The following is an 815,435-nucleotide window of genomic DNA, read 5'->3' as shown; positions in this document are numbered from 1 at the left end:
AAGAAGTGAATTAAGGGCATTTGGTGGATGCCTTGGCATGCACAGGCGAAGAAGGACGTGATACGCTGCGAAAAGCCGTGGGGAGCTGCGAATAAGCTTTGATCCATGGATCTCCGAATGGGGCAACCCACCTTAAATGCTTGGAAAATCCAAACCGTCTTTGACGGCTTGGGTTTCCAAGCATTGTGATAAGGTATCTAACTTTCGAATACATAGGGGTTAGAAGCGAACGCAGGGAACTGAAACATCTAAGTACCTGCAGGAAAGGACATCAACCGAGACTCCGCAAGTAGTGGCGAGCGAACGCGGACCAGGCCAGTGGCAATGATGAATAAAGCGGAACGATTTGGAAAAGTCGGCCATAGAGGGTGATAGCCCCTTACGCGTAGAACAGTCATTGTCCTTGAGTAGGGCGGGACACGTGAAATCCTGTCTGAACATGGGGAGACCACTCTCCAAGCCTAAGTACTCGTGCATGACCGATAGCGAACAAGTACCGTGAGGGAAAGGTGAAAAGCACCCCGACGAGGGGAGTGAAATAGAACCTGAAACCGGATGCCTACAAACAGTCGGAGCTCGCAAGGGTGACGGCGTACCTTTTGTATAATGGGTCAACGACTTAGTGTAACTAGCAAGCTTAAGCCGGTAGGTGTAGGCGCAGCGAAAGCGAGTCTGAATAGGGCGATTGAGTTAGTTGCATTAGACCCGAAACCGAGTGATCTAGCCATGAGCAGGCTGAAGGTTGGGTAACACCAACTGGAGGGCCGAACCCATAACTGTTGCAATAGTTCGGGATGACTTGTGGCTAGGGGTGAAAGGCCAATCAAACTCGGAAATAGCTGGTTCTCCGCGAAATCTATTTAGGTAGAGCGTCGACCGAATACCCTCGGGGGTAGAGCACTGGATGGGCTATGGGGACTCACCGTCTTACTGATCCTAACCAAACTCCGAATACCGAGGAGTACTAGTCGGCAGACACACGGCGGGTGCTAACGTCCGTCGTGAAAAGGGCAACAACCCTGACCTCCAGCTAAGGTCCCCAAGTCATGGCTAAGTGGGAAAGGATGTGAGGATCCCAAAACAACCAGGATGTTGGCTTAGAAGCAGCCATCATTTAAAGAAAGCGTAACAGCTCACTGGTCTAAATAAGGGTCTTTGCGCCGAAAATGTAACGGGGCTAAAGCCATGCACCGAAGCTGAGGATTGTAGCAACCTTTGGGTTGCCGCAGTGGTAGCGGAGCGTTCCGTAAGTCTGTGAAGGCGGACCCGTGAGGGCTGCTGGAGATATCGGAAGTGCGAATGTTGACATGAGTAACGATAAAGGGAGTGAGAGACTCCCTCGCCGAAAGACCAAGGGTTCCTGCTTAAAGTTAATCTGAGCAGGGTTAGCCGGCCCCTAAGACGAGGCGGACACGCGTAGTCGATGGGAACCACGTTAATATTCGTGGGCCTGGTGGTAGTGACGGATCTCGTGTGTTGTTCAACCTTATTGGATTGGTTGGGCGGCGAAGAGGTTCCAGGAAATAGCTCCACCGTATAGACCGTACCCGAAACCGACACAGGTGGTCAGGTAGAGTATACCAAGGCGCTTGAGAGAACTATGTTGAAGGAACTCGGCAAATTGCACGCGTAACTTCGGAAGAAGCGTGACCCTTTTGTACGCAAGTATGATGGGGTGGCACAGACCAGGGGGTAGCGACTGTTTATCAAAAACACAGGGCTCTGCGAAGTAGCAATACGACGTATAGGGTCTGACGCCTGCCCGGTGCTGGAAGGTTAAAGGGAGGGGTGCAAGCTCTGAACTGAAGCCCCAGTAAACGGCGGCCGTAACTATAACGGTCCTAAGGTAGCGAAATTCCTTGTCGGGTAAGTTCCGACCTGCACGAATGGCGTAACGACTTCCCCGCTGTCTCCAACATAGACTCAGTGAAATTGAATTCCCCGTGAAGATGCGGGGTTCCTGCGGTCAGACGGAAAGACCCCGTGCACCTTTACTATAGCTTTACACTGGCATTCGCCAAGGCATGTGTAGGATAGGTGGTAGGCTTTGAAGCATGGACGCCAGTCTGTGTGGAGCCATCCTTGAAATACCACCCTTATCTTCGTGGATGTCTAACCGCGGTCCGTTATCCGGATCCGGGACAGTGTATGGTGGGTAGTTTGACTGGGGCGGTCGCCTCCGAAAGAGTAACGGAGGCGCGCGATGGTTAGCTCAGACCGGTCGGAAATCGGTCGTCGAGTGCAATGGCATAAGCTAGCCTGACTGCGAGACTGACAAGTCGAGCAGAGACGAAAGTCGGTCATAGTGATCCGGTGGTCCCGTGTGGAAGGGCCATCGCTCAACGGATAAAAGGTACGCCGGGGATAACAGGCTGATGACCCCCAAGAGTCCATATCGACGGGGTTGTTTGGCACCTCGATGTCGACTCATCGCATCCTGGGGCTGGAGCAGGTCCCAAGGGTATGGCTGTTCGCCATTTAAAGCGGTACGTGAGTTGGGTTCAGAACGTCGTGAGACAGTTCGGTCCCTATCTGCCGTGGGTGTAGGAATATTGACAGGATCTGTCCCTAGTACGAGAGGACCGGGATGGACGTATCTCTGGTGGATCTGTTGTCCTGCCAAGGGCATAGCAGAGTAGCTATATACGGAATGGATAACCGCTGAAGGCATCTAAGCGGGAAACCAACCTGAAAACGAGTGTTCCCTATCAGAGCCGTGGAAGACGACCACGTTGATAGGACGGGTGTGGAAGCACAGCAATGTGTGAAGCTTACCGTTACTAATAGCTCGATCGACTTCTTCGTTCCCATTGTTCATGCTCATCGAAGATGAGCATCATCTGATCTGTCTTCACGCTGTCGCGGCCCCTGGCCGCTTCGCTGCAGACGGCGCGCCGTCAGGGTATTTTGCCAAGGCAAAAACCAGAGGCGACGGACTAGCGTCCTGTATCGGTGCCACGCTCGATCTCGAGCAACGGTGGAATACGGATCGGTCACAGAAAGACGTGTAAATTAAAACGAAGCGCAAGCTTCCCAGCTTCTCGAAAACAACTTTCGTTGTTGCGTTTTGCCGACCTGGTGGTTATCGCGGGGCGGCTGCACCCGTTCCCATTCCGAACACGGCCGTGAAACGCCCCAGCGCCAATGGTACTTCGTCTCAAGACGCGGGAGAGTAGGTCGCTGCCAGGTCTGCAAAACGCAACACAAAATCTTCTCAAATCACCAAAATGGGCCAATGCCCAAATCAAAAAGGCCGCTCAAGCGGCCTTTGTGCTATAACAGGCACAAATGATAATGCGTCCCTTACAGGAGATAAATTGCTGTGCAATTTACTCCGAAAGAAATCCGTCGTCGCTAAAGCAACGACGTAGACGCGACATTCGGCTTTGCCGAATGCGCTGGTAACGCGGGGTGGAGCAGCCCGGTAGCTCGTCAGGCTCATAACCTGAAGGCCGCAGGTTCAAATCCTGCCCCCGCAACCAAATCAAAAAACACCCGTAGCTCAATGCTGCGGGTGTTTTGCGTTCGGGCATCAACGTAAATGCAAGCTCCAAAAATGAAGCGCCACGCATTGCAATAAGCGCCAAAAACCGGAAGATGCGACGTCCTTGAACCGCGGAAAAAGACGTGAAAGCTGAGCCATTACACATCCTCAAGACCGTCTATGGTTATGATGCATTTCGCGGACGGCAGGCAGAGATCATCGAGCATGTGATGGCGGGGAACAACGCCTTCGTGTTGATGCCAACAGGCGGCGGAAAATCGCTTTGCTATCAGATTCCGGCACTGGCGCGCGATGGTATGGGCCTGATCGTATCGCCCCTCATCGCGCTGATGGTCGATCAGGTAGCGGCTTTGCGCCAAGCGGGCATCAGAGCGGAGGCGCTCAACTCGGATCTTTCGTGGGAAGAGCGTCGGGATCTGTGGCGCGCGATGCGGGCCGGAGAGATCGATATTCTCTACGCCGCCCCCGAAACGCTTCTCAAACCAGATGTTCTTGACGCGCTACAGGGCATTGATCTGTCGTTGATTGCCGTCGATGAGGCGCATTGCCTGTCGCAATGGGGTCACGATTTTCGCCCTCCCTATCGCCAGCTTGATACCTTGATCGAACGTTTTCCGAACGTGCCGAGAATGGCGCTCACCGCGACGGCTGACGAGCCCACACGGATGGAAATTCTCGGCCATCTCAGGATTGATGAAGGTGATGCCTTCATTGCTGGGTTTAATCGTCCGAATATTCGTTACGCGATCATGGAGAAGGATAATCCCCGGGCGCAGCTCAGACGCTTCTTGGCAGGCCGGGACAATGAAAGCGGCATCGTCTATTGCCTGTCGAAGCGCAAGGTCGACGAGACCGCGGCGTGGCTCTGCCAAGAGGGGCGCGATGCGCTGCCCTATCATGCCGGTATGGACAAAGCGGCCCGTGAGGAGAACCAGACCCGTTTCCAGCACGGGGAAGCCATTATCATCGTTGCGACCGTCGCCTTTGGCATGGGCATCGACAAACCGGATGTACGCTTCGTGGTGCATATCGATTTGCCCGGCAGTATCGAAGCCTATTATCAGGAAACGGGGCGCGCCGGTCGTGATGGCCTGCCGTCTGACGTGCTGATGCTCTATGGTTACGAAGATATTGCCCTGCGTAATCGCTTCATCGAAGAGTCGGATGCCACAGACCAGCGGAAGCATATGGAACGCCAGAAGCTGGATGCGCTGCTTGGTCTCGCGGAAACCGCGGGTTGCCGGAGGCAGGTTCTGCTTTCCTATTTTGGCGATCGGTGCGAGCCCTGCGGCAATTGCGATACGTGTGCGGCACCGCCCGATCTGTTCGATGGGGCCGTCGCCGCGCAGAAGCTCCTTTCCTGTATCTACCGTACAGGAGAACGTTTCGGACAGGCCTATGTCATCAGCGTATTGCTGGGCGCGCAGGATGAGCGGATTTCCCGGTTGGGGCACGATCGCATCAGCACGTACGGGATCGGCAAGGAACACGATAATCGGACCTGGCGCGCGATCTTGCGCCAGCTGGTGGCAATGCGCTTGATTGAGGTCGACCTTTCCGGCCATGGTGGCCTCTCTATTTCTGAGGAGGGACGACGCTTCCTGCGGGAAAAACCCGCATTGATGCTGAGGGTACCGAGCGCTCCGCGATCCGGCCGGCAGCAGGCAAGCCGCCATGCGGTGTCGACGATCTTGCCTGACGCCGACCGGGGTCTGTTCGAGGCTTTGCGGGCGAAGCGCATGGAAATTGCGCGTGCGCAGAACGTTCCGCCCTACGTCATTTTCCACGACAGGACTTTGCTGGAATTGGCGACAGCGAAACCGCAGACCGCAAGGGCTATGGCTGGCATCGCCGGCGTCGGAGAGACCAAGCTCGAGCGCTACGGCGATGCCTTTCTGACGGCGATCATACAGCACGCTGCTACCGGGTGAGACGTTCCGCCGGAAACTGATAGCCGGACAAGGAAGTCGGTCCGGCAGAAGCAGCGGTCAACCCGTCGTATCCTTGAAGAGCACATTCTGATCAATGAGGTATCGAGAGAAAAGCGGCAGACTGGCGCCGCCGATCGCTCTCGCCTGGCTGCCGACCGCACCCTCGACGATTTCGGGCATCGTGACGCCCTGTAGATCGTGATGTTTCAGAGCGGCCTGGGTGGCGGCGACAATGCGCGCCCTCACCCAATCCGGAAAGCCGCCATCGATGATGACGCTGGAGAAATCGATAATGGAGGCCGCCGCGATAACAGCCTGAGCCAGTGCGGCAGCCGTCTTCCTGATCCAACTCTCAAGAGGTTCGCCGAAATCGATCCACTCATCCGGCGAGAACCAAAGCGGCCGCGGATCGATGCCTCTTTCCCGTAACATGTTCTCCAGAACGAAGATCGACGCGATTTTCAGGAGCTGGACGGTATTACCATCCTGACCCTGGACGGGCAGCGGGCCGATTGCGCCAGCGGTTCCAGTCTTTCCGGAAAAAAGCGCCGAGTTCAGGACGACACCGCCACCGATAAAGGAGCCGATGAAGACGTAAAGAAAATCCGGATAATTCTGGCCAGCGCCAAAAACCAGCTCGGCACCGCAGGCACTCGTGGCATCGTTTTGCAGGAAGACTGGATAGCTGACGCCTTCGGCAATCTGCGATCTTATATCGACGCCGCGCCACCGCTCCATCTCAATTGGCGGCGCACCCACTTCCTGAGCCCAATTCCAAAGTTCAAATGGGGCGGCGATACCAACGCCCGCGATTCTCTCCCGTTCGAGCGGTGACAGTTGCGATTCAAGCTCAGCGATTCCGTCGATGACGAAGGGCAATATCCATTCCGGCAGGGGGTAGGGGTAGGTCCTGCGCAGCTTGAGCCTTATCCGGCCAACGAAGTCCATGAGGACAAGATCGACGCTGCGCCGACCGATCTTCACACCAAACGAAAACACGGCATCCGGGTTGAGCCGCATCGGCGTCGAAGGCTGCCCGACTTTACCGCGCAGGCGCTCACCACGAATAAGAAGGCCGTCCTTCTCAAGCGAACGCATGATGACCGAGACCGTTTGCGCCGACAGCCCGCAAAGTCTTGCAATATCGGCTTTCGACAGCGCGCCATGGCGGCGGACCAGAGACAGCACCAGCCGCTCATTATAAGCGCGCACGCCAACCTGATTGGCACCGCCGCTAATATCCATGGGGGTCGGCGGCGCTGGCGGCGCCGTCTCAACAGAGTGTCTCATATGTCATCCTCCCGCCCGCACTATCTGTCGCGACCGATAGATCAGGCTTTATGGCAATCTTGCTATCGCAAACGTTAACCGACGTAGCGATTGTCCTCCTTGCCGCTGACAGAATGCCATACGGAATTAATAATTCAATCGGATTTATTTATTGACAGCCGGTTCCTTTGGTGGTTCCATCTGCGTCAACGGTCGTCGATCTCGGAGGAGATCGGGATCGTCGGGTAACCGTAAAGGTACTCAAATATCCATTGGGAGGATCTCATGAAGACCACTGTTTCCGCTCTTCTGGGCGCGCTTGCGCTTGGCGTTTCTTTCGCTTCCGCTGCGTCTGCCGCCGACACATCCGTTTGCCTCATCACCAAGACCGATACCAACCCCTTCTTCGTCAAGATGAAGGAAGGCGCCACCGCCAAGGCAAAGGAACTGGGCGTTACGCTGAAGGCCTATGCCGGTAAGATCGATGGCGATTCCGAAAGCCAGGTGGCAGCGATCGAAACGTGCATTGCCGACGGCGCCAAGGGTATCCTGATTACCGCTTCGGACACCAAGGGCATCGTACCTGCCGTGCAGAAGGCACGGGATGCCGGGCTTCTGGTGATCGCGCTCGATACGCCGCTTGAACCCGTCGATGCCGCCGATTCCACCTTCGCAACCGACAATCTGCTGGCTGGCGAATTGATCGGCAAATGGGCAGCTGGCACGCTTGGCGACAAGGCCAAGGATGCAAAGATCGCATTCCTCAACCTCACCCCCTCCCAGCCAACGGTCGACGTGCTTCGCAACCAGGGCTTCATGAAGGGCTTCGGCATCGACGTGAAGGACATCAACAAGATCGGCGATGAGAACGATCCCCGCATCGTCGGCCATGATGTCACCAACGGTAACGAAGAAGGTGGCCGTGCAGCGATGGAGAATCTGCTGCAGAAAGATCCGACCATCAACGTTGTCCACACCATCAACGAACCGGCAGCTGCCGGCGCCTACGAAGCGCTGAAGGCAGTCGGTCGCGAAAAGGATGTTCTGATCGTCTCGGTCGACGGCGGTTGCCCGGGCGTGAAGAATGTAGCCGAAGGCGTGATCGGTGCGACGTCGCAGCAATATCCGCTCGCCATGGCGGCACTGGGCGTCGAGGCGGTCAAGAAGTTTGCCGACACCGGTGAAAAGCCAAAGCCGACAGCTGGCAAGACCTTCTTCGACACGGGCGTGACGCTGGTGACGGACAAGCCGGTGAAGGGTCTCGACTCGATCGATACCAAGGAAGGCCTCAAGAAGTGCTGGGGCTGATGCCTCGCATCTGACGCAGGCGGGGGCTTTTTGCCCCCGCTTTCAGCCTCAAGTGAATGAGGCGTGATCCAGATGAGTGGACGCAGGGCGCGCCCCTGGGTCGACGGAGTCCGCTTCTCAACAGTTTGAATCGGCACAAGGCCCGCTGCAGAACGGTTATGGTTCCAGGGCAAATGTGATGAAGCGATCGGGAGGAAAATCCATGAGCGATCAGCCAGTGCGGACCCAACCGCATAATGAATTTGAAAATGTGCTGTCCGGAAGCTCGACCCAGGTCGCCGCTTTCGATACGCACGACAAGAGCCTGCTCGAAAAATTCCAGCATTTTCTGCACTCCAGTCCTGCAGCTGTCCCGCTGATTGTTCTGGTGCTGTCGCTGATAGTGTTCGGCATCACACTCGGCGGCAAATTTTTCTCTGCCTTTTCGCTGACGCTCATTCTTCAGCAGGTGGCCATTGTCGGTATCGTCGGTGCGGCGCAGTCGCTCGTCATCCTGACTGCCGGCATCGATCTGTCCGTCGGCGCCATCATGGTACTGTCTTCGGTCATCATGGGGCAATTCACCTTCCGCTACGGCTTGCCGGCGGAACTCTCCATTCTCTGCGGACTGGCAGTTGGCGCATTTTGCGGCTTCGTCAACGGCATCCTCGTGTCGCGCATGCGATTGCCGCCCTTCATCGTGACGCTCGGCATGTGGCAGATCGTTCTTGCCACCAACTTCCTTTACTCTGCGAATGAAACCATCCGCGCCCAAGATATTGCGCAGCAGGCACCCATCCTCCAGTTTTTCGGCAATAACCTGCGCCTCGGCAGTGCCGTCTTTACCTACGGCGTCATCGCCATGGTGCTGCTCGTTGCCCTCCTCTGGTATGTGCTGAACCGCACCGCCTGGGGCCGCCACCTCTACGCTGTTGGTGACGATCCGGATGCGGCCGAGCTTGCCGGTGTCAACGTCAAGCGCATGCTGACGACGGTTTATACGCTTTCGGGGCTCATCTGCGCCTTCGCAGGCTGGGCATTGATCGGCCGCATCGGCTCGGTATCGCCAACGGCCGGACAGTTCGCCAATATCGAATCCATCACCGCTGTCGTGATTGGCGGCCTCTCGCTCTTCGGCGGTCGCGGCTCGATCATGGGCATGCTGTTTGGCGCGCTGATTGTCGGCGTTTTCTCGCTCGGCTTGAGACTGATTGGTACGGACCCGCAATGGACCTATCTGTTGATCGGTGTCCTCATCATCCTGGCTGTTGCAATCGACCAGTGGATCAGAAAGGTAGCAGGCTGATGGCACGCGAACCCATTCTCACGGCACGCAATCTCGTCAAGCGATACGGACGCGTGACCGCACTCGACAATGCCGATTTCGATCTCTATCCCGGTGAAATTCTCGCCGTCATCGGTGATAACGGCGCTGGCAAATCCTCGCTCATCAAGGCAATCTCGGGCGCGGTGACGCCCGACGAAGGGGAGATCAGGCTCGAAGGCAAGCCGGTGCAGTTCCGCTCACCGATCGAAGCGCGAAGGGCCGGTATCGAAACCGTCTACCAGAACCTCGCACTCTCACCAGCCCTGTCGATCGCCGACAACATGTTCCTGGGCCGCGAAATCCGCAAGCCCGGCATAGCCGGCAGCCTTTTTCGTGCCCTCGACCGGCCGGCCATGGAAAAGTTCGCGCGGGACAAGCTCTCCGAACTTGGATTGATGACTATCCAGAACATCAATCAGGCGGTGGAAACGCTCTCCGGCGGCCAGCGGCAGGGTGTAGCCGTAGCACGCGCAGCCGCTTTCGGCTCGAAGGTGGTGATTCTTGACGAGCCGACAGCCGCTCTTGGCGTCAAGGAAAGCCGGCGCGTCCTTGAGCTCATCCTCGACGTCCGCGCCCGTGGATTGCCGATCGTTCTGATTTCGCACAACATGCCGCATGTGTTCGAGGTGGCGGATCGCATTCATATCCATCGGTTGGGCAAGCGCCTCTGCGTCATCAATCCGAAGGATTATTCGATGTCCGACGCAGTCGCCTTCATGACCGGCGCCAAGGAAGCGCCGAAGGAAACGCTCGCCGCATGACGTTGAAGCTCGTAACGATCGTTGAAGACGTTCTTCGACGGGCAAAGGGCCAATCCCGTTTCATCGTTGCCATTGCCGGCCCCCCAGGGGCCGGCAAATCCACGCTGGCGGATGCCCTGTGTGATGCTCTCATCGCACGTGGCGAAACGGCCGCCGTGCTGCCCATGGACGGCTTCCATATGGATAATGGCATCCTTGAAGAGCGGGGGCTTTTGCCGCGGAAGGGTGCGCCGGAAACATTCGATGTCCGTGGCTTTCTGGATATCGTCTCTGCCGTTCGCCAGGGCGGGCAGGAAGTGCTGGTGCCGGTTTTCGATCGTTCCCGAGAAATCGCCATCGCCTCTGCCCGTGCCATCGCGCCTCAAACGCGCTTTATCCTGGCTGAGGGCAATTATCTACTGCTCAACGAAGCGCCCTGGACAAGGCTATCCGACCATTTTGATTTGAGTGTCTTTGTAGGACCTTCCGTGACCGTTCTGGAACAGAGACTGCGTGACAGATGGCTGGGCTTTGGCCTCGATGCGGCTCAGATTCATGCCAAACTTTTCGAGAACGATCTTCCGAATGGAAAACGGGTGATTGAAAACGCCCGCCCGGCCGATATCCACATCGACATCTGGGGATAGATCGACGTTCCCCGAACATGACGTGTTCCGCGCCGTTCAGCGGCTGTCACTCTGCGATGAATCTTTTTGATCCCCAGGGGCCAGCTTTCGCGTCGTCTACTGGTTGACGGCAGGATTTCCTCATATACTATATCTAGTGTTCAAGGTTCTTCCGATTCGCAAGGGTTGGGAGCTAAGACGGGAATTCGGTGCGTCACGCCATTGAGGCGGAACTAGGCCGAAACTGCCCCCGCAACTGTAAGCGGCGAGCATCGTTCCGATTTGAGTCACTGGGGCTGAGAGCTTCGGGAAGGCCGGAATGAATGTTGTGACCCGCAAGTCAGGAGACCTGCCTTGAGCGCAAACGTCCACGGGCGGGGTGTCCGGAGGAAGGTGTATCGCGCAAATGACTTGCGTGCGCCCTTTTCTGCCCCCTCCATAACAAGCTTCGGGGTGAAGTCATGCCAGTGCATATTTTTAAGTTGCTACGCTCCTCAGCGTAGGGAGCGACTTCTGTTGCTTGAAGCGTGCCCGAAAATCAATCTGTTTTCATTCGGATCGCACGAACTCTCAAACACCAAGCATCACCTGAATGACAGAACCATCACCGTCCGGTTGCGATTGCAATCGGCAACGCTTTGCCGTGTCCAAAATTGGCTTCGAGAGGGAAATTATGACCGTCACCGTTTACAGTAAACCCGCCTGCGTCCAATGCACCGCCACTTATCGAGCGCTCGACCGTATCGGCGTTCCCTATGAGATTATCGACATTTCCGAAGATGCGGATGCGCTCGACCACGTCCGTGGCCTCGGCTACATGCAGGTTCCCGTAGTCGTTGCCGGCGAACGCCATTGGGCGGGTTTCCGGCCGGATATGATCGGCGCGATCAGCTGAGGCGGCGGGCGATGAGCCTGATCGTCTATTATTCCAGCCGTTCTGAAAACACTCATCGTTTCCTTCTGAAACTGGGGCGGCGATTGCTTCGCCTGCCGCTCGGCGCTGAAGAGGATGTACCGCAGGTGTCGGAACCCTATGTGCTCGTCACCCCAACCTATGGCGGCGGCGGCACCAAAGGGGCAGTGCCGAAACCCGTGATCCGGTTTTTGAACGAGCCCTCCAACCGCAACCTCATCCGCGGCGTCATTGCGGCGGGAAACACCAGTTTTGGCGCCGCCTTCGCGTCCGCCGGAGATATCGTCTCGCGCAAATGCGCCGTGCCGTTTCTCTATCGCTTTGAGCTTCTCGGAACGGAAGAAGACGTCGCCAACGTCAAACATGGATTGGACCGATTTTGGACACGCTGACCGCTAGCGCATTGCGCAATGACACCAAGCAGCCAACAGCCGCAAGCCAGAAGCCGCTTGATGCGGGCTTGGACTACCACGCACTGAACGCGATGTTGAACCTCTATGACGAGAACGGAAAAATCCAGCTCGACAAGGATCGGCTCGCTGCCCGTCAATATTTCCTCCAGCACGTAAATCAGAATACGGTGTTTTTCCATAACCTTAGGGAAAAGCTCGATTATCTGGTGACGGAAGGCTATTACGAGCAGGCGGTGCTGGACCAGTATTCCTTCAATTTCGTGCGCGATCTCTATGATGAGGCCTATGCGCGGAAGTTCCGCTTTCCGACCTTCCTCGGTGCGTTCAAATACTACACCTCCTACACGCTGAAGACCTTCGACGGAAAACGTTATCTCGAGCGTTACGAGGACCGCGTTTGCATGGTGGCGCTGGCTCTCGCGCGCGGTGACGAGCAGCTCGCCCGCGATCTGGTCGATGAGATCATTTCCGGCCGTTTTCAGCCGGCAACGCCAACATTTCTCAATGCTGGCAAGAAGAGCCGCGGTGAGCTGGTGTCGTGTTTCCTGCTGCGCGTGGAAGACAATATGGAAAGCATCGGCCGCTCCATCAATTCGGCGCTACAGCTTTCCAAGCGCGGTGGTGGCGTGGCGCTCTCCTTGACCAATATTCGCGAATTCGGCGCGCCGATCAAGCAGATCGAAAACCAGTCGTCCGGCGTTATTCCCGTCATGAAGCTGCTGGAAGACAGTTTTTCCTACGCCAACCAGCTTGGTGCGCGTCAGGGTGCCGGCGCGGTCTATCTGCACGCCCACCACCCGGATATCATGCGCTTCCTCGATACCAAGCGCGAAAATGCGGACGAGAAAATCCGCATCAAGACCCTGTCGCTCGGCGTTGTCATCCCAGACATCACCTTCGAGCTCGCCCGCAACAACGAGGAAATGTATCTGTTCTCTCCCTATGATGTGGAGCGGGTCTATGGGGTGCCCTTCACCGAAATCTCGGTGACGGAAAAGTACCACGAGATGGTCGCCGACAGCCGCATCCGAAAGAAGAAGATCAAGGCGCGCGACTTTTTCCAGGTGATCGCGGAAATCCAGTTCGAGAGCGGCTATCCCTATATCATGTTCGAAGATACGGTGAACCGGGCAAATCCGATTGCCGGTCGCATCAGCATGAGCAATCTCTGCTCGGAAATCCTGCAGGTCAGCGAAGCGAGCGCATTCAATGCCGACCTCTCCTATAGCCATATGGGCAAGGATATTTCCTGCAATCTCGGTTCGTTGAATATCGCTGCGGCAATGGATTCAGCCGATTTCGGCAAGACCATTGAAACCTCCATCAGGGCACTGACGGCGGTGTCGGACATGAGCCACATTTCCTCCGTTCCGTCTGTTGAAAAGGGCAACGACGAAAGCCATGCCATCGGACTCGGTCAGATGAACCTGCACGGTTATCTGGCGCGCGAGCGCATCTTCTATGGCTCCGAAGAAGGCATAGATTTCACCAATATCTATTTCTACACCGTGACCTATCACGCTATCCGCGCCAGCAACCGGCTGGCGATGGAGAGAGGCCAGAGCTTCAAGGGCTTCGAAAACTCCAAATATGCTTCGGGCGAATATTTCGACAAATATACCGAACGGGAATGGCTGCCGACGACGGGAAAGGTCCGTGACTTGTTCGAAAAGGCCGGCATCGCCATTCCAACGCAGGAAGACTGGAATGTCTTGAAGGGGGAGGTCATGGCATCAGGCCTCTATAACCAGAACCTTCAGGCCGTGCCACCGACAGGCTCGATCTCCTATATCAACCACTCCACATCTTCCATTCATCCGATCGTCTCGAAAATCGAAATCCGTAAAGAGGGAAAGATCGGCCGCGTTTATTACCCGGCTTCCTATCTCTCGAACGATAATCTCGAATATTATCAGGACGCCTACGAAATTGGACCGGAAAAGATCATCGACACCTATGCGGCCGCTACCCAGCATGTCGATCAGGGCCTGTCGCTGACGCTGTTCTTCCGTGATACGGCCACGACCCGCGATATCAATCGCGCACAGATCTATGCTTGGAAGAATGGCATCAAGACCATCTACTACATCCGTTTGCGCCAGATGGCGCTGGAAGGCACGCAGGTTCAGGGCTGCGTTTCCTGCACGCTCTGATTAGAGGGACAATACAATGAACATCGCCGTAAAACCCGTGTCCCGTATCCGAGCGGTCAACTGGAACCGCATCGAAGACGACAAGGACCTCGAAGTCTGGAACCGCCTGACCTCGAACTTTTGGCTGCCGGAGAAGGTGCCGCTATCTAACGATATTCCTTCCTGGGGAACGCTGAAGCCCGAAGAGCAGAAGCTGACGATCCGTGTCTTCACCGGGCTGACATTGCTGGACACCATCCAGAACGGCGTCGGCGCGGTGCGCCTGATGGTGGACTCGGCAACACCGCATGAGGAGGCGGTGCTCTCGAACATCTCCTTCATGGAGGCCGTGCATGCTCGCTCGTATTCTTCGATCTTCTCGACCCTCTGCTCCACGCCTGACGTCGATGATGCCTATCGCTGGTCGGAGGAAAACGAGTTCCTGCAGCGCAAATCCGGGCTCATCATGCGAGAATATGACAGCGGCGATCCACTGAAGAAGAAGATCGCCAGCGTGTTTCTGGAGAGCTTCCTGTTCTATTCCGGCTTCTACCTGCCGATGTTCTGGTCAAGTCGCGCCAAGCTTACCAACACGGCGGACTTGATCCGCCTCATCATCCGCGATGAGGCCGTGCACGGCTATTATATCGGCTACAAGTTCCAAAGGGCGGTGGACCGCCTTAATGAAAACGAAAGGCAGGAGATCAAGGATTTTGCCTTCGACCTGCTTCTCGAGCTTTACGACAACGAGGCGAAATATACCGAGGACCTCTATGATGGCGTCGGCCTGACCGAGGACGTCAAGCAGTTCCTGCATTACAACGCCAATAAGGCCCTCATGAATCTGGGTTACGAGGCACTGTTCCCCGCCGAGGCTTGCCGGGTCAATCCGGCGATCCTTTCAGCGCTCTCGCCCAATGCAGATGAGAACCACGACTTCTTTTCGGGGTCCGGTTCGTCCTACGTCATCGGCAAGGCGGTCGCGACCGAGGACGAAGACTGGGACTTCTGAACCCTTTGGGCAAATCGCCGTAGGTTCACTGCGGATTCACCACCTGGCTGGCAAGCCGGAAGGGGCTGGACACGGTTGCGCCGATAGCATCGAACACGAAAGCGCCCGCGCGACCGATGCCGTTTTGTCCATTGCCGTTGCGGCTTGACTCCAGCTGCGGCACGAGCGCCGCCAAGGCGGCGTAGCGGTCGTGATTGAGCGGGTCTGAGGCTTTCAGTTTGGAGATATCGACGAACTGAACGCCTTCTTTCAGGGCGGCTTCCTGTACCTTCGGATCCGTAACGTCAAGTGCGCCGATCCGCGTCACGTCTGCGCCGAGTATGGAAGAGGCTTTGAGAGCACGGTCATCCTTGGAGACCAGAACGGTAAGCGGCGGATTGAGCCGGCCGACCACCTCGATCTGCTTGCGGAAGACATCGGCATCGATATCGGGTGCGGCCAGCACCACCTGCAACTTGGCGATAACGTCGTTTCGTCCCTCGAAACGCAACTGGCGCAGCGCTTCCATGACCAGCCAGCCACCCATGCTGTGACCAAAAACGACGATGTTCTTGCGCGGAGAACGGCGTGTGAGATCCGTTAGGAGATTGGCAAGCGCATCGCGGGAATAGGTCGCCGATTCCTTGTCGGCAACGTAGCCGGCGACATTCGCCTGCGACGGCCAGGAGAATACCAATGGCACGCCATCCATATTGGCATCGGCTGCCATCTGCGCTGCCCGGAAAAGCGCTTCCTGATAGCTGTAATTATAGCCATGCACGAAAAGCGCGATCTGCTTGCCGGAGCGGGTGATATCTCCGAGGTCACCGTTGAAACGTGCCTTGCTCAACATCTGCGCCTGCGTGACGACAAAATCTTTCTTCGCGTCGGGTTTTCCGGTCGACCACTCAATTTTTCCGCTCTTGTGGGTGGGCGGTATCGAAATGTCGAAGCGGGCATAATTCGGTTCGGCCGCTCTCAGCGCACTGAAGCCCTTTTTGGCCTCTTCGCTTTTTTCGCGCGTGCTTGCCACATAGGCGGTCACGATTTTAGCATCCTTCGCTCTGGTGTCGACCGCTTGCAGAACGTCCGCTCCCGGCCGTCCGGCGCAGGAGGAAAGGAGGCCGAGCATGATGAAAAGAGACAGAAGGAGACGCATGGAAGGGTTACCGGTGATAACGAACCGGCTATAAATAGCCGCCCGCTAAAAAAGTTGCCACTACTGAATATTTCGCATGGTTTCGGCGCTCGGCGATAAACATGGACAAGAGCCGCCTTGCCATCGGGGCAGCTTCGTTTTAGGCCGTAACCATGACGAACAAGGTCTCGCTTTCCCGCCTGAAACTCACGGACTTCCGCAATTATGCGGCGGCATCGCTTTCCCTGGATGACCGCCATGTGGTGCTGACCGGCGACAATGGGTCCGGCAAGACCAACCTTCTGGAGGCGGTGTCGTTTCTGTCGCCCGGACGCGGACTTCGCCGCGCAGTCCTGTCCGACGTCACCCGCGTGGGTGCAGAGGCAAACGGGTTTTCGATCTTTGCCGATGTCGAGGGCATGGATGGCGAGGTCGCAATCGGCACGGGAATTGAAGGCGATGGAGAGGTGGCGTCGCGCCGGCTGCGGCTGAACGGGACGCCCGTCAAATCCGTCGATGAATTGACCGATCATCTGCGCGTTCTGTGGCTCACCCCTGCCATGGACGGCCTTTTTACCGGCTCATCGTCTGACCGCCGGCGTTTCCTTGACAGGCTCGTGCTGTCGCTTGATCCCGCCCATGGCCGACGCGCCAGCGATTTTGACAAAGCGATGCGTGGGCGTAACAGGCTGCTTTCCGAAGGCCGCTTTGACCCGGTCTGGCTCGACGGTATCGAAAAGCAGATGGCCGAACTCGGCATCTCCATGGCAGTTGCCCGTTATGAGATGCTCGGTCTGCTCCGGAGTCTGATCGAACGGCGAACGGGGGATGCGGCCTTCCCCTCTGCGACGCTGTCGCTTTCCGGCTTTATGGATGATGGCCTCAACCGCCCCGCCGTCGATCTGGAAGACGAATATGGCTTGATGCTGCGTGAAGGTCGCTACCGGGACGCCGCCGCCGGGCGCACGCTTGATGGGCCGCACCGTGTCGATCTCTTCGTGCGCCACGCGGAAAAGGATATGGAGGCCGAACGCTGTTCGACCGGGGAGCAGAAGGCGCTGCTGGTTGGGCTGGTGCTCGCGCATGCGCAGCTGACAGCCAATATGACCGGTTATGCGCCGGTTCTGCTGCTGGACGAGATTGCCGCTCATCTCGACGAGGGCAGGCGGGCGGCCCTGTTCGATCTCATCCACGCGCTGGGGGGACAGAGTTTCATGACTGGAACGGATGCGGCCATGTTCTCCACCCTTGGCGAGCGGGCGCAATTCTTCAATGTATCCCACGGGAGCATCACCGCATGAACGCAAAAAGAGGGAGTGCGACATGGACCCGCTGAGCCCGGAAGAAATCGAACGCTACAAACGCCACATCCTGCTGCCGGAGATCGGCGGCGCGGGCCAGCAAAGGCTGAAGGCCGCGCGCGTCCTGGTCATCGGGGCGGGTGGTCTAGGGGCGCCCGTCCTTCATTATCTCGCGGCCGCCGGCGTCGGCACACTCGGCATGATCGACGATGACGTCGTGTCTCTCTCGAATCTTCAGCGCCAGGTGATTCATGATAGCGGAACGATTGGCGAGCAGAAGACGGAAAGTGCGCGCAAGGCCATCGCACGCCTAAATCCGCATGTGCGTACCATCGTCTTTGAAGATCGTTTTTCGCAGGTCTGGGCGCATGATCATTTACAATCCTTCGATCTCCTGATCGACGGATCGGACAATTTCGACACGCGATATTCTGCCGCCGACGCGGCGGAAACGGCAAGAAGGCCGCTGGTGACCGGCGCGGTCGGGCGTTTTGATGGCTCCGTGACGGTGCTGAAGCCCTATGAGACAAATGACGAAGGCGCCTTGCTGCCCGGCTATCGTGACCTGTTTCCCGAGCCGCCGCCGCAAGGTCTTATTCCAAATTGTGCGGAAACAGGGATTGTCGGTGCGCTGACGGGCGTTGTCGGCACGCTGATGGCCATGGAGGCGATAAAGCTGATCACCGGTGCCGGCGAACCGCTGATTGGGCGTCTGCTCCTTTATGACGCCCTGTTGGCACGTTTCGAAACGGTGCGATACAAGCGGCGGCAGGGGACAAAGAAAACATGATGGAAATCAAAAGAATCGGTGACGACTTCGACCGCTGGCATGAATTGCTGGCGCTTATCATGACGTCCTTCGCTTACATGGATGGCATCATCGACCCGCCATCTTCAGCCCATCGCCTGACGCCTGATAATCTTGCCGAAAAGGCAAGGGCGGAAATTGCTTTCGTGGCTTTGGACGGGAATGAGTTGCTGGGTTGCCTTTTCTGCAGGCCGGAGCCACCCGCTTGCCTTTATGTCGGCAAGCTGTGCGTTTCCCCGAACGCACAGGGAAAAGGCATCGGTAAAATATTGCTGGCGCAAGCCGAGGCCTTGGCCCGTGAACTGGCATTGCCGGCGCTACGGCTGGAAACCCGGATTGAACTTGTCGCCAATCATGCAAAGTTTGGCGACTGGGGTTTCGTCAAGACGGCAGAAAACGCCCATGCGGGATATGATCGCACGACCTCGATCGAGATGACGAAGATCCTCGGCTAAAGCGACTTTTCCGATGAGAGTGGTCAGGCAAGAGCCGTGAGAGCTTTTATCAGAGCCCGTTTCAGGGCCTAGCTGCGGCCGGGCAACACCCGGTTGGGCGGACGGTGGCCATCGAACAGCGTGCGGATATTGATGATGACCTTGTCGCCCATCTCGATGCGGCCTTCGATCGTTGCCGAGCCCATATGTGGAAGCAGTACGACCTTGCCTTCCTTGGCAAGCTTGATGAGCTTGGGGTTCACCGCAGGCTCATTCTCGTAAACATCCAGCCCAGCGCCGGCGATCTTGCCCTCGCGCAGGCATTGGATCATCGCTGCTTCATCGATGATATCACCGCGTGCCGTGTTGACGATGTAGCTCGTCGGCTGCATCAGCGCGAGCCGCCGTGCCGAAATCAGGTGATAGGTCGCCGGCGTCGAAGGGCAGTTGACGGACACGATATCCACGCGCGCCAGCATCTGGTCGAGGCTGTCCCAATAGGTCGCCTCAAGCTCCGCCTCGGTGGCCGGATTGACGCGTTTGCGGTTGTGATAGTGAATGGAAAGCCCGAAAGCCTTGGCGCGCCGCGCCACCGCCGTGCCGATGCGGCCCATCCCGACAATACCGATACGCTTGCCGGAAATACGCCGTCCCAGCATCCACGTCGGTGACCAGCCGAGCCATTCGTCTGCGCCATTGGCAAGCACGCGTGTGCCCTCGATCATGCGGCGCGGTACGGCGAGCACAAGGGCCATGGTAATATCGGCGCTGTCCTCGGTCAGCACATTGGGCGTGTTGGTCACAGTGATGCCCTTACGGGCCGCGGCGTCCACGTCCACGTGGTCGATGCCGTTGGAGAAGCTGGCGATCAGCTTCAGCTGCGGCCCAGCCTGCTCGATCATCGCAGCGGTGACACGGTCCGTAACCGTCGGCACGAGCACGTCCACCCGCTGCATGGCGGCGACCAGGTCTTCCTCACTGCGCGGGGTGTCGTCAATATTGAGCTCCGCGTCGAACAGTTCGCGCATTCTGGTTTCGACGACATCAGGCAATTTGCGGGTGATATAGACTGTCGGTCTCTTCTTGTGGGTCATCGTTTGCCGCTGCCTTGTTCAGAAGTCATTAACCAGAAAGAGCGATAATTTCTTTCAATCAGGGCGTTTCTACCAGACCCAACGGCGAAGACAAATAAAACTCGCCGCATCTTGAGGCATGGGGAAACACGCCCCCTTGGATATCATCCGATTTGCAGAAGGCGGGAAACGGAAATGGGCATGCGCAGTGTGGTATCTATCGTTTGCATTGCATTGTCTCTGGGCTTCTCCGGTGTGGCAGGCCAGGCCGTTGCCCAAGGCGCGGCTAAGGGCGCGAGCGGCTTGCCTCTGCCGCGTTTTGTCAGCCTGAAATCCAAACGCGTCAACATGCGCATCGGACCGAGCACGGATTATGCCGTGTCCTGGATGTACATGAAATCGGGCATGCCGGTCGAAATTATTCAGGAATATGAGAACTGGCGCCGCATTCGCGATGCTGACGGCACTGAGGGCTGGGTCAATCAGGCGCTGCTGTCGGGAGAGCGCACGGCTGTTGCTGCCCCATGGATGCGCGGTAAGGGCAAGGAAGTCTATGTCAACATGCGCCGTGAAGCGCAGTCCGGCGCTGCCGTCGTAGCACGGCTTGAGCCGGGTGTGGTCTTCCGGATCGGGGAATGCAACGGTGACTGGTGCCGCGCCGAGGCCGGTCAGGCCTCGGGCTGGGTGTCACAGGGCGAAATCTGGGGTGCTTACCCCGGTGAAGCCTTCAAATAAGGCCGTGCTTCTCGCCAAGCGCCTTCAGCGATGACATGGGGCGCGGCCCGACCTGCTGGATGACGGCGGCAGCCGCAAGGCAGCCAAGCTTGCCGCAATCTTCCAGCGACCTGTCCTGGGTGTAGCCGAACAGGAAACCGGCGGCGAAAAGATCGCCCGCACCGGTCGTGTCTACCACGTCATGCACCGGATAGGCTTCCACCTTCACGCGGTCAGTGCCGTGCAGGATAACCGCACCTTCCTCGCTCATCGTCACCGCCGCGATCTTGCAGTCGGCGGCGATCCTGGTCAGCGCAAGCTCGAAGTCGTCGGTTTCATAAAGGGAAAGCGCTTCCTGCTTGTTGGCGAAAACGATGTCCACCGTGCCGGAGCGCATCAGATCGAGAAACTCGTCACGGTAACGGCCGACGCAGAAACTGTCGGAAAGCGTCATGGAAACTTCGCGGCCGTTTTCATGCGCAATGCGGGCACATTCGCGGATCGCGTCCTTGGCGCGTGGCGGATCCCACAGGTAACCTTCGAAATAGGTGACCTTGGTCTGCGCCACCACATCGTCTTCCACATCCTCAGGGCCGAGATCGACGCAGGCGCCAAGATAGGTGTTCATCGAACGCTCGCCGTCTTCAGTCACGAAGATCATCGAGCGGGCAGTGGGCGGGAAAGTGCCTTCCGGCTTGGTCTCGAAATAAACGCCCTGAGCGCGGATGTCGTGCTGGAAGATTTCGCCAAGCTGGTCTTCCGCCACCTTGCCGAAATAGGCAGCCCTGCCGCCAAAATTCGCCACACCTGCCGCCGTATTGCCGGCGCTGCCGCCGGAGGCTTCGAGTGCCGGGCCCATCAGTGAATAAAGCAACTCCGCGCGCTCCGCGTCGATGAGGTTCATCGCACCTTTGGTAATCGCATTGTCGTTGAGAAACGTGTCATCGCAGCGGGAGATGATGTCGACGATGGCATTGCCGACAGTCAGTACGTCGAATTTCGTCATGGGCCCTATCCGGTTCGCACGAGGCGTTGTTTCTGATGGTCTTAAACATTTCTCGCGGCAAGAAAAGCCCAAAGGATGCCATGCCGCTTGAGGAGCTGGCCAGAACCGTCATCTTCCCGTCACGTGAGTGAGCTATCTGTTCCTTCAGAGCACCGGTGAGGAACTCTTGCCGGCATGGAAGGCATGAAGGTCTTCTGGCTCGACCGTTATCTCCGCCACGGATGTACTGGCGGTCCATAACGGACAAAAGGCGGGGGCGACCCCGCTTTTTCTTTTATGCCATGCCTCCTCTCTCGATTTCGGCAGGCATGCCGCTCACTTCAAAGGCAATAGGCATGCCATCCATCACGCGTGCCGTTCAGCTAGAAGCAAGACGCTCATATTTCCTGATTCCATTCCGGCCGAAAAGGCTCTAAAGCGGAGTGTCTCCCCGCAGAAGCCGCGAAAGCTTTTCCTTCATGTCTGCCGTTGCCGCGAATGTTGCCCCCATCTTTATTCTCATCCTGATTGGGTGGCTCACCGTTAAGGCCGGATTGTTCAGGGCGGATGCGGGCGATATTCTCAGCGACTTCGTGTTCAAGATCGCAGTACCGACGCTGATCTTTCGCACCTTGGCGGAGGCGAATTTTCACGGGGCATCGCCCTTCCTGCTCTGGATCACCTATTTCGCCGGCGTGGCCATTACCTGGACAGCCGGGCATATCGTCACCCGTTACGTATTCAGGCAGGATGGTCGCATTGCCGTGATTGCCGGCATTTCATCGGCCTTCGCCAACAATATCTTCATCGGCCTGCCGTTGGTCGGTCGTTCTGTCGGTGATGAGGGGCTGGTTGCCCTGTCAATCCTGCTCGCTATCCATCTGCCTGTGATGATGATTGCAGGGACGATCCTGATGGAAAACGCCACGCATAAGGCCGTCGGCGGCGAAAAGCGCAGCGTGGCTGCTGTCTTCAAACAGGTCGGCCGCAACCTCGTGACCAATCCGCTGGTCATCGGCCTTGCCATCGGCCTCTCGACCAATGTCTCCGGCGTGCCCCTGACGCCCATCCTCAAAACCGTGGTTGATCAGGTCGCGTCCATGGCCGGGCCGGCAGCGCTCATCTCGCTTGGCATGGCCCTGACGAAATATACCATCCGCGGCAATATGGGCATCGCCGTCACCATGACCGTATTCAAACTGTTGCTGTTGCCCGCCTGTGTCTGGATCATCGGCCATGCGCTTGGCCTCAGCCACGAATGGACGGCAGCGCTGGTGCTCACCTCATCGGTACCGACGGGTGTAAATGCCTGGCTGATCGCCAACCGGTTCGGTATCGGCCACAGCGTTGCGGCCTCCACGATCAGCATCTCCACAGCGACCGGCGTTCTGTCCGTGTCGCTATGGGCCTGGCTGCTGAGCTGATTTGATTACTTCTGGGCACTCAGAATCTTGAAGCGGGCGTTGCGGCACACTTCGGCAGTCGTGCGGAATTCGGCAGCCAGAACCGGCTCATAGGGCAGGCCGCGATTGGCGACCATCAGCAGCTTGCCGCCGCTGCGCAGCGCCCCTGCTGCGGCCTTGATGAAGGCTTGGCCAAGCGTCGGTTCCGCCGCCTGTCCGGCTGCATGGAAAGGCGGATTCATGATAATGAGATCGTATTTCTCCTTCGGCGGCTCATTGGCCAAATCCTGCCAGAAGAAGCGTGTCGTCAGCCGCGGATTGTTCTCGAGAAGATTGGTCTTGGCGTATTCCAGCGCATTCCAGTCGGCCTCAAACAGATCGATGCGCGCCGTGCGCGGCGACTTCTCGACCAGCATGATGGAGAGATAGCCCCAGCCAGCACCGAAATCGGCTGCATTGCCGTCAAAATCAGTCGGCAGACGCGATGCGAGCAGTTCCGAGCCATCATCCACGCGGTCATGGGAGAACATGCCGGGCAGGGCGGTGAAGCGACCTTCCACCGTCACCGGCTTCTGCGCGAGTTTTGCCACAATGGCGGAGGTATCCTCCGGGCGCCTGAACCAGAGGGCAACGCCATGATATTTCGGCGTCGATTCCGCTTCGATGCCGAGTTTTGCCAGCGTCTTGCGCAACGTGACGATGCCGTCCTCCTTGGAGCCGGCTGCAACGATCAGCCCGCCGGCCTTCACGCGTGACAATGCTTCGGCGACGCGATTTTCGTTCTCACCGCGATGTTTGCCACACAGCAGCAATGCCGCATCGTAATCCTCACCGGAAATATCCGGCGTGACGTTACCGCCCTGCGCCTGCAAGGCGCGATAGAGCGGGCGAAGATGCTGAACCGCGACGATCTCCGCATTGAAGCCCTCAAGCCGCGGACCCGCCTCCGCTCCCAGAAACAGAACGCGTTCGCCCTCTTTCGGCATGTCGAGCATTTCTGCAGCAAAAGGGTGGAACAGGGTTTTAACAGCGTCGCGGCTCATGGGAGCGTCCTCAAGATGAAATAGAAAAAAGGCGCGGGCAAAACCCGCGCCTCGGTAGGGTCTGGTGGCGCGGCCTTATTCGGCAGCGGCTTCACCGTCTTCCTTCTTCTTGTCGGCAACGATTTCCTTGCCGCTTTCCTGGTCGACAACCTTCATGGACAGGCGAACCTTGCCACGCTCGTCGAAGCCCATCAGCTTGACCCAGACCTTGTCGCCTTCCTTGACGACGTCGGAAGTCTTGGCAACGCGCTCGGAAGCGAGCTGTGAAATGTGCACGAGGCCGTCACGGGCGCCGAAGAAGTTGACGAAAGCGCCGAAGTCGGCGGTCTTGACAACCGTGCCTTCGTAGATCGCGCCGACTTCCGGTTCCGCAACGATGGAGTGGATCCACTTGCGAGCCGCTTCGATTTCCTTGCCGGAAGAAGAAGCGATCTTGACGGTGCCGTCGTCTTCAATGTTGATCTTCGCACCCGTCTTTTCGACGATTTCGCGAATGACCTTCCCGCCGGAGCCGATGACTTCACGGATCTTGTCGACCGGGATGTTCATCACTTCGATGCGCGGCGCAAATTCGCCGAGCTGGCCACGGCTCTCGGTGATGGCATTGGCCATTTCGCCGAGAATGTGCTTGCGGCCACCCTGTGCCTGCTCCAGAGCGATCTTCATGATCTCTTCGGTGATACCGGCGATCTTGATGTCCATCTGCAGCGAGGTAATGCCGTCGGCGGTACCTGCAACCTTGAAGTCCATGTCGCCGAGGTGGTCTTCATCACCGAGAATGTCGGAGAGAACCGCGAAACGGTCACCTTCGAGGATCAGGCCCATGGCGATGCCCGCAACCGGCTTGGCAAGCGGAACACCGGCATCCATCAGTGCAAGCGAGGTGCCGCAGACAGTTGCCATCGACGAGGAGCCGTTGGATTCGGTGATTTCGGAAACGACGCGCAGCGTGTAGGGGAACTGTTCGGCAGTCGGCAGCATCGGACGGATCGCGCGCCATGCCAGCTTACCGTGGCCGATTTCGCGACGGCCCGGGGAGCCCATGCGGCCAGTTTCGCCGACCGAGTAGGGCGGGAAGTTGTAATGCAGCAGGAAGCGTTCCTTGTACATGCCGGTCAGGCTGTCGACATACTGTTCGTCTTCGCCGGTGCCGAGGGTCGCAACAACGATCGCCTGGGTTTCACCGCGGGTGAAGAGCGCCGAGCCGTGGGTGCGGGGCAGGATGCCGACTTCGGAAACGATTGGGCGAACGGTCGACAGGTCACGGCCGTCGATGCGGCTCTTGGTGTCGAGAACGTTCCAGCGAACGATCTTGGCCTGAAGGTGCTTGAAGACGGCGCCGATTTCTTCCGGCGTGTACTTGGCTTCGCCTTCTTCCGGCAGGAAGTGCGCCTTCACCTTCGCCTTGACGGCGTCGACGGCGGCGTAGCGGGAAGCCTTCTCGGTGATTTTGTAAGCGTCGCGCAGTTCAGCTTCCGCAAGGGCGAGCATCTCGTTTTCGAGCGCGGAAAAATCTTCCGGTTCGAACTCGCGCGGCTCCTTGGCGGCAACTTCAGCGAGCTTGATGATCGCGTCGATAACCGGCTGGAAACCGCGGTGACCGAACATGACCGCGCCGAGCATGACGTCTTCGTTCAGTTCCTTGGCTTCCGATTCCACCATTAGGACGGCGTCCTGCGTGCCGGCGACAACGAGGTCCAGAACCGATTCATCCATCTCGTCGAGATGCGGATTCAGAACGTATTCTCCGTTGATGTAGCCAACGCGTGCGCCGCCAACCGGGCCCATGAAGGGAACGCCGGAAAGCGTCAGCGCCGCGGATGTGGCGATCATGGAGAGAATGTCAGGGTTGTTTTCCAGATCGTGCTGGATAACGGTGACGACAACCTGCGTGTCGTTCTTGTAGCCTTCAGGGAACAGCGGACGGATCGGACGGTCGATCAGGCGCGAAACCAGCGTTTCGTTTTCGCTCGGACGTCCCTCGCGCTTGAAATAGCCACCGGGGATCTTGCCGGCTGCGTAGGTCTTCTCCTGATAGTTGACGGTCAGCGGGAAGAAATCCTGGCCCGGCTTAGGAGACTTTGCGGAAACCACAGTCGCGAGAACCATGGTCTCGCCGTAGGTTGCGATGACGGCGCCATCAGCCTGACGGGCGACCTTGCCGGTCTCGAGCTTCAGCGGGCGGCCTGCCCATTCGATTTCCACGGAGTGTTGATTGAACATATCTCGTCCTTGGTTGTGGCTGCCGCTCCGGCATCGTGCCGGCGGTGGCAGCGCAGTGACTCAATCACGGGCAAGACAGCGGGAGGCTTTCGACAAGCAAGCATCCGGCAATCCTGCCCCATGACAGGTCTGCGGTTGAAAAAGGCGGCGCCGGCCCATCCGGGTCGCCCTTATCGTCCGGGGGCCACATCAGCGGCAAACGCCCGGAAATTTATGCGGCCTCAAAAGACCGGATACAAAAACCGGCGGGCATCGTTGCGAAACCCGCCGGAGAAGTTATTAGCGGCGAATGCCGAGAGCACCGATCAGCTTGGAGTAACGGGCTTCATCCTTCTTCTTCAGATAATCGAGAAGCGAACGACGGCTCGAAACCAGCGTCAGAAGGCCACGACGGGAGTGGTTGTCCTTCTTGTGGTCCTTGAAGTGACCGGTCAGGTTGTTGATCCGCTCCGTAAGGATAGCGACCTGAACTTCCGGCGAACCGGTGTCGCCTTCCTTGGTTGCATATTCCTTGATGAGGGCGGCTTTACGCTCTGCAGTAATCGACATCGGACGATCCTTTCAGTTTTAAGGAAAACGGGACGCCTAGAGCCGGGATGTCGTCCAGCTCTGGCCATGAAAAGCAAAGGCAAAGCCCAAGCTGGCGCTGCCTATAAACTATTCCGGGTGCAATGGAAAGAGGCGATTGACAGCGCTCCGCCACGCGTCGGCAAACGCGTGACGGTCCGACTCAGCCGAAAACCCTCTTCGGGCGAAACTCGCCTTCGCCGATTTCGCCAATGGCGACCAGCTTGCCATGTGCCGTAGCGTAGGCTTCCGGATGGTTGGCAGGCGCATCGCGCCCGCGCAGCAGGATAGGGTTGCCCATCTTTAACCGGTGCGCCTGGTCGTCGTTGATGATGAGGCGGGGCAGGGCGGAAAGCGCCTCCGCCGTGTCGATCAGATAGGCGTCCAGCGCTTCCAACCGCTCGTCGCGGTCTTCAACGGCTTCCAGCGCGGTGAGAGTCTCTAGCGGCACCATCATGTCTTCGCCGAAGGGCGCGACCATGGTCCGGCGAAGTTCCGAGATGTGGCCGAAACAGCCGAGATCGCGGCCCATGTCGCGTGCCAGCGCCCGCACATAGGTGCCTTTGCCGCACTCCACCTCGAAATGCGCTGTATCGGCATCGGGGCAGGCCAGCAGCGTCAGGCGATGGATTTCCACCTCGCGCGCGGGAATTTCCACGGTCTCGCCGTCGCGCGCCAGATCATAGGCACGCTCGCCGGCGATCTTGATGGCGGAAAATTGCGGCGGGGTCTGCATGATCATGCCGGTATAATTGGGCAGAAGATCGCGGATTGCCTGCTCGTCCGGGCGATGATCGGAAGATTCGACCACTTCGCCTTCCAGATCGTCGGTCGCGCGTTGCTCGCCCCAGGTCACGGTGAATTCGTAGATCTTCCGGCCGTCCATGACGTAAGGCACGGTCTTGGTGGCGTCACCGAGCGCGATCGGAAGCATGCCGGACGCGAGCGGATCAAGCGTGCCGGCATGGCCGGCCTTCTGGGCGTTGAAAAGCCACTTGATCTTGGAAACGGCCTCGGTGGAGCCGAAATCGAGTGGCTTGTCGAGGATCAGCCAGCCCGAAATCGGACGGCCTTTGGGTTTGCGGTTCTGCTGTTTGCGTGGTTTGGACATGCTTCAGTTCTGTTCGTCGTCTTTTTCGTTTGAAGGTCCAAGATCGCGCTGCACTTCGGGCGAGCGCAGAAGCGCGTCGATCTTCTGGTAGTTGTCGAAACTCGTATCGTCGCGGAAACGCAGTTCCGGCATGTATTTCATCTGCCGAAGCTGCGGGCCGAGGCGGCCGCGCATGAACTTGGCGTGGCGGTTGAGTGCCGTGATGATGTCGGTGTGATCGGCAACGCCCAGCGGCGTTACGTAGGCAGTCGCGATCTTGAGATCGGGAGACATGCGCACTTCCGAAATGGAAATGACGGTGCTTTCGATCAGATCGTCGCGGACTTCGCCGCGCTGGAGAATCTGGGTCAGGGCGGCGCGCACCTGTTCGCCGACGCGCAGCATGCGTTGCGAAGGGGCCGATGATGTTGCTTTTGCCATTGATTATGCCTCAAACGGAGCGAGCGCCGGTAAGCCGGCGCCCGACAGTAAAGTCCTGTTCTACGGCGAGAATGCTCTAACTCTTTGTTTTATCGCATTCCCGGACGGAAAACCGGGGTCCACTTTTCCTGGAAATGCTTTAGAGCGTTCTCGTGATGTGTTCGACGCGGAAGCACTCGATGGTGTCGCCAGCGCGGATGTCTTCGTAGTTCTCGAAGGCCATACCGCATTCCTGACCAACAGGCACTTCGTTGACTTCGTCCTTGAAGCGCTTGAGGGTCTTGAGCTTGCCTTCGTGGATAACGACGTTGTCGCGAACCAGACGCACGCCCGCACCACGTTCCACCTTGCCTTCGACGACGCGGCAGCCCGCGACCTTGCCGACCTTGGTGATGTTGAACACCTCGAGGATTTCGGCATTGCCGAGGAAGGTCTCGCGACGTTCCGGCGAAAGCAGGCCCGACATCGCCGCCTTCACGTCATCCACCAGATCGTAGATGATGTTGTAGTAGCGGATTTCGATACCGGCGCGTTCGGACGCCGTCCGTGCCTGTGCGTTGGCGCGAACGTTGAAGCCGATGATCGCGGCGTTGGAGGCCTCGGCAAGCGAGATATCCGATTCCGTGATGGCACCAGCACCGGAATGAACGATCCGAGCGCGCACTTCGTCGGTGCCAAGCTTGTCCAGCGAAGCGATAATGGCTTCGACCGAGCCCTGCACATCTGCCTTGATGACGAGCGGGAATTCCTTCATTCCCGAGGTCTGAAGCTGGCTCATCATCTGTTCCAGCGAACCACGCTGACCGGTCTGACGGGCGACAGCCTTGTCACGGGCCAGACGCTGGCGGTACTCGGAGATCTCGCGAGCACGGCTTTCGTTTTCGACAACCGCGAAACGGTCGCCGGCCGAAGGCGTGCCGGAAAGGCCGAGAATCTCGACCGGCATGGCCGGGCCGGCTTCCTTGACGTGTTCACCCTTGTCGTTGACAAGCGCGCGGACACGGCCCCACTGATCACCGGCAACGATGATCTGTCCGGGCTTCAGCGTACCCTTCTGAACCAGAACCGTGGCGACGGCACCGCGGCCGCGGTCGAGCTCGGCCTCGATGACAGTCCCTTCCGCCGTGCGGTTCGGGTCTGCCTTGAGGTCGAGGATTTCGGCCTGCAGCAGGATCGCTTCAAGCAGCTTGTCGAGGTTGAGCTTGTTCTTGGCCGAAACTTCGACGTCAAGAACTTCACCGCCCATCGATTCCACGAAGACTTCGTGCTGCAAGAGCTGCTGGCGAACCTTGTCAGGGTTGGCCTCGTGCTTGTCGATCTTGTTGATCGCAACGACGATCGGAACACCCGCTGCCTTGGCATGGTTGATGGACTCGATCGTCTGCGGCATCACGCTGTCGTCTGCGGCAACCACGAGGACGGCAATATCCGTCGCCTGCGCACCACGCGCACGCATGGCCGTAAAGGCGGCGTGGCCGGGCGTATCGATGAAGGTGATCTTCTGACCGTTCTTCTCGACCTGATAGGCGCCGATATGCTGGGTGATGCCACCGGCTTCACCGGCAACGACGTTCGCCTGACGGATAGCATCGAGCAGCGAGGTCTTGCCGTGGTCGACGTGACCCATGATGGTGACGACGGGCGGACGGGCAACCATTTCGCCCTCGTCGTCCGTCTGGTTGAAGATGCCTTCTTCCACGTCGGATTCAGAAACGCGCTTGACGGTGTGGCCAAATTCGACCGCGATCAGCTCGGCCAGATCGGCGTCGATCACGTCGCCCGGCTTCATCATCTGGCCTTCCTTCATCAGGAACTTGATGACGTCGACCGCACGTTCGGACATGCGCTGCGACAGTTCCTGAATGGTGATGGTTTCCGGCAGGATCACTTCGCGCATAACCTTTTCACGGGTCTCCTGCATCTGGCTGCGGCGGAACTTTTCCTGCCGGCGGCGCATGGATGCCATGGAGCGGCCACGTGGCGTACCGTCTTCATCCAGGTTGGACGAGGTCACGGTCAGCTTGCCACGGCGGCGTTCTTCTTCTGTCTTCAGGCGGGCAGCCGGTTTGGCCGGCGCAGGTGCTGCGACCTTGCCGCGAACCGGCAGGTTGCCACGGCGTGAGCCGCGATCGTCCTCTTCGTCGCCATCAGGGCGGCGACCGCGCGGAGCGGCGGTTTCGGGCGTCGTGCGGCCGGGTGCAGCAGCGGCGGGCTGAGGACGGGTCTCGCCACGCGACGCCGGCTGGGCCGCCGCAGCGGGCCTTTCCGCGGTTGTCTGTGGCTTTGCTTCCACGGCCGGCTGGCTTGCCGCTGCCTTGGCGGCTTCAGCCTCTTCGGCTGCACGGCGTGCTGCCTCTTCCTTCTCGGCGGCGATGCGGCGTTCTTCTTCCACCTTGCGGCGTGCTTCGTCTTCGGCGCGCTGCTTGGCTTCGATGACATCGCGAGCCTGCGCTTCCATCAGCGCGCGGCGACGTGCTTCCATTTCACCGGCCGACAGATCGTGCAGGACGTTGCCGCGCGGACGCTCGGGCTGACGCTGCTGCGGTGCGGACGAGCCCGGGCGCTGCGGCTGGGACGAACCCGGACGCTGCTGTTGGCCGCCCGGCTGGTGAATGCGTGGCTGCGGAGCCTGCGGACGTGGCGCGGCGGCAGCAGGAGCAGCCGGCTTCGGCGCGGGCGTCACCGGCGAATGAACCTGCTTCTCGTCTTCCGGACGCATGGGGCGACGCTTGCGTGTTTCCACGACAACCGCGTTCGTGCGACCTCGACCCATATCCTGCCGCACGGTGCCCTGATTCATCCCGCCCGGCTTGAGGGTGAGAGTCTTCTTAGGCTGTGCGTTAAGTGTCTTGTCGTCGTTGTTGTCGGTCATTCCGTTCCCGTTCCTTCGGACGAGAACCGGATGACGTCCATCAGGTCTCGTCGTTCAATTGCTGCATCGGAACGCGGCGACCGTACATTTCAGTCGACCGCGTCATTGTTCTGTCCGGGCAGCGTCGCGTTCCGCCTGAGGTTGGCCGCCAAGGCGGTACCGCTCAAGCATCGTTGCGCGCTTCACTACACCCTCACCCGCCTGCCCTGCAAGCGCGCAGGCATGGATAAAAGCATTCTGGCCCATCAACTCGTCCATTTCGGCATCGCTAAAGAGCCGGAAGGACGGAATTTCGTTGCCGGCATCGCTGCCGAGTGCCCAGGCCTTGCGGGCCTGGTCCAGTTTTCTGACGCCATCGGCCGCAGCATCGGTCGCGTGGAACACGGCGATCGCGTGTCCCGAACGGACAGCAGCATCGACCTTCGTCGCGCCGCTGATGAACTGACCCGCCTTGCGCGCCATGTTCATCATACCAGCCACATGCTGCGCCATCAGCCGGTCGAGAAGAGCGAGAAGCTCCGGCCCGGCCTTGACGTCGCGTTTGAGAGCCCGCGCGAAGAGCTTCTTCGCGATGGCCTTCTCGATCAGGGCGCGCTCGGGTGTCACCCAGCAACCGCGCCCCGGCAATTGGCGTTTCAGGTCCGGAACGACGTTGCCGTCCGGGCCTGCGACGAAGCGGATCAATTCATCTGGCGATCCGCTCTGCCGTGTCACAATGCACATACGTCCATTGACGTCGCCCTTGATCCGCCCGTCATCGTCAGTCTCGGGCAGCTCGTCCGGCTCATGCGCCTGCGATGTCATTCCTGTTCGGCGGTATCCGCCTCCTCGGCAGCTTCCGCATCGGCTTCCTGTTCGGAAGCGAGCTCTTCGGCGGTGATCCAGCCTGCCAGAAGGCGAGCCTGCACCACCATGTTCTCGGCCTCGACGCGCGAAACATCGAGCTTGGAGAAGATGCCTTCGAACTTCTTCGTCTCGCCATCCTTGCGCTCGCTCCAGCCAACGAGATCGTCTGCTGCACAGCCGGCAAAGTCCTCGATGGTCTTGATGCCGTCTTCGCCGAGCGCAACCATCATCTGCGAGGTCAGGCCGTCGATCTGACGCAGCTCGTCGGAAACGCCGAGTTCCTTGCGCTTGGCATCCATTTCGGCTTCCAGGCGTTCCAGATATTCGCGGGCGCGGGTCTGGATTTCATCGGCGGTGTCTTCGTCGAAGCCATCGATCGACGAGATTTCATCGAGATCGACATAGGCGAGTTCTTCAACCTGCGCGAAGCCTTCCGAAGCAAGAACCTGACCGACCATTTCGTCGACGTCGAGCGCTTCCATGAAGAGGGCCGTGCGCTCGTTGAATTCCTTCTGGCGACGCTCGGATTCTTCCTGCTCGGTCATGATGTCGATATCCCAGCCGGTCAGCTGCGATGCGAGACGCACGTTCTGACCGCGGCGGCCGATGGCCAGAGACAGCTGCTCGTCGGGAACAACCACTTCGATACGCTCGGATTCTTCATCCAGAACGACCTTGGCGACTTCCGCCGGCTGCAGGGCGTTGACGATGAAGGACGCCGGCTCCTGGCTCCACGGAATGATGTCGATCTTCTCGCCCTGCAATTCGCCGACAACGGCCTGCACGCGCGAACCGCGCATACCGACGCAGGCGCCGACCGGGTCGATCGAGCTGTCGTTCGAGATAACGGCGATCTTGGCGCGCGAACCGGGGTCACGCGCAACCGACTTGATCTGGATGATGCCGTCGTAAATTTCCGGAACTTCCATGGTGAACAGCTTCACCATGAACTGAGGATGGGTACGCGACAGGAAAATCTGCGGGCCACGCTGTTCGCGGCGAACGTCATAGACGTAGGCGCGCACGCGATCACCGTAACGCATGTTTTCGCGCGGGATCATCTCATCACGACGGATAATGCCTTCGCCACGGCCGAGATCGACGATGACATTGCCGTATTCGACGCGCTTGACGGTGCCGTTGACGATCTCGCCGATGCGGTCCTTGAACTCGTCATACTGGCGGTCACGCTCGGCTTCACGCACCTTCTGGACGATCACCTGCTTGGCGGACTGGGCGGCAATACGCCCGAAATCCATCGGCGGCAGTGGGTCGGCAATGAAATCGCCGAGCTTGGCGTCCGGGTTCCGGTCGCGGGCAAGCTCCAGCGGGATTTGGGTCGAATAGTCCTCAGCGGCCTCGACAACTTCCAGAAGACGCTGCAGGCGGATTTCGCCGGTCTTGGAGTTGATGTCGGCGCGGATGTTGGTCTCCGAACCATAGCGCGAGCGGGCGGCTTTCTGGATAGCGTCGGCCATTGCGGCAAGCACGATTTCGCGGTCGATGACCTTTTCGCGCGCCACAGCATCGGCGATCTGCAGAAGCTCAAGCCGGTTAGCACTCACTGCCATTTTTTTATCTCCGTAAGTCGCATAATTGCGGGGATCGCCCGTTTTCCGGGCTTTACGTTGGAATTAGTCTTCGTCTGCTTCGTTTTCGTCGTTCTGGTTTGCGGCAGCGGCCTTGGCCGCCTTGTCTGCCCGCAGCGCATCACGAATAAGGTCGTCCGTCAGAATGAGCTTCGCATCCGAAAGCGCAGTGAACGGAACGATGACTGTCGGCTCTTCGCCATAAGCGATCTGGTCGCGTTCCAGCTTGAAACCGTCAGCATCAACCTCAACGATCTTGCCGCGAAACCGCTTGCGGTTCTCGACCAGAATGGAGGTTTCGACCTTCACCAGATGGCCCTGCCAACGGGTAAAATCCGATTTGCGAACCATCGGCCGGTCGATGCCGGGCGAGGAAACTTCGAGATGATACGCCTTATCGACGGGATCTTCCACATCAAGAACCGGTGAAATGGCCATGGAGATGGCTTCACAGTCCTCAACGGTCATCGTGCCGTCTTCCCGCTCCGCCATCACCTGCAGGGTCATGCCGTTCTGGTTGGAAAGCCGCACGCGTACCAGAACATAGCCCATACCTGCCAGAACAGGCTCGATGATTTCGGCAATACGCTGGTCGATGCCGGTTTCGGTTATCAGTCGCGGTTCATGTGCGGTGTCTGCCATATGGCCTTCCGGTCTCTCTTTTTCATCGGGCGATGCGCCCGCCGTTTCCGGCTCGCCTAACGAAAAAGAGCGGAGCCTTGCGGCCCCACTCTTCATCAAGCGATCAAGAATTTCAGGGGTCATATAGACCCATCGGGGCAGGATTGCAAGGTTTTCGCCAAAATCGACGACACTGGAGGCAATCGTCACATTTTCACCCCGACGATGGCGCAGGGGGTGGATTGATTTTCGGCACTGTCTATAGTTGCCGTTTGATAAATCGCAGTTGCATCAAGTGGACAGATCGTGCCTGACCGTAAATCGCCACTCGCGCCTTTAAGGCATTTGACCTACAGACGAATCTGGTTTGCGAGCATCGCCTCGAATTTCGGCGGGCTGATCCAGGCGGTGGGTGCGGCCTGGATGATGACCTCGCTGTCGAGTTCGGAAAACATGATCGCGCTGGTGCAGGCCTCCACCTCGCTGCCGATCATGCTGTTCTCGCTGATTTCAGGCGCGCTCGCCGACAGTTTCGACCGCCGACGCATCATGATTTCGGCGCAGATACTGATGCTGACGGCCTCCGTGCTGCTCACCGTCTTTGCCTGGTCGGGATGGCTCACGCCCTGGCTGCTGCTGTTCTTCACCTTCATGATCGGTTGCGGCACCGCGCTCAACAATCCATCGTGGCAGGCGTCCGTCGGCGAAATGGTGCCGCGCGAGGATTTGCCGGCTGCGGTGACGTTGAACAGCGTCGGCTTCAACATTACCCGCAGCGTCGGACCGGCCATTGGCGGTATCATCGTCGCCGCCGCCGGTGCCGCCGCCGCCTTTTTTGTCAATGCGCTGAGCTACTTCACGCTCATCTACGCCCTGTTTCGCTGGCAGCCGCCGAAATATGCCTCGAGCCTGCCGCGTGAGCAGCTGCTGGCGGCCATCTCGGCTGGCATGCGTTATGTGGCGATGTCGCCCAACATCGGCAAGGTGCTGGTGCGAGGCTTCCTTTTCGGCCTTTCCGCCAGTGCCATCCTTGCCCTGATGCCCATCGTCGCCCGTGATCTGGTGGAGGGCGGCCCCTTGACTTACGGCGTCATGCTGGGTGCATTCGGCGTTGGTGCCATCGGCGGCGCGCTGGTCAGCGCGCGCCTGCGGGAGGTCATGTCGAGCGAATGGATCGTTCGCGTGGCTTTTCTCGGCTTTGCTTTCAGTGCCGGAGTGACTGCAATCAGCACCAATGCCATCATCACGTCCCTGGTGCTGACGATCGCCGGCGCCTGTTGGGTTCTGGCGTTGTCGCTCTTCAACACCATCGTTCAGCTTTCCACGCCGCGCTGGGTGGTGGGCCGGGCGCTTTCGCTTTACCAGACGCTGACCTTTGGCGGTATCGCCGTCGGCAGCTGGCTATGGGGTGAACTTGCCGAGGACTACGGCATTTCCTATTCCCTGCTGGGCTCCTGTCTCCTGATGCTGCTCGGCGTTGTCGTGGGTTTCAAACTTGCCATGCCGGCGTTCGCCTCGCTCAATCTCGATCCGCTCAACCGGTTCGTGGAGCCGCCGCTCAGGCTCGATATCAAGCCGCGCAGTGGTCCCATCGCCATCCTTATCGACTATGAAATCCACGACGAAGACCTTGGTGAATTCCTGCCGCTGATGGCGGAGCGTCGCCGTATCCGTATCCGCGATGGCGCCCGCAACTGGAACCTGATGCGCGATCTCGAAAACCCTGATATCTGGACGGAAAGTTACCATGTGCCGACTTGGGTGGAATATGTCCGCCATAACCACCGCCGCACCCAGGCGGATGCGGAAGCCTGGGACCGGCTGCTCGAGCTTCACCGCGGCAAGACGCGCCCCCGGGTGCATCGGATGATCGAGCGGCAGACCATTCCACCGACCGACGACATCTTTCACAAGCCGCATACTGACCAGCATTGACAGGTGTTGAACTCCACCAGCGCTTATCTTGTCACGTTCGTTTTGCAAAATGCGCATAGGCTGCAAAAAGGTGGAATGCGATATGGAAGATCGGAATTTTGTCTTCAGGCGTGCGGAACTTGCAGAAAGCGAGAGCGTCGCCGCAATAGCACGTATTTCCCGCCGGCATTTTCTTCCCTATGTGCCGGACCTACACAGTTTCGAAGAAGACAGAGAATATTTTAGCAATATTGTTTTCACCGAGAGTGAAGTCTGGGTTGCGGAGGAAGACGGGATTTTAGCTGGCTTTTGTGCCTTCCGGCTCCAATGGCTGGATCATCTTTATTGCTTACCCGCCTATGTGGGCAAAAATCTCGGAATGAAGTTGTTGGATAAAGCGAAGCAAGGACAAATGCGCCTCCAACTGTGGGTCTTCCAGCAAAATATCCGCGCCATAAGCTTTTACGAGCGCCATGGTTTCCGCAAAGTGCGGGAAACGGACGGGTCCGGTTGCGAGGAAAATTTGCCGGATGCGCTCTACGAATGGCGTGCGCAGCCGGTGACGGACCCATGGAAATCAGCGTAGGCGGCCCTTCAGCGTCGCATCAGGAAAACATGTTGGCGCCAGACCGTTCTTGGTCTGCCAGTCGCCGAGTGAGCGACGCGTCTTGAAACCGGCCAGCCCGTCCGCCTTTCCCACATCGTAACCCTTGGCGACCAGCGCCTTCTGCATGGTGAGGACATCCGAGCGCAGCATAGAGCCGACATTGCCCCATTCCCCCTTGAACGGTCCTGCGCCATGGGCGATGCGGTCGGCGAGATTGCCGATGAAAAGGGCGTAGAGATCGGAATTGTTATATTCCTTGATGACGTAGAAATTCGGTGTCACCACGAATTCCGGCCCATGCCGCCCGGCCGGCACCAGCATCATGCCATCGGCGGTCAGGTCATTGGCGGGAAAGGCTTTTCCGGAAATGCGGGTAATGCCCATCTTCGCCCAGTCGGCCACCGGCCGGGCCAGATCAGGGCCTTCCTGCGCGCAGGAGACATTGGCCGGGATGGATACTTCGAAACCCCAGTCGCGATTGCGTTGCCAGCCGCGCGCAGAAAGATAGTTCGCTATGGATGCCAATGCATCCGGCACTGAATTCCAGATATCGCGATGACCGTCGCCATCGAAGTCCACGGCATATTTCAGATAGCTCGACGGCATGAATTGCGGCTGGCCGAGCGCACCGGCCCAGGAACCCATCATGCGCGAGGCAGCGATATCACCGCTTTCGACGATCTTCAGCGCATCGATAAGCTCGGCACGGAACATCTCCTTGCGGGTGGACATATAGGCCTTCGTGGCCAAGACATCGATCACGGAATGGGGAAGTTTTGCCCGACCGAAACCGGATTCGCGGCCCCATATGGCAACGACGATATCGCCGGGCACGCCATATTTGGCCTCTATCCGGCGTAGCGTCGCCGCGTGGGTGGAGGCAAGCGAACGCCCGGTGGCTGCTAGCCCCTGTAGCCGCTTTTCGGAGAAATAGGCGCCTGGCGAGGAAAATTCCGCCTGACTCTGGCTCTGTTCCTTCGGCGGTTTCTGGCCGGGAATGACGAGATCGGGCAGGTTCCAGCTGATGGACAGACCGCTGAGCGTGGCTTCAAGCGTCTTTTGCGAAATGCCGGCCTTGCGGGCTTCCGGCCAGATCTCTTTTTTCAGCCAGGCATGAAATTCGACATCATATCGCGCTGCCGCCGCTCCTGTCGGTGCCGATTGCGCCAACGCCGTCGTTGCTGAAAAAACGGAAAGAAGGCCAGCCAGTGCCTTCGTGGCAAAACGGTTTCGCATTCGGTCTCCTCTTTGAATGACGGGGAGGGAGGGGCGCTTTAGATTGTCGTGCGCGCCCGAAGCGCCGCCGTCAATGTCCCCTCATCGAGATAATCGAGCTCACCGCCCACCGGCACGCCGTGCGCAAGCCGGGTGATCTTGATGTCGAGACCGGAGAGGCGGTCGGTGATGTAATGGGCGGTTGCCTGCCCTTCCACAGTCGCATTGACGGCGATGATGAGTTCGCGAATGCCGCCGGCGCTCACACGGTCGATGAGGCCCTTGATGTTCAGGTCCTCCGGCCCAACGCCGTCCAGCGGCGACAGCGTGCCACCCAGAACATGATAGGCGGTGTTCATCGCGCCTGTCCGCTCGAGCGCCCACAAATCCGACACGTCTTCCACCACGATGATGACCGACTGATCGCGCCGGTCGTCGGTGCAGACGGTGCAGGGATCGATCGTATCGACATTGCCGCAGCAGGAGCAGATCTTCACTTTGTCGTAGGCTTCGCCCATGGCGTGTCCCAAAGGCCCGAGAAGCTGCTCCTTCTTCTTGATGAGATGCAGCGCCGCCCGGCGCGCCGAGCGGGGGCCAAGCCCCGGCACTTTTGCCAGAAGCTGGATCAGTTTTTCGATTTCAGGGCCAGTGACTCGTTTTGCCATGAGCGCTTTCTACTGCATAAATTAGGAAACGGGAATCATGAAGCGCGAAGGGCAGTCCATGAAAATACGGGCGGTGTGCCGGGGCGAGGCGACAAGCCTGCCGGGAAAGACGACGAAGACGGGTATCTTCAAGCACGCGGTGCAGGGGCCGGTGATGGTCGATGCCCAGGGCATCGTCAGCGACGCCGTTTGCAATCGCAAACACCACGGCGGGCCGGACCAGGCGATCTACGTCATGGGTTCGGCCGATCTCGACTTCTGGTCCCATTCTCTTGGCTATGCGGTTGAACCGGGTTTTTTCGGCGAAAATCTGGTCATCGATGATGTCGACAGCGCAGAGCTGCACGTTGGCGACAGGTTCAAGGCAAATGAAGTCGTGCTGGAAGTGACCGCCGCGCGCATTCCCTGCGCCACGCTGTCGGCCCGGATCGGCGATCCCGATTTCGCTCCTCGGTTCCGGCATGCGGGCCATCCGGGTTTTTATTGCCGGGTATTGAGCGGTGGAATGCTCGCTGCCGGGGAGGAGATCGCCTTTGAAGCCTATCAGGGAACGAAGCTGGCGATACCAACCATTTTGCAACGATTTCGTCCATTGCGGCTAAGCGTGTCGGAACGTGCGGCCTATCTCGAAACACCGCTGGCAAGCCGGTTCCGGGCGATGCTGGAAGTCTGAAAACAGATGACCGCCAAACCGGCTGAAGGCCGGAATGGCGGACAGATCATCAAATCAGAATGGCAGCTTCATGCCGGGGGGCAGCGGCAGACCGGCGGTCAGGCCAGCCATCTTTTCCTGGGCCTGCGCCTCGCCCTTACCCTTCGCGTCCTTGTGGGCCGCAACGATGAGGTCCTCGAGGATTTCGACTTCGTCTTCCTTGAGCAGCGACGGATCGATCTTCAGACCACGCATTTCGCCCTTGCCGTTCAGGATAACGGTCACCAGACCGCCGCCGGCACGTCCTTCGATTTCAAGCGCAGCAATTTCTTCCTGCACCTTCTCCATCTTGGACTGCATTTCCTTGACCTTGCCCATCATGCCCATGATGTCGCGCATATGCCAATCTCCTGTTCTTCTTGTTTAAAACTCGATGTCGTCGCCGGGAAGGATGTCGCCTTCGCTCGATTCGGCAACCGATGGCGGGGTGATATCCTCCGCCTCATCCTGCAACGCGGCGCGGATGCGCACGTCGGTGATTTTAGCACCCGGAAACTGCGCCAGAATCGCGGCGACGTCAGGGTCCTGCCGTGCATCGACGAGACGCGCATCGCGGGCGTTGCCTTCGGCTTCGACAAGCGTCGGCTCGCCCTGCTCCTTGCTGAGGCTGACGATCCAGTGGATGCCGGTCCATTCCTTCAGCTTAACGCCTAGTTCGCCGGGAAGTGAGCCGGGTGCGCCCTCGCCGAGGCGCATATCAAGCCGGCCGGGCTCCAGCCGCACCAGCCGCACGAAGTTGCGAACCTTCGCCCGCATGACCGGATCGCGGTTTTTCTGGCAGAGATCGGCTATATCCTGCAGCGAATTAACGGGAACTTTCGGCTCCGGTCTCTCTTCGGTTTTCGGGGAAGCGACCTGCATCTCCTGCGGCCGGCTATCTGGAACGGCGCGCAGCATCGTGGATGGCTGCGGACCGGCCTGCCTCGGGGCGGCAAATTCTGCAGGTCTTCCGGCTGCCACGGTCTGCGCCGACGAATAGGCGCGCGCGCCACCACCATTGCCGCCGCCTGAAGGCGCGCCATTGGCATAACCGCCGCCATCGCCATTCGAAAGTTCGAGCAGGCGACGTGCCGCATCCTCAGGTGCGGGTAGATTGGCGGCATGCGAAAGTCGGATCAGCACCATCTCGGCAGCACCGGCGGGGCGAGAAGCGTTTTCCGTTTCCGGAATTCCCTTCAGCAGCATCTGCCAGATGCGCGACAGCGCCGTCACGGCGATGGTGTCGGCAAACTCCGCGCCACGCACGCGCTCCACTTCGGAGAGCGAGGGGTCTTCCGCCGCATCAGGCACGTATTTCATCCGAGTGACGAGGTGGGTGAAGTCGGCAAGATCGTTCAACACGACGACGGGGTTCGCGCCGGCCTCATATTGCCCGTTGAATTCCGCAAGGGCAGCGGCAACATCACCCTTCACGATATGCTGGAAAAGATCGACGATGCGCGCACGGTCGGCAAGACCCAGCATGCCGCGCACTGCTTCTGCCTCCACACGGCCGCCGCCATGCGCAATCGCCTGATCGAGCAGCGACAGGCCGTCGCGGGCGGAACCTTCGGCCGCACGCGCAATCATGGATAGAGCCTGCGGATCGGCCTCGAAGCCTTCCTTGCCGGCAATGGCGGTAAACAGCCCGACGAGATCAGCAGCGCTGATGCGGCGCAGATCGAACCGCTGACAGCGTGACAGAACCGTGATCGGAACCTTGCGGATTTCCGTTGTCGCGAAGATGAACTTCACATGCTCCGGCGGCTCTTCCAGGGTCTTCAAAAGACCGTTGAAAGCCTGCGTCGAGAGCATGTGTACTTCGTCGATGATATAGACCTTGTAACGCGCCGAGACCGGGCGATAGCGCACCTGCTCGATAATCTCGCGAATATCGTCGATACCCGTATGGGAGGCGGCGTCCATCTCGATGACGTCGACATGCCGGCCTTCCATGATCGCCTGGCAATGTTCGCCGGGAATGCGCAGATCGATGGTCGGCTTGTCGATGGTGTCGGTCTTGTAGTTCAGCGCACGGGCGAGAATGCGGGCCGTGGTGGTTTTGCCCACACCGCGAACGCCCGTCAGCATATAGGCCTGCGCGATACGTCCGGTCTCAAACGCATTCGTCAGCGTGCGGACCATCGGCTCCTGGCCGACCATCAGATCGGAAAAATCCTTCGGGCGATATTTGCGTGCCAGTACCCGGTAGCCGGTCCCGACCTGGGATTCGCTCGATGTGGTGGGTACGGTATCGCTCATCGCCTCGCCAGTTTGTTTTGCCAGTTATCTTGGGGCGCAGTTGTCTTGGGGCGCGGAACTGGCCCGGCGAAAGCTGAGCACGGCATTTAAAAAAGGTGGGAGGCTGGCACGGCGACCCGTGCCGGGCTCGTTAGGGCTGCTTCCTTCCGGACCTGACCCGGTTGGCGAGTGGCTCGTCCACCACCAACCTCCCGGGGCCACATATCGGCAATATCGACAGCAAATGCAAGCCAAGCCTTCAAAAAACTGCTATCACGATGAAAACAAACATGGAGGACGCCTTGGAGACATTCCAGCTGGACGAAAGACTGGCGCGCGACAGCGTGCTTGTGACACGTTTGGGTCTTTGCGAGCTGCGCTTGCAAAACGACAGTCGCTGGCCCTGGCTGGTGCTGGTGCCGCAGCGGGATGGCGTCAGCGAATTGTTCGATCTCACTCCGCTCGATCAGGCCGTGCTGACATTCGAGACCAATCTCGTCGCATCCGCCTTGAAGGACATCACCGGAGCCACCAAGATTAATGTCGGCGCTTTGGGCAATATCGTCCGGCAGCTGCATGTCCACATTATCGCTCGCAATGAAGGCGACACCTGCTGGCCCGGTCCCATCTGGGGTCACGGAACGGCGGTACCGTATGCGGCGGGCGAAAAGGAAAGCCTCATGAAAAAAATCTCCGGCGCGCTCTGATGATATCAATGAAAATTTTCGAAACCACGGCACCCCATCCCGAAGCAAGCCTGCTGACGGCCTTTTCCAAAAATGCTCTCGACCGTTTCGCCGAAAAGCGCGCCGAGGAGTGCGTTGCCGAGGCGCTGAAAGTCGACGGCACCCATATTTTCGCCTTTTCAGGTAACCGGCTGGTCCTCAAGCATGACGAGCAGGTGATCGACCCCCTGTTCGCCGCCTATGAACTGGCAGAGTTGCAGCCGGATTTCGACAATGCCGTGCTGCTCGGCTATCGCGAAACCGGCGAACCACGTATTGCGGTGCCCGTCGCCATCGCGGAGGACCAGCTGGCAAGCCACTACAAGCTGGCCGATGCCCGCACACTTTACCGCGATCATCTGCTGGATGAAGAGTTGTTGAGCGAGGTGGCCCAAGCCGTCAGCCTGACGCACTGGAACGGCGACAATCGTTTCTGCGGACGATGCGGCGGCACCATGGAGCTGCGAATCGGCGGCTATAAGCGCATCTGTTCGGCTTGCAACCACACGATTTTTCCCCGCACCGATCCCGTCGTCATCATGATGACGATCGACATCGAGCGCGATCTTTGCCTGCTTGGCCGCGGCGCTCATTTTGCGCCGGGCATGTATTCATGCCTCGCCGGTTTCGTTGAGCCGGGAGAGACGATCGAACAGGCCGTGCGCCGGGAAACGCATGAGGAATCGGGCGTCGACGTCGGTCGTGTTCGCTACCACGCGTCCCAGCCATGGCCGATGCCGCACACGTTGATGATCGGCTGTTATGCCGAGGCGCTCTCATCCGAAATTGCGCGCGACGAAATAGAGCTTGAGGATTGCCGCTGGTTCACACGAGAAGAGGTGGCGAAGATGCTGGACGCACCGGCGGGGGAAGGTTTGTCGGCTCCGCCGATCGGCGCAATCGCGCATCGGCTGATGCGCGATTGGGTGGAGTGGCCAAAGTGACCTAACGGCCTGCGGTTGGCTCAGCTCTGGTTGAGCTTGCCGCGCATGGGGTGACCCTTGTAAACTCCGAGAATTCGGACCTTCTCGGAAAAGAAGCGCAGTTCATCCAGCGCGTGCCGCACGGATTCGTCTTCGGGATGCCCCTCAATGTCGGCATAAAACTGCGTCGCCACAAACTTGCCGCCCAGCTGATAGCTCTCAAGCTTGGTCATGTTGATGCCATTGGTCGCGAAACCGCCCATGGCTTTGTAAAGCGCGGCGGGAATGTTGCGGACGTTGAAGACGAAGGTCGTGACGAGAATCTCGTCGCTCGTCTGGCGCTTCGCCCAGTTTTCATCGCGCGACAGCACCACGAATCGGGTGACGTTGTTCTCGGAATCCTCGACATTCTCGGCGAGAATATCGAGGCCGTAGAGGCTGGCGGCAAGGCGCGGCGCAAGGGCAGCCATGCTTCGGTCGCCCGTTTCGGAAACGAGCCTTGCCGAACCCGCGGTATCGCCGGCGATGACAGGCTTCCAGCCGTTGGAGCGAATGATCTTGCGGCACTGGCCAAGTGCATGGATATGGCTGTGCACGGTGCGGATTTCGTCCTTCGTCACGCCCGGCATCACCATCAGCTGAAAACGGATCGGCATGAAATATTCGCCGATGATGTGCAGGCGTGATTCGGGCAGCAGATGGTGAATATCCGCCACCCGGCCGGCGAGCGTGTTTTCGATCGGGATCATGCCGAGGTCAGCTTCGCCGTTTTCGATGGCGTTGAAGGCATCCTCGAATGTCGGGCACGGCAGAGGCTCCATATCCGGAAACATGTCGCGGCAGGCCATGTCGGAATTCGCGCCGAATTCGCCCTGGAAGGCAATACGATTGGTGGTCAGGCTCATGAAAACTGTCCGTTAATGGGTTCTGCTTGCGAGAATTTTGCGGGCTTTTTCGAGGTCATGCGGCGTGTCGACGCCGAGCGGTACAGAGTGGACGATTTCCGCGTCGATGCGCATGCCGGCCTCGAGTGCCCGCAACTGCTCCAGCCGTTCGCGCTTTTCCAGAGGGGACGGCGGCAGGCTTACGAATGTCTCCAGCGCTGCACGGCGATAGGTGTAGAGACCGATGTGATGATAAAGCGGGCCATCGCCATAGGGCGCGGTGGTGCGCGTAAAATAAAGCGCGCGCAGTCTCGTATCGGAAAGCGGGCTGCCGACGACTTTCACGACGTTGGGATTGGTCTTTTCCTGTTCATCGGTGATTTCGACCGTCAGCGTCGCAATGTCGACGGCGGAATTTTCCAGTGGGCGCAGCGAGGCGCGAATTGTTTCCGCCTCGATGGTCGGGAGGTCACCCTGGACATTGATGATATAGTCGGCCTTGCCGTAGGGATCGGCCTTTTGCAGCGCTTCGAAAATCCGGTCCGAACCGGATTGATGGTCGTCGCGCGTCATCATCACGTCGAAACCCGCACTTTGAACGGCGGAAAACACCTGTTCGTCATCAACGGCAACAACGATTCGTTCCGCGCCTGCTTCCCGCGCTCGCAGTGCCACCTGCACGATCATCGGCTTGCCGCCGATGTCGGCGAGCGGCTTGCCAGGCAGGCGCGTGGATGCCATCCGCGCCGGTATGAGGACGACAGCTTTCTCGAATTCCCGATTCTTCATCCGACACCCTTCAAATCCCGACCGAAAAGTGTCAAAACGTCACGGTGTGGGGAACATTATTCAAGTTGCGCAGGCTGTGCAAAAGCCATAGCTTTCGAGCAATTTCAAGATGCCCGGTTATATGGAGCGGATGCGAGGGAGCGCATATAGATGAATTCTTATGTTAATATGGGCGTTGGGGCGTTGCTGGGCACGGTTTTCGTTCTGATGTCGGTGTCGATTGCCTCTGAGGGCATTTTCCATGCACCGGCGCCCGAGAAGGAAGGTTTCGCTATTGTTGCCGCCGAAAGCGGTGGCGAAGCCGGTGGCGGAGAAGCTGCGGCAGCCGCGACGCCGATTGCAAAACTGCTTGCGAGCGCCGACGCCGCCAAGGGCGAGGCGGTCTTCAAGAAGTGTACGAGCTGTCATACCGGAGAGAGTGGTGGTCCAAACAAGGTCGGCCCCAATCTCTTCGATGTCGTCAACCGGCCGATCGCCAGCCACGAAGGTTTCAGCTACTCCGCAGCGATGAAGGATTTTTCCAAGGGCGGCTCCGTCCACTGGGATTACGATCACCTCAACTACTTCCTGGAAGCTCCGAAGAAACATGTTCCCGGCACGGCCATGGGCTTTGCAGGCGTGAAGAAGGAAACGGAAAGAGCCGACCTCATCGCTTATCTGCGCTCGCTATCGGCAAGCCCTGCGCCGCTTCCGGATCCGAATGCGCCGCCCGCACCGATGAACTGATTGTCTTCATGGTTGCATGATGAAAGCCCGGCAGCGCTGCCGGGCTTATACATTAAAGGCCGGAGCATCGTTATGATGTTCCGGCCTTGTTTGTCTTGAGGGCGATTGCAACACCGTCGAGACGACGCAAGGGCAATCGAAGCGGCGGACGTGAGAATCAGAAGCCCTTGCCGCCGCGCACCTCGGATATCACGGTGCCGACCATGATCTTGATATCCAGCCAAATCGAAAAATTCTCGACGTAATAAAGATCTGAGACGATCCGGGCGCGCGCCTTGTCGCTGCGGTCCGTCGGGCCGCGCAAACCTCGCATCTGCGCAAGGCCGGTAATGCCCGGCCGCACCCGGTGCCGCATGTGATAGTGCGGAACCAGTTCTTCGTAGAGGCGTCCTGCGGCCAGCATCCCGATGGCATGGCAACGCGGCCCGACCAGGGACATATCGCCCTTCAGCACATTCAGAAGCTGCGGCAGTTCATCAATATTGGTGCGGCGAAGAATAGCGCCGACGCGGGTAACGCGGGGATCGTCTTTAACCGTTTGCGCTACACCGGTCGCATCACACAGATCGCTTTTCATGGAGCGGAATTTATAGACACGGATCTTCCGTCCGTTCATGCCCCAACGCACCTGTGAAAACAGGACCGGTCCTTTGCTATCCAGTTTCACCAGCGCTGCTACCGTGATCAACACGGGGGCGAGCGCGACAAGGGCAATGGTTGCCCCCGCTATGTCCATCATTCTTTTCAGCGCGAACTGACTGCGCTTAGACGCCGAGATGCCTTTTTCAAAGGAAGGCTGCGTCGGTGTCAGTTCAAAAGTCGCTAATGTAGAATTGGCTGCCCCGTAAAAAGCAGCCGACGACGAGCTTTCAGTACCCAGCATAATATCACGCCCTGAAAAGTTCTTTTGTTGGAAATATTAAAATATATTAATGGTTAACAATTTATTTACCATAGAATACTGCTGAAATGTAGCTTCTTTTTTACAAAAATCAATCTAAGGTTAATGTGCATGCACGCTTATGTTGCGGCCTTACGCCAGGCATGCCCGGGACTGCGGATGCAGCCGCTTCAACGGGTGTTTGAAAGCTAAATGCTAATAGGATAAACGTGGCCAGTCCTGAGATCGGGGTCTGCTGCGGCTTTTTGCCGTCAATTCCCCATCAGAATGTCGAGCAGGGTCGTCTGCTTGGGCCTGGGTGACGCCTGACCACCAATATCGGCGGGCGGGACGGGGCCGTTCTCGGCTGAATAGCCGGGTTCGATATCGCGGGAGGGTAGAGTGGCGGGCGGCATCGGCGGGCCGGGCTGAGGTTGGTTCGCTGGAGCGGGAGCGTCGGGATAGACCCGACTGTCAGTCGATCCACCGCCGAGCGCATTGGAAATGAGGTCGCCAATGGAGGAGGGGGCGTTCTCAGGCGCCGGCTGCTGCATGTCGCCAAGCGGCGGTACACCGCCTGCACCGAGGCCAAATAGCGGCGCGGGCGAAAGGCCGGAGTGGGCAGCCGTCATGAAGTCTTTCCAGGCGCGGGCAGGAAGCCCGCCGCCCGTTACCTTTTTCATCGATGTGCCATCGTCGTTGCCGAACCAGACCCCGGTGGTGAGATTGCTGGTGTAGCCGACAAAAAGGGCGTCGCGGAAGGACTGCGTCGTGCCAGATTTTCCTGCCGCCTGCCAGCCTTGCAGGCGCGCGGCCTTGCCGGTGCCTTCAGTGATGACGCGGGACAACATGCCGTTCATGGTCGCGGCAATCTCTTCGCTCAGCACGCGCGGCGGATTGTCGTATTTGTTTTCATAAAGCACCTTGCCGTCGGCATCGGTGATGCGTTTGACGATGTGCGGCGTCGCCTTGTAGCCGCCGTTCATGAAGGGGGCGTAAGAGGCGGTCAGCTCCATCAGCGATACTTCCGACGTGCCAAGCGCGATGGAGGCATTGTTCTGGAGCTCGGATTCAATGCCCATACGATGCGCCACCTGGGTTACCCGCTCGGGTCCGACTTCCATGACCAGTTGCGCGGCAATCGTGTTCAGTGAATTGGCGAGAGCCGTTGCGAGCGTGACTTCGCCTCGATATTTCTTCTCGTAATTTTCCGGTGTCCAGTTGCCGATGCGTACAGGCCCGTCGTTGCGGATGGTGTATGGGGTCAAGCCCGATTCGAGGGCTGCGACGTATACGAAGGGCTTGAAAGCCGAACCGGGCTGCCTTTTTGCTTTCACGGCGCGGTTAAACTGGCTTTGGGCGTAATCTGCCCCGCCAACGACGGCGCGGATCGCGCCCGTCCCGTCAATGGAAACCAGCGCTGCCTGTGAAGCGCCCTGTTTCTTGCCGTCACCCTGGAGGACGTGGGACAGCGCCTTTTCGGCATCGCGTTCGAGATTGGGATCGATCGTCGTGTCGACGACAATGTCCTGCTTGACGTCGCCGACGAGATTGCGAACCTCCTCCAGCACCATATCGGCGGCATAATGCTCGGCGCCTGACCAGAAACGTTTCGCCTTGGTCGGCGGCTGCGACATGGCAGTCTTGATCTCGTCGTCGGTGATGAAACCGACATCGCGCATGGATTGCAGCACGACCTGCGCCCGCTCCTCCGCCGCCTGCGGATCGCGCGCGGGTGAAAGACGCGAGGGGGCTTTCAGAAGTCCGGCGAGCATGGCTGCCTCGCCCAGATTGACGTCCCGCGCCGACTTGTTGAAATACCGCCGCGAGGCCGCCTCGACGCCATAGGCATTGGAGCCGAAATAGACGCGGTTGAGATACATCGCCAGGATTTGGTCCTTGGTGAACTTGTGCTCCAGCCAGAAGGACAGCAGAACTTCCTGAACCTTTCGCTCCAGCGTGCGATCCGGGGAAAGGAAGAGATTTTTTGCCAGCTGTTGCGTCAGCGTCGAGCCACCCTGAACGGTGCGCCCCGTCAACAGGTTCGTAACGATGGCGCGTCCGAGGCCGAGCGGATCGACCCCGAAATGCGAATAGAACCGCCGGTCCTCGATCGCCATCACGGCCTGCGGGATGTAGGGCGACATGTCTTCCAGCGCCAGCGCCTCACCGCCGGTGGTGCCGCGATTGGCAAGAACGCTGCCATCGACGGAAACGATCTTCACATTCGGCGGGCGTTCGGGAATGGACCAGCTGCTGGCGCTCGGCATCCGCGCGCCGTAATAAAGGACAAGCGCGGCAACACCGATGCCGCCCCATATGCCGAGTACGATGCACCAGTAGAACAGTGAGCGGATGAACCCCGTGACGCCACGGCCTGAACTGCGGTTGCGCTTTTGGCTTTTTCCGGATTTTCTGCGGCTTGCTGGAGACTTTGCTTTTTTGGCTTCCTGCTTTGCAGTTCCGCTGATGCGCTCGCTGGCATCAAGACGCAGGTCATCACCGGACTCGTGGAAATCCCCGAAGGAAGGTTCTACCCGTTCGCGTGATTTTCCCTTGCCTGCCATCCAGCCTAAATCGCTCCTTTTGCAAAACCGCACACCCGTCAGGGTTAAGCTTCTATGCCTGCTCGATCCTTAATCCAGGATGAAGAGTTTAAATGCGGCAATTTAAGGCGGGGTTAAGTCTTTAAGGGATCACATCGGCGTCATTGGCAGACGTCGATCCACGCCGCGCCCGTCAGTTCGGCCATCACGTCGGGCGAAATCTTGACGGCAGCATTGGTGGCGCCGGCAGCAGGCACCACTTCGCCATACTGTTTAAGCGACAGGTCACAATAGACCGGCAGGGCCGAGGGCAGGCCGAATGGGCATACACCGCCTACCGGATGACTGGTCACCGCAACAACCTCCTCTGGCCCAAGCATGCGCGGTTTCGCTCCAAAATGATCCCTGAATTTGCGGTTATCCAGCCGTTTTGTCCCGGCGGTAACGACGAGAAGAACGAGATCACCCGCCTTCAGGCAGATCGTTTTGGCAATCTGGTCGGGGTCAACGCCATGCGCCTCGGCCGCGAGTGCGACGGTTGCCGAACTGGCTTCCGTCTCGATCACGGTGATTTCGGGCGACTTCTCGGCAAAAAAGGCTCTGACAGATTCAATAGACATGCGTATTTCTTAGGCGTTACGACGAGTCGCTTCAAGGTGCCGCGCGCAAGCTATGCGTTTTCCGCAATGCTGCGCTGCGATGAAGCGTCTGTTTTTTAAGCTGATATGCTGTATCTTCAAATCATCGAAGCGACGCACTCCTCCTCCCAGCGTCGCCCGATTGGACTGACAATACTCCTCCTCCCAATTGTCAGTCAGTTTTAAGAACCCGGCGCACCTCCTCCCGCGCCGGGTTTTTGCTGTCTGGAGCTTTCAATTCCTCTCGCCCGGCATAGCCTAACGTGATCGTTTCGTTCAAAGAAACTTGACTTTCTGCGACTTGCGACCTAGGTACTTCGCCATCGATATTTGTTTGACGACCAGAGCTTCGGCGTCTTTTTTGACGCTCACGACGATCTTTTCCTTCAAATTCGACCCAAGTCCGCACTGCTCGCAGTGCAAATACAAAATTGCCAACGGAAGGAAATCGTTATGGCGACTGGTACAGTTAAGTGGTTCAACGCAACCAAGGGCTACGGCTTCATTCAGCCGGACGACGGTTCGCAGGACGTGTTCGTTCACATCTCTGCTGTTGAGCGTGCAGGTCTGACCGCCCTCAACGACGGCCAGAAGCTCTCCTACGAGCTGATGCAGGACCGTCGCTCGGGCAAGATGTCCGCAGGTAACCTCGTTGCTGCCTGATAAGCGCTTTGACCCGAAAGGGTCACATGCATGAATGGGAAGGCCGGATTTTTCCGGCCTTTTTCTTTTGCGGGCAGCGCTTTTCGCAGTAGCCCTTGAAAAGGCAAGGCCGGATGACAATATAGGGTTCAACGGTGCTCCAGGCCCGAAGCTTGGGAATGGCGCTTTTATAGAGTGCCGCTGCTGTTGCGTTAACCAAAGATTAACCAAAGCAGCTGATCCTGAGCCGGAAAGCAGCGTTGAGTTATTCGACGCGCTCTGGAGCATCAGACCGTTTGAACGCTTTGACCACGGATGTACTGGCATTGACGCAAAAACGGATAGAAAGGTCGGGCTCGCCCGGCCTTTTTGTTTTTATGGAATGAGAAGGCACCGAGCTTCCGGCACCTTCTCATTTTTGCATCATTTCGAAGCCAGCGCGTCGAGGATGCGGACCCAGGAGCGGATGCCCTTGTGGAAGGACTGCAGGTCGTATTTCTCATTCGGGGAGTGAATACGGTCATCGGTCAGTCCGAAGCCGACCAGCAGGGAGTCCATGCCCAGCATCTTCTGGAAATCACCAACGATCGGGATCGAGCCTCCCATGCCGATGACGACAGCCGGTTTTGGCCATTCCTCAGAAAGCGCGTTCTTGGCCTTGGTCAAAACGGGCGAATCATAAGACAGCTGAATGGCCGGAGAGCCGCCATGCTCGTGAAATTCCACCGAGCAATCGGCGGGAATCTTCGAGCGCACATAGGCCCGGAAGCTTTCGCGAATGGCTACGGGGTCCTGCTGGCCGACGAGGCGGAAAGACACTTTGGCAGAGGCCTTCGCGGCAATCACGGTTTTGAAACCATCGCCGGTATAGCCGCCGATGATGCCGTTGACTTCGGCCGTCGGTCGCGCCCAGGTCTGCTCCAGCACGGAGCGACCTTTTTCGCCTGATGGGATCGAGAGACCGACTTCGCCGAGAAAGGCTTCCGCGGTCCGGCTCAGCGTTTCCCAGGAGGCCTTGATGTTGGCTGGCGTCTCTTCCACGCCATCGTAAAAGCCGGGAAGCGTAACGCGGCCGGTCTCATCGTGAAGGCCGGCAAGAATATCGGTGAGGATGTGGATCGGGTTCGCAGCCGCACCACCAAACAGACCGGAATGCAGGTCGCGGTCGGCGGCGGTGATGACGACCTCTTCGCCGACGAGACCACGAAGCGCGGCAGCAATGGCAGGTGTGTCACGGTCCCACATGCCGGTATCGCAGACCAGCGCGTAATCGGCTTTCAGCTCCTCTGCATTGGCCTCGAGGAAAGGCTTGAGCGATGGCGAGCCGGACTCCTCTTCGCCTTCGAAAAGAATGGTGACACGCACCGGCAGGCCGCCATTCACCGCCTTATAGGCGCGGCATGCCTCCACGAAGGTCATCAGCTGACCTTTGTCGTCTGCCGTGCCGCGCCCCGTGATCACCTGCCGGCCGGCACCGATATCCTTGACGGCGGGCTCGAAGGGATCGTTTTCCCAGAGATCGAGCGGATCAACCGGCTGCACGTCATAATGGCCGTAGAAAAGGACGTGCGGTGCGTCCTCGGTGGCTGCGTCATGATGCGCCACCACCATGGGATGGCCGGCCGTATCGCGCACGGATGCCGTGAAACCGAGCGAGGTAAGCGTTCTTACCAGCCACTCGGCCGCCTTGCGGCACTCCGCCTTGTAGGCTGGGTCTGTGGAAATTGAGGGAATGCGCACCAGCTCGAACAGCCGCTCCAGGCTGGATGTGAGATTATCGTCGGCGGTGGAAAGAATGGGGGAAACGTCTGTCATCGCTGATCCTGTCATGTCTGTCGTGACCCGGCGAGAAACAAAACATCCGGGCATCGCGCATCGCGGGAAACATGCCCGGGTCGTCGTGAATCGACGAGCCCGCGGCGGCCGGAACGATAGAGCAGATCATGGAAACTGCGAAGCGCTTTCGCCCTGCAATGACTATTTTGCTTTTTTAGAGCTGTCGATCGCCCGGCGCATATATTCCAGCAGGAGTTGCCGTTCGAAGCGCCGGAAATCGGCAAGCAGACTGTCTTCGGTTGCCTCCGATGCGGCAATCGCATTGGCTTCCAGATCACGCCCGCGCTGAGTCAGTTCGATAATCTGGGCGCGGCGATCATTGGGGTGAGGCTTTCGAACGATCAACCCGTCTCGCTCCATCCGCGACAGCGTGTTGGCAAGGGTCGCCTGTTCAATGTCTATCCTATCCAGCAACTGCCGCTGGGTCAGACCCTCTTCGTGCCATAGCTCGGTGAGGATAGGGAACTGGCCGGGCGAGAAGCCAAGCGCAGCTGCCCTTTTCTGCAACGCCATGGTGAATTCGCGCGCCATCCGCGAGGCAAGATAGATCACTGATTCATCGCGGGAAAAGCTCATTCGTCCGTGCCTGAGAGATAGCTGCCGACAACCCGGCAATATTGATAGCACGATATATATCGCAGGATATGTTTAAGCCAAGTACGAACGGGGCGCAAAATAAAACCGCCACGGCCGGGAGGGGTCGGCCATGGCGGTCGTATTGGAGGACAAAGGCCCGGAGAGGGGGAAAGGCCTTTGTCCGGTCTGACGCGGCGGGGGACGAGCCAGCTATCAGACTACGGCGTGATCAGGCGCCGTCCTCTAAGAAATGTGTCTGCAAATGCGGCTTTTCAAGGGAAGCCTGGATTACAAATCGGTAAGGTGCGCCGATGTTTTATCGTGTTGCCTGTTCTTGCGTTTCGCTCGCATGGCGAGGAGGAAATTCGCACTCCCCACCAGTAAAACAAAGACTGCAAAGAACGTCAGTTGCTGCCCTAGGTCACCCAGAGGGTGGAGCACCAGCAATAGGAACGCCGCGAGCACCGCGGCTTCGAGAAGGTGAAATTCAGCAGTTGCGAGGGTGCCGCGCGTCGCGTCAAGACGCTCAGGAAAAAAGGCACGCAAGCCCGTGCCCGCCAGCAGAAAAAGCGGCGCCACGAGAGATTTCTGAAAGATTGTCGTTGCCGGCTCGTGCTGAAGCCATGAGGCGATGACAACGATAGCGGTGAGAAGAACGGCTCCGAAATAGGCATTGAGTATAGAAATTTTTGACATCGGCTTTTCCCTAGAAATCATCAAAGATATAGCCTCGCATCTGATCTCCACGATAGACCTTTCGCCTCTGGCGCGCTATCCATGCTACCCATGAAAAAAGGCGATCATCTCTTCCTCGTTGACGGTTCCGGTTTCATTTTCCGGGCCTTCCATGCCATCCCGCCGCTGAACCGCAAGTCGGACGGGCTGCCGGTCAACGCCGTCTCGGGCTTCTGCAACATGTTGTGGAAGCTTCTGAAGGATGCCCGTAACACCGATGTCGGTGTGACGCCGACGCACTTCGCGGTGATTTTCGATTATTCGTCGAAGACATTCCGCAACGAGCTCTACGACCTCTACAAGGCAAATCGCACTGCGCCGCCGGAAGATCTGGTGCCGCAATTCGGACTGATCCGGGAGGCGACGCGCGCCTTTAATCTTCCCTGCATCGAAACCGAGGGGTTCGAGGCCGACGATATCATCGCCACCTACGCCCGGCAGGCCGAGGCGATCGGCGCTGACGTGACCATCATCTCTTCCGACAAGGATCTGATGCAGCTCGTGACAGCCAATGTGCATATGTACGATGCCATGAAGGACAAGCAGATCGGCGTTCCCGATGTCATCGAAAAATGGGGCGTCGGCCCCGAAAAGATGATCGATCTGCAGGCGATGACCGGTGATTCCACCGACAATGTTCCGGGCATCCCTGGCATTGGCCCGAAGACGGCGGCGCAATTGCTGGAAGAATATGGCGATCTTGAAACGCTTCTGGCGCGCGCCGGCGAGATTAAACAGCAGAAACGTCGCGAAAACATCATTGCCAATGCCGATCTGGCCCGCATTTCGAGGCAGCTCGTGGCGCTGAGGACCGACGTGCCGTTACAGCAGTCGCTTGAAGAGCTGGTGCTGGAGCCGCAGAACGGCCCGAAGCTGATCGCCTTCCTGAAGGCAATGGAATTCACGACCTTGACCCGCCGCGTTGCGGAAGCGACGGATACCGATGCCTCCGCCGTCGATGCCGCCACCGTGCCGGTGCAATGGGGCGCCGATGCCCATGGGCCGGACCTTGATGCGCCAGCCGATGCTGTCAGCGCCGCCGGTACGATAGCTGCCGGAACCAACACTGCGGTTACCGGGGCTGCGCCTGCAAGAAAGGCATCTGGCGAAGGCAACGCCCCCGCCGATCTTGCGGCAGCACGACAGGCGCTTTTTGCCGCCGCCAAGATCGATACGACCGGGTATACGACGATCCGTGATCTTCAGACCCTTGACCTCTGGATTGCCGCGGCCCGCGAAACCGGCATTGTCGCCTTCGACACGGAGACAACCTCGCTCGACCCGATGCTTGCGGAACTTGTCGGCTTTTCGCTTGCCATCGCCGATAACGGCAAGGATGCCTCGGGGACCGATATCCGCGCCGCTTACATTCCCCTGACCCACAAAACGGGCTCGGGCGGCGATCTCTTTAGTGATGGTATCAGGCTTGCGGAAGGCCAGATTCCCTTTGCAGAGGCCTTGGCCCGACTTAAGGACCTGCTGGAAGACCCAACTGTCCTCAAGGTCGCACAAAACCTCAAATACGATTATCTGTTAATGAAACGTCACAGCGTCGTCATGCAGAGTTTTGACGACACGATGCTGATTTCCTACGTGCTTGAGGCCGGCAAGGCGACGCACGGTATGGATTCCCTCTCGGAGCGCTGGCTCGGCCACACGCCGATCCCGTATAAGGACGTCGCCGGCTCAGGCAAGTCGAGCGTTACCTTCGATTTCGTCGATATCGACAAGGCAACCGCCTATGCTGCCGAAGATGCCGATGTGACCCTCCGGCTCTGGATGGCCTTGAAGCCAAGGCTTGTTTCGGAGCGTTTGACCCGGGTTTACGAGCGGCTGGAGCGCCCCCTTGTCCCGGTTCTGGCGCATATGGAAGAGCGCGGTATCACTGTCGACCGGCAAATCCTCTCACGGCTTTCCGGCGAGCTCGCACAGAAGGCAGCCGCGTTCGAAGAGGAAATCTACGAACTGGCGGGCGAACGTTTCAACATCGGATCGCCTAAACAGCTTGGCGATATCCTGTTCGGCAAGATGGGCCTGCCAGGCGGGTCAAAAACCAAGACCGGCCAGTGGTCGACGTCGGCACAGGTTCTGGAAGATCTCGCGGCAGAAGGTGTCGAACTCCCGCGCAAGATTGTCGACTGGCGACAGCTGACAAAGCTCAAATCCACCTATACGGATGCGCTGCCCGGCTATATCCATCCCGAGACGAAACGGGTGCACACCTCCTATGCGCTCGCCTCGACAACGACAGGTCGCCTGTCATCGTCGGAGCCGAACCTACAGAATATTCCGGTGCGCACAGCTGAAGGCCGCAAGATCCGTACGGCTTTCATTTCCACGCCCGGCCACAAGCTTCTGTCGGCAGATTATAGCCAGATCGAACTGCGCGTGCTTGCCCATGTCGCCGACATTCCGCAGCTTCGAAACGCCTTTGAAAATGGTATCGACATTCATGCGATGACGGCATCGGAAATGTTCGGTGTGCCAGTTGAAGGCATGCCGTCGGAAGTACGCCGCCGCGCCAAGGCGATCAATTTCGGCATCATCTACGGCATATCGGCCTTCGGTCTCGCTAACCAGCTCGGCATCGCCCGCTCGGAGGCTGGCGACTATATCAAGAAATATTTCGAGCGTTTTCCCGGCATCCGCGACTATATGGAGGCGACCAAGGCCTTCGCCCGTGAGAATGGCTATGTCGAAACCATATTTGGTCGCCGTTCCCATTATCCAGAAATCCGCTCCTCCAATCCCTCGGTGAAGGCCTTCAACGAGCGTGCCGCCATCAATGCGCCCATTCAGGGGTCCGCTGCCGATATCATCCGGCGCGCCATGATCCGCATCGAGCCGGTGCTGGAGGCCGAAAAGCTTTCCGCCCGCATGCTTTTGCAGGTGCATGACGAACTCATCTTCGAAGTCGAAGAAGCGGAGATCGAAAAGACCCTGCCGGTCGTCGTTTCTGTCATGGAAAATGCGGCCATGCCGGCGATCTCCATGAGAGTGCCGCTGAAAGTGGATGCGCGCGCGGCCGACAATTGGGATGAGGCACATTGACCCCCTCTTGAGCCGGCGGCGTCATGATCCTGTCGCGTGCAGAGCCTAGGGAAAACTTCTGACAAGGAGTTTTCCCATGCACGCCCCGCTCGTCTCGAATGGTCTCGACTATATTTCCGCCGCCACGCACGATCAGCCGCCGCGCCATCTGGGCACGCGCTTCAATGCGGGCGGCGAGTTTCTGCCAGAGCCTGGCAATACTGTCGTAAGCCATCTTGTCAGCGGCTCGCAGACGGAGAAAGCCATCATCGCGACCCGCCAGCGCTTTATGGACATGGCCAAGGCGTCGCAACTTGCCTTCACGCCCGTTTCCAGCCTGCATATGACCGTGTTTCAAGGCATCATCGAGTTTCGTCGTGCTTTGCCGTATTGGCCGGAAAACATGCCTCTCGATACGCCGATAGACGCGATGACGGACTATTACCGTGATCGGCTCTCCGCGTTTCCGGCCCTGCCGGCATTCAACATGCAGGTGACGGGTCTGCGTCCGACAGGCCTTGTCATGAAGGGTGCAACGGTAGAGGATGACCGGATCGTGGCTGTCTGGCGGGATGAATTTGCCAAGCTGTTCGGCTATCGCCACCCGGATCATGACACCTACGAATTTCACATCACGCTGTCTTACATCATCCGCTGGTTCGAGCCGAAATCCTTGCCGAGCTGGCAGGCCATGCTGGATGAGGAACTTGAAAAACTGCGCGCCGCCGCGCCTGTCATCGAGATGCGCCCCCCAGCTTTCTGTGAATTCAAGGATATGAACCACTTCAAGGAACTCCTTGTCTTCGATAAACCCGCGCCTGTGATTCCGATTTCTGAGACAGGCCCACGGCGCTGATTTCCCTGAATCGGAAAAAATGCGCATCAGGGCTGGTCAAAGCCCGTTTGGGCATGTATAAGCGCGCCAAATTTCCGATATCGAGACATCCGACATTCGGCCTTTGGTTCTGGCCGGTTCCGTTGTTTCGCCGCTTAAGTGGAGTAACAAAAATGGCTGTACCAAAAAGAAAAACAAGCCCGTCCAAGCGTGGCATGCGCCGCTCGGCTGACGGTCTCAAGTCTGCGACCTATGTTGAAGACAAGAACTCCGGCGAACTGCGCCGTCCGCACCATATCGATCTGAAGACCGGTATGTATCGCGGCCGCCAGGTTCTGACGCCGAAGGAAAGCGCGTAAGCTTTTCTGGCATGACTTTGCAAAAACCGGCCCTCGTGGCCGGTTTTTTGTTTTAAGCGATCTCTAACGGTGTCCAGCGCTCACTTGGAAAATGTTCTCACTCCTCCTACACTCGCTTCGGGAGAGCGGGTTAGCTGCCTGCGGCGCGAGGGGAGTTTCGGTGAAATATCGCTCTATTTTGTTGATGATGCTCTGTCTGGGCCTCGGTTATGGCGCCGTGACGAGAGGAAGCGGCATCATTGCAGAGAGCTATTTCGGTGAAATGTCCGAGCAGGGGCGAACGACGCTCCGGCTTGCCGTCTCCGCCCTGGGCGGCCTTCTGAACCGCTACGAGCCGCTTCCGGCCTTGATTGCAGATCATGATGACATTGAGGAACTGGTGGCCCATCCCAAAGATGAAGCCTTGCGCCAGCGCGCCAATGTCTACCTCAAATCCATCAACACTCTGCTGGAATCCTCCGATATCTACATCATCACGCTGGATGGCGAGACCATCGCGGCCAGCAACTACGATGGTCCGACAAGCTTCGTCGGCGAGAACTTCAGCTACCGTCCCTATTTTCAGGATGCGGCGAGGGGCCTGCAGTCGCGATTCTTCGCGCTCGGCACGACCTCGCACAAGCGCGGATATTATTTCTCCGCGCCCATTCTCTTCAATGCGGAAATAAAGGGCGTCATTGTCTTCAAGGTCGATATCGAAGGCATCGAGGCCTCTTTCGGCGATGGGGAGAACCGTATTCTCGTATCGGACCCCGAGGGCATCATCTTCATGACGGGAACACCGCAATGGCTTTATTCCAGCCTGATGCCGCTGACGCCGGAAAGGCTGGCCCGCACCGAGGCCTCACGCCGTTACGCCAATGCCACGCTGAAGGAACTGCCGCTGAAACACGGCAATTTCGGCTCGCATCAGTTGATGACGATTAGCCAAAACGAAGGGGATAGGGAATATATGGTTCTGTCGCAGCCGATGGCGGATGCGGGATGGACCGTCAGCGTGCTCATGGACACGGGTTCGCTTCGGACGCAGGTGAAGACGGCGATGATCGCGATCATACTCTGCTTGTGTCTTGCGGCAGCGTTGATCGCCGCCATGTTGCAGAGGCGGCGGCGGCTGCGTGAACGCCTGATCCATCAGGCCGAAGCCCAGGCAGAACTGGAGCGTCGGGTCGAGGAACGCACGGCGGACCTTGCCCGCGTCAATCGGGAGATCGAACACGAGATCGCCGAACGTCGCCAGACGGAAAAACAGTTGCGCAAGATGCAGAACGATCTGGTGCAGGCCGGAAAGCTGGCGGCTCTCGGGCAGATGTCGGCGGCCCTGTCGCACGAGTTCAACCAGCCGCTGGCCGCCGCCAAGAATTACGCCGAAAATGCCTCGCTTCTGGTGGAGCGCGGGCGCTTGGAGGACGTGACGGAAAACCTCAGGCGCATATCGGGGCTGATCGATCGTATGGCGTCAATCAGCAAGCACCTGCGCAACTTTGCCCGCAAGCCGAATGAGAAGATGGCGGCGGTGGGTCTGGAAACGGTGCTTCGCGATACGCTTGAAATCGTCGGGCCGCGGCTCAAGGCCGCCAATGCGGTGCTGGAGGTTGATCTTGGCCCGGTCCCGCTCGCCGTAAAGGCAGGGCCGGTGCGGCTGCAGCAGGTGCTCGTCAACATCATCTCCAATGCCGCTGATGCCGTCGAAGGCCGGGAGGACCGCCGGATTGCGCTTCAGGCGGCGCAGCAAGGCCAGATCGTTTCCGTCATCATCCGCGACCGCGGTCCGGGCGTACCGGCGGCGATTTCGGAGCGCATTTTCGATCCCTTCTTCACCACCAAGGGTGTGGGCCGCGGTCTGGGCCTCGGCCTCTCGATCTCCTATAACATCATCAAGGACTTCGGCGGCCAGCTCCGCGTCAGAAATCATGAAGACGGCGGAGCGGAGTTCGCAATTGAATTGCCGGCTGCTGTCTGGCGCATGGAGGTGGCGGCGGAATGACCACTTCGCGGGTGCTTTTGATCGACGACGAAGAGGAGCTGCGCTTTTCGACCGCGCAGGCGCTCGAGCTTTCGGGTTTCGCCGTCACCATGCTGGCGAGCGCCGAACATGCGCTGGAGCTCATCGGTTATAGTTTTGACGGTGTCGTGGTCAGTGATATCCGCATGCCCGGCATGGACGGCATGACGCTGCTGCAAAAAGTGCGGGAGCTTGACCCGGAAATACCCGTCATCCTGATGACCGGCCACGGTGATGTGCAGCTTGCCGTCAACGCCATGCGCAACGGCGCTTATGACTTCATCGAGAAGCCCTTCACCCCGCAATATCTCGCCGGCATCATCAAGAGAGCCAATGACCGGCGGGCGCTGGTGCTGGAAAACCGCCGCCTGAAAGCAGTAGCCGGCAAGCACGATGATCTCGAAACACGTCTGCCCGGCCGAACACCGGTCATGGTCGATCTGCGATACCGCATCCGCGCGATCGGTGCGACCGATGCCGACACGCTTATCGTCGGCGATACGGGGGCGGGAAAGGAGGTCGTCGCGCGGGCGCTGCATGATATCAGCGCCAGGGCCAACCGGCCCTTCGTCGCGATCAATTGCGCGGCCCTTCCGCAGACGTTGATCGAGAGTGAATTGTTTGGACATGAGGCTGGTGCGTTTCCGGGTGCGCTTCGTGCGCGTTATGGCAAGTTCGAACATGCACGTGGCGGCACCATTCTTCTGGACGAGATCGGCTCCATGCCATCAGAATTGCAGGGACGTTTCCTGCGGGTATTGCAGGAGCGGGTGATTACCCGCCTCGGCTCCAACGAAACCGTCGAGCTTGATGTCCGCTTCATCGCCACCAGCAAGGTTGATCTCGAGCAGGAGGTTGCGGCAGGCCGGTTCCGAGCCGATCTCCTGTATCGGCTGAACGTGGCGACACTCCTCGTCCCCGCTTTGGCGCAACGCAGTGCTGACATTCCCTTGCTGTTCCTGCATCTGGTTAGGGAGGCCGCGGCCCGCTACGGCCGCGACGATATGGACGTGCCGCAGCAACTGCTTGCCTCCATCGCACTTCGCGAATGGCCGGGCAATGTGCGCGAATTGCGCAATGCCGCAGACCGATTCGTTCTCGGACTGGAGGACGAGCCATCAGAAACGTCGTTGATCGCCGGAGAAGAGGCCAGGTCGCCTCTCGCTGCTCGCGTGGGCGCCTATGAAAAAAATCTGATCGCTCGCGCCATCGCGGCCAATGGCGGCAATCTCAAATCGGTGTACGAGAACCTCGGTATCTCCCGCAAAACTCTGTATGAAAAAATGCAGAAATATGGCCTGCAAAAGCATATGACGGATGTCTGATGTGTGGATTTCCACCCATGGATTTCTCATCATGGGTCGAAATCCACACATCAGAAAGGACAATGGTGACAAAAGTCGACGTCGCTTGGCGAAGCGCGTTGCCGAACAGCAATCCCGGATCGCAAATATGATCACCCCGGCCGCCATGGAGGAGCATGCGCGGCTGAAGTGGCGATCATTTTCATCCGGGAGGAATCGATGAAAATACTGAAGACAGTTTCCGGCCTTGCTGCCGCCGCTGCCGTTTCCCTTTTCGCGCTGGCCGCATCCGCTCAGACCTATCCCGAGCGTAACATCACCATGGTCGTGCCTTTCTCGGCTGGCGGCCCAACGGACACGGTCGCGCGTCTCGTGGCTGAATCCATGTCGAAGGACCTCGGCCAGCAGATCATCGTTGAAAATGTCGGAGGCGCCGGCGGGACGCTTGGCGCCGGCCGCGTCGCCTCCGCTGATCCCGATGGTTACACCATCCTTCTCCACCATATCGGCATGGCAACCAGCGCCACGCTCTATCGCAAGCTTGCTTACGATACGACCAACGCCTTCGAATATGTCGGTCTGGTCACCGAAGTGCCGATGACCATCCTGTCTCGCAAGAACCTCGAGACCACGGACCTCAAGGGGCTGATCGATTACGCCAAGGCGAACAAGGACAAGGTCACCGTTGCCAATGCCGGCATCGGCGCCGCTTCGCATCTGTGCGGCATGCTGTTCATGAGCGCCATCGAGACGCCGCTCGTTACCGTTCCCTACAAGGGCACCGGCCCTGCCATGACCGACCTGCTCGGCGGCCAGGTCGATATCATGTGCGACCAGACCACCAACACCACCAAGCAGATCCAGGGCGGCACTGTCAAAGCTTACGCCGTAACGTCGCCGAAGCGGCTCGATGTGCTGAAGGACGTACCGACGGTCGCCGAAGCAGGCTTGCCCAAACTCGAAGTTGGCATCTGGCACGGTATCTACACGCCGAAGGGTACGCCTGCCGAAATCAACGAGAAGCTCTCCAAGTCGCTGCAGGTGGCGCTGAAGGACAAGAACGTCGCGGCCCGCTTTGCCGAGCTCGGCACCACGCCGTCGCCGGAAAGCGATGCGACGCCGGCAGCGCTGAAGGCCAAGCTTGAGAGCGAAATAGCTCGCTGGAAGCCGGTTATCGAGTCCGCCGGCCAATATGCCGACTGATGAACGCGGATGGACCGGCGGCGTTTCGTCGCCGGTTGACTGCGATCGTTTCAACCGGTTGGCCGGTCTGGCGCCGGCCGCGATGAAGGGGCATCTTTCATGAAATCGTTATTCAATGACCCTGCCGAAGCCGTCTGCGGGGCAATTTTTATGGGGCTTGGGGTCTTTTTTGCCTTGCAGTCCTACGGTCTGGAAATTGGAACCGCCTTTCGCATGGGGCCGGGCTACTTTCCGCTCGTTCTCGCCATCATCCTGATCCTGCTTGGCGGCGTCATATTCCTTCGCGCAACACGGCCGGCTGGTGAGGGCATCGGCGCAATTGCCTGGCGTGGCATATTTTTCATCCTGCCCGCGCCGATCTTTTTCGGTTTCACTGTCCGGGGCCTGGGTTTTGTGCCGGCGCTGTTTTTCAGCGCGCTCATTGCGTCTTTCGCCTCACACAAGATGAGCCCATTGATGGCGGTCGTTCTTTCCGCGGCCATCACGGTCTTTTCCGTCGCAGTTTTCAACTACGGTCTTGGCCTGCCTTTCCAGCGCTTCGGCCCCTGGCTCAACTTCTGAGGTGTAGCGATGGATTTGCTCGATAACCTTGCGCTCGGTTTCGTCACCGCCTCGTCGCTGGCAAACCTCTTTTTCTGCCTTATCGGCGTGCTGCTTGGCACCCTCATCGGCGTTTTGCCCGGCATCGGCGCAACGGCGACCATCGCCATGCTGCTGCCAATCACCTTTCAGCTCGAACCGGTCTCGTCGCTGATCATGCTCGCCGGCATTTATTACGGCGCGCAATATGGCGGCTCGACCACGGCCATTCTGATCAACATGCCCGGCGAATCGTCATCAGCCGTCACCGCCATCGATGGTTACCAGATGGCACGCAAGGGCAAGGCCGGTGCTGCTCTCGCTATTGCCGCCATCGGCTCGTTCTTCGCCGGCACGGTGTCGACCTTCCTCGTCGCAATCTTCGCGCCGCCGCTCACGGCAATCGCGCTGGAATTCGGCGCGGCCGAATATTTCTCGCTGATGGTCGTCGGCCTCGTGTCGTCCATCGCGCTCGCCCATGGCTCCATCGTGAAGGCGCTGGCCATGGTCGTGCTCGGCCTGCTGCTCGGTCTGGTCGGCACGGATATTTACAGCGGTACCCCGCGCTTCACCCTCGGCATTCGCGAATATGCCGATGGCCTGAATTTCGTGGCCGTCGCGGTGGGTGTGTTCGGCATTGCCGAAATCCTGCGCAATCTTGAAAACGAGCGGACCCGCTCGGTGCTGATCGCCAAGGTCAGCGGCCTGATGCCCACCAAGGATGATTTCAAGCGCATGGTAGGGCCGGTTCTGCGCGGCACGGCCATCGGTTCGGCTCTCGGCATCCTGCCGGGTGGCGGGGCGATCCTTGCCGCCTTTGCCTCCTACACCGTGGAGAAACGTGTCTCCAAGAACCCGGAAGAATTCGGGCACGGCGCGGTTGCCGGTGTGGCCGGTCCGGAATCAGCCAACAATGCCGGCGCCCAGACGTCGTTCATTCCGCTGCTCACGCTCGGCATTCCGGCCAATCCGGTGATGGCGCTGATGATCGGCGCGATGATCATTCAGGGCATCGTTCCCGGTCCGAACGTGGCGACCGAGCAGCCGGCGCTGTTCTGGGGCATCATCGCCTCCATGTGGATCGGTAACCTGATGCTGGTCATCCTCAACCTGCCGCTGATCGGGCTGTGGGTGAAGCTGCTGACGGTACCTTATTACGTGCTCTTCCCGATCATCATGGCCTTCTGCGCCATCGGGGTCTACAGCGTCAATTCCAACGTCTTCGATCTCTATGCCGTCGCCTTCTTTGGCTTCATCGGCTATGTGCTGGTGAAACTGCGTTGCGAGCCTGCCCCACTGCTTCTGGGCTTCGTGCTTGGTCCGCTGCTGGAGGAAAACCTGCGGCGCGCCATGATCCTGTCACGTGGCGATCCGTCGACCTTCGTGACCCGGCCAATCAGCGCCACCCTGCTTTTCATCGCGCTCGCCGTGCTGATCATCGTCTTCCTGCCCAGCGTGAAGAAGAAACGCGAAGAGGTTTTCGTAGAAGAAGACTGAGCGATATCAAACTTCAGATGCCGGCGATGGTGACATCGCCGGTTTTTTTGTGCCGGGATCGACGCACGAATTCTCTTCACGAAGGTGACATATGGTTGACTCACACACTTTTAAGCCCAAGGAAGGGCGGGAAAGAGAGGTCACCATGACGTCGGAAACCGAAAATCGGATCATTGCGCTAGAGGAGACGGTCGCGCATCAGGTGAAGGTGATAGAGGAACTGTCGGACCAGCTGGCGGAACAGTGGAAGGTTGTGGAACAGACCCGCGCCAAGCTCGACCGCCTGACGGAGCGGTTCCTGAGCCTTGAGGAGCAATCGCTGGACGCGCCTGCCATCACAAGGCCGCCGCACTACTGACGGGAGCACACGATGAAGAACGACACCGCCAAACTTGCAGCCGAGATCGTCGATTTCTGGAAGAAGGCTGGCCCCGACAAATGGTTTGATAAGGATGCCGCCTTCGACAGTGATTTTCACGACCGTTTCCGTGACGCTCATTTCGCTGCCGCAAGGCGGGAACTGGATGGCTGGCTGGAGGGTGCCGAAGGTAGCCTCGCCTTGATGCTGCTGCTGGATCAGTTTCCGCGCAACTGCTTTCGCGATACGGCGCACATGTATGCAACGGATCCTCTGGCGCGTCTTTTGGCCGATGAAGCCATCCGGCGCGGGCATGATCAGGCGGTGAGTGAGGATCTGCGCGTCTTCTTCTATCTGCCCTTTTCTCACGCAGAGGATATGGAGGCGCAGCACCGGGCGTGCTGTCTCAACCTGCCGCTTGGCGGGCTTTATCTGCATCACGCCGAACAACATCGCGAGATCATCGAGCGTTTCGGCCGCTTTCCGCATCGTAACGACATCTTGCTGCGGGAAACGACGCCGGAGGAACGGCAGTATCTTGATGAAGGTGGCTTTTCCGGCTGAGCCCGAAATGAAAACGCCGCCAGTCCCGAAGGATGGCGGCGTCCTTAAAGCATGGGGCGGCGGCGATCAGCCGTCGAAGAATTCCTTCATCCGGGCGAAGAAGCCCGTGGATTCCGGGTTATTCTCCTTGGAAGACAGCTGCTCGAATTCCTGCAACAGCTCGCGCTGACGCTTGCTGAGCTTCTGCGGCGTCTCGATCTGAATCTGGATATAGAGGTCGCCCGTCTGCGCCGAACGCAGCACCGGCATGCCCTTGCCCTTCAGACGGAATTGCTTGCCCGGTTGGGTGCCTTCGGGAACCGTGACGCGCGACTTGCTGCCGTCGAGCGTCGTGACATCGAAGGTGCCGCCAAGTGCAGCCGTCGTCATCGAGATCGGCACGGTGCAATAAAGATCGGCACCGTCGCGCTGGAAGAACTCATGCGGACGCACAGACAGGAAGATATAAAGATCGCCCGCCGGACCGCCACGCATGCCGGCCTCGCCTTCGCCCTGCAGGCGAATGCGTGTGCCGTCCTCGATGCCCGAGGGAATGTTGACCGAGAGCGAACGCTCTTCCGTCACGCGGCCCTGGCCATGGCACTTCCCGCAAGGGTCGGAGATTGTCTGTCCGCGACCGTGACAAGTGGGGCAGGTACGCTCCACCGAGAAGAAGCCCTGCGCGGCGCGCACGCGGCCTGAACCCTGGCAGGTGGCGCATGTCTTCGGCTGCGTGCCGGGCTTAGCGCCCGAGCCGGAACAGACGTCGCAGGTAATCGAGGTCGGAACCCTGATCTGCGCCGTCTTGCCGGTGAAGGCTTCTTCCAGCGTGATTTCCATGTTGTAGCGAAGATCGGCGCCGCGCTCGCGTCCGCCGGAGGAACGGCGCGCACGGCCGCCACCCATCATCTCGCCGAAGATGTCTTCGAAAATATCCGAGAAGCCGCCATTGGCGAAACCGCCGCCGCCAAAGCCACCGCCGCCGCCCATGCCGCCATTTTCAAAGGCTGCATGGCCGAAACGGTCATAGGCCGCACGCTTCTGCGGGTCCTTCAACGTCTCGTATGCTTCGTTGATTTCTTTGAATTTCCGTTCGGACTCGGCATCATCAGGGTTTTTGTCCGGATGGTACTTCATCGCGAGTTTGCGGAAGGCGCTTTTCAGCTCTTTTTCGTCCGCAGTCTTGCTGACGCCGAGTGTTTCGTAAAAGTCTGCTTTCGCCATTCAGTTAACAAGCCCCGCAAATGGATTTCCGGCTGCACGCGGCAGCCGGATGTCTTGCATAAATTGTCAGGAGACGGAAAGTCACGCGGTTATGCGGACTTCTTGTCGTCCTTGATTTCTTCGTAGTCGGCGTCGACGACGTCATCCTTGCCGCCTTCGGAAGCGTCGCCAGCCTCGGCCTGCTGCGCTTCATAGATGGCCTGACCGAGCTTCATGGAGACTTCCATGAGGGTCTGGGTCTTCGCCTGGATGTCGTCGGCGTCAGGCTCGGAGGCCTCAACCGCAGTTTTCAGGCTGGCAATGGCGTCTTCGATCGCCTTGCGGTCGGTTTCGGAAACCTTGTCACCATATTCCTTCACCGACTTCTCGGTGGAGTGGATGAGGCTTTCGGCCTGGTTCTTGGCTTCCACGCCCGCACGACGCTTCTTGTCGGCCTCGGCATTGGCTTCTGCGTCCTTGACCATCTTTTCGATGTCGGCGTCAGAAAGACCACCGGAAGCCTGGATGCGGATCTGCTGTTCCTTGCCGGTGCCCTTGTCCTTTGCCGAAACCTGCACGATACCGTTCGCGTCGATATCGAAGGTGACTTCGATCTGCGGAACACCGCGCGGTGCCGGCGGCAGGCCAACGAGGTCGAACTGACCAAGCAGCTTGTTGTCCTGCGCCATTTCGCGCTCGCCCTGCGAGACACGGATCGTCACGGCCGACTGGTTGTCCTCGGCGGTCGAGAAGGTCTGGCTCTTCTTCGTCGGGATCGTCGTGTTGCGATCGATCAGACGCGTGAAGACACCACCCAGCGTTTCGATGCCGAGCGACAGCGGGGTCACGTCGAGCAGCAGAACGTCCTTGACGTCGCCCTGCAGAACGCCAGCCTGGATGGCTGCGCCCATGGCAACCACTTCATCCGGGTTCACGCCCTTGTGCGGCTCCTTGCCGAACAGCTGCTTGACGACTTCCTGCACCTTGGGCATGCGGCTCATGCCACCGACGAGAACGACTTCGTCGATCTCGGAAGCGGAGACGCCGGCATCCTTGAGCGCTGCCTTGCAAGGCGCAACGGTGCGCTGCACGAGGTCGTCGACCAGGCTTTCGAACTTCGCACGGGTCAGCTTCAGCGTCAGGTGCTTCGGACCGGAAGCATCGGCCGTGATGAACGGCAGGTTGATTTCGGTCTGCTGCGAGGACGACAGTTCGATCTTCGCCTTTTCGGCAGCTTCCTTGAGGCGCTGCAGAGCGAGCTTGTCGTTCTTCAGGTCAATGCCCTGATCCTTTTTGAACTCGCCAGCCAGATATTCGACCAGACGCATGTCGAAGTCTTCACCGCCAAGGAAGGTATCGCCATTGGTGGACTTCACTTCGAAGACGCCGTCGCCGATTTCCAGAACGGAAATATCGAAGGTACCGCCGCCAAGGTCATAAACGGCGATCGTCTTGCCGTCCTTCTTGTCGAGGCCGTAAGCAAGCGCTGCCGCAGTGGGCTCGTTGATGATGCGCAGAACATCAAGACCGGCGATGCGGCCGGCATCCTTGGTTGCCTGGCGCTGCGCGTCGTTGAAGTAAGCCGGAACGGTGATGACGGCCTTTTCGACCTTTTCGCCGAGATAGGCTTCAGCCGTTTCCTTCATCTTCTGAAGGATCATCGCGGAAATCTGCGATGGGGAATAATTCTTGTCCTGCGCCTTCACCCAGGCGTCGCCATTGTCGCCCTTGACGATCTCGAAGGGAACAAGAGCCTTGTCCTTCTCGACGGTCGGGTCTTCATAACGGCGGCCGATCAGGCGCTTGACCGCAAACAGGGTGTTGGTCGGGTTGGTGACCGCCTGGCGCTTGGCCGGCTGACCGACAAGGCGTTCGCCATCGTCGGAAAATGCCACCATGGACGGCGTCGTGCGCGCGCCTTCCGCGTTCTCAATAACTTTCGTGTCCTTGCCATCCATCACTGCAACGCAGGAGTTGGTCGTGCCAAGGTCGATACCGATTACTTTTGCCATGCTCTTCTCTCCTTGAAGCGCGCTGTCTGAACCCCGTGAGGCATTCCTGTGACAGCACCTTGACTTGGATTTGCAGCCTTCGCTGCTGTTATGCGGCGTATATAAGGAGCGATTTTTGCCGCTGCAAGGCGCAAGAGAGGGGGAAGCGCAGCAAAAATCACGAGAAAGCCTGGAGTGGGCAGAAGCGGAGCCGTCACCGCGCACGGATACCCTTACACGGCGTCCTGTGACGTTAAAAGCCGTCGTTCAGCGCTGGCTTAAATCGAACGATCCACTGACATTAAGGGCGAAATGGCGGACAGGGTGGGATTCGAACCCACGGTACGCTTTCACGCACACACGCGTTCCAGGCGTGCGCCTTAAACCACTCGGCCACCTGTCCTTTTTCAAGTCTGCATGTCATGAAGAATGCAAATCACTGGAACGGCGCGATATATACCGATGAATTCGCAGGGATCAACACGAATCTGACAGTTTTTTGAAATGTCGGCAATTTCCTTGCATCCGGTACGATTGCAAACCGGTTTTGCGGCCTTTATCCATGCATTATTGTTTTTTATAATGTGCTGTCTGACTGGCAGGGCCTGAGCGAGGTACATCCGATGAAAGCTTTTATGCGGTTCTTGAGCTTTCTTTTCCTCGTTGTGGCGGTTTGTCTGGGCGTTTTCGATTCGATCCGCTCGGTTTCCACGTCCTCTGTCAGCATTACCGGCATCCTGTCAGCATGGAACTACCTTCTTCCTGCCTCGCGGACCATGGCAGAAGCGGCTATGGCTCACTATATTCACCCTGAAGCGTGGCGCTTCGTTGAAAATGTCCTGTCGGCGGTGCCTGCATCTGCTGTTTGCCTGGCAATCTCTCTCCTCTGCTGGATGGCGGGGTACAGGAAACACCGGGTTATGCGGCGCCTGTCAGTTTAACATCCTGTCTTTCAAATTGCGCCCGCGGATGTGAACCCTGAACAGCGGCGGAGCTCGCCGCATGGAGGACTGAATGTTCCTGTTCGATACGCTTTCAAAAAAGACGACGATGCCGACGCCGGAGACCGCTTTGCCCGGTCGCGAAGAAGCGCTCTTCGTGCCGGAGGCCCACTTCGTCAACGGCCGGCCTTTGAAAGGGCCATACCCCGAGGGTCTTGAAGTCATTTATCTGGGCATGGGCTGCTTCTGGGGTGCGGAGCGCCTCTTCTGGAAAACGCCGGGCGTGTGGGTCACGGCGGTGGGGTACGCCGGCGGTTTCACCCGCAACCCCACCTATCACGAGACGACGACCGGCCAGACTGGCCACGCCGAGGTGGTGAAGGTCGTCTATGATCCTGCCATCATATCGCTCTCGGGCCTCCTGAAGATTTTCTTTGAGGAGCACGATCCGACGCAGGGTATGCGCCAGGGCAACGATGTCGGCACAACCTATCGTTCCGCGATTTACGCGACGACGGAAGGGCAACTGCAGCAGGCGCAGAAAGCGCGGGATGCGTTTCAAGACGCTTTGAAACATGCAGGCCATGGTGCTGCCATCACCACCGAGATCGGGCCGCTCGAAACATTTTATTACGCTGAGGACTATCACCAGCAATATCTTGCCAAGAATCCGGGCGGGTACTGCGGCCTCAGGGGAACCGGCGTAAGCTGCAATATCGACTAGTTTTTTTGCAGTTCTGCCCGGTGGAAAGACTAAAAAATCGTCAGATCAAAGTTTTTCCACCGGGTCAAAAAAACCGGATGAATTTTTCATTGAGCCATGCAAGGATATGAGGCAAGCACAGCCGGTATAACGGCTGGCGGTTCCGCAGACATTCCCGGGAAACGGGATTGCGGGAGGACCCTTACAATATCAATTGCAACAACAGGGCTGCACAATGAAAAAATCCCTTCTGACGCTTTTTGCGCTTGCCGCAATGTCGGCTTCCGCGCTTGCCGCGGATATCAAGCCTGCGCTGGTCTATGGCACGGGCGGCAAGTTCGACAAGTCGTTCAACGAGGCCGCTGCGGCCGGCGCTGAAAAGTTCAAGGCGGAAACGGGCATCGAGTTCCGCGACTTCGAGCCAACCAGCGACACGCAGGGCGAACAGGCCATCCGCAACTTCGCCAGCAAGGGTTTCAACCCTGTTGTCGCCGTGTCCTTTGCCTGGACCTCGGCCATGGAAAAGGTTGCTGCCGAATTCCCCGATACCAAATTCGTCATCGTCGATTCCGTCGTTGAACTGCCGAACGTTCGCTCGGTCGTCTACAAGGAGCACGAAGGGTCTTACCTCGTCGGTCTGCTGGCCGGCATGGCCTCCAAGACGGGCAAGGTTGGCTTCATCGGCGGTATGGATATTCCGCTGATCCGCAAATTCGCCTGCGGCTATGCGCAGGGCGCGAAGGCTGCCAACGACAAGATCGAAGTCTTCCAGAACATGACCGGCACCACGGGTGCGGCCTGGAACGACCCCGTTCGCGGTGGCGAACTCACCAAGAACCAGATCGACCAGGGCGCTGACGTGATCTACGCGGCAGCCGGTGCGACCGGTATCGGCGTGCTCCAGACTGCCGCAGACAACAAGAAGTATTCGATCGGCGTCGACTCCAACCAGAACCATCTGCATCCGGGTTCGGTGCTGACCTCGATGGTCAAGCGCGTCGATCTGGCTGTCTACAATGCCTACAAGGACGCCAAGGACGACAAGTTCACTCCTGGCATCGTCGCTCTCGGCGTCAAGGAAGATGGCGTCGCCTATGCGCTCGACGATAACAACAAGGCGCTTATCACGCCTGAAATGATCGCCGCGGTAGACAAGGCGAAGGCCGACATCATTGCCGGCACCGTCAAGGTCCATGACTATATGGCGGATAATTCCTGCCCGAAATGATATGATATCTGACTGGGGCGCATGGTGATTTTCACCTTGCGCCCTTTTCATATCCAGCCTTCGGAAAGGTTTCGGTTTGAGTATGGACCCAGCAATCGAGCTCGTGGGCATCGACAAGAAATTCGGTGCCGTTCACGCCAATAAAAATATCAATCTGACCGTTGCCAAGGGCACGATCCACGGCATCATCGGCGAAAACGGTGCCGGAAAATCGACGCTCATGTCGATCCTTTACGGGTTTTACCAGGCGGATGCCGGAGAAATCCGGGTGAATGGTTCGCCCGTTGCGATCCGGGACAGTCAGGCGGCCATCAATGCCGGCATCGGCATGGTGCATCAGCACTTCATGCTGGTCGAAAACTTCTCCGTGCTGGAAAATGTCATGCTCGGGGCCGAAGGCGGTGCGCTGCTGGCCAATGGCCGGGCCGGTGCACGCAAGGAGCTGAAGCGCCTGGAAGACGATTATGGGCTGGAAGTAGATCCGGACGCGATTATCGAGGAATTGCCTGTCGGCCTGCAGCAGCGCGTCGAAATTCTCAAAGCCATGTATCGTGGAGCGGAAATCCTGATCCTCGATGAGCCCACCGGCGTTCTGACGCCGGCCGAGGCCGATCATCTGTTCAAGATCCTCGGCGTTCTGCGCGATCAGGGCAAGACAGTCATTCTCATTACCCACAAGCTGCGCGAGATCATGGCGATCACGGACTCCGTCTCCGTCATGCGCCGCGGTGAAATGGTGGCGACCCGGAAAACCTCCGAAACCAGCGTCGAGGAGCTGGCCGAACTGATGGTCGGCCGCCGGGTGCTGCTGCGGGTGGAAAAGGGCGAAACGACGCCGGGCGACATTCTTCTGTCGATCCGCAATCTCACCGTCAAGGATAGCCGCGGTGTCACCATGGTCGACGACGTTTCGCTTGATGTCCGGGCCGGTGAAATCGTCGGCATAGCCGGTGTCGCAGGCAACGGCCAGTCGGAGCTGCTGGAAGCCATCGCCGGCATCCGCAAACCCTATTCCGGCGAAATCTGGGTGGATGGTCAGAAGGTGGATCGCCCGGATCCCGCTATTTTACGCAGGCTTGGCCTCGCCCATATCCCGGAAGACCGCCACCATATGGGGCTGGTGCTGAAATTCGAGGAATATGAAAATTCCATCCTCGGCTATCATCACGATGAACGGTATGGCAAAGGGCCGTTCCTCAACCCAGAGGCCATCCGCAAGGATGCGGTCGAAAAGATCGAGAAATACGATATCCGCCCGCCGAACCCGCAGCTGAAGACCGCCAATTTTTCCGGCGGCAACCAGCAGAAGATCGTTGTCGCCCGGGAAATCGAACGGGACCCCAAGATGCTGATCATCGGTCAGCCGACCCGCGGCGTGGACATTGGTGCCATCGAATTCATTCATCGCCGCATCATCGAAATGCGCGATGCTGGCAAGGCGATTTTGCTGGTTTCGGTCGAACTCGATGAAATCCGTTCCCTTTCGGACCGGATCATGGTCATGTTCGCAGGCCGTGTCGTTGGAGAGAAAACGGCGGAAGCCGAAGAACAGACGCTGGGCCTTATGATGGCCGGCATCGCCGCATGAGGCATGAATGAGCACCGCTTCCGTACCGCTGCCAAACTGGATTACCTACGGCCTCCTGCCGTTTCTCAATGTCGTTACCGCCTTTCTGATTTCCGGCCTCGTTGTCTGGTCCATCGGTGAAAACCCGCTGGCGGCGTTGCGCCTGCTGATCGAAGGGGCGCTCGGACGAGGTGACGCCATCGGCTTCACGCTGTTCTATACGACGAGTTTCATTTTCACGGGCCTTTCTGTCGCCGTCGCCTTCCATGCCGGGCTCTTCAACATCGGCTCCGAAGGTCAGGCCTATGTCGGTGGCCTTGGCGCGGCGCTGGTGGCGCTGGCGCTCGATCGTTATGTGCCATGGTATGTGACGATGCCCTTCGCCGTCATCGGCGCTGCTGTTTTTGGCGCCGCCTGGGCCTTTATTCCGGCATGGCTGCAGGCAAAACGCGGCAGTCACGTGGTCATCACCACCATCATGTTCAACTTCATTGCCGCGGCCCTGATGGTTTATCTGCTGGTGAACGTACTGATCGTGCCCGGCAAGATGGCGCCGGAAACCCGAACCTTTCTCCCTGGTGGCCAATTGCCAAAACTCGACTGGTTGATGGCACTCTTTGGCCTCAAGCTCGGTCCGGCACCGTTCAACGTGTCCTTCCTGATTGCACTGGTGATGTGTTTCCTGGTCTGGGTGCTGATCTGGCGCACCAAGCTCGGTTATGAGATGCGTACGCTCGGCATCAGCCCCTCCGCCGCCATTTATGCCGGCATTCCCTATGCGCGCACCGTCATCATCGCCATGCTCATATCGGGCGGTCTGGCTGGCATGATGGCGCTGAACCCGGTCATGGGCGCGTCGGCCCGCCTGCAGGTGGAATTCGTCGCCGGTGCGGGCTTCGTCGGCATCGCCGTGTCGCTGATGGGCCGAAGTCATCCGCTCGGCATCATCTTCTCCGCCTTGCTGTTCGGCATTCTTTATCAGGGCGGCGCAGACCTTTCCTTCGAGATGCCCAACATTACCCGCGAGATGATCGTGGTCATCCAGGGCCTGGTGATCCTCTTCGCCGGCGCGCTGGAATATATGTACCGGCCCGCAATCGTCCGCATTTACCAGCGTCTGGCAAAGGGGTGAGCTGATATGGATTTCTTCGACATGCTGGTCAGCATTCTTGGCTCGACCGTCCGTCTCACCATCCCGCTGCTCTTCACCGCCCTTGCGGGGCTTTTTTCCGAGCGCGCCGGTGTGTTCGACATCGGACTTGAAGGCAAGATGCTGGCAGCGGCCTTTGCCTCCGCCTGCGTTGCGTATCTCACGGCGAACCCGTGGGCGGGCCTTTTGGCCGGTATTGCCGTCTCCATCCTTTTCTCGCTGGTCCATGGCTTTGCCGTCATCACCAATCGCGGCAATCAGATCGTATCGGGCGTGGCACTGAACTTCATTGCCGCTGGCCTGACCGTGGTGCTGGGGCAGGCCTGGTTCGGGCAAGGCGGCCGCACGCCCCAGCTTCCGGGTGAGGGGCGTTTCGCTCCCATCATTCTGCCCGGCGCGGATGCGATGCGGGAGGTGCCCTATATCGGTCCGCTTTATGCGAACGTCATTTCCGGCAACAATATCCTCACCTATCTGGCCTTTCTGGCGGTGCCGCTGTCCTGGTGGGTGCTTTATCGCACGCGCTTCGGCCTACGCCTGCGCGCCGTTGGCGAAAATCCGGGCGCCGTCGATACCGCCGGCATTTCGGTGACGTGGATGCGTTACCGGGCTGTCATCGTCGCCGGTTTTCTCTGCGGCTTTTCCGGCGCCTATCTTGCCGTCGCGCAGTCTGCCGCCTTCATTGCAAACATGTCGGCCGGTAAGGGCTATATCGCGCTTGCCGCCCTGATCTTCGCAAAATGGAAGCCGGTGCCGGTCATGTTCGCCTGCCTGCTGTTCGGTTTTCTGGACGCTGTCGCGAACTTCATGCAGGGCAAGTCCGTGCCTGGCATCGGCGAGGTTCCGGTGCAGATCTTCCAAGCCATGCCCTATATCCTGACCTGCATTCTGCTTGCCGGTTTCATCGGCGTCGCCAAGCCACCGAAGGCCGGCGGCGTTGCCTATGCCAAGGAGCGTTGAGCCCATGTCTTCCGATCCGAAATCTCACGCCCTGTTTGAGGCGGCGGTGGAGGCCATGGCCTTTGCCCATGCTCCCTATTCGAAATTCCCGGTTGGTGCTGCTATCCGCGCGGAAGACGGCAAGATCTACAAGGGCGCCAATATCGAGAACCTCTCTTTTCCGCAGGGCTGGTGCGCCGAACCTTCGGCGATCAGCGCCATGATCATGGGCGGCGCAAAGAAGATCAGCGAGATCGCCGTCATTGCGGAAAAGCTGGCTCTCTGCCCGCCTTGCGGTGGCTGCCGACAGAAGATCGCAGAGTTCGCCACGCCGGATACGAAAATCTTTCTCTGCGATGAGACAGGCGTTCAGAAAGTGATGACGATGGAAGAGCTGCTTCCCTTCAGCTTCAACACAGAGCTGCCCTGATGACGGAAGCCCTGATCGATATTCTGGTGGAGCGCCTGAGCGGCCTGATGCCACGCGTCGCCATCGTTCTCGGCTCTGGCCTCGGCTCTCTGGTGGATGAGGTTAGCGATCCGATCCGGGTTCCCTATGCCGATCTTCCGGGCTTCCCGGCTAGTGGTGTTTCCGGCCACGCGGGCGAGCTTGTTGCCGGATATATGGGTGGCGAGCCTGTCATGATGCTGTCGGGCCGGGTGCATTATTACGAGAAGGGCGATCCGGCGGCCATGCGCGCGGTCATCGAGGCGCTTGCCGGCCTCGGCGTACAGTCGCTTATCCTCACAAACTCGGCTGGCTCGGTCAGGCAGGACATGCCGCCCGGCTCGGTCATGCAGATCACCGATCACATCAATTATTCCGGCATGAACCCGCTGATCGGCGAGGAAAGTGACCGCCGTTTTGTCGGTATGACCACCGCTTACGATCCTGAGCTGATGCTTGTCATGCGCAACGCCGCCATCCGCGCGACGGTGCCTTTGTTTGGCGGTGTCTATATGTGGTTCTCCGGTCCCAGCTTCGAAACGCCGGCGGAAATCCGCATGGCGCGGGTTCTGGGGGCCGATGCGGTCGGCATGTCCACGGTACCGGAAGTCATCCTTGCCCGCTTTTTCGGGATGCGTGTCGCCGCTGCATCGGTTATTACGAACTACGGTGCCGGCATGACCGGTGCGGAACTGAGCCATGAAGAGACCAAGGATATGGCTCCCGTGGGTGGCAAAAGGCTTGCCGCCATCTTGAAGGAAATGATCGCAGGAGGAGCGTGACCATGGAACTCCAGCGTCCGCGCGAAGCGGCTGCCCTCACTTTGTCCTTGCTGGACCTCACCAACCTCAAGGAAGACTGCACGCCACAGCAGATCGCCGCGCTCTGCCAGCGGGCGCATACGGAGTTTGGCAATACGGCCGCCATCTGCATCTGGCCGCGCTTCGTGGCGCAGGCGCGCGCCGCGTTCGGAAAGGATCATGCGATCCGCATTGCAACGGTGGTCAATTTTCCGTCGGGCGATCTCGACGTGGCAACCGTTGTTGCGGAAACCGAAGCGGCGATCCGTGATGGCGCCGACGAAATCGACCTCGTCATTCCCTATCGCAAATTCATAGCCGGCGATGAAACCGCCGTTTCGCAGATGGTCGCTGCCGTGCGCAAGGTCTGCGTTGCTCCCGTTCTTCTCAAGGTCATCCTCGAAACCGGCGAGTTGAAGGACAAGGCGCTGATCCGCCGTGCATCGGAACTCGCCATTGCCGAAGGGGCCGATTTCATCAAGACTTCGACCGGAAAGGTTGCCGTGAATGCCACGCTGGAGGCGGCTGACATCATGTTGCAGGCGATCCGTGACAGCCGCCAAAAGGTGGGTTTCAAGCCCGCCGGCGGCATAGGCACCGTGGAGGATGCGACACTGTATCTGCGGCTGGCCGAAACCATCATGGCGCCGAACTGGGCCATGCCTTCCACCTTCCGTTTTGGAGCCTCCGGCATTCTTGATGATGTCTTGAATGTGCTGGCCGGTGGTGAACCGGCCAAGGCCGTCAGCGGGTATTGAGCTTGATCCCGCAGGAAATCATCCGCCGTAAACGTGATGGACTGCCGCTGGAACCGGAGGAGATCGCTGCTTTCGTCGAAGCGCTGTCGAAAAACGGCATCTCTGAAGGGCAGGCGGCCGCCTTTGCCATGGCGGTGTTCTTTCGCGGCATGAGCCGGGATGAGATGGTGGCGCTGACGCTCGCGATGCGCGACAGCGGTGATGTCCTGTCTTGGACCGATCTCGACAAGCCTGTCGCGGATAAGCATTCGACAGGCGGCGTCGGCGACAATGTGTCTCTGATGCTTGCCCCCATCGTTGCCGCCTGTGGTCTCGCTGTGCCGATGATATCAGGCCGGGGGCTCGGTCATACCGGGGGCACGCTCGACAAGCTTGAAGCGATTCCCGGTTATAACGTCATGCCGGACGAGACGTTGCTTCGCCGGACGGTGCGGTCCGTCGGCTGCGCCATTATCGGCCAGACGGGCGATCTTGCGCCCGCCGACAGACGTCTTTATGCCATCAGGGACGTGACTGCGACGGTGGATTCCATTCCCCTGATTACTGCGTCCATCCTGTCGAAAAAACTGGCCGCGGGACTGCAGACGCTCGTTCTCGACGTGAAGGTCGGCAACGGCGCATTCATGCAAAGTCTCGATGAGGCGCGCAGCCTGGCCCATGCGCTGGTCGAAGTGGCAAACGGCGCAGGCCTGCCGACCACGGCGCTGATCACCGACATGAACGAACCGCTAGGCGATGCCGCAGGCAACGCTGTGGAAATCGTCAACTGTCTCGACTTCCTTGCCGGCAGAAAAGCTGGCACACGTCTCGAAAAGGTCGTGCTTTGCTTCGCAGCAGAGATGCTGGTGCAGACGCAAAAAGCGTCAACGCTTGAGGAAGGACACGCCTTGGCGTCGTCCGCTTTAACGTCAGGCAAGGCGCTTGAAACCTTCGCGCGGATGGTTTTTGCTCTCGGTGGTCCGTCAGACTTTGTCGAACATCCGTCCCGCTACCTGCAGTCCGCGCCGTTCATTTTTCCTGTGTTGGCGGAGCGGAACGGCACGCTTGCCGCCTGCGCCACCCGCGACCTCGGGATGGTTGTCGTTGAACTCGGTGGCGGCAGAAGAACGCCGGCGGACAGGATCAATCCTGCCGTGGGTATCGCGGATATGATGCCGCTCGGCACGCCCGTCGAAAAGGGCCAGCCGATTGCCACGGTTCATGCGTCTTCAATGGAAGCTGCCGAGCGTGCCGCCAAAAAAATAATGTCCTGTTATGTCATCGCTGACAGCGCGCCGGACGTTCGCGATCCCGTCATAGAGCGGATCACCTGACCAGACGCAATTCGCCGCCCGACACTTTGAACGACGACAATTGCTTCAGGAAGCTCATACCCACAAGCATGTTGCCCAGCGCATTGTCCTTTAGAACCATGGCGTCGACACCCTGAACACGGATAGCGCCGATTTCGACCCGGTCCAGTTTCACATAGGCGGCCATTGTCCGCCCGTTGGCGGTTGAGATCGCATATTTGAAATCGAGGCTATTGGCGCCGTAACCGAGGCGTCTGGCGATCGTTTCGTTGATTGCGACCATGGAAGCACCCGTATCCACCAACCCATCCACGGACTTTCCGTTGATGCGAAAAGTCGCGTTGAAGTGACCGCGGTCATCCGCTTTCAGGCTCACGGTGCCCAGCGAGACCGGTTGGGGGCGGGAGACTTCAGGCGATGCCGGCGGGTGATCCGTAGATGTTTCCGGACGCGGCTGAATTTTTTCCATCAATGCCGGAATTTGGGTCGCGCCGGCTGAAAGAGCGACAAACAATAAAATGGCGCGGGGCAGCAAATTCATGCTCCTGAGGAAATGGGGTTGTCCCCACCAGAATAGGCGCAAAACATGCTGAAATCCTAAAACAATAAGCCATCCGCGAGGCCGCGCGCCGCGAATGGCTGAAATAGTTAAGCGATGATGAACGGCCGTTATTTGGTACCGTACATGCGATCGCCGGCATCGCCGAGACCGGGCACGATATAGCCCTTTTCGTTGAGGTGACGATCAATCGCCGCGGTGAAGATCGGCACGTCGGGATGGGCTTCGCGGAAATTCTTGATACCTTCCGGAGCTGCCAGCAGACAAAGGAAGCGGATGTTCTTCGCGCCGCGCTCCTTCAGCTTCTCAACGGCAGCGATGGAGGAGTTGCCGGTTGCCAGCATGGGATCGACGACGATGACCAGACGGGCGTCGAGGCTTTCGGGCGCTTTGAAGTAATATTCGACGGCTTCCAGCGTGTCATGATCGCGATAAACGCCGACATGGGCGACGCGCGCCGAAGGCACAAGTTCCAGCATGCCTTCCAGAAGGCCATTGCCGGCACGAAGGATGGAGGCAAAAACAAGTTTTTTTCCCTCGAGAACGGGTGCCTCGATGGTTTCAAGCGGCGTGTCGATGGTCTCCATCGTCATTTCAAGATCACGCGTCACTTCATAGCAGAGCAGCGTCGAGATTTCGCGCAACAGGCGGCGGAAGCCGGCCGTGGAGGTTTCCTTCTTGCGCATGATGGTGAGTTTGTGCCGCACCAGCGGATGTTCGATGACTGTGACGCCGTCCATGAAACTGGCCTTTCTTTATCTCATGCCCTGTAATTCACCGAAAGCGTGCTTTTCGCAAGCCTTCTTCGTGTTTTTACCCCGTCAACAACAACTCACGCCTGCTCCAGTCTGGCGAGCAGCGTTGCACGGGTGGCGTCGTCCACGAAGGCGCTCTCCAGTGCGGTGCGCGTCATGGCGTTGATCTCGGCCTCGGTGAAACCGAACTCGTCCGCCGCCAGCGCATATTCCCGCGCCAGTGAGGTAAAGAAGAATGGCGGGTCGTCGGAACTGACGCAGACGCGCACGCCAGCGTCGCTAAGAGCTCTGAGCGGATGGCTGGCAAAATCGGGATAGACCTTGAGAGCAATATTGGAGCCGGGACAAACTTCAAGAACAGTCCCGGTTTCGGCAAGCCGGGCGACGAGGTCCGCATCTTCGATGGCGCGCACGCCATGCCCGATACGCGCCGGCCTGACGAGATCGAGCGCATCGGCAACGCTTTCCGGACCACAGACTTCGCCCGCGTGAATGGTCAGCCCAAGACCGGCATCTCGCGCGATGTCAAAGGCACGGGCGTAATCCGCGATCCGTCCCATGCGCTCCTCACCCGCCATGTTGAAGCCTGATATAAGCGGATGCCGCACTCGCGCCGCATAGTCGGCAGCCGCGATGACCCGCTCAGGACCGAAATGCCGCTCACCGGTGACGATGATGCGCGTCTCGATGCCGGTTTTCTCCTTTGCGATGCGGATGCCTTCTGCAACACCTGCCAGATAGGCATCTGCCCCCAGCCCGATGCGGTCACCGTGATCGGGCGAAATGATCAGCTCGCTATAGATGGTATTGGCCGCTGCAAGTTCGGCGAGATAGGTCTCGGTGAGAAGGGCATAATCTTCGTCGGTCTTGAACACCTGCGCCACTGCATCATAACAGCGGATGAACTCGGCGAAATCCGACCAGACATAGTTGCCATCACGCAGAAAACTGCTGGTGTCGATGCCGTATTTGTCCGCCTGTTTCGCAACGAGTGAAGGCGGAGCAGCGCCTTCGAGATGGCAGTGAATTTCGGCTTTCAGCAAATGCGATGTCAAATAAAGCTCCTGCCATGGGGACCGGCGTCAATGCCGAGATGATGGGCGATGCTTTCACCGATATCGGCGTAGCTCGTGCGGATGCCGACATCGCGGGAACGGATGCCCGGGCCGAATGCCATGATTGGCACCCTTTCGCGTGTATGGTCCGTGCCTCGCCAGGTGGGATCGCAACCATGGTCGGCGGTGAGAAGCGCTATATCGCCAGGCGCCATCTTACGGTGGATTTCGGGAATCCGCGCATCGAAGGCCTCAAGGGCGGCGGCGTAACCGGCAACGTCCCGGCGATGGCCATAAAGCATGTCGAAATCGACGAAATTGGTAAAGACGAGATCGCCGTTTTCCGCCTCGTCGATAGCCTGCAACGTCGCATCCATCAAGGCGGCGTTGCCATTTGCCTTGATGACGCGCGAGACGCCCTGATGGGCATAGATGTCACCGATCTTGCCGATCGCATGCACCTTTCGCCCCGCTTCCACCAGCCGGTCGAGCAGGGTGGGCTCGGGCGGCAGAACGGAAAAATCGCGGCGATTGCCGGTGCGCTCAAAGGTCGCGACCGTTTCGCCGATGAAGGGCCTCGCGATGACGCGGCCTATGTTCAGTGGATCGAGCAGCTTGCGCACGGTTTCGCAGAGCGAGATGAGGGGCTCCAGACCGAAATGCGTTTCGTGCGCGGCGATCTGGAAAACGGAATCGGATGAGGTATAGCAGATCGGTTTACGGGTCCTGATATGCTCCTCGCCGAGCGCAGCGATGATCTCGGTGCCGGAAGCATGGCAATTGCCGAGGATGCCGGGAATATTAGCCTCCTTGCAGATCGCCTCCACCAGTTCCGGAGAAAAGGCGTCGCCTTCCGTCGGGAAATATCCCCAGTCGAAGGTGACGGGTGTACCGGCGATCTCCCAGTGACCGGACGGCGTGTCCTTGCCCTTGGAGATTTCGCTGGCGGAACCGTGTAGGCCGAAAATGCGCTCCGGCGGTTCCATACCGGCGGGAATGTCGCCGCTTGCCTGTCTTGCGATCTCGATGAGGCCGAGCGAACACATGTTCGGCAGCTTCAGCGGCCCGGAGCGAAGGCCTGCCCTGTCTGCAGCCCCTGCTGCGCAGAACTCTGCGATATGGGCGAGCGTATTGGCGCCGAGGTCGCCATAGCGTTCCGCATCAGGCGCGCCGCCGACCCCGAAGGAATCCAGAACGAGAAGAAATGCTCTTGCCATAACTCTCCGCAACGAAAATGTGCCGACGGGTAACGTCAGGCCTATCCGTCGTTATAGATCAGCAATTCGTGAAGAAGGAAGCGCTTTTATGAACCATCCGGTAAAACCGGGTGCTCAGTCCTCATCGCGCTTGGATTTCGGCGCGTTGAGATTGCGCAGGACATACCATCCGGCCGCGACAACCATAGCCGCCAGGATATACCACGTCACGGCGTAGGAGAGATGGTTGTTCGGGAATGTGAGCAGGGTCTTGCCACCGACCGGCAGGCCACTTGGATTGGGTGTGGCGTCTGCGTCGACATAAAAGGGTGCGACATCGGACAGGCCGGAGGCCTCAGAGATTTGCGGAATATTCCGGGAATACCAGCGGCCATTCGTCGGATCGTTGGTGCGCAGGAAAAGCCCGCCTGTTTCCGGGCCGCGCATCAGGCCAACGACCTCGACGCGTCCGGCCGGTTGACCTTCCGCGCGGGAGGCCGGGTCACGCTTATCGGAGGGCACGAAACCGCGATTGATGATGATGCTGGACCCGTCGTCGCGCTTCAGTGGTGTCATCACCCAATAGCCCGGTCCCAGATCGGTGACGGTGTAGACCTGAACCTCTTTGTCGTTAAGAAAGACACCTGTCAATTTGACGCGGCGATATTCATAATCGGCGGGATCGGTGAGAGCGGGCCATTCGCCGGTTGCCGGTGCATCGACGGGCTGCGCATGGACCCGCGCTTCGACGCGCTCGATGAGGTCGAGCTTCCAGTACAGGCGCTGGACCTGCCATGTTCCGAGAGCAACAAGGCAGGACGTCAGGACAACGGTCAGGAACAGCACGACGATGGCCGCGGGGCGGACGCGGCGGTTTTCGGATGTGATTTCACTCATCTCAAGTCCTTGCGAGGCGGTTTTTGCCGACGGTTTGTCCGCATCGGGCCATTGGCGCCGCACCAGCCTCTTCCAGCAAATAACCCCATAAATCGCGCCACGATTCATGGGGTTATATGTTGGCGCGGAGGGTGGCCCGCCGGAGAAGCCCGGCGGGCAAAACATCAAATCTGCTCAGGGCAGGTTCTTCACATCTTCGATATGCAGCGGCATCATGTTTTTGTTCATGTTGTACATGACCCAGAGCGAGCCGGAGAGCGTGATCAGGAGGACCACGACGGTGAAGATCAGCGCCATGAAGGTCCAGCCGCCTTCGGATTTGGTGTCCATGTGCAGGAAGTAGATCATGTGCACGAAGATCTGGATGACGCCAAGACCCATGATTGCGATGACAAGCACGGTCTTGTTTTGAACGACGTCACCCATGACCAGCCAGAACGGGATCGCCGTCAGGATGACCGACAGGACGAAGCCGATCATGTAGCTTTTGAACGTACCGTGGCTGGCGCCATCATGGTGGTGATGGTCGTCGCCATGCGCGTGGTGATGTGCGTGTGCTTCGGAACTCATCAAAGAACTCCCATGAGGTAAACGAAGGAGAAGACGCCGATCCAGATGACGTCGAGGAAGTGCCAGAACATCGAAAGGCACATCAGGCGGCGCTTGTTGGCGGCGATCAGGCCGTGCTTGCCGACCTGAACCATCAGCGTCACGAGCCAGATGATGCCGAAGGTCACGTGCAGGCCGTGCGTGCCGACCAGCGCGAAGAAGGACGACAGGAACGCCGAGCGATGCGGGCCGGCACCTTCCTCGATCAGGTGGTGGAACTCGTAGAGTTCGACGGCCAGGAAGGCGAGACCGAAGAGACCGGTGATGCCGAGCCAGACAAGCGTCGTCTTCACCTTCTGCTTTTCCATTTCCAGCATGGCGAAGCCATAGGTGATGGAGGAGAAAAGCAGGAAGCCGGTGTTGATGGCGACGAGCTTGAGATCGAAGAGATCCGCGCCCGAAGGACCGGCCGCATAGCTGCGGCCGAGAACGGCATAGGTGGCGAAGAGCACGGCAAAGATCAGGCAGTCGCTCATCAGATAGAGCCAGAAGCCGATAGACGTACCGTTTTCCGGATGGTGGTCTTCCTTCAGGTAGAAGACCGGTGGTTCAGCGCCGTCGACGCTGTGTGCAGGTGTATGAGCCATGTTTCGTTACGCCTGTTTCGCGAGCAGCTTCGTACGTTCCGCCTCGACGGTCGAAACGTCAGCGGCGGGAATGTAGTATTCGCGATTGTAGTTGAAGGTATGGGCGATCGAGACTGCGATAATGCCGATGAAGGACAGCGCTGCAAGCCACCAGATATGCCACACCAGGGCGAAGCCGAGCACCACGCTGATGCCGCTGATGATGACGCCAGCACCGGTATTCTTCGGCATATGGATCGGGATGAAACCTTCCAGCGGCCGGCTGTAACCGCGCTTCTTCATGTCCGTCCAGGCATCCACATCGTGAATGACGGGCGTGAAGGCGAAGTTGTACTGCGGCGGCGGCGAAGAAGTGGACCATTCCAGCGTGCGGCCATTATAGGGGTCGCCGGTCACGTCACGCAGCTGCTCGCGCTTCAGGAAGCTGACGATGAGCTGGATGATGAAGGAGGCAATGCCGAGCGCTATCAGGAACGCGCCGAAGGCAGCGATCACGAACCAGATCTGCAGCGAGTTGTCTTCAAACTGGCTGAGGCGGCGGGTGATACCCATCAGGCCGAGGATGTAGAGCGGCATGAAGGCGAAGTAGAAGCCGACGAACCAGAACCAGAAGGACAGCTTGCCCCAGAACGGGTCGAGACGGTAACCGAAAGCCTTCGGGAACCAGTAGACGATACCTGCCAGAACGCCGAAGACCACGCCGCCGATGATCGTGTTGTGGAAGTGGGCGATCAGGAACAGCGAGTTGTGCAGCACGAAGTCAGCAGGGGGAACGGCGAGAAGAACGCCGGTCATGCCACCGATGACGAAGGTGATCATGAAGCCGATCGTCCAAAGCATCGGCACGTCGAACTTGATGCGGCCCTTATACATGGTGAAGAGCCAGTTGAAGATCTTCGCACCCGTCGGGATCGAGATGATCATCGTCGTGATGCCGAAGAAGGCATTGACGTTGGCGCCGGAACCCATGGTGAAGAAGTGGTGCAGCCACACGAGGTAGGACAGGATGGTGATGACGGCGGTGGCGTAAACCATCGAGGCATAACCGAAGAGACGCTTGCCCGAGAAGGTGGCGACGATTTCGGAGAAGATACCGAAAGCCGGCAGCACCAGAATATAAACTTCGGGATGGCCCCAGATCCAGATGAGGTTGACATACATCATCGGATTGCCGCCGAGGTCGTTGGTGAAGAAATTCGTGCCAGCGTAGCGGTCAAGGGTCAGAAGCGCGAGCGTTGCGGTCAGGATCGGGAAGGAGGCCACGATCAGGATGTTCGAACACAGCGACGTCCAGACAAAGATCGGCATGCGCATCATGGTCATGCCCGGCGCACGCATCTTGATGATGGTCACGATCAGGTTGATGCCCGATAGTGTCGTTCCGACACCGGCGATCTGCAGGCCCCAGATATAATAATCGACCCCGACCCCCGGGCTTCCGTCGATGCCCGACAGCGGCGGGTAGGCGAGCCAGCCTGTCTGCGCATATTCACCGATGAACAGCGAGATCATGGTGATGACGGCGCCGGCCGTGGTCATCCAGAAGGAGAAGTTGTTGAGGAAGGGGAACGACACGTCGCGGGCGCCGATCTGAAGCGGCACGACGAAGTTCATCAGACCTGTGATCATGGGCATGGCCATGAAGAAGATCATGATGACGCCATGGGCCGTGAAAATCTGGTCGTAGTGATGCGGCGGAAGGTAACCTTCCGATCCGCCGGAGGCGATCGCCTGCTGAACGCGCATCATGATGGCGTCGGCAAAGCCGCGCAGAAGCATGACGAGCGCCAGAATGATGTACATGATACCGATCTTTTTGTGATCGATACTCGTAAACCACTCATTCCACAGATAGCCCCACATGCGGAAATAGGTGATGGCGCCGATAACGGCGATGCCGCCCAGAGCCACGGCCGCGAAGGTGGCGACAAGAATGGGCTCGTGAAGCGGGATTGACTCCCAGGTTAGCCGTCCGAACAGGAACGACGTTTGATCGGAGTTGACGACCATTTTAGCCTCTTGCGATTCAAAAACGTATGATCGGCGCGGACTGGCCGCGCCGCAGAATGCCGGGACGGATCGTCAGCCAGCGACTTGTTTCGTTTCCGGCAGCGCCGCGGGTTCGAAAGTCTGACCTTCGATCACAGCCGGGGTAGATTGCGGACCATTGGCGACGCCGTAAGGTGCAAGCGGTGTGCAGACCACGGAGTTGAGAGCCTTGGCCATGTCGATGCCTTCCTTGCCGCCGCCGCCATTGGCGTCGATATGCATCATGTCGCGCATGCAGAGCTTGTTCGGCTCGACGCAGCGGTTGAGGATGGCGCTGTAGAGTTCCGGATCGACAGAAGCGAAATACTGCACCGGCTCACGCTCGGAAGGCTTGGCGAATTCGAGATATTCCTGGCGGCCGAAACCCTTGCCGCCTTCCTTTGCCTTGGCCACCCACTGGTCGAAGCCCTGCTGGCTGAGACCATGGAACTTGAAGCGCATATGCGAGAAGCCGGGGCCGGAGAAGTTTGCCGAGAAGCCGTCATAGACGCCTTCCTTGTTGATCACCGCGTGCAGCTTGGTCTGCATGCCGCCCATCGCGTAGATCTGGCCGGCCAGTGCGGGCACGAAGAACGAATTCATCGCGGTCGTTCCGGTGATCTTGAAGTTTATCGGGACATCGACGGGCGCGGCAAATTCATTGACGCTGCCAATGCCGAGTTCCGGATAGAAGAACAGCCACTTCCAGTCCATCGCCACGACCTCGACCGTCAGCGGTTTGACATCGGCCGTCACCTGACGGTTCTCATCGATCCGCTCCAGCGGGCGATAGGGGTCGAGGCGGTGGGTGGAAATCCAGGTTACCGTGCCGAGCATCAGGATGATGGCGACCGGCGCAGACCAGATCACCATTTCAAGCCGCGTGGAATGATGCCACTCGGGGTCGTAATCTTCCGCTTTCGCCGATTCACGGTACTTCCATGCGAAGAACAGCGTGAGGACGATGACCGGAACGATGATCAGCAGCATCAAGACAGTGGACGTGATGATAAGATCGCGCTGCTGGATGGCGACGTCGCCCGATGGATTCATGACAACGAGGTTGCAGCCGCTGAGCAGCAACAGAGCCGGGATCGCCAGAAGGGCGGATGGGAGTTTTTTGATCATGCGCACGTTCTTTGAACTCGTACAGTTTGGATTAGGCTGCGGAATAATTGCCAAACATCATTTCTGGAATGAGGTATATTGTCGCGGTGCAGCGAAAGCGTTGCGATGCACCATAAGCGGCAGTTCTGCTCAAAGGCGGAGTGGCTGCATTATCGCACGCTGGGCCTGACCGGCAACCCTTTATTTTCAAACTTCAATTGACGTTACGTAGGGTGCGTGTGACAATCCGCCGCATAGTAACGCAACGGAAGAGGAGCCGGCGCGTTACAGGGAATGGTTCGTCCATGACGCAGGAGGGATATTATGAGTTATACCAATGCTGCTCCATCCTTTGGGCAGGCACCGGAAGCAAACGGGGCTGGCCCCGTCAGGGTCGATCCGGATCGCATCACGATTGCCGTCATTCTCGCGAGAATGACCGAATTTTTCGACTTTTTTATCTATGCCATCGCCTCTGCGCTCGTCTTCCCGCATGTGTTCTTCTCCTATGCAGATCCACTGACGGCCACCCTTTATTCCTTCGCTGTTTTCTCCCTCGCCTTCATCGCACGGCCGATCGGCTCCCTCATCTTCCTCCAGATCGACCGTAAATTCGGCCGCGCCGTGAAGCTGATGGCGGCTCTGTTCACGCTCTGTGGCTCCACCATGGCGATCAGTTTCCTGCCTTCCTATGCGGAAGTCGGCATGCTCGCACCGATCCTGCTCGCTGTCTTCCGTATCGGCCAGGGTCTTGGACTGGGTGGTGCATGGGATGGTCTCGTCTCGCTGCTTGCGATGAATGCACCACCGAAACAGCGCGGCTGGTACGCCATGATGCCACAGATCGGCGCCGCCATGGGCTTCGGCCTCGCCAGCGCCTTCTTCATCGTCTTCGTGACGCAGCTTTCCAATGCGGAATTTCTCGCCTGGGGCTGGCGTTTCCCCTTCTTCGTGGCGCTGGCGCTGAATGTGCTTGCGCTCTTTGCTCGCCTGCGGATGATCGTGACGCCGGAATTCCAGTCTATGCTGGAGCAGCATGAGTTGGAACCACGGCCCATGTTCAAGATGTTGCGGTCGCAGTTTCCAGTCGTGGTCACGGGTGCTTTCGTGCCTCTGGCCAGCTTTGCGCTCTTCCACCTCGTCACGGTTTTTCCGCTCAGCTGGGTGTCGCTCAATACCAGCCAGCGTGTGTCCGACTTCCTTTTCGTGCAGTTCGTCAGCGCTATCATCGCTGGTGGCATGATCGTGATCTCGGGCGTTCTCGCGGATCGCATCGGCCGACGGAAGCTTCTGGCCATCGCAGCGGTGCTGATTGGCCTTTTCAGCCTCGTGGCGCCCATTCTCCTGGGGTCAGGTGATATCGGCCGTTATCTCTTCGTGTTGATCGGCTTCTCCTTGCTCGGCCTGTCCTTCGGTCAGGCGGGCGGAGCGCTCGCCTCGCGCTTCAGCCGTGAGTACCGCTACACCGGCGCCTCGCTGACGTCGGATGTGTCCTGGCTCATCGGTGCCGGTTTCGCACCGCTCGTCGCGCTTGGATTTTCGTCCAAGTTCGGCCTTTTCGCTGTCGGTATTTACCTGATGTCGGGCGCACTTTGCACGCTTATCGCCCTATGGTTCAGCCGCACGCTGGATATGCCGTCGGAGTAAATGGGGCTTTGACATCACCCGCAGCCATGACGCCGCGGAATCCTACCGGATTTCGCGGCGCTTCTGTCACACCTATCCGAATGAGCTTCGAGTTTTTATCCACGGGCGGCCGGAACCGCCATACTCACATCTCGGCTTAGCAATTGGTGCAGGCCGTTTCGGCGTCGCGCTGCTTGAAGAAGTAGTCCCGACTTATCGTGATCGATTTTGTGCCTGATGAGGCGATATCGGGCATGAACATCATCAAGTCATGTGGAATGGAAAGTTCGACATGGATAAGGAAACTGTCCGAGAGTTGCAATCGGGTCGGAACGGCGACTGGCGAGCCGACCGCATAGGGTCTCTGATTTTTCTCATCCCATGACCACACGATTTTGGCCTGCTTCTGCGCATCGATCTTGATGCCGCTGATCTTCAGTTGCAGGCCTTTGATGCTGTAGGGTGCAAATATGGCTGCGGCGACATCCTGCATGCCGGCCAGATAGGTTTTGTCGACCGAACCTGTTTTCGATATCAGGTCATTGATGCTCGCTGCTGCAGTGCTCGCCCGTTTGTAGGTGTTGTAGCCGATCGTCAATTCAAAGGACGTCAGGTAAAGTGCGAGCAATATCGGAAAGATAATTGCGAACTCGATTGCACCGACGCCCCGTTTGTCGCGGGCAAAGCGCAACGCGAGGGCGACAAGACGTTGTTTGCCGTTTGCTGCCGCGGATAGTAGCCCCGCCATCATGAGCCCCCGCTCGTCGTGTATTTCTCGTTCATAAACGCACTCGTTGCAACGATGAGAAAATGCGAGGGCATGGAGCCATCGACGGGCCTTATCTTCGTAAGATAAGGCCGGATGATATCGGCGACGACGCGCCATCGATAATAGACGCGCAACATGTTGATGGTTTCCGGTCCGCCCGGCTTGAAGCCGAACTGGGCCGTGTCGAGGTCATAATATTCGCCATAGGCCTTCAATGGTATCGTGGTCGGAATATCCTTGAAGGCGGCGAAAGAGCGAAGATCGATGTAAAGCTTCTGTTCTTTCTCGATCTCACCGTCGCAGTTGATCATAATGGAGACTTCATCGCAGAAATTCTTGCGGAAATCCGCTTTCGAGATCGAGCTGCTGATCTGGCCCGTCCTCAGGCGCCGGCCCATTGTCTCCGTCGCGTTCACGACGACCTGTTCGGCCATCATGGCAATGAAGGTTTCGAGGATTGCAAACACGACGAGGAAATAGGGAATGGCGAGGATCGCGAATTCGATGGCTGCTGTCCCGTCGCGCGAGACGCCGAATTTTTCCAGCAATGGCTTCAGTCTGGCCAGTCGCATAGGGGTCTATCTCTGAGAATATGCGGCAAGCGCAACCGTTGAATTGTTGCGGACGATAACCACCCCATGTTTAGATTCTATTACTTCGATAAACTATACTTTATTGAATTCCGAATTTGGTACGCCCCACAGCAAAAAAGCCCGGCTCAGGGCCAGGCTTTTCGAGAATAGATGGAGCAGACGCTTAATCCGCATCGGCCCGGGCGAGCACCTCCAGCGTCGGCGTGGAGGTGATGTTGTAGCCGCAATCCACATAGTGGCATTCGCCGGTCACGCCGCGGGACAGGCTGGACAGCAGATAAAGCGCCGATCCGCCGATGTCGTCGATGTCGGCCGTCCGCCGCAGCGGTGCGTTCTTCTGGTTCCAGGCGTATATCGCACGGGCGTCGGAAATGCCTGCACCGGCGAGCGTGCGGACCGGGCCGGCCGAGATGGCGTTCACGCGGATGTCGCGCGGGCCGTAATCGGCCGCGAGATAACGCACGGACGCCTCAAGAGCCGCCTTGGCGACGCCCATGACGTTGTAGTTCGGGATGACGCGCTGAGAACCATTATAGGTCAGCGTCAGCATGGAGCCGCCATTGGTCATTAGTTCAGCGGCGCGCTTGGCGATTTCCGTGAAGGAGAAACAGGAAATGACCATGGTACGGCTGAAATTCTCGCGCGTCGTGTCGGCGTAAAGACCCTTCAGCTCGTTCTTGTCGGAGAAGCCGATGGCGTGCACGACGAAATCGAGCGAGCCCCATTTTTCGCGAATCGTCGCAAACAGCGCATCCACCGAAGCGATATCCTCGACATCGCAAGGTACGATGAAGTCGGAACCGAGCTCCGCAGCGAGCGGTTTCACGCGCTTGCCAAGCGCTTCACCCTGGTAGGTGAAGGCGAGTTCCGCGCCCTGTGCCGCAAGCGCCTTGGAGATGCCCCAGGCGATCGAGTGATTGTTTGCGACGCCCATGATGAGGCCGCGTTTACCCTGCATGATGCCGTTCATTGGCAATTATCCGTTATGACGCTGGAAGACGAGCGTGGCGTTGGTGCCGCCGAAGCCGAAGGAATTGGAAAGGATGGTGTCGATCTTGGCGTTGTCGATACGGCTGCGAACGATCGGAACGCCCGCAAATTCCGGATCGAGTTCGGAAATATGCGCGCTCTCGCCGATGAAGCGTTCCTGCATCATCAACAGGCCGTAGATCGATTCCTGCACGCCGGCCGCGCCGAGCGAATGGCCGGTGAGCGACTTGGTCGACTGGATGTGCGGGATCTTATCGCCGAAGACTTCGCGGATCGCGCCGATTTCCTTGCTGTCGCCAACCGGTGTCGAGGTGCCGTGGGTATTGATATAGTCGATGTCGCCCTTGACGGTGGAAAGGGCCTGCCGCATGCAGCGGATCGCGCCTTCGCCCGACGGTGCAACCATGTCGTAACCGTCCGAGGTTGCGCCATAACCGACGATTTCGGCGTAGATTTTTGCGCCGCGCGCCTTCGCATGCTCCAGCTCTTCAAGAACCAGGACGCCCGCACCGCCGGCGATAACGAAGCCATCGCGGTTGACGTCATAGGCGCGCGAGGCGACGTCGGGAGTTTCGTTGTATTTGGACGACATGGCTCCCATCGCGTCGAAAAGGTTCGACATCGACCAGTCGAGATCCTCGTGGCCGCCAGCGAACATTACGTCCTGCTTGCCCCACTGGATCATTTCGGCGGCGTTGCCGATGCAATGCGCCGAGGTGGAGCAGGCCGACGAGATGGAGTAGTTGACGCCGTGGATCTTGAACCAGGTCGCGAGCGTGGCCGAAGCGGTGGAGGACATGGCCTTCGGCACGGCAAAGGGGCCGATGCGCTTCGGGCTGTTGTTCTTCAGCGTAATGTCGGCAGCTTCGACAATCGTGCGGGTGGAAGGGCCGCCAGACCCCATAATGATGCCGGTGCGCTCATTGCCGCTGATATCGCTCTCTTCGAGGCCGGAATCGGCGATTGCCTGCTTCATGGCGACGTGGTTCCACGCTCCGCCCTGCGACAGAAACCGCATGGCGCGGCGATCGACCAGGTCGGTCGGGTCCAGAGACGGCTTGCCCCAGACCTGGCACTTGAAACCGTGTTCGGCAAAATCCGGCGAAAAAGAAATGCCGGATTTGGCATTGCGCAGCGACGCGGTGACCTCGGCGGCATCACCGCCGATGGAAGAAACAATACCGAGGCCGGTGACAACAACTCGTCTCATCAAAGGGACCTTTTCTTTAGATTTCGGCTGGGCGACTGAAGGCCGTCCGGCGTTTGTCTGAACTATTTCGTCTGCCTCAGGCAGCCTTTTCCTTGGACAGGCCGACCCGCAGGTCGGATGCCTGATAGATGGTTTCACCATCCGCCTTCAGCCAGCCGTCGGCGGTGCCAAGCACCAGACGGCCGCGCATCACGCGCTTAAAATCGATACCATATTGCAGGAGTTTGGTGTGAGGGCGAACCATGCCCTTGAACTTCACTTCACCGGTGGAAAGCGCCATGCCGCGGCCTTCTTCACCCAGCCAGCCGAGGAAGAAGCCGGTCAGCTGCCACATGCCATCAAGGCCGAGGCAGCCCGGCATGATCGGGTTGCCCTGGAAATGGCAGGGGAAATACCAGTCGTCAGGGCTCACATCGTATTCGGCACGGATGAAACCCTTGTCGAATGCGCCGCCGGTCTCCGAAATTTCGGTGATCCGGTGTACCATGAGCATGGGGGCAACGGGAGCTGGGCATTTCCCGGGCCGAACAATTCGCCGCGACCGCAGGACAGGATCTCTTCGTAATTGTAACTTGACTGCCTCGTTGCCATACCGCTTTCACTTCCCCAGTTACTGGTGTTGATTGACTTCACTAGAGCAAGTTAGGTTCAAAATGAAGCGCCACAAGGGCAGAGGCCGTTTCAGCCCCATTCTTTGTCTTCACAACCCTCTTTACAGAAGTCATTACCTCAATATGGCGTCCGCATACAGGAACCGTCAGTCGGGAACCAGAGGAAATTTGCAGGAAGAGCCGGTTTGCAGCCATTTGCGACACACCGCGGCGCTGAAACTATTGAAAGCAATCCCCGCAAAAGATATATGCTATTGCAATTGACAGGTTTCAGACCTCTGTTTGGAATGGGATTGCATGGCATTTGACGCCACATTGGATATTGGGACGAGGCTGCGGCGCTCGGGGCTGCGGCCCACGCGCCAGCGCGTTGCTTTGGGCGATCTTCTTTTCGCAAAGGGCGATCGGCACCTGACGGTCGAGGAACTGCATGACGAGGCGGTGACCGCCGGCGTGCCCGTTTCTCTCGCCACGGTGTACAATACGCTGCATCAGTTTACGGAAGCCGGACTGATCCGTGTTCTTGCCGTCGAAGGCGCGCGCACCTATTTCGATACGAACGTTTCGGATCACCACCACTTCTTCGTGGAGGGCGAGAACGAGGTTCTCGATATTCCAATCAACAATCTCCAGATAGACAATCTGCCGGAAGCGCCCGAGGGCATGGAAATCGCCCATGTGGATGTGGTGATCCGCCTTCGCCGCAAACGCGGCTGACGCCGTACCTGGTGACGGATATGAAAATGGCGCCGAAGGGCGCCATTTCTGTTTTCAGCATTTCCGCGACAGGTCACTTCATCACGTCTTCCGGCCGTCTGCCGGGCTTGGCCTTGTAGGGCGGGAAAGTCCAGCCGAAAAGTAGCGCGCCGGATCGGACGGATAAGGCCGTCAGAAAACCCGCAGCGGACGCGGCATAAAGCGGTGCGCCGAAGAAATAGACGACAATAAAGGTGGAGGAGCCCAGAAGCGCGCAGGTGATGTAGATTTCCGGGCGCAGGAGAACCGATGGCTCCCCCGCCATTATATCGCGCAACACTCCTCCAAACGTCGCGGTCAGAACGCCTGTGACGATGGCGACGGTTGCCGAGCCGCTCGCGGCAAGGCCCTTGGCTGCTCCCATGACGCAATAGGCCGAAAGGCCGAGCGCATCGAGCCAGATCAATACACGGTAACGGGATTCGAAGAGATGCGCGGTGAAAAACAGCAGCACCGCCACCGAGACGCAGACGAGAATATAAGTGGGGTTGATGACCCAGAAAACCGGCGTTCTGCCCAGCACGAGATCGCGTACCGTGCCACCGCCAATACCGGTCGCAGCCGCGAAAAACAGGAAGCCGATCAGGTCGAGCTGCTTGCGCGAGGCGGCGAGCGCGCCGGTTGCGGCAAAGACAGCGACGCCGGCATAATCGAGAAAACCCAGAAGTGTCATAAAAAAGGTTCCCCCTGGAACACGGGCCGCGAACAGGTCAGTGTCGCGCAAGCACTAAACTCTAGGCTGGTCGCCCGGATGATCGCAACATCCATAACCCAAACGGATGCAAAGGAAAATGCCGTGCGAATCGCTCTCGTTGCCGCTCTTCACGCGCTGGTTCTCTTGATGTTTCCAGCGGCGCTCTCGGCGCAGCAGCAGCTGGTGAGCGATCCTGAAATTTACGAGAAGGATCATTTCCGCAAAGAATGCAAGGTGGCGGCTTTCGGCGATGATTTCGTCACGCGGCTGGATATCAACAATGACGGGTTGATGGATGCCGTCGTCAATCATGGGGTTCTGGATTGCGACGGCGAAAAAGGCCGCGCCTGCGATGACGAGGGATGCCCTTATAATTTTTACGTGCAGGTGAAAGAGGGCGGCTACCTGATGATCGCAACGGCGCGGATCTACGGTTATGACTTTATCAAGCGGTTCGGCAACATGGTTTTCGTGTTGAAGATGCATCCGCGTTATTGCGAGCGCACCGACAAGGAACCTTGCCTGATGACGGTTCGTGTTCGCGGTACCAAATTCGTCACCATTTCGAGGAAGTAACGACGATCCCGGTCAGGGTGCAACCCGCCGGATTTTGACCTGCTGATTATAGCGGCGCCGCAATGAGCGGGGAATGACAAGGGTGGCAAGCGCGACAGCAAAAATTGCGCCTGTAACTACCCACAGGGCATCGGACTGTAGATTGGCGCCGAGAATGGCGCCGCAGATCGCGCCGCTCAGCATGCCAAGCCAGGGAACGATCTGAATTCCCCAGTCGAGGCTCCGGTCACCGAGAAGAAAACGACCGATGCCTCGGCCGAAGCGGGAAAGCGCGCCCGTCACATAGGTGAGCCCGATCGGCAGCCCCTCTATATGCTCGACGGCCGCATTGACCATGCCCATCGCGAAAACGACAATGTAGAATTGCGGGAGGGCCGAGGCCACTTTGCCAAGCAAGGCGGCGACGGCGACCAGGCATCCCACGACCGCCAGAACGGCAAAGATGCGCCGTTCGAATTTATGGGCCACGACGATGCCACCGGCATTGCCCGCCACAAAGGCAATGATCGCGAACAGCAGTTTCGCAGCGTGAGAGTAGCCTCCCGCTTCCGCCGAGACGGCAGCTCGCGTGGTATTGCCTGTCATGAAGGACACGAAGTCGCCCGAAATATGCAGGCCTACCGCGTCAGTCATTCCAGCGATGAAGGAAATCGCCGCAACCAGTGCAATGCCGGTTCCTGTTCGTCTCGCTCTGATGATGCTGCGGCGTCTTTGTCTGGTCATGGAAAGCTCGATTTAAAAACCCCAGCCGATGCGCGCGGGCTCTTATTTCTAGAATGGCAGGCGGCAAGTTTGCAATCGTTCTGAGAGCGCTCACCAGCAGCCATTTTGTCTAGACAAATGGGGAATCACTGCCTACCATGCCTCAAATAAAGCGAAACACAACATCGCACAAAAATAAGTCAAAGGGGTTCAGATCATGAAGAAAACGTGGGTTCTCGCCACTATTGCCGCACTTGCCTCATCCGCTTCCGCTTACGCTGAAACCGCAGTGACCATCGGAATGTCCGGCTGGACAGGGTTTGCACCGCTGACGCTTGCCAAGCAGGCGGGCATTTTTGAAAAGAACGGCCTCAAAGTCGAGATCAAGAAGATTCCGCAGGCCAGCCGTCACCTTGCTCTCGCGTCCGGCGACATTCAGTGCGCGGCCACCACGGTGGAAACCTGGATCGCGTGGAATGCCAATGGCGTGAAATCCACCCAGATTTTCCAGATGGACAAGTCTCACGGTGCTGACGGTATCGCGGTTCGCAGCGACGTCTCCAAGGTCGCCGACCTCAAGGGCAAGACGATTGCCGCCTCCGCGCCGGGCACATCACCCTATTTCTTCCTCGCATGGATCCTCAAGGAGAACGGCCTGACGTTGAAGGATGTGAAGGTTGTCAACCTTGAGCCAGGCCCGGCTGCGCAGGCCTTCGTCGCTGGCCAGAACGATGCGGCCATGACCTATGAACCGTATCTTTCCACCGTTCGTGCCGCGCCCGACAAGGGCAAGATCCTTGCGACAACGCTGGATTACCCCGCTGTCATGGATACGTTCGGTTGCACCCCGGATTTCCTGAAGGCCAATCCGCAGGCGGCCAAGGCTCTTGCAGACAGCTATTTTCAGGCACTGGAACTGATCAAGGCAGACCCGGAAAAGTCCTATGCGACAATGGGGGCGGACGTAAAGCAGGCAGGTGAAGCCTTCGCCGCCTCTGCAAAATTCCTTGAATGGCAGGACAAGGCTGCCAACCAGAAATTCTTTGACGGTGAATTTAAAACATTTTCCGAAAAGGCGGCCGACCTGCTGCTGGAAATTGGTGTGATAAAGTCGAAGCCCGATCTTTCGACCCTCGCGGACACCTCTTTCATCAAGTAATCGAACAGGCCGCTGACATTCCCGCGGGGATGTCGCGGCGGAAAGCAAGTGAGGGCGTCGGTTGCGTGATGAAACACGTTCGGCGCCCTGATGGCGCGGCAAGAGTGCCGCGCCGACTTTATGGTTAAGGTCTCAGATGCAACCTCTTCAACCCATCCGCAACAGCACGAGAATTAGTCTTGGCGTTCTGTTTTTCGTTCTGTTTTTTGCCGCCTGGGGCTTTGCCACGCTTGGCGGCTTCGTATCGCCGACCTTTCTGGCCGACCCTATCACCATGCTGAAGGATGGCATCTATCTTCTGACCGATCAGGGTTTTGCCAACGATATTGGCATGACGATCTGGCGCGTCGTCGGTGGCTTCGTTTTGGCCTCGCTCGTGGCCGTCCCGCTCGGCATTGCGATGGGAGCATATAAGCCCGTCGAAGCGCTGCTTGAGCCGTTTGTCTCCTTCGCGCGCTATCTGCCGGCTTCGGCCTTCGTTCCGCTGCTCATTCTCTGGGCCGGTATCGGCGAGATGCAGAAGCTGCTTGTCATCTTTATCGGCGCGGTGTTCCAGATCATCCTGATGGTGGCCGTGGCGGTTGCGGGCACGCGCCGCGATCTGGTGGAGGCCGCCTATACGCTGGGTGCGAAGGACCGGGGCGTGGTGCGCCGTGTTCTCATTCCTGCCAATGCGCCAGACATCGCCGAAATTCTCCGCCTCGTCCTCGGCTGGGCCTGGACCTACGTCATCGTTGCGGAACTCATCGGCGCTTCCTCGGGTATCGGCTACATGATCATCAACAGCCAGGCGTTGATGGCGACAGGCCAGATCATCTTCGGCATCATCGTTATCGGCGTCATCGGCCTTATCTCGGATTTCGCGTTCAAATCGCTGAACCGGAAGCTTTTTGCGTGGAGGCTTGCCTGATGAGCGAACTCGTTATCAAGGGCGTCAGCCGCACGTTTCCTGGCGTACAGGGCGGGCAGCCGACATTGGCCTTGCAGCCGACCAATCTGGAAATCCCGCGCAATGATTTCGTCACCATCCTCGGCCCGTCGGGATGCGGAAAATCAACCTTGCTGCGCATCATCGCCGGTCTCGACCGTCCGACGACGGGCGAGGTGGTGTTGTCCGGAAAGCCTGTGACGGGCCCCGGAGCGGATCGCGGCATGGTGTTCCAGTCCTATACCCTGTTTCCCTGGCTGACGATCCGCGAAAATGTCGCTTTTGGCTTGCGCGAACGCGGCGTCGCCGAGAAGGAAAAATGGGAGATCGTCGACAGCTACATCGACAAGGTCGGCCTGCGCGGCTTCGAAAACCATTGGCCAAAGCAATTGTCCGGCGGCATGCAGCAGAGAACGGCCATTGCCCGAGCCCTCGCGAACGGCCCAAAAATCCTGCTGCTTGACGAGCCATTCGGGGCTCTCGACAACCAGACGCGCGGGCTGATGCAGGAGTTGCTGCTCGGCATCTGGGAGCGGGAGCAGAAGACGGTCATATTCGTCACTCATGATATCGAAGAGGCGGTCTTCATGGCGTCGCGTGTTGTGACCATGTCCGCAAGGCCCGGCCGCATCAAGTCGATTACGCCTGTCGATCTGCCGCATCCCCGTCATTATACCGTTAAGGCCAGTCCGGAATTTTCCGAACTGCGGGCAAAGCTCACGGAGGAAATCCGCAGCGAGGCGATCGCCGCCGCCGCCCATGGCTAACTGATCCGGAAGGAGGGGTGACGTATCGGGATGAGGAATTCAGGCGTCGATCTTCAGGAGAAATCATTGCACGAGCGCATCCGCGATGATGTCGAGCGACAGATCATGTCGGGTGAGTGGCCGCCGGGATATCGTATTCCTTTCGAGCACGAAATGACCCGGCAATATGCCTGCTCGCGCATGACGGTGAACAAGGCTCTCGGCGAACTGGTTCAGCGCGGCCTGATAGAAAGACGCCGGCGGCTTGGCACTTTCGTTCGTCAGCCGCACGCGCAATCCGCCGTGCTGGACATCCACGACATTGAACGGGAAGTCCAGTCGCTGGGCCTTGCTTACAGCTATCGTCTCGACAGAAGAGACAAGCGTTCGGCAGGAGAGAAAGATGGCGCCGCCATGGCGCTTGCCGCCGACGCCCCTGTTCTCGACCTCACCTGCACGCATTTTGCCGGCGGCGTCCCCTTCTGCGTCGAACATCGCATCATCAATGTCACTGCTGTTCCCGATGCGGCGTTTGCGGATTTTTCTGAGGTCGGGCCCGGTACGTGGCTGCTGAAGATGGTTCCTTGGAGCGCTGCCGAACATCGCATCAGTGCCGTTTCCGCCGACCGGAAAATCGCGACAGCACTGGGCATTGCTTTTGGTACCGCCTGTCTTGTTGTCGACCGGCGCACCTGGCACGGCCCGGATCATATCACCCGTGTCCGGGTTATCTATCCCGGAGACCGCCATGCACTCGTTGCGCAGTTTTCGCCCTCACAAAAAAGCTGAGGCACGCGCAGTTCATTTTTTGACAAAGAAGAGTTTACGAGTCGCCTTTTGACAATATAATAGTTGTCAAAAGAACTCAGGTTATTTACGGAACGTCAAGCTTTCACGACGGCATCCGTTCATGACCCCGGTTTTCACGAACCGGTCATTCTGCGGATGAGTTCATCGACGGAAATCCGGGATAAAATCATGCCAGCCGAGACCTCAACCTCTTTAGCACTTTTCAATAGGGCAAATACTGCAAGGCGCTTTGCCCTTGGCGTGGCTGTCATCTTCGTGGCCGGTTCGAGCACGGTCACGGTTTTTGCTCAGACGGCTTCGGAAACGCAAACAGTTCAGCCGGCACAGCAGACGGACCCCGTGACGCCGGCCGCCCCGCCGACCGCGCCGGTCCAGCCTTCCGCAACTGCACCCGAGCAGCCTGCCGCGAGCACATCGCCGCAGCCTTCGTCAATTGAGCCGGTACAGGCTCAACCAGCGGCAGCCACGCCGCCGGGTCAGACCGAACAGCCTGGTCAGGCCTCTGAGACACCAGCGCTAAACGAGGCCACAACGCCCATCGAGCCTGTCAGCCCGGCGCCCGCGAGCGCCGAACATCGTGCGGACATCCCGCACAATTTGTCTCCGTGGGGCATGTTCATGGCCGCCGACTGGGTCGTTAAGGGCGTCATGATCGGTCTTGCTTTCGCATCGCTGGTCACCTGGACGGTCTGGGTTGCCAAGTCGATCGAGCTTGCGGGTGCACGCGTGCGCGCAGGCGCGACACTCAAGGTCATTCGCAAGGCCAAAACGCTGAGTGAAGCGACCGAGGCCGTGGAAAAGAAGGGCGGACCGGCAGCGCTGATGCTGCGCATGGCCACCCATGAAATGCAGCTTTCGGACGCGGTTGTCGAACATACCGATGGCGGCGGCATCAAGGAGCGGGTGTCGTCGGCCCTGTCGCGGATCGAAACCCATGCTGGCCGCCGCATGTCCCGCGGGACCGGCGTTCTGGCGACCATAGGCTCCACCGCTCCCTTCGTTGGCCTCTTCGGCACTGTCTGGGGCATCATGAATTCCTTCATCAGCATTTCGGAATCGCAGACCACCAATCTTGCCGTGGTCGCGCCCGGCATTGCGGAAGCGCTTCTCGCAACCGCCATCGGTCTTGTCGCCGCAATTCCGGCGGTCGTGATCTACAACGTCTTCGCCCGTTCCATTACTGGATACCGCCATCTGCTTGCGGATGCCGCAGCCGGCGTCGAACGCCTCGTCAGCCGCGATCTAGATTTCCGTCGCATTCCGCCGGGCAGCGCAAGCAGGCCCGCCGTCTCGCTGGTTGGACGGTGATCGATCATGGCTGGCGGCATTCGCGAAAATAGCGGAGACGATCTCTCTGAAAACCACGAAATCAATGTCACGCCCTTCATCGACGTGATGCTGGTTCTGCTCATCATCTTCATGGTGGCTGCGCCGCTTGCCACGGTGGATGTCAATGTCGATCTGCCAGCCTCCACGGCCAAACCGGCCGAACGGCCGGAAGAACCGCTTTATCTGACGGTCAAGGACGATCTGTCGCTCAATCTTGGAAACGATGCGGTAGCACGTGAAGCGCTGGCGGCTGCAATAGACCGGCAGACGGGCGGCAACAGGGACACACGTATTTTTCTGCGCGCAGACAAGGCCGTCGATTACGGTCATTTCATGGAGATCATGAACCTGTTGCGCGACGCTGGATATCTGAAGATTGCACTCGTCGGGCTTGAAAATGCTGCCGCAGCCGCGCAGCCTGTCGGCACTGCTGCACCCGCTGCCTCCCCAGCACCGGGAACCGCGCCATGAGTGAGAACGGCTCTCTGCAGCCTCGGCATTCCCGTCTTGGGGAAGTGGCGCTGTGGTCTGCCGCGGCGCTGCTCATGCTGAGTGTTCATGCCGGTTTTGCCTTTTATCTGATGCAGGCGCCTGAGGAGCCAGAGGCCGGCGGCCAGCCGCCCGCGGCGATCATGATCGAAATGGCGGCGATACCCGAGGCCGTCAAAACGGAAGAGACCACGCAGGCGCAGGATGTCGAAGATTCCGAACAGGTGAAAAGCGACACCAGCGAGCCCGTCGAGGAGCCCATGCCGGACGAGCCGCCGCCACCGGAACCGGTTGCGGAAACGCCGCCGCCCGAACCGGTCCAGCCACCCGAGCCACCGGTCGAGGAAATCGTCGAGCCGCAGGAAATTCCCGAGCCGGTGGAGCAGATCGATCCTGTACAGGAACAGATGATGGCGGAACTCGAGAATGTCGAGGTTCCCTTGCCCGTCATGCGCCCTCCGCCACCACCCACCGAGAAAAAGGTGGAAAAGAAAGAGCCGGAAGAGAAAAAGAAGGTCGAACGCCAGCGCCCCAAACCGCAGCAGGCATCGGAACTACGCGAAGCTGCCAAAGCCGAAGTCCAGCAGTCCGACAGGACGGCCGCATCGCGCAGCAGTGGTGGCTTTTTCTCGTCGTCATCCGCTTCGCCGGCGAAATGGGGGTCGAAGGTTCGTTCGCACATTCAGCGCCGCAAGCCACGGTCGCTGCGCAGTGATGCCTTGACCGCGACTGTTCGGTTCAGGGTCAACGATGCGGGTGCCATCAGCGGCGTTAGCCTTATCAAGTCAACAGGGGATGCGTCGATCGATCAACAGATCGCAGCCTGGATTGAGAGCGCGTCACCTGTTCCCGCACCGCCGCCGGATGCAAACAAGACGATAACGCTGCCGATCAGTATCCGTTAGGCGATGCATCCGCGTTTATGAGCAAATAACATTTCGCGAATGCTTCCTATGGTGTAGGTGTCGTCGACATCACAAGCAGAGGCATTCCGGAATGAAATTTTCAATCGCAGAGGCAGAGGATCTCGTATCTTCTATCTTTGAGCGCAACGGTGTTCTGCCGCAAAACGCGCGTTCCGTGGCAAGGGCGCTCGTCGCATCTGAAGCCGCGGGACAAAGTGGTCACGGCTTTCGCCGCATTCCCGTTTACGTTCGGCAGGCGCTGGTTGGCAAGGTGGATGGCAGGGCACGTCCCGCGGTGACACGGCTGAAGCCAGGCGTGCTGTCCATCGACGCCAATCTCGGATACGCCTATCCGGCAATTGACTGTGCCATTGAGGCCTTGCCTGATATGGCCCGTGAGCAGGGCATTGCCCTTGCCGCCATCCACCGGTCTCACCACGCGGGTGTCATGGCGCTGACGGTGGAGCGTTTTGCCGAGATGGGGTTCGTGGCGCTGATGTTTGCCAATGCCCCCGCTTCCATGGCGCCCTGGGGCGGCAGCCGCCCGCTTTATGGCACAAACCCGATTGCCTTCGGCGCTCCCGTCGGCGGTGCCGATCCACTCGTGATCGATCTTGCCCTCTCCAAGGTCGCGCGCGGCAAAATCATGGCCGCCCGCCAGAAAGGCGAAACCATTCCGGGTGACTGGGCGCTCGACAGGAACGGTCGCCCCACGACAGATCCGGAAGAAGCCATCGAAGGCACCATGGTGCCGGCTGGCGAGGCCAAGGGAGCTGCGCTGGCGCTCATGGTCGAAATCCTGGCTGCAGCAGTCACGGGTTCAAACTTCGCATTCGAGGCATCATCCTTGCTCGATGACAAGGGATCGCCACCGTCTATTGGTCAGACGATCATTGCCATTGATCCAGTGTCGACGGGCGGTGCAGCCTTCACCGAAAGGCTGGCTTTCATCGCCGGCGAGATCGAAAAGCAGGAGAACGTGCGATTACCCGGTCGCCGCAGCCAGGGGATCCGCAAACGGGCGCTTGAGGAGGGTATCGTCATCGAAAGCGATATTCTCGCCGAAATTCAGAAGCTGTGACGGTTGCATCAGGAGAAACCCGGCAGGCGAATTTTGCGTCGCCGGGTAAACCGGAAATTGCTGCGCGTTGGCGACCAGCGCGCCTTCACCAGATTTCAGACTCCAAGGCGCTATACGTTGGGAAGACGCGTATGTTTCCTTCGGATATCGGTTGGCGTGGCCCCGAACCAGCGGGAAACGGAGCGGGAGAAAGCGCCGGGCGTGGAATAGCCGAGCCGGTAGCCGATATCGGAGACTGGAAGATCGCTTTCCACCAGCAGTTTGAAACCGGCGTTCTTGCGGATCGCGTCCTTTATTTCGTTGAGATTTGTGCCGAGTTCGGCGAGCCGCCGCTGGAAACTTCGTTCCGACAGGTTGAAGTAGGGCGCAATCTCACCGAGCGACAACTCGGCATCCGACAGCCGCATCTGCATGTAACGCTTCACCTGGTCGATGAACTGGGTCGCGTCTGAAGATGTCTCCGGGCGTAACATGCGGCATTGAAGGTTCATCAACTCGAACAGCCTCGCATCGGCATTCGGATTGACCGCATCCAGCAACGGCGCTGGAAAGCGCATGGTGTGAATGGGTTGGGAGAAACTGACGCGCGTGCTCATCCTCTCTTTAAAAAGCTGAAGGTTACTCGGTTTTGGCCGCTCCAGGCCGATATCGACCTGGTTGGTGCGGTCGCCGAGGATATCACGCAGGCGCTGCATCAGGATGCCGAGGACAAAATCCACGTATTGCTCGCGTTTGGCGATAACTGGCGCGAATGTCCAGGACAGGGTCGCCTGCTTCGCATCTGTCACCATCGTGAAGTTACTGTTGTTGGTCGCGTAATACACATGGTCCTGAAGAAAGCGCAGGAAGGCCCGCACGGTCGGCGCACTCATCAGGCCGTAGCCGAAGGCGCCGGATGCACCGGCTGTAAAGGTGGCCGCGCATTGAAGACCGAAGGTGTCGTCGCCGGCGATCAGGGCACAGGTTTCGAGCAGCCGACAAAATCTATCGAGGCTGATGCGTTCCGTCAGGCTGCTGAATGTAGCAGGGTCAATGTCCAGAGACGTGCAGATCGGAGTGATATCGATCCCGCGTGAGCGGGCATAGTTGCTGACGCCGGCGGCAAGGCCAGCCACCACGGTAATCTCGTCGCTGATCCTTTTGTAAGGCATCCCTCGCCTTGGCGCACCATGTTCTTAGTTGTCGTACGATGGTAAGCATGGGAAAGGGGTTTGTCGAGAAGCGTGGCGCCTCGTTTCAGGCGTGCCGGTAGGTGCAGCTTTGCTCAAGAACCTGCATGATCGCCCGCCCGGCTTCTTCGATCGCGCCACTATTGTCGACAGTCGTGACGTCGAAATCGCCGGCGACGGTGAGCGAACTGCGTTCCAGCCGTCGCAGAATATCGTCCCGGCTCTCGCGCCCGCGTTGCTCCAGTCGCATCGCCAGCACATCGGGCCGCGCAACGATGTTTAGGACTTTAAGACGGACAAAGGCGGTGCCGAAATGGGGCAGGGCAGATCGTGAGCCATTGGCGATCACCACGTCGCCCGCCTCAAGATGACGGTGGACGGTAGAAGGAATGCCGTATTTAAGCCCGTGTGCTTCCCAGGAAACGGCAAAGGCACCCGCATCTTCCAGACGGTTGAACTCCTGCATGGAAACGGCGTCGTGGTTTTCACCACCCGCATCGCAGCTGCGGGTAATGACGCGACGGGTAAAATGAAAGCCGGGTCGGCCGGCAAGCTGGACCGAGGCATAGTCCATCAGCGTGTCCTTGCCGGCGCCGCTCGGGCCGACAACAACGACCATCGTGCCGGGCGATTGCGCGCGCCGGCTATCATCCCCATCAATGCTCATGCCACGCGCTTGCCCTGACGCCAGACGGAACGGGCGACCGGAACGCCCTCTTCGCGGTGCACTCGCACCAGATCGGCCCGCAATCCCGGCGCGATGCGACCGCGGTCAAGAAGACCGACCGTGCGCGCCGGCGTGGCCGTGACCATACGCAGTGCCTCCGGCAGGCTGATTCCCTCCACCTGATCGGCAAGCAAGAAGGGTGCGAACAGCAGGCTGAAAGGCACATAGTCGGATGACAACACATCCAGCACCCCGATTTCGGCGAGGTCACGGGCGGCGATATTGCCGGAATGCGACTTGCCGCGAACGATATTGGGTGCACCCATAAGCACGCTCATGCCCGCGCTGTGCGATGCCTTGGCCGCTTCGACGCTGGTCGGGAACTCCGCCAGTTTCACCCCATGGCCGATCGCCTCGCCCACATGCGCCTCGGTGGCGTCATCGTGGCTCGCAACGGTAATGCCACGCTCAGCGCAGCGGGCGGCCAGATAATCACGATGCTTGGCGGAATATTCGGCCGAGGCTGCCTGTCGCCGCTGCACAAATTCGGCAAAGGCCTCATCGCTCAAACCGCGCTTCTTCTGATAATAGAAGATGTATTGATCCATGGACTGAAATTGGCGCTGGCCCGGTGAGTGGTCCATCATCGAAATCAGCCGCACGCGCGGATCGGTCTCGAAGTCCTCAAAATGTTCCAGCACATCGGCGGACGCCACCTCGCAGCGCAGATGCAGAAGGTGGTCGGAGCGCAGGCGGTTCTGGTCCGCCGCCGCCTCGATGGCGTCAGCCATCTCCCGCATTTCGCCCTTTTTGAAACCGCCATCCTCATCCGAGCCAAGGCGCAGGCAATCGAAAACCGTGGTGATGCCGGAGGCGGCGACCTGGGCGTCATGAGCCTGGATCGCGGCGATCTTGTCCCAGGTCACGCCGGGACGCGGCGAATAATGCTGTTCCAGATGGTCGGTATGAAGTTCTACCAGACCGGGGATCAGAAAGTCTCCTTCAAGGTCTTCTCCTGATTTCGAAGCGCCTTCGCTAATGTCGGCAATCTTGCCGTCACGGATCAGAACGGAGCCCAGAATAATATCGTCTTCCAGAACGATACGGGCATTGGAAAGGGCGTGCTCGGTCATGGGATCGTATCTTTCTTGGGTGGCTCAGCAAACGGATGCCAGCTGTGAACGGTAAATGGTGCGCCGCGCTCCTCTTCAATGAAAAGGGCAAGGCCGGAAAGGGTGAGCGGCTTGTCGACAAACTCGGAAAACTGCGCAGAAAGCATGTTGCGCACGGCAGGCTGCTCGGCTTCGTCGATGCGTCCGGTCAGCGTCATGTGGAAACGAAAGTCATCCATCACATGCGGATAACCCCAAAGCGACAGATTTTGCCGCTGGCTTTCGGTCAGCATCTGCGGCCGGCGGCGGGCAATATCGGTTTCGGACAGGGGCGCACGGAAGCGGTCGAAATGATCCACGATCTCCGCGGCAAAGTCCTGCAGCGGTTGGTAAATGCGATCCGGCACCAGAGCGAAGAATGGTCCAAGTGCCTCGATGACAATACGCGGAATGTCGAAAACCTGCTTCTCGGAAGTGAACTCTGTCAGAGCCGCCACCAACTCCGCTTCGCTGTATTTTTCCGCAAGCTCGAATGGCGCCTTCAGCGTTGCGTGGAAACCGTAACGACGCGGTTCCTCAGTCATCCCGGCATAATCGGCGTGGTCATTATACGACGTGCCGGAAAATGCATTGCGGCCCAGCCAGCGCGATGCTCTTTCAGTCAGCGGATGATCTTTAGCCGGGGAAAAATAGATGGCATAGCGCACGGCAAGCACTCTTCAGTGTCATGGGGAACCAGGGATGAAAAGCTATTTGGCGTGACTCGCCCGCTTCCCGCAAGGTCAGGAGTGCGAGGTAATCGCTTTCCGTGACAGAATGATGATGCCGCAAGAAAAAAGTGCTCGAATGCTAGAAAGCTTTCAGAAACATGGGTGATCTATCGGGACAAACCGGGGTAGACCTGATGATGAAATCAGGCGACGCGGCGGAGTAATGACAACCGTAACCGTCGTCATTTCGTCTACAAAGTCTAATGCTGTGCCTTGCCGATCAGGCGCGAGCGCAGCGAATTGGAGATGTGGTCGAACAGGAAGACCACAAAGAGGATGAGCAGGACCATATAGGCGACCTTGTCCCAGTCGGCATTGGTCCCCATTGCTTCCAGCAGTTTGAGGCCGATGCCGCCCGCACCCACCGCGCCGATGATGGTGGCGGAGCGGGTGTTGCTTTCCCAGAAATAGAGCGACTGCGAAATGAAGACCGGGAGAACCTGCGGCAACACGCCGAAACGATTGACAGCGATCGGCGACGCGCCGACCGACTTGACGCCCTCACGCTGCTTGTCGTCCACGTTCTCCAGCGCTTCGGCATAAACCTTGCCAAGCGCCCCGGTGTCGGTGAAGAAGATCGCGGCAATGCCGGGGATCGGTCCGGGACCGAAACTGCGGGTGAAGAACAGCGCCCAGATCAGCATGTCGATGGATCGCAGGAAGTCGAACAGGCGCTTCATGCTCCAATTGGCGGCCTTGTTGGCGGTGATGTTGCGGGCGGCAATGAAGGCGAGCGGTAGGGCGACGAGCGTGCCGAACAATGTGCCGACAAACGCCATGACCAGTGTCTGCATCAGCTTGGAAAGGACGTCGGCATGTTGCCAGACGCCGTTATCAAGGAAATCATCCACCATGTGGCCAATATTGGAGCGGGCCGGATCGAGCCTTTCTCCCCATAGGGCGATCGCCGCCAGTTGAGCGTAGCTCTTGCCCCAGAATTCGGAATGCGTGTCGAAGAAGAAATTCGCCCAGCCGAGGAAGCGGCGCTGTACATAGACCTGGCTCGTGCGGATCTCCGCCTGACCTGCGAAGCCGTAATGCACGAGCACCTTGTTGCCATCCTGCTGGATTTCATCCGGTGCGTTTTGGGGTGCGAGGGCCTGCTCCCCATTGATGACGATGGGATAACCGATGCCATCGACATACACATCCACCTGCGTCGGCGTCACGTCGAGGCGATTGTCCGAGCCCGCATAAACAACGCTATATCCACCATTCGGCAGCGGCTGCAGCCAGTCGATCCTGGCATCGGCCGGGTATTGCCCGCGGCTCGACCATTGCGGCTCCACCTTCCCGTCTTCGAAACGAAGGCGCGGTTGGGCACGCCAGGAGTACCAGTCCTGAATATAGCTGGAAGCCCGATCCCACCGCCCTTGCATGAAGGCCGGGCCAACGTTGAAAAAGAAAAAGCAGCCGATAAGATAGGCGGTCACGGCTAGAAGGCCGATAAGCAGACCATATCGCTGCATGACGCTGCGGTTGAATACCGCAGGATGAGCAGCCGTCAGCCTCTCGCGCTCGGCAGTGTTGAGAATGAAACTCGACGACATCAGGCCGCTCCCCGTCCGAATTCAAAGGATTGTTGGCCGATCAGCCGGCGGCGCAGCCAGCTGGAGAACTGGTCGACGGCGATGATGGTAATCAACAGTAAAATGATGATGGCATAGGTCTTTGCCGCATGATCGTTGCCGATCGACAGGCGGAAGACCTCCCCGATACCGCCGCCGCCCACCGCGCCGATGATGGTGGAGGCACGCACGTTGATCTCAGCGCGCAGGAGGGCATAGGAAACGAAATTCGGAAGAACCTGAGGCACGATGGCAAAACGCACGCGTTCGAGCCAGTTGGCGCCCGCGGCGCGCAGGCCTTCGTCCGGTTTCATGTCGGCATTCTCAACAACTTCGAAAAAGAGCTTTCCGAGAGCGCCGATCGTGTGGACCGAAATTGCGATGATCGCCGCGATCGGGCCGATCGACAGGATGGCGGTCAACAGTCCGGCGACCACAATTTCAGGAAAGGCCCGCAACACTTCCATAATCCGGCGCACCACCCAGCGCACGAGCCCGGCGCCGATGAGATTGGTGGAGGCGAAGAAACAGAGCACGAAGGCAAAGCCGGTGCCAATGATCGTCGAAACCAGCGCGATATTGAGCGTGATGATCAGCTGGTAGATGAAATGCGGGATGTAGAAACCATCGGCGATGTAAACGCGATCGGCGACATAATTATATTTCAGCGAACCATCCGCATAGGGCGACGGCAGGTCGAACATCGCCCGGAAGACTTCCAGCGGACTATCAGGCACGAAGGTCTTCATGAAATCGAAGAAATAGGGCAGGCGCTCGAAAAACTTGCCTGAATTGGCCGCATTGGCAAAATTCAGGGAGGCGGCAAGGATGGCGAGAAAGACCACGAGCGAGATGACGGTGTAGATTCGCCGCGTCTTGAGCTGCTGCTGATAGTGACGCATGACCGTTTTCGACGATGCGCTCAATCCCTCGGGCGAGAGGGTGCCCTGGTGCAGTGTGGTCGCCATGCCGCTCTTCCTTTATTGGCAAAAGCGGCGATGCCGCCAGGCACCGCCGCTTCCTGATATGATTTGAGAATCAGCCGCCGATAACGGACTTACGGGCGTCGATGATCGTCTGGTAGAAGGACGGGTCGACCTTGATGTAGGCGGTGTTTTTGCCCTGGGTGAAACCCTGGAAGCAGGCGAGGTCCTTTTTCGGCAGTTCCATGAAGAAGTCCTCGACCTTCTGCTTCATGCTGTCGCCGATCTTGTTGGCAACGAGCAGCGGGCCGTTCGGGATCAGCGGTGACTTCCAGACTTCAACGATATCGTCCATGTCGAGGTTGCCCTTCTTGACCATCTGGTGAAGGTTGCCACCGGAGTAGCCGTCTTCCCACTTGCCAACGCCCGAACCAAAGGTGGTTCCGACATCGAACTTCTTGTCGAGAACGGCGAGAACGAGGTTCTCGTGGCCGCCACCAAAGCCGGTTTCGGAGAAGTATTCCTTGATCGGCGTGCCGGTTTCCTTAGGGATGGCAACGTTTGGAATAAGGAAGCCAGATGTGGAGTCGGGGTCGGCAAAGCCGATCTTCTTGCCCTTGGCATCCGCCAGGGTTTTGATGCCGCTGTCCTTGCGGGCAACCATGATGGTGTAATAGCCGCTGGAGCCGTCAGAGCCCGTATAGGTCAGGATCGGATCGACGGCCTTCGGGTCAGCGATGGCGATCTTGGCATAGGACGACGCGCCCATGGAGGCGATGTCGATGGTGCCGCCGAGAAGGCCCTGGATAACGCCGTTATAATCCGGCGACGGGAATACCTGCACTTCGGAAACGCCCGTTGCAGCCTTGAGGCCATCGGCGACGCACTTGGCGTTGCGGATCTGGTCTGCCTCGTTTTCGGAACCGTCTAGACCGATGCGCAGAACCTTGATGTCCTGAGCCATGGCGGAACCGGCCAGAACGCCAAGGGCGACTGCCGAGAGAAGCAATTTCTTCAACATGGACTTTCTCCTGTTTCCCGGCGAGCCGGAGTTGTTTTGAGATGTTGGCCCTTGACGCGGACGCAAACGATGCTGAGCGGTTCCTCAGAGCCCGGCGAGAGCGAGCGGTTCTGGGCCGGCAGATTGCTGCACCGGACGCGCGGCAAGTTGCGCGCCGGGAATGGTTATACTGGTCGAGGTCATGGTCTCGTCGATGCCGGCGCCGTGTGAGTCCGTGCCGTAGATTTCCGTCACGGCGGCAGCCGTCAGCTCAGCCGGCGTGCCATCAAAAACGACGCGGCCTTTCGACATGCCGATGATGCGTTCGCAATAGTTGCGCGCTGTATCCAGTGTGTGCAGATTCGTAACGACAGTGATGCCTTCGCGCTCGTTGATGTCGCGCAGCGCGTCCATAACGATTTTGGCGTTCAGCGGGTCGAGCGAGGCGATCGGCTCATCGGCCAGGACCATCTTCGGAGACTGCATCAGGGCGCGGGCAATCGCCACGCGCTGTTGCTGGCCCCCGGAAAGCGTACCTGCGGCCTGCATTGCCACATGCTCGATGCCCAGCCGTTCAAGTGCGGCGATCGCCATCAGCCGCTCTTCATCCGTGAAGATGTTGAAGAGGCTGAGCAGCGTCGAACGGTGGTTGAGGCGGCCGAGCATGACATTGGTAAGCACGTCGAGGCGCGGGACGAGATTGAACTGCTGGAAGATCATGGCGCAGTCGCGCTGCCAGTTGCGGAGCGCGGCACCTTTCAAGGACGAAACTTCGGTATCGTTGAAATGAATTGAGCCGGAGGAGGGATCGATGAGCCGGTTTATCATCCGCAGCAGCGTTGACTTTCCCGCTCCGGAACGTCCTATCACGCCTACCATCTGTCCCTGCGGTATTTCGACATTCACGGCATCGACCGCGGTATGGTTGCCGAAACGGCGCGTGACTTGCTTCAGGTGAAAGCTCATTTCCCCGTCCAATCTTCTTATGACGGGGTTGGACATAACAATGATGCGTGAAGTGCCAATGTCAGTTTGATGAAGAAAATATTACAAGGTGCTGATGTAGCGCGACTGCATTTCGCCGGCGAAAGTTCGAACCAATTTTTTCGGAATGATCGACAAGGCTTAAAAACTAACCCCCGGATAGGTCCCGGGGGATATATCAGACGGGCGATGTCTCAGCCGCGATATTTTGCGATGAAATCTTCGGCTGACAGGCTGCGGAAATCATCGAGTGCGTCGCGCAGCCTCTTGTGGTCCCAGTCCCACCAGCGCAGATCATCCATCTGCTGGCCGACCTCAGGCGGAAAGCGGTCGCGGATCAACCTCGCGGGAACGCCCCCGACAATCGTATAGGGCGCAACATCCTTCGAGACGACGGCGCCAGCCCCGATGACAGCGCCATTGCCGACGTTGACACCCGGCAGGATGGTGGCGCCATGGCCGATCCATACGTCGTGGCCGATCACCACGCGTCTGGCGCGGCGGGCGGCGAAAAAGTCGGACTCGTCTTCCGCGTCGTCCCAATAATTGTTGGCGCGGTAAGTGAAGTGGTGCAGGGTCGCCCGCTGCATCGGATGGTTGGTGGCGTTGATGCGGACGGAAGCGGCGATATTGACGAATTTGCCGATGGTGGCGCACCAGATCGCGCCATCCTGCATGACGTACGAATAGTCGCCCATCTCGACCTCTTCGATGCGGCAGCGCTCCGAAATTTCGGTAAAGTGGCCAATCGAGGAATTGAGGACACGGGCAGTGTCGTGGATGACGGGTTCGAGACCGACTTTGGAGTTCATGCTGCTGCCTTCCGGGGCGAAAATTGCGAGACGTCGAGAATGCGGTCGGCCACGGCCTCTCGCACTTCTTCATCGTGAAAAATGCCGAGCAGCGCGGTGCCCTTTTCTTTCTTCTCCCTGATCATCTCCACCACCACACGCCGGTTGGTGGCGTCGAGTGAGGCCGTTGGCTCGTCGAGAAGCAGGATTGCATGATCGGTGATGAAACCGCGCGCGATATTGACGCGCTGCTGCTCGCCGCCCGAAAAGGTGGCGGGCGGCAGCGACCACAATTCCCGTGGCAGGTTGAGTTTCGAAAGCAGTGCGGCGGCCTGCTCACGCGCATCTTGAGCGGCAACCTTGCGCGCCAGAAGCGGCTCGGCAACCACGTCAATCGCCGCGACGCGGGGTACCGTCCGCAAAAACTGGCTGACATAACCGATGGTGCGATGACGGATATCGAGAATTGTGCGGGGTGAAGCGCTGCCAATATCGACAACCTCGCCCTGATGGCGAATAAGGATCTGCCCGCTGTCGATGGCGTAATTGCCATAGAGCATTTTCAGGATCGAGCTTTTGCCGATGCCAGAAGGGCCGCCGAGCACGACGCATTCGCCGCCAGATACGGAAAAATTCACGTCGCGGACGACAGGCAGCTCGATGCCGTCGCGAAGATGCATGGTGAAGCTTTTAAAGACTTCCGAAACGATGAGAGGTGTCGGCATGGTGGATTTTCTCTTCCTGCGCTGATCTTCTGCGAAAAGCGGGAGGCGCTTTTCGGCATCGCGCGGCTAGACCTGCAAAATGGAGGAAACAAGCAATTGCGTGTAGGGCTCGCGGGGGTCGTCCAGCACCCGGTCGGTCAGACCGTGCTCAATGACATCGCCGCCCTTCATCACCATCATGCGATGGGAAAGAAGCCGCGCAACCGCGAGGTCATGCGTGACGACGACAACGGCAAGGCCGAGATCGTTGACGAGGCCACGAACCAGATCGAGCAGACGCGCCTGCACCGAAACATCGAGACCACCTGTCGGCTCATCCATGAAGACAAGGCGCGGCGAGGTGACAAGGTTGCGGGCGATCTGGAGGCGCTGGCGCATGCCGCCCGAGAAGGCGCGCGGCTGGTCGTCGATACGGTCGGTGCCGATTTCCACCCGCTCCAGCCATTCGCTGGCCGATTGACGGATATTGCCGTAATGCCTGTTGCCCACGGCCATCAGCCGCTCGCCAACATTCGCGCCAGCCGACACCGCCATGCGCAGCCCATCTGCGGGGTTCTGGTGCACGAAACCCCAGTCGGTCCGCATCAGGAAACGCCGTTCGGCTTCTCCCATGTGGTAAAGGTCACGCACGGAGCCGTCGCGCATGCGATATTCCACGCTGCCTGCCGTTGGCATCAGCCGGGTAGAAATGCAGTTGAGAAGGGTCGTCTTGCCTGAGCCGGATTCGCCGACAATCGCCAGAACCTCGCCGGCGTAAAGCTCGAAGGAGACGTTGCGGCAACCGGCGCGGTCGCCGTAATATTTGGAAACGTCCCGGACTTTCAGAAGCGGTGCGTCGCTCATTCTGCTGCCTCCTTTACAACCGCCAGCAGGTGGCCCTTATGGCCATTGGCGCGGCGATCATCGCAATGGTCGGTGTCGGAGCAGACGAACATGCGCCCGCCCTTGTCATCCAGCACCACCTCGTCGAGATAGACATTCTCCGCGCCGCACAGTGCGCAGGGCTTGTCGAAGCGCTGGACTTCAAACGGGTGATCCTCGAAATCCAGGCTGACGACATCCGTATAGGGAGGCACGGCATAGATGCGCTTTTCGCGCCCGGCGCCGAACAGCTGCAACGCCTCCGACATATTCATTTTCGGATTGTCGAATTTCGGCGTCGGCGAGGGGTCCATCACATAACGCCCGGCGACTTTCACCGGATAGGCATAGGTAGTGGAAATGCGGCCGTTGCGGGCGATGTCCTCGTAAAGCTTGACGTGCATCAGGCCGTATTCTTCCAGTGCATGCATGACACGGGTTTCCGTCTCGCGCGGCTCGAGAAAGCGAAGGGGCTCGGGGATTGGAACCTGATATACAAGCACCTGACCGGAATGCAGGTCCTCCTCCGGAATACGGTGCCGCGTCTGGATGATGGTGGCATCCTTCGTGCGGGTGGTGACGGCCACATCAGCCACCTTCTGGAAGAAGGCTCGAATGGAGACGGCGTTCGTGGTGTCGTCCGCGCCCTGGTCGATGACTTTCAGCACATCGTCGGGACCAAGGATGGAGGCCGTCAACTGCACGCCGCCGGTGCCCCAGCCATAGGGCATGGGCATTTCGCGGGAAGCGAAGGGAACCTGGTAACCCGGAATGGCGATGGCCTTGAGGATCGCCCGGCGGATCATCCGCTTTGTCTGTTCATCGAGATAAGCGAAGTTGTAGGCAGCCAGCCCGTCGTCGAATGAAACTTCTTTAAGCATTGCGCGTTAGCCTTGTGTAAAAAAGGAGTACAAGCTCATGGAGATTGGAATTCTTGCAGCCGTGTTCTTTGCTGTCTTTGCGGCATCGACCGTCTTTTGTGCTTACTGGTTCGGCGAGCAGCACAGCCGCTGATTATTCGGCCGCATCGCCCATCCACACGGCCCCATCGGCGTTGATCGCGTCGAAATCCGCGCGCATCTTTCTGACCAGGCCGAGTTCGGCCTGAAAGTCCACGTAGTGCGGCAATTTCAGGTGTTCAACAAAGCCCGTGGCCTGCACATTGTCGGCGTGTGAAATGACAAACTCCTCGTCCTGCGCGGGAGCGACCACATCCTCGCCGAACTCTCCTGCCCGCAGCGCCCGGTCGACAAGAGACATGGCCATAGCCTTGCGTTCGCTCTGTCCAAATACCAGACCGTAACCGCGTGTGAACTGCGGCGGTGCCTTTGCCGAACCCTTGAACTGGTTCACCATCTGGCATTCAGTCACCTGGATATCGCCAAGGGAAACACTGAATCCGAGCTCGGGAACGTCGAGTTCAACCTCGACCTCGCCAATGCGGATTTCTCCGACGAAGGGGTGTGTCCGGCCGTATCCTCTTTGCGTGGAGTAGGCGAGCGCAAGGAGAAAACCTTCGTCGCCACGCGCCAACGACTGCAGGCGCAGGTCACGCGGCATCGGAAACTCCATTGGTTCCCGCGTCAGGTCGCCCGCAACGTGATCGTCAGGCATGCCGCCGTCGCTTTCGATCAGTCCCTCCTCATCAAGAATATCGGAAACGCGCATGACATATTCCTGCTCGCCTTCGCGCTGGGCGGCGGTTTCGACAGGGTCGTCCTCGAGCAGGGAGGGGTCGAGCAGGCGGTGGGTATAATCGAAGGTCGGGCCCAGCAACTGCCCGCCGGGCAAATCCTTGTAGGTGGCGGACACACGCCGCTGCACCGTCATTGCAGCGGTGTCCACCGGGACAGAATATCCATAACGCGGCAGGGTGGTACGGTAGGCGCGCAGCAGGAAGATGGCTTCGATCATGTCGCCGCGGGCCTGCTTGACGGCCAGCGCTGCAAGCGACTGATCGTAGAGCGACGCCTCTGCCATGACCCGGTCCACCGCGAGCGAGAGCTGCGAAACGATTTGCGCAACGCTCATCGCCGGCAGGTCACGGTCTCCGCGCCGCTTGTCGGCCAGCAGCCGGTGGGCGTTGGCTATGGCGGTCTCCCCGCCTTTGACAGCAACGTACATCTTATGCCTCCACGGGTTTGATGCGCGTCGTGCGCGGCAGGCAGACGAATCTATCGCCAGCCGTCAGGATGACATCGACGCCACGCGGGAAGGTGGCGTTGTTCTCTGCCCAAAGCAGGGGGAATATGTCTGGCAGGCCGATAGGGCGAATGGTGTTGACGCCTCTGATGCCCGGTCCGGAGAGCAGCAATTCCCGCCCGCCTTCAAGGTCGGGCAGCTCGATGATCAGCGTGGTCGAACGGTCGGGATATTCCTGGCTGCCTTGGGCGAAAAGGCCGAAGGAGGCGATGGCGCTGCCCGCTTCGAGGACGGCGAAATGCGCAGCCGCTTTTTCTTCCGCCACCGGCGCGCCGGTGTGAAAGCCGATCCAGCCCGGCACTGCGGTCTTGCGCAACGTGCCGCTCAGCCAGACCGGGGTATCGTGGTCGCACAGTGCGAGCAGAACAGCCCCTGTTGCCCGGGCGAGCGCCGTTGGCGGAGCGACCGTAGTCTCGATGGTCTGCCGTGTACCCGGACGCGCCATGCCGTCCATCAACTTTTTAAAAACTCGCTGAGAATCGAAGACCGCGTCGGAAAAGCCGCCGGTCAGTGCTTCTGCCTCGACGCTCATCAGTCCTCTCCTCGAACCATGGTGAAGAAATCGACCCGCGTCGCAGCGGTTTCCTTTGCTTTTCGCGCCTTCTCGTCACGCAGTCTTTTCTCGACAGGTGAAAGAAGCTCACTCTCGATGAAGTCCCGGGTCCGGTTTTCCTGCCAGAGCGCGTCGAAAACGGCCGCATACCAGGCCTTCTTGCGGCCGGTGCCGAGAACATGGGCGTGGCCAACGGTTCCCGAGGCAAGCTTCACGGTTGCGCGGGTGACTGTGGTCTCGCCGAGATTAAAGGGCGCGCCACCGCCGCCGATACGGCCCTTGACCATGACGAGGCCGGTTTCAGGCCCGCGCACGTTTTCCGTCTGCGGGCTGGCATCCTGCCGGTTCCAGACGGTTTCAAGTTCCATAACGGTGGCGCGGGCAAGAAGCGCCGCCACTCGTTTCCTCTCCATCTGCATATTCGCAGCTTCGTTATCCATCGCTTGACCTCAAATGTCTATTGGTGTAGACAACTATACAATATAAGCTACATTTAATGGCGATGAATGACAAGCGTGTGACATGAGCCCATCAGCAGCAATGAAAAGAAAGAACGGCGTGGCGCTCTGGCGGCAGATTGCCGACCGGATCAGGGGTGAGATAGCGGCTGGCGATCACGACGAAACCGGCATGTTGCCGCCGGAAATGACGCTCGCCGAAAAATTCGGCGTCAACCGCCACACCGTTCGCAGCGCCATTGCCGCACTGGCCAGCGAAGGCATCCTCGAGCCGATGCAGGGACGCGGCACGTTGATCGCCCGCAAGGAGCGTCTGAGCTTTCCGATTTCGCTGCGCACGCGGTTCACGGCAGGCATCGGCGATCAGGTGAAGGAAATGGAGGCGCTGCTGCTTTCCCACACGACCGAGCCGGCAAATGCCGATCTCGCGGCCCGGCTGCAAATGCCGGTGGATGCGCCGCTTGTCCGTCTTGAAACGCTGCGCAAGGCGGACACCCGGCCGGTGTCCCGCTCGACAACATGGTTTCCGGCGGATCGTTTCGCCGGGATAGGGGAGGCCTATCAGAACAGTGGCTCGATCACGGCAGCTTTCAAGATGCTGGGCGTGGAGGACTATGTGCGCATCTCAACCGTCATTTCCGCTATCCATGCGGATACGCAGGATCTTGCCGATCTCGAATTATCGCCGGGGGCTATCCTGCTTGTCACCAAGGCATTGAACGCCGATATGGATGGCGTGCCGGTGCAATATGCCGTCAGCCGATTTTCCGCCGATACGGTCGAATTCACGGTCGAAAATTAGAATACCGGCTTATTCCGTCTGCGAAAGACCGAGCACATCCAGCATGGAATAGAAGCCCGGCTTCTTGTCCAGGGCCCAGACGGCTGCCGTGATCGCGCCGCGTGCGAAGATGGAGCGGTCGCCAGCATAATGGGAGAGCTCAACGCGCTCACCTTCGCCGGCAAAAATGACTGAGTGCTCCCCGATGACAGAGCCGCCGCGCAATGTGGCAAAACCGATGGTGCCGATCTCGCGAGCGCCCGTATGCCCGTCGCGCACCCGCACGGAAGAGGCAGCGAGATCGACGTTGCGACCGGCGGCGGCCGCTTCGCCGAGCAGCAGCGCTGTGCCAGAGGGCGCATCCACCTTGTGCTTGTGGTGCATTTCGAGAATTTCAATATCCCAGTTCTGTGCGTCCAGCGCCTGCGCCGCCTGCTGGGTCAAGACACTCAGCAGATTGACGCCGAGGCTCATATTACCCGACTTGACGATGCGGGCATGGCGGGACGCTGCCTTGAATCTTTCGTCGTCTTGCGCTGAGCAGCCCGTGGTGCCGATGACGTGCACGATGCGCGCCTGAGCAGCAAGGCCCGCAAAGGTGACGCTCGTTGCCGGCGAGGTGAAATCGATCACCCCTTCCGCATGGAGAAATGCCTGCAGCGGATCGCTGGTAATTTCGACACCGATAGGCCCGAGACCGGCAATCTCTCCGGCATCGCGTCCCACGAAGGCGGAGCCTTCCCGCGCGACGGCGGCGTGCAGCTGAACGCCTGGCGTCTGGTGAATGAGGCGGATCAGCGCCTGTCCCATGCGGCCTGCCGCGCCGACCACCACCAGTTTCATGTCGCTGCCGCTCATGCTGTCACTCACTTCTCATGTCAGACGGATCGAAACCCGCCGGTATCGGATGTTGGATATCTTCCGCCATGACGTTAAAGAGCGCCTCTGCGCTTCGCAAGCATCAAAGCTGGCCGACACTTGCAACGATCAGGCTCTCCAGCGTCGCCCGTCCAGCGACAGGCCGAAATCCGAAGGCGTTCTGGCGTAGGTGGCAAGACCTGAAAGCGCCGCCTGTGGATGGGTGACGACGAAGGTGGGAATGGTCCGCATCAGCGCGCTGTGCGGCGCCTTGTCTTCGAAAGCGGCGCGGAATTCCGGGCTCTTCAACGCCGGAACGATCTTCTGCGAAATGCCGCCGGCCAGATAAACGCCGCCCTTGGCCATGAAGATCAATGCAAGGTCACCCGCCACGCGGCCGAGATAGGTGCTGAACAGCGACAGCGTTTCTTTCGCCTGTGCATTCTGGCCGGAAAGGCCGTGCGAGGTGATGTCGGCGGGATCGGAGAAGACAGGCCCGATGCCGTCGGCCTTGCAGATGGCCCGATAAAGGTTGACCAGTCCGCGTCCGCATAGAATCTGTTCGCCGGCGACGCGGCCCTCGATGGTTTCGATGTGCGGGAAAACCTCATAGTCACGCGCGCTTCTCGGGCCAATATCGATATGGCCACCTTCGCCAGGCACGGGGAACCACATATGGCGCGCATAAACCAGACCGGCCACACCAAGTCCCGTGCCCGGTCCAAGAACCACGCGAGAGGCCAGCACGTCTTTTTTGCCGGAGCCAATGGCGTCGCGGTTGTCGTCGTCAAGAGCCGCAATCGCGAGCGCCTGCGCCTCGAAGTCGTTGATGACGATGACATCCTTGAGCCCGAGATTGGCGAGCATGCCCTTCGGCTTGACGACCCAATGGCAGTTGGTGAGCGGTATCTCATCACCTTCGATCGGGCCAGCGATGGCAAGAATGGTCGAGACGGGCTGAAGCGAGGTCTTGTCCAGAACCGCCTGCTGGATGGCGTCGCCAATGGTTGGATATTCCGCCGTCTTCACTGTTGTGAGATGCACGGGCTCCGCAAAGGAATCGATCAGGATGGAAAAACGGGCATTGGTGCCACCGATGTCGCCAAGAAGGATTGGGAAGGACAGATATTCGGTATCGGACGTCTTCGGCATTGCCTGTTCCATGGTGGGAGGGTCAGTTGGCGACGTGGAAGTCGATGAGATTTTCGGCAGTGGCACGGTTGAGCGCCATGGGGATATCGTAAACCGTTGCCAGCCGGGTCAGCGCCTTCACGTCGACGTCATGCGGCATGGCCGTCAGCGGATCGGTAAAGAAGATCAGCATGTCGACTTCGCCTGTCGCGATCATCGCGCCGATCTGCTGGTCGCCGCCGAGCGGACCGCTTTTAAGCCGAATGACTTCGAGGCCCGGGCAGGCTTCCTGCACGCGCCCGCCGGTGGTGCCAGTGGCGACGATCTTGAACTTGGCAAGCGCCTTCTGATGCTGACGGGCGAAGTCCGCCATATCGTCTTTTTTCTCGTCGTGAGCGATGAGCGCGATACAGCGTAGCCCTTCCATGATCCCAGCCTGTGTCATTAGAATTAAATCGATTTGAAGCCTTCTATAACAGCTTGCCGCCGTTTGAAAAGGGAAGCTGTTGAATGCCTCAGTTCTGTTTCAGTTCAATGTCGGACGCTGGGTCGGGAGGGGAATATCGGATGGCGGCTGGATGGCCGGAGCATTCTGAATGACCTGTTCTACATTCTGCTGTCGCACGGCCTGAGCCGGAGAGGCGGAATAGGCCTGAGCCGCAATCCCCTCGGGATTGGCGGAAGGAGCAGCTGCAACTGCGGCGCAGGCCGCCGGCAGATCGGAAACCATCACCTGGCGCGGCTTTACCGGCTTGGCATTGGGGTCCTTTTTCGGCGGCGCCCATGGCTCCTTGGTGAACCACCAGGCAAGGGACTTGTCGCAACCATCGCCCTTGCCGACGGATGCCTGCGGTTTGCAATTGGGCGCGCCGGGCGGGCATTCCAGCCGAATGTGGAAGTGCTCGTCATGGCCGTAAATCGGCCTGATCTTGCCCATGAAGGTCCGGTCGCCGGTCCATGTCTGGCAGAGTTTCTGCTTGATGGCCGGGTTGACGAAGACACGCTCCACCTGCGGGTAACTTGCCGCCATCATCACCAGCCGGGCATTCAGCGGCGACCATTTGCGGTCGTCAACCGTCAAAAACTTGCTCTTGTCCAGCATCGAGATGAATGGCACCGTCTCTCGCTGCTCCACCGTCAGCCGGGGAGTGGGCATGGGCCGCCACCAGACATCCACATCGAGACCGATCTGGTGCGAGGCATGCCCTGTCAGCATAGGACCGCCGCGTGGCTGGGAAATATCGCCAAGCAGCAGGCCCGGCCAGCCGATCTTCTGGGCATCCTGCGAAAACCGCTCAAGAAAGGAAATCAGCTGCGGCTGGCCCCAGCGCCGGTTGCGGGAAAGGCGCATGGCCTGCCAACCGGGGCCATCGGTAGGCATGGCGACGGCGCCAGCCTGGCAGCCTTTGGCATAAGAGCCGATCGGTTGAGAAGCTGCGGCGGAAGGCAGCGCCATGTGGCCGAACACTTCTTTTGCGGGCCTGTCTTCGGCCGATGCGGTCTCGATCTGCCATTGCAGCGCCGAGACGACCGACATCGTGAGCATCGCTGCCTTGAATATTCTGGATGATCCCGCCGTCATGTAGCCTTGCCCGCCCGATCAGTTGATTCTCTACCTCTGAGGATAAACTGGAACGGGATTTTGTTTAAACCATGTTTCGCCTGGACCGCGCAAGGCAGGATAAATACGTCGATAAAGAGCTTGTGAGACAGCGCATCTGTTTTTTGCCAATCTTTCTTTTATGCTCTCTCGAGCAAGTACAAGAACACGGACATTGACCCGATGATATTGGCACCACTGAAATCCCGCTTTCTCATTGCCCTCACGGCCTCCGCCCTGCTGATGCCGGTGGCGGCATTTTCCCAGTCGGGCGATGTCTGGCGAAAGGGGATTTCGACGGTCGGGGAGTTGAAGCATCCCGATGGCTTCGACCATTTCGACTATGTGAACACCAATGCGCCCAAAGGCGGCACGTTGCGCCTCTCGACATCGGGCACCTTCGATACGCTAAACTCGCTGCTGGCCAAGGGCGAGGCGGCAACGGGCCTTTCGCTCGTCTTCGATACGCTGATGAAATCGACGGAAGAGGAACTCTCGGCCTCCTATGGTTTGCTGGCGGAAGGCGTCAGCTATCCCGACGATATTTCCAGAGCGACGTTCCGCCTGCGACAGGAGGCCAAATGGGCGGACGGCAAGCCGGTGACGCCCGAGGATGTCGTGTTCAGCTTCGAAAAGGCCAAGGACCTGAGCCCGCAGCTTGCGACCTATTACACCCACGTCACCAAGGCGGAAGTGAGCGGCGACAGGGACATCACCTTCACCTTCGATGAAAAGAACAATCGCGAGCTGCCGCAGATCGTCGGTCAATTGATGATCGTTCCCAAGCACTGGTGGGAAGGCACCGGCCCGGACGGGAAGCCGCGTGACATTTCGCGCGGCACGCTGGAGCCGGTCATGGGTTCCGGCCCCTACAAGATCGCTGCCGTCGCCCCCGGATCGACCATCACTTATGAGCGCCGTGACGATTATTGGGGCAAGGACGTCAACGTAAACGTGGGGATGAACAACTTCAAAACCATCGCCTACACCTTTTTTGCCGATCAGGACGTGGAATTCCAGGCATTTAAATCGGGCACGATCGATTTCGCGCGGGAAGCTTCCTCCAGCCGCTGGGTCACGGGTTATGATTTTCCCGCTGTCAAAGACGGTCGGGTGAAGAAGGAGGAGCTGCCGAACATCTACCGTTCCGTCGGTATCATGCAGGCTTTTGTGCCGAACATGCGGCGGGAAAAGTTCCAGAACCCGAAACTGCGCAAGGCGCTGAACTATGCCTTCGATTTCGAGGAACTCAACCGCACGCTGGCTTACGGCCAGTTCCAGCGCATCAACAGCTTCTTCATGGGCAGCGAATTGGCTTCATCTGGCCTGCCGACGGGTCGAGAACTGGAACTGCTTCAGGAGCTCAAGGATCAGGTCCCACCTGAGGTCTTCACGACGGAATACAAGAATCCGGTGGCGGGCGATCCGGCCAAGCAGCGCGACAATCTGCGCGAAGCGGTGAAGCTGATGAAGGAGGCCGGTTTCGAGTTGCGCGGCAACCGCATGGTCAATGCGAAGACCGGTCAGCAACTCGATATGGAATTCCTGATTGATTCCGCCGGCATGGAACGAACGATCCTTCCCTATGTGCAGAGTCTGAAGAAAATCGGCATCAACGCGACGATCCGTACGGTCGATGCCTCGCAATTCACCAACCGCACCCGCAGCTTCGATTACGACATTATCGTCAAGCTCTGGGCGACGTCGGCCAACCCGGGCAACGAGCAAGCCGATTACTGGGGTTCGGCGGCTGCTGATCGTCAGGGATCGAACAACCTCGCCGGCATCAAGAACCCGGCCGTTGATGCTTTGGTGCGCAAGGTCATTTTTGCGCCCAATCGCGATGAGCAGGTCGCTGCTGCCCGGGCGCTTGACCGGGTGCTGCTCGCAAACAGCTATGTCATTCCGCAATTCTACCGTGGCGAGCTGTTCATCGCCTATTGGAACACGATTGTCCGCCCGGAAAACCTGCCCGAATACGGCATCGGATTTCCCGAAGCCTGGTGGTCCAGCCAGGCCGGAAAATGACGCCGGCCTTGCTTTCGCGATCAAGGCTTGATTCACATAGGCCAGGACGAATCGCTTGACATGCGCACGACGCTGCTTTGAGGAAAGGACCGGGCTTGACCCAGACGAAAGACGCTGACCGAACGGCTGGGAGAAAAGGCTGATGGGCGCCTATATCCTCAGACGTCTGGCGCTGATGATCCCAACCATTATCGGCATCATGGGCATTTCGTTTCTCGTCATCCAGTTCGCCCCGGGCGGTCCGGTGGAACAGGTCGTCGCGCAGCTGACGGGCCAGGGCGACAGCGCTTCCGACCGCCTCTCTGGCGGCGGCGACCTCACGGGGCAGGGGGGCGGCTTCGATGAAAGCGGGTCGAAATATCGCGGCGCGCAGGGGCTCGATCCGGAGCTGATCAAGAAGCTCGAAAAGCAATTCGGTTTTGACAAACCGCCGCTCACCCGGTTCCTTGAAATGATGTGGAATTACATCCGCTTCGACTTCGGCGACAGCTTCTTCCGCAATTCGTCGGTCATCGATCTCATCATCGACAAGCTGCCGGTCTCGGCCTCGCTCGGCTTCTGGATTTTGATCATTTCTTATGTGATTTCCATTCCGCTCGGCATCAAGAAGGCCGTTTCCGACGGCTCGACCTTCGATGTCTGGACCTCAGGCATCATCATCATCGGGTATGCGGTGCCGAGCTTCCTGTTCGGCATCCTGCTCATCGTGCTTTTCGCCGGCGGATCGTTCTTCGACTGGTTTCCGCTCCGCGGCCTGGTGTCGGATAATTTCGACCAGCTGAACTGGTGGCAGAAGATCATCGACTATTTCTGGCACCTCACATTGCCGCTCATCGCGCTCTCGCTCTCTGCCTTCGCGACGACGACGCTTTTGACCAAAAATTCCTTCATCGACGAGATCAAGAAGCAATATGTCATCACCGCCCGAGCCAAGGGTCTTACGGAACGCAAGGTTCTCTACGGCCATGTCTTCCGCAACGCGATGCTGATCGTGATCGCCGGCTTTCCGGGCGCCTTTATCTCGGCCTTCTTCACCGGCTCGCTGCTGATCGAGAATATCTTCTCGCTGGATGGCCTCGGCCGGCTCGGTTATCTCTCGGTCGTCAACCGTGATTACCCGATTGTCTTCGGCACGCTGTTCATCTTTTCGCTGATGGGCCTCGTCGTCGGCCTGCTCTCTGACCTCATCTACACATGGATCGATCCGCGCATCGACTTCGAGCGGAGGGACGTGTGATGTCGCTTGCTCATCCCGCCGGAACAGAGATGCTGGTCAAGCCCAAGCGCCCGTGGTTCTCGCCAACCACAAAGCGCCGTTGGCAGAATTTCAAGGCTAATCGCCGTGGATACTGGTCCTTCTGGCTTTTCCTGATCCTGTTCTTCCTGAGCCTCATGGCGGAATTCATCGCCAATGACAAACCCATCCTCGCCTCCTACAAGGGCGAGATTCTCGTGCCGGTCATGGTCGATTATCCGGAGGAAAAATTTGGCGGTTTTCTCGCCCAGACCGATTACAAATCCTCCTTCATTCAGGACGAGATCAACGCCAATGGCTGGATGATCTGGCCACCGATCCGTTACTCCTACCAGACGGTCAATTCCAATATTCCGCATTCCGCGCCCACGGCACCTTTCTGGCTGATGGATAAAAAGGAGCGCTGCTCGGCCTACCCGCAGGGCGATGCCGATCCCGGCTGCACGCTTGGCAATCTTAATTGGCTCGGCACCGACAATCAGGCCCGCGACGTCACGGCGCGAATGATCTACGGCTTTCGCATCTCCGTGCTGTTCGGTCTGACGCTGACCATTGCTTCTGCCATTGTCGGCGTCACCGCCGGCGCCATTCAGGGCTATTTCGGTGGCTGGACGGACCTGCTTCTGCAGCGTTTCATCGAAATCTGGTCGTCGATGCCGGTGCTTTACATCCTGCTGATCATCGCGGCCATCCTGCCGCCGGGCTTCTTCGTGCTGCTCGGCATCATGCTGCTGTTTTCATGGGTCGGCTTTGTGGGCATTGTCCGCGCCGAATTCCTGCGCGCCCGAAACTTCGAATATGTCCGGGCTGCCCGCGCACTCGGGGTCGGAAACTGGACGATCATGTTCCGCCACCTTCTGCCCAACGCCATGGTGGCAACGCTGACCTTCCTGCCCTTCATTCTCTCAGGCTCGATCACGACACTCACCTCGCTCGACTTCCTCGGTTTTGGAATGCCGCCGGGATCGCCGTCGCTGGGCGAGATGATTGCGCAGGGAAAGAACAACCTCCAGGCTCCCTGGCTGGGCCTGACGGCATTCTTTACGATGTCCATCATGCTGTCGCTCCTGATCTTCATCGGCGAGGCCGTTCGCGACGCCTTCGATCCACGCAAGACGTTCCGGTGATCGCCATGATGGAAACAACTATTCAGCCGCTTCTCTCCGTCCGTGATCTCTCCGTCGCCTTCCATCAGGGCGGCGCGACCAGTATCGCTGTCGATCACGTCTCCTTTGACCTGATGCCGGGCGAAGTCGTTGCCCTCGTCGGGGAATCCGGCTCCGGCAAGTCGGTCACCGCAAATTCCATTCTCAAACTCCTGCCCTATCCGGCGGCCAGCCACCCCTCCGGCAAAATCCTGTTCGATGGCAAGGATATGCTGACATTGCCGGAGCGCTCCCTGCGTGCGGTGCGCGGCAACGATATCACCATGATCTTCCAGGAGCCGATGACCTCGCTCAACCCGCTCCACACCATCGAGCGGCAGATCGGCGAAATCTTGGAGCTGCATCAGGCAATTACCGGCGCGGAGGCGCGTCAACGCACACTCGAATTGTTGTTGCAGGTCGGCATCCGCGAGCCGGAAAAGCGCCTGAAGGCCTATCCGCACGAATTGTCTGGAGGCCAGCGGCAACGCGTGATGATCGCCATGGCGCTCGCCAACCGGCCGAAACTGCTGATCGCCGACGAGCCGACCACCGCACTCGACGTCACGGTCCAGGCGCAGATCCTCGAACTCTTGAGCGATCTGAAGGCGAAACATGGCATGTCCATGCTGTTCATCACCCACGACCTCGGTATCGTCCGAAAGTTTGCCGACCGTGTCTGCGTCATGACCAAGGGCAAGATTGTCGAGACCGGCACGGTAGAGCAGGTGTTTACCGATCCGCAGCACGCCTATACCCGCCATCTTCTGGCTGCCGAGCCGAAGGGCGAGCCGCCGCACTCCGATGCCAGCAAGCCAGTGGTCATGCAGGGTGAAGACATCAAGGTCTGGTTTCCGATCAAATCCGGGTTGATGCGTCGCGTTGTCGACCATGTGAAGGCGGTTGACGGCATTGATATTACCCTGCGCGCCGGCCAGACCGTTGGCGTGGTGGGCGAGTCCGGCTCCGGCAAGACCACGCTTGGCCTTGCGCTCTCGCGGCTGATCGCGTCTGAGGGGCGTATCAGCTTCGTTGGTCAGTCGATCGACCATTATTCGTATGAGATGATGAAGCCGTTGAGAAATCGGCTTCAGGTGGTATTTCAGGACCCTTACGGCTCTCTCAGCCCGCGCATGTCCGTTGGCGAAATCATTGCCGAAGGCCTGAAGGTGCATGAGCGGTCGCTATCGGCCGTCGAGCGCGATACGCGTGTCGCCACGGCACTGGAGGAGGTGGGCCTTGATCCGGCCACCCGCTGGCGGTATCCGCACGAATTTTCCGGCGGCCAGCGCCAGCGCATCGCCATTGCCCGCGCCATGGTGCTGAAGCCCCGTTTCGTCATGCTTGACGAGCCGACATCCGCGCTTGACATGAGCGTGCAGGCGCAGGTGGTTGATCTGCTGCGGGATCTGCAGGCAAAACACGAATTGGCCTATCTCTTCATCAGCCACGATCTGAAGGTGGTGAAGGCGCTCGCCAACGATCTCATCGTCATGCGTCACGGCAAGGTGGTTGAAAGTGGCCCTGCGGCTGAGGTTTTTGCCAATCCGCAGCAGGACTACACCAAGGCATTGCTCGCCGCCGCCTTCAATATCGAGGCCGTGGAAACGAAAGCGGTGAGCCAGTAAGCCGCATCGGTATTTCGTTCAAGGCGATGACTTCCTGTTGCTTTGCGCAGCAGGCCGACCCATGTTGCGATAAAGGTGACATGGAATTGGATGGATTGCGATGGCAGCGGATGTGATCGTTTTAGGAGCGGGCATCATCGGAGTTTCGGTGGCCCTGCAACTCGCCCGACGGGGCAAGTCGGTGGTGCTGGTGGACCGGCGCGGGCCGGGGGAAGAAACATCCTTTGGCAATGCCGGCCTGATCCAGAGAGAGGGCGTGGTGCCCTACGGTTTTCCGCAGGACCTTGCGCTCTTGCTGCGCTACTCGCTGAACAACAGGATCGATGTCCGTTATCGCCTCTCCGCGCTTCCCAAAATCGCGCCGTTTCTCGGGCGCTACTGGTATAATTCAGCCGCCGCCAGGCACGCCGCAATCGCCCGCGCCTATACGCCTTTGATCGAACATTCGGTGTCCGAGCATAACATCTTGATCGATGAGGCCGGGGCGGGTGAACTGATTGTCAAAAATGGCTGGATGGAAGCCTATCGAACCGCAGAGAGGCGAGATGCCGATTATGCTTTCGCCGAGCGTCTTTCCCGCGAAAACGGCATTTCCCACACCAAACTGGATGCCAAAGAGCTTGCGGCATCCGAACCGCACCTCTCCCGGGATTTTGTTGGTGGACTGAAATGGAATGACCCGTGGTCCGTACTTGATCCGCACGGGCTGACGCTTGCTTATGTAAAGCTGTTCGAAAGCCTCGGCGGCAGCGTCGTGCGGGGCGATGCCTCGACACTGAGCCAGACCACAAGCGGCTGGACGGTGCGCACGGCGACAGGTGCGGTTGAGGGCGAGCAGGCGGTCGCGGCGCTGGGCCCCTGGGCCGATATCGTGACGCAACGACTGGGTTATCGCTTCCCGCTCGGGGTGAAGCGCGGTTATCACATGCATTATGCGCTGCAGGAGGGCGCCAGGCTCAATAACTGGCTGATCGATCCCGAGCGCGGTTATTTTCTTGCGCCCATGCGGAAGGGCATCCGGCTGACGACCGGAGCAGAGTTTGCCGAGCGCGACGCACCGAAATCCCCCGTGCAGATCGACCGCGCGGAGCGTGTGGCGCGCAGCATTTTCCCACTCGGCGGAAGGCTCGATGCTGAGCCATGGATGGGTGCGCGGCCATGCACACCGGACATGATGCCGATCATTGGCAAGGCGCCGCGTCACAAAACATTGTGGTTCGCATTCGGGCACGCCCATCATGGTCTTACCCTCGGGCCGATTACGGGCCGGGTCATAGCCGAAGCCATGCTGGGAGAGAAGCCGGTTATCGCGATCGATGCCTATCGCCCGGAGAGGTTCAATCCGTAAGAAGAGGAAACTGCTGGCCTTCCTGCAACAGGCCACGTAACATGTTCATATACAAAAGGGGAAAAAGGGCGAACGTCATCATGGTGGCGAGGTTTCTCATCTATCAGCAGCAGGACGATTTTCGTTAGCGAAACTCGCTGCGCATGAACGAGATGGAAACGGCTTGCTGGTGCATGATGGATGATATTGAAAACGCAAAGAAATTTTTCGCCGATAATCCCGATATCGAAATTCTCGAAGCTTTCGTCATAGATGCGAATGGCGTTCCGCGCGGCAAATGGATTCCGCGCGAAAGGGCAATCGACGTGCTCGAAAAGGGAATGGCCATCCCGCGCTCCGTCTACGCGCTGGATATCTGGGGCAGGGATGTGCACGCGGCCGGTCTGGCCGAGGGCACCGGGGATCCGGATGGGTTCTGTTTTCCGGTGCCCGGCACACTGTCGCGGGTGACATGGCTTGGCAGGCCGACCGCACAGGTTCTTCTAGCCATGAAAAACCCCGATGGAACCGGTTTTTATGGCGATCCGCGCCATGTTCTGTCGCAGGTTCTGAATGCCTATAACAAGGCCGGTCTAACGCCCGTTGTGGCGACAGAACTCGAATTTTACCTGATCGATCCCGTTCGTTCGGCGCTTGATCCGGTGCGCCCACCGCACAGCCGTGAGGGACGCTGGCACACCGGTCAGACACAGGTTCTGTCGATTTCCGAATTACAGGATTTCGAGGATGTCTTTCATGACATCGCCACCGCCTGCCGCGCACAGGGTGTGCTTGCTGATACCACGCTGCGGGAAAATGGTCCCGGGCAATATGAGATCAACCTCAACCATGTGCCGGATGCCCTGCAGGCCGCAGATTTCGCCGTCTTTCTCAAACGCATCGTCAAGGGCGTCGCACGACGGCACGATCTCGACGCAACTTTCATGGCGAAGCCCTATGGGCTCCAGGCTGGCAATGGAATGCATGTGCATTTCTCCGTTCTCGACAAGAGCGGCAGGAATATCTACGCCGGGGAAGAGGGGCCATCGGACGCGCTGATGCATTCGGTCGGCGGTCTCCTGGAAAACATGGGGGAAAGCATGGCGATCTTTGCTCCCCATGCCAATTCCTATCGCCGCCTCACACCGAGCGAACATGCGCCGACCTACGCCTCCTGGGGCATCGATAATCGCTCGGCGGCCGTGCGCGTCATCGTTGCCAGCAAGGTCGCGACACGTATCGAACATCGGGTGGCCGGCGCCGATACCAATCCCTATCTGGTTCTTGCGATGATCCTCAGCGCCGCACTTGCCGGCATGAAGGAGAAGCGCCAGCCGGGCGGCGCGATCGCAGGTGACAGCCACGCCATCAATCACGAACCGCTTCCCACCAACTGGGACTATGCGTTGCAGCGCTTCACACGGTCCAGCTTCGCCTATGCAACGCTTGGCCAGAAGTACCGGACGCTGTTTTCCGCCTGCAAGCAGCAGGAGCTTTCCGAATTTTCTCTGCGTGTAACCGACGTCGAATATGACGCCTATATCAGGACGGTGTGAAATGGCTGAGGTAACGAACATTCCCAATCCGGGCCATACATCGTCATGGTATGCGGCCTCCGCCAATGTCAAAACCGTGCGACCGACGCTCGAAGGCGCGCTGGATGCGGATGTCTGCATCATCGGTGGCGGCTTCACCGGCATTTCAGCGGCGCTGGAACTGAGCGAACGCGGTTACGCGGTCATCGTGCTGGAAGGTGTGCGGGTTGGCTTCGGCGCGTCGGGCCGCAATGGCGGGCAGATCGTCAATGGTTACAGCCGCGATCTCGAAACCATCGCCGGCCGCTACGGGCATGACAAGGCAGTAAAGCTCGGCGAAATGTCACTGGAAGGCGGCGCCATCATCCGCAGCCGCGTCGCCAAATACGGGATCGACTGCGATCTCGTCGACGGCGGTTTTTTCGCCGCCTTCACGCCGAAGCAGATCCGCGAAATGGAAGCCCATAAGGCCCACTGGGAAAAACACGGCCATGGCGGGCTCGAAATGGTCTCAAAGGCGGATGTCGGGAAATATGTGAAGACCGATCGTTATGCAGGCGGCATGATCGACCGCTTCGGTGGCCACATCCACCCTCTTAATCTTGTTCAGGGGGAAGCGGCGGCAGCCGAAAGCCTCGGTGCGCGCATATTCGAAAACTCGCGTGTCATTGCGGTGGAGCAGGGCGTCAATCCCATCGTGCGCACGGCAACGGGCAGCGTGAAGGCAAAATATGTCCTCGTCTGCGGCAATGCCTATCTCGGCACATTACTGCCAGAAATCGGCGAGCGAATGATGCCGGTCTCGAGCCAGGTCATGGCGACGGAGCCGCTCGATGCCGATCTGATCGAAGCCCTTCTTCCTGCCAATTATTGCGTCGAGGACGCTAATTACATTCTCGATTATTACCGCCGCACGTCTGACAATCGTCTGCTTTACGGTGGCGGCATCGGTTATGGCGGCAGCGACCCGGCCGACCTGACGGGTGTGATCCGGCCGAATATGCTGAAGACATTTCCGCAGCTGGAAAAGGCAAAGATCGACTTCGCCTGGAGCGGGAACTTCGCGCTGACCCTGACACGCATTCCGCATATGGGCAGGCTTTCGGACAATATCTACTTCTCGCACGGCGACAGCGGTCACGGCGTCACCACGACCCATCTTCTGGGCAAGATATTGGGGGAAGCCGTTGCCGGCCACGCCGAGCGGTTCGATATCTGGAGTTCGCTGCCGAATTACCCATTCCCGGGTGGAAAGACCTTCCGTGTGCCGCTCACCGTGATCGGAGCCTGGTGGTACGGCTTAAGGGACAAGCTCGGCCTCTAGCGCATTCCAGTGACGACGCGGCGTCGTTTACCTCACGCCATGTCTGCTGCTTCCGCAGACCGACAGTCCTAGAAGGTCACCGCCTTCAGTCCGGCAAGAGCATTTTTGGTGATCTCTTCAGGTGTGGTGTCGATGCTGACGGTGACGACACCCGGTTCGCCGGTTGGCACTTCCAGCGTGGCAAGCTGTGTTTGAAGCAGCGAGAGTGGCATGAAATGGCCCTTGCGTTCACCCATGCGCCGGCTGAGCAGCTCCAGGCTGCCGTCCAGATAAACGAAAGCAAGCGGACCGCCCGTGGCCTTGCGCAGGTAGTCGCGGTAGATTTTCTTGAGCGCCGAGCAGGATACAACGACCCCACCGCTCGCGTTCCCCTTTTGCAACTCTGCACCGATCAGATCGAGCCAGGGCCAGCGGTCGTCGTCCGTCAGGGGAATGCCTTCGGACATTTTCTCGACATTGGATTTGGGGTGCAGCTTGTCGCCTTCAATGAAGGCAATGCCCAGCTTGTCTGCCAGCGCTTCCGCGACCGTGGACTTGCCCGACCCGCTCACTCCCATCACGACGATTGCCTGCGTCACGCCAACCTCTGATATTTCTGTTTCGACAGTGAGCCCCTAACATGTGCGGCAGGTCTCGTGAATACAAAAATGAGGGAGATTTCCTGCAGCCTCCTCCCAAATACTGCTCCGGGGCATCAAGTTCGTTCCGCTTTTGTTCTTTAAATTTTCCGGTGATGATGATAACATCGAAACCTGGGCAAAACGCCTTGGAGTACCGCGGTGGGGTTCGATTTGGCAGACGCGAGGAATTTGGAGCAGCTATCCTTCGAGGGATGGGAGCCGGGGAAGGTACGGCGTTTTAATGCTCAATATACCACCAAGCTCTTGATCACCGTGAGACCGCCGGCAGCCTTGGCAGCACGGATTTTTGCCGATTCCTCGCACCACGCGGCGAAGCAAACGAAGCGCGAGGCTCATCCAGCAGCCGTTCTGCATATAACATTGCTTTGTGTTGGATGCTTTGAGGCTGTGCCGGATGGGCTCGTTCATCGGCTGAAGAATACGCTTGGCGAGATCAAGGCCCGTCCCGTTCCGATAACGTTTGATAGGACCTCGCTGTTTGGCAATCGCGGCAGCCTCGCTTTGCACAGCAGCCATGAGATGCTGGAAATGCAGTCTTTATCGACGATGCTCCAACGTGCCCTTTGGCGGGCCAACCTGCCCTTTGTTACGCCTTCGTCTTTTGCGCCCCATCTCGCGCTGATTACCGGCTGTGGAAGAATTGAGCCGATGCCCGTCGAGAAACCCTATAGTTGGCTTGCCGGAAGCTTCGAGCTTGTTTGCAGCCACGTGGGCGAACCGCAGCTTGAGTTACTCGCACGCTTCGCGCTTACCCCGAAAGCAGAGTGTTACGAGCGGCCTGAAAGCCAACTGCACTTACCAGGAAAAATAATCGGACACTCTAAACGGTCGATGCAGAGGGCATCGGCGCAATGACGGGTTAAAGGCTTACGAGCCAGGGGTATGCCAGGCTACGTTCACTTCGGTTGGTCCGATGATTAGTTTCAATTGATGGGACCTTGCAACAACGGCACAGCCTTCTTGTCCACTGGTCCACACTGCGCGCATCAACACCAAAAGGCGTCGATCGCGCAAGCGAGGCGATTTCGCCTCGCTGGAAGCAATGTGCAGCTTAGAGCTGGACCTTGTCAAATGCCTTGCCGTCGATGCCGAGGGCTTCGAGGTCGGCGCGGGCGGGCTTGCGATGTGCGCGAACTGCGGCCGAAACCGAAAGTGCTGCACCGAGAACGGCGAAAGTTTCACCGAAGAAGTGACGCGATGTCTTAGCAACCTGACGCATTTTTTCTCTCCATCTTTGATGCCCAGATAATGGGCATTCCGTCGCCGCTCTACAACGCCTGATGCAGCAGGGAAGCCATGCAGCTTTGCTCGCGCTCGTTTCGATATCAGTCAATTCATTTTTGCATGGCTCGAGAGCCTGAGCGGCATATTTGCGCAGGGCGTCGAGCCGGGCGGGTTGAACGAGCCGGATAATTTGTTATGCCGGGATGCTGAGCGCGATGTAGAGGTGGATGGAATGACGGTCACGATTTACGGTATCAAGAACTGCGACACGATGAAAAAGGCCAGAAGCTGGCTTGAGGCCAATGGCGTCGACTATTCCTTTCACGACTACAAGGCCGCCGGCATCGACCGCGCTCATCTTGAGGCATGGTGCGATGCCGCAGGCTGGGAAACCGTCCTGAACCGGGCTGGCACGACGTTCAAAAAACTGGACGACGCGAAGAAGGCCGATCTTTCGCGGGAGAAAGCCATCGCATTGATGGTGGAGCAGCCCTCCATGATCAAGCGACCGGTGCTGGAGACGCGGGGCAAGATCACGGTCGGCTTCAAGCCGGACACTTATCAGGCCCTTTTTGCGTAAGCAGATTTAGCCATGTCGAAAACAACCCGCGCAACGCAAGTGTTGACGAAGGCCGGCATCGCCTTCACCACTGTCACCTATGACTACGACCCGACTGCCGATCGCATCGGTTTGCAGGCGGCGGCAGCGATTGGCGAGCCGCCCCATCTGGTGCTGAAGACGCTGATGGCTGAGCTCGATGGCAAGCCGGTCTGCGTTGTCGTTCCTTCGGATCGGGAAGTGAGCATGAAGAAGCTCGCGACCGCCTTCGGAGGCAAATCGGCCAGCATGATGAAGCCCGCCGAAGCGGAACGGGCAACCGGCTACCACGTCGGCGGTATCAGCCCTTTCGGGCAGAAGAAGCAGGTGCCGACAGCCATCGAATCCACTGCCATGGGCCATGATTACGTCTACATGAATGGTGGGCAGCGCGGCTTGCAACTGCGGCTTTCCCCGCGCGACGCGCAGACGGCATTGAACGCGATCGCCGCGCCGCTGGTCGCCGATTGAAGCGCGAGAGGCAGCGTTGAAAGCATTTGGCTTTCAGTTGGAATGGGCTATGGTCGGCGCCTCCGAATGAAATAGACGAAGGCAGATCATGACTGTTTCTCCCATCGATTCCGTCAAACTCGAAAAACTGGCCGAAGTCGCCATCAAGGTCGGCCTGCAATTGCAGAAGGATCAGGATCTGGTGATCACCGCGCCGCTGGCAGCCCTGCCGCTGGTGCGTTTTCTGACCAAACACGCCTATATGGCCGGTGGCGGGCTGGTCACCACCTTCTATTCCGATGAAGAAACCACGCTTGCCCGCTATCGCCACGCGAGCGACGCCAATTTTGACCGGGCTTCCGGCTGGCTCTATGAAGGCATGGCAAAAGCCTATGCCAATGGCGCAGCGCGGCTGGCGATTGCCGGCGACAACCCGATGCTGCTGGCCGAACAGGATCCAGCCAAGGTGGCGCGCGCCAACAAGGCCAATTCCACCGCCTACAAGCCGGCGCTGGAGAAGATTTCCAACTTCGACATCAACTGGAACATCATCTCTTATCCAAACCCGTCCTGGGCAAAGCAGGTCTTCCCCGATGTGTCGGAAGACGACGCTGTCCGCAGGCTCGCGGATGCCATTTTCGCCGCATCGCGCGTGGATGTGGCCGATCCGGTTGCCGCCTGGGCGCAGCATAACGCCAATCTTGCCAAGCGGTCGGCGTGGCTCAATGGCGAGCGTTTTTCGGCACTGCGTTTCACCGGTCCGGGCACGGATGTCACGATCGGGCTTGCGGACGGGCATGAATGGCACGGCGGCGCTTCGGTCGCCAAAAACGGCGTAACCTGCAACCCGAATATTCCCACTGAAGAGGTCTTCACGACGCCGCACGCGTTGCGCGTGGATGGTTATGTTTCCAGCACGAAACCCCTTTCGCATCAGGGTACGCTGATCGACGATATCCAGGTAAAGTTCGAAGCTGGCCGCATCGTCGAAGCCAAGGCTTCGAAGGGCGAAGCCGTATTGAACAAGGTACTCGACACTGACGAAGGCGCGCGGCGCCTTGGTGAAGTGGCGCTGGTGCCGCATTCCTCGCCGATTTCGGCAAGCGGCATCCTTTTCTACAACACGCTGTTCGATGAAAATGCCTCATGTCACATCGCGCTTGGCCAGTGCTACTCGAAATGCTTCCTTGACGGTGCTTCGCTGTCGCAAGAGCAGATCAAGGCACAGGGCGGCAATTCCAGCTTGATCCATATCGACTGGATGATCGGTTCCGACAAGGTGGACATTGACGGCGTGAAGCCGGATGGCTCCACGGTTCCTGTCATGCGCAACGGCGAATGGGCCTGACGGCTATTTCGGCAACTGGCTGCGCTGGCTGAGCCAGATGCTGAAAAGCACCGCCATGAAGCCGGCGATCTGCGCTGGCGTGAGGCTTTGACCGAGCGCCAGCCAGCCCAGCAGCGTTGCCACAACAGGACTCAAGAATCCGAGCGAGGCTGCCGCTGAAGGTTCGATGCGGGCTAGCCCACGAAACCAAAGAACATAGGTGAGTGCCGCACCGATGAGCCCAAGATAGGCGATTCCGAGAATATTAGTCGCTGATGGCGTCGGCAGTGCCGGCTCCAGAAGATAGGCGAGCGGTAAAAGAAGAATGCCGCCCGCGGTCAGTTGCCATGCGGTGAAGGTGAGGTTCGAGACCGGCGGGCGCCATTTGCGGGTCAGTACTGTTCCGAAGGCCATGGAGACGGCACCCGCAAGGCCTGCGGCAATGCCGATGCCATCGAGCACCGCGCCCGGCGTCAAGACGAGTAGCGCGACACCGGCGATACCGAGAAAACCGGCGGCGATGGCCAGCGGTCGAATTTGGGTTGCGAGAAACAGTCGCGAAAGGCCGATCACAATGAGAGGCTGGACCGCGCCCACGGTTGCCGCAACGCCGCCGGGCAATCGATAGGCCGAAACGAACAGCATCGCCCAGAAAAACGCGAAATTCAGCGCGCCGAGGATAAAGCTGCGGTGCCACCAGATACCCTGCGGCAGCCTGTGGACGATCAGCAGCAGCAGGATGCCGGCCGGCAAAGCGCGCAGCATGGCGACATGCAGTGGATATCCCTGCGGCAGGAATTCCGTCGTGACGAAGTAGGTGGTGCCCCATATGACGGGGGCAAGCGCGGTAACCAGCACGTCGGCTGCAAAAGTCGAATTTTTCTTCATCTCAAGAATCTCTATATCAAGATAAATTGAGTTTAATGGAATTTGTCTTGACGTCAAGATACCTCTCGCTATGCATAGGCGATGAGCAAGAATCCTCCTGATCACGTCGACCATATTCTCGCACAATGGCGCAGGGAGCGACCCGATCTCGATGTCGGGCCCATGGGCTTGCTTGGCCGTCTACACCGGCTGACCACGCACCTCGGCCGCGAGGTTGAGGCGGTGCTCTTGAAGCACGGCCTCTCCTCCTCCGCCTTCGACGTGCTGGCGACCTTACGGCGCGCGGGCTCACCCTATCGGCTCTCTCCCGGCGATCTGCTGTCCATGACCATGGTCAGTTCCGGCACCATGACAAACCGGATTGACCAGCTTGAGAAAGCAGGGATGGTGGAGCGTATCCACAATCCACAGGACCGGCGCAGCGTCTTGATATCGCTGACGGAACGGGGCTTTTGCGTGGTGGAGGCGGCGGTCTCGGCGCATGTCGAAAACCAGCATCGGCTTGTCGCCGGTCTCACCGAAGAAGAGCGAACGACTTTAGACGGGCTGTTGAAGCGGTTTCTGCAGGGGTTTGAGGAGTAATATGAAGCGTCACCGCCGGCCCTGCGGCAAGGGGTCTGCGGCGCTTGTTTCCTGAAGAATAATCCTGTAAGCATTTTTCCAGAAACCTGTACGACAGGTTGGAGGAAGAATGTTAAGTCCAATTGCGCATGAGGCCGGTCTTGTCAGCAGCACGATCGGCGCGATCACCCGCCACATCAGAGAGAACGAACTGGCGCCCGGCGCAAAGCTGCCGAGTGAACTTTCGCTCTCGCAACAGCTTGGCGTCTCGCGCACTGTCGTCCGCGAGGCTTTCCGATCGCTTTCGGCGATGCGGCTCATCGATGTCAGCGCCGGCAAGCGCGCCACAGTGGCCACGCTGGATCATGGCGCGATGTCGTTGATGTTCGAACATGGCATTCACACCGAGCAGATCAACATCCAGCAGATCTATGACGTACGCCGCACGATCGAAGTTCGCACCGTGACGCTTGCGGCGCTGCGACGCACGGATGCAGAAGCGCTCATCATTCTGGAACATGCCAGGGCCATGGAGAGTGATTTTGGGAAGAACGACAAGGTCATGGAGCATGATCTGGCGTTCCATCTGGCAATCGCCAAGGCTTCCAAGAACCCTGTTTTCGAACTCATTCTTGGCGCGTTCCAGAACGTGACGCGTCAGACCTGGCCGATCGGCTGGAAAAGCCGCACATCCGACGCGCAGCGCCACGCCGCCGGTGAGCTACACATCGCCATCGGACAGGCCATTGCCGCGGGCGATCCGCAAACGGCCTCGACGCTGATGGCGCGGCATTTCGATGAAAGCGTGCACGCGCTTCTGGCGGCTGGCATCGCCTGATTTCTCAAACCCAGTTCCAGACGGAACACGACCTGCCTCTGGAGGAGACACTTCATGAAAATCACCAAACTTGAGACCGTTCGTGTGGCGGAACGGGCCAACCTGCTTTGGGTTCTGGTCCACACGGATGAGGGGATCACCGGATTAGGCGAAACCTTCTATGGCGCGGAGACCGTCGAGGCCTATGTGCACGAATACATCGCGCCGCGCGTGATCGGCCGCGACCCGCTGCAGATCGACCTTCTGGCGCAAGACCTTGTGGGCTATCTCGGTTTTCGCTCATCCGGCGCAGAAGTGCGCGGCAACTCCGCCTTTGACATCGCCCTCTGGGATATTTTCGGCAAGGCCACCAACCAGCCCATAGCCCAGCTGCTCGGTGGTTTCAGCCGCAGGGAAATCCGGACTTACAATACCTGTGCGGGCACCGAATATATCAAGAAGGCGACCGGGCAGCAGACGGCCAATTACGGCCTTTCCGGTGGCAAGGACTATGATGACCTGAATGGCTTTCTGCACCGCGCGGACGAACTTGCGCACTCGCTACTTGAGGATGGCATCACGGCCATGAAGATCTGGCCCTTCGATGCGGCGGCGGAAAAGACACGCGGGCAATATATCTCGATGCCGGACCTGAAAAGCGCGCTGGAGCCTTTCGAAAAAATCCGCAAGGCGGTGGGCGATAAGATGGATATCATGGTGGAGTTTCACTCCATGTGGCAGCTTCTGCCCGCCATGCAGATCGCCAAGGCGCTGACCCCCTACCAGACCTTCTGGCACGAAGACCCGATCAAGATGGACAGCCTTTCCAGCCTGACGCGATATGCCGCCGTTTCGCCCGCACCGATTTCGGCATCGGAAACGCTCGGCTCCCGCTGGGCCTTCCGTGATCTCCTGGAAACGGGCGCTGCCGGTGTTGTCATGCTTGACATCAGCTGGTGCGGCGGGCTTTCGGAAGCACGCAAGATCGCCTCCATGGCGGAAGCCTGGCATCTGCCGGTCGCCCCGCATGATTGCACCGGGCCGGTGGTGCTCTGTGCCTCCACCCACCTGTCGCTCAACGCGCCGAATGCGCTGGTGCAGGAAAGCGTGCGCGCCTTCTACAAGACCTGGTATCGTGATCTCGTCACGGCCTTGCCGGAAGTGAAAAACGGCATGATAACGGTGCCCCCGGGCGCCGGGCTCGGCATGGAACTGCATCCCGACATCGAGAAGAGCTTCACCGTCAGCCGCCGTTTTTCGGATGCGGCTTCGATCTGATCAGAACAGGCTGCCCTGGTTGCCCGGGTCCGAAGAAGCTGGCTTGACCGGCTTCTTTTTCGGCGCAGCGGTGGCATCCGGGGAAGATGTGCCTTCTCCGGTTGTGATCGCCGAGACGCGGCCATCGGCAAATTCCATCGATACCACGGCACCGGAAGCAATGGCCGCAGCGCGGGTCAAAGGGCGGTTCTCCTCATCGCGGATGACAGCATAGCCGCGCTTGAGCACGTTTTTATACGAGAGCGATTGCAGGATACGGTCATGGGCGGCAAGGCCGGACCGGTTTTGCGCCATCCGATGCAACACGGCAGTATCGGCCCGGCGTGAGGCAGTGGCAAGGCGCTCCTTTTGCCGCTCAACTTGGCCAAGCAGCCGGGCGGGTAGCGAGCGCAGAGATGAGTCGAAGGAATCGACACGCCCTTTTCCCTGCAGCAGCCGGCGTTCCACCAGCGTCTCCGCCCTGTGCATGCGCTCGGTGATCCTCTGCCTGTGGTGCTTGAGGCCATTCAACAGGGTTTCCGGTCTCAGTCCCGAGGCGGAACGCTCGAATGTCCGCCGCTTGTTCAGCGTCGTCAACTCCAGTCCACGCCCAAGACCACTCGCAGCCTCGTCGAACCGGCGACGCGGCAAGGCGAGAAGCTGATCGAGCGACGGCAACGCCCGCACCAGGGCGCGCACGCCTTGCCGGCGATTGTCCATCTGCCGCGAGACAGAGCCGGAAAGGCGGGCAGCGATGCCGGAAAGCTGCGCCTCGAGTTCCGCCCGCACAGGCACCGCCATTTCGGCGGCTCCCGTCGGCGTCGGCGCACGGACATCGGCGGCGTAATCGATCAGGGTGGTATCTGTCTCATGTCCGACGGCGGAAATCAGCGGAATTTCGCTTTCCGCTGCGGCGCGCACGACGATCTCATCGTTGAAGCTCCAGAGGTCTTCCAGACTGCCGCCACCACGCGCAACGATCAGCACATCAGGCCGTGCGATCTCGCCACCGGGCTGAAGCGCATTGAAACCGCGAATGGCGTTCGCCACCTCCTCGCCCGAACCTTCTCCCTGCACCTTGACCGGCCAGACAAGCACATGAACGGGAAAGCGATCCGAAATGCGATGGAGAATATCGCGGATCACCGCGCCCGTCGGCGAGGTGACGACGCCAATGACGTGTGGCATGAACGGCAGCCGGCGCTTGCGGGCCGGGTCGAACAGTCCCTCGGCCGCCAGTCGACGGCGCCGGTCTTCGAGAAGCGCCATCAAAGCGCCGGCACCGGCCGGTTCAAGGCTTTCGATAACGATCTGATATTTCGAGGAGCCTGGGAAGGTCGTGACCTTGCCCGTCGCGATCACTTCCATGCCCTCTTCCGGGCGGAACTTCAGCCGAGAGAAGGTTCCTTTCCAGATCACGGCATCGATGCGGGCGCGATCGTCCTTCAGCGAGAAATAGGCGTGGCCGGACGAATGTGGCCCGCGATAACCAGAAATCTCGCCTCGCACACGCACCTGATCGAAGGCCGTTTCCACCGTTCGCTTGATGGAACCCGACAGTTCGGACACCGAAAACTCGGCAAGGTTGCTCAATACGGCGTGGGAGAAAATATCACTCATGCCTGCTTTTATCGAAAATGGCTCGATTCGGATATGCCGGGGAAAGCTCGCAACGATTTTAACGGCGGTGAAACCATATCCTCAACTACAGAGTTAGGAAAACGGGAGTTGGAGGTAAAAACAAGGGTTCGTTAGGGAAGACAGCGTTACGTCTGTTCCCGGCCCGGCAACCAAAGAGGAGGCGGCACCATGATTTTTCTCACCGCCACAGTGCTCGGCATCGCTGCCGTTGCATTACGTTCGGTCTTCAGCATCGTGTTCATCTGCATGATGATTATCGGAGCCTATGGCGTTGCGATGGCGCTTTCGTCCGGTGCTGTTCCGCTGACGTCTCTGCTTCAGGCGCTCGCGGGTTATAATTTCGGCGTCGTTGGCGTCGTCATCAGCCTTCTGGTACTGCAGCGCCCGCGGTCCACCCCGCCAACTCTCTAAAAGACCGCGGCCTTGAGGCTTCGTTCCGTTGCACTCAGCGAGATTTGCGGTCTGGCGGCCGATATAGCCATCACCTGTCTGCTCATTTTCTTTCTCACGGTCGACCCGATCGCTGCGCGTTTGCCGGGGGCGGTGACCGGGCTCGCAACAAGCCGGCGGCTGAACCGCTCAATGAGTGGCGCGCCAGGCCCCTTTCCGGCCGATGCCGTCACCCTCATTTCCCGCATTGTGAGCGTCGGACTTTTCTCGCTGCTGCAATCGCGCAACCCGCTGATCCAGCCGGTCGTGCCACTTGCCTTTTCTGCGCTCGCAGCTCTGGTCCTCGCATGCTGCGGCCATTGGCGCCTTCAGAAACTGCGTCGGGCCAAGGGCTAAACCGTTTCCCAGCCCTCCTTATCCGCAGCGCGATAAATCGCATCGATGAAAAGCTGGTTGTTTTTGGAGCTTTCCAGCGTGACAACCTCTCCCTCACCCCTGACTGCGCGGGCAAAGGCCTCTGCTTCCAGCTTGTACTGGCGGCTATCCTGAAACCTGAAGATTTGCGACTGGTTGTGGGCCTGATTGGTTAGCTCGACTTCTTCCGCACCCCAGCGGTTTGCATTAAACGGCGATTTGACCTCGATGTAACCGTCCGTGCCGTGGAAAACCATCAGCTGGCGGGCGGCAAGCTGCGTTGCAAGATAAAAACTGAGTTCGAAGCGGCCGAAATCCGCCCGCACGCTGGAATAAATATCGGTGCCGAACTCTCTGTCACGCTCCACGGTGGCCTGCACGCGCTTTGGTTCTTCACCGGTGACGAAGCGGGTCACGATCGTCGGATAAACACCGATATCCGGCAAGGCGCCGCCGCCGAGTTCGGGAATGTTGCGCATATTCTGAGGATCGCGGTTGAAGTAGCTGAAAGCGCCCTGCACATGTTTCAGCGTTCCGATCGCGCCCGAAGAAAGCAATGCTTTCACCTTGGCCCAGACCGGCGCATAGGTCACCATGAAGGCTTCCGAGATGATGACACCGTTGCGGTCCCGCGCAGCGATAAGCGTGTCGATTTCCTGTGCTTTCAAAGCAATCGGCTTTTCGCAGAGAACATGTTTGCCCGCATCGGCGGCCTTGATCGTCCATTCGACGTGCTGCGACGTTGGAAGTGGAATGTAAACCGCGTCGATGACATCGGACGCCAGCATTTCGTCGTAGGAGCCGAAAGCGTGGGGCGCGGAGAACCGATCTGCGACCGCGCGGGCCCTCGAAAGATCACGACTGGCGATGGCGCTGACCACACAGTTCTCAGCATCCTGTATCGCGGGAATGACGTGGTCCTGAGCGATCTTCGCCGTTGAGATGATTCCGAAGCGCAGCATTTAGTCCTCCCGATCTGACATATGCCGGAAACTTATCATTGTCATGCCGGGTGGCAACCCGTTGCTTCAAGATTAGAGAAGTGATGGCTGGATGTGTCCGCTCTTTGTCAGGAAGGTTTCTTTTTTTCCGGGTTTTCATGACGAATTATGCTATGCATCAAGGTAACGGAGAAACATGAAATGTCCTCTTCCCATACAGCCCTAATGGTCATCGATGTGCAGGAATCCTTTCGGCACGCTCCGTATTTCGAGGATAGCGAATTGGCCGCCTATCTCGAGAAACAACAGGCGCTGATTGACGGCGCCAAAGCCGCTGGCATTCCCATCGTCCAGATATTTCATGTTGATGGCGACAGAGCATTTTCGAGCGACAGCGGCTTTATTCGTCCGCTGGAAGGTGTGCGGATTTCCCCTGACGTGACCTTCCGCAAAAACCGGCATTCTGCCTTTGCGGGAACCGGTCTCCAAATCTGGCTGACGCAGAGGGGAATCAACCGGCTGATTATCTCCGGTATCCGTACCGAACAATGCTGCGAGACCACCACCCGACATGCGTCCGATCTCGGTTACGCCGTCGATTACGTCACCGAAGCAACGCTGACTTTCCCGATGACACATGCATCAGGCACTGTTTTCAGCCCGGATGACATCCGTCAGCGCACCGAGCTGGTACTGGCCGGTCGCTTCGCACGGATCGTTGGCGTCGATGACGTGCTGGCGACGATGAAAGAGGCGGCCTGATGAATAAGGGCGACACGCGCGTTGTTCCTTTTTTTACGCTCGTGCCGCCGCATGCGCTTCTGCTGGACATTGCCGGTCCACTGGAGGTGGTTCGTTACGCCAATGCAGACCAGCAGGATATCCACTTTGAGTGTCGGTACATCGCCGCAAGGAACGAACAACAATCCTCCATCGGCCTTCAGCTTTCCGCACTGGAGACCCTGCCGGCGGCGCTGCCGGAAAACGCTTTCCTTCTGATCTCCGGCAGCACATCCGGCTTCGACGATGATCCGCAGACGCGACGGGAGCGGCGGGCCCTGGCAGCCTGGCTTCATGCGGCGGTGCGTTCCGACACGACCGTTATCTCCATCTGCTCCGGTGCCCTGCTGGCGGGTGAGGCGGGGCTTTTCGACGGGCGAACCTGCACGACCCATGCCGATTGTATCGAAAGCCTGCGACGCATCGCGCCCTTGGCGCAGGTGGCGGAAAATCGTCTTTTTGTGGAGGATGGCAGGCGTTTCTCGAGCGCCGGCATTTCCACCGGTATCGACCTGATGCTGCATGTAATCTCCGGGATGACATCGCCTGCCGTCGCGGCGCGCATTGCCAAGACCATGGTGGTTTATCTCAGGCGCAGCGGCAACGACGCGCAAATCTCCCCCTGGCTGACGGGCCGCAACCACATCCATCCCGCCATTCACCGGGTCCAGGACCGTGTCATGGCCGAGCCGGCGAAGGACTGGTCGCTTGAAGGGCTGGCCGATATTGCTGCACTGAGCGAAAGGCACCTCTCTCGTCTCTTTCGCGACCATACCGGTCTCAGCGTGATCGACTACGTCAACCTGATGAGGGTCAATCTGGCCCGAGATATTCTCGCCAATAGTCGTCTGGACATGGAGACCGTCGCAGAACGGGCAGGCTTTGCATCTGCACGGCATTTGCGCCGCGTGTGGCAGCAGCACAATCATTTACCTCCCAGCCATTATCGCGGTCTCCAAAGGTGAGTTTCCAACCTCACGGCTGCCTGATGAATGCCATCAAATGAATTCAATGGTTATGCCGGCGGCCAGTTGGTACCCTGTCGCCAGGATAGCAACAGGAGTATTCCCGTGGAAAAACGAAGCCTTGGCCGCACAGGCCTCTCCATCGCCCCGATCGTCTTTGGCGGTAACGTGTTCGGCTGGACAGCGGATGAGAAGACCTCCTTTGCCCTGCTCGATGCCTTTTTCGATGCCGGGTTCAACGCCATCGATACGGCGGATGTCTACTCCGCCTGGGTGGACGGGCATGTGGGTGGCGAGTCGGAGGCGATTATCGGCAAGTGGCTGAAGCAGTCCTCCGTTAAGCGGGAGGATGCAGTGATCGTCACCAAGGTCGGTTTTGACAATCGCGGTCAGAAGACCGGGCTGAGCGCCAAATGGATCGCAGAGGCCGTCGATGCTTCGCTGAAGCGGCTTCAGACCGATTACATCGACCTTTACCTTGCCCATAAGCCTGACGCCGACGTGCCGCTGGAGGAAACGCTTGCCGCCTTCGCCAAGTTGAAAGAGCAGGGGAAAATCCGCGCCATCGGCTGCTCCAACTATTCCGCAAGCCAGCTCCAGGAGGCTCTTGATGTGGCTGCCAGGAACAATCTGCCGCGTTACGATGTGCTGCAGCCGGAATATAATCTCTACAACCGGGCAGATTTCGAAGGCCCATTAGCAGATCTTTGTGTGAAACAAGAGATCGGCGTCATCAATTATTATAGCCTCGCCGCCGGGTTCCTCACCGGAAAATACCGTGCCAAGGCAGATACGGAAGGCGTTGCCCGCAGCTATCGCGTGGCTGACTACGTCAATGCCCGCGGCCTCGCCGTTCTTGGCGCACTGGACGCCGTCGCGGTGCAGACCGGGGCAAAGCTCGCCGACATCGCGCTAGCCTGGCTGCTGCGCAAGAAGGCCGTAACAGCGCCGATCGCCAGCGCCACCAGCCTGTCGCAGCTTGAAAGCTTCAAACGCGCCGTCGAGCTGAAACTGACCGACGAGATGATGGCGCTTCTCGACAAGGCGGGGGCATAAGATGGATCTTGGAATTCGTGATGCCGCACCGTCGGATCGGGCGGAGTGGCTGCGGCTGTGGAATGACTATCTCGCCTTTTATGAGGTCGATCTCGCCGCCGACGTGACCAAATATACCTGGGAACGCATCCTCGATCCCGCGTCCCGCGTCTCCATGCGCGTGGCGATGCTGGGTGAGCGCATGGCGGGCTTTGCCATTTACCACTTCCACGATTCCACTTGGGTGAAGACACCTGACTGCTATCTTGAGGATTTGTATGTCGATGGCGACATCCGCGGCAAGGGCGCGGGGCGGGCATTGATGGATGATCTGATCACTATCTGCAAGAAAAAGGGCTGGTCGCGTCTTTACTGGAACACCGGCGAGGACAATCACCGGGCCCAGAAGCTCTATGACAGTTACGTGAAAAGCGACGGTCACATCCGCTACCGCATCACCTTCTGATCAACTCCGGAAACGGAAGAAATCCACGAAAGCCCTCAGCGCCGGACGCATCTGCCGGCGAGAAGGGTAGTAGATATAAAATCCGTCAAAGGGCGCACACCATTCGTCGAGCACGCGGGTGAGCCGGCCTTGCCTGATATCGTCTTCGACGCGCTGCTCGAAAACGAAGGCAAGTCCTGCTCCATCGATTGCCGCCCTTCGGATAAGGCTCTGGTCCGACAAAATAAGCGGCCCCTGCACATCCACAACGAGCGGCTTGCCGTCTTTTTCCAGCTCCCAGCGATAGATGAGGCCGCTTGCAAACCGCCGGCGTATGCAGCGATGCCGGATGAGGTCCCTCGGATCATGCGGTGGCGGGTTATCAGCGAAATAAGAAGGGGAACCGACGATAGCCCCGCGCCATTCACCGCTCGCTTTCACCGCGATCATGTCTGCATCGAGATGCTCCCCGAGACGAAGACCGGCATCGAAACCCTTCGCAACGATATCTTCGAAACGATCGTCGGTCGAAATCTCGAGAGAGATTTCGGGATAGAGCCGCAGGAACTCCCCCAGTCTGGGTACGATAAGGTCTTCGGCGGCAAGCCTCGGTAACGTAATACGCAAGGGGCCAGCCGGTCTGCCGACCTGTTCGGCCAAGGTATCGATGACCGCGTCAATGTCGGCAAGAGCGGGGCCTAAGGTTTCAAGAAGGCGCTTTCCCTCCTCTGTCGGAGAAACGCTGCGGGTGGTACGGTGCAGCAGCCGCAAGCCGAGGCTGGTCTCCAGTGAGGAAACCGCGTGGCTGACGGCGGAGGGGGCGATACCGAGTTCGGCCGCGGCCTTGCGAAAGCTGCGGCCTTCCGCAACGGCGGAAAGAACGGCCAATTGGGAGAGTTGTACGCGATTCATTGTTCTAAATTATAGAACAACCCGCACGGATTTGCAGCGATTATTTTCACCGCCGTCATTCGCTATGTTTCGATCACGCCCTGATGACGGGCGATTCCTGATGGAAGGACGAACTGATGAGAAGCAGAACCCTTGGAAACAATCTGACCGTTTCGGCACTTGGTCTTGGGTGCATGGGAATGACCCATGCCTACAGCCCGACAGGTGATGAAAACAGCGCGATCGCGACGCTTCATCGCGCCGTTGATCTTGGCGTTACTTTTTTCGATACGGCGGAGGTTTATGGGCCTTACACGAATGAAGTTCTCGTCGGCAAGGGGCTGAAGCCCTATCGCGACAAGGTGGTGATTGCCACCAAGTTCGGTTTCAAGATCGATGGTAGCAAACCGGCCGGGCAGATGATGGTAGGAACCGACGGTCGGCCGGAAAATGTCCGCGCTGTCGCCGAAGCGTCTCTCAAGCGTCTCGACGTTGACGCCATCAATCTCTTTTATCAGCACCGCGTCGATCCCGATGTGCCGATCGAAGAAACGGTCGGAGCGATGGCCGAACTGGTGAAACAAGGCAAGGTAAAGCATCTCGGCCTCTCCGAAGCCAGTGCAGAAACGCTTCGCAAGGCCCATGCCACCCACCCGATTGCCGCGATTCAGAGCGAATATTCGCTGTGGACCCGCGACCCGGAAGAAAATGGCGTGCTGGATACCTGCCGTGAGCTCGGCATCGGTTTCGTCCCCTTCAGCCCTCTTGGGCGCGGTGCGCTGACCGGAGCGCTGAAATCGCTGGATGGACTCGCAGCCGATGATTTCCGGCGCGGCTTGCCGCGTTTCCAAGGCGAAAACTTCGACGCCAATCTAGCGCTGGTCAAGCTTCTGGAAGACATGGCGGCAGAAAAAGGCGTGACTGCCGGGCAACTGGCATTGGCCTGGGTGTTGGCGCAGGGCGATTTCATCGTGCCGATCCCCGGCACCACGAAGATTGCCAATCTTGAGAAAAACGTCGCGGCGGCGGACGTATCCCTGACACGGCAAGAAGTCGAAAACCTCGGCTCGTTGCTGGCTCCTTCGAAGGTAGCGGGCAAACGATACCCTGAGCGCATGTCACAGATGGCCAACCGTTAAAAAAAAGCCGCGGTGGTTGCCGCGGCTTTTTTCAATCTGTTTCGGATGTCAGGCGCGCAGAACGCCGCCTGTCGATTTTTCGACATTGCCGACGATCTTTGCCGTGAGCGCTTCGAAATCCTCATCCGTCAGCGTTTTATCGATCGGCTGAATCTGGACTTCGATGGCGACCGACTTGCGATTTTCTCCGAGCGATGCTCCCTCGAAAATATCGAAGACGTTGACACCCGTGATCAGCTTGCGATCCGCGCTGGTTGCCGCTTTGATGATGGCAGCCGCCTCGACCGATTTCTCAACCACGAAAGCGAAGTCGCGCTTCACCGCCTGGAACGGCGAAAGCTCGAGCGCCGGCTTGGTGCGGGTCGCCTTCTTTTTCGGCTCCTGCATAGCGTCGATATAGATCTCAAAACCGCAATAGGCGCCGGATATATCCAGCTCGGACAGCGTTTTCGGATGGAACTCACCGAAATAGCCGAGCACAACTTTCGGACCCATCTTGATGGTGCCGGAGCGGCCTGGGTGATACCAGGCGGGCGCCCCTGCTTCGATCTGGACATTGGCCATGGGCAGACCGCAGGCCTCAAGCACAGCCAGTGCATCGGCCTTGGCGTCATAGACGTCAACCGGCTTGCCACCGCCCTTGGCCGCATTCGACCACATGCGGCCGCTGCCCGCGAGCGAAGCCGTGCCGCGGCGAACACCACCGGCAACACGGCGCTGCGTATCGGGCGTATCGCCCTCATAGGTGCCGGAGACCTCGAAGATCGCGACGTCACCATAACCCTTGTCGGCATTGCGCTGGGCAGCGGTGAGAAGACCGGGCAGAAGCGAGGGCCGCATGTCAGACATATCGGCCGCGATGGGGTTTGCGAGTTTGAGCGCCGGTGAACCGCCGCCGAACAGCTTTGCCTGCGCTTCTGGAATGAAGGACCAGGTAACAGCCTCAAGCATGCCGCGGCTTGCCAGCGCCCGGCGCGCGGTGCGGGTGCGGATCTGCAGCGTGGTCAGGATACGACCATTGACGGCGCCGAGGCTTTCCAGCGGCTCCGGCTTGATATTGTCGACGCCATGGATGCGCATGACTTCTTCGACCAGATCGGCCTTGCCATCGACATCCGGCCGCCAGGAGGGCACGGTAACGGAGACGCGCTCGCCGGTTCCCTCGACACCAAAACCCAGACCCTTTAGAATGGCGAGACTCTCTTCAGCCGAGACTTCGAGGCCTGTCAGGCGCTTCACTTCCGCAAGCGGGAAGTCGACGACTTTGGGTTCGTAGCCCTTGTAACCAACGATCCTGGCTTCGCCGGGAACGCCGCCGCAGAGCTCGAGAACCAGTTCGGTGGTGCGCTCCAGGCCCGGAACCATATATTCCGGATCGACGCCCCGCTCGAAACGATAACGCGCATCGGTGATGATGCCGAGGGAGCGTCCGGTCTTGGCGATATTGATGGGATCCCAGAGTGCGGATTCAATCAGCACGTCGACGGTGTTTTCATCGCAGCCGGAATGTTCGCCACCCATAACGCCGCCGATGGATTCGAGGCCGTTTTCGTCGGCGATGACGACATTGTTCGGGCCGAGCTTATATTCACGCTGGTCGAGCGCGAGTATGGTCTCGCCCTCTACCGCACGGCGCACGGTGAGATCGCCTTTGACCTTCGCGGCGTCGAAGACGTGCATCGGCCGGCCCTGATCGAAGGTCATGTAGTTGGTGATATCAACAAGCGCATTGATTGGGCGCAGGCCGATCGCCAGAAGCCGCTGCTGCATCCACTTGGGGCTGGGGCCATTCTTCACGCCGCGCACGATGCGGAGTGAGAAGCCGGGGCAGAGCGCGGGATCGTCCAGATCCAGCTTCACGTCGACGGGCGTTGCGCCTTCCACCTTGAAGGAGGGTGCAGGCTTCGTCTTCAGCTTGCCGAGACCGGATGCCGCGAGATCGCGCGCAATGCCGTAGATGGAGGTGCAGTCCGGACGGTTCGGCGTCAGGTTGATCTCGATGACCGGATCGTCCAAGCCGGCATAGCTGGCAAAGGACGTACCGACAGGTGCATCGTCAGGCAGATCGATGATGCCGTCGTGATCATCGGATATGTTCAGCTCCTTTTCGGAGCACATCATGCCATGGCTTTCGACGCCGCGAATCTTCCCGACAGCGAGCGTCACATCGATGCCCGGAACATAGGTGCCGGGACGTGCCAGCGCACCGACGAGGCCCGCGCGCGCATTCGGTGCACCGCAGACGATCTGCACCGGCTTGCCGTCACCGGCATCCACCATCAGCACCTTCAGGCGGTCTGCCTCGGGGTGCTTTTCAGCGGAAACCACCTTGGCAATGACGAAGGGCTTGTAGGCCGCCTTGTCGTCAACGTCTTCGACCTCAAGGCCAATCGCCGTCAACCGCTCGCAAATCTCGTCCAGCGTCGCATCCGTATCGAGATGGTCTTTGAGCCAGGAAAGAGTGAATTTCATGTCTTTGCTCCTTGGCTAACCGGATTAAACGCTCAGACCGCCGAACAGCGTCGGCATGTCGAGCGGCCGGAAGCCGTAATGGGTCATCCAGCGGACATCGGCGTTGAAGAAGTCACGCAGGTCAGGCATGCCGTATTTCAGCATGGCGATGCGGTCGAGGCCCATGCCCCAGGCAAAGCCCTGATACTCGTCCGGGTCCAGCCCGCCGGCGCGCAGGACGTTCGGGTGCACCATGCCGCAGCCGAGGATTTCCATCCAGTCCTTGCCTTCGCCGAACTTGACGATAGGGCCGGAACGATCGCACTGGATGTCCACTTCGAAGCTTGGCTCCGTGAAGGGAAAGAAGGACGGGCGGAAGCGCATGACGACGCTGTCGACCTCGAAGAAGGTCTTGCAGAACTCCTCGAGAATCCAGCGCAGATTGCCCACATGCGCCTTCTTGTCGATGACAAGCCCCTCGACCTGATGGAACATGGGCGAATGGGTGGCGTCGGAATCCTGGCGATAGGTCTTGCCGGGAATGACGATGCGGATCGGCGGCTTCTGGCTCTCCATGGTGCGGACCTGTACCGGCGAGGTGTGCGTGCGCAGCACCTTGCGCTCACCCTTTTCATCCGGTGGCAAGAAGAAGGTGTCGTGCATTTCGCGGGCCGGATGGCCTTCCGGGAAGTTCAGAGCCGTGAAGTTGTAATAATCGGTCTCGATATCGGGGCCTTCCGCAATCGAAAAACCCATATCCGCAAAGATCGCGGTGATTTCATCAACGATCTGGCTGATCGGATGAATGCGGCCGCGCTCCGTCGGTGACTGACGGACCGGCAGGCTGACATCGACGGTTTCCGCCTTCAGGCGCGCAGCGATGGCAGCATCCTTCAGCGCATTCTTGCGCTCGCCGATCAGATCGGTAATCTCGGTCTTCAGTTGATTGATGGCGGCACCACGGGTCTGGCGCTCTTCCGGGCTCATGCTGCCAAGCGTCTTCAGAAGCTCCGAAACCGAGCCCTTCTTGCCGAGCGCGGAAACACGGACGGCCTCGATGGCCGGCTCATCGGCAGCGGCGGCGATTTCCGACACCAGTTGCGATTTCAAGGTATCAAGTTCAGTCATCTTTTCCTGCCTTGCCGGTTTTTCTAACAGCGGCGTCGGTGTTCACAGCATTCATCAGATAGTCGGTCGCCATGATAAAGCGTCGCAGATCACTACCCATCCGCACGCGCCCGATCAACCGGGCAAGCGGTAAAAAACGCCCGAGAATGCGGGTCAGGCGGCTTAATTCGTCGACTGCCCGCGGCGGGGCGTTTTCGAGCCACCGCGAAAAGGCGGCGTTACGGGTTCCGTCGGCTTCACAGGCACGAGTGGCGACCTGCAAAAACAGCAGCCAGATATCGCGGGCCTGCGCTGTCGCGAGCGGCATCACATCCTGGGGGCGCTCCTCGAAATCCATGAAGCCAACCCGGCCATCGGCCAGAAAGAAGTCGCGGACATGCGGGCGGCCGTGGCAGAGGCCTGCAGCATGCAACTCCCCGAGCGCTTCCGCAGATTTGACCAAAAGGGCGTCATGCTCATGGGGATCGGACGCCTTCAGCGCATCCATTCGCTCCATCAGCGTCGGCCCCACGTCGCCCAGCACCACGGCCGTGCGGGATGAGTAGATCAGCGGCGGAACGGGGAAGCCGCATTGTTGGAACTGCTGCAAGGTTTCCAGTTCCCGCTGCATGAGGCCTGCGCCGTCAAGCGGCTCCGACGGGCGAAGAAAAGCATAGGGCAGTAGCTTCGACAGCAGCTTCTGCATCTTCATCCACCAGGTCACCCGCTCCGTGCCCTGCCGTTTTATCCAGACTGTCAGCTGCGAGAGTTCGAGCTTCTGGATGCGGCGGTCACTGTTCAGCAAAACGCGCATCAGCGCCGCGATATCGGCATCGTCAAGGTGAACGTAAAAACCCTCGGCCTTTTCAGCCTCATTTGCAGTAACCAGCATTTCCATCCACCAGACGATTTTCGGGGCAGACGGGCTGGATACTCCATTTTTTCTAATTTCCTAAATTAAAAACTACGGATTGAATGGATAGGGGACCGCGAGAGTTGAAAAACGAAAAACCCGCGCCGGTTTCCCAACGCGGGTTCGAATGACAACAGATTGTCCGCGCCGTAATTACTTAACGGCGGTTTCAAACTCGTTGGTGGTACCAGCATCCTTGAGGTACTCAAGCGCCTTCTTCGCTGCTTCAACGAGCGCGCCGAATGCTGCCGGCTCATGGATGGCCATGTCGGACAGAACCTTGCGGTCGACTTCGATGCCAGCCTTGTTCAGGCCGTCGATGAAGCGGCCGTAGGTCAGGCCGAATTCGCGAACAGCAGCGTTGATACGCTGGATCCACAGAGCGCGGAAGTTGCGCTTGTTGACCTTGCGGTCGCGGTAAGCGTACTGCTTGGAACGATCCACGGCAGCCTTTGCTGCGCGGATGGTGTTCTTGCGGCGGCCGTAGAAGCCCTTGGCTGCCTTGAGTGTCTTGGTGTGCTTGGCGCGGGAAGTTACGCCACGTTTTACGCGTGCCATGTCATGATCTCCTTAAAGTGTCCAAAAGTGCGGAAAAGTCTCAGAGACCGTTCGGCAGGTAGTTCTTGACGACCTTCTTGCCGTCAGCTTCGGCGAGAACCATGGTTCCACGCGCGTCGCGAATGAACTTGTTGGTACGCTTGATCATGCCGTGGCGCTTGCCGGCGGCGGCTGCAACGACCTTGCCGGTCGCGGTGATCTTGAACCGCTTCTTTGCAGCGGACTTCGTCTTCATCTTGGGCATTTTGCTACTCCGTTTTTGTATCGAAAAAGGCAGACGAGGCCTATTTCAAGCTATTCAGGAACGGCCACGGCATGCCCTGCCGGACCGTTCGGACGCGCGCTTATAACCGCAGTCGGCCAAAAGCGCAACGGGGAATGAAAATTTCCCCTCGCGGATCAGATATGCGCCTGTGATCGGGGCACGTCAGACTTATTTCGGGGCAAGAACCATCATCATCTGACGGCCTTCCAGCTTCGGCTCGGCCTCCACCTTGGCAATCGCCTGGGTGTCTTCCTTCACCTGAAGGAGAAGTTTCATGCCGAGTTCCTGGTGGGCCATTTCGCGGCCGCGGAACTTCAGCGTTACCTTCACCTTGTCACCTTCGTCAAAGAAACGGTTCATCGCCTTCATCTTCACGTCATAGTCATGCGTGTCGATGTTGGGGCGCATCTTGATTTCTTTGACTTCGACGATCTTCTGTTTCTTGCGCGCCTCAGCGGCCTTTTTCTGGGTCGAGTATTTAAGCTTGCCGAGATCGAGGATCTTGCATACCGGCGGCTCTGCGTTCGGCGAAATCTCGACGAGATCGAGACCGGCCTCTTCCGCCATTTTCAAAGCCTGATCCGTCGGCATGCTACCGAGGTTCTGGCCCTCTTCATCGATAAGCTGAACTCTGGGAACCCGAATTTCCCGGTTGGAGCGCGGCCCCTCCTTGACGGGGGCATCGGCTTTGAAAGGTCTGCGAATGGTCGTATTCTCCTGATCTGTTTCTGGATCACGTCAGCAAAAAACAGCTTGTTTAGTACAAGCGGCGGAAATGTCGTTATTGCTGTGGCGAAGTCAATAGCATATCTGGCCGAAAAGATCACCTGTTGTCACGGTTTTTGCAAAATACCGCCGTTATGGCACCAAAAATCAGGAGAATTGCATATACATGACCGATCAAGCCGTTGAATTCCTGTCCGTAGGCCCCGACAATGACTGCCGCGACATCGCTTTCCTCCATCGGCAGGCGACGTCAGTCGGGACCGCGCCGACAATAGTCTGGCTGGGTGGCTACCGCTCCGACATGACGGGAACCAAGGCGGTCGAGCTCGATCGCTTCGCGGCTGAGAACGGGCTTGCCTGCCTGCGGCTGGACTATTCCGGTCACGGCGCCTCCGGCGGCGACTTCAGGAAGGGCACGATCTCGCGGTGGCTGGACGAGGCACTTGCTGTCGTTCGGGCGAAGGCCCCGTCCCGTGTCGTGCTCGTCGGCTCATCCATGGGAGGATGGATTGCCTTGCGCATGGTTGAAGAGTTGCGCAAGGCGGGTGGCGCGCCTACCGTGGCGGGTCTTGTCCTGATCGCGCCGGCTCCCGATTTCACACAGGAACTGATCGAGCCCAGCCTTTCGGAGGCCGAGCGGCTTTCTCTCTCGGAAAAGGGGTATTTTGAGGAGCATTCGGAATATAGCCCCGAACCGAACATCTTCACCCGCGCGCTGATGGAGGATGGAAAGCAGAACCGCGTCTTACGGGGGATCATCACCACGGGGTGCCCGGTTCACATTCTGCAGGGCATGCGGGATCCCGATGTGCCGTATCAGCACGCGCTAAAATTGCTGGAACACCTTCCATCCGACGACGTCGTCCTGACGCTCATCCGCGACGGCGACCACCGGCTGTCGCGTCCACAGGATATAGAGCGAATGCTCGCGGCGGTGAAATCCCTTGCAATATAGGCATTTCCGCAACGGTCTTAACCATATTCAGCGAGTCTTGAGCGCGGCCGTTTGCTAATGATTGACTCGCACCCCCGATCCCTCTTAACTTTTCATTAAGAATTTAAGGGACGGGTTTCATGATGAACGCACCGCTGGCGCGTGCGCTGCTGTTTGCAGTTGCCGCCGGGCTAATGACTGCTGCCTCCGCCACCGCGGAAACCAAGGGAAGCCCCTCCATGGTGACGGGCGGGATTACGTCCCAGCCGATCGGCCATTACGAGTTCTGTCAGAAATATGCCGACGAGTGCAATATTCGCAGCAAGGTGACGCCGCCACCGCGCGTCACCGACTATGGCTGGAATGTCATTCGCGAGGTCAATACGACGGTCAATACCACCATCGTGGCGATGACCGACATGGAAATCTACGGCAAGGACGAAGTCTGGGAATATCCGACGACGGCCGGCGACTGCGAAGATTTCGTACTGCTGAAGCGCAAGAAGCTGGTCGAACGCGGCTTTTCCGTCGCCGATCTGCTGATAACGGTGGTGCGCAAGCCTGACGGTGAGGGGCACGCCGTACTGACGCTTCGCACGACGGATGGCGATTACATTCTCGATAATCTTACCAACGACGTGAAGCTCTGGACCGATACCAACTACACTTATCTGAAGCGACAGGCATCCTTCAATACCGGCCGCTGGGTCTCCATCGAAGACGGTCGCGACGTTCTGGTCGGCGCGTTGCGCTGATCACGGAGGAAACCGATCTGACAAAAAAGCCCGCGTTTCCGGCGCGGGCATTTTTGTATTCGAATGGTGTCTTTATGATCAGGCAGCCGGAAGCGCGGCAACCTTTGGCATTTCCGTATCGAGACCAAGCAGGAAGTTGATCTGCGGGCGGGCCTTGACGAGATCGTCGATCGAATATTCCGTCAGAACGTCAAAGAATGCATTCAGCGCCTTGCGCAATGCCGAGTTCAGGCCGCAGCTATCCACGAGCGGACATTCAACGGCACCGTCCTCGAAACACTCGGCCATGGCGAAGCTGTCTTCGGTGACCTTCACGACGTCGAACAGGCTGATCTTCTCGGCCGGTTTGCCAAGGCGGACACCGCCATTGCGGCCACGCACGGTTTCAACCAGGCCAGCCTTGTTCAGCGGCTGCAGGATTTTGAACAGGAACAGCTCCGACACGCCGTAGGCTCTTGCGATCTCTGGAATTCGGCTGAGCTTGCCTTCATTTGCGGCGCAATACATCAACATGCGAACGGCATAGTTGGTCTGTTTGGTCAAACGCATGCTGGTCTCCTAACTCTCAATGTGGAGTTATATAGTCTCTTTTTCAGTTTAGAACAATTCCAGAAACCGAAAAAACTGGCTTCCATTCGAGATTTCTCAAACAGCCTTGTTGACCGCCCGCATGATTCATGAACAAACAAGTCAAGAATCGGAATGTAATGGAGGCATTCACAATGGCAAGCCTGAAATCCTACTTTTCCGCTGCCGTTTTCTCAGGGATGACACTGTTTTCCTGCGCGCCTGCCGCCTGGGCAGAGGGTGAAGTTAACGTCTATTCCTATCGCCAACCTGAATTGATCCAGCCGCTTCTCGATGCCTTTACGACGGAAACGGGGATCGAGACAAACGTCCTGTTTCTCGACAAAGGTCTGGTGGAGCGTATTCAGGCAGAGGGTGTCAACTCTCCCGCGGATGTGCTTCTGACGGTCGATATCGCTCGCCTTGTTGAGGCGAAAGAAGGCAAGGTCACCCAGCCTGTCCTCAATGATCCCGTGATCGAAAAGGACATTCCAGCGAATCTGCGCGACCCCGACGGCGAATGGTTTGGTCTGACGACGCGTGGCCGGGTTGTCTACGCTTCGAGGGAACGGGTGACCCAGAAGGAGATCACCTATGAGGAGCTTGCCGATCCGAAGTGGAAAGGCAAGATCTGCATTCGCGACGGCCAGCATTCCTATAATATTGCTCTGATCGCCTCCATGATCGCCCATCACGGCGTCGATTACACCCGCACATGGCTGACCGGCCTGAAGAACAATCTCGCCCGCAAGCCTGATGGAACCGACCGCAGCCAGGCGAAATCGATCTTTTCCGGCGAATGTGATATTGCGCTCGGCAATACCTATTATGTCGGCCTGATGCTGACCAATGATCGCGAGCCGGAAGAGCAGGAATGGGCTCGCTCCGTGCGCGTGATCTTCCCCAATGCGGGCGATCGCGGAACGCATGTGAATATCTCGGGCATGTCGCTGACGAAATATGCGCCCAATAAGGACAATGCGCTGAAGCTGATGGAATTTCTGGCCTCCAGGCAAGCGCAGGAAATTTACGCCAAGCAGGTCTTCGAATACCCAGTGCTGCCCGGCGCAGAGCCTTCAGACGTGGTGAAAGGCTTCGGCCCAATCAACCCGGACAAGCTGCCGCTGACGGACATAGCCGCCCACCGCAAGGAGGCGTCGGAGCTGGTGGATGAAGTGGGTTTCAACGACGGCCCGACGAACTGACCGCCACGCGTTCTTCTCAATCGCTCATCCGAACGCCAGAAAAAAGCCCCGCTGCAACAACATCGGGGCTTTTATTTTGTCTACCGTCTGGTGGCTTACTTCATCGTCGGCATGACGAATTCCGCACCCGACTTGATGCCGGATGGCCAGCGTGAGGTGATCGTTTTGGTCTTCGTCCAGAATTTGATCGAATCCGTGCCATGCTGGTTGAGATCACCGAAGCTCGAAGCCTTCCAGCCGCCGAAGGAGTGGTAGGCAAGCGGAACCGGGATCGGAACGTTGATGCCGATCATGCCGATATTCACGCGGCTTGCGAAATCGCGGGCCGCATCGCCGTCACGGGTAAAAATGGCGACGCCGTTGCCATATTCATGCTTCATCGGCAGTTCCAGCGCCTCTTCATAGTTTTTGGTGCGAACGACCGACAGAACCGGTCCGAAGATTTCGGTCTTGTAGATGTCCATGTCGGGCGTGACGTGGTCGAACAGGCAGCCACCGACGAAATAGCCGTCTTCATAGCCCTGCAGCTTGAAGTCGCGGCCGTCGACCAGAAGCTTTGCGCCCTGCTCGACACCGCTGTCGATCAGGCCCTTGACGCGGGTCTGCGCTTCCTTGGTGATGAGCGGCCCCATATCGGCCTTGTCGTCGGTATAGGGACCGATCTTCAATGCCTCGATCTGCGGAATGAGTTTTTCAACGAGGCGATTTGCCGTCTCTTCGCCGACCGGAACCGCAACGGAAACAGCCATGCAGCGCTCGCCGGCCGAACCGTAACCGGCGCCCATCAGCGCGTTTACAGCCTGATCGAGATCGGCATCCGGCATGATGATCATGTGGTTCTTCGCGCCGCCGAAGCACTGCGCGCGCTTGCCGTTCATGGCGGCCGTGCCATAGACATAGCGTGCGATCGGCGTCGAACCGACGAAGGAGACCGCGCCGATATCGGGATCGGTTAGGATGGCATCGACAGCGCCCTTGTCGCCGTTGACGACATTGAGGATGCCAGCCGGAAGACCGGCTTCGATCATCAGTTCGGCAAGGCGGATCGGCAGCGACGGATCGCGCTCGGAAGGCTTGAGGATAAAGGCGTTGCCGCAGGCGATCGCCGGCGCAAACATCCACATCGGGATCATGCCGGGGAAGTTGAACGGGGTGATGCCCGCGCCGATGCCGACCGGCTGGCGGATCGAATACATGTCAATCGCAGGGCCGGCGCCTTCGGTGAATTCGCCCTTCTGCAGATGCGGAATGCCGCAGACGAATTCGCAAACTTCGAGGCCACGGACGATGTCGCCCTTGGAATCCTCAACGGTCTTGCCATGTTCGCTGGAAAGCAGAACGGCCAGCTCGTTCATGTCGCGGTTCAGAAGTTCGACAAATTTGAAGAACACGCGCGCACGGCGTTGCGGATTGGTGGCGGCCCATTTGGGCTGTGCCGCCTTTGCGCTTTCAACGGCAGCGCGAAGCTCTGCATCGCTCGCAAGCGCAACGGTCGCCTGCACTTCGCCGGTGGCGGGGTTATAGACATTGGATGTGCGGCCGCTGGTGCCCGCCACATGCTTGCCGTTTATGAAATGACCGATTTCCTTCATGGGTGTTCCTCCAGAACAAGATGGCGCAGCATTACCTTTCGAATTGCACAAATCAATCGCCTCAAATAAGCATCCATTGTGCAAAAATAGGTATAATAGGCTCCTCATGAACTGGGATGATGTGCGTTTGTTTCTAAGCGTGGCGCGGAGCGGCCAATTTCTTTCCGCCGCCAGAAAGCTTGGCATCAATCATGCGACCCTCAGCCGACGTATCTCCGCGCTTGAAGCGGCGATCGGTACGCAGCTGTTTTTGCGAAGCACCAATGGCTGCGAACTGACGGAGGAAGGGCAGCGGCTGCTTGTGGCGGCTGAGCGCATGGAAACCGAAATGCTGGGCGCCCAGGCCAATCTGGGTCGGGTTGATGCTGCCGTGGCCGGAACGGTTCGCATCGGCGCGCCTGACGGTCTCGGCGTATCCTTCCTCGCGCCAAGGCTTGGCAGGCTGACGGCCCGTTATCCCGAGCTCAAAATCCAGCTCGTGCCGGTGCCACGCTCTTTCTCCCTGTCGCAGCGCGAGGCCGATATCGCCATCACCATCGAGCGACCGGAACAGGGCAGGCTGATGTTTTCGAAGCTCACGGATTACTCGCTTGGGCTATATGGTTCGGCGGATTATCTGGCTGAATACGGGACGCCTGATGATGTCGAGGCGCTAAAGCGCCACCGCCGGATCGGTTATGTCGAGGATCTGATCTTCTCGCCGTCACTGAACTTTACCGGCGAGATCATGCGCGACTGGGACGCGGCCTTCGAAATTTCGAGCGCCACCGGCCAGACCGAGGCGGTACGTTCAGGCGCAGGTATCGGCATACTGCACAATTACATTGCTGGCCAGTATCCGGAACTTCGGCGAATCCTGCCTGAGATCAGCATCAACCGATCCTACTGGACGGCCTATCATGAATCGGCCCGACAGCTTGTTCGCGTCCGCACGGTCGTTGATTTTCTTCAGGAACTCGTCGCGGAAGAACGGCGGATTTTCGCTTGAGGCCTATTAGTAATATTATTTGCGCAAAGGGGCGTTTCCGGGCTTGACAACGGGCCGCCCGGTGGACGACCAATGCAGCTATTGGGAGAAATCGGAATCTGACATGTCGACTATGATGAAGAAGCTATCGCCGACTGGCCTCGGCGTGGCCGTAATGCTGCTTGGAATGCTGCTTTTTGCGTTGAATGACGCCATGGGGAAATGGCTCGTGTCGACTTACAGCCAGGGTCAGGTCATCCTGATCAGAAGCGCTGCCGCGCTTGTCATTCTCGTTCCGATCGTCTGGAGGGGCGGCGTTTCCGGACTCGTAAAAATCGAGCGGCCCGGCCTTCAGGCGGCGCGTGTTTTCTTCTCCACCGCCGAGCTTTTCTGTTTCTACTTCGCCGTCGCCGCCTTGCCGCTCGCTGACGTCATGACCTACTGGCTAGCCGCGCCGATCTACGTTGCCGCGCTGTCGCCATTTCTGCTTGGCGAAAAGGTTGGCTGGCGTCGCTGGACGGCTATTGCCATCGGTTTCGTCGGTGTCCTCATCGCTCTGAAGCCTAGCTCGGCAAGCCTCACCTCCGCGGCACTCTTTTCCATTCTCGGCAGTGCCGCTTTCGCCTTCATGATGCTGTCCGGCCGGCAATTGCGCAACACACCGGATACGGTACTGGCATTCTGGCAGATCATTGGCGCGGGTCTGGCGGGTATCGTCGCGGTACTGGTAACACCGGCCGGATGGTTGCCGGTACAGTCCGGCTTTGATCTGGCATTTCTTGGCCTGCTGGGCGTTGTGGCCATGGCGGCCCATGTGCTCGTCAACCGGGCGCTCAAACTTGCCGACGCCGCGACGGTCGCGCCGCTGCAATATACGCTGCTGCTTTGGGCTGTCATTTTCGGCTGGCTGTTTTTCGGTGACGTGCCGCAGACGAGCATCGTTATCGGTGCCGGCTTGATTGTTCTTTCCGGCCTTTACATCTTCTTCCGCGAAAACGCCCTCAAACGACGCCGTGATACGGCGGCGGGACTGGCGGCGGAGCAGGTTTGATCCTCGCCGTCAGCCAAGCGCACAATCACGGGACTTGACGACGGCGTGATCTTCAGTGAGTAAGAAGGGGCCCTGCGATGATTTGTCTCGCATGGGCAGAGGAAACAAAGGTGCCGGGCCCCTCTGGCGAGAGTTTTACGGCGCTCTCGTGATGTCGGTACCGCCTGCAAAATTGGCCGGCGGATTAAAAACTATGAAAAACCTGAATGTGCTTCGCGCGCGTGCTTTCTGCGTGCGGCCGGACGCCCTGCGTCGGCCCGCGACCGTCCTCGTCATGAATGGTGACCGGACATGAGCGCCGCCCAGAAAACCACGCTCTCCTACTTCAAGTGGGCTTTTATCGTCACTGTCGTCGGTCTGATCCTCGGCGGCTATCTTGGCTGGGAAATGACCGGCACGGTCGGCGGCACGGCCACGATCTTCTTCATCTGCGTCGTTCTGGCGGTGCTGGAAATTTCTCTTTCCTTCGACAATGCCATCGTCAATGCCAACAAGCTGAAGGACATGACGCCGGTCTGGCAGCATCGCTTCCTGACCTGGGGTATTTTGATTGCCGTTTTTGGCATGCGTATCGTCTTTCCGCTGCTGATCGTTGTCGTCGCCGCGAATGTCGGCCCCTGGACGGCGATCGTCATGGCAGCGACCCAGCCGGAACGTTATGCGGAAATCATGCGTGACGCTCACTTGCCGATCGCGGCATTTGGCGGCACCTTCCTGATGATGGTCGGTCTCAACTTCTTCTTCGACCATGAGAAGGATGTGCATTGGGTGCGCTGGATCGAGGAAAAAGCTGCGACCTATTCTTCCGTCAAGGGCATCGAAATCGCTTTCGTACTTGTCGTGATGCTGATCTTTTCCCGCATCATCGGCGCCAGCGATAATCCTGAACTTGGTCCGGTCGCGGCCAATACCTTCTTCCATTCCGCGATCTGGGGTCTGTTGACCTTCCTTCTGGTGGAAGTGGTCGGCGGCATTCTCGATCGCAGCCAGGAAATGCTGGAAGGGGCGGCAAAGGGCGGCTTCGGTGCGTTTCTTTATCTCGAAGTACTGGATGCCAGCTTCTCCTTCGATGGCGTAATCGGCGCTTTCGCACTGACGCAGAACCTTTTCATCATCGCTATCGGCCTCGGCATCGGCGCCATGTATGTGCGCTCCATGACCATCATGCTGGTGGAGAAGGGGACGCTTGCCGAATACCGCTATCTGGAACACGGCGCCTTCTATGCGATCCTGATCCTGTCCGTCATCATGTACGTGCAGACCATGGTTCATATCCCTGAGGTCATTACCGGCCTTGGCGGCGCGACCCTCATCGGCATCTCGCTGTGGTCGTCCATCCGTTATAACCGGCAACAGAGTGCCGGTGCTGCGGATGCGGCACGCGGCGCGGAAATCTGATCCGCACCATCAATGCCTTCCGCTGTTGCGGCGGAAGGCAGTATTTAAGCATCAAGCTTCTTTTTGCCTGTTTTCACCGCATTTTGAATATTGTGCAAAATTTCGCCGCGCAGCGATAATGCGGCTAACAGACTGTTTTTACAAGCTGTTCCTACCTAAAATAAAACTGGCACGCTTCCTGCTTCTTGCTTGTTAAGTCCAGAGGGGACACATGGCTCAAAAACGGGTCAACAAACCGCCGCGCCGCGCGATCTTCGGGTCTGCGCCGTGCGGCGGTTCTGTTTGTACGGCATGGTTCTTGAGTTTTTCGTTCGGTTGAATGAAAACGGTGGCATAACGACTGGAAGGGGCAAGGCTTGCCTGCACATTTGTCGCCAACCGAGGCCCTTGGGCTCTGGCACCGCGTCTCCACGGCGCAGGTCATTGACGATCAGCCGGATTTGACCTTGCGTCAGACCGCCATCCTGCTGCAAATTTACCTTGTCACGCCGCCACACACCGTCAGAGGGCTTGCCGCGATCTTTGGGGTTACAAAGCCGGTCATCACGCGGGCGCTCGACAGTCTGGGGGCGCTCGGTTTGGTCGATCGGGTTCGCGATGAGCGCGACAGGCGCAACGTCGTGATAAAACGCACCGTTGCCGGTGCGCTTTATCTGGAAAAATTCGGCGATCTGATTATTGATCAGGCACGCAAGATCTAACTTTTGGATGCTATCATGATGCTCGACCGCCGCCTCAACGTCTTCCGCCCCGACCTCGCTGATGAAAAATTGCAGGGTGTCGTCAAGGCCGACCGTTTCGTCAGCGGTTCGCCCGCGCAGATCACCGCACCGGTCATCGGCCTGCGGCCCAATCCCGATCTCGCGACCGGCATCGACACGGAGCTTCTCTGCGGCGAGACGGTGCGCGTTTTCGACAGGGCTGATGGCTGGGCCTGGGTGCAGGCGGATGTCGATGGCTACGCAGGTTATGTGCCGGAAGCGTCTATCGGCGACGTTACTGTAGCCACGCATCAGATCGTCGCGCCGCGCACCTTCCTTTATCCCTCCGCCGAGTTGCGCAAGCCGCCCGTCGCTGCACTCTCCATGGGTAGCCTCGTTCGCATCGTCGGTGAGGCGGAGACGCGGGGCACCCGTTACTTCATGACCGAAAAGGGCGAAGGTATCATCGCCGCCCATTGCCGGGCGGTGGATGCAGCGCTTGACGACGACTATGTGGCGGTGGCGTTGCGCTTTATCGAAACACCTTATCTCTGGGGCGGTCGCTCCGGCTTCGGGATCGATTGTTCCGGCCTCGTGCAGTTGTCCATGGCGATGACGGGCCGTCGCGTTTTGCGCGACACCGATATGCAGGTGAAGTCTCTGGGCGTTGAAATCGAGCGCGACGAATTGCGGCGCGGCGATCTTGTCTTCTGGAAGGGCCATGTCGGCCTGATGGAAAACGAGGAAACGCTGCTGCACGCCAACGGCCACACGATGAATGTCGCGCGCGAAAACCTCGATGCGGCCATTGAGCGCATCGGTTGGCTTTACGACAGGCCGACGGCTTTCCGCCGCCTGGAAGGCTGAGGGTGGTCCTCACGAAATTGTGGCCGCAACGCCTTTGTGTGGACCTTCCCGACAGCCTACATCAATAGAGTGATGGCACGGGACCGGTATCGATGAAGACAAGAACGGCAATACGATTGGCAGCGATCTTCTCGGTAGCATTCTGGGGCGTATCCGCTGAGGCACAGACCGTGTTTCAGAACGGTTTCGCCCCGGCGCCGGACGCCTATGTCAATCTGCCCGGTGTGAAGGATCCGAAGACGCTGCAGCCGAAAGTACGCTATACGTGCCATAGCGAACTGGGCGTAACGGGATATGCGCGCGGGCCCTATCGCACTGTCTTTGGCAGCCGCGGGCTTCCCGTTCAGGGTTATCGCTGCACCGACGAGAACGGCATTTCCAGCTTCGGCGGCAAAAATCCCGTCTCCAAGGACTGGTATCCAGGCATAAACCCGGTTGATCCAACATTCTGAACCGGTTTCACTCCCAAACCTCCGCACAGAACACCGGTCACCGTCAGGCTGCCATCAATTGCCGTTGCCGGTGCTCTGGACTTGTTGTTGCTTTTTCAGATAAATCTTTGGCATGACAGGTTCGCGCCTGCCGGGTGGGAGTGACATCGGCCAGTTCCGTGCGTGGCCGATATTGGGGAATGCAAGTATGACGAAGACCGATATAGCCACCCGCGTCCACAATCATACCTGGAAACTAGACCCGATCGTCCGCAGCCTGATCGATACGGACTTCTACAAGCTTCTGATGCTGCAGATGATCTGGAAGCTTTATCCGGAGGTCGATGCGACTTTTTCGCTGATCAACCGCACGAAAACCGTGCGACTGGCGGAAGAGATCGACGAGATGGAATTGCGCGAACAGCTCGATCACGCACGCACCCTTCGCCTCTCCAAGAAGGAGAATATCTGGCTCGCGGGTAACACCTTTTACGGCCGCTCGCAGATTTTCGAGCCTGAATTCCTCTCCTGGCTGTCCAGCTACCAATTGCCGGAATACGAGCTTTTCAAGCGTGATGGGCAATATGAGCTGAATTTCCACGGCCGCTGGATGGATACGACGCTGTGGGAAATCCCGGCGCTCGCCATCATCAACGAGCTGCGTTCGCGCAGCGCCATGCGTTCGCTCGGATATTTCACGCTCGATGTCCTCTATGCCCGCGCAAAGGCCAAGATGTGGGAGAAGGTGGAACGGCTGCGGGAACTTCCCGGGCTGCGCATCTCCGATTTCGGGACCCGTCGCCGCCACAGCTTTCTTTGGCAGCGCTGGTGCGTCGAGGCGTTGAAAGAAGGCATCGGTCCAGCCTTTACCGGTACGAGCAACGTCCTGCTCGCCATGGATTCCGATCTGGAAGCCGTCGGTACGAACGCCCATGAGCTGCCGATGGTGGTTGCGGCACTCGCCGAGACGGATGAGGAGCTCGCTGCTGCCCCCTATCAGGTTCTGAAGGACTGGAACCGGCTTTATGGCGGCAACTTGTTGATCGTGCTGCCGGATGCGTTTGGCACCGCTGCATTTCTGCGCAATGCCCCGGAATGGGTGGCAGACTGGACCGGTTTCCGTCCTGATAGCGCGCCGCCGATCGAGGGCGGTGAAAAGATCATCGAGTGGTGGCAGAAGATGGGCCGCGACCCGCGCAAGAAAATGCTGATCTTCTCTGACGGTCTGGATGTCGACGCCATCATCGACACCTACAGGCACTTCGAAGGCCGGGTTCGCATGAGCTTTGGCTGGGGCACGAACCTCACCAACGATTTTGCCGGCTGTGCGCCCAAAACCATTGCCAGCCTCAAGCCGATTTCCATCGTCTGTAAGGTCAGCGACGCCAACGGCCGCCCCGCGGTGAAGCTCTCGGACAATCCGCAGAAGGCAACCGGAGACCCGGCCGAGGTGCAGCGCTATCTCAAGTTCTTCGGCCAGGAAGATCACAAGGAACAAAAAGTTCTGGTTTGACGCTTTCGCTGGAGGGCAAACGCAGCGGACAGTCGATGCCTCGCGTCGCGATCGGACGCTCCTGATTTGGAAGCGCCCGACGAAGCGTGGATAGGATTACTTCGCGAAGTGTTGCGTGAGGTATCGGAAGAGCGCTCGAATGCCCTGTGCCTCACCGCCGATCGATGAGTGGTGCCGCTCGCTGAGCGACCAGCCGTAAATATCGAAATGGGCCCAGCGCTTTGTATTCGTCACGAAGCGCTTCAGGAACAGGGCGGCGGTGATAGATCCGGCCATGCCGCCGGACGGCGCGTTGGTGATATCGGCCGCCCGAGAGCGAATATCCTTGTCGTAACCCATGTAAAGCGGCATGCGCCAGAGCGGATCATCCGTATAGATGCTGGCTTCCGCGATATCGTGCGCCAGATCCTCGTCATCCGTATAGAAGGGTGGCAAATCGGGCCCCAGCGCCACACGCGCCGCACCTGTCAGCGTCGCCATGTCGATCATCAGATCAGGCGCATCTTCGTCCGCATAGGCCAGAGCATCCGCCAAAACGAGGCGGCCTTCGGCGTCAGTATTGTCGATCTGCACGGTCAGCCCCTTGCGGCTCTTATAGATATCGCCGGGACGAAAAGCATTCGAAGAGATCGAGTTTTCAACCGCGGGTACGAGCACACGCAGATCGACCGGCAGTTTCGCATCCATGATCATCAACGCAAGACCAAGAACATTGGCAGCGCCACCCATATCCTTCTTCATCAGCGCCATGGAAGCGGCAGGCTTGATATCGAGACCGCCCGTATCGAAGCACACGCCCTTGCCTACCAGAGTGAGGCGCGGATTGCCCTTCTTGCCCCAGTTCATTTCCAGAAGCCGCGGCGCGCTTTCGCTGGCACGGCCTACGGCATGGATCAGGGGAAAGTTTTCCTTGAGCAGATCGTCGCCGGTGATGACCTTCACCTTCGCCTTGTAATGGGCGGCAAGCGCGCGGAATGCGATCTCAAGCTCATCCGGCCCCATGTCGTTGGCTGGCACGTTGATGAGGTCGCGCGCCATGAAGACACCGGCTAACACGCGTTTGATCTCACCATCTTCAGCGTCCTGCGGAATGAGGAGCTTTGCCCCGTTCGTCTTGGTGGTCTTGTATTTGTCAAAGCGATAGCTGCCGAGGCCGAAGCCGAGCGCGAGGCGATTGGCCGTCAGCGGTGCGGTTTCGATATGCCACTCCCCCTCAGGCAGGTCGCGCGCGAGCTTGCCGGTAATGAACGGTATCTCGGAAGGATTGCCACCCAACCCGAGAAGCGCGCCGCCGAGCGAGCCGTCGGCGGAGGGAACGAGCAGGATAGCGCCGGCCTCGGCCTTGAAGCCAGCCTTTTTGGCCCAGTCAAGTGCGACGGGGTCGATGGCGCCCTGTTCGATATGGGCCGGCGTCACGGCAAAAACGGGCAACGTGCTGCCGGCCTTCGAGCTGAAAGGGGTAGCACGTTCGATGAACTGATAAGGCGCCATGGGATGTTTCCGTAACTCTCGTGAATCGGTGCGATTAACGCTCTGTTAGGGTTAACAGATTATTGCTTAAGCGAAAGTTGCGTCATGTGAGTCTGTCGTGTGTCGGGCGCAAGATCGATCATTCTTGGGCGGGGGCGCTGCCGTGACTGCATTTTCTTTGGTGACCAAAGCTCAAACAGGACTACGTCGGGGAGCATGTCTCGCGGCACTGGCTGTCGCGATTTCAGGATGCGCAAGCACGAACAAGCCGGACCGCATGTCAACCGGCTCCATCCCTGCCGCCACACGCTCCTATGACCGCATGAACATGGATCAGCTTCGCCAGGCCGAAGAAAGCGCTGGTAAAGCCTATGAACGCAATCCTAAAGACAAATCTGTCGGCATGAACTACGCCAGCGTGCTGATGATGACGGGCAAGAATACGCAGGCGCTCGCCGTGATGCAGCAGATCGCGATCGCCAACCCGGCGGACCGCGAGGTTCTTGCCGCCTACGGCAAGGCGCAGGCCGCAGCCGGCCAGCTGGAGCAGGCGCTCTCGACCATCCAGCGGGCGCAGACCCCCGATCGTCCCGACTGGCGGCTCTACTCCGCCGAAGGCGCCGTGCTCGACCAGCTTGGACGCTCGAACGATGCTCGTTCCAGATATCGCCAGGCGCTGGACCTCAAGCCCAACGACCCAAGCGTCCTGTCCAATCTCGGCATGTCCTATGTCCTGTCGAGCGATCCGCGCACGGCCGAAACCTATCTGCAATCGGCCATCGCCCAGCCCGGCGCCGACAGCCGCGTCCGCCAGAACCTCGCGCTCGTCGTCGGTCTGCAGGGCAGGTTTGCGGAAGCGGAACGCATCGCGGTGCAGGAACTCTCCGCGCAGCAGGCCCAAGCCAATCTCAGCTATCTGCGTGCAATGCTCTCACAGCAGAATTCCTGGCAGCAGCTGGCGAAGAAGGACCCCAAGACCGCGGGTTGAAACGTGGGGTTGCTAAAGCAATCAAGGCTACGTTGGGACGTTGCATGCTGCCGTGATCGTCAACGGCATCAATGTCAAAACGTGTCCATAACGCGGATGATCGCCGGGCCAAGAATGACGGCAACCAATACCGGCAGGAAAAATATGATCATGGGTACGGTCAATTTAGGCGGTAGCGCTGCCGCCTTTTTTTCTGCTTCATTCATTCGTTCGTCGCGCCCTTCCTGCGCAAGGACGCGAAGGGCCTGGGCGAGCGGCGTACCGTAGCGCTCGGCCTGAATCAGAGCTTGCACCACGCTTTTCACCCCTTCCAGCTGGGTGCGTTGACCAAAATTCTCAAGAGCGACACGCCGGTCCTGCAAAAAGGAAAGTTCCGCCGTCGTCAGCATCATTTCTTCCGCAAGCTCAGGAGACTGTTCACCCATTTCCTCGGCAACACGTCGCATGGCAGCCTCCATCGAGACGCCGGATTCGATGCAGATGAGCATCAGATCGAGCGCATCGGGCCAGGCCCGCCTTATCGACGCCTGCCGCTTGTTCATGCGGTTCGAGACATAGATGTTGGGGGCGTAAAAGCCGATATATCCGAACAGCAGCACCGCCATCAGCCGAAATACAAACGCTTTGTCGGCGAGGTTCCCGAGAACGAAAACCCAGGTGAATGCCACGGCCAGGAAGATGAACGGCAGGATGAATCGGGCGGCGAGAAAAGTGTTGAAGGCATTCTGCGAGCGCAGGCCGGCCGCGCGCAGTTTGTTCATCGTATTCTGGTCGGCAAGCGCTTCGCGAAGATTGAATTTTTCAACGATGCGCCGGGCGGACTTGTTGTTGTTGCCACGAAGCGATGTCCTGCCGTCACGCGTGGCTGTCGAAAGCCGCTCGCGTTCGCGGCTTCGAATGAACTCCCGTTCCGACGAGACCGCTTTCATACGCTTGGCGAGGTCTTTTCGCTCCAGAAATGGCATGATCAGCGTGTAGAGCGTCGCAAAGACAGCCAGAGTGACGAGAGCAGCGACGATCGTCTGGGGATTGGTGAGGCTAGAAAGAAGATTTCCTGTCATGCCGCGACCTCAAATATCGAAATTGATCATCTGGCGCATGATGAATATCCCGATCAGCATCCAAAGCCCGGACGCGCCCAGAATGATGTGCCCGCGCAAGTCGGTGAAAAGGATCGAGAGATAGTCCGGCGAGGTGAAATGCACGAGCATCATGACGATGAATGGCAGGGCGCCGATGATAACCGCGGACGCTTTCGCTTCCATCGAAAGGGCGTTCACCTTGGCGCGCATTTTTTTGCGGTCACGCAATACCTTTGAGAGATTTGACAGCGCTTCCGAAAGGTTGCCGCCCGCCTGGGCCTGAATATTGATGACGGTGCTGAAGAAGCTGACTTCAAACAACGGCATGGTCAGCATCATGCGCTCTATTCCCTGCGGAATACCGATGCCGACCTGTTGTGCGTCGACGACACGCTGGAATTCGGATTTGACGGGTTCCTGGCCATCTGACGCTATAAGCCGAACCGCGTCGTTTAGCGGCAACCCCGATTTGATCGAGCGGCACATGACATCGAGAGCATTGGGAAATTCCGCGAGGAATTTTTTTTGCCGCCGCTTAAGAATGAATGCGAGTGTCCATCGGGGTAGTCCCAGTGCCGCGACGAGTCCGATGAGTAGAGCGATGAGCGGGGACAGGTCATAAAGCAGAGCGATAAGAACAGAAAAGACAGCTGCGCCGATGGTCAGCATATGGAATTTTCGGGTGGAAATACGCAACCCAGCCTGTACCAGCTTGTCGCGAAGGCTGACATTCTTTGCCTTCTTGGCCTTTTCGTTCTGCTTTTTCTCCATATCGCGCAGGCTGTCCTGCATGGATTTGCGCCGCTTGCTGAGTTCCTGCACACGGTCGCGCGCCGCCTTGATATTGGCGTGATCCGTCTCGGCGGCCTTCACGCGCTTGAAGCGGCTGCTCGTCTTTTTTTCGACCTCGATCTGCTGAAAGAGAAACGCATAAGCAAAGGCCGCCGCCGAGATGGCGACGAGTATTGCCAGTAATACGATCGTCGGGTCCATGGCCGTCGCTTCCCGTTAGGACATCTTTTCCATTTCATCGAGCGCGGCCGCCAACCGTTTTTCTTCACCGTAATAGCGGGCGCGATCCCAGAAATGGGGCTTGCTGATACCGGTCGAGACATGCCTGCCGATCAGCTTGCCGTTGGCGTCTTCGCCCTCGATCTCGTATCGCATCAGGTCCTGGGTGACGATAACATCGCCTTCCATGCCGATCACCTCGGTGATCTGCGTGATCCGACGTGACCCGTCTCGCAGACGCGCCGCCTGAATGACGACATCGATCGATCCCGAAATGATTTCGCGGACGGTCTTTGCCGGCAGCGTAAAACCGCCCATCGCAATCATCGATTCGATGCGGCTGAGGCATTCGCGCGGGGTATTGGCGTGCAGCGTTCCCATCGAGCCGTCATGACCGGTGTTCATGGCCTGCAGCAGGTCAAAAACCTCCGGTCCGCGCACTTCGCCGACGATGATGCGTTCAGGCCGCATACGAAGGCAGTTCTTGACGAGATCGCGCATCGTGATCTCGCCCTCTCCTTCAATGTTGGGCGGCCGTGTCTCGAGCCGCACGACATGCGGCTGTTGCAGTTGCAGTTCGGCGGTGTCTTCGCAAGTGATGACACGTTCGTCCCTGTCGATGAAGCTCGTCAGGCAGTTAAGAAGCGTTGTCTTACCCGAGCCGGTGCCGCCTGAGATGACGACATTGCAGCGGACACGGCCGATGATCTTCAGCAATGTCGCGCCTTCGGGCGTAATCGCTCCGAAGCGCACGAGTTGATCGAGCGTCAGCTTGTCTTTCTTGAATTTTCGGATTGTCAGTGCCGGACCGTCGATGGCAAGGGGCGGAGCAATGACGTTGACGCGCGATCCATCCGGCAGGCGCGCGTCGCAGATCGGGCTCGATTCATCGACACGGCGGCCGACCTGACTGACGATCCGCTGGCAGATGGAAAGCAGCTGCGCATTGTCACGAAAGCGGATATCGGACTCGATGGTCTTTCCACCCACTTCGATAAAGGTCTGGCCGGAACCGTTGACCATGATATCGGCAATGTCGTCGCGTGCGAGAAGCGGCTCCAGCGGACCATAGCCGAGAACGTCGTTGCAGATGTCCTCTAGCAACTCTTCCTGCTCGGCAATCGACATCGCAAAACTTTTGATCGTGATGATGTCGTTGACGATATCGCGAATTTCCTCACGCGCGCTTTCCGCGTCGAGTTTGGCGAGCTGCGAAAGGTCGATGGTATCGATGAGAGCCGAAAACACCTGGCTCTTGGTATTGTAATATTCTTCCGTCCGGGCGCGTTTTCTCTGCGCCGGGGATGCGGTTGCCGGGGCTTGACGCGTCACGGGTTTTTGGCCGGGTTCAAGCGTATCGATTGCCGCGGAACGGGGCTCAGGCGCCATCACCGTCTGCACGGGGACAGGCGCAACAAGATCCGGTTTCGTGCTTCTGACTGGGCCCTCAGGCCCGCGTTTTCCGAACATCGGCGTTTCCGTCTAACAACGCAGGCAAAAGACCTACTTGCGCTTGAGAATATTCTTCAGTTTTTCTAGGCCACCGCGTCTGCTTTTGCGCAGCACCGTGCGGCCAGTGATAGTGTGGGCGATCTGCGAAAACGTCTCTGCCGTCTGGGATTTTTCGTCCAGCTCGCTGATCATACGGCCACTATTGGCAGCGTTCCCGAACAATTGCGCGTCGAAGGGGATGACCGCGATCGGCTCGATCTCCAGGGGCTCGAGGAAGTCCGCGGGTGCGATTTCAGGCCTTTTCGGCATGCCGACCTGATTGAGGATGAGATGCGGTAATTTGTCGTTCGGCCGCAGCTTGATCAGGGCATCGAACAGGTTCTTGGTGTTGCGCAGATTGGCGAGATCCGGAACCGCCGTGATGACGACCTCGTCAGCTTCTGAAAGAACGGCTCTCGTCCAGTCGCACCATTGGTGAGGAAGATCGAGAACCGCGACCGGCGCGCTGCGTTGCAGGACCTCAAGGATCGGCAGGAACGCCTGGCGATCCAGATCGTAGGTCCTGTCGAGAAGCGACGGCGCCGCAAGAAGCGACAGATGATCGGAACATTTCGTCAGTAGGCGATCAAGGAAAACCTCGTCCAGCCGCTCTGGAGAAAAGACCGCTTCAGCCATCCCCTGGGCGGGATCTTGATCGAAATCGATATTGGCGGTGCCGTAGGCCAGATCCATGTCCGCCAGAATGGTTTCTGTCGAAAAAAGGCTCGATATGCCGAAGGCGCAATTATGCGCGATGGTGGATGAACCAACGCCGCCCTTGGCGCCGATGAAGGCGATGTTGCGCCCGAGCGGTTCCGCTTCAGGATCGACAAAAATCGCGGCTATCGACCCAAGCAGGTCAGCCATATTGATCGGCGCAACGAGATATTCCGAAATGCCGTTGCGGATGAGGTCGCGATAAAGTGTGATGTCGTTGTGACGGCCGATGATGATGACGCGCGTGGATGGATCGCAGACCTCAGCCAGTGGGGCAAGGTCATCGAGCAGCGAGGCGGGCGAGCTCGCTGTTTCCAGAACGATGAGATTGGGCGTGGGCGAAGCGGAAAACATGGTCGCCGCCGCGTTGATATCGCCCTTCGTCACCCGCAGGGTAACCTTGCTCATGCGCCGGTCGCTGGACAAGGCATCCATCACGCCCTGCATATTGTTGCTGACGCAGAAAGCGTGAACGGAAATCCGCGGCAAGGGCCGCAGCCGATCCATGTCCGACCCGCGCAAGGGCGGTTCGGCTTCCTGTCCGCCACTTGGATTGATATCGTATTCTACAGCGCTCATTGTCTTTCCTGCCGTGGCGAGTTCTGGAGCCGCATCAATTTGTCGTCGCCGTGTTTTTACCCTGACGGTATGTGTCGATAACGACCGCACGGCGCTCGGCATCGATCGGGCTCATACCGCGCGGGCCAACCAGATCCATCGGGTTCGCAACTTGTGCTGCGAGATTGCTTTGCGAGGCGCAGCCGAAATTGTACCAGTTCTTGTTGGCAAAGGTGTTGTCCGAAAGATCTTCGGGCCATTGGCCGCATTGTCCGGTCATGGCAGTAACGGCGACATAGCTCAGGCGGATCGGCGCTGAATCGCCATTGGGAGACGCGGCGTAGTGCGTTTGCATGATCTTGCCCGGCGCCACGCCCGCACCGGAAAGAGTGGAGCGGATCTGTTTAGCCATTCGCGATGCCGCGGCGGAATTGGCCGAGCCCGATGGTATTTGAATATTGACGACGCCTGTCGACATGGAAGCATAGTTCTGCGCAAAGCCGCGCACATTGTCAGCCATCGCTGTGGTCAAGCGGCTATCACCGCCAGAAACGGGTATATCAAGCGAATGCTCTGCTTCAGAAAGCGTAATGGGGTGGCGGGTGCGATAATCATCGGGAATGGCGTTGGTCGTCATCGGGTCGCGCGCGCAGCCCTGCAGCAGCCCTGCGACAACTGCGACGACAGCCGCAAGACCGATCCGCCGTGCCAGATGGAGGTGAGTGTTTACGTGCATGATGTCACCTGCGCGGGCCAGATTTGCTGCGAAATCGGGTTGGGAATGTGTTGTGCTCGTCTTCATTTGTAGATGAACCCCACGGAGCCTTGGTAGGGCGCTGCCTGAACCTGGTCCTTGCGGCCATAGACCTTGTTGACGCGGTTCATGAAATACATGGCGGCATCGTTTTCTGGATTGAAGTTGTCATCGGGGCGCGCGATCTGGTTGCGGGCAACAGGCCGAACCAGATAGGGCGTTGCGATGATCACGAGCTCCGTTTCGTTGCGTAGGAAGTCCTTGCTGCGGAAAAGCGTCCCGAAAATCGGAATCTTCGACATGCCCGGAAGCCCGGACATTGCTTGACGGATATTGTCCTGAACGAGCCCCGCGATCACGATTGATCCGCCGGAGGGCAATTCTACCGTGGTCGAAGTTTCACGTTTGCGGACAGACATATAAGTCGAGCCTGGTATCGTACGGCCTGCATTTCCGGTCACAACATTACCTTCGTATGTCGGTTCGGAGACATTGGTTTCGATCTTAAGGCTTATGCGTCCTGGTGAGAGAACGACAGGTCGAAAGTTCAGTTCAATACCATAATCTACGGTACTGGTTGTGCGTGTTATCGTGGGTCTTCCAGTGTCCTTATCGATAGAGACTTCTTGTTCGGCAGGTAAACGGAAGTCTCCCCCCACGTAGAACTTTGCTTGTTCACCTGATATCGCGGTCAGGCTTGGTTCTGCGAGGGTGCGAACCACCCCAGCCTGTTCCATTGCGTTCAGATAAGTTGCGAAGCCGAGCGATCCAGAGCCAAGCGCCCCACTGGCAATTCGTGAAGCACCGGAAATTGCGTTTCCAAGATTAGAAGGATTTGCGAACTCGAAACCGTTTCCACTCGTTGAGCTACCGACTGATCCGCTAAAACCGAGCTGCTTCAGAACCTGCCGGCTGACTTCCGCAACAGTAACCTTTAGGGTTACCTGATCCTCCCCTTCGATCGTCAACATGTTGACAATTTGGGATTTCTGCCGGGCTTCGGCGAATATTGCCGCGTCGCCGCCATTATCGCCACCGGTGAGGGAGATATTGCGGGTCGTGGCCTCGCCGCCTTTGAGGAAGGCCTCAGCAAGCTGCACCGCGCGGGCGGAATCCTGCGGCGTCCTGACACTACCGCTCAGCACGATGTTGTCGGAAACGATCTCGACCTTGATGTCAGATTCTGGGATGAAGCGTCTGATATTGGCCTCGAGACCAGAGATGTCTCGTTCAACCTCAAGATCGAGGCTGACGATTTCGCGACCGCCTTCGCCGAAAATAAAAATGTTTGTCTGGCCGACCAGCTTGCCAAACAGATAGATGCGCCTTGATGTACGTGTAACCGCATCCGCGAGTGTCGGATCGGCAACAAGAATGTCGTGCGCGTCATCCGGAAGGTCGATGACCAGTGCTTTGTTGAGCCCGAGCTTCAGGCGTTTACGAATACCGTTGCCACTCTCTGTTATCCGCACGATGCTCGCGCTCTGCGCCTTTGCCTCGGCCAACCGCAGAGCATCGGGCACATGAGGGCCGGGAATGCCCGAAAATGCCACGCAAAAAGCAAGGCCGCCCATAAAAGATGACCGCAGGTGCTCGGTGAGACGCTTAGACATGGTACCCCCGGTCATTGTGATGCTCCTTGACCGCCCTTTATGATCGAGCCAGATTTGATGACCTGAATCTCCGGTCGGCCAGAACCACCGTTAAGAAGATAGCCCGCCGAAAGCGTGTCGTTTTCCTGCGCGTCCGATACGGAGCGCAGAGCAAGGGTCAGACGATCCGCCATCTGTTGCGCCACGGTTATGATCTTTGCCTGTTCAGGGGTCAGCTCCAGCGTCGCTGTGGCCCCCACGACGGCCGATGTTCCGTCCTCGCCTTCCTTAATCTGTTGATCGATCGCGAGGACACGGACGTTGTTCAGGACGTTTTCTGTCAGAAAGGTGTTATTGTCGCCCTTGCGGACCATGATGACATCGACACGATCGTTCGGAAGAACAAAACCGCCTGCTCCGGTTGCAACGGAAATTTCCGTGGCCACCGCGCGTTTGCCAGCCGGCAGGAGCGAAGACATGATGCGCGTGCTGGAATCGACGACTTTTTCCGGTCGGATAGGCTCACCTTCAAACAAAGGCAGCCGCACGACCGCGCCAGCAAGCTCGGTGATGGCGTCGGGCCTCTTCGCGTCCGTGATGAAACTGTCAACGACATTGCCCTTCGGCCATGGTGTCCATCGCACGGAGCTATCGTTAAGCCGGCTACCGACCGGCAGATTGACGGAGGAGACAAGAACGTTGACCGTCGGCTCTTTCTGGATGATCGTTTCCGCTTTTTCGATAACCTGCTGTGTGCCTGTTATCTGCATGGCGACAACACCGGCGAGACCGGCTGCGACCAAGGCAACGGAAAGAATGACAATACGCGACGGCTTCATGCTCGATCCTTGAGAGAATCAGATTTTTCTGCTCTCAGGATGGCGCGTGATTGGTATAATTATGGTTAATATTGTGCTTGGATGTTTGGTTAACGGATCACTAATATGTGGATCGCTGACTATTGATTCAGTTAAGGCTAGCAATCGCCATGTTGACGACGGGAGAGTCGCCGTAGGTTAATAATCCTGCAGCCGCGATACCAATGCCGTAGGGGATTTTTTTGGCTACGGTAAGGGAATCCGGAATCGGAATTCCGATTGATGTGATTTCCTGAGAGTGCGCTCGTAAAACTAGGATAGTAAGCGTCAAAAGCCCCCCGATGAAGGTCGTAGCAAGCAGAAATTCGATCAGTGAAGAATTAAAGCCGTACCAGACAGAAGTCGCTGTCAACAGCTTGACGTCGCCGCCACCCATCAAATTGAAGGCGAAAAAGGCGAAGCAGCACATAAATACCAGTAGACCTGCCAGAATGCACAGGCTTACTGTCCGTAAGTCCATGCCAATGAAAGGTGACAATACCAAAAACGAACTGAGAAGAATAATCGAAATTCTGTTTGGTATCTTCATGCTGATCAGATCGCTCAAGGCAGCGAATGCCAAGGAAAACGGAACCAATATGAAGATTGCCGCGACTATCATGTGCTTGCCCTGCAACGCTTGGACTATAAAGTGATGCCGCTCCGATTGGGCCGGAGCGGCATTACGTTGAACTTCCGATAAGTCGATCAGGTTGGGGCTACCATCTTTTTGGAAAGTCCATCAAAGAGGCCGTTAAGCTTGCTTCCCAGTGCACCTGCACCGGTAATGATGCCAACGGAAATAAGCGCTGCGATCAGGCCGTATTCGATGGCGGTCGCGCCGGATTCGTCTTTGAGAAAACGAGTGAAAATCTTGGTCATGGGGTCTCTCCTAACTCTTGTTTGGTTCAGCACGCCGACAACTGTTTTCCGTTGTTCGGTTGGCCTCAAGCTACAGCGGAGCGATTTCCAAGCGCTTAAAAAAAACACTTAATTCAAAGTAAACACCATGATGAGTTTCACGTGGTAAATAAACACAAAAAGTATTCTGTGCATTTTTATTTTTGCTGATAAATGAATATATTGCAGCGATGCTGAGGGTGTTCCTTGAAGCTCCTCCGCTCTTATGCAACGCTTCAACTGTACAAGTTTGAGGCGTAGCGGGATCAGCGAGGTGTCAATACATGACGCCAACCTCCGACTGCGAGCGGCAAGTACGCTTCATTTAACCCTTAATTCACTAAAAACACGCATTCTTGGAGTAGCAAAGTGGGGCATAAGCAGGGGCCGAAGGCGTGTCATACGGAAAACTGGCGAAAATCGTGGTCGGCGTGTCCGCCTTGCTGTCGGCATCACTGCAGCCTGCCCTTGCTCAGGACGAGATTTTGCGGGTTTCGATGAACCACGCCCGCGTTCTTCGTCTCGATCGGGCCGTCAGCAAGGTCATCGTTGGTAACTCCAAGGTCGCTGATGCCACGGTCGCCGATGCCACCACGATTGTTCTGACGGGCCGCAGTTTCGGCACGACCAATCTTGTGCTTCTGGATGCCGATGGTAATCCGATTGTTGATGAACGCATTCTCGTCTCCATCGACGAGGGCAATACGGTTCGCGTCTTCCGCCAGACGGAGCGCACCGTTCTATCCTGCACGCCAAACTGTGAGCAACACTCTCAAAACAGTGGCGACAAGGAAGCTCAGCCGTAACACGGTCATCCAACTGGAGCACTGACGGCAAACGGCCTTCCGACGACGAAGGAGGCTATCTGCGTAACGATTTTGCGACGAGAGAAAAGCCAAAAAGCAACATGCTTCCCGGCGTATGACGGTCGGCTATATGTTGCTTTTTTTCGGCTAAGTATTTGATCTGGCTAAGATCAAAAAAGGAATGGTGCCCAGAAGAGGACTCGAACCTCCACACCCTTGCGAGTACCAGCACCTGAAGCTGGCGCGTCTACCAATTCCGCCATCTGGGCGACGGAGAGCGATGTACGAGGGCAGCCGCTCGGTGTCAACAGACTTTTTGAACTTTTATGACGATCGTTGATTTTAAAGGGAAAAAACTTGGCGGAGACTGTTGGAACATGTCGCCGGGTCAGGTGTCGAGGCCCTCACGATTCGTTCTGTCGACATGACCGAGATCGCGCTCCGGGTCGATGATGTCACGGATTCTCTGCTTGAGTTCTTTCGCGCCGGGAAAACCGCCATCGCGTTTGCGTTCCCATATGGTCGTCCCATCAGCGGTGATCTCGAACAGGCCGCCGGTCGAGGGTACGAGACTGACTTCGCCGACATCGGAGGCGAAGGTTTGCAAGATTTCCTGCGCCATCCAGCCTGCGCGAAGAAGCCAGTTACACTGTGTGCAGTAACGAATGATTATGCGGGGTTTGGTCTCGGTCATTCCTGGTCTCCTTCAGCACGATAATGCTCACGATAATGTCAACATTTCTACTCATGTTTTTACGGGCATGTGCTTGTTCTTATCAAGTCGCTTTGCGAACAGAGAAGCTGTCGAAGCCTGAACATGGAGATCCTATGGCCCAGTATGAGAATAATCGGCAGCGCCTTTTTGTGCCGGCGGTTGCGCCGCTTTATAATTCGACCCATGACCTGGTTGAGACCATTCTGCGCGTCGCGGCAGGACTTCTGCTCGTCACGCATGGGTTCGGCAAGATCGTCAATCCTTTCGGTGCCGTTGGCATGGTAGAGAGCCTTGGCTTTTACCCTGGTGTCTTCTGGTCGCCATTGCTGGCTGCCACCGAGTTTTTCGGCGGCATCCTGGTTGCGATCGGTCTCTTCACGCGCCCGGCCTCTTTCGCGGCCATGATCGTCCTTTTGGTAACCGTCTATTTCCATGGAATCGTCAAGGCGGAAGGCTTGGGTGGGGCGGAAAAATCGATCCTTTGGGCTGCGATCTTCCTGTTCTTTGCCGTTCGCGGCGGCAACAGGCATTCGGTGGATGCCCGGATGGCGCGGGAATTTTGACGTAGATCGCCATTCCATCGTCCTCCCGCCTCGCGCCTCTTGAAAATCGGCTTTGGCCGTGATGAAGCTGCGCTCGATCCGTTCCTTCACATGGCAAGAGGTTTCATGCGCGTTGCTATCATCGAGAATATGGCGGGCACGCCATGGGGCCAACTGGGCGTCGCCTTGACAGAGGCCGAGGCCACGGTCGATGTCATCAAAGCCTATGCGGGTGAACCTCTCCCGCAGCATGCGGGAGATCATCACGCGCTTGTGGTTCTTGGCGGTGAACAGAATGCGCTTGACGATGCCTTCAGCCCCTATTTCCCGGATTTGACGCGGCTCATGAAATCTTTTGGAGATGCGGGCAAAGCGGTGATGGGCGTCTGCCTCGGTAGCCAGTTGCTGGCGCGTGCCTATGGCGGCGAAAATATTCTGGCAGGCCCACCGGAATTTGGGTGGGAAGAGGTATCCGTCACTGAGGAAGGCGCGTCTGACCCGCTCATGGCCGGACTTGGGGAAAGTTTCCCGATTTTTCAGTGGCACTGCGATACGTTCACGCTTCCTGACGGCGCGACGCGGCTGGCGACCAACGCGGTCACGAAGAACCAGGCCTTTCGCGTCGGGCGCGCCGCCTATGGCACACAATTTCACTTCGAAGCATCCACGTCGGTTGTCGATGCGTGGAGAAAGACCTTTCCCACGTCGATCAAAAAAATGTCGCCGGGCTGGCTGGAGAACTATGACTCGCACCGCAGCAGACGGGCGCATGCGGCAGATGGGGCCGGACTGGAGATAGCCCGTGCCTGGGTTCGGCTGATTTAGTCCCTGCAATTATCCGTTGCGAAGTGAGCGCAAGGCTGCTCAAAATTGCCTCGTTCACCCCTGATTTGCACCGGAGGCGCAAAGACATGTACAAATTCGAAATCTACCAAGACAAGGCCGGGGAATATCGTTTCCGCTTCAAGGCGTCCAACGGCGAAACCATGTTCTCGTCTGAAGGCTACAAGGCCAAGGCATCGGCTGTCCATGCGATCGAATCGATCAAGAAAAACGCGCCCGGCGCCAACACCGTCGACACGACGACAATGACTGCCTGAGCACCAATGCCACCTCAGACCTCGAAGCGGTGCGTCCTTGACAAATGAGGGGCGCATCGGCAGGTGCCAGCGTAAAGATAAGATTCAGTCTTTTTTGATAATCTTCCGTTAGCATTTGTTTTTCGAGGTCTCCGGGCGGCATCTCCATGTCCCCGAATTGTTTTGCGTACGGGTTCTCATGCGTTCATCGGCTGTGCCAGCACTTCTATTCGGTTGTCTTTTGCTCGGCGGCTGCACGTCCAGTTCCGGCCCGGAAAGCCTGATGGCTGGTTTGCCGTCCAAGGAAACCACGAGTTCGGTCAAGCCATCTGCGCCGGTGCCGCAAGCAAGCGTCGGCACGCAGCCGATTACTGCGCAGCCGCGGCAGGAGGTCCTTGCATGGGGTGGCCCGGTGCCGGGCGAACCGAAGGCTTTTTCCGCCGTCACGCCCAGAGCTTCCGTGCCCGGCAACGCGCCTGAGATCCGCTTGCCGGTGCCGTCGCAGAGCGGAATGGCGCGGCCCGTCGAACAGCCAATGGAGCGCCCTGTCCAGCTGGCAATGGCTGCCGCACCGGCTGCAAGTGCTGGCGCGCAGATACGCTCTCGCATCTTCCGCTCAAGCTTCAGCGATGCAAAGCCGATCAACTTCGGCCGTGTCCAGCCACGTCATTTCCAGGTTCACGGCGTGGATGTGTCCCGCTGGCAGGCCAACATCAACTGGCCGCAGCTGCGCACGCGCGGCGCCAACTTTGCCTTTATCAAGGCGACGGATGGCGGCGATCATCTCGATCCCATGTTCCGGACCAACTGGCAACGCTCGAAAGAAGCGGGTATTCGCCGTGGCGCCTACCATTTCTTTTACTGGTGCCGCAATGCAAGCGAACAGGCGGACTGGTTCATTCGCAACGTCCCGCGTGATCCGGACGCGCTGCCGCCGGTTATAGACGTCGAATATAACGGCGAATCCAGCTGCAAGATGCGCCTTTCCCGCGAGCGCGTCCTGGAAAAGATGCGCGTCTTCATGGACAAGCTCGAACGCCATTACGGCCAGCGGCCGATCATCTATACGGCGCCCGACTTCTACAAGGATAACCTTCAGGGCGAGTTCCTGGACTATCCCTTCTGGCTTCGCGCCGTTGCCCAGCATCCTTCGGTGGTCTATCCCGGCCGCAAGTGGCTGTTCTGGCAATATTCCGGCTCCGGCCTGTCGCACGGCGTCGATGGCCGCATCGATCTCAACGTCTTCAACGGCAGCGAGGAGGCTTGGCATCGCTGGGTGGAACGTCGTTCGAGCTGAGGATCAGCGCGCGAATCTCCGCGCGCCTGCCACACACAGAACGACAACCATCGTGACGGCGATCATCACCGGGCTCACATCTTCATGCAGCAGGGACGCGGCAAGCGCGAGGCCGAAAAAAGGCTGGAGCAACTGCAACTGTCCCACAGCGGCGATACCGCCAAGGGCCAGCCCGCGATACCAGAATATGAAGCCGATCAGCATGCTGAACAGCGAGACATAGGCAAGACCACCCCATGCCTGCGGAGCGATGCCGGCAAGCGTATCTGGCCCGCTGACGAAGGCAAGTGGCAACATGACCGGCAGCGAAAGCACCAGCGCCCAGGAAATGACCTGCCAGCCGCCGAGTTTGCGGGAAAGGGCCGCCCCTTCCGCATAACCCAGACCACAGACGATAACCGCACCGAGCATCAAAAGATCGCCGGTCAGCGACGTTTCGATTCCACTGGCGAATGAGTTCGACAGTGAAAATCCAGCGACCAAGGCGCTGCCAAGACAGGAAAACAGCCAGAAAACGGGGCGCGGGCGCTCTCCACCGCGCAAGACGGCAAAGATGGCCGTCGCAAGCGGCAGCAACCCGACGAAAACGATGGAATGCGCGGAGGTGACGTGCCGCAACGCCAGCGCGGTCAAGAGCGGAAAACCAACAACGACTCCGAGCGAGACGATGAACAGCGATGTCAGGTCATCGCGCGCAGGCCGCTTTTGCCGGAAGAGAAACAACAGTGCCAAGGCCAGTAGCCCCGCGATACTCGCGCGGGCGACAGTCAGGAAAACGGGGTCGAAACCCGTTACCGCCAGACGGGTTGCGGGGAGCGAGCCGCTGAATATCACCACGCCTGTCAGGCCGCTTAACCAGCCACTTGTCGCCTTGTCCATCGTCAACTCCTGCGTTTTGCCCTTCTTGATCCCGAACGGCTGGCGTGAACAGCGACAGTCATATACAATTTCAAAAAACTGTTATGGTTATGGGAGCAATACAGTCGGAGACTAAGGTGGATCAGATCGCAGCCGGGACGCGCATTGAAAGAGTGATGGCCAATATCCGCCAGCGCATCGCTGCGCGCAGCCTTGTGCCGGGCGCGCGCCTTCCATCCGTACGGGCATTGGCCAAGACAATGCAGGTCTCGACCTCGACTGTCGTTGAGGCTTACGACCGGCTCGTCGCGGATGGTACGATCAACTCGCGCCCGGGCTCGGGTTTTTTTGTGTCAGGTCCGCTTGCGCCTCTCTCGCTTGCCAACATAGAACCGCAACTTGACAGGGCTGTCGATCCTTTGTGGGTGTCGCGACAGTCGCTGGAGGAAGGGGCTGCGCTCGCCAAGCCCGGTTGTGGCTGGTTGCCTGCCTCGTGGATGCCGCAGCAGGCATTGAAGCGGGCGATGCGGGGTCTTGCCCGCGCGGACGCCGCCTTGCTGACGGATTATGGCACCCCGATGGGCCTGTTGCCGCTGCGCCAGCTTCTGTCGCGCAGGCTGGCCGAACATGGCGTGCAGGCGAATGTAAGCCAGATCGTGCTCACGGAGTCCGGCACCCAGGCAATCGATCTTCTCTGCCGTTTCCTGCTGCAGCCCGGCGATGCGGTGATCGTCGATGATCCCTGTTACTTCAATTTCCATGCTTTGTTGCGGGCACATCGTGTGAAGATCATAGGGGTGCCCTATACGCCGACGGGGCCGGACCTGCCACTTTTCGAGCAGGCGTTGAGAGACCATCAGCCGCGGCTTTATATCACCAATTCCGCCATTCATAACCCGACTGGCGCAAGACTTTCCGCCGTCTCCGCCCATCGCCTGCTGATGCTTGCCGAACAGGCCGGGCTGACCATCGTCGAGGACGATATATTTGCCGATTTTGAAACGCAGCCATCTCCGCGGCTGGCCGCTTTCGATGGGCTGAACCGTGTCGTGCAGATCGGCAGTTTTTCCAAAACGCTATCAGCGTCGGTGCGGTGCGGTTTCATCGCCGCCCCCGCCGCATGGGTGGACGCCCTGACCGATCTCAAGATCGCCACCACCTTCGGTGGAACACATTTTTCTGCGGCGCTCGTCCACACTCTTTTGACCGACGGCAGTTACCGCAAACACGTGGAGGCGCTGCGGCACCGCCTTGCAGACAAGATGGCGGAAATGTCTGCGCGTCTGAGGTCAATCGGGTGCATGCCTTGGATCGAGCCGCAGGCAGGCATGTTCCTATGGTGCCGCCTGCCGGATGGGATCGATGCCGCTGATGTCGCGCGTCGGGCGCTTGCGCGCCGGATTGTGCTGGCCCCGGGCAATGTGTTCAGCTCGTCGCAAAGCGCGTCGGGCTTCATGCGGTTCAACGTATCACAAATGGCAGATTCGCATGTCATGACGGTGCTGGCAGAGGCACTCCTACAGCAGCCTTGATGCCGCGTTTTTGATGCGCTTGTCGAAAATCGGAACAAAATCCCGTGAACGTCGTTTTCTCCGCAGAATGAAGAGGAGGAAACACCATGACATTCGATCCCAACAATCCGCGTCCGGACCGCGATCTTCGTCCGGAACTGAATATCAGCAATGACACGCGTGCCCGTACGTCGTCGTCCTGGGTGCCGTGGCTGGCGATCATCGTCGTCGTCTTGGTCGGCGTTTTCGCCTGGTCGCAGATGAGCGGCCCGACCACCGACCCGGCAACGACGTCCTCGACCACGCCGCCAGCGGCGACTGACCAGGCACCGGCACCGATGGCTCCGACCACGCCGGCAACGCCGCCTGCAAACAACGCAGCACCGGCTAGCCCGGATGCCGGTGGCACGAAGACCCAGCCCTAAAGGGTCGGGCAATCAAAAAAGCCGTCTGCCCCGGGGCAGGCGGCTTTTTTGTGCGGCCATGAGCCCCTTAGAGCTTCTCCATCGCCGAAGGATTGTTTGCGAGCCTCGACCACCGATTGATGGATTCTTGTGCAAGCTGGGAAAGCGGGATGCTTCCGAAACGGGACAATAAGATTGTTTCGGCTTCCCGCATGGCATCGAAAAGGGCTGCATTTACCGCTTGCTCGATGACACAATCGGGATTATCGCCCGCAAGTCCGATCGAAAACAGTTCGGGCGCGCCGAGCGCTTTATAGATGTCGAGAAGCGTTATTTCACTAAGTGGCCGTGCCAACACCCATCCGCCGCCATGGCCCTTCTCCGAAGAGACATACCCATGCTCGCGCAAACCGGCCATGGTTCTGCGCACCACAACGGGATTGGTCTGAAGCATCGCTGCGATGCTCTCCGACGTCGCCGCTCCCTCATGTTTTTCCATGTGGATCAGAATATGCAGCACCCGCGAGAGGCGCGTGTCGTGTCTCATTGGTTGAATCCGTATTTCGTCCAAATTCTATCAGTTTTGCTGTGATGTAACAATATAAGTTGCATGACCCTTGACGTCTAAAATCATGTAACAATATAAGTGTCATGAAATGGCGGCACGTATGTCCGCCTGAACGGAGGGTGTGCCAATGAAATTCGACGTTATCATTATCGGTGGCAGCTATGCCGGCCTCTCCGCGGCCTTGCAGCTTGGTCGCGCCAGAAAGAGCATCCTGATTATTGACGCTGGCGAACGCAGAAATCGTTTCGCCAGCCATTCGCACGGTTTTCTCGGACAGGATGGCAGGGCGCCGGGGGAGATCGTTGCCGAGGCGCGACAACAGCTCGAACGTTACAAAACCATACAATGGGCCGAGGGCAGGGTGACTGACGCCGGTGGGTCATTCGGCGATTTCGTTGTCATGATCGATGGTAACCGACAGGAAAAGGCGGACCGGCTCATCCTCGCCATGGGCGTGACCGATGAGCTTCCCGACATCCCCGGGCTAAAGGAGCGGTGGGGCTCCTCCGTCTTTCATTGCCCCTATTGCCATGGCTATGAACTCGATCGGGGCAAGATCGGCGTCATTGCAGCTTCACCCATGGCTATCCACCACGCGTTGATGCTTCCCGACTGGGGCGAGACGACCTTTTTCACCAACGGGATGTTCGAGCCGGATGCGGACCAGCATGCGCTTCTGGCAGCACGCGGTGTCCACCTGGAGGCGGTTCGGATCAGGGAGATTGCGGGGCATGCGGACGTCGTTCTGACGGATGGGCGCAGCATGGCCCTGGCTGGCCTCTTCACACAGCCGACGTTGCGGATCAGCGCCAACTGGATCGAAAAACTCGGCTGCAAGATCGACGAGGGGCCGATGGGATCGACCATCGTCACCGACCCGATGAAACAGACCACCGTCCGCGGGGTCTTCGCTTGCGGCGATGTGGCAAGAGCGGCCGGCTCGGTTGCGCTTTCCGTCGGTGATGGCGCCATGGCGGGCGCTGCGGCGCACCGGTCCATTCTGTTTCCAGAGATGAGTTAGCGTGAGACAAGGCTTAGCCAGCGGCCGGGCGGCATGCCGAAGGCATTCTTGAAATGCCGGGTGAAATGCGCCTGATCCGCGAACCCGCAGGCAAACGCCGTTTCTGCAAGCCCTGCACCCGTGCGCATCATTCGCTTGCACTTTTCCAGTCGCCGCATGATGAGGTAGCGGTGCGGGCTTGTACCCAACAGACACCGAAAATGCCGGAAGAGCGTGAAGCGGTCTATCCCGCTCACCTGTTCTAGTTCCTGTGACTCAACGGTCTCGGCGCTGTTCTCCAGCAGATAGTCCCGGCACCGCAGAACGGCGGCGCGGTCGATCCGCTTTATGGGCTTTGGGCTTCCGTTCGAATGTTTCCAGAGCAGATCCGAAAGCCGCGACTGCCAGTCAGTGAGAAGCAGGCTGTCAGGTTCGCTGGCGAGATTACCGAGTGCCTCCGTCAGGCATTGGCGAAATTCTTCATCCTCAATGACCGCACGTTTGGCAAACGGCAGCGTATGACACCCCGCCTGCGTCGTTTTCTCGGGCGGAAGGTAAAGCATGCGATAGTGAAGCCCTTCCTCTGTGCCTGCGCCGCCGTCATGGACCTCATCTGGATGCAGCACGATGACATTTCCGGGCATGCTGAAATGCGACGTACCGCGATAGGTAAAGGTCTGGACGCCGGAAAGCGTGACGCCCAATGCATAGGTATCATGCCGATGCGGCGCATAGGCGTTGCCGTGAAAGCGCGCGTCTATACGCTCCATGCCCTCGCTGGAGCGGGCTTGCACGATCCCTTCAAATTTGCACGAACGTTCAAGATCGTTGCTGCTCCGAGGCGCTATCGTTGCTTCTCTTTCGTAACCACAGCCAGATTGAGTTCGCATGTTTGATACCAAGATCGCCATTATTCTTCGCGATGACCTTGCCGTATGGCAGAAATTGAACGTCACCGCATTCCTCATGTCCGGCATCGTCGGCCAGACCCGAGAGATCATCGGGGAAACATACCGCGACGGAGCCGGCAACGTCTACAATCCCCTTTCCATCCAGCCAATCGTCATTATGGCCACGGATCAGGAGGTGCTGCGCAAAATTCACCAGCGATCGCTGGAGCGGGACGTCACGACTTCGCTCTACATCGAGGAGATGTTTTCCACCGGCCACGATGCCGCCAACCGACAAGTCTTTTCGGAGTTTTCTCCCGATAACGCCAAAGTCGTCGGCCTGGCGCTACGCGCGGATAAAAAGATCGTCGACAAGATCACCAAGGGTGCGAAGCTGCACGCCTGATCGCCAGACGCAAAAGGGAGGCCATGAGCCTCCCTCTAATTGCACTTGCGGATGCGTTGCCGCTTATTCGTCGTTCATCTTTAGCGCAGCGATGAAGGCTTCCTGCGGAATTTCCACCTTGCCGAACTGGCGCATGCGCTTTTTGCCTTCCTTCTGCTTGTCCAGGAGTTTGCGCTTGCGCGTCGCGTCGCCGCCGTAGCATTTCGCGGTCACGTCCTTGCGCAGCGCACGCACGGTCTCGCGGGCGATGACCTTGCCGCCGATGGCCGCCTGGATCGGGATCTGGAACATATGCGGCGGAATGAGTTCCTTCAGCTTTTCGCACATGCCGCGCCCGCGCCGGTCGGCCGCAGAGCGGTGCACCAGCATGGAGAGGGCATCAACAGGATCGCCGTTGACGAGGATCGACATCTTGACGAGATCACCAGCGCGATAGTCAATGATATTGTAGTCGAACGACGCATATCCCTTGGAGATCGATTTCAGACGGTCGTAGAAATCGAACACCACTTCGTTGAGCGGTAGCTCATAGGTGATCATGGCGCGGTTGCCGACATAGGTCAGCTCCGTCTGCAGGCCACGCCGGTCCTGACAGAGTTTCAGGATGCCGCCGAGATATTCGTCGGGCGTCATGATCGTCGCCTTGATCCACGGCTCGCGGATTTCCTTGATCTTCACCACGTCGGGCATGTCCGCCGGGTTATGAAGTTCCTTTTCCGTGCCGTCCGTCAGCGTCATTTCGTAGACGACCGACGGTGCTGTGGCGACGAGATCGAGATTGAACTCCCGCTCAAGGCGCTCCTGGATGATTTCGAGATGCAACAGGCCGAGGAAGCCGCAGCGGAAACCGAAGCCAAGGGCGGCAGACGATTCCATTTCGAAGGAGAAGGAAGCGTCGTTGAGGCGGAGTTTACCGACCGCCGCGCGCAAATCTTCGAAGTCGGCGGCATCGACCGGGAAGAGACCGCAGAACACCACCGGCTGCGCAGGCTTGAAGCCGGGCAGCGCCTGCGCCGTCGGGCGCTTGTCGTCTGTGATGGTATCGCCAACGCGTGTATCGGCCACTTCCTTGATCGAAGCGGTAATGAAGCCGATCTCGCCGGGCCCGAGGCTGTCGACCGTGACCATTTTCGGGGTCAGCACGCCGACGCGCTCGATGCCGTATTTCGCGCCCGAGCCCATCATGCGGATCTGCTGGCCCTTGCTCAGCACGCCATCGATGACGCGCACGAGAACCATGACGCCGAGATAGGTGTCGTACCAGCTATCGACCAGCAGCGCCTTCAGCGGGCCGTTTTCGCCGACTTCGCTCTTCGGCGGCGGCAGACGGTTGACGATGGCTTCCAGAACGTCGGGAATACCAAGACCGGTTTTGGCCGAAATCATCACAGCATCGGAAGCATCGATGCCGATGACTTCCTCGATCTGTTCCTTGATGCGGTCAGGTTCGGCCGCGGGCAGGTCGATCTTGTTCAAGACCGTGACCAGCTCGTGATTATTGTCGATCGCCTGATAGACGTTGGCGAGCGTCTGGGCTTCCACACCCTGCGATGCATCGACCACCAGCAGCGAGCCTTCGCAGGCCGAAAGCGAGCGGGACACTTCATAGGCGAAGTCGACGTGGCCGGGAGTGTCGATAAGATTCAGCACATAGGTCTCGCCGTTATTCGCCTTGTAGTGCAGGCGCACGGTCTGGGCCTTGATGGTGATGCCACGCTCGCGCTCGATATCCATAGAATCGAGAACCTGTTCCGACATGTCGCGTTCGGCAAGGCCGCCTGTCGACTGGATCAACCGGTCGGCCAGCGTCGATTTGCCGTGATCGATGTGGGCAACGATCGAGAAGTTGCGGATATGGTCCAGGGGCGTGCGGGTCGAATTTGTGCTCATGTTCCGCGCTATAGCAGGGGCTTGTCATGCCGCAAAGCGGGAATTTGGTTAAAAGCCCTTTAAAATGGGCTTTCAGACCGCAAATTGCTCAGGCCAGTCGCGGCGGGTGGCAACCTGCCCCTCGGTGCGGAGTCTTGCCACGGCGGCAAGATCAATATCGGCAATCAAGAGCGTGCTTTGCGTCACGGCATCGCTTTCGCTTTCCCCGATGATGCCGGATGCGGGCATGCCGTAGTCCGACGGCACATAAAGGGCAGCACGACCACGATTTTCATCGACAGCCGGGGACCATGGCGCTTCGCCGGCCGTGGGGGATGACAGCACCGCATACTGATTTTCCAGTGCCCGCGCCTGCGCGCCGATGCGAACCCGATAGGCCCCGGCGAGCGTATCGGTGCAACTCGGCGCAAGGACCAGATCGACGCCGAGCTCGGCCAGCTTGCGGCCAAGCATCGGAAACTCATTGTCGTAACAGATGAGGATACCCAGCCTCCCAATCGGGGTCTCGAAGGCTTTCAGACCCTCGACGCCACCTGCAATATTCCATTGTTCCCGTTCGAACCGGGTCATGATCTGCTTGTCCTGATAACCGATCAGCCCGTCAGGTCCAAATAGCCACGCCCGGTTGCGGAACTTGCCGTCGGGGTCTTTCACCGGCGCACTGCCCGGCTGGAAAAGGATTTGATGTTGCCGCGCCAGCTCTTCGCAAAGCTCCACCCAAGAGGGGATGAGCGGCTGTATCTCTTCGATGGAACGGTGCAGATCGGAGCGCGCATCGGGTGACAATTGCCCGGTCAGCGTCATCGCCGAATATTCCGGCAAAAGCAGCAACTCAGCGCCTTTTTCCTTCGCCTCGCGAACGATTGCGGAGAGATGCGCGGCATAAGCCTCCCATGTCTCGATCAGCTCGATGGCATATTGACTGGCCGCTAACCGTGTCATTCGTTTCCATCTCCGGCCATGGGTTTCATCCAGAAGGACAGTGTTTTCGGGCTTTCGCTGGTTTCATCCAGGTCCTGCCAGGTGAAGCTGGTGCGCAATTCCGGATGATGGCGATAGCCGCGCTTTTCCCAGAAGGCATTGAGCGGCACGTAATCGCTCGGTCGGCGGCGATGGTCGGCCGGCCGCTCGACCGCACAGAAGGTGCACTGGTCGAAGCCCAGCCCCTTTGCATGTGCCTCCCGCTCCTCGAAGAAGCGCACGCCGACGCCGTGGCCGCGATAACCGGGAAGCAGCACGCTTTCACCGAAATAGAAAATCCGGTCCGGATCGTAACCTGCCTTGACGAAGGGAGCCTTCACCTCATCGGTCTCCGCCGCCATTGGCATGCCGGTGGACATTCCAACCACTCTGCCGTCATCGAGCGCCAGCACGAAGACCGCGCCGTCCGTGTCGGCATAGGTTGAGAGATATTTGCGTTCGTAATCCAGCGAGCCGTCATAGAGGTAAGGAAAAGCGCGAAACACCTCGATGCGCAGGCGCGCGAGGTCATCGAAATAGGATGTGGCGTCAATGCCGGAAAGAGACTTGATTTCGACGGTCATGGGCATTTCACTTTCGGTTGCACTGGTTATACCGTGGTGGAAAAGCCGCGCAAGCACTGAACGGAGACGATAATGACCGCTGCCGAAACCATCCGCGCCTATTACGAAGCCTTCAATCGTCAGGACATGAATGCTTTTCTGGCGCTGCTTCACGATGAGGTGGTGCACGACATCAATCAGGGCGAACGCCAGACCGGCAAGGCCGCCTTCGCTTCCTTCATGGACCATATGAACCGCTGCTACCGCGAAAACCTCACCGAGATGGTGATCATGGCGAGCGAAGACGGCGCGCGGGCATCTGCGGAGTTCGTCGTTAACGGGGAATATCTGGCCACCGACGAAGGCCTGCCGGAGGCGAACGGTCAGACCTATGTGTTGCCGGCCGGCGCATTCTTCGAGTTGAAGGACGGCAAAGTCAGCCGCGTCACGAATTATTATAACCTGAACGATTGGATCGCCCAGGTTGGCGCCTGAGACGTTCTTTTGCCGCAAAGCCACCAGCGGCAAAGAAGATGATAGTTTCCATTATCGTGGATATTGACTCCATCATATGAGAGTGCAATTCTCATATGATGGAAAACGAAGATCATATTCTTGAGCGCTCTATCGGCGAGCGGATCAAAACGTTACGGGCTGAAAACGGCCTGACGCTGGACCGTCTCGCGTCCGAATCCGGCGTCAGCCGCGCCATGATCTCCCGCATCGAGCGCGGTGAGGCGAGCCCTACGGCCTCGCTGCTGGCCCGCATCTGCGCAGCCCTTGGCCTGTCGCTTTCCGGTTTCTTCGCTGAAAATGAAGAGGCTGTTTCCCCGCTCATGAAAAAGCGTGATCAGCAGCTCTGGAAAGATCCGGAGACCGGTTATGTGCGCCGCGCCATTTCCCCGCCGCGTGTGGGATCCGATGTCGATATCGTCGAAGTCGAATTTCCGGCCGGCGCGCGCGTCGGCTTCCCTCCGCATGCGGCGAGCCGGGGGATGACGCAATATGTCTGGCTTTTCGAAGGTGTGCTGGAAATGACGAGCGGCGGAGACGTTCACCGGCTGGAACCCGGCGATTGCCTTTTCATGCCTGTTGGAGAGGGGCATGTTTTCCACAATCCATCTGAAAAACCCGCCCGTTACGCCGTCGTGCTCGATCAAAGACAGCGCTGATTTACCGAAGGAGTATTCATGGCAACCATCCGCGTGTTGAACGGGCAACAGACGATCGATGCCCTGCCTGAGCTTTGCGACGTCCTCGCCGCCTGCGTGAATGGCGGCGCGTCCGTCGGCTTCATGTTGCCTTTTTCGCCGCAGGATGCGGAGCCTTTCTGGCGATCGGTCGCGGAAAATGTGACGGAAGGCAGCACCATCCATGTGGTCGCTGAAGTGGAGGGCCAGGTGGTGGGCACCGTGCAGGTGGGTTTCGCTTCCAAACCCAATCAACCGCATCGCGGCGATCTCATGAAGCTTCTCGTGCATCCCTCGGCACGTGGTCTCGGCCTCGCACGCAAGCTCATGCAAAGGGTGGAAGAAGAAGCGGCGAAGCGTGGCCGCAGCCTTCTGGTGCTGGATACGGCCACGGGCAGCGATGCCGAGGCGATTTATCCTCGCCTCGGTTGGGAACGGGTGGGCGTTATCCCTGACTACGCCCTGTTTCCCGATGGCCGCTATTGCGGCACGACCCTGTTTTACAAACGGATCGGCTAAGGCCTCTATCGCTCCGGCTTCACCGTCCGGTTGAAGGCGTCAATGATGATCTTCTCGAGTTCTGCGTGGATATCGGCACGGTCTCGCGGCCCGGCCGGTTCGCAGATCGGATCGCGCTCGCCGACGGATTTGAGAAACGCATCCGCATCGGGCTTGCACAGCGGCAGGAAGCTGAAGTGGTTTGCCCCGTCCACTCGATGGTAGATGGCGCCGGGCACATCCTCCGCGAGCTTGTCCGCCAGCACAGCCGCCGGAATTTTTCCCTTGCTGCCAAGATTGATGAAGGTCAGCGGAATGTCGACCTTCCGCAAGCTCTCCTGTTTGAAGGCCAATGCCAGACCGGGATCGACGAGTACGGCGGAGCGGATACGCGTGTCGCGGTTCTGCTGCTCGAAACGGGCTTTGTCCAGAGATCGCAGATCAAGCTTCGGCACGTTGACCGGTTCGTCGTTCTGGTAACCCAGTCCGCCAGCAAACCACTGGCAATCCATCATCGCGGCATTGTCTTCACAATATCGGACATAGGCGCCAAGATCGGCGCGAGCGCCGGCAATCTCCATGGCGGTGCTGCCGCCCAGTGAAAAGCCGAGAACGCCGACCCGGCTGGGGTCTATTACGCTCGACCATCTTCCCCGTGTCGTGAGGGCGGTGAGGATGGTGGAGAGATCGTCGGTTCGCTCCCAGATTTTCGGCGTATCCGCGGGCGTGGAATCGCCGCTGGTCGTACCGGGATGATTAGGCCCGACGACAATGAAACCTTCGCTCGCAAGCTTTGCGGCGATCCAGGCCATGCCTTCCGCGCGCGATCCCGATCCGTGTGAAATCAGCACGACGGGAAACCGCCCCTCCTTTATCGATGCGCCTTTTTGTACGGGAGCGCCTTGGAAGATCCGATTATCACCGGAATGGCCAGCTGTTCCGTCGCCCGCGGCCGGATACCAGATCTGGACATCGAGATCCTTGCCACGAGCGGTCGAGGGAACAGCGATGTCCGCCAGCCCGACATCGTCGGAGGCGAAAGCCGGCGGCAGGAAAGCGAGATTGAGGAGGATGGCGGCAAGCGTCATTTTCGGCGTCATGGAAAGTGTCTCCGGTTTGCAAGTGCCATCAACATCTCTTAGTTTTTGCGCGTAGACGCGTCCTTGATCGTGTTTCAGGTCGTACAGAAACGCGATCTGGTCCATGAAAGGCAGGAGTGCCTTTGCCTTAAGGGATATTGATCCGTGCTGTTCATTCCGCTGCCTTTTGTCGTGGCGCTTCTGCTGATCGTCATGTTCATCGTCTTCCTGCGAAGCGGAGACGATGTGCGGGCCAACCGGGCCTTTCTGGCGCTGATCATGCTTTGTGCCGTCCAGTCCATCCTTGTCGGCCTGCGCTGGGGGTACGGTATCAGCGAAATACGTTATGTTCTGCCGATACTTGCCGCCTGCCTGCCGCCGCTCGTCTACATCGCCTTTCGCGGATTGATTGGGGCGGGGACCGAAAGCCGCAGAACGATGCTCGCCAGTCTGCTCGTGTCGCCATTGTTGATCGTCGTGCTGGAATTTACCCTTCCCGCTGCGATTGACCTCGCCCTGATCGTCCTCTTTGTCGGCCATGCCGTCGCGCTCCTTCTTCTGGGGAGGAAGGGCCCGGATGGGCTTGATGAGGCGCAATTCGCCAACGTTGGCTCGGCGCATCGGGCGCTGATCATCGCCGCTGTTGCCCTTTGCGTTTCCGCTCTTTTCGATCTGCTGGTGTTTTTTGATTTCCAGTGGGCGCGGGGCGAAAATGTCGCAGCCCTCGTCAGCAACGCCAATCTTTTTGGACTGCTGTTGATCGGCCTCATGGCTGCTCTCGCCGGTAAAAGCAAAGCGCCGCAAGCGGCCGCGGAGCCGGTTTCTGATTTGTCGCCGCCGGCAGAACCATCCGAACAGGACAGGGACATCGTCGCAAGGATCGACCGTTTGATGGAGGCGCACGCGCTTTACCGCGACGAGAACCTCAACCTGTCCCGGCTTGCACGGCGCCTTGGCCTGCCAAGCCGGCAGATATCCGGTGCGATCAACCGCTTGCTCGGCATCAATGTCTCGCAATATGTCAACCAGCTGCGCATCCGAGAAGCCTGCCGGCTTCTCGAGGAAACGCAGCAATCGGTGACGGCGGTCATGTTCTCGTCCGGCTTTCAGACGAAGTCGAACTTCAACCGCGAATTTCGCCGCGTGACCGGAATGAGCCCGGTTGACTGGCGTGAGAGGGAGGTGTGGAAGCTGGTCTCGTCAAACAAAACGGCCACCCGGCAGATGCAGGATGACCGTCTAAAGATCGTCAGTAAATGATCGCGGATCAGAGCGTGCCGTTGCGCTGCTGGATCATCATGTAGGTATCATAGGTATATTCGGCGATCTGGGCCCAGAGATAGGCGTCCTTCTTGAAGGCCTGCTGGCTTTCGTAGATCTTTCTGAAGCTCTCGTTCTTGGCTGAAATCTCCGCATAGGTTTCCTGCGCCGCCTTGTGGCAGACATCCAGGATTTCCTGGCTGAAGGGGCGCAGGATGGCGCCCTGTGCCACGAGTTCCTTCAGCGCCTTGGGATTGCGGGCATCGTAGCGCTCCAGCATGCTGGCGCTGCCGGCGGCGCAGGCGTCTTTCAGGATGCGCTTGTAGTTTTCGGGCAGATCGTTGAACTTCTGCAGGTTCACGAAGGCATGCACGGCCGGGCCGCCTTCCCACCACGCCGGATAGTAATAGTACTTCGCGACCTTGTAGAAACCGAGCTTCTGGTCGTCATAGGGACCGACGAATTCGGTGGCGTCGATCGTGCCCTTTTCCAGCGCGGCATAGACATCGCCGCCGGCGATCTGCTGCGGTGTCACGCCAACCTTCTGCATCACCTGTCCGGTCAGGCCGGCGATACGCATCTTCAGACCCTTCAGGTCATCGATCGTGTTGATTTCCTTGCGGAACCAGCCGCCCATCTGGGCACCGGTGTTGCCGAGCAGGATCGAGTAGATATTGTGCTGGGCGAGGAATTCATTGAGCAGCTCGTTGCCGCCGGCCTGGTTGAACCAGGCATTCGTCTGGCGCGCATTCAAGCCAAAGGGAACCGAGGTGCCGAGCGCGAAGGTCGGGTCCTTGCCGACGTAATAATAGGAGCAGGTATGCGCCATTTCGACGGTTCCTGCCGTTACGGCGTCCGCGGCCTGCAGCGCAGGAACGATCTCACCACCGGCAAAGTGCTGAATGACGAAGTTGCCGCCCGAGGCCTCCTTCACATGATCGGCGACAATCTGGCCCGCACCAAAAAGAATGTCGAGTCCCTTGGTGAAGGACGACGTCATGCGCCAGGTGATCTTCGGGTTTTCCTGTGCGATGGCCGGGGCGGCCAGCGCGGTTGCGGTCACACCGGCGCCAACGGCGCCCGCCTTGCGAATAAATGATCTGCGATCCATGTCGATAAGCCCTGCTATGCTGCATACTCAGGCGAACCGCACGGTACGCCTCCCGCCGGCTACTAAACATGTATCACAGTGATCAGCAAGGGGAATGTTTAGGACCTGCATGATCTCTCGCGAGGCTGACAGGTGTTGGTTTGAGCGCGCATTTTTGGTTGGTCGTGCGACGTCGGCTATGGCGTGACCGGCTTCAAGGCAGGGTCGTCAAGCGCAGGATTATAAAACAGTGAAAGCGTCAGGCTTTTCGCGATGCGCTCTGCCGTTTCCATAAACCAGTCATGAGCCTCTTTGCTGGGCGCGATATCATCAAGCGTGGCTGAAAACAGCGCGAGCCACCGCGGAAAAAGCTCAGCGGACATGCCCTTTACGCCCAGATGCGCCTGCACCGGTTTGCCCCCGTAATGACCGTCTTTGAAAGCAACCGCCATCCAAAATTGCTTCATTCTGGCCATGTGTTCCGGCCAGCGTCCGGCAAGCCGCGCATCGAACACGGGGCCTAACGTGGGATGTTCAAGAACACGGCTGTAAAATGTCTCCACGAGCAGGCTAATGAAGGCGGCATCGACGCCGATATCAGCCATCGCCTTTTCGGCCTTCTGCTTGATGTCGGCATGATGGGCGGCACGCCCTGTGATCTGTTGCTGCATCGTTTTTCCTTTCAACCGGATTTATACCCCGACAACGTCGGCTGCAATGCGACCTATCGTCTTTTGGAATAATTCTAAAATGTCTTGATCCTGATGTAAGTCGGATGTATTTAGAATTATTCTAAAGAGGTCCCGCGATGTTCCGTAGTCTTTTCTCTCTTTCCAAACGCCCCTTTTCCTCCCTGAGCGAGCAGGAGATTCTCGCCCTTGCCATCTCCTCGGAAGAGGATGATTCCCGGATCTACCGGTCCTATGCCGATCATCTTCGCGGCCAGTATCCGCAATCGGCCAAAGTCTTCGACGATATGGCAGAGGTCGAGCAGCAGCACCGGAATGTCCTGATCGACATGCATCGCGAGCGTTTTGGCGAGACGATACCGCTGATCCGCCGTGAACATGTGCGCGGTTTTTATGAACGCGCACCGGATTGGCTGGTGAAGAACTTGTCGCTCGACAAGATCAGGGCCCAGGCGGAATTGATGGAAGCGCAGGCCATCCGGTTTTATGACGAAGCGGTCAAGCGTACGACCGACGCCTCGACGCGCAAGCTCCTCGGCGATCTGGCGGAGGCTGAACGGGGCCACGAAGATATCGCCCATATGCTGGAGGAAAAACACCTTGATGAAAACGGGCGGACGGAAGAGGAGGAAACCGCCAAGCGGCAGTTTCTCCTGACGTATATTCAGCCTGGTCTCGCCGGACTGATGGACGGCTCCGTCTCGACGCTGGCGCCGATCTTCGCGGCGGCATTCGCTACGCAGGATACATGGCAGACCTTCCTCATCGGTCTTTCCGCTTCCGTCGGTGCCGGTATCTCCATGGGCTTTACGGAAGCCGCCCACGATGATGGCAAGCTTTCAGGACGTGGATCGCCGCTGAAGCGGGGTCTTGCATCGGGCATTATGACGGCTGTCGGTGGCCTTGGTCATGCATTGCCCTATCTCATTCCCCATTTCTGGACCGCAACAGCCATTGCAGCCATCGTCGTTTTTGTGGAACTCTGGGCCATCGCCTTCATCCAGAACCGTTTCATGGAAACACCCTTCCTGCGCGCGGTGTTTCAGGTCGTCCTCGGTGGCTCACTGGTGCTCGCGGCCGGGATCATCATCGGTAACGGCTAGTGAATTGAGAACGCGACGGCGTTTGATCCCTAACGCCGTTGCCATTTATGGGACACGCGTGAAATCGACTATTTCTCGCCCGGCAGGTTGACGCGGCGATGCGAAGCGTGTGCATCTGGTGTGGAGCTTTTCAAAGCAACCAACCAATGCCGCAATGATCATTAAGCCTGAATTTCACACTTTTGCGCTCACCGCCCTCGTTGGCAGCATCGGCGCCCTGCTTGCCAGCCTTCTCGGTGTTCCTGCCCCGTTTCTGTCGGGGCCGGCGCTTGCGGTGACGCTGACCGGCCTTGCTGGCGTGAAACTTGGAATTCCCGTCGCCATCCGCAACGCCTGTTTTGTCGTCGTCGGCATTTCCATGGGAACGAGCGTCACGCCTTCGGTGCTTGACGCCGCGAAGACATGGCCGCTGAGCTTCGTTGTCGTGCTCGTTGCCGTCGTCATCATGCTTTACGTGGCCTATTGGATATTGCATTACGGTTTCGGCTACGACCGGACGACCGCGATGCTCGGCGCCTCTCCCGGTCATCTCAGCTATATCATCAGCCTTGGCGCAGAAACGAAAAGCGACCTTGCGACCGTCAGCATTGTGCAAAGCGTGCGCGTGTTGGCGCTCACACTTTCGGTGCCGCTGATCGTCGAATATTTCGATCTCGTCAGTACCGAGCCCCTGCTGACGAAGCCGCCAATGGACCTTCTCACTCTCGGCCTCACCATTGTGGCCTCCCTGGTAACCGGCTGGCTTTTCCTGCGCTGGAAGTTCCCGGCGGCGCTGTTGCTGGGCGGCGTTGCGATTTCCATCAGCACGCACATTACCGGCCTCACCGAGGGCGGCGTGCCGACATGGCTCAGCCTGCCGGTCTATGTCCTGATTGGCTGCCTGATCGGCACACGCTTCTCCAATGTTTCGCTGCTGGAGGTGCGGAAAGGCTTCCTTGCGGGTTTCGTGGTTACCATTGCCGTCATGGTGATCGCCGGCAGCATCGCCTGGTTCATCGCATCTGTCACGGGCGTTCCCCTCAACGCCGTCATGATCGCTTATTCCCCCGGCGGCCTCGAAACAATGGCGGCGATGGCCGTCATGATGCATGCAGATACGGCCTATGTCGGCTCTCACCATGTGATCAGACTGTTATTTCTTTCGGTGCTGATGCCTCTTGTCATGGGCAAGGGGGCACGGACGCGAGATGGCAGCTGACCGTCATTTCGTGTTCTGCCGGGATTGCAGTGACAATTTCATCTGAAGGGCGCTGAGGTATGGAGAACCATGTATGAAACGCTTGATGATGTTGACAGCGGCAGGACTTGCGATTGCCTTTTCAGCTACCGTTGCGCAGTGCCAAGTGGTGGTCTCGTCGAAGATTGATGAGGAGAGCGCCGTTCTCGGCAACATCATCCTCGCCGTCCTCAAGCATAACAAGATCGAAACCACATATCGTCTTCGCCTTGGAACCACTCCAGTTCTACGCAAGGCGATGATCGCGGGAGAGATCGACATCTACCCCGAATATACCGGCAACGCCGCGTTCTTTTTTTCCAGGGCGGACGATCCGCTCTGGAAAGGCGCTTCGACTGCGTATGAGGAAGCGAAGAGACTGGATTATGACGCCAACAAGATCGTCTGGCTGACGCCATCCCCTGCGAACAGGGCTTGGGCTATTGCGTTGCGCAAGGATGTTGCCGACAAGAACGAGCTAAAGACTTTGTCCGACTTCGGCAGATTCGTCGCCAAGGGCGGAGCAGTGGTTGTTGCGGCTTCATCGGAGTTCATTCATTCGGCCGCAGGATTACCGGCCTTTCAGACCGCATACGGCTTTACCCTCAAGTCTGATCAGCTGGCCACTGCTTCCGACGGGAATACTGCGTCCACCATTGCCGCGGCAGTAAACCGGACGGACAACGCCAATGCGGCAATGGTTCATGGCACGGATGGCGGCATCTCTCGTTCCGATCTTGTTGTGATGGAGGATGACAAGCACGCGCAATCGGTCTATCAACCCGCGCCGATCATTCGCGAAGACGTTCTAAAAAAACACCCTTACATTGAGCAACTTCTGAAGCCCGTATTCGCTGCGCTTGACCTTAAAGCGTTGCAGGAACTGAACGCGCGCGTTGAGCTTGGCGGCGAATCGCCGAAAGAGGTAGCGATCGACTTCCTGATCAGGAATGGCTTCGTGAAGTGACACTTGCAAGGCGCGCGGGGAGCTTTCGCGATGCTCGGTGCATTGAAGTGATCTGCGACTGCCGCTTATGACCCTCGGCGGGCGTGTGCAATTGCGATCTTTCGGTGGCCTCAATCCCCAGATGTTTCACCTCGCCAAGCAGAACAGAAACGCCGCGAACCAGTCGCGGCGTTGTCTTTAAAGCGAGGTTTGACGCTTCATATTGAGGGACCACATCAACCGTGTCGATGTAGCCCCTATTCCCACTCGATCGTGCCAGGCGGCTTGCTTGTCACGTCGTAAACGACGCGGTTGATGCCGCGCACTTCGTTGATGATGCGGGTTGCCGCACGGCCGAGGAAATTCATGTCGTAGGGATAGAAATCGGCGGTCATGCCGTCTACCGAGGTCACTGCGCGCAGGGCGCAGACGAAGTCATACGTGCGATAGTCACCCATGACGCCTACGGTCTGCACCGGCAGAAGCACGGCAAAGGCCTGCCAAATGGTGTCGTAGAGACCCGCCTTGCGGATTTCATCGAGATAAATCGCATCCGCCTTGCGCAGAATATCGAGCTTCTCGCGCGTGATCGCGCCGGGGCAGCGGATTGCAAGACCCGGACCGGGGAAGGGGTGGCGACCGATGAAGCTTTCCGGCAGGCCGAGTTCGCGGCCGAGCGCACGGACTTCGTCCTTGAAGAGCTCGCGCAGCGGTTCCACAAGCTGCATGTTCATGCGCTCGGGAAGGCCGCCGACATTGTGGTGGCTCTTGATGGTGACGGAGGGGCCACCGGAGAAGGAAACACTTTCGATGACGTCGGGGTACAGCGTCCCCTGTGCCAGGAACTTTGGTGCACCCTTGCCATCGGCAGCGATCTTGGCCGCTTCGGCCTCGAACACTTCGATGAACAGGCGGCCGATCGTCTTGCGCTTTACCTCAGGATCGGAAACGCCAGAGAGTTCGCCGAGGAATAGGTCGGACGCATCGACGTGAACGAGCGGAATATTGTAGTGGTCACGGAACATGCCGACGACCTGCTCGCTTTCGCCAAGCCGCATCAGGCCGTGGTCAACGTAAACGCAGGTCAGCTGGTCGCCGATCGCCTCGTGGATGAGGATAGCTGCAACCGAGGAATCGACGCCGCCGGACAATGCACAGAGCACGCGACCAGTGCCGACCTGCTCGCGGATCTTGCGGATCATCTCGGCGCGATAGGCCGCCATCGTCCAGTCGGATTTGAGGCCGACGATCTTATGCACGAAGTTGGAGAGCAGCTTGCCGCCATCGGGCGTGTGCACCACTTCCGGGTGGAACATGGTGGAATAATAGTGCCGGGTCTCATCCGCTGCGATGGCGAAAGGCGCGTTCTCTGACGTCGCGATGACCTCGAAACCATCAGGCAGCTTCGTCACGCGGTCGCCATGGCTCATCCAGACGGGATAGCTCTTGCCCTGTTCCCAGAAGCCGTCGAATAGAGGGCTCGCTTTCTTGATGTCGATATCGGCACGGCCAAATTCCGCCGCATGCCCACCTTCGACCACGCCGCCGAGCTGCGTGCAGAGAGTTTGCTGGCCATAGCAGATGCCAAGGATCGGAACCTTGCTGTCGAACACTGCCTGCGGTGCGCGCGGGCTGCCTTCCGCCGTAACCGATGCCGGGCCGCCCGAGAAGATTACGCCCTTCGGCTGAAGCTTCTCGAAAGCCTCTGCGGCGTTCTGAAACGGATGGATTTCGCAATAGACCCCGGCTTCGCGGATGCGGCGCGCAATCAGCTGCGTCACCTGGCTGCCGAAATCGATGATGAGAATGCTGTCGGGATGGGCTATCTGGGTCATGGCGAGCCTTTAAAGAAAATGACGGCTTTAGGCAACCCGCATGGGAGCGGCAATGGGCGGAAATTTGCGAAAATCGCAAGGTTTAAAGGGCGATCGAGCCGTCCTTGATGGCCCGCGACAGGCGCTCGACAACCTCCGCCAGCTTTTCATCGATGATATCAAGATATTCCGTCCAGTCATCGACATGCTTCACATCCGACTTGCCATCGGAAATGCCACGCAGAGCGACGAGCGGAACGCCGTAGCGCTGGCAGGCGCGCAAAACCGCAAACGTCTCCATGTCCACCATATCGGCGTCGACCAAACCGTAGGCGGCACCGGAAACAACGTTGGCGCCGGTGGAAAGCCTTGCCTCCGCAACATCGGGGATTCGCAGTGGTAATGGCACCTCGACTGGCAGGTCCAGAAACGGCGTACGCCCCTTCTCGAAACCGAAGGCGGACGCATCCATATCGCGGTAGGACACCGACACCGCCTGATAGATGCCCGTTTGCTCCAGCGTTCGCGACCCGGCAGAGCCGAGCGAGACGACAAGATCGGGCAGGTGATCCGCGGCATCGAGGCCGGCAAGAACCGCCGTCACTGAACTTGCCGCTTCGACCGGGCCAACGCCGGTCATCAGTGGGGCAATCCGTGCCTGGAGGTGAGGGCCGTATTCGGCGGAAGCAGCCATGACGAAAAGAACGGATTTATCCGCGACATGCAAAAGCCGGTAGCTCATCCGGTAATGTCCTCACGCCCTTTCACCACCATCATCGTGCCCGTCATCGAGGCGATCAGCTTCGCCGGCCCGTCTGACAGCGCGTAGGCGCGACCATCGGCAACGATCAGATTGTTGCCGGGCTTGATGATCTCACCACGAAACAGAAACCGCTCACCTCGCCCCGGCGACATGAGGTTCACCTTAAATTCGATTGTCAGGAGTGAAGCGTCCGGCTCGATGATCGTGTAGGCGGCATAGGTGCAGGCTGTATCCAGACCGGCAGCAATAACGCCCGCATGCAGGATGCCGTGCTGCTGCGTCAGCTTATCGTGAAAGGGTAGCTCGATTTCCACCAGTCGGTGTTCGATCCGGCTGATCTCGGCATTGATCGCCTGAACGACACCTTGCCGTGCAAAGCTGCTTTCTATCCGCTGACGAAAATCGCCGGGATCCGTGATCTCCATGGCTTACCCTGCCTGCTTCTACCTGATCGCAAACTGACATGGCGCGCCGCGTCAGGCAAGGCAAGGGGAATAGCGGCTTTTTAGTTCAGCATGACGATGCTGGCGTTCAAGACAGTGGCAAAAGCGACCCACAGCGCGTAGGGCGCGAACAGCAGGCTCGACAGCCGGTCGCGGCTAAAAGTCAGAACCATGAAGGCAATGATGCAGATTAGCATGGGGATGATGATGACGAGCGCGCCGACCGGGCTTTGCATGCCGAAAAAGATGGGCGACCACAGGAAATTGAGGACCATCTGTGTGAACCAGAGGCGCATCCGCGTACCCGTGGGCCTTCTGATCCAAGTGCGCGCGCCCGCAATGCCGATCAGCACGTAAAGCGTTGTCCAGACTGGACCAAAAATCCAGTTCGGTGGATTGAAGAAGGGCTTTTGCAGCGACTGGTACCATTCACCAGGCACATTGTTGACGCCGATGAGAGCTCCGATGGCGACAACGGCGACGATAAAAACAATGTAGACGGTGAGGTTTTTCATGACGCTTCCAATGCGCGGCCCATATTTTTGTTCCCAAGCCTTTTCAATATTTTAGCCCGCTATGCGCACGATATGCTGGTCCCACGCGACGTCGCTGCGAATGGATCGGAAAAATCCAGCATAGGAGGAAACCGCAATACCCTTGGCGGCGGGGGCCACGCCTGCCGCTTCGCGCAGGCTCGTCTCGGAAACGACACGACCGGATTTTGCATCGAGCATCACCACGGCGTTGCCATTGGGCGAGGTGAGGCCCACCAGCCCTTCGTGTCTGTTGACGGCGATCGCCCCGACATAATTGGCAAGGCGTATCGTCGTTTCTTCCGGTAGATCAAGGAAGATTACATCCTCTCCTCTGGAGAAGTGGCCGACAAGCGGCGGACGATCGTTGCGCGGCCCCTCGTATTGGCATGCGAACCAGACACGGCCATCGTCACCAAGATCGACATGGCGGGTGGAAAGCTGCCGTAGTTTTTCCGGCATGGCGTGTTTCTGGATCAACCGGCCCGCTGCGGCATCCAGCAGCACGAGGGAAGGCTGCATCGCGTCGATATTGAGTTTCGTGCGGCCGAAATCCGGATGGGTTTCGATGCCACCATTGGCGATCACGATCAGCCGACCATCATCGCTGACCGTCATATCGTGTGTGCCGATGCCGTGCGCGTCATATTCGCCGATGCGGGCAAAGCCGTTGCGTGCGTCATAAAGGCCGATAACACCGCGATTGCCATCGAAATCGTTTTCGCTGGCGTAGAGGATCGAACCATCCGGCGAGAACTGCCCGTGACCGTAGAAGTGGCGGTTCTCCGGCGTATGCATCACGACAGGTTCGCGCCGCCGCGTAGGGTCGAATGCCATGAAAAATGTGCCGGGACGGCGCGAAAAGGCCACAGTCATGCCTGTCGCGTGGCTGGTCGCCATGCCATGGGCCCGAGCGGGAAGGGTGACCCGGTCGATGATCTCGCCCGCTTCGCTCACCGTTGCAATGCCGTAGGAGCCATCGCGGGCGCGGAAGGCGGAGGCAAAGACAGCGTCGGTTCTCTCCAGTGCATGGAGTGACCGTGGAGCAAGAGCAGCGAGAAAGGGAATACCCGCCGCCTTGATGAAGCTGCGCCGGTCTATCAGCAGCGGTCGACGATCCGGTGCCATCGGTTCAATCCCCGTCGGCGAAGGAGAAGCCGGAACTGAGGCCGATTGCCCCGCCATATTGGTCGTTCAGGCGGTAGATTAGATCTTTGCCATTGAGCAGCAGATAATCCACCTTAGCGCGCTGGTCGTCCTGATCCAGTGCCTTCTGCACATCCGTGTCGATGGTTCCGGCGACGCGGACCATCGATTTGGCGATGAAGTCGATGGAGTTGACGATGGAGCGCTGGTCGGGCGGCACGAGTTCGACCATATCCGCCGTGTGCAGCAGCGTCTGAACAGCTTTGATATTGGCGGAGATGCTCTTCCAGGTCAGGCCGGATCGCCAGTAAATGGCGGTTCGGGGAAAGATCGCCTTGTCCGGTCCCTTGTAGAAGGTTTCGATCCGCTGGTCGCGGATTGCCTCTGCGCCGTGCACGAGAATGCCGAGCAACCCGACGAGCGCCTCGCGCTCGTCGCGGAAGACGGGGTTGTCCGGTCCCGGCTGTGTCCAGTTTTTCTGTGCACCATCAGGCGCGTTCCAGCTGTCGGAAAGCTCTGTCGCCACATTGGCGATATTACCGGCGATGGCAGCGCCGAAGCGGCAGCGGAAGTCACCTTTCTTGTCGAGCAATTCTTCCGCACCCGTGCCGTAAAGCACGAATTCCAGCGCGCCAAGCCCCTGTGCCGCGACACTCTTGCCTTTCAGGCCATCGGCGGTGGTAACGCTTTCATCCTTTTCCGAAAGGTAACGCTGCACCTGCTTCAGGCCGAGACCCTTCTTGTCGGGGTAATAAAGCACGCGTTCGAAACGGTTCTTCTCGATGACAGGTCCAACCCGCACGATTTCGATGGTCGACCAGCTTGATACGGTATCGGCAAAAGCCGCCTTGGCCGCTGTTTCCGTCACCGGGGAGGGAGCTTCGCAAAGGGCTTTCATGCTGCCCTCGAGTTTTTCCGCGGCCCCCCTGAAGTGGTCGTAGCCGGGGCGGATAAATCCATTCACGGCCTTTTCCATCACGCTGCGCACCTGCACAGGGTCAAGCGGCGGTGGTGGCAGCAGTTCCACATCCTGCGCCCTCGCCAGGGGCGGAGCGAAAAGCAGAAAAACGGACAGAACACTGGATAATTTTCGCATGGCAAGCTTCATCAAAGGGACTCCAGAAAGGCCAGCAAAGCCTGCCGGTCGGATTTTTGCAAGGCGGCGAAGGCGTCGCGCGCCGTCTGCCCTTCGCCACCGTGCCACAATATCGCTTCCAGCAGGCTGCGCGCCCTGCCATCGTGCAGGTAAAAGCCGTTACCGTTCACGCGCTGCGTCAAGCCGATACCCCAGAGCGGCTGGGTGCGCCAGTGCCGCCCGCTGGCTTCGCCCACCTGCTGACCATCGGCAAGATCCTCTCCCATGTCGTGCAACAGGAAATCCGCATAAGGCCAGATCAACTGAAAGGAATGCATGGGGTCGGTGGCGTCGCGGCGGGTGACGAATTTCGGCGTGTGGCAGGCCGTGCAGCCGGACGTATAGAAAAGTTGCTTTCCGTGGAGGACCACCGGATCATCAACATCTCGGCGGCGAGGGACGGCGAGGTTTTCGGTGTAGAAAGTCACGAGATCGAGTATTGGATCGGGTGCTTCCACAGGCCCAAGCCGGGGTTGCACGCCCGTCGGCATGGCAAGACAGTTCTTCTGTGCAGAAGTGCAATCGCCATAGGCATTCGGCGCATCCGGTGTGGAAATGCCGATATCGTGGGAAAAGGCGCTGGCGCTCTGGTCGCGCACACTGGCATTCTGCGCTTTCCAGCCGAACCGGCCAAGCGTCGTCTCGCCGGTGCGGTGATCCTTCACCCATGCCGGACGCCCGGAAATGCCGTTGCCATCTTTATCGTCAGGGTCGGCATTGGCCAGAATATCGGCCTGCCCAATCGCTTCGATGAGACCAAGCCCGAGCGTGGGCATGGCAATGCGCGCTGACAGCGTCGTGTCAGCGCCGAGGGGGCCATAACTCAAATCTTTAACGACGTATGCAGGCTTGCGCAGCATTATCACTTCACCATCCGAAAGCTTGACCGGCGCTTCAGTGTAGGTGATGACCGGTTTGCCTTCGGCTGGGAGCCCCGGGATAGCCAGAGTCTGCAACTGCCGGCCATAGGTCTCATCGGGAAAATTCAGCACCTCATGGCGCGCAATCGCGGCCCGTTCCTCCTCGTCACGGGCGGGTCGCGCCAGACGCAAAAACAGCGAAACCGGGTCTTCTGCGGCAAGTGGCGGGCGGCCCCTGCCGTCATTCACGTGGCAGGTCTGGCAGGATCGCGCGTTATAGAGAGGGCCGAGCCCATCCGAGGCCTGTGTGGAGGAAGGCGAAGAAACCCAAAGCTTCTGGAACAGCGCGTTGCCAAGCTTGAAATCCTGCTTCCGCTCGAAAGGCATCGTGGCGGACGGATGGGAAAATGCGTTGCCATCGACCTTGCCGGTGCTGGTGGTCGCGCCGCCGGACATGGCCTCGAAGGGCTCCGGCTTCGTGAAATCGGTCGTCGGCGCAGTGACAGCCAGCACGCGGCTTCGGTCGGCCTCCGTCAGGTCGTCACGCAGCGGCGCGGCGAGCGTCACCGATGCCACCAGGCAGGCTGCCCCGGCGACGAAAAACGGCTTGCGGATCGGAGGCAGCGACATTTCCATGACGGTGGGAAAGCACATTTGACAGGCGGGCCGCAATGGACTGCGGCCCGCCCGAATGATTATTTGAAGACGGTGGTCGGATTGTCCAGGCTGTCCGAACCCTCAAGCTGGATCTTGCCAAGATCGAGTGCCGCAATAACGCGTTCGACCGTCTTGGTCTGGTCGATCAGGCCATCGATGGCCGCCTGAACCACGGCGTTTCCTTCCTTGTTGCCTTCGCCGATCATCTGGTCGTAGGCTTCGACCGTCTGGGCACGCTTTTCCATCGCATGCATGGCGTCGAGCGTCTTGTTAAGCTTTGCCAGCATCTCGTCGTTCAGCGCTTTGTCCTTGGCACCGACGAGTTCCGACAGCGACGCACCGGTCATCTTCGTGCCGTCCACGCGGGTATAGTCACCCGTATAGGCCGAAGCGATGCCGATGGCGTCGTTCAGATGCGAATTATAGGTATTGTCGGAGAAGCAATCATGCTCCTCTTCCGGATCGTGCAGCAGCAGGCCAAGCTTCATGCGCTCGCCCGCAAGCTCACCATAGGAGAGTGAACCCATGCCGGTCAAAATGGCGGTGAGGCCCGCTTTCGGATCGGCTTCCACCGTCTTCGTCGCCTCACCCTCCGGCGCCCAGGCATCCACCATTTCCTGAAGATCCTTGATCAGGAGAGTGGAGGCTGATTTCAGGTAATCTGAGCGGCGGTCACAATTACCATTCGTGCAATTCGCCTTGTCGTAATCGGTGTAAGGGCGGTTGCCGGCGCCCGGACCGGTGCCGTTCAGATCCTGACCCCAGAGCAGGAACTCGATGGCATGGTAACCGGTCGTCACATTGGCTTCGACGTCGCCCGCCTCGTGCAGGCTTTCGATCAGCTCCGGGGTGATCTTGGAGGCGTCGACGTCCTCACCGCTGATCTTGATTTTCGGATTGGCAATGATGTTGGCAACGTAGAGCTCGTTCTCATCGCTTTCCGTCCCGTAGGAGCTATCGACATAATCGATCAGACCCTCATCCAGCGGCCAGGCGTTGACCTTGCCTTCCCAGGCATCAACAAGCGGATTGCCGAAACGATAGACTTCCGATTGCTGATAGGGAACGCGCGCCTTGATCCAGGCTTCGCGCGCGGCTTTGAGGGTCTCTTCGCTCGGCGTTGCGATCAGCGCGTCGATAGCCTTGTCGAGCGCCTTCGCGGTAGTCAGCGAATCCTCGTATTTGGCATGGGCCACATCCGCATAATGCTTGATCACGGCTGCGGCGTCGGTCGCTGCCCGTGCAGGCGGCGCGGTGAAGACCGCCGATGCGGCCAGAAGCGCGAAGGACGCGCTGAGAATTGTCTTGCGGATCATGAACCCTCTCCTTCGGCAGACACGACATAACGTCGCGCTGCGGCAGGCGAGTTCTGACCCAATCACAAACTTGTGTCAAACATTCTAGTTTAGAACGCTTTGAAACAACGCCGCGTCGCGCTCCTCAACTAAAATCGCTGCGTGCAAAACCTGTTTTATGCTTCGCGTTTCATCACGCAGAAGAAGAATCCATCCGTATCTGTGGTTGCAGGCGTCAACGTTACTGTCTTGCCATCGGAAGAATGCGGTTTATTCGCTTTGCCGCCGAAAATCGTCTCCCAGCGCTCAATCGCGGACCGAATGGCAAATTCAGGGTTTTCCTCACAGAAGCGGCGCACCTGCTGTTCGTTTTCTTCCGGCAATACCGAACAGGTGACATAAAGCAACTCGCCGCCCGGTCGCACGAAGCTCTTCGCCTGCGAAAGCGCCTCGCCCTGCTGCTGCACACGCTCTTCCAGATTGCGAGCCGTCAGCCGCCATTTCGTATCAGGGCGGCGGCGCCATGTTCCGGTGCCGGTGCAGGGGGCGTCGACCAGGACGCGGTCGAATTTTCCCTCGAACGGGGCAAGGCCGGAGGCGCGGTCATGCACCTGCACATTGCGTGTACCGGCCCGCTTCAGCCGCTCGATGATCGGTGCGAGCCGTTTGCGATCAGCATCGAAGGCGTGAACCTGGCCCTTGTTGTTCATGCTGGCCGCCATGGCCAGCGTCTTGCCGCCGCCGCCGGCGCAGAAGTCCAGGATCTGTTCGCCTTCATGGGCACTGGCAAGATCGGCGACGATCTGCGAACCTTCGTCCTGCACCTCGAACCAGCCCTTCTGGAAGGAAAGTTCGGCTGTCACGTTTGGCAGGCGGGAAGGCCCTGTGCCGGCCGGTATACGAACGCCCTGCCGGGCAATCTGCGTGGCTTCCGCGCCGCTCTCCTCCAGCGCCTTCATCACCTTGTCGCGCGTTGCCTTCAGCGTGTTGGCGCGAAGATCAAGCGTGGGGCGCTCGTTCAGCGCCTGCGCCTCGGTGAGCCAGCGCTCTCCAAATGCCGTCTTAAAGGAAGTTTGCACCCATTCGGGAATATCGCCCTGAATATAGGCCGGCGCCTCGGTGAGCGAACGGGATAAGAACGCCTGCTGCTTTTCCGCATCGGGTGCGGCGGGGGCGAACTTGTCGCCTTCGAATTCCGCCGCGAGCGCCTCGAAGCTTTTGCCCCATTGCCGCAGCAAAACCGCGTAGGCGAGAGAGGAAGCGCTATCATCATCCATCAGCCAGGCGTGCGAGAGCTTCATGCGCAGCGCGTCATAGACGATGTTGCCGATGGCCGCCCTGTCGCCGGAACCGGCGAAACGATGGGCAAGGCCCCAATCCTTCAGAGCATCGGCGACGGGACGTCTGCGTCCCTCAATGTCCGCCAATACTTCGATCGCTCCGGCCAAACGTCCGCCTAAACGCATTGTCTACCTCGTTCTTCTGATAAGCCCGGTTGGTAGACGTGAAAGGCGGCGAGGGCAAGGCTCAATCGGCCTTGACGACCTCATAGCAGACCTTGGCGGTGCCGGAACTGATCATGCCGATGTTCTTGGCGGCAGCCTTGGAAAGATCGAGAACGCGGCCCTTGATGAATGGCCCGCGGTCGTTGATGCGCACCACGACCGCCTTGCCGTTGCGGGCGTTGGTAACCTTGACCTTGGTGCCGAACCGCAGGGAGCGGTGAGCGGCTGTCAGGTTGGCAGCGTTCATACGCTCGCCTGAAGCAGTCTTGGAGGACAACGCATACCACGATGCGCCTCCACAACCATTTGCCGCATTCGCCTGAAGAGGCGCGATGATGGAACAGGCGGCTATAGTTGCAGCGGTGAAAGTTATACGACGGATATTCAACAAACTGTACTTCCCTGAAAATCGGCCCCGCGCCGATTGATTGTGCCCTTGCTAAACGGCCATTTACTGGCCTGAACGCCTTTTGATGCGAGATTGTAGGGCGAGGGAAAAATGGCGAAAAAAAGCTGATCTCAAATCACGAACTGTTACAAAGTGTAACATTCGTGATAACCAGCAGGAAAGACGTCCCGACGACACGCGCCGTAACACTCGCAAAAAATAATGCAGAATCAAGGGTCAAGGGGAATGCTATTACAAGTCACCGCTTCGTGAATCCTCTTCACGAAACGTGAGCGAAATATTTTTCCAATGAGTAGTATTTTAGCGATTCGGCGTAGTTAATTAAGTCTTAATTCGCCTGATTTCAACGAAAACCATCCGCTAAAATGCCATTGGATGGATTTTTCATCGTTTCCGCACCGCGCGTATTCAGCCTCGCCAAAGGCCGCTTTCCCAAAGTTGGCGCAGGGACTGTCGGTATTCCGGATAGGCAAAATCGAAGCCGAGATCCCGCATTTTGGCATTTGAGACACGCTTGTTCTCGCCATAAAAGGAGCGCGCCATCGGCGTTAGATCGGCGGTGTCGAAATCCTGCTCCGCGGGTGGTTCAACGCCCATCACTCCAGCTGCAAAGCTCACCACATCCTGCGGCGGGCATGGCTCGTCGTCGGTAACGTTTAAGATGCCACGTTCATTTAGACGTGCCAAAAAGGCAGCGGCCGCGCCGATATCCTCCACCCTGATGCGGTTGAACACCTGGTCCTTCTTCACCAGCCGCCGCGCTGTCCCCTTCTCGAAGTTGATGAAGGTGTTGCGACCCGGACCGTAAATTCCGGAAAGACGGAGAATGGCAAGCGGCACATCCGCTTTCTCAGCTGCTTCGGTCCACGCAGCTTCCGCCGCCACGCGCTCCACGGACCGTGCGGAAACGGGACGGCAGGTTGTTGTCTCATCAACCCAGGCGCCCTGATGGTCGCCATAAACGCCAACGGTGGAAAGGTAAGCCAGCCATTTCAGATTTGGCAGCAATTTTTTGAGATCGTCGCCGAGACACGCAAGTAAGGGATCGCCTTCCTTGCCGGGCGCGACGGACTGTACGAGATGCGTCACATCGGCCATGGCGGCGACGAGCGCATCATTGAGCTGCGAGCCGTCAAAGATAAACGGGGCCATGCCTGCAGCGGCAAGGCTCGGGAATTTATCGGTGCTCCGCGTGGTGCCCGAGACGGTTGCTGCATCTATTTTCAGCGCGGTTGCGATGGCTTTTCCTGAATATCCCGCGCCGAAAATCATTACATGCATGCTTTACGCCTCTGCCCGTTGCCATTCCATTTCCGCGTCCGGATCAGTCTCCGGCGCGCGACCGGCAGAGTATGTACGGAATTCGTCCCTGTCCATAAGGCGCGATAAAGCCCAGACGGCCATGCCGCGCACGTCCGCGGAAGGATCGTTCTGCGCAAGTGCCTTGCACTGCTCGACAAATTGCCGGTCGGCAGAATTTCCAGCTGCAATCAGTACATTACGGATGAAGCGATTGCGGCCAATTCGCTTGACGGGCGAGCCGCTGAAAAAACTTCGGAAGGCGGCATCGTCGAGGGTCAGCAGGAAGGCGATGGACGGCTCCTTCAGATCCTCGCGCGCCTGCAACTTCATTTCGGAGGCGCTCGCCGCAAACTTGTTCCACGGACAGGCGGCAAGACAGTCGTCGCAGCCATAGATGCGATTGCCGATCATCGGCCGGAATTCGTGCGGGATCGGCCCCTTGTGCTCAATGGTGAGATAGGAGATGCAGCGGCGCGCATCCAGCTGGTAGGGAGCGGGGAAGGCTGCCGTGGGGCAGGCGTCGAGGCAGGCGCGGCAGGAGCCGCAATGATCCTTCTCGGCCTCATCGAGACACAGCTCGGCCGTGGTGAACATGCTGCCCAGAAACAGCCAGGAGCCATGGCTGCGGCTGACGAGATTGGTATGTTTGCCCTGCCAGCCGAGACCGGCCGCGGCGGCAAGCGGCTTTTCCATTACCGGGGCAGTGTCGACGAAGACCTTCACATCCTCACCGGCGCGGGCAGCAAAGCGCGTGGCGATCTCCTTCAGCCGCCCCTTGATGATGTCATGGTAATCGCGGTTGCGGGCATAGACCGAAATGGCTGCCTTGTCCGGTTTCAAAAGCAGGTGGCGCGGGTCTTCCTCCGGGCCGTAATTGAGACCGAACATGACGATGGAGCGCACATCACCCCAGAGCGTTTTGGGTTCCGCCCGACGCGCCTCGGTTTCCTCCATCCACGCCATGGTGCCGTGGTAGCCATTGTCGAGGAACTGCCGCAGCCGCTCCGGTGCAAGCGGAATGCTGTCGGGTACCGTGATGCGACAGAGATCGAAGCCGAGCGAAATCGCCTCCCGACGAACGAAATCCGTCAGTTTGCGCGCGCGTATCCGCTGCTTGTCGTCGGCAACGTCGATCGTCTTACCTCCAGAGACCTATTGTGCGGCATATATAAGCTGAGGCGCAGGCCGCAGCAAATAACTGGGAGGCCAGACCTCAGAAATCCAGATCGGCGTAGTGCGAGGAGGGGGCAAGACGCGGGATGCGTTCGCTGAGAAACGGCCGGAATGACGGGCGGGATTTCACCCGCTGATACCACTCCTTGGCAATAGGCGCTTCAAGCCAGTTGATCTCACCGAGATAATCCAGCACCGACACGGCGGCGGCGGCGGCGAGATCGGCATAGCTCAACCGGTCACCAGCCAACCACGTGCGCGAGCCGGCCAGCCACTCCAGATATTTGATGTGCTGGCGGATGTTGTTGCGAGCCGTGCGCAGCAGCTTGGAATCCGGCGGTCCGCCACCCTGCGCCGCCGTCATCTGCAATTTGTAAACCCGTTCGCGCACCAGCGGCCGCGTCACGTCATTTTCCATCTTTTGCAGAAACCACTCCGTCAGACGGCGGATTTCCGCGCGCTGGAATGGGTCTTCCGCCAGAAGCCGCCGGTCGCGCTTCAAAACCCCATGCGTCTCGTCCAGAAATTCGGCGAGCACATAAGGGCCACTCAACGAGCGCATGTTGTCATCGAGATAGACCGGCAGGGTGCCGGCCGGATTGAGCGCCAGAAACTCCCGCCGCCTTTCCCACGGCTGTTCCTCGACGAGATCGGTCTGGAAGCCGTATTCCGCGAGAATCAGACGAACGAACCGGGACGCGGTCGACATCGGAGAGTGATAGAGAGTTGGCATTGGTACTCAATTTTTACGATTGGTTGGTATGATCGGCATTTGCCGGAAAACTTTTTCAGTTTCGCTTCATCAAGACGCTATAAGAGCTTGGCTAATTTAAAACAAGTTTAACGCAATTGCCTTCCATCGCCACTTTCCCCTGAAAAGAAGGATACCCCATGGGTGACCAGTCGATCATCAGCGCGCTTTTGCTGGGCATTATCGAGGGGTTGACGGAATTCATTCCCGTGTCCTCCACCGCGCATGTGTTACTGGCTGGTCATTTCCTCGGTTTCAAATCGCCCGGAAACACCTTCGCCGTTCTGATCCAGCTTGGCGCGATTCTCGCCATTCTTCTCGTTTATTTTCATAAGCTTGTCTCGATCGCTCTGGCGATGCCGACAAGTGCAAAGGCACGTCGTTTCGTCCTGGCCGTCGCGCTGGCCTTCCTGCCCGCGGCCGCCATCGGTACTCTGGCGCATGACTTCATCAAGACAGTGCTGTTTGAAACGCCGATGCTGATCTGCGTCATGCTCATCGTCGGCGGGGTTATTCTGCTCGCCGTCGATCGCATGCCGCTGAAGCCGAAATATACCGACATCATGGAGTATCCGCCGTCGCTTGCGTTCAAGATCGGCCTTTTTCAGTGCCTTGCGATGATTCCCGGCACCTCGCGCTCGGGTGCCACCATCGTAGGCTCCCTGCTGATGGGCACGGACAAGCGTTCGGCGGCTGAATTCTCTTTTTTCCTGGCGATGCCGACCATGCTCGGCGCGTTTGTGCTGGATCTCTATAAGAACCGCGATGCGCTGAGCTTTGATGACAGCGCCCTGATTGCCGTCGGCTTTATCGCGGCCTTTGTGTCCGGCCTCTTCGTGGTGAGATCACTTCTGGATTTCGTGTCGCGCCGCGGTTTTGCGCCGTTTGCGTGGTGGCGCATCGTCATCGGTGCGCTCGGCCTTGTCGCACTACTCGTTGTTGGCTGACCCGCCGACGACCGCACAATAAAAAAGCGCCCCGGAAAACCGGCGGCGCTTTTTCTTTTAAAGCTGTAAGGCTGATCAGTTCGCGCTGATCGAAGCCGTTGCGCAGGGGTCGACGCCGTAAGCCGGAGCACAGCCGGTCTTGCCCGCCGCAACCGTGCCCGGCGCCATGAAAGAACCCGCCAGAACCACCAAAGCCGCACACGCAAAAAAGAGTGCGATAGATCTGCCCATTTTATGATTGCCTTTCAGACGTTCGTTCGTGCGGATCGCGCCGCCGTGTGTGAATTGAGGGTTCGGGATATATTTGGAATGTGGCGAATATCAATAAAGCAGCTTGCTGAATACCGGGTTAATGCGAAGTCTTTTCCACAGTTGCGCTTGTGCCACGCTTACCTGTTCCAGCACGTCGCCATTAACCAAACCGTCTACTCTGCCGCTTCGTTTTGATTGGTCCTCCCCATCCCATCTTGCGGTGGAAATGCGTTGAAAGCGGTTTGGTTGCGATGTAAGGCACAAAAAAAGCGGGGACGTTGCCCCGCTTTGATGTTGGACGATGTGCGAGCCTCAGGCGGCCTTGCCGGCGTTCGCGAACTGGCCGTGCTGACGGTATTGCACCATGTAGGACGGCAGAACGGACGAGACCCGAACGGGCGTGATGCCAATGCCTTCGAGCGTCAGCCCGTTCTTTTCGGCGTCCGCGGAAACGACATTGTCTATCTTCAGGAGGGTCACCTGATCAGCTGTCAGCGGCGGAGAGATCAGCGGTACCAGCGACGCGACCTTGCCGATCATCGACGCAACGCCGAAAGGCAGATTGACGAAAGGACGTTCGCGATAGGTTGCGGCGAGAACCGCCTCAAGACAGTCGCGGAAGGTCATAACGTCCTGACCGCCGAGTTCGTAAATGGCGCCGGGCTTCAGCTTGCCGTCGACACTGCGGGCAACGGCCTCGGCAACGTCCTCGACGTAGACAGGCTGGAACCTCGTTTTTCCGCCGCCGATCAGCGGCAGGAATGGCAGGCTGCGGGCCATCTTGGCGAATTTATTGAAGAAGTCGTCTTCCGGTCCGAATATGATCGAGGGACGCAGGATAACGGCTGCAGGCAGGACCGAATGGATCGCAGCTTCGGCACGGCCCTTGGTGCGGCCGTAACCGGTTGGCGAATTGGCTTCTGCACCGATGGCGGAGATGTGGGTGAGCGTTGCGCCGGCATCGCGGGCCGCTTCGGCAATCGCTTTCGCGCCGAATTCCTGAACGGCGTCAAACGTATTGCGCCCGCTCTCTGTCAGAATGCCGACGCAGTTGACGACATGATCCGCATCGGCGACGGCGCTGACAATGGAGTCGCGATAACGCAGGTTCGCCTGCGCAAAGGAAATCTGGCCGACATTGCCGAGCGGCTGCAAAAAGCCGGCAAGATCCGGACGGCGCACGGCGACGCGGATGCGATAACCGCGCTTGGCGAGCACTCTGACGACATGCCGCCCGACAAAACCCGAACCGCCAAAAACGGTAACGAGGGGGGGAAGGTTGGCCAAGGTCATGGGAGGCTCCTCAGAAGCTGTCGAAGAAATGTTTTTCAGTCTCTTAGCCCAAAGCTGCGCGCAGGTGAAGGGATGTTATGGCGGTGCAGTGGCGGGTGCGCCAAAATGCGTCGGCTGATCGTCAAATCCCCTCGACGATCATCATTTCTGCATCTGCGACTTCCTGCCGAATTTTGGCGGCCGCCTGGTATTCCGGCGAATTATAGCAGTCGATCGCGTGCTGGACGGATGGGAATTCGATGATGACGTTGCGGGCACGTGCCTTGCCCTCAAGCTCCGTCACTGCGCCGCCACGCGCCAAAAAATTGGCACCGAAACGCTCGAAGGCGGGTTTTGCTGTCGAAACATAGTCTTTGTAGCGTTCGCTGTCGCGCACATCGACGCGGGCGATCCAGTATCCCTTGGCCATGTCATTGCCTCCCATATCTTATTGGTTTGCCGGGTAGCTGGCCCGCAGCATGTCATCGAGAATGGCGCGGGCCGCCGCTTTCGGATCTTCCGCCCTGACGATCGGGCGGGCGACCACCAGATGGCTCGATCCTGCCTTGATCGCGTCGAAGGGCGTCATCACCCGCTTCTGGTCGCCAAGATCGGCACCGGCGGGGCGGATGCCGGGAGTAACGACGGCAAGGTCAGGGCCGAGAATTTCGCGCACGGCCGTCGACTCTTCCGCGGAGCAAACGATACCGCCCATGCCCGCCTCCCGCGCCTGTTCCGCGCGGCGCAGCACGAGCGAACGCGCGTCGGAGGCATAGCCGGCCTCGGCAAGGTCGCTGTCGTCCATCGAGGTGAGTACGGTGACACCCAGCAGGCAGAGGCCGGAACCTTCCGCCGCCTTGACCGCCGCGCGCATGGCTTTGGGATAGGCGTGGAGCGTCAGCATCGACATACCCATGCGGGCAATGTTCTCGACGCCGGAAGCAACCGTGTTGTCGATATCGAGCAGCTTCATGTCGAGAAAGACCTTCTTGCCGCTCTGGACAAGGTCACGCGCGAATTCCAGCCCACCGGCAAACACCAGTTGATAGCCGATCTTGTAGAAAAGGACTTCGTCACCGATTTTCGAAACGATGTCTTCGGCCTGCTGCACAGTCGGAACATCCAGCCCGACGATGAGTTTTTCGCGCGCGGTCATTGTCTTATCCCTGCCATGTTTCCATTGCCGTCCAGTCGCATGTGGGGGAGGCGGCTGCAAGCAAAAATTGGGCGACTGAGAAGCGGAACAGGTTGCCGCCGCCCGGCGGCTGGTCCTCGGCGCGGCTGATGCCGCGGCCTTCGATATGGCATTTCAAAAGTGTACCCACGCCGCCATGGCCGACAAAGGCGATTGGCTGCTGCCCGTCGTGTCGGTCGAGAACGGCCCGGACAGCGCCGACGATCCGCGCCTGCGCGTCGATCGCCCGCTCCCAGCCCTGATAACTCTCCTCAGGATGGGCGAAGGACCAGTCCGCCGCCTTCTCGAATTCCGTCGGCGGCAGGAAGCCGGTGGCGGACCGGTCGTTTTCATGCATCACCTCGATGATCTCTATAGTCGCACCGGAGGTTTCTGCGAGGATACGCGCGGTTTCGATCGCCTTGGTTTCAGCACTGGAAACGATGCGGCGCAGCGATTTCGCCCAAGGCAGACGGCTCGCCTGCCTTGCCCGTTCTGCACCCTTTTCAGAAAGCCCCCATTCAGGAACAGGGACGGCCGCATCGATCTTGACCTGTGGGTGGGTGATGTAGAGCGCGTAGATGGATATCGGTCCTCAAAAGGCTATGGTTAGGGGAAATCGGCGCCCTAACCAATCGTTGCGACCGGAAATGCCGGCCCTGTCCAGTCAACGGGGCCGATCAGGCGCGCGTATAGGTCCACAATTGCGCCGGCGGAATATTGCGCACGATGAAATCGAAATGCCGGATATGGTAGAGATGTGGCTGCGCGACGATCGGGGAAATGGGGCCGTAGGATATCTGTACCACGGGGCGACCATGCGGCACGCGCTTCAGCAATTCATCCAGAAGCTTGATGCGGGCGGCCATCGGAAAATTCAGCATCGGAACCGCCGAGATGACGCTGTCGAACATCTGGTCCTTATGCTCGCCAAGAGTCGCATCGAGATCGAAGGCGTCGCCGTTGACGAAGTTGACGCCGGGATAGCTTCTGAGCAGCTGCTGGTAGAAGTCGGTGGAATATTCGATCGCTGTCAGCTTCTCCGGCTTGATGCCGCGCGCCAGGATGGCCTTGGTGATGACGCCGGTGCCGGGACCGAGTTCCAAAACAGGCAGGCCGGAATGGGGGTTGATGACACTCGCCATTTTTTTCGCCGTGATCGACGATGTCGGGACGATGGCGCCCACTTTTTTCGGCTGGCTCACCATGCCTTTGAAAAAGCGGATTTCTTCCTCGAATTTCTGTTCAAAGCGGCGTTTCAGGTTAAGTGCCATAATTCCCCTCAGATAAATTTAGTCATTGTCAAAAAACTGTTACCGCAATGTTGATCCCATTTGGCGCAAAAACAAGGCGAAATGTCGTAACTGAGAAAATTCGCTTGGAGAACCTTGTCGCGCCCTCTCGAATCAAAAACGCCGATGAACTGGTCACCGGCGCTTCCTTGGAAATATCGAAAAATAGCAGGTGTCAGACGCGCATCGGCATCAGAACATAAAGCGCATCGTCGCCCGCCGTGTCGCGGACGAGCGTCGGCGAACCGGCATCGGCCAGCAGGAAAATCGCGTCGTCACCGGAGAGTTGCGACGTGATGTCGAGGAGATATTTGGCGTTGAAGCCGATTTCCATCGAATCATTGTCGTAACCAACAGCCACTTCTTCAGTAGCGCTTCCCGAGTCGGGATTGTTGACGGTTAGCGTCAGCTGGCCGTCAGTCAGCGCCAATTTCACTGCCCGGCCTCGCTCCGACGAAATCGTCGAAACACGGTCCACGGCACGAGCGAAGGTTTGGCAATCGACGCGCATCTCCTTGTCGTTGCCGGTGGGGATCACGCGCTGGTAGTCAGGGAAAGTGCCATCGATCAGCTTCGAAGTCAGAACGACCGTGCCGACGGTCAGGCGGATTTTCGCATCCGAAACTTCCACCGTGACTTCCAGTTCCGGATTGTCCATCAGCTTCTGCAATTCGCCGACAGTCTTGCGCGGAATGATGATGCCCGGCATGCCTTCAGAGCCCGCGGGCGCATCGACGTCGGCGCGCGCCAGACGGTGACCGTCAGTGGCGACGGCACGCAGCTTCAGTTCGCCATTGCTTTCGATCGTGTGGAAGAAAATACCGTTCAGGTAATAACGCGTCTCTTCGGTCGAAATCGCAAACTGTGTGCGGTCGATCAGCATCTTCAGATCGGTCGCCTTCAGTTTGAAGGTGTGGCTGAAGGTGCCGGCGGTCAGATCGGGGAAATCCGCTTCCGGCAGGCATTGCAGCGAGAATTTCGAGCGACCGGAGGCGACGGTCATGGTGGAACCATCAGGATTGGTCGCCAGAAGCACTTCCGAACCATCCGGCAGTTTGCGGACGATTTCATAAAGCAGGTGCGCCGGAACGGTGGTGGCGCCCGCCTGCTCTACCATAGCGGGTGTCGCTTCGGTGATTTCGAGATCGAGGTCGGTCGCCTTCATGTCCAGATTGGCGCCGGAGGCGCGCAGGAGCACGTTGGACAGGATCGGGATCGTATTGCGACGCTCGACGACCCGGTGAACGTGGTTCAGCGATTTCAGAAGGTTCGACCGCTCAAGAGTAATACGCATGGACGCTACCGCTTTCAACCGTTGCGACCCGGCCACCGCCGGATCGGCAAGAAGAGTCTTCACCGGCAAATGCCGGACAATGTGGACGGGCAAAATGGCAGAGTTATTGCAGAAAATGCAAGAGCGGAGTGCATCTGCCGCGCTTCATTTTGCTGCTATACAGCATGATCCACAGCCTTCCGCCGGCCGCTGCCCTTGTTCACCGCGTCTCTATTGCCCATAAAGAGCAAAACAGCAGAGAGTGGCTGGTCTTGACCGGTCCCAAAGATTGGAAGCCCTGTGAGGCAGGAAACATCAAATAGCGACGCCAGACCGATGGCGAAGGAATTCAGGATTGGCACCGCCACCGTTCCGGCGCGGCCGCTGGAGCCGGCGCTTTATCTCGTGGCGACCCCCATCGGCAATCTCGGCGATATCACCATCCGCGCGCTGGAAACACTGGCCTCGGCCGACGTTCTCGCCTGCGAGGATACGCGCGTCACCCGCATCCTGCTGGAACGTTACGGCATTCGCACCCGCCCGCTTGCCTATCACGAGCACAATGCCAATGAAGCCGGGCCAAAGCTCATTGCCGCGCTGGAATCCGGAAAATCCGTGGCGTTGGTGTCGGATGCCGGAACGCCGCTTGTCTCCGATCCCGGCTATCGGCTGGGCCAGCTCGCGCTTGAGGCCGGCCATCGCGTGGTGCCGATTCCCGGTGCCTCCGCTCCGCTTGCGGCCCTTGTCGGATCTGGAATGCCGAGCGACTCCTTTCTGTTTGCGGGCTTCCTGCCAGTGAAGGACCGCGGCAAACGCGACCGCTTTGCCGAACTGGCAAAAATACCGGCGACCCTCATATTCTTTGAATCGCCCCATCGCATCGGCGCCTCCGTCAAGGTCGCGTCCGAAGTGCTGGGCCGCGATCGTCGCGGTGTGGTCTGCCGAGAGCTGACAAAGACATTCGAGGAGTTCCGGCGCGGCACCCTTGGCGAACTCTCGGATTATTATAATGACGACCGGGTGGTGAAGGGCGAGATCGTGCTTCTGGTGGAGCCGCCATCCTATGACGAGATTCCCGATATTGAGGATGTCGAGAAGCTTCTGAAAGATCTTGTCGCCACCATGTCCGCCGCAAAGGCTGCCGGCGAAGCCGCGAAGCTGACAGGCCTGCCGCGCAAGGAGCTTTATCAAAGGTTGCTTGATATGAAGGAAACGGATGGGCGCTGAAGGGCCAAGCAGCAGAAGGCGCAAAGCCGAGCGCCGCGGCCATGTCGCCGAATATTGGGCGGCGTTTTATCTGCTGTTGAAGGGATATCGCATTCTCGCCATTCGCTATCGAACCCGGCTTGGCGAAATCGATCTCATCGCTCGCAAGAAAGACCTTATTGCTGTCATCGAGGTAAAGGCGCGGCCTTCGGGCATGGGCGCGGTGGACGCGGTTGGTGTCCAGTCGCAACAGCGCATCCGGGCGGCGGCAGACCTCTGGCTTGCCCGCCGAAAGGACGCCGAACGGCTATCCCTGCGCTTCGACATCATTGCCATCATGCCGAGGCGTCTGCCGCAGCATTTCATCGACGCGTTCTGAGGAGGGAAACAATGTCCACCGAGCTGGAAAAAATGGCTGCGGGCGATTGGTACAGCTGCATGGACGCTGAACTCGACAGGCTGCGCTGGAATGCGCGGCGGGCCGTTCATGAGCACAATACCATGCAGCCGGATGAGCGCGGCGCCATCGGATCGCTTCTGCGCGCCCTTTTTTCTTCCGTGGGTGAAGGCGTGTTCATCGAAGCGCCATTTCATTGCGCCTACGGTTTCAACATCTCGTTCGGCCGAAATGTTTATCTCAATGCCGGCTGCACCATCCTTGATTCCGCCCGCGTCACGATCGGTGACGGGTCAATGCTGGGCCCCGTGGTTCAGATTTATTGCGCGGAGCACCATCTGGATCCGGGACCGCGCGCGCAAGGCATTGAAATTGCAAAGCCGGTCACGATCGGGCGCAAGGTCTGGATTGGTGGCGGAGCGATCATTCTGGCTGGCATCAACGTTGGCGATGGCGCGATCGTCGGCGCCGGTTCGGTGGTGACCCGGAATGTCGCGCCGGGTGCGACCGTTGTTGGAAATCCGGCACGGCCTATAGAACGCATAGCCGGCTGAGATACTCGCCAGCCGCTGTTATAAATCTGACATGGAACTGTCAAAGAGGCGTCATTGAACCCCTCTATTCGCATCCTCACCCCAATAAATGGTGGAGAGGATTTGATATGTTCAAGAAGTTTTCCATGGCCGCTGTGGCTGTCAGCATTTCGGCGACCTCTTCCATGGCGGCTACCAACATCACCTGGTGGCACGGCATGGGCGGACGGAACGGCGAAGTCATCAACGAAGTTTCGCAGAAGTTCAACGAAGCCCAGAAGGAATGCGCGCTGACGCCGGTTTCCAAGGGCTCCTACGAAGAAGCGCTGGCTAGCGGCATCGCGGCTTTCCGTTCGGGCGAACAGCCGAACATTCTTCAGGTTTTTGATGCCGGTGCCGCCACCATCATCAACGCCAAAGGCGCCGTCATCCCGGCTGAAGACCTGATCACCAAGGCCGGCTACAAGTTCGACCGTGACGCCTTTATCAACGGCGTACGTTATTTCTATGCTGCCGCTGACGGTAAGTTTGTCGGCATGCCGTTCAATTCCTCCGCGCCGATCATGTACATCAACGACGAAGCCCTGAAGAAGGCCGGCGTCGAAGCGCCGAAAACGTGGGAAGACTTCGAGAAGATCGCACCGAAGCTGAAGGAGGCCGGCTACATCCCGCTGGTTCAGTCGCAGCTGACCTGGCAGTTCACGGAAAACTTCTTCTCCCGCAACAACATCCAGTTCGCCACCAACAACAACGGTTACGACAGCGTCATCGACACCAAGCTCAAGGTGACCGACCCGAACCTCGTCATGATGTTCGAGAAGCTGAAGGACTGGAAGGACAAGGGTCTGTTTGCCTATTACGGCGCTGGCTGGAACGATAACCAGAAGCCATTCGAAGAAGGCAAGGTTGCTCTCTGGGTCGGCTCTTCGGGTTCCTTCGGCGGCCTCCAGAAGACGGCGACGATGCCATTCTCGGCAACCTTCCTTCCGTATTGGGGCTCCATCAAGGGCGCCGGCACCAACTCCTTCATCGGCGGCGCTGCTCTCTTTGCAATGTCGGGCAAGTCGGAAGCCGAAAACAAGTGCGTGGCCGACTTCTTCCAGTTCCTGACCTCGCCTGAAATCCAGGTCTTCTACCACAAGGCAACCGGTTACGTCGCCATCACCAAGGCCGCCTACGAAAAGGCCAAGGCAGAAGGTTATTACAAGGAAAAGCCGGTCGCCGAAGTCGGCATCCAGCAGCTGTCCCTGCCGGGCGGCGAGTGGTCCAAGGGTTATCGCCTTGGCTTCTATCCGCAGATCCGCGCCGTCATGGAGCGCGAATATAACCGCATCTTCTCCGGCGAAGTGACCCCGAAGGCTGCCTTCGAGATCATCGAGAAGGAAGGCAACGACCTTCTGGCCCGCTTTGCCAAGACGGCTGGTTGATCAACCGCGTTCGAAATCAAAGATCGTTGCCGAGCCTCCTTTCCCCGGAAGGGAGGCTCGCTTCTGGAAAAGGAAGCGCAAGCGTGGCCTACACATCTTCTCAACCCGGCACCTTTTTGGCTGGCCGTTCGAACAAGACGGGAAAACCGGCGAAGGCTGCTGAAGCTGGCATGAAGCGTGTTCAGTTTTCTGCGTCCTACGTGCCTTATCTGTTCCTGGCACCGCAACTCGCCGTTATCTTTGTTTTTTTCTACTGGCCATCCGTTCAGGCCATACAGTCGTCTTTTTACATTGAAGATCCGTTTGGCTTCGGCGCCTCCTTTGTCGGCTTCGCCAATTACACGGATGCGATCTTCAGCCCCGAATATGTCAGCATCGCCAAATTCACGGTGGTCTTCACCATCTTGGTCACTTTCTTTTCGCTGGCGCTCGGCCTGCTGCTCGCCGTCAAGGCTGATGCGGTCATTCGCGGCAGTTCGACATACAAGACGCTGCTGATTTCGGTTTATGCCATCGCGCCGCCCGTTGCCGGCCTCATCGGCATGATGTTTTTCGACCAGCACATCGGCCCCTTCGTAAAGATGGCCGCGTTTTTAGGCTGGGACATGAAGGTCGGGCTCAATTATTCAGACACGGCTTTTGCCATGATCGTTGTCGCGGTCTGGAAGCAGATCCCCTACAATTTCATCTTTTTCCTTTCCGGTCTTCAGAGTGTGCCCGTCTCCGTGCGGGAAGCTGCGGCGATCGACTGCCGCTCGGGCTTTCGCCGGTTCTGGACCGTCATCATGCCGCTTCTGGCGCCGACCGCCTTCTTCCTGCTGATCATCAACATCACCTATTCGCTTTTCGACACCTTCGGCGTCATCGACGTGATGGTGAAGGACAAGGCGGCGAATAATCCCATCACCCTGGTCTACAAGGTGTTTCTCGACGGCTTCCGCGGCAATGATATCGGCGGCTCGTCGGCCCAGTCCGTCATCCTGATGCTGGTCGTCTTCGTCCTCACCATCATCCAGTTCCGCTTCATCGAGAAGCGCATCCATTACAATTGAGGGATATGACGATGTACAAGACAAAACCCCTCGATCATCTGGTTCTGATCATGGGCGCTGTGTTCCTGATCCTGCCGGTCATTGTTGCCTTCATGACGTCCACGCATACGGCCGCGGAAATTCATCGCGGCGGCCTGGCTATCCTTCCCGGCGACAATTTCCTCGAGACCTACGAAAAGGTGCTGACACAGAAGGGCGGATTCACCGGTCAGGTCACGGGCCTCAACATGGTGCTGAATTCGCTGATCCTCGGCATTGGTTTCGCCGTCGGCAAGATCGTCCTGTCGATGACGGCGGCCTATGCAATCGTCTATTTCCGCTTCCGGTTTGCAACCCTCGCCTTCTGGATCATCTTCACCACGCTGCTGCTGCCGCTCGAAGTGCGCATCATGCCGTCCTACGAAGTGATGAGCAAACTGGGCCTTTTGAACTCTTACACCGGTCTCATCGTGCCGCTTCTCGCATCTGCCACGGGTACCTTCTATTTCCGGCAGTTCTTCAAGTCGGTCCCGGAGGAACTTCTGGAGGCTGCCCGCATCGACGGGGCGGGGCCGGTGAAGTTCTTTATCGATGTGCTCGTTCCGCTCTCGCGCACGATGATGTCGGCGATCTTCATCATCATGTTCGTTTATGGCTGGAACCAGTATCTCTGGCCGATGCTGATGACGACGGATGAAAGTTTCTTCACCCTGATGCGCGGCATCAAGTCGATCCTGCAGGTCTGGGTCGGTTCGCAAATTCCCGATTACAACGAAGCTTTCGCGCTCGCCGTGCTGGCCATGCTGCCTCCGGTGCTGATCGTCGTCATTTTCCAGCGCTGGTTCATCAAGGGCCTGACCGAAAGCGATAAATAAGGAGACCAAAATGGCCGCTATAGACATCCGTCAGGTCTGCAAGGATTATCATGGCGGCGTGCGTGCCGTGCACCACGTCGACATCGACATCAGGGATGGCGAGTTCATCGTTCTCGTCGGCCCCTCCGGCTGCGGCAAGTCCACGCTGTTGCGCATGGTTGCCGGCCTTGAGGATATCTCCGAAGGCACGGTCAGGATCGGCGAGCGGGTGGTGAACCAGGTTGATCCCGCCGATCGCGATATTGCCATGGTGTTCCAGAACTACGCGCTTTACCCGCATATGTCGGTGCGTGAAAATCTCGAATACGGCCTGAAGAACCGCAAGACGCCAAAGGCGGAAATCGATTCACGTGTGGCCGAAGCCGCGCGCATGCTGCAGCTCGAACCCTATCTCGATCGAAAGCCGCGCGCCCTGTCCGGTGGCCAGCGGCAGCGTGTGGCCATGGGTCGCGCCATTGTGCGCAAACCGGCGGCCTTCCTGTTTGACGAGCCCCTGTCCAACCTTGATGCCAAGCTGCGCGTTTCCATGCGCGGCGAAATCAAGCGTCTGCAAAAGCGTCTTGGCACCACGTCCATCTATGTCACACACGACCAGCTAGAGGCCATGACGCTGGCGGATCGCCTTGTGGTGCTGAATGGCGGGCGGATCGAGCAGATCGGCGCGCCGCTGGAGGTTTATCACACCCCGGCCTCCATCTTCGTTGCCAGCTTCATCGGCTCGCCGGCCATGAATCTGCTGAATGCGGAGTTGCATGGCGACAGTCTGGCTGTCGGACCGTCGCTCTTTGCACTTAATGGGTTTGCCCCCGCCTCCGGGCCGGTGACGGTGGGCATGCGGGCGGAAGATTTTCGCCTCGCGGCAGCTGGTGAGCAGGGCTTCTCACTGCGGGTCGATTACATCGAGGAGCTGGGCTCGCAGCGCCTTATCCACGGCATGATCGGCGACCAGAACCTGACCGTGGCTTTCCCGCCTGAAATCGACATTCCCGCCGTGCTTTTGGTGACGATCAGCCCTGAAAAGCTTCACTTCTTTTCCAGCGAAACGGGCAAGCGCATCGGCGGAAACGCCAAGCAGGTCGCCAACCAGCCAGCCCAACTGGCGACCGTGTAATATCCGCGGTGAAATCGGCGCAATTCGTAAAATTGCGCCGATTGTCTGAGATGCTTTTTTACAATCCCGGTGCTAGAAGACTCCAATATTTCATGGGGGCTTTCTAACATGTCTTTGAAAATGATGTTCGCTGCCGCGGCAACCATGGCGGTCCGAACCATTCCGATATTGCCGGTCTATCTGCGGCGTAACAAAGATGAGGGCGTCGTCAGCGCCTCCTGCACCGATCTGCGGCTTCAGCCCGCCCCCATCAACCCGGACTGGATTGTATCCGGCAACCCGCAGGCCCGCGCGGCCGATCACTCCCGCAGTGGAGACCGTGCGTCCAGCACTGCCATGTGGGATTGCACGGCCGGCGAATTCCGCTGGTTTTTCGGCTGGGACGAAACGGTGTATATTCTGGAAGGCGAAGTGCATGTGACCGCAGAAGACGGTTCGGTCAGCATCCTCAGGGCAGGCGATGTCGCCTATTTTCCGGCCGGAACATGGGCCACCTGGCGCGTGGACGACTATGTCCGCAAGGTTGCCTTCATGCGGCGTCCCTTCCCCAAGGCACTTGCTCTAGCTTACCGCGTCAAGAACAAGCTGTTTGCCGGCCGTTCCTACAAGCTCGCGGCGTGAACCCATAGAACCTGACCCGAGGCGGCACCTCGATAGCGCCGCCCTGGATTTGTGAAGGTTCAATAAAACTCACACCAACGACGCCTTGCAGCAGTTGCCTTTGAATGGGCGCTGCCCTACATCTCCTGAGGTTTTCTGAAGCATTTCCGGTTCTCCTCCGGTCCTGCCGGGGAGCCTGAAAAGACGGGACAATGGGCATGGCGGGGCCGATGACGCTCTCATGCTGCAAGAGGAAGATGCGCATGGCGAAGATCAAGAACGTCGCGATCCAGATGGATCATGTTTCCGGTATCAACATTGCCGGTGACTCCACCTTCGCCATCAGCCTTGAGGCGCAGGCGCGCGGCTACCGGCTGTTCCATTATACGCCTGAGCGCCTCTCCATGCGCGACGGCAAAATTTACGCCACCGTCGAGCAGATGGAGCTGCGCGACATCAAGGGCGACCATTTTTCCCTGTCTGAACCGCAGCGTGTCGATCTTTCGACCATGGATGTCATCCATCTGCGTCAGGATCCGCCCTTTGACATGGCCTATATCACCTCTACTCATCTGCTTGAGCGCATTCATCCAAAGACCTTGGTCGTCAACGACCCCGTCTGGGTCCGCAACTCTCCCGAGAAGATCTTCGTCACCGAATTCGCGGATCTGATGCCGAAGACGTTGATCACCAAGGATGTGGAGGAGATTGCCCGGTTCCGCAACGAGATGGGCGACATCATCCTGAAGCCGCTCTACGGCAATGGCGGCGCGGGAGTGTTCCATTCCGCGCGTGACGACCGCAATTTCTCCTCACTGCTGGAAATGTTCGGTCAGATGTTCCGCGAACCCTATATCGCCCAGCAATATCTGCCTGATGTCCGCAAGGGCGACAAGCGCATCCTGCTGGTCGATGGCGAGCCGGTTGGCGCCATCAACCGTGTGCCTGCGGAAAACGACGCCCGCTCCAACATGCATGCCGGCGGCCGGCCGGAGCCGACGGAATTGACCGCGCGCGAAAAGGAAATCTGCTGCCGCATCGGGCCGGCGCTGCGCGAACGTGGCTTCCTGTTCGTCGGTATCGACGTCATTGGCGACTACATGACGGAAATCAATGTCACCTCTCCAACGGGCATCAGGGAAGTGCGAAAATTCGGCGGTGCCGATGTTGCCAGCCTCTTGTGGGACGCGATCGAGAAAAAACGCGACGCTCAGGATTTCTGACGCGAGGGTAACGATCCAGCTTTGTTCCACTAGTACAACTAGATACAACTAAAATACATCGACAGCGAGAAATGGTTCGCTGGATGTTCTTGTTTTATTCTTTGGCCTGTGGCACGTTGCTTACCAGTAGCTGCAGAGAGGGCTCACCCCTCTCAAACAGCCGGTTTGCGGGGGCGGGCCATGGTCGCAAGGGTCAATACGGTTGCATTTCAAGGAATAGAGGGCGTGCCCGTTGAGGTGCAGGTCATGGTCGCGCCCGGGCGGGTCGGCATCCAGATCGTCGGCCTGCCGGATAAGGCGGTCGCCGAAAGCCGCGAGCGGGTGCAAGCTGCGCTTCACGCCTCTGGTCTTGCCCTGCCGGCCAAAAAAGTCACCGTTAATCTCGCGCCTGCGGATCTGCCAAAGGAGGGATCACATTTCGATCTTCCCATCGCGCTCGGTCTTATGGCTGCCCTGGGCGCTATTCCGGCGGAAGCGCTCGCAGACTATGTGGTTCTCGGCGAACTTAATCTTGACGGCACCATTGGGGTGGTTTCAGGTGCCTTGCCAGCTGCGATCGGCGCGAATGCGCTCGGCAAGGGACTGATCTGCCCTGCCGAAAGTGGGCCGGAAGCAGCCTGGGCGGGCGCCGGTATCGATATTCTTGCGCCTCGAAGCCTTATAGCGCTTGCCAATCATTTTCGCGGGACGCAGCGCCTTTCGCGTCCCACGCCAGCCATCCGTACCAATCCGGTCAATCTGCCTGATCTCGCCGATATTAAGGGACAGGAAAGCGCCCGGCGCGCGCTTGAGGTTGCGGCCGCCGGCGGCCATAACCTGCTGATGGTCGGTCCACCCGGCTCGGGCAAATCCATGCTTGCGGCTCGTCTGCCGTCCATTCTGCCGCCGCTGGAGGCGGCGGAATTGCTGGAAGTGTCCATGGTTCACTCGATAGCCGGCCAACTGTCCGGTGGTAGGCTCTCCGACCGAAGGCCGTTTCGCACCCCACACCATTCCGCGACCATGGCGGCGCTGATCGGCGGCGGTCTTCGCGCTAAGCCGGGCGAGGCCTCGCTCGCCCATCACGGCGTGCTTTTTCTGGACGAGTTTCCCGAGTTTGCGCCGCAGGTGCTGGATGCGTTGCGCCAGCCGCTCGAAACGGGCGAGTGCATCATTGCGCGCGCCAATCACCGCGTCAGCTATCCCGCAGAAATCCAGCTCGTCGCCGCGATGAATCCGTGCCGGTGCGGCATGGCGGGCGAGCCGGGCTTTACCTGTGCCCGGGGTCCGCGTTGTGTCGCTGATTATCAGGCCCGCATCTCAGGCCCGCTGCTCGATCGCATCGACATTCGCATCGACGTCCCTGCCGTTTCCGCTGCGGATCTCATCCGTCCAGTGGCGTCGGAATCGAGTTCGACAGTTGCCGCGCGCGTCGCGAGGGCGCGCTATGCGCAGCAGGAGCGATATGCGACCGCTGGCTTTCCGGCCATTCGCACCAATGCGAGGTGCACGACAACGCTCATCGAAAAATATGCGGAGCCCGATGCGTCTGGCCTGCAATTGCTGCGCGATGCCGCTGAACGCCTGAAGTTTTCCGCACGTGGGTATCACCGTATTCTAAAGGTCGCGCGGACGCTCGCCGATCTGGATGAAAAGCCGACGGTTGGCCGCATCCACGTCGCGGAAGCCGTTTCATACCGCATCGCTGGAGAAAGGTTGACGGTGGCGGCTTAAACACCTTCGGCAAAAGGGCAGGAGGCTCAGCGTCGAGCATTTCCGGCAAGGCTGTGCAGCGGCTTTACGTCCGGATAACATGACAAACCAATGCGACAGGGACGTCAGCCGCTTCCGCTTTAACCGGCGTGATCCATATACCGCTATCGCGGACAGACAGGCGCCTAAAAGGCCGCGGCCCGAACCGAACTCGTCCCGGCCTCAGAACGGTGTTGGAACCGCAAAACAGATGTGCCGCCAGGGCGTAGGCGGCACATTGGATTTATCGGATCACTGGCGAGCCATCAAAGCCCAATCGAAAGCGAAGTTCAAAGCCCCAAGCCCTCGAAAAGTGCGGTTGAAAGGTAGCGTTCCGCAAAAGAAGGAACGATGACGACGATATTCTTGCCGGCATTTTCTTCCCGCGTGCCGACCTTGATGGCCGCCGCCAGTGCCGCACCCGATGAAATGCCGACGGGAACACCTTCAATCCGCGCGACAAGGCGTGCAATTTCGAAAGCATCGTCATTGGTCACGGTGACGATCTCGTCGTAAATGCCGGTGTCGAGAATGGCGGGCGCAAAACCGGCCCCGATGCCCTGAATCTTGTGTGGGCCGGGATTGCCGCCCGAGAGAACCGGGCTGTCAGCAGGCTCGACTGCTATAACCTTGAGCTCGGGCTTGCGGGCTTTCAGCACCTGGCCGGTGCCCGTAATGGTGCCGCCAGTACCAATGCCGGAAACGAAAATATCAACCGCGCCGTCAGTGTCGTTCCATATCTCTTCTGCTGTCGTCTTGCGGTGAATCTCGGGATTGGCAGGGTTTTCGAATTGCTGAGGAATGATGGCGTCGGGCAGCGTTTCCGCCAGTTCCTGCGCCTTGGCGATTGCGCCCTTCATGCCCTTCGGGCCTTCGGTCAGAACCAGTTCGGCGCCCAGCAGCGCCAGCATCTTCCGGCGCTCAACCGACATGGTCTCCGGCATGGTCAGGATCAGCTTGTAACCCTTCGCCGCTGCGGCAAAGGCTAGCGCAATCCCCGTATTGCCTGAGGTCGGCTCGACCAGCGTTGTTTTGCCGGGTGTGATCTTGCCCTGTGCTTCCAGGGTTTCGATCATCGCCACGCCAATGCGGTCCTTGACGGAAGCAATCGGATTGAAAAATTCGAGCTTGGCCAGAAGGTTGGCCTTCACGCCCTTCTCCTTGGCCAGCTTATCGAGCCGCACGATCGGCGTATCGCCGATTGTTTCCGTAATCGAGGAATAGACGCGTCCGCGTCCGGGCTTTCTGGCTTCGGTCATGATGCTCTCCTGTATGAAGGCCACGCGGCGGTGACCGCAAGGTTCGAGCGGCAGAATAGGAGCAATCGCTCTTTCAGGCTAGCGAACGTTCATCCTTATGTAGCCGGCGTGCCGGAAAAATTTCGTGATAAATAGCGCAATTTCACGAAATTATTTTACGTGCTGCGGATTGCGATCATGGTCGCGGTTCCCGCCAGAATGCCCGCCGCCGTGCGGTTGAGGATCGTCAGGGCGCTCGGCTTTTTCAGAAGGTTACGCGCCTTGGCCGCAAGCAGGATGTACGGCAGGAGGACAGCCATCAAGACAACGAAGGTGATGGCGAGGAGCGAAGCATATTCGGAAGGCCCGATCATGCGGATATCGATCAGCGTCGGCACCAGCGCCACGTAAAACAGCATGGTTTTCGGGTTGCCGAGGGTGATCAGCAGGCCGGACAGAAAGGACATAGGCATGCTCGTGCTTTTCTTGGCCTTCAGGTCCTGTGGCAGGAGGCCCGCCGTCCAGAGTTTCCAGGCGATGTAGAGGAGGTAGGCCGCGCCCGCGAATTTCAGGACCATGAAGGCTTCCTGAAAGGTTTGCGCGACAAAAGTTAGGCCCAGGATCACAGCGGTCAGGTAGATCATGTCGCCGAGTATGAGCCCAAGGCCCATGAAGAAAGTCTCGCGGAAACCCGAGCCCAGCGCCCGCGCCACGATCGCCGTCATGCCGGGGCCGGGGATGGCAGCCGCAATGAAAAGGGCGGTGGCATAAGCAAGAATGGTCGTCAACGTCATGATCGTTCCTCGAAACTCCGCCAGATCAATAGCGAAAATTCGACCCCAAGACAATTGGATCGCATGTGCCTACGGAGTGGAGCATTTCCAGCCAAAGCGGCTTCGCTTCGGCGTCGGACAATGCGGTAAAACAGAAGGATAGAGCATTTGCGGTGGTCCCGTGATTACCGCAAATATTCTAGACCCCTGTCGAGCCGAAACCACCTGAACCCCGCGCCGTTTCAGAGGTTTCCGTCACCTCAAGAACGGTAACCTGCGTCACCGGCGCGATCACCATCTGCGCGATGCGCATGCCCCGTTCTATGACGAAAGCGTCCTGACCGAGATTGGCGAGGATGACCTTTACTTCGCCGCGATAATCGCTGTCGACCGTGCCGGGGGAATTGAGGCAGGTGATGCCGTTCTTGATGGCGAGGCCGGAGCGGGGGCGGATCTGTGCCTCGTAACCCTGCGGAACTTCGAAGATAAATCCCGTCGGCACCAGCGTCCGCTCGCCTGGCTGCAGGGTCAGCGTTTCGCCGGATGGCACGGCCGCACGCAGGTCCATGCCCGCGGCGCCGCGGGTTTCATAGGATGGCAATTCGAGATCTGCGCCATGGGCGAGGCGCACAAGGCGCAGAGGGGGGAGATTGTCGTTTTGAACGGTCATGCGGCATTAGTTTGCGCAGATCGCGGCAAGGTCAATTGCAAATGCGGCCCTGAAACGCTAGATACCCCGCAATTCCACAGGATTTGTCAGATGGCCGAAACACTTGCCGAGGCGGTCTCCCGCCGCCGCACCTTTGCTATTATCGCGCACCCGGACGCGGGTAAGACAACGCTTACCGAAAAGCTGCTGCTGTTCGGCGGAGCGATCCAGCTCGCGGGTGAAGTGAAGGCGAAGAAGGATCGCATCCAGACCCGTTCGGACTGGATGAAGATCGAGCGCGAGCGCGGCATTTCGGTCGTCACCTCGGTCATGACCTTCGAATATAACGATCGCGTCTTCAACATTCTCGATACGCCCGGCCACGAAGACTTCGCTGACGACACCTATCGCACGCTGACGGCCGTGGATGCGGCGATCATGGTCATCGACGCCGCCAAGGGTATCGAGCCGCGAACGTTGAAGCTGTTCGAAGTCTGCCGCATGCGCGACATTCCGATTATCACCTTCATCAACAAGATGGACCGCGAAAGCCGCGACCCCTTCGAGATTCTGGATGAGGTGGAAGAGAAGCTTGCGCTCGATACGGCGCCCATCACCTGGCCGGTGGGGCGTGCCAAAACCTTCTGCGGCGCCTATAATCTTGCGGACAGCACGTTCCGCGGTGTCGACACGCAGGTTGAGGCCATGAAGGTCAACGGGCCGCAGGCCGTGGCGGATCGACTTCCGGAAAATGAGCGCGATGCCTTCATCGAAGAAACGGAACTGGCGATGGAAGCCTGCCGTCCCTTTGACCGTCAGGCCTTTCTTGAAGGCCACATGACGCCGGTCTTCTTCGGTTCGGCGTTGCGCAATTTTGGTGTGCGTGATCTCATCAACGCGCTCGGAGAATTCGCGCCGCCGCCGCGCGATCAGGTGGCGGATACCCGCACCGTGCATGCGGCCGAAGAAAAAATGACGGCTTTTGTTTTCAAGATCCAGGCCAATATGGACCCGAACCATCGTGACCGCATCGCCTTCGCCCGCATCTGCTCCGGCAAGCTGGAGCGCGGCATGAAGGCTCGACTTGCTCGCACAGGCAAACAGATGGGCCTCACCGCGCCGCAATTCTTCTTTGCGTCGCAGCGCCAGCTGGCTGACACCGCTTTTGCGGGTGATGTGGTCGGCATTCCCAATCATGGCACGCTCCGCATCGGCGATACGCTGACCGAGGGTGAAAACCTCGTATTCCAAGGTGTTCCAAACTTCTCGCCGGAAATCCTGCGCCGCGTGCGTCTCGAAGATGCGATGAAGGCGAAGAAGCTGAAGGAAGCCCTGCAGCAGATGGCGGAAGAGGGCGTCGTACAGCTCTTTTCGCCGGAAGACGGTTCGCCGGCCATCGTCGGCGTCGTCGGTGCGCTGCAGCTTGACGTGTTGAAGGAACGGCTGATGGGCGAATATGGCCTGCCGGTTTCCTTTGAAATGTCGCGCTTCTCGGTCTGCCGCTGGATTTCGTCCGATCAGCCGGCAGAAATGGACAAGTTTCTCAACGTCAAGCGTGGCGATATAGCCCGCGACCTGGATGGCGATCCGGTATTTCTGGCGCAGGATGCCTTTTCGCTGCGTTATGAATCCGAGCGTTTCCCCGCGATCAAGATGGTCGCGATCAAGGAATATCACGTCGCCAAGGCGGCGTGATACCAGCCGGATTGCACTTTGTATGCCAAGGGCTTAGTTTCCCCGTAAACGGGAAACTGGTCCGGCATCATGACGCTTTCAGGCAAACATATTCTTCTCATTATCTCCGGCGGCATCGCGGCCTATAAGAGCCTTGATCTCATCCGCCGCCTGAAAGAGCGCGGCGTCAGGGTCACGCCGGTCATGACGAAGGGCGCGCAGGAATTCGTCACGCCGCTCGCCGTTGGTGCATTGTCTGCGACCCATGTTTTCACAGAGCTTTTTTCACGGCAGGACGAGCAGGATGTCGGCCATATCAGGCTGGCGCGCGATTGCGATCTCGTGCTGGTGGCGCCCGCCACCGCCGATGTGATGGCGAAGATGGCACATGGTTTGGCTGACGATCTGGCCTCGGCGGTCCTTCTCGCGACCGACCGCAAGGTGCTGGTTGCGCCAGCGATGAACCCCAAAATGTGGTCGGCAAAACCGACAATGCGCAATGTCGATACGCTGAAGAAAGACGGCGTGATTTTCATCGGGCCCATGGCCGGCGAGATGGCGGAGAAGGGTGAGGCCGGTCTCGGCCGGATGGCGGAGCCTTTGCAGATTGTCGAAGCAGTCGCCGCATTGCTGGATGGAGGGCCAAAGCCCCTGAAGGGTAAAACGGCAATCGTAACCTCCGGCCCGACCCATGAGCCGATCGATCCGGTGCGCTATATCGCCAACCGTTCATCGGGCAAGCAGGGCCATGCGATTGCAGCGGCTCTTGCAGAGCTCGGAGCGGAAGTGACGCTGGTTTCCGGTCCGGTCACCATTGCTGATCCCGCTGGCGTGACGGTAATCCGTGTCGAGCGCGCGGAGGAAATGCGGGACGCGGTGATCTCAAGGCTGCCGGCGGATATTGCCGTCATGGTGGCCGCCGTCGCCGACTGGCGGGTGGCGGGCTCATCTGAACAAAAGATCAAGAAACAGCCGGGTGATGCGCCGCCGGCGCTCCAGCTGACGGAAAACCCCGATATTCTCAGAACCGTTGGCCATCACGTAAACCGCCCGAAGCTTGTGGTGGGCTTCGCTGCCGAAACGCAGGACGTTGAAAAAAATGGCCGCGCCAAGCTGGAACGCAAGGGCGCGGATTACATCGTCGCCAATGACGTCTCGGCGCAAACCGGCATCATGGGTGGAGACCGCAACAGCGTGAAGATTATTTCAGCCGAGGGTGTCGAGGCGTGGCCGGACCTCGACAAAGCGGAAGTCGCAAAACGTCTTGCGGCCCTGATCGCCGAGAAATTGGCATGAGCCTGTTCAATCGCAACACATTTGACAGGCTGCTCGGCGAATGGCCGGGCGTGCGTTTCGTCGACCAATGGGATTCCCATGTCGCAAAAGTCGGCGACAAGGTTTTTGCCGTGCTGGGCGAGCGCGAGGATTGGCGGCTGGTCGTCAAATGCTCCGAGGAGAGTTTCGAGATCCTGACCTCGCTCGAGGGCATAGCGCAGGCACCCTATTTCGCCAAACGCAAATGGGTGTCGATCGGCGATCATTCGCCGCTCGAGGAGGAGGAGTTGCGGCACTATGTGCGCCGCTCCTATGAACTCGTCGCTGCCGGTTTGACGAAGAAGGTGCGAACCGAACTCGGTATCGTGATCGATACCCCGCCCTCCCGCTAACGGGATCAATTTATCTTTGTATCTTTACCGATGATCTGGCGCACACCATCCTTTGTAAACGGCTGCACAAGCTGCGGCACAAAACCCTTCGCGATCTCACCCTTGATGCCGATATCGGTGGATGAGGGCCGGTCGGGGTTATGGTAGGAGCCGAAGATGATGTCGAAGATGACGAGGTTTTCGCCGTAATTGGTATTCCCTTCCGGAAGTTGTTTCGAATGGTGCCAGCGGTGCAGGCGCGGCGTGCTGAAGACATAATCGAGCAGCCCTGTTTTCATATCGACGTTGCAATGGGTCAAAATACCGATGAAGGCGGTCACCGCACCCAGCCACCAGAAAACCTGAAGCGGTGCGCCCATGAAATAAAGCGGTATCTGGCTGAGCGCGATCTTGAACAGGGAATCGGCCACATGGAACCGGCCCGTATTCACCACCCAGAGACGCACGACGCTGTGATGCAGCGCATGGAACCGCCAGAAAAAAACAGTTTCATGGGCGATGCGATGGGCCCAGTAGAGGCCGAATTCGGCAACCGTCACCGCAAGCGCGACCTGCACCACCATTGGCAGATGCGCTGGCCACAGGTCAAAGCGCATGGCCGCGAGCGGCTGCAGCACGTTTGCCGCCAGCATCGGGAAAATGGGAGATGCGGCTGCGGCAAGTTGCACGATCCCCTTGGTCAAAAGCGTATGGCCGATGCTGGTCATCGTCTCGCCATCCCCTTCGAGCCATTCGACCTCGTAGGGAATATAACGCTCGAGAAGAAAGAGAGCGATGACCGCACATGCATAAACACTGAGAAACGCTGCGATCGGATGGCTGCTCGTGAAGGCGAAGTAAGACCCTACGAGGCCGCCACCAAAAACGAGTGGCCAGGACGAATAGGACAGGGTCTGTTTCAGTATCTGCGCTTTTGCCATCACAATAAAATCCCGTACGGCATCATCCGTCTCTCACACCCGCGCAATCTCGCGGCTTCAAAGCAGCCCCTTACCCCGCACAACCTGCCCGACCGAATGACAGGCCAGGTCTTTATCACCTCGAGACGTTACACAAACATGGCACGGGAAGGTGCCGAGATGTTCAGCTCACTTTGATGGCAATATAAAGAAGCGTCAGCGCAATAACCCACAGCGCTATCCGCCCCCACCTGGTATGGCGCGCTTCCGCCCTGCCGATGGCTTCTGCGGTCTGGGCATCGAAACGCAAGCCGTTCTCGCTCATATACATCAGTTCGGAATGTAGCTTTTCCGTTTTGGCGGCTATCTCCGGCGCTGCCTCGGCGAGCTTGAGGGCAGCCTTCACGCCATCCTTCAGATCCGTGACGATGCGTTTCGGGCCGAGATTGTCCCTGATCCAGCCACTGACAACAGGATCAGCCGCCTTCCACATGTTGAAGCGTGGATTGAGCATGCGCGAGACGCCTTCCACCACCACCATGGTTTTTTGCAGCATCACGAGTTCTGGCCGCGTTTCCATGTCGAAAAGCTCCGTGACTTCAAAGAGAAGGGTCAGGAGCTTACCCATGGAGATCGTCTCGGCCGGTTGGCCGTGAATAGGCTCGCCGATGGCGCGGATCGCCTGTGCGAAACTCGCTATGTCGTGATGGCCCGGCACGTAACCGGCCTCGAAATGCACTTCCGCCACCCGCATGTAATCGCGCGAGATGAAGCCGTAGAGGATTTCGGCGAGAAAACGCCGTTCCTTTTTGCCGAGCCGTCCGGCAATCCCCATATCGACGGCGACTATCACGCCCTGCGGATCGACGAAAAGATTGCCGGGATGCATGTCGGCATGGAAAAAACCGTCGCGCAGGGTGTGCCGCAGGAAGGACTGGATCAGTGTGTCGGCAAGCTTGTTCAGGTCGTGACCGGCGGCCTTCAGGCCCTCGATATCCGACATCTTGACGCCGTCGATCCACTCCATGGTGACGACGTCACGACCGGTGCGTTCCCAGTCGACTTCGGGAACACGAAAACCGGGGTCTTGCCTGGTGTTTTCCGCAAGCTCGGAAAGGGCGGCGGCCTCAAGCCGCAGATCCATCTCGATCTTGGTCGTCTGCTCCAGCGTGCGCGTCACTTCGACCGGTCGCAGCCGACGGGCCGAACGGACAAAGCGCTGTTGCAGGTCGGCGATCAGATACATCGCCTCGAGATCGTTCTGGAAGCGTTGCCGCACGCCGGGACGGATCACCTTCACGGCAACTTTGCGGAGGCCGTTTGGCGTCTCCACCATGGCCGGGTGCACCTGCGCGATGGAGGCGGCTGCAATCGGATCGCCAAATTCCCTGTAGAGTTCAGAAACGGGCCGGCCGAGCGAACCTTCAATATTGGCTTTTGCCGCCGCAGGCGGGAAAAAGGCCATGCGGTCCTGAAGGCTTGCCAGATCGTCGGCAAATTCTGCCCCGACCACATCCGGCCGGGTGGCGAGAAACTGGCCCATTTTCACATAGGAAGGCCCAAGCCGCTCGACCGCCACAGCCAATCTGTCGCTGCGTTGCCTCTGTTTTGCCTTGCTGCGGGCAAAGGGCTTCAGCAACGCCTTCAATACCTGCGCGGGCGCAGGCAGATCGTCGGACGGCAGGGCGAGCACGACGCCTTCGCGCACGAGAACCCAACCAACCCTTGCGAGGCGGAAATATGCGCCCAAAGTGCTCATGCTTATGCTTGTCTCCTGCCTCTGCCGGCCATGGTCTTAGAGCTTCCAGCCGGAATGCAGGGCGGCGATGCCGCCGGTGTAATTGGTATAGGTCACACGGGAGAAACCGGCGGTGCGGATCATCGTCGCAAAATCCTCCTGATTGGGAAATTTGCGGATCGATTCGACCAGATACTGATACGGTTCAGCGTCGCCGGTGATCATCTTGCCGAATTGCGGAATGGCATTGAACGACCAGGCATCATAAACCCGATCCAGCAGCGGCATCTCGACTTCGGAAAATTCCAGCACCAGCAGCCGGCCACCGCGCTTCAGCACGCGATGCGCTTCCTTCAGCGCAACATCGATGCGCGGCACATTGCGAATGCCAAAGGCAATCGTATAGGCGTCGAAGCTGTTCGCCTCAAAGGGTAGCTCCTCGGCATTGGCCTCCACGAAGGTCAGATTGTCCGAAAGCTTCTTTTTAGCCGCGCGCTCTTCGCCAACGGCAAGCATCGAGCCGTTGATATCGAGAACGGTGGCATGCGCCAGACGGCTGGAAGCTTCGATGATCCGGAAGGCGATATCCCCTGTACCACCAGCCACGTCCAGAACCTTGTAGGAGGGATCCTTGCGCGGCGAAAGTGAGGAGACCATGGCGTCCTTCCACAGCCGGTGCAGGCCGGCCGACATGACGTCGTTCATGATATCGTAGCGCTTGGCCACCTTGTGGAAGACCTCGTTGACCATCCCCTGCTTCTGGCCTTCGTCCACCTTGTGGAAGCCATAGGACGTTTCCATGCCGCCTTGGGCAGTGGTACGGGCGTCGGTCATCGTCTGTCTCCATATTTATTGCGTGGCGGACCATAGCGGAAACGCCATGGCGACGCTATCTGTTGCCGCATCGCCTGGGCGCGACATTTCGCGTGCACTTTATAGACCACATGGTCCTAACGAAAAACTGCCGGATAAGCCAGATGCCAGAATTGCCAGAAGTCGAAACCGTCAGACGCGGCCTTGCTCCTGCCATGGAGGGGACAAGGGTTCGCAAGCTCCGCCTCGGCCGCCCCGACCTGCGTTTTCCATTTCCAGAGGATTTCGCGGAGCTTATCGAGGGGAAGACGATCGTCTCGCTCGGAAGACGGGCGAAATATCTTCTGATCGAGCTGGAGGACGGGCTGACGATCGTGTCCCATCTTGGCATGTCCGGCTCTTTCCGCGTGGAAGCGGAGGCCGATGCAGAAGGCAGCGTACCCGGCGTATTCCACCATCCCCGCTCGAAGGACGGCAAGCACGACCACGTCGTCTTTCATCTCGACAGGGGAGTTCAGCGTGTCTCCGTCATCTATAATGATCCGCGTCGCTTCGGCTTCATGCATCTGGTGGAGCGCAACAAGCTCGATCTTTATCCCGCCTTTGCGGAACTTGGCCCGGAGCCAACAGGCAATACGCTGAGCGCCGATTATCTCGCAAGCCGGTTCGACGGTAAAAGCCAACCGCTGAAAAGCACGCTGCTGGATCAGAAGGTCATTGCCGGCCTTGGCAATATCTATGTGTGCGAGGCGCTTTGGCGTGCGCATCTGTCGCCACTGCGGGCGGCAGGAACGCTGGTGACGAAAGCTGGCAAGCCCAAAGCACAACTCGTCGACCTGACGGAGAAAATTCGCGATGTCATCGCCGATGCCATCGCCGCCGGGGGCTCATCATTGCGCGACCACATACAGACGGACGGCACGCTTGGTTATTTCCAGCATTCCTTTTCGGTCTACGATCAGGAAGGTCAGCCTTGCCGGACACCCGGATGCGGGGGTACGGTCGAAAGGATCGTCCAGGCCGGCCGTTCGACATTCTATTGTGCCGCCTGCCAGAAGTGACATTGTTGGAGTACGAAAAAGGGGAGATTGCCGTGGATTATGAAACGATATTGGTTGAGAAACGCGACGAGGTGGGTGTCATCACCCTCAATCGTCCGAAGGCCCTCAACGCCCTCAATTCAGCGCTTCTGAAAGAGCTGCGGCACATTCTGTCTTCATTTTCGAACGATGATTCCATAGGAGCGATCATTATTACCGGCTCCGAAAAGGCCTTTGCCGCTGGCGCTGATATCAAGGAAATGCAGGGGCTGGATTTCGTTGACGCCTATGTCGGCGATTTCCTCGGCGGCTGGGACGAGGTGGCCGCGACCCGCAAGCCCGTGATCGCTGCAGTCTCGGGCTTTGCGCTAGGAGGCGGCTGTGAACTGGCAATGATGTGCGATTTCATCATCGCCTCCGAGACCGCAAAGTTCGGCCAACCGGAGATCACCCTCGGCGTTATCCCGGGCATGGGGGGCTCACAGCGGCTGACGCGGGCGGTCGGCAAGGCAAAGGCCATGGATCTGGTTCTGACCGGACGCATGATGGACGCGGCTGAAGCTGAACGCGCCGGTCTCGTCTCTCGCGTCGTGCCCGCTGCAAGTCTGATGGATGAGGCCATGGAGGCTGCAACGCGCATCGCCTCGCTGTCACGCGCCTCCGTGCTCATGGCCAAGGAAAGCGTCAATCGCTCCTTCGAGGTGCCGCTGTCGGAGGGCCTGAGATTTGAAAGGCGCTCCTTCCAGTCGCTGTTTGCCACGGCGGATCAAAAGGAGGGCATGGCGGCCTTCGTCGAAAAGCGCAAACCCGCTTTTCGGAATCGCTAAGGATTCGGAATATCGGCGCTTTTAAGCGTTTTGCGCGTTGACGGGCGTAAGCTTTAGCGGTATATGCCCGCCCACGGTTAAGGAAAGCCATCCGGCTTGTCCGAAATTACTCCCGCATTCTTGGGTTACCTGAGGTCTTCGAACGACCCGATCCTATGGTTGCGGAATTTGGTTTGAATTCGAAGAGAGGCATACATGGCCAATACAACTTCGGCGAAAAAGGCGACCCGCAAGATCGCTCGCCGTACCGCAGTCAACAAGGCTCGCCGTTCGCGCGTTCGCGGCTTCATTCGCAAGGTCGAGGAAGCAATCGCTACCGGTGATCTCGCTGTCGCTACCGAAGCTCTGAAGGCTGCCCAGCCAGAGATCCAGCGCGCAGCCACCCGCGGCGTCCTGCACGGCAACACCGCATCCCGCAAGGTGTCGCGTCTCGCCCAGCGCGTTAAGGCTCTTTCGGCCTAATCCGGCTAATCACAATTAACTATTCAGAAAGCCTGGTCTTTTGACCGGGCTTTTTGTGATTCTAACTGGCCGTTAACCATTGCCGTCGTAACGTGACAAACGCGTGTCAAACAGACGACAGGAAAATAAAAGTAAAATCAATATGTTATCGGAGGTCTTCTCGAGGATGGTAGGCTTTCTCTACGGAAGTCGCATCGAGATTTGAGTCAAGAAGATTTTTATTTTTTCGGTAAAAACGGCTCTTGGAAATCGCCAAAATTGAATCTCATTGATTCATAAGCGATTCTGCTTAGCACCCCTTCGGTGATGCAAAACGGCCTTTGCGAGTCAATGGCCGTTCTCCGTTTTTGCAGAAAAAACGCCATTGATCTCTACCCACGATCCTGCCTAAATGCATTTCAACAAGGGGTGCGGATCTCAGTCCACAGATTATCTCGATGATCGTCATCGGCGATATTCACCTTCTTGCTGGCGGTTCCTTCGGGGTCCGTTTTTTCAAGTCATGGAGCTTTTTGTGCCGTTTCGGTCTCGGAACGGGATGGGTTCTTTTGTCTTCAAGAATGCGCCTTAAGGTTGTAGCGAAAGGAGCGTTTTTAGCGTGTCGCATGCCTCTCTATGAGGGGGAGGAAAAAGGGATAACCGACTCGCAAACGGGTAAGAGCTCTGGTGTTCTTTCGAGGGGGACACTGGGGGCATAAATAAACGAGGGGGATCCCTGACGATCGATCTTTGATCGTCAGGCTATGATTGGCAATTTGAAAGGCGGCAATATGCAATTGAATTTGGCGATGGGTGCGGTGGCTGATGGGGACCGCGCACCAAAGGCATGTGATGCAGCTTGCTCAGACGCGGCAGGGGACAAATCGGCTGTGACGCACGATGCGCTATTTGAACGTTTCAGCGCGCGGCTCAAGGCACAGGTTGGCCCGGAGGTCTATGCAAGCTGGTTCGCACGGCTCAAACTCCATTCTGTTTCGAAAAGCGTCGTCCGTTTTACAGTTCCGACGACTTTTTTGAAGTCCTGGATCAACAACCGTTATATGGATCTGATCACGAACCTCGTTCAAAGCGAGGACCCGGATGTGCTGAAGGTGGAGATTCTGGTCCGCTCGGCCAGCCGCCCGGTGCGCCCGGCCCAGATCGATGACAAGGCGCAGCCCGCTGCGGATGCCGGTGCAGCGCCACGTAACAAGTCCTTTATTCCGTCGCAGCCGGCCGCGGCCCCCGTGGCGCAGCCTGCCGCAGTGCAGTCTACCATGCGCCAGGGCGGGTCAGGGCCGTTGTTCGGTTCGCCGCTCGACACACGCTTCACCTTCGATACCTTTGTCGAAGGCTCGTCCAACCGCGTCGCACTTGCGGCGGCAAAGACGATTGCCGAAGCCGGTGCGGGTGCCGTGCGGTTCAATCCGCTGTTCATTCACGCGGGTGTTGGCCTCGGCAAGACACATCTTCTGCAGGCGATTGCCAATGCGGCGATTGACAGCCCGCGCAATCCGCGCGTGGTCTATCTGACGGCGGAATACTTCATGTGGCGGTTTGCGACCGCAATCCGCGACAATGATGCGCTGACGCTGAAGGACACGCTGCGTAACATCGACCTGCTCGTCATTGATGACATGCAGTTCCTGCAGGGCAAGATGATCCAGCACGAATTCTGCCATCTGCTCAACATGCTGCTCGACAGCGCCAAGCAGGTCGTGGTCGCAGCTGATCGTGCGCCATGGGAGCTGGAATCGCTCGATCCGCGTGTCCGTTCCCGCCTTCAGGGTGGTATGGCCATCGAAATCGAAGGTCCTGACTACGACATGCGCTACGAGATGCTGAACCGTCGCCTCGGCTCGGCCCGTCAGGACGATCCGTCCTTCGAGATTTCGGATGAGATCCTGACCCATGTGGCGAAAAGCGTGACGGCAAGCGGTCGCGAGCTGGAGGGCGCCTTCAACCAGCTGATGTTCCGTCGCTCTTTCGAGCCGAACCTCTCGGTCGACCGTGTCGATGAGCTGCTGTCGCATCTCGTCGGAACGGGTGAAGCCAAGCGTGTCCGTATCGAGGATATCCAGCGCATCGTCGCCAAGCACTATAATGTGTCACGGCAGGAGCTGGTGTCCAACCGCCGCACCCGCGTCATCGTCAAACCGCGCCAGATCGCCATGTATCTCGCCAAGATGCTGACGCCGCGTTCCTTCCCGGAGATTGGTCGCCGGTTCGGAGGTCGCGATCACACCACGGTTCTGCATGCCGTGCGCAAGATCGAGGAACTGATCTCTGGCGACACCAAGCTCGGCCATGAGGTCGAGCTGCTGAAGCGCCTGATCAACGAAAACAACGCATGAAAAAAGCGGCCTCAGGGCCGCTTTTTTATTCTCATCTTGCTCTATGGCTCGTACAAGGCGCGCTGATGTCAGCAGGCGAGATCAGCCACCACGGCATCCAGAATAAGCATGCCTGATGGTGTGCAGCGCAGGCGGGAATTGCCGAGCCTCTCCACGAAACCGTGCTGAAGAAGAAACTCTTCCTTTTCCGGGTCGAGGTCGCGGCCGGAAAGGTCGCTCCAGCGGGCGAGGTCGATGCCCTCGCGCAGGCGAAGTCCCATCAACAGCAATTCGTCGGCCTGCTCGTCGACGCCAAGCAGTTCTTGATCGATCATGCCATGGCCCTCCCGTTCGACGGCTTCCAGCCAAGTCTCGGGGTGGCGTTCGGTGGCCGTTGCGAGCTTGGAAGCGCCACGCGTCAGGCGTCCATGTGCGCCGGGGCCAATGCCGGCATAATCGCCGTAGCGCCAGTAGGTGAGGTTATGGCGGCTTTCGGCGCCGGGCCGGGCATGGTTGGAGACCTCATAGGCCGGCATGCCGTAACGTTCGGTGATTTCCTGCGTCGCCTCATAAAGCACGGCCGAATGTTCGCCGTCGGGCACGATGAGCTTGCCGGCCTTGTGCAGGCCATAAAAGGGCGTGCCTTCTTCGATTGTCAGCTGATAGAGCGACAGATGGTCGACGGCGTAGGAGACGGCTTCCTTTAGCTCGGCGTCCCATTCCGCCACCGTCTGGTTCGGCCGGGCATAGATGAGGTCGAAGGACATGCGCGGAAAAATCTCCCGCGCCAGCCGGATGGCTTTCAACGCGTCGGCGACATCATGCAGCCGTCCGAGGAATTTCAGGTCGCGGTCATTCAGCGCCTGCACGCCGAGGGAGACACGGTTTACTCCCGCCGCGCGATAACCGCGAAACCGTTCGGCCTCGACGCTGGAGGGATTGGCCTCCATGGTGATCTCGATTCCATCGGGCACATGCCAGAAACGCGCAACGCCATCCAGCAACGCGCCAACCGTCTGCGGGTCCATCAGCGAGGGCGTGCCGCCGCCCATGAAGATGCTGGTGACGACGCGCGGGCCGCTCAGCGACCGCATATGTTCCATTTCCCGCAGGAAGGCAGCCGTAAACCGCTCCTGGTTCACCGGGCGGTGGCGGACATGGCTGTTGAAGTCGCAATAGGGGCACTTGGCCGCGCAGAAGGGCCAGTGCAGATAGATCCCGAAACCGGGATCGCCCGTATCCGGCAGAAGCGATGCGCCGGGGGCAGAAAGTTGATGCTCCCCGACCATCGGGTTTATGCCTCCAGGCAGGTTTCTACGAATTTTTTAAAGGCGCGCGCCCGATGCGACAGCGCAAAGCTGTCGCCGTGCTTCCAGCCGTGTTTCTCTTCCGCCGTCATCTCACCGAATGTGGTGTCGTAACCCTCGGGTTTGAAGATCGGATCATAACCAAACCCGCTGGTCCCGCGCGGCGGCCATACGACTGTGCCTTCCACCTCTCCACGGAAATATTCGACATGGCCGTCTGGCCAGGCGAGGCACAGCACGCTGACGAAACGGGCCGTGCGATCTTCCGGCTTTGAGGCGCCGCATTCGGAAAGCGCATCCTCGACCTTCTGCATCGCCATGGCGAAGTCGCGCGTGCCGTCAGCCGTCTCCGCCCAATTGGCGGTATAGACACCGGGCGCACCGTCAAGCGCGTCGATGACAAGCCCGGAATCGTCAGACAGGGCAGGCAGGCCGGACGCCTTGGCGGAAGCAAGCGCCTTGATGGCGGCATTTTCCTCGAAGGTGGTCCCGGTTTCGTCAGGCTCGACAAAATTGAGCTCGGCCGCCGATTTGGCGGAGAAACCGAAAGGCCCGATCAGATCGGCGATTTCGGCGATCTTGCCCTTGTTGTGGCTGGCGACGACGATCGTTCTGGTCTCGAGCTTGCGCATGGTACTTTCCTGTCGGCTCAGGCGATCGCCTGTTTCTGAAGGGCGACCAGCTCGCTGCAGCCGGCCTTGGCGAGACCGAGCAGCGTCAGGAATTCTTCTTCGGAAAAGGGCGCGCCTTCAGCTGTTCCCTGAACCTCGACGATGCCGCCCGAGCCGGTAATGACGAAATTCGCGTCGGTCTCGGCAGAAGAATCCTCGAGATAGTCGAGATCGATCACCGGCTGGCTGGCGAAGATACCGCAGGAGATCGCGGCGATATGGTCCTTCAGAACCTTCTCGACCTTGATCATGTTGCGGGTTTCCATCCACTTCAGGCAATCATGCAGCGCAATCCATGCGCCGGTAATGGAGGCGGTGCGGGTGCCGCCATCGGCCTGGATGACATCGCAGTCGATACTGATCTGGCGCTCGCCAAGTGCCTGCAAGTCAACGACCGCGCGCAACGAACGGCCGATAAGACGCTGGATTTCCTGGGTTCGACCGCCCTGTTTGCCGGAGGCAGCCTCGCGCTTCATACGCTCATGGGTGGAACGCGGCAGCATGCCATATTCGGCGGTGACCCAGCCCTTGCCGCTGTTGCGCAGCCACGGTGGCGTCTTTTCTTCAAGACTTGCGGTAACGAGCACATGCGTGTCGCCAAACTTCACGAGACAGGAGCCCTCGGCATGCTTCGAGAAATTGCGCTCGAAGGAAACCTTGCGCATCTGGTCGGTTTTTCTGCCTGAAGGCCGCATATGATCCACTCTCCATGTTGGTTCCTGCCTTCTAAGACGCGGGCCGTTCTTTTGCAAAGCCAATTTCCATTTTGCCGGAGCCGCGCGACGCATTATATTAGCCACGACAGGATACAGACGACAAAGAACGGACGAGATGGGTTTTTCTGCACCGCTTTCAAAAGATCAGGCATCCCTGCTGGATGAACGGTCGCGGGAAATTTTCCGGCGCATCGTCGAAGGCTATCTCGATACGGGCGAACCGCTCGGGTCGCGCAGTCTGTCGCGACTTCTGCCGATGTCGCTTTCGCCTGCTTCCGTTCGCAATGTCATGAGCGATCTTGAAGAGCTGGGCCTCATCTATTCGCCGCATATCAGCGCCGGGCGCTTGCCCACGCAGACGGGATTGCGCTTTTTCGTCGATGCCTTCATGCAAGTGGGCGATCTGCCCGCCGAGGAAAGGGCCAGTATCGATCGCCAGATCGGGCCCGTCGCTGGCCACGAGCAATCGCTGGACGGATTGCTGACAGAGGCGAGCCGTATGCTCTCGGGCATGTCGCGCGGTGCGGGGCTCGTGCTGACCGCGAAAAACGACGTTATTCTGAAACATGTGGAATTCATCCGCTTGGAGCCGACCAAGGCACTTGCCGTGCTGGTGGGCGACCATAATCAGGTGGAGAACCGCATCATCGAGTTGCCGGCGGGCATTTCCTCGTCGCAACTGACCGAGGCGGCGAATTTCATCAATGCCCACCTGTCGGGCCAGACGCTGCAGGAACTGCGCAGCCAGTTTCAGACGCAGCGGGCGGAACTTCAGTCGGAACTCGGCACGCTGGCACAGGACCTCGTCGAGCGCGGCCTTGCCATGTGGGCTGGCGACAGCGAGGACGGCAAGCTTGGCCGCCTCATCGTGCGTGGTCGCTCCAACCTGCTGGAGGGACTTGCCGGTGAAGAAGACATCGACCGGGTCCGGTTGCTGTTCGATGATCTCGAGCGCAAGGAAAACCTCATCGAAATCCTCAATCTTGCTGAAAGCGGGTCAGGCGTGAGGATTTTCATCGGTTCGGAAAACAAGCTGTTTTCGCTGTCCGGCTCCTCGCTGATCGTCGCGCCCTATCGCGATGAGGACAATCGAGTCGTGGGTGCGGTCGGCGTCATTGGCCCGACGCGGCTGAATTATGCCCGTATCGTGCCAATGGTGGATTACACCGCACAGATCATGGCGCGCCTTTCCCGCAAGCAGCGATAGGGCGGCCCCCGGGTCCCCCAAGAGATTGCGGCAAGCTTTTCGCCGCAAGCCTTGATTTTTGCCCGTCAAAGCTCGATATCGGGCGCAACCACTAACTGTCTAATCTGGAGAACGTCATGACCGACGATACAAAAAAGCCCGGACCTGACGCGGACGTCGCGGAAGAGTTTGTCGAACCTGCCCAGGCAGGTGAAGAACAGGCCGAAACGGCAGAGCCCGATCCGGTGGAGGTGCTCAAGGCTGAGAACGCCGATCTGCGCGATAAATTCCTGCGCCTTGCCGCCGAGATGGACAATCTTCGCCGCCGCACCGAGCGTGATGTCAAGGATGCCAAGGCCTATTCGATGGCTGCCTTTGCACGCGATATGCTTGCCGTTTCCGATAATCTTCGCCGCGCGCTGGAAGCCATTCCCGATGAGCTCAAGACCAATGGCGAAGCCGGTCTCAACGGCCTGATTGAGGGCGTGGAGATGACCGAGCGGTCAATGCTGTCGACGCTGGAACGCCACGGCGTGAAGAAGATCGATGCCGAGGGCCAGAAGTTCGACCCGAATTTCCACCAAGCCATGTTTGAAATTCCCAACACGGCCGTTCCCAACAACACCGTATTGCAGGTGATTCAGGCCGGTTTCACCATTGGCGACCGCGTTTTGCGCCCCGCTATGGTCGGTGTCTCCAAGGGCGGCCCGAAGGCGGAAGCTGCTGCCTCGGCCGAACCGGGCACCGCGTCCGTGAACGAAAAAGACGCTTGAGGACATCCGTTTGGATGTAACGAAAAACGCGCCTTCTGGGCGCGTTTTTTATTGCCATTAACTGGGAAAGAAGGCCTGCCGTCAGGCAGCCGTCGCCTGTTCCTGATTAAGGAACGCGTATATTGCGGTGTCGGAATCGGTAGCACGCAGCTTGGCCACCAGTTCAGGGTCGCGCAGGGCCCGCGCAATGCGCGAAAGAGCCTTCAGATGATCGGCGCCGGCGCCCTCCGGTGCGAGCAGAAGAAATACGAGATCGACGGGCTGATCGTCCAGTGCCTCGAAATCAACCGGCGTTTCAAGACGCGCGAAAACCCCGGTGATCTGCTGAATGCTGTTAAGCTTGCCATGCGGAATGGCAATGCCGTGGCCGACACCAGTCGAACCGAGCTTTTCACGCTGGAGGATGACGTCGAAAACTTCCCGTTCCGAGACTCCGGTAATTCTGGCTGCCTTTGCGGCCAGCTCCTGAAGCAACTGCTTTTTGGAATTCACCTTGAGGGCGGGAATAATCGCATCTTGTTGCAGCAGATCTGCCAACGCCATTCTCTTTTTCCTTCATGCCATCGAGAGAGGTGGGGGACAGAGGCGCTTTCGCGCTCTGCCTCCCACGTCTTGTCAGACTGTTCAGCTCTTGATCGTTTCCGCGTCGATCCAGCCAATATTGCCGTCATGACGTCGGTAGACGATGTTGAGATATTCCTTGCCCGGGCTGCGGAACAGCAGAACCGGTTCGTCCGTCATGTCGAGCGCCATCACGGCGCTGGCGACAGACATGGTCTTAATCTGTTTCGAACTTTCGGCCACAATGGTGGGTGCGTAATCCTCAGGGACCTCATGGTCCTCATCGGGAATAGCATCCATGACCGTGTAAGCGATTTCCTGCGACACACCGTTCGCACCATTGTGGTGGTCTTTCAGCTTGCGCTTGTAGCGACGCAGGCGCTTCTCGATCCGCTCTGCGGCGGCGTCGAAGCTCGCCTGCGGATCATTTGCCTGACCCGCCGCATGCAATACAACACCGGTATCGAGATGCAGCTTGCAATCGGCCGCAAAACGCGATCCGGACTTCTCCACCGTCACCTGGCCTGAATACCCCCCATCGAAGTATTTGGTAACTGCCAGACCTATATTGTCCTCAATCCGCTGACGGAAAGATTCACCGATCTCCATATGTTTACCAGATACACGCACACTCATGGAAATTTTCCTTTTTGTAGTGATTTGCGAGTACCAGCTTACGTCAAGCCGCGCGCGCATCCAAGCGTTTCGAAGACCTTAAAAAGCCCTCATTCGAATTTTACGCCCATGGACGGTGGAGGTGAATCCGTTACAAATGACCTTGCTTACGTGTGCGGCGGGCTTCTAGCCCCTGCCGTTGAAAGAGTCAATGGTGCGGCAAAAAACCGCTGCGAAAGTGATCGGGTACCCCGATTAGAAAGCGGAGAGCTTGGCCATAGCCTTCTTCTCCCGGCGCCTCTGCACCGAAGAGGGAATATTCATCGCTTCGCGATATTTCGCAACGGTCCGGCGGGCGATATCGATGCCGCCCTTTTTCAGATTGTCGACGATATCATCGTCGGAAAGCACCGCATCGGCTGCTTCCTGGGCGATCATGGCCTTGATGCGGTGACGAACCGCTTCGGCGGAGTGGCTGTCTCCGCCCTCCACTGCGCTGATCGATACGCTGAAGAAATATTTGAGCTCGAACAGCCCACGCGGCGTGAGCATGTACTTCTTGGACGTCACCCGGCTGACGGTGGATTCATGCATCTTGATGGCGTCGGCCACCGTCTTGAGGTTCAGTGGGCGCAGATGATCGACGCCGTTGACGAGGAAGGCATCCTGTTGGCGGACGATTTCCGTCGCCACCTTCATGATTGTGCGGGCGCGCTGGTCGAGGCTGCGGGTCAGCCAATGGGCCGTCTGCATGCATTCGGATAGAAAATCCTGATCTTCGCCGGCACGCGCCTTGTGTTTCGACACCTCGGCGAAGTAGCTCTGGTTGATAAGCACGCGCGGCAGGGTCTCGGGATTGATTTCCACCAGCCAGCCGCCGGCGGAGGAGGGACGAACGATGATATCGGGAACAATGGTTTCCGAAACCATCGAGTCGTAACCCGCACCGGGACGGGGATTGAGCGTGCGGATTTCGGCCAGCATATCGAGAAGGTCTTCCTCATCGACACCGCAGATTTTCTTCAGGGTCGCGAAATCCCGTTTCGCAAGCAGTTCCAGATTGTCGATAAAGGCCCGCATCGCCGGGTCCAGCCGATCCTTTTGCGCGAGCTGGATTGCCAGGCACTCGCTGAGAGAGCGGGAAAAGACGCCCGGTGGGTCAAAGCTCTGGAGTGTCCTCAGCACCTCCTCGACTGATGAAGGACTTGTGCCCAGCCGCTCGGCGACATCCTCGACGGCGTCGGCAGCGATGTATCCCGTCTCGTCAAGCTGGCCGATCAGCGCATCGGCAATCATCCGGTCTTCTGCGGCAGCTATGGCGAGGGGCAATTGTTGATTGAGATGGTCGCTGAGGCTCTGCCTGGCAGCAACGAAGTCGTCGAGGTCATAACTTTCCCCCGATTCCTGCCCGGGCATCGACTTCCATTGGCCCGCCAGTTCAGGAGCATCGGCTTTTCTGGGCTCTGCATCGTCAGGAAAGACATTTTCGAAGCTGGTATCCAGCTGCTCTCCGAGATTGGCCGCCCGATCGCCATACCAGTCGTCGCTGTCGGCGGTGACATCAGGTGATCTCTCCGCACCATCGCCATCCGCGTCGCCGAAACTTTCCGCGTCTAGGGGTGCATCGCTGCCCAAATCACTGTCGTTTGCTGCAATTTCCAGCAGCGGATTACGCTCCACTTCCTGCGCAATGAACTGCGTCAGCTCGAAATGCGTCATCTGAAGCAGCTGGATCGACTGCATCAGTTGCGGTGTCATCACGAGAGACTGGTTTTGACGCAGCAAAAGGCTGGCAGACAATGCCATGGCGGACGCGAAACTCCCTTTACAGCTTCTCCGGCGCCTGATTTTCCAAAAATTTTACTGAGACGACGGAACTTGGCCCAAAAATTGCTTTTTTATTTTGTTTGGTCAAGCGTCAGCGCGGGGCGCGATGAAGAATCTTTCGCGCCCACCATCCTAAAGGCTGAAATTGTTACCGAGATAAAGCCGTCTTACGTCCGGATTATTCACGATGTCGTCAGGGCGGCCGTGCGTCAGGACCTCACCAGCGTGGATGATGTAAGCGCGGTCGATGAGGCCCAGTGTCTCACGCACATTGTGGTCGGTCACCAGAACGCCGATGCCGCGGGCTGTGAGGTGCCTCACCAGATTCTGAATGTCGCTCACCGAAATCGGATCGACGCCGGCAAAAGGCTCGTCGAGCAGCATGAATGTCGGATCGGTCGCAAGGGCGCGTGCGATTTCCAGGCGGCGGCGTTCACCACCCGAAAGCGCGACGGCAGGCGATTTGCGCAGCTGCGCGATATGAAACTCTTCCAGCAACTCATCGAGCTTGCGGTTGCGTTTCGCCGAGTCAGGCTCATGCACTTCGAGCACGGCGCGGATGTTTTCCTCAACGGTAAGGCCGCGGAAAATCGATGCTTCCTGCGGTAGGTAACCAACGCCAAGGCGCGCGCGTCGGTACATCGGCATCGTGGTCACATCATTGCCGTTAATGGCGATCTTGCCGGTATCGACGGGAACCAGACCCGTAATCATGTAGAAACAGGTGGTTTTACCGGCGCCGTTGGGACCAAGCAGCCCGACGGCCTCACCGCGACGCACGACAAGCGAAACGCCGTTGACGACGCGACGGGTATTGTACGTCTTGGTCAGGCCATGCGCGATTAGCGTTCCCTCATACGGGGTTTTATCGGCCGTTGAGGCGGCAGCTGCGGCTCGGCTGCGCCCGCCGCCGAATATCTTTGAGATGGAAGCTATGTTCACGAGAAACTACTGTTTTTTCTGCGACTTCGGATCAAGCATGATCCGAACGCGACCGCCGCAAGCATCGAGCTTTGCCTGCCCCGTCTCCATGAAAACCGTCAATTTGCAGCCGGTAAAGACATTGGTACCCTCGGAGAGGACCACCTGCTTGCCGGTGAGGATGAATGTCTGGCTCGCCATGTCGAATTCGCCGTGATCAGCGGTCGCATTTTGCGTGCCTGAGGTCAGGTAAACGTTGTTGTCGACGAAGATCTTTTCGATCTGGGCGTTGCCACCGGTCAGCGACGCGCCTTGACCGGCATAGTTGACCGTCATCTTGCCGGCTTGCAACGTCGTCGTGCCCTGCACAACCTTCACGTTTCCGGTGAAATAGGCCTTGCGCTCCTGGTCTCTAACCTCCGCCTGATCGCTGTCGATCGTGATCGGCTCGTCGCTTGACAGCTTGACGCCCTGCATATTGCTGGTCGTGCTCTGTGCAACTGCGGCGGTAGCAAGACAGGAAAAAATCAGGCCCGCATAAGCGATGCCTGCATATTTGCCAAGGGTAACGGGACGGGACATTTGCATCATCTGGACCGGGCTCTCACTTGCCTTCATTTTTAATATTGGATGCAGCGATACGTGCCCGTACCTGCCCCGAAAATACGATGGTTTTGCCATTATCGGCGATATCAATCGATTGCGCAACAATCGACCCGTCGTTTGTTTTGATTGAGACAGGGTCCTTGCTGCTCATTTTTCCGGCCTTCAGATCGACATCTGCGGACTGGAACTTCGCTTGTATGCCATTGCTGAGATTGATGTCAAAAGGGGCCGTCATCGTCAGCTTGTTCGTGGCCCTGTCAAAAACGCCTTCCTTCGCGATCACCTGCGCAACGCCGTCGTTGACCGGCACCGCCGCAAGAACCTTCTCCAAGGTCATGAGATTGGGGTTCGCAATGTCCTGCAACGCCCGGTCCGCGTTCATGGAGTAATCAATCCCCTTCTCGTTGCGGCCTGCAACGGCAGGTTTTTCCATCACGATCTTCCCGTCTTCGATCCTCGCGCTTTCCAGCGAGACATTTTCAGGCGCCCAGGTTCGAATAACCGAGACCGCGATGAAGACGAGCGAAATAATCACCGCGCTGACCGGAAGAATGATCTTCAGGCGCTTAACGCGCGCGGAATGGCGAAGAGCCACGCCGTAGGCGCGGTCGTGGTCATTCGGCAACGGAAATGCTGGCGCGGCTTCGCGGAGTCTTTCAAGCATAAGAGTGGGTCCGGAACGCTTCCTCAGCACAGCCAATCGGGCCCGCACCAGAAGCTACTGTCGTGAACAATCTTTTTGGCACGAGTGCCATGCCCTGCCAATATGGTTTTTATCGGGAGAGGCGCAAGGGAAATGCTAATATAATTGTATTTCCGGTTTCCTATTGTTTCCTTGCGGCTTCGCGCTAGAAGTTCCATATGGCCAGAAACGCAAAAGCGGACGATAGAGGTTTTGATGGACAATATGGCGATAGCGGATCGCAGGCGGCTGCGCCGCAAGTTGACTTTCTGGCGTGTTGCCGCCGTTCTGCTGCTTGTCGCGGGCGCCTTTGGCCTCTATCGGGTCTTCTGGGAAGGGCCTCCGCAGAGCGCGAGACCGCATATCGCCCGGGTCGAAATCACCGGCCTGATCACCGACAATACCGAACTTCTTGAACGGCTCGACAAGATCGCCGAGAGCGATAACGTCAAAGGCCTGATCGTCTCCATTTCCTCGCCCGGTGGCACGACTTATGGCGGTGAGCGCATATTCAAGGCCATCAGGGCTGTGGCGGAAAAGAAGCCTGTTGTCTCCGATGTCCGCACGCTTGCAGCGTCGGCAGGATACATGATCGCATCGGCGGGTGACGTCATCGTCGCCGGGGACACCTCCATCACCGGCTCGATCGGGGTGATTTTCCAGTATCCGCAACTCGGCCCGTTGCTGGAAAAGCTCGGCGTCTCGCTGCAGGAAATCAAGTCATCGCCCATGAAAGCCGAGCCTTCGCCGTTCCATGATGCGCCGGAGGAAGCCAAGACGATGATCCGCGCCATGGTGATGGATAGCTATGGCTGGTTTGTCGATCTTGTGGCCGATCGCCGCAAGCTGCCGCGCGAGGACGTGTTGAAACTGGCCAATGGATCGATCTACACCGGCCGTCAGGCGCTTGCCAACAAGCTGGTCGATACGCTGGGCGGCGAAAAGGAGATTCGCGCCTATCTCGAAACCCGTGGTGTGGCAAAGGATCTGCCGATCGTCGAATGGCGTGCGCCGTCGTCGAATTCGCCTTTTGCGCTGTTCAGTGTTGCGCAAATAGCAAAGTTTCTGGGATACGACGATTTAATTCCCTTTGCGGGGGCTGGCCAGCTCGGAGCGGACAAGTTGTTTCTTGACGGTCTTGTTTCCGTTTGGCAGGTTGAGCCGCGTTAAAAATCCAATTCTTTCAGGGGGCAACCGTGATCAAGTCTGAACTGGTGCAGATCGTTGCTGCGCGTAACCCGCACCTTTATCACCGCGATGTGGAAAACATCGTCAATGCGGTGCTGGATGAAATCACCGATGCCCTGGCCGCAGGAAACCGCGTCGAGCTTCGTGGTTTCGGCGCATTCTCCGTCAAAAACCGTCCTTCCCGTTCCGGGCGGAACCCGCGCACGGGTGAGTCGGTTTTCGTCGAGGAAAAATGGGTGCCTTTCTTCAAGACGGGCAAGGAACTGCGCGAACGCCTCAATCCCGGTATGGGTGACGAAGAGGACGATTGACCGCCCTTGGAGCCCGGCGATTAAGAATGTGCCGGTCGTGCGTTTGCAGTGATGGAGTATTGTCGGATGTCGAAAAAAATCATCAACCTCATCATTCTGCTGCCCCTGGCGATCATCCTCGTCATCCTCTGCGTCGCCAATCGACAGTCCGTGACGCTGGCACTTAATCCCTTCCGGCCGGATGACGGGGTTCTGTCCTTCACGGCGCCCTTCTTTGTTTTCCTCTTTCTGGCGGTCATTTTTGGTGTCCTGCTGGGGTCGGCGGCCACATGGGTCGCTCAGGGAAAACACCGCAAACGCGCCCGTATCGAGGCCAGGGAAGCCATTCGCTGGCATGATGAGGCGAACCGTCAAAAGGCGGCAACGGGCGGCGCCGTACCGAACGCGGGACAGCTCCCGGCAGAGTGATGGTGCCGAGAATTGTTGTGGCTCTGGTAGAGCGGCGTTCGGGATGCTATTTGCTGCGCAATAAGACGCGGGCATAAGCGGAAAGATTCCATTGAAGAAAAAAGACAGCCGACCGGGCACGCGCGCGCGGGCCGGGGCCGATAAGAAGCAGATTAACGCCGCGAAGCCGGCACGCAGACCGGATGCAGCGCCGAAAAAGCGTGAGCCCGACGCCGTGCGCAGCACGCCAAAAGCGCCGGCGAAGGAAAAGGTCAGTATAGCATCAGCCGTAGAACAGGTGCCCGCACGTCCTCTCAAGGAGCGCAGCGGGATTTTGCCTGCCGAGCAGGTTCCCGTCATTCTCGAATCAAGCGGTGCCGGTGATTTTCACCTGATTGACAGCGGCAACGGCCTGAAGCTTGAACAATATGGTGATTACCGCGTGGTCCGTCCGGAGGCCCAGGCGCTGTGGAAACCCTCTGTTCCGGACCGCGTGTGGCAGAATGCCGATGCCATCTTCACCGGCGATACGGATGAAGACGGCATGGGTCGCTGGCGTTTCCCGAAAGCGGCGCTCGGCGAGACCTGGCCCCTGTCGTTGCTCGGCGTCAATTTTCTCGGCCGGTTCACCGCATTCCGCCATGTCGGCGTTTTCCCCGAACAGATCGTCCACTGGGAATGGCTGAAACATGCGGTCGAGACGGCCGACCGGCCGCTGAAGGTTTTGAACCTCTTCGGCTACACCGGTGTCGCCTCGCTTGTTGCGGCGGCGGCCGGGGCTGAAGTGACCCATGTGGACGCGTCGAAGAAGGCAATTGGCTGGGCGAAGGAAAACCAGTCGCTCGCAGGATTGGAAAATGCGCCAATTCGTTGGATCTGCGAAGACGCGATGAAGTTCATCCAGCGGGAAGAACGTCGTGGCAACACCTACGACATCATCCTCACCGATCCGCCAAAGTTCGGCCGCGGCACCCATGGCGAAGTCTGGCAGCTGTTCGACCATCTGCCGCTGATGCTCGATATCTGCCGGGAAATCCTCTCGCCCAAGGCGCTAGGCCTGGTACTGACTGCCTACTCCATCCGGGCCAGCTTCTATTCGATGCATGAACTGATGCGCGAAACGATGCGCGGCGCGGGCGGCACTGTTGCGTCTGGAGAACTGGTGATTCGCGAGGCCGGGCTAGACGGCAAAACGCCGGGCCGCGTTCTTTCTACATCGCTGTTCAGCCGCTGGGAGCCGAAATGATGAAGGACATGCGCGAAAACACCACGCGACGCGTTGGCCAGGTCAAGGAAGTGACGAGTCTTGCCAATCCCATCATCAAGGATATCAAGGCACTGACCCAGAAAAAGGGCAGGGAAGAGACGGGCACTTTCATGGCTGAAGGCCTGAAACTGGTCATCGACGCCCTTGAGCTTGGCTGGACGATCAAGACCCTGGTTTACGCCAAAGCCGCCAAGGGCAAGCCTCTGGTGGAGCAGGCGGCGGTAAAGACCGTGGCCTCGGGCGGTCTCGTACTCGAAGTCAGCGAAAAGGTCGTCGCCTCGATCACCCGCCGCGACAATCCGCAGATGGTGGTCGGCATTTTCGAACAGAAATGGAAGCCGCTGAAGGATATCCGAGCGGAAAAGGGCGAGACCTATATCGCGCTCGACCGGGTGCGCGATCCCGGAAATCTCGGCACCATCATTCGCACGGCGGATGCGGCGGGCGCTTCAGGTGTCATTCTGGTCGGCGATTGCACCGATCCATTTTCGCTGGAGACGGTGCGCGCCACCATGGGCTCGGTCTTTGCCACGCCGGTCGCTCGTGCCTCCGTCGATGAATTTCTGGCCTGGAAAAAATCGGCTGGCGTCAGTGTTGTTGCCACGCATCTTGCCGGTTCGGTCGATTATCGAAAGATCGACTATGCTGGCAAACCGGTCGTGATCCTGATGGGTAACGAGCAATCCGGCCTCCCGCCGGAACTCGCCGGCAAGGCGGACCAACTGGCGCGCATTCCCCAGCAGGGCCGTGCCGATAGTCTCAATCTCGCCATCGCAACCGCCGTCATGCTGTTTGAAGCACGGCGACATCTCCTCGAACTGGCACCGGTGACGTAATGGCCAAAGCGGCATTGTTCTCGAAATTCGGTCCTGCTTTTGCGCTGATCGTCGCCGCACTGGTGCTGGACCAGGTCGTCAAGCAGCTGGTTGAGGCCTATCTGCCGCTGCAACAGATGGTGCCCGTCGCTCCGTTCCTTGCGCTCTACCGGACCTACAATCTCGGTGTTGCCTTTTCGATGCTCGAAGACATGCATGGCTGGTTCATCGTCAGCATGCGCCTCGTCATCGTGGTCTTCGTTCTGTGGCTGTGGCGCAAGACGGCAGCGGACCGTACCTTCGCCCATCTCGGCTTTGCCTTCATTATTGCAGGTGCCGCCGGCAATCTTCTCGACCGGTTTTTTTACGGCCACGTCATCGACTACATCCTGTTTTACACTGAGACTTGGTCTTTCGCCGTTTTCAATCTCGCAGACAGTTTCATAACCATCGGCGCAGCTTGCGTTATCCTTGACGAAGTTTTGCACGCCCGGGCAGCCAAAACGTAAAATTTTAGGGTTGCCGCCAAACATATCAAAACCGCTGCCGTGGTAGCGGTTGAGCATGAGCGAACTGGCAAGACTGCGGCAAAAAGTTTCGGATGGGCTTGGCCTGGCCGCCACGGCGGAGCAGGCGGCAGATCGCATCGATACCACGCCGCGACGAGCGGACGAGGATCATGCGATCCATGCCAGCTCTGTAGCGCTCCACATCGCCATATCCTTATCCGTTGGAGGCTTTGTCGCGGCCCTGGTTGCACTTGCAGTGCCCTATGCGACGACCGTCGGCCTGGCAGTCTTCTTTGGCTTGCTGCTCGTCGGCCTCCTTGTCTACGCGCTCTTTCGCACGCCTCCTCAGCGGCCGTTTACTCAGGTCGCGGAATCCGATCTCAGGCTCCGGCAGACGCAAAACCGATCGTTGATCGCGGAGATGCAGGAATCCATGGGCGACATTGTCGTGATCCGTGACATGAACCGGCGCATCGTCGAGGCGAACCGGATCTTTCGCGACATGACCGGTTGTGCGGTGCCGGAAGGATTAAGCTGCGAGGAAATCGGTATTGCTTTCCGTCCGGGTGAGAAGGTTCACGCCTATGATGTCGAGATCGCGACGCCGTTCGGTCAGCGCATCTTTTCCTGGCATGATGTCGTGACGCGTGATCTTTCAAGTAGCCGACTTATGATCAGCAGCATCGCGAGAGACGTGACCGAGGAGCGGCTTGCGCTCGCCGAGCGGGAAGACGCCCGGTTACGAGCCGAAAAGGCCGATGCGGTTAAGGCAAGGCTGCTTGCCACGGTCAGCCACGAGATCCGGCTGCCGCTTTCCGGCATGCTCGGCATGAACCATCTTCTGTCCCAGACCAAACTCAACGAAGAACAGCGCAATTATCTGGATGGCATGCGGCAGTCCGGCCAGTCGCTGGTGCAACTGGTCGAGGATCTCCTGGATTATTCGACACTCGAGGCAGGTCGCTTCAGGCTCAATCCGCGCGCTGAAAATCTGCGCCGGCTGATCGAGAGCGTCGTTGAGATGCTGGCCCACCGCGCGCACGAAAAGGGCATCGAAATCGCCTCCTTCGTAACGCCTGATGTGCCCGATCATCTCGATTTCGATCCGGCAAGGCTCCGGCAGGTTCTCTTCAATCTCATCGGCAACGCCGTCAAATTCACGCGGGAAGGCGGGGTGGTCGTCAGGGTGCACATGGTTGGCGGGGAATTATACATCGGCGTTGAAGATACCGGTCCTGGCATGAGCGAGGCGGAGCAGAAACGCATCTTTGGCGAGTTCGAGCAGGCCGGGCCTGTATCGCAGCAAAGCGCTGGCACGGGTCTTGGCCTCGCAATTTCCGCCCGCATCGTGCGCGAATTCGGTGGCAGCCTCACGGTTTCCAGCCGAAAAGGAAAGGGGAGCACCTTTAAGCTGACGTTCCGGCCGGCTGGCGCTCCTGCCGAGATGGTGGATGTCGGACGGCGTGGGTGCCTGCGGCATACGAATGTCCTCCTCATCGCGCCGGAAGGTGTGGCGGCAGGGGTGACCATGGAGGCGATCAAAGCGCTCGGGGGACGATGCCAGCTCATCCACCAGCCAGGTGATCTTGAAAGGCTGCGAAACGACGCCACCGTGCAGGCGGAGGGGCTTACCGATATCATTGTCGACCGGCGTATTTCACCGCTGTTCAGGGATGCACTTAAGGATTGGCCACACCAGGATGTTCGCCGTACGCTGCTGGTCAGCCCGGAAGAGCGCCCCTCGACAATGCATGTATCCTTCGACGCCTGGTTGATCCGGCCGCTGCGCGAAAAATCCCTGATCGACGTCCTGTGCGGCCGTCTGCGCGGGATCGAGCGTCGGGATGCGATCAACGACAACCATCCGGATGTGGGATTTTCCTCGCGCGTCATGAAAGACCCGACGGGCGGCATTGAGATCCTCGTTGCCGAAGACGACGCCGTCAACCAGCGCATCGTCCGCGCTGTTCTGGAAAAAAACGGTTATGTCGTTCGTCTTGTCGAAGACTTCGAGGGGCTCCGGCACTCTTTGGAACCGGGCGCGCGCCGTTTGCCTGATCTCATCATATCCGATCTCAATATGCCGGGCGGTGAGGGGATGGACGTGCTTCCCGAGCTTTTGCGGAGCATGGAGGCCGACAGAAGTATTCCCGTCATTGTACTGAGCGGCGATGCGACGACTGCGACCGCTGAAAAGCTGCTGACAGCCGGCGCCGGCGCCGTGCTTGCCAAGCCTGCCGATCCAGGCCGGCTGGTTGAGGAAATTCACCGGCTACTGAAGGCAAAACGTCCGTCGCTAATATGAAACGGCGGACTCGCGCTGGTCGCATTTTGTCACTATTCTGTCGTCAAATAGTGATTTATGACAGGAAAATTCTTTGGTGGCGGAGCGATTCCCCATGGTTGCCGAAATCCTCAATCATGACATTTGCGAGAACAATGTCGTCATTCCTGCTCGTCCGGACATAGCTCAGGACAATGAGGGTCTTTTCGGGCGTATCGGCAAGCTGGAAACACGGCTGGCAAGAAACGAACGAGAGATCGATGCCGCGCAATCCGTGCGTTACCGGGTCTTTGTGGACGAGATGAAGGCGCGCCTTCCCGCAGAAGCGATGCGGCGCCAGCGCGACTTCGACGCCTGGGACAGCGTTTGCGATCATCTGCTTGTTCTCGACAAGTCGATCGAAGGCGACAGCGAGGACCAGATCGTCGGTACCTATCGCCTGCTGCGGCAGGATATCGCGATGGCAAATAACGGCTTTTATTCAGCCAGCGAATTCGACATCGCTGGCCTCGTCGCACGTCATCCCGGCAAGCGCTTCATGGAACTTGGCCGCTCCTGCGTGCTGCCGGAATATCGCACCAAACGCACCGTCGAGCTTCTGTGGCAGGGCAACTGGTCTTATGCGGTCAAACACCGCATGGACGCGATGATCGGCTGCGCCTCATTCCCCGGCGTGCAGCCGGAAGCGCACGCGCTCGCCTTGTCCTTCCTGCACCATAATTGCCTGGCAAAGGGAGAGTGGGAAGCGGTCGCGCTCCCCGAACTCTACCACGAAATGGACCTCGTCCCGGCAGAGGCGCTCAACGCCCGCAAGGCGCTGAATGCCATGCCGCCGCTGATCAAGGGTTACATGCGTCTCGGGGCCATGTTTGGCGCTGGCGCGGTCGTTGATCATGCTTTCAACACGACCGATGTCCTGGTGGTTCTGCCGGTATCATCCATCGCCGGCCGTTACATCAGCTATTATGGCGGCGAGGCCGAACGCATCAACGGTTGATCGGTTTTTGATCTGCGCCATCAGGATGTTCCTGTGGGCAGCGCATCCGCGTCTGTTGTCTTGGGGCGGCCATTCCCGCTAGTGTCGGCGCTCATTTTCCGCAACACGATATGACATCGGCAGGCCATTGACGGACGTTCTGACAACCGCTTCCCTGATCTCGGAAGAGAGCCGCGCGACGGCCACTCCGATGATGGAGCAATATATCGAGATCAAGGCGAACAATCCCGGTTCGCTGCTGTTCTACCGCATGGGAGATTTTTACGAATTGTTCTTTGACGATGCGGTGGAAGCGTCCCGCGCTCTCGGTATCACCCTGACGAAACGCGGCCAGCATATGGGTCACGATATTCCCATGTGTGGCGTTCCCGTTCACGCGGCGGATGACTATCTCCAGAAGCTTATCATGCGCGGATATCGCGTGGCTGTCTGCGAACAGGTCGAGGATCCGGCAGAAGCCAAGAAGCGCGGCTCGAAATCCGTGGTCAAGCGCGATGTGGTGCGGCTCGTCACACCAGGCACGCTGACGGAAGAAAAACTGCTGTCGCCGACGGAATCCAACTATCTGATGGCGCTGGCGCGTATTCGCGGCAGTGTAGAAGCACAGTTTGCGCTCGCCTGGATCGATATTTCCACCGGCGTTTTCCGTCTGGCGGAGACGACGCTTACCCGGCTTCTCGCCGATATCTGGCGCATCGATCCGCGCGAGTTGATCGTCGCCGACACCCTGTTCCACGATGATGAACTTCGGCCGGTTTTCGATGTGCTCGGCCGGGTCGCGGTGCCCCAGCCGGCCATTCTCTTCGATAGCGCGACAGCGGAAGGGCGCATCGCGCGTTATTTCAACGTCTCGACGCTCGACGGATTCGGCACGTTTTCACGCGTGGAGATGGCCGCTGCCGCTGCTGCGGTTGCCTATGTCGAAAAGACGCAGATTGCCGAGCGCCCACCACTTGGCGCGCCTGAGCGGGAAAGTGCCGCCTCCACGCTGTTCATCGATCCCGCCACCCGCGCCAACTTGGAGCTCGTAAAAACGCTGTCGGGTGACAGGGACGGCTCGTTGCTGCATGCGCTGAACCGAACGGTCACCGGCGGCGGCGCGCGGCTTCTCGCCGAGCGGCTGATGTCACCCTTGACCGATCCGGAGAGGATCAATGCCCGTCTCGATGCGGTCGCTTATCTCATCGACGATGTCTCTCTCTGCGACGGTCTGCGCGATGCGCTGAAGCAGGTTGCCGATATGCCGCGTGCGCTCTCCCGCCTGGCGCTGGAGCGCGGCGGCCCACGCGATCTCGGCGCGATTAGACAGGGCTTGGCGTCGGCCGAGAGAATTGCCGCCATTCTTGATCAGGGGCTGTTGCCGGAGGAGCTTGCCTCGGCCCTTGCCGATCTGAAAGCCTTGCCACGCGGACTGGAAGCCATGCTCGGCTCGATGCTGGCCGACGATCTGCCGCTTCTGAAGCGCGATGGCGGCTTCCTGCGTGAGGGCGCCAATCCCGAACTCGATGAGGTGCGGGCGCTGCGCGATCAGTCGCGCCGGGTGATAGCGGGGTTGCAGCTGCAATATGCCGAGGAAACCGGGATCAAGTCCCTCAAGATCAAGCACAACAACGTACTTGGTTATTTTATCGAGGTGACGGCGGGCAATGCCGATGTGATGACGGCGACCGATGAGGCGAAGGCCCGCTTCATCCACCGCCAGACCATGGCGGGTGCCATGCGTTTCACCACCACAGAGCTTGCCGATCTCGAAAGCCGCATCGCCAATGCCGCGGCCGAGGCTCTGACCATGGAGCTGGAAGCCTTCGAGCGGATGGTTGAGGCAGTGGTAAAGCAGGCGGAGGCGATCAAGGCGGGTGCGCTGGCACTAGCGGTCATTGATGTCGCCTCAAGCCTTGCTTATCTCGCCACCGAACAGGCCTATTGCCGCCCGATCGTCGATGCCTCCATGACCTTCTCGATCAAGGGTGGGCGGCACCCCGTTGTGGAGCAGGCTTTGAGGCGGCAGTCAGCCGGACCCTTCATTGCCAATAACTGCGACCTGTCTGCCGTCAATGGCGGCAAGAACGGCGCGATCTGGCTGCTCACCGGCCCCAACATGGGCGGTAAATCCACGTTCCTGCGCCAGAATGCTCTGATCGCCATCCTCGCGCAGATCGGTTCCTTCGTGCCGGCGGAAGCCGCCCATATCGGCGTCGTTGACCGGCTGTTTTCGCGTGTCGGCGCGTCTGACGATCTGGCGCGTGGCCGCTCGACCTTCATGGTGGAGATGGTGGAAACTGCCGCCATTCTCAATCAGGCGACGGATCGCTCGCTGGTCATCCTGGACGAGATCGGCCGGGGTACGGCGACCTTCGACGGACTTTCCATCGCCTGGGCGTCGGTGGAGCACCTGCATGAGGTCAACCGCTGCCGCGGCCTTTTTGCCACCCATTTCCATGAGCTCACCGTCCTGTCGGAAAAGCTGGGCCGCCTTTCCAATGCCACGATGCGGGTAAAAGAGTGGGAAGGCGATGTCATCTTCCTGCATGAAGTCGGACCGGGCGCTGCGGATCGTTCCTACGGCATTCAGGTGGCGCGGCTCGCGGGCTTGCCGGCCTCGGTGGTGGAGCGCGCCCGCGAGGTGCTGACGAAGCTGGAGGATGCCGACCGCAAGAACCCGGCAAGCCAGCTGATCGATGATCTGCCGCTGTTCCAGATCGCGGTTCGCCGCGAGGAAACGCGCAAGGCAGGACCATCAAAGGTGGAGGAAGCCCTGAAAAGCTTCAACCCGGACGAAATGACCCCGCGTGAGGCATTGGACGCGCTCTATGCGCTAAAGAAAGAACTTGGCAAGGCTTGAAGGGATAGAGTGCCTGTCCATAGCCTCTGAAACTCTTTATAGGACACTCCCAACGCAAGCGGTGGGATCTCCCACAGGACATGGATACCGGCATAGATGGCCATCAAGGACCTGGATTTTTCCGACATTCTCGATGTATCGGCGCTGAAGCGAGACTGCGACGTCATCTTCAGGGAAGACGGCAAGCGCATCGCCGACATCAGGTCCGATCTGCTGCCGATCTTCCGCAAGGCCAGCACGGAAGGTCGGGAGAAGGTGCGGGAGCTTTTGAAGGCGGATGGCAGTGGCATCGATTGTGCCCGACGCATCTCCTGGCTGCAGGACCGGCTGATCGAAACCCTCTACGATCTTACCTGCCAATATGTCTATCCGAAGGATGCGCCGCAGATCGCGGTCGCCGCGGTTGGCGGTTATGGACGCGGCACACTGGCGCCGGGATCGGATATCGACCTCCTGTTCCTGCTTCCTCCGAAGAACACGCCTGACATGCACAAGGCAGTGGAGTTCGTGCTCTATCTCCTCTGGGATCTCGGCTTCAAGGTCGGCCACGCCACCCGCACCGTGGATGAGTGCATTCGGCTTTCAAAATCCGACATGACGATCCGCACCGCCATTCTGGAAGTGCGGGCGATCTGCGGCAGGAAATCCCTGACCGACGACCTGGAAAAGCGTTTCGAGTCGGAAGTCGTCACCGGAACCGGCCCTGAATTCATCGCCGCCAAGCTCGCCGAGCGTGACCAGCGCCACCGCAAGGCTGGCGATACGCGTTATCTGGTGGAGCCGAACGTCAAGGAAGGCAAGGGCGGCTTGCGTGACCTGCACACGCTGTTCTGGATCGCCAAATATTATTACCATGTCCGTGATACGGCGGATCTCGTCAAACTCGGCGTTTTGTCGCGGTCGGAATTGAAACTGTTCGAAAAGGCCGATGATTTTCTCTGGGCCGTCCGTTGCCAGATGCATTTCATCACCGGCAAGGCGGAGGAACGCCTTTCCTTCGATATTCAGCGCGAAATTGCCGATGCGCTGAACTATCAGCCGCGCCCCGGCCTCTCTGCCGTCGAGCGCTTCATGAAGCACTATTTCCTTGTCGCAAAGGATGTCGGTGATCTCACCCGCATCGTCTGCGCCGGTCTGGAAGACAGGCAGGCGAAGGACGTGCCTGGCCTTTCCGGCGTGCTCAGCCGCTTCGCCCACCGCGTTCGCAAGATTCCGGGTTCCGTGGAGTTCGTGGAAGACCGGGGCCGCATCGCGCTCGCCAAACCCGATGTGTTCAAGAACGATCCGGTCAATCTCATCCGGCTCTTCCATATCGCCGATATCAACAATCTCGAACTGCACCCCGATGCCTTGCGCGTCGTCACTCGTTCGCTTTCGCTCATCAATGACGAGCTGCGGGAAAACGAGGAGGCAAACCGGCTTTTCCTGTCGATCCTGACCTCGCGGCGCGATCCGGCGCTGACGCTGCGGCGCATGAATGAGGCCGGTGTGCTCGGCAAATTCATCCCCGAATTTGGCAAGATCGTCGCGATGATGCAGTTCAACATGTATCATCATTACACGGTGGACGAGCATCTGATCCGCTCCGTCGGCGTGCTGTCGGAAGTGGACAAGGGAACAGCGGTCGATGCCCATCCGCTCGCCAATCAGCTGATGCCCGGCGTCGAGGAACGCGAGGCGCTTTATGTGGCGGTACTGCTGCACGATGTCGCCAAGGGCCGGCAGGAAGATCACTCCATTGCTGGCGCGCGTGTGGCGCGCAAGCTCTGCCAGCGCTTCCGTCTCACCGGCAAGCAGACTGAAACGGTTGTCTGGCTGATCGAGCAGCATCTTTTGATGTCCATGGTCGCCCAGACGCGAGACCTGCACGACCGCAAGACCATCACTGATTTCGCCGACAAGGTGCAATCCATGGAGCGGTTGAAGATGCTGCTTATCCTGACGGTCTGCGATATCAGGGCTGTCGGTCCGGGTGTGTGGAACGGCTGGAAGGGACAGTTGCTGCGCTCGCTGTACTATGAGACGGAACTGCTTCTGTCAGGCGGCTTCTCGGAAGTCTCCCGCAAGGAGCGCGCGCAGATTGCCCGCCAAGCGCTCTACGATGCCCTTGACGACTGGGGCCAGAAGGCGCGGCGCAAATATACCAAGCTGCATTACGAGCCCTACCTGCTGACTGTGGCGCTGGAAGACCAGGTGCGCCACACCCGCTTCATCCGCGAGGCCGACAAGCAGGAGAAGGCGCTCTCGACCATGGTGCGCACCCATTCCTTCCACGCCATCACGGAAATCACTGTTCTGGCGCCCGACCACCCGCGCCTGCTTTCGATCATAACCGGCGCATGCGCCGCGGCTGGCGCCAACATTGCCGATGCGCAGATTTTCACCACCTCCGACGGGCGGGCGCTCGATACGATCCTTATCAACCGCGAATTTCCGATTGACGAGGACGAGACGCGGCGCGGCAACAATGTCGGCAAGCTCATCGAAGAAGTTCTCTCCGGCAAGCAGCGCCTGCCGGAAATGATCGCCACCCGCACCAAGAGCCGGAAGAAAAAGAGCGCCTTCACCATTCCGCCTTCGGTGACGATCTCGAATGGTCTGTCCAACAAGTTCACCGTGATCGAGGTCGAGTGCCTCGACCGGCCGGGGCTTCTGGCCGACATGACGGCGGTCATCGCCGACCTGTCACTCGACATTCACTCCGCCCGCATCACCACCTTCGGCGAGAAAGTCATCGACACCTTCTACGTGACCGACCTGTTCGGCCAGAAGGTGACGACGGACAACCGGCAGGCCAGCATCGCGCAACGCCTGAAGGCTGTGATGAGCGAGCAGGAAGACGAATTGCGCGACCGCATGCCGAACGGCATCATCGCCCACCCAGACGTGGCGGCCCTGCCGGCCGCGCGCACGGCAAAGGCTTGATAGTCCCATGAGTCTGATCGGCAAGTTCGCCACCGTCGGCACCGCCACGCTCGGCAGCCGCATTTTCGGCTTTCTGCGCGAAACGCTGATGGCAGCCGCCGTCGGCACCGGACCGGTGGCCGATGCTTTCAACGCCGCTTTCCGCTTCCCAAATACCTTCAGGCGACTTTTCGCCGAGGGTGCATTCAACTCTGCCTTCGTGCCGCTTTTCGCCAAGGAAATCGAAGCGAATGGCATGGAGGGTGCAAGGCGCTTTTCCGAAGAGGTCTTCGGCGTCCTGTTCACGGTGCTCCTGGCCCTGACAATTTTGATGGAATTGTCGATGCCGTTCATCGTCCGCACCGTCATCGCGCCGGGCTTCCTAGAAGATCCGGTGAAGTTCGATAACACTGTCCGCCTTGCGACGATCATGTTTCCCTATCTCGCCTGCATGTCGCTCGCGGCGATGATGGGCGGCATGCTGAACTCGCTGCACCGTTATTTTGCGGCGGCGATCGCACCGGTTTTCCTCAATATCATTCTCATCGGCGTGCTGGCGCTGGCCTGGTGGAAAAATTACGATCCGCTGCAAGTCGGTTACGCGCTCTCATGGGGCGTGATGGCGGCAGGTCTCGTGCAGCTCGCCATCGTCTGGATTGCAGTGCGCAATGCCGGTATGCGCATTGGTTTCCGCAGACCACGGCTCACAAAGAATGTGCAGCGCCTTCTGGTCCTTGCCCTGCCGGCAGCAATCACCGGGGGCATCACCCAGATCAATCTGCTCATCAACACCAACATCGCGTCCGGCGGCGAAGGTGTCATATCCTCCCTTGCCTATGCGGACCGCATCTATCAACTGCCGCTCGGTGTCGTCGGCATCGCTGTTGCCACGGTGCTCCTGCCGGAACTGGCGCGCGCGCTGCGCGGCGGCCATATGGTGGAGGCCGGAAGCCTGCAGAACCGCTCGGTCGAGTTCGTGCTCTTCCTGACCCTGCCCGCTGCCGCGGCACTTCTCGTCATGGCCGAACCCATCGTTCGTTTCCTGTACGAGCGCGGCAATTTCGCGCCGTCCGCAACGATCACCGTTTCACAAATCCTCGGCATCTACGGTTTGGGCCTTCCCGCTTTCGTGTTGATCAAGGCCTTCATCCCCGGTTTCTTCGCGCGCGAGGACACCCGCACGCCAATGATCTTCGCGGCGATTTCGGTTGTCGTGAATGTCTCGCTGGCGCTCACGCTTTTCCCGCGCCTCGGCGGTCCCGGCATCGCTATCGCGGAAATCACCGCTGGCTGGGTCAACGCCGCGCTGCTGTTTGGCATGCTCCTGTGGCGTGGTCACTGGCATCTGGATATTCCGCTGCTCACCCGTATCCCGCGCCTGCTCTTGGCCGCGGCGTTAATGGCCGTATTTGTGCATTATGCGCTGACGTGGCTGACCTTCGAGCTGTCTTCCGCCTCGTCCATCTTCGTGCGTGCCGGCACGATCATGGGCCTCGTCTTTGCCGCCATGCTGGTCTATTTCGTGCTGGCTTTCGTGTCTGGAGGTGCCGACATCGGCATGGTGAAGCGGGCCGTCCGCAAGCGCGGGAAAAAGACGGCCGAGACGGAGGCTGGCTGATGTCCTTTGCTGAAAACCGCCGCATCGCCATCGTTACCCTCGTGGTTGATGACTACGATCGGGCGAAGGCGTTTTATTGCGATGTTCTCGGCTTCGAGTGCCTCTCCGATGAGCCACTGGACGACGGCAAAAGGTGGCTGGTGGTCAAGCCGCAGGGCGCTGACGGTGGCGCCCTTCTGCTTGCCGAGGCGGATGGCGAAGAGCAGCGACGCGCCATCGGCAACCAGACCGGCGGCCGTGTCGGATTTTTCCTGCATACCGACGATTTCGCCCGCGACCATGAAACCATGATTGCACGCGGCGTGTGCTTTCTGGAACAGCCGCGCCATGAGGCTTATGGTTCCGTCGCGGTCTTTGCCGACCCTTACGGAAATCGCTGGGACCTTCTTCAGCCGCGCCGTGGATAGCCCTTGAAACCGCTTGATTGCAAGGGGCTGCGGGTGCATAAGCGCGCGTGCAATTGCAAACACGGGGCGGGGCCCTCCACAAGCCTTTTCGAGGACGACAATGAACGCATTCAAGCCGCTGGTTTTCTCGGGCGTCCAGCCGACCGGCAATCTGCATCTCGGCAATTATCTGGGCGCGATCCGCAAATTCGTGGCGTTGCAGGAAGATAATGACTGCATCTATTGCGTCGTTGATATGCACGCCATCACCGCCCAGCTCGTTCACTCGGACCTGAAGGCGCAGACCCGTTCGATCGCGGCCGCCTTCATCGCTTCGGGCATCGATCCGGTGAAGCACATCGTCTTTAACCAGTCGGCCGTGCCGCAGCATGCGGAACTGGCATGGGTGTTCAACTGCGTGGCGCGCATCGGCTGGATGGAGCGCATGACGCAGTTCAAGGACAAGTCCGGCAAGAATACCGAACAGGTCTCGCTCGGCCTGCTCGCCTATCCGAGCCTGATGGCTGCCGACATTCTCGTCTATCGCGCCACCCATGTTCCTGTCGGCGATGATCAGAAACAGCATCTGGAGCTTGCCCGCGACATTGCCCAGAAATTCAATATCGATTTCGGTGACCATATCCGCAAGACGGGTCTTGGGCTCGACATTACGGTTGGCGATGAGCCGGTGCATGCTTATTTCCCAATGGTGGAACCGCTGATCGGCGGGCCGGCACCGCGCGTCATGTCCTTGAAGGACGGCACCAAAAAGATGTCGAAGTCCGATCCTTCCGATCTGTCGCGCATCAACCTTATGGATGACGTCGACGCGATCTCGAAGAAGATCAAGAAGGCAAAGACCGATCCCGACGCGCTGCCGAGCGAACTGGAAGGTCTGAAAGGCCGTCCGGAGGCCGAAAACCTCGTCGGCATCTATGCAGCCCTGTCAGACAAGACCAAGGCGGATGTCCTTGCCGAGTTCGGTGGCCAGCAGTTCTCAACATTCAAGCCGGCCCTCGTCGAGCTTGCCGTCAACGTGCTTGCGCCCGTCAATAACGAGATGCGTCGTCTTCTCGATGACCCGACCCATATCGATGCCATCCTCAGCCAAGGTGGTGAGCGGGCGCGTGCCATCGCGGAAAAGACGATGAACGAGGTGCGCGATATCATCGGCTTCCTGCGCTGACAGGTCGCTGCCACGCGAGTGCGGCGGGCGGTTTGCGCCTGCCGTGATTTGATATAATCTCCGCTCGAACCGTCGGGCGGTTTTTCGGATCACGGCGGATTTTGGGAGTACAGAATGGTTTCAACACGGCTGTCGCGTATGGAAGGGCATCGCCGCAAGTTTCTCGCTGTAATCGATGACACACCGGAATGCGAAAGGGCCGTGCATTATGCCGGTCGTCGCGCCAAGAATTCCAATGGCGGTCTGGTACTGCTTTACATGATCCCGGAAGGCGATTTCCAGCAATGGCTGGGTGTCGAGCAGATCATGCGGGCCGAAGCGCGTGAGGAAGCGGAAGCCACCCTCGCCAAGATCGCCCAGAAGGTACGCGAAACGATCGGCATCGAGCCGGAATCCGTCATTCGGGAAGGCAGCGCCACCGAGCAGATTCACGGGTTGATCGAGGAAGATCGCGATATCGCCATTCTGGTATTGGCTGCCGGATCAACGAAAGAAGGGCCGGGACCGCTGGTTTCCTCCATCGCCGGACGTGGTGCGGCCTTCCCGATCCCAGTCACCGTTCTACCCGACACCTTGTCGGATGAGGAAATCGACGCACTTTGCTGACCCTCCAAGGGTTGGATTGAAGAGTTGGCGATTTCTTGAATGTAATTATCATGTCAGGGCTTGAAGTGTAGCTTCGCCGGGCGTATTTTTGGAAGAATTCTAAATTGCGGGGCGTGAACGGCGACCTCGAAGGAGACAGACAATGTTCATTCAGACGGAAGCGACGCCGAATCCCGCTACGCTCAAGTTCCTGCCTGGCAAGGTGGTGCTGGAAAGCGGGACCGCTGAGTTTCTCAACCCCTCGCAGGCGCAGGCCTCGCCGCTCGCTGAAAGGCTCTTCACCATTCCGGGTGTGACCGGCGTCTATTTCGGTTTCGACTTCATCACCGTTACCAAGGATGATGCCGAGTGGCAGCATCTGAAGCCTGCCATTCTCGGCTCTATTATGGAACATTTCATGTCCGGCCGGCCAATCATGGGCACGGCGATTGCGGCCGAAGTTTCGGACGAGGAAGGTGAGTTCTTCGAAGAGGGTGACGAAACCATCGTCGCCACCATCAAGGAACTGCTGGAAACTCGCGTCCGCCCTGCCGTGGCGCAGGATGGCGGCGACATCACGTTCCGCGGTTTCCGTGATGGTACGGTGTTCCTGAACATGAAGGGCGCCTGCTCGGGTTGCCCATCCTCCACCGCCACGCTGAAGCACGGCGTTCAGAACCTGCTCCGCCATTTCGTGCCGGAAGTGCTCGAAGTCGAAGCGGTATGACGTTCTAAGCCAGGCCCCGCCATGATTGTTCTCGCACTCGACACGTCAGGTGTTGATTGTTCCGCCTGCGTTTATGACAGTGCCTCCGACAAGGTGCTCGGCGACGTGTGCGAAACGATCGGCAAGGGCCATGCCGAAAGGTTGATGGCCGTCATCGACGGTGCCCTGCAGCAGGCGCAATTGCCGCTGCAGCAAATCGAGCGCATTGCTGTGACCATCGGTCCTGGGTCCTTTACGGGCATCCGGGTCGGTGTCGCGGCAGCGCGAGGTTTTGCTCTGTCGCTTGGCGTCGATGCGGTTGGTGTCACCACGCTCGAGACGATCGCTTTGCATCATCTCCTCGAAAACCCGGGCCACCCCGTGGCGGTAGGGCTCGATGCGAAACGTGGCGAGGCCTATCTCCAGACATTTGCAGCCGATGGATCGCCGCTCCGTGAAGCGGTCCTGCTTTCTCTCGATGATGCAAAGGCGGCTCTTTCGGGTTTCGATGGCGCCGTCATCGGCTCGGCCGCACCGCTCTTTGCAGGGCAGGAAAGCGGCTCGGGCCCGGATCATTTTCCGATTGCCGCTGTCGCTCGAGCCGGTGCCCGCAAACCGGCTGGCCAGCCCAAACCCGCGCCGCTTTACCTGCGTGGACCGGATGCCCGGCCACAAACAGGTTTTGCGCTGGCACGCCGGGACGTTGCCTGATACGGCATGCATCAGTGCATGTTTCTGATTCCCGATATTGGCGATGTTTGACGATTACCTGAGCTGGAAACCCTATTTCGAGATCGTGCCGATGCAGCACGAGGATTGCGCTGCCGTGGCGGACTTGCATGCCCTGCGCTTCCCGCGTCCCTGGAATGATGGAGAGTTCTCAGGCCTGCTGACTCAGGGCTCGGTTTTCGGCGCTGTCGCCCGCCAGACTAACGCTTTTTTCAGCAAGCCGCTGGGTGGTTTCATATTGGCGCGTGAAGTGGCCGGCGAGGCGGAAATCCTCACCGTTGCGGTGTCGGAAAAATTCGCGCGCGCCGGTCTCGGCTGGCGGCTGATGCAGTCGGCCATCCGCGAGGCGATGATGCGTGGCGCCGAAACCATGTTCCTCGAGGTGGATAATAACAACGCCTCTGCCGTCGGACTTTACAGGAAGCTGGGTTTCAAGACGGTTGCGGAACGGAAGGCCTATTATACGGCGAAGGATGGATCGAAGTCGACGGCGCTTGTCATGCGCCGCGATCTTCGCTAGTTCCCTGCGACAGGCATTTTTTCGGCGAAAGCCGCAAACCGGAATTCTCAAAAGGCCAGAAGACGTGACAGACCTTTCGAAAACGCTGGAGGAGCTCTGCGCCGAGCGCGGCATGCGCATGACGGACCAGCGCCGCGTCATCGCCCGTGTTCTTCAGGAATCGGCGGATCATCCCGATGTCGAGGAGCTCTATCGCCGTTCCTCCGCCGTCGATCCACGCATCTCGATTTCCACGGTCTATCGAACGGTCAAGCTGTTCGAAGATGCGGGGATTATCGAGCGGCACGATTTTCGCGACGGTCGCTCGCGTTACGAGACGGTTCCAGAAGAACATCATGATCATCTGATCGACCTCAAGAACAGCGTCGTGATCGAATTTCACTCGCCCGAAATCGAGGCGCTTCAGGAAAAGATCGCCCGCGAGCATGGCTTCAAGCTGGTGGATCACCGTCTGGAACTTTACGGCGTGCCTCTGAAACCCGAAGAACGCTGAGGCCCATGTGAGCAGGCGGGCGTTCTCATTATGATGTGGTTGCGCACGGCCTATATTGCGGTCGTTCTCCTGGTCGTCACGCTGGTCCTGCTGCCGCTGCAACTCCTGGGGCTTGCGTTCAATTGGCATCTGCGCCGCCGCATCCCACGCATCTGGCACCGCATCGCCTGCCACGTCCTCGGCATCCGTGTCCATGTCCATGGCGATCTCGAGCGCGCAAAGCCGCTCATGCTGGCAGTGAACCACGCCTCGTGGAAGGATATCCTCGTTCTGGGCAGCATCGCCGATGTGGTGTTCATTGCCAAAACCGAGGTGCGGGACTGGCCGGTCTTCGGCTGGCTCGCTCGGTTGCAGAAAAGCATTTTCGTTCAGCGGGAGCAGAAGCGCAGCACCGGCGCCCAGGTCAGCGAGATTGCCAGCCGCATGGCGGACGGGGAAATCGTCGTCCTGTTTCCGGAAGGCACGACGTCGGACGGAAACCGCGTGCTCCCCGTCAAATCTTCGCTGTTCGGCGCAGCTTCCACCGCAGCCGATCAGGTTCCCGGAAAGCTGGTATACGTCCAGCCCGTGGCGATTGCCTATACCCGGGTGCAGGGCATGTCCATGGGACGCTACCACCGCGTCATTGCCGCCTGGCCGGGCAGCATCACACTCGTGCCGCATCTGCTCGGTATCATCAAGGCGGGCAACATCGATGTCGACGTGACATTCGGCGACAGTATCCCCTTTCACAACACGGACAACCGCAAGCGCCTCACAACCGATATCACGTCTACAATCCGCTCCATGCTGGCATTCAGCCTGCGCGGCGGCTGGCGCGATTAGCAGATGTGTTCGCCTTTCCGGCATTTTTCTGTTTAATCTGGCCGGGAAAAACACTAGATAGCCGCCATGACCCAGGAAACGCTTGGCCTCGAAGCCCCACCCGTGAACGCCCGTGAAGGCGCAAACAGCCGCAAGGTTTTCATCAAGACCTATGGCTGCCAGATGAACGTCTACGATTCCGTCCGCATGAGCGATGCGTTGGCGAAGGATGGGTACGTTCAGACGGAGGATATGGGCGAGGCGGATCTGGTTCTCTTGAACACCTGTCACATCCGCGAAAAGGCAGCAGAGAAGGTTTACTCCGCGCTCGGCCGTCTGCGAGATATGAAAAAGTCGCGCGAAGAGCAGGGCCGCGAATTCATGATCGGTGTTGCCGGCTGTGTGGCGCAGGCGGAAGGCGAGGAAATTCTGCGCCGTGCCCCCGCCGTCGACGTCGTCATCGGACCGCAGACCTATCACCGCCTGCCGGACGCCTTGAAGCGCGTGCGCGGTGGCGAGCGTGTCATCGAGACGGAATATGCGGTCGAGGATAAGTTCGAACACCTGCCGGTCGCGGAGAAATCCACTTTGCGCACACGCGGCGTCACCGCGTTCCTGACGGTCCAGGAAGGCTGCGACAAGTTCTGCACTTTCTGTGTCGTGCCGTACACCCGCGGTTCGGAAGTATCCCGGCCTGTGCGCCAGATCGTCGATGAAGCGATGAAGCTGGTGGATGCGGGCGTGCGTGAAATCACGCTGCTCGGCCAGAACGTCAACGCCTGGCAGGGCGAAGGCGCGAAGGGCGAAAAATGGGGCCTTGCCGAACTGCTTTACCGTCTGGCGGAGATTCCCCGGCTCGCGCGGCTTCGTTACACCACCAGTCACCCGCGTGACATGGATGATCGCCTGATTGGCGCGCATCGCGATCTGCGCATTCTCATGCCCTATCTGCACCTGCCGGTACAGTCGGGCTCTGACCGCATCCTGAAGGCGATGAACCGCCGTCACACCGGTGAGGAATATATCAGGCTGATCGACAAGATTCGCTCCGCCCGCCCTGATATCGCCATGTCCGGGGACTTTATTGTGGGTTTCCCCGGTGAGACCGCTCGCGATTTCGAAGACACGATGGCGATGGTCGAAACGGTCAAATACGCGCAGGCCTTCTCGTTCAAATATTCGACCCGCCCCGGCACGCCGGGCGCCGATCTGACCGATCAGGTCGATGAGGACGTCAAGGCCGAGCGGTTGGAAAGATTGCAGGCGCTGTTGCTGCGGCAGCAGAAGGAATTTGCGGAGTCGCTCGTCGGAAAAACGATGGATGTGCTGCTGGAAAAGCCCGGTCGCATGCCTGAACAGTTGATAGGTCGCTCTCCGTGGCTGCAATCCGTGAATCTTGATGCAAAGAATTTGAAAATCGGTGACATTGTTAATGTACGAATCACCGCAACGGGTCCAAACAGCTTGTTTGCCGAGGTGGCAGGGAGTTAGAGTGGGGAGCCGACACTGATTGGGACAGGAGCCTGACCGCTTGAACGCACACGAATTGGTATCAAATTCATCGCGCCAGCCACGCCCAGCCGCGACCGACGCCAATCACTTCGTCCTCACGTTCGAGAATAACAGGATAGCGGGAGAGCTATTCGGTCAGTTCGATCAGAACCTGAAGCTCCTGGAGCAGCGCCTCAATATTGACGCCCGCCCCCGCGGCAACTCCGTCGCCATCACCGGCGATGTGGTTTCCACCAACCAGGCCCGTCGCGCGCTTGATTTCCTTTATGAGCGTTTGCTTAAAGGTGGCGCCGTCGAGCTTTCTGACGTGGAGGGGGCAATCCGCATGGCCGTCGCAGCTGACGACCAGCTGACGCTGCCGACCATGGAGCGCAAGGCGAAAATTTCCATGGCGCAGATTTCAACGCGTAAGAAGACCATTTCGGCACGGACGCCCACGCAGGACGTCTATATGCGAGCGTTGGAACAATCCGAACTCGTATTTGGTGTTGGCCCCGCTGGCACGGGCAAGACCTATCTGGCTGTGGCGCACGCGGCGCAGCTTCTGGAGCGTGGCGCGGTCGATCGCATCATCCTTTCGCGTCCGGCCGTCGAAGCGGGCGAGCGTCTGGGCTTCCTGCCCGGCGACATGAAGGAAAAGGTCGATCCGTATCTCCGCCCGCTTTACGACGCGCTGTATGACATGATGCCGGGTGACAAGGTGGAGCGCGCCATCCAGGCGGGTGTCATCGAAATTGCGCCGCTCGCCTTCATGCGTGGTCGCACACTCGCCAACGCCGCGGTCATTCTGGACGAAGCCCAGAACACGACGACGATGCAGATGAAAATGTTCCTGACACGCCTTGGCGAAAACGGCCGCATGATTGTGACCGGTGACCCAAGCCAAGTGGACTTGCCGCGCGGCGTGAAGTCCGGCCTCGTGGAAGCCCTGCAGATCCTGACGGAGGTGGAAGGCGTGTCCGTTGTGCGGTTCAAGGATGTGGATGTTGTCCGTCACCCGATGGTGGCGCGCATTGTCCGGGCCTATGAATCCCATACGGCCGTGCCGGATGAGAGCCTGCTGAAGGGCGACTGACGAAAAGACAATGACAGCTCTGGATATTCAAATCAGCGTGGAGGCCGAAGGCTGGTCCTCGGAAGAGGACCTGTCTGCCTTTGCGTCAAAGGTGCTGGATGCGGCGGTCGATTTTCTGAAGCGGAAAGAGGATCAACCCTTTCCGAAAATGCCGGTCGAACTCTCGCTGGTCTTCACCGACGATGAAAATATCCGGGAAATCAACGCCGAATGGCGTGACAAGGACAAGGCGACCAACGTCTTGTCTTTCCCTGCTTTTCCGCTGGAACCGGGCGGAATGCCGGGCCCGATGCTGGGCGATATCGTCATCGCACGTGAGACGGTTGAGCGCGAGGCTCTTGAACTTGACAAGAGTTTCGAGGATCATCTGACCCATCTTCTCGTTCATGGGTTCCTGCATTTGTTCGGTTATGACCACATGGATGAGGAAGAAGCGGAAGAAATGGAGTCGCTTGAGACTCGCATTTTGGCGGTGCTTGGCCTATCTGATCCCTACGCGGGTCAAGAGCCGCTTTAAATATTGTCTGGAGCCATGAACGAACATTCTGCACGACCTGCCAATGAGGGCAGAGAAAACGGCGAGCAGTCCTCTTCGGAGGAGGGCAGTAGTCACTTACGTCAGGACTACAATGCCAAACCGAGATCGACCATCTGGTCACGCATCGCGCGGTTGCTGAAACCATCCCAGGGCGAACGCCTGCGCGAGGATTTGACCGACGCGCTGATGGACGACACCGAAATCGGTGCGGCCTTCACGCCCGAAGAACGGGCGATGCTGCACAACATCCTCCGCTTCCGGGAAGTCCGCGTTGAAGATATCATGATCCCACGGGTCGATATCGACGGTCTGGACCAGAATATGACGATCGGCGATGCGCTGATCCTCTTCGAGGAAACCGGGCGCTCCCGCATGCCCGTCTATGACGAGACGCTGGATGACCCCAAGGGCATGATCCATATCCGCGACCTCCTGGCCTACGTCGCCAAGCAGGCACGCAACAAGCGTCGGGCTGGATCGCGCAGCGTCACCTACACGGAAGTGAAGTCGCCCCGTTCGCCGCGTCCCAATTTCGATCTGGCGCGGGTTGATCTCGAAAAAACGGTTGCCGATGCGGGTCTCGTGCGCAAGATCCTCTTCGCACCGCCGTCCATGCTTGCCTCTGATCTCCTGAAAACCATGCAGGCGCAGAGAACGCAGCTCGCTCTCGTCATCGATGAGTACGGTGGCACCGACGGTCTCGTCAGCCACGAAGACATCGTTGAGATGGTCATCGGTGACATCGATGACGAGCACGACAAGGATGAGGCGATGTTTTCGCGCCTTTCCGCCGATGTGCTTGTTGCCGATGCCCGCGCGGAGCTTACCGAACTTGCCGATGCCATCGGCCCGGATTTCGACGTGCGGGAACATCTGGAAGAAATCGATACACTGGGCGGGCTCATCTTCTTCGCGCTTGGCCGTATCCCGACCAAGGGTGAGGTCGTCAGGGCCGTCCCGGGCTTCGAGTTCCAGATCCTCGACGCAGACAGCCGGCGCATCAAGGGCGTCCGTATCGTCCGCGATCACGGGTCCGAGGGTGAGGATGATCGAGCTCCGGAAGATGCAAGCGCCGTCATTGCGCTGCCGGCTCCAGATGTGCGTCTGATCACACATCAACAAAACGCGGAATAATGGGGCGACGGGATATCCCGTCACCTTCCGATTGTTCGACATCGGTGGGGTGATGCGCGAAAGGCCTGAGAAAGTGGCTGGCGTCATCCCTTGTGTGGACTGCGAATCTTTTTTCCTTTACGTCGATTCCAGGGGAAATTTTGCGGGCGCAGCAGCCTTGCCGCGAGCGGGCGCTGCCGAATGGGCATTAACGGAGTTGGCATGGAGCGTCTTGCAGGCAGGTTAATGCTGGCCAGCGGCATGAGCCGCGCGTTGATCGCGATCGCCGCCGGCGCGATCGGGGCGCTCGCCCTACCACCATTCGGTTTTTTTGCCGCACTGTTCCTGTCTTTCACACTGCTTGTCTGGCTTATCGATGGTTGCACCGCAAAGCCTGGTGGTGGCCTCTTCAATCGCGCCTTGCCGGCCTTCGGTATAGGCTGGTGTTTCGGCCTTGGTTATTTCGTGGCCGGGCTGTGGTGGCTGGGCAATGCGCTGCTTCTCGAAGCAGATGAATTCGCCTGGGCTCTGCCGCTTGCCATCCTCGGCCTGCCGGCATTTCTGGCGCTGTTTTACGGTTTTGCGGTTGCGGCTGCCAATCTCCTCTGGTCCGATGGCTTGGGCCGCATTGCGGCGCTGGCGGCTGCCTTTGGTCTGACGGAATGGTTGCGTAGTTTTCTGGCGACCGGCTTTCCCTGGAACGCCATCGGCTACGGCATCATGCCTATTCCTGTCATGATGCAATCTGTGCACTTGCTGGGGCTTTTCAGCATAACGACGCTTGCCGTCTTCATTTTTGCCGCGCCGGCGTTGATTGCGACGAAAAAAGGCATGGCGCCGGGTCTCGCAATTGCTGGCCTCTTATTGGCGGGTCATGTTGGTTACGGCCTTTACCGCCTACAGACACCGGCCGAGACGCCGGCGGATGCGTTGACCGTCCGCATTGTCCAGCCGTCCATCGATCAATCGCGCAAGATGCTGAATGGTGACCGCGCGGAAATCTTCGCAGAGCACCTGCGACTATCCGCGCTGCCACCGGGAGACGGCAAGAAGCGCCCCGACATCATCGTCTGGCCGGAAACCTCTGTCCCGTTCATCTTGACGCAGAATCCAGACGCGCTGACGGAAATCGCCAAAACGCTTGATGATGGCCAAGTTCTGTTTACCGGCGCCGTCCGAATGGAGGATCAGGGCGCCGGGCGACCACCGCGCTATTACAATTCGGTCTATGCGATCGATAGTCAGGGGGAGATCATCGGAGCGGCCGACAAGGTGCATCTGACCCCCTTTGGTGAATATGTTCCCTTTGAGAATGTGCTGCGCGAATTCGGTATCAACAACGTCATTGCCCTGCCGGGTGGCTTTTCCGCTGCGTCATCCCGCACGTCGCTGACCCTGCCATCTGGGAAGAGGTTCTACCCGCTGATCTGCTACGAGATCATTTTTCCCGGCGAGATGACACCCGAGCTTCAAGGGGCAACAGCGATCCTGAATGTGACCAATGATGGCTGGTTTGGCGATACGCCTGGGCCCTATCAACATTTTCTACAGGCACGCATACGGGCTGTTGAAACGGGTGTCCCGGTGATTCGCGGTGCCAATACCGGCATCTCGGCCGTCATCGACCCCTATGGCCGCATCGTTGCTGGTCTTGACTATGGTCAAGTCGGCACTATTGACGCCACCTTGAGTGGTGGGTCTCGTGATGCTATCGGTTACGACACACATCGGACGTATTTCTGGTTGATTTTTTCTTTGATGATGATTGTTGCGGCGGGCGGTGCGTGGAGTTTTGCGCGCGGCCGGAATTGACCGCGCACCCCCCACAATTGCATAGTGAATAGGTCAGTCGTAAAACAAGTTTGGCCGTTGTCCCAATACCGGCTTATTTCTTAGAATATTAGTGAAGCACTATATCAACCCTTTCCGAGTGTCAGGACCGCATGATGACCGAAAATAAGAAAAAGCCTAACCCCATCGACATTCATGTCGGCAGCCGAATTCGCCTTCGCCGGACCATGCTCGGCATGAGCCAGGAAAAGCTCGGTGAGAGTCTTGGAATTACCTTTCAGCAAATCCAGAAATACGAAAAGGGCACGAACCGTGTTGGCGCCAGCCGCCTGCAGAATATCTCGGCGATCCTGAACGTACCCGTTTCCTTTTTCTTCGAAGATGCACCCGGCGATCAGCCTGGCGGAACGCCCGGAATGGCGGAAGCGTCCAGCTCCAACTACGTGGTAGACTTCCTGTCGTCTGCCGAAGGTCTGCAACTGAACCGGGCTTTCGTGAAGATCGCCGATCCAAAGGTTCGTCGCCGCCTTGTCGATCTTGTCAAGGCGCTCGCCGCCGAGGGTGACGCGGAGTAATCTGCGCTCTCGCCATAATATTTCCGGCACGGGATGCCGGGCACTCAACGGTCCGCAAGGACCGTTTTTTTGTGTCGAATTAGAAAGGAATTCTCACATAAAGATATATTTATGTGGTTGTGTCCTTGTTTTTCGTGGCCGAAATGACTAAAAAATCTGGAGACCGTTCTTTGAGGGGAATCCCGCATGCGTGCCAATTACCTGTTCACCAGCGAGTCCGTGGCCGAGGGTCATCCGGACAAGGTTTGTGATCGTATTTCCGATGAAATCGTGGATCTCGTTTATCGTGAAGCGGCCAAGACGGGCGTTGACCCGTGGACCGTGCGCATCGCTTGTGAAACGCTTGCCACGACCAATCGCGTCATTATCGCGGGTGAGGTTCGCGTTCCCGACACGCTGCTGAAGAAGGACAAGGACGGCAAGATCGTCAAGGATGCTTCCGGGCATCCGGTCATTAACCCTTCCAAGTTTAAGTCCGCCGCCCGCAAGGCGATCCGCGACATCGGATATGAACAGGACGGTTTCCACTGGAAGACCGCCAAGATCGACGTTCTCCTGCATCCGCAGTCTGCCGATATCGCACAGGGCGTGGACAACGCTTCCGATAAGCAGGGTGACGAGGGTGCGGGCGACCAGGGCATCATGTTCGGCTACGCCTGCAAGGAAACACCGGATTTGATGCCGGCGCCGATCTATTATTCCCACCGCATCCTGCAACTGCTCGCTACCGCGCGTAAGAGCGGCGAAGGTGAGGCAGCAAAGCTCGGCCCCGATGCCAAGAGCCAGGTAACCGTGCGCTACGTCGACGGCAAGCCTGCCGAAGCGGTGTCCATCGTTCTCTCCACGCAGCATCTGGATGCCAACTGGGATTCGAAGAAGGTTCGTGCCGTTGTCGAGCCCTATATCCGTGAGGCTCTCGGCGACCTGAAGATCGCCGACGATTGCCAGTGGTATATCAACCCGACGGGCAAGTTCGTTATTGGTGGTCCGGACGGTGACGCCGGCCTGACCGGCCGCAAGATCATCGTCGACACATATGGTGGTGCGGCCCCCCATGGTGGCGGTGCATTCTCCGGCAAGGATACGACCAAGGTCGACCGTTCCGCAGCCTATGCGGCGCGCTACCTCGCAAAGAACGTCGTTGCTGCCGGCTTTGCTGATCGCTGCACGATCCAGATTTCTTACGCCATCGGCATCGCCCAGCCGCTGTCGATCTATGTCGATCTGCACGGAACGGGCAAGGTCAGCGAAGATCAGGTCGAGGCTGCGATCCGCAAGGTTATGGACCTTTCGCCGTCGGGCATTCGCCGCCATCTCGATCTCAACAAGCCAATCTACGCCAAGACGTCTTCCTACGGCCATTTCGGCCGCAAGGCCGGTCGTGATGGCTCCTTCTCCTGGGAGAAGCTCGATCTGGTGAAGCCGCTCAAGGAAGCTTTGAGCGCTTAAGCATTTCCAGTAAAAGTGCGTAGCGGTTTTACGTCTGGAAAATGCGTCAACTAGATATCGCGCTTGTTATTTGGCGGCGATTGAGAGATACCGTCTGCAACTTTGTAACCCGCACAGTGCCTCACGGGGTGCTGTGCGGGTTAAGTCTATTTGGTCTTGAGAGTATGAGATGACGGAAGAACGGCGTTCGCGCGCGACGGAAGCGTTTTTTGGCAGGCGCAAGGGCAAGCCGCTGCGCCATCAGCAGGTGGATACGATTGAAAACCTGCTGCCTTTGCTGAAACTCGATCTGGAAAGCGTGCCCCCGTCAAATCTCGTCACTCTTTTTCCGGCTGACGTCCGATCCATCCGGCTGGAGATCGGTTTTGGCGGCGGTGAGCATCTCGCCCATCGCGCCGTCGAAAACCCCGAAACGGGTTTTATCGGCGTCGAGCCCTTCGTGAACTCCATGGCCAAGCTGCTTGCCACCGTGCGTGAGCGTGAGCTCGTGAACATCAGGCTCTACGACGATGATGCGACGCAATTGCTGGATTGGTTGCCGGAAGGGTCGATCGATCACATCGATCTGCTTTATCCCGATCCCTGGCCGAAGAAGAAGCACTGGAAGCGTCGCTTCGTGTCAGACGTCAATCTCGCCCGCTTTCACCGCGTGTTGAAACCCGGCGGCAAGTTCTGCTTTGCCTCTGACATCGACACTTACGTCAACTGGACGCTGCAGCATTGCGCCCGGCATGGCGGCTTTGAATGGACGGCGACAAGCGCTGATGACTGGCGCACGCCCTATGCCAACTGGCCGGGCACGCGTTACGAGAACAAGGCAAAACGAGAAGGCCGCAGCTCGGCCTATCTCACCTTCATCCGTCGCTAAAGCATCTCCAGTAAATGCGCACCGCGGATTTACGTCCGGAAAATGCGCAAGCGGCAAGCCCCCTCAGAGCGCCGCGTCCACTTCCGCCGCCAGCGGAATGGAAGGCTGGGCGCCGGCGCGTGTGCAGGCGAGTGAGCCTGCGACTGCGGCCCGCTTCAATGCACGTTCGAATTCGATGCCCTGATCGAGGCTGGCGGCAAGGTAACCACAGAAGGTATCACCCGCGCCAACCGTGTCGAGCGGCTCGATCTTGAGGCCCGACGCCCTGTAGACCTTGCCATTACGAATGGCGATCACGCCGTCGGCTCCAAGCGTGACGATCAATGTCTGGCCGGTCGTCTCGTGAAGGGCCTTGAGTTCGGTTTCCCGCCCGTCGCTGGAGAGGCCATTCTTGCCGATCAGCAGCTCGAACTCGGTTTCATTGGCAATGACGATATCGGCAAGAGCGCTAAGGCGCGGTGCGTCTGCGGTCAGCGGCGCGGTGTTGATGATTGTGGTGATGCGTTTCGCCTTGGCAGCCGTCAGCGCCGCTTCGATCGCTGCAGCCGGAATTTCGAACTGCAGCATCAGAATATCGCCCGCAGCCATTTCGGATATGGTTCTTGTGGCATCGGATGCGGAAACCTCGCCATTGGCGGCAGGGATGACCGAGATCATGTTCTCTCCGCCTTCACCGATCAGGATCACGGCCGTACCCGTGGGGCCAGGGGCGGTTTTGACCAATGACAGATCGGTCCCCGCGTCGCGCAGCAAGGTCAGTGCCGGAGCGGCAAAGGTGTCATCGCCCGCAGCGCCCGCCATCTTGACCGTGGCGCCCGCGCGCCGCGCAGCCAGAGCCTGATTGGCTCCCTTGCCGCCGGCGGCCGTGGAGAATGTCTCTCCCGTCACGGTTTCACCGGGCTTGGGCAGGCGTTTGGCGGTCGCGACGAGGTCCATGTTGATGGAGCCGAAAACAGTAATCATGGGGCGCTGGGTCCGTATGAAATTTAAGCAAGGCGGCGACTTTGCCCGAGACGATCACTCGTCGTCAACTACCCGCAATTTGGCCGCACCGGCTCGGTTTTCCGCAAAGCGCCGGGCCTGGTCGATTTCTCCATGCGGCGCGTCTTTTTCCGTTGGGGAGAAATCGAGGCCCTCGATTTTCTGTCCGCGCGCCAATACCTTGTCAGAGGAGATGAGCATCATGTCGACGTCCTTCTGCGCAAGCCCGAAATGGGCTTGCAGCTTGCGCGTCCGATCGTCCAGCCGCCGCACATCGTCCATGAGCAGCGCCACTTCACCCTGAATGAGATGCGCCTGTTCGCGCATGCGCTGATCTTTGAGCACGGACTGGATGACCTGTACCGAGAGCATCAGCAGCGATGGCGAAACGATGACCACCCGGGCGCGGTGGGCGCGCTGTACCAGATATTCGAAATGCTGATGGATATCGGCAAAGATGGACTCGGACGGCACGAAGATGAACGCCGTATCCTGGGTTTCCCCACGAATGAGATATTTCTCGGCGACATCGCGAATATGCACTTCCATGTCCCGGCGGAACTGCTGCACGGCGGCGCGTTTGGTTTCAGGCGTCTCGTCCGCCTTGATGGCGTTCCAGGCTTCCAGCGGGAACTTCGCGTCGATGACGAGCGGCGGCGCGTTGTTCGGCATCTTGATGGTGCAGTCGGGCCGATAACCGTTCGAAAGCGTCGGCTGCAGCTGGAAGGCGCCCGGCGGCAGGGCGTCGGCGATCAGGGTCTCCATCCGTGCCTGTCCGAAGGCTCCGCGTGTCTGCTTGTTGGAAAGTATCGCCTGAAGCCCGACCACGTCCTTGGCCAGATCCTGAATATTGCCCTGCGCGGCATCGATGACCGCGAGGCGCTCCTGCAGGCGGCTTAGATTCTCATGGGTCGACCTGGTCTGCTCCGTCAGCGTTTCGCCAAGACGCTGCGACATGCCATCAAGCCGCTGGTTGAGCGTCTGGCTCATCTCGCTCTGGCGCGTGCCAAGCGTTTCCGCCATAGCCGCGATGCGTCCATGCAATTCGGACTGGGTTTTCAGGAGATCAGAGATTTCACCATCGGCTCCCGCCTTTTTCGACCGGTTTGTCGTCACAAGCCAGGTCACCGCGAGGCCGAAAACCACCGCAGCAAGCAGCGCGCCGAAGCTGATATCGACGGAGCCGGCCCGAAGCGCGGGCTCAAGGAGAATGGAGAAGTCTATGCTCATGACTAAATCTAGCAGATTTCCGATGATTCGTAAGATCAAACCAAGAACATTCCTGCGGCGGAAATGAGTCCAGCAGAGCGGATGCCGCCCGCCCTTTTCATCGTCGTGTTTTTTATTTCCTCTGCGCGAGAGATACGTTATGGGAAGCCATGACCATCAAACCGCTTATCATTTTGCCCGATCCCGTGCTGCGCCAGCAATCCAAGCCCATCGAACAGGTGGATGCCGAGGTGCTGCGTCTTGCCGACGACATGCTTGAAACCATGTATGATGCACCGGGGATCGGGCTTGCTGCTATCCAGATCGGCGTGCCGCGCCGGATGCTGGTGATCGATGTTGCGCGTGAAGGCGAAGAAAAGAACCCGATCGTCTTCATCAATCCGGAAATCCTCAAGGTTTCGGACGATATCTCCACCTATGAGGAAGGCTGTCTCTCGATTCCCGATTATTACGCCGAAGTGGAGCGCCCCGCGTCCCTCACCGTGCAGTATGTCGGGCGTGACGGCAAGCAGCAGACGGTCGAGGCGGACGGCCTGCTCGCAACCTGTCTCCAGCACGAGATCGATCACCTGAATGGTGTTCTGTTCATCGACCATATTTCGCGATTGAAGCGTGACATGGTCATCAAGAAATTCACGAAAGCAGCCCGCGCAAAAGTCTGATCCGGCACACAGCTGACCGGGCGGAAGACAGGGCAGGGGGCGATCATGGCTCTTCGCATCATATTCATGGGCACGCCGGAATTTTCCGTTCCGACGTTGCGTGCACTGGTGGAAGCTGGTCATGAGATCGCCGCCGTCTACACCCAGCCGCCGCGTCCCGGCGGCCGTCGCGGCCTTGATCTGCAGAAATCGCCGGTGCATCAGGCTGCGGAACTGCTGGGTTTGCCTGTGTTCACACCCGTAAATTTCAAAGCCGATGAGGATCGCGAGCAGTTCCGGGACTTCAACGCCGATGTAGCTGTTGTCGTGGCTTACGGACTGCTGCTACCCGAGGCGATTCTCTCCGGCACGCGTCTTGGCTGCTACAATGGTCACGCCTCGCTGCTTCCGCGCTGGCGCGGTGCTGCCCCCATCCAGCGGGCGATCATGGCCGGCGACACCGAAACCGGCATGATGGTCATGAAGATGGAAAAGGGGCTCGATACCGGCCCTGTCGCGCTCACCGCAAAGGTGGCGATTGACGAAAATATGACGGCCGGCGAGCTGCATGACAGCCTGATGCTGACAGGCGCTCGGTTGATGCGTCAGGCGATGGACAAGCTGGAAGCAGATGAGCTGCCCCTCGTCACACAGGCGGAGGAGGGCGTGCTCTACGCCGCAAAGATCGACAAGGGTGAGACCCGCATCGATTTTTCAAGGCCGGCGCAGGATGTGCATAATCATATTCGTGGCCTTTCGCCGTTTCCCGGCGCATGGCTGGAGATGGAGATCGGCGGCAAGCCCGAGCGCGTCAAGGTACTGGCCTCCGAGCTGGCGAGCGGTATGGGCGAGGCAGGCAGCGCATTGGATGACGTACTCACCATTGCCTGCGGCAGCGGCGCCGTGCGGCTCACCCGTTTGCAGAAAGCGGGCGGCAAGCCGATGTCGGCCGCTGATTTCGTGCGCGGCACGCCGGTTCCCGCCACCACGAGGCTCGGCTGATGCCACGCTTCCGCATGACCGTCGAATATGACGGCACGCCCTATTATGGCTGGCAGAGGCAGGAAAACGGCCCCTCGGTTCAGGGTGCTCTGGAGGCTGCGGTTCGGTCGCTGACCGGCGAGAGCGTTTCCATCCGCGGCGCTGGCCGCACCGATTCCGGCGTGCATGCCGTTGGCCAGGTCGTTCACGTCGATCTCTCGCGAGACTGGGAGCCCTACAAGCTCCGCAATGCCTTGAACGCGCATCTCGCCATGGCGGGTGAGGCCGTGGCCGTGCTCGATGCTGCCGCTGTGACCGAGGATTTTGACGCCCGTTTCTCCGCCCTTCGTCGGCACTATCTCTACCGCATCATTTGCCGCAAGGCCCGACTGGCGCTGGAGCACAAGCGGGCTTGGTGGGTGCCGAAGGACTTGGACCACGAGCGCATGCATGAGGCCGCGCAGATGCTGGTCGGCCGGCATGATTTCACGACCTTTCGCTCAGTCCATTGCCAGGCGAACAGCCCCGTGCGCACGCTCGACCGGCTGGACGTGACGCGCAACCGCGATCTCATTGAGATTCGTGCCACCGCGCAAAGCTTCCTGCATAACCAGATCCGCTCCTTTGCTGGCACGCTGAAGCTGGCGGGCGAAGGCGGCATGACCCCGAACGACGTGCGTGCTGCACTGGAGGCGCGGGATCGCAAGGCCTGCGGCCCGGTGGCGCCGCCTGACGGTCTTTATTTCATGCAGGTCGATTATCCCGACGTCATTCCCCCGCGCCGTCGTCTCGACGCTGACGTTGTGGAAGATGAGGGCTGAGGCGAGCGTGTCGCCGCTCAGGCGGGGTAGACGCCTAGAAAACGCTGCAATGCTTCCGAGAGCAGCATGGCGGGCACCAGCAACGTCATGACGATTGCCGAGACGAGCAGCATCTGGTCGCGGATGAAGAATCTGACGATCCGTGAAAAGGCGAAGACCAGCGACAGAAGCAGCGCCAGCCACAAAATCGCGATCAACCCCTGCAACGGCGGTAGGAAGAACGCAATCAGGATCAGAACGGCGTAAGCGTATGAAAAGGGCAGGGACAACCAGTTCATGGTCGTTACGAGCGGCGCGAATTTCTCGCGTGCACCGAAAACATATAGCAACATGCCCGTCAGAAGCAGCGGCACGATCCAGCAGATCGCTTCGACCATGGCCAGCCGGAAGAAGAAGATGAGGCCAGTTCCGGTTCCCGGCGGGTAGCTCGCGAGAAACGCTGCTCGCAGCCATAGCCAGGAAACCAGCATGGCTGGCAGGCACCAGAGCGCGGAATAAAAGGATCGCCACATGCCGCGATCGCTGAGGTCAAGATATCGCGCGCCATTGTGGTCGCCGATGAGCAGCAGCCACAGGCCCGTCAGATAAAGCCTGACTTCACTTACCGTCGGCATGGGCGAACCAGCGTTCGATAAAGGTCTCGTAGATGCGCGTCAGCGTTTCGAGATCGGCAACGGCCACGCGCTCATCGACCATATGCATGGTCTGCCCGACGAGACCGAACTCCACGACAGGGCAATAATCCTTGATGAAGCGCGCATCCGAAGTGCCGCCGGTGGTCGAAAGCTTCGGCTCCTTGCCGGTGACGGTTTCAACCGCGCCTGACAGCGATGAGATGAGCGCGTTGTTCCGTGTCAGGAACACATGGCTCGGACGATCTGCCCAGACGAGTTCGTATTTGACCGGGGCGCGGTCGGGGCGGAGCTCGCCTTCCGCTGCGGCGGCATCGAGGCGGCGGATGATTTCCGCCCGAAGGGTCTCTGCGGTCCAGGTGTCGTTAAAACGGATGTTAAAGGCCGCCGTCGCCCGCGCCGGGATGACATTGGTCGCGGCATTGCCGGTGTCAACAGTCGTCACTTCAAGATTGGAAGGCTGGAAATCATCCGTGCCGTGGTCAAAGGGCGGATGCATCAGCGCATGCGTCAACTGCAGAAGACCACGGATGGGGTTGTCGGCAAGATGCGGATAGGCAGCATGGCCCTGCACACCATGGACCGTGATGCGGCCGGAAAGCGAGCCGCGGCGGCCGATCTTGATCATGTCGCCCAACTGGTCGGGGTTGGTGGGTTCGCCCACAACGCAGGCATCCCACGTCTCGCCCCTTGCAGCAGCCCATTCCAGAAGTTTGGACGTGCCGTTGATCGACGGGCCCTCTTCGTCACCGGTGATCAGGAAGGAAACGGAGCCCCCAGGTTTGCCATGCTTTTCGATATGGCGGGCGATGGCGGCCACGAAACAGGCGATGCCGCCTTTCATGTCTACCGCGCCGCGGCCGTACATTTCGCCACTGGCAATTGCCGCCGAGAAGGGCGGATGGCTCCATGCGGCCTCGTCGCCCACAGGCACGACATCCGTATGGCCCGCAAACATCAGATGCGGACCTTCAGTGCCGAGCCGGGCATAAAGGTTTTCCACGTCGGGCGTTCCCGCCTCGCTGGCGACCATCCTGTCCACCTTGAAGCCAAGCGGCGAAAGCAAGGAGTCGAGCAAGGAAAGCGCACCGCCTTCCGCAGGCGTCACCGAAGGGCAACGGATAAGGGCGGCGAGATTGGCAACGGGATCGGTCGTGGTCATGGTATCAGCTTTTATCAGTCGCGCAGCAGCTCGTTGATGCCCGTCTTGGAGCGGGTCTTCTCATCGACGCGCTTGACGATCACGGCGCAATAGAGGCTGGGACCCGGCTCGCCATTCGGGAACGGCTTGCCCGGCATGGTGCCGGCGACGACGACGGAATAGGGCGGAACCTCGCCATAGGTGATTTCGCCGGTGGCGCGGTCAACGATCTTGGTGGACTTGCCGATGAAGACGCCCATGCCGAGAACAGCGCCCTCGCGCACGATGCAGCCTTCAACGACTTCCGAACGGGCGCCGATGAAGCAATTGTCCTCGATGATGGTCGGGCCCGCCTGCAGCGGCTCCAGAACGCCGCCGATCCCGACGCCGCCGGAGAGGTGCACATTCTTGCCGATCTGCGCGCAGGAGCCGACCGTTGCCCAGGTATCGACCATGGTGCCTTCATCGACATAGGCGCCGAGATTGACGAAGGAAGGCATCAGCACCACGTTCTTGGCGACGTAAGCCGAGCGGCGGACGACGGCGTTCGGCACCGCGCGGAAGCCGGCAGCGCGGAACTGGTTTTCACCCCAGTTTTCGAACTTCGACGGCACCTTGTCCCACCAGGTGGCTTCGCCCGGCCCACCGGTCACGATTTCCATGTCGTTCAGGCGGAAGGAGAGAAGAACGGCCTTTTTCAGCCACTGGTTCACCTTCCAGCTTCCGTCAGCCTGCTTCTCGGCCACGCGCGCCTCACCGCTGTCGAGAAGTTGAAGTGATGTGTCCACGGCGTCGCGAACCTCGCCCTTCGTCGATACATTCACGCCATCGCGGTTGTCGAAGGCGGTTTCGATGATGGTTTCGAGGGAAGAGAGATCCGTAAGGCTCATGGAAAATTCCTTGAATGTCGCGTGTGGTCTGGTCACGGAAGGCCCGCGCCGCTGGAAGGCTTTGGCCATTTGATCTAAGGGAGTGTTGGAAAGGCGTCAATGTGATTTGGGTGATTTGGCGCTTCAGACGAAAGGCATGGAAATGGCACGACTGAAAAACGGCAAGTTGCGGCGCAAGGACGGGGTCTGGGATCCTTTGAAGCGCAGCGCTGTAGACAAGCAGCAGGCCGAGGTCGTGCCAAAAACACCGCAGTCGGATTCCCCCTCCTATCGCCTCGCTTACGTGGACACGGATTTCCTATGCCGTGAAGAGTTGCGCCCCGTCAGACTCCAGCTTGAGCTTTTGAAGACCGAAATGGCGCTCAGCGAGCGCGGCATCAAATCCACGGTCGTGATGTTCGGCGGCGCGCGCATTCCAGAACCCGGCGGTGCGGCCTGGGCGGCGCGTAACGAAACGCAGAAGCGCAATCTGGAGCAATCCTCGGTCTATTATGATGAGGCGCGCAAATTTGCTCACCTCTGCACGGATTATGCGGCGAAATCCGATCACCTGGAATATGTCGTGGTCACCGGTGGCGGTCCCGGCGTCATGGAGGCGGGCAATCGCGGCGCCATGGATGCAGGTGGCCCCTCCATCGGGCTGAATATCGTTTTGCCGCATGAGCAGGCACCCAACGCCTATGTGACGCCGGAGCTGAGCTTCAACTTCCATTATTTCGCCATCCGGAAAATGCATTTCCTCATGCGGGCAAAGGCCGTTGTGGTGTTCCCCGGCGGGTTCGGCACGCTTGATGAGCTTTTCGAAGCCTTGACGCTGATCCAGACCAAGCGCATGGCGCCCATTCCGCTCATTCTTTTTGGCGAAAAATTCTGGCGTTCCGTCGTCAATTTCGAGTTCCTGGCGGATTTCGGCACCATTGCTCCAGAAGATATGGATCTCCTGCACTTTGCCGAAACGGCGGATGACGCCTGGAAGATCATCGCTGACTACTACGAGCACTGAAGAAAGCGCGGCGCGACGAAGTAATATTAGGTCTTAATTAGCAATCATATTCTAATTTTGCCTCGTCGCGCTGCAGCGCACTGTCCGTTGCGGACGGGCCTCCATGACGGAGATTGTCATCCGTTTACGTCAGCTCTTTCGGGTTGACGATCTCCATTGGGGCCGAAATGTTCAATCTCAAAGTGAAGTCGCTCGCGACCAAACTCATCCTCGTGACCGGCTGTGCCATTACCACGGTTCTCGTTGCATCCAATTCCTTCCTCATCTTCCAGACAAGCGAGCGCGTCCATGCGCTGACCATGGATCAGGCCAATACGGAAGCCCGGGCCATCGCCAATGTCATCGCCGCGGATGTCGGCGAACTCGGCAGCGCGGCGCGCTCCATGGCGGGTGTGATCGGCCGGGCGCATCAGGCAAAATCGATGGATCGCCCGGGCATCGTCAACATCCTCAAGGCGAATGTCGAACAAAACGCCTTCGCCTTCGGTAGCTGGTTCTGCGAGCAGCTCGGCCTTTTCGATGGCCAGTCGACGGAGATTGCGGGCAGGCTGGATCTCGGAACCAATGCGAAAGGCGCGTTTGCCCCTTACTGGTCCAAGACACAGAAGGGCGATATTCAGTACTCGACTTTTGATAATGACTACGCTGCGGAATGGTATGCGCTCGCAGCCAAAACCGGTAAGGGCGCGATCACGCAGCCTTATCTTGCGCAAGGCACGGAAGTGCCGACCACGATGACGTCGCTTGCCTATCCCGTCATGTCTGATGGAAAGATGATCGGCGTGGCAGGTGTCGATATTTCGCTCGCATCGCTTACCCAGAAGCTGCAGGCCCTGCATCCTTTCGAAACCGGTCGGGTGACGCTCGTTTCTCAGGGCGGCCAGTGGCTGGTTCCGCCGACGCCCGAGCAGAATATGAAAGCCTATGACGGAGAAGGCGCAACCACGGTCCAGACCGCGATTGCCTCCGGCAAGCAGGGTCTCATCGAAAATCTCGGGCTCGATACCGACGCGCCTTACAACCGTCTCGTTTTCCCATTCGCCGTTCCGGGTCTTAACGCCACCTGGGTCGTTCTTATCGATATTCCCCATCAGGCCTTGAATGCACCGGTCCAGGAGCAGACTTATCTGATGATCATCGGCGCGATCGTCATTCTTGCCGCCGTCATCGCAGCGCTTTATTTTGCCGTCCGCTATTTCGTTCGTAACCCGCTTGCGTCTCTCGTCGCAGACGTCAGGACGCTCAGCGACGGTCGTTACGATGTGACTGTTTCCGGTCAGGACCGTCAGGATGAAACGGGTTCGGTTGCGACTGCGCTTGAAGGTTTCCGCGCCAAGCTCGCGGGCATTCGTGAGATGGAGGCAGAAGCCGACGCCCAGCGTGGTCACGCCGAGACGGAACGCCAGCGCTCTGAATTCGAGCGCAATGAAAACAGCCGCATGCAGCAGCACATCGTCAGCGTTCTCGGCTCCGGTCTGAATGCTCTGTCGCAGGGCAATCTGACCTACCGCATTCAAGAGGAGTTCCCCGGCGAATACGCAAAGCTGCGGGAGGATTTCAACTCGGCGCTCGCCAGCCTCGAGGAAACGGTTTCCACGGTCAACGCCACCGTCGTCAGCATTGGCAACGGCACGGGCGAGATCACCCGCGCAGCTAGCGATCTCTCGCATCGCACGGAACAGCAGGCCGCCAGCCTCGAAGAAACCGCTGCCGCACTTAATGAGCTGACCGCACAGGTCAATTCCAGTGCGGAGAATGCCGCAGAGGCAGCCGGCGCCGTCAGCCATGCCTGCGACGACGCCGGTAAGTCTGGCGAGGTCGTGCAGCAGGCCGTCACCTCCATGCAGGGCATTGCGCAATCTTCGGCGGAAATCTCCCGTATCATCGGGGTGATCGACGAGATCGCCTTCCAGACAAACCTTCTCGCGCTGAATGCCGGTGTGGAGGCTGCACGCGCCGGGGATGCCGGCAAAGGCTTTGCGGTCGTGGCGCAGGAAGTGCGTGAACTGGCGCAACGTTCCGCAACTGCCGCCAAGGAGATCAAGGGGCTCATCAACACGTCGGCCACCCAGGTGGGCGAGGGTGTTCAACTGGTCGGCAAGGCTGGTGAGACGATGAAGAGGATCGCCGATCAGGTCCTGCAGATCAACCAGCTGATACGCCAGATCTCCGCCTCCGCCAGCGAGCAGGCTGTCGGTCTGAAGGAGATCAACTCTGCCGTTACCCAGATGGACCAGGTCACACAGCAGAACGCTGCGATGGTGGAAGAAACCACGGCGGCCAGCGTGACGCTGAACAGCGAGGCCGAAACGCTGAAGTCGCTCGTCGCTGGTTTTATGGTTTCGGGCAGTCAGCCCAGCCAGCAATTGCGCGCCGCCGCTGCAGCGATGCGCGCGTCGACCGCTACCCAGACGTCTGCCCGTCCGGCCGCGCCCCTTGCCCGCCCCAGAACGAGCGGCGCGAATGCACTGGCGCAGGATGACTGGACGGAGTTCTGATCGGCAGTTGCCGCTCAAACTGAAACGGGCCGCTGGTATCGCCAGCGGCCCTTTTTGATTCCGTCAAAGACGGGCGAAACGTTCCGTCAGCAACTCGAAGAAACCGTCTGCATCCACATGGCGCATCACACGGGCATTGGCCGGTCGGTCCGTTACCCGCCACCAGTCCACCACGGTCATGCCCATGGTGAGTTCAGAAAGGACCTCGATCTCGACATTGCACTCGCGGCCTTCAAACAGTTTGGGCTTGAGGAGATAGGCAATGACGCTCGGATCATGCAGCGGGCCGCCATCCGAACCATATTTCTCGATGTCGAAACGCTCGAAAAACTCCAGCATTTCCGCCATGGCGATGGCAGGGCGCGTGCCGATGTCGCGAATGCGGCTGACGCGCGCCTTGGTCGTCAGCAACTGATGCGTGACATCGAGCGGCATCATGACGATGGGCATGCCGGAGCGGAAGACGATATCTGCGGCCTGCGGATCCACATAGATGTTGAATTCCGCCGCGGGCGTGATGTTGCCGCCCTCGAAGAAGCCGCCGCCCATCATCACCAGTTCCTTGACGCGATCAGCGATCTCCGGTGCCTTGAGAAGCGCCAGCGCCACGTTGGTCAAGGCGCCGAGAGTGCAGAGCGTCACGGTGCCCTCGGGCTCCCGCATTACGGTTTCGATGATGAAATCGACCGCATGCTGCTTCTGTGCCTCCATGGTCGGTTCGTCGAGGACCGGGCCATTGAGGCCGGTGCTGCCGTGCACATGTTCGGCGGTGATGGGCTTGCGCACCAGCGGCTTTTCCGCGCCCTCGTAAACGGGAATGTCGGTGCGGCCGCACAATTCGCAGATGATGCGAATGTTACGACTGGTCAGCTTCAAGGGAACATTGCCGGCAACGGCGCACAGTCCGAGAATGTCTATTTCGTCAGGGCTGCCGAAGGCCAGCATGATCGCCGCTGCGTCGTCCTGCCCGGGATCGGTGTCGATGATGATTTTTCTGCGTTCTGCCATGTCTTGCCCGCCGTTGAGATGAGCGCTTTTTTCGAGCGGCGGATGCTTACTTGTCAAGCCTCATTCCGCCCGCGGGCCGCTGCCGCCCCTTGTGACTTGCGCAACGCGGGGCGGCTTCCCATATTGCTGGAGCCGGTGCGATTGACCGGCGGGCCGCCGGAAGCGGGGCCGCGAAACGTCGCTTGGTTGCAAGGACAGAAGAAATATGAGCCGCATGACGCCATTCACCCACCCGCTTTTGCTGGGTTTTGATGCCATGGAAAAAACGCTGGAGCGCATGGCGAAGGCCAATGACGGCTATCCTCCCTATAACATCGAGCGTCTGCCCGGCAGCGACGATATCCCCGAGCGCCTGCGGATCACCATCGCGGTGGCCGGCTTTTCGCAGGATGATCTTGACGTGACGACGGCGGACAACCAGCTCGTCATCCGGGGTCGTCAGCAGGAACAGGAGAAGCGGGATTTTCTCTATCGGGGCATTGCAGCGCGGCAATTCCAGCGGGTCTTCGTGCTTGCCGATGGCATGCAGGTGCGGGAAGCGCGGCTGCGCAACGGTCTTCTTTCCATCGATCTGGTCCGGCCCGAAATTTCAAACGTGGTAAAGAAAATTAATATTTCCGTCTCAGAGTAGACCATGAACGCCGGAATCGGACACGAATCGCTCGGCGTGAAGAAGGAGGCTGAAATATGCTTTTAAAAGAAGCGCATGCGCGTCTCACGCAGTCCCAGCTCGCTCATATTGGCGAAGGAGAAGTGGGATATATCCGCAAGATCCGTGCAGAAGAAGTTAGCCGCTGTTTTCCCGAAGCGCCCGATCTTGATCCGCAACTCGATCTCTGGGCCTTGTTCGGCGCGGATGGGACACCCATTCTCCTCACAGACAATCGCTCGAGCACCTTTTTCAAGGCGGCGGAAGACGATCTTAAAACAGTCAGTCTGCATTAGGAAAAAGCCCGCCTGTTGAGCGGGCTTTCTGCTCTTTTGGATTAGAGGAAGGGGCGGTCCGGCATGTCATCTATGGAGATGACGCCATCCTTGTTCCGGTCGAGCCGCTCGAACATCTTTTCGCCGGCTGCGGTGAATTCCGCTTTGCTGACCTGACCGTTCTCGTCGGTATCGGCCCAGCGGATCATTCCCAAGCCGCCACCCTTGCCGCCGTGCCGGCCCCAGCCCTGATGACCGGAACGGCCGCCGTGATCGCGCTCGGCGCGTTTGCCCTCGCGGGCGTTGGCCTCATCCGCCTTGGCGTCTTCCCGCTCAGGGCGCGGGTTGGCGGCGCGGAAAGCTTCCATCTTCGCCTTGCGATATTCGCGCATTTCCTTAGGCGTAATCGAGCCGTCCTTGTCCTTGTCGATCTCAGCGAAAAGCGCATCCTGGCGGGCGACGAACTCTTCCTTCGTAATCTTGCCGTCCTTATTGGTGTCGGCCACCTTCAAGAGGTGCACGAAAGCCGCTTCCGGCCGGATCGGCATGCGATCCTTGTGGCCCTTGCCGGGCGCTGCAAAACTGGCCGTTGCGGCAGTGCTCAGCAAAAGGGCTGCGCCAAGAGCAGACAAGGCGATTTTGCGTGTGGTCATCGTCATTACCTTTCTTTGGTGTCCCTGAAGAAAAGATAATGACGTGCGGCAGGCCCCACCACTTAAACATCCGTAAGGTGGATGAAGCTTCGGTAATGTTGAAGGTTCAGCGAGCAATCGCCCTGTTCAGGAAACCGGTAAGGTCGTCGGTAATGTAGTCGATATGCTCATCCGTCACGGCAGGAATTTCCCAGCGTTCCATGATGACGCCCTCGAGATTGGAGGGTACGAGCAGCACGGTCTTCATGCCGAGGGCCTTCGGGGCCGCCAGATTGCGCGGCAAATCCTCGAACATCGCAGCCTTTTTTGTATCCAGTTTTGTAAGCGCTGCGAATTTCTCATAGGTCGCACTTGCCGGTTTCGGCAGGTAGTCCGCGGCGACGATATCGAAGATGTCCTCGAAATGATCGAGAATGCCGAGCGCACCGGCGGCGGCCTGCGCATGTTTGACGCTGCCATTGGTGAGGATGAACTTTCGGCCTGGCAGAGCCTTGATGGCTTCACCCAGTTCCGGATGTGGTTTCAGCGCCGAATAGTCGATGGCATGGGCACGTTCCAGAAACTCGTCGGGGCTGATACCATAATTGATCATCAAGCCCTGCAACGTCGTGCCATGGTCGTGATAATAACGCTTCTGCAAGACGCGGGCTTCTTCGGGGTCGAGCTTCAGGAGCTCGGCCACATAGGCCGTCATGTTGCGGTCGATCTGGGAAAACAGATTGACGTGATGCGGATAGAGCGTGTTGTCGAGATCGAAGACCCATTCGCTGACGTGGGCGAAATCGGCTGCGTCGGGCAGGTTTTTCGGCTTTGTATCCATGCGCTGCTTTATGCCTGTTTCAAATGCCGAAGAAAATCGAAAAAGGCGACGATTGCGCAGATAATCGCACTTGGCTGTGCGCTTGCGCGCATGGTACCGCCAAATCCATGGAACTCTGGATAGGCATTACTTTCGCGAGCGCGTTCCTGCAGAACCTGCGCTCGACATTGCAAAAGCACCTGAAGGGCATGATGGGCACGACGGGCGCGACCTTTGTGCGCTTCGTGTTCGGCATGCCTTTCGCTCTCGCCTATCTAGTATTTCTGCACCTGGGGCTTGGCCGCCCGCTGCCGGCGCCCAACATGTCGTTTGCCCTCTGGGCGACGGTCGGGGCCATGGCGCAGATCGCCGCCACATTCCTGCTGGTGCACCTGTTCTCTTTCCGCAATTTCGCAGTGGGAACGGCTTATTCACGCACGGAGCCGGCACAGGCGGCGCTGTTTGCTCTCATCTTCATCGGCGAAAGCGTCACGGGCGGTACATTGGCGGCGATAGCGATTTCGGTCGCCGGCGTCATGCTGATTTCCGTGGCGCGCACGGAAGTGACGCCAACATCTTTCCTCACCTCGATCTTTAGCCGAACGGCGGGTATTGGTCTTGCCTCGGGTGCCTTCTTCGGCCTGTCATCGGTCGCCTACCGATCGGCATCGCTGGCGCTTGCGCCGAGCCTGCCTGCCCCGGATGCGATGATGCAGGCGGGATTCACCCTTGTCGTCGTCATCGTCATGCAAACGCTGTCGATGTTTCTCTGGATTCTCTGGCGAGAGCGGGAAGAATTGCGGAGCATCGTTAAGGTGTGGAAACCGTCGCTTGCGGTCGGTTTCGTGGGGGCCACGGCCTCATTCGGCTGGTTCACGGCGATGACCCTGCAGCAGGCTGCCGTGGTGAAGGCCCTGGCGCAGGTGGAGATGCTGTTCGCTTTCGCCTCGACCGTGCTGTTCTTCAAGGAGAAGATCAACCGGCTCGAACTCTCTGGCTGCCTGCTGATCGTGGTTGGGGTGCTTTCGCTTCTGGCATTCGGATGAATGCCTATGTGGCGGACAGGTCTGCCATCCGCCACCTGAAGCACATCAGGGCACGATGAGCGTGCCGGCACCTTCGGTGAAGATTTCCAGAAGAACGGAGTGGGGCGTCTTGCCGTTCAGGATAACCACACCCTGAACGCCGGCCTTGATGGCGTCGATGCAGGTCTCGACCTTCGGGATCATGCCGCCGGAAATCGTACCGTCCTTGATGAGGGCGCGGGCCTGCGAGACGGTGAGTTCCTTGATGAGTTCCTTGTTCTTGTCAAGAACGCCGGGAACATCCGTGAGAAACAACAGACGCGAGGCGTGAAGCGCACCGGCAATGGCGCCGGCAAATGTATCGGCGTTGATGTTGTAGGTTGCGCCATCGCGGCCGGGCGCGACGGGGGCGATAACCGGAATCATCTCCGATTTGGCAAGCAGATCGAGCAGGGTGCGGTCGACTTCCACCACTTCGCCGACAAAACCGAGATCGAGCACGCGCTCGATGTTGCTGTCTGGGTCGATCACCGTCTTTTTTGCCTTTTCGGCGAAGACCATGTTGCCATCCTTACCGCACAGGCCGATGGCCCATTCGCCGGTCTGGTTGATGAGGGCGACGATTTCCTTGTTGATCGAGCCGGCCAGAACCATTTCAACGATCTCGACCGTCTTGGCGTCGGTAACGCGCAAGCCGCCCTCGAACTTCGATTCAATGCCCATCTTGCTCAGCATCGCACCGATCTGCGGACCGCCGCCATGCACGACGATGGGGTTGATGCCGGATTGCTTCAAAAGGGCGATGTCTTCCGCGAAAGCCTTCCCGAGCGTGGAATCACCCATGGCGTGACCGCCATATTTTACCACGATGGTCTTGTTTTCGTATTTCTGCATGAAAGGCAGAGCCTGTGCGAGCAGCCGCGCCTGAGTTTCGCTTTCGGAAGACGTCATCTAAAAACCTCGGTCTGTGGTTGCGGCCGTTGAAGCCTGTCACCGCTCTAAAGCAAGTTTTCACCGGATGAAATAACCTCCGGGCCTTATTGTGTCGCAGCGATCAAATTTCTTTTTTTAGTCTCCGAAGCATTGTTATGAGATTGACATAAACGGCCAATGGGACCAGCCTTGTAAGGGAAGGGGAGGATCAATCAGGCCATGGTGCGTGCTTAACGTGAGGGTCTGAACGCGAGGAGATGTGAGCGACATGCCGGCACCCGATAAAGACAAGCAAAGCGGCTTACAGGACGAGGTTCTTGCCGGGAAATTTGTGTTGGGTGCCCTCCCGCCGGAAAATATGGCGGAACTGACCAAGCGGCTGAAGCGCGACCGGCAGTTCGCGGCAATGGTCAGGCGGTGGCGTGAAAATCTTGCGGAAACCGATCATCGTGAGAAGGCCGCGGTGGCAAGCCTGCTCCAGCGCAACCCGCTGGCCGAAGGTCTTCCCTTCAGGGGGCAGCCGTTGCGCACCGGGTCGCTGTTGGGGGCGATGCTCGTGGAAATCTGGAATTCTGTTCGCTTCTGGCGACTGCTGGCATTGACGGCGATGGTGTGGACCGCCGCTCTCCTTTTCACCATCGCCTGATCGCGACTGTTTCTAAAGGGAAATGGTTCTGACGATTTCCGCCCGCAGGCTGTCGAGGCCGACGGATTTTTCCGACGATGTGGCCAGAACCTCCGGATAGGCCGCTGGGCGCTTGCGGATTTTCTCCAGTGTCTCGTTGATCAGCCGAGGCACGCCAGCTTCCTTGATCTTGTCCGTCTTCGTCAGCACGATCTGGTAGGATACGGCCGCCTTGTCGAGGAGGGTCAGCACTTCCTCGTCATTTTTTTTCACGCCGTGGCGGGAATCGATCAGCACATAGACGCGCTTCAGTGTCGCCCGCCCGCGCAGATAATCGAAGACGAGCTTGGTCCAGGCATCGACCTGATCCTTGGGAGCCTGCGCGTAACCATAGCCGGGCATGTCGACCAGCGCCATTGGCGGCAGATCACCCGCTTCACCGGAATAGCCGTCAGGAACGAAGTAGTTGAGTTCCTGAGTCCGTCCCGGCGTGTTGGAGGTGCGGGCAAGCCCCTTGTGACCCACCAGTGCGTTGATGAGCGAGGACTTGCCAACATTTGAACGACCGGCAAATGCAATCTCCGGCGGCCCCTCGGGCGGCAGGAATTTCATCGCGGGAACGCCGCGAATGAAAATCCAGGGTCGCCCGAACAGGGGCTTTTCGGTTGCTGTGCCGGTGTCACTCATTTCGATTGCACCGGCTTTCGCTTGAACAGCCCCTTGAGATTGTCGAACAGTTCGATCTTGGCGCCGTGACGCTTCATGATGACGGCCTGCTGGCTGATGGAAAGCGTGTTGTTCCATGCCCAGTAGATGACCAGACCTGCCGGGAAGGAGGCCAGCATGAAGGTGAAGATAAGCGGCATCCAGGTGAAGATCATGGCCTGTGTCGGATCGGGCGGTGTCGGGTTCATGCGCATCTGCAGGAACATCGTGATGCCCATGATCAAAGGCCAGACGCCGATCATCAGGAAGTGCGGCACGTCGTAAGGCAGAAGGCCGAACAGGTTGAACAGCGAGGTCGGATCCGGCGCGGAAAGGTCGTGGATCCAGCCGAAGAACGGTGCATGCCGCATTTCGATGGTGACGTAGATGACCTTGTAAAGCGCAAAGAAGACCGGGATCTGCAGCAGCATTGGCCAGCAGCCGGCAACCGGATTGATCTTCTCTTCCTTGTAGAGCTGCATCATCGCCTGCTGCATGGCGATGCGGTCATCGCCATGCTTGGCCTTCAGCTCTTCCATCTTCGGCTGCACGCGCTTCATGTTGGCCATGGAAGCGTATTGCTTGCTGGCAAGCGGGAAGAACAGCGCCTTGACGACGATGGTGGTGAGCAGGATGGCCACGCCGAAGTTGCCAAAATAACGGAAGAAGAAATCCATCAGTTTGAACATCGGCTTGGTGATGAAGTAGAACCAGCCCCAGTCGATCAGAAGGTCGAACTTCGGAATGGCATAGGCCGTCTCGTAACCGTCAACCAGCGGAACTTCCTTGGCGCCGGCAAAGACGAGGCTTTTCAACTCGATGGACTGGCCCGGTTCAACCGTGAGCGCATCGCTCTTGAAGTCGGCCTGATAGCTCGGCTGATTGCCGGTAATGTGCGAGTAACGCGTCTCGAACGGGGTCGTCTGCGGCGGAACGATGGCTGCGGCCCAGTATTTATCGGTGATGCCGAGCCAGCCGCCGGTGGCCTTCGCAACCGTCACCGGCGCTTCTTCGACGTCCTTGTATTTTTCTTCCGTCAGGCTGCCATCCTTGCCGGCCACGCCAAGGAAACCTTCATGGATGACGAAGACCGGGGGGACGGCAGGTTTGTTGTTGCGTGTCACACGACCGTAGCTGGCAAGCGAGATCGCAGCCTGTCCAGGGTTTTCCACCTTGTCGGCGACCGAGATCATGTAATGCTCGTCGATCGAAACCGTACGGGTGAAGATGACGCCCTTGGAATTGGTGTAGGTAAGCGTGACCGGCGTGGTCTCCGTCAGCTTGTCGCCGCTGGCGAGCGTCCAGACGGTGCTCGGACCGGGAACGCCGCCGACGTCCTGCGCCGCAACGTAACCGAGTTCGGTAAAGTAGCCTTCCTTGCTGTCCGCCGGCGAGAACAGCGTGATGATCGGGCTCGAGTCATCAACGGTCTCGTGGTAATCCTTGAGCCGGATGTCATCGAAACGCGCGCCCGTGAGGTTGATGGAGCCGGCGATGGCATTGGTGTCGATCGCAACACGCTGGGTTCTTGCAATCGCTTCCTCGCGGGTGGCGGTGGCGGCGGCCTGCGGAACGGATGCTGGCGGAGCGCCCTCGACGGTCGCGCCCGGCGCCGGTGCGGCGCCCGAAGCCTGCTGCTGTTGCTGCGTTGTCTGCTGCTGCGCCTGGCGTGCCTCTTCGGCGCGGCGCTGCTGCTCGATACGCGGATTCATGTAAAGGAATTGCCAGGCGAGGACGATGACAACCGAAAGGGCTATCGCGATGAAGTAATTACGGTTTTTTTCCATCATTCTTTCCTGGAGCGGGTCTCCTGGGACCGTTTCGGTTTCGCCGTCCCTTCAATGCGCTCGATGAGGAGAGATTGAAGTCTGGGAAAGGCGGTGTCGAGAACGTCCCGGCGGGCGACAATCACATAGTCATGACCGGGTTTCATTGCGACCCCGGCAGAAAGCCTGACGGCTTCCTTGAGACGGCGGCGCATGCGATTTCGCTCGACCGCGTTGCCTTGTCTTTTTGTTACGGTAAAACCGACACGAGGCTCGGTTTCCGGGGCTTTCCGGTCAAGCACTTCCACAAGAAAGGTGCTTCCCCGCCGTTTTTCCCCCGCCTGAACGGCAAGAAACTCCGACCGGTTTTTAAGCCGGCCGGGGCTTTTTTTAGTCTCGCTCATGTGCCCGCGACTTTCATCGGGCCACAGATCGGCAATTAAGCCGAAAGACGAGCGCGGCCGCGCGCACGGCGGGCAGCGAGAACCTTGCGGCCGCCGGCAGTAGCCATGCGGGCACGGAAACCATGACGACGCTTGCGAACAAGCTTGGACGGTTGGTAAGTACGCTTCGACATTTATTTAATACCGCGGTGTGCGGCCCTTCTTGAATTTGCAATTATTTGCAAGAGCGTTTCGTTTTTTGCACGGCTAACCCCGCCTGGGCGAGCTTTCAATGGCCGAGCGTGCGCGGCTTATAAGGGCATAGGCCGAGCAAAGTCAATTGCCGAAGGGGTTTTCGCCCTTCACCTTTTGCGGAAAAGCGACCGCAATTCCTGTCATCTGCGGCCCACAATGGTTGAATCTGATGGCCAATCGGTAAATTCCGAAATTCTTTCTTAATGCCCCATTGATAAATCTTGGGACGCGAAAGTTATGCCGGCTGCCCATTTCCATAGCGTGGCTGGTTTTGTTGGGGGAACGAAATTGAGAATTCGCGGTCGTATCAATCTTCTCGTCGGACTGATGAGCCTTGTGGCCTGCACCATCGGCGGGCTGTCCATCTATGCGATCAACGAATTCTGGGTTCGGTCGCACCATTTCGAGGAGGCAGCCGAAAGGGCCTACAAGGGCGAAGCCCTGAACCGTCTTGTTACCGCGGTCGTCATGGAGGCGCGCGGCGTCTATGCGGCAGCCGATGTCGCAGCAGCCACCCCCTTTGCCGATGGCATGGTCAAGAACCTCGATGCCATGGAGAAGCTCATTACCAGTTGGGCACCGCTCGTGCCGGCAGAACAACAGGCAAGCTTTGACAAGCTTGTTGGCCGGTCGAAAGAATTCCGGGCCTTCCGTCTCGAGACCGTTCGGCTCGCGAAGGAAAACGGGCCGCAGGCCGCCAGCCAGCAGGGCAATAACGAAGCGAACCGCGCCAACCGTAAAGCTTATCAGGCCGAGATCGACAGTGTCGTGAAAAACGATATTGCCGAACTGGAAGTCGTGAAGGCCGGCGTGGATACGTTCAGCACCTCCATATTCTGGGTGATCGTTGCGGTCACGGTTGCCGGCGTGGGTGCCGGTGCCGCCTTCGGTGTCTACATTGGAACGCGGCAGCTCAGCGCGCCCATCCGTCGGGTTTCGCAGGTGATGAATAAGGTTGCCGACGGAAATCTGGATGTTGACGTTCCCTATCTCGGCCGCAATGACGAAATCGGCGAGATGGCGGCAGCCGTCGAGATCTTCAAGAAGAACGGCCGCGAGGTGCGCCGCATGAATGCGCAGGAGACCGCCATGCGCGCCAAGAGCGACGACCTGCAGGCCGGTATGGCCGTTGTTGTCGACGCCGCCGCTCAGGGCGATTTCAGCCGCCGCATCAATAAGGATTATGGCGATGAAAACCTCAACCGCTTCGCAGCGACCATCAATTCGCTACTCACCGGCGTTCATAATGGCGTGTCCGAAACCAGTCGTGTCATCGAATGTCTGGCGCGCGGCGACCTGACGGAACGCATGGAGGGTGAATTCCGCGGCGTGTTCGGCGAACTTCAGGACAACGTCAACCAGACGATGAACAAGCTGCGCGAGACCATGCGCGAGGTACGTGGCAGCACGGAGGGAATCAGCGGCAATGCCGGCGAATTGCGCTCTGCGGCTGATGATCTGTCGAAGCGCACGGAGCAGCAGGCCGCAGCATTGGAAGAAACCTCTGCCGCACTGGATGAAATCACCGCCGTCGTGCGCAACTCTACCGACCGTGCGCAGGAAGCCAGCGCCATGGTCGCCGAAACCAAACAGAAAACGGAAGAATCTGCCAGCGTCGTGCGCGATGCGGTATCCGCGATGGATCGCATCGAACACGCCTCGCGCGAAATCAGCCAGATCATCAATGTCATTGACGAGATCGCCTTTCAGACCAATCTTCTGGCGTTGAATGCCGGTGTGGAAGCCGCCCGTGCAGGCGAGGCCGGCAAGGGGTTCGCCGTCGTCGCTCAGGAGGTGCGCGAACTGGCGCAACGGTCCGCAACGGCTGCAAAGGATATCAAGGCACTGATCACCAAATCCGGCGAAGAGGTCGGCCGCGGCGTGTCGCTGGTCCAGAGAACCGGTAGCGCCTTGAGTGAGATCGAGACCCGTGTCCTCGCCATCAACGAGCACATCCATTCGATCGCGACAGCCGCCAGAGAACAGTCCACCGGTCTGCACGAAGTCAACACCGCCATCAACCAGATGGATCAGGTGACGCAGCGCAACGCCGCGATGGTGGAGGAAACCTCGGCTGCGACCCATAAGCTGAGCAGCGAGGCGGATCATCTTGTGACGCTTGTGACCCGGTTTAATGTGGGTGCCGAGAATGCGCCACGCAATCAGCGCATGGAGCCGGCTCCAAGGCCGAAGATGGCACCTGCCGGACCGGTCGCAGTTTCCGGGCGGACAGCCGCTGTTGCGTCTCCGGCCCGCAAGCTGATGAACAGCGTCAGCCGCGCGATGAACGCCGCGCCCGCCGCCCAGGGTAACTGGCAGGAGTTCTAAAGACGACTATTTCGTTTGTACTGAAACGCCGCCCCTGCCGGGCGGCGTTTGTTTTTGCGTGTGGGGAACGTTTATTTTGCAGTGCATTGGAAAAAGATGCATTAGGTCCTATTATCATCGCTGCATATAAACCGAGCCGTTTAACGCGAAAGCGGCACGCAGACAGGACCATGGCCCGGTGTTTTCTAAAGGCGTAGACAGCTTGGACCGCACGCAAGACGATCCGGCGCATACGATGCCGGGATTGACCGCCGGTCTTTCCGGACGCCTGCTGCTGCTCACGGTCATTTTCGTGATGATCGCCGAAGTGCTGATCTTTGTGCCTTCCGTCGCCAATATGCGTCTCTCCTGGCTGCGGGACCGGCTGAACACGGCTGCGGCCGCAGGGGCGGTCATCGACGGCCTGCAGGCGGAACTGCCGCGAAGCGTGCAGAACGATACGCTGATGGCAACGGGGGCGAAGCTTATTGCCCTGCGTAAGGACGGCACGTCGCGCCTGCTGGCGGCGGCGGAAACCCCGCCCGCCGTCGATGACCAATACGATCTTTCTGACGTTTCCCAGATCGCAGCCGTACGGGATGCTTTCTCCACGCTGTTGTTCGGCGGCAATCGCGTCATCCGCGTCTTTGACGTGGTGGGCGACAGCGACACCATTATCGAACTCGTGTTGGGCGAAAACAAGCTACGGGCGGCGATGCTTGCTTACGCCAGGAATGTCTTTCTGATTTCCATCGTCCTGTCGCTCATCACGGCCGGTCTGATCTTCGTCTCCATCAATCGCATCATGATCCGGCCGATACGCCGGTTGACGCTTGGCATGCAGAACTTTTCGGAAGATCCCGGTAATCCTGAGCGGATTTTCGTGCCGGACGAAGGGGCTGACGAATTGTCCGTCGCTGGTCGCCATCTCGCCGACATGCAGACCCAGCTGCAAAGGACGCTTCGCCAGCAGAAGAACCTCGCCGATCTTGGTCTTGCCGTATCGAAGATCAACCATGACATGCGCAACATCCTGTCCTCCGCGCAGCTTATGTCTGACCGCCTTGTCGATGCCAAGGACCCCATGGTGAGAAGTTTCGCGCCGAAGCTGTTGCGCACCATTGACCGCGCCGTTGCCTATACCGGTGAGGTTCTGGCTTATGGACAGGCGACCGAGGGCGCGCCGAAACGCAAGATGGTGCAGTTGAGCCTTCTTGTGCGGGACGTGCGCGATATCCTGGCGCTGGACGATGAGAGCGGCATTGAGTTTCATGACAGCGTGCCCGCCGATCTCACGATCGATGCGGACTCCGAACAGCTTTTCCGCGTCATCCACAATCTCTGTCGCAACGCGGTTCAGGCATTGCAATCCGATACGACCAGCACCGCGGCAAGGCATCTCTCCATTTCCGCACAGCGGGCCGGCGACGTCGTCAGCATCGTCATCGACGACAACGGGCCGGGGATGCCGCGCAAGGCGAGGGAAAACCTGTTTTCCGCTTTCCGGGGTTCGGCCCGATCAGGCGGCACCGGCCTTGGCCTCGTCATTGCCCGCGAGCTGGTGCTTGCCCATGGCGGCACCATTGCGCTCGTTGAAAAGCCGGGTCCAGGCACCCAGTTCCGCATCGAAATCGCCGACCGCACCGCCTCCGTACAGGCTGCCAGAACGGCCTGAAAAACCGGCGCTAAATCAGGTTCGAAAACCCATTATCGCTAACGGAATCCAGGCTCCGTCAGGTTCACAAAAAATGATCCGTATGGAATTCTTAACGAAATCAATGTGATACGCGAATTGCTGCGGAAAAATGACAATTTCCAAACGAAATCGCTTGCATTCGCCATGAGGACGTTTTAGAGGATCGCCACGCCACCGGAAACGACCGGAACGGCACGCACCCGTAGCTCAGCTGGATAGAGCACCAGACTACGAATCTGGGGGTCAGGAGTTCGAATCTCTTCGGGTGCGCCATTTCATCTATTTGATGGAAAACAACAATCTGATTTTGCTGATGTTTCTCCCGCCGCTTTTGATACACAAAGGTGGCACACATGGTCCTTTCTATGCCTTCCCCGTTTAAGCATCCTGCTACAGGCGTTTATTGGTATCGCCAGCGGGTTCCAGCGCGGTTGAAGTCGGTAGCCAAGGGGAGAGCCGTTACCGTTACGATTGACGGCTACCCTTCTCATCCAACGATTGGCGATGAGATAAAAGTCTCCCTACGCACTAAGCTCCCAGCGGACGCCAAACGATTCGCTCTGGAGGCCCAGTCGGAGTTTGATCGAATCTGGTTGAGTTTTGAGAGCGGACCTGTGTCGCTCACGCTCAAGCAAATTGTAGCCCTTTCGGGGGAAATGTATCACGTTATTCGGCGCGCGCTTGAGGACGACCCCGGTGAGGCAGGGCAATGGCTGTTGCGCAGGCAGGAGCGCCAAGCCGATAGCGTCATAGCTTCCAAGTCTCCCCGTGCTGCCTTGATGATAGACCCAGCCGGGGCGCTACATAGTCGCCTCAGTTCGTGGGTGGATGGGGCGTTGGCTCAGCGCCACCTCACGGTAACACAACACACATATCAGCGTCTCTTGGTCGAATTTGATCGCGCTGCGGGTGATGTCGCTGCTCTGCTGCATAAGCGCGCATCCGGTGACTTTAGCGCAGACACCACGGCAGAGCGTTTCCCGTCCTTTGAAATGGCGGTTTCCGGTCCCTCAGTGGCCCCGTCTTACACCGGCGTAACGATAACGAACTTGTTGGACGGTTGGTCCAGCAGATTAAAAGCGCCTAGGCCTCAGACGATTAGCAGGTACAGGGGAATCATTTCGCAGCTTGTTGCCTATCTCGGCCATGATGACGCTGAACGTCTATCTGATGCTGACATCGTGCGCTGGCATGGTGACCTGATGGCTAGCGGCGCTGTAACGCACGACACCTTCATCAAAGCTTATCGTGCCGCCATCAGCACAGTTTATGCCTATGGCATGACTGCTCAGGGTGGAAAGCTCGTCAAATCCAACCCGGCTGCCGGCCTTTTGTTGGAAGGTCCAGCAAAAAAGCAGAGCCGTCCCAAGAGCTTCTATATCGAAGAAGCCCAAGCCATCCTCCGCTGTTCCCTATCTGCCCTCACGGCCGAGAATAATTACTCCGAGATCAACCGAACCGCGATGCGCTGGGTGCCGTGGATATGCGCGTATACGGGCGCACGGGCAGGGGAAGTCTGCCAGCTCCGAAAACAGGACTTTATCGAGGTAGATGGCGTGAAGTGCATAGCTTTGCTGCCGGACGCTGGAACCATCAAAACCGGGCAGTTCCGGCATGTGCCGTTGCATCCCCATCTATTGGAGCAGGGGCTATGGCAGTTTGCGGGCAAGGCAAAGAACGGGCCGCTGTTTTTCAACGGTAGCCTCAAGTCGGCACAGCCGTGGGTTCAGACCGTTCAGATACTCGGAGAATGGGTGCGAGCAGTGGCCAAGGTAACCGACCCCCGTATCGGACCTAACCACGCTTGGAGACACTGGTTTAAATCCAAGGGCCGCACCGCTGGCATAGATAACGTCTACCTTGACGCTATTTGCGGACACAGCCTGCCAACGCAGGGAAATAACTACGGCGAGTTTGAGCCGAGCGCCCTGTTTCGTGAGATTTGCAAACTCCCTTCCATCGAGATCAAGACCGCCTAGAAGCCCCAAGGAATAACCACGGGGCAACCATAGGCGCGGCTGGCATCCTCACGCCCGCTCACCTTTGCCATTCCCGTGGTCCTTCTTGGGGGCTTCGCTTCCACGCCTTCCGAACATTGCGGAAGGTGCAGCGCTTATCAGGGAACATTTTTCATGCGCAACATCATCACCAGCAACGACACGCATAATGAAGCCGTCGAAGCTCTCACCAAACGCATTACCGAGCTGGAAGCCGCGCTTGCCCTTGAGAAGTACAATGTGGAGTTCCTGAAAAACCAAGGACGGAAGAGCCGTGGAGAAACCAGAGCTTTTAAGCAGAGGTACTCCCAAGCGCGCAATCACCTCGGTCAAGCGCTGGACAGGGCAGAACGGGCGGAGCGCCTTGTCGATCAGGTCAGGCAGTCTGCCTGATGTCGTACCACTGAGATTTTGAAGGTCACCTCTGGTGGCCTTTTTCTTTTCAACGCAACACGAAGAAGCTCGACAGTGATGAACGCCAGCCCATTCCCTAAATCTGGTTGAGGGGTCCGGCAGGGGTATGGCTCAAGCCACTCTCACGATCTCAGGGGAGCCGTGGTTCGCCGCCTCTGATGTCAACCGCGTCCTTTATGGTGTGACCACGGGCCTAACGCTGCCAACGCCCTCGGTCTGTTTATGTTCAAGGGTGTGACTCGACATCTGACAGCGCTACGTGATCATGAGAAGAGACTTACCCCACTCCCTAACGGTGGGGTTCGAGGGGGTAAGTGCTGGTTGATCTCCGAAAGCGGCCTCTACAAACTCATCATGCGCTCGGACAAACCTGAGGCTCGCAAGTTTCAAGATTGGGTAACCCGTGACGTTCTCCCAGCCATCCGCAAGACAGGCGGCTATCTCCTCAATGAAGAGGCGCCGGACACGGCCAAGGCCGATGATGGGGCTGGCATGCCGCAATGGCTCCAAATTCCCTCCTTGGAGCGCTTCAAATATTCTCAGCTAGGGGGATAAATCACAAGACGTATTTCGCGCCATCAGTGAGTTGTGGCCGCTTATGAATGCCCTCACCATAGTAGTTCTCACAACGCAAATCCGCTCCATCTGCCAATGATTGAGCGTCCTCGGGCCACCCTCGGTTTTCTCCACGAAAGCTGGCGGTGGCTTTTTTCATTTCATCACCGGACTTCCGGTCTCACCCCTCATACTTCGGCACAAGCTTGTTGCCGGAAGAAGGACCACCTATGTCAAACAGCAACAGCGCGCCCTCGTGGCTGCGGTACGCCAACCGTGGCGCAAAGCGTAACCTTCCGATCAGCGGCGATCTCGTCAGCGCCCTTGGGTTCCTTGAGGACATGGGGGTCGAGATGGAAGTGTTCAGCGGCGGGCAGGTAACCAAGGAAGAAGCAAAGGCAGGTAAAGGCCAGCGCACCGGTTCCGTTCGCCACGACCATGGCAGTGCCGCCGATGTCTTCTTCTATCAAAACGGCAGAAAGCTCGACTGGTCGAACCCCTCTGACGTTCCGCTTTTCCAAGAGATCGTCCAGCGCGCCCGAGGTGCTGGCGTGACCGGCTTCGGCGCGGGGCAGGGGTACATGCAGCCGGGTTCCATGCATATCGGCTATGGCAACCCCGGAGTATGGGGAGCAGATGGGAACGGTGACAACGCCGCCCAATGGCTCCGTGAAGCTTATAATCGTGCCCCAGCCACCTCTTCTTCGGCCAGCCGGGAACCCACGCGGCTCACCTTCTCAAACCCCGGCCCCGACCAGCCGCAATCCAAGTACACTCTAGGCCAACCCGAGAACACCGTGTCCGTCATGGACGCTACTCAGCCAATGCTTCCGACAACCATGCAGGAAGATCGAGAGGCAGCGCAGGCGCGTGAGGATGCAATGCCGGATGTATCGCTCTGGCAGGGCGTGAAGGATGCGGTAAACACGGACTGGTCGCTTTCTGCCGTCTGGCAGGACCGACCGGAGGCCAAGCCCGACCCAAACTTCCGGCTGGACCAGAAGCTTACCGAGGAGCTGACCAAGGGCATCCCTGAGCAATACTGGGACCGCTTTGCAGATGCTCAATCTCTGGTCCACGCCGAGGGTATGCGGACCTCTCTCATGAAGCAGCTCGAAGCCGAGCAGCGCCTGTCCTCTATGGGATGGGGCGGTGTTGGCCTCCGGGTGGCGGCGGGTGTAACTGACCCTCTGGCTTGGGCCGCTGCGGCTGGTATCTCTGTTGCTTCCATGGGTGCCGGTGCACCGGCTGCGATGGCCGCAAGGTTCGGAAAGATCGGGCGGGTTGCTTTGACTGCTGCCGAGGGTGGCGCTGGTGCTGCTGTTTCCGAAGGCATCATCTATGCGAACAAGCCGACCGCCGAGAGCGCTGATCTCTGGTGGGGGGTGGGAACCGGCATGCTCCTTGGGGGTGCCTTCGGTGCCCTTGCGAGAAACCCAGCCACCCGTGAAGAAGCTCAGCAGCTCCAGCAGATTGGCAGGAACATGCAGAACGGGACAGCCTTGTCTCCGCCCGGTGGTTCAACCACGGGTGCGATGCAGGTGAACCCAAGGGAACCCCTCAGGATGGACACTGCGGATATCGTCCGTGATGCCGAGAGGCCCGATGTTTTTCACGCTGGTGGTGCCCGATATGACAGCGCCTATTCGCTCAAGAGTTCCGATAACGATCTCACCTCCATGATCGGCAACGTGATCGTTGAGGACGGTGCCCGTAACAGAACCGGCCTCACCCCCATTGGCGCCTCGGAAGTCCAAGCACTCCTCCATCAACGCGCCGAGGCTCGCTGGGCGGCATCCAATCAAGCCAACTGGAAGCAGTTCAAGGAGCGGAACCCGGAAGTCAGCCGCGATGAGTTTCATCGGCAGGTGACAGCGTTCGTCCGAGATCGCGACCTGATGGTGGAATACGACCCCGCCGTGAAGGCCCAAGGCGCTGTCCTCCGGGATGTCTTGGGAACCTATGCCGAGACCGCAGCGAACCCCGGCTTAATCGATGGTCGCACCTTGCGTCCCGTTCGGGGTTTCGAGGGGATGACGCGGAACGACTTCTATGTCCCCCGCATCTTCGACCTCGGCTCTATTCAGGAACACCTCACCAAGTTCGGACATAAGACCCTCTCGGGCTTGGTGGCCCGTGCCATGCGTGAGGTGAATGACGAGATCAGCGAGGAGCTGGCCAACAAGTTCGCCTCGAATTACATCAGGAAGCTCCACTCGCTTTCTGCTGGTGAGCTACAGGGAATGTCCCGTGTGTTCTCCGGGGAAGACCTTGATGCTCTCAAGGCAAACCTCACTCGGGACACCGATCTTTCCGAAGCCGACATCGACGCGGTTGTCAGTCACATGAAGCCGGGGAAGAAGGACGGTGCCAGCCGCCACGGGAAAAGCCGGATGTTCTACGATGAGAACTTCGGCCTCATGCTCCCTTATTCCAACGGCCAGCCGGGGGCACAGTTCGTCCGCATCTCGGACCTGTTCGTCAACGATGCAGACACGCTCATGCGGTCCTATTCCCGGCAAATGTCGGGGCGTATCGCCATGGCTCGCATGGAGATCAGGAACCCGAAGTGGCAGGCCGGTGACATGTCCGATGAACACTTCGTCAAAGGCGTCACCTCGGATGGCGAGTGGCAAACCCTGATGGACAAGGTGCGTGACGTGGGTGACCAGAAGGGCATCCAAGCCACCACCAAGGAGGACATTGAGCGCCTCAACTGGGTCTATAACACCATCGTCGGGAAGCCCACTTGGAACGAGGGGTCGAGATGGAGCCAGTTCCTTCGGATGGCCAGAGACTATAACTTCATCCGCGTGATGGGGCAGGTGGGCTTTGCGCAGTTGTCGGAGACCATGAACACGGTTTCCCAGCTCGGCCTCAAAGCCTCCTTCACCAACGTTCCCTCGTTTCGAGCAATGTGGCGTAATGCCAAAACTGGGATGTTGGACGATGCCCTAGCTCGCGAATGGGAAGAGATGACGGGTGTCGGTGCCGACTGGGTTCGCCACTCGACCCATCGGAGGGAGGATATCTTCGACAACCCCTTGGATGCCTTTAATAACCCGATGCTCCAGAAGTTGGATGATGGTCTTCAAGCCGGAAAACGTGCGGTCTCCGCAATGTCCGGCATGGCTCCGGTAAACACCGCGCTCCAGCGATGGACGGGCAGGGCGATCATGAACAAGTTCGCTTTGATGGCCCAAGGAAAGACGACGATGAACCCCCGGCGACTGGCCGCGCTTAACCTCGATCAGCGCAGGGTGGAGGCCATCTATGACAACATCCGCAACCACGCTACGTTCAAGGATGGTCGGCTCAAGTCGATGAACTTCTCCAAGTGGGCAGATCAGGAGGCCGTGGCAAACTTCGAGTTCGCTGCGTTCCGTCTGAGCCGCTCCATCATTCAGGAGAACGACATCGGCCAGATGGCCATGTGGATGTCTCATCCCTTGGCTCGGACGTTCCTCCAGTTCCGTTCCTTCGTACTGGCGGCTTACACTAAGCAGACGCTACAGGGGTTCAACTTCCGAGACGCCACGACAGCCACGGCGTTCATCACAACCTCCTTTGCTGCCTCCATGAGTTACATGATGCGGACCTATGCCAACTCGGTGGGCCGCAGTGACCGGGAGGAGTATTTGGAGAAGCGTTTGTCGCTCGGCAGCATTGCCGCTGCTGGCGTTCAGAACGGTTCTTGGGCAACCCTTATGCCGGTAGCTGTGGACACGGTTGCAGCACGGTTCCGCGAGAAGGAAAACCCGCTGTTCGACGCCCGCTCCACAGCGATGGGCGCTGATGCGATCTTCGGTAACCCCTCTGCCGATCTCGCGCAGTCCGGTCTTGATGCCTTGAGTGTGGCTGGCAAGCAATTGCACGGCAAGCGGTTCTCACAGCAAGACGCCCGAGCTTTGGCGCGGGTGCTGCCGTTCCAGAACCTCAACGGTGTCGCCCAACTTCTCTCGACGTTCATCAGCCCGCTACCAGAATGGTCTCGCGGTACTGGGCGGTGAAGTCACCAATCACATGACCTTCGTTGCCTCTGGCAATCTTCCCCTCGGTCCTCACGGGCCGGGGGTTTTCTTTTTCCAGCGCTCATCCGCGATCAACAACCGATGGAAACAGCATGACCACAAACCCCGATATCGACCTCGCCGCCATCAAGATCGGCAGGCACTACATTATCGCTACCGATGGCGCTGCCATCCCCAATCCCGGCCCCGGTGGCTGGGGTTACATTAAGCAGCTTTGGGACGGTGAACAGCTTCTCCAGCAGGCACCCAATGCAGCCCGCTCGGAAGAGCTGGAAAGCACCAACAACCGGATGGAGATGACAGCAGTCATCATGGCCGTGGAGAGCATCCGGGAGCCAGAGACGCCGATCATCATTCAAACCGATAGCGAATACGTGCTGAAAGGTTTCACGCTCTATTTGCCTCAGTGGAAGGCCAAGGGCTGGAGATCGTCTAGCGGCTGGGTAAAAAACAGGGAACTATGGGAACGGCTTGATTCTGCCTGCGCTGGGAAGACCATCTATTGGGAGAAAGTGCTTGGCCATTCCGGTCATCGTCTCAATGAGATGGCTGACACTCTGGCGAATGCAGCAGCAGCGGAACATTCCCCACAAGGGCGGTTGTCGATCAGGAAAGAACATCCGGATTGGTTCTTTCCGAGACCGTGATTTTCGAGACCGAATAAGGAGACAATCGATTACCACTCCCCATAGGAGGAGATATGGTCTCTCTTATTTAAAACCTAGGATATTTATTCATAGGATAATTATAACAGGATAATCATAGGTAACACCTAGGTGTAACTTCTGGCATCCTCATGTTCACCTATGGTTGCCCATATCCCCCGGCGTCCTGTCCGCTTCTCCATCATCATCACCATACCCCAACAGCGCCACCTCATCTTTGAGGAGCGGCTTTCTGTATGCGACACCCGCAAGGACATTTCCGTGAAACGCAAACCACCGCCATCACCGGCCCGCCTCGAGGTCCGGCCATCCGTTCCCGATGACGTTACCTATCTCGCCCCAAGGCTCCGCAAGGCCGACCTCGAAAGTCTCGTAGCATGCGCATCGCCTTCCGCCGAAGTCAGCCTCACCCGTGGTCTCCGACATTCCGACATTTGTCTGACCGCCTTGGATGACCAAGGGCGACCAGCAGTCATGTTCGGGACCGTGCCGTATCCCCAAGACAGCACCGTGGGAAACCTATGGTTTCTGGCGGTCGATGATTTGGACATCGACGTGGGGCGCTTGACCGTAACAGCCCGCCATTACGTGGAAACTTTCCATGGAAAATATCCCATCCTATCGAGCCTCATGGATAGCCGAGACCACACTCGGAAACGGATGCTGCGGCTGTGTGGTTTCGACTTCGGTAACATCACCTGTGGACCTCTCGGCCACAATCTCCAAGAAGCTTTCAAAATCAGGATTGATCAATGTGTAACCCACTAGCCCTCGTTGCCACGGCGCTGGGAGCTGCACAAACTGCTATCGGCTATGCGGGCGAGAAACAGGCCGCAGCAGCTCAGAACGCCATGGTCCGAGAAAACCAACGCGCAGCGAATGCAAACCTAGTCCGAGAATATGCTGACGTGCAGACGCGGCAAATTCAGGAAGAGGATGCAGCGGCTGTCCAGAAGCAGGACATTTCCCGCGAAGCCCGAGCAGCCCGAGCCACCACCATGGCAGCAGCCGGGGAAGCTGGTGTATCCGGCCTCTCGGTCGATGCTCTGCTTGCGGACGTTTACGGTAAGGAGGCGACCGCCAAGGACCGCATCAGCCAGAACTCAGGTTTCACCACCGCGAATCTTACGAGGGAGATGGACGGTCTCAGGGCGAAAGCCCAGGACCGCATCAACTCCATGCCGTGGGCAACCGGCCCCAGCCCGTTTGCTGCTGCGCTCAAGATTGGCGGTGTCGGGCTGGATAGCTATAATCGTTATGGGAAACCCAAGAAGCCCTGACGGTGGAGGGATGAGGGCCGCAGTCTCGATCACCGCGACCCTCGTGTTTCAGCCCCCTCTAGCGTAATGAGGCCCGGTGGTAGCCACCGCTACCGCACACAAAGATACGTATCTTATCCTGCAAAGCCAAGACCACATGTGAGCTGAATAGGTGACCCTAAACCTCCCTCAGGCTCATCTTTTCAGAGTCCGTAGGAAGTGAACCGAAACCGATTTTTGGCCATCCCAGGTATCAGGTAGGCGGCTGATCGCTGCGCGGTACTCGCCATCATAGACCACTTCAACCTCTTCATTTTCATAGTCGAAGATGAGCGCGATAAGTCTGTCCGCGCATAATTCAGAGTGGGTGAAGGCAAACGTCTTACCCCGACCTGATGCTTTGATTTGAACAGAACGGTTTTCGGTATCGTATGCATCGACGGCTTTAAACGCCCGAGTGGGCACCAACTTGAGACCGAAAAGCTCAGCGGCCACAGCTTCACCCAAGTCGCCTACAAGATTGCCGTCGAGTGTGAAACTAAGATCGTGATGTTTGAACCTGTTGCGCAGCATATTCCTTGCATGAATTAGTGCGCGGATTTCTTCGGGTAACTTATGCCTCGTCACAGGACCCCCAATCATGTTCTTTCCACGCAACTATTTTGCCGAAAAAATCCGAGGCGGCAATCGATAGAAATGCTTGCGCGTGGTCCCCCGTGCCCCCACGGACGCACGGAATAGCTCGGGCGGATGCACGTGCGCGGCTAGGCTTCCTCTCGATGAAGATCAAGTCTTGACCTTGGCATTCCTTCCGGCATCTTCATGACGTGCAAAGGGAGACCATATGGAACTAGCGATTGAGAGACGGAAGACACCCAAGCGCGTGAGTGCATTGCGGACCCTAAGCGACCGCATAGAGGTACTGCGGGAGTTTCGCGCCGATATGCCGATACACATGGTCTCGGTATTCTTGGCCGTGGCAATGCGCCCGGGAGTTCTCCAGTGTGACCTACCGGACCTTATTGGCATTAGCCAGTCGTCAGTCTCACGGAACGTGTATGCCCTCGGCAAGCATGACCGCCACGGGAAACCGGGGCTTGGCCTTTTGGAACAGCGGTGCGGCCCTACTGGCGCTAGGTCGCCGGAGATACACCTGACCAAGGCCGGGAGAGAACTAGCGAAGAGGCTGATGGTTTTCTAATGTCTCAGCCGTTGTCCGATAAGGTATACCGATGTCGGACATACAAATCGGTCGGAAAAGTGTTCGATATGAATTGACATCCGAATTATCGGACGATATTCCTATTTCGTCTTAGATATTATCGGACAAAAGGTGTCTCATGAAAATCGGCTATGCCCGCGTATCTTCCACCGGCCAAAATGAAACCGCTCAGGTAGATATCCTCACCCGCCATGGTGTTGAGGAGGTCTTCATCGACAAGGCAAGTGGGACCACCCGCGAAGGCCGCATAAAGCTCGCTGAGGCCATCCGCTTTGCTCGGAAGGGGGATGCCTTGGTTGTTACCCGACTTGATCGCCTTGCTCGCTCGGTGCCTGACCTACACGCAATCGCGCAAGAGTTACAGGCTAAGGGCGTAGACTTGATCGCAACGGAACAGAGCATCGACACCACGACGCCCACGGGACGCCTTATGTTCAACATGCTGGGTGCCATTGCTGAGTTTGAAACGGACCTAAGGAGAGAGCGTCAGCTTGAGGGTATCGCGAAGGCGAAAAATGAGGGACGATACAAAGGTCGCCCCATAACCGTCGATGGAAACGCAATCAAGGCAGCGATAGCCTCTGGAGATACCCCAACGTCAGTGGCAAAAAATTTCAATGTAGCTCGATCCACAGTTTATCGCATTATCGGGTGAAGCGCGACGTACCGAGCCGTTTCGAGTCGGCCTGTGCCACGGGCTACGCATCTGTTTTTTTGGAGCGCGCTCAGGGTCCGCTCTTTGTATCGAGTAAATCAGCGCGCTCAAAAAGAGGCTGTTCCTAGGTTCTGTCGCGTTTTGTTTTTGTGTTTCTTGTTCTGTTTGCCTTGGTGCCAAATAGAACGTTCGAGAAGAGCTTTTGCTTTGTTTGTGCGCTGTTTTTAAGTGATTCATCTAGTGCTAAAGCGTCGTCTTTCAGGCCTTGTAAGTACACAATCATAGGTGTGCCATAGAAGGCCTCGTTCGTGATATCCCGAAGAGTGACCGTTTGTGTTGATTTGTTATGGGTATGGTTTTTATTGTGGGCGATGACGTGCGAGTGCCAATCGAAAGCGCGGAGCCTTTCATAGGCATCGTCGCTCCTTATAAAACGAGCGAGGTAGTACCATTTCGGAAAATCATCGTTTCGACCTACGGTCCATGATATCGAATTTCTGGAATCAGCGCTTTTGCTGACGGACATGTCTAGGTAAAATAACAAAAAGGCCTTTGCGGGATTTTTATCGACATCTATAGCCCTAAGATCAGAGGCAAGAGATGATATTCGCGGAGCAAGGAATTCCTGTTCAAATCGGTCACGATTTATATCCGATAGAAGCTGGACTACAGAATCGTTAGGCTTCTTCTTGACGATTTGTTCGACAACATTGCCCCAATCATCAAGGTCTCGAGAAGCCAGGAAAACTGCGAAGAAGTATTCCTGGAATGATCTGTGGACGTAGCTGTAATTATCGCCCTCTTTAATCAACATCGAGATTGAAGAACACAGGTCCGTCAAAAAGTCCTCTGCCTTTTCATTGCTTCGGCAGTACTTCATGGCTTTATTTGCCGAATCCAAGGCAGGGGCGCGCTTCATGCTCGGTCCATGATCCATATATGAAAAAGCGCTAAAAGCTGCTAACGTTGCCCTGAAATCGTCGACCGAGAACGTCGTTTGAAACTTACGTCTAAACGCGGTGCCTTTTGTTGCGTCGTGACGATAAAATAGGACATCAAAAGTCTGCCCAAAGAACAAATGCATCTTTTGAGGTATCTCAGCGCCTTGTCCAAAAGTAAGGAGCATAATGTTACAAAGTAATGGGTTTGATAGGTACGAGCCGTGCGTGCTATAAAGTCCGCCGTCTTTAATCAACTTTAGAAAATCTGATTTCGTTGTTTTATCATATTTAAGCTTTTTTACTAGAGATAACGCCTGATTTCTAGTAAAGCCCTGCATCTCAGCGACAAAAAACTCATTCCATGATTGAAATATTTCGTCGGGTCTACTTGTGGTAACTACAAGATTGTCGCCAAATGAATATGTTAGATCGATTATCTCCTGAGCCATTCCCTTTCGAATATCGTAGTCTACTTCATCAAAGCCATCCAAAAGGAATAGAAACTTTCCCGTACGCAGCGCGTATTCGAACAAATCCGTGTCAAACTGCGGGCACACCGATTTGAGAAGCTGGTGAAGGTATTGGATCAAAGAGAGGTTTTTTGGAACATTTCTCAATTCTACGAAAAACGGGATGCGTTCGCGTGCCTCGTTGTAGTAACGTATGAACAAATGTTTCAGGAATACCGATTTTCCTGAGCCACCCAGTCCTGTAATGATAAAAAATCTGTCTCTTTCCAGTAATCCCAGGAAGTCGTCTTCATTAAATATTTTATCATCGATTTTTAAGTGAGGGGACTCGAAAGTAGCTTCAAGTGAAACTGGAGCCCCGGAGTTCAGTAGTGTTTTTATTTTTGAATATTGCCTATAATTTCTCTCAAGAAATTTCCTGAAACCATATTCGATGTCTACGGAAAGCTTTGCGGCTTCTTTTTGCCCGAGATTTTTCAGATAGGTCAGAACTTCTCTAGCGAGCTGTGCCCCTGCGGCTATAGCGCCAGGAGGTAACGTATTCATCGGATTTCCATTTCGTCGCGTTTTGAATTGAATGGCTAGGTTTGGTTGTTTCGATACATCGTACTCAACTTATGTAAAGCACGGTGATGCGACCTGGTAAATCATTCAATTTTTTTTCGAAGTGGATAACCGCAGTTTGTCCTGAACCCGTTAAATGAACACAGTGTCACGAGCGTTGATGAGCATACGTATAGACGTCTGTCGTTGACAGGAGCACGCAATTGGTACACATAGGTCGCAGCGGCGGCTAAAAAGAACCCGCAAAATAAGGTTTTTTGCGTTACCGTTAGAGAGTTCGAATCTCTTCGGGTGCGCCATTTCTTTTTCCTTAAAATAAGCTTCCGAGACGACGACACTGGTTGTCGTGCGCCGACGCGTATCTTCAAATGGTGTTCCGCCCGTATTCGCGGCGAAGCTTCGCAACGCTGAATGAATTTCGAACATAGCGAATATATGTTGAAGTCCTACGCTCATCAGATGGCGCAACGTGAAAACCATCTTTGCAACGGGCAAGATGTCTAAATGCTCGATTGCTGAAAGCGACGCGCGTCTCTCGCCGCTGATCTGGCGTGGCATGGCGAAGGCGAGAGAGCTTGCCAAGGCTTGAGCTCGTCTGACTCTCCCCGCCGGAGAGTTTTAGTTCCGCCGACCCGGTTTTCAGCCGGTCAAAGCGTGCTGAAAAGACATCCGAATACCCCCCTCAATATTAGTGGTTTTAGGCGGAGGTCTATACCGTAACGTTTTCCTATGGCCCGGGATTGTCGGGCTTTCGAGTGTCATCGAACTTTCCGCAAACCTTCGTCATCCTGTCACACAACAACAGCATATGCGCTCCAGAAAAGGAGCGCAGAATGACGCCACAATCACTTGAGCTTTCGGGAATCGGCAAGGGCTTTGGCGCTGACGATGTTCTGAAAGAGATCGACCTCTCCATCCGTCCGGGAGAGTTTTTGTCCCTCGTCGGCATGTCGGGCTGCGGCAAGTCCACGCTGCTGCGCATCATCGCAGGTCTGGAATCACCGGATCGCGGTTCGATCTCGATCGGTGGACAGGATGTGACCGACATCGATCCCAGCGATCGTAATCTCGCGATGGTGTTCCAGTCCTATGCGCTTTATCCGCATATGAGCGTGCGCCAGAATATTGCGACGCCGTTGCGCATGCGGCGTCTGCCCTTGGCGGCCCGCCTGCCGCTGGTGGGGCGGTTCGCAGCGCCGGCAGAAACATTGAAGCAGATCGATGCGGCCGTTGAGCAGGCGGCCGAGACGCTGCAGATCGCGCATTTGCTGGATCGCAAGCCGGCGCAGCTTTCCGGTGGCCAGCGCCAGCGTGTGGCGCTTGCGCGGGCGCTGGTGCGTTCGCCCGCAGCCTTCCTGATGGATGAGCCGCTTTCCAACCTCGACGCCAAGCTCCGCGCCCACATGCGTGAGGAACTGGCGGGCCTGCATCGCCGGCTCGGGGCAACCTTCATCTATGTCACTCACGACCAGATCGAAGCCATGACCATGTCCGACCGCATCGCCTTGATGTCGGAAGGCCGCATCGAACAGCTGGGCACGCCGGACGAGCTTTATCGCAAGCCCGCCACACTGACCGTCGCCCGCTTCATCGGCACACCATCGATCAACCTGCTACCGGTCGAAATCGATACGCAGGGTAAGGTCACGGCGTTTGGACGCGATCTCGGCCTGGAGGGTGCGGGCCGCGATGCCGGCCCGGCGACGCTCGGCCTTCGCGCCGAAGATTTGCGTCCGGGCACGGAGGGCTTCGCCGTGCGTGTGGTGCGCAGCGAAACGCACGGCGCCGACCGTTACGTGAGCTGCCGCCTGCTGAACGACGAGACTGTCGCCGTCACCTTGCGGCAGGGGGCGGGCGAGGCGTTGGGTGCCGACGCCAATGGCGTTTTGACTCTCGGCTTTGCGCCGGATCGTGCGCATCTTTTCGCAGCCGATGGCCTGCGTCGCAAGGTGATAGTGCGCGAACGGGTGCCGGCATGACGGCGGTTGATTTCTCCTCGGCTGCGCGCACGAAGGCGCGCCCGCGGCAGTCAAAGGCAGACCGGCGGATGATCTGGCGCGGCCTGATGTTTGCCGCACCCGCAAGCCTGCTGCTCTTCGCGATCTATATTGCCCCGATGGTCGTTCTGGCCGCTTTTTCTGTCACCGACTACCAGCTGGGTTCGCTCTCCACCCGCTTTGTCGGTCTGGGCAACTTCATCAAGGCATTTCAGGACCCGGTTTTCCTGCGTGCGCTGGTGAATACCGCCATCTATGCGCTCATCGTCATTCCCTTCGGCGTGTTTCTCGCACTCGGCGCGGCTTTGCTTGTTTATAACCGCAAACGCAGCCGCGCTTTCTGGGAAGTGGCCTATTTCCTTCCCGTCACCGCAACGCTCGTCGCCATGGCAACGGTTTGGCAGTTCCTGCTGCACCCGTCCCTTGGGCCGGTGAACGCGGCAATCAAGTGGTTCGGTTTCGAACCGGTCGCGTTTCTCTCCAACCCCGTTCTCCTAATCCCAACCATGGCGCTGATGGGCGTCTGGCAGGTTCTGGGCTTCAACATGGTGCTGTTCCTTGCCGGCCTCACGGCCATTTCGAAGGATCTGCATGAGGCGGCGCGGCTGGATGGCGCCAGGAACCCGATCGACCGGTTTTTAACCGTCACATGGCCGATGCTGGGGCCGACGACCATGTTTGTGGTCGTTACCACCTCCATCTCCGCCTTCAAGGTGTTCGAGACGGTCGCCGTGCTGACCAAGGGCCGCTCCGGTTCCGAGACCCTGCTCTACGATCTTTATCTTGAAGGTTTCGAATATTCCAACACCGGTTATGCCGCTGCGCTGACGACCATCTTCCTCGCGATCGTGCTGATCCTGTCTATCGGCCAGACGCTGCATATGGACCGGAAGGTGCATTACTGATGGCCGCGTTCCGCAAATATCTCCCGCATCTCGTGCTTGCGCTCGGTGCTTTCGTAATGCTCCTGCCGTTCTATTGGATGGCGCTGACCTCGATCCGCTCGCCTGCTGAAATATTCGACGTCTCCCTGTGGCCGGTTCCGCAAAAGTTCGACGCTGTCGATAACTATGCCCGGGCGGCAGGGCAGGTGCCGATGGCGCGCTTCATGCTGAACGGCGTCATCGTCTGCGGCGGCATTCTCGTCGTGCAGATCCTGACCTCGGTTCCCACGGCCTATGCTCTGGCAAAGCTCCGCTTCCCCGGCCGCAAGCTGCTACTGAGCCTCGTCATTGCAGCACTCTGCGTTCCCATCCAGGCGCTGGCGTTGCCGCTCTTCGTCGGGCTGGCCAAGACGCAACTTTTGAACACCTACTTCGCGATGATGATGCCGTTCTTCCTTTCGGTTTTCGCCATCTTCCTGTTCAACCAGTCCTTCCGCAGCTACCCCGATGAAATCATCGAGGCTGCCCGCATGGACGGTTTTTCGGAAATGGAAATCTGCTGGGGGCTGGTGCTTCGCGGTTCACTACCGTCGCTCGCGGCTTTCTCGATCTTTTCGCTCGTTGCCCACTGGAACGATCTCTACTGGCCGATGATCGTCATTTCCGACACCAATCTCGCCCCGCCGCCGCTTGGCATGATGCTTTTCGCCGATGTCGAATCCGGCGCCAATTACGGTGCGCTGATGGCGGGCGCCACACTGATTACCGCGCCGATGGTGCTGTGCTTCCTCCTCGCACGGCGGCACTTCATCGCCGGTATTACCATGACCGGCGTCAAGTGACGTCGTTCAGATTTCCTCCTCCCAACCTCTCTGGAGACTGACATGAAACTCAACCGACGCGCTGTGATGGGCGGTCTGGCTCTCGGCATGGCTTTTGCGGGCCTCGCTCAGCCGGTTCTGGCCAATGAAATCACGCTCAATGTTCTTTACAACCTGCCGGGCTTCACCAAGTTTCATCAGCCGCTGGCCGATGAATTCATGAAAAAGAACCCGGATGTGAAGATCAACTTCCTGGCTCCAGCAGCCGGTTATAACGAAGGGCAGCAGCAGGTTCTGCGCTCTGCCGTCACTGGCAATCTGCCCGACGTTTACTTCTCTGGCTACAATCTGACGGCGGAACTGGTGCACACGCTCGCACCGCGCAACCAGATCACCGATCTCGGCCCGTTCATTCAGGCTGAAGGCGGTCAGGCTTTCCTCGACAAGAACTATAGCCCCAAGATGGCCGCGCTTGGCCAGATCGATGGCAAGCAGTACGGCCTGCCGGTCAATGCATCCTCGCCGATCATCTACATCAACTCCGACCTCGTCACCAAGGCTGGCGGCGACCCGGACAAGATGCCGACAACCTTCCCTGAGCTGATCGCTCTCGCCAAGAAGATCAAGGCTCTCGACCCCAAGTTTGCCGGCATGAGCTACGACATCAATGGCTGGCCGGATGACTGGTTGTGGCAGGCGCTCATCGTCGAACAGGGCGGCAAGCTCGTTGACGAGAAGACCAAGACCGTTGCCTTCGACAACGAGATCGGCCTCAACGCCCTGAAGATGACCCGTCAGTTCGTCACCGAAGGTGGCCAGAACCTTCTCGACTGGGATCAGTCGCGCCAGCAGTTCGGTGCAGGCCTCACCGGCTTCATCTTCTCCACGCCCGCTCACGTTCAGACGATCCAGGGCTTGGTTGGCGATCGCTTCAAACTGAAGACGGCGACCTTCCCGCTCGACAACAAGGAGAAGGGCGGCGTGCCGACCGGCGGCAACTCTGCCGTCATCCTGACGCAGGAAAAGGCCAAGCAGGATGCTGCCTGGAAATACCTGAAGTGGATCACCGGTCCGGAAGCACAGAACACCATCGTTCGCATTACCGGCTACCTGCCGACCAACAAGCTGGCAACCGGCCCGGACTTCCTCGCGCCTTATTATGTTGAGAACCCGAATGTGAAGACCGCTTCGCTTCAGGCTGACCGTTCGCTCCCCTGGGCCGGTTATCCGGGTGGCGATTCCGTCCGCATCTGGCGCACCCAGCGCGACATCATCGGCACCGTCATGCGCGGTGAAGTAACGCCGGAAGCGGGTCTCAAGCAGATTGTCGAGCAGACCAACGCCCTGCTGAAATAAGCAGAGCCATGAAAGAGGCTGCGGGGAAATCCGTTCCCGCAGCCATTTTGCGCAGAAAGACCCTCTTATGAAGATCATCCAGATCACCGATACCCATCTTCTGCCGCCCGGCATCGCGATAAACGGCGTCGACCCGGAAAAGCAGCTGCGCGCGGCAATCGCCGATATCGTCGAAAAACACGCCGATGCCGATCTTCTCGTCATGACAGGCGATCTTTGCAATTACGGCGAGCCGGAGGCCTATGAGCTGCTGCGTGATATCCTTGCGCCCGTCTCCATTCCCACGAGGTTGATGCTCGGCAATCATGATCGCCGTCCTGAATTCGTGGCGGCCTTTCCGGAACAGCCGCGCGACGATAACGGCTATATCCAGTCCTTCATCGATACGGATTTCGGTCGCCTTCTGTTTCTCGACAGCCACGAAGCCGATGTGATCGGCGGCATCTATGGCGCGGATCGTCTGGCATGGCTGGGGAGTGCGCTGGAAAGCGCGGGCGATCTGCCGGTGACGGTGTTCATTCATCACCCGCCGATGGATTGCGGCATCCGCCATTTCGAACATATCGGCATGCATGATGATGGTGCTGTCATGCGCCGGCTCGCCGCTCACCCGGCCGGTGTGCGTCACATCATCTTTGGCCATATCCATGTGCCGATGGCAGGTACGACCGCGGAGGGCATTGCCTATAGTTCCGGTCAGGCCTGCGCCCATCGTTTCATCACGGATATTGATGTTGTCGATCCGCTGTGGACGGGTGGTAATCCCTGTTACCGGGTCATAAGCCTTGGTGCATTCGGCCTGCGTGCCTATGACGCGGAAGTTGGGCAGGCCGTTCTGGGCCAGGCGCCCGTTTGCGAAGGCCCCTGACAAGCGGTGATTCTTCGGACTGCGATGAGGCGCCTTCGCCTCGTCGCTTGCCCGCGAGGCAGAGGTCTGGCGGAAGTCCTGTGCAACCGGGAGGCTGCGATCGTCTGAAGACCCCACGGCCTGTCGCGCCGATGCACCACTACCGATCTGTTGAACGGGATTTGCTGCGCCAAAGCCATGGTTCCGTTCAAACTCTTGATCTATGTCAGTTTCACCGATGAAACTGCACGCCATAGTCGCCGCGAGATGGCCGACCAAATGCCGTGCCATCGTGATGACAGATCATGGAGAAGTGCATGCTTGAAAAGCGTATCCGCAACGCGTCCCTCTTGAGCAGGATCGTCAGTGCCGAAGAGGCTGCCAGTCTCATTCAGGATGGCATGACGGTGGGCATGAGCGGTTTTACGCGCGCCGGTGAAGCCAAGGCCGTGCCGCTGGCGCTGGCCGAGCGCGCCAAGACCAACCCCATGAAAATCACTCTGATGACCGGCGCCTCCCTCGGCAACGATCTCGACAAGACCATGGTCGAGGCCGGCATGCTGGCCCGTCGCATGCCGTTCCAGTCCGATCCGGCTCTGCGCAAGGCGATCAATGACGGGAAGGTGATGTTCATCGATCAGCATCTTTCCGAAACGGTCGAGCAATTGCGCGGCGGCCAGATCCACGGCGTCGATATCGCCATCGTTGAAGCAGTTGCGATTACGGCAGACGGAGGCATCGTGCCCACCACCTCCGTCGGCAATTCCGCAAGCTTCGCGATCCTGGCCGATAAGGTGATTGTCGAGATCAACCTGTCCCAGCCCGAGGTGCTCGAAGGGTTGCACGACATTTTCATTCCCGCCAAACGCCCGACCCGCATGCCCATTCCCGTGGTCGCGACGGATAGCCGTGTCGGCTTGCCCTTCATACCGGTGTCGCCGGAAAAGATCGCCGCCATCGTGCTGAGCGATAAGAGCGACAGTTTTTCGACGGTGCTGCCGCCTGATGACGAGACAAAGGCGATTGCCGGGCATCTCACGGAGTTCCTGCTGAACGAGGTCCGTCACGGCCGCATGACCCACGAACTCCAGCCGTTGCAGGCAGGCATCGGCACCATCGCCAATGCCGTTATGCATGGCTTCATCGATACGCCGTTTCATGATCTTAAAATGTATTCGGAGGTTCTTCAGGATTCGACCTTCGAACTGTTCGATGCGGGCAAGCTCACCTTCGCCTCCGGTTCGTCAATTACGCTCTCTTCCGCCATGAACGAAAAGGTCATGCCGCGTCTTGCAGACTACAAGAGCAGGCTGATCCTGCGCCCGCAGGAGGTGAGCAATCACCCGGAAGTCATCCGCCGTCTCGGCATCATCGGCATCAACACAGCTCTGGAATTCGATATTTACGGGAACGTCAATTCCACCCATGTCGGCGGAACCCATATGATGAACGGCATTGGCGGTTCCGGCGATTTTGCCCGTAATGCCTATATGTCCATTTTTGTTACCAAGTCGATCGCCAAGGGTGGCGCAATCTCAAGCGTGGTGCCGATGGTCAGCCATGTCGATCACACCGAACATGATGTCGATATTCTGGTCACCGAAACGGGTCTCGCCGATCTACGCGGTCTCGCCCCCCGCGAGCGCGCCACTGTCATCATTGCCAATTGCGTCCATCCGGATTATCGCGATGCGCTGGCTGACTATTATCACCGGGCGACAGCGCGGGGCGGGCACACGCCGCATCTCATCGAAGAGGCGCTGTCGTGGCATCAGGCGCTGTGGGAAAAGGGCACGATGCGACCTCAGCAATAGGCGTTGAAGCAGGGTGTCCACTTACCGTTCTTTCGACCGGCAATTGGGTCCGTTTGGACACACCGGTGGGGAAAGTGCCCGCCACGCCGCTTAGGTTGCTGGCGCGACAGTTCCGCCTCCGGTAGAAAATCCTCTCCACCCAGCCGCTATCGAGCTGCCTCAGGGTTGCAGGAGAGTGATGTAATGCCCATTCGCTTCGTCGCCATGATAGCGATTGTCGCCCTGCTTGCCGGTTGCGGCGGGCGGCCGATCGGCGTGATGACGCCAACGGGACAAACTGTGGCTGGCACGACGCCGGTCAATCTCCTCGTTGCGACAACGCGCGCGCCTTCCGAAAATCCCGCGGTTCTTTTCGGCGGCGAGCGGGGAACGGGGCTGAAGGTCGATGCGGTCACGGTCTCCATTCCGCCTGCCGCCAACCGCAAGATCGGTCAGGTGCAATGGCCGAAAAAACTGCCACCCAATCCGCTGAAGGATTTTACCACGGTTGCGATTGAGCCGATCCGCTCCGAAGCCGAAACCAGAAGCTGGATCAGTAAGAATATCGCCAAGGATCGCCGGGTGCTGGTCTTCGTGCATGGTTTCAACAATCGTTACGAAGAATCCGTCTACCGTTTCGCCCAGATCGTCCATGATTCCGGCACGGATGTCGTGCCTGTCGTGTTCACCTGGCCGTCGCGCGCGAGCATCTTCGACTATAATTACGATAAGGAAAGCACCAACTATTCCCGCGATTCGCTGGAGGAGATGCTGACGCGACTGGCGAAAGACAAATCCATTCGCGAAGTCACCGTCATGGCCCATTCCATGGGCACCTGGCTTGCGGTGGAGGCACTGCGCCAGATGGCCATCCGCAACGGCCGCGTCGATCCCAAGATCAGCAATGTCATTCTGGCGGCGCCTGATCTCGATGTGGACGTCTTTAGCCGACAGTTCACCAGCCTCGGCAAGATGCCGCCGAAATTCACGCTCTTCGTCTCGCAGGATGACCGCGCGCTCAGCCTGTCGCGCCGCATTTCCGGCAATGTCGATCGCCTGGGTCAGATCGATCCTTCCGTTGAGCCCTATCGCAGCCAGCTGGAAAAGGCCGGCATCACGGTTCTCGATCTCACCAAGCTGCAATCCGGTGATCGCCTGAACCACGGCAAGTTTGCTGAGAGCCCCGAGGTCGTCCGCCTGATCGGCGACCGTCTTATCGCGGGCCAGACGGTGACGGATTCCGACGTCGGTCTGGGCGAGGCGCTGGGCGCGGTCAGCATCGGTGCCGCGCAAACCGTCGGAACGGCGGCCAGCGTGGTGGTCAGCGCGCCGATTGCGGTCTTCGATCCGCGCACGCGGGAGAATTATGGCAGGCAGGTGGAGCGGCTTGGCCGATCCGTCGAAAACACCGTCGGATCGGTGGGCGATACGGCCGGTTCCGTGGTGGACGATCAGGCGCTTCAGTCTTCCAGGGTCAACTGCGATGCTGCCGCCAATCGAAACCGGGCGGAGTGCCGCAGTCGCTAAGGCCCCGTTGCGGCCGGAGCGCTGCGAGAACGTCAGGCGTTTTTGTCATCGCGCCTCGCAGATTTGTATACAGCTTGTATTTTTATCTGTATGGTTGGGCTAACAACCCCACTTCCGGAGTAGACCCCCATGCGTTGGAAACGCACCCTCCAGCTTCTCGATGTCCATTGCGAAGGCGAAATCGGCCGTGTCGTGACCGGCGGCGCGCCGAAAATTCCCGGCAACACGGTCGCTGAGCAGCTTCATTGGATGAATACCGATCCGCAGGGCGAGGCGCTTCGCCGCTTCCTGACGCTGGAGCCGCGCGGCACGCCGATGGGCTCGGTCAATCTGCTGCTGCCGCCAAAGCATCCGGAGGCGCATGCCGCCTTCGTCATTCTCCAGCCGGATCAGGCACATGCCAGTTCGGGTTCGAATTCCATTTGCGCGACGACGGCGCTTCTGGAAAGCGGCATGGTGGAGATGCAGGAGCCGGAAACTGTTATCATTCTCGAAACGGCCGCTGGTCTCGTCAAAGCAACGGCCACCTGCCGCGACGGGCGCTGCGAAAAGGTCAAGCTGACCATGGTGCCGTCCTTCGTGCATGAGCTCGATGTCAGCATCGACACGCACGAATGGGGCAGGGTGACGATGGATATTTCCTACGGTGGCATTTTTTATGCGCTGGTCGATGTCCGCCAGATCGGCCTGACGATCGAAAAGGCCAATGCCGCGAAGCTGGTCTCGGCGGGCATGATCCTGAAGGACCTGGTGAACCGCGAAATGACCGTTGTGCATCCGGAAATCCCGGCCATATCAGGCGTTGCCTATGTGATGTTCCGTGATGTGGATGCGGATGGCTCCATCCGCACCTGCACCACCATGTGGCCGGGCCGGGCGGATCGCTCGCCCTGCGGCACCGGCAATTCCGCCAATCTCGCCACGCTTTATGCGCGCGGCAAGGTGAAGGTGGGCGACGAGTATAAATCCCGCTCGATCATCGGTTCGGAATTCGATGTCGGCCTTTCCTCCGTGACCGAAGTGGCCGGCCGTCCGGCCGTCATTCCCACCATTGCCGGGCGCGGCTTTACCTTCGGTCTGCATCAGGTCGGCCTCGATCCCTTCGACCCATTGGCCGATGGTTTCGCCATGACCGATGTCTGGGGTCCGGAAGCGGGCAACATCTGAAGCACGCTTTAAAAAAATGACATTTACGGCTGCCTGATCGTGTCGGGCGGCTGTTTTCCCGCGACAAAAGATGCTAAGCGGGCGCAATTCCATCATGCTCCGAGGTATCCCGATGAAGTCGCTCACCCTGCGCCGCCCTGATGACTGGCACCTGCATCTTCGTGATGGCGCCATGCTGGAAGGGGTGATCGGGGATACGAGCCGCCATTTCGCACGCGCCATCATCATGCCGAACCTGGTGCCACCCGTTGTCACCACGGCCGATGCCCGCGCCTATCGCGAGCGCATCGTCAAGGCGATCCCGGCGGGCGATCGCTTCGAGCCGCTGATGACCCTCTATCTGACAGAGGATACCGACGCCGACGACGTGGAAGAGGGCAAGAAAAGCGGCCTCATCACCGCCGTTAAGCTTTATCCCGCGGGTGCGACGACCAATTCTCACGGCGGTGTCCGCGATTTTAACAAGGCCATGCCGGTTCTGGAGCGCATGGCGAAGATCGGCCTGCCACTCTGCGTGCACGGTGAGGTGACGACACCGGAAGTCGATATTTTCGACCGCGAGAAGGTTTTCATCGATACGGTTCTGGAGCCGCTGCGCCAGCGCCTGCCGGAGCTCAAGGTGACGATGGAGCACATCACCACCCTAGATGGCGTCGACTATATCAAGTCTTCCAAGGCCAATCTCGCCGGCTCCATCACCACCCATCATCTTATCATCAACCGCAACGCCATTCTGGTCGGCGGCATCAAGCCACATTATTACTGCCTGCCCGTCGCCAAGCGCGAGGAGCACAGGCTGGCGCTGCGGGCTGCCGCGACATCGGGTGACGCTCGCTTCTTCCTCGGTACGGATTCCGCCCCGCATGTGGATCCGCTGAAGGAATGCGCCTGCGGCTGCGCCGGCATCTACACGTCCATCAATACGATGAGCTGCCTTGCCCACGTCTTTGAGGACGAAAACGCCCTCGACAAGCTGGAGGCCTTCGCCTCGCTGAATGGTCCCGCCTGGTATGGGCTCACGCCGAATGAGGAGACGATCACGCTGGTCAAGCGTGACGAGCCAGTGTCATTCCCGGCCAAGATCGAAACGGGCGCCGGGCCGGTGACCGTATTCGACCCGATGTTCCCGCTTCACTGGGACGTGAACTGATTTTATGACCGCCGGCACTGCCGGCGGTTTTGTTATGGTCTGCCGGCACCTCGGCGGGCGACGACATGCCGAACAATGATGCATGCTTTCCGAGCGCCCAACCGGGCTTTCGGAGCGAGAAACCAGGGCCTAAAAGGAGAACGCCTATGAACCATTTCACATTCACCGACCGCACCGTCGTCGCGGAACTGGTTGCGAAGATGTTGTGGGAAATCAAGGCGGTCCATTTTAATTCAGAAAGCCCCTATACCTTCGCGTCGGGCATGAAGAGCCCGGTGTACATCGACATGCGCAAGCTCATCTCCTTCCCGCGCATCCGCTCGGCGGCGATGGATTTCGCCGCGGCGGCTGTCATGCGGGAGGCCGGTTTCGAGAAATTCGACTGTGTCGCCGGCGGTGAAACGGCGGGCATTCCCTTTGCCGCTTTCCTTGCCGAGCGCCTCGGCCTGCCGATGATCTATTGCCGCAAGAAGCCGAAAGGCCACGGCCGCAACGCCCAGATCGAAGGCCATATGCCGGAAGGCGCTCGCGTTCTGGTCATCGAGGATCTGACGACGGCCGGCGGCTCTATGTTTACCTTCATCGACGCCATCCGCGCGGCGGGCGGCATTGTGGATCACGGTATCGCGCTGTTTTATTACGGCATCTTCGAAGAGGCCAAAGCGCGCTTCGCCAACGGCAATGTCAAGCTGCATTACCTGACCACCTGGCGCGATGTTCTGGCGGTCGCCCGCACCGAAAAACTGTTCGACGAAAAGACCCTGTCGGAGGTCGAAGCCTTCCTTGATAACCCCTTGCCATGGTCGGCAAAGCACGGCGGCGTCAGCGAATTGCCGCAATCTTAATTTCGGATGCGGGCGGCCAGCTTGTGGCTGGCCTTCCGATCCATCTTCGTCTAAATCGATTTAAGTCCATTTGATTTGCTGTTTTGAGGAGGACCGTAATGATCCTGTGTTGTGGTGAAGCCCTGATCGACATGCTGCCCCGGCAGACGACGCTGGGAGAGGCGGGTTTTGCCCCCTATGCAGGCGGAGCGGTCTTCAACACGGCAATTGCGCTGGGGCGTCTCGGCGTTCCCTCCGCTTTCTTCACCGGTCTTTCCGATGACATGATGGGCGATATCCTGCGCGAGACCCTGCGCGCCAGCAAGGTGGATTTCAGCTATTGCGCCACTCTTTCGCGCCCCACCACCATCGCCTTCGTGAAGCTGGTGGATGGCCATGCGACCTATGCCTTCTATGACGAGAACACCGCTGGCCGGATGATCACCGAGGCCGAGCTTCCGGCACTGGGCGCCGATTGCGAAGCGCTGCATTTCGGCGCCATCAGCCTCATTCCGGAACCCTGCGGCAGCACCTATGAAGCGCTGATGACGCGCGAACACGAAAGCCGCGTCATCTCGCTCGATCCGAATATTCGTCCCGGCTTTATCAAGGACAAGCAGTCCCACATGGCCCGCATCCGCCGCATGGCGGCCATGTCGGATATCGTCAAATTCTCGGATGAGGACCTCGCCTGGTTCGGTCTGGAAGGCGATGAGGATACGCTTGCCCGCCATTGGCTGCACCATGGTGCGAAACTGGTCGTCGTTACCCGTGGCGCCAAGGGTGCCGTGGGCTACACCTCGGGTCTGAAGGTCGAAGTCGCCTCTGAACGCGTCGAGGTCGTGGACACCGTTGGCGCGGGTGACACATTTGACGCCGGCATTCTGGCTTCGCTGAAAATGCAGGGGCTTCTCACCAAGGCGCAGGTGGCGTCACTGACGGAAGAGCAGATCAGAAAGGCGCTTGCGCTCGGTGCAAAGGCGGCGGCAGTCACCGTTTCGCGGGCCGGGGCAAATCCACCCTTTGCGCATGAAATTGGTCTCTAACCGGCGTGGTTGAGCCATTTTGACAAGGTGGTTCAACACTCTACCCGGCGTTAAAGCCGTAAAAAGCCGCTTTCGCAGCATTATCGCGCTTGTCTCAGCGGTTTTTTCGCGAAACAAGCGTCGTATGAGTGTACCGAAGACCCACCCTTTTGATTTCGACCCGACCTATGGCATGCAGCGCGAGCAGTTGCTCGCCATCACGCCCCCTGAAGCGCCACCCGGTTTCGATGACTTTTGGGAGAAGCGCTACCGCCGCGCGCTCGCAACTGATCCGCGCCCGGTCCTGCGCCGGAGCAAGCTGAGCGATCGCCGTTGGCAGGTCCTCGATCTGACCTACACCTCCACCGACGGTTTCCGTATCGGTGGGTGGCTGCTGTTGCCGCGCGAAGGACAGGTCCGCCGCGGCCTGGTCGTGGGCCACGGTTATGGCGGGCGTGGCGAGCCGGATTTCGATGTGCCGGTGGAAGAGACGGCCGTGCTGTTTCCCTGTTTTCGGGGCATTTCGCTGAGTGCCTGTCCGCCGATTTCACCTGATCCGGCGCGTCACGTTCTCTATAACATCGAGCGGAAAGACGATTATATCATCGGAGGCTGTGTCGATGACCTCTGGATCGGGGTGTCGACGCTCGTCAGCCTCTATCCCTGGCTGGAAGGGCAGGTGGGCTATAGCGGCATCAGCTTCGGTGGCGGTATAGGCGCTCTGGCGATCCCTTATGATAAGCGCATCGACCGTGGCCATCTCGTCGTGCCGACCTTCGGCCACCGGCCGTTCTGGCTGACCCTGCCTACCGTCGGCAGCGCGGATGCGGTCCAGACCTATCAGAAGACCCATGCCGATGTGCTCGAAACCCTGCGCCTATTCGATGCCGCCTGCGCCGCAACTCGAATAAAGGTGCCGATGCTGGTGGCGCCCGCGCTCTTCGATCCGGCCGTGGCGCCTCCCTGCCAGTTCGCGGTGGCCAATGCTCTGCCAGAATCGAAATTTAATGAAATCTTCATCCTCGACGCCGGACATTTCGATTACCCTGACAGCGCATCGCAAGATGCGGTCCATAAGGACAAGGTCAGACGGTTTTTCAAGGTGTCATGAAACGCGAATATTTCCGCTGGTATAGTCACAGGCTCCATCGCGACATGGAGCTCCTGATATTCGGTCATGCCGGCGCGAAGGTGCTGATGTTCCCGACCCGCGACGGGCGCTTCTTCGAATATGAGGAATTGGGTATCGTTGACAGTCTTTCCGACAAGCTGGAGGCAGGCCACCTCCAGCTTTATTGTATAGAAGGTCTGGCAAGGGAAAGTTTCTACGCGGGCCATAACCATCCCGCCGACCGTGTGCGCCGTCATGCCGCACTTGAGGCCTATATTCTCAACGAAGTGCTGCCGCTGATGGCCGGGAAAAATCCTGATGGCAGCACCATTGTGCAGGGTTGCAGCCTCGGCGCCTTTCAGGCCGCCAGCCTCGTCTTCCGCCACCCGCATCTCTTCACCAAGCTCGTCGCCTTTTCCGGCCGCTATGACCTGACGATGAGGGTGGAATCCTTCGGCGATCTGTTCGACGGCTATTATGACGACGACGTCTATTTCCACATGCCGAGCCACTTTCTTCCCGGGCTAAACTGCCCGTGGCGGCTCGATCACCTGCGCCGCATCGACATGGTCTTCACCATCGGCGATGCCGATCCGTTTCTGGACAACAACCATCATCTGAGCCGCCTGCTTTCAGACAAGCAGGTGGGGCACCGGATGCATGTCTGGGAAGGCCGCGCCCATCGGGCGGGCGCGTGGCGCAAGATGGCAGCGCTTTATATTTGAAGACGCAACATTAAAAAGCCGGAGGTGTCTCCGGCTTTTTAGATTGCGGTCGTAACGACTCTCAGCTGGCAAGTCCTGCCAGCGCCTTCACCAGCCCCTGCGTCGAGCTGTCATGGCCGGCAGCACTTTCCTTGCCTTCGACCACTGGAAGCAGGCCGGTTGCCAGTTCCTTGCCAAGCTCCACGCCCCATTGGTCGAAGGAGTTGATGCGGAACAGTACGCCTTCAACGAAGACTCGGTGTTCATAGAGCGCGATGAGGCGGCCAAGCGCAAAAGGCGTCAGCTTGTCGTAAACGAAGGTGATGGAGGGGCGATTGCCGGTGAAGACACGGTGCGGCGCGATGAAATCGGCTTGGCTGTCTTCCATGCCCTTGGAGGTGAGCTGCGCCTTTGCCTCGGCAAGCGTGCGACCCTTCATCAGCGCTTCCGACTGCGCCAGGCAATTGGCGATGAGAAGCTGGTGCTGGTGGCGCAACGCCGGCTCGAAACCATTGGCGGCGATCATGAATTCCGCCGGGATAACGCTCGTGCCCTGATGGATCAGCTGGTAGAAGGCGTGCTGACCATTCGTGCCGGGCTCGCCCCAGACCACCGGGCCGGACTGGCCTGCAACTGGTGTGCCGTCGATGGTAACGCCCTTGCCATTGGATTCCATGTCCAGCTGCTGGAGATAGGCCGGGAAGCGGGATAGGCGCTGGTCATAGGGCAGGATCGCGCGGGTCGGATAGTCCAGCACGTTACGGTTATAAAAGCCGATGAGACCGAGCAGCATCGGCAGGTTTTCGCGGATCGGCGCCTCTCGGAAGTGGCGATCCATGGCGTGGGCGCCATCCAGGAACTTGCCGAAATTGTCCGGCCCGATGGCGATCATCAGCGGCAGGCCGATTGCCGACCAGATCGAATAACGTCCGCCCACCCAGTCCCAGAAACCGAAGATGCGGTCGCTTTCGATACCGAAGGCGGCAACCTTGTCCAGCGCGGTGGAGACGGCGGCGAAGTGATGCTTGACGGCACCCTCACCCAGCTTTTCGGCGATGAAACGGCGCGCGGTGGCAGCATTCGTCATCGTTTCGATGGTGGTGAAGGTCTTCGACGCCACGATGAAGAGCGAGGTCTCCGGGTCGATGAGCTTCAGCGTATCGGCAATATGCGCTCCATCGATATTCGAGACGAAATGCGCCCGCGGGCCGTCATGGAAAGGCGCCAGCGCAAGCGTCGCCATGACCGGGCCGAGATCGGAACCGCCAATGCCGATATTGATGACGTCTGTGATTTTTTTGCCCGTCGCGCCTTTGAGTGAACCGGAACGGATCGCGTCGGCAAACTTGCCCATGGCCGCCAGCACGGCGTTCACATCGGGCATCACGTCCTTGCCGTCAACGAAAACGGGCGTGTTGGAGCGATTGCGTAGCGCCGTATGCAACACGGCGCGGTCTTCGGTGAAGTTGATGGCCTTGCCGGAGAACATCTCCTCGCGTTTGGCCTCGACACCGCCCTCACGGGCAAGCTGCTCGAGAAGCGCGACGATCTCCTCGTTAACGGCGCACTTGGAGTAGTCCATCAACAGGTCATCGAATCTAACGCTGAAACGGCTGAATCTCTTGTCGTCGGCCGCAAAAGCGGCGCGCAGATCGGTTGCGGCTGTGCTGCTTGCCGTTGCTTTCAATTTTTCGATGGTGGCCTGCATCTTATGCTCCTCGGCTTCCGTGGAAGGATGAGGAAACTATTCTTTTTCAAGCGGCCAAATCAAGGCGACTTCGACAAAGAAAGGCGCCTGCACAAAAGAAAGGAGCCGGCTTCCCGGCTCCGTAGGCTTAATTCAGATTGCGCAATTCGCGCCGCAAAATCTTGCCGACATTCGATTTCGGCAGCTCGGTGCGGAACTCGATGATTTTCGGCCGTTTGTAATTCGTCAGGTTCTTGGCGCAGTATGCCTTGAGTTCCGCTTCCGTCAGCGATTGGTCCTTCTTGACGACGAAGAGCTTGACGGTTTCACCGGAATGCTCATCCGGAACGCCGATCGCGGCGCATTCAAGCACACCCGGATGGCCAGCGGCCACTTCTTCCACCTCATTCGGATAGACGTTGAAGCCCGAGACCAGGATCATGTCCTTCTTGCGATCAACGATCTTGGTGTAACCGCGCTCGTCCATGAACCCCATGTCGCCGGAGCGGAAGAAGCCATCTGGCGTCATCGCTTTTGCGGTTTCGTCCGCGCGCTGCCAATAGCCAGCCATGACCTGCGGTCCGCGGATGCAAATCTCGCCAACGTCGCCCGCTGGCAGGCTATTGCCATCCTCGTCGCGAATATCGATCTCGGTGGAGGAGATAGGCAAGCCGATTGTGCCGCTGAACTCCGTTGTATCCAGCCGGTTGACGGTGGCAACGGGTGAGGTTTCCGAGAGCCCGTAACCCTCGGCGATCGGGCAGCCCACAACGGAAAGCCAGCGTTCGGCAACCGGTCTTTGCACTGCCATTCCGCCACCGAGAACCAGAATCAGTGACGACAGGTCCAGCTTGCGGAAATCCTCATTGTTCATGAGCGCGTTGAAAAGCGTGTTGATGCCCGGGAAGATATGCGGTTGATAATGCGACAATTCTTTCACGAAGCCGGGAATATCGCGCGGATTGGCGATCAGCAGATTATGGCCGCCAAGCGCAATGCCCATCAGCGAATTCACCGTCAGCGCAAAGATGTGGCAGAGCGGCAGCGCGCAGATGAAATTGAGAACTTCGGGACGATCCTTGCGGCCGTTGAAGGCGGCGTCCAGCCAGAGGCTAATCTGCGCCTTGTTGGCAAGAAGATTGGCGTGGGTTAGGACTGCGCCTTTGGATACACCCGTTGTGCCGCCGGTATATTGCAGAAAGGCGATGTCCTGCGCTGTCAGACCGACCGGCTTCAGCGAATGTCCCTGGCCATCCTTCAGCATGTCCTTGAAGGTCACGCAGCCGGGAATGGCATAGGCGGGAACCAGTTTTTTCACCTTGCGGACTACGAGATTGACGATGTGGCCCTTGAAGCCAAGCAGATCGCCCATCGCTGCAACGACCACATGCCTTACTGCGGTCTTCGGCACGGCCTGTTGTGCCACATGGGCAAAATTCTCAAGCACGAAGAGGGCCTTCGCGCCTGAATCCTTCAGCTGGTGCTCCAGCTCGCGGGGCGTATAGAGCGGATTGACGTTCACAACGATCATGCCCGCCCGCAGGACGCCATAGACCGCAACGGGGTTCTGCAGGATGTTTGGCATCATCACCGCAACGCGGTCGCCTTTTTCCAGACCACGCGATTGCAGCCAGGCCGCCACGGCGCGGGTCTGTGTCTCCAGCTCACGGTAGGTCAGTGATTTGCCCATGCTGCTGAAGGCTTTGCGATCAGCGAACTGGGCGCAGCTCTTTTCAAGAAGCTGGACGAGGGAAGCGTTCGGCGATGCGGGAATTTCGGCAGGCACGCCGGGCGGATAAGACGCGAGCCAGCGCTTTTCGATGCCGGCATTTACCGTCTGTCCCAGGGACAATTCACTCATGCTGCTCCTCCCAGAGTCTGTGTCTCGCGGGCATTCCCGAGAATGCATTGTTTCGCGTTTCCGCCGCCTTTACTCACGAGGCGCCGCAACAACCGGTTTTAAGCGGGATCGCGGACGCTTCATGTCGCGCCACCGGATAGACCGCTCCTCTCGCTCTCCGGCAGCAAATGATAGACTCCTAATATCTTGACGTCCATCACATCACGAAACCTATTTAACTCTAACGTAAACGTCAATATTGCTGCCGCACATCTCCCCAACTCGTGAAGCGGGCTGATCATCAGCACTCTTTGACTTTAATCCTGATTTGAGCGATCAACAAAAAACGCAGAGCAGGGCAGGATTGGAAATGGCAGGCAGCGCAGCGCTCGAACTGAAATCGGTGGGCAAAAGATTTGGCGATACGGAGGTATTGTCCGATATTGATTTCTCCGTCGAAAGTGGTGAGATCATTTGCCTTGTGGGCCGCTCCGGTTGCGGAAAATCGACCCTGCTGCGTATCGTGGCGGGTGTTGAGACGCCCGATCAGGGCAGTGTATCGCTGAACGGCGCTGTCGTTGCTGGCCCCGGCGTTTTCGTTGAGCCGGAAAAGCGCAATATCGGTTTTGTATTTCAGGATTACGCGCTGTTCCCGCACCTTACCGTCGAGCAGAACGTCATGTTCGGTCTGCGGTCTCTGCCCAAGGCCGAGGCACGGGCGCGCACGGTCGAAATGATCGAGCATGTCCATCTCCAGGATTTGGCGAAACGGTATCCGCATACGCTCTCCGGTGGGGAGCAGCAGCGTGTGGCGCTCGCCCGCGCGCTCGCCCCGCGGCCCGGCCTGTTGTTGATGGACGAGCCCTTTTCCAATCTCGACAGGGGGTTGCGCGACAGTGTCCGCGAGGAAACGCTGGGCCTTCTGCGGAAACTGGGAACGACCGCAATCATGGTCACCCACGATCCGGAGGAGGCGCTTTCGGCCGGTGATCGCGTCGTGCTGATGCAGCGCGGTCGTGTTGTCCAGAGCGGCACCGGTTATGAAATCCATGACAATCCTAGAACCCGCTACGCAGCGGATTTCTTCTGCGCCTTCAACAAGATTGAGGGGCGGGTGAGACAAGGCCGTGTTGAGACGCCACTCGGGCTGCTGGGTGATGCCTCCAATCTGCCTGACGGTCTTGCTGCGATTGCCTATGTGCGCCCGAACGCGATTTCGATCATCGAAGACGAGACGGGTAAAGACGGGATCGCCGGCGAAATATCGAGCCGTGTCTTCCTCGGCGAGATCGAGCAACTGGGCATTGCCGTTCCGGGCCTGTCATCTGCCCTTCGTATGAGGACGATGCAGCGGACGTCGCCCAAGACGAAAGCCGTCCGCGTGGGCATCGATCCCAAGGGCGTGCTGATTTTTACTTAAAGTTGAATAAGCCCTTTCGCATGTTTATCGGGGCTCGATTTTCAACTCTTGGTGATGAAATCAGCCTCGGATTTGATGAAATAAAACTTGATTTAATGCATCATGTATGATGTCTGCTGCTTCCATTGCCGCTATCGGAGAGGGACACGAAACATGACGACATTGACGAAAATTGCGCTGCTCGCCAGCACGGTTGCCTTTGCGGCCGGAGCGGTGAATGCTGCCGAACTCAATATCTACACGACCCGCGAACCGGGCCTGATCCAGCCGCTGCTCGAATCCTTCACCGCATCCAGCGGCGTCAAGGTCAACACTGTGTTCCTCAAGGACGGTCTTGCCGAGCGCGTTCTGAGCGAGGGCGCAAGCTCCCCTGCCGACGTTCTGATGACCGTCGACGCAGGAAACCTGGTTGATCTCGCGGAAAAGGGCGTTACGCAGGCGGTCGAATCCGAAACGCTGACGAAGGCCGTTCCCGCCGAACTGCGCGACGCCAAGGGTCATTGGTTTGCGCTCTCCATGCGTGCCCGCGTTCTCTATGCGGCCAAGGACCTCGATCTTTCTTCCTTCAACTACGAAGACCTTGCCGATGCGAAATGGAAGGGTAAGGTCTGCATTCGTGCTGGTCAGCACCCCTATAACACGGCGCTCTTTGCCGATTATATCGCCCATTACGGCGCTGCTGACACCGAAAAATGGCTTGCCGGCGTCAAGGACAACCTTGCCCGCAAGGCAGGCGGCGGTGACCGCGATGTTGCCAAGGACATCCTCGGGGGCATTTGCGACATCGGCATTGCCAATTCCTATTATGTTGGCCTGATGCGTTCTGGTAAGGGCGGCGAAGAGCAGGTGAAGTGGGGCGAGGCGATCAAGGTTGTCCTGCCGACGTTCAAGAATGGCGGCACGCAGGTAAATATCTCCGGTGCCGCGGTAGCGAAAAACGCACCGAACAAGGCGGAAGCCGTCAAGCTTCTCGAGTATCTCGTATCCGACGAAGCCCAGAAGATCTACGCCGAGGCCAACTTCGAATATCCGGTCCGGCAGGGTGCGGCTCTCAATGAGATCGTCGCTTCCTTCGGCACGCTGAAAATCGACAACAAGCCGCTGACCGAAATCGTCTCGCACCGCAAGCAGGCGAGCGAGCTGGTCGACAAGGTCGGCTTCGACAAGTAAGCAAGCCAACGATAACACGGTGGAAGGCGCTCGCAGCCGCGGGCGCCTTCCCGCGCATTTTACAAGAGCAGATGAACCCAGACGCCACCCAGCCCTCGTTGTCTCCCGCCAGAGCCACGCCATCATCGTCCGTGTGGTGGCTGTGCATCTCCGTGCTGGCGGTTTGTGGCGCCATGGTGCCGGTCCTGGCGCTGGTCTCGCAGGCCTTGCAGGGGTCGGAAGGTCTCTGGACGCATCTCGGCTCCACCGTTCTTGCGACGGCTCTGCCGGAGACCGCAATCCTTCTTGCCGGTGTCGGGCTGCTGGCAGGCATCATTGGCACCTGTGCCGCCTGGCTGGTCACTGCCTACGATTTCCCCGGCCGCAGGGTGCTGGAATGGGCGCTGCTTCTGCCGCTCGCCATGCCGACCTATATCGTCGCTTACGCCTATCTGGATATTCTCCATCCCATCGGGCCGGTTCAGGGCGCAGTCCGCTGGCTGCTGGGTTACTCCAGCCCGCGCGAGTTTCGCCTGCCGGATATCAGGTCCATGACGGGCTGCATCCTCCTCTTGGGCTTCGTCCTGTTTCCCTATGTCTATATTCCCGTCCGGGCGATGTTCCTGACGCAGGCGGGCAATCTGATGGAAGCGGCGCGCACACTCGGCGTTTCCAGACGCGCGGCTTTCTTCAAAGTCGCGGTGCCGCTGGCCCGCCCGGCCATTGCGGTCGGTGTCAGTCTGGCGCTGATGGAAGCGCTGAATGATATCGGCGCGTCGGAATTCCTCGGCGTTCGCACGCTCACCGTTTCCGTTTATACCACCTGGGTCACGAAATCAGACCTGCCAGGCGCGGCCCAGATCGCGCTTTCCATGCTCTTTATCGTCGTTGCCCTCGTTGCGCTGGAACGCTGGGCGCGGCGAAAGCAGCGTTATTCGGTTTCCGTCCAGAAGAGCAGGGCGCTCGGGCCATTGCGGCTGTCAGGTTGGAAGAGCTGGATCGCTTTCACACTCGGCAGCATGCCTGTTGTGGTCGGTTTTGCAGGTCCGGCGAGTTATCTCATCATCGAGGCGTGGAAGCGGTTCCGTTTCAGCGGACTGTCTGCCCGTTTTGCCGAAGAGGCTCTGAACACGATCCTCTTTGCCGGGCTGGCGACCGCGATCACCCTTGTCCTCGGGCTTGCGGTTGCCTACGCCATGCGGCTTGCGCCGGGTCGGGTGTCACTCTGGTCGTTTCGGCTGTCGACGGTCGGGTATGCGGCTCCCGGCACCGTCATCGCCATCGGCGTCCTCATCGCACTTGGCGGTTTTGATCGGTTCGTCGATCAGACCATGCGTCAATGGTTGGGCATATCTACAGGCCTCATCTTCATCGGCAGCGGTGCCGCGTTGATCTATGCATACACCGCACGGTTCCTGACCATCGCGGCCGGCAGCGTCGATGCCGGTCTCAGCCGCATTCCGCAATCCTTCGATCATGCTGCGCGAACGCTGGGTCGATCGGCAACGCAGACGTTCCGCCAGATCCATCTGCCGCTGTCCAAGGCATCGCTGGCTGCGGCCGCACTGCTGATCTTCGTGGATTGCGTCAAGGAGCTTCCCGCAACGCTTCTCCTGCGTCCGCTCAATTTCGAAACCTTCGCGACCCATCTTTATGGCGAAGCAGCGCGCGGGACCTATGAGGAAGCGTCCATCGCAGCGCTGGCGATTGTCGTCATCGGCGTTCTTCCGGTGGTGCTGCTGGCGAGGATCGGCCGTCGTCAGGGCTGACAGCGCCGTCTCTCATGTCACTGGAAGCGGGGAAACCGCGTGAGAAGCCAATAAGCTTCAAATCGTCCCGGAAAACGACAAGCGCGTTGCCTTAATCTTGATGTAAGCACTCATCTTAATTGAGGTGTTGCGGCTGGTCGAATATGGTCACCGGCCGCTATCTGTTTCGGGGCGTATGTTGAAAAATCTGCATGAGATGTTCTTGAACCGTCTGGCGCTGGGAACGGCTGTTTTTGTTTTGCTTGGGCCGGCGATGGGCCAAGCGCAGGAAACGACCGTATTGCAGCAAATTACCGTTGACGGGCAGGGCGTGGAGAACGCCACGGGCCCGGTCCGGGGTTATGTCGCAAAGAAGAGCGCGACAGGATCGAAAACTGAAACGGAAACAAGAGACATCCCACAGTCCGTTTCGGTTGTCGGCCGCCAGGAAATGGATGACCGCGGTGCCGTAACAAAGATCGATGAGGTGCTGCGCTATACGCCCGGCGTGACCACCGAACCCTTTGGCTCCGACCCGGACACGGACTGGTTCTACATCCGCGGGTTTCAGGCGACGCAAACGGGCGTGTTTCTCGATGGGTTAAACCTGTTCAGCTACGGGTTCGGTGGCTTCCAGATGGACGCTTATGGTCTCGAGCGTGTCGAAATCCTGAAAGGTCCGGCATCGGTGCTTTATGGCGGCGCCAATCCGGGCGGCATCTTGCAGATGGTTCGCAAGCGCCCGCAGGACCAGCCGATTCGTGAAACCGAGATCGGCATCAACAATTTCGGCAACGCCTTCTTCGGTTTCGATCTCGGCGACAAGGTCGATGAGCAGGGCGTTTGGAAATATAGAGTCACGGGCAAAGTCTCCGGCGGCGACAATTATACCGATTATTCCGAGGATCTGCGCGGTTTCATCATGCCCCAGATCACCTTCGAACCGGATGCGCAGACCAGCGCGACACTGTACGGCTATTTCTCCGCGCTTGATCAGGTCCATGTCGGCAACGGCTTCCTGCCCTATGTCGGTACGGTCGTGGACGCGCCTTTCGGCAAGCTCAACCGCAAGGCATTCTATGGAGAGCCGGATATCGACAATGGCCGGGTCTACCAGTCGATGGTCGGCTACGAGGTCAGCCACGAATTCGACAATGGCTGGAAGGTCAGCCAGAACGCGCGCTACGGCCATCTCTACAAGCACGAGAAAGGTCCGTATACCGGCGGCTGGGCCAACGCGGATGCCAGCGGCCAGCCAATCCTCGACCCCGTGACCAACGACTACATGCTGACCCGTTTCGGTTATGACGGCGTGTCGAAGGTTGATAGCGTCGGCGTCGACAACCGCGTCGAAGGTCAGTTCGATACCGGTGCTGTCAACCATTCGCTGCTCTTTGGCCTGGATTACAGATATTACCGCCTGGATCAGGTGCAGGCTTGCTGCGGATCGAACGCCATCGGCGCTCTCAGGCCCTCTTACGGCTCGACGCAGGGAACGAATTTCGTCTATGCCGACAACATCGTGACCCAGCAGCAGGTCGGCATCTATGCGCAGGATCAGCTGCGTTTTGGCAACGGCTGGCTGCTGACCTTGAACGGCCGCTACGACTATGTGGACACGGAGCTCGACAACAGACTGCCGGCAGGCCTCTCGCGTCGCTCCAATGACGACGCGCTGAGTGGCCGCGCCGGTCTGGCTTACGAATTCGACAATGGCCTGACGCCCTATGTTTCGCTCGCCACCTTCTTCAATCCGCTGATCGATACACTCGCAGATGGCAGCTCTGCGGTTCCGGAGGAGGGACATCAGTTCGAGGCGGGCATCAAATACGAGCCGACCTTCTTCGACGGCAGCATCACGGCCTCCGTGTTCAAGCTGGTCAAAGACAACGCCATCGTCTCCTACACGTCCGGCGGCATCACGACGAGCGGCCAGTTCGGACAGGTGGAATCGAACGGCTTCGAGCTGGAAGCGAAAGCCAATCTCACCGAGAACTGGAAGGCGCTCGCCTCCTATTCCTACACCGATCTCGACATCACCCGCGACGCCAATCCTGATCTCATCGGCAAATCGCCGTGGATCGTGCCGTCCCACGCCGCATCGCTCTGGCTCGATTACGCCTTTACCGATGATACGTTCGAAGGCCTCAGCATCGGCGGAGGTCTGCGTTACCAGGGTAAATCCTGGGCAGATGCAGCCAATACGCTGCGTGTGCCGGATGCCGCCGTCTTCGATGCGGCAATCCGCTACGAAAAGAACGACTGGACCGCATCCGTCAACGTCGCCAATGTCTTCGACAAGGAATACGTGAAAAGCTGCGCCGGCGTTTCGGTCTGCGGTTGGGGCGATAGCCGCACCATCACCTTCAAGCTCTCCAAGAAGTGGTGAGACCGAGACCGTTGCCCGCCATTGCGTGATTTGCGGTTTGCCACTATAAACATGAAATTAATAATCATGTTTATAGTGGCGCCGTGGCGCTTTGCTGGATTGAGAAGCCATGGCCTTCCGTGTGCGGATGGAAAACGAGATCGAGGGTTTCGCCGTCATCGGCGGCCCACGCTCGCGTGTCTGGAACGGCATCGTCGCCGACCTCTGGGATGTGCGTTGCGCCCCGAAGGCAGGCGGCCATTACGTTGGCAAGGACCCGCGGTTTGTTTTCCTCCTCGATATGGACGGGAAGGATGACGGCCGGTTCATGATGAACCGGCATCGCCGTGACATGCATGTGGCGTCCAGGGCAAATCGCATATCTTTCGTCCCCGCCGATCTGGATGTTGAGGCCGAACTCAGCAATGTCTCCTTTGTGCGTCATCTCGATCTGCATTTCGACGCGGGACTGCTAGGCGCGCGCCTGGTGCAGGGGTTCGATCCGCACGGGCTGCTGGACCCGCATCTGATGTTCGAGGACGAGAAGCTTCTGGCGCTCGCCCGGTTGATTGCCGCGGAATGTGACAATCCTGATCCCCTTCACGATCTCTATGGGGAAAGTCTCGTGCTTGCGCTGCTCACGGATTACCTGAAGGTCAGGCGGGAGCCGGTGAGGAAACGCAGCAAGCTTGCCGCCTGGCAATTGCGCGCCGCGACAGATTATATTCGCGAGAATTGCTTGCGGTCGATCCGGTTGGAGGAACTGGCGCAGCTCACCAATCTTTCGCAATCCCATTTCAGCCATGCGTTCAAGGCCTCTACCGGCGTTCCACCGCATCAGTGGCAGATGCAGGCGCGCATGGATCGCGTGAAGGAACTGATGGCGAGACCCGACATGCCGCTCACCGATATCGCCATTGCAGCCGGCTTTTCCGACCAGGCGCATTTTTCGCGGGTCTTTCGCAAGATGGTCGGCGTTTCACCGTCGGTCTGGCAGAAGCTGCGCCACTAGCCGAACGTCGTAACCGATGCCCTTCGAATCCCAGCCGGCGCCCGTGACTTCCACCGGGAACGATTTTGGCGTGGAGGCATTTACATGACGTGACACCAACGAAGAAATTCATGGAGGAAACTATCATGTTGCATCAGGAACCCCGTGGCGGTCAGGACCCCTACGTCAAGGACACGCCGAGCCTCATCGCCAGCGACAAGGTAGAGGGCACCCGCGTCTACGGCGCTGACGGCAAACACATCGGTTCGATCCAGCGGATCATCCTCGAAAAACGTGGTGGCCGTGTTGCCTACGCCGTGCTGAGCTTCGGCGGCTTCCTTGGGATTGGCGACGACTATTACCCGCTGCCGTGGGAAAAGCTCCACTATGACGAGGAATTGGACGGCTATCGGATCGACCTCACCAAGGAGCAGATCGAAAACGCGCCGCACTTTACCAATCTTGATGATGATGACCTGCTTTATGCCAAGGATCGCAAGGTCTATGACTATTACGGCGTTGCGCCCTACTGGATGTAAGGTCGCCGTAAACCGCTTCCGCCCAGCAGGTCGTTGGAAGACCACAAGAGAACGGCTCCCTTTGGGAGCCGTTTTCTTAATGCCTCAGTGAGGGGTTTTCTGCATCTCCGAAACCGCATCAGTGAAACATTTGCGGGCTTCTTCCGGCGATTTTCGTCCATCGACGGCGGCGCGGCAGGCGCTTCTTGCCCTTACGAAGCTCAATCCGCCAGTCTTTGGCCAGCCTTCGGTTAGGAGCCTCAATGCTTCAAAGGGGCCAGCGATCATGCTTTTGCCGTTGGCCTCAAGATTGACCTCGACGGGTTCTGTCCATCTCTCGTTCTTCATCGTGCACCTCCCAGAGCAACGCGATCCCGAAATACACGCGACAGCAGAGTAACCAATGACTGAAGTCGCGTGTTACCTGAACTCAGGATATGCGCAAGTGATCGAATTGACAACGGGGATCAGCGGAAGCCAAAGAACGACAGAATGGCGAGGACGATGACGACGAGGCCGACGATGTAGATGATCTGGTTCATGATTGTCTCCTTGGCTGGTTCATCACCATAACGTGAGGACGCCGGCGAGGTTCCAGCGGCAAGCAAGAATTTAATCACGTACTAAAATGTTGTGGGCGTCCGATCCACTTGCGCGCTTATCGGCGCAGGATCACCCAGATTGCGTGGATAATTCCCGGAACATAGCCACAAAGCGTCAGCAGAATGTTCAGCCAGAAATGCAGGCCTAGACCGACCTGTAGAAAGACGCCGACAGGCGGCAAGAGAATAGCGATGAGGATACGGATAACGTCCACGATAATTGTTCCAGTTGACCAAACTGAATAATCAACGTCGACGGCGTGCGGTTTGTTTCAATGCTATACACAAGGAAAGCCGATAGCCGGAAGAAAGTTATCTCTCATGACCCCCTCGAAGAGGTATGATGCTCCCGCCTTAACAGCCGGACGCCACGACGATTGCGGGAGCCTTCGTTCAGTGCCGGTTCAGGCGCCCATCATCACTTTGTCCGAGGAACTGGGGACGTAGACAAACGTTGAACCGGGTCATTGGAGACTGGATCATGAAGCTTTTAACCGCAGCAATCTGCCTTCTATCCGTTGGCATCCTGAGTGGGTGCGTTGAGGATGGCGGCTATCGCACGGGTGGATACTACTCGTCAGGCGTCTATTATCGATCTTACGATCGCGACAGATATTACCGCGATTACGATCGGCGAAACTGGCGACACCATAGGGAGTGGCGGCATCGAGACCACTGGCGCGGCGATTATCGTCACGGCCCGCGCTATCGATCAGGCACCCAGGTTTATGGCGTGATCGTTCGTTGACGACTAGCGTCTACATGGTCGGCCGGTAAGTCCGGCCATGTACCTGGTACGACTCTGCCAATAGCCCATGGATCGTTGACCGGGCGCCAATACCTGAACACTAGATAGAAAATAAGGAAATGGTGCCGCTTACGTGAGGCATTTCCTGAAATCTAAGGCGTTGAATATTAACGTCTTTTACAGGCAGGTAGTGAGACACGATGTCTCACTTCTAAGCGCCAGTTTTCTACTCCGACCACGGACGCATGGCAAGGAGGCAAATTGCCAATTTGCTTTATTCGCTACTGTTGTGATGTACGAGACGGTGGCGCAGGAGGGAGCGCCCACCATCGCTTAAAAGCCTTAGAAACCGGGCTTTCAGGGATGGCTAGGGGGACACAATGTCCCCCTTTTGTGGTCATGTTAGCTGCGCGTTATAACACGGATATCTGTCCGTGGGACCATGGGCTGCAAGCGGTTGCGTGAAGCTGTCACTACCTGATCGTACAAATCGACTGCCTTGTTTTTTAAAGTCAGTATCAACGCGAATTTGATAAGTGGACGGCGACCACCGTTATGCCCGTGTAGCCTCGTGATATGGCTGACATCAAATGCCGGGTCGTTGAGTGATGTTGCCCTTTTGGTTTTGGTTCTGGTTATGGTTGTTTCCCATTTCTGCGCATCATCTCTGCGCATGAATTCTGGGGTATAAAAGTCATCTGCCTGAAAGAACCTGTCCGTAGGAGGGAGCTTTGGTGTGATAAGTTTGCCATCCTTAAAGTACGGCTTACCCAATTTGTGTGTGTCCGGGCGGAACTGGATTTCGAGACCGCCACGCGTGTAGTTGATTGAATCCTCTGGATCGACCTCACAGAAGAAGCAGAAGGTTGCCTTGATATCGACGTTACCGCTGAGTCCAGCTGGTACGGGCAAGAATAGTCGCACAGCGCCACTAGTTGGCATTTGACGCTGATATACAATGTGTGCCTCACCGTCAGCACAGGTCACTAGATCAGATATCTCATGCGAGACCCTTCCCCAGCCGACTTCTGTACGATCGTTGCTTCCTGCATTGGCGTGGTGGATAAGCAGCCCTTTAACCGTGGGTGCCCATAGTGGGTCGTTAAATTGCGCTCGGATTGCAACGCCACTTCGCATAGCTAAGGGTGCAGCGAAGCTAGTCCCTTGTGTACCAGTTCCTTGTGCGGCAGCGCCCAATACCAAGAATGGAGTGGTAGGTGTTCCACCGAAGCTAACTATGTCGGGTTTGACATAGCCGGGACTACGACCAGGACCGCAAGCACTATAAGGAGCGCGCTGCCAAGTAGCGCCCGAGTTATTTGCAGCGCCCACGGCAATCATGTTCACACCATCAGATGGCGGCTGAATACGATGAAGGCCTAAATCCTTGTCGCTTTCTCCGTTGTTCCCGCATGCCACGGTAGCGACGGTTTCGCCGTCGGCAAGCAGCGTGTCGAGGGTTGATGTCCATGCGTTGACGTCATCATCCTCAATGGCACAGTCTGGACCAAGGCTGATGTTCACGAAATCGTACGGCCTGCTGTCCAAGACGGTCTCTATGCGTTCGAGCACAGAATAAAGTTCAAAGTCATCGTTTGTCGTATCGTCGCCTAATACGCGCCAATGATCCACATTTGCGGGCGGTACAGCCTGCGTGCGGCTTGGGTCCAGTGATCCGAACAGGAATGCGGAAGTGACCATAAGGCCGTGCGCTTGGGCAGACGGAATTGCGTTGCCTACGCCGGGTGCCTTCTTACGGCTAACCCATGGGTCAAGGCCATGGTTGCTCGGCAAGCCGCCATCAAAAATTGCAACTTTAATCTCCTGCGCCGTTGCAGGATCAGTTGGGAGGTCAACTGCAAAACCTGGAACCAGACTACGGACTACGGGATCAAGCGGCACAATTCTAGGCATGCTCCGCAGTGCACGAAGAAAAGAAAACTGAAGAAGCCTAGGTACTAACTGCTTTGGTGCGTACATAGGCAGAAAGCACAGCCCACCATTCTGCCGTCCACGAGACAAATCTACATCGAGGCCTATGGATTTCGCGAAGCTTGCAAATCCCTCCAGTATGTAACCACCGTCGTCCGCATCAGCATGCAGAACAATCTCAAGTGGTATAGCCTTGTCAGACGGGGTATCAGGTAAGCGCTTGGCACGACTAGAGTCTGGCAGCGAAACCTTTTCAATTTCTCTGAATTCGCTTCGAACAGCCTGCTCTACTGGACGCCAATCAGGCAGCGCCTCAGCAAATTTCATCAGCCGTTCGCGACGACCCGCAAGATACAGCAGAGGAGCGGGTTGCGGCCTATCGTCATCGGCTACTTTCTCTGATGTGACTTTGTCCGGTGTGATATGTACCGCCCGGCTGCCTAAGTGCTTAAGCTTAAGCTCAGTTATTAGGTTTGCCGGATAATAGCTTTTAGCAAGATATGTAGGATGGAGCGTTATACCAACAACGGTCTCACCGTTCGGGCAAGCCAAGCTCGGTAAGCTTCTCAGCTCACTTTTCACATTTTCTAGCTGTGGTGATAGCCGCTCGACCGCCTCAGAAAAGGTGTACGGATGTGCTTTGTCTCCAAAGCCCCGAGGCGGACGTGCAACCTCGACGCTAAGCTTCTCGCCTCCGCCAATCAGGTATCTTGGAGTGGTGGCCATCAATCATCATCCTCCATATCACTAGAAATTTTTCGCGCATTACCTGTGCGGTATTTTCTCAACGTGTCTCTTGATATTCCTGTGGCTGCGCTGATACGGCGATCAGCGATATCGAGGCCTGCGAGAAGAGGTAAAAGCTTCTTACGATCAGACGCTGGTGCTAATTTCATGTCGCGTCCGATTGTCTCCAGCAAGGCTTCCTCGATCGGCACTTTCCCGATAACAGTTCTACGTCTAATCCATCTGGCTAGGCGGGTAATGTCGCTGCTTGATTTACCCTCCCACAGGTCGGCAAGCGTGTTCAGCAGTGGTTGTATAGCGTCGGCATCCCGGTCAAATGCGACGTTGATAACCTGAGTTCTTGTCTTGTTGTCCGGAAGCGGAAATACAACTACGTCATCAAAACGCCTCCAAACCGCCGGATCAAGTAATTCGGCATGGTTCGTGGCGGCCACGAGAAGGCTACGAGGCGGCCACTCATCAATTTCCTGTAGAAGTACAGTTACAAGGCGCTTTAACTCGCCGACATCCCCGTCGTCGTCACGTTTTTTGGCTATCGCATCAAGTTCATCTAGCAGAAGTACGCAGTCTATGCTTTTGGCATAGTCCAGAACTAGCCGAATGTTTGCTCCGGTCTTCCCTAAAAAACTACTCATGACGGTTGCCAAGTCCAGCGTCAGCAAGGGCCTTCTCAACCGCTTGGCTATCCACCTTGCAGACATTGTTTTGCCAACGCCAGGAGGGCCAGAAAATAAGACTGTCCTGGTTGGGGGTAGTCCAGCCTTCTCCAGCGACGAAAGATTTTGGCGTTCTGCTATTATCTGCTCAAGCTGCTCGGCTATGTCCGTGTCGAGAATAGGGTCAACTTCCAGAGATACGGGAAACTCCTGCCGCAGCAAAGCCAGACGCGAATCGGAATCAACTGGAACGAAGCCAGCTCCCGCCTCTCGCATTGCATTTGGCGTGGGGGGCTGATTTGAAAGCAAGTCCGTTAGGCTATCGGTAAGCGCCGTATCAGCCTTGCTGAGCTTTTTCGCGATGCGTCGAACATAAGCCTGCACATCGCCGGATTTCCCGGCCATCCCAAGTCTGGCCAAGTGGACTATAAACTCGCCCTTGATGTCTGATTCGTCAGTTTTTGTCATTTTATGCCTGTCTATCAATGGCTTTTCATCACTATACAGTGGACTAATTTTCATTTCAATATGGAAAACTAGTCCATTTCCATTAATGTGAAGGTGCGGGTTCCTGTGGGCGCTGATTGAAAGCGGGCCTTTGATGGCGTGATTGATGCGCTCTCAGACTGCGGCGATGCCTTGCGGGGATGTGATAACGGATGCGACAGCATGGTCCGTCGAGCAGCACACAGGAGGCGGATTTGGAAGAATGGGAAATCTATGCGGAAGGACTAAAGGCGATTGGCGTATGGTCCACCCAGCCGAAGTATGATGGTTTTTGGGGCTATGTGTATGACTGGCAGACCCTGATCTCAGGCGCGGTCGCGCTTCTAGCGGGTGCAGTTGTCTATGCGCAATTGGTCGTCCAACGAAAACAACTAGCCGAAGAGCGTCGGAAGCAACTGGAGTTATCGAAGCGTCAAGAGCGGGCGGCGCGTATCCGCATACCGCACGCGCTTGCCGAGCTGATGGAGTTCGTTGAGAACGGATTTATAGCATGGGGCGGAGGTACGCTGAATTCTGTCAAGCTTCCCTTGCGGCCTGTAGAGACGTTAATGTCGGTAGCGGAGGCTATTGACGATACCAGCTATCAAACGGTTCGCGAACTTGTGAGTGCGCTACAGGTATTTGAGAGTCGTCACCTTGAGAGGAAGCGGCGCTCGCACTTCCATCCGGGACAGGCGGCCGTCGATTTGGCAAAGTTGGAATTTCAGATAGATCGCCTGTTTCCATTCGGCAGGATGTCGAACGAGGAATCCGTACCATTCGTTAAGCCTGTCAAGGACGACGTAGCGGCGGTATTCAGCAAGCATGAAATGCGGCTTTCTGGTAAGGGCAAGGCCTCCAATATTGAGGAGCGGCTAGAGCAAGCTTTACGGTTGGTGCCTGCCAAGAATGAGTAGACCCGAAACCAGCTTGTGTCCGCATTTATGCAATGCTGGAAAACCAGAAATTTTTACGAGGGAGTATTTAAGTCCCTTCGAGCGGCTCTTTCCCCCATTGGGCGCTGCCGTTCGGGCGGCATCCAGTTCATCCCCGGCAAAACGTATGACCTCTCTTGTCAGTCTTCGCCATCACCGGAAGGACATAGGGCGGGGGTATGGGGTCTGTCCGCAAGGGCATAGGCTAGCGTACACCCAGAATTACTTACAAAAACGTATCCGTAAGGGTTGATTTAGTTCAACGGACATGCATTCTAACGGACATAACCTTAACGAGCAAGGATTAGTCCGTGTCCAAGACAGTGCTGTATGCCCGCGTATCGACTATCGACCAGACGCTTGACCACCAGAGAACGCAAGCCGAGCAAGCAGGCTTCGTCATTGACGAGGTATTTGCAGACCATGCCGTATCAGGCGTCAGCACCAGACTTCGGGACAGAGCGGAAGGTAAGCGGCTCTATGACAGGCTCCGTCGTGGCGATGTGCTAGTAGTCCGCTGGGTAGATAGGCTGGGGCGTAACTACGAGGATGTAACAGACGCCATCCGGCACTTCATGCGGGAGGGGGTCGTCATCAAAACCGTGATCAATAGCATGACGTTCGATGGGGCGACGGCAGACCCGATACAGCAGGCCGTCAGGGACGCGCTGATTGCGTTCATGGCCGCGACGGCGCAGGCGCAAGCCGAAGCGACGAAAGCCGCTCAGCGGGCCGGAATAGCAGCAAAGAAAGATGACCCGAAAAAGTACCGGGGGAAGAAGCCGAGTTACAGTCGGGAGGCATTTGAGCAGGTGGTGAACATGCTGGCAATCGGTAACGGTGCTTCCGAGATTACCAAGGCCACGGGCTTGTCTAGGCAGGCGGTACTCAGGATTAAGCACGATCCGGTCGCATCCGAAACTGCACTAGCGAAATGGGGCTTATGAGGCCGCAGTCTGGGCCGGGTGTCTTGATGGGGCAAAGGGTAGCGTTGCCTGCATCATCCGGCTGCACCTGCTGGACATTGCCATTAGCATAAATTGGAAATTATCATTTTAATACAATGATTTAATGTTCCGGACCCTTTTAGGAATACCTACTGCTGTATCAGTATAAGCAGATTACCGTATGGTAATATGAACAGTTACTGTACAGCTAATGTACTATCAATGTACCGGAGAGGTATGTCGGAAATGATAACCATAAATCCATCAAATAGTATATGATATATTTATGGTAAAATATACGACATATTATCACAACGGCAGTCAGAATTGTGTAATAATTATACAGATAATTTAAAATACAGGTTATACAACGTATCTACAATACGACTATGTGATGTTGTGGCGTATTGAGCAATACGAGCTTCCGGAAGAGAGCCATGCAATCCAGACTATAAACAGATTAAAACATAGTTATGGCTACGGATATAAATATAAGCTCTCTGGTTCGTGCATGCGGTACAAGAGCGGAACTGAAGCTGTGGAATGCATTGATGCAGTAGGCGAGACTACGAGGATGCATAGCGTCACCGGATAGCGGGTAAGATAACAGGTTTGAGCTGCCGGATTGCTATGAGGGTGACCGGATTTTTCAATGCGCCCGCAGAGCAAAATCGAACCGGAGATGTCAGGCGGTGTTCCGGATAGGCAGATTGTTTATAAGCATGGGTTCATTCGAGCGTAGAGGCTCATCAGCGGGCAAATACTCTGCCGGATGATAGTGAGCGCCAATACGCCTTAAAGCTCGCCCATGGTCAGATATGGGAATTTCGACATCAACTAAAATACTTACAAGTCTCTGATACCATTGCAATTTACTGCCGTATAGTAAATTCGCCCAAGCGAGACTGAAACACGACCACGGCTTGCGAGCATCGAAAATCAGCCATGCCGTTCACGATTGACAGCGACTCCTGAATACGGGAAATATCGGTTGAGCCGTACGTGCGGTTCAGGGGCGTAGTAACCCCTCATGACTAGGAACGTGCCACTGAAATGGCACCACTCTTCGACCTATGGTCGGGGAGCCTGCGGCGTATGCAACAGGTTCTCCGAACTAAAGGCCGTAGGGCCGTGTCATGCGGTTACTAACTCCCCGATCACCAGAGATCGAAGGGCATTCGCGGGGACGCACCGCGCCTAACGTCCTTCCATACGGGGGACCATTTCCCATGCGATCGAACACATCATCTGTGAGGGCAACTGCGCGCAGGCAACCGCATCAGCGAACTTGCTCAGTTTCGTTTGTGCGGACAACATTGCGAGCGTGCATTCTCGCCGCTGGCTTACTGGTCACACCTACTGGCCTCTATGCAGCCTGCGGGTTTGAGGGGATACCCGAACAGTACCGCCCATATGACCCGTCGGAAAGCGCGACGAACATAATGGGCCGACCTGTCATCGGTGGAGAAGCAGCAAGCACGCGGGCAGTACGGGAATGCCACGAACAACAAGCCCGCCAACTCTGGTATCAGACGCTAGGTTTCGCTACAGACGCCAATACTGAAACCCTGTACCAAGGCGTAGCTGATAGCTTCAAAGCGGGCGGCAGCATTGCCCTCAATCTTCTCGCCTCATACAGGCGGGCGTACGATAATCCCGTCGATCCAGATTTCGACCCGCTTCGGTGGCTTGATGACAACCGGGAAAAAGACCGGATCGAACTACGGCACCTATCCTCGTTTGCAGGTACAGGATCGAACGCAGAAGCTCTCGCACTTCTGGTAGACGTAACCGAACGCAAGGCCGCAGAGAAGCGTATTCAGCGAATGGGTGCGGCGGCACAGTTAACCGCTAGAGCAATCGCAGCCCTGCCAGACGTCGCACTGCTACTAGTCATTGTCGCCGCACTCTGCATTCCGCTGAGGGCAGCTTTCCGGCGCACGGGGAGATCAGTGTCAGCGACGGCGAACACATAACCGCAACTGGAGAACCAATAATGACAAACAAAGCGATGGCGCTAACACAGCGGCAGGTCAAAGCATTGTGCCTTGGCGCAGCGCAGGCAGGATTTGTGGCTGAGATCCTTATCAATGGGGCGTTCATTCGGCTCGTGCCACAGGATGCGCCACCATCAATGGTCTACAAAACGCCCGAACAGCTAAGGGAAGAAGAGCTGGACGACGAACTGGAGAGGTTCAAGAAGAAGCATGGTTACACCTGATTATCATTAGGGCATGTTAATTTTCGGTCGGCTTTACCTAGCCTGCCAAATAGCTCTTCAAAGTTTCTGTGTCGGCAAGCCGTAGTCCAGCTTCTGTATCGCCTCATTGAGGACCTGTAGCGTGTGGCCCCCGAAATAATTCTGGTAGGTCACGCCTTGCTGGCTATGTCCGACCAGAGCTTTGACCAATGGATCAGGCACTTGTGCATTCACAAGCTGCGTAACGACTGTATGCCGGAGGCTGTGGAAAACGAGTTCCTTGGCTTTCAGGTCCAGCTTAGGCAAAAGCTGTTCGTTGAACCACCGTCCAAGATTGCGGCCACGGCCATGTTCAATTGAGTTTGGTAACTCCTGAAAAAGCTTCTGCTTGCCCTGCTTGCGCAACACATCGACATAATCCAGCAGGCCAAGCCGGATTAGTTCACTATGTAATGGTACTCTGCGCTTTGAAGCCTTTGTCTTTAGCTGTTTGTCGTCGCCCTCGTCGTTAAAGTCGAAGAACCAGATACCGTCCTGTTGCCGAATGTCGGCAAGATCGATCTGTGCAATCTCATTCAGCCGTGCGCCAGTATACACGCCAATAAGCGGTCCCCATTTTCGGTGCTGCTTCCTGGCATATACAACGCTGTTATCTACGATGGCTTCCAGAATTGTTCTCACCTGCTCGGGCGTGAAGTCTTCACGGCCTTTCAGTATGCGATGACGGTTCTGTTTGATCGTAACGCCTGCAAACAAGTTGCGTTCAACGTAGCCATGCTGATGCGCGTACCCGAAGAAATCATTATAAGTCTGTAGGTATTTATTGATCGAGGGCACGGCTAGGCGGGGAAGGTTTGTAAGTTTCAGTACCTCTTCCAGCGGTTTGCCTTTGGTAGCCCGCTTTTTGTGCCGGTGCGCCGGTAGAGCAACAAGGGTGTCTTTCACGGTCGTAACGTCTTGAGGAGTGAGCGTCGCAATGTCGCGCTTCTCGCCAAAAAGCTCTGTAAGCAAGCTGAGATATTCCTCTTTGCCCATCACCGTAGTGGGTACCCAGTTCTCCCCGAGTTTACGTTCCCGAATGAACCGCTTTGCTAGTTCTTCAATTGTTATGCCGGATAGTGATGTCTGTTGCAGAGGGGAGTGAGGAGCCGTTGCGACATTTGGCGCTACTGATGCGGCAGTCTGGGTTGGCGCGCGCAGGTCAAAGTCGTCGTATGACGCGTCGTGCTCAAGAACCGTTTTCAGAAAGCTGCGTACAGCTTTTTTGAAGTCTTGTTCTAACCAGACGTACTGAGCGTCCGTTTTGGAAAACGGTACGCTGTATTGAGTCATGAAGCCTGAAAGCAGGCTTTCATAGCCGGTGGCAAAGGAGAGCGGTGCATCTGTTTCAATTTCCTGCTGCGTCGCTGCAAGTCGTTGCTTGTACTCTTGACGTGTCTGTTCGTTCAGACGTCCCTTGCTATCGATCTCGTTCGTAACCTTGGTCAAAAGATCGCGAAAATGCTGTGTCAGCAAGCCGCGCAATTCCCTGTATTCCATCCCGTATGCAATTCCATGATCTGTAAGTCGTTCCCCTATCTGGATCATAGACCGGGACAAGCGCAATGCTTTTCGTGGATCGCGTGTCTGTAGAGAAAGCTTGATTGTTTCGGCTTTACGGGCTGGGTGTAGCTGCTTGGGCAACGGCCAACGGAAGTAGAATACGCCGTGCCGAGACTTGAGAATGTAGGAGGGGATAAACAAAGAAATGTCTCACCGAAATGTCCCACCTGCGGAAATCGGTATTCAAGTCTTTGATTTTAAAGGAAATGGTGCCGCTTACGTGACTCGAACACGTGACCCCGTCATTACGAATGACGTGCTCTACCAACTGAGCTAAAGCGGCACGATTGTGACCCGCATGTCGCGGATCAGCTTCATGGCGGGCTGATACAGGCAATGCCGACGGATTTCAAGCCTTGAATGTGGTGGTTTTAAAATTTCCGCAAAAAGCTTCGTCTGTACGTCGACTGAGTTCAACATCAAGCGCTGGCGCAGAGCCGCTTTTTCGCCGTTTCATATTCTATTGCGAGACGGTCAACGAGATCGGCGACTGGTTCAACGGCCTTGACGGCGCCGATGCCTTGTCCAGCACCCCATATATCCTTCCATGCCTTGGCGCCGCCGGTCGCGGTTTCAAAATCCATCTTCGAGGGATCGGCCTCGGGAAGATTGTCTGGATCCATGCCGGCGGCGATGACGGAGCTTTTCAAATAGTTTCCGTGTACGCCCGTGAAATAGTTGGAATAAACGATGTCCTTGGCCTGCGCTTCGACGACCGCTTTCTTGTAAGCGTCGGAAGCACGGGCTTCCTCCGTGGCGATGAAGGGGGAGCCGATATAGGCCATGTCAGCGCCCATGGCCTGCGCCGCCAGAATGGAGCCGCCATTGGCGATCGCCCCTGCCAGCAGAAGCGGGCCGTCGAACCACTCACGGATTTCCTGAACGAGCGCGAAGGGCGAAAGCGTGCCCGCATGGCCGCCGGCGCCGGTCGCAACTGCGATCAACCCGTCCGCACCCTTGCGTATGGCCGAGCGGGCATGACGATCATTGATCACGTCATGCAGCACGATGCCACCATAGGAATGCACGGCGGCGTTAACCTCCGGCACGGCGCCCAGGGACGAGATAACCACTGGCACTTTGTATTTCACGCACAATCCAAGATCATGTTCCAGCCGACGATTGGACATGTGCACGATCTGGTTCACCGCAAAGGGCGCTGCCGGGCGTTCGGGATTGGCGCGATTATGCGCGTCCAGCTCCTCGGTGATCATCGCCAACCATTCGTCAAGCTGGCTTTCGGGCCGAGCGTTGAGCGCCGGAAAAGCGCCGATGACGCCAGCCTTGCACTGCGCCAGCGTCAATTGCGGATGTGAAATGATGAATAGCGGTGATGCTATGACCGGAAGACGCAGATTGTCTCTCAGCACGGACGGTAGCATGTCTCCTCCCACGATTTACGTTTACGCGCACGTAAGCCAATACCGCGTTCGGGCGGGGATTGAAAGCAAAAACAGTGCGGCATTTGCTGCGGCGATCTGCGTTCGTCGCGCCACAATGAACCGATTTTCCTCAAGACAATCCGATCTTTATCATAAACGATGCTTGCGGAGGGGGCTCATAGCCGTTACCGAATCGTGAACCCATGGCGCAGCGCCGCATGTTTTGCACAGCGTAATAGAACAAGGATCGGTCGTGAGCGGACTGGAAACGGCAATCAGAAATGCTCTGGAAAAATCGGACAGATCGAACGCCGAAGTTCGTGCACGGATTTACCAATCATCGCGTCAGGCGCTGGAAGCAGGTCTGCGCAAGCAGGGCATTGACGATCCGCAGGTTGTCGCGCAGCAACGTCAGCGGCTCGAAGGACTGATCCACCAGATCGAGAATGAAGAGCGAAACCGTCTCCTCGACAGGGTGGAGCAACAATTGCGTCCGCCAGCGGAAACCCTGACGCCGGAGAGCCTGAGGCAGGACGATCATTCGGTCGATCCGGTGTCGGAGACCGCCTCTCACGATCAAATGGCGGTTGAGCCTGAGTTGCGCGGGGAAACCCGCGATGTTCGCCCGGGCACTGCGACCGTTGCTTCAGCGCCCATCAAAACAGGACGGCGTGGTGACAAGGCGGAAAAACGCGGCTCAAGTGCTGCCGATTCATCGCTGGCTTTTCGCCCGGAAGGCGCTGTCGGCCGCCGCAAGCGCCGCGGTTTGTTTGCCCGTCTCTTCATCTACGTCACGATTTTGGCCTTCATCGGGTTTGGTGCGTGGTGGGTCTATTCTTCAGGGCTTCTGCTGTCGCCTGAACAGCGCGATACGAGCGTGCCCAATCCACCCGCCCAGGTGGAGGCGGAGGATTTTAACGGCACGGAGCCCGCGCCGAGCCTGTCCGCCGGTCGTGGTTTTTCCGATGACTGGGTCGAGGTCTTTAATGCCGAACGTGGAAGTTCCGGCGTCTCCGCCGGTCCGCGCGCAACCGTTGAAAATATCGCCACACCGGCTGGTAAAGCGCTTCGCGTGACCTCTAAAAGCGTGGCGCAGGACGGCGCTGTCAGTATAGAAGTTCCTGTCGAAGTCATGCGGGATATGGCCGGCAAATCCTCGACCATTTCGCTCACGCTGCAATCCTCCAGCGACCGGCAGACCCAGGTTTCCGTTTCCTGTGATTTCTCGACGTTGGGCGATTGCTCGCGCCACCGGTTCACGGCCACTGCCGAGCGGGCGGATATGCTGCTCAATGCGACGTTCGAGCGGTCAATCGCTCCCAATGCACCGGGAAAAGTCTTCATCAACAGCGACATTGACGGCAGCGGACGCCCGGTCAATCTCTATTCAGTCCGTATCTTGCCGGGCCAATAAAAGACTGGCGCCCGGACGTCGCGGCGCTTCTCGGTCTCGCTGGACTTATTTGAGAAAATCGGGACCGGACCCCAATATTTTGTCGTCGATCTCGCCGATGGCATTCTTATCCTTGCCGTCATAATCCAGCGACAGGAGAATGTGGCGAATGAGGTTCACCCGCGCGCGGCGTTTATCGTTGGCGCGCACGACGGTCCACGGGGCGGCGTCGGTGTGGGTCCTGTCCAGCATCTCATCGCGCTTTTCCGTGTAATCGTCCCACTTCGTCAGCGCGGCAATGTCCATATCCGAGAGCTTCCAGCACTTCAGCGGGCTGTGACGGCGATCGTGAAAGCGCTCGATCTGCGTTTCGCGGCCGATATCGAGCCAGAACTTGAAAAGATGGATGTCGTCGTGAACCAGCATCTTTTCCAGACGCGGTGTTTCCTTCAGGAACCGCTTATGCTCCTCCGGGGTGCAGAAGCCCATGACAGGCTCTACGCCGGCGCGGTTGTACCAGGAGCGATCAAAAAGAACGAATTCGCCGGCTGTCGGAAAATGTGAGATATAGCGCTGGAAATACCATTGGCCCCGTTCGGTCTCCGTTGGCTTCGTCAGCGCCACGACGCGCGCATAGCGCGGGTTCAAATAAGCGTGGGTCGCGAATATTGCGCCTCCCTTGCCCGCCGCGTCACGGCCCTCGAACACCGCCATGACTTTTTTGCCGGTCGCCTGCAGCCAGAATTGCACTTTGACAAGTTCTATCTGCAGCGCTTCGAGCGTGGCGTCGTAGTCTTCCCTCTTCATTTTCTTGTCGTAGGGAAAGTTGCCGGCAGAGAGTTTCTTTTCCTCCACCCAATCTGGAAGTACCGGATCATCGATGTCGAAGCTGCGCAGCTTGCCGCCAATAGTCATCTCGACTGTCCGCTTCTTCGTCTCTTCGACCATGCTTTTCCTCCTGATGTTGTTGTGTAAAAGCAACTCGGCGCCAATGAGTTCACATCCCCCGCCGGATTTCAAGTGAAAGACGATCAGCGGGTTGGTGCATCAGCCGGCCGGCGATTGCGGCGCGAATTTCGCGCATATACGCTGTGTAAGGTTCAAAACGATGAATCTCTGTCATAAAGCTGGCCTATGAGGATTCGATGCGCGGATGAGAGTGAAAGCAGGCTGATATGGCAGTCATGGAGGGGGATGGCAGATTGAGGCGTTTGGGGAGGCAGTTTGCCGCGAACCGGCTACCGCTTTTTATCGTCTCGATGCTTGCCATTGTTGCGATCGCAGAGCTCAGTTCGCCCTATTTGCCGGCAGCACTTTGGCTTTGCGCCACCATCGCGATCCTTTCCGCTGGCGAGAAACGACCCCTGGCCGATGACGACGAGGAAGCGCCGATCATAGTCGACGAGCCGGCCGTGCCCGGCGAAAACGTCATCTCGGGCCTGCGGGCCGGTCTTGCCGTTCTCGATACTCCCATCTTCATTCTCGACGGAAACGCCGGCGTGATGTTCCAGAACGTGGCCGCCGAACGCGCTTTCGGGCAATTGCCTGCTGGTGCACATATTTCCGCCCGCCTGCGCTCGCCGGGTTTGCTCGACGTCATTCGCGAAACGATCGCCACCGGTCAGCCCAATCAGGTCGAACATTCAGAACGCTTCCCGTCTGAGAGGGTCTTTATCGTCCGCATCAGCCGTGCGGATGTGGGCGAGGGGGCTGGTCCGCCCTTCTACATCCTGTCCTTCCGCGACGTCTCCGAACTTCGCCGCATTGACCGGATGCGCAGTGACTTCGTTGCGAATGCCAGCCACGAATTGCGCACCCCGCTTGCCTCGTTGCGCGGCTTCATTGAAACCATGCAGGGCCCCGCGCGCAATGATCCGAAAGCGCAGGAACGATTCCTCGCCATCATGCTCGATCAGGCAACCCGCATGAGCCGTCTGGTAGACGACCTCATGTCTCTTTCGCGCCTCGAATTGCGGGCAAATATCGCACCGGATCAGAGGGTCGATCTTGTCCCCGTCATCGGTCATGTGCGTGATACGCTGCTGCCGCTCGCAAGCGAGCTCAATGTAACGATTGCGCTCCATTTGCCCGACCACCCGGCCGAGGTGCAGGGGGATCGCGACGAACTGGTGCAGGTCTTCCAGAACCTGGTTGAGAATGCCTGCAAATATGGTCAGGAAGGCAAGCTTGTGGATGTCTGGCTGCGGGCCGAGCCGGGCAGTCCCGTGGAGGTCAGCGTCATCGACAAGGGGCCCGGCATTCCGGCAGAACATGTGCCGCGCCTCACCGAACGCTTTTATCGCGTCAGTGTGGCCGATAGTCGTTCCAAAAAAGGGACCGGTCTCGGGCTCGCCATCGTCAAGCACATCCTCACGCGCCATCGGGCCCGGCTTATCATTAAATCGGAACTGGGGATTGGCACGGAGTTCACCGTCCGATTTTGACATAGAGGACGGCGATTTTTCAAGTATACGAAAATAGATATTCGCAATCAATTACTTAGGCTGTCACAAATCTTTCGTCAAAGTGACATAAAAGGATGTGGCTACGGTGGTTATGAAGAGGTCGCCGAGCGCAAGCTAAGAGCGAGTGTCGCTATCGGCTGCGTCCACAACAAAGCCCACGACGGGAGAGACAAATGAACTTCGTTAAATTTTCCGCAGCAGCTCTGGTGGCTTCTGTCGCCTTCGCTGGCGCCGCCGCTGCTCGCGACCAGATCCAGGTTGCCGGTTCCTCCACGGTTCTTCCCTACGCCAAGATCGTTGCCGAGACCTTTGCTGAAACCTTCCCGAACTTCAAGGCTCCGGTCGTTGAGTCCGGCGGCACCGGCGGCGGCCTGAAGGCGTTCTGCTCGGGCGTCGGTGAAGGCACCATCGACATTGCCAACGCGTCGCGCAAGATCAAGGCAGACGAACTGGCTGCCTGCAAGGCTGCTGGCGTCACCGACGTCCAGGAAGTGAAGATCGGTTACGACGGCATCGTTTTTGCGATGGACTCGTCCAACAAGGACATCAAGCTCGAGCCGAAGGACCTTTACCTCGCTCTCGCCGCTGAAGTCGTCAAGGACGGCAAGCTCGTTGCCAACCCCTACAAGAAATGGTCTGAAATCAACAAGGAACTGCCCGACGTCGCGATCGCCGCCTACATCCCGGGCTCCAAGCACGGCACGCGCGAAGTCTTCGAAGAGAAGATCATGGCTGACGGCTGCAAGGAAGCCGGCGCCACCGACGTCATCAAGACGCTCATCACCGATGCCAAGCAGGCTGCTGCCAAGTGCGTTGCAGTCCGTAAGGACGGCGCCGCTGTCGACATCGACGGCGATTACACTGAAACGCTTGCCCGTATCGATGCCAACAAGACCGGCCTCGGCGTGTTTGGTCTCGCTTTCTACGAAAACAACGCCGACCGCCTGAAGGTCGCAACTGTTTCGGGCGTCGTGCCGTCCACTGAAACGGTTGCCAGCGGCAAGTACCCGGTTTCCCGTCCGCTTTTCTTCTACGTGAAGAAGGCTCACCTGGGCGTGATCCCGGGCTTGAAGGAATATGTTGAGTTCTTCACGTCCGACGAAATGATCGGTCCTGACTCTCCGCTTGCCAACTACGGTCTCGTTGCTGCTCCCGACGCAGAGCGCGAAGAAATCCGCTCGGCCTTCGCAGCCGGCACCACGATGTAATAAAGAAGGGGCACGGTTCTGCCGTGCCCCTTTTGCTCCCGCTGCCGCCGCGCCTGGCCGCGGTTGACAGTTCCTAGTCATCACCATCCACATGATTGTCGATGGATTGCAGATGGATAGGATGTATCAACCTTGACGCTTGCCAGACGATGATACAGTCAGACGGCAAGCATCCTGGGGTGGTCCAGCGGTCTCGTTTTGATGACTTTTTGATTTGCCCGCTATCGCACCGTGCTTCTGAGGCACGCCGAGGGAACTCTAATGAACACATCGATCCTTTTGCTGATACTGGCGCTCATCGGCATCGGCAGCTATCTGCTGGGCAGCCGCAGAGCCGCTGTCCTGTCTGGAGGCCGCCCCTCCAACATGCATTCACGGGCCGGCTACCACGGTTCCTATGCCGTTATCTGGACGGTTCTGCCGGCGGCGCTCATTCTCTGCGCCTGGCTCATCGTCAGCCCGCTTGTCGTGACCTCGGCAGTCCGTGGCAATTTCCCGGAAGACGTTCGTGCCCAGTCCGAAGCGCAGCAGAGCCTGACCTATGGCATGGTGACCTCGATCGCCCGTGGCCTACAACGCCTGACGCCCGAGGAAATGGCGCAGATTGACGCCGACGTGGCCGCCGCCCGCCCGCTTCTGGCGTCCAAGGGCGTGGCGATCGCCGGTGACCCGCAGCGGTTCATGATCGATGCCGCCCAGACACTGAATACCATGACCTCCACAAGCCGCGTCGCGATGATCGCCGTTGTGCTGCTGGCTGCGGTCGGTGGTGCGATCTATGCGCTGCGGGCGATTGCTCCGCGCTTTCGGGCGCGCAATCAGGTCGAGAAGGTCATTCTTGCGGCGCTCATCGTAGCCTCCTCCATCGCTATCCTCACGACCATCGGCATTGTCCTGTCGATGCTCACGGAGGCGATCCAGTTCTTCACCATGGTTCCGGCGCACCAGTTCTTCTTCGGGACCGTATGGGATCCACGTTTTGCCGCTGCGGGCGCCACGGACTCATCAGGACAGTTCGGCCTGATCCCGTTGCTCGCTGGTACGCTCTACATCGGCTTCGTCGCCATGCTCGTTGCGGTTCCCGTGGGTCTGTTTTCGGCAATCTACATGTCGGAATATGCCTCGCCTCGCCTCCGCTCGGTTGCCAAGCCGTTGCTGGAGGTGCTCGCCGGCATTCCCACCATCGTCTACGGCTTCTTCGCACTCACGACGGTTGGCCCGTTCCTCAGAGACATTTCCACGCAGATCAATGGTCTGGCGACTGGCAATTACGCCAACTTCATCCAGGCCCAGAGCGTCATCACCGCCGGCTTTGTCATGGGCATCATGCTTATTCCCTACGTGTCGTCGCTGTCGGATGATATCATCACCGCCGTTCCACGTTCGCTGCGCGACGGTTCGCTCGGCCTTGGCGCCACGCGCTCAGAGACCATCAAGAGGGTCATCGTTCCCGCCGCCCTTCCAGGCATCGTCGGCGCCGTGCTGATGACGGCGTCGCGCGCCATCGGCGAGACCATGATCGTGGTTCTTGCTGCCGGCGTGGCAGCCCGTCTTCAGCTCAACCCCTTCGAGCCGATGACCACCGTCACCGTCAAGATCGTCAGCCAGCTCACCGGCGACCTCGAATTCACCTCGCCGCAGACGCTGGTCGCTTTCGCGCTCGGCATCACGCTTTTTGCCATCACGCTTTGCCTGAATATCTACGCGCTTTACATCGTGCGCAAATACCGGGAGCAATATGAATGACCGACATCGTTTCTCCCGCAACAGGCGCCCCCGCAGTCACCAGAGCCACGCGTCGCGATATCGGCATCAAGCGCCGTTATGCCGCCGAACGCCGTTTCCGCGCCTACGGCATGGCTGCGATTTCCTTCGGCCTCATCTTTCTCTTCCTGCTGCTTTTCTCCGTGGTCTCCAAGGGTTACACCGCGTTCCAGCAGACGATGATTACCGTTCCGGTCGAGTTTTCGGAAAAGATCATCGACCCGAAGAATGAGCGTGCCACCAATCCGGCGAAGCTGATGACGGCCAATTATCCCATCATCGCTCGCGATGCGGTCGCCAAAGTTCTCGGCGTCGCGCCGACGGACAAGGCCGGTCTTCGCGCCGTCAACCTCCTGATCTCCGACAGCGTTCGCACGCAGTTGCGCGACATCGTCGTCGCCGATCCCGCCGTCATCGGCACCACGCGTACCGTCACGCTTCTGGCGTCGGGCGATGTCGACAGCGCCTTCAAGGGCCAGGTCGATATGAGTGCCGATGAAGCTAACAGGCGTATCTCCAACCAGCAACTCGGGTGGATGAACCAGCTCGCCGAAAGCGGCCAGCTTGCCAAACACTTCAACACCGGCATTTTCGTCAACGGCAATTCGAGCCGTCCGGAAGCAGCAGGTGTCGGCGTGGCGCTGATCGGTTCCTTCTACATGATGATGATCGTGCTGGTGCTGTCGCTGCCGATCGGCGTCGCCGCCTCGATCTATCTCGAAGAGTTCGCCCCGAAGAACCGTCTGACCGACCTCATCGAGGTAAACATCAACAATCTCGCGGCTGTGCCCTCCATTGTTTACGGTCTGCTTGGTCTCTCCGTCTTCATCAACTTCATGGGCTTTCCGCGCTCGGCTTCGCTGGTCGGCGGGCTTGTGCTCACGCTGATGACACTGCCGACCATTATCATCGCGACCCGCGCCGCCCTGAAAGCCGTGCCGCCCTCGATCCGTGCCGCGGCGCTCGGTCTCGGTGCCTCCAAGATGCAGACGATCTTCCACCACGTGCTGCCGCTTGCCATGCCCGGCATCCTGACCGGCACGATCATCGGCCTTGCGCATGCGCTCGGCGAAACGGCGCCGCTGCTCCTCATCGGCATGGTGGCATTCGTCGCGAACTATCCGACAACGCCGATGGATCCGTCCACGGCCCTGCCGGTGCAGATTTACATGTGGGCGAATGAGGCAGAGCGCGCCTTTGTCGAACGGACATCCGGCGCTATCATCATCCTGCTTTTGTTCCTCATCGTCATGAATGTGGGCGCAATCCTGTTGCGTCGCCGCTTCGAACGGCGCTGGTAAAGGGAGATTGAGCAATGAACATGTTGTCGGAAGCAGCAGTTGAAAAGGCGCTGGACAAGAAAATGAATGAAGTCTCATACAAGATGATCGGTAAGGACGTATCGGTTTATTACGGCGAAAAGCGCGCGCTTTACGACGTGAACCTCAACGTCCGGGAAAACACCGTGACCGCGTTGATCGGCCCCTCGGGCTGCGGCAAATCCACGTTCCTGCGCACCCTGAACCGTATGAACGACACGATCGACGGTTGCCGCGTCACCGGCAAGATCACGCTCGATACCGACGATATCTATGACCAGGCGATCGATGTGGTGGAACTGCGCGCCCGCGTCGGTATGGTGTTCCAGAAGCCGAACCCCTTCCCGAAGTCGATCTACGAAAACATTTCCTACGGCCCGCGGATCCACGGGCTCGCCCGCAACAAGGCGGATATGGACCTGATCGTTGAGCAGAGCCTCCAGCGAGCCGGTCTCTGGAACGAGGTGAAGGACCGTTTGCATGAGTCCGGCACGGGCCTTTCCGGCGGTCAGCAGCAGCGCCTTTGCATCGCCCGTGCGATCGCCGTCAGCCCGGAAGTGATCCTGATGGACGAGCCCTGCTCGGCGCTGGACCCGATTGCCACCGCGAAGGTCGAGGAACTGATCCACGAGCTGCGGACAAACTACACCATCGTCATCGTCACGCACTCCATGCAGCAGGCGGCGCGTGTTTCCCAGCGCACGGCCATGTTCCACCTTGGTCATCTTGTTGAGGAAAACGAAACCGACAAGATGTTCACCAATCCGGATGATCAGCGCACGCAGGATTACATCATGGGCCGCTTCGGCTGATACAGGCCGGCGCTTCAAAGAAACCGAACAAGACTGGTGCCGCTGCCGTGTCCCGCTCCGGGCACGGCCTGCAGGCCAAGCCGGAGGACTAGACCGTGAACCAGACAACGACCCATTCGCATATCATGTCTGCCTATGATGAGGAGTTGAAATTCCTCACACGCCGTATTTCGGAAATGGGTGGCCTTGCCGAACAGATGTGTGCCGACGCCGTGCGGGCGCTCGTGAACTCGGATGCCGCGCTGGCGCAGAAAGTCATTTCTGACGACACCATCCTCGATCACGCCGAGCGTGAGATCGGCGACAAGGCAATCGTCACCATCGCCAAGCGCCAGCCGATGGCGGCAGACCTTCGTGAAATCATCGGCACGCTGCGTATTGCAGCCGATCTCGAGCGTGTGGGCGATCTTGGCAAGAACACGGCCAAGCGCGTGATTGCGGTTGCCGGCACCGGCGTGCCGCGCAAGCTTGCCCGTGGTCTCGAACACCTGTCGGAACTGGCGCTGGTGCAGCTCAAGGAAGTCCTCGACGTCTATTCGACCCGCTCCGCCGAGAAGGCCAATGCCATCCGCGAGCGCGATGAGGAAATCGATGCCATGTACACCTCGCTCTTCCGCGAGCTTCTGACCTACATGATGGAAGACCCGCGCAATATCACGACCTGCACGCATCTTCTGTTCTGCGCCAAGAACATCGAGCGCATCGGCGACCATGCCACCAATATCGCCGAGACAATCTATTACATGACCACCGGCAGCCAGCCGGAGGGCGAGCGTCCGAAGGACGACAGTTCCAACACGCTCGGTTCGGTGACCGAGTAAGAGACAGGCAAAGCCTTGCGGAGTTCAGCATATGGTGCCCAAGATTGCAGTTGTGGAAGATGAGGAAGCGCTCAGCGTCCTTCTTCGTTACAATCTCGAGGCTGAGGGATACGATGTCGACACGATACCCCGTGGTGACGAGGCGGAAATCAGGCTTCAGGAACGTACCCCCGATCTTCTCATTCTAGACTGGATGCTGCCTGGTGTATCCGGTATCGAGCTTTGCCGTCGGCTCAGAATGCGGCCGGAAACGGAACGCCTGCCCATCATCATGCTGACGGCTCGCGGCGAGGAAAGCGAACGTGTTCGTGGCCTCGCAACGGGTGCGGACGATTATGTCGTCAAGCCGTTCTCCACGCCGGAACTCATGGCCCGCGTCAAGGCCATGCTCCGCCGGGCCCGCCCCGAGGTTCTGTCTTCGGTGCTGAAATGCGGGGATATCGAACTGGATCGCGAGACGCATCGCGTTCACCGCAAAAGCCGTGAAGTGCGTCTCGGTCCGACGGAGTTTCGCCTTCTGGAATTCCTGATGACCTCTCCGGGCAGGGTGTTCTCCCGTTCGCAATTGCTCGATGGTGTCTGGGGCCATGATATCTACGTCGATGAGCGTACCGTCGACGTGCATGTCGGACGCCTGCGTAAGGCGCTTAATTTTTCGCACATGCAGGATGTCATCCGCACGGTGCGCGGCGCCGGCTATTCCATGGAAGCCTGAGCGGACGCCATCCGACTGGCGCGTTCCATCAAGGTAATTTTCCGCGAAAAACAAAAGGCCCGAAACCGGATTGGTGTCGGGCCTTTTGTTGTGGTTGATCCCGATCCGCTCTGGTTTTGGCACAAAAAAACGGGCCCGAAGGCCCGTAGTTTTTGAGTGTCAAATGCGTGCCGCAACACTCAAGCTTTACGGCGCTCGCTTACCGGCTGATAGGCGAGTTTCGCATGGAACTTGCAATAGGGCGAAGATTCCAGCGCTTCACAGCCGCAGAAATGGAAATCGTCTTTCAAGGGGTCGCCGACCGGCCATTTGCAGGTGCGCTCGGTCAGTTCCGTCAGCGTCAGACGACGGGAGATTGGCGTGACGACGTTTCTGGAAGGAACGTAATCGAGAACTTCCGCGGTCTCGATGCCGACCTCTTCCTGAAGGGCGGTCGCGGCGTTGGAACGCGTCAGGATCCGGGCCGGTGCAGCGTTGACGCGGCCAGCAAAATTCGCCGCGCGAGGGGCAGGGGCAGCAGTCCGCTTGGGCGCTGTGCGCGCCGAAGTGACGGGACCGCCAGCCTTGACGCGACCCGGCAGGTTGAGACGGTGGACCTTGCCAATGACGGCGTTGCGGCTGACGCCGCCCAGCTGCGCTGCTATCTGGCTGGCGCTAAGTCCCTCGGACCACAATTTCTTGAGCTTTTCGACCCGTTCGTCTGTCCAGTTCATGCCGCTTCTCCGCTTTTCGCGTGTATTTTTGGCAGAATCCCTCTCCGTCTCGCGGGTGTGCCGCGAGTGTGGTTTCTGCCTGATTTTTGGTGACTAGTTCCGCCGCATTGCAGTCTAGTAATTAGCGATTAACCTAGTGCCACGCAGACTCCGTGGCAAGAGTCGCGGGAATCATCTCGAATCGATTTTGCGGTTTTCCCCAACTTGCTGGCGAGTTGAGTCAGAAAGGCAACACCTTGGGTCTGACGCCCAGCCACCTACTAGGGCTTGAGAACCCTAGGGAATACGGACTTTTGTTGACATCGGCAAGCGAAGTGACAATAGTGCCCCTGCCGCCGCGAGGCGGCATTTTTGATTTTCAGGCAAGGGATAACCCTAAGAGCCTATTGACAACCGTCTTACAGCGCATTTGCGCAAGGAGTGATACAGCCATGGCCGAAGCCGCCGCGCCATTGTTCGATACATTTGCAAGAGCCCCCCTGCGTTTTGAGCGAGGCGAGGGCGTCTGGCTGTACACGGAAAGCGGCGAGCGATATCTCGATTTTGCGGCTGGCGTGGCTGTGAATTCGCTGGGCCATGCCCATCCGCACCTCGTGGACGCGATCAAGACGCAGGCCGAAAAGGTCTGGCACGTCTCCAACCTCTATGAAGTGCCGGGCCAGGAAAAGCTTGCCAAGCGTCTGACGGAAGCAACCTTCGCCGACAAGGTTTTCTTCACCAATTCCGGCGCGGAAGCGCTGGAATGCGCGATCAAGACCGCACGCCGTTACCATTATTCCAAGGGCCATCCTGAGAAGTTTCGCATCATCACCTTTGAAGGCGCCTTCCATGGCCGGACGCTGGCGACGATCGCTGCCGGTGGCCAACAGAAATATCTCGAAGGTTTCGGTCCCAAGGTCGAAGGTTTCGATCAGGTTCCCTTCGGTGACGTCGATGCGCTGAAAGCCGCCATCACGGCCGAAACAGCAGCGCTGCTGATCGAGCCGATTCAGGGCGAGGGCGGCATCCGCGCGCCGGGGAAGGAATTCCTGCAACTGCTGCGCTCGCTCTGTGACGAGCACGGCATGCTGCTGATCTTCGATGAGGTTCAGACCGGCGTCGGACGTACGGGTAAGCTTTTCGCCTATGAGCACACCGGCGTCGCGCCCGATATCATGGCGGTTGCCAAGGGTATCGGCGGCGGGTTCCCGCTTGGCGCCTGCCTCGCAACGGCCGAAGCTGCTTCCGGCATGACGGCGGGTGTGCACGGCACGACCTATGGCGGCAATCCGCTGGCGATGGCCGTCGGCAATGCGGTCCTTGATGTTGTTCTTGCTGACGGCTTTCTGGACAATGTTCGTGATGTCGCGCTTGTGTTCCGCCAGGGGCTTGCCTCATTGAAGGATCGTTACCCCGACGTGATCGAGGAAATTCGCGGCGAGGGCCTGCTTCTCGGCATCAAGGCGAGGATCCCCTCGGGTGAATTGCTCCAGGCCATGCGTGCGGAACATCTGCTTGGTGTACCGGCGGGTGACAATGTCATCCGTCTCCTGCCGCCGCTCGTCACCACCGCGGAAGAGGCCCGTGAGGGTCTGGCGCGCGTGGAAGCGGCCGCCGCATCCCTGACCGCAAAACAGGCGAAAATCGCCTGAGAAAACACTAAAGGGCGGGCCTCTTTGCCGGGGCTCGCGAGCATGGGACAGTTTGAAATGGCTTCACCTAAACATTTTCTCGACCTGTCGGCCGTCGGCTCGCAGGACCTGCGGGCGATTCTCGATGATGCCCGGGCACGCAAGGCGGCGACCAAGGCCGGCACAGCGGAAAAGCCGCTTGCCGGCAAGATGCTGGCGATGATCTTCGAAAAGCCGTCCACCCGCACCCGGGTCTCTTTCGATGTCGGCATGCGCCAGCTTGGCGGCGAAACGCTTTTCCTCTCTGGCACGGAGATGCAACTCGGCCGTGCCGAAACGATCGGCGATACGGCCAAGGTCCTGTCGCGTTATGTCGACGCCATCATGATCCGTACAACGGATCATTCGCGTCTGCTTGAGCTTGCCGAACACGCAACCGTGCCTGTCATCAACGCCCTGACCGATGACACGCACCCCTGCCAAATCATGGCTGACATCATGACCTTCGAGGAACATCGTGGGCCGATAAAAGGCAAGACCATTGCCTGGACGGGCGACGGCAACAATGTCCTGCATTCCTTCGTCGAGGGTTCGGCTCGGTTCGGGTATCGCATGACGATGGCGGTTCCCATGGGTTCCGAACCGCATGATAAGTTCCTGAACTGGGCCCGCAACAACGGCGGCGAGATCGCACTGTATCATGATGCGGAAAAGGCCGTCGCTGGCGCCGATTGCGTGGTAACCGACACATGGGTTTCCATGAACCAGGAACACAAGGCGCGCGGCCACAACATCTTCCAGCCCTATCAGGTCAACGAAGCGCTGATGGCCAAGGCTGAAAAGGACGCCCTGTTCATGCATTGCCTTCCGGCCCATCGCGGTGAAGAGGTGACGGATGCGGTGATCGACGGCCCGCAATCGGTGGTCTTCGACGAGGCGGAAAACCGCCTCCACGCGCAGAAATCAATCATCGCCTGGTGCATGGGCGTCATCTGAAGATACCACCCGTTTGCTGAACGTCGGACGGGCGCTTGAACTTCTCGGCAGCGATTACCATCTGTTGGACTTCGAAGAGGCTCGTCGGTTTTCTGGCGGGCCTTCATCACGATTTGCACGTTTTTCCCCGGGAGCGGTTTCTCTTCGCGGGTCTCTGTGCGACAAGCAAAAAAGCACATTTTGAAAGCCGGACTTTTGGACGGTAGCGGCGCCGCGGCTGCGCCAAGGAGTATGACATGGCAGATGTAACGGTTGAACTGGACGATCTCGATTTTGCTGGCGACGACAAGGTTGTACCCTTTCAGGTCGAAGGTCTGGATGTGCGCGGCCGCGCGGTTCAGGTTGGGCCATTGCTGAACGCCATTCTCGAGCGGCATGACTATCCGGCCGCAGTCGCCCGGCTGCTCGCGGAAGCGACTGTTCTGACGGCGCTGATCGGCACCTCGCTTAAATTTTCCGGCAAGCTCACGCTTCAGACAAAGGGCGATGGTCCGGTCGACCTTCTTGTTGCTGATTTCACCGCGCCGGAAAGCATGCGCGCTTACGCCCGTTTCGATGAAGAGCGTCTCGCAGCGGCGATTGCCGAGGGCGCCACCTCGCCGGAGCAATTGCTCGGAACCGGTATTCTCGCTTTCACGATCGATCAGGGCGCGGGCATGCAGCCGTATCAGGGCATCGTGCCACTTGATGGCTCATCGCTGGAAGACATTGCCGGGGTATATTTCCGCCAGTCGGAACAGCTTCCCACTCGCGTCCGTCTCGGCGTCGCCGAGTTCTTCGACCGTGATGGCGCCGGCAAGCCGCGCCACGGCTGGCGTGCGGGCGGCGTTATCGCGCAGTTCCTGCCACAGGCACCCGAGCGGCTACGCATGCGTGATCTGCATGGCGGCGATGGTGATGAAGGCGGCCATGAGGTGCAGGAGGACGATGCCTGGACGGAAGCGGTTACGCTGCTGAACACGGTTGATACCGACGAACTGACCGATCCGCAGGTGCCGGTGGAACGCCTTCTCTTCCGGCTTTTCCATGAGAGCGGTGTACGCATCTATGATCCGCAGGCGGTTTTCGATCGTTGCAGTTGCTCGCGCGACAAGATCAAGGGCGTTCTGTCAGGCTTTACCGCCGAAGAAATCAAGGCGAGCGAGGAAGATGGGGCCATCGCCGTTACCTGCGAGTTCTGCTCCACGACCTACCGCTATGATGTCAGCGAATTTGAAAACGTCTGACGAGGATAGCCGTGCCCTCGCACACCATGATCCCGGCCTCGAGCCGGGATCCAGCATGATCAAGGCTTTGATTGCGTAAGACTCTTTCACGGCGCCGACGGGCCGTGGCTGGCTGCCGCTCTAGTCCGGCATGACGGAAGAGAGATTTTTATCTTATCGACACTCTGAGCCACGCTTTTAACGCGCGGGCTTCGCGTTCCTGCGATTTCATCAATTCAAAACCCGCATCAGGCCTGGCGAATCCAGCGAGAAGGCTGGTATCGTGACATTGAACACCTCGCCGTTTTCCGTTTCCATTTCATAATGGCCGAACATCAGGCCCGAAGGCGTATCCAGCGGACAGCCGGAAGAATACTCATAGCTGTCGCCAGGTTTGAGATGTGGTTTCTCGCCCACGACTCCAGGACCATAGACCTCGTCCACCTGGCCGTTCTGATCGGTAATGTGCCAGTAACGATTGACGAGAGTGACCGGAATGTCGGAGTTGTTCGCGATCACGACCTTGTAGCCCCAGACATAACGATCGTCATCCGGGTCGGATTGGTCTTCGAGATAATACGGATCAACCGTCACCTCGATGTCCCTTGTCAGAGCACGATACATACGCACCACACCTCGAAATTATGCCTGCCGCCGCATTCTACACTATAGGCTCTGGCTATCGTCAAGGAAATGAATGACTTGACGGGCAGGGGGCGTCTCCTGTTGCGCTGTTTTTTACATTAGGGATAACGGTAAAGGTAAATATTGGTTTCCTGGCGCGGCCTTCTCGGGCGCCAGAAGCCATGGCCGGACATCAGCCGGGCCATGGCTTAAGCTATTTCAGCTTCAGGCGGAAACCGCCGCAAGACCCTTTGCCAGATCTTCCAGCAGATCGTCCGTGTCCTCGATACCGCAGGAAAGGCGCAATGTGCCGCCGGAGATACCAAGCTCTGCCCGTGCCTCGTCTGTGAGGTTCTTGTGCGTCGTCGTGCCGGGGTGGGTAATGAGGCTCTTGGCGTCGCCCAGATTGTTGGAAATCTTCACGATCTCAAGCGCGTTCTGCAGCTTGAAGGCCGCCTCCTTGCCGCCCTTCAGCTCGAAAGCCACCAGCGTCGAGCCGCCGGACATCTGGCGCGCAATGATATCCGCCTGTGGGTGGTCGGCGCGGCCGGGATAGATGACCCTGGCGACCTTGCCGCTGTCTGCCAGAAAATCCGCGATCTTCGAGGCATTGGCCGTCTGCTGCTTTACGCGCAGCGGCAGCGTTTCAATACCCTTCAGCAGCGTCCATGCATTGAACGGCGACATGGCGGGACCCGTATGGCGGAAATAATCCTGCAGCTCTTCTTCGATCCATTTCTTGTCGGAAAGGATCACGCCGCCGAGGCAGCGTCCCTGGCCGTCAATATGTTTGGTGGCAGAATAAACGACGATATGAGCGCCGAGTTCGAGCGGTTTCTGGAAAAGCGGTGTGGCGAAGACATTGTCGACAACCACTTTCGCGCCAATCTGGTTGGCGAGCTTCGCCACGCCGGCAATATCCACCACTTCGAGCGTCGGATTGGTCGGGCTTTCGAGGAAAAACAGCTTCGTATTCGGCTGGATTGCCTTTTCCCAGTTGCCGAGATCACGGCCATCAATCAGCGTGCATTCGATGCCATATTTAGGCGCCAGCGTTTCAACCACCCAGCGGCAGGAACCGAAAAGCGCACGGGCAGCAACAATGTGGTCGCCGGCGCGCAGCTGGCACATGATCGCCGCGGTGACGGCGGCCATGCCTGAAGCCAGCGCACGGGCGTCTTCAGCACCTTCCAGCAGGCACATGCGCTTCTCGAACATGTCATTGGTGGGGCTGGCGTAACGGGCGTAGATAAATCCATCCGTCTCGCCCTTGAAGCGCGCTTCGGCGGCTTCGGAGTTTTCGTAGACGAAGCCCTGGGTCAGATAGATCGCTTCCGACGTTTCACCATAAGGGGAGCGTAGCGTACCACCGTGAACGAGCTGGGTTGCCGGGCGCCATTTATTGCTCATGTGATCACCTTCAAAACAAAAAACCGGCCGCAAAAGCAGACCGGTTCCTAGCACCCGGTCTTTTTAGCCACTTGTTTAACGTGGCTGCAAGCCGACCGGCCAAATCACCACGGGATAACTTGCCTTACTGCCGTTACCGGCTTGCGTCAATGCCTTCCTTTTGGTTTTGTCGCCGTAAAAAGGAATGATGACCATGATGAGAACCACGGGCATTTTGGCGGATGGCGCAATACGCGCGCTGTTTGCGGGCGGCAAGCTGAAGAGCGAGGCCGATCTCGACGCGGATCAGGTGCAGCCCGCCAGCCTCGATCTCAGGCTCGGCTCGAAAGCTTACCGTGTGCGCGCCAGCTTCATGCCCGGCCCCGGAACCCAGGTCATGGATAAGCTCAATCGTCTGAGCCTGCACGAGGTCGATTTAAGCCAGGGCGCGGTGCTGGAAACCGGCTGTGTCTATATCGTGCCGCTGATGGAGAGCCTGGCGTTGCCGGCCGACATGTCCGCCTCTGCCAATCCCAAAAGCTCAACCGGCCGTCTCGATATCTTCACCCGCGTGATGACCGACAACGCGCAGGAATTCGACAAGATACCGGCGGGTTATGCCGGCCCGCTCTATCTCGAAATCAGCCCGCGCACGTTTCCGATCGTCGTGCGCCGCGGCTCACGCCTGTCACAGATCCGCTTCCGCATCGGCCATTCGCTGCTCAACGAAGCCGAATTGCTGACGCTGCACGAAACGGAAATGCTGGTCGCCAGCGACACGCCGAACGTGACCGGCGGCGGCATCGCACTTTCGATCGACCTCAAGGGTTTCGGCGACGACGGCCTGATCGGTTATCGCGGCAAACATCATACGGCGGTGGTGGATGTCGACAGGAAGGCCCAGCACGATGTCCTCGATTTCTGGGAGCCACTTTACGCCCGTGGCCGCGCCGAGCTTATTCTCGATCCCGACGAATTCTATATTCTCGTCTCGCGCGAAGCTGTCCACGTTCCGCCGCTTTACGCCGCCGAAATGACGCCCTTCGATCCGCTGGTGGGCGAATTCCGCGTGCATTACGCCGGCTTCTTCGATCCCGGCTTCGGCCATGCGCAGGCAGGCGGCACCGGCAGCCGCGCTGTGCTTGAAGTGCGCAGCCATGAAGTGCCCTTCATTCTGGAGCATGGCCAGATCGTCGGACGCCTGGTCTACGAGCACATGTTGGAAAAGCCTGATGGTCTCTACGGCACTGGCCTTGGCTCCAACTATCAGGCACAGGGTCTGAAGCTCTCGAAACATTTTCGCGCTGAGTGACCGAACCGGCGGGTGCTTGACACCCGCCGCGAACTATCCGATGTCTTAGGCGGTGCGGGTGTAGCTCAATGGTAGAGCAGCAGCTTCCCAAGCTGAATACGAGGGTTCGATTCCCTTCACCCGCTCCAGTCTCCCCCAGCTCTCTGGTCTTAGATGCCTCGATTATAGCGTGCATCAGTCCTGGTTTTTGACGACCGGGGTGTGCGGTGTCTTGTTCCAGACGAAGGGTTTGGTTTTCAGTTCCCAGACGGCTCGCCAGGCAGCGACCGAAATCAGCAGCCAATAAAGCGGCACCGATAACCAGCGTCGACCAACGGCGCGTCGCTCATAAGGTATCATCCTGTTCCTGCCCATGAGGACGAAGATCACGTAGCTACCGGCGATGTTGAGGCAATCTGTAAAAAAGAGCGTGCCGCGCCAGGACCACAGGAGGTCACCCCCGCTTTCGGCGAGCGCAGCAGCCATGAACGCAATCGAGATGAAGAGGAGCGGGTGCGCCAAGGAAGACAGCAGCATGCCGCCGATCAGCAGCTGAAACACTGTATAGGACACCCATCCCATGTCGCGCGCGGTTTTGAGCGGCGCTCTCGTCATCACCAGCCAGCTCTGTAGCCAGCCCTTGTACCATCGTGCCCGCTGGCTGAGCCAGACGGGCAGCGACGTCGGCGCATCTTCTAGTGTCTGCCTGCGCAGGACTGTTGAGTGATATCCGAGCCTGTGAAGGCGAAGGCCCACATCCGCGTCTTCGGTGACGTTATACGGATCCCACGCGCCAATGCGCCGTAACACCGCGGTGCGGAAATGATTGGATGTGCCGCCAAGCGGCAATGGCAGCTGACGGGCAGCGAGGACCGGCAACAGGGAACGGAAGAGGCCCGCATATTCCAGCGCGAAGCAGCTGCTTATCCAGTTGGCCCGCGCATTGCTGATAATAAGGGGCGCCTGCAGGCAGGCCACACGGTCGGGCTGGCTTTGGAACGCGGCATAGGCCTCACGCAGTTGCTGCGGGTGCGGCCTGTCCTCCGCATCGTAAACTGCAACGAACGCGCCGCGCGCACCCGTAAGCGCGTAGGTCAGTGCCTTCGGTTTCGTGCGCGGTGTGGAGGGTGGCACACGAATGACTTCGATATGCGGACCGGGGTTGTGAGCCTTGATAGCGTCGATGGTCGCTTCGTCGTCCGCTTCGCAGACAAGTTTGATGTCAAGCCGGGCTTTGGGCCAATCCAGCCGATTGAGCGCGTCCAAAAGCTGGCCCACGACCGCCTCTTCGCGATAGAGCGCCACAAGAACCGTGTAGGTCGGCAGCGTTCCGTCTTCAGATATAGGAGCGGGTTTTGCATCGCCTTCAGAAGGGGCTTCAAGGAGCACGAACAATCTGAAAAGCAGGGTGAGCAAATATAGCAGCGTGAGCGTCACGTGAATGATGGCCAGCGCCTCGGCGGGATAAAATGCCAGTGAAAGCGCAATCAGTGTAAGGGCGACGCCGCCTAGAAATCCCTGTTCACCCTGGAGCGTGATGCGGGCGGAGTGGTGTGGCGCCGTGTTGAAGAGACGTTGCTGGGTTTCGGCCACCCGCCGCATCGCACCGGCATTCCAGATGGCGCTACGCATGGCCTGCGGTGTCGTAACAACGAGCTCATCGTAGAGAAATGGCCGCTCCTCAAGGGCGGTCTTCAGCAGTTCGATCCGGTCAAGTTCCGGCACGATCAGCAGCACGTTCTGACCGCCCGTCGGCATCAGCCTGAGAAACCTGCTATCGACGAGTTGACTGTCGGTCGTAGCAAGGTTTGCCACTCTTTGCGGATCGATATCCGCAGTGAAGGGTAACCGCAGAAATCGGGCGAATGCGCCGAAATAAGCGTTCGGTGTGACGAGGCCGCTTGCCAGCAATTCTTCTTCGAGGGTGGAGCCGTTTTGCAGTGCTCGCTGTTCGAGAGCCGCGATATAAGGCTTGCCGAACCCCAACGACGAGAGAAAGCGCGCCTGGCCAGCCCTGTCGTTTACGGCGGCGGCCGTAGGCGGAATTTCAATGGTGTTGGAAATTGCGATTTTTCGTGCCGCTGACGTCGTAGAACCCGAATCTCGTGTATATTGCCCAGAATGATCCATGCATCGCCGCCGCCGTCAGGTGCCGCCAAACTTCCTGTCACGGATAGTATAGATGAAAAATAACAATGTAACGCGAAATATAGCTTCGGTATTTACTTTAGTATTCGCTTTACAAATGTCCGGCTTTGTTGGTTTCAGCCACGCCCAGGCTCTGTCGGACGGAAATCGGATGCCGGTGCTGTTTGATGCGCAGGAGAGATTTCCGGGAGGCGACCTGTCTTCGGTCCCCCGCATCCGGTTTCTGATGTCGGTTGATTTCCCGCCGTTCAATTTCACCGATCAGGAAGGCCGGCTGGCGGGTTTCCATGTCGACCTGGTGCGGGAAATCTGTGCCCAGCTGAAGATCGAAAGCAAATGCCAGGTCCAGGCTTTGCCGTTCGACGAATTGGAGGCGGCGCTAGAAATGGGGGAGGGCGAGGCGGTCATTTCCGGGTTGGCCACCACTGCCGACCTGCGCAAAAGTTTCTCCTTCTCGCGGCCCTACCTGTTGATGCCTGCCCGCCTCGCCGTGAACAAGGCCGCCAAATTGTCGGGTGCCGGCGCGGAAGCGCTTGCCGGAAAGAAGGTGGGCGTCGTCGGCAATTCACGGCACGAACAGATGCTGAAAGCGTTTATTCCGAAAGCCAGGGTCGAAGCTTTCGACGGATATGATCCCATGTATGAGGCGCTAAAGGCAGGCAGGGTCGAGGCTATCTTTGCCGATGGGCTGCGTTTGCCCTTCTGGGTTTCCGGCAGCGCGTCGGAAGGTTGCTGCGCACTGTTCGGCGGGCCCTATATGTCGGACAGGTTTCTTGGTGAGGGTCTGTCCATCATGACTGTCGATCCCGACAATGTGCTGGTACCGGCTTTCGATCAGGCGCTGGCGGCCCTTTCCCGCAATGGCCGTCTGGAAGAAATCTACCGGCGATACTTCCCTTACGGGCTTTATTGAGCACGCAGACCTCAATCGGTATTGGCGGCGGTCTCATTTGGCCGGCGCTAAAACAACATCGTTGCGCCGCAGGCGCAGCAGTGCGATCCAGACTGCCGCGGCAATTGCGCTTTCGACCAGAAAATAGCTGCCGATCGTCCCCGAGATGCTGAACGACCAGGTGAAGAGCGCCACGACGACGGAGCCGATGAGATTGCCGCTGTTCCAGATCTTGGCGCGAATGTCCTGCCGGCCGGAGGCCCCGAGTGCTTCAAGGGCTGTCGCAGCAACAGCCATCGGCAGAACCACCCAGCAGAGGATGCGGGTGATGACTGGCAGCGAAACATATTCATCGCCGAACAGCAGCGGCAGGAAGGGCGCAATGATGAAAATGGCAAGCGCACTGCCGAATGCGATGACAAGCGCTGCTTTCAGCACATTATAGGCACGCTCGATGGTTTTGCTGATGCCCTGCAGGGCGGCAGACGCCGACCCCGGATAGATGAGCCGGTTAAGGGCCTCCACGGAGAGGTAGGAACTGTCGAGAATGCGCCGGGCAATGGAATAGCTGCCTAGCACCTCGGCGCTGGCGATCGCGCTCAGCACGAGAATATCGGCGTTGCCGCGCACGGCCTTGAACAGGAACTGGGTGGAGAACAGGACGCCGATGCGGATTTCCTCGCGCACGATGCGAAAGACCGGGCTACCGAGCCTCCTTATCGCCTTCACTGAAATCGCGGCTGCGATGGTGTGTGCGGCGAGGTTCCACAGCGCCCAGGCTTCCACGGTTTCCACCTTGAAGATGAGGCAGGCGAGGACTGCGGCAATAGTGCGGGCGACGGCAAACATCACTTCCAGCTTGTTGGCAGAGGCGAAATTGGAATGGGCAATGAAGCTCTGCGTGGACAGCGAGATGATCTTGAGCAGGACAAGGTTGGTGAACAGGATCAGGAAGGTCGTGATCAGCGTGTCGAGCAGGTTTTCGGACGTCGGGAAAAATACCGGGATCGTCACCATGCCGACGAGCGTCAGGACGAGGCCGGTGGCGGCGCTCAGAAGGTAACTGTGGCCCAGCATGACGGGAAACATGCTGCGATCCTGCGCCACGCGGCGGATCAGCGATTCCTGCGAGCCGATGCCGCAAATCTGCACGCCAAGATTGGTGACCGCCGTAATCGAAGCGTAAAGCGCAAATTGTTCGACCCCGAGATGGCGGGCAAGCAGCGCGAAGGTCAGAAGCTGGGCGGCGCTGGACATGAGAAGCGCCCCGCCGGATGCCATATAGGTCAATCCGAGTCTGACGAGATGGCCGAACCGCGGCGTTTTGAAAGGCACCTCATTCTCCGTATTTGCTGGCATCGCCGGACATGTTCGACAGGGACGAGGTTGCTGTTCTGAAACCCGTGGAAAGCCGTAAATCGCCCAGCAACGCAAGTCCGCAATGCCGCCTTTTGGCAGTTTTACCCTGTCTTATCCTTCTTGGGGTAAGAGAGGGTTAAAGCAAATGTATAAGAATGATAATGAATATTGAATTTACTCGGACATGCCCGTCTCAGAAGGGCTTGTTGTTCATCATAAGGCAGGCCCCATGATCCGATCATCCATTTCCGGTGCAGGCGACGATGCCGCGTTTGGCTGACACGCAGCCTATCGCCGAGCAGGGCGGCGGCCTATCTCTTGCCGGCGGCCGGCGTGACGCGATCGTTTTCGTCGTCACCATGCTTTATATCTGGATTTCGGTCGCGCCCTTTGAAAATCTCGCGGCGCCGCCGGTGCCGCATGCCGCCGCAAACCAGCTGACCGGCCTCGTCATTGCCGTCATCCTGGGTGTCTTTGCCTTGCGCCATCGGTTGACCGGGCTCCTGCTGCGGCCGCGATTGCCCATCCTGCTGCTGTTCTTCTGGCTGGCGATATGCTCCGTGCTTGGAACGCAGCCCGGCACGTCGCTGCAACGTCTCATCTTCACGGCGCTGCTCTGCTTCATCACCAGCGTCCTTGTCGTCATGCCGCGGGACCGGCGGCAGTTTGACCGGATGATGGCGATCTTCGCCATCATTCTCCTGGCGCTTTGTTATCTAGGCGTGATTTTCCTCAGTTCGCGCTCGATCCATCAGCCCTATGATCTTGATGAAAAGGCGCTGGCGGGCGATTGGCGCGGCATATTCAACCACAAGAACGCTGCCGCTCCGGCCATGATCATTCTCTTCATGATCGGGCTTTATCTGCGCACCGCCTGGTCGATGCTGGGCGGCATCGCCATCACGCTGCTGGCAGGGTTCTTTCTCTGGAAGACCAATGGCAAGACGGCGGCCATGCTGCTGCCTGTCACCGTGGCACTGGTGTGGGTCATGGAACGGCATGCCCATCGCACCCTGCTGATGATCGGCGGGCTCCTTGCCTTCATCAATATATCCGCGGTCGGCTCCACCTATTTTCCAAGCATTCAGAATTTCGTCGAAAGCCTCGGCATCGACTCCACCTTCACCGGTCGGACGGACATATGGCGGCTGTCCTTCGATACCTTCGCGCAGTCGCCGATCTTCGGTCAGGGATTTCAGGCTTTCTGGACGAGCGACCGGCTGCTGGCCCAGGCCGATATTGCCGGCACCTGGGCGGTCACGGCCTTCCACGCGCATAATGGCTATATTGAAAGTCTGCTGAATGGCGGCCTGCCAGCCTTCATTCTGACCGTCGTGTGGTTGGTCGTCATACCCGCAAATGATTTCCGTGTTGCGGTGGACAAGGGGACTGATCCCGGCCTGACGCGACTTTTTGCACGAATTTGGGTGTACGCACTGCTTTCTTCATGTCTTGAAAGTAATTTCTTTACCGGGACAGGACCTATCTGGTCTTCTCTTCTTATCGCAATTTATTGTTTGAGGCATCAGGCGTACGATATACTCGAGCAAGGGCAGTAATTCAGGCGGGCCGGGGGGCTTTGATGACGCAGAAAATCGGAACTTTCGCCGACCGGGTCAACAACCGGCTGGTGCGCTATTTTCCAGGACCGGCAGCGCGGATCGAAACGTCTCAACCGATTGTGTCCTTCACCTTTGACGATGTACCGGAAACCGCCTGGACGGCGGGCGCCCGCATTCTCGAAAACGAGGGTGTCTGCGGGACGTTTTACATCGCCGGCGTTTTTATTGACGCTTATGATGGCGCGCAGCAGATGATTTCCGCCAAAGGCTGTTCGCAACTGGCGGCTGCCGGTCATGAGCTTGCCTGCCACACATTTTCCCATCGTAAGCTTTCAAGCTTTTCCCGGGAAGGCCTCAAGGCAGATCTCGATCGGAATGACAGCGTCCTTGGCTCCTTCAACGGAAATCGCCATGCGCGAAACTTCTCGGTTCCGTTCGGCATGGCGTCACCCGTCATGCAGCCCCTGTTGAGGCGCAAGTTCAGGACGACACGGGGCATCATGCCCGGCATAAATCGCGGCAAGGTCGACCCGCATAATCTTGCTGCGGTCGAGTTGCGGTCGGACCAGAACTACCTCGACGCTGCCGACCTGTGGCTGGAGGATGTTTTGCAAAACGGCGGCTGGCTCATCATCTTCACTCATGATGTTTCGCGCACTCCAAGCTTTTACGGTTGTCCCGAAGAGAGGTTTCAGGGCTTTGTGCGCAGAGCTTTATCCGGTGGCGCGAAGATCATGACCGTCGACGCCGCCGCGACGGCCCTCGGCCTGTAAGCCGTGAATTTCTGCGGATTGGCCGTGTGCGCGACTGAAACGAAAATCCCTTGCCTGCAATTCCAGCCTATTGGCTGGCCCAGATGATGCGGGCGATCCACTCAACGTCGGCCATGTCGAAGCTGCGGTTGGGATGTTCCGGATTGAGCGACAGAAGCTCGATGTTTTTGGGGCTTTGCCGTGCCAGTACCTTGGCCATCACCTCGCCATCGCGGCTTTTCAGCACCACGCGGTCACCACGCCGCACCTGGGCTCCCGGCTCCACGATGAGAATGTCGCCATCACGGTAGAGCGGCATCATGCTTTCGCCCTGTACCTCCAGCGCGTAGACGCCTTGCTTGCGCTCTGGAGAAGAAGGAAATTCCACCACATCCCATCCCTGACCCGCCGGAAAACCGCCATCATCGAAAAAACCGCCGGAGCCCGCCTGCGCGAAACCCAGCAGCGGAATGGCGTTATCGGCGCGGGAAGGCTGCGTCGTCTGCGCCCTGCCGAAAGCATAACCGAAAAATTGGTCGACGCTCGCGCCGGTCGCCTCCAGCACCTTGGACACAGACTCCGTTGAAGGCCAGCGTTTGCGGCCATCCGGCCCGAAACGTTTTGATTTATTGAACGAGGTGGGATCAAGCCCGGCACGCTTCGCCAGCGCCGAAGGCGTCAGCTGGTGACGCTCGGCAAGCGTATCTATGGCGCTCCAGATCGTCTCGTGTGAAAGCATGATGAAAGCCCGCATGTGGAGCCGATAGCGGAAAGCTCCTGTCGTTTACTGGCAGGAATCTAGACCAAATCCCGCCAGGAGTAAAGCTTGGAAAGGAATAAAATCCTTGAGCTACGCCACCATTGCCGAGGTGTTTATCTTGGCGAGCTGGATCACCGCCTGGGTGCGACTGTCGACCTTGAGCTTCAGCAGGATGGCGGACACATGCGCCTTGATGGTGGCTTCCGATACGTGGAGCTCATAGGCGATCTGCTTGTTGAGCAACCCTTCAGCGAGCATGCCAAGAACCCGGCTCTGCTGTGGTGTCAGTGTTCGGAGCCGACCGATGAGATCGGCAACATCAGGGTCATGTTCTCTGTCGCCTTGATGGCCGGCCGGTATCCAGACATCGCCTTCCAGGACCGCGCGGATGCCGTCCCTGATATCGTCGATGCCTGACGACTTGGAAATGAAACCGGAAGCACCGAGTTCGATCGACCGGCGCACAGTCGCTGCGTCGTCCGTGGCCGAGACGATGACGATTGGCAGGCTCGAAAATTCTGCCCGCAACGCCATCAGTCCTGAAAATCCGCTGACCCCCGGCATGGCGAGATCGAGCAGCAGCAGATCGGCATCGCCATGTGCCGCAGCCGCTCGCCGTGCCGCCTCGAAATCCCCGGCCTCAATAATGGTTTGATGTCCCTCGAGGCCGGAAACGGCCTGCTTCAGGGCGCCGCGAAAAAGCGGGTGGTCATCTGCGATGATAAAGACAAGTTCCGACATTCTGGCCCCCTCCCAAGGGCGTTATGCGGTTCTTTTTCAGTAATCGGCTCATTCCCGTTTGCCGGCGGTCTAAACACGCCCCGGCTCCTCAACCGCAAGGTTGCGCCATTCGATCGGGCATTACAAGAAAAAGCTGATGGACAGGTCGTCTTTCCCGGCGCTACGGATAAAAATCCGGTGGAAACAGTGGACATCCGGCCCGCTTTGCGGCAAACCGCCCGCACAGGACAGCGCTGGAAAGCCTTGGAGAGCCCGATGCAGGAACCCCCCACGATCATCTATAAAATCGTGCCGGAGACGTTGTGGCACGAAGCCAGGGCCAAAGGCGTCTTTGAAGGCGCACCCATCGATCTAAGCGACGGCTTCATTCATTTTTCGACGGCAAAACAGGTGGCGGAAACCGCAGCCCGGCATTTTACCGGTCAGGTGGACCTGCTTCTGGTTGCGGTTGACGCCGCGGTGCTTGGCGACAAGCTGGTCTATGAACCATCGAGAGGCGGCGATCTCTTCCCGCATCTTTATGGTTCGCTTCCCTTCACCGCCGTTCTCTGGGAAACGCCGCTTTCTCTCGATCATGATGGCCAGCACCAGTTTCCGGAGATTTTGTAATGGGCGGATTATTTTCCTCACTTGGCCGCAAGGGCCTGTTTCTTGTCGATCCTGAAAAGGCGCATGGGCTCTCCATCGCGGCGCTGAAAAGCGGCTTCCTGCCCACCTGCATGGTGCCGCACGATCCGCGCCTGCAGCAAACCGTGGCAGGCCTTGTTTTCCCAAATCCGCTGGGCATGGCGGCGGGTTACGACAAGAATGCGGAAGTCCCCGGACCGCTTCTCAAGCTCGGTTTTGGCTTCACCGAAATCGGCACCGTCACGCCGAAAGCGCAAGCTGGAAATCCGAAACCGCGCATCTTTCGTTTGGTTGAGGATGAAGGCGTCATCAATCGACTCGGTTTCAACAATGAGGGTCACGCCGCTGCGCTGGAGCGGCTGAAACAGGCGCGTCTGCGCGGCATCGTCGGCGTCAATATCGGCGCCAACAAGGATAGCGAAGACCGTATTGCCGATTACGTCCAGGGCATCGAGACGTTTTATTCCGTCGCATCCTATTTCACTGTCAATATTTCCTCCCCCAACACGCCCGGTCTGCGCGACCTTCAGGCCCGCGAAAGCCTCGCAGCACTTCTTGCCGCCGTATTGGAACGCCGCAGCGCGGAAGCCGAGCGTTCCGGCAAGCGCGTCCCCGTCTTTCTCAAGATTGCACCTGACCTGACCGAAGAAGGGCTGGATGACGTTGCCGAAGAGGCGCTTGCCCACGATCTCGACGGACTTATCGTTTCCAACACCACCCTCTCCCGCGATGGCCTGCGGGCCAGTCCGCACAAGGGCGAGGCTGGCGGCCTCTCCGGCAAGCCGCTGTTCGAGCTCTCCACGACGGTTCTGGCAAAGATGCGACGCCGTGTGGGCGCCGCGCTGCCGATCATCGGCGTCGGCGGCGTGTCATCTGCTGAAACGGCACTGGAGAAGGTGAGGGCAGGGGCTGATCTGGTGCAGCTCTACTCCTGCATGGTCTATGAAGGTCCCGGCCTGCCCTCGACGATCGTCAAGGGCCTGTCGGACCTGGTCTCACGCGACGGTGTGGCGTCGATCCGCGACCTGCGCGACAGCGCGGTGGACCGCTGGGCAGACCGTAAACTGGGCTGATCGGCAGGTCTCTATCGAAACGTCAGGCGCACAGCACCATGGCCCAATAGGGCCGGTTGCGGCTGGCGGCGTCATAGGCGACTGCAACGCCAAGGCCATTATAGGGCCCGAGCATGTTTTCGAGGTGGTGTTTCGAGCCGATCCAGGCTTTCACCACCCGTTCCACGCTATCCTGACCGGCAGCAACGTTTTCTGCGGCGGGAAGCGGCACATTCCCTTCCTTCATGCGGATAAGGAAACTGTCGGTAAGGCCGATCAGGTGCGCCATCTTCTGTGCTTTGACCATGCGGCCGGCCTGGTAGGCAGCAGCCGCGCTTGCCGCGCTGTTGATGGCGAGAGGCGAAAGGCCTTTCGAACGGCGCAGGTCATTGACCATCGGAAGCGCCGCCGCCGTTTCGTCGCGCGTGCCCGCCGGCAAGCCTTTGTTTGTGGGTACGGAAACACAGGCGGAAAGAACGGAGCCTGCGGAAAGCAGCACAAAGCCGCGCCGTGAAAGTGTCTGAAGGGATGCGTCGGTCATGTTAGCGGCGATAGCTCAGAAGTCGCAGGATGATGAAAACCGGAATGACGATCGTTGCGCCAAGGATCAGATAGTCGCCGATTGCACCGAGCGCATGGAAACCGCTGCGCCAGAGGTCTACCACGAAATCGCGCGCGCCATAGATGATGTTCCAGGGCGTCAATCCGAAGATCGCCATCAGGAAGCCGACGAGCAATGAAACGACGAGCAGCTTCACCACGGTGCGGGCCACCGTGTCCCCCAGCAATTTATTGACCTCACCGGCCATCCGCAAGTCTCCTGTTTTGTCCTGACATATGGCGCAAACCGCTTCGATGCAAGTTTTTGAGGTGCACACCGCGCCGTATCCGTCGATTCCACGCAGGGCCATGAAATAGGACTTGAGTTTTTTTATGGCTTGATAAATGACAGCCGGCATCTTCTCAGGAAATCATTGATGGCCCCAAACCAGTTTTCTTCCGGTGACGTCATTGCCGACCGCCGGGCCGATTATGCCCGCATGTTGGCGGAAGGCGGTGATTATCCCGCCGCCGCCGAACTTATGGAACAGGCGCTGGAACTTGCGCCACGGTGGACGGCGGGCTGGTTTCGCTTCGGAGAATATCTAGAAAAGGCGGGGGAGACTACAAAGGCGGTGGCGGCTTACGAGAAAGTCGCCGAAATGGATGGAGAAGGGCTGTTTGCAGCCGAACTGAAGCTGGCGGTTCTCGGCGCCGCCGAAACTCCCGAACAGCCGCCGAGCCGCTATGTGGAAGGGCTGTTCGACGATTACGCCGACCGTTTCGAGACCTCGCTTGTCGAGAAGCTGGATTACAGCGTGCCGCAAAAGCTGGCGGAGCTGATTGCTCAAGAGGCGGATGGCAGCGTCTTCGATACGGTTGTCGATATTGGCTGCGGCACCGGCCTGCTCGGCATCGAAATTCGCTCCATGGCAAAGCGGCTCGAGGGCTTTGATATCTCTCAGAACATGCTGGCAAAGGCCGAGGAGAAAGGCCTTTACGATCATCTCGCCCAAGCCGATCTCTCACTGGAGATGGAGACTTCCGGGCTTTTTACCCCTCTACTGAGGGAGCATCGCGCCGATCTCGTCGCGGCTGCCGATGTGATGATGTATCTTGGCAGCCTCGAAAGCGTCATGCCGCTCGTTTCCGCCCTGCTCAGACCATCGGGCCTCTTTGCCTTCTCGGTGGAGGATGCGGGGGACGAGCAAGGTTTCGTGTTGCGGGAATCCCTCCGTTACGCGCACTCCAAGAGCTATGTAGTCGATCTCCTCGAGCGGTCGAGCTTCTCCCCTATCGAAATCCGCAAAACCACCATTCGCAAGGATGCCGGAAAACCCCTTTCCGGCATTCTCTTTCTTGCCCGCGCCAAAGCTTGAACATTCCGTTTGTTGCCTTTTTCGCGATAGGTCAGCCTTACTTACGTAACTATCTTGATCCTGCGTTTATTGCAGTGCAAAATACCCGCGAAAACCGAGGGTAAAGCGTGGGCACGACAAGAAGCGTTTACGGCATGTGGAGTTCCGATCCGGCCAAACATGCGCCGGTGGAAGACGTGCAGGGCATCGTCACCGGCGCCATCGTTTCGGCGCTCGGCTTTTATCTCCTGAACAAGGTAGGGCTTCTGACGGGCGGGACCGCGGGCGTCGCCTTTCTTATTCATTACGCCTTCGGCATCAGCTTCGGACTGCTATTCTTCCTCGTCAACCTGCCGTTCTATTACCTGTCATTCCGCCGCCTCGGTCTTGCCTTTTCGCTCAAGACCTTCATCGCCATCGGCCTTGTGTCGGTGCTGACCGAAGTGGAGGCGCGATGGATGGTGATCGACAGCATCAACCCAATCTGGGCGGCGCTGCTCGGTGGCCTGCTTTTGGGCTATGGTCTTCTTGCGCTTTATCGCCACCGCGCCAGCCTCGGCGGCATCGGCATTCTCGCCATCTATATTCAGGACCGCTTTGGCATCCGCGCCGGTCTGATCCAGCTTGCTTTTGACGCCATGGTCATGCTCTGCGCCTTCCTCGTCATCGATTTCGCAACCGTGGTTTATTCGATCGTCGGCGCCTTGGTTCTCAACATGTTTCTGGCCATCAACCACCGCTCTGACAGATACATCGTGGTGCGCTGAGGCGACGCTTGAAAAAATTGCGCGGCGAGCGCAAAGCTCATTGGGGCATCCGGCAAAAGGGGAAATGGCAATGAGCGATATCACCGCACGCAAGCGTTTGAACCTGTGGGCGTCTGCGCCGGAGCGTCATTCATTGCTGGAAGATGTGCAGGGTGTTCTGGCGGGCAGCATGCTGGTCTCGCTTGGCGTCACTCTGTTCTCGGCGGCGGGTCTGTTGACCGGCGGCACGGTCGGACTGGCGTTTCTCGTGCATTACGCTTCCGACCTGAGCTTCGGCACGGTCTTCTTCCTCGTCAATCTGCCGTTTTATTATCTGGCCTTCCGCCGTCTCGGCCTTGCCTTCACGGTCAAGACCTTCTGTGCCATCGCGATGACCGCGCTGCTTTCCGAATATATGCCCGGCTTTTTTGCCTTCGAGAGCATCAACCCGATTGCCGCGGCGCTGTTCGGCGGGCTGACGGTGGCGGCCGGCATGTTGGCGCTGTTTAGACACCGCACCAGCCTCGGCGGCTTCGGCATCCTGGCGCTCTATCTTCAGGATCGTTTCGGCTGGCGCGCCGGCCTTGTGCAACTCGCCTTTGACGGCATGGTGCTCGCCTGCTCCTTCTTCGTCGCGACGAATTTCGTTATCCTTTGCTCCATTCTCGGCGCGCTGGTCATGAACCTCACGCTCGCCGTCAATCACAGAAACGACCGCTACATCGCCATGTAGCGGTCGTTCGATGGGCCAAGGTGGCTCAGGCCGCCTTCGCCGCCGCGTCGATCGGATGCTGCGAGCGGAAGCTGACCGCAATGCGGTTCCAGGTGTTGATCGCGCCAATCGCAACGGTGATCTTTACGATGTCCTCATCGGAAAAATGTGCCTTCAGCGTCTCGAAGGCCTCATCCGGGGCGCCGGTTTCGGCAATCTTCGTCACCGCATCCACCCAGCCGAGCAGCGCCCGTTCCTGCTCGGTGTAAACAGGAGATTCGCGCCAGACGCTCATCAGGTTGATCCACTGTTCGGACAGCCCGTCATGGCGGCTTTCCTTCACATGCATGTCCACGCAGAAGGCGCAGCCATTAATGATCGAGGCACGTAGCTTGATGAGGTGAATAAAGCGGCGGTCGAGACCGCTGGTCTGAACGTAATTCTCAAAAGCCATCATGGCCTTGAACGCTTCGGGGGATGCCTTTGCATAGTTGACGCGGGTTTTCATGTGTCTCTCCATTGGTTGTGTGGGTTGAAGGCAGGTGTCATCGGTCCGGAAAGCGGCAAAGCTGTCCGGCAACGTGATTGGTGATTATTTCGAGTCTGTTGTTCGGGTCAGCGCGTCGTCGTCTTGCGCTCATTCATGTCGAGAAAGGCGCAGCCGCGCGCGGCAATCCCGCCGTCGTCATTGGCAGCAAGATCGCCCAGAATGTCGGCAATGGTGGTTTTGGCGAGTTCCGCCCGGTAGACCTTTTCGGCTTTTAACATCGCGGCGTTGATGCCACAGGGTTTGGTGAAATAACGGCCGGGCAGCGGGTTCGGCCCGCGCTGGCGGATCTCCGCGCAACGAAACGCTGGCTGCGGTCCTTCGACAGCGAGAACGATATCAAGCAGGGTGATCTTGTCGGTCGGTCGGGCCAGACGATATCCGCCCTTCGGCCCCGGCACCGTCGCAACAATGCCCGCGCTGGACAGCGATTGCAGGTGCTTCAGAAGATAGCTCGTGGAAACGCCATGGAATTCCGCCAGCGCTGCAGCGGACAATACGCCGCCTTCGGAAAGGCCAGCCAGCATGCCCACACTGTGAATGGCCTGTTCAACGCCGTCGCCGAGTTTCATTGGTTTCTCACATCCTGTTGTATGTATCGTGGATATTATTTATCCATGATTCTGTTTTCCTGTCAAGCGGCCTCTTTGCACTCTTCTTTTTCTCAAGTTTTTCACTACCTTGAAGAGGTGAAGCACACCGAGTCCCCCACACCCGGCACGCATGTCGGCTCCTTGCCCCTTCCATTCCAGAAATGGTTTGCCGAAAAAGGGTGGTCTCCGCGCGCCCATCAGCTGGAGCTGATGGCCCGGGCGCGGGGCGGGGAAAACATGCTTCTGATCGCGCCAACGGGCGCGGGCAAAACGCTCGGCGGCTTCCTGGCTTCGCTCACCGATCTGGCGGAGCGCGGCAAGGTGCCGCCCGGCTCCGGTTTTGTCGGCGTGCACACGCTCTACATCTCGCCGCTGAAGGCGCTCGCAGTCGACATCGAGCGTAATCTCACCAAACCCGTTTCTGAAATGGGTCTGCCGATTGTGATCGAAACCCGCACCGGCGATACGCCCCAGGCGAAACGCCAGCGCCAGAAGGTGCGCCCGCCCGACATCCTGCTGACGACGCCGGAACAGGTCTCGCTGCTGCTGGCTAACAAAGAAGCAGAGCGCTTTTTCCGCGATCTGAAATATGTGGTTCTTGATGAGTTGCACTCGCTCGTCACGTCCAAACGCGGCCACCTGCTGTCGCTGGCGCTTGCGCGGGTTCGTCGCCACGCGCCGGATGTGCGTTTCATCGGGCTTTCGGCCACGGTGGCGGAACCGATGGATTTGCGCCGCTATCTTGCGCCGCAGGGGCAGGGCGAGCCGCCGGCCGGTCTCATCACGGTTGAAGGCGGCGCAAAGCCGGATATCTCCATTCTGCAAACGGAAGAACGCATCCCGTGGTCGGGGCACTCTGCGCGTTATGCCGGCAAGGATTTGTACGAGGCGCTGAAGCGGCATCAGACTACGCTCGTCTTTGTGAACACACGCTCCCAGGCGGAAAGGGTCTTCCAGGAACTCTGGACCGTAAACGACGACGATCTGCCGATCGCGTTGCATCACGGCTCGCTCGATGCCGGTCAGCGCCGCAGGGTGGAGGCGGCGATGGCAGAGAACAAGTTGCGCGCCGTCGTCGCCACCTCGACGCTCGATCTCGGCATAGACTGGGGTGATGTCGACCTCGTCGTGCATGTCGGTGCGCCGAAGGGGGCAAGCCGTCTAGCCCAGCGTATCGGCCGTGCCAACCACCGCATGGACGAGCCGTCAAAGGCGATCCTCGTTCCCGCCAACCGTTTCGAGGTGATGGAGTGCCGGGCGGCGCTCGATGCCAATTACATCGGTGCGCAGGATACACCGCCGATTGCTGAAGGCGCGCTCGATGTGCTTGCCCAGCATGTGCTCGGCATGGCGTGTGCCGAACCCTTCGACGCGGATGAACTCTATCGTGAAGTCACGACAGCCTCGCCCTATGCCGATCTGCCGCGCGCCACCTTCGATCGGGTGGTGGATTTTACGGCGACAGGCGGTTATGCGCTGCGCACTTATGAACGCTATGCCCGCATCCGCCAGATGAAGGATGGCCGCTGGCGTGTCTCCAATCCTGCGGTCGCCCAGCAATATCGCCTCAACCTCGGTACCATCGTCGAGGCAGCGGAACTCAATGTGCGCATGGTCAAGCGCAATGCCAAGGGCACGGTCGGGCGCGGCGGCATGTCGCTCGGCAAGGTCGAGGAATATTTCCTCGAACAGCTGGTGCAGGGCGACACATTCCTCTTTGCCGGCAAGGTGCTGCGGTTTGAGGGTATCCGGGAGAATGAATGCCTGGTCTCGCAGGCTTTCTCTCTCGATCCGAAGATACCTTCTTATGCCGGTGGCAAGTTTCCGCTCTCGACCTATCTGGCGGATCAGGTGCGGTCGATGCTTGCCGATCCGGCCCGCTGGCAGGCTCTGCCGGATCAGGTGCGTGACTGGCTGGAAATCCAGAAGGAAAAGTCGATCATCCCGAAGCGCGACGAGTTGCTGGTGGAGACCTTTCCCTTCCGCAAACGCTTCTTCATGGTCATGTATCCCTTCGAAGGACGGCTGGCGCATCAGACGCTCGGCATGTTGCTCACGCGCCGGCTGGAACGTGCGGGCGCAAAGCCGATGGGTTTCGTCGCTACCGATTATTCGCTCGCCATCTGGGCCATGCAGGATATGGGCATGCGGCTCAAATCCCGCCGCCTGTCGCTGGCCGACCTTCTAGATGAGGATATGCTGGGCGACGATCTGGAGGCGTGGCTGGACGAATCCTTCATGCTGAAGCGTACCTTCCGCAACTGCGCCATCATTTCCGGCCTCATCGAGCGCCGCCATCCGGGCAAGGAAAAGACCGGACGGCAGGTCACGGTGTCTGCCGATCTTATTTATGACGTTCTTCGCAGCCATGAGCCGGACCACATTCTGCTTGAGGCGACGCGGCGCGATGCCGCAGCGGGACTTTTGGACATTGGCCGTCTTGGCGATATGCTGAAGCGAATCAAGGGACACACCACGCATCGCGCGCTGGAGCATGTCTCGCCTCTTGCCGTTCCGGTCATGCTGGAAATCGGCCGGGAGACGGTGGCGGGCGAAGCGATGGACGATGTGCTGGCCGAAGCCGCCGATGAGCTGATCGCCGAGGCCATGTCCTGACACAGGCCCATGTCCTGAAAGACGCATTGAAGGAACGACGACAACATTGCTGAGCCGGCTGACATTGAGCGACAGATTTTCAAATGGCTTCGAATGCCTTGGCAGCGAGACCGTTATCAATGGCGTTGCCGCCTGGTGCGACCCGCTGGGCGGGCTCTACCTGCCTGACCTCTCGCTTCTCGTCGTCTCCGATCTGCATCTGGAAAAGGGCGCAGCCTTCGCCCGGCGCGGCTCCATGCTGCCGCCCTACGACACCATCGCCACGCTTAAAATCCTGTCGTCGCTGATCAGCCGCTACGATCCGAAGATCGTTGTCAGCCTGGGCGACAATTTTCATGATCGTGTCGGTTCGCAGCACCTGCCGCTGCCGCTGCGCGAACTCATCCGCGAGATGGCCCGCGGTCGCGAATGGATCTGGATCAACGGCAACCATGATCCCGATGGCACGGTCGATCTGCCGGGTTCTTCGGTGGATGAGATGTTTTACGGCAATCTCGTTTTCCGCCACGAGCCGAGGCTCGGGGATGCCGTGGGGGAGATCGCCGGGCATCTGCATCCGTCTGCAACCGTGCGCCGTCGCGCGAAGACGGTACGGCGGCCCTGTTTCGCGACCGATGGGTCGCGTCTGCTGATGCCGGCATTCGGCGTGATGAGCGGCGGGCTGGACCTGCGTCATAAGGCCATGCACGGCCTTTTCGATCATGCCGCCCTCGTCGCGCATCTGATGGGGCGCGACCGCATCTATTCGGTCCGGTTTTCCAATCTGCTCGGCTGAGATTTTACCGCGCCCTATTGGCGGTAGACCAGCACCGGTATCTTCGAATTCTTGAGGACTTTGGCCGTGATGCTGCCGAGCAGCATCTCGATAAAGCTCCTGCGCCGGTGCGAGGCCATGGCGATGAGATCGCAGCCGGTCCTGTCGGCGATTTCGATGATCGCTTCATCCGGCCGGCCCGCGCGGGCAAGCAGCGCCTCGCAGTCTATCCCCATGGCGGCGGCATGTGCCTGCGTGTCGCGGAGCAAATGCTCGGCCTCTTCGCATCGGTGAAATTCTTCTTCGGCAATGGCGGCAATGTCGTCGACATCGCTCGCAATCACGTGAAAGGGCTCCGATACCGTCACGACGGTCACCTTTGCGCCTGCCTCCCTGGCGAGGGCGAACCCTTGGTCGATTGCGATCTGCGCCAGCGGCGAGCCATCGGTGGGAATGAGAATGTGCTTGAACATGACATTTCTCCTTTTCATCCCCGCTACAAATCCGCGCTGCCTTGAAGGCTACGCAGGGTCGTAACGGCATGAATTTTACCGCAAACCGGTGACGGAAGCGAATGCTATCTCTGGCGGGCAGGTTGCTTCGCCGGATTTCGCAGGGTGAGAGGGATCAGTCCTTTCGGAAGATGATACTGGCGCCCCAGCCTGTCACGACCGCGAGCAGGACGCAGAGCGCGCCATAGGCAAGCGGTGTCTGGTGCGCGGCATCGGTGATCGCCTGTTCCATGCCGGTCTTGACGACGCGCAGTTTCAGTTCGCGCTGAGCGATGAACTTGCCGCTCTTGAAGAGATAGGCGCGCGCGGTGTGCACACCATTCGGCACGTTGGCGGGCAGGCGCAGCGTCGCCCAGAACAGGCCGGTTCGTTCCAGCCGCACCCCGGTCGTGTCGTTGCGATAGATGCCGCTTGAAAGCTTGAGCCGACGATAGGCCTCCTGGAAATCGAAGACGTTGTCCGGCACGCCGGAGAAGACGGCACTTTTGAGCGACAGATGGTCGACGCCGAGCCCCATGGCACGCAGCGTTCCGGGCGAGGCGACGTCGTTGATATTGCGCGTGCTGGCCATGGAATAGGATTCCGGCAGCGGCGTGAAGGTGATGGCGCTGGTGTTGATCCAGATGCCTGCCACACGCTGCTTCTTGCGCACGGTCATATAGTCGCTCGGCCCTTCCAGCGTCACGACGATATCATATTGGCCGATGGCCAGGAGCAGCTGGTCGGTATTGTTGAGCGCGCCGAAGAGGGTGAAATCCGCCCCGCGAAAATCAGACGCGATGGGGATTTCGGTCGTCGAAGCGCCAATTTCGATATTTTCCTGCAACGGTCGCTGCTGCGGGCCGGGCGGCAGGGCAAGCGGGGGTGTCTGCGCAGAAGCTGTCTGCCCGACGACAAGCAGGAAGAGAAGCGACAGAACGGCAAGCAGCGGGCGTGCGGTCAATACCCCAGCCCTCCAACCGCTACCGAAAACAGATCGTCCGGCCGCACCACGAGCGAAACCGCAAGACGCAGCGCAACGGCAAGGACAAGCAGCGCCAGCAAGGCGCGCAGCTGTTCGCCGCGCAGCTTCTGGCCCACTCGCACGCCATATTGTGCACCAATGACGCCTGCCACCATCAGGATGAAGGCGAGCACGACGTCGACGGAGTAGTTGGTCGCGGCCTGGACAATCGTTGTATAGGCGGTCACGAAAATGATCTGGAACAGCGATGTGCCGACAACAACGCTGGTGGGGATGCGCAAGAGATAGATCATCGCCGGCACCATGATGAAGCCGCCGCCCACACCCATGATCGAGGTGAGAATACCAATGCCGAAACCGAGGGTGATGACCGGAATGACGCTGAGATAGATCTTCGATTTCTTGAACCGCATTTTTAGCGGCAGGCGATGAACCCAGTTGTGATGGCCGGGCCGACGCAGGGTCACGGTTTCGTTGCGGGCGGCGCGGCGAAGCGCCGAAATGCTTTCCTTCAGCATCAGCCCGCCAACGGTGCCGAGCAGGATCACGTAAAGCAGTGAGACGATGAGATCGAGTTGGCCGATGCTGCGCAGGAAAGAAAATATCCACACGCCGACGGTAGCCCCAACGAGGCCGCCGACGAGAAGCACGCTGCCGAGCTTGATATCGAGCGTCCCGCGCCTGAAATGCGTGATCGAGCCTGAAACGGAGGATGCAACCACCTGGTTCGCACCGGTCGCCACGGCGACCACGGGCGGAATATTGTAGAAGATCAGAAGTGGGGTGATCAGAAAGCCGCCGCCCACACCAAACATGCCGGACAGAAAACCGACGGCCGCGCCCATGCCGAGAATGATGAAAATATTCACCGACAGTTCTGCGATCGGCAGATAGACAGTCACGGCTCGGACCTCGGGCAAATGGTTCCGGGCGGCAGGGCTGTCCGGGTGAGGGGGCCGCGCCGCGATTTACACTTTCTGTCTGAAAAGACCGGGCATGCCCAGCCTTCCTTCGTCATGCCCGCGAGGGCCTGACCTGTCAACATTCAACGGTAAATACGTTGATAATTAGGAAAGATAGCTGACATGCGTGGGCACGGGGCCACATTCCGGCGCGGCGTCGCACAGAAGCGGCCACAGGGGCCGCCTCACATGGTTTCCAAACTTTATTTGTTGCGGGCGAGAAGCGCGGTCACCAGCTCATTGGTGATACGCCCGTCCGGCGTCTGGCCGACGGACTTCTGGAAGTCCTTGATGGCTGTCACGGTGTTCTTGCCCAGCTTCCCGTCCGGCTGGCCGGCATCGAAACCGTTCTTGTTGAGGATCGCCTGAATGTTGCGGATTGCCTTCTCCATGTCGACGGAGGCGGTTTTCACACCTTCCTTACCCGCCCATTCCTCGGGTGGGTTGACGCTGTTGGCGTCTTCCGAAAGCGGCTTCACCTTCCAGGCATCCACCTTGGCCTTGGCGCTCTGAAGCTGCTGCGGGCTCATGGCGCCTGCAACCTCGTCGCGCTTTTGTGCTGCGTCCGCATCGCCATCCTTGGCGGCGATGGCGAACCATTTGTAGGACTCCTCGATATCCTGCTTCACACCGCTGCCGCGCGCATAGAGAATGGCGAGGTTGAACTGGCTGTCGCGCACACCGAGTTCGGAGGCCTTGATGAACCATTGCGCGGCCGCGCCGAAATCCGGCTGGCCGGCTGCGTCGGAGGCAAGCAGAACCGCGAGATTATGCATCGCGCCGGCATTCCCCTGTTCGGCAGCCAGCGTGTAATAGCGCTTCGCTTCGGCAAGATTGCGCTCGACCCCGTTTGCCTTCTCGTAGAGGTTGGCAAGACGGTATTGCGCAGGAGCAAGGCCGCGATCGGCCGCCATCTTGTACCACTTTGCTGCTTCCGCACGGTCAATGGTGACGCCGCGACCCTCGGTGTAGCGCGCCGCGATCTCGAACAGGGCCTGTGTATCGCCTTTGGCAGCCGCTTCAGCAAGCGATGCGGGCTCGATGCCGGCGGGGACCGCAATGGCGTTTTCCGCAGACGGTGCGGCCACAGTAGATTGAGCCGGCGCCGGAGTGCTGCTCTGTGCGACGGTGCCGGCCTTCGTGGGTTCCACGGCAGGCGCATCCGCAACTGGAGGCTCGTCCGGCAGCGGCGCGCCGCCGATCGTGCGGTTGTCGATGATGTTTTGTGCCGGGGCCGAGTTTTCGATGCTGTCGGCCGATGCCGCCTCTTCCGGATCGACGGCGAGGGCGGAGGGAATGGTGACGGCCTTCTCGCCCGTTTCCGGAAGCGCGGAAACCGGCGCGTTGTCCATCTTCTGCTCGATGAGCCGTGCCGGGGCTTCCGCGCCACCGATCAGCGTCTTGACGAGCGGCATGGCCATCATCGCCAGCAGAATGGCGCCGATGCCGAGCAGCAACGGGCGGCGATAGCGTGAAAGAGCGGACGCGTCTGCCTTGCGGCTCTTCTTTCCGGTGTCCAGCTTCTCGGGCGATGTTTCCATCGCGGCGGCCTGGGCGGCGCGGCGGGCAGCGGCGATAAAATCCGTCCGTCCTTCCGCATCTGCGGGCTTACCGGTTGCGGCCACCTGGCTTGCACGCACGCGCTCGAGGATTTTCTTGATATCGGGCGCGCCTGAGCCCGGCTCCAGAAGTTCATTCTCCTGGCCAGCCGGCAGAACGTCGATCGGATCGAGCGACGGGGCTGGTTCAACCTGCGTGCGGGCGGAAGAGGCCGAAACGGGTTCTTCCTTCGTCTTGGCGGGCTTTGCCGTGCTTGTCTTGAAGCGCTTGGTCAGGCCGGCGAGCAGGCTCTTTCTTTCCGTTTTTGCTGGCTTGGCGGCGGCCGGCGGCACGATCGCGGTCGCGTCGTCTTCGCCGGCATCGTTGAGAATGGCCTGCTCTTCGGCGATATAGCCTTCTTCCGGGAAGATGGCGGCAGGCATCGTGATGTCTTCGCGGCCTGCGGCAACCGCCTGCTGCGTAACGTGGCGAGGAGCCGCCTCGCGGTAGCCGTTGTCGAGATTGTCGAGGCGGCCGGCGATCTGCACCAGCGTTTCATGCAATGCTTCGAAGGTGCGGTGGGTACGCTCTTCGGTGTTGCGGCTCAGTGCTTCAAGGTTGCGCAGATCGGCCGCAAGATCGGTCAGCATCGACATGTCGGCGATGTTTGCGCCAGCGGAAAGATTGTTGCGCGTATAGGCGTCGAGAACGGCCTCGGCCGCCTGCCGGGCCGCTTCGATGATATATTCGTCGTTCGACGCCATGTAGTCTTCGATCGCCGCCATACGGGCGTCGAGTTCCGGCGACATGCCAGCCGCCTGCACCTGCACCGGCTGGCTGATCAGCGTGGAGAGATGGGCGATCTGGTTTTCGAGGCTCGCCAGCGCGTGGCTGTCGGCGGGCGCGGCATGGGCGGACTCGTCAAGGCGGGCGGCGATTGTGCCGAGACGCTCTTCCAGACGGGAGAAGGCGCCGTCGCTGAAACCCGAAGCCGGCTGCGGCTGGCTGTAGCGGTAATCGAGATCTTCGATCCGGCGCGACAGCAGGTCGAGCCGCTCGGCCAGGCCGTCATTGACGGCACCATGATCCAGCGCATCGATCTTGCGGGAGATATCGCTGAGGAAAGATGTCAGTTCCGCCTGCTGGGAGGGGCGCTGCGAGCGCTCCAGAAGCAGGGAAAGCTGGTCCAGCCGGTCGTGCAGCTGCGCAGCGTCGCGCGCGGTGCTGAGTTCATCGATCTTGCCGGAGAGCGCTTCAATGCGGGCGGTGAGGTCGGACGCCGGTTCCGGCTTTGCGGCGGCCAGGCGGTTGATGTCACCCAGCTGTTCGGCTAGGCCATTCAGGCGGTTCTCCAGCCGCTGGGCGAGCGCATTGTCGGCTGCCTGTGCGTTCGCGCGCGTGCCGGTTGCCGCAATCGCACGGCTGATTTCGTCCAGCCGCTGGTCAAGACCCGAAAAGTGCTCGATAAAGGCAGCCTCGTTGGGCTGCATATGCTTGCCGAGCTGCTCCACGGCGCTGGCAATGGTGATGAGCTTCTCCTCAAGCACGCGCACGGCGGGATTGTTGCTCATGCCGCCGAGTTGCGTCTTGATGTCATCGAGACGGTAGGCGAGCGACACGATCTCGTCCTGCAACGAGGCCGCATCGAAACCGCGCAGCGTGTCTTCCACAGTGTTCCAGCGGCTTTCGATCCGATGCACGCTGTCTTCGCGCGCAAGCTGGTCGATGGTCAGACGCAGGTCTTCGAATTCGTTGCGCAGGCCATAAACGTCGGGCGATGCCAGATTGCCAAGCTGGTCGATGCTCCCGGCAAGCCGTGCGATGTCGTCACGCAGATCGCCGATAAATTGCTGGTCTTCCGCCACCGCGCGGATGTTGCGGATTTCGGCGCGCAGTCCCTGCGCTTCCCGGGCAACTCCCTCGGCAATATCGCTCTTCAGCTCATGGCGAAGATTAACGAGCGCCTGGGCGATTTCCTGCAGTGCCGCGTCATTGCGCGGTGTTTCCTGCTGGTAGGAAGGAATGGCGCGCGCGCGTGGCGCAGCCTGAGGAGCCGGCTGAGCCTCCCTCTGCCGATATTCCGGCGCGAGCGGCCGTGTGATGGTGCGTTCCGGGCGGGCCGCAGGGTCCTGCGGCCGCTGGAAGCTCGTCTCCAGCAGACGCTGACGCTGGCGAATTTCATTGACGGGGTCGAGCTGCGGCGGGGTCACGCTCGCGCGGACTTCACGCGGCGCGGCAGGGGCGTCGTTCTTCTCCACTGGCTGCGCGCTCGCAGGCCGCGGGTCGCGCGGAAACTTCTGGCTCATCAGCCCTTCGATACGGGCTTCAAGGCCTTCAATGGTGCGATTGAGAGCATCAAGAGACGACCTGTCGCCTGGCTTTTGGGTTTTCGATCGCAATCCGTTCATCTTCTCGCTCGCTTCGCTTCCGCCCGCCGTGCCCGGTTTCTGTCGCGACGTTCTGTCCCATCACGTCATCGCCGCAACATGCAGCAGTTCCTGAGCCGGTATTTGCCCTCATCGAGGAAATTGCGCCGCCGAACGAAGCAGTTACCTCTGTCCGGAGAATTCACGAAACGTGGTAAAGAAGTGGTTAACTATGGTCGGAATTTTTTAACTTTTGCCGCGTCTGACCGGCCCGAGGCGGATGGGCGGGGTAATGCGCAACACGCTTGGCAATATTCCGCCGAAATCTGTTTGACGTTTACGCGCACGTCAAATATTGTCACGTCATATCGGCCGGATTGGCTCCGGCGCCCACGATGCGGAGGAACATCGGTAATGCCTGTTTACAAGGCCCCAGTTAAGGACACGCTTTTTATCCTGAATGACGTTCTCGGCCTGGAGCGGTATAATAACCTGCCCGGCTTCGAGGATGCGACGCCTGACATGATCGAGGCAATCACCGGCGAAGCGGCAAAGCTTGCCGAAGAGCGGCTTTTCCCGCTTAACCTTTCCGGGGACCAGCAGGGCTGCAAGCGCGCCGATGACGGCTCCGTCTCCGTGCCAGATGGTTTCAAGGAAGCCTATGACGCCTATTGCGAGGGTGGCTGGATCGGTCTTGCCGTGCCGCCGGAGTTTGGCGGTCAGGGCCTGCCCTATACGCTGCATGCGGCAATCGGCGAATATATGTCGTCCGCCAACCTTTCCCTGATGATGTATCCCGGCCTGACGCAGGGCGCGATCGCTGCGATTTTAGTGCACGGCACGCAGGAGCAGAAGCAAACCTATCTGCCGAATATGGTTGGTGGCACATGGTCCGGTACCATGAACCTCACCGAACCCCATTGCGGCACCGATCTCGGCCTGCTGCGCACCAAGGCCGTGCCACAGGCTGACGGCAGCTACAAGATTTCCGGTCAAAAGATTTTCATCTCGGCCGGCGAACATTCCATGACTGATAACATCGTCCATCTGGTGCTCGCCCGCATCGAGGGCGCGCCTGAGGGCACCAAGGGCATTTCGCTCTTCATCGTACCGAAGTTCCTGGTGAAGGAAGACGGCACGCCGGGCGAGCGCAACGGCGTCACCTGCGGTGCGATCGAACACAAGATGGGCATTCACGGCAACGCCACCTGCGTCATGAACTACGATGACGCGACCGGCTATTTGCTGGGTGCGGAAAACAAGGGCCTCTCGGCCATGTTCGTGATGATGAACGAAGCCCGCCTCGGCGTCGGCCTGCAGGGGCTCTCGGTTGGCGAGATTGCCTATCAGAACGCCGTCGAATACGCCCGAGAGCGCATTCAGGGCCGTTCGCTTTCCGGCGCAAAATTCCCGGACAAAAAGGCCGATCCGATCATCGTGCACCCGGATATCCGCCGCACGCTGATGACCATCAAGGCCTATAACGAGGCCGGCCGCGCTTTCCTTCTTTGGACGGCGCTGCAATCGGACATCGCCCATCGCTCCACCGATGAGAAGGAGCGGCAGGCGGCAGACGACCTGCTTGGTCTCGTCACGCCGATCCTCAAGGGCGTGCTGACCGACAAGGGCTTCGACCACGCCGTGATGGCGCAGCAGGTCTTTGGCGGTCACGGCTACATCGAAGAACATGGCATGAGCCAATATGTCCGCGATGCGCGCATCACCATGATCTATGAGGGGGCGAACGGCATTCAGGCACTCGATCTGGTGGGCCGCAAGCTCGGCATGAATGGCGGCCGCGCAGTCATGGCTCTGTTCAAGGAAATCGGTGATTTCTGTGAGGAAAACCGCGCCGACGAAAAGCTGACCCTCTATACCAAGGGCCTGAAGAAGGGCTTGAACGACCTTCAGGCCGCAACCATGTGGTTCATGCAGAACGCCATGGCCAAGCCCGACAATGCCGGTGCCGGTTCGACCGACTATATGCATCTCTTCGGCATCGTGGTGCTGGGTTACATGCAGGCGCGCATGGCGAAAGCGGCAAGCGAAGCGCTTGCGGCAGGCAGCGCGTCGGATGAAGATTACCTCAAGACCAAGCTTGTCACGGCGAAGTTTTACATGGAGCGCATCATGCCGGAGACGGCGCTGCGCAAAGCCCGCATCGAAACCGGCGCGGACACCACGATGGAACTGGCCGCAGAAGCATTCTGAGACATCTGGCGTTCAAGACGCCGCAGGGAGAGAATTGATGACCGACGTATTTATCTACGACCATGTCCGCACCCCCCGCGGACGCGGCAAGAAGGATGGCAGCCTGCATGAGGTGCCCTCCGTTCGCCTGGCCGCCAAGACGCTGGAGGCCATCCGCGACCGCAACGGCCTCGACACGTCCGCTGTCGACGACATCATCATGGGCTGCGTCGATCCCGTCATGGATGCCGGCGCAGTGATACCGAAAGCCGCCGCTTTCGAGGCCGGTTATTCCAATAAGGCCCCAGGCATGCAGATTTCGCGCTTCTGCGCCTCGGGTCTCGACGCCATCAACTTCGCGGCCGGCAAGGTGAAGGCCGGTTCGGATGATATCGTCATCGCCGGCGGCGTCGAAAGCATGTCCCGCGTCGGCATGGGCATGTCGGGCGGCGCCTGGTACATGGACCCCTCGGTCAACTTTCCGGCGTTCTTCATGCCGCAGGGCGTGTCGGCCGATCTCATCGCCACCAAATACGGCTTCTCCCGTGACGATGTCGACGCCTACGCCGTCGAAAGCCAGAAGCGCGCCGCGCATGCCTGGGAAAAGGGCTATTTCAACAAATCGGTCATTCCGGTGAAGGACCAGAATGGCCTGACGATCCTTGACCGCGATGAGCACATGCGCCCCGGCACCGATATGCAGGCGCTGGCCTCGCTCAACCCGTCCTTCCAGATGCCGGGTGAGATGGGCGGCTTCGAAGCCGTTGGCATCATGGCCCACCCGGAAGTGGAGCGCATCAACTACGTCCATCACGCCGGCAACTCATCCGGCATCGTTGATGGTGCTGCCGCCGTGCTGGTTGGTTCGAAGGCGGGCGGCGAGGCAATGGGCGTGAAGCCGCGTGCCCGCATCAAGGCTTTCGCCAATATCGGCTCCGACCCCGCGCTGATGCTGACCGGCCCGGTGGACGTAACCGAAAAGCTTCTGAAGAAGACCGGCATGTCGCTCGCCGATATCGATCTCTTTGAACTCAACGAAGCCTTCGCCGCGGTGGTCCTGCGTTACATGCAGGCCTTCGACATCGATCATGATCGGATGAACGTCAATGGCGGCGCGATCGCCATGGGTCATCCGCTGGGTGCAACCGGCGCGATGATCCTCGGCACGGTGTTGGATGAACTGGAACGGCGCGATCTGAACACCGCACTCGTCACGCTTTGCATCGGCGCCGGCATGGGCACGGCGACGGTTATCGAGCGGGTCTGAGACAGCGGCTACAGCCCGCTTCCGTCATCCTCGGGTAAGGTCCGAGGATGACGAGGAAAGCGAGGCGGCCATTACGATTCAGGGAAGAGGAATCCCAAATGAGCACTTACACCAATTTCACCATCGAGACGGATGCAGACGGCATTGCCCTCGTCACCTGGGACATGCCGGAAAAATCCATGAATGTCTTCACGTCGGAGGTTCTGGAGGAACTGAACGCCGTCGTTGATGCGACCGTCGCCGATGCTGCGGTCAAAGGCGTTGTCTTCACATCAGGCAAGAGCACCTTTTCCGGTGGTGCCGATCTCTCGATGATCAAATCGATGTTCTCCTTTTACCACGAGGAAAAGGCAAAGAACCCGAACGAAGCGGCACAGAAGCTGTTCGATCTTGTCGGCAGGATGAATGGCCTGTTCCGCAAGATTGAGACCAACGGCAAGCCCTGGGTCTCCGCCATCAACGGTACCTGCATGGGCGGCGCGTTCGAGCTGTCGCTCGCCTGCCACGGCCGCGTGGCCTCCAGTGCCAAGAACCTCAAGATGGCGCTACCGGAGGTCAAGGTCGGCATCTTCCCAGGTGCGGGCGGCACCCAGCGTGTGCCGCGCCTGACCGATGCACAATCCGCCTTGCAGATGATGACCACGGGCCAGTCGCTGACCGGCGCACGCGCCAAGGCCATGGGGCTGGTGCACCAGGTGGTCGAGCCGGATCAGCTGGTCGCAACCGCCAAGCAGATGATCAAGGACGGCCTGAAGCCGGTAGCACCCTGGGATGAAAAGGGCTTCAAGGCCCCCGGCGGCGGCATCTGGACGCCTGCGGCTGCCCAGCTCTGGCCCGCAGCCCCCGCGATCCTGCGCCGCGAGAGCGCCGGCAACTATCCGGCGGCACTCGCCATCCTCAAATGCGTCTATGAAGGCCTGCAATTGCCCTTCGATACGGCGCTGAAGGTGGAGCAGCGCTATTTCACCGAAATCCTTCGCTCGAAGGAAGCCTTCGGCATGATCCGCTCGCTGTTCATTTCCATGCAGGAACTGGGCAAGGGCGCACGCCGCCCTGCCGGCCAGCCGAAGACGGAGTTCAAGAAGGTTGGCGTCGTCGGCGCGGGCTTCATGGGGGCGGCCGTCGCTTACGTCACCGCTGCGGCGGGTATTCCCGTCACGCTGGTGGATCGCGATCAGGAAGCCGCAGACAAGGGCAAGGGCCATTGCGAGGAAAGTGTCAAGGCCGCCATCGGCAAGGGTAGGCTGACGCAGGATGAAGGCAAGGCCCTGCTTGACCTCGTCACGCCCACATCCGACTACGCCGCACTCTCCGACGCCGATCTCGTCATCGAAGCCGTGTTCGAGGACCGCGACGTGAAGAAGGCCGTCATCGAAGCCGTGGAAGCCGTTTTGCCCGAAGGCGCGATCTTCGCCTCCAACACCTCCACCTTGCCAATCACGGGGTTGGCAAAGAACTCCAAGCGTCCGACCGATTTCATCGGCATCCACTTCTTCTCGCCGGTCGAGAAGATGATGCTGACGGAAGTCATCTTGGGCAAGGAGACCGGCGACAGGGCGCTCGCCGTCGCGCTCGATTATGTGGCCAAGATCAGGAAGACCCCGATTGTCGTCAACGATACGCGCGGCTTCTTCGTCAATCGCTGCGTCCTGCGTTATATGGCGGAAAGCTACGACATGCTGATCGAAGGCGTGCCGCCCGCCATGATCGAAAATGCCGCGAAATTTGCCGGCATGCCGGTCGGCCCGCTGGCGCTGAACGACGAGGTGGCCATCGATCTTTCCTACAAGATCCTCAAAGCCACCGTCGCCGATCTCGGTGAAAAGGCCGTCGATCCGCGTCATATGGAGCTCGTGAAGAAGCTGGTGGAAGGCGAGGGCCGCTTCGGCCGCAAGAACGGCAAGGGCTTTTACGACTACCCGCCAAAGCCTGCCAAAAAATCCCTCTGGCCCGGCCTGAAGGATCTTTATCCGCAGCAGAAGCCTGAAGACGTGGATATGGAGGTGCTGAAACAACGCTTCCTCGTCACCGTGGCGCTGGAAGCCGCCCGCACGGTGGAGGAAGGTATCGTCACCGATCCGCGCGAGGCCGATGTCGGCTCCATCCTCGGTTTCGGCTTTGCGCCCTATACCGGCGGTGCGCTGTCCTACATCGACGGCATGGGCGTGAAGAGCTTCGTGGCGCTCGCCGAAAAGCTCAGCGAGACCTATGGCCCGCGCTTCAGGCCGACGCCGCTGCTGAAGGATATGGCCGCCAAGGGTGAAACCTTCTACGGCCGCTTCGATCCCTATGCCGGCGCGGCCAAGGCCGCGTGATCGACGGTCAAGGCAGGATTTTTGAACAGGCCCTTCGGGGCCTGCTTTATTATGTTGGCACTGCCGCTTTCCGTGCATCCTTTGACCGGCTCAGGCGTTGACTGGCAGGACAGGGCAGAAAACGCCCGCCCCAAGCAATAAGCACGTCTCAGGAGACAGCCATGAAAGCGCCACTGCGATCCCACGGTTTTGAAAAGCCTTCCGACCTCGATGATGAACTCGCCGAATTGGATGAAGAGGCCGAGGCTATCGCCGCAGAAGAGAAGACAGAGACATCCGCCGCACGAAGCAACAGCGCCGCCGATGCCATCGACCCTGCGGTAAGGGCCGAACTCGATGAACTGCGTCGGCAAGTCGACAAGATCAGACGCGATCTCAAGCGGCTGGAGGCTACCCATCACCCCCGTCAGGAGCACGAACACCCAAGGCACGAGCGCGACCGGGAAAATTCCCGTTTGATGACCGTCGTGCGCTCCGTGGCGGTCACGTCGCTCGCCAGCCGCATATTCGCCACGTCACCGGTCATGGCGGCACTCGTCGCAGTCGTTCCGTTCGCCTTGGGCTTCGCGGCGCGGCGAAGCGAGGACGCCTAACGCAGGGCCTATCCGTCCGAAGCATTTGTGGTCTCATCCGTTAGCCTGTTACGGGTGGGGCCGGGCATTCAGGCCGCCTGGTGATGCGGTCCAAATGCAATGTTTATCCCATCCACAGGCAGTTTGAAAAAACTGTCAAAAAACTTTGCGATGGCGCTTGCCATGTTCGAACAAGATGTTATAACCCCGCTCACTTTCGGGGCGCAAACAACCCCGACCGCGAAAAGCGGAGGTTCTTCAAGGACCTGAAGTGCCCGGATAGCTCAGTTGGTAGAGCAGCGGATTGAAAATCCGCGTGTCGGTGGTTCAAATCCGCCTCCGGGCACCATTTCTAACGTCTTGGTTTTGTTTTGTAATTTGCCCCTTAACTAACCTGTTGCGATAACTTTTCTAGACGCGGTTTTTCGCGTTTCTAGACGCCGGTTGTTTTCCGTCTGTTCACTTCGGCCTCAAGGTCTCCCATGGTTTCGGCCATCTTCTTGGACATGTCGGCGCGGCGAGAATAGTGCTTTGCCATGGCTTCTGTCTTCTGACCCAGCATCTGCGCGATCGTCGCGTAGTCCTTGCCCATCTCGGCGAGGATGGTTGCGACAGTATGGCGAAGGCCCTTGAGCGTAAGGTCGGGCTGGATCTTGCCTTCCTCCTCGAGCTTCAATTTTATAGGGCGCCATGACGCCCTAAAGCCAGAAACTGTCCAAGGCTTGCCGCGGCTGTTGGCGCAAAGCGTGAGCGTAGTTGCGGGATGCTTCTGCTCTTCGGCCAGCACATCAAGCACGGGCGTCGGCAATGGCACCCAAACTGGAACGCCGGTCTTTCCTCGGCGCGTGTCCAGCTTGCCGCCAGAGACGGCTGTGCGTGGCAGTTCAAGGGCGTCTTGAGGGTCAAGGCCGCAATACATCATCAACGCCACAGGAAGGCGCATGTGAGGCGGTAACGCAGCGGCGACGGCATCCCGCTCGAAGTCCAGCCAAGGCCGGTTTGCTTCGGGGGCATCGGTCGCTTTGCGCACGCGCTTGACCTTCGCGACGGGGTTCGTCGCCATAAGTTCTTGCTCGATGGCGTGTTCAAACAAGATAGAAAGGACGGTCAGCGTATAGTTGGCAAACTTCCGCTTCTTTTTTTCGAAGGTCTTGTCCCTCAGTCGTGCCACCCACCCTTGAGAAAGCTCGGACAGCGGTGACGGTCCCAGCGGCTGCAGATAGGTGAGCACCTTCTGATAATCTGACTTGGTGCGGCTCTTGAGCATTTGGAAGCCGGCGGACTTGCGGTATGACGCGATGAGCGCGGCCAGCGTGCCAGCCTTCGCTTCCTGCCCGCGCGTAGCCGCATCGATCGCCTCAAGTTCAGCGAAAAATTCGGGCGTTCCGAATTCCGCCTTGAGCCGCTTGCCGGTCTTGCGGTGGTAGGCATACCATTTGCCAGTCTTCGGTTCGAAGTAGCGCTTTAGGCCTTTCACTCTGACAACTGTTCCAGTCATAGCGCATCCAGCAGAGAGTCGGCGGTCCGCAACGGTGCTTCACCCGGTCGTAAACTGTCAATCCATGCGTCCACCTCACGGATGTCGTACCGCTCCCATCGAACGCCAACACCCAGCGCGATTGCTCGCACCGGGCAAACGGAATCGAAAGATGGAAGGCTCAAGCCGCAATATCGCGCCGCTTGCGTCTTGGTGAGAAGACGCAAAGGTACATTGTCGTTGGCGGGGCGCATGCGTCCTCCTCTATTGTTCGTGACGTAACTTTCAGAACCAGCCTGCAAAAAGTCCAATGTCGCTTGATGAAAAAGTTTGGCCCCGCTCAACCAAGCGGGAGCAGGGCCGCGACGGCTCGTTGCTGGTGAGGCCTTAGGTGGTGACTACGCCGTCGCTATTTCTGCCGGGATAAGAGGCCCGCGCAGCCGCAAGGGCGCGCTGGGCAAGTTGGCCAGCCTGGGAATGCGGAGGCTGGCTGGGAAAACCTCTAGGGGAGCCGAACCCCGGTTGCGATCTGCAGCAACCAGTCCGGGCGCACCGTCATGACGCGTTCGGCGCCCTGATAAAGATCGATGCCTGGAAAATGGGGGTTGTGCTTGGCCGTGTAGGTATCTCGGCCGATGAAGACGATTGAGCCTTCTGGGAAAATCTGCTGCCAGCTCATTGCAGCACCTCGAGACCCACCCACTGGCGATACATTTCGACGTCCGCCTGCCCCATCTTCTCGACGCGAATAACGCGGAGGCGGGCAAGCTCGTCGACTGTCGTTTCAAAAAGCTGAGGTAGGCCAATCCAGAAGGCAGCTTCGACTTTGCCGCAATCCTGAATGCCGAGTACCAAAATCCACGCTTGAGAGCCGTCGGGCTTCGTTACGTTGATCATATCGCCGGCCTTAAAACGGTCGGCGTTGTCCATTGTGAATTCTTCCAGGAAGGACGGTCTTCTTCTGCCGACCAGCGCACGCGGCAACTGCTCTCTGGCATTGCTCCGCGCCGGTTCGTGTCTTCTTGCGGCATGCGTCATTTCGGTATGCTCCTCAGTTGCCAGTTCACTGTGAACTGTGTATGTCAGTAAAAAACACCAACATCGCGGCAATGTCAACACAAAATGATGACCTTGTTGTTTTTTTATGAGGTTCGACGTGATCACACCCGCACAATGCCGCGCAGCCAGGGCACTGCTAGAATGGAATCAACCGACCTTGGCCGTTGCTGCGGGCGTTTCACCATCCACAATCCGCGATTTCGAATCGGGAAAAAGGACGCCTATTGCTAACAACCTCGCGTCGATTCGTGGGGCGTTCGAAGCCGGTGGTGTGATATTCATTGAAACTGGGGAGACCGCTCAAGGCCACGGCGTCACCATAAAAACTTGACCAGCGCGCCACGCTAAACCATCTTGCTCCCCGAGGTCTGGAGGACAAGAATGAAATTGCTGTTGGCGGTCGCGGCGATTATTATCGCATCTATAGGAATATGGCTGGGCGGGGTCAGGATCATCGTTGTTCAGCCAATAGGCGCGCTTCCTGACGGCGCAACAATCGTTGTTGCCGGCGTGGGCAACGTTCGATTGATTGATAGCCCAGATGCCATGTGCAATAGGCAGCAAGGCGGAGTAAGTCTTCTCTGTCGGGCTGCGGCGCTCGGCGCGATAGCTGAGAATGGTAAAATCTTGCTGCGCCTACCTTACAGCGAAACATTGTTTCGGTTCACCGGCGGCCCGTTTCGTGACGGCTAGGCAACCCCCGACGATCCAACTCTATCTAAGCAGACTTTAGTGATTATCAACCGAACTTCTTGGGCTTGCCCTTAAGCAACCCTCTTGCTTCGCGATGCATTCCCCTCGTCACGCCCTCGCACGACCTTCTTTCGGAGGACGACATGACTCGCACAATCGAGTATCCGACTGGCTTCGGGTCGCGTGAGGCAGGTGTGATCATGGCCGAGAAGGTCGTCGCAAAACTCTGCAAAATCTTTCCCATAGCATTTCTCCAACTTTTCCTGCATCTCCGCACCTAGGTGGATAGGGGTATCGATGCCGTCCTTTGACGCGATGGTACTCATACCTATAACATCGCCACCTTTACTCAAGATGAACGAGCGCAAGTCCGCTAAGGTTCCACCTAGGGTCATCACGTCATCTACTATGACATATGGCGCACCCTTGTCAATTTCTCCATAAAATTGAGATCTATGGGCAATTCTGACCCACCCATTGCTTTTGTCTTTGGAGAATTCCTTCATCTGGAAAACTCTTTCTTCCACAGGCCATTCGAGTTCGTGGGACAGCCAGTTCGCATAACCGATCGCGAGAGCATTGTTCGAGTCCCCGAGTTGAGCCGCTGGCGCGATCAAGTATGGGGCTCGCCCTAAGCTCTGCTGTATCGACTGCAACTTCTCGATCGTGTCTTTCACGACAAGCTCGTCTAACAGCTCCAACGCGGCCTGCATGTCTCTCGCGCCCTTTGCTGCTGAGTAAAGGGCGTGGTTCTTCAGGCATGCCTCTCCCTTCGTGTTCGAGGCCCACTTACAATTCACTATTACAGAAGGAAAATCCAATCCCCAAGGAACGCGCATCGAGACACAATCGCTAATAGTATTCGCTCATCGGTATATCTTACATTTCTCGGTCAAAATCAAACGTCTGCCACAACTAACCACAGCGTGTGGATTGCCTGCAAACGGCCCATTCTTAAATTTACGAAATGGTGAGCGTGCCCATGCGTCTATCTCGTTGGCGCACCTAAATGCTGAGCAGGGTTTCTTGAACCGGGACCAGTAGGATGCCGACACCCGTCGGCATCCACGCCTTCCTTTCAGCGAAACGCTTTACCGGTGGAGTGGGGCGAGGCTTTAGGGTCGGCGCTCTCCAACCGCTCAACAGCCTCAATGATGCCATCTAGCCCGTTTCGCAAGATGGTGCGGTTGATGCGGCCAGCCTCATCTAGGCAAAACTTAAGGTTCTCTGCCAGCGACTTGATGTATTCCAGTTGGAATGTTTGATCATCACGCATGGTCTTCTCCTAAACTACCGGCCAAGCAATAGGCGCGATCTCAGCAAGGAACTCCTCAACAGTCGGCTGCTGGCGTTGCCCAGCCTGCACCTTGGCCAATTCGCCGTAAGCGTAGAACCAGACATTATCGCGCCACGCGACGAAGGCCTGCGCTTCTGCCGCCCATTTCGGTTTTGTTGACGCCGTGTATGATGCCAAAGTCACGCCGTCGCGAAACTGCTTTTCCCGCGCGGTGCTATCGACAAGGTTCTGGATGGCGTTTTCGTAGTCGGTGATAGTGGGCTCTGGGTCTGAAATCGCGTCGAGTTCTGCGATTTCCTCAGGGGTCATATCGCGCTCTGTTTTCTCACCCGTTTCGGCGTCAAAAATAAACGTCTTCACGATCTAAGTCCCTCCAAATCAAGGAAACCGAATTGCGTTGCTGAGCCCGAGCGGCTCAACAATCGAATCGCGTTCATGGCAACAGCCCTTTTGTGAACAGCGCCGGGAATTCTTATTCTTCTTCCGACCGCAGACGATTCTTCTCTTGCTTGCCCTATCGCCGCGGAATTTCGTGCAATGTTGAAGTGGCATATATTCAGTACGCCCACTGCCGGCCAGGCTGTGTTTCCTGAGTGCGCCAAGAATGGCAGTCCAGCAAGTGTTCCATCAGTGAGCGTATCTGACGTACTCGATGTTGACGCATCAGTAATCGTGTATCGAAACTCGTCAGCATCAGCGCCAAAGGTAGTGCCGTTATCTGACGAAAATCTGATAAAATAACCGGTGTCGTCTGGCATAACGCATGAGCCTGAAATCCTTAGACTTCTGTAAGCGCCAAGGCCGGTGACATCGATCTGCGTCAACCCCGCAAGCGCAAATGAACCGATGAACTCCCAGCCACCCAGCACCTGGCGCGCCTGCGCGGGCGTTAGGCGTTCGATCTTCCCCGTTCCAGCGGTCGCTCTTCCGAGCATTGTAGATGTTGGAATTTCTGCCAACTTGATAAGTTTGCCGGTCGCTCCATCGAACGCTGATATGTCGCCATCAGCAACGCCACCAGCAGGCCCAACGACATCCCCCGTTCCGGTGCCATCCGTCCCCTTGCGAGCCAACAGCCGCCAGTAGGCATTACTCTCGGTCGGCAAAACGGGAGGCGCGTTGCCCGTCGTCGGCTGGAGAGCGATCCACGTCGAGCCATTGTTCAGAACGATATCGTTCGCGGCGTAGGCCGTCGCACTACTGTAGGCGCCACGATCCACCACGCCAGCCGTGCCGGAACGAGCGAACAAGAGCCACTGCGTGTTCTCGGTCGTCGGGAGCGTGGGAGGCGCATTGCCTGTGGTCGCAACCTTGGCGATCCACGTCGACCCGCCGTACTGGACAATATCGCGGATCGCGTAGGCAGTGCCTGCGCTGTAGTTTCCTCGCTGATTGACGCCAGCGGGACCGACAGGACCAGTTACATAGGACGGGGCACTCCAATCACCCGACGTCGCCGAGTTCTTGAAATAGATCGCAGAGCGACCGTCGCCAATATCAATTACGAGGACCGCGAATCCAGCAGCAGCGCCATTGTAAGCCGCCCGACCAGCAAGATTGGCAACAAACGCGTTGTATTCGACACCTTGAACAAGAGCCGCCTTGTTGATCGTACTGAACACACCTGGCCCGATACCAATCGGGATATCGTCAGTGCCGACAGAGATTTCCGACAGGCTTTCAAGGTTGCCATTCGACAATGAAGACAAGAGGGTCCGCATCGCCGGCAAAATGAAAACTGACGGAGGGGTGAGCCGAATCTTATAAGGCGCATCTGTCTGGGCAGGACCGGGCCAATCGTCGGCAAGCAGCAGTTCCGTGTTGCTGATGATCTTTTCGATCACAATCGGGCGGCCGACGTGGATACCGAACTCATCGCCGACTTTGATGGGGGTAAGGCCAGAAACTTCCGTCAGCCAGCCTGTATCAGTGCCGGTTACCGTGCGAGAGCCAACTGCGACGGTTGCCGTGCCGTCGCCATACCATGTGGTGTTAGCCATAGTTGTTCCTTAGTTGAATTTCACGTTTCGCTTCTGCGCGGACCTGACGCCGGCCTCAATGCGGCTTTGCAGTTCTGCGTTTGTTTTGGCTAGGCCGCGCTCAAGGCGGGCCACAGCGGCAGCGTCCGCCCCGCGCGCATCAATGTTGTAGACCGGAGCTAGTTTGACCGAAGTGCCGCCACCCATGATGGATTTCATGTCGGGAAGGGACGGCGTGCTCAGCTTGGGCATGGACGGCATCGCGCCGACATACCCGCCATCAGCGTAGCCTTTGAGATTGCGCCGCATGGCCTCCATAGCCGCAGGACCGCCGGCAGCTTTGACGGCCGCTTGGTCGAAAACGTATTCGCCTTTGTGCACGACGCCAGCAGGCTGGTACTTCCCACCGTCGCCGGTGTAGCCGCCGTCTGAATACAGGCCGCCAGTGATCGCTCCGGATTGAATGCCTGACCACTGGGAGCCACCACCAAACAGGCCGCTGAACAGACTGAACAGGCCGCCTCCACCGCCGCCGGCGTTGTTGATCTTGAAGATGTTGTTCAAGACGTCGTTGATAAGGGCGTTGCCAATCTTCTTCAGGCTGTCGGCCAAAATGTCTGCCGCACTGGCGCCCTCGATGAAGCCGTCAATCATGCCTCGCGTAACATCCTTGGCGGTTTCCATCGCCTCTTCAGCGCGCTGGCGGATCTCATCCTGCTTTTCGGAAAGCCGCTCGGACTCGACGACAGCGTTCGCGTAGCCTGCTGCTAGATCCTCGATGCTGGCCGTCAGTTCAGGCGTGATTTTAACGCCAGCCTCTTGTGCCGCGGTCAGGAGTTCCTGTTTGGCGCGGGCAAACTCGATGGAGTGCCCGTAGTCGTTCAATAGCGGATTAAGACCAGCCTGCGCTGCCGTCTCAGCGTTCAGAGCCGCGGTGCGCTTCGTGATCTGCTCGACCTCGCGAGCGTACTCGTCAGCGCGCTTCCTGCTGGATTTGCCGTCTTTGTCGGCTGTGACCTGGTATTTCTTGTCGGTGATGTCGACGGGCGTGAATTTCTTGCCATTGGCGGTTTTCGTTTCACCGGTGCCTCCCACAATAGAGGGCGCACTGGTGGGATACTTCAGCGGCTTATCGTTCAGCACGTCCTGGATGATGTTCGACGCGGTTCTGGTCTGCGCTTCTTGTAGGGCCTTGATCTGCCCTTCGAGCACCCTGATTTCAGCCTGACCGAGGACGTTCGCCGGATTAGCCTTGATCTCGGCAATCTGCTTTTCGAGATCCAGCCGCTTCTGGGTGTTGTCGACGAGCTTGTCGCTGGCTTTAACGGTTGAGTTGACCGTCAGCGCGCCGCCCAGCGCAGATAGCTTGCCATCGCCGTCGCTGTCTAAGGCGCTTATAGCACCTTGACCAATGTTCTGAAGGCCGCTTGCCTTTCCGACCCACTCGGCGAAGTCTTGAGCTGCTTTCGCACCAGCGTTGAGCTTCTCGATAATGTACTGAATATCAGACGCGAGACCATCCATGTCGACGCTGTTGACGAAGTTCGCCATGTTGTCGATGGCGCCGCCGAACGTGTTTGCAGCCTGCGTGGAATCGTTGAATTTGCGGACGGCGTTCGTAAGGGCGGTTCGGAGATTTTCGAGCCGCTGGTCGACCGTCAGCACCGCACCTGCAACTTTCTGTTCAAGCACCGGTGCGCCAGCATTGATGCCGTCGAAGAATGCCTTTGAGGACAGCTTGCCTTCCAGCATGATCGCCCGCAGCTTCGCGACCGATCCTTCGGCCTGCTTGATGCCAGCGGCAGCGGCCTGCAGGATAGTCGGCGCGCCTTCGAGGATAGAATTGAATTCCTCAGCGCGCACGACGCCAGCGCCCAAAGCCTGCGACAGCTGCAATAGCGCGCCGGAAGCTTCCTGACTCGACTGGCCAGACGCGCGCAGCGCAAGGGCAACGTTGCTGGACAGGCTGATAATCTCGTCCGACGAGACGCCCAGCTCTTTTTGCACCAGTGATACGCGGCCGTACAATTGCACAAGCGTTTCGAGCGGCGCGGCATTTTTCTGGGCTGCCGTGAAAAGCTTCTGATACACGCCTTCAAGTTCTTCGCCGGCGAGGCCCGCTACCTTCAGGGAGTTGGTGATGCGCGTTCCACTGTCCGATAGCTGGCGAAAGCCTTGGGCACCACCGATAAGAGCAAAGGCTTTCGCCGCACTGGCAGCGATCCCTGAATAGGTCGAGTTCAGGCGAGTCTGCATTCTGGCGGACGTGGTTTCAATGCGCTTAAAGTTGCGCTCCGCATTGCGGGTCGCGCTGGCAATTTTCTTCTCGAAGTCGCTAACGCGGGCCTCAAGCAATACGGCAAGCCGTTCGTATTCTACGCTCATTTTTTCTTGCTCCTAACGGCTTTGGACATCGCGCGTTTGATTTTGGCTGCTGCTTTTTTCTGCGCCAGCCGGAACCCCGAGAAGAAGTAAGGCTGAGCCCTGCTGCCGGGGTTTTTTGTTCCGGCAAACTGGCCACCGTTGATGTGGGCGCGAGTGCCAAACTCCACTAGGTGCGCATAACGGACCTTGGAGTTACCGGCCGTGATCATCGCCGCGTTTTCAGGTACAACAGTCGAGCGACCTGGCTGACTGTGTGGTGGGGTTTTCTGTCCGCCGGGGGTAACCTCAATGCTGTCCTTCAAATCGCCGTCGTCGACTGGTGCCAGCGCCTTCATAACGGCGGCCACATCCTGGGCGGCGGAAGTGATTGCAGGCTGGGTCTGCTCGCGCACAGCCTTGGGTATCTTCTCAAGACGGCGCTTTAGGCGGTCCCAGCCTTGTATGGTGCGCTTAACCATTTGCTGCGGCAGGCTCGGCTTCGTCTTCGGCTTCGGGCACACCCTTGCCATGGAATGCGGCATCCATCACCCGAACCACCAAAGGAAAGTTCTCAGCCGCGGGTCGATTCTCGACGTAGGTACGAACCAAGCGCAGCGCGTCTGTAGGTGTCATGCCGCCGCCGATCAGGCCGAGGCGCAGAATTTCGCGTGCGTCATGGAGATTGACGATGCCCGTGCGGATGGCGTGAAGCAGCGTCGCATACATCGATCGATCTGTTGTTTTTTCCCATTCACTGGCCAAATCCCAGGTGAGTGCGAATTTGTACGTGCCGTCGGCAAAATCTGCTTCGACGATGGCAAAAGGCTGTGCTGTGGTCATGGAATTCTCCTTGGAACAATTGCGCATTCCTCCGCGTTCGTCGGCGACGAATGCAGGAGGGATGCAATGGAAGAACGGGTTGATGGCCTGCCGCTGGCAGAAATTACTGCACAGCTGGCTGCGTTGGCAGAACAGGCTAGGGCACTTTGCAAAGACCTCGAAACGGTCCCTGATGAGGATGAGGAAAGCCCAAGCGAAAACTAGGGGTCATATTTTCAATTGGAAAAATGCACGCGAATGACCCCGGCCGGTCCCTGAAAAAGGCGACTTCCAGAGTTTCGGCAGGCCCCGTATCAGGCGAAAAAACGTAATGATTTCTCGCGCGCGCGTTTGCGCACGCGTGAGGCAAAAAACTGTGTTTGCACTAAAAGTGCATTCCCGCGCCGCTCCGTGACTGAACGAACGGTCACTTCGAATCTACCCCCTAGCCTAGCTCGACAGGGTATCCGTCAACACCGCAGGCAAAAACCTTGCGGCCGCGCTCCATCGCCTGCTTTGCGCTATCATGATGATGTCGGCAGAGGCTTTGAAGATTGTCGGGGTCGAAGAATAACGCCTCATCGCCCTTATGTTCTTTGATGTGGTCGACGACCTCGGCGGCAGTCACCTCTTCGGTTGCGAGGCAGAAGCGGCACAAGGGTTCTTGCATCAGCTGTCGTTCTCTGAGGTCGATCCAGCGCTTTCGCTTGTAGAGGTGTTGCCACGCCGCGCTCTGCGCGCGGTTCTTACTGCGCCACATACCTGCCATCTAAAGGTACGCTGCCTCGCCCCAAGTCGTGACGTCGCGGACGTTCACCGCTTTGGTGCGGCCATCCATGCCGGTCACGCGGTCGTAGTCGAAGCGCTGTCCGATACGTGGTGCCTCATGGTCTGGCATGCTGGTGATGTGTACGAATTCGCCTGCGTTGCCGCGATCTCCGTCTTCCTGAATGAAGCCAAAGCCACGGTCATTGAACCACTTGATAATTGTTCCGGACGCCATTGCGGTCCTCCTAATGTTTGGGAAAGGGATGGCCTGCCGCCGGGGCTCAGCAGCAGGCCGTTGATAGCGTGGCCACTCACACTCACGCTATCTGGATACGTGGCGCTTACGCCTCGAAGTCACCGGTGACCAGAGACTCGGGGCGATAGACTGCGAGGGCAAGACGTTCCTCGATCCGGGCCGTCGCCATATTGAGCTCGAAGTCTTTGTCGTTCTCCGTGCTGAGTTCGAACGTGACCTGCTGCCGATCGAAGATCTGCGCCGCGGTAGCAAGGGCACCGACGAGGAACTGGCCGGCTGGCATAGCCGTGGTGTCCACGATGGGCAGGCGCCAGATACGCCCCTGTCCGCCCTCTACGGGGTCGACGATAATGTAGTTGCCACCAGCATCCTTGGTGAGTTCAAGCTCGGCCAAGTCGTCCGGGTTCATGACAATGCCGGTCGCAGTGTACTCCGCGCGACGCACCTGCTGGATGGCTCGGCGAATGGTGTCAACGCGAGTGTCGCCGGTCTGGCGCAGGCTCTCGTCGAATTCGGTCGCCTGCGGAATAAGGCCAAGGATATTCTGGCCAGTGCCGCTACCGAACAGAAGCTGCTGCTCCTCGACCAGCTTCAGGCCGGTTGTGCCGCGCAGATCCAAATAGGAGACCAGCCCGGCGACGTCATCAAGCATCTGCTTGGAGAGTTTGAAGAGGTGAGCAATGGTCCGAACCGATGCAGTCTTGAGGTCGAAAGTGATGTCGGAATAGGGCTTCTGGGTAGTCTCGGCGACGGGAGCCGCGTTATTGGTGAAGCCGGTTTCCTGCACGAATTCGATAGAGCCCGCAGTGGTCTTGCCTGGCGCAATGAGGTCGCGGACGGTGAGAACGCGCTGGGCGGGGGTGACGATGCCCGGGCGTCTATCGGCGGGGACGAGAGACGTGCCCTGCGATCGACCAGTGCCGACGGTCGTATTGCCGGATGTGATGGCGGCAGATTCGACATAGGCGCGGCCACGATTGGCACCACCGTTGAGCTCCTTGAAGGCCGGCGTGTTAACCAGCGCACTTGCCAGGCTTTCGCCGGTAGCGAAGTTGTCGTTCGCGTGGCCGTCCATGCGGGCGAACTGCTTTTCCAGGCCAGAAATCCGCTCAGAAAGGCCAGTTGTTGCGGTATCGAAAGCAGATCCAAGCTGCTCGATTTTGGTAGCGATATTGTCAGTCATTCAGGTGTCCTTTTCGACATAGGAGAACGCGCCGAGGTAGGCCAGCATGTGCGGCAGATACGTTCGTGCGGGTTTGTCTGTGTTGGCGGCATTCCATGTGTCGATTTCGACGACGTGCCGCTTTGCTTGCCGGTATAGATCGCGATGCGCAGCGATCTGCTCAGCTGTTCGGTGCTTGTGGGTGGTTGCTTCGATTACAGCTGCAACGGGGTTGGCTAAAACTTCTGCCTTCCTTGTTGCTACATCCTGTCGAATTTCCACGAGCAGGCGCGTAACTTCAGACGTCATTGCGCAGCCCGCCATTCTTTCGCCAGCGCTTCGAATGCGGTGCCCGCAACAAGGGCCTGCTTCACAGCACCGGTTGCCTGCGTTGCACCGAAAACGGCGTGAACGCCGTGGCCGCCGACATCCGCGAGGATATCAACGCCGGGGTTTTCCAGATCATTTCGCAGCACAATGCTCTTGATGACCGGGGCAAAAGGGTTTGTCCGTCCGCCATCGAACGCAGCGGCAATGGCCTCGACGAGCGACATGCAGAGCGTTGGTGAATGGATACGGGCGAACTTGTCGACGCTTTCGCCTACGGTTCCGAGCCCGTTATCAGCAAGGACGGCGATAAGCAGCCGCGCCATTTGGTCAGCGGAAAGTGGCGGGTAGGTACGTCCCACGGCCTTAGGCAGTACGCCGGCGTCAGATGCGCGCTGGGCCAATGAAGTGACGCGACCGAGGCCAATGCCAAGTGTTTTAGATAGGGCAAGACATGCCGCGGCTTTGCGCACGGTCGCCTCCTTTCATTTTTGGAAATGAATGTTTTGGGTGTTTAAAAAATCGATCAGGGCAGGCGAGCGCGCAAATCACCTAAGCGCGCTCACAGCCCGATCGACCGTTTGCCGAGGAGAGACAAACGGGATTGCATTCGCTGCGGGTACATCCGCCGTCAGCAAAAATGGTGCGAAGCGCTCCCCCTCATTGCACGCTTCGCTATTGTGGTGTGCTGCTGATCAGCAAAAGCTTCAGCTTCCCGCCGGGGGGGGGTATTACTGGATCACACCGCAATCAAACTGGTCTACTCATAAGAGTACGCAGTAACGCGCCACGAAAAGGCACATGCCGCGAAAGAATTCTTATCCCCTCATAGAGATACGCAACGGGAAGCCGCTCGAGTGGATATGCCGTTCGGAAAATATTTCCATACGGTCACTATTACCGCTCGGCGTGCCAATCAGCGCATGCGCTATCAACCATAAGGGACTTGAATGCGCGTGGGGGTCTCACCCATAAGGGATTTGAAGCGCCGTGGAACGACACCCCTCAACCCTTGGGGACTTGAAGCGCCGTGGCATACGGTCCTACAATCACCCCGCGGTGCGCAGCTTTGCTGTACACCCTCACCTATACAGGTGGTGAGAACGCAGAAAGTGCCACCCCTACATACTACTCTCCGCGAGATCGCGAAAACTACACCTTTTGACCGAAAAAAGTGGTGGCGCGAAGGTCATGTTGCGGCACTGTGTTGCGGAAATGTCGCTAAGGCGAATCCGCTGAGGTAATGTGTCGGCGGTGCACCCCTTCACATTACTCTCTCCGATATCGCGGAAAGCGGCGGTTAGGCTGAAAGTTTTCGGCCAGTGGATAAGCCACTGCAGAACGCAGAAATTTCATTTAAAATCAGCGTCAAGGCCTGTGGATAACTTTTCGGTCGAACGAAAAAGCATAATGTTTACTGTGAAACTGCTTGTGGATAGATGCGCACGCCCACTTCCATTCGGAAATCTGAAATGAGAGAACCACAAAAGGAAACGGCTCCAGATTCGTCCGGAGCCGTTATGGGTTGCCCTTAGCGGTTAGGCTTGCCGCGAACGGTGAGCCATCGCTAGGACGGTACGTAGCACCATCGTGATAGCGCTCCTTGCTTTGTTTCGCAAGCCAGGACGACCCAATGGATACAATTGCAGTGATCATAACGATCGCGGCCGGACTTCTCTCAATCGCGCTATCGGTCATTAAGATCAGGGCGTATATGCGGCGGAAACAATCCCGCTAGCTTTGCATACCAGTCCCGGCCGTCCTCACCGACGGCCGGTTGATTTCGCCGATGCCTTGCTAACAGATTCCTTCAACGCGGCTCCGGTAGACCGCGCGGCGCACACCGAGCACCGCCAAGACCGCTTGTCGCCGGTAAACCGTTCTCCGCAGTCGCTGCATTCGCACATGTATCCACCGGGAGCGAATCCAGCGGTGTTGTCATTGGCGGGGTGCAGCGCGCAGGCCTTTATGGCCAGTACGTGCAATTCATGCACAAGCTCGCTTTTTTCCTCATGGAAGCGAAAAGGATCGCGGTGCGAAGGCGCAAGCCGCGCCAGCCGGTCAGCCAGCGCGTGTAGATCGTTGGCGAGGGTCATACGGCTGCCCTAGATTGTGGTTTGCGCCTCTCCACCACCCTAGCAAATGTTTTTGCATCCAAAGAACAACCGCAAGAACCGATGTGATCCACTCTTCCGTCGTCGAGTAGGATGCCAGACCTTGCCGGGTCTTGCGGGCCATGCATGGTAACAGGCCAGACGGTGCCATCGTCCCTGACCTGCCAAGCCAGAAGTGGGCGCGCTACTTGGAAGCATCCCACAATAGTCAAGATTGTTTCAGCCTTTGAGGCGCTAACGAACATGCTCATCACTCATTCCCCATAGTCGTTGATGCATCCATTCCAATAATCGACTGGGCGAAGCGTTACGTGTTACGTTACGTACCCACCCTTCTAAAGAAGGGGTGGGGTAACGGTAACGCGGTAACGCCTGCGCCTTAACCCAGTGGGAAAACGTTACCGTTACCAGAATGCGTTACTGTAACGCATCTGGTAACGCGGTAACGGAAAGGCTCCAAAGGCCATTTTCATCTTGGGTCACAAGGCCTTTCTTCGCGAGGTTTGGCTTGCCTACCGAGAACCGTTTACGGTGCGCCGAGCCCGACAAGCCCTCTTCCTTGTGAGTGTCGAACGCTTCTCGCCATTCCGCTTCGGTCGCAGGCCTGCCGATCGAGGATAGAGCAGCAAGCACTGGCTCTTCGCTCTTGCTGGCCGCTGCAACATTGTCGTTGCTGGCCTTCTGCGGGTTAGGCTGCTTTTGCTTCACCGCATCGAGATCTAGAGGAACCACTACAGAAGCCGTGATCTCTCGGCCGCTACGCTCATCAATCTCAACTACGCGGCTTTTGATGCCATAGGCAAACTTTGGCTTCAGGACTTCGGCGACGTCATTATCCTTCTGGACCGTGGCCAGCGACCCGCCTTTCAGTTTCTGAACGCGCACAGTCTGATCGAACGCAGCGAGCAGATTGCCATGTCCGCGCAGACGGCTGTCGTCACCTATTGGAGTGTGATGGACTAGGAGGATGTGCGCACCGGTCCATTTCAAGGTGCGCTGAAGATGACGAGCGACCTTAGCGGTTTCCTCGCCGCCGCTGTCGGAGCCGTTGCCAAATGTGCGCGATAGGGTATCGATGACAATCATATCCACATTGAAACCATCGCTTCCGCTGTCCTGCTCAACATCCCATGACTGCTGCTCGACGTCGTAAACGATCTGCGATAGGCGGTCAGAATCATCGCCTATGAAATCCAGATCACCGTCGTAGATAGCGAGTCTCATAGGCTCTTGTAGATTGTGTTCATCGGTGAATGCCTCGACCCGTCTCTGCACTTGGTCGGCGCGCTCGAGAGCGATGTACAACACGTCACCCCTCAACCATTCCTCGGGTTCCGTGGCGTTTGCCTCGCAATACATGCCGGCGCCCCTGCCCATCCAAGGAAGGCCGCTCGCGACATGGCAGGCGATATCCAGGGCGATCGTGCTTTTCGTGGCTCCAGGCTCACCAAAGAAGCAAGAGACTTCGCCTTTAGCCAAGAAGCCGTCGACGATATAGTTTTTTGGGGGGATATTGCCAAAGGTGCGATGGAAGCGAAACTTAGACGTCGTGTTGGCTGCAAACTTGGGCTGATCGGGTGCGAACCAGTCGATTTCCCTCATCGGCAAGCCTCCAGCGCTTGAAGCGCAAGGGTGGTCAACCGTTCGGCAAGCGGCTTGGAAAACGTGGCGGTCCGACGCGGGCCGGACTGCGGCGCGAACAAGAAGTGCGCGCCATCTGGCTGCCGCACTAGGCGCAGGCCGTAGAGGCGAATGTGCTCATTGAGCTCGACGTCAACGAAAGCGACGCAATCCTTCGCGCCACGCTCATTGGTAGGATGGCAATATAAAATCTTCATGGGTCTCCGTTCGGCGCACAGAGGCGCGTTCCTGCCGACGTGTGCCGGCAGGTTGTTGATTTCATTGGGTGCAAAAATTGCCTTTAGGATCGAATTTGGTGGTCGAAGGTTCGATACTACTGCTTCAGACCATGCTGGCGGTTTCTAGACAAAATGAAGCTAAGCCATTGTGCTCGGTTCGATTTCTAGACGGAATGGAGAATTTGAAGTTATTGAAATTTGGTCATTCGTCAGCGGATTGAAAATCCGCGTGTCGGTGGTTCAAATCCGCCTCCGGGCACCATTAAATTTCCCAATGCCCAGACCGTCATCGACCAACTGCCAGTCTGGTTCGATTACTACAATCGCTTTAACCCTCGCAAAGCTCTCGGCTCTCGCCAAAGGAATTCCTGGCGGGCAAGACACGCCAGCCCTTGTTCATTGGAGGAATTTGATGAGAGTAACTGTGATATCCGGTCCGGAATACAATGAGACCCTACGAACAACGGTCATGGATGTTATGGAGCAGCTCGGTGCTTCAGTCGAAAGTCGGAATTGGTCCATTGCTGGTTCGCAGGAAATTGAGACCGTTCAGGCGCGATTGGCCGACCAAGAGATCATCATAGAGGCAGAAACCTATATTGGCCTTTCCATCACGGGCGATGAGGACACGGTCAATGAAATCTCCGAGCGAGTGAGGCAGGCCACTCAAACGATCCCAACTTGATCCTGTCCGGTATCTGGGGCCATTACAGAGCGCGCAGTCACGGCGGATGCCTCTTGGGGCCTTTGCCGCCATGGCCGGGCGTGTTCGCCAAAAGATTGGTGAGGGACTGCAGGAAATTGCCTGATCAGATTATCGCAAACGAATATTTTCCGGGGCGGGGCATCAGCGCGCATGTCGACTGTATCCCACGTTTTGATGATGCAATCGGGTCGATAAGCCCTCTATCCGCTTGCGAAATGTTTTCGCGATCTGCGCGGACCGGCACATGCGCCGTGCTTCAGCCCCGATCAGGTGGCCTGCCCATGGACTCCGGCCGGTTTGATTGGACCCACGAAGTTTCGGCTCGCAAATCGGATATTGTGACAGGGGTAAGGACCGTCCGAAGCAGAAGGATTTCCCTCACTTTTCGCAAGGTCATTGCTTCAACATCGACCTTAGCAATTACAAATGCTCCCGATTATCCGTATTCTGCTCCGCCCGGTCCCGATAAAGTGCTGCGCGCCCGAGCAGCATCAGGGAAACCGGCGTCGTCACCGTCATGAAGATGCCGATGAAGATCTCGTGGAAAGCGAAGCGGCCGCCGGAGACGGAGAAATAGATGATGGAGGCCATGACAATGCCGCCGGTGCCCCAGCTGGTGCCGAGTGTGGGGGCATGCAGCCGCTCGTAAAAGCTGCTTAGCTTTGCAAAGCCGATGGAACCGATCAGCGTCAGCGAAGCGCCGAGGAGGACGAAGAAAGCCACGGCGATCGCGGCCCAGAGCGGGAATTCTTGAGCTTCGATCATTCGATCACCTCGCCACGCATGAGGAATTTTGAAAGGGCCACGGTGGACACGAAGCCCAGGATGGCGATCAGCAGCGATGCTTCGAAGTAGATATCGTTGCCGGTGCGCAGGCCGAAGGTCAGCAGCAGCAGCATGGCGTTGACATAGAGCGTGTCCATGCCCAGCACTCGGTCCTGCGCACGGGGGCCGATGGCGATGCGATAGACCGAGATCGTCATGGCGATGGCCAGCATCAGCTGCGCCAGTGAAAAGGACCAGAAAAGGATAATCGAACTCATTCGAATATCTCCATCAGCAGTTTTTCATATCGGTTCTTGATCAGGCTAATCCAGGCGGCCTCGTCGACGTCGTCGAGAACGTGCAGCAGAAGCGTGCCCTGGCTGGAATTATATTCGAGCCAGGCACTCCCCGGCGTCGAGGTCAGGATGGTTGCCAGAACGGCCAATGCCATCGGGTCGCGGATGTCGAGCGGCACCGCCAGAAAGCCGGATGTACGGTCGCGGTCACGCCGGAACAGAATGATCGTCATGACCGCGAAATTGGATCTGATGATGTCGTAAAGCACGATTAGGACCAGATGGGCGAGCTTGTGCCAGTTGCGGATGCGCGGCTTGGCTGGACGCAGCGACGCCATCGACCAGGACGCGATGAGCGCGACGCCGGTGCCAAGCAGCAGATGGCCGGGGGAAAAGCTGTTGATCGTCATCCAGAAGATGATGAGTGAGAGCGTCAGCAGCGGATAGGGAAGGAGACGGCGGATCATGGCTCTGCCTCCGGATTGGTGCCCGCTCGTGGTGCGGAAATGACGCCCTGAATATAGCTCGCCGGCAAATCCAGAATGCGCGCCGTCTCCTGCATGTAACGCATGACAGGCCCGGCCTGCACGGTCATGGCAAGGGTGAGGGCGAGCAGCAGCATGATCGGCGCGATTTCGATGACGAGCACACGCGGCACGGTGCCCTCGATGGACGCCCAAAAGGTGCGGATGCCGGCTCGGGTCATCGAGATCAGTGAGGCGAAACCGGAAAAGACGATCAGGAAGACGATCCACCAGGAGAGCGTGGAAACGCTGTCGTTGGCACCGAGACCCGATGGGTTGAGGATTGCCGTGAGCATCGAGAACTTGGCAATGAAGCCTGATAGCGGTGGCAGGCCGGCAAGAAGAATGCCGCAGGCGGCAAAGCAAGCGCCGAGCACCGCCATGGTCGCGGGCATGGTGACCCCGACTTCCTCTTCTTCCTCCTCCTCCTCGCCTTCGCCATAGGCCTCCATGGTCACGGCAAGAACGTTCGCACCCGCGTCCTGGCCGCGCTCGACAAGTTCGATGAGCATGAAAAAGGCGCTGATCGTGAGGGTGGAACTGACGAGATAATAAAGCGCGCCGGCCGCCACTGTCGGATTGCCGGTGCCCATGGCGGCGAGGAGCGTGCCTGAGGAAACCAGAACCGAAAAGCCGGCAAGCCTTCCCAACGCCTGCGATGCCAGAACCCCGATCGCCCCGAAGATGATGGTGGCGATGCCGCCGACGAGCAGCGCATCATGGCCAAAGCCGGCGGATTCCCCGGCAGTCTGTCCAAAAAGCAGGAAGGACAGGCGCGCGATGACATAAATGCCGACCTTGCTCATGATGGCGAACAGGCCGCCAACCGGGGCGGAGGCTGCACCATAGGCGGAGGGGAGCCAGAAATTCAGCGGCCACATGCCGGCCTTGACCAGGAAGGCAATACCGAGAATGGCGGAGCCGGTTTCGAGCAGCATGCGCTGGTCCGGGTTCAGCCCCTCTATCCGGTGGGCAAGATCACCCATGTTCAGCGTGCCCGTGACGCCATAGATCAGGCTGACGCCGATCAGGAAGAACAGCGCGGCCACGAGGTTGATGGCAATGTAATGCAAGCCCGCCTTGACGCGCTGCTGGCCCGAACCATGCAGCAAGAGGCCATAGGAAGCCGCCAGCATCACTTCGAAGAACACGAAGAGATTGAAGAGATCGCCGGTCAGAAACGCGCCATTGACGCCCATCAGCATCATCTGGAACAGCGAGTGGAAATGCGCGCCGGACTTGTGCCACTTCGCCATGGAATAGATCAGCGACGGAATGGCAAGCAGCGCTGTGAGCAACACCATCAGGCCGGAAAGCCGGTCGGCGACGAGCACGATACCAAATGGCGCCGGCCAGTTGCCGAGCAGATAGACCCCGCTCGAAACGACGGCGGCGATCTCGGTATTGACCGTCGAATTCACTTCGCGGAACAGCAGGATCGCAACCACCAGCAGGAGCACGGTGGAGGTAAAGCTGATGGCGGCCTTCGCCACGCGCTGGCGCTCGTCGAAGAACAGCAGCAGTGCGGCGGTAATCAGCGGCAAAAGGATCGGCGCGATCACGATGTGGAAGGGGAACGACATCATTTCGACTCCCTCCCGTCCACATGGTCGGTGCCGGTAAGGCCGCGCGCGGCAAGCAGCACCACGAGAAAAAGCGCGGTCGTGGCAAAGCCGATGACGATGGCGGTCAGCACCAGCGCCTGCGGCACCGGGTCTGCCAGCGTTGAACTGTCGACGCCGTTGACCAGGACCGGCGGCGCATTGGTCTTGATGCCGCCGACGCCGAATATGAAGAGATTGACGGCGTAGGAGAGCAGCGACAGGCCGACGATGACCTGATAGGTGCGCGGGCGCAGGATGAGCCACACGCCGGAGCCGGTCATGATGCCGATGCCGATGGCGAGAATGAGTTCCATTACACGTCCTCCGCTTTTGCGGCGTCAGGCGTGCGAACGCGGTAGTTACGCAACGATTGGTGTGCCAGTGCTATAAGAATAAGAACGGTGGAGCCGACGACCAGCGAGAAGACGCCGAGATCGAACAGCAGGGCGGAAGCAGTCGGCATTTTGCCGATATAGGGTATTTCCGTATATTGGAAATAGGACGTCAGGAACGGGTAGCCGAAGTACCACGAGCCGATACCCGTGGCCGCGGCCATCAACAGGCCAAACCCCATCCAGCGCAATGGCAGGATGCGGATGCGATCTTCCGCCCAGCGCGCGCCCCCGGCCAGATATTGCAGCAGGAAGGCGATCGCCATGGTGATGCCGGCTGCGAAACCGCCGCCGGGCATGTCGTGGCCGCGCATGAACAGGAAGATCGAGAAGGTGATGATGACAGGGAACATCCACTGCATGACGATGGACGGCACGTAGAGATAGTCGCGCACCGTATCGCCCTTGCTCCGGTCAGGACGTTCGGCATCGAAGGCATTCTGCAACTGCTGCTGTTCCGGCACGCCGATGCTTTCATGAGCGGGACGGAAACGGCGGAGCAGGGCAAACACGGTGAGCGCCACAATGGCCAGAACCGCAATCTCCCCGAACGTATCGAAGCCGCGGAAGTCGACCAGGATGACATTGACGACATTGGTGCCGCCGCCTTCGGTATAGGCGCGTTCCAGGAAATAGGTGGCGATCGCATTCGGCACCGGCAGCGTCATCACGGCGTAGGCGATGACGGACATGCCGATACCACTGGCGGCGGCCAGCAGGAAGTCCCGCGCGCGGCGAAGCTGCGCCGGCAGTTCATCGCTGCTGTCGACCTTTTCGAAGCGTTTCGGCAGCCACCGGAGACCAAGCAGGATGAGAACCGTGGTGACGATTTCCACCAGCAACTGGGTGATGGCGAGATCCGGCGCGGAAAGCCACACGAAGGTGAGGCAGGTGACAAGCCCGGAGACGCCGAGCATGACGAGCGCGGCGAGGCGGTGATATTTCGCCTGCCAGGCCGCGCCCATGGCCGCAATCATGCCAATCAGCCACAGAATAGCGAAGATCGGATCGAAGGTCGTGACGCGCGGCAGCGAGAGGGAGAATTCCGAAAGGAAGAGCGGCGAGAAACCGGCAAGAAGCGCCACGAGGATGAGAAGCCTCAGCTGCGGCTGCAGACGCCGCGTGCCGAGCGTGCTTTCCAGCCACCGCGCCCATTTCCAGGACACGGTGACGATGATGCGCTCGAAGATGCGCTGTCCCCGTAGATGCCGGAAGACAGGCGGGCCATCGTCGCAGCGCGAGAAATAGCCGCCGAGGAGGGCGTAGATCGCCACGCCGCCGATCAGCGCCGCGATACTCATGATCAGCGGCAGGTTGAAGCCATGCCAGATTGAAAGGCTGTAGACCGGCGTCTGCGCGCCGAGCACCGAAAGCACGGCGGAATGCAGGAAGGGACCAATCGACAGGCTCGGAACGATACCGACGATCAAGCAGGCAAAAACCAGGAACTCGATCGGGAAACGCATCCAGCGTGGCGGCTCATGCGGATTGGGGTTGGGCAGATCGACGGGCTTGGGTCCGAAGAAGACCGTGTGGATGAAGCGCAGCGAATAGGCGACGGCGAAGGCGCCCGACAGCGTCGCGACATAGGGCAGCGCCCGGTCGAGAAGCGAGTCGGCATGGGTCTCGACGGCCTCGGCAAAGAACATTTCCTTGGAGAGGAAGCCGTTGAACAGCGGCACGCCGGCCATCGCCGCGCTTGCCGCCATGGCGAGTGTCGCGGTTGCGGGCATATAGGTGTAAAGCCCGCTTAAGCGTCGCATGTCGCGGGTGCCGGTCTCATGGTCGATGATGCCGGCCGCCATAAACAGCGAGGCCTTGAAGGTGGCGTGGTTGACCATGTGGAAAATGGCCGCCACCGCTGCAAGCGGACTGCCAAGGCTGAGCAGGGTGGTGATAAGGCCAAGATGGCTGATTGTGGAGTAGGCGAGCAGGCCCTTCAGGTCCTGCTGGAACATGGCGAAATAAGCGCCGAGCAGCAGCGTGATCACACCGGCGACGCCCAGCAGCCAGAACCACTCGGGCGTGCCTGCGAGCACCGGCCAGAACCTTGCCAGCAGGAAAACGCCCGCTTTCACCATGGTGGCCGAATGCAGGTAAGCGGAAACCGGCGTCGGAGCGGCCATGGCATTGGGCAGCCAGAAGTGGAAGGGAAACTGCGCGCTTTTCGTCAGCGCACCGCCGAGAATGAGGATGAGCGCGGGCAGGTAAAGCGGATGGGCGCGGATGGTCGCACCTGCCTCGATAATCTTGTCGAGGTCATAGCTGCCGGCCATGTGGCCAAGGATCAGCAATCCGGCCAGCAGACTGAAGCCGCCGATACCGGTCACCGTCAGCGCCATGCGGGCGCCGTCACGCGCGCCAGCGTTCTGGTGCCAGTAGCCGATCAGCAGGAACGAAAAGATGCTCGTCATTTCCCAGAAGATGGAAAGCAGAATGACGTTGCCGGACAGGACGACACCGAGCATGGAACCCATGAAGGCAAGGAGAAAGGCAAAGAAGCGCGGTATCGGGTCTTCCGCCGACATGTAATAGCGGGCGTAGAGGACCACGAGCAGGCCGATGCCGGTAATCAGCATCGAAAAAATCCAGGCAAATCCGTCAAGCCGGAGCGTGAAGTTCAACCCCAGCTGCGGTAGCCATTCGACATCGTATTTTAAGGCCGCGCCGCCGCTGACGCTTGTATAAAGGAAAATACTGCTGACCAGCCCGAAAAGGGCGACCGCACCCGCAACGGATGCGGGAGCGGCGGCAGCACCCTCGCGCGGCATGAATGCCGTCAGGAGGGCGCCGACGAAAGGCAATGCGACAATGAATGGTAGAATGGTTGCAAGTGTCATATGCGGCGGCGGTTTTCTCTCTGGAATGGAGCTTGCGGCGGATTTCCGACGACTCCAATCCTTCGGGATTCCCAATGAATCCCACGATGATCGCCGGAATGACTAGTACATAAGATGCGGAGGCGCGCGTGGTACCACGCTGGCAAAGTCTCGTGACGCTTGTGGCGCGACGGCAACAGCAACGAGCCGCGCCTTGGTCTCGCGGGCGATGCGCATTGCGGGCAAAGGAAACACCGTCTGGTCAAACCCGGCAACACTATTACCGGCCCTGCAGCCGAAATTGCTGTCGCTGTCGCACTGTTTGTCGCGAAGTGAAGGAGAACGGCCGAGATCGACGGTCTGCATGCGCTCGAGGCGGCTGGACTTCGTAAGGGGCTTGATACCCGATGGCGCCTGGAAGCCGATCATCACGAGAAGGCTCGCGACCACGAGACCGATCAGCACTTGCGGATGGCGCCTTGAACTGCGGCCTTTCTCCATCCATTGCAAGTTGGCATCTCCTTGATCGAAAAGGTCTCTTTAAAGCATCACCGCTCAGCGAATATCCCGTTGATTTGTTTTAGGGGAAGCCACCGGCGCTTGTCCAGCACGCAGGCCGGAAAAACCGCCTTGAACGGCCAATTCCTTTTCGTTTTTGCCCGTTTGCAGCAAAGTCGGGGCAGGGGCTGTTAAAAGACTTTACAAATTTTACGGTTTGACCGGGAACGCGCCGTTTCTTAACTTTCAAGCAAGGAATTAACCATAAAGATTGGTGGTATTTCCACGGCGGAATGGGGCCTCTCCCCTTCCAGGCATGACGCCGCACTGCCGTACCGGTGCCGATCCGGTATTTCGTTTCTTGGTTCAAGAAGGTCTGGCAAGCGTCGATGCCGCATCGTCCGCGATGGGTATGTTCGTTCAAAAATCCCTGGAGGGTGCTGACGTTCTGAACCTTGGTCAATCTGGCCGGGTTCTTCCGGCTGTCATGGTGTTGGGGACGTCGGTTGGGGCAGGACTTGCCATCAGATCAAGCGCGCAGATCGCCAGGCGGCAGCCTGGCGGGACGGTTGCGTTTTGCCGGTCTCGATGAAAAGCAATCCGATTTTTTGCGCAGCTACCGCGGCATGCTGGAGCCTTACGTCAAGGCCGGCCTGCGCGACGTGATGACCCGCTTCCAGTCCATGCCGGACTGTTCCCCGTCGTTCGAAAGCGAAAACCAGCTTGAGCGCCTGCACGATCTGCAATCCTCGCACTGGAGCGTGCTGACGGATGCGCGGTTCGACGCGCTTTACGCCGAGCGGGTGAAGGTTCTCTCAGACAATGCCAGCCGCATGGGTCTCGACCCGCGCTGGCAGATCGCCAGCCACGCCGTCGTTCTGGAACATCTTGTCGGCGGGCTGGTCGCCGAACACGCACCCCGATCCATCCTGCCGGGCGGTCGGAAAAAGAGCCGCGAGCTCGCCGAAGCCGTTAAGAATGTTGTTCGCCTGGTGATGGTCGATAGCGAGATAGCCGTCTCGTTGCGTTTTAACGAGTTGCGCCTGCGCCATGGCCGCGAGTTGCAGGAGCAGCGCGATAATGACCGTGCCGAAGCGGCAAACCTGCTCGGTTCGGCGCTGAAGGCATTTGCGGCGGGCGATTTGCAGGCACGTGTCGCAGGTGATGTTCCCGATGCCTACCGGGATGTCGCGACAAGCTTCAACACGGCGCTTGAGACAATAGGTGCGTCGTTGACGGCGGCCCGTACCAGCGTCGGCGAGGCGGAGGCCTTGAGCGGACGTTTTGCCGATATCGGCCGTTCCATTGCCGAGCGTTCACGCCAGCAGGCCGAAGCCCTTGCCGAAACCTCCCGCGCGATTCAGGGGCTCATCGGCAATGTTGCCGAGAACGGGGCTCGCATTGCGGCGACCGAAAAGGCCGTGTCTAGCGCCCGTGACGCAGCGGTCGAAAGCGGCCGGGCGATCGGCGAGGCCATCGACGCCATGTCCGATATCGAACAGTCAGCCGAGCAGATCGGCAGGATCATTGGCACTATTGACGAGATCGCATTCCAGACCAATCTTCTTGCGCTCAATGCAGGCATAGAGGCCGCCCGGGCGGGTGAAAGCGGTCGCGGTTTTGCCGTTGTCGCGCAAGAAGTCCGTGCGCTTGCGCAACGGTCGGCCGATGCCGCACGGGAGATCAAGAGCCTTGTCGGCACCACCAAGACCCAGGTCGAAGGCGGTGTGCGCATGGTCAACCGCACGCAGGAAGCAATCGGTGGCGTCGTCCAGCAGGTTTCCGGTATCAGCGACATGATCATGGAAGTATCGCGGCACACATCCGGTCACGCCGGCGAACTGCAATCCGTCGCGGCCGATATCGTTGAGCAGCAGCAGCAGGCAACCCGCAATGCATCCGAAAGCGGCGCCAGCGCTTCCGAGGCGGACGCGCTTCACATCGTCATTCTGGAACTCGGCCGCACCGTGCGCGAATTTCGTATGGCCCGCCAGGAACATTTCGCTGCCGCCGCCGGTGTGGATCGGCAGCAGTCATCATTTATCGCCCGTGAGGATAGCCGCACGGATTACCGCCAGGATTACCAACAATTCAGACGTCAGGGAGTCATGTAATGGCAGCCAGAAAAGCAGCTGAGGCGACGCTGAAACTGTCACCGGTGCTGGACCTCAACGAAGCATCGGCCCTGCACGGCAAGCTGATGACGTTGCGGGGAGCACCGCTGTCGGTGGATGCGTCAGAGGTGGAACGTATCGGCGCCCTTTGCGCGCAGGTCCTGATGGCCGGTGCCAAATCCTGGCAGGAGGACGGCAAACGCTTCGACTTTGCCGGCGTGTCCGACGCATTCGACAAGACCATGAAACTGATAGGCGTCGATATCGATCATTTGCTCCTGAAGGAGATGCAAAAGTGAAGAAAAAAGTCCTTACCGTGGATGATTCCCGGACGATCAGGAACATGCTCCTGGTCACCCTCAACAATGCCGGTTTCGAAACCATTCAGGCCGAAGACGGGATTGAGGGCCTCGAAGTACTCGAGCAAAGCAACCCCGACGTCATCGTGACAGACATCAACATGCCGCGTCTCGACGGCTTCGGCTTCATCGAGGGTGTGCGTCGCAACGAAAAATATCGGGCGATCCCGATCCTCGTTCTGACGACCGAAAGCGATGCAGAAAAGAAAAACCGCGCCCGCCAGGCCGGTGCGACCGGCTGGATCGTCAAGCCGTTCGACCCTGCCAAACTCATCGATGCCATTGAACGCGTAACCGCCTGATACGGGACATTTCACGATGGATATGAACGAAATCAAGGAAATCTTTTTCCAGGAATGCGAGGAGCAGCTCGCCGAACTGGAATCGGGGCTTCTTAAATTGAATGACGGCGACCGTGACCCGGAAACCGTCAACGCCGTTTTCCGTGCCGTTCATTCCATCAAGGGCGGGGCTGGTGCCTTCGGTCTCGATGATCTCGTGGCCTTCGCCCACGTCTTTGAAACGACCCTCGACTGCGTGCGCTCCAACAAGCTGGAACCGACGCAGGACGTTCTGAAAGTCATGCTGCGTTCCGCCGACGTGCTGGCAGACCTCACCAATGCCGCAAGAGACGGCGGAAGTGTCGATGACAGCCGCACCCGTGGCCTCGTGAAGGAACTGGAGGCTTTGGCCAACGGCGAAGCCGTTCCGGCATCCGCGCCGGCTCCCGTTGCCGTCAAGGCGCCGGAACCCCTGAAGGCCAAGCCGACGGATGAGAGCGGTTTCGAGCCGATTCCTTTCTCCTTCTCGGATTTTGCCGACGAAACCACGCCGCTGATGGAAGCGCCGTCCTTCCAGATCAGCTTCAAGCCGCATGCGTCGCTTTATTCCAAGGGCAATGAGGCAGCACTTCTCCTGCGTGATCTCTCGCGGGTCGGCGACATGAGCATCAATTGCGACATGTCGGCGCTGCCGTCGCTCGACAAGATGGACCCGGAGGCCGCTTATTTCTCGTGGACTGTTTCCATTACCACGGAAAAGGGCGAGGAGGGTATCCGCAGCGTCTTCGAATTCGCCGAGTGGGATTGCGATCTCGACATCGCGCCTCTCGTTTCGGAGGCCACCGCAGAGGCCGAAGAGCTGCCGATGATCCCGGTTCCGTTCGACCTTTCAGCACTCGATAGCGGACCGGAAGAACAGCCTGCTGTCGAAAGCGTCGCGGCACAAACGTCATTCGTTGCCGAAGCCGTCGAGACCGCAGTCGCGACGACGCAAATCGCCCAGAGTGTCAATGCCGCCATCGAAAAGCGTGAAGCCGCGGCAGCGCCCGCCGCAGCGGCGCAAGCAAACGCCAATGCTGCTGCGAATGCGAGCGCCGGCCAGACCATCCGCGTCGATCTCGACCGCGTCGACCGCCTCATCAACCTCGTTGGCGAACTCGTTATCAATCAGGCGATGCTGTCGCAGAGCGTCATCGAAAACGACGCCAGCGGCACGTCCGCCGTCAATATGGGTCTCGACGAGCTTCAACAGCTGACACGCGAAATCCAGGACAGCGTGATGGCCATCCGCGCGCAGCCGGTGAAGCCGGTCTTCCAGCGCATGTCGCGCATCGTCCGCGAAGTCGCCGACATGATCGGCAAGCAGATCCGCCTCGTCACCGAAGGTGAGAATACCGAAGTCGACAAGACGGTCATCGACAAGCTGGCCGAGCCGCTGACGCATATGATCCGCAACGCCGTCGACCACGGCATCGAAACGCCGGAAAAGCGCGAAGCCGCGGGCAAGAACCCGGAAGGCACCATCAAGCTTTCGGCCAAGCATCGTTCGGGCCGTATTCTCATCGAGCTTCAGGATGACGGTGCAGGCATCAACCGCGAGCGCGTGCGCCAGAAGGCCATAGACAACGATCTGATCGCTGCCGATGCGAACCTGACGGATGAAGAGATCGACAATCTCATCTTCGCGCCGGGCTTCTCGACCGCCGACAAGATTTCCGACATTTCCGGCCGTGGCGTGGGTATGGACGTGGTCAAGCGCTCCATTCAGGCGCTGGGTGGCCGTATCAACATCTCCTCGCGTCCCGGCTTCGGCTCCACCTTCACCATGAGCCTGCCGCTGACGCTTGCCGTTCTCGATGGCATGGTGGTAACGGTCGCCGGCCAGACGCTGGTGGTGCCGCTGACCGCGATCGTCGAAACCCTGCAGCCGGAAGCGAAGAACATTCATTCCTTCGGCGCGAACCAGCGGTTGATATCCATCCGCAACTCCTTCTGCCCGCTCGTCGATGTCGGCCGCGTTTTGAACTTCCGCCCGACCCAGGCCGATCCGGTCGAAGGTGTGGCGCTTCTGGTGGAATCGGAAGGCGGCGGCCAGCGTGCGCTGATGGTTGACGCCATCCAGGGCCAGCGTCAGGTCGTCATCAAATCGTTGGAAGCCAACTATACCCATGTGCCGGGCATTGCCGCCGCCACCATCCTCGGAGACGGACGCGTTGCGCTCATTCTGGATGTAGACGCCATCGTCAGCGCTTCGCGCGGGCAGCCACTCAAGCAGGAAATGTCGCTCGCGGCGACAGGTTGAAGGCGGATCATCCATGGCAGCACTTAATTTCAGCGACCAGCGCCAGTCTGCCGACGAGGTTCTTGCCAGCGGCGAATACCCGCTGACGAGGCGCGACCTGTCGGAAATCGCGGCGATGATCTATGCCGATGCCGGCATCTACCTCAACGACACGAAGGCGTCGCTGGTCTATTCCCGCCTGTCGAAACATATTCGCAATCTCGGCCTTTCCGGCTTTCGCGAATATTGCGCGCTTGTCTCTTCGCCGGAGGGTGCGCAGCCGCGTCGGGAAATGCTGTCGCACCTGACGACGAATTTCACCCGCTTCTTCCGCGAAAACCATCATTTCGAACATCTTCGCGACGAGGTCCTGCCGGGGCTCATCGCCCGCGCAAAGAGCGGCGGGCGCGTGCGCATCTGGTCGGCCGCCTGTTCCGACGGACAGGAGCCCTATTCGATCGCGCTGACCGTGCTTGCCATGTTCCCGAACGCGGCCGATTACGACTTCAAGATTCTGGCGACGGATATCGATCCAAAGATTCTGGCGCAGGCCCGCGCCGGCGTTTACGACGACAATGCTCTCGAAACCGTGTCTCCCGCCATGCGCAAGCAGTGGTTTGCGGAGGTCGATGCCGGCGGTCGCCGCAAGTTCAAGATTGACGACAAGGTCAAGCGTCTCATCACCTTCAACGAGCTGAACCTGATGACGCAATGGCCTTTCAAGGGCAACTTCGACGTCATCTTCTGCCGCAACGTCGTCATCTATTTCGACGAGCCGACGCAGATGCGGATCTGGTCGCGTTTCGCCGGGCTGTTGCCGGAAGGTGGTCATCTCTATATCGGCCATTCCGAGCGTGTCTCCGGCGATGCCAAGAACCTGTTCGACAATACCGGCATCACCACCTACCGCTACATCGGGCAGGCATCCGGGAGGAAGGCATGAGCGCACTCGCACGGGTACTCGTCGTTGATGATAGTCCGACCATGCGCGGCCTGATCTCGGCTGTGCTCAAGGCCGACCCGGAGGTCGAAGTCGTGGGTCAGGCCGGCAACGCCATGGAAGCGCGCGCGGCCATCAAGCAGCTCAATCCCGATGTCGTGACGCTCGATATCGAGATGCCGGAAATGAACGGCCTCGAATTCCTCGAAAAGATCATGCGCCTGCGGCCGATGCCCGTCATCATGGTCTCGTCGCTCACCCATCGCGGTGCGGATGCCTCGTTGGCGGCGCTCGAAATCGGGGCCTTCGACTGTGTCGGCAAGCCCGCGCCCGGCGATTCACGCCCCTTCGGCGATCTGGCTGACAAGGTGAAGGCTGCTGCACGCTCACAGCATGCGGCTTACCGCGCCGTGCGCCCCGAAGTCGCCGCCGCGCCGCAGGCCGTTCCCGTCAGCGATTATCGTGCGGGGCGCAAGGTCGTGGCCATCGGCTCCTCTACGGGCGGCGTCGAAGCGCTGATCGCCGTATTGCAGAAGTTCCCGGCCAATTGCCCGCCGACCGTCATCACCCAGCACATGCCGCCAACCTTCACCAAGAGCTTCGCCGAACGGCTGAACCGCATCTGCGCGCCCGTCGTCGAAGAGGCAACTGACGGCGCGCGCCTGCAGACCGGCAAAATCTACCTTGCGCCAGGCGGCGAGCGCCATTTGCAGATCGCCAACCGGGCGGCACCCTGCTGCCGTCTTCTGGAACGCGATCCTGTCAATGGTCACCGCCCATCCGTTGATGTGCTGTTCGATTCCGTTGCCGAACTTGCAGGACGCAACGCCGTTGGCGTGATCCTGACCGGCATGGGTCGAGATGGTGCCGCCGGACTTCTGAAGATGCGCCATGCCGGCGCCCGCACCGTCGGTCAGAACGAAAAAACATGCGTCGTCTACGGCATGCCCCGCGTCGCCTATGAGCTTGGCGCGGTAGAGCAGCAATTGCCGCTGGCCTCCATTGGCGAAGAAATCCTGAAACTAACCACTGCCCGCAAAGAAGGTGCTGACTAATGTCTCTCGCAGAAAAGATCAAAGTTCTGATCGTTGATGATCAGGTGACCAGCCGGCTGCTCCTCAGCGATGCCTTGACGCAGCTCGGTTTCAAGCAGATCACCGCCGCTGGCGACGGTGAGCAGGGAATGAAGATCATGGAGCAGCAGCCCCATCATCTCGTCATTTCCGACTTCAACATGCCGAAGATGGACGGTCTCGGTTTCCTGCACGCGGTGCGGGCGAACCCGACCACTAAGAAGGCCGCTTTCATTATTCTCACGGCGCAGGGCGACCGCGCGCTGGTGCAGAAGGCCGCCCAGCTCGGCGCCAACAACGTGCTCGCCAAGCCCTTTACCATCGACAAGATGCGTGCTGCCATTGAAGCGGTTTTCGGATCGCTGAAATGATTGAAACTGCGGCCAAGCGCGTACACATCATTCAGGGCGAGTATAAGGTCATCAGCGATCCCGACGTGGTGCTGACGACGATACTCGGTTCGTGCGTGGCCGCCTGTCTCAGAGACCCCGTTGCCGGCATCGGCGGCATGAATCACTTCCTGCTGCCGGGAACGGGGAGCGTGACCGGTGGAGATGCGACGCGTTATGGCGTGCATCTCATGGAACTTCTGATCAACGGGCTCCTCAAGAAGGGTGCGCGACGCGACCGGTTGGAAGCCAAGGTTTTCGGCGGCGCGAAAACGATCGCCAGCTTCTCCAATGTCGGTGAGCAGAATGCCATTTTCGCCATGCAGTTTCTGAAGGACGAAGGCATTCCTGTCCTCAGCTCTTCGACCGGCGGCGATCATGGTCGCAAGATTGAATTCTGGCCGGTCTCCGGTCGTGCCCGTCAGCATCCGCTGAGCGGCGCGGAAACCCAGAAGACGGTTGCTCTGGAAACACGTCCGGCACCGGCTCCCAAGCCTGTCGCCAACGACATCGAATTTTTTTAGTCACGGAGTTTCCAATGCAGCTTGCAGAGCCCACCGACGCCACTCCGTTCGAAGAAGCCTTGCCGGATGTGCTGATGCGGGTGGTATCGGAACTGCACGATGTCGCTTATCTCATCGAGCGGATCGAGCCGCAGTTGCTGGAGGTAACCAGCGGTCAATTGTCCACCGAGGGCGTAAAGCTGCTGCAGGGCATCGATCTTGCCGTGCAGAAGACGCGGGGCCTCGCCGAGTTCATCGATACCATCACGGGGTCGATCTCCAGTGAGTGGATCGTGGATGTCAGCACGGCGCTCAGCCTCGTGAAGCTGGCCGAGATGCAAAAAGCCCTCGGCGCTGCTTACCGTCACGGCCACTCGCAGCCCCTCGACAAGGCCTCAGGCGACTTCGACCTGTTCTAGAGCAAATCCGCCCTTCCTCCCTTCCCGCGCGGAATGCGGAGAAAGGCAACGCTCGCGCAAGCTTCGCACCCTATTGTCATCACGGGGCCAAAAGGTCTCGGACTCTATGAATGACGGTGCGGAACAGAATGAATCTGTTAAATCAAATCCCTCAGGTCTTGAAGAATGTCGCGGCGCTGGGGCAGACGCGGCTGCTGATGTTGGGCGGCGTGGGCGTTGTGTCCATGGCCATTATCCTCGCGGCAGCTCTTTATGTTAACCGTCCCGCTTACGAGACCCTGTATGTGGGACTTGAAAAGAGCGACCTCAACAAGATCAGCATTGCGCTCGCCGAGTCGGGTCTTGACTTTCAGGTGGGAACCGATGGTTCCAGCCTCCAGGTCCCCGTCGGCTCGACCAGCAAGGCGCGGCTGCTTCTTGCAGAACGCGGCCTGCCTGACAGCGCCAACGCCGGTTACGAGCTTTTCGACAATGTCGGCTCTCTCGGCCTGACCTCCTTCATGCAGGAAGTGACGCGCGTTCGCGCCCTTGAGGGCGAGATCGGCCGCTCCATTCAGCAGATCGACGGTATCGCGGCCGCGCGCGTCCATATCGTGATGCCCGATGTCGGCAATTTCCGCCGCGGCGAACAGAAGCCGACCGCATCCGTCATGATCCGGGCCAGCGCTACAGCCGGCCGCAAAGCCTCCGCTTCGATCCGCCACCTCGTCGCGTCGGCCGTTCCGGGCCTTGAAGTCGATGATGTGACGCTGCTCGATTCGACAGGTCAGCTTCTCGCCTCCGGCGACGACGTTACCAATGCGGCGATGAACCGCTCGCTGACGCTGGCGCAGAACGTCCAGCAGGAGATCACGACCAATATCGACAAGGCGCTGGCGCCTTTCCTCGGCATGGACAATTTCCGCTCCAGTGTGACCGCGCAGCTCAACACCGACAGCCGCCAGGTCCAGGAAACCGTCTACGACCCGGAGTCCCGCGTCGAGCGCTCCGTGCGCACGGTCAAGGAAGATCAGAAATCGCAGGAAACCCAGCCCGATACCGCAGCGACCGTCGAACAGAACGTGCCGCAGGCAGCACCGCAGGGCGGCGGCGGCGGTCCTCAGTCTTCCGACCAGTCGGCCAAGAAGGAAGAGCAGACCAACTACGAAATCAATTCCAAGACGGTCGCCACGGTCAAGAACGGTTACACGCTCGAGAAGCTTTCGGTTGCCGTCGTCGTCAACAAGGGTCGCATCGCGAAAATGGTCGGCGAACCTGCCGATCAGGCCAAGATCGATGCCTATCTTGCCGAAATGCAGAAGATCGTCACCTCCGCAGCTGGCATTTCCGCTGACCGCGGCGACATGGTCACCCTGACGGCCATGGACTTCCTCGAAACGCAGCTGCTCGACGAGGCCGCCACCGGGCCCGGTGTCATGGAAGTGCTGAGCCGCAACTCCGCCGGCATCATCAACTCGCTCGCCTTCGTCGCTGTCGCCTTCCTGGTTGTCTGGCTTGGCGTCCGTCCTCTCGTCCGCACGGTCACTGGCAACGGTGCTGCCGCAGGCCAGCTCAGCCAGGAAGCGGCTGGTCTTGAACTGCCGGACTTCTCTCCGGGCATGGATGCAGGTGCTGGCGGCCTCATGGAAGGCTTCGGGGCGGACTTCGGCTTCGACAGCACCGACGATCTCCTGGCAGGAAACGATGGCGAAGGCACCTTCAACCGCCGGGTTCGCGAAGGACCGGAACGCAGGCTCTCCCGCATGGTGGAGATCAGCGAGGAAAGAGCCGCCAAGATCCTGCGCAAATGGGCAGTGGAAAAAGCAGCATGATGTGGAAAAAGGCCGGTTTCTCCGGCCTTTTTTCGTTGTCGCCGGGTTTTTGCTATCCTTGGCGAACGCATCGTGGCAGTGTCGGTTTGGGACACTGTTTACGAAAAATTCAGTAACGATACAGTTTGCTGGGAATTGGCTGATAATGCCGTTTATCGATTGAACAGCTTTTCAGTATGTTTTTTGGCAATAGACGAACGGTGAAATACGTGGAAAGGCTGTTGCCAGGGAATGGCAAACTTCGGTCTGTTCCATAAAATGAAATGATTCGGTCTCCGGGGGCGTGCCAAGCCGCTTTTTTGGTTAGCTTCTCGAATGGAATGATTCCATCCCGATGTATCACCTCCCGTTGGGAGCAAGAGGGCGTAGGCGATTGAAAGTCGATGTTGATATCCGCAGGCTGTCGGCCAAGCCTATGGAGGGCATGGGTAAACCCCTGCCGCGCGATCAGCTTGCCAAGAACGTCGCAGCCACGGCTGCTGCCGGTAACGTTGCAGGCGCGCTTGATCTGCTGGTAACCTACGCTGGCGCCTCGCATTATCTGCTGGCGCGGGATGATCTTCTCGAAGAAACCGGGCTGAAATTCATCGTCACCTCCGACTGGCCGTTCGATCTGGTCCGTCGGCTCGGCGTCGAGCTGGCAAACAACCAGAACAGGTCGAGCGAGATGGAAAAATGCCTCTCGCTGCTGCAGCCGCGATTGCTGATGCTGCCTGATGATGTCCCTGTTCCCCACGGTATTGACCGTCAGTATTCGGCGCTGTCTTTCTGTGTGGGTCGCATTCGCCTTTCCCTTCTGCTTTTGTTTCCCGAGGAGGCAGTGCCTTCGCCGGAACGGCTGCGCGAAATCGCCCTTCTGACGGGCTATTGCGTCAGCTTCGGCATTGCCAGCGAAGCAAAGACGGTGCGCGATATTGATCTCACCGAGCGTGAGCTTGAGTGCCTGTTCTGGATCGCGGAAGGCAAGACAAGCGATGAAATTGCCATGATCCTTGGCATTTCGCGCAATACGATCAATAATTACATCACAAGCGTGATGCGGAAAACGGCGACAAAAACCCGCTCGGAGGCAATCGCCTACGCCGTGCGCAACAACCTCGTATAGGTCGGACGGATGGGACAGACGAAAGACAATGAAGGTACTGGCCAGACGGGCATGTTTTACCGCAGTCCCGTCGTGACGAGCCGGTCGGATCTGTTTCCGAAACTCGTCGCCATGCAGAAGCTTGTCGGCGCGCGAAATTTCGTGGTGACGAAAGCTGCCGCTTCCGGTTTCCCCAACAAGAAGAAGATGACCTGTGAGCTGGAAAACTGGGGCATGAATGCCGCAGAACAGAGCGCGCAGTTCATCCGCGCCGTCGGTGATATTCTCCTTGATCACATCGAGACGTCGCTCCTGCCTGTCATCTGGCGCAACAAGAATGCCGGCGGCTTTGCCGACCTTCCCGATGTTCCAGCGCTTCTGCGCCGCATCGAGAATGACGTCTTGCCCTATGCGGGGCTTGCCCTGCCAGTGCGGCTCGGCACAATCGGTAACGGCTATATCGTCTTCTGCGGTACCAATCTCGTCCTCGACAACGAGGTCGTGATCGAGCAGCACATCAAATGCTGCGAGATCATGGTGGACATGCTGGCGCTGGACGAGCGCAAGGCCGCCCCCTCGGAAGCGTTGAGCGAAAGGGAAATCGCCTGCCTGCAACTGGCGGGGGATGGTCGCATCAGTGAAGAAATCGCGGTCAAGCTCGGCCTTTCCGTGCATACCGTCAACGCCTATCTCGGTTCGGCAACGATCAAGCTCGATTCCGTCAACCGTATTCAGGCAATCGCCAAGGCGATCCGACTGGGCTACATCCATTGAAATGAACTGGCGGGTCCTCCGCGTGACCGTCAGGTAGCCGACCTGGCTTCTGCACCTTAAAACGTGCTATCCGCACTTCGCGGTTTTTTAACAGTTGCCAATTAGAACTTTCGTAAGTTTAGTTTTGGGGGCACTGTTTCATGCACAATCGGATATTCAGGTCCGTGGCGGGTAAGGTCGTTGCATTGACGATCGGCCTGATCGCGCTCAGCGTGGCGGCAGTTGGTTTTTCGACCTATATCCGCTTGAAGGACAACATCATCACCACCGCGCTGCGTGACACGAACAGCGCGATGCGCAACATGGCGATCCTCTATGAGATGAAGGTTGGCGGCGTTGCTCTCGAAATGGTGGATGGCAACCTCAAGAGCGTCGGCCGCGCCAGCATCGGAACGATGCGCGACAATGACCTCGTGGACCGCACCGCAGCCGGAAACGGCGGGATTTCCACCGTTTTTGAAGCCAAGGGTGGCGAGTTCATTCGCCTGACCACCAACCTCAAAAATGAGAAGGGTGAGAGAGCGGCGGGCACCAAGCTTGCGACCGATCATCCTGCGTTCGAAAAAGTCTCCAAGGGTGAATCCTATTTCGGCACGGCGACGCTGTTCGGCATCCGTTACATGACGGGCTACATGCCGGTCACCAACAAGACAGGCGCAACGGTCGGCATTCTTTTCGTCGGCGTTCCCATGGATGTTTACGACGCCCAGATTTACAGCCTGCGCGACATGATGCTGCTCTGCGGTTCGCTGGCCATGCTCGGCGTTGGACTGCTCGCTTATTTTGTCATCAGGCGTACGCTTCAGCCGCTGGGCAAGCTCACCGCGGCGGTCAAGTCTCTTTCTGACGGCGATCTCGATACGCCGATCCCTTACGCCACCAACACCAACGAATTCGGCAACATCGCTCGCGCCCTGGTCATCTTCCGCGAGAATGCACTTGAGAAACTGGCGATCGAAAGCCAGAGCGCGGAAGAACGCTCCGCTGCGGAGTCCGAACGGCACCGCAACGACGCCGAAAAGCAGGAAATGGACAGCCAGATCGAGTTCGCCGTCGGTGAGATCGCGTCGGGTCTTGGCAGGCTGTCGCGTGGCGATCTCAGCCGCACCATCGACACGCCCTTTGCCGGCCGGCTCGATCGTCTGCGCACGGATTTCAACGAGTCCCTGCTCAACCTGCGCGATGCGCTGGGGCAGATCCGCGAGCGCACGCTCGTCATCCAGCACAGCGGTCTCGAAATCGAACAATCCTCGGTCGATCTGTCGAAGCGGACTGAAAACCAGGCCGCCTCGCTGGAAGAGACAGCGGCTGCCGTCGACCAAATCACCGCCACGGTCAGGTCCTCGGCCGAGCGGGCTCGTGAAGCCAACGAGGCTGTCCGCGTGACCAAGCAAAGTGCCGACAGCTCCGGCTCGGTCGTCAGCAACGCTGTCGATGCCATGGGGCGCATCGAGGATGCGTCGCGCAAGATCGAACAGATCATCGAAGTCATTGACGATATCGCCTTCCAGACCAACCTCCTTGCCCTGAACGCCGGTATCGAGGCGGCACGGGCCGGCGAGGCTGGCAAGGGCTTTGCCGTCGTGGCGCAGGAAGTGCGCGAGCTTGCGCAGCGCTCGGCGGATGCGGCCCGCGAGATCAAGCAGCTCATCAACCAGTCCACCCATGAAGTCAGTTCCGGTTCGAAGCTGGTGCAGGAGGCGGGCACGGTACTTTCCGCCATCAGTCAACAGATCGTCACCGTCAGCCAGCATGTCGAAACCATCGCGACGGCAACGCAGGATCAGTCCTCCGCACTTCACAACGTCAACAGCTCCGTCAACCAGATGGACCAGATGACGCAGCAGAACGCGGCGCTTGCCGAACAGTCGAGCGCGGCCAGCATGATCCTGTCGGGTGAGGTCAAGGCGCTTCTCGAGCTGGTGCAGCGGTTCCAGATGGAGCAGGGCTCTGCCGGACACTCGGATCGCTTCAACCGCGCGGCCTGAGGCTCCATTTTTAAAAATGCTCCAAGACGCCCGGTCCGCAAGGTCCGGGCGTTTTTATTCGGCCGCCGCCTTCGCCGTGCTGGATATCTGGTTGATATAGGCCCTTAGGGCCGCCGGCTTCACCGGCTTGTGCTGGACGGAAATTCCATATTTCTCGGCTTCGCTGCGCACTTCGGGGCTGCGGTCTGCCGTGACCAGCAGGGCAGGGATCGCCTTGCCGTAAAATGTCCTGATAAAACGGATGGCGCCGATGCCGTCTCCATCATCAAGATGATAGTCGGCGATGATGACATCGGGTGCCGATGCCAGAGCGAGGAATGGCTCTTCCAGCGCGGCAACCGAACCGGCGGGCAAAACCTCGCAGCCCCATCCGCTCAGCAGCAGCGTCATTCCCTCCAGGATAGTCGGCTCGTTATCGATGCACAGCACCCGAACGCCCTGGAGGCGATTGCTGACCGGGGACGGCGCAAGCGGACCATCGGACCTTGCTGGCCTGATACGGTCCGCCTCGCGCGGAAGATGGATGCGGAATGTCGTGCCTTTGCCTGGTGTGGAAATCAATTGAACCGGGTGATGCAACATGCGCGACAGCCGGTCGACGATGGAAAGGCCGAGGCCGAGGCCCGAGGCCGTCTTGGCGCCCTCGTCCAGCCTCGCAAATTCCTTGAACACGGTGCGGAACTTGGAGGAGGGAATGCCGATGCCGGAGTCCGTCACCTGAATGACCACTTCGCTACCCCGGCGGCGGGCGCCGACAACCACCTTGCCTTGAAGCGTGTATTTGATGGCATTGGAGACAAGGTTCTGTATGAGGCGCCGAAGCAGATTGGGGTCGGAGCGCACCGTCAGCGATGTCGGCATGACAACGAGATCGAGGTTCTTTTCCTGCGCCATCGGCGCAAAGTCCGTCTCGATGCGTTTGAGCAACTCGTTCAAAGGCACAGATGTCAGCCGGGCCTTCATGGAGCCGGTATCGAGACGGGAAATATCGAGGACCGCGCCGAGAATGGTCTCAACGGATTCCAGCGCCGAATCGATATTCTGGACGAGATCGCTTTCTCTTGAAGCGCCAAGTCTTTCGACAAGCGAGGAAGAATAGAGGCGCGCGGCATTCAGGGCTGGAGAATGTCGTGACCGGCGGCGGCGAAGAACCGCGTCTTGCCGATATTCGCCTCATCGGCGGCAGCTCTTGCTTCCGCCAGTGCGCGGTTGACGCGGGTCAGTTCCACGGTGCGCTCCTCCACGCGCTGCTCCAGCGTTTCGTTTGCCTGTTTGAGAGCCTGATCGCTTGCGACGCGCTGGGTAATATCCGTGAAAGTGGCGACGATGCCCTTGTCCGGCATGGTGTTGGAGCGCACTTCGATGATGCGTTCACCGCCCCGAGCACCAGCGAGAAAGGCAGGTCCATCGTCAGGAAACTGGTGATGAGCTCGCTCAAATCGCCTTCCGGCATATCGCCGCGTTCCTGCAGCATCGCAACGATGTCCGTAAGCGGCACGCCGACCTGGCCGAATTGCTCGGGCAAATCCAAGAGCGTGCGGAAGCGGCGGTTCCAGATGGTCAATTGTTGCGAGCTATCGAAGACCGCAATGCCCTGATCCATCTGCGCCAATGCCGTCTGCAGCATGTCCTGATTATATTGCAACGCCTCGCTTGCCTGGTCGAGCAGCCAGGCCGTATCCGCGCTTGTATCCTCCGCCTTCTGGAGAATGATCGAGAGCACGAGACGGGCGGAGGAGGAGCCGATGGCGCTGCCGAGCAACTGTTCGGAGAAATGGATCAGCGCCATATCCGCCGGCTGGTCGTCATTGAGCTTTCTACCCGCGGTCTTCTCATAGGTGGCGAGTGACCGCAACATACGTTCTTCGCCGAGATAACGCGCGATCGCGGTCTTGAGATCGCCGACGCTGACGCGGGTTTTCCAGCCGCGCGTCGCAAATTGCGATTTCGAATGGCGCTTGACGAAGATGCCGGACTGGATGCGCTCCACCGGTCTCGGATTGCGGGAGAGCGAACCCAGAACGAAAGCAAGGCTGTTGACCAGCAGGCTGAGGATGACGGCATTGACGAAAGGATCGGCTTCCGGCCCATTGAAGACGGTGCTGCCGGAAAACAGGAAGCCGAGGATATTGGCCGCGACTTCGGAATTGTCAGGGCCGCCAAAACTCGGCAGGAACAGCAGGTAGGCCCAGACGAAAAAACCGGAGCTGAGGCCGGCAATGGCGCCACGCGCATTGGCCCGCCGCCAGAATAGCCCGCCGAACAGGGCAGGCGCCATCTGGGCGATGGCCGCGAAGGCGAGAAGGCCGATGGAGGCGAGGCCCGTGGCACTGTCTGCGGCGCGATAATAGCCATAGCCCAGCAACATGACCGCAAAGATCGCGGTCCGGCGGATGTTGAGCAGCTCCTTGGCGAAGTTGTCCCGGTGCGGCGAACGGTTCAGCAGTTTCTGCCGTAGGAAGATCGGCATGACGATGTCGTTGGAAATCATGATCGACAGGGCCACCGAAGCGACGATCACCATGGCGGTTGCCGCCGAAAATCCACCGATGAAGGTGATGAGCGACACCACCGGCATCTCGTGGGTAAGGGGCAGTTGCAGCACATAAAGGTCTGCATCGCCATTGGCCCCGAGCGTCAGAATGCCGGCGAGCGCGATCGGCAGCACGAAGATATTGATGGCAATGAGATAAAGCGGCAGCAGGAAGCCCGCCATGCGCAACTCTTCAGGTGTGCGATTTTCGACCACCGTCACATGAAACTGGCGTGGCAGGAGAATGATGGCAAAGCCTGATAGCAGCGTCATCACGATCCAGCGGCTGACCGGCGTGTGATAGGTGACGGCCCGCATGGCCTCCTCGTTCGCCGTTGCCAGCTGCCAAAGATGCGCTGGTCCATCGAACAGGACGAAGAGCACGTAAAAGCCGACGGTGCACATGGCAACCAGTTTGACCAGCGATTCCATCGAGATCGCCAGGATGAGACCGTCTTGATGTTCGGTTGCATCCGTGTGGCGAGTGCCGAATATGACGGCGAAGCCAGCCATGACGAGGGTGACCACAAGCGGCAGATCAAGAAAATAAAGATTACCGCTGCCGATACCGTAATCGCCGGGATCGACCATCGTCGCCACGGAACTGGAAACCGCTTTCAGCTGCAACGCGATGTAGGGAATGGCGCCGACCAGCGCGATGATGGCGACGATCATTGCCACGGTGGAGTTCTTGCCATAGCGGGCGGCGATGAAATCCGCAACTGAGGTCAGCTTCTCCGTCTTTGCCAGATCGACGATACGGCGGATGATCGGCATGCCAAGGGTGAAGGCCAGGATGGGGCCCGTATAAATGCCCAGAAATTCGAGACCCTTGTCGGCAGCAAGCCCGACCCCACCGAAATAGGTCCAGGAGGTGCAATAGATTGCAAGGCTGAGCGCATAGACGAACGGGCGTCCCTTTTTGGGCGCCTTCCTCTCACGACTTTTCCTGTCCCCGTAGCTCGCGACCGCAAACAACAGGAGGATATAGGCGAAAGCCGAGCCGAATATGATCCACCCAGGAAGCACGCATCCTCCCATGCAAGAATTCCGCGATATCAAGCATAGGCGAAATCCGCGCCCTTGAGAATGAGCGCGATCTGATCATAAAGTTCAAGACGGGCGTGCAAAAAAGCTAATAAATGCAATCTTGACGAATTCCAAAAGTGTAAGGGAATCTGTATGGTTGAAGGGGTAGGGACAGTCACATAGCTTCAGCGCGTGAAGCAGGAGAGAGGGACAATCTGAATGCTTAACGAATTTAAAACCTTCATTGCCCGCGGCAATGTCATGGACCTTGCCGTGGCGGTGATTATCGGCGCAGCGTTCAACAAGATCGTGGAATCGGTTGTCAATGATCTCATCATGCCGATTGTTGGCGCAATTTTCGGCGGGTTCGACTTCTCGAATTACTTCCTGCCATTGAGCTCCAACGTCAATGCCACCTCGCTTGCCGCAGCCCGAGAACAGGGTGCCGTCTTCGCTTACGGCAGCTTCGTTACCGCCGTCATCAACTTTCTTATTCTGGCCTGGATCATTTTTCTCATGGTCAAAGGCATCAATGCGTTGCGCACCTCCGTCGAACGCAAGAAGGTTGAGGAAAAGTCCGAACCTGCACCACCGCCGGAAGATATCAAGCTGCTCACAGAGATCCGCGATCTGCTGAAGACGCGCTGATCCAGATAGATCTGGTTTAACCGCCGGCCTATGCGGCCGGTGGTTTTCTGTGAGCCACGACCCATAAAGAAAATCCATGGCCGCCTCACGGATTATCATGCACATGGCGGGTGCGATGCGATAAGAAGGCACGAAATGGAGTGTCTTTAATGTCGGTTTTGAACAGTCTGAGCGCGCGCTCTCTGGCGGCTCCCGAAAGCGGTATCGTCGAAGTCGTGAACTATGCCCGCGGCCGGGACAACCTGCTGCCGCTCTGGGTTGGCGAAGGCGATCTGCCAAGCCCCGATTTCATCAATCAGGCGGCCATCGACGGGCTGAACAACGGCGAAACCTTCTATACCTGGCAGCGTGGCATTCCCGAACTGCGTCAAGCGCTGAGCCGATATTATGAGCGCCATTTCGCGGCATCGCTGCCGCCGGAGCATTTTTACGCGACCGGTTCCGGCATGCAGGCAATCGTGCTAGCCGTGCAGGCGCTGACATCGCCCGGCGACGAAATGGTCTATCTGTCGCCGACATGGCCGAATATCGTTGCCGCCATCGGTGTGGCCGGCGCAAAGGCGGTTCCGGTTGGTATCGATTTCAGGGATGGTCGCTGGGATCTCGATATCGACAGGCTGGAAAACGCCATCACCAGCAAGACGAAAGCGCTTTTCATCAATACGCCCTCCAATCCAACCGGCTGGACGGCGACGCTCGACAACCTCCGTGACGTTCTGGCCCTTGCCCGCAAACACGATCTGTGGATCGTCGCGGATGAGATTTACGCGCTCTATCATTACGCGGGCACGCGCGCGCCCTCCTTCCTCGATGTGATGGAGCCGGATGACAAGGTTGTTTTCGCCAACTCCTTTTCCAAAAATTGGTCCATGACGGGCTGGCGCGTCGGCTGGCTCGTTGCGCCGCCAGCCATTGGTCAGGTCATCGAAAACCTCATCCAGTACTCGACATCGGGCGTGGCGCAGTTCATGCAACGCGGAGCAGTTGCCGCGCTCGATCACGGTGACGGTTTCATCCGTGAGAATTACCAACGGGCTCTGGCGTCCCGCGATATTCTCTGCGACGCGCTGATTGCCACCAACCGCGTGGAAACCCTGAAGCCGGATGGCGCTCTCTATGCCTTCCTCAAGATCGACGGTGTCAAGGACAGCCGCGCCACGGCGATTGATATCGTGGACAAAACCGGCGTCGGCCTCGCTCCTGGTACGGCTTTCGGCCCCGGCGGGGAGCTGTTCCTGCGTGCCTGCTTCCTGCGGGACCCCATGCAGATTGAAGACGCTGCGGACAGGCTGGCCTCATACATTCTCGGCAGATGAGTTTTCATGTTGCCGTTTCTCTTTCACGCCGACGGGCGATCGCGCTGAAGTAGACAAATCGGCAACAAAATCACGGCTCATATCAAAAAATTGCAACCCCACGGCGTAACCATCGACGTGGGGTTTTTTGTGTGATATGCGCAATCTGTTCCATTCGTGAGAACATCTTCATCTAATAAATAAAAAGCATCTGAAGACGCTAACCAATCGTAAGCCACCTTTTTAACGGGGCGGGGGATCGGCTGGGTATTGGCTGTGCAAGTAATCAATGATGAAGAATTATTGGCTTTGATGAGTTCAAGAAAAGCAAACAGGGAAGTGGTGTCATGGCTGTTCTGGTCACTGGTGGGGCCGGTTATATAGGAAGCCACATGGTATGGGCTTTGCTCGATGCCGGGGAGGAGGTCGTTGTCATCGACCGGCTCTCCACGGGGTCGCGCTGGGCAATCGCGCCGGCGGCGCGGTTCTATCTGGGCGACGTCGCGGACCGCGTCCTGCTCGACCAGATTTTCGAGCAAAACCACATCGAGACCATTTTCCACTTTGCGGGCTCCGTCAGCGTGCCTGAATCCATCAGCCGACCGCTTGAATATTACGAAAACAACACAGGCACGACGCGCGCTCTTGTCGCGGCGGCGGTCGCCCACGGTATCGGCAACTTCATCTTTTCGTCCACGGCCGCCGTTTACGGAAACCAGCCCTTCGATGGCCCGGTTCCGGAAACCGCGATCCTGAGCCCTGAGAATCCTTACGGCCTGTCGAAGCTCGCCTCCGAAATCATGTTGCGCGATGTCGTGCAGGCCCATGATTTCAACTATGTGGCGCTGCGCTATTTTAATGTCGCCGGTGCCGATCCCTTGGGTCGCGCGGGGCCGTCACCCACGGGTGTCGCGAACCTCATCAAGGTCGCCTGTGAAGCCGCAACGGGGTGTCGCGACCGCGTCGATGTCTATGGGACGGATTACGCGACCGCCGACGGCACAGGCGTGCGCGATTATATCCACGTCAGCGACCTGATCGATGCACATCTGCTGGCCATGGCGCATCTGCGCGCCGGCGGCGGCACGCGCACCCTCAATTGCGGTTACGGCGTGGGCTACTCGGTGCTGGAGGTCCTGCAGTCCGTACAGCAGGAATCGGGATGCGATTTCCCGATCATCCACTGCCCGCGACGTCCAGGCGACATTGCCGCCATGGTTGCGGACTCGACGCGTATTCAGTCGGAATTCGGCTGGCGGCCCCGCTTCAACGATTTGACGACGATTGTTAGAACCGCGCTGCAGTGGGAGGCCAAACGTCAGGCCCAGCAAAGCAATAGAATTCCCCAGGTACGACGCAAGTTGGCGGCAATAGGCTGAGCGGCGTTTTCCTCACGGAAGACGGTTTTCGCGCGTGAAAGAGCTTCGGGCTTCGACTGGCCTGCCGGACAAAAGCCGCGGCCTACTCCGAGTTGCCCTGCCGGCTGTCCTGGTTTTCCGCGCTGCTTTCATCGTCGGCAACAGGAATGGCATAGGAGCCATTCAGCCAGCGGGCGAGATCGAGCGAGCGGCAGCGGTCCGAACAGAAGGGATAGTCCTCCCGCGTTGAGGGCCGGCCGCATTCCGGGCACGGCTGGGCCTTGCGAAGCGGCGTGACGTTACCGGTGCTGTCTGTGGGTTTTGCCATGGCTTATCCCTCGAGCCAGCCCGACGTCACTTCAAATCCTTCTCCGGAAAGAAGCGACATGGTCTCGTAGAGCGGCAGGCCGACAACGTTGGTATAAGAACCGGTCAGCTTCTGCACGAACGCACCGGCGATGCCCTGGATACCATAGGCGCCGGCCTTGCCGCGCCATTGCCCGGAGGCGATATAGGCGTCGATCTCGCGTGTGGAGAGGCGCTTGAAACGCACCTTGGTCTCGGCAACCTTCTGGCGGATCTTGCCGCCCGGGGTCACGAGGCAGATGCCGGTATAGACCCAATGGCTGCGCCCCGAGAGAAGATGCAGCGCCGCCGAGGCCTCTTCCGTGTATTCCGCCTTGCCGACGATGCGGCGACCAACGGCGACCACGGTATCGGACCCGAGAACATAGGCGTCCTTCCACGTCTGCTCGCCTTTGAGCGCCGCCCGCGCGGCTTCCGCCTTCTGAAGCGACAGACGGCGACACAGCGTGCGCGGATGTTCGAGCTTGGCTGGCGTTTCGTCGATATCCATCGGCATCAGGCGCGCCGGTTCGATGCCGATCTGATTCAGCAGCTCCAGACGCCGCGGCGAGCCAGACGCCAGAACGAGCTTTTGTTTTGAATTGGTCATTGCGCGGCCCGGACGTCCGATGCGGAACGTGGATTACTTGAAACGATAGGTGATGCGGCCTTTGGTCAGGTCGTAAGGCGTCATTTCAACCAGCACCTTGTCGCCGGCGAGAACGCGGATACGGTTCTTGCGCATGCGGCCAGCGGTGTGGGCGATGATTTCGTGTTCGTTCTCAAGTTTCACGCGGAATGTTGCGTTCGGCAGCAATTCGGTTACGACGCCCGGGAATTCAAGGACTTCTTCTTTTGTCATGTAAGGGTTTTCTTCCTGTTGATAGTGCCGGACGTGTCCTGTCCGGGAAAATTGCGCGGAAACTACACAATCCCGGCACATTTGTGAACCTCTAAAGCATCGGCTTGAAAATCGCGATTGATTTTAACGCGCCAAGGCAAATTTCAGTCTTTTGAAAGCGTATCCGCCACCGGCTGCTGCCGCTTTGGCAGGCGTTCGGCGATCAGTTTTGCAAGATGATCCCGCACCTCGCGGTAGGCGTCGAGAATCTGCTCGCGCGTGCCCGTGGTCACCGTCGGATCCATGGTGGGCCAATAGACGACATCGAGAGAGTTCGAGCGCGTCAGTTCCAGTGCGGCGTGATGCGCTTCTGGGGTTAATGTAATGATCAGATCGAAAAAATCATCCTCGATCTCGTCCAAAGTGCGCGGTTTATGTTTGCCGAGCGAAAAACCCTGCTCCTCCAGCACCGCATCCACGAAGGGGTCGCGCTCTCCCGCCCGAACGCCCGCCGACTGAATGTAGATGCCGGGCGCCACCAGCCGTTTGGCGATGACCTCCGCCATGGGTGAGCGAATGGAATTCATGCCGCACATGAAAAGGACCGATTTCGGCGCTCGTCCTTCATTCGGCGCTGCGGCAGGATCGCTCATCTCTAACCCCGCCAATAAAGGACACAGACCAGGGTGAAGAGCCGGCGCGCAGTATCGAAATCCACCTTGATCTTGCCGGACAGCCGGTCCATCAGCGTCTGCGAACCATCATTGTGGATGCCGCGCCTGCCCATGTCGATCGCCTCGATCTGGCTTGGCGTAGAGGAGCGGATCGCCTCGTAATAGCTTTCGCAGATCAGAAAATAATCCTTGATGATGCGGCGGAACGGCGTCAGCGACAGGATATGGGTGGAGACATCCTTGTCGTCTTCGGTCTTGATCGAGAAGACGAGTTTGGAATCGACGAGCGATATGAACAGCCGATAAGGCCCACCCTCGTGGCCGGCCGGCTCAAAGGTATTTTCTTCGATCAGGTCGAAAATCGCGACGGCACGTTCGTGCTCCACGTCGGGCGTGGACCGGCCGATGCTATCGTCCAGTACCACGTCGCAGAGCCGGAAGTCGCCTGACGCCATCGCTTAGCTTTCCGGGTTGAGGCGGATGGAGACCGAGCGCGCGTGCGCGTCCAGCCCCTCCGAGTGGGCGAGCGTGATCGCTGCCGGCGCGAGCTGGCGCAGCTGATCAGGGCCTAGGCGCAGGATGGACGTGCGCTTGACGAAATCCAGCACGGAAAGGCCCGAGGAAAAGCGGGCCGAGCGCGCAGTCGGCAGAACGTGGTTTGAACCGCCGACATAATCGCCGATAACTTCAGGGGTGTGACGTCCAACGAAGATTGCGCCCGCGTTGCGGATATGGGCCATCAGGCTATCCGGATCATCGACGGCAAGCTCCAGATGCTCGGCGGCAATGCGGTTGGCAAGCGGAATGGCGTCGGTTAGCTTGTCGACCAGAATGATCGCGCCGAAATCCGCCCAGCTGGCCGCTGCCGTTTCGGAACGAGAGAGGCGTTTCAGCTGCCGCTCGACAGCAGCTTCAACCGCTTTACCGAGCTCGGCATTGTCAGTGATGAGAATGGATTGCGCGCCGCGATCATGTTCGGCCTGCGCCAGAAGATCGGCCGCGAGCCAATCGGGGTTATTGTCCCTGTCAGCAATGACAAGCACTTCAGAGGGACCGGCGATCATGTCGATGCCGACGGTGCCGAAGACCTGCCGCTTGGCTGCCGCTACATAGGCATTGCCTGGACCGACGATCTTGGCAACCGGCGCTATGGTCTCGGTGCCATAAGCGAGCGCGGCAACAGCCTGCGCCCCGCCGATGCGGTAGATTTCCTCAACGCCGGCGATACGCGCCGCCGCGAGCACGGCGGGATTGACCGCGCCGCCATTGGCGGGGACGACCATGACAACGCGCTCCACACCGGCGACCTTGGCCGGCACGGCATTCATCAGCACGGAGCTTGGATAGCTGGCGGTACCGCCGGGCACATAAAGGCCAACTGCCTCGATGGCCGTCCAGCGCGAACCGAGGCCGACGCCGATATCGTCCTCGTAGATGTCATCCTTCGGCATCTGTCGCGCGTGGTGTTTTTCGATGCGACGCGCCGCGAGTTCGAGCGCCTCGATGACGTTTGTATCGACCATCGAGAACGCGGCGTCGATTTCATCCGCCGTCACCCGCATGGAAACCTTGGTAAAATCAATGCCGTCGAATTTATGGGAATAATGGGCAAGGGCCGCATCGCCGCGATCACGGACATCATTGATGATGTCGCGAACGATCGCGTTGACGTCTTCGGAAACTTCTCTCTTGGTTGTCAGGAAGGCCGCAAATTTCTGTTCGAAATCAGCCGATGCCCGCTCCAGCCAGATTGCCACGCCATTACCCTTTCATAGTCCCCGCGGGTTAACCCGCGAGGTGCACGAACTTGTCCGCTTAAAATGCGGCTCTGGTAAGTGGCATAAATCGAAACGGCAAGGAAAGGCAACCGTCGCGACGGCTGGCGACGGTTATTCGCTGTCGGGATGATGCGGTTTTGTGGTTGTTTCCCACGCGCCGCTGACATCGGTCAGCTGCGCCTCGATGCATTCGACATCCAGGGCGATGGTTCCCCCGCCGGAAAGCGCCAGTTCGACGACGCCATCGGGTCCCTCGCCATTGGGGATGAAGCGCACGGCCAGAAGCGAAAGCACCTGTTCCCTGTCGGCGAGATTGATGGATTGCGAGCGCACGGCCAAGACGCGCTTCAGAAAAATCACGCTGCGGCAGCGTTCCGGCGGCGTATTCTTTTTGGTGGTGCTCTCCCAGACGAAACGGTTGGCGGAGAGTGTGAACTGCCTGTGTTTCGGCTCGAAGGCAACATCCTTCAGCTTGAAGACGCTGTCCTGCAAATGTGTCGAGATGATCGAGAGATCTTCGGTATCCAGCGCCAGCAATTTGAGGCCGCTCATCGTTATCGTCCTTTTCTGCGGCCACGAGCCGCCCTGTCTATTTCTGATAGTTGAAATAGGCAGTCACGGCCCGGTCTGCAACGGGCAAGCGGATGAGCGGCGTTGAGATGATCAGTCGCTGACACGCTCAACCAGTGCGCCGCAGCGGGTGAGCTTTTCTTCAAGACGCTCGAAACCGCGGTCGAGGTGATAGACGCGTGACACCATGGTCTCGCCTTCCGCTACGAGGCCGGCAATCACCAGCGACACGGAAGCGCGCAAATCGGTCGCCATCACAGGCGCACCCTTGAGGCGGGACACACCCTCGATGCGAGCCATTTGGCCGGAGAGCGAAATCTTGGCACCAAGACGGGCGAGTTCCTGCACATGCATGAAACGGTTCTCGAAAATCGTCTCCGTAATGTGCGAGACGCCCTGAGAGCGCGTCATCAGCGCCATGAACTGCGCCTGCAGGTCGGTCGGGAAGCCGGGGAAGGGCTCGGTGACGATGTCGACCGGCTGGATGCCATTGCCATTTCGCACGACCCGAAGGCCGGTTTCCGTCTCGCTGATCGTCGCGCCTGCCAGACGGAGGGTATCGAGCGCGTTGTCCAGCAGCGATGCCCGCGTTCCTTCCAGCACCACGTCACCCCCGGTCATCGCGACCGCCATGGCGTAGGTGCCCGTTTCGATGCGGTCTGGCAGAACACGGTGGCGCGCGCCGGAAAGCGAGGTGACACCTTCGATGGTGATGGTGGAGGTGCCGGCGCCTTCGATCTTCGCGCCCATCGCGATGAGGCAGTTGGCGAGATCGACGACCTCGGGCTCGCGGGCGGCGTTGTGGATGACGGTGGTGCCGCGGGCAAGGCTTGCCGCCATCAGCATCACATGCGTTGCGCCAACGGAAACCTTCGGGAAGGTAAAGACGGCACCGATCAGGCCACCCTTGGGCGCGGAGGCGTTGATATAACCGCCATCGATCTCCATCGTCGCGCCGAGCGCCTGCAGTCCCTCGATGAACAAATCCACCGGTCGCGTGCCGATGGCGCAGCCGCCGGGCAGCGAAACGCGGGCGCGGCCTTCGCGCGCCAGCAGCGGGCCGATGACCCAGAAGCTTGCGCGCATCTTGGAGACCAGCTCATAGGGAGCTGTCGTATCGACAATGGTGCGGCAGGTGAAATGTACGGTGCGGGAATAGGCTTCGCCCTGGCTTTCGCGGCGGCCGTTAACCGAGATATCGACGCCGTGATTACCGAGAATGCGGATGAGCTGCTCCACGTCCGCCAGATGCGGGACGTTTTCGAGCGTCAACGTATCGCTTGTCAGAAGCGATGCGATCATCAACGGCAGGGCCGCGTTCTTGGCGCCGGAGATGGGAATGATGCCGTTGAGCGTATTGCCACCCGTAATTCTGATGCGATCCATGCGTCCCTACGGGCCTTTGCCCGCCTTTCTTATCCTGCCTTGTGGAAAGGCGTGTCCATAGACCAGTTTCCACGGCGTTTCAATTTATGCTGGTTGAATTGTCTATGAAGATGATTCGTCCGTTTTTGCGGCAGGCAGGCCAACCGTGTGGTCTTCCTCGCCCGCGCGGCGCGCGCGAACCTGCTGTTTGCGCTTCAGGAGATTTTCCCGCAGCTTCTTCGCCGCCCGCGCCTTCCGCTCCGCCTCCCGTTGCCGCGCCTTTTCGCCAGGCCCCGCCTGGGCCTTGCCATCGCTCGGCGCTGCAGAGGCGTCGTCAGAAGCGCCACGGGAAACGGTGGCCGTTGCCTGTTTGTCATGATGGTCGTTCATAGAGTGAGCAATATCTGAAAAATGCATTTTTCAACAGGGGGCACGCTTTTTTGCCCTGCTGGATGAAGAATATCGTTTTGCGACTTGCGCTCGTCAAAAACCTATGGCAATAGGCCGCCACGCTTGATGCTGAAGCAAATGCTTCGGCACCGGATGCTGCTATAGCTCAGGGGTAGAGCACTCCCTTGGTAAGGGAGAGGCCGAGAGTTCAAATCTCTCTAGCAGCACCATTCTCTCCGAAAAATCAAATACTTATATCGGTTGTTAAGCTGATCGGCCAAATCGTGGACGCATGCGCGCATCGGTCGATCGTCAGCAAAAGGAAAACCGCGCCCCTTGCGAAGCGCGGTTTCCATATCCGAATATTCTGTTGCTGCCAGAGCGGGACGAAACCGCCCGTAGCCATCGGGCGCCGCTTACTGACGGAATAGCGACAGAATATTTTCGGAGCTGGTGTTGGCAATGGAGAGCGACTGGATGCCCAGTTGCTGCTGTGTCTGAAGAGCCTTGAGCTTTGTGGATTCTTCGTTCATGTCAGCATCAACCAGACGGCCAATGCCCTTGTCGATGGAGTCGGTCAGCTTCGAGACGAAGTCTTCCTGAAGGCCAATGCGCATTTTGATCGAGCCGAGGGCGGCGGACGCGCTGCTGATCGACTGAAATGCGGTTTCAACATCGGTCAGAAGATTACCGATGGTGTAAGTCGGTGGTGTTGCCGCGTTGAACAGCTTGAGATCGATATCCCAGACGGAAATGCCGGAGGCCGTGCCGGGCTGGCCGATGATGCCCTTCGTCGTATCAAGCGTCGCGGGAGTGCCTGTCAGGCCGAAAAGCACATTGGCGGTCGTCGTGCCGGCGGTGGTGTCGACCAGCGTGTAGTCGGTTTTCGTCACGCTGACGGTGCCGCCCGCGGTGCGCACGAAGCCGGAAACGACGGTCTTTGCGCCAGTGCCCAGCAACCAGTTTTCGCCGCTGAAGGATGCGCCTTGCGCAATCGATTCGAGCTGCTTCTTCAGCTGATCGATTTCTTCCTGGATCTTCGTCTTGTCGACACCTTCTTCGGTTGCCGCGACGATCTTGGACTTGATCTCCTTGACGACTTCGACGGTGCTTTCCATCGCGGAATAGGCAACATCGACCTTGGCGGCGCCAAGTCCGAGCGCGTCCTGAACGGCGGAGAGCGCCATGTTGTCGGAACGCATGGTTGTTGCGATCGACCAATAGGCGGCGTTATCGGAGGCCGACTTTACCCGCAGGCCGGAAGACACTCTGGATTGGGTTTCTTCGAGCTGGCTGCTGATGCCGCGCAACGTTTGAAGAGCCGACATTGCGGCGATGTTTGTAAGAATACTTGTCATAATTGCCCCTCTGAGCTGGCTAAAAGGAAGGGACATTCCGGGATCGCCGGAAACGACAGCGCGGCGTGATGCCTGTTAACCTCTTTTTCGTCTTGGTTAACGAGTCGTTTCGATGCGTCGATTTAGCCGTGATTTGGTTAATGATCTCTTAATCGAAAATTTTTTCAATTGCGCAGGTGAGCGTATAAACAAAAACCGCGCCTTTCGGCGCGGTTGATGGTTCCGATTGTATGCTACCGATTAACGGAAGAGCGTCAGGATGCTCTGCGAGTCGCTGTTGGCAATAGACAGGGCCTGAACGCCGAGCTGCTGCTGCGTCTGCAGAGCCTTGAGGCGGGTGGACTCTTCGTTCATGTCGGCGTCGACGAGACGGCCAACACCCTTGGTGATCGAGTCGGACAGCTTGGAAGCGAAATCTTCCTGCAGGCCGATACGCATGGAGAGCGAGCCGAGCTTTGCTTCAGCGCTGGTCATGGCCTTCAACGCGTTTTCAACCATCGTCAGAGCTTCGGCCATGTTGGTGGCGCGGTCAGCGGCTGCGTACTGGGTGATGTCGAGCGTGTAAACGGACTGGGCGGCGACCGTCGTGAATGAACCGGTCGTGCCGAGGATGCCAGCAGTGCCAGGGACGCCCGTTGCGGTGTTGATCGAATCGAACAGAACGTTGCCGGCGGCCGAGGTGTCGAGAGCATATTTTGTGGTCGTGACGGCCACGGCGCCGCCGGACGAGCGAACGAAACCGGCAACAACCGACTTGTCAGGGTCTGTGCCAGGGGCTGCCGCGCCGAGGGTTGCCGCGCCAACCAGCCAGTTTTCGCCGTAGAAGGACGCGCCCTGGGCAATCGATACGAGCTGCTTCTGCAGCTGGCCGATTTCTTCCTGAACCTTGGTGCGGTCAACGCCTTCTTCGGTCGCCGTAACCAGCTTTGCCTTGATTTCCTTGACGACGTCGATCGCAGCGTTCATGCCGGCAGAAGCGGTGTCAACCTTGGCGGCGCCGAGGCCGAGCGCGTCGGAAACAGCGGAAAGCGCCATGTTGTCGGAGCGCATGGTGGTCGCGATGGACCAGTAGGCAGCGTTGTCAGCAGCTTCGCCAACGCGAAGGCCGGAGGAAACGTGTGCCTGGGTGGTTTCCATGTTCTGGCCGATAGAGCGCAGGGTCTGGAGCGCAGACATTGCTGCGACATTCGTGATAATGCTCGTCATAGTAGTGTGCCCCTTGAATGGCTGATTAAAGAAGGGACATTCCGGTTTCACCGGGAACGGTGCGCAGCATCATGCTTGCTAACTGGCTGATTTTTAACGTTAGCTCACCGTTTCGATGAGCATTAGGTAACGCGGGTTTGGTTAATGAATCGATAAACGGCAAAAGAAATTCAGCAGCAGCAATATTTAAAATGCAACTCTTGCGCGCGCACGCGCGTAACCTCAAATGTTTAAAAAAAAGATAAGGCCGCACCCGTTTCAGGATGCGGCCTCATGCATGCATCGGGTCCGGTTCAGCCTTCCGGACCTTTATGCCTTCTATCTCATCTGCGTTCGGTCAGCCCCCGATTGCCTCTGAGAAGAAATCTGTCCCCCAGCCCCCAAGGGCTATGAGAAGCGCGGCTCTTAACGGAAGAGCGACAGGATGCTCTGCGAGTCGCTATTGGCGATCGAGAGAGCCTGGATTGCCAGCTGCTGCTGCGTCTGCAGAGCCTTCAGCTTGGTGGACTCTTCGTTCATGTCGGCGTCGACCAGACGACCAATGCCCTTTTCGAGAGCGTCACCCAGCTTGTCGGCGAAGCTCTGCTGCAGGTCGATGCGAGCAGAGATCGAACCAAGGTTGGATGCAGATGTCTGCATTGCCTTGAGAGCCGTTTCCACGGTGGTCAGGTCGGCGGCAAGGTCGGTGGACGTCGAAACGTTGATCGCGATGGTGTTTGCCAGCAGGCCACCCGTGCCGGCGCCCGTTGCCGGGTCGACGCTGTCGAAAAGCGGAGCGGTGGTGTAGGATGCGGTCGTAACCTTGACGCCGGCCGTATCACGGACGAAGCCCGAAACGACGGTCTTGGCGCCCGCGGTGCCGACCAGCCAGTTTTCGCCGTTGAAGGAAGCGCCGTTGGCAACGCTTGCCAGCTGAAGGTTCAACTGGTTCAGTTCTTCCTGAACCTTTGCCTTGTCAACGCCCTGTTCGGTGGCGGTAACGAGCTTGCTCTTGATTTCGGTGACGACCTTGATTGCGGCATCCATGCCGGCATAAGCCGTATCGACCTTCGCGGCGCCGAGCCCGAGAGCGTCCTGGGCAGCGCTGATAGCGCCCTTATCCGAACGCATGGTCGTTGCGATGGACCAGTAAGCGGCGTTGTCCTTGGCGGCGCCGACGCGCATGCCCGTGGAAATGCGATCCTGCGTCGTGGACATGTCGCTGGAGATGGAGCGCAGCGTCTGGAGAGCGGACATCGCCGAAGCGTTAGTGAGAATGCTTGCCATAATAAATGTGTCCCTTTGTTTTTACGAGATACTGGAGTGGGGACATACCGGGCTTTGTATTACCGGTCGCAACGTTTCGGCTTCATGCCACTCGGTTCAGAAATACTCAGTTTCAGAAACCAAACCCGCTGCGTGTGATTGGAATTTCGCAGCGAAAAATTGCCCAATTATTAATTTGAACGTCCAGAAATAGTGGAGTGTACTTATGGTTACTACTGGATTTATTGAATTGGTAAATTTTTAATCCAGATATATAGTTACCACTCGCTTAGCAAAAATGGTAAACAAAAGCTCAAAACGCGAAAACCCCGCGGCCGTGGGCACGCGGGGTTAAAAAACAGGGTTAACGGGTGTCAAACCGGCACAGGCGTCGTCAGTTGAACGATCTGACGAGACTGCCGACAAGCAGGTTCCAGCCGTCGATCAGCACGAAGAAAAGAATCTTGAACGGCAGGGAGATGGAGGTGGGCGGCAGCATCATCATACCCATGGCCATGGTGATGGTCGCGACGATGAGGTCAATGACCAGGAATGGCAGGATGATGAGGAAACCGATCTCGAAACCGCGCCTGATCTCCGACAGCATGAAGGCCGGAACCAGCACGCGATAATCGACGACGTTGTCGGTCATCACGTCCTGACCGCGTTCGCGCGCGATATCGACGAAGAGCTTCAAATCCTTGTCACGCGTGTTGGCGTTCATGAAGGTACGGAAGGGCTCGGCAATGCGCTGCACGGCCTGCTGCTCGTTGATCTGGTTCTGCAACAGCGGCTGCACGCCATCAGTCCAGGCTTTATCGAAGGTGGGGGACATGACGTAGAAGGTCATGAACATCGCCATCGACAGCAGAATCATGTTTGACGGGGTCGATGCCAGCCCCATGCCGGAGCGCAGGATCGAGAAGGCGATCACGAAGCGCGGAAAGCTCGTGACCATGATCAGGATGCCCGGAGCAATCGACAGAACCGTCAGAAGGCCGAAGGTGCGGATAATCCATGCCGCGACCGAACCGTCCACCTGTGTATTAAACAGCTCGGACGGAAATTGCTGGGCACTGGCAAGGCCCGGCAAGGCGAGGAGGACGGCGATGGTTACAAGAAATCGAATCATTCGATGACAAAGGTCCGGAACATGACCTTGGATACGCGCCCTTGAGAGCGCAGGTCAACTCGTTCCTGGATGTCATCCTTAAGATATTGAAAGCCGCGCGGGCCTTCCAGCTGCTGAAGGGAAACGGTGCGCACATAGGCCAGGATATCCTGATGGATATCCTCCGCCAGCGCTACTTCCACCGGCCCCTTGAACATCAGCGCCACTTCCAGCCGCACCCAGTTGGTCGCGGGATAGGCAAGGTTGGTGGTGATGGGATCGAGCTGGACAATGCCGTTCGCCTCGGCGGCGATTTTCTCGATCCCTTCGCCCTTCGTCTCCCCGTGGCCGCCGGCGGTGGCAGACGCATGCGCCTGCGCGCCCGCAGTCTTCGGGGCAATCATCCCGCCCACAACCCAGCCGCCGCCCGCACCCAGAACGGTGAGGATCGCAAGGCCAGCGATGGTCATGACCATCGAGGAGGATTTTTTCTTACCCTCTGCCTGTTCGTTTTCCATGCGTCAGTCCCGTTCCCGTGTGCCGGCGTCAGAGTGGCGAGAACAGGTCGACGACCTGCTGCCCGACCGGAGGCTGCTGCACTTCCGTCAGACGGCCACGGCCGCCGTAGGAGATGCGCGCTTCGGCGATACGCTCGTAGGAGATCATGTTCTGCGCATCGACATCCTGCGGCCGCACGATACCGCCCACGTTCAGGATGCGGATTTCGTGGTTCACACGCACTTCCTGAGAGCCGCTGATGATGAGGTTGCCGTTTTCAAGAATGCCTGTCACGACGGCAGCGACGAGCAGCGTCAGCTTTTCGGAGCGCTTGGTCTTGCCCTTGGCTTGCGTGTCGGTGTCTGAACCGTACTTGATGCTGGAATCAGCCTGCGGGTTCCAGCCGAATATTTCCGCCTTTGCCTTCCAGTTCAGACCACTCGCATTGGTGCGGTTGCGCTCGGTTTCGTTGTCGAAATCGGCCTTGTCGTTGATCTGGATGTTGACGGTCAGGATGTCGCCGATGTTCAGCGCACGCAGGTCCTTGAAGAGCGCGCCCTGGCTGTCGCTCCAAAGCGAATAGCCGCTCGCCATGTGCTTCGGCTGCTTGGGATACATGCCCATCTGCGGAGTCTGGCTGAATTGCAGGCCGCTGCCGATCGGACTCATCGCGGGTGCGTTACCGATTTCTTTCAGGGTCTGGTTGTTCTGGCAGCCGGCGAGCAGGGCAAGCGGCAGGAGGAGGGCCGGAAGACGACGCGTGCTCATGAGGGATCCTTCGAAGTGTTTTTATCGATCGCCTGCGACATGATGCCAGCGACGGTGGCGGCCTTCTGTGCGTCCATCTCGCTGAGGATGAGACCGGACTGACGCGGCGGCAGCTGCATGATGATGGCGGCCGCAATTTCCACATGCATCTTTTCGAGCTGCGGTGCTGCGGCGTCCGCCTTCATCGTCTTATAAATGTCGACGAGATTGCTTTTTGCCTGGTTGAGGAAGTGCTCGCGACGCGCCAGCCAGTCCTCATATTCGGCCTTACGGTTTTCCAGCACGGCAATGCGCTCGTTGACGTCGGACTGAAGCTTTTCAAGCTCCTGCTTCTGCATCAGGTAACGCTGGTCGCGGGCCGCATCGGCGATGTTGGTGCAGAATTTCTGGATTTCGTCCTGCGTGCTGAGTTCCGAGACCACATTCTGCTGGCTCTCGGCACCGGCAGCAGGCAGCAGGAAAAGCAGCGACGCCACCGCTGCAAAGCGGACGAGGCCATTCGAAAATACGTTTCTCTTCTGAGCGTCCATCATTGCAGCACGAGCTCCGCCTGAAGGGCGCCGGCGGATTTGATGCCTTGCAGGATGGCGATGATACCATCCGCCTTGAGCCCGATGCTGTTGAGACCGGCAACCAGGGTGCGAAGATCGGGACCTTCGACGATGGCGACCTTGCTGCCTTCCTGCATGGCCATGATATCCGTCTGGGGCTGAACGGCGGTCTGGCCGCGCGAGAAGGGCGCGGGCTGAATGACCTGCGGCGATTCCGTCACCTGGACAGTCAGCGTTCCATAGCTGACGGCGACACGGGAAATGCGCACATCCGCGCCGATAACGATGGTGCCGGTACGTTCGTTGATCACGACCTTGGCGGGGGTATCGGTCTCTACCGTCAGATTTTCGATTTCCGCCATCAGTCGCGTCAGGTCGGCGGTGCGCGGCTTCTGCACCGCGATCTCCTGCGAATCCCGCGGTTCGGCAATGCCATCGCCGTAACGGGCGCGGGCAAAGGCGTTGACTACATCGGCGACCCGCACCGCCGTTGAAAAATCCGGGTTGCGCAGTTGCAGGACCAGATTGACCGAATCCTTGAACTTCGATGGCAGCTCGCGCTCGATGATCGCGCCATTCGGCACGCGGGCGGACGTCGTGACGCCCTGCGTCAGCGTTGCTGCATCTCCCTGGGCTGAAAAGCCGTTGACGATCAGCGCGCCTTGCGCGACCGCGTAAATCTGCCCGTCCGCGCCGGAAAGCGACGTCATGATGAGGTTGCCGCCACGCAACGAAGAGGCGTCGCCGAGCGAACTCACTGTCACGTCGACGCGGCTACCTGGGCTGGCGAAGGGTGGCAGATTGGCCGTCACCATTACGGCTGCGATGTTCTTTGCGTTCGACTGCCCGCCCTGTGTCGTGATGCCGAGATTTTGCAGCATCGCGCGCATGGACTGTTCGGTAAACGGCGAGGAGCGCAGGCTGTCGCCGGTGCCCTGCAGGCCGACCACGAGACCGTAGCCGATCAGCTGGTTGTCACGCCCCGCCTGCAGCGATGCGATATCCTTGATGCGGGAGGTGTCGGCCTGGGCTGGTGGCGTCGAGAGGAATGGCTGTGCCGAAAACAGGATGGCCGCAGCGAAGATACGAAGCACTTTCATTTCGCCATCACCTGAATGGTTCCATCCTTCATGACCGTGCCGCTGACCATCACGCCGGAATCGATGTTGCGTACCCTGACGACTTCGCCGAGCGAGCCGTCTGTCATCGGCGTTCCCGAGGCCATCAGCGTCATGTTGCCGATGGTGAAGACGAGTTTGACGCTGGTGCCGCGCGTAACCAGCGAGGGTTCGCGCAGGGCGGCAACGGGAATCGTGCGTCCGGGAAGCAGGGTCTGCTTGGAGATCATGCCCTCGACTTCGCTGATGTCGCTCGCGTAACCTGAGGAAATATTGGGATTGGTCACTTCAACTGGCTTCACCTGATCGGACGAAATTGTCTCGCCCGGATAGATGGTCCGCGTTGGAACCAGTGCCATCGGCGCCTGTGCGAGGGCAGGGGCCAGGGCCCCCAGCGAAAAGGCAGACGCCAGACACATACGGACGAGCGCCGTTCTGTAACTGTTATTGTTCCGGCCAAACCTCATGTTCGCCTGCCTTTCCGTTCTTACTTCAGGTTCTTGCTGACAATCGAAGCCATTTCGTCAGCTGTGGTGATGACCTTGGAATTCATCTCATAGGCGCGCTGCGCCGTGATGAGGTCGGTGATTTCTTTGACGGCATCGACGTTCGAGCCTTCGAGATAGGACTGCTTGATGTAGCCGTAGCTCGGATCGTCGGGCACGCCGACGACCGCATCGCCCGACGCCGGCGTCTGGGCGAAGAGGTTGTCGCCGAGCGGCTTCAGGCCGGCTTCGTTGGCGAAATTGGCGATGGTGAGCTGGCCGAGCTCGGTGAAGTCGGTAGCGTTGCCGATGCGAGCCGTCACCTGACCCGTGCGGGTTACGGTAATATCCTGTGCGTCGGTCGGGATGTTGATGTTCGGGATGACGTTATAGCCGTCGACTGTCACCAGATTGCCGTTGGCATTCTTGTTGAAGGAGCCGGCGCGGCTGTAGAGCGTCGAACCGTCGGCCGCCTCGATCTGGAACCAGCCCTGTCCGATGATCGCGACATCGAGCTTGTTGCCGGTCTCGATCAGATTGCCCTGGGTGTGGATGTTGCGCACCGCAGAAGTCTGAACGCCGAGGCCGATATTCGCGCCCTCAGGTACGATCGCCTGGTTGGCGCGGTTGGGCACGCCCTGCATGCGCTCGGTCTGGTAGAGAAGATCGGTGAACTCCGCACGCGCGCGCTTGTAGCCGGTGGTGTTGATGTTGGCGATGTTGTTGGCGATGACTTCCAGATTGGTCTGCTGGGCGTCCATACCGGTGGCAGCGATGGCAAGAGCTCTCATGTCAATATTCCTGCTGGGCTAGATCTGCATCTTGGTAATGTCGAGATAGGCCGACACGATCTTGTCTCGGAGCGCGATGGCGGTCTGTAGCGATTGTTCTGCCGACAGCATGGCATCGACGACTTCACGCGTATTCGCCTTGCCCTGAATGCCTTCGAACGAAGCCACTTCGGCCTTTTTGAGGTTGTTCATCGCGTCGACGGAGACGTTGCTGAGAACGCTTGCGAAGCTCTGGCCGGTCTGCTGGGCAGGCGTCGTCTGCTCGCTGCCGAAAATATTGTCGGTGAGCGAGGAAACGCTGCCGGCGCCGCGCGTCAGCGAAAGGGAGCCGAGTTGTTTGATGCCGTCGATCATTGCGATGCCTTCAGAAGGTCGATGGTGGAAGCGACGAGGTCGCGTGTCTGGCGGATGACCTGAAGATTGGCGTCGTATGTGCGGTTTGCCTCACGCATATCGGCCATTTCGATCAGGATGTTGACGTTCGGCATCTTCACCATGCCGTTGCTGTCGGCGGCCGGGTTGCCGGGATCGTATTCATGGGCGAAATCACCGCGGTCGACGCCAAGCTTCTTCACGGTCACGCGCTCCACGCCGCTCACGCGGTCGAGCTCTGAACCGAAAGTGACGGTCTTGCGGCGATAGGGGTCTGCGCCGGGGGTATCTCCGGTCGATCTTGCGTTGGCGATGTTTTCGGAGACGATGCGCAGTCGTGTGGACTGAACTTCCAGGCCGCTGCCCGCGATCTTGCTCGCCGCACTCAAGGGATCCATGGTTTACCTCTTAACCGTCATCAGCATCATGCGATGGAAGGATTTGACGAGATTGGCGTTCAGGTCGTACTGCCGCTTGATCTCGCCCGTCTTGGTCATTTCTTCCGCAAGAGCGACCGAGTTGCCGGATTCCTGCATGCCGATCTCGTTGTTGACCGGGTTGTCGCGCACGGCGATGTTGTCGCTGAGCGTGCTTTCGCCGAAGTGGGCCGGATTGGTTCTCGCCATGCCGACCTGCTGGCTGGTGGCCTGCATCACCGCCTCGAAGGGGCTGACGTCCTTGGCGCGGAACTTGGGCGTATTGGCATTGGCGATGTTGGTCGCCACGACTTCCTGGCGCACGCTCAGCCATTCCGCTTGGCGGGATGCCAGTTCGAACAGTTGAATCGGTTGCATAGACTTCTCCATCTCGTATGGCCCGAACCTAAGGGGCTAATCTTGCGTCAGACTTGCGAGGAGAGATGAGGCGGGGCGAGAAGCCGAAAAGCGCTGATTGAAGTCGATTGAAATATCAAAAGGCGTGTCCGATACCAGACACGCCCTGAAGCATTGCAACAGATGAAAACCGTGCCGAAGTCATCCCCCAGCTTGACCAGAGGATCCATAAGCCACTGAAATCGATGTATCTTCGAGATAAGCCCGAGGATGACCGACTTGGGCCAAGAGTTTTCGCCAAGCCTTGAGTGCGCGCCCGAAGACGTCTGTAAGCCCGGTAGACGACGGCTATTTTTCCGGACGATAAGTCTTCCCGGAAGACGTTTCTATCAGCCATTCGCCGTCGCGCTGCTCGATCTTCGTCAGTAAGGCGTTGTCCGGCAGTGTCGATCCGACCCTGACCATATACATGCCGGATCCGTCCTCGATCAGCGCCCGGCCATTGGAAACGTGCAACAGGCGGAAGGACGTCTGGCCGGGGAAGGGCTGCTCCTCGACCCCGGCAGCCAGATCGTTCTGCTTTTCCTTGCCGCCCGCACTGACGGTCGCCGTCGTCAGCATGTCGGGCAGCTCCGCCGGCGGCGGGGTGTCTTCCTTGTTGCGGTTGGTCATGGCCATGGGCGAGACGCTGAAGACTTCCCGCGGGCCGGTATGGGGCAGATCGCGGGTGCGGTCGCCGCCTGCCACCTTCAGCCCAAACTTTTCCTCGTTGAAGAAGACATACCAGGGAAAGAAGGCTGCTGCGGCGGCGAGCGTGATGCCGGTCCAGGCGAGGAGGCGGTCCGGCGTGAAGAAGGCGGGCTTCGTGATCGCGCCGTCGTCGCGGCCATCCTTGTTCCGTTTTTTCGTCACGGCGTCAGCCTCTCATTCTCGGGGTTACCTGCGGCTGACCGTTCTGCGCGCCGTTCCGCAGGGCGGTGGCGAGATCAGCATAGGCATCCTGTGCCGCCGGTTCGCTCGGCAGCTGCTTCAGTGTTTCGTAGATGATCGGAACCTGCTTCACGGCCATGTCGAGATCGGGATCGGTGCCCGGCCGGTATCCGCCGATGAGGCGCAGGTCGCGGGTCTCCTCGAAGCGATGGACCAGCGCCTTGAGGCGCGAGACCAGCTTCTCCTGATCCGGCGTCCAGGCTTTTTTGGCGAGACGCGAAATAGAGGCGAGCGGATTGATCGGCGGATAACGGCCTTCCTCGGCGAGGCTGCGGTCGAGCACGATATGGCCATCGAGAATACCGCGGGTCGAATCGGCAATCGGATCATTGTGATTGTCACCATCGACCAGAATGGAAACGATGGCGGTGATGGTGCCGGTGCCTTCGGCGCCCGGGCCTGCCCGCTCGAGAAGACGCGGCAGCTCAGTGAAAACAGAAGCGGGATAACCGCGCGCCACGGGCGGCTCGCCCGAAGCGACCGCCACTTCGCGGATGGCGTGGGCAAAGCGTGTCACGCTGTCGATGATGAGAAGAACGTTGTCGCCCTGATCGCGGAAATGCTCGGCGATGGTTACCGCGGAAAGGGGCGCCATCTTGCGCAGCATCGGGCTTTCATCGCTCGTTGCGACAACGGCAATCGACTTGCTCATGTTCTCGCCCATCGTATCTTCGATGAACTCACGGACCTCGCGTCCGCGCTCGCCGACCAGCGCGATCACCACCTTGTCGAAGGCATCGGCCTTTGCAAGCATGGAAAGCAGGGTGGATTTGCCGACGCCCGAGCCGGCAAAGATGCCCAGGCGCTGGCCGAGGCACAGCGGCGAGAAAATATCGATAGCGCGGACACCCGTCTTGAAAGGCGTCTCCACGCGCTTGCGCGTCATTGAAGGGGGTGCGTTGTTGGAGATCGAACGGCGTTCGATGCCGGGCGCGAGCGGTCCCTGGCCGTCGATCGGCTCGCCGAGCGCGTTGATGGTGCGGCCGCACCAGCTGTCGTCGGGCGCGACGCGGAAAGCGCCCTTGCGGATGACGGTGTCGTGAATGCCGATCGGTTCGCCAGGCTCGATAGGGCAGACGTAACAGATATCCGGCTCCACGCGCACGACTTCGCCGAGGTGAATGCCGGTCGCGCTGCGGTGGGCGACAAATTCTCCAAGCCGCACATGCCGTGAAAGGCCCGATACCGTGTAGTGCCCGGCGGCGATGGTGCGGACATGGCCACCATGCGCCACCGAAAATTCCGGATCGGCATAATGTGCCGCCAGCCCCGCCAGCTGCGCGAGCTTCGGCGAAATGGCGTCAGCCGAGAGCATGGATTCCGGCATTGTCATTCGTCAGTTCCTTAACGCGCGCCGCCGAGCGTCTTGATGCCCTCACCGAAGGTCGATTCCGTATCGCGCATCAGCGAGGAAATGCTTTCAAAGGCGCGGTTGACCTGGATGAGCTGCGTCATCTGAGAAATGCCGTTGACGTTGGACTGCTCAAGATAGCCCTGAACGACGCCGACTTCATGATTGTTGACCACCGGAACCGGTTGGGCGACCGGCTTCACACCACTATTGGGGTGCCGTAGGAAACCTTGAGAAAAATCCGCCTGGAAAATGCCAAGCGAAGCGACGGTAGCGTCATTCTGTCGGATTGCTCCATCAAGGCCGACGGTGATCGGGCCGCCATTCGGATTAAGGCGGATCGGACCGCCGCCGGCGTCGAGGACGGGATAACCGCTGGACGAGATCAGCGCACCATCTGGACGCATGGTGAAGCGGCCGTCACGGGTGAGGATCTGGCCATCGGGCGTATCCAGCGAGAACCAGGCGTCGCCCTTGATCGCGAAATCGAAGGAATTGCCGGTCTGCTCGAAAGCGCCCTGACGGGTGGAGAGATAGTCGTTGCCCTGCGATACGAAAGCGACCTTGGCGTTCATGTCATTGTGGTTCTTGGCGATCATCTCGTCGAATTTAACTTCGGAGCCGCGAAAGCCGACCGTGTTCACATTCGCCATATTGTCGGAAATGGTGGTGAGACGGCGCTCCAGCGCGATCTGCGATGACAGGGCGACGTATAGTCCGGATTGCATATCATTTGCCTCCGAGTTTCAGGGAGTTGATGGAGATCAGCAGGTCGGGAGAAATGCCGTAGCCGCTGGAGGAGCCGAAAACGGCCAATGGGTCGTAGGTCGTCGAGGGATTTTGCATTTCCCACATGATGGTGAAGCGCTCGAGCAACTTGCCCACCTTTTCAGGATCCTGCAGATCCTTGATGTTGATACTTTTTTCGATCAGCGCCGCCTGTTTTTCGATATCGGACGCGGCAACGGCGTCGGGCAGGTTGAACGTCGTGCGGAACACCTGCGCCAGCGCATCATCAGCAAGGAAATCGAACCCCGATTTGATCGTTGGCGCCTTGCGCTCGAAATAGAGAGCGAGACGGACGCCGTTATTTTCGTCGCCCGCTTCCTGTTCCAACGTCTGGCGTGCGTATTTGCTGATAATGCCCGATTTTGCGGCTTCCATCGAGGTGGCCGCCGCACCGAGGCCCGCGAAGTCCAGTGATTTTGCAAGATCGGCGTAACGGCTGTCGGACAGCTTGTTGGCGAAGGCGTTCTTGTCGCTCGTGCCTTCGGTCAGCACCTTGCGGATAAAGGCCTTCGCGTAGGCCATATCTTCAAGGCCGTGGGCTTTCAGTGCATAATTGTAAAGACGTGTATCGGCCATGAAATCGTCGATGGATTTCACGTTGCCGATCTTTGAGCGGTAATATTCGGTCTCGCGCGCCACGTCTGGCTGCGTCGATACCCGCTCCAGCGATTTGCCGATATCCTGACTGATCAGTCTGTAACTGGTGTAGGTGGAAGTCACTGAACCGCCGCTCTGGTTTGATCCCGTTATCAAGGCGCACGTCCGCCTTTGTCGACATCATGCATCGGTTTGCTTGTGCGAAACTGGCTGCAGAAGGAGAGGGGCTCGGGGCTGGCCGACAGGTTCACGCAAGCCACATTTTCTAGACAGGGCGTCATGGAACACTGTTCGAGCGTGGTCGATCAATGAATATTGTAATTGGACTTATAATCACCTTCGGCTGCATCATCGGCGGCTATATGGCGATGGGCGGTCATCTCAACGTGCTGGTTCAGCCGTTCGAATTGATGATCATCGGCGGCGCCGGCCTTGGCGGCTTCATCATGGCAAACCCCATGAAGGTCGTGAAGGACTCGGGCAAGGCGCTCGGCGAGGCGTTCAAGCACTCGGTCCCGAAGGAGCGCAACTATCTCGACGTGCTCGGCGTGCTGTATTCGCTGATGCGCGACCTGCGCACAAAGTCGCGCAACGAGATCGAAGCGCATATCGACAATCCCGATGAGTCCTCCATCTTCCAGAGCGCGCCGTCGGTCCTGAAGAACAAGGAACTGACGTCGTTCATCTGCGATTATGTCCGCCTCATCATCATCGGCAATGCCCGCAGCCACGAAATCGAGGCGCTGATGGACGAGGAAATCGAGACCATCCTTCACGACAAGCTCAAGCCTTACCACGCGATTACGACCATGGGCGACTCCTTCCCCGCCATCGGTATCGTCGCGGCGGTTCTCGGCGTCATCAAAGCCATGGGCAAGATCAACGAATCGCCGGAGGTTCTCGGCGGCCTGATTGGCGCGGCCCTCGTCGGCACCATGCTCGGCATCATCCTGTCCTATTCGATCTGCAACCCGCTGGCATCGCAGGTGAAGATCGTCCGCACCAAGCAGCACCGCCTCTATATCATCGTCAAGCAGACGCTGATCGCCTACATGAACGGCTCGGTGCCGCAGGTTGCGTTGGAATACGGTCGCAAGACCATCTCCAACTACGAACGGCCGTCAATTGACGCCGTCGAGCAGGAGATGATGAACCCCGGCGGCGAAAACAAGGCGGCATGACCATGGCAAAAGCTGCAGCGCAGAAAGCTCCCGCCATCGACACGGCCTTGCTTGCGAAACTCACGGGCGGGCTCACCGACCGCAAGACGATCGCCAAGATCGGGCATGATATCGGCCATCTCTACAGCGAATTCCTGCCCGATATCTTCCACAGCGAAACGGGCATAGCGATCGAAGTCGAGTATATCGGGTCCGAATCGGGCTTGATGACGGATCTCATCGCCAATGTCGGGGACAATGTTGCGGTTGCCGATTGTTCGTTGCGCAACTGGTGCCCCAATTTCATGATGACTGTTGGCAATGGCTTCGTCATTGCACTCATGGAGCGCATGCTCGGCGCGGCTCCTGACAGTATCGGCGAGCCGGATGAACGCAGCCTTTCCCATATCGAGCTCGATCTGGCGGCCATGGTCCTTGGCCGCATCGGGGGTGTGCTACGGTCCGGTGTCAACGCCCCGGGCGGATTTGAGGCAACCATCGATCCGCCTTTCAATTCCAACGGCAAAAGCGCCTTCGATGAGATGATCGCCGGCGTTTATGGCGTGACCATCCGCATGAAAATCGATATCGGCAAGGTGTCGTCGGAATTCTCGCTGATCGTACCGCAGCGTCCCCTGCTCAAGACCTCCATCGTCGCTCCCAAGGCTTCTGCTCAGGCCTTGAAGAAGCAGGAAGAGTGGATGGAGATGATCTCTGAACAGGTCAAGCGATCGCAGGTCACGCTCGAGGCACGCATCAAGCTCGAGACGCTGACGCTGCGCACGATCTCGAAACTGGTGGCCGGCGATGTCATTCCGTTTCAGGCCATGACCCAGGACGATATCGGTGTTGAGGTCAGCGCCAACGGCTCCAAGCTCTATAATTGCGAATTCGGCAAGTCTGGCGACCGCTACATGGTTCGGGTCAAGAACAATGTCAGCACGGACGACGAGATCTTACGACATTTGATGGGTTAAAATCCTGACCGACCTTTCGGGGTTTGGGCAGGCTGACGCAAGTTTCAAAGGGAATAATCAGCGCATGGCTACGAAGAAAACACCCCTGACCGATGATGCGGCGTTGCCGTCGTTCGAAGACGGCGGCGACCTCGACCAGGCTATCGGCGATCTGCGTGGCGTCCTCAAGACGGATGCGGAAGGTTCGCTCTCCGATTTCGGCGACTTTGGCGATTTCGGGAGCACGGAGGAGGTTTCGACGGACACGGACCTTTCCGCCTTCGGCGGCGGAGCGGCCGATTTTGCGATGGACGATTTTGCTGCCGCCCCGCAGGTTGCGGGCGTCAAGGCACCGCTTGGCAGCGGCCTGTCGGAAAACATGGAAATGATCATGGACATTCCGATTGATGTCCAGATCGTTCTCGGCACCAGCAGAATGCTCGTTTCGGGGCTGATGAGCCTTGAGGAGGGCGCAACGATCGCGCTTGACCGCAAGATTGGCGAGCCGGTCGAAATCATGGTGAATGGCCGCCGTATTGCGCGCGGTGAAATAACGGTTTTGGAAGACGACGATACGCGCTTCGGCGTAAAATTGATTGAAGTATTAAGTACGAGAAAAGCCTGATCCCTGTGGGGACGGAGAGGAAAGACCATGATGGACTTCGAGGATTTCGGTAATCCCCTTGCGGGCAAGCCGTTGTCTCAGGCCGACAAGGCGGCCGCGGTGCTGCTTGCCATGGGCAAGGGTGTCGCCGGCAAGCTGCTGAAATTTTTCACGCAGCACGAATTGCAGATGATCATTTCCTCGGCGCAGACGCTCCGGGTCATTCCGCCGGACGAACTTGCGCAGATCGTGGCGGAGTTCGAAGACCTGTTCACAGAGGGAACGGGCCTGATGGACAATGCCAAGGCAATCGAGAGCATTCTCGAAGAGGGCCTGACCCCTGAAGAGGTGGACAGCCTTCTCGGTCGCCGTGCGGCCTTCCAGGCCTATGAAGCATCGATCTGGGATCGCCTCCAGGAAGCCGAGCCGGAATTCGTGAGCAAGTTCCTGTTGCGCGAGCATCCGCAGACCATCGCCTATATTCTTTCCATGCTGCCCTCATCCTTCGGCGCCAAGGTTCTCCTGACCATTCCGGAAGAGCAGCGCGCCGATATCATGAACCGCACCGTCAACATGAAGGAAGTCAGCCCGACGGCTGCCCAGATCATCGAGAAACGTGTGGTCAATCTCATCACCGAAATCGAGGCCGAGCGCAATGCCGGCGGTTCCACGAAGGTTGCGGACCTGATGAACGAACTGGAGAAGCCGCAGGTGGATACATTGCTGAGCTCGCTCGAGACGCTCAGCAAGGAAGCGGCCAACAAGGTCAAGCCAAAGATCTTCCTGTTCGACGATCTCATGTTCATGCCGCAGCGCAGCCGCGTCCTGCTGCTCAACGATGTTTCGGCCGATGTTCTGACGATGGCACTGCGTGGCGCCACGATGGAAATCAAGGAATGTGTGCTCTCCAGCATCAGCCCGCGCCAACGCCGCATGATCGAATCGGACCTCGCGGTTCCGCAGGCCTCGCTCAACACCCGCGAAGTGGCCATCGCCCGCCGCGCGGTGGCGCAGGAAGCAATCCGGCTGGCAAATTCCGGCCAGATCCAGCTGAAAGAAGCAGCGACCGAGGAGCAGTCGGCCGCAGCGTGAGCGGAAGCCGGTTGATAACCGGGTTTTACCGCGGAGCCGGCCATTGCGATGGCCGGTCCAGGGCGCTAGTTTCGGGATGACGGCCTGCCGGGAGCGGCGGGCCTTTTTTATTTCGGGAACGTGCCTTGGCAGACGATCAGGACAAGGACAGTAAAACAGAAGACCCGACGGAGAAAAAACTCCGTGATGCGGCGGAAAAGGGCAATCTGCCCTTTTCACGCGAGGTGCCGATTTTCGCCTCGTCACTTGCCTTCTACTGTTATCTTGTTTTTTTCCTGCCGGACGGCGCCGGCCGTCTCGGCGTCACGCTCAAAGACCTTTTCGGCCAGCCTGAGCAGTGGAACCTCAGCACCAGGCCGGATGCGCTGTCGCTGCTTTATTTTCTTGGCACGTCGATGGCCTATCTGCTGATGCCGGCGATGCTAATGTTCATCGTCTTCGGGCTGGCATCGTCGTTTCTCCAGAACCTGCCGTCGCCCGTGCTGGAAAGGGTGCGGCCGCAATGGTCGCGCGTCTCGCCCGCGAAAGGCTTCACGCGTATCTACAGCAAGCAGGGTTTCGTCGAATTCGGGAAATCCATTTTCAAGATCATGATCGTTGCGGTCATCATGTTCTTCGCCTTGCGGGGTGATTTTTACAGCCTCATCGATCTGATGTTTTCCGATCCGCAGGTTATTTTCGTAAGGGTGATCGAGATCGTCAAGAAGATGATGGTCGTCATCCTGCTTTCAACCGCCTTGCTTGCCGCCGTCGACGTTCTGTGGACACGCCATCACTGGTTTAGCCAGCTGAAAATGACGAAGCATGAGGTGAAGGAAGAATATAAGCAGTCGCAGGGCGACCCCGTGGTGAAATCACGCCAGCGTTCGATTGCCCGCGACCGTGCGCGCCGCCGCATGATCAACAATGTGCCGCGCGCAACGCTGGTCATTGCCAACCCCACCCACTTCGCGGTGGCGCTTCGTTATGTTCGTGAAGAAGGTGACGCCCCTGTCGTTGTCGCCAAGGGCCAGGACCTTATTGCATTGAAAATCCGCGAGATTGCGGAAGAGAACAATATCCCCGTTTTTGAGGACCCTCCGCTTGCACGCTCCATGTTTGCGCAAGTCTCGGTAGATAGTGTGATTCCACCAGTCTTTTACAAGGCTGTGGCTGAGCTCGTTCACCGGGTTTACGCCATGAAGTCATCGAAAATACGGGTTCAATAAAACCAATGAAAAAATCCGCCTATTCCGAACAGCGGGAAATGATCGTCGCAGAGGCGATCAACCCGATCGCCACCGAACTTCGATTGCTAGACCCGGCCGACCTGATCTCACTGCTCCGATTCGAGTGCTACGGTAGTATCGCCGACCTCGTTTCTTCCGCTGCCGAGCTTTATTATCATCCCGGCACAATCAATTTCGGTGCTGGCGGCGAATATAAGCTTGAATGGGAAGGTGCCCCGGAGATCGTTCTCGATCTTGAGCTGAAGCCGAAGGGCGCGACGGTTTATGCGCAGTTGACGCTGGCCAATCAGCACGCGGCGATCGAGATCAATCATGTCTCGTTTCAGAACCCCTCGGAAAACCCGGATGAAAACACCGAGTTTCTCCGCAGAAGCCTGACGGCCGCCCGATTCGTGTCTGCTCAGCAGGACGAAGCGGCGTAAACCGCCCACACTTAAAGCACCCCTTCATCTCCGTTGTGCCCTTTGAATCAGGGGCGCAGCGGTTTTTCCGTTGCGAATGAACCCGAGCTTGCCCCAAGCCTGCCGGTTTGTGCGAAAGCTGGCTGCGGGAGCGACGAACGCCTTGCAAATCAACCCCGATGTTTGTTACCAATCGCGTTAACGATTTGTTAACGAACGGCAGGTCGCGATGGCCCTTTCGTCATCGCCGATGTGCATGATGCTTCTGCTCGTTGTCGGCACCGCGCCGGATTTTTTCTGAAATTTTCAGTTGGGTGGACCCCATGACCAGCATTTTGACCAATGCGGCGGCGATGGCCGCGCTGCAGACATTGCGCATGATCGACAAGAACCTCGAGACAACGCAGGCGCGCGTCTCATCCGGCTACCGCGTCGAAACCGCGGCCGATAACGCCGCCTACTGGTCCATTTCAACGACGATGCGGTCAGACAATACGGCCCTCTCCGCCGTGCAGGACGCCTTGGGTCTTGGCGCCGCCAAGGTCGATACCGCCTATGACGCGCTGGAGAGCACGATCGAGGTCGTCAAGAAGATCAAGGCCAAGCTGGTCGCTGCCTACGGTGTGGGCGCTGACCGCAGCAAAATCCAGGACGAAATCAAGCAGTTGCAGGAACAGCTGAAGAGTACGTCCGAGTCGGCCTCCTTCTCCGGTGAAAACTGGCTGCAGGCCAGCATCAGCAATGGCGGCACGCCGCCGGTGGAAGAATCGATTACGAAAAAAGTCGTCGCCTCCTTCACCCGCACGGGCGCAGGCAATGTCGGTGTCACCACGGTTGATTATGTGCTCGACGGCAGCACCGTGCTGTTCGATCTCAGCGGCGGAAAGCTTGGCATTCTCGACAAGAACGCGGTTTTCGTCAGCAAGACGGAGAGCGAAGTTACCCAGACTTCGACCACCGCGGGCAAGGCGACGAATGCCAGCTATGTCGTCGAGAAGCTCAGCGACGCACAGATCGGCGCGCTCAACGCCGGGGCGGCCGATACCAACACCGATCCGAATGTCTACAGCGCCGGGGGCGTCAATTATCTTCGTCTCGCCGAGAACGCCTGGGTGAAGGTGACGGCGACTAATCCGTCTGCCGGTGCCACCACCGTTTCTCCCGCCTATCGTGATACCAGCGCCACCGACTGGTTTTATGACCTCGCGGGCGCGCCGACGGCCGCCAGCCGCTCACTCGCCTTTTCTGTATCCACGCTCGATCTCGGCAAGCTTGATGTGGTCGCCGCGGCGATGGGTGGTTTTGCCGGCGGCGGTACGACCTATACCGATGCCGACGCGATCGACATGATGATGTCTTTTGTTGATGGACAGCTCGAGGCGATGACGAGTACGGCCTCCAGCCTCGGTTCGTTGCAGAGCCGCATCAGCATGCAGGACAATTTTGTGTCCAGCCTGATGGATGTGATCGACAAGGGCATCGGCCGTCTTGTCGATGCTGACATGAACGAGGAATCGACGAGGCTGAAAGCGCTGCAGACGCAGCAGCAGCTCGGCATCCAGGCGCTCTCCATCGCCAATGCCAACGCGGAAAATATCCTCCAGCTCTTCAAGTAACGGCTTCGGCCGGCGTGGGTTCGCCGGGATGATCGGCACAGGCTTGCCGTTCAAGCCCGCCTTCATCCTCGCACAAGTTTGAACACCTAACGTCGGTCGATATGAGCGGATCGCATGGCGCGATCTGCCGGAAGCGTGGACGAGACGGGCAGGGTAGCAAGGATGACGGTAATGCCGCCAAACGGCTTAGAGCATTTCCAGGCGACGGAGATCGCGGTTTTCCCTCCGGGAAGGCCGCGAGGCTTTAGCGATTCGCGTTACCAGGAAACCAGCTCTGCTCGCATTTCCCTTTTTGTCAGGGGGCAGGCATGAGCGCGTCCATTGCACGGTTTTTGAAAGATTTCGGCGAAACAAAACCGCAGCTGCCGGCACCTGCCTTCGGCGACGTGTTCACCGACACAGACCTGATGTCGGGCTTCGCCGATAGTTCTTCCGGTTTTGCCGATCTTGGCCCCGTCGACGTCGAGAGCGAGAAACAGGCAGCGTATGAGCGCGGCCGCGCCGACGCGACGCGCGAGCTCACCGAAAAGATGCAGGCCGAGCGCGAGGAGCTGCTTGCCGCGCATGCGGCAGAGTTGGAAGACCTGCGCACTCTCTATCTCGAAGAGACGGCTATTTTTCTGTCTCGCGGCCTGCGTGAGGGCATCGATGCGATCGCCGCCAATCTCAGCGACCAGGCCGCCGCCATTCTCGCCCCGCTTTTGACGGAAAAACTCTCGCTGAAGGCGGTTTCCGCGCTTGCAGATGTCGTGCGCGCCGCCATGCCCGATGGCAAGGCCGTCACACTCGTCGTGAAGGGTCCTAAAACTCTGTACGACCAGTTGAAGACCCAGCCGGGCTTTGAAGAAGAAACGATGAAATTTACCGAAACGACCGATATCGATCTTTCCGTCGAGTTGGATGAAAGCGTGTTCGTGACGCGCATGTCCGCCTGGGCGTCCAGTCTTCGCAAGGTGATGAAATGAGTGAAGGCGAAAATCACCACCACGGCAAGAACGAGATCATCATCGTCAAGCGCCACAAGGGCGGGCACGACGGCGCCCATGGGGGTGCCTGGAAGATCGCCTATGCCGACTTCATGACGGCGATGATGGCGTTCTTCCTCGTCATGTGGCTGGTTAACGCCGCCAACGAGGAAACCAAGGCCTCAGTCGCGAGCTACTTCAACCCTATCAAGCTTTCCGACGAAAAACCCTCGTCCAAGGGGCTCGAAAAGCCTGTCGATAAGGAAGAGGGCGTCGAGAAAAAGGACAAGTCGAATATCAAGGCGGAGAATGTCACCAAGGGCTCTGCCGCCGCGACTGGCGAAGACCTGACGTCACAGACGGGCGAGCAGTCGAATTTTTCCGAGGCTGACTTTTTTCAGAACCCCTATTCCGTGCTGGCGGAAATCGCCCAGCAGGTGGGCCAGCAGGCCAATGTCAGCGCCAAGGGCGAGGGCGGCGCTGCCGATTCCGGCCCGGCGACGGGCGCAAGCGGCGGCGAAGCCTATCGTGATCCTTTCGACCCGGATTTCTGGACCCAGCAGGTGAAGATCACCCGCTCCGACCAGAAGCAGGTTCCGGTGGAAACCACCCAGGCTGCAGAGGCAAAACAGCAGGATGTGGCGGCCAGGAACGATGAAAAGAGCGTTGAGACGGTCGCGCTGGCGCAGGCCGATACCGCTGTCGACAAGGCGGCGAGCGACAAGCCTGCGACTGGCAAGACGGATGACAGCAAGCCGGCCGAGATCGCGGCCGTGGTGCCCCAGCAACGACCGGACGCCACCGAGCAGGCAGCCCTTGCCAGACCCGCTCCGGACGACCCGAGCAAGGCCAGCGATGCCGAATGGGACAAGGCCGACAAGCTGCGCGAAGAAATCGAGAAGCAGATATCGGGCATCACCGGCAAGCTTTCCGAAGGTCTGGTGGTGACGCCGTCCGAAGGTGGATTGCTGCTGACGATCTCCGACCAGACGGAAACACCGATGTTCAATATCGGGTCGGCCGTTCCCCGACGGGAAATGGTTCTCGCCATGGAGAAAATCGGCAAGCTGCTGCAGGAGCGCGGTGGCAGCGTCGTGATCCGGGGCCATACCGATGGGCGGCAGTTCAAGGGCGAGGCCAACGACAATTGGCGCCTTTCGATGGATCGCGCGCACAGCGCCTATTACATGCTGGTGCGCGGCGGGCTTTCGGAAGAGCGGGTGAAGCAGGTCTCAGGTTTCGCGGACCGCAGATTGCAGGTGCCGGCAGACCCGCTGGCGGATGCAAACCGCCGCATCGAAATTCTGCTTGAGGCTGATCGGGGGTGAGTGTGACGAAAACCTCGAAACGCTGGCTTCTTCTTGCGGCGACGCTTTGCGGTCTCGGTTCCGAGCCGAGCAAGGCGTTTTCGCAGTCGCAGGACAATCTCATGCCCTATGCCATGCTGCGCTCCCTGCAATTCGTGCAGGACTCGGTGGCGATGGGTGACCATTCTGCATCCGAAATGCAGCGGTTCCTGCTGCAGACCATCGATGAGCGGCTGAGAAGCGCCCCCTCGGCCATCTTCAAGGATCCACGCAATGTGGATGCGGCGCTGATCTATGCGATGAGCGGTGGCAATCCGGCCACGCTGGAATTGCTGGTCGCGCGTGACGTGGACGGCAATTTCGACAGCCGCGTGGCCGACATTCTGCGTAAATATCTGTCCGGCAAGGGAACACTTGTCGCGCAGAGCATCGCGGCCATGGTGCCTGAATATCGCGGCAAGCGGATCGGTGCTTATCTGGCCCTGATCGGCGGCAACGTCACGATCCCGCGCGATCCGCTGGCTGCACTCGGCTTTTATGACATCGCCCGGCTGGAAGCGCCGGGCACGATCGTTGAAGAAGCGGCATTGCGCCGTTCGCTCGCCATTGCGGTGGAAGACGGCGATGCTGCGCGTGGCGTCAATTATGCCCAGCGTTATGCCCGACGTTTCCTGCATTCGCCTTATGCCAGCCAGTTTGCAGATCTTCTGGTCTCGCTTGTCGTCAAGCGCGCCGATGCCATTGGCGAGGAGGTGATCCAGGATACCTTCGCCATGATGGATACCGAAAGACAGAAGGAAGCTTACCTGCGCCTTTCCCGTCTCGCGGCAATCAGCGGCAAGGATTCGCTGGCACGGATGGCGGCCCTCAAAGCCAAGGCGCTGTCCCCCACGCAGCCGGGTGAGCCGGAAGTGCAGGCAAATCTCTATGAAAGCCTGTCGAATATCGGAACACCCGACGTTGTGAGCGCGATAGAGACAATAGGACAAATTCCGGACGAGCAGCTTTCGGATCGGGACAGGGCATTGCGGGAGGCCGCAAGGGCCATTGCAGAACAGGTGGTACGCCCGCCTTCGCCGCACTCCGGGACAGGCGGAGACAGCGCCACCGTTAAAGACACAGGGCGCAATGCGCCCGAAAACAAGGCGACCGCTGCCGAGACCAAAAGCATATGGCGGGTCGAAACCCAGAAGGTTGACGATCACAGCGAGAATGTCCGGCAGCTCGTGACGAGCGGACGCAGCAAGCTCGATGAAATCGACAGCCTGTTGAAGAAAGGCGAGGGGGCACCATGATCGACGCAGCCATCAACGCGGTAGTGAATGCGCCACCACCATCCGATCCGCGCGCGGGCAACGTCCGGGATGACGCCAATGGCGGCAGCTTTGGCGATGCTCTTTCCAACGTCCGTGACGACCGCCAGCCACAGGCACTGCATTCGCGCCACCAGCAGGATGAAAACCCGGCTGAAGAGCCGCAGGCACAGCCAGAAGGGGAGGCGGAGAAGGTGGATGTTCCGGTGAAACGGCCCTCGACGTTCCTGAATGCGCTCGTCAACGATCATGTTGGCGAAGGGCGTGCCAATGAGACATTGGCCGAGATCCAAAGCGCCGTGAAGACGCTGGGGAAACCCGAGAACACTAAACCCGGTAAGAAAATCCGCGACGATGAGCACAAGGACGCCGAGAAAACGGCCGATGCGATCGATCCGAAGCTGGCTGCCCTGCACCTGGTCGCGGCCAATGCGGCTGATGTGGCGACAGCCAAGACGCCGCTTGAGGAAATCGCCCAGGCGATTGCCGGAAAGGCCGATACGGTCAAGGCCGACAAGGCCGAACCCGTGCGCAGCAAGGTGGAACATTCGGTCAAGGACATGCCGAGCCGGATTGATCCGACCGCTAAAGATGCAGGATCGGCATCGGAAAACGAAGGCAATGCCTCGGCGTTCCGTTTCTCATCACCACGTTCCGGCGCGCCCCGCGCGCTTGATATGGGCACGGTGCAGCGTGAAGGCCGCGTCGAATTCGATGCGCGGGAAAGCGGCGGCAAGGCCACCGATACGATAACGGTCCTCGATTCACGGCGTTTCATTGGCCTTGCGCCCTCAACAAATGCCTCGGCCCTGACCGGCCTGATCGCCAATGATCCCGAATGGGTGAGCGCGATGCATCCGGGTTCGTCGCTCTCCAACGCCGCGGCCCAGAGCAGCACCGGCCAGGTGGTTCATACCCTGAAGCTGCATATGACGCCGATCGAGCTAGGATCGGTGACGATGTCCTTGCGCCTTGCCGGCGACGAGCTTGCCGTACACATGACGGTGGAGAGTGTCGCAGCCTATAAAAAGCTCCAGGACGACAGCAAGAGCATCCTCGAGGGCCTCAAGGCGCAGGGTTTGACCGTCGATACCATCACAATCAGCATCGCTTCTTCTGACAAGAGTGACCAAACGGGCACACAGGGCAACAATCAGCAAAATCAGCAGGCGCAGCAACAGGGCCAGCAAGCAGCGGCCGGGCGCAACCGTGACGAGTCCGGCGCACGCGACGGTCGGCAGGACAATGGCAATAATTTGGGGGTGCATAATGAAGGCATGGATGGCGCTCTTGGCTCTGCCCGCTCTTCTGCTGACAATGGCGTCTACCTCTGAGAAGGCATCGGCTTCGGCAACCTCAGGCGTGTGTGAAAGAGAGATCCAGTCGGCGGCACGCAAATATGGCGTGCCGGAGGGAATTCTCTATTCGGTGGGGCTGACAGAGACCGGCCGCAAGGGCCGGCTTGACCCTAATGCGATGAATATCGAAGGAAAACCGGTATTTGCCGCCTCGACCGAGGAAGCTTTGATGACTTTTGAGGCGGCAAAACGCAGCGGCGCCAAGCTCATCGACCTCGGCTGCATGCAGATAAATCACTATTTCCACGGCGAAAATTTCACTTCCGCGCGGGAAATGTTCGATCCGCGCCGCAATGTCGAATATGCCGCCATGTTCCTGCGCAACCTCCATAACAGGCATGAAACCTGGACGATGGCCGTCGCGCGCTATCACGCGGGCCCGAACAACGACCCGGCACAGAAGAAATATGTCTGCCGTGTCATCGCCAATCTCGTGGCGACCGGTTACGGAAAATGGACCCCGAACGCGAAAAATTTCTGCGACGGATAACAACCTGAAATTGCTTCTTTGAAGTCAAAGACTCGCAAACGGAAATGTGGCGAGAGAGAGCCCGAAAAAAGGCGGATCAAGCGTTTTTTCGCATTTTCGAAAATTTTTGCACAAAAATTTTGTACCATATATGGTTAACAACCACTATATGTAGATCAAATCGGCACATAATAGTTAATCAATTATTAATAACTATCGATGATTTCCTACAGTTGTGACGGAATCCGCCGATTCGTACCAATGCCTCATTGGAAAACACCACACTGATTCGGAGGCGGACGAATGATCGTAGTGGTTGATGAGCGCGAGCTCGTTAAAGACGGCTATACATCTCTATTTGGGCGTGAGGGCATTCCCTCGACCGGGTTTGATCCGGTCGAATTCGGGGAATGGGTCACGACGGCGGCGGAAAGCGATTTGGCAGCTGTGGAAGCCTTCCTAATCGGCCAGGGCGACCGGAGCTTCTCATTGCCGAAGGCGATCAGGGATCGCACGACGGCACCGGTGATTGCGGTGAGCGACCAGCCATCGCTGGAGGCGACGCTCGCATTATTCGACAGCGGCGTCGACGATGTCGTGCGCAAGCCTGTCCACCCCCGTGAAATCCTCGCACGTGCGGCGGCTATCCGCCGCCGGCTGCAGGTTATCTCGAATTTCACCGACGCCGGACCGATCCGGGTCTTCTCCGATGGACGTGACCCGGAAGTCGGCGGCGAAGTTTTTCCCCTGCCGCGCCGCGAGCGCCGCATCCTTGAATATTTGATCGCCAATCGCGGACGCCGCGTTTCCAAGGCGCAGATTTTCAATGCCATCTACGGCATCTTCGATGACGACGTCGAAGAAAACGTCGTGGAAAGCCACATCAGCAAGCTTCGCAAGAAGCTGCGCAAGAAACTCGGCTACGATCCGGTCGATTCCAAGCGCTTCCTCGGCTACAGCATTGATTGGCAATGATTTTCATTGACCCGCGTGGTCCTTTTTCAAACGCGGTATTTCAGACAGCTTCACGCAAGCCAAACGCTTTACCTTCTCCTTGAAAGATGACCACGAGGGTTTTTGAATGAGTATTTTCGGCACTATGCGAACCGGCGTGTCCGGCATGAATGCACAGGCGAACAAGCTGGGCACCGTGGGCGACAACATCGCCAACGCAAGCACCACCGGCTACAAGCGCGCATCGACGTCGTTCTCCTCGCTCGTTCTGCCCTCCTCGTCGGGCAGCTACGCTTCCGGCGGTGTGCAGTCCAACGTTCGCTACAGCATTTCGGAGCAAGGCAACCTCTCCTACACCACGTCGAGCACGGACCTTGCCATTCAGGGCAACGGCTTCTTCGTGGTCCAGGATGGATCGGGCACGCCTTATCTGACGCGCGCCGGCTCCTTCCAGAAGAACTCGGAAGGCTACCTGGAAAACGCTGCGGGCTTCCAGCTGATGGGTTACCCCTACGGTTCCAACCCCCCTGCTGCCGTCGTCAACGGTTTCACGGGTCTTGAAGCCATCAACGTCAACAATTTCGGCCTGACGGCATCGCCCTCCACGCAGGGCAGCTTCCCGGCCAATCTTAATCGCGATGACAAGGCCGCAACGGCACCGCTTCCAAGCGGCAACACTGCGACTGCGGCATTCGGCAACAAGACGTCGTTGACGGCATTCGACAGCGGCGGCGCAAAGGTGCTTTACGATTTCTACTATACCAAGACAGGCGACAACACCTGGGAAGTAGCGGTTTATCGTCAGGATCAGTCGACGAATGGCGGCTTCCCCTATACGGCAACGCCTGCCGCTAACCTTGTCCAGACAAAGGTGGATCTGGAATTCGATCCTGTCACCAATAAGCTGACCACCGCGTCTCCGAAATCGATCGTCATCAACGATCAGGTGAGCGGTGTGCCGCAGGCGATCAATATCGACCTGTCGCAGATGACGCAGTTTTCGGCGAAGTTCACCCCCGGCACGGCTGTTCTGAACGGCAACGGTCCGAGTCAGATCAAGGACGTCGAAATCGGTAAGGACGGTGTCGTGACGGCGGTCTATCAGGATGGCGGTCGCCGCAACATCTACCAGCTGGCGCTGGCAACCGTGCCGAGCGTCGACAATCTGAGCCCGCAGAACGGCAACGTCTATCTGCCGAGCAACGAGTCGGGTGTCGTCACCATCGGTTTTGCCCAGACGGGTAGCTTCGGCTACATCCAGAAGGGCGCGCTCGAAGGCTCGAACGTCGATATCGCCAGCGAACTCACCGACATGATTGAATCCCAGCGCATCTACACAGCGAATTCGAAGGTCTTCCAGACCGGATCGGATTTGATGGACGTCCTGATCAATCTGAAGAGATAGTAATTCCTACGGGGACAGATGAATGTCGCTCACGTCAGCAATGAATACTGCGCAGTCGATTTTCAATAACACAGGTAAGCAGACCGACGTTACTTCGAAAAACATTGCCAATGTCGGTAATGCGAACTACGTCAAGCGTACCGCCATTCTCGGCACGACCATGGCTGGAGCGAGTATCGTCTCCAACGGTCGTGCCCAGAATGAAAGTCTTCTCAGGCAGACGATTTCCAGTTCCTCTCTCGCTACCGGGCAGAGCGCCGTGCTGAGCGGCCTGGAGGAGATGAAGAGCATTTTCGGCGGCAACAATTACGAGAGTTCGCCAGCCAACTACATGAAGGAATTGCTCAAAAGCCTCGACGGTTATGCCGCGAAGCCGAGTGATGCCGCTTTGGCCGCAACGGCCGTCACCTCCGCGACGGATGTCGCCAGCTCCCTGAACAAGGCCTCAAGCGAATTGCAGGCGATGCGTCTGCGCGCCGATAAGGAAATGGCCCTTCAGGTCGACAAGCTGAACGGTTTGCTCGCAAAATTCGAGGAAGCCAATAACGAGGTCAAGGCACAGACCGCGATCGGCGGCGACCCAAGCGACGCTCTCGACCAGCGCGAGACGCTCCTCAAGGACATTTCCTCGATCATCGGCATCAATGTCGTGAACCGGCCCAACAATGATGTGGCGCTTTACACGACCGATGGGGCGACGCTGTTCGAAATCGTGCCGCGCAAGGTGACGTTCAACGTCCAGCCGGGCTACGACGCGACGACCACCGGCAATGCCATTTACGTCGATGGCGTTGCGCTCAAAGCCGCCACCGGTGCCAACACCACGGCCGCCGGCTCGCTTCAGGGCCTGATGCAGGTCCGTGACGATCTGGCGCCGACCATGCAGAGCCAGCTTGACGAAATCGCCCGCGGTCTCATCACCATGTTCGCCGAAAAGCCTGCGGATGCGACGAGCGGCCTGCCGAACATGCCCGGCCTCTTCACCTATGGCTCGCCTCTGGCGACGACCATTCCGGCAGACGGAATTGTCTCTCCCGGGCTCGCAGCCAGCATTACCGTCAACCCGGCGTTAATTATCTCCAAAGGTGGAAATCCGGAATTGTTGCGTGACGGCGGCATCAACGGTACCGATTATGTGATCAATACAGCAACGTCGGGTGGAACCGGTTTCTCCACGCTGATCCGCAGCTATGTCACTGCTTTCGACGCGCCCATGAATTTTGCCGCGTCGACACGTATCGATACGAATACCAGCATCCTGAAATACGGCACCAACTCGATGGGGTGGCTGGAGCAGGAGCGTTCCGGCGCAACTTCGGCAAACGAAGCAAAAAGCGCGCTTTACGAGCGCTCCGCCACCTCCTACTCGAACAATACGGCGGTCAGCCTGGATGAGGAGCTCTCGCTGCTCATGGACATCGAGCAATCCTACAAGGCCGCCACGAAACTCGTGACCACAGTCGACGAAATGCTCAAGTCGCTGATGGACATGGTGAGGTAAACGATGAAAACGTCATTCATTTCATCGCTGGCAATGCAGAACAGCATGCGCAGCACCATCCTTAAGGCTCAGGTTGAGATGACCGGTCTCAACACCGAGCTGACGACGGGCAAGCATGCCGATCTCGGCCTGACGCTGGGCGCAAATACGGCCCGCAGCCTCGATCTCAACCGTGATGTCGACCGCATTTCCTCGCTGGTCAGCGTCAACTCGATTGCGACGCAGCGCCTCAAATCCTCGCAGACCGCGCTGGATGGCATGGCGAAAGCTGCGCAGGAGATCCAGAAGGTTCTCGTCCCCAATACGAGCAGTGAAGCGCCGACGCTGACGACGGTTGCCCAGACGATCTCGAATGCCTTCAACAACTTCACCAGCTTCGCCAATACGGCTGTCAACGGTGAATATCTGTTTTCCGGCATCAATACGGATGTGAAGCCGGTTGACGACTATTTTGCACCCGGATCTCCGCTGAAGGCAGCCTATGAAACGGAACTGAATGCCTATATGGCGGCGCAGACGCCACCGGTCGGCGATTTCGCCAGCCTGTCGAAAACGCAGGTCGAAGGCTTCATGACGCATATCGAAGGCGTCTTCAAAGGCACGACGACGGTCACAAACCCGCCGCACACCAGCCTGACGGCCGGCCAGAACTATGATTTCTGGACGACATTCGGCTCGAAGGCGAGCGACACCAACATGACGAGTCGTATCAGCCAGAACGAGATCGTCGAAACATCCACCAACAGCAATTCGCAGGGCATGCGCTATTTCGCACTGACCGCAATGACGTCGATGACTTTCCTCGATCCGAAAGTCGACAGCGGTATCCGCGAAATGGTCGCGATGAAGTCGGTAACGAATATCGGCTCGGCCATCAACGGGCTGAACCAGCAGCAGAGCCAGCTCGGCCTTTCCGAAAGCCGTGTCTCGAAAGCCAATGAATCGCTGGAGGCGCAGAAGAAGATCATCGAAACGCATCTCTTGGATATCGAGGGGATCGATACCTACGAGGCGAAGACCCGTCTCGATCTGCTGCAGCAGCAAATTGAAATCGCATACAGCCTCACGTCGCGTCTGCAAAAAATGAGTCTGGTGAACTACCTCTGATGAACAGGGGTGGCGGCAGATAAAGGATACATGAATGTACCAGTTTTCCTACGCCGAAATCATGGAGGATGGTGTCGCCAACGCAAAAGATCGCGAGCGGCAGGCGTTGACCAAATCGATCGAACTTCTGGTGGAGGCGAGGGACTCCTCCTCCCAGCGACCGACGATCGAAGCACTTTTTTACACTCGACGGGTCTGGATCCGCTTCATTGAGGATCTTAAGCAGCCGGACAATCAGCTTGCAATCGAACTCAGAGCCAATCTGATCTCCATCGCGATCTGGATTTTGAAAGAGTGCGAACTGATCCGGAAACGTCAGTCGACGAATTTCCAGGGCATAATTGACGTGACAACCATCATCAGGGATGGACTGAAATGAAAAGTACACTTCGGATTTCGCTGAAATCGGGCGAAAAGATCTTCATCAACGGCGCAGTTCTGCGCGTCGATCGCAAGGTCGCGCTTGAATTCCTGAACGATGTCACGTTTCTGCTCGAAAACCACGTGCTTCAGCCCGAGCAGGCGACCACGCCGCTTCGGCAGCTTTATTTCATCGCGCAGATGATCCTCATCAACCCGGAAGGGCGCGACCAATCCACCAATATGTTCCGCAAGTCGGTCAGCATGCTGCTGAACTGCTTCCAGCATGACGAGGTTCTGGCGGAACTGAAGCGGATCGACGGGCTTGTGGCATCCGGCAAGGCTTTCGAAGCGCTCAAAGCCATTCGCGGTCTCTACCCGATCGAGGAGAAAATCCTCAACAATCAGGAAATGACCCCGGCAACCATCGAACAGATTCGCAAGGAGATCGCACCATGGCGGTAGATGCAGTCAATGCGGCAGCGGCAAACCCCTGGGCGAATGCCGGTGCCAGCAGCAGCGACAAGAATGCGGCCTCGCTGAACTATGACAGCTTCCTGAAGCTCCTCATCGCACAGATGAAGAACCAGGACCCGACCAGCCCGATGGATGCGGGCCAGCAGATGTCGCAGCTCGCAAGCTTCTCGCAGGTCGAGCAGACGATCAAGACCAACACGCATCTGAAGAGCATGCTGCAGGCGGAAGCCCTGACGCGCGCCTCCGACCTGGTTGGCAAGACCGTTAAGAGCGCTGACGACAATGTTACCGGCGTGGTCAAGGAAGTGCAGGTCTATTCCGATGGTATCGTCGCGGTCACCGAAGCCGGTGATAAAGTGCTGGTACAGGCTGGCGTGGTCTTCTCCAACGGCCCGATCACGACTAAATCTACAGGGACAACCACCGATTCGAACAATTCGGCCGGTTCCTGATATCGAGGCGGCATGATGCCGCTTCCATGAAACAAGGATGCGACGATGAACGAGGCCGATGCGCTTGATATCATGCAGGCGGCAGTCTGGACGGTTCTCGTCGCGGCCGGTCCGGCGGTTCTCGCCGCCATGATCGTTGGCGTCGTTATTGCCTTTATTCAGGCCCTGACCCAGGTTCAGGAAATGACGCTGACCTTCGTTCCCAAGATCGTCACGATCATGCTTGTGCTTGGCGTCGCGGCCCCGTTCGTGGGTGCGCAAATATCGCTGTTCTCCAATCTCGTCTTTTCGCGCATCCAGTCCGGCTTCTGATGCCCGGCCGCCGTGGCTGCCACCTTCGCGCAAGCTTCAGCGGCTAGGGATAGGCCTGAAGCACCGGGCCGAACGGCGTTCGCTTTTCGAAAACCGGTGCCGCGGAACCGTGCGGCGGCTTTTCCGTCGCCCTTCTCATGAAGAGACAGGACGAATTCATGGCGCAACCACCAGTCATATCCCTGCCCAAGGTTAGTCCGAGCACGCGCGACATCGGATTCGCGCTGGGCATTGTGGCGATCCTCTGCGTCCTCTTCCTTCCCATTCCGGTCATGCTGGTGGACATCGGCCTCGCCTTCTCCATCGCGCTCTCGGTTCTGATCCTGATGGTCGCGCTCTGGATTCAACGGCCGCTGGATTTCTCGTCCTTTCCGACCGTGTTGCTGATCGCGACGATGATCCGTCTGTCGCTGAATATTGCGACGACGCGCGTCATCCTGTCCCACGGCAATGAGGGCCCAACGGCGGCCGGTGGCGTGATTGCGGGCTTCTCGAGCCTCGTCATGTCCGGCGATTTCGTGATCGGTCTGATCGTCTTCCTGATCCTGATCACCGTCAACTTCATCGTCATCACCAAGGGTGCGACGCGTATCGCGGAAGTCGGCGCGCGCTTCACCCTCGACGCCATCCCCGGCAAGCAGATGTCGATCGACGCTGACCTGTCGGCCGGCATCATCGACGAAAAGGAAGCCCAGCGCCGCCGTCGTGAACTGGAAGAGGAAAGCTCCTTCTTCGGCTCGATGGACGGTGCCTCCAAATTCGTGCGTGGCGATGCCATCGCCGGTCTTATCATCACCGCCATTAACGTCTTCGGCGGTATCATCATCGGTTATTTCCGCCACGGCATGCCGATTGGCGAAGCGGCTGACGTTTTCGTCAAGCTCTCGGTCGGTGACGGTATCGTCTCGCAAATTCCGGCCCTGATCGTCTCGCTGGCAGCCGGCCTCCTTGTCTCCCGCGGTGGTACGGCTGGATCGACCGACCAGGCCGTCGTCAACCAGCTGAGCGGTTATCCGCGCGCCCTGATGGTCTCGGCCATGCTGATGGGACTGCTGGCCATCATTCCGGGCCTGCCGTTCCTGCCCTTCATCTTCCTCGGCGGCATCATGGCTTTCGGCAGCTGGTATATTCCGCGCCAGGCGGAAGCCGAAAGTGCGCTTCGCCGGCAGGAAGAGGAGAACAAGGTTCTCCAGAACACCGAGGCGGAAAAAGATTCCGTCAAACAGGTGCTCAAGACCGCCGAGATCGAACTGGCGCTCGGCAAGCAGGTGTCGACGCGCCTCCTCGGGGCCCATCAGGAACTGGCATTCCGCGTCGGCAAGATGCGCAAGAAATTTGCGAGCCAGTATGGCTTCGTCGTGCCGGAGATCAAGGTTTCCGACGACATCATGATCCAGGAAAAAGCCTACCAGATCCGTGTCCACGGCACGACCATCGCTTCCAGCAACCTGCGTGTCGGCGATGTTCTCGTGGTCACGGGGGCAGGGCGCAAGCCAAGCATTCCAGGTGACGAAATTCGCGAACCCGCCTTCGGCATGCCGGCCGTCTCGATCCTCGAAACCTTCACCGAAGATCTGAAGCGCGAAGGCTTCCATCCGATCGACAACGTCTCCGTGGTGCTGACGCATCTGAGCGAAGTCATCCGCAACAATCTGCCGCAGCTTCTGTCCTACAAGGACGTCAAAATCCTCATCGACAGGCTGGATCCCGAATACAAGAAGCTGGCCGACGAAATCTGCTCGTCGCACATGTCGTATTCCGGCCTGCAGGCGGTGCTGAAACTGCTGCTTGCCGAGCGGGTGTCGATCCGCAACCTGCACCTCATCCTCGAAGCCGTTGCCGAACTTGCGCCGCATGTGCGCAAGACGGAGCAGATCGTCGAACATGTGCGGGTGCGCATGTCGCAGCAGCTCTGTGGCGACCTCGCCGACAACGGCGTGCTGCGGGTGCTGCGACTCGGCAACAAGTGGGACATGGTCTTCCATCAGGCGCTGAAGCGCGATCAGAAGGGTGAAATCGTCGAGTTCGACATCGATCCCCGCCATCTCGAGGAGTTTTCCGAAGAAGCGTCGAAAGTTATCCGTGAATTCATGGACCGCGGCCTGCCCTTTGTCCTTGTAACCTCGCCGGAAACGCGGTCCTATGTGCGCATGATTATCGAGCGACTCTTTGCGACCCTGCCGGTCCTCTCCCATGTGGAACTGGCCAAGGGTCTGGAGATCAAGATTCTGGGCGCCATTTCATGATAACCGACCCGCAGGGAACAATCATTGCATTGTTCCTTGCCATCTGCCGTATCGGCGCATGCTTCATGACCATGCCGGGTTTTTCAAGCTCGCGCATTTCGCCGCAGATACGCATGCTGCTCTGCGTGGCCGTGTCCATGGCGCTGTTGCCGGTGCTGTGGGACACGATTTACCCAAAAATCTCCGGTGCGAGCCAAGGCACCGTCGTCGGGCTTATAGCGACGGAAATCCTCATTGGTGCGATGTACGGCCTGATCGCGCGCTTCTACACCCTCGGTTTCCAGTTCACGGGGGCGCTCATCGGCGCCTCGATCGGTCTCAGCGCACCCGGCGGTTCCGATCCCATTGAAGATGCGCAGGAAAACCAGATCGCCAACTTCATCACCTTCGGCGGCCTGCTCATTCTCTTCATGATGGACTTCCATCACATCGTCCTTAAGGCGCTGGTGGATTCGTACAATGTAACCCCTGTCGGCGCGCTCATCAGCGGCCAGAAAATGCTGATCACGCTGACCGACACGCTGAGGGCTTCATTTTCCATCATGCTGCGGCTTGCGAGCCCGTTTGTGATCTACGGTTTGATGTTCAACGTTGCCGTCGGCCTCATCAACAAGCTCGCGCCGCAAATCCCCGTCTTTTTCATATCGACGCCCTTCATTCTCGCGGGCGGCATGTTCATGCTCTACCTTTCGGTCGCAGCTCTCATCCGGCAATTCGTGGATGGGTTCGGTCCCGTCTTCATCGGTTTCTGATCGGGGGAAACGCCATGGCTTCTGACAAACGCTCGGACAAGCTCAAACGTCTGGTGACGGTCCAGCGCCACATGGAAAAAATGGCCGAGGTCGAACTGGCCGACACCACGCGGGCACGCACCGAAGTGGCGCAATCCATGGAAAGCACGCTGGAAGCGATGAATTCCCTGGAGCCGGTGCACCAGACGTTTTCCCGGCATTATCAGGGTCGCTACGGCCGTCTCGTCGTGCAGGACCGGCAGCTTGAAGGCGTCCAGCATTTTCAGGAAAACAAGGTTCTGAAGGAAAAGACCAAGGCCGACAGGCTCGAGGACAGAATGCACGTCGCCCGCGATCTCGAAGACCGCGAAGCAGACGATAATGCGATCTACGATTTGTTAGAAATTACGAATGTTGCCCGTTCAACACCAGCCTCCAGCAAGGTTGGCGATTCATAGTCTCCCCGTTGTTGCATCGCGGCGTTCTTGAACACACTGCCCGCGATGTTTCTTGATTGAGTGAACGCGCCGTTTTGCGTCGGCACGTTCATCGGCTCGGGAGTTCGGGACGTGGCGATATCGGTTATAAGCGATCTGGTGATGGATGTGGTTCGCGCGGCGGACCCTCTGGAAGTACAGGTCGCCCAAGAAAAATTGAAGGCGAACAAGGCGGCGTTTGCCGCGACCAGCCTCGCCGATTCGGGCAAGGGCTTTGGTGCCGCCGTCGATATGCTGGATGGCGCCTCCTCGAAGGCTGGTCTCGGCAATTCCAATATTCGTTCCGCGCGCACCGAAGTCCCCGAAACATATCGCAAATATGAGGCCTCGGTTCTCCAGACCTTCGTCGCCAACATGCTGCCGAAAGACAGCGAAGAGGTTTACGGCAAGGGTAACGCCGGCGAAATCTGGAAGAGCATGATGGCCGAACAGTTTGCCGACACGATTTCCAGAAATGGCGGTGTCGGCATTGCGGAGCAGGCATACAAGGATGCGCTTCGGAAGGCTGAAAGCAAAGGCATCACCGACGTATCGATGAATGAAAAAGACCATAATGCTGCAATTCGGATGGTGGCGGAGTTCGAGCGGCAGGTCCTCGGCGTTTCAAATGACAAAACGGACGAGGCTTGAGAATGAAAACCCCAAACGAGGAGACAAGCATGGACCTTATGTCGAACGACCACCGTATCCAATCCGTTCTCGGCCGCCTTGAGATGATCATCGACAACGAGAATGAAAATATCGGTAAGGACCCCAGGTTCGATTTTAAGGTCTCCAATGCTCATAAAAGCCGTTGCCTCTATGAGCTGACGATGCTGGTTCGCGACACGCCGCACGAGGAAATCGCTGCCGGCTACATGGAGCAGGTGAAGGGTATCAAGTCCAAGCTTGCGACCAATGCGAGCCGCGTCGAAGCACATCTCAACGCGGTCCGCGCGGTCGCGGATCTGCTCAAGAACGCGATCCAGGAAGCCGACACGGACGGCACCTACTCGCAGGAACAGTTCATGTACGGTGCCGCCTCCTGATGTTGAAGCTTCTTCTCACCGGCGTCTGGGTTTGCGCCGTCACGCTCGGCGCGGTGTATTTCTCCGTCCAGTTGGCGTCGGCGCCCGCGCCGGATGAGGCGGAGGCGAAAAAGGCCAATCTGCAGTTGGTGAAAGGCGAAAGCATCACCATTCCCGTCATCAATGATGGCGGGGTGAACGGCTATTTCCTGAGCCGGATTTCGCTGCGCGTCGACAAGGCCAAGATGGCCAAGATCGAGCTGCCGGCAACGCAGCTGATGACCGACGAGCTTTTCACGCTGCTGGCCGGTTCTTCCATGGTCAATATCGCCAACATCTCGACGTTCGACCCCGAAGCCTTCAAGCAGCGCATCCGTGAGGGGTTAAACAAGAAGCTTGATGACGAGGTGGTCGAAGACGTGCTGATCGAGCAGCTCGACTATCTGTCGAAAGCCGACATCCGCGAGCAGAACGGCAACGGCACGCCACGCTCGGTCAAGCTCGTCGAAGGCGAAAAGGTAGAAGCCGCAAAAGAAGCCGCTCCGAGCCATTGAGGGCGATGGCGCGATGGCCTTCCGCCTTTCGATGCGGCAAAAAAGGCATTCGTCCGGTTAACGGTCTCTTGCGGCAGCCCACGATATTCGAGCGATTGCTTTCAGGCAAAATTCAAGCCGAGCCTCTATAACGAACCCATTAGCCACCGACCCGCAGGCCATCCGGCCGCGTCGGCGGCGATGGGTTTGAAATTGGGGGTAGCAATGAGTTTCGCGTCGGATTTCGCGCAACCGGTATCGCAGCGGACTGTTCACGGCTTGCGGGTCTGTGACCTCGACTGGAATGGCGCTCTGGAGCTGGTCAGCAGCAGGGCGTCGGCCGCAAATGGCCATACGATGCTCTCCTTTCTGACAATCGAGAAGGCGAAGTTTTCGCTGAAAAACAGTGCCTATCGGCAGGTTCTGGAAAGCTGCATGCTTCTGCCGCAAGGCAAGGCAACAAGGGCTGCTGCGCGTCGCGACGAGGGTGAGCCTCTGTCCGCCCCCATCGACGGCGTCGCCTTCACCATGGCGTTGTTGACCTACATGGCGGTGCCGAAGCGCATCGGTGTTGCAGGCGACGATGGGGCGCAGGTCGGTGAGGTTCTCGCGAGGTTGCGCGCCCACGCGCCCTGGCACGATTTCGTCATGCTGAACCGGGATGCGACGGGTGTTAAGGTGGATGTGTTGCTGGCGGGAATGCTGAAGGAAGAACAGGAAACATGGCTGCACCGCACCGTCAGCCACGAGGATGCGCGGCTGACGATCGCCGTTGGCCCGCTGTTCAAGGTCCTGATCTCTGAGGTCGCCGGCATGCCGGAGATTTTCCGCAAGCTCCACATGAGCTGGCTTTACAGCCTCTGCGCCGAGCCCTGGCACATCGCGCTTGGTAAGGGCTGAATGCTGAAGGGCCGCCCGCGTTAACCATTTGTTTGCCAAGATCCTTTAACCTCTCGTAAGGTTTTGACAGTCGCCCGTTGCGGGCGGCGCCGAGGGTGGCAGACGAGTTCAGATGGTTGATGACAATCCGGACATGATGGCGATTCGCCCTGACGAGGATGCTGTCGCCGCGCCGTCTTCTGAGTGGCGCAGACATTGTCGCCGGCTCCTGACGGCCGGTTGTGTGGCAGCAGCAACAATGGCTGGCGCTGCCCTTCCACTTTTCCTCGTCGATTCCGGTTTTCGCGGTTATGTCTCGCAGGCTCGCATCGAGGTAACGCAGACCGCCTATGATGCTCCCGACGCCTCACGTTTTCTGGCAATGGCACGCCGCACCCTGCTTTCGCCCTCCGGGCTTGAGCGCGTCACCGCCGATCTGAAGCTGACGCCAGCCGATATGGTCGGCGTTCGCAATCAGGGCGAGCTCGGCCTGCTTTTCGACCTTTTGACCGGCGGTCAGGGCCGGGTGGTGTCTCCGCGGGAGGCATTGAACGGCGCCGTGGGCGAGGCCATCCGCCTGGAGCTCACCCCGGATGAAAACACGCTCGTCGTGACCGCCAAGGCCGCCACGCCTGAGACCGCCATGCGGCTGACGGATTATCTCTCCATGCGCGTGATGGCGGATGGCAAAGCCGGCACCATGACGCCCGCCATGCGGATAATGGAAAACGCACGTAAAAAACTGGATGAGGCGGAAGCTGCCGTCAACGGTTTTCAGATGCGCCATGGCGATGCGGTGCTGACGGAAGTGCAGCAACTCGAGCAGCAGTTGCGTGACGTGAATGAGGAGCTGGCGCGGTCCGGTCGCGAGCAGCAGCTGGTTAAGGCCGATCTCACGGCCGCTGCCGCTCTGAAGCCGAATGATGTGTTTTCCAAACCCTTGCCCGCCGGTGCGGCTTTTTCTGCACTTGAGGATATCAGGCAAAAGCACGCGAGCGCCAGTATGGCGCTTGCCACCGTTTCTGTCGACTATGGTCCGAAACATCCCCGCCGCATCGCCGCCCAGAACGCGGTGGATGCCGTGCAGGCGCTTGCGGCTCCCGCATTGCGGCAAGTGCTCGACGGGCTGCGGGCGGACGAGAAGCGCATCAGCCAGGAGATCGCCACAGATATCGCCGGGCAGAAGACATATCTTGATCGTCTGAATGCGCTGGGTGTCGCGCCCGGTGAATTCTACAGGTTGCAGAATGAGCTGGAAGCGGCGCGCAATACCTATCTGGAAGCAAGCGAACGCCGGGACCTGACGGCTTCCGCAACGCCCGCCATCGAAACGCGCTTGACGACAAAAGCTGGTCCGGGAGAATTGTCCCGGGACCTCACGCAGGCTGCGATGCTCGCGGGGGGCGGGGCCTTGATCGGCCTGCTGGGCAGCCTTTATCTCCTCAGCTATCGACGCCATGACGAAGAAGACGATGTTCTTCCGACTGCCGAAACCGGTGAGCAGCCAGTTTCCTTCGTTGCCGCGCCGCAATTTTCCGATTTCGAGCCGATCGAGCCCGCCGTATTCGACGACCTGCAGCCTCTTCCCGCAGAAGCGGATGCGAACGCTGACGAGGAAAGTTTTGCCGATTATTACGGCGAGGCCGCAAACGACGCGGACGATATGCCGCTGGACGAACGCGTGCGTCAGGTACTGATGGGCAACCGAACCGTCAGAACGGCGGATCCCGCATCACCAGGGTTGCCGCCGCTTCTGGCAGAAGCCCTCGCCGGGGACTTCGATCATGCTCAGGCCGAAGCCGAGGAGCTGATGGAATTGCGACGGGAATTGGCGTTCCTGAAGGAGTGCCTTACCGATTACGCCGACCGCCGTGAAGGCTACCGCAAAACAGCCTGAAAACGCCGCATTTTAGCTTGCATTCCTGCGACGGGGGCACCATACGGAGCCTACGTAACCCAGCAGGAGCAGGACGCATGGCAGTTGTGATTGACGGGAAGGCGAAGGCGGCTTCGGTAACGGAGGCGGTCCGCAAATCGGCGGAAGCGCTTGAGACGGAAATGGGCGTGAAGCCCGGTCTCGCGGTTGTCATCGTCGGGAATGATCCGGCAAGCCATGCCTACGTGAACTCCAAGAGCAAGATGGCCAAGCAATGCGGTTTCAACTCCATCCAGCACACGCTGCCGGAAGAAACGACGCAAGGTGAGCTACTTAAGCTGGTCGGCGAACTGAACGCCGATACTTCCATCCACGGCATTCTGGTGCAGCTGCCGCTGCCGAAACATTTCAATTCGGATGAGATCATCCAGTCGATCCTGCCGGAGAAAGACGTCGATGGTCTGAGCGTCTTGAATGCCGGCAAGCTCGCGACCGGCGATCTCGCCACCGGCCTCATCTCCTGCACGCCGGCTGGCGCCATGCTTCTGGTGCGCGGCATTCATGGCGACGATCTTTCCGGTCTCAACGCCGTTGTCATCGGCCGCTCCAACCTGTTCGGCAAGCCGATGGGCCAGCTGCTTCTGAATGCCAACGCCACCGTGACCATGGCGCATTCGCGCACCAAGGACCTCGCCGGCATCTGCAAGACGGCGGATATTCTGGTCGCCGCTGTCGGACGTGCGGCAATGGTGAAGGGAGACTGGGTGAAACCGGGCGCGACCGTCATCGATGTCGGCATCAACCGCATACCGGCCCCGGAAAAGGGCGAAGGCAAATCCAAGCTCGTGGGCGATGTCGCCTTTGACGAGGCGAGCGCCGTCGCCGCCGCGATCACGCCTGTCCCCGGCGGTGTCGGTCCGATGACGATTGCCATGTTGATGGCGAATACGGTTATCGCTGCCTATCGCGCGCTGGGTCTGACCGCGCCAAAGTTTTAAGCCTGTCGCGTTCAATCGAACGATACGGCACAGGAATTTTTGTGCGCTGCCACTCACTTCCGTCATTCCGGCCTTGAGCCGGAATGCAGCCGACGCGCGTCTGCGCGGCGAGGCGACTCTTTTCAGCCCAAGGACTTGGGCTGGCTGGATACCGGCTCAAGACCGGTATGACGGCCGGGGGGATGGAGGCCAGACTTACGTTCTCGGAGCCGGTCCCGTCGAGGCGCGCACCACAAGTTCCGCCTTCCAGAGTTCCTGATGTGGGTCTTTCTGGTCGTTCTTGATGTGATTGATCAAACGCTGACCCACCCGCACCCCCGCCGCCCGCAGCGACGAGCGCGTGGTGGTCAGCGGAACGGAAAAATTATCGGGCTTGAGAAGCGGCAGCACGTCGTCGTGAGCGATGAGCGAAATATCCTTGCCTGGTTTCAGGCCCCGCTGATTGAGTGAGCGGATCGCGCCGAGCGCCAGCGCTGTACTGGCGCAGAGAATGGCGGTCGGCTTTTGCGGACGTGACAGCAATGCCTCCATGCCAAGAAACCCTTCTTCATCCGTCATGCTGCTATGACGCGTGTTGGCGGGATCGAGCGAGAGACCGTTGGCTGCCAGCGCCGTTTCCACGCCGAGACAGCGCCTGAAGGTGAAGTCATAACCCTCGGGGCCATTCAGCAGCCCGATCCGCTGGTGACCAAGCTGTAGCAGAAGCTGAGTCGCATCGCGAAAGGCGCCCTCGTTGTCGACGTCGAGATAGGGATAGGTCTCCTCAACGCCAACCGAACGACCGTGCACGAGGAAGGGCAGGGAGAGCGACTGCATCATGGCGATGCGCGGGTCGTTATTCTTCATGTAAGCGAGATAGATGCCATCGACACTGCCGCTGGCGGCAAGCCCTCGAAGGGCGTCCCGCTCTTTTTCGGGTTCTGTCGGCATGATGACCAGATGGAAGCCGCTGCGCGATGCCTCTTCACCCAGCCCGCTCAGAAACTCGCCGAAATGCACGTCTGAACGGTGATATTCGCCGATCGGCATGACAAGGCCGATGGAGCCCACCTTGCCCGTTGCCAGCCGCTGCGCTGCCGCATTCGGCCGGTAGCCGGTCTTTTCGGCTGCCTCCATGACGCGGCGCCGGGTCTCCGCACTCACCTCAGGGTAGCCATTGAGCGCGCGGCTGATGGTCGTCTGCGAAATACCCAGCAGTTGCGACAACTGTTTAAGGTTCATGTCTGCGAATTCCTCCATGCGCGCTCAGGGAATCAGCCAAAAGCCACTCCTCACATTCCCAAAGCGCTTTAGATTTTTAACAGCCCCTTCCGCTTTTCTCAATCGAAAATGACGTCGATCTCTCTGAATTAATATGACTATTGATAAGGATATGCGCGGCTTCGACGCAAACTACCTCTTGACTCCGTCTCGGCGACAATGAGATGAATAGGCAGCCAAAGCGCTTTGATTGGAAGAGCTGCGCTTTGAGCCTTTTATGTGATGGGAGGTAAATCACATGCGGAAGACTCTATTGGCGACGGCTGCTTCGATCGTGCTGCTGTCGGGTTCGGCCTTTGCTGCCGATCTGAAATTCGCGCCGGGCCAGGACACCAAATTCAACTGGAAAAGCTATGAGGACTTCAAGACGGCCCATGCCGACCTGAAGGGTCAGACATTGACGATTTTCGGACCCTGGCGCGGTGAGGACGAGGCCCTTTTCCAGACCGTACTTGCCTATTTCGCCGATGCGACGGGCGTTAACGTTCGATACTCCTCGTCGGAAAACTACGAGCAGCAGATCGTCATCGATACGCAGGCTGGTTCGCCACCCAATATCGCCATTCTCCCGCAACCGGGTCTGCTGGCCGATCTGGCTGCCAAAGGCTTCCTCGTGCCGCTCGGCGACGAGACGGCCAAATGGGTCGAGGAGAATTATGGCGCGGGCAAATCCTGGGTCGATCTCGGCAGCTACAAGGGCAGGGACGGCAACAAGGCCTATTTCGCTTTCCCCTTCAAGGCAGATGTGAAGTCGCTCGTCTGGTACGTGCCTGAGAATTTCGAAGAAGCGGGCTATAAAGTGCCCGAAAGCATGGAAGACCTGTTTAAGCTGACCGACCAAATCGTCGCCGATGGCGGCACGCCCTGGTGCATTGGCCTCGGTTCCGGCGGCGCGACCGGCTGGCCGGCCACCGACTGGGTGGAAGACCTGATGCTGCGCACGCAGCCACTCGACGTCTACCAGAAATGGACGACGAATGAGGTGAAGTTCACCGATCCGGCGGTTGTGGCGGCGATCAATGAATTCGGCAAGATTGCCAAGAACGAGAAATATGTGAGCGGTGGCGTTGCAGCCGTTGCCTCCACGGATTTCCGTGACAGCCCCAAGGGCCTCTTCGACATTCCGCCGAAGTGCTATCTGCACCATCAGGCGTCCTTCGTTCCCTCCTTCTTCCCGGCGGGTACCAAGGTGGGGACGGACGTTGATTTCTTCTACATGCCGACCTACGCCTCCAAGCCTGAGCTCGGCAAGCCGGTTCTGGGCGCGGGCACGCTTGTCACCATCACCAAGGAATCGCCCGCCGCAAAGGCGTTCGTCAACTTCCTGCAGACACCGATCGCCCATGAGGTCTGGATGGCACAGTCCAGCTTTCTCACCCCGTACAAGGGCGTGAATGTCGAAACCTATGCCAATGAGCAGATGAAGCGCCAGGGTGAAATCCTGACCACGGCGACGACCTTCGGTTTTGACGGGTCCGACCTGATGCCGGGCAAGATCGGCGCCGGTGCATTCTGGACCGGCATGATCGATTTCGTCGGCGGCAAATCCGCCGATCAGGTCGCGGCCGATATCCAGAAGGCCTGGGACGGCCTGAAATAACACCTGACGAGACGAGGCCCGGTGGTTCGCCGCCGGGCTTCTTCCGCATGAGCGGCCGACTGGATAAGCAGCGCGGCGCGGAGAGGATCAAGGGAGGGACCATGGCTCAACAACTCGTGTCTGCCATCGGCGTCATGGTGGCTGGCGTTTTCGCCTGTGCCGCCTATTACTGGTTATCGGACAAGGCGCTCCAAGTGATCTTCCCGGTGCGCTCGGGAGACGTCATTCATGCATCCCGGAATCTCAACCGCCGCGCCGCCGTCCGCCCCTGGCTGTTTATCGGCCCGGCGCTGGTCCTGCTCCTCGTCTATCTGGTCTATCCCGTCATCGCCACGCTGATCCTGTCGTTTTACGACCGGTCCGGCAATGAGTTCGTCGGCCTCGCCAATTATCGCTGGGCATTCTTCGATGCCGGATTCCGACAGTCGATCTTCAACAATATCCTCTGGCTCGCCGTCGTGCCGGCCGCTTGTACCTTCTTCGGCCTTGTGATTGCCGTCATGACCGACCGCATCTGGTGGGGTAACATCGCCAAATCCATCGTCTTCATGCCGATGGCGATCTCCTTCGTCGGCGCCTCCGTCATCTGGAAGTTCATCTATGAATATCGGGCCGAGGGCCAGGTGCAGATCGGTCTTCTCAATGCTGTCGTCGAGTTTTTCGGCGGTAATCCGCAGGTGTGGATTTCCATGCCTTTCTGGAACAATTTCTTCCTGATGATCATCCTCATCTGGATCCAGACCGGCTTTGCCATGGTCATCCTGTCTGCAGCGCTGCGCGGCATACCGGAAGAAACCATCGAGGCGGCCGTCATCGATGGTGCCAATGGCTGGCAAATCTTCTGGAAGATCATGGTTCCGCAGATCTGGGGCACCATCGCCGTCGTCTGGACGACGATCACCATTCTCGTGCTCAAGGTCTTCGATATCGTGCTGACCATGACCAACGGCCAATGGAACACCATGGTTCTCGCGAACCTCATGTTCGACTGGATGTTCCGAGGCGGCGGCGATAGCGGCAGAAGCGCTGTCATCGCGCTGGTGATCATGGCAGCCGTCACACCGATCATGATCTGGAACATCCGCCAGGCAAATCGTGAGATGGAGGGCCGCTGAGATGGATATCGTCAAACGTCTCCGCCGCGTCGGCCTGCCGCGCCTCATCGTCCATGCCAGCGTTCTGATCGTCGTGCTTCTCTGGCTCCTGCCCACGCTCGGCATTCTCGTGAGTTCGTTGCGCGACAAGGACCAGATCACCGTTTCCGGCTGGTGGACAGCATTTTCCAGTTCCGAACAGACCTCGGCGGTTCGTCTCGCCGATGCTTCCGTGCAGAAGCAGGACGGCAGCCGCTATGTCATATCAGGCAATGTCTTCGAAAACGGCCAGGGCGGCAAGGTCGCGGCCTTCGGCGTGCGCGTGCAGGAGCCGACAGCATTCAAGGCAGGCGAAGCCGCTGACATTGGCGATGGCGAGACGTTGCTCGTCAAGGAGGACGGCGGTTACGAATATAGCAAAGCCTCAAGTTTCGAGGGTTCGCGCGCCAAGCGCGTCTATATTTCCGTCGCCACCCCGCCTGTCTTCACGCTCGACAATTACCGCACGGTCCTGACCTCTGAGGGCATCGGCCAGTCCTTCGTCAATTCGCTGACGGTTGCTGTGCCTGCAACGATCATCCCGATCCTGATTGCCGCCTTTGCAGCCTATGCCCTGTCGTGGATGAGCTTTTCCGGCCGCAATCTGCTGATTGCGATGGTGGTGGGGCTGATTGTCGTGCCGCTGCAGATGTCGCTCATTCCCCTGCTTCGCATGTACACGGAAATCGGCAATATTTTCGGCGTCTCTTCCAAAGGCTATGCCGGCATCTGGCTGGCGCACACCGCCTTTGGACTGCCGCTCGCCATCTATCTGCTGCGCAACTATATTTCCGGGCTGCCCAAGGAAATTATCGAAAGCGCCCGTGTCGATGGCGCAAGCGATTTCGAAATTTTCGTCAAGATCATCCTGCCGCTCTCTTTCCCGGCGCTCGCTTCCTTCGCCATCTTCCAGTTTCTCTGGACCTGGAATGACCTGCTCGTCGCCATGGTCTTTCTCGGAACGCAGAAGAACGAACTCGTGCTGACGGGTGCGCTCAATGCGCTGCTCGGTTCGCGCGGCGGCAACTGGGAAATCCTCACCGCCTCGGCCTTCGTCACCATCGTCGTGCCGCTTGGCGTTTTCTTCGCGCTTCAACGTTATCTCGTGCGTGGCTTGCTCGCTGGCTCCGTCAAGGGAGGCTGACAGACCATGGACGCCCATACCAGACAGGACAAATCAATGACCGCTTCGGTGACTTCCGCTTTGACGCCCAACAAGGACTGGTGGCGCGGCGCTGTTATCTATCAGATCTATCCGCGCTCCTATCAGGACTCCAATGGCGACGGAATCGGTGACCTCAAGGGCATAACCGACCGCCTCCATCACATCGCCAATCTGGGTGCCGATGCAATCTGGATTTCGCCCTTCTTCACCTCGCCGATGAAGGATTTCGGTTACGACGTCTCGAATTATGTCGATGTCGATCCGATGTTCGGTACGCTGGCCGATTTCGACGGGTTGATTGCGGAGGCCCATCGCCTTGGCATCCGCGTCATGATCGACCTTGTTTTGTCGCATACCTCGGACCAGCATCCCTGGTTCGTGGAAAGCCGCGCCAGCCGCAACAATCCGAAAGCGGACTGGTACGTGTGGTCGGACGCCAAACCGGATGGCACGCCGCCCAACAACTGGCTGTCGATCTTCGGCGGTTCGGGCTGGCAGTGGGATCCGACCCGCATGCAATATTACATGCACAACTTCCTGACCTCGCAGCCGGACCTCAATCTACATAACCCGGAAGTGCAGGAAGAGCTGCTGAACATCACCCGCTTCTGGCTGAAGCGCGGTGTCGATGGTTTCCGCCTCGACACCATCAACTTCTATTTCCATGACCTCGAGCTGCGCGACAACCCGGCGCTGGCCCCGGAGCGCCGCAATGCTTCCACCGCGCCTGCGGTCAATCCCTATAACTTCCAGGAACATCTCTACGACAAGAACCGCCCGGAAAACATTGCCTTCCTGAAGCGCTTCCGCGCGGTGCTGGACGAGTTTCCGGATATCGCCGCCGTCGGTGAAGTGGGCGACAGCCAACGCGGTCTGGAGATCGTCGGTGAGTATACGTCGGGCGATGACAAGATGCAGATGTGCTACGCCTTCGAATTCTTGGCGCCCGACGCGCTGACCCCGCAGCGCGTCGCCGATGTGCAGGCGGATTTTGCGAGAGCTGCGCCGGAAGGCTGGGCCTGCTGGGCATTCTCCAACCATGATGTCGTGCGTCATGTCAGCCGCTGGGGCGAGCATGTCGAGGACAAGGACGCTTTCGCCAAGGTCCTTTCGGCACTGCTGATGACACAGCGCGGGTCCGTCTGCATCTATGAGGGCGAAGAACTCGGCCTCACCGAAGCCGACATCGCGTTCGAGGATTTGCAGGACCCCTACGGCATCCAGTTCTGGCCGGAATTCAAGGGCCGCGATGGGTGCCGCACGCCGATGGTGTGGGATGCCGGCCATGCGCAGGCGGGTTTCTCGACAGCCGACAAAACGTGGTTGCCGATTCCGGCGGAGCACAAGCAGCGTGCCGTCAGCGCCCAGCAGGGCAATGAGGCATCGGTGCTGGAACATTACCGTCGCTTCCTCACTTTCCGCAGGCAGCACCCGGCTTTCGCGAAAGGTGGTATCGAGTTCCAGCCCGTTCAGGGCGAGGTGTCGAGCTACACAAGGACGCTCGGAAACGAAACCATTCTCTGCCTCTTCAATCTGTCAGCGACGCCGGCAAAGGCATCGCTGCCTGATGGGAACTGGGAGGTTCTGGAGGGCCACGGCTTTACGGCCGCGCTCGAAGGCAGAAACGTAGAACTTCCGGCGTGGGGCGCGTTCTTCGCCCGTTACGCCTGACAGAACAGGGAGGACCACCCATGACAAGTCTCGTTCTCAAGGATATCCGCAAATCCTACGGACAGGTGAAGGTGCTGCACGGCATCGATCTTTCGATCGAACAGGGCGAATTCATCGTCTTCGTCGGCCCCTCCGGCTGCGGAAAGTCGACGCTGCTGCGCATGATCGCGGGTCTGGAGGAGATCACCGGCGGCGAGATGTATATTGACGGACAGCTCGTCAACGAGATCCCACCTTCGCGCCGCGGCATCGCCATGGTGTTCCAGTCCTACGCGCTTTATCCGCATATGACGGTCTATGACAACATGGCCTTCGGCATGAAGATCGCCAAGGAAAACAAGCAGGAAATCGACCGCCGCGTCCGCGCCGCTGCAGAAATCCTGCAGTTGACGCAATATCTGGAGCGTCTGCCGAAGGCTCTCTCGGGCGGCCAGCGCCAGCGTGTTGCCATCGGCCGCGCGATCTGCCGCAACCCGAAGGTCTTCCTGTTCGACGAGCCATTGTCCAACCTCGATGCGGCGCTGCGTGTCGCCACCCGCATCGAGATCGCCAAGCTCAACGAGCAGATGGCCGATACGACGATGATCTACGTCACTCACGATCAGGTGGAGGCGATGACGCTCGCCGACCGCATCGTCGTTCTGAATGCCGGGCGCGTGGAGCAGGTCGGTGCGCCGCTCGAACTTTATGAGAACCCGGCCAATCTCTTCGTTGCGAAATTCATCGGCTCGCCAGCCATGAACATCATCGCTGGCAAGATCGTCGGGACCGGAGAGCGGACATCGATCGAACTTGCCGGCGGCAAGACGCTCGCCGTCAACGTTCCCACGCCGGGGAGCGAACAGGGCAAGGCCGCAAGCTTCGGCGTGCGGCCGGAAGATCTGAGCATCGTCACTGGCGAAGACTATCTCTTCGAAGGGAAAGTATCGATTGTCGAGGCGCTTGGCGAAGTTACCCTGCTTTATCTTGAAGCACCGAAAGGGCAGGAGCCGATCATCGTCAAGGCACCGGGCATCGTTTCGGCTGCGAAGGGCCAGACCCTGCGTTTCGCCGCGCCGCAGGAAAAACTCCACCTCTTCAACGCCGAAGGCAAGACCTACCGCGTCTGACGATTTAGGCTGAAGCCCCGGAACGCCACTCGTTTCGGGTTTTTCTCAGGTTTTTCGCCTGTGGAAAAACGCCGCGAATGTCCCACTTCCGGTCTGTTTAAGACGGCGCTGATATGAATTGTTAAAGACTATGGCCTAGTCTTGCTCCATTGATCGAGCATGGAGTCTGGGCGTGCAAAGCGGTACCGGTGTGATCAGGAACCATTACCTGAGCAAGGAAGAATCTTTCATGTATGACCGCGAAAGCCGGTTTCGCATGGAAGATACAATGAATGCCGCACGCATCGAATATACTGAAAAGGCTGTGATGCACATGGCGGCGCGCCGCTGCGATGTCATCCGCATTTCGCAGACCGAGGCAGTGCTGGCCCTGATAACGAAATATAACCTGCCGAACCAGTTCTATCTCGATATTCCCGACGCCCGCATCAGCAAGATCGGCTGCGTCATGCTGCGCGTCAACGCCAACAACACCATCCACGTCCGCTTCTTGCGCATGCTGACGCAAAAGGAACTGGACCGCATCTTTGTCTTCAGCACGCACCCGGCGCATCGTGACCGGAAGCTGGATATCAGGTCGTTCTGAGTTATCAGGGCGAAGCTCTTAAAGCCCGCCCTGACCCATCTTGTTCATCCGAACATCCATCCCCGAATATCAATGGAACAGGACGCTGGCGCCCTGATCGGCGGGGCCGGCATTGCGGCGGAAGGGGGCGAAAAGTTCGCGGCCCATGCCCCACTCATTGCCTGAGAGATCGGCCCGCGCCGGCTCGCGCTTTGACAGTTCAGCGGCGGACACCAGCACCTCGAGCGAGCCGGAAATCGCGTCGAGACGGATAATATCGCCGTCGCGGATGAGCGAGATCGGACCGCAATCGGAAGCCTCCGGCGTCACATGGATGGCGGCCGGCACCTTACCGGACGCACCGGACATGCGCCCGTCGGTCACCAGCGCCACCTTGAAACCACGATCCTGCAGCACGCCAAGCGGCGGCGTCAGACGGTGCAGTTCCGGCATGCCGTTAGCCTTCGGCCCCTGGAAGCGGACAACGGCGATGAAGTCGCGATTGAGCTTGCCGTCCTTGAAGGCGTCCTGAAGCTCCTGCTGGTCGTGGAAAACGATGGCCGGCGCTTCGATGATATGGCGTTCCGGCTTGACGGCGGAAATCTTGATGACCGATTTGCCGAGATTGCCCGTCAGCATCTTCAGGCCACCGGTCGGCTGGAACGGGGTTTCGATGCTGGAAAGCACCTTCGGATCGTGGCTCTGTTCCGGGGAGGGCTGGCGGGTGACGGCCCCCTTCTCGTCAAGCATTGCATCCACTGTGTAGGCCGCAAGCCCCTGTCCGAAGACCGTACGGACGTCGTCATGCACGAAGCCCTGCTTCAGGAGCTGCTTGATGAGGAAACCCATGCCGCCGGCGGCGTGGAAATGGTTCACATCGGCAAGACCGTTGGGATAAACGCGGGCGAGCAGCGGCACGATGTCCGAGAGATCGGAAATGTCCTGCCAGGTGAGGATGATACCCGCCGCACGCGCCATGGCGATCAGGTGCATGGTGTGGTTGGTGGAACCGCCTGTCGCATGCAGGCCGACGACGCCGTTGACGACGGATCGCTCGTCGATCATCTCGCCTGCCGGCGTGAATTCATTGCCCTGTGCGGTGATGGCGAGCGCGCGCTTTGTGGCCTCGCGCGTCAGCGCGTCACGCAGCGGCGTACCCGGATTGATGAAGGAGGAACCGGGCATGTGAAAGCCCATGATTTCCATCAGCATCTGGTTGGAATTGGCGGTGCCGTAGAAGGTGCAGGTCCCGGGGCCGTGGTAGGATTTGGATTCCGCTTCGAGCAGCTCCGCACGACCGACCTTGCCTTCGGCATAAAGCTGGCGAATGCGCGACTTCTCGTCATTCGGCAGGCCTGATGTCATCGGGCCGGCGGGAATGAAGACCGCGGGCAGGTGACCGAAGGCAAGGGCAGCGATCACGAGGCCGGGCACGATCTTGTCGCAGACGCCGAGATAGAGAGCGGCGTCGAACATGTTGTGCGAAAGACCGATGCCTGCAGCCATGGCGATGGCATCGCGGGAAAAAAGCGAAAGCTCCATGCCCGGCTGCCCCTGGGTTACGCCGTCGCACATGGCGGGAACGGCGCCCGCAACCTGCGCGATGCCGCCCGCTTCCTTCGCCGCATCGCGGATGATCGCGGGGAAGGTCTCATAGGGCTGGTGCGCGGACAACATGTCGTTATAGGCGGTGATGATGCCGAGATTGGGGACCCGGTCGCCGGCAAGGATGTCCTTGTCGGCGGGGGAACAGACCGCAAACCCGTGTGCAAGATTGCCGCAGGAAAGCACGGAACGGTGAACGCCCTTGGAAACCTGCAGCCGCAGTCGCTCGAGATAGGTCTCGCGATAGGGCTTGGAACGTTCGACGATGCGGGCGGTAATGGCCTGAATGCGGGAATCGGCGGACATGGGCGTTCATCCTGTTCGTTGGTCGGCAACCGGCGTTCCGGGAGGTGAGCGGCCGGTTGTCGTGGTTCAGTCTTCATGTCTTCGGGGCGCTTGTCGCGGGCCGCAGAGGCGGCAGCCGCGGTGGGTTATGGCGCCCAGTATATATCCACAGGCGTCTCCGCCCGGTTCAGCACGGCACGAATAGGCATTTCATCCTCATCCTCACCGGACTGTGCTTTCTCCAGCGTTGCCTTCTTGGCCGCACCTTCGATGTGGAGCACCAGAAAACCGGCATCGTGCAGGCTTGAGAAGTTGAAGGTCAACCGCTCCTCACCGGCATTTTCCGCCGCCATGGTCAGGACGCCGCGCGGTTCATCGAGGTCAAGCGCTTCGTAGAGATTGTCTCCACCGGGGAAGAACGATGCCGTATGGCCATCCGTTCCCATACCGAGAATGACGACATCGAAGGGATCGCAGATCGCTTCGGTCTTGACGGTCGCAAGGGTTGCCGCGTCTTCCGGGGAAGCGGCAGGCTGGAATAGCGGCACGAAATAAGCCGCCTTCGCCTTGTCCTGCAACAGGTTCTCGGCGACGAGACGATGGTTCGACCGGTCGCTTTCCGGTGGCACGAAACGCTCGTCCACCAGCGTCACGCTGATATTGGGCCAGTCGAGTTCGTGATGGGAAAGCGCCTGAAAGAACAGCTTCGGTGTCGAGCCGCCGGAAACCGCAATGCTTGCGGTCCCCCGTTCCTTGGTTGCTTCATCAAGGCGTTTGGCAACTTCCGCCGCGAGCGCTGTCGCCAACGCTGCGGGGGTGTCGAAGACGTGGATTGTTTCGCTCATTGAAGGCCCTCAGTCGGCATCATGCCAGGTGCGGCCGTCACGCTCGATCAGCGCGATGGAACCGCTTGGACCCCAGGTGCCCGCCGTGTAGCCCTGCACGCCCTGGCCCAGCTCTTCCCAGCTCTTCAGGATCGGGTCGACCCAGTCCCAGGCGGCCTCAACTTCGTCGCGCCGCATGAACAGCGTCTGGTTGGAGCGGATCGTGTCCATCAGCAGGCGTTCATAGGCGTCGGGGCTGCGCACGTTGAAGGCTTCGGCAAAGCTCATGTCCAGCGACACCTGACGCAGGCGCATGCCGCCCGGGCCGGGGTCCTTGATGAGCAGAGACTGCTTGACGCCCTCATCCGGCTGCAGGCGAATGACCAGCTTGTTGGCCTCGATCTTGCCGGCCGCATCGTCGAAGATCGAATGCGGGATCTGCTTAAAGGTGACGACGATTTCCGAAACGCGGGTCGCGAGGCGTTTGCCGGTGCGGATGTAGAAGGGAACGCCGGCCCAGCGCCAGTTGGCGATTTCGGCCTTGATGGCGACGAAGGTTTCGGTGTTGGAAACGCCGCCTTCCAGCTCTTCCAGATAACCCTTGACCGGGCCACCCGCGGAAGCGCCGGCGCGGTACTGCCCGCGAACGGTCAGCTTTTCGACGTTGCTGGTGTCGATCGGCTTCAGCGAGCGCAGAACCTTCAGCTTTTCGTCGCGCACGGCTTCGGCATTCATGGAAGCAGGCGGCTCCATGGCGACGAGGCAGAGCAGCTGGAGAATATGGTTCTGCACCATGTCGCGCAGCGCACCGGCCTTGTCGTAATAACCGGCGCGGCCTTCAAGACCGACCGCCTCGGCAACGGTGATCTGCACGTGGTCGATATGGGCGGAATTCCACAGCGGCTCGTAAAGCGCGTTGGCGAAACGCAGCGCCATCAGGTTCTGCACCGTCTCCTTGCCGAGATAGTGGTCGATGCGGAAGATCTGCTCTTCCTTGAAGACATGGCCGATGGTGTCGTTGAGTTCCTGCGCCGAAGCGAGATCCCGGCCGATCGGCTTTTCGACAACGATGCGGGTCGAGCGGGTAATCAGCTTGTGCTCGCGGATCTTGTCGGCGATATCGCCGAAAATGCCTGGCGCGACGGCCAGATAAAAGGCGCGCACGCGCTCTTTACCCTCGTCCAGCAGCTTCTTCAGCACATCCCAGCCATTGCTGCCCTTGGCGTCAACGGGCACGTAAAATAGCCTGTTCAGGAACACTGCAACCTGGGCGTCGTCATATTCGCCGGCCTTCAGATGCTCCTTCAGCGCGTCCTGCGCGAATTTGCGATATTCCTCATGGGTCATGACCGAACGCGACGCGCCGATGATGCGGGTCGGCTCCGTGAACTGCCCTTCGATCTGCCGGTGATAAAGGGCTGGCAGAAGCTTGCGCTCGGCAAGATCGCCCGTGCCGCCGAAAACGACACAATCAAAAGGTTCAACAGGAATGATCTGACTGCTCATATCGATTCTCTCGATCTTCAAAGGTTGGGGCATCCATAATCTAATCGATTTAAAAATGCCAGACTCAGTTGGGTGAAATTATGAATTTTGGTTTGGCCTTAGGCCGTATGTGGAATGGGTTGCGTTTCGGAACAGACCTTTTGCCGGTGGGGGCACGGAAAACAGGAACAATACCATGACTGCGGCGATACCCCGCCAGAACAGGTGGATGGCGCAAGTACGTCCGGTATCCTGGCTTTGCTCGATGCTATCCAACAACATCTGCGCTTCCTCGAATTGCCGCGCAGCAATCCGGATCTCTATTCCGCCGAGCGCAACAGCGTAATGCCAGAAGATCGAGGCGAATTGGCTCGGCGGCGCAACGGTTTGAATTCCATATGCCCGCAGGAAAGACGCTGTCACTGCCGTCTCAGCGAGCCCGTAGCCAGTGGCAATAGTAACAAGCCGGTCATCCGCTTTTTCCATCGACCCCCCTGTTTGAACCCCCTGTTTATTGTGAAGGATCAAAACCTGTCTCGCAACGCGAACCACGACAGCGCCAGAAAGAGCAACGGCGCACGGAGCGACGTGCCGCCGGGGAAGGCAGGGACTTTCAGCCGCGCGAAGGGCGCCAGCATGTCCTTTTTGCCGAGTACCAGATCGGCATAAAGCTTGCCGCAATAATTCGACAACATCACGCCGTGACCGGAATAACCGCCGATGGAGGTGACGCCGGGCATGACCTCGCGCACGAACACCGTGCGCGGGAGGGTGATGCCAACGGAGCCGCCCCAGGAATGGGTGATTTCGACAGCCTTCAGTTCGGGATAAATTTCCGCGATCTGCCGGCGGATATGGGTTGAGATATCGCGCGGCGTATCTGCCGTATAGGCCTCGCGTCCGCCGAACAGCAGGCGATTATCGGCCGTCTTGCGAAAATAGCGCACCACGAAACGAGAGTCTGCCACCGCCTCCTTGCCGGGGATGATGTCGGGATAGGCGTCGAGCGGTGCGGTCGCGCCGATGAAGGAGCGGATCGGCATGATATGGGCCGCCGTCACCGGCTCCAGATTACCGATATAGGCATTGGTGGCGATCAGCACCCGCGGCGCGGTAATCGTGCCGAAGGGCGTTTCGATGATTGACTTTCCGCCCACCTGCCGGATCGATTTCGCCGGCGTCATCTCGTAAATCTGAGCGCCGGCATCCTTTGCCGCTTTTGCAAGCCCGACGAGCAGCTTCAACGGGTGTATATGGCCGGTGCCGGTATCGCGCGTACCGCCGAAATAATGGGTGGAGCCGACACGTTTGCGCGCTTCGCCACGCTCCATGTAGGAAATATGCGGATAGCCGTAGCGATTGTTCATCGCATCGACGCTGCGGCGATAGTCGTCCTCGTAGCCCGCCTTGTGCGCCACATAAAGCTGCCCGGGTAGATACTCCATGTCGATGCCGCGGCTGCTGGCGAAGTCACGCACGTAGTTTTTGGCATCTTCGGCGATGTCGAACAGCAGCTTCGATTGCTCGAAGCCGATTTCCTGTTCCATCTCGTCGGGAAATGAGCGCTGACCGGTGCCGAACTGGCCGCCATTGCGGCCGGAAGCACCATCGCCAAAACGATGCGCCTCGATGAGGGCGACCGACACGCCGTTTTCCGCAAGGTTACACGCCGCCTGCAGGCCGGTATAACCGCCGCCGATGATCGCGACATCGACCTGCTTCGGCCCGTCGAGGGCGGGGTAGTCCGGCCGCTCGCCAACGGTTGCCTGATACCAGGATAGTCCCGGCGCAATCGGGCTCTGCCATGTCATGCTCGTGGTTCCTCACACGTTGAGAAGCAGGAACTCGCGCTCCCAGGGGCTGATGACCTGCATGAAGGTCTCGAATTCCCCGCGTTTCAGGCCGGCATAAAGGCCTACGAATTCGTGGCCGAAAACCCGGTCGAACTGCGCTTCTCCCTCGAGCAGGGCCACGGCTTCAAGCAGACCGCGCGGCAGGTCGATCGAGCCCTCATTGGCCGTATCGGCGGTGGGTTCTGTCGGTTCGATGCTGTTGACGATACCGAGCCAGCCGCAGCCGAGCGAAGCGGCAAGTGCGAGATAAGGGTTGGCATCCGAACTCGGCAGCCGGTTTTCGACGCGCCGCGCCTGCGGGCCGGAAATCGGCACGCGGAAGGCCGTCGTGCGGTTGTCATAACCCCAGGCATTGTTGACCGGGCAGGCCATGTCGGGCGTCAGGCGGCGGTAGGAATTGACATAGGGCGCCAGCATGACCAGCGCATTCGGCACGTAACGCTGCATGCCGCCGACGAAGGAGAAGAACTCTTTCGAGGGGCTGCCATCCGCATTGGAGAAGATATTGCGTCCGCTGTCGATCTCCACCACCGACTGGTGGATATGCATGGCTGAACCCGGCTGGCCCTGCATCGGCTTGGCCATGAAGGTGGCGTAGATGCCATGCTTCAGCGCCGCTTCGCGAATGGTGCGCTTGAACAGGAACACCTGGTCGGCAAGCTCGATCGGATCGCCATGGCGCAGGTTGATTTCCAGCTGCGCCGGACCTTCCTCATGGATGAGTGTGTCGATCTCCAGACCCTGCTTTTCGGAGAAGTGATAGATGTCGTCGATCAACTCGTCGAATTCGTTGATACCGGCGATGGAGTAGCTCTGGCCGCCAACGATGGAGCGTCCGGACCGGCCCTTCGGCGGATGCAACGGATAGTCGGGGTCGTCATTCATGGCGACGAGATAAAATTCGATCTCCGGCGCCACGACAGGCTTCCAGCCCTTTTCTGTGTAGAGCGACAGCACGTTCTTCAAAACGTTGCGCGGCGTGTAGGGCACGAAATTGCCTTCCGCATCCACCACGTCGCAGATCACCTGCGCGGTGGGGTCGGTTTCCCAAGGCACGACGGATAGCGTGGAAAGATCAGGCACCAGCTTGAGGTCGCTGTCGCGCGGTTCGTAGCGGAAATTCGCCGTCTCATCGGGATATTCACCTGATATCGTGTGGCGATAAAGTGCCGAGGGGAGGGCGAGCGAAGTGTCGCCGGTGAATTTCGCCGTCGGCATCATCTTGCCACGGGGAACGCCGGCAAGGTCGGGCGTGATGCACTCGATGTCCTCGATGCCGCGTGCGCGCAGCCATTGCGCGGCTTCGCGCCAGGAGGAAACGCCACGGGTGGAGGAAAGGTCGAGGGGAGGGGACTTCTTTGCCATGGTTGCCTGTTTCTTCGGGCGGAGCATGGTTTTCTTCGCGGGCATGTATCACCGGGTCTGTGTTTCTGGTGGCGCCATCATAACCGTAGTTTGGCAATTGGCGAGGGGGAAAGCGCCATTGACAAGCGCCGGGACTTGGAAAAAGAGGAAGGAAACGGATCGAATGGAATGATGGCAGAGAAATGTGACGTGCTGATTTTGGGGGCGGGCGCCGCCGGCATGATGTGCGCCATCCGCGCTGGCCAGCGCGGCCGTTCCGTCGTCATTCTCGACCATGCGAAAGCGCCCGGCGAAAAGATCCGCATCTCCGGCGGTGGTCGCTGCAATTTCACCAATATCCATGCCGGGCCGAAGAATTATCTCTCTGCCAATCCGCATTTCGCCAAATCCGCGCTCGCCCGTTATAAGCCGCGCGATTTCATCGCCCTTGTCGAAAAACACCGCATTTCCTGGCACGAAAAGACACTTGGCCAGCTTTTCTGCGACGACAGCGCCAAGGATATCATCCGCATGCTGCTCGGCGAAATGCAGGCGGCCAATGCGAAATTGCGGCTCGAAACATCAGTCATGGCCGTCAGCCATGACGGTGACCGTTTTCGCGTGACGACCTCAGGCGGCGTCATCGAGGCGGAAAGCCTTGTCGTGGCGACGGGCGGCAAGTCCATCCCGAAAATGGGCGCGACCGGTTTTGCCTACCAGATCGCCGAACAGTTCGGCCTCAAGCTCATTGAAACCCGCCCCGGCCTCGTACCTCTGACGCTCGATCCCGCTTCGTTGGAAAAGCTCAGCCCTCTTGCCGGCGTCGCGGTTCCGGCCGAGGTTTCCCATGGCAAAACCGCGTTCGAGGAAGCGCTGCTGTTTACCCATCGCGGTTTGAGCGGTCCTTCGATCCTGCAAATCTCCTCCTACTGGCGTGAGGGTGATGTGATCCGCCTGAAGCTCGAGCCGCATCGTGATATCGCCGGACTGTTAAAACAGGCAAAACAGAAGAACGGTCGTCAATCGCCCCAGACGGCCCTGTCGGAAATCCTGCCGAAACGGCTTGCCCAGCATGTCGTCGACCAATCCGGCCTCACAGGCCATCTCGCCGACATGTCCGACAAGGTGCTGATAAAGCTGGCGGCAGACGTGCAGGACTGGCAGATCAAGCCCGCCGGGTCTGAAGGTTATCGCACGGCAGAGGTGACGCTCGGCGGGGTGGACACGACCGGCCTCGATTCCCGCAGCATGGCGGCAAAGGCCGTGCCCGGCCTCTATTTCATCGGTGAATGTGTCGATGTGACCGGCTGGCTCGGCGGTTATAACTTCCAGTGGGCCTGGGCGTCTGGTCAGGCGGCGGGCGAATTCGCGTGATCGTCTCTGGCCGTGGAGCAAGTTCGCAACTTTCTCTTCCGTCATACCGGCCTTGAGCCGGTATCCAGTCAGCCCAAGTCTTTGGGCTGAAAAGACTGCTCTCGCCGCACAGACGTGCGTCGGCTGGACCCCGGATCTAGTCCGGAGTGATGGCGTATGATGAGGCCTGTTCGCCAAACTGCTGGCTGAGTTAATTGTCCCTCTTCGCCCTTTTTAACAACCTGTTAACGGGCCCGAGTCATCCTGACCGAATGCCAGCAAAGCGGGATCACATCTCGATCCCGCTGCACATGATGTCCTGCTGGAGGCCTTAACAGGGCATGGGTCGGTTGAGTTTTTCGTCTGGAGCCCGCGCATGAACAGATCTGCACATCGCCGCCCTCGCGCCATTGCCATCGCCCGCACTGACAACGAGAGCCGTCAGCTGGCCTTTCGCCTGAGCCTCATCGCCGCCGGTGCTCTCGCAGCCCTGATAGCGCTCTTTTACTGATCGGCGGCCCTTCGCTCTTATCAAGCTGATTAGCGCGCTAAAAAGCCGCCATGGCCGAGACGCCTCGGCCATATCCCTGTAAAACTTTTCTTCCAGCAGAATGGCCTCACGCCGTGTGCGCGGCCGCTGGTTGTCGATGATGGCCCGTGCTGCAAAAATCGCGTGCATGTCGCTCTCCTTCTAATGCGGAGGGCCATGATGCACGCCGTTTTTTGATTTATCTGCGCAAGAAAATGCGCTACGTTTTTCAATGATGAAAAACGTCACCTGGGATTCCTATCAGCTTTTCCTTGATGTGTCACGCAGTGGCGGCTTGACGGGCGCTGCCAGCCTGACGGGTTTAAGCCCCGCGACCATAGGTCGGCGCATGGTCGAACTGGAGGAGCGGATCGGCAAGGCGCTGTTCCAGCGCAGTCAGACGGGATACGCCCTCACGATGGACGGTCGTGTGCTGTTCGATAGACTTCAGGCCATGAAGAATGCGGCGCGAGATATTGAGGGATGGCAGAAAGCGTCATCGGCCTCGTCCATCGTGCGGATTGCCGTGGGCACCTGGAATGCCTGGCTCTTGACCGGCAACTTCTCCGCCATCTGCACGGATCGCGATGATTTCCGCATCGACCTTTTCATTGCCGAGCAGAGGGCGTCTCTGGCCCATCGCGAAAACGATATCGGTATCCGCGCTTTCGAGCCGCAGGAGCGTAATCTCGCTGCCATCAAGACGGGGGAGGTTGCCTACGCCCCTTACAGACTGCGAAACGCTGCCGTTTCTGTTGCCGATCGCTGGCTGGCGGTGGCCGAGGAAAATGCGATTTCAACCTACCTGCGGTGGCCGCACGAAAACCGTCGCAATCAGATCGTGGTGACGGTGAACCGGCCAACGGCGCTTCTCGATCTTGTCCTCTCAGGGGCGGGGATTGCGGTGCTTCCCTGTTTCGTCGGCGATGCCGATACGCGGCTGACGCGTGAGGGCGAAGAGCTCGGGGCGCTTCGCCACAATCAGTGGATCGTCATGAACAACGACGATCGCCACCGCCGCGATATCAGGACGGTGGCGGACCGGATGACCCGTCTCATCAAGGGGCATTCCGATCTTTATGCCGGGCGCAAAAGCCGCCCGGCATAACCGTTCTGCGGATCAGGCCGCAGCGCTTCCCTGCGCGACGATGACGGGGATCAGCAGATCGCCCCAGTTGCCGCCGCCACCATGGTGGCGGGCCGAGCGGACCAGCTCGACGGAAACACCGGCCTCGACGGCTTTCATGACGGCCTGGTTGAGGCGGTGCAGGTCGTTGGCCAGCATGCGGATGGCGGCCTGCTGATCCTGCGTCATGGCGGAGGACTGCTCCTCGGCGCGTTCCTTGACATGGGTCTTGATCGGGTTGTGGGCGTTCATGGCATTTCTCCTCTCATTATTGTCAGGGGTTTTTGATCCGGTTTGCAAGCCCTTCCCTGTAATGGGAAGGGCGGTTTTTTCGATTTATTCCGCCGCCGGGCGGAACTGGTCGTGCTCGGTGGATTCCTTCATGGCTGTCGTGGAAGACGTACCGCCCGAAATCGCCAGGGACACGGCGTCAAAATAGCCGGTGCCGACTTCGCGCTGGTGCTTGGTGGCGGTGTAACCATTCGCTTCCGCTGCAAATTCCGCTTGCTGAAGCTCGGAATAAGCCGCCATCTGCCGATCCTTGTAACCGCGCGCCAGTTCGAACATGCCGTAGTTCAGCTGGTGGAAGCCGGCGAGCGTGATGAACTGGAACTTGTAGCCCATCGCGCCTAGCTCGCGCTGGAACTTTGCAATCGTCGCGTCATCGAGGTGTTTTTTCCAGTTGAACGATGGCGAGCAATTGTAAGCGAGCTTCTTGCCGGGATGGACCTTGTGCACGCCCTCGGCAAACCTGCGCGCCTGCTCGAGATCCGGCTTCGACGTCTCGCACCAGATCAGGTCGCAATAGGGAGCATAGGCGACCGCGCGGGCAATGCAGGGCTCCAGCCCGTTCTTGACCTGATAGAAGCCCTCGACAGTGCGGCCGGCATCGTAATCCACGAAGGGACGGTCGCGCTCATCGATATCGGAGGTCAGAAGCTTGGCAGCCTCCGCATCGGTGCGGGCGATGACCAGCGTTGGTACACCCATGACATCGGCCGCAAGCCGCGCCGCCGTCAGGTTGCGAATATGCGCCGCCGTCGGGATCAGAACCTTGCCGCCGAGATGGCCGCATTTCTTTTCCGAAGCCAGCTGGTCTTCATAGTGAACACCCGCCGCACCCGCCTCGATGAACGCCTTCATGATCTCGAAGGCGTTGAGCGGCCCGCCGAAACCGGCTTCTGCGTCGGCAACGATTGGCGCGAACCAGGTGTCGACCGACAGGCCCTTGCCCTCTGCCGTCTCGATCTGGTCGGCGCGCTGCAGGGTGCGGTTGATGCGCTTCGCCAGCTCCGGCGCGGCATTGGCCGGATAAAGTGACTGGTCCGGATACATGGCCGACGCCGTATTGGCGTCCGCTGCAACCTGCCAGCCCGAGAGATAGATCGCCTTCAGCCCGGCACGAACCATCTGCATGGCCTGGTTGCCCGAGAGCGCGCCCAGCGCATTGACGAAATTCTCCTCGTTGATCAGCGTCCACAGCCGGTTCGCGCCCATTTCGGCCAGCGAATGGCGGATTTCGACAGAGCCGCGCAGCCGCTCCACATCGCCGGCGGTATAGGTCCGTTCGATGCCATCGAAACGCCCCTGCGGTGCACCCGGAACAAGCTTGTAAAAATCCGTCATACTTCTCTCTCCCAAGATAAATACAGTTTCAAGAACGGAGGACTATGAGTTGCGTGCGCCGCCGTTTGATGTGACTACATTTACATTTTCCTAGATTTGAGCGCCAGAACAAACATAAAAACAGTGACTTGAAAGAGGTCATGCTGTAGGATGCGTGACAGAGTGGCGCTGTAAAAATGTAAATTTTGTAAAATAGCGTGATCTGTCGAGTTTGTGACAGGCTTGTATGAGTCGACGAGGACGGAGGGGGAAGGGCGGTGTCGGAAAACAAGATTTTTGCAGGCCCGCGGGTACGCCGCATTCGCAATGGGCTGGGGCTGACGCAGACGGCCATGGCCGAGACGCTGGCGATTTCGCCGTCCTATCTCAATCTCATCGAGCGCAACCAGCGGCCGCTGACGGTGCAGCTGCTTTTGAAGCTCGCCTCAGTCTACAAGGTCGATCTGGACGACTTGCAGGGCGAAAGCGCCGGTTCCGCCGGGCAGCTGCGAGAGGTCTTCGCCGATCCATTGCTGGCGGGCGAGGTGCCATCGCCGCAGGAACTGATCGAAGTGGCCGATGCCGCGCCCAATGCGGCGAGCGGCGTCCTCAAGCTTTACCGGGCCTATCGGGAACAGGCGCAGCGCCTGTCCGACCTCTCCGATCTTCTGGCGCGGGAAGGGCATGAGACGGCGCTGTCTTCCACCCGCCTGCCGATCGACGAGGTGCGCCACGTCTTTGAAAACCGCCCGGCCTATCTCCATGCCATCGATGCGGCGGCGGAAGACCTTCATAAGCAATTGGTGATGGGAGATGATCTTGGCTCTGGATTGAGGGCATGGCTTCAAAAGAACCATGGCATCGTCGTCAGGACCTTACCGGTTCATGCCATGCCGAACCTGAGACGGCGTTATGACCGCCATTCCATGCGGCTGTTTTTGTCAGAGCGTCTGTCGCAGCCAGATCAGCTCCGTGAAATGGCGATGGAAACGTGTCTCCTGGCGCTTCGCGAAGAGATAGGCGCGGAACTCGAGGCGCTGGGCCTGAAAGGTGAGGAGGCGCGGCGTATTGCTCGGTTTGAACTGGCGCGCTATGCGGCCCATGCGCTGATGATGCCCTATGGTTCGTTCCTCGCCGCCGCGCAGCGGGCGAAATACGACGTCGACGTTCTGCGGTCGCGCTTTAACGTGTCATTCGAGCAGGCGGCCAACCGGTTGGTTACCCTGCAACGGCCGTCGGCTCCGGCAATCGCGTTTTTCCTGATGGAAATCGACAACGCCGGAAACCGCTTCCGCCTTTCCGGCGCCACTGGTTTCCCGAGGGCGCGATTCGGTGGCCTCTGTCCACGGCTCAATATTCACGCCGCCTTCGCCCAGCCGGGGCAGGTCCTGGTGGAGGGGGTTGAGATGCCTGATGGTGACGCCTTCCTCACGGTGTCGCGCACGCTGGAAGGCCCGCAGGCTGGTTTCGGCGAAAGAGTGCGGCGCACGGCTCTGCTCTTGGGCTGCGATTTCACGCAGGCAGGGGACACCGTCTATGGCCCGGCTGCTTCGGGGGCCGCCCCCGTTGCCATTGGTCCCTCATGCCGGCTGTGCGAAAGGCAGGGCTGCCTGTCGCGGGCGGAAGCGCCGCTTACGCGCCCGCTCGGGTTGGATGAAATGGTCACTGGCCTCAGTGTTTTCGACTTCCAGTAAGCTTTTCCACGCAATTTTTCGCGTGTGAAACACACGTGGTTGAAAATGCTGTGCTGCACATTTCCCGCTTGCTCCCTTTTGTTTTCCTTTCTAGTCTCGCTAAAAAAGGGGATCACGCTCCCACCGTAAGGATGCGTTAACAGGAGACATCATGAAAAACCGTTCTCTCCGTCTGACCTTGGCTCTCACCACCGTGCTTGTTGCAGCAGGTTCGGCAATGGCCCAGGAAAAGGTCGTGCACGTCTACAACTGGTCTGATTATATTGATCCCGCCATCCTTGAGGATTTCACCAAGGAAACCGGTATCAAGGTGGTTTATGACGTCTATGACGGCAACGAAGTGCTGGAGACCAAGCTTCTGGCCGGCAGTTCGGGTTATGATGTCGTGGCGCCCACGTCGCCCTTCCTTGCAAGGCAGATCAAGGCCGGCGTTTATCAGAAGCTGGACAAGTCCAAGCTGCCGAACCTCAAGAACATGTGGCCGGAAATCACGGAACGCCTGGCGCAATACGACCCCGGCAACGAATATGCCGTCAATTACATGTGGGGCACCACAGGCATCGGCTACAATGTCGCCAAGGTGAAGGCGGCGCTTGGCGATGTGCCTGTCGATAGCTGGGACGTGCTGTTCAAACCCGAAAATGCCGAGAAGCTGAAGGCCTGCGGCATCAACATTCTCGATGCCTCCGACGAGACTTTCGCGATTGCCATGAATTACATCGGCAAGAACCCCGACAGCAAGGAGACGGCCGACCTGGAAGCGGGCGGCGAGGTCTATTCCAAGATTCGTCCTTTCGCGAAAACCTTCAATTCCTCTCCTTATATCAATGACCTCGCCAATGGCGACATCTGCATTTCCATCGGCTGGTCCGGCGATATTCTCCAGGCCAAAACCCGCGCCGAAGAGGCCAAGAACGGGGTCGAGGTGAATTACGTCATCCCGAAGGAAGGCACCTATATCTGGATGGACAGCTTCGCCATTCCGGCAGACGCCAAGAATGTCGAGGAGGCCCATGCTTTCATCAACTACATGATGAAGCCTGAAGTCGCCGCCAAGGCCTCTGACTACGTGCAGTACGCCAACGGCAACCTCGCCTCGCAGGCGCTGATGGATCCGGCTGTCGCCAAGAACCCGTCTGTTTATCCGAGCCCGGAAACGATGAAGAAGCTCTTCACGATTTCGCCCTACGGGCCAAAGGAACAACGTGTCCTGAACCGCGTCTGGACGCAGATCAAGACCGGCAGCTAACCGGACTTGGGTGAGGGTGGCGCCGTCCACCCTCTCTGCCCTATCAGGTGTCGATGAAATCTTGGGTGAAATGGGGCGGGCATGGCAAAGACACTCGGACCGGTCAAACGCAAATTCAGCCCTTGGGATAATCCAGACGCGGTGCCCTTCATCCGCTTTGAAAACGTCACCAAACGGTTTGGCGATTTTGTCGCTGTCAACAATCTGACTCTCGATATCTACGAGCGCGAGTTTTTCTCGCTGCTGGGTCCCTCGGGCTGCGGCAAGACCACGCTGATGCGCATGCTGGCCGGTTTCGAGGAGCCGACCGAGGGCCGCATCCTCCTGCAGGGCAAGGATATTTCCGGCGTACCGCCCTACAAGCGCCCAACCAACATGATGTTCCAGTCCTACGCGCTTTTCCCGCATATGTCGGTAGAAAAGAACGTGGCCTTCGGCCTTGAGCAGGACGGGCTGCCGAAGGCGGAGATCGCCGGCCGCGTCGAGGAAATGCTGCGGCTCGTCAAGCTGACGGAATTTGCCAAGCGCAAGCCAAGCCAGCTTTCCGGCGGCCAGCGCCAGCGCGTGGCGCTTGCCCGGTCGCTCGCCAAACGGCCGAAGGTGCTTCTTCTGGATGAACCGCTCGGCGCGCTCGACAAGAAGCTGCGCGAGGAAACCCAATTCGAGCTGATGGATATCCAGACCAATCTCGGTCTCACCTTCCTTATCGTCACCCATGACCAGGAAGAGGCGATGACGGTGTCGGACCGCATTGCCGTCATGGACAAGGGCAACGTCGTGCAGGTGGCAACGCCAGCCGAAATCTATGAGGCACCGAACAGCCGCTACGTGGCCGACTTCATTGGCGACATCAACATTTTCGACGCCACGGTCGTCGCCAATGCCTCCGATATCGGCAGGCCCGGCCTCGTGACACTGGATTGCGACGGATTGAAGGTGTCGGTGGAACAGGAATGCGCGGCGGCCACCGGCAGCCAGGTGGCTTTCGCCATCCGCCCGGAAAAGGTCCGCATCTCGCTCGACCAGCCCGCCGATAGCAGCATCAATTCCGCCTATGGCGAAGTCTGGGATATCGGTTATCTCGGTGACTTCTCGGTCTTCATCGTCAAGCTCGCCGACGGCCGCGTCATGCGCGCCGCGCAGGCCAATGTATCGCGTCTCGTGGATCGCCCGATTACCTTCGGTGACATGGTGTGGCTGAACTGGAAACCGGATTCAGGGCTCGTCCTGACACGCTGAGGGAGGCTTCGATGGCAATCACCACTCCCGAAAACCGGCAAAGCCCTTGGCGCTGGCTGGTTGTTGCGGTCCCCTATTTCTGGCTGCTGCTGTTCTTCGCCGCACCCTTCTTCATCATCCTTAAAATCTCCCTGTCAGATACGGCAATTTCCATGCCGCCCTATACGCCTGTCTTCGAAGGATTTTCGAAGCTCGGCGAATTTTTCTCGCAACTGGATTTTGAGAATTACCTCTTCCTCACGGAAGATCCGCTCTACATTGAAGCCTATCTGTCGTCGCTGCGCATCGCCTTCATCTCCACCTTCCTGCTGCTGCTGATTGGGTATCCCATGGCGCTGGCCATGGCGCGCGCACCATCTTCGGTGCGCCCGACGCTTGTCATGCTGGTCATCCTGCCCTTCTGGACCTCATTCCTCATCCGCGTCTACGCCTGGATCGGTATTCTGAAGCCGGAAGGTCTGCTGACGGTGCTGTTCCAGTGGCTCGGGTTTCTCGGACCCGACCAGCAGGTCAATATCTTCCGCACCGAGACGGCGATCTTCATCGGCATCGTTTATTCCTATCTGCCCTTCATGGTGCTGCCGCTTTATTCGGCGCTGGAAAAGCTCGACAATACGCTGCTGGAAGCCGCGGCCGATCTGGGCTGCCCGCCCTGGAAGGCCTTCTGGAAGATCACCTTCCCATTGTCCCTGCCAGGTGTCGTGGCCGGCTCGATGATCTGCTTCATTCCGATCACGGGCGAATTCGTCATCCCCGATCTGCTGGGCGGCGCCCAGACGCTGATGATCGGCAAGACGCTATGGACGGAATTCTTCGGCAACCGTGACTGGCCCTTGGCATCCGCGGTCGCTGTCCTCCTGCTGATCCTGCTGGTGGTGCCCATCGCGATCTTCCAGAACCAGCAGAAGAAGGTGGGGTGAGGCCATGAAGCGCGGAAAATTCGACATCACCGTCCTCACCCTGGGTTTTGCCTTCCTCTATATCCCGATCATCATCCTGATCATTTATTCCTTCAATGCCTCCAAGCTGGTGACAGTCTGGGGCGGCTTCTCGCTGCAGTGGTACGAATCCATGTGGTCGAACCAAAGCCTCATGGATGCGGCCTGGGTGACGCTGCGCGTGGGTATCCTCAGCGCCACCATCGGCACAATCCTTGGAACGCTGGCAGCGCTTTCTCTCACCCGCTTTGCCCGTTTCCCCGGCCGGGTGCTGTTTTCCGGCATGATCTATGCGCCACTCGTCATGCCGGAGGTCATCACCGGCCTGTCGCTCCTTCTGCTCTTCGTTGCTGTCGGGGTGGATCGTGGTTTCTGGACTGTCGTGATCGCTCACACCACCTTCACCATGTGTTATGTGGCGATCGTCGTGCAGTCGCGCCTGCTGACCTTTGACCGAAGCCTTGAGGAAGCCGCCCTCGATCTCGGCTGCCCGCCGGTCAAGACTTTCTTCCGCATTACACTGCCGTTGATCTTCCCCGCCGTCATCGCCGGCTGGATGCTGGCCTTCACGCTGTCGCTCGACGATCTCGTGATCGCCAGCTTCGCCACCGGACCGGGTGCAACCACGCTGCCGATCAAGATTTATTCGCAGGTTCGCTTGGGCGTGACGCCGGAAATCAATGCCATCTGCACCATCCTGATCGGGCTCGTGACTGTTGGTGTTATTGTCGCGTCAATCGCCTCCAAGCGCACGGAGCTGCAGCGGATGCGCGACGAACATGCGGCCGCGCGCAACTGATCCAAAGACCCGTCCTGCGTCTTCGCTTTGATAATGGATCATGCAGAAATTCAAAGGCCGACAGTGTAGTTTTACGGCTCTACGGTCTCGGAATAGGAATTATCGTCGGTAATTGCTCTATTTTGGTTTTAACCCCCTGTTAATACGGGTTGGCGGAAAGTAAATCCAACGCAGGGCCGTCATATGTGTTGATGGCCGGGATTGATAATTTCCATAGAGCGAGATTGTCCCCTTTCTCTCGTTGAAAAGCACAACTTATCCAAGGCGGTCGTAAGGCCGCCTTTCTTTTTTGCCACATCATGTCTGCTGTCACCGGCTTTCCGGATGATCCATCGATTTTGAAACGAGGAGAACCGGAATAAGCCCGGCGATAATGATGATGATCGCCGGCACGGCGGCATCCTGCACTCGTGAACGGGACGCATCCTCATAAACAAGCGTAGCCAAAGTGTTGAACCCGAAAGGCCGCAGCAAAATCGTGGCTGGTAGTTCTTTCATGGATTCGATTAGCACGAGAAGGAAGGCAGTCAACGCCGCCGGCCGCATATTCGGCAGCAGCACCCTGAACAGCGTCTGCGCCCGGTTGCGCCCGAGCGTGCGCGCGGCCATATCGATATGCGGCGAAAGCTTCTGGAAACCGGCATCGAGCGTGCCTTCCGCCATGGTCATAAAACGCACGGCATGGGCATAGATGATGGCAAACGCCGTACCAGAGAGCAGCAGCCCGCTGGAGAAACCGAAATGCATACGGAAAAATCCATCGACGCCGTTATCGAGGCCTGCCAGCGGAATGAGGACGCCGATGGCAAGAACGGTGCCGGGCACCCCATAACCCATGGAGCCGAAACGCGCCGCCACTTTCGAGATGCCGGAGCGTTCCGTGCGGATGGCGTAAGAGAACACGAAGGCGGCAATTAGTGTCACGAAGGCAGCGGTCAGCGACACTTCGAGGCTGTGCCCCAGGGATTTCAGAAGCTTCGGTGCAAAAAGGGCGTCGAGCCTTTTTGCCGCGTAACCGCCGAGCACGATGACCGGAATGAAAAATCCACTGGCCACCGGCAGGAAACAGAACAGCCCGGCACACCAGCGCCGCCAGCCGGTCAGCGTCTTCAACGGGTGTCGCTGGGCCATGCTTGTAGCCTTGGGTGCGCCAAAGCGCTGTTTCTCCCTTGCATTGCGCTCGATGACGATCAACGCACCGACGATGATGAGGATAATGGCGGCGATCTGGGTTGCATTGGCGAGATTGCCGCGGTTGAGCCAGGTCTCGTAAATGGTAAAGGTCAGCGTCTGGACGCCGAGATATTCGACCGCGCCAATATCGTTCAGCGTCTCCATCAACACCAGCGAGAGCCCGATAGCGATGGCGGGCCGCGCCATGGGCAATTGCACGGAGAAAAACACACTCATCGGTTTTGCGCCGAGTGTGCGGGCCGCTTCGGCCGCAAACCGCCCCTGCATGGAAAAGGCGGCACGTGCCGAGAGATAGACATAGGGATAGAGCACCGAACTCAAAACAATCACCGCGCCGCCGAGTGAACGGATATCGGGAAACCAGTAGTCACGGATGCTGTGGTAGCCAAAGGCAGCACGAAGGGCGCTTTGTACCGGCCCGGTAAAGTCGAGGAACTCGCCGAATGCATAGGCCGCCAGATAAGAGGGAATGGCGAGCGGCAGGACAAGACCCGCGGACAGCAGCCGCCGCAGCGGAAACTCGAAGGTGGTGACCAGCCAGGCGCAGACTATCCCAAAAAATGCCGTCGTGGCGGCCGTCAGACCAAGCAACATGAAGGTGCGGAACCCGGCACGCGGTAGAACATTGGCGAGAAGATGCTGCCACCCCTCCGTGCTGCCGGTCAGCGCCAGCCAGAAGATTGCCAGAACGGGCATGGCGGCGATGGCCGAAACAATGATGGCCGCAATCGGCAGTAGCGATACGCGTCTCGTCGCGGAAATGGGCACCATCATGGTCATGCGAGCCTGCTGTCCTGCAAAAGCCGGCACGGCTGGTCCTTCAGCCGCCGGCTTCCGCATTGCTACGCCCGCATGACCTCAGTTGGCAAGAACCCGCTGCGATGGAAAGGTGATTTCCACCAGTGTGCCTTCATTCGGCGTCGAGGTGATGGAGAAATTCGCCCGGTTGGCATCCACCATCGCCTTGGTCAGCGGCAGGCCAAGCCCGGTACCGTCGCCGCGCACGCGCTTGCCCGACGAGGCGACCTGGCGGAACGGCTTCATCGCTTGTTCCAGCTCCGCCCGTGTCATCCCGATGCCGGTGTCGCGGATGCGCAGCGAGACGCTGCCATTCGCCTCATAGGCGGTGGAGACGACGATCTGCCCGCCCGACGGCGTGAAGCGGATCGCGTTCGACAGGATGTTCAGCACGATCTGCTTGATCGAGCGCAGGTCGGCGACGATCTGCGGAACGGATTGTGCGAGCGCCGTGCGGATGATCACGCGCTGGTTGTTGGCCTGCGGCTGCACCAGCGATACGGCCTCGGCCACCGTTTCATTGAGCGGTACGGCGACGAAATCGACGTCCATCTGCCCTGCCTCGATCTTGGAAATATCGAGGAGATCATTGACAATATCGAGCACATGCCGGCCAGAACGGCCGATATCATTGGCATATTCCACATAACGCGGATGCCCGATCGGCCCGAAGCGTTCCGTCGCCATCATGTCGGCAAAGCCGATGATGGCGTTGAGCGGCGTGCGGATTTCGTGGCTGACACGCGCCAGGAAATCGGTCTTGTGGGCGTTCGCAGTTTCCGCCGCCCGCTTGGCGTTGCGCAGTTCCTCTTCCGTGCGCTTCCACTGGGTAATGTCGCGGATCACGGCGCAATAGCCGTGCGACGACTTCAGCCGGCCGATCGTCATGAACAATGGCAGGAAGCCGCCCGATGCCTCGCGGCCGATCACCTCTCGGCCATCGTTCAGCACGCTGGCGACACCATTATTGGCAAGACCGGAGAGATAATCCAGCACGGCGCGCTGGCTCTCATGGGCAAAGAGCGTCACGAACGGTTTGCCGGCGATTTCGCCGTTGTCATAATTGAACAGCGCGCTGGCGGAACGGTTGAGCGAGCGTATCTCGCCTTCATCGCCAAGAAGCACCACGCCATCGGTGGCGGTTTCCAGGATGGAATGCAGTTCCTCCACCTCGCCCTGCAGAAGGGAGAGGCTGTCCGCCTCGGCACTTTCGATGCCCGCGGCAGCGATGTTTTCGTTGGCCGCTGCAACCGGCGCCTGCTTTTCCTCAAGCGGTACCAGCGACAGCATCAACGCCTTGCTGTCTTCCCAACGAACGGACTGCAAACGTGCCTTGACCGGAATGATATCGTTTTCGGCGCTGACGACGACCATGCCGCCCTCATTGTCAGGCATGTCTTCCAGATCCTGCCGCTGCAGCAACGCTTCCAGCCCGCCAACCTCTTCCAGTTCGGCCAGAGATGAATAGCCCGTCAGGCGCAGGAAATCCGGATTGGCGTGGATCAGCCGGTCGCCGGCATGCACAAGCAGAGCAACAGGCATCTGGTCCAGCGTTTCGGCCGTCAACGCATTTGCGGGACGAGAGGACGGATGGGCCACGGGGGCGGCAAGATCGGCGGCACGCACCCTGTCAGCCGCAGCCTCCTCAAATTCCTCGGCGCGACTTTCATTTGCGGCGGCATTTACGGCCGGGGCCTGCTCGCCCCGAACATAGTCGGCGAAAAGATCGTCTTCGTCCGTCGTCGTTTCTTCGCTCTCATTTGCGAAGGTCGCATCATCAGCAAGTTCATGCTGGATAGTCTCTCCGACAGGCTCGGCGGACACGGACTGCGCATTCGTGTCCGGCTTTTCCTCCGAAACGATGCCCTCCGGCGCAAGCGCGCGGCCGATTTCGCGGAAGGCGGCCTGTTCGCCAGCCGTCAGGCCCTCACGCGAGCGCGAACGGCGCTCCTCCAGATGCACGATATTCTTGGAAACGGGTGGCTCCGATGGCACGATAACAGGTGTTTCTGGCTCGGCGGGGGCCTCATCATGGCTCAACTCTTCAGCCAAAGCAGCATCCTGTGCGCCTGCCGCATCTTCAGCTTCCGGTTCGGCAGCGCCGTTCTTCTCGTCCTCGTCATCCTCATCGATAAAGGCCAGCAACTCGTGGCTTTCATCCATGGCGGACGATGCCGAGGGCGCTTCTGCGCGATCGGCCTTGCCGTTTTCGAGGAAGGTCAGGCCGGTGGCATTGGGGTCTTCGATGGCATCGGCAAGCCGAACGATGCCAAAACCGCGAAAACCGTCGAATTCGCGCGAACGCGTGTAAGTGGGAAGAGCTGCGAGATCGATCGGCACCATCAGTGATGTGCCCTCGACCGGCCAGTAGATCGTCTTGCCCGACCAGGTATCGCGCCGGCCGAGAAGTTCGCGGATCTTACCGTCGGGGTCGAGATTAAAAAGGGCTGCGACATCGGCAAAGCCCATGCCTTCCACGGCAGCCGCCTTCGCGCCCACGGCCTCGGCAAATTCATGCGAAATGGAGCTGAAGCGCCCTTCAGCATCGATTTTCCAGACGAAGCGGGACGCACGGGCACCGGCGTTAAAGACGAAAGCCCGCGATGCCTCATCAGCGACGCGGTCAGAGCGCGTCGCAGCAGGCTCTGGCTCGGCGTCTGTCTCGCTTGCTGCATTCTCACTGACGGCAGGCGCGGCTGCCGAAGCCGTGGTTTCAGCTATCTCATCGCCGGCAGAATTGCTCACGGTATCCACAACCTCAACGAGGTCCTGATTGTCGGCATGACGCTCGCTAGACGGCGCCTTCGCGTCATCCTCATCAAGTTCGAAAAGATCGGCAATGTCGTCAGTCATCGCCATATCAGCAGTGATGTCCTCATCCTGCGGGGTCGCCTCAGGCGCGGTTTCACCGCCATCGATCAGCAGAGGGTCAACGTCGTCCTTGTCGGCTGATGCGCGCCCCTGTTCCGCATCGACAGGCAGTTCCTCCGGTTCTTCCACCTCCTCGATGTGAGCCACGGCATCGAGCGCGGCCTCGAAAGAGACGGTGGCAGCAGCTGTTGGCTCAGCCTGCTCAACCGCTACCGTGAGCTCTGTGGCGGTGGCCAGCGTTTCTTGCTGCCTATCGTCGGCAAAGCCATTAACGGGGTCGAGCGTGCCAAGCGCAGTCTCCACCACGAACATCAGGTTCAGTTCGGGTGAGGTCGTGATCTGGCCGGTGGCGGCAGGCATATAGCCCTTGCCTGATGGCACCGGACGTTTGACGAGATGGCCGGATTGTCCCGCTGCCATCCTCACCAAAGTCCGCGCCGTTTGCGGGGTGATGCCGAGCGACGAAAAACCTGCCGAGGCGGCAATGACCTCGTTCTCGCCATTGAGAACCGCCATGTGAATATCGGGGTCATCGAAACCTTCGATCATGCGGCGGGCGCATTCCACCGTATCGGGGGCGATCTCGTCGGTGAGAGCGGAAAACAGAATGGCCGACTGGCCGGGCTCAGCCTCGATGATTTCCACGCGTGCGGTGACGGCAAGGCTGCGAAAGCCGGAGGTGATGCGAATGGTAAATGGCAGGCTGTCGCCGGTCTTTGAAAGGCGCGCCGCCGTGGCCGCCAATTGCCGGAACGTCACATCCTGCGGTTTCGGCCCCTGTTCCAGAAAATCATAGACCATCGGCGTGCCGAACAGCGCCGCACCGCGGCCATTGGCCCACAGCGCATTTTTAAGGTCGAGCGAAAACAACGCCATGGCCTCGCCGCGCCCAAAACCTTCACGCACCCGTTCATGCACTGCGATATCGATAAAGGGATACTGGACGGCGGGCATGTCGAAACCTATTCTGGCACTACCGGACCTGACGGGCTTTTGGCTTCCTCATGAAACGCAAAACGTAAACCCGCCAAGGCATCACGTTAACAGAATTTTAAATAACTTCCCAGCGCGATTGGGTCCACCGCCGGGCGCAGGAATTGCCAAATAGAGTTAACATCAACAGGCCGCTTTCGTCTTCATGTGTCAGCCGGCGCCGCTGAAAACCGCTTGCCTTTCGCAGCCTTTTTTCGCAAAATTCGAACAGGCACTTGCAAATGGGGGAAACACCTTTTATGTCACCCCCCGTGACGCCGCTTCGGCGTTTCATGTGCGGTTGTAGCTCAGTTGGTTAGAGCGCAGGTTTGTGGCACCTGAGGTCGGTGGTTCGACCCCACTCAACCGTACCATTCCCCTCTCCCAGTAAGTTTATACGTCACAAAGACTTACCGGGAGAGGGGAGTTCCTTTCCGCCGTCGACCATGCAAGCTCGAAAGACACCCGGGGGTAGACGAGCGATGAACAGCACCGATCTCAGCCACGAAGTTCACCGCATCTTCAAACGAGCCTTTGCACGACGATAGACGTCGTCATCTTCGTGCGGGCCTCTGCGGCATTGTTTCGTGCCGAGCGCGATGGATGAGATCCTGCGCAGGAGCGAAGCTCGCAATGCAATGTCGACCGTTTCAGAGCGAACTGCTTGCGGAAGGGAATGCAGGTTTTTGTGGAGAATTGAGAGTGCAGAGCCGTCGCTGGACAGGAAAAGGACGGTGATGCAGACATTGTCATCATCCTTCCGGTCCTCGTTGATGAGCCGAATTTTGGCCTCTAGTCCTTTCGAGGATGGCACGGCTGAGAACTCGACCCATTGCGGCCTCTTCCAGTCCCACTTTGCTCTCGCTGAAATGCAGATCGGTCCGGCGGAACAGGATGTGGCGGGAACCACGGCCCACCGGTAGTCTTTCCAGTCTTTATGCGTCGCTGTCCCGTCACTGACCAGCATTCCGATGGTGAGGGTTATTGCGTTGAGTGTGTTTCCCAAGAGAACTGAGCCCGTTTGGTGTAGAAGAATTTCGAAATAATGATAAGGTTTTTGAGATTTTCTTCGCCAGCTCGGCGAATAGCAAATTCTAAAATTTTCGAACTAAGTAATTTCAGCAGAATTTATTAAAGCAATTGATAATAGATAGAGATCCAGACCGATGACTTCTGTGGCGTTTTATTTTTCGAACTTTGCGTCTGGTGGCGTTCAAAGACAATCAATGAGCTTGGGGAAAGCTCTTCTCAAATATGGATATGACGTTACCTTTGTTGTGCACAAGGCTGTAGGACCTCATCTCGAGCATGTTCCTGCGGGCGCGAGAATACATGAACTCGGCTCAAAAAGCACGGGGCGCTCCATCCTCCCCATGGCGCAATACATCCGCCAGCACAAGCCGGCGGTGCTGGTTGCGAATATGCCGCATTCAAACATCGTCGCAGTCGCTGCGAAGATCCTGTCCGGTTTTCAGCTGAAGGTCATGGCGGTCGAGCACAACCACTTCTCCCGGCAGCTCACGGACCATAAAAAGAAGCTGTCATTCCGGATACTCCCGTACATCTACCCGCTGGCACTCAAATTTGCGGATGCGGTTGTTGCCGTTTCCGCCGGCGTCGCGGACGACCTTGCGAAAGCGATCAAAATTGATCGGGCCAGGATTACAGTCATCCACAACCCCGCGGTGCCAGACGATATTCAAGCTCTCGCCTCTGAGCCTCTGCCTGTCGATGTGACCGGTGGGCGGCCTTACGTTCTCGCGATCGGACGGCTTGTTCCACAGAAAGATTTTTCAACGCTCCTGAGAGCCATTTCGCTGACGAAGGATGTCAATCTGCTGATACTGGGTGATGGTCCCTTGAGGCAGCAGCTCCAGTCCGAGGCGATGTCTCTTGGAATCGCCGATCGGGTAAAGCTCGCCGGTTTCGTCGCCAATCCTTATCCCCTTATCGCGCATGCAGAGTTATTGGCGCTGTCCTCGATCTATGAGGGGTTTGGGAACGTGATCGCGGAAGCGTTGGCACTTGGAACGCCGGTTGTCAGCACCGATTGCGAGAGTGGTCCTGCCGAGATATTGGCTGGTGGACGTTACGGCTCGCTGGTGCCGGTCGCGGATGATAAGGCACTGGCCAAAGCAATTCTTGCCACCTTGGAAGCAGAGGTCCCGCAGGATCTGCAGCGGCGCGGCCAGGACTTCACCATTGATCGCATTGCTCCATTATACATGGCCATCCTGGAGAGGATGGCAGCTCGGCGTTGAATGGCGGTGCGCCGCCGTAACCTTGCAGGACCGCTTTGTGCAAGCGATCCGCAACGCGACGTCGCGTTTATTCCGAGTAATAATCGGAATAGCGCGAATTCCCGCCCATTTTCGTCTGGTCCTGCTGGCTCAGAACCGCGAGGATAGGAGCCGCCGGCTGCTTGTTTTCCGCGAGTGCCGCAAGTGAACGCTTTGCCACGGTTTGTGACGTTGACGCCCATTTGATCAAAAATGCCAAGGCATCGGCTTGCGGGGCAATATAGAGTCCATCGACCACGGGGTCGATTGGCGGCGTATCCATGATGACATAATCGAAGTGCTTTCGTGCACTGGCTATCAGCCGCGTCATTCTGGCGTCCGTGAAGAAGGCATCCGTGGGAACGTCGCTCCGCTGGCCTCCTAAAAGGACGTTCAGGTCGGTTTTGGGGTCGGACACAAGCAGCTTTGAAAGCGGTACACCCTCGCTCAATGGGGCACCGAGGTAATCGATGAGGCCTATGTCGGACGGAAGCCCAAGATGACGATGAATGCTTGGTTTCCGCAGATCGCAATCTATCAGAAGTGTCTTCTTTCCGGATAAGGCGTAGATGCGCGCGAGAGAGAGGGAGAGGGTCGATTTTCCCTCCGCGGGAACCGCAGATGAAATCATGATGACCTTGCCGCCAATATCTGCTCCACGAAACGCGTGATCGAGGTTTGCCCGAAGCCGTCTAATCGACTCGGAATAAATGGACAGGGGTGAAGACACGACGCCATCCGACACACTGAGCGCCTGTGTCGGCGGCGCATAGCTGGGCGCGACCGATGCCAGCGGTATCCGCAACACATCCTCGACCTGATTTTCATCGACAAATCCGCCAATAAAGTGCTCCCGGACGATTGCCATGCCGAGACCCAGCAGGACCGATCCGATCGCCGCCAGTCCAATGATGAGCGGGCGATGGGGTGACGAGGGGATGGACGGCACCAGGGCCGGTGAAACGACCCGGCTATCTGCAAGCTGGAGATTGGATTGCGTGTCCAGATCTTTCAGGCGCGTCAAAAGCGCGTCATACTGCTTTCTTGCAATGTCACTTGCTCGCTGGAGTGCGTAAATCTCCGTAAGCTTCTCGGGCGGTAGATCATCGGTACTGCTGAGAATTGCTATCCGGAGCTCTTCCCTCACCTTCGTCGAGTCCTCTTGCGCTTTCTTGAGAATGGCACTGCGAGAATCCTCTATCGCCACTGGCACCTTTTGTCTGATCGATGCATTGACCTCGTCCAGCCTTTGCCGGATATCCGTCAATTGCGCGGCGCCCGCGGCATTTCCCGCAAGCTGCGCCTGCAAGGATGCCTGTTTCTTCCCGAGTTCTGCGAGTGCTTCAGAACCGAGGGCGGCGACGGCCGACTGGAAATTGCCTTGCTGAAGACTTTGGTTCGCGAGATCCATACGCGCGAGCTCGCGAATGCGTGTATTCTCAATGGTCGCAAGCTGCTCTTGCAGCGCGGTAATCGGGCCACCACCATTCGCCTCGAGCTGGCGGACATTTTGCGACAGGTATTGGTCGAAGCTGGTTTCATTTTGCGCAATGGCAGCACTGGCGGACTCAACGCGGGCTTGCAGAATATTGCGCGCCGCCACAATCGAGGCAATCTTTGCCTCGACCTGCTGGTTGACGTAGGAACTGGTAAGGGCGTTCGCCAAAGCCGCTGCTTTCGCCGGATTGGCCGACGTTACCGAAACTTCGATAACGGACGTCAATCCAGCCCGTTTGATGGAAACCGCCCGCTTGAACGATCGCAGGACACTGCCCAGCGCGGCCTCAGCAGTGCTACCGGGGGCATTGATCCCAAAGAAGCCGGCAAGCTTATCTCTCAATCCAAGTTTGACGCCGAATTCCGGGTCAGCGACGAGGTTTTGAGAACGCATCGCACCGATCATGACACTGTCAGAGGCAAGAATCGTCGCTTCGCTCTCAATCTTGCCATTGTCGGTCGTTGTTGTCGGAGCGCGCGTTTGTGGGTCGAGCAGCGTTTGCGGGCTTGCATCGATCAAAACCAAAGCTGTGGCCGTGAACTTTGAAGTAAGTCCATAGGCGAAAATGCAACTAAGTAATGAAATTGAAACAACCGTTGTCAGTATGAGCCAAAATTGCCGGCGGATGGTGCCGAGCATGCCTTTTACGTCGATTTCACTGGACATATTTGCCTACGTCTTTGGAGAAATTCTTATCTGTATTATTTTTGTAAAATTACGACGAACAAATTGGGAAATCTTATTTGATGACGGAAAGACAAGCAGCCGTTCCATTTGATATTCTGATCGCTGAGAGTTTGTTCGTCGCATATGCGCCAGTATCAACATTGATGCGGCCATTGGTGATTTCGATGTCTTGCACTGGTGTGTGACCGTGAACGACAATTGCGTCCGCAAAACCAATGCCACCGGCGGCGGTCGGCCGCATCCAAAGCAGATCGCGGTCGAGTTGCTGCTGAAGCGGCACCCCTCTTTTCACGCCGGCGTGCACAAAGATGTAGCCAGGTATCGAGACGAGTGACGGAAGGCCTGTTATGAACTCGCGATGCTCGGATGGAATGCTTGCATCAAGGACGCTGCGTGAATGTCTTTGACCAGGGGAGATACCGTAAGACCTCAGCGTGTCGAAGCCCCCCAAATCCAGCCATGGGTGCTTGCTTCCCGGGTTTTCCAGAAACGAAGCCATGAGTTCTTCGTGATTTCCAGCCAGACATGTTCTTAGGAAGCCCGCAGGCGGCGCGCGGAGAAGGTGATCAATGACGCCGGCAGACTTTGGCCCGCGATCGACATAGTCGCCCAGCATCACGATCCATTTCTCACCCGCGAATTCGGCCGCGTCGGAAACGATCTGATCTTCGATGGCTTGGAGAAGGTCCAGTCGGCCATGGACGTCGCCAATCGCATAGATTGCCGCCGGGGCGTGATCATAGATCAACTTTGCCCGCGGGCTTTGAGGGAGTTCGGTCCTCGAGCGAACGAAGGAGCGCAATCGATCAAGCACCATTGTCGCTCTCCCCTTTTGGATCTGCATTGTTAGGAAAAGCGATGCCTGCCCCAACGACAGCGACAAAAATCAGGGCGACGCCCTGAATTTCGAGGCTGAAGTCGACCAAGGAATGCAGCGAGGCGACGATCAGAGTGCCGATGGAGGCAGCTACCGGCGCATCGACCCTGGCCGATTGCGCATATTTGCTGATGAGGCGATGGGCCAGAATGACGAGGAGTGCGATTGGCAGGGATCCGAAGATGATGCCATAATCGGTCCAGAGGGCAAAATAGCTGTTGTGCGTTTTTTCCCAGACGGTGTCGGAGTTCACCTGCATGCCGTGAAAAAGCGGATAGGCAAATTCAAAACTCGATCCGCCGTAACCCGTAAAGGGGCGATAGGCTACCATTCCGAGTACCTGTTCATAAAAGCGCAGTCGGACGTGAGCGTCCTCGTTGGCTTCAAGAAGGCGTTCGAAAAGCTGTGCTCCATAAAGCCCCAGCAGTAGGGCGATGGATCCAAGCACCAGTAAGCCCGAGCCAGCGATGGCGCGTTTCTTCCAACGAAACCTCGCTTTGGCGACGCTGAGTGCAATGATGCTCAGCATGCCGCAAATGCCGGCGAAAAATCCCATGCGTGAGCCTGTCCCGATGAGACAGGAGACCAGAATGAAGAGGCCTGCGATAATGAGGATGAGCTTCGGCATGCTCTGCGGTCGCCTGGCTGTTGATCTATCTGCAGACTGGGAGAAGACGTGTTCGCAGATCAATGCCGTTCCGATCGAGCAACCGATCGCCAGGAACGTCGCGAAGGAATTGCGATTCACAAAGCCGCCGGTCATGTAACCCTGATATGCCCATTTCGGAATAAACAGGAGAATGGTGTCGCCGAATTCAAAAAACAGGACGGCGGCATAGAGCGCGTGAAAAACCGTAACGAAATAAAGCGTCAAGATGAATGACGCTGCGCGGGGGCGGCGCGCGCCGATCTGCATTGTGATAAAGAAGAGCGCTGCGTAGGTGATCCATCGAAGGAAGGCAAAGAAGGTGTCGGCCGGCGTCAGGGATATTGTCGATGTCGCGACTGGCACCGGGAGCCGGACCAGTGACGGTGGAAGCCAGGTAGCGACGGGAAGGGTCTGGGCGACGACATAGCCAAGAAACAGGACGAAAAGCGTGCTCAGTAGCTTCTCGTCCGGTAAGCGCTTGCGTGTATCTATTCCAGCCGTGGCAAGAACGGCAAAGTAAATCGCAAGGGAAATATACAACATTGCTGCGGAAGCCGCCCAGGCCGCCGGGCGGTTTCCGCCGAGCATGAACGGCACGACCGCAACAAGGACTGTGACAACGACGAACATTGCCTGATTGGCCGAATATCGCGTTGCTTTCGACGACATCAAATTCATGAGCTTGTGACCGTCTTCCCTTGGGTGCTTGGTGTGCCGTCAGGCACGCGACCTGAGCTGTCTGCTGGAGAGGGCGACTGAAGCCTGAACAGAAATCGTCGCTGAATATCACCCGGCATTGCTTCCAGGACCTCGGTAACACCATCGCGAAATCCAACGTCTCGCCGGTAGAGGTCCAAAACAAAAAGGAAGCCGCTGTTTGTTTGCAGAAGCGCGCGAATATCGCTCTCTATTGCTGGCCGGATAGTATCGTCGTTTTCTGAACCGTTGCTTGCAACGAGCATCAGCCGCTCCTGTGCCAGCCAACGCTCGTGAGGGCTGACAATCCATGATTGCAGGAACGCGGATTCGAACGCCAGCCTGTCGCCCAGAACCAGTTTGGTTTTTGCCAGCATGTGCCAAGCTAAACCGTAGGTCGGCATGGTTTTTATAATCAATTCAGACAGTTCCGCGCATCGAAGGGCGATCTGCCTGTAAGTATCGGAAGGCAACGCTCTGCCTATCGGCGAAGATAAGCCCAGATTACAGTCCTTCAGAATTCGCGTTTTAGAATATTCCGAAAGGGCGTAGTTATTGTCCCGTGATGAGAGAAACCAGTAGAACGGCAACTCACGCGGCGATGGTCGCAAAAACGGACGCATCTCCAAGACGAATATGCTCGTGCTGACTGTGGCGAAAAGGACGCAAAATATAACTGGAAAAAAACGGCGCATTAGTATCTTCGAAAATTATTCGCTGCATCTAATACTGAATTCACGGACGCGGCAAGCGCAACATCAATCTTTGAGCGTATTTTCAATATTTGTTCAGATTATTTTCGCTGTTCTGGTCACGGACAGTCACTGACGGGCACATTACTGCGCAGATGTGCCAAGAATCGACGTTTCATTAAAATTGCATCTTTCCACTTAAGCGCGCCGAAAACACCCTGGGCTAGTCTTGTGGCATTGGAAGCAACAAGAACTTTCAGCTGCCTCCGGTAGGAGGGCCAGTAAATCCAAATATGGAACAAAGGACAGGGATATGAAAAAGATTAGCATTGTCTCGGTTGTCGTAGGCGCCGCCGCAGTACTTTCCGCAAGCATGCCTGCTTATGCGCTTAACCTCGGAAACATGTCGGGCCGCATCCGCGCGGCCGTCGAGACGCCGGCGCAATATGTTGCCTTTTGCAAAAGCAATCCGACGGAATGCCGCTCAAGCAGTGTATCCGTTGCTGCCGATACCCCGGCATTACGAGGGCTGCTCTCAACCGTAAACTCTGCCGTCAATTCCAGCATGCGCGCAACGCGCGATTCCGATGACGTCTGGTCGGTCAATGGCTCGAAAGGCGACTGCGAAGACTTTGCGCTCACAAAGCGTAGCCGACTTATCCGGGCGGGAGTTCCTGCAGGCTCGCTTCGAATGGCGGTCGTCATAACGAAAGAAGGCACAGGACACGCCGTATTGCTCGTGAAAACGAACAAAGGCGATCTCGTGCTCGACAATCTCCGCAAAACGATCGTCTCAAAAGAGAGAACCGGCTACGCCTTTATCAAAGTCGCGTCGGCCAATCCTCTCCGTTGGGTCCGGTAAGGACTTGGCCGATCTCGGCCTGGTCCCGTTCCCCTTGTAAAACTTACGCTGGGCTTCCAGAGTTGTTGCTAATCTCACCGGTCTGCGTTTCTGCTCCGGCCTCCGCCATTGCCACGCCCATCGCCTGTTTCTGTTCAGCTGGCACTGCTGTGACGGCTGCCGTCGCGAGCGAATTTTTAACGCTCGTTTCGGCTGCGGAGACCGCTGCTTTCGCAATCTGGGTGGCAACAGTTGCGGGCGCCGAACTGACGGCAGCCGATACGAGGGACTTGGCGAGCTCAACCGGAAGATTAGGAATGATCTTGGCAATCATGGCGGGACCAAGGGAGCCCGCTTCCGCGATGACTGCAGCCACGGCTTTAACGTCACACGTTGCCTTACAGGAATCAACAACCGCTTGCTGCTCCTGTGTTAAGCTCTCCTGCCCGTAAGCGGATGTAGATGCGGCAACCACTGCAAATGCTAAAACTGCGCCGAGAGAAATACGAGACGTCACTGAAATCTCCTAAAATAAAATAACTATAAACTATATCTCATAATTTTTTGCAGGGCACAATATAGAAGGTGCGATTTGTTGTGTCGCCATACAATATCATTACTGTCGAGTAGAATTATCGTACAAAAGAGTGACGACAGGCACATCGATATCCGCGAGGCCTAGTTCATTCGCTCGAAAGACCGAATAATGGCCGCATTCATGAGCTTTGGGCGATAGTCGGTATCGAAGGGAAGGGGCCGTTCCCCCGCTGGGGTGCCCGTCCTAGGGTTCTCCTCCCAACTGTTGTCGATGTCAGAAATACCCCAGGTCAGAACCTGCCTGCCTCCACTCGATTTGACGAATGGAAGCGCTGTATCCAGAAATGCTTCGACCAGATGGGCGCTGTCCTGGTCATATTGTCTCCGCTTGTATTCCTTCGGCGGCAAGGTATCGGTCTGCCTGTCTGTTAGATAACCGGTGCGGCAGTCGAGTTCGCCGATTATGATCCTAAGGCCGAGATTGGATTTCAAATCATTCAGGAAAGATATGAGGCGGAGGCGGTCGAAGCCCAATCGAAGTTGAAGATGACCCTGCATATTATACCCGTCTATCGGTGCTCCGGCCTTGAGCGCGCGCTCAAGGGCGTTCAAGACGAACCTTGTCTGGCTCCGGTGGAAGTCGTCGGTAATCTGCTCCGTATGATCGTGACAACAAAACAGCGGACAATCCGGAAACAGGGCACGGGCCTTCCCAAAGGCATAGGGAATGTAGGCTGGGCCGCCGGCGGCACGATACCATGTATTCGGGCGATAGCCGTCGTTGGAATCATAACGCGCCGAGATCAATTCATTCGTGACGTCGATGTTCAAGGCGGAGCCTACGCCTGGGACCGATGCTATGGCCTCAAAATGAGCATCCATTCTCGACTGCCAGTTTGACTCGTTGACATCAGCGGCTACCCACTCTGGCTCATGGCTGGGATAAAGCAGGCAATGGATGCGGAAGTCTTTCGCATCCCGGCGTGCTCGCGCAATGAACAATCTCGCCTGCTCGAGTGTGAAATAGTCCTTTTGAGGTTGAATGTGCTCGGGCAGAAACGCAATTCCGGGAACATAGATCATCGCTTGATCCCTGATGAAATCGGCGAGCGTGCCGCAGCCGTCAGGACCAGGTTTAGATATCCGGTCGATGGCCTGCACGGCAATGCCATACTGAAAGCCGGCGGCCTCTGCCGCGTCGCGAATGCGCGCAATAACGTTTCCATTACCCGGCTCGGCGGCGGGGCGGCCGATAGGATCTGCGCGGAGTGGCGAAGAGTTGGGACCGATGCCCGCGGCTGCGATGAAACCCGAGAGCAACTGTCGTCGTGAAAACATGACCGGTGTTCCATCGTGTGTCGCCCTCGATGGGAGTGGCGGCGTTAAATCCCTATGGATCGTGCGTCGTAAAAGTTGGGCCGACGAGACTTTGGCCCGGCGTGAATTAGCGGGGGCGCCTCTAAGGGCTTGGCGAAGCAAGCCAATATGACGAGAAATTGGGCGACAAGCAGCGATTTTGATCCGATCGAAAGCGACAATAAAGTCGTCAGGAAGAAATAAAACAATAAAGCGGCTCGTCCCATATCGTGTTCTTCGGTGGTGGCGCGCAGAGTAAGGTAGGTCGCTACCAACACGATGGCGGTGATGGGAAGACCAAATGAATAGACAAGGGCGATCCACGATATTTCGATCCCCCTCGTTGATCCGAGGAGGGCCTGAATCGATGTCCGTACGGAAACCGGAACGCCAAATAGCCACTGGCCCGGCGAAAGCAGATCAAGCATCACCAATGCGGCCGAGCGTGTTTCGTCACTGCCGCGACTGTCAGAAAATCTCTCGATGACGGTATCTGCCGCACCGCTGTAGATGAGAATGGGAACCCCGGCGCCAGCGATAATGCAGAGCTTGGCCAAGCGTATAATGTCGCGGCTGTCTCCTTTAAGAAAGGTTGTCGTGGCCTGATAGGCCACGAAGCACGTGTAGCTGAGAGCGGCCACAACCACCGCCGCGCGTCCGCCGAAGGCGAGCAGTGCTATCAGGTGAACACCAAGCACGGTGGGCCGCCAGAACTTCAACGGAGTGCGAAAATTCGATAGAAGGATGACCAAGCACCACGCACCGGTAATCAGCGCGTTGTTGAGAGGGTGCCCGAGGAGTGCTGTCGGACGATTATCGAAGCCGATAATCGTCTCCCCGACGACGTAGGGAAGGATCCGCGGAAAACCTGAGGTTTCCGCAATACCGATCAACGAATTGCAGAGCAGAAACAGGGAAACAAAACGCTTCATCTGCCGCAACGTGATGGTGTCGGCATATGACAGCGCGACCGCGAGGGCGCCGGTCGCGGCATAGGTTACGATCAAAAGGGAGCTCTCCCCGCCGCCCGCCTCCACGGAAAAAAACTGATACAGGACCAAGGAAGCCGTCGACACCATAATCAGCAGAAATCCGCATCTCTTCAGCTCAGGCCGGCGTGGGGAACTCGTTATGGAGGGTGAGATAAGGATCAGGAAAAAGAAGACGTAGGACGAAGGATGTATCTTTAGAAGATAGCTGGCATTGGACGCCGAATAGTTGATGCCCATCACGTATAACATATTGGATGACAACGTAAAAAGCATGACGATGCCGAGAAGGAGAAGATGCTGTACCGGGCGACCCATCATCGGCTCCGCCTGCCTTCTTCGATTACGGCGGCTATTTCCTCCCAATATCGTGCCACGGCCTTCATCAGACCATATCTCTCAGCCCCGAGGGCCGCGATAGCGCGCAGGCCCAGAACGTCTTCAGGCCGTTCAAGAAGAGAAATGGCGTTGGACAGGGCTGCAACATCGTTCGGCGGCACGAGTATCCCATATTTGCCATGATGGAGGTGTCGCGTGAGCCCATCCTCGGCATCGTCAAGTATTTCCGCGGGGCCGGAATGGCAATCGGTCGAGATGACAGGCGTTCCGAGAGCGAGAGCTTCAATAATGGACGTTGGCAGGCCCTCACCATTAGACGCCAAAACAAATGCGTCCGCGCCTTTGATGATCGGGAAGGGGTTGAGGTGAAATCCCAGGAATTCGACGCGATCGGCAATTCCCAAACTGTGGCACTGGGCCTTCAACGCCTCTTCCAGAGGTCCTCTCCCGAGGAGCAAAAGTTTGCCCGTGTAGGAGGAGTGGGCAAAGGCATTGATCAGCAGCGGAAAGTTCTTGCTTTCAACGAAGCGTCCCATTCCCAGAATGTAACGGCCTGATTGGACGTTCGTTGAGGCGCTGTTGCCCAAGTGTCTGATCTCGTCAATATCAATGGGGTTTGCGACAACCGCCGCCCGTTGATCCTTAACGCCGAAATTCTGGACGAGGTCGACCTTGATGCCGCGTGAAACGCAAATGACACGGTCCGCGTGTTTATACAGTCGACGGATCAGAAGCTGTGCCATCCTTCCGGGCAGACCCTTATGATGGCCTGATGTATGCGCATGTTCGCAGATAATGGTGCGATGGCCAAGAAATCGCGAAACTGCAATGTTGGCCAGATTCGAGCGGGTAAGCGAGCTTACCACCACGTCTGGCTGGCTCCGACGCAGCGAAATATACAGCTGTATTACAGACCGGAGAAGCGAACGGTTGCTGTCCAATGACGTTAACTGCATGCCCGATGGCGGGCTGTAAGCTTTTGCTTCCCTGTCGAGCAATACGAGCGAAACGGCAGCGTCCCGGCGCTGCTGCTCGGAGTTCGCAAGCAGGTTGCAGATTGCCCGCTCGGCACCGCCGCCCGCCAGCGAATTGATCAGGAAGACGACCCGCTGCGTCAAGCGCCCGCCTCTTTCGAAGTCTTGCGAAGGACTGCCCCGTAGACGTCGAGCGTTTTTTCGGCGACCTGCTCCCAGGACAGGAAGCGCTGCTTGTCAACGATGTAGGACGTGGGATCCTCAGTAACGGCATGAAACTTGGCTGCGATCGCTTCGGGATCGTTGGGCGAAACATAAATCGTGTCCGCCAGACCAATGTCTCGGTTTTCAGGGATGTCACTCAAGACGATAGGCAGGCCATGACTGATTGCTTCCAGCGAGGCGTTCGAGCTTCCCTCGTGCAACGATATGTTCACGAAGAACTTGGCCGATGACAACAGCGAAGGAACTTCGTTTCTTGGCACTTTCCCCAGCAGTCGGATTTTGTCGTTCAGTTTCTCGGCCACGACGGCGTAATAGGGTCTGTCATCGAGGCCGCCGGCGATGTGCAATTCATAGTCGGGATGGCTGGCAGCGAAGAGATTGAAAGCGTCGATCAGGGTCAGAATATTCTTTTGGGAGGTCACGCGCCCGACAACAAGAATGTAAGGTGCGACCCCATTATGAGAACTGGCAACGAAAGCGGCGTCGTCCAGGGCGTTGGGGATCGTGTGGACGTTCGAAACGATGCCTCTTTGGGCCAGCCTTCTCGATAGCGCCGGCGTCACCGATATGATGGCGTCAGCGAAGCGAAGCTGCCACTCACTGAAACGAAACCCCAGACGTCCCAGCACTCCCCATTTACCCAGTATATAGTCTGCCGAGCCATAACGAACCACGACCTTGAACCCAAGGACCTTGTAAAAAATAAGAAATATCGCAGCACCTAGCCCTTGAAGGTGCACGATATCCGGCCGCAGACCAAGAGCCTTGCGCAAGGCGAAGACGTAATAAAGAAGCTTATCTGTGTTCCAAAATGTCAGGTGCGGTGCCGGATGAAGGCGAACGCCCTCATATTCTTTTCCGCGCAAATGGCTGGCTAGCCCTAAAAGATCAACCATGTAGCCAGCTTTGACGACACGGGGAAAAAGCGCTTCTGCATTCTTCTCCGCGCCTCCTTCAACATTCGGGATACCCCGGGCACCAATAACCATTATCTGTGCAGAATTACGTATATTAGAAAATCTGGGCATGGTTATCCCTTGAGAATATCATTATAAAAAAGTCACTTACTTAAATTAGGATATGTAGATTCAATAATAAAAAGTGTTTCGCTGCTATAAAGCATGGACGGTGAAGTAAATACCATCAGAAAAACGGAAATTGAAGATATTTAATTAAATCTACCTCTGGTGTTGCCAGTTTTTCTCTGATGGTCCGATTTATTGCGGGCTTCTTCTTGACAGCGTGCAGCTTGTATCGAGCGGGGAAAAATTCTGTATCGAGGTCACTCGGCCGTCGTCGGCAAATTGCCGGAAGACATCGAACGCCTCCTGAGGCTTAAGTCTTTCCAGAATGCCATCACCACCACCGCGCCATAGGTAAGTCCGCCGAGCAGAATCTGTGCACCCAGATGCATCGGGTTTGACGTGACGGGGAATACGGAAACCACGCCAGACATCAGCGCCGCGGCGCATGTTATTTTGATCAAATCAAAAACGGGGAATTTAAACGCGAATTTCACGCGCGTTATCGTAACGCTGATTGCGAGTGTCACGCAGGTAGCGACGAGCGGACCTGCGACCGCGCCGGCCGCGCCCCATGTCATAATGCCTATGACCGCGAAGAGCAGTGAGAGTGTGATGTCGACAGCTGAAAGGCCTGTCGCATAGGCTGTCTTTGCCTGCAGTAAGAAAACCTGATTTGTCGTGTGGTTCCTCACGTCGCGCATGATCCCCGTCAGTGCGGACAACGGCAGGACGAGGAAAGCTATCGCTGCAAAATGTGCGGGAAGCAGAATTTCCACGACCGACCGGTTAATTGTGATCAGGCCGATCCCGGCTGGTATGAGAACTAGCAGCAGAAGGACCGTGTTCTGCCGCAGTTGCAGGTAAGCGGCCTCTGGGCCTTCCTTTTCCATCCTGGCGACGACAAGAGGATAAGCCCCCGCGGTCACCATCATCGAAGCGAAGCTCGCGACCCGCAATCCAAGCCCATAGGCTATGGCAAACATGCCGGCTGCTTCCAGGCCGAGGTAACGGTCGACAATAAATCGCGGGCCGTTATTCGCGACAATTGCCAAAAGAGACGCGAGCATGATGGGAACGCCAAATTTCAACGCTTCGACCAGCATTCGCCTGTCTGGCCAGCCAGGTTGCCTGAAAAGCCTTCCCGTTATGAGGGAGATGACAACACCACCAAATTGCGCGGTCGTGAATGCGAGCGCCATCGCGAAGACGCTTTTCTCCCAAACCAAGCACAGGACCGTGCCGGAAACAATGGCAAAAGCGGGTACGAGAATCTGGATAGCCGTATAGGGCAGTACCTTCGATTCCGCTCTGTAACGCTCGCTCAGGAACACGGTGAGCGATCTGGATATTATCATGAAGACGACCGATATCTGCGTGTAGGCGTCAATCTGATCACCGAAATACAGTGATATCACCGGAAACAGGATTACCAACTGCGCTAGGATCAGAAACGCGGAGATCGCCGTTTCCGTCCGCAGATAGGCATCACCGCGGCCAGCACTTCTGATAGCGGTGAAGCGGCGCAGCGTGTATTGCGTCCACCACATGTAAAAAAAACCGAAGCTTATTTCCTGGATCGCCACAACCAGCGTAAGAACGCCGACGTCGCCCGGGGTAGAAGATGCGCCCACACGAGAATAGTCGCCATCTGGATAAGCGGCGACATCAGCTGGGCAGGAAGATATCTGAATGTCTGTCGTAATAGCACCAGGAAGGCTTCCGAGATAAATAATTTGCTTTAAATTTTTGCTTCTGAAACGGTAGTCTTGTCGACGTCAAGAATAATAAGGGTGTTTGAAAATATTATCTGAGTTACTAAGCAAATAGTGCTGAAAGCGGAATAACGGTTTCGTGTACGACGTCGCCATTAACGATAGCTAGGCATGGTATAAATGTCGCATTAATCCCGCCTGTACAAGATGCAATTTTATGTCGAACTCGGCGGGCATACCGGGCTGTTTTTACTGAAATTGAAGGCACCTTTCCCGCGATGCTTGTTGCCGGTCTCCAGCAACCGTCGTTGAGTGTCTGCATCGCGGGGCTGGCGGCAGTCCGGATCGGCATCTTTCCCCTCCCTCCCATACAATTGCCCGCCTCCAAAAATCATTTGGCTAAAACTCCATGCGCTGGTATTGTCCACCCAACGAAACCTTATGAAAGCCAGCAGCATAGCATCTACGCTTGTGCGCGGCGAAATGGACAAGACAGTGATCGACCCCGGAAACGGCCCAAAGCCGTCGGAACAAGGGGCGTCGGTGGCGAACAAAGGGAACGCGAAGCGATCCCGTCGTGGCAAGAAACACAAGCGTGACGGCAAGCCCCGTGACGCCCATGTGCTGTCGCATGATGTTCCCGCGGATGTTCCGGCCGGTTCCTCCTATGTATCGGCTCTCGAGCCGGATGCCGAGCCGCGCAAGAGAAAGCGCCGCCGGCGCTCTCGCGGAAAAGGCGCATCGCAGCAGGCTGCGGTGGCCATCAGCGGGCAGGTTCAGCCCCCCTCTCCAAGCGACGGTGCAACACCCTCAACCATGCCGCCTGGCGTGGGGAAAAAGTCGCGTCACCGTAAGCGCGGACATCGTGATCCGCGTGGGCGGGATCCGCAGGGCCGTCCGCTGGTCCCCAGCCATGCCCCCAAGCATGTCGGCAAGCAGAACGGTCGTGCCAACGGCGCTTCCCAGGAACAGCATCGGCCGCAATCTGAAACCTCTGCGCGTCATCAGGCTCGCCAGCACGAGCATGGTCCTGACGCGCCCGCGGATATGTACGCCGCGCTCGATCTCGGCACCAATAATTGCCGTCTTCTGATCGCGCAGCCGACGCGTCCGGGCCAGTTCCGGGTCGTGGATGCCTTCTCGCGTATTGTCAGGCTGGGCGAGGGCCTTGTGTCGAGCGGGCGTCTTTCTGATGATGCGATGGACCGCGCGGTCGAAGCGCTGAAAGTCTGCGCCGCAAAACTTGCCGGACGCCCCATCAGGCGCATGCGGCTCATCGCCACCGAAGCGTGCCGTGCGGCATCGAATGGCGAAGAATTTTTGGCGCGCGTGACGCGGGAGACCGGGCTGAAGCTTGAAATCATCAGCCGCGAGACGGAAGCGCGCCTTGCGGTCTCCGGTTGTGCCTCTCTTGTCGGTCGCGAAGCCCGTTCCGTCGTGCTGTTCGATATCGGTGGCGGATCTTCGGAAATTGCCGTGATCAAGGTCGGCGAAAACCGCTCGAACCGGCTCGCCAACCATATTACCCACTGGACCTCGCTGCCGGTCGGCGTCGTCACCTTGTCGGAACGCCACGGCGGCCGCGATGTGACGCCCGACGTGTTCGCCGCCATGGTGCGCGAAGTCGAAGGACTGCTCGACTCATTCCATTGCCCGCCGCTCGCGCCGCAGGCGCATCACGAGGATTTTCACCTGATTGGCACGTCAGGCACGGTCACGACACTTGCAGGCGTGCATCTCGATCTGCCGCGGTACGATCGTCGCAAGGTGGATGGCCTGTGGTTGTCTGACGCCGAGGTGACGGCCATGCAGGACAAGCTGCTGGCCTGGGATTTCGCCGGCCGTGCCGCCAATGCCTGCATCGGGCCTGACAGGGCCGATCTGGTTTTGGCCGGCTGCGCCATCCTTGAGGCCATCCGGCGCCGCTGGCCGGCACGCCGCATGCGGGTGGCGGATCGCGGTTTGCGCGAAGGCCTCCTGACGGACATGATGGCGGATGACGGCGCGTGGCGGCGCAACCGCATGAGGCGCATGCAGATGGTACGGCAGGACAGAACGGAAGGTTTGACATGAGCAAGGCGCCGACAAGCACCAATCGCACCGGCCGCAAGATCGGCCAGAAGGTCAAGAAGACCAAGCTGAAGGCCTCGTCGCGCCGCTGGCTGGAACGTCATATCAATGACCCCTATGTGCAGCGCGCCAAGCTGGAAGGTTATCGCGCCCGCGCTGCCTTCAAGCTCTTGGAAATCAACGACAAGCATCAGATCCTGAAGGGCGCGACCCGCATCATCGACCTGGGCGCCGCGCCCGGCAGCTGGTCCCAGATCGCTTCCAAGGTCACGGATTCGACCGAGGACGATATACGCGTCGCGGCCATCGACTTTCTCGAGATCGACCCAATCCCTGGCGTGAAGATCCTGCAGCTCGACTTCCTTGATCCGACCGCGCCGGAAAAGCTGATGGAGGCCGTTGGCGGCACGCCCGATCTTGTCTTGTCGGATATGGCTGCGCCAACCACGGGTCACCAGAAAACCGACCATATCCGCACCATGCATCTGTGCGAAGTTGCGGCAGATTTTGCGGTGCAGGTTCTGGCGGAAGGCGGCCATTTCCTTGCCAAGACCTTCCAGGGCGGCACGGAAAAGGCGTTGCTGGATATGCTGAAGAAGAATTTCAAGCAGGTCCTGCACATCAAGCCGGCGTCGTCACGCTCGGAATCGGTGGAGATGTTCCTGCTTGCCAAGCACTTCAAGGGCCGCAAGAACGCGCCACAGATTGATGCGGAAGCCGACGAGGCTTCTGAAGACTGATCACTCCGCCGGTTGGGAGACCTTGGCGCGGTGGCCGGAGACGGCCGCGCCGGCGCGCGCATCCATGCGGATGATGGGCACGATTGCGAAGAGCGACACCAGTGCGACAATCATGAAAGCGATGTGGAAATCGGCAAGTTGTAGATGAGTGCCTGACATCATGCTGCTGATTTCCAGAATCGAGGCAGCGAAGGCAACACCGAGCGCCAGGCTGATCTGCTGCAGGACAGAGGCCATCGACGTCGCCTGACTGGCCTGGCTGTCTTCGATATCGGAGTAGCTGAGCGCGTTTGATCCGGTAAAGAAGAAGGACCGGGCAAACCCTGCCGTCACCAGAAAGATCATGATCAGCGGATAGGGCGTCTCAGGCGTGAAGAAGCTGTTGGCGAGTGTGGTGAACGCGCCGACGATGCCGGCCCCGATCAGCGTCGAGCGGAATCCGGTCGCCGCAAACACCCGCTTGGCCATGAATTTAGTGGTGATCGCGCCGATTGCACCAGCAAAAGTTATCATGCCTGACTGGAACGGATTGAGCCCGAAGCCGATCTGCAACATCAGCGGCATCAGGAAGGGAATGGCGCCTGTGGAAATGCGGAAAACAGTGCCGCCGATGGAGGCGGCCCGGAATGTCGCGTTCTGGAAAATCCGGAAATCCAGAATGGGGGCAGGGTGGCGCGCGGCATGGCGCAGATAAAGAAAACCGCAGATGAAACCAATAATGGTCGAGGCAATGCCGATCGCGGGCGGCAGGGCTGGCAGGCTGACGACGGAAAGGCCGAAGACGACGCCAGAGGCGGCGATGCCGGATAGCACAAAACCCTTGCCGTCCATCGGCGGCGGATTGGTGGTTTCGATTTCCGGCAGGAAGATCGTCGACAGCCAGATGCCGATGATGCCGATCGGCACGTTGATCAGGAAAATCCAGTGCCATGAAAAATAGGTGGTGATGAAGCCGCCGATCGGCGGGCCGGTCAGAGGTCCGACAAGACCGGGGATCGTCAGAAGCGCCATGGCGGAGACGAGATCGCTACGCTTGGTCGTCCGCAAAAGCACAAGACGGCCGACCGGGGTCATCATTGCCCCGCCCATGCCCTGCAGGAAGCGCGACAGGACGAATTCAAGAACCGACGACGAGACGGCGCAGCAGATGGAGCCCACGACAAAGACGCCAATGGCAAAACGGAAGATTTTCTTTGCGCCATATTTGTCGGCCATCCAGCCGCTGATCGGAATGAAGATCGCCAAGGCCACCATATAGGCGGTCAGTGCGAGTTTCAGCGTGATCGGCCCGACATTGAGGTCCCTTGCAATCGCCGGAAGAGAGGTGGCGATGACGGTGGAGTCCATCTGCTCCATGAAAAGGGCGACTGCCAGGATGAGCGGAATGATGCGGTTCATGGGAATGCCTGCGGCTTTCGCTGCAACAAGACGTTGGCCTTCCTCCTACGCCTGATGAACGTCCTTGCCAACACGTTAATCGGCGATTTCTCAAGTTCCGATCAAACCTGCGTGAGGGCGGTTTTCTTGCAACTTTCTGGCTCTATTGTCCGTTGGGCAAAGTTAAGCTGGAAAACAGCCAGGTGGCGATATGGGAGACAAGACGATGACCAAATCCTTGAACATGAGCAGACGTGGCCTCATTGGTGCGGCAGGCGCAACCGTCCTCGGCGCGCCTCTGTTGATGACGCGCAGCGCCAATGCTCAGGCCAACCAGCCGCAAACCTCCATGGAGATCAAACACGCGATGCCACCGGAAACAAACCGTTTCAAGCTCGGTAATTTTGAAGTGCTTGTCGTGAAGGATGGCGCCCGCGCTGCGCCCAATCCGGGAGAGACCTTCGGCACCGACCAATCGCCGGAAACAGTCGGTAAATTGCTCGAGGAGAATTTTCTGCCGAAGGACCAGTTCGTCAATTCCTTCTCGCCGGTTCTCGTCAACACCGGCTCTGATCTCGTCCTGTTCGATACAGGCTTTGGTGAAGCCGGTCGCGGGGCGGGCAACGGCCGCCTGATCGAAGGCATGGCTGCCGCCGGTTACACCCCCGAGGATGTGACCGTGGTGGTGCTGACCCATATGCATGGCGACCATATTGGCGGCCTGATGGAAAAGGGCGCACCCGCCTTCTCCAAGGCCCGTTATGTCTTCGGCCAGGCGGAATATGATTTCTGGACGGATGAAAAACGCGTCGGCACGCCTGCCGAGGGCGGCCACAAGGGTGTTCTTGCCAACGTCAAACCGCTGGCGGAAAAGGCCACTTTCATTGGCGATGGCGCCGATGTGGTTTCCGGCATCACGGGCATCGCCGCCTTCGGCCATTCGCCGGGCCACATGATCTTCCGCGTCGAATCGGAAGGCAAACAACTCATCCTGACAGCCGATACCGCGAACCACTTCGTCCTCTCGCTGCAGAAGCCGGACTGGGAAGTCAAGTTCGACATGGACAAGGCAGCGGCGGCTGCGACCCGTAAGAAGGTCTTTGACATGATCGCTACCGATAGGCTGCCCTTCCTCGGATATCACATGCCATTCCCGGCCGTTGGCTATGCCGAAAAGCTGGATGTGGGATACCGTTTCGTACCCAAATCCTATCAGTTTGATATCTGATATCTGCTGCAATGCAGCAACAGGCAAAGCCCGGAACGCTGTTCCGGGTTTTTTCTATTCCCTTCCTGTCATGAACGTGTTACCAGCCCTCGCCAACTTCCAAGCAATCCTTGCAGGGCGCCGGGGTGAACTTTTCGTTCCGGAACGGCCACGCATTTTCAGTATGAAGGAATTTGGTCATGGCACGCATCATTCAAACACCCACTGGTTTGGACGCTCTCACATTTGACGATGTGTTGCTGCAGCCCGGACATTCCGAAGTCATGCCGGGACAGACGAATATCGCCACCCGCATCGCCCGCGATATCGATCTCAACCTGCCTATCCTCTCCTCCGCCATGGACACGGTCACCGAGGGCCGCCTCGCCATCGCCATGGCCCAGGCCGGCGGCATCGGCGTTATCCACCGCAACCTGACCCCCATCGAACAGGCCGAAGAAGTTCGGCAGGTGAAGAAGTTCGAAAGCGGCATGGTCGTTAACCCTGTGACCATCGGCCCGGATGCGACCCTTGCCGAAGCCCAGGCGCTGATGAAAGCGCATGGCATTTCCGGTATTCCGGTTGTGGAAAACGGCGGTTCCGGTGGTCACAAGAGCGGCCGCCTCGTTGGCATCCTGACCAACCGCGACGTTCGTTTTGCCTCCGATCCGCAGCAGAAAATCTACGAGCTGATGACCCGCGAAAATCTGGTCACGGTCAAGGAAAGCAGCGTTGATCAACAGGAAGCCCGCCGTCTTCTGCACAAGCACCGCATCGAAAAGCTGCTGGTGGTGGATGGAAAGGGCAACTGCGTCGGCCTCATCACCGTCAAGGACATTGAGAAGTCGCAGTTGAACCCCAACGCCACCAAGGATGCGCAGGGCCGTCTTCGCGCTGCCGCTGCCATCAGCGTGGGTGCGGACGCCATCGAGCGTGCCGAGCGCCTCATCGATGCCGGCGTCGACCTTCTCGTCGTCGATACCGCGCATGGCCATTCGCAGCGCGTGCTCGATGCCGTTTCAGTCGTCAAGAAGATGTCGAACTCGGTTCGCATCATCGCCGGCAATGTCGCCACCGCCGACGGCACCAAGGCTCTCATCGATGCCGGTGCGGATGCGGTCAAGGTTGGTATCGGTCCCGGCTCCATCTGCACGACCCGCATCGTTGCCGGCGTGGGCGTTCCGCAGCTTGCGGCCGTCATGGCATCGGTGGAAGCCGCCAATGCGGCTGACATTCCCGTCATCGCCGATGGCGGCATCAAGTTCTCGGGCGATCTGGCCAAGGCTATCGCCGCCGGCGCTTCCGCCGTCATGATCGGCTCGTTGCTCGCCGGCACGGATGAAAGCCCGGGCGAAGTGTTCCTGTATCAGGGCCGTTCCTTCAAGGCCTATCGCGGCATGGGCTCCGTTGGCGCCATGGCCCGTGGTTCTGCCGACCGTTATTTCCAGGCGGAAGTGCGCGACACGCTGAAGCTCGTGCCTGAGGGTATCGAGGGGCAGGTTCCCTATAAGGGCCCGGTTTCCGGCGTTCTGCATCAGCTGGCTGGCGGCCTGAAGGCTGCCATGGGTTATGTCGGCGGCAGCAACATCAAGGAGTTCCAGGAGCGCGCCACCTTCGTGCGCATTTCCAGCGCCGGCCTGCGGGAAAGCCACGCCCACGACGTGACGATCACCCGCGAAAGCCCGAACTACCCCGGCGCGGTTTGATCTTTCAGGCCAAATCCTTAAAAGGATACCAACTATTTGGCGCTCCCCGATTCACGCCGGATCGGGGAGCGTTTTCATGATTGGAGTAGAAAACATGTCCCCGACAACCGCAATGTTCTGGCCGATGATAGCCCATGCCTCGCTGGTTTTCATTCTTTATGCATTGCTGTTGTACCGGCGCAAGAACCACACGCTCACCAGCAGGGAGGCGGTGGCACAGTATCGCGAGAAAGGCGAGGAGGGGCAGGCGAGCGCGCTGGTGAACAGAAACATCGCCAATCAGTTCGAGCTTCCTGTTCTCTTTCACGCCATCTGCCTGCTGCTTTACATCACCGATGCAGACAATGTGGTGACCGTGGTGCTTGCCTGGCTGTTCGTGATCTCCCGCTATGCGCATTCCTATGTGCACGTCACCAGCAACAGGCTGCGGTACCGCGCGCCCCTGTTCGGTATCGGCTTTGCACTGCTGGTCTGCCTCTGGGCCTGGCTCGCCATATGGTTGGCGCTTGAATAAAACAGCACCATGGGGTTGCTTCAAAGTTGAGACACTCCCGCCTCGCAAAACGTTCCGGTTTGCGATGGGTCAATTCCATGACGCCTGAAGCTCGTTAATCTCAACCTGCCGTCGAAAGTTTTCGAGGTGTTTGGAGATAGGGAGCAAGTCATGGCTAAAACAATGAAGGCAGCGGTGGTCCGCGCGTTTGGGAAACCGCTGACGATCGAGGAAGTCGCGATACCGGATCCCGGGCCCGGTGAAATTCTCATCAACTACAAGGCGACTGGCGTGTGCCACACTGATCTGCACGCCGCGACGGGTGACTGGCCGGTTAAGCCCAACCCGCCCTTCATTCCAGGCCATGAAGGTGCAGGCTACGTGGCCAAGATCGGCGCCGGCGTTACCGGCATCAAGGAGGGTGACCGTGCCGGCACGCCGTGGCTCTACACCGCCTGCGGTTGCTGCATTCCCTGCCGCACCGGTTGGGAGACGCTTTGCCCGAGCCAGAAGAACTCGGGCTACTCCGTCAATGGCAGCTTTGCCGAATATGGCCTTGCCGATCCGAAATTCGTCGGCCGGCTGCCTGATAATCTCGATTTCGGCCCCGCGGCCCCGGTGCTTTGCGCCGGTGTCACCGTCTATAAGGGCCTCAAGGAGACCGAAGTCCGGCCGGGCGAATGGGTGGTCATTTCAGGCATTGGCGGGCTTGGCCATATGGCAGTGCAATATGCCAAGGCCATGGGCATGCATGTCGTGGCTGCCGACATTTTTGATGACAAGCTCGCGCTGGCGAAGAAGCTTGGCGCCGATGTCATCGTCAACGGCCGTGCGCCCGACGCCGTTGAACAGGTGCAGAAGGCGACAGGCGGCGTCCACGGGGCGCTGGTGACGGCGGTGTCGCCCAAGGCCATGGAGCAGGCTTATGGCTTCCTCCGCTCCAAGGGCACCATGGCGCTTGTCGGCCTGCCGCCGGGCTTTATCTCCATTCCGGTGTTCGACACGGTGCTGAAGCGGATCACGGTGCGCGGCTCCATCGTCGGCACCAGACAGGATCTCGAGGAAGCGCTGACCTTCGCCGGGGAAGGCAAGGTCGCAGCCCACTTCTCGTGGGACAAGCTCGAAAACATCAACGATATCTTCCACCGCATGGAAGAGGGCAAGATCGACGGCCGTATCGTCGTAGACCTCGCCGCCTGATGTGAAGAACGAAAGCGGTGTGCGCCAATGCGCGCTCCGCTCCGCTTGTCTAACCGCTCGGCGGAAACTGAACGGTCACGCGCAGGCCGGGGTGATTGTCCGAAAGTGTCACGGCGGCGCCGTGTAATTCCGCTACCGCCTTGACAAGGCTGAGGCCAAGCCCCGACCCTGATGTGGTTCGACTTTTTTCGACGCGATAAAAGCGGTCGAAAACCTGGGCTCGGTCTTCCTCTGAAATGCCCGGCCCGTTATCGGCGATCACCAACTGCGCCCGCGCCCCGTTGTGTGAAAGATCGAGCGCGATTCTGGATCCGGCGGGTGTATGCCGCATGGCGTTGGACAGAAGATTCACCAACAGCTGGCGGATGAGGTCGGGATCTCCCTCGATCCGGCATTCCCCGGCATCCATGCGCATGCGCAGCTCATAACCTTCCTCGGCTGCGATCACCTCATAGGTCTCGTACATGTCGCTGACGACGTCACATAGATCGAATACTTTAAAGCGCGCGGTTCTGTTTCGCGCTTCGATTTGCGCAATCCGCAGAAGCGCGTCGAAGGTATTGGCGATCGACAGCAGGTCTTCGAGGGCGGTCTCAATGCCCGTCCTCATCTCGTCAATCCCATGTGCATTCAACGCATCTTCCAGAACGAGAAATGCACGGCCTATCGGTGTCTTCAAATCATGTGCGACATCCGTGGTCACCTGCTTCAATGCCGCGACGCTGGATTCCAGTCTTGCCAGAGCGACATTGATTTCGGCCGACAATATGTCGATTTCATCCCTGCGCGAGGAGACCGGAAGCCGTTTCGACAGCTCGCCATTGCCGATAGCGTGAGCGCTCTGTGTCAGTGACGCGATGCGACGACGCGTCCGGTATGCCAGTATGGCCGCCCCAGTCATGCCGACGCAAAGCACGATCGTTGTCGCCCAGCAGAAACTTATGAGAACAATCCGGGCCAGTTCATCCGTATCGCCATAGCTGATCCCGACAACGAGATTGTTCGGTCCGAGCGTTGCGCTGTAAAGCTTGTAGTGGGACGCATTATCGTGCTGGTCGTTCGGTTCGAGAGTCGAGTAACCGGGTGGGACATTCGAGAACTGATCGCTGCCGGCAAGAAGCTGCCCCTGCGGACTGCGTAGAGAATAGATGGTTTCCTGACCCCGGATGGCTGGTCCGTGATTGTCGATCATCTCTACCGCGCCCTGAAGTCCGCGCGTGTCGAAGGCGGACGCGATTTCCCGGTACCGCTCCATCACATTGGCGTTCAGGCGCTCATCGAGAAAGCCGACGACCATTCGATAGGCCGCGATATTCGCACCGAGCGAGGCCGTGACAAAAAGGGCGATATAGAGAAGCGCCAGCCTGACGGCGGTACTCTTCAGGAAACTAGCGCCGGGCATGAAGCGTATAGCCCGTGTTTTTGACCGTGTGCAGAAGCGGCTGATTGAAGGGTTTGTCGATTTTCGCCCTCAGCCGGCTGATATGCGTTTCCACGACCGAGCTTTGCGGATCGAAATTGAAGTTCCAGATTTTTTCGAGAAACATCGTTTTCGTCAGGATTCTGCCCTCGTTGCGCATGAGCAGTTCGAGAAGCGAAAATTCACGTGGCAGCAGGTCGATCCGCTGCCCTGCACGCGATGTCGTTCTGGTGACGAGGTCCATCTCCAGGTCGCCGACGCGCAGGCGCGTCTTCTCCGTGGCAATAGGCGGGCGCCGAACGAGCGCATTGATTCTCGCCGTCAGTTCCGAAAAAGCGAAGGGCTTGACCAGATAATCGTCACCCCCCGCTTCCAGCCCTTCGACACGGTCGTCAACACCGCTCATTGCGGTGAGAAAAAGGATGGGGACGCGTATCGAGGCCGCGCGCATGCTCTTGACCAGATTGAGGCCGTCGAGGCCGGGGATCATGCGGTCCACGACGGCGACGTCGTATCCGCCGTCGAGGCCGGCCGCCAGCGCCTCGCGCCCGTCCTTCACCCAGTCGACCGTGTGGCCGGCAGAGGCCAGTCCCTTGATAATATAGTTTCCCGTTGTGATGTCGTCTTCTACAAGAAGTATCTTCATGGCGATGACGTTGTCTTAAATACAGCTTTAAAGAAATCTCACCGCTTTTGATCACGCCGCAAATCGGGCTTTCTTGCGGCAGTTAAGGCATTGGCGGGTTTACAAAATTGTATAGTCGGCGACAGGCGGCTGAAAAATCGGCGTTTTACTTTCAACGTGCTGCAAGTCGCAGTGTTACCCGTTTCGAGGATCAAGACAATGATCAAAAATATCGCCATCGCCGCATTCGCCCTCATCGCCGCAACCGCTGCCGCTTCCGCGAACGGCCTTCTCAGCGACTCCGCTACGCCCATCACCAAGATGATCGAGAACCATGCCAAGCCAGGCGACAAGGCTGTCTCCGTCTCCAACCCGGAGGTTACCTACCGTGTCTTGGAAAACGGTATGGTCGAACGGAAAAACAGCCGCTTCGACACGACTACCTACATCGATCCGACGGCCGTGCTCCGCGATAGAAACCGCCGCTAACCGCTGTGACCACGACGCGCCCGGCGGTAGATGACCGCCGGGCTTAATGCGACGGCTGGCTCTTGCCACGCTTCAAATGCTCGTCCAGCCTCGGCATGATCTCCACGAAATTGCAGGGCAGGTGGCGATAATCGAGCTGCGCTTTGAGAATGCCGTCCCACGCATCCTTGCAGGCGCCGGGAGAGCCGGGCAGCACGAAAATGAAAGTCGCGTTCGCCACCCCGCCTGTCGCGCGTGACTGGATGGTGGCGGTGCCGATCTTGTCGTAGGAGATGCGGTGGAAAAGGGCGGAAAATCCGTCCATGCGCTTTTCGAACAGCGGCTCCAGCGCCTCCGGCGTCACATCGCGACCGGTAAAACCGGTGCCGCCTGTCGTGATGACAACATCCACGCCGTCAGACAGCGTCCATTCGCGCACGGTGTCTGCGATCGCCGCCTTGTCATCAGGCACGATGGCGCGGGCGGCAAGCCTGTGGCCCGCTTCTTCGAGCCTTGCGACGAGCGTATTGCCAGATTTGTCGTTTTCCAGCGTGCGGGTATCCGAAACGGTCAGAACCGCAATTCCAAGGGGAATGAAGGGTCTTTCGCCTGCCATGGCCTTATCCTTAGTCTGTCTGTTCTTCAGATGGTCCGCGTTGCCTGAAAATACCAGCCGGGACGTTTCTTCCGAAGCGATATTTCCGCCGTCCGGGCCGCTTCAAGTGAATGAAAAATGCCGAAACAGGTGGCCCCCGAACCAGACATACGCACAAGCGCCGCACCTTCATCCGACAGCAATGTGATGATCTCCCCGATCTCAGGCAGAAGCGTCTGCGCCGGTGGTTGCAGATCGTTACTGCTATGCGCGAGAAAATCCATCCAGCCCAACGTCGAATGGGCGGGCAGGTGGGGATTGGCCTTGTTCTGCAGTCGCCGGAAAATATCTGGTGTCGAAACGGCCTTCAGCGGATTCGCCAGAACCATGGCGAGTTTCGGCAGGTCCGTAAGGACTTCGATGTCCTCGCCTATGCCACGCGCGATCAGTGGCCGGCTTGCAAGGCACATCGGCACGTCTGCACCGAGTTTCAGTGCCATCGATGCCAGCGCATCCGGCGCGATTTGCGCTTGCCAGTGGCGCAGCAAGCCGCGAAGCGTTGCCGCGGCATCTGCGGACCCGCCGCCAATGCCTGAGGCTACCGGCAGGTTCTTTTCAAGATGAATAGCGACCGGTGGCGTGGGTTGGCCAGCAGACGCAAGCGCCTCGCGCAGCAGGTCTCGAGCGCGGATGACAAGATTTTCGCCGGTCTGACCCACGTTTAGAAGATCGCCGAAGGGGCCGGAAATGGAGAAATTGTCCGCGGCGGCGTCGCGTATGCGGATCACGTCGCCGGCTTCGGTGAAGGTTACGAGCGTTTCAAGCAGATGATACCCATCCGCTCGCTGGCCGGTCACATGGAGCGCCAGATTGATCTTGGCCGGGGCCGCCTCGATTGTTTCGGTGGCCCCGGAAGCGTCATGCAGCTGCATGCGGCGTCAGGATTTCTTGTCCGGAGCAGGGGCAGCCGGCGCTGGAGGAGCCGGTGGCTGCGGCGCGACCTCCTTCTTGGCGGTGTTCTCAGCGTCCTTTTCGAGCGGCGGCAGACCGTTGGCGATTTTTTCCTTCACCTTGGCCTTGTCGACATCGTCATTGTCGCCGATCAGCGCACGGTTCCACTGATAAACCGCCTCGATTTTGCGACCAACGCGCCAGTAAGCATCGCCCAAATGGTCGTTGATGGCGGGGTCACCGGCTCTGAGTTCTATGGCGCGTTCCAGTTCCGTCACGGCCTGATCGAAGTCACCCAACCGGAAGTGCGCCCAGCCGAGGGAGTCGACGATGTAACCGTCGTTCGGCCGAAGCTCGACAGCGCGGCTGATCATCTTCATGCCTTCTTCGAGATTCATGCCTTTATCCACCCAGGAATAACCCAGATAGTTCAGAACCTGCGGCTGCTCCGGGTTCAACTCGAGCGCCCGCTTGAAGTTCGGCTCGGCCTTGTCCCATTCCTTCAGGCGCTCATAGGCGATGGCGCGCTGGAAGAAGATCGTCCAGTCGGATTTCTGCGGCACAGCGCCGATGACCTCGACCGCCTTGTCGTAGTTTTCAGCCATCGCCCGGTAATCCTTGGCATCGGACAGCACGCTGCCATAGGCCAGATACGAACGGATGTCCTTCGGGTCGGACTCGAGAAGCGATTTCAGGTGCTTGCGCGCCTCCTCAACCTTGCCTGTCTGCGCCAGCGTCAATCCGAGCTGCAGCTCGGAAATGCGATACATCGGCGAGTCCTTCGGCACCTCACGGTAGAAGGCGATGGCGCGGTCCGGCTGCTTCAGTGCTTCTGAAAGGCCGCCGAGGAGGATCAAGGTGTCGGGGCTCTTCGGGTCGAGTGCGCGCGATGTCTGAAGATAAAGCGTTACGATCTCTTCGGCGCCTTCGCGATTCAAGGCGCCAGCGATGGAGAACATCACGCTGGCGGCACCTTCTACCGCGTTGGTAATCTGCTGCTCCGGTTTTTCACCCTTTTCGATCGCCTCGCGCAGCGCCTTCAGCGGCGCGTAATTCGGCGCGAAGGTGTCGCCAACCGCAATGGCGTCCAGCGCCTTCTGCTTGTTACCGGCGGACGCTTCCAGCCGCGCCAGCGCCATGACCGCGCGCATATAGGTGTCGGAGGCGGTGGCACCGCCTTCGCGGTCTGTCACGGCTTCGTTGAGGCTTTTACGCGCCGCTTCGGTGTTGCCGGAAATCAGGGCGATGGAGGCTGCGTTGTATTTCTGGAAGATGGAGATCCAGCCCGGGCCCTTCATGTTGTTGACGAGCGCCAGCGCTTCCTTCGGCTTGCCGGCACCGGCGCGCGCCCAGGCGGTCAGAAGCGTATTGACCATCCGGTCGAGATCGTTCGGACCCGTGTACTTCAGGATCTTCTCGGCCTTGGCGAATTCCTTGTCTTTGATCGCGTCCAGACCGCGAATAATGGTCGTCACACGCTCGACGGTCGTGTCGTCCTTCATCGAATCGGCGATCTTCGCACCGGCCTCGAAATTGCCGCTCAGCAGTTCGGCGATCATCAGGCGCTGGCGGATTTCCGAGTTGGCCGGATCGAATTCCAGCGCTTTCTTGTAGAGCGAAATCGCGGTCGGGTAGTCCTGGTCGACATCGGCGTTACGACCGGCGAGGAAGGCGCCGGAGAAGGTATTCACCTTCGCCGGATCGAAGGTAACGGCCTTGTCTTCCGGTTTTGCCTTCGTCTCCGCAAAACCGGGGCTTGCACCCGCGCCGATTGCGAGAGCAGCGGCGAGAGCCGCGCTGCAGAGAAGACGGAGTGCTGGTTTACGCCGCATGAGGGAACCCTTGCCTTTGTGCCGAAGCACGGAAAAATCAGTTTCCATTGTTTGGTCACGATAGAATGGCTTTTTTGAAGCAACGCCGCAAGAAATTACGGCGGGGCCACAATCACGCCTTGAGGAGAAAATCGCCGTGAGAGGTGCGGCGGACGGGCAGACCATCCGCCGATATTCCGGCCGTCCAGCGTCAGTTCAGACGCTCGATGCAGAAGTCGATGACTTCGAGAAGCGCGTTTTTCCATGGGCTCTGCGGCAATGGCGCAAGTGCGTCACGGGCTATGGTGCCGTAATGCGTGGCGCGGCCGATCGTGTCTCCGAGACCGTTGTATTTGGTGATAAGACCGAGCGCTTTTTCCAGGTTCTCGTCGCTGCTTTCACCCTTTTCGATGGCATTGCGCCAGAATGCGCGCTCATCCTGGGTGCCGCGGCGATAGGAAAGGATGACCGGCAGCGTGATCTTGCCTTCGCGGAAATCGTCTCCGGTATTCTTGCCGAGATCGGCGGACTTGCCACCGTAATCCAGCACGTCGTCGACCAGTTGGAAGGCGAGGCCGAGGTTCATACCATAGGATTTCAGCGCACTGCGGGTGGCCTTGTCCGTCTTGGCGACGATCGGGCCGACTTCGGCCGCTGCGGCAAAGAGAGCGGCCGTCTTGGCGCGAATCACCTGCAGGTAATCGTCCTCGGTCGTTTCCATGTTCTTGGCGACGGAAAGCTGCAGAACCTCGCCTTCGGCAATGACGGAAGCGGCGGTGGAGAGCACGTCGAGCGCGTCCAGCGAACCGACATCCACCATCATGCGGAAAGCCTGGCCGAGCAGGAAGTCTCCGACGAGAACGCTCGCCTGGTTGCCCCAGATGGTGCGGGCGGTGGATTTGCCGCGACGCAGATCGCTTTCGTCCACAACATCGTCATGCAGAAGCGTCGCCGTGTGCATGAATTCCACGCTGGTGGCGAGCTTGATGTGGTTGTCGCCCTCGTAACCGAACATCGAGGCCGAGGCGAGCGTCAGCATCGGCCGAAGGCGCTTGCCGCCTGACGAGATGAGATGGTTGGCCACCTCGGGGATCATCTGGACATCGGAGCCGGCCTTGGAAAGGATAAGCTGGTTCACCCGTTCCATGTCGGGGCGGGTCAGGTCGACAAGCGGCTTGACGGATGCGAGTTTGTTTTTGCTTTCTTCAAGCGGTATGACGACGCCCAAGGGACAGGACTCCAGTTCGAATTTGAATTCGACAATAAAAACTGACGCCTTGCGCGGCAAGGGGCGAATTGCCGCTCGCCATTCAAAAAGATGGGAATTTAAGGTCTATCCATGCGTGAACTGATCCGTACCAACGATGCCGTGCTTCTTTCCTTCGCCGAAAGCCTGATGAAGGATGCCGGCATTCACTGCCTGATTGCCGATCAGGCGATGAGCATTCTGGAGGGATCGCTCGGCCTTTTGCCGCGACGGTTTCTGGTGGAAGACGACCGCGCCGATCAGGCCCGCCGCATTCTCATCGATGCGGGGCTCGGCGACGAGTTGCGCAATCAGGAGGCTTGAGCGGCGGTGAGCGACGGCATTTCCGAAACGATCGACGCCTTTCATCGCGGGCGCTTTCACATCATCCAGCCAAAGGGCAGGGGGCATCGGGCAGGCATGGACGCCATGCTGCTTGCCTCGCTCGTCGCGGATGACCGCGCCTGTCGTGTTGCCGATCTCGGCGCCGGTGCCGGTGCCGCCGGCATGGCTGTGGCAGCGCGGCTCGAAAAGGCGCAGGTGACACTCTATGAGCGCTCCCCGGAAATGGCGGAATTTGCCCGCCGCAGTCTCGAACTGCCTGACAATGCCGCTTTTTCCGCCCGCGTCGCGGTTCTCGAAGCCGACGTGACGCTGCGGGCGAAAGCCCGGATCGAGGCCGGATTGCCCGAGGATCATTTCCATCACGTCATCATGAATCCGCCCTATAATGACGCCGGCGACCGCCGCACACCGGATGCCCTGAAGGCGGAAGCCCATGCCATGACGGATGGCCTGTTCGAGGACTGGATCAGGACCGCGGGCGCCATCATGATCCCGGGCGGGCAGCTTTCCCTGATCGCACGGCCGCAATCGGTGGCGGAGATCATTGCCGCCTGCGGCAGCCGTTTTGGCGGCCTCGAAATCACCCTCATCCATCCACGCCCCGGTGACGATGCGGTACGCATGCTCGTAACCGCCATCAAGGGATCGCGCGCACGGCTCTCCTTCCGCGCGCCCCTTATCATGCACGAGACCGGCAGCCACGCCTTTACCCCTTTCGTGGATGACCTCAACAATGGCCGCGCCGCCTATTCCCGTAATGTAAGGGCAATCAGACCCGGCTTATAAAATCAGCGTGACGCCAGCCGCATGCCATTGTGTTTTGCCCGGCGATACATACATCCGTGTCGTTGAAGTCATTGCTGTGAGGATTGATTGGTGGGTTTGCTGAAGCATCTTGTGCCGAAACGCTTTCGTAAAAAAGAGCTTGTCATTCCCGTCGTGCGCATGAATGGCGCCATCATGGCGGGCGGTAACCAGTTCCGCCCCGCGCTCAACCTCGCCTCCTATGCGCCGTTGCTCGAAAAGGCCTTCGCCATCAAGGATGCCCCGGCCGTCGCGATCTCGATCAACTCTCCCGGCGGTTCGCCCGTCCAGGCCCGCATGATCTACAACCGCATCCGCCAATTGGCCGAGGAAAAGGACAAGAAGGTTCTGGTCTTCGTGGAGGACGTCGCGGCCTCCGGCGGCTACATGATCGCGCTTGCCGGCGACGAGATCATCGCCGACCCGACATCCATTGTCGGTTCGATCGGCGTGGTCTCCGGCGGCTTCGGTTTTCCGGAAATGCTGCGGAAGATCGGTGTGGAGCGCCGCGTCTACACGGCCGGCGAAAACAAGGTCATCCTCGACCCCTTCCAGCCGGAAAAGGAAGGCGATATCGAATACCTGAAGTCGCTCCAGGTCGAAATCCACAATGTTTTCATCGATATGGTCAAAATGCGCCGCGGCTCGAAACTGAAGGGCGACGACACGATCTTCTCAGGTCTGTTCTGGACCGGCATGCGCGGCCTCGATCTCGGCCTGATCGATGGACTGGGCGACATGCGGGACGTGCTCCGCCGCCGATACGGTACCAAGGTGAAGCTGCAACTCGTCAGCGGCGGGCGCACTCTGTTCGGCAAAAAAGTGCCCGGTGTGAACGCAGCGCTTGGTCTTGACGCCGAGAGGCTCGCCGCAGGTGCGGTTTCGGGACTTGCAGAGGTCGCCGAAGAAAAGGCATTGTGGTCGCGTTTCGGTCTATGATGTCTCAGGAATAAAGCCTTATGGCTCAGCTTATTACAATCATCCTCCTGGTGGTGGGTGCCATCATCCTCTACCGCCGCTTCGTCCGCGATGCCGAAAAGCTTTCGGCAAAATCGAAACGGCGCGAGAAGGAACGTGAGACCGGCGCGATCGGCACCCTGATCAAGGACCCGCAAACCGGTGAGTACCGCGTGAAGCGCGAGGACGAGACGTAATTTTCCTCTAACGCAAAATTTGCTATAGTCGCTTTCGAGTAAGGAGGCTGTCATGCGTGTCACGAAATGGGGCGATAGTCTTGCGGTCCGCATCCCGGCGGATGTCGCGGAAGCCTTGCATATCAAGGAAGGCGACGAGGTGGATGTCGTTGCTGCAACCGATGCGGTTGTCAACGCGACGCCTGACGAAGAGCGGCGACAGGCGCTTGAAAAAATTCGTTCCCTGCGATGGACATTGCCGCCGGAGTATAAATTTGATCGTGACGAGGCTAATGAGCGTTGAGTGAGGCGCCCTTCGTTGACACCAATATTCTGGTCTATGCTTCGACCTCCGACCCGCGCTCCGAGGTGGCCAATACGATAATATCGCAGCCATTCGTTATCAGCGTCCAGGCACTTAACGAGTTTTCGGTTGTCGCGCGTAAAAAATTGCGAATGGAATGGAGCGGTATACGTTCTGCTTTGGAAGATTTCAGAACGGCGGCAGCGCAGATTGTGCCGCTGGACGTTGGTCTGCACATGGACGCGCTTGATCTTGTGCAGAGATACAATGTTGCTTTTTACGACGCCTTGATGCTGGCGGCAGCGCTGAAGGCGGAAAGCAATGTTTTCCTCTCCGAAGACATGCAGGATGGCCTCACCGTCGAAGGGCGAATGAAGATCTTCAACCCGTTCACCGCCCGTCTCCACGCATAAAACCTTGACCCCCACGCCACGCCGTGGCACCAGTCCGCATCCGAAGTAAGTCAATGCTTACTTGTCCTCCTAACGCCGCGATGACTGCAATGACCGATGTTCCCGACCATATGAACCCGAAGCGTTCCTTTCAGGCGCTGATCCTGACGCTGCACAATTACTGGGCCGACAAGGGCTGCGCGGTGTTGCAGCCTTACGATATGGAAGTGGGCGCGGGGACGTTCCATCCGGCAACGACGCTGCGCGCGCTTGGGCCAAAGCCGTGGAAGGCCGCTTACGTGCAGCCATCACGCCGCCCGTCCGATGGACGTTATGGGGAAAACCCCAACCGCCTGCAGCATTATTACCAGTATCAGGTCATCCTGAAGCCCAACCCTTCCAACCTGCAGGAGCTCTATCTCGGTTCGCTGAAGGCGATCGGCCTCGACCCGTTGCTGCACGATGTGCGCTTCGTTGAGGACGATTGGGAAAGCCCGACGCTCGGCGCCTGGGGCCTCGGATGGGAATGCTGGTGCGATGGCATGGAAGTGTCGCAGTTCACTTACTTCCAGCAGGTTTGCGGCATTGAATGCTCGCCGGTCGCCGGCGAGCTGACCTATGGTCTGGAGCGTCTGGCCATGTATGTTCAGGGCGTCGACAATGTCTATGATCTGAACTTCAACGGCCGCGAGGGCGAAGAGAAGATTTCCTACGGCGACGTGTTTTTGCAGGCCGAGCAGGAATATTCCCGCCACAACTTCGAATTTGCCGACACCGCCATGCTGCATCGCCATTTCATCGACGCGGAAAAGGAATGCCAGGCGCTTCTCGCTGCCGGTGCGCCCGGTGACAACGACAACCAGCGCCTGCACAAATGTGTGTTTCCGGCCTATGACCAGTGCATCAAGGCGAGCCACGTCTTCAATCTTCTGGATGCGCGCGGTGTCATCTCGGTGACGGAGCGCCAGAGCTATATTCTGCGCGTGCGCACGCTGGCGAAAGCCTGCGGCGAGGCCTTCCTGCTGACGGATGCTGGCGGGCTGAACTGGAACAGGGCCGCCTGAACAAATATGTAAGGCGGAAAACACTCTAAACTGCGGATGCCGCCGTTGGCGTCCGCGCCTCTTGAGGAGGGGTCGGGCATGTTCATCACGCTGGCAATCATTGCTGCAATCGCGCTTTATGTCGTCTTCATCTATAACGGCCTCGTCAAGTCTCGGCAGATGAAGGAAGAGGCGTGGTCGGGCATCGACGTGCAGCTGAAGCGCCGCGCCGATCTCATTCCGAACCTGATCGAGACGGTCAAGGGTTATGCAGCACATGAAAAGAGCACCTTCGAGGAGGTGATTAGCCTGCGCAACCGGGCGCAGGCGGTGCCGGCGGGTGATGTCGAAGGTCGCGCCCAGGCGGAAGGGCTGCTGTCGCAGGCGCTCGGCAAGCTGTTCGCTCTCGCCGAAGCCTATCCGGATCTCAAGGCCAACACCAACTTTCTGGAATTGCAGCGCTCGCTCGAATCCATCGAAAACGAGATCCAGATGTCGCGCCGTTATTACAATGGCGCCGCGCGCGATCTCAACGTTAAGGTGGAAAGCTTCCCGTCGAACCTCGTGGCAGGCCAGTTTGGGTTTGCCAAGGCGCCCTATTTCGAGATCGACAATCCCGCTGACCGTGCGGTGCCAACCGTCAAATTCTAAGGTCGGCCAAAGCTGCCCATAGACGCCCGATGACATTCCGGCTTATGCCGCCTATTTTGACAAGACGACGATCATGATCGAACTGACCATCACCCCGCCCGGTCACCCGCTTTCCGGCAAGGTGGAGCCACCCGGTTCCAAGTCCATCACCAACCGCGCGCTGCTGCTGGCGGGCCTTGCCAAGGGCAAAAGCCGCCTCACCGGTGCGCTGAAGAGCGACGATACGCTTTATATGGCGGAAGCCCTGCGTGAGATGGGTGTGAAGGTGACCGAGCCTGATGCCACCACTTTCGTGGTCGAAAGTTCAGGTCTGCTGCAGCAGCCACAAAAGCCGCTTTTCCTTGGCAATGCTGGCACGGCAACACGCTTCCTCACCGCCGCCGCCGCGCTTGTCGACGGGGCCGTCATCATCGATGGCGACGAGCATATGCGCAAACGTCCCATCATGCCGCTGGTAGAAGCGCTCCGCTCCCTCGGAGTCGAGGCGGATGCGCCGACCGGTTGCCCGCCCGTTACCGTCTGCGGCAAGGGTACGGGTTTCCCGAAGGGCAGCGTTACCATCGACGCCAACCTGTCGAGCCAATATGTCTCGGCACTTCTGATGGCGGCCGCCTGCGGTGATAAGCCTGTCCATATCATCCTCAAGGGCGAGGAAATCGGTGCGAAGGGCTATATCGACCTCACGACATCGGCCATGGAGGCTTTCGGCGGGAAGGTGGAGCGGGTCAGCAATGCCATCTGGCGCGTGCACCCGACCGGTTACGCGGCGACCGATTTCCATATCGAGCCGGATGCCTCCGCCGCCACCTATCTCTGGGGTGCCGAACTTCTGACCGGCGGCGCAATCGATATCGGCACGCCCGCCGATAAATTCACCCAGCCGGATGCCAAGGCCCATGAGGTCATGGCGCAGTTTCCGCACCTGCCCGCCGAAATCGATGGTTCTCAGATGCAGGATGCCATCCCCACTATCGCGGTTCTCGCCGCCTTCAACGAAACGCCGGTGCGTTTCGTCGGCATCGCCAATCTGCGGGTCAAGGAATGCGACCGCATCCGCGCCGTCTCGCTGGGCCTCAACGAAATCCGCAACGGTCTGGCGCATGAGGAAGGCGACGACCTGATCGTGCATTCCGATCCCTCCCTCGCGGGCCAGACGGTGAGTGCTTCCATTGATACCTTTGCCGATCACCGCATCGCCATGAGCTTTGCGCTCGCGGCGCTGAAGATCGGTGGCATCGCCATCCAGAACCCTGCCTGCGTGGGCAAGACCTATCCGAACTACTGGAAGGCGCTCGCCTCGCTCGGCGTCGACTATACCGAAAAGGAAAGCGCTGCCGAGCCGCAGCATTAGAAGAACGGTTCAATGCCGTCATTCCGGCCTTGAGCCGGAAACCAGCGCGATCAAGTCCTTGATCGCGAAAGACTCTTCAAGCCGCGCCGACGCGCGGCTGCTGGATACCGGGTCTAGCCCGCTATGACGGAAATGACTGTACGTGCATCAGTTGAAACCGGAAACGCTCTGACCCCTCAAGGAGGATCGCCCGTGAAGACCATCGCCGCAAGACTTCTCGCGCTGTTCGTCTTCCTGGGCGCGGCCTTCCCGGCTTTCGCGGAAGAGTTCATCCGTTCGTATCATTCCGTCATCGAGGTCGCGCAAGATGGAAAGCTGACGGTGACGGAAACAATCACCGCCCGCGCCGAAGGCCAGAACATCAAGCGCGGCATCTTCCGCGACTTCCCGCTTTACGCGCTGGATGCGAATAACCGCCGCACCAGGGTGGATTTCAACGTCGTTTCGGTCGAGCGCGACGGTGCGCCCGAGAACTGGCGCACCGAAACCATCGATGGCGGCATCCGCATCTATACCGGCAGCGCCGACCGTTTCCTGTCGACCGGCGACCATATCTTCCAGATCACCTACACCACCGCCCGGCAGATCCGTTATTTCAGCGATTACGACGAGCTGACCTGGAACGTGACAGGCAATGGCTGGCAGTTTCCGATGGGCGAGATTTCCGCCACGATCACGCTGCCGGAGGGTGTGAAGGCGACGGATACGGCGGTTTTCACGGGTCCGCTTGGGGCGAAGGGCAAGGATGCCCGCATCCTCAATGAAGGAAACGAGGTATTTTTTGCGTCCACCCGGCCATATTCGGTGGGCGAGGGCATGACGGTTGCGGTGAAGCTGCCCAAGGGCGCCATCGCCGCGCCCGCGAGTTCGCAGGAGACAAGCTGGTGGCTGCGGGATCATCTCGCCATCCTGATCTCGGGCGGCGGGCTTCTGGCCGTTCTCGTCTATTACCTCCGGGCATGGTCCGCGGTCGGCCGTGATCCGGCCAAAGGCGTGGTCGTGCCGCGCTGGGATGCGCCTGAAGGGTTATCGCCGGCGCTGGTCAACTACGTCGATAACAGGGGCTTCTCCGGCGCGGGCTGGACGGCGCTTTCCGCGTCTGCTCTTGATCTTGCGGTCAAAGGTTATGTCGTTCTGGAAGACCTGAAGAATTCAATTGTCATCCGCCGCACGGATAAGCCGACTGCCACCGATTTGCCGACCGGCCAAAAGACGCTGCTTGCCTCCATCGGCGGACGTGGCGAGTCACTGACGATCGACAAGGCCCATGGGGCTGAGGTCGAAAAGGTCGGGCGACAGTTTCGTACAGCCATCGAGAAGGAACATCGGGGGAAATATTACCGCAGCAATGCCGGTTACACGGTGTTTGGCATCCTGTTCAGCATCGCCATCATCATCGCGACGCTCGTCTTCGGCGATCTGGACGAAAACTCCATCGCGGCCGTGATGGTCCTCGGTTTTTTTTCTTTCTTCTTCGGTATCCTCTCCATTGGTATCGGTCGCCAGTTCTCGCGCGGCGCGTCGCTGCGCAAGCGGATCGGGGGTATCATCATGCTTGCCTTTGCCGGCTTCATTGCCTTTTCCGCGGTCGGCGGCTTTGCAACGCAGATCTTTCTCGACGTGACACATGGCACGAAGTCGCTGGCGCTGGCCGCCATCGGCGGCATTGTGCTCACCAATACGCTCTTCCTCTTTCTGATGGGCGCGCCGACGCCGCTCGGACGCAAGCTGACGGATGGCATTGAGGGGTTGAGGACCTATCTGACGCTCGCGGAAAAGGACCGGATGAACATGGCGGATGCACCCACCATGTCGCCGCAGCATTTCGAAAAGCTGTTGCCTTATGCCGTGGCGCTCGGTGTCGAAAAACCGTGGAGCCAGACATTCGAGAAATGGCTGAAGACGGCCGCTGCCGGCGCCGCTGCTTCAACTTATGTGCCTGGCTGGTACGTTGGCAGCAATTACGGCAGTTTTGGCGGCCGTATCGGCGGGTTCTCGACCTCAATGGCAAGCACGATCGCCTCCACGATTCCTCAACCCGTCAGTTCGTCAAACTCCAGCTTCTCCAGTGGTGGCGGTGGTGGGGGCGGCGGTTTTTCCGGTTCCGGCGGCGGTGGCGGCGGCGGGGGCGGGTGGTAGCGCCCGCGGGTGGTAATTTAACCGATTGCCTTGGTGACTTTTGCCGCTGGTCTTGCTAAGTCCGCAACACTCTTCTGCAACAAATTAAAGTCCTTATCCCATGCCCGATCTTCTGCTTGAACTTCGCTCCGAGGAAATCCCTGCCCGCATGCAGCGCAAGGCGGCGGGAGATCTGAAGAAACTCGTCACCGACGCCTTGGTGGAGAGAGGGCTGACCTATGAGGGTGCGCGCGAATATTGGACGCCGCGCCGCCTGACGCTGGATATTCGCGGTCTCAACGCCCGCTCCGCCGATGTGCGTGAGGAAAAGAAGGGCCCGCGCACCGATGCAAATGAAAAGGCAATCGAAGGCTTTCTGCGCGGCGCTGGTCTCAATAATATCTCGGAAGCGCAGGTCGTTTCCGATCCGAAGAAGGGCGATTTTTACATCGCTATCATCAACAAGCCCGGCCGCCCGGCAGAAGAGATCATCGCCGAGGTGATGCCCGGCATCATCCGCTCTTTCCCGTGGCCAAAATCAATGCGTTCCGGCCCGGCCTCCATGCCGAAGGGTTCCAGCTATGCCGGCATTGAAGGCAAGGGCTCGGAAAGCCTGCGCTGGGTGCGCCCGCTGCAATCCATCGTCTGCCTGTTCGGTCCGGAACATGACGAAACCCAGGTCATTCCCTTCGTGATCGATGGCATCGTCGCGGGCAACGTCACCTATGGTCACCGTTTCCACGCGCCCGGCCCCATCACCGTGCGACGTTTCGAGGACTATGTCTCGAGCCTCGAAAAGGCAAAGGTCGTGCTGGATGCCGAGCGCCGCAAGGACATCATCCTGCACGATGCCAAGGACCTTGCTTTCGCCAATGGTCTCGATCTGGTGGAAGACGAAGGCCTGCTGGAAGAAGTCTCCGGTCTCGTCGAATGGCCGCAGGTGCTGATGGGCACCTTCGAGGAGGATTATCTGCAGATTCCGGCGGAAATCATCCGGTTGACCATCAAGACCAACCAGAAGTGTTTCGTCACCCGCAACCAGGGTGCGGAAGAGGGCCTTTCCAACCGCTTCATCCTGGTCTCGAATATCGAGGCAAGCGACGGCGGCAAGGAAATCATCCATGGCAACGGCAAGGTCGTGCGCGCCCGCCTGTCGGATGCCCGCCATTTCTGGACCCGCGACCAGGGCGATCTGCCCGATCTCGAAACGCTGAAAGACTCGGCTGCGAAATTCAGTCTCGATCTCAAAAAGCCCCTCGACCAGCGCATGGCGAAGCTTGACGCATTGAACGTGACGTTCCATGCCAAGCTCGGCACTCAAGGGCAGCGCGTGGCCCGTATTCGCGAACTGGCCAAGGCTCTGGCTCCCGTCGTCGGTGCCGATGGGGCGCTGGTGGACCGTGCCGTGGTGCTGGCCAAAGCCGACCTGCGTACCGAAGCCGTGGGAGAATTCCCCGAGCTTGAGGGCCTGATGGGGCGCAAATATGCGGCCTTGCAGGGAGAAAACGAGAGTGTCGCCGCTGCGATCGAGGACCATCACAAACCGAAAGGCCCCTCTGACCGCCTGCCGGCCGACAAGGTGGCGATCACGGTCGCTCTGGCCGATAAGCTCGACACGCTTGTCGGCTTCTGGGCCATCGATGAGAAGCCGACGGGTTCGAAGGACCCCTTCGCGCTGCGCCGTGCGGCGCTGGGCGTGGTGCGTATTCTTCTGGAAAAGAATGTCCGCTTGCCGCTCTTGAGCGTGGCGAAGGACCCGGACCTTCTCTCCTTCTTCCATGATCGCCTGAAGGTCTATCTTCGCGATCTCGGCGCCCGTTATGATTTGATCGACGCCGTTCTGACGCCGGAATCCGATGATCTCCTGATGATCGCCCGCCGTGTCGAAGCGCTCACGGCCTTCATCACCGGCGAGGATGGCCGCAACCTTCTGGCAGGCGCCAAGCGCGCCACGCAGCTGCTTGCAGCGGAAGAAAAGAAGGGCACCGTGGTGGCCGATGGCGTTTCGGAAGAGCTGCTGAAGCTCGATGCCGAAAAGGCGCTCTACGCGGCAATCAAGACCGCCTCTGCAGATGCCGCAAAGGCAGTGGCGGGCGAAGATTTCCGCTCTGCCATGCAGGCGCTCTCGACGCTGCGTGCGCCCGTGGACAAGTTCTTCGAGGATGTGCTGGTCAACGACGAAGACGCTGCCATCCGTGCCAACCGTTTGGCGCTGCTGAAGGCCATCCGCGAAGCGACCGGAACCGTTGCGGATTTCTCGAAGATTACGGGGTAACAACATTGGGGGTAAACGGGCATTGCAGAATGCTGGGTTTCACCCCCCTCTGTCCTGCCGGGCATCTCCCCCACAAGGGGGAGATCGAATCGTTGTGACCGTTCAATCATCTTCAACGTTAAGGATTTGGCGGGGGGTGTCCCGCTTGCCGATCCCCCCTTGAGGGGGAGATGCCCGGCAGGGCAGAGGGGGTATTTTCGGCTTCTATGCTTGCCGGTAGCGTTTTAGAATGATCGACATGATCCCCAAAATCCTCATCAGCGCCTGCCTCCTCGGCCAACCAGTCCGTTATGACGGCAAGGGCAAACCTCTATCCCATCCAACAATCGAGCGCTGGCGCGAGGAGGGCAGGCTGGTTCCGATCTGTCCGGAAATGGCGGGCGGCATGCCCGTGCCGCGTCCGCCGGCGGAAATTGAAAACGGCGCTTCCGGTCTCGATGTGTTGGAAGGTCGCGCCCGCGTGCTGGAGGTAACCGGCGGCAATGTCACGGCGGAGTTTATTGCCGGTGCGGAAAAGGCGCTCGTCTTCGCCAGAGCCAATGGCTGTACCCACGCGTTGCTGATCGACGGCAGCCCGTCATGCGGATCCGTCGCGATCTATGACGGTTCGTTCTCCGGCATTAAACATGCCGGCCAATGGCGTGACCGCGGCGCTGCTCGAAAAAGCCGGTATTGCGGTCTTTTCCCCGGCTGATATCGACCGGCTCGATGCGCTGACCCGTTAGAGTGTTTTGGAGCATTTCAGGACGGAAAACCGGATTCCACTTTTCCTGGAAATGCTTGAAAACAAAAGCGCCGGGGTTTCCCCCGGCGCTGTTCGTGATCGATAGCCTCGGACTATATCATCCCGCCATGCGCATTTCGTGCGCCATGACATGCAGCTGATGGCCGGAGGAGACGCGGAAGCCGCGGATGAGATTCAGCAGCTCCTCGGTGTCCACGGCGAGCGCTTCCGCTGAAGCCGTCGTTTCTTCCGCCATCGCCGCATTGTGCTGGGTGGCGACATCGAGCTGGTTCAGCGACGAGGAGATCGAGCGCAGCGTCGTATCCTGCTCGGCCGCCGAGTGCGCGATCTTGCTGACGATCTCGTTGGCGGATTTGATCTGGTCGGAGATGCGCTTCAGCGCATCGCCAGCCTCGCCGACAAGCCGCACGCCGTTTTCCACCTGCGAGGAGGAGCGGGCGATCTGGTCCTTGATTTCCTTCGCCGCGGCGGCGGATTTCTGCGCCAGTTCGCGCACTTCCTGCGCAACCACCGCAAAGCCCTTGCCGGCTTCCCCGGCACGCGCCGCTTCGACGCCAGCATTCAGTGCCAGGAGGTTGGTCTGGAAAGCGATGTCGTCGATGACACCGATAATGTTGGAAATCTGGTCGGACGACTGTTCGATGCCGCTCATCGCGGAGATTGCCTCTTCCACCACCCGGTCGCTGCGCATGGCTTCAGAGCTGACGGTGGTGACGCGCTTGGCGGCGTCGGCTGCGCCTTCCGCGGTTTGGCGCACCGCAACGGTCAGTTCGTCAAGCGCTGCGGAGGTTTCTTCCAGATTGGCAGCCTGCCGTTCGGTGCGCTGCGACAGCTCGTTCGAGGCCTTGCGGATTTCTTCCTTGGAACCGCCAATGTCGATGCTCTTGGCATTGACCTTGGCCATGGCGGCGTCAAGATGCGTCAGGGCTTCGTTGAAATTGTCGCGCAACGTTGCGTAGCGGTTGCCGAGATCGCCGCAGCGGACAGTGAGGTCGCCGCTTGCCAGCTTTTCCAGTGCTTCGCCGATCGTCGTAACGACACGCGCCTGCAATTCCGCCTCGTCGCGCTGCATGTCGAGATTGTTCTGTCGTTCGGCATTCAGCTGTCGTTGCTGTTCTTCCTCACGGCGCTGCATGGCATGGCGCTCGCGCACCTTGTCCTGAAGCGAGGCCGTGGCCTTCGCCATCATGCCCACTTCATTGGTGAGGTTCGTGTGGGGAATTTTAAGCGCGACATTCTCGTTTGCCACTTCGCCGAGGGCACGATGAATATCGCCAAGCGGCTTCGAAATGCCACGGATGACATAGAAGGCGGCGGCAAGCGCCAGCACGAAGATCAACGCGCCGATGGAGAGCGCTTTCATCACGTCGCCTCGAACCTGCGCGTTCAGATCGTCAATATAGACGCCGGTCACGACCACAACCTGCCATGGCTCGAAAGCAAGGGCGTAGGAGCTTTTGGCGTAGTCGTTGCCTTCCATACCGGGCTTCGGGCCGTAGAAATCCGTCTGCCCACCGCCATTGCGGCCGAGCCGCACCAGTTCGTCACGATAGGCAAACCCCTTGCTGTCAGGCTTGCCCTTGAAATTTTCACCGACCCGTTTCGGATCAGGATGGAACTTCATCGTCACGTCGTAGTCATAACCGAAGAGGTAACCGTCAGGTGTGAACCGCATGGCGCTGACGGTGGCATAAGCCTGTTTCATGGCCTCCTCGTGCGAAAGCGTTCCGGCTTTTTCCTTATCGTAAAACGATTGCAGGATGGCGATTGCCGATTGCACCTGTGCGCGCAGCATGCCGTAGCGTTCCTCATAGATCGCGTCGGTTGCGGATCTCAGCTGGTAAAAGGTCGCCACGGAAAAGGCGGCCATCAGGGCCACCACGAGAACGATCAGTTGACGAGAAATGGAAAGGTTCTTCATGGGTGCTCACAAGCGTTTGGGATCGCGCGTAGGAGCGCGCGGTGCCGGTGTTTCAGAAAAGGAGAGGCGCCTGATGCGCGGAAAAAGGGCTTGAGAAGGCGTGTCATCGCCACAAGCACACATCATGTGCTGCATCGCACAATGGATTTATTTAGTAGCTAAAAATTTGAATAAATATTTAATTAGCTGTCGCTTTATCGGCGCATTTCGCAAAAAAAGGTGGTAGAAAACAGAACTTCTCCACATGGTTGCAGTATTGCCGCGGACCAACGATAGTAGGAGCCTGGTCTCAGCCGTTCGCCGGAGGCGCGACGTTAGATCAATTCTGCGAAAGCGCGTAACGGGGTCATGCCGGGAGAGGGTAAAACAAACGACGAGACACGTCTGACGCGTTTTTAGTTGCCGCGCAACTGGAAATCCGGAAACTGCGGTGCGCCGCTTACCGATGCGATGACGGGCGCTACCTTCTGGTCGTTGGAGATTCGATTGACGGCGGCGGTCGTCGCTGTCTCATCGATGCCGGGCGATGTCGCCGCCGTTTCGGCAGGATGCGCTTCTGGCGCTGCCTGGTCGTAGGTGGCGACGGCTGTGCCGGGGGTCTGTGTCATCCAGGCAGGATTGGTGCTGACAAAGGTGACGGGTGCGCCGCCGAGCCAGGCTTCGGTGCGAACCAGCACGCGTCTGCCATCGACTTCACGCATTTCCGTGTGCTGCGTGCCGGGTTCGATCGAAGGGACGGCATAGCCATCCGCGACGGTCTTTGTCTTCATCGGTTGGCAGCCGGCGCAATCGAGGCGAACGAAGCTGCCATTCTCCACATGTACGCCATTGATGTATTCGATCGACGATGCCATCGCAGACCCGCTTGCCAGCGCGACAACAGCTGTCAGAAAAAAACGACGCATCGAAAAGCCCCCGAAAAAGATGGCGCGGCCTCGTACCCGAGACACCAGTTTCCATCCAGTATTGCGGGAAGTATTACGTGGCTTTCGTTTCCATCGGGTCAGCAAACTTGGTAAAAATTGAACGAAACCGTCAGTCGGCGTGATCGATGATGTCGGCTCAGGCCTTCTCGCGCGCAATGGCCTGCCAGCCGATGTCCCGACGGCAGAAGCCGTTTGCCCATTCCACCCTGTCGGCCAGCGCGTAGGCGCGCGCCTGGGCTTCCGTCACATTTTTGCCGAAGGCGGTGACATTCAGCACGCGGCCGCCTGTTGCGACGAGTTTGCCGTCCTTCAGCGCCGTGCCGGCATGGAACACTTTCGCCTCTTCGCTCGCCGTGGGAACATGGGCGATAGGGGTATTCTTGTCGTAGGCGCCGGGATAACCCTTGGAAGCGAGAACGACGGTCAGGGCTGCATCGTCGCGCCATTCCGCCTGCACCTTGTCCAGCGTGCCGGTGGCCGTCGCGTAGAGGATCGGCAAAAGGTCGCTCTTGAGGCGCATCATCAGCACCTGGCATTCGGGATCGCCGAAGCGAACGTTGTATTCGATGAGTTCGGGGCCCTTGGCCGTTATCATCAGGCCAGCGAAGAATACGCCGGAGAAGGGGTTTCCATCCTTTGCCATGCCTGAGATCGTCGGCTCGATGATTTCCTTCATGGTGCGCTCCACCATGGCGGGCGTCATGACAGGAGCGGGCGAATAGGCGCCCATGCCGCCGGTGTTCGGGCCAGTGTCCCCATCGCCGACGCGCTTGTGATCCTGCGCGGTGGCAAGGGCCAGTGCTGTCTTGCCGTCGGAAAGGCAGAAGAAGCTTGCCTCTTCACCGTCGAGAAAGGCTTCCACCACCACCTCGGCGCCGGCCGCGCCAAAAGCGCCGTCGAAACAGTCGTCAATGGCGGCAAGGGCTTCGGCCTCGGTCATGGCAACGGTTACGCCCTTGCCAGCGGCAAGCCCGTCGGCCTTGATGACGATCGGTGCGCCCTGTTCACGAACATATTGCTTCGCCGGTTCGGCGGATTTGAAACGCTGGTAAGCGCCGGTCGGAATATCGTAACGGGCACAGAGATCCTTGGTGAAACCCTTGGAACCCTCCAGCTGGGCTGCCGCTTTCGAGGGTCCGAAAGTGGCGATGCCGGCGGCGCGAAGATCATCTGCAAGGCCAGCGACCAGCGGCGCTTCCGGACCGACGACGACGAAGTCGATTGCCTTTTCTTTCGCAAAGGCGATGACCGCCGCATGGTCCTCCACGTTCAACTCCACGAGCGTCGCGTGCTCGGCGATGCCGGGATTGCCGGGGGCGGCGTAGAGTTGATCGAGCAGGGTGGACTGGGCGATTTTCCACGCCAGCGCATGTTCGCGTCCGCCGGAACCGATCAACAGAACTTTCATGGTCAATACCCCTGCGAATTCGCCAGTAACCTTGTGTCAGGGGCGTTAAGGGCAGGGGGGCGAAAGGTCAAGGAGAAAGCGCCACGAATGCCCGTCTTTCCCTTGATCGCCGCCTTTCCTGTGGAATCGTGAATGCCTCTTGTTGTCACGCCACAATCAGACATTATGGTCGCCGCTCCAGATATGACATCAGAGACCCACATGACCGCAGATAATGCCCGCCTCGCCTCGCTCATAGCCTCCGAAATCAATGCCCGCGCCGATCAGGTAAAGGCGGCGGTGGCCTTGCTGGACGAAGGCGCGACCGTGCCCTTCATCGCCCGTTACCGGAAGGAAGTGACGGGAGGGCTTGACGACACCCAGCTGCGCACGCTTTCCGAACGCCTTGTCTATCTGCGCGAACTCAATGCGCGCCGGGCTTCCATCGTCGATTCCATCAGCGGTCAGGGCAAGATGACAGACGCGCTGATGGTCAAGATCATGCATGCGGGCACGAAGGCGGAGCTGGAAGACCTCTATCTGCCATACAAGCCCAAGCGCCGCACCCGCGCGGAAATCGCCCGCGAAAAGGGTCTCGGCCCGCTTGCCGAAGCCATCTGGGAAAACCGCGCTGCCGATCCGGCGAAGCTGGCGGAGGCCTACCTCAAGGATGAGGTGGCTGATGTGAAGGCGGCGCTTGAGGGCGCGCGCGACATCGTTGCCGAAACCATGACGGAAAATGCCGAGCTTCTCGGCCGCCTGCGCGATTACATGCGCCAGAACGCCACCTTCCGCGCCAAGGTCGTGGATGGCAAACAGGCGACGGGCGAGAAATTTTCCGATTATTTCGACCATTCCGAACGCTGGGCAACGGTGCCTGGTCACCGCGCGCTCGCCATGCTGCGCGGCTGGAACGAAGAAATTCTGACATTGACGATCGATGTCGATGCGGATGATCCCTCGCCGGTGAAGCCGGCGCAGCGCACTATCGCCGCCGCCTTCGATATCCGCAACGTCGGGCCTGCCGATCAATGGCTTATGGATGTTGCGGGCTGGACCTGGCGCGTAAAGCTCTCCATGTCGCTATCGCTCGATCTGATGCGCGAATTGCGTGAGCGGGCGGAAGAAGAGGCGATCAACGTCTTTGCCCGAAACCTCAAGGATCTCCTGCTGGCCGCCCCGGCCGGATCGCGCGCCACCATGGGGCTCGATCCCGGCATCCGCACCGGCGTCAAGGTGGCCGTGGTCGATGGCACCGGCAAGCTGCTGGATACCTCGACGGTTTACCCCTTCCAGCCGAAGAACGACGTGCGCGGCGCGCAGGCGGAACTCGCCTTGCTTATCCGCAAGCATAATGTTGAGCTGATTGCCATCGGCAATGGCACGGGCAGCCGCGAGACGGAAAAGCTGGTCGCCGATCTTCTGGCGCAAATGCCGGCTTCCGCTTCCGGGGCAAAGCCCACCAAGGTCATCGTGTCGGAAGCCGGCGCATCCGTCTATTCCGCTTCGGAGCGGGCGGCGGCCGAATTCCCCAATCTCGATGTGTCGCTGCGCGGCGCGGTTTCGATTGCGCGCCGTCTTCAGGACCCACTGGCGGAACTGGTGAAGATCGAGCCGAAATCCATCGGCGTCGGTCAATACCAGCACGATGTCGATCAGGGCCGCCTCAGCCGTTCGCTCGATGCTGTCGTGGAAGATGCGGTGAATGCCGTCGGCGTCGATCTCAACACGGCCTCGTCGCCGCTTCTGGCGCGCGTCTCCGGCCTCGGTGCCTCGATCGCCGATGCCATCGTTGCCCATCGCGACCAGACCGGTCCCTTCGCCAGCCGCAAGGAATTGCTCAAAGTGCCGCGCCTTGGCCAGCGCACTTTCGAACAATGCGCGGGCTTCCTGCGCATTCCAAACGGCAAGGAGCCGCTGGATGCTTCGTCCGTTCACCCGGAAGCCTATGGCGTGGCGAAGAAGATCGTCGCTGCCTGCGGCCGCGATCTGCGCTCGCTAATGGGCGACAGCGCCACCTTGAAATCGCTCGACCCGAAGAAGTTTATCGATGAGCAGTTCGGTCTGCCGACCGTCAAGGACATTATTGCCGAACTGGAAAAGCCCGGCCGTGACCCGCGCCCGAGCTTCAAGACCGCGACCTTTGCCGAGGGTGTGGACGAAATCACCGATTTGAAACCAGGTATGTTGCTGGAGGGCACCGTCACCAATGTCGCGGCTTTCGGCGCTTTCGTGGATATCGGCGTGCATCAGGACGGGCTGGTGCATGTCTCGCAACTCGCCGATCGTTTCGTCAAAGACCCGCATGAGGTCGTCAAGGCGGGCGATGTCGTCAAGGTGCGAGTCGTCGAGGTGGATGTGAAGCGCAAGCGCATCGCGCTGACCATGCGCAAGGATGGCGGCGAGGCTGCGCCTCAGCCGATGCGGGAGAGGGGCAATGCAAACGCCATGCGCCACGCGACAGCCAAGCCCAAAGATCGCAACGAGGGGTCGCAATCCGGGGGCGCATTGGCCGCTGCTTTGGCTGAAGCGATGAAGCGGCGCTGACCTGCGGGTTGCACTGATTTTTTCGACTTAAGCCCTGCCGTACCTGCGGCGGGGCTTTTTGCGTGATGAAATCGTTCAATTTTTTTGAGATAAGACTATCTTGCAACTTATGCTGAAAGGAATACGGTCAGCAAAATTGATAAGTGAGACTTAGCAATTGGGGGTGCCATGGCGTCGTCTCTGCATGTTCTTCTCGGAAAGATAATCAAGAACGGTGATCTCACCGTCAATAGCCCGGCCGGAAGCCGCACTTTCGGAAATGGTGCTGGAAAAAAGGTGGTTCTCAACTTCACCGACGAAGCCGCCATGGACGAAATCGCCGCTGACCCGGCGCTAAAGCTTGCTGAAATGTATATGGAAGGCCGCGTGAAGGTCGCGGAGGGTGACATTTACGATTTCCTGGCGCTGGTCAAAAGCAATACGCTCAGCGAAGCGCTGTCCTTCGGCATGATCTGGCGCGGCATGGCCCGCATCATCGCCGCCCGCATCAAGATGCATTTGCCGGTCAACCACAACAAGAGCAACGTCGCCCATCACTACGATCTGAGCGCCAAGCTGTTCGATCTCTTCCTCGATGAGGACTGGCAATATTCCTGCGCTTATTTCAACCCGCCCGGCATCAGCCTTTATGAGGCGCAGGTCGCCAAGAAACGCCACATCGCCGCCAAGCTGATGACCGAGCCGGGCCAGAGCGTGTTGGAAATCGGCTCCGGCTGGGGCGGCATGGCTATGTACATCGCCGAAAGCGCCGGTGCCGACGTTACCGGCATCACGCTTAGCGAGGAACAGCTGCGCGTTTCCCGTGATCGGGCTGCAAAGCGCGGTCTTGCTGGCAACGTCCGCTTCGAATTGCAGGATTATCGCTACCTGCCGGCATCAAAAAAATACGACCGCATCGTCTCCGTCGGCATGTTCGAACATGTCGGGCCGACCCATTATCGCGACTATTTCGACAAGGTCGCGGAGGTGCTGGATGATAAAGGCATCATGGTGCTGCACTCCATCGGCCAGCCCTATCCGGCACTGGCGACCAACCCCTTCATCGAAAAATACATCTTCCCCGGCGGCTATATTCCGTCGCTGGCGGAAGTGTTGCCGGCGCTGGAAAAAGCCCGGCTGCTGGTGAAGGATATCGAAATCCTGCCCATGCATTATGCTCATACGCTTCGACACTGGCGGGAACGTTTCGTCGCACGCAAGGCAGAAGCGATAGCACTTTATGACGAGCGGTTTTTCCGCATGTGGGAGTTTTATCTCGCGGGCTCGGAAATGGCCTTCACGCACGAGAACTTCCACATCTTCCAGATCCAGATCGCCAAGGACCGCGATGCCGTACCGCATAATCGCGACTACATCGCGCAGAACGAGGCGAAACTGCTGGAGTTTGAAAAGACCCGCGCGCCGCTGGAAAAGGTGACGTTCTAGAGGCTGGGTATTCTCAATCGTCATGCCGGACCCGATCCGGCATTCAGCCAGCCCAAGTCCTTGGGCTGAAAAGAGTCTTCTCGCCGCGCCGACGCGCGTCGGCTGGATTTCGGCTCAACGCCGGAATGACGGAAGAGGTGATCGCCAGCTTTCTTCAAGCGCTGGTTAATCGAATGGAAAGACAATCCCTCTAATTCTACGGATACCTGTCTGTATTGCGTTTCTGGGGTTCTTTCATGTTCAAGCCATCAGCGGCCGTTGCCGCCTGTGTCGTATCGCTTCTAGCCGTGAGCAATGCCCATGCGGATGGCTGGTTTTCGGGCGACTGGTATCTGAAACTCGGCGGCGCCGGTTTTAGCGCGCCGAAGTACCAAGGCGATAACAAGAACGAATTCCGCTTCGCACCGATCATTTCCATGGGCCGTCAGGGTCAGGGCGCGCGGTTCACCTCGCGCAACGACAGCGCCTCGATTTCGCTTCTGGACAATGGCCCGATCAGCATGGGTCTCGCCGGCAAGCTGGTTTCCCCGCGTGACGAAGGCGATTCCGCCGATCTGAAGGGCATGACGCGTATCAAGCGCGGCGGCGAGCTTGGCGGTTTTGCCGAAGCTTATCCGACCGATTGGTTGCGCATTCGCGGCGAAGCGCGTCAGGGCATCCGCAGCCACAGCGGTGTGGTCGCCGATCTCAATGTCGATGTCTTTACCGATATCGCGCCCGGCATTCAGGTGTCGGCCGGTCCGCGTGCGACGTGGGTCAGCAGCAAATATAACGAGCGCTATTATGGCGTCAGCGCAGCACAGACGGCGGCCGGCGCGCCATCGCCATACAGCCCGGGCGGCGGCCTGCATTCCGCTGGCGTCGGCGCAGCCATCACCTGGAAGGTCACCGACAATGCCGAAGTCGGCTCGTTTGCCGAATATCGCCGTTTGACGGGTGATGCCGCCGACAGTTCGCTGGTGCGCGAGCGCGGTTCTAAGAACCAGTTCATCGTCGGCGTTCAGGCGAGCTACAAGTTCAATTTCTCGCTGCCCTGAGTGAACAGCCGATAAGCGCATGCAAAGCGCCGTCGCGAAACCGCAGCGGGGCTTTTTTGCATGCGTGGCGGGGTGCTGAAATCCATTCCGCTTTTTTCCCCGATGCTGTAGAACCAACCCATGGTTCACCACAGCGATTTGTCAGACCGCGTTTCCGACGCGCCATCCAACAACTGGGTCTATCGGATATTGCCGAGGGCTCTCTGGCCCTATGCGCAATTGGCGCGGTGGGACCGCCCCATCGGCTGGCAATTGCTGATGTGGCCGTGTTTCTGGTCGACGGCCCTTGCTGCCAATACAGCATTGGCGACGGGCGGCTTTTCCTGGGGTGTGCTGATCTGGCACCTGGTTCTGTTCTTCGTGGGATCGGTGGCGATGCGCGGCGCGGGCTGCACCTATAATGATCTCGCCGACCACAAGATCGACATGGCCGTGGCGCGCACACGCTCGCGGCCTCTGCCTTCCGGCCGCGTGAGCCGCGGACAGGCCAAGCTCTTTATCGTGCTGCAGGCGCTTGCCGGGCTTGTCGTGCTTCTACAGTTCAACAGCTTCGCAATCGCGACGGGCATTTTTTCGCTGGTGTTCGTGGCGATCTACCCTTTCGCCAAGCGCTTCACGCACTGGCCGCAGTTTTTCCTCGGCCTTGCCTTCTCCTGGGGCGCGCTGATGGGCTGGGCCGGGCAATTCGCTTCACTCGCCTGGCCGCCTGTCCTGCTTTATGTCGGCGCGATCGCCTGGACGATCGGCTATGATACAATCTACGCCCATCAGGACAAGGAAGACGACACGGCCGTGGGCATCGGTTCGACTGCGCTCTTGTTCGGAGAAAACACACATCGCTGGCTGGTTTTCCTTTATGGCACAGCCCTTGTCATGATGTTCCTGTCTTTCTGGACGGCGGGCGTTAACATCATTGCCTATGGTGGCCTTGTCGCTGCCGCCCTCATGCTGTTCCGGCAGGTCTGGGTGCTCGATATCGATGACGTCGACCAATGCCTCAGGCTGTTCAAATCCAACAACAGGGTTGGGATTCTGATTTTCGCTGGTCTCATATTGCCGCTCCTGCTGGCGTAAGCGGCGGGAATCTTGAGCATGAAAAAAGCCCGGCTGCGTTTTCCGCGCCGGGCTTTTGTGTTCTTGATCGGTCAAGATCAGTTACGGGCGATGATTTCCTTGCCCTCGATTTTCATGCTCATGCCGAGCGATCCGGTGGAGCGACGCACGAGGAAGCGCGGACGACGATCCGCGAAATAGGAGTGGCGGCGGCGTGGGCGGCTGTTCTTGGTGCGCACCTTGCCGAGATGTTCTTCCAGCGGACGGGCAACGCCATCGGCTTCCACCATCAGCATGGGAATGCGATAGGCTTCGGACCAGCTGCGCCAGTCGGCGGCGATATCGCAGAGATCGTGGGCCACGAGAAGAGGAACGCAGAGCTCTGGATCGTCATGGTGCAGTTCCAGCGTCACGGTAACCTGTCCATCGCCATGGTCGATGGCACGGGCGGCAACGCCCTTGAAAGCGCGGGCAGGCAGGGCGAAGGACAGAGGCAGGCCGGAAGAGGACAGAACCTTTCTCAGAACGGCACCGCGTTCATCGAGAGTGACGGCGACATCGGGCGCGCCATTGCCTTTTCCATAGGTGACCTGTTGCGGAAAACGTGCCGGGTCTAACCTGAGTGTGGCAACGGCCCAATCGGGCTTCAGAACGGTCTTGGTCATGTTTAATCTACCCTTGTTTTACCTGAGAGCCGGTTTCCGGTCTTCTCATCGGGACTTTTCGTCCTCTGATGTCAGGAGATTATCCGCCGCATGTTCGAGACTGCTTAAAAATCGCGGTTAAGAAAACTTTGCGTTCCCAGATGGTTAGCAAAACCCACCGTGGCATGGTTTCACTTCGGTAAAGCCAATTGGGACAATGCGATTTTTATCGCTGCCAAAAATGTGCTCTTTCAAGCTACGGGCAAGGCGCGTCATGCATGGTCATGCCAAGGCTTGCCGTGCGCCCGCTTGGGCGCGCAAGCGGTGAATTTCAAAACCGGAGCTTGGTGTCCCCGAGGGGATGCGCAGTGCTCCAGGGGGCTTCGGATGGTATCGACTTTTCTCAGCTACGACCTGATCAACCGCGATATGAAGGCGAGCATTTCGCGCGTGTCGCAGCAGGGGCTCGTGGAGCGCCAGACGAAATATTACAAGGAGAACATCGGCAATGTGAAAAGCGTCGATGAGTTCCTGAATAACTACCAGCTTTATTCCTATGCCATGGATGCCTTCGGTCTTGGTGAGATGACCTATGCAAAGGCCTTCATGAAAAAGGTGCTCGACAGCGATCTCAACGATCAGAACAGCTTCGCCAACAAGCTGACCGATGAGCGTTACCGCAAATTTGCCGCCGCCTTCAATTTCACCTCGTCGACGAAGACCGTGCAGACGGAAGCGCAACTCGACAAGATGATCGGCCTTTATGATGCCTCGATCACCAATCTGAACGATAGCCTCGCCGAAGAGACGCGGTATTACAAGGCGATCATCGGCACGGTCACCAATGTCGATCAGTTGCTGCGCAACGACCGCACGCGCGCCTACATCTTCCAGGTTTTCGGCGTCGATGAGAAGACTTATTCCTACGCCCACATCAAGGGCTTGATGACGAGCGATGTTTCCGATCCGGACAGCTACATCAACCAGAAATACGGTGCGGCTTATAATGATGCGGTCGAAAAACTGACGACGAAGGGCAATATCGAACTGCATGCGCAGGTCACGGACCGGATCACCGTGATCGACGCCCAGCTTGCCGGCTCAGGCCTCGCCGCCGATGAGCGTTCCAAACTGGAAGCCGAAAAGGCGACCCGGCAGGATCAGTTGACACAGCTGGAAGCGGTGCTGCCACCAAAAGATGAGTGGGAGGCAAAGCTCGCGGCCATCAAGGCAGAACAGACGACGCTGTCGAACACCGTCAACCAATATAACAAGATGGCGCAGCTGGCCAAAGCCTTCGAATTCAAGAATGACGGCACGGTTGTCGCCGGCGGGGCAATGACGGCCGACAATCTGAAAGCCGTCACGGACTCCTATATCGGCAGCGCCCCGCGCGTGACGCCGACCGTCGCGACGCTGAACCGGGATTATTTCGAATCGAAGATCGGCTCGATCACGACCGTTGACGACCTCATGTCGGATGCCCGGTTGCTCAATTACATCAGAACAGCCTTCGACCTCAATGGTCCAACGATCGTGCCAGCAACGATCAAAAACATCCTCACCACCGATCTTAGCGATCCCAACAATTACATCGCCACGGTGGGGAGGAACGACAAGCGTTACCTGGCACTCAAAAATGCGTTCAATTTCCTGCCCGACGGGACGCTTGCGGCCGGCACGACGCCGCAGACCACGGCGCAGACCGCGACCACGACCAGCGGTTACATGACCTATTACAACGATGCCGACGAAGCAGCCGACGCGAAAGCGCTTTCACTCTTCAAGAGCAGCATCGGCAAGGTAACCAGCGTCAAGGATTTCCTCGGAACCAACGCCGTCTATAATTATGCGCTGAAGGCTGTCGGGCTGGACCCCGCGAGCGTCAATATTTCCGATATTCGCAAGGTTCTCACCAGCGACCTTCAGGACAAAAACAGCTTCGTCTACACGCTGAAGGACGATCGCTATGTGAAGCTTGCCGAACTTTTCAATTTCACGAAGGACGGCGCGATTGGTTCACCCACGCTGGCACAGTCGGAAATCGAATTGCAGACGATGTCGGCCGATTACATCAAGAAGAAGTCTGCTTTCGGCACCGAGAAGGATAAGGAAGCCGCAAAGGCTGAGGCAAAATACTTCGCAAGCGAGATGCAGAAGGTCAAGACGCTGAGCGAATTCCTGGCCAACGACCGGCTGACCAAGTTCGCAATGGAATCGCTCGGCATCGACCCCAAGAGCGTCAAGAAAGACCAGTTGCAGAAAATATTCACGTCAAAGCTCGACGACAAGAACAGCTATGTGAACAAAGACATGGATCCGGTCTTCCGCCGCCTCGTCACGGCGTTCAATTTCGATACGGACGGCAAGCTTCTGAATGAAGACCGTAGCGTGATCCAGACCCGGCGCGGCCTCTACGAAACGCTGGACAATTATCTGACGCAGACGCTTGAGAAGCAGGCGGGCGAGGAAAACGCCGGCGTGCGATTGGCGCTGTATTTCAAGCGCATGGCGGCCAGCACGACATCCTATTATTCGATCCTGGCCGATACCGCGATCCAGAATTTCATCAAGACGACCTTCGGCATCCCCGACGAACTCGGCAATGCCAAAGTTGATACGCAGGTGGCGATGATGAAGAAGTACTTCGACATCAAGGATTTTCAGGACCCGGCGAAGGTCAAGAAACTGATTGCCCGTTTCACCATCATGTATGACAACAAGCAGAACGTCGCCGATCCGATCATGACCCTGTTTAACGGCAGCGGCTCGGCAGGCATCAGCGGCGATACGTTGCTTGCCGTCGCGACGCTACGGGCACGATAGGCTGACACGAAGGCCGGAAAGGTCCGGCCTTCGCCACCCTTACCACCCCGGCAACATATGCCCGGCGCGCAGGCGCGGCATCTTTGGAAATGTCTTCACGTCACTGTCCATTTCGTCCACGACGGTCATCGGCGAGATGTTGTCGAGGCAGGCTGTGATGTGGTCGGTGATCGCATTTACCAGCGAGGGTGATAGGCCCGGCCGTTTCATCAGACCGATCTGCACCGGCGGAAGGGGCGGAAATCCATCGGCAGCCGTCAGGACTTTCATGCCGGTGCGCAGTGCCGATTCCGGCAGAACCGAGACGGCCATGCCGGCGAGCACAGCGGCGGCGACGACGGTCGATGACCAGCTGGTAAACAGCACCTGATAATCCCGCCCGTCAGCGTCGAGCGCCGAGCAGGCAAGCTGGCGCCAGTGGCAATCCCGTCGCCCGACAGCGAGCGGCACGGGCGCATCATCCTTCAGCGGATGATTGGCGGAGCCGACCCAGCAGAGCGGCTCGGTGCGCACCACATCGGAGGAGCGTGCGCGCGGATTATGAGTGACAAGGGCGATATCCAGTTCGCCGCGCGCCATTTTTTCCGCAAGGCTGACCGACGGTTCACAGACGATATAAAGCTCGACATTCGGATGGGTCTTGGCGAAACGGCCGATGATCTCGGGCATGTAACGGTCGGCATAGTCATCAGGCGTGCCGATGCGCAGCGTGCCTTCCAGCCTGTTATCATCGAAAGCGGCTATTGCTTCGTTGTTGAGGCGGATGATGCGGCGGGCGTAGTTCATCAGCTTTTCACCCTCCGCCGTCAGGCGGTTACCACGCCCATCCTTGGCGAACAGCTGTTTGCCGATGCGCTCTTCCAGCCGCCGCATCTGCATGGAGACGGCCGATTGCGTTTTGAAAACGCGGTCCGCGGCCTTGGTGAAACTACCGGTGTCAACGATCGCGATGAAGGTATGCAGCTGGTCTATGTCGAGAGGTGCGGACATGGAAGTTCATCCATCAGAATGATTGATGTCTCACATTAGAAACATTCGTTGGACTGATCAATAGTCCTGCGACATTTTGACACCAAGCAAATCAGTATCAACCCGGGCCGGCCTGGTGTCAGCCCCCCAACTCAAGGCAGCTTCTCGCGCGTGGTGCGTCGGGGGCGGTGCCGCATCGTGCCGTTACGAAAGGATATGTATCATGCGCACGGCAGAACGGAGAATGGAACTGGAACTCGTAACCGCACGGCCGGGAGACGTTTGGCGTCGCGCCGCTGTGCTCGGTGTTTCCGGCGTTAAAACCGTCGCCAAGCGCATCTACAACCGTATCGTGGCGAATGGTCTCACGGACCTTGATGACCGTCTTCTTGCCGATATCGGGCTTGTGCGGTCGGATGTCAGCGATGCTCTCAATACCGGCCTGTTGGAAGATCCGACAACCCATCTCACCCGGGCCGCGCGCGACCGCGCCGTCACGCGTTTCAAGACGCTTTGAAATTCCGCCTCCGACAGACCTCCAGCTGCCGGACGCGGCCTCCAGCCGCAAGGTTTTCCCCGCAGGGTGATTTGCCAATAGCCCTGCCTTTGCCCGGTGTCAGGCCCCTCGGCCGCACCGGGCTTTTTTATCGCCTGGCCTGAACTGACTGCCCGTTTTTCCGGCAAAACCTCAATATTGATACTCTTCGAACACCGGCAGCACCGAACCGCCCCAGCGGCCGTGATAAAGCGCCAGCAGGTCTTCGGCGAGCGTGGTCTTCTTGGCCAGAACCTCGTCGAGCGAAGACAGGAACACGGTCTCGTCCTGGCCTTCGCCATTCAGCCGTTTGCGGTTTTTCAGGCCGGTGCGGGAAATGTCGAGAACCTCGCGGGCGATACCAAGAAGCGACTTGCCGGCAATCTCTGCATTGAGCCCCTTGGCCGGTACGGCGTTGCGAAGCGCGATCACCTCGTCGAAACTCCAATCGGCGGTCAGCGCATCGGCAGCGTCCAGCGCTTGCCTGTCATAGAGAAGGCCGACCCAGAAAGCGGGCAGGGCGCAGATGCGCCTCCACGGCCCACCGTCGGCACCGCGCATCTCAAGGAAACGCTTCAGGCGCACATCGGGGAACAGCGTCGAGAGATGGTTCGTCCAGTCACCCATGGTCGGTTCCCATGCGGGGATTTCGCCCTTCAGCGCACCGTTCATGAACTGGCGGAAGGTGACATGGGTGCAATCGTGATATTTGCCGTCGCGCACGATGAAATACATCGGCACGTCGAGCGCCCATTCGACATAATCCTTGAAGCCGAAATCGTCGTTGAAGGTGAAGGGCAGCACGCCCGAGCGGCGATTGTCGGTATCGCGCCAGATATCGCCGCGCCAGGAGAGAAGACCGTTCGGCTTGCCCTCGGTGAAGGGCGAGGAGGCGAAGAGCGCCGTCGCCAGCGACTGCAGCTTCATCGAAACCCGCATCTTCTGGCGCATGTCGGCTTCGGATGAGAAGTCGAGATTAACCTGGATGGTACAGGTGCGGTACATCATGTCGAGACCCTTGGTCCCGACCTTGGGCATGTAGCGCGTCATGATCGCGTAGCGCGATTTCGGCATGCGCGGCGTCTCGTCATAGGTCCACAGCGGGCTGCCGCCGATGCCGAGGAAACGAATGCCCATCGGCTCTGCCACTTCACGCAACGTCGCAAGATGCTGGTTGGATTCCTTGCAGGTCTGGTGCAGGTTTTCGAGCGGTGCGCCCGATAGTTCGAACTGGCCGCCCGGTTCGATGGAGATGGCGCCCATGCCGTGCTGTTCGCCAAGGCCGATGATGTTTTCACCGTCCATGATCGGCTCCCAGCCGAGCTTTTCCTGCATGCCCTTCAAAAGGGCTGAAATGCTGGCCTCGCCGAAATAGGGAACCGGGCTGTTATCCTCGCGGAAAAAGGCGAATTTTTCGTGCTCGGTGCCGATGCGGAAATCGGCTTCAGCTTTGTTACCGCCCGCCAGATAATCTGTAAGCTCCGTCACGGAGGAGAGGGGGGTCTGGTCGGTCGTGTCGCGTGCCATGGCTTACCTTGTTATGACGTCTCTGTTGCGGCGAGGCATATGATTGGCAGATAGGGCCGGATCATATCCGCTGGCAAATGAATTTCTTTTAAAGATGCATGAAGCGCAATGGCTTCCCTCAGTTCCAGTCCCCGATGCATGCCTGAATGACGGCAAGGGCGGCGACGGCGGCGGTATCGGCGCGCAGAATGCGTGGCCCAAGCGGTATGGGGGTCACAAAGGCAAGGCTGCGCAGAAGCGCGCGTTCCTCCTCGGAAAAGCCGCCTTCCGGCCCAACCAGCAGCGCAAGTTTACGTTCCTTCACGGCTTGCAGGACCGGTAGCGGATTTTGCCCCGCATCCCCTTCGTCGCAATAGATGATGCGCCGGTCTTCCGGCCAGGTCTCCAGCATCTCTTTCAGCTTCACCGGCTCTGCCACTTCGGGAAGAGACAGGATGCCGCATTGTTCGGCGGCCTCGATGGCATTGGCGCGCAGCTTCTCGGTGCTGTGGATTTTGCCCTGAACGTGCTGCGTCATCACCGGTTGCAGCACGCCCGCTCCCATTTCGACCGCCTTCTGGATGAGATAGTCCATCCGGCCGACCTTGAGCGGGGCAAAGAGGTAGTGCAGGTCGGGGGCCTCTGGCTGCCGACGTGTCTGTTCGACAGGAACGAGCACGATCTTCTTGCGGCTGGGGAAGGAAAGCCGGGCCTTCCACTCGCCATCGCGGCCGTTGAACAATAGGATTTCCGCGCCATCGGCCAAGCGCAGAACATTGGCGAGATAGTTGAATTGCTCGGCTGTCGCTTCCTGCCCGACCCCTTCGGCAAGAGTGTTTTCGATATAGAGACGTTGCATCCGGAAATTGGCGCGCATGGGATTTTCTGTATTCAGAGGAAGAGGAAGGACATGAGCCAATAGAGCAGCGCCGCAAGCGTTGCACTTGCCGGCACAGTGACCAGCCAGGCAGCGATGATCGTCATGAAGTGCGAGCGGCGGACAAGATAGCGCCGGCGCACTTCGGATGGATTGTCCGCATATTTGTGAGCCCGGCGGGTTGGCTGGCTGGCTCCCGTTTGGACCAGCTCCTGCCGCCGCCGTGACGATTGCGTGTACCACTCGCGGAAGAAGCCGACACCGAAAACCGCGCCGATCGCCGTATGGGTGGTACTGACAGGCAGGCCGAAGCGCGACGCAACGAGGACGGTCAGCGCGGTCGCAACCGAAACACAGAAAGCGCGCATCGGATTGAGCTTGGTGATCTGCTCGCCGACGAGGCGGATGAGACGTGGGCCATAAAGAAGAATACCGCAGGATAGCCCAAAGGCGCCGACCAGCATCACCCACAGTGGTGCGCGGGCCGATGTGCTGACAGCTTCATCATGCAGCGCCCGCACGATGGCGACCACGGGGCCGATGGCGTTCGAGACGTCGTTTGCGCCATGCGCGAAAGACATGAGCGCGGCGGCGAGAACCAGCGGCCACTGGAACAATATCCTGAGGGACTGGTTGCGGTTTTCCAGTCCCTGCGACTGCTTGCGGATGATCGGCACGCAGAGCCGCCAGGCAAGAATGCCTGTCACCAGTCCTATGAGGCTTGCGTGACCAAGGGACACATGCGTAAGCTGTCGCAATCCGACCCAGATAAGGTAGGCCATGAAAACACCTGCCATCAGGCCGATGAGAACGGGAACCCACAGCCGCGCCGAGCCAATCTTGTCCTCGCGGTAGATGATGAATTCCTTGATGAAGGCAAGGATGGCAATTGCGATCAAGGCACTGATAAAGGGGGCGAGCACCCAGGCAAACGCGATGCTGGCCAGCGAGTACCACTCGACCGCCTTTGCGCCATAGGCTGCCATGCCGGCGCCCGCAACGCCGCCGACGACCGTGTGGGTGGTCGAGATTGGCGCCCTGGTCCAGGTCGAAATGTTAACGAGCAGACCGGCGGCGAGAAGCGCCGATAGCATGGCCCAGGAAAAGGCGGTCCTGTCGGGGATGGTCCCGATATTGATGATGCCGCTTGAAATGGTCTCGACGACGTTGCCGCCCGTGATCAACGCGCCGGCAATCTCGCAGATGGCGGCAACGATAAGGGCGACAGCAAGCGGCATGGCCTTGGAGCCGACCGCAGGGCCGACATTGTTCGTCACGTCGTTCGCACCGATGTTGATCGCCATATAAGCGCCGATGGCCGCAGCAACGATGATGATGATCGAACCGGCTGTGCCCGTCACGAAAGCGCCGGCAAAGAGCGCCGCAAGAACGACAAACATGAAGCCTGCGCCAATACCGGCAAGCTGCTGCGTGACATGCAGCGTCGCCTCTTCGACACGGGTCAGCTTGTCGAGATCCTTGTCGAGCGTCGGCTTCATGTTCGATGGCGGCTTCGTTGCCATTCACACCTCGTTTGCCAGCATTCCCTTTCGTCCGGCAGCGTCGCAGGTTGAAGGCAATTTACAGAAAGACTGTTACATCTCGCACATCTTTCCAAAAGGAAAGCCGGTAAGTGCGATGTCGGAGATCAAACTCCATCATGGCACTGCTTCGCTCGTAACGCTATTTCGAATGCGCCATCCGTTTGTCGAAAGCGAGCATGAGTGCTTTCAGTTCCGGCTCGTTCACCCGTTTGCCAGCTTCCCGGGGGCTGACCCATTCCAGCCGTCGGGACTCCTTTTCGGGAAAGCTGTCCTGCATCTCGGAAACCTTGAGCAGATGCACCTGAACCCTGCACGGCACGTTGATGCCGCTGTTCAGCTTTTTCTCGTAGCCGTAATAGCCGAAGGGGGCCTTCTCGACAGTGCCCTTGACGCCGGCTTCCTCATAGGCTTCCTGCTCGGCCACCGCATGCGCCTTCTTGTGGGCCATCGGCCATCCCTTGGGAATGACCCACCGTCCGGTGTCGCGACTGGTCAGTAGCAGGACTTCGGGCTCCGCATTGGTCTCGGACAATCGATAACATAGCGCCGCATATTGCTGTCGCGGCGGTCTGCGCAACATCAAGCCAACGTCTGTCGCCAATCGATTCAAGATTTTCAACCCGAATAGGTCCTCTCTGTCGTGCGGTGATAACAGATAATATAGGGACGCCTGAGATTCGGCCAATCCCCTTTCCCCATAACCCACTGCTGTCTTCATGCTAAGGGAGCTTTTTGGCAGATTGTCAGGGTCAATTGGCGAACAAAGTTTCGACCGGGTGGTTCCCGGTCGATCAATCGGAGCAGTAAGGTGCTTCTGGCCCACATTCATGCCACGCGACTGCAACCCTGTGATGACACATTGCAGGCGTTGTTTCAGGCGGGGTTCAGACCCCAGTGCCTCAGGCCCTCGATCACGCCGTCTGCTTCTGTCGCGGCAGCGCGGAAAAACCTGTCGTCCTGATCGGCGAGGGAAGCGAGCTCCGGCAGGGCATTGCCGACAATCACGCCGCGCACGGTCGGCAAGTCGAACATCGCCTTGTCGTTGCCCGTATCGCCCGCAACGACCGCTTCATCGACGCCGATTCCGAGTTGCCCGCACAGCCAGGCAAGGGCAGCGCCCTTGTCGGCCGCTTTCGGCAGAATATCGAGGTCGCGTCCGCTGGAATAGACGATGCGGGCGTCGATCTCGGCCTCCGCGAGTGCCGTCTCGATCTCACTCAGGGCCGTTTCATCGGCGTCATGCAGAAACCAACTGGATTTTAGACCATGCTGGTAGCGCTCTTCCTGCATCGTCACGCCCGGAATTGCAGCCATCACCTCAGCTATTCGGCCAGGATCGAACCCGTTGCCGAGAGACCTGGTGTAGGCAGTTCCAAGCGCTTCGTGTTGTCTTGCATGCAGCATCGTGCCGACGCCGCCGATGATGTAATCGGGCTGCGGCAGCGGCACCTCTTCCAGAAGGGCACGCTGGTCGTCGACCAATCGTCCGCTGTTGAAGACAAGAAGCGGACGATCGTCGTCGGGCAGCGCGTGCCAGAAGTCGCGGAACCGCCGCGTGGCGTCGTTATCGCCAACGACGGTTCCGTCCAGATCGGTGGAGAAAAGGCGAACCTGTTTCAATCGCCGTCATTCCATGGTTCGGCCCAGTCCGCTTCTTCCAGAACCGGCATCATCGTTCTGCCTTCCACGACGGCCAGAAGCTGCTGGGCAATTCCCGTCCAGGTGAACAGGCTGCGCGCCTTATGCGCCCCCATGCGGGAAAGCCGCCCGTAAAGCCGCTCGTGCTTGAACGGCTTCATCATGGTGATGCCGAGATCTTCCTTGTCGAAAGGATCGGCAAACAGCGCATGACGACCATAACTGACAGCGCGGAATAGCCCGCCATGGATAGTCACGACGGTCGGCGTACCGCTCGCCATCGCCTCGATGGCCGTCATGCCGAAAGGCTCGTAACGGCTGGAAAGCACGAACAGATCGGCAGCGCGATAGATATCCGGCAAATCCTCATCGGCGACATAACCTGAAAAGGCCACCTTATCTTCCAGCCCGAGCGATTTTACCCGCTCCTTCAGCTGATTAAGGATCGTGGTTTCCTGCTCATCCATGTTCTCGCCGCCGACGGCGAGGTGCAAGCGGGCTTCCGGCTCGCGTTCGGCCAGAACCGAAAAACCGTCGATCAGCAGATCGTAGCCTTTGTTGGTGGCCAGTCGCCCAAGCGCCAGCACCACCTTGCCCTCGAAGCCGAAACGCTGGCGGATCATCTGTCGTGTCGCATCCGAAACGGGGAAAAAGCGGTTGTCGTCATATCCCGGTGGGATCATGTGGATATGCTTGCGCTTCTGGCCGTAATCCTCGATCAGCACGTCGAGCTGCACCGGCGTGGTAGCGATGACCATGTCGCAGCTGCGGTAGATGATGAGTTCGTGCTGGATGCGCTCCTTGAAATTGAACTCCAGTTCGAACGTATCGGACTTCTCGGGATAGTCCGTTTCCATCTGGCGTTTTTTCCAGATCCCCAGCGAATGCGGCGTATGCAAATGCGGGATTTTCAACGCTTCCGAAAGTCGCTGACCGGCAACGCCGGCGTCCCAGTAATGGCTGTTGATGAAGGAGTAGTTGAGGTCGTTTTTCTTGATGAAACGCAGTGCGTTTTCACACCATTCCATCAGGTGGCGGTGCAGGTATTCCTTGGGAATGAAGTCACGTCCGCCGCAGGGGATGCGCACCACACGGACGCGCTCATCAACCTCGTCGAATTCCGGCTGGTCTTCGAAGCGGCGGGTATAAAGATCGACGGTGTAACCGAGTTGGCCGAGTTTGCGTGCAAGCTCAAGCACATAAACCACCTGCCCCCCGGTATCAGCCGCGCCCAGTGGCGGATGCGCGGCGACATAGCCATGCGTCGATATGAGAGCTATCCGCGGATAGCGTTCAGTTTCGCTCGTGGTTGTCATGGGTCCCATCTTGGTAAATTTTTCCAATTAACCCGGTAAAAAGTCCAAAGGGCACAAAAGGTTCCATCAAAAACGGAACAAAATGGATCGCGCGTTTCGCCGTGAAGCGGTTTCAGCCGCTGCGCTGCTGCTGTCGGAGGCGGGAAATCCGGTCCCATTCGCGGGCCTGATGGGCCTTCGCCGTCGTTTCCACAATGAAGTCGATATGCCCTTCCGCCGCCATCCTTGCCGCGACCGGATCAGCCGCGGCGATGGCATCATGAATGGCGACATGTTGCCGTAAAACCTCGTCATGCGCGCCGGCGATGGAAAAGATGAGGTGACGGTTGTAGAAAATGTCGTCGCTGAGGAGCCGGTAGCAGGAGCGCAACGTATGCATCAGCACGATGTTATGCGCGGCTTCCCCCACCGCATTGTGGAACTCGACGTCGCCGGAGAGCTCGTCGTCAAAGCGACCCTCCTCATGGGCTTCGCGCATCCTGTTAACAATCGCGGCAAGGTTGCGCCGGTCCGGTTCTGTTGCCCGCTGTGCGGCAAGTTCGGCGGCCATGCCTTCGATGGTGCGTCTGTATTCGAGAAAATCCCGCGTCGCCCGGCTGTGGCGGGTGATCAGCGCACTCAATGGATCGGAGAATACCGGGCCAACGATATCGGCCACATAGGTGCCGCCGCCATGCCGACTCACAAGAAGGCCCCGGCTTTCGAGTTCCTTTAACGCTTCCCGCAGGATGGGCCGCGAGACGTCGAGGCGTTGCGCCAGTTCGCGCTCGCCGGGCAGTCGGTCGCCATCGCGCAAAATCCCGTCGAGGATCAGTTCTTCGAAACGTAAGATCACCTCCTGCGATGTGCGGCTGTGCTCGATGCGCGCAAAAAGCATTTCGTCCATCGCAGAAGTCCCCGGCGAAATCCGCCCGTGTTTGATATCATGCAAGGTATCAGGCAAATCTCGCACTGGTCAAATATTCTGTCCAGTTCTGTCTCGCGCTGTATCAATGCCTGCGGCAACACAGCATCTGCCTTTTTGAACTGGCTTTTGTTAAAGCGGTCGCCGACAGGGTCATGGCGGCGGATTTTTCCGTCAGGTGGATCAAAACAGTGACATCGGCGTCGATCGTGGTGTTGTCATCACAATCGATGCCTTAGACATCAGCCATAAAAGCGGGGACGGTATCGCAATGGCAAAGGGTAGATTCGCATTCGCAAGCGCGCCGGAACGGTCGCTGGCATTGGGCGAGGTGCATGCGCGGCCGACGGTGCTGCTTGCCCCGTCGCGCATCATCATTCAGCTTGCCTTCATGATGGATGGCGGCTCGTCCGTGCACCATTCGGTCATCGCGGAGATGTCGCGCAGCCGCGGTGTTGCCCCGCCGGAACGCGATGCGCGTCACCACGCCATGCCGTGGGGGCAGGGGACATTGCGCTGGGAGCGACATACCGAATTCTCGACCTGGTTCTGGGACGGTCCAGCGCCGGAAAAGTTCGGCGGCGAGATTGCCGGCGATCCTTTCGGCGACGGCTTTTCGCCGCCCGGTTCGCTGATCTCGGGCGTGCGGCTGGAAATTCGCCCGGAGAATGGTTCTACCTCGCAGGCGGAAGCAATCTTCGAGCCCACCAGCCTCTGTCATAGCGACGTGCGCGACGGTCAGGCGGCGATCCTCACCGATTTCCGCCAGGATCGCGACGGGCTGACGCAGATATTGGTGATCGACCGAGGCCTCAGCGATTACAGCCGCGGCGCGCTGGTGCAGCGCCTGCTCGACATCGAGACCTATCGCACGCTCGCCATGCTCGGACTGCCGATGGCGCAGACGCTGTCGCCGGAAATCCGCCGTATCGAAGATGGCTTGACCGGCATCACCCAGCGCATGAAGAGCGACGCCCGCGACGAGGCCGATGCGCTGCTGGCCGAAATGACCCGGCTTGCCGCCGAGTTGGAGGCCAATGCCGCGCTCAGCCTCTATCGTTTCGGCGCCAGTCGCGCCTATGACGGCATCGTGCGCGAACGCATTCGGGCGCTCGCGGAAACGCCCGTTCAGGGCCATGAGACTATGGGCAGCTTTCTGGAAAGGCGCATGGCACCGGCCATGCGCACCTGCCAGTCGGTGGAAGAACGACAGGCCAACCTGTCGCGCAAGCTCTATCGCGCCACGGCTCTGGTTCGAAGCTGGATCGATGTGGAACTGGAACGGCAGAACACCGTGCTGCTCAATACCATGAACAAGCGCGCCGCCATGCAGCTTCGCCTGCAACAGACGGTGGAAGGTCTGTCCGTCGCCGCGATCTCCTATTATGTCGTCGGGCTCATCGGCTATCTTACCAAGGCGATCAGCCATGACGTGTTGCCGGTCGATCCCGCCGTCGTCACCGGTATCTCCGTTCCCTTCGCGGTGCTGGGCGTCTGGTGGGTCGTGCGCCGCATCCGCCGCTCCCATGCCGAGGGCGGCCATTAGGATCACGGTATCAACCCTGCTCCCAATAGGGTGAAGGCCCGTAGAGTCCGGCGAGATAATCGATGAACAGCCGCACCTTTGCCGGCAGAAACTGCCGGCTGGGGTAGACCGCAGACAGCGTCACGTTGCGCGAGCCCTCATATTCAGGCAGAACCTGCACCAGCTTTCCGCTGCGCAACTCATGGCCGATATCCCATGTCGAACGCAGCGCGATGCCAATCCCTGATATAACGGCTTCGCGGATCACCTCGCTCGAATTGGTGACCAGCATCCCTTCCGGGCGAATGCTGAGCGCGCCGCCCGGCCCCTCCAGCCGCCAGACGTCGTTATTATGCGCGGGCAGGCACCGGTGTTTTTTCAGATCCTCGATTGTCGCGGGCATGCCGTGCGCGGCAACATAATCAGCCGAGGCACAGAGCACACGTCGCACTGGCGCCAGCCTGCGCGCGACAAGGCTCGAGGAATTGAGATCGGCAATGCGGATCGCCAGATCGTAACCGCCTTCGATGATATCGATGAACGCGTCGCTGAGCACCAGATTGACCGAGAGATCAGGATGCCGCTCCATGAAGCCCTTCAAATGTGGCGCGATATGCATGCGCCCGAAGGAGGTAGGGGCGGAAACCTTCAGTGTACCGTTGACGGTATTCGCCCGGCCGGACACAAAATCCTCGGCCTCTTCAAGGCCTTCGAGAACAGCCAGCACCCGCTCGTAAAAGCCTTGTCCCGCTTCAGTCAGAGAGATTTGTCGCGTCGTGCGCTGGAAAAGTCTGGCGCCGAGCTTTTCCTCCAGCCGTTTGACGCGTTTGGAAATGACGGCGGGTGAATAGCCCAGCTCCTTGGCGGCAAGCGACATGCTGCCGGAGGCGGCGACGCTTGCGAAGACTTCCAGATCGCCCAGATTTGTCATAGTTGCCCCCGATTGTTTCCAGAATAGAAAAAATCCATACCATTTGATTGCGCGGCCTCAAAGTGGTAAAGAAACAATACCAGTTATCGGCACGGAGGAGCGGCGGTGACGCAGCCTATAAAGTTTCTGGAGCCGCGCGCTCAGGTCGTCGCGCAACGCGACCGCATCATTGCCGACCTCAAGGCCATCCTGCCTGACGACTGTCTTGTGCATGAGGCCCGCGAACTCGTGCCTTTCGAAACCGATGCTTTCGTTTCCTATCGCCGTCTGCCGCTCGCCGTCGCTTTGCCGAGAACGACGGAGGAGGTGGCAGCGGTCATGACATATTGCCATCGCTCGGGCATTCCGGTGGTGCCGCGCGGCGCCGGCACCTCGCTTTCCGGCGGCGCAATCCCGCAAGAAGACGCCGTGGTGATCGGGCTTTCAAAGATGAGCGCGATCCTTGAGCTTGATTTTTATAACCGCACGGCGCGGATGCAGGCGGGCGTCACCAATCTCTCCATCTCAGATGCCGCTGGCGCGGAGGGTTTCTTTTATGCGCCCGACCCCAGCTCGCAGCTTGCCTGCACCATCGGCGGCAATATCGGCATGAATTCCGGTGGCGCGCATTGCCTGAAATACGGTGTCACCACCAATAATCTGCTTGGCGTCAAGATGGTGCTGGTGGATGGCACGGTGCTGGAGCTGGGCGGCAAGCATCTGGATGCTGCAGGTTACGACCTGCTCGCGCTTGTCTGCGGCTCGGAAGGCCAGCTCGGTATCGTGACGGAGGCGACGGTGCGCCTTATCGCCAAGCCGGAGGGCGCACGCCCGGTGCTGTTTGGCTTCGAAACCTCCGAGGAAGCGGGCTCCTGCGTTGCGGATATCATTGGTGCAGGCATCATCCCTGTCGCCATCGAGTTCATGGACAAGCCGGCCATCGAAATCTGCGAGGCCTTCGCCAAGGCGGGCTACCCGCTTGACGTCGGCGCGCTTCTGATCGTCGAAGTCGAAGGCTCCGAGGCGGAAATGGACGCCATGCTCTCCGATATCGTCACTATCGCCAGAAAACACGGCGTGAAGACGGTGAAGGAGTGCCAATCGGCCATGGAGGCGGCGGCGATCTGGAAAGGCCGAAAATCCGCTTTCGGAGCGACGGGCCGCATTGCGGATTACATCTGCATGGACGGAACGGTGCCGCTTTCACAGCTTTCTTACGTCTTGAAAAAGACGAGTGAAATCACCGATCGCCTCGGCCTGCGCGTCGCCAACGTCTTCCATGCCGGGGACGGCAACATGCACCCGCTGATCCTGTTCAACGCCAACGACCCTGACGATGCGGCCCGTGCGGAAGAAGCAGGCAACGAGATTTTGAAGCTCTGCGTCGATGCGGGCGGCTGTCTCACCGGTGAACATGGTGTCGGCATCGAAAAGCGTGACCTGATGCGGCATCAATATGGCGAGGCCGATCTTGCCCAGCAGATGGCGGTGCGCGCGGCTTTTGACGAGGGTTGGCTGATGAACCCATCCAAGGTGTTTCCGCTGGAGGGAAGAGGGTGATGAGTGTGAGATTTATGGCGTTGGAGGATGTGGCTCACCCCCCTCTGCCCGGCAGGGCAGAGCGGGGTATCACTTGCTCGAAGGCAACAATCGCATGCTGACGCCCTACGCAGAAACCCAGGTCGCCGATATCGTCCGCGATCATGCAGCTCGCAATACCCCGCTCAAAATTTTCGGCGGCAACACTCGCTCCGGCTTCGGCAATACGGTGGCGGCGGAGACCGCGCTGACCTCCCGTGCGATGAACGGTATCGTTTCCTATGTACCAGCCGAAATGGTCATAACGGCCAAGGCCGGCACCCCGCTCGCAACGGTCGAAGCGGCGCTGGCGGAAAACCGCCAGATGATGGCCTTCGAGCCGATGGACCATCGTCCGATCATGGGCACCCATGGCGAACCGACCATCGGCGGCGTCTTTGCCGCCAATGTTTCCGGTCCGCGCCGGTATGTGGCGGGCGCGGCGCGCGACAGCCTTTTGGGCGTCCGTTTCGTCAATGGTAACGGCGAGATCATCAAGGCCGGCGGCCGGGTAATGAAGAATGTCACCGGGCTAGATCTGACGAAGTTTCTCGCGGGCTCTTTCGGCACGCTGGGTTTCCTCACCGAAGTCACGTTCCGCATATTGCCGAAACCGCCCGTCGAAAAAACCGTTGTCGTATCCGGTCTTGATGACGAGGCGGCGACACGCATCATGGCGGCGGCAATGGCCATGAGCGTCGAGGTCTCCGGTGCCGCGCATCTGCCTGAAAGCGTGCGTTCCCGCTTTATCGATGGCGCCTTGCCGGAAGGGCCGGCTACCATTCTGCGTCTGGAAGGCCTTGCCGCTTCGGTGGAGGCCCGCACGGCGAAACTCCTGTCGGTCATGGATCGTGTCGGACCCTGGGCGCTGCTGGAGGGCGAGGAAAGCGGTCTTTTGTGGCGGCAGGTCCGGGATGTCGCGCCCTATGCCGGTCAAGCCGCCAAGCCGCTCTGGAAAGTCTCGGTAGCGCCTTCAATGGGTCACCAGCTTGTTGCGGCGCTGCGCCTGGAGGCGGGCATCGACGCCTTCTATGACTGGCAGGGCGGCCTGGTCTGGATGCAGATGGAGGCGGATCCCGAAGCCGATCTGCTGCGCGGCGCCATCCGCGCGCTCGGCGGCGGCCATGCCACGCTGGTTAGGGCGAGCGATGCTGTGCGCGCCAAAGTCGCTGCCTTCGAACCGCGCCCGGCGGCGGAGGCGCTGCTTTCCGCGCGTATCAAGGAGAAGCTCGATCCCGTGAGCATCTTCAATCCCGGCAAGATGGCCGTGACGATGGAAAGGGCCGTCTGAACCATGCAAACATCCTTCACGCCTGAGCAGCTGGCCGATCCGCATGTGGCGGAATCCGAAAAAATCCTGCGCAAATGTGTGCATTGCGGCTTCTGCACCGCCACCTGTCCCACCTATGTCACGCTTGGCAACGAGCTGGACAGCCCGCGCGGCCGCATCTACCTCATCAAGGACATGCTGGAAAACAGCCGTCCGGCTGACCGGGAGGTCGTCACCCATATCGACCGCTGTCTTTCCTGCCTTGCCTGCACCACCACCTGTCCCTCCGGCGTGGACTACATGCATCTGATCGATCATGCCCGCACCCATATCGAACAGACATACAAGCGCCCCTTTTGGGATCGGTTGATCCGGAATCTGCTGGTTGCCATCCTGCCGCACCCCGCCCGTTTCCGCCTTGCCCTGCATCTCGCTCGCATGGCGCGGCCTTTTGCCGGATTGTTTGCCAAAGCACCGGCGCTAAAGCCTCTGCAATCCATGCTCGCCCTTGCACCGGCCTCCATTCCGGCGACTTCCGCATCCGCAAGGCCGGGTGTGAGACCAGCCGAAGGTGAAAAGCGCGGGCGCGTCGCCATACTCACCGGTTGCGCCCAGCCCGTGCTCGACCCCGGCATCAACGAGGCGACCCTGCGCCTGCTCGCGCGGCTTGGTGTTGAGGTCGTAGTGCCGAAGGGTGGGGGGTGCTGCGGCTCGCTGGTGCACCACATGGGCCGGGAGGAGCAGGCGCTGGCTTCGGCGCGGCGCAATGTGGATGTCTGGACACGGGAGATGGAGCATGGCGGCTTGGACGCCATCATCATCACCGCTTCCGGCTGCGGCACCACCATCAAGGATTACGGCCACATGCTGCGGCTCGATCCGGCCTATGCCGAAAAGGCCGCACGAGTCTCCGCGCTTGCGAAGGACATTACCGAATATCTCGCCTCGCTTGATCTGCCGCAACAGCCAATCCAGGGGCTGACGGTTGCCTATCACTCCGCCTGCTCCATGCAGCATGGCCAGAAAGTCACGATGGCGCCGAAGCAATTGCTGAAGGCTGCGGGTTTCACCGTGCGTGATCCGGCGGAAGGGCACCTGTGCTGCGGCTCGGCTGGAACTTACAACATCCTGCAGCCGGAGATTTCGGCAAAGCTGAAGGCGCGCAAGGTGAAAAATATTGAGGCCACGCGGGCGGATGTCATCGCGACAGGGAATATCGGCTGCATCACGCAGATCGGAACCGGCACGGATATGCCCATCTTGCACACGGTAGAGCTGCTGGACTGGGCCTATGGCGGTCCGAAGCCGGCGAGGCTTTCGGCCCTTTAGCCCTGCGTTTCCCTTTGTCTCTTCTGCGAGCCGGGCTTCACTATCTACTGGAAAACTTTGGCCTAAAACGAAAAACGGGCGGTCAGTTGACCACCCGTTTAAAGGCCGTTCCATCATCCTTTAAGAGAGGTCCGGCGCCTGGCGTCCCCCGCCAAGTCTCGCAAAATCAATCTAGTAGCGATTGTATCGCTCCGGGACGACAATTCAAACGTGACGCGCTGCCATGGCGGCTGCAGGCAGGCATATTAACGCCACCGTTGCCATCATATCACTATGACGGTGGTTCCGACGTTCACGCGCTCGTAAAGATCGGTGACATCCTCATTGCGCATGCGGATGCAACCGGAAGAATTGTTGCTGCCGATTGTCCAGGGCTGGTTTGTGCCGTGGATGCGGTAAAGCGTCGAGCCGAGATACATGGCGCGCGCGCCCATCGGGTTGGCCGGGCCGCCTTCCATGAACGCCGGCAGGTAATGGCCCTTGGCAGCCTCGCGGGTGATCATTTCCTTCGGTGGTGTCCAGCTCGGCCATTCCGCCTTGCGGGTCACCTTGTGTGTTCCGGCCCATTCGAAACCGGGCTTGCCGACGCCGACGCCGTAACGCCGAGCCTTGCCATCGGCAAGCACGAGATAAAGGAAGCGGTTCGGCGTATCGATGACGATGGTGCCGGGCTTTTGTGTGGTCTGGTAGGTCACGATCTGCGGCAGGAATTGCGGCGCGATCTGGGTGCGCACCGGTGCATTGGGACGGACCGCTGCATTCTGCACCCGCGTCGGGCGCTGTGATGTGACGCCGGAACTGGGGCGCTGCGGCATGGCCGTTTGACGCTGCTGGAAGAACGGCTGGCGTGCGGCAGGTGCGCGCGGATAGACGACCGGGCGAACGTTGCCGCGGCCACCGAGCTGGGTGACCCAGGGCGCCGAGAGGTCCGGGCTGACGACGACGGGCGGACGCTCGCGATACCGTTCATTGGCGATCGCCGCCGGTACGGCGAGGGTGGAAACGAGGCTCAGCGCCAGAAAAACGGACTTCATCGTCATCGGGTGGACTCTCTCTGCGGGATATCGCAACTATGCACCTGCGGGAATTCTCCCGCTTTCCCGGACACGTTCGCACCTTGACGCCAGCGAATCGTAAATGGCTGTTCATTAAAAAGCGCTTGATTAAAGAAAGCTGATTCTAGGGTTAGCAGGCGGTTTTGAAACGTGGTGAATGAGTGGTAAGTGAGCTCGTTGCGCGCCTGTGGACGGTGGTGAAAAAGGGTGGTTTCAGGAATGGTTGAAGCGGGACTTGAAACGGGGGCTGACGGCCTTGTCCGGTGCTTCTGGCAACAGGGGCTGGACGATTACAGCCGTTATCACGACGAGGAATGGGGCTATCCCGTCACCGATGATCGCCGCCTGTTCGAGAAGATTTGCCTCGAAGGGTTTCAATCCGGCCTTTCCTGGCTGACGGTCCTGCGCAAGCGCGAGGCCTTTCGTCGTGCCTTCGCCAATTTCGAGTTCGAAAAAGTGGCGGAGTTCAAGGAGGCCGATATCGAGCGTTGCCTTGCTGACAAGGGCATCATCCGCCATCGCGGCAAGATCGTTTCAACCATCAACAATGCCCGCCGCGCCGTGCTATTGCGCGATGAGTTCGGCTCGCTCGCCCGATATTTCTGGGGCTTCGAACCCTCCGCCGCAGAAAGGCCGCAAAGGCTGGACTATGCGACGTTAAGGGCCAACCCCACCAGCGCCGCATCCATCCGTCTTTCCAAGGATCTGAAAAAGCGGGGCTGGACCTTCGTCGGCCCGACAACCGTCTATGCATTCATGCAGGCCATGGGTATGGTCAACGATCATATCGAAGGCTGTCATTGCCGCCAGCCGATAGAGGTCATGCGGCGGGAGTTTGTACGTCCATGAAGGTAACCGCCCTTCTCCTGGCGCTCACGATGTCTGTCGCCGCGCTGCCGCATCCATCCTTTGCCGAAGCACGCAATGTCGACGGCATCTGGCTCGACGATGGCGAAAGGCTGAAAGAAGTGGCGCTGCCGCCCGCCGGACCGCTGAAGCTCGATGGCTGGACCCGGCGCGGGCGCGGCGATGTCTATCGCCTGAAGGTGAAGGCGGGTGAGACGGTGAAGATCGAGCTTGCCGCCTCCAGCGAATTCGTTCTGATGGCGATATTCGATTTTTCGACGCCGGATGAGGATGCGATCTTCTTCAGCGATTCCCAGGGCAAGATCGCGACTTTGACTCCGAAAGCTGACACGGAGTGGCTCATCCGCCCGACGCTCATTTTGGGTTCGCCGCGCCGCGGGCTGGGGGCGCATTACACTCTAACGGTCAGCGCCGGGAAATAACGGTCGACCTCAAGTCAGGCCGTCTGGGTCAGCACGATCAGGCCGAAGCTCAGAATTCCCAGCAGCAGCAGCGACAGGCTTGCCGCGATGATGACCTTGCCGCCGGCATGGCGCAGGCTACGAATATCGACCGACAGACCCAGAGCTGCCATCGACATGATGGTGAGGATGTTGGAGACCGTGGCGATAGGAGAGAGCAGGACCCCGGGAATAAGGCCGAAGGAGCGGGCCATGATCATCAAAATGAAAACGACGATGAACCACGGAACCATCTGCTGAAGCTTGAGGCCTCCCGTGTCCGACCGGCCGTGGATAACGGAAAGGGCGGCAATCACAGGTCCCAGCATCAGCACGCGGATGAGCTTGACGATGGTGCCCGTCTGCACGGCCACGGCGCCAAGCGGTGCGGTCGCGGCCAGCACCTGCGGCACGGCATAAACCGTGAGCCCGGCGAAAATGCCGTATTGGGTGGCATCAAGCCCGAGCAGCTGTGGCAGGAACGGCATCAAAAGCACGGCGACGACACCGAGAACGGCAGTGAAGGCGATCGAGGCGGCGACGTCTTCTGGTTTCGCGCCGATGGCGGGCGCCGCAGCTGCTATGGCGGAATTGCCGCAGATGGAATTACCGCAGGCAATCAGCGTCGCGAGCCTGGGCGGCAGGCCCAGCATCCGCCCGGCGGCATAGCTGACGACAAGCGACAGCGCCACGATCAGCGCAATGCCGCCAATCAGCAGACCGCCGGCGCCCTTGAGGATGGAGAGGCTGAGAGACGCGCCGAGAAGCGCCACCGCGATTTCAAGCAGTGTCTTTGCGCTGAATTTAATGCCGGCCGCAGCGACTGAAGGCAGCGACACCAGCGAACGCACAAGCGTGCCGATCAGAATGGCAAGCACCAGATCGCCAAGCCACGCGTGGCCCGCAAGCCGCACCTGAAAGCGCTCCGCCAGAATGGCGGCGCAGCTGACCGCCGCGCAGATGACAATTCCCGGCAAAAGCGGGGTTAGCCAGCGAAGCGAAAATTGGACGGGGTGAGCGAGGGTGCGATGATGTGCCATGGGTAAACCCTGCCGCAGCTGCCTGTTTTATTCCATCAAATAATCTGGCATATATCGTTCGATAAAATCGAATGAACGATAATGACCTTTGAACAACTCCGCATCTTCATCGCTGTTGCCGAACGCGAGCACCTGACAAGGGCCGCCGAAGCCATCGGTTTGACAGCCTCCGCCGTCAGCTCCGCCATCAAAAATCTTGAAGCTTTTTATAATGTCGAGTTGTTCCACCGCGTCGGCCGCAATATCGAGCTGACCGAAAGTGGCCGTGCGTTTCTAGGCGAAGCCAGGGCCACGCTGGCGCGTGTGCGCAATGCCGAATTGATCCTCTCGGAAATGGGCGGGCTGACGCGGGGCGAAATCACCGTCTGCGCCAGCCAGACCATTGCCAGCTACTGGCTGCCGCCGATCCTGATGCAGTTCAAAAAACTCTATCCCGGCGTCACGGTCCGGCTGGATATCGGCAATACCAGGACGGTAACGCAGGCCGTGCTGGAGGGTCTGGCGGAGGTCGGTTTCATCGAAGGCAAGATCGACGAGCCGGCATTGATGGTGCAGCCCGTTGTGTCGGACAAACTGCTGGTCGTCACCGGTTCGGCCCATCCCTTTGCCGACGGTCGGTATCTCACCTCGCTGGACATGCTCCATGGCACGTCATGGGTGTTGCGTGAGCAGGGCTCCGGCACGCGCTCCGCCTTTGAGGCGGCGGTGCGGCAGATGGGGGTGGACCCCGCGGAGTTGTCCGTCATGCTGGAATTGCCATCCAATGAGGCGGTGGTGATGGCGGCTCGTTCCGGCGGTGCGGCAACCGCCGTCTCTTCCTCCGTCGCATCTCTGTTCCTGCGGCAGGGACTGCTGGTCCGCTCAGGTATCGATCTACCGGCCCGCAACTTCGCTTTGTTGCGCCACAAGGAACGCCACACCAGCCGGGCGGCGATGGAACTAGAGCGCCTCAGCCGGGCGGCTTCGGAGGACTACAAAGCCGGTCTTGCGGGGTTGTAGGCTCTAGATGCAAGGCGTGTGGCGATCATGTCATTTCCCGCGCAATGACATGATGCACGATGCGATAATCCCGACTTTCCTCCCCGAAGGGCGCGAGCGGCCAGTCCCACGCGACAGCAGGTGCGTTAATCTCGACGCCATGCATCAAATCTTCGTGCTGCTGAACGCTTTCATCCTTGCCGATGACGTCGAAGGCCGTGTCCGTCACCAGACAGACCTTGCAGGGCAGACCGGCCAGCGTATCGAGATGCGTGTGAATGAGCCTTGGCATGAGATCATCAGGCGCGTTCGTAAATGTCTCCCGCTCCAGCCGGTGCCGCGCACCGGTGCCGATCTGCGACAGCAGGTTGGCCGAGACGACAAAATCGAGATAGGGCACGCGCCGCAGGAAATCGAGCGGTTCCGCCGGTCGTCCGGCCATGAGATCATCGAATCCGGAGAGATCGCGATTGGCGATTCGGACGTTTTTCTTGGCATTGAAACGTAGCTTCGCCTGCACGCTGGCGAGATGCACCAGATCGACCAGAACGACGGTATCGAACATCGCTACCAGCGCATCATAGGGCACATCCCGCAGCAGGCCGGACCCCAGCACCACGGCCGTCCGCCTCTGCTTCAGCCTTCGCGCCGATTGCAGCAGGAATTGCCGGCTGTTGTTTTCATGCTCCGCCCAGGCGGCGGCGCAGCGGTTGGCGCGTGCCCAGAGATTGACGGAATAGCGGATATGCGGCCGGAATTCTTTCGGCGTAACCGCGCGGGTGGCGGCATATTGCAGGGCTTCGAGGATCATGAATGCCTAACGGTAAATTTCGCGACGATGGCCGATTTCGACCACCAGCACGACCAGCTTGTGGTCCTGTATATCGCAGATGATGCGGTAGTCTCCCACCCGGTAGCGCCAGAAATTCCCGAGTTCGGAACCCTGAAGGGCCGCGCCGGTTTGGCGCGGGTCGTCCAGCGCCGCCAGCCTTTCATGGAGAAAGCTGCGGATACGCCGGCGCACTTCCGGATTTATCTTGCGCATCTCTTTCTGGACAAGCGTGTGATATTCAATTGTCCAGATCACGCCAGAACTCCTCGGCGCTTATAACCTTCGATTCTCCGCGCTGGATGCGCCGCGTTGCCTCTTCGGCAAGATAGAGGTCTTCCATATCCTCGATATGTTTCTCGATCGCCTCGCGGATATAATAGGCGGATGTGCGGCCGGTGCGCTCAGACAGCGCTTTCAGCCGCTCGTAGGTCTCATCCGGGAGGCGGATGGCCGTCTGTTTGCTCATTGCTCGCGTCCTTTCCGACTGAAGCGGGATACACGCATCCCACATAGCATCGCTTGCTTTCAGAAGCCAGTAAAACCGGAGCCTTTGCGGCTTGCCGCACCGGGCTTCATCCTCTAAAGCATGTCTCCCAAAAGTGCGCAGCGGTTTTGGGACAAAGACATGCGTAAAAAACAGAATTTAAAGCGCGGCGCGCTTTAACACCGGCATAATTCCAGGAAAATATCGGATCGGCATCATGAGCGAAAAAGCAAAAAAGCCTCAGAAACTGAAAGCCCGCCTGCCGCGTGGCTTCGTGGACCGCTCGGCTGCCGATATCCATGCCACCAACGAGATGATCGACAAGATCCGCAGGGTTTACGAGCTCTATGGCTTCGACCCGATCGAAACGCCGCAGTTCGAATATACCGATGCGCTCGGCAAGTTCCTGCCCGATAGCGACCGCCCGAACGAAGGTGTGTTTTCGCTGCAGGATGACGACGACCAGTGGATGAGCCTGCGCTACGATCTGACCGCACCGCTCGCCCGTCATGTCGCTGAGAACTTCAACGAAATCCAGCTGCCATACCGCACCTATCGCGCCGGTTACGTCTTCCGCAACGAAAAGCCCGGCCCTGGCCGCTTCCGGCAGTTCATGCAGTTCGACGCCGATACGGTGGGTGCAGCCGGCGTGCAGGCCGATGCCGAAATGTGCATGATGATGTCAGATACGCTGGAAGCGCTTGGCATCAAGCGCGGCGACTATGTCATCCGAGTCAATAACCGCAAGGTGCTCGACGGCGTCATGGAAGCCATCGGTCTCGGCGGCGAGGAGAATGCCGGTCGTCGTCTGAACGTGCTGCGCGCCATCGACAAGCTCGACAAGTTCGGGCCGGAAGGCGTGAAGCTGCTGCTCGGTCCCGGCCGCAAGGACGAGTCCGGTGACTTTACCAAGGGTGCCGGTCTCGGTGACGAGCAGATCGAAAAGGTCCTGTTTTTCGTTGGCATCAAGGATTATGCGGCAAGTGCAAATGATCTCGCGAAACTGGTTGCGGGCACCTCGAAAGGTGAGGAAGGCGTTGATGAGCTGAACACCATCGGCGCTCTGGTCACCAGTGCCGGATACGGCGCTGATCGCATCAAGATCGACCCCTCAGTCGTGCGCGGCCTCGAATATTACACCGGCCCGGTCTATGAGGCCGAGCTCACCTTCGACGTCACCAATGAAAAGGGCGAAAAGGTCGTGTTCGGATCCGTCGGCGGCGGCGGTCGTTACGACGGCCTCGTTTCGCGCTTCATGGGCCAGCCGGTTCCGGCCACGGGCTTCTCCATTGGCGTTTCTCGGCTGATGACGGCGCTCAAGAACCTCGGCAAGCTCGGACAGGTCAAGCCGCTCGCTCCTGTTCTCATCACCGTCATGGATGGTGATGTGGAGAGCATGGGCCGTTACCAGCGCTTCACGCAGGCGTTGCGCGCTGAAGGCATCCGCGCCGAAATGTACCAGGGCAACTGGAAGAAATTCGGCAACCAGCTGAAATATGCCGACCGCCTCGGCTCCCCCATCGCCATTATTCAGGGCGGTGACGAGCGCGCCGAAGGCGTGGTGCAGATCAAGGACCTGATCGAGGGCAAGCGCCTCTCCGGCGAGATCGAGGACAATGCCAGCTGGCGCGAGGCGCGTGTGGCCCAGGTCAGCGTGCCGGAGGCCGAGCTGGTGGCAAAGGTCCGCGAGATTCTGGAGCATCAGGCAGAGGACGTTCGCCGCGCCACCGAAGGGCGCTGAAGCCATGGGAATCCTTGCGCTCGACCATGTTCAACTGGCGATGCCAGCCGGCCGCGAAGAAGAGGCGCGGGCTTTTTACGGCAGCCTGCTCGGCTTTGCGGAGCAGGCAAAACCTGTCAATCTGGGTGCGCGCGGCGGCTGTTGGTTCAGCCGGGGTTCGACAAAACTGCACCTGGGCGTCGAGCAGGATTTCCGACCGGCGAAAAAAGCCCATCCGGCGTTTCTGGTCGATGATCTCGCAACCTTGCGAAAAACACTTGAAACAGCGGGCTGCCATGTGGTTGAGGATGAGCCGCTGGAAGGGTATCACCGGTTTTATGTCCATGATCCCTTCGGAAACCGCATCGAAATGATGCAGCCGCTCGAACCGTGACGAAAAGTACCGTTCCATGCCCCTGATCGACATGCCGGAATTTGCCGGAGAGCTACTGGAAGAATTCGCTGCGCGCCGTACGAGCCGCGTGAACACGCCTGTGATCCAGCCCGCTGAACCGTTTCTGGATATGGCAGGCGAGGATCTGCGCCGCCGTATCTTCATGACCGAGAGCGAGACGGGGACAAGCCTCTGCCTGCGACCCGAATTCACCATCCCCGTCTGTCTGCGCCATATCGAGACCGCCACCGGCACGCCGAAGCGTTATTCCTATCTCGGTGAAGTCTTCCGCCAGCGCCGTGAGGGCGCGAATGAGTTTTATCAGGCCGGTATCGAGGATCTCGGTGATACCGATATCGCCGCCGCCGATGCGCGTGCGGTCATCGATGCCACCGGGATACTGCGGCGTCTGCTGCCGGGCCGGGCGCTTGCCGTCACGCTGGGCGACCAGCAGGTGTTCGAGGCGGTGGTGGCGGCCCTCGGCCTGCCGCTCGGCTGGCAGAAGCGGCTGGTGCAGGCCTTCGGCGATATGGCGCAGCTCGATGCGCTGCTGGAAAGCCTCGTGCATCCGAAGCCGATGACCGGGCTGGACGCCCGCGTCGCCGGACTATTGGCGACCGGGGATGAGGCGGTGCTGGTCGATTATCTCGACACGGTGATGCAGGAGACCGGCTATTCCACCAATGCAAGCCGCTCGCCACAGGAAATCGCCCGCCGCCTCAGGGAAAAACTGGCCCTTGCGGCGACACGTCTGCCGGATGACAGTTTTGCGCTGCTGAAGCAGTTCCTCGCTCTGAAGGCGCCTCTACCGCAGGCCTCGCAGGTTCTGGCGGATTTTGCCACAAAGGCGAAGCTGAAACTGGATGGGGCGCTTTCCGCTTTCGACAAACGTGTCGCGGCTCTTTCGAACGCTGGCGTTGACCTCGAAACCGTCACCTATGGCGCGGCCTTCGGTCGCCCGCTGGACTATTATACCGGCCTTGTTTTCGAGGTGATGGAAGCGGGTGGAGACAGTGTTCTCGCGGGTGGCGGCCGTTTTGACCGGCTGTTGACGCTGCTCGGCGCACAGGAAAAAATACCGGCCGTGGGCTTCTCGCTCTGGCTGGATCGCATCGAAACGGTGCGCGGGAGTAAGCCATGATCACCATCGCATTGCCCTCCAAGGGCCGGATGAAGGAAGATTCCTCCGCTGTTCTCGAACGCGCCGGGCTGAAAGTCGCTGCCGTCGGCAATGATCGTTCCTATCGCGGCCGCGTCGAAGGTCGCGACGATATCGAGATCGCCTACCTGTCGGCCTCCGAGATCGCCCGCGAGATCGGTGCCGGCACGGTGGATTTCGGCGTGACCGGGGAAGATCTGGTGCGTGAGGGCCTGACCAATGCCGATGCGCAGGTGGAATTTTGCGCCCGTCTCGGTTTCGGCCATGCCGATGTCGTGGTCGCTGTGCCGGAAATCTGGCTGGATGTGGACAGCATGGCCGATCTCGGTGATGTCGCTTCGGAATTCCGCGCCCGCCATGGCAGAAGGCTGGCCATCGCAACCAAATACTGGCGGCTGACGCAGCAGTTCTTTTCGCGCCAGCATGGCATTCAGCTTTACAGGATCGTCGAAAGCCTCGGCGCCACCGAAGGCGCGCCGGCGGCGGGGCAGGCGGATATCATCGTTGATATCACCTCTACGGGTTCGACCCTGAAAGCCAATCACCTGAAAATTCTCTCCGACGGCATCATCGTTCGTTCGGAAGCCTGTTTTGTCCGCGCCCGCAAGCCGGAGCATGAAGGTAATGCGGCGGTGCAAGAGATCGCGTCCCGCATCAAAGCGGCGGTCTGAGAACTAAACAAAAAAAGCCGCCGGATCGCTCCGGCGGCCTTTTTGTTTATGGTCTATTCGGATCAGGCGTGGGCCAGAGCAACACCGCGCTTCGCATCGACGGAATAGGCGCCGGGGCCGAAGGCAGCGAGCAGGATGTAAGCGCCGGCGAGGGTAATGTTTTTCATCAGCATGATGCCGTTCAGCGCATTGATCCAGCCGAGAGCCGGGTCAGGCCAGCCGGGAACGGCAACGGTGCCGCTGTGGAAGACGAGGCCGGTGAAGACGCAGAAGACGGCCAGGGCCCAGGCGGCGATCTTCGTCTGGAAACCGGCGAGAATGGCAAGACCGGTCACGAGTTCGAAAAGACCTGCCAGATAGGCGAGCGCGGTTGCGGCAGGCATGCCGGCACCGGCGATCATGCCAGCCGTACCGGCCGGATCAGTCAGCTTACCAAAGCCGGAATAGATGAAGATGAAGGAAAGCAGGATACGGGCAATAAGAACGAGAACGTTCTGGCTGCTGGACATGGAAATCTCCGGTAATTGATCGGCGTGTCGCCGGTTTGGGGCAATGTCTGGAGATATCAATGACGGAAAATCATTCGCCCAGAAAGATGAACAATAGGAGACAATTTGTCTTCATTTTGTGAACGGTCAGGTCCTCCGTATTGGACGGGCTCAAGAATAGAAGCAACGTTGCTCCAGGCGCGGAAACAGGAAAAGCCACTGACCTGACCTTGCTCCTGATCCTGAAAGCCGGAAGGCGCAAGTATTTCCGCCAGCCGCAGTCGAACGTGCCTCCGGACATCGAACCCGAAGCGGCCGGTTGGTAAAACTAGACAAAGGCCCCCAAAAAGCTGGAAGCCGCTTGCGCGGATGTACGATAAATAGTCATCCGCCCGCATAACCGTCAGTAATCTTCGAATTTGTGGCTGATTGCGGCCCGCCATTGCGTCTGTCTCAAAAGAGACCAATATCGCACGGCAGCAAACGAAAAAGGGCGATCCGGAGACCGCCCTTTCCTTATTCCGGTGACGGGACTGACTGGAAGTCCATGCCGCCCGACCGGCGCGCTCGCGACGCCGGACCCACTTAAAGGGCATGGGCGGCAAACAAAAAGGGCGATCCGGAGACCGCCCTTTCTTAATCCGGTGACAGGACTGACTGGAAGTCCATGCCGCCCGACCGGCGCGCTCGCGACGCCGGACCCACTTAAAGGGCATGGGCGGCAAACAAAAAGGGCGATCCGAAGACCGCCCTTTCTTAATCCGGTGACAGGACTGATTAGAAGTCCATGCCGCCCATGCCGCCGCCCGGCATTGCCGGCATCGGAGCGTCCTTCTTCGGAAGCTCGGCGATCATGGCTTCGGTGGTGATCAGCAGGGAAGCAACCGAAGCTGCGTTCTGCAGAGCCGTGCGAACAACCTTGACCGGGTCGACGATGCCGAGCTGGATCAGGTCGCCATATTCGCCCGTCTGGGCGTTGTAGCCGTAGTTGTCTTCGTTCTTCTCGAGGATCTTGCCGACAACGATGGAAGCTTCGTCACCTGCGTTGTCTGCGATCTGGCGAACCAGAGCCTGCAGCGCGCGGCGGATGATGTTGATACCGGCTTCCTGATCGTCGTTTTCACCCTTGGCGGTGATCTTCGTGGACGAACGCAGCAGAGCCACGCCACCACCAGGCACGATGCCTTCCTGAACGGCAGCGCGCGTCGCGTTGAGAGCGTCGTCGATGCGGTCCTTCTTTTCCTTCACTTCGACTTCCGTCGAACCGCCAACGCGGATGACGGCAACGCCGCCAGCGAGCTTGGCAAGACGTTCCTGCAGCTTTTCGCGGTCGTAGTCGGAGGTGGTTTCTTCGATCTGGGCCTTGATCTGGGCAACACGACCTTCGATGTCGGACTTCTGGCCAGCGCCGTCAACGATCGTGGTGTTTTCCTTGGAGATCGAAACCTTCTTCGACTTGCCGAGCATGTCGAGGGTAACGTTTTCGAGCTTGATGCCGAGGTCTTCGGAAATGACGGTACCACCGGTCAGGATGGCGATGTCTTCCAGCATGGCCTTGCGGCGGTCGCCGAAGCCAGGAGCCTTGACGGCAGCGATCTTGAGACCGCCACGCAGCTTGTTGACGACGAGCGTTGCAAGGGCTTCGCCTTCGACGTCTTCAGCGATGATGACGAGCGGCTTGCCGGTCTGAACGACAGCTTCGAGAACCGGCAGCATGGCCTGAAGGTTCGAGAGCTTCTTTTCGTGCAGCAGGATGTAGGCGTCTTCGAGGTCCGCAACCATCTTTTCAGGGTTGGTCACGAAGTAGGGCGACAGGTAGCCGCGGTCGAACTGCATGCCTTCAACGACTTCGAGTTCGGTTTCAGCGGTCTTGGCTTCTTCAACGGTGATGACGCCTTCGTTGCCGACCTTCTGCATTGCTTCAGCAATGTCGAGACCGATCTGACGCTCGCCGTTTGCAGAGATCGTGCCGACCTGCGCAACTTCTTCGGACGTGTTGATCTTCTTGGCCTTGGCCTGAAGGTCCTTGACGACTTCAGCAACGGCCAGATCGATACCGCGCTTCAGGTCCATCGGATTCATGCCGGCAGCAACTGCCTTGGAACCTTCGCGAACGATGGCCTGGGCCAGAACGGTCGCGGTGGTGGTGCCGTCACCGGCGATATCGTTGGTCTTGGACGCAACTTCGCGAACGAGCTGTGCGCCCATGTTCTCGAACTTGTCTTCCAGTTCGATTTCCTTGGCGACCGAAACGCCGTCCTTGGTGATGCGCGGAGCGCCGAAGGACTTGTCGATAACGACGTTACGACCCTTCGGGCCGAGGGTTACCTTCACTGCATCAGCAAGAACGTCGACGCCCTTGAGCATCTTTTCGCGCGCTGTGCGGCCGAATTTTACTTCTTTGGCTGCCATGTTCAAAACTCCTGGTTTCGAATGGCCGGACCGGGTCCGGCTTGAAATTTAAGGAAGGATGGGTTGGCCGAAATCAGCCGATGATGCCCATGATGTCGGCTTCCTTCATGATCAGAAGGTCTTCGCCGTTGATCTTGACTTCGGTGCCGGACCACTTGCCGAACAGAACGCGGTCACCAGCCTTGACGTCGAGAGCGACGACCTTGCCGGACTCATCGCGCGCGCCGGAACCGACGGCGACGATTTCGCCTTCCTGCGGCTTTTCCTTGGCGGTATCGGGAATGATGATGCCACCCTTGGTCTTTTCTTCGGACTCAACGCGACGAACGACGACGCGATCGTGAAGCGGGCGGAAATTGGTGCTTGTCATTGTCTAATCCCTCGATCAAATGACTGCGCGAGCTTTTGCAGCTCGCCTGATGGGTGTTAGCACTCTCGTTTGTCGAGTGCCAGCACAACCGAGATAAGGAGGGCTTCTCCCGGAGTCAAGAACGCCCTGCCTGAAAAATTTTACGGCCTATGGTTATCAGCGTTCCGTGACGGAATTTTTCCCTTCCCGAGCGAAGGCTGTGGCGGCATTCCTTCGGCCTGTTGCGAAGGTTGGGAAGCCACGCGACATTTGTGTCCGGACTGTGTCAGCCGGCTGCAAGCCCGGCGCGGCGGCGCTTTTTTCCTTGCCATCGGCCTTCCGCTTTGCGATGTGACGCACACCCTCTTCTCGCATCCGGAAAGCATCTCATGGCCCACCGCATTCATACTCTCGGCGACATCACTGATGGGTTCGATGTCATTCTTTCGGATGTCTGGGGCGTATTGCACAATGGTGTCAGCGCTTTCCCGGATGCGGCGATTGCGCTGCGGACCGCGCGCGAGGCCGGCAAGACGGTCGTGCTCATCACCAATTCCCCGCGTCCTGCCCCCGGCGTCATTGCGCAGCTTCGTGTGCTCGGCGTGCCCGACGAGGCCTATGACCGCATCATCACCTCAGGCGACGTCACGCGCGGCCTGATAGCGGAAGGCCCCAGAAAGGTCTTCCTGCTTGGTCCCGAGCGAGACATGCCGCTGCTCGAAGGCCTCGATGTCGAGGTGGTTGGCGAAGCGGAGGCTGACTCTGTCGTCTGCACCGGCTTTTTCGACGACGAGACCGAAACGCCGGAAGATTATACCGACATGCTCAAGAGCTTCGTCGCCCGCAAGGTCCCGATGATCTGCGCCAACCCGGATCTGGTGGTCGAACGCGGCGAGCGCATCATTCCCTGCGCCGGCGCCATGGCCGCTTATTACGAACAGCTCGGTGGCGAAGTCCGCATCGCCGGGAAGCCGCATGCGCCGATCTATGAGGCCTGCCTGGCTGCGGCCAAGGAGGTGCGCGGTGCTTTCGCCAAGGATCGCGTTCTCGCCATCGGCGATGGCATGCCGACGGATGTGAAGGGTGCGATTGCGAGCGGCCTCAACCTTCTTTATATCAGCGGCGGTATTCACGTCGCCGAATATACGCTGAACGGCCAGACGGACGAGGCGCTTCTGAATGCCTATCTCAAGGGGCAAGGTGCTTCTCCCGGCTGGTGGATGCCTAGACTGGCCTGAGGGCGTCTCGCCTCATCAACAGCTGGCGCTGGAATGGATCGACTGTCATGACCGTCTTTCACCGCAATGAACAAAAGGAGCCGCTGCCGGAAGCTCTTCGTGGCGGCGTCGTCGCCATCGGCAATTTCGATGGCGTGCATCGCGGCCACCGGGCCGTGCTCGATCGTGCGCTTGAACTGGCGGAAGCTCGCGGCGTCCCCGCGCTGGTGCTGACCTTCGAGCCGCATCCCCGTTCCGTGTTCAGGCCCGACACGCCCGTGTTCCGCCTCACACCCGCCCCTTTGAAAGCGCGCATCCTCGAAGCTATCGGTTTCCGCTCCGTCATCGAATATCCGTTCGACCGCGAGTTTTCGCAGCGCTCGGCGGAAGAATTCGTCCAGTCCATCCTGATTGACTGGCTGCATGCCAGCGCCGTCGTCACCGGCTTCGATTTCCATTTCGGCAAGGGTCGGGAAGGTGGGCCGGCATTCCTGATGGAAGCAGGCAAACGCCATGGTTTCGACGTGACTCTGGTGGATGCCTTCCGCGACGAGGGCGCGGATGTCGTTTCTTCGAGCCGGATACGTTCGCTTCTGTGCGAGGGCGATGTGGCGGGCGCCGCGGGCCTGCTCGGTTACCGTTTCACGGTGGAAAGCGAAGTCATCGGCGGCCAGAAGCTTGGCCGCACGCTGGGTTACCCCACCGCCAACATGGCCCTGGCGCCGGAAACGGAGCTGAAGGCCGGCATCTATGCCGTTCGCTTCCGACGGCCTGATGGCTCGATCCGCGACGGCGTGGCGAGCTTCGGTTATCGCCCGACCGTCACGGACAACGGCGCAGCGCTGCTCGAAACATTCGTTTTTGATTTTTCGGGCGATCTCTATGGCGAGGTCTGCTCGGTCTCCTTCTTCGGCCACCTGCGCGATGAATTGAAGTTCGACGGGCTCGATCCGCTGGTTGCCCAGATCAGGCGCGATGAAGAGGAGGCGAGGGCGATGCTTTCGGGCGTGCGTCCGCTCAGCGAACTGGATGCGAAGATCGCATTCTGACCCTCCGCCATCGGCTCGCCCATCACCGTCGCTTTTCACTTCCTTTTTGCCGGGAAACCGCATAAACAACCGTCCATGTCCCAATACCGGTTGAAATTTGCAGTTCAGATTGGCCGAATTATTGGCCCGGCCTTCCGCCCGCTCTGAGAGAGCCGGAAGGTCCGGGATTTTGGCGCTTCCATCACATGTGGTTTTTAGGACATGTGGAATGACATGGCGCTTTCCGAATTTGCCCTCTTTGCAATTGAGATCGCGCGACCGATACGGCGCGCAACAACGGTACGATTATGAGCGACACCGCAGAAAAACTGGACTACTCCACCACCCTCTATCTGCCGCAGACGGATTTTCCGATGCGCGCCGGCTTGCCGCAGAAGGAACCGGAAACGGTAAAACGCTGGCAGGAGATGGGCCTTTACAAGAAGCTGCGCGCCTCGGCCGCCGGCCGCGAAAAATTCGTGCTGCATGACGGCCCGCCCTATGCCAATGGCAACATCCATATCGGCCATGCGCTGAACAAGATCCTGAAGGACGTCATCACCCGCTCGTTCCAGATGCGCGGTTACGACGCCAATTACGTGCCGGGCTGGGATTGCCACGGCCTGCCGATCGAATGGAAGATCGAGGAATCCTACCGCGCCAAGGGCAAGAACAAGGACGAGGTTCCGGTCAACGAATTCCGCAAGGAGTGCCGTGAGTTCGCGGCCGGCTGGATCAAGGTCCAGTCGGAAGAGTTCAAGCGCCTCGGCATCGAGGGCGACTTCGAAAACCCTTACACGACGATGAACTTCCACGCCGAAGCCCGTATCGCCGGCGAACTTTTGAAGATCGCCAAGAGCGGCCAACTCTACCGCGGTTCCAAGCCGATCATGTGGTCGGTCGTGGAACGTACGGCGCTGGCGGAAGCGGAAGTCGAATATCATGACGTCGAGAGCGACACGATCTGGGTGAAGTTCCCGGTCGTTGAGGGCTCTGCCGAGCTCAATGGCGCTTCGATCGTCATCTGGACGACCACGCCTTGGACGATCCCGGGCAACCGCGCCGTCTCGTTTTCCTCGCGCATCGCCTATGGCCTTTACGAGGTCACGGCAGCGACGAATGATTTCGGGCCGCAGCCGGGCGAAAAACTCGTTTTCGCAGACAAGCTGGCTGCCGAGTGCTTTGCCAAGGCAAAGCTCGAATTCACACGCCTGCGCGATGTGAAAGCGGAAGAACTCGCGGCTGTCACCTGCGCCCACCCGCTGGCTTCGCTGGGTTACACCTTCCCTGTTCCGGTTCTCGATGGCGATCACGTCACCGACGATGCCGGTACCGGCTTTGTGCACACGGCCCCCGGCCATGGCCGCGAGGACTTTGACGCGTGGATGGCGCAGGCGCGCGATCTGGAAGCGCGCGGCATCTCCTCCAAGATCCCGTTCACGGTCGGCGACGACGGTTTCTACACCGAAGACGCCCCCGGTTTCGGCCCGTCGGCCGAAGGCGGTGCTGCCCGCGTCATGGACGATAACGGCAAGAAGGGTGACGCCAATGATCGAGTCATCAAGGCGCTGATCACGGAAAACAACCTGTTTGCCCGCGGCCGTCTGAAGCACAGCTATCCGCATAGCTGGCGCTCCAAGAAGCCTGTCATCTTCCGCAACACGCCGCAATGGTTCGTCTATATGGACAAGGAACTGGGCGACGGCACAACGCTGCGCTCCCGTTCGCTTTCCGCCATCGACCAGACCCGCTTCGTGCCGGCTTCCGGCCAGAACCGTCTGCGCGCCATGATCGAAGGCCGCCCCGACTGGGTCCTGTCGCGCCAGCGTAGCTGGGGCGTGCCGATCGCCGTCTTCGCCGACGAGAAGGGTGAAGTCCTGATCGATGAGGCCGTCAACGCCCGCATCCTCGAGGCCTTCGAGGCCGAAGGTGCTGACGCCTGGTTCGCCGAAGGCGCCAAGGAACGCTTCCTTGGCAATGATCACGACCACGCCAAGTGGCAGCAGGTCATGGACATCCTCGACGTCTGGTTCGACAGCGGCTGCACCCACACCTTCACGCTGGAAGACCGACCCGATTTGAAATGGCCGGCGGATGTCTATCTCGAAGGCTCCGACCAGCATCGCGGCTGGTTCCATTCGTCCCTGCTGGAAAGCTGCGCGACGCGTGGCCGTGCGCCCTACAATGCCGTTGTGACCCACGGTTTCACCATGGACGAGCAGGGGCGCAAGCAGTCGAAGTCGCTCGGCAACGTGGTCGCCCCGCAGGAAGTCATGAGCCAGTCGGGTGCCGATATCCTGCGCCTCTGGGTGATGACCACGGATTACTGGGAAGACCAGCGCCTCGGCAAGGCCATCATCCAGACCAATGTCGATGCCTATCGCAAGCTGCGCAACACCATCCGCTGGATGCTCGGTACGCTCGCCCATTACAAGGGCGAGGAGATCGCCTATGACGATCTGCCGGAGCTGGAAAAGCTGGTGCTGCACCGCCTGTCCGAACTGGATGGCGTTGTTCGCGAAGGTTATGACGGCTTCGAGTTCAAGAAGATCACCCGCGCGCTGATCGACTTTGCCAATGTCGAGCTTTCGGCCTTCTATTTCGACGTCCGCAAGGACACGCTGTATTGCGACGCGCCGTCGTCGCTGAAGCGCCGCGCGGCCCTGTCGGTCATCGCCAAGCTGTTCGATTGCCTGGTGTCGTGGCTTGCCCCCATGCTGCCCTTCACCACGGAAGAAGCGTGGCTGTCGCGCTACCCGGATGCGGAGTCGGTGCATCTCGCCCAGTTCCCGGAAATCCCGGCAAACTGGAAGAACGATGCGCTGGAAGCGAAGTGGGAGAAAATCCGCAAGGTCCGCACCGTCGTGACGGGTGCGCTTGAAGTCGAGCGCCGTGAAAAGCGCATCGGCTCCTCGCTGGAGGCAGCACCTGTGGTCCACATCGCCGACGCCGATCTGCTGGCCGCGCTGAAGGATCAGGACTTTGCCGAAATCTGCATCACCTCAGCCATCACGGTTGTGGGTGACGAAGGCCCTGCTGACGGTTTCCGCCTGCCGGAAGTGCCGAAGGTTGTGGTCGAGCAGAAGCTGGCGGAGGGCGTGAAATGCGCCCGTTCGTGGCGCATCACCACCGATGTCGGGTCCGATCCGGATTATCCTGAGGTTTCTGCCCGCGATGCGGCGGCCCTGCGTGAGCTTGCCGCACTCTCGTAATGAAAATGACCGGATGAATTGCGCTTTGCCTCTTCATCCGGTACACCTGCCTGAAAATGGCCGGATTTGCACGGCAATGCGGGCTGCCGCCTGCCGAAAGACGATGTCTGGCGAAGTGGGACGGACGGCTGGAAGGGTTTCAATGAAGACGATGCAGGGTAATGCGCAGGGTTTGGGCATGTTTCGCACGGTTGTTGGCGTCACGACGATAGGCGTGCTGCTGGGCGCCTGCACCAGCCCGACCTACGGAACGGGCAAGACGGCGGCCGAACAGCTCGTCGACGACCTGGGCAACGCAACCTCGATCACCGGCGACCAGAGCAAGCGCAACCTGAAATATGGCCCGCGCCCCGGCCTCGTCGTTCCCGCCCAGGCCCGCGCCGAACAGCTGACCACACCGCAGCAGAACATGGCCAACCGCGAAAACAACCCGCAATGGGTCGAATCGCCGGAAGAAACCCGCGAACGTCTGCGCGACGAGGCGGATGCCAACAAGAACAACCCGCATTACCGCTCGCCGCTGCTTGCAGGCAACGGTACGGCCGGTCAGATGACCGAAAGCCAGAAGTGGGAAGCCTTCCGCAAGGCCAAGGCCGAAGCACAGGGCGGTTCCGTCGTCAACGCACAGCGCAAGTTCCTGACCGATCCGCCGGCTGAATATCGCAGCGTTCCGCAGGATCAGCTGACCGATCTCGGCGAACCCGAGCAGAAGAAGGAAAAGCGCCGCAAGAAAGAAGCGGCTGTTGCGGGCACCGGCAAGAGCTGGTGGAACCCCTTCCAGTAAAGACAATGGCGGCCTGCGGGCGATTTGATCCTCCCGGAGGCTGCTTAGTCGTCGAGACGTTTCTCGCGAAAAAACTGCCGCAGGATGTCTGCGCTTTCGCTTTCCGCCATTCCTGAATAGACATCGGGCGCATGGTGGCAGGTGGGTTGGCTGAAGAAGCGAACGCCGCTCTCCACGGCGCCGCCCTTCGGGTCCCGTGCGCCGTAATAAAGTCTGCGGATACGGGCAAACGAGATCGCCGCGGCGCACATGGTGCAGGGCTCCAGCGTCACGTAGAGATCGGCATCGGTCAGGCGTTCCTGTCCCAATGCCTCGCAGGCCATGCGGATCGCGGCGATTTCGGCGTGCGCCGTCACATCATGCAATTCTCGGGTACGATTGCCGGATTTGGCGATCACGCGCCCGTTCAGAACCACGACCGCGCCGATCGGAACCTCATTCCGCTCAGCCGCGGCACGGGCTTCCGCCAGCGCCAGTTCCATGAAATGCGTCCTTTCGGCCATTGCGTTTCAATTTCCTCTTAACCCTTGTGCTTGGACCTGATAGGACAGCCCAAACAACAGGCAAACAGCAAATGACTTTTAAAGACAAGCCGAAGCGTGACGGCGGCAAGACATTTAGCCGCGACAAGAAGCCCAAAGGCCCAGGCAAGCCGGCCGCACAGCGCGACGCCAAGCCCGCCGAGGCAAAGGCAGCCCCGCTGCCGGAAACCGTTGGTGGCTCCAAGCCCGAGCGTATCTCCAAAATCATGGCACGCGCCGGTGTGGCCTCGCGCCGCGACGTCGAGCGCATGATCATGGAAGGCCGTGTGTCGCTGAACGGCGTCAAGCTGGACACGCCCGTCGTCAACGCCACGCTGTCGGACAAGATCGAAGTGGACGGCATGCCTATCCGTGGCGCCGAGCGCACGCGGCTGTGGCTCTACCACAAGCCCGCCGGTCTGGTGACCACCAATTCCGACCCGGAAGGCCGCCCGACCGTCTTCGATAATCTTCCCGCAGAGCTGCCGCGCGTGCTCTCCATCGGCCGCCTCGATATCAACACCGAAGGCCTGCTGCTGCTCACCAATGATGGCGGTCTCTCCCGCGTGCTGGAACTGCCGACCACCGGCTGGCTGCGCCGGTACCGCGTGCGGGCCCATGGCGAAGTGGATCAGGCAGCGCTCGACAAGCTGAAGGAAGGCATTGCCGTCGATGGCGTGCTCTACGGCGCAATCGATGCCACGCTCGATCGCACGCAGGGTCACAATGTGTGGATCAGCATGGGCCTGCGCGAAGGCAAGAACCGCGAGATCAAGAACGTGCTCGGCGCGCTTGGTCTTGAGGTGAACCGCCTGATCCGCGTATCCTACGGCCCGTTCCAGCTCGGCGATCTGCCCGAAGGCAAGGTGCTCGAAGTGCGCGGCCGCATGCTGCGCGACCAGCTGGGCCCACGCCTGATAGAACAGGCTGGCGCCAATTTCGACGCGCCGATCTACAATAATGCCACCGAAGACGAGGACGACAGTGCGCCGAAGCGGCCCGTGAAGTCCGAATGGGCAAAGAGCGACGCGCCTGCTGGCAGGGAGCGGTCCGACAAGGGCGGCAAGTCCGAGGATCGTCGCGAAAAGGCGCTCGGCCGCCTCGACACCAAGCGCGGCGACAAGCCCGCCGGAAAATTTGGCGCGAAACCTGCGGGTAAGTTCGGCGCGAAGGGCCGCAACGAGGATGAGGGTGACGACCGCCGCCCACGCCAGCCCGCTGGCACGAGCCGCACGGCGAATGTCTGGATGGCGCCCGGTGCAAGGCCGACGCGTGATGGCAAGGAGCGCAAGTCTTCCGCCCGCGCGGAGGCCGAAAGCCTGTTCAAGAAACCATCTGCGCAGGATGAAGCCCGCCGCAACGTCGTGCGACATGCGGATGCCGAAGGCGAGTGGATCCGCTCCGACTCCCCGCGCGAAGAAGAAGGTGGCCGCGGACGCGGCGACCGTCCGCGCGGCGAAAAGAGTTTTGGTGATCGTGGTGGACGCGGCGGAAAGTCTTTTGGCGACCGTCCCTTCCGTGACCGGCCACGCGAGGATGGCGACCGCCCGCGCGGTCAAAAGAGCTTCGGCGACCGTCCGGCTCGCGGTGACAAGCCCTTTGGCGACCGGCCGTTCCGTGACCGCCCGCGTGAGGACGGCGACCGTGATCGCCCCCGTGGCGAAAAGAGCTTTGGTGACCGCACCGCCCGTGGTGAAAGACCTGCCGGTGACCGCCCCGCCCGTGGTGAAAGACCTGCCGGTGACCGCCCCTTCCGCGACAGGCCCCGTGAAGACGGTGATCGTCCGCGCGGCGCGCGCCCGGCCGGCGACAAGCCCCGCGGTGGCAAGCCGGGGGGCAAGCCAGGCTTCGGCAAGCCGTCTTTCGCCAAGTCGGGCGAGCGTGGCGAGCGTTCTGGTTTCTCAGGCAAGAGCAAAGGCCCCGGTGGCCCCGGTGGCGGCAAACCGGGCGGCAAAGGCCCGGGTGGCAAACCTTCTGGAGGCAGGGGAATGACACGTAATGCGGATCGTAGGCGGTGAGTTTCGCGGCCGCACATTGGCCGCGCCGAAATCGAATTCCATTCGTCCGACCATCGACAGGACAAGGGAAAGCCTCTTCAACATTCTGAGCCACGCCTATCCGGAAACTCTTGACGGCACGCGCGTCCTGGACGTTTTCGCCGGAACGGGTGCGGTTGGGCTGGAGGCGCTGTCGCGCGGCTGTCGCGTGGCGCTGTTCGTCGAGAACGGCGTCGAGGGCAGGGGCCTTCTGTGGGAAAACATCGATGCGCTCGGCCTGCATGGTCGCGCCCGTATCTTGCGGCGTGACGCCACCAAGCTCGGCGGCGTCAACAACATCGAGCCCTTCGATCTTCTTTTCGCCGATCCGCCCTATGGTCACGGCCACGGCGAAAAGGCGTTTGCGGCGGCCCATACCGGCGGCTGGCTGAACCCCGGCGCGCTTGCCATATTGGAAGAGCGCGGCGATGTGGCAGTCAATGTCGATCCGGCGTTCAAGCTGCTCGAAAGCCGCATCTTCGGCGACACGAAAATGCATTTCTACCGCTACGAGCCCTGACGGGACACGCCCCGTCAGTCACGGTCTTGTCTTGTTTGCGCAATAGGCAGAACCCTTACCGTGGTAAACTTCTGGGGTGTTTTGCATGGATCAGGCTGGCAACGAGGGGATCACGATCGTCAGCGCCGGAGAAGAGGTTCCCGGGCGCGACGGTCAAAAAGGCCATGAGCCGACATTCGGACTGGCGCTCGGCGGCGGCGGCGCGCGCGGCATCTGCCATATCAATGTCGTCGAGGCGCTTGACGAACTCGGCATCCGGCCGGTCGCAATCTCCGGTTCTTCCATCGGGTCCATCATCGGCGCGGGCATGGCTGCCGGCATGTCAGGCCGCGACATCCGCGAGTACACGCTCGAACTCATGGGACGCAAGGGCTCCGTCGCCAACCGGCTCTGGAGCCTGGGTCCCGCTTCGATGCGCCACGCAGCCCATGGCTTTCGCTTCGGACAGTTCAATCTCGAACTTATTCTTCACGCCTTGATGCCACAGGCGTTGCCGAAGGAGTTCTCCGAACTCGCCATTCCGCTGAAAGTCATAACAACCGATTATTACGCCCAGACCGAAGTGGTGGTCGAAAGCGGTGAGATCATTGAGGCGCTGGCGGCCTCAGCCGCCATTCCGGCGCTGTTCATGCCGGTTCGTATCGACGGTCGCATCATGATCGATGGCGGCATCTTCAATCCGGTCCCCTATGAGCATCTGCTTGACCACGCCGATATCGTGATCGGCGTTGATGTCGTCGGCGGCCCGGAGGGGGATGGAACCACCATGCCCAGCCGATTGGAAAGCCTGTTCGGCGCCAGCCAGCTGATGATGCAGGCGGCGATTGCCCTCAAGCTCAGATTGCGCCCGCCACACATTTTCCTGCGCCCGCCGGTGCACCGCTTCGGCGTGCTGGATTTTTTGAAGTCGGAGGAGGTACTGAATGCTTCGGCCGGCATCAAGGATGATCTGAAACGGCAGATCGAGATGCAGGTGGAGCTGTTTCATCGCGGGCAGGGCGTGGAGGCTTGAATAATCGCTAAGAACGGGCGGGTGCTGCGCGTTTCTTCTCCCCGTTGGGGGGAAGAAACAAGCGGCGTGCTCCCAAATATCGCCGCGAAGTTCATAGCGAAACTTCCGTTTCGCTATCCTCCGCATCCTCGTCTTCCTCCCGCCTTTCCGCCTTGTTCTTCGGTTTCATCAGCGGCTCCGGCTTCACCTCGCGCACAGGCTTGTTGTGCAGCATCTGCCGTCCTGCCGCGAGGCCTTCGACCGCTTGCAGTTCCAGCCGCTGTTCATCGCGTTCACGAATGTCGTCGGCGATGGCGAGCGCCCTTTCGCCGTCCATGTCCAACCCTTCCAGAATGCGCCTGCCGAACAGAAGACCTGATTCCAGCGTCTCGCGGATTTCATATTCAACGCCCCTTTTTCTGAGGTCGAGCGAATGAATGCGGTCATAGGAGCGGACGTAAAGACGCACGCTTGGAAACTCCGACTGGATCATGTCGATGATGCGGTCGGTCACGTCCTTTTTATGGGTGCAGACCGCCACGAGATCGGCCCGTTCAATCCCCGCGGCGATCAACACGTCCTTGCGGGTGCCATCGCCGAAAAAGATACGGAAGCCGAACCGCGAGGCCTGACGTACGCGGTCGGCCGAACTGTCGATGACGGTCACGTCGCGACCGCCGGCAAGCAGGATCTGTGAAGCAATCTGGCCGAAACGGGAAAAGCCGATCATCAGCACATCCGCGCCCGCGCCATCGAAATCCTCCTCAAGCTTGTCTTCCTCCGCGTCCTCCGCCGTCAGACGCCTGGAAATCACCGCCAGAAGCGGTGTTAGGGCCATGGAAAGCGTGACCACGGCGACAAGGATCGAGGCGGTTGCCTGCGGGAATAAACCCGACGCGGCAGCCGTCGTGAAAAGCACGAAACCGAACTCGCCGCCCTGCGCAAGCAGCAGGGCAATGCGGCTCGACGCATAGCGCGACGAGCCGGCGATCCGACATACCCCATAGATCAGCGCGCCCTTGACCGCCATCATGGCTGGCACGGCGATGAGGATGAGGGCCAGATGCTCCCAGACGATATGGATATGCAACGACATGCCGACAGCCATGAAGAACAGCGCTAGAAACAGGCCACGAAATGGCTCGATATCCGCTTCCAACTCGTGGCGATAGGATGATTCAGACAGCATCAGCCCCGCCAGCAGCGCGCCCATGCCCATCGACAGGCCGACCATTTCCATGATGGCCGCTGCACCGATGACGACAAAAAGGGCTGCCGCAATCATGACCTCGCGTGCGCCGGTGCGGGCGATGATCTGGAACATGGGGGTGAGAAGATACCGCCCGGCAAGGATCATTCCGGCCACCGCGACGACGGAGGCGATGAGATCGGACACCATCGAATCCGTCGGCACATCGGGCCGGTTGGAAAGAATGGTGACGAGCGCCAGCAGCGGCACGATGGCAAGATCCTGAAACAGCAGGATTGAAAAGGAGCGGTTGCCGTGCCGCGTGTTCATGTCGCCGTCATCTTCGAGAATCTGCAGCGCAAAGGCCGTGGAGGAAAGCGCAAGACCGAACCCGGCCACCACGCTTCCGCGCCAGTCGATCAGCCCTGCCCACCACGCGATTGCCGCCAGCGCGCTGCCGGTCACCAGCACCTGCGCCAGCCCCAGCCCCAGAATGTCGCGCCGCATCTGCCAGATGCGCGATGGCTTGAGTTCCAGCCCGATGATGAAGAGCAGGAAAACCACGCCGAGTTCGGAGACGTTGAAGATGTCCTTCGCATCCGTGACCAGATGCAGGAACGGTCCGATGATGATGCCGGCCACGAGATAGCCGAGCACAGTCCCGAGGCCCAGCTTGCGGAAAACAGACGCCGCAATGACCGCACCGGCCAGAAGCAGCAGAGGTTCGGAAAAGAGAGCGTCGTGCTCGGTCATGGTGGCGGACTTTCGAATAAGGCGGCGACAACGCGGTGCTGAAGGAGAAAGCGGCGTTTCGCCCTTGATGCGGGGTTGCTGGCACAATAAATGGAACAGGAATGAAAGGCCAACTCATGTCCTCAGAAATAGATTCTTCCAAACTTCTCGATCGCGCCAGCGAACTTGTCGATCTTGCCCGCGCCGCCGGCGCCGATGAGGCGGATGCCGTTGTCGTCCGCTCCCGCTCGCAATCGGTCGGGGTGCGGCTTGGCAAGGTGGAAAGCACCGAATCCTCCGAAAGCGACGATTTTTCCCTGCGCGTCTTTGTCGGCCGCCGGGTGGCGAGCGTTTCGGCCAATCCGGGCTTCGACCTGAAAACGCTGGCCGAGCGGGCTGTCGCCATGGCGAAGGTTTCGCCGGAAGACCCCTTTGCCTGTCTTGCGGACAAGGAACGGCTGGCGACATCCTATGACGATCTCCAGCTTTTCGACGCGACGGACGTTTCGGCGGATCAGCTTCGGGAAGCGGCCCTTGCTGCGGAAGAGGCGGCCCTCTCGGTCAAGGGCGTTAGCAATTCTTCGGGCGCGGGTGCATCGAGCGGTATGGGCGGTCTCGTACTCGTCACCTCGCATGGCTTTGCCGGCAGCTACATGGGCAGCCGCTTCAGCCGTTCGGTCAGCGTCATCGCTGGCGAAGGCACAAAGATGGAGCGCGACTACGATTTCGACAGCCGCCTTTATTATGCCGATCTCGATGCAGCCGAAGAGATCGGCCGCCGCGCCGGTGAAAAAGTCGTACGGCGCGTCGGCCCGCGGCAGGTCGATACCGGCAGCAACATCACGGTGGTCTTCGATCCGCGGATCGCGCGCGGGTTTGTAGGCGCAATCGCCGGTGCCATCAACGGCGCTTCGGTTGCCCGCAAGACCAGCTTCCTGCGCGACAAGATGGGCCAGCAGGTGCTGAAAAAAGGCCTTTATCTCACCGACGATCCTCAGATCGTACGTGGTCCTTCATCCCGTCCTTTCGACGGCGAAGGTGTGCGCGGCGAAAAAATGACGATGATCGAGGACGGCGTTTTGAAGCACTGGTTTCTCTCCACCTCGACCGCGCGCGAACTCGGCCTTGAAACAAACGGTCGCGGCGTGCGCGGCGGCACATCGGTCTCGCCCGCCTCGACCAATCTCGCGCTCGAACCGGGCGACTTGTCGCCAGAGGATTTGCTGAGCCAGGTCGGATCGGGCTTTTACGTCACAGAACTCATTGGCCACGGCGCCAATATGATCACCGGCGAATATAGCTGCGGCGCAAGCGGCTTCTGGATCGAGAACGGCGAAAAGACCTTCCCGGTCTCCGAAGTCACCATCGCCTCCAACCTGAAGGACATGTTCATGCGGGTCACGCCGGCCAATGATATCGACCGCAAATATGGCGTAGCGGCCCCGACGCTTGCCATTGAAGGCATGACGATCGCGGGCAAGTGACGCGGCCTGCGGGTTGTTTTCGCCGGCACTTTATGTGCAAGTGCGAAGGGAAAAACGGGCGCGCCGTTTGAGGCGCGCGGAAAAGACGGCAAGATGAACACTATGGCTGAGGCCCGCTGGGCCTCCGATCTGAGATTGGTGCTTGAAGCCGCCCGCAAGGCGGGCGAGACGGCGCTGGGTTTTTTCCGCAAGGACCCCGAGGTTTGGTGGAAGAATGGCGGGCTTTCGCCCGTCAGCGCGGCCGATTATGCCGCCAATGAGATTCTCGAAACCATTCTGCGCGCCGCCCGGCCTGATTACGGCTGGCTTTCCGAAGAGACGGATGACGATACGGACAGGCTGGCGCGTACGACGGTCTTCGTCGTCGATCCCATCGATGGCACGCGCGCCTTCATTAACGGCAGGGACACGTGGTGCATCAGCGTTGCCGTGGTGCATGAAGGGCGACCGGTGGTGGGCGTGCTCGTCGCACCGGCGCTGTCGGAGGAGTTCGCCGCGATAGAAGGCGGTTTGGCGATGAAAAACGGCAGCCCCATCACCGCGAGCCTTGGCAATGCCGGCCCGTTTCACCTCGCCGCCGCCGCAGAAACGATCACGCGGCTGCCGGAAGCGATGCGCAATAACGTCGAGCGCGTCCCGCATGTGCCGTCACTGGCCTATCGACTGGCCATGGTGGCGGATGGCCGCATCGACGGAACACTGGTTTTGCCGAACTCGCACGAGTGGGATCTGGCCGCCGCCGATCTGATCCTCGAACGCGCCGGCGGCCAGCTTGCGGGGCTCGACGGGAAACCGCTGATGTATAATCGCCGCCAGGTGAACCACCCCGCCTTGTGCGCCGCAGCAAATTATGCGCTGCCAGCACTTTTGAAAGCGTTTTCACATCCGTCTGACGGTTGACGTTTGGCGGGAAATCCCGCAGATGAAGGCCTCTCTCAGAATTCAAGAAAGAGATAAAGATATGACGGAAACTGGCAAACCGAAACAACTGCTGCACCTCGTTTTCGGCGGCGAACTGGAAAACCTTCAGGATGTTCAGTTCCGGGATTTGAATGCGCTCGACATCGTCGGCATCTATCCGGATTACGCTTCGGCGCTGACCGCCTGGAAGTCCAAGGCGCAGATGACCGTCGATAACGCCCATATGCGTTATTTTATCGTGCATATGCACCGTCTTCTCAATCCCGACGATAAAATTTGAGTCCTTTTGCCCTTGCGTTGTAATACTATTGGGTGAAGGCGGGCCTACCCGTGATTCCTGCTTGAGACGGCAGGACACGGTATTGCGACACGAGAAAATGTGATCGCGCTTTCGTTTCCGATGACAAAAAATGACGCAATTTGAGAAGAAGTAGGCGGCGATAACAACAGCACAGGGGCAGGGCATTGCGCGGAATGATCAAGGACAGAATGTCATGAGCAGCCGTATCGCACGTTTCGCTCTCTCCGGTTACCGTATTGCCGGTATCGCCGCTTACCCATTCGCCAAACCCTATCTTTCCTATCGTGCCGCCAAGGGCAAGGAAGACAAGCGCCGCCGGCTGGAGCGTTTCGGTTACGCCAGCGCCGAGCGCCCGCGCGGACCGCTCGTCTGGTTCCACGCCGCAAGTGTCGGCGAAACGCTCGCCCTCATCCCGCTGATCCGCGAAATCCGCAAGCGCGATATTTTCGTTCTCCTCACCACGGGCACGGTGACGTCGGCCGAACTTACACGGACCCGGCTGGGGGACGATGTGATCCACCAATATGTGCCGCTCGATATCAAGATTGCCGTCAACCGTTTCCTGACTTACTGGGCACCCGATGCTGCCATCACGGCTGAGTCCGAAATCTGGCCGGTGACGATGATGGAACTGGAGCGTCGCCACATTCCGCAGATCCGTGTGAACGCGCGTCTCTCGGACCGGTCCTTCGACCGCTGGAACAACCGTCACGATATTGCTGAATCGCTGTTTTCCAAGTTGGCGCTCGTGGTGGCGCAATCCGATCTCGATGCCGAACGTTTCCGCGATCTCGGCTCCTGGCCGGTGGTGATTTCGGGAAACCTTAAGGGCGATACGGACCCTCCGCCCTGCGATGACGCGCTTCTGGAGACCTATCGAAAACAGATCGGTAGTCGCAAGACATGGGCGGCGATCTCGACCTTTGACGGCGAGGAGAAGGCGGCGGCCACCGTGCATGCGGCTATCAAGTCCCGAAACGGCCAATTGACCATCATCGTGCCACGCCATCCCGAGCGTGGCGATGAGGTGGAAGCGATGTTGAAGGCGATGAACCTGTCGGTCGCCCGCCGCAGCCGGAATGACGCCATCACCCCTGAAACCGATGTTTTCCTTGGCGATTCCATCGGCGAAATGGGGCTTTACCTTCGTTTGACCGAACTTGCCTTTGTCGGCCGCTCCCTGACGGCGGAGGGCGGGCAGAACCCGCTGGAGCCAGCCATGCTCGGCTGTGCCGTTCTTTCCGGCGCGCATGTGCAGAATTTCCGCGAGGCCTATCAGAAGCTCATCCGGGCCGGTGGCGCGCGCATCATCCGGGATGTCGAAATGCTGGCCAAGGCGGTGCATTACCTGCTGGTCAACGACAATGAGCGTTACAAGATGATCGATGCCGGCAACCGCGTCATTCAGGATATGCGCGGTGCGCTTTCCCTGACCGTCAAGGCTCTTGAGCCCTATATCAATCCGCTGACGGTCTCGGCCAAGTTGCAGCCACGGAGTGCCATCGGTTCATGGTAGCGGATATCCAACTTGACCCCGCACAATCGATTGCCGCTGTGCTTTTCGACAAGGACGGCACGCTTCTAGGCTACGATGCGAGCTGGGGTCCGGTGAACCGGGAACTGGCGGCGATTGCAGCCAGGGGCGATCCCGCGTTAGCCGACAGACTTCTTGTCGCCTGCGGCATGGACCCCGTGACTGGCCATGTCGTGCCTGACAGCCTACTCGCCGCCGGCAATACGGCGGAAATCGCCGCCGGTCTCGTTGCCGCCGGCTCGCCTTGCGATGTCGTGGAACTGACGGCTCGTCTCGACCGGTTGTTCACGGAGGCGGCGGATAAATCGGTGCCCGTCACCGATCTCAAGGCGTTTTTTGCAAGGCTGAAGGCGCGAGGTTATAAGCTCGGCATCGCCTCCAGCGACAATGAAAATTCCATTCGACAGACCGCCATTCGCTTTGGTTTTGAAGGCGATATCGATTTCGTGGCGGGTTATGACAGCGGTTACGGCACCAAGCCGCAGCCCGGCATGGTCCTCGGCTTCTGTGAGGCGATCGGTATCGCTCCCGACCGCGTGGCCGTTGTCGGCGACAATAACCACGATCTCCATATGGCAAAAAACGCCGGCGCGGGTCTCAGGGTCGCCGTTCTCACCGGCACCGGCTCGCGCGAAAGCCTGGGGGCGGATGCCCATTATTGTTTCGATGACATCACCGGGCTTGAAGCGCTGCTGCCTGAACGGGCTGTTTAAGACGGGAACCGCCCGTCTCTTCCGTCATTCCGGCCTTCAGCCGGAACCCACCAAGATTAAGTCTTGGGCTGAAAAGACTCTTCTCGCCGCGCAGACGCGTCCGGATGGATTGCGGCTCAGGGCCGGAATGACGGAGAGCTTTTTGCAATTTACGGTTTTTTCTGGCAAACAACCTCCCAGACGTGGAATGGCGAACGGAATGCCGTGGGCGATGCGGCCGGGAGCGGGAATAGATGGTTTCTGAAGCGCCGCCCTTCTGGTGGCAGAAAGCAGGCTGGCAGGCATGGCTCCTGTCACCTTTATCGCTTCTTTATGGCAAGGTCGCCGGCCGGCGCATGCGGACGGCAAAACGGGCAAGCGTTCCCGTCCCGGTCATCTGCATCGGCAATTTCACGGTTGGCGGGGCGGGGAAAACGCCGACCGCGATCGCCGTGGCGCGGGCCGCGCTCGCGAGGGGAATGAAGCCTGGTTTCCTGAGCCGCGGTTATGGCGGCACGCTTGATGTGACCACGCTTGTCGATGCGCAGCACCACCGCGCCGCCGATGTCGGCGATGAGCCGCTTCTTCTGGCGCGCGAGGCGGTGACGGTCATTTCACGCAGACGCGTGGAAGGTGCCCGCAGGCTTGTGAAGGAAGGCGTCGATCTTATCATCATGGACGATGGTTTCCAAAGTGCACGGCTCACGCTCGATTATGCGCTTGTGGTGATCGATACGGTGCGCGGCATAGGCAATGGCCATCTTGTGCCGGGCGGTCCGGTGAGAGCGCCGCTTGCCGAGCAGATGCGGCAGATGACCGGACTGCTCAAAGTGGGCAAGGGCCATGCCGCCGATCCGCTGGTGCGGCAGGCGGCAAAGGCCGCCAAACCCGTTTTTGTGGCCGCAATTACGCCGCAGGAGCCGGAAGATTTCCGGGGCAAGCGCGTGTTGGCTTTTGCCGGTATTGCCGATCCCGGCAAATTCTATCGCACGGTCGAGGCGCTCGGCGGGGAGATCGTGCAGAGCCGCTCCTTCCCCGATCATCATCATTTCAGCGACGATGAAATTGACGATCTTCTGAAGGATTCCGAAAAACAGCATTTGCAGCTGGTCACGACCGCAAAGGACGCGGTGCGGCTGCGCGGACACCACGGCCGGGCCGAGGAGCTTCTGTGGAACAGCCAGGTGATCGAAATCGACATGATGTTCGATGATCCCAACGCGGCTGGCACGATCATCGAAACGGCGGTGGCACACTGTCGCGCCCGGCTGCTGCAGGAAAATGCGCGGACGTCATTTTAAGAGATTGTCGAAGGTCCGGAAACCGCTTCTGCGTCTTGCTCGGGCCTGTCCCGAGCATCTGAACCTATCGATTTATACGACATCGGCAGCTCTTCGGCACACGGCCGGGGATGACGTCAAGTGAGGGTGCCAGCCGCCTTTGAAACTGCACCTGAGAACGCCGCTTTAAAGACGGAAACGCGTCAGCACGCCGGTTTCGACCTATGCCGGAAGACCCCGGTCTTTCTTTTCAGCCTCCAGCGAAGCCGCCGCATCCAGATATGCCTCCTGCCGGGCGACGCTCCAGTAGCGCAGCTCGTCGAGCGGGATGGTTTTGCCTGTCACGGCGCAGATGACATGCGAGCCGGTCTGGACGATGCGGAAGTCACCGTCGAGATATTCGATGACGGCAGGGCGGTTTCCGCCTCCCTCAAATCTGTTCATCCGTTTTCGTCTCCTGCTCTGTCCTGTCAGGGCACCCAGTCCGAAACGGCGCAGCGTTCTCCTGAACAATCCGGATGCTCCAATATCTGAATTTATATAGGCCGGGGCGGCTCAAGGCCAGCCCTGACGCCCTTGCATTTGAGAAGGCGTCAGCTTCGACCGAAGAGCCGTTCTATATCGGAAAGTTTCAATTCGATATAGGTCGGCCGGCCATGATTGCACTGGCCGGAACCTGGCGTGTTTTCCATTTGCCGCAGCAGGGCGTTCATCTCCTCCGGCCGCATGCGCCGGCCGGAGCGGACGGAGCCGTGGCAGGCCATGGTGGCCGCGACATATTCCAGCTTGTTCGCAAGCGTGGAAGCGGCATCCCATTCGGCGATCTCATCGGCAAGCTGGCGCACCAGCCCTTGCACATTGACCTCTCCCAGCATGGCGGGCGTTTCCCTGACAGCAACAGCGCCCGGGCCGAAACGATCGATGACGAGGCCCAGTGCATCGAAACCGGCCGCATGCTCCATCAGCCGGTCGCAATCTTCCTCGGGCAGGTCGATGATTTCTGGAATGAGCAACACCTGGGAAGCCGGTCGTTTCGCGTGCAGCGCCGTGCGCATCTGCTCGAACACAAGCCGCTCGTGGGCGGCGTGCTGATCGACGATGACAAGGCCGCTCTCCGTCTGCGCGATGATGTAGTTTTCGTGCAGCTGCGCCCGCGCGGCCCCAAGCGGGAAGCGCGCCGGCTCAGGAGCTGTGGCCGCAGCCTCGTACATTTCCTGTGGCTCCGCCCGCGCGGTGGGCATGGTCATGTCGTAAAAGCGCGACTGGCCCGCTTCCGCAAACTGCATGTTGCCGGAAACGGGAAGCGGCCTTGAGGGCGATGTGGTCGCGGACCATGATGCGGTTGCGGCCATGGCGGGGGAGGGTCGCAGGCCCGAGGGACTGTAGCCCGGGCGGAAGGCATTCATCATCTGGCTCGCCCCCGTCGTTGCAGCCCTGTCGCCATCGCGCGTCAGCGCCTGGCGGATCGCGCCGACGATCAGCCCCCGTATGAGGCCTGGATCGCGAAACCGCACGTCAGATTTCGCCGGATGCACGTTCACATCCACAAAAGCGGGATCGAGCGTGATCGACAGCACCGCGACCGGGTAGCGCCCATGCGGCACGGTTTCGGCGTAGGCGCCGCGAATGGCGGATAAAAGCAGCTTGTCCTGAACCGGGCGTCCGTTGACAAAGACATATTGATGCGCGGAGTTGCCGCGGTTGAACGTGGGAACGCCGGCATAACCGGTCAACGTCACATCCTCACGGCCCGCATCGATTTCAATCGCATTATCCTTGAAGTCGGCACCGAGAATCTGCGCCATGCGGGCGAGGTGGTCGTCTCCCGTCGAGGGGATTTCGAGCGTCGACCGATCCGTACCTGACAGCACGAAACGAATATGCGGGAAGGCGATCGCCATGCGCTTGACGACTTCCGTGATGGCCGCGGCCTCGGCGCGTTCGGTCTTTAGGAATTTCAGCCGGGCAGGGGTGGCGAAAAACAGATCGCGCACCTCAACGATGGTGCCTGCATTGGAGGCGGCCGGCCGTACATCCGAAACCTTGCCGCCGGTAACCGAAATCACCGAGCCCTGCTGCGCGCCCTGCTGCCGGCTCGTGATCGTCAGCTTGGCGACCGAACCGATGGAGGGCAGGGCCTCGCCACGAAAACCGAGGGTGCGGATATCGTCGAGATTGTCGGATATTTTCGAGGTGCAGTGCCGCCTGACCGCAAGCTCCAGATCGGCCGGCGACATGCCACAGCCATTGTCGGTGATCCGCACGAGGCCCTTGCCGCCGCCAGCCGTTGCAATCTCGATGCGGGTGGCGCCCGCGTCAATAGCGTTTTCGACAAGTTCCTTCGTGGCGCTGGACGGTCGTTCGATGACCTCTCCGGCGGCGATCTGGTTGATGAGAGTTTCTGAGAGCTGCTTGATGGCCATGATCATCATTTTCGCGGATTCGCCACAGCTTCGAAAGGGGAAAACCGGACCGGGACAGGTTTTCACCTGTTTTGCGGCATCTCATTCTTATAGTCGGGAGGGCTTAAGCGTTAATCCGCCTTTAATCGGCCTCGATTATGGTGAGCCGGCTTGAAATGACCGCAGGAACGGGGCCGCCTTCATCTGGCGGTGTGTGACGTCGACTTTGGGTGAGCGTCATCTTCCCCTCAAGACTGCTTCAAGTGGCAAACCCTGATGTCCTCTTTTTCGGTTCATCCCGGCAATCGCTCCTGGCGATTCCTCCAGAAACATAGGCCTGACCCCTGAAAAACAGGCGGGAGTTTGCAGTTGAGTGATTTGGCGTCCTCTGGCGCGGGCGTTCATACGTTGATGCTTGATGCCCTTTGCGACGCGCTTGGCGCGGCGGTCGTCGTTTGCGACCGCAATGATCACATCCTGTTTGCCAGCCGGAAGCTTCTCAGTTTCTTTCCGCTCGAAGAGGCCGTCATCGGTCCGGGCGCACGTCTGCGCGACTATCTGAACGCCCTTTACGATTGTTATCTTGTCGAGGCCGACAGCCTCCATGCCAATGCCCGCCAGCTGGGACGTGAGGAGTGGATCGGCGAACGACTGGCGCTGCACTGGAAAGAACGGTCGGAAAAGACGGAACGGCTGAAGGGGGAGCGGTTCTTACGCTTCGTCATGAACCGCCTGCCATCCGGCCTTGGCATCAGCGTTATCGCCGATATTTCCGAGCAGAAGAAGCGGGAGGAGCAGTGGCGCATCGATCTCGAGCGCGTCCAGCTGATCGAAGACATCCTCGACAACCTCCCTTTTCCCGTCTTCGTCAAGGATCGTAATCTCGCCTATGCCGCCGTTAACAAATCCGCCTGTGCGCTGGTGGAGACGAGCGCGGAAAGCATTCTCGGCCGCACGGTTTTCGATCTTCACTCGCGCAAGGTTGCCCGCCGGATCGACGCAGCGGATCGCAAGGTGCTGGATAGCGGCATCCCGGCGCTGATCCCGGAAAGGGTGCGGCGCCTGAACGGCGAAGAAGTCCTGGCCATCACCCGCAAGCACCGTGTGGGCCGGGCCGGCCGGTATTTCCTCGTCACGACCATGGAGGATGTGACCGCTCTCGCGACGGTCGATGAGACCGGTACACCCATCATCCCATCGCTGGAACATGTCCCCTTTGTGTCGTCCGTTTACGGCAAGGACGGCGATGTCGACAGCCGAAGCGAGCTTTTAAAGAGCAAGGCTGTCCTGATCGTCTCTGAAAGCGTGGGCTTTGCCGAAGAGGCCGGACGGCAGCTCGCTGCGGGCGGCATGGATCACGCGGCGGTGAGAAGCGAGGATGAGCAACGCGCCTTTATCGATGTTGCGGCCTCTGCCGGTGTCACCATCGATGTGGTCGTCGTTGACGCTCAAATGAGTGTCGCGTGCCTCGATATTGCTGAAGCGCATGGTCTGTCCGTCGTCACGATCGAGCAGGAAGACATCGACGGGTCTCTCCTGCGTGACCTCGCCGCCGCTTTCAAGGCCCTGCCGAAAACGAAGGACGCCGAACAGGATTGGGAGATCACGACCGACGACCTTCCCGACTTTGCAGGCGCAGGTCGGGTGGGCGACGTTCTTCTCGTTGAGGACAACAGGGTCAACCAGATCGTTTTTTCCCAGATCCTGGAAGGTCTCGGGCTCTCCTGGCGGCTGGCGACCACGGGCGAAGAGGCCCTGCGGCTTTTTGCAGAACAACCGCCATCCATCGTGCTGCTGGACACGACGCTTGCCGATATCGACGGCTTTGAAGCTGCCCGGCGGATGCGCGGACTGGGCGGCGACAGGCATATTCCCATCGTTGGCGTCATCACCCACGCCTTCGACGGAGATCTCGATAAATGTCTCGCCGCGGGCATGGACGACATGCTGCTGAAACCCGTGAGCCCGGACATGGTTGAAGCCATTTTCCTGAAGCTGATCGGCGAGGACGCCCTGCGGCTGCACGCCTGAGAATTCCGTTCTTTCAAGGCTATGGCTTTTTTAATACTTGCCCTGCATTGTGTGCGCGTCGACACAGGATTCACGAGATGCAGGAATGAAACGGGCAGAGCCGCAGGCGTTGCAGGTCAGCCAGAATGAGCTGCAGGCCATGGCCTATAGCGATCCGCTGACGGGGCTCGGCAATCGCTACCGCCTGCGGGACAAGATCCGCATGCTTGCGAGCGAACGGTCCAGCGATCCTGCGCCCTTTACGGTCGGTATTGCCAATATCGACGGTTTCAAACCCATCAACGATCTTTTCGGCGTTCAGGCGGGCGATGAAATCCTTTGCCAGGTGGCGCACCGGCTAAAGGCCTGCATTCCCGATGGTGCCATCGTAACGCGCCATGACGGCGACGAGTTTGCCTTCGTGCTGCCGCTGGTTTTCGAGCGCACCGGCGCGGAGCGCATCGGCAACATGATCAAGGACGTGCTGTCGGCCCCTTACGATCTCGGCGACCGCAATGTCCGCCTGTCATCGTCTTTCGGTTTTGCCATCTATCCCTTCGCCGGCGATGAATTCGAGGATCTGCTGAAAAGCGCCGAGACCGCGCTCTACCGCTCGAAACGGCGCGGCCGTGGCCAGATCACCGTCTATTCGCGGGAAATCGCGCAGGAAATGAAGCGCGCCACGCAGCTGGAGCAGGCGCTCAGAAACGCCATCATCACCGATGCGATCGACGTGCATTTCCAGCCCATCGTCCGGCTGGAAGAAGCGAAGGTTATCGGGTTCGAGGCGCTCGCCCGCTGGAACGATCCGGACCTCGGTTTCGTATCGCCTGCCGTTTTCGTTCCGCTCGCCGAAGAACGCGGTTTCATCGATGCACTTTCCGAGACGCTGCTCAGGAAGGCGGCCGAAGCGGCGCTGTTCTGGCCGCGTGAGCTTTTTCTCTCCTTCAACCTGTCTTCGGCGCAGTTGATGGACCCCAGCACGGCGGACAATATCCTGTCCATTCTCGCGCGTGTGGGGCTCGATCCGCACCGGCTGGAGCTGGAAATCACCGAAACGGCCGTCATGACCTCGGCCGATACCGCCCAGCGCATCATCAGCGAGCTACAGGGGGCGGGCGTGCGCATCTCGCTCGACGATTTCGGCACCGGCCAGTCGAGTCTTGGCCGGCTGCGTGACTTTACCTTCGACAAGGTCAAGATCGACCGCGCCTTCGTGTCCCGCATCAGCAGTGACCGTCCTTCCGAACATATCATCAAGGCCATCGTTGCGATGTGTGAGGGGCTTGATCTCGAAGTGGTGGCGGAAGGGATAGAAGAGCGGGCGGAAGAGGAAAAACTGCGCGCGCTTGGCTGCGCTATGGGGCAGGGCTATTTTTACGGTCGCCCTGCCGATGCCGCTGCGACCCAGCGATACCTGCACGAAAACTATCGGGAAATATTGTCGGATATCTCCTGAGATGGTTTGCATCGGGCATTCGCTGGGATGCGCAATGCCCGATCTTCCCTCAGAGTTTGTAGAGCGGCTCGAACCTGCCCTTGACGTCGACACCGAGTTCGAAGGTCAAGCCGTGCTGCGGATTTTCGGCAATCGCGTCCTCATCGAGATTCTCACGCGCTGATGTGACGAGCAGGCGCGAGGCATCAGGGCCGATGAAGGCGGGGCAGGTGGTCTGTCCGGCAGGCACTTCATATCGTTCAATATGGTTGCCGTTGGCATCATAGCGATCGACCGCGCCTTCGCCCCAGCGTGCGTTCCAGATGTGCCCCTCGGCATCGCAGACCGATCCGTCAACGCCACCATCGGCTTCGCTGGAATCGTTAAAGAGCTCCGCCTTGCCGGTCGGCAGACCGGTCGCGGCATCGAGCGTCACGCGCATCAGCCTGTTGACGTCGGTATCAACGAAATAACCCGTCGCGCCATCGGGCGAGAAGCAGATCGAATTCGGAATGCTGATATCCGAAAACAGCGTTGTCACGGTGCCTTTGGCGACATGATAGATGCTGCCCGCGCCAGTCTCCGCCTTGCGGCCCATGGTGCCGATCCAGAGTGCGCCGGAGGGGTGGACGCGTCCATCATTGGAGCGGTTGCCGGGCATGTCGCTTTCAAGTTCTGCATGCAGGCTCAGCACGCCTGTTGCCGTATCCCGCAGGAACAGGCCGTCATCGGAGGCGATCAGTTGCTTGCTGTCGCTCACCTTCGCAAGCGCGCTTCCCATGAAGGGCAGCGTGTGCACGGTCTTGCGGCCGGAGGCGAGGTGCAACTCATGCAGTTCGCGGCCTATAATGTTGAACCACCAGGCGGTTCCCGTCGCCGGATCGAATGTCGGCCCCTCGCCGAGCAGCATGGGGGTATCGTCAAGAACACGTCCGGTAAACGGAAAAACTGTTGCCACGCTGTTATCCTCCAATGGCTGCATCATAGGCTGACAGGGTGACGGTTGCGCGTTCACGCACGTCGGCAGCCGTCATGCCGGGCTTGTAAAGGCTGGTGCCGAGCCCGAAGGCAGTAATGCCGGCCGACGTGTATTCCGAAAAATTCCTGTCGGAAACGCCGCCGACAGCGGCAATCACCAGATCCTTGGGCAGGATGGTCCTGATCGCGTTGATACCCGCCGGGCCGATGATGCTGGCGGGGAAAAATTTGAGTCCGGTGGCACCTGCCTTTGCGGCCACCAGCGCTTCAGTTGGGGTGAGAACACCCGGCATCGTCACCATTCCCTTTTCACGCGCTGCGGTAATGACCTCAGCATCGGCATTGGGGCTTACCATAAGCTTGCCGCCGGCGGCGTCGAGAGAAGCGACGTCGTCGACGCTGAGGACCGTGCCAGCCCCGATCAGGCAATCCGCCGGCGCCATCTTTGCAGCGATTTCGATGGACTGGAAGGGGTCGGGTGAGTTGAGCGGGATCTCGATGGCGCGGAAGCCGGTCTCGATCAGCGCGCCGACGACGCCTTCGGTTTCCTCGGGTTTCAGGCCGCGCAGAATGGCGATCAGCGGATATTTGATGGACGGAAAGGGAATACGCATGGTCGATCTTTCTTCTTATGGCCAGATGGCATTGGCAGCGGCCAGCAATCCGCGCCGCACGGCGTCGTCGGCGTCAACTACCGTATAGTGGATATCAAGCGTGGTGAAGGCGGCTTCGTAAAGCGCGCCAAGCGCACCGGAACCGATCAGAACCACCGGCGTGTCTCGTGTTGCAGCCGAATGAGCGCCAGCGATTTCCAGTCCGATCATGATGCCGGAGAGCTTGGCTTTGGCGTCCGTGGCGGTGAGGCCGTGCAGCAATTGGCCGGAGCGCAGGGTGAAAAGGCGATTGGTCGCAAGCTGCGGCGTGGCGTAGATGTCGCGGACCGCTGCCGTGAAGGCGGCATGCTCGCCGGTAAAGGCGTCGGCGTCTGCCACCGCATGGGAAAGGATGGTCTGCTTCGAAATGACGTCGAAGAGTTCGCCGGTCATGAAGGTGGCGAATTCCGTCACGCCGCCATCCCGGACGGTAACCCATTTCGAATGGGTGCCCGGCATGCAGACCAGCGCTTCACCCGCCCCGGAGGAGGCGAGGGCGCCGAGCAATTGCGTTTCCTCACCGCGCATCACGTCGGGCGCATCTTTATCCCGTTGCGCCAGCCCCGGCAGAATGCGGACATCCCGCACCTGCTCAGGGACGCGAACCGCGCCATCAAGCACCCGCGAAAGCGATGCCGGCACGTCGATATAGCCGGCTTCAACCCAGCCCTGTCGCGCGCCCGCCATCCCGCAGACGAGAACCGGCAAGCCTTCGGGCGCGCCGATGGCGTCGAGATGCGATTGCAGGACCTCGGCAAAACCGGTCCGCATGGCCGTGGTCATGCCCTCCGAACTTCTGCGTTCTGCCAGCACCGCGCCCGACCGGCTCAGGAGCCAGAGCCGGAAACTGGTCGTGCCCCAGTCGACGGCGATGAAAGCGGGTTCGGACATTATAGGAGGCCTCCGTCTACGATTATGGATTGCGCCGTGATGGCGCCTGATGCCGATGATGCGAGAAACAGGCACGGGCCCGAGAGATCGGCAGCGACGAGCGTGCGCTTCAGGCATTGCCGCGCGGTGGTGGCGGCAATGCCCTCATCCGTGAGCCACAGTTCCTTCTGCCGCTCCGTCACGATCATGCCGGGCAGCAGCGTGTTGACGCGGATATTCTCCGGCCCCAGCCGGCCGGCAAGGCTTTTCGTCAACCCGATGATTCCGGCCTTCGCCGCTGCATAGGACGGCAGTTCGCCCATGTTCAGCAAAAACGAGATTGACGAGAAATTGACGATGGATGCGTCCGCCGCCTGTCTGAGATAGGACAAAGTGGCCTGGACGGTAAAGAACATCTGTTTGAGATTGACGGCCTGATTGGCATCCCAATAGGCTTCCGTCACGGCGTCTATGTCATGACGATCGTCCCAGGCGGCATTGTTGACCAGGACCTTGATTCCATCGGTGGCGGAGGCCGCTGCCTCCACCGTCTTCCCGATCGCCGCTATATCCCGCAGATCGGTTTTGAAAAAATGGACAGGATGCTCGGCCGTCGCCGCAAGCCGCTTGACGAGTGCAACGCTCGGCGCTTCGGCGATGTCAATGAACGAGACCTTCGCGCCCTGCATGGCAAAGGCTTCCACCAGACTTGCCCCGATGCCGGACCCGCCGCCCGTGACCAGCACGCCCGCATCCTTGAGGTCTGGAAATCGGGCTTGTGTCATCGGCATCATCTCATCCAAGAACGCTTGATTGTTCCAATATTCGGAACTAGATTTTAATAAATGGAATTATTCTCTTGGCGTGACCGTCATGTCAAGGCAAATGGCGGTGGATTGTCATGTCCGATCATAAAAACCCCAATGGGCAGGAGGCTGAGGCGGTTCCAACCCCGCGGCAGAAACGCGGGACGGATACCGGCACACTCGGCAAGGCCGTCTCGTTGCTTGAATTGATCGCCTTTGCCGAAAAACCCATGCGCTTTACCGATGTGGTCGACGCCTGCGGCCAGCCGCGCGGCACGGTCCATCGCCAGCTCTCCCATCTTGTTGCCGAAGGGCTTGTCGATCATGCGGCCGACCAGACCTACGCGGTTGGGCTGAGGCTGTTGCAATTGGCCGCAAAGGCATGGAGCGGCAACGACCTGCGCAGCGTCGCGGGTCCGCATCTGTCTGCCTTGCAGCAGGCGACGCAGGAATCCGTCCATCTCGCCGTGTTGAATGGCAATCAGGTCACTTATCTCGACAAGATGGAAGGTCAGCATACATTGCGCATGCACTCGCAGGTCGGCAAAACCTCACCGGTCTATTGCACCGGGGTGGGCAAGGCAGCGCTGTCGCTGCTGCCCGTTGAAGAGCTGACCCGACTGGCGGCGGAACTGGAGTATCACCGCTTCACCGACAATACGATTGTGACGGCTGAAGCGCTCGTTGCCGATGTGGAAGCGATTTTCCAGAACGGTTACGGTTTCGACCTTCAGGAGCATGAGCTCGGAATTCACTGCGTAGCCGCGCCTGTCCGCGCGCCGGGCCGCAACTTCCGGGCGGCGATATCTGTCACTGGTCCCGCCTATCGTGTGGATATCGCCCAGCTTCGACGGTGGGCTCCCCTGTTGCGTCAAACCGCCGATAATATTTCCGCTGATCTTGCCTGCAGATTATCCCCGGTTGCAGGAAATTGAAGAAAACAAGCCGGTCAATCGGCAGACTTGGCTGGTGGAACAGGCCGCAACGCGCTTCACTGACCATCTTCCAATACTATTTCCGACTATTCGAAATTTATTTTCAACTTTCGTTTGCGTGAATCGTTTTGTTGAGTAACATCCGCAACAATTGCCGCGCAAAGGCAGCCTTTGCAGCGGCATTTCTCTTTCTCGAAGAACAGCTTTCATGCAGAAAACAGAGGCGGCAGCCTTAAAGTCGATTGGTGTTGATTGCGTTCGCGAGATCGCTGGCCTTAACACGCAGTTCGATATTTTCCGCTTTTTGAAGCGGCTGACCGAGGCGTGGGAATTCAAGGCTTTCATGGTGCTTGACCTCTCCACCGAGGTTTCGAGCGAATTGTCGCAATACACTGTCATCACAAGCTGGCCGGCCGAACTGCTGCAACGTTATGATGAAGAAGGGGAGTTGCAGCACAGCCGGGTCATGGCGCAGCTCAGAAAATCCACCGTGCCCTTTTCCGTCTCGCTGGAATTTCTGGTCGAAGGCGAGGGGCACGTGCTGAAGAAAAGCGTGGTCGCGCTCTTCGAACGCTTCGAGATGATCAATTCCGTCTGGTTTCCGGTGCATGATGTCACGCTCACACGCGGTGCCGTCTCCTTTTCCGGCAACAAGACGGTGCTGCCCGAGGCGCGGCTGGCCGAGCTTTTTTACATCTCCGCGCATGTCTTTGCCCGCCTGTCCGAGATCCGCCGTCTTGATCTGCGTGTTCCCGAAACATTGAGCGAGCGCGAGATTGACTGCCTGAACTGGACCGCCGCCGGCAAGACCAGTGCGGAGATCGCAGAGATCATGATGTTGTCGGAACACACCATCAATCACTATCTCAATCGAGCCACGAAAAAACTCGATACGGTCAACCGCACCCAGGCAGTTGCGAAGGCCCTGCGCGTCGGCATCATAAAGTAGCGAAACCGTAATTTTTTCATTGTGATAAAGCGCATCTTCGGCGATCCTCCTTCCGAATCACCGGAAAGGAGAAATCGTTGCCGGAACGGCATAGGATTAAAGCGGGATTTTCTCCGACTATCGATTGCGCCGTGCTGATAGCCGCTGCCGAAAAAGGCTTTGCTGCCGATGAAGGCATCGATCTTGATCTCTACAGACAGCCCTCCGCCTCCACTGTGCTGTCGGCACTCGGCAGCGACGACATCCATGTTGCCCACCTTCCCGCACCGGTGCCCGTCGGCTCCGCCGCTGGCCTCGATGATCTGCCGGCCAATATCGTCGGCGTTTTCACGCTCTCCCTTGGCGGATCGGCAACGACCGTTTCCCATGATTTTTACGACGAGCTGTATCGTGAGGGGTTGAAGCTGCCCGATCCCGGCGCCTTCGGACGAGCCATGGCCCGCGTCTGTGCGGCGCGCCGCACGGAGGGTAGAAAGCCCCCGGTTTTTGCCGTCGAAGACATTGTTTCGACGCCGCTTTACACTCTTCGATATCTGCTTGGCAGCTATGGCGTGCTGCTCGGCCGCGATATGGAAATCGTTGAAGCCTTGCCCAAGGCCATGCCGGGACTGCTGGAAAGCGGCGAGGTCGATGCTCTCTGCGCGGCAGAGCCGGCAGGCAGCGCCGTGGTGCTGGGGGGGAACGGCCGCATTGTTACGACGGGGGCGCTGGTCTGGCACAACGCCCCCGAAAAGATACTGGCGGTGAAAACGCCATGGGCGGAAAACAACGCTGCTGTTCTGGAAGCCCTGCTGCGCGCGCTGTACCGTGCCGGCGAATGGTGTGCGAATACGACGAATATCGAGGAACTCGCCGGCATTCTGGCCGCCCCGCAATATCTCGATGAAAATGGCGAATATCTGCTGCCGGCACTGACGGGCTATATTTCCACCTCGCTCAAGGACATGCAGCGTTTTCAGGAGTTTTTCGTCACCAGCGCCAAGGCTGCCAATTTCCCCTGGCAAAGCCAGGCCCTCTGGTTCTTCAGCCAGATGGTGCGTTGGGGCGAGGTCTCGGCCGATTACCGTAAAGATGCAGCCATGGTCGAGGCAGCCCGCAACGCCTATCGGCCGGATATTTTCCGCAAGGCCATGAAGCCGCTCTTCGTGCCGGTGCCCGGCGCCAATTTGAAGCTGGAGGGAACCCTGAAGGAACCCGTTCACGTCGGCGCATCCCGCACGGGCCTCGTCCTCGGCCCCGACTGTTTTTTTGACGGCCGCGTCTTTGATCCTGAAAGGCTGGCGATGGACGACGAAATCTGAAACCGCATCGGTAAGTCGTCACGAATGCGTCGCCATGACGCTTTGCCATTGGCGAAGCGCCAAGGCTTGTCTATGGATGGCACGCAATAGCGATCGGATGAAGTAGCGGGAGCAGGATTATGGCAGAGGTCAGCAGAAGTCAGGTTGAAAAGGCGCTCGAGGCCGTCATTTATCCTGGCAACGATAAGAACATCGTCGCGCTTGGCATGGTCTCGGAAATCTTCATCGCCGACGGCAAGGCGTATTTTTCGATCACTGTGCCCGCCGACAAGGCGCCGGAAATGGAACCGCTCAGGCTTGCAGCCGAACGGGCTGCCAAGGGTGTGGAAGGCATTGCCGGCGCGGTTGTGGCGTTGACGGCCGATCGCAAACCCGGCCAGCAGCAACCCGCCCCACCGCGCCCGGCGGCCGCACCCGGTCGGCCCGCCGCCGGACCCGGTCGGCCCGCCGCCGCGCCCGGTCGGCCCGCCACGCAGCCCGGCTCGTCGAAGGTTGGCGTTCCGGGTGTTAAGTCCATTATCGCCGTAGCTTCGGGCAAGGGCGGAGTGGGCAAGTCGACGACATCGGTCAATCTCGCACTTGGCCTGCAATCGCTCGGCCTCAAGGTCGGTATGCTCGACGCCGATATTTACGGCCCATCACTGCCGCGATTGCTTAAAATTTCGGGTCGCCCAAAACAACAGGAAGACCGCATCATTCTTCCCATGGAGAATTATGGGCTGAAGGTCATGTCCATGGGCTTTCTGGTGGATGAGGAAGCAGCGATGATCTGGCGCGGACCCATGGTGCAGTCCGCCCTGATGCAGATGCTGCGCGAGGTGGCTTGGGGTGACCTGGACGTGTTGGTGCTCGACATGCCGCCCGGCACCGGCGATGCACAGCTGACCATCGCCCAGCAGGTGCCGCTCGCCGGGGCCGTCATCGTCTCCACGCCGCAAGATCTGGCGCTCGCCGATGCGCGCAAGGGCATCACCATGTTCCAGAAGGTAGAGGTGCCGCTCCTCGGCGTCGTGGAGAATATGAGCTACTTCATCGCCCCGGACACCGGCGCGCGCTACGATATTTTCGGCCATGGCGGCGCGAAGGCGGAAGCTGAAAGGATCGGGGTTCCCTTTCTCGGCGAGGTGCCGCTCACCATCTCCATTCGCGAATTGTCGGACGCGGGAACACCTGTTGTCGTTGCCGATCCCAACGGTCCGCAGGCTGCGATCTATCGCGATATCGCTGAAAAAGTCTGGGCGCGCATCGGGACGAGCGAGCGAAAAGCCGCGCCGAAGATCGTTTTCGAATAACGCGCCGGGCATGGCTCATACTCGGCGACGCATCTGCCTTCTTTAAATAGATGTTCGAAAACAGAAGGTTATCCGGAGGTACACGATAGCGTTTCTGAATTCGAGCTCAAGAAATGCTTCGCCTGCAATGCTGTTGCGAAAAAATATTGCTTGATTGCATTCCGCTTTGGGCGCATACGCCTGCGCCGTTTGGCTCTTGGTCCATCGGGCTTTCGGGATTGGGTGATCCCGCTCGTTCCGTCGTTCCCTGAAGTGTCGTCCAAAGGTTTGCCGACCGCAAACAGGATATGTTAAGCAGCATTGCGGTAAGCCTGCGATGCGGAGCGGAGAAACGGATTGATAAAAGCCTATCGCGCCAATTGCGAGGCGATCAGCCTGTCGGCACACGACGGCTCCGGACCGATTCCCGACGACATCGTCTGGATCGATCTCGTCAATCCGGACAGGGCGGAAGAGCAGCATGTGGAAAAGCTGCTGGGCGTCGAGCTGCCCACACGCGAAGACCTGAAGGATATCGAGCCCTCAAGCCGACTCTATATGGAAGACGCCAATGTCTTCATGACAGCGTCTCTGGTGTGGAAGGCGGATTCGGACGATCCGCGCCTGACCGACGTTGCCTTTGTTCTGGCCGGCAACCGTTTGGTGACGATCCGCTATGCAGAGCCGAAATCCTTCCATCTTTTCATCGCCGCCATTACCCGCGCGCCCCATGAGATGCGCAGCGGCACGGCGCTGCTATTGAAGCTGCTCGAAACCATTGTCGACCGCACGGCGGAAATTCTCGAAAATTCGGTCGCCGGGATCGATAATCTCGCTGCGGATATTCTGGGCAGCCAGGCCCGTTCCAAGCGCAAGGCGCCGCGGTATCTCGAGGATCGTCTTAGCAATATTGCTGCCTATCATCGGCTGATTTCGAAGGTCCGCGTCAGTCTTGCATCGCTGGCGCGGCTGCAAACGTTCTTTTCCACCAGCGCTCAGGCGAGCGCGGACAAGGGCGCAAGGGAGCAGGGCAAGTCCATCGGGCGCGATATCCAGTCGCTGAACGAACATGCCTCCTTCGTTTCGGGCAATCTGACGTTCCTGCTCGACGCCTCGCTTGGCATCATCAATATCGAGCAGAACGGCATCATCAAGATTTTCTCGATCGCTTCGGTCGTGTTCCTGCCGCCAACGCTGGTGGCCTCCATCTACGGAATGAACTTTCAGCTCATGCCGGAGTTGAACTGGACATTTGGTTACCCACTTGCGCTAATCGTCATGGTGCTGTCCGCAATCATCCCGTTTCTCTTTTTTCGTTGGAAGGGCTGGCTCTGAGGAGCCAGGATCATCATGTCCCAGATCGCTGACAAGGATGTTGCCGAGAAGCCGGATGCGGATGACGCGCACAAGAACAAGGGGCTCTATGCCGCCATCCTTGGTTCCATCGGCGTCGTTTATGGCGATATCGGCACCAGCCCGCTCTACGCCTTTCGCGAAGCTTTGCGCCCCATCGCCTATGACGGCGTGACGCAGGAGGAAGTCATCGGCCTCACATCGCTGATGATCTGGTCGCTGACGATCATCGTCACCTTTAAATACATCACGCTTTTGCTGCGCGCCGACAATGACGGCGAAGGCGGTACGCTGTCGCTGCTGGCGCTGTTGATGAAGACCGCCGGCACGCATCGCAGCGTCCTCATCGTGCTTGGACTCATCGGTGCAGCGCTGTTCCTCGGCGATGCCATGATTACCCCGGCGCTTTCAGTCCTTTCGGCGGTGGAAGGCCTGAAACTCGTCACGCCGGAAATGGACGCCTTCATCATTCCTATTTCGGTCGGCATCCTGATTGGCCTCTTCGCGATTCAGTCGCACGGCACCGGAACGGTCGCGAAATTCTTCGGGCCGATCACCGCGGTCTGGTTCCTGGTGATGGGCGGTGCCGGCCTCATCCATATCGCAGACGATTTTGGCATTCTCTTTGCCTTCAACCCCTGGCATGCGGTGGAGTTTCTGGCCAATGAAGGTTTTTACGGCATCGTCGTTCTCGGTGCGGTGTTCCTGACGATCACGGGTGCGGAAGCGCTTTATGCAGACCTCGGCCATTTCGGCCGCCGCCCCATCCAGTGGGCCTGGTTCTGTCTGGTGTTTCCCGCGCTGACGCTGAATTATCTCGGGCAGGGCGCGCTGGTTCTGAAGGACCCGGCGGCGATGTCCAATCCCTTCTATCTGATGTTCCCGCAATGGGCGATCCTGCCCGCCGTCATTCTGGCCACCGCCGCCACCATCATTGCCAGCCAGGCAGTGATAACGGGCGCGTTCTCGCTGGTTCGTCAGGCGATCCACCTCGGCTACCTGCCGCGCATGGAAATCCTCTTCACCTCGGAGACCAACACCGGGCAGATCTACCTGCCGGCCGTCAACACGATCCTGCTGTTCGGCGTTGTCGCGCTGGTGCTGACCTTCAAGAGTTCCGATGCGCTGGCGACCGCTTACGGCATTTCGGTCACCGGCGCGATGGTCGTCACCAGCCTGATGTTCTTCGAATTCGTGCGCAAGCGCTGGCAATGGTCGATCTGGCTTGCCCTTGCGGTGCTGACGCCGCTTCTGGTGCTGGAACTGATTTTCCTTGGTGCAAACCTGCTGAAAATCCACGATGGCGGTTATGTGCCGGTGCTCCTGGCGATCGCCTTCACCATCATCATGACGACCTGGCAGCGCGGCTCGAAAATCCTGTTCGCAAAAACCCGTCGTGGTGACGTGCCATTGAAGGCTTTCGTTGCTTCGGTTGAAAAGGAAAGCGCTCATGCGCCGGTGCGTGTGCCTGGCACCGCGATTTTCCTTACCGGCGATCCGGACGCAGCCCCAGCCGCCTTGCTGCACAATCTCAAGCACAACCACGTGCTGCATGACAAGAACGTCATCCTGACGATCCGCACCGAGGATCAGCCGCGCGTTCATCCTGAAGATCGCTACACGCTGACGAAACTTAGTGACCGGTTCGCTGTGGTCGAACTGCATTTCGGCTTTATGGAAACCCAGAACGTCACACAGGCGCTGGGCTATCTGCGCCGCACCGGGTACAAGTTCGACATCATGTCGACCTCGTTTTATCTCGGTCGCCGCAAGCTGGTGCCGGACCCCAAGTCCGGCATGCCGGGCTGGCAGAACCGCCTGTTCATCGCGCTCGCCGAAACCGCCGCCGATCCCTCGGACTATTTCCGCCTGCCCGCCAACCGCGTGGTGGAACTCGGTTCACACGTCGTCGTGTGACGGGGCAGGCATCTCCTCGATGTAGCTGGGCGATCTCGGTCTCTCCGTCATGCCGGCCTTGAGCCGGTATCCAGCCAGCCCAAATCTTTTGGGGTGAAAGGGGTCTTTACGCGCGCCGACGCGTCTCCGCTGGATTGCGGCTCGAGGCCGGAATGACTGATGTGGAGATGTCCTGCCTGGCCGTTATGATCGGCACATGCGAAATCGACTTCACGCCTCGGCATCAGAATATGCTCACACTTTAACGTGAAGGCATCTTCCATCGCAGCGTTAACCATCCATCAAGGTTAATAAGAGATTCTCGAACACCTGTAGAAAATTCGGTTGTTGGTGTTCGGAGTGCTGGTTTTGCGTTCGAAAAAAGTCATGCGTCGTCGGTCCCCCGCGTCCTTTCCGGGATGGGCGTCCAGCTGGACGTCACCCGTCGTCTTCGGCCTTGCTGCCTGGCTTGTCTTTCCTTCGCTTGCCGCGCGGGCGGATCTTGCCTCGCTACTGGCAGGCCTGGATAAAGGCGGCGAACAATGGCGCATGGTGCTGACCGCCTCTCCGGCCGGCTCCACGCACAATGCCTCCCTCACATTCAACGATGCGCAGGGGGACGAGGCGCTGCATGGTGGTGGCATGACCCTGCCGGATGGCAGCAAGGTTGCTTTCGTCACCAACAAGAAGGGAGAGACGACAACGCCTGACAGCGAACGCGTCAACCGTGCCGCCAAGAAGGGCCGCATCGTCGCCACCGAAATCATGCAGCCGCCGAAGGCCTTCACCGCGGGTTCGGTGCTGCAGCGCACCTCGATGCTGGATATAGAGCCGCTGAAGCGCAAGGATCGCACCGCCTTCGTCAAACCGAAGCGCGGCAAGGATATCGAACTCGCCTCCTTCTATTTCCGCCGCGACGAGAAGAAGGCGGATAAGAGCGTCTCGCCGATGCTGGCCGAACTCATTACCAACCGCACACCGGACATTCTCGCCACCGCCTATGCGCCGGCCGAACCGGACTTCGCCCGCGAATCCCCATTCGACGCCATTCTTAAAAAGCCGGAGACCGGCCGCTTCGTGCCGCAGATCAACCCTGATGACCACGCCTGGGCCGCAACGCCGTTGCCGGCAGCCGTGTTCTCTCCGGCCGAACAACAATGCCTCGCGTCGGGCATCTATTTCGAGGCGCGCGGTGAGTCCGTTAAAGGTCAGGCGGCGGTGGCCCAGGTCATCCTCAACCGCGTGCGCAATCCCGCTTATCCAAAAACCATCTGCGGCGTGGTTTACCAGAACAAGGACTGGCGCAACCGCTGCCAGTTCTCCTTCGCCTGCGATAACATCAAGGACCGCGTGAATTCCGAGCGCCATTGGAAGATGGCGCGCGAAGTGGCGATGGCGACCACGGCTGGCAAGATCTGGCTGAAGGAAGTTGGCTCCGCCACCCATTATCACGCCGTCTATGTGCGTCCGGCCTGGGGCAAGACCATGAAGAAGGTCGGCAGAATCGGCCTGCATGTCTTTTACCGTACCTATGGTGGCGGCTGGAGCTGATACCACCGGCATTTTGTCGCATTTTGCGTGTCAAAAATGCCGATTCCCCCACGAAACATCGCCCTTAAACTGGGATTTTGAGTCAAGCCATTGTTTTTGCATCATTAATTTGTGCTGAAACAACCGTCATCTGTGCCTTGACTAGAGAAGCCCCTAAAACTATGTTGCGCGCGACTTCAGAGCGGGCTGGAACAGGCTTAATCCGTCACCGTTTACAACTCCAAAGGGTTCTGGCATGGCTGGAACGGAGAAAATGGGTGGGATTCTAAGATGACTGGCAACCGTGACGATAGTCTGGACGAGCGCCGCAAGCGCCTAGCCGACGAGTTGGCAAAGGTGAAGGCGGATGATGAGGCGGAAGTGAGGGCGGAGACAAATGCTGCGGAAAGCCGGAAAGGCTTTGCGATGGCGGTAAAGCTCTCATCGGAGTTCATTTCGGCCATCGTGGTCGGCGCTATGCTGGGTTATCTTCTGGACTATTTTGCCGGCACGTCGCCGTGGGGGATGATCGTTCTTCTTCTTCTCGGTTTCTGCGCAGGCGTATTGAATGTGTTGCGCTCGACCGGCGCGGTGGCCAAGCCGCCGCTGCTGGAGAAGGCGGACAGACAGGACGAGGGTGGAAAACGCGGCCTTTAAGGCTGTTTTTCCTTACAGTTGAGATGCCGCGACAGGCGGCGACAGGTAAAGAGGGCAGCCGGTGGCAAACGATCCGACCCATCAGTTCTTGGTGCAGCCGATCATTCCGATCGAAATTGGCGGCGTCGATTTTTCCTTCACCAATGCGTCGCTCTTCATGGTCGCGACCGTGGCTGCTGCTTCGGGTTTCCTTTATTTCGCAACGTCGAACCGCGGTCTTATCCCGACCCGCATGCAGTCCGTTGCCGAAATGTCCTATGAGTTCATCGCCTCCATGCTGCGTGAAGGCGCCGGCAAAAAGGGCATGGTGTTCTTCCCCTTCGTTTTCTCGCTGTTCATGTTCGTGCTGACGGCAAACCTGCTCGGCATGTTCCCGTATTTCTTCACGGTCACCAGCCAGATCATCGTTACCTTCGCGCTCGCCTGCCTCGTCATCGGTACGGTCGTCGTTTACGGTTTCTACAAGCACGGCCTGCATTTCTTCGGCATCTTTGCCCCCTCGGGCGTGCCCAAGGCGCTTCTGCCGCTTGTGGCGTCGATTGAAATGATCTCCTTCCTGTCGCGTCCGATCAGCCTTTCCGTCCGTCTTTTCGCGAACATGCTGGCCGGCCACATCACGCTTAAGGTTTTCGCAGGCTTCGTCGCCTCCATGAGCGCGCTCGGCGCGCTCGGCGTCGGCGGCGCAGTCCTGCCTCTCATCATGACGGTCGCCATGACCGCTCTCGAATTTCTCGTTGCCTTCCTGCAGGCTTATGTCTTCGCGGTACTGACTTGCATGTACCTGAACGACGCCGTGCATGGTGGTCACTGAGAAGTAAAGTCGCTGGCCCCGGAAACGGGCGTCAAAAACAGCCGCAACAACCTATATCTCAAGGAGTCTCACATGGAAGCGGAAGCAGCAAAGTACATCGGCGCAGGTCTCGCATGCCTCGGCATGGCTGGTACGTCCCTCGCACTCGGCCGTATCTTCGGTGATTACCTGTCCGGCGCACTGCGCAACCCCTCTGCTGCCGACAGCCAGTTCGGCCGTCTGGTATTCGGCTTCGCCGTTACGGAAGCTCTGGGCATCTTCTCGCTGCTCGTTGCTCTCCTTCTCCTGTTCGCTGTCTGATAACGGCATCAGGTCTGGATCACGGCCCGCAACGATAGCGTGCCGTGATCCTTCGCATTTGCAGTCCCCCCTGGAGGTGAGCATGTTCGTGACCGAGGCTTATGCCCAGTCAGCACCGACCGTAGGTGAAACGCATACGGAAACTCCGGCCGTTGGCCAGCCGCAACCGGAAGCCACGCACACGGAAACCGGTGTAGCGCATGGCGCCGAGCACGGTTCTTCCGGCGTTTTCCCGCCGTTCGACCAGTCTACTTATGCATCGCAGGTCCTTTGGCTGGCGATTACGTTTGGCCTTTTCTACCTGCTCATGCAGAAGGTCATCGTTCCGCGCGTTGGCGGCATTCTCGAAAACCGTCACGGACGCATTGCACAGGATCTCGACGAAGCGGCACGGCTGAAAGCCGAAGCCGACGCAGCCGTCGAAACCTATGAAAAAGAACTCGCGGCAGCCCGCGCCAAGGCAAGCTCGATCGGCGCCGCGGCCCGTGACGCCGCTAAAGCCAAGGCCGATGCCGACCGCGCCGCAATCGAAGCCGGTCTGGCGGAAAAGTTGGCCGCCGCTGAAAAGCGCATTGCAGGCATCAAGGAACAGGCATTCACCGATGTCGGCGCAATTGCCGAGGAAACCGCGACCGCGATCGTCAACCAGCTGGTTGGCGCCAAGGTCAAGGACACGGACGTGAAGGCAGCGATTGCCGCCGCTTCGAACGTGAAGGGAGCCTGACATGGCATTTGATGCATCATTTTTCGCTCTCGTCGGTCTCGTTCTCTTCTTCGTCCTGATCGCTTACCTCAAGGTTCCGGGCATGCTCTCCAAGTCTCTGGACGAGCGCGCGCAGAACATTCAGGACGAGCTGGCTGAAGCGAAGCGCCTGCGTGAAGAGGCCCAGCACCTGCTGGCCGAATATCAGCGCAAGCGCAAGGAAGCCGAAGCCGAAGCCGCCGGCATCGTCGCCGCCGCTGAACGCGAAGCCGCAGCGCTGACCGAAGAAGCCAAGCAGAAGACGGAAGAATTCGTCGCCCGCCGCACGGCTCTTTCGGAACAGAAGATCAAGCAGGCCGAAGAAGACGCCATCGGCGCCGTCCGCGCTGCCGCCGTCGACATCGCCATCGCCGCTTCCGAGAAGCTGCTGGCCGAAAAGACGACGGCCGCCGCAAAGGCCAAGCTTTTCACCGCCACGATCGGCGAAGTGAAGTCGAAGCTGAACTAACACGCGACCATAAGGCCTTGGATGGTCATAAAATTGGAAACCCCTCCAGTCCGCTGTGAGGGGTTTTCTTTTGATCATCTGCCTCACGCATGTTGACGATGGTGACTGCCCTCGTTTGCGCTGCTAGCATCGTCAGGTGGTGGATGCACGAGTGACGGAGGTCGAAGTTTGGATTTCATGAAGGTACTGAAATCCCTCGAAGATCTGCTTTATGAGCTGGTTTCGTGGCTTGTGTTTTATCCGATGACCATGTGGCGATCCGTCGTCAGTCCACTCAGTATGATGCGTTATGCCGATACGGAACTCGATGACCGGCTTGAAGATCAATATGACGATACGCTCAGCCCGCCGCTCTTTCTGCTGATAACATTGCTTCTGTCCCAAGCGCTCACCGCATCGCTCCCCTCGATATTCGATGCCAACCTCGCGGCCAGGCAACTGGGCTCCGGGTCGAACCTGCTTATTGCGCGAGGGGTCATATTCAGCGTCTATCCTCTGTGCATGGCGGTCGCTGCGCTGCGTTTGAGAAAGATGCGCTTGACTCGCAACTCGTTGCGACCTCCATTCTTCAGTCAATGCTACGTAACAGCACCCTTTACGCTGATCCTGGTCCTCGGGTTGGATGTGGTCACCATGCCGGGTGGACAGGGAATGACCTTCGGTCTCATGACCGTTGCACTTGCCGCCCTCTGGTACGCCCAGGCGGAAATTCGCTGGCTGCGCGGCGAACTCCGCATTGGCCTCATCAAATCGGGCCTGATTTTCGCCGCCGCCTTTGTTGTGGCGAGTTTCGTGGCGCTCGCGCTTGCGCTGCTCATATCGATTGAAGCGAGCACCATCTTCTCGACCATAAGCGGGCAGGCCGGATGATATGACCCATCATGCTCGGGGCCATCGCGCAAAAACGGGAGGAAAGCCATGAAAATCAACGATGCGATCAAAGTTGACCTGCAGAACTCAGTGCTCTGCTGGCTGGCAACCATCGACGACAATGGTACGCCCAGTGTAACGCCAAAGGAGATATTCACCAGCTACGGTGACGACCACATCGTCATCGCCGATATCGCGTCGTCGCATAGCGTTCACAACGCTCTAGCCCGACCAAAAGTGTGCGTTAGCTTCATTGACGTGTTTCGTCAGAAAGGCTTCAAACTCACCGGCCATGCCACGATCCTGCCTCCCAGTGACACCGATTTTGACGCCTTTAGTGTCGATCTGCGCCGTATGGCAGGCGATGATTTTCCGATCCGGAATGTCATCGCGGTCAAAATCGACCGCGTTTCCCGAATTTGGGCGCCAAGCTACAAGCTCTTTCCCGAACGCAGCGAGAGTGAAAGAATGCAAAGCGCTTATGAGACCTACGGCGTGCGGCCTATACAGGCGCTGCCATATCAAGAATCTTGATCGGAGCGATAGTCCGACCACGATGGATTTCTGTCCAGGGCGAAATTAGTCTCGTCGTAGCCCATCGCGTGCAAATCTTAGAGATCCTCAATCCTATCAGACACGGTTGGCGATCAACCTGAAAGGTTCATCATGCCTCTTCTCGACAATATCGCTGTTCACCCAATTATACAGCCCGACGGTACCTTGTATCGCGATACTGTGTGTCTGAAGAATGTTGTTGATCATCCGAGAATGGAGATGGGGACTTTGGCTATTATACCCACCCCTGCAGGATAGAAGACACCGCGTTTATCCTCGCGCCCAGTAACGACAGATGAGGCCGCAATGAATGTGACGGAGAATGATAGTACCGAACTGAGGCCCCAAGACGATGGAAGCGCGGATCACCTGCTTGGAATGGAAGTGCCACGCATCGCTTTGCAGGCGACAGATGGAACTACCGTGGATCTTTGCAGTCCGGGGCTTTCTGTGGTCTATGCCTATCCTCGGACGAGTCCTCCGGGAGGGACCGCACTTGACGGGTGGGACGCGATCCCCGGCGCGAGAGGTTGCACACCGCAGTCCTGCGCGTTCCGAGACCATTTCGTTGAATTAAAAGAATTAGGTGTCAGTCATCTATTCGGCCTGTCGACCCAAACCACGGAGTATCAACGCGAAGCCGCGGAACGGCTCCACCTTCCGTTCCCACTTCTTTCCGATCATTCGCTTCTCCTTGCATCGGCCCTTAGCTTACCAAGGTTCCACGCCGGTGGCCTGATCCTGTTACGAAGGCTAACGATGATCATCCAGACCGGTGTTATCAGGCATGTCTTTTATCCCGTGCACCCGCCGGAAAAGAATGCAGACGCGGTGATCAGTTGGTTGAAAACCAATGGTGTTGCCGAGACGGGTCCATGACTTGTCTGCGTCGATGGCGGAAGTTTTAGGTGGAGCCGCATCACCCGGCCACTATAATTCCCGCTTCAGCGGCCGAAAGCTCATGCGGTGCAGCGGACAAGGCCCGTGGCTTTCGATGGCGCGTAGATGGGCGGGCGTGCCATAGCCGGCGTGGCCTTCGAAGCCATAGGATGTGTGCACCACGCCGGCCCGTTCCATCATCCGGTCGCGGGTCACTTTGGCGACGATTGACGCGGCGGCGATGGAGAGGGAGCGGGAGTCGCCCTTGATGACGGCCCTGGATTCGCAGGTGATGCCAGGTGGCCGGTCGCGGCCGTCGGCCAGCACGAGGGCGGGAGGGATTTCGAGGCCGAGCACGGCGCGGCGCATGGCGTCGAGGCTCGCGCGCAGGATATTCATCGTGTCGATCAGGCCTGGGCCGGAGGAGGCGACGGAAACAATCGAGCTTTCCATGATCTGGACGAACAGGCTCTCTCGTTTCTGCTTTGTCAGCTTTTTGGAATCGTCCATACCCTTGGGGATATTATCGGGATCGAGAATGACGGCGGCCGCAACCACAGGGCCGGCAAGCGGTCCCCGGCCGGCCTCGTCCGTACCCGCGACGGGCCAGAGACCTTTCTTTTTTGCCTCCAGTTCGAACGAGAAATCCGGGCCGGTTTCGGCGATATCGAAAAGGGCAGGAGAATCGGGTGTGGCCGTGCGTTTCATGCGGCGAAACTCGCATACACACCCGATCTCCTGCAAGCCCCCGGAAGCGGGCGATGACAGGCGCGGGGAGCCGGGGTCAAGGGGCGTGGCTCACCGTGCCCTTAAGGTCGTCATGACCTCGATCCTCCAATGGGGCGGCGGAGGAAAACGATCGCACGCGAGGCGGCGGATCCGGGGGCTGTGTCCGGCGGGCCAGGGAAACCAGCCGGGCATGTCATCGAGAGCAACAGGTGAAAAGGTTGATGCTCATCTTTTGGAATTCCGTTTATGAGAGGCTTAAAAAGCCTCCTGTTGTCGGCGAGTTATCATCCTGATCGACAGCCTCATCGGGCTGGAGCCGGGAGTCGCTATCGCGCTCGAATAAGATCCTCGGCTGAAACCAAAGGGGAGGTTGAATTCTTCCGTGCATCGATTACCCCCAGTCACTTTCAGCGTCCGGCTCTCAAAGCAACGACAATTGCACGCCCGAACCACCGGGTGGCACGAAGAGATCGTCGCGCAGGTGAATGGCCCGTCGGACAAGTCCAAGCCGCTTCGTCGCCATTTCGAAACGACGACCGATCTGCCAGGCATAGGGGCCTTCGCCTTTCATGCGCTTGCCAAACTCCGCGTCGTAATCCTTACCGTCCCGCATGGATCGTACCAGCGACATGACATGGCGGTACCGGTCGGGATAGGTGCGCAGCAGCCAGTCGCGAAACAGAGGGCTCACTTCCAGCGGCAGGCGCAACAGCACGTAGGAAGCCTCCGTCGCGCCGGCGGCCTTGCCAGCCTCGAGAATGCGCTCGATTTCGTGATCGTTAAGGGCTGGAATGACGGGCGCCATCATCACGGCCACGGGAATGCCGGCCTCTGTCAGAGCCTTCACGGCCTCCAGCCGCTTTTCAGGTGTCGCGGCGCGCGGCTCCATGTTGCGTGACAACTTGCGGTCCAGCGTCGTCACGGACATGCCGACCTTGGCGAGCCCCTTCTTGGCCATCGGCCCGAGAATATCGATATCCCGTTTGATGAGCGCTGATTTTGTGACGATAGCGACGGGGTGATCGGCCTCTGCCAGCACTTCCAGTATCTGCCGCATGATGCGCCATTCGCGCTCGATCGGCTGGTAGGGGTCGGTGTTGGTGCCGATGGCGATCACACGCGGCTTGTAACCCGGCTTTGCCAGTTCGCGCTCCAGAAGTTTCGCGGCATCCGGCTTGGCGAAGAGCTTCGATTCGAAATCGAGCCCGGCGGAAAGCCCCATATAGCTGTGCGTCGGCCGAGCGAAACAATAGATGCAACCATGTTCGCAGCCGCGATAGGGGTTGATGGAACGGTCGAAGGGGATGTCTGGCGACTCGTTGCGGGTGATGATGCTGCGCGGTTTTTCCACCTGCACTTCCGTGCGGAACTCTGGCATATCCTCGAGCGTCTGCCATCCGTCGTCGAAAACCTCGCGCTGCAAGGCTTCGAAGCGCCCGTCGGGGTTCAGTCCGGCGCCCCGACCGCGACGGCGATCGATCTCGATGCGCAGGCCGGATGCATCGGCGATCGCATTGGCCATGTCAGGCATATGGCCTGGCTGAAAGGCAGCCTGCCCGTCAAGCGTATGGTTTCTCATCTGGATGCTCCCAGAGCGCCACGCGCCGCAAAAGGCACGCTCAACGCCCTAAACCGTGTCCTTCGGAAGCGACAGTCAGTCGCCCTTCCAATGATTAAATTCCTACATCATCAAAGAGAACAATACAAGAACAAAAATCAAGAAAAGGCCGTTCCTGGATGGGTCGCCCCACCCGTTGGTTCATTAAACGCTATTAATGACCGGCCTGACCCGGTGTAACGAGACGCGGATTTTCCCCTTGTTGGCCCAGTGGCAATTTATTGTGCGATGCGTTAGAGCTATGCCTATGTTGACAGTCATCATGGAATGCCGGGATCAGGAACCGGAGCTGGCGCACACGCTATCTGCGCTTGTTACCGGAGCCGTGGAAGGCCTTGTAAGCGACGTCGTTATCCTCGATCACGGGTCGCGCGATGGATCATCGCGCGTCGCGGATGCGGCCGGCTGCCGCTTTTATGGGCAATGGAATATTGAGGAGATCGTGCAGTCGGCGCGTGGCGGGTGGCTGTTGTTGATCGAGCCCGGTGCGCGCCCGCAGGCGGGCTGGATCGACGAAATTCTGGAGTATGTCGCGATCTGCGCTGAGCCTGCCCGGTTTTCGCCGTCGCGATACCATCGGCGGAATATCTTCAGCCGCATGCTGCGTCGCACGCCACCACTGGAGAACGGCTATCTCCTCCCCAAAAAACAAGCGCTGTCCATCGCAAAGCCGGGCATGAGCCTGACGCAACTGGTAGCCGGGACGAAGTCGCGCCGACTGAATGCGGAACTGGCGCCCGCCTGGGCGCTACGGACGCTGGCTTAGCGCGGGTGGTCACCCCGCCAGAACCTTGCCGGGGTTCATGATACCAACAGGATCGAAGGCGTGCTTGATGCGCCGCATCAGCTCCATTTCGATACCGGGCCGGATGGCGGCGAGTTCGTCGCGTTTCAGCTGGCCGATGCCATGCTCGGCCGAAATCGAGCCGCCGAGCGACAGCACGATGCCATGCACGATTTCGTTCATCTCCCGCCAGCGGCCGATGAATTCTGCCTTGTCGGCGTCCACGGGCTGGGAGATGTTGTAATGGATGTTGCCGTCACCAAGATGGCCGAATGCGCAGACGCGGGCGCCGGGAATGGCGGCAAGCACGGCCTTTTCCGCCGTCGTCATGAATTCCGGTATTTTTGACACAGGAACGGAAACATCGTGCTTGATTGAGCCGCCCTCCGGCTTCTGTGCATCCGACATACTCTCGCGCATGTGCCAAAGCGCCTGTCTCTGCGCCTCCGATGCGGCGATGACCGCGTCCTGAACCAGCCCCGCCTCAAATCCGCACTCCAGCAGCGACTGCATCATCGTATCCGCCGTCTCTGCAGAATCGGAAGTGGAGATGTCGATGAGCGCGTACCAGTCATGCGGCTGACCCAGAGGGTCGCGCACGCCGGGAATGTGTCTGGCGGTGAACTCGACACCGATTCGCGGCATAAGCTCGAAACCGGTCAGCGCCGTGCCGCAGAGATTGGAGGCCATCTCGAACAGTTTCAGGGCGTCCCCGGTGGAGGCAAGTCCGGCAAAAGCGACCTGATGCCCGAGCGGCTTCGGGAAAAGCTTCAGCACCGCGCCGGTAATGACGCCGAGCGTGCCTTCCGAACCGATGAAGAGATCGCGCAGATCGTAGCCCGTATTGTCCTTTTTCAGCCGGCGCAGCCCGTTCCAGATTTCGCCTGTCGGCAGCACCACCTCGAGCCCGAGGCAGAGCTGGCGCATGTTGCCATAGGCCAGCACCGCCGTGCCGCCGGCATTGGTGGCGAGATTGCCGCCGATACGGCAGGAGCCCTGAGAGCCGAGCGACAGCGGAAACATGCGTTCCACTGAATCCGCGGCCTTGTGAATGTCGTCAAGAATGCAGCCGGCATCGGCGACGATGATATTGGCGACGGGGTCGATGTCACGGACGCGGTTCATGCGCTCCAGCGACAGGATGATATCGCCTCCATCGGCGCGCGGCGTCTGGCCGCCCACAAGGCCGGTATTGCCGGTTTGCGGCACGATGGGCGTGCCGGTCTCGCTGGCGAGTTTCAGGATGGCCGAGACCTCTTCGACGGAACCGGGCTTCAGCAGCAGCGGCGAAGCGCCGCGATATAGCCCGCGGTTTTCGACAAGGCGCGGCGCCATTTCCGCCGGGTCGCGCACCGCGTTCTTTTCGCCGACAATGGCGGTGAAGCGGTCGAGGAGTTCGGAGGAGGGGATGGCGGTGGTCGTCATGGGCATCTCGCTGTCTCTAAAAAACGGGGGCGAAGCTGGTAAGCGACGTCAGCCTCGCGGCGCGGCGGCGCGGGATAGGCGGTCGTTGATCGCCTCTCCGAGGCCATGGGTGGGAATGGTGGTGATGGCGATCGTGTCCGCACCGCTCGCATCGGCGGCCTTCAGATAATCGAACAGATTGGCCGCAGCCTCCGCAAGATCGCCAGCGGGGCTAAGATCGAGAACGGCATGCGCGCGCTCCTCGCCCGATATGGCGATGCCGCCGAAGCGGATCAGCGCTTCACCGGGCAGAACCGAGGTGGCATTGAGGCGCACAGTGGCGCCCGGCGCGTAATGCGAAGCAAGCATTCCCGGGGCCTCGATGGCGGCCGAGGCTTTTTCCGGCCGTTCCAGCCTGAGACCGGCGACACGCTCAATCTCCGCGGTGACGATGCCGCCGGGGCGCAGCAGTCGCACCCGGCCATCCGCTTCCACCTTGACGATGGTGGATTCAACACCAACGGAGGCGGCCCCGCCGTCGAGAATGAGATTGATCTTCTGGCCGAGGTCGGCTTCCACATGGGCAGCACTCGTCGGGCTGATCTTGCCGGAACTATTGGCGCTCGGGGCCGCGAGCGGCCTGTCGAAGCGGCGGATCAGATCGCCGGCAAAACCCTGGGGAACGCGGATGCCGACGGTATCGAGCCCGGCCGTCGCCAGCGAATGAATGCCGCTGCCGGCTTTCAGCGGCAGCACCAGCGTCAGCGGGCCGGGCCAGAAGGCCTCCGCGAGCGTCCGCGATACCGGGTCGAAAACCGCGTAACGTTCTGCCATGGCGAGATCGGCCATGTGGCAGATCAGCGGATTGAACTGCGGCCGGCCCTTTGTCTCGTATATGCTGGTAATGGCCGCCGGGTTCGTAGCATCGGCGGCAAGGCCGTAGACCGTTTCCGTCGGCAGGGCGATGGGTCGCCCGGCGGAAAGCTCGGCAACAGATGCCTGCAGGGCGGTGTCCCGCTCGGTTTCAATGTTGATATGACGCGCCATGATGCTGCCTTTCAGGCCGCTCAATAGCGTATTTCGGGCCGGAATGGAAAGCGCAATCCTGCCTTATATCGCCCTGATGATCTTGCGCATCTCTTCGGACCGCGCCCCGAGCATCAGCACGTTTTTCAGCGCTACCCGCGGGTCGTGGGTCTGGAACAGCAGGCCGCCGCGATGGAAGGATGTATCGACCGCCACCGGCCGGTCCGGAAGCGTGTTGATCGCAACGGCGAAATACATGCGGGAATACCGCGCATCGATGTTTTCGAAGAAGTTGTCGTTGCCGCTCAATTCGGCAAAGAAATTCGCGAAATAGAAGGACCAGAGGACATGGCGCTCCGCATCGAAACTGGTCTTCGCCGCCGTGACGTGACAATAGCCGAGATGCGGACGGTCATTCAAAAGATGGTGGAAGACCATTTTGGGAAAACGGATGGAGTCGTGAAAGGCGTTGAGGCGGCTATGCGTGGCATCGGCCGCCGCCTCGAGCTTGCGACCGGTCAGCGCAGCCACTTCCTCGTGGCTGTAATAGACGCGTTCGCGCGGCAGCCAGCGTTCCTCGTAACGGCTTATACGGCCGGTGCGCAGAAAGTCTGAATGCGCCGTTTTCGATCGAATGGGTGTGATCGAATGCCTGCTCGCATCGAAATAGCGTATGCGTGTCGCCTTCTCCACCGGAAGCGTCCCCGTTGCTGTCGATGCGACAAGATAGTTTAGGGCGCGTTAATACTCCGTTGCGCGCCGCCTCCCGTTTTCTGTCGGGTGAACGGCAACGAGCGCGACATGATGCGTCATATTGCGACGTTATCTGCGGCATTGAATAGCCGCCCGATTTCCCGGTGGAACAGGCTTCAGACGGGGAATTGCGCATGTCGCAATTTGTCGCCAATGCGGAAGGTAATGTCGCTGTTTGTGCTGCCGCAAATGACCGCCGGTGTTTAGATGAGGACATGGTTCCGCAACCCCGCAAATGGTGCCGGGCAAAGCGGTTTGATCGAGGATTTGGCCATGGAATTGCGTGATACCGTATTGCGCCAGCTGAAAAACCGCCGCGAAGGCTTCAGCCTGGAACAGCCCTTCTACACGGACCCGGATTACTTCAAGCTCGATATGGAGACGATATGGTATCGCGACTGGCTGTTCGTCGGCCATGACTGCGAAGTGCAGAAGTCCGGCAGCTATTTCACCGTGCAGGTCGGCGCCTATTCCGTCGTGATCGTTCGTGGTCGCGATGGCCAGATCCGCGCTTTTCACAATTCCTGCCGCCATCGCGGGTCTCGTGTCTGCACCACGCAGAAGGGTCAGTCGGCCCGTCTGGTCTGTCCTTACCACCAGTGGACCTACGATCTCGATGGCAAGCTCCTCTTCGCGCGGCACATGGGCGAGGAATTCGACAAGGGCGATTTCGGCCTGAAGCCGGTCGCCTGCGAGACAGTTGCCGGTTACGTCTTCATCTGCCTTGCCGATCAGCCGGCGGATTTCGAGCCGATGCGCAAGGAAGTCGAAAGCTACATGGCGCCGCACCGCATCTGGGAGGCGAAGGTCGCCCATGAGAGCACCATCATCGAAAAGGGCAACTGGAAGCTCGTCTGGGAAAACAACCGCGAGTGCTACCATTGCGCTGCAAACCACCCGGAACTCTGCCGCACCTATCCTGAAAACCCCAGCGTGACGGGAACGGATGGCGGCGCCAGCGACCCCGAAATCGGTGGTCACTGGGCTCGCTGCGAGGCCGCCGGCCTGCCGAGCCGTTTCAAGATCGACCCCAAGGGCCAGTTCCGTGTCGCCCGGATGCCGCTGATCGGTGAGGCCGAAAGCTACACCATGTCCGGCAAGCGTGCCGTGCGTCGGCCGCTGTCTGACGATGTCAGCATAAGCCACATCGGGGCTCTGCTGCTGTTCCATTACCCGACGACGTGGAACCACTTCCTCGGCGATCACACCATTTCCTTCCGCGTGCTGCCGCTCAGCGCCACGGAAACCATGGTCACCACCAAATGGCTGGTGCACAAGGATGCCGTTGAAGGCGTGGATTACGATCTCGAAGACCTCACCCACGTCTGGAACGAGACCAACGACCAGGACCGCCGCATCGTCGAGGAAAACGCCTTCGGCATTCGCTCGCCTGCCTACGAGCCCGGACCATATTCCATGGAAGACGAAGGCGGGGTGATGCAGTTCGTCAACTGGTATGCCGATTTCATGGTGGACCGGCTGTCCGGCGACAAGGCCCGGCTCTCGGCTGTAGCGTAATGTGAAGATGAATATGGTTGTGACGTACAAGCACATAGACGAGATGAAGCCGTGGAGCGACAAGCTCCAGCTGCTGGAATGCATTTCAGTGACGCCGGAAACACCCGACGTTATGACGTTTCTGTTCCGCTCCGAGGATCAGAACTGGTTCCGTTATCTGCCGGGCCAGTTCGTCACACTGGAATTGCCCGTGGGTGCGGAGCCGCTCTACCGCACCTATACCCTGTCTTCCAGCCCGTCGCGGCCCTATGCGCTTTCGGTCACGGTCAAGGCGCAGGCCACCAGCATTGGCACGCGCTGGATGTTCGACAATCTGAAGCCCGGCATGAAAATCCGGGCGCTCGGACCGCTTGGCGACTTCTCCTACGTTAAGCACCCCGGCGACAAATATCTCTTCATCTCGGCCGGTTCCGGCGTCACGCCGATGATGTCGATGGTGCGCGATATGAGCGACCGCGCCCCACAGAGCGACATCGCCTTCATCAACTGTTCGCGTACCCCCGGCGATATCGTCTTCCGGCATGAGCTGGAATATCTCGCCCGCTTCATGCCGAACCTGTCGCTCGGCTTTATTGTCGAAAAATGCGGCCGCACCGACCTCTGGTCCGGCCTGAAAGGCATGGTCGACAAGGCCAAGATCGCGCTTCTGGCGCCCGATTTCATGGACAGGACCGTCTTCTGTTGCGGGCCGGAACCGTTCATGGCCGCCGTCCGCTCGATGCTCGACGCCTCCGGCTTCGATATGAGTCGGTTCCACCAGGAGAGCTTTGCACCCGCCGCTCCGGTGTCGGTCGGAGAAACAGTTCTCACCGGTGCTGATGGCGAAGCGTTGTCGATGGTGGGTTTCACGCTTTCCGGAAAGGAGCTGGCCTGCCAGCCAGGGCAGACGGTGCTGATGACGGCGCGCGCCGCTGGCGTGCGCATCGGCGCTGCCTGCGAATCCGGCATCTGCGGCACCTGCCGGGTGCTGAAGCTCTCCGGCGAAGTGGAGATGAACCATAATGGCGGCATTCTCGATGAGGAAATCGAGGAAGGCTACATTCTTGCCTGCTGCTCGCGGCCGTTGACCGACGTCAAGGTGGAGGCCTGACACCACCGGCGTCTCGCTCCATCCTCTTGTACCCGGATAGTTGGCTGGAACCAAATTTTCCGAAACTCGTTTGCACGTCATCGAATTCTTTTCGGGCGGGGGCTCCCTGATCTCCGACAAGAGCACGGTGAAAGGCGCTGACAAAGGCGTCAAAGCAAATGGAGGAAGATCATGCTGAATTTCCGGACAACGAGCGTCGCTACCGCGATTGTCGTGTTCTTCACTAGCTTCACGCCATCGCAGGCGTTCCAGGTACCGGTTCCGATGACCAAGCCGGCTGTCGCGACTGAAAACGTCGTGCCGGTCCAATATCGTGAATGGGATCGCCGCCGCCATTGGGATGGCCGCCATATGCGTCGCCCGCCTCCGCACCGCGACGGCTTCTATAATGGCCACCGCGGCTATCGCGACCGTCGCCCGGGCTACCGTTACCACAATGGCTACTGGTTCCCGCTTGCTGCTTTCGCTACAGGCGCCATTATCGGCGGTGCGATGCAGCAGCCGCGGCCGGCCTATGGCGGCAGCCATGTGTCGTGGTGTCAGAACCGCTGGCGCTCTTACCGCGCCTATGACAACACGTACCAGCCGAACAGCGGTCCGCGTCGCGTCTGCGTCTCGCCCTACAGCCGCTAATTGCAAAAGCAAAAGCCCGGTTTTCACCGGGCTTTTGTCTGCGCCCGCAAACGCCGGGTTTTTGATAAACGAAGCGTGATCGGGCCGTTAATCGTAGGTTCAGCCATACGTCCCTAGGCTGTAGAGGTATACGACGCCGCCCGTACAAAGGCGGAAAACAGAACAACAGAAATTCACGTCTTACGGCCTGTCGACCGTCGTGAATGGAGGAAGTCAGATGAAAAGCTATGTGAGGAATATACTGGCTGTCGGTCTTTCTGCAATCGTGGTTGCAGGGGCGATTGTGCCGGCAGAAGCAGCCATGCCGCTGCCGGTGGCACCGAAGGCAGTCGAAACCACGGGCAATGACGCCAGCAAGAATATCGTCAACGTCCAATACTGGCGCGATCGCGATGGCTGGGGTGATCGACGTGGCTGGTACCGCGGCCATCGTGGTTACCGGGATTACCGACCGGGTTATCGTCATCACGACGGTTACTGGTTCCCGCTTGCAGCCTTTGCAACGGGCGCCATCATTGGCGGCGCTATCTCGCAGCCGCGCGAGGTATATCGCCCGGTGCCCGAATACCGTCCGCGTCCGGTGTATCGCGAATATCGCCCGGTCCGTCGCGGCGGTCTCAATCAGGCGCATGTCAACTGGTGCTATGGCCGCTACCGGTCCTACGATGCCTATAGCAACACGTTCCAGCCCTATCATGGCCCACGCCAGACCTGTTATTCGCCTTACGGCTGATAGACAGGCGAACCAGAATTGAAGAAGCCGCTCGGTCGTCGCCGGGCGGCTTTTTGCTGTCAGAGGATGCGCGCGCGCTTCAACACAAACCATGCCAGCGCCACTGAAATGACGATGAAGATACTGGCCGCCATGGTGCCGCCCGTGCCGACCGTGAACGGCAGTTCATCCGTGTTCATCCCGAAAAAGCCTGTTACAAGCGACGGCGGCAGCAGAAATGCGGTCATCAGCGACAATATATAGAGATGTCGATTGGTTTCTGACGAGAGTTTGGAATCGATTTCTTCGTGCAATAGTCGTGCCCGGTCCTGCAGCGCGTAAACGTCGTGGTCGACAGCTTCCAGCCTTCCCATCAGGCGGGAGGCGACGTCCTCGAAACCAGCGGGCATTTCGTCATCGTCAGCGGCGGAGGCGCGCCGCATCAAAGTCAGCACGGTGCGCAAATGGCGGTGCAGGCGAACCACCGTGCGGCGCAGCGGCGCAAGCCGGCGGCGCTCGTCTCGGGTCTCGCTGTCATAAACAAGATCTTCGATGGCGTTCAGCTCTTCGGTCGTCTCCATCACCAGATTGATGAGCGAGCGCTGGAATTCGGCGACGAGACCTTCAAACACATGCGAGGGTGTCAGGTAACGATTGGAGTTTTTGTCGATTGCTGCCTTCAACCGGTCTACCGAATGCAGCGGCTGCAGGCGGGTGGTGATGATGAAGCGATCGCTCACGGCAAAATGCAGCCAGCCGAAATTGCGCGTTTCCTGGTCGAACTCCCGCTGGAAGTCGACCAGCGTGCCATAGAGAGATTTCTCTTCCACGACGATGGAGGGATGTGTCTCATGGGTGGTGAGGCTCGCCCTTGCGGCCGGGTCGAGGCCGACGATGGTTTCAAGAAAGCCCGCAACGCGCTGGTCGGCGAGGTTGAGATGCAGCCAGTAGAACCCCTCATATCCAGCCATCTCCTCGAAACCGGCATCGGGCGCCAGCCGCCGGCACGGGGCGTTGCCTGGATGGAAATGATAGGCCCAGACAAGGCCGGGAATGGCAGGTGTTATGAGATCCATCGTGACAGTCCTGACCGGCTGAATGGAAAGAGCGGAGGCGTCGTCGTTCCGGTCGTGGGGCGGCAGCGGCGAGGCGCTTGTCTGCGCATGCTGAGCAAATTCACATGACAGTTTTATAACAATCCCTTCGAAGTCGCGGGAATTTTCAAATTGACGTTTACGTAAAAATCATTTAGCCCGAAGTCAGTAGCAGGATACAAAAGCTTCGGGAGGAGGCAGCATGTATAGCGCGCCGGTGGATGATATCGCCTTTACACTCAAGCATGTAGCGGGTCTTGAAGACGCGCTCTCGCAGGGTGTGCTGGGAGACCTCAGTGAAGATCTCGTCGATGCCATTCTTGAGGAAGCCGGTCGTTTTGCAACGGGAGAAGTTGCACCGCTTGCGGATATCGGTGACCGTCAGGGCGCGACGCTTGCAGACGGCAAGGTCACAACGCCTGACGGCTGGGCCGATCTTTATCGCCGCTGGGCAGAAGCGGGCTGGAACAGCCTGACCGCGCCGGAAGAATTCGGCGGCCAGAACCTGCCGCATATGCTCAACGTCGCAGCGCTTGAAATGTGGAATTCCGGCTCGATGGCCTTTGCGCTGGCGCCGACGCTGACAATGGGCGCGGTGGAGGCCCTCGTCGCCCATGGCAGCAATGATCTCAAGCGCACCTATCTGCCGAAACTCGTGTCCGGCGAGTGGACCGGCACCATGAACCTTACCGAACCGCATGCGGGATCGGACCTTGGCGCGTTGAAGACGCGGGCGGAAAGAAACAGCGACGGTACCTACCGTATCTTTGGCCAGAAAATCTTCATCACCTGGGGCGAACACGACGCGGCCGATAATATCATCCACCTCGTTCTCGCCCGCCTGCCGGATGCACCGGCGGGCACGCGCGGCATTTCGCTTTTCCTGGTGCCGAAGTTTCTGCCCGATGAAAACGGCGCGCCGGGCGGCCGCAATGACCTGTTCTGCCACTCGCTGGAACACAAGCTTGGCATTCACGGCTCGCCCACCTGCACGATGATTTTCGGCGATGGCAAATTTGGTGATCAAAAAGGCGCGCTCGGCTGGCTGGTCGGCGAGGAGAACAAGGGTCTTGCCTGTATGTTCACCATGATGAACAACGCCCGCCTTGCCGTTGGCATGCAGGGCGTGGCGATCTGCGAAGCGGCGACGCAGAAAGCGGTCCAATATGCAAAAGAGCGCACGCAGGGCAAGGCGCCCGGCTGGCAGGGTTCCGGCATGAGCCCGATCATCGAACATCCCGATATCGCCAGAACCCTTCTGACGATGAAGGCGCTGACACAGGGATCACGGGCGATTTCTTTTAGCTGCGCACACGCCATTGACATGGCGCATGCCAGCGAAGACGCCCGGCAGCGCGCTCACTGGCAGGAGCGCGCTGCCCTTCTTACCCCGATTGCGAAGTCCTTCTCGACAGATGCCGGCGTCGATGTCGCGTCCATGGGCATTCAGGTGCATGGCGGCATGGGCTTCATCGAGGAGACGGGTGCTGCGCGGTATCTGCGGGATGCCCGCATCGCGCCGATCTACGAAGGCACCAACGGCATTCAGGCCATCGATCTGGTGCTGCGCAAGCTGCCGCTCTCCGATGGCGCGCAGGTGCGCGGCTTTATCGCCGAACTGCACGAGATAGCTGCCCGGACGGCCGCTTCGAACCGCGACGATCTCGGCGAAACGGCCCGCTATCTCGAAACAAGCCTGACCGATCTTGGATCGACGACCGACTGGCTTCTCGATCGCATGAAGGCGGGCGAAACCGAAACCGCACTTGCGGGCGCGACGGCCTATCAACGCCTCTTCGGGCTGGCGCTCACTGGTGCCTATCTTGCCAAGGGTGCTTTGGTCGCCGTCGACGATGGCAGGGGCGCACATCGTGCCGCGCTATGCCGTTTCGCGGCGGAAAACCTGCTGGCGGAAACCGCAGCGCTGAAGGACCGTGTTGTCTCAGGGGCTGCAAGCCTTGCCGCTGCGCGCTCCCTCTTGGCGTAAGGAGTTTCAGATGTCGGACGATCACATTCTTATCGAGCCGGTTGGCCATGCGCCCGAGGTTCTGACCATCCGCTTCAACCGGCCCGAGAAGAAAAACGCCATTACCGATGCCATGTATCTGCGCATGGCTGAGGCGCTCAACGCCGCCAATGCCAATCCCGACATCCGCGTCGTTGCCTTTCTCGGCACGGAAGGCTGCTTTTCTGCCGGCAACGACATGGCTGATTTCCTGGCCTTCGCGATGTCGGGCGGGAAGGGCAAACTCGCGGCGCTCGAACTTCTGAAGGCGCTGGTTGCCTTCGAAAAGCCGCTGGTTTCCGGCGTGGACGGGCTCGCCATCGGCATCGGCACGACGCTGAACCTGCATTGCGACCTCACGGTCGCCTCCGGCCGCAGCCTGTTCAGGACGCCCTTCGTCGATCTCGCGCTCGTGCCGGAAGCGGCCTCCAGCCTGCTTGTGCCGAAACTCATCGGACACCAGCGCGCCTTCGCCCTGCTTGCGATGGGCGAGGGCTTTTCCGCCGAGCAGGCGTTGCAGGCGGGGCTGATCTGGAAGGTCGTCGCGCCCGAACACGTCGAAGCGGAAACGCTGGCGCTCGCCACCCGGCTTGCCGCCAAACCACAGCAAGCGCTGAAGATCGCCCGCGATCTCGTGCGCGGCAACCGGGACGAGATCATGGCGCGCATCGAAGAAGAAGGTCGCCATTTCGTCGCGCAGCTGCAAAGCGCCGAAGCACGCGCTGCCTTCGAGGCCTTCATGCGTCGTTGAGCCACAGGAAGACAATAATTCGCTCTCTGCTGGCAGCGCGCCGCAGGTTTCTTCTCCTCCCTCGAAGAGAAGAAACAGTCGGCATCGTCGAGCGTTTGAAGCCGCTGTCTTTGCGCACGCCTATTATGTATGGTCGGTGCAACCGGTCCAGCAAAGCCGGATCGCAACCTCCGTCCGAAGGCTTCTCGCATGCGTCACGTCGTTTTCGCCCTGTCCGTGTTTTTTTCCGCCGCGACTGCCGCAGGGGCAGCAGCGATCACGCCGTTGCCGGTCGCGAGTAACAACGTCATTCTGGCGCAGTCTTCGGACGAGGACAGCCCGAATTTCTATTCCCGCAACACTCGCGACCACCAGCGCCGCGCACAATTTGTCTGCGTCATCACCCCACCCGATAGCGCCAATCGCCGTCGGCCCTATGTGTGCCCGCTGGAGCGCGGGCGCGTTGGCGGCGCCTGCCGCTGCTCCGGTGTGGTCGGCAGCGGCACGGTCGATACGGCCTGGTGATTATTTCTCCAGCGTCGCCACCGCTTCCACATGCGGCGACCACAGAAACTGGTCGACCGGGGTCACGCGCGTGATGCGATAGCCGCCCTCCGTGAGGATGGCGAGGTCGCGCGCCAGCGTCAGCGGATTGCAGCTGACGGCAACGATCTTCTTGACTGTGCTGCGCGCCAGTTCCTTGCACTGGAACTCCGCGCCGGCGCGCGGCGGATCGAACACGACGGCGTCATAATTCTTGAGTTCGCTTGTCATCAGCGGCCGGCGGAAAAGATCGCGCTTCTCGACGCTGACGGGTTTCAGACCCTGCGTGTTGCGGGCGGCAAAATCCAGCGCCTTTAACGGCTTGTCTTCAGCCTCCACGGCATGCACCCTGCCGATGCGGGCGAGCCGCAGCGCAAAGGTGCCGGAACCGCAGAAGAGATCGGCAATGCGTTTGGACTTGCCGACATGGGCAAGCACGAGTTCGGCCATGGCGTCTTCGGCCTGTTTGGTCGCCTGCGTGAAGCTGCCGGCGGGCGGCGATACCGACACGCCACCGAACTCGATGATCGGTTTTTGCGGTTCGATCAGGATTTCCCCTGAGAGCGAAACGCGGGCAATGCCGCGCATTGCAAGAACCGTCTCCGTGAGCGTCCGGCGCTGCTTGTCACTGACCGACTTGATGCCCTCGACAGCGATATCGAGGCCTGAAAGCGTTTCGAGAACCGTGATGCGGAACGGTTCGGCGTTCGCAACCATGGAAAGACCGATGGCTTTGATAGCATCCAGCCGGGAGACGATGCCCGGCGATGTGACGGGACATTCCTCGATGGCGACGATGTGATGGCTGTTCGCCTGGCTGAAACCAAGCAGCAGGCCCTTCTCGGTCTTGCGGGCGGCAAACACCGCGCGGCGGCGCTCGCCGGGGCGACAGATGACGAGATCCCCGACATCGGGCGTCAGGCCCTTCGATTTTAGCGCCGAAACGACCAGTTCCCGCTTATAGGCATGGTAAGGCTGGTCTGCGAAATGTTGCAGGGAGCAGCCGCCGCAGGTACCGTTCTTGCCATCGGGGCCGAAGTGGCGGCAGGCAGGCTCGCGCCGGTCCGCTGAGGCTTGCGTAACCGACATGACGGCGCCCTGGTCCTTTACCTTCGCGATCGCGACGGTTTCACCCGGCAGCGTGAAGGGCACGTAGACCGGCCCTTCGGGACAGTGGGCGATGCCATCGCCCTGTGCGCCGAGGCTCTTGATGGTAACGGTCTGCGTGCTCATGGCTTTTCGCCTCCGAGAAGAAATTCGACATTGCCATCGCCACCGGCAATCGGCGACGGAATGAGGCCGAGGCTTTTCCACCCCATGTCCTCGATAAGCCAGCGTTCAAGCTCTGCCGCCACGGCGGGCGCGGTTTCCGGTTCTTTCAGAAGCCCGGCCTTGCTGATGGCGTCCCGTCCAGCCTCGAATTGTGGCTTGACCAGCAGGACGGCGAGTGCACCCGGCTCGGCAAGTTCGAGTGCCGGGGCAAGAGCAAGCTTCAGCGAAATGAAGGACACGTCCGAAACAATGAAGCCGACCGCTCTTTCATCGATATCCTCGGGCGTCAGAAACCGGGCGTTCAACCCTTCGAGACTGGTGACACGTGGATTGTTTTCGATCCTTGGATGGATTTGCCCGTGGCCGACATCGATGGCGACGACATGGTCTGCCCCGCGCTCCAGCAGCACCTCGGTAAAGCCGCCCGTGGATGCGCCGACATCGAGACAGTCGCGGCCGGAGGGATCGAGGCCGAAATGATCGAGCGCTGCAACAAGCTTGAGCGCGGCGCGCGACACATAGGCCTGCGCCGGGTCGCTGATGGCGATTTCGGCATTTCCGGCCACAGCCTGGCTGGGTTTGGTAACGATCTTGCCGTTGACGCTCACGGTGCCCCGCGACACCGCGTCGCGCGCGCGTGAGCGGCTGGCAAAGTGGCCGAGCGAGACGAGAAGCTGGTCAAGCCGTTCATTTTCAGGTGTTTTGGACATGGTCCCGTGTCAATGACCGCCAAACTTCGCCGATGCAAGCGATTTATCACGCCCTGGCGCCTTCAGCGCCTGCGCGACCGCCCTATGCGGCTTTTGCGCCGCAAAATCCGCATATCAGATTAATCCAATATAAAGGCTTGTATTGCAGGGTGTGGCCAGGCCCGTGCGGCCCTTCGGAACCCGCCATGATGGCATCTTCTCCCAATCCTGAAATTGCGACCTTTGCCGCGCAGCCTCTTGCTCGAAGGCATCGGGTCGCCGAGAGAGTTTGCGATGTCGCTGAAAAATCTCCCCATTAACCTGAAGCTCATAGCCACCTTCTGTGCCTTGATGGGCGTGTGTCTGCTCGCGTCCGCGGTCGTGTACTGGCAAACGCTGGGGAGCGAGCGTGTCGCGATCAAGAACAACCGCACCAACACCATCATGCATGCCGTGGATGGCGCCACCGCCGCGATGCTAGAGCAGGCCGTGAACCAGCGCGGCTTCCTGCTCTTTCGCAGCGACAGCACCTACAATGATGTCTTCGCCCAGCGCGACATTATGCTGAAGAAGCTCAATGAAGCGCGCGCCCTGGCCGTCGGCGAGCCCGAAATTCTGAAATCCATCGACGATATGGAGAAATCAGCAACCGTCTTCTTCAAGGAACTGGCGGAACCCCAGCTCGCTGCCCGCAAGACCACTGAAGCACCGATTTCCGAGATCATCGAAATCGGCCGCAACCAGGCGAAAGGCCAGCTTGACGGCTTCCGCGCGGCCGCTGCCAAAATCAAGGAACAGCTGAACACCCTCTCCACCGGTTATGCGGTCGAGCAGCAGGCTGCTGCGCGCAATCTGGAATATGCGCTTCTGGGCGGCGGCGCCGTTGCCGGCCTTCTTGCTGTGATCCTGATCTGGGCGCTGTCGCGTTCCATCGTGACGCCGATCGTCGGCATGACGGCGGCCATGAGCCGGCTCGCCGATGGCGATCTCACCACGGAAGTTCCCGCAACGGATCGCGGAGACGAAGTCGGCAAGATGGCAAAGGCCGTGATGGTCTTCAAGGAAGCCGGACTTGAGAAAGCCCGCCTTGCCGGCGAGACGGATCGCATGCGCTCCGCAACCGAGGCGGAACGCCGCCGCAACGAGGAAGAAAAGGCGCGCGACGAGGCTGCCAGCGCGTTTGCCAGCGCCGAGCTCGGCAAGGGTCTCGCCGCACTGGCGGATGGCGATCTTTCCTATCGCATCGAAACACCATTTGCGCCTGCGATCGATCCGGTGCGCGTAAACTTCAACAGCGCGGTTGAAAAGTTGCAACAGGCATTGCGTACGGTCGGTGAAAACGCCGCCGCCATCAATGCCGGCGCCGCCGAAATGCTCTCCGCCGCCGACGATTTGTCGCGCCGCACCGAACAGCAGGCGGCCTCCATCGAAGAGACCGCCGCGGCGCTCGAAGAAGTTACCACCACCGTTCGTGATAGCGCCCGCGGTGCGGAAGATGCCGGCAATCTGGTCCAGCGCGCCCGTGCAGGCGCTGAAAAGTCGGGTGTTGTCGTTCGCAAGGCCGTCGCCGCGATGCGCGAAATCGAAAAATCGTCTGGCGAAATCGGCAATATCATCGGCGTTATCGATGACATCGCCTTCCAGACCAATCTGCTCGCGCTGAACGCTGGTGTGGAAGCGGCCCGCGCCGGTGATGCCGGCAAGGGTTTTGCGGTGGTTGCGCAGGAAGTTCGCGAACTGGCGCAGCGCTCGGCCAATGCCGCCAAGGAAATCAAGACACTGATCGGCGCCTCCAGCCAGCAGGTGGAAAACGGCGTCAATCTCGTTGACGAAACCGGCAAGGCTCTCGAGCTCATCGTGTCGGAAGTCGAAGAGATCAACGCCCATGTGAGCGCAATCGTCGTTGCCGCCCGCGAACAGGCGACGGGCCTTCAGGAGATCAATACGGCCGTCAATACAATGGATCAGGGCACGCAGCAGAATGCGGCCATGGTGGAACAGCAGACCGCTGCCAGCCATTCGCTGGCCCGCGAAGCGCAGGCGCTGAACAGCCTGCTTGGCCAGTTCAACATGGGCGGCGCCCGGATGGCCGTTGCAAGTGCCGGTAACGGTGCCGGCGGATATTCCGCTCCGCGCCAGACTTCGGCCAAGCCTGCCTTCCAGCCTGCGTCTGCCGCGCCGGTCCGCAAGGCTCCAGTCAAGTCCGCCTCCGCAACCGCAAGGCCCGTCGCATCACCCGCCCGCGCACTCGGCCAAAGCCTCGCCCGCGCCTTCGGCGGCGGCTCAGAAGCGCCGGCTGCCAAGGAGCAGGACTGGACGGAGTTTTGAGCGCGGCTTCAGATTGAACCGACGGATCGGGGGCCGAAAGGCCCCCGTTTTGTGTCGGCATTTTCAAATTGAAGGTCATTAGGCGCGCTGTTGCCGGAACATCCGTGCAAAGAAAATCTCATCCGACAGGCGATGAAGCAGGGCAGCGATGACTGCGGTGGCGGCGACAGCGAAAACGAGGCGCCCGAGAAGCACGCCATAGACATCCGCGCCGAGCGACATCACGACGAGCGTGTCCTCAATCACGCTATGGGCAAACCCCATGAGGACGCAGGACAAAAACACCTGCCGGGGTGATATCGCCCCCGATTGCGCCTCGCGGATCAGGAAACCCGCACCATAGGAAATGCCGAGGAACAATCCGATAGCCGTGAGATGTTCGGCCTCACCGCGAATGCCCGCAAGACGCAGGAGGGGCGACAGAGCTTTCATCATCAATGCCAGAAGGCCGGTGAGCCTCAGGAGTTCAAGCCCAAAAGAAAGGGCGAGAAGGATGACGAGCATCCAGAGCATTGTTTCACCGAGACCAAGAAAATAGGCGGGCCAATCGGACGAAGCACTCATCGCAATCCAGACAGGACTTACCGGGCCTGATAACCAGCCTGTCCCTTGCAGAAGCTGGTGCAGGAGAAAGGCATAGATCAACCCGCTACCGACACGCAGCGTCGTGGTGATCAGCACGCCCGGGCCGGCCTTTTCGATGATCTTCTGTTCGATGGGCAGACCATGGGCGAACAGGATGAGCGCCGAAAAGACGGTGATATCCGCAGAGGTTAGCGAAGATGCGGGGACAAGCGTGAAGATGAGCGGCACGGCCCCCCAGATACCGATCAGCATCGCAGTCAGCCATGCGAGACCAAGTTCCGGCGGCAGGCCGATGAGGCTCATGACCGGCGCAAAAGCGGGCGCCACGGCTTCGATCGCTCCCATCCGCGACAGCACTTCGGTTGCAATCGCAATCGGAACGGTGATGCGCAAGAGGAGCCAGTAGATGACAAACGTTTCCCGCATTGTCTTCCAAAGCAGCGGTATTAGTGACATGTGAACCTCTCCGAGACCTGTTCCCATTCACTAACCGCAGCCCATTCGCATTTGCGGTCAAAGATTGCAGCTTTATGCAATTTTATTGCAAAGATGATGTTGGACGATAGGATGCGGTTCATGGATCGGATCGACCGAAAATTGCTCAATCTTTTGCAGAGTGATGCATCACGTACCAATGTGGAGATGGCCGATGCGGTGGGCCTGTCCGCGTCGAGTTGCCTGCGGCGCGTCCAGCGGCTGCATAACTCGGGTGTCATTGATCGTATCGTGGCCATTCTCAACCCGGCAAAGGCGGGACGCGTCCTCAAGGCGTTAGTGACCGTGGAGCTGAAACAGCACGGAGAGCAGCAGATGCGCCGCTTTCTGGACCTTGCGAGCGCTGAGGAAGCGGTCTCGCATGCCTACGCGGTGACCGGCGAAACAGACGTGGTGCTGATGCTGCGGCTGCGCGATATGGAAGAATATGACGCCCTCTGTGACCGGTTGTTCCGCGACCAGAATAATGTAGCGCGCTTTTTTACGATGGTCGTTATCAAGACGGCGAAAGAGGAAACAGCCATCAGGATTTGAAACCGGTGGCATACAGCGGGGAATGCCTTTTAATTTCAAGGAACCAAAGGGATATGAGATGGCGGCTCGCGTTAAGTTAAGGCTCTTGGAGGGTGCCTACGGGGTGGCCCGGCTTCCTGCCGATGCATCCATTCCAGCCTGGGCCGATGGTACAGGTTTTCTCAGTATCAGCCGGACCGATGATGAGCTTTCCGTCGTCTGCCGCCAGGAGCGTATCCCTCAGGATGTCAAGGCCGACACCGGCTGGAATTGCCTCAAACTTCAGGGCCCGTTCGCCTTTGATGAGACCGGCATCGTGCTTTCGGTGATCGAACCGCTATCGACCAATGACATCGGGATATTCGTTGTTTCGACTTTCGATGGCGATCACCTGCTGGTGAAATCGAAAGATCTGGAGAGAACGTTTGAACTGCTGGCAAATGCAGGTCATTCGATCGTTTGATGATCCGACCGCATTGGGTGCCAGACGGAAATATCGCGCGGCGCTTCCAACAGAGCGGGCAGGGCATCGTGCCATACCTGCCGATAGGGCCGGTGGATCTGAACGTCGATGACGTCCTGATGGTCACTCCAGGTCTCATGCAGCAGGAACCGGTTCTCGTTTTCGCCATCCCGGTGCAGGGTTGCGTTCACGAAGGTCTTTTCGTGCCGCATGGCGTCGAGCAGCGCGTTCAGCAATTCGAGAAAACGCTCGCGCTGGCTGGGGCGCACCTGAAAGCCGATGAGATAGGTGGTGTGCACGGTTCTTACTCCCCGGGACTTTGCAGCAGTGCCGCGCGGGTCGCCGCGTCGGCGGGGTAGAAACACTCCAGCACCAGTTCGGACAGCGTGACGTCTGTGGCCGTTCCGAAAACCGTGGTGGTTGAAATGAAGCTCAATATGCCGCCCGAAGACGCATCACGAAGCTGGAGCGGTATGGCCAGAGGGTCGGCCCCGGTCGCATGGGGCGAGGCCTTTGGCGCGGGATAGGCCGCAAGCTCCGCATGTAGCCGGGAAAGCACCTCGTCCCCCGTCTCTTCGACCTGACGGCCAAGGCGTTCCAGCAGATGATGACGCCATTCGGCAAGATTGACGATGCGCGAACTCAGGCCCTGCGGATGCAGGCTCACCCTCAAGGCGTTGAGCGGCGGGCGAAGCAGCTCTTCTGAAACGCCGGCCAGAAGCGACGTGATCGCGCCATTGGCGAGAACGACGTTCCAGTGCCGATCAACGGCAAGGGCGGGGAAGGGCATATGCCCGTGCACCACGGTTTCGACCGCCTGCCGGGCCGCCGCCATATCGGGCGCGTCCATCGGCCGTTCGGAATGAACAGGCGCATAACCCGCCGCCAGCATCAGCCGGTTGGCGGCGCGGGCGGGCATGGAAAGCCGCTCGGCCAGCCTCTCCAGCATGTCGCGACTGGGGGAGGAGCGCCCGCTTTCCACAAAACTCAGGTGACGCGTGGATATTTCAGCCTCCACGGCCAGATCGAGCTGGCTCAATCTGCGGCGGGCTCGCCATTCCTTCAGCAGCTGGCCGACATGTTCTCGATGATGTGTCATGCCCCGCAGCCTAGCAGAAGATATCGCCGATGCGATTACCTCAGAGGTAATTGTTCCGCTTCCCGACCCCCGGCATGTTTGGTCCGTCAACCACAAGGAGCGCAATCATGACGCAGCATCTCGCAATCGCCGAAACCTATCTCGCAGTCTGGAACGAAGAAGACGGCGAACGCCGCAAGCTGATGGTAAACAAGGCATGGGCCGAAACCGCCCGTTATATCGATCCCTTGATGCAGGGCGAGGGCCGGAAGGGGATCACCGCCATGATCGAGGCGGCGCGGCAGAAATTTCCTGGATATCGCTTCGTGCTGACCGGCACCCCTGACGGACACGGCGATTTTACCCGTTTCTCATGGCGTCTGGTTTCGCCTGACGGCGACGACGTCGCTGGCGGCACCGATATCGTCAGCCGCGATGCCGACGGCCGGATAGACAGTGTCGTCGGTTTTCTTGATGCCACGGCGGCATAAAACCAGTGACGAGGGGCGGGACCAAATGCCCGCCTGCTTCTCCTCGGACAGCGTGCTTCAGCCTGCAAATCCGACACCGGCCTGACGCTGGCCGAGTGCATTAAACACGGTGGAAACGATGCCGGCGCGGTCGAGGCCGGCATTGGCATACATGGTCTCGGGCCTGGCCTGTTCCACCCATTGATCGGGCAGGGTTAGGGTGCGGACCTTCGGGCCATGGTCGAGCAGGCCCGCGCTCGCCATGAAATGCAGCACATGTGCTCCAAAGCCGCCAACGGAACCTTCCTCGATCGTCACCAGAACCTCGTGATGGGCGGCAAGCTGGCGGATGAGGTCGAGATCGAGCGGCTTGGCAAAGCGCGCATCGGCAACCGTCGTCGAAAGTCCGGCGGCATCGAGGTCTTCGGCAGCCGCCAGGCATTCCGCAAGCCGCGTGCCGAAGGAGAGCAGCGCAACCTTGGTGCCTTCCTTGATGATGCGGCCCTTGCCGATCTGGAGAATCTCGCCGCGCGCGGGCATCTCGACGCCAACACCTTCTCCGCGCGGATAACGGAAGGAAATCGGGCCTTCGTCATAGGCCGCTGCCGTGCGGACCATATGTTTCAGTTCGGCCTCGTCAGACGCCGCCATCACCACCATGCCGGGCAGGGTGGCAAGGAAAGTGGTGTCGAAGGAGCCGGCATGGGTCGGGCCATCGGCACCGACGAACCCGGCGCGGTCGATGGGGAAACGCACGGGCAGGCTCTGGATCGCCACGTCATGCACCAACTGGTCGTAACCGCGTTGCAGGAAAGTGGAATAAAGCGCGCAGAACGGCTTGTACCCGTCAGCCGCAAGTCCGGCCGCAAAGGTGACGGCGTGCTGTTCGGCAATGCCGACATCGAAGGTGCGGGCCGGGAAAAGCTCGGCCATCTTGTCGAGGCCGGTGCCGTTGGGCATGGCCGCCGTTACACCGATGATCTTGTCGTCGAGGGTCGCTTCCTGGATCAGGGCCTCGGCAAAGACGCTGGTGTAGCTCGGCGCATTCGGCTTGGCTTTCGCCTGCGCGCCGGTGATGACGTCGAACTTGTTGACGCCGTGATATTTGTCCGCTGCCGCTTCCGCCGGGGCGTAACCCTTGCCCTTCTGCGTCACCACATGGATGAGGACGGGGCCTTTCTGGTTGTCGCGCACATTGCGCAGCACCGGCAGCAGGTGATCGAAGGAATGACCGTCGATAGGCCCGATGTGATAAAAGCCGAGCTCCTCGAACAGGGTGCCGCCGGTCACATAACCGCGCGCATGGGTTACGGCGCGGGTAATGGCGCGGTCGATGGTCTTGCCGAGATAGGCCGTCAGTTTCTTGCCGAAATCACGGAAGCCCATATAGGTGCGGCCGGAGGCAAGACGTGCCAGATAGGCACTCATAGCGCCGGTCGGCGGTGCAATCGACATGTCGTTGTCGTTCAAGATGACGATCAGCCGCGCATCGAGCGCGCCGGCATTGTTGAGCGCCTCAAACGCCATGCCGGCAGACATGGAACCGTCACCGATGACAGCGATCACCTTGCGGTCGCTGCCATCGAGACCCGCCGCCACCGCCATGCCGAGACCGGCGGAAATGGAGGTGGAAGAGTGACCGGCGCCGAAATCATCATATTCGCTTTCGGCCCGCCGGGTGAAACCGGAAAGCCCGTTTTCCTGGCGCAGCGTGCGGATGCGATCACGCCGGCCGGTCAGGATCTTGTGCGGATAACATTGATGGCCAACATCGAAGATCAGCCGGTCTTCCGGCGTATTGAATACTTTGTGGATGGCAATCGTCAGTTCCACGACGCCAAGGCCGGCACCCAGATGGCCGCCGGTCTTCGACACGGCGTCAATCATCTCGTCGCGCAGTTCCCTGGCCAATTCCGGCAGGTCGCGATCGTCGATCTCCTTGAGATCGGAGGGAAAATTCACCCGGTCAAGCAATGGTGTCTGTGGCATTCCGGTCAATCGTTCGGCCTTTTCTGGTGGTCCCCGGGCGGCGCGTGAGAACGTCCTTCGTCGCGAAAGCCGTCGGGTGAGCCATGCATGTCGTATACTTCTATAGAATTTCAACCTTCCGGCAAAGGGACAAACTCTTCTTCGTCACCGGGAACGATGTCGAAGCGACCTGTTCTCCACTCCTGTTTGGCCTGCTCTATGCGTTCTTTTGATGACGAAACGAAGTTCCACCAGATGTAACGGCGCTCATTCAGTGCTGCCCCGCCAAAGATCATGATGTGACAGCCATTGCTGCCGGCCTGCAGTGTGATGTCGTCGCCGGGCCGGAAAACGAGCAGCTGGTCGGCGGCGAAGATATCGCCGGCCACATCCAGCGAACCGGACAGAATATAGATCGCCCGCTCTTCATGATCGGCGGAGAAGGGGAACTTTATGCCCGGCTCCAGGGTCAGGTCGACATACAGCGTGTCGGTAAAGGCCGAAACGGGGGAGGTGAGGCCTTCGAATTCGCCGATCACCACCCGGCCGGATGCGCCCTTGATATCGATCAGCGGCATCTCTTCTTTCGCGGTGTGCGCAAAAGCCGGGTCGATTTCCTCCATATGATCGGGCAGGGCAAGCCAGGTCTGCAGGCCGGACATGGACAGCGGATGGCCGCGCAGGTTTTCCGGCGTGCGTTCCGAATGCACGATGCCGCGCCCGGCCGTCATCAGGTTGATGTCGCCGGGGCGAATGACAAGCTCGGTGCCGAGACTGTCGCGATGCTTGATTTCGCCGTCGAACAGATAGGTCACCGTGGAAAGCCCGATATGCGGGTGCGGCTTGACGTCGAGCGCCTCACCCGCCTTCAGGATCGCCGGCCCCATGCGGTCAAAAAAGATGAACGGGCCGACAAGCCGCCGCTGCCGGGTCGGCAGCGCCCGGCGCACGGCAAAACCGCCAATGTCGCTGGTGCGCGGAATGATGAGGTTCTCGATGGCGTCGCAGGCAAAGGCATCGCCCGCGACGGGGTCGTTGCCGGGAAAGAAGGACATGGTCAGCTCCTCGTATTGTTACGCGGAAGCTTAACACGAATGGAACGGGACGGGAGCGCTGTAATGATGAACGCAGCGTCACACCGTTCAACAGGACGTGTTTATTCCCCGTCGAGCGGCTCCACACCCTGCGGCTTGCCTGCGCGGTCGAGACGGATCTTCTCGATGCGCTTTTCGGCAGCGTTCAGCAGCGTTTCGCAATGCTTCTTCAGGGCTTCGCCGCGCTCATAGATGGCGATGGATTCGTCCAGCGCCACGTCTCCGCGTTCCAGGCGTGCGACAATGCTTTCCAGCTCGGCGACGGCTTTTTCGAACGAATAACCGCTGACATCGGCTGTGTTGGCATTTTCCGTCATGTTCAACCCTTCATCATTCTCAAGATATGCATGGCTGCCGATTCCGCCAGCCCTTCCAGATCATAACCGCCTTCCAGCAGGCTGACGACCCGGTTCGATGTGTATTTATCCGCCATCTCCAGAAGCCGGCCCGTCGCCCAGTCGAAATCCTCTCCCACCAGATTGATCTGCGCGAGCGGATCGCGGTGATGCGCGTCGAAACCGGCAGAGATGAGAATGAGATCAGGCGAAAAATCCGCAATCGCCGGCAGCACGCGCGATTTGAAGGCCTCGCGAAAATGCTCGCTACCGGTATTGGGCGAAAGCGGCGCGTTGACGATGTTGTTCTTCACGCCGGTTTCGTTCTTGTCACCGCTCCACGGGTAAAGCGGCATCTGGTGGGTGGAGCAGAACAGCACGGATGTGTCGTTCCAGAAGATATCCTGCGTACCGTTGCCGTGATGCACGTCCCAGTCGATGATGGCGATACGCTCCGCGCCGTGCGCCTTCTGCGCATGGCGGGCGGCAATCGCCACATTGTTGAACAGACAGAAACCCATGGCCTTGGCGGTCTCGGCATGGTGGCCGGGCGGGCGGGATGCGACGAAGACGTTGTCGGCGGCACCGGTAAACACGTCATCCACGGCCGCCATGGCGGCGCCGATGCCGGTCAGCGCAGCCTGAAGGCTTTTGGGGGAGAGATAGGTGTCGGACTCGATCCGGTTGATCTCACCGTCCTCTTCGGGAACCTGCCGCATCACGGCAAGAAGATGCTCTTCCGGATGGGCCAGCAGCACCGCGTCTTCATTCGCCTGCGGCGCTTCCTTCCGGTCCAGCCGCTCGAAATTCGGATGTTCAAGCGCGATGTTCAGCGACCGCAGGCGGTCTGGCCGCTCGGGATGGCCGGAAGGCGTGATATGCTCAAGGAAGATCGGATGTTCGTAAAGTCGGGTCGCCATTCTTTCCTCCCTGAGACTTCAATCAGGCGCGCTGCGGCAGAAGCGGATAACCGGCCATCACCGCACGGCCGGCAAGGGCGGCAAGAACGGCTTTCAGCGCATCGCCGGGAATGAAGGCGAGCGAACCCATGAAAGCCTTTTCAAAACCGAGTCCCACGACGACAGCCAGATAGGAGATGCCGAAAGCATAAAGCACCACCACGCCGCCGATCAGGCTGGCGATGAAGAAACCGACGCCCTGTGCCAAAGCCGACTGGCCACGATGGACGAATTTTTCCGAGAGGAAACCGGTGACGAAAGCGGCTGCGATCCAGCCGATCAGGAAGCCCGTTGTCGGTGTCGTAAAGATCGAAAGGCCGCCGCGTCCGCCCGAGAGCACCGGCAGGCCGATGGCAGCGATCAGGATCGTCAGCAGAACCGCAAGCGTGCCACGCTTTGCGCCCAGCACCACACCGGCCAGCATCACGCCGAGCGACTGCGCGGTGATCGGCACGGGAATGAAACCAAGCGTGATGGGCGGCAAAAGACCAAGCGCAATGATGATGGCGGAAAAAAGAGAAATCAAAACAAGATCGCGGGTCGTCATGACACTAAAAACTCCTGAAGATTATATGCCTGTCAGCTTTGGCCTCTGAAACCGCGGGCGTCAATGGCGTCGGCAATGGCATCGGCATCCTTCAACGTCATAATGACGAGCGGCACGACGATCGTCGCCATCCGCACGGGCAGGCCACGGGCGCGATGTGCATCACGCACCGCGTGGTAACGGTTGACGATTTCAGGCACGAAGCGCACCACCAGCCCGACGGCAAGCCCGATATCGGCGGCCTTGAGCAGCCCCAACCTTTCCAGAGGCCCCGCAGCGAGCGTGATTTCGTCCATGAACTGCGAGATGCTGACGGTGATGGTGACGGCGGTCGCAAGCAGCGCGAGTGCCGTGAGGCGCAAAAGATTGACACTCGCATCATTGACGGGAAGCAGGAGATAGCTGAAGGCGGCCACGAGGAAGATCGTCAGCATCACCGGCCGCAGCCGCAGGGCGATGTCGCGCAGGGGCAGGCGCGTCGCGCTGAGAACGCCGGCAGCCAGAACGGTCGCGGCAACAAGCGCCGCGAGATCGCGGGTGAGAAAGAGCGCGATGCTGAAGCCCATGAGCGTCAGGAGTTTGAGGCGCGGTGAGACGCGGTAGAGCCAACCGGTTCCGTCGACATGCAGCGATTTCATCGCAATGCCACCTCCAGATAGTGCGCGACCGCTTCTTCGGGCGGGGCATCAGCGATCAATGCCCCCTCGTGAAACACCAGCACGCGATCGAAGCCGGTAAGGAGCGGCAGATCGTGGGTGATGACAACAAGCGCCTGCGGCAGCGCCGCCATGGTTTTCTCCACGATGGCCCGGTTCTTGAGATCGAGCTGATTGGTCGGCTCGTCGAGAATGAGGATTTGCGGTTGGGTGACGAGAAGCGCTGCGAGCGCCGAAAGCTGCAATTCGCCGCCGGAAAGCTCATGCGCGCGCCTTTCCTCCAGATGCGCAATGCCGAGCCGGGATAGAACGGCCTTCACTCTTCTTTCCGTCTCGGTCTTGCTCAGTCCGAGCCGTTTCAGGCCGAAGGCGACATCGTCACGGACGATGGGCAGGATGATCTGGTTTTGCGGGTTCTGGAAGATGAAACCGACCATCTGCAAGACAGCCCTGGCATCGGTCACGGTATCCAGGCCGTTGACCGTCACTTTCCCCGCGTCCGGCTTGTTCAGCCCGTTGATCAGCCGCGCGAACGTCGTTTTGCCCGATCCGTTAAGGCCAATCACGCCGATTCGCCGCTCCGACAATGTCAATGACAGCGGTTGCAGCACCTGCCGGCCTTCGAAAACGACACTGGCGGCGTTAAAACGGATTTCCAAGTCTCTATCCTCGCGCTCGTTGCCGGTTCTATACCGCTTCATCGACAGAAGTAAAACAAGGAACAAAAAAAGAACATTGCAATCGCAAAAAAGCCGTTCTACCTTCGGTCGTATGATGGTCAAGGTTTCGAACGAGGTGGCAAGGCGGATTTTTCTGGCGCGGCAGGGGCTTTCCTCACCGCCCGGCAAGGCGCTTTCCAAAGAAGGGCTGCTGCAGCTCATCACCGATCTGGGTTTCGTACAGGTGGACAGCATCGGCACGGTGGAGCGCGCCCACCACCAGATCATCTTCTCCCGCAACCAGACCTACAGGCGCGGCCATCTGACGGCGCTGCTGGAAAAGGACCGGGCGCTTTTCGAACACTGGACGCATGACGCCTCCATTGTGCCGACGCAATTTTACCCCTATTGGAAACACCGCTTCCGCCGCCGCGAACCGATCATTCAGGAGCGCTGGCGCAAATGGCACGGCGAGGGCTTCGATGCGGCTTTCGGCGAAACGCTGGAGCGAATCGCCGCCACCGGTCCGGTTTTGGCGCGTGAACTGAAGGAGGAGGGGCACCAGTCCGGCGGCTGGTGGAACTGGCATCCCTCCAAGACCGCACTCGAATATCTCTGGCACACTGGCAAGCTCGCAATATCAGGCCGTGTGAACTTCCAGAAGGTCTATGACCTGGCCGAACGCGTCATTCCGGGCGAACATCACGAAACCGAAGTGGCGCACGACCAATTCATCGACTGGGCCTGCCGCGAGGCACTGAAACGGCTGGGGTTCGCCACCCACGGCGAAATCGCCGCGTTTTTCGATCTTGTGACGCCGCAGGAGGCGAGGGACTGGGTCAAAAGCCATCGCGACGAACTCTGCGAGGTCTCGCTTCTGTCCGTTGACGGCGAAACGGCCCGCCCGTCCTACGCTTTTGCCGATTTCACCGCTGACCTGACGGACGTGCCCGAACCATCGTCCCGCATCCGTGTCCTGAGCCCATTCGATCCGCTGCTGCGCGACCGCAACCGCACCGAACGGCTCTTTGGCTTTTATTACCGGATCGAGGTCTTCGTGCCGGAGCCGAAACGGCAATATGGCTATTATGTTTTCCCGCTTCTGGAAGGCGACCGTCTGATCGGCCGCATCGACATGAAGGCGGAGCGAAAAGGCAGCACGCTGGATGTGCGTCGCCTGTGGCTCGAGCCCGGCGTGCGCGCTTCCGCCGGACGGCTGGAAAAGCTCGACGCGGAACTATCGCGGCTGGCAAAGTTTACTGGCGTGGAGCGCGTGAATTATCTGGAGGGGTGGCGGGAGGAGTAGGTCGGTCGCCCAGGATATTGTGAGAGGCGCGCGTCCGGACACCTTACCCTCGCTCTTGAGGAGCAGCGGCGTTGCGGCATATTTCTTCTCCCCGGCGGGGAGAAGGTGGCCCGAAGGGTCGGGTGAGGGGGCAACGCCAGAGATGAAGCGAGAGCTTGCACCCTTATCCCGCTGCCGCGGACTTCTCGCCTGCGGGGAGAATGCCGCACCCGCTCGCCTCACGATTACGCGATGGGACTAGGCAAAAACCCAAAGCTCACCCTATATCCGTCGCCGAAATCTGGATGCCGAAACCTTCCAGCCCGACATAGTGGCGCTCACGCGTTGTCATCAGTTTGATGGAGCTGATACCGAGATCTTTCAGGATTTGCGCGCCAAGGCCGATTTCAAGCCACTCATTCTCGCGCGAACGGGCCTGGGCGTGCGCTTCATCGGGGTCGCGTGCCTTGCGCCGTCCGGCGACCTGGCCAACGCCAACGGAGCCTTCACGCAGGTAAACGATGACGCCGCGGCCTTCCTCGGCTATTTTTTGCATGTAATGCCGCACCGGCTGGCGATCGCCGAACACGTCGTCGGCGACGTTTTCCGGGTGAAGGCGAACGGGAATGTCGACGCCATCCCTGATGTCACCGAAAATAACAGCCATATGCTGCATCGGGTCCCAGGGCAGGGAATAGGTCTGCGCCTTGGCCGGCCCGAAGGGCGTTTCGATGGTGAAGGAGGATTCCATCTCCACCAGCGTTTCCTTGCGCTGGCGATAAGCGATGAGATCGGCGACCGACACGTGTTTCATGCCGTGTTTTTCGGCGAAATCCAAAACCTGAGGGCCACGCATCACCGTACCGTCGTCATTCACCAGTTCGCTGATGACGCCGATGGGCGGAAGGCCTGCGAGCCGGCAGAGATCGACCGCTGCTTCGGTATGGCCGGAGCGCATCAGCACGCCGCCCTCGCGGGAAATCAGCGGGAAAATATGGCCGGGACGGGTGAAATCGGAAGCGCCGACATTGGGGTTCGCAAGATTGCGAACGGTCAGCGTGCGGTCATCGGCGGAAATGCCTGTCGTCGTGCCATGCTTGAAATCGACGCTGACGGTGAAGGCTGTGGTATGGGCGCTGTCATTTTCCGCCACCATGGCGTTGAGGTTCAGCCGCTTGGCCTCCTCGCGCGGCATGGGGGCGCAAACGATGCCTGACGTGTGACGCACGATCAGCGCCATTTTCTCGGGCGTGCAGTGAACCGCTGAAATGATCAGGTCGCCTTCGTTCTCGCGGTCGTCATCATCGGTCACGACGACGATTTCGCCGGCTTCGAAAGCGCGGATGGCGTCGACGACGCGTTTCTGATCATAGGCCATGGTGGTCCCCCCTTTATTTCAGTCGGCCGGTCTGGCCGCGGTCCCTCAGGTAATGGTCGGCAACGGTGCAGGCGATCATCGCTTCACCGATCGGAACGGCCCGGATGCCAACGCAGGGGTCGTGGCGACCCTTGGTGCGAACATCGACATTATTGCCGTCGGTATCGATCGACAGGCGCTCCGTCAGGATAGAGGATGTGGGCTTGATGGCGAAGCGGGCGATAACAGGTTCGCCGGTCGCAATCCCGCCCAGGATGCCGCCCGCATGGTTGGACAGAAAGATCGGCTTGCCGTCATTGCCCATGCGCATCTCGTCGGCATTTTCTTCGCCGGAAAGCTCGGCAGAGGCAAAGCCCTCGCCGATCTCCACGCCCTTGACGGCGTTAATCGACATCAGGTTGGAGGCGATATCCTGGTCGAGCTTGGCATAGATTGGCGCGCCGATGCCGGCGGGAACGCCTTCCGCGACCACTTCGACCACGGCGCCGATGGAGGAGCCGGCCTTGCGGATGCTGTCGAGGTATTCTTCCCAGACCGGCACCATTTCGGGGTCCGGGCAGAAGAACGGGTTCTGGTCGACCTGATCCCAATCCCAGTTTTCGCGGTTGATTTTGTGCTTGCCGATCTGCACCAGCGCGCCGCGCACATTGAGACTGGGCACCACCTTGCGGGCAATTGCGCCCGCAGCGACACGCGCTGCCGTTTCACGCGCCGACGAGCGGCCGCCGCCACGATAATCGCGAATGCCGTATTTCAGGTCATAGGTGAAATCCGCATGGCCGGGGCGGAAGCGCTTGGCGATCTCGCCATAATCCTTGGAGCGCTGGTCGGTATTTTCGATCAGCATCGAAATCGGCGTGCCTGTCGTGATCATCGTGTCGCCGTCCCCATCCAGCATCACGCCGGAAAGCACCTTGACGATGTCATCCTCGCGGCGCTGGGTCACGAAACGGCTTTGCCCCGGTTTGCGCTTGTCCATCCAGTGCTGCACCTCGGAAAGGGTGAAGCGGAGGCCGGGCGGGCATCCATCCAGCACACAGCCGAGCGCCGGCCCGTGGCTTTCTCCCCAGGTGGTAACGCGAAAAAGATGACCGAAACTGTTATGCGACATAATTCTCAAACCGGAAAGCGGGGCACCTGTGGACGGCGCCGTTTGAAACAAGCGGATTTGTCTTAGTGGAAAATCCGGTCAAGACAAAAGCCTTTCTTTCATAGCCCGCTGGATAACAAGGCACGGCGCGGGCCACGACTTCACCAGAGGCGAGATGCGACAGCCCTGACGGGAAGACATGCAGCTTGATTCGAGCTCGTCTGCGGGTTCCGGAAATGACGATTTTGTAAAGCCGCGGCTGTTTTCCACCGCAATCAATGGTTTTCCAGCATTGCCGGAAAATGCGGTGTAGAAATCACTAACGGCTTGAACAGGATTTGAAATCCGTTCATCAATTGGGCTGAAAATGTCATGGTTGCGGGCAATTTCCGCCACATTCGAAAGGCAATTCTTCATGCATGTAAAGTTTTCACGCAAATCCACGAAAGCTAGATCGATGCGTATGATGATTGCCGCCCTTCTGGCCACCGCCAACCTCCTGATGCCGATCAACAGCTTCGCCCAGAGCGTGGACGTGGAAGGCACGATCAGCAAGATCGATGCGAATGGCCTCAGCATTACGCTGAGCGACGGCAAGACCTACCGCGTGCCGGAAGAATTCAATTTCGAAGGGCTGAAAGCGGGCGTGAAGGTCGTGGTTTTCTACACGGAAGTGGATGGCAAGCGCGTGGTCGACGATCTGCAGGTTGTTGAGTAAGCACCAGCCCCTCACGCCAAAACCTTCGTTGTGAAATGAGCGGATGCCTCTTGTTTCTTCTCCCCGCCGGGGAGAAGGTCGCGGCAGCGGGATGAGGGTGCGAGGGTGCGGACTATAGCTATCGTTGCCCCCTCATCCGACCCTTCGGGCCACCGTCTCCCCGGCGGGGAGAAGAAATAAGCGGCGGCCTTTGCGCCAAATATACGGGCTGCTCGAGTAGGACGATGCAGAGGGTTATGCCCCGTGATCTCTCACAAAATCCACTCCGCACTATTCCTGTCGATCTCGACCTTCAAAATCCGGTCCTGCGGAATTTGCGTTCTCGATGCCTCGTCCTTGTCCATGCCGGATACCAGCCGGAAGATCGAGCGGATGACGCCGCCGTGGCAGACGCAGATTGTCTGCCTGTCCACGGAGGAGAGCCATGCGCCGATGCGCCAGGAGAGGATTTCGTAGCTTTCGGCATCCTGGCCAGGGGGGATGAAGTCCCACTTGTTGGCCTTGCGCGCCTTTACGCGGTCCGGGAATTCCTTCTTGAGCTCGGGCAGGGTCTGCCCCTCCCAGTCGCCAAAGGAAACCTCGATCAGGCGATCATCGGTGCGGTATCCCGTGGGATCGAGGCCCATCGCGCCGCGCATCAACTCCATTGTCTCGCGCGTGCGCCCGAGCGGGCTTGCCACGTAGTCGAAGTCTTTTGCCGTCTCGCCGAGAAGGCGGGAAAGGATGAGGCCGTTGCCGACCGCCTGCTGGCGGCCGAAATCATTGAGCGGAATGTCTTTCTGACCCTGAAGCCGGCGTATCGCATTCCAGTCCGTTTGTCCGTGCCGGATCACATAGACGAGCAAGGCGATACCCCTGTTTCAAGCCGTTCCCGAAATGGTCAGTCCTTGACCACCGAAATATCAGGCGCGTCCACCGCCTTCATGCCGATCGTGTGATAACCCGAATCGACATGGTGGATTTCGCCGGTCACGCCGGTCGAAAGGTCGGACAGCAGATAAAGCGCCGACTTGCCGACTTCTTCGATGGAGACTGTACGCTTCAGCGGCGCATTATATTCGTTCCACTTCAGAATGTAACGGAAATCGCCGATGCCGGAAGCGGCCAGCGTCTTGATCGGGCCGGCGGAAACGGCGTTGACGCGAATGCCGCGATTGCCGAGGTCGACCGCGAGGTAACGCACGCTCGCCTCGAGTGCAGCCTTGGCCACGCCCATGACGTTGTAGTTCGGCATGACCTTTTCGGCGCCGTAATAGGTGAGCGTCACGATCGAGCCACCGTCATTCATGACGGGCTCCGCCCGCTTGGCAACGGCGGCCAGCGAGAAGACGGAGATGTCCATGGTGCGGTTGAAGTTGTCGCGGCTGGTATCGAGGTAACGGCCGGTCAGCTCGTCCTTGTCGGAAAAAGCAATCGCGTGCACGACGAAGTCGATCTTGCCCCAATGCTTTTCCAGCGCGGCAAAAACCGCATCAATCGTCTCGAGATCGGTCACATCGCAATGGCCGGCCATGAAGGCGCCGAGTTCCTGTGCCAGCGGCTCGACGCGCTTCTTGAGCGCATCGCCCTGCCAGGTGAGTGCGAGTTCCGCGCCAGCGTCCGCACATGCCTTGGCAATGCCCCAAGCGATTGAGCGGTTGTTGGCGACACCCATGATGAGGCCGCGTTTGCCAGCCATAAGGCCGGATGCCTGAGCCATTTTATGCTCCCTGATACTTTCGATTGATCCTGCCTATGGCATAGGCTGCAATCCTGTTCAAGATTGCCAAAGATCATCAACTGTTAGGGAGCGTAACAAAGGGTGCGTTGTCCCGGCTATTCGCAAAACTTTCACAAATAAAGGCCTTCGCGCATGTGGCGCATCAGGTCGGTTACCTTTTCATCCGGTTTCTCGTGCAGGACGATGCGCAATTCGATGACGAGATCGCCCGAGCCACCCTTGCCGTCGGCAAGGCCCTTGCCAGCAAGCCGGAGGGCGCGGTCCGAGCCTGACCAGGCCGGAATGGTGATGGTTTCTTCGCCGAGCGGCGTCACGACCTTCGCGTCGCACCCCAGAACCGCATCGCTGAGCGAAATGGCAAGCGTCGTGTGAATATCGAAGCCACGCAGCGAAAACACATCGTCGCGCGCGGCAAGCAACGTGACTGCAAGATCGCCGCGCGCAATGTTGGGGAGCTTCAGCCCCTGTCCCTTCAGCCGCACAACATGGCCATCGGTCATCCCGGGCTCGAGCTGGAACCGGACGTCCCGCTCGTCGGCAAGAGAAACGGTAATCCACTTCTTCTCGAGCAGATCTGCAACCGTAACGATGGCTTCTGCGGTGATGTCAGGCACTTTTTCCGGAGCCGGCTGCGGCGCACGGAACCGCCGCACCAGCGCGCTGAAAAGATTGGCAGCGAGCGAGGCGGGCGCAGTCTTGTCATCGCCAGTGGCTGTGGCTGCGGGCATATCGCCTTTCGCAGCGCTCGCGGCCGCCTTTGCGGCTTCCGCTGCCTGCTGCACCTTGGGATCATTCTGGGCGTCTGCGCCGAAGATGCGCTCGACGATGTCTTCGGCGCTTTCCGGTTTGCTATCGGCTTTGTGGCCGGTCTGCGCCCGGTTGCGGGCGTCCGCGCGGGCCAGTTCCTCCATCAGCTTTTCGGCGGCCTTGGCACGTTCGGCAGCCTCGCGCGCGGCTTCCCGCTGCTGCATGATGGTTTCGCCGGCCTTTTTCTTTTCCGCTGCCTTGCGGGCCTGATCGTAGAGATCGCGCTTTTTCGGGTCTTTCAGAAGGTCGTAGGCCTGACCGATCTCGGCAAAGCGCGCCGACGCATCGGGATCGTCGCGATTGGCGTCCGGGTGAACGGTTTTCGCCTTCGTGCGCCAGGCGGCCTTGATCTCGTCGTGGCGGGCGTCACGTTTTACGCCGAGGATAGAATATGGATCGCGCATGCGAAGCACCAGCTACGTTGGCTCAGGCGCTGCCGCCCTTCATGGCGCAATCCTGAAACGAACCTCTCCGATAAGGGGTGCCTGCGTTCATTCGCCTGCGCGCCCTCGGTTTAATCAACGTCGACTGTTGCAATAAGTTGCTAATCACTCCTTTACGGAGGATGCGGGCCGCGCGCGGGCCGGCTTTATTCCCTGCGGGAGGGTAAACAGATTATTTCTGCTCGAAGCGGGTCATCAACCATTCGCCGGTTTCCGACAGGCAGGCCTGCCCGGAATAGGCTGCCACACCCTCGAAGGAGTGACGCGTGGTCTTGAATTGACGGCAGACGAAACCGCTTGATTTATCTTCGCGAATGGCGGTGACGACGCCTGCGCTGCCGGTGGCGGCGTTCGCCCAGGGCAGCGGCTGATCTGCAAGCTTGGCGAGATCGGCCGATGTGACCGCATTGCGAATGGTTACGTCGTCGGTCTGGGCGCTGCCATTCTGCTGGTTGGGCACGGAGGCCGTGGAAAGCGAGCGGTCGACCTTGTCGCCGCCGAAAAGATCGAGGCTGACACATCCGCTCAGCACCACAAGCATCGACACGACGGCGGAAACTTCCGCTACCGACGAAAGGAGGCTCTTTGTTCGACTGTTCGACTTTGCTATGACGGTCACCATCTTTCACCAGAGATCATCTCTGGGGTCCAAATCAGCTCGGGAGCATTTTAGTCAATATGTCGGAAACGGGGTTAACATCCAGTGACTTCACGGAAGAAAATGAACCTTTCACCCTTTTTGCCGAGTGGCTGAAGGACGCGACGGCTTCCGAAATCAATGATCCGAACGCAGTGGCACTCGCCACCGTGGACGAAAATGGCCTGCCGAACGTGCGCATGGTGCTGCTAAAAGGCGTCGATGACCGCGGCTTCGTGTTCTACACGAATTTCGAAAGCCAGAAGGGACGGGAGATCCTCGGCCAGAAAAAAGCGGCCATGTGTTTCCACTGGAAGAGCCTGCGGCGACAGGTGCGCCTGCGGGGCGAGGTGGAGATCGTGAGCGACGCGGAGGCGGATGCCTATTATGCCTCCCGCCCGCGCGGCAGCCGCATCGGCGCCTGGGCCTCCAAGCAGTCGCGGCCGCTGGAGGGTCGTTTCGCGCTGGAAAAGGCGGTGGCCGAATATACCGCCAAATATGCGATCGGCGATATTCCGCGCCCATCCCACTGGTCCGGTTTCCGCATTCGCCCCGTGAGCATCGAATTCTGGCATGATCGCAAGTTCCGCCTGCATGACCGTATCGAATTCCGCCGCGAGACGCCTGACGGTGCCTGGTCGAAGGTCCGCATGTACCCGTAAAGGCAAGTCGGCGGGTCGTCGTGGCCCGCCTATTTCAGCAGCGAATCGAACAAGGGCAGGCCGATGCAGGCAGACATGGCGATCAGCCCGTAGCAGATGCGCCTGAAGGATGCCTCATCGGCAAACCCATGTAATCGCGACCCTGCGTAAAGGCCCGCACCGTAAAAGGGCAACGCCAGCAGGAAAAACACGAAGACATCGAAGCTGAACAGGCCGCCCAAAAAATAGCTGGCCAGGGAAAATATCGTCGATATCGCAAAATAAAGAATGACATTGGCGCGCACGAAAGCGCCCTTCAGCGCGCCGCCCAGCCAATAGGCGACGACGGGCGGGCCACCCAGCTGCGCGGCGCCTGAAAACAGGCCAGCCACGAGTCCGGTGAGAAGGGTGAGCGGCGTCTTCGGCCGGCCGCTGTAACGCCAGCCGGACAGCAGGAACACGAGCAGCACCACGACGACGCCTGAAATGAGCCAGCGCAGCGTCAAGGGATCACCCTTGGCGAGCAACATCGTGCCGACGGGCACGCCGACAAGGGCGCCGGTCGCCATGGTGAAGACGTCTCGCCTGTCCGCCATGCGGAAGGCGGGCGGTATCATACCCACAGTTAGCACGGCGTCCACCACCAGCAGAACCGCCGAAGCCACACGTGGCCCGACGATGGCGCTCGCAAGCGGGATGAATATGAGCGCCGCGCCGAAGCCGGAAAAGCCGCGGGCAAGGCCGGCAAGAAAGGCTGCGCCGGCAAACGTGGCGAGCAGCACCGGGCTGTGTGCGGCGACGAATGACGACAGGAAGTCGAGATGGGACATGGGTGACGGCATGATTGTTTGAATATCTTTTCTCTATCGCGCTTGCATGCGCATGTCCCGGAAATTTCTGTTCATGGCTGCATGACGCCCTGACGGGTCGACGCCGTCAGAGAATCATGATTAGAGTTTTAGCGAGTGAACAAAGGATGAACAAATGTTTGCTGACATGATGCGTCGGTTTGAAGAGGCGTCGCAAAAATATGCCGCTGAAAACGGGATATTCCGCGATCCGGACTGGTACATGCTGAAGCTCCAGGAAGAGGTTGGCGAGGTCACGCAGGCCTGGAACCGGCTGACAGGAAGGGCGCGCGTTAAGGGTAGGAGCAAAGAGGAGACGAAGCGGGATCTGGCCGACGAAACCGCCGATCTCCTCGGCCATGTGCTGTTACTGGCCCATTATAACGGTCTCGATATTGAAGGAGCGATCAAGCGTAAGTGGTGCTTTACGCCGTCAAAACCCTGAAGGCTCCAGCTTTTCCAACATGGCCGCCACGGCGTTAAGGTCGCTGGCGACGGCCACGCATTTCTCCCGCATTTCCTCCGTCGGCGGTGCAACGTCAGGCACCATGATGGTCATCATGCCCGCCGATGTCGCCGAGCGTACACCCGAGTAGGAATCCTCCAAGGCAAGACAGCGCCCGGGATCGAGGGACAGTCGTCGCGCCGCCGTCAGATAGGGCATGGGCGCCGGTTTCGGCTCCGTATAGTCGCCGCGCGCGACAATGGTGTCGAAACGTCCGAGAAGATCGTGGGGCCCAAGATGGCGCGTCACCGAATCGTGCCGCGATGAGGTGGCGATGGCGCGCCGTATATTGAGCCGGTCGAGCAGATCGAGGATTTCGACGACGCCAGGCTTCAACGCCACGCCATCAGCCATCATCACGCCAAGATGCCGGAGCCAGGCGTCTCGAAAATTGTCGATGGGAAAATCCGCGCCATAATCGGCAAAGATGGTGCCGGTGATGACATCCCACGGGCTGCCGCAGACCTTCTGATAGGTCTCCACCTCCATGCCATGGCCGCCTTCATCCGAGGCCGCCAGAAATGAATCGCGATAAAGCCTCTCGCTCTCGATCAACAATCCGTCCATGTCGAACACCACCGCCCGCGGCAGAAAGGGCAACATGGCTCAACCGAACCGGAAGGGGCGTTCGCCGAGGCTCTCGAAGGGGCGGATCAGATACCCGTCGGGATCGGCGACGATGAATTGCCGGTTCCCCACTTCGACCGTGCCGCGCCTGTACCACTTTTCCTCAAGCGGCATAACGAGATCGATGGCAGACCGCTCCAGCCGGAATAGAATGGGCTGCAGGGAGGGAACGGCGATCTGCAGGTTCATGCCGCGGCCCAACGGCGCATCGAGCGAGGCATTGCCCGCCACAAAGGTCCGGGTCGCACCGATCTGGTCAATCATCAGCTCTGCGTCGCCCAGCGCCAGATAGGTGAAGCCCTCTTCGGGGCGCTCGTAAACCACATGGAAGCCAATCAGGTCGCAATAAAAAGCGCGGCTCTTCTGCCAGTCGCTGACGGCAAGTTCAGGAACGAGGGCATTTCGTATGATGGTCGTTGTCTCCTTCGCCACGCAGGCCCCGGATGGGAGGAGGGGCCCGCCATAAGTCTTGATATTATCGCGTTCGCGCCAGCGCGCCAGAAAAAACAGCATCATGGCAGCCATGTGTGGGGTCATGGGCTGGCAAGGCACCGGCAGGCTCAGTGTGGCTGCAACTCTTTCTGCCGTCATTCCGGCTCAAGGCCGGAATGAGGGACCGGGGATAGGGTGCCACGTCGTTTTGTCCGCGCTATTGAGACAACCGAGTGCAATCACCCGAAAGCCACGGCCTACGCCTTCGTGCCGCCCACAGTGATCTGGTCCATGCGCAGGTGCGGCTGGCCGACGCCAACCGGCACCCATTGCCCGGCCTTGCCACAATTGCCGATACCGGTATCGAGCTTGGAGTCATTGCCGATCATCGATACGCGCTTCATCGCATCCGGGCCGTTGCCGATCAGCATCGCGCCCTTCACCGGCGCACCGATCTTGCCGTTCTCGATGAGATAGGCCTCGGTGCAGCCGAACACGAATTTGCCCGAGGTAATATCCACCTGACCGCCACCAAAGGAGACGGCGTAGATGCCCTTTTTGACGGATGTGATGATCTCTTCTGGCGTTTTGTCCCCGGAAAGCATGTAGGTATTGGTCATGCGCGGCATCGGCACATAGGCATAACCCTGGCGGCGGCCGTTGCCGGTGGGCCTCGCACCCATCAGCCGGGCGTTCTGCCGGTCCTGCATGTAGCCGACGAGTCTGCCGTTCTCGATCAAGACATTATATCCTGAAGGCGTGCCTTCGTCGTCGATGGTAAGCGAACCACGCCGGCTGTCGATCGTGCCGTCGTCGACGACAGTGACACCGGGTGCGGCGACCATCTCGCCCATCAGACCAGCGAATGCGGATGTCTTCTTGCGGTTGAAATCGCCCTCCAGACCGTGACCCACGGCCTCATGCAGCATCACACCCGGCCAGCCGGAACCCAGCACGACATCCATGGTGCCCGCTGGCGCATCGATGGCCGTGAGGTTGACGAGCGCCTGCCGCAGCGCTTCATCAGCACCGCGCTGCCAGTTTTCCGTGGTAATGAAATCGCCGAAACCGACCCGGCCGCCGATCCCGTAGGAGCCGCTTTCCTGCCGGTCGCCTTCGCCCGCGACCACGGAAATGTTGATACGGGTCATCGGCCTGACGTCACTGACACGATGGCCATCGGCGCGCAGAATATCCACCACCTGCCAGCTGGCGGAAATCGTCGCCGTCACCTGCCGGACATTCGGATCCTTGTCACGCAGATAGGCATCGATATCGGTGAGGAGCTTCACCTTCTCCTCGAAGCTGGGGCTGCCGATCGGGTTTTCGTCGCCATAAAGCTTTTTATTGGTGCGTTGCGGTGCGGCGGCATAGGAGCCGGAATATCCTTTGGTAACAGCACCCACCGCGTCGGAAGCACGTTTCAGCGCGCTTTGCGAAAGCTCGCCGGCATGGGCATAACCGACGGTCTCGCCAGCGACGGCGCGAAGGCCAAAACCCTGGTCGGTGTTAAAGGAGCCGCCCTTGAGACGGCCATTGTCGAAGGTGAGCGACTCCGCCTGCGCATGTTCGATGAACAACTCGCCATCATCGGCGCCCGCAAGCGCCTCTCCAACGAGCTTGCGCAATTGCGTTTCATCGCAATCGAAGAGTTTTACAAGGTCGTCGGTCATCTCAGGCTCCAGTCATGATCGTTCATGACCGATTTAGGCACTGGAGCGGTCAGACGCAAGGCTGCCCCTTAACGGCGATGCCTCAAGGAAGCGCGTCGTAACCTTCGGCAAAACCGGAAAGCTCGATCGGAATGCCGACGCGGTCCTGATCCACGGCTTCGCGCAGCGCGAAAACCGCGTTCTTGCCGGCGCGCAAAACCTTCAGCAATTCGTCGTCAATATCGACTTCCACATAACAGCCTTCGGAGAAGCAGCGGGTGAAATAGGCGCGGCCGATGTTATTATTGTCGATATAGAGCTCCATGCCATCCTTCAACAGCACGCCGAGCGGCGCGAGGATGCGCAGGATGCGCGACTTGCGATCGGCCGTCTTCAGAACGACAACCGAAAGTCCCACTTCCGGGCGGTCGTCGGCAATGACATTCTGCATCAGCGCACATTGCTCTTCAGAGGCGCCGGCCGGCTTGTCGCAGATGACGGACCACGCACCATGCGTCGACTTTGGCGTGCCGGGCGGCTGCTGTTGCGCCAGCGCCGCTGCAGCGGGGGCGATGATGGCAAGACCGGCGGCGGCAAGAAAAGTGCGCGCGAGCGGGGAAAGACGCATGGATACCTCTGGGATTCGAATCAGTGCGGCTATTTTGACGCCATAATCCGGAAAAAAAAGCCTGGAGCCTTCAATTCCAGCCGAGTTGGGCGGAAATAGGACCTGTCGGCCCGGGCGGGCCCGCGATTTTCCCGGTTCGTCATTCTCTATCCGGCGATCAAACCGGCTGGCGAGCGCGGCTTTGTCGCATCTGAGCCGTTAGAAATCGTGCCTGGCGGAGCAGCTCCCATAAAGGGTGCGGGAAAGTCGCCTGCGGAATGCTCAATGGCAAAATTGGGGCGCTTCCGTGTCCCGACGCATATTGCGGCAGAGGGCAAACTGTGGTTTGAAGTTATTACCATTAGCATGGATTCTGCGCCTGTGATTGATCTGGATCAGGCGCGTGAGGGAGAGGGTACCGTGAGGAATAGGATTTACGCAGCATTGGCGGGGATGACCTGTCTGCTCACGGCTGTCGGCGCCCACGCCGATCAGCCGGTGCATTGGCAAATGGGCATGCAGGAGGCAGCCACGCCGATCATGCACGAAATACGCTGGTTCGAACAATATACGCTTTGGTTCATTGTTCCGGTTACGCTTTTCGTTCTTGCGCTGCTCATCATCGTCGCCTTGAAATTCCGCGCCGCGAAAAATCCGGTGGCGTCCAAGACCAGCCATAACACGGCGATCGAGGTTGTCTGGACGCTGGCGCCGGTTCTCATTCTTCTGTTTCTCGCTTTCCCCTCGTTCAATCTTCTGAACGCACAGCTGACGCAACCGGAAAACCCAGACCTGACGCTGAAGGCGACCGCCACGCAATGGCTGTGGAGTTATGAATATGCCGCAGCCGAAGGCGCCGAGCCGCTCTCCTTCGACAGCTATCTGCTGAAGGACCAGGACCGCGCCGCTGCGGGCAAGGAAGACAAGGCCCGCTATCCGCGTCTTCTCGCTGTCGATAATGAAATGGTCGTTCCCGTCGGCAAGACCGTTCGCCTTCTGGTAACGGCAGCTCCGACGGACGTCATTCACGCCTTCGCCATGCCCGCTTTCGGCGTCAAGATCGATGCCGTGCCGGGCCGCCTTAACGAAACCTGGTTCAAGCCGGAGAAGGAAGGCCTTTATTATGGCCAGTGTTCCGAGCTTTGCGGCAAGGACCACGCCTTCATGCCGATCGCCATTCGGGTGGTTTCCGAACAGCAATACACTGCCTGGCACGCCGCCGCCGCTTCCGACCTGAATGCGGCAAACCGGGCGCTGATGGCCTCCGTCGATGGCGCTCCGCGCACGGTCGACGTTGCCGCCAACGAAACCAACTGACTGGAGTGACGACAATGGCTGGACCTTCCGCACACGACGATCATCACTCGCATGGTCATCCCGCTCATGACGATCATTCGCATGACGCGCATCATTCCCACACGCCGGGCTTCTTCGCCCGCTGGTTCCTGTCCACCAACCATAAGGACATCGGCACGCTCTACCTGATCTTCGCCATCATGGCGGGCATCATCGGTGGCGGCCTGTCGGTCGTCATGCGCATGGAGCTGCAGGAGCCGGGCATCCAAATCTTCCACGGTCTGGCATCCATGGTCTATGGCTTCGAGGGCGACGCTGCCATCGACGGCGGCAAGCACATGTTCAACGTGTTCACCACGGCGCATGCGCTGATCATGATCTTCTTCATGGTCATGCCGGCCATGATCGGCGGCTTTGCCAACTGGATGATCCCGATCATGATCGGCGCGCCAGACATGGCTTTCCCGCGCCTCAACAACATCTCCTTCTGGCTGATCGTCCCCGCTTTTATCCTGCTGCTGCTTTCGCTCTTCGTGGAAGGCCCGGCGGGCGCTTATGGCGTGGGTGGCGGCTGGACCATGTATCCGCCGCTGTCTACAAGCGGCATGCCCGGACCGGCGGTGGATCTTGCGATCTTCTCGCTGCACGTCGCCGGCGCATCCTCGATCCTCGGTGCGATCAACTTCATCACCACGATCCTGAACATGCGCGCACCGGGCATGACGCTGCACAAGATGCCGCTCTTTGCCTGGTCGGTTCTGGTCACCGCATTCCTGCTGCTGCTTTCGCTGCCGGTTCTGGCGGGTGGCATCACCATGCTTCTGACCGACCGCAACTTCGGTACGGCATTCTTCTCGCCGGAAGGCGGCGGTGATCCGATCCTTTATCAGCACCTGTTCTGGTTCTTCGGTCACCCGGAAGTGTACATCCTGATCCTGCCCGGTTTCGGCATCATCAGCCACATCGTGTCCACCTTCTCGAAAAAGCCGGTCTTCGGTTACCTCGGCATGGCTTACGCCATGGTCGCCATCGGCGCCGTCGGCTTCATCGTCTGGGCGCACCACATGTATACGGTCGGCCTGTCGCTCGAAGCGCAGCGTTATTTCGTCTTCGCAACCATGGTCATCGCGGTGCCGACAGGCATCAAGATTTTCTCGTGGATCGCGACGATGTGGGGCGGCTCTCTGACCTTCTCGACACCGATGGTCTGGGCAATCGGCTTCATCTTCCTGTTCACGGTGGGTGGCGTCACCGGCGTGCAGCTCGCCAATGCCGGTCTCGACCGTTCGCTGCATGATACCTACTACGTTGTGGCTCACTTCCATTATGTTCTGTCGCTCGGCGCCGTGTTCGCGATCTTCGCCGGCTGGTATTACTGGTTCCCGAAGATCACCGGCTATATGTACAGCGAGTTCATCGGCAAGCTGCATTTCTGGGTCATGTTCGTCGGCGTGAACCTGATCTTCTTCCCGCAGCACTTCCTCGGTCTCGCCGGCATGCCGCGCCGCTACATCGATTATCCCGATGCCTACGCCGGCTGGAACATGGTTTCGTCCTACGGTTCCTATATCTCGGCGGTTGCCGTCGGCATCTTCCTCTTCGGCGTCTGGGAAGCCTTCGCCAAGAAGCGGATCGCCGGTAACAATCCATGGGGTGAGGGTGCGACGACGCTCGAATGGCAGCTGTCTTCGCCGCCGCCTTATCACCAGTGGGAACAGCTGCCGCGCATTCGCTGATGCGCGGGCCGGAAGGCGCAGGCTTGGCTTGCGCAGTCCGGCTGCTGACAGAGAGGGACGGCGCGGTTTGATCCGTGCCGTTTGCCGAACGGGCAGGGCTCCTGCCGCGTGACATTTTGTCCAAGCGATGCCAACAGTCCGACGTGATACATGCTCCGGACGTGATAAAAGCCAAATCTGGCCTTTATGAAATGCAAGCGCAGACGAATGGCGGCAGGGTGCGGCGAATGGCTGGCACATGCTGGTATCGGTTTTCCCCGGTACCGGTCCTGCGGGCAGGTTCGGGACCCATGAATTGAAGCATCGCGCATGCCGGAAATCCCATTCGTTTTTCGGGCCGGTGCAAGGGATGTCGTTTCTGGCGGCATCTGAAGGAAACAGGACAGGACATGACCGTTATCGACGATCGCGACATACTGGGCGCACAAAGCTCCGGACTTTCGGAAGCCGGCGCACGCGATTATTTCGAATTGCTGAAGCCGCGCGTCATGTCGCTCGTCGTCTTCACGGCCTTTGCCGGCCTCGTGCTGGCGCCTGGTCACATCAATCCGATTTTGGGCGTCATCGCCGTTCTCTGCATCGCCGTTGGCGCCGGTGCATCCGGCGCGCTCAACATGTGGTACGATGCCGATATCGACGCGGTGATGAGCCGCACCGCTAGACGGCCGATTCCCTCGGGCCGCATCGCGCCGCGCGAGGCGCTCGCCTTCGGGCTGACGCTGTCCGCTTTTTCGGTGGTCATTCTCGGTCTTGCGGTCAACTGGTTCTCGGCCGGCCTGCTTGCGTTCACCATTTTCTTTTATGCCGTCGTTTATACAATGTGGCTGAAGCGCTCGACGCCACAGAATATCGTCATCGGCGGCGCTGCCGGCGCTTTTCCGCCCATCCTCGGCTGGGCCTGCGTCACGGGCGGCGTTTCGCTTGATAGCATCATTCTGTTCCTCGTCATCTTCCTGTGGACACCGGCCCATTTCTGGGCGCTGGCGCTCTTCAAGATGCGCGATTACGGCTCGGTCGGCATTCCGATGATGCCGAATGTCGCCGGCGAGCGTTCGACCAAAAACCAGATGATCGTTTATGCGGTGCTCACCGCCGCTGCCGCCGTCGCACCTTATTTCACCGGCCTTGCGAGCGCCGGTTACGGCATCTTCGCCGCCGTGCTGAGCGCAATCTTCGTCTACTGTTCGCTCATTGTCCGGCGCATGCCTGACGGTGACGAGAAAATGCTGCCGGCCAAGAAGATGTTTGCCTATTCGGTTTTTTATCTCTTCGCGATTTTCTCTGGCCTGCTGGCCGATCACTTCGCGCCGGCTCTTGAGGCCGTCATGTCGGGAGTCCTGTGATGGAAACGGTGGAACTGAGCGCGGCTCAGAAAAAATCGAGACGCGGGCGCAACATCGCGCTCGGCCTCCTGTTGGCCGGCCTGGTGGTGCTGTTCTACATCATCACCATCATCAAGATCGGCTCGCATTGACGCGCTGATTACGGGGAGAGGAGGAGGAGATGGCAAATATGGAAACGCAGGCGGCAGCGACCGGCAGGCAGAAGGTGAGCAATCGCTCCATTCTCGTGCTGTGTCTCGTGTTTTTCTGCGCCATGATCGGCATGGCCTATGCCGCCGTGCCGCTCTACAGCCTGTTCTGCCGAGTCACCGGCTATAACGGCACGACCCAGCGCGTCGAGCAATATTCCGACGTCATCCTCGACAAGACCATCAACGTCACCTTCGACGCCAACACCTCGAACGGCCTGAACTGGGATTTCCGCCCCGTCGACAAGAAGGTCACGCCGAAGATCGGCGAAACCGTGCAGGTCACTTTCAAGGCAACGAACCGTTCGCCAGTCGCGACAACGGGGACGGCGGTTTTCAACGTGACGCCGATGGAAGCCGGCGCCTATTTCAACAAGGTGGAATGTTTTTGCTTCACCGAAACGACGCTGCAGCCGGGCGAGACGCTGGAAATGCCGGTGGTTTTCTTTGTCGATCCTGACATCGCCACGGCGCGCGAAACCAAGAGCGTCCACACTTTAACGCTGTCCTATACGTTTTATCCGGCCAAAACCGAAAAACCGGTTGCGTCCTTGCCGGTAAAGACAGAATCTGGCGACAGCAAATTGTAATGAGGAGATCCGGGTCTTTTGAGGGGGCCGGATCAGGGAAGAGATAGCAGGGGATTGTCGTCATGGCAGACACGCATCAGAAGAACCACGACTACCACATCATAGACCCGAGCCCCTGGCCGCTTCTGGCCTCGATCGGTGCCTTCGTCATGACATTCGGCGGCGTCTGCTACATGCGTTACCTCTCGGGCGGCTCATTCAAGCTGTTCGGCGCGGAACTGGCCAACCCATGGCTGTTCTATATCGGTCTCGTAATCGTGCTTTACGTGATGTATGCCTGGTGGGCGGATACGATCAAGGAAGCCAATGAGGGCAGCCACACGCCGGTCGTCTCGCTGCATCTGCGCTACGGCATGATCATGTTCATCGCCTCCGAGGTGATGTTCTTCGTGGCCTGGTTCTGGGCCTATTTCGACGCCAGTCTCTTCCCGCATGAGGCCATTCAGGCATCCCGCCTCGAATATACCGGTGGGCAATGGCCACCCAAGGGCATCGAGGTCATCGATCCCTGGCATCTGCCGCTCTACAACACCGTTATCCTGCTGCTGTCGGGCACCTGCGTGACCTGGGCCCACCACGCCCTGCTGCACAACGACCGCAAGGGCCTGATTTCCGGTCTGGCACTCACCGTGGCGCTTGGCGTGCTGTTCTCTGCCGTGCAGATCTACGAATACATGCATGCGCCGTTCGACTTCAAGAATTCGATCTATGGCGCGACCTTCTTCATGGCGACCGGTTTCCACGGTTTCCACGTCTTCGTCGGCACGGTCTTCCTGCTGGTCTGCCTGTTCCGCGCCATTGCCGGCGGGTTTACGCCGAAGCAGCATTTCGGCTTCGAGGCCGCTGCCTGGTACTGGCACTTCGTTGACGTCGTCTGGCTGTTCCTGTTCTTTGCCATCTATATCTGGGGTGGCTGGGGCGCGCCGATCCACGGGTAAATTACGCCGGTTAGCCCACCAGGGTGCTTTTGAAGCGAGTCGTTGCCGCGTGTTTCTTCTCCCCGCCGGGGAGAAGTCCGCGGCAGGGATGAGGGGCAAGGGTAGAGGTATTCGGCGACGTTGCCCCCTCATCCGGCCCTTCGGGCCACCTTCTCCCCGGCGGGGTGAAGAATTACGAGGCGCCGTCGAGCAACAAACAGGCGCCCGGGTTTTGAGGCAAGCTTCCAGGAGGTTCGACGTCACCCTCGGGCTTTGGCCAACTTCGCGGAAGGTCTCTCCATGTCTGAACCATCAAACGGAAATTTCGCCCCGGTCGATCCCATCAAGGTCGGTCTGAAAGGCTGCTGCCCGCGATGCGGCAATGGCCGTCTTTTCGATGGTTTCCTGACGATAAAACCCGCCTGTAGCGCCTGCGGGCTGGATTATGGCTTCGCCGATGCAGGGGATGGGCCGGCGGTCTTCGTCATGCTGATCGTCGGATTTCTGGTGGTCGGACTGGCGCTCTGGGTCGATCAGCATTTTGCGCCCCCCGTTTGGGTGCATATCCTGCTGTGGTTGCCGTTTACGGTGTTCGTCTCCCTGCTGCTGCTGCGCAAGTTGAAAGGGATCATGATTGCGCTGCAATACCGCAACAATGCAAGCGAAGGCAGGCTTGATCGTGAATGACATGTCCCACATGAAGGCCGCGCAGCGGCGGGTCTGGTTTGCAGCGCCGCTGGTGCTTCTGGCGTTTGCCATTCTCATCGGGCTTGGCACATGGCAGGTGAAGCGCCTTTATTGGAAAGAAGCGCTGATGGCCGATATCGAGCAGCGGCGTAGCGCAGATCCGGCGACACTTGAAGAGATCGAGGCAATCGCGAGAAGCGGCGGGGATATAGAATACCGCAAGGTCAGGCTATCGGGCACGTTTGATCATACGCGCGAACGACATTTCTTCGCCACCCATCAGGGCCAGACAGGCTATTACGTCTTTACGCCGCTCACTCTGCCCGATGGCCGAATTCTCTTCGTCAATCGCGGCTTCGTGCCCTTCGAGATGAAGGACCCGGCCAAACGGCTGGACGGCCAGGTTGCGGGCGAGGTGACGCTGACCGGTCTGGCGCGCGCGCCGCTCATCGCGAAACCGTCCTCCCTGCTGCCGGACAATGATATCGCCAAGAACATCTTCTATTGGAAAGATCTGGCGGCCATGGCCGAAAGCGCGCAGGTGCCGGCAGGCCGGCTGGTGAACCTGTTTGTCGACGCCGATGCCACGCCCAATCCCGGGGGCTGGCCGATGGGTGGGGTAACGCTGATAGATTTGCCCAACAATCACCTTCAATACGCGATAACGTGGTATGGGCTGGCGGCGGCCCTTGTCATCGTCGTCGGTTTTGCCTATTTCCGGAACGGCAAGACGCAGGACGAATGACGCGCAGGCCCTGCAGGGTCGTTCTCGGGCAAGACCACGGAACTGGCCAAGGAGTTGGCCAAGGAGCTGGAATGAACATCGCCGTTTCCAAACCCCCTTTGACGATAAGGCTGTGCGGACCGCGCGGCTTTTGCGCGGGCGTGGACCGGGCAATCCAGATCGTGGTGCTGGCGCTCAAGGCCTATGGCGCACCCGTCTATGTTCGCCACGAAATCGTGCATAACCGGTATGTCGTGGAAGGGCTGGAGGCAAAGGGCGCGGTTTTCGTCGAAGAACTGCACGAAATTCCCGCCGAGCATCGCGAGCAGCCGGTTGTCTTCTCTGCGCATGGGGTGCCGAAATCCGTGCCGGAGGACGCGCAGGCGCGTAACCTCTTCTATCTCGACGCCACGTGCCCGCTGGTTTCCAAGGTCCACAAGCAGGCCATGCGCCATCAGCGCCTCGGGCGCCATGTCATCCTGATCGGCCATGCCGGCCACCCGGAGGTCATCGGCACCATGGGGCAGCTTCCCGAAGGCACGGTTTCGCTGATCGAAACGGTCGAGGATGTCGACCGTTACGAACCAGTCGATCGCGAGAACCTCGGCTTCGTTACGCAGACGACGCTGTCGGTTGACGACACGGCAGGCGTGATCGCCAGGCTGCAGGCGCGGTTCCCGGCCATTCAGGCCCCCGCCGCCGACAGCATCTGCTACGCGACAACCAACCGTCAGGATGCGGTAAAGCAGGCGGCCCCCGGCTGCGACCTCTTCATCGTCGTTGGCGCGCCAAATTCCTCCAATTCCAAGCGGCTGGTAGAAGTCGCGCTGCGCGCCGGCGCGAAGCGCTCCGTTCTCGTGCAGCGGGCCTCGGAAATCGACTGGAATGAAATTGGCGATATCAGCACCGTTGGCCTTTCCGCCGGCGCTTCCGCCCCTGAGGTTATCGTTGATGAAATCATCGAAGCCTTCAAGGCGCGTTTTGACACGACGCTTGATCTTGCCGTCACGGTTGAGGAAACGGAGCATTTCCTCGTCAATCGCGAGCTGCGCACCATCGAACTCACGACGGACGACATGGCCTTCGTCAATGGCAACGCCAGCAACGCGCTGCCGCCGAAAGCTGCTGCCGGTCTTTAGGCGCTGCGGCGCTCAACGTGGTCCTGTCCGCCCGCGTCACGCCCGAAATTTCCGATCCATCCTTCATGACGAGATTTTAAATTGGCAGTTTATACTGACATCACCGAAGATGATCTGAGGAGTTTCCTCACGCAATATGACGTCGGCAACCTCACCTCGTATAAGGGTATTGCGGAGGGTGTAGAAAACTCCAATTTTCTGCTGCACACCACCAGGGATCCGCTGATCTTGACCCTTTATGAAAAGCGGGTGGAGAAAAATGACCTGCCCTTCTTCCTCGGCCTCATGCAGCATCTGGCCGCCAAGGGCTTGTCCTGCCCCTTGCCGCTGCCGCGCAAGGATGGCGCGTTGCTGGGAGAGTTGTCGGGCCGCCCCGCCGCGCTTATTTCCTTCCTCGAAGGCATGTGGCTGAGAAAACCGGAAGCGAAACACTGCCGCGAAGTCGGCAAGGCGCTGGCCGCCATGCATCTTGCCGGTGAGGGTTTTGAGATCAAGCGCCCGAATGCGCTGTCCGTCGAAGGCTGGAAGATGCTGTGGGACAAGGCGGAGGCCCGCGCCGACGAGGTGGAAAAGGGCCTGAAAGACGAAATTCGCCCCGAAATCGATTATCTCGCGGCCCATTGGCCGAAGGATTTGCCGGCTGGCGTGATCCATGCGGATCTGTTTCAGGACAATGTCTTTTTTCTTGGCGACGAACTCTCCGGGCTGATCGATTTTTATTTCGCCTGCAACGATCTGCTCGCTTATGACGTGTCGATCTGCCTCAACGCCTGGTGCTTCGAAAAGGACGGCGCTTACAACGTCACCAAGGGCAAGGCGTTGCTGGAAGGTTATCAGTCGGTACGGCCGCTCGGCGAAGCGGAGCTCGAAGCGCTGCCGCTTCTGGCGCGCGGTTCGGCGCTGCGTTTCTTCCTGACGCGCCTTTATGACTGGCTGACGACGCCGGAAGGCGCGCTGGTGGTGAAGAAAGACCCGCTGGAATATCTGCGCAAGTTGCGGTTCCATCGTTCCATCGCCACTGTCGCCGAATACGGGCTGGCAGGCGAATGAAGCACGTCGATATCTTCACCGATGGTGCCTGCTCGGGCAACCCCGGCCCGGGCGGCTGGGGCGCGGTGTTGCGTTACGGTGAGGTCGAAAAGGAACTCTCCGGCGGCGAAGCCGAAACCACCAACAACCGCATGGAATTGCTCGCCGCGATTTCAGCGCTGAATGCGCTGAAAAGCCCCTGCGAGGTCGATCTTTACACGGATAGCGCCTATGTGAAGGACGGCATCACCAAGTGGATATTCGGCTGGAAAAAGAAGGGCTGGAAAACCGCCGACAACAAGCCGGTCAAGAATGTCGAGCTTTGGCAGGCGCTGGAGGCCGCACAGCAGCGCCATAAGGTTACGCTGCATTGGGTGAAGGGCCATGCCGGTCATCCTGAAAACGAGCGCGCCGACGAATTGGCGCGCAAGGGCATGGAGCCCTTTAAACGGCGATAACGGAAATCTGCCTTCTCTGTACCGCGGAAAATGGAGCCGCTTAATCCGGCCGCCATTCCAGGGGTTGTGAAAAGCGAAACCCGACCTATCTTGTCGACAAGGGTACTTGCGTGGTGCCCAACGGAGGAGAGGAATCCGGATGATCCTGCATTGTGTCTTTCTACGCTTCAAGGCCGCCACGGCCGCTTCTGAAAAACATGCGATTTTCGAGGCGATCGCCGCCCTCAAAGACGTCATACCCGGCATTATCGATGTGAAATACGGTCAGAATGTCTCACCCGAAGGGCTGAATGGCGGCTTTGTCGATGGTTTCATCGTGACACTCGAAAGCCCGGAAGCCCGCGACGACTATCTCGCCCATCCCCAGCATGTCGAAGTGGGTGAACGTTTGGTGTCGCTGACCGATGGTGGCCTTGCCGGGCTTCTGGTGTTCGACATGAATGTCTAGACGCAAGCAGCCGCTCAGAAAGCGATTTTCCAGCCGGTGCGAACCCATAGGTCGGGATCGCCGCCCTCGCTGGTGACGTTGAGGTTCAGCGACGCCGTGCCGCCCGCTACATCGAATTCCGCGCCAAGGCCGCCGCGCAGCCAGAAGTGGTCGATGTCTTGTCCGGCGAAGGAAAACCCCATGAGCCCGTCAATGACGCCCGTGGTCGTTGCCGTCTTTTTTTCGAGCCGATAGACCGCCTCGGCTCGTGCCAGGATGCGGATTGAGTCGCTGAGGTCGGTCACCCCATCGAGACCGGCGCGAATGATGGTGGACTGCTCGCCGCTTGCGTCAAAATGCGCTGGGAACGCGCCACCTGTCTCCGAATAAGCGCCCATCTTGGCTTTGGCATAAGTCACCCCCGCATAGGGCGTCAGGTTCCATTCGCCGATTGAGAATGTGTCCAGCCAGTCGAAGCGCAGTTTCGCCGCCCAGACATCGAGATCGGTTTCGCCTCGCGAATAATTCATCGCACCGCCATTGAGGTAACCACGCTCGATCGACATCCTGCCGGGTGCGTAATATCCACCGATGGTGGCATGGAGAGCGCCAGCGACCGGAAGGCTGATTTCCGAAGCGATGTAGAAGCCCTTTTCTGTGAAGTCGCCTCCGGTATCGATATCGCGATGGTGGTAAAGGCCGCCGAAGGAGATACGCGCCGTCGCGCCACCTTCGAGCCCTATGCCATAGCCGATATCGGCAATGCCGAAGCCACCAGCCGCGCCGCGGCCGTCATTGTCGCCGATATCGCTGACGATGGAAAAAGATTGCCGACCCGGCTCCAGCAGGCTCCGCATCGGCGCGCCGTGGGCGCCGTCCATGACGGTATTGGCGATGGCAAGTCCGATACCCGCATTCGGCCTCGCCGTTAACGTGCTGGCATATTGATGGAGGTCGATGATGCCGGACCGCGCGGGAAGGACGGATTGGCCAGTCGTGACGGTCGAGGCGACTGGGGGGGCAAAAGCCGCATGAGATGCACCAGCCGCTGGCACCGCGGAAGCGGGTGGCGGGCCAGATGCCACATGAGATTCACCAGGCGCTGGCGGCGCCGAAGCGGGTGGCGGGGCAGAAGCCGCATAAGATGCACCAGCCGCTGGCGCTGCCGAAGAGGGTGCCGGGGCGGAAGCCACAGGAGATGCACCAGCCGCTGGCGCTGGCGAAGATGTCGTAGTGGCGGGAGATGTCGAAGCACTGGAGGAGCCCGAGGGCGAGGCAGACGTTGAGGAGTTAGATGACGTAGACGATGAAGTTGACGAAGCAGAACTACCCGAGGATGTAGGAGTAGGAGTTGAGGTGCCTGATCCGTTGGTAAGGTCGATTCCTCGTGGCTGCCTGCCGCCGTTACCCGTAACTCCGGATGCCGACGCATCCACGTCGTCCAAAGTGGTGCTTGGGCCGGATGTCCCGGTATCCGCAAGCACGATGCGGGCAATATAGGGAGTGTTGTTTTTCGTCTGGCCTACAATGATATTGCCATCGGCACTGACGCCCGTGGCGGTAAGGGTGAAATCGGCAAGAACGGTGACGCCGTTGCTGCGCAGCCATTGCTCGACGGAAACCATGCCCGTCGTCTCCGTCCAGCGGAAGCCACGCTGACCGATGGCGGCTTCCCAGTTCCCGACAATGACCGAACCGTCTGCGCTCACGGCATAGGGGAGGGAGCCAGTTCCGCTCGGAGTTTCCTCAAGCGGTTGCAGAAATCCCGTCGCAGCGTTCCATCTGAAGCCGTGCCATTCTTTAGTGAACAGTGGGGCGGAGGGCTCGATAGGTTTGCGTTTGTAAGTAATTTCGGGATCGAATTCTTCGAACACGCCGATTCTGTCGTCCAGCTCGAACGTAACCAGCTTCGTGAACATGGAGGCTCCTGCAATAATCGTCCCGTCCTTGTTGGTCGCCAACGCACGCGCTTCGGACGACCCGGGAAGTTTCCCAATGTCGATGGCGCCATCCGTTGCCGTCCAACGAAAGGCGTGCATGGTTGTGCTGGTAAAGTATTCCCCGACAACAACTTTTCCATCGAGGCTGACGTCATTGGCAAGGGAAGAGGTTACATCGTCGGGCATGTCAATCGCTGTCATCACACCAGTCGCTGCTGACCAGCGAAACGCTCGCTGCACTTCGGCATTTGTGGATACACCAACGATGATCGACCCATCGGCACTTACGGCCATGGCGGAGGATTTGTCGGTCCCCGTTAGCGTGCCAAGTGTCCGCATTCCGGTCTTCGTGGTCCAGCGGAAGGCCTGGTCGCTGTTGGAGGTGCCCACGATCACGGAGCCGTCCAGATTTGCCTTCTCCGCGCGCCCACCATTTTTTTCAATCCCGCCATCAATATAGCGCAGCTTTCCTGTCGCCGCTTCCCAGCGAAAAGGTCGCGGGCCACTGCTGAAACTCGAATATCCGACCGCGACAGACCCGTCTCCGCTGATGCCTTTGACGAAATTACTGTCTGCTCCTTCTAGCCAGCGAACGTAAGGCGAGCCTGGAATGTCACCTGCCGTGGCGGCGCAGTTCAGTCCGAGCAACATTGGAACGGTGAAAAAAAATGTCAGAGGTTTCGGTGATAGCCAGCCCGTCATCAGGCGCGACGACGGAAACGCAGGGCGGCGCGGCACGGGGGCGTTCAGTGCAAAAGGTCCAACCAAGTTTTTGTGTGAAACGGAAATCGAGTGAGGCTGAAAGATTGCTGATGTGTTGCCGCGCATACCCACCTATTCTCCGGTGTCGTACCCTGTGACGAACCTAGACAGGGTTCAACGGACTAAGGGTAGAAATATCTGTGGATGGCGCATCATGCCCATTTGCGAATAAATGAATGAATTTAAGAATTAACTGTCGAATATCTGTTTTAATATTTTCTAAGTAAGATAAATTTTATTATTTCTTATGTAGTATATTTAGTATATATGTTATTAAATAACGACTTAGCTCTCGAGTAATTTGTTTGAATTAATCGTGATTCGTCAAGGCCCGCGAAGGGTAACTTCGCGGGCCTACTTAATGTTTGGTGTATGAAGTTGTGTACTTAAGAATAAGCTTCTTAAAGCTGCTCGATCATCGCCGCGGCGGCCGAGACGGTCGCCTGGCCGGGGTTTTCTTCGACGTTCAGCGACTTTACCACGCCGTCTTCCACCAGCATCGAATAACGCTTGGAGCGAACGCCGAGACCGCCGCCGGAAAGATCGGCATCGAGGCCGAGCGCCTTGGTGAAGGAAGCGTCCCAGTCGGCAAGGAAGTGGATTTTGCCCTGGCCGCCCGATGATTGCGCCCAGGCGCCCATCACATGCCAGTCATTGACCGAGACGACGGCGATATCGTCCACGCCCTTTGAAAGAATGGCGTCGCGGTTTTCGAGGTAACCCGGCAGGTGGTTCAGCGAGCAGGTGGGCGTGAAAGCGCCGGGCACGGCGAACAGGACCACTCTCTTGCCGCCGAAAAGTTCGTCCGTCGTGGTGTCAACCGGGCCGTCGGCCGTCTTTTCCTTGAAGGTGGCGGAAGGCAGTTTGTCGCCGATCTTGATGGTCATGTCCGTGCTCCTGTGGCGGTTCGGTTCGCGCAACTATAAAGCAAGGAAATGAAGCCTGTCATGCGGTTTTCAAGGCAAATTCCACCGCTTGAACGCCCCTTACGGTTTTGGAAAATTCAGCACGGTTTCCATTGCCCGATCGCCGGATTTCACAAGGATGGGCCAGCTGTTGCCCTGCACCTGATAGGTCTTCGGAAGCCCCTTTATGTTCATGTAAAAGGAGAGCTTGCGCTTGTCGCGAACAAGGTTTTGCGGCTCGTAATAGGCAAAGCCGGAGGGGCCGGCGATAAAGATTTCGGTGCCCTTCGGCGCATTTTCCGGAAGCTGCAACTGCACTCCGAGCATGGTCTTATCCGGGGTAATGTGGAAATCGACGACCTTGAAATCATCGGATGCCGCTTCGGGCAGAGTTTCACGCGCCGCCTCCAGAAGCCGGCGTTCCTCACTGTCATCGTCGCCAAGCTTGCCTCGATCGATCGAAAACTTCGCCTCGAAAGGGATGCAGATATTCTGGCAGACGCCGATGAAGGCGGTGAGATCTATTTTTGCGCCAGCGGCCGGATCGACGACTTTCAACTGAAAAGGCAGGCTGACGGCGTGGTCGTAACCGATATCGGTGAGTTCACCATTTTCAATCAGCTTGGGAACAGGGTAGGCCATGCTGGTCAGCGTTGCGCCGCTTGCCGGATCAAGCGTGATCTTCGGGGGAATGCCGGCTTCACCCGGTTCGCGCCAATAGGTGATCCAGCCATCTTTCGGTTCGATTTGCAGCACGCCGCGTATGACGCCGTTGGCGTCCGCGGCAAGGCTTGCCACGCGCATCTGGCCACCTTCGCTTCTGGCCCAGTCGGTTATTTCGGCCCTGGCGACTTGCGTGCCGCCGAGGGAGGCGACCAGCGCGGCCGCGAGGCGAAGATGCGAAAATCGGGAAAATAATGTGACGTTCATGTTCTCCCGTCTAACCCAACACGGCCCTGCGGGCCAGTTACGAATTCGTGGGATTCATCATTTTCGGTTGATTGATCGGGCGGGATGCCGCATCCTGTCCTTTGTCGAAGTGCGAACGCCGTTTCCGCCATGCAGCGGAATTCGGCCTGCTGGAGGCGCCGGTGAGCTTTTCAACCCTGATGGACAAACGCGAACGTGGCTTTCTCGATGGTCAGTTCCTCATCGCGATGCCCGGACTGGATGACGGCAATTTTGCCCGCTCGGTGATCTACATCTGCGCTCATTCGGATGCGGGCGCCATGGGCTTCATCATCAACCGGCCGCAGCAGATCACCTTTACCGATATCCTTCTGCATCTGAAACTTGTGGACAGCAACGATGCCATCATGCTGCCGAACCGCACGCGCGAATTTCCGATCCAGTGTGGCGGGCCGGTCGAGTCCGGGCGCGGCTTCGTGCTGCATTCCGATGACTACTTGAGCGAATCCAGTATTCCCGTCAGCGATGATATTTCCTTGACGGCAACGCTCGATATTGTCCGCGCCATTTCCAACGGCCGCGGCCCGCAAAGGGCAACCATGATGCTGGGCTATGCCGGCTGGGGGCCGGGCCAGCTGGAAAACGAGATCGCCAACAATGGCTGGCTGAACTGCCCCGCTTCGGAAGAGCTGATTTTCGACCGTGGGCTGGATAATAAATACGAGCGCGCTCTGGCGCTCATGGGTGTCGACGCCCGCATGCTGTCGGCGGATGCGGGCCACGCCTAAAGCTTTATATTCGGCCTTTCCAGTTGGAACCAAAATTGCAGCCATGACGTTACTATGCCGAAAGTCGGACAGAGAGTACGGCTAAACTAGGGAGTAGTAACATGGGTAGCACATCTGACAAGATCGCCGGTAAAGCCAACGAAGTTGCTGGCAAGGTGAAGAAAAACGTCGGCGAAGCGACAGGTAATAACGAGCTTCGCGCCAAGGGTGCCGCCCAGGAAACCAAGGGCAAGGTTCAGTCGTCGGTCGGCAAGGCCAAGGATTCCGTCAAGGGCGCCGTCGACCGCATGTAAACGTTTCGACGCATAGCGCCCCTCCCAAAACGTGGCGCTCGGAGCGCATGTGTTACCGCACATGCGCTCTTGTCGTATGCGGGGAGCGGTGGTCCGTCACCAGATCGGCACGTTCATCCCCTACGTCTGCCTTATCCGTCCATTCCGGGATTTCACCGATGAAGCTTTTTTCCTGCGCGTCCTGCGGCCAGCCCGTTCATTTCGACAATCGATTCTGCGTCGCCTGCGGCCACCGTCTGGCCTTCGTGCCGGAGCGCCTTTCCATGGAAGCGCTGGCGCCGGCGGGGGAACCAAACTGGCAGTTGGTGGCAGCGCCGGAAAAACAGATCCGGTTTTGCGCCAATGAGGTGAACGACATCTGCAACTGGTCGGTGCCGGCAGAGAGTGAGAGCGCTTTCTGCCCCGCCTGCAGCCACAATCGGCTCGTCCCGGATATCGCGACCGAGCAGGGGATCGAGCAATGGCGGCGCATCAGCCAGGCGCAAAGACACCTGTTCTATTCGATTTTGCGTCTTGGCCTGCCGCACCCCAACCGTGACGCGGACCCGGCAGGCGGGTTGGTTTTCGACTTTCTGGTGGATGAGGTTGCCCCCGATGGCTCCGTTATTCCGGCCATGACCGGTCACGACGAGGGCCTGATCGCCATACGCGCCGCCGAGGCGGACGACGTGACGCGGGAGCAGGTCCGCGCCAACATGAACGAGCCATACCGCACCATGCTCGGCCATTTTCGCCACGAGGTCGGCCACTTCATCTGGAACAAGCTCGTGCGCGACGCCAATCGGCTTGAGGCTTGCCGTGCCGTGTTTGGGGACGAGCGGGCCGATTACGGTGAGGCCTTGCAACGCAATTACGATTCCGGCCCCAACCCGGACTGGCAGCAGAATTTCATCAGTTCCTATGCTTCGGTCCACCCGTGGGAAGATTTCGCCGAATGTTTCGCCCATTATCTCCACATCGTCGATACGCTGGAGACGGCGCGCGCCTTTGGGGTGGCGATTGATCCTGATGGGCATGAAGAAATGGCCGCTGAGGTGACTTTTGATCCCTACAAGGCCCGCAGCGCCGCGCAGCTGGTCAAGGCTTGGATCCCGTTGAGTGTCGCCATCAACTCCATCCAGCGCAGCATGGGGGAGGCTGACCTCTATCCCTTCGTGCTGACGCCGCCGGTGGTGGCGAAGATGGAGTTCATTCACGACCTCCTGCATGGCAAGGTGGCCGCGGATGAGTCTACACAGGTGCAGGCTGCCCTGGTTCAGTGAACAGTCGACAAGCTAAGAGCAACAGTCGGCAAACGCGCCGTTTCCTCCTCCCGTCATGCCGGGCTTGATCCGGCATCCAGGCAGCCCAAGTCCTTGGGCTGAAAGGACCTTTCGCCGCGCCGACGCGCGGCGGCTGGATTCCGGCTCAGAGCCGGAATGACGGAGGTAGCCTACCTCGCGTGCCAATACTCCGCTTACGAAGCCCGCTTCGTCGGCTGGAACCGTTCCCGCAGAAGCTTCAGCGCCGCATCGCCCGAAACCGGCGTGCCGAACAGGAAGCTCTGGCCGAAATGGCAGTTCATGCGCGCCAGTTCGGCCGCATCCTCAGGCGTTTCGATGCCTTCCGCCACCACCTGCATGTCCAGCGCGCGCGCCATGGCGATGACGGAACGCAGCAGCACGTTGCGCTTGTCGCTGGTATTGGCCACCAGCGCCTTATCGAGCTTGATCGTGTCGAAGGGGAAGCGGGTAAGATAGGCGAGCGACGAATAGCCGGTGCCGAAATCGTCCATGGCGAGGCTTAAACCCGTTTCCTTCAGCTTGGAAAGCACGAGCCGCGCCTGTTCCGGGTTCTCCATGACGACGGATTCCGTCAGTTCCAGCTTTAGCTGCTGCGGGTTACAGCGGGTGCGGGTCAGCATGCCGCGAACGTCGTTATAGAGTTCGTTGTTCAGCAGCTGCGCACTGGAAATATTGACGGAGATGAAGATCGGCATCTTGTCGATGGCATGTTGCCAGTCCATCAGGTCCGTCGCCGCGCGCTCAAGCGCAAACATGCCGAGCGGCTCGATGAGGCCAGAGGCTTCGGCAATCGGAATGAACTCACTTGGCGGAATATTGCCGCGCTTGGGGTGCTCCCACCGCATCAGCGCCTCGAAACCGGCAAGCTCGCCATCGTCGAGTTTGACGATCGGCTGATAGGCAAGCGACAGCTCCTTGCGCTCGATGGCGCGGCGAAGGTCGCTCTCCATCTGCAGCCGGTCGGTGCCCGAGGTGCGAAAGGCGGGACGGAAAGGCTCGACCCGATTGCCGCCAGCGCGCTTGGCGCGATACATGGCCAGTTCCGCGTCGCTCAGCAGCCCCGCCGCACTTTCCTGCTGATCGATCCAAGAGACGAGGCCGATAGAAGCGGTGAGAATGATTTCGCGATTGGCGAAATTGATCGGCACCATGATCGCCTTGTTCACCGCATCGGCGAAATCGGCAACCCGCTGCGGATCGCGCTCCGAGGTCAGGATCAGGCCGAATTCATCGCCGCCAAGACGCGCGAGCGTATCCTGCGGTTTCAGCAGCCGGCGCAGACGCCGCGTCAGCGCAATCAGGATATTGTCACCGGCGGCGATGCCAAGCGTATCGTTGACCAATTTGTAACGGTCGATATCGATCGCCATCACGGTCGGGCGCACGCCCTCGCTGTCGGGGGACAGGTTGAGGATCGATTGCAGACGGTCGAGGAAAACCTGCCGGTTCGGAAGCCCGGTCAGATTGTCGTTCATCGCGTCCTGCAACAGCCGCTCGACCGAGTTTCTCTGCTCGGTAATGTCAGTGATGGTGCCGACGCAGCGGATGATTTCGCCGTTGGAGCCGAGGACCGGACGCGCGCGGATTTGCAGCCAGTGGAAATGCCCGTCTTCGGCGCGAATGCGGAATTCGTGGTTGAGGCGGCCCTTGCGATGGTCGAGCAACACGTCGAGCGTCGCTTTGAAGCGGTCGCGGTCATCAGGATGCAGACGCGGCAGCCAGTTGCGCGCAGCACCATGCATGGTGCCGGGCTCCAGCCCGAGCCGGTTGGAAATGTCAGGCGTGGTAACGATGCGGTCACGCGTCACATCCCAGTCCCAGACCGTATCGCCGCTGCCGGTCAGCGCCAGCGACTGGCGTTCGAGATCGGAGAACAGTCCCTGCTGATAGGCGCTGCCCGCAAAGGCGTGCTGGATGACGGTAAAGCCGATCAGAAGCACGATCAGAACCAGCCCGCCGCCAAGCGCAGGCTGCACAATGTCATTGTCGAGCTGACCCGTCACCGTCAGCCAGCTGCCGAACAGCCAGACGAGGATCAGGGCCCAGGATGGAACGAGCAGGATCGCCCGGTCGTATTTGTTGAAACCGAGATAGATGATGAGCGCGATACCCGCCGTCGCCGTCAGGGCGAAGGAAACGCGCGCAATACCCGATGCCACCGAGGGGTCGTAGATCGCCACGCCGAACAGCAGCGCCAGTCCCACCACCCAGGCAAAGGTCGCATAACCCAGATGCGCATGCCATCGGTTGAGGTTGAGATAGGTGAAGAGGAAGACCACAAAGCTGGAGGCGAGCGCCACTTCCGCGCCCGCCCTCCATATTCGCTGATCGCTCGAGGTGACGGTGATGAGCTTTTCGAGGAAGCCGAAATCGACGCAGATATAGGCAAGCACGGCCCAGGCGAGGGCGGCTGACGCGGGAAGCACGGACGTTCCCTTGACCACGAAAAGAATGGTCAGAAGCACGGCGAGCAGGCCGGCGATGCCCAGCACGATGCCGCGATAGAGCGTGAACGCGTTGATCGTGTCCTTGTAGGCTTCCGGTTCCCAAAGATAAATCTGCGGCAGCTGCGGTGTGGAAAGCTCGGCGACGAAGGTGATGACCGAGCCGGGATTGAGCGTAATGCGGAACACGTCCGCATCCGGGCTTGGCTGGCGATCCAGCGCAAAACCTTCACTCGGCGTAATGGCGATAATGCGCTGCGAGCCGAGATCGGGCCAGAACAGCTTGGAATTGACGAGACGGAAATGCGGCGCGACGATCACGCGCTCCAGCTGCTCTTCGGAGACGTTGGCGAGCGCAAAGACCGCCCAGTCGCCCTGGTGATCGTCGGAACTGGCGCGCACTTCGATACGGCGGCGGATGCCGTCAGGGCCGGGCGCAGTAGACACCTGAAAGGCTTCGCCCTGATTGGCATAGATGTCGGTGGTCGCGGTAAGATCGAGCGCCGTGTCGTCACGGGAAATCTTCACCGGTTCGAAAGCGTAGGAATGAGAGGCGAAAAGCACGAAAAGCAGGAAAAACGGCACAGCCAGTGCGAATGCCGCCAGACGTTTCGACAGGCACGGCGCAGAGTGATTGTAGGTCATGTATCGTACTTCGTTCCGCCGGAGCTTTGCTTGTCGGCAAGAAGGGAAAACATCATATGATCCCGCCATTGGCCATTGATTTTCAGATATTCCCGCAAGAGACCTTCCCGCTGGAACCCGGCATTTTCGAGAAGCCGGATGCTTTTGAAGTTGTCCGGAATACAGGCTGCCTCGATACGGTGCAACTGAAGTCCGTTGAAGATGTAGGGTATTACCAATTTTAATGCGGCAGACATATGGCCTTGTGCCGCGTAGCGTTCGCCCACCCAATATCCGACCATGCAGCTCTGCGCCGCACCACGTCTGATATAACCGATGGTGATGCCGCCGACGAGCAGCGCTTCCTTCTGAAAGAGCAGGAAGGAAACGGCCGTGCCGGAGGAAAATTCCTGGCCGTTGCGTACCACACGCATGCGGAAGGCGCCTTCGGTCAATTCGTCGGAGCGCCAGGTCGGCTCCCATGGCTGCAGAAACTGGCGGCTTTCAGAGCGCAGAACATGCCATTGCTTGAAATCGCTGTAGCGGGGCAATCTGAGGAGATGATCGGCACTGCGCAATTCGGGCGTGTCGCTATGTCGGGAAAGAAAACGCAGCATTCACGATCCCTGTGCGGCAAACATCGCCATCCGCAAGCGGGATGGCGAAAGAGATGAGCGGTCTCCGCCTTTAAATCCCGCCCTCATGTCGGTTTATCCGTTCGCCTTTATCCTTGCGGGCTGCTGCGCGGAAAGCGCGGCGGTCATGTCTGAGAGCGGCGGCAGATGTTCGAGCGGGCCAATGGCGGACAGTGTCGGAACTGTATCGAAAAACAGGCGTCCTGCAAGATCGGTCAGACGCTCCCGGGTGATGTCCTCCAGACGCGTCATCATCTCCTCATTGGGAATGGGGCGACCATACAGCATCATCTGCCGGGCGATCTGGCCGGCGCGGGCGGCGGGGCTTTCCTGTCCCATCAGCAACTGTGCCCGGATCTGTGCGCGGGCACGGTTGATTTCTTCCTGATGGATAATCTGGGACGACTTGCGCAATTCATCGACGATGACAGGCATCAGCTCAGGCAGATCGTTGCCGCCGGTCGCGGCATGCACGCCGAAGATGCCTGTATCGGAAAAGCCCCAATGGAAGGCATAGACCGAGTAGCACAGGCCCCGGGACTCGCGCACTTCCTGAAACAGGCGCGAAGACATGCCGCCACCGAGAATATTGGCGAGGATCTGCGAACAGTAGAAATCGCGGGCGTGGTAGGCCTTGCCCTCGAAACCGAGCAGGACCTGCGCATCCATGAGGTCGCGGGTCTCGCGGATTTCCCCGCCGGTATAGATCGCCTTTTCCATCACGGGCGGTGCCGCAGGCACCAGCGGCAGCGACGCAAAGCGCTCCTCGACCTGCTTCACGAAGCTTTCATGATCGACAGCGCCTGCCGCGACGACGAAGATGCGGTCCGTCGTATAGTTGCGCGCGAGATAGTGCCTGATCTGGCCGCTCGTGAAAGATTGCACGGTATCGGGCGTGCCGAGGATCGGGCGGCCGATCGTCTGGTCGCGATAGGCGACGCCGGAGAAATTGTCGAAGATCACGTCGTCAGGCGTGTCGGTCGCAGCGCCGATTTCCTGGAGGATGACGTTTTTCTCGCGCTCCAGTTCGTCTTCGTCGAACAGCGATTCCGTCAGGATATCGGCAAGGATATCGACGGCGAGCGGCACATGGTCCTTGAGGACGCGGGCATAATAAGATGTGGTTTCCGTCGATGTCGCGGCGTTGACTTCACCACCGACATTTTCGATCTCTTCAGCGATCTGCCGGGCCGTGCGGCGCGCGGTGCCCTTGAAGGCCATATGTTCGAGAAGATGGGCGATGCCGTGCTCGGCATTCGTCTCGTTGCGGGAGCCGGATTTGATCCACACCCCAAGAGCGACGCTTTCGAGATGTGGCATTCTTTCCGTGACAACGGTCAACCCGGACGACAGCCGGGTCAAATTTACTCTCATACTCAACGTCTTTCCGCGTTTCTATTTGCCGGCGCGTGCATGTTTGCCGATGAAGCTTTCCACGGCTTTAAGCTCCGCCTCCAGAATGTCGAAACGCTCCTCCCGGTTCATGATGTCAGCTAGCCATACTGGAAGCGCAGGCTCGATTGCGCAAGCGGATTTTACAGCGGCCGGAAATTTTGCGGGGTGCGCGGTCGACAGGATAACCATCGGGGAGGATGCTTTTTCGTGTTTCTCAGCCACGAAAACGCCTGTCGCCGTATGCGGGTCGATGAGGTAGCCGGTCTTATCAAGCGTATTTCTGATGGTCGCCGCCACCTGTTTTTCGGTGGCGCGTCCAGCACGGAAGTCCTTTTTTATGAACTTCAGCGCCTTGGCCGGGATTTCAAACGCGCCCGACTGCTTGAGGCCGTCCATCGATGACTTTACGGCGGCGGAATCGCGGTCATAGGCTTCAAACAGCAGGCGCTCGAAGTTGGACGAAATCTGAATGTCCATCGAAGGCGAGGTGGTGGGCCTGACGCCGCGCATCTCGTAGCGGCCGGTCTTCAGCGTGCGCGCCAGAATGTCGTTATCATTGGTGGCGATAACAAGCTTGTCGATCGGCAGACCCATCTTCTTGGCGACGTAACCGGCGAAGATGTCGCCGAAATTGCCTGTTGGAACCGTGAAGGAAACCCTGCGGTCCGGGCCGCCGAGCGACAGGGACGCGGTGAAATAATAGACCACCTGCGCCATGATGCGCGCCCAGTTGATGGAGTTGACGCCGGAAAGCTTCACGCTGTCGCGGAACTTCACGTCGTTGAACATTTCTTTCACCAGCGTCTGGCAATCGTCGAAATTGCCGTTGATCGCCAGCGCATGCACGTTGGACGCGGTGGAGGTCGTCATCTGGCGCTGCTGCACCGGAGAGACCTTCCCGTTCGGGAAAAGGATGAAAATGTCAGTGCGCTCCCGCCCGGCAAAGGCGTCGATGGCCGCACCGCCGGTGTCGCCCGAGGTCGCGCCGACGATCGTCGCGCGCTCGCCGCGCTCCGTCAGCGTGTAGTCCATCAGGCGGGCAAGGAGCTGCATCGCCACATCCTTGAAGGCGAGCGTGGTGCCGTGAAAAAGCTCCAGCACGAAGGTGTTCGGTCCGGTCTGGGTTAGCGGTACGACGGCCGGATGGCGGAAGGTCGCATAGGCGTCATCGATCATCGCCTTGAATTTGTCGGCCGGAATTTCGCCGCCGGTGAAACGGTAGAGAACCTCGAAGGCAACGTCCTGATAGGATTTGCCGCGCAGATTGCGGATTTCCTTCTTCGACATGGACGGCCACTCGCTGGGGACATAAAGCCCGCCGTCGCGGCCAAGGCCCGCCAGCAGCGCGTCGCAGAAACCAAGCGAAGGGGCGGCACCCCGGGTCGATACATATTTCACGAGATAGTCCCCTGTCCTAACCTGTCCGTCGCCGATCGCCGGCATCTTTCCAGCAGCGTCTCACCGAAATGAGGCGATTGGGGAGGTAATGAAGGGCTTTTTTGAAAATTCAAGCAAAACCGAACATGCCAATCGATTTTTTCCGGCGTCGCTGCTATAGACCATCGCCAACCTGCGTGAAAGGTCAATAAACAGCGTCTGCGGTTCGGTTCCGGGACAATGGAGAGGGAATTAGAAGAGTGTCAGGGAATTTCTTGCGTTTGTCCGCTGCGATGTCGCTTCTGGCCGTTGTTGCCGGTTGCAATTCCTCCAACCCGTCGGACTCGCTCGCCGTCAATCCGCCGGCCGCGCAGGCCAATGCCGTCACACCGGTCGTGCAGGCCAACTGCCCGACGGTCACCATTCTCGACGCGACTGCCGTCCACCGCGTCTATGCCGGCGGTGCGAAGGACGACCCGCAGAAGCTCGCCTATCAGGTTTCGCTGTCAGACACGACGCGCTCCTGCACCGCCAATGAATCGACGCTCACCGTCAATGTGCTCGCCCAGGGCCGCCTCGTTCCCGGCCCGATGGCCAAGCCGGGCCGCGTGACCGTGCCGATTCGCGTGACGGTGAAGGATGGCGATGGTGAGATTTTCAGCGAAACGACCAATTACGCCATCGATGTTGCGGCAGGTGGCGCGGGCACCCAGTTCATCTTCAACAACGACCACGTCGCCATCCCCAATGCCCCGGGCGGCGCACCGAGGTCCGTCAGCGTCTATGTCGGCTTTGCCGAGCAAGGCGCGAAGGCCAAGACCAAGCGCCGTACATAATGTAGAAAGCCGGGGCTGCTTTGTGGTCTCCGGTCAGATCGCGGATAAAGCGCTCCTAACGCGCGACGTCATCCTCGGGCTTATCCCGAGGATCCAACCACGTATCGTAAAATCAAACTGTTGCAGACGCTCGGGACAAGCCCGAGCATGACGTAGTGGCGCTTGTGACAAAGCCGGAAATTAAAAAGCGCCTTCCCACTCCGCCATCGCCGCAATCACGGCCGGCAGATCCTGCATGCGGGAAATGACGGTTTCGGCGCCGGCATCGGTCAGCCGGTCGGCGTGGCTCGGATAGGTGTGGGATGCGCCGGTAAAGCCGATCACGCGCATGCCGGCCGCTCTTGCGCCATGGATGCCGTGTACGGAATCTTCGACCACCACCACGCGGTCGGGCGAGACGCCGAATTGTGCTGCGCCATACAGAAAAATATCGGGCTTCGGCTTCACGCGGTCGGCGCCGAGGTCCTTGGCGGAATAGATATGCGGTGCGAAGTAGGGCTTCAGGCCCACCTTCGTCAGCATCATGTCGAGGCGATGGCTTGAGGAGTTCGAGCAAATGCAGCGCGGCGTCGTCAGGCGAGACAGTGCGAACTTCACGCCCTCGATGATCTTCACGTCCCGTTCCAGCCGCATGTCGAGCAGTTTTTCCGATTTGTCGAGCAGCGAGGCTGAGAGCGGAATGCTGGCTTCGCTTTCCACCTGTAGAAGAATGTTCTTCCAGGTCATGCCGGCAAAGCGCTCGCCCATTTCTTCCACTGAGATCGGATAACCCGCCTCGGTCAGAAGGCGGGATTCCACCTGCGCCGCGATGATTTCGGAATCGACCAGAACGCCGTCGCAGTCGAAAATAATGAGGTCGAAGCCGCTCATGGGGCGCTCCCTGTATCAAATTTGCCTGGAGGAAGTGATGGCGGGCTTTTAGACCATGTCCGCTTCAAGCTCAACCGGCTCACCCGCAAGGGTCGGTCCCATCAGGCTCATAGCTTGATAGAGTAGAGGAACGGCGGCGGTGGGAGCGTACATTAGCTTGAGAGGGCTAAAAAATGCTACACAGCGCCGCGCCATATGCGATATGGGGTGGTATGCCCAAGCCAGAGAAAACGACGCCTGAAGACACTATCGCCGCACGCATCAGCCGCACGCTTGCCGACCGTATCGTGCGCGGCGAGCTGTCGCCCGGCGAACGCCTGAGGCAGGACCACATCGCCGCCGAATTCGGCGCGTCGCATGTGCCCGTGCGCGAGGCCTTCCGCCGCCTTGAAGCCCAGGGGCTGGCGGCAAGTATCCCGCGGCGTGGAGTGAGAGTGGCTGATTTCGGGCTCGAGGATGTGCGCGAGGTGGCCGAAATGCGTGCTGCTCTTGAGGTTCTCGCTCTGCGCCACGCCATCCCCAATATGACACCAGCCATTCTTGACCAAGCGGAGGCCGCGACGCTCGAAGGTGACAGCGCCGTCGATGTGCAGCATTGGGAAGAGGCCAATCGCCGTTTCCACCGCCTCATCACCGCACCCTGCAACATGCCGCGCCTGATGGAAGCGATCGACGGCCTCCATGCCGCCAGCGCCCGCTTCCTGTTTTCCGCCTGGCGGGCCGGCTGGGAACGCCGCACCGATACCGACCATCGCGCCATCATTGACGCGTTGCGCGGCGGCCGGGGCGAGGAGGCGGTGCGCATTCTCGACGGACATGTGCAATGGATCGGCCGCAAGGCCATCCGCACCTCGTCCGGTTCGGTGCGCGACGCCTTCGCCATCGTTGGATAGGGCGGGCTGTGACAGTCCGCCTGCGGCCCCATCATCTCCTGTGCATGCTGACCTATGTCGGAAAAGGCTACACGTCCGGTTTTGTCGAAAATTACGATGGCGTCGCCGCGCGATTGAATGCGGGCGAGGATGTCGAACTGGTGGATGGTCCCGACGATATCTGCGAAGGCTTGCTCTGCGAAAGCCATGCGCATTGTTTTAATGACGGCGTGGTGCAACGGGATGAAACCGCCCGCCAGTCCGTTTCGGCCTTCCTGGGCGAGCCTCTCCCTGCCGGCAAGCGATTGCCGGCCACACCTGATTTTCTTGGCAGGATGCGTCTGGCCTTTGCGTCAGGCGATATCAGGCAGGCCTGTCGCGGCTGCCAGTGGATCAGGCTGTGTGACCGCATCGCCGCCTCCGGCTTCGGCGGCGTGAAGATCAGTCCGGCGCCAGACGGCGGCAGGGCTGAACCGCGGGCGCCTATTCCGCCACGGTCGTCTCGGTTCTCTCAGCGGCCTTGACGGTGACGGTCATCTCCTTCGGGTCGCGGCCGGACTTCTTGTCGTAGCTCACCTTGACCGCATAATCGCCGGGGTGCAGCGTCTCCTGATGTTTCGTGCCGTATCGACCCGAAATCTCCTTCTGCGTGCCCTGAAGGTCTTTGGTGGTTTCGACGATATCGATCCGTTCGGCGCCAGGAGCGTTGATGGCAAGAACGCCTGCATCGAGATTGAGCGTGACTTCCGTGCGCTCGCCGGCCTTGACGGTAAAGGCCTTGTCGACCATCACCTTGCCGAGACGGGCGTGCATGACGAAGTCGCCCGCAGGCATCTCCATCATTTTCCCGGTGCCGTAGGTGCCGTTGATGGTCTGGCGGGTGCCATCCAGCGTCTGGTCGGCCGACATGGCTTCAAACCTGATATCGTCGGTCTCCACCGCGCGGCCGCCCTCGGCATAAACCGCCTTGGCAACCACTACGCCGCTCGGGATGATGACATCATGGCTGATCCTGTCGCCCGCCTTGACGGATAATGTTTCCTGCGCTTTCGCCGGGCCGATGCTGCCGGTCAGGACGATCTCGCCTGCCGGGACAAAAACGCTGTTGCGGCCATAGACGCTGTCCTTGAAGTCGTCCTTGGTGATTTCCGTTTTCGCCTGGGTTTCGACGTCGCCATCGGGTTTCCGTTTCGGCACGACCGTCAACTCGGCGGCGTCGAAATTCACTTTTGGCCTGGCCACGCTGCCGTCCTTCACTTCAAACGGCACTTCGCGGGTGACATTGCCAAGTGCGGCAACGCCGACATATTTGCCCGCCGGCAGCTTTGCCTCAAAGGTGGCGTCGTAGGATCCGCCAGCGTTGACGTCGGTGCGCACGCCGGTGCGATCAGCCTTGTAGAAATCCCAGCGCACCTTGTCGGTGTTGCCAAGTGAAGGGCCGCCATCTGCAAGCACCGCGTCGGTGACGACGCTATATTGGGGGCTCGGCTCCTGCGCAAAGAGGGGGGACGCCTGCATGGCCGTCCACGCGACGCCAAGCGCAAGTCCATTCAACAACCCGGCCGTTTTTTTTCTGGATCCCATGGCACCCACCCCCATCGACTGACAACTGTCACCACCCGCAAACGTCTGCGGCGGTCTAACCCATTGTGCACAACGTTTTAGGTACCATCGGGTTCCCGTCGCTGCCCCGCCAAAAGCCGGCCGCCTTCCGCCACCTGCCATTTATTTCGCATTTTCCGTGACTTGTTCAGGCTTTGATAACCATCTTCGGTAACCATAAGCGTCAGTAAAGAGTAAGCGTATGGAGCGAGTACCAATGGCAGCAGTTTTTCCGCTGGCCGATTTTCGGCGTGCCGGTTTTGATCGTGCGGGCGAGAGTGACGCCTGGAAAGACAGCATCATCAAGGGTGATTGTGTCGCTGCCTTGGATGCCCTCCCGAGCCAGTCGGTGGACGCGATTTTTGCCGATCCGCCGTATAATCTTCAGCTTGGCGGCACGCTGCACCGGCCGGATCAGTCGCTGGTCGACGCCGTCGACGACGAATGGGATCAGTTTGCCTCCTTCGAGGCCTATGATGCCTTCACCCGCGCATGGCTGCTTGCCTGCCGCCGCGTGCTGAAGCCGAACGGCACCATCTGGGTCATCGGCTCTTATCACAATATCTTCCGCGTTGGCGCCATGCTCCAGAACCTCGATTTCTGGATCCTGAACGACATTGTCTGGCGCAAGACCAATCCTATGCCCAACTTCAAGGGCCGTCGTTTCCAGAACGCGCATGAGACGATGATCTGGGCGAGCCGCGATCCGAAAGCCAAGAACTACACCTTCAACTACGATGCGTTGAAGGCCTCCAATGATGACGTCCAGATGCGCTCCGACTGGCTGTTCCCCATCTGCAGCGGCCATGAACGCCTGAAGGGCGAGGACGGCAAGAAGGTGCATCCGACGCAGAAGCCGGAAGCGCTGCTTGCCCGCATCATCATGGCCTCCACCAAGCCGGGTGATGTCGTGCTCGACCCGTTCTTCGGCTCCGGCACCACGGGCGCTGTCGCAAAACGCCTCGGCCGCCACTTCGTCGGCATTGAGCGCGAGCAGGATTATATCGATGCGGCGTCGGCACGCATCGCCGCCGTCGAGCCGCTCGGCAAAGCCGAACTGACGGTCATGAGCGGCAAGAAGGCGGAACCCCGGGTAGCCTTCAACACCTTGGTAGAAAGCGGCCTCGTGCGCCCTGGACAGGTGCTGACGGACGCAAAGCGCCGTTATAGCGCCATTATTCGTGCGGATGGTACGCTGGCATCCGCCGGAACCGCCGGCTCCATCCACCGCCTCGGCGCGAAGGTGCAGGGTCTCGACGCATGCAACGGATGGACGTTCTGGCACTTCGAAGACGGCGACGCGCTGAAGCCGATCGATGATCTCAGAGCCATCATCCGCAGTGAAATGGCAAAGGCCGAATAGTCGAAAGCCCAAAAGGCCGAAGACGGACGATCCACCGCCCGCCCTTGTCAGCATACGTCTCCACCCGGTTTCGTACCTTCAGTCCCGGATGGAGAACGACCAACGCCCGGCACATCAGTGTCGGGCGTTGGTATTTTCGAATATAAAATTTTAGCTAGACAAGTTTCGCGCAAGAGACGACAACTACTGTACTAGTCAAAGCAGTGGTTGTGAAAATCCGGTCTGGACAACTCACAAAAACATTGCGTCCAATGCCGCTTGCGGCAGGACTGGCGCAGGCCGGAGACCGCCATTTCCGCCTGCGCCAATTTCTTTTCCCGATCTATCGACGATTAAATTTCCACCCCAAACGCCCGCAAATCCTGCTTCAGCTTTTCCGCGCCGGTAAAATGCACCGCCTGCCAGCCGGCGGCCTGGGCGCCTTCGACATTGGCGAGCGTATCGTCGATGAAGAGACTGGTGGCCGGATTGAGGCCAAATTCTTTCGCGTGGAGATCATAGATCGCCACGTCAGGCTTCAAGAGCTTCACATCGCCGGAAACGGTGACGCCGCGCGGCAGCATGAGGAAGGGGAACATCTTCTGCGCCTCGCGAAACGTGTCGGAAGCGAAGTTGGTGAGCATCGTCACGTCATGGCCGCTGTCGATCAGGCCTGTCATGATCGCGACGCTGTCGTCGTAGGAATGCGAGACCATCTCATGCCAGAATTTGCGGAAGGAGCGGATGTGCTCTTCCCGGTCCGGGAATTTCTCCACCAGCAAAGCTTCAGCATCCTCCCAGCGGCGGCCGCGATCCTGTTCGAGATTCCAGTCGTGGGTGCAGACATTCTCGAAAAACCATTGGCGCTCATCGGCATCGGGAATGAGGCGGCTATAGGGAATATGCGGATCGTAATGGATCAGCACCTTGCCGATGTCGAATACGATATGCTCAATCTTGGTCATCGAAATTTCCTGCTTTCATTGAATGCGGATGGAATAGCCTGCGCGATGACTTTTTTCATCACCGTTGGCAGCGCCTGCGCGTCAAGATTTGTAACCGGCTCCCACCATCCGTCATCCGGGCCGGTTTGAAGGTAATCCGGCACCTGCGCGCGATAGACTGTCAGCCGCAGTTCGAAATGGGTGAAGACATGCACGATCACGCCCGCCGCCTGCCACTCCGCTGAAAAAGGCGCGTGATTTTGATCCGTGCCGCCGTCGAGACGGGCGGTCCAACCCGTTGTCGGCACCTCCGTCATTCCGCCGAGAAGGCCGCTGTCGATTCGCCGCCGCAGCAGGATTTCACCCTCTGCATTGACGGCCACGAAGGCAGCGCCCAGCCGCACGGGTTTTGCCTTTTTCGCAGCTTTCACCGGAAACCGCTCCGGCTCGTCCTCCGCAAGCGCCCGACAGATGCCGTTGAACGGACAGAGCGCGCAGGCCGGCCGTTTCGGGGTGCAGACCGTCGCGCCGAGATCCATCATCGCCTGCGCAAAATCGCCGGGCCTGTCAGAAGGGGTAAGTTCCGCCACCTTCGCTTTCATTGCAGGCTTTGAGCCGGGCAGGGGAGCATCGATGGCAAAGAGCCGCGAAATGACGCGCTCGACATTGCCATCCATCACGGCCGCCTGACGATTGAATGCGATGGCAGCGACGGCGGCGGACGTATAGTCGCCGATACCGGGCAATTGCTTCAGCCCCTCTTCCGTATCGGGAAACATGCCGCCATGCTCATTCGCCACGGCTTCCGCGCATTTCTTCAGGTTGCGGGCGCGGGCGTAATAACCCAGCCCCGCCCAGGCGGCCATGACGTCCTCGACAGGTGCCGCTGCCAGATCGTTGACGCTTGGCCACGCCGCGAGAAACTTGAGGAAATAGGGCTTTACTGCCTGCACCGTCGTCTGCTGCAGCATCACTTCCGAAAGCCAGACATGATAGGGATCGGCGCGTTTTCCCTTCGCTGCCATGGCCGGGGAAGTGCGCCAGGGCAATTCGCGATGATGCCGGTCGTACCATGCGAGCAGCATCTGCGCATAAGACGACGGGGCGGTTTTTTGAAGCATGGTTTGCCGTTTCTGTTCGGTTTGGCCTATAGTTGGGACATCCGTAGCGGGCGATCAAGAAAATGTGGATCGCCCCCTCCAAAATCGCGAGTGAAACATGCGTTATCCCCAGAGCGGTGCCGGCAAGAAAAAGGGCGTCGTCCAGATCGCCGAAGTCGCCAATGGCATTATGGACCCGGTCCTGTCGAAACGCGCAGGCATCAACACCGCGCTGCTCGGCTCCTGGGACGAGATCGCCGGTGATGACTTTGCCGATTGCACGCGGCCCGAAAAAATCACCTGGCCGCGCCGCGACGAGGGGCCGGATCGCGGCGGTTATCAGCCCGGCGTGCTGACCATCGCCTGCGAAGGCGCACGCGCCCTGTTTCTCACCCATGCACAGGGCGAACTCATCGCCCGCATCAACGGCTTTTTCGGTTTCCCGGCGGTGCGCCAGATCAGGATCGTGCAGAAACCGGTCTCGCAGGCCATCACCCGCCGACGCAAACCACAGCCCCTGCGCGGCGATGCGGCAAAACGTCTCGATGACATGATAAACGGCATCGAGAGCGAGGCGCTGCGCAAGGCGGTGGAACGGCTTGGCACGGCGGTCTTGCAGAAGAAGCCAGGGCGCAAAACGATTTGATGACGGCGCCGTCCTTGACTGGTCACAATTCTTTGACAAGAAGAGTTCAGAACCCCGCTTGTGATGAACCGGCCGTCGCTATATCGGAATCAACAGACAATCGAGTCTATTACCAACAGGTGCTTTCATGCATTTTCCCGAACTGACCATTTCCCGTCGCAGCCTTCTCGGCGGCGTTGCTCTTGCCGCCATCGCCACGGCCCTGCCGTTTGCCTTCACGCCCGGTATTGCCCAGGCGCAGGAATTGCCTGAATCCACCGGTGATGTGGACATGGCTGCTGTCATGAAGCCCGGCCCGCTGCCGGAAGCAGCGCTCGGCGATGCCAACGCACCCGTCAAGATCGTCGAATATATGTCGATGACCTGCCCGCACTGCGCCAACTTCCACAACAAGACCTTTGAAGAAATCAAGAAGAAGTACATCGATACCGGCAAGGTCTATTTCGTGCTGCGCGAATTCCCGTTCGATCCGCGCGCCGCTGCCGCCTTCATGCTGGCGCGCTGCGCACCGGAAGGTCAATATTTCCCCTTCGTTTCCATGCTGTTCAAGCAGCAGCAGAGCTGGGCAACCGCGCAGGATGCGCGTGCCGCCCTGCTGCAAATGTCGAAAATGGCCGGTTTCTCACAGGAGTCTTTCGAGGCCTGCTTGACGAACCAGAAACTTCTGGATGATGTGAACGCCACCATGCAACGCGGTGCGACGGAATTCGGCGTCAACTCCACGCCGACTTTCATCATCAACGGCAAGAAATACGCAGGAGACATGTCGGTTGAAACCATGTCGGCTGTCATCGACAAGCTGCTCTGATCACCGAAGCCTTCAGAAAGCGGGCGGCGGATATTTCCGCACGCCCGTTTTTTATTGCCGTTACTCCACCTGGAGCGTGGCGGTATGAAGTTTAACAAGCTCCGTCTCGTCGGTTTCAAGTCCTTCGTTGAACCATCCGAATTCATCATCGAGCCCGGTTTGACCGGCGTCGTCGGCCCGAACGGCTGCGGCAAGTCCAACCTCGTCGAAGCGCTGCGCTGGGTGATGGGCGAGAATTCCTACAAGAACATGCGCGCCTCCGGCATGGATGACGTCATCTTCTCCGGTTCCGGCAACCGTCCCGCCCGCAATACCGCTGAAGTCGGCCTTTATCTTGACAATTCCGACCGCACCGCGCCCGCCGCCTTTAACGACGCCGATGAAATTCAGGTGACGCGCCGCATCGAGCGCGAAAACGGCTCCGTCTACCGCATCAACGGCAAGGAAGCGCGCGCCAAGGATGTGCAGCTTCTCTTCGCCGATGCCTCCACCGGCGCACGCTCGCCCTCCATGGTGGGGCAGGGACGCATCGGCGAACTCATCAACGCCAAGCCGCAGGCCCGCCGCCAGCTGCTGGAAGAAGCGGCTGGCATTTCCGGCCTGCATTCCCGCCGCCACGAGGCGGAGCTTCGCCTGCGCGCAGCCGAGACCAATCTGGAGCGGCTGGAAGACGTGACCGCCCAACTGGAAAGCCAGATCGAAAGCCTGAAACGGCAGGCGCGCCAGGCCAACCGCTTCAAGATGCTGTCCGCCGATATCCGCGCCCGCGAGGCGACGCTGTTGCACATTCGCTGGGTGGAAGCGAAGGAAGCGGAAGGCGAGGCGGAAAGCGCGCTCAATCAGGCAACGAACATCGTTGCCGAAAAGGCTCAAGCCCAGATGGAAGCAGCCAAGCAGCAGGGCATCGCCAGCCTGAAACTGCCGGAACTGCGCGAGGACGAGGCGAAAGTCGCCGCCGCCCTGCAACGCCTGCAGATTGCCCGCACCCAGCTGGATGACGAGGCCAACCGCCTGCTGCGCCGCCGTGACGAGCTTGCGCGCCGTCTGTCGCAGCTTGGCGAGGATATCGTCCGCGAGGAACGGCTTGTCTCTGACAATGCCCGGATACTCGCGCGGCTGGACGAAGAAGAGGCCGAGCTCCTCGACATCCTCTCCGATTCCGGTCGCCACGCGGACGAAATGCGCCAAGCTTTCGAAGCTGCGTCCGTCAAGCTGGCGGAAAGCGAAGCCATCTTCACATCAATCACCGCCGAACGCGCGGAAGCCGCTGCCAGCCGGCAGCAGCTGGAGCGGGCGATCCGCGATCTTTCCGACCGCAAGCTGAGGCTCGAACGGCAATCGCAGGAAGCGACGGCCGAGATCGGGGCCATCGACGAGAAACTCTCCGGCCTTCCGGACCCCGCGGAACGGCGCGAAGCCGTCGAGGCGGCTGAGATCGCCGTCGAAGACGCGATGATTGTGGTGGAAGAGGCCGAGGCCGCCGTTGCCGAGGCACGTTCGGCCGAAGCGCTGGCGCGCGGGCCGCTGGAAAAGGCGAAAAATCGGCTGAACGCGTTGGACACGGAAGCGCGTACCATCACCAAAATGCTCGCTTCAAGCGCCGCCGCGAATGGCAGCTTCACGCCGGTGGCGGAAGAAATGACGGTCGAGCGCGGTTATGAAGCCGCACTTGGGGCGGCGCTCGGCGACGATCTCGAAAGCCCGCTTGATGCGAGCGCCCCCGCCTATTGGGGCGGCAATGGAAACGGTGCGGATGATCCCGGCCTGCCGCAGGGCGCCAAACCGCTTCTGGACCATGTGCAGGCACCGGATGCCCTTCGGCGCGCCCTTGCGCAGATCGGCGTCGTTGCGAACGTTTCGGAGGCCCGGCGGCTGTTGCCGTCGCTGAAGGCCGGCCAGCGGCTGGTAACGCGCGAAGGCGCGCTGTTCCGCTGGGACGGCCATGTCGCCAGCGCCGATGCACCGGGTGCCGCAGCACTGCGTCTGTCGCAGAAGAACCGACTCGCCGAAATCGAAGCCGAACTGGATGAGGCCCGCTCCATTCTGGAAGAGGCCGAAGACCAGCTTGCCGCGAAAACCGAGGAGATCAGAAGCAGTGAATTGCGGCTTTCGGACGCGCGCGACCGGAGCCGGCTCGCGACCCGTCAGCTTGCCGAGGCACGCGAGGCGCTGACATCGGCCGAACGCGCCTCGGGCGATCTTTTGCGCCGCCGCGATATCGTCTCCGAAGCGTTGAACCAGATTGGCGCGCAGATCGATGAGATCGCCGTTCAGGAGGAAAATGCCCGCATCGAAATGGAAGACGCGCCTGATCTTTCCGTGCTGGATCTCAAGCTGCGTGAAAGCCAGATGGAAGTCGCGACCGATCGCGGCCTGCTGGCGGAAGCGCGCGCGCGCCATGAGGGCGTGAGCCGCGAGGCGGAAAGCCGCCAGCGCAGACTTCAGGTTATAGGGCAGGAACGTTCCACTTGGGCATCGCGGGCGGCAAGTGCCGCCGACCATATCGCCACGCTGCGCGAACGTGAGGAAGAGGCACGCGAGGAAATCGCCGAACTGGATATAGCGCCCGAGGAATTCGACGAAAAACGCCGCAACCTCCTCAACGAATTGCAGAAGACCGAAGACGCTCGCCGCGCCGCCGCCGACCGGCTGGCCGAGGCCGAAAACCTGCAGCGCGCCGCCGACCGGGTGGCGGCAACGGCGCTTTCCGAACTGGCAGAAGCCCGCGAAAAGCGCGGCCGCGCCGAAGAGCGGCTGGTTTCCGCCCGCGAGAAACGGCAGGAGGCGGAACATCGCATCCGCGAAACGTTGAATACCGAGCCGCACATGGCGTTTCGCCTGACCGGCCTTGGCCCTGACCAGCCGAAGCCGGATATACGCGATGTCGAGCGCGATCTGGACCGGCTGAAGATCGAGCGCGAAAGGCTTGGCGCCGTCAATCTGCGCGCCGAGGAGGAACAGGCCGAGCTTTCCGCCAAGCTCGCGGCGCTGATCAAGGAGCGGGACGATATCATCGATGCCGTACGCAAGCTGCGCGCTGGCATCCAGAGCCTCAACCGCGAAGGTCGCGAGCGGCTGATTGCCGCCTTCGACGTGGTCAATTCACAGTTCCAGCGACTGTTCACCCATCTCTTCGGCGGCGGCACGGCGGAATTGCAGCTGATCGAATCCGATGATCCGCTGGAAGCCGGCCTCGAAATCCTCGCCCGTCCGCCGGGCAAAAAACCGCAGACCATGACGCTGCTGTCAGGCGGCGAGCAGGCCCTGACGGCCATGGCGCTGATCTTCGCGGTATTCCTGACCAATCCCGCGCCGATCTGCGTGCTGGACGAGGTGGATGCGCCGCTCGACGACCATAATGTCGAGCGCTATTGCAACCTGATGGACGAAATGGTGGCCTCCACCGAAACCCGCTTCGTCATCATCACCCACAACCCCATCACCATGGCCCGCATGAACCGCCTCTTCGGTGTCACCATGGCCGAACAGGGTGTATCTCAACTCGTGTCGGTCGATCTGCAGACCGCCGAGCAGCTCCGCGAAGCCGTCTGAGCCCGACCGCAAAATTCTCTTAAAACGCGAATTTTTCAGCCGATATCACCCATTCGGGTGGGCAAAGACCCGCGCTACCTTGCTATCATCATCGCGAGCCTCAGGGTGCTCTCCCAGAACCCCTCCATCCGGTTTCCTGTACCGGATGGGTTGCCTTGCGAGGTTGCTGCAACAGCCTCGCAAGGCATTTCTTTTCCAAATGCCATCTGCGTCGTGCTCGACGATTGCATCTTTATACTCAATGGGACGATATCTTTAATTGCTGGGCTTATAAAGGTTATTGATGAAAATTTATATGAATTCTGCTTACGTGGACGATGATAGCATTTTCGTTGAAACTTTTTTCAACTATATGGACCTATATATTCAAAGGATGACTTATAAAGTTAACGAATCCATTTCGAGTATACGTTGCGCAGAGGTGGAAATAGCTCGAGCATTGCGATATGAAGGTGAAGTTAATAATGGTGGTCACAACCAATATATAAATAACCTTGACGGAGATCAGGCCGAGATGGCGATCGCGCTTGATGGCCTTACTCTCTTAGGTGCTGAAAGACAGGTGAACATTCTTCGCGAAATGATTCGCTGGACGAAGGCCAATCCCAAGGAAGTGTATCGTATGTTGAGTACCGACGATTATATAAAACAACCGTTGCTTGAGTCTCTGGATGACGATTTATTTTCAATTCCGTCAGAACTATCGGTTAGTCAGCACGCCGCGAATTGGCTAAGAAAAAACGGCAATTTCGTTTATGTGACGGAGGAACAGTACGAAGAAATAAGACAACGGCTTTTCACGTCTGGGCTTGTTAATTAGCCGTCCTTTCAAGCCATGTAACTCAGTCATGGCGATAAGGCTGCTGTTGGGGATGAGATTGGACGTCGTCTACTTCTTAACCTCTCAAGCTTCCCCCGGCACCAGCCGCAGCCGCGTGCCCCATGGGTCGATTGCCTCCACCACATTGTTCTCCATCTCCACCAGCACGTAACCGGCCGCTCGCAACCGCGTTTTCTGCGCCTCCAGATTGGCGGGATTGCGCACGATGATCGAAAACCAGTCGAGGCCGGTTTCCATGGCGTTTCGTTCCTTTGCGCCGCGGCTGTTCCAGGTGTTCACTGCCAGATGGTGATGGTAACCGCCGGAGGAGAGGAAGGAGGCGTCCGCGCGCGCATCCTGCGTCGGTTGTAAACCCACCGCCTGCTCATAAAAGGCACGGGCGGGGGCGATTTCACCGACACGCAGGTGAACATGGCCGATGCGTATGCCGGTCGGCGCGGCCTCAAAATCGCTTTTCGTCGTGTCGGTCAGCGCCACCAGATCATCGACATCGAGCGGCTCCGTGCCCATCTTGACCACGTTACCGCTCCAGACCCATGTGTCCTTTGGTCGGTCGCTATAGACCTCGATGCCGTTGCCTTCGGGATCGCTAAGATAGACCGCCTCGCTCACATTATGATCGGCAAAGCCGGTCAGGGGCACCTGCTTGAGCGCCGCATGCACCAGCCAGCGCGCCAGATCCTTGCGGGAGGGCATCAGGTAGGCGATGTGAAACAGGCCGGCGGAAGTCGGGCTCTCGAAATCCGCCGCCGGCTTGTGCACGAGATCGAGCAGGGGCACTGTCCCAACCCCCAGCGTCACGCCCCTTGCCGTCCGCTCCACCTCGTTGAAGCCGAGAACCGAGCGATAATAATCGATCATCGGATCAAGCTCACGCACCCGCAATGCCGCTTGGCCGATATGCATGGGCGTCGTCAGGGCGAAGGGAACGGCGGCAATTGCAGGGGAGTTGTACCCTTCTGCCCTTAACGCGCCGGCAAGTGCACTGGCTGCACAGGAAATTCCGGCAAATTTAAGCGTCTGGCGGCGGGTAAATTGCATGAATAATCTCTTTGTCGCGATTTGAATGGCTTAGGAAACACTCCGTTACTTCGCATTACACGAATGCGTCAGTGCTGCTGTTATGTCGTGTTTAAGGCAATTCTGGCGCGGAATCCGCCGCAATTATGCTGCACTGCGATGTAAACTGCTCCCAGTGGCGTTTCCAACATGCCGCCGATGCTGTAGATGATAGAAAAATGACAACGCTTCTGGGTGGAGAGCGTGGAATGAAAAAATGGGTTTATACCTTCGGCAACGGTGTCGCCGAGGGCAGGGCAGGTGACGTTGCCATATTGGGCGGCAAGGGCGCAAACCTTGCCGAAATGGCAAGTCTCGGCCTACCCGTTCCTCCCGGCCTCACCATTATCACCGATGCCTGCGCGCTTTATCACAAGAACGGACGCGATCTGCCTGATGACCTGAAGGTTCAGGTCATGGCGGGCCTGCATGGCATGGAAACCGTGACGGGCAAAACCTTCGGCGGCAGCCAGTCGCCGCTGCTCATCTCCGTTCGCTCCGGCGCGCGTGCCTCCATGCCCGGCATGATGGATACGGTGCTCAATCTCGGTCTCAACGACCGCACCGTCGAGGCGTTGGGTCACGATGCGGGCGATGCCCGTTTCGCCTGGGACAGCTATCGCCGCTTCATCCAGATGTATGCCGATGTCGTCATGGGCCTCGACCATGAAATGTTCGAGGAAATCCTCGAAGATGAAAAAGGCCGGCTTGGTCACGAATATGATACGGACATGTCTGCGGTCGAGTGGCAGCACGTCGTTTCGCTTTACAAGAAGCTGATCGAGGATGAGCTTGGCGAGGCCTTCCCGCAGGACTGTCATGTCCAGCTCTGGGGCGCAATCGGCGCTGTGTTCGCCAGCTGGACCAACCACCGGGCCGTGACCTATCGACACCTGCACAATATTCCCGGCGACTGGGGCACGGCCGTCAACGTGCAGGCCATGGTCTTCGGCAATCTCGGATCGTCATCGGCAACCGGCGTTGCCTTTACCCGTAATCCGTCGACAGGCGAGGCAGAGCTTTACGGAGAATTCCTCGTCAACGCGCAAGGCGAAGACGTGGTCGCCGGCATCCGCACGCCACAATCCATCACCGAAGCCGCGCGTCTCGCCTCCGGTTCCGACAAGCCTTCCATGGAAAAGCTGATGCCAGAAGCTTTTTCGGAATTCCTGGCGATCTGCAAGCGGCTGGAAACCCATTATCGCGACATGCAGGACCTGGAATTCACCATCGAGCGCGGCAAGCTCTGGATGTTGCAGACCCGCTCCGGCAAACGCACAACCCGAGCCGCGATGAAAATCGCTGTCGACATGGTAGAAGAAGGGCTAATTTCGCAGGAGGAAGCCGTCTGCCGCATTGAGCCGTCCTCACTCGACCAGTTGCTGCACCCGACCATCGATCCCGGCACATCCCGACCGATCATCGGCTCCGGTCTGCCGGCCTCTCCGGGGGCGGCGACGGGGGAAATCGTCTTTACCGCCGAAGAGGCGGTTGCGGCGGAAGCTGAAGGCCGCAGCGTCATTCTGGTGCGCATCGAAACCAGCCCGGAAGATATTCACGGCATGCATGCGGCCGAAGGCATTTTGACGACGCGCGGTGGGATGACAAGCCACGCCGCCGTCGTCGCGCGCGGCATGGGCATTCCCTGCGTCACCGGCGCGGGCTCCATGCGCGTCGACATGCGCAATAAGGTGCTGATCGGCGTCGGCTGCATGCTCAAACGCGGCGATGTCATCACGATTGACGGGTCCTCCGGCAGCGTGCTGAAGGGAGAGGTGCCGATGACGCAGCCGGAACTGTCAGGCGATTTCGGCAAGCTGATGGAATGGGCGGACGATCTGCGCCGGATGACCGTGCGCACCAATGCCGACACGCCGGCAGACGCCCGCGCTGCCCGTGCCTTTGGCGCTGAGGGCATCGGCCTCTGCCGCACCGAACACATGTTCTTCGAAGGCGACCGCATTCATGTGATGCGCGAGATGATCCTCGCCGAAAGCGAAAAAGGCAGGCGCGCCGCGCTCGATGAGCTTCTGCCGATGCAGCGTTCGGATTTCACCGAACTGTTCCAGATCATGCACGGCCTGCCGGTAACGATCCGCCTGCTTGACCCACCGCTGCACGAATTCCTGCCGAAGACCGATGGCGAGATCGTGGAGGTGGCGGCTGCCATGGGTATGCCGCAGACGGTGTTTCGCCAGCGGCTCGATGCGCTGCACGAGTTCAACCCGATGCTTGGCCATCGCGGCTGCCGTCTCGCCATTTCCTATCCCGAGATTGCCGAAATGCAGGCCCGCGCCATTTTCGAAGCCGCCGTTGCGGCGGCGCGCATCACTGGTGCACCCGTCGTGCCTGAGATTATGGTGCCGCTGGTGGGGCTGCGCTCGGAGTTAGATTATGTGACCGCGGTCATCGATGGCGTTGCTGCCGCCGTCGCCAAAGAGACCGGGATGGAGATCGAATATCTCACCGGCACCATGATCGAGCTGCCGCGTGCGGCCCTGCGTGCCCATGTCATCGCGGAAGCGGCGGAGTTCTTCTCCTTCGGCACCAACGATTTGACACAGACCACCTTCGGTATCTCTCGTGACGATGCGGCCCGTTTCATCAATACCTATCAGCGCAAGGGCATCATCGAACGCGACCCGTTTATCTCGCTCGATTTCGACGGCGTGGGCGAACTGATCCGCATCGCCGCCGAACGCGGCCGCCAGACGCGGCCGGAGCTCAAACTCGGCATTTGTGGGGAACACGGCGGCGACCCGGCCTCGATCCACTTCTGCGAGGATGCCGATCTCGACTACGTCTCCTGCTCGCCCTTCCGTGTGCCGATTGCCCGCCTGGCAGCGGCGCAGGCGACTTTGGCCGCAAAGGCAAAGCAGGGCGAAACGCGCAGCAACGTTGCCTTCATTCCCGTCAGGGGTTCTGTCGGACGATGATCTGACGCTCGACGACGACGGGCCGGTAGAACATGTCGCGGTTCATCTGCGCCTGCCAGGCGCGGTTATCCGCGCGCCGGTCGAGATCAAGGTCAAGCAGGCATCCCGCCATCGAGTCCGTGCCGGGGCGGAAACCATACCCCCGGCATGTCGCCTCATCTCGCGCCCGCCGCTCTTCCGGCGTCAGCGTCTGGCAGGCGGTCAGCGCCATGAGGGCGGCGAGCGAACCGAGGACGATGGAAACACGCATCTTGTTTCTCCCTGATGTGACAGCCGTACGGCTCGTTTATTGCCGCGATTGATACGCCTGTTTGCATTTGGGGAAAAGCCGCGCAGGCGCGGAAAGTTGCCACCGCGCCTCGCTCCCATGCGCAAAGATTCCAGTTCCGCTGCAATCGCCTGTCGCGTGCGCGCCGTCACTCCGTGCAGCCGGAAAGCAGCGTTTCCCGGTTGTCGCTGAGAGTGGCGTTGTTGCCCTCGGTGCGCAGAACATAGGTGTAATTGCGATTGATCGCCTTATAGACGGCGCCGGACGCGGCCGTCTGCTCCGCCATTGGGATCATTTCGTCCATCTGCAAAAGAATTGCGAAACTTTTTCCGTCTGCGCCGTTAACGTAGACCACACGCATCGTCTCATTGTTTGCACAGGCGTAAGACACGGCGTCGACCGTCGTGGAACCGGCGACTGCTGACGACACATGGGCACCAAGCGCCAGGATGCTCATGAATGTTAAAGATAATATTTTCATGTTCTTATTTTCAAAATTTTTGAGTTTACAAAGTTTTATCTCAAATATAACTAAATTATCACTTAAATAATATTCAGTTATATTTGCTTATTTTGTTTTTTATTTTGTCAAAAATGTGGATATTCTGGCGGGAAGCCGGGTGGCCCCAGGGAATTCAGGTGCGCTTCGAACTGAAGCGCACCTGGTCTTTTTATTAACTCTCCGTTAGGCCGTCACAACGTCCCGGTCATCGAGCGCGTCGATATCCTTCGCATTGTTGTAAACAGCCTCGTTGAGGATGCCCTCGCGCTTGGCGACGATGGTCGGCACCAGCGCCTGACCAGCGACATTGACCGCCGTCCGGCCCATGTCGAGTATAGGGTCGATGGCAAGCAGCAAGCCCACGCCTTCGAGCGGCAGGCCGAGCGTAGAAAGCGTCAGCGTCAGCATCACCACGGCACCCGTCAGGCCCGCCGTTGCGGCGGAGCCGAGCACGGAAACGAAAACGATCAGCACATAGTCCTGAATGCCGAGGGGCACCTGGAAAAACTGCGCGATGAAGATCGCCGATATTGCCGGATAGATCGCCGCGCAGCCGTCCATCTTGGTGGTGGCGCCGAGCGGCACCGAGAAGGCGGCATATTCGCGCGGCACGCCGAGGCTCTTTTCCGTCACGGTTTCGGTGACGGGCAGCGTGCCGATCGAGGAGCGCGACACGAAGGCCAGCTGGATGGCCGGCCATGCGCCCGCAAAGAACCGCGAAGGCTTCAGCCCATGGGCGAGAAGCAGCGCCGGATAAACGACGAAGAGCACCAGCGCCAGACCGATGTAAACGGCGGCCGCATACCAGCCGAGCTGCGACAGCGTCGTCCATCCATATTGGTCGACCGCGCGCCCAAGCAGACCGATGGTGCCGAGGGGGGTAAGGCGGATGACCCACCACAGGATTTTCCGCACAATGGCAAGCAGCGACTGGTTGAAGGCGAGGAACGGTTCCGCCGCCTTGCCGGCTTTCAGCGCCGCGACGCCAAAGGCAATCGACACCACGAGCAGCTGCAGGACGTTGAAGTTCAGCGAGGTGCTGCCAGCGCCATTGTTTATCTTGGTCGAGGCTTCAAGCCCGAACACGTTAACGGGCACAAGACCCTTCAGAAAGTCCAGCCACGAGCCGGTGGAGGAGGGCGCTGCCGCTGCCGTATTGGCAATGGCGGTGTTGACGCCCGGCTGGATGACAAGGCCGAGCACGATGCCGATGACGACCGCTATCAGGGCGGTGATGGCGAACCACAACAGCGTCTGCCAGACGAGCTTTGCCGCATTGGAAAGGTTCTTTAGATTGGCGATGGAGGCAACGATGGCCGTGAAGATCAGCGGCGGCACGAGCGCACGCAGGAGCTGCACGAAAATCGTGCCAATGGTCTGCAATATCACCGAAAGCCAGTTGGGATTGCCCGCGGCATCCGGCCCAATGTTACGGGCAACAAGACCCAGCAGAAGGCCGATAACCATGGCGATCAAGACCTGGAAGCCGAAATTGCGATAAAAGGGTTTAGACCCGGATGAGCGGATAGGTGTCGTTGCCTGTGACATGGCCTGTCTCTTTTTTATGCAAGAAAACGAGAATACTGCACTTTTCATACGCATTCTCGAGGGGAGTGGCCGAGAATACGCCGATTTCCTCAGCAATTAAGGAATGAACATGCGTATTTGTTGCATTACCGGGGGATCATTCTCTGGAGCGATTTAAATACGGAAAAATATTCCACCCTTTCGGCGCCTTCGCGGCCAGGCGCTCAAACGCTATCCTATGGCAGCGCCCTGGCGGCGATTCAGTCCTTCGAAAAACCACGTCGCTGCGGTGCGGACGGGACTTGGTTGGAGGCCAGATCAGCTTCGCCACGAAGGAGAACGCCGCGCGGTTGACGGGTCTATTGCCTTCTCCTTTGTTTTCCTTGGCGCAAATCCGGTCTATGACATCATATGCAGGTGATTCCCTGCCGATAATTCGGGTGCAACGCTCTTTAGCCAATGCGATCTAACGGATATCCGCTTTCATGACTGTGCGTTTCGTCCGGCCATTTTCGATTGCCGCCTATCTTTCCCGTTATCTGGGCCTTGCGGCGCTGGTGCTGTTTTTGATTGCGGCGGGCGTCCACCGGTTCGGCCCTCTGACGACGCCCGATTTTGTCGGCCTGCTCATCATTGCGGCGGGCATCGCGCTCGCGGCGGTCGTTCTGGCGCTGATCGGCCTGGAGCGCTTATGGACCAAGGGCGCACGCGGCGGCCTTTCGGCGCTGGCGGCGCTGCTTCTGTCGGGCCTGCCGCTGGGTGTGGTTGGCTACGGCGCCTTTCTCTACTGGCAGCAACCGAAGATTTACGACATTTCCACCGATCTCAGCGACGTGCCGGAGTGGCTCGTGACGCCAGCCGCCAACCAGCAATGGCTGGTGCGGCCTGCCGTCATCACCAAGGCTGATCGCGACGCGCAGATGGAGGCCTATGCCAGCCTCGCCGGCCGCCGCTATGAAGGCGCGATCGACCGCATCTATGCCGCCGCCAAAAAAATGGCTGCCGCCCAGTCCATCCACATTACCCATACGAGGGGCGTGATCGGAGCGGAAGATGCACCCTCCGTCGGCGTGCCGCCGCAGGATCGGACGCAGCCGGCGGAGGATGCGCCTGTCGAGGACCTGCCGTCTGTCGTGCCCGTGCCCATGGCCCGCCCGGCAGAAGCACCGCAGCCGACTTTCTTTAACGGCAGCGGGGTGGTGCTGATGCAGGGCGAAACCCGCACCCGCATCTGGGGCCTGCGTTTCGATATCCTCATCCGCCTCAGGGAAGAAGCCGAGACCACCATCGTCGACATCCGCGTCGCCTCCCGCTACGGCCCGCATGATCTTGGCATGGGCGCCGCGATTGCCGAAGCCTATCTCGATGCGCTGGATGCGGAAATGCAAGGTCTGAACGACAATTGAGGCCAGACGCCGAAGGCTTGGCTGGCGCTAAGCTTCGGCAAGATTTGGGCTCTGCATCGCCGCGAGTTTCTCCTCCCCGCCGGGGAGAAGGTGGCCCGAAGGGTCGGATGAGGGGGCAACCTCTCGGTATATCTCTACCCGCGCCCCCTCATCCCGCTGCCGCGGACTTCTCCCCGGCGGGGAGAAGAGACAGGTGGCATCCGCTCGTTCCCTATCGAACCGGGCGTAAACGGCGAAAGCATCTTGACAATTCGCGCCTTAAAACCCCGTCACGCCGGAAAATATTCACCCGTGAGCGAAGGCGCGCCATCCGTCCGCACTTCGCCCTTTTCGATCAGATCCTCGATATGCGCCAGGACGGAAAGTGCGGCCGCCCCATGCAGACGCTTGTCGGTGCTGGCATAGATCACCTTCACCATGTCGGCGATCAGCCGGTCGCCGTCCCGGATACGTTTCAGCACCGCCTTTTCCCGCATGCGGCGGTGGGCGCGCAAGCCGCGCATGAAAGCGGTGGGATCGGTGACCGGGCCGCCATGGCCGGGCAGGAACAACCGGTCGTCGCGGGTCAGCAACCGCTCCAGTGAAGCCATGTAGTCGCTCATCGCCCCATCCGGCGGTGCGACGATGGTGGTGGCCCAGGCCATGACGTGATCGGCGGAAAAGACGATGCCGCTGCCCTCCAGCGCAAAGGCGGCGTGGTTTGCGGTGTGACCCGGCGTATGCAGCGCCGTCAATGTCCAGCCATCGCCGGAAAGGCTCTGCCCGTCGCCAAGTGCAAGGTCAGGCACGAAAGCCGTATCGGAACTTTCGGCAAAGGGATTGGTCTCGCCCACATGCAGCGGCCGGGCGGCGCGGTGCGGACCTTCCGCCACCGTCACCGCCCCGGTCGCCTGCGCCAGCCTGCGGGCAAGCGGCGAATGATCGCGATGGGTGTGGCTGACGAAGATGTGCGTGACTTCGCGTCCTTCGAGCGCAGCCATCAGCGCCTGAAAATGCGCCTCATCCTCCGGGCCCGGATCGATGACCGCAACGGAGCGGTCGCCGACGATATAGGAGTTGGTGCCATGGAAGGTAAAGGCGGAAGGATTGTTGACGGTGATACGCTGGACAAGCGGGGCGACAGGGACCGCCTCGCCATAGGCCGGCTTGAAATCGAGATCGAATGCCGGGTCCGCCATCGAGACCTCCTGAATGAATGCCATGCCGCCCGTGCAGACGACACCCGCCGCACAATCGCCAAGCCCTATCATGCTGCCCGCGGCCGGGCACCCAAAAAGCTTGTATTTTGTGAAAAAATTGCTCGCCGGGTCATTGCCGCGCCGGTCCGGCTTTGCTAATCAGGCGCGGTTCGGGCAGCGGCGTTTCGCTTACACTGCCCTGTTGGGGCGTCGCCAAGCGGTAAGGCACCGGTTTTTGGTACCGGCATTCCCAGGTTCGAATCCTGGCGCCCCAGCCATCTATCCCCAAGTCAAAACAGTATCCGCAGATCCCGGCGACCGTCACTGACGCGAACTATTTCCACGGATCGTATATTGTCGCCATCGGTATCCGGCACGGTTTCGTAGAGAATGATATAAGGCGCTTCAATCAGCATGCGGGCGGATGGAAAAATTTCCGGGTGGCGCTCGCCTTCAACAAAAAACGCCGCGCATCCAGAGACACGCGGCGTCCAATCTTAAATCTCGCGACGATGCCTTAAAGCGCGATATCCGGCACCTTCTTCACCGGCGCGCCCGCAGGGGCCGAGCCAGCTGCCTTCAGCGCCTCAAGATCGATCTGCGGCGGGGTCGGCAGTTGCAGGTGTTCGGCGGTGTAGGCCCATTCCTCACGTACCTTTTCCGGGTCGTCATTGAGCTTGGTGCCATAGCTCGGCACGATCTGGCGGATCTTGGCCTGCCATTCCGGTGTTGCCACCTTGTCCTTGAAGACCTTTTCCAGAACGCTGAGCATGATCGGTGCGGCAGTGGAGGCGCCCGGAGACGCGCCGAGCAGGCCGGCGATGCTGCCGTCCTTGGCGGAAACCACTTCGGTGCCGAGCCTGAGCACGCCGCCCTTTTCCTCGTCGCGCTTGATGATCTGCACGCGCTGGCCCGCCTGCCAGAGACGCCATTCGCCCTGCTTCGCATTCGGGAAATATTCCTTCAGCGCAGCAAAACGGTCGTCATCCGACATCATCAGCTGGCCGGCGAGATATTCGACCAGCGGATATTCATCGATGCCGACGCGCACCATCGGCCAGGCATTGCTGGTCGTTACCGAGGAGACGAGATCGAAATAGGAACCTTCCTTCAGAAACTTGGTGGAGAAGGTGGCGAAAGGTCCGAAGAGGATGACGCGCTTCCCACCCAGAACGCGGGTATCCAGATGCGGAACCGACATGGGCGGCGAGCCGACCGAGGCCTTGCCATAGGCCTTGGCCAGATGCTGCATCGTCACGTCGGGGTTTTCGTTGATGAGGAACGAGCCGCCGACAGGGAAACCGGCGTAATCATCGGCTTCCGGAATGCCGGACATCTGTAGCAGATGCAGCGCGCCGCCGCCGGCGCCGATGAACACGAATTTCGCATCCACCACCTGTTCGGCATCGGTCTTCGTGTTGGTATAGGTCACGCGCCAGCTGCCATCGGCATTACGCTGGATGTCGGAAACCTCGCTATTGACCTGCAGGTCGAAATTCTGGTCGCTCTGCAGATGCGAGACGAACTGGCGGGTGATTTCGCCGAACTCCATGTCGGTGCCGAGCGGCGACCAGGTCGCGGCGATCTTCTGGGAAGGATCGCGGCCTTCCATCATCAGCGGCACCCACTTCTTGATCTGCTCGGGATTGGTGGAGAATTCCATGCCGGCGAAGAGCGGGCTCGCCTTCAGCGCCTGATAGCGCTTTTCCAGATAGGCGACGTTCTCGTCGCCCCAAACGAAGCTCATATGCGGCGTGTGGTTGATGAAGGAGCGCGGGTTCTTCAGAACGCCGTTGCGCACCTGCCATGCCCAGAATTGCCGGGAAATCTGGAAGGATTCATTGATGTTGACGGCCTGGGAAATCTTGATGTTGCCCTTGTCGTCTTCAGGCGTGTAGTTCAGCTCGGCAAGCGCGGAGTGGCCGGTGCCGGCATTGTTCCAGCCGTTGGAGCTTTCAAGCGCCACGCCATCCAGCCGCTCCAGCATCTGCATCGACCAGGTGGGCTCCAGTTCGCGCAGCCACACACCGAGCGTCGCGCTCATGATGCCGCCGCCGATGAGGAGAACGTCGACCTTCTTGGCGGTCGTATTTGCGAGAAGCGGCGAAGAGGGCAGCGCTGCAACGGCAAGCCCCGCAAGCGCGCCGCCCAGAACCTGTCTGCGGTTCATTGGCAATGCCTGGGAAAGGGAGTTGTCCGCAGAGAGATCAGTGAGCTGGGATTTGTCTTGTTCGATGGGAGTCACGGCCGTACCTGATTCTTGTTATGTGTTAAAAACACTCCTCCCGGCCGCCCCGTTATAGCAAAGCGGAAAGTGGCACAACCCGGGCTGGACCATGTCAGTTCAGGTGATATTGCACGCCATCAGAGGTCGTTTTCCTTTATCGGGCAGGCATGGTTCTCTTGCCGTTGGGCAAATTGTGTTTGGTACGACGGGAAGGCGGCAGTTTCAAACGGTTGAATGGCGCCCTAATGCCGGGATGTGGCGAAAAGACATCGAAAGCAAGGGGGCAGCATTGAACCGCTTCAGTCCGGTGTCGAAGCGCCAGTTTTTTTGCGACCACGACAAAAAATCTCAAAAAAGTGAAAAGGCCCGCCGGTCGGGCGAGCCTTTTTTTGATGTGTCTCATATGAGAGCTTAGTTCGCGGCGAGGAACTCCGCGCAGTAGCTCGGGCCATTGACGCCGGGGCGGTCGGAGACCGTGCGGACGGCGGTGATCTTGTAGTCGCTGGAAACGACGAGCTGTACGGTGCAGGAGAGCGAGGCGGTGCGGGCGGGCGAGATCTGGCGACCCTTCTTGCCGTCCTTGCCTTCTTCGAACTTCGCCGGAATGGTGGCCTTCTTGTAGCCGCCGCGCCAGTTATAGACCGTGGAGCTGCCGGTTTCCGTGTCGCTGAGCGGCGGGCCGAATTTTGCAAAGAAAATGCCGGCGGACTGGCCGACCCAGCGGGTTTCGACGGGGCTCTTCTGGGTGAAAGAGGGGGTGGTGGAGCTGCCGTTGGATGTGGTGCAGGCGGAGAGCGTAATGGCAAACGCTGCAAGCGTTACGCTGCGAAAAAGCATGGTGAAATGTCCTTTGTGCCGTGTCCGGCTTTCCGCCGGTCATTCCGTTCCCCTAGCAGATTTGACGGCGGCGGGCAGGGGAGGTGCACGAATTGACGAAAATTTCCTGCCACAATTGCTTTTTTGTAACGTTTTTTACCGCCCAGCCCCGGCTCATTGGTCATGGCAATGGAGGTTTTCATGGATGGACAAAACTTGTCATAAAAAATACGCCAAGCCGCTTGTCGAACGCCGGAGGCTGGTCTATAGAAGCGCCGCTGGTCACGGAGTGTAGCGCAGTCTGGTAGCGCACCACGTTCGGGACGTGGGGGTCGGAGGTTCGAATCCTCTCACTCCGACCAGCTTGAAGCTTTCCCGATGCTTTCCCAATGAATCACAGCGTTTGACTGCTTTATTGTCGCAGATAAAGTTCATGTGGAAATGGCTATTGAGCGTGCAGAATGCGGCCAAAGGCCATCGCTGGTTTCAGCGCGACCTGAACGGATGACCGGATATGAAGGTTTCCATCGTTGTGCGCGCGGCCGACAATTTCGCACATCCGAAGCCAGACCATGATCTAGGGAACGCAACCGCGCTTCAGCCGTTATCTAACCAGACAACAATGGAGGATAACATGCTGAAGGGTATCGCACTGTGGGCTATGGGTGTACCGGTTTTCGTGATCATTCTGCTTTATATGTTCGTGTTTTAAGCCGCACCCGACACTAGATACAAACCAAAAAGGCGACCGCTCGGCGGTCGCCTTTTGTCGTTATGGAGGACGCCGTCAGTTCAGATCGTCGATTAGCCGCGACGCGGTCGCCGCATCGGTTCGGCGGATGTCGATCTCGTCCCGGTGGCGTGCCAGCAGCTCGCTTGCCAGCAGCTTTTCCGCGAGACCGGCGGGAAGCGAGAGAATGACGCGGTCGCCCTGTTCCTCTGTCGCACCCACGCTGCGCTTGGCCGATATCATGCCGCCCGCAACCGTGTTGTTGGTGTCGGGGTCAATCAGGATGAACGAGCCGGTTGCGCGGTTCTGTTCGTAGGAATCGAAGATCGCGGTCTCATCGAAGGAAAGCCGCACCTTGCCGATGGCGTTCATTGGCAACGACGTCTCATGCGCCTGCCATTCGCCTTCCTTGAGGTTCAGCTGGCTGACAGGCTGCACACTGACACGCTGGCGACGGCTTCCGCTTTTCAGCCAGTAGCGCTTGCCTGCCTCGATGCCTCCGGGCTGCAAAGCCACAATCTGCGCGTCGAAGGCAAGGCCCGTTTGTGGCTGGGCCTCGATGGAAGCGATCATGTCGCCGCGCGACACATCCACCTGACGATCAAGAACGAGAGTGACGGCATCGCCTGCCACGGCGGCATTGCGCACCAGATCGAAAGTGACGATCTGCTTGACGTTGGCGACCATGCCGGAAGGCAGGATGACGACGCTGTCGCCCGGCTTCACCGAACCGCCGGCGACCGTGCCCTGATAACCGCGGAAGCTCTCGCCCGGACGCGAAACGCGCTGCACGGGAAAGCGGAAGCCGCCCGATTGCGCGGAGCGGACGGTCGCCAGTTCCAGCGTTTCCACCAGCGTCGGGCCTTCATACCACGGCATGGAGGCCTTGCCTGACAGAACGACGTTTTCACCCTTCAGCGCCGACATCGGAATGGCGGTGATCTGCTTGATGCCGAGATCGGATGCGAAATCGCGGAACTCGTGGGCAATCAGTTCAAAACCGGCCTTGTCATAATTGGTCAGGTCGATCTTGTTGACGGCCAGCACGAATTGCCGGATGCCCATCAGCGCCGCGATGGTAGCGTGGCGGCGCGTCTGCTCCAGAATGCCGGTGCGGGCATCGACGAGCAGCACGGCCAGATCGGCGGTGGAAGCGCCGGTCGCCATATTGCGGGTATATTGTTCATGGCCGGGCGTGTCGGCGACGATGAAGGCGCGCCGGTCGGTGGCGAAATAACGATAGGCGACATCGATGGTGATGCCCTGTTCGCGCTCCGCCTGAAGGCCATCCAGCAGCAGTGCGAAATCAGGCAGGCCGAGATCGTTCTGCTTGCCGCTATCGCGGTGCAGCGTTGCGGCCTGGTCTTCCTTGACGGCCTTGGTGTCCCAGAGGAGACGGCCGATCAGGGTCGACTTGCCGTCATCCACGCTGCCGCAGGTGATGAGACGCAGCGGGCGGGTGTCGCGCGCTGCTTTCGAATGCTCGGCAAAGGGCAAAATGGTGGCCGTGGAAATGTTGGTGGTGGCAGAAGCGGTCATCAGAAATAGCCCTCGCGCTTCTTCTTCTCCATGGAACCGGACTGGTCGCGGTCAATCGCGCGCCCCTGACGTTCGGAAACGGTGGCGATTTCAAGCTCTGCAATCACATCCTGAAGCGTCGCCGCCTCGGAACGGATCGCACCGGTGAGCGGGAAGCAACCGAGCGTGCGGAAGCGGATCGAGCCACGCTTGACCTCTTCGCCGGGCAAAAGCTCCAGGCGCTCGTCCTCGGCAAGGATCATCATGCCGTCCCGCTCGATATAGGGGCGCTCGGCGGCGTAATAGAGCGGCACCAGCGGAATGTTTTCCGCCTCGATGTAACGCCAGATGTCGACTTCGGTCCAGTTGGAGAGCGGGAAGGCGCGCACGCTTTCACCCTTGCGGACCATGCCGTTATAGATGTTCCACAGCTCCGGCCGCTGGTTGCGCGGGTCCCACTTATGGTCGGGCGTGCGGAAGGAATAGATGCGTTCCTTGGCGCGGCTCGCCTCCTCGTCACGGCGGGCACCGCCAAAGGCGGCGTCGAACTGGCCGGCATCCAGCGCCTGACGCAGCGCTTCCGTCTTCATGATGTCGGTGTAAAGCGCCGATCCGTGGGTGAAGGGCGTGATGTTTTCCGCCGCGCCGCGCGGATTGGTGTGGGAGATCAGCTCCAGATCGTATTCCCTGACGATATTGTCGCGGAATTCGATCATTTCCTTGAACTTCCAGCCGGTATTGACGTGCAGCAGCGGGAAGGGAATGCGCCCGGGGAAGAAGGCCTTGCGCGCGAGATGCAGCAGCACGGACGAGTCCTTGCCGATGGAATAGAGCATCACGGGCTTGTCGAATTCGGCTGCGACTTCGCGAAAGATATGAATAGCTTCGTTTTCAAGCGCCTTCAGATGGGGATCGAGCGGCGGCTTGGATGCGACAGTATTCTTGCTGTCCGTCTCGTGGACTGCGTTGGACATTGTGAACTCCGGGAATGTACTGAATGATTATCGTTGCGGGATGGCGGAAACGGCGGAGGTCTGCTCCGCACCGGCGACGTGAAGACCGCATTCGCGCTTCTCGTCGTTTTCCCACCACCATCGTCCGGCGCGCTCAGGCTCACCGGGCTTGATGGCGCGCGTACACGGCTCGCAGCCGATGGACGGGTAACCGCGCTGATGCAACGGATTGACGGGAATGTTTTCCTCGGCGACATGCGCCTTGATGAGATCGATATCCCAATCAGCCAAAGGGTTGATCTTGATGAGATTGCGATCCGCATCGAATTCCGCGAACGGCGTCGTGGCGCGGTTGCCCGACTGGCCGCGGCGAAGGCCGGTGATCCAGAAGGCGGCACCATTAAGCGCCTTGCCGAGTGGAATCAGCTTTCTGACATGACAGCAGGCGTGGCGCGCTTCAACGCTTTCGTAAAAACCATTAAGGCCGTATTTTTCGACATAGGCGTCGATATCGTCCTGCTCGGGACGGAAACGACGGATTTCGATGCCGAAACGCTCCTCGGTTTCATCGATGAGATCGACGGTTTCCTTGAAAAGACGGCCGGTTTCCAGCGTGACAACGTCTATCGGCAGGCGATGGGTGCCGATAGCGGCGGTGATGACCTGATCCTCGATGCCAAGGCTGGTGGTGAAGACCGCGCGCCCGCCAAGGCCGGCGATAAACGAAAGCCGACCCGCCAGATCCAGCCCGGCCAGCGTGGCGTCCAGGGAAGCGGCATCGGCAGAGGCATTTACTGAATTGATGGTCGCTGAATTGATGTTCATTGTCACGTCCGGGATTTCCATGGCCGATTATTGTTGAAATCGGCGCTTTGGACGAGAAATGACAGTCTTTGTGCGCTGCACTTCAGAGCAAAAATGCCTCTCGCGCGCGTGCTATGAGCAAAAGATGCCCGTTCACCTTGTTCGCAGCCTGGATTTGAATTGTGACAACTTCTGCGCTAAGCCGTGATTGCCGGGTATCCGGGCTTGTGATCTACTGGTTTTACGATGATTTCGCAGAAGGCAAAATATGCGCTGAGGGCGCTTCTTTCGCTGGCCAAGGCCGACGGCGGCTACCCTGTGCAGATTTCCGACATTGCCCGCGAACAGGCCATTCCGAAAAAGTTTCTGGAGCAGATCCTTCTCGAAATGAAGAAGGAACGCCTTGTCGAGAGCCGGCGCGGCAAGCAGGGTGGTTATCTTCTGGCGCGCCCGGCGGATGATATCACCTTCGGCGAGGTGCTGCGGCTCATCGACGGCCCCCTTGCTCCTCTGCCTTGCCTCTCACAGACCGCCTATCGCCGCTGCGAGGATTGCGATGGCGAGAAGCAGTGCGAGATCCGCCACGTCTTTGCCCGTGTGGCCGATGCGACGCGTAACATCCTGTTCAACACGACCGTTGCGGATGCCGTGGCCGGTGTCGAAGTGCCCGAGCTTTTGACGGCCTGACACTCGTCTTTTTTCACGTTTCGCTGTCGAGAGTTTGCAACGAGGGTTCTCAACCTGTCCGTCATTCCGGCCTTGAGCCGGAATCCAGCCGACGCGCGTCTGCGCGGCGAAACGACTCCTTCAGCCCAAGGACTTGGGCTGGCTGGATTCCGGCTCAAGGCCGGAATGACGGATGAGGAGATTGTAATGATCCCCCTGCCTCGTTCCTTCCAAACGAAAAAATCGTCTAAGACCATCTAATATTTTTCGCCGTCGCGGCAAAAAATCGGCAAAAATGTGAAACGCTTTTGCATCCGGCAAAGTTTTACACGACGCTTGTTGCGCCTTTCGCTTATGCTGCGCTGTATTTGTTGCCCGTGGAAACGCTCAAGGGAAACACTTTTTCGATCGTATTCGGCCTCATTGACCAACTCTACTCAACCAGTAGAGTTAAGCCATTGCAATCAGGAGGGAATACCGATGTCCAAGCTTCTGTCCGGTTTGAGCGTTGTCGCGCTCAGCCTCTCACTGGCACTTGGCGCAGCTGGCTCGGCCGCCGCGCAGACCAAGCTGCTGAACGTGTCCTATGATCCCACCCGTGAACTCTACAAGGATTTCAACGAGGCTTTCGCCAAGAAGTGGAAGGCCGACACCGGCGAAGACGTCACGATCCAGCAATCGCATGGCGGCTCCGGCAAGCAGGCGCGTTCCGTGATCGACGGTCTGGAAGCCGACGTCGTGACGTTGGCGCTGCAGAGCGACATCGACGCCATCGTCCAGAACTCCGGCAAGATCAACAAGGACTGGCGCGGCCGCCTGCCGCATAATTCCTCGCCTTACACCTCCACCATCGTTTTCCTCGTTCGCAAGGGCAACCCCAAGGGCATCCATAATTGGGGCGATCTGGTGAAGGGCGACGTGCAGATCGTGACGCCGAACCCGAAGACCTCGGGCGGTGCGCGCTGGAACTATCTGGCGGCCTGGGCCTGGGCGAATGAAGAGTTCAAGGGTGACCAGGACAAGATCAAGGCCTATGTCGGCGAACTCTACAAGCGCGCCCCGGTTCTCGACACCGGCGCCCGTGGCTCCACGGTCACCTTCGCACAGCGCCAGATCGGCGACGTGCTGCTCGCCTGGGAAAACGAAGCCTATTTGGCCGGGCAGGAATTCGGTGCCGATGCCTTCGATATCGTCGTTCCGCCGATCTCTATCCTGGCCGAGCCGCCGGTCGCCGTGGTTGACGCCAATGTCGACGCCAAGGGCACCCGCAAGGCGGCCGAAGCCTATCTGCAATATCTCTATTCCGACGAGGGCCAGAATATTGCGGCGAAACACTTTTATCGTCCGTCGAACCCGGCCGTTGTCTCCAAGGACCTGCTGAAGCAGCTGCCCGATATCAAGCTCGTCACCATTGACGACCCGATCTTCGGCGGTTGGGCTAAGGCGCAGCCGGAACATTTTGGTGACGGCGGCATCTTCGACCAGATTTACAAGCCCGCGAAGTAAGCGGATGATGGGGTGAAGCGTCGTTACCCCGTCCCATGGGACAAGACAAATCAGAACCTGATCGACCGGACGCCATGCCGGTCGATACTTTATAATAAGCGCCGGGGGAATACCGGCTCCCAGAGAGCACTTTCAGGACGGGCAGACCTCGGTTGACTGTCCCGGAAATGTTCAAAAACTAAGATTATCCGGAGCCTTGATGAGCAATAATATTTCCGGGAGCAGGTGGAAGTGGCGGCAATCGAGCGTCATACCGGGCTTCGGCCTGACGTTTGGTTACACCGTCACCTATCTGTTTCTCATCATTCTTATTCCGCTTGGCGGCCTTGTCTGGTCCACGGCAAAACTCGGTTTTGCAGATTTCATTGCGATTGCCACGGATAGCCGTACGCTGAATGCGCTGCGGGTCAGCTTCGGCACGGCGTTCCTTGCCGCATTGGTCAATGTGGTCTTCGGCGTCATTGTTGCCTGGGTTCTCACGCGTTACCGTTTTCCCGGCCGCCGCTTCGTGGATGCCATTGTCGACCTTCCCTTTGCGCTTCCAACGGCGGTCGCGGGTATTGCGCTGACGGCGCTTTACGCCAATCGCGGCTGGGTCGGTTCGCTGTTTGAACCTTTCGGCATCAAGATCGCGTTCACGCCGACCGGCATCGTCATCGCGCTGATCTTCATCGGCCTGCCCTTCGTGGTGCGCACGGTGCAGCCGGTCATGGAGGAGATCGACCGGCAGGTGGAGGAGGTGGCGGCAACGCTCGGCGCCAACCGTTTCCAGACCATCACCCGCATTCTGCTGCCGAGCCTCACACCCGCCATTCTCACCGGTTTCGCGCTCGCTTTTGCGCGCGGCGTGGGCGAATACGGCTCGGTCATTTTCATTGCCGGCAATATTCCGTACGTGTCGGAAATCGCGCCGCTCCTCATCGTTATCCGGCTGGAGGAGTTCAATTATGCGGCGGCCACCGGCATCGCCACCATCATGCTGATCATCTCCTTTGCCATGCTGTTCCTCATCAATCTCATTCAGGCCTGGAGCCGCAGGAGGTACGGATATGTCTGACACCGCATCCCGTGCCACGCCGCGACCGTTCCGCGACCCCGCCAGTGAAGGCTTGGCCGCGCGACTGGCGCTGATGGCCATCGCCTTCGTCTTCCTCGCCGCCTTTCTCGTCCTGCCGCTGGTTTCGGTCTTCTTCGAAGCCTTCCGCAAGGGCACGGAAAGCTTCTGGGAGGCGATCGTCGAGCCGGACGCGCTCTCGGCCATTCGCCTGACGCTGCTCGTCGCCGCCATTTCGGTGCCGCTCAATCTGATCTTCGGAGTGATGGCTGCCTGGGCGATTGCGAAATTCGAGTTCAAGGGCAAGGCGTTCCTGATCACGCTGATCGACCTGCCATTCTCGATCTCTCCGGTTATCTCCGGCCTGGTCTATGTCATCCTTTTTTCGGCCCACAGCGTGCTCGGGCCATGGCTGAAAAGTTACGGCATCGAGATCCTCTTTGCGGTGCCGGGCATCGTGCTCGCCACCATCTTCGTGACCTTTCCCTTCGTCGCGCGTGAGCTCATCCCACTGATGCAGGATCAAGGCAATGGCGATGAGGAGGCGGCGATTTCGCTTGGTGCATCGGGCTGGCAGACCTTCTGGTACGTCACGCTGCCGAACATCAAATGGGGCCTGCTGTACGGCGTGCTGCTCTGCAACGCCCGCGCCATGGGCGAGTTCGGGGCCGTCTCCGTCGTATCTGGCCATATTCGCGGCGAGACCAACACCATGCCGCTGCATGTCGAGATACTCTATAATGAGTACAATATCGGCGCATCCTTCGCCGTCGCGACGCTGCTCGCCGGTTTGGCTCTGGTGACCCTCGTTCTCAAAACCATTCTCGAAATACGCTTTGGCGCGGGCAACGCAGCCGGCAAGCATTGAAAGGCATCTTCATGGAAGTGAAAGTTTCCGGCATCACCAAGCAGTTTGATCGCTTTCCGGCGCTGAACGACGTGTCGCTCAACATTCGCTCCGGCGAGCTGATCGCACTGCTTGGTCCTTCCGGTTCCGGCAAGACGACGCTGCTGCGTCTCATCGCCGGCCTCGAACAGCCAACGCAGGGTCAGATTTTCTTCGGCGACGAAGACGCGTCACACCGCACGGTGCAGGAGCGCAATGTCGGTTTCGTGTTCCAGCATTACGCGCTGTTCCGCCATATGACGGTGGCCGACAACATCGCTTTCGGCTTGAAGGTACGCCCTTCCGCCAGCCGCCCGCCGAAAGCCGAGATACGCAAACGCGTGTCCGAACTTCTCGACATGGTGCATCTCTCGGGCCTTGAAAAGCGCTATCCAACCCAGCTTTCCGGCGGTCAACGCCAGCGCGTGGCGCTTGCCCGCGCCGTCGCCATCGAGCCGAAGGTGCTGCTTCTCGACGAGCCTTTCGGCGCGCTCGATGCCAAAGTGCGCAAGGAATTGCGCCGCTGGCTGCGCGAATTCCATGACCGCACGGGCCACACCACCGTCTTTGTCACCCATGATCAGGAAGAAGCGCTGGAACTGGCGGACCGCGTCGTTGTCATGAGCCAGGGCAAGATCGAGCAGGTCGGCACGGCAGACGATGTCTACGATACGCCCAACTCGCCTTTTGTCTTCTCCTTCATCGGCGAATCCTCCAGCCTGCCGGTCACGATCCGTGATGGCCATGTGCTGTTCCAGGGCGAGAGCATCGGCGTAAATGAAAGCGGCGCAGGCGAGGGCGAATTGTTCTTCCGGCCGGAAGACGTGGTGCTGACGGACGAGAAGGACGCGCTTTACGGCAAGGTCACCACCTGTCGCCGCCTTGCCGGCACCCGCATCGCCGAAATCGACATCGCCAATAACGGCCATGAGCCCTATCACCTCGAAATCGAAGTGCCGCTCAACGCCGCCGTGGCGGTGGGCGCCGAACTGCGGTTCCGGCCGACGCGGTGGAAGGTGTTCGGGAAGAGGCAGGGAGAGGTGACCGCAGTTGGCGATTGACGATTTTGTCGCTGCCCCCACTTCTCCGTCATGCCGGCCTTGATCCGGTATCCAGCCAGCCCAAGTCCTTGGGCTGAAAGAAGTCCTCTCGTCGGGCAGCCGCGCGCCGGCTGGATGCCGGGTCAAGCCCGGCATGACGGAAGAGACATTTCACCAGTAGCATCGAGCATAGAGCTTGCCGCACCGGCACTCGAGGCGCAGATCTCCCCGATACTCGAAGAAATACGCAGAAACGGAAAAGGGCCGCCTAAGCGACCCTTCCATGAGTTTGGTCCTGTTTACAGACCCGGGACTGTTTCTCAACGTTCCGAAGGCAAAAGAGATTTACAACGAGGGCTGCCCCGTCGCAAAACCACCCTTTCCATTGCCTGCACCAGAGACCGAAATCTCACTAGACATTGGATCACCTCCTTCCGATACGTTGAACATAAATAGAAGGTAGTACGATTCGTGAGTAATGCAAGAGGGATTACTTCTTGGGGGACGCCCGGCACCTATGCCGCATCCGCGGCCTTCACGTCGAATTCGAAGTGGATGCTGTCATAGGGAAACTCGATGCCAGCCTCGTTCCGTTCAATTATGTCCGCATGGAGGAGCGACGTCACATCGCGATGAACGGCCTGTACGTCCCGTCCGACCCGACGGGCAACCTCCCGGATAGAAAGCGGTCCCTGTCCGGCCAGAGCTTTGACGATGGCAAGGCGAAGCGGCGCGAGAATGCGGTGCAGGTCCTCATAGCTTGAAAATTCGACAGACGGTTTCGCCTCCACCGGCTCTCCAGACATGGCCAGATTACCGGCGGCAACAAAGCGGCTCTTGATATCCTTGATCGTGCTGAGACGGATGGTGAGTGCGGTCATGACAAAATCCTTTCCATATCCGCCTGAAAAGCATCGAACAGGGCTTCGAGCGTGGTGAAGGCGATGGTGTCTTCACGCCCGTCCATGTGACGATGATCGCCTTTGCCGGGTTCATTGTCATAACGCAGAACACATTCCCCTTTGATCACCAGCGCCAGCCGATATTTGAACGGGTGAAGACTTCCGGGAACAGGCTCAGGCAGATGCCACAGGACAACCTCAAAGAAGGTCGTCTCGTTGATCACTTTGCGCGTCTTTTCGAGCAGAACGGCCTTCATGTTGTTATTCTTGACAACACTTTGCTGTGTTGTCAATGAAAACAACGATCTTGCTCAAACGTCACGACACCCGCATCACGATCTTGCCGATATGGCTGCTGCTTTCCATTAGCCGGTGCGCATCCACGACCTCGTCAAGCGTGAAGATCCGATTGATGACAGGTGCGACCTGCCCGCTTTCGATGAGCGGCCAGACCTGCTCGACAAGCTCATCGCGGATGGCGCGCTTCTCGTCGGTAGTGCGCGGCCGCATGGTGGAGCCGGTGACGGTCAGGCGTTTGACCATGATCGGGCGTAGGTCGACCTTTTCGGCCACGGCGCCCCCCAGGAAGGCGATGATGGACAGGCAACCATCCTTGGCGAGCGCCGCAAGGTTCTTTTCGAAATAGGACGCGCCGATCATGTCGAGAACCACATCGACGCCCTTGCCGCCGGTTTCGGATTTCACGACGTCAGCGAAATCCTCATCGCGGTAATTGATTGCCCGTTTGGCGCCGAGCTTCACGCAGGCCTCGCATTTTTCCGCCGAGCCCGCCGTTGTATAAACCTCCGCGCCAAAGGCTTTCGCAAGCTGGATCGCCGTCGTGCCGATGCCACTGGTGCCGCCGTGGATGAGCACGGTCTCACCTTCCGTCAGGCCCGCCATCTGGAAGAGATTGGCCCAAACGGTGAAGAAGGTCTCTGGCAATGCGGCGGCTTTGACCGCATCATAACCTTTGGGGAAGGGCAGGGCCTGCCCGGCGGGAACGGCGCAATATTGCGCATAACCGCCGCCATTGGCGAGCGCGCAGACCTTGTCGCCAACCTTGAATTCATCGACGCCTTCGCCAAGCACAACAACCTCGCCGGCGATTTCGAGCCCGAGGATGGGACTTGCACCTTTGGGTGGCGGATAGGTGCCCTGTCGCTGCGCCACATCCGGACGGTTGACCCCTGCTGCCTCGACCTTCACGAGAATCTCGCCTTTTGCGGGTTTCGGCAGAGGTGCCTGTGAGATCTTCATGACCTCCGGTCCGCCATGGGACGGTAGATCGATGAAGCGCATTGTTTCGGGCAGGGTCGTCGTGTTGGGCATGGCCGGGAGCAACTCCTTACTTATCAGCGTTATCTGAAGATGTAGGTCAGATGGACGCCCGATGGAAGGAGGCCGTTTGTCGCTGATGTCAGTTTGCCTCGCCGAATACTCTGACAACGAGACCACCTTCGTTTTCTTTTGCGGCCGCCTTGACGCCGGCAATCTCTCTGCCGATCCGCTCGGGATTGGCGATGATCGATCCTTTCGGCAAGGTGAGGACGCCGATGGAGCAGCGCAGCAGCGCAAAGTCCCGTTCATTGCCGTTGCGGTCCTGGCCCTTCATGCATCCGGCGGCACGGTCTTCGTCGGAATAGAGCCCGGCGACATCGTCGTGGAAATCGCTGAGCAGCCGCCCGAGTATTTCCGTCAGCTCTTCGACGGACCAGTCACGCACGCCAATGAAAAAGTCGTCGCCGCCAATATGGCCAAGGAAGCAGTCCCCGGCGAAAAAGTAACGCCGCATCAGCGCCGAAAACAGGGTGATGGCGTGGTCGCCAGCGTTGAAGCCGTATTTGTCGTTGAAGGGCTTGAAATTATCGAAGTCGCAATAGCAGAAGAAACGCGTCTCGTCGCCGTCGCTGCAGCTGTCGGCAATGAAGCCGCCAATCGCCCGGTTGCCCGGCAACGCCGTCAGCGGGTTCTGGTCCTGCGCCATCTTCAGCTGCTTTTCATTGATGACCTTGATCAGCGAAGCGGCAGAGACGATGCCGGCATACCGCATGTTTTCGGTGAGGATGATGCAAGCGCTGCCGCCCATGCTGGCGAACATGTTCATCAACTGGTCCGCATCGGCGTCAAGCCCGACGATTGGTGCGGGGTCGACGAAATGAGAAATGGTACGCTCATAGATCTTGTTCTTGAGCAGGTCACGGCCAAAGGGCCGGTAGATATATTCCTTGAGGTGATATTCGTTGATAACGCCGCGCGGTTCGCCATTGGCGTTGAGAACCGGGAAGAAGGCCTGCTGCGGGTTTCTGCGGAAGAGCTCAAAGACGCTGTCGACACTGTCATGTTCGAAAACGGTGGGCAGGCGCTCGATCTCGCGACGGATCAAAATCTCGTCCAGCGTCTGGCTGTTGCGCCGCGCCACGCCCATGCGGTTCAGGTGCGGGAAACTCTCTGGCAATTCGCTGGTAAAGACCGTCGGCTTGGCGATCAGCCAGCCCTGCACCAGATCGACGCCGAATTCGCGGCAGGTAAGAAATTCCGCTTCGGTTTCGATGCCCTCGGCAATCACGCGCACGCCGAGAACATGGGCGATGTTGACGATGTTGCGCACGAGGTGCTGCTTGCGGGGCTGATGGTCGAGACCGGAAATGAAATGCCGGTCGATCTTGAGGTAATCCAGCGGGAAGTCGCAGAGCAGCTTCATTTCGCCGTGGCCGGCGCCGAAATCGTCGATCGCCAGCTTGAAACCTTCCTTGCGCATGCGGGCGATCAGCGACGTGAATTCAGGGACGCTGGTATTGTCGAACCGTTCGGAAAGCTCAAAGCAGATGGAGGAGGCGGGAATGCCTGCACGGGCCAGATGGCCGACGAGCTTGTCGAGAATGACATCGCCATTCGGAATGAGCCGCACATCGAGATTGAGGAAAAGCGTGGCGGAGGAGAAGTCGGGCAGGGTGGAAAATTTCGCCAGCGCCCTGCTTGCGAGCATCTGCTCGAAGGCCTTCAACTCGCCATCGGCAGCAGCCTGATCGAGAAGCGCCAGCGGATTGGGAAAACCCAGCCGGTCATGGCCGCGCATCAGCGATTCATAACCGAAAATCGTGCCTGTCGTTGCCTCGACAATCGGCTGAAATGCCGTTTCCAGCACCAGCTTTGCCATAGGAAACATGTGCCCGGAAGCGAAGCGCCTGATGGCATCGTTCTCCAGCGTGACGGCCTGCATTTTGTCTCCGCTCCTGTCCTTCCCCGGGCTTTAAGCCACGAGGCCCATTATTTTTGGACGAACAATCGCAGATCACAGGTCAACAAAAGCTTTCATCACTGTGAAGCTTTCGTGAAGTTTTTGTTGCAAACCCTTTTATATCAAGGGGTTGCTACGCTGAATATCAGGCCCGGCGCGCGTGTGCGCTATGGGCGGCATAAAGATCGGCCACATCCAGGCGCTCTCTGTCAGCGTCGGCATCCTGCCGTGAGGTGCCGGCGCCATGCGCGGTGGAAGCCGCCCAAAGACGCAACGCCTCGCGAACCACCTCGCTGCCGGAGGCATAAGCGCCGCAGTTCACGGCTTCGCGCATTCTTGCTGCCTGTTCCGGGGAAATCGATACTGTTACCATGGGCATGCATATCACTCCCTTCTTTAAACGCTGCGAGCGGTGCGTCGATTCCAATTCGGATCGCTTGCCGTCGTGGTCTATGGCGGGCTTTTTTATCGTCTTTCGTCTGGCGCCGCTTCCAGCGAAATTTGTATCAGCGACCATAATAGCACGAAACGCATCCTGTTCCCAATTCGCGGTATATCACGGTTTAGTTTTTCCCCTCTGAGCAGGGCGACGACATCGCTTCGCGCCGCCAGCCTGTTGGCGTGAAACTGTCACCTCTCGGCGGAGGAAAACATGATCCATCGCAAATCAGCGACATAAAATGGCGCATTTTTTATTGATTGATCGATCAATCAAGAATAATTTGCGCTTCATCAAGGAGATGACGATGCCCAAGATCGGAATGGAGCCTCTGCGCCGCAGGGCGCTGGTGGATGCGGCATTACGCACCATAGGCCACCATGGTTCGCTGAATGTGACAATGTCTGACATCGCCCGCGAAGCGGGGGTGTCGGCGGCTCTTGCGCACCATTATTTCGGCAGCAAGCAGCAGCTCCTGCTGGAAACCATCCGCAGCCTCTTGCGCGACCTCAGGTGCGACGCCGTGGCGGCGTTGAGCCGCGCTTCCGGCCCGCGCGAGCGGCTGAGTGCTATCGTGCATGTCTCCTTCCAGAGCGACCAGTTCACACCCGAGACAGTGGCGGCATGGCTTGCATTTTATGTCGAGGCGCAGCGCTCGGAAGAAACCCGCCGCCTGCTGGTGATTTATTCCCGCCGTCTCCGGTCCAATCTCATGGCAAGCCTGAACCGGCTCTGCCCTCCGGACGACGCCGCGCGCATTGCGGAAGGGGCGGCGGCGCTGATTGACGGGCTTTACATCAGGCACAGCCTGCGGTCCGCCCCACTCGGCATCGCTTCCGCCCCGGCACTTGTCGAGGACTATTTCGACATGCAGCTCAAATCATTTCCCGATGGACAGCGCGCCAAGCCATCCATCCGCACTCTTTAGGAGACTTCGATATGACCATCGCCACGCCGCTTAAGGCGCAGCCGAAAGCCTCGCATTTCATCGACGGCGACTATGTCGAGGACAATGCCGGCACTGTCATCGAGAGCATCTTTCCGGCTACCGGCGAGGTGATTGCACGTCTGCATGCGGCAACGCCCGCCATCGTCGAGCGTGCTATCGCCTCCGCAAAACGCGCCCAGAAGGAATGGGCGGCGATGAGCCCCATGGCCCGTGGCCGCATCCTCAAGCGCGCTGCCGATATCATGCGCGAACGCAACGAGGCGCTGTCGACGCTGGAGACGCTGGATACGGGCAAGCCTATTCAGGAAACGATTGTCGCCGATCCGACCTCGGGTGCGGATGCCCTCGAATTTTTCGGCGGCATCGCGCCTTCCGCGCTGAATGGCGATTACATCCCGCTTGGCGGCGATTTCGCCTATACGAAACGTGTGCCGCTCGGCGTCTGCGTCGGCATCGGCGCGTGGAACTATCCGCAGCAGATCGCCTGCTGGAAGGCCGCCCCCGCACTCGTCGCCGGCAATGCCATGGTCTTCAAGCCCTCGGAAAACACGCCGCTCGGTGCCCTGAAGATTGCCGAAATCCTGATCGAAGCCGGGCTGCCAAAGGGTCTGTTTAACGTCATCCAGGGCGATCGTGATACTGGCCCGCTGCTCGTCAATCATCCCGATGTCGCCAAGGTTTCTCTCACCGGCTCGGTGCCGACCGGTCGCAAGGTTGCCGCTGCCGCTGCGGGGCATCTGAAGCATGTCACCATGGAACTTGGCGGCAAGTCGCCGCTGATCGTCTTTGACGACGCCGATATCGAAAGCGCTGTCGGCGGTGCGATGCTCGGCAATTTCTATTCGTCCGGTCAGGTCTGTTCGAACGGCACGCGGGTTTTCGTGCAGAAAAAGGCAAAGGCCCGCTTCCTCGAAAACCTGAAAAGCCGCACGGAAGCAATGATCCTTGGCGATCCGCTCGATTACGCCACCCATCTCGGCCCGCTCGTATCCAAGGCCCAGCAGGAGAAGGTTCTGTCCTACATTGAAAAGGGCAAGGCGGAAGGCGCGACGCTTATCACCGGCGGCGGCATCCCCAACAATGTTGCGGGTGAGGGCGCCTATGTACAGCCGACTGTGTTCGCGGATGTGACCGACGACATGACCATCGCCCGTGAGGAAATCTTCGGCCCTGTGATGTGTGTGCTGGATTTTGACGACGAGGAAGAGGTTCTCGCCCGTGCCAACGCCACCGAGTTCGGGCTGGCCGGCGGCGTCTTCACCGCCGACCTCGCCCGCGCCCACCGGGTGGTGGATGGGCTGGAAGCCGGGACGCTGTGGATCAATACGTACAATCTCTGCCCGGTGGAAATCCCCTTCGGCGGCTCCAAGCAATCCGGCTTCGGCCGAGAGAATTCGGCGGCGGCGCTGGAGCATTATAGCGAGTTGAAGACGGTGTATGTGAACACGGGGAAGGTGGAAGCGCCTTATTAATTGGCAGGGCAGAGGGGGGGAAGCCCCACCCACTGACAGTCAATTAATCGGAACAACCGCTCATCGGAGAGAGCAAACAATGCAAGCAGATTACGTCATCGTCGGCTCCGGCTCCGCAGGGTCCGCCATCGCCTACCGCCTGTCGGAAGACGGTCGCTATTCCGTCATCGTCATCGAGGCCGGCGGTTCCGATTTCGGCCCCTTCATCCAGATGCCGGCGGCGCTCGCCTGGCCGATGAGCATGAAGCGCTACAATTGGGGTTATCTCTCCGAACCCGAGCCCAATCTCAACAATCGCCGCATCACCGCCCCTCGCGGCAAGGTCATCGGCGGCTCCTCCTCCATCAACGGCCTGGTTTACGTGCGCGGTCATGCCGAGGATTTCAACCGCTGGGAAGAACTCGGTGCGCATGGCTGGGCCTATGCGGATGTGCTGCCTTACTTCAAGCGCATGGAACACAGCCATGGCGGCGAAGAAGGCTGGCGTGGCACGGATGGGCCGCTGCATGTGCAGCGCGGGCCGGTCAGCAATCCGCTTTTCCACGCCTTCATTCAGGCGGGCGCGCAGGCGGGGTTTGAACTGACCGATGACTATAACGGCTCCAAACAGGAAGGCTTTGGCCTGATGGAGCAGACCATTCACAATGGCCGCCGCTGGTCTGCTGCGAACGCCTATCTGAAACCGGCGCTGAAACGCGGCAATGTCACGCTGGTCAACGGTTTCGCCCGCAAGGTGGTCATCGAAAACGGTCGCGCCGTCGCTGTCGAAATCGAGCGCAAGGGTGTGGTGGAGACCATCAAGGCGGGTCGCGAGGTCATCGTTTCGGCTTCCTCCTTCAATTCGCCGAAGCTGCTGATGCTCTCGGGCATCGGCCCTGCCGCGCATCTCAAAGACATGGGCATTGAGGTGAAGGCGGATCGCCCCGGCGTCGGCGCAAATCTTCAGGACCATATGGAGTTTTATTTCCAGCAGGTGTCCACCAAGCCGGTGTCGCTTTATTCGTGGCTGCCCTGGTTCTGGCAGGGCGTGGCCGGTGCGCAATGGCTGCTGTCGAAAGGCGGCCTCGGTGCTTCCAACCAGTTCGAGGCCTGCGCCTTCCTGCGCTCCGCCCCCGGGCTCAAGCAGCCGGATATACAGTATCATTTCCTGCCCGTCGCCATTTCATACGACGGCAAGGCGGCGGCGAAAAGCCATGGTTTTCAGGCGCATGTCGGCTACAACCTGTCGAAATCACGCGGCAACGTCACGCTGCGCTCCGCCGATCCCTCAGACGAGCCCGTCATTCGCTTCAACTATATGAGCCACCCTGAAGATTGGGAAAAATTCCGCCATTGCGTGCGCCTGACCCGCGAAATCTTCGGCCAGAAGGCATTCGACGATTTTCGCGGGCCGGAAATCCAGCCGGGTGAGAGCATCGAGACGGACGACCAGATTGACGCCTTCCTGCGCGAGCATCTGGAAAGCGCCTACCATCCCTGCGGCACCTGCCGCATGGGCGACAGGAACGACCCGATGGCGGTTGTCGATCCCGAATGCCGCGTGATCGGTGTGGAGGGCCTGCGTGTTGCAGACAGCTCGATCTTCCCGCACGTGACCTATGGTAACCTGAACGGCCCGTCGATCATGACCGGCGAAAAGGCGGCGGACCACATTCTCGGCAAAACCCCGCTGCCGCGTTCCAATCAGGAGCCATGGGTAAACCCGCGCGCGGCCGTCAGCGACCGGTGAATGCATTTCATCATCCTTCACCACTGGGACAAAAGCTGGCAATAGCCTACTGTTTTGATCTCAGAGTAAAGATCTACGATTTTCGCCGTCCGAATATTCGGAAAGGGCTCCGATGTTCAGGCGCTTTTGGCTTGTTCATTTGTTCAGGTGAGGCCATTGCCATTAAGGCGGCGGACAGATCGAATTTTTCTGAAGAAGGGGGGAGTTGGGATGCGAAAGGATTCGGATTTAGCTTTCCCATCATCCCTGAACGTACAAAACGCATGATATCCAGGATCGCAAGGTTAAGAGGTTCCCCGGCATATTTCGCAGACACTTCACGCAATGCTTCAAAGAGAAAATCGACCCTGAGCTGAATATTGCTTCCGAATAAAACGAGACCGATCCCGCTATTAGATAACGCCGTTTTGACATTTTCGTCCGCCGCGTTCAGTGCCGCGACAGTCCGTGAATCTGTGAACAATAATATCTTATTGGTGGGCGATTCGATATCGATACCTGCCTTCATCAAGATTGCGGCCGCATTTGAATCTTGAAAAAGAACGGCCGGAAAAATTAATTCTACCTGGGTGTCGTAGTTAAGCGCCATTTTAAATCCTGTTGATAACATTAATATAAATATAAATCCGAAAATTCAAAGTATTATTGATTGAGTGTATTTAATATTTAAATGGACATATCTTTTCAATATTTAATTGACAGATGCTTAAAGATAATCGTCCTCGCGCTGGTGGCGGATTGCGAGGATGGAGACTGTTTCCGCATCTTCGATTTGAATGAGGGCGATGTAACCGGAAGATCCGAATGGAACGATCAGTTCCCGTAAGATTGCGTTGTGCCCCGGCGCCTTGCGCGTTGCGAAAGGAAATTCGCTCAGTCCCTCAATCGTCGAAATAATGCGGTCCACGGCTTTTTCCGCCGTCGAAAAATCCTTTTCCAGTAGAAAATTATATAGCCGGGTTATGTCTGCTCTGGCTACAATCGTATACCGGAGATTGAACGTCACTGGCCGCGCTCAGCTTTCTTGGCTGCGAGCATCGCCCGCAGTTCCGCATGGACCTCTTCGGCGGAATAAAAAATCCCCGTGCGTTTGGATTCCTCAAGTGACGCCAGCCCACGTGCAATGAACTCCGCCTGCGATTTACGGATTTCAACTTCCCGCCTTACAGAGTTTTCAACGAAGGACGACAGTGTTTCACCATCCTTCAGCACACTTTCTGCAGCTTCACGAAAATCGGCGGTAACACGCAGTGAAGGCAACGTTGCGGTTTTCATCTTGTCTCTCTATGCGTTGCATTTGCGATGCACATCTTCTTTCACCTCCTGGAAAGAGTCAAACGCAAAACTTGCAAACCTGGATATCCAGGCAGATAAAAGGCCGTCCTACCCTTCTGTACCGAAATCACCGATCTGGACCGCCATGCCCGTTGACTACAAAAAGCTGAAAATGCTCCGCCGCTCCCGTGTCGTCTGGGGTTCATGGCGGATTTGGAAGCCAAGGGCGGTTTTCTGGGTTGGGGCTATTGCCGTCGGCCTTATCAGCGTGGGTTTCGCATGGGCGGCGGACCGCGCCCAGCACCTTTTCTTCGCAGCGACGTCCTCAGGCAAATGGGCGTTTCTGCTGCCGCTCATCATCACGCCCCTCGGCTTCACCCTTTGCGCCTGGCTCGCGATCACGGTTTTCCCCAATGCCGGCGGTAGCGGCATTCCACAGGCCATCGCCGCCCGGCACCTGCGCGACGACGCGGATCGTTCGCGGCTTCTGTCGCTGAAGCTTGCTTTTGGCAAGGTTGTGCTGACGGTCGCCGGTCTATTGTCCGGAGCGTCGATTGGCCGTGAAGGACCGACCGTTCAGGTCGGGGCCTCCATCATGCTGCAGGCCGCCCGCTGGGGCGGTATGGCGCAGGCAAAGGGTCTCATCCTCGCCGGCTCGGCGGCGGGCATAGCGGCGGCCTTCAACACACCGCTGGCAGGCATCGTCTTTGCCATCGAGGAGATGAGCAAGACTTATGAATCCCGCGCCAACGGCCTTGTGCTGACAGCCGTCATCCTGTCGGGCCTCGCCTCGCTGGCTCTGGTGGGCAGCTATACCTATTTCGGCACCAGTTCGGTCATGGCGAAAACGACGATGGACTGGCTGCTGGTGCTTGTCTGCGGTGTCGGCGGTGGTGCATTCGGCGCTCTTTTCAGCGCTGGTGCTTTGCGCCTCTCTGCGCGTATCCGCCGTTTCGCCCAGACCATGCCGCTGAAGCGGATGCTCGCTGTTGCGGCAGCTTGCGGCCTTGCTTCCGCCGTCATCGGCATCGCAACAGGTGGCGCGACGTTCGGAACCGGTTACGAGCAGGCCCGTGCGGCGATAGAGGGGGAGGCTGCGCCGTCTTTCTTCTTCATCGAAAAGCTGGCGGCGACTTTCCTGGCCATGATGTCTGGCATCCCCGGCGGCATTTTCGCGCCATCGCTGTCGGTCGGTGCGGGTTTCGGCAGCACCATGGCCGGCCTGCTCGGTACAAGCATCGGCCTTGGTGCCATCGTCGGCATGGCGGGATATTTCGCTGGCGTGGTTCAGGCGCCGATGACGGCCTTTGTCATCATTCTCGAAATGACCGGCAATCATGAGGGCGTCATACCCATCATGGCCGCATCGATGCTGGGATATCTCACGTCTCGGCTTTTTTCTCGCGAACCGCTTTATCACGGCCTGTCACGGGTCTTCATCGCCCAGAGCATTCGCGCCAGACGCGCCGCTCAGGCCACTGAAACGTGATGTCTCAAGCCCTGATGCCCGCCACCCCGAAATAACCGAGTCCCGGTATCTTCACGCCCGGCCGAGCGAAATCGATGCCGGCCACGAGACCGAGGAAGTTGATCTCGAAGCCGCTGCGCGCACCCGCCGAAATGCCGAACAACCCGCCGAGGGAAACGCTTGCATCCTTCCAGTCGTCGGCGATGTGGTAGAATGCGCCGTCCGGCAGATAGTCGCGGCCGACCGCGTCCGGCGGCAGCACGACGCCGAGTTCGGGCACGCTGCGCAGCACATGGGCGACGAAGGTGTTGGAGTTGGGGCCGGGATAGATGCGATAGCCGCCCGGCTTGCCATAGGGATAGTCGGCAATCGCCTTTTCGATCTTGGGGATCAGCTTTTCCGCCTCTGCGCCGTGAATGGCCACCACCTGGCGTGGCATGTTGGAATACCAATAGGCGTCCGCCGCATATCCATTGTGGCGGATCGGCGTGCCCCAGCCCACCTTGTCGTAACGGTCATAGCTCGTAGCGTCAGGTTTTTTCAGAACCACCCAGGCGTGGCTGGCAACGGAACCCTTGAAGCCTCCGGTCATGGCGGAAAAAACGTAGACGGCGGCTTGCCCGTCGCTCGAGGCGGGCGGCAGCATGCCTGACGATGACCATCTGGCGGCGCTCCAGCCGCGCGGATGGTCCTTCATGGCCCACAGCCCGGCCGATGCCAGTGCCGGCAGCAGATAGATGACGGCAATCGCCAGCAGCAGACGTTTAGCAAATTTCACCGGCAGCCCCGTGCATCGAAAAATCAATTGCGCTATCAACCACATGAAATCAGAATTTTTTGAGGCTGAGAGAATGAACAATTCCGTTACCGTCGAAGTCTTCAGGGGCAATCTCGTCGAAAGCCGTCACCAGGGCCTCGCCGTGGTGGTGGATGGCGATGGCGGGGTCCTGTTTTCCGCTGGCGATATCGAGCGCGGCATTTTCCCGCGTTCGGCCTGCAAGGCCATGCAGGCGCTGCCGCTGGTGGAAAGCGGTGCGGCGGATGCCTACGGTTTCGGCAACCGCGAACTTGCGCTTGCCTGTTCCTCCCATTCCGGGGAGGACGCCCACGCAGAGCTCGCCGCCGCCATGCTTGCGAAAGCGGGCCGGAATGTCGATACGCTGGAATGCGGCGCGCACTGGTCTTCGGACCAGAAGACCATCATCCATCAGGCGCGAACGATGGAGCAGCCGACGGCGCTTCACAATAACTGCTCCGGCAAACATTCCGGCTTCATCTGCGCCTGCTGCCACACCGGCACGGATCCAAAAGGCTATGTCGGTTATGACCACCCGCTGCAGCGGGAAATCCGCGCGACGATGGCAAGCCTGACAGGTGCTGCTCTCGGCCATGACAATTGCGGCGTGGATGGCTGCTCCATCCCGACCTATGCCGTGCCGCTGAAGGGGCTGGCGCATGGCTTTGCAAAAATGGCGACGGGCAGGGGGCTCGAGGCACAACGCGCGCAAGCCTCGCGCCGTCTCATCGAGGCCTGCATGGCCGAACCCTTTTACGTGGCTGGCACGGGCCGTGCCTGCACGAAGCTGATGCAGATCGCGCCGGGCAAGATTTTTGCCAAGACCGGCGCGGAAGGCGTCTTCGTTGCCGCCCTGCCGGAAAAGGGCATCGCCATGGCGGTGAAATGCGAAGACGGCACGACGCGTGCGGCGGAGGCCATGGTCTCGGCATTGCTCGCCCGCCATTTTGATGAAGGCAGTGCCGAGCAGCAGGCGCTGAGCGGCATGGCGAACCGGCAGATGCGCAACTGGAACGGCATCCATGTCGGCGATATCAGGGTCGTCGGTCTCTAAATAACCTTTGACGCCGCCGTTTGCCGGCACGATGATGGCGCGCCCCCCGCGCGTGACGGCCACCCCATGGCACTCGCAGGGCGGTGTCCGCATGAGGAAGAGGTGGGCGCTTCATTGCTTTGGAGGTCGCATATCCATGTTCACATTGTTTTTCTCCCCCGGTTCCTGCTCCCGCGCCAGCCATATCGCGCTGGAGGAATCCGGCCTGCCTTACAAGGCCCACCGCGTCAATTTCGCGGAAGGCGAGCAACGCTCCGAGGCATTTTTGAAGATCAATCCCAAGGGCCGCGTGCCAGCGCTGGCGACGGCGAGCGGCGTGCTGACGGAGACGCCCGCCATCCTCGCCTTCATTGCCCAGATGGCGCCGGAAAAGAAGCTTGCGCCGCTCGACGATCCCTTTGAATTTGCACTGATGCAATCGTTCAACGGCTTCATTTCATCGACGGTACACGTCGCTCACGCCCATGGCCGTCGCGGCAGTCGCTGGGCGAGCAAGGATAGCTCGCTTGAAGATATGAAAGCCAAGGTGCCGCAGACCATGGGCGAGTGTTTCGAACTGATCGAGCACGGCATGCTGCACGGCCCATGGGTTCTGGGCACGGCCTATTCGGTCGCCGATCCCTATCTTTTCGTCATGTCCGGATGGCTGGAAAGCGACGGTGTGGATATCGCCCGTTTCCCGAAAGTGCACGACCACTTCCGCCGCATGAACGACCGCCCGGCGGTGCAGCGGGCGCTTGCCGGGGAGCGGGGCTGAGAGGCCCAGTACTTCCGTCGTTCCGGCCCTGAGTCATAACCCAGGTGACGCGGTTCTGCGGCGCGGGAAGGGTCCCTTCAGTCCAGGGACCTGGGCTGGCCGGATGCCGGCTCAGGTCCGGCATGTCTGACAAGAAAGGCGCTTAACGCTCAAGCCGCCTCGGCCGCGCGCGTGTCCCACATCGCCTTGAACGCCGTGCGCGCCTGGCAGCGGTCGAGCCAGTCTTTCAGGGCGGGATGGGCGGCGAAAAGTGGCTGGTGTCCCTGCGCGTAACGAACGATTTCCGCCGCGTTGAGATCGGCGACGGTGAAACGATCGCCCACCAGATAGTCGTGGCTGGACAGGTGCTGTTCAAGAACCCTGAGGGGACGCTTAAGCAGGCGAGCGGCCACATCGATCACTGCCTTGCCGGCGTCGCTTTCCGAAAGGCCCTCGGCAATGGCGGATGAAATCTTCAGCGCGTTCGTTTCGATTTCCGTCGCGGCAAAAAACGACCATTGCAGCATGGCGGCGTCCTCCTTCAAATCGACAGGCGCAAGTGGGCCGCCATATTTGCGGGCGAGGTAGAGATTGATCGCCATGGATTCGTAGAGCACCATGCCCTCATCCTCGATGCAGGGAATGGTCCCCATCGGGTTGATGGCGAGGAAAGCGGGCGAGAGCGTGTTGAGCGGCGCATCCGCCGCCAGCGGATCGGCAAGCCGGCGGGCCTGAATGACCGGCACATGCTTGAAGTCTATGCCCAGTTCACCCGCAAGCCACAGCGTGCGCGTGGCGCGCGAACGGTAGACACCATAAATCGTCAACATCGAGGACACCCTTTTCCCAATTCGATGCCGGCACGTTAAGGTCTCGATCTTTTAAAGGGAAGTTGCAGGCGGTGGGCTGACCTATGATTTTTTCTGATCCGTAACGGCGTCAGTATCCGGCGATAGGCGGCTCTCGAACCTGTCGATAAATCGCTCGAAAAGCCGTGCGAATGTCTCCACATCCTCCTGCGGCCATCCGTCCATGACGTCCGTGATGATGCCCATCTTGGTGCTGCGCATGCCTTGAAGCAGGCTGGTGCCAAGTGGCGTGATTTCGACGATCGAGCGGCGCGCATCTTCCTGGGAAACGCTGCGCCTCAACAGGCCGCGCGCCACCATGTCGGCAACCACGCGGCTGCCACGCGAGGGGTCGATGCGCATCCCCTCGGCAATAGCGCCAACCGTCACGTCTCCTTGCGCCCGTCGCAGGATGTCGAGGACATCGATATGGGAAAGTTCGAGACCCGGCGCGAATTTGGCCAGCGCCATGCGTCCGATCATGCGGCGCCCCACCATGATGCGCATGCGCGTCATGGTGTTGCCGATCCGCTTGATATCCTCGGGTAAATCCTCGTTCCAGTCTTCCTCGCCCGCCACTCTCAGCCCTTCATGTCATACTGTTTGCGATCACATTTCATGGCAATAGCACGAATGTCAAAAACTTGCCATTGACATATATATGCTAATAGCACACAAATTGTCGCAGCAAATCCGCCTGAAGCCAACGAGATTTTTCATGGATATGTCCACCGCGCCTGTGGCGCCGCTTGTGTCCGATCACCGGCGCAGGCTCATCGTCTTTCTGTTCCTGATGCTGGCCATGTTCATGGCCACCCTCGACAACCAGATCGTCTCGACAGCGCTTCCCACCATCGTCGGCGAGTTCGGCGCGCTGGAACGCTTCGGCTGGATCGGTTCCGCCTACCTTCTGGCAACCAGCGCGGTTATGCCCGTTTATGGCAAGCTTGGCGATCTCTTTGGCCGCAAATATGTGATGATCGCGGCAGTGGTCATCTTCACGCTCGGCTCGCTCGCCTGCGGGCTGGCATGGTCGATGGACAGTCTGATTGCCGCCCGTGTGTTGCAGGGGCTCGGCGGCGGCGGCATCATGGTATCGATCTTCTCCGTCAACGCCGATCTGTTCGAACCGCGCGAACGCGCCCGTTACCAGAGCTATTCCAGCCTTACCATCATGGCGTCAGGCAGCGTCGGCCCTATCCTCGGCGGCACGATGAGTGATCTCTTCGGCTGGCGGTCGATCTTCCTGATCAACCTGCCGCTCGGCATCATCGTTATTACGGGTCTCGCCCTGATGCTGCCTTACCGCCGTCCGGCGCGGCAGCCGAAGATCGATTATCTCGGCGCGGTCCTTCTCGCCGCCACCATCGCCAGCGTGGTTTTCTGGGCGGATAGCAGTGAACTGTTCGGATCGCTGATCGCCGCTCCGAGCCTCGGCATCATCGCCTTTGCCGTCATTGCGGCATTTCTCTGGGTGCAGGTGGAGCGCCGCGCGCCGGAACCGGTTGTGCCATTGCGCCTCTTCAAGGACAGCACCTTTCCGTTGCTGATGATCGTCTCGCTCACCAGCGGCGGCATCGGCATCGGGATGGTCAATTATTATGCCCTGTTCCTGCAAACGACCACTGGCCTTTCGCCCTCCCATGCCGGGCTGTTCTTCATTGCCGTCACAGGCGGCATCGTCATGGGTTCGTTGTCAGCAGGACGGCTGATTTCGCTCACCGGCGTCTACAAGCCTTTCTCGGTCGCTGGCCTCTCCGTCAATGTTGTCGTCATGCTGCTCTTCACGCAGATGCATGCGGGAACGCCGTTGTGGCTGATCGCGGTGCTGATGCTGGCGCAGGGTTTCGCGGTCGGCCTCGGCCAGCAGGCGCCGATCATCGGCGTGCAGAATTCGGCCCCCAAGGCCGACATCGGCGCGGCGAGCGGCGCGGTGACCCTGACCCGCATGGGCGGCGCGGCAATCGCCATTTCGGTCTATGGCGCCATTGTCTCGTCAAGTCTGAAGGGCGTTGCGATTGATATTCCGGGTGTGGGCAAGATCGAGGAGCTGACCCCGAAAATGCTCTCCGAACTGCCCGCCGCTTCCCAAGCCGCCGTCGCCTCGCTTTACTCTGATGCGTTCACGCCGCTGTTCTTCGCAGCCGCCGCGACAGCCGCCATCGGCCTTGCCGCCGCACTGATGCTGAAACCGGTGCGGCTGCCGGCCGCGGTTGAGGCGAAACCAGCGGAAGTGGCGGGGGAGTAGGCAGGTCGGCAGGCAGCTGTGAACCCTGGTTTTTTTGCTGAAACCTCCCATCCGTCATACCGGCCTTGGGCCGGTATCCAGCCAGCCCAGGTCCTTGGGCTGAAAGAACTCCTTCGCCGCGCTGACGCGCGGCTGCTGGATTCCCGCACAAGGCCGGAATGACGGGATGTCTCCATAAAACAAAAACACGTTCGCGGGAAATTTAACGCCCGTTCCGCGTTAACATCGCAAGTCTTTCGATTCGCGCGGGCGGCCCTCTTTCCATGGTTATGAAGCCGGAACAGTTGTTGAACTCCACGCCTAAAGGGCTCTATTGCCCGGCGGGTGATTTCTATATCGATCCCGTGCGACCGGTGCCGCGGGCGCTGATCACCCATGGTCATTCCGATCACGCCCGCGCCGGTCATGGCGCGGTGCTGGCCACCCGGCAGACGCTCGATATCATGCGCATCCGTTATGGAGAGGATTTTTGCGAAAGCGAGCAGGCGGTGGGGTTCGGCGAAACCGTTGAGGTCAACGGCGTGACCGTCGGCTTTCATCCGGCTGGCCACGTGCTCGGCTCGGCGCAAATATCGGTCGAGATGAACGGTTTGCGCATCGTCGCCTCGGGAGACTACAAGCGCGGCATCGATCCCACCTGCGCCCCCTTTGAGACCGTGCCCTGCGATGTCTTCATCACCGAGGCCACCTTCGGCCTGCCGGTGTTTCACCATCCGCTGCCACGCGTGGAAACGGCTAAACTTCTTACCTCCATCAAACAATTTCCCGAACGCACCCATCTCGTCGGGGCCTATTCCCTGGGCAAGGCGCAGCGCGTCATACGTCTGCTCCGCGACAACGGTTATTCCGACCCTATCTATATTCATGGCGCGCTGGCCCGGCTTTGCGATTATTACGTCTCGCAGGGCATCGATCTCGGCGATCTCAGGCCCGCGACGCTTGAAAAAAGCAACCCCGCCGCCTTCAAGGGCGCCATCGTCGTCGGTCCGCCCTCGGCCTTTCAGGAGCGCTGGGCACGGCGTTTCAACGAGCCGCTGATCGCCTTCGCCTCGGGCTGGATGATGGTGCGGCAGCGCGCAAAGCAGGGCGGCGTGGAATTGCCGCTGGTCATATCGGACCATTGCGACTGGCCGGAGCTGCTGGAAACCATCACAGAAATCGGCCCGCAGGCCGTCTGGGTCACGCATGGCCGGGAGGAGGCGCTGGTGCGCTGGTGCGAATTGCAGGGCATTGCCGCCAAGCCGCTGCATCTCGTCGGTTATGAAGACGAGGGGGATTGAGATGAAAGCCTTTGCCACGCTTCTCGACCGCCTCGTGTTGACGCCTTCGCGCAATGGCAAGCTGAAGCTGCTCACCGACTATTTCCGCGATACGCCCGATCCCGACCGGGGTTACGGGCTGGCGGCCATTGCCGGCACGCTGGATCTGAAAAGCGTCAAGCCGGCCATGCTGCGCGAACTGGTGCTGGAGCGCATGGACGAAGTGCTGTTCCGCTATTCCTACGATTATGTCGGCGATCTGGCCGAAACCATTTCGCTGGTCTGGGGCAACATCGGCGGTGCCGATGATTCCGAGGCGCAGGACCCGCGCCTGGGCGAAGTCGTCACCTTGATGAATTCACTCGGCCGCACGGAGGTGCGCGGCGCGGTGCGCGATCTCCTGGACCGGCTCGATACGTCTTCGCGTTTCGCTTTCCTCAAACTTGCCACCGGCAGCCTGCGCATCGGCGTTTCAGCGCGGCTGGCGCGTCAGGCGCTGGCGGACTTTGCGGGGAAAGACATCATCGAGATCGAGACCCTGTGGCATGGTCTTGCGCCGCCGTACACGACGCTCTTCGCGTGGCTGGAGGGCAAGTCTGACCGGCCGGTGCTGGCGACGCCCGCCATTTTCCATTCGGTCATGCTCGCAACGCCGGTCGCCGATGGCGACCTCGATACGCTCGACCCCGACGACTACGCGGCGGAATGGAAATGGGACGGCATTCGGGTGCAACTGTCCCGCGCCGGTGAGACGCGCAAACTCTATTCGCGCTCCGGCGATGATATCTCCGGCGCCTTTCCCGATGTCCTCGATGCGATCGACTTTGAAGGCGTGATGGATGGCGAATTGTTGATCGGCGGCACGGCGCGCTCCAACAATCTGACCCGCACCTTTTCCGATCTGCAGCAGCGTCTGAACCGCAAGACGGTGACGGCAAAAATGCTGGACGATTACCCGGCCTTCATTCGCGCTTATGATCTTCTGTTTGACGGTGAAAGCGATATTCGCGCGCAGACCTATGTTGACCGTCGTGGCCGTTTGTCCGACATCATCGAGCACGCCCCGCACGACCGCTTCGACCTTTCGCCGTTGATCGATTTTTCCAGCTGGCAGGAATTGGACACGTTGCGCGCCGCACCACCCGATCCGGTCATCGAGGGTGTCATGATCAAGCGGCGCGACAGCACCTATCAGGCCGGACGCGCCAAGGGCCCGTGGTTCAAATGGAAACGTGATCCCTATAATATCGATGCCGTGATGATGTATGCCCAGCGCGGCCACGGCAAGCGGTCCAGCTATTATTCCGACTTCACCTTCGGCGTCTGGGCGGAAGGCGAGGATGGCGAGCAGCTGGTGCCGGTCGGCAAGGCCTATTTCGGCTTCACCGACGCGGAGCTCGAGGTTCTGGACAAGTTTGTTCGCGACAATACCGTCGAGCGTTTTGGCCCCGTGCGGGCCGTGCGCGCCACGCCGGAGTTCGGTTTTGTGCTTGAGGTGGCGTTTGAAGGAATCAACCGCTCCACCCGCCACAAGTCTGGCGTGGCCATGCGCTTCCCGCGCATTGCAAGGCTGCGCGCCGACAAGCTGCCAGCCGAAGCGGACAGGCTTTCGACGCTGGTGGCGATGATCGATGGCGTGGATGGATAGGGCAAGATGCGGTAACAGCCCGTTTGCGGTGAATTCATTGTTGTTATTCGCGAATCCGTGACTGGACAGCTTTCTTCGAGCATGTTGAATTGCTGAAACAACCATCTTCATCAGGTGAACTCATGCCAGACAAGCGCTCTCTTTCCTCATATGTCGGACGGGAAGAATGCGGCGCGATGTCGCCCGGCTTAACGCGGCGCGGCCTGCTTGCCGGGACCGTTGGGCTGTCAGCGGCCTTGATCCTGCCGCCGGCTGTGAAAGCCGGCATTCCCGCCCCGGATGTTTTGCCGCTGGAACGGCAGGATTATGCAGAGGCCCGCCGACATTTCCACACCCGTCTGCTGCGCAAGATGGCCGCGCCGGAAAAATCCGCAGCGCTGGGCACGCCTGCCGGGGCGGAGCGCGTTACCTATCCTGGCGGGCCGGATGGTTCGATTCAACTTGTCGCCTGGCTTTCCCACTACCAACCATCGAAGACGCTGAAGCCCGCCGTCCTGTTCCTGCACGGCGGCAACGCCACGGGCGATGGCCACTGGGCCCTGATGAAGCCCTACTGGGAGGCCGGTTTCGTCGTGCTGCTGCCATCCTTTCGGGGTGAAAACGGCCAGATCGGCAACTATTCCGGTTTTTACGACGAAACGGCGGATGCACTGGCGGCGGCGACCTATCTTGAAAATCTACCCGGCATTGACAGGAAGCGGTTCTTCATCGCCGGTCATTCCAATGGCGGCACGTTGACGCTTCTCGCCTCCATGAGCCGAAAGTTTCGCGCCGCAGCCCCCATCTCGGCCGGCGTCAATTCCTGGCGCTACTTCAATCGATATACCGAGGAAATCTGTTTCGACGAGACCGACGAGCGCGAATTCATCATGCGTTCTTCCGTCTGTTTTGGCCCCAGCCTCAAATGCCCGGCGCTGCTTTTGCGCGGCACGGAGGAGCGGCCCTTCGACGCCGATCACCAGCTTTTTGTTGATCGGACCGTGCCCTCCGGCTTCAAGGTGGATAAAAAACTGCTGCCCGGAACCCACAATGGTGTGGTGCCGGGCGCAGTGGAGGAAAGCATCCGCTTTTTCAACCAGTTTGCGTGAACGGGCCGAAAACCGCTCGTGCAGCTTTCGGCCCATATCTCAGATCAGGCGCTCTTCGTGAAGTAGCCAAGCAGGCGCATGGCGTTGGCAGTCACCAGAACCGTTGCGCCGGTATCGGCAAAGACGGCAAGCCACAGGCCGGAAACGCCGGTGACGGTCGTGACCAGGAACACTGCCTTCAGGCCAAGCGCGATCGCCACGTTCTGGCGGATATTGCTCATGGTGGCGCGCGACAGGCCGATGAGGCGGGCGGCGTCGCCGACATTGTTGCGCATCAGCGCCGCATCCGCCGCTTCCATCGCCACGTCCGTGCCGGAGCCGATGGCGACGCCGACACTCGCCGCAGCAAGCGCGGGCGCATCGTTGATGCCGTCACCCACCATGACAACGGTTTTCTTTTCGGCGAGCTTGCGGATTTCCTCGACCTTGTTCTGCGGCAGGAGTTCGCCGCGCGCTTCAAGGCCGAGCTTGTTACCGATGGCACGCGCCGTGCGGGCGTTGTCACCCGACAGCATCAGCGAGGAAATGCCCATGTCCTTGAGCGCTTTCACGCCTTCGGCCGCATCCTTGCGCGGCTCGTCGCGCATGGCGAAAAGACCGCTTGCCGCGCCGCCGGTCATCACGACAGCCACCGTTTTGCCTTCGCTTTCCAGCGCGGAAATGCGGTCGGCCAGTTCCTTCGAGAGGGTGCCGACCTCAGTCGCAAAGCGCGGCGCGCCGATGAACAGGTCTTTTCCACCGACATTGCCCTGCATGCCGCGACCGGAAATCGCCTTGATATTGGAGCCGGGCAGGGGCTTCACGCCTGCCTTTTCAGCATGGTTGACGATGGCTCGGGCGAGCGGATGGCTCGACTCGTTTTCAATGGTCGCGGCCTGTGCAATCAGCTCGGCCTCGTTGCCGTCAAGCGCCACCACGTCCGTCACGACAGGTTCGCCAAGCGTCAGCGTGCCGGTCTTGTCGAAGGCGACGGTTTCGGTGCGCGCCAGCATTTCGATGACAGCGCCGCCCTTCACCAGCATGCCGTGGCGTGCCGCAGCCGAAAGACTGGAGGCAATGGCGGCGGGAACGGAGATCACCAGCGCGCAGGGGCAACCGATCAAGAGCAGCGCGAGACCGCGGTAAATCCAGGTGTCCCAGTCGCCAAGGCCGGCAAGCGGCGGTACGATGATGGTCAGCACCGAGATCGCGACGATCAGCGGCATGTAATAACGCGAGAAGCTCTGGATGAAGCGTTCCGTCGGGGCGCGGGCATCCTGCGCTTCCTCGACAAGCGTGATGATGCGGGCAATGGTGTTGTCTTCCGGCGCGCGGTCGACACGGATGCGCAGCGAGCCGTCATGGTTGATCGAGCCGGCAAAGACCCGGTCGCCCTTGTCTTTGGCAACGGGAATGCTCTCCCCCGTCATCGGCGATTCATCGACGCTGGACTGGCCGTCCATGACAACACCATCGGCGGCGATGCGGTCGCCGGGGCGCGCCACGACCACCTGGCCGATGCGTACCTGATCGGCGGCGATCTGCCGAAGCGCGCCGTTTTCCTCCACCATGGCCGTTTTCGGCAGCAGCGAACCGAGCGCCTTGATGCCGGAGCGGGCGCGGGCGGCGGCAAAGCCTTCGAGCAATTCGCCGACGGAGAACAGCAGCACGACGATGGCCGCTTCTTCCGCCTCGCCGATGATGATCGCGCCGATGGCGGCAATCGTCATCAGCATCTCGATGGTGAAGACCGCGCCGAACCGGGCGGCATTGACGGCATTGCGCGCAATCGGGAAAAGCGTGGCGAGCGTCGCGACGATGAAGGCGTAACTACCCCAGGCCGGGAAGGTCAGTTCCGCCGCATAGGCAATCGCGACCAGAATGGTGCCGGTGAAGGTGTTGCGCGCCTTGGCGGTGCGCCACCATGCGCCTTTTTCATCCGCACCATGGGCGTGCCCTATCTCGGCGCTCTGGCTTGCGGTGGCAGGTGCGGCAGCGTGGGAGTGGCCCGCATGGTCGTGTCCGTGATCATGACCTGAATGATCGTGGCCGGAGTGATCGTGGCCTGCGTGATCGTGGTCATGCCCTTTGCAGGACTGATGATCGTCTGCCGAATGGTCATGCGCCGCGTGGTCATGTCCGGAATGATCATGCCCGGAGTGATCGTGATCGTGATGGCCACCGCATGTCGCGTGATCATGGTCATGGTCGTGATTCTGAGCCGACGGTTTTGCGGGCGCAGATTTTTCCTGCGGCAACAGAGCGGGCTTGAAGCCGAGCTTGCGCAGCGTGTCCTCGATTTTGTCGACCGGGGTTTTGTTCTCGGCAAGCGACAGATTCAACCTTTCGCGAGCCACGGATACCTTGACGTCGGCAACGCCGGGCAGGCGGGACAGCGCGGTTTCGATCTTGGCCGCGCAGCTGCCGCAATCCATGCCGCCGATCGAAAAGGTCAGCGTATTGTTGTTTTCAATAGCCGGTTCGGGCGTGTCATGATGGTGACCGCCGCAGGTCGAATGGTCGTGATGATCCGCCTCCACCTTTGCCTTGGAAGCCTTTTCGCGCGGCAGCAAAGCGGGCTTGAAGCCAAGCTTGCGCAGCGTATCCTCAATCTTTTCGACCGGAGTCTTGTTGTCGGCCAGCGAGAGGTTCAGCCTTTCGCGGGCCACCGAGACCTTGACGTCGTCGACGCCGGGCAGGCGGGAGAGTGCGGTTTCGATCTTGGCCGCGCAGCTGCCGCAATCCATGCCGCCGACCGAAAAGGTCAGGTCCTCCGATGCTCCGTTCAAACTGCCGCGTGTCGAAATATTCATGGTTTCGCTCCTGAATTCCACTCGACAGCCAATCTGGAACCTCTAGCAACTAGAGCTTCAAGAGGAAAAATGCGGTTCGTCGATTTTTTTTGAAAAACCGACGCCAGCCTCGCGCCAGCCGCGCGGTCCATCATGCCGGCAGATTGGATTCCATGAAGCGGTTCAGATGATAGCACTCATTTTCAAAAACGGTCGCCGGGCGGCCTCTCTGCTGGGGCTTGCCCTGCTGCCGCTGATGAGCGGCTGCCTTTTCGTGACGGATACGACGCGGATGGACCCGGACGTCTTCGTCAGGGAAACCGCGCCGGTGTTCAATTTCAATTCCGTCAGCTCCAATCGTCAGCCGGAGCTGCCGCCGCAGCCCGGCCAGCTTTCCACGCGCCCGCCGGATCTGTTCAGAACCCGTTTCCATCAGGAATATGGTCCGCCGGTGCGCGGGCAGGGGCTACAGGCCCCGCAGGTACAGGGTTACAACGCGCCGCAACCGCAGGGCCAGACGATGGCCTATGGCCTGCCGGTTTCCAATCCGCTGCATCGGATCATGTATGGCCCGATCCGCGATGAGGACCGCTCGCTGCCGGCCATTCCCTACGGTCGCATCGATCCGCGTTATCTCCGGCAGGAAGTCAGCTACCAGACGGCGGAAGCGCCCGGCACCATCGTGGTCGATACCAGACAGCATTTTCTCTATCTCGTGCAGTCCGGCGGCAAGGCGATCCGTTACGGCGTCGGCCTGGGTCGTGACGGTTATGCCTGGTCGGGCCGCGGCAAGATTCAGTGGAAGGCGAAATGGCCGCGCTGGACGCCACCCGATGAAATGGTCAAGCGCCAGCCGGAACTCGCCTCCATCTCCGCCGCCAATGGCGGCATGACGCCGGGTCTGAACAATCCGCTCGGCGCACGCGCGCTTTATATCTTCAAGGATGGCAAGGACACGCTTTATCGCGTGCATGGCACGCCGGACTGGCAGTCTGTGGGCAAGGCGACGTCCTCCGGCTGCGTGCGCATGCTCAATCAGGATGTGATCGATCTCTATGACCGGGTGCCGCAGGGGGCGCAGATTGTGGTTATCTGAACACGTTCTAAAAGAAAGAGATATGGGACCCATTCCGCCATCACCTTGTGTCTGGCTTTTAGCGGTCGGTTAACTATTTTCGCAATACGCATGACACGGAACAAACGACGTACAACGGCGGTCTAGCCGTTCGAAATGTGGGACAAACCGGCCTTATGACAAGCACCGACACAGATCTTTCCAGACGCACCTTCCTTTCCCTTCTCGGCCTCTCTTCCGCTTCGCTTCTCGCAGGCTGCGCCTCGTCAGGCACGGGAGACGCCATCCGCCAGCAGGCGACTGCCATCGGCAGCGATTTCCGCCAGATGTTTTCGTCCGGCGTCAGCGATGCGGAACTGGCCGTGATGTACGGCTCGGTCGAGGATGGCGGTTACGTCATTCCCGCTGTGCCCTATCAGAAGATCGACCGCCGCTATTATCGCCAGCGGGTCGTCGATCCGACCGGCGAGCGCCCCGGTACGGTGGTCGTCGATACGCGTTCGCGTTTCTTGTACGTTGTCGAGCCCGGCGGCAGCGCCATGCGTTACGGCGTCGGCATCGGCCGTGAAGGTTTCGCCTGGTCGGGTGAGGGCGTCATCCAGTGGCGTCAGAAATGGCCGAAGTGGACCCCGCCGGACGAAATGGTCGCCCGCCAGCCGGAACTCACCAAATATTCCGCCAAGAACGGCGGTATGCCGCCGGGCCTGAAGAACCCGCTGGGTGCGCGCGCCCTCTATATCTTCCAGAACGGCAAGGACACGCTCTACCGTCTGCACGGTTCGCCGGAATGGAACTCCATCGGCAAGGCCGTATCCTCCGGCTGCGTGCGCCTGATGAACCAGGACATCATCGACCTCTACGACCGCGTGCCGCAGAAGGCGCGTGTGGTGGTCTGGCAGTAAGCCTGCAAACATTCACGAAAAAGGCGGCCTCTGTGCCGCCTTTATTTTTGACTGTCATGGCCGGGCGAGATTGTCCTTCAGCGCATTCACCCGGTCGCGAATCTGTACCAATTCCTCCAGTCCGCAGCCGGTGGCGCTGCCGATGGCGGCCATGATTTTTACGCCTTCCTTTTTAAGCTCGGCCCCCTTTTTCGTCAGGGCCACCAGAACCTGCCGCTCATCGACCGTGCCGCGCTTGCGGGTGATGAGCCCGGCATGCTCCAGCCTTTTCAGAAGCGGCGAAAGCGTGCCCGAATCCAGTCCCAGCATTTCGCCCAGCGCCTTGACGGTTGAGGTTTCCTTTTCCCACAGCGCCATCATGACAAGATATTGCGGGTAGGTGAGGCCAATCGGGTCGAGCAGCGGTTTATAGGCGCGGGTAAAGGCGTGCGCCGCGCCGTAAAGGGCAAAACATATTTGCTGGTCCAGCCTCAACAGGCTTTCCATTGTTTTCTCATCGCCCTGTGCGTCCATTTTCCAGCTCCAAAAATCAACCGGGGAGGGAACAATCGGCCCCCGCTTTCGGTTCCTGCCACATGGATGCGCGGCGTCATTTCGTGAAAATTATCGCAAAAAATGAATCCGCATTCAATGTGCAAAATTATATTGCACACAATTAAATTGTTCGCTATAAGACGTTCAACGCCAACCCAAGGAGAAAATGACATGCCAATCCTGTACACGACCAAAGCATCTGCAACCGGTGGCCGCGCCGGCAACGCCAAGTCGGAAGACGGCGTTCTCGACGTCACGCTGACCGTACCGAAGGAACTCGGCGGCGACGGCGCTCGCGGCACCAACCCGGAACAGCTGTTCGCAGCCGGTTATTCCGCCTGCTTCCTGGGCGCGCTCAAGAACGTCGCTGGCAAGCAGAAGGTAAAGATTCCGGAAGACACGACTGTGACGGCAACGGTCGGCATCGGCCCGCGCGAAGACGGCACCGGTTTCGGCATCGAAGTCTCTCTCAAGGTCAACATTCCCGGCCTCGAGCGTGAAAAAGCAGAAGAACTCGTTGCGGCCGCGCACATCGTCTGCCCCTACAGCCACGCCATGCGCACCTCCACGGAAGTGCCGGTCTCGGTGGCCTGATCCAGTCCCCGATACATTCCACAGAGGCCGGGTTCATCCCGGCCTTCTTGTTTGTGGAAATAAATATGCTATATTCTTTCCAAGGAAAGGATTTGTGCCATGAATATTCACGCCAAGACCGCCATGGATCCTGCATCGCAGGGCAGGGTCGTCACCAAGGCTGTCATCGCCGCTGCCGAGCGGCTGGGCCTGAATGCTGCCCGCACGGCCGATATTCTGGGTGTCTCCGCGCCGACGGTCTCGCGCATGAAGCGGCTGGATTTCCTGCTGGAGCCGGGCGCCAAGTCTTTCGAACTTGCGGTGTTGCTGATCCGGGTGTTCCGATCGCTGGATGCGATTACCGGTGGCGACGAGGCCGTGGCCAAACACTGGCTGCGCAATCATAATACGGCGCTGGATGCCGTGCCTGCCGAAAGGCTCACCACCATTACCGGATTGATCGATGTCCTCTCCTATCTGGACGCCCGACGCGCTCCTGTCTGAAAAACGCGCCGTATCGGGCAAGTATTGGCGGCTGGTGGAAGCGCAGCATCAGGTTTCCACCATGAAGCTGGTGGATACGGTGGAGGAGCAATCCCTTCTGGAGGATATTCTGGAGACGAGCAAACGGCCGTTTCCGCCGGAATGCGCCGGTTTCGATTACCTTCTCGCGACACCTTTCAGATATGGCGCCGCCTATCCGCATGGCTCGCGGTTCCGCCGCGCGGGCTATACGGAAGGTGTTTATTATGCCGCCGCGAAGGTGGAAACGGCGCTTGCCGAAATGGCCTTTTACCGACTGCTGTTTTACGCCGAATCGCCCGGAACGCCGCTGCCAGCGAACCCCGCCGATTATTCCGCCTTCGCCGCCCGCGTCGCCACCGACGCGGCGCTGGATCTGACGCAACCGAAACTCAGTCGCGACGAGGCGCACTGGACCGATCTCACCAATTACGAGCCGTGCCAGGCGCTGGCCGAACAGGCACGATTGGCCAAGGTGGACGCGATCCTCTATCGTTCTGTGCGCGATCCCCGGGGCGGTCTCAACATCGCCATCCTCTCCCCCAAGGCCTTTGCCGAAAAAGCGCCGGTGGAACGGATGAGCTGGCGCATTCGCCTGTCGAAGACAGGGGTGCAGGCGCTCTGCGAATTTCCAATACGCAGAACAGGCTTCGCGGTCTCGGATTTTGCCGACGATCCACGACTCGCCAACCTCTTGGGCTGACGAGGCGGTTTTTGGAGCGTCACGCCGAGGCGAAAAATGCCTCGGGATCATCGACTTCCACCAGCCTGCGCTTGTCGATGAGCCAGAAGCGGTTTCCGACCGCCCGCACGAAACTCCTGTCATGCGAGACAAACACGCAGCTCGCCTCCCGGCTGATGATTTCCGCCTCCAGCGTTTCCTGGCCGTCAATGTCAAGATGGTTGGTCGGCTCGTCCAGCAGGTAGAAATTCGGCTCCGCCAGCCGCATCGCCAGCATGGCAAGCCGCGCCTTCTGCCCGCCGGAGAGCGAGGCTATGCGGCGCTTTTGCATTTCCATGTCGATGCCAGCGCCGGCGAGCAGGCCGTGGATGCGCTGGTCGCCAATGTCGAAGCGACGCGAGAGAAGCGCCGCCGGCGTGCTGTCATCATCGATTTCGGCCAGCGACTGATCGACATAACCGGCCACCAGCGAGGGCGTGGCCTTGATGCCCTCCTGTTCGCCTGCACCCGTCACCGCTGCCTGCAGCAGTGACATCAGCCGTGTCTTGCCCACACCATTGCGGCCGAGAATGACGATGCGGTCCCCCTGGCGGATGAATTGCCGGCCGGTGCGAAACAGCGCTGTTCCGTCCGGTGTGGAGACTGGCACATCCTCCAGCGTTATCAGCACCTTGGCGTGGGTACCGCGATTGGCAAGCTGGATTTTTCCGGCGGAGCGTTCGATATGGGCGGGGCGCGCCTTTTCCTCGATCTTTTCCGCGCGCTCGCGCAATTGCTTCGTCTTGACGGTCAGCAGGTCGCTGCCGGAATTGATGCCGATATTGTTGAGCTTGGCCGCCTGCCGGCGCAATTGCTGGGCGGTTTTCATCTCCCGCTGGAAACGCCGCTCATCGGCAGCATCCTCCTCCTCCAGCGCCGCGCGCGCATGGCCATAGGGCAGGCGAAACAGCGCCGAGTTTTCCGGCCGCAGAAATAGCGTCGTCCTGGTGACATTGTCGAGAAAGGCGCGGTCGTGGCTGACGATGATGACCGCCGTGTCGCGCGGCAGGGCGCTGAGCCAGCTTTCCAGCACGTTGATCTTTTCAAGATCGAGATGGTTGGTCGGCTCGTCGAGCAGCAGCACGTCGGGTTCGGTGATCCAGGCCTTGGCCAGCATGGCAAGCCTTTGCCAGCCGCCGCTCAATTCTTTCAGGCGACGCTCGCGGAACGGCTCTGGCACCAGCATGTCGTCGAAGATGATATCCGCGCGCCAGCTTTCGCTATCGACGCTATCCGCCGGCAGGGCGGAAAGCACGGTGTCCCTCATCGTCAATTCCATCAGGGCGGTCGGCGGGTTCTGCTGCACGATGGACTGCGTCAGCCCGCGCAGCCGGGTGATGTCGCCGCTGGTCGGCTCCATCTCACCGGCAAGGCAGTTGAGCAGGGTGGATTTGCCGCAGCCATTGGCGGCGACGATGCCGAGGCGGTCGCCCGCATTCACGGTGAGGCTGAGATTGGAAAAAAGCGGCTTGCCCAGAATGATTCCGAGGTTGCGCAGCGTCATGATGGTCATGATGTTGTCTCTGGTAAAGACGGATCCGTACCGGTGCCTGCGCATGCAGGACGGGTTTCGGTTATCGGTGATCCGTCGTGAAACGATGCGCAATGGCAGACGAACTGCGTCCTGCGCGGCCTTTTAGGCAAACCAGAGGGGTAGTGTTCCGGTCAGCCCTGCAAACGTGTCCGCAGGGCAAAAAGGTGGCAGAGCTGACGATTGCGCCAGAAGCAGGAAATATCCATGCGAAGCCTCCTTTCTTGAAACGTGTTGAACTGCCCGATCATTACCAGCGGTGGCGATCTATGGCAACCCGATTGGAAAATGATGAAGATTGGGGGAGCGGTGCGGCCGGATCATCCCGATAAAGGGTGACATGTGCCGCACCGGATTTGCGCTGGCGCTACTGCTTGCCGACACGGGCGCGCAGTTCTTCCACATGCGCGGCGATCTCGGGCGTCACGGCATCGCCGAAGTCTTCCATCTCGAACATCGGGCGGATTTCGATTTCGCTGCGCTCCAACATCGGGTTCGGGCAGCGTTTCACCCATTCCACCGCCTCGTCCATATCCTTCACGTTCCAGATCCAGAAGCCGGCAACAAGCTCGTTGGTATGCGGGAAGGGACCGTCGACAACGGTGCGGCTGTCACCGTCGAAAATCACGCGCTTGCCCTTGGAGGAGGGGTGCAGGCCATCGCCGGATTGCATGATGCCGGCATTGACCAGTTCCTCGTTGAATTTCCCCATGGCCTCCATCAACTCCGTCGTCGGCATCACGCCGTCTTCGCTGCTTTTGGTGGCTTTTACAAAAACGATTGCACGCATGATCATTCCTCCTGGATTGCGTTTCGTTCAGTTTCGCTCTCCGGCACGACAGCCGGATGACACCTTTGTTGAGGCCCAACGCCTCTTCTCACCCGAGATCGATGAGATCGCGGCGCAGCCGTTGCGGGTCGCCGCTGCCGATCTTGGCTTCTATTTCCGCATGGGTCTGTTCCCAGATCGGGAACGCGGCTGCGAGCACGGCCATGCCGTCAGGCGTCAGCCGCAACCGTTTGCCACGCTTGTCCTTCGGATCCTGCTCGATGCTGACCAGCCCGCGCCGCTCCAGCGGCTTCAGCGCCGCCGTCAGCGTCGTGCGGTCCATGGCCAGAAGATTGGCGACCGGCCCCATCGGCGGCGGCTCCGGCCTGTTCAGCGACATCAGCAGCGAAAATTGACCGTTATTGATGCCCACCGGCTTCAGCGCATTGTCGAACAGTCGCGCCAGCGCCCGTGCCGCGCGCTGTGCATGCAGGCAAAGGCAGGAATCGCGCACGAGAAGAGTTGTCGAAAAAGGAATCATGCTGGCGTTTGACATGGGCTAAATATGTTGATATCAACCTAAATAGTCAAGCGAAACTTGATGCTCTGTGGCGCTATTTGTCGGCTTCAACACAGAGATGCGCGGGGCCTGCCGGAGGAGTGGCGCGGCCGCCGTTAAGGACGGATCCAAGGAGGAAAGATCATGTCTCATCCCGTTGTTTCGAAAGAGGAGTGGCTTGCGGCCCGCCGCGATCTGCTGGTGAAGGAAAAGGAACTGACACGCGCGCGTGACAGGCTGAACGAAGCGCGTCGCGCCTTGCCTTGGGAGGAGGTGACGAAGGACTATATCTTCGACGCGCCTTCCGGCCCGAAATCGCTGAAAGAGCTGTTCGGCGACTGCAGCCAGCTGATCGTCTACCACTTCATGCTGGCGCCCGATTGGGAAGAGGGCTGCGTTGGCTGTTCCTTCTTCGCCGATCATGTCGATGGCGCGCTCATCCACCTCAAGCATGGCGATGCCGGTTTTGTTGCGGTATCACGCGCGCCGCTTGAAAAGATCGAAGGCTATAAAAACCGCATGGGCTGGAAATTCCCCTGGGTTTCAGCCGCAGGCACGGATTTCAATTACGACTATCAGGCTTCGTTTCGCGACGAGGACATGGCCAGCGGCGAAATCACCTATAATTACCGCGACATGGCCCCCTATGGGGACCTGAAGGACCTGCACGGCATCAGCGTTTTCGCCAAGGGAGAGGACGGCAAGATCTACCATACCTATTCCACCTACGCCCGCGGCGCGGAGCAGACGCTCGGCACGCTGATGCTTCTCGATCTGGTGCCAAAAGGCCGTAATGAAGAGGGTGTAATGGATTGGGTGCGCCGCCACGACCAGTATGAGGACGCGCCGAAGGCGGCTTCCTGCTGCCACTGAAATAATGACGAGGAGGAGACGACAATGGAAATGCCAAACGCCAAGCCGCAGCAGGAACATGCGTTCCTGAACAGGATCGTCGGTGACTGGATCATGACCGCCAGTTCGGGCCACGAGGCCTACGATCCCAATGACCCGGAGCAATTGTTCAGCGAAAAAGTACGCTCGATCGGTGGCCTCTGGATCATCGGCGAGGGCACCGGGAAAATGCCTGACGGCAGCCGCATGACCGCCGTCATCACTGTTGGTTTTGACCCGGTCAAAGGCAACTTCGTCGGCACCTGGGTGGGTTCGATGATGAGCAATCTCTGGGTTTACAGGGGTTGGCTGGAAGAGGATGGCAAGACGCTCACGCTGGAGGCCGAAGGCCCGGCCTTCGACGGGTCCGACCGTATCGATACCTATCGCGATGTGCTCGTGCTGCATGATGATAATCACCGCAGTTTTTCCGGCAGCGTCAGGCAGCCGGACGGCACCTTCAAGACCTTCATGACCTCGGAATTCAGGCGCAAGGCCTGAGCTTTACCCACCCATAGGCGTGCCGCCGCGTCCAGCGTCGGGCGCTTGCCGAAACACCCGCCAAACCGTCCATAGGAGACGATAATGTCCGATACGCATGGAAAATTCATCTGGGTCGAGCTGATGACACCCGACATGGCAGAAGCTGCCCGCTTTTACGGTCATGTCGTCGGCTGGCAGACCAAGGATTTTGGCTCGCCGGAAATGCCCTATCTGGTGCTGGAGGCCGATGGCAAAGGCATGGGCGGCGTCATGGAGCTGACCGATGAACATAAGAGCCAGGGCATTCCGCCGAACTGGACGGCCTATGTCGATGTCGACGATGTGGACGCCACGGCGGAGCTTTTCGCCGAGAAGGGCGGCGCGATCCGACGCCCGCCGCAGGATATCCCGGAAATCGGCCGCTTTGCCGTGGTCGCCGATCCATACGGCGCGGTACTCTGCATCATGACGCCGCTGCCGATGGAGACCGGCGGTTTCCCTGAGGATACGCAGGCAAAACAGGGCCATGTCGGCTGGTACGAGCTTTTCACCGAGAATGTCGATGAGGCCATGGTCTTTTATGGCGATGTCTTCGGCTGGACGAAGGACCATGATTTCGACATGGGCCAGATGGGCCCGTACCGCATCTTCGCCCAAAAGGGTAAAGCTGTCGGCGGCATCATGAAACGCATGCCGCAGGTTCCCGTCTGCCATTGGGGTTATTACTTCAATGTGGATGGCATCGATGACGCCATCACCCGCGTCAGCACGGGCGGCGGACAGGTCGTGAACGGCCCGATGGAAGTGCCCGGTAACAGCTGGATCGTTAACTGCGTCGACCCGCAGGGCGCCTATTTCTCGCTGGTGTCGCAGAAAAAATAGGTCTGTTGCTGACGATCTGCCGGGCAACCTCCGGCAGATCACCGCTCTCTCGACAGGCGAACGTGATCGATAAAGGCGCGCAGCTTCGGCGCTAGATTGCGACGGCTGGGATAATAGAGATAGAACCCCGCGAAGCGGGGGGAATAGTCTTCCAGCATGGAAATCAGCTCTCCGCGCTCCAGATACGGCCGAAATGTCTCTTCCATGCCGAAGGTAATGCCTGCACCGGCACAGGCGAGCTTGATCATCAACTGCATGTCGTTGGTGGTGAAAGCAGGCTCCACCGCCACCGCAAATTCGCGCCCGTTTTCGGCAAATTCCCATCTGTAGGGCGCAACACCCGGACGAGGCCGCCAGCCGATACACCTATGCTCGATCAACTCGCGCGGCTGCGTCGGTAGGGCGAAACGGTTCTGATACCCAGGAGAACAGACGGCAAGCTGCCGCTGGGGAACGGATACCGGAACGGCAATCATATCCTGTTCGATAAGCTCTCCCAGACGCACGCCGGCATCATAATGCTCGGAGACGATATCGAATTCGTCGTCCGTCACGACGATGTCGAGTTGCACTTCGGGATGGGCCTCGGCAAAGCTTGCGAGCAGAGGCCCCGATAAGAAGCGTTCTGCAATGGACGACACCGCCAGCCGAAGCTGACCGCGTACCGTTCCACCGAGCGAGGAGGCCGTCTGCGCGGCCTGCGAGATCGCGCCTATGGAAGACGAGACATCGGCATAAAGCTGCTGTCCCGCTTCCGTCAGGCTCACGCTGCGGGTGGTCCGTTGGACGAGCGCAATTCCCATCGTCTCCTCAAGCTTGCGGATGGTCTGGCTGACAGCGGAGCGGGTGACACCCAGCCTGTCCGCGACGGCGCGAAAATTCCGTTCCTCGGCAACAAGGCAAAATGTCGACACGGCGTTGAGATCAATGTTCATTGGTTAGAAAATCTATCCATTGAGGTAATTATTGAGGCGGTTATCGCGACAATGCCCGAGCGCTATCTTCCTTGCAACGGTCGACTTCGAAAAAGCCGACCGCAACAGCAAGGAGATAGTCATGACACTGAACAAAGTCGTTCTTATCACGGGTGCATCGAGCGGGATCGGTGAAGGCATTGCGCGAGAGCTGGCCGCCGCCGGCGCAAAACTGGTGCTCGGCGCGCGCCGGCTGGATCGCCTGGAGACGTTGGCGGAGGAACTGCGCCGGACGGGGGCCGACGTCGTCGTCCATCCCCTCGACGTGACCGATAGGCGCAGCGTCGATGCCTTTGCAGAGGCGGGCCGCAAGGCGTTTGGCGAGATCGATGTCATCGTCAACAATGCCGGCGTCATGCCGCTGTCGCTGATGTCGTCGCTCAAGGTCGATGAATGGGACCGCATGATCGACGTCAACATCAAGGGCGTGCTCTATGGCGTCGCGGCCGTCCTGCCCGAGATGACCGCGCGTGCCTCAGGCCATATCATCAACATCGCCTCGATCGGTGCGCTTGCGGTTTCACCAACGGCGGCCGTCTATTGCGCGACGAAATTTGCCGTGCGGGCGATTTCGGACGGGCTGCGGCAGGAAAACCGCGACCTGCGCGTCACCTGCATCCACCCCGGCGTGGTGGAAAGCGAACTCGCCCACACCATCACCGACCCGGCCGCCGCCGAACTGATGCAGAGCTACCGGGCCATCGCTCTGAAACCCGATGCCATTGGCCGCGCCGTTCGTTACGCCATCGAACAGCCTGACGATGTGGACGTCAACGAAATCGTCGTTCGCCCCACCGCTGCCTGAGGAGGTTGACATGAAAGCCATTTTTCCGACCGCGCTTGCGATTGCCGTGTTCGCGGGATCTGCCGCCGCACTCGCAAATACGCAGCATATGGATGACCGGTTGAAACGCGGGGATGAGGTCTTCCGCAGCCTCAACAATGGCCAGCCGCAAGCCAATCTGGAGCGTATGCGGCAGGAGTTTCCGTTCCTGGCGGAAGCAACGGAGGGTTACGCCTTGGGAGAGGTCTGGTCACGGCCGGGCTTGGACAACCGCACCCGCCAGCTGGCCGCCGTCGCGGTCATGGCGGCCCTTGGTGAGCGTGATCTGATGAAGGTCCATGCCGGTTATGCGCTGAATGTGGGCGCAACCGACGAGGAACTGAAGGAGATGATCTATCTCATCACCGTTCCCGCCGGTTTCCCTAAGGCCATCGCCGCATCACGCACGCTTGCGGAACTGTTCGAGGAACGCCGCGCCAATGCCGCAACGGGAGTGCAGAGACAATGAACATCGTTTCAACATCAGTAGCGCTTCTGCTTGCAACCGCTTCTGCCGAAGGGGAGACGCGCAGGACAGAAAACACCACGGACGGAAACATGACTGAAATCACGCAGGCTCAGAACCACCCTTATCTCGGCATGTGGGTCACCGGCGATGGCCACGTTCGTCAGGAGCTTTTGCCCAATGGCCGCTATGACGAAGCGCGCGGCAAACGCAAGAGCGCCTATCAGGGGCGATATGAGGTGAAGGGCAACCACATCGACTATTGGGACGACACCGGCTTTACCGCAGACGGTGAATTTGTCGATGGTGTCCTCTACCACGGCGGCATGATCTTCTATCGCGAGAAGTGACCGCACCGAAATTGGCGCCGCCCGTCTCATCAAGAGCGGGCGGCGTATTCGTTCACCGCTTCAGACTTCCCAGAATCCCGCGCACGATCGCACGCCCGACAGAGGTGGCGACCGAACGGGCTGCACTTTTCATCGCGGCTTCGATCACCGTCTCGCGCTGGTAGCCGGAACGGCGCGTGCCGCCATTGCGCGAGCCGCTGGAATTCTGTGCGGGTTCATCATCGCCAAAGCCGGGCAGGCGCCAGCGGCCGGAGGCGGTGTCGGACTGGTTTTTGGCATTTTCCTCTTCCGCGCGCTTGGCAGCCTCGGCCTCCGCCGCCTTCTGCGCGCGGGCGGCAAGAATTTCGAAGGCCGATTCCCGATCAATATCCTTGTCATACTGGCCGGAAACGGGGCTGAGATCGATCAGCGATTTGCGCTCCGCATCCGTGAGCGGTCCGACGCGGCCGGAAGGGGGCCGCACCAGCGTGCGCTCGACAATGGAGGGCGCACCCTTGTCATGCAGGGTGGAGATCAGCGCTTCACCCGTGCCGAGCGTGGTGATGGTATCTGCCGTGTTGAAGGCGGGGTTCTGGCGGAAGGTGTCCGCCGCCGTGCGGACGGCCTTCTGTTCGCGCGGCGTATAGGCGCGCAGCGCGTGCTGCACGCGGTTGCCAAGCTGGGCAAGCACGGTTTCCGGCACGTCGAGCGGGTTCTGCGTCACGAAATAGACGCCGACGCCCTTGGAGCGAATAAGACGAACGACTTGTTCCACGCGTTCCACCAGCACGCGCGGCGCATCGTTGAACAGCAGATGCGCTTCATCGAAGAAGAACACGAGGCGCGGCTTTTCCGGATCGCCCACTTCAGGCAGTTCCTCGAAGAGTTCCGAGAGCATCCAGAGCAGGAAGGTCGCATAAAGACGCGGGTTCATCATCAGCTTGTCAGCGGCGAGAACCGAAACCGTGCCGCGCCCGTCCGCGCCCACACGCATGATGTCAGCGATCTTCAGCGCCGGTTCGCCGAAGAAATTGGCCGCGCCCTGCTGTTCCAGAACCAGAAGCCCGCGCTGCAGGGAGCCGACCGAAGACTTGGAAATCAGCCCAAACTGGTTGGAGAGTTCGGATGCATTCTCGCCCATATAGTTCAGCAGCGATTGCAGATCTTTCAGATCGAGCAGCGGCAGCCCGCCCTGATCGGCGATCTTGAAGGCGATGTTGAGCACGCCTTCCTGCGCTTCCGAGGCGTCCATCAGCCGGGCGAGCAGCAGCGGCCCCATTTCGGCGATGGTGGCGCGCACGCGATGGCCTTTTTCGCCATAGAGATCCCAGAAAATGACGGGCGACTTGCCGTAGGAAAAGTCGGTGAAGCCGATCTGCTCGGCGCGTTTCTGCACCCAGTCTTTCGCTTCGCCTTCCGCCGCGATGCCGGAAAGGTCACCCTTGATATCGGCGCAGAAGACCGGAACGCCGGCCTTGGAGAAGCCTTCCGCCAGAACCTGCAGCGTCACGGTCTTGCCCGTGCCCGTCGCGCCGGTGATGAGGCCGTGGCGGTTGCCGAATTTCAGTTCCAGATATTCGCCCTTGTTCAGGCTGTCATCCGGATTGCGGCTGGTGCCGATATAGAGCTGTCCGTCCTGCAACATCGACCATTTCCTCCTGCGGCTGAAACACGGCCTGCAAAATCGCAGCGGATTTTGCAAAAGTCATGTCCGAATTAAAGATCCTACGGCATGATAGGGGCACTCCGGCAGGGAGCAGCCTTTTCATAGTCAGGTTGTGACGATCTTATAAGGACAGTTTCAAGGCGCAACAACTGCTTGATGGCGATGAAGAAAAAGCGCTTGATGAAATGCCGCACCGCTCATGGCCGCTTGAATGCCGCATGAGATTGTTTTACGTTGACGTTAACGTCAGTTCGCAGAGGTTGGCGTCGTTTTTCAACAGGAGGCAAGAATGAACGAAGTCGTGGATCAGATCGCTGCAAAGGCGGGGATCGACCCTGAACTGGCTGAAAAGGCTGTTGGCATGATTCTCGGTTTTCTCCAACGCGAGGCCGCAGATGGTCCAATCGCCCGAATGATCGAAGCCATTCCCGGCGCCAGCGAGCTGGTCGCCCAGTATAATGGCGAAGGCGCTGGTGGTGGCGGCGGTCTGCTCGGCGGCCTGATGAGCGCCATCGGCGGCGGCGGCATCATGGGGCTGGGCCAGCAGCTGATGAGCCAGGGCCTCGGCATGAGCGAGATTTCCACGCTCGCGAAGGAAACGATCGCCGTTGCCCGCCAGCACGCCGGCGACGAAACTGTCGACCAGGTGATTGCCTCGGTTCCGGGCCTCAGCCAGTTCGCCTGAGCCGAACTTATTCCATCGCGGGGCGCGGCGGCTGTTCGTTGAACCGTCGCCGCGCCTCTTCTATTTCGGCATGGTGCGTTTCCGCCCATATCCAGACGCCGCAGAAGGCGCTGCCCAGCGTGCGGCCGAGGGTCGTCAAAGCATAATCCACATGCGGCGGAATGACCGGGTGAACGGTGCGGCGCACCAGCCCGTCGCTTTCCATTTGTCTTAGCGTTTTCGTCAGCATCTTCTGGCTGATATTGCCAACCAGTTTGCCGATCTGCGTAAAGCGTAGCGTGCCATGCTCCTCCAGCACTTCGAGAATGAGCATCGTCCATTTGTCCGCCACCTTGGCGATAATATCCTGAACCAGCGCCTCGATGACCGGATCGGTATCCGTGGGGGGCGGAAACCTGCGTTTGCTTTCGATAATCGCATCTGCCGCATGGCGCTTCATCACACACTCTCCTTCAGGTAAGTATAAATCTTTCGGGTGCCTACTTTCGATTAGAGAGTATCATAGCTAACTTCGTTTCACCCAACAAGCGAAGGATGTTCCCATGAAAATCTCTGGCAATACCATTCTCATCACCGGCGGCGGCTCCGGCATCGGCCGGGCGCTCGCGGAAGCCTTTCACAAGGCCGGCAACAGGGTCATCATTTCCGGCCGTCGCAAGGCCGCGCTCGACGAGGTGACGGCCGCCAATCCCGGCATGGCCTCGATGGTGATGGACGCGACGGACGCCGCAGGCATCCGCGCGTTTGCCGAAGCTCTGGTAAAGGCCCATCCGACCCTGAATGCCGTCATCAACAATGCCGGCATCATGCGGCCGGAAGACATCGCCGCAGCACCTGATTATCTGGAGACGGCCGAAGAAACCGTCGCCACCAATCTCCTCGCACCCATCCGCCTGACAGCGGCGCTTTTGCCGCATTTCCTTAAGCAGCCTGCTGCAACGGTGCTGACGGTCTCCTCAGGCCTGGCCTTTGTGCCCATGGTGTTGACCCCCACCTACAGCGCCACCAAATCCGCCATCCATGCCTATTCGGTCGCGCTGCGCGAGCAGTTGAAGGAGACGCCGGTTGAGGTCATCGAAATCGTGCCGCCATACGTGCAGACGACGCTGATGGGTGAGGGCCAGGCGAAGGATGAAAGAGCAATGCCGCTCCACGCCTTCATTTCCGAGGTCATGGATATCCTCGAAAATCGCCCGGATGAGAAGGAAGTGGTGGTGGAACGCTGCAAGCCGCTGCGGTTTGCCGCGCGGAACGGCAATTTCGATCAGGTCTTCGCCATGATCAACCACATGCATCCGTAAACGGTAACAACTGTCGTATGGCAGCATCCTGTGATAGCGTCGCGCTCTTTCCCGCGGAGCGTGCGCTTTCATGGCCCAAGGCCGGTTCCTGATGCCGAAAACGATACTGCCCGGCGTTGCCGCCGTGGTGGCGGATAGTGACCGTTCCTTTCCGCGCCATATGCATGATCAATTTGGTATCGGTCTCATCCATCGCGGCGCACAGAAATCCCTCTCCGGCCGCGGCGTGGTGGAAGCGGGCGCCGGCCAGGTCATCACCGTCAACCCGGGCGAGGTGCACGACGGTATTCCGCTCGGGGAGGGCGGCCGCGCCTGGCGGATGCTTTATCTCGACATCGATATCGTTCAACGTGCCATTGCCGATCTCAGCGGGAAGGACAGCGGCACCTTCGAATTCGTCCATCCCGTGGAGTCGAGACCTCTGGCCCAGCGCTTCAACGCTGTCTTTTCAGCCGTGACGGCAAATGAGCGGCCGGGCGAAACTCTCCTTTCCGAGGAGACGCTGCTGATGCTGCTGGGGGATGCCATGGAGAAGGCTGCCAATCCACCTGTCTTGGCCGTGCCTGCGATCATCAGGCGTGCGAAAAACCGCATCGATGACGAGCCTTCCCGGCCGTTCCGCCTTGCCGATCTGGCTGAGGAAGCCGGCATGAGCCAGTTCCGCTTCTTGCGCGCTTTCGCCAGGGCGACGGGGCTGACGCCGCACAGCTATCTTCTCCAGCGCCGCGTGCATCTGGCGCGACATGCGCTGGCCAAGGGCACCCCGCCCGCCGAGGCGGCCTTCGTCGCCGGTTTTGCCGACCAAAGCCATCTGAACCGCGTTTTCGTGCGCCAATTCGGGGTGACGCCGGCGGTCTATCGGGCGGCGGCGGCTGGTTGATCTTTGCTCTCTTCCGTCATGCCGGACTAGATCCGGCATCCAGCCACGGCGCGTCTGCGGCGTGATAGGAGTCCTTCGTGGTCAAGGACCTGACCACGCTGGACCCCGGCTCGGGTAACGGTGTGCGGATGTGGCGCTGCAATTTCATCCAAGACACCCACCCCGCGCACCATCATGCTCCCGTCCTCCACCCCAAGAGGACAGACCCGCACCATGACACCTGAATTCCTCATCACATCCTTCATCGTCGCCGCCTCTCCCGGAACCGGCGTGGTCTACACGTTGGCGGCCGGCCTTTCGCAGGGGGCAAAGGCGAGCGTGGTTGCGGCCCTAGGCTGCACACTCGGCATCGTGCCGCATCTGCTCGCCGCCATCACCGGCCTTGCCGCCATCCTGCACACCAGCGCGCTCGCCTTCGGCATCGTGAAATATCTCGGTGTCGCCTATCTCCTCTACATGGCATGGAACACGCTACGCGAGGGTGGTGCGCTGAAGATCGACGATGCCAAAGCGCCGCAGAAAGCCACCCGCGTCATCGGCGAGGCGATCCTTATCAATCTGCTGAACCCGAAACTCTCGATCTTCTTTTTCGCTTTCCTGCCGCAGTTTATCGCGCCGGATGAGATTGTTCCGACATGGCGCATGGCCGAACTCGGGCTGGTCTTCATGGCCCTGACGCTTCTTGTCTTTACGCTTTATGGCTGCTTTGCCGCCTCGATCCGGCGGCAGGTGGTGTCACGTCCGGCGGTCCTCGCCTGGCTGAGGCGCAGCTTCGCCGCCGCTTTCGTGGCGCTGGGGGCGAAGCTGGCCCTGACCGAGCGATAAGACGGGACCCATAGCCCCGTTGCCTCAGTCGTCCCAGTCGGGCGCGAGATGGCCCGGATTGACGATGCGGCCATCCGGCTTGGCGAGCGCGTGGATCGCCTGCATTTCCTCTTCCGCCAGCGCAAAATCGAAGATGTCGAAGTTCTCCTTCAGGCGGCTTTCCGTCGCCGTCTTGGAAAGCGCCACGATATCCGGCTGCTGCACCGCCCAGCGCAGGGCCACCTGCGCGGCGGTCTTGCCGTGCTTCGCGCCAATGTCCTTGAGAACAGGATCGTTCGGCACCTTGCCATCGGCCATCAGATAATAGGCCGTCACCGACATTCCGTGTTTGCGTGCGGCCGCGATCACCTTCGTCTGGTCTAGATAGGGGTGATATTCGATCTGGTTGGTGGCAAGCGGCGTGTCGGACAGCTTCACCGCCTCTTCGGTCAGTGCCACGTTGAAGTTGGAAATGCCGATATTGCGCGCCTTGCCGGCCTTGCGCACCGCGTTCAGCGCGCCCATGCGTTCGGCAAGCGGCACATCGCTTTTTGGCCAGTGCAGCAGCAAAAGGTCGACATAGTCGGTCTTCAGTTTCGCAAGGCTTTCATCGACGGAAGCGAGAAAATCATCGTGGCGATAGCGGTCCACCCAGACCTTGGTGGTCAGGAATATATCATGCCGGGAAATGCCGGATTGGGCGATGACCTCTCCGACAGCGCCTTCGTTCTTGTAGATCTGGGCCGTATCGACATGGCGGAAACCAAGCTTCAGCGCTTCCGGCAGAATGCGCCTGACATCGTCTTCCGGAATGCGGAAGGTGCCGAAACCAAGTGCGGGAATATCAGCACCATTCGCGTTGACGTGATACATGGAATGTCTCTCCTGTCATTGACTTGATGGACCGGCAGGAAAGCCGGCGGTGGGGCGTTCCGTTACTAACTGGTGTCAGTGCCATCGGTTTCAAGGTTTTGCATTCGCGGCTCATGGCATCCATTGCGGGTAGCCCTGTCCGGCGTTACCAGTCTGGCGCTGGAATGCCGTCACCGGACCCGGCAGACGCAACGGAGAAACATCACGTGTCACGCTCACAGCGGCTCCTTGATCTCTTGCAGATCCTGCGGTCTCACCGCATGCCGGTCAGCGGCACCTTTCTTGCCGCTCGGACCGGCGTCAGCCTGCGCACGCTGTACCGTGACATCGCGACGTTGCAGGCGCAGGGGGCCGATATCGAGGGCGAAGCCGGGGTGGGTTACGTGTTGCGTCCGGGTTTCCTGTTGCCGCCGCTGATGTTTTCCCAGCAGGAGATCGAAGCGCTGGTGCTCGGCTCCCGCTGGGTGGCGGGTCGCGCCGATGCGCGGCTGGCGGAGGCTGCCCGGGCGGCGCTGGTCAAGATCGGCGCCGTTTTGCCGGATGCGCTGCGCGAGGAACTGGATCATTCCACGCTGTTGATTGGCCCCGGTCAGGGCGTCGCCGCGCTCCACATCGACCTCGCCGTCATCCGCGAGGTGATCCGCAAGGAAACCAAGGTCGTCATGACTTACCGCGACGAAAAGGGCGAGCTGACGGAGCGCGTTGTCTGGCCCTTCGCACTCGCCTTTTTCGATCTGGTGCGGGTGGTGCTGGGCTGGTGCGAGACACGGCAGGACTACCGCAGTTTCCGGGCCGACCGCATAGAAGATTTCCGCCCTCTCGACAGCCGTTACCCGCGCCGTCGTCAGGCATTGCTGAAGGAATGGCGCGAGCGGGAAAAACAGCGCCGGCGTGAGTATGCTGACAAAATCTGACAGGAGTTGGGTCTAGAAACCGTTCATCCGCAACACAGGAGAATAGCCATGACCCATCCCGACTTCACCATCCTCTATGTCGACAATCCGCCCGCCAGCACGGGATTCTACAAGGACCTCCTGGGCGTCGACCCTGTCGAAGCCTCGCCGACATTTGCCCTCTTCATACTTGAAACCGGCATGAAACTCGGCCTCTGGTCGCGTCACACTGTCGAGCCGAAGGCGTCGATGACCGGCGGCGGCGGTGAGATCGCGTTCCGGGTCGAAAATGAGACTAGAGTTGACGAGATTTTCGCCGCCTGGAAGGCGAGGGGCATCGACATTCTGCAGCCGCCATCGACCATGGATTTCGGCTACACATTTACCGCCGTTGACCCCGATCATCATCGTCTGCGGGTCTATGCTTTCGCGGGCTGACGTTACTTTTTCACTGCAACGATAAACAGTCTCGGAAAGCGCAGGAGCAGCCGCCCATCCGCCATCGCCGGATAGGCTGCGGTGATGCGTCTTTTATAGTCGGCGAGGAAAGCGTCGCGGTTTTCCTCACCGGCTGCGTCAAGATAGGGGCGCAGCCCCGTGCCCTTCACCCACTCAACGATGCTGTCCGCATCTGTCATGGGGTGGTTGTAGATCGTGTGCCAGACATCAACCCGCGCAGCTTTTGGCGAAAGCGCATCGAAATAGGCCGTAGGCGCGGGAAGCGGCTTGCGACGCAGCCGACCGTCCGAAAATTTGTCCTTCCACGGCCCTTCGTCACCCGTCTCATGCATTGCGATATGGGTCGGCTCCTGCAGATTGTCCGGCATCTGCACGGCGAGAACACCGCCGCTCTCCAGATGGTCCATCAGTTGCGACAGGACGGCGAGATGGTCCGGTATCCATTGGAAAACGGCGTTGGCGTAAAGCAAATCCGCTTTCTGCGCGGGCTTCCAAAGCGCAAGATCGGCCTTGCCGAAACGGGTGGTCGGCAGCCGGTCAACCGCCTTTGCCAGCATGTCGTCATCGCTATCGATGCCGGTGATGACATTGACGCCGTAACGCTCTGTCAGAAGCTCGGTGGAATTGCCGGGGCCGCAGCCGAGATCATAACCGTTCAACACCCGCTCCAGAGGCACCTGGGCGAGGAGATCGCGCGCGGGTCGCGTCCGCTCGTTTTCGAATTTGAGATATTGTTGCGCGGACCATACCATGATTTACTCCTGCCGATTGCCGTCAGATCCGCAGCATGGCACGGGCGCCATGGCCCCGCCATCATCGGATCGATGAATTATTGTGATGAATTCATTCATCAACCTTTTGTTTCACCTTATAAAACATGCGCACAGGTTCATTGATTTGTTATTTTCCATCAAAATCAAAAATCCCGGCAATTAAACCTTGACCTGCCAGGGTCAGAGGCATTCACTCCGGCCGATTTTAAAGCCCGTGTCGGGGCCGAGCGCGCGCAGCGTTAGCCCGCCGATATGCACCAGACCTAAAATGACCGAGCGTTTTCGCAAGCCGGAAACGCCTGACACAGGAGACCGCAATGAGCGTCGATACCGCACCCCGATCAACCACATGGACCTATGTTGACGGTCAATGGCTGCCCGGCAATCCGCCGCTCATCGGGCCGACTTCGCATGCCATGTGGCTGGCCTCCACGGTATTTGACGGCGCACGCTGGTTCGATGGCGTCGCACCCGATCTTGATCTGCACTGCCAGCGGGTCAATCGCTCCGCCACCAACATGGGCATGAAGCCGACCATGACGGCCGAGGAGATCGAGGCGCTGGCGCTCGAGGGCGTCAAGAAATTCGATGGCAAGATGGCGATCTACATCAAGCCGATGTACTGGGCCGAACACGGCATGCCGGGCAGCGTCGTGGCGCCGGATGCCAACTCCACCCGGTTTGCGCTCTGCCTGTTCGAGGCGCCGATGGATGCCGGCCAGCCGTTGACGCTCACCGTGTCGCCGTTGCGCCGTCCGTCGCCCGAAACGGCAATGACGGACGCCAAGGCCGGAAGCCTCTACCCGAACAGCGGGCGCGCCATCATCGAAGCGCGCTCGCGCGGGTTCGACAATGCGCTGATGCGCGACATGAACGGCAACGTCGCCGAATCCGCTTCGGCCAATGTCTTCATGGTCAAGGACGGGATCGTATTCACCCCCGTGCCGAACCGCACCTTCCTTGCCGGCATCACCCGCTCGCGTGTGATGGGCCTTCTGCGCCAGGCCGGGTTCGAGGTTCGCGAAGCAACGCTTTCGGTTGAGGATTTTCGTGAGGCGGACGAGATTTTCTGCTCGGGCAATTATTCCAAGGTGTCCCCCGTCGTGAAGCTCGACGATCGCGAGTTGCAGGCGGGACCCGTGGCCCGCAAGGCGCTCGATCTCTATATGGACTGGGCGCGTCGGGGCTCAGACGCCTGATAGGGTGCTGTTTCAAGACAGAAAGGCCGCGGCGATGTGTCCGCGGCCTTCCTGTTCGCACCTGCGAAAAATACCCCTACAAAGCAGGCGGTATTAATTCAATTTTATAAAAGCGGCTTCAAGGTCTACCCATTGATTTTAAGGCTATGGGAGCCGTCCATGTTTTTCACGATACGTAATATTCTTATTGGTTTATTTCTCGTCATCAGTCTTTCGCTGGCGGGGCTCGTTGGAAACGGAATGTGGACTTCGTTCAAGAAGTTTCACGACTATTCCGAAGTCGCAGAGCTCGCATCGCTCGACAAGCAACTATTCGACGCCTTGCTGGCGTTTCGCGCCGAGCGTGGTCACAGCGCCTCGGCGCTGGCGGTTGATCTCTCGCGGGCGACCGGCAGCATCACGACGGCCCGCGCCGCACGCCAGCGTGTGGATGTTGCGGTCAATGCTTTTCTGGAGCAATCCGCTTCGCTCGATCATGCGGCGTTGCAGGAAGGCGTCGCGCGCGTCAAATCCGCCTATCAGCGGTTTGTCGATCTGCGGACCAGGATCGATTCCAATCTGACCCTGCCGCTCGATCGTCGCGAGAAGGGCATTGACAAGACAGTCCTCGCGCTCGGCACGGAATTGCTCACCGCGATAGAGCAGGAATCGACGGACCTCGAAGGGCATATCTGGTCTCTCGACGAGACGCTGACCGGCATTATCCAGCTGCGGGCCAATGCCTGGGCAGCCCGCGCGGTTGCAGGCAGCGCCACCGTGATGCTCAACACTGTCGTTGCGGATCAACGATCCCTCACGTCACAGGAAATCCAGCAACTCGGCAACCTGGATGCCACGGCGCTGTTTGCCTGGAAAATCACCGGCGACCTCATCGCGCATGAATCGACCCCGGCATCGCTCAAGACCGCTTATGCGGCTGCCGAAAATGCCTATTTTAAGGGCGATTTCGCCGCTCGCCGGGCCCGCTTCGTCGATGATCTCTCAAACGGACGCACGCCGGCGTTCACCGTCGATACTTGGCGCACCACCGTCACCGAGAATATCGACGTCGTCGCGAAAGTCGCGTCCGACGCCATTGCTCTTCTGGATGCGAATGCCCAGCAAAGAAAGGCCGAAGCCTTTACGAATGCACTCGTTTATCTCGCGGTCTTCTTGGCGACCTTTCTGGCCTGCATCGGCGGCCTGATCGTGATCTCCAAGCGGGTCACCCGTCCGATTTCTCGCCTGAGTGAAACGATGATGGGCCTTGCGAGCGGCAATCTCTCCATCGACGTGTCGGGGGCAGGTCGCGGTGACGAAATCGGCGAAATGGCGCGTGCCGTGGAAATCTTCCGCGAGGCCGCGCTGCGTAAACGCGAACTGGAAATGCAGGCCGATGCCAACCGGGAACAGAGCGACCGCGACCGCGTCGCGTTGCAGCAACGGGCAGAGGCCGAGGCCGAAGAGCGCCTCAACCAGGCGACCCGCTTGCTGGCAGAAGGCCTGCGCCGCCTGGCGTCCGGCGACATGCTGGCGGAAATCACAACGCCTCTTGCCCCGCAATTCGAGGCGCTGCGGCATGATTTCAATAGCTCCGTGGTTCAGCTGCGGGATGCGCTCACGAGCGTTGGCCACTCCGTCCAGACGGTAAACGGCGGCGCACACGAGGTCTCGTCCGCTTCCGACGATCTTTCCCGTCGCACCGAGCAGCAGGCTGCGTCGCTCGAAGAAACCGCCGCGGCGCTGGAACAGATCACCGCCAATGTCTCCGCAACCTCCAAACGCGCCAACGAGGCGCGCGAAACCGTGCGAGATGCCCGGGCAAGAGCCGACCTTTCCGGCAAGGTGGTGCGTGACGCGGTCGCGGCCATGGAACGGATCGAGCATTCCTCGAGCCAGATCGGCCAAATCATCGGGGTGATCGATGAAATTGCGTTCCAGACCAACCTTCTGGCGCTGAATGCCGGCGTGGAGGCGGCACGGGCGGGCGATGCAGGCAAGGGCTTTGCGGTCGTTGCACAGGAGGTGCGCGAATTGGCTCAGCGATCCGCCAATGCGGCAAAGGAAATCAAACAGCTCATCCATACATCGGCTGTTGCGGTGGGCGAGGGGGTGAAGCTAGTCGCCGATACCGGCGTCGGGCTTTCCGAAATCGAGCAGTTGGTGCTGTCCGTCAACAGCCATATGGATGCCATCGCGACCGCAGCGCAGGAACAATCCTCGGGCCTTTCCGAGGTCAACACCGCCGTCAACCATATGGATCAGGCCACGCAGCAGAATGCCGCCATGGTTGAGGAAATGAACGCCGCCGGTGCGGGCCTTGCGCAGGAGTGCGCCAATCTCCAGGCACTCTTGGCGCAGTTCCAGCTCGGCCAGCAGGCCTCTGTGTTGCGGGAGACGGCGCGACAGATGCAGCGCGCAGCAAAGCCAGCGCAGGCGCCTGCCACCCAAACCTCCCCGGCTGCGAAGGCCCGCCCGGTTTCCGCTTCGCGCGGTAACGCGGCGCTGGCCGTGAAGGGGGATGACTGGACGGAGTTTTGAGAACGAACCTCGTGGGACTGAATGTGCGGGTGGAGGCTTGGTTATGGGCTCCGTCACCCCGGACTGGATCCGGGGGCCAGCGCGATCAAGTCCCTGATCGCGAAAGACTCTCTTCACCGCGCAGACGCGCCGTGGCTGGATGCCGGATCAAGTCCGGCATGACGGAGGAGAGAGTACGGGGCCTTCTCGTCAACAAGTCGAGGCCTGCCCTCGCAGCCGGCACGGGCCTCATCCTTTCCGCACATCCGGCAGCGCAGCGGCAAGCGCCCGCAGCGGCGCGGTCATATGTTTGTCGCGGCGCATCGCCAGCGCGATCCGCCGTTCAAGCGGCGGATGCAGTGAGCGCCATTGCAGCCCGGATGAGGTGGCGTCCTGTTCCACCGCCATCCTCGGCACGATGGCAACGCCAAGCCCGGCGCCTGCGAGTTTCTTGATGGCTTCCACGCTGCCGAGTTCCATCGTCGGCTGCACGGCGCGGCCGCTTGCAGCGAACCATTGATCCACCAGCTTGCGCGTATTGCCGCCCTCGTAGAGCAACAGCGGCTTGGTCGAGAGCACAGCTGCGGTGAGCAAACTTGTGTCCGCCACTGTATCCTTCGGGAAGACGGCGACCATCTCGTCGAGACGAATCTCGCTGATATCGAGGCTGCGACCGCTCGCGGGCAGGGCCACCACGGCGGCGTCGATCATATTGGCCTCCAGGAGCCGCAGGATATCGTGGGTATTGCCAGTCTGCACCACGATCTCGATACCCGGCATGGCACGCCGGATATCGCCCAGCACTGGCGGCATCAGATAGATGCAGGCGGTGGCGCCCGTGCCGATGCGCAGGCGCCCGGTGATGCCGCTCCGGTGCGGCGCGACGGTGTCGATGGCATGCGCCACTTCCTCTGCAATCCGCCTTGCATGGATGAGGAAGTCGCGGCCCGCAGCCGTCGGCTGGGCGCGTCTGCCGACCCTTTCGATCAACCGCACGCCCAGCTGTTTCTCGAGCAGCCTGAGGTGCAGGCTCACGGCCGGCTGTGTCAGCCCGGCCTTGTCGGCGGCGGCGGAAAAGCTGCCGAGATCGGCCACATCCATGAAACTGCGCAACTGCCGCAGATCGAGGTCCATCATCAAAGAAAACCTTATCGTTTGTATAAGTCAGATAATCTTTATTTTGACCGCGCCGCAATGCACAATGCCGGCGTAAATGATCCGCAGGACAAGAGAATGACCCCTCCCACCACTTCCAGCCTTCTGATCCGCCCCTGTGAAGAGGCGGATATCCCAGCCATCACTGAAATCTACCGGGATGCAGTCTTGCATGGCCGCGCCAGTTTCGAGATCGATCCGCCAACGGCGGAAACAATGGCGGAGCGCCGCCGTCTTCTGGTCGAGGGCAATTTTCCCTATCTCATCGCCGAGGCGGAAGGCAAAGTGGCTGGATACGCCTATGCCGGCGCTTACCGCGCCCGCCCGGCCTATGGCGCAACAGTCGAAGACTCGGTCTATATCGACCCCTCGATGAAAGGCATGGGTATTGGCCGTAAGCTGCTGGACGCCCTGATCAGCGAGGCAACCGCGCGTGGCTTCCGGCAGATGATCGCCGTCATCGGCGACAGCGCCAATGCGGCATCGGTCGGCGTGCATTGCGCCGCCGGTTTCGAGCTTGTTGGCACGTTCAAATCCATTGGCTGGAAACATGGCCAATGGCTGGACACGGTGCTGATGCAACGTGCGCTGGGCGAAGGCGATACGACGCCGCGCTTCTAAGCAATCAGGGTTTCGTGGAGCCAGGAATCTCCACCTTCAGCGTATCGCCCGCAAGTTCGCTGCCCAGTTCCACGGCCTTGGTTTTCTTGTCATAGACGCAAATATGGCTGACGGTCGCATCCGCTCCCTTCGCCTTGCCGGTGAGAATGGCGAGGCCGTAGTTTTCGCTGCCGAAGGGATCGACCACCGCCTTCGCATCCTCGATCATATCCTTGGCGCCAGCGAGGCAGGCCGTCTGGACCTGCGCTGCGAATTCTTTCCATGCGTCGTCAGACGAGGCGGCGGCCGGAAGTGCGATTGCGCAGAGCGCGGCGACGAGGATAAGGGGGCGGATCAAAGGGCGGGTCATGGAATTTCCTTCCTGCATTGTCGGCAAAACAGAACCGATAGGGTGTAAAACGGTACGCTGCGGTTGTGAAACAAATGTGGTGGCGCCAGTGGCGAGATGAATTTTCTCCTTTGGCGGAACATTTTGATAATTCACCGGTTGCCCAAACAGAGCTTCGCTCCTATGGTCCGCTCACACGGTTTCTAGGAGCGGTAACCCGCTGCAAAAAGGAGTAAAAACCATGGCCTTCGAACTTCCCGAACTCCCCTACGACTACGACGCGCTTGCACCTTACATGTCGCGCGAGACGCTCGAGTTCCACCACGACAAGCACCACAAGGCTTATGTCGACAACGGTAACAAGCTGGCTGCCGAGGCCGGTCTTTCCGACCTGTCGCTCGAAGAAGTCGTGAAGAAGTCCTTTGGCACCAATGCCGGTCTCTTCAACAACGCCGCGCAGCACTACAACCACGTCCATTTCTGGAAGTGGATGAAGAAGGACGGCGGCGGCAACAAGCTTCCGGGCAAGCTCGAGCAAGCGATCGCATCCGATCTCGGCGGTTACGACAAGTTCAAGGCGGATTTCATCGCTGCCGGCACCACGCAGTTCGGCTCCGGCTGGGCATGGCTCTCCGTCAAGAACGGCAAGCTCGAAATCTCCAAGACCCCGAACGGCGAAAACCCGCTGGTGTACGGTGCAGAGCCAATCCTCGGCGTCGACGTCTGGGAACACTCCTACTACATCGACTACCGCAACCTGCGTCCGAAGTACCTCGAAGCCTTCGTCGATAACCTCATCAACTGGGACTACGTCCTGGAGCGTTACGAAGCCGCTGCCAAGTAAGGCTTTAACAACCGAATTCCTGAGCACCCGGCCATCGCGCCGGGTGTTCTGCTTTCTGGACGACCGTGCACTGTCACAAGCCTGTCATCCGCCGGGTTTATCGCGGCGCATCATGACTGAAAAAAGCACGCCTCTCTTCTCCTTCGGCATCGTCGCCGATCCCCAATATGCCGATGTCGATCCGCGTCCCGACATGGGCCGCTATTATCGCGAAAGCCCTGCAAAACTTGCCGCCGCCATCGATGTCTTCAACGCCGAGGACCTCGCCTTCGTGGTGACGCTCGGCGATATCATCGATCGCGACTTTGCGAGTTTTGATGTCATTCTCAGCGCCTATGACAGGCTTCGGCACCCGTCGGTGATGCTACCCGGCAACCACGATTTTTCGGTCGCGCCCGATCATCTCGGCGCTATCCATGCCCGCCTTGGCATGTCTGCCCCCTGGCATGATTTCGCCATTGGTAATGTCCGCTTCGTGGTTCTCGATGGTAATGAGGTCAGCCTTTTTGCGCCCCCGCCAGGTGATGTACGCCGTGTGCTTGCCGAAGAACGGCTGAAGCGCCTCAGGGACGCAGGCGCAATCAATGCGCAGGAATGGAATGCATCGCTGGGTGAGGCGCAGTTCGATTGGCTTCGGTCGGTTCTGCAAAAGGCGGATGCTACAGGCGAAAAAGTCGTCCTTTTCTGCCACTACCCGGTTTTTCCGGAAAACGCCCACAATATGTGGGATGCGCAACGCATTCTCGAGCTTCTCGGTGCGCACCCGTCGGCCGTCGCATGGTTCAACGGCCATAATCACGAGGGCAATTACGGCGTGCTCGGCAAGACCCATTTCGTCAATTTCAAGGGCATGGTCGATACACCCGACCGCAATACCTTTGCCATCGCCGATGTGTTTGCCGACCGGATCGCGATTCGGGGATTTGGCCGTGAGGAAGACCGCGTTTTGGCGCTCTGATCGGGGCATCGGCTGCTTCCGTCGCCGGCTTCAGTGACATTTATCGGCCGCGCCGCCTGCTTTCAGGCGGTTATTCCCATTCAGTCTGCTGTCAGCGTCCGGCCATAGAGCCGGCGTGATGTGCGTCGTCATCCTGCCTAGACTTCTGTTTTCTTGGAAGAATTCACCGCAATGTGACTTCTTTTCGCCATGGGGACAGGGCATCCTCCCGCCGTTGCGTTCAAAGCCCGGCATTCGCCGGCATCAAGGAGAGAGTGTATGAAACTGAAAACCATCACGGCGGCCATGCTGTTCGGCTGTCTTTGCGCCGGAGCGGTCTACGCTGCCGGCGAAGTCGAAAAGCGCGAAGGCATGATGAAGCAGATCGGTGGCGCCATGGGTTCGCTTGCCGCGATCTCCAAGGGCGAGAAGCCCTTTGATGCGGACACCGTCAAGACTGCCGTGACAACCATCAGCACCAATGCCAAGGCTTTCCCTGACCAGTTTCCCGCCGGCACCGAGACCGGCAGCGCGGCAGCGCCTGCCATCTGGGAAAATTTCGATGATTTCAAGGCCAAGGCCGTCAAGCTCGGGACGGACGCCGATGCGGTTCTCGCCAATATGCCCACCGACCAGGCCGGCGTTGCCACGGCCATGAAGACGCTCGGCGCCGATTGCGGCACCTGCCACCAGACCTACCGTCTGAAGAAATAAGCGACGTATCTGGAAACGCCGCTCACAGGCGGCGTTTTCCGGCAGGCAAGGCACCTGGCCAGGTCAGGTGAGATTGGGGAGAGGGGCATGTCCTCCATCTGGACGAAACTCGTCGGTGGTGCCGTGATTGCGGCGATTGCGGGCTACGGCATATTTACCTGGGTTACAGCGCCTGAACGGCAGGCGCCAAGCCATTGGGTCAGCCTGGGCGACCCCGATCTCGCCAACGGCGAAACCCTGTTCTGGGCCGGCGGCTGCGCCAGCTGTCACGCCGCACCCGATGCGAAGGGAGAGGCGCAACTGACGCTTTCGGGCGGACAAGCGCTGCCAAGTCCCTTCGGAACCTTCCATGTTCCAAATATCTCCTCCGATCCGCAGCACGGCATCGGCGCCTGGACGCTGGCGGAGTTCGGCGATGCCATGACGCGCGGCGTCGGCAAGAATGGCGAGCATCTCTATCCGTCCTTCCCCTACGCGTCCTATGCTCGCATGACGCAGAAGGACATCAACGATCTCTTCGGATACCTGAAAACCCTGCCGGCCAGCCAGAACGATGCGCCGGATCACGAGTTGCCGTTCCCCTTCAACATGCGCATGGTGCTGGGCGGCTGGAAGTTCCTTTATTTCGACCCCGCCGCCCCGCCGCGCGTCGAGCTTGCCAACGCCAATGCCGAGCTGCTGCGTGGCCAATATCTGGTGGAAGGACCCGGCCATTGCGGCGAATGCCACACGCCACGCAATGCGCTTGGCGGCTTCCTGGCGGACAAATGGCTGGCGGGCGGACCCAATCCCGAAGGCGAGGGCCGCATTCCAGACATTACCCCCGGTTCACAGAGCATCGGCAGTTGGACAAAGGCCGATATTGCCGGCTATCTCGAAACCGGCTTCACCCCGGAATTCGACAGCGTCGGCGGCTCCATGGTCAAGGTCCAGCAGAACATGGCGCATCTGACCGCCGAAGATCGCGACGCGATTGCCGCCTATCTGAAGGCGATCCCGGCGCGGTAATCCTCAGCCGTCATGCCGGGCCAGATCCGGCATCCAGCCACGGCGCGTCTGCGCCGTGAGAAGAGTCTCTTGCGATCAAGGACTTGATCGCGCTGCCCCCCGGATCTAGTCTGGGGTGACAGAGGTGGAGGCGACGGCGTGCAGTTCGAAATCAGGCCCACCATTGACTCCCGACCCTGCCCATCGGATAACAATCCTGTGATGGTTCCTTCCGGGCGTTCCGGAAGGTGAAAAGGGAACACGATAGGGAGACATCCTCATTCGTGGCTGCCCCCGCAACTGTGAGCGGAGAGCCTGAAACGAAATGCCACTGGCAAGCCATCTCGCCCCATTCAGGGCGAGAGCGATGCCGGGAAGGCGTTTCAGGTTTTGACCCGTAAGCCAGGAGACCTGCCATCACGGAAATGTCCATGCCGGCGGGGTGTCCGGAAGAGCGGAATTTCAGGGTGGCGGGATCAATGCCGCCCTGTGTCAGTCTCGTATCCCCGTGGTGAAGTGTATCGCATGCGGTTTTGCGGCTTCTGCCGCCCGGCCGCGTCCAAAGGCGCGGGGTCGCGCCGGAGAGGGGTCACCATGTCCATCAATCAGAATACGGCCAATGCCGCCGCGTCTGCAAAAACAGCGAGCTTCGCGCAATCGCTGACGGCGGTCGTGCTTGGCCTGTTCGTCGTCGGTTTTGTCGGCTTTTCCCATGTGGAAGCCGTCCACAATGCCGCGCACGACACGCGCCATGCCAACGCCTTCCCCTGCCACTGAGGGGGAGCGGCATGTCTTTCTTCCGTAACATCGTCTTTACCGCCGTGCTCGTCGGCATTGTCGGCGGTCTCGCTGTCTCCGCCATGCAGGCTGTCGGCACGACGCCGCTCATCCTTCAGGCGGAAACCTTTGAAAGCGCTGGCGAAGCGCCGCACAGCCATGATGCGCCTGCACCGGGCGCTGCGGCTCCCGCCCATGAGCACAATGACGAGGCATGGGCTCCGGCCGATGGTTTCGAGCGTACCGCCTACACCGTCGCGGCCAATGTGCTGACCGCCATCGGTTACGCGCTGGTGCTGACTGGCCTCATGTCGCTGCGTGGTACCAATGCCGGTTGGCGCGAAGGCCTTCTCTGGGGCGTTGCCGGCTTTGCCGCCGTCATGCTTGCTCCTATGATCGGCCTGCCGCCGGAATTGCCGGGCAGCCCGGCCGCAGCCCTTGAATCACGGCAGGTCTGGTGGCTTTCAACCGTTGCCGCAACCGCGGGCGGCATTGCGCTCATCGCATTCCGTCGCGAGCCCTGGGCGATTGTTCTGGCGCTGGTGATGATCGTCGCGCCGCATGTGGTGGGTGCGCCGCTGCCGCCTGAAGGCGAGCATGCCCTGGCGCCGCTGCCGCTCGAGCGTCAGTTCATCGTTGCCGCCACCGTCACCAGCTTCGTCTTCTGGGCGCTTCTCGGCACGTTGAGCGCGTTGTTCCTGAAGCGCTTCCAGCAGGCTTGAAACCATGCAGGACGCAGCGGAATGGAGTGAGGAACTCGATGCGCTGCGTTTTGCCGTTCCCGGTCACGGCGCTTTCTGCGCCGTTCACCGT

787 protein-coding genes, 12 tRNA genes, 2 rRNA genes, 1 other RNA gene, 4 pseudogenes and 3 riboswitches (2 of these 809 running past the window's edge) are annotated in these 815,435 nt (G+C 59.1%); of the genes and pseudogenes, 444 read left to right on the top strand and 362 right to left on the bottom strand.

What is annotated here, in order from left to right:
• The 4 genes from AT6N2_RS10180 to recQ all read left to right on the top strand — a co-directional run.
• A 23S ribosomal RNA gene (locus AT6N2_RS10180) occupies positions 1 to 2,805 on the top strand (it extends 1 nt beyond the left edge of the window).
• Between the two features lie 269 nt (positions 2,806 to 3,074).
• Positions 3,075 to 3,189: ribosomal RNA gene (rrf, locus tag AT6N2_RS10175) — 5S ribosomal RNA — on the top strand.
• Positions 3,190 to 3,405: 216 nt separating this feature from the next.
• Positions 3,406 to 3,482, top strand: a tRNA-Met gene (locus AT6N2_RS10170).
• Between the two features lie 145 nt (positions 3,483 to 3,627).
• Positions 3,628 to 5,436 carry a DNA helicase RecQ gene (recQ, locus tag AT6N2_RS10165; RefSeq protein WP_209086266.1) on the top strand — a complete coding sequence of 603 codons (1,809 nt, stop codon included), beginning with the start codon at positions 3,628 to 3,630 and terminating at the stop codon, positions 5,434 to 5,436.
• A gap of 57 nt (positions 5,437 to 5,493) precedes the next feature.
• Here the strand turns inward: recQ and AT6N2_RS10160 are convergent, their stop codons facing one another.
• Positions 5,494 to 6,726 carry an ROK family transcriptional regulator gene (locus AT6N2_RS10160; protein WP_063949314.1) on the bottom strand — a complete coding sequence of 411 codons (1,233 nt, stop codon included), beginning with the start codon at positions 6,724 to 6,726 and terminating at the stop codon, positions 5,494 to 5,496.
• 264 nt (positions 6,727 to 6,990) lie between these two features.
• Between AT6N2_RS10160 and AT6N2_RS10155 the strand changes: the two genes are divergently transcribed.
• From AT6N2_RS10155 to nrdF, 8 genes are all read left to right on the top strand, one after another.
• The gene (locus tag AT6N2_RS10155; protein ID WP_063949315.1) at positions 6,991 to 8,013 is read left to right on the top strand and encodes a sugar ABC transporter substrate-binding protein; all 1,023 of its coding nucleotides are present in this window, start codon (positions 6,991 to 6,993) and stop codon (positions 8,011 to 8,013) included.
• Between the two features lie 202 nt (positions 8,014 to 8,215).
• A complete protein-coding gene (locus AT6N2_RS10150) occupies positions 8,216 to 9,298 on the top strand; it encodes an ABC transporter permease (protein ID WP_063949316.1) in 1,083 nt (360 codons plus the stop codon).
• On the top strand, positions 9,298 to 10,080 hold the full coding sequence (locus AT6N2_RS10145) for an ATP-binding cassette domain-containing protein (RefSeq protein ID WP_209086263.1): 783 nt from the start codon (positions 9,298 to 9,300) through the stop codon (positions 10,078 to 10,080). The genes AT6N2_RS10150 and AT6N2_RS10145 overlap by 1 nt, the downstream gene beginning before the upstream one ends.
• Positions 10,077 to 10,706, top strand: coding sequence for a nucleoside triphosphate hydrolase (locus AT6N2_RS10140; RefSeq protein WP_209086260.1), 630 nt, complete (start codon positions 10,077 to 10,079; stop codon positions 10,704 to 10,706). The genes AT6N2_RS10145 and AT6N2_RS10140 overlap by 4 nt, the downstream gene beginning before the upstream one ends.
• A 126-nt stretch (positions 10,707 to 10,832) precedes the next feature.
• A riboswitch (cobalamin riboswitch) is annotated at positions 10,833 to 11,056 on the top strand.
• 302 nt (positions 11,057 to 11,358) lie between these two features.
• A complete protein-coding gene (gene nrdH / locus AT6N2_RS10135; RefSeq protein WP_020011298.1) occupies positions 11,359 to 11,580 on the top strand; it encodes a glutaredoxin-like protein NrdH in 222 nt (73 codons plus the stop codon).
• An 11-nt stretch (positions 11,581 to 11,591) separates the two neighbouring features.
• Complete coding sequence (gene nrdI, locus AT6N2_RS10130; RefSeq protein ID WP_209086257.1) at positions 11,592 to 11,990, top strand: class Ib ribonucleoside-diphosphate reductase assembly flavoprotein NrdI; 399 nt, start codon at positions 11,592 to 11,594, stop codon at positions 11,988 to 11,990.
• Positions 11,978 to 14,164, top strand: coding sequence for a class 1b ribonucleoside-diphosphate reductase subunit alpha (gene nrdE / locus AT6N2_RS10125; protein WP_209086254.1), 2,187 nt, complete (start codon positions 11,978 to 11,980; stop codon positions 14,162 to 14,164). Before nrdI ends, nrdE begins: the two co-directional genes overlap by 13 nt.
• Positions 14,165 to 14,180: 16 nt before the next feature.
• A complete protein-coding gene (gene nrdF / locus AT6N2_RS10120) occupies positions 14,181 to 15,155 on the top strand; it encodes a class 1b ribonucleoside-diphosphate reductase subunit beta (protein ID WP_209086252.1) in 975 nt (324 codons plus the stop codon).
• Positions 15,156 to 15,180: 25 nt separating this feature from the next.
• Here nrdF and AT6N2_RS10115 read toward each other — a convergent pair whose 3' ends face one another.
• Complete coding sequence (locus AT6N2_RS10115) at positions 15,181 to 16,293, bottom strand: alpha/beta hydrolase (protein WP_144576263.1); 1,113 nt, start codon at positions 16,291 to 16,293, stop codon at positions 15,181 to 15,183.
• Between the two features lie 152 nt (positions 16,294 to 16,445).
• On the opposite strand from AT6N2_RS10115, the gene recF reads away from it, so the two are divergent.
• Genes recF through AT6N2_RS10100 form a run of 3 tightly spaced genes read left to right on the top strand, consistent with a single transcriptional unit; the run spans position 16,446 to position 18,836 of the window.
• Entirely contained in the window at positions 16,446 to 17,573 is a 1,128-nt protein-coding gene (gene recF, locus AT6N2_RS10110) for a DNA replication/repair protein RecF (protein ID WP_209086249.1), read from the top strand.
• Between the two features lie 22 nt (positions 17,574 to 17,595).
• Positions 17,596 to 18,363: a molybdopterin-synthase adenylyltransferase MoeB gene (locus AT6N2_RS10105; RefSeq protein WP_209086246.1), complete on the top strand. Its 768-nt coding sequence runs from the start codon at positions 17,596 to 17,598 to the stop codon at positions 18,361 to 18,363.
• Positions 18,360 to 18,836 (top strand): GNAT family N-acetyltransferase, encoded by a 477-nt coding sequence (locus tag AT6N2_RS10100; RefSeq protein WP_209086243.1) that lies wholly within the window; start codon positions 18,360 to 18,362, stop codon positions 18,834 to 18,836. Before AT6N2_RS10105 ends, AT6N2_RS10100 begins: the two co-directional genes overlap by 4 nt.
• Before the next feature lie 68 nt (positions 18,837 to 18,904).
• Here AT6N2_RS10100 and AT6N2_RS10095 read toward each other — a convergent pair whose 3' ends face one another.
• Entirely contained in the window at positions 18,905 to 19,909 is a 1,005-nt protein-coding gene (locus AT6N2_RS10095) for a 2-hydroxyacid dehydrogenase (RefSeq protein ID WP_209086240.1), read from the bottom strand.
• A gap of 180 nt (positions 19,910 to 20,089) precedes the next feature.
• Here AT6N2_RS10095 and AT6N2_RS10090 point away from each other — a divergent pair, with 180 nt between their 5' ends.
• Complete coding sequence (locus AT6N2_RS10090; protein WP_209086225.1) at positions 20,090 to 20,623, top strand: SH3 domain-containing protein; 534 nt, start codon at positions 20,090 to 20,092, stop codon at positions 20,621 to 20,623.
• Here AT6N2_RS10090 and AT6N2_RS10085 read toward each other — a convergent pair.
• A complete protein-coding gene (locus AT6N2_RS10085; protein ID WP_209086222.1) occupies positions 20,616 to 21,608 on the bottom strand; it encodes an adenosine kinase in 993 nt (330 codons plus the stop codon). The two genes, AT6N2_RS10090 and AT6N2_RS10085, sit on opposite strands and share 8 nt — an antisense overlap.
• Positions 21,609 to 22,066: 458 nt before the next feature.
• On the opposite strand from AT6N2_RS10085, the gene AT6N2_RS10080 reads away from it, so the two are divergent.
• Positions 22,067 to 23,011, top strand: coding sequence for an AEC family transporter (locus AT6N2_RS10080; protein ID WP_209086219.1), 945 nt, complete (start codon positions 22,067 to 22,069; stop codon positions 23,009 to 23,011).
• 5 nt (positions 23,012 to 23,016) lie between these two features.
• Here the strand turns inward: AT6N2_RS10080 and AT6N2_RS10075 are convergent, their stop codons facing one another.
• The 9 genes from AT6N2_RS10075 to rimP form a co-directional block, all read right to left on the bottom strand.
• Positions 23,017 to 24,033: a class I SAM-dependent methyltransferase gene (locus AT6N2_RS10075; RefSeq protein ID WP_209086217.1), complete on the bottom strand. Its 1,017-nt coding sequence runs from the start codon at positions 24,031 to 24,033 to the stop codon at positions 23,017 to 23,019.
• Positions 24,034 to 24,108: 75 nt separating this feature from the next.
• Positions 24,109 to 26,256, bottom strand: coding sequence for a polyribonucleotide nucleotidyltransferase (gene pnp / locus AT6N2_RS10070; RefSeq protein ID WP_063949330.1), 2,148 nt, complete (start codon positions 26,254 to 26,256; stop codon positions 24,109 to 24,111).
• A 279-nt stretch (positions 26,257 to 26,535) separates the two neighbouring features.
• Positions 26,536 to 26,805 (bottom strand): 30S ribosomal protein S15, encoded by a 270-nt coding sequence (gene rpsO, locus AT6N2_RS10065; protein ID WP_003492949.1) that lies wholly within the window; start codon positions 26,803 to 26,805, stop codon positions 26,536 to 26,538.
• Between the two features lie 181 nt (positions 26,806 to 26,986).
• Positions 26,987 to 27,934 (bottom strand): tRNA pseudouridine(55) synthase TruB, encoded by a 948-nt coding sequence (truB, locus tag AT6N2_RS10060; RefSeq protein WP_063949331.1) that lies wholly within the window; start codon positions 27,932 to 27,934, stop codon positions 26,987 to 26,989.
• Between the two features lie 3 nt (positions 27,935 to 27,937).
• The gene (gene rbfA, locus AT6N2_RS10055) at positions 27,938 to 28,354 is read right to left on the bottom strand and encodes a 30S ribosome-binding factor RbfA (RefSeq protein WP_004439055.1); all 417 of its coding nucleotides are present in this window, start codon (positions 28,352 to 28,354) and stop codon (positions 27,938 to 27,940) included.
• Positions 28,355 to 28,493: 139 nt separating this feature from the next.
• The gene (gene infB, locus AT6N2_RS10050; RefSeq protein ID WP_209086215.1) at positions 28,494 to 31,226 is read right to left on the bottom strand and encodes a translation initiation factor IF-2; all 2,733 of its coding nucleotides are present in this window, start codon (positions 31,224 to 31,226) and stop codon (positions 28,494 to 28,496) included.
• Positions 31,227 to 31,328: 102 nt separating this feature from the next.
• The gene (locus AT6N2_RS10045) at positions 31,329 to 32,030 is read right to left on the bottom strand and encodes an RNA-binding protein (RefSeq protein WP_209086212.1); all 702 of its coding nucleotides are present in this window, start codon (positions 32,028 to 32,030) and stop codon (positions 31,329 to 31,331) included.
• Positions 32,027 to 33,643, bottom strand: a complete 1,617-nt coding sequence (gene nusA, locus AT6N2_RS10040; RefSeq protein ID WP_003524306.1) for a transcription termination factor NusA — start codon at positions 33,641 to 33,643, stop codon at positions 32,027 to 32,029. Before nusA ends, AT6N2_RS10045 begins: the two co-directional genes overlap by 4 nt.
• 63 nt (positions 33,644 to 33,706) lie before the next feature.
• On the bottom strand, positions 33,707 to 34,303 hold the full coding sequence (rimP, locus tag AT6N2_RS10035; protein WP_144576252.1) for a ribosome maturation factor RimP: 597 nt from the start codon (positions 34,301 to 34,303) through the stop codon (positions 33,707 to 33,709).
• 285 nt (positions 34,304 to 34,588) lie between these two features.
• Between rimP and AT6N2_RS10030 the strand changes: the two genes are divergently transcribed.
• Together AT6N2_RS10030 and AT6N2_RS10025 are read left to right on the top strand one after the other, a co-directional pair.
• On the top strand, positions 34,589 to 36,217 hold the full coding sequence (locus AT6N2_RS10030; protein WP_063949335.1) for an MFS transporter: 1,629 nt from the start codon (positions 34,589 to 34,591) through the stop codon (positions 36,215 to 36,217).
• Positions 36,218 to 36,299: 82 nt separating this feature from the next.
• Positions 36,300 to 36,782 carry a GNAT family N-acetyltransferase gene (locus AT6N2_RS10025; protein WP_233282434.1) on the top strand — a complete coding sequence of 161 codons (483 nt, stop codon included), beginning with the start codon at positions 36,300 to 36,302 and terminating at the stop codon, positions 36,780 to 36,782.
• Here the strand turns inward: AT6N2_RS10025 and AT6N2_RS10020 are convergent.
• Positions 36,774 to 38,039 (bottom strand): lytic murein transglycosylase, encoded by a 1,266-nt coding sequence (locus AT6N2_RS10020; protein ID WP_209086209.1) that lies wholly within the window; start codon positions 38,037 to 38,039, stop codon positions 36,774 to 36,776. The genes AT6N2_RS10025 and AT6N2_RS10020 overlap by 9 nt on opposite strands.
• A 38-nt stretch (positions 38,040 to 38,077) precedes the next feature.
• Complete coding sequence (gene recR, locus AT6N2_RS10015; protein WP_003524309.1) at positions 38,078 to 38,683, bottom strand: recombination mediator RecR; 606 nt, start codon at positions 38,681 to 38,683, stop codon at positions 38,078 to 38,080.
• Between the two features lie 37 nt (positions 38,684 to 38,720).
• On the opposite strand from recR, the gene AT6N2_RS10010 reads away from it, so the two are divergent.
• Positions 38,721 to 39,356, top strand: a complete 636-nt coding sequence (locus AT6N2_RS10010) for an MOSC domain-containing protein (RefSeq protein WP_209086195.1) — start codon at positions 38,721 to 38,723, stop codon at positions 39,354 to 39,356.
• 54 nt (positions 39,357 to 39,410) lie between these two features.
• On the opposite strand, the gene AT6N2_RS10005 is transcribed toward AT6N2_RS10010, so the two are convergent.
• From AT6N2_RS10005 to ffs, 3 genes are all read right to left on the bottom strand, one after another.
• Complete coding sequence (locus AT6N2_RS10005; RefSeq protein WP_063949339.1) at positions 39,411 to 39,734, bottom strand: YbaB/EbfC family nucleoid-associated protein; 324 nt, start codon at positions 39,732 to 39,734, stop codon at positions 39,411 to 39,413.
• 24 nt (positions 39,735 to 39,758) lie between these two features.
• On the bottom strand, positions 39,759 to 41,636 hold the full coding sequence (locus tag AT6N2_RS10000) for a DNA polymerase III subunit gamma/tau (RefSeq protein ID WP_209086180.1): 1,878 nt from the start codon (positions 41,634 to 41,636) through the stop codon (positions 39,759 to 39,761).
• Positions 41,637 to 41,731: 95 nt separating this feature from the next.
• An RNA gene (gene ffs / locus AT6N2_RS09995) (signal recognition particle sRNA small type) lies at positions 41,732 to 41,828 on the bottom strand.
• A gap of 65 nt (positions 41,829 to 41,893) precedes the next feature.
• On the opposite strand from ffs, the gene AT6N2_RS09990 reads away from it, so the two are divergent.
• A complete protein-coding gene (locus tag AT6N2_RS09990; RefSeq protein ID WP_063949788.1) occupies positions 41,894 to 42,322 on the top strand; it encodes an HIT domain-containing protein in 429 nt (142 codons plus the stop codon).
• A complete protein-coding gene (gene nudC, locus AT6N2_RS09985; RefSeq protein WP_209086177.1) occupies positions 42,322 to 43,284 on the top strand; it encodes an NAD(+) diphosphatase in 963 nt (320 codons plus the stop codon). The genes AT6N2_RS09990 and nudC overlap by 1 nt, the downstream gene beginning before the upstream one ends.
• Before the next feature lie 20 nt (positions 43,285 to 43,304).
• On the opposite strand, the gene AT6N2_RS09980 is transcribed toward nudC, so the two are convergent.
• Both AT6N2_RS09980 and AT6N2_RS09975 read right to left on the bottom strand, forming a co-directional pair.
• A complete protein-coding gene (locus tag AT6N2_RS09980; protein ID WP_209086174.1) occupies positions 43,305 to 44,168 on the bottom strand; it encodes a prephenate dehydratase in 864 nt (287 codons plus the stop codon).
• 12 nt (positions 44,169 to 44,180) lie between these two features.
• Positions 44,181 to 44,936 (bottom strand): 3-deoxy-manno-octulosonate cytidylyltransferase, encoded by a 756-nt coding sequence (locus AT6N2_RS09975; RefSeq protein ID WP_063949342.1) that lies wholly within the window; start codon positions 44,934 to 44,936, stop codon positions 44,181 to 44,183.
• 150 nt (positions 44,937 to 45,086) lie between these two features.
• On the opposite strand from AT6N2_RS09975, the gene AT6N2_RS09970 reads away from it, so the two are divergent.
• The gene (locus AT6N2_RS09970) at positions 45,087 to 45,662 is read left to right on the top strand and encodes a c-type cytochrome (protein WP_063949343.1); all 576 of its coding nucleotides are present in this window, start codon (positions 45,087 to 45,089) and stop codon (positions 45,660 to 45,662) included.
• 157 nt (positions 45,663 to 45,819) lie between these two features.
• Here AT6N2_RS09970 and AT6N2_RS09965 read toward each other — a convergent pair whose 3' ends face one another.
• The 3 genes from AT6N2_RS09965 to AT6N2_RS09955 all read right to left on the bottom strand — a co-directional run bounded on the left by AT6N2_RS09965 (position 45,820) and on the right by AT6N2_RS09955 (position 49,708).
• Entirely contained in the window at positions 45,820 to 46,545 is a 726-nt protein-coding gene (locus AT6N2_RS09965; protein ID WP_144576247.1) for a sugar transferase, read from the bottom strand.
• A gap of 269 nt (positions 46,546 to 46,814) precedes the next feature.
• On the bottom strand, positions 46,815 to 49,109 hold the full coding sequence (locus AT6N2_RS09960; RefSeq protein ID WP_144576246.1) for a transglycosylase domain-containing protein: 2,295 nt from the start codon (positions 49,107 to 49,109) through the stop codon (positions 46,815 to 46,817).
• Positions 49,110 to 49,249: 140 nt separating this feature from the next.
• Complete coding sequence (locus tag AT6N2_RS09955) at positions 49,250 to 49,708, bottom strand: YbaK/EbsC family protein (RefSeq protein WP_144576245.1); 459 nt, start codon at positions 49,706 to 49,708, stop codon at positions 49,250 to 49,252.
• 471 nt (positions 49,709 to 50,179) lie between these two features.
• Between AT6N2_RS09955 and AT6N2_RS09950 the strand changes: the two genes are divergently transcribed.
• Positions 50,180 to 50,389, top strand: a complete 210-nt coding sequence (locus AT6N2_RS09950) for a cold-shock protein (RefSeq protein WP_003492998.1) — start codon at positions 50,180 to 50,182, stop codon at positions 50,387 to 50,389.
• Between the two features lie 402 nt (positions 50,390 to 50,791).
• Here AT6N2_RS09950 and AT6N2_RS09945 read toward each other — a convergent pair whose 3' ends face one another.
• From AT6N2_RS09945 to AT6N2_RS09935, 3 genes are all read right to left on the bottom strand, one after another.
• A complete protein-coding gene (locus AT6N2_RS09945) occupies positions 50,792 to 52,183 on the bottom strand; it encodes a dipeptidase (RefSeq protein ID WP_209086171.1) in 1,392 nt (463 codons plus the stop codon).
• Positions 52,184 to 52,345: 162 nt separating this feature from the next.
• The gene (locus tag AT6N2_RS09940) at positions 52,346 to 52,780 is read right to left on the bottom strand and encodes a MarR family winged helix-turn-helix transcriptional regulator (RefSeq protein WP_209086168.1); all 435 of its coding nucleotides are present in this window, start codon (positions 52,778 to 52,780) and stop codon (positions 52,346 to 52,348) included.
• 288 nt (positions 52,781 to 53,068) lie between these two features.
• On the bottom strand, positions 53,069 to 53,476 hold the full coding sequence (locus AT6N2_RS09935; RefSeq protein WP_209086166.1) for a hypothetical protein: 408 nt from the start codon (positions 53,474 to 53,476) through the stop codon (positions 53,069 to 53,071).
• Positions 53,477 to 53,566: 90 nt separating this feature from the next.
• Between AT6N2_RS09935 and polA the strand changes: the two genes are divergently transcribed.
• The 10 genes from polA to AT6N2_RS09885 all read left to right on the top strand — a co-directional run bounded on the left by polA (position 53,567) and on the right by AT6N2_RS09885 (position 65,249).
• Entirely contained in the window at positions 53,567 to 56,566 is a 3,000-nt protein-coding gene (polA, locus tag AT6N2_RS09930) for a DNA polymerase I (protein ID WP_209089654.1), read from the top strand.
• A gap of 76 nt (positions 56,567 to 56,642) precedes the next feature.
• Positions 56,643 to 57,401 (top strand): DUF1868 domain-containing protein, encoded by a 759-nt coding sequence (locus tag AT6N2_RS09925; protein WP_209086163.1) that lies wholly within the window; start codon positions 56,643 to 56,645, stop codon positions 57,399 to 57,401.
• Positions 57,402 to 57,553: 152 nt separating this feature from the next.
• Positions 57,554 to 57,739: a 50S ribosomal protein L32 gene (rpmF, locus tag AT6N2_RS09920; RefSeq protein ID WP_003507205.1), complete on the top strand. Its 186-nt coding sequence runs from the start codon at positions 57,554 to 57,556 to the stop codon at positions 57,737 to 57,739.
• 184 nt (positions 57,740 to 57,923) lie between these two features.
• Complete coding sequence (locus AT6N2_RS09915) at positions 57,924 to 59,726, top strand: sensor histidine kinase (RefSeq protein WP_209089653.1); 1,803 nt, start codon at positions 57,924 to 57,926, stop codon at positions 59,724 to 59,726.
• On the top strand, positions 59,723 to 61,069 hold the full coding sequence (locus tag AT6N2_RS09910; protein ID WP_209086160.1) for a sigma-54-dependent transcriptional regulator: 1,347 nt from the start codon (positions 59,723 to 59,725) through the stop codon (positions 61,067 to 61,069). The genes AT6N2_RS09915 and AT6N2_RS09910 overlap by 4 nt, the downstream gene beginning before the upstream one ends.
• Positions 61,070 to 61,267: 198 nt before the next feature.
• Entirely contained in the window at positions 61,268 to 62,251 is a 984-nt protein-coding gene (locus AT6N2_RS09905; protein WP_063949790.1) for a tripartite tricarboxylate transporter substrate-binding protein, read from the top strand.
• Positions 62,252 to 62,350: 99 nt separating this feature from the next.
• Positions 62,351 to 62,812, top strand: a complete 462-nt coding sequence (locus tag AT6N2_RS09900; RefSeq protein ID WP_004439147.1) for a tripartite tricarboxylate transporter TctB family protein — start codon at positions 62,351 to 62,353, stop codon at positions 62,810 to 62,812.
• A gap of 9 nt (positions 62,813 to 62,821) precedes the next feature.
• Positions 62,822 to 64,327, top strand: a complete 1,506-nt coding sequence (locus tag AT6N2_RS09895; RefSeq protein ID WP_004439149.1) for a tripartite tricarboxylate transporter permease — start codon at positions 62,822 to 62,824, stop codon at positions 64,325 to 64,327.
• A 145-nt stretch (positions 64,328 to 64,472) separates the two neighbouring features.
• The gene (locus tag AT6N2_RS09890; protein ID WP_144576237.1) at positions 64,473 to 64,685 is read left to right on the top strand and encodes a SlyX family protein; all 213 of its coding nucleotides are present in this window, start codon (positions 64,473 to 64,475) and stop codon (positions 64,683 to 64,685) included.
• Between the two features lie 12 nt (positions 64,686 to 64,697).
• Positions 64,698 to 65,249 carry a DUF924 family protein gene (locus tag AT6N2_RS09885; protein WP_209086157.1) on the top strand — a complete coding sequence of 184 codons (552 nt, stop codon included), beginning with the start codon at positions 64,698 to 64,700 and terminating at the stop codon, positions 65,247 to 65,249.
• A 66-nt stretch (positions 65,250 to 65,315) separates the two neighbouring features.
• Here the strand turns inward: AT6N2_RS09885 and dnaJ are convergent, their stop codons facing one another.
• The 3 genes from dnaJ to AT6N2_RS09870 form a co-directional block, all read right to left on the bottom strand.
• Complete coding sequence (gene dnaJ / locus AT6N2_RS09880; protein ID WP_209086155.1) at positions 65,316 to 66,452, bottom strand: molecular chaperone DnaJ; 1,137 nt, start codon at positions 66,450 to 66,452, stop codon at positions 65,316 to 65,318.
• Between the two features lie 89 nt (positions 66,453 to 66,541).
• Positions 66,542 to 68,443, bottom strand: a complete 1,902-nt coding sequence (dnaK, locus tag AT6N2_RS09875) for a molecular chaperone DnaK (protein ID WP_063949358.1) — start codon at positions 68,441 to 68,443, stop codon at positions 66,542 to 66,544.
• Between the two features lie 292 nt (positions 68,444 to 68,735).
• Positions 68,736 to 68,825, bottom strand: a tRNA-Ser gene (locus AT6N2_RS09870).
• 220 nt (positions 68,826 to 69,045) lie between these two features.
• On the opposite strand from AT6N2_RS09870, the gene AT6N2_RS09865 reads away from it, so the two are divergent.
• The 10 genes from AT6N2_RS09865 (at position 69,046) to deoA (ending at position 78,269) form a co-directional block, all read left to right on the top strand.
• The gene (locus AT6N2_RS09865) at positions 69,046 to 69,363 is read left to right on the top strand and encodes a hypothetical protein (protein ID WP_209086152.1); all 318 of its coding nucleotides are present in this window, start codon (positions 69,046 to 69,048) and stop codon (positions 69,361 to 69,363) included.
• Positions 69,364 to 69,436: 73 nt separating this feature from the next.
• On the top strand, positions 69,437 to 70,087 hold the full coding sequence (msrA, locus tag AT6N2_RS09860; RefSeq protein WP_063949361.1) for a peptide-methionine (S)-S-oxide reductase MsrA: 651 nt from the start codon (positions 69,437 to 69,439) through the stop codon (positions 70,085 to 70,087).
• Between the two features lie 214 nt (positions 70,088 to 70,301).
• Positions 70,302 to 71,294: a BMP family lipoprotein gene (locus AT6N2_RS09855; RefSeq protein ID WP_045015424.1), complete on the top strand. Its 993-nt coding sequence runs from the start codon at positions 70,302 to 70,304 to the stop codon at positions 71,292 to 71,294.
• An 82-nt stretch (positions 71,295 to 71,376) separates the two neighbouring features.
• The gene (locus tag AT6N2_RS09850) at positions 71,377 to 72,882 is read left to right on the top strand and encodes an ABC transporter ATP-binding protein (RefSeq protein WP_077224815.1); all 1,506 of its coding nucleotides are present in this window, start codon (positions 71,377 to 71,379) and stop codon (positions 72,880 to 72,882) included.
• A gap of 7 nt (positions 72,883 to 72,889) precedes the next feature.
• Complete coding sequence (locus AT6N2_RS09845) at positions 72,890 to 73,993, top strand: ABC transporter permease (RefSeq protein WP_063949363.1); 1,104 nt, start codon at positions 72,890 to 72,892, stop codon at positions 73,991 to 73,993.
• A gap of 6 nt (positions 73,994 to 73,999) precedes the next feature.
• On the top strand, positions 74,000 to 74,971 hold the full coding sequence (locus tag AT6N2_RS09840) for an ABC transporter permease (protein ID WP_063949364.1): 972 nt from the start codon (positions 74,000 to 74,002) through the stop codon (positions 74,969 to 74,971).
• A gap of 4 nt (positions 74,972 to 74,975) precedes the next feature.
• Positions 74,976 to 75,380 (top strand): cytidine deaminase, encoded by a 405-nt coding sequence (locus AT6N2_RS09835; RefSeq protein ID WP_063949365.1) that lies wholly within the window; start codon positions 74,976 to 74,978, stop codon positions 75,378 to 75,380.
• Positions 75,380 to 76,180: a purine-nucleoside phosphorylase gene (locus tag AT6N2_RS09830; protein ID WP_063949366.1), complete on the top strand. Its 801-nt coding sequence runs from the start codon at positions 75,380 to 75,382 to the stop codon at positions 76,178 to 76,180. Before AT6N2_RS09835 ends, AT6N2_RS09830 begins: the two co-directional genes overlap by 1 nt.
• 2 nt (positions 76,181 to 76,182) lie before the next feature.
• A complete protein-coding gene (gene deoC / locus AT6N2_RS09825; RefSeq protein ID WP_063949367.1) occupies positions 76,183 to 76,956 on the top strand; it encodes a deoxyribose-phosphate aldolase in 774 nt (257 codons plus the stop codon).
• On the top strand, positions 76,953 to 78,269 hold the full coding sequence (deoA, locus tag AT6N2_RS09820) for a thymidine phosphorylase (protein WP_209086149.1): 1,317 nt from the start codon (positions 76,953 to 76,955) through the stop codon (positions 78,267 to 78,269). Before deoC ends, deoA begins: the two co-directional genes overlap by 4 nt.
• Here the strand turns inward: deoA and AT6N2_RS09815 are convergent.
• The 9 genes from AT6N2_RS09815 to cyoA all read right to left on the bottom strand — a co-directional run bounded on the left by AT6N2_RS09815 (position 78,262) and on the right by cyoA (position 87,062).
• Positions 78,262 to 78,783 (bottom strand): TIGR02281 family clan AA aspartic protease, encoded by a 522-nt coding sequence (locus AT6N2_RS09815; RefSeq protein ID WP_186376743.1) that lies wholly within the window; start codon positions 78,781 to 78,783, stop codon positions 78,262 to 78,264. The two genes, deoA and AT6N2_RS09815, sit on opposite strands and share 8 nt — an antisense overlap.
• Positions 78,784 to 78,917: 134 nt before the next feature.
• Entirely contained in the window at positions 78,918 to 79,547 is a 630-nt protein-coding gene (upp, locus tag AT6N2_RS09810) for a uracil phosphoribosyltransferase (RefSeq protein WP_063949369.1), read from the bottom strand.
• A 92-nt stretch (positions 79,548 to 79,639) separates the two neighbouring features.
• Complete coding sequence (locus AT6N2_RS09805) at positions 79,640 to 80,617, bottom strand: adenosine deaminase (protein ID WP_209086146.1); 978 nt, start codon at positions 80,615 to 80,617, stop codon at positions 79,640 to 79,642.
• Complete coding sequence (locus AT6N2_RS09800; protein ID WP_209086144.1) at positions 80,614 to 81,834, bottom strand: phosphopentomutase; 1,221 nt, start codon at positions 81,832 to 81,834, stop codon at positions 80,614 to 80,616. The genes AT6N2_RS09805 and AT6N2_RS09800 overlap by 4 nt, the downstream gene beginning before the upstream one ends.
• Before the next feature lie 114 nt (positions 81,835 to 81,948).
• The gene (locus AT6N2_RS09795; RefSeq protein WP_209086141.1) at positions 81,949 to 82,710 is read right to left on the bottom strand and encodes an SURF1 family protein; all 762 of its coding nucleotides are present in this window, start codon (positions 82,708 to 82,710) and stop codon (positions 81,949 to 81,951) included.
• 174 nt (positions 82,711 to 82,884) lie between these two features.
• The gene (gene cyoD, locus AT6N2_RS09790; RefSeq protein ID WP_063949372.1) at positions 82,885 to 83,280 is read right to left on the bottom strand and encodes a cytochrome o ubiquinol oxidase subunit IV; all 396 of its coding nucleotides are present in this window, start codon (positions 83,278 to 83,280) and stop codon (positions 82,885 to 82,887) included.
• Positions 83,280 to 83,906, bottom strand: coding sequence for a cytochrome o ubiquinol oxidase subunit III (cyoC, locus tag AT6N2_RS09785; RefSeq protein ID WP_144576227.1), 627 nt, complete (start codon positions 83,904 to 83,906; stop codon positions 83,280 to 83,282). The genes cyoD and cyoC overlap by 1 nt, the downstream gene beginning before the upstream one ends.
• A 6-nt stretch (positions 83,907 to 83,912) precedes the next feature.
• The gene (gene cyoB, locus AT6N2_RS09780) at positions 83,913 to 85,916 is read right to left on the bottom strand and encodes a cytochrome o ubiquinol oxidase subunit I (protein ID WP_144576226.1); all 2,004 of its coding nucleotides are present in this window, start codon (positions 85,914 to 85,916) and stop codon (positions 83,913 to 83,915) included.
• A 72-nt stretch (positions 85,917 to 85,988) separates the two neighbouring features.
• The gene (cyoA, locus tag AT6N2_RS09775) at positions 85,989 to 87,062 is read right to left on the bottom strand and encodes a ubiquinol oxidase subunit II (RefSeq protein WP_144576225.1); all 1,074 of its coding nucleotides are present in this window, start codon (positions 87,060 to 87,062) and stop codon (positions 85,989 to 85,991) included.
• A 303-nt stretch (positions 87,063 to 87,365) separates the two neighbouring features.
• On the opposite strand from cyoA, the gene AT6N2_RS09770 reads away from it, so the two are divergent.
• On the top strand, positions 87,366 to 88,688 hold the full coding sequence (locus AT6N2_RS09770) for an MFS transporter (protein ID WP_063949376.1): 1,323 nt from the start codon (positions 87,366 to 87,368) through the stop codon (positions 88,686 to 88,688).
• Positions 88,689 to 88,824: 136 nt separating this feature from the next.
• Here the strand turns inward: AT6N2_RS09770 and AT6N2_RS09765 are convergent, their stop codons facing one another.
• The 5 genes and pseudogenes from AT6N2_RS09765 to fabA all read right to left on the bottom strand — a co-directional run bounded on the left by AT6N2_RS09765 (position 88,825) and on the right by fabA (position 92,820).
• Positions 88,825 to 89,418 (bottom strand): TadE/TadG family type IV pilus assembly protein, encoded by a 594-nt coding sequence (locus AT6N2_RS09765; protein ID WP_209086139.1) that lies wholly within the window; start codon positions 89,416 to 89,418, stop codon positions 88,825 to 88,827.
• Positions 89,415 to 90,008, bottom strand: coding sequence for a TadE/TadG family type IV pilus assembly protein (locus tag AT6N2_RS09760; RefSeq protein WP_144576222.1), 594 nt, complete (start codon positions 90,006 to 90,008; stop codon positions 89,415 to 89,417). The genes AT6N2_RS09765 and AT6N2_RS09760 overlap by 4 nt, the downstream gene beginning before the upstream one ends.
• Positions 90,009 to 90,192: 184 nt before the next feature.
• Positions 90,193 to 90,999: an enoyl-ACP reductase FabI gene (fabI, locus tag AT6N2_RS09755; RefSeq protein ID WP_063949379.1), complete on the bottom strand. Its 807-nt coding sequence runs from the start codon at positions 90,997 to 90,999 to the stop codon at positions 90,193 to 90,195.
• Positions 91,000 to 91,005: 6 nt separating this feature from the next.
• Entirely contained in the window at positions 91,006 to 92,229 is a 1,224-nt protein-coding gene (gene fabB, locus AT6N2_RS09750) for a beta-ketoacyl-ACP synthase I (protein WP_020011229.1), read from the bottom strand.
• Between the two features lie 76 nt (positions 92,230 to 92,305).
• Positions 92,306 to 92,820, bottom strand: a pseudogene (gene fabA / locus AT6N2_RS09745) (3-hydroxyacyl-[acyl-carrier-protein] dehydratase FabA).
• A 317-nt stretch (positions 92,821 to 93,137) separates the two neighbouring features.
• Here fabA and irrA point away from each other — a divergent pair.
• Positions 93,138 to 93,557, top strand: coding sequence for an iron response transcriptional regulator IrrA (irrA, locus tag AT6N2_RS09740; RefSeq protein WP_006309975.1), 420 nt, complete (start codon positions 93,138 to 93,140; stop codon positions 93,555 to 93,557).
• A 73-nt stretch (positions 93,558 to 93,630) separates the two neighbouring features.
• Here the strand turns inward: irrA and AT6N2_RS09735 are convergent, their stop codons facing one another.
• Positions 93,631 to 94,269: a trimeric intracellular cation channel family protein gene (locus tag AT6N2_RS09735; RefSeq protein WP_063949382.1), complete on the bottom strand. Its 639-nt coding sequence runs from the start codon at positions 94,267 to 94,269 to the stop codon at positions 93,631 to 93,633.
• Positions 94,270 to 94,347: 78 nt separating this feature from the next.
• Here AT6N2_RS09735 and AT6N2_RS09730 point away from each other — a divergent pair, with 78 nt between their 5' ends.
• Complete coding sequence (locus AT6N2_RS09730; protein WP_209086136.1) at positions 94,348 to 94,866, top strand: hypothetical protein; 519 nt, start codon at positions 94,348 to 94,350, stop codon at positions 94,864 to 94,866.
• 12 nt (positions 94,867 to 94,878) lie between these two features.
• Here AT6N2_RS09730 and AT6N2_RS09725 read toward each other — a convergent pair whose 3' ends face one another.
• Positions 94,879 to 95,589 carry a YoaK family protein gene (locus AT6N2_RS09725; protein WP_144576219.1) on the bottom strand — a complete coding sequence of 237 codons (711 nt, stop codon included), beginning with the start codon at positions 95,587 to 95,589 and terminating at the stop codon, positions 94,879 to 94,881.
• 196 nt (positions 95,590 to 95,785) lie between these two features.
• On the opposite strand from AT6N2_RS09725, the gene AT6N2_RS09720 reads away from it, so the two are divergent.
• The 8 genes from AT6N2_RS09720 (at position 95,786) to AT6N2_RS09685 (ending at position 103,015) form a co-directional block, all read left to right on the top strand.
• Positions 95,786 to 96,727, top strand: coding sequence for an ABC transporter substrate-binding protein (locus AT6N2_RS09720; protein ID WP_063949385.1), 942 nt, complete (start codon positions 95,786 to 95,788; stop codon positions 96,725 to 96,727).
• A gap of 136 nt (positions 96,728 to 96,863) precedes the next feature.
• Positions 96,864 to 97,637, top strand: coding sequence for an ABC transporter permease (locus AT6N2_RS09715; protein WP_063949386.1), 774 nt, complete (start codon positions 96,864 to 96,866; stop codon positions 97,635 to 97,637).
• Positions 97,637 to 98,422 carry an ABC transporter ATP-binding protein gene (locus AT6N2_RS09710; protein WP_063949387.1) on the top strand — a complete coding sequence of 262 codons (786 nt, stop codon included), beginning with the start codon at positions 97,637 to 97,639 and terminating at the stop codon, positions 98,420 to 98,422. Before AT6N2_RS09715 ends, AT6N2_RS09710 begins: the two co-directional genes overlap by 1 nt.
• A 30-nt stretch (positions 98,423 to 98,452) precedes the next feature.
• The gene (hutC, locus tag AT6N2_RS09705) at positions 98,453 to 99,190 is read left to right on the top strand and encodes a histidine utilization repressor (protein ID WP_063949388.1); all 738 of its coding nucleotides are present in this window, start codon (positions 98,453 to 98,455) and stop codon (positions 99,188 to 99,190) included.
• A 189-nt stretch (positions 99,191 to 99,379) separates the two neighbouring features.
• Positions 99,380 to 100,519, top strand: coding sequence for a tonB-system energizer ExbB (gene exbB, locus AT6N2_RS09700; protein ID WP_209086134.1), 1,140 nt, complete (start codon positions 99,380 to 99,382; stop codon positions 100,517 to 100,519).
• Positions 100,520 to 100,525: 6 nt separating this feature from the next.
• Entirely contained in the window at positions 100,526 to 101,011 is a 486-nt protein-coding gene (gene exbD, locus AT6N2_RS09695; RefSeq protein WP_063949390.1) for a TonB system transport protein ExbD, read from the top strand.
• A complete protein-coding gene (locus AT6N2_RS09690; RefSeq protein ID WP_063949391.1) occupies positions 101,008 to 101,934 on the top strand; it encodes a TonB family protein in 927 nt (308 codons plus the stop codon). The genes exbD and AT6N2_RS09690 overlap by 4 nt, the downstream gene beginning before the upstream one ends.
• A gap of 91 nt (positions 101,935 to 102,025) precedes the next feature.
• Positions 102,026 to 103,015, top strand: a complete 990-nt coding sequence (locus AT6N2_RS09685; RefSeq protein WP_063949392.1) for an Ldh family oxidoreductase — start codon at positions 102,026 to 102,028, stop codon at positions 103,013 to 103,015.
• Positions 103,016 to 103,125: 110 nt separating this feature from the next.
• Here AT6N2_RS09685 and AT6N2_RS09680 read toward each other — a convergent pair whose 3' ends face one another.
• The 15 genes from AT6N2_RS09680 to phnG form a co-directional block, all read right to left on the bottom strand.
• Positions 103,126 to 104,166, bottom strand: coding sequence for an AraC family transcriptional regulator (locus tag AT6N2_RS09680; RefSeq protein ID WP_209086131.1), 1,041 nt, complete (start codon positions 104,164 to 104,166; stop codon positions 103,126 to 103,128).
• Between the two features lie 85 nt (positions 104,167 to 104,251).
• The gene (gene phnN / locus AT6N2_RS09675) at positions 104,252 to 104,851 is read right to left on the bottom strand and encodes a phosphonate metabolism protein/1,5-bisphosphokinase (PRPP-forming) PhnN (RefSeq protein WP_186376714.1); all 600 of its coding nucleotides are present in this window, start codon (positions 104,849 to 104,851) and stop codon (positions 104,252 to 104,254) included.
• Positions 104,848 to 105,984, bottom strand: coding sequence for an alpha-D-ribose 1-methylphosphonate 5-triphosphate diphosphatase (locus tag AT6N2_RS09670; RefSeq protein ID WP_144576211.1), 1,137 nt, complete (start codon positions 105,982 to 105,984; stop codon positions 104,848 to 104,850). The genes phnN and AT6N2_RS09670 overlap by 4 nt, the downstream gene beginning before the upstream one ends.
• On the bottom strand, positions 105,981 to 106,679 hold the full coding sequence (locus AT6N2_RS09665) for a DUF1045 domain-containing protein (protein ID WP_209086115.1): 699 nt from the start codon (positions 106,677 to 106,679) through the stop codon (positions 105,981 to 105,983). Before AT6N2_RS09665 ends, AT6N2_RS09670 begins: the two co-directional genes overlap by 4 nt.
• Before the next feature lie 254 nt (positions 106,680 to 106,933).
• On the bottom strand, positions 106,934 to 108,283 hold the full coding sequence (gene phnE / locus AT6N2_RS09660; protein WP_209086113.1) for a phosphonate ABC transporter, permease protein PhnE: 1,350 nt from the start codon (positions 108,281 to 108,283) through the stop codon (positions 106,934 to 106,936).
• Positions 108,283 to 109,269 carry a phosphonate ABC transporter, permease protein PhnE gene (gene phnE, locus AT6N2_RS09655; protein ID WP_209086110.1) on the bottom strand — a complete coding sequence of 329 codons (987 nt, stop codon included), beginning with the start codon at positions 109,267 to 109,269 and terminating at the stop codon, positions 108,283 to 108,285. The genes phnE (AT6N2_RS09660) and phnE (AT6N2_RS09655) overlap by 1 nt, the downstream gene beginning before the upstream one ends.
• A 70-nt stretch (positions 109,270 to 109,339) precedes the next feature.
• Positions 109,340 to 110,245, bottom strand: coding sequence for a phosphonate ABC transporter substrate-binding protein (gene phnD, locus AT6N2_RS09650; protein WP_063949398.1), 906 nt, complete (start codon positions 110,243 to 110,245; stop codon positions 109,340 to 109,342).
• Positions 110,246 to 110,329: 84 nt separating this feature from the next.
• The gene (gene phnC, locus AT6N2_RS09645; protein ID WP_063949399.1) at positions 110,330 to 111,190 is read right to left on the bottom strand and encodes a phosphonate ABC transporter ATP-binding protein; all 861 of its coding nucleotides are present in this window, start codon (positions 111,188 to 111,190) and stop codon (positions 110,330 to 110,332) included.
• Between the two features lie 212 nt (positions 111,191 to 111,402).
• Positions 111,403 to 112,020: a DapH/DapD/GlmU-related protein gene (locus tag AT6N2_RS09640; RefSeq protein WP_209086108.1), complete on the bottom strand. Its 618-nt coding sequence runs from the start codon at positions 112,018 to 112,020 to the stop codon at positions 111,403 to 111,405.
• Positions 112,017 to 112,724, bottom strand: a complete 708-nt coding sequence (gene phnL, locus AT6N2_RS09635; protein WP_144576206.1) for a phosphonate C-P lyase system protein PhnL — start codon at positions 112,722 to 112,724, stop codon at positions 112,017 to 112,019. Before phnL ends, AT6N2_RS09640 begins: the two co-directional genes overlap by 4 nt.
• Positions 112,725 to 112,790: 66 nt before the next feature.
• Positions 112,791 to 113,567, bottom strand: coding sequence for a phosphonate C-P lyase system protein PhnK (gene phnK, locus AT6N2_RS09630; RefSeq protein ID WP_209086105.1), 777 nt, complete (start codon positions 113,565 to 113,567; stop codon positions 112,791 to 112,793).
• On the bottom strand, positions 113,564 to 114,466 hold the full coding sequence (locus AT6N2_RS09625) for an alpha-D-ribose 1-methylphosphonate 5-phosphate C-P-lyase PhnJ (protein ID WP_209086102.1): 903 nt from the start codon (positions 114,464 to 114,466) through the stop codon (positions 113,564 to 113,566). Before AT6N2_RS09625 ends, phnK begins: the two co-directional genes overlap by 4 nt.
• Before the next feature lie 133 nt (positions 114,467 to 114,599).
• Positions 114,600 to 115,709: a carbon-phosphorus lyase complex subunit PhnI gene (locus AT6N2_RS09620; RefSeq protein WP_209086086.1), complete on the bottom strand. Its 1,110-nt coding sequence runs from the start codon at positions 115,707 to 115,709 to the stop codon at positions 114,600 to 114,602.
• 1 nt (position 115,710) lies between these two features.
• Complete coding sequence (phnH, locus tag AT6N2_RS09615; protein WP_209086083.1) at positions 115,711 to 116,319, bottom strand: phosphonate C-P lyase system protein PhnH; 609 nt, start codon at positions 116,317 to 116,319, stop codon at positions 115,711 to 115,713.
• On the bottom strand, positions 116,319 to 116,780 hold the full coding sequence (phnG, locus tag AT6N2_RS09610; RefSeq protein ID WP_209086080.1) for a phosphonate C-P lyase system protein PhnG: 462 nt from the start codon (positions 116,778 to 116,780) through the stop codon (positions 116,319 to 116,321). The genes phnH and phnG overlap by 1 nt, the downstream gene beginning before the upstream one ends.
• Positions 116,781 to 116,862: 82 nt before the next feature.
• On the opposite strand from phnG, the gene phnF reads away from it, so the two are divergent.
• Positions 116,863 to 117,600: a phosphonate metabolism transcriptional regulator PhnF gene (phnF, locus tag AT6N2_RS09605; RefSeq protein WP_209086077.1), complete on the top strand. Its 738-nt coding sequence runs from the start codon at positions 116,863 to 116,865 to the stop codon at positions 117,598 to 117,600.
• A 9-nt stretch (positions 117,601 to 117,609) separates the two neighbouring features.
• Here the strand turns inward: phnF and dapB are convergent, their stop codons facing one another.
• From dapB to mepA, 4 genes are all read right to left on the bottom strand, one after another.
• Entirely contained in the window at positions 117,610 to 118,437 is an 828-nt protein-coding gene (gene dapB, locus AT6N2_RS09600) for a 4-hydroxy-tetrahydrodipicolinate reductase (RefSeq protein ID WP_209086074.1), read from the bottom strand.
• 129 nt (positions 118,438 to 118,566) lie between these two features.
• Positions 118,567 to 119,589 (bottom strand): glucokinase, encoded by a 1,023-nt coding sequence (locus AT6N2_RS09595; protein ID WP_209086071.1) that lies wholly within the window; start codon positions 119,587 to 119,589, stop codon positions 118,567 to 118,569.
• Between the two features lie 22 nt (positions 119,590 to 119,611).
• A complete protein-coding gene (locus AT6N2_RS09590; RefSeq protein WP_063949794.1) occupies positions 119,612 to 119,995 on the bottom strand; it encodes a methylglyoxal synthase in 384 nt (127 codons plus the stop codon).
• Positions 119,996 to 120,094: 99 nt separating this feature from the next.
• Positions 120,095 to 121,150 (bottom strand): penicillin-insensitive murein endopeptidase, encoded by a 1,056-nt coding sequence (gene mepA, locus AT6N2_RS09585; protein ID WP_209086068.1) that lies wholly within the window; start codon positions 121,148 to 121,150, stop codon positions 120,095 to 120,097.
• A gap of 201 nt (positions 121,151 to 121,351) precedes the next feature.
• On the opposite strand from mepA, the gene AT6N2_RS09580 reads away from it, so the two are divergent.
• The 7 genes from AT6N2_RS09580 (at position 121,352) to AT6N2_RS09550 (ending at position 131,410) form a co-directional block, all read left to right on the top strand.
• Complete coding sequence (locus AT6N2_RS09580; protein ID WP_209086065.1) at positions 121,352 to 123,196, top strand: extracellular solute-binding protein; 1,845 nt, start codon at positions 121,352 to 121,354, stop codon at positions 123,194 to 123,196.
• Positions 123,197 to 123,338: 142 nt separating this feature from the next.
• Complete coding sequence (locus tag AT6N2_RS09575) at positions 123,339 to 124,433, top strand: microcin C ABC transporter permease YejB (protein ID WP_144576195.1); 1,095 nt, start codon at positions 123,339 to 123,341, stop codon at positions 124,431 to 124,433.
• A 29-nt stretch (positions 124,434 to 124,462) separates the two neighbouring features.
• Positions 124,463 to 125,578: an ABC transporter permease gene (locus tag AT6N2_RS09570; RefSeq protein WP_371417848.1), complete on the top strand. Its 1,116-nt coding sequence runs from the start codon at positions 124,463 to 124,465 to the stop codon at positions 125,576 to 125,578.
• A gap of 5 nt (positions 125,579 to 125,583) precedes the next feature.
• Complete coding sequence (locus AT6N2_RS09565) at positions 125,584 to 127,224, top strand: ABC transporter ATP-binding protein (RefSeq protein ID WP_209086053.1); 1,641 nt, start codon at positions 125,584 to 125,586, stop codon at positions 127,222 to 127,224.
• Positions 127,225 to 127,324: 100 nt separating this feature from the next.
• Positions 127,325 to 128,572, top strand: coding sequence for an NAD(P)/FAD-dependent oxidoreductase (locus tag AT6N2_RS09560; RefSeq protein WP_209086051.1), 1,248 nt, complete (start codon positions 127,325 to 127,327; stop codon positions 128,570 to 128,572).
• Between the two features lie 173 nt (positions 128,573 to 128,745).
• Positions 128,746 to 130,107 carry a glutamine synthetase family protein gene (locus tag AT6N2_RS09555; RefSeq protein ID WP_209089652.1) on the top strand — a complete coding sequence of 454 codons (1,362 nt, stop codon included), beginning with the start codon at positions 128,746 to 128,748 and terminating at the stop codon, positions 130,105 to 130,107.
• Position 130,108: 1 nt separating this feature from the next.
• A complete protein-coding gene (locus tag AT6N2_RS09550; RefSeq protein WP_209086050.1) occupies positions 130,109 to 131,410 on the top strand; it encodes an NAD(P)/FAD-dependent oxidoreductase in 1,302 nt (433 codons plus the stop codon).
• A 68-nt stretch (positions 131,411 to 131,478) separates the two neighbouring features.
• Here the strand turns inward: AT6N2_RS09550 and AT6N2_RS09545 are convergent, their stop codons facing one another.
• Positions 131,479 to 131,967 carry a gluconokinase gene (locus AT6N2_RS09545; protein WP_209089651.1) on the bottom strand — a complete coding sequence of 163 codons (489 nt, stop codon included), beginning with the start codon at positions 131,965 to 131,967 and terminating at the stop codon, positions 131,479 to 131,481.
• A gap of 222 nt (positions 131,968 to 132,189) precedes the next feature.
• Here AT6N2_RS09545 and AT6N2_RS09540 point away from each other — a divergent pair, with 222 nt between their 5' ends.
• Positions 132,190 to 132,906, top strand: coding sequence for a 2'-5' RNA ligase family protein (locus AT6N2_RS09540; RefSeq protein ID WP_209086049.1), 717 nt, complete (start codon positions 132,190 to 132,192; stop codon positions 132,904 to 132,906).
• A gap of 196 nt (positions 132,907 to 133,102) precedes the next feature.
• On the opposite strand, the gene AT6N2_RS09535 is transcribed toward AT6N2_RS09540, so the two are convergent.
• Positions 133,103 to 133,270 (bottom strand): hypothetical protein, encoded by a 168-nt coding sequence (locus AT6N2_RS09535; protein ID WP_172801619.1) that lies wholly within the window; start codon positions 133,268 to 133,270, stop codon positions 133,103 to 133,105.
• Positions 133,271 to 133,507: 237 nt separating this feature from the next.
• Between AT6N2_RS09535 and AT6N2_RS09530 the strand changes: the two genes are divergently transcribed.
• The 3 genes from AT6N2_RS09530 to AT6N2_RS09520 all read left to right on the top strand — a co-directional run bounded on the left by AT6N2_RS09530 (position 133,508) and on the right by AT6N2_RS09520 (position 135,671).
• A complete protein-coding gene (locus AT6N2_RS09530; protein WP_144576189.1) occupies positions 133,508 to 133,855 on the top strand; it encodes an ArsC family reductase in 348 nt (115 codons plus the stop codon).
• Between the two features lie 12 nt (positions 133,856 to 133,867).
• The gene (gene ybaK / locus AT6N2_RS09525) at positions 133,868 to 134,344 is read left to right on the top strand and encodes a Cys-tRNA(Pro) deacylase (protein WP_063949420.1); all 477 of its coding nucleotides are present in this window, start codon (positions 133,868 to 133,870) and stop codon (positions 134,342 to 134,344) included.
• An 88-nt stretch (positions 134,345 to 134,432) separates the two neighbouring features.
• Positions 134,433 to 135,671: an aminopeptidase gene (locus tag AT6N2_RS09520; RefSeq protein WP_209086048.1), complete on the top strand. Its 1,239-nt coding sequence runs from the start codon at positions 134,433 to 134,435 to the stop codon at positions 135,669 to 135,671.
• 3 nt (positions 135,672 to 135,674) lie between these two features.
• On the opposite strand, the gene AT6N2_RS09515 is transcribed toward AT6N2_RS09520, so the two are convergent.
• A complete protein-coding gene (locus AT6N2_RS09515) occupies positions 135,675 to 136,538 on the bottom strand; it encodes an EamA family transporter (protein ID WP_209086047.1) in 864 nt (287 codons plus the stop codon).
• 81 nt (positions 136,539 to 136,619) lie between these two features.
• Between AT6N2_RS09515 and AT6N2_RS09510 the strand changes: the two genes are divergently transcribed.
• The 3 genes from AT6N2_RS09510 to AT6N2_RS09500 all read left to right on the top strand — a co-directional run bounded on the left by AT6N2_RS09510 (position 136,620) and on the right by AT6N2_RS09500 (position 139,194).
• Positions 136,620 to 137,120, top strand: a complete 501-nt coding sequence (locus AT6N2_RS09510; RefSeq protein ID WP_209086044.1) for a MarR family winged helix-turn-helix transcriptional regulator — start codon at positions 136,620 to 136,622, stop codon at positions 137,118 to 137,120.
• 109 nt (positions 137,121 to 137,229) lie between these two features.
• The gene (locus AT6N2_RS09505) at positions 137,230 to 137,937 is read left to right on the top strand and encodes a FadR/GntR family transcriptional regulator (protein WP_209086042.1); all 708 of its coding nucleotides are present in this window, start codon (positions 137,230 to 137,232) and stop codon (positions 137,935 to 137,937) included.
• 54 nt (positions 137,938 to 137,991) lie between these two features.
• Complete coding sequence (locus AT6N2_RS09500; protein ID WP_209086039.1) at positions 137,992 to 139,194, top strand: mandelate racemase/muconate lactonizing enzyme family protein; 1,203 nt, start codon at positions 137,992 to 137,994, stop codon at positions 139,192 to 139,194.
• Here the strand turns inward: AT6N2_RS09500 and xseA are convergent, their stop codons facing one another.
• The gene (gene xseA / locus AT6N2_RS09495; protein ID WP_209086028.1) at positions 139,195 to 140,793 is read right to left on the bottom strand and encodes an exodeoxyribonuclease VII large subunit; all 1,599 of its coding nucleotides are present in this window, start codon (positions 140,791 to 140,793) and stop codon (positions 139,195 to 139,197) included. It lies immediately after the preceding gene.
• 189 nt (positions 140,794 to 140,982) lie between these two features.
• Between xseA and AT6N2_RS09490 the strand changes: the two genes are divergently transcribed.
• Together AT6N2_RS09490 and AT6N2_RS09485 are read left to right on the top strand one after the other, a co-directional pair.
• Positions 140,983 to 141,225: a hypothetical protein gene (locus AT6N2_RS09490; protein ID WP_144576183.1), complete on the top strand. Its 243-nt coding sequence runs from the start codon at positions 140,983 to 140,985 to the stop codon at positions 141,223 to 141,225.
• 12 nt (positions 141,226 to 141,237) lie between these two features.
• Positions 141,238 to 141,600 (top strand): hypothetical protein, encoded by a 363-nt coding sequence (locus AT6N2_RS09485; RefSeq protein ID WP_209086026.1) that lies wholly within the window; start codon positions 141,238 to 141,240, stop codon positions 141,598 to 141,600.
• Here the strand turns inward: AT6N2_RS09485 and AT6N2_RS09480 are convergent.
• Positions 141,597 to 142,580, bottom strand: a complete 984-nt coding sequence (locus AT6N2_RS09480) for a Gfo/Idh/MocA family protein (protein ID WP_209086024.1) — start codon at positions 142,578 to 142,580, stop codon at positions 141,597 to 141,599. The two genes, AT6N2_RS09485 and AT6N2_RS09480, sit on opposite strands and share 4 nt — an antisense overlap.
• Before the next feature lie 180 nt (positions 142,581 to 142,760).
• Between AT6N2_RS09480 and AT6N2_RS09475 the strand changes: the two genes are divergently transcribed.
• The 4 genes from AT6N2_RS09475 to AT6N2_RS09460 all read left to right on the top strand — a co-directional run bounded on the left by AT6N2_RS09475 (position 142,761) and on the right by AT6N2_RS09460 (position 145,805).
• On the top strand, positions 142,761 to 143,321 hold the full coding sequence (locus AT6N2_RS09475; protein ID WP_209086023.1) for a cysteine hydrolase family protein: 561 nt from the start codon (positions 142,761 to 142,763) through the stop codon (positions 143,319 to 143,321).
• On the top strand, positions 143,321 to 144,304 hold the full coding sequence (locus tag AT6N2_RS09470; RefSeq protein WP_209086020.1) for a GlxA family transcriptional regulator: 984 nt from the start codon (positions 143,321 to 143,323) through the stop codon (positions 144,302 to 144,304). Before AT6N2_RS09475 ends, AT6N2_RS09470 begins: the two co-directional genes overlap by 1 nt.
• Positions 144,305 to 144,409: 105 nt before the next feature.
• Positions 144,410 to 145,360: an aldo/keto reductase gene (locus AT6N2_RS09465; protein WP_209086017.1), complete on the top strand. Its 951-nt coding sequence runs from the start codon at positions 144,410 to 144,412 to the stop codon at positions 145,358 to 145,360.
• A 1-nt stretch (position 145,361) separates the two neighbouring features.
• Positions 145,362 to 145,805, top strand: coding sequence for a GNAT family N-acetyltransferase (locus AT6N2_RS09460; RefSeq protein WP_209086015.1), 444 nt, complete (start codon positions 145,362 to 145,364; stop codon positions 145,803 to 145,805).
• On the opposite strand, the gene AT6N2_RS09455 is transcribed toward AT6N2_RS09460, so the two are convergent.
• Complete coding sequence (locus AT6N2_RS09455; protein ID WP_209086013.1) at positions 145,806 to 146,696, bottom strand: LysR family transcriptional regulator; 891 nt, start codon at positions 146,694 to 146,696, stop codon at positions 145,806 to 145,808. It lies immediately after the preceding gene.
• A 116-nt stretch (positions 146,697 to 146,812) separates the two neighbouring features.
• Between AT6N2_RS09455 and AT6N2_RS09450 the strand changes: the two genes are divergently transcribed.
• Positions 146,813 to 147,814, top strand: a complete 1,002-nt coding sequence (locus AT6N2_RS09450; RefSeq protein WP_209086011.1) for an aldo/keto reductase — start codon at positions 146,813 to 146,815, stop codon at positions 147,812 to 147,814.
• Positions 147,815 to 147,862: 48 nt separating this feature from the next.
• On the opposite strand, the gene pheT is transcribed toward AT6N2_RS09450, so the two are convergent.
• The 6 genes from pheT to infC all read right to left on the bottom strand — a co-directional run bounded on the left by pheT (position 147,863) and on the right by infC (position 153,813).
• Positions 147,863 to 150,286 carry a phenylalanine--tRNA ligase subunit beta gene (gene pheT / locus AT6N2_RS09445; protein ID WP_209086009.1) on the bottom strand — a complete coding sequence of 808 codons (2,424 nt, stop codon included), beginning with the start codon at positions 150,284 to 150,286 and terminating at the stop codon, positions 147,863 to 147,865.
• A 24-nt stretch (positions 150,287 to 150,310) separates the two neighbouring features.
• The gene (gene pheS, locus AT6N2_RS09440; protein ID WP_209086007.1) at positions 150,311 to 151,393 is read right to left on the bottom strand and encodes a phenylalanine--tRNA ligase subunit alpha; all 1,083 of its coding nucleotides are present in this window, start codon (positions 151,391 to 151,393) and stop codon (positions 150,311 to 150,313) included.
• Positions 151,386 to 152,264 (bottom strand): lipopolysaccharide kinase InaA family protein, encoded by an 879-nt coding sequence (locus AT6N2_RS09435; RefSeq protein WP_063949796.1) that lies wholly within the window; start codon positions 152,262 to 152,264, stop codon positions 151,386 to 151,388. The genes pheS and AT6N2_RS09435 overlap by 8 nt, the downstream gene beginning before the upstream one ends.
• A gap of 174 nt (positions 152,265 to 152,438) precedes the next feature.
• The gene (rplT, locus tag AT6N2_RS09430; protein ID WP_003507464.1) at positions 152,439 to 152,843 is read right to left on the bottom strand and encodes a 50S ribosomal protein L20; all 405 of its coding nucleotides are present in this window, start codon (positions 152,841 to 152,843) and stop codon (positions 152,439 to 152,441) included.
• Between the two features lie 40 nt (positions 152,844 to 152,883).
• A complete protein-coding gene (gene rpmI / locus AT6N2_RS09425; protein WP_003493355.1) occupies positions 152,884 to 153,087 on the bottom strand; it encodes a 50S ribosomal protein L35 in 204 nt (67 codons plus the stop codon).
• Positions 153,088 to 153,276: 189 nt separating this feature from the next.
• Positions 153,277 to 153,813 carry a translation initiation factor IF-3 gene (gene infC, locus AT6N2_RS09420; protein ID WP_077224822.1) on the bottom strand — a complete coding sequence of 179 codons (537 nt, stop codon included), beginning with the start codon at positions 153,811 to 153,813 and terminating at the stop codon, positions 153,277 to 153,279.
• Between the two features lie 187 nt (positions 153,814 to 154,000).
• Between infC and AT6N2_RS09415 the strand changes: the two genes are divergently transcribed.
• Positions 154,001 to 154,789: an alpha/beta hydrolase gene (locus AT6N2_RS09415; protein ID WP_209086005.1), complete on the top strand. Its 789-nt coding sequence runs from the start codon at positions 154,001 to 154,003 to the stop codon at positions 154,787 to 154,789.
• A gap of 119 nt (positions 154,790 to 154,908) precedes the next feature.
• Complete coding sequence (locus AT6N2_RS09410) at positions 154,909 to 155,523, top strand: transglutaminase-like cysteine peptidase (protein WP_063949441.1); 615 nt, start codon at positions 154,909 to 154,911, stop codon at positions 155,521 to 155,523.
• A gap of 78 nt (positions 155,524 to 155,601) precedes the next feature.
• Here the strand turns inward: AT6N2_RS09410 and rirA are convergent, their stop codons facing one another.
• The gene (rirA, locus tag AT6N2_RS09405) at positions 155,602 to 156,072 is read right to left on the bottom strand and encodes an iron-responsive transcriptional regulator RirA (protein WP_063949442.1); all 471 of its coding nucleotides are present in this window, start codon (positions 156,070 to 156,072) and stop codon (positions 155,602 to 155,604) included.
• Positions 156,073 to 156,245: 173 nt separating this feature from the next.
• Here rirA and AT6N2_RS09400 point away from each other — a divergent pair, with 173 nt between their 5' ends.
• Positions 156,246 to 157,295: a Fe(3+) ABC transporter substrate-binding protein gene (locus tag AT6N2_RS09400; protein WP_425292726.1), complete on the top strand. Its 1,050-nt coding sequence runs from the start codon at positions 156,246 to 156,248 to the stop codon at positions 157,293 to 157,295.
• 95 nt (positions 157,296 to 157,390) lie between these two features.
• On the opposite strand, the gene AT6N2_RS09395 is transcribed toward AT6N2_RS09400, so the two are convergent.
• Positions 157,391 to 158,887, bottom strand: coding sequence for a CoA-acylating methylmalonate-semialdehyde dehydrogenase (locus AT6N2_RS09395; protein WP_209085994.1), 1,497 nt, complete (start codon positions 158,885 to 158,887; stop codon positions 157,391 to 157,393).
• A 106-nt stretch (positions 158,888 to 158,993) separates the two neighbouring features.
• Here AT6N2_RS09395 and AT6N2_RS09390 point away from each other — a divergent pair, with 106 nt between their 5' ends.
• From AT6N2_RS09390 to pncB, 7 genes are all read left to right on the top strand, one after another.
• The gene (locus tag AT6N2_RS09390; RefSeq protein WP_209085992.1) at positions 158,994 to 159,875 is read left to right on the top strand and encodes a LysR family transcriptional regulator; all 882 of its coding nucleotides are present in this window, start codon (positions 158,994 to 158,996) and stop codon (positions 159,873 to 159,875) included.
• A 112-nt stretch (positions 159,876 to 159,987) separates the two neighbouring features.
• Complete coding sequence (locus AT6N2_RS09385) at positions 159,988 to 160,905, top strand: DMT family transporter (RefSeq protein WP_063949447.1); 918 nt, start codon at positions 159,988 to 159,990, stop codon at positions 160,903 to 160,905.
• Positions 160,906 to 161,196: 291 nt separating this feature from the next.
• On the top strand, positions 161,197 to 162,303 hold the full coding sequence (locus tag AT6N2_RS09380; protein ID WP_063949448.1) for a DUF475 domain-containing protein: 1,107 nt from the start codon (positions 161,197 to 161,199) through the stop codon (positions 162,301 to 162,303).
• 356 nt (positions 162,304 to 162,659) lie between these two features.
• On the top strand, positions 162,660 to 163,004 hold the full coding sequence (locus AT6N2_RS09375; RefSeq protein ID WP_063949449.1) for a MarR family transcriptional regulator: 345 nt from the start codon (positions 162,660 to 162,662) through the stop codon (positions 163,002 to 163,004).
• 15 nt (positions 163,005 to 163,019) lie between these two features.
• Positions 163,020 to 163,871, top strand: a complete 852-nt coding sequence (locus AT6N2_RS09370; RefSeq protein WP_144576171.1) for a C40 family peptidase — start codon at positions 163,020 to 163,022, stop codon at positions 163,869 to 163,871.
• A gap of 92 nt (positions 163,872 to 163,963) precedes the next feature.
• Complete coding sequence (locus AT6N2_RS09365) at positions 163,964 to 164,323, top strand: hypothetical protein (protein ID WP_063949450.1); 360 nt, start codon at positions 163,964 to 163,966, stop codon at positions 164,321 to 164,323.
• 187 nt (positions 164,324 to 164,510) lie between these two features.
• Entirely contained in the window at positions 164,511 to 165,815 is a 1,305-nt protein-coding gene (gene pncB / locus AT6N2_RS09360) for a nicotinate phosphoribosyltransferase (protein ID WP_209085990.1), read from the top strand.
• Between the two features lie 96 nt (positions 165,816 to 165,911).
• Here pncB and AT6N2_RS09355 read toward each other — a convergent pair whose 3' ends face one another.
• Complete coding sequence (locus AT6N2_RS09355; RefSeq protein ID WP_209085988.1) at positions 165,912 to 167,306, bottom strand: leucyl aminopeptidase family protein; 1,395 nt, start codon at positions 167,304 to 167,306, stop codon at positions 165,912 to 165,914.
• Between the two features lie 256 nt (positions 167,307 to 167,562).
• On the opposite strand from AT6N2_RS09355, the gene AT6N2_RS09350 reads away from it, so the two are divergent.
• On the top strand, positions 167,563 to 168,273 hold the full coding sequence (locus tag AT6N2_RS09350; RefSeq protein ID WP_209085986.1) for a tetratricopeptide repeat protein: 711 nt from the start codon (positions 167,563 to 167,565) through the stop codon (positions 168,271 to 168,273).
• 74 nt (positions 168,274 to 168,347) lie between these two features.
• Here the strand turns inward: AT6N2_RS09350 and AT6N2_RS09345 are convergent, their stop codons facing one another.
• The 9 genes from AT6N2_RS09345 to AT6N2_RS09305 all read right to left on the bottom strand — a co-directional run bounded on the left by AT6N2_RS09345 (position 168,348) and on the right by AT6N2_RS09305 (position 177,217).
• Complete coding sequence (locus tag AT6N2_RS09345; RefSeq protein ID WP_209085984.1) at positions 168,348 to 169,334, bottom strand: type II secretion system F family protein; 987 nt, start codon at positions 169,332 to 169,334, stop codon at positions 168,348 to 168,350.
• Between the two features lie 9 nt (positions 169,335 to 169,343).
• The gene (locus AT6N2_RS09340; protein ID WP_209085982.1) at positions 169,344 to 170,348 is read right to left on the bottom strand and encodes a type II secretion system F family protein; all 1,005 of its coding nucleotides are present in this window, start codon (positions 170,346 to 170,348) and stop codon (positions 169,344 to 169,346) included.
• A 15-nt stretch (positions 170,349 to 170,363) separates the two neighbouring features.
• Positions 170,364 to 171,836 carry a CpaF family protein gene (locus tag AT6N2_RS09335; RefSeq protein ID WP_209085980.1) on the bottom strand — a complete coding sequence of 491 codons (1,473 nt, stop codon included), beginning with the start codon at positions 171,834 to 171,836 and terminating at the stop codon, positions 170,364 to 170,366.
• Between the two features lie 33 nt (positions 171,837 to 171,869).
• A complete protein-coding gene (locus AT6N2_RS09330; RefSeq protein WP_209085979.1) occupies positions 171,870 to 173,153 on the bottom strand; it encodes an AAA family ATPase in 1,284 nt (427 codons plus the stop codon).
• 34 nt (positions 173,154 to 173,187) lie between these two features.
• Entirely contained in the window at positions 173,188 to 173,868 is a 681-nt protein-coding gene (locus tag AT6N2_RS09325) for a CpaD family pilus assembly protein (protein ID WP_063949799.1), read from the bottom strand.
• 62 nt (positions 173,869 to 173,930) lie between these two features.
• On the bottom strand, positions 173,931 to 175,514 hold the full coding sequence (locus AT6N2_RS09320) for a type II and III secretion system protein family protein (RefSeq protein WP_209085973.1): 1,584 nt from the start codon (positions 175,512 to 175,514) through the stop codon (positions 173,931 to 173,933).
• Positions 175,511 to 176,317 carry a Flp pilus assembly protein CpaB gene (gene cpaB, locus AT6N2_RS09315; protein WP_209085970.1) on the bottom strand — a complete coding sequence of 269 codons (807 nt, stop codon included), beginning with the start codon at positions 176,315 to 176,317 and terminating at the stop codon, positions 175,511 to 175,513. Before cpaB ends, AT6N2_RS09320 begins: the two co-directional genes overlap by 4 nt.
• 127 nt (positions 176,318 to 176,444) lie before the next feature.
• A complete protein-coding gene (locus tag AT6N2_RS09310) occupies positions 176,445 to 176,957 on the bottom strand; it encodes an A24 family peptidase (RefSeq protein ID WP_209085968.1) in 513 nt (170 codons plus the stop codon).
• An 86-nt stretch (positions 176,958 to 177,043) separates the two neighbouring features.
• Positions 177,044 to 177,217 carry a Flp family type IVb pilin gene (locus AT6N2_RS09305; protein WP_209085966.1) on the bottom strand — a complete coding sequence of 58 codons (174 nt, stop codon included), beginning with the start codon at positions 177,215 to 177,217 and terminating at the stop codon, positions 177,044 to 177,046.
• Positions 177,218 to 177,657: 440 nt separating this feature from the next.
• Between AT6N2_RS09305 and AT6N2_RS09300 the strand changes: the two genes are divergently transcribed.
• The gene (locus AT6N2_RS09300) at positions 177,658 to 178,041 is read left to right on the top strand and encodes a pilus assembly protein N-terminal domain-containing protein (protein ID WP_144576378.1); all 384 of its coding nucleotides are present in this window, start codon (positions 177,658 to 177,660) and stop codon (positions 178,039 to 178,041) included.
• Between the two features lie 182 nt (positions 178,042 to 178,223).
• On the opposite strand, the gene AT6N2_RS09295 is transcribed toward AT6N2_RS09300, so the two are convergent.
• Positions 178,224 to 178,310, bottom strand: a tRNA-Leu gene (locus tag AT6N2_RS09295).
• A 119-nt stretch (positions 178,311 to 178,429) separates the two neighbouring features.
• Positions 178,430 to 178,735, bottom strand: a complete 306-nt coding sequence (locus tag AT6N2_RS09290) for a SelT/SelW/SelH family protein (RefSeq protein ID WP_209085964.1) — start codon at positions 178,733 to 178,735, stop codon at positions 178,430 to 178,432.
• Between the two features lie 134 nt (positions 178,736 to 178,869).
• Here AT6N2_RS09290 and AT6N2_RS09285 point away from each other — a divergent pair, with 134 nt between their 5' ends.
• The 4 genes from AT6N2_RS09285 to AT6N2_RS09270 all read left to right on the top strand — a co-directional run bounded on the left by AT6N2_RS09285 (position 178,870) and on the right by AT6N2_RS09270 (position 181,674).
• Entirely contained in the window at positions 178,870 to 179,319 is a 450-nt protein-coding gene (locus AT6N2_RS09285) for a DoxX family protein (RefSeq protein WP_063949464.1), read from the top strand.
• A 105-nt stretch (positions 179,320 to 179,424) separates the two neighbouring features.
• On the top strand, positions 179,425 to 180,123 hold the full coding sequence (locus AT6N2_RS09280; protein WP_209085949.1) for a type 1 glutamine amidotransferase: 699 nt from the start codon (positions 179,425 to 179,427) through the stop codon (positions 180,121 to 180,123).
• 86 nt (positions 180,124 to 180,209) lie between these two features.
• The gene (locus AT6N2_RS09275; RefSeq protein WP_063949465.1) at positions 180,210 to 180,398 is read left to right on the top strand and encodes a YegP family protein; all 189 of its coding nucleotides are present in this window, start codon (positions 180,210 to 180,212) and stop codon (positions 180,396 to 180,398) included.
• Positions 180,399 to 180,576: 178 nt separating this feature from the next.
• On the top strand, positions 180,577 to 181,674 hold the full coding sequence (locus tag AT6N2_RS09270; RefSeq protein WP_209085946.1) for a glycoside hydrolase family 25 protein: 1,098 nt from the start codon (positions 180,577 to 180,579) through the stop codon (positions 181,672 to 181,674).
• 3 nt (positions 181,675 to 181,677) lie between these two features.
• Here the strand turns inward: AT6N2_RS09270 and AT6N2_RS09265 are convergent, their stop codons facing one another.
• Positions 181,678 to 182,553 carry a DMT family transporter gene (locus AT6N2_RS09265; RefSeq protein ID WP_209085936.1) on the bottom strand — a complete coding sequence of 292 codons (876 nt, stop codon included), beginning with the start codon at positions 182,551 to 182,553 and terminating at the stop codon, positions 181,678 to 181,680.
• An 89-nt stretch (positions 182,554 to 182,642) separates the two neighbouring features.
• Here AT6N2_RS09265 and AT6N2_RS09260 point away from each other — a divergent pair, with 89 nt between their 5' ends.
• The gene (locus AT6N2_RS09260) at positions 182,643 to 184,064 is read left to right on the top strand and encodes a PLP-dependent aminotransferase family protein (RefSeq protein WP_425292740.1); all 1,422 of its coding nucleotides are present in this window, start codon (positions 182,643 to 182,645) and stop codon (positions 184,062 to 184,064) included.
• Positions 184,065 to 184,150: 86 nt separating this feature from the next.
• Positions 184,151 to 184,468: a hypothetical protein gene (locus AT6N2_RS09255; protein WP_144576158.1), complete on the top strand. Its 318-nt coding sequence runs from the start codon at positions 184,151 to 184,153 to the stop codon at positions 184,466 to 184,468.
• Between the two features lie 67 nt (positions 184,469 to 184,535).
• On the opposite strand, the gene AT6N2_RS09250 is transcribed toward AT6N2_RS09255, so the two are convergent.
• Positions 184,536 to 184,994 carry an Rrf2 family transcriptional regulator gene (locus AT6N2_RS09250; protein ID WP_209085932.1) on the bottom strand — a complete coding sequence of 153 codons (459 nt, stop codon included), beginning with the start codon at positions 184,992 to 184,994 and terminating at the stop codon, positions 184,536 to 184,538.
• A gap of 148 nt (positions 184,995 to 185,142) precedes the next feature.
• On the opposite strand from AT6N2_RS09250, the gene AT6N2_RS09245 reads away from it, so the two are divergent.
• Positions 185,143 to 186,036: an NAD(P)/FAD-dependent oxidoreductase gene (locus AT6N2_RS09245; protein WP_209085930.1), complete on the top strand. Its 894-nt coding sequence runs from the start codon at positions 185,143 to 185,145 to the stop codon at positions 186,034 to 186,036.
• Here AT6N2_RS09245 and AT6N2_RS09240 read toward each other — a convergent pair.
• On the bottom strand, positions 186,033 to 186,809 hold the full coding sequence (locus tag AT6N2_RS09240; protein WP_209085927.1) for an AraC family transcriptional regulator: 777 nt from the start codon (positions 186,807 to 186,809) through the stop codon (positions 186,033 to 186,035). The two genes, AT6N2_RS09245 and AT6N2_RS09240, sit on opposite strands and share 4 nt — an antisense overlap.
• Positions 186,810 to 186,903: 94 nt before the next feature.
• Here AT6N2_RS09240 and AT6N2_RS09235 point away from each other — a divergent pair, with 94 nt between their 5' ends.
• Positions 186,904 to 187,311, top strand: a complete 408-nt coding sequence (locus tag AT6N2_RS09235; protein ID WP_209085923.1) for a DUF2000 family protein — start codon at positions 186,904 to 186,906, stop codon at positions 187,309 to 187,311.
• A 63-nt stretch (positions 187,312 to 187,374) separates the two neighbouring features.
• On the opposite strand, the gene lepA is transcribed toward AT6N2_RS09235, so the two are convergent.
• The 3 genes from lepA to AT6N2_RS09220 form a co-directional block, all read right to left on the bottom strand.
• On the bottom strand, positions 187,375 to 189,201 hold the full coding sequence (gene lepA / locus AT6N2_RS09230) for a translation elongation factor 4 (RefSeq protein ID WP_144576155.1): 1,827 nt from the start codon (positions 189,199 to 189,201) through the stop codon (positions 187,375 to 187,377).
• A 72-nt stretch (positions 189,202 to 189,273) separates the two neighbouring features.
• The gene (locus tag AT6N2_RS09225; RefSeq protein ID WP_209085915.1) at positions 189,274 to 190,143 is read right to left on the bottom strand and encodes a carbon-nitrogen hydrolase family protein; all 870 of its coding nucleotides are present in this window, start codon (positions 190,141 to 190,143) and stop codon (positions 189,274 to 189,276) included.
• Positions 190,140 to 190,745 (bottom strand): GNAT family N-acetyltransferase, encoded by a 606-nt coding sequence (locus tag AT6N2_RS09220; RefSeq protein ID WP_209085912.1) that lies wholly within the window; start codon positions 190,743 to 190,745, stop codon positions 190,140 to 190,142. Before AT6N2_RS09220 ends, AT6N2_RS09225 begins: the two co-directional genes overlap by 4 nt.
• A gap of 72 nt (positions 190,746 to 190,817) precedes the next feature.
• Between AT6N2_RS09220 and AT6N2_RS09215 the strand changes: the two genes are divergently transcribed.
• The 3 genes from AT6N2_RS09215 to AT6N2_RS09205 all read left to right on the top strand — a co-directional run bounded on the left by AT6N2_RS09215 (position 190,818) and on the right by AT6N2_RS09205 (position 192,433).
• Complete coding sequence (locus AT6N2_RS09215) at positions 190,818 to 191,219, top strand: ketosteroid isomerase-related protein (protein ID WP_063949476.1); 402 nt, start codon at positions 190,818 to 190,820, stop codon at positions 191,217 to 191,219.
• A 95-nt stretch (positions 191,220 to 191,314) separates the two neighbouring features.
• Positions 191,315 to 191,896, top strand: coding sequence for a helix-turn-helix domain-containing protein (locus AT6N2_RS09210; RefSeq protein ID WP_425292725.1), 582 nt, complete (start codon positions 191,315 to 191,317; stop codon positions 191,894 to 191,896).
• Between the two features lie 18 nt (positions 191,897 to 191,914).
• The gene (locus AT6N2_RS09205; RefSeq protein ID WP_063949478.1) at positions 191,915 to 192,433 is read left to right on the top strand and encodes a GNAT family N-acetyltransferase; all 519 of its coding nucleotides are present in this window, start codon (positions 191,915 to 191,917) and stop codon (positions 192,431 to 192,433) included.
• 5 nt (positions 192,434 to 192,438) lie between these two features.
• On the opposite strand, the gene AT6N2_RS09200 is transcribed toward AT6N2_RS09205, so the two are convergent.
• Positions 192,439 to 193,512, bottom strand: coding sequence for an alpha/beta hydrolase family protein (locus AT6N2_RS09200; RefSeq protein ID WP_209085909.1), 1,074 nt, complete (start codon positions 193,510 to 193,512; stop codon positions 192,439 to 192,441).
• A gap of 144 nt (positions 193,513 to 193,656) precedes the next feature.
• On the opposite strand from AT6N2_RS09200, the gene AT6N2_RS09195 reads away from it, so the two are divergent.
• The gene (locus AT6N2_RS09195; protein ID WP_209085906.1) at positions 193,657 to 194,751 is read left to right on the top strand and encodes an AraC family transcriptional regulator; all 1,095 of its coding nucleotides are present in this window, start codon (positions 193,657 to 193,659) and stop codon (positions 194,749 to 194,751) included.
• 7 nt (positions 194,752 to 194,758) lie between these two features.
• Here the strand turns inward: AT6N2_RS09195 and AT6N2_RS09190 are convergent, their stop codons facing one another.
• Together AT6N2_RS09190 and AT6N2_RS09185 are read right to left on the bottom strand one after the other, a co-directional pair.
• The gene (locus tag AT6N2_RS09190; protein ID WP_209085904.1) at positions 194,759 to 195,862 is read right to left on the bottom strand and encodes a TRAP transporter substrate-binding protein; all 1,104 of its coding nucleotides are present in this window, start codon (positions 195,860 to 195,862) and stop codon (positions 194,759 to 194,761) included.
• 176 nt (positions 195,863 to 196,038) lie between these two features.
• Positions 196,039 to 196,512, bottom strand: a complete 474-nt coding sequence (locus tag AT6N2_RS09185; RefSeq protein WP_209085901.1) for a group III truncated hemoglobin — start codon at positions 196,510 to 196,512, stop codon at positions 196,039 to 196,041.
• A gap of 137 nt (positions 196,513 to 196,649) precedes the next feature.
• Here AT6N2_RS09185 and mbfA point away from each other — a divergent pair, with 137 nt between their 5' ends.
• From mbfA to osmF, 3 genes are all read left to right on the top strand, one after another.
• Complete coding sequence (gene mbfA / locus AT6N2_RS09180) at positions 196,650 to 197,633, top strand: iron exporter MbfA (protein WP_063949482.1); 984 nt, start codon at positions 196,650 to 196,652, stop codon at positions 197,631 to 197,633.
• Positions 197,634 to 197,787: 154 nt separating this feature from the next.
• Positions 197,788 to 198,831 (top strand): AbrB family transcriptional regulator, encoded by a 1,044-nt coding sequence (locus tag AT6N2_RS09175; protein WP_063949483.1) that lies wholly within the window; start codon positions 197,788 to 197,790, stop codon positions 198,829 to 198,831.
• Between the two features lie 73 nt (positions 198,832 to 198,904).
• Positions 198,905 to 199,816 carry a glycine betaine ABC transporter substrate-binding protein OsmF gene (gene osmF, locus AT6N2_RS09170; RefSeq protein ID WP_063949484.1) on the top strand — a complete coding sequence of 304 codons (912 nt, stop codon included), beginning with the start codon at positions 198,905 to 198,907 and terminating at the stop codon, positions 199,814 to 199,816.
• A 236-nt stretch (positions 199,817 to 200,052) separates the two neighbouring features.
• Here osmF and guaA read toward each other — a convergent pair whose 3' ends face one another.
• From guaA to AT6N2_RS09105, 13 genes are all read right to left on the bottom strand, one after another.
• Positions 200,053 to 201,630 (bottom strand): glutamine-hydrolyzing GMP synthase, encoded by a 1,578-nt coding sequence (gene guaA, locus AT6N2_RS09165; protein WP_063949485.1) that lies wholly within the window; start codon positions 201,628 to 201,630, stop codon positions 200,053 to 200,055.
• Positions 201,631 to 201,712: 82 nt separating this feature from the next.
• A complete protein-coding gene (locus AT6N2_RS09160) occupies positions 201,713 to 202,351 on the bottom strand; it encodes a 5'-methylthioadenosine/S-adenosylhomocysteine nucleosidase (RefSeq protein ID WP_209085899.1) in 639 nt (212 codons plus the stop codon).
• Positions 202,348 to 202,797, bottom strand: a complete 450-nt coding sequence (locus tag AT6N2_RS09155; RefSeq protein WP_209085889.1) for a PaaI family thioesterase — start codon at positions 202,795 to 202,797, stop codon at positions 202,348 to 202,350. Before AT6N2_RS09155 ends, AT6N2_RS09160 begins: the two co-directional genes overlap by 4 nt.
• An 80-nt stretch (positions 202,798 to 202,877) precedes the next feature.
• Complete coding sequence (locus AT6N2_RS09150) at positions 202,878 to 203,330, bottom strand: TspO/MBR family protein (RefSeq protein WP_209085887.1); 453 nt, start codon at positions 203,328 to 203,330, stop codon at positions 202,878 to 202,880.
• 51 nt (positions 203,331 to 203,381) lie between these two features.
• Positions 203,382 to 204,476: a DUF1513 domain-containing protein gene (locus tag AT6N2_RS09145; RefSeq protein WP_209085885.1), complete on the bottom strand. Its 1,095-nt coding sequence runs from the start codon at positions 204,474 to 204,476 to the stop codon at positions 203,382 to 203,384.
• 4 nt (positions 204,477 to 204,480) lie between these two features.
• On the bottom strand, positions 204,481 to 205,602 hold the full coding sequence (locus AT6N2_RS09140; protein ID WP_209085883.1) for an imelysin family protein: 1,122 nt from the start codon (positions 205,600 to 205,602) through the stop codon (positions 204,481 to 204,483).
• A complete protein-coding gene (locus AT6N2_RS09135; RefSeq protein WP_209089649.1) occupies positions 205,602 to 207,125 on the bottom strand; it encodes a di-heme oxidoredictase family protein in 1,524 nt (507 codons plus the stop codon). Before AT6N2_RS09135 ends, AT6N2_RS09140 begins: the two co-directional genes overlap by 1 nt.
• Positions 207,126 to 207,184: 59 nt before the next feature.
• Positions 207,185 to 208,462, bottom strand: coding sequence for an imelysin family protein (locus tag AT6N2_RS09130; protein ID WP_209085881.1), 1,278 nt, complete (start codon positions 208,460 to 208,462; stop codon positions 207,185 to 207,187).
• Positions 208,463 to 208,617: 155 nt separating this feature from the next.
• A complete protein-coding gene (locus tag AT6N2_RS09125) occupies positions 208,618 to 209,907 on the bottom strand; it encodes an RsmB/NOP family class I SAM-dependent RNA methyltransferase (protein ID WP_209085878.1) in 1,290 nt (429 codons plus the stop codon).
• 61 nt (positions 209,908 to 209,968) lie between these two features.
• Complete coding sequence (locus tag AT6N2_RS09120; protein WP_063949493.1) at positions 209,969 to 210,337, bottom strand: septal ring lytic transglycosylase RlpA family protein; 369 nt, start codon at positions 210,335 to 210,337, stop codon at positions 209,969 to 209,971.
• 426 nt (positions 210,338 to 210,763) lie between these two features.
• Positions 210,764 to 211,636 (bottom strand): SDR family oxidoreductase, encoded by an 873-nt coding sequence (locus AT6N2_RS09115; protein ID WP_209085875.1) that lies wholly within the window; start codon positions 211,634 to 211,636, stop codon positions 210,764 to 210,766.
• Between the two features lie 3 nt (positions 211,637 to 211,639).
• The gene (queG, locus tag AT6N2_RS09110) at positions 211,640 to 212,791 is read right to left on the bottom strand and encodes a tRNA epoxyqueuosine(34) reductase QueG (RefSeq protein WP_209089648.1); all 1,152 of its coding nucleotides are present in this window, start codon (positions 212,789 to 212,791) and stop codon (positions 211,640 to 211,642) included.
• A 79-nt stretch (positions 212,792 to 212,870) separates the two neighbouring features.
• Entirely contained in the window at positions 212,871 to 213,563 is a 693-nt protein-coding gene (locus tag AT6N2_RS09105; protein WP_003520121.1) for a glutathione S-transferase family protein, read from the bottom strand.
• Between the two features lie 158 nt (positions 213,564 to 213,721).
• Here AT6N2_RS09105 and AT6N2_RS09100 point away from each other — a divergent pair, with 158 nt between their 5' ends.
• Complete coding sequence (locus AT6N2_RS09100) at positions 213,722 to 214,528, top strand: undecaprenyl-diphosphate phosphatase (RefSeq protein ID WP_209085872.1); 807 nt, start codon at positions 213,722 to 213,724, stop codon at positions 214,526 to 214,528.
• 75 nt (positions 214,529 to 214,603) lie between these two features.
• Here AT6N2_RS09100 and AT6N2_RS09095 read toward each other — a convergent pair whose 3' ends face one another.
• The 7 genes from AT6N2_RS09095 to dnaN form a co-directional block, all read right to left on the bottom strand.
• The gene (locus AT6N2_RS09095) at positions 214,604 to 214,759 is read right to left on the bottom strand and encodes a hypothetical protein (protein WP_172801621.1); all 156 of its coding nucleotides are present in this window, start codon (positions 214,757 to 214,759) and stop codon (positions 214,604 to 214,606) included.
• A gap of 333 nt (positions 214,760 to 215,092) precedes the next feature.
• Positions 215,093 to 216,073 carry a complex I NDUFA9 subunit family protein gene (locus AT6N2_RS09090; RefSeq protein ID WP_209085870.1) on the bottom strand — a complete coding sequence of 327 codons (981 nt, stop codon included), beginning with the start codon at positions 216,071 to 216,073 and terminating at the stop codon, positions 215,093 to 215,095.
• A 121-nt stretch (positions 216,074 to 216,194) separates the two neighbouring features.
• Entirely contained in the window at positions 216,195 to 216,482 is a 288-nt protein-coding gene (locus tag AT6N2_RS09085) for a DUF1330 domain-containing protein (RefSeq protein ID WP_144576124.1), read from the bottom strand.
• Between the two features lie 18 nt (positions 216,483 to 216,500).
• Positions 216,501 to 217,208 (bottom strand): orotidine-5'-phosphate decarboxylase, encoded by a 708-nt coding sequence (pyrF, locus tag AT6N2_RS09080; RefSeq protein ID WP_063949499.1) that lies wholly within the window; start codon positions 217,206 to 217,208, stop codon positions 216,501 to 216,503.
• 4 nt (positions 217,209 to 217,212) lie between these two features.
• Positions 217,213 to 217,809 carry a histidine phosphatase family protein gene (locus tag AT6N2_RS09075; protein WP_209089647.1) on the bottom strand — a complete coding sequence of 199 codons (597 nt, stop codon included), beginning with the start codon at positions 217,807 to 217,809 and terminating at the stop codon, positions 217,213 to 217,215.
• 97 nt (positions 217,810 to 217,906) lie between these two features.
• Positions 217,907 to 218,500, bottom strand: coding sequence for a phospholipid N-methyltransferase PmtA (gene pmtA / locus AT6N2_RS09070; RefSeq protein ID WP_144576120.1), 594 nt, complete (start codon positions 218,498 to 218,500; stop codon positions 217,907 to 217,909).
• 193 nt (positions 218,501 to 218,693) lie between these two features.
• Complete coding sequence (gene dnaN, locus AT6N2_RS09065) at positions 218,694 to 219,812, bottom strand: DNA polymerase III subunit beta (RefSeq protein WP_063949502.1); 1,119 nt, start codon at positions 219,810 to 219,812, stop codon at positions 218,694 to 218,696.
• Positions 219,813 to 220,127: 315 nt separating this feature from the next.
• Here dnaN and rsmI point away from each other — a divergent pair, with 315 nt between their 5' ends.
• The 10 genes from rsmI (at position 220,128) to AT6N2_RS09015 (ending at position 229,907) form a co-directional block, all read left to right on the top strand.
• Positions 220,128 to 221,018, top strand: coding sequence for a 16S rRNA (cytidine(1402)-2'-O)-methyltransferase (gene rsmI, locus AT6N2_RS09060; protein ID WP_144576118.1), 891 nt, complete (start codon positions 220,128 to 220,130; stop codon positions 221,016 to 221,018).
• Positions 221,008 to 221,376: a YraN family protein gene (locus tag AT6N2_RS09055; protein ID WP_144576116.1), complete on the top strand. Its 369-nt coding sequence runs from the start codon at positions 221,008 to 221,010 to the stop codon at positions 221,374 to 221,376. Before rsmI ends, AT6N2_RS09055 begins: the two co-directional genes overlap by 11 nt.
• 11 nt (positions 221,377 to 221,387) lie before the next feature.
• A complete protein-coding gene (locus tag AT6N2_RS09050; protein WP_144576114.1) occupies positions 221,388 to 221,948 on the top strand; it encodes a sugar O-acetyltransferase in 561 nt (186 codons plus the stop codon).
• 107 nt (positions 221,949 to 222,055) lie between these two features.
• Positions 222,056 to 223,354: an extracellular solute-binding protein gene (locus AT6N2_RS09045; RefSeq protein WP_144576112.1), complete on the top strand. Its 1,299-nt coding sequence runs from the start codon at positions 222,056 to 222,058 to the stop codon at positions 223,352 to 223,354.
• An 83-nt stretch (positions 223,355 to 223,437) separates the two neighbouring features.
• Complete coding sequence (locus AT6N2_RS09040; protein WP_172801622.1) at positions 223,438 to 224,406, top strand: ABC transporter permease subunit; 969 nt, start codon at positions 223,438 to 223,440, stop codon at positions 224,404 to 224,406.
• An 11-nt stretch (positions 224,407 to 224,417) separates the two neighbouring features.
• The gene (gene ugpE, locus AT6N2_RS09035; RefSeq protein WP_063949803.1) at positions 224,418 to 225,260 is read left to right on the top strand and encodes a sn-glycerol-3-phosphate ABC transporter permease UgpE; all 843 of its coding nucleotides are present in this window, start codon (positions 224,418 to 224,420) and stop codon (positions 225,258 to 225,260) included.
• Positions 225,261 to 225,270: 10 nt separating this feature from the next.
• Positions 225,271 to 226,371 (top strand): sn-glycerol-3-phosphate import ATP-binding protein UgpC, encoded by a 1,101-nt coding sequence (locus tag AT6N2_RS09030; protein ID WP_144576110.1) that lies wholly within the window; start codon positions 225,271 to 225,273, stop codon positions 226,369 to 226,371.
• Positions 226,372 to 226,479: 108 nt separating this feature from the next.
• Complete coding sequence (locus AT6N2_RS09025) at positions 226,480 to 226,992, top strand: cupin domain-containing protein (protein ID WP_144576108.1); 513 nt, start codon at positions 226,480 to 226,482, stop codon at positions 226,990 to 226,992.
• Between the two features lie 242 nt (positions 226,993 to 227,234).
• The gene (gshB, locus tag AT6N2_RS09020) at positions 227,235 to 228,194 is read left to right on the top strand and encodes a glutathione synthase (protein WP_144576106.1); all 960 of its coding nucleotides are present in this window, start codon (positions 227,235 to 227,237) and stop codon (positions 228,192 to 228,194) included.
• 180 nt (positions 228,195 to 228,374) lie between these two features.
• Entirely contained in the window at positions 228,375 to 229,907 is a 1,533-nt protein-coding gene (locus AT6N2_RS09015; RefSeq protein WP_209085868.1) for a YifB family Mg chelatase-like AAA ATPase, read from the top strand.
• A gap of 308 nt (positions 229,908 to 230,215) precedes the next feature.
• Here the strand turns inward: AT6N2_RS09015 and cysK are convergent, their stop codons facing one another.
• The 3 genes from cysK to dut all read right to left on the bottom strand — a co-directional run bounded on the left by cysK (position 230,216) and on the right by dut (position 232,606).
• Positions 230,216 to 231,184, bottom strand: a complete 969-nt coding sequence (gene cysK, locus AT6N2_RS09010; protein ID WP_209085866.1) for a cysteine synthase A — start codon at positions 231,182 to 231,184, stop codon at positions 230,216 to 230,218.
• A 155-nt stretch (positions 231,185 to 231,339) separates the two neighbouring features.
• The gene (locus AT6N2_RS09005) at positions 231,340 to 231,957 is read right to left on the bottom strand and encodes a LysE family translocator (RefSeq protein WP_209085864.1); all 618 of its coding nucleotides are present in this window, start codon (positions 231,955 to 231,957) and stop codon (positions 231,340 to 231,342) included.
• Between the two features lie 178 nt (positions 231,958 to 232,135).
• The gene (gene dut, locus AT6N2_RS09000; protein WP_209085862.1) at positions 232,136 to 232,606 is read right to left on the bottom strand and encodes a dUTP diphosphatase; all 471 of its coding nucleotides are present in this window, start codon (positions 232,604 to 232,606) and stop codon (positions 232,136 to 232,138) included.
• Between the two features lie 90 nt (positions 232,607 to 232,696).
• Here dut and AT6N2_RS08995 point away from each other — a divergent pair, with 90 nt between their 5' ends.
• The 3 genes from AT6N2_RS08995 to AT6N2_RS08985 all read left to right on the top strand — a co-directional run bounded on the left by AT6N2_RS08995 (position 232,697) and on the right by AT6N2_RS08985 (position 235,926).
• The gene (locus AT6N2_RS08995; RefSeq protein WP_063949514.1) at positions 232,697 to 234,280 is read left to right on the top strand and encodes a peptide chain release factor 3; all 1,584 of its coding nucleotides are present in this window, start codon (positions 232,697 to 232,699) and stop codon (positions 234,278 to 234,280) included.
• A 69-nt stretch (positions 234,281 to 234,349) separates the two neighbouring features.
• Entirely contained in the window at positions 234,350 to 235,555 is a 1,206-nt protein-coding gene (gene coaBC / locus AT6N2_RS08990) for a bifunctional phosphopantothenoylcysteine decarboxylase/phosphopantothenate--cysteine ligase CoaBC (protein ID WP_209085860.1), read from the top strand.
• A complete protein-coding gene (locus tag AT6N2_RS08985; RefSeq protein WP_209085858.1) occupies positions 235,552 to 235,926 on the top strand; it encodes an MmcQ/YjbR family DNA-binding protein in 375 nt (124 codons plus the stop codon). Before coaBC ends, AT6N2_RS08985 begins: the two co-directional genes overlap by 4 nt.
• 5 nt (positions 235,927 to 235,931) lie before the next feature.
• Here AT6N2_RS08985 and AT6N2_RS08980 read toward each other — a convergent pair whose 3' ends face one another.
• From AT6N2_RS08980 to ubiE, 3 genes are all read right to left on the bottom strand, one after another.
• Positions 235,932 to 236,846, bottom strand: a complete 915-nt coding sequence (locus AT6N2_RS08980) for a sterol desaturase family protein (RefSeq protein WP_209085855.1) — start codon at positions 236,844 to 236,846, stop codon at positions 235,932 to 235,934.
• A 163-nt stretch (positions 236,847 to 237,009) separates the two neighbouring features.
• Positions 237,010 to 238,584 (bottom strand): 2-polyprenylphenol 6-hydroxylase, encoded by a 1,575-nt coding sequence (ubiB, locus tag AT6N2_RS08975; protein ID WP_209085853.1) that lies wholly within the window; start codon positions 238,582 to 238,584, stop codon positions 237,010 to 237,012.
• Positions 238,585 to 238,620: 36 nt separating this feature from the next.
• Positions 238,621 to 239,397 (bottom strand): bifunctional demethylmenaquinone methyltransferase/2-methoxy-6-polyprenyl-1,4-benzoquinol methylase UbiE, encoded by a 777-nt coding sequence (ubiE, locus tag AT6N2_RS08970; RefSeq protein ID WP_209085850.1) that lies wholly within the window; start codon positions 239,395 to 239,397, stop codon positions 238,621 to 238,623.
• A 143-nt stretch (positions 239,398 to 239,540) separates the two neighbouring features.
• On the opposite strand from ubiE, the gene mutM reads away from it, so the two are divergent.
• The 4 genes from mutM (at position 239,541) to dnaA (ending at position 244,038) form a co-directional block, all read left to right on the top strand.
• The gene (mutM, locus tag AT6N2_RS08965) at positions 239,541 to 240,437 is read left to right on the top strand and encodes a bifunctional DNA-formamidopyrimidine glycosylase/DNA-(apurinic or apyrimidinic site) lyase (protein ID WP_209085848.1); all 897 of its coding nucleotides are present in this window, start codon (positions 239,541 to 239,543) and stop codon (positions 240,435 to 240,437) included.
• 32 nt (positions 240,438 to 240,469) lie between these two features.
• The gene (locus AT6N2_RS08960; RefSeq protein ID WP_209085845.1) at positions 240,470 to 241,243 is read left to right on the top strand and encodes an enoyl-CoA hydratase; all 774 of its coding nucleotides are present in this window, start codon (positions 240,470 to 240,472) and stop codon (positions 241,241 to 241,243) included.
• A gap of 195 nt (positions 241,244 to 241,438) precedes the next feature.
• Positions 241,439 to 241,705: a 30S ribosomal protein S20 gene (rpsT, locus tag AT6N2_RS08955; RefSeq protein WP_006310170.1), complete on the top strand. Its 267-nt coding sequence runs from the start codon at positions 241,439 to 241,441 to the stop codon at positions 241,703 to 241,705.
• A gap of 770 nt (positions 241,706 to 242,475) precedes the next feature.
• Complete coding sequence (dnaA, locus tag AT6N2_RS08950; protein ID WP_209085842.1) at positions 242,476 to 244,038, top strand: chromosomal replication initiator protein DnaA; 1,563 nt, start codon at positions 242,476 to 242,478, stop codon at positions 244,036 to 244,038.
• Positions 244,039 to 244,106: 68 nt separating this feature from the next.
• Here the strand turns inward: dnaA and hemW are convergent, their stop codons facing one another.
• From hemW to rph, 3 genes are read right to left on the bottom strand one after another with little or no spacing between them, the layout of a single operon-like run.
• Positions 244,107 to 245,306, bottom strand: a complete 1,200-nt coding sequence (gene hemW / locus AT6N2_RS08945) for a radical SAM family heme chaperone HemW (protein ID WP_209085840.1) — start codon at positions 245,304 to 245,306, stop codon at positions 244,107 to 244,109.
• A 5-nt stretch (positions 245,307 to 245,311) separates the two neighbouring features.
• Positions 245,312 to 245,956 (bottom strand): RdgB/HAM1 family non-canonical purine NTP pyrophosphatase, encoded by a 645-nt coding sequence (gene rdgB, locus AT6N2_RS08940; RefSeq protein ID WP_209085838.1) that lies wholly within the window; start codon positions 245,954 to 245,956, stop codon positions 245,312 to 245,314.
• A gap of 17 nt (positions 245,957 to 245,973) precedes the next feature.
• Positions 245,974 to 246,690 (bottom strand): ribonuclease PH, encoded by a 717-nt coding sequence (gene rph / locus AT6N2_RS08935; protein ID WP_063949523.1) that lies wholly within the window; start codon positions 246,688 to 246,690, stop codon positions 245,974 to 245,976.
• A gap of 136 nt (positions 246,691 to 246,826) precedes the next feature.
• Between rph and hrcA the strand changes: the two genes are divergently transcribed.
• Positions 246,827 to 247,918, top strand: a complete 1,092-nt coding sequence (gene hrcA, locus AT6N2_RS08930) for a heat-inducible transcriptional repressor HrcA (RefSeq protein ID WP_209085809.1) — start codon at positions 246,827 to 246,829, stop codon at positions 247,916 to 247,918.
• A gap of 116 nt (positions 247,919 to 248,034) precedes the next feature.
• A complete protein-coding gene (gene grpE / locus AT6N2_RS08925; protein WP_063949525.1) occupies positions 248,035 to 248,670 on the top strand; it encodes a nucleotide exchange factor GrpE in 636 nt (211 codons plus the stop codon).
• An 81-nt stretch (positions 248,671 to 248,751) separates the two neighbouring features.
• Here grpE and ptsN read toward each other — a convergent pair whose 3' ends face one another.
• The 6 genes from ptsN to lptC form a co-directional block, all read right to left on the bottom strand.
• Entirely contained in the window at positions 248,752 to 249,213 is a 462-nt protein-coding gene (gene ptsN / locus AT6N2_RS08920; protein ID WP_004439537.1) for a PTS IIA-like nitrogen regulatory protein PtsN, read from the bottom strand.
• A gap of 81 nt (positions 249,214 to 249,294) precedes the next feature.
• Complete coding sequence (gene hpf / locus AT6N2_RS08915) at positions 249,295 to 249,867, bottom strand: ribosome hibernation-promoting factor, HPF/YfiA family (RefSeq protein ID WP_003520085.1); 573 nt, start codon at positions 249,865 to 249,867, stop codon at positions 249,295 to 249,297.
• A gap of 234 nt (positions 249,868 to 250,101) precedes the next feature.
• The gene (rpoN, locus tag AT6N2_RS08910; RefSeq protein WP_209085806.1) at positions 250,102 to 251,652 is read right to left on the bottom strand and encodes an RNA polymerase factor sigma-54; all 1,551 of its coding nucleotides are present in this window, start codon (positions 251,650 to 251,652) and stop codon (positions 250,102 to 250,104) included.
• Positions 251,653 to 251,805: 153 nt separating this feature from the next.
• On the bottom strand, positions 251,806 to 252,615 hold the full coding sequence (gene lptB, locus AT6N2_RS08905) for an LPS export ABC transporter ATP-binding protein (protein WP_209085798.1): 810 nt from the start codon (positions 252,613 to 252,615) through the stop codon (positions 251,806 to 251,808).
• Positions 252,616 to 252,621: 6 nt separating this feature from the next.
• A complete protein-coding gene (locus AT6N2_RS08900; protein WP_063949527.1) occupies positions 252,622 to 253,185 on the bottom strand; it encodes an LptA/OstA family protein in 564 nt (187 codons plus the stop codon).
• Positions 253,186 to 253,198: 13 nt separating this feature from the next.
• Positions 253,199 to 253,864 (bottom strand): LPS export ABC transporter periplasmic protein LptC, encoded by a 666-nt coding sequence (gene lptC, locus AT6N2_RS08895; protein WP_063949528.1) that lies wholly within the window; start codon positions 253,862 to 253,864, stop codon positions 253,199 to 253,201.
• A 234-nt stretch (positions 253,865 to 254,098) separates the two neighbouring features.
• Between lptC and sppA the strand changes: the two genes are divergently transcribed.
• The 27 genes from sppA (at position 254,099) to trmB (ending at position 283,334) form a co-directional block, all read left to right on the top strand.
• Positions 254,099 to 255,052, top strand: coding sequence for a signal peptide peptidase SppA (gene sppA / locus AT6N2_RS08890; protein WP_209085796.1), 954 nt, complete (start codon positions 254,099 to 254,101; stop codon positions 255,050 to 255,052).
• Between the two features lie 26 nt (positions 255,053 to 255,078).
• Complete coding sequence (locus AT6N2_RS08885) at positions 255,079 to 255,381, top strand: integration host factor subunit beta (RefSeq protein WP_003493505.1); 303 nt, start codon at positions 255,079 to 255,081, stop codon at positions 255,379 to 255,381.
• A gap of 66 nt (positions 255,382 to 255,447) precedes the next feature.
• Complete coding sequence (locus AT6N2_RS08880) at positions 255,448 to 255,789, top strand: LapA family protein (protein WP_209085794.1); 342 nt, start codon at positions 255,448 to 255,450, stop codon at positions 255,787 to 255,789.
• A gap of 91 nt (positions 255,790 to 255,880) precedes the next feature.
• The gene (locus AT6N2_RS08875) at positions 255,881 to 257,014 is read left to right on the top strand and encodes a class I SAM-dependent methyltransferase (RefSeq protein ID WP_209085791.1); all 1,134 of its coding nucleotides are present in this window, start codon (positions 255,881 to 255,883) and stop codon (positions 257,012 to 257,014) included.
• On the top strand, positions 257,011 to 257,871 hold the full coding sequence (locus AT6N2_RS08870; RefSeq protein ID WP_209085788.1) for a TrmH family RNA methyltransferase: 861 nt from the start codon (positions 257,011 to 257,013) through the stop codon (positions 257,869 to 257,871). Before AT6N2_RS08875 ends, AT6N2_RS08870 begins: the two co-directional genes overlap by 4 nt.
• On the top strand, positions 257,871 to 258,359 hold the full coding sequence (gene lspA, locus AT6N2_RS08865) for a signal peptidase II (RefSeq protein WP_063949533.1): 489 nt from the start codon (positions 257,871 to 257,873) through the stop codon (positions 258,357 to 258,359). The genes AT6N2_RS08870 and lspA overlap by 1 nt, the downstream gene beginning before the upstream one ends.
• A gap of 55 nt (positions 258,360 to 258,414) precedes the next feature.
• Positions 258,415 to 260,664 (top strand): hybrid sensor histidine kinase/response regulator, encoded by a 2,250-nt coding sequence (locus AT6N2_RS08860; RefSeq protein WP_209085785.1) that lies wholly within the window; start codon positions 258,415 to 258,417, stop codon positions 260,662 to 260,664.
• Between the two features lie 94 nt (positions 260,665 to 260,758).
• The gene (locus tag AT6N2_RS08855; protein WP_063949535.1) at positions 260,759 to 261,640 is read left to right on the top strand and encodes a GNAT family N-acetyltransferase; all 882 of its coding nucleotides are present in this window, start codon (positions 260,759 to 260,761) and stop codon (positions 261,638 to 261,640) included.
• 190 nt (positions 261,641 to 261,830) lie between these two features.
• Entirely contained in the window at positions 261,831 to 264,482 is a 2,652-nt protein-coding gene (mutS, locus tag AT6N2_RS08850; protein ID WP_233282499.1) for a DNA mismatch repair protein MutS, read from the top strand.
• A gap of 96 nt (positions 264,483 to 264,578) precedes the next feature.
• The gene (locus tag AT6N2_RS08845; RefSeq protein WP_209085780.1) at positions 264,579 to 267,407 is read left to right on the top strand and encodes a [protein-PII] uridylyltransferase; all 2,829 of its coding nucleotides are present in this window, start codon (positions 264,579 to 264,581) and stop codon (positions 267,405 to 267,407) included.
• A gap of 7 nt (positions 267,408 to 267,414) precedes the next feature.
• On the top strand, positions 267,415 to 269,004 hold the full coding sequence (gene murJ / locus AT6N2_RS08840) for a murein biosynthesis integral membrane protein MurJ (RefSeq protein ID WP_144576070.1): 1,590 nt from the start codon (positions 267,415 to 267,417) through the stop codon (positions 269,002 to 269,004).
• Positions 269,004 to 269,411, top strand: a complete 408-nt coding sequence (locus AT6N2_RS08835) for a VOC family protein (RefSeq protein ID WP_209085777.1) — start codon at positions 269,004 to 269,006, stop codon at positions 269,409 to 269,411. The genes murJ and AT6N2_RS08835 overlap by 1 nt, the downstream gene beginning before the upstream one ends.
• 100 nt (positions 269,412 to 269,511) lie before the next feature.
• Entirely contained in the window at positions 269,512 to 270,576 is a 1,065-nt protein-coding gene (trpS, locus tag AT6N2_RS08830; RefSeq protein ID WP_063949540.1) for a tryptophan--tRNA ligase, read from the top strand.
• 114 nt (positions 270,577 to 270,690) lie between these two features.
• Positions 270,691 to 271,182 (top strand): universal stress protein, encoded by a 492-nt coding sequence (locus AT6N2_RS08825; RefSeq protein ID WP_209085774.1) that lies wholly within the window; start codon positions 270,691 to 270,693, stop codon positions 271,180 to 271,182.
• Positions 271,183 to 271,324: 142 nt separating this feature from the next.
• Positions 271,325 to 271,888 (top strand): NifU family protein, encoded by a 564-nt coding sequence (locus AT6N2_RS08820; RefSeq protein WP_063949542.1) that lies wholly within the window; start codon positions 271,325 to 271,327, stop codon positions 271,886 to 271,888.
• 21 nt (positions 271,889 to 271,909) lie between these two features.
• On the top strand, positions 271,910 to 272,578 hold the full coding sequence (tsaB, locus tag AT6N2_RS08815) for a tRNA (adenosine(37)-N6)-threonylcarbamoyltransferase complex dimerization subunit type 1 TsaB (RefSeq protein WP_144576066.1): 669 nt from the start codon (positions 271,910 to 271,912) through the stop codon (positions 272,576 to 272,578).
• Positions 272,579 to 272,621: 43 nt separating this feature from the next.
• Positions 272,622 to 273,116: a GNAT family N-acetyltransferase gene (locus AT6N2_RS08810; RefSeq protein WP_209085771.1), complete on the top strand. Its 495-nt coding sequence runs from the start codon at positions 272,622 to 272,624 to the stop codon at positions 273,114 to 273,116.
• A 64-nt stretch (positions 273,117 to 273,180) separates the two neighbouring features.
• On the top strand, positions 273,181 to 273,609 hold the full coding sequence (locus AT6N2_RS08805; RefSeq protein ID WP_063949545.1) for a Fur family transcriptional regulator: 429 nt from the start codon (positions 273,181 to 273,183) through the stop codon (positions 273,607 to 273,609).
• A 30-nt stretch (positions 273,610 to 273,639) separates the two neighbouring features.
• Positions 273,640 to 274,434 (top strand): lysophospholipid acyltransferase family protein, encoded by a 795-nt coding sequence (locus AT6N2_RS08800; RefSeq protein ID WP_063949546.1) that lies wholly within the window; start codon positions 273,640 to 273,642, stop codon positions 274,432 to 274,434.
• A gap of 66 nt (positions 274,435 to 274,500) precedes the next feature.
• Positions 274,501 to 275,904 (top strand): tRNA (N6-isopentenyl adenosine(37)-C2)-methylthiotransferase MiaB, encoded by a 1,404-nt coding sequence (gene miaB, locus AT6N2_RS08795; RefSeq protein WP_209085768.1) that lies wholly within the window; start codon positions 274,501 to 274,503, stop codon positions 275,902 to 275,904.
• A gap of 40 nt (positions 275,905 to 275,944) precedes the next feature.
• The gene (locus AT6N2_RS08790; protein ID WP_063949548.1) at positions 275,945 to 277,000 is read left to right on the top strand and encodes a PhoH family protein; all 1,056 of its coding nucleotides are present in this window, start codon (positions 275,945 to 275,947) and stop codon (positions 276,998 to 277,000) included.
• A 10-nt stretch (positions 277,001 to 277,010) separates the two neighbouring features.
• Positions 277,011 to 277,517 (top strand): rRNA maturation RNase YbeY, encoded by a 507-nt coding sequence (gene ybeY, locus AT6N2_RS08785; protein ID WP_209085765.1) that lies wholly within the window; start codon positions 277,011 to 277,013, stop codon positions 277,515 to 277,517.
• A gap of 15 nt (positions 277,518 to 277,532) precedes the next feature.
• Positions 277,533 to 278,672, top strand: a complete 1,140-nt coding sequence (locus AT6N2_RS08780) for a hemolysin family protein (RefSeq protein ID WP_144576058.1) — start codon at positions 277,533 to 277,535, stop codon at positions 278,670 to 278,672.
• Positions 278,673 to 278,873: 201 nt separating this feature from the next.
• Complete coding sequence (gene lnt, locus AT6N2_RS08775) at positions 278,874 to 280,463, top strand: apolipoprotein N-acyltransferase (protein ID WP_209085756.1); 1,590 nt, start codon at positions 278,874 to 278,876, stop codon at positions 280,461 to 280,463.
• Between the two features lie 134 nt (positions 280,464 to 280,597).
• Positions 280,598 to 281,017 (top strand): helix-turn-helix domain-containing protein, encoded by a 420-nt coding sequence (locus AT6N2_RS08770; protein ID WP_063949808.1) that lies wholly within the window; start codon positions 280,598 to 280,600, stop codon positions 281,015 to 281,017.
• A gap of 186 nt (positions 281,018 to 281,203) precedes the next feature.
• Positions 281,204 to 282,466 carry a methionine adenosyltransferase gene (metK, locus tag AT6N2_RS08765; protein WP_209085753.1) on the top strand — a complete coding sequence of 421 codons (1,263 nt, stop codon included), beginning with the start codon at positions 281,204 to 281,206 and terminating at the stop codon, positions 282,464 to 282,466.
• Positions 282,467 to 282,635: 169 nt separating this feature from the next.
• Positions 282,636 to 283,334 (top strand): tRNA (guanosine(46)-N7)-methyltransferase TrmB, encoded by a 699-nt coding sequence (gene trmB, locus AT6N2_RS08760; protein WP_209085750.1) that lies wholly within the window; start codon positions 282,636 to 282,638, stop codon positions 283,332 to 283,334.
• A 63-nt stretch (positions 283,335 to 283,397) separates the two neighbouring features.
• Here the strand turns inward: trmB and AT6N2_RS08755 are convergent, their stop codons facing one another.
• Both AT6N2_RS08755 and AT6N2_RS08750 read right to left on the bottom strand, forming a co-directional pair.
• Positions 283,398 to 284,297, bottom strand: coding sequence for a ribokinase (locus AT6N2_RS08755; RefSeq protein ID WP_209085747.1), 900 nt, complete (start codon positions 284,295 to 284,297; stop codon positions 283,398 to 283,400).
• 54 nt (positions 284,298 to 284,351) lie between these two features.
• Positions 284,352 to 285,545, bottom strand: coding sequence for a DNA recombination protein RmuC (locus tag AT6N2_RS08750; RefSeq protein WP_209085744.1), 1,194 nt, complete (start codon positions 285,543 to 285,545; stop codon positions 284,352 to 284,354).
• Between the two features lie 149 nt (positions 285,546 to 285,694).
• Here AT6N2_RS08750 and def point away from each other — a divergent pair, with 149 nt between their 5' ends.
• Genes def through truA form a run of 3 tightly spaced genes read left to right on the top strand, consistent with a single transcriptional unit; the run spans position 285,695 to position 287,988 of the window.
• On the top strand, positions 285,695 to 286,207 hold the full coding sequence (gene def / locus AT6N2_RS08745) for a peptide deformylase (RefSeq protein WP_063949556.1): 513 nt from the start codon (positions 285,695 to 285,697) through the stop codon (positions 286,205 to 286,207).
• A gap of 45 nt (positions 286,208 to 286,252) precedes the next feature.
• Positions 286,253 to 287,188, top strand: a complete 936-nt coding sequence (gene fmt, locus AT6N2_RS08740; protein WP_209085741.1) for a methionyl-tRNA formyltransferase — start codon at positions 286,253 to 286,255, stop codon at positions 287,186 to 287,188.
• The gene (truA, locus tag AT6N2_RS08735; RefSeq protein ID WP_209085738.1) at positions 287,188 to 287,988 is read left to right on the top strand and encodes a tRNA pseudouridine(38-40) synthase TruA; all 801 of its coding nucleotides are present in this window, start codon (positions 287,188 to 287,190) and stop codon (positions 287,986 to 287,988) included. The genes fmt and truA overlap by 1 nt, the downstream gene beginning before the upstream one ends.
• A 17-nt stretch (positions 287,989 to 288,005) precedes the next feature.
• Here truA and AT6N2_RS08730 read toward each other — a convergent pair whose 3' ends face one another.
• From AT6N2_RS08730 to dapD, 3 genes are read right to left on the bottom strand one after another with little or no spacing between them, the layout of a single operon-like run.
• Positions 288,006 to 288,602, bottom strand: a complete 597-nt coding sequence (locus AT6N2_RS08730; RefSeq protein ID WP_063949559.1) for a hypothetical protein — start codon at positions 288,600 to 288,602, stop codon at positions 288,006 to 288,008.
• Positions 288,586 to 289,782, bottom strand: coding sequence for a succinyl-diaminopimelate desuccinylase (dapE, locus tag AT6N2_RS08725; protein ID WP_209085733.1), 1,197 nt, complete (start codon positions 289,780 to 289,782; stop codon positions 288,586 to 288,588). Before dapE ends, AT6N2_RS08730 begins: the two co-directional genes overlap by 17 nt.
• Before the next feature lie 14 nt (positions 289,783 to 289,796).
• On the bottom strand, positions 289,797 to 290,651 hold the full coding sequence (dapD, locus tag AT6N2_RS08720; RefSeq protein WP_063949809.1) for a 2,3,4,5-tetrahydropyridine-2,6-dicarboxylate N-succinyltransferase: 855 nt from the start codon (positions 290,649 to 290,651) through the stop codon (positions 289,797 to 289,799).
• A 142-nt stretch (positions 290,652 to 290,793) separates the two neighbouring features.
• Here dapD and AT6N2_RS08715 point away from each other — a divergent pair, with 142 nt between their 5' ends.
• Both AT6N2_RS08715 and AT6N2_RS08710 read left to right on the top strand, forming a co-directional pair.
• Positions 290,794 to 291,654: an LOG family protein gene (locus AT6N2_RS08715; RefSeq protein ID WP_063949810.1), complete on the top strand. Its 861-nt coding sequence runs from the start codon at positions 290,794 to 290,796 to the stop codon at positions 291,652 to 291,654.
• A 167-nt stretch (positions 291,655 to 291,821) separates the two neighbouring features.
• A complete protein-coding gene (locus AT6N2_RS08710; RefSeq protein ID WP_209085717.1) occupies positions 291,822 to 294,152 on the top strand; it encodes a methyl-accepting chemotaxis protein in 2,331 nt (776 codons plus the stop codon).
• A gap of 63 nt (positions 294,153 to 294,215) precedes the next feature.
• Here the strand turns inward: AT6N2_RS08710 and AT6N2_RS08705 are convergent, their stop codons facing one another.
• Entirely contained in the window at positions 294,216 to 295,160 is a 945-nt protein-coding gene (locus AT6N2_RS08705) for a nucleoside hydrolase (RefSeq protein WP_209085700.1), read from the bottom strand.
• A 205-nt stretch (positions 295,161 to 295,365) separates the two neighbouring features.
• On the opposite strand from AT6N2_RS08705, the gene AT6N2_RS08700 reads away from it, so the two are divergent.
• Together AT6N2_RS08700 and AT6N2_RS08695 are read left to right on the top strand one after the other, a co-directional pair.
• Positions 295,366 to 295,791, top strand: coding sequence for an Hsp20 family protein (locus AT6N2_RS08700; protein WP_063949562.1), 426 nt, complete (start codon positions 295,366 to 295,368; stop codon positions 295,789 to 295,791).
• 56 nt (positions 295,792 to 295,847) lie between these two features.
• Positions 295,848 to 296,105 (top strand): DUF1150 family protein, encoded by a 258-nt coding sequence (locus tag AT6N2_RS08695; protein WP_006310223.1) that lies wholly within the window; start codon positions 295,848 to 295,850, stop codon positions 296,103 to 296,105.
• A 41-nt stretch (positions 296,106 to 296,146) separates the two neighbouring features.
• Here AT6N2_RS08695 and AT6N2_RS08690 read toward each other — a convergent pair whose 3' ends face one another.
• Both AT6N2_RS08690 and AT6N2_RS08685 read right to left on the bottom strand, forming a co-directional pair.
• The gene (locus tag AT6N2_RS08690; protein ID WP_144576038.1) at positions 296,147 to 296,743 is read right to left on the bottom strand and encodes an EF-hand domain-containing protein; all 597 of its coding nucleotides are present in this window, start codon (positions 296,741 to 296,743) and stop codon (positions 296,147 to 296,149) included.
• A 100-nt stretch (positions 296,744 to 296,843) separates the two neighbouring features.
• Positions 296,844 to 297,557 carry a pyrimidine 5'-nucleotidase gene (locus tag AT6N2_RS08685; RefSeq protein WP_209085697.1) on the bottom strand — a complete coding sequence of 238 codons (714 nt, stop codon included), beginning with the start codon at positions 297,555 to 297,557 and terminating at the stop codon, positions 296,844 to 296,846.
• Positions 297,558 to 297,664: 107 nt separating this feature from the next.
• Here AT6N2_RS08685 and AT6N2_RS08680 point away from each other — a divergent pair, with 107 nt between their 5' ends.
• On the top strand, positions 297,665 to 298,582 hold the full coding sequence (locus AT6N2_RS08680; protein ID WP_209085694.1) for a DMT family transporter: 918 nt from the start codon (positions 297,665 to 297,667) through the stop codon (positions 298,580 to 298,582).
• Positions 298,583 to 298,627: 45 nt separating this feature from the next.
• Here AT6N2_RS08680 and argB read toward each other — a convergent pair whose 3' ends face one another.
• On the bottom strand, positions 298,628 to 299,512 hold the full coding sequence (argB, locus tag AT6N2_RS08675) for an acetylglutamate kinase (RefSeq protein WP_004439672.1): 885 nt from the start codon (positions 299,510 to 299,512) through the stop codon (positions 298,628 to 298,630).
• A gap of 250 nt (positions 299,513 to 299,762) precedes the next feature.
• On the opposite strand from argB, the gene AT6N2_RS08670 reads away from it, so the two are divergent.
• Positions 299,763 to 300,140: a hypothetical protein gene (locus AT6N2_RS08670; RefSeq protein WP_063949565.1), complete on the top strand. Its 378-nt coding sequence runs from the start codon at positions 299,763 to 299,765 to the stop codon at positions 300,138 to 300,140.
• A gap of 12 nt (positions 300,141 to 300,152) precedes the next feature.
• Here AT6N2_RS08670 and yihA read toward each other — a convergent pair whose 3' ends face one another.
• From yihA to rpmH, 4 genes are read right to left on the bottom strand one after another with little or no spacing between them, the layout of a single operon-like run.
• The gene (gene yihA, locus AT6N2_RS08665) at positions 300,153 to 300,806 is read right to left on the bottom strand and encodes a ribosome biogenesis GTP-binding protein YihA/YsxC (protein ID WP_063949566.1); all 654 of its coding nucleotides are present in this window, start codon (positions 300,804 to 300,806) and stop codon (positions 300,153 to 300,155) included.
• Positions 300,803 to 302,611: a membrane protein insertase YidC gene (gene yidC / locus AT6N2_RS08660; protein ID WP_209085692.1), complete on the bottom strand. Its 1,809-nt coding sequence runs from the start codon at positions 302,609 to 302,611 to the stop codon at positions 300,803 to 300,805. Before yidC ends, yihA begins: the two co-directional genes overlap by 4 nt.
• Complete coding sequence (rnpA, locus tag AT6N2_RS08655; protein WP_063949568.1) at positions 302,611 to 302,994, bottom strand: ribonuclease P protein component; 384 nt, start codon at positions 302,992 to 302,994, stop codon at positions 302,611 to 302,613. Before rnpA ends, yidC begins: the two co-directional genes overlap by 1 nt.
• 35 nt (positions 302,995 to 303,029) lie before the next feature.
• Positions 303,030 to 303,167 carry a 50S ribosomal protein L34 gene (gene rpmH / locus AT6N2_RS08650; RefSeq protein WP_003493611.1) on the bottom strand — a complete coding sequence of 46 codons (138 nt, stop codon included), beginning with the start codon at positions 303,165 to 303,167 and terminating at the stop codon, positions 303,030 to 303,032.
• Positions 303,168 to 303,516: 349 nt separating this feature from the next.
• On the opposite strand from rpmH, the gene AT6N2_RS08645 reads away from it, so the two are divergent.
• The 9 genes from AT6N2_RS08645 (at position 303,517) to AT6N2_RS08605 (ending at position 316,173) form a co-directional block, all read left to right on the top strand.
• On the top strand, positions 303,517 to 305,556 hold the full coding sequence (locus tag AT6N2_RS08645; RefSeq protein WP_144576028.1) for a methyl-accepting chemotaxis protein: 2,040 nt from the start codon (positions 303,517 to 303,519) through the stop codon (positions 305,554 to 305,556).
• Between the two features lie 235 nt (positions 305,557 to 305,791).
• Complete coding sequence (locus AT6N2_RS08640; RefSeq protein WP_209089646.1) at positions 305,792 to 307,210, top strand: ATP-binding protein; 1,419 nt, start codon at positions 305,792 to 305,794, stop codon at positions 307,208 to 307,210.
• Between the two features lie 217 nt (positions 307,211 to 307,427).
• Positions 307,428 to 307,504: transfer RNA gene (locus tag AT6N2_RS08635), tRNA-Arg, on the top strand.
• 80 nt (positions 307,505 to 307,584) lie between these two features.
• Positions 307,585 to 309,210: a DUF6538 domain-containing protein gene (locus tag AT6N2_RS08630; protein ID WP_209085684.1), complete on the top strand. Its 1,626-nt coding sequence runs from the start codon at positions 307,585 to 307,587 to the stop codon at positions 309,208 to 309,210.
• A gap of 153 nt (positions 309,211 to 309,363) precedes the next feature.
• A complete protein-coding gene (locus tag AT6N2_RS08625; RefSeq protein WP_209085682.1) occupies positions 309,364 to 309,621 on the top strand; it encodes a hypothetical protein in 258 nt (85 codons plus the stop codon).
• 342 nt (positions 309,622 to 309,963) lie between these two features.
• On the top strand, positions 309,964 to 310,197 hold the full coding sequence (locus tag AT6N2_RS08620; protein WP_425292724.1) for a BRO-N domain-containing protein: 234 nt from the start codon (positions 309,964 to 309,966) through the stop codon (positions 310,195 to 310,197).
• Between the two features lie 230 nt (positions 310,198 to 310,427).
• Positions 310,428 to 314,207, top strand: coding sequence for a hypothetical protein (locus AT6N2_RS08615; RefSeq protein ID WP_209085669.1), 3,780 nt, complete (start codon positions 310,428 to 310,430; stop codon positions 314,205 to 314,207).
• 113 nt (positions 314,208 to 314,320) lie between these two features.
• Entirely contained in the window at positions 314,321 to 314,875 is a 555-nt protein-coding gene (locus tag AT6N2_RS08610; protein WP_209085667.1) for a ribonuclease H family protein, read from the top strand.
• 770 nt (positions 314,876 to 315,645) lie between these two features.
• On the top strand, positions 315,646 to 316,173 hold the full coding sequence (locus tag AT6N2_RS08605) for a virion core protein, T7 gp14 family (RefSeq protein ID WP_209085664.1): 528 nt from the start codon (positions 315,646 to 315,648) through the stop codon (positions 316,171 to 316,173).
• 174 nt (positions 316,174 to 316,347) lie between these two features.
• On the opposite strand, the gene AT6N2_RS08600 is transcribed toward AT6N2_RS08605, so the two are convergent.
• Positions 316,348 to 316,794 (bottom strand): DUF6998 domain-containing protein, encoded by a 447-nt coding sequence (locus tag AT6N2_RS08600; RefSeq protein WP_209085661.1) that lies wholly within the window; start codon positions 316,792 to 316,794, stop codon positions 316,348 to 316,350.
• A 698-nt stretch (positions 316,795 to 317,492) separates the two neighbouring features.
• Here AT6N2_RS08600 and AT6N2_RS08595 point away from each other — a divergent pair.
• The gene (locus AT6N2_RS08595; protein WP_209085658.1) at positions 317,493 to 318,029 is read left to right on the top strand and encodes a recombinase family protein; all 537 of its coding nucleotides are present in this window, start codon (positions 317,493 to 317,495) and stop codon (positions 318,027 to 318,029) included.
• 124 nt (positions 318,030 to 318,153) lie between these two features.
• On the opposite strand, the gene AT6N2_RS08590 is transcribed toward AT6N2_RS08595, so the two are convergent.
• Positions 318,154 to 319,986: an NACHT domain-containing protein gene (locus AT6N2_RS08590; protein WP_209085655.1), complete on the bottom strand. Its 1,833-nt coding sequence runs from the start codon at positions 319,984 to 319,986 to the stop codon at positions 318,154 to 318,156.
• A gap of 213 nt (positions 319,987 to 320,199) precedes the next feature.
• On the opposite strand from AT6N2_RS08590, the gene AT6N2_RS08585 reads away from it, so the two are divergent.
• The 14 genes from AT6N2_RS08585 (at position 320,200) to AT6N2_RS08520 (ending at position 335,231) form a co-directional block, all read left to right on the top strand.
• Positions 320,200 to 320,303 (top strand) — tRNA-OTHER (locus AT6N2_RS08585).
• Positions 320,304 to 320,837: 534 nt separating this feature from the next.
• Complete coding sequence (locus AT6N2_RS08580) at positions 320,838 to 321,983, top strand: ABC transporter ATP-binding protein (RefSeq protein ID WP_186376699.1); 1,146 nt, start codon at positions 320,838 to 320,840, stop codon at positions 321,981 to 321,983.
• Positions 321,980 to 322,906 (top strand): carbohydrate ABC transporter permease, encoded by a 927-nt coding sequence (locus AT6N2_RS08575; RefSeq protein WP_209085652.1) that lies wholly within the window; start codon positions 321,980 to 321,982, stop codon positions 322,904 to 322,906. The genes AT6N2_RS08580 and AT6N2_RS08575 overlap by 4 nt, the downstream gene beginning before the upstream one ends.
• On the top strand, positions 322,906 to 323,727 hold the full coding sequence (locus AT6N2_RS08570; protein ID WP_209085649.1) for a carbohydrate ABC transporter permease: 822 nt from the start codon (positions 322,906 to 322,908) through the stop codon (positions 323,725 to 323,727). The genes AT6N2_RS08575 and AT6N2_RS08570 overlap by 1 nt, the downstream gene beginning before the upstream one ends.
• 42 nt (positions 323,728 to 323,769) lie before the next feature.
• Positions 323,770 to 325,062, top strand: coding sequence for an ABC transporter substrate-binding protein (locus AT6N2_RS08565; protein ID WP_209085646.1), 1,293 nt, complete (start codon positions 323,770 to 323,772; stop codon positions 325,060 to 325,062).
• Positions 325,063 to 325,129: 67 nt separating this feature from the next.
• Complete coding sequence (locus tag AT6N2_RS08560; protein WP_209085643.1) at positions 325,130 to 325,930, top strand: phosphodiesterase; 801 nt, start codon at positions 325,130 to 325,132, stop codon at positions 325,928 to 325,930.
• A gap of 296 nt (positions 325,931 to 326,226) precedes the next feature.
• Positions 326,227 to 327,723 carry an acetyl-CoA hydrolase/transferase family protein gene (locus tag AT6N2_RS08555; protein ID WP_209085641.1) on the top strand — a complete coding sequence of 499 codons (1,497 nt, stop codon included), beginning with the start codon at positions 326,227 to 326,229 and terminating at the stop codon, positions 327,721 to 327,723.
• A 183-nt stretch (positions 327,724 to 327,906) separates the two neighbouring features.
• Complete coding sequence (locus AT6N2_RS08550; protein WP_209085639.1) at positions 327,907 to 329,229, top strand: alpha/beta hydrolase; 1,323 nt, start codon at positions 327,907 to 327,909, stop codon at positions 329,227 to 329,229.
• A gap of 129 nt (positions 329,230 to 329,358) precedes the next feature.
• Complete coding sequence (locus AT6N2_RS08545; RefSeq protein WP_209085637.1) at positions 329,359 to 330,396, top strand: proline racemase family protein; 1,038 nt, start codon at positions 329,359 to 329,361, stop codon at positions 330,394 to 330,396.
• Positions 330,397 to 330,508: 112 nt separating this feature from the next.
• Positions 330,509 to 331,546, top strand: coding sequence for a dihydroorotase (pyrC, locus tag AT6N2_RS08540; RefSeq protein ID WP_209085630.1), 1,038 nt, complete (start codon positions 330,509 to 330,511; stop codon positions 331,544 to 331,546).
• A gap of 146 nt (positions 331,547 to 331,692) precedes the next feature.
• Positions 331,693 to 332,391, top strand: coding sequence for an orotate phosphoribosyltransferase (locus AT6N2_RS08535; protein WP_209085627.1), 699 nt, complete (start codon positions 331,693 to 331,695; stop codon positions 332,389 to 332,391).
• A 98-nt stretch (positions 332,392 to 332,489) separates the two neighbouring features.
• Entirely contained in the window at positions 332,490 to 333,416 is a 927-nt protein-coding gene (locus AT6N2_RS08530) for a carbohydrate kinase family protein (protein ID WP_063949580.1), read from the top strand.
• A 124-nt stretch (positions 333,417 to 333,540) separates the two neighbouring features.
• Positions 333,541 to 334,506 carry an acetylxylan esterase gene (locus tag AT6N2_RS08525; protein WP_209085624.1) on the top strand — a complete coding sequence of 322 codons (966 nt, stop codon included), beginning with the start codon at positions 333,541 to 333,543 and terminating at the stop codon, positions 334,504 to 334,506.
• Positions 334,503 to 335,231: an esterase family protein gene (locus AT6N2_RS08520; RefSeq protein WP_209085617.1), complete on the top strand. Its 729-nt coding sequence runs from the start codon at positions 334,503 to 334,505 to the stop codon at positions 335,229 to 335,231. Before AT6N2_RS08525 ends, AT6N2_RS08520 begins: the two co-directional genes overlap by 4 nt.
• Before the next feature lie 61 nt (positions 335,232 to 335,292).
• Here AT6N2_RS08520 and pgi read toward each other — a convergent pair whose 3' ends face one another.
• Complete coding sequence (gene pgi, locus AT6N2_RS08515) at positions 335,293 to 336,918, bottom strand: glucose-6-phosphate isomerase (RefSeq protein ID WP_209085615.1); 1,626 nt, start codon at positions 336,916 to 336,918, stop codon at positions 335,293 to 335,295.
• A 127-nt stretch (positions 336,919 to 337,045) separates the two neighbouring features.
• A complete protein-coding gene (locus tag AT6N2_RS08510) occupies positions 337,046 to 338,758 on the bottom strand; it encodes a long-chain fatty acid--CoA ligase (RefSeq protein WP_209085613.1) in 1,713 nt (570 codons plus the stop codon).
• Positions 338,759 to 339,107: 349 nt separating this feature from the next.
• On the opposite strand from AT6N2_RS08510, the gene AT6N2_RS08505 reads away from it, so the two are divergent.
• From AT6N2_RS08505 to AT6N2_RS08480, 6 genes are all read left to right on the top strand, one after another.
• Positions 339,108 to 340,157, top strand: coding sequence for an ABC transporter ATP-binding protein (locus AT6N2_RS08505; RefSeq protein WP_209085610.1), 1,050 nt, complete (start codon positions 339,108 to 339,110; stop codon positions 340,155 to 340,157).
• A 153-nt stretch (positions 340,158 to 340,310) separates the two neighbouring features.
• Entirely contained in the window at positions 340,311 to 341,327 is a 1,017-nt protein-coding gene (locus AT6N2_RS08500; RefSeq protein ID WP_063949586.1) for an extracellular solute-binding protein, read from the top strand.
• 71 nt (positions 341,328 to 341,398) lie between these two features.
• The gene (locus tag AT6N2_RS08495; RefSeq protein ID WP_209085607.1) at positions 341,399 to 343,075 is read left to right on the top strand and encodes an ABC transporter permease; all 1,677 of its coding nucleotides are present in this window, start codon (positions 341,399 to 341,401) and stop codon (positions 343,073 to 343,075) included.
• A gap of 196 nt (positions 343,076 to 343,271) precedes the next feature.
• Positions 343,272 to 345,443: a TonB-dependent siderophore receptor gene (locus tag AT6N2_RS08490; protein WP_233282498.1), complete on the top strand. Its 2,172-nt coding sequence runs from the start codon at positions 343,272 to 343,274 to the stop codon at positions 345,441 to 345,443.
• Positions 345,444 to 345,552: 109 nt separating this feature from the next.
• Positions 345,553 to 346,434 (top strand): helix-turn-helix transcriptional regulator, encoded by an 882-nt coding sequence (locus tag AT6N2_RS08485; protein WP_063949589.1) that lies wholly within the window; start codon positions 345,553 to 345,555, stop codon positions 346,432 to 346,434.
• 125 nt (positions 346,435 to 346,559) lie between these two features.
• Positions 346,560 to 346,952: a PRC-barrel domain-containing protein gene (locus AT6N2_RS08480; protein ID WP_209085601.1), complete on the top strand. Its 393-nt coding sequence runs from the start codon at positions 346,560 to 346,562 to the stop codon at positions 346,950 to 346,952.
• A gap of 84 nt (positions 346,953 to 347,036) precedes the next feature.
• Here the strand turns inward: AT6N2_RS08480 and AT6N2_RS08475 are convergent, their stop codons facing one another.
• The 3 genes from AT6N2_RS08475 to AT6N2_RS08465 form a co-directional block, all read right to left on the bottom strand.
• Positions 347,037 to 347,279 (bottom strand): DUF982 domain-containing protein, encoded by a 243-nt coding sequence (locus AT6N2_RS08475; protein ID WP_209085598.1) that lies wholly within the window; start codon positions 347,277 to 347,279, stop codon positions 347,037 to 347,039.
• A gap of 119 nt (positions 347,280 to 347,398) precedes the next feature.
• Entirely contained in the window at positions 347,399 to 347,551 is a 153-nt protein-coding gene (locus AT6N2_RS08470; protein ID WP_155737521.1) for a hypothetical protein, read from the bottom strand.
• 38 nt (positions 347,552 to 347,589) lie between these two features.
• Positions 347,590 to 347,748, bottom strand: a complete 159-nt coding sequence (locus AT6N2_RS08465) for a YqaE/Pmp3 family membrane protein (RefSeq protein WP_077224834.1) — start codon at positions 347,746 to 347,748, stop codon at positions 347,590 to 347,592.
• Between the two features lie 266 nt (positions 347,749 to 348,014).
• Here AT6N2_RS08465 and AT6N2_RS08460 point away from each other — a divergent pair, with 266 nt between their 5' ends.
• Positions 348,015 to 348,281, top strand: a complete 267-nt coding sequence (locus tag AT6N2_RS08460; RefSeq protein ID WP_209085596.1) for a hypothetical protein — start codon at positions 348,015 to 348,017, stop codon at positions 348,279 to 348,281.
• Positions 348,282 to 348,683: 402 nt separating this feature from the next.
• Here AT6N2_RS08460 and AT6N2_RS08455 read toward each other — a convergent pair whose 3' ends face one another.
• Positions 348,684 to 350,939 carry a S8 family peptidase gene (locus AT6N2_RS08455; protein ID WP_209085594.1) on the bottom strand — a complete coding sequence of 752 codons (2,256 nt, stop codon included), beginning with the start codon at positions 350,937 to 350,939 and terminating at the stop codon, positions 348,684 to 348,686.
• A complete protein-coding gene (locus AT6N2_RS08450) occupies positions 350,939 to 352,084 on the bottom strand; it encodes an AAA family ATPase (RefSeq protein WP_209085590.1) in 1,146 nt (381 codons plus the stop codon). Before AT6N2_RS08450 ends, AT6N2_RS08455 begins: the two co-directional genes overlap by 1 nt.
• 233 nt (positions 352,085 to 352,317) lie before the next feature.
• Here AT6N2_RS08450 and AT6N2_RS08445 point away from each other — a divergent pair, with 233 nt between their 5' ends.
• From AT6N2_RS08445 to AT6N2_RS08435, 3 genes are all read left to right on the top strand, one after another.
• Positions 352,318 to 353,019: a hypothetical protein gene (locus AT6N2_RS08445; protein ID WP_209085589.1), complete on the top strand. Its 702-nt coding sequence runs from the start codon at positions 352,318 to 352,320 to the stop codon at positions 353,017 to 353,019.
• Between the two features lie 329 nt (positions 353,020 to 353,348).
• Complete coding sequence (locus AT6N2_RS08440; RefSeq protein ID WP_209085587.1) at positions 353,349 to 353,984, top strand: recombinase family protein; 636 nt, start codon at positions 353,349 to 353,351, stop codon at positions 353,982 to 353,984.
• Positions 353,985 to 355,980: 1,996 nt separating this feature from the next.
• Complete coding sequence (locus tag AT6N2_RS08435) at positions 355,981 to 356,205, top strand: hypothetical protein (protein ID WP_121689899.1); 225 nt, start codon at positions 355,981 to 355,983, stop codon at positions 356,203 to 356,205.
• A 57-nt stretch (positions 356,206 to 356,262) separates the two neighbouring features.
• Here AT6N2_RS08435 and AT6N2_RS08430 read toward each other — a convergent pair whose 3' ends face one another.
• The 3 genes from AT6N2_RS08430 to AT6N2_RS08420 form a co-directional block, all read right to left on the bottom strand.
• Positions 356,263 to 357,723 carry a site-specific integrase gene (locus AT6N2_RS08430; RefSeq protein WP_209085585.1) on the bottom strand — a complete coding sequence of 487 codons (1,461 nt, stop codon included), beginning with the start codon at positions 357,721 to 357,723 and terminating at the stop codon, positions 356,263 to 356,265.
• Positions 357,724 to 357,993: 270 nt separating this feature from the next.
• Positions 357,994 to 358,069 (bottom strand) — tRNA-Thr (locus AT6N2_RS08425).
• Between the two features lie 136 nt (positions 358,070 to 358,205).
• Positions 358,206 to 359,168: an NAD(P)H-dependent flavin oxidoreductase gene (locus AT6N2_RS08420; RefSeq protein WP_209085583.1), complete on the bottom strand. Its 963-nt coding sequence runs from the start codon at positions 359,166 to 359,168 to the stop codon at positions 358,206 to 358,208.
• A gap of 253 nt (positions 359,169 to 359,421) precedes the next feature.
• Here AT6N2_RS08420 and AT6N2_RS08415 point away from each other — a divergent pair, with 253 nt between their 5' ends.
• Positions 359,422 to 360,582: a hypothetical protein gene (locus AT6N2_RS08415; protein WP_209085576.1), complete on the top strand. Its 1,161-nt coding sequence runs from the start codon at positions 359,422 to 359,424 to the stop codon at positions 360,580 to 360,582.
• Positions 360,583 to 360,627: 45 nt separating this feature from the next.
• On the opposite strand, the gene ppk2 is transcribed toward AT6N2_RS08415, so the two are convergent.
• Complete coding sequence (gene ppk2 / locus AT6N2_RS08410) at positions 360,628 to 361,509, bottom strand: polyphosphate kinase 2 (protein ID WP_063949629.1); 882 nt, start codon at positions 361,507 to 361,509, stop codon at positions 360,628 to 360,630.
• Between the two features lie 227 nt (positions 361,510 to 361,736).
• Between ppk2 and phoR the strand changes: the two genes are divergently transcribed.
• From phoR to phoB, 7 genes are all read left to right on the top strand, one after another.
• The gene (gene phoR / locus AT6N2_RS08405; protein WP_209085573.1) at positions 361,737 to 363,005 is read left to right on the top strand and encodes a phosphate regulon sensor histidine kinase PhoR; all 1,269 of its coding nucleotides are present in this window, start codon (positions 361,737 to 361,739) and stop codon (positions 363,003 to 363,005) included.
• 194 nt (positions 363,006 to 363,199) lie between these two features.
• Entirely contained in the window at positions 363,200 to 364,234 is a 1,035-nt protein-coding gene (locus AT6N2_RS08400; protein WP_063949631.1) for a substrate-binding domain-containing protein, read from the top strand.
• Between the two features lie 261 nt (positions 364,235 to 364,495).
• Positions 364,496 to 365,980, top strand: a complete 1,485-nt coding sequence (pstC, locus tag AT6N2_RS08395) for a phosphate ABC transporter permease subunit PstC (protein WP_144575981.1) — start codon at positions 364,496 to 364,498, stop codon at positions 365,978 to 365,980.
• Positions 365,977 to 367,299, top strand: coding sequence for a phosphate ABC transporter permease PstA (gene pstA, locus AT6N2_RS08390; protein ID WP_063949633.1), 1,323 nt, complete (start codon positions 365,977 to 365,979; stop codon positions 367,297 to 367,299). The genes pstC and pstA overlap by 4 nt, the downstream gene beginning before the upstream one ends.
• 14 nt (positions 367,300 to 367,313) lie before the next feature.
• Positions 367,314 to 368,129, top strand: coding sequence for a phosphate ABC transporter ATP-binding protein PstB (pstB, locus tag AT6N2_RS08385; protein ID WP_209085566.1), 816 nt, complete (start codon positions 367,314 to 367,316; stop codon positions 368,127 to 368,129).
• A 125-nt stretch (positions 368,130 to 368,254) separates the two neighbouring features.
• The gene (gene phoU, locus AT6N2_RS08380; protein ID WP_063949818.1) at positions 368,255 to 368,950 is read left to right on the top strand and encodes a phosphate signaling complex protein PhoU; all 696 of its coding nucleotides are present in this window, start codon (positions 368,255 to 368,257) and stop codon (positions 368,948 to 368,950) included.
• A gap of 31 nt (positions 368,951 to 368,981) precedes the next feature.
• Complete coding sequence (gene phoB / locus AT6N2_RS08375) at positions 368,982 to 369,665, top strand: phosphate regulon transcriptional regulator PhoB (protein ID WP_063949635.1); 684 nt, start codon at positions 368,982 to 368,984, stop codon at positions 369,663 to 369,665.
• A gap of 179 nt (positions 369,666 to 369,844) precedes the next feature.
• On the opposite strand, the gene AT6N2_RS08370 is transcribed toward phoB, so the two are convergent.
• Positions 369,845 to 370,378: a GcrA family cell cycle regulator gene (locus tag AT6N2_RS08370; RefSeq protein ID WP_063949636.1), complete on the bottom strand. Its 534-nt coding sequence runs from the start codon at positions 370,376 to 370,378 to the stop codon at positions 369,845 to 369,847.
• Between the two features lie 431 nt (positions 370,379 to 370,809).
• On the opposite strand from AT6N2_RS08370, the gene AT6N2_RS08365 reads away from it, so the two are divergent.
• The 3 genes from AT6N2_RS08365 (at position 370,810) to AT6N2_RS08355 (ending at position 374,210) form a co-directional block, all read left to right on the top strand.
• Complete coding sequence (locus AT6N2_RS08365; RefSeq protein ID WP_209085563.1) at positions 370,810 to 372,009, top strand: aspartate aminotransferase family protein; 1,200 nt, start codon at positions 370,810 to 370,812, stop codon at positions 372,007 to 372,009.
• A 57-nt stretch (positions 372,010 to 372,066) separates the two neighbouring features.
• Positions 372,067 to 372,984, top strand: coding sequence for an ornithine carbamoyltransferase (gene argF / locus AT6N2_RS08360; RefSeq protein WP_063949819.1), 918 nt, complete (start codon positions 372,067 to 372,069; stop codon positions 372,982 to 372,984).
• Between the two features lie 236 nt (positions 372,985 to 373,220).
• A complete protein-coding gene (locus tag AT6N2_RS08355) occupies positions 373,221 to 374,210 on the top strand; it encodes an Hsp33 family molecular chaperone (protein WP_063949638.1) in 990 nt (329 codons plus the stop codon).
• Between the two features lie 210 nt (positions 374,211 to 374,420).
• Here the strand turns inward: AT6N2_RS08355 and apaG are convergent, their stop codons facing one another.
• Positions 374,421 to 374,813, bottom strand: coding sequence for a Co2+/Mg2+ efflux protein ApaG (gene apaG / locus AT6N2_RS08350; protein WP_063949639.1), 393 nt, complete (start codon positions 374,811 to 374,813; stop codon positions 374,421 to 374,423).
• 225 nt (positions 374,814 to 375,038) lie between these two features.
• Positions 375,039 to 376,223, bottom strand: coding sequence for an O-succinylhomoserine sulfhydrylase (locus tag AT6N2_RS08345; protein WP_209085560.1), 1,185 nt, complete (start codon positions 376,221 to 376,223; stop codon positions 375,039 to 375,041).
• Positions 376,224 to 376,265: 42 nt separating this feature from the next.
• Positions 376,266 to 376,344: riboswitch (SAM riboswitch) on the bottom strand.
• Between the two features lie 72 nt (positions 376,345 to 376,416).
• On the opposite strand from AT6N2_RS08345, the gene AT6N2_RS08340 reads away from it, so the two are divergent.
• Entirely contained in the window at positions 376,417 to 377,514 is a 1,098-nt protein-coding gene (locus AT6N2_RS08340; protein ID WP_209085558.1) for a 2'-deoxycytidine 5'-triphosphate deaminase, read from the top strand.
• A 54-nt stretch (positions 377,515 to 377,568) separates the two neighbouring features.
• A tRNA-Gly gene (locus tag AT6N2_RS08335) sits at positions 377,569 to 377,642 on the top strand.
• Between the two features lie 46 nt (positions 377,643 to 377,688).
• On the opposite strand, the gene AT6N2_RS08330 is transcribed toward AT6N2_RS08335, so the two are convergent.
• Complete coding sequence (locus AT6N2_RS08330) at positions 377,689 to 379,623, bottom strand: glycosyltransferase (protein ID WP_209085556.1); 1,935 nt, start codon at positions 379,621 to 379,623, stop codon at positions 377,689 to 377,691.
• Positions 379,624 to 379,792: 169 nt separating this feature from the next.
• Here AT6N2_RS08330 and AT6N2_RS08325 point away from each other — a divergent pair, with 169 nt between their 5' ends.
• Positions 379,793 to 380,554, top strand: coding sequence for a transporter substrate-binding domain-containing protein (locus tag AT6N2_RS08325; RefSeq protein ID WP_209089645.1), 762 nt, complete (start codon positions 379,793 to 379,795; stop codon positions 380,552 to 380,554).
• A 33-nt stretch (positions 380,555 to 380,587) separates the two neighbouring features.
• On the opposite strand, the gene uppX is transcribed toward AT6N2_RS08325, so the two are convergent.
• Positions 380,588 to 381,892 carry a Wzx-type polysaccharide biosynthesis protein UppX gene (gene uppX / locus AT6N2_RS08320; protein WP_209085544.1) on the bottom strand — a complete coding sequence of 435 codons (1,305 nt, stop codon included), beginning with the start codon at positions 381,890 to 381,892 and terminating at the stop codon, positions 380,588 to 380,590.
• A gap of 263 nt (positions 381,893 to 382,155) precedes the next feature.
• Between uppX and uppY the strand changes: the two genes are divergently transcribed.
• Positions 382,156 to 383,451, top strand: coding sequence for a Wzy-type polysaccharide biosynthesis protein UppY (gene uppY, locus AT6N2_RS08315; RefSeq protein WP_209085541.1), 1,296 nt, complete (start codon positions 382,156 to 382,158; stop codon positions 383,449 to 383,451).
• Between the two features lie 23 nt (positions 383,452 to 383,474).
• Entirely contained in the window at positions 383,475 to 384,227 is a 753-nt protein-coding gene (locus tag AT6N2_RS08310; RefSeq protein ID WP_209085538.1) for a polysaccharide deacetylase family protein, read from the top strand.
• A gap of 67 nt (positions 384,228 to 384,294) precedes the next feature.
• Here the strand turns inward: AT6N2_RS08310 and AT6N2_RS08305 are convergent, their stop codons facing one another.
• The gene (locus AT6N2_RS08305; protein ID WP_063949821.1) at positions 384,295 to 384,945 is read right to left on the bottom strand and encodes a S24 family peptidase; all 651 of its coding nucleotides are present in this window, start codon (positions 384,943 to 384,945) and stop codon (positions 384,295 to 384,297) included.
• A gap of 111 nt (positions 384,946 to 385,056) precedes the next feature.
• Positions 385,057 to 385,707 (bottom strand): response regulator transcription factor, encoded by a 651-nt coding sequence (locus tag AT6N2_RS08300; protein ID WP_209085535.1) that lies wholly within the window; start codon positions 385,705 to 385,707, stop codon positions 385,057 to 385,059.
• 255 nt (positions 385,708 to 385,962) lie between these two features.
• On the opposite strand from AT6N2_RS08300, the gene AT6N2_RS08295 reads away from it, so the two are divergent.
• Positions 385,963 to 386,316 (top strand): DUF952 domain-containing protein, encoded by a 354-nt coding sequence (locus AT6N2_RS08295; protein WP_063949647.1) that lies wholly within the window; start codon positions 385,963 to 385,965, stop codon positions 386,314 to 386,316.
• Positions 386,316 to 387,407, top strand: a complete 1,092-nt coding sequence (locus tag AT6N2_RS08290; RefSeq protein WP_209085533.1) for a quinone-dependent dihydroorotate dehydrogenase — start codon at positions 386,316 to 386,318, stop codon at positions 387,405 to 387,407. The genes AT6N2_RS08295 and AT6N2_RS08290 overlap by 1 nt, the downstream gene beginning before the upstream one ends.
• 22 nt (positions 387,408 to 387,429) lie before the next feature.
• Here AT6N2_RS08290 and AT6N2_RS08285 read toward each other — a convergent pair whose 3' ends face one another.
• Together AT6N2_RS08285 and AT6N2_RS08280 are read right to left on the bottom strand one after the other, a co-directional pair.
• On the bottom strand, positions 387,430 to 387,927 hold the full coding sequence (locus tag AT6N2_RS08285; RefSeq protein WP_209085531.1) for a CAP domain-containing protein: 498 nt from the start codon (positions 387,925 to 387,927) through the stop codon (positions 387,430 to 387,432).
• Position 387,928: 1 nt separating this feature from the next.
• Positions 387,929 to 388,195: a DUF6460 domain-containing protein gene (locus AT6N2_RS08280; protein ID WP_004439806.1), complete on the bottom strand. Its 267-nt coding sequence runs from the start codon at positions 388,193 to 388,195 to the stop codon at positions 387,929 to 387,931.
• 168 nt (positions 388,196 to 388,363) lie between these two features.
• Between AT6N2_RS08280 and AT6N2_RS08275 the strand changes: the two genes are divergently transcribed.
• From AT6N2_RS08275 to AT6N2_RS08265, 3 genes are all read left to right on the top strand, one after another.
• Positions 388,364 to 389,305 carry a class I SAM-dependent DNA methyltransferase gene (locus AT6N2_RS08275; protein WP_209085529.1) on the top strand — a complete coding sequence of 314 codons (942 nt, stop codon included), beginning with the start codon at positions 388,364 to 388,366 and terminating at the stop codon, positions 389,303 to 389,305.
• A 134-nt stretch (positions 389,306 to 389,439) separates the two neighbouring features.
• Positions 389,440 to 390,051, top strand: coding sequence for a YitT family protein (locus AT6N2_RS08270; RefSeq protein ID WP_209089644.1), 612 nt, complete (start codon positions 389,440 to 389,442; stop codon positions 390,049 to 390,051).
• Positions 390,052 to 390,121: 70 nt separating this feature from the next.
• The gene (locus AT6N2_RS08265) at positions 390,122 to 390,763 is read left to right on the top strand and encodes a YitT family protein (protein WP_209085527.1); all 642 of its coding nucleotides are present in this window, start codon (positions 390,122 to 390,124) and stop codon (positions 390,761 to 390,763) included.
• A 25-nt stretch (positions 390,764 to 390,788) separates the two neighbouring features.
• On the opposite strand, the gene AT6N2_RS08260 is transcribed toward AT6N2_RS08265, so the two are convergent.
• Both AT6N2_RS08260 and AT6N2_RS08255 read right to left on the bottom strand, forming a co-directional pair.
• Positions 390,789 to 391,250, bottom strand: a complete 462-nt coding sequence (locus AT6N2_RS08260; RefSeq protein ID WP_209085525.1) for a carboxymuconolactone decarboxylase family protein — start codon at positions 391,248 to 391,250, stop codon at positions 390,789 to 390,791.
• A gap of 107 nt (positions 391,251 to 391,357) precedes the next feature.
• Complete coding sequence (locus tag AT6N2_RS08255) at positions 391,358 to 391,861, bottom strand: RrF2 family transcriptional regulator (RefSeq protein ID WP_209085523.1); 504 nt, start codon at positions 391,859 to 391,861, stop codon at positions 391,358 to 391,360.
• Between the two features lie 45 nt (positions 391,862 to 391,906).
• Between AT6N2_RS08255 and AT6N2_RS08250 the strand changes: the two genes are divergently transcribed.
• Positions 391,907 to 394,498 (top strand): ligase-associated DNA damage response DEXH box helicase, encoded by a 2,592-nt coding sequence (locus AT6N2_RS08250; protein ID WP_233282433.1) that lies wholly within the window; start codon positions 391,907 to 391,909, stop codon positions 394,496 to 394,498.
• 46 nt (positions 394,499 to 394,544) lie between these two features.
• Positions 394,545 to 395,273: a ligase-associated DNA damage response endonuclease PdeM gene (gene pdeM, locus AT6N2_RS08245; protein ID WP_209085519.1), complete on the top strand. Its 729-nt coding sequence runs from the start codon at positions 394,545 to 394,547 to the stop codon at positions 395,271 to 395,273.
• Between the two features lie 14 nt (positions 395,274 to 395,287).
• Here the strand turns inward: pdeM and AT6N2_RS08240 are convergent, their stop codons facing one another.
• The 4 genes from AT6N2_RS08240 to podJ form a co-directional block, all read right to left on the bottom strand.
• A complete protein-coding gene (locus AT6N2_RS08240; RefSeq protein ID WP_063949657.1) occupies positions 395,288 to 395,725 on the bottom strand; it encodes a universal stress protein in 438 nt (145 codons plus the stop codon).
• A 154-nt stretch (positions 395,726 to 395,879) separates the two neighbouring features.
• On the bottom strand, positions 395,880 to 396,707 hold the full coding sequence (locus AT6N2_RS08235; RefSeq protein WP_063949658.1) for a TIGR02186 family protein: 828 nt from the start codon (positions 396,705 to 396,707) through the stop codon (positions 395,880 to 395,882).
• Positions 396,704 to 397,630 (bottom strand): sulfite exporter TauE/SafE family protein, encoded by a 927-nt coding sequence (locus AT6N2_RS08230; protein ID WP_209085501.1) that lies wholly within the window; start codon positions 397,628 to 397,630, stop codon positions 396,704 to 396,706. Before AT6N2_RS08230 ends, AT6N2_RS08235 begins: the two co-directional genes overlap by 4 nt.
• 263 nt (positions 397,631 to 397,893) lie before the next feature.
• Positions 397,894 to 401,637, bottom strand: a complete 3,744-nt coding sequence (gene podJ / locus AT6N2_RS08225; RefSeq protein WP_209085499.1) for a peptidoglycan-binding protein — start codon at positions 401,635 to 401,637, stop codon at positions 397,894 to 397,896.
• 372 nt (positions 401,638 to 402,009) lie between these two features.
• Here podJ and AT6N2_RS08220 point away from each other — a divergent pair, with 372 nt between their 5' ends.
• The 5 genes from AT6N2_RS08220 (at position 402,010) to AT6N2_RS08200 (ending at position 408,288) form a co-directional block, all read left to right on the top strand.
• On the top strand, positions 402,010 to 403,806 hold the full coding sequence (locus tag AT6N2_RS08220) for an acyl-CoA dehydrogenase C-terminal domain-containing protein (protein ID WP_209085497.1): 1,797 nt from the start codon (positions 402,010 to 402,012) through the stop codon (positions 403,804 to 403,806).
• Between the two features lie 37 nt (positions 403,807 to 403,843).
• Positions 403,844 to 405,052, top strand: a complete 1,209-nt coding sequence (locus tag AT6N2_RS08215) for an acetyl-CoA C-acetyltransferase (protein WP_004439838.1) — start codon at positions 403,844 to 403,846, stop codon at positions 405,050 to 405,052.
• A 98-nt stretch (positions 405,053 to 405,150) separates the two neighbouring features.
• On the top strand, positions 405,151 to 407,367 hold the full coding sequence (locus AT6N2_RS08210; RefSeq protein WP_209085495.1) for a 3-hydroxyacyl-CoA dehydrogenase NAD-binding domain-containing protein: 2,217 nt from the start codon (positions 405,151 to 405,153) through the stop codon (positions 407,365 to 407,367).
• A 161-nt stretch (positions 407,368 to 407,528) separates the two neighbouring features.
• Positions 407,529 to 407,960: a hypothetical protein gene (locus tag AT6N2_RS08205; protein ID WP_209085492.1), complete on the top strand. Its 432-nt coding sequence runs from the start codon at positions 407,529 to 407,531 to the stop codon at positions 407,958 to 407,960.
• A 252-nt stretch (positions 407,961 to 408,212) separates the two neighbouring features.
• Positions 408,213 to 408,288: transfer RNA gene (locus AT6N2_RS08200), tRNA-Phe, on the top strand.
• A gap of 84 nt (positions 408,289 to 408,372) precedes the next feature.
• On the opposite strand, the gene AT6N2_RS08195 is transcribed toward AT6N2_RS08200, so the two are convergent.
• From AT6N2_RS08195 to AT6N2_RS08185, 3 genes are all read right to left on the bottom strand, one after another.
• Positions 408,373 to 409,437 (bottom strand): tyrosine-type recombinase/integrase, encoded by a 1,065-nt coding sequence (locus AT6N2_RS08195; RefSeq protein WP_209085489.1) that lies wholly within the window; start codon positions 409,435 to 409,437, stop codon positions 408,373 to 408,375.
• A 481-nt stretch (positions 409,438 to 409,918) separates the two neighbouring features.
• Positions 409,919 to 410,095, bottom strand: a complete 177-nt coding sequence (locus tag AT6N2_RS08190) for a hypothetical protein (RefSeq protein WP_209085482.1) — start codon at positions 410,093 to 410,095, stop codon at positions 409,919 to 409,921.
• Positions 410,092 to 410,454: a hypothetical protein gene (locus AT6N2_RS08185; protein WP_209085480.1), complete on the bottom strand. Its 363-nt coding sequence runs from the start codon at positions 410,452 to 410,454 to the stop codon at positions 410,092 to 410,094. Before AT6N2_RS08185 ends, AT6N2_RS08190 begins: the two co-directional genes overlap by 4 nt.
• Positions 410,455 to 410,560: 106 nt before the next feature.
• On the opposite strand from AT6N2_RS08185, the gene AT6N2_RS24400 reads away from it, so the two are divergent.
• Together AT6N2_RS24400 and AT6N2_RS08175 are read left to right on the top strand one after the other, a co-directional pair.
• Complete coding sequence (locus AT6N2_RS24400; RefSeq protein ID WP_209085477.1) at positions 410,561 to 410,806, top strand: helix-turn-helix domain-containing protein; 246 nt, start codon at positions 410,561 to 410,563, stop codon at positions 410,804 to 410,806.
• 50 nt (positions 410,807 to 410,856) lie between these two features.
• Positions 410,857 to 411,168, top strand: a complete 312-nt coding sequence (locus AT6N2_RS08175; protein ID WP_209085474.1) for a hypothetical protein — start codon at positions 410,857 to 410,859, stop codon at positions 411,166 to 411,168.
• Positions 411,169 to 411,239: 71 nt separating this feature from the next.
• Here the strand turns inward: AT6N2_RS08175 and AT6N2_RS08170 are convergent, their stop codons facing one another.
• The 7 genes from AT6N2_RS08170 to AT6N2_RS08140 all read right to left on the bottom strand — a co-directional run bounded on the left by AT6N2_RS08170 (position 411,240) and on the right by AT6N2_RS08140 (position 417,648).
• Complete coding sequence (locus AT6N2_RS08170) at positions 411,240 to 411,845, bottom strand: phosphoribosyltransferase (RefSeq protein ID WP_209085471.1); 606 nt, start codon at positions 411,843 to 411,845, stop codon at positions 411,240 to 411,242.
• Positions 411,846 to 412,246: 401 nt separating this feature from the next.
• Positions 412,247 to 412,444 carry a hypothetical protein gene (locus AT6N2_RS08165; RefSeq protein ID WP_209085469.1) on the bottom strand — a complete coding sequence of 66 codons (198 nt, stop codon included), beginning with the start codon at positions 412,442 to 412,444 and terminating at the stop codon, positions 412,247 to 412,249.
• A 9-nt stretch (positions 412,445 to 412,453) separates the two neighbouring features.
• Positions 412,454 to 412,825, bottom strand: coding sequence for a hypothetical protein (locus tag AT6N2_RS08160; RefSeq protein WP_209085468.1), 372 nt, complete (start codon positions 412,823 to 412,825; stop codon positions 412,454 to 412,456).
• A complete protein-coding gene (locus tag AT6N2_RS08155) occupies positions 412,822 to 414,465 on the bottom strand; it encodes a fusion protein (RefSeq protein ID WP_209085466.1) in 1,644 nt (547 codons plus the stop codon). Before AT6N2_RS08155 ends, AT6N2_RS08160 begins: the two co-directional genes overlap by 4 nt.
• 9 nt (positions 414,466 to 414,474) lie before the next feature.
• Positions 414,475 to 416,829: a tape measure protein gene (locus AT6N2_RS08150; protein ID WP_209085464.1), complete on the bottom strand. Its 2,355-nt coding sequence runs from the start codon at positions 416,827 to 416,829 to the stop codon at positions 414,475 to 414,477.
• Complete coding sequence (locus tag AT6N2_RS08145) at positions 416,826 to 417,338, bottom strand: HK97-gp10 family putative phage morphogenesis protein (RefSeq protein WP_233282432.1); 513 nt, start codon at positions 417,336 to 417,338, stop codon at positions 416,826 to 416,828. Before AT6N2_RS08145 ends, AT6N2_RS08150 begins: the two co-directional genes overlap by 4 nt.
• A complete protein-coding gene (locus AT6N2_RS08140) occupies positions 417,280 to 417,648 on the bottom strand; it encodes a gene transfer agent family protein (protein ID WP_209085462.1) in 369 nt (122 codons plus the stop codon). Before AT6N2_RS08140 ends, AT6N2_RS08145 begins: the two co-directional genes overlap by 59 nt.
• 66 nt (positions 417,649 to 417,714) lie before the next feature.
• Between AT6N2_RS08140 and AT6N2_RS08135 the strand changes: the two genes are divergently transcribed.
• Positions 417,715 to 417,852, top strand: coding sequence for a hypothetical protein (locus tag AT6N2_RS08135; protein ID WP_209085460.1), 138 nt, complete (start codon positions 417,715 to 417,717; stop codon positions 417,850 to 417,852).
• 220 nt (positions 417,853 to 418,072) lie between these two features.
• Here AT6N2_RS08135 and AT6N2_RS08130 read toward each other — a convergent pair whose 3' ends face one another.
• From AT6N2_RS08130 to AT6N2_RS08095, 8 genes are all read right to left on the bottom strand, one after another.
• Positions 418,073 to 418,396, bottom strand: a complete 324-nt coding sequence (locus AT6N2_RS08130) for an HNH endonuclease (RefSeq protein WP_333898672.1) — start codon at positions 418,394 to 418,396, stop codon at positions 418,073 to 418,075.
• On the bottom strand, positions 418,397 to 418,630 hold the full coding sequence (locus tag AT6N2_RS08125) for a cold-shock protein (RefSeq protein WP_209085457.1): 234 nt from the start codon (positions 418,628 to 418,630) through the stop codon (positions 418,397 to 418,399). It abuts the gene before it with no gap.
• Between the two features lie 106 nt (positions 418,631 to 418,736).
• Positions 418,737 to 419,834, bottom strand: coding sequence for a phage major capsid protein (locus AT6N2_RS08120; protein ID WP_209085454.1), 1,098 nt, complete (start codon positions 419,832 to 419,834; stop codon positions 418,737 to 418,739).
• A complete protein-coding gene (locus AT6N2_RS08115) occupies positions 419,835 to 420,122 on the bottom strand; it encodes a hypothetical protein (protein ID WP_209085451.1) in 288 nt (95 codons plus the stop codon).
• Positions 420,119 to 420,613: a hypothetical protein gene (locus AT6N2_RS08110; protein WP_209085448.1), complete on the bottom strand. Its 495-nt coding sequence runs from the start codon at positions 420,611 to 420,613 to the stop codon at positions 420,119 to 420,121. The genes AT6N2_RS08115 and AT6N2_RS08110 overlap by 4 nt, the downstream gene beginning before the upstream one ends.
• 1,290 nt (positions 420,614 to 421,903) lie before the next feature.
• Positions 421,904 to 422,236 (bottom strand): hypothetical protein, encoded by a 333-nt coding sequence (locus tag AT6N2_RS08105; protein ID WP_209085446.1) that lies wholly within the window; start codon positions 422,234 to 422,236, stop codon positions 421,904 to 421,906.
• Positions 422,237 to 422,671: 435 nt separating this feature from the next.
• Complete coding sequence (locus AT6N2_RS08100; protein WP_209085444.1) at positions 422,672 to 423,856, bottom strand: AAA family ATPase; 1,185 nt, start codon at positions 423,854 to 423,856, stop codon at positions 422,672 to 422,674.
• Positions 423,853 to 424,092 carry a hypothetical protein gene (locus AT6N2_RS08095; RefSeq protein ID WP_209085442.1) on the bottom strand — a complete coding sequence of 80 codons (240 nt, stop codon included), beginning with the start codon at positions 424,090 to 424,092 and terminating at the stop codon, positions 423,853 to 423,855. Before AT6N2_RS08095 ends, AT6N2_RS08100 begins: the two co-directional genes overlap by 4 nt.
• Before the next feature lie 169 nt (positions 424,093 to 424,261).
• Between AT6N2_RS08095 and AT6N2_RS08090 the strand changes: the two genes are divergently transcribed.
• Positions 424,262 to 424,798, top strand: coding sequence for a hypothetical protein (locus tag AT6N2_RS08090; RefSeq protein WP_209085441.1), 537 nt, complete (start codon positions 424,262 to 424,264; stop codon positions 424,796 to 424,798).
• An 80-nt stretch (positions 424,799 to 424,878) separates the two neighbouring features.
• Positions 424,879 to 425,340: a hypothetical protein gene (locus AT6N2_RS24395; protein WP_425292739.1), complete on the top strand. Its 462-nt coding sequence runs from the start codon at positions 424,879 to 424,881 to the stop codon at positions 425,338 to 425,340.
• Here AT6N2_RS24395 and mnhG read toward each other — a convergent pair.
• The 7 genes from mnhG to AT6N2_RS08055 form a co-directional block, all read right to left on the bottom strand.
• The gene (gene mnhG / locus AT6N2_RS08085) at positions 425,240 to 425,584 is read right to left on the bottom strand and encodes a monovalent cation/H(+) antiporter subunit G (protein ID WP_063949663.1); all 345 of its coding nucleotides are present in this window, start codon (positions 425,582 to 425,584) and stop codon (positions 425,240 to 425,242) included. The two genes, AT6N2_RS24395 and mnhG, sit on opposite strands and share 101 nt — an antisense overlap.
• On the bottom strand, positions 425,581 to 425,862 hold the full coding sequence (locus tag AT6N2_RS08080; RefSeq protein ID WP_004439850.1) for a K+/H+ antiporter subunit F: 282 nt from the start codon (positions 425,860 to 425,862) through the stop codon (positions 425,581 to 425,583). Before AT6N2_RS08080 ends, mnhG begins: the two co-directional genes overlap by 4 nt.
• On the bottom strand, positions 425,859 to 426,347 hold the full coding sequence (locus tag AT6N2_RS08075; protein WP_209085439.1) for a Na+/H+ antiporter subunit E: 489 nt from the start codon (positions 426,345 to 426,347) through the stop codon (positions 425,859 to 425,861). Before AT6N2_RS08075 ends, AT6N2_RS08080 begins: the two co-directional genes overlap by 4 nt.
• Positions 426,344 to 427,990: a monovalent cation/H+ antiporter subunit D gene (locus tag AT6N2_RS08070; RefSeq protein ID WP_063949665.1), complete on the bottom strand. Its 1,647-nt coding sequence runs from the start codon at positions 427,988 to 427,990 to the stop codon at positions 426,344 to 426,346. Before AT6N2_RS08070 ends, AT6N2_RS08075 begins: the two co-directional genes overlap by 4 nt.
• On the bottom strand, positions 427,987 to 428,322 hold the full coding sequence (locus tag AT6N2_RS08065; protein ID WP_003493763.1) for a Na+/H+ antiporter subunit C: 336 nt from the start codon (positions 428,320 to 428,322) through the stop codon (positions 427,987 to 427,989). The genes AT6N2_RS08070 and AT6N2_RS08065 overlap by 4 nt, the downstream gene beginning before the upstream one ends.
• Positions 428,322 to 431,240, bottom strand: coding sequence for a monovalent cation/H+ antiporter subunit A (locus tag AT6N2_RS08060; RefSeq protein WP_063949666.1), 2,919 nt, complete (start codon positions 431,238 to 431,240; stop codon positions 428,322 to 428,324). The genes AT6N2_RS08065 and AT6N2_RS08060 overlap by 1 nt, the downstream gene beginning before the upstream one ends.
• 102 nt (positions 431,241 to 431,342) lie before the next feature.
• On the bottom strand, positions 431,343 to 431,720 hold the full coding sequence (locus tag AT6N2_RS08055; protein WP_209089638.1) for a hypothetical protein: 378 nt from the start codon (positions 431,718 to 431,720) through the stop codon (positions 431,343 to 431,345).
• A gap of 515 nt (positions 431,721 to 432,235) precedes the next feature.
• Here AT6N2_RS08055 and AT6N2_RS08050 point away from each other — a divergent pair.
• The 13 genes from AT6N2_RS08050 (at position 432,236) to AT6N2_RS07990 (ending at position 445,733) form a co-directional block, all read left to right on the top strand.
• Positions 432,236 to 433,831, top strand: coding sequence for a globin-coupled sensor protein (locus AT6N2_RS08050; protein WP_233282431.1), 1,596 nt, complete (start codon positions 432,236 to 432,238; stop codon positions 433,829 to 433,831).
• Complete coding sequence (locus tag AT6N2_RS08045) at positions 433,831 to 434,130, top strand: STAS domain-containing protein (protein WP_209085437.1); 300 nt, start codon at positions 433,831 to 433,833, stop codon at positions 434,128 to 434,130. Before AT6N2_RS08050 ends, AT6N2_RS08045 begins: the two co-directional genes overlap by 1 nt.
• Positions 434,127 to 434,492: a chemotaxis response regulator CheY1 gene (gene cheY1 / locus AT6N2_RS08040; RefSeq protein WP_003493773.1), complete on the top strand. Its 366-nt coding sequence runs from the start codon at positions 434,127 to 434,129 to the stop codon at positions 434,490 to 434,492. The genes AT6N2_RS08045 and cheY1 overlap by 4 nt, the downstream gene beginning before the upstream one ends.
• A 16-nt stretch (positions 434,493 to 434,508) precedes the next feature.
• A complete protein-coding gene (locus tag AT6N2_RS08035; protein WP_209085434.1) occupies positions 434,509 to 436,773 on the top strand; it encodes a chemotaxis protein CheA in 2,265 nt (754 codons plus the stop codon).
• 13 nt (positions 436,774 to 436,786) lie between these two features.
• A complete protein-coding gene (gene cheR, locus AT6N2_RS08030) occupies positions 436,787 to 437,695 on the top strand; it encodes a protein-glutamate O-methyltransferase CheR (protein WP_144575887.1) in 909 nt (302 codons plus the stop codon).
• Positions 437,692 to 438,747 (top strand): protein-glutamate O-methylesterase CheB, encoded by a 1,056-nt coding sequence (cheB, locus tag AT6N2_RS08025; RefSeq protein ID WP_063949672.1) that lies wholly within the window; start codon positions 437,692 to 437,694, stop codon positions 438,745 to 438,747. The genes cheR and cheB overlap by 4 nt, the downstream gene beginning before the upstream one ends.
• Complete coding sequence (gene cheY2, locus AT6N2_RS08020; RefSeq protein ID WP_003503467.1) at positions 438,747 to 439,136, top strand: chemotaxis response regulator CheY2; 390 nt, start codon at positions 438,747 to 438,749, stop codon at positions 439,134 to 439,136. Before cheB ends, cheY2 begins: the two co-directional genes overlap by 1 nt.
• Positions 439,133 to 439,678: a chemoreceptor glutamine deamidase CheD gene (gene cheD / locus AT6N2_RS08015; RefSeq protein WP_063949673.1), complete on the top strand. Its 546-nt coding sequence runs from the start codon at positions 439,133 to 439,135 to the stop codon at positions 439,676 to 439,678. Before cheY2 ends, cheD begins: the two co-directional genes overlap by 4 nt.
• A 14-nt stretch (positions 439,679 to 439,692) precedes the next feature.
• On the top strand, positions 439,693 to 440,076 hold the full coding sequence (cheT, locus tag AT6N2_RS08010; RefSeq protein ID WP_063949674.1) for a chemotaxis protein CheT: 384 nt from the start codon (positions 439,693 to 439,695) through the stop codon (positions 440,074 to 440,076).
• Positions 440,077 to 440,204: 128 nt separating this feature from the next.
• On the top strand, positions 440,205 to 441,887 hold the full coding sequence (fliF, locus tag AT6N2_RS08005) for a flagellar basal-body MS-ring/collar protein FliF (RefSeq protein ID WP_063949675.1): 1,683 nt from the start codon (positions 440,205 to 440,207) through the stop codon (positions 441,885 to 441,887).
• Between the two features lie 373 nt (positions 441,888 to 442,260).
• The gene (gene visN / locus AT6N2_RS08000; protein WP_063949676.1) at positions 442,261 to 442,992 is read left to right on the top strand and encodes a transcriptional regulator VisN; all 732 of its coding nucleotides are present in this window, start codon (positions 442,261 to 442,263) and stop codon (positions 442,990 to 442,992) included.
• 51 nt (positions 442,993 to 443,043) lie between these two features.
• Positions 443,044 to 443,745: a transcriptional regulator VisR gene (gene visR, locus AT6N2_RS07995; RefSeq protein ID WP_063949824.1), complete on the top strand. Its 702-nt coding sequence runs from the start codon at positions 443,044 to 443,046 to the stop codon at positions 443,743 to 443,745.
• A 140-nt stretch (positions 443,746 to 443,885) separates the two neighbouring features.
• Positions 443,886 to 445,733 (top strand): methyl-accepting chemotaxis protein, encoded by a 1,848-nt coding sequence (locus tag AT6N2_RS07990; RefSeq protein WP_209085430.1) that lies wholly within the window; start codon positions 443,886 to 443,888, stop codon positions 445,731 to 445,733.
• Positions 445,734 to 445,787: 54 nt separating this feature from the next.
• Here AT6N2_RS07990 and AT6N2_RS24390 read toward each other — a convergent pair whose 3' ends face one another.
• Together AT6N2_RS24390 and AT6N2_RS24385 are read right to left on the bottom strand one after the other, a co-directional pair.
• The gene (locus tag AT6N2_RS24390) at positions 445,788 to 446,696 is read right to left on the bottom strand and encodes an ATP-binding response regulator (RefSeq protein WP_425292723.1); all 909 of its coding nucleotides are present in this window, start codon (positions 446,694 to 446,696) and stop codon (positions 445,788 to 445,790) included.
• 380 nt (positions 446,697 to 447,076) lie between these two features.
• Positions 447,077 to 447,336, bottom strand: a pseudogene (locus AT6N2_RS24385) (PAS-domain containing protein); the annotation flags it as partial.
• A gap of 2,178 nt (positions 447,337 to 449,514) precedes the next feature.
• Here AT6N2_RS24385 and mscL point away from each other — a divergent pair.
• The 3 genes from mscL (at position 449,515) to galE (ending at position 452,617) form a co-directional block, all read left to right on the top strand.
• A complete protein-coding gene (gene mscL, locus AT6N2_RS07980; protein ID WP_063949679.1) occupies positions 449,515 to 449,943 on the top strand; it encodes a large conductance mechanosensitive channel protein MscL in 429 nt (142 codons plus the stop codon).
• A 149-nt stretch (positions 449,944 to 450,092) separates the two neighbouring features.
• The gene (locus AT6N2_RS07975) at positions 450,093 to 451,259 is read left to right on the top strand and encodes a pyridoxal phosphate-dependent aminotransferase (RefSeq protein ID WP_209085427.1); all 1,167 of its coding nucleotides are present in this window, start codon (positions 450,093 to 450,095) and stop codon (positions 451,257 to 451,259) included.
• 326 nt (positions 451,260 to 451,585) lie between these two features.
• The gene (gene galE / locus AT6N2_RS07970; protein WP_209085424.1) at positions 451,586 to 452,617 is read left to right on the top strand and encodes a UDP-glucose 4-epimerase GalE; all 1,032 of its coding nucleotides are present in this window, start codon (positions 451,586 to 451,588) and stop codon (positions 452,615 to 452,617) included.
• Between the two features lie 82 nt (positions 452,618 to 452,699).
• On the opposite strand, the gene yacG is transcribed toward galE, so the two are convergent.
• From yacG to AT6N2_RS07925, 9 genes are all read right to left on the bottom strand, one after another.
• The gene (gene yacG, locus AT6N2_RS07965) at positions 452,700 to 452,924 is read right to left on the bottom strand and encodes a DNA gyrase inhibitor YacG (protein WP_209085416.1); all 225 of its coding nucleotides are present in this window, start codon (positions 452,922 to 452,924) and stop codon (positions 452,700 to 452,702) included.
• Between the two features lie 3 nt (positions 452,925 to 452,927).
• Positions 452,928 to 453,551: a Maf-like protein gene (locus AT6N2_RS07960; protein WP_209085414.1), complete on the bottom strand. Its 624-nt coding sequence runs from the start codon at positions 453,549 to 453,551 to the stop codon at positions 452,928 to 452,930.
• A 33-nt stretch (positions 453,552 to 453,584) separates the two neighbouring features.
• A complete protein-coding gene (infA, locus tag AT6N2_RS07955) occupies positions 453,585 to 453,803 on the bottom strand; it encodes a translation initiation factor IF-1 (protein ID WP_027673809.1) in 219 nt (72 codons plus the stop codon).
• A 143-nt stretch (positions 453,804 to 453,946) separates the two neighbouring features.
• Positions 453,947 to 454,435, bottom strand: coding sequence for a low molecular weight phosphatase family protein (locus AT6N2_RS07950; RefSeq protein WP_063949684.1), 489 nt, complete (start codon positions 454,433 to 454,435; stop codon positions 453,947 to 453,949).
• 2 nt (positions 454,436 to 454,437) lie between these two features.
• A complete protein-coding gene (locus AT6N2_RS07945; RefSeq protein WP_063949685.1) occupies positions 454,438 to 454,911 on the bottom strand; it encodes a UPF0262 family protein in 474 nt (157 codons plus the stop codon).
• 3 nt (positions 454,912 to 454,914) lie between these two features.
• Complete coding sequence (gene hisD, locus AT6N2_RS07940) at positions 454,915 to 456,213, bottom strand: histidinol dehydrogenase (protein ID WP_063949686.1); 1,299 nt, start codon at positions 456,211 to 456,213, stop codon at positions 454,915 to 454,917.
• A gap of 132 nt (positions 456,214 to 456,345) precedes the next feature.
• Positions 456,346 to 456,786, bottom strand: a complete 441-nt coding sequence (locus tag AT6N2_RS07935) for a DUF2948 family protein (protein ID WP_063949687.1) — start codon at positions 456,784 to 456,786, stop codon at positions 456,346 to 456,348.
• A gap of 111 nt (positions 456,787 to 456,897) precedes the next feature.
• Positions 456,898 to 458,190: a UDP-N-acetylglucosamine 1-carboxyvinyltransferase gene (murA, locus tag AT6N2_RS07930; RefSeq protein WP_209085411.1), complete on the bottom strand. Its 1,293-nt coding sequence runs from the start codon at positions 458,188 to 458,190 to the stop codon at positions 456,898 to 456,900.
• Positions 458,191 to 458,292: 102 nt separating this feature from the next.
• Complete coding sequence (locus AT6N2_RS07925) at positions 458,293 to 458,559, bottom strand: hypothetical protein (protein ID WP_209085397.1); 267 nt, start codon at positions 458,557 to 458,559, stop codon at positions 458,293 to 458,295.
• A gap of 155 nt (positions 458,560 to 458,714) precedes the next feature.
• On the opposite strand from AT6N2_RS07925, the gene AT6N2_RS07920 reads away from it, so the two are divergent.
• Positions 458,715 to 458,789: transfer RNA gene (locus tag AT6N2_RS07920), tRNA-Thr, on the top strand.
• Positions 458,790 to 458,975: 186 nt separating this feature from the next.
• Here AT6N2_RS07920 and AT6N2_RS07915 read toward each other — a convergent pair.
• The 17 genes from AT6N2_RS07915 to AT6N2_RS07835 all read right to left on the bottom strand — a co-directional run bounded on the left by AT6N2_RS07915 (position 458,976) and on the right by AT6N2_RS07835 (position 472,685).
• Complete coding sequence (locus tag AT6N2_RS07915) at positions 458,976 to 459,917, bottom strand: flagellin (protein WP_063949690.1); 942 nt, start codon at positions 459,915 to 459,917, stop codon at positions 458,976 to 458,978.
• A gap of 240 nt (positions 459,918 to 460,157) precedes the next feature.
• On the bottom strand, positions 460,158 to 461,123 hold the full coding sequence (locus AT6N2_RS07910) for a flagellin (RefSeq protein ID WP_209085394.1): 966 nt from the start codon (positions 461,121 to 461,123) through the stop codon (positions 460,158 to 460,160).
• Between the two features lie 405 nt (positions 461,124 to 461,528).
• Complete coding sequence (locus AT6N2_RS07905; protein WP_063949692.1) at positions 461,529 to 462,389, bottom strand: flagellin; 861 nt, start codon at positions 462,387 to 462,389, stop codon at positions 461,529 to 461,531.
• A gap of 373 nt (positions 462,390 to 462,762) precedes the next feature.
• Positions 462,763 to 463,500 carry a flagellar type III secretion system pore protein FliP gene (gene fliP, locus AT6N2_RS07900; protein ID WP_063949693.1) on the bottom strand — a complete coding sequence of 246 codons (738 nt, stop codon included), beginning with the start codon at positions 463,498 to 463,500 and terminating at the stop codon, positions 462,763 to 462,765.
• On the bottom strand, positions 463,497 to 463,997 hold the full coding sequence (locus AT6N2_RS07895) for a flagellar basal body-associated FliL family protein (protein ID WP_144575865.1): 501 nt from the start codon (positions 463,995 to 463,997) through the stop codon (positions 463,497 to 463,499). The genes fliP and AT6N2_RS07895 overlap by 4 nt, the downstream gene beginning before the upstream one ends.
• 28 nt (positions 463,998 to 464,025) lie before the next feature.
• Positions 464,026 to 464,745, bottom strand: coding sequence for a flagellar basal body L-ring protein FlgH (gene flgH / locus AT6N2_RS07890; protein WP_063949695.1), 720 nt, complete (start codon positions 464,743 to 464,745; stop codon positions 464,026 to 464,028).
• Positions 464,742 to 465,278 carry a MotE family protein gene (locus AT6N2_RS07885; protein ID WP_063949696.1) on the bottom strand — a complete coding sequence of 179 codons (537 nt, stop codon included), beginning with the start codon at positions 465,276 to 465,278 and terminating at the stop codon, positions 464,742 to 464,744. Before AT6N2_RS07885 ends, flgH begins: the two co-directional genes overlap by 4 nt.
• Entirely contained in the window at positions 465,275 to 466,396 is a 1,122-nt protein-coding gene (locus AT6N2_RS07880; RefSeq protein ID WP_209085391.1) for a flagellar basal body P-ring protein FlgI, read from the bottom strand. The genes AT6N2_RS07885 and AT6N2_RS07880 overlap by 4 nt, the downstream gene beginning before the upstream one ends.
• Positions 466,393 to 466,881 (bottom strand): flagellar basal body P-ring formation chaperone FlgA, encoded by a 489-nt coding sequence (flgA, locus tag AT6N2_RS07875; protein WP_209085388.1) that lies wholly within the window; start codon positions 466,879 to 466,881, stop codon positions 466,393 to 466,395. Before flgA ends, AT6N2_RS07880 begins: the two co-directional genes overlap by 4 nt.
• Before the next feature lie 20 nt (positions 466,882 to 466,901).
• The gene (flgG, locus tag AT6N2_RS07870; protein WP_063949698.1) at positions 466,902 to 467,690 is read right to left on the bottom strand and encodes a flagellar basal-body rod protein FlgG; all 789 of its coding nucleotides are present in this window, start codon (positions 467,688 to 467,690) and stop codon (positions 466,902 to 466,904) included.
• A gap of 18 nt (positions 467,691 to 467,708) precedes the next feature.
• A complete protein-coding gene (locus AT6N2_RS07865) occupies positions 467,709 to 468,044 on the bottom strand; it encodes a flagellar hook-basal body complex protein FliE (RefSeq protein WP_063949699.1) in 336 nt (111 codons plus the stop codon).
• Positions 468,041 to 468,460, bottom strand: a complete 420-nt coding sequence (gene flgC / locus AT6N2_RS07860) for a flagellar basal body rod protein FlgC (RefSeq protein WP_063949700.1) — start codon at positions 468,458 to 468,460, stop codon at positions 468,041 to 468,043. Before flgC ends, AT6N2_RS07865 begins: the two co-directional genes overlap by 4 nt.
• Before the next feature lie 3 nt (positions 468,461 to 468,463).
• Complete coding sequence (flgB, locus tag AT6N2_RS07855; RefSeq protein WP_144575859.1) at positions 468,464 to 468,856, bottom strand: flagellar basal body rod protein FlgB; 393 nt, start codon at positions 468,854 to 468,856, stop codon at positions 468,464 to 468,466.
• Between the two features lie 327 nt (positions 468,857 to 469,183).
• A complete protein-coding gene (locus AT6N2_RS07850; protein WP_209085385.1) occupies positions 469,184 to 469,747 on the bottom strand; it encodes a hypothetical protein in 564 nt (187 codons plus the stop codon).
• Positions 469,748 to 469,751: 4 nt separating this feature from the next.
• Entirely contained in the window at positions 469,752 to 471,158 is a 1,407-nt protein-coding gene (gene fliI, locus AT6N2_RS07845; protein ID WP_077224843.1) for a flagellar protein export ATPase FliI, read from the bottom strand.
• An 11-nt stretch (positions 471,159 to 471,169) separates the two neighbouring features.
• Positions 471,170 to 471,904, bottom strand: coding sequence for a flagellar basal-body rod protein FlgF (gene flgF, locus AT6N2_RS07840; RefSeq protein WP_063949703.1), 735 nt, complete (start codon positions 471,902 to 471,904; stop codon positions 471,170 to 471,172).
• A 1-nt stretch (position 471,905) separates the two neighbouring features.
• Complete coding sequence (locus tag AT6N2_RS07835; RefSeq protein WP_209085383.1) at positions 471,906 to 472,685, bottom strand: DUF1217 domain-containing protein; 780 nt, start codon at positions 472,683 to 472,685, stop codon at positions 471,906 to 471,908.
• Positions 472,686 to 472,870: 185 nt separating this feature from the next.
• Here AT6N2_RS07835 and motA point away from each other — a divergent pair, with 185 nt between their 5' ends.
• The 29 genes from motA (at position 472,871) to folD (ending at position 500,367) form a co-directional block, all read left to right on the top strand.
• Entirely contained in the window at positions 472,871 to 473,743 is an 873-nt protein-coding gene (gene motA / locus AT6N2_RS07830; RefSeq protein WP_063949705.1) for a flagellar motor stator protein MotA, read from the top strand.
• Entirely contained in the window at positions 473,740 to 474,699 is a 960-nt protein-coding gene (locus tag AT6N2_RS07825) for a FliM/FliN family flagellar motor switch protein (RefSeq protein WP_063949706.1), read from the top strand. The genes motA and AT6N2_RS07825 overlap by 4 nt, the downstream gene beginning before the upstream one ends.
• Before the next feature lie 64 nt (positions 474,700 to 474,763).
• Positions 474,764 to 475,303, top strand: coding sequence for a flagellar motor switch protein FliN (fliN, locus tag AT6N2_RS07820; protein WP_209085380.1), 540 nt, complete (start codon positions 474,764 to 474,766; stop codon positions 475,301 to 475,303).
• A gap of 27 nt (positions 475,304 to 475,330) precedes the next feature.
• On the top strand, positions 475,331 to 476,374 hold the full coding sequence (gene fliG, locus AT6N2_RS07815; protein ID WP_063949708.1) for a flagellar motor switch protein FliG: 1,044 nt from the start codon (positions 475,331 to 475,333) through the stop codon (positions 476,372 to 476,374).
• A 125-nt stretch (positions 476,375 to 476,499) separates the two neighbouring features.
• A complete protein-coding gene (gene flhB / locus AT6N2_RS07810; protein ID WP_144575855.1) occupies positions 476,500 to 477,582 on the top strand; it encodes a flagellar biosynthesis protein FlhB in 1,083 nt (360 codons plus the stop codon).
• Positions 477,583 to 477,587: 5 nt separating this feature from the next.
• Positions 477,588 to 478,025, top strand: a complete 438-nt coding sequence (locus tag AT6N2_RS07805; protein ID WP_063949710.1) for a hypothetical protein — start codon at positions 477,588 to 477,590, stop codon at positions 478,023 to 478,025.
• Positions 478,026 to 478,327: 302 nt separating this feature from the next.
• The gene (locus AT6N2_RS07800) at positions 478,328 to 479,620 is read left to right on the top strand and encodes a flagellin (RefSeq protein ID WP_209085378.1); all 1,293 of its coding nucleotides are present in this window, start codon (positions 478,328 to 478,330) and stop codon (positions 479,618 to 479,620) included.
• 308 nt (positions 479,621 to 479,928) lie between these two features.
• The gene (locus tag AT6N2_RS07795) at positions 479,929 to 480,585 is read left to right on the top strand and encodes a hypothetical protein (RefSeq protein WP_209085375.1); all 657 of its coding nucleotides are present in this window, start codon (positions 479,929 to 479,931) and stop codon (positions 480,583 to 480,585) included.
• Positions 480,582 to 481,913 carry a MotB family protein gene (locus AT6N2_RS07790; RefSeq protein ID WP_209085372.1) on the top strand — a complete coding sequence of 444 codons (1,332 nt, stop codon included), beginning with the start codon at positions 480,582 to 480,584 and terminating at the stop codon, positions 481,911 to 481,913. The genes AT6N2_RS07795 and AT6N2_RS07790 overlap by 4 nt, the downstream gene beginning before the upstream one ends.
• Entirely contained in the window at positions 481,910 to 483,187 is a 1,278-nt protein-coding gene (motC, locus tag AT6N2_RS07785) for a chemotaxis protein MotC (protein ID WP_209085370.1), read from the top strand. The genes AT6N2_RS07790 and motC overlap by 4 nt, the downstream gene beginning before the upstream one ends.
• Entirely contained in the window at positions 483,184 to 484,539 is a 1,356-nt protein-coding gene (locus AT6N2_RS07780) for a flagellar hook-length control protein FliK (RefSeq protein ID WP_209085367.1), read from the top strand. Before motC ends, AT6N2_RS07780 begins: the two co-directional genes overlap by 4 nt.
• Positions 484,487 to 485,053, top strand: a complete 567-nt coding sequence (locus tag AT6N2_RS07775) for a lytic transglycosylase domain-containing protein (protein WP_063949716.1) — start codon at positions 484,487 to 484,489, stop codon at positions 485,051 to 485,053. The genes AT6N2_RS07780 and AT6N2_RS07775 overlap by 53 nt, the downstream gene beginning before the upstream one ends.
• Before the next feature lie 282 nt (positions 485,054 to 485,335).
• On the top strand, positions 485,336 to 486,007 hold the full coding sequence (locus AT6N2_RS07770) for a response regulator transcription factor (RefSeq protein WP_063949717.1): 672 nt from the start codon (positions 485,336 to 485,338) through the stop codon (positions 486,005 to 486,007).
• Positions 486,008 to 486,113: 106 nt separating this feature from the next.
• Positions 486,114 to 487,391, top strand: coding sequence for a flagellar hook protein FlgE (locus AT6N2_RS07765; RefSeq protein ID WP_063949718.1), 1,278 nt, complete (start codon positions 486,114 to 486,116; stop codon positions 487,389 to 487,391).
• 22 nt (positions 487,392 to 487,413) lie between these two features.
• On the top strand, positions 487,414 to 488,892 hold the full coding sequence (flgK, locus tag AT6N2_RS07760; protein ID WP_063949719.1) for a flagellar hook-associated protein FlgK: 1,479 nt from the start codon (positions 487,414 to 487,416) through the stop codon (positions 488,890 to 488,892).
• 3 nt (positions 488,893 to 488,895) lie between these two features.
• Positions 488,896 to 489,999, top strand: coding sequence for a flagellar hook-associated family protein (locus AT6N2_RS07755; RefSeq protein WP_063949720.1), 1,104 nt, complete (start codon positions 488,896 to 488,898; stop codon positions 489,997 to 489,999).
• 34 nt (positions 490,000 to 490,033) lie between these two features.
• A complete protein-coding gene (gene flaF / locus AT6N2_RS07750; protein WP_063949721.1) occupies positions 490,034 to 490,378 on the top strand; it encodes a flagellar biosynthesis regulator FlaF in 345 nt (114 codons plus the stop codon).
• Positions 490,375 to 490,824, top strand: coding sequence for a flagellar biosynthesis repressor FlbT (gene flbT / locus AT6N2_RS07745; RefSeq protein ID WP_063949722.1), 450 nt, complete (start codon positions 490,375 to 490,377; stop codon positions 490,822 to 490,824). The genes flaF and flbT overlap by 4 nt, the downstream gene beginning before the upstream one ends.
• Positions 490,815 to 491,288 (top strand): flagellar hook assembly protein FlgD, encoded by a 474-nt coding sequence (gene flgD / locus AT6N2_RS07740; RefSeq protein WP_144575838.1) that lies wholly within the window; start codon positions 490,815 to 490,817, stop codon positions 491,286 to 491,288. The genes flbT and flgD overlap by 10 nt, the downstream gene beginning before the upstream one ends.
• A gap of 45 nt (positions 491,289 to 491,333) precedes the next feature.
• Complete coding sequence (gene fliQ, locus AT6N2_RS07735; protein ID WP_003503352.1) at positions 491,334 to 491,600, top strand: flagellar biosynthesis protein FliQ; 267 nt, start codon at positions 491,334 to 491,336, stop codon at positions 491,598 to 491,600.
• 158 nt (positions 491,601 to 491,758) lie between these two features.
• The gene (flhA, locus tag AT6N2_RS07730) at positions 491,759 to 493,846 is read left to right on the top strand and encodes a flagellar biosynthesis protein FlhA (RefSeq protein WP_063949724.1); all 2,088 of its coding nucleotides are present in this window, start codon (positions 491,759 to 491,761) and stop codon (positions 493,844 to 493,846) included.
• Positions 493,843 to 494,598 carry a flagellar biosynthetic protein FliR gene (gene fliR / locus AT6N2_RS07725; protein ID WP_063949725.1) on the top strand — a complete coding sequence of 252 codons (756 nt, stop codon included), beginning with the start codon at positions 493,843 to 493,845 and terminating at the stop codon, positions 494,596 to 494,598. The genes flhA and fliR overlap by 4 nt, the downstream gene beginning before the upstream one ends.
• 14 nt (positions 494,599 to 494,612) lie before the next feature.
• Positions 494,613 to 495,035 carry a hypothetical protein gene (locus AT6N2_RS07720; protein ID WP_063949726.1) on the top strand — a complete coding sequence of 141 codons (423 nt, stop codon included), beginning with the start codon at positions 494,613 to 494,615 and terminating at the stop codon, positions 495,033 to 495,035.
• 111 nt (positions 495,036 to 495,146) lie between these two features.
• Positions 495,147 to 495,704, top strand: a complete 558-nt coding sequence (locus tag AT6N2_RS07715; RefSeq protein WP_209085353.1) for a rod-binding protein — start codon at positions 495,147 to 495,149, stop codon at positions 495,702 to 495,704.
• A gap of 29 nt (positions 495,705 to 495,733) precedes the next feature.
• Positions 495,734 to 496,102, top strand: a complete 369-nt coding sequence (locus tag AT6N2_RS07710) for a hypothetical protein (protein WP_063949727.1) — start codon at positions 495,734 to 495,736, stop codon at positions 496,100 to 496,102.
• A complete protein-coding gene (locus AT6N2_RS07705) occupies positions 496,102 to 496,635 on the top strand; it encodes a flagellar basal body-associated FliL family protein (RefSeq protein ID WP_063949728.1) in 534 nt (177 codons plus the stop codon). The genes AT6N2_RS07710 and AT6N2_RS07705 overlap by 1 nt, the downstream gene beginning before the upstream one ends.
• A gap of 204 nt (positions 496,636 to 496,839) precedes the next feature.
• Complete coding sequence (locus AT6N2_RS07700) at positions 496,840 to 497,514, top strand: WecB/TagA/CpsF family glycosyltransferase (RefSeq protein ID WP_209085350.1); 675 nt, start codon at positions 496,840 to 496,842, stop codon at positions 497,512 to 497,514.
• Positions 497,515 to 497,626: 112 nt separating this feature from the next.
• Positions 497,627 to 499,390: a GumC family protein gene (locus AT6N2_RS07695; RefSeq protein ID WP_209085347.1), complete on the top strand. Its 1,764-nt coding sequence runs from the start codon at positions 497,627 to 497,629 to the stop codon at positions 499,388 to 499,390.
• 77 nt (positions 499,391 to 499,467) lie between these two features.
• Positions 499,468 to 500,367 carry a bifunctional methylenetetrahydrofolate dehydrogenase/methenyltetrahydrofolate cyclohydrolase FolD gene (gene folD / locus AT6N2_RS07690; RefSeq protein WP_209085345.1) on the top strand — a complete coding sequence of 300 codons (900 nt, stop codon included), beginning with the start codon at positions 499,468 to 499,470 and terminating at the stop codon, positions 500,365 to 500,367.
• Between the two features lie 195 nt (positions 500,368 to 500,562).
• On the opposite strand, the gene AT6N2_RS07685 is transcribed toward folD, so the two are convergent.
• A complete protein-coding gene (locus AT6N2_RS07685; protein WP_063949828.1) occupies positions 500,563 to 501,588 on the bottom strand; it encodes a LacI family DNA-binding transcriptional regulator in 1,026 nt (341 codons plus the stop codon).
• A 277-nt stretch (positions 501,589 to 501,865) separates the two neighbouring features.
• Between AT6N2_RS07685 and AT6N2_RS07680 the strand changes: the two genes are divergently transcribed.
• The 6 genes from AT6N2_RS07680 to AT6N2_RS07655 all read left to right on the top strand — a co-directional run bounded on the left by AT6N2_RS07680 (position 501,866) and on the right by AT6N2_RS07655 (position 508,891).
• A complete protein-coding gene (locus tag AT6N2_RS07680; RefSeq protein WP_209085338.1) occupies positions 501,866 to 503,227 on the top strand; it encodes an ABC transporter substrate-binding protein in 1,362 nt (453 codons plus the stop codon).
• Between the two features lie 101 nt (positions 503,228 to 503,328).
• The gene (locus AT6N2_RS07675) at positions 503,329 to 504,342 is read left to right on the top strand and encodes a carbohydrate ABC transporter permease (protein ID WP_063949733.1); all 1,014 of its coding nucleotides are present in this window, start codon (positions 503,329 to 503,331) and stop codon (positions 504,340 to 504,342) included.
• Between the two features lies 1 nt (position 504,343).
• Positions 504,344 to 505,504 (top strand): carbohydrate ABC transporter permease, encoded by a 1,161-nt coding sequence (locus AT6N2_RS07670; RefSeq protein ID WP_144575827.1) that lies wholly within the window; start codon positions 504,344 to 504,346, stop codon positions 505,502 to 505,504.
• A gap of 36 nt (positions 505,505 to 505,540) precedes the next feature.
• Positions 505,541 to 507,196 carry an alpha-glucosidase family protein gene (locus AT6N2_RS07665; protein WP_063949829.1) on the top strand — a complete coding sequence of 552 codons (1,656 nt, stop codon included), beginning with the start codon at positions 505,541 to 505,543 and terminating at the stop codon, positions 507,194 to 507,196.
• A 20-nt stretch (positions 507,197 to 507,216) separates the two neighbouring features.
• Positions 507,217 to 508,305 carry an ABC transporter ATP-binding protein gene (locus AT6N2_RS07660; RefSeq protein WP_209085334.1) on the top strand — a complete coding sequence of 363 codons (1,089 nt, stop codon included), beginning with the start codon at positions 507,217 to 507,219 and terminating at the stop codon, positions 508,303 to 508,305.
• Between the two features lie 229 nt (positions 508,306 to 508,534).
• Positions 508,535 to 508,891 carry a hypothetical protein gene (locus tag AT6N2_RS07655; RefSeq protein WP_063949736.1) on the top strand — a complete coding sequence of 119 codons (357 nt, stop codon included), beginning with the start codon at positions 508,535 to 508,537 and terminating at the stop codon, positions 508,889 to 508,891.
• Positions 508,892 to 508,960: 69 nt separating this feature from the next.
• Here the strand turns inward: AT6N2_RS07655 and edd are convergent, their stop codons facing one another.
• The 6 genes from edd to AT6N2_RS07625 form a co-directional block, all read right to left on the bottom strand.
• Positions 508,961 to 510,781, bottom strand: coding sequence for a phosphogluconate dehydratase (edd, locus tag AT6N2_RS07650; RefSeq protein ID WP_209085331.1), 1,821 nt, complete (start codon positions 510,779 to 510,781; stop codon positions 508,961 to 508,963).
• Positions 510,782 to 510,906: 125 nt separating this feature from the next.
• A complete protein-coding gene (gene pgl / locus AT6N2_RS07645; protein ID WP_209085328.1) occupies positions 510,907 to 511,605 on the bottom strand; it encodes a 6-phosphogluconolactonase in 699 nt (232 codons plus the stop codon).
• 9 nt (positions 511,606 to 511,614) lie between these two features.
• Entirely contained in the window at positions 511,615 to 513,090 is a 1,476-nt protein-coding gene (zwf, locus tag AT6N2_RS07640) for a glucose-6-phosphate dehydrogenase (RefSeq protein ID WP_063949739.1), read from the bottom strand.
• 78 nt (positions 513,091 to 513,168) lie between these two features.
• Positions 513,169 to 513,555 (bottom strand): hypothetical protein, encoded by a 387-nt coding sequence (locus tag AT6N2_RS07635; protein ID WP_209085315.1) that lies wholly within the window; start codon positions 513,553 to 513,555, stop codon positions 513,169 to 513,171.
• 38 nt (positions 513,556 to 513,593) lie between these two features.
• Positions 513,594 to 514,880, bottom strand: a complete 1,287-nt coding sequence (locus tag AT6N2_RS07630) for an NAD(P)/FAD-dependent oxidoreductase (protein ID WP_144575823.1) — start codon at positions 514,878 to 514,880, stop codon at positions 513,594 to 513,596.
• Between the two features lie 12 nt (positions 514,881 to 514,892).
• Positions 514,893 to 516,332: a glutamine synthetase family protein gene (locus AT6N2_RS07625; protein WP_209085312.1), complete on the bottom strand. Its 1,440-nt coding sequence runs from the start codon at positions 516,330 to 516,332 to the stop codon at positions 514,893 to 514,895.
• A gap of 123 nt (positions 516,333 to 516,455) precedes the next feature.
• On the opposite strand from AT6N2_RS07625, the gene AT6N2_RS07620 reads away from it, so the two are divergent.
• Positions 516,456 to 517,640, top strand: a complete 1,185-nt coding sequence (locus AT6N2_RS07620; RefSeq protein ID WP_209085303.1) for an NAD(P)/FAD-dependent oxidoreductase — start codon at positions 516,456 to 516,458, stop codon at positions 517,638 to 517,640.
• Positions 517,641 to 517,950: 310 nt separating this feature from the next.
• Here AT6N2_RS07620 and AT6N2_RS24380 read toward each other — a convergent pair whose 3' ends face one another.
• A complete protein-coding gene (locus tag AT6N2_RS24380) occupies positions 517,951 to 518,298 on the bottom strand; it encodes a hypothetical protein (protein ID WP_425292722.1) in 348 nt (115 codons plus the stop codon).
• A gap of 85 nt (positions 518,299 to 518,383) precedes the next feature.
• Here AT6N2_RS24380 and AT6N2_RS07615 point away from each other — a divergent pair, with 85 nt between their 5' ends.
• Positions 518,384 to 519,256: a LysR family transcriptional regulator gene (locus tag AT6N2_RS07615; protein ID WP_209089636.1), complete on the top strand. Its 873-nt coding sequence runs from the start codon at positions 518,384 to 518,386 to the stop codon at positions 519,254 to 519,256.
• 12 nt (positions 519,257 to 519,268) lie between these two features.
• Here the strand turns inward: AT6N2_RS07615 and AT6N2_RS07610 are convergent, their stop codons facing one another.
• Positions 519,269 to 519,526, bottom strand: coding sequence for a hypothetical protein (locus AT6N2_RS07610; protein WP_003493954.1), 258 nt, complete (start codon positions 519,524 to 519,526; stop codon positions 519,269 to 519,271).
• 84 nt (positions 519,527 to 519,610) lie between these two features.
• On the bottom strand, positions 519,611 to 520,900 hold the full coding sequence (gene aceA / locus AT6N2_RS07605) for an isocitrate lyase (protein WP_209085300.1): 1,290 nt from the start codon (positions 520,898 to 520,900) through the stop codon (positions 519,611 to 519,613).
• 257 nt (positions 520,901 to 521,157) lie between these two features.
• On the opposite strand from aceA, the gene AT6N2_RS07600 reads away from it, so the two are divergent.
• The 5 genes from AT6N2_RS07600 (at position 521,158) to AT6N2_RS07580 (ending at position 526,798) form a co-directional block, all read left to right on the top strand.
• A complete protein-coding gene (locus AT6N2_RS07600; protein WP_209085298.1) occupies positions 521,158 to 522,573 on the top strand; it encodes a helix-turn-helix domain-containing protein in 1,416 nt (471 codons plus the stop codon).
• A gap of 151 nt (positions 522,574 to 522,724) precedes the next feature.
• Positions 522,725 to 523,822: a polyamine ABC transporter substrate-binding protein gene (locus tag AT6N2_RS07595; RefSeq protein ID WP_144575813.1), complete on the top strand. Its 1,098-nt coding sequence runs from the start codon at positions 522,725 to 522,727 to the stop codon at positions 523,820 to 523,822.
• An 81-nt stretch (positions 523,823 to 523,903) separates the two neighbouring features.
• Complete coding sequence (locus tag AT6N2_RS07590) at positions 523,904 to 525,061, top strand: ABC transporter ATP-binding protein (RefSeq protein ID WP_209085296.1); 1,158 nt, start codon at positions 523,904 to 523,906, stop codon at positions 525,059 to 525,061.
• A gap of 11 nt (positions 525,062 to 525,072) precedes the next feature.
• On the top strand, positions 525,073 to 525,981 hold the full coding sequence (locus tag AT6N2_RS07585) for an ABC transporter permease subunit (protein ID WP_209085294.1): 909 nt from the start codon (positions 525,073 to 525,075) through the stop codon (positions 525,979 to 525,981).
• 4 nt (positions 525,982 to 525,985) lie between these two features.
• Entirely contained in the window at positions 525,986 to 526,798 is an 813-nt protein-coding gene (locus AT6N2_RS07580; protein ID WP_209085292.1) for an ABC transporter permease, read from the top strand.
• 309 nt (positions 526,799 to 527,107) lie between these two features.
• Here AT6N2_RS07580 and AT6N2_RS07575 read toward each other — a convergent pair whose 3' ends face one another.
• Together AT6N2_RS07575 and AT6N2_RS07570 are read right to left on the bottom strand one after the other, a co-directional pair.
• Positions 527,108 to 528,766 (bottom strand): ABC transporter permease, encoded by a 1,659-nt coding sequence (locus AT6N2_RS07575; protein WP_425292738.1) that lies wholly within the window; start codon positions 528,764 to 528,766, stop codon positions 527,108 to 527,110.
• 84 nt (positions 528,767 to 528,850) lie between these two features.
• The gene (locus AT6N2_RS07570; RefSeq protein WP_209085287.1) at positions 528,851 to 532,615 is read right to left on the bottom strand and encodes an ATP-binding protein; all 3,765 of its coding nucleotides are present in this window, start codon (positions 532,613 to 532,615) and stop codon (positions 528,851 to 528,853) included.
• A 315-nt stretch (positions 532,616 to 532,930) separates the two neighbouring features.
• On the opposite strand from AT6N2_RS07570, the gene AT6N2_RS07565 reads away from it, so the two are divergent.
• The 3 genes from AT6N2_RS07565 (at position 532,931) to AT6N2_RS07555 (ending at position 534,894) form a co-directional block, all read left to right on the top strand.
• A tRNA-His gene (locus AT6N2_RS07565) sits at positions 532,931 to 533,007 on the top strand.
• 399 nt (positions 533,008 to 533,406) lie between these two features.
• Positions 533,407 to 533,556 carry a hypothetical protein gene (locus tag AT6N2_RS07560; RefSeq protein WP_209085285.1) on the top strand — a complete coding sequence of 50 codons (150 nt, stop codon included), beginning with the start codon at positions 533,407 to 533,409 and terminating at the stop codon, positions 533,554 to 533,556.
• A 243-nt stretch (positions 533,557 to 533,799) separates the two neighbouring features.
• Positions 533,800 to 534,894, top strand: coding sequence for a glycosyltransferase (locus tag AT6N2_RS07555; RefSeq protein ID WP_209085282.1), 1,095 nt, complete (start codon positions 533,800 to 533,802; stop codon positions 534,892 to 534,894).
• A 67-nt stretch (positions 534,895 to 534,961) separates the two neighbouring features.
• Here the strand turns inward: AT6N2_RS07555 and AT6N2_RS07550 are convergent, their stop codons facing one another.
• The 4 genes from AT6N2_RS07550 to AT6N2_RS07535 form a co-directional block, all read right to left on the bottom strand.
• Complete coding sequence (locus AT6N2_RS07550; RefSeq protein ID WP_209085279.1) at positions 534,962 to 537,076, bottom strand: GumC family protein; 2,115 nt, start codon at positions 537,074 to 537,076, stop codon at positions 534,962 to 534,964.
• Positions 537,077 to 537,149: 73 nt separating this feature from the next.
• Positions 537,150 to 537,914, bottom strand: coding sequence for a metallophosphoesterase family protein (locus tag AT6N2_RS07545; protein WP_209085277.1), 765 nt, complete (start codon positions 537,912 to 537,914; stop codon positions 537,150 to 537,152).
• Positions 537,904 to 539,301, bottom strand: a complete 1,398-nt coding sequence (locus AT6N2_RS07540; protein ID WP_209085274.1) for an O-antigen ligase family protein — start codon at positions 539,299 to 539,301, stop codon at positions 537,904 to 537,906. Before AT6N2_RS07540 ends, AT6N2_RS07545 begins: the two co-directional genes overlap by 11 nt.
• Complete coding sequence (locus AT6N2_RS07535) at positions 539,298 to 540,014, bottom strand: hypothetical protein (protein ID WP_209085253.1); 717 nt, start codon at positions 540,012 to 540,014, stop codon at positions 539,298 to 539,300. Before AT6N2_RS07535 ends, AT6N2_RS07540 begins: the two co-directional genes overlap by 4 nt.
• A gap of 310 nt (positions 540,015 to 540,324) precedes the next feature.
• On the opposite strand from AT6N2_RS07535, the gene AT6N2_RS07530 reads away from it, so the two are divergent.
• Positions 540,325 to 540,873 carry a transglutaminase-like cysteine peptidase gene (locus AT6N2_RS07530; RefSeq protein WP_063949757.1) on the top strand — a complete coding sequence of 183 codons (549 nt, stop codon included), beginning with the start codon at positions 540,325 to 540,327 and terminating at the stop codon, positions 540,871 to 540,873.
• 43 nt (positions 540,874 to 540,916) lie between these two features.
• Here AT6N2_RS07530 and AT6N2_RS07525 read toward each other — a convergent pair whose 3' ends face one another.
• The 6 genes from AT6N2_RS07525 to AT6N2_RS07500 form a co-directional block, all read right to left on the bottom strand.
• Positions 540,917 to 541,369, bottom strand: coding sequence for a hypothetical protein (locus AT6N2_RS07525; protein ID WP_155737531.1), 453 nt, complete (start codon positions 541,367 to 541,369; stop codon positions 540,917 to 540,919).
• A gap of 161 nt (positions 541,370 to 541,530) precedes the next feature.
• Positions 541,531 to 542,727: an endo-1,4-beta-xylanase gene (locus tag AT6N2_RS07520; RefSeq protein WP_209085250.1), complete on the bottom strand. Its 1,197-nt coding sequence runs from the start codon at positions 542,725 to 542,727 to the stop codon at positions 541,531 to 541,533.
• A 44-nt stretch (positions 542,728 to 542,771) separates the two neighbouring features.
• Positions 542,772 to 544,055 (bottom strand): VpsF family polysaccharide biosynthesis protein, encoded by a 1,284-nt coding sequence (locus AT6N2_RS07515; RefSeq protein WP_209085232.1) that lies wholly within the window; start codon positions 544,053 to 544,055, stop codon positions 542,772 to 542,774.
• Positions 544,052 to 545,191: a glycosyltransferase gene (locus AT6N2_RS07510; RefSeq protein WP_209085230.1), complete on the bottom strand. Its 1,140-nt coding sequence runs from the start codon at positions 545,189 to 545,191 to the stop codon at positions 544,052 to 544,054. Before AT6N2_RS07510 ends, AT6N2_RS07515 begins: the two co-directional genes overlap by 4 nt.
• A complete protein-coding gene (locus AT6N2_RS07505; RefSeq protein WP_209085229.1) occupies positions 545,188 to 546,300 on the bottom strand; it encodes a glycosyltransferase family 4 protein in 1,113 nt (370 codons plus the stop codon). The genes AT6N2_RS07510 and AT6N2_RS07505 overlap by 4 nt, the downstream gene beginning before the upstream one ends.
• A 254-nt stretch (positions 546,301 to 546,554) precedes the next feature.
• Complete coding sequence (locus AT6N2_RS07500) at positions 546,555 to 547,880, bottom strand: oligosaccharide flippase family protein (RefSeq protein ID WP_209085227.1); 1,326 nt, start codon at positions 547,878 to 547,880, stop codon at positions 546,555 to 546,557.
• A 570-nt stretch (positions 547,881 to 548,450) separates the two neighbouring features.
• On the opposite strand from AT6N2_RS07500, the gene AT6N2_RS07495 reads away from it, so the two are divergent.
• Positions 548,451 to 550,082, top strand: coding sequence for a Ppx/GppA phosphatase family protein (locus AT6N2_RS07495; RefSeq protein WP_209085225.1), 1,632 nt, complete (start codon positions 548,451 to 548,453; stop codon positions 550,080 to 550,082).
• Positions 550,079 to 550,819, top strand: a complete 741-nt coding sequence (locus AT6N2_RS07490; RefSeq protein WP_063949765.1) for an RlmE family RNA methyltransferase — start codon at positions 550,079 to 550,081, stop codon at positions 550,817 to 550,819. The genes AT6N2_RS07495 and AT6N2_RS07490 overlap by 4 nt, the downstream gene beginning before the upstream one ends.
• Here AT6N2_RS07490 and AT6N2_RS07485 read toward each other — a convergent pair whose 3' ends face one another.
• Positions 550,820 to 552,217 carry an MDR family MFS transporter gene (locus tag AT6N2_RS07485; protein ID WP_063949766.1) on the bottom strand — a complete coding sequence of 466 codons (1,398 nt, stop codon included), beginning with the start codon at positions 552,215 to 552,217 and terminating at the stop codon, positions 550,820 to 550,822. It abuts the gene before it with no gap.
• 205 nt (positions 552,218 to 552,422) lie between these two features.
• Here AT6N2_RS07485 and AT6N2_RS07480 point away from each other — a divergent pair, with 205 nt between their 5' ends.
• The 4 genes from AT6N2_RS07480 to adhP all read left to right on the top strand — a co-directional run bounded on the left by AT6N2_RS07480 (position 552,423) and on the right by adhP (position 556,802).
• Positions 552,423 to 553,424, top strand: coding sequence for an MBL fold metallo-hydrolase (locus tag AT6N2_RS07480; protein ID WP_209085223.1), 1,002 nt, complete (start codon positions 552,423 to 552,425; stop codon positions 553,422 to 553,424).
• A gap of 179 nt (positions 553,425 to 553,603) precedes the next feature.
• A complete protein-coding gene (guaB, locus tag AT6N2_RS07475) occupies positions 553,604 to 555,109 on the top strand; it encodes an IMP dehydrogenase (RefSeq protein ID WP_209085221.1) in 1,506 nt (501 codons plus the stop codon).
• Between the two features lie 112 nt (positions 555,110 to 555,221).
• Entirely contained in the window at positions 555,222 to 555,623 is a 402-nt protein-coding gene (locus AT6N2_RS07470) for an MAPEG family protein (RefSeq protein ID WP_063949768.1), read from the top strand.
• A gap of 150 nt (positions 555,624 to 555,773) precedes the next feature.
• Positions 555,774 to 556,802, top strand: a complete 1,029-nt coding sequence (gene adhP, locus AT6N2_RS07465) for an alcohol dehydrogenase AdhP (RefSeq protein WP_063949769.1) — start codon at positions 555,774 to 555,776, stop codon at positions 556,800 to 556,802.
• Positions 556,803 to 556,851: 49 nt separating this feature from the next.
• On the opposite strand, the gene AT6N2_RS07460 is transcribed toward adhP, so the two are convergent.
• Complete coding sequence (locus tag AT6N2_RS07460; RefSeq protein ID WP_209085204.1) at positions 556,852 to 558,204, bottom strand: sensor histidine kinase; 1,353 nt, start codon at positions 558,202 to 558,204, stop codon at positions 556,852 to 556,854.
• The gene (locus AT6N2_RS07455) at positions 558,191 to 558,868 is read right to left on the bottom strand and encodes a response regulator transcription factor (protein WP_209085202.1); all 678 of its coding nucleotides are present in this window, start codon (positions 558,866 to 558,868) and stop codon (positions 558,191 to 558,193) included. Before AT6N2_RS07455 ends, AT6N2_RS07460 begins: the two co-directional genes overlap by 14 nt.
• A 198-nt stretch (positions 558,869 to 559,066) precedes the next feature.
• On the opposite strand from AT6N2_RS07455, the gene AT6N2_RS07450 reads away from it, so the two are divergent.
• Positions 559,067 to 559,336 (top strand): hypothetical protein, encoded by a 270-nt coding sequence (locus AT6N2_RS07450; protein ID WP_063949772.1) that lies wholly within the window; start codon positions 559,067 to 559,069, stop codon positions 559,334 to 559,336.
• Positions 559,337 to 559,379: 43 nt separating this feature from the next.
• On the opposite strand, the gene moaB is transcribed toward AT6N2_RS07450, so the two are convergent.
• From moaB to AT6N2_RS07430, 4 genes are all read right to left on the bottom strand, one after another.
• Positions 559,380 to 559,931: a molybdenum cofactor biosynthesis protein B gene (gene moaB, locus AT6N2_RS07445; protein ID WP_209085192.1), complete on the bottom strand. Its 552-nt coding sequence runs from the start codon at positions 559,929 to 559,931 to the stop codon at positions 559,380 to 559,382.
• Between the two features lie 26 nt (positions 559,932 to 559,957).
• Complete coding sequence (locus tag AT6N2_RS07440) at positions 559,958 to 560,842, bottom strand: 4-(cytidine 5'-diphospho)-2-C-methyl-D-erythritol kinase (RefSeq protein WP_209085190.1); 885 nt, start codon at positions 560,840 to 560,842, stop codon at positions 559,958 to 559,960.
• A 6-nt stretch (positions 560,843 to 560,848) separates the two neighbouring features.
• Entirely contained in the window at positions 560,849 to 562,693 is a 1,845-nt protein-coding gene (locus AT6N2_RS07435; protein ID WP_144575767.1) for a tetratricopeptide repeat protein, read from the bottom strand.
• Positions 562,694 to 562,883: 190 nt separating this feature from the next.
• On the bottom strand, positions 562,884 to 563,900 hold the full coding sequence (locus tag AT6N2_RS07430; protein WP_063949834.1) for a polyprenyl synthetase family protein: 1,017 nt from the start codon (positions 563,898 to 563,900) through the stop codon (positions 562,884 to 562,886).
• A gap of 111 nt (positions 563,901 to 564,011) precedes the next feature.
• Between AT6N2_RS07430 and AT6N2_RS07425 the strand changes: the two genes are divergently transcribed.
• The 12 genes and pseudogenes from AT6N2_RS07425 (at position 564,012) to AT6N2_RS07370 (ending at position 575,059) form a co-directional block, all read left to right on the top strand.
• Positions 564,012 to 564,242: a DUF2007 domain-containing protein gene (locus AT6N2_RS07425; RefSeq protein ID WP_063949777.1), complete on the top strand. Its 231-nt coding sequence runs from the start codon at positions 564,012 to 564,014 to the stop codon at positions 564,240 to 564,242.
• 6 nt (positions 564,243 to 564,248) lie between these two features.
• Positions 564,249 to 565,049, top strand: coding sequence for a tRNA1(Val) (adenine(37)-N6)-methyltransferase (locus AT6N2_RS07420; protein ID WP_209085188.1), 801 nt, complete (start codon positions 564,249 to 564,251; stop codon positions 565,047 to 565,049).
• A gap of 87 nt (positions 565,050 to 565,136) precedes the next feature.
• On the top strand, positions 565,137 to 566,006 hold the full coding sequence (locus tag AT6N2_RS07415; protein ID WP_209085185.1) for a S49 family peptidase: 870 nt from the start codon (positions 565,137 to 565,139) through the stop codon (positions 566,004 to 566,006).
• 20 nt (positions 566,007 to 566,026) lie between these two features.
• A complete protein-coding gene (locus AT6N2_RS07410; RefSeq protein WP_209085182.1) occupies positions 566,027 to 566,221 on the top strand; it encodes an NfeD family protein in 195 nt (64 codons plus the stop codon).
• Positions 566,222 to 566,273: 52 nt separating this feature from the next.
• Positions 566,274 to 566,504 carry an AbrB/MazE/SpoVT family DNA-binding domain-containing protein gene (locus AT6N2_RS07405; RefSeq protein WP_209085179.1) on the top strand — a complete coding sequence of 77 codons (231 nt, stop codon included), beginning with the start codon at positions 566,274 to 566,276 and terminating at the stop codon, positions 566,502 to 566,504.
• On the top strand, positions 566,501 to 566,917 hold the full coding sequence (locus AT6N2_RS07400) for a PIN domain-containing protein (protein ID WP_209085177.1): 417 nt from the start codon (positions 566,501 to 566,503) through the stop codon (positions 566,915 to 566,917). The genes AT6N2_RS07405 and AT6N2_RS07400 overlap by 4 nt, the downstream gene beginning before the upstream one ends.
• Positions 566,918 to 566,997: 80 nt before the next feature.
• Entirely contained in the window at positions 566,998 to 567,960 is a 963-nt protein-coding gene (locus AT6N2_RS07395; protein WP_020813609.1) for a glycine--tRNA ligase subunit alpha, read from the top strand.
• A gap of 78 nt (positions 567,961 to 568,038) precedes the next feature.
• The gene (locus AT6N2_RS07390; protein WP_209085175.1) at positions 568,039 to 568,590 is read left to right on the top strand and encodes a LemA family protein; all 552 of its coding nucleotides are present in this window, start codon (positions 568,039 to 568,041) and stop codon (positions 568,588 to 568,590) included.
• A gap of 73 nt (positions 568,591 to 568,663) precedes the next feature.
• Complete coding sequence (locus tag AT6N2_RS07385; RefSeq protein WP_209085172.1) at positions 568,664 to 569,941, top strand: 3-phosphoshikimate 1-carboxyvinyltransferase; 1,278 nt, start codon at positions 568,664 to 568,666, stop codon at positions 569,939 to 569,941.
• Positions 569,942 to 570,133: 192 nt separating this feature from the next.
• The gene (locus AT6N2_RS07380; RefSeq protein WP_209085169.1) at positions 570,134 to 572,080 is read left to right on the top strand and encodes a DUF2207 domain-containing protein; all 1,947 of its coding nucleotides are present in this window, start codon (positions 570,134 to 570,136) and stop codon (positions 572,078 to 572,080) included.
• Between the two features lie 100 nt (positions 572,081 to 572,180).
• Positions 572,181 to 574,334 carry a glycine--tRNA ligase subunit beta gene (gene glyS / locus AT6N2_RS07375; protein WP_209085166.1) on the top strand — a complete coding sequence of 718 codons (2,154 nt, stop codon included), beginning with the start codon at positions 572,181 to 572,183 and terminating at the stop codon, positions 574,332 to 574,334.
• Positions 574,335 to 574,563: 229 nt separating this feature from the next.
• Positions 574,564 to 575,059, top strand: a pseudogene (locus AT6N2_RS07370) (DUF523 domain-containing protein).
• A 117-nt stretch (positions 575,060 to 575,176) separates the two neighbouring features.
• Here AT6N2_RS07370 and AT6N2_RS07365 read toward each other — a convergent pair.
• From AT6N2_RS07365 to purD, 3 genes are all read right to left on the bottom strand, one after another.
• Positions 575,177 to 577,000, bottom strand: a complete 1,824-nt coding sequence (locus AT6N2_RS07365; RefSeq protein ID WP_209085151.1) for a methyl-accepting chemotaxis protein — start codon at positions 576,998 to 577,000, stop codon at positions 575,177 to 575,179.
• 395 nt (positions 577,001 to 577,395) lie between these two features.
• Positions 577,396 to 577,905: a plant virulence effector HPE1-like domain-containing protein gene (locus tag AT6N2_RS07360; protein WP_209085148.1), complete on the bottom strand. Its 510-nt coding sequence runs from the start codon at positions 577,903 to 577,905 to the stop codon at positions 577,396 to 577,398.
• Positions 577,906 to 578,062: 157 nt separating this feature from the next.
• The gene (gene purD, locus AT6N2_RS07355; RefSeq protein ID WP_209085146.1) at positions 578,063 to 579,334 is read right to left on the bottom strand and encodes a phosphoribosylamine--glycine ligase; all 1,272 of its coding nucleotides are present in this window, start codon (positions 579,332 to 579,334) and stop codon (positions 578,063 to 578,065) included.
• A gap of 201 nt (positions 579,335 to 579,535) precedes the next feature.
• Between purD and AT6N2_RS07350 the strand changes: the two genes are divergently transcribed.
• The 4 genes from AT6N2_RS07350 to ubiA all read left to right on the top strand — a co-directional run bounded on the left by AT6N2_RS07350 (position 579,536) and on the right by ubiA (position 585,396).
• Positions 579,536 to 581,860: a Tex family protein gene (locus AT6N2_RS07350; protein ID WP_209085143.1), complete on the top strand. Its 2,325-nt coding sequence runs from the start codon at positions 579,536 to 579,538 to the stop codon at positions 581,858 to 581,860.
• Positions 581,861 to 582,028: 168 nt separating this feature from the next.
• Positions 582,029 to 583,285: an SAM-dependent methyltransferase gene (locus tag AT6N2_RS07345; RefSeq protein WP_209085140.1), complete on the top strand. Its 1,257-nt coding sequence runs from the start codon at positions 582,029 to 582,031 to the stop codon at positions 583,283 to 583,285.
• Between the two features lie 236 nt (positions 583,286 to 583,521).
• A complete protein-coding gene (locus AT6N2_RS07340) occupies positions 583,522 to 584,322 on the top strand; it encodes a MipA/OmpV family protein (RefSeq protein ID WP_063947806.1) in 801 nt (266 codons plus the stop codon).
• Positions 584,323 to 584,442: 120 nt separating this feature from the next.
• Entirely contained in the window at positions 584,443 to 585,396 is a 954-nt protein-coding gene (gene ubiA / locus AT6N2_RS07335; protein ID WP_209085137.1) for a 4-hydroxybenzoate octaprenyltransferase, read from the top strand.
• A gap of 77 nt (positions 585,397 to 585,473) precedes the next feature.
• Here the strand turns inward: ubiA and AT6N2_RS07330 are convergent, their stop codons facing one another.
• A complete protein-coding gene (locus AT6N2_RS07330; RefSeq protein ID WP_209085135.1) occupies positions 585,474 to 586,040 on the bottom strand; it encodes a DUF6101 family protein in 567 nt (188 codons plus the stop codon).
• Between the two features lie 366 nt (positions 586,041 to 586,406).
• On the opposite strand from AT6N2_RS07330, the gene AT6N2_RS07325 reads away from it, so the two are divergent.
• A complete protein-coding gene (locus AT6N2_RS07325) occupies positions 586,407 to 588,845 on the top strand; it encodes a DUF1217 domain-containing protein (RefSeq protein ID WP_209085132.1) in 2,439 nt (812 codons plus the stop codon).
• A gap of 39 nt (positions 588,846 to 588,884) precedes the next feature.
• Here the strand turns inward: AT6N2_RS07325 and AT6N2_RS07320 are convergent, their stop codons facing one another.
• Positions 588,885 to 589,835 carry a LysR substrate-binding domain-containing protein gene (locus tag AT6N2_RS07320; protein WP_063947680.1) on the bottom strand — a complete coding sequence of 317 codons (951 nt, stop codon included), beginning with the start codon at positions 589,833 to 589,835 and terminating at the stop codon, positions 588,885 to 588,887.
• A gap of 202 nt (positions 589,836 to 590,037) precedes the next feature.
• Between AT6N2_RS07320 and AT6N2_RS07315 the strand changes: the two genes are divergently transcribed.
• Positions 590,038 to 590,331 (top strand): DUF1127 domain-containing protein, encoded by a 294-nt coding sequence (locus AT6N2_RS07315; protein WP_209085130.1) that lies wholly within the window; start codon positions 590,038 to 590,040, stop codon positions 590,329 to 590,331.
• 171 nt (positions 590,332 to 590,502) lie between these two features.
• On the opposite strand, the gene AT6N2_RS07310 is transcribed toward AT6N2_RS07315, so the two are convergent.
• From AT6N2_RS07310 to AT6N2_RS07280, 7 genes are all read right to left on the bottom strand, one after another.
• Entirely contained in the window at positions 590,503 to 591,876 is a 1,374-nt protein-coding gene (locus AT6N2_RS07310) for a glutamate--cysteine ligase (RefSeq protein ID WP_144575731.1), read from the bottom strand.
• 118 nt (positions 591,877 to 591,994) lie between these two features.
• On the bottom strand, positions 591,995 to 592,732 hold the full coding sequence (locus AT6N2_RS07305; RefSeq protein ID WP_209089559.1) for a 16S rRNA (uracil(1498)-N(3))-methyltransferase: 738 nt from the start codon (positions 592,730 to 592,732) through the stop codon (positions 591,995 to 591,997).
• 14 nt (positions 592,733 to 592,746) lie between these two features.
• Positions 592,747 to 594,255, bottom strand: a complete 1,509-nt coding sequence (locus AT6N2_RS07300) for an inorganic phosphate transporter (RefSeq protein ID WP_209089556.1) — start codon at positions 594,253 to 594,255, stop codon at positions 592,747 to 592,749.
• Between the two features lie 160 nt (positions 594,256 to 594,415).
• Positions 594,416 to 594,856, bottom strand: a complete 441-nt coding sequence (locus AT6N2_RS07295; RefSeq protein WP_063947685.1) for an NUDIX hydrolase — start codon at positions 594,854 to 594,856, stop codon at positions 594,416 to 594,418.
• A gap of 293 nt (positions 594,857 to 595,149) precedes the next feature.
• A complete protein-coding gene (locus AT6N2_RS07290) occupies positions 595,150 to 595,896 on the bottom strand; it encodes an HAD-IIB family hydrolase (protein ID WP_209089554.1) in 747 nt (248 codons plus the stop codon).
• A complete protein-coding gene (locus tag AT6N2_RS07285) occupies positions 595,893 to 597,239 on the bottom strand; it encodes a glycosyltransferase family 4 protein (RefSeq protein WP_186376678.1) in 1,347 nt (448 codons plus the stop codon). The genes AT6N2_RS07290 and AT6N2_RS07285 overlap by 4 nt, the downstream gene beginning before the upstream one ends.
• A gap of 103 nt (positions 597,240 to 597,342) precedes the next feature.
• On the bottom strand, positions 597,343 to 598,116 hold the full coding sequence (locus AT6N2_RS07280) for a FadR/GntR family transcriptional regulator (RefSeq protein WP_063947687.1): 774 nt from the start codon (positions 598,114 to 598,116) through the stop codon (positions 597,343 to 597,345).
• A gap of 289 nt (positions 598,117 to 598,405) precedes the next feature.
• Here AT6N2_RS07280 and AT6N2_RS07275 point away from each other — a divergent pair, with 289 nt between their 5' ends.
• Entirely contained in the window at positions 598,406 to 599,680 is a 1,275-nt protein-coding gene (locus AT6N2_RS07275) for a DUF3422 family protein (protein WP_144575721.1), read from the top strand.
• A 10-nt stretch (positions 599,681 to 599,690) separates the two neighbouring features.
• Here AT6N2_RS07275 and AT6N2_RS07270 read toward each other — a convergent pair whose 3' ends face one another.
• Complete coding sequence (locus AT6N2_RS07270; RefSeq protein WP_209089552.1) at positions 599,691 to 600,590, bottom strand: LysR family transcriptional regulator; 900 nt, start codon at positions 600,588 to 600,590, stop codon at positions 599,691 to 599,693.
• Between the two features lie 105 nt (positions 600,591 to 600,695).
• Here AT6N2_RS07270 and AT6N2_RS07265 point away from each other — a divergent pair, with 105 nt between their 5' ends.
• From AT6N2_RS07265 to glcF, 3 genes are all read left to right on the top strand, one after another.
• A complete protein-coding gene (locus AT6N2_RS07265) occupies positions 600,696 to 602,129 on the top strand; it encodes an FAD-linked oxidase C-terminal domain-containing protein (protein ID WP_209089551.1) in 1,434 nt (477 codons plus the stop codon).
• Between the two features lie 94 nt (positions 602,130 to 602,223).
• Complete coding sequence (locus tag AT6N2_RS07260) at positions 602,224 to 603,438, top strand: FAD-binding protein (protein WP_063947809.1); 1,215 nt, start codon at positions 602,224 to 602,226, stop codon at positions 603,436 to 603,438.
• Positions 603,439 to 603,441: 3 nt separating this feature from the next.
• A complete protein-coding gene (gene glcF / locus AT6N2_RS07255; RefSeq protein ID WP_209089549.1) occupies positions 603,442 to 604,746 on the top strand; it encodes a glycolate oxidase subunit GlcF in 1,305 nt (434 codons plus the stop codon).
• Positions 604,747 to 605,009: 263 nt separating this feature from the next.
• On the opposite strand, the gene AT6N2_RS07250 is transcribed toward glcF, so the two are convergent.
• Positions 605,010 to 605,786, bottom strand: coding sequence for a L,D-transpeptidase (locus AT6N2_RS07250; protein WP_209089546.1), 777 nt, complete (start codon positions 605,784 to 605,786; stop codon positions 605,010 to 605,012).
• A 234-nt stretch (positions 605,787 to 606,020) separates the two neighbouring features.
• On the opposite strand from AT6N2_RS07250, the gene AT6N2_RS07245 reads away from it, so the two are divergent.
• The gene (locus tag AT6N2_RS07245; RefSeq protein ID WP_144575711.1) at positions 606,021 to 606,650 is read left to right on the top strand and encodes a DNA-3-methyladenine glycosylase I; all 630 of its coding nucleotides are present in this window, start codon (positions 606,021 to 606,023) and stop codon (positions 606,648 to 606,650) included.
• Positions 606,647 to 607,090: a hypothetical protein gene (locus AT6N2_RS07240; protein ID WP_209089543.1), complete on the top strand. Its 444-nt coding sequence runs from the start codon at positions 606,647 to 606,649 to the stop codon at positions 607,088 to 607,090. Before AT6N2_RS07245 ends, AT6N2_RS07240 begins: the two co-directional genes overlap by 4 nt.
• Positions 607,091 to 607,104: 14 nt before the next feature.
• Here the strand turns inward: AT6N2_RS07240 and AT6N2_RS07235 are convergent, their stop codons facing one another.
• Entirely contained in the window at positions 607,105 to 608,148 is a 1,044-nt protein-coding gene (locus tag AT6N2_RS07235) for a YeiH family protein (RefSeq protein ID WP_209089540.1), read from the bottom strand.
• A gap of 81 nt (positions 608,149 to 608,229) precedes the next feature.
• Here AT6N2_RS07235 and AT6N2_RS07230 point away from each other — a divergent pair, with 81 nt between their 5' ends.
• Entirely contained in the window at positions 608,230 to 609,147 is a 918-nt protein-coding gene (locus AT6N2_RS07230) for a LysR family transcriptional regulator (RefSeq protein WP_209089538.1), read from the top strand.
• A 25-nt stretch (positions 609,148 to 609,172) separates the two neighbouring features.
• Here the strand turns inward: AT6N2_RS07230 and AT6N2_RS07225 are convergent, their stop codons facing one another.
• From AT6N2_RS07225 to relB, 3 genes are read right to left on the bottom strand one after another with little or no spacing between them, the layout of a single operon-like run.
• Positions 609,173 to 609,937: a hypothetical protein gene (locus AT6N2_RS07225; protein WP_209089537.1), complete on the bottom strand. Its 765-nt coding sequence runs from the start codon at positions 609,935 to 609,937 to the stop codon at positions 609,173 to 609,175.
• 6 nt (positions 609,938 to 609,943) lie between these two features.
• Positions 609,944 to 610,213: a type II toxin-antitoxin system RelE family toxin gene (locus tag AT6N2_RS07220; RefSeq protein WP_144575703.1), complete on the bottom strand. Its 270-nt coding sequence runs from the start codon at positions 610,211 to 610,213 to the stop codon at positions 609,944 to 609,946.
• Positions 610,197 to 610,424, bottom strand: a complete 228-nt coding sequence (gene relB / locus AT6N2_RS07215; RefSeq protein ID WP_063947698.1) for a type II toxin-antitoxin system RelB family antitoxin — start codon at positions 610,422 to 610,424, stop codon at positions 610,197 to 610,199. Before relB ends, AT6N2_RS07220 begins: the two co-directional genes overlap by 17 nt.
• A 235-nt stretch (positions 610,425 to 610,659) precedes the next feature.
• Between relB and hisS the strand changes: the two genes are divergently transcribed.
• From hisS to hisG, 4 genes are read left to right on the top strand one after another with little or no spacing between them, the layout of a single operon-like run.
• A complete protein-coding gene (gene hisS / locus AT6N2_RS07210) occupies positions 610,660 to 612,183 on the top strand; it encodes a histidine--tRNA ligase (RefSeq protein ID WP_209089536.1) in 1,524 nt (507 codons plus the stop codon).
• Positions 612,184 to 612,187: 4 nt separating this feature from the next.
• Positions 612,188 to 612,556 (top strand): VOC family protein, encoded by a 369-nt coding sequence (locus tag AT6N2_RS07205; protein ID WP_144575699.1) that lies wholly within the window; start codon positions 612,188 to 612,190, stop codon positions 612,554 to 612,556.
• A gap of 16 nt (positions 612,557 to 612,572) precedes the next feature.
• Positions 612,573 to 613,697 carry an ATP phosphoribosyltransferase regulatory subunit gene (locus AT6N2_RS07200; protein WP_144575698.1) on the top strand — a complete coding sequence of 375 codons (1,125 nt, stop codon included), beginning with the start codon at positions 612,573 to 612,575 and terminating at the stop codon, positions 613,695 to 613,697.
• The gene (gene hisG / locus AT6N2_RS07195) at positions 613,694 to 614,386 is read left to right on the top strand and encodes an ATP phosphoribosyltransferase (protein WP_063947702.1); all 693 of its coding nucleotides are present in this window, start codon (positions 613,694 to 613,696) and stop codon (positions 614,384 to 614,386) included. The genes AT6N2_RS07200 and hisG overlap by 4 nt, the downstream gene beginning before the upstream one ends.
• A gap of 62 nt (positions 614,387 to 614,448) precedes the next feature.
• Here the strand turns inward: hisG and AT6N2_RS07190 are convergent, their stop codons facing one another.
• From AT6N2_RS07190 to groES, 4 genes are all read right to left on the bottom strand, one after another.
• On the bottom strand, positions 614,449 to 614,895 hold the full coding sequence (locus AT6N2_RS07190) for a DoxX family protein (protein ID WP_063947703.1): 447 nt from the start codon (positions 614,893 to 614,895) through the stop codon (positions 614,449 to 614,451).
• Positions 614,896 to 614,951: 56 nt separating this feature from the next.
• Positions 614,952 to 615,317, bottom strand: a complete 366-nt coding sequence (locus tag AT6N2_RS07185) for a hypothetical protein (RefSeq protein ID WP_209089535.1) — start codon at positions 615,315 to 615,317, stop codon at positions 614,952 to 614,954.
• Between the two features lie 334 nt (positions 615,318 to 615,651).
• Positions 615,652 to 617,286, bottom strand: coding sequence for a chaperonin GroEL (gene groL / locus AT6N2_RS07180; RefSeq protein ID WP_063947704.1), 1,635 nt, complete (start codon positions 617,284 to 617,286; stop codon positions 615,652 to 615,654).
• Positions 617,287 to 617,359: 73 nt separating this feature from the next.
• A complete protein-coding gene (gene groES, locus AT6N2_RS07175; protein ID WP_063947705.1) occupies positions 617,360 to 617,656 on the bottom strand; it encodes a co-chaperone GroES in 297 nt (98 codons plus the stop codon).
• Between the two features lie 368 nt (positions 617,657 to 618,024).
• Between groES and AT6N2_RS07170 the strand changes: the two genes are divergently transcribed.
• From AT6N2_RS07170 to AT6N2_RS07155, 4 genes are all read left to right on the top strand, one after another.
• The gene (locus AT6N2_RS07170; RefSeq protein ID WP_144575696.1) at positions 618,025 to 618,873 is read left to right on the top strand and encodes a TIGR01459 family HAD-type hydrolase; all 849 of its coding nucleotides are present in this window, start codon (positions 618,025 to 618,027) and stop codon (positions 618,871 to 618,873) included.
• A 47-nt stretch (positions 618,874 to 618,920) separates the two neighbouring features.
• Entirely contained in the window at positions 618,921 to 619,901 is a 981-nt protein-coding gene (locus AT6N2_RS07165; protein WP_209089534.1) for a bifunctional riboflavin kinase/FAD synthetase, read from the top strand.
• Between the two features lie 287 nt (positions 619,902 to 620,188).
• Complete coding sequence (ileS, locus tag AT6N2_RS07160; RefSeq protein WP_209089533.1) at positions 620,189 to 623,092, top strand: isoleucine--tRNA ligase; 2,904 nt, start codon at positions 620,189 to 620,191, stop codon at positions 623,090 to 623,092.
• Between the two features lie 142 nt (positions 623,093 to 623,234).
• Entirely contained in the window at positions 623,235 to 623,876 is a 642-nt protein-coding gene (locus AT6N2_RS07155) for a hypothetical protein (RefSeq protein ID WP_063947710.1), read from the top strand.
• Between the two features lie 44 nt (positions 623,877 to 623,920).
• Here the strand turns inward: AT6N2_RS07155 and AT6N2_RS07150 are convergent, their stop codons facing one another.
• Complete coding sequence (locus AT6N2_RS07150) at positions 623,921 to 624,379, bottom strand: nucleoside deaminase (protein WP_063947711.1); 459 nt, start codon at positions 624,377 to 624,379, stop codon at positions 623,921 to 623,923.
• Between the two features lie 71 nt (positions 624,380 to 624,450).
• Here AT6N2_RS07150 and AT6N2_RS07145 point away from each other — a divergent pair, with 71 nt between their 5' ends.
• The 3 genes from AT6N2_RS07145 (at position 624,451) to AT6N2_RS07135 (ending at position 627,965) form a co-directional block, all read left to right on the top strand.
• Entirely contained in the window at positions 624,451 to 626,415 is a 1,965-nt protein-coding gene (locus AT6N2_RS07145) for a pseudouridine synthase (protein WP_209089531.1), read from the top strand.
• Positions 626,396 to 626,953, top strand: coding sequence for a 16S rRNA (guanine(966)-N(2))-methyltransferase RsmD (rsmD, locus tag AT6N2_RS07140; protein WP_209089528.1), 558 nt, complete (start codon positions 626,396 to 626,398; stop codon positions 626,951 to 626,953). The genes AT6N2_RS07145 and rsmD overlap by 20 nt, the downstream gene beginning before the upstream one ends.
• 85 nt (positions 626,954 to 627,038) lie before the next feature.
• The gene (locus AT6N2_RS07135; protein ID WP_209089526.1) at positions 627,039 to 627,965 is read left to right on the top strand and encodes a patatin-like phospholipase family protein; all 927 of its coding nucleotides are present in this window, start codon (positions 627,039 to 627,041) and stop codon (positions 627,963 to 627,965) included.
• 91 nt (positions 627,966 to 628,056) lie between these two features.
• On the opposite strand, the gene AT6N2_RS07130 is transcribed toward AT6N2_RS07135, so the two are convergent.
• Entirely contained in the window at positions 628,057 to 629,886 is a 1,830-nt protein-coding gene (locus AT6N2_RS07130) for a monovalent cation:proton antiporter-2 (CPA2) family protein (protein WP_209089523.1), read from the bottom strand.
• Between the two features lie 116 nt (positions 629,887 to 630,002).
• Between AT6N2_RS07130 and AT6N2_RS07125 the strand changes: the two genes are divergently transcribed.
• The 6 genes from AT6N2_RS07125 to lpxK all read left to right on the top strand — a co-directional run bounded on the left by AT6N2_RS07125 (position 630,003) and on the right by lpxK (position 636,098).
• Positions 630,003 to 631,349 carry a TldD/PmbA family protein gene (locus AT6N2_RS07125; RefSeq protein WP_144575682.1) on the top strand — a complete coding sequence of 449 codons (1,347 nt, stop codon included), beginning with the start codon at positions 630,003 to 630,005 and terminating at the stop codon, positions 631,347 to 631,349.
• 93 nt (positions 631,350 to 631,442) lie between these two features.
• Complete coding sequence (locus AT6N2_RS07120) at positions 631,443 to 632,249, top strand: 3'(2'),5'-bisphosphate nucleotidase CysQ (RefSeq protein WP_063947716.1); 807 nt, start codon at positions 631,443 to 631,445, stop codon at positions 632,247 to 632,249.
• 61 nt (positions 632,250 to 632,310) lie between these two features.
• Entirely contained in the window at positions 632,311 to 632,550 is a 240-nt protein-coding gene (locus AT6N2_RS07115) for a DUF4170 domain-containing protein (RefSeq protein ID WP_006313175.1), read from the top strand.
• Positions 632,551 to 632,764: 214 nt separating this feature from the next.
• Positions 632,765 to 634,087 (top strand): lipid IV(A) 3-deoxy-D-manno-octulosonic acid transferase, encoded by a 1,323-nt coding sequence (gene waaA, locus AT6N2_RS07110; protein WP_063947717.1) that lies wholly within the window; start codon positions 632,765 to 632,767, stop codon positions 634,085 to 634,087.
• Positions 634,081 to 634,818 carry an HAD family hydrolase gene (locus AT6N2_RS07105; RefSeq protein ID WP_209089521.1) on the top strand — a complete coding sequence of 246 codons (738 nt, stop codon included), beginning with the start codon at positions 634,081 to 634,083 and terminating at the stop codon, positions 634,816 to 634,818. The genes waaA and AT6N2_RS07105 overlap by 7 nt, the downstream gene beginning before the upstream one ends.
• A gap of 233 nt (positions 634,819 to 635,051) precedes the next feature.
• On the top strand, positions 635,052 to 636,098 hold the full coding sequence (gene lpxK / locus AT6N2_RS07100) for a tetraacyldisaccharide 4'-kinase (protein ID WP_209089519.1): 1,047 nt from the start codon (positions 635,052 to 635,054) through the stop codon (positions 636,096 to 636,098).
• A gap of 201 nt (positions 636,099 to 636,299) precedes the next feature.
• On the opposite strand, the gene AT6N2_RS07095 is transcribed toward lpxK, so the two are convergent.
• Both AT6N2_RS07095 and mutL read right to left on the bottom strand, forming a co-directional pair.
• Positions 636,300 to 636,521 carry a DUF2093 domain-containing protein gene (locus tag AT6N2_RS07095; protein WP_144575676.1) on the bottom strand — a complete coding sequence of 74 codons (222 nt, stop codon included), beginning with the start codon at positions 636,519 to 636,521 and terminating at the stop codon, positions 636,300 to 636,302.
• Positions 636,522 to 636,670: 149 nt separating this feature from the next.
• Positions 636,671 to 638,500, bottom strand: coding sequence for a DNA mismatch repair endonuclease MutL (gene mutL / locus AT6N2_RS07090; protein ID WP_209089518.1), 1,830 nt, complete (start codon positions 638,498 to 638,500; stop codon positions 636,671 to 636,673).
• 390 nt (positions 638,501 to 638,890) lie between these two features.
• Here mutL and AT6N2_RS07085 point away from each other — a divergent pair, with 390 nt between their 5' ends.
• Positions 638,891 to 640,510, top strand: a complete 1,620-nt coding sequence (locus AT6N2_RS07085; protein ID WP_186376736.1) for a response regulator — start codon at positions 638,891 to 638,893, stop codon at positions 640,508 to 640,510.
• 85 nt (positions 640,511 to 640,595) lie between these two features.
• Positions 640,596 to 641,948: a putative bifunctional diguanylate cyclase/phosphodiesterase gene (locus AT6N2_RS07080; RefSeq protein ID WP_144575670.1), complete on the top strand. Its 1,353-nt coding sequence runs from the start codon at positions 640,596 to 640,598 to the stop codon at positions 641,946 to 641,948.
• A 49-nt stretch (positions 641,949 to 641,997) separates the two neighbouring features.
• Here AT6N2_RS07080 and AT6N2_RS07075 read toward each other — a convergent pair whose 3' ends face one another.
• From AT6N2_RS07075 to AT6N2_RS07060, 4 genes are read right to left on the bottom strand one after another with little or no spacing between them, the layout of a single operon-like run.
• Complete coding sequence (locus AT6N2_RS07075; RefSeq protein WP_209089517.1) at positions 641,998 to 642,885, bottom strand: SMP-30/gluconolactonase/LRE family protein; 888 nt, start codon at positions 642,883 to 642,885, stop codon at positions 641,998 to 642,000.
• Positions 642,886 to 642,889: 4 nt separating this feature from the next.
• On the bottom strand, positions 642,890 to 643,519 hold the full coding sequence (locus AT6N2_RS07070; protein WP_144575666.1) for a 2-dehydro-3-deoxy-6-phosphogalactonate aldolase: 630 nt from the start codon (positions 643,517 to 643,519) through the stop codon (positions 642,890 to 642,892).
• Positions 643,520 to 643,534: 15 nt separating this feature from the next.
• Complete coding sequence (locus tag AT6N2_RS07065) at positions 643,535 to 644,449, bottom strand: 2-dehydro-3-deoxygalactonokinase (protein WP_209089516.1); 915 nt, start codon at positions 644,447 to 644,449, stop codon at positions 643,535 to 643,537.
• A complete protein-coding gene (locus tag AT6N2_RS07060; protein WP_209089515.1) occupies positions 644,449 to 645,219 on the bottom strand; it encodes an SDR family NAD(P)-dependent oxidoreductase in 771 nt (256 codons plus the stop codon). Before AT6N2_RS07060 ends, AT6N2_RS07065 begins: the two co-directional genes overlap by 1 nt.
• Positions 645,220 to 645,329: 110 nt before the next feature.
• Here AT6N2_RS07060 and AT6N2_RS07055 point away from each other — a divergent pair, with 110 nt between their 5' ends.
• From AT6N2_RS07055 to AT6N2_RS06985, 15 genes are all read left to right on the top strand, one after another.
• A complete protein-coding gene (locus AT6N2_RS07055; protein WP_209089514.1) occupies positions 645,330 to 646,169 on the top strand; it encodes an IclR family transcriptional regulator in 840 nt (279 codons plus the stop codon).
• A gap of 208 nt (positions 646,170 to 646,377) precedes the next feature.
• Positions 646,378 to 647,118: a helix-turn-helix transcriptional regulator gene (locus tag AT6N2_RS07050; RefSeq protein WP_063947727.1), complete on the top strand. Its 741-nt coding sequence runs from the start codon at positions 646,378 to 646,380 to the stop codon at positions 647,116 to 647,118.
• A 77-nt stretch (positions 647,119 to 647,195) separates the two neighbouring features.
• On the top strand, positions 647,196 to 648,419 hold the full coding sequence (locus AT6N2_RS07045) for a CmpA/NrtA family ABC transporter substrate-binding protein (RefSeq protein ID WP_063947728.1): 1,224 nt from the start codon (positions 647,196 to 647,198) through the stop codon (positions 648,417 to 648,419).
• Positions 648,420 to 648,538: 119 nt separating this feature from the next.
• Positions 648,539 to 649,711, top strand: coding sequence for an Mrp/NBP35 family ATP-binding protein (locus tag AT6N2_RS07040; protein ID WP_209089512.1), 1,173 nt, complete (start codon positions 648,539 to 648,541; stop codon positions 649,709 to 649,711).
• 336 nt (positions 649,712 to 650,047) lie between these two features.
• The gene (locus AT6N2_RS07035) at positions 650,048 to 651,025 is read left to right on the top strand and encodes a magnesium transporter CorA family protein (protein ID WP_209089510.1); all 978 of its coding nucleotides are present in this window, start codon (positions 650,048 to 650,050) and stop codon (positions 651,023 to 651,025) included.
• 15 nt (positions 651,026 to 651,040) lie between these two features.
• Complete coding sequence (locus tag AT6N2_RS07030; protein ID WP_063947731.1) at positions 651,041 to 652,960, top strand: potassium transporter Kup; 1,920 nt, start codon at positions 651,041 to 651,043, stop codon at positions 652,958 to 652,960.
• A 366-nt stretch (positions 652,961 to 653,326) separates the two neighbouring features.
• Positions 653,327 to 654,490 (top strand): cell wall hydrolase, encoded by a 1,164-nt coding sequence (locus AT6N2_RS07025; RefSeq protein WP_063947732.1) that lies wholly within the window; start codon positions 653,327 to 653,329, stop codon positions 654,488 to 654,490.
• 270 nt (positions 654,491 to 654,760) lie between these two features.
• Positions 654,761 to 655,126 carry an AtpZ/AtpI family protein gene (locus tag AT6N2_RS07020; protein ID WP_063947733.1) on the top strand — a complete coding sequence of 122 codons (366 nt, stop codon included), beginning with the start codon at positions 654,761 to 654,763 and terminating at the stop codon, positions 655,124 to 655,126.
• Positions 655,127 to 655,187: 61 nt separating this feature from the next.
• Entirely contained in the window at positions 655,188 to 655,937 is a 750-nt protein-coding gene (locus tag AT6N2_RS07015; protein WP_004440258.1) for a F0F1 ATP synthase subunit A, read from the top strand.
• Positions 655,938 to 656,009: 72 nt separating this feature from the next.
• Positions 656,010 to 656,237 carry a F0F1 ATP synthase subunit C gene (locus tag AT6N2_RS07010; RefSeq protein ID WP_003494147.1) on the top strand — a complete coding sequence of 76 codons (228 nt, stop codon included), beginning with the start codon at positions 656,010 to 656,012 and terminating at the stop codon, positions 656,235 to 656,237.
• Positions 656,238 to 656,319: 82 nt separating this feature from the next.
• Positions 656,320 to 656,961, top strand: coding sequence for a F0F1 ATP synthase subunit B (locus AT6N2_RS07005; RefSeq protein ID WP_209089508.1), 642 nt, complete (start codon positions 656,320 to 656,322; stop codon positions 656,959 to 656,961).
• Between the two features lies 1 nt (position 656,962).
• The gene (locus tag AT6N2_RS07000; RefSeq protein WP_004440269.1) at positions 656,963 to 657,448 is read left to right on the top strand and encodes a F0F1 ATP synthase subunit B; all 486 of its coding nucleotides are present in this window, start codon (positions 656,963 to 656,965) and stop codon (positions 657,446 to 657,448) included.
• Between the two features lie 177 nt (positions 657,449 to 657,625).
• Entirely contained in the window at positions 657,626 to 658,318 is a 693-nt protein-coding gene (locus tag AT6N2_RS06995; RefSeq protein ID WP_233282489.1) for a permease, read from the top strand.
• A 48-nt stretch (positions 658,319 to 658,366) separates the two neighbouring features.
• Positions 658,367 to 658,852: a pyridoxamine 5'-phosphate oxidase family protein gene (locus AT6N2_RS06990; RefSeq protein WP_209089502.1), complete on the top strand. Its 486-nt coding sequence runs from the start codon at positions 658,367 to 658,369 to the stop codon at positions 658,850 to 658,852.
• A 327-nt stretch (positions 658,853 to 659,179) separates the two neighbouring features.
• Entirely contained in the window at positions 659,180 to 659,752 is a 573-nt protein-coding gene (locus AT6N2_RS06985; protein ID WP_209089499.1) for a peroxiredoxin, read from the top strand.
• 51 nt (positions 659,753 to 659,803) lie between these two features.
• On the opposite strand, the gene AT6N2_RS06980 is transcribed toward AT6N2_RS06985, so the two are convergent.
• Together AT6N2_RS06980 and AT6N2_RS06975 are read right to left on the bottom strand one after the other, a co-directional pair.
• Positions 659,804 to 660,460 carry a ribonuclease HII gene (locus AT6N2_RS06980; protein WP_209089497.1) on the bottom strand — a complete coding sequence of 219 codons (657 nt, stop codon included), beginning with the start codon at positions 660,458 to 660,460 and terminating at the stop codon, positions 659,804 to 659,806.
• Positions 660,461 to 660,902: 442 nt separating this feature from the next.
• Positions 660,903 to 662,060 (bottom strand): PA0069 family radical SAM protein, encoded by a 1,158-nt coding sequence (locus AT6N2_RS06975; protein WP_063947740.1) that lies wholly within the window; start codon positions 662,058 to 662,060, stop codon positions 660,903 to 660,905.
• 286 nt (positions 662,061 to 662,346) lie between these two features.
• Here AT6N2_RS06975 and AT6N2_RS06970 point away from each other — a divergent pair, with 286 nt between their 5' ends.
• Positions 662,347 to 662,865 carry a glycosyl transferase gene (locus AT6N2_RS06970; protein WP_209089495.1) on the top strand — a complete coding sequence of 173 codons (519 nt, stop codon included), beginning with the start codon at positions 662,347 to 662,349 and terminating at the stop codon, positions 662,863 to 662,865.
• Positions 662,866 to 662,874: 9 nt separating this feature from the next.
• On the opposite strand, the gene AT6N2_RS06965 is transcribed toward AT6N2_RS06970, so the two are convergent.
• From AT6N2_RS06965 to AT6N2_RS06955, 3 genes are all read right to left on the bottom strand, one after another.
• Positions 662,875 to 664,308: an FAD-binding oxidoreductase gene (locus AT6N2_RS06965; protein WP_209089493.1), complete on the bottom strand. Its 1,434-nt coding sequence runs from the start codon at positions 664,306 to 664,308 to the stop codon at positions 662,875 to 662,877.
• 48 nt (positions 664,309 to 664,356) lie between these two features.
• Positions 664,357 to 665,334 carry an L-threonylcarbamoyladenylate synthase gene (locus tag AT6N2_RS06960; protein WP_209089491.1) on the bottom strand — a complete coding sequence of 326 codons (978 nt, stop codon included), beginning with the start codon at positions 665,332 to 665,334 and terminating at the stop codon, positions 664,357 to 664,359.
• Positions 665,335 to 665,397: 63 nt separating this feature from the next.
• A complete protein-coding gene (locus tag AT6N2_RS06955; protein ID WP_063947743.1) occupies positions 665,398 to 666,006 on the bottom strand; it encodes a DUF6656 family protein in 609 nt (202 codons plus the stop codon).
• A 333-nt stretch (positions 666,007 to 666,339) separates the two neighbouring features.
• On the opposite strand from AT6N2_RS06955, the gene AT6N2_RS06950 reads away from it, so the two are divergent.
• From AT6N2_RS06950 to AT6N2_RS06935, 4 genes are all read left to right on the top strand, one after another.
• Positions 666,340 to 667,584, top strand: coding sequence for an aromatic ring-hydroxylating oxygenase subunit alpha (locus AT6N2_RS06950; RefSeq protein ID WP_063947814.1), 1,245 nt, complete (start codon positions 666,340 to 666,342; stop codon positions 667,582 to 667,584).
• A gap of 7 nt (positions 667,585 to 667,591) precedes the next feature.
• Positions 667,592 to 668,674 carry a hybrid-cluster NAD(P)-dependent oxidoreductase gene (locus AT6N2_RS06945; RefSeq protein WP_063947815.1) on the top strand — a complete coding sequence of 361 codons (1,083 nt, stop codon included), beginning with the start codon at positions 667,592 to 667,594 and terminating at the stop codon, positions 668,672 to 668,674.
• Positions 668,675 to 668,845: 171 nt separating this feature from the next.
• Positions 668,846 to 669,307 (top strand): BA14K family protein, encoded by a 462-nt coding sequence (locus AT6N2_RS06940; protein ID WP_144575640.1) that lies wholly within the window; start codon positions 668,846 to 668,848, stop codon positions 669,305 to 669,307.
• Between the two features lie 217 nt (positions 669,308 to 669,524).
• Positions 669,525 to 670,040 (top strand): BA14K family protein, encoded by a 516-nt coding sequence (locus tag AT6N2_RS06935; RefSeq protein WP_209089489.1) that lies wholly within the window; start codon positions 669,525 to 669,527, stop codon positions 670,038 to 670,040.
• 59 nt (positions 670,041 to 670,099) lie between these two features.
• Here the strand turns inward: AT6N2_RS06935 and AT6N2_RS06930 are convergent, their stop codons facing one another.
• A complete protein-coding gene (locus AT6N2_RS06930; protein ID WP_209089488.1) occupies positions 670,100 to 671,095 on the bottom strand; it encodes a transporter in 996 nt (331 codons plus the stop codon).
• Between the two features lie 220 nt (positions 671,096 to 671,315).
• On the opposite strand from AT6N2_RS06930, the gene AT6N2_RS06925 reads away from it, so the two are divergent.
• The 3 genes from AT6N2_RS06925 to AT6N2_RS06915 all read left to right on the top strand — a co-directional run bounded on the left by AT6N2_RS06925 (position 671,316) and on the right by AT6N2_RS06915 (position 674,373).
• Positions 671,316 to 673,100, top strand: a complete 1,785-nt coding sequence (locus tag AT6N2_RS06925; protein WP_209089487.1) for an acyl-CoA dehydrogenase — start codon at positions 671,316 to 671,318, stop codon at positions 673,098 to 673,100.
• A gap of 10 nt (positions 673,101 to 673,110) precedes the next feature.
• The gene (locus AT6N2_RS06920; protein WP_209089485.1) at positions 673,111 to 673,869 is read left to right on the top strand and encodes a crotonase/enoyl-CoA hydratase family protein; all 759 of its coding nucleotides are present in this window, start codon (positions 673,111 to 673,113) and stop codon (positions 673,867 to 673,869) included.
• A gap of 189 nt (positions 673,870 to 674,058) precedes the next feature.
• Positions 674,059 to 674,373, top strand: a complete 315-nt coding sequence (locus tag AT6N2_RS06915; protein WP_209089483.1) for a hypothetical protein — start codon at positions 674,059 to 674,061, stop codon at positions 674,371 to 674,373.
• On the opposite strand, the gene AT6N2_RS06910 is transcribed toward AT6N2_RS06915, so the two are convergent.
• Together AT6N2_RS06910 and AT6N2_RS06905 are read right to left on the bottom strand one after the other, a co-directional pair.
• Positions 674,374 to 675,624 carry a class I SAM-dependent RNA methyltransferase gene (locus AT6N2_RS06910; RefSeq protein ID WP_209089482.1) on the bottom strand — a complete coding sequence of 417 codons (1,251 nt, stop codon included), beginning with the start codon at positions 675,622 to 675,624 and terminating at the stop codon, positions 674,374 to 674,376. It abuts the gene before it with no gap.
• Positions 675,621 to 676,373 carry a TlyA family RNA methyltransferase gene (locus tag AT6N2_RS06905; protein ID WP_209089481.1) on the bottom strand — a complete coding sequence of 251 codons (753 nt, stop codon included), beginning with the start codon at positions 676,371 to 676,373 and terminating at the stop codon, positions 675,621 to 675,623. The genes AT6N2_RS06910 and AT6N2_RS06905 overlap by 4 nt, the downstream gene beginning before the upstream one ends.
• Positions 676,374 to 676,646: 273 nt before the next feature.
• Here AT6N2_RS06905 and AT6N2_RS06900 point away from each other — a divergent pair, with 273 nt between their 5' ends.
• Positions 676,647 to 678,680: a methyl-accepting chemotaxis protein gene (locus AT6N2_RS06900; RefSeq protein ID WP_209089479.1), complete on the top strand. Its 2,034-nt coding sequence runs from the start codon at positions 676,647 to 676,649 to the stop codon at positions 678,678 to 678,680.
• A 78-nt stretch (positions 678,681 to 678,758) separates the two neighbouring features.
• Here AT6N2_RS06900 and AT6N2_RS06895 read toward each other — a convergent pair whose 3' ends face one another.
• Positions 678,759 to 679,721, bottom strand: coding sequence for a nucleoside recognition domain-containing protein (locus tag AT6N2_RS06895; protein WP_209089478.1), 963 nt, complete (start codon positions 679,719 to 679,721; stop codon positions 678,759 to 678,761).
• 120 nt (positions 679,722 to 679,841) lie between these two features.
• On the opposite strand from AT6N2_RS06895, the gene AT6N2_RS06890 reads away from it, so the two are divergent.
• Together AT6N2_RS06890 and AT6N2_RS06885 are read left to right on the top strand one after the other, a co-directional pair.
• Positions 679,842 to 680,294, top strand: a complete 453-nt coding sequence (locus AT6N2_RS06890) for an Lrp/AsnC family transcriptional regulator (RefSeq protein ID WP_209089476.1) — start codon at positions 679,842 to 679,844, stop codon at positions 680,292 to 680,294.
• A gap of 58 nt (positions 680,295 to 680,352) precedes the next feature.
• Positions 680,353 to 680,736 (top strand): ACT domain-containing protein, encoded by a 384-nt coding sequence (locus tag AT6N2_RS06885; RefSeq protein ID WP_209089474.1) that lies wholly within the window; start codon positions 680,353 to 680,355, stop codon positions 680,734 to 680,736.
• On the opposite strand, the gene AT6N2_RS06880 is transcribed toward AT6N2_RS06885, so the two are convergent.
• Positions 680,721 to 681,035 carry a putative quinol monooxygenase gene (locus AT6N2_RS06880; protein WP_209089472.1) on the bottom strand — a complete coding sequence of 105 codons (315 nt, stop codon included), beginning with the start codon at positions 681,033 to 681,035 and terminating at the stop codon, positions 680,721 to 680,723. The genes AT6N2_RS06885 and AT6N2_RS06880 overlap by 16 nt on opposite strands.
• A gap of 5 nt (positions 681,036 to 681,040) precedes the next feature.
• The gene (locus tag AT6N2_RS06875) at positions 681,041 to 681,835 is read right to left on the bottom strand and encodes a helix-turn-helix domain-containing protein (RefSeq protein ID WP_209089469.1); all 795 of its coding nucleotides are present in this window, start codon (positions 681,833 to 681,835) and stop codon (positions 681,041 to 681,043) included.
• A gap of 107 nt (positions 681,836 to 681,942) precedes the next feature.
• Between AT6N2_RS06875 and AT6N2_RS06870 the strand changes: the two genes are divergently transcribed.
• Complete coding sequence (locus tag AT6N2_RS06870) at positions 681,943 to 682,305, top strand: nuclear transport factor 2 family protein (protein WP_209089466.1); 363 nt, start codon at positions 681,943 to 681,945, stop codon at positions 682,303 to 682,305.
• A 57-nt stretch (positions 682,306 to 682,362) separates the two neighbouring features.
• Here AT6N2_RS06870 and dxs read toward each other — a convergent pair whose 3' ends face one another.
• The 7 genes from dxs to AT6N2_RS06835 all read right to left on the bottom strand — a co-directional run bounded on the left by dxs (position 682,363) and on the right by AT6N2_RS06835 (position 688,502).
• The gene (dxs, locus tag AT6N2_RS06865; RefSeq protein ID WP_209089464.1) at positions 682,363 to 684,282 is read right to left on the bottom strand and encodes a 1-deoxy-D-xylulose-5-phosphate synthase; all 1,920 of its coding nucleotides are present in this window, start codon (positions 684,280 to 684,282) and stop codon (positions 682,363 to 682,365) included.
• Positions 684,283 to 684,383: 101 nt separating this feature from the next.
• Positions 684,384 to 685,307: a pirin family protein gene (locus tag AT6N2_RS06860; RefSeq protein ID WP_144575611.1), complete on the bottom strand. Its 924-nt coding sequence runs from the start codon at positions 685,305 to 685,307 to the stop codon at positions 684,384 to 684,386.
• A 101-nt stretch (positions 685,308 to 685,408) separates the two neighbouring features.
• The gene (locus AT6N2_RS06855; protein ID WP_003503059.1) at positions 685,409 to 685,663 is read right to left on the bottom strand and encodes an exodeoxyribonuclease VII small subunit; all 255 of its coding nucleotides are present in this window, start codon (positions 685,661 to 685,663) and stop codon (positions 685,409 to 685,411) included.
• 2 nt (positions 685,664 to 685,665) lie between these two features.
• On the bottom strand, positions 685,666 to 686,601 hold the full coding sequence (locus tag AT6N2_RS06850; protein ID WP_144575609.1) for a histone deacetylase family protein: 936 nt from the start codon (positions 686,599 to 686,601) through the stop codon (positions 685,666 to 685,668).
• 22 nt (positions 686,602 to 686,623) lie between these two features.
• The gene (locus AT6N2_RS06845; RefSeq protein ID WP_063947758.1) at positions 686,624 to 687,187 is read right to left on the bottom strand and encodes a biotin transporter BioY; all 564 of its coding nucleotides are present in this window, start codon (positions 687,185 to 687,187) and stop codon (positions 686,624 to 686,626) included.
• 32 nt (positions 687,188 to 687,219) lie between these two features.
• Positions 687,220 to 687,825 carry an energy-coupling factor transporter transmembrane component T family protein gene (locus tag AT6N2_RS06840; RefSeq protein ID WP_144575607.1) on the bottom strand — a complete coding sequence of 202 codons (606 nt, stop codon included), beginning with the start codon at positions 687,823 to 687,825 and terminating at the stop codon, positions 687,220 to 687,222.
• Positions 687,822 to 688,502, bottom strand: a complete 681-nt coding sequence (locus AT6N2_RS06835; RefSeq protein ID WP_209089462.1) for an energy-coupling factor ABC transporter ATP-binding protein — start codon at positions 688,500 to 688,502, stop codon at positions 687,822 to 687,824. Before AT6N2_RS06835 ends, AT6N2_RS06840 begins: the two co-directional genes overlap by 4 nt.
• A gap of 112 nt (positions 688,503 to 688,614) precedes the next feature.
• On the opposite strand from AT6N2_RS06835, the gene AT6N2_RS06830 reads away from it, so the two are divergent.
• A complete protein-coding gene (locus AT6N2_RS06830; RefSeq protein WP_209089634.1) occupies positions 688,615 to 689,808 on the top strand; it encodes a winged helix-turn-helix domain-containing protein in 1,194 nt (397 codons plus the stop codon).
• Positions 689,809 to 690,064: 256 nt separating this feature from the next.
• Here the strand turns inward: AT6N2_RS06830 and ribB are convergent, their stop codons facing one another.
• The 3 genes from ribB to AT6N2_RS06815 form a co-directional block, all read right to left on the bottom strand.
• The gene (gene ribB / locus AT6N2_RS06825; RefSeq protein ID WP_209089460.1) at positions 690,065 to 691,165 is read right to left on the bottom strand and encodes a 3,4-dihydroxy-2-butanone-4-phosphate synthase; all 1,101 of its coding nucleotides are present in this window, start codon (positions 691,163 to 691,165) and stop codon (positions 690,065 to 690,067) included.
• Between the two features lie 13 nt (positions 691,166 to 691,178).
• Positions 691,179 to 692,276: a chorismate synthase gene (gene aroC, locus AT6N2_RS06820; RefSeq protein WP_209089458.1), complete on the bottom strand. Its 1,098-nt coding sequence runs from the start codon at positions 692,274 to 692,276 to the stop codon at positions 691,179 to 691,181.
• A 78-nt stretch (positions 692,277 to 692,354) separates the two neighbouring features.
• Positions 692,355 to 692,744: a hypothetical protein gene (locus AT6N2_RS06815; protein WP_209089456.1), complete on the bottom strand. Its 390-nt coding sequence runs from the start codon at positions 692,742 to 692,744 to the stop codon at positions 692,355 to 692,357.
• Between AT6N2_RS06815 and AT6N2_RS06810 the strand changes: the two genes are divergently transcribed.
• Complete coding sequence (locus tag AT6N2_RS06810) at positions 692,713 to 692,973, top strand: DUF1344 domain-containing protein (protein WP_063947821.1); 261 nt, start codon at positions 692,713 to 692,715, stop codon at positions 692,971 to 692,973. The genes AT6N2_RS06815 and AT6N2_RS06810 overlap by 32 nt on opposite strands.
• A 251-nt stretch (positions 692,974 to 693,224) precedes the next feature.
• Here AT6N2_RS06810 and AT6N2_RS06805 read toward each other — a convergent pair whose 3' ends face one another.
• The 4 genes from AT6N2_RS06805 to AT6N2_RS06790 all read right to left on the bottom strand — a co-directional run bounded on the left by AT6N2_RS06805 (position 693,225) and on the right by AT6N2_RS06790 (position 696,565).
• Positions 693,225 to 693,818 (bottom strand): histidine phosphatase family protein, encoded by a 594-nt coding sequence (locus AT6N2_RS06805; protein WP_063947763.1) that lies wholly within the window; start codon positions 693,816 to 693,818, stop codon positions 693,225 to 693,227.
• A 35-nt stretch (positions 693,819 to 693,853) separates the two neighbouring features.
• Positions 693,854 to 694,672: an enoyl-ACP reductase FabI gene (fabI, locus tag AT6N2_RS06800; RefSeq protein ID WP_063947764.1), complete on the bottom strand. Its 819-nt coding sequence runs from the start codon at positions 694,670 to 694,672 to the stop codon at positions 693,854 to 693,856.
• Positions 694,673 to 694,803: 131 nt separating this feature from the next.
• Complete coding sequence (locus AT6N2_RS06795) at positions 694,804 to 695,904, bottom strand: DnaJ C-terminal domain-containing protein (RefSeq protein WP_209089453.1); 1,101 nt, start codon at positions 695,902 to 695,904, stop codon at positions 694,804 to 694,806.
• 211 nt (positions 695,905 to 696,115) lie between these two features.
• Positions 696,116 to 696,565 carry an RT0821/Lpp0805 family surface protein gene (locus AT6N2_RS06790; RefSeq protein ID WP_144575598.1) on the bottom strand — a complete coding sequence of 150 codons (450 nt, stop codon included), beginning with the start codon at positions 696,563 to 696,565 and terminating at the stop codon, positions 696,116 to 696,118.
• A gap of 56 nt (positions 696,566 to 696,621) precedes the next feature.
• Between AT6N2_RS06790 and pdxH the strand changes: the two genes are divergently transcribed.
• A complete protein-coding gene (gene pdxH / locus AT6N2_RS06785; RefSeq protein WP_063947767.1) occupies positions 696,622 to 697,242 on the top strand; it encodes a pyridoxamine 5'-phosphate oxidase in 621 nt (206 codons plus the stop codon).
• 29 nt (positions 697,243 to 697,271) lie between these two features.
• Here the strand turns inward: pdxH and AT6N2_RS06780 are convergent, their stop codons facing one another.
• A complete protein-coding gene (locus tag AT6N2_RS06780) occupies positions 697,272 to 698,051 on the bottom strand; it encodes a sulfite exporter TauE/SafE family protein (protein ID WP_209089633.1) in 780 nt (259 codons plus the stop codon).
• A gap of 154 nt (positions 698,052 to 698,205) precedes the next feature.
• On the opposite strand from AT6N2_RS06780, the gene AT6N2_RS06775 reads away from it, so the two are divergent.
• Positions 698,206 to 698,514 carry a MazG nucleotide pyrophosphohydrolase domain-containing protein gene (locus AT6N2_RS06775; RefSeq protein ID WP_209089450.1) on the top strand — a complete coding sequence of 103 codons (309 nt, stop codon included), beginning with the start codon at positions 698,206 to 698,208 and terminating at the stop codon, positions 698,512 to 698,514.
• Here AT6N2_RS06775 and AT6N2_RS06770 read toward each other — a convergent pair.
• From AT6N2_RS06770 to AT6N2_RS06755, 4 genes are all read right to left on the bottom strand, one after another.
• Positions 698,503 to 699,177 (bottom strand): HAD family hydrolase, encoded by a 675-nt coding sequence (locus AT6N2_RS06770; RefSeq protein ID WP_209089448.1) that lies wholly within the window; start codon positions 699,175 to 699,177, stop codon positions 698,503 to 698,505. The genes AT6N2_RS06775 and AT6N2_RS06770 overlap by 12 nt on opposite strands.
• Positions 699,178 to 699,180: 3 nt before the next feature.
• Positions 699,181 to 699,609 (bottom strand): bleomycin resistance protein, encoded by a 429-nt coding sequence (locus AT6N2_RS06765; RefSeq protein ID WP_063947822.1) that lies wholly within the window; start codon positions 699,607 to 699,609, stop codon positions 699,181 to 699,183.
• A 281-nt stretch (positions 699,610 to 699,890) separates the two neighbouring features.
• Positions 699,891 to 701,306: a metalloprotease TldD gene (gene tldD, locus AT6N2_RS06760; RefSeq protein WP_209089445.1), complete on the bottom strand. Its 1,416-nt coding sequence runs from the start codon at positions 701,304 to 701,306 to the stop codon at positions 699,891 to 699,893.
• A gap of 82 nt (positions 701,307 to 701,388) precedes the next feature.
• Positions 701,389 to 701,913, bottom strand: a complete 525-nt coding sequence (locus AT6N2_RS06755; RefSeq protein WP_003521101.1) for an invasion associated locus B family protein — start codon at positions 701,911 to 701,913, stop codon at positions 701,389 to 701,391.
• A 432-nt stretch (positions 701,914 to 702,345) separates the two neighbouring features.
• Here AT6N2_RS06755 and coxB point away from each other — a divergent pair, with 432 nt between their 5' ends.
• The 12 genes from coxB (at position 702,346) to AT6N2_RS06700 (ending at position 712,447) form a co-directional block, all read left to right on the top strand.
• Positions 702,346 to 703,209, top strand: a complete 864-nt coding sequence (gene coxB, locus AT6N2_RS06750; RefSeq protein ID WP_063947823.1) for a cytochrome c oxidase subunit II — start codon at positions 702,346 to 702,348, stop codon at positions 703,207 to 703,209.
• A 14-nt stretch (positions 703,210 to 703,223) separates the two neighbouring features.
• Complete coding sequence (gene ctaD, locus AT6N2_RS06745; protein WP_063947774.1) at positions 703,224 to 704,924, top strand: cytochrome c oxidase subunit I; 1,701 nt, start codon at positions 703,224 to 703,226, stop codon at positions 704,922 to 704,924.
• 389 nt (positions 704,925 to 705,313) lie between these two features.
• Complete coding sequence (locus AT6N2_RS06740) at positions 705,314 to 706,267, top strand: heme o synthase (protein WP_209089442.1); 954 nt, start codon at positions 705,314 to 705,316, stop codon at positions 706,265 to 706,267.
• A complete protein-coding gene (locus AT6N2_RS24325; protein ID WP_077224630.1) occupies positions 706,267 to 706,398 on the top strand; it encodes a hypothetical protein in 132 nt (43 codons plus the stop codon). The genes AT6N2_RS06740 and AT6N2_RS24325 overlap by 1 nt, the downstream gene beginning before the upstream one ends.
• Positions 706,399 to 706,427: 29 nt before the next feature.
• Positions 706,428 to 707,045 (top strand): cytochrome c oxidase assembly protein, encoded by a 618-nt coding sequence (locus tag AT6N2_RS06735; protein WP_063947776.1) that lies wholly within the window; start codon positions 706,428 to 706,430, stop codon positions 707,043 to 707,045.
• Positions 707,046 to 707,107: 62 nt separating this feature from the next.
• Entirely contained in the window at positions 707,108 to 707,983 is an 876-nt protein-coding gene (locus AT6N2_RS06730; protein WP_063947777.1) for a cytochrome c oxidase subunit 3, read from the top strand.
• Between the two features lie 279 nt (positions 707,984 to 708,262).
• Positions 708,263 to 708,649 (top strand): DUF983 domain-containing protein, encoded by a 387-nt coding sequence (locus AT6N2_RS06725; protein ID WP_144575583.1) that lies wholly within the window; start codon positions 708,263 to 708,265, stop codon positions 708,647 to 708,649.
• A 10-nt stretch (positions 708,650 to 708,659) separates the two neighbouring features.
• Positions 708,660 to 709,394 (top strand): SURF1 family protein, encoded by a 735-nt coding sequence (locus tag AT6N2_RS06720; protein ID WP_209089632.1) that lies wholly within the window; start codon positions 708,660 to 708,662, stop codon positions 709,392 to 709,394.
• A gap of 71 nt (positions 709,395 to 709,465) precedes the next feature.
• Entirely contained in the window at positions 709,466 to 710,512 is a 1,047-nt protein-coding gene (gene ispH, locus AT6N2_RS06715; RefSeq protein ID WP_144575581.1) for a 4-hydroxy-3-methylbut-2-enyl diphosphate reductase, read from the top strand.
• An 81-nt stretch (positions 710,513 to 710,593) separates the two neighbouring features.
• Positions 710,594 to 711,562: a homoserine kinase gene (locus AT6N2_RS06710; RefSeq protein ID WP_209089440.1), complete on the top strand. Its 969-nt coding sequence runs from the start codon at positions 710,594 to 710,596 to the stop codon at positions 711,560 to 711,562.
• Positions 711,559 to 711,999, top strand: a complete 441-nt coding sequence (gene rnhA / locus AT6N2_RS06705; protein WP_065115053.1) for a ribonuclease HI — start codon at positions 711,559 to 711,561, stop codon at positions 711,997 to 711,999. The genes AT6N2_RS06710 and rnhA overlap by 4 nt, the downstream gene beginning before the upstream one ends.
• Before the next feature lie 139 nt (positions 712,000 to 712,138).
• A complete protein-coding gene (locus AT6N2_RS06700; RefSeq protein WP_063947782.1) occupies positions 712,139 to 712,447 on the top strand; it encodes a Dabb family protein in 309 nt (102 codons plus the stop codon).
• A 14-nt stretch (positions 712,448 to 712,461) separates the two neighbouring features.
• Here AT6N2_RS06700 and AT6N2_RS06695 read toward each other — a convergent pair whose 3' ends face one another.
• Positions 712,462 to 714,762: an autotransporter domain-containing protein gene (locus AT6N2_RS06695; RefSeq protein WP_233282488.1), complete on the bottom strand. Its 2,301-nt coding sequence runs from the start codon at positions 714,760 to 714,762 to the stop codon at positions 712,462 to 712,464.
• 214 nt (positions 714,763 to 714,976) lie between these two features.
• On the opposite strand from AT6N2_RS06695, the gene AT6N2_RS24130 reads away from it, so the two are divergent.
• Complete coding sequence (locus tag AT6N2_RS24130) at positions 714,977 to 715,162, top strand: hypothetical protein (RefSeq protein ID WP_233282487.1); 186 nt, start codon at positions 714,977 to 714,979, stop codon at positions 715,160 to 715,162.
• A 367-nt stretch (positions 715,163 to 715,529) separates the two neighbouring features.
• On the opposite strand, the gene AT6N2_RS06690 is transcribed toward AT6N2_RS24130, so the two are convergent.
• Positions 715,530 to 716,015 (bottom strand): peroxiredoxin, encoded by a 486-nt coding sequence (locus AT6N2_RS06690; protein ID WP_063947785.1) that lies wholly within the window; start codon positions 716,013 to 716,015, stop codon positions 715,530 to 715,532.
• Between the two features lie 99 nt (positions 716,016 to 716,114).
• On the bottom strand, positions 716,115 to 716,963 hold the full coding sequence (locus AT6N2_RS06685) for a protein-disulfide reductase DsbD domain-containing protein (protein WP_209089436.1): 849 nt from the start codon (positions 716,961 to 716,963) through the stop codon (positions 716,115 to 716,117).
• A gap of 161 nt (positions 716,964 to 717,124) precedes the next feature.
• On the opposite strand from AT6N2_RS06685, the gene AT6N2_RS06680 reads away from it, so the two are divergent.
• From AT6N2_RS06680 to AT6N2_RS06670, 3 genes are all read left to right on the top strand, one after another.
• On the top strand, positions 717,125 to 717,730 hold the full coding sequence (locus AT6N2_RS06680) for a YqgE/AlgH family protein (protein WP_063947825.1): 606 nt from the start codon (positions 717,125 to 717,127) through the stop codon (positions 717,728 to 717,730).
• 101 nt (positions 717,731 to 717,831) lie between these two features.
• Positions 717,832 to 718,023 carry a CsbD family protein gene (locus tag AT6N2_RS06675; RefSeq protein ID WP_063947787.1) on the top strand — a complete coding sequence of 64 codons (192 nt, stop codon included), beginning with the start codon at positions 717,832 to 717,834 and terminating at the stop codon, positions 718,021 to 718,023.
• 158 nt (positions 718,024 to 718,181) lie between these two features.
• On the top strand, positions 718,182 to 719,285 hold the full coding sequence (locus AT6N2_RS06670; protein WP_209089434.1) for a zinc-binding metallopeptidase family protein: 1,104 nt from the start codon (positions 718,182 to 718,184) through the stop codon (positions 719,283 to 719,285).
• A 194-nt stretch (positions 719,286 to 719,479) separates the two neighbouring features.
• Here the strand turns inward: AT6N2_RS06670 and AT6N2_RS06665 are convergent, their stop codons facing one another.
• The 4 genes from AT6N2_RS06665 to thrC form a co-directional block, all read right to left on the bottom strand.
• The gene (locus tag AT6N2_RS06665; protein ID WP_144575567.1) at positions 719,480 to 722,395 is read right to left on the bottom strand and encodes a sensor domain-containing phosphodiesterase; all 2,916 of its coding nucleotides are present in this window, start codon (positions 722,393 to 722,395) and stop codon (positions 719,480 to 719,482) included.
• The gene (locus AT6N2_RS06660) at positions 722,392 to 722,991 is read right to left on the bottom strand and encodes a GNAT family N-acetyltransferase (RefSeq protein ID WP_209089432.1); all 600 of its coding nucleotides are present in this window, start codon (positions 722,989 to 722,991) and stop codon (positions 722,392 to 722,394) included. Before AT6N2_RS06660 ends, AT6N2_RS06665 begins: the two co-directional genes overlap by 4 nt.
• A 93-nt stretch (positions 722,992 to 723,084) precedes the next feature.
• The gene (locus AT6N2_RS06655; RefSeq protein ID WP_063947791.1) at positions 723,085 to 724,383 is read right to left on the bottom strand and encodes a M16 family metallopeptidase; all 1,299 of its coding nucleotides are present in this window, start codon (positions 724,381 to 724,383) and stop codon (positions 723,085 to 723,087) included.
• A gap of 21 nt (positions 724,384 to 724,404) precedes the next feature.
• On the bottom strand, positions 724,405 to 725,802 hold the full coding sequence (gene thrC / locus AT6N2_RS06650; RefSeq protein ID WP_209089430.1) for a threonine synthase: 1,398 nt from the start codon (positions 725,800 to 725,802) through the stop codon (positions 724,405 to 724,407).
• A gap of 272 nt (positions 725,803 to 726,074) precedes the next feature.
• Between thrC and AT6N2_RS06645 the strand changes: the two genes are divergently transcribed.
• Complete coding sequence (locus tag AT6N2_RS06645; protein ID WP_063947827.1) at positions 726,075 to 726,617, top strand: hypothetical protein; 543 nt, start codon at positions 726,075 to 726,077, stop codon at positions 726,615 to 726,617.
• Between the two features lie 180 nt (positions 726,618 to 726,797).
• On the opposite strand, the gene AT6N2_RS06640 is transcribed toward AT6N2_RS06645, so the two are convergent.
• Complete coding sequence (locus AT6N2_RS06640) at positions 726,798 to 727,487, bottom strand: HAD family hydrolase (protein ID WP_209089428.1); 690 nt, start codon at positions 727,485 to 727,487, stop codon at positions 726,798 to 726,800.
• 212 nt (positions 727,488 to 727,699) lie between these two features.
• On the opposite strand from AT6N2_RS06640, the gene AT6N2_RS06635 reads away from it, so the two are divergent.
• Together AT6N2_RS06635 and AT6N2_RS06630 are read left to right on the top strand one after the other, a co-directional pair.
• Positions 727,700 to 728,380, top strand: a complete 681-nt coding sequence (locus AT6N2_RS06635) for a GntR family transcriptional regulator (protein ID WP_063947792.1) — start codon at positions 727,700 to 727,702, stop codon at positions 728,378 to 728,380.
• A 44-nt stretch (positions 728,381 to 728,424) separates the two neighbouring features.
• A complete protein-coding gene (locus tag AT6N2_RS06630; protein ID WP_209089630.1) occupies positions 728,425 to 728,883 on the top strand; it encodes a DUF1284 domain-containing protein in 459 nt (152 codons plus the stop codon).
• Here AT6N2_RS06630 and AT6N2_RS06625 read toward each other — a convergent pair.
• The gene (locus AT6N2_RS06625; RefSeq protein WP_425292735.1) at positions 728,843 to 729,943 is read right to left on the bottom strand and encodes a hypothetical protein; all 1,101 of its coding nucleotides are present in this window, start codon (positions 729,941 to 729,943) and stop codon (positions 728,843 to 728,845) included. The genes AT6N2_RS06630 and AT6N2_RS06625 overlap by 41 nt on opposite strands.
• A gap of 235 nt (positions 729,944 to 730,178) precedes the next feature.
• On the opposite strand from AT6N2_RS06625, the gene AT6N2_RS06620 reads away from it, so the two are divergent.
• A complete protein-coding gene (locus tag AT6N2_RS06620; protein WP_063947794.1) occupies positions 730,179 to 731,324 on the top strand; it encodes a site-specific DNA-methyltransferase in 1,146 nt (381 codons plus the stop codon).
• Between the two features lie 332 nt (positions 731,325 to 731,656).
• Here AT6N2_RS06620 and AT6N2_RS06615 read toward each other — a convergent pair whose 3' ends face one another.
• Together AT6N2_RS06615 and mutY are read right to left on the bottom strand one after the other, a co-directional pair.
• A complete protein-coding gene (locus AT6N2_RS06615; protein ID WP_209089425.1) occupies positions 731,657 to 732,268 on the bottom strand; it encodes an HAD family hydrolase in 612 nt (203 codons plus the stop codon).
• Positions 732,265 to 733,368, bottom strand: a complete 1,104-nt coding sequence (mutY, locus tag AT6N2_RS06610; RefSeq protein ID WP_209089422.1) for an A/G-specific adenine glycosylase — start codon at positions 733,366 to 733,368, stop codon at positions 732,265 to 732,267. Before mutY ends, AT6N2_RS06615 begins: the two co-directional genes overlap by 4 nt.
• A gap of 97 nt (positions 733,369 to 733,465) precedes the next feature.
• Between mutY and AT6N2_RS06605 the strand changes: the two genes are divergently transcribed.
• The 4 genes from AT6N2_RS06605 (at position 733,466) to AT6N2_RS06590 (ending at position 739,173) form a co-directional block, all read left to right on the top strand.
• A complete protein-coding gene (locus AT6N2_RS06605; protein WP_209089419.1) occupies positions 733,466 to 733,993 on the top strand; it encodes a DUF721 domain-containing protein in 528 nt (175 codons plus the stop codon).
• A gap of 127 nt (positions 733,994 to 734,120) precedes the next feature.
• Entirely contained in the window at positions 734,121 to 734,801 is a 681-nt protein-coding gene (locus AT6N2_RS06600) for a DsbA family protein (RefSeq protein ID WP_063947798.1), read from the top strand.
• Positions 734,802 to 734,885: 84 nt separating this feature from the next.
• Positions 734,886 to 738,353 carry a chromosome segregation SMC family protein gene (locus tag AT6N2_RS06595; protein ID WP_209089416.1) on the top strand — a complete coding sequence of 1,156 codons (3,468 nt, stop codon included), beginning with the start codon at positions 734,886 to 734,888 and terminating at the stop codon, positions 738,351 to 738,353.
• Between the two features lie 295 nt (positions 738,354 to 738,648).
• A complete protein-coding gene (locus tag AT6N2_RS06590; protein ID WP_063947800.1) occupies positions 738,649 to 739,173 on the top strand; it encodes a DMP19 family protein in 525 nt (174 codons plus the stop codon).
• Between the two features lie 84 nt (positions 739,174 to 739,257).
• On the opposite strand, the gene AT6N2_RS06585 is transcribed toward AT6N2_RS06590, so the two are convergent.
• The gene (locus AT6N2_RS06585) at positions 739,258 to 740,235 is read right to left on the bottom strand and encodes a VOC family protein (protein ID WP_144575543.1); all 978 of its coding nucleotides are present in this window, start codon (positions 740,233 to 740,235) and stop codon (positions 739,258 to 739,260) included.
• Positions 740,236 to 740,462: 227 nt separating this feature from the next.
• Here AT6N2_RS06585 and ppdK point away from each other — a divergent pair, with 227 nt between their 5' ends.
• Positions 740,463 to 743,189 (top strand): pyruvate, phosphate dikinase, encoded by a 2,727-nt coding sequence (gene ppdK / locus AT6N2_RS06580; RefSeq protein ID WP_209089413.1) that lies wholly within the window; start codon positions 740,463 to 740,465, stop codon positions 743,187 to 743,189.
• On the opposite strand, the gene AT6N2_RS06575 is transcribed toward ppdK, so the two are convergent.
• The 3 genes from AT6N2_RS06575 to AT6N2_RS06565 form a co-directional block, all read right to left on the bottom strand.
• Positions 743,167 to 743,439, bottom strand: a complete 273-nt coding sequence (locus AT6N2_RS06575; protein ID WP_063947803.1) for a hypothetical protein — start codon at positions 743,437 to 743,439, stop codon at positions 743,167 to 743,169. The genes ppdK and AT6N2_RS06575 overlap by 23 nt on opposite strands.
• Positions 743,440 to 743,605: 166 nt before the next feature.
• Complete coding sequence (locus AT6N2_RS06570; RefSeq protein WP_209089410.1) at positions 743,606 to 743,938, bottom strand: MliC family protein; 333 nt, start codon at positions 743,936 to 743,938, stop codon at positions 743,606 to 743,608.
• A gap of 204 nt (positions 743,939 to 744,142) precedes the next feature.
• Positions 744,143 to 745,507, bottom strand: coding sequence for a dicarboxylate/amino acid:cation symporter (locus tag AT6N2_RS06565; protein ID WP_209089406.1), 1,365 nt, complete (start codon positions 745,505 to 745,507; stop codon positions 744,143 to 744,145).
• Positions 745,508 to 745,971: 464 nt separating this feature from the next.
• On the opposite strand from AT6N2_RS06565, the gene AT6N2_RS06560 reads away from it, so the two are divergent.
• On the top strand, positions 745,972 to 746,892 hold the full coding sequence (locus AT6N2_RS06560) for a DUF1499 domain-containing protein (protein ID WP_063950820.1): 921 nt from the start codon (positions 745,972 to 745,974) through the stop codon (positions 746,890 to 746,892).
• 269 nt (positions 746,893 to 747,161) lie between these two features.
• On the opposite strand, the gene AT6N2_RS06555 is transcribed toward AT6N2_RS06560, so the two are convergent.
• Positions 747,162 to 748,070, bottom strand: a complete 909-nt coding sequence (locus tag AT6N2_RS06555; protein ID WP_209089403.1) for an MBL fold metallo-hydrolase — start codon at positions 748,068 to 748,070, stop codon at positions 747,162 to 747,164.
• 203 nt (positions 748,071 to 748,273) lie between these two features.
• Here AT6N2_RS06555 and AT6N2_RS06550 point away from each other — a divergent pair.
• A tRNA-Gln gene (locus tag AT6N2_RS06550) sits at positions 748,274 to 748,348 on the top strand.
• A 12-nt stretch (positions 748,349 to 748,360) separates the two neighbouring features.
• Here the strand turns inward: AT6N2_RS06550 and AT6N2_RS24125 are convergent.
• Both AT6N2_RS24125 and mqo read right to left on the bottom strand, forming a co-directional pair.
• A pseudogene (locus tag AT6N2_RS24125) lies at positions 748,361 to 748,522 on the bottom strand (type II toxin-antitoxin system RelE/ParE family toxin); the annotation flags it as partial.
• Between the two features lie 65 nt (positions 748,523 to 748,587).
• Positions 748,588 to 750,240 carry a malate dehydrogenase (quinone) gene (gene mqo / locus AT6N2_RS06545; protein WP_233282485.1) on the bottom strand — a complete coding sequence of 551 codons (1,653 nt, stop codon included), beginning with the start codon at positions 750,238 to 750,240 and terminating at the stop codon, positions 748,588 to 748,590.
• 166 nt (positions 750,241 to 750,406) lie between these two features.
• Here mqo and AT6N2_RS06540 point away from each other — a divergent pair, with 166 nt between their 5' ends.
• Entirely contained in the window at positions 750,407 to 750,712 is a 306-nt protein-coding gene (locus AT6N2_RS06540; protein ID WP_209089398.1) for a hypothetical protein, read from the top strand.
• On the opposite strand, the gene AT6N2_RS06535 is transcribed toward AT6N2_RS06540, so the two are convergent.
• A complete protein-coding gene (locus tag AT6N2_RS06535) occupies positions 750,709 to 751,134 on the bottom strand; it encodes a hypothetical protein (protein ID WP_063950822.1) in 426 nt (141 codons plus the stop codon). The two genes, AT6N2_RS06540 and AT6N2_RS06535, sit on opposite strands and share 4 nt — an antisense overlap.
• A 264-nt stretch (positions 751,135 to 751,398) precedes the next feature.
• Between AT6N2_RS06535 and AT6N2_RS06530 the strand changes: the two genes are divergently transcribed.
• Positions 751,399 to 751,475, top strand: a tRNA-Pro gene (locus AT6N2_RS06530).
• A 152-nt stretch (positions 751,476 to 751,627) separates the two neighbouring features.
• Complete coding sequence (locus AT6N2_RS06525; protein ID WP_209089737.1) at positions 751,628 to 751,825, top strand: hypothetical protein; 198 nt, start codon at positions 751,628 to 751,630, stop codon at positions 751,823 to 751,825.
• A gap of 75 nt (positions 751,826 to 751,900) precedes the next feature.
• Here the strand turns inward: AT6N2_RS06525 and cysN are convergent, their stop codons facing one another.
• From cysN to AT6N2_RS06510, 3 genes are read right to left on the bottom strand one after another with little or no spacing between them, the layout of a single operon-like run.
• Positions 751,901 to 753,382 (bottom strand): sulfate adenylyltransferase subunit CysN, encoded by a 1,482-nt coding sequence (cysN, locus tag AT6N2_RS06520; RefSeq protein WP_186376670.1) that lies wholly within the window; start codon positions 753,380 to 753,382, stop codon positions 751,901 to 751,903.
• Positions 753,382 to 754,335: a sulfate adenylyltransferase subunit CysD gene (gene cysD, locus AT6N2_RS06515; protein ID WP_144575522.1), complete on the bottom strand. Its 954-nt coding sequence runs from the start codon at positions 754,333 to 754,335 to the stop codon at positions 753,382 to 753,384. The genes cysN and cysD overlap by 1 nt, the downstream gene beginning before the upstream one ends.
• A 27-nt stretch (positions 754,336 to 754,362) precedes the next feature.
• Positions 754,363 to 755,160 carry a phosphoadenylyl-sulfate reductase gene (locus AT6N2_RS06510; RefSeq protein WP_209089395.1) on the bottom strand — a complete coding sequence of 266 codons (798 nt, stop codon included), beginning with the start codon at positions 755,158 to 755,160 and terminating at the stop codon, positions 754,363 to 754,365.
• Positions 755,161 to 755,364: 204 nt separating this feature from the next.
• Here AT6N2_RS06510 and AT6N2_RS06505 point away from each other — a divergent pair, with 204 nt between their 5' ends.
• The 5 genes from AT6N2_RS06505 (at position 755,365) to AT6N2_RS06485 (ending at position 760,291) form a co-directional block, all read left to right on the top strand.
• Entirely contained in the window at positions 755,365 to 755,805 is a 441-nt protein-coding gene (locus tag AT6N2_RS06505; protein ID WP_063950826.1) for an RrF2 family transcriptional regulator, read from the top strand.
• Between the two features lie 459 nt (positions 755,806 to 756,264).
• Positions 756,265 to 757,290, top strand: coding sequence for a sulfate ABC transporter substrate-binding protein (locus AT6N2_RS06500; RefSeq protein WP_063950827.1), 1,026 nt, complete (start codon positions 756,265 to 756,267; stop codon positions 757,288 to 757,290).
• Positions 757,291 to 757,489: 199 nt separating this feature from the next.
• Complete coding sequence (gene cysT, locus AT6N2_RS06495; RefSeq protein ID WP_063950828.1) at positions 757,490 to 758,347, top strand: sulfate ABC transporter permease subunit CysT; 858 nt, start codon at positions 757,490 to 757,492, stop codon at positions 758,345 to 758,347.
• A complete protein-coding gene (cysW, locus tag AT6N2_RS06490; protein WP_063950829.1) occupies positions 758,340 to 759,212 on the top strand; it encodes a sulfate ABC transporter permease subunit CysW in 873 nt (290 codons plus the stop codon). The genes cysT and cysW overlap by 8 nt, the downstream gene beginning before the upstream one ends.
• Positions 759,213 to 759,223: 11 nt before the next feature.
• Positions 759,224 to 760,291, top strand: a complete 1,068-nt coding sequence (locus AT6N2_RS06485) for a sulfate/molybdate ABC transporter ATP-binding protein (protein WP_063951093.1) — start codon at positions 759,224 to 759,226, stop codon at positions 760,289 to 760,291.
• Between the two features lie 494 nt (positions 760,292 to 760,785).
• On the opposite strand, the gene AT6N2_RS06480 is transcribed toward AT6N2_RS06485, so the two are convergent.
• From AT6N2_RS06480 to AT6N2_RS06460, 5 genes are all read right to left on the bottom strand, one after another.
• A complete protein-coding gene (locus AT6N2_RS06480) occupies positions 760,786 to 761,151 on the bottom strand; it encodes a helix-turn-helix domain-containing protein (RefSeq protein ID WP_209089393.1) in 366 nt (121 codons plus the stop codon).
• The gene (locus tag AT6N2_RS06475; protein ID WP_063950831.1) at positions 761,148 to 761,429 is read right to left on the bottom strand and encodes a toxin-antitoxin system TumE family protein; all 282 of its coding nucleotides are present in this window, start codon (positions 761,427 to 761,429) and stop codon (positions 761,148 to 761,150) included. The genes AT6N2_RS06480 and AT6N2_RS06475 overlap by 4 nt, the downstream gene beginning before the upstream one ends.
• A 61-nt stretch (positions 761,430 to 761,490) precedes the next feature.
• On the bottom strand, positions 761,491 to 762,504 hold the full coding sequence (locus AT6N2_RS06470) for an NAD(P)H-quinone oxidoreductase (RefSeq protein ID WP_063950832.1): 1,014 nt from the start codon (positions 762,502 to 762,504) through the stop codon (positions 761,491 to 761,493).
• Positions 762,505 to 762,592: 88 nt separating this feature from the next.
• The gene (locus AT6N2_RS06465; RefSeq protein WP_209089392.1) at positions 762,593 to 764,395 is read right to left on the bottom strand and encodes a GGDEF domain-containing protein; all 1,803 of its coding nucleotides are present in this window, start codon (positions 764,393 to 764,395) and stop codon (positions 762,593 to 762,595) included.
• A gap of 163 nt (positions 764,396 to 764,558) precedes the next feature.
• On the bottom strand, positions 764,559 to 764,792 hold the full coding sequence (locus AT6N2_RS06460; protein WP_063951094.1) for a ribbon-helix-helix domain-containing protein: 234 nt from the start codon (positions 764,790 to 764,792) through the stop codon (positions 764,559 to 764,561).
• Between the two features lie 367 nt (positions 764,793 to 765,159).
• Here AT6N2_RS06460 and betI point away from each other — a divergent pair, with 367 nt between their 5' ends.
• From betI to betA, 3 genes are all read left to right on the top strand, one after another.
• Positions 765,160 to 765,780, top strand: a complete 621-nt coding sequence (gene betI, locus AT6N2_RS06455; RefSeq protein WP_144575498.1) for a transcriptional regulator BetI — start codon at positions 765,160 to 765,162, stop codon at positions 765,778 to 765,780.
• 11 nt (positions 765,781 to 765,791) lie between these two features.
• A complete protein-coding gene (gene betB / locus AT6N2_RS06450; protein WP_209089391.1) occupies positions 765,792 to 767,273 on the top strand; it encodes a betaine-aldehyde dehydrogenase in 1,482 nt (493 codons plus the stop codon).
• Positions 767,274 to 767,352: 79 nt separating this feature from the next.
• On the top strand, positions 767,353 to 769,002 hold the full coding sequence (betA, locus tag AT6N2_RS06445) for a choline dehydrogenase (protein WP_209089390.1): 1,650 nt from the start codon (positions 767,353 to 767,355) through the stop codon (positions 769,000 to 769,002).
• Positions 769,003 to 769,075: 73 nt separating this feature from the next.
• Here betA and AT6N2_RS06440 read toward each other — a convergent pair whose 3' ends face one another.
• The 3 genes from AT6N2_RS06440 to AT6N2_RS06430 form a co-directional block, all read right to left on the bottom strand.
• Positions 769,076 to 769,591 (bottom strand): hypothetical protein, encoded by a 516-nt coding sequence (locus tag AT6N2_RS06440; RefSeq protein ID WP_209089389.1) that lies wholly within the window; start codon positions 769,589 to 769,591, stop codon positions 769,076 to 769,078.
• 117 nt (positions 769,592 to 769,708) lie between these two features.
• Positions 769,709 to 770,008 (bottom strand): type II toxin-antitoxin system RelE/ParE family toxin, encoded by a 300-nt coding sequence (locus AT6N2_RS06435; protein ID WP_209089387.1) that lies wholly within the window; start codon positions 770,006 to 770,008, stop codon positions 769,709 to 769,711.
• Positions 770,005 to 770,277, bottom strand: a complete 273-nt coding sequence (locus AT6N2_RS06430; RefSeq protein ID WP_063950837.1) for a YlcI/YnfO family protein — start codon at positions 770,275 to 770,277, stop codon at positions 770,005 to 770,007. The genes AT6N2_RS06435 and AT6N2_RS06430 overlap by 4 nt, the downstream gene beginning before the upstream one ends.
• A gap of 145 nt (positions 770,278 to 770,422) precedes the next feature.
• Between AT6N2_RS06430 and AT6N2_RS06425 the strand changes: the two genes are divergently transcribed.
• Complete coding sequence (locus AT6N2_RS06425) at positions 770,423 to 771,766, top strand: chloride channel protein (RefSeq protein WP_209089385.1); 1,344 nt, start codon at positions 770,423 to 770,425, stop codon at positions 771,764 to 771,766.
• A gap of 4 nt (positions 771,767 to 771,770) precedes the next feature.
• Here AT6N2_RS06425 and AT6N2_RS06420 read toward each other — a convergent pair whose 3' ends face one another.
• The gene (locus AT6N2_RS06420; protein WP_209089383.1) at positions 771,771 to 772,523 is read right to left on the bottom strand and encodes a DUF3750 domain-containing protein; all 753 of its coding nucleotides are present in this window, start codon (positions 772,521 to 772,523) and stop codon (positions 771,771 to 771,773) included.
• A 73-nt stretch (positions 772,524 to 772,596) separates the two neighbouring features.
• On the opposite strand from AT6N2_RS06420, the gene AT6N2_RS06415 reads away from it, so the two are divergent.
• Complete coding sequence (locus AT6N2_RS06415) at positions 772,597 to 773,595, top strand: asparaginase (protein ID WP_209089380.1); 999 nt, start codon at positions 772,597 to 772,599, stop codon at positions 773,593 to 773,595.
• A 136-nt stretch (positions 773,596 to 773,731) separates the two neighbouring features.
• Positions 773,732 to 774,352 (top strand): glutathione S-transferase family protein, encoded by a 621-nt coding sequence (locus AT6N2_RS06410; protein ID WP_063950840.1) that lies wholly within the window; start codon positions 773,732 to 773,734, stop codon positions 774,350 to 774,352.
• A gap of 149 nt (positions 774,353 to 774,501) precedes the next feature.
• On the opposite strand, the gene AT6N2_RS06405 is transcribed toward AT6N2_RS06410, so the two are convergent.
• Positions 774,502 to 775,161 (bottom strand): glutathione S-transferase family protein, encoded by a 660-nt coding sequence (locus AT6N2_RS06405; protein ID WP_144575479.1) that lies wholly within the window; start codon positions 775,159 to 775,161, stop codon positions 774,502 to 774,504.
• 81 nt (positions 775,162 to 775,242) lie between these two features.
• On the bottom strand, positions 775,243 to 775,758 hold the full coding sequence (locus AT6N2_RS06400) for a MarR family winged helix-turn-helix transcriptional regulator (protein WP_144575476.1): 516 nt from the start codon (positions 775,756 to 775,758) through the stop codon (positions 775,243 to 775,245).
• A gap of 139 nt (positions 775,759 to 775,897) precedes the next feature.
• Here AT6N2_RS06400 and AT6N2_RS06395 point away from each other — a divergent pair, with 139 nt between their 5' ends.
• From AT6N2_RS06395 to AT6N2_RS06380, 4 genes are all read left to right on the top strand, one after another.
• Positions 775,898 to 777,427, top strand: a complete 1,530-nt coding sequence (locus AT6N2_RS06395) for an MDR family MFS transporter (protein WP_209089377.1) — start codon at positions 775,898 to 775,900, stop codon at positions 777,425 to 777,427.
• A gap of 263 nt (positions 777,428 to 777,690) precedes the next feature.
• Positions 777,691 to 778,707, top strand: a complete 1,017-nt coding sequence (locus AT6N2_RS06390; protein WP_209089374.1) for a ligase-associated DNA damage response exonuclease — start codon at positions 777,691 to 777,693, stop codon at positions 778,705 to 778,707.
• Between the two features lies 1 nt (position 778,708).
• Complete coding sequence (locus AT6N2_RS06385; protein WP_209089372.1) at positions 778,709 to 780,334, top strand: cisplatin damage response ATP-dependent DNA ligase; 1,626 nt, start codon at positions 778,709 to 778,711, stop codon at positions 780,332 to 780,334.
• 122 nt (positions 780,335 to 780,456) lie between these two features.
• Positions 780,457 to 781,422, top strand: coding sequence for an alpha/beta hydrolase family protein (locus tag AT6N2_RS06380; RefSeq protein ID WP_209089369.1), 966 nt, complete (start codon positions 780,457 to 780,459; stop codon positions 781,420 to 781,422).
• Positions 781,423 to 781,466: 44 nt separating this feature from the next.
• Here the strand turns inward: AT6N2_RS06380 and AT6N2_RS06375 are convergent, their stop codons facing one another.
• Positions 781,467 to 784,214 (bottom strand): heavy metal translocating P-type ATPase, encoded by a 2,748-nt coding sequence (locus AT6N2_RS06375; protein WP_209089367.1) that lies wholly within the window; start codon positions 784,212 to 784,214, stop codon positions 781,467 to 781,469.
• A gap of 166 nt (positions 784,215 to 784,380) precedes the next feature.
• Here AT6N2_RS06375 and AT6N2_RS06370 point away from each other — a divergent pair, with 166 nt between their 5' ends.
• Positions 784,381 to 785,289 carry a L,D-transpeptidase gene (locus AT6N2_RS06370; protein ID WP_209089365.1) on the top strand — a complete coding sequence of 303 codons (909 nt, stop codon included), beginning with the start codon at positions 784,381 to 784,383 and terminating at the stop codon, positions 785,287 to 785,289.
• A gap of 155 nt (positions 785,290 to 785,444) precedes the next feature.
• Positions 785,445 to 786,170, top strand: a complete 726-nt coding sequence (locus AT6N2_RS06365) for a L,D-transpeptidase (protein WP_209089363.1) — start codon at positions 785,445 to 785,447, stop codon at positions 786,168 to 786,170.
• Positions 786,171 to 786,224: 54 nt separating this feature from the next.
• Here AT6N2_RS06365 and AT6N2_RS06360 read toward each other — a convergent pair whose 3' ends face one another.
• Complete coding sequence (locus tag AT6N2_RS06360) at positions 786,225 to 786,683, bottom strand: MarR family winged helix-turn-helix transcriptional regulator (RefSeq protein WP_063950850.1); 459 nt, start codon at positions 786,681 to 786,683, stop codon at positions 786,225 to 786,227.
• Between the two features lie 192 nt (positions 786,684 to 786,875).
• Here AT6N2_RS06360 and AT6N2_RS06355 point away from each other — a divergent pair, with 192 nt between their 5' ends.
• The 3 genes from AT6N2_RS06355 to AT6N2_RS06345 all read left to right on the top strand — a co-directional run bounded on the left by AT6N2_RS06355 (position 786,876) and on the right by AT6N2_RS06345 (position 788,502).
• On the top strand, positions 786,876 to 787,298 hold the full coding sequence (locus AT6N2_RS06355; RefSeq protein ID WP_063950851.1) for an organic hydroperoxide resistance protein: 423 nt from the start codon (positions 786,876 to 786,878) through the stop codon (positions 787,296 to 787,298).
• Between the two features lie 99 nt (positions 787,299 to 787,397).
• A complete protein-coding gene (locus tag AT6N2_RS06350) occupies positions 787,398 to 787,781 on the top strand; it encodes an MbcA/ParS/Xre antitoxin family protein (RefSeq protein WP_209089361.1) in 384 nt (127 codons plus the stop codon).
• Complete coding sequence (locus AT6N2_RS06345) at positions 787,741 to 788,502, top strand: RES family NAD+ phosphorylase (RefSeq protein WP_209089358.1); 762 nt, start codon at positions 787,741 to 787,743, stop codon at positions 788,500 to 788,502. Before AT6N2_RS06350 ends, AT6N2_RS06345 begins: the two co-directional genes overlap by 41 nt.
• Positions 788,503 to 788,521: 19 nt before the next feature.
• Here AT6N2_RS06345 and AT6N2_RS06340 read toward each other — a convergent pair whose 3' ends face one another.
• The 3 genes from AT6N2_RS06340 to AT6N2_RS06330 all read right to left on the bottom strand — a co-directional run bounded on the left by AT6N2_RS06340 (position 788,522) and on the right by AT6N2_RS06330 (position 791,376).
• Positions 788,522 to 790,033: an ABC-F family ATP-binding cassette domain-containing protein gene (locus tag AT6N2_RS06340; RefSeq protein ID WP_209089357.1), complete on the bottom strand. Its 1,512-nt coding sequence runs from the start codon at positions 790,031 to 790,033 to the stop codon at positions 788,522 to 788,524.
• A 385-nt stretch (positions 790,034 to 790,418) separates the two neighbouring features.
• Positions 790,419 to 790,841 (bottom strand): YciI family protein, encoded by a 423-nt coding sequence (locus tag AT6N2_RS06335; RefSeq protein WP_209089356.1) that lies wholly within the window; start codon positions 790,839 to 790,841, stop codon positions 790,419 to 790,421.
• An 88-nt stretch (positions 790,842 to 790,929) separates the two neighbouring features.
• On the bottom strand, positions 790,930 to 791,376 hold the full coding sequence (locus tag AT6N2_RS06330) for a MarR family winged helix-turn-helix transcriptional regulator (RefSeq protein ID WP_209089355.1): 447 nt from the start codon (positions 791,374 to 791,376) through the stop codon (positions 790,930 to 790,932).
• 147 nt (positions 791,377 to 791,523) lie between these two features.
• Between AT6N2_RS06330 and AT6N2_RS06325 the strand changes: the two genes are divergently transcribed.
• The 3 genes from AT6N2_RS06325 (at position 791,524) to AT6N2_RS06315 (ending at position 793,635) form a co-directional block, all read left to right on the top strand.
• Complete coding sequence (locus AT6N2_RS06325; protein WP_209089354.1) at positions 791,524 to 792,252, top strand: DUF899 domain-containing protein; 729 nt, start codon at positions 791,524 to 791,526, stop codon at positions 792,250 to 792,252.
• A gap of 24 nt (positions 792,253 to 792,276) precedes the next feature.
• Positions 792,277 to 792,771: a DUF1579 domain-containing protein gene (locus AT6N2_RS06320; protein WP_063950857.1), complete on the top strand. Its 495-nt coding sequence runs from the start codon at positions 792,277 to 792,279 to the stop codon at positions 792,769 to 792,771.
• 84 nt (positions 792,772 to 792,855) lie between these two features.
• Positions 792,856 to 793,635: a VOC family protein gene (locus tag AT6N2_RS06315; RefSeq protein WP_063950858.1), complete on the top strand. Its 780-nt coding sequence runs from the start codon at positions 792,856 to 792,858 to the stop codon at positions 793,633 to 793,635.
• A gap of 38 nt (positions 793,636 to 793,673) precedes the next feature.
• On the opposite strand, the gene AT6N2_RS06310 is transcribed toward AT6N2_RS06315, so the two are convergent.
• On the bottom strand, positions 793,674 to 794,570 hold the full coding sequence (locus AT6N2_RS06310; RefSeq protein ID WP_209089353.1) for a LysR family transcriptional regulator: 897 nt from the start codon (positions 794,568 to 794,570) through the stop codon (positions 793,674 to 793,676).
• A gap of 121 nt (positions 794,571 to 794,691) precedes the next feature.
• Between AT6N2_RS06310 and AT6N2_RS06305 the strand changes: the two genes are divergently transcribed.
• Genes AT6N2_RS06305 through AT6N2_RS06295 form a run of 3 tightly spaced genes read left to right on the top strand, consistent with a single transcriptional unit; the run spans position 794,692 to position 796,248 of the window.
• Positions 794,692 to 795,414 (top strand): SDR family oxidoreductase, encoded by a 723-nt coding sequence (locus AT6N2_RS06305; RefSeq protein ID WP_209089350.1) that lies wholly within the window; start codon positions 794,692 to 794,694, stop codon positions 795,412 to 795,414.
• A 10-nt stretch (positions 795,415 to 795,424) separates the two neighbouring features.
• Complete coding sequence (locus AT6N2_RS06300) at positions 795,425 to 795,901, top strand: carboxymuconolactone decarboxylase family protein (RefSeq protein WP_209089348.1); 477 nt, start codon at positions 795,425 to 795,427, stop codon at positions 795,899 to 795,901.
• Positions 795,898 to 796,248 carry an Atu4866 domain-containing protein gene (locus AT6N2_RS06295; protein WP_209089345.1) on the top strand — a complete coding sequence of 117 codons (351 nt, stop codon included), beginning with the start codon at positions 795,898 to 795,900 and terminating at the stop codon, positions 796,246 to 796,248. The genes AT6N2_RS06300 and AT6N2_RS06295 overlap by 4 nt, the downstream gene beginning before the upstream one ends.
• 52 nt (positions 796,249 to 796,300) lie before the next feature.
• Here AT6N2_RS06295 and AT6N2_RS06290 read toward each other — a convergent pair whose 3' ends face one another.
• Positions 796,301 to 797,872 carry a helicase HerA-like C-terminal domain-containing protein gene (locus tag AT6N2_RS06290; RefSeq protein ID WP_209089342.1) on the bottom strand — a complete coding sequence of 524 codons (1,572 nt, stop codon included), beginning with the start codon at positions 797,870 to 797,872 and terminating at the stop codon, positions 796,301 to 796,303.
• Positions 797,873 to 798,182: 310 nt separating this feature from the next.
• On the opposite strand from AT6N2_RS06290, the gene AT6N2_RS06285 reads away from it, so the two are divergent.
• Entirely contained in the window at positions 798,183 to 798,578 is a 396-nt protein-coding gene (locus tag AT6N2_RS06285) for a hypothetical protein (RefSeq protein ID WP_063950863.1), read from the top strand.
• Positions 798,579 to 798,585: 7 nt separating this feature from the next.
• Here AT6N2_RS06285 and AT6N2_RS06280 read toward each other — a convergent pair whose 3' ends face one another.
• Positions 798,586 to 799,017, bottom strand: coding sequence for a winged helix-turn-helix transcriptional regulator (locus tag AT6N2_RS06280; protein ID WP_209089340.1), 432 nt, complete (start codon positions 799,015 to 799,017; stop codon positions 798,586 to 798,588).
• A gap of 103 nt (positions 799,018 to 799,120) precedes the next feature.
• Here AT6N2_RS06280 and AT6N2_RS06275 point away from each other — a divergent pair, with 103 nt between their 5' ends.
• From AT6N2_RS06275 to AT6N2_RS06265, 3 genes are all read left to right on the top strand, one after another.
• Positions 799,121 to 799,879, top strand: coding sequence for an SDR family oxidoreductase (locus AT6N2_RS06275; RefSeq protein WP_209089337.1), 759 nt, complete (start codon positions 799,121 to 799,123; stop codon positions 799,877 to 799,879).
• Between the two features lie 70 nt (positions 799,880 to 799,949).
• The gene (locus AT6N2_RS06270) at positions 799,950 to 800,759 is read left to right on the top strand and encodes an AraC family transcriptional regulator (RefSeq protein ID WP_209089334.1); all 810 of its coding nucleotides are present in this window, start codon (positions 799,950 to 799,952) and stop codon (positions 800,757 to 800,759) included.
• A 213-nt stretch (positions 800,760 to 800,972) separates the two neighbouring features.
• A complete protein-coding gene (locus AT6N2_RS06265) occupies positions 800,973 to 801,584 on the top strand; it encodes a LysE family translocator (protein ID WP_209089331.1) in 612 nt (203 codons plus the stop codon).
• 24 nt (positions 801,585 to 801,608) lie between these two features.
• Here the strand turns inward: AT6N2_RS06265 and AT6N2_RS06260 are convergent, their stop codons facing one another.
• Positions 801,609 to 802,436 carry an aldo/keto reductase gene (locus tag AT6N2_RS06260; protein WP_209089327.1) on the bottom strand — a complete coding sequence of 276 codons (828 nt, stop codon included), beginning with the start codon at positions 802,434 to 802,436 and terminating at the stop codon, positions 801,609 to 801,611.
• A gap of 206 nt (positions 802,437 to 802,642) precedes the next feature.
• On the opposite strand from AT6N2_RS06260, the gene AT6N2_RS06255 reads away from it, so the two are divergent.
• Complete coding sequence (locus AT6N2_RS06255; RefSeq protein WP_209089324.1) at positions 802,643 to 803,350, top strand: helix-turn-helix transcriptional regulator; 708 nt, start codon at positions 802,643 to 802,645, stop codon at positions 803,348 to 803,350.
• A 48-nt stretch (positions 803,351 to 803,398) separates the two neighbouring features.
• The gene (locus AT6N2_RS06250) at positions 803,399 to 803,767 is read left to right on the top strand and encodes a VOC family protein (RefSeq protein ID WP_209089322.1); all 369 of its coding nucleotides are present in this window, start codon (positions 803,399 to 803,401) and stop codon (positions 803,765 to 803,767) included.
• 2 nt (positions 803,768 to 803,769) lie between these two features.
• Here the strand turns inward: AT6N2_RS06250 and tam are convergent, their stop codons facing one another.
• The gene (gene tam, locus AT6N2_RS06245) at positions 803,770 to 804,540 is read right to left on the bottom strand and encodes a trans-aconitate 2-methyltransferase (RefSeq protein WP_063950871.1); all 771 of its coding nucleotides are present in this window, start codon (positions 804,538 to 804,540) and stop codon (positions 803,770 to 803,772) included.
• A 338-nt stretch (positions 804,541 to 804,878) separates the two neighbouring features.
• Between tam and AT6N2_RS06240 the strand changes: the two genes are divergently transcribed.
• Positions 804,879 to 805,760, top strand: coding sequence for a branched-chain amino acid aminotransferase (locus AT6N2_RS06240; protein ID WP_209089320.1), 882 nt, complete (start codon positions 804,879 to 804,881; stop codon positions 805,758 to 805,760).
• 159 nt (positions 805,761 to 805,919) lie between these two features.
• Positions 805,920 to 808,280: a methyl-accepting chemotaxis protein gene (locus AT6N2_RS06235; protein WP_209089318.1), complete on the top strand. Its 2,361-nt coding sequence runs from the start codon at positions 805,920 to 805,922 to the stop codon at positions 808,278 to 808,280.
• Between the two features lie 228 nt (positions 808,281 to 808,508).
• Here AT6N2_RS06235 and AT6N2_RS06230 read toward each other — a convergent pair whose 3' ends face one another.
• On the bottom strand, positions 808,509 to 809,396 hold the full coding sequence (locus AT6N2_RS06230; RefSeq protein WP_209089317.1) for a LysR family transcriptional regulator: 888 nt from the start codon (positions 809,394 to 809,396) through the stop codon (positions 808,509 to 808,511).
• A 96-nt stretch (positions 809,397 to 809,492) separates the two neighbouring features.
• Between AT6N2_RS06230 and AT6N2_RS06225 the strand changes: the two genes are divergently transcribed.
• Complete coding sequence (locus tag AT6N2_RS06225) at positions 809,493 to 810,035, top strand: GNAT family N-acetyltransferase (RefSeq protein WP_233282484.1); 543 nt, start codon at positions 809,493 to 809,495, stop codon at positions 810,033 to 810,035.
• A gap of 4 nt (positions 810,036 to 810,039) precedes the next feature.
• On the opposite strand, the gene AT6N2_RS06220 is transcribed toward AT6N2_RS06225, so the two are convergent.
• Entirely contained in the window at positions 810,040 to 810,384 is a 345-nt protein-coding gene (locus AT6N2_RS06220) for a hypothetical protein (protein WP_209089316.1), read from the bottom strand.
• Positions 810,385 to 810,604: 220 nt separating this feature from the next.
• Between AT6N2_RS06220 and AT6N2_RS06215 the strand changes: the two genes are divergently transcribed.
• From AT6N2_RS06215 to AT6N2_RS06185, 7 genes are all read left to right on the top strand, one after another.
• The gene (locus AT6N2_RS06215) at positions 810,605 to 811,207 is read left to right on the top strand and encodes a superoxide dismutase (protein ID WP_209089315.1); all 603 of its coding nucleotides are present in this window, start codon (positions 810,605 to 810,607) and stop codon (positions 811,205 to 811,207) included.
• A 112-nt stretch (positions 811,208 to 811,319) separates the two neighbouring features.
• Positions 811,320 to 812,165, top strand: coding sequence for a metallophosphoesterase (locus tag AT6N2_RS06210; RefSeq protein WP_209089314.1), 846 nt, complete (start codon positions 811,320 to 811,322; stop codon positions 812,163 to 812,165).
• A 258-nt stretch (positions 812,166 to 812,423) separates the two neighbouring features.
• Positions 812,424 to 812,858, top strand: coding sequence for a c-type cytochrome (locus AT6N2_RS06205; RefSeq protein WP_063950875.1), 435 nt, complete (start codon positions 812,424 to 812,426; stop codon positions 812,856 to 812,858).
• A gap of 87 nt (positions 812,859 to 812,945) precedes the next feature.
• Complete coding sequence (locus tag AT6N2_RS06200) at positions 812,946 to 813,866, top strand: cytochrome c (RefSeq protein WP_209089313.1); 921 nt, start codon at positions 812,946 to 812,948, stop codon at positions 813,864 to 813,866.
• A 185-nt stretch (positions 813,867 to 814,051) separates the two neighbouring features.
• Positions 814,052 to 814,278, top strand: a riboswitch (cobalamin riboswitch).
• 161 nt (positions 814,279 to 814,439) lie between these two features.
• Positions 814,440 to 814,622, top strand: a complete 183-nt coding sequence (locus tag AT6N2_RS06195) for a CbtB domain-containing protein (RefSeq protein WP_209089312.1) — start codon at positions 814,440 to 814,442, stop codon at positions 814,620 to 814,622.
• 11 nt (positions 814,623 to 814,633) lie between these two features.
• Positions 814,634 to 815,344 (top strand): CbtA family protein, encoded by a 711-nt coding sequence (locus AT6N2_RS06190; RefSeq protein ID WP_209089309.1) that lies wholly within the window; start codon positions 814,634 to 814,636, stop codon positions 815,342 to 815,344.
• 4 nt (positions 815,345 to 815,348) lie between these two features.
• On the top strand, positions 815,349 to 815,435 hold the beginning of the coding sequence (locus AT6N2_RS06185) for a hypothetical protein (protein ID WP_209089306.1). It continues 228 nt past the right edge of the window; the window shows 87 of its 315 coding nt (coding positions 1–87); its start codon is at positions 815,349 to 815,351; its stop codon lies off the right edge, out of view.

This window comes from Agrobacterium tumefaciens, assembly GCF_017726655.1.
Lineage (GTDB): Bacteria > Pseudomonadota > Alphaproteobacteria > Rhizobiales > Rhizobiaceae > Agrobacterium > Agrobacterium tumefaciens_B.
Note: the sequence above shows the minus strand (reverse complement) of the source record. Positions and strands in the feature narration are given on the sequence as shown.

Excerpts from the sequence above, each read along its gene's own strand:
- AT6N2_RS09105 (WP_003520121.1), bottom strand. The coding sequence starts at position 213,563 with ATGCCAACTCTCTATCACTCTCCGATGTCGACCGCGTCCCGGTTCGTT.
- dnaK (WP_063949358.1), bottom strand. The coding sequence starts at position 68,443 with ATGGCAAAAGTAATCGGTATCGACCTTGGCACGACCAACTCCTGCGTT.
- phoU (WP_063949818.1), top strand. The coding sequence starts at position 368,255 with ATGTCTGCCTATGATGAGGAGTTGAAATTCCTCACACGCCGTATTTCG.
- cheT (WP_063949674.1), top strand. The coding sequence starts at position 439,693 with ATGCAGCTTGCAGAGCCCACCGACGCCACTCCGTTCGAAGAAGCCTTG.
- AT6N2_RS09145 (WP_209085885.1), bottom strand. The coding sequence starts at position 204,476 with ATGGCACCGGATCGTCGACCGCTGCTGATAGACCGGCGCAGCTTCATC.
- AT6N2_RS09940 (WP_209086168.1), bottom strand. The coding sequence starts at position 52,780 with ATGAGCTTTTCCCGCGATGAATCAGTGATCTATCTTGCCTCGCGGATG.
- AT6N2_RS08400 (WP_063949631.1), top strand. The coding sequence starts at position 363,200 with ATGAACTTCGTTAAATTTTCCGCAGCAGCTCTGGTGGCTTCTGTCGCC.
- cheD (WP_063949673.1), top strand. The coding sequence starts at position 439,133 with ATGATTGAAACTGCGGCCAAGCGCGTACACATCATTCAGGGCGAGTAT.
- AT6N2_RS06330 (WP_209089355.1), bottom strand. The coding sequence starts at position 791,376 with ATGTCAAACGCCAGCATGATTCCTTTTTCGACAACTCTTCTCGTGCGC.
- ubiA (WP_209085137.1), top strand. The coding sequence starts at position 584,443 with ATGGTTCACCACAGCGATTTGTCAGACCGCGTTTCCGACGCGCCATCC.
- AT6N2_RS07040 (WP_209089512.1), top strand. The coding sequence starts at position 648,539 with ATGGCAGAGGTCAGCAGAAGTCAGGTTGAAAAGGCGCTCGAGGCCGTC.
- AT6N2_RS06640 (WP_209089428.1), bottom strand. The coding sequence starts at position 727,487 with ATGAGCGGCTTCGACCTCATTATTTTCGACTGCGACGGCGTTCTGGTC.
- rpsO (WP_003492949.1), bottom strand. The coding sequence starts at position 26,805 with ATGTCGATTACTGCAGAGCGTAAAGCCGCCCTCATCAAGGAATATGCA.
- AT6N2_RS08525 (WP_209085624.1), top strand. The coding sequence starts at position 333,541 with ATGAGTGTACCGAAGACCCACCCTTTTGATTTCGACCCGACCTATGGC.
- AT6N2_RS06200 (WP_209089313.1), top strand. The coding sequence starts at position 812,946 with ATGTCCTCCATCTGGACGAAACTCGTCGGTGGTGCCGTGATTGCGGCG.
- AT6N2_RS06875 (WP_209089469.1), bottom strand. The coding sequence starts at position 681,835 with ATGACACATCATCGAGAACATGTCGGCCAGCTGCTGAAGGAATGGCGA.
- dapB (WP_209086074.1), bottom strand. The coding sequence starts at position 118,437 with ATGAGCGGCAGCGACATGAAACTGGTGGTGGTCGGCGCGGCAGGCCGC.
- AT6N2_RS08710 (WP_209085717.1), top strand. The coding sequence starts at position 291,822 with ATGTTCAATCTCAAAGTGAAGTCGCTCGCGACCAAACTCATCCTCGTG.
- AT6N2_RS09850 (WP_077224815.1), top strand. The coding sequence starts at position 71,377 with ATGGACCCAGCAATCGAGCTCGTGGGCATCGACAAGAAATTCGGTGCC.
- AT6N2_RS08275 (WP_209085529.1), top strand. The coding sequence starts at position 388,364 with ATGGCCCCAAACCAGTTTTCTTCCGGTGACGTCATTGCCGACCGCCGG.
- osmF (WP_063949484.1), top strand. The coding sequence starts at position 198,905 with ATGAAACGCTTGATGATGTTGACAGCGGCAGGACTTGCGATTGCCTTT.
- AT6N2_RS06920 (WP_209089485.1), top strand. The coding sequence starts at position 673,111 with ATGTCGGACGATCACATTCTTATCGAGCCGGTTGGCCATGCGCCCGAG.
- AT6N2_RS09160 (WP_209085899.1), bottom strand. The coding sequence starts at position 202,351 with ATGAGCTACCGGCTTTTGCATGTCGCGGATAAATCCGTTCTTTTCGTC.
- AT6N2_RS06270 (WP_209089334.1), top strand. The coding sequence starts at position 799,950 with ATGGCCCAAGGCCGGTTCCTGATGCCGAAAACGATACTGCCCGGCGTT.
- dapE (WP_209085733.1), bottom strand. The coding sequence starts at position 289,782 with ATGACCACGACCGATCCCGTTGCCAATCTCGCCGCCCTTATCCGTTGC.
- cysD (WP_144575522.1), bottom strand. The coding sequence starts at position 754,335 with ATGTCCAACGCAGTCCACGAGACGGACAGCAAGAATACTGTCGCATCC.
- AT6N2_RS07340 (WP_063947806.1), top strand. The coding sequence starts at position 583,522 with ATGTTCAAGCCATCAGCGGCCGTTGCCGCCTGTGTCGTATCGCTTCTA.
- AT6N2_RS06355 (WP_063950851.1), top strand. The coding sequence starts at position 786,876 with ATGCCAATCCTGTACACGACCAAAGCATCTGCAACCGGTGGCCGCGCC.
- mepA (WP_209086068.1), bottom strand. The coding sequence starts at position 121,150 with ATGACGGCGGGATCATCCAGAATATTCAAGGCAGCGATGCTCACGATG.
- pnp (WP_063949330.1), bottom strand. The coding sequence starts at position 26,256 with ATGTTCAATCAACACTCCGTGGAAATCGAATGGGCAGGCCGCCCGCTG.
- flgA (WP_209085388.1), bottom strand. The coding sequence starts at position 466,881 with ATGAGGTTTGGCCGGAACAATAACAGTTACAGAACGGCGCTCGTCCGT.
- argB (WP_004439672.1), bottom strand. The coding sequence starts at position 299,512 with ATGACGTCTTCCGAAAGCGAAACTCAGGCGCGGCTGCTCGCACAGGCT.
- AT6N2_RS08560 (WP_209085643.1), top strand. The coding sequence starts at position 325,130 with ATGAAGATCATCCAGATCACCGATACCCATCTTCTGCCGCCCGGCATC.
- AT6N2_RS08135 (WP_209085460.1), top strand. The coding sequence starts at position 417,715 with ATGGAAGAACGGGTTGATGGCCTGCCGCTGGCAGAAATTACTGCACAG.
- AT6N2_RS08750 (WP_209085744.1), bottom strand. The coding sequence starts at position 285,545 with ATGAGCATAGACTTCTCCATTCTCCTTGAGCCCGCGCTTCGGGCCGGC.
- AT6N2_RS09855 (WP_045015424.1), top strand. The coding sequence starts at position 70,302 with ATGAAAAAATCCCTTCTGACGCTTTTTGCGCTTGCCGCAATGTCGGCT.
- AT6N2_RS09140 (WP_209085883.1), bottom strand. The coding sequence starts at position 205,602 with ATGAAGCTTGCCATGCGAAAATTATCCAGTGTTCTGTCCGTTTTTCTG.
- AT6N2_RS07105 (WP_209089521.1), top strand. The coding sequence starts at position 634,081 with ATGGTAGCGGATATCCAACTTGACCCCGCACAATCGATTGCCGCTGTG.
- AT6N2_RS09150 (WP_209085887.1), bottom strand. The coding sequence starts at position 203,330 with ATGAAAAACCTCACCGTCTACATTGTTTTTATCGTCGCCGTTGTCGCC.
- AT6N2_RS10155 (WP_063949315.1), top strand. The coding sequence starts at position 6,991 with ATGAAGACCACTGTTTCCGCTCTTCTGGGCGCGCTTGCGCTTGGCGTT.
- lspA (WP_063949533.1), top strand. The coding sequence starts at position 257,871 with ATGGCCAAAGCGGCATTGTTCTCGAAATTCGGTCCTGCTTTTGCGCTG.
- flgF (WP_063949703.1), bottom strand. The coding sequence starts at position 471,904 with ATGCAATCCGGACTATACGTCGCCCTGTCATCGCAGATCGCGCTGGAG.
- AT6N2_RS07120 (WP_063947716.1), top strand. The coding sequence starts at position 631,443 with ATGAACACTATGGCTGAGGCCCGCTGGGCCTCCGATCTGAGATTGGTG.
- AT6N2_RS09390 (WP_209085992.1), top strand. The coding sequence starts at position 158,994 with ATGAACTGGGATGATGTGCGTTTGTTTCTAAGCGTGGCGCGGAGCGGC.
- AT6N2_RS09620 (WP_209086086.1), bottom strand. The coding sequence starts at position 115,709 with ATGTACGTTGCTGTCAAAGGCGGGGAGACCGCCATAGCCAACGCCCAC.
- AT6N2_RS06615 (WP_209089425.1), bottom strand. The coding sequence starts at position 732,268 with ATGACCAAGATTGAGCATATCGTATTCGACATCGGCAAGGTGCTGATC.
- AT6N2_RS09355 (WP_209085988.1), bottom strand. The coding sequence starts at position 167,306 with ATGGCGCCTTATCAGTTCATCGAACGTGCTACCCCTTTCAGCTCGAAG.
- AT6N2_RS09200 (WP_209085909.1), bottom strand. The coding sequence starts at position 193,512 with ATGACGCCGAAAATGACGCTTGCCGCCATCCTCCTCAATCTCGCTTTC.
- AT6N2_RS06870 (WP_209089466.1), top strand. The coding sequence starts at position 681,943 with ATGACGCAGCATCTCGCAATCGCCGAAACCTATCTCGCAGTCTGGAAC.
- guaA (WP_063949485.1), bottom strand. The coding sequence starts at position 201,630 with ATGACCCAGATAGCCCATCCCGACAGCATTCTCATCATCGATTTCGGC.
- AT6N2_RS06685 (WP_209089436.1), bottom strand. The coding sequence starts at position 716,963 with ATGAACGTCACATTATTTTCCCGATTTTCGCATCTTCGCCTCGCGGCC.
- AT6N2_RS08205 (WP_209085492.1), top strand. The coding sequence starts at position 407,529 with ATGAAAGCGCCACTGCGATCCCACGGTTTTGAAAAGCCTTCCGACCTC.
- AT6N2_RS06730 (WP_063947777.1), top strand. The coding sequence starts at position 707,108 with ATGGCAGACACGCATCAGAAGAACCACGACTACCACATCATAGACCCG.
- AT6N2_RS08980 (WP_209085855.1), bottom strand. The coding sequence starts at position 236,846 with ATGGCAAAAGCGCAGATACTGAAACAGACCCTGTCCTATTCGTCCTGG.
- AT6N2_RS08435 (WP_121689899.1), top strand. The coding sequence starts at position 355,981 with ATGACAAACAAAGCGATGGCGCTAACACAGCGGCAGGTCAAAGCATTG.
- AT6N2_RS09730 (WP_209086136.1), top strand. The coding sequence starts at position 94,348 with ATGATCGCAACATCCATAACCCAAACGGATGCAAAGGAAAATGCCGTG.
- AT6N2_RS08080 (WP_004439850.1), bottom strand. The coding sequence starts at position 425,862 with ATGAGTTCGATTATCCTTTTCTGGTCCTTTTCACTGGCGCAGCTGATG.
- AT6N2_RS10000 (WP_209086180.1), bottom strand. The coding sequence starts at position 41,636 with ATGAGCGATACCGTACCCACCACATCGAGCGAATCCCAGGTCGGGACC.
- AT6N2_RS09595 (WP_209086071.1), bottom strand. The coding sequence starts at position 119,589 with ATGCCGAAGACGTCCGATACCGAATATCTGTCCTTCCCAATCCTTCTT.
- pyrC (WP_209085630.1), top strand. The coding sequence starts at position 330,509 with ATGAAGTCGCTCACCCTGCGCCGCCCTGATGACTGGCACCTGCATCTT.
- AT6N2_RS08430 (WP_209085585.1), bottom strand. The coding sequence starts at position 357,723 with ATGGAATACAGGGAATTGCGCGGCTTGCTGACACAGCATTTTCGCGAT.
- motA (WP_063949705.1), top strand. The coding sequence starts at position 472,871 with ATGAATATTGTAATTGGACTTATAATCACCTTCGGCTGCATCATCGGC.
- nudC (WP_209086177.1), top strand. The coding sequence starts at position 42,322 with ATGATATCAATGAAAATTTTCGAAACCACGGCACCCCATCCCGAAGCA.
- fliF (WP_063949675.1), top strand. The coding sequence starts at position 440,205 with ATGAATCTGTTAAATCAAATCCCTCAGGTCTTGAAGAATGTCGCGGCG.
- AT6N2_RS09410 (WP_063949441.1), top strand. The coding sequence starts at position 154,909 with ATGATGAACGCACCGCTGGCGCGTGCGCTGCTGTTTGCAGTTGCCGCC.
- rpmI (WP_003493355.1), bottom strand. The coding sequence starts at position 153,087 with ATGCCCAAGATGAAGACGAAGTCCGCTGCAAAGAAGCGGTTCAAGATC.
- AT6N2_RS07615 (WP_209089636.1), top strand. The coding sequence starts at position 518,384 with ATGAAAAACGTCACCTGGGATTCCTATCAGCTTTTCCTTGATGTGTCA.
- tldD (WP_209089445.1), bottom strand. The coding sequence starts at position 701,306 with ATGACCGACGACCTTGTAAAACTCTTCGATTGCGATGAAACGCAATTG.
- AT6N2_RS09310 (WP_209085968.1), bottom strand. The coding sequence starts at position 176,957 with ATGATAGTCGCGGCAATCTTCATATTGGTTCCGTTTTCCTTGGCATTC.
- AT6N2_RS10075 (WP_209086217.1), bottom strand. The coding sequence starts at position 24,033 with ATGAGCCGCGACGCTGTTAAAACCCTGTTCCACCCTTTTGCTGCAGAA.
- fliQ (WP_003503352.1), top strand. The coding sequence starts at position 491,334 with ATGAACGAGGCCGATGCGCTTGATATCATGCAGGCGGCAGTCTGGACG.
- AT6N2_RS07895 (WP_144575865.1), bottom strand. The coding sequence starts at position 463,997 with ATGGAAAACGAACAGGCAGAGGGTAAGAAAAAATCCTCCTCGATGGTC.
- AT6N2_RS09235 (WP_209085923.1), top strand. The coding sequence starts at position 186,904 with ATGTTTGATACCAAGATCGCCATTATTCTTCGCGATGACCTTGCCGTA.
- cheR (WP_144575887.1), top strand. The coding sequence starts at position 436,787 with ATGGCAGCACTTAATTTCAGCGACCAGCGCCAGTCTGCCGACGAGGTT.
- AT6N2_RS09330 (WP_209085979.1), bottom strand. The coding sequence starts at position 173,153 with ATGAGCGCTGTAGAATACGATATCAATCCAAGTGGCGGACAGGAAGCC.
- AT6N2_RS09115 (WP_209085875.1), bottom strand. The coding sequence starts at position 211,636 with ATGCATGTAATGATTTTCGGCGCGGGATATTCAGGAAAAGCCATCGCA.
- AT6N2_RS06430 (WP_063950837.1), bottom strand. The coding sequence starts at position 770,277 with ATGAAAACCGCAACGTTGCCTTCACTGCGTGTTACCGCCGATTTTCGT.
- AT6N2_RS08195 (WP_209085489.1), bottom strand. The coding sequence starts at position 409,437 with ATGACTGGAACAGTTGTCAGAGTGAAAGGCCTAAAGCGCTACTTCGAA.
- AT6N2_RS08570 (WP_209085649.1), top strand. The coding sequence starts at position 322,906 with ATGGCCGCGTTCCGCAAATATCTCCCGCATCTCGTGCTTGCGCTCGGT.
- flgG (WP_063949698.1), bottom strand. The coding sequence starts at position 467,690 with ATGAGAGCTCTTGCCATCGCTGCCACCGGTATGGACGCCCAGCAGACC.
- AT6N2_RS06900 (WP_209089479.1), top strand. The coding sequence starts at position 676,647 with ATGTCGCTGAAAAATCTCCCCATTAACCTGAAGCTCATAGCCACCTTC.
- AT6N2_RS07585 (WP_209085294.1), top strand. The coding sequence starts at position 525,073 with ATGGCAATCACCACTCCCGAAAACCGGCAAAGCCCTTGGCGCTGGCTG.
- AT6N2_RS09395 (WP_209085994.1), bottom strand. The coding sequence starts at position 158,887 with ATGAAGGAAATCGGTCATTTCATAAACGGCAAGCATGTGGCGGGCACC.
- xseA (WP_209086028.1), bottom strand. The coding sequence starts at position 140,793 with ATGAGTGATATTTTCTCCCACGCCGTATTGAGCAACCTTGCCGAGTTT.
- cpaB (WP_209085970.1), bottom strand. The coding sequence starts at position 176,317 with ATGAAGCCGTCGCGTATTGTCATTCTTTCCGTTGCCTTGGTCGCAGCC.
- trmB (WP_209085750.1), top strand. The coding sequence starts at position 282,636 with ATGACGGAAGAACGGCGTTCGCGCGCGACGGAAGCGTTTTTTGGCAGG.
- upp (WP_063949369.1), bottom strand. The coding sequence starts at position 79,547 with ATGGACGGCGTCACAGTCATCGAACATCCGCTGGTGCGGCACAAACTC.
- AT6N2_RS24400 (WP_209085477.1), top strand. The coding sequence starts at position 410,561 with ATGAGGTTCGACGTGATCACACCCGCACAATGCCGCGCAGCCAGGGCA.
- AT6N2_RS08035 (WP_209085434.1), top strand. The coding sequence starts at position 434,509 with ATGGATATGAACGAAATCAAGGAAATCTTTTTCCAGGAATGCGAGGAG.
- AT6N2_RS06510 (WP_209089395.1), bottom strand. The coding sequence starts at position 755,160 with ATGGAAATCCCGGACGTGACAATGAACATCAATTCAGCGACCATCAAT.
- AT6N2_RS07005 (WP_209089508.1), top strand. The coding sequence starts at position 656,320 with ATGTTCGTGACCGAGGCTTATGCCCAGTCAGCACCGACCGTAGGTGAA.
- AT6N2_RS09685 (WP_063949392.1), top strand. The coding sequence starts at position 102,026 with ATGAAATTTTCAATCGCAGAGGCAGAGGATCTCGTATCTTCTATCTTT.
- adhP (WP_063949769.1), top strand. The coding sequence starts at position 555,774 with ATGGCTAAAACAATGAAGGCAGCGGTGGTCCGCGCGTTTGGGAAACCG.
- AT6N2_RS08065 (WP_003493763.1), bottom strand. The coding sequence starts at position 428,322 with ATGGAACTCATTCTCGCCATCGGCATCGGCATCATGACCGGCTCCGGC.
- AT6N2_RS09905 (WP_063949790.1), top strand. The coding sequence starts at position 61,268 with ATGAAAATACTGAAGACAGTTTCCGGCCTTGCTGCCGCCGCTGCCGTT.
- AT6N2_RS07685 (WP_063949828.1), bottom strand. The coding sequence starts at position 501,588 with ATGAACCTTAAACAGTTGTCGCAACTGCTGGGTATTTCGCAGACGACC.
- AT6N2_RS06570 (WP_209089410.1), bottom strand. The coding sequence starts at position 743,938 with ATGAAAATATTATCTTTAACATTCATGAGCATCCTGGCGCTTGGTGCC.
- AT6N2_RS07975 (WP_209085427.1), top strand. The coding sequence starts at position 450,093 with ATGTCGGTTTTGAACAGTCTGAGCGCGCGCTCTCTGGCGGCTCCCGAA.
- glyS (WP_209085166.1), top strand. The coding sequence starts at position 572,181 with ATGCCCGATCTTCTGCTTGAACTTCGCTCCGAGGAAATCCCTGCCCGC.
- AT6N2_RS07055 (WP_209089514.1), top strand. The coding sequence starts at position 645,330 with ATGTCCGATCATAAAAACCCCAATGGGCAGGAGGCTGAGGCGGTTCCA.
- AT6N2_RS09735 (WP_063949382.1), bottom strand. The coding sequence starts at position 94,269 with ATGACACTTCTGGGTTTTCTCGATTATGCCGGCGTCGCTGTCTTTGCC.
- AT6N2_RS07490 (WP_063949765.1), top strand. The coding sequence starts at position 550,079 with ATGAGCAAGGCGCCGACAAGCACCAATCGCACCGGCCGCAAGATCGGC.
- AT6N2_RS07060 (WP_209089515.1), bottom strand. The coding sequence starts at position 645,219 with ATGCCGATGACACAAGCCCGATTTCCAGACCTCAAGGATGCGGGCGTG.
- AT6N2_RS06390 (WP_209089374.1), top strand. The coding sequence starts at position 777,691 with ATGGTTATGAAGCCGGAACAGTTGTTGAACTCCACGCCTAAAGGGCTC.
- AT6N2_RS07410 (WP_209085182.1), top strand. The coding sequence starts at position 566,027 with ATGGCTCAGCTTATTACAATCATCCTCCTGGTGGTGGGTGCCATCATC.
- AT6N2_RS07125 (WP_144575682.1), top strand. The coding sequence starts at position 630,003 with ATGTCCTCAGAAATAGATTCTTCCAAACTTCTCGATCGCGCCAGCGAA.
- AT6N2_RS09865 (WP_209086152.1), top strand. The coding sequence starts at position 69,046 with ATGAAAGCTTTTATGCGGTTCTTGAGCTTTCTTTTCCTCGTTGTGGCG.
- AT6N2_RS07135 (WP_209089526.1), top strand. The coding sequence starts at position 627,039 with ATGGATCAGGCTGGCAACGAGGGGATCACGATCGTCAGCGCCGGAGAA.
- AT6N2_RS09680 (WP_209086131.1), bottom strand. The coding sequence starts at position 104,166 with ATGCCTTACAAAAGGATCAGCGACGAGATTACCGTGGTGGCTGGCCTT.
- AT6N2_RS09190 (WP_209085904.1), bottom strand. The coding sequence starts at position 195,862 with ATGGATCGCAGATCATTTATTCGCAAGGCGGGCGCCGTTGGCGCCGGT.
- ileS (WP_209089533.1), top strand. The coding sequence starts at position 620,189 with ATGAGCGACACCGCAGAAAAACTGGACTACTCCACCACCCTCTATCTG.
- AT6N2_RS09580 (WP_209086065.1), top strand. The coding sequence starts at position 121,352 with ATGATATTGGCACCACTGAAATCCCGCTTTCTCATTGCCCTCACGGCC.
- AT6N2_RS06265 (WP_209089331.1), top strand. The coding sequence starts at position 800,973 with ATGACACCTGAATTCCTCATCACATCCTTCATCGTCGCCGCCTCTCCC.
- pdxH (WP_063947767.1), top strand. The coding sequence starts at position 696,622 with ATGTCGGAAACGGGGTTAACATCCAGTGACTTCACGGAAGAAAATGAA.
- AT6N2_RS07935 (WP_063949687.1), bottom strand. The coding sequence starts at position 456,786 with ATGAGCGGCCTCAAATTGCTGGCGCTGGATACCGAAGATCTCTCGATC.
- flbT (WP_063949722.1), top strand. The coding sequence starts at position 490,375 with ATGAAAAGTACACTTCGGATTTCGCTGAAATCGGGCGAAAAGATCTTC.
- AT6N2_RS07115 (WP_006313175.1), top strand. The coding sequence starts at position 632,311 with ATGACGGAAACTGGCAAACCGAAACAACTGCTGCACCTCGTTTTCGGC.
- AT6N2_RS09765 (WP_209086139.1), bottom strand. The coding sequence starts at position 89,418 with ATGATGGCGGGGCTACTATCCGCGGCAGCAAACGGCAAACAACGTCTT.
- betB (WP_209089391.1), top strand. The coding sequence starts at position 765,792 with ATGACCATCGCCACGCCGCTTAAGGCGCAGCCGAAAGCCTCGCATTTC.
- AT6N2_RS07360 (WP_209085148.1), bottom strand. The coding sequence starts at position 577,905 with ATGCGTCGTTTTTTTCTGACAGCTGTTGTCGCGCTGGCAAGCGGGTCT.
- AT6N2_RS08215 (WP_004439838.1), top strand. The coding sequence starts at position 403,844 with ATGACCGACGTATTTATCTACGACCATGTCCGCACCCCCCGCGGACGC.
- ybeY (WP_209085765.1), top strand. The coding sequence starts at position 277,011 with ATGACAGCTCTGGATATTCAAATCAGCGTGGAGGCCGAAGGCTGGTCC.
- AT6N2_RS06560 (WP_063950820.1), top strand. The coding sequence starts at position 745,972 with ATGACTGTGCGTTTCGTCCGGCCATTTTCGATTGCCGCCTATCTTTCC.
- AT6N2_RS06890 (WP_209089476.1), top strand. The coding sequence starts at position 679,842 with ATGGATCGGATCGACCGAAAATTGCTCAATCTTTTGCAGAGTGATGCA.
- rbfA (WP_004439055.1), bottom strand. The coding sequence starts at position 28,354 with ATGGCAAAAGCAACATCATCGGCCCCTTCGCAACGCATGCTGCGCGTC.
- AT6N2_RS06405 (WP_144575479.1), bottom strand. The coding sequence starts at position 775,161 with ATGTTGACGATTTATGGTGTCTACCGTTCGCGCGCCACGCGCACGCTG.
- pncB (WP_209085990.1), top strand. The coding sequence starts at position 164,511 with ATGACGAAGACCGATATAGCCACCCGCGTCCACAATCATACCTGGAAA.
- AT6N2_RS06855 (WP_003503059.1), bottom strand. The coding sequence starts at position 685,663 with ATGACGGAAAATGCCAACACAGCCGATGTCAGCGGTTATTCGTTCGAA.
- phoB (WP_063949635.1), top strand. The coding sequence starts at position 368,982 with ATGGTGCCCAAGATTGCAGTTGTGGAAGATGAGGAAGCGCTCAGCGTC.
- phnE (WP_209086113.1), bottom strand. The coding sequence starts at position 108,283 with ATGTCGTCGAGTTTCATTCTCAACACTGCCGAGCGCGAGAGGCTGACG.
- AT6N2_RS07535 (WP_209085253.1), bottom strand. The coding sequence starts at position 540,014 with ATGCGCCGTTTTTTTCCAGTTATATTTTGCGTCCTTTTCGCCACAGTC.
- AT6N2_RS06305 (WP_209089350.1), top strand. The coding sequence starts at position 794,692 with ATGACACTGAACAAAGTCGTTCTTATCACGGGTGCATCGAGCGGGATC.
- AT6N2_RS07775 (WP_063949716.1), top strand. The coding sequence starts at position 484,487 with ATGGCGCTCTTGGCTCTGCCCGCTCTTCTGCTGACAATGGCGTCTACC.
- AT6N2_RS08630 (WP_209085684.1), top strand. The coding sequence starts at position 307,585 with ATGGTCCTTTCTATGCCTTCCCCGTTTAAGCATCCTGCTACAGGCGTT.
- AT6N2_RS07710 (WP_063949727.1), top strand. The coding sequence starts at position 495,734 with ATGGACCTTATGTCGAACGACCACCGTATCCAATCCGTTCTCGGCCGC.
- AT6N2_RS08115 (WP_209085451.1), bottom strand. The coding sequence starts at position 420,122 with ATGACGTCTGAAGTTACGCGCCTGCTCGTGGAAATTCGACAGGATGTA.
- AT6N2_RS07385 (WP_209085172.1), top strand. The coding sequence starts at position 568,664 with ATGATCGAACTGACCATCACCCCGCCCGGTCACCCGCTTTCCGGCAAG.
- AT6N2_RS09155 (WP_209085889.1), bottom strand. The coding sequence starts at position 202,797 with ATGGAGATCACGGATCCCGGCGATTTTCGTCAGCGGATAGAAAGCAGC.
- groES (WP_063947705.1), bottom strand. The coding sequence starts at position 617,656 with ATGACAAGCACCAATTTCCGCCCGCTTCACGATCGCGTCGTCGTTCGT.
- AT6N2_RS08670 (WP_063949565.1), top strand. The coding sequence starts at position 299,763 with ATGCCGGCACCCGATAAAGACAAGCAAAGCGGCTTACAGGACGAGGTT.
- AT6N2_RS08260 (WP_209085525.1), bottom strand. The coding sequence starts at position 391,250 with ATGAAAACCCGCGTCAACTATGCAAAGGCATCCCCCGAAGCGTTCAAG.
- AT6N2_RS07550 (WP_209085279.1), bottom strand. The coding sequence starts at position 537,076 with ATGTCCAGTGAAATCGACGTAAAAGGCATGCTCGGCACCATCCGCCGG.
- AT6N2_RS06735 (WP_063947776.1), top strand. The coding sequence starts at position 706,428 with ATGGCAAATATGGAAACGCAGGCGGCAGCGACCGGCAGGCAGAAGGTG.
- phnH (WP_209086083.1), bottom strand. The coding sequence starts at position 116,319 with ATGAGCGTCGAGGCAGAAGCACTGACCGGCGGCTTTTCCGACGCGGTC.
- hemW (WP_209085840.1), bottom strand. The coding sequence starts at position 245,306 with ATGGTCGGGGAGCATCAACTTTCTGCCCCCGGCGCATCGCTTCTGCCG.
- AT6N2_RS09640 (WP_209086108.1), bottom strand. The coding sequence starts at position 112,020 with ATGAACTCCAAAGTCGGTCTCGAACCCGTCATCCACGACACTGCCCGT.
- AT6N2_RS06655 (WP_063947791.1), bottom strand. The coding sequence starts at position 724,383 with ATGAGAGTAAATTTGACCCGGCTGTCGTCCGGGTTGACCGTTGTCACG.
- AT6N2_RS07790 (WP_209085372.1), top strand. The coding sequence starts at position 480,582 with ATGAGTGAAGGCGAAAATCACCACCACGGCAAGAACGAGATCATCATC.
- rpoN (WP_209085806.1), bottom strand. The coding sequence starts at position 251,652 with ATGGCATTGTCTGCCAGCCTTTTGCTGCGTCAAAACCAGTCTCTCGTG.
- mutS (WP_233282499.1), top strand. The coding sequence starts at position 261,831 with ATGATGGAGCAATATATCGAGATCAAGGCGAACAATCCCGGTTCGCTG.
- AT6N2_RS06960 (WP_209089491.1), bottom strand. The coding sequence starts at position 665,334 with ATGGCGCGTCATATCAACATTGAAACCGAGCGGGACACCGCCCTGCAG.
- mbfA (WP_063949482.1), top strand. The coding sequence starts at position 196,650 with ATGTTCCGTAGTCTTTTCTCTCTTTCCAAACGCCCCTTTTCCTCCCTG.
- AT6N2_RS09470 (WP_209086020.1), top strand. The coding sequence starts at position 143,321 with ATGAATAAGGGCGACACGCGCGTTGTTCCTTTTTTTACGCTCGTGCCG.
- AT6N2_RS08285 (WP_209085531.1), bottom strand. The coding sequence starts at position 387,927 with ATGACCGACGCATCCCTTCAGACACTTTCACGGCGCGGCTTTGTGCTG.
- AT6N2_RS07280 (WP_063947687.1), bottom strand. The coding sequence starts at position 598,116 with ATGGACGAAATGCTTTTTGCGCGCATCGAGCACAGCCGCACATCGCAG.
- infA (WP_027673809.1), bottom strand. The coding sequence starts at position 453,803 with ATGACAAAAGAAGAAGTCCTTGAATTCCCGGGCGTCGTAACCGAATTG.
- flgB (WP_144575859.1), bottom strand. The coding sequence starts at position 468,856 with ATGCAACCGATTCAACTGTTCGAACTGGCATCCCGCCAAGCGGAATGG.
- AT6N2_RS07095 (WP_144575676.1), bottom strand. The coding sequence starts at position 636,521 with ATGAACAGATTTGAGGGAGGCGGAAACCGCCCTGCCGTCATCGAATAT.
- AT6N2_RS06775 (WP_209089450.1), top strand. The coding sequence starts at position 698,206 with ATGTTTGCTGACATGATGCGTCGGTTTGAAGAGGCGTCGCAAAAATAT.
- AT6N2_RS06325 (WP_209089354.1), top strand. The coding sequence starts at position 791,524 with ATGTCTCATCCCGTTGTTTCGAAAGAGGAGTGGCTTGCGGCCCGCCGC.
- AT6N2_RS06260 (WP_209089327.1), bottom strand. The coding sequence starts at position 802,436 with ATGTATCACGTCAACGCGAATGGTGCTGATATTCCCGCACTTGGTTTC.
- AT6N2_RS09690 (WP_063949391.1), top strand. The coding sequence starts at position 101,008 with ATGAGTGAGAACGGCTCTCTGCAGCCTCGGCATTCCCGTCTTGGGGAA.
- AT6N2_RS07010 (WP_003494147.1), top strand. The coding sequence starts at position 656,010 with ATGGAAGCGGAAGCAGCAAAGTACATCGGCGCAGGTCTCGCATGCCTC.
- AT6N2_RS08475 (WP_209085598.1), bottom strand. The coding sequence starts at position 347,279 with ATGAAGAACGAGAGATGGACAGAACCCGTCGAGGTCAATCTTGAGGCC.
- AT6N2_RS09250 (WP_209085932.1), bottom strand. The coding sequence starts at position 184,994 with ATGAGACACGACACGCGCCTCTCGCGGGTGCTGCATATTCTGATCCAC.
- AT6N2_RS06555 (WP_209089403.1), bottom strand. The coding sequence starts at position 748,070 with ATGGCGGACCCGGCATTCGATCTCGATTTCAAGCCGGCCTATGGCGAG.
- AT6N2_RS08480 (WP_209085601.1), top strand. The coding sequence starts at position 346,560 with ATGTTGCATCAGGAACCCCGTGGCGGTCAGGACCCCTACGTCAAGGAC.
- AT6N2_RS08825 (WP_209085774.1), top strand. The coding sequence starts at position 270,691 with ATGGTTTCAACACGGCTGTCGCGTATGGAAGGGCATCGCCGCAAGTTT.
- AT6N2_RS09570 (WP_371417848.1), top strand. The coding sequence starts at position 124,463 with ATGCTGGTCAAGCCCAAGCGCCCGTGGTTCTCGCCAACCACAAAGCGC.
- AT6N2_RS08190 (WP_209085482.1), bottom strand. The coding sequence starts at position 410,095 with ATGAGCTGGCAGCAGATTTTCCCAGAAGGCTCAATCGTCTTCATCGGC.
- mqo (WP_233282485.1), bottom strand. The coding sequence starts at position 750,240 with ATGAACCGCAGACAGGTTCTGGGCGGCGCGCTTGCGGGGCTTGCCGTT.
- rimP (WP_144576252.1), bottom strand. The coding sequence starts at position 34,303 with ATGGCAGACACCGCACATGAACCGCGACTGATAACCGAAACCGGCATC.
- AT6N2_RS06965 (WP_209089493.1), bottom strand. The coding sequence starts at position 664,308 with ATGACGACCACCGCCATCCCCTCCTCCGAACTCCTCGACCGCTTCACC.
- AT6N2_RS07480 (WP_209085223.1), top strand. The coding sequence starts at position 552,423 with ATGACCAAATCCTTGAACATGAGCAGACGTGGCCTCATTGGTGCGGCA.
- coxB (WP_063947823.1), top strand. The coding sequence starts at position 702,346 with ATGACCTGTCTGCTCACGGCTGTCGGCGCCCACGCCGATCAGCCGGTG.
- AT6N2_RS08485 (WP_063949589.1), top strand. The coding sequence starts at position 345,553 with ATGGCCTTCCGTGTGCGGATGGAAAACGAGATCGAGGGTTTCGCCGTC.
- AT6N2_RS08370 (WP_063949636.1), bottom strand. The coding sequence starts at position 370,378 with ATGAACTGGACAGACGAACGGGTCGAAAAGCTCAAGAAATTGTGGTCC.
- betA (WP_209089390.1), top strand. The coding sequence starts at position 767,353 with ATGCAAGCAGATTACGTCATCGTCGGCTCCGGCTCCGCAGGGTCCGCC.
- AT6N2_RS06720 (WP_209089632.1), top strand. The coding sequence starts at position 708,660 with ATGAAGGCCGCGCAGCGGCGGGTCTGGTTTGCAGCGCCGCTGGTGCTT.
- guaB (WP_209085221.1), top strand. The coding sequence starts at position 553,604 with ATGGCACGCATCATTCAAACACCCACTGGTTTGGACGCTCTCACATTT.
- AT6N2_RS07190 (WP_063947703.1), bottom strand. The coding sequence starts at position 614,895 with ATGTCCAGCAGCCAGAACGTTCTCGTTCTTATTGCCCGTATCCTGCTT.
- rsmI (WP_144576118.1), top strand. The coding sequence starts at position 220,128 with ATGGCGAAGGAATTCAGGATTGGCACCGCCACCGTTCCGGCGCGGCCG.
- AT6N2_RS09340 (WP_209085982.1), bottom strand. The coding sequence starts at position 170,348 with ATGGACCCGACGATCGTATTACTGGCAATACTCGTCGCCATCTCGGCG.
- AT6N2_RS09450 (WP_209086011.1), top strand. The coding sequence starts at position 146,813 with ATGAGAAGCAGAACCCTTGGAAACAATCTGACCGTTTCGGCACTTGGT.
- AT6N2_RS08145 (WP_233282432.1), bottom strand. The coding sequence starts at position 417,338 with ATGGCAAGGGTGTGCCCGAAGCCGAAGACGAAGCCGAGCCTGCCGCAG.
- AT6N2_RS09770 (WP_063949376.1), top strand. The coding sequence starts at position 87,366 with ATGAGTTATACCAATGCTGCTCCATCCTTTGGGCAGGCACCGGAAGCA.
- hutC (WP_063949388.1), top strand. The coding sequence starts at position 98,453 with ATGAGGAATTCAGGCGTCGATCTTCAGGAGAAATCATTGCACGAGCGC.
- AT6N2_RS07260 (WP_063947809.1), top strand. The coding sequence starts at position 602,224 with ATGCTGACGCCCTACGCAGAAACCCAGGTCGCCGATATCGTCCGCGAT.
- AT6N2_RS08640 (WP_209089646.1), top strand. The coding sequence starts at position 305,792 with ATGCCGGGATTGACCGCCGGTCTTTCCGGACGCCTGCTGCTGCTCACG.
- hisG (WP_063947702.1), top strand. The coding sequence starts at position 613,694 with ATGATCACCATCGCATTGCCCTCCAAGGGCCGGATGAAGGAAGATTCC.
- AT6N2_RS09890 (WP_144576237.1), top strand. The coding sequence starts at position 64,473 with ATGACGTCGGAAACCGAAAATCGGATCATTGCGCTAGAGGAGACGGTC.
- AT6N2_RS06235 (WP_209089318.1), top strand. The coding sequence starts at position 805,920 with ATGTTTTTCACGATACGTAATATTCTTATTGGTTTATTTCTCGTCATC.
- ptsN (WP_004439537.1), bottom strand. The coding sequence starts at position 249,213 with ATGGCGTTGGCAGATCTGCTGCAACAAGATGCGATTATTCCCGCCCTC.
- AT6N2_RS06485 (WP_063951093.1), top strand. The coding sequence starts at position 759,224 with ATGGAAGTGAAAGTTTCCGGCATCACCAAGCAGTTTGATCGCTTTCCG.
- phoR (WP_209085573.1), top strand. The coding sequence starts at position 361,737 with ATGGCAGTCATGGAGGGGGATGGCAGATTGAGGCGTTTGGGGAGGCAG.
- AT6N2_RS07165 (WP_209089534.1), top strand. The coding sequence starts at position 618,921 with ATGACCGTCTTTCACCGCAATGAACAAAAGGAGCCGCTGCCGGAAGCT.
- AT6N2_RS06220 (WP_209089316.1), bottom strand. The coding sequence starts at position 810,384 with ATGACCCGCCCTTTGATCCGCCCCCTTATCCTCGTCGCCGCGCTCTGC.
- cysN (WP_186376670.1), bottom strand. The coding sequence starts at position 753,382 with ATGACCGCTTCTGCCACCACCAACATTTCCACGGCCACCATTTTGCCC.
- AT6N2_RS09510 (WP_209086044.1), top strand. The coding sequence starts at position 136,620 with ATGAGCAAGAATCCTCCTGATCACGTCGACCATATTCTCGCACAATGG.
- AT6N2_RS06740 (WP_209089442.1), top strand. The coding sequence starts at position 705,314 with ATGACCGTTATCGACGATCGCGACATACTGGGCGCACAAAGCTCCGGA.
- AT6N2_RS08070 (WP_063949665.1), bottom strand. The coding sequence starts at position 427,990 with ATGATGTCGTTCCCCTTCCACATCGTGATCGCGCCGATCCTTTTGCCG.
- mutY (WP_209089422.1), bottom strand. The coding sequence starts at position 733,368 with ATGCTTCAAAAAACCGCCCCGTCGTCTTATGCGCAGATGCTGCTCGCA.
- AT6N2_RS06380 (WP_209089369.1), top strand. The coding sequence starts at position 780,457 with ATGCCAGACAAGCGCTCTCTTTCCTCATATGTCGGACGGGAAGAATGC.
- AT6N2_RS08610 (WP_209085667.1), top strand. The coding sequence starts at position 314,321 with ATGACCACAAACCCCGATATCGACCTCGCCGCCATCAAGATCGGCAGG.
- pstA (WP_063949633.1), top strand. The coding sequence starts at position 365,977 with ATGACCGACATCGTTTCTCCCGCAACAGGCGCCCCCGCAGTCACCAGA.
- AT6N2_RS08845 (WP_209085780.1), top strand. The coding sequence starts at position 264,579 with ATGGCCATCAAGGACCTGGATTTTTCCGACATTCTCGATGTATCGGCG.
- trpS (WP_063949540.1), top strand. The coding sequence starts at position 269,512 with ATGAACGCATTCAAGCCGCTGGTTTTCTCGGGCGTCCAGCCGACCGGC.
- AT6N2_RS07275 (WP_144575721.1), top strand. The coding sequence starts at position 598,406 with ATGGCAAAGGGTAGATTCGCATTCGCAAGCGCGCCGGAACGGTCGCTG.
- AT6N2_RS06625 (WP_425292735.1), bottom strand. The coding sequence starts at position 729,943 with ATGGGATCCAGAAAAAAAACGGCCGGGTTGTTGAATGGACTTGCGCTT.
- AT6N2_RS10100 (WP_209086243.1), top strand. The coding sequence starts at position 18,360 with ATGATGGAAATCAAAAGAATCGGTGACGACTTCGACCGCTGGCATGAA.
- AT6N2_RS09205 (WP_063949478.1), top strand. The coding sequence starts at position 191,915 with ATGGCAACCATCCGCGTGTTGAACGGGCAACAGACGATCGATGCCCTG.
- mutM (WP_209085848.1), top strand. The coding sequence starts at position 239,541 with ATGCCAGAATTGCCAGAAGTCGAAACCGTCAGACGCGGCCTTGCTCCT.
- AT6N2_RS08185 (WP_209085480.1), bottom strand. The coding sequence starts at position 410,454 with ATGACGCATGCCGCAAGAAGACACGAACCGGCGCGGAGCAATGCCAGA.
- AT6N2_RS09720 (WP_063949385.1), top strand. The coding sequence starts at position 95,786 with ATGAAGAAAACGTGGGTTCTCGCCACTATTGCCGCACTTGCCTCATCC.
- AT6N2_RS08810 (WP_209085771.1), top strand. The coding sequence starts at position 272,622 with ATGTTTGACGATTACCTGAGCTGGAAACCCTATTTCGAGATCGTGCCG.
- nrdF (WP_209086252.1), top strand. The coding sequence starts at position 14,181 with ATGAACATCGCCGTAAAACCCGTGTCCCGTATCCGAGCGGTCAACTGG.
- AT6N2_RS06565 (WP_209089406.1), bottom strand. The coding sequence starts at position 745,507 with ATGTCACAGGCAACGACACCTATCCGCTCATCCGGGTCTAAACCCTTT.
- AT6N2_RS07880 (WP_209085391.1), bottom strand. The coding sequence starts at position 466,396 with ATGAAAGTGCTTCGTATCTTCGCTGCGGCCATCCTGTTTTCGGCACAG.
- AT6N2_RS06470 (WP_063950832.1), bottom strand. The coding sequence starts at position 762,504 with ATGCCCAACACGACGACCCTGCCCGAAACAATGCGCTTCATCGATCTA.
- rdgB (WP_209085838.1), bottom strand. The coding sequence starts at position 245,956 with ATGCGCAAGCTCGAGACCAGAACGATCGTCGTCGCCAGCCACAACAAG.
- uppX (WP_209085544.1), bottom strand. The coding sequence starts at position 381,892 with ATGCCAGCAAATACGGAGAATGAGGTGCCTTTCAAAACGCCGCGGTTC.
- AT6N2_RS08900 (WP_063949527.1), bottom strand. The coding sequence starts at position 253,185 with ATGATGCAAATGTCCCGTCCCGTTACCCTTGGCAAATATGCAGGCATC.
- gshB (WP_144576106.1), top strand. The coding sequence starts at position 227,235 with ATGGCGAAGATCAAGAACGTCGCGATCCAGATGGATCATGTTTCCGGT.
- AT6N2_RS08520 (WP_209085617.1), top strand. The coding sequence starts at position 334,503 with ATGAAACGCGAATATTTCCGCTGGTATAGTCACAGGCTCCATCGCGAC.
- AT6N2_RS07610 (WP_003493954.1), bottom strand. The coding sequence starts at position 519,526 with ATGAACGCCCACAACCCGATCAAGACCCATGTCAAGGAACGCGCCGAG.
- AT6N2_RS08130 (WP_333898672.1), bottom strand. The coding sequence starts at position 418,396 with ATGGCAGGTATGTGGCGCAGTAAGAACCGCGCGCAGAGCGCGGCGTGG.
- cysK (WP_209085866.1), bottom strand. The coding sequence starts at position 231,184 with ATGACCGAAGCCAGAAAGCCCGGACGCGGACGCGTCTATTCCTCGATT.
- grpE (WP_063949525.1), top strand. The coding sequence starts at position 248,035 with ATGACCGACGATACAAAAAAGCCCGGACCTGACGCGGACGTCGCGGAA.
- AT6N2_RS06575 (WP_063947803.1), bottom strand. The coding sequence starts at position 743,439 with ATGCGTGTTTCCATCGTCCTCGGTTCGCTCGCCGCCCTCATGGCGCTG.
- AT6N2_RS09380 (WP_063949448.1), top strand. The coding sequence starts at position 161,197 with ATGAGCGCCGCCCAGAAAACCACGCTCTCCTACTTCAAGTGGGCTTTT.
- AT6N2_RS06975 (WP_063947740.1), bottom strand. The coding sequence starts at position 662,060 with ATGAGAAACCATACGCTTGACGGGCAGGCTGCCTTTCAGCCAGGCCAT.
- AT6N2_RS07285 (WP_186376678.1), bottom strand. The coding sequence starts at position 597,239 with ATGGGACCCATGACAACCACGAGCGAAACTGAACGCTATCCGCGGATA.
- AT6N2_RS07680 (WP_209085338.1), top strand. The coding sequence starts at position 501,866 with ATGCGGAAGACTCTATTGGCGACGGCTGCTTCGATCGTGCTGCTGTCG.
- AT6N2_RS09320 (WP_209085973.1), bottom strand. The coding sequence starts at position 175,514 with ATGACCGGGGGTACCATGTCTAAGCGTCTCACCGAGCACCTGCGGTCA.
- AT6N2_RS09710 (WP_063949387.1), top strand. The coding sequence starts at position 97,637 with ATGAGCGAACTCGTTATCAAGGGCGTCAGCCGCACGTTTCCTGGCGTA.
- AT6N2_RS07960 (WP_209085414.1), bottom strand. The coding sequence starts at position 453,551 with ATGACCAATTCAAAACAAAAGCTCGTTCTGGCGTCTGGCTCGCCGCGG.
- AT6N2_RS08600 (WP_209085661.1), bottom strand. The coding sequence starts at position 316,794 with ATGATTGGGGGTCCTGTGACGAGGCATAAGTTACCCGAAGAAATCCGC.
- AT6N2_RS07050 (WP_063947727.1), top strand. The coding sequence starts at position 646,378 with ATGCAGAAAACAGAGGCGGCAGCCTTAAAGTCGATTGGTGTTGATTGC.
- ppdK (WP_209089413.1), top strand. The coding sequence starts at position 740,463 with ATGAAAAAATGGGTTTATACCTTCGGCAACGGTGTCGCCGAGGGCAGG.
- AT6N2_RS07065 (WP_209089516.1), bottom strand. The coding sequence starts at position 644,449 with ATGTCCGAACCCGCTTTCATCGCCGTCGACTGGGGCACGACCAGTTTC.
- AT6N2_RS09490 (WP_144576183.1), top strand. The coding sequence starts at position 140,983 with ATGATTTTTCTCACCGCCACAGTGCTCGGCATCGCTGCCGTTGCATTA.
- AT6N2_RS06225 (WP_233282484.1), top strand. The coding sequence starts at position 809,493 with ATGACCCCTCCCACCACTTCCAGCCTTCTGATCCGCCCCTGTGAAGAG.
- cysT (WP_063950828.1), top strand. The coding sequence starts at position 757,490 with ATGAGCAATAATATTTCCGGGAGCAGGTGGAAGTGGCGGCAATCGAGC.
- AT6N2_RS06195 (WP_209089312.1), top strand. The coding sequence starts at position 814,440 with ATGTCCATCAATCAGAATACGGCCAATGCCGCCGCGTCTGCAAAAACA.
- AT6N2_RS06395 (WP_209089377.1), top strand. The coding sequence starts at position 775,898 with ATGGATATGTCCACCGCGCCTGTGGCGCCGCTTGTGTCCGATCACCGG.
- AT6N2_RS09760 (WP_144576222.1), bottom strand. The coding sequence starts at position 90,008 with ATGCGACTGGCCAGACTGAAGCCATTGCTGGAAAAATTCGGCGTCTCG.
- AT6N2_RS06850 (WP_144575609.1), bottom strand. The coding sequence starts at position 686,601 with ATGGCGACCCGACTTTACGAACATCCGATCTTCCTTGAGCATATCACG.
- AT6N2_RS07225 (WP_209089537.1), bottom strand. The coding sequence starts at position 609,937 with ATGATCCTCGAAGCCCTGCAATATGCCGCCACCCGCGCGGTTACGCCG.
- phnC (WP_063949399.1), bottom strand. The coding sequence starts at position 111,190 with ATGAGCTTTCACCTGAAGCAAGTCACGCGCCGTTTCGGCAACCATACC.
- AT6N2_RS09210 (WP_425292725.1), top strand. The coding sequence starts at position 191,315 with ATGATGGAAAACGAAGATCATATTCTTGAGCGCTCTATCGGCGAGCGG.
- mnhG (WP_063949663.1), bottom strand. The coding sequence starts at position 425,584 with ATGATCGAAGCTCAAGAATTCCCGCTCTGGGCCGCGATCGCCGTGGCT.
- ugpE (WP_063949803.1), top strand. The coding sequence starts at position 224,418 with ATGTACAAGACAAAACCCCTCGATCATCTGGTTCTGATCATGGGCGCT.
- AT6N2_RS08290 (WP_209085533.1), top strand. The coding sequence starts at position 386,316 with ATGGGCGGATTATTTTCCTCACTTGGCCGCAAGGGCCTGTTTCTTGTC.
- AT6N2_RS07245 (WP_144575711.1), top strand. The coding sequence starts at position 606,021 with ATGGTTGAAGCGGGACTTGAAACGGGGGCTGACGGCCTTGTCCGGTGC.
- AT6N2_RS10090 (WP_209086225.1), top strand. The coding sequence starts at position 20,090 with ATGCGCAGTGTGGTATCTATCGTTTGCATTGCATTGTCTCTGGGCTTC.
- AT6N2_RS09260 (WP_425292740.1), top strand. The coding sequence starts at position 182,643 with ATGGGAGCAATACAGTCGGAGACTAAGGTGGATCAGATCGCAGCCGGG.
- AT6N2_RS06310 (WP_209089353.1), bottom strand. The coding sequence starts at position 794,570 with ATGAACATTGATCTCAACGCCGTGTCGACATTTTGCCTTGTTGCCGAG.
- AT6N2_RS06935 (WP_209089489.1), top strand. The coding sequence starts at position 669,525 with ATGAAAAGCTATGTGAGGAATATACTGGCTGTCGGTCTTTCTGCAATC.
- AT6N2_RS06885 (WP_209089474.1), top strand. The coding sequence starts at position 680,353 with ATGGCGGCTCGCGTTAAGTTAAGGCTCTTGGAGGGTGCCTACGGGGTG.
- AT6N2_RS09265 (WP_209085936.1), bottom strand. The coding sequence starts at position 182,553 with ATGGACAAGGCGACAAGTGGCTGGTTAAGCGGCCTGACAGGCGTGGTG.
- aroC (WP_209089458.1), bottom strand. The coding sequence starts at position 692,276 with ATGTCGCATAACAGTTTCGGTCATCTTTTTCGCGTTACCACCTGGGGA.
- AT6N2_RS08500 (WP_063949586.1), top strand. The coding sequence starts at position 340,311 with ATGACGACATTGACGAAAATTGCGCTGCTCGCCAGCACGGTTGCCTTT.
- AT6N2_RS10095 (WP_209086240.1), bottom strand. The coding sequence starts at position 19,909 with ATGACCCACAAGAAGAGACCGACAGTCTATATCACCCGCAAATTGCCT.
- AT6N2_RS08355 (WP_063949638.1), top strand. The coding sequence starts at position 373,221 with ATGGCAGATGTAACGGTTGAACTGGACGATCTCGATTTTGCTGGCGAC.
- AT6N2_RS07030 (WP_063947731.1), top strand. The coding sequence starts at position 651,041 with ATGTCCCAGATCGCTGACAAGGATGTTGCCGAGAAGCCGGATGCGGAT.
- AT6N2_RS08460 (WP_209085596.1), top strand. The coding sequence starts at position 348,015 with ATGAAGCTTTTAACCGCAGCAATCTGCCTTCTATCCGTTGGCATCCTG.
- AT6N2_RS07625 (WP_209085312.1), bottom strand. The coding sequence starts at position 516,332 with ATGCCCGCGAAGAAAACCATGCTCCGCCCGAAGAAACAGGCAACCATG.
- AT6N2_RS06585 (WP_144575543.1), bottom strand. The coding sequence starts at position 740,235 with ATGCAATTTACCCGCCGCCAGACGCTTAAATTTGCCGGAATTTCCTGT.
- AT6N2_RS07350 (WP_209085143.1), top strand. The coding sequence starts at position 579,536 with ATGACCGCAGATAATGCCCGCCTCGCCTCGCTCATAGCCTCCGAAATC.
- AT6N2_RS09555 (WP_209089652.1), top strand. The coding sequence starts at position 128,746 with ATGATGGATGATATTGAAAACGCAAAGAAATTTTTCGCCGATAATCCC.
- cheB (WP_063949672.1), top strand. The coding sequence starts at position 437,692 with ATGAGCGCACTCGCACGGGTACTCGTCGTTGATGATAGTCCGACCATG.
- AT6N2_RS06945 (WP_063947815.1), top strand. The coding sequence starts at position 667,592 with ATGAATATGGTTGTGACGTACAAGCACATAGACGAGATGAAGCCGTGG.
- AT6N2_RS06335 (WP_209089356.1), bottom strand. The coding sequence starts at position 790,841 with ATGCGTGCAATCGTTTTTGTAAAAGCCACCAAAAGCAGCGAAGACGGC.
- AT6N2_RS08510 (WP_209085613.1), bottom strand. The coding sequence starts at position 338,758 with ATGAGTGAATTGTCCCTGGGACAGACGGTAAATGCCGGCATCGAAAAG.
- AT6N2_RS08690 (WP_144576038.1), bottom strand. The coding sequence starts at position 296,743 with ATGACGATGACCACACGCAAAATCGCCTTGTCTGCTCTTGGCGCAGCC.
- AT6N2_RS07590 (WP_209085296.1), top strand. The coding sequence starts at position 523,904 with ATGGCAAAGACACTCGGACCGGTCAAACGCAAATTCAGCCCTTGGGAT.
- AT6N2_RS09305 (WP_209085966.1), bottom strand. The coding sequence starts at position 177,217 with ATGACCAAGATTTTCACTCGTTTTCTCAAAGACGAATCCGGCGCGACC.
- AT6N2_RS07635 (WP_209085315.1), bottom strand. The coding sequence starts at position 513,555 with ATGGAAAAAGCGGATGACCGGCTTGTTACTATTGCCACTGGCTACGGG.
- aceA (WP_209085300.1), bottom strand. The coding sequence starts at position 520,900 with ATGACGGATTTTTACAAGCTTGTTCCGGGTGCACCGCAGGGGCGTTTC.
- AT6N2_RS08705 (WP_209085700.1), bottom strand. The coding sequence starts at position 295,160 with ATGGCAGAACGCAGAAAAATCATCATCGACACCGATCCCGGGCAGGAC.
- AT6N2_RS07235 (WP_209089540.1), bottom strand. The coding sequence starts at position 608,148 with ATGGCACATCATCGCACCCTCGCTCACCCCGTCCAATTTTCGCTTCGC.
- flgH (WP_063949695.1), bottom strand. The coding sequence starts at position 464,745 with ATGAGCACGCGTCGTCTTCCGGCCCTCCTCCTGCCGCTTGCCCTGCTC.
- yacG (WP_209085416.1), bottom strand. The coding sequence starts at position 452,924 with ATGGCAAAACCCACAGACAGCACCGGTAACGTCACGCCGCTTCGCAAG.
- AT6N2_RS09530 (WP_144576189.1), top strand. The coding sequence starts at position 133,508 with ATGACGGTCACGATTTACGGTATCAAGAACTGCGACACGATGAAAAAG.
- AT6N2_RS08985 (WP_209085858.1), top strand. The coding sequence starts at position 235,552 with ATGAGCCTGTTCAATCGCAACACATTTGACAGGCTGCTCGGCGAATGG.
- AT6N2_RS07780 (WP_209085367.1), top strand. The coding sequence starts at position 483,184 with ATGATCGACGCAGCCATCAACGCGGTAGTGAATGCGCCACCACCATCC.
- AT6N2_RS08685 (WP_209085697.1), bottom strand. The coding sequence starts at position 297,557 with ATGGATACAAAGCCGAAAAACCTGCCCGACGCAGCCGATTTCGCCCAC.
- AT6N2_RS08295 (WP_063949647.1), top strand. The coding sequence starts at position 385,963 with ATGCAGGAACCCCCCACGATCATCTATAAAATCGTGCCGGAGACGTTG.
- dnaN (WP_063949502.1), bottom strand. The coding sequence starts at position 219,812 with ATGCGTATTACTCTTGAGCGGTCGAACCTTCTGAAATCGCTGAACCAC.
- AT6N2_RS09220 (WP_209085912.1), bottom strand. The coding sequence starts at position 190,745 with ATGACCGTCGAAATCAAGTCTCTTTCCGGCATTGACGCCACATCCTAT.
- AT6N2_RS10080 (WP_209086219.1), top strand. The coding sequence starts at position 22,067 with ATGTCTGCCGTTGCCGCGAATGTTGCCCCCATCTTTATTCTCATCCTG.
- AT6N2_RS24130 (WP_233282487.1), top strand. The coding sequence starts at position 714,977 with ATGTCACCTGCCGTGGCGGCGCAGTTCAGTCCGAGCAACATTGGAACG.
- rpsT (WP_006310170.1), top strand. The coding sequence starts at position 241,439 with ATGGCCAATACAACTTCGGCGAAAAAGGCGACCCGCAAGATCGCTCGC.
- dapD (WP_063949809.1), bottom strand. The coding sequence starts at position 290,651 with ATGAGCCTTACGGATCTCTCTTCCCTCGAAACCATCATCGAAACCGCC.
- rplT (WP_003507464.1), bottom strand. The coding sequence starts at position 152,843 with ATGGCACGCGTAAAACGTGGCGTAACTTCCCGCGCCAAGCACACCAAG.
- ubiE (WP_209085850.1), bottom strand. The coding sequence starts at position 239,397 with ATGACCGACGCCCGTACCACTGCCCAAGGCGGCATGGAAACGTCCTAT.
- AT6N2_RS06635 (WP_063947792.1), top strand. The coding sequence starts at position 727,700 with ATGCCCAAGCCAGAGAAAACGACGCCTGAAGACACTATCGCCGCACGC.
- AT6N2_RS08495 (WP_209085607.1), top strand. The coding sequence starts at position 341,399 with ATGAACCCAGACGCCACCCAGCCCTCGTTGTCTCCCGCCAGAGCCACG.
- AT6N2_RS06300 (WP_209089348.1), top strand. The coding sequence starts at position 795,425 with ATGAAAGCCATTTTTCCGACCGCGCTTGCGATTGCCGTGTTCGCGGGA.
- AT6N2_RS06345 (WP_209089358.1), top strand. The coding sequence starts at position 787,741 with ATGTCCTCTCCTATCTGGACGCCCGACGCGCTCCTGTCTGAAAAACGC.
- AT6N2_RS09535 (WP_172801619.1), bottom strand. The coding sequence starts at position 133,270 with ATGCGTCAGGTTGCTAAGACATCGCGTCACTTCTTCGGTGAAACTTTC.
- AT6N2_RS08580 (WP_186376699.1), top strand. The coding sequence starts at position 320,838 with ATGACGCCACAATCACTTGAGCTTTCGGGAATCGGCAAGGGCTTTGGC.
- phnD (WP_063949398.1), bottom strand. The coding sequence starts at position 110,245 with ATGTTGAAGAAATTGCTTCTCTCGGCAGTCGCCCTTGGCGTTCTGGCC.
- flgC (WP_063949700.1), bottom strand. The coding sequence starts at position 468,460 with ATGGATCCCTTGAGTGCGGCGAGCAAGATCGCGGGCAGCGGCCTGGAA.
- AT6N2_RS08535 (WP_209085627.1), top strand. The coding sequence starts at position 331,693 with ATGAACCATTTCACATTCACCGACCGCACCGTCGTCGCGGAACTGGTT.
- AT6N2_RS08420 (WP_209085583.1), bottom strand. The coding sequence starts at position 359,168 with ATGCTACCGTCCGTGCTGAGAGACAATCTGCGTCTTCCGGTCATAGCA.
- fmt (WP_209085741.1), top strand. The coding sequence starts at position 286,253 with ATGGCTCTTCGCATCATATTCATGGGCACGCCGGAATTTTCCGTTCCG.
- AT6N2_RS09050 (WP_144576114.1), top strand. The coding sequence starts at position 221,388 with ATGTCCACCGAGCTGGAAAAAATGGCTGCGGGCGATTGGTACAGCTGC.
- AT6N2_RS24380 (WP_425292722.1), bottom strand. The coding sequence starts at position 518,298 with ATGCACGCGATTTTTGCAGCACGGGCCATCATCGACAACCAGCGGCCG.
- AT6N2_RS06385 (WP_209089372.1), top strand. The coding sequence starts at position 778,709 with ATGAAAGCCTTTGCCACGCTTCTCGACCGCCTCGTGTTGACGCCTTCG.
- AT6N2_RS07620 (WP_209085303.1), top strand. The coding sequence starts at position 516,456 with ATGATGGCAGAGAAATGTGACGTGCTGATTTTGGGGGCGGGCGCCGCC.
- AT6N2_RS07665 (WP_063949829.1), top strand. The coding sequence starts at position 505,541 with ATGACCGCTTCGGTGACTTCCGCTTTGACGCCCAACAAGGACTGGTGG.
- AT6N2_RS09935 (WP_209086166.1), bottom strand. The coding sequence starts at position 53,476 with ATGTCAAAAATTTCTATACTCAATGCCTATTTCGGAGCCGTTCTTCTC.
- AT6N2_RS06205 (WP_063950875.1), top strand. The coding sequence starts at position 812,424 with ATGAAACTGAAAACCATCACGGCGGCCATGCTGTTCGGCTGTCTTTGC.
- AT6N2_RS07570 (WP_209085287.1), bottom strand. The coding sequence starts at position 532,615 with ATGCCCGCCGTCCAGTATCCCTTTATCGATATCGCAGTGCATGAACGG.
- AT6N2_RS07755 (WP_063949720.1), top strand. The coding sequence starts at position 488,896 with ATGAAAACGTCATTCATTTCATCGCTGGCAATGCAGAACAGCATGCGC.
- lpxK (WP_209089519.1), top strand. The coding sequence starts at position 635,052 with ATGGTTTCTGAAGCGCCGCCCTTCTGGTGGCAGAAAGCAGGCTGGCAG.
- AT6N2_RS10145 (WP_209086263.1), top strand. The coding sequence starts at position 9,298 with ATGGCACGCGAACCCATTCTCACGGCACGCAATCTCGTCAAGCGATAC.
- AT6N2_RS08625 (WP_209085682.1), top strand. The coding sequence starts at position 309,364 with ATGCGCAACATCATCACCAGCAACGACACGCATAATGAAGCCGTCGAA.
- AT6N2_RS08255 (WP_209085523.1), bottom strand. The coding sequence starts at position 391,861 with ATGAAACTCGGCGACGGCGTTGAACAGGCCATTCACAGTGTGGGCATG.
- uppY (WP_209085541.1), top strand. The coding sequence starts at position 382,156 with ATGCCGCGTTTGGCTGACACGCAGCCTATCGCCGAGCAGGGCGGCGGC.
- AT6N2_RS07705 (WP_063949728.1), top strand. The coding sequence starts at position 496,102 with ATGTTGAAGCTTCTTCTCACCGGCGTCTGGGTTTGCGCCGTCACGCTC.
- def (WP_063949556.1), top strand. The coding sequence starts at position 285,695 with ATGACCATCAAACCGCTTATCATTTTGCCCGATCCCGTGCTGCGCCAG.
- phnE (WP_209086110.1), bottom strand. The coding sequence starts at position 109,269 with ATGGCGACCACACTGCACCAGGGCACCCTCTCGCCCGAGGGATTGAGC.
- murA (WP_209085411.1), bottom strand. The coding sequence starts at position 458,190 with ATGGATCGCATCAGAATTACGGGTGGCAATACGCTCAACGGCATCATT.
- AT6N2_RS10105 (WP_209086246.1), top strand. The coding sequence starts at position 17,596 with ATGGACCCGCTGAGCCCGGAAGAAATCGAACGCTACAAACGCCACATC.
- groL (WP_063947704.1), bottom strand. The coding sequence starts at position 617,286 with ATGGCAGCCAAAGAAGTAAAATTCGGCCGCACAGCGCGCGAAAAGATG.
- AT6N2_RS06215 (WP_209089315.1), top strand. The coding sequence starts at position 810,605 with ATGGCCTTCGAACTTCCCGAACTCCCCTACGACTACGACGCGCTTGCA.
- AT6N2_RS09800 (WP_209086144.1), bottom strand. The coding sequence starts at position 81,834 with ATGGCAAGAGCATTTCTTCTCGTTCTGGATTCCTTCGGGGTCGGCGGC.
- fliI (WP_077224843.1), bottom strand. The coding sequence starts at position 471,158 with ATGACAATGCCGGAATCCATGCTCTCGGCTGACGCCATTTCGCCGAAG.
- AT6N2_RS06480 (WP_209089393.1), bottom strand. The coding sequence starts at position 761,151 with ATGACCGCACTCACCATCCGTCTCAGCACGATCAAGGATATCAAGAGC.
- AT6N2_RS09885 (WP_209086157.1), top strand. The coding sequence starts at position 64,698 with ATGAAGAACGACACCGCCAAACTTGCAGCCGAGATCGTCGATTTCTGG.
- AT6N2_RS07675 (WP_063949733.1), top strand. The coding sequence starts at position 503,329 with ATGGCTCAACAACTCGTGTCTGCCATCGGCGTCATGGTGGCTGGCGTT.
- metK (WP_209085753.1), top strand. The coding sequence starts at position 281,204 with ATGCGTGCCAATTACCTGTTCACCAGCGAGTCCGTGGCCGAGGGTCAT.
- AT6N2_RS10160 (WP_063949314.1), bottom strand. The coding sequence starts at position 6,726 with ATGAGACACTCTGTTGAGACGGCGCCGCCAGCGCCGCCGACCCCCATG.
- AT6N2_RS10005 (WP_063949339.1), bottom strand. The coding sequence starts at position 39,734 with ATGCGCGACATCATGGGCATGATGGGCAAGGTCAAGGAAATGCAGTCC.
- AT6N2_RS08165 (WP_209085469.1), bottom strand. The coding sequence starts at position 412,444 with ATGCGTGATGATCAAACATTCCAACTGGAATACATCAAGTCGCTGGCA.
- AT6N2_RS08250 (WP_233282433.1), top strand. The coding sequence starts at position 391,907 with ATGATTCTGTTTTCCTGTCAAGCGGCCTCTTTGCACTCTTCTTTTTCT.
- AT6N2_RS08095 (WP_209085442.1), bottom strand. The coding sequence starts at position 424,092 with ATGAAGATTTTATATTGCCATCCTACCAATGAGCGTGGCGCGAAGGAT.
- AT6N2_RS08730 (WP_063949559.1), bottom strand. The coding sequence starts at position 288,602 with ATGCCGACGGTAAGTGAAGTCAGGCTTTATCTGACGGGCCTGTGGCTG.
- AT6N2_RS08060 (WP_063949666.1), bottom strand. The coding sequence starts at position 431,240 with ATGACACTTGCAACCATTCTACCATTCATTGTCGCATTGCCTTTCGTC.
- AT6N2_RS07440 (WP_209085190.1), bottom strand. The coding sequence starts at position 560,842 with ATGCAGCTGCATGACGCTTCCGGGGCCACCGAAACAATCGAGGCGGCC.
- AT6N2_RS08800 (WP_063949546.1), top strand. The coding sequence starts at position 273,640 with ATGATGTGGTTGCGCACGGCCTATATTGCGGTCGTTCTCCTGGTCGTC.
- AT6N2_RS07695 (WP_209085347.1), top strand. The coding sequence starts at position 497,627 with ATGGTTGATGACAATCCGGACATGATGGCGATTCGCCCTGACGAGGAT.
- AT6N2_RS24325 (WP_077224630.1), top strand. The coding sequence starts at position 706,267 with ATGGAAACGGTGGAACTGAGCGCGGCTCAGAAAAAATCGAGACGCGGG.
- AT6N2_RS09480 (WP_209086024.1), bottom strand. The coding sequence starts at position 142,580 with ATGCTGCGCTTCGGAATCATCTCAACGGCGAAGATCGCTCAGGACCAC.
- AT6N2_RS08365 (WP_209085563.1), top strand. The coding sequence starts at position 370,810 with ATGGCCGAAGCCGCCGCGCCATTGTTCGATACATTTGCAAGAGCCCCC.
- AT6N2_RS07470 (WP_063949768.1), top strand. The coding sequence starts at position 555,222 with ATGTTCTGGCCGATGATAGCCCATGCCTCGCTGGTTTTCATTCTTTAT.
- exbD (WP_063949390.1), top strand. The coding sequence starts at position 100,526 with ATGGCTGGCGGCATTCGCGAAAATAGCGGAGACGATCTCTCTGAAAAC.
- AT6N2_RS07925 (WP_209085397.1), bottom strand. The coding sequence starts at position 458,559 with ATGAACGACCATCATGACAAACAGGCAACGGCCACCGTTTCCCGTGGC.
- AT6N2_RS06475 (WP_063950831.1), bottom strand. The coding sequence starts at position 761,429 with ATGAAGGCCGTTCTGCTCGAAAAGACGCGCAAAGTGATCAACGAGACG.
- AT6N2_RS06810 (WP_063947821.1), top strand. The coding sequence starts at position 692,713 with ATGCGTATGATGATTGCCGCCCTTCTGGCCACCGCCAACCTCCTGATG.
- tam (WP_063950871.1), bottom strand. The coding sequence starts at position 804,540 with ATGGTATGGTCCGCGCAACAATATCTCAAATTCGAAAACGAGCGGACG.
- AT6N2_RS09245 (WP_209085930.1), top strand. The coding sequence starts at position 185,143 with ATGAAATTCGACGTTATCATTATCGGTGGCAGCTATGCCGGCCTCTCC.
- AT6N2_RS07080 (WP_144575670.1), top strand. The coding sequence starts at position 640,596 with ATGAAACGGGCAGAGCCGCAGGCGTTGCAGGTCAGCCAGAATGAGCTG.
- AT6N2_RS08565 (WP_209085646.1), top strand. The coding sequence starts at position 323,770 with ATGAAACTCAACCGACGCGCTGTGATGGGCGGTCTGGCTCTCGGCATG.
- AT6N2_RS07000 (WP_004440269.1), top strand. The coding sequence starts at position 656,963 with ATGGCATTTGATGCATCATTTTTCGCTCTCGTCGGTCTCGTTCTCTTC.
- AT6N2_RS07395 (WP_020813609.1), top strand. The coding sequence starts at position 566,998 with ATGACTGCAATGACCGATGTTCCCGACCATATGAACCCGAAGCGTTCC.
- AT6N2_RS07655 (WP_063949736.1), top strand. The coding sequence starts at position 508,535 with ATGTATGACCGCGAAAGCCGGTTTCGCATGGAAGATACAATGAATGCC.
- AT6N2_RS08715 (WP_063949810.1), top strand. The coding sequence starts at position 290,794 with ATGGCACGACTGAAAAACGGCAAGTTGCGGCGCAAGGACGGGGTCTGG.
- flgK (WP_063949719.1), top strand. The coding sequence starts at position 487,414 with ATGTCGCTCACGTCAGCAATGAATACTGCGCAGTCGATTTTCAATAAC.
- fliR (WP_063949725.1), top strand. The coding sequence starts at position 493,843 with ATGATAACCGACCCGCAGGGAACAATCATTGCATTGTTCCTTGCCATC.
- fabI (WP_063949379.1), bottom strand. The coding sequence starts at position 90,999 with ATGAACGGCATCATGCAGGGTAAACGCGGCCTCATCATGGGCGTCGCA.
- AT6N2_RS07720 (WP_063949726.1), top strand. The coding sequence starts at position 494,613 with ATGGCTTCTGACAAACGCTCGGACAAGCTCAAACGTCTGGTGACGGTC.
- pmtA (WP_144576120.1), bottom strand. The coding sequence starts at position 218,500 with ATGGCACTTAACCTGAAACGCCGCTTTGAACAGAAATTCGAGGAAGAA.
- apaG (WP_063949639.1), bottom strand. The coding sequence starts at position 374,813 with ATGTATCGTGCTCTGACAAGGGACATCGAGGTGACGGTTGATCCGTAT.
- AT6N2_RS09385 (WP_063949447.1), top strand. The coding sequence starts at position 159,988 with ATGATGAAGAAGCTATCGCCGACTGGCCTCGGCGTGGCCGTAATGCTG.
- pstC (WP_144575981.1), top strand. The coding sequence starts at position 364,496 with ATGAACACATCGATCCTTTTGCTGATACTGGCGCTCATCGGCATCGGC.
- AT6N2_RS08270 (WP_209089644.1), top strand. The coding sequence starts at position 389,440 with ATGTGGAGTTCCGATCCGGCCAAACATGCGCCGGTGGAAGACGTGCAG.
- AT6N2_RS08545 (WP_209085637.1), top strand. The coding sequence starts at position 329,359 with ATGCGTTGGAAACGCACCCTCCAGCTTCTCGATGTCCATTGCGAAGGC.
- AT6N2_RS08325 (WP_209089645.1), top strand. The coding sequence starts at position 379,793 with ATGCCGGTGCTGTTTGATGCGCAGGAGAGATTTCCGGGAGGCGACCTG.
- AT6N2_RS09275 (WP_063949465.1), top strand. The coding sequence starts at position 180,210 with ATGTACAAATTCGAAATCTACCAAGACAAGGCCGGGGAATATCGTTTC.
- AT6N2_RS09285 (WP_063949464.1), top strand. The coding sequence starts at position 178,870 with ATGGCCCAGTATGAGAATAATCGGCAGCGCCTTTTTGTGCCGGCGGTT.
- AT6N2_RS06930 (WP_209089488.1), bottom strand. The coding sequence starts at position 671,095 with ATGGATCTCATAACACCTGCCATTCCCGGCCTTGTCTGGGCCTATCAT.
- AT6N2_RS08695 (WP_006310223.1), top strand. The coding sequence starts at position 295,848 with ATGCTTTTAAAAGAAGCGCATGCGCGTCTCACGCAGTCCCAGCTCGCT.
- AT6N2_RS06910 (WP_209089482.1), bottom strand. The coding sequence starts at position 675,624 with ATGAGCACGCAGACCGTTACCATCAAGAGCCTCGGCGCACAGGGCGAT.
- AT6N2_RS06990 (WP_209089502.1), top strand. The coding sequence starts at position 658,367 with ATGAAAATCAACGATGCGATCAAAGTTGACCTGCAGAACTCAGTGCTC.
- sppA (WP_209085796.1), top strand. The coding sequence starts at position 254,099 with ATGGACAATATGGCGATAGCGGATCGCAGGCGGCTGCGCCGCAAGTTG.
- AT6N2_RS08140 (WP_209085462.1), bottom strand. The coding sequence starts at position 417,648 with ATGACCACAGCACAGCCTTTTGCCATCGTCGAAGCAGATTTTGCCGAC.
- fliG (WP_063949708.1), top strand. The coding sequence starts at position 475,331 with ATGATGGACTTCGAGGATTTCGGTAATCCCCTTGCGGGCAAGCCGTTG.
- AT6N2_RS07700 (WP_209085350.1), top strand. The coding sequence starts at position 496,840 with ATGAGTTTCGCGTCGGATTTCGCGCAACCGGTATCGCAGCGGACTGTT.
- AT6N2_RS06190 (WP_209089309.1), top strand. The coding sequence starts at position 814,634 with ATGTCTTTCTTCCGTAACATCGTCTTTACCGCCGTGCTCGTCGGCATT.
- AT6N2_RS09725 (WP_144576219.1), bottom strand. The coding sequence starts at position 95,589 with ATGACCAGACAAAGACGCCGCAGCATCATCAGAGCGAGACGAACAGGA.
- AT6N2_RS08340 (WP_209085558.1), top strand. The coding sequence starts at position 376,417 with ATGATGAGAACCACGGGCATTTTGGCGGATGGCGCAATACGCGCGCTG.
- edd (WP_209085331.1), bottom strand. The coding sequence starts at position 510,781 with ATGTCCGCCGATTCCCGCATTCAGGCCATTACCGCCCGCATCGTCGAA.
- AT6N2_RS08855 (WP_063949535.1), top strand. The coding sequence starts at position 260,759 with ATGGTTGCCGAAATCCTCAATCATGACATTTGCGAGAACAATGTCGTC.
- mutL (WP_209089518.1), bottom strand. The coding sequence starts at position 638,500 with ATGGCCATCAAGCAGCTCTCAGAAACTCTCATCAACCAGATCGCCGCC.
- AT6N2_RS08300 (WP_209085535.1), bottom strand. The coding sequence starts at position 385,707 with ATGTCGGAACTTGTCTTTATCATCGCAGATGACCACCCGCTTTTTCGC.
- cyoC (WP_144576227.1), bottom strand. The coding sequence starts at position 83,906 with ATGGCTCATACACCTGCACACAGCGTCGACGGCGCTGAACCACCGGTC.
- AT6N2_RS09835 (WP_063949365.1), top strand. The coding sequence starts at position 74,976 with ATGTCTTCCGATCCGAAATCTCACGCCCTGTTTGAGGCGGCGGTGGAG.
- AT6N2_RS07670 (WP_144575827.1), top strand. The coding sequence starts at position 504,344 with ATGGATATCGTCAAACGTCTCCGCCGCGTCGGCCTGCCGCGCCTCATC.
- AT6N2_RS07905 (WP_063949692.1), bottom strand. The coding sequence starts at position 462,389 with ATGGCAAGCATTCTCACTAACGCTTCGGCGATGTCCGCTCTCCAGACG.
- phnG (WP_209086080.1), bottom strand. The coding sequence starts at position 116,780 with ATGGATAACGAAGCTGCGAATATGCAGATGGAGAGGAAACGAGTGGCG.
- AT6N2_RS09965 (WP_144576247.1), bottom strand. The coding sequence starts at position 46,545 with ATGCTGGGTACTGAAAGCTCGTCGTCGGCTGCTTTTTACGGGGCAGCC.
- polA (WP_209089654.1), top strand. The coding sequence starts at position 53,567 with ATGAAAAAAGGCGATCATCTCTTCCTCGTTGACGGTTCCGGTTTCATT.
- AT6N2_RS09215 (WP_063949476.1), top strand. The coding sequence starts at position 190,818 with ATGACCGCTGCCGAAACCATCCGCGCCTATTACGAAGCCTTCAATCGT.
- AT6N2_RS08680 (WP_209085694.1), top strand. The coding sequence starts at position 297,665 with ATGGAACTCTGGATAGGCATTACTTTCGCGAGCGCGTTCCTGCAGAAC.
- AT6N2_RS09095 (WP_172801621.1), bottom strand. The coding sequence starts at position 214,759 with ATGGGCAGATCTATCGCACTCTTTTTTGCGTGTGCGGCTTTGGTGGTT.
- AT6N2_RS09055 (WP_144576116.1), top strand. The coding sequence starts at position 221,008 with ATGGGCGCTGAAGGGCCAAGCAGCAGAAGGCGCAAAGCCGAGCGCCGC.
- AT6N2_RS08120 (WP_209085454.1), bottom strand. The coding sequence starts at position 419,834 with ATGACTGACAATATCGCTACCAAAATCGAGCAGCTTGGATCTGCTTTC.
- AT6N2_RS06340 (WP_209089357.1), bottom strand. The coding sequence starts at position 790,033 with ATGACCATCATGACGCTGCGCAACCTCGGAATCATTCTGGGCAAGCCG.
- rph (WP_063949523.1), bottom strand. The coding sequence starts at position 246,690 with ATGCGGCCTTCAGGCAGAAAAACCGACCAGATGCGCAAGGTTTCCTTC.
- pgi (WP_209085615.1), bottom strand. The coding sequence starts at position 336,918 with ATGCAGGCCACCATCGAAAAATTGAAAGCAACGGCAAGCAGCACAGCC.
- hrcA (WP_209085809.1), top strand. The coding sequence starts at position 246,827 with ATGGGTTTTTCTGCACCGCTTTCAAAAGATCAGGCATCCCTGCTGGAT.
- AT6N2_RS06620 (WP_063947794.1), top strand. The coding sequence starts at position 730,179 with ATGGCAGCAGTTTTTCCGCTGGCCGATTTTCGGCGTGCCGGTTTTGAT.
- fabI (WP_063947764.1), bottom strand. The coding sequence starts at position 694,672 with ATGGCTCAGGCATCCGGCCTTATGGCTGGCAAACGCGGCCTCATCATG.
- AT6N2_RS08820 (WP_063949542.1), top strand. The coding sequence starts at position 271,325 with ATGTTCATTCAGACGGAAGCGACGCCGAATCCCGCTACGCTCAAGTTC.
- AT6N2_RS09955 (WP_144576245.1), bottom strand. The coding sequence starts at position 49,708 with ATGTCTATTGAATCTGTCAGAGCCTTTTTTGCCGAGAAGTCGCCCGAA.
- AT6N2_RS09910 (WP_209086160.1), top strand. The coding sequence starts at position 59,723 with ATGACCACTTCGCGGGTGCTTTTGATCGACGACGAAGAGGAGCTGCGC.
- AT6N2_RS09045 (WP_144576112.1), top strand. The coding sequence starts at position 222,056 with ATGTTCAAGAAGTTTTCCATGGCCGCTGTGGCTGTCAGCATTTCGGCG.
- AT6N2_RS06665 (WP_144575567.1), bottom strand. The coding sequence starts at position 722,395 with ATGACCTACAATCACTCTGCGCCGTGCCTGTCGAAACGTCTGGCGGCA.
- AT6N2_RS06415 (WP_209089380.1), top strand. The coding sequence starts at position 772,597 with ATGAACAATTCCGTTACCGTCGAAGTCTTCAGGGGCAATCTCGTCGAA.
- AT6N2_RS06250 (WP_209089322.1), top strand. The coding sequence starts at position 803,399 with ATGACCCATCCCGACTTCACCATCCTCTATGTCGACAATCCGCCCGCC.
- AT6N2_RS07310 (WP_144575731.1), bottom strand. The coding sequence starts at position 591,876 with ATGGCACGCGACACGACCGACCAGACCCCCCTCTCCTCCGTGACGGAG.
- AT6N2_RS06210 (WP_209089314.1), top strand. The coding sequence starts at position 811,320 with ATGACTGAAAAAAGCACGCCTCTCTTCTCCTTCGGCATCGTCGCCGAT.
- fliN (WP_209085380.1), top strand. The coding sequence starts at position 474,764 with ATGGCTACGAAGAAAACACCCCTGACCGATGATGCGGCGTTGCCGTCG.
- AT6N2_RS07450 (WP_063949772.1), top strand. The coding sequence starts at position 559,067 with ATGATCAAAAATATCGCCATCGCCGCATTCGCCCTCATCGCCGCAACC.
- AT6N2_RS07305 (WP_209089559.1), bottom strand. The coding sequence starts at position 592,732 with ATGCGCGCCAATTTCCGGATGCAACGTCTCTATATCGAAAACACTCTT.
- AT6N2_RS06360 (WP_063950850.1), bottom strand. The coding sequence starts at position 786,683 with ATGGACGCACAGGGCGATGAGAAAACAATGGAAAGCCTGTTGAGGCTG.
- truB (WP_063949331.1), bottom strand. The coding sequence starts at position 27,934 with ATGTCCAAACCACGCAAACAGCAGAACCGCAAACCCAAAGGCCGTCCG.
- AT6N2_RS06315 (WP_063950858.1), top strand. The coding sequence starts at position 792,856 with ATGTCCGATACGCATGGAAAATTCATCTGGGTCGAGCTGATGACACCC.
- lnt (WP_209085756.1), top strand. The coding sequence starts at position 278,874 with ATGGAGCGTCTTGCAGGCAGGTTAATGCTGGCCAGCGGCATGAGCCGC.
- truA (WP_209085738.1), top strand. The coding sequence starts at position 287,188 with ATGCCACGCTTCCGCATGACCGTCGAATATGACGGCACGCCCTATTAT.
- cyoA (WP_144576225.1), bottom strand. The coding sequence starts at position 87,062 with ATGATCAAAAAACTCCCATCCGCCCTTCTGGCGATCCCGGCTCTGTTG.
- AT6N2_RS08345 (WP_209085560.1), bottom strand. The coding sequence starts at position 376,223 with ATGAGCAATAAATGGCGCCCGGCAACCCAGCTCGTTCACGGTGGTACG.
- AT6N2_RS08590 (WP_209085655.1), bottom strand. The coding sequence starts at position 319,986 with ATGAATACGTTACCTCCTGGCGCTATAGCCGCAGGGGCACAGCTCGCT.
- nrdH (WP_020011298.1), top strand. The coding sequence starts at position 11,359 with ATGACCGTCACCGTTTACAGTAAACCCGCCTGCGTCCAATGCACCGCC.
- AT6N2_RS08860 (WP_209085785.1), top strand. The coding sequence starts at position 258,415 with ATGAGCGAACTGGCAAGACTGCGGCAAAAAGTTTCGGATGGGCTTGGC.
- flaF (WP_063949721.1), top strand. The coding sequence starts at position 490,034 with ATGTACCAGTTTTCCTACGCCGAAATCATGGAGGATGGTGTCGCCAAC.
- rirA (WP_063949442.1), bottom strand. The coding sequence starts at position 156,072 with ATGCGTTTGACCAAACAGACCAACTATGCCGTTCGCATGTTGATGTAT.
- AT6N2_RS06860 (WP_144575611.1), bottom strand. The coding sequence starts at position 685,307 with ATGTCCTTCTTTCCCGGCAACGACCCCGTCGCGGGCGATGCCTTTGCC.
- phnN (WP_186376714.1), bottom strand. The coding sequence starts at position 104,851 with ATGAGCATTGATGGGGATGATAGCCGGCGCGCGCAATCGCCCGGCACG.
- AT6N2_RS08220 (WP_209085497.1), top strand. The coding sequence starts at position 402,010 with ATGCCTGTTTACAAGGCCCCAGTTAAGGACACGCTTTTTATCCTGAAT.
- AT6N2_RS07250 (WP_209089546.1), bottom strand. The coding sequence starts at position 605,786 with ATGACGATGAAGTCCGTTTTTCTGGCGCTGAGCCTCGTTTCCACCCTC.
- AT6N2_RS09025 (WP_144576108.1), top strand. The coding sequence starts at position 226,480 with ATGTCTTTGAAAATGATGTTCGCTGCCGCGGCAACCATGGCGGTCCGA.
- AT6N2_RS07270 (WP_209089552.1), bottom strand. The coding sequence starts at position 600,590 with ATGACAAATCTGGGCGATCTGGAAGTCTTCGCAAGCGTCGCCGCCTCC.
- fabB (WP_020011229.1), bottom strand. The coding sequence starts at position 92,229 with ATGAGACGAGTTGTTGTCACCGGCCTCGGTATTGTTTCTTCCATCGGC.
- tsaB (WP_144576066.1), top strand. The coding sequence starts at position 271,910 with ATGATTGTTCTCGCACTCGACACGTCAGGTGTTGATTGTTCCGCCTGC.
- recF (WP_209086249.1), top strand. The coding sequence starts at position 16,446 with ATGACGAACAAGGTCTCGCTTTCCCGCCTGAAACTCACGGACTTCCGC.
- rpmH (WP_003493611.1), bottom strand. The coding sequence starts at position 303,167 with ATGTCGAAGCGTACTTACCAACCGTCCAAGCTTGTTCGCAAGCGTCGT.
- AT6N2_RS06780 (WP_209089633.1), bottom strand. The coding sequence starts at position 698,051 with ATGTCCCATCTCGACTTCCTGTCGTCATTCGTCGCCGCACACAGCCCG.
- AT6N2_RS24390 (WP_425292723.1), bottom strand. The coding sequence starts at position 446,696 with ATGAAGGCCCGGCTGACATCTGTGCCTTTGAACGAGTTGCTCAAACGC.
- lptC (WP_063949528.1), bottom strand. The coding sequence starts at position 253,864 with ATGCTTGAAAGACTCCGCGAAGCCGCGCCAGCATTTCCGTTGCCGAAT.
- AT6N2_RS09950 (WP_003492998.1), top strand. The coding sequence starts at position 50,180 with ATGGCGACTGGTACAGTTAAGTGGTTCAACGCAACCAAGGGCTACGGC.
- AT6N2_RS09670 (WP_144576211.1), bottom strand. The coding sequence starts at position 105,984 with ATGACCGAGCACGCCCTTTCCAATGCCCGTATCGTTCTGGAAGACGAT.
- AT6N2_RS06985 (WP_209089499.1), top strand. The coding sequence starts at position 659,180 with ATGAATGTGACGGAGAATGATAGTACCGAACTGAGGCCCCAAGACGAT.
- ubiB (WP_209085853.1), bottom strand. The coding sequence starts at position 238,584 with ATGAGCACTTTGGGCGCATATTTCCGCCTCGCAAGGGTTGGTTGGGTT.
- AT6N2_RS09715 (WP_063949386.1), top strand. The coding sequence starts at position 96,864 with ATGCAACCTCTTCAACCCATCCGCAACAGCACGAGAATTAGTCTTGGC.
- AT6N2_RS09100 (WP_209085872.1), top strand. The coding sequence starts at position 213,722 with ATGGGTGACCAGTCGATCATCAGCGCGCTTTTGCTGGGCATTATCGAG.
- AT6N2_RS07390 (WP_209085175.1), top strand. The coding sequence starts at position 568,039 with ATGTTCATCACGCTGGCAATCATTGCTGCAATCGCGCTTTATGTCGTC.
- AT6N2_RS06895 (WP_209089478.1), bottom strand. The coding sequence starts at position 679,721 with ATGTCACTAATACCGCTGCTTTGGAAGACAATGCGGGAAACGTTTGTC.
- AT6N2_RS07825 (WP_063949706.1), top strand. The coding sequence starts at position 473,740 with ATGACCATGGCAAAAGCTGCAGCGCAGAAAGCTCCCGCCATCGACACG.
- AT6N2_RS08615 (WP_209085669.1), top strand. The coding sequence starts at position 310,428 with ATGTCAAACAGCAACAGCGCGCCCTCGTGGCTGCGGTACGCCAACCGT.
- AT6N2_RS06540 (WP_209089398.1), top strand. The coding sequence starts at position 750,407 with ATGTCAGTTCAGGTGATATTGCACGCCATCAGAGGTCGTTTTCCTTTA.
- AT6N2_RS07425 (WP_063949777.1), top strand. The coding sequence starts at position 564,012 with ATGCGTGAACTGATCCGTACCAACGATGCCGTGCTTCTTTCCTTCGCC.
- AT6N2_RS07295 (WP_063947685.1), bottom strand. The coding sequence starts at position 594,856 with ATGTTGCGCAGACCGCCGCGACAGCAATATGCGGCGCTATGTTATCGA.
- AT6N2_RS06295 (WP_209089345.1), top strand. The coding sequence starts at position 795,898 with ATGAACATCGTTTCAACATCAGTAGCGCTTCTGCTTGCAACCGCTTCT.
- AT6N2_RS09135 (WP_209089649.1), bottom strand. The coding sequence starts at position 207,125 with ATGGAAATGTCGCTGCCTCCGATCCGCAAGCCGTTTTTCGTCGCCGGG.
- pstB (WP_209085566.1), top strand. The coding sequence starts at position 367,314 with ATGAACATGTTGTCGGAAGCAGCAGTTGAAAAGGCGCTGGACAAGAAA.
- AT6N2_RS06970 (WP_209089495.1), top strand. The coding sequence starts at position 662,347 with ATGTTGACAGTCATCATGGAATGCCGGGATCAGGAACCGGAGCTGGCG.
- AT6N2_RS06410 (WP_063950840.1), top strand. The coding sequence starts at position 773,732 with ATGTTCACATTGTTTTTCTCCCCCGGTTCCTGCTCCCGCGCCAGCCAT.
- AT6N2_RS06755 (WP_003521101.1), bottom strand. The coding sequence starts at position 701,913 with ATGCGTCTTTCCCCGCTCGCGCGCACTTTTCTTGCCGCCGCCGGTCTT.
- hpf (WP_003520085.1), bottom strand. The coding sequence starts at position 249,867 with ATGAGTGTGCGTGTATCTGGTAAACATATGGAGATCGGTGAATCTTTC.
- AT6N2_RS10020 (WP_209086209.1), bottom strand. The coding sequence starts at position 38,039 with ATGCGAAACCGTTTTGCCACGAAGGCACTGGCTGGCCTTCTTTCCGTT.
- dnaJ (WP_209086155.1), bottom strand. The coding sequence starts at position 66,452 with ATGGCGAAAGCAGACTTTTACGAAACACTCGGCGTCAGCAAGACTGCG.
- AT6N2_RS08265 (WP_209085527.1), top strand. The coding sequence starts at position 390,122 with ATGAGCGATATCACCGCACGCAAGCGTTTGAACCTGTGGGCGTCTGCG.
- AT6N2_RS08210 (WP_209085495.1), top strand. The coding sequence starts at position 405,151 with ATGAGCACTTACACCAATTTCACCATCGAGACGGATGCAGACGGCATT.
- AT6N2_RS08175 (WP_209085474.1), top strand. The coding sequence starts at position 410,857 with ATGAAATTGCTGTTGGCGGTCGCGGCGATTATTATCGCATCTATAGGA.
- AT6N2_RS08555 (WP_209085641.1), top strand. The coding sequence starts at position 326,227 with ATGCTTGAAAAGCGTATCCGCAACGCGTCCCTCTTGAGCAGGATCGTC.
- AT6N2_RS07200 (WP_144575698.1), top strand. The coding sequence starts at position 612,573 with ATGCCCCTGATCGACATGCCGGAATTTGCCGGAGAGCTACTGGAAGAA.
- AT6N2_RS07595 (WP_144575813.1), top strand. The coding sequence starts at position 522,725 with ATGAAAAACCGTTCTCTCCGTCTGACCTTGGCTCTCACCACCGTGCTT.
- AT6N2_RS06365 (WP_209089363.1), top strand. The coding sequence starts at position 785,445 with ATGACAAGCACCGACACAGATCTTTCCAGACGCACCTTCCTTTCCCTT.
- pyrF (WP_063949499.1), bottom strand. The coding sequence starts at position 217,208 with ATGACCGCGCGCGAAAAACTCATCGTCGGGCTGGATGTTCCGACTGTG.
- AT6N2_RS06905 (WP_209089481.1), bottom strand. The coding sequence starts at position 676,373 with ATGTCCAAAACACCTGAAAATGAACGGCTTGACCAGCTTCTCGTCTCG.
- AT6N2_RS09435 (WP_063949796.1), bottom strand. The coding sequence starts at position 152,264 with ATGCTGGTTACTGCAAATGAGGCTGAAAAGGCCGAGGGTTTTTACGTT.
- AT6N2_RS09005 (WP_209085864.1), bottom strand. The coding sequence starts at position 231,957 with ATGACGTTGACGACCATTCTTGCTTATGCCACCGCCCTTTTCATTGCG.
- AT6N2_RS09090 (WP_209085870.1), bottom strand. The coding sequence starts at position 216,073 with ATGACCTTGGCCAACCTTCCCCCCCTCGTTACCGTTTTTGGCGGTTCG.
- AT6N2_RS09255 (WP_144576158.1), top strand. The coding sequence starts at position 184,151 with ATGACATTCGATCCCAACAATCCGCGTCCGGACCGCGATCTTCGTCCG.
- AT6N2_RS09915 (WP_209089653.1), top strand. The coding sequence starts at position 57,924 with ATGATGCTCTGTCTGGGCCTCGGTTATGGCGCCGTGACGAGAGGAAGC.
- AT6N2_RS07555 (WP_209085282.1), top strand. The coding sequence starts at position 533,800 with ATGACTTCTGTGGCGTTTTATTTTTCGAACTTTGCGTCTGGTGGCGTT.
- cyoB (WP_144576226.1), bottom strand. The coding sequence starts at position 85,916 with ATGGTCGTCAACTCCGATCAAACGTCGTTCCTGTTCGGACGGCTAACC.
- irrA (WP_006309975.1), top strand. The coding sequence starts at position 93,138 with ATGGCATTTGACGCCACATTGGATATTGGGACGAGGCTGCGGCGCTCG.
- AT6N2_RS08125 (WP_209085457.1), bottom strand. The coding sequence starts at position 418,630 with ATGGCGTCCGGAACAATTATCAAGTGGTTCAATGACCGTGGCTTTGGC.
- AT6N2_RS07155 (WP_063947710.1), top strand. The coding sequence starts at position 623,235 with ATGAAGACGATGCAGGGTAATGCGCAGGGTTTGGGCATGTTTCGCACG.
- AT6N2_RS07150 (WP_063947711.1), bottom strand. The coding sequence starts at position 624,379 with ATGGCCGAAAGGACGCATTTCATGGAACTGGCGCTGGCGGAAGCCCGT.
- AT6N2_RS06230 (WP_209089317.1), bottom strand. The coding sequence starts at position 809,396 with ATGATGGACCTCGATCTGCGGCAGTTGCGCAGTTTCATGGATGTGGCC.
- AT6N2_RS10045 (WP_209086212.1), bottom strand. The coding sequence starts at position 32,030 with ATGACATCGCAGGCGCATGAGCCGGACGAGCTGCCCGAGACTGACGAT.
- phnK (WP_209086105.1), bottom strand. The coding sequence starts at position 113,567 with ATGAGCGACGCACCGCTTCTGAAAGTCCGGGACGTTTCCAAATATTAC.
- yihA (WP_063949566.1), bottom strand. The coding sequence starts at position 300,806 with ATGAGTGACACCGGCACAGCAACCGAAAAGCCCCTGTTCGGGCGACCC.
- AT6N2_RS10010 (WP_209086195.1), top strand. The coding sequence starts at position 38,721 with ATGAAGCGCGAAGGGCAGTCCATGAAAATACGGGCGGTGTGCCGGGGC.
- AT6N2_RS09970 (WP_063949343.1), top strand. The coding sequence starts at position 45,087 with ATGAATTCTTATGTTAATATGGGCGTTGGGGCGTTGCTGGGCACGGTT.
- hisS (WP_209089536.1), top strand. The coding sequence starts at position 610,660 with ATGAGCGAAAAAGCAAAAAAGCCTCAGAAACTGAAAGCCCGCCTGCCG.
- AT6N2_RS06645 (WP_063947827.1), top strand. The coding sequence starts at position 726,075 with ATGTCGCTTCTGGCCGTTGTTGCCGGTTGCAATTCCTCCAACCCGTCG.
- flhA (WP_063949724.1), top strand. The coding sequence starts at position 491,759 with ATGGCGCAACCACCAGTCATATCCCTGCCCAAGGTTAGTCCGAGCACG.
- AT6N2_RS07795 (WP_209085375.1), top strand. The coding sequence starts at position 479,929 with ATGAGCGCGTCCATTGCACGGTTTTTGAAAGATTTCGGCGAAACAAAA.
- moaB (WP_209085192.1), bottom strand. The coding sequence starts at position 559,931 with ATGGCAGGCGAAAGACCCTTCATTCCCCTTGGAATTGCGGTTCTGACC.
- ppk2 (WP_063949629.1), bottom strand. The coding sequence starts at position 361,509 with ATGGTCGAAGAGACGAAGAAGCGGACAGTCGAGATGACTATTGGCGGC.
- dut (WP_209085862.1), bottom strand. The coding sequence starts at position 232,606 with ATGACCGTTCAAAACGACAATCTCCCCCCTCTGCGCCTTGTGCGCCTC.
- AT6N2_RS10150 (WP_063949316.1), top strand. The coding sequence starts at position 8,216 with ATGAGCGATCAGCCAGTGCGGACCCAACCGCATAATGAATTTGAAAAT.
- yidC (WP_209085692.1), bottom strand. The coding sequence starts at position 302,611 with ATGGAAAAAAACCGTAATTACTTCATCGCGATAGCCCTTTCGGTTGTC.
- exbB (WP_209086134.1), top strand. The coding sequence starts at position 99,380 with ATGCCAGCCGAGACCTCAACCTCTTTAGCACTTTTCAATAGGGCAAAT.
- AT6N2_RS08505 (WP_209085610.1), top strand. The coding sequence starts at position 339,108 with ATGGCAGGCAGCGCAGCGCTCGAACTGAAATCGGTGGGCAAAAGATTT.
- AT6N2_RS07315 (WP_209085130.1), top strand. The coding sequence starts at position 590,038 with ATGCGCACGGCAGAACGGAGAATGGAACTGGAACTCGTAACCGCACGG.
- AT6N2_RS08595 (WP_209085658.1), top strand. The coding sequence starts at position 317,493 with ATGAAAATCGGCTATGCCCGCGTATCTTCCACCGGCCAAAATGAAACC.
- AT6N2_RS08155 (WP_209085466.1), bottom strand. The coding sequence starts at position 414,465 with ATGGCTAACACCACATGGTATGGCGACGGCACGGCAACCGTCGCAGTT.
- AT6N2_RS07320 (WP_063947680.1), bottom strand. The coding sequence starts at position 589,835 with ATGTCCGCACCTCTCGACATAGACCAGCTGCATACCTTCATCGCGATC.
- AT6N2_RS07025 (WP_063947732.1), top strand. The coding sequence starts at position 653,327 with ATGCGTCGTCGGTCCCCCGCGTCCTTTCCGGGATGGGCGTCCAGCTGG.
- AT6N2_RS09185 (WP_209085901.1), bottom strand. The coding sequence starts at position 196,512 with ATGCAGCAACAGATCACAGGGCGTGCCGCCCATCATGCCGACATCAAG.
- AT6N2_RS08045 (WP_209085437.1), top strand. The coding sequence starts at position 433,831 with ATGGCAGCCAGAAAAGCAGCTGAGGCGACGCTGAAACTGTCACCGGTG.
- infB (WP_209086215.1), bottom strand. The coding sequence starts at position 31,226 with ATGACCGACAACAACGACGACAAGACACTTAACGCACAGCCTAAGAAG.
- AT6N2_RS08150 (WP_209085464.1), bottom strand. The coding sequence starts at position 416,829 with ATGAGCGTAGAATACGAACGGCTTGCCGTATTGCTTGAGGCCCGCGTT.
- betI (WP_144575498.1), top strand. The coding sequence starts at position 765,160 with ATGCCCAAGATCGGAATGGAGCCTCTGCGCCGCAGGGCGCTGGTGGAT.
- msrA (WP_063949361.1), top strand. The coding sequence starts at position 69,437 with ATGTTCCTGTTCGATACGCTTTCAAAAAAGACGACGATGCCGACGCCG.
- AT6N2_RS09290 (WP_209085964.1), bottom strand. The coding sequence starts at position 178,735 with ATGACCGAGACCAAACCCCGCATAATCATTCGTTACTGCACACAGTGT.
- AT6N2_RS08550 (WP_209085639.1), top strand. The coding sequence starts at position 327,907 with ATGCCCATTCGCTTCGTCGCCATGATAGCGATTGTCGCCCTGCTTGCC.
- AT6N2_RS06830 (WP_209089634.1), top strand. The coding sequence starts at position 688,615 with ATGATGGTCAAGGTTTCGAACGAGGTGGCAAGGCGGATTTTTCTGGCG.
- AT6N2_RS07205 (WP_144575699.1), top strand. The coding sequence starts at position 612,188 with ATGGGAATCCTTGCGCTCGACCATGTTCAACTGGCGATGCCAGCCGGC.
- AT6N2_RS07990 (WP_209085430.1), top strand. The coding sequence starts at position 443,886 with ATGCACAATCGGATATTCAGGTCCGTGGCGGGTAAGGTCGTTGCATTG.
- AT6N2_RS08605 (WP_209085664.1), top strand. The coding sequence starts at position 315,646 with ATGTGTAACCCACTAGCCCTCGTTGCCACGGCGCTGGGAGCTGCACAA.
- AT6N2_RS06700 (WP_063947782.1), top strand. The coding sequence starts at position 712,139 with ATGATCCTGCATTGTGTCTTTCTACGCTTCAAGGCCGCCACGGCCGCT.
- relB (WP_063947698.1), bottom strand. The coding sequence starts at position 610,424 with ATGAGCAAACAGACGGCCATCCGCCTCCCGGATGAGACCTACGAGCGG.
- AT6N2_RS07325 (WP_209085132.1), top strand. The coding sequence starts at position 586,407 with ATGGTATCGACTTTTCTCAGCTACGACCTGATCAACCGCGATATGAAG.
- AT6N2_RS09015 (WP_209085868.1), top strand. The coding sequence starts at position 228,375 with ATGGTCGCAAGGGTCAATACGGTTGCATTTCAAGGAATAGAGGGCGTG.
- AT6N2_RS09560 (WP_209086051.1), top strand. The coding sequence starts at position 127,325 with ATGGCAGCGGATGTGATCGTTTTAGGAGCGGGCATCATCGGAGTTTCG.
- AT6N2_RS08075 (WP_209085439.1), bottom strand. The coding sequence starts at position 426,347 with ATGATCCGCCGTCTCCTTCCCTATCCGCTGCTGACGCTCTCACTCATC.
- AT6N2_RS09280 (WP_209085949.1), top strand. The coding sequence starts at position 179,425 with ATGCGCGTTGCTATCATCGAGAATATGGCGGGCACGCCATGGGGCCAA.
- AT6N2_RS07485 (WP_063949766.1), bottom strand. The coding sequence starts at position 552,217 with ATGAACCGCATCATTCCGCTCATCCTGGCAGTCGCCCTTTTCATGGAG.
- AT6N2_RS07070 (WP_144575666.1), bottom strand. The coding sequence starts at position 643,519 with ATGCGTATTCCCTTTCCGTCCATCAAATATCCGCTGATCGCCATTCTG.
- AT6N2_RS07455 (WP_209085202.1), bottom strand. The coding sequence starts at position 558,868 with ATGAAGATACTTCTTGTAGAAGACGACATCACAACGGGAAACTATATT.
- AT6N2_RS09460 (WP_209086015.1), top strand. The coding sequence starts at position 145,362 with ATGGATCTTGGAATTCGTGATGCCGCACCGTCGGATCGGGCGGAGTGG.
- AT6N2_RS07910 (WP_209085394.1), bottom strand. The coding sequence starts at position 461,123 with ATGACGAGCATTATCACGAATGTCGCAGCAATGTCTGCGCTCCAGACC.
- AT6N2_RS07660 (WP_209085334.1), top strand. The coding sequence starts at position 507,217 with ATGACAAGTCTCGTTCTCAAGGATATCCGCAAATCCTACGGACAGGTG.
- AT6N2_RS07560 (WP_209085285.1), top strand. The coding sequence starts at position 533,407 with ATGAGCCGAATTTTGGCCTCTAGTCCTTTCGAGGATGGCACGGCTGAG.
- AT6N2_RS07505 (WP_209085229.1), bottom strand. The coding sequence starts at position 546,300 with ATGCCCAGATTTTCTAATATACGTAATTCTGCACAGATAATGGTTATT.
- AT6N2_RS06590 (WP_063947800.1), top strand. The coding sequence starts at position 738,649 with ATGAATTCTGCTTACGTGGACGATGATAGCATTTTCGTTGAAACTTTT.
- AT6N2_RS06285 (WP_063950863.1), top strand. The coding sequence starts at position 798,183 with ATGAACGAAGTCGTGGATCAGATCGCTGCAAAGGCGGGGATCGACCCT.
- AT6N2_RS07530 (WP_063949757.1), top strand. The coding sequence starts at position 540,325 with ATGAAAAAGATTAGCATTGTCTCGGTTGTCGTAGGCGCCGCCGCAGTA.
- AT6N2_RS08530 (WP_063949580.1), top strand. The coding sequence starts at position 332,490 with ATGATCCTGTGTTGTGGTGAAGCCCTGATCGACATGCTGCCCCGGCAG.
- AT6N2_RS07405 (WP_209085179.1), top strand. The coding sequence starts at position 566,274 with ATGCGTGTCACGAAATGGGGCGATAGTCTTGCGGTCCGCATCCCGGCG.
- AT6N2_RS07145 (WP_209089531.1), top strand. The coding sequence starts at position 624,451 with ATGACTTTTAAAGACAAGCCGAAGCGTGACGGCGGCAAGACATTTAGC.
- recR (WP_003524309.1), bottom strand. The coding sequence starts at position 38,683 with ATGGCAAAACGAGTCACTGGCCCTGAAATCGAAAAACTGATCCAGCTT.
- AT6N2_RS08055 (WP_209089638.1), bottom strand. The coding sequence starts at position 431,720 with ATGGAGAAAGGCCGCAGTTCAAGGCGCCATCCGCAAGTGCTGATCGGT.
- zwf (WP_063949739.1), bottom strand. The coding sequence starts at position 513,090 with ATGAGCAGTCAGATCATTCCTGTTGAACCTTTTGATTGTGTCGTTTTC.
- AT6N2_RS06425 (WP_209089385.1), top strand. The coding sequence starts at position 770,423 with ATGCCCGTTGACTACAAAAAGCTGAAAATGCTCCGCCGCTCCCGTGTC.
- ctaD (WP_063947774.1), top strand. The coding sequence starts at position 703,224 with ATGGCTGGACCTTCCGCACACGACGATCATCACTCGCATGGTCATCCC.
- AT6N2_RS09975 (WP_063949342.1), bottom strand. The coding sequence starts at position 44,936 with ATGAAGAATCGGGAATTCGAGAAAGCTGTCGTCCTCATACCGGCGCGG.
- fliP (WP_063949693.1), bottom strand. The coding sequence starts at position 463,500 with ATGATTCGATTTCTTGTAACCATCGCCGTCCTCCTCGCCTTGCCGGGC.
- rnpA (WP_063949568.1), bottom strand. The coding sequence starts at position 302,994 with ATGAGCGAGACTAAAAAAAGCCCCGGCCGGCTTAAAAACCGGTCGGAG.
- lepA (WP_144576155.1), bottom strand. The coding sequence starts at position 189,201 with ATGAGCACAAATTCGACCCGCACGCCCCTGGACCATATCCGCAACTTC.
- AT6N2_RS10025 (WP_233282434.1), top strand. The coding sequence starts at position 36,300 with ATGGAAGATCGGAATTTTGTCTTCAGGCGTGCGGAACTTGCAGAAAGC.
- AT6N2_RS07630 (WP_144575823.1), bottom strand. The coding sequence starts at position 514,880 with ATGACATGGCAGAGCCCGATTGCGCCGGGACTATCCTGGTATCAGGCA.
- AT6N2_RS06600 (WP_063947798.1), top strand. The coding sequence starts at position 734,121 with ATGCATTTTCCCGAACTGACCATTTCCCGTCGCAGCCTTCTCGGCGGC.
- AT6N2_RS07770 (WP_063949717.1), top strand. The coding sequence starts at position 485,336 with ATGATCGTAGTGGTTGATGAGCGCGAGCTCGTTAAAGACGGCTATACA.
- AT6N2_RS07185 (WP_209089535.1), bottom strand. The coding sequence starts at position 615,317 with ATGGCGGGCCGCAATCAGCCACAAATTCGAAGATTACTGACGGTTATG.
- dnaA (WP_209085842.1), top strand. The coding sequence starts at position 242,476 with ATGCAATTGAATTTGGCGATGGGTGCGGTGGCTGATGGGGACCGCGCA.
- AT6N2_RS08450 (WP_209085590.1), bottom strand. The coding sequence starts at position 352,084 with ATGACAAAAACTGACGAATCAGACATCAAGGGCGAGTTTATAGTCCAC.
- AT6N2_RS07330 (WP_209085135.1), bottom strand. The coding sequence starts at position 586,040 with ATGACCAAGACCGTTCTGAAGCCCGATTGGGCCGTTGCCACACTCAGG.
- AT6N2_RS09500 (WP_209086039.1), top strand. The coding sequence starts at position 137,992 with ATGAAAATCACCAAACTTGAGACCGTTCGTGTGGCGGAACGGGCCAAC.
- AT6N2_RS09130 (WP_209085881.1), bottom strand. The coding sequence starts at position 208,462 with ATGATCCGCAAGACAATTCTCAGCGCGTCCTTCGCGCTTCTGGCCGCA.
- AT6N2_RS07460 (WP_209085204.1), bottom strand. The coding sequence starts at position 558,204 with ATGCCCGGCGCTAGTTTCCTGAAGAGTACCGCCGTCAGGCTGGCGCTT.
- AT6N2_RS10140 (WP_209086260.1), top strand. The coding sequence starts at position 10,077 with ATGACGTTGAAGCTCGTAACGATCGTTGAAGACGTTCTTCGACGGGCA.
- AT6N2_RS06795 (WP_209089453.1), bottom strand. The coding sequence starts at position 695,904 with ATGCGCGATCCATATTCTATCCTCGGCGTAAAACGTGACGCCCGCCAC.
- rpmF (WP_003507205.1), top strand. The coding sequence starts at position 57,554 with ATGGCTGTACCAAAAAGAAAAACAAGCCCGTCCAAGCGTGGCATGCGC.
- AT6N2_RS06690 (WP_063947785.1), bottom strand. The coding sequence starts at position 716,015 with ATGACCATCAAGATCGGCGACAAACTGCCTTCCGCCACCTTCAAGGAA.
- AT6N2_RS09345 (WP_209085984.1), bottom strand. The coding sequence starts at position 169,334 with ATGACAGGAAATCTTCTTTCTAGCCTCACCAATCCCCAGACGATCGTC.
- AT6N2_RS06505 (WP_063950826.1), top strand. The coding sequence starts at position 755,365 with ATGATTTCGCAGAAGGCAAAATATGCGCTGAGGGCGCTTCTTTCGCTG.
- AT6N2_RS07230 (WP_209089538.1), top strand. The coding sequence starts at position 608,230 with ATGACCTTTGAACAACTCCGCATCTTCATCGCTGTTGCCGAACGCGAG.
- AT6N2_RS06525 (WP_209089737.1), top strand. The coding sequence starts at position 751,628 with ATGAAGGTTTCCATCGTTGTGCGCGCGGCCGACAATTTCGCACATCCG.
- AT6N2_RS09370 (WP_144576171.1), top strand. The coding sequence starts at position 163,020 with ATGATGCTCGACCGCCGCCTCAACGTCTTCCGCCCCGACCTCGCTGAT.
- AT6N2_RS09845 (WP_063949363.1), top strand. The coding sequence starts at position 72,890 with ATGAGCACCGCTTCCGTACCGCTGCCAAACTGGATTACCTACGGCCTC.
- AT6N2_RS09225 (WP_209085915.1), bottom strand. The coding sequence starts at position 190,143 with ATGACACGGTTAGCGGCCAGTCAATATGCCATCGAGCTGATCGAGACA.
- AT6N2_RS09945 (WP_209086171.1), bottom strand. The coding sequence starts at position 52,183 with ATGACAGACGTTTCCCCCATTCTTTCCACCGCCGACGATAATCTCACA.
- AT6N2_RS06535 (WP_063950822.1), bottom strand. The coding sequence starts at position 751,134 with ATGCTTTTTCGCAGCGTAACGCTTGCAGCGTTTGCCATTACGCTCTCC.
- AT6N2_RS06440 (WP_209089389.1), bottom strand. The coding sequence starts at position 769,591 with ATGGCGCTTAACTACGACACCCAGGTAGAATTAATTTTTCCGGCCGTT.
- AT6N2_RS06595 (WP_209089416.1), top strand. The coding sequence starts at position 734,886 with ATGAAGTTTAACAAGCTCCGTCTCGTCGGTTTCAAGTCCTTCGTTGAA.
- AT6N2_RS09830 (WP_063949366.1), top strand. The coding sequence starts at position 75,380 with ATGACGGAAGCCCTGATCGATATTCTGGTGGAGCGCCTGAGCGGCCTG.
- AT6N2_RS09980 (WP_209086174.1), bottom strand. The coding sequence starts at position 44,168 with ATGAGCCTGACCACCAATCGTATTGCCTTCCAGGGCGAATTCGGCGCG.
- AT6N2_RS09545 (WP_209089651.1), bottom strand. The coding sequence starts at position 131,967 with ATGGGAGTGAGCGGGTCGGGCAAGTCCACGGTCGCGGAAGCGCTGGCA.
- AT6N2_RS06725 (WP_144575583.1), top strand. The coding sequence starts at position 708,263 with ATGTCTGAACCATCAAACGGAAATTTCGCCCCGGTCGATCCCATCAAG.
- nusA (WP_003524306.1), bottom strand. The coding sequence starts at position 33,643 with ATGGCAGTGAGTGCTAACCGGCTTGAGCTTCTGCAGATCGCCGATGCT.
- AT6N2_RS07580 (WP_209085292.1), top strand. The coding sequence starts at position 525,986 with ATGAAGCGCGGAAAATTCGACATCACCGTCCTCACCCTGGGTTTTGCC.
- AT6N2_RS09455 (WP_209086013.1), bottom strand. The coding sequence starts at position 146,696 with ATGAATCGCGTACAACTCTCCCAATTGGCCGTTCTTTCCGCCGTTGCG.
- AT6N2_RS09125 (WP_209085878.1), bottom strand. The coding sequence starts at position 209,907 with ATGCGTTTAGGCGGACGTTTGGCCGGAGCGATCGAAGTATTGGCGGAC.
- AT6N2_RS07365 (WP_209085151.1), bottom strand. The coding sequence starts at position 577,000 with ATGAAGAACCTTTCCATTTCTCGTCAACTGATCGTTCTCGTGGTGGCC.
- AT6N2_RS06915 (WP_209089483.1), top strand. The coding sequence starts at position 674,059 with ATGCGTCACGTCGTTTTCGCCCTGTCCGTGTTTTTTTCCGCCGCGACT.
- AT6N2_RS08455 (WP_209085594.1), bottom strand. The coding sequence starts at position 350,939 with ATGGCCACCACTCCAAGATACCTGATTGGCGGAGGCGAGAAGCTTAGC.
- AT6N2_RS07085 (WP_186376736.1), top strand. The coding sequence starts at position 638,891 with ATGCTTGATGCCCTTTGCGACGCGCTTGGCGCGGCGGTCGTCGTTTGC.
- glcF (WP_209089549.1), top strand. The coding sequence starts at position 603,442 with ATGCAAACATCCTTCACGCCTGAGCAGCTGGCCGATCCGCATGTGGCG.
- waaA (WP_063947717.1), top strand. The coding sequence starts at position 632,765 with ATGAGCAGCCGTATCGCACGTTTCGCTCTCTCCGGTTACCGTATTGCC.
- AT6N2_RS09795 (WP_209086141.1), bottom strand. The coding sequence starts at position 82,710 with ATGAGTGAAATCACATCCGAAAACCGCCGCGTCCGCCCCGCGGCCATC.
- AT6N2_RS09365 (WP_063949450.1), top strand. The coding sequence starts at position 163,964 with ATGAAGACAAGAACGGCAATACGATTGGCAGCGATCTTCTCGGTAGCA.
- AT6N2_RS07345 (WP_209085140.1), top strand. The coding sequence starts at position 582,029 with ATGGCGTCGTCTCTGCATGTTCTTCTCGGAAAGATAATCAAGAACGGT.
- AT6N2_RS06845 (WP_063947758.1), bottom strand. The coding sequence starts at position 687,187 with ATGACGACCCGCGATCTTGTTTTGATTTCTCTTTTTTCCGCCATCATC.
- AT6N2_RS08280 (WP_004439806.1), bottom strand. The coding sequence starts at position 388,195 with ATGGCCGGTGAGGTCAATAAATTGCTGGGGGACACGGTGGCCCGCACC.
- AT6N2_RS07805 (WP_063949710.1), top strand. The coding sequence starts at position 477,588 with ATGAAAAAATCCGCCTATTCCGAACAGCGGGAAATGATCGTCGCAGAG.
- miaB (WP_209085768.1), top strand. The coding sequence starts at position 274,501 with ATGACCCAGGAAACGCTTGGCCTCGAAGCCCCACCCGTGAACGCCCGT.
- AT6N2_RS08700 (WP_063949562.1), top strand. The coding sequence starts at position 295,366 with ATGAGCCGCATGACGCCATTCACCCACCCGCTTTTGCTGGGTTTTGAT.
- AT6N2_RS07520 (WP_209085250.1), bottom strand. The coding sequence starts at position 542,727 with ATGTTTTCACGACGACAGTTGCTCTCGGGTTTCATCGCAGCCGCGGGC.
- AT6N2_RS08755 (WP_209085747.1), bottom strand. The coding sequence starts at position 284,297 with ATGATTACTGTTTTCGGCTCCATCAACATGGACCTCGTCGCGACCGCC.
- ispH (WP_144575581.1), top strand. The coding sequence starts at position 709,466 with ATGAACATCGCCGTTTCCAAACCCCCTTTGACGATAAGGCTGTGCGGA.
- folD (WP_209085345.1), top strand. The coding sequence starts at position 499,468 with ATGGCAGTTGTGATTGACGGGAAGGCGAAGGCGGCTTCGGTAACGGAG.
- AT6N2_RS09990 (WP_063949788.1), top strand. The coding sequence starts at position 41,894 with ATGAAAACAAACATGGAGGACGCCTTGGAGACATTCCAGCTGGACGAA.
- AT6N2_RS07765 (WP_063949718.1), top strand. The coding sequence starts at position 486,114 with ATGAGTATTTTCGGCACTATGCGAACCGGCGTGTCCGGCATGAATGCA.
- purD (WP_209085146.1), bottom strand. The coding sequence starts at position 579,334 with ATGAAAGTTCTGTTGATCGGTTCCGGCGGACGCGAACATGCGCTGGCG.
- AT6N2_RS07435 (WP_144575767.1), bottom strand. The coding sequence starts at position 562,693 with ATGCGGCGTAAACCAGCACTCCGTCTTCTCTGCAGCGCGGCTCTCGCC.
- AT6N2_RS07020 (WP_063947733.1), top strand. The coding sequence starts at position 654,761 with ATGACTGGCAACCGTGACGATAGTCTGGACGAGCGCCGCAAGCGCCTA.
- AT6N2_RS07170 (WP_144575696.1), top strand. The coding sequence starts at position 618,025 with ATGGCCCACCGCATTCATACTCTCGGCGACATCACTGATGGGTTCGAT.
- phnL (WP_144576206.1), bottom strand. The coding sequence starts at position 112,724 with ATGCCGACACCTCTCATCGTTTCGGAAGTCTTTAAAAGCTTCACCATG.
- AT6N2_RS08770 (WP_063949808.1), top strand. The coding sequence starts at position 280,598 with ATGACCGAAAATAAGAAAAAGCCTAACCCCATCGACATTCATGTCGGC.
- AT6N2_RS08490 (WP_233282498.1), top strand. The coding sequence starts at position 343,272 with ATGTTCTTGAACCGTCTGGCGCTGGGAACGGCTGTTTTTGTTTTGCTT.
- galE (WP_209085424.1), top strand. The coding sequence starts at position 451,586 with ATGGCTGTTCTGGTCACTGGTGGGGCCGGTTATATAGGAAGCCACATG.
- AT6N2_RS07865 (WP_063949699.1), bottom strand. The coding sequence starts at position 468,044 with ATGATCGACGGCATCAAACAACTCGGCTCCCTTTCGCTGACGCGCGGC.
- AT6N2_RS07300 (WP_209089556.1), bottom strand. The coding sequence starts at position 594,255 with ATGGCAACGAAGCCGCCATCGAACATGAAGCCGACGCTCGACAAGGAT.
- pgl (WP_209085328.1), bottom strand. The coding sequence starts at position 511,605 with ATGAGCGAAACAATCCACGTCTTCGACACCCCCGCAGCGTTGGCGACA.
- AT6N2_RS06840 (WP_144575607.1), bottom strand. The coding sequence starts at position 687,825 with ATGAAATCGCTGCATGTCGACGGAACCGGTTGGCTCTACCGCGTCTCA.
- AT6N2_RS09565 (WP_209086053.1), top strand. The coding sequence starts at position 125,584 with ATGATGGAAACAACTATTCAGCCGCTTCTCTCCGTCCGTGATCTCTCC.
- deoC (WP_063949367.1), top strand. The coding sequence starts at position 76,183 with ATGGAACTCCAGCGTCCGCGCGAAGCGGCTGCCCTCACTTTGTCCTTG.
- AT6N2_RS07545 (WP_209085277.1), bottom strand. The coding sequence starts at position 537,914 with ATGGTGCTTGATCGATTGCGCTCCTTCGTTCGCTCGAGGACCGAACTC.
- AT6N2_RS09475 (WP_209086023.1), top strand. The coding sequence starts at position 142,761 with ATGTCCTCTTCCCATACAGCCCTAATGGTCATCGATGTGCAGGAATCC.
- AT6N2_RS07950 (WP_063949684.1), bottom strand. The coding sequence starts at position 454,435 with ATGAGCGATCCTGCCGCAGCGCCGAATGAAGGACGAGCGCCGAAATCG.
- AT6N2_RS06500 (WP_063950827.1), top strand. The coding sequence starts at position 756,265 with ATGTCCAAGCTTCTGTCCGGTTTGAGCGTTGTCGCGCTCAGCCTCTCA.
- AT6N2_RS09030 (WP_144576110.1), top strand. The coding sequence starts at position 225,271 with ATGGCCGCTATAGACATCCGTCAGGTCTGCAAGGATTATCATGGCGGC.
- AT6N2_RS07945 (WP_063949685.1), bottom strand. The coding sequence starts at position 454,911 with ATGGCGTCAGGCGACTTCCGGCTCTGCGACGTGGTACTGGACGATAGC.
- AT6N2_RS06280 (WP_209089340.1), bottom strand. The coding sequence starts at position 799,017 with ATGAAGCGCCATGCGGCAGATGCGATTATCGAAAGCAAACGCAGGTTT.
- AT6N2_RS07885 (WP_063949696.1), bottom strand. The coding sequence starts at position 465,278 with ATGATGGACGCTCAGAAGAGAAACGTATTTTCGAATGGCCTCGTCCGC.
- AT6N2_RS07575 (WP_425292738.1), bottom strand. The coding sequence starts at position 528,766 with ATGATGGTGCCCATTTCCGCGACGAGACGCGTATCGCTACTGCCGATT.
- AT6N2_RS06950 (WP_063947814.1), top strand. The coding sequence starts at position 666,340 with ATGGAATTGCGTGATACCGTATTGCGCCAGCTGAAAAACCGCCGCGAA.
- AT6N2_RS08310 (WP_209085538.1), top strand. The coding sequence starts at position 383,475 with ATGACGCAGAAAATCGGAACTTTCGCCGACCGGGTCAACAACCGGCTG.
- AT6N2_RS08330 (WP_209085556.1), bottom strand. The coding sequence starts at position 379,623 with ATGGATCATTCTGGGCAATATACACGAGATTCGGGTTCTACGACGTCA.
- AT6N2_RS06995 (WP_233282489.1), top strand. The coding sequence starts at position 657,626 with ATGAAGGTACTGAAATCCCTCGAAGATCTGCTTTATGAGCTGGTTTCG.
- AT6N2_RS08575 (WP_209085652.1), top strand. The coding sequence starts at position 321,980 with ATGACGGCGGTTGATTTCTCCTCGGCTGCGCGCACGAAGGCGCGCCCG.
- AT6N2_RS09505 (WP_209086042.1), top strand. The coding sequence starts at position 137,230 with ATGTTAAGTCCAATTGCGCATGAGGCCGGTCTTGTCAGCAGCACGATC.
- AT6N2_RS09520 (WP_209086048.1), top strand. The coding sequence starts at position 134,433 with ATGACTGTTTCTCCCATCGATTCCGTCAAACTCGAAAAACTGGCCGAA.
- coaBC (WP_209085860.1), top strand. The coding sequence starts at position 234,350 with ATGACGCTTTCAGGCAAACATATTCTTCTCATTATCTCCGGCGGCATC.
- murJ (WP_144576070.1), top strand. The coding sequence starts at position 267,415 with ATGAGTCTGATCGGCAAGTTCGCCACCGTCGGCACCGCCACGCTCGGC.
- cyoD (WP_063949372.1), bottom strand. The coding sequence starts at position 83,280 with ATGAGTTCCGAAGCACACGCACATCACCACGCGCATGGCGACGACCAT.
- AT6N2_RS06605 (WP_209089419.1), top strand. The coding sequence starts at position 733,466 with ATGCGTTATCCCCAGAGCGGTGCCGGCAAGAAAAAGGGCGTCGTCCAG.
- AT6N2_RS06465 (WP_209089392.1), bottom strand. The coding sequence starts at position 764,395 with ATGCAGGCCGTCACGCTGGAGAACGATGCCATCAGGCGCTTCGCTTCC.
- AT6N2_RS08995 (WP_063949514.1), top strand. The coding sequence starts at position 232,697 with ATGGCCGAAACACTTGCCGAGGCGGTCTCCCGCCGCCGCACCTTTGCT.
- AT6N2_RS09840 (WP_063949364.1), top strand. The coding sequence starts at position 74,000 with ATGGATTTCTTCGACATGCTGGTCAGCATTCTTGGCTCGACCGTCCGT.
- AT6N2_RS06370 (WP_209089365.1), top strand. The coding sequence starts at position 784,381 with ATGATAGCACTCATTTTCAAAAACGGTCGCCGGGCGGCCTCTCTGCTG.
- AT6N2_RS09415 (WP_209086005.1), top strand. The coding sequence starts at position 154,001 with ATGACCGATCAAGCCGTTGAATTCCTGTCCGTAGGCCCCGACAATGAC.
- AT6N2_RS06350 (WP_209089361.1), top strand. The coding sequence starts at position 787,398 with ATGAATATTCACGCCAAGACCGCCATGGATCCTGCATCGCAGGGCAGG.
- AT6N2_RS08835 (WP_209085777.1), top strand. The coding sequence starts at position 269,004 with ATGTCCTTTGCTGAAAACCGCCGCATCGCCATCGTTACCCTCGTGGTT.
- AT6N2_RS09515 (WP_209086047.1), bottom strand. The coding sequence starts at position 136,538 with ATGAAGAAAAATTCGACTTTTGCAGCCGACGTGCTGGTTACCGCGCTT.
- AT6N2_RS09625 (WP_209086102.1), bottom strand. The coding sequence starts at position 114,466 with ATGCTTAAAGAAGTTTCATTCGACGACGGGCTGGCTGCCTACAACTTC.
- visR (WP_063949824.1), top strand. The coding sequence starts at position 443,044 with ATGTTTTACCGCAGTCCCGTCGTGACGAGCCGGTCGGATCTGTTTCCG.
- AT6N2_RS08240 (WP_063949657.1), bottom strand. The coding sequence starts at position 395,725 with ATGTTCAAGCACATTCTCATTCCCACCGATGGCTCGCCGCTGGCGCAG.
- AT6N2_RS09575 (WP_144576195.1), top strand. The coding sequence starts at position 123,339 with ATGGGCGCCTATATCCTCAGACGTCTGGCGCTGATGATCCCAACCATT.
- AT6N2_RS09550 (WP_209086050.1), top strand. The coding sequence starts at position 130,109 with ATGGCTGAGGTAACGAACATTCCCAATCCGGGCCATACATCGTCATGG.
- AT6N2_RS06940 (WP_144575640.1), top strand. The coding sequence starts at position 668,846 with ATGCTGAATTTCCGGACAACGAGCGTCGCTACCGCGATTGTCGTGTTC.
- AT6N2_RS09175 (WP_063949483.1), top strand. The coding sequence starts at position 197,788 with ATGATCATTAAGCCTGAATTTCACACTTTTGCGCTCACCGCCCTCGTT.
- AT6N2_RS07915 (WP_063949690.1), bottom strand. The coding sequence starts at position 459,917 with ATGACAAGTATTCTTACAAACATCGCCGCAATGTCGGCTCTTCAAACG.
- AT6N2_RS06275 (WP_209089337.1), top strand. The coding sequence starts at position 799,121 with ATGAAAATCTCTGGCAATACCATTCTCATCACCGGCGGCGGCTCCGGC.
- mscL (WP_063949679.1), top strand. The coding sequence starts at position 449,515 with ATGCTTAACGAATTTAAAACCTTCATTGCCCGCGGCAATGTCATGGAC.
- AT6N2_RS06630 (WP_209089630.1), top strand. The coding sequence starts at position 728,425 with ATGCTGACCTATGTCGGAAAAGGCTACACGTCCGGTTTTGTCGAAAAT.
- AT6N2_RS07515 (WP_209085232.1), bottom strand. The coding sequence starts at position 544,055 with ATGATGGGTCGCCCGGTACAGCATCTTCTCCTTCTCGGCATCGTCATG.
- AT6N2_RS09325 (WP_063949799.1), bottom strand. The coding sequence starts at position 173,868 with ATGCACGTAAACACTCACCTCCATCTGGCACGGCGGATCGGTCTTGCG.
- cysW (WP_063950829.1), top strand. The coding sequence starts at position 758,340 with ATGTCTGACACCGCATCCCGTGCCACGCCGCGACCGTTCCGCGACCCC.
- cheY2 (WP_003503467.1), top strand. The coding sequence starts at position 438,747 with ATGTCTCTCGCAGAAAAGATCAAAGTTCTGATCGTTGATGATCAGGTG.
- AT6N2_RS06770 (WP_209089448.1), bottom strand. The coding sequence starts at position 699,177 with ATGTTGCCCTTTCTGCCGCGGGCGGTGGTGTTCGACATGGACGGATTG.
- podJ (WP_209085499.1), bottom strand. The coding sequence starts at position 401,637 with ATGAACGGATTGCGATCGAAAACCCAAAAGCCAGGCGACAGGTCGTCT.
- AT6N2_RS07495 (WP_209085225.1), top strand. The coding sequence starts at position 548,451 with ATGAAAGCCAGCAGCATAGCATCTACGCTTGTGCGCGGCGAAATGGAC.
- AT6N2_RS06320 (WP_063950857.1), top strand. The coding sequence starts at position 792,277 with ATGGAAATGCCAAACGCCAAGCCGCAGCAGGAACATGCGTTCCTGAAC.
- AT6N2_RS06670 (WP_209089434.1), top strand. The coding sequence starts at position 718,182 with ATGAAGCTTTTTTCCTGCGCGTCCTGCGGCCAGCCCGTTCATTTCGAC.
- AT6N2_RS09085 (WP_144576124.1), bottom strand. The coding sequence starts at position 216,482 with ATGGCCAAGGGATACTGGATCGCCCGCGTCGATGTGCGCGACAGCGAA.
- flgD (WP_144575838.1), top strand. The coding sequence starts at position 490,815 with ATGGCGGTAGATGCAGTCAATGCGGCAGCGGCAAACCCCTGGGCGAAT.
- phnF (WP_209086077.1), top strand. The coding sequence starts at position 116,863 with ATGAGCCCATCAGCAGCAATGAAAAGAAAGAACGGCGTGGCGCTCTGG.
- AT6N2_RS06660 (WP_209089432.1), bottom strand. The coding sequence starts at position 722,991 with ATGCTGCGTTTTCTTTCCCGACATAGCGACACGCCCGAATTGCGCAGT.
- AT6N2_RS09590 (WP_063949794.1), bottom strand. The coding sequence starts at position 119,995 with ATGGAAGGGCTACGCTGTATCGCGCTCATCGCTCACGACGAGAAAAAA.
- AT6N2_RS08780 (WP_144576058.1), top strand. The coding sequence starts at position 277,533 with ATGAACGAACATTCTGCACGACCTGCCAATGAGGGCAGAGAAAACGGC.
- AT6N2_RS09895 (WP_004439149.1), top strand. The coding sequence starts at position 62,822 with ATGGATTTGCTCGATAACCTTGCGCTCGGTTTCGTCACCGCCTCGTCG.
- AT6N2_RS09335 (WP_209085980.1), bottom strand. The coding sequence starts at position 171,836 with ATGTTCGGAAAACGCGGGCCTGAGGGCCCAGTCAGAAGCACGAAACCG.
- AT6N2_RS09925 (WP_209086163.1), top strand. The coding sequence starts at position 56,643 with ATGCACGCCCCGCTCGTCTCGAATGGTCTCGACTATATTTCCGCCGCC.
- AT6N2_RS10085 (WP_209086222.1), bottom strand. The coding sequence starts at position 21,608 with ATGACGAAATTCGACGTACTGACTGTCGGCAATGCCATCGTCGACATC.
- nrdI (WP_209086257.1), top strand. The coding sequence starts at position 11,592 with ATGAGCCTGATCGTCTATTATTCCAGCCGTTCTGAAAACACTCATCGT.
- AT6N2_RS06980 (WP_209089497.1), bottom strand. The coding sequence starts at position 660,460 with ATGAAACGCACGGCCACACCCGATTCTCCTGCCCTTTTCGATATCGCC.
- rnhA (WP_065115053.1), top strand. The coding sequence starts at position 711,559 with ATGAAGCACGTCGATATCTTCACCGATGGTGCCTGCTCGGGCAACCCC.
- AT6N2_RS06240 (WP_209089320.1), top strand. The coding sequence starts at position 804,879 with ATGAGCGTCGATACCGCACCCCGATCAACCACATGGACCTATGTTGAC.
- ribB (WP_209089460.1), bottom strand. The coding sequence starts at position 691,165 with ATGGCCTATGATCAGAAACGCGTCGTCGACGCCATCCGCGCTTTCGAA.
- AT6N2_RS09270 (WP_209085946.1), top strand. The coding sequence starts at position 180,577 with ATGCGTTCATCGGCTGTGCCAGCACTTCTATTCGGTTGTCTTTTGCTC.
- AT6N2_RS07240 (WP_209089543.1), top strand. The coding sequence starts at position 606,647 with ATGAAGGTAACCGCCCTTCTCCTGGCGCTCACGATGTCTGTCGCCGCG.
- AT6N2_RS09900 (WP_004439147.1), top strand. The coding sequence starts at position 62,351 with ATGAAATCGTTATTCAATGACCCTGCCGAAGCCGTCTGCGGGGCAATT.
- AT6N2_RS07540 (WP_209085274.1), bottom strand. The coding sequence starts at position 539,301 with ATGAATTTGATGTCGTCGAAAGCAACGCGATATTCGGCCAATCAGGCA.
- AT6N2_RS06790 (WP_144575598.1), bottom strand. The coding sequence starts at position 696,565 with ATGGTGACCGTCATAGCAAAGTCGAACAGTCGAACAAAGAGCCTCCTT.
- AT6N2_RS08880 (WP_209085794.1), top strand. The coding sequence starts at position 255,448 with ATGTCGAAAAAAATCATCAACCTCATCATTCTGCTGCCCCTGGCGATC.
- AT6N2_RS09960 (WP_144576246.1), bottom strand. The coding sequence starts at position 49,109 with ATGGCAGGCAAGGGAAAATCACGCGAACGGGTAGAACCTTCCTTCGGG.
- AT6N2_RS09350 (WP_209085986.1), top strand. The coding sequence starts at position 167,563 with ATGTCAACCGGCTCCATCCCTGCCGCCACACGCTCCTATGACCGCATG.
- AT6N2_RS06925 (WP_209089487.1), top strand. The coding sequence starts at position 671,316 with ATGTATAGCGCGCCGGTGGATGATATCGCCTTTACACTCAAGCATGTA.
- AT6N2_RS06675 (WP_063947787.1), top strand. The coding sequence starts at position 717,832 with ATGGGTAGCACATCTGACAAGATCGCCGGTAAAGCCAACGAAGTTGCT.
- pheT (WP_209086009.1), bottom strand. The coding sequence starts at position 150,286 with ATGAAATTCACTCTTTCCTGGCTCAAAGACCATCTCGATACGGATGCG.
- pheS (WP_209086007.1), bottom strand. The coding sequence starts at position 151,393 with ATGACTGAACTTGATACCTTGAAATCGCAACTGGTGTCGGAAATCGCC.
- AT6N2_RS08105 (WP_209085446.1), bottom strand. The coding sequence starts at position 422,236 with ATGACCCTCGCCAACGATCTACACGCGCTGGCTGACCGGCTGGCGCGG.
- AT6N2_RS09400 (WP_425292726.1), top strand. The coding sequence starts at position 156,246 with ATGGCAAGCCTGAAATCCTACTTTTCCGCTGCCGTTTTCTCAGGGATG.
- ybaK (WP_063949420.1), top strand. The coding sequence starts at position 133,868 with ATGTCGAAAACAACCCGCGCAACGCAAGTGTTGACGAAGGCCGGCATC.
- argF (WP_063949819.1), top strand. The coding sequence starts at position 372,067 with ATGGCTTCACCTAAACATTTTCTCGACCTGTCGGCCGTCGGCTCGCAG.
- rsmD (WP_209089528.1), top strand. The coding sequence starts at position 626,396 with ATGCGGATCGTAGGCGGTGAGTTTCGCGGCCGCACATTGGCCGCGCCG.
- AT6N2_RS06375 (WP_209089367.1), bottom strand. The coding sequence starts at position 784,214 with ATGAATATTTCGACACGCGGCAGTTTGAACGGAGCATCGGAGGACCTG.
- AT6N2_RS07130 (WP_209089523.1), bottom strand. The coding sequence starts at position 629,886 with ATGACCGAGCACGACGCTCTCTTTTCCGAACCTCTGCTGCTTCTGGCC.
- AT6N2_RS06290 (WP_209089342.1), bottom strand. The coding sequence starts at position 797,872 with ATGTTGCAGGACGGACAGCTCTATATCGGCACCAGCCGCAATCCGGAT.
- AT6N2_RS08870 (WP_209085788.1), top strand. The coding sequence starts at position 257,011 with ATGATGAAGGACATGCGCGAAAACACCACGCGACGCGTTGGCCAGGTC.
- AT6N2_RS10115 (WP_144576263.1), bottom strand. The coding sequence starts at position 16,293 with ATGCGTCTCCTTCTGTCTCTTTTCATCATGCTCGGCCTCCTTTCCTCC.
- AT6N2_RS08305 (WP_063949821.1), bottom strand. The coding sequence starts at position 384,945 with ATGCTTTCACACGAGACGATCTGGAGCGCCATAGATACGCTTGCCGAG.
- AT6N2_RS07800 (WP_209085378.1), top strand. The coding sequence starts at position 478,328 with ATGACCAGCATTTTGACCAATGCGGCGGCGATGGCCGCGCTGCAGACA.
- AT6N2_RS06460 (WP_063951094.1), bottom strand. The coding sequence starts at position 764,792 with ATGCCCATGGTAACAGTATCGATTTCCCCGGAACAGGCAGCAAGAATG.
- AT6N2_RS08100 (WP_209085444.1), bottom strand. The coding sequence starts at position 423,856 with ATGAGGGAAATCGACTGGTTCGCACCCGATCAGCCCAAGTTTGCAGCC.